General features: G+C 63.6%; 823 protein-coding genes, 15 tRNA genes, 4 other RNA genes, 2 pseudogenes and 1 riboswitch (1 of these 845 cut by a window edge). Of the genes and pseudogenes, 502 read left to right on the top strand and 342 right to left on the bottom strand.

Going from position 1 to position 910,357, the window contains the following annotated elements:
- Positions 1–11 precede the first annotated feature (11 nt).
- The 3 genes from V6657_RS13700 to V6657_RS13690 form a co-directional block, all read right to left on the bottom strand.
- Complete coding sequence (locus V6657_RS13700) at positions 12–851, bottom strand: undecaprenyl-diphosphate phosphatase (protein WP_048933018.1); 840 nt, start codon at positions 849–851, stop codon at positions 12–14.
- A 164-nt stretch (positions 852–1,015) separates the two neighbouring features.
- Positions 1,016–1,912 (bottom strand): alpha/beta hydrolase, encoded by an 897-nt coding sequence (locus V6657_RS13695; RefSeq protein ID WP_048933017.1) that lies wholly within the window; start codon positions 1,910–1,912, stop codon positions 1,016–1,018.
- 91 nt (positions 1,913–2,003) lie between these two features.
- A complete protein-coding gene (locus tag V6657_RS13690; RefSeq protein WP_200900878.1) occupies positions 2,004–2,855 on the bottom strand; it encodes a helix-turn-helix transcriptional regulator in 852 nt (283 codons plus the stop codon).
- A 167-nt stretch (positions 2,856–3,022) separates the two neighbouring features.
- On the opposite strand from V6657_RS13690, the gene V6657_RS13685 reads away from it, so the two are divergent.
- On the top strand, positions 3,023–3,970 hold the full coding sequence (locus tag V6657_RS13685; RefSeq protein WP_048933016.1) for a LysR substrate-binding domain-containing protein: 948 nt from the start codon (positions 3,023–3,025) through the stop codon (positions 3,968–3,970).
- A 192-nt stretch (positions 3,971–4,162) separates the two neighbouring features.
- On the opposite strand, the gene V6657_RS13680 is transcribed toward V6657_RS13685, so the two are convergent.
- The 5 genes from V6657_RS13680 to V6657_RS13660 all read right to left on the bottom strand — a co-directional run bounded on the left by V6657_RS13680 (position 4,163) and on the right by V6657_RS13660 (position 9,745).
- Positions 4,163–4,438: a LysR substrate-binding domain-containing protein gene (locus V6657_RS13680; protein ID WP_048933015.1), complete on the bottom strand. Its 276-nt coding sequence runs from the start codon at positions 4,436–4,438 to the stop codon at positions 4,163–4,165.
- A 293-nt stretch (positions 4,439–4,731) separates the two neighbouring features.
- Positions 4,732–6,054: an MFS transporter gene (locus V6657_RS13675; RefSeq protein ID WP_048933014.1), complete on the bottom strand. Its 1,323-nt coding sequence runs from the start codon at positions 6,052–6,054 to the stop codon at positions 4,732–4,734.
- A 57-nt stretch (positions 6,055–6,111) separates the two neighbouring features.
- Positions 6,112–7,314 carry a tricarballylate utilization 4Fe-4S protein TcuB gene (tcuB, locus tag V6657_RS13670; protein WP_048933013.1) on the bottom strand — a complete coding sequence of 401 codons (1,203 nt, stop codon included), beginning with the start codon at positions 7,312–7,314 and terminating at the stop codon, positions 6,112–6,114.
- Between the two features lies 1 nt (position 7,315).
- Positions 7,316–8,725: an FAD-dependent tricarballylate dehydrogenase TcuA gene (tcuA, locus tag V6657_RS13665; RefSeq protein ID WP_048933012.1), complete on the bottom strand. Its 1,410-nt coding sequence runs from the start codon at positions 8,723–8,725 to the stop codon at positions 7,316–7,318.
- A gap of 60 nt (positions 8,726–8,785) precedes the next feature.
- Entirely contained in the window at positions 8,786–9,745 is a 960-nt protein-coding gene (locus V6657_RS13660; protein ID WP_048933011.1) for a LysR family transcriptional regulator, read from the bottom strand.
- A gap of 283 nt (positions 9,746–10,028) precedes the next feature.
- On the opposite strand from V6657_RS13660, the gene V6657_RS13655 reads away from it, so the two are divergent.
- Positions 10,029–11,324 carry an MFS transporter gene (locus tag V6657_RS13655; RefSeq protein WP_048933010.1) on the top strand — a complete coding sequence of 432 codons (1,296 nt, stop codon included), beginning with the start codon at positions 10,029–10,031 and terminating at the stop codon, positions 11,322–11,324.
- A gap of 55 nt (positions 11,325–11,379) precedes the next feature.
- A complete protein-coding gene (locus V6657_RS13650; protein ID WP_048933009.1) occupies positions 11,380–12,162 on the top strand; it encodes a substrate-binding domain-containing protein in 783 nt (260 codons plus the stop codon).
- Between the two features lie 30 nt (positions 12,163–12,192).
- On the opposite strand, the gene V6657_RS13645 is transcribed toward V6657_RS13650, so the two are convergent.
- Entirely contained in the window at positions 12,193–13,110 is a 918-nt protein-coding gene (locus V6657_RS13645) for a LysR family transcriptional regulator (RefSeq protein ID WP_048933008.1), read from the bottom strand.
- Between the two features lie 383 nt (positions 13,111–13,493).
- Here V6657_RS13645 and V6657_RS13640 point away from each other — a divergent pair, with 383 nt between their 5' ends.
- From V6657_RS13640 to V6657_RS13630, 3 genes are all read left to right on the top strand, one after another.
- Positions 13,494–15,788, top strand: a complete 2,295-nt coding sequence (locus V6657_RS13640) for a LamG-like jellyroll fold domain-containing protein (protein WP_048933007.1) — start codon at positions 13,494–13,496, stop codon at positions 15,786–15,788.
- A gap of 63 nt (positions 15,789–15,851) precedes the next feature.
- Entirely contained in the window at positions 15,852–17,099 is a 1,248-nt protein-coding gene (locus V6657_RS13635) for a hypothetical protein (RefSeq protein ID WP_248694657.1), read from the top strand.
- 181 nt (positions 17,100–17,280) lie between these two features.
- Entirely contained in the window at positions 17,281–19,671 is a 2,391-nt protein-coding gene (locus tag V6657_RS13630) for a dockerin (RefSeq protein WP_048933005.1), read from the top strand.
- 261 nt (positions 19,672–19,932) lie between these two features.
- Here the strand turns inward: V6657_RS13630 and V6657_RS13625 are convergent, their stop codons facing one another.
- Positions 19,933–20,229 carry a hypothetical protein gene (locus V6657_RS13625; protein WP_137884640.1) on the bottom strand — a complete coding sequence of 99 codons (297 nt, stop codon included), beginning with the start codon at positions 20,227–20,229 and terminating at the stop codon, positions 19,933–19,935.
- A 136-nt stretch (positions 20,230–20,365) separates the two neighbouring features.
- Between V6657_RS13625 and V6657_RS13620 the strand changes: the two genes are divergently transcribed.
- The 4 genes from V6657_RS13620 (at position 20,366) to ubiA (ending at position 24,534) form a co-directional block, all read left to right on the top strand.
- Positions 20,366–20,608 (top strand): hypothetical protein, encoded by a 243-nt coding sequence (locus V6657_RS13620; protein ID WP_048933004.1) that lies wholly within the window; start codon positions 20,366–20,368, stop codon positions 20,606–20,608.
- Between the two features lie 168 nt (positions 20,609–20,776).
- Positions 20,777–21,277, top strand: a complete 501-nt coding sequence (locus V6657_RS13615; RefSeq protein ID WP_048933003.1) for a Dps family protein — start codon at positions 20,777–20,779, stop codon at positions 21,275–21,277.
- A 128-nt stretch (positions 21,278–21,405) separates the two neighbouring features.
- Entirely contained in the window at positions 21,406–23,577 is a 2,172-nt protein-coding gene (gene katG / locus V6657_RS13610) for a catalase/peroxidase HPI (RefSeq protein WP_048933002.1), read from the top strand.
- Positions 23,578–23,658: 81 nt separating this feature from the next.
- On the top strand, positions 23,659–24,534 hold the full coding sequence (ubiA, locus tag V6657_RS13605) for a 4-hydroxybenzoate octaprenyltransferase (protein ID WP_048933001.1): 876 nt from the start codon (positions 23,659–23,661) through the stop codon (positions 24,532–24,534).
- A gap of 567 nt (positions 24,535–25,101) precedes the next feature.
- Here ubiA and proC read toward each other — a convergent pair.
- A complete protein-coding gene (gene proC, locus V6657_RS13600) occupies positions 25,102–25,926 on the bottom strand; it encodes a pyrroline-5-carboxylate reductase (protein ID WP_048936103.1) in 825 nt (274 codons plus the stop codon).
- A 37-nt stretch (positions 25,927–25,963) separates the two neighbouring features.
- Positions 25,964–26,686: a YggS family pyridoxal phosphate-dependent enzyme gene (locus V6657_RS13595; RefSeq protein ID WP_048936082.1), complete on the bottom strand. Its 723-nt coding sequence runs from the start codon at positions 26,684–26,686 to the stop codon at positions 25,964–25,966.
- Between the two features lie 122 nt (positions 26,687–26,808).
- Here V6657_RS13595 and V6657_RS13590 point away from each other — a divergent pair, with 122 nt between their 5' ends.
- The 3 genes from V6657_RS13590 to V6657_RS13580 all read left to right on the top strand — a co-directional run bounded on the left by V6657_RS13590 (position 26,809) and on the right by V6657_RS13580 (position 29,966).
- Positions 26,809–27,852, top strand: a complete 1,044-nt coding sequence (locus V6657_RS13590; RefSeq protein ID WP_039600020.1) for a type IV pilus twitching motility protein PilT — start codon at positions 26,809–26,811, stop codon at positions 27,850–27,852.
- 66 nt (positions 27,853–27,918) lie between these two features.
- Entirely contained in the window at positions 27,919–29,058 is a 1,140-nt protein-coding gene (locus tag V6657_RS13585) for a PilT/PilU family type 4a pilus ATPase (protein ID WP_048936083.1), read from the top strand.
- 404 nt (positions 29,059–29,462) lie between these two features.
- Complete coding sequence (locus V6657_RS13580; protein WP_048936084.1) at positions 29,463–29,966, top strand: glutathione peroxidase; 504 nt, start codon at positions 29,463–29,465, stop codon at positions 29,964–29,966.
- On the opposite strand, the gene V6657_RS13575 is transcribed toward V6657_RS13580, so the two are convergent.
- From V6657_RS13575 to V6657_RS13525, 11 genes are all read right to left on the bottom strand, one after another.
- Positions 29,963–30,661 carry a YafY family protein gene (locus V6657_RS13575; RefSeq protein ID WP_048936085.1) on the bottom strand — a complete coding sequence of 233 codons (699 nt, stop codon included), beginning with the start codon at positions 30,659–30,661 and terminating at the stop codon, positions 29,963–29,965. The two genes, V6657_RS13580 and V6657_RS13575, sit on opposite strands and share 4 nt — an antisense overlap.
- A gap of 66 nt (positions 30,662–30,727) precedes the next feature.
- Complete coding sequence (locus tag V6657_RS13570) at positions 30,728–31,207, bottom strand: cupin domain-containing protein (RefSeq protein ID WP_048936086.1); 480 nt, start codon at positions 31,205–31,207, stop codon at positions 30,728–30,730.
- Positions 31,208–31,269: 62 nt separating this feature from the next.
- Complete coding sequence (locus tag V6657_RS13565; protein ID WP_027680594.1) at positions 31,270–31,665, bottom strand: VOC family protein; 396 nt, start codon at positions 31,663–31,665, stop codon at positions 31,270–31,272.
- Between the two features lie 170 nt (positions 31,666–31,835).
- Entirely contained in the window at positions 31,836–32,567 is a 732-nt protein-coding gene (locus V6657_RS13560) for an LrgB family protein (protein WP_048936087.1), read from the bottom strand.
- Positions 32,564–32,941: a CidA/LrgA family protein gene (locus tag V6657_RS13555; protein ID WP_021195925.1), complete on the bottom strand. Its 378-nt coding sequence runs from the start codon at positions 32,939–32,941 to the stop codon at positions 32,564–32,566. The genes V6657_RS13560 and V6657_RS13555 overlap by 4 nt, the downstream gene beginning before the upstream one ends.
- A gap of 52 nt (positions 32,942–32,993) precedes the next feature.
- Positions 32,994–34,238 (bottom strand): glycolate oxidase subunit GlcF, encoded by a 1,245-nt coding sequence (gene glcF, locus V6657_RS13550; protein WP_048936088.1) that lies wholly within the window; start codon positions 34,236–34,238, stop codon positions 32,994–32,996.
- A 12-nt stretch (positions 34,239–34,250) separates the two neighbouring features.
- Entirely contained in the window at positions 34,251–35,384 is a 1,134-nt protein-coding gene (glcE, locus tag V6657_RS13545) for a glycolate oxidase subunit GlcE (protein ID WP_048936089.1), read from the bottom strand.
- Between the two features lie 23 nt (positions 35,385–35,407).
- Positions 35,408–36,328: an ion transporter gene (locus tag V6657_RS13540; protein ID WP_048936090.1), complete on the bottom strand. Its 921-nt coding sequence runs from the start codon at positions 36,326–36,328 to the stop codon at positions 35,408–35,410.
- An 18-nt stretch (positions 36,329–36,346) separates the two neighbouring features.
- Positions 36,347–37,840, bottom strand: a complete 1,494-nt coding sequence (locus V6657_RS13535; RefSeq protein WP_048936091.1) for an FAD-linked oxidase C-terminal domain-containing protein — start codon at positions 37,838–37,840, stop codon at positions 36,347–36,349.
- Between the two features lie 161 nt (positions 37,841–38,001).
- Positions 38,002–38,892: a LysR substrate-binding domain-containing protein gene (locus V6657_RS13530; protein ID WP_048936092.1), complete on the bottom strand. Its 891-nt coding sequence runs from the start codon at positions 38,890–38,892 to the stop codon at positions 38,002–38,004.
- Between the two features lie 14 nt (positions 38,893–38,906).
- Positions 38,907–40,325, bottom strand: coding sequence for an FAD-linked oxidase C-terminal domain-containing protein (locus V6657_RS13525; RefSeq protein ID WP_048936093.1), 1,419 nt, complete (start codon positions 40,323–40,325; stop codon positions 38,907–38,909).
- Between the two features lie 118 nt (positions 40,326–40,443).
- Here V6657_RS13525 and V6657_RS13520 point away from each other — a divergent pair, with 118 nt between their 5' ends.
- Positions 40,444–41,001 (top strand): cob(I)yrinic acid a,c-diamide adenosyltransferase, encoded by a 558-nt coding sequence (locus tag V6657_RS13520; RefSeq protein ID WP_048936094.1) that lies wholly within the window; start codon positions 40,444–40,446, stop codon positions 40,999–41,001.
- Positions 41,002–41,071: 70 nt separating this feature from the next.
- Here V6657_RS13520 and V6657_RS13515 read toward each other — a convergent pair whose 3' ends face one another.
- The 5 genes from V6657_RS13515 to V6657_RS13495 form a co-directional block, all read right to left on the bottom strand.
- On the bottom strand, positions 41,072–41,974 hold the full coding sequence (locus V6657_RS13515; RefSeq protein WP_048936095.1) for a mechanosensitive ion channel family protein: 903 nt from the start codon (positions 41,972–41,974) through the stop codon (positions 41,072–41,074).
- A 169-nt stretch (positions 41,975–42,143) separates the two neighbouring features.
- Positions 42,144–43,223 (bottom strand): 3-deoxy-7-phosphoheptulonate synthase AroG, encoded by a 1,080-nt coding sequence (gene aroG, locus V6657_RS13510; protein ID WP_048936096.1) that lies wholly within the window; start codon positions 43,221–43,223, stop codon positions 42,144–42,146.
- Positions 43,224–43,611: 388 nt separating this feature from the next.
- Positions 43,612–45,075: a metalloprotease TldD gene (gene tldD, locus V6657_RS13505; RefSeq protein ID WP_048936097.1), complete on the bottom strand. Its 1,464-nt coding sequence runs from the start codon at positions 45,073–45,075 to the stop codon at positions 43,612–43,614.
- A 30-nt stretch (positions 45,076–45,105) separates the two neighbouring features.
- Positions 45,106–45,933 carry a carbon-nitrogen hydrolase family protein gene (locus V6657_RS13500; RefSeq protein ID WP_048936098.1) on the bottom strand — a complete coding sequence of 276 codons (828 nt, stop codon included), beginning with the start codon at positions 45,931–45,933 and terminating at the stop codon, positions 45,106–45,108.
- 56 nt (positions 45,934–45,989) lie between these two features.
- Entirely contained in the window at positions 45,990–50,246 is a 4,257-nt protein-coding gene (locus V6657_RS13495) for a YhdP family protein (RefSeq protein WP_048936099.1), read from the bottom strand.
- Positions 50,247–50,423: 177 nt separating this feature from the next.
- Here V6657_RS13495 and glnE point away from each other — a divergent pair, with 177 nt between their 5' ends.
- Positions 50,424–53,294 carry a bifunctional [glutamate--ammonia ligase]-adenylyl-L-tyrosine phosphorylase/[glutamate--ammonia-ligase] adenylyltransferase gene (glnE, locus tag V6657_RS13490; protein WP_048936100.1) on the top strand — a complete coding sequence of 957 codons (2,871 nt, stop codon included), beginning with the start codon at positions 50,424–50,426 and terminating at the stop codon, positions 53,292–53,294.
- Positions 53,291–53,920, top strand: coding sequence for a rhombosortase (gene rrtA / locus V6657_RS13485; RefSeq protein ID WP_048936101.1), 630 nt, complete (start codon positions 53,291–53,293; stop codon positions 53,918–53,920). The genes glnE and rrtA overlap by 4 nt, the downstream gene beginning before the upstream one ends.
- Positions 53,921–53,987: 67 nt before the next feature.
- Here the strand turns inward: rrtA and mprA (V6657_RS13480) are convergent, their stop codons facing one another.
- The 6 genes from mprA (V6657_RS13480) to V6657_RS13455 all read right to left on the bottom strand — a co-directional run bounded on the left by mprA (V6657_RS13480) (position 53,988) and on the right by V6657_RS13455 (position 63,515).
- Positions 53,988–56,051 carry an MprA protease, GlyGly-CTERM protein-sorting domain-containing form gene (gene mprA / locus V6657_RS13480; RefSeq protein WP_048936102.1) on the bottom strand — a complete coding sequence of 688 codons (2,064 nt, stop codon included), beginning with the start codon at positions 56,049–56,051 and terminating at the stop codon, positions 53,988–53,990.
- A gap of 191 nt (positions 56,052–56,242) precedes the next feature.
- Entirely contained in the window at positions 56,243–58,222 is a 1,980-nt protein-coding gene (locus V6657_RS13475; RefSeq protein WP_182570826.1) for a S8 family serine peptidase, read from the bottom strand.
- A gap of 168 nt (positions 58,223–58,390) precedes the next feature.
- Positions 58,391–60,034 (bottom strand): MprA protease, GlyGly-CTERM protein-sorting domain-containing form, encoded by a 1,644-nt coding sequence (gene mprA / locus V6657_RS13470; RefSeq protein WP_048935047.1) that lies wholly within the window; start codon positions 60,032–60,034, stop codon positions 58,391–58,393.
- A 282-nt stretch (positions 60,035–60,316) separates the two neighbouring features.
- On the bottom strand, positions 60,317–60,763 hold the full coding sequence (locus V6657_RS13465; protein ID WP_048935046.1) for a hypothetical protein: 447 nt from the start codon (positions 60,761–60,763) through the stop codon (positions 60,317–60,319).
- Positions 60,764–60,856: 93 nt separating this feature from the next.
- Positions 60,857–62,563 carry a DNA repair protein RecN gene (gene recN / locus V6657_RS13460; protein WP_048935045.1) on the bottom strand — a complete coding sequence of 569 codons (1,707 nt, stop codon included), beginning with the start codon at positions 62,561–62,563 and terminating at the stop codon, positions 60,857–60,859.
- 22 nt (positions 62,564–62,585) lie between these two features.
- Positions 62,586–63,515 (bottom strand): NAD kinase, encoded by a 930-nt coding sequence (locus V6657_RS13455; protein ID WP_048935044.1) that lies wholly within the window; start codon positions 63,513–63,515, stop codon positions 62,586–62,588.
- Positions 63,516–63,625: 110 nt separating this feature from the next.
- On the opposite strand from V6657_RS13455, the gene hrcA reads away from it, so the two are divergent.
- From hrcA to V6657_RS13435, 4 genes are all read left to right on the top strand, one after another.
- Complete coding sequence (hrcA, locus tag V6657_RS13450; RefSeq protein ID WP_048935043.1) at positions 63,626–64,684, top strand: heat-inducible transcriptional repressor HrcA; 1,059 nt, start codon at positions 63,626–63,628, stop codon at positions 64,682–64,684.
- Positions 64,685–64,797: 113 nt separating this feature from the next.
- Positions 64,798–65,859 carry a taurine ABC transporter substrate-binding protein gene (tauA, locus tag V6657_RS13445; RefSeq protein WP_048935042.1) on the top strand — a complete coding sequence of 354 codons (1,062 nt, stop codon included), beginning with the start codon at positions 64,798–64,800 and terminating at the stop codon, positions 65,857–65,859.
- The gene (locus tag V6657_RS13440) at positions 65,856–66,647 is read left to right on the top strand and encodes an ATP-binding cassette domain-containing protein (RefSeq protein WP_048935041.1); all 792 of its coding nucleotides are present in this window, start codon (positions 65,856–65,858) and stop codon (positions 66,645–66,647) included. The genes tauA and V6657_RS13440 overlap by 4 nt, the downstream gene beginning before the upstream one ends.
- Positions 66,644–67,513, top strand: a complete 870-nt coding sequence (locus tag V6657_RS13435) for an ABC transporter permease subunit (RefSeq protein ID WP_048935040.1) — start codon at positions 66,644–66,646, stop codon at positions 67,511–67,513. Before V6657_RS13440 ends, V6657_RS13435 begins: the two co-directional genes overlap by 4 nt.
- Positions 67,514–67,523: 10 nt before the next feature.
- Here the strand turns inward: V6657_RS13435 and hutC are convergent, their stop codons facing one another.
- Positions 67,524–68,237, bottom strand: coding sequence for a histidine utilization repressor (hutC, locus tag V6657_RS13430; protein WP_048935039.1), 714 nt, complete (start codon positions 68,235–68,237; stop codon positions 67,524–67,526).
- Between the two features lie 153 nt (positions 68,238–68,390).
- Between hutC and hutU the strand changes: the two genes are divergently transcribed.
- From hutU to V6657_RS13400, 6 genes are all read left to right on the top strand, one after another.
- Positions 68,391–70,109, top strand: coding sequence for a urocanate hydratase (gene hutU, locus V6657_RS13425; protein ID WP_048935038.1), 1,719 nt, complete (start codon positions 68,391–68,393; stop codon positions 70,107–70,109).
- Positions 70,110–70,230: 121 nt separating this feature from the next.
- On the top strand, positions 70,231–71,787 hold the full coding sequence (gene hutH / locus V6657_RS13420; protein WP_048935037.1) for a histidine ammonia-lyase: 1,557 nt from the start codon (positions 70,231–70,233) through the stop codon (positions 71,785–71,787).
- 2 nt (positions 71,788–71,789) lie between these two features.
- Complete coding sequence (hutG, locus tag V6657_RS13415) at positions 71,790–72,776, top strand: formimidoylglutamase (RefSeq protein ID WP_048935036.1); 987 nt, start codon at positions 71,790–71,792, stop codon at positions 72,774–72,776.
- Positions 72,769–73,995 carry an imidazolonepropionase gene (gene hutI, locus V6657_RS13410; protein ID WP_048935035.1) on the top strand — a complete coding sequence of 409 codons (1,227 nt, stop codon included), beginning with the start codon at positions 72,769–72,771 and terminating at the stop codon, positions 73,993–73,995. Before hutG (V6657_RS13415) ends, hutI begins: the two co-directional genes overlap by 8 nt.
- A gap of 58 nt (positions 73,996–74,053) precedes the next feature.
- Positions 74,054–75,169 (top strand): ferrochelatase, encoded by a 1,116-nt coding sequence (hemH, locus tag V6657_RS13405; protein WP_048935034.1) that lies wholly within the window; start codon positions 74,054–74,056, stop codon positions 75,167–75,169.
- On the top strand, positions 75,166–75,561 hold the full coding sequence (locus tag V6657_RS13400; protein WP_048935033.1) for an RNA-binding S4 domain-containing protein: 396 nt from the start codon (positions 75,166–75,168) through the stop codon (positions 75,559–75,561). Before hemH ends, V6657_RS13400 begins: the two co-directional genes overlap by 4 nt.
- A 35-nt stretch (positions 75,562–75,596) precedes the next feature.
- Here the strand turns inward: V6657_RS13400 and V6657_RS13395 are convergent, their stop codons facing one another.
- Positions 75,597–75,791 carry a hypothetical protein gene (locus tag V6657_RS13395; RefSeq protein ID WP_048935032.1) on the bottom strand — a complete coding sequence of 65 codons (195 nt, stop codon included), beginning with the start codon at positions 75,789–75,791 and terminating at the stop codon, positions 75,597–75,599.
- Positions 75,792–76,053: 262 nt separating this feature from the next.
- Between V6657_RS13395 and grpE the strand changes: the two genes are divergently transcribed.
- The 3 genes and pseudogenes from grpE (at position 76,054) to rnk (ending at position 77,592) form a co-directional block, all read left to right on the top strand.
- The gene (gene grpE / locus V6657_RS13390) at positions 76,054–76,692 is read left to right on the top strand and encodes a nucleotide exchange factor GrpE (protein ID WP_021195889.1); all 639 of its coding nucleotides are present in this window, start codon (positions 76,054–76,056) and stop codon (positions 76,690–76,692) included.
- A 93-nt stretch (positions 76,693–76,785) separates the two neighbouring features.
- Positions 76,786–76,899 (top strand): annotated as a pseudogene (locus V6657_RS13385) (thioredoxin); the annotation flags it as partial.
- Between the two features lie 288 nt (positions 76,900–77,187).
- Positions 77,188–77,592 carry a nucleoside diphosphate kinase regulator gene (gene rnk, locus V6657_RS13380; RefSeq protein WP_048935030.1) on the top strand — a complete coding sequence of 135 codons (405 nt, stop codon included), beginning with the start codon at positions 77,188–77,190 and terminating at the stop codon, positions 77,590–77,592.
- A 28-nt stretch (positions 77,593–77,620) separates the two neighbouring features.
- Here the strand turns inward: rnk and V6657_RS13375 are convergent, their stop codons facing one another.
- On the bottom strand, positions 77,621–78,877 hold the full coding sequence (locus tag V6657_RS13375) for a phospholipase A (RefSeq protein WP_338753139.1): 1,257 nt from the start codon (positions 78,875–78,877) through the stop codon (positions 77,621–77,623).
- Positions 78,878–79,187: 310 nt separating this feature from the next.
- Here V6657_RS13375 and dnaK point away from each other — a divergent pair, with 310 nt between their 5' ends.
- The 3 genes from dnaK to V6657_RS13360 all read left to right on the top strand — a co-directional run bounded on the left by dnaK (position 79,188) and on the right by V6657_RS13360 (position 84,345).
- Positions 79,188–81,140: a molecular chaperone DnaK gene (gene dnaK / locus V6657_RS13370; protein WP_048935028.1), complete on the top strand. Its 1,953-nt coding sequence runs from the start codon at positions 79,188–79,190 to the stop codon at positions 81,138–81,140.
- Positions 81,141–81,275: 135 nt separating this feature from the next.
- On the top strand, positions 81,276–82,418 hold the full coding sequence (gene dnaJ, locus V6657_RS13365) for a molecular chaperone DnaJ (protein ID WP_048935027.1): 1,143 nt from the start codon (positions 81,276–81,278) through the stop codon (positions 82,416–82,418).
- A 37-nt stretch (positions 82,419–82,455) separates the two neighbouring features.
- On the top strand, positions 82,456–84,345 hold the full coding sequence (locus V6657_RS13360) for a bifunctional anthranilate synthase component I family protein/class IV aminotransferase (RefSeq protein ID WP_048935026.1): 1,890 nt from the start codon (positions 82,456–82,458) through the stop codon (positions 84,343–84,345).
- On the opposite strand, the gene V6657_RS13355 is transcribed toward V6657_RS13360, so the two are convergent.
- The 9 genes from V6657_RS13355 to V6657_RS13315 form a co-directional block, all read right to left on the bottom strand.
- Entirely contained in the window at positions 84,289–84,987 is a 699-nt protein-coding gene (locus V6657_RS13355; protein ID WP_048935025.1) for an energy-coupling factor ABC transporter ATP-binding protein, read from the bottom strand. The genes V6657_RS13360 and V6657_RS13355 overlap by 57 nt on opposite strands.
- On the bottom strand, positions 84,984–85,691 hold the full coding sequence (locus tag V6657_RS13350) for an ABC transporter permease (protein WP_048935024.1): 708 nt from the start codon (positions 85,689–85,691) through the stop codon (positions 84,984–84,986). Before V6657_RS13350 ends, V6657_RS13355 begins: the two co-directional genes overlap by 4 nt.
- A gap of 11 nt (positions 85,692–85,702) precedes the next feature.
- A complete protein-coding gene (gene panB / locus V6657_RS13345) occupies positions 85,703–86,521 on the bottom strand; it encodes a 3-methyl-2-oxobutanoate hydroxymethyltransferase (protein ID WP_048935023.1) in 819 nt (272 codons plus the stop codon).
- A gap of 54 nt (positions 86,522–86,575) precedes the next feature.
- Entirely contained in the window at positions 86,576–87,220 is a 645-nt protein-coding gene (locus V6657_RS13340; protein ID WP_048935022.1) for a deoxynucleoside kinase, read from the bottom strand.
- Between the two features lie 27 nt (positions 87,221–87,247).
- Positions 87,248–87,763 (bottom strand): 2-amino-4-hydroxy-6-hydroxymethyldihydropteridine diphosphokinase, encoded by a 516-nt coding sequence (gene folK, locus V6657_RS13335; protein WP_048935021.1) that lies wholly within the window; start codon positions 87,761–87,763, stop codon positions 87,248–87,250.
- The gene (pcnB, locus tag V6657_RS13330; protein ID WP_048935020.1) at positions 87,760–89,352 is read right to left on the bottom strand and encodes a polynucleotide adenylyltransferase PcnB; all 1,593 of its coding nucleotides are present in this window, start codon (positions 89,350–89,352) and stop codon (positions 87,760–87,762) included. Before pcnB ends, folK begins: the two co-directional genes overlap by 4 nt.
- 12 nt (positions 89,353–89,364) lie before the next feature.
- Complete coding sequence (locus V6657_RS13325) at positions 89,365–90,039, bottom strand: HAD family hydrolase (protein ID WP_048935019.1); 675 nt, start codon at positions 90,037–90,039, stop codon at positions 89,365–89,367.
- A gap of 64 nt (positions 90,040–90,103) precedes the next feature.
- The gene (gene hda, locus V6657_RS13320; protein ID WP_048935018.1) at positions 90,104–90,805 is read right to left on the bottom strand and encodes a DnaA regulatory inactivator Hda; all 702 of its coding nucleotides are present in this window, start codon (positions 90,803–90,805) and stop codon (positions 90,104–90,106) included.
- Positions 90,806–90,850: 45 nt separating this feature from the next.
- On the bottom strand, positions 90,851–91,921 hold the full coding sequence (locus V6657_RS13315; protein WP_048935017.1) for an AI-2E family transporter: 1,071 nt from the start codon (positions 91,919–91,921) through the stop codon (positions 90,851–90,853).
- 164 nt (positions 91,922–92,085) lie between these two features.
- Between V6657_RS13315 and purM the strand changes: the two genes are divergently transcribed.
- From purM to V6657_RS13300, 3 genes are all read left to right on the top strand, one after another.
- Complete coding sequence (gene purM, locus V6657_RS13310; protein WP_048935016.1) at positions 92,086–93,135, top strand: phosphoribosylformylglycinamidine cyclo-ligase; 1,050 nt, start codon at positions 92,086–92,088, stop codon at positions 93,133–93,135.
- A 136-nt stretch (positions 93,136–93,271) separates the two neighbouring features.
- Complete coding sequence (locus tag V6657_RS13305) at positions 93,272–93,739, top strand: MarR family transcriptional regulator (protein WP_048935015.1); 468 nt, start codon at positions 93,272–93,274, stop codon at positions 93,737–93,739.
- The gene (locus V6657_RS13300) at positions 93,729–94,169 is read left to right on the top strand and encodes a hypothetical protein (protein WP_048935014.1); all 441 of its coding nucleotides are present in this window, start codon (positions 93,729–93,731) and stop codon (positions 94,167–94,169) included. The genes V6657_RS13305 and V6657_RS13300 overlap by 11 nt, the downstream gene beginning before the upstream one ends.
- Before the next feature lie 26 nt (positions 94,170–94,195).
- Here the strand turns inward: V6657_RS13300 and V6657_RS13295 are convergent, their stop codons facing one another.
- The 10 genes from V6657_RS13295 to mutL all read right to left on the bottom strand — a co-directional run bounded on the left by V6657_RS13295 (position 94,196) and on the right by mutL (position 102,177).
- The gene (locus V6657_RS13295) at positions 94,196–94,624 is read right to left on the bottom strand and encodes a hypothetical protein (RefSeq protein ID WP_048935013.1); all 429 of its coding nucleotides are present in this window, start codon (positions 94,622–94,624) and stop codon (positions 94,196–94,198) included.
- A gap of 38 nt (positions 94,625–94,662) precedes the next feature.
- A complete protein-coding gene (locus V6657_RS13290; protein ID WP_048935012.1) occupies positions 94,663–94,926 on the bottom strand; it encodes an Ada metal-binding domain-containing protein in 264 nt (87 codons plus the stop codon).
- Positions 94,923–96,002: a bifunctional DNA-binding transcriptional regulator/O6-methylguanine-DNA methyltransferase Ada gene (gene ada / locus V6657_RS13285; RefSeq protein ID WP_048935011.1), complete on the bottom strand. Its 1,080-nt coding sequence runs from the start codon at positions 96,000–96,002 to the stop codon at positions 94,923–94,925. The genes V6657_RS13290 and ada overlap by 4 nt, the downstream gene beginning before the upstream one ends.
- Before the next feature lie 95 nt (positions 96,003–96,097).
- Positions 96,098–96,736, bottom strand: coding sequence for a DNA-3-methyladenine glycosylase (locus V6657_RS13280; protein WP_048935010.1), 639 nt, complete (start codon positions 96,734–96,736; stop codon positions 96,098–96,100).
- Between the two features lie 16 nt (positions 96,737–96,752).
- The gene (alkB, locus tag V6657_RS13275; RefSeq protein WP_048935009.1) at positions 96,753–97,409 is read right to left on the bottom strand and encodes a DNA oxidative demethylase AlkB; all 657 of its coding nucleotides are present in this window, start codon (positions 97,407–97,409) and stop codon (positions 96,753–96,755) included.
- A gap of 10 nt (positions 97,410–97,419) precedes the next feature.
- The gene (locus tag V6657_RS13270) at positions 97,420–98,124 is read right to left on the bottom strand and encodes a 2OG-Fe(II) oxygenase (protein WP_048935008.1); all 705 of its coding nucleotides are present in this window, start codon (positions 98,122–98,124) and stop codon (positions 97,420–97,422) included.
- Positions 98,121–98,633, bottom strand: a complete 513-nt coding sequence (locus tag V6657_RS13265; RefSeq protein ID WP_048935007.1) for a methylated-DNA--[protein]-cysteine S-methyltransferase — start codon at positions 98,631–98,633, stop codon at positions 98,121–98,123. The genes V6657_RS13270 and V6657_RS13265 overlap by 4 nt, the downstream gene beginning before the upstream one ends.
- Positions 98,634–98,745: 112 nt before the next feature.
- The gene (locus V6657_RS13260) at positions 98,746–99,270 is read right to left on the bottom strand and encodes a GNAT family N-acetyltransferase (protein WP_137884908.1); all 525 of its coding nucleotides are present in this window, start codon (positions 99,268–99,270) and stop codon (positions 98,746–98,748) included.
- Positions 99,267–100,247, bottom strand: coding sequence for a tRNA (adenosine(37)-N6)-dimethylallyltransferase MiaA (miaA, locus tag V6657_RS13255; protein WP_048935005.1), 981 nt, complete (start codon positions 100,245–100,247; stop codon positions 99,267–99,269). The genes V6657_RS13260 and miaA overlap by 4 nt, the downstream gene beginning before the upstream one ends.
- 7 nt (positions 100,248–100,254) lie before the next feature.
- Entirely contained in the window at positions 100,255–102,177 is a 1,923-nt protein-coding gene (gene mutL, locus V6657_RS13250; protein WP_048935004.1) for a DNA mismatch repair endonuclease MutL, read from the bottom strand.
- 134 nt (positions 102,178–102,311) lie between these two features.
- Here mutL and V6657_RS13245 point away from each other — a divergent pair, with 134 nt between their 5' ends.
- Positions 102,312–102,959 (top strand): VTT domain-containing protein, encoded by a 648-nt coding sequence (locus V6657_RS13245; RefSeq protein WP_048935003.1) that lies wholly within the window; start codon positions 102,312–102,314, stop codon positions 102,957–102,959.
- A 3-nt stretch (positions 102,960–102,962) separates the two neighbouring features.
- Here V6657_RS13245 and V6657_RS13240 read toward each other — a convergent pair whose 3' ends face one another.
- Both V6657_RS13240 and murJ read right to left on the bottom strand, forming a co-directional pair.
- On the bottom strand, positions 102,963–103,808 hold the full coding sequence (locus tag V6657_RS13240) for a SirB1 family protein (protein WP_048935002.1): 846 nt from the start codon (positions 103,806–103,808) through the stop codon (positions 102,963–102,965).
- Complete coding sequence (murJ, locus tag V6657_RS13235) at positions 103,808–105,361, bottom strand: murein biosynthesis integral membrane protein MurJ (RefSeq protein ID WP_048935053.1); 1,554 nt, start codon at positions 105,359–105,361, stop codon at positions 103,808–103,810. Before murJ ends, V6657_RS13240 begins: the two co-directional genes overlap by 1 nt.
- A 306-nt stretch (positions 105,362–105,667) precedes the next feature.
- Between murJ and rpsT the strand changes: the two genes are divergently transcribed.
- Complete coding sequence (rpsT, locus tag V6657_RS13230) at positions 105,668–105,937, top strand: 30S ribosomal protein S20 (RefSeq protein WP_021195858.1); 270 nt, start codon at positions 105,668–105,670, stop codon at positions 105,935–105,937.
- A gap of 151 nt (positions 105,938–106,088) precedes the next feature.
- Here rpsT and V6657_RS13225 read toward each other — a convergent pair whose 3' ends face one another.
- Positions 106,089–106,406: a DUF3579 domain-containing protein gene (locus V6657_RS13225; RefSeq protein WP_048935001.1), complete on the bottom strand. Its 318-nt coding sequence runs from the start codon at positions 106,404–106,406 to the stop codon at positions 106,089–106,091.
- Positions 106,407–106,775: 369 nt separating this feature from the next.
- On the opposite strand from V6657_RS13225, the gene argF reads away from it, so the two are divergent.
- Positions 106,776–107,702, top strand: a complete 927-nt coding sequence (gene argF / locus V6657_RS13220) for an ornithine carbamoyltransferase (protein WP_048935000.1) — start codon at positions 106,776–106,778, stop codon at positions 107,700–107,702.
- An 83-nt stretch (positions 107,703–107,785) separates the two neighbouring features.
- Here argF and argG read toward each other — a convergent pair whose 3' ends face one another.
- A complete protein-coding gene (gene argG / locus V6657_RS13215) occupies positions 107,786–109,123 on the bottom strand; it encodes an argininosuccinate synthase (RefSeq protein ID WP_021195855.1) in 1,338 nt (445 codons plus the stop codon).
- Positions 109,124–109,174: 51 nt separating this feature from the next.
- On the bottom strand, positions 109,175–109,492 hold the full coding sequence (locus tag V6657_RS13210; protein WP_048934999.1) for a pyrimidine/purine nucleoside phosphorylase: 318 nt from the start codon (positions 109,490–109,492) through the stop codon (positions 109,175–109,177).
- Between the two features lie 105 nt (positions 109,493–109,597).
- Here V6657_RS13210 and V6657_RS13205 point away from each other — a divergent pair, with 105 nt between their 5' ends.
- The gene (locus tag V6657_RS13205) at positions 109,598–110,647 is read left to right on the top strand and encodes a patatin-like phospholipase family protein (protein WP_048934998.1); all 1,050 of its coding nucleotides are present in this window, start codon (positions 109,598–109,600) and stop codon (positions 110,645–110,647) included.
- 4 nt (positions 110,648–110,651) lie between these two features.
- On the opposite strand, the gene murB is transcribed toward V6657_RS13205, so the two are convergent.
- A complete protein-coding gene (murB, locus tag V6657_RS13200) occupies positions 110,652–111,680 on the bottom strand; it encodes a UDP-N-acetylmuramate dehydrogenase (RefSeq protein WP_048934997.1) in 1,029 nt (342 codons plus the stop codon).
- A gap of 106 nt (positions 111,681–111,786) precedes the next feature.
- Between murB and V6657_RS13195 the strand changes: the two genes are divergently transcribed.
- Positions 111,787–112,272: a YajQ family cyclic di-GMP-binding protein gene (locus V6657_RS13195; RefSeq protein ID WP_009241389.1), complete on the top strand. Its 486-nt coding sequence runs from the start codon at positions 111,787–111,789 to the stop codon at positions 112,270–112,272.
- A gap of 60 nt (positions 112,273–112,332) precedes the next feature.
- Here V6657_RS13195 and aspA read toward each other — a convergent pair whose 3' ends face one another.
- Both aspA and V6657_RS13185 read right to left on the bottom strand, forming a co-directional pair.
- Positions 112,333–113,739, bottom strand: coding sequence for an aspartate ammonia-lyase (gene aspA / locus V6657_RS13190; RefSeq protein WP_048934996.1), 1,407 nt, complete (start codon positions 113,737–113,739; stop codon positions 112,333–112,335).
- 208 nt (positions 113,740–113,947) lie between these two features.
- The gene (locus tag V6657_RS13185) at positions 113,948–116,341 is read right to left on the bottom strand and encodes an acylase (protein ID WP_048934995.1); all 2,394 of its coding nucleotides are present in this window, start codon (positions 116,339–116,341) and stop codon (positions 113,948–113,950) included.
- 160 nt (positions 116,342–116,501) lie between these two features.
- Here V6657_RS13185 and V6657_RS13180 point away from each other — a divergent pair, with 160 nt between their 5' ends.
- On the top strand, positions 116,502–117,518 hold the full coding sequence (locus V6657_RS13180) for a helix-turn-helix domain-containing protein (RefSeq protein WP_048934994.1): 1,017 nt from the start codon (positions 116,502–116,504) through the stop codon (positions 117,516–117,518).
- On the opposite strand, the gene plsY is transcribed toward V6657_RS13180, so the two are convergent.
- The 6 genes from plsY to queG form a co-directional block, all read right to left on the bottom strand.
- Positions 117,515–118,138 carry a glycerol-3-phosphate 1-O-acyltransferase PlsY gene (gene plsY, locus V6657_RS13175; protein ID WP_048934993.1) on the bottom strand — a complete coding sequence of 208 codons (624 nt, stop codon included), beginning with the start codon at positions 118,136–118,138 and terminating at the stop codon, positions 117,515–117,517. The two genes, V6657_RS13180 and plsY, sit on opposite strands and share 4 nt — an antisense overlap.
- Positions 118,139–118,208: 70 nt before the next feature.
- The gene (gene ybaK, locus V6657_RS13170; protein WP_048934992.1) at positions 118,209–118,700 is read right to left on the bottom strand and encodes a Cys-tRNA(Pro) deacylase; all 492 of its coding nucleotides are present in this window, start codon (positions 118,698–118,700) and stop codon (positions 118,209–118,211) included.
- A gap of 13 nt (positions 118,701–118,713) precedes the next feature.
- Positions 118,714–119,649 carry a site-specific tyrosine recombinase XerD gene (gene xerD, locus V6657_RS13165; RefSeq protein WP_048934991.1) on the bottom strand — a complete coding sequence of 312 codons (936 nt, stop codon included), beginning with the start codon at positions 119,647–119,649 and terminating at the stop codon, positions 118,714–118,716.
- Positions 119,646–120,122: a methylated-DNA--[protein]-cysteine S-methyltransferase gene (locus V6657_RS13160; protein ID WP_048934990.1), complete on the bottom strand. Its 477-nt coding sequence runs from the start codon at positions 120,120–120,122 to the stop codon at positions 119,646–119,648. Before V6657_RS13160 ends, xerD begins: the two co-directional genes overlap by 4 nt.
- Before the next feature lie 74 nt (positions 120,123–120,196).
- Complete coding sequence (locus V6657_RS13155) at positions 120,197–120,859, bottom strand: chalcone isomerase family protein (RefSeq protein WP_048934989.1); 663 nt, start codon at positions 120,857–120,859, stop codon at positions 120,197–120,199.
- Positions 120,860–121,090: 231 nt separating this feature from the next.
- A complete protein-coding gene (gene queG / locus V6657_RS13150; protein ID WP_048934988.1) occupies positions 121,091–122,266 on the bottom strand; it encodes a tRNA epoxyqueuosine(34) reductase QueG in 1,176 nt (391 codons plus the stop codon).
- 16 nt (positions 122,267–122,282) lie between these two features.
- On the opposite strand from queG, the gene tsaE reads away from it, so the two are divergent.
- Genes tsaE through V6657_RS13135 form a run of 3 tightly spaced genes read left to right on the top strand, consistent with a single transcriptional unit; the run spans position 122,283 to position 124,938 of the window.
- Positions 122,283–122,861: a tRNA (adenosine(37)-N6)-threonylcarbamoyltransferase complex ATPase subunit type 1 TsaE gene (tsaE, locus tag V6657_RS13145; protein ID WP_048934987.1), complete on the top strand. Its 579-nt coding sequence runs from the start codon at positions 122,283–122,285 to the stop codon at positions 122,859–122,861.
- Positions 122,855–124,402 carry an N-acetylmuramoyl-L-alanine amidase gene (locus V6657_RS13140; RefSeq protein ID WP_048934986.1) on the top strand — a complete coding sequence of 516 codons (1,548 nt, stop codon included), beginning with the start codon at positions 122,855–122,857 and terminating at the stop codon, positions 124,400–124,402. Before tsaE ends, V6657_RS13140 begins: the two co-directional genes overlap by 7 nt.
- Positions 124,402–124,938 (top strand): GNAT family N-acetyltransferase, encoded by a 537-nt coding sequence (locus V6657_RS13135; RefSeq protein ID WP_048934985.1) that lies wholly within the window; start codon positions 124,402–124,404, stop codon positions 124,936–124,938. The genes V6657_RS13140 and V6657_RS13135 overlap by 1 nt, the downstream gene beginning before the upstream one ends.
- Here the strand turns inward: V6657_RS13135 and V6657_RS13130 are convergent, their stop codons facing one another.
- The gene (locus V6657_RS13130; protein ID WP_048934984.1) at positions 124,939–125,958 is read right to left on the bottom strand and encodes a bile acid:sodium symporter family protein; all 1,020 of its coding nucleotides are present in this window, start codon (positions 125,956–125,958) and stop codon (positions 124,939–124,941) included.
- A 119-nt stretch (positions 125,959–126,077) separates the two neighbouring features.
- Here V6657_RS13130 and V6657_RS13125 point away from each other — a divergent pair, with 119 nt between their 5' ends.
- Complete coding sequence (locus tag V6657_RS13125) at positions 126,078–126,971, top strand: LysR family transcriptional regulator (protein WP_048934983.1); 894 nt, start codon at positions 126,078–126,080, stop codon at positions 126,969–126,971.
- Between the two features lie 20 nt (positions 126,972–126,991).
- Here the strand turns inward: V6657_RS13125 and V6657_RS13120 are convergent, their stop codons facing one another.
- The 7 genes from V6657_RS13120 to V6657_RS13090 form a co-directional block, all read right to left on the bottom strand.
- A complete protein-coding gene (locus V6657_RS13120) occupies positions 126,992–127,750 on the bottom strand; it encodes a 3-hydroxyacyl-CoA dehydrogenase (RefSeq protein WP_048934982.1) in 759 nt (252 codons plus the stop codon).
- Between the two features lie 149 nt (positions 127,751–127,899).
- Positions 127,900–128,568 carry an adenylate kinase gene (gene adk, locus V6657_RS13115; protein ID WP_048934981.1) on the bottom strand — a complete coding sequence of 223 codons (669 nt, stop codon included), beginning with the start codon at positions 128,566–128,568 and terminating at the stop codon, positions 127,900–127,902.
- 357 nt (positions 128,569–128,925) lie between these two features.
- Complete coding sequence (gene kdsB, locus V6657_RS13110; protein ID WP_048935052.1) at positions 128,926–129,732, bottom strand: 3-deoxy-manno-octulosonate cytidylyltransferase; 807 nt, start codon at positions 129,730–129,732, stop codon at positions 128,926–128,928.
- Between the two features lie 19 nt (positions 129,733–129,751).
- On the bottom strand, positions 129,752–129,940 hold the full coding sequence (locus V6657_RS13105) for a Trm112 family protein (RefSeq protein ID WP_004631803.1): 189 nt from the start codon (positions 129,938–129,940) through the stop codon (positions 129,752–129,754).
- A 72-nt stretch (positions 129,941–130,012) separates the two neighbouring features.
- On the bottom strand, positions 130,013–131,062 hold the full coding sequence (lpxK, locus tag V6657_RS13100; protein WP_048934980.1) for a tetraacyldisaccharide 4'-kinase: 1,050 nt from the start codon (positions 131,060–131,062) through the stop codon (positions 130,013–130,015).
- 15 nt (positions 131,063–131,077) lie between these two features.
- A complete protein-coding gene (locus V6657_RS13095; RefSeq protein ID WP_021195833.1) occupies positions 131,078–131,509 on the bottom strand; it encodes a biopolymer transporter ExbD in 432 nt (143 codons plus the stop codon).
- Between the two features lie 27 nt (positions 131,510–131,536).
- Positions 131,537–132,157: a MotA/TolQ/ExbB proton channel family protein gene (locus V6657_RS13090; RefSeq protein ID WP_021195832.1), complete on the bottom strand. Its 621-nt coding sequence runs from the start codon at positions 132,155–132,157 to the stop codon at positions 131,537–131,539.
- A gap of 1,100 nt (positions 132,158–133,257) precedes the next feature.
- On the opposite strand from V6657_RS13090, the gene xseA reads away from it, so the two are divergent.
- A complete protein-coding gene (gene xseA / locus V6657_RS13085) occupies positions 133,258–134,664 on the top strand; it encodes an exodeoxyribonuclease VII large subunit (RefSeq protein ID WP_048934979.1) in 1,407 nt (468 codons plus the stop codon).
- A 167-nt stretch (positions 134,665–134,831) separates the two neighbouring features.
- On the top strand, positions 134,832–135,410 hold the full coding sequence (gene sodB, locus V6657_RS13080) for a superoxide dismutase [Fe] (RefSeq protein WP_021195830.1): 579 nt from the start codon (positions 134,832–134,834) through the stop codon (positions 135,408–135,410).
- Positions 135,411–135,467: 57 nt separating this feature from the next.
- Here sodB and V6657_RS13075 read toward each other — a convergent pair whose 3' ends face one another.
- The 3 genes from V6657_RS13075 to V6657_RS13065 all read right to left on the bottom strand — a co-directional run bounded on the left by V6657_RS13075 (position 135,468) and on the right by V6657_RS13065 (position 137,825).
- Entirely contained in the window at positions 135,468–136,187 is a 720-nt protein-coding gene (locus V6657_RS13075; RefSeq protein WP_048934978.1) for a site-2 protease family protein, read from the bottom strand.
- Positions 136,188–136,206: 19 nt separating this feature from the next.
- Positions 136,207–137,139, bottom strand: coding sequence for a DUF2167 domain-containing protein (locus tag V6657_RS13070; RefSeq protein ID WP_048934977.1), 933 nt, complete (start codon positions 137,137–137,139; stop codon positions 136,207–136,209).
- A gap of 146 nt (positions 137,140–137,285) precedes the next feature.
- Positions 137,286–137,825 carry an ester cyclase gene (locus tag V6657_RS13065; protein WP_048934976.1) on the bottom strand — a complete coding sequence of 180 codons (540 nt, stop codon included), beginning with the start codon at positions 137,823–137,825 and terminating at the stop codon, positions 137,286–137,288.
- Between the two features lie 252 nt (positions 137,826–138,077).
- Here V6657_RS13065 and V6657_RS13060 point away from each other — a divergent pair, with 252 nt between their 5' ends.
- The 7 genes from V6657_RS13060 (at position 138,078) to V6657_RS13030 (ending at position 143,301) form a co-directional block, all read left to right on the top strand.
- Positions 138,078–138,596 (top strand): hypothetical protein, encoded by a 519-nt coding sequence (locus V6657_RS13060; protein WP_048934975.1) that lies wholly within the window; start codon positions 138,078–138,080, stop codon positions 138,594–138,596.
- Between the two features lie 109 nt (positions 138,597–138,705).
- Positions 138,706–139,467, top strand: coding sequence for an IclR family transcriptional regulator (locus V6657_RS13055; protein WP_048934974.1), 762 nt, complete (start codon positions 138,706–138,708; stop codon positions 139,465–139,467).
- A 63-nt stretch (positions 139,468–139,530) separates the two neighbouring features.
- Positions 139,531–140,286: a glutamine ABC transporter substrate-binding protein gene (locus V6657_RS13050; RefSeq protein ID WP_048934973.1), complete on the top strand. Its 756-nt coding sequence runs from the start codon at positions 139,531–139,533 to the stop codon at positions 140,284–140,286.
- An 18-nt stretch (positions 140,287–140,304) separates the two neighbouring features.
- Entirely contained in the window at positions 140,305–140,973 is a 669-nt protein-coding gene (locus V6657_RS13045; RefSeq protein ID WP_048934972.1) for an amino acid ABC transporter permease, read from the top strand.
- On the top strand, positions 140,970–141,770 hold the full coding sequence (locus V6657_RS13040; RefSeq protein ID WP_048934971.1) for an amino acid ABC transporter ATP-binding protein: 801 nt from the start codon (positions 140,970–140,972) through the stop codon (positions 141,768–141,770). Before V6657_RS13045 ends, V6657_RS13040 begins: the two co-directional genes overlap by 4 nt.
- Positions 141,767–142,726: a formimidoylglutamase gene (gene hutG / locus V6657_RS13035; RefSeq protein WP_171018000.1), complete on the top strand. Its 960-nt coding sequence runs from the start codon at positions 141,767–141,769 to the stop codon at positions 142,724–142,726. Before V6657_RS13040 ends, hutG (V6657_RS13035) begins: the two co-directional genes overlap by 4 nt.
- Positions 142,723–143,301, top strand: coding sequence for a HutD family protein (locus V6657_RS13030; RefSeq protein WP_048934970.1), 579 nt, complete (start codon positions 142,723–142,725; stop codon positions 143,299–143,301). Before hutG (V6657_RS13035) ends, V6657_RS13030 begins: the two co-directional genes overlap by 4 nt.
- 94 nt (positions 143,302–143,395) lie before the next feature.
- Here the strand turns inward: V6657_RS13030 and V6657_RS13025 are convergent, their stop codons facing one another.
- The gene (locus tag V6657_RS13025; protein WP_003272088.1) at positions 143,396–143,680 is read right to left on the bottom strand and encodes an HU family DNA-binding protein; all 285 of its coding nucleotides are present in this window, start codon (positions 143,678–143,680) and stop codon (positions 143,396–143,398) included.
- 312 nt (positions 143,681–143,992) lie between these two features.
- Between V6657_RS13025 and V6657_RS13020 the strand changes: the two genes are divergently transcribed.
- On the top strand, positions 143,993–144,745 hold the full coding sequence (locus V6657_RS13020) for an oxidoreductase (protein ID WP_048935050.1): 753 nt from the start codon (positions 143,993–143,995) through the stop codon (positions 144,743–144,745).
- Positions 144,746–144,781: 36 nt separating this feature from the next.
- Here the strand turns inward: V6657_RS13020 and V6657_RS13015 are convergent, their stop codons facing one another.
- Entirely contained in the window at positions 144,782–146,122 is a 1,341-nt protein-coding gene (locus tag V6657_RS13015; RefSeq protein ID WP_048934969.1) for an MFS transporter, read from the bottom strand.
- A 188-nt stretch (positions 146,123–146,310) separates the two neighbouring features.
- On the opposite strand from V6657_RS13015, the gene V6657_RS13010 reads away from it, so the two are divergent.
- Together V6657_RS13010 and V6657_RS13005 are read left to right on the top strand one after the other, a co-directional pair.
- On the top strand, positions 146,311–146,637 hold the full coding sequence (locus tag V6657_RS13010) for a hypothetical protein (RefSeq protein WP_048935049.1): 327 nt from the start codon (positions 146,311–146,313) through the stop codon (positions 146,635–146,637).
- 150 nt (positions 146,638–146,787) lie between these two features.
- A complete protein-coding gene (locus V6657_RS13005) occupies positions 146,788–148,188 on the top strand; it encodes a GntP family permease (protein ID WP_048934968.1) in 1,401 nt (466 codons plus the stop codon).
- 618 nt (positions 148,189–148,806) lie between these two features.
- Here V6657_RS13005 and V6657_RS13000 read toward each other — a convergent pair.
- The 4 genes from V6657_RS13000 to V6657_RS12985 form a co-directional block, all read right to left on the bottom strand.
- A complete protein-coding gene (locus tag V6657_RS13000; protein WP_048934491.1) occupies positions 148,807–149,574 on the bottom strand; it encodes a TSUP family transporter in 768 nt (255 codons plus the stop codon).
- A 63-nt stretch (positions 149,575–149,637) separates the two neighbouring features.
- Positions 149,638–151,200: a glycine betaine ABC transporter substrate-binding protein gene (locus V6657_RS12995; protein WP_048934492.1), complete on the bottom strand. Its 1,563-nt coding sequence runs from the start codon at positions 151,198–151,200 to the stop codon at positions 149,638–149,640.
- Complete coding sequence (locus V6657_RS12990; protein ID WP_048934493.1) at positions 151,182–152,384, bottom strand: HD-GYP domain-containing protein; 1,203 nt, start codon at positions 152,382–152,384, stop codon at positions 151,182–151,184. The genes V6657_RS12995 and V6657_RS12990 overlap by 19 nt, the downstream gene beginning before the upstream one ends.
- Positions 152,385–152,716: 332 nt before the next feature.
- A complete protein-coding gene (locus V6657_RS12985) occupies positions 152,717–152,989 on the bottom strand; it encodes a hypothetical protein (protein ID WP_048934494.1) in 273 nt (90 codons plus the stop codon).
- A 408-nt stretch (positions 152,990–153,397) separates the two neighbouring features.
- On the opposite strand from V6657_RS12985, the gene V6657_RS12980 reads away from it, so the two are divergent.
- Positions 153,398–154,204 carry a hypothetical protein gene (locus V6657_RS12980; RefSeq protein ID WP_048934495.1) on the top strand — a complete coding sequence of 269 codons (807 nt, stop codon included), beginning with the start codon at positions 153,398–153,400 and terminating at the stop codon, positions 154,202–154,204.
- Between the two features lie 140 nt (positions 154,205–154,344).
- A complete protein-coding gene (gene tet, locus V6657_RS12975) occupies positions 154,345–155,526 on the top strand; it encodes a Tet(A)/Tet(B)/Tet(C) family tetracycline efflux MFS transporter (protein WP_048934496.1) in 1,182 nt (393 codons plus the stop codon).
- Positions 155,527–155,547: 21 nt separating this feature from the next.
- Here tet and V6657_RS12970 read toward each other — a convergent pair whose 3' ends face one another.
- Positions 155,548–156,363: a transporter substrate-binding domain-containing protein gene (locus V6657_RS12970; RefSeq protein ID WP_048934497.1), complete on the bottom strand. Its 816-nt coding sequence runs from the start codon at positions 156,361–156,363 to the stop codon at positions 155,548–155,550.
- An 85-nt stretch (positions 156,364–156,448) separates the two neighbouring features.
- Positions 156,449–157,873 carry a M20 family metallopeptidase gene (locus V6657_RS12965; protein ID WP_048934498.1) on the bottom strand — a complete coding sequence of 475 codons (1,425 nt, stop codon included), beginning with the start codon at positions 157,871–157,873 and terminating at the stop codon, positions 156,449–156,451.
- A 203-nt stretch (positions 157,874–158,076) separates the two neighbouring features.
- Here V6657_RS12965 and V6657_RS12960 point away from each other — a divergent pair, with 203 nt between their 5' ends.
- Positions 158,077–158,349: a hypothetical protein gene (locus tag V6657_RS12960; RefSeq protein WP_048934499.1), complete on the top strand. Its 273-nt coding sequence runs from the start codon at positions 158,077–158,079 to the stop codon at positions 158,347–158,349.
- A 37-nt stretch (positions 158,350–158,386) separates the two neighbouring features.
- On the opposite strand, the gene V6657_RS12955 is transcribed toward V6657_RS12960, so the two are convergent.
- The 5 genes from V6657_RS12955 to V6657_RS12935 form a co-directional block, all read right to left on the bottom strand.
- Positions 158,387–159,715, bottom strand: a complete 1,329-nt coding sequence (locus tag V6657_RS12955; protein ID WP_048934500.1) for a HipA N-terminal domain-containing protein — start codon at positions 159,713–159,715, stop codon at positions 158,387–158,389.
- Between the two features lie 362 nt (positions 159,716–160,077).
- Positions 160,078–160,602 (bottom strand): cytochrome b, encoded by a 525-nt coding sequence (locus tag V6657_RS12950; RefSeq protein ID WP_048934501.1) that lies wholly within the window; start codon positions 160,600–160,602, stop codon positions 160,078–160,080.
- A gap of 104 nt (positions 160,603–160,706) precedes the next feature.
- Positions 160,707–161,624: a DMT family transporter gene (locus V6657_RS12945; protein WP_048934502.1), complete on the bottom strand. Its 918-nt coding sequence runs from the start codon at positions 161,622–161,624 to the stop codon at positions 160,707–160,709.
- Between the two features lie 81 nt (positions 161,625–161,705).
- Positions 161,706–162,254 carry a methylated-DNA--[protein]-cysteine S-methyltransferase gene (locus tag V6657_RS12940; RefSeq protein WP_048934503.1) on the bottom strand — a complete coding sequence of 183 codons (549 nt, stop codon included), beginning with the start codon at positions 162,252–162,254 and terminating at the stop codon, positions 161,706–161,708.
- Positions 162,255–162,259: 5 nt separating this feature from the next.
- On the bottom strand, positions 162,260–163,759 hold the full coding sequence (locus tag V6657_RS12935; RefSeq protein WP_048934504.1) for a DNA-3-methyladenine glycosylase 2 family protein: 1,500 nt from the start codon (positions 163,757–163,759) through the stop codon (positions 162,260–162,262).
- 139 nt (positions 163,760–163,898) lie between these two features.
- Between V6657_RS12935 and V6657_RS12930 the strand changes: the two genes are divergently transcribed.
- Both V6657_RS12930 and V6657_RS12925 read left to right on the top strand, forming a co-directional pair.
- Complete coding sequence (locus V6657_RS12930; protein WP_021195798.1) at positions 163,899–164,645, top strand: SDR family oxidoreductase; 747 nt, start codon at positions 163,899–163,901, stop codon at positions 164,643–164,645.
- Between the two features lie 194 nt (positions 164,646–164,839).
- Positions 164,840–166,954, top strand: a complete 2,115-nt coding sequence (locus V6657_RS12925; protein WP_048934505.1) for a hypothetical protein — start codon at positions 164,840–164,842, stop codon at positions 166,952–166,954.
- A 135-nt stretch (positions 166,955–167,089) separates the two neighbouring features.
- On the opposite strand, the gene V6657_RS12920 is transcribed toward V6657_RS12925, so the two are convergent.
- A complete protein-coding gene (locus V6657_RS12920) occupies positions 167,090–167,977 on the bottom strand; it encodes a neutral zinc metallopeptidase (protein ID WP_048934506.1) in 888 nt (295 codons plus the stop codon).
- A gap of 321 nt (positions 167,978–168,298) precedes the next feature.
- On the opposite strand from V6657_RS12920, the gene V6657_RS12915 reads away from it, so the two are divergent.
- Positions 168,299–168,865, top strand: coding sequence for a hypothetical protein (locus V6657_RS12915; RefSeq protein WP_048934507.1), 567 nt, complete (start codon positions 168,299–168,301; stop codon positions 168,863–168,865).
- A gap of 21 nt (positions 168,866–168,886) precedes the next feature.
- On the opposite strand, the gene dapA (V6657_RS12910) is transcribed toward V6657_RS12915, so the two are convergent.
- The 4 genes from dapA (V6657_RS12910) to V6657_RS12895 all read right to left on the bottom strand — a co-directional run bounded on the left by dapA (V6657_RS12910) (position 168,887) and on the right by V6657_RS12895 (position 173,304).
- Entirely contained in the window at positions 168,887–169,771 is an 885-nt protein-coding gene (dapA, locus tag V6657_RS12910) for a 4-hydroxy-tetrahydrodipicolinate synthase (RefSeq protein WP_048934508.1), read from the bottom strand.
- 8 nt (positions 169,772–169,779) lie between these two features.
- Entirely contained in the window at positions 169,780–170,130 is a 351-nt protein-coding gene (locus tag V6657_RS12905) for a hypothetical protein (RefSeq protein WP_048934509.1), read from the bottom strand.
- Positions 170,131–170,257: 127 nt separating this feature from the next.
- On the bottom strand, positions 170,258–171,574 hold the full coding sequence (locus V6657_RS12900) for an MFS transporter (RefSeq protein ID WP_048934510.1): 1,317 nt from the start codon (positions 171,572–171,574) through the stop codon (positions 170,258–170,260).
- Between the two features lie 101 nt (positions 171,575–171,675).
- Entirely contained in the window at positions 171,676–173,304 is a 1,629-nt protein-coding gene (locus tag V6657_RS12895) for a gamma-glutamyltransferase family protein (RefSeq protein WP_048934511.1), read from the bottom strand.
- A 132-nt stretch (positions 173,305–173,436) separates the two neighbouring features.
- On the opposite strand from V6657_RS12895, the gene V6657_RS12890 reads away from it, so the two are divergent.
- Genes V6657_RS12890 through V6657_RS12880 form a run of 3 tightly spaced genes read left to right on the top strand, consistent with a single transcriptional unit; the run spans position 173,437 to position 175,258 of the window.
- Positions 173,437–174,321 (top strand): LysR family transcriptional regulator, encoded by an 885-nt coding sequence (locus V6657_RS12890; protein WP_048934512.1) that lies wholly within the window; start codon positions 173,437–173,439, stop codon positions 174,319–174,321.
- Positions 174,322–174,355: 34 nt separating this feature from the next.
- Positions 174,356–174,766 carry a DoxX family protein gene (locus V6657_RS12885; protein ID WP_048934513.1) on the top strand — a complete coding sequence of 137 codons (411 nt, stop codon included), beginning with the start codon at positions 174,356–174,358 and terminating at the stop codon, positions 174,764–174,766.
- Positions 174,767–174,769: 3 nt separating this feature from the next.
- The gene (locus V6657_RS12880; RefSeq protein ID WP_053166394.1) at positions 174,770–175,258 is read left to right on the top strand and encodes a GrpB family protein; all 489 of its coding nucleotides are present in this window, start codon (positions 174,770–174,772) and stop codon (positions 175,256–175,258) included.
- 279 nt (positions 175,259–175,537) lie between these two features.
- Here the strand turns inward: V6657_RS12880 and V6657_RS12875 are convergent, their stop codons facing one another.
- Positions 175,538–175,684: a hypothetical protein gene (locus V6657_RS12875; protein ID WP_160315299.1), complete on the bottom strand. Its 147-nt coding sequence runs from the start codon at positions 175,682–175,684 to the stop codon at positions 175,538–175,540.
- A 276-nt stretch (positions 175,685–175,960) separates the two neighbouring features.
- On the opposite strand from V6657_RS12875, the gene V6657_RS12870 reads away from it, so the two are divergent.
- The 3 genes from V6657_RS12870 to V6657_RS12860 are packed head-to-tail and all read left to right on the top strand — an operon-like array spanning position 175,961 to position 181,031.
- Positions 175,961–176,212: a PAAR domain-containing protein gene (locus tag V6657_RS12870; protein ID WP_082170230.1), complete on the top strand. Its 252-nt coding sequence runs from the start codon at positions 175,961–175,963 to the stop codon at positions 176,210–176,212.
- Positions 176,213–176,227: 15 nt separating this feature from the next.
- Entirely contained in the window at positions 176,228–180,172 is a 3,945-nt protein-coding gene (gene tssI, locus V6657_RS12865) for a type VI secretion system Vgr family protein (protein ID WP_048934515.1), read from the top strand.
- Entirely contained in the window at positions 180,129–181,031 is a 903-nt protein-coding gene (locus V6657_RS12860) for a hypothetical protein (protein WP_137884625.1), read from the top strand. Before tssI ends, V6657_RS12860 begins: the two co-directional genes overlap by 44 nt.
- An 842-nt stretch (positions 181,032–181,873) precedes the next feature.
- Here V6657_RS12860 and V6657_RS12855 read toward each other — a convergent pair.
- On the bottom strand, positions 181,874–183,430 hold the full coding sequence (locus V6657_RS12855) for an MFS transporter (protein ID WP_048934661.1): 1,557 nt from the start codon (positions 183,428–183,430) through the stop codon (positions 181,874–181,876).
- Between the two features lie 73 nt (positions 183,431–183,503).
- Between V6657_RS12855 and V6657_RS12850 the strand changes: the two genes are divergently transcribed.
- The 3 genes from V6657_RS12850 to V6657_RS12840 all read left to right on the top strand — a co-directional run bounded on the left by V6657_RS12850 (position 183,504) and on the right by V6657_RS12840 (position 186,000).
- Positions 183,504–184,439, top strand: coding sequence for a LysR family transcriptional regulator (locus tag V6657_RS12850; protein WP_048934517.1), 936 nt, complete (start codon positions 183,504–183,506; stop codon positions 184,437–184,439).
- A 64-nt stretch (positions 184,440–184,503) separates the two neighbouring features.
- Positions 184,504–185,472: a LysR substrate-binding domain-containing protein gene (locus tag V6657_RS12845; protein ID WP_048934518.1), complete on the top strand. Its 969-nt coding sequence runs from the start codon at positions 184,504–184,506 to the stop codon at positions 185,470–185,472.
- A 57-nt stretch (positions 185,473–185,529) separates the two neighbouring features.
- Positions 185,530–186,000, top strand: coding sequence for an MliC family protein (locus V6657_RS12840; RefSeq protein ID WP_031329643.1), 471 nt, complete (start codon positions 185,530–185,532; stop codon positions 185,998–186,000).
- Positions 186,001–186,015: 15 nt separating this feature from the next.
- Here V6657_RS12840 and V6657_RS12835 read toward each other — a convergent pair whose 3' ends face one another.
- From V6657_RS12835 to V6657_RS12815, 5 genes are all read right to left on the bottom strand, one after another.
- Positions 186,016–186,978 (bottom strand): MBL fold metallo-hydrolase, encoded by a 963-nt coding sequence (locus V6657_RS12835; protein WP_048934519.1) that lies wholly within the window; start codon positions 186,976–186,978, stop codon positions 186,016–186,018.
- A gap of 32 nt (positions 186,979–187,010) precedes the next feature.
- Positions 187,011–187,469 carry a DUF192 domain-containing protein gene (locus tag V6657_RS12830; protein WP_048934520.1) on the bottom strand — a complete coding sequence of 153 codons (459 nt, stop codon included), beginning with the start codon at positions 187,467–187,469 and terminating at the stop codon, positions 187,011–187,013.
- Positions 187,470–187,559: 90 nt separating this feature from the next.
- A complete protein-coding gene (locus V6657_RS12825) occupies positions 187,560–188,903 on the bottom strand; it encodes a cytochrome-c peroxidase (protein ID WP_048934521.1) in 1,344 nt (447 codons plus the stop codon).
- A complete protein-coding gene (locus V6657_RS12820) occupies positions 188,900–190,411 on the bottom strand; it encodes a metallophosphoesterase (protein ID WP_048934522.1) in 1,512 nt (503 codons plus the stop codon). The genes V6657_RS12825 and V6657_RS12820 overlap by 4 nt, the downstream gene beginning before the upstream one ends.
- Before the next feature lie 185 nt (positions 190,412–190,596).
- Positions 190,597–190,806 carry a hypothetical protein gene (locus tag V6657_RS12815; RefSeq protein WP_021195779.1) on the bottom strand — a complete coding sequence of 70 codons (210 nt, stop codon included), beginning with the start codon at positions 190,804–190,806 and terminating at the stop codon, positions 190,597–190,599.
- 292 nt (positions 190,807–191,098) lie between these two features.
- Between V6657_RS12815 and V6657_RS12810 the strand changes: the two genes are divergently transcribed.
- From V6657_RS12810 to V6657_RS12800, 3 genes are all read left to right on the top strand, one after another.
- Positions 191,099–191,551 carry a sorbitol dehydrogenase family protein gene (locus tag V6657_RS12810; protein ID WP_248694655.1) on the top strand — a complete coding sequence of 151 codons (453 nt, stop codon included), beginning with the start codon at positions 191,099–191,101 and terminating at the stop codon, positions 191,549–191,551.
- Between the two features lie 243 nt (positions 191,552–191,794).
- A complete protein-coding gene (icd, locus tag V6657_RS12805; RefSeq protein ID WP_048934523.1) occupies positions 191,795–193,045 on the top strand; it encodes an NADP-dependent isocitrate dehydrogenase in 1,251 nt (416 codons plus the stop codon).
- A 172-nt stretch (positions 193,046–193,217) separates the two neighbouring features.
- Complete coding sequence (locus V6657_RS12800) at positions 193,218–193,949, top strand: alpha/beta hydrolase (RefSeq protein ID WP_048934524.1); 732 nt, start codon at positions 193,218–193,220, stop codon at positions 193,947–193,949.
- 230 nt (positions 193,950–194,179) lie between these two features.
- Here V6657_RS12800 and V6657_RS12795 read toward each other — a convergent pair whose 3' ends face one another.
- Positions 194,180–194,932, bottom strand: a complete 753-nt coding sequence (locus V6657_RS12795; RefSeq protein ID WP_048934525.1) for a DsbA family protein — start codon at positions 194,930–194,932, stop codon at positions 194,180–194,182.
- A 268-nt stretch (positions 194,933–195,200) separates the two neighbouring features.
- Here V6657_RS12795 and V6657_RS12790 point away from each other — a divergent pair, with 268 nt between their 5' ends.
- From V6657_RS12790 to V6657_RS12760, 7 genes are all read left to right on the top strand, one after another.
- The gene (locus V6657_RS12790) at positions 195,201–195,998 is read left to right on the top strand and encodes a response regulator (protein ID WP_048934526.1); all 798 of its coding nucleotides are present in this window, start codon (positions 195,201–195,203) and stop codon (positions 195,996–195,998) included.
- Complete coding sequence (locus V6657_RS12785) at positions 195,995–198,712, top strand: ATP-binding protein (RefSeq protein ID WP_137884626.1); 2,718 nt, start codon at positions 195,995–195,997, stop codon at positions 198,710–198,712. The genes V6657_RS12790 and V6657_RS12785 overlap by 4 nt, the downstream gene beginning before the upstream one ends.
- Positions 198,713–198,957: 245 nt before the next feature.
- Entirely contained in the window at positions 198,958–199,134 is a 177-nt protein-coding gene (gene cydP, locus V6657_RS12780) for a cytochrome oxidase putative small subunit CydP (RefSeq protein WP_048934527.1), read from the top strand.
- Positions 199,131–200,687: a cytochrome ubiquinol oxidase subunit I gene (locus V6657_RS12775; RefSeq protein ID WP_048934528.1), complete on the top strand. Its 1,557-nt coding sequence runs from the start codon at positions 199,131–199,133 to the stop codon at positions 200,685–200,687. Before cydP ends, V6657_RS12775 begins: the two co-directional genes overlap by 4 nt.
- A gap of 10 nt (positions 200,688–200,697) precedes the next feature.
- The gene (gene cydB / locus V6657_RS12770; protein WP_338752930.1) at positions 200,698–201,840 is read left to right on the top strand and encodes a cytochrome d ubiquinol oxidase subunit II; all 1,143 of its coding nucleotides are present in this window, start codon (positions 200,698–200,700) and stop codon (positions 201,838–201,840) included.
- A gap of 17 nt (positions 201,841–201,857) precedes the next feature.
- Positions 201,858–201,983, top strand: coding sequence for a cytochrome bd-I oxidase subunit CydX (cydX, locus tag V6657_RS12765; protein WP_021195764.1), 126 nt, complete (start codon positions 201,858–201,860; stop codon positions 201,981–201,983).
- Entirely contained in the window at positions 201,980–202,267 is a 288-nt protein-coding gene (locus V6657_RS12760; protein WP_248694654.1) for a cyd operon YbgE family protein, read from the top strand. The genes cydX and V6657_RS12760 overlap by 4 nt, the downstream gene beginning before the upstream one ends.
- Positions 202,268–202,271: 4 nt before the next feature.
- On the opposite strand, the gene V6657_RS12755 is transcribed toward V6657_RS12760, so the two are convergent.
- The 3 genes from V6657_RS12755 to V6657_RS12745 form a co-directional block, all read right to left on the bottom strand.
- Positions 202,272–202,892 (bottom strand): DUF4126 domain-containing protein, encoded by a 621-nt coding sequence (locus V6657_RS12755; protein WP_048934530.1) that lies wholly within the window; start codon positions 202,890–202,892, stop codon positions 202,272–202,274.
- Positions 202,893–202,973: 81 nt separating this feature from the next.
- Complete coding sequence (locus tag V6657_RS12750; RefSeq protein WP_048934531.1) at positions 202,974–203,444, bottom strand: DUF2501 domain-containing protein; 471 nt, start codon at positions 203,442–203,444, stop codon at positions 202,974–202,976.
- A gap of 197 nt (positions 203,445–203,641) precedes the next feature.
- Positions 203,642–203,845, bottom strand: a complete 204-nt coding sequence (locus tag V6657_RS12745; RefSeq protein WP_004631953.1) for a cold-shock protein — start codon at positions 203,843–203,845, stop codon at positions 203,642–203,644.
- A 576-nt stretch (positions 203,846–204,421) separates the two neighbouring features.
- On the opposite strand from V6657_RS12745, the gene clpS reads away from it, so the two are divergent.
- Together clpS and clpA are read left to right on the top strand one after the other, a co-directional pair.
- A complete protein-coding gene (clpS, locus tag V6657_RS12740; protein ID WP_003261876.1) occupies positions 204,422–204,748 on the top strand; it encodes an ATP-dependent Clp protease adapter ClpS in 327 nt (108 codons plus the stop codon).
- Entirely contained in the window at positions 204,745–207,033 is a 2,289-nt protein-coding gene (gene clpA, locus V6657_RS12735; RefSeq protein ID WP_048934532.1) for an ATP-dependent Clp protease ATP-binding subunit ClpA, read from the top strand. The genes clpS and clpA overlap by 4 nt, the downstream gene beginning before the upstream one ends.
- A 67-nt stretch (positions 207,034–207,100) precedes the next feature.
- Here the strand turns inward: clpA and dut are convergent, their stop codons facing one another.
- The 3 genes from dut to coaBC are packed head-to-tail and all read right to left on the bottom strand — an operon-like array spanning position 207,101 to position 209,792.
- On the bottom strand, positions 207,101–207,547 hold the full coding sequence (gene dut, locus V6657_RS12730) for a dUTP diphosphatase (RefSeq protein ID WP_021195758.1): 447 nt from the start codon (positions 207,545–207,547) through the stop codon (positions 207,101–207,103).
- On the bottom strand, positions 207,544–208,590 hold the full coding sequence (locus tag V6657_RS12725; RefSeq protein WP_048934533.1) for an LLM class flavin-dependent oxidoreductase: 1,047 nt from the start codon (positions 208,588–208,590) through the stop codon (positions 207,544–207,546). Before V6657_RS12725 ends, dut begins: the two co-directional genes overlap by 4 nt.
- Positions 208,587–209,792, bottom strand: coding sequence for a bifunctional phosphopantothenoylcysteine decarboxylase/phosphopantothenate--cysteine ligase CoaBC (gene coaBC / locus V6657_RS12720; RefSeq protein WP_048934534.1), 1,206 nt, complete (start codon positions 209,790–209,792; stop codon positions 208,587–208,589). Before coaBC ends, V6657_RS12725 begins: the two co-directional genes overlap by 4 nt.
- A gap of 148 nt (positions 209,793–209,940) precedes the next feature.
- Here coaBC and V6657_RS12715 point away from each other — a divergent pair, with 148 nt between their 5' ends.
- Positions 209,941–210,516 (top strand): YdcF family protein, encoded by a 576-nt coding sequence (locus V6657_RS12715; protein WP_048934535.1) that lies wholly within the window; start codon positions 209,941–209,943, stop codon positions 210,514–210,516.
- Positions 210,517–210,561: 45 nt separating this feature from the next.
- Here V6657_RS12715 and lspA read toward each other — a convergent pair whose 3' ends face one another.
- The 3 genes from lspA to V6657_RS12700 all read right to left on the bottom strand — a co-directional run bounded on the left by lspA (position 210,562) and on the right by V6657_RS12700 (position 215,075).
- A complete protein-coding gene (gene lspA, locus V6657_RS12710) occupies positions 210,562–211,092 on the bottom strand; it encodes a signal peptidase II (RefSeq protein ID WP_048934536.1) in 531 nt (176 codons plus the stop codon).
- A complete protein-coding gene (gene ileS / locus V6657_RS12705; protein WP_048934537.1) occupies positions 211,093–213,972 on the bottom strand; it encodes an isoleucine--tRNA ligase in 2,880 nt (959 codons plus the stop codon).
- Between the two features lie 104 nt (positions 213,973–214,076).
- A complete protein-coding gene (locus tag V6657_RS12700) occupies positions 214,077–215,075 on the bottom strand; it encodes a bifunctional riboflavin kinase/FAD synthetase (protein WP_048934538.1) in 999 nt (332 codons plus the stop codon).
- 221 nt (positions 215,076–215,296) lie between these two features.
- Here V6657_RS12700 and V6657_RS12695 point away from each other — a divergent pair, with 221 nt between their 5' ends.
- Positions 215,297–217,132, top strand: coding sequence for a hybrid sensor histidine kinase/response regulator (locus tag V6657_RS12695; protein WP_048934539.1), 1,836 nt, complete (start codon positions 215,297–215,299; stop codon positions 217,130–217,132).
- Positions 217,133–217,184: 52 nt separating this feature from the next.
- On the opposite strand, the gene V6657_RS12690 is transcribed toward V6657_RS12695, so the two are convergent.
- The gene (locus V6657_RS12690) at positions 217,185–217,850 is read right to left on the bottom strand and encodes a response regulator transcription factor (protein WP_048934540.1); all 666 of its coding nucleotides are present in this window, start codon (positions 217,848–217,850) and stop codon (positions 217,185–217,187) included.
- A 416-nt stretch (positions 217,851–218,266) separates the two neighbouring features.
- On the opposite strand from V6657_RS12690, the gene purN reads away from it, so the two are divergent.
- From purN to nadC, 7 genes are all read left to right on the top strand, one after another.
- A complete protein-coding gene (gene purN, locus V6657_RS12685; protein WP_048934541.1) occupies positions 218,267–218,917 on the top strand; it encodes a phosphoribosylglycinamide formyltransferase in 651 nt (216 codons plus the stop codon).
- Positions 218,914–220,323 carry an RsmB/NOP family class I SAM-dependent RNA methyltransferase gene (locus V6657_RS12680; protein WP_048934542.1) on the top strand — a complete coding sequence of 470 codons (1,410 nt, stop codon included), beginning with the start codon at positions 218,914–218,916 and terminating at the stop codon, positions 220,321–220,323. The genes purN and V6657_RS12680 overlap by 4 nt, the downstream gene beginning before the upstream one ends.
- Positions 220,320–220,889: a phospholipase D family protein gene (locus V6657_RS12675; protein WP_048934543.1), complete on the top strand. Its 570-nt coding sequence runs from the start codon at positions 220,320–220,322 to the stop codon at positions 220,887–220,889. The genes V6657_RS12680 and V6657_RS12675 overlap by 4 nt, the downstream gene beginning before the upstream one ends.
- 25 nt (positions 220,890–220,914) lie before the next feature.
- A complete protein-coding gene (locus tag V6657_RS12670) occupies positions 220,915–222,279 on the top strand; it encodes a mechanosensitive ion channel domain-containing protein (RefSeq protein WP_048934544.1) in 1,365 nt (454 codons plus the stop codon).
- 386 nt (positions 222,280–222,665) lie between these two features.
- Positions 222,666–223,856, top strand: coding sequence for an acyl-CoA desaturase (locus V6657_RS12665; protein ID WP_048934545.1), 1,191 nt, complete (start codon positions 222,666–222,668; stop codon positions 223,854–223,856).
- A gap of 191 nt (positions 223,857–224,047) precedes the next feature.
- Complete coding sequence (gene nadA / locus V6657_RS12660; protein ID WP_048934664.1) at positions 224,048–225,196, top strand: quinolinate synthase NadA; 1,149 nt, start codon at positions 224,048–224,050, stop codon at positions 225,194–225,196.
- Positions 225,193–226,086, top strand: coding sequence for a carboxylating nicotinate-nucleotide diphosphorylase (gene nadC, locus V6657_RS12655; RefSeq protein WP_048934546.1), 894 nt, complete (start codon positions 225,193–225,195; stop codon positions 226,084–226,086). The genes nadA and nadC overlap by 4 nt, the downstream gene beginning before the upstream one ends.
- Here nadC and nadB read toward each other — a convergent pair whose 3' ends face one another.
- The 4 genes from nadB to radC all read right to left on the bottom strand — a co-directional run bounded on the left by nadB (position 226,087) and on the right by radC (position 229,151).
- Positions 226,087–227,688, bottom strand: a complete 1,602-nt coding sequence (nadB, locus tag V6657_RS12650) for an L-aspartate oxidase (RefSeq protein ID WP_048934547.1) — start codon at positions 227,686–227,688, stop codon at positions 226,087–226,089.
- 189 nt (positions 227,689–227,877) lie between these two features.
- Positions 227,878–228,048, bottom strand: coding sequence for a 50S ribosomal protein L33 (gene rpmG / locus V6657_RS12645; protein WP_003262397.1), 171 nt, complete (start codon positions 228,046–228,048; stop codon positions 227,878–227,880).
- Positions 228,049–228,062: 14 nt separating this feature from the next.
- Positions 228,063–228,296 (bottom strand): 50S ribosomal protein L28, encoded by a 234-nt coding sequence (gene rpmB / locus V6657_RS12640; protein WP_004631999.1) that lies wholly within the window; start codon positions 228,294–228,296, stop codon positions 228,063–228,065.
- A gap of 180 nt (positions 228,297–228,476) precedes the next feature.
- Positions 228,477–229,151, bottom strand: a complete 675-nt coding sequence (gene radC / locus V6657_RS12635; protein ID WP_048934548.1) for a DNA repair protein RadC — start codon at positions 229,149–229,151, stop codon at positions 228,477–228,479.
- A gap of 125 nt (positions 229,152–229,276) precedes the next feature.
- On the opposite strand from radC, the gene V6657_RS12630 reads away from it, so the two are divergent.
- From V6657_RS12630 to V6657_RS12600, 7 genes are all read left to right on the top strand, one after another.
- Positions 229,277–229,756, top strand: a complete 480-nt coding sequence (locus V6657_RS12630) for a peptidylprolyl isomerase (protein WP_048934549.1) — start codon at positions 229,277–229,279, stop codon at positions 229,754–229,756.
- Complete coding sequence (gene ispH, locus V6657_RS12625) at positions 229,756–230,730, top strand: 4-hydroxy-3-methylbut-2-enyl diphosphate reductase (RefSeq protein WP_048934550.1); 975 nt, start codon at positions 229,756–229,758, stop codon at positions 230,728–230,730. The genes V6657_RS12630 and ispH overlap by 1 nt, the downstream gene beginning before the upstream one ends.
- Positions 230,731–231,194: 464 nt before the next feature.
- Entirely contained in the window at positions 231,195–232,403 is a 1,209-nt protein-coding gene (locus V6657_RS12620) for a branched-chain amino acid ABC transporter substrate-binding protein (protein ID WP_048934551.1), read from the top strand.
- A gap of 231 nt (positions 232,404–232,634) precedes the next feature.
- Entirely contained in the window at positions 232,635–233,570 is a 936-nt protein-coding gene (locus V6657_RS12615) for a branched-chain amino acid ABC transporter permease (protein ID WP_048934552.1), read from the top strand.
- Between the two features lie 10 nt (positions 233,571–233,580).
- Complete coding sequence (locus tag V6657_RS12610; protein ID WP_048934553.1) at positions 233,581–234,708, top strand: ABC transporter ATP-binding protein; 1,128 nt, start codon at positions 233,581–233,583, stop codon at positions 234,706–234,708.
- A gap of 13 nt (positions 234,709–234,721) precedes the next feature.
- Entirely contained in the window at positions 234,722–235,498 is a 777-nt protein-coding gene (locus V6657_RS12605) for an ABC transporter ATP-binding protein (protein WP_048934554.1), read from the top strand.
- 16 nt (positions 235,499–235,514) lie between these two features.
- Positions 235,515–236,231, top strand: a complete 717-nt coding sequence (locus V6657_RS12600; protein WP_048934555.1) for an ABC transporter ATP-binding protein — start codon at positions 235,515–235,517, stop codon at positions 236,229–236,231.
- 67 nt (positions 236,232–236,298) lie between these two features.
- Here V6657_RS12600 and V6657_RS12595 read toward each other — a convergent pair whose 3' ends face one another.
- The 3 genes from V6657_RS12595 to V6657_RS12585 all read right to left on the bottom strand — a co-directional run bounded on the left by V6657_RS12595 (position 236,299) and on the right by V6657_RS12585 (position 239,362).
- A complete protein-coding gene (locus V6657_RS12595; protein WP_048934556.1) occupies positions 236,299–236,775 on the bottom strand; it encodes a GNAT family N-acetyltransferase in 477 nt (158 codons plus the stop codon).
- 72 nt (positions 236,776–236,847) lie between these two features.
- Positions 236,848–238,035, bottom strand: coding sequence for an acetylornithine transaminase (locus V6657_RS12590; RefSeq protein ID WP_021195698.1), 1,188 nt, complete (start codon positions 238,033–238,035; stop codon positions 236,848–236,850).
- A gap of 277 nt (positions 238,036–238,312) precedes the next feature.
- Positions 238,313–239,362, bottom strand: a complete 1,050-nt coding sequence (locus tag V6657_RS12585) for a CDP-6-deoxy-delta-3,4-glucoseen reductase (RefSeq protein WP_048934557.1) — start codon at positions 239,360–239,362, stop codon at positions 238,313–238,315.
- Positions 239,363–239,479: 117 nt separating this feature from the next.
- Between V6657_RS12585 and V6657_RS12580 the strand changes: the two genes are divergently transcribed.
- From V6657_RS12580 to V6657_RS12570, 3 genes are all read left to right on the top strand, one after another.
- The gene (locus V6657_RS12580; RefSeq protein WP_248694653.1) at positions 239,480–240,430 is read left to right on the top strand and encodes an NAD-dependent epimerase/dehydratase family protein; all 951 of its coding nucleotides are present in this window, start codon (positions 239,480–239,482) and stop codon (positions 240,428–240,430) included.
- A 1-nt stretch (position 240,431) separates the two neighbouring features.
- Entirely contained in the window at positions 240,432–242,111 is a 1,680-nt protein-coding gene (locus V6657_RS12575) for a sensor domain-containing diguanylate cyclase (RefSeq protein WP_048934559.1), read from the top strand.
- Positions 242,112–242,206: 95 nt separating this feature from the next.
- Positions 242,207–243,163: an OmpA family protein gene (locus V6657_RS12570; protein WP_248694652.1), complete on the top strand. Its 957-nt coding sequence runs from the start codon at positions 242,207–242,209 to the stop codon at positions 243,161–243,163.
- 11 nt (positions 243,164–243,174) lie between these two features.
- Here the strand turns inward: V6657_RS12570 and V6657_RS12565 are convergent, their stop codons facing one another.
- A complete protein-coding gene (locus V6657_RS12565; protein ID WP_048934560.1) occupies positions 243,175–244,974 on the bottom strand; it encodes a chloride channel protein in 1,800 nt (599 codons plus the stop codon).
- 4 nt (positions 244,975–244,978) lie between these two features.
- Positions 244,979–245,419 carry a helix-turn-helix domain-containing protein gene (locus V6657_RS12560; RefSeq protein ID WP_048934561.1) on the bottom strand — a complete coding sequence of 147 codons (441 nt, stop codon included), beginning with the start codon at positions 245,417–245,419 and terminating at the stop codon, positions 244,979–244,981.
- Positions 245,420–245,648: 229 nt separating this feature from the next.
- On the opposite strand from V6657_RS12560, the gene V6657_RS12555 reads away from it, so the two are divergent.
- From V6657_RS12555 to dkgB, 4 genes are read left to right on the top strand one after another with little or no spacing between them, the layout of a single operon-like run.
- Positions 245,649–245,969 carry a hypothetical protein gene (locus V6657_RS12555; RefSeq protein WP_048934666.1) on the top strand — a complete coding sequence of 107 codons (321 nt, stop codon included), beginning with the start codon at positions 245,649–245,651 and terminating at the stop codon, positions 245,967–245,969.
- 13 nt (positions 245,970–245,982) lie between these two features.
- Positions 245,983–246,933: a TIGR03571 family LLM class oxidoreductase gene (locus V6657_RS12550; RefSeq protein ID WP_048934562.1), complete on the top strand. Its 951-nt coding sequence runs from the start codon at positions 245,983–245,985 to the stop codon at positions 246,931–246,933.
- A complete protein-coding gene (locus tag V6657_RS12545; RefSeq protein ID WP_048934563.1) occupies positions 246,930–248,126 on the top strand; it encodes an MFS transporter in 1,197 nt (398 codons plus the stop codon). Before V6657_RS12550 ends, V6657_RS12545 begins: the two co-directional genes overlap by 4 nt.
- 21 nt (positions 248,127–248,147) lie before the next feature.
- Complete coding sequence (gene dkgB, locus V6657_RS12540) at positions 248,148–248,954, top strand: 2,5-didehydrogluconate reductase DkgB (protein WP_048934564.1); 807 nt, start codon at positions 248,148–248,150, stop codon at positions 248,952–248,954.
- A gap of 78 nt (positions 248,955–249,032) precedes the next feature.
- On the opposite strand, the gene V6657_RS12535 is transcribed toward dkgB, so the two are convergent.
- From V6657_RS12535 to V6657_RS12505, 7 genes are all read right to left on the bottom strand, one after another.
- Positions 249,033–249,902, bottom strand: a complete 870-nt coding sequence (locus tag V6657_RS12535; protein ID WP_048934565.1) for an ion transporter — start codon at positions 249,900–249,902, stop codon at positions 249,033–249,035.
- Positions 249,903–249,981: 79 nt separating this feature from the next.
- Positions 249,982–250,782, bottom strand: coding sequence for a TlpA disulfide reductase family protein (locus tag V6657_RS12530; RefSeq protein ID WP_048934566.1), 801 nt, complete (start codon positions 250,780–250,782; stop codon positions 249,982–249,984).
- 167 nt (positions 250,783–250,949) lie between these two features.
- Complete coding sequence (ilvD, locus tag V6657_RS12525; protein WP_048934567.1) at positions 250,950–252,809, bottom strand: dihydroxy-acid dehydratase; 1,860 nt, start codon at positions 252,807–252,809, stop codon at positions 250,950–250,952.
- Between the two features lie 194 nt (positions 252,810–253,003).
- Positions 253,004–253,088: transfer RNA gene (locus V6657_RS12520), tRNA-Leu, on the bottom strand.
- 70 nt (positions 253,089–253,158) lie between these two features.
- A complete protein-coding gene (locus tag V6657_RS12515; protein WP_048934568.1) occupies positions 253,159–254,043 on the bottom strand; it encodes an NAD(P)-dependent oxidoreductase in 885 nt (294 codons plus the stop codon).
- 21 nt (positions 254,044–254,064) lie between these two features.
- A complete protein-coding gene (locus V6657_RS12510) occupies positions 254,065–255,234 on the bottom strand; it encodes an ABC transporter substrate-binding protein (protein ID WP_048934569.1) in 1,170 nt (389 codons plus the stop codon).
- A gap of 32 nt (positions 255,235–255,266) precedes the next feature.
- Entirely contained in the window at positions 255,267–256,208 is a 942-nt protein-coding gene (locus V6657_RS12505; protein WP_048934570.1) for a CysB family HTH-type transcriptional regulator, read from the bottom strand.
- Positions 256,209–256,371: 163 nt separating this feature from the next.
- Between V6657_RS12505 and V6657_RS12500 the strand changes: the two genes are divergently transcribed.
- The 7 genes from V6657_RS12500 (at position 256,372) to cobA (ending at position 263,451) form a co-directional block, all read left to right on the top strand.
- On the top strand, positions 256,372–257,145 hold the full coding sequence (locus V6657_RS12500) for a sulfite exporter TauE/SafE family protein (protein WP_048934571.1): 774 nt from the start codon (positions 256,372–256,374) through the stop codon (positions 257,143–257,145).
- Positions 257,146–257,276: 131 nt separating this feature from the next.
- Positions 257,277–258,938 carry a nitrite/sulfite reductase gene (locus V6657_RS12495; protein ID WP_048934572.1) on the top strand — a complete coding sequence of 554 codons (1,662 nt, stop codon included), beginning with the start codon at positions 257,277–257,279 and terminating at the stop codon, positions 258,936–258,938.
- Between the two features lie 18 nt (positions 258,939–258,956).
- A complete protein-coding gene (locus tag V6657_RS12490; protein ID WP_048934573.1) occupies positions 258,957–259,505 on the top strand; it encodes a DUF934 domain-containing protein in 549 nt (182 codons plus the stop codon).
- The gene (locus V6657_RS12485; protein WP_048934574.1) at positions 259,502–260,305 is read left to right on the top strand and encodes a phosphoadenylyl-sulfate reductase; all 804 of its coding nucleotides are present in this window, start codon (positions 259,502–259,504) and stop codon (positions 260,303–260,305) included. The genes V6657_RS12490 and V6657_RS12485 overlap by 4 nt, the downstream gene beginning before the upstream one ends.
- 10 nt (positions 260,306–260,315) lie before the next feature.
- A complete protein-coding gene (gene cysD, locus V6657_RS12480) occupies positions 260,316–261,266 on the top strand; it encodes a sulfate adenylyltransferase subunit CysD (protein WP_048934575.1) in 951 nt (316 codons plus the stop codon).
- Positions 261,267–261,268: 2 nt separating this feature from the next.
- The gene (locus V6657_RS12475; RefSeq protein WP_048934576.1) at positions 261,269–262,576 is read left to right on the top strand and encodes a sulfate adenylyltransferase subunit 1; all 1,308 of its coding nucleotides are present in this window, start codon (positions 261,269–261,271) and stop codon (positions 262,574–262,576) included.
- A gap of 68 nt (positions 262,577–262,644) precedes the next feature.
- Positions 262,645–263,451, top strand: a complete 807-nt coding sequence (gene cobA / locus V6657_RS12470) for a uroporphyrinogen-III C-methyltransferase (protein WP_048934577.1) — start codon at positions 262,645–262,647, stop codon at positions 263,449–263,451.
- Between the two features lie 7 nt (positions 263,452–263,458).
- On the opposite strand, the gene V6657_RS12465 is transcribed toward cobA, so the two are convergent.
- Complete coding sequence (locus V6657_RS12465) at positions 263,459–264,475, bottom strand: NAD(P)-dependent alcohol dehydrogenase (RefSeq protein WP_048934578.1); 1,017 nt, start codon at positions 264,473–264,475, stop codon at positions 263,459–263,461.
- A 126-nt stretch (positions 264,476–264,601) separates the two neighbouring features.
- Here V6657_RS12465 and V6657_RS12460 point away from each other — a divergent pair, with 126 nt between their 5' ends.
- On the top strand, positions 264,602–265,498 hold the full coding sequence (locus V6657_RS12460; protein WP_048934579.1) for a LysR family transcriptional regulator: 897 nt from the start codon (positions 264,602–264,604) through the stop codon (positions 265,496–265,498).
- Between the two features lie 29 nt (positions 265,499–265,527).
- Positions 265,528–265,929 carry a 5-carboxymethyl-2-hydroxymuconate Delta-isomerase gene (locus V6657_RS12455; RefSeq protein ID WP_048934580.1) on the top strand — a complete coding sequence of 134 codons (402 nt, stop codon included), beginning with the start codon at positions 265,528–265,530 and terminating at the stop codon, positions 265,927–265,929.
- A gap of 10 nt (positions 265,930–265,939) precedes the next feature.
- Here V6657_RS12455 and V6657_RS12450 read toward each other — a convergent pair whose 3' ends face one another.
- Genes V6657_RS12450 through lptF form a run of 3 tightly spaced genes read right to left on the bottom strand, consistent with a single transcriptional unit; the run spans position 265,940 to position 268,622 of the window.
- The gene (locus tag V6657_RS12450) at positions 265,940–266,311 is read right to left on the bottom strand and encodes a CbiX/SirB N-terminal domain-containing protein (RefSeq protein WP_048934581.1); all 372 of its coding nucleotides are present in this window, start codon (positions 266,309–266,311) and stop codon (positions 265,940–265,942) included.
- Positions 266,311–267,504 carry an LPS export ABC transporter permease LptG gene (gene lptG, locus V6657_RS12445; protein WP_082170233.1) on the bottom strand — a complete coding sequence of 398 codons (1,194 nt, stop codon included), beginning with the start codon at positions 267,502–267,504 and terminating at the stop codon, positions 266,311–266,313. Before lptG ends, V6657_RS12450 begins: the two co-directional genes overlap by 1 nt.
- Positions 267,504–268,622, bottom strand: a complete 1,119-nt coding sequence (gene lptF, locus V6657_RS12440; RefSeq protein WP_048934583.1) for an LPS export ABC transporter permease LptF — start codon at positions 268,620–268,622, stop codon at positions 267,504–267,506. Before lptF ends, lptG begins: the two co-directional genes overlap by 1 nt.
- A 148-nt stretch (positions 268,623–268,770) precedes the next feature.
- Here lptF and V6657_RS12435 point away from each other — a divergent pair, with 148 nt between their 5' ends.
- From V6657_RS12435 to V6657_RS12425, 3 genes are read left to right on the top strand one after another with little or no spacing between them, the layout of a single operon-like run.
- Complete coding sequence (locus tag V6657_RS12435) at positions 268,771–270,291, top strand: leucyl aminopeptidase (protein WP_048934584.1); 1,521 nt, start codon at positions 268,771–268,773, stop codon at positions 270,289–270,291.
- 31 nt (positions 270,292–270,322) lie between these two features.
- Positions 270,323–270,751, top strand: a complete 429-nt coding sequence (locus tag V6657_RS12430) for a DNA polymerase III subunit chi (RefSeq protein ID WP_048934585.1) — start codon at positions 270,323–270,325, stop codon at positions 270,749–270,751.
- On the top strand, positions 270,748–271,173 hold the full coding sequence (locus tag V6657_RS12425; RefSeq protein WP_048934586.1) for a DUF2486 family protein: 426 nt from the start codon (positions 270,748–270,750) through the stop codon (positions 271,171–271,173). The genes V6657_RS12430 and V6657_RS12425 overlap by 4 nt, the downstream gene beginning before the upstream one ends.
- 58 nt (positions 271,174–271,231) lie before the next feature.
- Here V6657_RS12425 and ilvD (V6657_RS12420) read toward each other — a convergent pair whose 3' ends face one another.
- The gene (gene ilvD, locus V6657_RS12420) at positions 271,232–272,905 is read right to left on the bottom strand and encodes a dihydroxy-acid dehydratase (RefSeq protein ID WP_048934587.1); all 1,674 of its coding nucleotides are present in this window, start codon (positions 272,903–272,905) and stop codon (positions 271,232–271,234) included.
- Positions 272,906–273,152: 247 nt separating this feature from the next.
- Here ilvD (V6657_RS12420) and V6657_RS12415 point away from each other — a divergent pair, with 247 nt between their 5' ends.
- Entirely contained in the window at positions 273,153–274,085 is a 933-nt protein-coding gene (locus V6657_RS12415) for a LysR substrate-binding domain-containing protein (RefSeq protein ID WP_048934588.1), read from the top strand.
- A gap of 12 nt (positions 274,086–274,097) precedes the next feature.
- The gene (lgt, locus tag V6657_RS12410) at positions 274,098–275,018 is read left to right on the top strand and encodes a prolipoprotein diacylglyceryl transferase (RefSeq protein WP_048934589.1); all 921 of its coding nucleotides are present in this window, start codon (positions 274,098–274,100) and stop codon (positions 275,016–275,018) included.
- 65 nt (positions 275,019–275,083) lie between these two features.
- On the opposite strand, the gene V6657_RS12405 is transcribed toward lgt, so the two are convergent.
- The 4 genes from V6657_RS12405 to V6657_RS12390 form a co-directional block, all read right to left on the bottom strand.
- Positions 275,084–275,785 (bottom strand): SIMPL domain-containing protein, encoded by a 702-nt coding sequence (locus V6657_RS12405; protein ID WP_048934590.1) that lies wholly within the window; start codon positions 275,783–275,785, stop codon positions 275,084–275,086.
- 94 nt (positions 275,786–275,879) lie between these two features.
- Positions 275,880–276,350 carry an EVE domain-containing protein gene (locus V6657_RS12400; protein WP_048934667.1) on the bottom strand — a complete coding sequence of 157 codons (471 nt, stop codon included), beginning with the start codon at positions 276,348–276,350 and terminating at the stop codon, positions 275,880–275,882.
- A 595-nt stretch (positions 276,351–276,945) separates the two neighbouring features.
- The gene (locus V6657_RS12395; RefSeq protein ID WP_048934591.1) at positions 276,946–277,263 is read right to left on the bottom strand and encodes a cell division protein ZapA; all 318 of its coding nucleotides are present in this window, start codon (positions 277,261–277,263) and stop codon (positions 276,946–276,948) included.
- A complete protein-coding gene (locus V6657_RS12390) occupies positions 277,260–277,574 on the bottom strand; it encodes a hypothetical protein (protein ID WP_048934592.1) in 315 nt (104 codons plus the stop codon). The genes V6657_RS12395 and V6657_RS12390 overlap by 4 nt, the downstream gene beginning before the upstream one ends.
- A 164-nt stretch (positions 277,575–277,738) precedes the next feature.
- Positions 277,739–277,992: riboswitch (cobalamin riboswitch) on the top strand.
- Positions 277,993–278,246: 254 nt separating this feature from the next.
- Between V6657_RS12390 and V6657_RS12385 the strand changes: the two genes are divergently transcribed.
- The 7 genes from V6657_RS12385 to cobC are packed head-to-tail and all read left to right on the top strand — an operon-like array spanning position 278,247 to position 284,995.
- Positions 278,247–280,133, top strand: coding sequence for a TonB-dependent receptor (locus tag V6657_RS12385; protein WP_048934668.1), 1,887 nt, complete (start codon positions 278,247–278,249; stop codon positions 280,131–280,133).
- Between the two features lie 10 nt (positions 280,134–280,143).
- Positions 280,144–281,151 carry an iron ABC transporter permease gene (locus V6657_RS12380; protein ID WP_048934593.1) on the top strand — a complete coding sequence of 336 codons (1,008 nt, stop codon included), beginning with the start codon at positions 280,144–280,146 and terminating at the stop codon, positions 281,149–281,151.
- A complete protein-coding gene (locus V6657_RS12375) occupies positions 281,148–281,987 on the top strand; it encodes an ABC transporter ATP-binding protein (protein WP_048934594.1) in 840 nt (279 codons plus the stop codon). Before V6657_RS12380 ends, V6657_RS12375 begins: the two co-directional genes overlap by 4 nt.
- Complete coding sequence (cobO, locus tag V6657_RS12370; protein ID WP_048934669.1) at positions 281,974–282,597, top strand: cob(I)yrinic acid a,c-diamide adenosyltransferase; 624 nt, start codon at positions 281,974–281,976, stop codon at positions 282,595–282,597. Before V6657_RS12375 ends, cobO begins: the two co-directional genes overlap by 14 nt.
- A gap of 18 nt (positions 282,598–282,615) precedes the next feature.
- Positions 282,616–283,656, top strand: a complete 1,041-nt coding sequence (gene cobT / locus V6657_RS12365) for a nicotinate-nucleotide--dimethylbenzimidazole phosphoribosyltransferase (RefSeq protein ID WP_048934595.1) — start codon at positions 282,616–282,618, stop codon at positions 283,654–283,656.
- Entirely contained in the window at positions 283,653–284,423 is a 771-nt protein-coding gene (locus tag V6657_RS12360) for an adenosylcobinamide-GDP ribazoletransferase (RefSeq protein WP_048934596.1), read from the top strand. Before cobT ends, V6657_RS12360 begins: the two co-directional genes overlap by 4 nt.
- Positions 284,408–284,995, top strand: a complete 588-nt coding sequence (gene cobC / locus V6657_RS12355) for an alpha-ribazole phosphatase (protein WP_048934597.1) — start codon at positions 284,408–284,410, stop codon at positions 284,993–284,995. The genes V6657_RS12360 and cobC overlap by 16 nt, the downstream gene beginning before the upstream one ends.
- Positions 284,996–284,998: 3 nt before the next feature.
- Here cobC and V6657_RS12350 read toward each other — a convergent pair whose 3' ends face one another.
- The 4 genes from V6657_RS12350 to cobU are packed head-to-tail and all read right to left on the bottom strand — an operon-like array spanning position 284,999 to position 288,548.
- Entirely contained in the window at positions 284,999–285,943 is a 945-nt protein-coding gene (locus V6657_RS12350; RefSeq protein WP_048934598.1) for a cobalamin-binding protein, read from the bottom strand.
- A 9-nt stretch (positions 285,944–285,952) separates the two neighbouring features.
- Entirely contained in the window at positions 285,953–286,993 is a 1,041-nt protein-coding gene (gene cobD, locus V6657_RS12345; RefSeq protein ID WP_048934599.1) for a threonine-phosphate decarboxylase CobD, read from the bottom strand.
- The gene (cbiB, locus tag V6657_RS12340; RefSeq protein ID WP_048934670.1) at positions 286,990–287,970 is read right to left on the bottom strand and encodes an adenosylcobinamide-phosphate synthase CbiB; all 981 of its coding nucleotides are present in this window, start codon (positions 287,968–287,970) and stop codon (positions 286,990–286,992) included. Before cbiB ends, cobD begins: the two co-directional genes overlap by 4 nt.
- A gap of 2 nt (positions 287,971–287,972) precedes the next feature.
- Positions 287,973–288,548, bottom strand: a complete 576-nt coding sequence (gene cobU, locus V6657_RS12335; protein WP_048934600.1) for a bifunctional adenosylcobinamide kinase/adenosylcobinamide-phosphate guanylyltransferase — start codon at positions 288,546–288,548, stop codon at positions 287,973–287,975.
- A gap of 70 nt (positions 288,549–288,618) precedes the next feature.
- On the opposite strand from cobU, the gene V6657_RS12330 reads away from it, so the two are divergent.
- Entirely contained in the window at positions 288,619–290,106 is a 1,488-nt protein-coding gene (locus V6657_RS12330) for a cobyric acid synthase (protein ID WP_048934601.1), read from the top strand.
- Between the two features lie 87 nt (positions 290,107–290,193).
- Positions 290,194–290,859 carry a ParA family protein gene (locus tag V6657_RS12325; RefSeq protein WP_048934602.1) on the top strand — a complete coding sequence of 222 codons (666 nt, stop codon included), beginning with the start codon at positions 290,194–290,196 and terminating at the stop codon, positions 290,857–290,859.
- A 45-nt stretch (positions 290,860–290,904) separates the two neighbouring features.
- On the opposite strand, the gene panC is transcribed toward V6657_RS12325, so the two are convergent.
- Genes panC through V6657_RS12310 form a run of 3 tightly spaced genes read right to left on the bottom strand, consistent with a single transcriptional unit; the run spans position 290,905 to position 292,918 of the window.
- Positions 290,905–291,756: a pantoate--beta-alanine ligase gene (panC, locus tag V6657_RS12320; RefSeq protein ID WP_048934603.1), complete on the bottom strand. Its 852-nt coding sequence runs from the start codon at positions 291,754–291,756 to the stop codon at positions 290,905–290,907.
- A 51-nt stretch (positions 291,757–291,807) separates the two neighbouring features.
- Positions 291,808–292,689 (bottom strand): ScpA family protein, encoded by an 882-nt coding sequence (locus tag V6657_RS12315; protein WP_048934604.1) that lies wholly within the window; start codon positions 292,687–292,689, stop codon positions 291,808–291,810.
- Between the two features lie 40 nt (positions 292,690–292,729).
- Entirely contained in the window at positions 292,730–292,918 is a 189-nt protein-coding gene (locus tag V6657_RS12310) for a DUF3460 family protein (protein WP_021195639.1), read from the bottom strand.
- Positions 292,919–293,143: 225 nt separating this feature from the next.
- Between V6657_RS12310 and V6657_RS12305 the strand changes: the two genes are divergently transcribed.
- The 3 genes from V6657_RS12305 (at position 293,144) to V6657_RS12295 (ending at position 299,481) form a co-directional block, all read left to right on the top strand.
- The gene (locus V6657_RS12305; RefSeq protein WP_048934671.1) at positions 293,144–294,922 is read left to right on the top strand and encodes an autotransporter assembly complex family protein; all 1,779 of its coding nucleotides are present in this window, start codon (positions 293,144–293,146) and stop codon (positions 294,920–294,922) included.
- 2 nt (positions 294,923–294,924) lie between these two features.
- Positions 294,925–298,842: a translocation/assembly module TamB domain-containing protein gene (locus V6657_RS12300; protein WP_048934605.1), complete on the top strand. Its 3,918-nt coding sequence runs from the start codon at positions 294,925–294,927 to the stop codon at positions 298,840–298,842.
- A gap of 96 nt (positions 298,843–298,938) precedes the next feature.
- Entirely contained in the window at positions 298,939–299,481 is a 543-nt protein-coding gene (locus V6657_RS12295; protein ID WP_048934606.1) for a lipoprotein, read from the top strand.
- A 105-nt stretch (positions 299,482–299,586) separates the two neighbouring features.
- On the opposite strand, the gene V6657_RS12290 is transcribed toward V6657_RS12295, so the two are convergent.
- Positions 299,587–300,642 carry an IS30 family transposase gene (locus V6657_RS12290; RefSeq protein ID WP_048934607.1) on the bottom strand — a complete coding sequence of 352 codons (1,056 nt, stop codon included), beginning with the start codon at positions 300,640–300,642 and terminating at the stop codon, positions 299,587–299,589.
- On the opposite strand from V6657_RS12290, the gene V6657_RS12285 reads away from it, so the two are divergent.
- Positions 300,641–300,988: a hypothetical protein gene (locus V6657_RS12285; RefSeq protein ID WP_171017944.1), complete on the top strand. Its 348-nt coding sequence runs from the start codon at positions 300,641–300,643 to the stop codon at positions 300,986–300,988. The genes V6657_RS12290 and V6657_RS12285 overlap by 2 nt on opposite strands.
- 173 nt (positions 300,989–301,161) lie before the next feature.
- Here V6657_RS12285 and metG read toward each other — a convergent pair whose 3' ends face one another.
- On the bottom strand, positions 301,162–303,231 hold the full coding sequence (metG, locus tag V6657_RS12280; RefSeq protein ID WP_048934608.1) for a methionine--tRNA ligase: 2,070 nt from the start codon (positions 303,229–303,231) through the stop codon (positions 301,162–301,164).
- A gap of 292 nt (positions 303,232–303,523) precedes the next feature.
- Positions 303,524–304,153, bottom strand: a complete 630-nt coding sequence (locus V6657_RS12275; RefSeq protein WP_048934609.1) for an OmpA family protein — start codon at positions 304,151–304,153, stop codon at positions 303,524–303,526.
- Between the two features lie 206 nt (positions 304,154–304,359).
- Between V6657_RS12275 and apbC the strand changes: the two genes are divergently transcribed.
- The 15 genes from apbC to V6657_RS12200 all read left to right on the top strand — a co-directional run bounded on the left by apbC (position 304,360) and on the right by V6657_RS12200 (position 320,284).
- Entirely contained in the window at positions 304,360–305,448 is a 1,089-nt protein-coding gene (gene apbC / locus V6657_RS12270; protein ID WP_048934672.1) for an iron-sulfur cluster carrier protein ApbC, read from the top strand.
- Between the two features lie 3 nt (positions 305,449–305,451).
- On the top strand, positions 305,452–305,982 hold the full coding sequence (locus tag V6657_RS12265) for a DUF3305 domain-containing protein (protein ID WP_048934610.1): 531 nt from the start codon (positions 305,452–305,454) through the stop codon (positions 305,980–305,982).
- Between the two features lie 11 nt (positions 305,983–305,993).
- The gene (locus V6657_RS12260) at positions 305,994–306,557 is read left to right on the top strand and encodes a DUF3306 domain-containing protein (RefSeq protein ID WP_048934611.1); all 564 of its coding nucleotides are present in this window, start codon (positions 305,994–305,996) and stop codon (positions 306,555–306,557) included.
- Between the two features lie 83 nt (positions 306,558–306,640).
- Positions 306,641–308,812, top strand: coding sequence for a 4Fe-4S binding protein (locus V6657_RS12255; RefSeq protein ID WP_048934612.1), 2,172 nt, complete (start codon positions 306,641–306,643; stop codon positions 308,810–308,812).
- A gap of 32 nt (positions 308,813–308,844) precedes the next feature.
- Positions 308,845–309,516, top strand: a complete 672-nt coding sequence (locus tag V6657_RS12250) for a molecular chaperone (RefSeq protein ID WP_048934613.1) — start codon at positions 308,845–308,847, stop codon at positions 309,514–309,516.
- 234 nt (positions 309,517–309,750) lie between these two features.
- Positions 309,751–310,008: a twin-arginine translocation signal domain-containing protein gene (locus tag V6657_RS12245; protein WP_048934614.1), complete on the top strand. Its 258-nt coding sequence runs from the start codon at positions 309,751–309,753 to the stop codon at positions 310,006–310,008.
- Between the two features lie 70 nt (positions 310,009–310,078).
- Positions 310,079–313,075 (top strand): molybdopterin-dependent oxidoreductase, encoded by a 2,997-nt coding sequence (locus V6657_RS12240; RefSeq protein WP_048934615.1) that lies wholly within the window; start codon positions 310,079–310,081, stop codon positions 313,073–313,075.
- Between the two features lie 18 nt (positions 313,076–313,093).
- Entirely contained in the window at positions 313,094–313,780 is a 687-nt protein-coding gene (gene fdh3B, locus V6657_RS12235) for a formate dehydrogenase FDH3 subunit beta (protein ID WP_048934616.1), read from the top strand.
- Positions 313,777–314,022: a hypothetical protein gene (locus V6657_RS12230; protein WP_048934617.1), complete on the top strand. Its 246-nt coding sequence runs from the start codon at positions 313,777–313,779 to the stop codon at positions 314,020–314,022. Before fdh3B ends, V6657_RS12230 begins: the two co-directional genes overlap by 4 nt.
- Before the next feature lie 23 nt (positions 314,023–314,045).
- Positions 314,046–315,212: a formate dehydrogenase subunit gamma gene (locus V6657_RS12225; RefSeq protein ID WP_048934618.1), complete on the top strand. Its 1,167-nt coding sequence runs from the start codon at positions 314,046–314,048 to the stop codon at positions 315,210–315,212.
- 35 nt (positions 315,213–315,247) lie between these two features.
- Positions 315,248–315,580 (top strand): hypothetical protein, encoded by a 333-nt coding sequence (locus V6657_RS12220; RefSeq protein ID WP_048934619.1) that lies wholly within the window; start codon positions 315,248–315,250, stop codon positions 315,578–315,580.
- A gap of 78 nt (positions 315,581–315,658) precedes the next feature.
- Entirely contained in the window at positions 315,659–316,201 is a 543-nt protein-coding gene (locus V6657_RS12215) for a superoxide dismutase family protein (RefSeq protein ID WP_048934620.1), read from the top strand.
- 96 nt (positions 316,202–316,297) lie between these two features.
- On the top strand, positions 316,298–317,173 hold the full coding sequence (locus tag V6657_RS12210) for a formate dehydrogenase accessory sulfurtransferase FdhD (protein WP_048934673.1): 876 nt from the start codon (positions 316,298–316,300) through the stop codon (positions 317,171–317,173).
- A 200-nt stretch (positions 317,174–317,373) separates the two neighbouring features.
- Positions 317,374–317,940, top strand: a complete 567-nt coding sequence (gene dcd, locus V6657_RS12205) for a dCTP deaminase (protein WP_012762552.1) — start codon at positions 317,374–317,376, stop codon at positions 317,938–317,940.
- Between the two features lie 64 nt (positions 317,941–318,004).
- Complete coding sequence (locus tag V6657_RS12200; protein WP_048934621.1) at positions 318,005–320,284, top strand: arginine/lysine/ornithine decarboxylase; 2,280 nt, start codon at positions 318,005–318,007, stop codon at positions 320,282–320,284.
- 70 nt (positions 320,285–320,354) lie between these two features.
- Here the strand turns inward: V6657_RS12200 and argH are convergent, their stop codons facing one another.
- The 3 genes from argH to V6657_RS12185 form a co-directional block, all read right to left on the bottom strand.
- Positions 320,355–321,770 (bottom strand): argininosuccinate lyase, encoded by a 1,416-nt coding sequence (argH, locus tag V6657_RS12195; RefSeq protein WP_048934674.1) that lies wholly within the window; start codon positions 321,768–321,770, stop codon positions 320,355–320,357.
- 85 nt (positions 321,771–321,855) lie between these two features.
- Positions 321,856–322,575 carry an anti-sigma factor gene (locus V6657_RS12190; RefSeq protein ID WP_048934622.1) on the bottom strand — a complete coding sequence of 240 codons (720 nt, stop codon included), beginning with the start codon at positions 322,573–322,575 and terminating at the stop codon, positions 321,856–321,858.
- Entirely contained in the window at positions 322,575–323,219 is a 645-nt protein-coding gene (locus V6657_RS12185; protein ID WP_048934623.1) for a sigma-70 family RNA polymerase sigma factor, read from the bottom strand. The genes V6657_RS12190 and V6657_RS12185 overlap by 1 nt, the downstream gene beginning before the upstream one ends.
- 220 nt (positions 323,220–323,439) lie before the next feature.
- Here V6657_RS12185 and V6657_RS12180 point away from each other — a divergent pair, with 220 nt between their 5' ends.
- Positions 323,440–324,045 carry a ferritin-like domain-containing protein gene (locus V6657_RS12180; RefSeq protein ID WP_048934624.1) on the top strand — a complete coding sequence of 202 codons (606 nt, stop codon included), beginning with the start codon at positions 323,440–323,442 and terminating at the stop codon, positions 324,043–324,045.
- Positions 324,046–324,104: 59 nt separating this feature from the next.
- On the opposite strand, the gene V6657_RS12175 is transcribed toward V6657_RS12180, so the two are convergent.
- Entirely contained in the window at positions 324,105–325,007 is a 903-nt protein-coding gene (locus tag V6657_RS12175; RefSeq protein WP_048934675.1) for a LysR family transcriptional regulator, read from the bottom strand.
- 125 nt (positions 325,008–325,132) lie between these two features.
- On the opposite strand from V6657_RS12175, the gene V6657_RS12170 reads away from it, so the two are divergent.
- A complete protein-coding gene (locus V6657_RS12170) occupies positions 325,133–326,545 on the top strand; it encodes an MFS transporter (RefSeq protein ID WP_048934625.1) in 1,413 nt (470 codons plus the stop codon).
- Between the two features lie 14 nt (positions 326,546–326,559).
- Here V6657_RS12170 and ppc read toward each other — a convergent pair whose 3' ends face one another.
- The gene (gene ppc / locus V6657_RS12165; RefSeq protein WP_048934626.1) at positions 326,560–329,571 is read right to left on the bottom strand and encodes a phosphoenolpyruvate carboxylase; all 3,012 of its coding nucleotides are present in this window, start codon (positions 329,569–329,571) and stop codon (positions 326,560–326,562) included.
- A 109-nt stretch (positions 329,572–329,680) separates the two neighbouring features.
- On the opposite strand from ppc, the gene hemC reads away from it, so the two are divergent.
- Genes hemC through V6657_RS12150 form a run of 3 tightly spaced genes read left to right on the top strand, consistent with a single transcriptional unit; the run spans position 329,681 to position 334,020 of the window.
- Complete coding sequence (hemC, locus tag V6657_RS12160; RefSeq protein ID WP_048934627.1) at positions 329,681–330,697, top strand: hydroxymethylbilane synthase; 1,017 nt, start codon at positions 329,681–329,683, stop codon at positions 330,695–330,697.
- A gap of 15 nt (positions 330,698–330,712) precedes the next feature.
- Positions 330,713–332,824 carry a fused uroporphyrinogen-III synthase HemD/membrane protein HemX gene (gene hemDX, locus V6657_RS12155; RefSeq protein WP_048934628.1) on the top strand — a complete coding sequence of 704 codons (2,112 nt, stop codon included), beginning with the start codon at positions 330,713–330,715 and terminating at the stop codon, positions 332,822–332,824.
- Between the two features lie 2 nt (positions 332,825–332,826).
- A complete protein-coding gene (locus V6657_RS12150; RefSeq protein ID WP_048934629.1) occupies positions 332,827–334,020 on the top strand; it encodes a heme biosynthesis protein HemY in 1,194 nt (397 codons plus the stop codon).
- A gap of 60 nt (positions 334,021–334,080) precedes the next feature.
- Here V6657_RS12150 and V6657_RS12145 read toward each other — a convergent pair whose 3' ends face one another.
- The 3 genes from V6657_RS12145 to V6657_RS12135 all read right to left on the bottom strand — a co-directional run bounded on the left by V6657_RS12145 (position 334,081) and on the right by V6657_RS12135 (position 337,775).
- Positions 334,081–335,403, bottom strand: a complete 1,323-nt coding sequence (locus tag V6657_RS12145) for an MFS transporter (RefSeq protein WP_048934630.1) — start codon at positions 335,401–335,403, stop codon at positions 334,081–334,083.
- A gap of 135 nt (positions 335,404–335,538) precedes the next feature.
- Positions 335,539–336,297: an SDR family oxidoreductase gene (locus tag V6657_RS12140; RefSeq protein WP_048934631.1), complete on the bottom strand. Its 759-nt coding sequence runs from the start codon at positions 336,295–336,297 to the stop codon at positions 335,539–335,541.
- 41 nt (positions 336,298–336,338) lie between these two features.
- Positions 336,339–337,775 (bottom strand): aldehyde dehydrogenase family protein, encoded by a 1,437-nt coding sequence (locus tag V6657_RS12135; RefSeq protein WP_048934632.1) that lies wholly within the window; start codon positions 337,773–337,775, stop codon positions 336,339–336,341.
- Between the two features lie 166 nt (positions 337,776–337,941).
- Between V6657_RS12135 and ppa the strand changes: the two genes are divergently transcribed.
- Entirely contained in the window at positions 337,942–338,469 is a 528-nt protein-coding gene (gene ppa, locus V6657_RS12130) for an inorganic diphosphatase (protein ID WP_048934633.1), read from the top strand.
- 303 nt (positions 338,470–338,772) lie between these two features.
- Positions 338,773–338,973: a hypothetical protein gene (locus tag V6657_RS12125; RefSeq protein ID WP_048934634.1), complete on the top strand. Its 201-nt coding sequence runs from the start codon at positions 338,773–338,775 to the stop codon at positions 338,971–338,973.
- 68 nt (positions 338,974–339,041) lie between these two features.
- On the opposite strand, the gene V6657_RS12120 is transcribed toward V6657_RS12125, so the two are convergent.
- Positions 339,042–340,256, bottom strand: a complete 1,215-nt coding sequence (locus V6657_RS12120; RefSeq protein ID WP_048934635.1) for a GNAT family N-acetyltransferase — start codon at positions 340,254–340,256, stop codon at positions 339,042–339,044.
- Between the two features lie 55 nt (positions 340,257–340,311).
- On the opposite strand from V6657_RS12120, the gene V6657_RS12115 reads away from it, so the two are divergent.
- Genes V6657_RS12115 through V6657_RS12105 form a run of 3 tightly spaced genes read left to right on the top strand, consistent with a single transcriptional unit; the run spans position 340,312 to position 342,940 of the window.
- Positions 340,312–341,949 (top strand): NAD+ synthase, encoded by a 1,638-nt coding sequence (locus V6657_RS12115; protein ID WP_048934636.1) that lies wholly within the window; start codon positions 340,312–340,314, stop codon positions 341,947–341,949.
- A gap of 11 nt (positions 341,950–341,960) precedes the next feature.
- Positions 341,961–342,587 carry a class I SAM-dependent methyltransferase gene (locus V6657_RS12110; protein ID WP_048934637.1) on the top strand — a complete coding sequence of 209 codons (627 nt, stop codon included), beginning with the start codon at positions 341,961–341,963 and terminating at the stop codon, positions 342,585–342,587.
- A gap of 14 nt (positions 342,588–342,601) precedes the next feature.
- Entirely contained in the window at positions 342,602–342,940 is a 339-nt protein-coding gene (locus V6657_RS12105) for a P-II family nitrogen regulator (protein WP_004631293.1), read from the top strand.
- 41 nt (positions 342,941–342,981) lie between these two features.
- Here V6657_RS12105 and V6657_RS12100 read toward each other — a convergent pair whose 3' ends face one another.
- From V6657_RS12100 to trxB, 3 genes are all read right to left on the bottom strand, one after another.
- Positions 342,982–343,605: a trimeric intracellular cation channel family protein gene (locus V6657_RS12100; RefSeq protein WP_031329582.1), complete on the bottom strand. Its 624-nt coding sequence runs from the start codon at positions 343,603–343,605 to the stop codon at positions 342,982–342,984.
- A gap of 44 nt (positions 343,606–343,649) precedes the next feature.
- Positions 343,650–344,315: a Smr/MutS family protein gene (locus tag V6657_RS12095; protein ID WP_048934638.1), complete on the bottom strand. Its 666-nt coding sequence runs from the start codon at positions 344,313–344,315 to the stop codon at positions 343,650–343,652.
- Between the two features lie 122 nt (positions 344,316–344,437).
- The gene (gene trxB, locus V6657_RS12090; protein WP_048934639.1) at positions 344,438–345,394 is read right to left on the bottom strand and encodes a thioredoxin-disulfide reductase; all 957 of its coding nucleotides are present in this window, start codon (positions 345,392–345,394) and stop codon (positions 344,438–344,440) included.
- A 211-nt stretch (positions 345,395–345,605) separates the two neighbouring features.
- Between trxB and V6657_RS12085 the strand changes: the two genes are divergently transcribed.
- From V6657_RS12085 to V6657_RS12075, 3 genes are all read left to right on the top strand, one after another.
- Positions 345,606–347,951 carry a DNA translocase FtsK gene (locus tag V6657_RS12085; protein WP_048934640.1) on the top strand — a complete coding sequence of 782 codons (2,346 nt, stop codon included), beginning with the start codon at positions 345,606–345,608 and terminating at the stop codon, positions 347,949–347,951.
- Between the two features lie 100 nt (positions 347,952–348,051).
- Positions 348,052–348,699, top strand: coding sequence for an outer membrane lipoprotein chaperone LolA (lolA, locus tag V6657_RS12080; RefSeq protein WP_048934641.1), 648 nt, complete (start codon positions 348,052–348,054; stop codon positions 348,697–348,699).
- A gap of 35 nt (positions 348,700–348,734) precedes the next feature.
- Positions 348,735–349,151 carry a hypothetical protein gene (locus tag V6657_RS12075; protein WP_048934642.1) on the top strand — a complete coding sequence of 139 codons (417 nt, stop codon included), beginning with the start codon at positions 348,735–348,737 and terminating at the stop codon, positions 349,149–349,151.
- A 16-nt stretch (positions 349,152–349,167) separates the two neighbouring features.
- On the opposite strand, the gene V6657_RS12070 is transcribed toward V6657_RS12075, so the two are convergent.
- Positions 349,168–350,064 (bottom strand): LysR family transcriptional regulator, encoded by an 897-nt coding sequence (locus V6657_RS12070; protein ID WP_048934643.1) that lies wholly within the window; start codon positions 350,062–350,064, stop codon positions 349,168–349,170.
- Between the two features lie 133 nt (positions 350,065–350,197).
- Between V6657_RS12070 and speB the strand changes: the two genes are divergently transcribed.
- The 5 genes from speB (at position 350,198) to V6657_RS12045 (ending at position 355,466) form a co-directional block, all read left to right on the top strand.
- The gene (gene speB, locus V6657_RS12065; RefSeq protein WP_048934644.1) at positions 350,198–351,157 is read left to right on the top strand and encodes an agmatinase; all 960 of its coding nucleotides are present in this window, start codon (positions 350,198–350,200) and stop codon (positions 351,155–351,157) included.
- Between the two features lie 43 nt (positions 351,158–351,200).
- Positions 351,201–352,505, top strand: a complete 1,305-nt coding sequence (locus V6657_RS12060; protein WP_048934645.1) for an MFS transporter — start codon at positions 351,201–351,203, stop codon at positions 352,503–352,505.
- A 91-nt stretch (positions 352,506–352,596) separates the two neighbouring features.
- Positions 352,597–353,904: a replication-associated recombination protein A gene (locus V6657_RS12055; RefSeq protein WP_048934646.1), complete on the top strand. Its 1,308-nt coding sequence runs from the start codon at positions 352,597–352,599 to the stop codon at positions 353,902–353,904.
- A gap of 76 nt (positions 353,905–353,980) precedes the next feature.
- A complete protein-coding gene (gene serS, locus V6657_RS12050) occupies positions 353,981–355,297 on the top strand; it encodes a serine--tRNA ligase (protein WP_048934647.1) in 1,317 nt (438 codons plus the stop codon).
- A 79-nt stretch (positions 355,298–355,376) separates the two neighbouring features.
- Positions 355,377–355,466 (top strand) — tRNA-Ser (locus tag V6657_RS12045).
- Positions 355,467–355,542: 76 nt separating this feature from the next.
- On the opposite strand, the gene V6657_RS12040 is transcribed toward V6657_RS12045, so the two are convergent.
- The 3 genes from V6657_RS12040 to V6657_RS12030 form a co-directional block, all read right to left on the bottom strand.
- Positions 355,543–356,010, bottom strand: coding sequence for a hypothetical protein (locus V6657_RS12040; RefSeq protein ID WP_048934648.1), 468 nt, complete (start codon positions 356,008–356,010; stop codon positions 355,543–355,545).
- Positions 356,011–356,283: 273 nt separating this feature from the next.
- Positions 356,284–357,006 (bottom strand): haloacid dehalogenase type II, encoded by a 723-nt coding sequence (locus tag V6657_RS12035; RefSeq protein WP_053166398.1) that lies wholly within the window; start codon positions 357,004–357,006, stop codon positions 356,284–356,286.
- Between the two features lie 31 nt (positions 357,007–357,037).
- Complete coding sequence (locus tag V6657_RS12030; RefSeq protein WP_048934677.1) at positions 357,038–357,832, bottom strand: MipA/OmpV family protein; 795 nt, start codon at positions 357,830–357,832, stop codon at positions 357,038–357,040.
- 216 nt (positions 357,833–358,048) lie between these two features.
- Between V6657_RS12030 and V6657_RS12025 the strand changes: the two genes are divergently transcribed.
- Positions 358,049–359,785 (top strand): alkaline phosphatase family protein, encoded by a 1,737-nt coding sequence (locus tag V6657_RS12025; RefSeq protein WP_048934649.1) that lies wholly within the window; start codon positions 358,049–358,051, stop codon positions 359,783–359,785.
- Between the two features lie 64 nt (positions 359,786–359,849).
- Here the strand turns inward: V6657_RS12025 and V6657_RS12020 are convergent, their stop codons facing one another.
- Entirely contained in the window at positions 359,850–360,125 is a 276-nt protein-coding gene (locus V6657_RS12020; protein WP_021195584.1) for a hypothetical protein, read from the bottom strand.
- A 394-nt stretch (positions 360,126–360,519) separates the two neighbouring features.
- Here V6657_RS12020 and V6657_RS12015 point away from each other — a divergent pair, with 394 nt between their 5' ends.
- The 3 genes from V6657_RS12015 (at position 360,520) to V6657_RS12005 (ending at position 361,821) form a co-directional block, all read left to right on the top strand.
- A complete protein-coding gene (locus V6657_RS12015; RefSeq protein WP_048934650.1) occupies positions 360,520–360,744 on the top strand; it encodes a hypothetical protein in 225 nt (74 codons plus the stop codon).
- Positions 360,745–360,887: 143 nt separating this feature from the next.
- On the top strand, positions 360,888–361,406 hold the full coding sequence (locus V6657_RS12010) for a MerR family transcriptional regulator (RefSeq protein ID WP_048934651.1): 519 nt from the start codon (positions 360,888–360,890) through the stop codon (positions 361,404–361,406).
- Complete coding sequence (locus V6657_RS12005; RefSeq protein WP_048934652.1) at positions 361,336–361,821, top strand: carboxymuconolactone decarboxylase family protein; 486 nt, start codon at positions 361,336–361,338, stop codon at positions 361,819–361,821. Before V6657_RS12010 ends, V6657_RS12005 begins: the two co-directional genes overlap by 71 nt.
- Here V6657_RS12005 and V6657_RS12000 read toward each other — a convergent pair.
- The gene (locus V6657_RS12000) at positions 361,761–363,077 is read right to left on the bottom strand and encodes a hemolysin family protein (protein WP_048934678.1); all 1,317 of its coding nucleotides are present in this window, start codon (positions 363,075–363,077) and stop codon (positions 361,761–361,763) included. The two genes, V6657_RS12005 and V6657_RS12000, sit on opposite strands and share 61 nt — an antisense overlap.
- Positions 363,078–363,577: 500 nt before the next feature.
- On the opposite strand from V6657_RS12000, the gene V6657_RS11995 reads away from it, so the two are divergent.
- The 7 genes from V6657_RS11995 to pelG all read left to right on the top strand — a co-directional run bounded on the left by V6657_RS11995 (position 363,578) and on the right by pelG (position 376,491).
- A complete protein-coding gene (locus V6657_RS11995; protein ID WP_048934653.1) occupies positions 363,578–366,406 on the top strand; it encodes a bifunctional glycoside hydrolase 114/ polysaccharide deacetylase family protein in 2,829 nt (942 codons plus the stop codon).
- Entirely contained in the window at positions 366,393–370,427 is a 4,035-nt protein-coding gene (locus V6657_RS11990; RefSeq protein WP_048934654.1) for a tetratricopeptide repeat protein, read from the top strand. The genes V6657_RS11995 and V6657_RS11990 overlap by 14 nt, the downstream gene beginning before the upstream one ends.
- Positions 370,428–370,509: 82 nt before the next feature.
- Complete coding sequence (locus V6657_RS11985; RefSeq protein WP_048934655.1) at positions 370,510–371,070, top strand: transporter; 561 nt, start codon at positions 370,510–370,512, stop codon at positions 371,068–371,070.
- Positions 371,070–372,524: a PelD GGDEF domain-containing protein gene (locus V6657_RS11980; RefSeq protein WP_048934656.1), complete on the top strand. Its 1,455-nt coding sequence runs from the start codon at positions 371,070–371,072 to the stop codon at positions 372,522–372,524. The genes V6657_RS11985 and V6657_RS11980 overlap by 1 nt, the downstream gene beginning before the upstream one ends.
- A gap of 15 nt (positions 372,525–372,539) precedes the next feature.
- A complete protein-coding gene (locus V6657_RS11975; RefSeq protein ID WP_048934657.1) occupies positions 372,540–373,526 on the top strand; it encodes a lipopolysaccharide N-acetylglucosaminyltransferase in 987 nt (328 codons plus the stop codon).
- Complete coding sequence (gene pelF, locus V6657_RS11970) at positions 373,523–375,121, top strand: GT4 family glycosyltransferase PelF (protein ID WP_048934658.1); 1,599 nt, start codon at positions 373,523–373,525, stop codon at positions 375,119–375,121. Before V6657_RS11975 ends, pelF begins: the two co-directional genes overlap by 4 nt.
- The gene (gene pelG / locus V6657_RS11965; RefSeq protein ID WP_048934659.1) at positions 375,121–376,491 is read left to right on the top strand and encodes an exopolysaccharide Pel transporter PelG; all 1,371 of its coding nucleotides are present in this window, start codon (positions 375,121–375,123) and stop codon (positions 376,489–376,491) included. Before pelF ends, pelG begins: the two co-directional genes overlap by 1 nt.
- A 575-nt stretch (positions 376,492–377,066) precedes the next feature.
- On the opposite strand, the gene V6657_RS11960 is transcribed toward pelG, so the two are convergent.
- From V6657_RS11960 to V6657_RS11950, 3 genes are all read right to left on the bottom strand, one after another.
- Positions 377,067–377,816 (bottom strand): slipin family protein, encoded by a 750-nt coding sequence (locus tag V6657_RS11960; RefSeq protein WP_048933529.1) that lies wholly within the window; start codon positions 377,814–377,816, stop codon positions 377,067–377,069.
- Positions 377,817–377,827: 11 nt separating this feature from the next.
- Positions 377,828–379,252 carry a nodulation protein NfeD gene (locus V6657_RS11955; RefSeq protein WP_048933528.1) on the bottom strand — a complete coding sequence of 475 codons (1,425 nt, stop codon included), beginning with the start codon at positions 379,250–379,252 and terminating at the stop codon, positions 377,828–377,830.
- Between the two features lie 87 nt (positions 379,253–379,339).
- Entirely contained in the window at positions 379,340–380,257 is a 918-nt protein-coding gene (locus V6657_RS11950; protein ID WP_048933527.1) for a LysR family transcriptional regulator, read from the bottom strand.
- A 102-nt stretch (positions 380,258–380,359) separates the two neighbouring features.
- Here V6657_RS11950 and V6657_RS11945 point away from each other — a divergent pair, with 102 nt between their 5' ends.
- The 6 genes from V6657_RS11945 (at position 380,360) to V6657_RS11920 (ending at position 384,660) form a co-directional block, all read left to right on the top strand.
- On the top strand, positions 380,360–381,601 hold the full coding sequence (locus V6657_RS11945; RefSeq protein WP_048933526.1) for a YbfB/YjiJ family MFS transporter: 1,242 nt from the start codon (positions 380,360–380,362) through the stop codon (positions 381,599–381,601).
- Between the two features lie 87 nt (positions 381,602–381,688).
- Positions 381,689–382,474, top strand: a complete 786-nt coding sequence (locus tag V6657_RS11940; protein WP_048933525.1) for a class II aldolase/adducin family protein — start codon at positions 381,689–381,691, stop codon at positions 382,472–382,474.
- A 29-nt stretch (positions 382,475–382,503) separates the two neighbouring features.
- Complete coding sequence (locus V6657_RS11935) at positions 382,504–382,692, top strand: 4-oxalocrotonate tautomerase (RefSeq protein WP_021195568.1); 189 nt, start codon at positions 382,504–382,506, stop codon at positions 382,690–382,692.
- A 40-nt stretch (positions 382,693–382,732) separates the two neighbouring features.
- Positions 382,733–383,770: a low specificity L-threonine aldolase gene (locus tag V6657_RS11930; protein WP_048933524.1), complete on the top strand. Its 1,038-nt coding sequence runs from the start codon at positions 382,733–382,735 to the stop codon at positions 383,768–383,770.
- 29 nt (positions 383,771–383,799) lie between these two features.
- On the top strand, positions 383,800–384,381 hold the full coding sequence (locus V6657_RS11925) for an NUDIX hydrolase (protein ID WP_048933523.1): 582 nt from the start codon (positions 383,800–383,802) through the stop codon (positions 384,379–384,381).
- Positions 384,382–384,432: 51 nt separating this feature from the next.
- The gene (locus V6657_RS11920; protein ID WP_021195565.1) at positions 384,433–384,660 is read left to right on the top strand and encodes a sulfurtransferase TusA family protein; all 228 of its coding nucleotides are present in this window, start codon (positions 384,433–384,435) and stop codon (positions 384,658–384,660) included.
- An 80-nt stretch (positions 384,661–384,740) separates the two neighbouring features.
- On the opposite strand, the gene V6657_RS11915 is transcribed toward V6657_RS11920, so the two are convergent.
- Positions 384,741–385,373 (bottom strand): LysE family translocator, encoded by a 633-nt coding sequence (locus V6657_RS11915; RefSeq protein ID WP_048933539.1) that lies wholly within the window; start codon positions 385,371–385,373, stop codon positions 384,741–384,743.
- Positions 385,374–385,490: 117 nt separating this feature from the next.
- Complete coding sequence (locus V6657_RS11910; protein WP_048933522.1) at positions 385,491–385,916, bottom strand: universal stress protein; 426 nt, start codon at positions 385,914–385,916, stop codon at positions 385,491–385,493.
- A gap of 646 nt (positions 385,917–386,562) precedes the next feature.
- On the opposite strand from V6657_RS11910, the gene V6657_RS11905 reads away from it, so the two are divergent.
- Positions 386,563–386,904 carry an RcnB family protein gene (locus tag V6657_RS11905; RefSeq protein WP_048933521.1) on the top strand — a complete coding sequence of 114 codons (342 nt, stop codon included), beginning with the start codon at positions 386,563–386,565 and terminating at the stop codon, positions 386,902–386,904.
- Between the two features lie 144 nt (positions 386,905–387,048).
- On the opposite strand, the gene V6657_RS11900 is transcribed toward V6657_RS11905, so the two are convergent.
- From V6657_RS11900 to V6657_RS11870, 7 genes and pseudogenes are all read right to left on the bottom strand, one after another.
- On the bottom strand, positions 387,049–387,708 hold the full coding sequence (locus tag V6657_RS11900; RefSeq protein WP_048933520.1) for a GNAT family N-acetyltransferase: 660 nt from the start codon (positions 387,706–387,708) through the stop codon (positions 387,049–387,051).
- A 46-nt stretch (positions 387,709–387,754) separates the two neighbouring features.
- Entirely contained in the window at positions 387,755–389,110 is a 1,356-nt protein-coding gene (locus tag V6657_RS11895; protein WP_048933519.1) for an aminotransferase class I/II-fold pyridoxal phosphate-dependent enzyme, read from the bottom strand.
- Between the two features lie 16 nt (positions 389,111–389,126).
- Positions 389,127–390,023, bottom strand: a complete 897-nt coding sequence (locus V6657_RS11890; RefSeq protein WP_048933518.1) for a UDP-3-O-acyl N-acetylglycosamine deacetylase — start codon at positions 390,021–390,023, stop codon at positions 389,127–389,129.
- Positions 390,020–397,648 (bottom strand): annotated as a pseudogene (locus tag V6657_RS11885) (SDR family NAD(P)-dependent oxidoreductase). The gene V6657_RS11890 and the pseudogene V6657_RS11885 overlap by 4 nt, the downstream one beginning before the upstream one ends.
- A gap of 75 nt (positions 397,649–397,723) precedes the next feature.
- Positions 397,724–399,292 carry an LTA synthase family protein gene (locus tag V6657_RS11880; RefSeq protein ID WP_048933516.1) on the bottom strand — a complete coding sequence of 523 codons (1,569 nt, stop codon included), beginning with the start codon at positions 399,290–399,292 and terminating at the stop codon, positions 397,724–397,726.
- Positions 399,293–399,298: 6 nt separating this feature from the next.
- Entirely contained in the window at positions 399,299–400,084 is a 786-nt protein-coding gene (locus tag V6657_RS11875) for an SDR family NAD(P)-dependent oxidoreductase (RefSeq protein ID WP_048933515.1), read from the bottom strand.
- A complete protein-coding gene (locus tag V6657_RS11870) occupies positions 400,077–401,285 on the bottom strand; it encodes a capsular biosynthesis protein (protein WP_048933514.1) in 1,209 nt (402 codons plus the stop codon). Before V6657_RS11870 ends, V6657_RS11875 begins: the two co-directional genes overlap by 8 nt.
- 333 nt (positions 401,286–401,618) lie before the next feature.
- Here V6657_RS11870 and V6657_RS11865 point away from each other — a divergent pair, with 333 nt between their 5' ends.
- The 12 genes from V6657_RS11865 to V6657_RS11810 all read left to right on the top strand — a co-directional run bounded on the left by V6657_RS11865 (position 401,619) and on the right by V6657_RS11810 (position 416,903).
- Positions 401,619–402,839 carry a hypothetical protein gene (locus V6657_RS11865; RefSeq protein WP_248694650.1) on the top strand — a complete coding sequence of 407 codons (1,221 nt, stop codon included), beginning with the start codon at positions 401,619–401,621 and terminating at the stop codon, positions 402,837–402,839.
- A 1-nt stretch (position 402,840) separates the two neighbouring features.
- Positions 402,841–403,641: an ABC transporter permease gene (locus tag V6657_RS11860; RefSeq protein WP_048933512.1), complete on the top strand. Its 801-nt coding sequence runs from the start codon at positions 402,841–402,843 to the stop codon at positions 403,639–403,641.
- Positions 403,638–404,291, top strand: coding sequence for an ABC transporter ATP-binding protein (locus V6657_RS11855; protein ID WP_048933511.1), 654 nt, complete (start codon positions 403,638–403,640; stop codon positions 404,289–404,291). Before V6657_RS11860 ends, V6657_RS11855 begins: the two co-directional genes overlap by 4 nt.
- Complete coding sequence (locus tag V6657_RS11850; protein ID WP_082170173.1) at positions 404,288–405,613, top strand: glycosyltransferase family 1 protein; 1,326 nt, start codon at positions 404,288–404,290, stop codon at positions 405,611–405,613. The genes V6657_RS11855 and V6657_RS11850 overlap by 4 nt, the downstream gene beginning before the upstream one ends.
- Positions 405,614–406,111: 498 nt before the next feature.
- Entirely contained in the window at positions 406,112–409,831 is a 3,720-nt protein-coding gene (locus V6657_RS11845) for an FkbM family methyltransferase (RefSeq protein ID WP_160315286.1), read from the top strand.
- Positions 409,832–409,833: 2 nt separating this feature from the next.
- The gene (locus V6657_RS11840; RefSeq protein WP_082170172.1) at positions 409,834–410,466 is read left to right on the top strand and encodes an acetyltransferase; all 633 of its coding nucleotides are present in this window, start codon (positions 409,834–409,836) and stop codon (positions 410,464–410,466) included.
- A 5-nt stretch (positions 410,467–410,471) separates the two neighbouring features.
- The gene (locus V6657_RS11835; protein WP_048933509.1) at positions 410,472–411,578 is read left to right on the top strand and encodes a DegT/DnrJ/EryC1/StrS family aminotransferase; all 1,107 of its coding nucleotides are present in this window, start codon (positions 410,472–410,474) and stop codon (positions 411,576–411,578) included.
- Positions 411,575–412,612, top strand: coding sequence for a glycosyltransferase family 4 protein (locus V6657_RS11830; protein WP_048933508.1), 1,038 nt, complete (start codon positions 411,575–411,577; stop codon positions 412,610–412,612). Before V6657_RS11835 ends, V6657_RS11830 begins: the two co-directional genes overlap by 4 nt.
- Positions 412,609–413,646 (top strand): glycosyltransferase family 4 protein, encoded by a 1,038-nt coding sequence (locus V6657_RS11825; protein ID WP_048933507.1) that lies wholly within the window; start codon positions 412,609–412,611, stop codon positions 413,644–413,646. The genes V6657_RS11830 and V6657_RS11825 overlap by 4 nt, the downstream gene beginning before the upstream one ends.
- Complete coding sequence (locus V6657_RS11820; RefSeq protein ID WP_048933506.1) at positions 413,643–414,938, top strand: glycosyltransferase family 4 protein; 1,296 nt, start codon at positions 413,643–413,645, stop codon at positions 414,936–414,938. The genes V6657_RS11825 and V6657_RS11820 overlap by 4 nt, the downstream gene beginning before the upstream one ends.
- Positions 414,939–414,973: 35 nt before the next feature.
- Positions 414,974–416,008: a GDP-mannose 4,6-dehydratase gene (gene gmd / locus V6657_RS11815; RefSeq protein ID WP_048933505.1), complete on the top strand. Its 1,035-nt coding sequence runs from the start codon at positions 414,974–414,976 to the stop codon at positions 416,006–416,008.
- Position 416,009: 1 nt separating this feature from the next.
- Positions 416,010–416,903 (top strand): NAD-dependent epimerase/dehydratase family protein, encoded by an 894-nt coding sequence (locus V6657_RS11810; protein ID WP_048933504.1) that lies wholly within the window; start codon positions 416,010–416,012, stop codon positions 416,901–416,903.
- 318 nt (positions 416,904–417,221) lie between these two features.
- Here V6657_RS11810 and V6657_RS11805 read toward each other — a convergent pair whose 3' ends face one another.
- Positions 417,222–418,385 carry a polysaccharide biosynthesis/export family protein gene (locus tag V6657_RS11805; RefSeq protein ID WP_048933503.1) on the bottom strand — a complete coding sequence of 388 codons (1,164 nt, stop codon included), beginning with the start codon at positions 418,383–418,385 and terminating at the stop codon, positions 417,222–417,224.
- Between the two features lie 145 nt (positions 418,386–418,530).
- Here V6657_RS11805 and V6657_RS11800 point away from each other — a divergent pair, with 145 nt between their 5' ends.
- From V6657_RS11800 to V6657_RS11790, 3 genes are read left to right on the top strand one after another with little or no spacing between them, the layout of a single operon-like run.
- Positions 418,531–419,685 (top strand): glycosyltransferase family 1 protein, encoded by a 1,155-nt coding sequence (locus V6657_RS11800; protein ID WP_048933502.1) that lies wholly within the window; start codon positions 418,531–418,533, stop codon positions 419,683–419,685.
- Positions 419,686–421,731, top strand: coding sequence for a capsular biosynthesis protein (locus V6657_RS11795; protein WP_048933501.1), 2,046 nt, complete (start codon positions 419,686–419,688; stop codon positions 421,729–421,731).
- A gap of 41 nt (positions 421,732–421,772) precedes the next feature.
- Positions 421,773–423,197, top strand: a complete 1,425-nt coding sequence (locus V6657_RS11790) for a mannose-1-phosphate guanylyltransferase/mannose-6-phosphate isomerase (RefSeq protein WP_048933500.1) — start codon at positions 421,773–421,775, stop codon at positions 423,195–423,197.
- Between the two features lie 197 nt (positions 423,198–423,394).
- On the opposite strand, the gene ssrA (V6657_RS11785) is transcribed toward V6657_RS11790, so the two are convergent.
- Positions 423,395–424,022: a transfer-messenger RNA gene (ssrA, locus tag V6657_RS11785) on the bottom strand.
- 6 nt (positions 424,023–424,028) lie between these two features.
- Here ssrA (V6657_RS11785) and gmtY point away from each other — a divergent pair.
- From gmtY to ssrA (V6657_RS11765), 4 genes are all read left to right on the top strand, one after another.
- The gene (gmtY, locus tag V6657_RS11780) at positions 424,029–425,345 is read left to right on the top strand and encodes a gamma-mobile-trio recombinase GmtY (RefSeq protein ID WP_082170171.1); all 1,317 of its coding nucleotides are present in this window, start codon (positions 424,029–424,031) and stop codon (positions 425,343–425,345) included.
- 6 nt (positions 425,346–425,351) lie between these two features.
- On the top strand, positions 425,352–428,261 hold the full coding sequence (locus tag V6657_RS11775; protein WP_137884836.1) for a VPA1269 family protein: 2,910 nt from the start codon (positions 425,352–425,354) through the stop codon (positions 428,259–428,261).
- A complete protein-coding gene (gene gmtX, locus V6657_RS11770; RefSeq protein ID WP_048933499.1) occupies positions 428,258–428,944 on the top strand; it encodes a gamma-mobile-trio protein GmtX in 687 nt (228 codons plus the stop codon). Before V6657_RS11775 ends, gmtX begins: the two co-directional genes overlap by 4 nt.
- Positions 428,945–429,148: 204 nt before the next feature.
- Positions 429,149–429,518, top strand: a transfer-messenger RNA (tmRNA) gene (ssrA, locus tag V6657_RS11765).
- A 197-nt stretch (positions 429,519–429,715) separates the two neighbouring features.
- Here the strand turns inward: ssrA (V6657_RS11765) and V6657_RS11760 are convergent.
- Both V6657_RS11760 and V6657_RS11755 read right to left on the bottom strand, forming a co-directional pair.
- Entirely contained in the window at positions 429,716–430,414 is a 699-nt protein-coding gene (locus tag V6657_RS11760; protein ID WP_048933498.1) for an SOS response-associated peptidase family protein, read from the bottom strand.
- A 360-nt stretch (positions 430,415–430,774) separates the two neighbouring features.
- Complete coding sequence (locus tag V6657_RS11755) at positions 430,775–431,095, bottom strand: hypothetical protein (RefSeq protein ID WP_048933496.1); 321 nt, start codon at positions 431,093–431,095, stop codon at positions 430,775–430,777.
- Between the two features lie 245 nt (positions 431,096–431,340).
- Between V6657_RS11755 and V6657_RS11750 the strand changes: the two genes are divergently transcribed.
- Complete coding sequence (locus V6657_RS11750; RefSeq protein ID WP_048933495.1) at positions 431,341–431,721, top strand: PHA-granule associated protein 4; 381 nt, start codon at positions 431,341–431,343, stop codon at positions 431,719–431,721.
- A 53-nt stretch (positions 431,722–431,774) separates the two neighbouring features.
- On the opposite strand, the gene V6657_RS11745 is transcribed toward V6657_RS11750, so the two are convergent.
- Entirely contained in the window at positions 431,775–432,005 is a 231-nt protein-coding gene (locus V6657_RS11745; RefSeq protein WP_137884835.1) for a DUF3562 domain-containing protein, read from the bottom strand.
- A 258-nt stretch (positions 432,006–432,263) separates the two neighbouring features.
- Positions 432,264–432,689, bottom strand: a complete 426-nt coding sequence (locus V6657_RS11740; RefSeq protein ID WP_248694648.1) for a toll/interleukin-1 receptor domain-containing protein — start codon at positions 432,687–432,689, stop codon at positions 432,264–432,266.
- Positions 432,690–433,103: 414 nt separating this feature from the next.
- On the opposite strand from V6657_RS11740, the gene V6657_RS11735 reads away from it, so the two are divergent.
- On the top strand, positions 433,104–433,352 hold the full coding sequence (locus tag V6657_RS11735; RefSeq protein ID WP_048933493.1) for a DUF3562 domain-containing protein: 249 nt from the start codon (positions 433,104–433,106) through the stop codon (positions 433,350–433,352).
- 51 nt (positions 433,353–433,403) lie between these two features.
- Here the strand turns inward: V6657_RS11735 and V6657_RS11730 are convergent, their stop codons facing one another.
- The 3 genes from V6657_RS11730 to V6657_RS11720 all read right to left on the bottom strand — a co-directional run bounded on the left by V6657_RS11730 (position 433,404) and on the right by V6657_RS11720 (position 436,235).
- On the bottom strand, positions 433,404–433,643 hold the full coding sequence (locus V6657_RS11730) for a hypothetical protein (protein WP_048933535.1): 240 nt from the start codon (positions 433,641–433,643) through the stop codon (positions 433,404–433,406).
- A gap of 796 nt (positions 433,644–434,439) precedes the next feature.
- On the bottom strand, positions 434,440–435,264 hold the full coding sequence (locus tag V6657_RS11725; RefSeq protein WP_048933491.1) for a hypothetical protein: 825 nt from the start codon (positions 435,262–435,264) through the stop codon (positions 434,440–434,442).
- A gap of 11 nt (positions 435,265–435,275) precedes the next feature.
- Entirely contained in the window at positions 435,276–436,235 is a 960-nt protein-coding gene (locus V6657_RS11720) for a hypothetical protein (RefSeq protein ID WP_137884834.1), read from the bottom strand.
- Between the two features lie 398 nt (positions 436,236–436,633).
- Between V6657_RS11720 and V6657_RS11715 the strand changes: the two genes are divergently transcribed.
- Positions 436,634–439,468, top strand: coding sequence for a type VI secretion system Vgr family protein (locus V6657_RS11715; protein ID WP_082170170.1), 2,835 nt, complete (start codon positions 436,634–436,636; stop codon positions 439,466–439,468).
- Between the two features lie 9 nt (positions 439,469–439,477).
- Positions 439,478–441,784: a hypothetical protein gene (locus V6657_RS11710; protein WP_137884833.1), complete on the top strand. Its 2,307-nt coding sequence runs from the start codon at positions 439,478–439,480 to the stop codon at positions 441,782–441,784.
- Between the two features lie 8 nt (positions 441,785–441,792).
- Here V6657_RS11710 and V6657_RS11705 read toward each other — a convergent pair whose 3' ends face one another.
- Entirely contained in the window at positions 441,793–442,728 is a 936-nt protein-coding gene (locus tag V6657_RS11705; RefSeq protein WP_160315285.1) for an SUMF1/EgtB/PvdO family nonheme iron enzyme, read from the bottom strand.
- 188 nt (positions 442,729–442,916) lie between these two features.
- Between V6657_RS11705 and V6657_RS11700 the strand changes: the two genes are divergently transcribed.
- The 10 genes from V6657_RS11700 to V6657_RS11655 all read left to right on the top strand — a co-directional run bounded on the left by V6657_RS11700 (position 442,917) and on the right by V6657_RS11655 (position 449,292).
- Entirely contained in the window at positions 442,917–443,204 is a 288-nt protein-coding gene (locus V6657_RS11700; protein WP_048933488.1) for an H-NS histone family protein, read from the top strand.
- A 155-nt stretch (positions 443,205–443,359) separates the two neighbouring features.
- Positions 443,360–443,890, top strand: coding sequence for a GNAT family N-acetyltransferase (locus V6657_RS11695; RefSeq protein WP_048933532.1), 531 nt, complete (start codon positions 443,360–443,362; stop codon positions 443,888–443,890).
- Between the two features lie 113 nt (positions 443,891–444,003).
- Positions 444,004–444,510, top strand: a complete 507-nt coding sequence (locus V6657_RS11690) for a GNAT family N-acetyltransferase (protein WP_048933487.1) — start codon at positions 444,004–444,006, stop codon at positions 444,508–444,510.
- Between the two features lie 451 nt (positions 444,511–444,961).
- Positions 444,962–445,486, top strand: a complete 525-nt coding sequence (locus V6657_RS11685) for a hypothetical protein (RefSeq protein ID WP_048933485.1) — start codon at positions 444,962–444,964, stop codon at positions 445,484–445,486.
- A 174-nt stretch (positions 445,487–445,660) separates the two neighbouring features.
- Complete coding sequence (locus tag V6657_RS11680; RefSeq protein ID WP_137884832.1) at positions 445,661–446,164, top strand: hypothetical protein; 504 nt, start codon at positions 445,661–445,663, stop codon at positions 446,162–446,164.
- Positions 446,165–446,239: 75 nt separating this feature from the next.
- Entirely contained in the window at positions 446,240–447,058 is an 819-nt protein-coding gene (locus V6657_RS11675; RefSeq protein ID WP_048933484.1) for a tetratricopeptide repeat protein, read from the top strand.
- 78 nt (positions 447,059–447,136) lie between these two features.
- Complete coding sequence (locus V6657_RS11670) at positions 447,137–447,421, top strand: CPCC family cysteine-rich protein (protein ID WP_248694647.1); 285 nt, start codon at positions 447,137–447,139, stop codon at positions 447,419–447,421.
- Between the two features lie 89 nt (positions 447,422–447,510).
- Positions 447,511–447,879 (top strand): hypothetical protein, encoded by a 369-nt coding sequence (locus V6657_RS11665; protein ID WP_048933483.1) that lies wholly within the window; start codon positions 447,511–447,513, stop codon positions 447,877–447,879.
- Positions 447,880–448,117: 238 nt separating this feature from the next.
- Positions 448,118–448,615 (top strand): hypothetical protein, encoded by a 498-nt coding sequence (locus tag V6657_RS11660; protein ID WP_048933482.1) that lies wholly within the window; start codon positions 448,118–448,120, stop codon positions 448,613–448,615.
- A 146-nt stretch (positions 448,616–448,761) separates the two neighbouring features.
- Positions 448,762–449,292, top strand: a complete 531-nt coding sequence (locus tag V6657_RS11655; protein WP_338752350.1) for a hypothetical protein — start codon at positions 448,762–448,764, stop codon at positions 449,290–449,292.
- 782 nt (positions 449,293–450,074) lie between these two features.
- On the opposite strand, the gene istB (V6657_RS11650) is transcribed toward V6657_RS11655, so the two are convergent.
- Both istB (V6657_RS11650) and istA (V6657_RS11645) read right to left on the bottom strand, forming a co-directional pair.
- Entirely contained in the window at positions 450,075–450,860 is a 786-nt protein-coding gene (gene istB / locus V6657_RS11650; RefSeq protein ID WP_004630242.1) for an IS21-like element helper ATPase IstB, read from the bottom strand.
- A complete protein-coding gene (gene istA, locus V6657_RS11645) occupies positions 450,850–452,376 on the bottom strand; it encodes an IS21 family transposase (protein ID WP_012760797.1) in 1,527 nt (508 codons plus the stop codon). Before istA (V6657_RS11645) ends, istB (V6657_RS11650) begins: the two co-directional genes overlap by 11 nt.
- A gap of 607 nt (positions 452,377–452,983) precedes the next feature.
- Here istA (V6657_RS11645) and V6657_RS11640 point away from each other — a divergent pair.
- Entirely contained in the window at positions 452,984–453,220 is a 237-nt protein-coding gene (locus tag V6657_RS11640) for a helix-turn-helix transcriptional regulator (RefSeq protein WP_048931649.1), read from the top strand.
- Between the two features lie 595 nt (positions 453,221–453,815).
- Here V6657_RS11640 and ssrA (V6657_RS11635) read toward each other — a convergent pair.
- The 4 genes from ssrA (V6657_RS11635) to ubiG all read right to left on the bottom strand — a co-directional run bounded on the left by ssrA (V6657_RS11635) (position 453,816) and on the right by ubiG (position 459,366).
- Positions 453,816–454,052: a transfer-messenger RNA gene (gene ssrA, locus V6657_RS11635) on the bottom strand.
- Between the two features lie 31 nt (positions 454,053–454,083).
- Complete coding sequence (locus V6657_RS11630) at positions 454,084–457,851, bottom strand: DUF748 domain-containing protein (RefSeq protein ID WP_048931650.1); 3,768 nt, start codon at positions 457,849–457,851, stop codon at positions 454,084–454,086.
- A 112-nt stretch (positions 457,852–457,963) separates the two neighbouring features.
- Positions 457,964–458,653 (bottom strand): HAD-IA family hydrolase, encoded by a 690-nt coding sequence (locus V6657_RS11625; RefSeq protein WP_048931651.1) that lies wholly within the window; start codon positions 458,651–458,653, stop codon positions 457,964–457,966.
- Positions 458,650–459,366: a bifunctional 2-polyprenyl-6-hydroxyphenol methylase/3-demethylubiquinol 3-O-methyltransferase UbiG gene (gene ubiG, locus V6657_RS11620; RefSeq protein WP_048931652.1), complete on the bottom strand. Its 717-nt coding sequence runs from the start codon at positions 459,364–459,366 to the stop codon at positions 458,650–458,652. The genes V6657_RS11625 and ubiG overlap by 4 nt, the downstream gene beginning before the upstream one ends.
- Positions 459,367–459,527: 161 nt before the next feature.
- On the opposite strand from ubiG, the gene V6657_RS11615 reads away from it, so the two are divergent.
- The gene (locus V6657_RS11615) at positions 459,528–460,031 is read left to right on the top strand and encodes a glycine zipper 2TM domain-containing protein (protein ID WP_048931653.1); all 504 of its coding nucleotides are present in this window, start codon (positions 459,528–459,530) and stop codon (positions 460,029–460,031) included.
- Positions 460,032–460,198: 167 nt separating this feature from the next.
- On the opposite strand, the gene ompA is transcribed toward V6657_RS11615, so the two are convergent.
- Positions 460,199–460,852: an outer membrane protein OmpA gene (ompA, locus tag V6657_RS11610; protein ID WP_048931654.1), complete on the bottom strand. Its 654-nt coding sequence runs from the start codon at positions 460,850–460,852 to the stop codon at positions 460,199–460,201.
- A gap of 433 nt (positions 460,853–461,285) precedes the next feature.
- Here ompA and gyrA point away from each other — a divergent pair, with 433 nt between their 5' ends.
- The 17 genes from gyrA (at position 461,286) to cysM (ending at position 480,338) form a co-directional block, all read left to right on the top strand.
- Positions 461,286–463,952, top strand: a complete 2,667-nt coding sequence (gene gyrA / locus V6657_RS11605) for a DNA gyrase subunit A (RefSeq protein ID WP_048931655.1) — start codon at positions 461,286–461,288, stop codon at positions 463,950–463,952.
- 128 nt (positions 463,953–464,080) lie between these two features.
- Positions 464,081–464,641 carry a DUF2059 domain-containing protein gene (locus tag V6657_RS11600; RefSeq protein WP_048931656.1) on the top strand — a complete coding sequence of 187 codons (561 nt, stop codon included), beginning with the start codon at positions 464,081–464,083 and terminating at the stop codon, positions 464,639–464,641.
- 114 nt (positions 464,642–464,755) lie between these two features.
- The gene (gene serC, locus V6657_RS11595; RefSeq protein ID WP_048931657.1) at positions 464,756–465,892 is read left to right on the top strand and encodes a 3-phosphoserine/phosphohydroxythreonine transaminase; all 1,137 of its coding nucleotides are present in this window, start codon (positions 464,756–464,758) and stop codon (positions 465,890–465,892) included.
- Between the two features lie 87 nt (positions 465,893–465,979).
- Positions 465,980–467,095: a prephenate dehydratase gene (gene pheA, locus V6657_RS11590; RefSeq protein WP_048931658.1), complete on the top strand. Its 1,116-nt coding sequence runs from the start codon at positions 465,980–465,982 to the stop codon at positions 467,093–467,095.
- 96 nt (positions 467,096–467,191) lie between these two features.
- Positions 467,192–468,316, top strand: coding sequence for a histidinol-phosphate transaminase (gene hisC / locus V6657_RS11585; protein WP_048931659.1), 1,125 nt, complete (start codon positions 467,192–467,194; stop codon positions 468,314–468,316).
- A gap of 86 nt (positions 468,317–468,402) precedes the next feature.
- Entirely contained in the window at positions 468,403–469,299 is an 897-nt protein-coding gene (locus tag V6657_RS11580; protein ID WP_048931660.1) for a prephenate dehydrogenase, read from the top strand.
- A 26-nt stretch (positions 469,300–469,325) separates the two neighbouring features.
- Positions 469,326–470,630 carry a 3-phosphoshikimate 1-carboxyvinyltransferase gene (gene aroA, locus V6657_RS11575; RefSeq protein ID WP_048931661.1) on the top strand — a complete coding sequence of 435 codons (1,305 nt, stop codon included), beginning with the start codon at positions 469,326–469,328 and terminating at the stop codon, positions 470,628–470,630.
- 27 nt (positions 470,631–470,657) lie between these two features.
- Complete coding sequence (cmk, locus tag V6657_RS11570) at positions 470,658–471,353, top strand: (d)CMP kinase (protein WP_048931662.1); 696 nt, start codon at positions 470,658–470,660, stop codon at positions 471,351–471,353.
- Between the two features lie 142 nt (positions 471,354–471,495).
- Positions 471,496–473,184: a 30S ribosomal protein S1 gene (rpsA, locus tag V6657_RS11565; protein ID WP_039596369.1), complete on the top strand. Its 1,689-nt coding sequence runs from the start codon at positions 471,496–471,498 to the stop codon at positions 473,182–473,184.
- 45 nt (positions 473,185–473,229) lie between these two features.
- Entirely contained in the window at positions 473,230–473,658 is a 429-nt protein-coding gene (locus tag V6657_RS11560; RefSeq protein ID WP_048931663.1) for an integration host factor subunit beta, read from the top strand.
- Between the two features lie 195 nt (positions 473,659–473,853).
- Positions 473,854–474,177, top strand: coding sequence for a lipopolysaccharide assembly protein LapA domain-containing protein (locus V6657_RS11555; RefSeq protein ID WP_048931664.1), 324 nt, complete (start codon positions 473,854–473,856; stop codon positions 474,175–474,177).
- A gap of 3 nt (positions 474,178–474,180) precedes the next feature.
- Complete coding sequence (lapB, locus tag V6657_RS11550; RefSeq protein WP_048931665.1) at positions 474,181–475,455, top strand: lipopolysaccharide assembly protein LapB; 1,275 nt, start codon at positions 474,181–474,183, stop codon at positions 475,453–475,455.
- A 62-nt stretch (positions 475,456–475,517) separates the two neighbouring features.
- A complete protein-coding gene (locus V6657_RS11545; protein WP_048931666.1) occupies positions 475,518–476,882 on the top strand; it encodes a UDP-glucose/GDP-mannose dehydrogenase family protein in 1,365 nt (454 codons plus the stop codon).
- Positions 476,883–476,918: 36 nt separating this feature from the next.
- The gene (gene rfaE1 / locus V6657_RS11540) at positions 476,919–477,857 is read left to right on the top strand and encodes a D-glycero-beta-D-manno-heptose-7-phosphate kinase (protein WP_021195511.1); all 939 of its coding nucleotides are present in this window, start codon (positions 476,919–476,921) and stop codon (positions 477,855–477,857) included.
- Between the two features lie 18 nt (positions 477,858–477,875).
- Positions 477,876–478,871 carry an ADP-glyceromanno-heptose 6-epimerase gene (rfaD, locus tag V6657_RS11535; protein WP_048931667.1) on the top strand — a complete coding sequence of 332 codons (996 nt, stop codon included), beginning with the start codon at positions 477,876–477,878 and terminating at the stop codon, positions 478,869–478,871.
- 135 nt (positions 478,872–479,006) lie between these two features.
- Complete coding sequence (locus V6657_RS11530; protein WP_048931668.1) at positions 479,007–479,324, top strand: helix-hairpin-helix domain-containing protein; 318 nt, start codon at positions 479,007–479,009, stop codon at positions 479,322–479,324.
- A gap of 111 nt (positions 479,325–479,435) precedes the next feature.
- Positions 479,436–480,338: a cysteine synthase CysM gene (gene cysM, locus V6657_RS11525; protein ID WP_048931669.1), complete on the top strand. Its 903-nt coding sequence runs from the start codon at positions 479,436–479,438 to the stop codon at positions 480,336–480,338.
- Positions 480,339–480,412: 74 nt separating this feature from the next.
- Here cysM and mltB read toward each other — a convergent pair whose 3' ends face one another.
- Complete coding sequence (gene mltB / locus V6657_RS11520) at positions 480,413–481,537, bottom strand: lytic murein transglycosylase B (RefSeq protein WP_048931670.1); 1,125 nt, start codon at positions 481,535–481,537, stop codon at positions 480,413–480,415.
- Positions 481,538–481,678: 141 nt separating this feature from the next.
- On the opposite strand from mltB, the gene V6657_RS11515 reads away from it, so the two are divergent.
- From V6657_RS11515 to V6657_RS11485, 7 genes are all read left to right on the top strand, one after another.
- Positions 481,679–482,602, top strand: coding sequence for a histone deacetylase family protein (locus V6657_RS11515; RefSeq protein WP_048931671.1), 924 nt, complete (start codon positions 481,679–481,681; stop codon positions 482,600–482,602).
- 177 nt (positions 482,603–482,779) lie between these two features.
- Positions 482,780–483,829, top strand: a complete 1,050-nt coding sequence (locus tag V6657_RS11510; RefSeq protein ID WP_048931672.1) for a methionine ABC transporter ATP-binding protein — start codon at positions 482,780–482,782, stop codon at positions 483,827–483,829.
- The gene (locus V6657_RS11505) at positions 483,819–484,472 is read left to right on the top strand and encodes a methionine ABC transporter permease (protein ID WP_048931673.1); all 654 of its coding nucleotides are present in this window, start codon (positions 483,819–483,821) and stop codon (positions 484,470–484,472) included. Before V6657_RS11510 ends, V6657_RS11505 begins: the two co-directional genes overlap by 11 nt.
- Positions 484,473–484,503: 31 nt before the next feature.
- Positions 484,504–485,304 (top strand): MetQ/NlpA family ABC transporter substrate-binding protein, encoded by an 801-nt coding sequence (locus V6657_RS11500; protein WP_048931674.1) that lies wholly within the window; start codon positions 484,504–484,506, stop codon positions 485,302–485,304.
- 179 nt (positions 485,305–485,483) lie between these two features.
- The gene (locus V6657_RS11495; protein ID WP_048931675.1) at positions 485,484–486,233 is read left to right on the top strand and encodes an electron transfer flavoprotein subunit beta/FixA family protein; all 750 of its coding nucleotides are present in this window, start codon (positions 485,484–485,486) and stop codon (positions 486,231–486,233) included.
- Between the two features lie 49 nt (positions 486,234–486,282).
- Entirely contained in the window at positions 486,283–487,218 is a 936-nt protein-coding gene (locus V6657_RS11490; protein ID WP_048931676.1) for an FAD-binding protein, read from the top strand.
- Between the two features lie 168 nt (positions 487,219–487,386).
- The gene (locus V6657_RS11485) at positions 487,387–489,171 is read left to right on the top strand and encodes an acyl-CoA dehydrogenase (protein ID WP_048931677.1); all 1,785 of its coding nucleotides are present in this window, start codon (positions 487,387–487,389) and stop codon (positions 489,169–489,171) included.
- A gap of 65 nt (positions 489,172–489,236) precedes the next feature.
- On the opposite strand, the gene V6657_RS11480 is transcribed toward V6657_RS11485, so the two are convergent.
- Entirely contained in the window at positions 489,237–490,523 is a 1,287-nt protein-coding gene (locus V6657_RS11480) for a cytochrome P450 (RefSeq protein WP_248694722.1), read from the bottom strand.
- Positions 490,524–490,768: 245 nt separating this feature from the next.
- On the opposite strand from V6657_RS11480, the gene V6657_RS11475 reads away from it, so the two are divergent.
- A complete protein-coding gene (locus tag V6657_RS11475; protein ID WP_048931679.1) occupies positions 490,769–491,692 on the top strand; it encodes a helix-turn-helix domain-containing protein in 924 nt (307 codons plus the stop codon).
- A 58-nt stretch (positions 491,693–491,750) separates the two neighbouring features.
- Here V6657_RS11475 and V6657_RS11470 read toward each other — a convergent pair whose 3' ends face one another.
- Positions 491,751–493,040, bottom strand: a complete 1,290-nt coding sequence (locus V6657_RS11470; RefSeq protein WP_048931680.1) for a D-amino acid dehydrogenase — start codon at positions 493,038–493,040, stop codon at positions 491,751–491,753.
- A gap of 122 nt (positions 493,041–493,162) precedes the next feature.
- Here V6657_RS11470 and V6657_RS11465 point away from each other — a divergent pair, with 122 nt between their 5' ends.
- From V6657_RS11465 to V6657_RS11455, 3 genes are all read left to right on the top strand, one after another.
- Entirely contained in the window at positions 493,163–493,660 is a 498-nt protein-coding gene (locus V6657_RS11465) for an Lrp/AsnC ligand binding domain-containing protein (RefSeq protein ID WP_048931681.1), read from the top strand.
- Between the two features lie 72 nt (positions 493,661–493,732).
- Positions 493,733–495,352: an alkaline phosphatase D family protein gene (locus V6657_RS11460; protein ID WP_048931682.1), complete on the top strand. Its 1,620-nt coding sequence runs from the start codon at positions 493,733–493,735 to the stop codon at positions 495,350–495,352.
- A gap of 82 nt (positions 495,353–495,434) precedes the next feature.
- The gene (locus tag V6657_RS11455) at positions 495,435–496,559 is read left to right on the top strand and encodes a PA0069 family radical SAM protein (RefSeq protein WP_048931683.1); all 1,125 of its coding nucleotides are present in this window, start codon (positions 495,435–495,437) and stop codon (positions 496,557–496,559) included.
- On the opposite strand, the gene V6657_RS11450 is transcribed toward V6657_RS11455, so the two are convergent.
- From V6657_RS11450 to V6657_RS11435, 4 genes are all read right to left on the bottom strand, one after another.
- The gene (locus tag V6657_RS11450) at positions 496,560–497,015 is read right to left on the bottom strand and encodes a TM2 domain-containing protein (protein ID WP_048931684.1); all 456 of its coding nucleotides are present in this window, start codon (positions 497,013–497,015) and stop codon (positions 496,560–496,562) included.
- A gap of 188 nt (positions 497,016–497,203) precedes the next feature.
- Complete coding sequence (locus V6657_RS11445) at positions 497,204–497,386, bottom strand: hypothetical protein (protein WP_021195491.1); 183 nt, start codon at positions 497,384–497,386, stop codon at positions 497,204–497,206.
- Between the two features lie 131 nt (positions 497,387–497,517).
- On the bottom strand, positions 497,518–497,919 hold the full coding sequence (locus V6657_RS11440; protein ID WP_048931685.1) for a hypothetical protein: 402 nt from the start codon (positions 497,917–497,919) through the stop codon (positions 497,518–497,520).
- Positions 497,920–498,111: 192 nt separating this feature from the next.
- Positions 498,112–499,185 carry a sorbosone dehydrogenase family protein gene (locus V6657_RS11435; protein ID WP_048931686.1) on the bottom strand — a complete coding sequence of 358 codons (1,074 nt, stop codon included), beginning with the start codon at positions 499,183–499,185 and terminating at the stop codon, positions 498,112–498,114.
- A 145-nt stretch (positions 499,186–499,330) separates the two neighbouring features.
- Here V6657_RS11435 and rpsP point away from each other — a divergent pair, with 145 nt between their 5' ends.
- The 6 genes from rpsP (at position 499,331) to V6657_RS11405 (ending at position 503,381) form a co-directional block, all read left to right on the top strand.
- Positions 499,331–499,585: a 30S ribosomal protein S16 gene (gene rpsP, locus V6657_RS11430; protein ID WP_021195488.1), complete on the top strand. Its 255-nt coding sequence runs from the start codon at positions 499,331–499,333 to the stop codon at positions 499,583–499,585.
- A 145-nt stretch (positions 499,586–499,730) separates the two neighbouring features.
- Positions 499,731–500,285: a ribosome maturation factor RimM gene (gene rimM, locus V6657_RS11425; RefSeq protein WP_048931795.1), complete on the top strand. Its 555-nt coding sequence runs from the start codon at positions 499,731–499,733 to the stop codon at positions 500,283–500,285.
- A 23-nt stretch (positions 500,286–500,308) separates the two neighbouring features.
- The gene (gene trmD, locus V6657_RS11420; protein WP_048931796.1) at positions 500,309–501,097 is read left to right on the top strand and encodes a tRNA (guanosine(37)-N1)-methyltransferase TrmD; all 789 of its coding nucleotides are present in this window, start codon (positions 500,309–500,311) and stop codon (positions 501,095–501,097) included.
- A gap of 73 nt (positions 501,098–501,170) precedes the next feature.
- Positions 501,171–501,557 carry a 50S ribosomal protein L19 gene (rplS, locus tag V6657_RS11415; protein WP_048931797.1) on the top strand — a complete coding sequence of 129 codons (387 nt, stop codon included), beginning with the start codon at positions 501,171–501,173 and terminating at the stop codon, positions 501,555–501,557.
- Between the two features lie 102 nt (positions 501,558–501,659).
- Complete coding sequence (locus tag V6657_RS11410; protein ID WP_048931687.1) at positions 501,660–502,343, top strand: CoA pyrophosphatase; 684 nt, start codon at positions 501,660–501,662, stop codon at positions 502,341–502,343.
- Between the two features lie 96 nt (positions 502,344–502,439).
- The gene (locus tag V6657_RS11405) at positions 502,440–503,381 is read left to right on the top strand and encodes a CobD/CbiB family protein (protein WP_048931688.1); all 942 of its coding nucleotides are present in this window, start codon (positions 502,440–502,442) and stop codon (positions 503,379–503,381) included.
- 27 nt (positions 503,382–503,408) lie between these two features.
- Here V6657_RS11405 and V6657_RS11400 read toward each other — a convergent pair whose 3' ends face one another.
- The 3 genes from V6657_RS11400 to V6657_RS11390 all read right to left on the bottom strand — a co-directional run bounded on the left by V6657_RS11400 (position 503,409) and on the right by V6657_RS11390 (position 506,079).
- Positions 503,409–503,723 carry a hypothetical protein gene (locus V6657_RS11400; protein ID WP_048931689.1) on the bottom strand — a complete coding sequence of 105 codons (315 nt, stop codon included), beginning with the start codon at positions 503,721–503,723 and terminating at the stop codon, positions 503,409–503,411.
- Positions 503,724–503,875: 152 nt separating this feature from the next.
- Entirely contained in the window at positions 503,876–504,826 is a 951-nt protein-coding gene (gene rsgA, locus V6657_RS11395; RefSeq protein WP_048931690.1) for a ribosome small subunit-dependent GTPase A, read from the bottom strand.
- Entirely contained in the window at positions 504,823–506,079 is a 1,257-nt protein-coding gene (locus V6657_RS11390; RefSeq protein WP_048931691.1) for a M48 family metallopeptidase, read from the bottom strand. The genes rsgA and V6657_RS11390 overlap by 4 nt, the downstream gene beginning before the upstream one ends.
- Positions 506,080–506,152: 73 nt before the next feature.
- On the opposite strand from V6657_RS11390, the gene orn reads away from it, so the two are divergent.
- Positions 506,153–506,800 (top strand): oligoribonuclease, encoded by a 648-nt coding sequence (gene orn / locus V6657_RS11385; protein WP_048931692.1) that lies wholly within the window; start codon positions 506,153–506,155, stop codon positions 506,798–506,800.
- Between the two features lie 6 nt (positions 506,801–506,806).
- On the opposite strand, the gene mog is transcribed toward orn, so the two are convergent.
- Together mog and yjgA are read right to left on the bottom strand one after the other, a co-directional pair.
- Positions 506,807–507,445, bottom strand: a complete 639-nt coding sequence (gene mog / locus V6657_RS11380) for a molybdopterin adenylyltransferase (protein ID WP_048931693.1) — start codon at positions 507,443–507,445, stop codon at positions 506,807–506,809.
- The gene (gene yjgA / locus V6657_RS11375; protein ID WP_274923372.1) at positions 507,442–508,056 is read right to left on the bottom strand and encodes a ribosome biogenesis factor YjgA; all 615 of its coding nucleotides are present in this window, start codon (positions 508,054–508,056) and stop codon (positions 507,442–507,444) included. The genes mog and yjgA overlap by 4 nt, the downstream gene beginning before the upstream one ends.
- Before the next feature lie 81 nt (positions 508,057–508,137).
- On the opposite strand from yjgA, the gene pmbA reads away from it, so the two are divergent.
- Entirely contained in the window at positions 508,138–509,511 is a 1,374-nt protein-coding gene (pmbA, locus tag V6657_RS11370; RefSeq protein WP_048931695.1) for a metalloprotease PmbA, read from the top strand.
- 64 nt (positions 509,512–509,575) lie between these two features.
- Here the strand turns inward: pmbA and V6657_RS11365 are convergent, their stop codons facing one another.
- Together V6657_RS11365 and V6657_RS11360 are read right to left on the bottom strand one after the other, a co-directional pair.
- A complete protein-coding gene (locus V6657_RS11365; RefSeq protein WP_048931696.1) occupies positions 509,576–510,079 on the bottom strand; it encodes a dihydrofolate reductase in 504 nt (167 codons plus the stop codon).
- Positions 510,076–510,870 carry a thymidylate synthase gene (locus V6657_RS11360; protein ID WP_048931697.1) on the bottom strand — a complete coding sequence of 265 codons (795 nt, stop codon included), beginning with the start codon at positions 510,868–510,870 and terminating at the stop codon, positions 510,076–510,078. Before V6657_RS11360 ends, V6657_RS11365 begins: the two co-directional genes overlap by 4 nt.
- Before the next feature lie 247 nt (positions 510,871–511,117).
- Here V6657_RS11360 and V6657_RS11355 point away from each other — a divergent pair, with 247 nt between their 5' ends.
- Entirely contained in the window at positions 511,118–512,119 is a 1,002-nt protein-coding gene (locus tag V6657_RS11355; protein ID WP_048931698.1) for a threonine dehydratase, read from the top strand.
- Here V6657_RS11355 and V6657_RS11350 read toward each other — a convergent pair.
- On the bottom strand, positions 512,116–512,808 hold the full coding sequence (locus V6657_RS11350) for a TerC family protein (protein WP_048931699.1): 693 nt from the start codon (positions 512,806–512,808) through the stop codon (positions 512,116–512,118). The genes V6657_RS11355 and V6657_RS11350 overlap by 4 nt on opposite strands.
- A 517-nt stretch (positions 512,809–513,325) precedes the next feature.
- Between V6657_RS11350 and egtD the strand changes: the two genes are divergently transcribed.
- Positions 513,326–514,378 (top strand): L-histidine N(alpha)-methyltransferase, encoded by a 1,053-nt coding sequence (egtD, locus tag V6657_RS11345; protein WP_048931798.1) that lies wholly within the window; start codon positions 513,326–513,328, stop codon positions 514,376–514,378.
- 74 nt (positions 514,379–514,452) lie between these two features.
- Positions 514,453–515,751: an ergothioneine biosynthesis protein EgtB gene (locus V6657_RS11340; protein ID WP_048931700.1), complete on the top strand. Its 1,299-nt coding sequence runs from the start codon at positions 514,453–514,455 to the stop codon at positions 515,749–515,751.
- A 67-nt stretch (positions 515,752–515,818) separates the two neighbouring features.
- On the opposite strand, the gene V6657_RS11335 is transcribed toward V6657_RS11340, so the two are convergent.
- Positions 515,819–517,684 carry a DEAD/DEAH box helicase gene (locus V6657_RS11335; RefSeq protein WP_048931701.1) on the bottom strand — a complete coding sequence of 622 codons (1,866 nt, stop codon included), beginning with the start codon at positions 517,682–517,684 and terminating at the stop codon, positions 515,819–515,821.
- Positions 517,685–518,166: 482 nt separating this feature from the next.
- Here V6657_RS11335 and V6657_RS11330 point away from each other — a divergent pair, with 482 nt between their 5' ends.
- Positions 518,167–518,355: a hypothetical protein gene (locus tag V6657_RS11330; protein ID WP_039596328.1), complete on the top strand. Its 189-nt coding sequence runs from the start codon at positions 518,167–518,169 to the stop codon at positions 518,353–518,355.
- A gap of 115 nt (positions 518,356–518,470) precedes the next feature.
- On the opposite strand, the gene V6657_RS11325 is transcribed toward V6657_RS11330, so the two are convergent.
- Both V6657_RS11325 and V6657_RS11320 read right to left on the bottom strand, forming a co-directional pair.
- Positions 518,471–518,545, bottom strand: a tRNA-Arg gene (locus V6657_RS11325).
- Positions 518,546–518,624: 79 nt separating this feature from the next.
- Entirely contained in the window at positions 518,625–520,037 is a 1,413-nt protein-coding gene (locus V6657_RS11320; protein WP_048931702.1) for a chloride channel protein, read from the bottom strand.
- A 231-nt stretch (positions 520,038–520,268) separates the two neighbouring features.
- Here V6657_RS11320 and V6657_RS11315 point away from each other — a divergent pair, with 231 nt between their 5' ends.
- On the top strand, positions 520,269–520,496 hold the full coding sequence (locus V6657_RS11315) for a hypothetical protein (protein ID WP_171017938.1): 228 nt from the start codon (positions 520,269–520,271) through the stop codon (positions 520,494–520,496).
- A 143-nt stretch (positions 520,497–520,639) separates the two neighbouring features.
- Positions 520,640–521,602: a Kdo hydroxylase family protein gene (locus tag V6657_RS11310; RefSeq protein ID WP_048931703.1), complete on the top strand. Its 963-nt coding sequence runs from the start codon at positions 520,640–520,642 to the stop codon at positions 521,600–521,602.
- A gap of 59 nt (positions 521,603–521,661) precedes the next feature.
- On the opposite strand, the gene V6657_RS11305 is transcribed toward V6657_RS11310, so the two are convergent.
- A complete protein-coding gene (locus tag V6657_RS11305) occupies positions 521,662–522,573 on the bottom strand; it encodes an amino acid ABC transporter substrate-binding protein (protein WP_048931704.1) in 912 nt (303 codons plus the stop codon).
- A gap of 521 nt (positions 522,574–523,094) precedes the next feature.
- Entirely contained in the window at positions 523,095–523,301 is a 207-nt protein-coding gene (locus V6657_RS11300) for a hypothetical protein (protein WP_048931705.1), read from the bottom strand.
- Positions 523,302–523,476: 175 nt separating this feature from the next.
- Between V6657_RS11300 and V6657_RS11295 the strand changes: the two genes are divergently transcribed.
- The 8 genes from V6657_RS11295 to V6657_RS11260 all read left to right on the top strand — a co-directional run bounded on the left by V6657_RS11295 (position 523,477) and on the right by V6657_RS11260 (position 535,083).
- Complete coding sequence (locus tag V6657_RS11295; RefSeq protein ID WP_048931706.1) at positions 523,477–525,387, top strand: ATP-binding cassette domain-containing protein; 1,911 nt, start codon at positions 523,477–523,479, stop codon at positions 525,385–525,387.
- A gap of 159 nt (positions 525,388–525,546) precedes the next feature.
- Positions 525,547–527,532: a DNA topoisomerase IV subunit B gene (locus V6657_RS11290; protein WP_048931707.1), complete on the top strand. Its 1,986-nt coding sequence runs from the start codon at positions 525,547–525,549 to the stop codon at positions 527,530–527,532.
- A 16-nt stretch (positions 527,533–527,548) separates the two neighbouring features.
- Positions 527,549–528,469 carry a lytic transglycosylase domain-containing protein gene (locus tag V6657_RS11285; protein ID WP_048931708.1) on the top strand — a complete coding sequence of 307 codons (921 nt, stop codon included), beginning with the start codon at positions 527,549–527,551 and terminating at the stop codon, positions 528,467–528,469.
- 56 nt (positions 528,470–528,525) lie between these two features.
- A complete protein-coding gene (parC, locus tag V6657_RS11280) occupies positions 528,526–530,868 on the top strand; it encodes a DNA topoisomerase IV subunit A (RefSeq protein WP_048931709.1) in 2,343 nt (780 codons plus the stop codon).
- A gap of 4 nt (positions 530,869–530,872) precedes the next feature.
- Entirely contained in the window at positions 530,873–531,454 is a 582-nt protein-coding gene (locus tag V6657_RS11275; RefSeq protein ID WP_048931710.1) for a chromate transporter, read from the top strand.
- Positions 531,436–531,981 carry a chromate transporter gene (locus V6657_RS11270; RefSeq protein WP_048931711.1) on the top strand — a complete coding sequence of 182 codons (546 nt, stop codon included), beginning with the start codon at positions 531,436–531,438 and terminating at the stop codon, positions 531,979–531,981. The genes V6657_RS11275 and V6657_RS11270 overlap by 19 nt, the downstream gene beginning before the upstream one ends.
- Before the next feature lie 330 nt (positions 531,982–532,311).
- Entirely contained in the window at positions 532,312–533,694 is a 1,383-nt protein-coding gene (locus tag V6657_RS11265) for an amino acid permease (protein WP_048931712.1), read from the top strand.
- Positions 533,695–533,817: 123 nt separating this feature from the next.
- A complete protein-coding gene (locus tag V6657_RS11260; protein ID WP_137884612.1) occupies positions 533,818–535,083 on the top strand; it encodes an MFS transporter in 1,266 nt (421 codons plus the stop codon).
- Positions 535,084–535,086: 3 nt separating this feature from the next.
- Here the strand turns inward: V6657_RS11260 and V6657_RS11255 are convergent, their stop codons facing one another.
- The gene (locus V6657_RS11255; protein WP_048931714.1) at positions 535,087–536,919 is read right to left on the bottom strand and encodes an ABC transporter ATP-binding protein; all 1,833 of its coding nucleotides are present in this window, start codon (positions 536,917–536,919) and stop codon (positions 535,087–535,089) included.
- Between the two features lie 131 nt (positions 536,920–537,050).
- Positions 537,051–538,727: an L-lactate permease gene (locus V6657_RS11250; RefSeq protein ID WP_048931715.1), complete on the bottom strand. Its 1,677-nt coding sequence runs from the start codon at positions 538,725–538,727 to the stop codon at positions 537,051–537,053.
- 283 nt (positions 538,728–539,010) lie between these two features.
- On the opposite strand from V6657_RS11250, the gene V6657_RS11245 reads away from it, so the two are divergent.
- A complete protein-coding gene (locus V6657_RS11245) occupies positions 539,011–541,359 on the top strand; it encodes a patatin-like phospholipase family protein (protein WP_048931716.1) in 2,349 nt (782 codons plus the stop codon).
- A gap of 7 nt (positions 541,360–541,366) precedes the next feature.
- Here V6657_RS11245 and V6657_RS11240 read toward each other — a convergent pair whose 3' ends face one another.
- On the bottom strand, positions 541,367–542,014 hold the full coding sequence (locus V6657_RS11240; protein WP_048931717.1) for a TetR family transcriptional regulator: 648 nt from the start codon (positions 542,012–542,014) through the stop codon (positions 541,367–541,369).
- A 153-nt stretch (positions 542,015–542,167) separates the two neighbouring features.
- Here V6657_RS11240 and V6657_RS11235 point away from each other — a divergent pair, with 153 nt between their 5' ends.
- Positions 542,168–543,376 carry an efflux RND transporter periplasmic adaptor subunit gene (locus V6657_RS11235; protein WP_248694721.1) on the top strand — a complete coding sequence of 403 codons (1,209 nt, stop codon included), beginning with the start codon at positions 542,168–542,170 and terminating at the stop codon, positions 543,374–543,376.
- A 2-nt stretch (positions 543,377–543,378) separates the two neighbouring features.
- Complete coding sequence (locus V6657_RS11230; RefSeq protein WP_048931719.1) at positions 543,379–546,534, top strand: efflux RND transporter permease subunit; 3,156 nt, start codon at positions 543,379–543,381, stop codon at positions 546,532–546,534.
- 9 nt (positions 546,535–546,543) lie between these two features.
- Here the strand turns inward: V6657_RS11230 and V6657_RS11225 are convergent, their stop codons facing one another.
- From V6657_RS11225 to V6657_RS11195, 7 genes are all read right to left on the bottom strand, one after another.
- Positions 546,544–547,368, bottom strand: a complete 825-nt coding sequence (locus V6657_RS11225; RefSeq protein WP_048931720.1) for an alpha/beta fold hydrolase — start codon at positions 547,366–547,368, stop codon at positions 546,544–546,546.
- A complete protein-coding gene (locus V6657_RS11220; RefSeq protein WP_048931721.1) occupies positions 547,365–548,651 on the bottom strand; it encodes an MASE1 domain-containing protein in 1,287 nt (428 codons plus the stop codon). The genes V6657_RS11225 and V6657_RS11220 overlap by 4 nt, the downstream gene beginning before the upstream one ends.
- Before the next feature lie 91 nt (positions 548,652–548,742).
- Positions 548,743–549,384 (bottom strand): glutathione S-transferase, encoded by a 642-nt coding sequence (locus V6657_RS11215; RefSeq protein ID WP_048931722.1) that lies wholly within the window; start codon positions 549,382–549,384, stop codon positions 548,743–548,745.
- Between the two features lie 45 nt (positions 549,385–549,429).
- Positions 549,430–550,620: a PLP-dependent aminotransferase family protein gene (locus V6657_RS11210; RefSeq protein WP_048931723.1), complete on the bottom strand. Its 1,191-nt coding sequence runs from the start codon at positions 550,618–550,620 to the stop codon at positions 549,430–549,432.
- A gap of 118 nt (positions 550,621–550,738) precedes the next feature.
- Positions 550,739–551,209 carry a RidA family protein gene (locus V6657_RS11205; RefSeq protein ID WP_048931724.1) on the bottom strand — a complete coding sequence of 157 codons (471 nt, stop codon included), beginning with the start codon at positions 551,207–551,209 and terminating at the stop codon, positions 550,739–550,741.
- A 44-nt stretch (positions 551,210–551,253) separates the two neighbouring features.
- Positions 551,254–552,192, bottom strand: a complete 939-nt coding sequence (locus V6657_RS11200; RefSeq protein WP_048931725.1) for a DMT family transporter — start codon at positions 552,190–552,192, stop codon at positions 551,254–551,256.
- A 9-nt stretch (positions 552,193–552,201) separates the two neighbouring features.
- Positions 552,202–552,921 carry an alanyl-tRNA editing protein gene (locus V6657_RS11195; RefSeq protein WP_048931726.1) on the bottom strand — a complete coding sequence of 240 codons (720 nt, stop codon included), beginning with the start codon at positions 552,919–552,921 and terminating at the stop codon, positions 552,202–552,204.
- Between the two features lie 131 nt (positions 552,922–553,052).
- Between V6657_RS11195 and V6657_RS11190 the strand changes: the two genes are divergently transcribed.
- From V6657_RS11190 to V6657_RS11180, 3 genes are all read left to right on the top strand, one after another.
- The gene (locus tag V6657_RS11190; RefSeq protein ID WP_048931727.1) at positions 553,053–554,528 is read left to right on the top strand and encodes a PLP-dependent aminotransferase family protein; all 1,476 of its coding nucleotides are present in this window, start codon (positions 553,053–553,055) and stop codon (positions 554,526–554,528) included.
- A gap of 102 nt (positions 554,529–554,630) precedes the next feature.
- Complete coding sequence (htpG, locus tag V6657_RS11185; RefSeq protein ID WP_048931728.1) at positions 554,631–556,553, top strand: molecular chaperone HtpG; 1,923 nt, start codon at positions 554,631–554,633, stop codon at positions 556,551–556,553.
- Between the two features lie 10 nt (positions 556,554–556,563).
- Entirely contained in the window at positions 556,564–557,067 is a 504-nt protein-coding gene (locus V6657_RS11180) for a DNA-deoxyinosine glycosylase (protein WP_048931729.1), read from the top strand.
- Positions 557,068–557,124: 57 nt separating this feature from the next.
- Here the strand turns inward: V6657_RS11180 and V6657_RS11175 are convergent, their stop codons facing one another.
- The gene (locus tag V6657_RS11175) at positions 557,125–558,951 is read right to left on the bottom strand and encodes an alpha/beta fold hydrolase (protein WP_160315271.1); all 1,827 of its coding nucleotides are present in this window, start codon (positions 558,949–558,951) and stop codon (positions 557,125–557,127) included.
- Positions 558,952–559,218: 267 nt separating this feature from the next.
- On the opposite strand from V6657_RS11175, the gene V6657_RS11170 reads away from it, so the two are divergent.
- Complete coding sequence (locus V6657_RS11170) at positions 559,219–560,862, top strand: hypothetical protein (protein WP_048931731.1); 1,644 nt, start codon at positions 559,219–559,221, stop codon at positions 560,860–560,862.
- A gap of 241 nt (positions 560,863–561,103) precedes the next feature.
- On the opposite strand, the gene V6657_RS11165 is transcribed toward V6657_RS11170, so the two are convergent.
- Positions 561,104–562,600: an aminotransferase class V-fold PLP-dependent enzyme gene (locus tag V6657_RS11165; RefSeq protein ID WP_048931732.1), complete on the bottom strand. Its 1,497-nt coding sequence runs from the start codon at positions 562,598–562,600 to the stop codon at positions 561,104–561,106.
- Between the two features lie 145 nt (positions 562,601–562,745).
- Between V6657_RS11165 and V6657_RS11160 the strand changes: the two genes are divergently transcribed.
- The 3 genes from V6657_RS11160 to V6657_RS11150 all read left to right on the top strand — a co-directional run bounded on the left by V6657_RS11160 (position 562,746) and on the right by V6657_RS11150 (position 564,722).
- Positions 562,746–563,207: an Lrp/AsnC family transcriptional regulator gene (locus tag V6657_RS11160; protein ID WP_048931733.1), complete on the top strand. Its 462-nt coding sequence runs from the start codon at positions 562,746–562,748 to the stop codon at positions 563,205–563,207.
- A gap of 152 nt (positions 563,208–563,359) precedes the next feature.
- The gene (locus tag V6657_RS11155) at positions 563,360–563,803 is read left to right on the top strand and encodes a thioesterase family protein (protein WP_048931734.1); all 444 of its coding nucleotides are present in this window, start codon (positions 563,360–563,362) and stop codon (positions 563,801–563,803) included.
- Between the two features lie 409 nt (positions 563,804–564,212).
- Positions 564,213–564,722: a DUF1993 family protein gene (locus tag V6657_RS11150; protein WP_048931735.1), complete on the top strand. Its 510-nt coding sequence runs from the start codon at positions 564,213–564,215 to the stop codon at positions 564,720–564,722.
- 72 nt (positions 564,723–564,794) lie between these two features.
- Here V6657_RS11150 and V6657_RS11145 read toward each other — a convergent pair whose 3' ends face one another.
- Both V6657_RS11145 and V6657_RS11140 read right to left on the bottom strand, forming a co-directional pair.
- Positions 564,795–565,877 carry an SRPBCC domain-containing protein gene (locus V6657_RS11145; RefSeq protein ID WP_048931736.1) on the bottom strand — a complete coding sequence of 361 codons (1,083 nt, stop codon included), beginning with the start codon at positions 565,875–565,877 and terminating at the stop codon, positions 564,795–564,797.
- 22 nt (positions 565,878–565,899) lie between these two features.
- Positions 565,900–566,271, bottom strand: coding sequence for a metalloregulator ArsR/SmtB family transcription factor (locus tag V6657_RS11140; RefSeq protein ID WP_048931737.1), 372 nt, complete (start codon positions 566,269–566,271; stop codon positions 565,900–565,902).
- A gap of 174 nt (positions 566,272–566,445) precedes the next feature.
- Here V6657_RS11140 and V6657_RS11135 point away from each other — a divergent pair, with 174 nt between their 5' ends.
- Both V6657_RS11135 and V6657_RS11130 read left to right on the top strand, forming a co-directional pair.
- Positions 566,446–567,204, top strand: coding sequence for a tetratricopeptide repeat protein (locus V6657_RS11135; protein ID WP_048931738.1), 759 nt, complete (start codon positions 566,446–566,448; stop codon positions 567,202–567,204).
- Between the two features lie 8 nt (positions 567,205–567,212).
- Positions 567,213–568,088, top strand: a complete 876-nt coding sequence (locus V6657_RS11130; protein ID WP_048931739.1) for a spermidine synthase — start codon at positions 567,213–567,215, stop codon at positions 568,086–568,088.
- Between the two features lie 70 nt (positions 568,089–568,158).
- Here the strand turns inward: V6657_RS11130 and V6657_RS11125 are convergent, their stop codons facing one another.
- The 5 genes from V6657_RS11125 to V6657_RS11105 form a co-directional block, all read right to left on the bottom strand.
- Positions 568,159–568,557, bottom strand: a complete 399-nt coding sequence (locus V6657_RS11125; protein WP_048931740.1) for a nuclear transport factor 2 family protein — start codon at positions 568,555–568,557, stop codon at positions 568,159–568,161.
- 154 nt (positions 568,558–568,711) lie between these two features.
- On the bottom strand, positions 568,712–569,887 hold the full coding sequence (locus tag V6657_RS11120; protein ID WP_048931741.1) for a VWA domain-containing protein: 1,176 nt from the start codon (positions 569,885–569,887) through the stop codon (positions 568,712–568,714).
- A gap of 33 nt (positions 569,888–569,920) precedes the next feature.
- Positions 569,921–570,247, bottom strand: a complete 327-nt coding sequence (locus V6657_RS11115) for a multidrug efflux SMR transporter (RefSeq protein WP_048931742.1) — start codon at positions 570,245–570,247, stop codon at positions 569,921–569,923.
- A complete protein-coding gene (locus V6657_RS11110) occupies positions 570,244–570,849 on the bottom strand; it encodes a GNAT family protein (protein ID WP_048931743.1) in 606 nt (201 codons plus the stop codon). Before V6657_RS11110 ends, V6657_RS11115 begins: the two co-directional genes overlap by 4 nt.
- A 13-nt stretch (positions 570,850–570,862) precedes the next feature.
- Complete coding sequence (locus V6657_RS11105; RefSeq protein ID WP_048931744.1) at positions 570,863–571,744, bottom strand: MoxR family ATPase; 882 nt, start codon at positions 571,742–571,744, stop codon at positions 570,863–570,865.
- A 295-nt stretch (positions 571,745–572,039) separates the two neighbouring features.
- On the opposite strand from V6657_RS11105, the gene V6657_RS11100 reads away from it, so the two are divergent.
- Together V6657_RS11100 and V6657_RS11095 are read left to right on the top strand one after the other, a co-directional pair.
- Positions 572,040–572,399, top strand: coding sequence for a cytochrome c (locus tag V6657_RS11100; protein WP_048931745.1), 360 nt, complete (start codon positions 572,040–572,042; stop codon positions 572,397–572,399).
- An 11-nt stretch (positions 572,400–572,410) separates the two neighbouring features.
- Complete coding sequence (locus V6657_RS11095; RefSeq protein WP_048931746.1) at positions 572,411–572,797, top strand: cytochrome c; 387 nt, start codon at positions 572,411–572,413, stop codon at positions 572,795–572,797.
- 69 nt (positions 572,798–572,866) lie between these two features.
- On the opposite strand, the gene V6657_RS11090 is transcribed toward V6657_RS11095, so the two are convergent.
- A complete protein-coding gene (locus V6657_RS11090) occupies positions 572,867–573,301 on the bottom strand; it encodes a DUF1841 family protein (protein ID WP_048931747.1) in 435 nt (144 codons plus the stop codon).
- Positions 573,302–573,410: 109 nt separating this feature from the next.
- On the opposite strand from V6657_RS11090, the gene V6657_RS11085 reads away from it, so the two are divergent.
- Complete coding sequence (locus tag V6657_RS11085) at positions 573,411–574,346, top strand: DMT family transporter (RefSeq protein WP_048931800.1); 936 nt, start codon at positions 573,411–573,413, stop codon at positions 574,344–574,346.
- 80 nt (positions 574,347–574,426) lie between these two features.
- Here the strand turns inward: V6657_RS11085 and V6657_RS11080 are convergent, their stop codons facing one another.
- Positions 574,427–576,232 (bottom strand): peptidase S1, encoded by a 1,806-nt coding sequence (locus V6657_RS11080; RefSeq protein ID WP_171017937.1) that lies wholly within the window; start codon positions 576,230–576,232, stop codon positions 574,427–574,429.
- A 616-nt stretch (positions 576,233–576,848) separates the two neighbouring features.
- Here V6657_RS11080 and V6657_RS11075 point away from each other — a divergent pair.
- A complete protein-coding gene (locus V6657_RS11075) occupies positions 576,849–577,436 on the top strand; it encodes a malonic semialdehyde reductase (RefSeq protein WP_048931749.1) in 588 nt (195 codons plus the stop codon).
- Positions 577,437–577,497: 61 nt separating this feature from the next.
- Here V6657_RS11075 and nth read toward each other — a convergent pair whose 3' ends face one another.
- Positions 577,498–578,142, bottom strand: a complete 645-nt coding sequence (gene nth, locus V6657_RS11070) for an endonuclease III (protein ID WP_048931750.1) — start codon at positions 578,140–578,142, stop codon at positions 577,498–577,500.
- Positions 578,143–578,151: 9 nt separating this feature from the next.
- Positions 578,152–578,982: an electron transport complex subunit RsxB gene (gene rsxB, locus V6657_RS11065; RefSeq protein WP_048931751.1), complete on the bottom strand. Its 831-nt coding sequence runs from the start codon at positions 578,980–578,982 to the stop codon at positions 578,152–578,154.
- A 140-nt stretch (positions 578,983–579,122) separates the two neighbouring features.
- Here rsxB and V6657_RS11060 point away from each other — a divergent pair, with 140 nt between their 5' ends.
- The gene (locus V6657_RS11060) at positions 579,123–579,821 is read left to right on the top strand and encodes a TetR/AcrR family transcriptional regulator (protein ID WP_048931752.1); all 699 of its coding nucleotides are present in this window, start codon (positions 579,123–579,125) and stop codon (positions 579,819–579,821) included.
- A gap of 65 nt (positions 579,822–579,886) precedes the next feature.
- Here the strand turns inward: V6657_RS11060 and phaZ are convergent, their stop codons facing one another.
- Both phaZ and V6657_RS11050 read right to left on the bottom strand, forming a co-directional pair.
- Positions 579,887–581,158: a polyhydroxyalkanoate depolymerase gene (phaZ, locus tag V6657_RS11055; protein WP_048931753.1), complete on the bottom strand. Its 1,272-nt coding sequence runs from the start codon at positions 581,156–581,158 to the stop codon at positions 579,887–579,889.
- Positions 581,159–581,361: 203 nt separating this feature from the next.
- On the bottom strand, positions 581,362–582,558 hold the full coding sequence (locus V6657_RS11050) for an amino acid aminotransferase (RefSeq protein ID WP_048931754.1): 1,197 nt from the start codon (positions 582,556–582,558) through the stop codon (positions 581,362–581,364).
- Between the two features lie 334 nt (positions 582,559–582,892).
- Between V6657_RS11050 and uvrB the strand changes: the two genes are divergently transcribed.
- Together uvrB and V6657_RS11040 are read left to right on the top strand one after the other, a co-directional pair.
- On the top strand, positions 582,893–584,995 hold the full coding sequence (gene uvrB / locus V6657_RS11045) for an excinuclease ABC subunit UvrB (RefSeq protein ID WP_048931755.1): 2,103 nt from the start codon (positions 582,893–582,895) through the stop codon (positions 584,993–584,995).
- Positions 584,996–585,188: 193 nt separating this feature from the next.
- Positions 585,189–587,273, top strand: coding sequence for a recombinase (locus V6657_RS11040; protein ID WP_048931756.1), 2,085 nt, complete (start codon positions 585,189–585,191; stop codon positions 587,271–587,273).
- A 9-nt stretch (positions 587,274–587,282) separates the two neighbouring features.
- On the opposite strand, the gene rbsK is transcribed toward V6657_RS11040, so the two are convergent.
- From rbsK to V6657_RS11015, 5 genes are read right to left on the bottom strand one after another with little or no spacing between them, the layout of a single operon-like run.
- Positions 587,283–588,245 (bottom strand): ribokinase, encoded by a 963-nt coding sequence (gene rbsK, locus V6657_RS11035; protein ID WP_048931757.1) that lies wholly within the window; start codon positions 588,243–588,245, stop codon positions 587,283–587,285.
- Positions 588,246–588,278: 33 nt separating this feature from the next.
- Entirely contained in the window at positions 588,279–589,319 is a 1,041-nt protein-coding gene (locus tag V6657_RS11030; RefSeq protein WP_048931758.1) for a LacI family DNA-binding transcriptional regulator, read from the bottom strand.
- A gap of 19 nt (positions 589,320–589,338) precedes the next feature.
- Positions 589,339–590,376 carry an ABC transporter permease gene (locus tag V6657_RS11025; RefSeq protein ID WP_048931759.1) on the bottom strand — a complete coding sequence of 346 codons (1,038 nt, stop codon included), beginning with the start codon at positions 590,374–590,376 and terminating at the stop codon, positions 589,339–589,341.
- A complete protein-coding gene (locus V6657_RS11020) occupies positions 590,366–591,946 on the bottom strand; it encodes a sugar ABC transporter ATP-binding protein (RefSeq protein ID WP_048931760.1) in 1,581 nt (526 codons plus the stop codon). Before V6657_RS11020 ends, V6657_RS11025 begins: the two co-directional genes overlap by 11 nt.
- 30 nt (positions 591,947–591,976) lie before the next feature.
- Positions 591,977–592,948, bottom strand: a complete 972-nt coding sequence (locus V6657_RS11015; protein ID WP_048931761.1) for a sugar ABC transporter substrate-binding protein — start codon at positions 592,946–592,948, stop codon at positions 591,977–591,979.
- Positions 592,949–593,374: 426 nt separating this feature from the next.
- Between V6657_RS11015 and iscR the strand changes: the two genes are divergently transcribed.
- The 9 genes from iscR (at position 593,375) to iscX (ending at position 599,423) form a co-directional block, all read left to right on the top strand.
- Complete coding sequence (gene iscR, locus V6657_RS11010; protein ID WP_031329519.1) at positions 593,375–593,962, top strand: Fe-S cluster assembly transcriptional regulator IscR; 588 nt, start codon at positions 593,375–593,377, stop codon at positions 593,960–593,962.
- Positions 593,963–594,046: 84 nt separating this feature from the next.
- On the top strand, positions 594,047–595,264 hold the full coding sequence (locus V6657_RS11005) for an IscS subfamily cysteine desulfurase (protein WP_048931762.1): 1,218 nt from the start codon (positions 594,047–594,049) through the stop codon (positions 595,262–595,264).
- Between the two features lie 68 nt (positions 595,265–595,332).
- Positions 595,333–595,734 (top strand): Fe-S cluster assembly scaffold IscU, encoded by a 402-nt coding sequence (gene iscU, locus V6657_RS11000; protein ID WP_048931763.1) that lies wholly within the window; start codon positions 595,333–595,335, stop codon positions 595,732–595,734.
- Between the two features lie 34 nt (positions 595,735–595,768).
- On the top strand, positions 595,769–596,089 hold the full coding sequence (iscA, locus tag V6657_RS10995; RefSeq protein ID WP_021195403.1) for an iron-sulfur cluster assembly protein IscA: 321 nt from the start codon (positions 595,769–595,771) through the stop codon (positions 596,087–596,089).
- 10 nt (positions 596,090–596,099) lie between these two features.
- Entirely contained in the window at positions 596,100–596,312 is a 213-nt protein-coding gene (locus V6657_RS10990) for a DUF3565 domain-containing protein (protein WP_048931764.1), read from the top strand.
- 34 nt (positions 596,313–596,346) lie between these two features.
- Positions 596,347–596,874 carry a Fe-S protein assembly co-chaperone HscB gene (hscB, locus tag V6657_RS10985; protein WP_048931765.1) on the top strand — a complete coding sequence of 176 codons (528 nt, stop codon included), beginning with the start codon at positions 596,347–596,349 and terminating at the stop codon, positions 596,872–596,874.
- Between the two features lie 72 nt (positions 596,875–596,946).
- The gene (hscA, locus tag V6657_RS10980) at positions 596,947–598,812 is read left to right on the top strand and encodes a Fe-S protein assembly chaperone HscA (protein ID WP_048931766.1); all 1,866 of its coding nucleotides are present in this window, start codon (positions 596,947–596,949) and stop codon (positions 598,810–598,812) included.
- Positions 598,813–598,855: 43 nt separating this feature from the next.
- Positions 598,856–599,194 carry an ISC system 2Fe-2S type ferredoxin gene (fdx, locus tag V6657_RS10975; protein ID WP_048931767.1) on the top strand — a complete coding sequence of 113 codons (339 nt, stop codon included), beginning with the start codon at positions 598,856–598,858 and terminating at the stop codon, positions 599,192–599,194.
- Positions 599,195–599,228: 34 nt separating this feature from the next.
- Positions 599,229–599,423 carry a Fe-S cluster assembly protein IscX gene (gene iscX, locus V6657_RS10970; RefSeq protein WP_048931768.1) on the top strand — a complete coding sequence of 65 codons (195 nt, stop codon included), beginning with the start codon at positions 599,229–599,231 and terminating at the stop codon, positions 599,421–599,423.
- An 80-nt stretch (positions 599,424–599,503) separates the two neighbouring features.
- Here iscX and V6657_RS10965 read toward each other — a convergent pair whose 3' ends face one another.
- The 4 genes from V6657_RS10965 to prfB form a co-directional block, all read right to left on the bottom strand.
- On the bottom strand, positions 599,504–600,253 hold the full coding sequence (locus V6657_RS10965; RefSeq protein ID WP_048931769.1) for a glycine zipper 2TM domain-containing protein: 750 nt from the start codon (positions 600,251–600,253) through the stop codon (positions 599,504–599,506).
- Positions 600,254–600,513: 260 nt separating this feature from the next.
- The gene (lysS, locus tag V6657_RS10960; protein WP_048931770.1) at positions 600,514–602,049 is read right to left on the bottom strand and encodes a lysine--tRNA ligase; all 1,536 of its coding nucleotides are present in this window, start codon (positions 602,047–602,049) and stop codon (positions 600,514–600,516) included.
- A 35-nt stretch (positions 602,050–602,084) separates the two neighbouring features.
- Positions 602,085–602,837 (bottom strand): SDR family oxidoreductase, encoded by a 753-nt coding sequence (locus V6657_RS10955; protein ID WP_048931771.1) that lies wholly within the window; start codon positions 602,835–602,837, stop codon positions 602,085–602,087.
- 19 nt (positions 602,838–602,856) lie between these two features.
- Positions 602,857–603,961 (bottom strand): peptide chain release factor 2 gene (gene prfB, locus V6657_RS10950; RefSeq protein WP_137884610.1). Its coding sequence is split into 2 segments (ribosomal slippage): positions 602,857–603,879 and positions 603,881–603,961, totalling 1,104 coding nucleotides; the frame shifts between segments, so codons are not numbered across the junction.
- Between the two features lie 191 nt (positions 603,962–604,152).
- Between prfB and pncB the strand changes: the two genes are divergently transcribed.
- The 5 genes from pncB (at position 604,153) to V6657_RS10925 (ending at position 610,328) form a co-directional block, all read left to right on the top strand.
- Positions 604,153–605,334, top strand: coding sequence for a nicotinate phosphoribosyltransferase (gene pncB / locus V6657_RS10945; protein ID WP_048931773.1), 1,182 nt, complete (start codon positions 604,153–604,155; stop codon positions 605,332–605,334).
- A gap of 89 nt (positions 605,335–605,423) precedes the next feature.
- A complete protein-coding gene (locus tag V6657_RS10940; RefSeq protein WP_048931774.1) occupies positions 605,424–606,143 on the top strand; it encodes a lactate utilization protein C in 720 nt (239 codons plus the stop codon).
- Between the two features lie 138 nt (positions 606,144–606,281).
- On the top strand, positions 606,282–607,691 hold the full coding sequence (locus V6657_RS10935) for a sodium:proton antiporter (protein WP_048931775.1): 1,410 nt from the start codon (positions 606,282–606,284) through the stop codon (positions 607,689–607,691).
- Positions 607,692–607,833: 142 nt separating this feature from the next.
- Positions 607,834–608,838: a D-glycerate dehydrogenase gene (locus V6657_RS10930; protein WP_048931776.1), complete on the top strand. Its 1,005-nt coding sequence runs from the start codon at positions 607,834–607,836 to the stop codon at positions 608,836–608,838.
- A gap of 17 nt (positions 608,839–608,855) precedes the next feature.
- Positions 608,856–610,328: a DNA recombination protein RmuC gene (locus tag V6657_RS10925; protein ID WP_048931777.1), complete on the top strand. Its 1,473-nt coding sequence runs from the start codon at positions 608,856–608,858 to the stop codon at positions 610,326–610,328.
- A gap of 69 nt (positions 610,329–610,397) precedes the next feature.
- Here V6657_RS10925 and V6657_RS10920 read toward each other — a convergent pair whose 3' ends face one another.
- The 5 genes from V6657_RS10920 to V6657_RS10900 form a co-directional block, all read right to left on the bottom strand.
- Positions 610,398–610,676 (bottom strand): membrane protein, encoded by a 279-nt coding sequence (locus tag V6657_RS10920; RefSeq protein ID WP_021195388.1) that lies wholly within the window; start codon positions 610,674–610,676, stop codon positions 610,398–610,400.
- A 203-nt stretch (positions 610,677–610,879) separates the two neighbouring features.
- On the bottom strand, positions 610,880–612,160 hold the full coding sequence (gene glp / locus V6657_RS10915) for a gephyrin-like molybdotransferase Glp (protein WP_048931778.1): 1,281 nt from the start codon (positions 612,158–612,160) through the stop codon (positions 610,880–610,882).
- A 26-nt stretch (positions 612,161–612,186) separates the two neighbouring features.
- Complete coding sequence (gene mobA / locus V6657_RS10910) at positions 612,187–612,801, bottom strand: molybdenum cofactor guanylyltransferase MobA (protein WP_048931779.1); 615 nt, start codon at positions 612,799–612,801, stop codon at positions 612,187–612,189.
- 18 nt (positions 612,802–612,819) lie between these two features.
- On the bottom strand, positions 612,820–613,950 hold the full coding sequence (gene moaA, locus V6657_RS10905; protein ID WP_048931780.1) for a GTP 3',8-cyclase MoaA: 1,131 nt from the start codon (positions 613,948–613,950) through the stop codon (positions 612,820–612,822).
- 181 nt (positions 613,951–614,131) lie between these two features.
- Complete coding sequence (locus tag V6657_RS10900; protein ID WP_048931781.1) at positions 614,132–617,161, bottom strand: Rne/Rng family ribonuclease; 3,030 nt, start codon at positions 617,159–617,161, stop codon at positions 614,132–614,134.
- Between the two features lie 728 nt (positions 617,162–617,889).
- Between V6657_RS10900 and V6657_RS10895 the strand changes: the two genes are divergently transcribed.
- From V6657_RS10895 to V6657_RS10880, 4 genes are read left to right on the top strand one after another with little or no spacing between them, the layout of a single operon-like run.
- Complete coding sequence (locus V6657_RS10895; RefSeq protein ID WP_048931782.1) at positions 617,890–618,918, top strand: RluA family pseudouridine synthase; 1,029 nt, start codon at positions 617,890–617,892, stop codon at positions 618,916–618,918.
- A complete protein-coding gene (locus V6657_RS10890; protein WP_048931783.1) occupies positions 618,899–619,558 on the top strand; it encodes an HAD-IA family hydrolase in 660 nt (219 codons plus the stop codon). Before V6657_RS10895 ends, V6657_RS10890 begins: the two co-directional genes overlap by 20 nt.
- Entirely contained in the window at positions 619,551–619,952 is a 402-nt protein-coding gene (locus V6657_RS10885) for a Rieske (2Fe-2S) protein (protein ID WP_048931784.1), read from the top strand. The genes V6657_RS10890 and V6657_RS10885 overlap by 8 nt, the downstream gene beginning before the upstream one ends.
- A 48-nt stretch (positions 619,953–620,000) precedes the next feature.
- On the top strand, positions 620,001–621,101 hold the full coding sequence (locus V6657_RS10880) for a S49 family peptidase (protein WP_048931785.1): 1,101 nt from the start codon (positions 620,001–620,003) through the stop codon (positions 621,099–621,101).
- Here V6657_RS10880 and V6657_RS10875 read toward each other — a convergent pair whose 3' ends face one another.
- Together V6657_RS10875 and V6657_RS10870 are read right to left on the bottom strand one after the other, a co-directional pair.
- A complete protein-coding gene (locus V6657_RS10875; RefSeq protein ID WP_048931786.1) occupies positions 621,102–621,833 on the bottom strand; it encodes an SAM-dependent methyltransferase in 732 nt (243 codons plus the stop codon).
- Between the two features lie 3 nt (positions 621,834–621,836).
- On the bottom strand, positions 621,837–622,433 hold the full coding sequence (locus tag V6657_RS10870; RefSeq protein ID WP_021195378.1) for a Maf-like protein: 597 nt from the start codon (positions 622,431–622,433) through the stop codon (positions 621,837–621,839).
- Positions 622,434–622,653: 220 nt separating this feature from the next.
- Between V6657_RS10870 and V6657_RS10865 the strand changes: the two genes are divergently transcribed.
- From V6657_RS10865 to nagZ, 23 genes are all read left to right on the top strand, one after another.
- Entirely contained in the window at positions 622,654–623,190 is a 537-nt protein-coding gene (locus V6657_RS10865; RefSeq protein ID WP_048931787.1) for a YceD family protein, read from the top strand.
- 115 nt (positions 623,191–623,305) lie between these two features.
- Positions 623,306–623,485 (top strand): 50S ribosomal protein L32, encoded by a 180-nt coding sequence (rpmF, locus tag V6657_RS10860; RefSeq protein ID WP_003268823.1) that lies wholly within the window; start codon positions 623,306–623,308, stop codon positions 623,483–623,485.
- Between the two features lie 188 nt (positions 623,486–623,673).
- On the top strand, positions 623,674–624,735 hold the full coding sequence (gene plsX / locus V6657_RS10855; protein WP_048931788.1) for a phosphate acyltransferase PlsX: 1,062 nt from the start codon (positions 623,674–623,676) through the stop codon (positions 624,733–624,735).
- Positions 624,736–624,772: 37 nt separating this feature from the next.
- On the top strand, positions 624,773–625,753 hold the full coding sequence (locus V6657_RS10850) for a beta-ketoacyl-ACP synthase III (protein WP_048931789.1): 981 nt from the start codon (positions 624,773–624,775) through the stop codon (positions 625,751–625,753).
- A 32-nt stretch (positions 625,754–625,785) separates the two neighbouring features.
- Positions 625,786–626,715 (top strand): ACP S-malonyltransferase, encoded by a 930-nt coding sequence (gene fabD / locus V6657_RS10845; protein ID WP_048931790.1) that lies wholly within the window; start codon positions 625,786–625,788, stop codon positions 626,713–626,715.
- A gap of 14 nt (positions 626,716–626,729) precedes the next feature.
- On the top strand, positions 626,730–627,479 hold the full coding sequence (gene fabG / locus V6657_RS10840) for a 3-oxoacyl-ACP reductase FabG (protein ID WP_048931791.1): 750 nt from the start codon (positions 626,730–626,732) through the stop codon (positions 627,477–627,479).
- Positions 627,480–627,665: 186 nt separating this feature from the next.
- Positions 627,666–627,905: an acyl carrier protein gene (gene acpP / locus V6657_RS10835; protein WP_021195372.1), complete on the top strand. Its 240-nt coding sequence runs from the start codon at positions 627,666–627,668 to the stop codon at positions 627,903–627,905.
- A 113-nt stretch (positions 627,906–628,018) separates the two neighbouring features.
- Positions 628,019–629,254 carry a beta-ketoacyl-ACP synthase II gene (gene fabF, locus V6657_RS10830; protein ID WP_137884609.1) on the top strand — a complete coding sequence of 412 codons (1,236 nt, stop codon included), beginning with the start codon at positions 628,019–628,021 and terminating at the stop codon, positions 629,252–629,254.
- Between the two features lie 180 nt (positions 629,255–629,434).
- Positions 629,435–629,797 carry a hypothetical protein gene (locus V6657_RS10825; protein WP_248694720.1) on the top strand — a complete coding sequence of 121 codons (363 nt, stop codon included), beginning with the start codon at positions 629,435–629,437 and terminating at the stop codon, positions 629,795–629,797.
- A 61-nt stretch (positions 629,798–629,858) separates the two neighbouring features.
- Complete coding sequence (gene rpoE, locus V6657_RS10820; protein ID WP_021195369.1) at positions 629,859–630,458, top strand: RNA polymerase sigma factor RpoE; 600 nt, start codon at positions 629,859–629,861, stop codon at positions 630,456–630,458.
- A gap of 115 nt (positions 630,459–630,573) precedes the next feature.
- On the top strand, positions 630,574–631,206 hold the full coding sequence (locus V6657_RS10815) for an RseA family anti-sigma factor (protein ID WP_048936123.1): 633 nt from the start codon (positions 630,574–630,576) through the stop codon (positions 631,204–631,206).
- Positions 631,207–631,217: 11 nt separating this feature from the next.
- Positions 631,218–632,327 (top strand): MucB/RseB C-terminal domain-containing protein, encoded by a 1,110-nt coding sequence (locus tag V6657_RS10810; protein ID WP_048936122.1) that lies wholly within the window; start codon positions 631,218–631,220, stop codon positions 632,325–632,327.
- Positions 632,328–632,403: 76 nt separating this feature from the next.
- A complete protein-coding gene (locus V6657_RS10805; protein WP_048936121.1) occupies positions 632,404–633,918 on the top strand; it encodes a DegQ family serine endoprotease in 1,515 nt (504 codons plus the stop codon).
- The gene (locus tag V6657_RS10800) at positions 633,915–634,190 is read left to right on the top strand and encodes a glutaredoxin family protein (RefSeq protein WP_048936120.1); all 276 of its coding nucleotides are present in this window, start codon (positions 633,915–633,917) and stop codon (positions 634,188–634,190) included. The genes V6657_RS10805 and V6657_RS10800 overlap by 4 nt, the downstream gene beginning before the upstream one ends.
- Before the next feature lie 213 nt (positions 634,191–634,403).
- Positions 634,404–636,203, top strand: a complete 1,800-nt coding sequence (lepA, locus tag V6657_RS10795) for a translation elongation factor 4 (RefSeq protein ID WP_048936119.1) — start codon at positions 634,404–634,406, stop codon at positions 636,201–636,203.
- Positions 636,204–636,233: 30 nt separating this feature from the next.
- Positions 636,234–637,127 (top strand): signal peptidase I, encoded by an 894-nt coding sequence (lepB, locus tag V6657_RS10790; protein ID WP_048936118.1) that lies wholly within the window; start codon positions 636,234–636,236, stop codon positions 637,125–637,127.
- A 62-nt stretch (positions 637,128–637,189) separates the two neighbouring features.
- Complete coding sequence (locus V6657_RS10785) at positions 637,190–637,558, top strand: DUF4845 domain-containing protein (protein WP_048936117.1); 369 nt, start codon at positions 637,190–637,192, stop codon at positions 637,556–637,558.
- 1 nt (position 637,559) lies between these two features.
- The gene (gene rnc, locus V6657_RS10780; RefSeq protein WP_048936116.1) at positions 637,560–638,330 is read left to right on the top strand and encodes a ribonuclease III; all 771 of its coding nucleotides are present in this window, start codon (positions 637,560–637,562) and stop codon (positions 638,328–638,330) included.
- A gap of 8 nt (positions 638,331–638,338) precedes the next feature.
- The gene (era, locus tag V6657_RS10775) at positions 638,339–639,277 is read left to right on the top strand and encodes a GTPase Era (RefSeq protein ID WP_048936115.1); all 939 of its coding nucleotides are present in this window, start codon (positions 638,339–638,341) and stop codon (positions 639,275–639,277) included.
- 43 nt (positions 639,278–639,320) lie between these two features.
- Complete coding sequence (gene recO / locus V6657_RS10770) at positions 639,321–640,142, top strand: DNA repair protein RecO (RefSeq protein WP_048936114.1); 822 nt, start codon at positions 639,321–639,323, stop codon at positions 640,140–640,142.
- Entirely contained in the window at positions 640,139–640,930 is a 792-nt protein-coding gene (gene pdxJ, locus V6657_RS10765) for a pyridoxine 5'-phosphate synthase (RefSeq protein ID WP_048936113.1), read from the top strand. The genes recO and pdxJ overlap by 4 nt, the downstream gene beginning before the upstream one ends.
- Complete coding sequence (gene acpS / locus V6657_RS10760; protein WP_048936112.1) at positions 640,927–641,370, top strand: holo-ACP synthase; 444 nt, start codon at positions 640,927–640,929, stop codon at positions 641,368–641,370. Before pdxJ ends, acpS begins: the two co-directional genes overlap by 4 nt.
- Positions 641,367–642,419: a beta-N-acetylhexosaminidase gene (gene nagZ, locus V6657_RS10755; RefSeq protein ID WP_048936111.1), complete on the top strand. Its 1,053-nt coding sequence runs from the start codon at positions 641,367–641,369 to the stop codon at positions 642,417–642,419. Before acpS ends, nagZ begins: the two co-directional genes overlap by 4 nt.
- A gap of 99 nt (positions 642,420–642,518) precedes the next feature.
- Here nagZ and efp read toward each other — a convergent pair whose 3' ends face one another.
- Together efp and earP are read right to left on the bottom strand one after the other, a co-directional pair.
- Positions 642,519–643,103, bottom strand: coding sequence for an elongation factor P (gene efp / locus V6657_RS10750; protein WP_048936126.1), 585 nt, complete (start codon positions 643,101–643,103; stop codon positions 642,519–642,521).
- 122 nt (positions 643,104–643,225) lie between these two features.
- Positions 643,226–644,416: an elongation factor P maturation arginine rhamnosyltransferase EarP gene (earP, locus tag V6657_RS10745; RefSeq protein ID WP_048936110.1), complete on the bottom strand. Its 1,191-nt coding sequence runs from the start codon at positions 644,414–644,416 to the stop codon at positions 643,226–643,228.
- 85 nt (positions 644,417–644,501) lie between these two features.
- Between earP and uvrC the strand changes: the two genes are divergently transcribed.
- The 5 genes from uvrC to V6657_RS10720 all read left to right on the top strand — a co-directional run bounded on the left by uvrC (position 644,502) and on the right by V6657_RS10720 (position 647,622).
- Positions 644,502–646,475 carry an excinuclease ABC subunit UvrC gene (gene uvrC / locus V6657_RS10740; protein WP_048936109.1) on the top strand — a complete coding sequence of 658 codons (1,974 nt, stop codon included), beginning with the start codon at positions 644,502–644,504 and terminating at the stop codon, positions 646,473–646,475.
- A gap of 69 nt (positions 646,476–646,544) precedes the next feature.
- Positions 646,545–647,120: a CDP-diacylglycerol--glycerol-3-phosphate 3-phosphatidyltransferase gene (gene pgsA / locus V6657_RS10735; RefSeq protein ID WP_021195352.1), complete on the top strand. Its 576-nt coding sequence runs from the start codon at positions 646,545–646,547 to the stop codon at positions 647,118–647,120.
- A gap of 132 nt (positions 647,121–647,252) precedes the next feature.
- A tRNA-Gly gene (locus tag V6657_RS10730) sits at positions 647,253–647,328 on the top strand.
- Between the two features lie 52 nt (positions 647,329–647,380).
- A tRNA-Gly gene (locus V6657_RS10725) sits at positions 647,381–647,456 on the top strand.
- Positions 647,457–647,548: 92 nt separating this feature from the next.
- Positions 647,549–647,622, top strand: a tRNA-Cys gene (locus V6657_RS10720).
- 50 nt (positions 647,623–647,672) lie between these two features.
- On the opposite strand, the gene V6657_RS10715 is transcribed toward V6657_RS10720, so the two are convergent.
- A complete protein-coding gene (locus tag V6657_RS10715) occupies positions 647,673–648,134 on the bottom strand; it encodes a helix-turn-helix domain-containing protein (RefSeq protein ID WP_048935068.1) in 462 nt (153 codons plus the stop codon).
- Positions 648,135–648,317: 183 nt separating this feature from the next.
- On the opposite strand from V6657_RS10715, the gene V6657_RS10710 reads away from it, so the two are divergent.
- The 6 genes from V6657_RS10710 to V6657_RS10685 all read left to right on the top strand — a co-directional run bounded on the left by V6657_RS10710 (position 648,318) and on the right by V6657_RS10685 (position 655,807).
- A complete protein-coding gene (locus V6657_RS10710) occupies positions 648,318–649,478 on the top strand; it encodes an MFS transporter (protein WP_082170269.1) in 1,161 nt (386 codons plus the stop codon).
- A gap of 414 nt (positions 649,479–649,892) precedes the next feature.
- Positions 649,893–650,606, top strand: coding sequence for a response regulator transcription factor (locus tag V6657_RS10705; protein WP_021195289.1), 714 nt, complete (start codon positions 649,893–649,895; stop codon positions 650,604–650,606).
- Entirely contained in the window at positions 650,590–652,296 is a 1,707-nt protein-coding gene (locus V6657_RS10700) for a FecR domain-containing protein (RefSeq protein WP_048935058.1), read from the top strand. Before V6657_RS10705 ends, V6657_RS10700 begins: the two co-directional genes overlap by 17 nt.
- Positions 652,265–654,616, top strand: a complete 2,352-nt coding sequence (locus V6657_RS10695) for a CHASE2 domain-containing protein (RefSeq protein WP_048935059.1) — start codon at positions 652,265–652,267, stop codon at positions 654,614–654,616. Before V6657_RS10700 ends, V6657_RS10695 begins: the two co-directional genes overlap by 32 nt.
- A gap of 231 nt (positions 654,617–654,847) precedes the next feature.
- Positions 654,848–655,048 (top strand): hypothetical protein, encoded by a 201-nt coding sequence (locus V6657_RS10690; RefSeq protein WP_082170270.1) that lies wholly within the window; start codon positions 654,848–654,850, stop codon positions 655,046–655,048.
- A 57-nt stretch (positions 655,049–655,105) separates the two neighbouring features.
- Positions 655,106–655,807: a response regulator transcription factor gene (locus V6657_RS10685; protein ID WP_048935060.1), complete on the top strand. Its 702-nt coding sequence runs from the start codon at positions 655,106–655,108 to the stop codon at positions 655,805–655,807.
- A gap of 342 nt (positions 655,808–656,149) precedes the next feature.
- Here the strand turns inward: V6657_RS10685 and V6657_RS10680 are convergent, their stop codons facing one another.
- Entirely contained in the window at positions 656,150–656,905 is a 756-nt protein-coding gene (locus V6657_RS10680) for a FadR/GntR family transcriptional regulator (RefSeq protein WP_048935061.1), read from the bottom strand.
- A gap of 105 nt (positions 656,906–657,010) precedes the next feature.
- Here V6657_RS10680 and gudD point away from each other — a divergent pair, with 105 nt between their 5' ends.
- The 5 genes from gudD to V6657_RS10655 all read left to right on the top strand — a co-directional run bounded on the left by gudD (position 657,011) and on the right by V6657_RS10655 (position 664,413).
- Positions 657,011–658,363 carry a glucarate dehydratase gene (gudD, locus tag V6657_RS10675; RefSeq protein ID WP_048935062.1) on the top strand — a complete coding sequence of 451 codons (1,353 nt, stop codon included), beginning with the start codon at positions 657,011–657,013 and terminating at the stop codon, positions 658,361–658,363.
- A 66-nt stretch (positions 658,364–658,429) separates the two neighbouring features.
- Positions 658,430–659,722 carry an MFS transporter gene (locus V6657_RS10670; protein WP_048935063.1) on the top strand — a complete coding sequence of 431 codons (1,293 nt, stop codon included), beginning with the start codon at positions 658,430–658,432 and terminating at the stop codon, positions 659,720–659,722.
- A 10-nt stretch (positions 659,723–659,732) separates the two neighbouring features.
- Positions 659,733–662,144 (top strand): glycoside hydrolase family 31 protein, encoded by a 2,412-nt coding sequence (locus V6657_RS10665; RefSeq protein WP_048935064.1) that lies wholly within the window; start codon positions 659,733–659,735, stop codon positions 662,142–662,144.
- A gap of 95 nt (positions 662,145–662,239) precedes the next feature.
- A complete protein-coding gene (locus tag V6657_RS10660; protein WP_048935065.1) occupies positions 662,240–663,439 on the top strand; it encodes a porin in 1,200 nt (399 codons plus the stop codon).
- A complete protein-coding gene (locus V6657_RS10655; RefSeq protein WP_137884607.1) occupies positions 663,439–664,413 on the top strand; it encodes an aldose 1-epimerase in 975 nt (324 codons plus the stop codon). The genes V6657_RS10660 and V6657_RS10655 overlap by 1 nt, the downstream gene beginning before the upstream one ends.
- On the opposite strand, the gene istB (V6657_RS10650) is transcribed toward V6657_RS10655, so the two are convergent.
- From istB (V6657_RS10650) to V6657_RS10630, 5 genes are all read right to left on the bottom strand, one after another.
- Entirely contained in the window at positions 664,410–665,195 is a 786-nt protein-coding gene (gene istB / locus V6657_RS10650) for an IS21-like element helper ATPase IstB (RefSeq protein WP_004630242.1), read from the bottom strand. The genes V6657_RS10655 and istB (V6657_RS10650) overlap by 4 nt on opposite strands.
- Positions 665,185–666,711: an IS21 family transposase gene (gene istA, locus V6657_RS10645; protein WP_012760797.1), complete on the bottom strand. Its 1,527-nt coding sequence runs from the start codon at positions 666,709–666,711 to the stop codon at positions 665,185–665,187. Before istA (V6657_RS10645) ends, istB (V6657_RS10650) begins: the two co-directional genes overlap by 11 nt.
- 281 nt (positions 666,712–666,992) lie before the next feature.
- Positions 666,993–668,183, bottom strand: coding sequence for a site-specific integrase (locus V6657_RS10640; protein WP_248694696.1), 1,191 nt, complete (start codon positions 668,181–668,183; stop codon positions 666,993–666,995).
- Between the two features lie 45 nt (positions 668,184–668,228).
- Positions 668,229–668,304, bottom strand: a tRNA-Lys gene (locus V6657_RS10635).
- A 39-nt stretch (positions 668,305–668,343) separates the two neighbouring features.
- Positions 668,344–669,276, bottom strand: coding sequence for a LysR family transcriptional regulator (locus V6657_RS10630; RefSeq protein ID WP_048934198.1), 933 nt, complete (start codon positions 669,274–669,276; stop codon positions 668,344–668,346).
- A 92-nt stretch (positions 669,277–669,368) separates the two neighbouring features.
- Here V6657_RS10630 and V6657_RS10625 point away from each other — a divergent pair, with 92 nt between their 5' ends.
- Both V6657_RS10625 and V6657_RS10620 read left to right on the top strand, forming a co-directional pair.
- Entirely contained in the window at positions 669,369–670,475 is a 1,107-nt protein-coding gene (locus tag V6657_RS10625) for a YeiH family protein (protein WP_048934199.1), read from the top strand.
- 155 nt (positions 670,476–670,630) lie between these two features.
- Positions 670,631–671,365: a thioredoxin family protein gene (locus tag V6657_RS10620; protein WP_048934318.1), complete on the top strand. Its 735-nt coding sequence runs from the start codon at positions 670,631–670,633 to the stop codon at positions 671,363–671,365.
- 36 nt (positions 671,366–671,401) lie between these two features.
- On the opposite strand, the gene V6657_RS10615 is transcribed toward V6657_RS10620, so the two are convergent.
- The 5 genes from V6657_RS10615 to V6657_RS10595 form a co-directional block, all read right to left on the bottom strand.
- Positions 671,402–671,492: transfer RNA gene (locus V6657_RS10615), tRNA-Leu, on the bottom strand.
- A 137-nt stretch (positions 671,493–671,629) separates the two neighbouring features.
- A tRNA-Asn gene (locus tag V6657_RS10610) sits at positions 671,630–671,705 on the bottom strand.
- 90 nt (positions 671,706–671,795) lie between these two features.
- Positions 671,796–672,122 (bottom strand): ferredoxin FdxA, encoded by a 327-nt coding sequence (gene fdxA, locus V6657_RS10605; RefSeq protein ID WP_021194063.1) that lies wholly within the window; start codon positions 672,120–672,122, stop codon positions 671,796–671,798.
- Between the two features lie 170 nt (positions 672,123–672,292).
- Positions 672,293–673,987 carry a single-stranded-DNA-specific exonuclease RecJ gene (gene recJ, locus V6657_RS10600; RefSeq protein WP_048934200.1) on the bottom strand — a complete coding sequence of 565 codons (1,695 nt, stop codon included), beginning with the start codon at positions 673,985–673,987 and terminating at the stop codon, positions 672,293–672,295.
- The gene (locus tag V6657_RS10595; protein WP_048934319.1) at positions 673,988–675,067 is read right to left on the bottom strand and encodes a hypothetical protein; all 1,080 of its coding nucleotides are present in this window, start codon (positions 675,065–675,067) and stop codon (positions 673,988–673,990) included.
- Positions 675,068–675,150: 83 nt separating this feature from the next.
- On the opposite strand from V6657_RS10595, the gene V6657_RS10590 reads away from it, so the two are divergent.
- A complete protein-coding gene (locus V6657_RS10590; protein WP_048934201.1) occupies positions 675,151–676,401 on the top strand; it encodes a lipoprotein-releasing ABC transporter permease subunit in 1,251 nt (416 codons plus the stop codon).
- A complete protein-coding gene (lolD, locus tag V6657_RS10585; RefSeq protein ID WP_048934202.1) occupies positions 676,394–677,122 on the top strand; it encodes a lipoprotein-releasing ABC transporter ATP-binding protein LolD in 729 nt (242 codons plus the stop codon). Before V6657_RS10590 ends, lolD begins: the two co-directional genes overlap by 8 nt.
- A gap of 20 nt (positions 677,123–677,142) precedes the next feature.
- Here the strand turns inward: lolD and V6657_RS10580 are convergent, their stop codons facing one another.
- Positions 677,143–677,469, bottom strand: coding sequence for a DUF2845 domain-containing protein (locus tag V6657_RS10580; RefSeq protein ID WP_160315297.1), 327 nt, complete (start codon positions 677,467–677,469; stop codon positions 677,143–677,145).
- A gap of 99 nt (positions 677,470–677,568) precedes the next feature.
- On the opposite strand from V6657_RS10580, the gene V6657_RS10575 reads away from it, so the two are divergent.
- From V6657_RS10575 to ftsB, 12 genes are all read left to right on the top strand, one after another.
- Positions 677,569–678,381, top strand: a complete 813-nt coding sequence (locus tag V6657_RS10575) for a TatD family hydrolase (RefSeq protein WP_048934204.1) — start codon at positions 677,569–677,571, stop codon at positions 678,379–678,381.
- 9 nt (positions 678,382–678,390) lie between these two features.
- Positions 678,391–680,913: a DNA internalization-related competence protein ComEC/Rec2 gene (locus V6657_RS10570; protein WP_048934205.1), complete on the top strand. Its 2,523-nt coding sequence runs from the start codon at positions 678,391–678,393 to the stop codon at positions 680,911–680,913.
- Between the two features lie 110 nt (positions 680,914–681,023).
- Positions 681,024–682,505: a circularly permuted type 2 ATP-grasp protein gene (locus V6657_RS10565; RefSeq protein WP_048934206.1), complete on the top strand. Its 1,482-nt coding sequence runs from the start codon at positions 681,024–681,026 to the stop codon at positions 682,503–682,505.
- A 54-nt stretch (positions 682,506–682,559) separates the two neighbouring features.
- Positions 682,560–683,510 carry an alpha-E domain-containing protein gene (locus V6657_RS10560; RefSeq protein ID WP_048934207.1) on the top strand — a complete coding sequence of 317 codons (951 nt, stop codon included), beginning with the start codon at positions 682,560–682,562 and terminating at the stop codon, positions 683,508–683,510.
- Positions 683,511–683,567: 57 nt separating this feature from the next.
- A complete protein-coding gene (locus V6657_RS10555; protein WP_048934320.1) occupies positions 683,568–684,404 on the top strand; it encodes a transglutaminase family protein in 837 nt (278 codons plus the stop codon).
- A gap of 91 nt (positions 684,405–684,495) precedes the next feature.
- Positions 684,496–685,401, top strand: a complete 906-nt coding sequence (locus tag V6657_RS10550) for a peptidase (RefSeq protein ID WP_048934208.1) — start codon at positions 684,496–684,498, stop codon at positions 685,399–685,401.
- Between the two features lie 27 nt (positions 685,402–685,428).
- Positions 685,429–686,250 (top strand): alpha/beta hydrolase, encoded by an 822-nt coding sequence (locus V6657_RS10545; protein WP_048934209.1) that lies wholly within the window; start codon positions 685,429–685,431, stop codon positions 686,248–686,250.
- Between the two features lie 91 nt (positions 686,251–686,341).
- On the top strand, positions 686,342–688,018 hold the full coding sequence (locus V6657_RS10540; protein ID WP_048934210.1) for a CTP synthase: 1,677 nt from the start codon (positions 686,342–686,344) through the stop codon (positions 688,016–688,018).
- A 21-nt stretch (positions 688,019–688,039) separates the two neighbouring features.
- Entirely contained in the window at positions 688,040–688,894 is an 855-nt protein-coding gene (kdsA, locus tag V6657_RS10535; protein WP_048934211.1) for a 3-deoxy-8-phosphooctulonate synthase, read from the top strand.
- Positions 688,895–688,975: 81 nt separating this feature from the next.
- On the top strand, positions 688,976–689,266 hold the full coding sequence (locus tag V6657_RS10530; protein ID WP_048934212.1) for a DUF1330 domain-containing protein: 291 nt from the start codon (positions 688,976–688,978) through the stop codon (positions 689,264–689,266).
- Positions 689,267–689,311: 45 nt separating this feature from the next.
- The gene (eno, locus tag V6657_RS10525) at positions 689,312–690,595 is read left to right on the top strand and encodes a phosphopyruvate hydratase (RefSeq protein WP_048934213.1); all 1,284 of its coding nucleotides are present in this window, start codon (positions 689,312–689,314) and stop codon (positions 690,593–690,595) included.
- Positions 690,596–690,693: 98 nt separating this feature from the next.
- On the top strand, positions 690,694–691,029 hold the full coding sequence (gene ftsB, locus V6657_RS10520) for a cell division protein FtsB (RefSeq protein WP_048934214.1): 336 nt from the start codon (positions 690,694–690,696) through the stop codon (positions 691,027–691,029).
- Positions 691,030–691,089: 60 nt separating this feature from the next.
- Here ftsB and V6657_RS10515 read toward each other — a convergent pair whose 3' ends face one another.
- The 3 genes from V6657_RS10515 to V6657_RS10505 all read right to left on the bottom strand — a co-directional run bounded on the left by V6657_RS10515 (position 691,090) and on the right by V6657_RS10505 (position 693,142).
- Positions 691,090–691,500, bottom strand: a complete 411-nt coding sequence (locus tag V6657_RS10515) for a hypothetical protein (protein WP_048934215.1) — start codon at positions 691,498–691,500, stop codon at positions 691,090–691,092.
- Positions 691,501–691,604: 104 nt separating this feature from the next.
- Positions 691,605–692,618, bottom strand: coding sequence for an Hsp33 family molecular chaperone HslO (locus tag V6657_RS10510; protein ID WP_048934216.1), 1,014 nt, complete (start codon positions 692,616–692,618; stop codon positions 691,605–691,607).
- Positions 692,615–693,142, bottom strand: coding sequence for a gamma carbonic anhydrase family protein (locus V6657_RS10505; RefSeq protein ID WP_021194083.1), 528 nt, complete (start codon positions 693,140–693,142; stop codon positions 692,615–692,617). The genes V6657_RS10510 and V6657_RS10505 overlap by 4 nt, the downstream gene beginning before the upstream one ends.
- Positions 693,143–693,230: 88 nt before the next feature.
- On the opposite strand from V6657_RS10505, the gene V6657_RS10500 reads away from it, so the two are divergent.
- The gene (locus V6657_RS10500; protein ID WP_048934217.1) at positions 693,231–694,100 is read left to right on the top strand and encodes a ferritin-like domain-containing protein; all 870 of its coding nucleotides are present in this window, start codon (positions 693,231–693,233) and stop codon (positions 694,098–694,100) included.
- An 84-nt stretch (positions 694,101–694,184) separates the two neighbouring features.
- Positions 694,185–695,102 (top strand): alpha/beta hydrolase, encoded by a 918-nt coding sequence (locus V6657_RS10495; RefSeq protein WP_048934321.1) that lies wholly within the window; start codon positions 694,185–694,187, stop codon positions 695,100–695,102.
- 12 nt (positions 695,103–695,114) lie between these two features.
- Here V6657_RS10495 and V6657_RS10490 read toward each other — a convergent pair whose 3' ends face one another.
- Genes V6657_RS10490 through V6657_RS10475 form a run of 4 tightly spaced genes read right to left on the bottom strand, consistent with a single transcriptional unit; the run spans position 695,115 to position 698,244 of the window.
- On the bottom strand, positions 695,115–695,504 hold the full coding sequence (locus V6657_RS10490; RefSeq protein WP_048934218.1) for a thiol-disulfide oxidoreductase DCC family protein: 390 nt from the start codon (positions 695,502–695,504) through the stop codon (positions 695,115–695,117).
- Positions 695,501–696,043, bottom strand: a complete 543-nt coding sequence (locus V6657_RS10485; RefSeq protein WP_048934219.1) for a DUF4166 domain-containing protein — start codon at positions 696,041–696,043, stop codon at positions 695,501–695,503. Before V6657_RS10485 ends, V6657_RS10490 begins: the two co-directional genes overlap by 4 nt.
- On the bottom strand, positions 696,040–697,164 hold the full coding sequence (locus V6657_RS10480; RefSeq protein ID WP_048934220.1) for a saccharopine dehydrogenase NADP-binding domain-containing protein: 1,125 nt from the start codon (positions 697,162–697,164) through the stop codon (positions 696,040–696,042). Before V6657_RS10480 ends, V6657_RS10485 begins: the two co-directional genes overlap by 4 nt.
- A complete protein-coding gene (locus V6657_RS10475) occupies positions 697,165–698,244 on the bottom strand; it encodes an NAD(P)/FAD-dependent oxidoreductase (protein ID WP_048934322.1) in 1,080 nt (359 codons plus the stop codon).
- A gap of 160 nt (positions 698,245–698,404) precedes the next feature.
- Here V6657_RS10475 and V6657_RS10470 point away from each other — a divergent pair, with 160 nt between their 5' ends.
- From V6657_RS10470 to V6657_RS10435, 8 genes are all read left to right on the top strand, one after another.
- A complete protein-coding gene (locus tag V6657_RS10470) occupies positions 698,405–699,265 on the top strand; it encodes a 3',5'-nucleoside bisphosphate phosphatase (protein WP_048934221.1) in 861 nt (286 codons plus the stop codon).
- A 33-nt stretch (positions 699,266–699,298) separates the two neighbouring features.
- Positions 699,299–699,922, top strand: coding sequence for an L-threonylcarbamoyladenylate synthase (locus tag V6657_RS10465; protein ID WP_048934222.1), 624 nt, complete (start codon positions 699,299–699,301; stop codon positions 699,920–699,922).
- Positions 699,923–699,987: 65 nt separating this feature from the next.
- Complete coding sequence (locus tag V6657_RS10460) at positions 699,988–700,653, top strand: site-2 protease family protein (protein ID WP_048934223.1); 666 nt, start codon at positions 699,988–699,990, stop codon at positions 700,651–700,653.
- Positions 700,654–700,674: 21 nt separating this feature from the next.
- Complete coding sequence (locus tag V6657_RS10455) at positions 700,675–701,877, top strand: tryptophan--tRNA ligase (RefSeq protein ID WP_048934224.1); 1,203 nt, start codon at positions 700,675–700,677, stop codon at positions 701,875–701,877.
- 8 nt (positions 701,878–701,885) lie between these two features.
- Complete coding sequence (locus V6657_RS10450) at positions 701,886–702,452, top strand: class I SAM-dependent methyltransferase (RefSeq protein ID WP_048934225.1); 567 nt, start codon at positions 701,886–701,888, stop codon at positions 702,450–702,452.
- Between the two features lie 118 nt (positions 702,453–702,570).
- The gene (gene dapA / locus V6657_RS10445) at positions 702,571–703,455 is read left to right on the top strand and encodes a 4-hydroxy-tetrahydrodipicolinate synthase (RefSeq protein WP_048934323.1); all 885 of its coding nucleotides are present in this window, start codon (positions 702,571–702,573) and stop codon (positions 703,453–703,455) included.
- A 61-nt stretch (positions 703,456–703,516) separates the two neighbouring features.
- Positions 703,517–704,725 (top strand): outer membrane protein assembly factor BamC, encoded by a 1,209-nt coding sequence (gene bamC / locus V6657_RS10440; protein ID WP_048934226.1) that lies wholly within the window; start codon positions 703,517–703,519, stop codon positions 704,723–704,725.
- 34 nt (positions 704,726–704,759) lie between these two features.
- Positions 704,760–705,545 carry an MBL fold metallo-hydrolase gene (locus V6657_RS10435; protein WP_048934227.1) on the top strand — a complete coding sequence of 262 codons (786 nt, stop codon included), beginning with the start codon at positions 704,760–704,762 and terminating at the stop codon, positions 705,543–705,545.
- 136 nt (positions 705,546–705,681) lie between these two features.
- Here V6657_RS10435 and V6657_RS10430 read toward each other — a convergent pair whose 3' ends face one another.
- Both V6657_RS10430 and V6657_RS10425 read right to left on the bottom strand, forming a co-directional pair.
- The gene (locus V6657_RS10430; protein WP_048934228.1) at positions 705,682–705,936 is read right to left on the bottom strand and encodes a hypothetical protein; all 255 of its coding nucleotides are present in this window, start codon (positions 705,934–705,936) and stop codon (positions 705,682–705,684) included.
- Positions 705,937–706,176: 240 nt separating this feature from the next.
- Positions 706,177–707,418, bottom strand: coding sequence for a cupin domain-containing protein (locus V6657_RS10425; RefSeq protein ID WP_048934229.1), 1,242 nt, complete (start codon positions 707,416–707,418; stop codon positions 706,177–706,179).
- A gap of 11 nt (positions 707,419–707,429) precedes the next feature.
- Between V6657_RS10425 and V6657_RS10420 the strand changes: the two genes are divergently transcribed.
- Positions 707,430–707,957 carry a peptidylprolyl isomerase gene (locus tag V6657_RS10420; RefSeq protein WP_048934230.1) on the top strand — a complete coding sequence of 176 codons (528 nt, stop codon included), beginning with the start codon at positions 707,430–707,432 and terminating at the stop codon, positions 707,955–707,957.
- 52 nt (positions 707,958–708,009) lie between these two features.
- Here V6657_RS10420 and V6657_RS10415 read toward each other — a convergent pair whose 3' ends face one another.
- From V6657_RS10415 to V6657_RS10400, 4 genes are all read right to left on the bottom strand, one after another.
- Positions 708,010–709,077 (bottom strand): membrane protein, encoded by a 1,068-nt coding sequence (locus V6657_RS10415; RefSeq protein WP_048934231.1) that lies wholly within the window; start codon positions 709,075–709,077, stop codon positions 708,010–708,012.
- Positions 709,077–711,743 (bottom strand): DNA mismatch repair protein MutS, encoded by a 2,667-nt coding sequence (gene mutS / locus V6657_RS10410; protein WP_048934232.1) that lies wholly within the window; start codon positions 711,741–711,743, stop codon positions 709,077–709,079. The genes V6657_RS10415 and mutS overlap by 1 nt, the downstream gene beginning before the upstream one ends.
- A gap of 128 nt (positions 711,744–711,871) precedes the next feature.
- Entirely contained in the window at positions 711,872–712,381 is a 510-nt protein-coding gene (locus V6657_RS10405) for an N-acetyltransferase (RefSeq protein ID WP_048934233.1), read from the bottom strand.
- A gap of 4 nt (positions 712,382–712,385) precedes the next feature.
- Positions 712,386–713,273 (bottom strand): LysR family transcriptional regulator, encoded by an 888-nt coding sequence (locus V6657_RS10400; RefSeq protein WP_021194104.1) that lies wholly within the window; start codon positions 713,271–713,273, stop codon positions 712,386–712,388.
- Between the two features lie 208 nt (positions 713,274–713,481).
- On the opposite strand from V6657_RS10400, the gene V6657_RS10395 reads away from it, so the two are divergent.
- Positions 713,482–715,323: a methyl-accepting chemotaxis protein gene (locus V6657_RS10395; protein ID WP_048934234.1), complete on the top strand. Its 1,842-nt coding sequence runs from the start codon at positions 713,482–713,484 to the stop codon at positions 715,321–715,323.
- Here V6657_RS10395 and V6657_RS10390 read toward each other — a convergent pair whose 3' ends face one another.
- Both V6657_RS10390 and V6657_RS10385 read right to left on the bottom strand, forming a co-directional pair.
- Positions 715,324–716,043 (bottom strand): MOSC domain-containing protein, encoded by a 720-nt coding sequence (locus V6657_RS10390; protein WP_048934235.1) that lies wholly within the window; start codon positions 716,041–716,043, stop codon positions 715,324–715,326.
- Entirely contained in the window at positions 716,040–716,744 is a 705-nt protein-coding gene (locus tag V6657_RS10385; protein ID WP_048934236.1) for a glutamine amidotransferase, read from the bottom strand. The genes V6657_RS10390 and V6657_RS10385 overlap by 4 nt, the downstream gene beginning before the upstream one ends.
- A 91-nt stretch (positions 716,745–716,835) precedes the next feature.
- On the opposite strand from V6657_RS10385, the gene V6657_RS10380 reads away from it, so the two are divergent.
- The 3 genes from V6657_RS10380 to V6657_RS10370 all read left to right on the top strand — a co-directional run bounded on the left by V6657_RS10380 (position 716,836) and on the right by V6657_RS10370 (position 718,388).
- Positions 716,836–717,381 carry an XRE family transcriptional regulator gene (locus tag V6657_RS10380; RefSeq protein WP_048934324.1) on the top strand — a complete coding sequence of 182 codons (546 nt, stop codon included), beginning with the start codon at positions 716,836–716,838 and terminating at the stop codon, positions 717,379–717,381.
- Positions 717,382–717,537: 156 nt separating this feature from the next.
- Positions 717,538–717,933, top strand: a complete 396-nt coding sequence (locus tag V6657_RS10375; protein ID WP_048934237.1) for a hypothetical protein — start codon at positions 717,538–717,540, stop codon at positions 717,931–717,933.
- Positions 717,930–718,388 carry a DUF2846 domain-containing protein gene (locus tag V6657_RS10370; RefSeq protein ID WP_021194111.1) on the top strand — a complete coding sequence of 153 codons (459 nt, stop codon included), beginning with the start codon at positions 717,930–717,932 and terminating at the stop codon, positions 718,386–718,388. Before V6657_RS10375 ends, V6657_RS10370 begins: the two co-directional genes overlap by 4 nt.
- 65 nt (positions 718,389–718,453) lie before the next feature.
- On the opposite strand, the gene V6657_RS10365 is transcribed toward V6657_RS10370, so the two are convergent.
- Positions 718,454–719,266, bottom strand: coding sequence for an inositol monophosphatase family protein (locus V6657_RS10365; protein ID WP_021194112.1), 813 nt, complete (start codon positions 719,264–719,266; stop codon positions 718,454–718,456).
- A gap of 121 nt (positions 719,267–719,387) precedes the next feature.
- Between V6657_RS10365 and V6657_RS10360 the strand changes: the two genes are divergently transcribed.
- Together V6657_RS10360 and cysE are read left to right on the top strand one after the other, a co-directional pair.
- Positions 719,388–720,269 carry an RNA methyltransferase gene (locus V6657_RS10360; protein ID WP_048934238.1) on the top strand — a complete coding sequence of 294 codons (882 nt, stop codon included), beginning with the start codon at positions 719,388–719,390 and terminating at the stop codon, positions 720,267–720,269.
- A gap of 112 nt (positions 720,270–720,381) precedes the next feature.
- Entirely contained in the window at positions 720,382–721,167 is a 786-nt protein-coding gene (gene cysE / locus V6657_RS10355; RefSeq protein WP_248694706.1) for a serine O-acetyltransferase, read from the top strand.
- 31 nt (positions 721,168–721,198) lie between these two features.
- Here the strand turns inward: cysE and V6657_RS10350 are convergent, their stop codons facing one another.
- The 4 genes from V6657_RS10350 to V6657_RS10335 are packed head-to-tail and all read right to left on the bottom strand — an operon-like array spanning position 721,199 to position 723,873.
- On the bottom strand, positions 721,199–722,014 hold the full coding sequence (locus V6657_RS10350) for a UDP-2,3-diacylglucosamine diphosphatase (RefSeq protein WP_048934240.1): 816 nt from the start codon (positions 722,012–722,014) through the stop codon (positions 721,199–721,201).
- On the bottom strand, positions 722,011–722,517 hold the full coding sequence (locus tag V6657_RS10345; RefSeq protein WP_048934241.1) for a peptidylprolyl isomerase: 507 nt from the start codon (positions 722,515–722,517) through the stop codon (positions 722,011–722,013). The genes V6657_RS10350 and V6657_RS10345 overlap by 4 nt, the downstream gene beginning before the upstream one ends.
- A 39-nt stretch (positions 722,518–722,556) precedes the next feature.
- A complete protein-coding gene (locus tag V6657_RS10340) occupies positions 722,557–723,129 on the bottom strand; it encodes a peptidylprolyl isomerase (RefSeq protein WP_048934242.1) in 573 nt (190 codons plus the stop codon).
- Between the two features lie 54 nt (positions 723,130–723,183).
- Positions 723,184–723,873 carry a tetratricopeptide repeat protein gene (locus V6657_RS10335; RefSeq protein WP_048934243.1) on the bottom strand — a complete coding sequence of 230 codons (690 nt, stop codon included), beginning with the start codon at positions 723,871–723,873 and terminating at the stop codon, positions 723,184–723,186.
- 259 nt (positions 723,874–724,132) lie between these two features.
- Between V6657_RS10335 and cysS the strand changes: the two genes are divergently transcribed.
- From cysS to V6657_RS10305, 6 genes are all read left to right on the top strand, one after another.
- Positions 724,133–725,524, top strand: coding sequence for a cysteine--tRNA ligase (cysS, locus tag V6657_RS10330; protein ID WP_048934244.1), 1,392 nt, complete (start codon positions 724,133–724,135; stop codon positions 725,522–725,524).
- The gene (locus V6657_RS10325; RefSeq protein WP_048934245.1) at positions 725,521–726,405 is read left to right on the top strand and encodes a DNA-3-methyladenine glycosylase; all 885 of its coding nucleotides are present in this window, start codon (positions 725,521–725,523) and stop codon (positions 726,403–726,405) included. The genes cysS and V6657_RS10325 overlap by 4 nt, the downstream gene beginning before the upstream one ends.
- 86 nt (positions 726,406–726,491) lie before the next feature.
- The gene (locus V6657_RS10320; RefSeq protein ID WP_021194121.1) at positions 726,492–727,460 is read left to right on the top strand and encodes an acetyl-CoA carboxylase carboxyltransferase subunit alpha; all 969 of its coding nucleotides are present in this window, start codon (positions 726,492–726,494) and stop codon (positions 727,458–727,460) included.
- A complete protein-coding gene (gene tilS, locus V6657_RS10315; protein WP_048934246.1) occupies positions 727,429–728,847 on the top strand; it encodes a tRNA lysidine(34) synthetase TilS in 1,419 nt (472 codons plus the stop codon). The genes V6657_RS10320 and tilS overlap by 32 nt, the downstream gene beginning before the upstream one ends.
- Positions 728,848–728,953: 106 nt before the next feature.
- Positions 728,954–730,204 carry an aspartate kinase gene (locus tag V6657_RS10310; RefSeq protein ID WP_048934247.1) on the top strand — a complete coding sequence of 417 codons (1,251 nt, stop codon included), beginning with the start codon at positions 728,954–728,956 and terminating at the stop codon, positions 730,202–730,204.
- A 138-nt stretch (positions 730,205–730,342) separates the two neighbouring features.
- Positions 730,343–730,436 (top strand) — tRNA-Ser (locus tag V6657_RS10305).
- Positions 730,437–730,625: 189 nt separating this feature from the next.
- Here the strand turns inward: V6657_RS10305 and fabI are convergent.
- Complete coding sequence (fabI, locus tag V6657_RS10300; RefSeq protein WP_021194147.1) at positions 730,626–731,420, bottom strand: enoyl-ACP reductase FabI; 795 nt, start codon at positions 731,418–731,420, stop codon at positions 730,626–730,628.
- A 316-nt stretch (positions 731,421–731,736) separates the two neighbouring features.
- Between fabI and V6657_RS10295 the strand changes: the two genes are divergently transcribed.
- The 5 genes from V6657_RS10295 to V6657_RS10275 all read left to right on the top strand — a co-directional run bounded on the left by V6657_RS10295 (position 731,737) and on the right by V6657_RS10275 (position 738,403).
- Complete coding sequence (locus V6657_RS10295) at positions 731,737–733,635, top strand: extracellular solute-binding protein (protein ID WP_048934248.1); 1,899 nt, start codon at positions 731,737–731,739, stop codon at positions 733,633–733,635.
- A gap of 28 nt (positions 733,636–733,663) precedes the next feature.
- Entirely contained in the window at positions 733,664–734,716 is a 1,053-nt protein-coding gene (gene yejB, locus V6657_RS10290) for a microcin C ABC transporter permease YejB (RefSeq protein WP_048934249.1), read from the top strand.
- A 15-nt stretch (positions 734,717–734,731) separates the two neighbouring features.
- Positions 734,732–735,862 (top strand): ABC transporter permease, encoded by a 1,131-nt coding sequence (locus tag V6657_RS10285; RefSeq protein ID WP_048934250.1) that lies wholly within the window; start codon positions 734,732–734,734, stop codon positions 735,860–735,862.
- Complete coding sequence (locus V6657_RS10280; RefSeq protein WP_048934251.1) at positions 735,859–737,514, top strand: ABC transporter ATP-binding protein; 1,656 nt, start codon at positions 735,859–735,861, stop codon at positions 737,512–737,514. The genes V6657_RS10285 and V6657_RS10280 overlap by 4 nt, the downstream gene beginning before the upstream one ends.
- A 241-nt stretch (positions 737,515–737,755) precedes the next feature.
- The gene (locus V6657_RS10275; protein ID WP_048934252.1) at positions 737,756–738,403 is read left to right on the top strand and encodes a C40 family peptidase; all 648 of its coding nucleotides are present in this window, start codon (positions 737,756–737,758) and stop codon (positions 738,401–738,403) included.
- Between the two features lie 70 nt (positions 738,404–738,473).
- Here V6657_RS10275 and V6657_RS10270 read toward each other — a convergent pair whose 3' ends face one another.
- On the bottom strand, positions 738,474–739,430 hold the full coding sequence (locus tag V6657_RS10270) for a patatin-like phospholipase family protein (protein ID WP_048934325.1): 957 nt from the start codon (positions 739,428–739,430) through the stop codon (positions 738,474–738,476).
- A 206-nt stretch (positions 739,431–739,636) separates the two neighbouring features.
- Between V6657_RS10270 and gltX the strand changes: the two genes are divergently transcribed.
- From gltX to V6657_RS10250, 4 genes are all read left to right on the top strand, one after another.
- Positions 739,637–741,034: a glutamate--tRNA ligase gene (gene gltX, locus V6657_RS10265; RefSeq protein ID WP_048934253.1), complete on the top strand. Its 1,398-nt coding sequence runs from the start codon at positions 739,637–739,639 to the stop codon at positions 741,032–741,034.
- Between the two features lie 150 nt (positions 741,035–741,184).
- Positions 741,185–741,260: transfer RNA gene (locus tag V6657_RS10260), tRNA-Ala, on the top strand.
- A 118-nt stretch (positions 741,261–741,378) separates the two neighbouring features.
- Positions 741,379–741,454: transfer RNA gene (locus V6657_RS10255), tRNA-Glu, on the top strand.
- Between the two features lie 64 nt (positions 741,455–741,518).
- Positions 741,519–741,595, top strand: a tRNA-Asp gene (locus tag V6657_RS10250).
- Between the two features lie 117 nt (positions 741,596–741,712).
- Here V6657_RS10250 and V6657_RS10245 read toward each other — a convergent pair.
- The 6 genes from V6657_RS10245 to V6657_RS10220 all read right to left on the bottom strand — a co-directional run bounded on the left by V6657_RS10245 (position 741,713) and on the right by V6657_RS10220 (position 747,648).
- Positions 741,713–743,059, bottom strand: a complete 1,347-nt coding sequence (locus tag V6657_RS10245; protein WP_048934254.1) for an MATE family efflux transporter — start codon at positions 743,057–743,059, stop codon at positions 741,713–741,715.
- A 17-nt stretch (positions 743,060–743,076) separates the two neighbouring features.
- Positions 743,077–744,867 (bottom strand): glycosyltransferase family 39 protein, encoded by a 1,791-nt coding sequence (locus V6657_RS10240; RefSeq protein WP_048934255.1) that lies wholly within the window; start codon positions 744,865–744,867, stop codon positions 743,077–743,079.
- Positions 744,868–745,037: 170 nt separating this feature from the next.
- The gene (locus V6657_RS10235; protein WP_021194158.1) at positions 745,038–745,298 is read right to left on the bottom strand and encodes a type B 50S ribosomal protein L31; all 261 of its coding nucleotides are present in this window, start codon (positions 745,296–745,298) and stop codon (positions 745,038–745,040) included.
- 214 nt (positions 745,299–745,512) lie between these two features.
- Positions 745,513–746,076: a hypothetical protein gene (locus V6657_RS10230; protein ID WP_048934256.1), complete on the bottom strand. Its 564-nt coding sequence runs from the start codon at positions 746,074–746,076 to the stop codon at positions 745,513–745,515.
- On the bottom strand, positions 746,073–746,939 hold the full coding sequence (locus V6657_RS10225; protein ID WP_048934257.1) for a zinc-dependent peptidase: 867 nt from the start codon (positions 746,937–746,939) through the stop codon (positions 746,073–746,075). Before V6657_RS10225 ends, V6657_RS10230 begins: the two co-directional genes overlap by 4 nt.
- A gap of 40 nt (positions 746,940–746,979) precedes the next feature.
- Positions 746,980–747,648: a response regulator transcription factor gene (locus V6657_RS10220; protein ID WP_182570844.1), complete on the bottom strand. Its 669-nt coding sequence runs from the start codon at positions 747,646–747,648 to the stop codon at positions 746,980–746,982.
- Between the two features lie 377 nt (positions 747,649–748,025).
- Between V6657_RS10220 and V6657_RS10215 the strand changes: the two genes are divergently transcribed.
- Positions 748,026–748,865 carry a hypothetical protein gene (locus tag V6657_RS10215; protein WP_053166392.1) on the top strand — a complete coding sequence of 280 codons (840 nt, stop codon included), beginning with the start codon at positions 748,026–748,028 and terminating at the stop codon, positions 748,863–748,865.
- A 217-nt stretch (positions 748,866–749,082) separates the two neighbouring features.
- On the opposite strand, the gene V6657_RS10210 is transcribed toward V6657_RS10215, so the two are convergent.
- The 3 genes from V6657_RS10210 to trxA all read right to left on the bottom strand — a co-directional run bounded on the left by V6657_RS10210 (position 749,083) and on the right by trxA (position 752,523).
- Positions 749,083–750,462 carry a sigma-54 dependent transcriptional regulator gene (locus tag V6657_RS10210; RefSeq protein ID WP_048934258.1) on the bottom strand — a complete coding sequence of 460 codons (1,380 nt, stop codon included), beginning with the start codon at positions 750,460–750,462 and terminating at the stop codon, positions 749,083–749,085.
- A gap of 280 nt (positions 750,463–750,742) precedes the next feature.
- Positions 750,743–752,005 carry a transcription termination factor Rho gene (gene rho, locus V6657_RS10205; protein ID WP_048934259.1) on the bottom strand — a complete coding sequence of 421 codons (1,263 nt, stop codon included), beginning with the start codon at positions 752,003–752,005 and terminating at the stop codon, positions 750,743–750,745.
- A 191-nt stretch (positions 752,006–752,196) separates the two neighbouring features.
- A complete protein-coding gene (gene trxA / locus V6657_RS10200) occupies positions 752,197–752,523 on the bottom strand; it encodes a thioredoxin TrxA (protein WP_048934260.1) in 327 nt (108 codons plus the stop codon).
- Between the two features lie 215 nt (positions 752,524–752,738).
- Here trxA and V6657_RS10195 point away from each other — a divergent pair, with 215 nt between their 5' ends.
- Complete coding sequence (locus V6657_RS10195) at positions 752,739–755,597, top strand: PD-(D/E)XK nuclease family protein (protein ID WP_048934261.1); 2,859 nt, start codon at positions 752,739–752,741, stop codon at positions 755,595–755,597.
- Complete coding sequence (locus V6657_RS10190; protein WP_048934262.1) at positions 755,594–759,118, top strand: exodeoxyribonuclease V subunit beta; 3,525 nt, start codon at positions 755,594–755,596, stop codon at positions 759,116–759,118. The genes V6657_RS10195 and V6657_RS10190 overlap by 4 nt, the downstream gene beginning before the upstream one ends.
- Positions 759,119–759,171: 53 nt before the next feature.
- Here the strand turns inward: V6657_RS10190 and ffs are convergent.
- An RNA gene (gene ffs, locus V6657_RS10185) (signal recognition particle sRNA small type) lies at positions 759,172–759,270 on the bottom strand.
- Between the two features lie 126 nt (positions 759,271–759,396).
- Here ffs and V6657_RS10180 point away from each other — a divergent pair.
- The 4 genes from V6657_RS10180 to recR all read left to right on the top strand — a co-directional run bounded on the left by V6657_RS10180 (position 759,397) and on the right by recR (position 762,975).
- Positions 759,397–761,604, top strand: a complete 2,208-nt coding sequence (locus tag V6657_RS10180) for a DNA polymerase III subunit gamma/tau (protein WP_048934263.1) — start codon at positions 759,397–759,399, stop codon at positions 761,602–761,604.
- 79 nt (positions 761,605–761,683) lie between these two features.
- Positions 761,684–762,031: a YbaB/EbfC family nucleoid-associated protein gene (locus V6657_RS10175; RefSeq protein WP_048934264.1), complete on the top strand. Its 348-nt coding sequence runs from the start codon at positions 761,684–761,686 to the stop codon at positions 762,029–762,031.
- A 24-nt stretch (positions 762,032–762,055) separates the two neighbouring features.
- Positions 762,056–762,355 (top strand): antibiotic biosynthesis monooxygenase, encoded by a 300-nt coding sequence (locus V6657_RS10170; RefSeq protein ID WP_048934265.1) that lies wholly within the window; start codon positions 762,056–762,058, stop codon positions 762,353–762,355.
- A complete protein-coding gene (recR, locus tag V6657_RS10165) occupies positions 762,352–762,975 on the top strand; it encodes a recombination mediator RecR (protein WP_048934266.1) in 624 nt (207 codons plus the stop codon). Before V6657_RS10170 ends, recR begins: the two co-directional genes overlap by 4 nt.
- 24 nt (positions 762,976–762,999) lie before the next feature.
- Here recR and V6657_RS10160 read toward each other — a convergent pair whose 3' ends face one another.
- The gene (locus V6657_RS10160) at positions 763,000–764,316 is read right to left on the bottom strand and encodes a carbohydrate porin (protein ID WP_048934267.1); all 1,317 of its coding nucleotides are present in this window, start codon (positions 764,314–764,316) and stop codon (positions 763,000–763,002) included.
- A 241-nt stretch (positions 764,317–764,557) separates the two neighbouring features.
- Here V6657_RS10160 and V6657_RS10155 point away from each other — a divergent pair, with 241 nt between their 5' ends.
- The 7 genes from V6657_RS10155 to V6657_RS10125 all read left to right on the top strand — a co-directional run bounded on the left by V6657_RS10155 (position 764,558) and on the right by V6657_RS10125 (position 771,746).
- The gene (locus V6657_RS10155) at positions 764,558–765,472 is read left to right on the top strand and encodes a LysR substrate-binding domain-containing protein (RefSeq protein ID WP_048934326.1); all 915 of its coding nucleotides are present in this window, start codon (positions 764,558–764,560) and stop codon (positions 765,470–765,472) included.
- A gap of 146 nt (positions 765,473–765,618) precedes the next feature.
- The gene (locus tag V6657_RS10150) at positions 765,619–766,827 is read left to right on the top strand and encodes a CaiB/BaiF CoA-transferase family protein (RefSeq protein WP_048934268.1); all 1,209 of its coding nucleotides are present in this window, start codon (positions 765,619–765,621) and stop codon (positions 766,825–766,827) included.
- 108 nt (positions 766,828–766,935) lie between these two features.
- A complete protein-coding gene (locus V6657_RS10145) occupies positions 766,936–767,985 on the top strand; it encodes an ABC transporter substrate-binding protein (RefSeq protein ID WP_137884681.1) in 1,050 nt (349 codons plus the stop codon).
- Positions 767,986–768,181: 196 nt separating this feature from the next.
- Complete coding sequence (locus V6657_RS10140) at positions 768,182–768,994, top strand: ABC transporter ATP-binding protein (protein WP_048934269.1); 813 nt, start codon at positions 768,182–768,184, stop codon at positions 768,992–768,994.
- A gap of 23 nt (positions 768,995–769,017) precedes the next feature.
- On the top strand, positions 769,018–769,809 hold the full coding sequence (locus V6657_RS10135) for an ABC transporter permease (protein WP_021194177.1): 792 nt from the start codon (positions 769,018–769,020) through the stop codon (positions 769,807–769,809).
- Positions 769,810–769,901: 92 nt separating this feature from the next.
- Entirely contained in the window at positions 769,902–770,531 is a 630-nt protein-coding gene (locus V6657_RS10130; RefSeq protein ID WP_048934270.1) for a TetR/AcrR family transcriptional regulator, read from the top strand.
- Positions 770,532–770,639: 108 nt separating this feature from the next.
- Positions 770,640–771,746: an alkene reductase gene (locus tag V6657_RS10125; RefSeq protein ID WP_048934271.1), complete on the top strand. Its 1,107-nt coding sequence runs from the start codon at positions 770,640–770,642 to the stop codon at positions 771,744–771,746.
- Positions 771,747–771,825: 79 nt separating this feature from the next.
- On the opposite strand, the gene V6657_RS10120 is transcribed toward V6657_RS10125, so the two are convergent.
- Complete coding sequence (locus tag V6657_RS10120; protein WP_048934272.1) at positions 771,826–772,800, bottom strand: NADPH:quinone oxidoreductase family protein; 975 nt, start codon at positions 772,798–772,800, stop codon at positions 771,826–771,828.
- A 222-nt stretch (positions 772,801–773,022) separates the two neighbouring features.
- On the opposite strand from V6657_RS10120, the gene surE reads away from it, so the two are divergent.
- Genes surE through rpoS form a run of 4 tightly spaced genes read left to right on the top strand, consistent with a single transcriptional unit; the run spans position 773,023 to position 776,718 of the window.
- The gene (gene surE / locus V6657_RS10115) at positions 773,023–773,778 is read left to right on the top strand and encodes a 5'/3'-nucleotidase SurE (protein WP_048934273.1); all 756 of its coding nucleotides are present in this window, start codon (positions 773,023–773,025) and stop codon (positions 773,776–773,778) included.
- 15 nt (positions 773,779–773,793) lie between these two features.
- Positions 773,794–774,750 (top strand): protein-L-isoaspartate(D-aspartate) O-methyltransferase, encoded by a 957-nt coding sequence (locus V6657_RS10110; protein WP_048934274.1) that lies wholly within the window; start codon positions 773,794–773,796, stop codon positions 774,748–774,750.
- Between the two features lie 22 nt (positions 774,751–774,772).
- Positions 774,773–775,576: a peptidoglycan DD-metalloendopeptidase family protein gene (locus tag V6657_RS10105; protein WP_248694698.1), complete on the top strand. Its 804-nt coding sequence runs from the start codon at positions 774,773–774,775 to the stop codon at positions 775,574–775,576.
- An 8-nt stretch (positions 775,577–775,584) separates the two neighbouring features.
- A complete protein-coding gene (gene rpoS / locus V6657_RS10100; RefSeq protein WP_048934276.1) occupies positions 775,585–776,718 on the top strand; it encodes an RNA polymerase sigma factor RpoS in 1,134 nt (377 codons plus the stop codon).
- A 24-nt stretch (positions 776,719–776,742) separates the two neighbouring features.
- Here the strand turns inward: rpoS and V6657_RS10095 are convergent, their stop codons facing one another.
- Entirely contained in the window at positions 776,743–777,606 is an 864-nt protein-coding gene (locus tag V6657_RS10095) for an endonuclease/exonuclease/phosphatase family protein (RefSeq protein WP_048934277.1), read from the bottom strand.
- Positions 777,607–777,757: 151 nt separating this feature from the next.
- Here V6657_RS10095 and rlmD point away from each other — a divergent pair, with 151 nt between their 5' ends.
- On the top strand, positions 777,758–779,110 hold the full coding sequence (gene rlmD, locus V6657_RS10090) for a 23S rRNA (uracil(1939)-C(5))-methyltransferase RlmD (protein ID WP_048934278.1): 1,353 nt from the start codon (positions 777,758–777,760) through the stop codon (positions 779,108–779,110).
- A 90-nt stretch (positions 779,111–779,200) separates the two neighbouring features.
- On the opposite strand, the gene V6657_RS10085 is transcribed toward rlmD, so the two are convergent.
- On the bottom strand, positions 779,201–779,905 hold the full coding sequence (locus V6657_RS10085) for a Bax inhibitor-1/YccA family protein (RefSeq protein ID WP_048934279.1): 705 nt from the start codon (positions 779,903–779,905) through the stop codon (positions 779,201–779,203).
- Positions 779,906–780,274: 369 nt separating this feature from the next.
- On the opposite strand from V6657_RS10085, the gene ndk reads away from it, so the two are divergent.
- The 17 genes from ndk to V6657_RS10000 all read left to right on the top strand — a co-directional run bounded on the left by ndk (position 780,275) and on the right by V6657_RS10000 (position 797,766).
- Positions 780,275–780,700: a nucleoside-diphosphate kinase gene (ndk, locus tag V6657_RS10080; RefSeq protein WP_021194187.1), complete on the top strand. Its 426-nt coding sequence runs from the start codon at positions 780,275–780,277 to the stop codon at positions 780,698–780,700.
- A gap of 43 nt (positions 780,701–780,743) precedes the next feature.
- The gene (rlmN, locus tag V6657_RS10075; protein WP_048934280.1) at positions 780,744–781,895 is read left to right on the top strand and encodes a 23S rRNA (adenine(2503)-C(2))-methyltransferase RlmN; all 1,152 of its coding nucleotides are present in this window, start codon (positions 780,744–780,746) and stop codon (positions 781,893–781,895) included.
- Positions 781,892–782,689, top strand: a complete 798-nt coding sequence (gene pilW / locus V6657_RS10070; RefSeq protein WP_048934281.1) for a type IV pilus biogenesis/stability protein PilW — start codon at positions 781,892–781,894, stop codon at positions 782,687–782,689. Before rlmN ends, pilW begins: the two co-directional genes overlap by 4 nt.
- Entirely contained in the window at positions 782,682–783,770 is a 1,089-nt protein-coding gene (locus V6657_RS10065; protein WP_048934282.1) for a RodZ family helix-turn-helix domain-containing protein, read from the top strand. The genes pilW and V6657_RS10065 overlap by 8 nt, the downstream gene beginning before the upstream one ends.
- A 53-nt stretch (positions 783,771–783,823) precedes the next feature.
- Entirely contained in the window at positions 783,824–785,107 is a 1,284-nt protein-coding gene (gene ispG, locus V6657_RS10060) for a flavodoxin-dependent (E)-4-hydroxy-3-methylbut-2-enyl-diphosphate synthase (RefSeq protein WP_048934283.1), read from the top strand.
- A 61-nt stretch (positions 785,108–785,168) separates the two neighbouring features.
- Positions 785,169–786,491: a histidine--tRNA ligase gene (gene hisS, locus V6657_RS10055; RefSeq protein WP_048934284.1), complete on the top strand. Its 1,323-nt coding sequence runs from the start codon at positions 785,169–785,171 to the stop codon at positions 786,489–786,491.
- Positions 786,492–786,517: 26 nt separating this feature from the next.
- Positions 786,518–787,153, top strand: a complete 636-nt coding sequence (locus V6657_RS10050; protein WP_048934285.1) for a tetratricopeptide repeat protein — start codon at positions 786,518–786,520, stop codon at positions 787,151–787,153.
- 48 nt (positions 787,154–787,201) lie between these two features.
- Positions 787,202–788,368 (top strand): outer membrane protein assembly factor BamB, encoded by a 1,167-nt coding sequence (bamB, locus tag V6657_RS10045; protein WP_048934286.1) that lies wholly within the window; start codon positions 787,202–787,204, stop codon positions 788,366–788,368.
- A 194-nt stretch (positions 788,369–788,562) separates the two neighbouring features.
- Positions 788,563–789,906 carry a ribosome biogenesis GTPase Der gene (gene der, locus V6657_RS10040; protein ID WP_048934287.1) on the top strand — a complete coding sequence of 448 codons (1,344 nt, stop codon included), beginning with the start codon at positions 788,563–788,565 and terminating at the stop codon, positions 789,904–789,906.
- Positions 789,907–790,196: 290 nt separating this feature from the next.
- Positions 790,197–790,436, top strand: coding sequence for an RNA chaperone Hfq (hfq, locus tag V6657_RS10035; RefSeq protein WP_003263868.1), 240 nt, complete (start codon positions 790,197–790,199; stop codon positions 790,434–790,436).
- A gap of 75 nt (positions 790,437–790,511) precedes the next feature.
- Positions 790,512–791,765, top strand: a complete 1,254-nt coding sequence (gene hflX, locus V6657_RS10030) for a GTPase HflX (protein ID WP_048934288.1) — start codon at positions 790,512–790,514, stop codon at positions 791,763–791,765.
- A gap of 56 nt (positions 791,766–791,821) precedes the next feature.
- Positions 791,822–793,201 (top strand): FtsH protease activity modulator HflK, encoded by a 1,380-nt coding sequence (gene hflK / locus V6657_RS10025; protein WP_048934289.1) that lies wholly within the window; start codon positions 791,822–791,824, stop codon positions 793,199–793,201.
- A gap of 11 nt (positions 793,202–793,212) precedes the next feature.
- A complete protein-coding gene (gene hflC, locus V6657_RS10020) occupies positions 793,213–794,130 on the top strand; it encodes a protease modulator HflC (protein WP_048934290.1) in 918 nt (305 codons plus the stop codon).
- A 78-nt stretch (positions 794,131–794,208) separates the two neighbouring features.
- Positions 794,209–794,409, top strand: coding sequence for a DUF2065 domain-containing protein (locus tag V6657_RS10015; RefSeq protein WP_048934328.1), 201 nt, complete (start codon positions 794,209–794,211; stop codon positions 794,407–794,409).
- A 58-nt stretch (positions 794,410–794,467) separates the two neighbouring features.
- Positions 794,468–795,631: an ATP phosphoribosyltransferase regulatory subunit gene (locus tag V6657_RS10010; RefSeq protein WP_048934291.1), complete on the top strand. Its 1,164-nt coding sequence runs from the start codon at positions 794,468–794,470 to the stop codon at positions 795,629–795,631.
- Positions 795,632–795,726: 95 nt separating this feature from the next.
- Positions 795,727–797,067, top strand: coding sequence for an adenylosuccinate synthase (locus tag V6657_RS10005; protein WP_048934292.1), 1,341 nt, complete (start codon positions 795,727–795,729; stop codon positions 797,065–797,067).
- Between the two features lie 126 nt (positions 797,068–797,193).
- Positions 797,194–797,766: a phosphoribosyltransferase gene (locus tag V6657_RS10000; RefSeq protein ID WP_048934293.1), complete on the top strand. Its 573-nt coding sequence runs from the start codon at positions 797,194–797,196 to the stop codon at positions 797,764–797,766.
- 372 nt (positions 797,767–798,138) lie between these two features.
- On the opposite strand, the gene V6657_RS09995 is transcribed toward V6657_RS10000, so the two are convergent.
- Positions 798,139–798,223: transfer RNA gene (locus V6657_RS09995), tRNA-Leu, on the bottom strand.
- 70 nt (positions 798,224–798,293) lie between these two features.
- Here V6657_RS09995 and rnr point away from each other — a divergent pair.
- The 3 genes from rnr to V6657_RS09980 are packed head-to-tail and all read left to right on the top strand — an operon-like array spanning position 798,294 to position 802,436.
- A complete protein-coding gene (gene rnr, locus V6657_RS09990; protein ID WP_048934294.1) occupies positions 798,294–800,885 on the top strand; it encodes a ribonuclease R in 2,592 nt (863 codons plus the stop codon).
- A 49-nt stretch (positions 800,886–800,934) separates the two neighbouring features.
- Positions 800,935–801,687: a 23S rRNA (guanosine(2251)-2'-O)-methyltransferase RlmB gene (gene rlmB, locus V6657_RS09985; protein ID WP_048934295.1), complete on the top strand. Its 753-nt coding sequence runs from the start codon at positions 800,935–800,937 to the stop codon at positions 801,685–801,687.
- Positions 801,687–802,436 carry an NAD-dependent deacylase gene (locus tag V6657_RS09980; protein ID WP_048934296.1) on the top strand — a complete coding sequence of 250 codons (750 nt, stop codon included), beginning with the start codon at positions 801,687–801,689 and terminating at the stop codon, positions 802,434–802,436. Before rlmB ends, V6657_RS09980 begins: the two co-directional genes overlap by 1 nt.
- Positions 802,437–802,447: 11 nt before the next feature.
- Here the strand turns inward: V6657_RS09980 and tal are convergent, their stop codons facing one another.
- Positions 802,448–803,407, bottom strand: a complete 960-nt coding sequence (gene tal, locus V6657_RS09975) for a transaldolase (RefSeq protein WP_048934297.1) — start codon at positions 803,405–803,407, stop codon at positions 802,448–802,450.
- 159 nt (positions 803,408–803,566) lie between these two features.
- Between tal and rpiA the strand changes: the two genes are divergently transcribed.
- Positions 803,567–804,253, top strand: a complete 687-nt coding sequence (gene rpiA / locus V6657_RS09970) for a ribose-5-phosphate isomerase RpiA (RefSeq protein WP_048934298.1) — start codon at positions 803,567–803,569, stop codon at positions 804,251–804,253.
- Positions 804,254–804,344: 91 nt separating this feature from the next.
- Here rpiA and V6657_RS09965 read toward each other — a convergent pair whose 3' ends face one another.
- Positions 804,345–805,043, bottom strand: a complete 699-nt coding sequence (locus V6657_RS09965; RefSeq protein ID WP_048934299.1) for a TetR/AcrR family transcriptional regulator — start codon at positions 805,041–805,043, stop codon at positions 804,345–804,347.
- 360 nt (positions 805,044–805,403) lie between these two features.
- Between V6657_RS09965 and V6657_RS09960 the strand changes: the two genes are divergently transcribed.
- From V6657_RS09960 to V6657_RS09935, 6 genes are all read left to right on the top strand, one after another.
- Positions 805,404–806,684 (top strand): Zn-dependent hydrolase, encoded by a 1,281-nt coding sequence (locus V6657_RS09960; protein ID WP_048934300.1) that lies wholly within the window; start codon positions 805,404–805,406, stop codon positions 806,682–806,684.
- Positions 806,685–806,790: 106 nt separating this feature from the next.
- On the top strand, positions 806,791–808,134 hold the full coding sequence (locus V6657_RS09955; RefSeq protein ID WP_048934301.1) for an NAD(P)-dependent oxidoreductase: 1,344 nt from the start codon (positions 806,791–806,793) through the stop codon (positions 808,132–808,134).
- A gap of 36 nt (positions 808,135–808,170) precedes the next feature.
- Positions 808,171–809,487, top strand: a complete 1,317-nt coding sequence (gene preA / locus V6657_RS09950) for an NAD-dependent dihydropyrimidine dehydrogenase subunit PreA (protein ID WP_048934302.1) — start codon at positions 808,171–808,173, stop codon at positions 809,485–809,487.
- Positions 809,488–809,574: 87 nt separating this feature from the next.
- Positions 809,575–811,074: an NCS1 family nucleobase:cation symporter-1 gene (locus V6657_RS09945; protein WP_048934303.1), complete on the top strand. Its 1,500-nt coding sequence runs from the start codon at positions 809,575–809,577 to the stop codon at positions 811,072–811,074.
- Between the two features lie 46 nt (positions 811,075–811,120).
- Positions 811,121–812,599 carry a dihydropyrimidinase gene (gene hydA / locus V6657_RS09940; protein ID WP_048934304.1) on the top strand — a complete coding sequence of 493 codons (1,479 nt, stop codon included), beginning with the start codon at positions 811,121–811,123 and terminating at the stop codon, positions 812,597–812,599.
- A gap of 241 nt (positions 812,600–812,840) precedes the next feature.
- The gene (locus V6657_RS09935; protein ID WP_048934305.1) at positions 812,841–814,385 is read left to right on the top strand and encodes a methyl-accepting chemotaxis protein; all 1,545 of its coding nucleotides are present in this window, start codon (positions 812,841–812,843) and stop codon (positions 814,383–814,385) included.
- Positions 814,386–814,459: 74 nt separating this feature from the next.
- On the opposite strand, the gene V6657_RS09930 is transcribed toward V6657_RS09935, so the two are convergent.
- Entirely contained in the window at positions 814,460–814,735 is a 276-nt protein-coding gene (locus tag V6657_RS09930) for an oxidative damage protection protein (RefSeq protein WP_021194215.1), read from the bottom strand.
- Positions 814,736–814,852: 117 nt separating this feature from the next.
- On the bottom strand, positions 814,853–816,208 hold the full coding sequence (gene argA / locus V6657_RS09925; RefSeq protein ID WP_137884684.1) for an amino-acid N-acetyltransferase: 1,356 nt from the start codon (positions 816,206–816,208) through the stop codon (positions 814,853–814,855).
- A 114-nt stretch (positions 816,209–816,322) separates the two neighbouring features.
- On the opposite strand from argA, the gene hrpA reads away from it, so the two are divergent.
- The 6 genes from hrpA (at position 816,323) to V6657_RS09895 (ending at position 825,049) form a co-directional block, all read left to right on the top strand.
- Complete coding sequence (gene hrpA / locus V6657_RS09920; RefSeq protein ID WP_048934307.1) at positions 816,323–820,336, top strand: ATP-dependent RNA helicase HrpA; 4,014 nt, start codon at positions 816,323–816,325, stop codon at positions 820,334–820,336.
- Between the two features lie 116 nt (positions 820,337–820,452).
- Positions 820,453–821,448 carry a YncE family protein gene (locus tag V6657_RS09915; protein WP_048934308.1) on the top strand — a complete coding sequence of 332 codons (996 nt, stop codon included), beginning with the start codon at positions 820,453–820,455 and terminating at the stop codon, positions 821,446–821,448.
- 12 nt (positions 821,449–821,460) lie between these two features.
- Entirely contained in the window at positions 821,461–822,282 is an 822-nt protein-coding gene (locus tag V6657_RS09910) for a polysaccharide deacetylase family protein (protein WP_048934309.1), read from the top strand.
- A 1-nt stretch (position 822,283) separates the two neighbouring features.
- Entirely contained in the window at positions 822,284–823,258 is a 975-nt protein-coding gene (locus V6657_RS09905; RefSeq protein WP_048934310.1) for a sterol desaturase family protein, read from the top strand.
- A gap of 87 nt (positions 823,259–823,345) precedes the next feature.
- Positions 823,346–824,215 carry an EI24 domain-containing protein gene (locus V6657_RS09900; RefSeq protein ID WP_048934311.1) on the top strand — a complete coding sequence of 290 codons (870 nt, stop codon included), beginning with the start codon at positions 823,346–823,348 and terminating at the stop codon, positions 824,213–824,215.
- 15 nt (positions 824,216–824,230) lie between these two features.
- A complete protein-coding gene (locus V6657_RS09895) occupies positions 824,231–825,049 on the top strand; it encodes a competence/damage-inducible protein A (protein WP_048934312.1) in 819 nt (272 codons plus the stop codon).
- 24 nt (positions 825,050–825,073) lie between these two features.
- Here the strand turns inward: V6657_RS09895 and V6657_RS09890 are convergent, their stop codons facing one another.
- Complete coding sequence (locus V6657_RS09890) at positions 825,074–825,550, bottom strand: rhodanese-like domain-containing protein (RefSeq protein WP_048934313.1); 477 nt, start codon at positions 825,548–825,550, stop codon at positions 825,074–825,076.
- Positions 825,551–826,003: 453 nt separating this feature from the next.
- On the opposite strand from V6657_RS09890, the gene V6657_RS09885 reads away from it, so the two are divergent.
- The 4 genes from V6657_RS09885 (at position 826,004) to ntrC (ending at position 830,882) form a co-directional block, all read left to right on the top strand.
- Positions 826,004–827,419, top strand: coding sequence for a 3-hydroxylaminophenol mutase (locus V6657_RS09885; RefSeq protein WP_021194224.1), 1,416 nt, complete (start codon positions 826,004–826,006; stop codon positions 827,417–827,419).
- A gap of 158 nt (positions 827,420–827,577) precedes the next feature.
- The gene (locus tag V6657_RS09880; protein WP_048934314.1) at positions 827,578–828,099 is read left to right on the top strand and encodes a hypothetical protein; all 522 of its coding nucleotides are present in this window, start codon (positions 827,578–827,580) and stop codon (positions 828,097–828,099) included.
- Between the two features lie 7 nt (positions 828,100–828,106).
- On the top strand, positions 828,107–829,306 hold the full coding sequence (glnL, locus tag V6657_RS09875) for a nitrogen regulation protein NR(II) (RefSeq protein WP_048934315.1): 1,200 nt from the start codon (positions 828,107–828,109) through the stop codon (positions 829,304–829,306).
- A gap of 67 nt (positions 829,307–829,373) precedes the next feature.
- Entirely contained in the window at positions 829,374–830,882 is a 1,509-nt protein-coding gene (gene ntrC / locus V6657_RS09870) for a nitrogen regulation protein NR(I) (RefSeq protein ID WP_048934316.1), read from the top strand.
- A gap of 113 nt (positions 830,883–830,995) precedes the next feature.
- Here the strand turns inward: ntrC and V6657_RS09865 are convergent, their stop codons facing one another.
- Both V6657_RS09865 and V6657_RS09860 read right to left on the bottom strand, forming a co-directional pair.
- Entirely contained in the window at positions 830,996–831,322 is a 327-nt protein-coding gene (locus V6657_RS09865) for a hypothetical protein (protein ID WP_048934317.1), read from the bottom strand.
- Between the two features lie 236 nt (positions 831,323–831,558).
- Positions 831,559–832,461, bottom strand: coding sequence for an HAD-IIB family hydrolase (locus tag V6657_RS09860; protein WP_182570806.1), 903 nt, complete (start codon positions 832,459–832,461; stop codon positions 831,559–831,561).
- Between the two features lie 210 nt (positions 832,462–832,671).
- On the opposite strand from V6657_RS09860, the gene ugpB reads away from it, so the two are divergent.
- The 9 genes from ugpB to zapE all read left to right on the top strand — a co-directional run bounded on the left by ugpB (position 832,672) and on the right by zapE (position 844,934).
- On the top strand, positions 832,672–833,988 hold the full coding sequence (ugpB, locus tag V6657_RS09855; protein WP_048932163.1) for a sn-glycerol-3-phosphate ABC transporter substrate-binding protein UgpB: 1,317 nt from the start codon (positions 832,672–832,674) through the stop codon (positions 833,986–833,988).
- 75 nt (positions 833,989–834,063) lie between these two features.
- Complete coding sequence (gene ugpA / locus V6657_RS09850) at positions 834,064–834,945, top strand: sn-glycerol-3-phosphate ABC transporter permease UgpA (RefSeq protein ID WP_048932164.1); 882 nt, start codon at positions 834,064–834,066, stop codon at positions 834,943–834,945.
- Positions 834,946–834,962: 17 nt separating this feature from the next.
- Entirely contained in the window at positions 834,963–835,811 is an 849-nt protein-coding gene (gene ugpE / locus V6657_RS09845) for a sn-glycerol-3-phosphate ABC transporter permease UgpE (RefSeq protein WP_048932165.1), read from the top strand.
- Between the two features lie 18 nt (positions 835,812–835,829).
- A complete protein-coding gene (locus V6657_RS09840; RefSeq protein WP_048932166.1) occupies positions 835,830–836,927 on the top strand; it encodes a sn-glycerol-3-phosphate import ATP-binding protein UgpC in 1,098 nt (365 codons plus the stop codon).
- Positions 836,924–837,676, top strand: a complete 753-nt coding sequence (gene ugpQ, locus V6657_RS09835) for a glycerophosphodiester phosphodiesterase (protein WP_048932167.1) — start codon at positions 836,924–836,926, stop codon at positions 837,674–837,676. Before V6657_RS09840 ends, ugpQ begins: the two co-directional genes overlap by 4 nt.
- Positions 837,677–837,967: 291 nt before the next feature.
- On the top strand, positions 837,968–840,832 hold the full coding sequence (locus V6657_RS09830; protein ID WP_048932168.1) for a 2-oxoglutarate dehydrogenase E1 component: 2,865 nt from the start codon (positions 837,968–837,970) through the stop codon (positions 840,830–840,832).
- Positions 840,833–840,977: 145 nt separating this feature from the next.
- Entirely contained in the window at positions 840,978–842,240 is a 1,263-nt protein-coding gene (odhB, locus tag V6657_RS09825; protein WP_048932169.1) for a 2-oxoglutarate dehydrogenase complex dihydrolipoyllysine-residue succinyltransferase, read from the top strand.
- A gap of 70 nt (positions 842,241–842,310) precedes the next feature.
- Positions 842,311–843,747 (top strand): dihydrolipoyl dehydrogenase, encoded by a 1,437-nt coding sequence (lpdA, locus tag V6657_RS09820; protein WP_048932170.1) that lies wholly within the window; start codon positions 842,311–842,313, stop codon positions 843,745–843,747.
- An 89-nt stretch (positions 843,748–843,836) separates the two neighbouring features.
- Complete coding sequence (gene zapE, locus V6657_RS09815; RefSeq protein ID WP_048932171.1) at positions 843,837–844,934, top strand: cell division protein ZapE; 1,098 nt, start codon at positions 843,837–843,839, stop codon at positions 844,932–844,934.
- Between the two features lie 34 nt (positions 844,935–844,968).
- Here the strand turns inward: zapE and V6657_RS09810 are convergent, their stop codons facing one another.
- Positions 844,969–845,811 carry a 2-phosphosulfolactate phosphatase gene (locus tag V6657_RS09810; RefSeq protein ID WP_048932172.1) on the bottom strand — a complete coding sequence of 281 codons (843 nt, stop codon included), beginning with the start codon at positions 845,809–845,811 and terminating at the stop codon, positions 844,969–844,971.
- Positions 845,812–845,987: 176 nt separating this feature from the next.
- Between V6657_RS09810 and V6657_RS09805 the strand changes: the two genes are divergently transcribed.
- From V6657_RS09805 to V6657_RS09765, 9 genes are all read left to right on the top strand, one after another.
- Positions 845,988–848,540, top strand: coding sequence for a heavy metal translocating P-type ATPase (locus V6657_RS09805; RefSeq protein WP_048932173.1), 2,553 nt, complete (start codon positions 845,988–845,990; stop codon positions 848,538–848,540).
- An 8-nt stretch (positions 848,541–848,548) separates the two neighbouring features.
- Complete coding sequence (gene ccoS / locus V6657_RS09800) at positions 848,549–848,728, top strand: cbb3-type cytochrome oxidase assembly protein CcoS (protein ID WP_048932174.1); 180 nt, start codon at positions 848,549–848,551, stop codon at positions 848,726–848,728.
- A gap of 95 nt (positions 848,729–848,823) precedes the next feature.
- Entirely contained in the window at positions 848,824–850,281 is a 1,458-nt protein-coding gene (ccoN, locus tag V6657_RS09795; RefSeq protein ID WP_048932175.1) for a cytochrome-c oxidase, cbb3-type subunit I, read from the top strand.
- A gap of 10 nt (positions 850,282–850,291) precedes the next feature.
- Complete coding sequence (gene ccoO / locus V6657_RS09790) at positions 850,292–850,978, top strand: cytochrome-c oxidase, cbb3-type subunit II (RefSeq protein ID WP_048932176.1); 687 nt, start codon at positions 850,292–850,294, stop codon at positions 850,976–850,978.
- 3 nt (positions 850,979–850,981) lie between these two features.
- Positions 850,982–851,164 carry a cytochrome oxidase gene (locus tag V6657_RS09785; protein ID WP_048932177.1) on the top strand — a complete coding sequence of 61 codons (183 nt, stop codon included), beginning with the start codon at positions 850,982–850,984 and terminating at the stop codon, positions 851,162–851,164.
- Positions 851,165–851,176: 12 nt separating this feature from the next.
- Positions 851,177–852,100: a cytochrome-c oxidase, cbb3-type subunit III gene (gene ccoP, locus V6657_RS09780; RefSeq protein ID WP_048932178.1), complete on the top strand. Its 924-nt coding sequence runs from the start codon at positions 851,177–851,179 to the stop codon at positions 852,098–852,100.
- Positions 852,097–853,560: a cytochrome c oxidase accessory protein CcoG gene (ccoG, locus tag V6657_RS09775; RefSeq protein WP_048932179.1), complete on the top strand. Its 1,464-nt coding sequence runs from the start codon at positions 852,097–852,099 to the stop codon at positions 853,558–853,560. Before ccoP ends, ccoG begins: the two co-directional genes overlap by 4 nt.
- Before the next feature lie 27 nt (positions 853,561–853,587).
- On the top strand, positions 853,588–853,815 hold the full coding sequence (locus V6657_RS09770) for a FixH family protein (protein WP_021194247.1): 228 nt from the start codon (positions 853,588–853,590) through the stop codon (positions 853,813–853,815).
- Positions 853,812–854,066: a hypothetical protein gene (locus V6657_RS09765; RefSeq protein ID WP_021194248.1), complete on the top strand. Its 255-nt coding sequence runs from the start codon at positions 853,812–853,814 to the stop codon at positions 854,064–854,066. The genes V6657_RS09770 and V6657_RS09765 overlap by 4 nt, the downstream gene beginning before the upstream one ends.
- 29 nt (positions 854,067–854,095) lie before the next feature.
- Here V6657_RS09765 and fnr read toward each other — a convergent pair whose 3' ends face one another.
- Positions 854,096–854,824 carry a fumarate/nitrate reduction transcriptional regulator Fnr gene (gene fnr / locus V6657_RS09760; RefSeq protein ID WP_082170115.1) on the bottom strand — a complete coding sequence of 243 codons (729 nt, stop codon included), beginning with the start codon at positions 854,822–854,824 and terminating at the stop codon, positions 854,096–854,098.
- A gap of 178 nt (positions 854,825–855,002) precedes the next feature.
- On the opposite strand from fnr, the gene V6657_RS09755 reads away from it, so the two are divergent.
- The 8 genes from V6657_RS09755 to truB all read left to right on the top strand — a co-directional run bounded on the left by V6657_RS09755 (position 855,003) and on the right by truB (position 865,551).
- The gene (locus V6657_RS09755) at positions 855,003–855,746 is read left to right on the top strand and encodes a sulfite exporter TauE/SafE family protein (protein WP_048932181.1); all 744 of its coding nucleotides are present in this window, start codon (positions 855,003–855,005) and stop codon (positions 855,744–855,746) included.
- Between the two features lie 483 nt (positions 855,747–856,229).
- Positions 856,230–857,072, top strand: a complete 843-nt coding sequence (gene scpB, locus V6657_RS09750) for an SMC-Scp complex subunit ScpB (protein ID WP_048932360.1) — start codon at positions 856,230–856,232, stop codon at positions 857,070–857,072.
- A 102-nt stretch (positions 857,073–857,174) separates the two neighbouring features.
- Positions 857,175–858,977 carry a pseudouridine synthase gene (locus tag V6657_RS09745; protein WP_048932182.1) on the top strand — a complete coding sequence of 601 codons (1,803 nt, stop codon included), beginning with the start codon at positions 857,175–857,177 and terminating at the stop codon, positions 858,975–858,977.
- A 206-nt stretch (positions 858,978–859,183) separates the two neighbouring features.
- A complete protein-coding gene (rimP, locus tag V6657_RS09740) occupies positions 859,184–859,672 on the top strand; it encodes a ribosome maturation factor RimP (protein WP_048932183.1) in 489 nt (162 codons plus the stop codon).
- Positions 859,669–861,144: a transcription termination factor NusA gene (gene nusA / locus V6657_RS09735; RefSeq protein ID WP_048932184.1), complete on the top strand. Its 1,476-nt coding sequence runs from the start codon at positions 859,669–859,671 to the stop codon at positions 861,142–861,144. The genes rimP and nusA overlap by 4 nt, the downstream gene beginning before the upstream one ends.
- 65 nt (positions 861,145–861,209) lie before the next feature.
- On the top strand, positions 861,210–864,107 hold the full coding sequence (infB, locus tag V6657_RS09730) for a translation initiation factor IF-2 (protein ID WP_048932185.1): 2,898 nt from the start codon (positions 861,210–861,212) through the stop codon (positions 864,105–864,107).
- Between the two features lie 125 nt (positions 864,108–864,232).
- Positions 864,233–864,604, top strand: a complete 372-nt coding sequence (gene rbfA, locus V6657_RS09725) for a 30S ribosome-binding factor RbfA (RefSeq protein WP_031329194.1) — start codon at positions 864,233–864,235, stop codon at positions 864,602–864,604.
- A 2-nt stretch (positions 864,605–864,606) separates the two neighbouring features.
- The gene (gene truB / locus V6657_RS09720) at positions 864,607–865,551 is read left to right on the top strand and encodes a tRNA pseudouridine(55) synthase TruB (RefSeq protein WP_048932186.1); all 945 of its coding nucleotides are present in this window, start codon (positions 864,607–864,609) and stop codon (positions 865,549–865,551) included.
- A 72-nt stretch (positions 865,552–865,623) separates the two neighbouring features.
- Here the strand turns inward: truB and V6657_RS09715 are convergent, their stop codons facing one another.
- The 4 genes from V6657_RS09715 to V6657_RS09700 all read right to left on the bottom strand — a co-directional run bounded on the left by V6657_RS09715 (position 865,624) and on the right by V6657_RS09700 (position 870,593).
- Complete coding sequence (locus tag V6657_RS09715; protein ID WP_048932187.1) at positions 865,624–867,180, bottom strand: DHA2 family efflux MFS transporter permease subunit; 1,557 nt, start codon at positions 867,178–867,180, stop codon at positions 865,624–865,626.
- Between the two features lie 14 nt (positions 867,181–867,194).
- A complete protein-coding gene (locus tag V6657_RS09710) occupies positions 867,195–868,475 on the bottom strand; it encodes an HlyD family efflux transporter periplasmic adaptor subunit (protein WP_048932188.1) in 1,281 nt (426 codons plus the stop codon).
- A 46-nt stretch (positions 868,476–868,521) separates the two neighbouring features.
- Positions 868,522–870,078, bottom strand: a complete 1,557-nt coding sequence (locus V6657_RS09705) for an AdeC/AdeK/OprM family multidrug efflux complex outer membrane factor (protein ID WP_048932189.1) — start codon at positions 870,076–870,078, stop codon at positions 868,522–868,524.
- Between the two features lie 65 nt (positions 870,079–870,143).
- Complete coding sequence (locus V6657_RS09700) at positions 870,144–870,593, bottom strand: MarR family transcriptional regulator (RefSeq protein ID WP_048932190.1); 450 nt, start codon at positions 870,591–870,593, stop codon at positions 870,144–870,146.
- A 310-nt stretch (positions 870,594–870,903) separates the two neighbouring features.
- Between V6657_RS09700 and typA the strand changes: the two genes are divergently transcribed.
- Positions 870,904–872,724 (top strand): translational GTPase TypA, encoded by a 1,821-nt coding sequence (gene typA, locus V6657_RS09695; protein WP_048932191.1) that lies wholly within the window; start codon positions 870,904–870,906, stop codon positions 872,722–872,724.
- A gap of 66 nt (positions 872,725–872,790) precedes the next feature.
- Here typA and V6657_RS09690 read toward each other — a convergent pair whose 3' ends face one another.
- Positions 872,791–873,705 (bottom strand): sterol desaturase family protein, encoded by a 915-nt coding sequence (locus tag V6657_RS09690; RefSeq protein WP_048932192.1) that lies wholly within the window; start codon positions 873,703–873,705, stop codon positions 872,791–872,793.
- 147 nt (positions 873,706–873,852) lie between these two features.
- Between V6657_RS09690 and V6657_RS09685 the strand changes: the two genes are divergently transcribed.
- From V6657_RS09685 to V6657_RS09675, 3 genes are all read left to right on the top strand, one after another.
- Positions 873,853–874,962, top strand: coding sequence for an enoyl-CoA hydratase/isomerase family protein (locus tag V6657_RS09685; protein ID WP_048932193.1), 1,110 nt, complete (start codon positions 873,853–873,855; stop codon positions 874,960–874,962).
- 94 nt (positions 874,963–875,056) lie between these two features.
- Complete coding sequence (gene dusA / locus V6657_RS09680) at positions 875,057–876,040, top strand: tRNA dihydrouridine(20/20a) synthase DusA (protein WP_048932194.1); 984 nt, start codon at positions 875,057–875,059, stop codon at positions 876,038–876,040.
- Positions 876,041–876,129: 89 nt separating this feature from the next.
- Positions 876,130–876,205 (top strand) — tRNA-His (locus V6657_RS09675).
- A gap of 42 nt (positions 876,206–876,247) precedes the next feature.
- Here V6657_RS09675 and V6657_RS09670 read toward each other — a convergent pair.
- A complete protein-coding gene (locus tag V6657_RS09670) occupies positions 876,248–876,640 on the bottom strand; it encodes a DUF4440 domain-containing protein (RefSeq protein ID WP_048932195.1) in 393 nt (130 codons plus the stop codon).
- A 138-nt stretch (positions 876,641–876,778) separates the two neighbouring features.
- On the opposite strand from V6657_RS09670, the gene V6657_RS09665 reads away from it, so the two are divergent.
- Together V6657_RS09665 and V6657_RS09660 are read left to right on the top strand one after the other, a co-directional pair.
- Complete coding sequence (locus V6657_RS09665) at positions 876,779–878,509, top strand: dipeptidase (RefSeq protein WP_048932196.1); 1,731 nt, start codon at positions 876,779–876,781, stop codon at positions 878,507–878,509.
- A gap of 16 nt (positions 878,510–878,525) precedes the next feature.
- Positions 878,526–878,837: a cupin domain-containing protein gene (locus tag V6657_RS09660; protein ID WP_048932197.1), complete on the top strand. Its 312-nt coding sequence runs from the start codon at positions 878,526–878,528 to the stop codon at positions 878,835–878,837.
- Between the two features lie 325 nt (positions 878,838–879,162).
- Here the strand turns inward: V6657_RS09660 and V6657_RS09655 are convergent, their stop codons facing one another.
- The gene (locus V6657_RS09655) at positions 879,163–879,345 is read right to left on the bottom strand and encodes a hypothetical protein (protein WP_048932198.1); all 183 of its coding nucleotides are present in this window, start codon (positions 879,343–879,345) and stop codon (positions 879,163–879,165) included.
- A 118-nt stretch (positions 879,346–879,463) separates the two neighbouring features.
- On the bottom strand, positions 879,464–880,117 hold the full coding sequence (gene lexA, locus V6657_RS09650) for a transcriptional repressor LexA (RefSeq protein ID WP_048932199.1): 654 nt from the start codon (positions 880,115–880,117) through the stop codon (positions 879,464–879,466).
- A gap of 253 nt (positions 880,118–880,370) precedes the next feature.
- On the opposite strand from lexA, the gene V6657_RS09645 reads away from it, so the two are divergent.
- From V6657_RS09645 to V6657_RS09605, 9 genes are all read left to right on the top strand, one after another.
- Positions 880,371–881,147, top strand: coding sequence for a ferredoxin--NADP reductase (locus tag V6657_RS09645; RefSeq protein ID WP_048932200.1), 777 nt, complete (start codon positions 880,371–880,373; stop codon positions 881,145–881,147).
- A gap of 138 nt (positions 881,148–881,285) precedes the next feature.
- Positions 881,286–882,278, top strand: a complete 993-nt coding sequence (locus tag V6657_RS09640; RefSeq protein ID WP_048932361.1) for an asparaginase — start codon at positions 881,286–881,288, stop codon at positions 882,276–882,278.
- Positions 882,279–882,371: 93 nt separating this feature from the next.
- Entirely contained in the window at positions 882,372–882,740 is a 369-nt protein-coding gene (gene rpsF / locus V6657_RS09635) for a 30S ribosomal protein S6 (protein ID WP_039595966.1), read from the top strand.
- A 41-nt stretch (positions 882,741–882,781) separates the two neighbouring features.
- Positions 882,782–883,108, top strand: coding sequence for a primosomal replication protein N (priB, locus tag V6657_RS09630; protein ID WP_048932201.1), 327 nt, complete (start codon positions 882,782–882,784; stop codon positions 883,106–883,108).
- Positions 883,109–883,111: 3 nt separating this feature from the next.
- A complete protein-coding gene (gene rpsR / locus V6657_RS09625) occupies positions 883,112–883,399 on the top strand; it encodes a 30S ribosomal protein S18 (RefSeq protein WP_048932202.1) in 288 nt (95 codons plus the stop codon).
- A gap of 24 nt (positions 883,400–883,423) precedes the next feature.
- Positions 883,424–883,876 carry a 50S ribosomal protein L9 gene (gene rplI / locus V6657_RS09620; protein WP_048932203.1) on the top strand — a complete coding sequence of 151 codons (453 nt, stop codon included), beginning with the start codon at positions 883,424–883,426 and terminating at the stop codon, positions 883,874–883,876.
- Positions 883,877–884,019: 143 nt separating this feature from the next.
- Positions 884,020–885,408: a replicative DNA helicase gene (locus V6657_RS09615; RefSeq protein ID WP_048932204.1), complete on the top strand. Its 1,389-nt coding sequence runs from the start codon at positions 884,020–884,022 to the stop codon at positions 885,406–885,408.
- A 149-nt stretch (positions 885,409–885,557) separates the two neighbouring features.
- Positions 885,558–886,184 carry a DUF47 domain-containing protein gene (locus V6657_RS09610; RefSeq protein ID WP_048932205.1) on the top strand — a complete coding sequence of 209 codons (627 nt, stop codon included), beginning with the start codon at positions 885,558–885,560 and terminating at the stop codon, positions 886,182–886,184.
- A 14-nt stretch (positions 886,185–886,198) separates the two neighbouring features.
- Complete coding sequence (locus V6657_RS09605; RefSeq protein ID WP_048932206.1) at positions 886,199–887,209, top strand: inorganic phosphate transporter; 1,011 nt, start codon at positions 886,199–886,201, stop codon at positions 887,207–887,209.
- A 71-nt stretch (positions 887,210–887,280) separates the two neighbouring features.
- Here the strand turns inward: V6657_RS09605 and V6657_RS09600 are convergent, their stop codons facing one another.
- The 3 genes from V6657_RS09600 to V6657_RS09590 form a co-directional block, all read right to left on the bottom strand.
- The gene (locus V6657_RS09600; protein WP_048932207.1) at positions 887,281–888,000 is read right to left on the bottom strand and encodes a C40 family peptidase; all 720 of its coding nucleotides are present in this window, start codon (positions 887,998–888,000) and stop codon (positions 887,281–887,283) included.
- 163 nt (positions 888,001–888,163) lie between these two features.
- Positions 888,164–888,589, bottom strand: a complete 426-nt coding sequence (locus tag V6657_RS09595) for a hypothetical protein (RefSeq protein WP_048932362.1) — start codon at positions 888,587–888,589, stop codon at positions 888,164–888,166.
- 119 nt (positions 888,590–888,708) lie between these two features.
- Entirely contained in the window at positions 888,709–890,427 is a 1,719-nt protein-coding gene (locus V6657_RS09590; protein ID WP_048932208.1) for a PhoH family protein, read from the bottom strand.
- Between the two features lie 113 nt (positions 890,428–890,540).
- Between V6657_RS09590 and V6657_RS09585 the strand changes: the two genes are divergently transcribed.
- Positions 890,541–890,804, top strand: a complete 264-nt coding sequence (locus tag V6657_RS09585; protein ID WP_137884624.1) for a hypothetical protein — start codon at positions 890,541–890,543, stop codon at positions 890,802–890,804.
- A 91-nt stretch (positions 890,805–890,895) separates the two neighbouring features.
- Here the strand turns inward: V6657_RS09585 and V6657_RS09580 are convergent, their stop codons facing one another.
- The 9 genes from V6657_RS09580 to V6657_RS09540 form a co-directional block, all read right to left on the bottom strand.
- A complete protein-coding gene (locus V6657_RS09580; protein ID WP_048932209.1) occupies positions 890,896–891,360 on the bottom strand; it encodes a peroxiredoxin in 465 nt (154 codons plus the stop codon).
- A gap of 83 nt (positions 891,361–891,443) precedes the next feature.
- Entirely contained in the window at positions 891,444–892,337 is an 894-nt protein-coding gene (locus tag V6657_RS09575) for a 4-deoxy-4-formamido-L-arabinose-phosphoundecaprenol deformylase (RefSeq protein WP_048932210.1), read from the bottom strand.
- Between the two features lie 22 nt (positions 892,338–892,359).
- Complete coding sequence (locus V6657_RS09570) at positions 892,360–893,418, bottom strand: bifunctional UDP-4-keto-pentose/UDP-xylose synthase (RefSeq protein WP_053166299.1); 1,059 nt, start codon at positions 893,416–893,418, stop codon at positions 892,360–892,362.
- Positions 893,419–893,434: 16 nt separating this feature from the next.
- A complete protein-coding gene (locus V6657_RS09565) occupies positions 893,435–894,364 on the bottom strand; it encodes a formyltransferase (RefSeq protein ID WP_048932211.1) in 930 nt (309 codons plus the stop codon).
- Positions 894,361–895,356 carry a glycosyltransferase gene (locus V6657_RS09560; RefSeq protein ID WP_048932212.1) on the bottom strand — a complete coding sequence of 332 codons (996 nt, stop codon included), beginning with the start codon at positions 895,354–895,356 and terminating at the stop codon, positions 894,361–894,363. Before V6657_RS09560 ends, V6657_RS09565 begins: the two co-directional genes overlap by 4 nt.
- Before the next feature lie 7 nt (positions 895,357–895,363).
- Positions 895,364–896,524, bottom strand: coding sequence for a DegT/DnrJ/EryC1/StrS aminotransferase family protein (locus tag V6657_RS09555; RefSeq protein ID WP_048932213.1), 1,161 nt, complete (start codon positions 896,522–896,524; stop codon positions 895,364–895,366).
- A gap of 43 nt (positions 896,525–896,567) precedes the next feature.
- Positions 896,568–896,939 (bottom strand): SMR family transporter, encoded by a 372-nt coding sequence (locus tag V6657_RS09550; protein WP_048932214.1) that lies wholly within the window; start codon positions 896,937–896,939, stop codon positions 896,568–896,570.
- Between the two features lie 125 nt (positions 896,940–897,064).
- Positions 897,065–898,735: a glycosyltransferase family 39 protein gene (locus tag V6657_RS09545; protein WP_048932215.1), complete on the bottom strand. Its 1,671-nt coding sequence runs from the start codon at positions 898,733–898,735 to the stop codon at positions 897,065–897,067.
- A gap of 4 nt (positions 898,736–898,739) precedes the next feature.
- Positions 898,740–899,120 (bottom strand): Mth938-like domain-containing protein, encoded by a 381-nt coding sequence (locus tag V6657_RS09540; protein WP_048932216.1) that lies wholly within the window; start codon positions 899,118–899,120, stop codon positions 898,740–898,742.
- 92 nt (positions 899,121–899,212) lie between these two features.
- Here V6657_RS09540 and V6657_RS09535 point away from each other — a divergent pair, with 92 nt between their 5' ends.
- The 10 genes from V6657_RS09535 to clpB all read left to right on the top strand — a co-directional run bounded on the left by V6657_RS09535 (position 899,213) and on the right by clpB (position 909,514).
- Complete coding sequence (locus V6657_RS09535) at positions 899,213–899,425, top strand: hypothetical protein (protein ID WP_137884623.1); 213 nt, start codon at positions 899,213–899,215, stop codon at positions 899,423–899,425.
- Complete coding sequence (locus tag V6657_RS09530; RefSeq protein WP_031329206.1) at positions 899,391–900,632, top strand: pyridoxal phosphate-dependent aminotransferase; 1,242 nt, start codon at positions 899,391–899,393, stop codon at positions 900,630–900,632. Before V6657_RS09535 ends, V6657_RS09530 begins: the two co-directional genes overlap by 35 nt.
- A gap of 91 nt (positions 900,633–900,723) precedes the next feature.
- Entirely contained in the window at positions 900,724–902,049 is a 1,326-nt protein-coding gene (locus V6657_RS09525; protein ID WP_048932217.1) for a homoserine dehydrogenase, read from the top strand.
- Positions 902,050–902,064: 15 nt separating this feature from the next.
- Positions 902,065–903,510 carry a threonine synthase gene (gene thrC / locus V6657_RS09520; protein WP_048932218.1) on the top strand — a complete coding sequence of 482 codons (1,446 nt, stop codon included), beginning with the start codon at positions 902,065–902,067 and terminating at the stop codon, positions 903,508–903,510.
- 4 nt (positions 903,511–903,514) lie between these two features.
- The gene (locus V6657_RS09515; RefSeq protein ID WP_048932219.1) at positions 903,515–904,132 is read left to right on the top strand and encodes a uracil-DNA glycosylase family protein; all 618 of its coding nucleotides are present in this window, start codon (positions 903,515–903,517) and stop codon (positions 904,130–904,132) included.
- Positions 904,133–904,213: 81 nt separating this feature from the next.
- Entirely contained in the window at positions 904,214–905,473 is a 1,260-nt protein-coding gene (gene glp, locus V6657_RS09510; RefSeq protein WP_048932220.1) for a gephyrin-like molybdotransferase Glp, read from the top strand.
- Positions 905,474–905,485: 12 nt separating this feature from the next.
- The gene (gene moaD, locus V6657_RS09505; RefSeq protein WP_048932364.1) at positions 905,486–905,743 is read left to right on the top strand and encodes a molybdopterin converting factor subunit 1; all 258 of its coding nucleotides are present in this window, start codon (positions 905,486–905,488) and stop codon (positions 905,741–905,743) included.
- 16 nt (positions 905,744–905,759) lie between these two features.
- Positions 905,760–906,281 carry a molybdenum cofactor biosynthesis protein MoaE gene (locus V6657_RS09500; protein WP_048932221.1) on the top strand — a complete coding sequence of 174 codons (522 nt, stop codon included), beginning with the start codon at positions 905,760–905,762 and terminating at the stop codon, positions 906,279–906,281.
- 12 nt (positions 906,282–906,293) lie between these two features.
- Positions 906,294–906,674: a fluoride efflux transporter CrcB gene (gene crcB, locus V6657_RS09495; protein WP_048932222.1), complete on the top strand. Its 381-nt coding sequence runs from the start codon at positions 906,294–906,296 to the stop codon at positions 906,672–906,674.
- Positions 906,675–906,925: 251 nt separating this feature from the next.
- Positions 906,926–909,514, top strand: coding sequence for an ATP-dependent chaperone ClpB (gene clpB / locus V6657_RS09490; RefSeq protein ID WP_048932223.1), 2,589 nt, complete (start codon positions 906,926–906,928; stop codon positions 909,512–909,514).
- A gap of 70 nt (positions 909,515–909,584) precedes the next feature.
- Here the strand turns inward: clpB and V6657_RS09485 are convergent, their stop codons facing one another.
- Positions 909,585–910,357 carry the 3' portion of an ATP-binding protein gene (locus V6657_RS09485; protein WP_048932224.1) on the bottom strand. Its footprint extends 637 nt past the window's final position, so only the last 773 of its 1,410 coding nucleotides appear in the window; its start codon lies off the right edge, out of view — the gene reads right to left on this strand; the stop codon is at positions 909,585–909,587.

Genomic DNA, 910,357 nt, shown 5'->3' with positions numbered 1-910,357 from the left:
TGGACGCAGCCTCAGCCCCCAAACATCCACACGACAACCGACGCGACCAGGCAGTAGCAGCCGAACAGATACCACCGCCCTTGCTCCAGCCAACGCGACAGCCAGCGCAGTGCCACCAAACCGGCAATAAAGCTGAACACCATGCCCAGCAGGCTCGGTGCCAGCATGTGCAGCATGCTGTCGGCGGTGCCCGCATAGGCCTTGTAGAAGCGATAGCCTTCCTTGACGATAACGGCCGGCGTCAGCACCACGGCGAGCGCGAAGCTGAACTCCTCGGCACGGCGGCGCTGCACACCCACCAGCATGCCACTGGAAATGGTCGCGCCCGAGCGCGACAGCCCACGAAACGGCAAGCACAGCCCCTGCACGGCCCCGATCCAAAGGGCACGCCAGCCGGTCAGGTCTCCGGTGGCCGTGGTGTTGGCGTACCTGGACGACACGATGATCAGCACGCCGGCCACGGCCAGGCTGACCGCCATCAACTTGGTATTGCCGAAGAGGTGCTCCACCTCAAAGCTGTCGGCGCCGCCCATGAAGACGTGCTTGATCACATACAGCAGGGTCAGCCCGACGATGCCTGTGGCCGCCGTGGCCACGGCCAGCTGGACGCCGTTGTTCCACAGCGCCTTGGTCGACGAGAAATACGTCTGCCGCCACGAGCGCCAGAAATACACGATGACGGCAAACATGGTGCCCGTATGCAGCATGACCAGCATCAGCGTCATGTCGGGGGAAGTCGGGTCCAGCCCCAGCCACTTCTCGGCCAGGATGACGTGGGCCGAACTGGAAACCGGCAGCAGCTCGGCAAGGCCTTGGACGCAGGCCAGGATGATGATGTGAAGCGTGGTCATGCTTGGGTGGGGGCGATGGACTGAACGTTGTGTGGTGACGTGCGCGTGGCATGGCCAAGGCTGTCAGACCGAAACGGTATCAGATCATCAAGACGCGTCGGGCCCAAGGGGGTTTGAAGGGCGTCGGCGTTGTATTTGCGCCGACCGCCCCTGGGCCGGTCAGATCAAAGATGCTGGCCAAACCATTCGGCCGCGACGCGACTGGTCTGCTCGAAGTGTTCGATGTAGGGCGTGAAGTGTCCACCCCTGACCAGCGAGAGTGCCTTGGGCTGCAGCGCGCGCTCGTAGGCCTGCAGGCAGAGATCGACCGGCGTCAGCACGTCTTGGTCCGCCACGATCATCAGCAGTGGGGTGGGCGCGATGCGGTCGACAAAGGTGCCGGGCTCGTTCTCGCGCGACAGCTCTGCGCTGCGCAGCGTGACTTCATTGCGCCAGTTGGGGGCGAACGGCGCGGTGTCGGTAAAAAAGCGGAAGCCGTCGGCACCGGCCATCGCGCAGGGTGCTGTGGGGTCGGCGGATACGGCGGGCACCATCATCGGTGCGGCACCTTCGAAGCGCTGCTGCCGGTCCTGTGCGAAGCGTGCGAGCGCTGCCGGCACGAGATCGGCACGCGTGCGCCGCAAGGCGGATTGATAGCCGCTGATGGTGGGCACCTGCGACACCACGCACTTGACCCGTTTGTCGACGGCGGCCACCTCCAGCACGTGCCCTCCGCTGAAGCTCGTCCCCCAGATGCCGATGCGCTGGTCATCCACCTCTGGCCGCGAGATCAGGTAGCTAATGGCATCGCGATAGCCGCGCTTCTGCAGTACGGGGTCGGCTTCCTGGCGCGGCAGGCCCTCGCTTGCGCCAAAGTTGCAATGGTCATACACCAGCACCGCAAAGCCGCTGCGTGCAAAGACATCGGCATAGCGATCCAGGTACTGCTCTTTGACTGCGGAAAAGCCATGCGCCATCACGATGGCCGCGCTGGCCTGGTCAGGGCGCGCATCAGCGGCCGGATAGAACCAGCCGCGCAGGATCACGCCTTCGGAAAGAAATTCAACGTCTTCACGCACCATGTCGAGTCCTTATTCGTTTTGCTGCACGGGGTGTGCTGGGCAACACGATAGGCGGCGCGCCTCAGCGGCGCATCTGCGTGGCGGACGTTTGCTACGCCGAATCGGACAACATGGCGTACGCGCTGGGTGGCACACCGATAAAGCGCCTGAACAGGGTCGAGAACGCTCCCACGGTCTCATAGCCCAGCTCGGCCGAAACCGCTGTGACGGGCACGCCCGCAGCCAGCAACGGCAGTGCCGCGCAGATGCGGGCCTGCTGCCGCCAATGCACGAACGACAACCCGGTCTGCGCAACGAACAGGCGCGACAGCGTGCGGCTCGACGCGCCCGCCTCGGCGGCCCAGTCTTCCAGCGTGCGCGGGTCGGATGGGGTGGCCAGGATGGCGTCACAGATGCGGGTCAGGCGACGGTCCGAGCCCGATGGCAGGGGGAGGGGCTGGTCTGGCGACCACTCGATTTCCGCCAGCATCAGTTCAGTCATCAAGGCCTCGCGGCCGGCCGGCAGATGCTCGATAGGCAACGCCGCCACGCGCACGATCAACTCGCGCAGCAGTGGCGACACATTGACCATGCGTGGCACCGGCGGCGCGCTCTGCCCGTAAGCCTCGGGGCTGACATACGCCGTGCGCATCTCGACGTCGCCACAGGCGCGCATGGCGTGCGGCATGCCCTGCGGAATCCACAGCGCTTTCTGCGGAGGAATACGCCAGAGCGCATGGTTGGCCGTGACCTCCACAACACCGCTAGTAGCGAAGATCAACTGCGCCCGCACGTGCTCGTGTGCCGCCACCACGAAACCGTTGGGGAACCGCTTGGGCATCACAGCTGCCAGGCCCGGCGTGTTCTGGTAGTCGCGCGGGTTCAGGCTCTTGGTGTGCTCCGCCGGGCCGTGCCGTTGGCGCGGTCGGTGTGCGCTGTCGTCAGGTGTGGGTGGGGGCGGCATAGGGGTTGGTGAAGCGGTGGATTGCGCACAAGTGTAGTAGACGGCGGCAACCGGCTGGCTTCCGGTGGGGTCGCGCTAGACGGGCGCCCACAAGACTTCATGAAGTCCAAGCAATCTCCCGCGTCACAAGTTAAAATCTATCGGACCCCAAAAGCCGATTGATTGCCATGACGCTCACCGAACTCAAATACATCGTCGCTGTTGCACGGGAACGCCACTTTGGCCGTGCCGCCGAGGCCTGCTTTGTCTCGCAGCCGACGTTGTCGGTCGCCATCAAGAAGCTGGAAGACGAACTGGCCGTGCAGATCTTCGAGCGCGGTGCGTCGGAGGTGAGCGTCACGCCGGTGGGCGAGCAGATCGTCACGCAGGCCCAGCGCGTGCTGGAGCAGACCATGGCGATCCGCGAGATCGCCAAGCAGGGCATGGACCCGCTGGCCGGGCCGCTGCGCCTGGGGGTGATCTACACGATCGGGCCGTACCTGCTGCCGGCGTTGGTCAAGCAGATGATCGACACCGTCCCGCAGATGCCGCTGATGCTGCAGGAGAACTTCACCGTGCGGCTGGTGGAGCTGCTCAAGCAGGGCGAGATCGACTGCGCCATCATGGCCGAGCCGTTTCCCGAGGCCGGGCTGATGACGGTGCCGCTGTACGACGAGCCCTTCGTGGTGGCGGTGCCGCGCGGTCATGATCTGGCCAAGGTGCAGGCGGTGGATCCGGAGGCACTCAAGCGGCAGACCATGCTACTGCTGGGCAACGGCCATTGCTTCCGCGATCACGTGCTGGGCGTCTGCCCGGAGCTGTCGCGCTTCTCGCAAAACGCCGACGGCATCCAGAAAACCTTCGAGGGCTCGTCGCTGGAGACGATCCGTCATATGGTGGCCAGCGGCGTCGGTATTACCGTGCTGCCGCGCACCTCGGTGCCGAGCATGCAGCCGGCCGCTACAGATCTGCTGGCTTATGTGCCGTTCCAGGAACCGGTGCCGGACCGCCGCGTCGTGCTGGCCTGGCGCAAGAGCTTTACCCGCATCGCCGCCATCGAGGCAGTGGCCAAGGCGGTCGCGCAATGCAATCTGCCGGGCATCAAGCCACTGCCCGTTACCCCGCTGATCCACTGATTGTCACCCGCCGCCGTCGTTGTCGGCATCGCGAAGAACATTAGAAAAAGACGCCCCGTAGGATTGTGAAATAGCGAAGTGGCGTAGAAAAGATAGCGAAGCAGGTTGTAGTGGAAATGGCGGTTGGATACCGATTGCGGCGGCGAGAGGGTTGGGGTCGGCCGGATTCACAAAGTATCCGCCATGGCTCGGTTACCGAGCACCCTCACTTGGCCAGACCACGTCCGCTTTCCACGATTCCGTTGCAATGAACTGCTTGAGCTTGTCCTGCAACAGGGCTATCCAAGCGATGGCAAAGCGGGAGGGCGGATTTTCGCGCAAGGTCGTGATTGCTACGCTCGAACGAATGCCCGGGCGGCTGATGCGGTGGGCTACGAGCTCGCCGCGCGCGATCTCCTCCTTGATCGCGATGTAGGTCAGGATGGAGTAACCCGCACCGAATTTCACCAATTGCTTGGTCAGCGCCACGCTGTCGACTTCGCGCGTGACGCTATAGCCCCGATCTGGATCTGCAAGCCGAGCACGATGCCGTGGTACCGCGCCGGTTCTCGCAGGTTCTGAAATCGATGTTGGGGGATCGGGTGACCGTCGTTGTGGTGCCGAACGCGGGTCATGCCTTTGCACCGGAGCAGCCCAAGGCGATGGCCGATGCGATCGCGACATTTGCCAAGTGTGTGTATGCAGAACCGGCCAAGCAGAAAGCGTATCGCCTTGTGATGTCGAGGCACGCCCCCCGCCTGGAGCATCGGCGGGTGCGTGCGCTAAGGAGCGGGCGAAGCGACGGGGCCCGCATTCCCCAGTTTTTGGCGATACAACCCGAGGGTCGCGCATAGCCCGCAGAGCGCGGCGAAACTGAGCCAGTAGCCGGGCGCTGCCTTGTCGTGTGTCACTTCGATCAGGTAAGTCGACAGCGCCGGCGTGAACCCGCCGAAGACGGCTGTCGCCAGGCTGAATGCCAGTGAAAAGCCGGCGACCCGTACCTCGACCGGCATGACCTCCGTCAGCGCTGCGACCATGGCGCCGTTATACATGCCAAAGAAGAACGAGAACCACAGGAGCACGGTCAGCATGCGGCCAAAGCTCGGCGCATCCGCAAGCCAGGACAGGGCCGGATACGACGTGCAGATGGCCAGAACGGTAATCGCCATCAGGATCGGCTTGCGCCCGGTGCGGTCTGAAATGGCGCCCCCGATCGGCAGCCAGATGAAGTTCGACAGCGCGACGAGCAGCGTCACCATCAGGCTATCGCTTGTCGACAACTTCAGCACGGTCTTGCCAAAGGTCGGCGTGTAGACGGTGATGAGATAAAACGTGGTGGTCGTCATGGCCGTAAGCAGCATGCCGCCGATGACGACCCGCCAGTTCCGCACCAGCATCGCGAACACTTCGGTCGAACGCGGGTGGTGGCGCCTTGCCTCAAACGCGGCCGTTTCCTTCAACGACCGGCGCAGCACGAACAGGAACGGAACAATGACGCAGCCCAGGAAGAACGGGATGCGCCATCCCCACGCGGCCAACTGTTCGGCCGGCATCCACTGATGGAGCGCATAGCCCAGCGCCGCTGCCACGATGATGGCAACCTGCTGGCTGCCTGATTGCCAACTCGTGTAGAAGCCCTTGTTCCCGGGCGTCGCGATCTCCGCCAGATACACGGAAACACCGCCGAGTTCGGCGCCTGCAGAAAAGCCCTGCAGCAACCGGCCGATCAGCACCAGCACCGATGCTGCAATGCCGATGGAGGCATAACTGGGCACGCAGGCGATCAGGATCGTCCCGCTTGCCATGATCGCCAGCGTAACGATCAGGCCGGTACGCCGCCCAACCTTGTCGATGTACGCACCTAGGAAGATCGCGCCAAGCGGACGCATCAAGAATCCGGCGCCGAACACGGCGAAGGTGAGCATCAGCGAGGCAAACTCATCCGCCAAGGGAAAGAAGATCTTGGAGATAGCCGTGGCGTAGAAGCCGAACAGAAAGAAGTCAAACTGCTCAAGAAAATTGCCGCTGGTTACGCGCAGCACGGCGGCGGCTTTTGAGCCGCGCGAGCTGGGGTGCTCGGCGGCGATCTGGCTGGTGGGGTTCACTGCAGTGTCTCCTGTTGTGTAGTGAGGTGGCGCGGTACGCCCCTCGCTGTTTTTGCGTTAATCCGCGCCGAGCGCGACGTTGTTTCGTTGTCGCTTTTCAATCGAGGATTTCAGTAGCGCCGCTGATCGGTAGATGCCGTGCGCGAACTTTCCGTATGGCAGCGTTGCGAACAGTGCGATGACAATGCCCAGATGGACGGCCAGCAGTGTCGGCATCGCCGCTGTACTGCGGTACGCCAGCAGTGCCAGGCCTGACGCGCTGGTCATGAGCAGCAGGGCAATGAACGCTCTGTCCATCGGGCGTTGCGCGGCGTCGCCTTGTTCGGGGTGGCGGCGCAGGTTGAGCCAAAGCAGGCCCGCGGGCCCGACGATCAGGCCGATACCACCGGCCGTGCCGAGCAGTACCGGCAGGCTGAATAACGGATAGGGCGCGTGCAACCCGAGCAGGTAGTGATACAGCGTGGCAACCGCGGTCGCAGCAAAGCACAGCAGGAAGCCGTAGAAGGTCAGGTGATGGAAGCGCCGCCGTGCCAGGGTGAATGCATCGTCAGACTCGTTGCAGCCGTCGCCGTGCCCGCCGTCCAGATACTTCAACGTGAGGGCATTTTTCGCGGCTTCGGCCACAGCGGGTGCGCTCGCTTTTGCGGTGCCCTCCGACACGTCGCGCCAGAACCGCGTCACACCCATGCCCAGGGCCGTGGCGGCGAAGAGGGAGACCACCCCAAAGATCGCGGCGAGCAGGTTATGTGGGAAGACCGCGTAGAAGTTGCTGCCCACGTTATGCAACAGGTCGCCGGAGATTGCTGCACCGAGCAACAGGAACATCGCCAAACCGAAGGCGAGCGCCACAGATACCGTCACCCCATTGCGCCGATAGAGGCTGCCCAGGGACGCCGGCCACGCGTACTCGGTGTAGGTTTCCAGACGCACCTTGGCCATCGCCTTGGGGACGTTGACACCAAACTCGTGCGGAGGGGCGTACTGGCAGGCGTGATAACACGCGCCACAGTTGTGGCACAGATTGGCCAGGTAGTTGACGTCAGCCTTGTCGAATGCAAGGCGCCGCGTCATCGCTGGGAAAACGGCGCAGAACCCTTCGCAGTAGCGACAGGCGTTGCAGATCTGCATCTGCCGTGCCACTTCGCTTTCGCTTGGGGTCATCGCCACGATGGGAATCACGCGTGATGCAGAACGATGCGATGTGCGTGTGGAAGGCACCGCATCGTGGGAAGGGACGCCCGTCCGTGCGGTGGCGGGCATGTCAGGCTTGTGCACGTTCAACTCCGGAAGTTTGCAACGCGTAGCGCGCGGCCTGGGTGCCGGCGATGCGTCCGAAGGCAGTGCCGATCGACATGCCGACCCCTGCCGTATAGCCTTTTCCAAGCACGTTGCCCGCCATCATTTCGCCAGCGACGAAGAGGTTGTCGCTCGGCGCGCCCCCGAAGTGGACCCGCGCCTGATCATCGGTCTTCAGGCCCAGATAGGTGAACGTGATGCCCGGCCGCAGGGCATAGCCGTAGAACGGTGGCACATCAATCGGCTGCGCCCAGTGCGTCTTGGGTGGCGCAACGCCCTCGGTATGGCAATCATCGAGCGCTGTGTGATCGAAGCTGCCAACGCGGCACGCTTCGTTGTAGCGGCGCAGCGTCTCCATGAACTGCGCCTCGGGAAGATCGAGCTTGCGCGCCAGTTCGGCCAGCGTCGCCGCCTTTTCTCCGGGAAAGACCGGCGGCATGAAGCGGCCGATCGCTTTCGAATCGATGATCGAGTAGCCGATCTGCCCCGGCTGTTGCGCCACGAGCCGGCCCCAGATGGCGTAGCGCTTCGGCCAGAAATCCTCGCCTTCGTCGTAGAAGCGCTGGGCGTTCCGGTTGACGACGACGCCTAGCGAGACGCAATCGATGCGTGTGCAGATGCCGCCGTCATACAGCGGGGCCCTGGCATCGATGGCGACGCAATGGGATTGCGATGGATCGCCGATGGCGTCTGCGCCCGCATCGATCATGAATTTGAGCAGCACGCCGCGATTGAAGCGCGTGCCCCGGATCAGGAAATTGTCGGCAGGCCATTCGCCACGCTCGTTCTGACCCCATGCCTCGCGCAGCCATTCGCGATTCGATTCGAAACCACCAGCGGCCAGTACGCATGCACGCGCCTCGAATCGCTGCGTGCCGCTGCGCGCTGCAACGAACCGATCGCCATCCAGTTCGATGGAGTCCACGGGGGTTTCATAGCGAATGCGCACCCCAAGGGCTTCTGCGCTGCGGTAGTAGGCGTTGACCAGCGCCTTGCCACCGCCCATGAAGAACGCGTTGGTGCGGGCAACATGCAACGCGCCCGACAGTGGCGGCTGGAAGCGCACGCCGTGCTTCTGCATCCACGGGCGGCAGCTCGACGACGCGCGAATCGTCAGGCGGGCAAGGTGCTCATTGGTCTGCCCTCCCGTGACTTTCAGCAGGTCCTGCCAGTATTCCTCTTCGGGATATGCCTCGACGAGCACGTCTTGCGGCGCGTCGTGCATGCAACGCAGATTGCGCGTGTGCTGTGAATTGCCGCCACGCCATGCCTGCGGCGCGGATTCGAGCATCAGTACCGATGCGCCGGCCTCCCGCGCCATCAGCGCCGCGCACAGCGCCGCGTTTCCGCCTCCTATGACCAGTACGTCAACCATACATGCCTCCTTGGGGAGGCACTGTATGGCGCGCCGTCGCACGCCGCCATCAGCGAGGCGTCAACGGGTCTTCAGGTTTCGTGAAGAGGCAGAGGCTTCGCCACGCAGGCGTGCACCGGGCCAGCGTCCTTCGCGAACAAGCTGCCGCGCCACATCCGCCAGCACCACGCGCGCCGCAAGCCCTGCGGGCGATAGCTCCTCGTCGGACACGCTCGTGATCAGGTTCGGCCGCGCTGCATAGGTTTCGGCCAGGGGCACGCTGGCCAAGGTCGCGTTTTCAGCGCGGGCCAGTGCTGCGCCAGGCTGGATCGTTGCGCCCATGCCGCTGCGCACGAAATCCATCAGCAGCGCCAGTCCATCGACTTCAGCGACGATGCGCGGTTCGTACTTCGCACGCTTGAACGCCTCAGCGAGCAGCGATCGCAAGCCGTGCGGGCCGCTGGGCAGGATCAGGTCCAGCTTGCCAAGCTCCCCGAGCCGGACAGTCTTTCCGGCGGGCATGCCGCGCAGATCGTTTGTGCCGATGACGAAGAGTCGCTCATCGAGCAGCGGCAGCACGCTCCATCGCTGCGATGGCTGTTCGCGGAAGAGCACGGCGAGGTCGATCTGCCGGGCGCTCAGCATCGACTCCAGATAGCCGGACAGGCTTTCGACGATACGCAACCGAACATCGGGATAGCGCTCGCGCATCGACTGCATGAACGCAACGCCCAGTACGCTCGCGGTGCTGGGCGCCATGCCGATGCTCACGTGGCCCGAAAGTCGGGCGGCGCGCGCTGCCTGTGCGGCGTCGTCGACGTGACGCAATGCAAGTTGCGCCTGTCGCCAGAAAGCGAGCCCGGCGTCCGTCGGTATCACCCCACTGGACGTGCGTTGCAGCAGGCGCGTTGCCAGCTCGCTTTCGAGGCGGCTGATCTGCTGGCTGAGCGCTGACGTCACTACGCCCAGTTCCAGAGCCGCTTTGCCCATGCTTCCGTGCTCGACGACGGCCAGGAAGTATCGAAGCTGTCTGAGTTCCATGGGGATCAGTGATCTAGAGAAGACCGGAATTCTCGCAGGTTCTACACATTGCGAGTTCAGCTATGGCGGGTATCTGCCTAGGCTGACTTTGCGCAGGTGCAGGCGCATCCGCACCTGCGCGCCAGGAGGGCAGGTGGTGGGGGGCGATTGGATTGATAACCAACGCACATCAATCGTTCCGAAAATTGCACTTCCGGTTTGCGCGTCTCCCAAGCGAACATTGCCAAAACGACAAACGCCGCTCGACGGCGTATTCTTTTTTTGGCTTCCAGGAGACACCTCGATGCACCCCCCGTCCAGCCTTTCGACCGGGCAATCCAAGGCCGCTGCGGTCTTCCGCGTCACCGCCGGGAATTTCCTGGAGCAGTTCGACTTCTTCCTGTTCGGCTTCTACGCCACGCAGATCGCCAACGTCTTCTTTCCCACCGAGAGCGAGTTCGCCTCGCTGATGATGACGTTCGCTGTTTTTGGCGCCGGCTTCCTCATGCGGCCGCTGGGCGCGGTTGTGCTGGGTGCGTACATTGACGACGTCGGCCGTCGCAAAGGCCTCATCGTCACGCTGTCCATCATGGCAAGCGGGACCGTGCTGATCGCGTTTGTTCCCGGCTACGCCACGATCGGTCTTCTGGCGCCGGCGCTCGTGTTGCTCGGGCGTCTCCTGCAGGGCTTCTCGGCAGGTGCCGAGCTGGGCGGTGTGTCGGTCTATCTGGCCGAGATGGCTACGCCGGGCCGAAAGGGCTTGTTCACGAGCTGGCAGTCCGCCAGCCAGCAGGTCGCAATCGTCGTGGCGGCGGGCCTGGGGTTCGCGCTCAACCAATGGCTGAGCGCACCGGCCATTGCCGCATGGGGATGGCGCGTGCCGTTCTTCGTCGGTTGCATGATCGTGCCGTTCATTTTCGTGCTGCGCCGCAATCTTGAGGAAACGCAGGAGTTCAAGGCGCGCAAGCATCGCCCGAGCATGAAGGACGTATTCAGCACGCTGGTGCAAAACTGGGGCGTTGTCATCGCCGGCATGATGCTGGTGGCGATGACGACCACGAGCTTCTACCTCATCACCGTCTATGCGCCGACCTTCGGCAAGACGGTCCTGCACCTGAGCACGGCCGACAGCCTGCTCGTCACGCTGTGTGTAGGGGTGTCGAACTTCGTGTGGCTGCCGATCGGCGGTGCGCTCTCCGACAGGATCGGCCGCCGGCCGCTGCTGGTCAGCATGACGGTGCTCACCATCGCCACCGCATATCCGGCGCTTTCGCTGCTCGCTCACGCGCCGAGCTTCCAGAACATGCTGCTCGTGCTGCTGTGGCTTTCGTTCATGTACGGCATCTACAACGGCGCCATGGTCGTTGCGCTCACGGAAGTCATGCCCGTGCAGGTGCGCGTTGCCGGTTTCTCGCTGGCCTATAGCCTTGCGACGGCGGTGTTTGGCGGCTTTACCCCCGCCATCTCGACGGCGGCCATCCATATGACCGGCGACAAGGCGGCGCCAGGCTACTGGATGAGCTTCGCCGCCGTGTGCGCGCTCTTGGCTACGTTTGCGCTCTATCGTCGCCGACCCGTGACGCTGGCCCCGGCGCATTGAAGTTCTGCGCATCCCGCATGTTCACAAACACGTGCGACCCCGCACGACCCTCACCATGAAGACTCTGCTTCTGAAACTCTGCGCAGCCGCGCTCGTCGTCACCTCGGCAATGGCCGCCAACGTCCAGGCTGCCGAACTGCACGTCATGAGCTCCGGTGGCTTTACCGCCGCCTACAAGCTTCTCGGGCCGAAGTTCGCCTCGCAGAGCGGCAACTCGCTCGACACGGCGCTCGGACCCTCGATGGGCAAGTCGCCCGAAGCCATTCCGAACCGGCTTGCGCGCGGCGAGCCGGCCGACGCCGTCATCATGGTCGGCTACGCACTGGACGATCTGATCAAGCAAGGCAAGGTCATCCCGGATTCGCGCGTTGAACTTGCCGACTCGCGGATCGGCATGGTCGTGCGTGAAGGCGCAGCGAAACCTGACATCAGCTCGGTAGAGGGCCTCAAGCAAGTGCTGCTGCACGCGAAGTCGATCGCCTACTCGGACAGCGCAAGCGGCGTCTATATCGAGCGCGAGTTGTTCAAGAAGCTCGGCATCGAAGAGCAGGTCAAGTCGAAGGCTAAGATGATTCCGCGCATTCCGGTGGCGTCGGTGGTGGCCACCGGCGACTACGAAATCGGCTTCCAGCAAGTGAGCGAGCTGCTGCCGGTACCGGGAGCCACCTTTGTCGGCAAGATTCCCGAGTCGCTGCAGTCTGTGACGCGCTTCGCTGCGGGCATTCCCGTCGGCGCGCAGCATCCGAAGGAAGCCAAGGCGCTACTCGATTACCTTGCTTCGCCCGAGGTGCAAGCCGACGTGAAATCGACCGGGCTTGATTCTGTGCCAGCACATTGACGTGGCATCTGCGCTACCGGCAGGCTCACGTCATGCATCGCTTTTTGTGGCGCCGGTACGCTTCGCTTCAATGATCATCCGGTGAAACTCTTCGGCAGCGGGTGTTAGCGGTCGCCCGCGCCGCTTGACGATTCCCACGCGTCGTTTCACGAGGGGTTCGACAAGTGGTACGCTCGTGAGAATGGGGTGATCGTGCCCCGGCATGGCCATCGATGGCACCGCGGCGACACCAAGCCCCGCTTCAACCAACCCCAGCATGGTCGTGACGTGCCGCGTTTCGCAGACGCTTGGCGCGCGCGGTGCCACGGCCGACAATGCCTGGTCGAGCAGCAGGCGGTTGCCCGACGTCTTATCCACCGACACGTAGTCGTGCTCGTAAAGCTCGCTCCAAGTCACGCGCTTCTTTCGGGCGAGGGGGTGATCGCGCCGGCAGGCAGCAACAAACCGCTCCTGCAGCAGCAGCTTGAACTCGATCTCAGGCTCCTGGCTGCCCATAAAGCTCACGCCGAAGTCGGCCTCGCCGCTGATGACGGCACCAAGCACCTCGTTCGCGCTTGCATCCAGCAGCTTGACCCGGATGCGCGGAAAGCGGCGGTGATAGTTCGCAATGAGGTTCGGCAGAAAGTAGTAGGCCACCGACGGCACGCACGCGATGGTCACGTGGCCCAGCCGGCTTGATGAAATATCGCGGATGCCGAGCAGCGCGACGTCGAGATCGTCGAGCAGTTGTTCAGCGCTGCGTGCAAACACGCGGCCGACGGTGGTGAGCGTGACGCTGCGCGTGGTGCGCTCGAACAGAGGCACGCCTAGTGCACCCTCGAGTTTGTCAATTCGGCGACTCAATGCAGGTTGGGAAATGCTGATCGCCTCGGCGGCCTTTCGGAAGTTTCCCAGCTCCACTACCGCGCGAAACGCCTGCAAGTCCGTCAAATCAAAGTTGATACCCACCTGCCAGCTCCTCTTCTTGGATGCAGGACATTCTGCTCGATTTATCACATCGATGACACATGCTGGTGACTCGCATCGAGAGGCGCGAAGACATGCGTCGCCCCAGTTTGGTGCTCTCTGCTGAAGCCGACCGGGTTTGGTGCGAGGCGATTCCGGTGCTATGCCAATGCTTCATTTTCTAAGGGGCCGGTGTTCGGAGATTCAGCACGGAGAAGCGCTGCGCTTTGTTAACGAAGCGCATCAAATCTGCCAATACGGTGATGGCTGTTGACACGTGATGTCACTTATCTCAACAAGATTAGTCACCCCCCGTTGGTAGGGTGCGTGGCATGGTTCGTGCAGCTACGCCGACGGTTTGACGACAACAAGAAACGGGAGGGTGTATGAGCAACAAGCAGGTATCGGAGGCCGCGCTATCGGAAAGCGTGTGTCAAACAGATGGCGTTGAAAATGTCTCACGCCGCCACTTCGTCACGGGGCTGGGGGCCTTGCTGCTGGGCGGATGTGGAGGTGAGGGCGATGATGCTGCCGCTGCGGGTGTTACGCCGGCAACGTCGGCAGGGGGCAGTCAAGTGCCCGGCACGCCGATTGGCAAGACGCCAGTCGCGCCGCCTGACGGCTCCGTGCAGATTCAGCGTTTCACGCATCCAGGTCTGCTGCATACCGAAGAGGATTTCGCACGCATGCGCACCAAGGTGGAGGCCCACGCGTCCCCCTGGATCGATAGCTGGAATGTGCTCGTCGCAAACGGCCACACTCGCCTGACGAACAAGCCGAATCCACAAGCCGCCATCTACCGGGGCAATGACCCAACGCATGGGCAGAACTACGGTGCCCTTTACCACGACATTGCGGCCGCCTATGGCGATGCGTTGCGCTGGAAGGTGTCGGGCGACAAGCAATACGCCGATAAGGCGGTCGAGTATCTGGATCAATGGGCGTCTACGCTGACCACCCTTGGCGGCAGTGACGTAGCGCTGGCCGCCGGCATCTACGGCTACGAGTTCGCCAACGCGGCCGAGATCATGCGCAGCTACAGTGGTTGGAGTGCCAGCGGCCTGGCGGCATTCCAGTCGATGATGCGCAAGGTCTTCTACCCAGTCAGCCATGCTTTCCTGACCCGTATCGACACGGCCATGGACACGCACTACTGGGCCAACTGGGGCCTGGCCAACATCGCGTGCGTCCTGGCCATCGGCGTGCTGTGTGACGATGCCGAACTCGTCAACGAAGCCATCACGCATTTCAAGACCGGTGGCAGCAACGGGTGTATCCGGCAGGCCGTGTACTACCTGCACCCCGGCAACCTCGGACAATGGCAGGAAGCCGGTCGCGATCAGGGCCACAGCGTGCTCGGCATTGCATTGACGGGCGCCATTTGCGAGATGGCCTGGAATCAAGGCATCGACCTGTACGGCTATGACAACAACCGTTTTCTGGCGGGCGCGGAATACGTCGCCAAAGCCAACCTGACGCAGGCGGACGGCACGTTCTACGCGGTGCCCTTTGTTACGTACCAGAACAGCGCAGGTGTTATCCAGACGCAGTTCTCGACCGGCGCGCAAGGCGGTGCCCTGGGCCGCCCCTGCTGGGCCTTGGTGGCCAACCACTACATCAACCGCAAGGGCCTCGCGGCGCCTCACACGAAGCGCGCAGCCGACCTAGTGGCGCCGGAGGGCGGTGGCGGCAACTACGGCCCCAACAGCGGCGGCTTCGATCAGCTTGGCTACGGCACGCTCACCTGCACGCTGGATCCAGGAACACCCGCTCCGGCCCCGAGCGGTCTCGCAGGCTATGCCAGCGCCGGTAAGGTCGTGTTGTCGTGGTGGGGCACCAACAACGCCGCTAGCTACAACGTCAAGCGCGCCACGATAGCCGGCGGCCCCTACACCACCATCCACAGCGGTATCACCGATCTGCTGACCCATACCGATACGCCACCGGCTGCAGGCACGTATTTTTATGTCGTGACAGCGCAAACGATTGCTGGTGAATCAGTGGTCTCCAACGAAGTGAAGGTCGTCACCGCAGTGCAGATGCTCGCGCATCTCACCTTCGACGAGGGCACCGGCACCACTGCGGCCGATAGCTCCGGCAACGGGCGCAACGGCACGCTCAATGGTGCGGCATGGGGTACCGGACGCAGCAGCAACGCAGTCTCGCTCAACGGCTCGGGCGCGTACGTGGCCCTGCCCAACGATCTGCTGGTCGATGTGTCGGACTTCACCATCGCCGCCTGGGTGTTCTGGAACGGATCGCAAACATGGGCACGCCTGTTCGACTTCGGAACGGGCTTTCACCGCTACATGATGTTCACGCCGCGCGCGCAGTTGCGCAGCGGCTGGGCCGGCATGCGCTTCGCCATCACGGCCAATGGCCCCGGCGACGGCCCGCCCGAACAGATCATCGACGCCCCCACCGAGCTGCCGAGCAAGCGATGGGTGCATGTGGCCGTCACGCTGTCCGGCTCGACCGGCACGATCTATGTGGACGGCACGCCCGTTAGCACCAACACGGCCATGTTCCAGGCGCCGTTCCGCCTTGGCAGTACCGCGCAGAACTGGCTCGGCAGATCGCAGTATGGCCCCGACGGAACCTTCAACGGCCTCATCGACGATTTCCGTATCTATCGCGGTGCGCTCAGCACGGCCCAGATTGCGTCGCTCATGACGAGTTGATTGCCACAGGCCCGATGGAGGGCCTGGCAATCCGATGGATCTCCACTTTCAAGGATTTCTCAGATGACCGTTTTTTCTCAACGATGCATGGCCGTTGCCGCGCTTGCGCTTGCGTTATTTGGCTGTGGCGGCGGAGCTGATGGCACGCAGGGCGGCAGCACGACAAGCGCGGGCAGCGGCACCGGGACGCAAGGCGGCACCAATGGTGGCCAGACCGGCGGAAATGGCGGTGGAAACACCGGCGGCGGTACGACCAACCTGTCCGCCAGTGCCGCGCTTGTTGCGAAGCTGGGCAAGCCTTCGCGTGTGCTCGTCGGCCTGGGTTCGGGGCAGTCGATTTCGGACATGCAAAGCCAGGGCATTCGTCCGGACATCATCGATGCCTACCTCGTGGGTGCGGGGCCGGGCTCGTGGCCTTACTGGAACAGCCCCGACGGCGCGTATATCACATACACCGCGCAAGCCGCTCAGGCCTATGGCGCAACGCCGATGTTCACGTTCTACCAGATGGCCCAGAACGGTGACGGTAACCTGAGCGGCATTACCAATGCGACGTTCATGAACACGTACTGGAGCCAGGCGCGATTGATGTATCAACGCATTGCCGCCCTCAATGCGCCGGTGTTGATCAACCTGGAGCCCGATTTCTGGGGCTATGTGTGGGCGCAGGCACCGAGCCATGATCCAACGCAGATGGCAGCGGTGGTGAACAGTCAGCCCGAATGCAGCAGCGTACCCAACACTGCCGCCGGCATCGGCCAGTGCCTGGTGCAGATGGGCCGACAGATCGCGCCCAAGGCGCTGCTTGGATTCCCGCCGGCGTTCTGGTCCGGATCGCCGAGTGCGGTTGCCGGGGAAATGCGTGCCGTTGGCGCGCACCAGGCCGATTTCATCGTCGCCCAGACCAGCGACCGTGACGCTGGCTGCCTGGAAGCCGCCACGGTCTCGGAATGCACGGGCCGTAGCGGTACGTTCTATTGGGACGAGAACAACATCAATACGCCCAATTTCCACCAGTCGCAAAGCAGCTACTCGGACTATCGGGCTGCGTTGGGCAATGGGTTGCCCATTTTGTGGTGGCAGACGCCGCTGGGTGTGCCGTCCAGCACGCCGGGTGGCACCAATCAGCATTACCGCGATAACCGTGTCGACTACATGCTGCGCAACACCCAGGAGTACGGTAACAACGGCACCTTCGCCATCGTCTTTGGCTCCGGCGGCACGTACCAGACGACGATCAACTCCGACGGTGGCCAGCTTGCACGCCTGCTCGGCCTTTATCTCACAGGGGGCGGCGCCACGCTGCAATAGCCAATAGCCACCAATAACCAGCCGTGCGGTTCCCAGTTCCGGTCTCGGTCTGCAACACCTGCTGGCGGCTGGGGGGCACCACACAGAACTTGTATCGCTCATGGCGAACGGATTGCCGCAGGGCCCGATGGAGGGCCCGGCCCGGCAATCCGATGGACCTCTTTTTTCAAGGACTTCTTCGATGACCGTGTTTTCTCAACGATGGATTGCCGTCGCGGCGACGGCTTGTGTGCTCTTCGGCTGCGGAGGCGGATCGGATAGCGGCCAGGGCAGCAGCACGGCAGGCACAGGGACGCAAGGCGGCGCTGTTGGCGGTGCCACAGGCGCGACCAATGGCAGCCAGACCGGCGGAACCAGCGGCGGCAACACCAGCGGCGGCACGCCCAGCATCAACCCGCAGGGGACCAGCTGGACCAGCGTCAAGTGGGGCGGGGGCGGCTATGTCACCGGCCTGATCTACCACCCGACCAACGCGAGCCTGCTGTACGCGCGCACCGACGTCGGTGGCGCCTACCGCTGGAACGCGGACAACTCGACGTGGACGCCTATCACCGACGGCATCGGTTTCGGCGCAGGTGAGGGCGACTTCCACGGCATCGAAAGCCTCGCGCTCGACCCGAACAACGATCAACTCGTCTACATGATGGCCGGCATTACCGTGACGCAGGGTCACAATGGCCGCATCTATATCTCCGGCGACCGGGGCAATACCTGGACGCACTATGACGTGCCATTCCCGGTGGGCGGTAACGACAACGGCCGGGGCACGGGTGAGCGCCTGCAAGTCGACCCCAACAATCCCTCGACGCTGTTCTTCGGCTCGCGCACGGCGGGCCTATGGAAGAGTACCGATTCGGGCCGCACGTGGGCCCAGGTCACGGGACTGTCTTCCACCACGATCAGCGGCGGCAACTCGCCGATCGGCGTCGAGCAGGTCATCTTCGATACGTCGGGCAAGGGTAGCGGCCAGCCGACCTGGATCCTGTGGGCCACCATCGCCCCGGACTACGCCAATGCGGCAGGCCTGACGTCGACCCTGTACAAGTCCACCAACGGCGGAGCCTCGTGGGCGCCGGTGGCGGTTCCGTCCACGGTGTCCGGTTACTACATCCCGCACGTCGTGCGCACGTCCGACGGCAATTTCTACGTGGTGTTCAACGCGGGTGTCGGTCAGGGCATCGGCGGCCCGAGCTATCTCTACAAGTTCGGGGGCAGTAACAACAGCACCTGGACGCAGCTCAAGAGCTCCACCAGCAACGGCTTTGGCGGCCTGTCCGTCTCGGGTCTTGGCGCAAGCGCCCGCATCGCCCTGGGCATGACCGGTTGGAGCGACACCAGCAAGATCGTCCAGCTATCGGACGACGGCGGCAATACGTGGCGCGAAATCGAGGCCGGCATGCCGCATACGGGCACTGCCTCGGGTGGCTGCGCCGGCTGGGTCGAGGGCGTCACGATCGACCCCGCCAACCGCGACCACGTCATGCATGTCCACGGCGGCGGCATCTGTGAAACCATGAACGCCTCGTCGGCCACGCCAACCTGGGGCCCAAAGGTCGACAACCTGGAAGAGACCGCCACGCTGTTCGCCGCCACACCTCCGGCCGGCGCGCAGTACACGCTGATCAACGCCGCCGGCGACATCGGCGCGTGGGTGATCACGGACCTGGCGACGCGGCCGACGAGAACGCCGATGCCCCGATGGAGCAGCGGCAATGCGGCCGACATGGCGTGGGCCGATCCGTCCTACATTGCCGTCACTGGCGTCGACAATGCCAACGGTGCCGTCGTCAAGGGCTTTTGGTCTGGTGACTCCGGCAATAGCTGGTCGCTGTTCTCGTCGATGCCGACCGGCGGCTCGACCAGCTCAAGCCAGGTGCAAAGCCTGGCAGTCACGTCTCGCAACAACCTGGTCTGGGCGCCGCAAGACTCGGTGCCGTCATACACCACGAACAATGGTGCGAGCTGGACGCAAACCAACCTGCCGGCGTTCACCGCCACCTGGAATGGCTTCTTCCGTGCTTATCGCCTGGCCGTGGACCGCAAGAACCCGAACAAGGTCTATGCCTTCGATTCGGGCGGCGCAAACTGGAGCGGGCAGCGCGGCAAAGTCTACGTGTCGACCGACGCTGGCCACACGTTCACGCTGAGCCAAGGCTCGGTGAACGCGAGCCTGGCCTGGAATGCCTGGGGCGATACGTCGATGGCGGTGAACCCGAACGCCGAGGGGGACATCTGGGTGGCCGATGGCAACGCCGTGTACCACTCGCTGGACTCGGGCGCGACCTGGACCAAGCTCACTGCCTTTGCAACCGCCAACGGCAAGCTGGGCGCCACCAATATCACGCTGGGCAAGGCGCAAACCGGCTCGCCGTACTCGGCCGCAGTCTACGTGGAAGGCACGATCAACGGCCAGTGGGGCATCTTCCGCTCCGACGATGGCGGTGCAGCGTGGTCGCGCTTCAACGATGACGCGCACCAGTTCGGCGGCAACGCTGTGATGGCGGGCGACTGGAACACGTACGGCCGCATTTACGTCAATGGTGCGGCTCGCGGTCTGATCTATAGCAATTGAAATGGATCGGCCTATCGACCGCCCGGTTACCACTCGAAATCAGGCGGAGAGCGTAGGCCAATCAGTCGATGCCATCACCCCGAAAGTTGGTCGCCAACTTTCGGGTTTTTTCAAGCTTGAATGCACCGCGAAGCTCAAGCGGGAAGTCGTGGAATGCGATGCAAGCGTGTCCCCAGCATCGTCTCGACGATGTGAAAGGGATTTGCCAGAACGGCGGTCGCGACTCGATGGATGCTGGAGCATCTGAGCAAAGTACGCGCGTTATGCCTCGAACACGTCGAACTTGTGACTCCCGATGCTGAGATGATGACCGTCTCGTGATCTAAACAAGCATTCTCTCGCTACATCGACACCTGTTTCATGACGGCGATAGCGCACGTCTAATTGATAGATAAAAACAATCAAATTAACGATTTGATAGCGCGAAGGTAGACTCTTTTCCATGGTGAGCGCGTTGCTCATCGCAGCGTCGCCATGGAGCCCGTCATGTCCTACCACCTTGCCTCGACCGCCGTCGCGACCGTGTTGGAATGGCTCGCCGCCTATGGTGAATCGCATTGATCTCGCGGATTTCCGAGGTCGCCCCGCTTACGGGGCAAGCACCTACAGAGCGTTGGGTTTGAGGTTGTGCAATGGCAGCAGAGCACGCGGCGCAATACGCGACGCCGCGCGCGGGTTGTAAGGAGAAAAGATCATGGCAATGGTGCGGATGTTCGTTTCGGAATGGCAGGCGTTTGGTGGTGCAGTACGCGCATCGCGGGCAGAGGTGCCGACGCTGTCCGGGTTGCCCGGCAGTGTGGCTGGTGGCCGAGGCATGCCTAACGCGGAGCCCGCCCGCCTGCAACGCAAGTGGGTGCGCAAGCAGATCGGTCTGACCATCGTGGCGGCCGGCGCTATGATCGTGTTCCTGCACGGTATGGTGCAGCTCATGGTCTGACGGGCCTGACGCTCGGTTGCGACCGGCTTTGCGTTTCGTCATGGAGCAATGCCATGCTCGGAACTTGCGGCCCGCGCTGCAACCGAACTAAGGCCTGAAGCGCGCGTCGTCTGACCGGACCACGGTAGGTCTTCGCGTTTTTGCACACCACTTCATAGGGGAATCCAGATGGCAAAGAAGAACAGCGGCGCGACTGCCGCAGCCCAGATCAACATCGGTATTGCTGACAAGGACCGCAAGAAGATCGCCGAAGGCCTGTCGCGCCTGCTGGCCGATACGTACTCGCTCTACCTGAAGACGCACTACTTCCACTGGAACGTCACCGGCCCGATGTTCAACACGCTGCATCTGATGTTCGAGACGCAGTACAACGAACTGTGGAACGCCGTTGACCCTGTGGCTGAGCGCATCCGCGCGCTGGGTTATCCGGCGCCGGGTTCGTACTCCGAATTTGCCAAGCTGTCGTCGATTCCGGAATCGAAGGGCATTCCCGAGGCGATGGACATGGTGCGCGAGCTGGTCGCCGGCCACGAAGCCGTGACGCGCACCGCCCGCAGCCTGTTCCCGGACGTCGACAAGGCCGCTGACGAGCCGACCGCCGATCTGCTCACGCAACGCATGGACATCCACGAAAAGACCGCCTGGATGCTGCGCTCGCTGCTGGCCTAAGTTAGCCATGGCGGTCGTGTTGCCACGGTTGCGACAGGTGTTTCGACAACAGTGAATTCCTCCCCCCACCCGTCAGCCTGCTGCGCTGCGGGCGGGGCCTCATCCCCCCAGACCTAAACGAGAGAGCGATGACTACTGAAGCTAAATGCCCGTTTTCCAGCCAAGCGCTTGCGGCCTCCCAGGCCGTGAGTGGTGGCACGACCAACAAGGACTGGTGGCCCAATCAACTCCGCGTTGATCTGCTCGCCCAGCATTCCGAAAAGTCCGATCCGCTCGGCACGACATTCGACTACCGCAAATCTTTCCAGGCGCTTGACTACGATGCCCTCAAGGCGGATCTGCGCCGCCTGATGACCGATTCGCAGGACTGGTGGCCGGCCGACTTTGGCCACTATGGCCCGCAGTTCATCCGCATGGCCTGGCACGCCGCCGGCACCTACCGCACTGGCGATGGCCGCGGCGGCGCCGGGCGTGGCCAGCAGCGTTTCGCACCGCTCAACTCGTGGCCCGACAACGTCAACATCGACAAGTCGCGCCGCCTGCTGTGGCCGATCAAGCAGAAGTACGGCCAGGCAATCTCGTGGGCCGACCTGCTGATCCTGACCGGCAACGTGGCGCTGGAAACCATGGGCTTCCGCACCTTCGGCTTTGCCGCGGGCCGCGAAGACACCTGGGAACCGGACAACGACGTCTACTGGGGCGCCGAGAAAACCTGGCTCGCGCCCACCAACAACCCCCATAGCCGATACTCGGGCGAACGCGATCTCGACAACCCGCTCGCGGCCGTGCAGATGGGTCTGATCTACGTGAACCCGGAAGGCCCGGATGCCAACGGCGATCCGATCTCGGCCGCACGCGACATCCGCGAAACCTTCGCCCGCATGGCGATGGACGACGAAGAAACCGTGGCGCTGATCGCCGGCGGCCACACCTTCGGCAAGACGCACGGCGCGGGTCCGGCAAGCAATGTCGGGCCGGACGTTGAAGCGGCACCGCTCGAAGCGCAAGGCCTGGGTTGGGCCAGCACCTACCAGTCCGGCAAGGGCGCAGATGCGATCACCAGCGGGCTGGAAGTCACCTGGACGCAGACGCCTGCGCAATGGAGCAACTTCTTCTTCGAGAACCTGTTCAAGTACGAATGGGTGCAGGAGAAGAGCCCGGCCGGCGCGCTGCAATGGGTGGCAAAGGATGCCGAGGCGATCATTCCGGGCCCGACGCCTGATTCGCCCAAGCGTAAGCCGACGATGCTGACGACCGACTTGTCGCTGCGCTTCGACCCGGCATACGAGAAGATCTCGCGCCGCTTCCTCGACAACCCGCAGGCGTTTGCTGAAGCGTTCGCACGTGCCTGGTTCAAGCTGACGCACCGTGATCTGGGACCGAAGTCGCGCTACCTGGGCCCGGAAGTGCCGCGCGAAGACCTGACCTGGCAAGACCCGCTGCCGGCAGCAACGCACAAGCCGACCGAAGCCGACATTGCTGACCTGAAGGCGAAGATCGAAGCGTCTGGCCTGTCGGCGTCGGAGCTGGTGGCGGTGGCCTGGGCGTCCGCCTCGACCTTCCGCGGTTCGGACAAGCGTGGTGGCGCGAACGGTGCGCGCATCCGCCTGGCGCCGCAAAGGGATTGGACCGTCAATCAGTCGGTTGCTGGCACGCTGGCCAAGCTGGAGGATATCCAGAAGGCTTCGGGCAAGGCTTCGCTGGCGGACGTGATTGTGCTGGCGGGCAGCGTGGGTATTGAACTCGCTGCCAAGGCAGCCGGCACGAGCATCACCGTGCCGTTCACGCCGGGCCGTGTCGACGCCACGGTCGAACAGACCGATCCGGTCGCGATGGCTGTGCTCGAACCCATCGCCGATGGCTTCCGCAATTTCCAGAAGGCCAAGTTCTCGGTGCCGGCGGAAGCGCTGCTGATCGACAAGGCGCAGTTGCTAACGCTGACCGCGCCCGAGTTGACGGTGCTGATCGGTGGCCTGCGCGCCATCAACATCAACGCGGATGGCAGCAAGAACGGTGTCTTCACCGCCACGCCGGGTGCGCTGACGAACGACTTCTTCGTCAACCTGCTCGACATGGGCACGGAGTGGAGGGCCGCCGGCGATATCTACGAAGGCGTTGACCGCAAGACGGGTCAGGTCAAGTGGACGGGTACGCGCGTTGATCTGGTGTTCGGCTCGAACTCGATCCTGCGCGCGCTGGCCGAGGTGTACGGCAGTGCGGACGGCAAGCAGCGGTTCGTCAGCGATTTCGTTGCCGCCTGGGTCAAGGTGATGAACGCCGATCGTTTTGATCTGGCCTAAGCCTCAAGCCTGAGCAATCAGGCAACAGGACTAAAATGGCGCCTTGCCTCGTGCAGGCGCCATTTTTCTTTGGTGATTTCCATGCAGTCGTCCGCCGCCCAACCCAGCCGTCTCATCCTTTATGCGCGCCTGATGCGCATGGATAAGCCGATCGGTACGGTACTGCTGCTGTGGCCGACGCTGTGGGCGCTGTGGATGGCGTCCGACGGGCATCCGTCGCTGTCGCTGGTGCTGATCTTCACGGTTGGCACGTTCCTGATGCGCTCGGCCGGCTGCGCCGTCAACGACTGGGCCGATCGGGATTTCGACAAGCACGTCAAACGCACCAAGGAGCGCCCGATCACCGCTGGCCTGATCGCGCCGTGGGAGGCGCTGGCTGTGGCCGCGGTGCTCTCGCTCATCGCCTTCACGCTGATCCTGCCGCTCAATGCGCTGACCAAGTGGATGTCGGTCGCGGCGATTGTGATTGCCGGCACGTACCCGTTCTTCAAGCGCTTCTTTGCGATTCCGCAGGCGTATCTGGGGATTGCATTCGGCTTTGGCATTCCGATGGCGTATGCGGCGGTGCAGGATCAGGTGCCGGTGCTCGCTTGGCTGATGCTGATCGGTAACGTGTTCTGGGCGGTTGCCTATGACACTGCTTACGCGATGGTGGATCGTGATGACGATCTGCATATCGGCATCAAGACCTCCGCCATCACCTTCGGCCGTTTCGACGTGGCGGCGATCATGCTGTGCTATGTGGCCTTCTTTGGGATCATGGCCTGGGCTGGTTACGTGATGGCGCTGGGTGTGGCGTACTGGATCGGGATGGCGGCGGCTGTGGCGCTGGCGCTCTGGTACTACCCGATGCTGCGCACGCGGGATCGCATGAAGTGCTTCTTTGTCTTCCGGCATAACAACTGGTTGGGGGCCTGTGTGTTTGCTGGGGTGGCGGTTGCTTATATGCTGCGCTGACTGATTCGAGGATTGGCGCTTTTGGTCCATACCTGTTTCGTACCCTGCCGGGCACGACCTACTTTTCTTTGTCTTGCCAAAGAAAAGTAGGCAAAAGAAAGGCGCGCCCGAGATGGCGACCCCCTCCTTGGATTTTTGTCGCGGGGAGGGAAGGGAGGCAAACTCGCTGCGCTCAGACAGCCTCCCTTCTTTATCCTCCCCGCAACAAAAATCCAAGGCGCCATCAAGGGCCTAACGTCAAAAGAAAAGGCCAACCCTCGCGAGGTTGGCCTTTGTCGTTCTGGCTGACGTCCAGATGGTTTGTCTTTTTTGCCTTTGACTTTCCCTGCCCTATGCGGCGCCTTGAATTTCTGTTGCAAGGAGGAAAAAGAGAGGAGGCTGTTTGAGCGCAGCGAGTTTGCCTCCTCTCCCTCCTTGCGACATAAATTCAAGGAGTCTTTCGCCGCATCGGGCGCGCCTTTCTTTGCTTACTTTCTTTGGCAAGACAAAGAAAGTGAGTCGGCCCCGGCAGGGGACGAAAGGGAGACAAACCACCAACACCAAATCAAGACCCCAGCCCCCCAAAACTCAATCCCGCCCGAACTCTTCACCCATCTCCTTGCCGCGAGCAGCCGCTGCATGCATGGCACGCACGAAGGCAGCTTTGATACCCGCACCCTCCATCGCCGTAAGCGCCGCGTAGGTCGTGCCGCCCTTGGAGGTCACGCGCTCACGCAGCACCTCCACCGGCTCGCTCGACTGCCCAGCCAGCGTGGCCGCGCCAATGAACGTTTCCACCGCCAGCGTGCGCCCATCTTCCGCCGACAGCCCCAGCTCCTGCGCCGCCTGCTGCATCGCTTCGATGAAATAGAACACGTAGGCTGGGCCGCTGCCCGAGATGGCGGTCACGGCATCAATCTGTGCCTCGGCAGGCACCCAGATGCTCTTGCCGACGGCATTGGCGACGGCGCTGGCCGTGGCGCGATCAACTTCAGACAGGCCCGTGTTGGCCGCGAGCCCCGTCATGCCCAGGCCCGACAATGCCGGTGTGTTCGGCATTGCACGCACGATGCGCGCATGACCATTCAGCCAGCGTGACAGGTCTTGAATGCGGATGCCCGCCGCCACCGACAGCACCAGGCTGTTGCCGAGATGCGGTGCAAGCTGAGCACACACTTCGCGCATCTGCTGCGGTTTCACGGCTAGGACGATCACGTCGCGGTCGGCCAGCTCGGCGCCGGGGGCGGCGGCTGCGCGGGCACCCCAGGTTTGTTCGGCACGGGCGCGTGCCGGCTCGGTCGGGTCCACCACCACGATGTTGGCGCCGTGCGCGCCTTTGGCAATCAGGCCGCCGATGAGGGCTGCCGCCATGTTGCCGCCGCCGATGAAGCCGAGTTTCAGAGTGTCGAGCATGAGAGTGGTGGGGTGAAGAACAACGGGAAACAGGAAATCAGGCGGGCGCGTGCGCATACTGCCGCGCTCCGAAGATGGCGCTGCCGACGCGCACGATGGTGGCGCCTTCGGCAATCGCATCTTCCAGATCGGCGGACATGCCCATCGACAGTGTATCGATGGCAATGCCGGCGTCTCGCAACTGGTCGGCCAGTCGGCTCAGGGCGGCAAAAGGTGCGCGCTGTGCAGCTGGGTCGTCGGTTGGCTCAGGAACGGCCATCAGGCCGCGCAACTGCAGGCGGGGCAGGGCCGCCACCGCACGTGCCACGGCAAGGACCTCATCGAAATCGGGCAGCAGGCCGTGTTTGCTGGCCTGGCGGCTGATGTTGATTTCCAGGCAGACCTGCAGCGGCGGCAAGGTATCGGGGCGCTGGGCAGACAGGCGCTCTGCAATCTTGAGCCGATCGACGCTGTGCACCCAGTCGAACTGCTCGGCCACGGGGCGCGTCTTGTTGCTCTGCAGCGGGCCGATGAAGTGCCAGCCGATGGGGTCGACACCGGTGCGCAGGTCGGCCAGCGCATCGATCTTGGCGATGCCTTCTTGCACGTAGTTTTCGCCGAAAAGGCGTTGCCCGGCGGCATGCGCGGCACGCACGGCATCGGCATCGAACGTCTTGGAAACGGCCAGCAATGTGACACCCGCAGCATCGCGCGAAGCCAGTGTGCAGGCCGTTGTGATCCGCTGACGCACGGCTTGCAAGTTGGCGGCGATTACAGACATAATCCGGCGACGTTTGTTACAAATAAACAAGGCTCCGGCACGTTGTTGACAGTGTCGGCAGCACCCGGGGGAGCGCCATTGCGACGCCTGGGCGACATAAAAAAGTCGGGGGTCATTATAAGATGGACATCGCGCAGCTTCTGGCGTTTTCCGCCAAGAACAAAGCGTCGGACTTGCACTTGTCGGCCGGTTTGCCGCCGATGATCCGGATCCACGGCGACATGCGCCGGATCAACGTGCCACCGCTCACGCACCAAGACGTGCACTCCATGGTGTACGACATCATGAGCGACGGGCAGCGCAAGGTCTACGAAGAAAACCTTGAAGTCGACTTCTCGTTTGAGATCCCGGGGCTCTCGCGTTTCCGGGTCAACGCGTTCAACCAGAACCGCGGCGCTTCGGCTGTGTTCCGGACGATTCCGTCGAAGGTGCTCACGCTGGACGACCTGAAGGCGCCGGCCGTGTTTGCCGACCTGGCGATGAAGCCGCGTGGCTTGGTGCTTGTCACGGGCCCGACCGGCTCGGGCAAGTCGACCACGCTGGCGGCGATGGTGAACCACCGCAACGAAAACGACATGGGCCACATCCTCACGGTGGAGGACCCGATCGAATTCGTGCACGAATCCAAGAAGAGCCTGATCAACCAGCGCGAGCTGGGGCCGCATACGCACTCGTTCGCCAATGCGTTGAAGTCGGCACTGCGTGAAGATCCGGACGTGGTGCTGGTCGGCGAATTGCGTGATCTGGAAACCATTCGCCTGGCACTCACCGCGGCGGAAACCGGCCACTTGGTGTTCGGTACGCTGCACACCAGCTCCGCTGCGAAGACCATCGACCGGGTCGTCGACGTGTTCCCGTCGGACGAGAAAGAGATGGTCCGGACCATGCTTTCCGAATCGCTGGAAGCGGTGATCTCGCAGACGCTACTCAAGACGCGCGACGGCTCGGGCCGGATTGCGGCGCACGAGATCATGATCGCCACGCCGGCCATCCGCCACTTGATCCGCGAGAACAAGATCTCGCAGATGTATTCGATGATGCAGACCAGCAGCGGCATGGGCATGCAGACGCTCGACCAGTGCCTGTCGGAGCTCATCAAGCGCTCGGCGATCAACTACGCAGACGCACGCGCCATCGCCAAGAACCCGGACGCGTTCGCGAACTGATGCACGGACGCGCTAACTGCACGACACGTTAGCGCGCACACCAATTCCTTTCAGGAGGGGCACGCCATGCTGGACCGCGAAGCCGCCACCAAATACATCCACGAACTCTTGCAGTTGATGGTGAACAGCCGTGGCTCGGACTTGTTCATCACCGCAGAATTTCCGCCCGCCATCAAGGTGGACGGCAAGGTCACGCCGATCTCGCAGCAGCCGCTGAGTGCGGTGCAGGCCATCGGTCTGGTCAAGTCGATCATGAACGAGAAGCAACTGCGCGAGTACGAAGACAGCTTGGAGTGCAACTTCGCCATCACGGCGCCGGGGGCAGGGCGCTTCCGTGTGTCGGCGTTCATCCAGCAGGGCCGCGCTGGCATGGTGCTGCGGACCATCAACACGAAGATCCCCTCGTTGGGCGAGCTGGACCTGCCGCCGATCTTGAACGAGATCGTGATGAGCAAGCGCGGGCTGGTGATCGTGGTGGGTGCCACGGGCTCGGGCAAGTCGACCTCGCTGGCGGCCATGGTGGGCTACCGCAACGCCAATTCGTACGGCCACATCATCACCATTGAAGACCCGGTGGAATATGTGCACGCACACCAGAACTGCGTGGTCACGCAGCGCGAGGTGGGGGTGGATACCGAGTCGTGGCACGTGGCGCTGAAGAACACACTGCGTCAGGCGCCAGACGTGATCCTGATCGGCGAAATTCGTGACCGCGACACGATGGAGTACGCCATCCAGTACGCGGAAACCGGCCACCTGTGCCTGGCCACGCTGCACGCCAACAGCTCGAACCAGGCGATCGACCGGATCATCAACTTCTTCCCGGAAGAGAAGCGTCAGCAGCTGCTGATCGACCTGTCGCTGAACCTGCGCGCGATGATCGCGCAGCGGCTGCTGCCGCGCCAGGGCAAAAAAGGCCGCGTGCCGGCGGTGGAAATCATGCTGGCGACACCGCTGGTGCAGGACCTGATCTTCAAGGGCGAGGTGCACGAGCTGAAAGAGGTCATGAAGAAATCCCGCGAGCAAGGGATGGTTTCGTTCGACCAGGCGCTCTTCGATCTGTATGAAGAAGGCAAGATCAGCTACGAAGATGCGCTGCGCAATGCCGACTCGCTGAACGATCTGCGCCTGCAGATCAAGCTGCATAGCAAGCGTGGTGGGCAGACGGATCTGTCGGCGGGGACCGAGCATCTGAACGTGGTGTGAGGTTTGTTCTGGGATGGATGCGGTTGGTGGTCCATCCCTTGTTTCATCCCCTGCCGGGGCTGACTCACTTTTCTTTTTCTTGCCAAAGAAAGTCAGCAAAGAAAGGCGCGCCCGAGATGGCGACCCCCTCCTTGAATTTCCGTTGCAGGGAGGGGAAGGGGAAAACTCGCTTCGCTCAGACAGTTCCCCTTCTTTTTCCTCCCTGCAACAGAAATTCAAGGCGCCATCTAGGGCTCCAACTGCCAAACCGACGGGGTGCGCGCGTGAGCGTTGCCATCGGGTGGACGTGATCGTGTTCCCCCATGCCGCAGGGCAGGGAAAGCCACACCGGCGCGGGACTGGCGTTTCTGGCATTCTCCGGCCAGACTTGATTCGTCCTTTCCACCTTTCTCTCGGGGTTTCCCATGTCTGATGTCTACGCGTTCGAGGCAGATTCGCTGACAGGACAGCGCGTGCCGCTTTCGCAATATCGCGGCAAGGTGCTGTTGATCGTGAACACGGCAAGCAAGTGCGGGTTCACACCGCAATACGCGGGGTTGGAGGCGGTGTACAAGCGCTTGGGCGAGAAGGGGCTGGAAGTGCTCGGCTTTCCCTGCAACCAGTTCGGCAAGCAGGAGCCGGGCGGGGCGGATGAGATTGGCGCGTTCTGCGAGAAGAACTACGGCGTGTCGTTCCCGATGTTCAGCAAGATCGACGTGAATGGCGACAACGCGCACCCGCTGTACAAGTGGCTGACCTCGGAAAAGCCCGGCGTGCTGGGCTTGGAAGCGATCAAGTGGAACTTCACCAAGTTCCTGCTGCGCCGTGACGGCACGGTCTACAAGCGCTATGCGCCGCTGACCAAGCCGGAGGAGATCATTGGCGATATCGAGATGCTGCTGGCGGAGCCCGATCCGCTGCCGGCCTAGTCGCCTGAGCCTCGCACCTTGCGCATGAAATCCGCCAGCGAGCGCTCGGCGGATTCCGCAAACTGCCGCTCCAGGATGTCGACCTTGACGCAGCGGTCCAGGCGGAAGGTGCGGTAGTCCTGACGGTGCTCGCACCATGCGGCCACCAGCCACACCTGCCCCCAGAAGAACAGCCCAAGCGGCTGGATGCACCGCTCGGTCAACTGGCCCTGCGCGTCGCGGTAGGAGAGCCGCGCGACCGCGTGGCGGCCGAGTGCGGAATGCAGCGTATCGAAGACCTGCTTGACCTCGCTGCCCATGCCGTAGCCGGGCGCGAAGATGCGCGTGGTCTCGGCTTCGGAGCGGCGCTCGGCGGGCAGGGCGCCCATCAGTTTTTCCAACGCGGCTTCGACCGAGCCGGCCATCGTGCCGCCGCTCCACGCCTTGATCATCCGCGCGCCTGCGACCAGCGCCTCCACTTCATCCGCAGTGAACATGAGCGGGGCCAGATCGAAGCCGGCGCGCATGCGGTAACCGATGCCGGCCTCGCCTTCAATCGGCACGCCCGAGATAGAGAGATCGCGGATGTCCCGATACACCGTGCGTTCGGACACACCCAGGCGGTCGGCCAGCATCGCCGCCGTGGTTAAACGGCGGCCTCGCAGGATCTGGGCAATCTGGAAAAGGCGGTCAGCGCGGCGGGTCATGCGCGGCATTGTAGTGGGCTTCGGGCCGGGTGCCATGCGCGCCATGATTCGACCACCTAAGCCCGCCTGAGCCCACTAAGCGCCGAAGGGCGTCAGTTCGCGCTGCGGGTGAATGTCGACGATGTCAACCTGTTCACCACGGCGCAGCATGCGCTTGCCCAGCCGGGGGAGGTCGGTCATCTCGATGTTCAGGTGTTCGCCGCCGCACAGATAGACGAGGTCTTCCTTGCCGCAGTTGCGCAGGTGATGCGCCACCCCCACGGGGAAGGCCATGAAATCACCCGTGCGGACGACGAGGACGCAGTCGTCGATCTCGGCGTGGGCCTCGCCGGAGAGGATGTAGATCCATTCCTCCTCGCGCTGGTGCGAGTGATAGACGAACGATTCCTTGCCCGGCGGTACGCGCGCGTAATTGATGCCGGTGCGCTTGAGGCCAAGCAGCCGGCCCATCATGGTGCCGTGGATTTCCGACAGGCTGTTCCAGGGGTGTGAAAACGACTGCGTGCGTGCGGCAATGTCAGCAGCGCGCATGAGATACGGCGATTGACTCGGCATGATGTTCTTCTCTGTCGCGTGGGGAAGGCCGGCACCCGTGCACCGGCCTTTGTGGGGGGCGCTTACTGCTGCAGTAGGTACGCCTGCGTCTTGGCATCCGGCTCGTGCAGGCCGACGCGGTTGCCTTCGGTGTCGACGATGTGGGCGATGCGGCCCATGTGGTCGGGCAGCGTCATCGGGCCGAACACGCATTGGCCGCCGCTGCCGTTCACGCGCTCGAGCACGGCATCCAGGTTGGGGGCGTTCAGGTAGACCACGCTGCCCTTGTCGGACGGGGCAAAGCCTTCGCCCTTGACCAGCGCGCCGTGGATGGTCGTCTCGCCCGCCGGGAACACGCCCATGGTGAGGTCGCCCATGTCTTCCTGCTTGAGCTGGGTGTCGAAGACGTTCTCGTAAAACTTCACCGCGCGCGGGAAGTCGTTGGCGGGGATTTCAAACCAGTTGATCACGCTTGCCATGATGTCGCTCCAGTTGGTGAGGCAGGTGGTTGGGGGAAACCTGTCTCGTTAAGGTGAAGCGAATTCTGGCGGGGGGCTCCTGACAGCGTTCTGTCAGGAGCCTTCAGGAGGGAGGGTGAGGTTGTGTAGATTGCCCAGGCAGTGAACGTTGGGCGGAGAGAAGGGGAAGCCTAATGCGGAATCCAACCGGCCAGCAGCGGCACGAGTATCGCCGTCAGCACACCGTTCAAGCCCATGCCCAACGCCGAGAACGCACCCGCTTCCGGACTGACCTGGAACGCACGTGCTGTACCGATGCCGTGCGCTGCAATGCCGGTCGCAAAGCCGCGCACGCTGTACTCGCGGATGCGCAGCAGGTTCAGCAACCGCGTGGTGGTGGTCGCGCCCACGATGCCGGTAATCAGCACCAGCACAGCCGTGATCGTCGGAGCGCCGCCGATCTTCTCCGAGATGCCCATGGCGATCGGGATCGTCACGGACTTCGGCGCCATCGAGCGCAGCGTTTCCGGCGACGCACCCAGCAACCACGCGATGCCCACCGCCGACACCACTGCCACGACCGACCCGGCGAGTAGCCCGCACATCAGCGGCAGCGCGTGGCGACGCAGCTTCGACCACTGCTGGAACAGCGGCACGGCCAGCGCCACGGTGGCGGGCCCCAGCAGGAAGTGCACGAACTGCGCGCCGTCGAAGTAGGTTTTGTACGGCGTGCCCGTCAATGTCAGGAGCGTGCCCAGAATGACCACCGCAATCAGCAGTGGGTTGACCATCGGGTTGAAGCCGCTGCGCTCGTGCAGGCGCACGCCGATCAGGTAGGCGATCAGCGTGGCGGTCAGGCCCAGCAGCGGGCTGGCGGCCAGGTAGACCCAGAGCTGGTGCAGGTTGGGGGTCAACGCGTTCATGGAGCAAGCTCCTCGTTGGCCTCGCCGTGGTCACCCATGCGGCGCATCAATGCGCGCGTGACGAGCGCCCCGGCGGCAATCGACAACCACGTCGACACGACGGTTGCCACCACGATCGGCAGCCATTCTTGCCCGATGCGATGCAGCTGCGTTATCACACCCACGCCGGCCGGCACGAACAGGATGGTCAGGTGCCGCAGCAAGTCGCTGACGGTGCCCTGCATGACTTCGAGCACGCGGCCCTTGTCCACCAGCAGGTAGATCACCAGCAGCACCATGCCGATCACCGGGCCGGGCACCGGCAGGTGCAGCGAATACGTCAGCAGCTCTCCGATCGACTGGAACGTCAACAGGATCGCGAAGGTTTGCAGCATGGGGCCTCCGGGCAAAACGAAGCGGGCAGTATAAAACCGACGCGCCGACGTTTCAGGCCAGCATCCGGTCCACCAGCTCGATCCAGTGCTCGACCGGCGTATCCGTGCCGCTCTGCAGATGCGTGACGCAGCCAATGTTGGCGGTGACGATGCGCTCGGGCCGCATGGCTTGCAGCTTGGCGAGCTTGTCGTCGCGCAGGCGGTAGGCCAGCTCGGGTTGCAGCACCGAATACGTGCCCGCCGAGCCGCAGCACAGGTGGCTGTCGGCGCAGAGCTTGACGTCCACGCCCAGCGAGCCGAGCAGCGTTTCCACCGCACCGCGAATCTGCTGCCCGTGTTGCAGCGTGCACGGCGGGTGCCACGCCACGCGCGGGCGTTGCGCTTCGGGCTTCGCCTTCTGCAGCAGCGCATCGGAGAAAGCGGGCAGCACTTCGCAAAGGTCGCGCGTCATGGCGGACACGCGCGCCGCGCGCTCTGCATAGACGGGGTCGTCGCGCAACAGGTGGCCGTACTCTTTGACCATCGCGCCGCAGCCCGAGGCCGTCATGACGATGGCTTGGGCGCCGGCTTCGATATGCGGCCACCACGCATCAATGTTGGCGCGCATGTTGCCGAGGCCGCCCACGTGGTCGTTCATGTGATAGCGGATGGCGCCGCAGCAGCCGGCCCGGTCTGCGCTGATGAGCTGCACGCCCAGCTTGTCGAACACGCGTGCCGTGGCCGCATTGATGTTGGGCGACATGGCGGGCTGCACGCAGCCTTCGAGCAGCAGCATCTTGCGTGCATGTGTGGCGATTGGCCGCACACCGGCTTGCGGCTGTTTGGCCGGGACTTTGTTGCGCAGCACTTGCGGCAGCAGCGGACGCACTGCCTGCCCCAGCTTGAGCGCGGGGCCGAACAGTGCGGGCCGCGTCAGGCTCTCGCGCAACACCCAGCGCACAGCGCGCTCGCCTAAGGGGCGCGATTCGCCACGCGCATCAAGCTGGTCATCGACGATCTTGCGGCCGATCTCCACCAGGCGGCCGTACGTCACGCCGGACGGACACGTCGATTCGCAGTTGCGGCAGGTCAGGCAGCGGTCCAGGTGCAGGCGCGTGGCTTGGCCGGCGGGCTGGCCTTCCAGCACCTGCTTCATCAGGTAGATGCGCCCGCGTGGGCCATCCAGCTCGTCGCCGAGCAGTTGGTAGGTCGGGCAGGTGGCCGTGCAGAAGCCGCAGTGCACGCACTTCTGCACGATGCTTTGAGCTTCTTCGCCGTCAGGGGTGTTGCGCAGGAACGCCGCGAGCGTGATTTGCATGATGAGCGTGCTTTAGAAATCTGCGTACAAGCGGCCGGGGTTGAAGATGCCGTGTGGGTCGAAGCTGTCCTTCAGGCGTTTGTGTACGGCCATCAGCGGCGCGGCGACCGGCATGAAGATGGTGCTGGTGCGGTCGCCGTTGCGGAACAGTGTGGCGTGGCCGCCGGCCTTGCGGGCGGCATCGCGGATGGTGTCGGCAGGCGTGTTGGCGGTGTCGATCCACCAGCGCTGGCCACCACCCCATTCGACGAGTTGTTCATCCGCCGACGCATGGCCGAGTGCCAGCGGCGGCGTGGCCGGTGGCAGCGCAATGCGCCACAGCGGCAGGCTGCCTTGCAGGGCGCGCGCGAAGAACGCATGGGATTGCTCACGCAGGTCGCGCCAGAATGCGGCGGCTTGCGCATCGTCGACACGCTCGCCGCCGAGCTTGGCGATGGCGGCGCGCACCGCTGCATCGGCGCCGCACAGGCGCACCCACAGGGCACCGTCGATCCACGCCGACGCCGCAATCGGCAGCGGCTGGCCGCCCCAGCGGTTGAGCGTGTCGATGGCTTCGGCTTGCGGCATCGCGAAGCGCAGCGTGGCATCGCAGAACGGCATCGGCAGTACCTTCAACGACACCTGCACGATCAGGCCCAGCGTGCCGAGTGCTCCGGCCATCAGACGCGAGACGTCGTAGCCGGCGACGTTCTTCATCACCTGGCCGCCGAAGTTGAGCATGTCGCCACGGCCATCCATCACCACGGCGCCGAGCACGAAGTCGCGCAGTGCCCCCACCGATTGCCGTCGCGGGCCGGATAGGCCGGATGCAAACGCGCCGCCCACGGTGGCCAGCTTGCCGTCTGCAGCAAAGTGCGGCGGCTCGAACGCCAGCATCTGCTTGTGCTCGGCCAGTGCGGCTTCGATCTCGACGAGGGGCGTGCCGCTGCGTGCGGTAATCACCAGCTCTGCGCAGTCGTAGTCGACGATGCCGGACCACTCGCGCGTGTCGAGCACGGTGGCGTTGGCAACCGGGGCGCGGCCGTAGAAATCCTTCGTGCCGCCGCCGCGCAGGGTCAGCGGCGTGCGGCTGCTTGCGGCTTGCGCAATGGCGTCGCGAAAGCGCGCGAGTGTGGGCGTGAGGGCGGTGTCAGGCGTGGTGGGCATGTCGAACGTTCAGAGGCTGCAGCTCACTGGCTGCGCGCGGTTTCCGTGGAAAGGGGCGGCAGCTTGGTTGCGCAGCGCTTGCAGAACACGGCGTCGGCGTCGTGGCCTTCGGTGGCGCAGTGCGTGCAGATGCGTGTCTTGGGCGAGCGCTCGCGCATGGTGTTCACCAGTTCCGCACCGATGATGCCGGTGGGGAACGCGATGATGCTGTAGCCGAGCAGGATGGTGAGCGAGGTGATGAACTGGCCCAGTGGCGTGCGCGGTACCAAGTCCCCAAATCCCGTGGTGGTGAGCGTGACGACCGCCCAGTACATGCTGACCGGGATGCTGGTGAAGCCATGCTGCGGGCCTTCCACCACGTACATCACCGTGCCGAGGATGATGGTGATGATGAACACCGTGCCCAGGAACACGAAGATCTTGCGCCGCGCATTGACCAGCGCGCGCAACAGCACCTGCGCTTCTTCAAAGTAGATGGTGAGCTTGAGCACCCGGAACACGCGCAGCAGCCGCAGCAGGCGCACGTCCACCAGATACGCCATTTCGGGCGCAAAGACGGCCAGCCACGTTGGCAGAATCGACACGAAGTCGATGACGCCATAGAAGCTCAGCACGTAACGCAAAGGCTTGCGAACGACGAGGATGCGCATGGCGTATTCCGCCGTGAACAGCAGCGTGAACAGCCATTCGAGCACCGTGAACAAAGCGCCGGCCCGGTCATGGACGCTGGGCAGGCTGTCGAGCATCACCACCGCCACGCTAGCGACGATGGCGAGCAGCAGGATTTCGTCGAACCGGCGGCCGGCGCGGGTCTCGGCCTCGAAGATGATGATGTACCAGCGTCGGCGCCACCCGTCGTCTTCGGGTTTGCCGAGGTGTTCGCCCAGGCGCGCGTTATGGGCGTGCCAGCGGTAGCGGTCGGTGCGGGATGGGTTCTGGCTCATGGGAAGCTCAGGGCGGGCTCAGAAGCGCGGCAGGTCCGGGTGCGGCAGCAGGCCGTTGCGCACGTGCAGCTTGCCGTATTCGGCGCAGCGCGCGAGCGTGGGGATGGCCTTGTCGGGGTTCAGCAGACGCGCCGGGTCGAAGGCGGCCTTCACGCGCAGGAAGGCGTCGCGCTCCTCGGTGGAAAACTGCACGCACATCGAGCTGAGTTTCTCGACGCCCACGCCGTGTTCGCCAGTGACGGTGCCGCCCAGCTCCACGCACGTTTCCAGGATGTCCGAGCCGAACAGTTCAGCGCGGTGCCACTCGTCCTGGTCTTCGCCGTTGAAGAGGATGAGCGGATGCATGTTGCCGTCGCCCGCGTGGAACACGTTGATGCAGCGCAGGGCGTACTTCTGCTCCATCTCCTGGATGCGCCGCAGCAGCGTGCCGATATGCTTGCGCGGGATGGTGCCGTCCATGCAGTAGTAGTCGGGCGAGATGCGGCCCGCAGCCGGGAAGGCGTTCTTGCGCCCGCTCCAGAACTTCAGGCGCTCGGCTTCGCTTTGCGAGACCTGGATGCGTGTGGCACCGGATGCGCGCAGCACCTCGCTCATGCGCGCGATCTCTTCTGCCACCTCTTCCGGCGTGCCGTCGGATTCGCACAGCAGGATGGCGGCGGCGTCCAGGTCGTAGCCGGCGCAGACGAATTCTTCCACCGCCGCCGTGGCGGGCTTGTCCATCATCTCCAGCCCGGCTGGGATGATGCCCGCGGCAATCACGTCGGCCACGGCGTTGCCGCCGGCTTCCACGTCGTCAAAGCTGGCCATGATCACCTGCGCGAGTTGCGGCTTGGGGATCAGGCGCACGGTCACTTCCGTCACCACGGCCAGCATGCCTTCGGAGCCGATCACGATGGCGAGTAGGTCCAGGCCCGGCGCGTCGGGCGCCTCGCTACCGAATTCGACGACCTCGCCGTCCATCATCACCGCCCGCACGCGCAGCACGTTGTGCACGGTCAGGCCGTACTTGAGGCAGTGCACGCCGCCGGAGTTCTCGTTCACGTTGCCGCCGATGGTGCAGGCGATCTGCGATGACGGATCGGGCGCGTAGTACAGCCCATGCGGATTGGCCGCTTCCGAAATGGCGAGGTTGCGCACGCCCGGCTGCACAACGGCCGTGCGCGTGTAGGCATCGACCTTGAGGATGCGCTTGAACTTGGCCAGCGACAGCACCAGCCCGCCCGGCGTGGGCATCGCGCCACCCGACAGGCTCGTCCCCGCGCCGCGCGGCACCACGGGCACGCCCATGCGATGACACACGCGCAGGATTTCGACGACCTGCGCCTCGGTGTCTGGCAGCACCACGGCGAGCGGTACCTGCCGGTAGGCGGCGAGGCCGTCGCATTCATACGGGGTGGTGTCTTCGCGCTCCCAGAGCAGGGCGTCGTCGGGAACGATCTGCGACAGCGCGGCGGTCAACTCGGCCTGCAGGGCAGACAGGTCTCGGGTGGAGGAGGGCAGCGGCGCGTTCATGGCGTGTCTCTCATTGTGATCACCGGACGCTGGGGCCGGGGTGGGAGGCACTATAGCCCGGCCGCCGCGCCGCGCGGCGTGTTAAGGACTTTTGCGGCGATGAATTTGGCTCGCGCAAACGGCCAATCCGGTTCATCGCGGTGCAGCAAGGTGGGGCTCGGTTACCAATCCAGCCCAAGCAGCCAGTCTACGAAATGCTGCGCCTCGGGCTTCATCGGCGCCTGCTCGCGCTGGACGATGTAATAAGCATGTGGCGACGTCGATTCGATGTCCAGCAACCGCACGATCTGCCCCGAGGCCAGCCAGTTGCGCGCCATGGCCTGCCGCACCAGTGCCACGCCCTGGTTCGACGCTACGGCTTCGAGCATCAGGCCGATGTCGTTGAAGAGCGAGCCGGTGGCAGGCTCCGGCGCATCGAGCCCCGCCGCCTCGAACCACGGGCGCCACGGCTCCAGCGGGCTGCGCAGCAGCGTGAGGTTCAGCAGTTGCGAGGCTTCGGTGATGGTGTTGCCGCTGATCTGCTCGAAGTAGCCGCGCCCGCACGCTGGGAAGACCGGCTCGTTGAGCAGCAGCGTCGTCTTCAGGTCCGGATAGCGGCCGGTGCCGTAGCGGATTTCGACGTCCGTATCCTCGGCCTTCACATCGAGGAACGGGATGGAGAGATGCAGCTCGACGTCGATGTGCGGGTACAGCGCGTTGAACTCGGGGATGCGCGGCACCAGGTGCTGGCGCCCGAAAGTGGGCGGAATCGCCACGCGCAGCCGCGCGCGCTGCTTGCTGAATTCGGGCCGCGCCAGTTCGTGCAGGCTCTTGAGCGCGTCTTGCACGCTGCGCAGGTAGCGCGTGCCGGCAGCGGTGAGCCGCAGCGCCGTGCCGGTGCGCACGAACAGGTCTTCGCCCCACAGCTCCTCAAGGTTCTTGATGCGGTGGGACACCGCGCTGGGCGTAACCGACAACTCTTCGGCCGCCCGCGCAAAGCTCGCATGGCGTGCCCCCGCCTCAAAGGCAATCAGCAGATGCAGCGGAGGAACGCGCTTGAAGACGGAGGACATGCGGAGTCTGTCGCTTACAGGTGGAAGATCTTGCCGGGGTTCAGGATGTGCTTCGGATCCAGCGCCTGCTTGATGCTGCGCATCAGGTCGATCGCATCGTTGCCGTGCTCGGCGATGAGCGAGCCCATCTTGTGCAGGCCGACGCCGTGCTCGCCGGTGCAGGTGCCGTCCATGGCAATCGCACGCGCGACGATGCGCTGGTTGATGTGCTCGGCCTCGTCCCGTTCCTCCGGCTTGTCGGGGTCGATCAGCAGGCAGACGTGGAAGTTGCCGTCGCCCACGTGGCCGACGATGGGGGCGGGCAGTTTGAACGGGCTGGCGAGCAGGTCTTTCTCGGTCTCGACCACGCAATCCGCCAGGCGCGAGATCGGCACGCACACATCGGTCGTGACCGCGCGGCAACCGGGCTTGAGTTGCAGAAAGGCGAAGAATGCGTTGTGGCGGGCGTTCCACAGGCGGCTGCGGTCTTCGGGGCGCGTGGCCCATTCGAAGCCTTGGCCTTTGTGCTCGGCGGCGATCTGCTGGACGGTCTCGGCCTGTTCCTGCACGCCGTGCTCCGAGCCGTGGAACTCGAAGAACAGCGTCGGCATTTCGGGCAGCGTGAGCTTGTCGTACTGGTTGATCGCGCGGATGGCCAGTGCGTCGACAAACTCCACGCGCGCAATCGGCACGCCCATCTGGATGGTGTCGATCACGGCGGACACCGCATCGCCCATGCTCGGGAACGCGCATACGGCGGCGGACACGGCCTCCGGCTGCGGATACAGCTTCAGCGTGATCTCGGTGATGATGCCCAGCGTCCCCTCGCTGCCGATGAACAGGCGCGTCAGGTCGTAGCCCGCCGACGATTTGCGTGCGCGGTTGGCCGTCTTGATGATGCGGCCGTCGGCGGTGACCACCGTCAGGTTCAGCACGTTCTCGCGCATCGTGCCGTAGCGCACGGCGTTGGTGCCGGACGCGCGCGTCGCGCACATGCCGCCAATGGACGCATCCGCACCCGGGTCGATCGGGAAGAACAAGCCCGTGTCGCGGATTTCGGTATTGAGCTGCTTGCGCGTGACGCCTGGCTCGACCGTCACCGTCAGGTCTTCCGGGTGGACGGACAGCACGTGGTTCATCTGCGAGAGATCGAGGCTCACGCCGCCGGCCACGGCCAGAAGGTGCCCTTCGAGCGACGAGCCTGCGCCGTACGGGATCAGCGGAATTTCGTGCTCGAAGCACAGCTTGGCGACGGCGGCGACGTCCTCGGTGGTCTGCGCGAAGACGACGGCGTCGGGCAGCATCGGGTCGTAGGCGGATTCGTCGCGGCCGTGGTGGGCGCGCACGGCTTCGGCGGTGGAGAGGCGATCCCCGAAACGGGCGCGCAGCGCGTCGAGCATGACGTGCGGAATCGGTTTGCGGATCAACTGGGAAGGGGGAGCGGGGTGGTTCATGGCGTCTCGCAGGGCTGCGGTCTGGGCCGGCTTGAGTTGCCCATTCTAACGCCGGGGTTGCGCGCGGCTTGCGATAATGGCCCGTATCGATATTGCACCGCATCTAGGGAGACGCATCGTGGGCAACCGCTTATCCAAGATCGCCACGCGCACCGGCGACGACGGCACCACCGGCCTCGGCGATGGCAGCCGCACGGCAAAAGACAGTCTGCGCATCGCCGCCATCGGCGACGTCGACGAACTGAACTCGCACATCGGCGTACTGCTGACGGAAACGCTGCCCGACGGCGTGCGTGCGGCGCTCACCGCCATCCAGCATGACTTGTTCGACCTCGGCGGCGAGTTGTGCATCCCTGGCTACACGATGGTCACGACGGCGCACGTGCTGCGGCTCGACCAATGGCTGGCGGACTACAACGCCGATCTGCCGCGCCTGGCCGAATTCATCTTGCCGGGCGGCAGCCGCGCGGCGGCACAGGCGCACATCTGCCGCACCGTCGCGCGCCGGGCCGAACGCAGCATCGTCGCACTCGGCCGCGCAGAGACCATTGGCGAGGCGCCACGTCAGTACGTCAATCGTCTATCGGACCTGCTGTTCGTGCTGGCGCGCGTGCTCAATCGCGCAGACGGCGGTACGGATGTGCTGTGGAAGCGCGACGAGCACAAGCCCGCGTAATCCGTATCAGCGCATCAAAGCAAAACGGCCCGGTTATGTACCGGGCCGTTTGCTTTGCAGCGCGTGCGAATCAGTTCACGCTCGTCGGCGTGGTCGTGCTCTGTGCCACGGCAGTCAGCCCGGCCAGTTGCCCCGGCGTCGTAATCGTCAGGGCCTGCGACGGCGTCGGTGCCGGGAAGCCAGCCTCGGCCAGCGCTTCCTTGATCGTGCGGTTGGTGTCGAAGTAGACCTGCCAGTAGTTGTCGTTGTGCGTGTAGGGGCGCACGGCCAGCACCGGTCCCACCAAGTTGAACTCCAGGATCTCCACATCGACGGCCGGATCGGTCAATACATTCGGGATGGCGGCAACCTTCTCCTTGAGCAGCGCGATGGCGGCGCGGTGGTCGGCGCTGCCGGCCAATTGCGCTTTCAGTTCAACGCGGCGGAACGGGTTGGCGGTGTAGTTCTGGATCGTGTCGGAGAAGATCTTGCCGTTGCCGACAATGGTGACCACGTTGTCCGGCGTGTTGAGCGACGTGGCGAACAGGCCGATTTCCTTGACCGTGCCGGTGATGCCACCGACCGTCACGAAATCGCCCACCTTGAACGGCCGCAGCACGATCAGGAACGCGCCTGCCGCAAAGTTCGACAGCAGCCCCGACCATGCCATGCCGATGGCCACGCCGGCTGCTGCAATCAGCGCCGCGAACGTCGTCGTTTGGATGCCGAAGTAGCCCAGGATGCCGATCACCAGCAGCACGTTCAACGTGACGGTGATGATTGAGCCCACATAGCGCAGCACCGTTGGATCGACCTTCTGTCGGCTCAACGAACCTTCCACCATACGTACCGCGAAATTGATCAGCCAGCGGCCGACCACCCAGAAGACGATGGCGGCAAGGATCTTCATGCCGACGTCGGTGGCGTACTGCGCGATGATCGCCTGGTACTTGCTTGCGGTATTGACGGCGGTGTCCGCCAGGGTGTCTGCCATGGTTGCCTCCAGGGGTGGGCAGGGGAATCTCCCTACGATATGTCAAAGACAACGCACTTGTGTGACTTTGATACGTTTTGCTCACATTTGTTATATGTTGCAGTGCGCTAGCAACGGCCAATAAAAAAGGACGCCCGCAGGCGTCCTCTTCAAATCACTTCAGCGCAGATCAGTTGCCGCTGCCGGGCACCAGACGGCGTTTGCGCACGGCCTCGGCCAGCGTTTCCAGCACCTTCACCGAATCGTCCCAGCCGATGCAGGCGTCGGTCACGCTCTGGCCGTAGGCCAGGTCGGACACCGGCGTGCCTTGCACGTGGTCCTGGCGGCCGGCGTTGATGTGCGACTCCACCATCACACCGACGATGCGGTTGTCGCCGGCAGCCATCTGGCGGCCGATGTCTTCGCACACCGGGATCTGGTTTTCGTGCTTCTTGCTGCTGTTGGCGTGCGAGGCGTCGATCATCAGGCGCGCGGCCAGGCCCGACTTGGCGATGGCTTCGCAGGCTTCCTGCACGCTGGCGGCGTCGTAGTTGGGCGCCTTGCCGCCGCGCAGGATGATGTGGCAATCCTCGTTGCCCGCCGTCGACACGATGGCTGAGTGGCCGCCCTTGGTGACCGACAGGAAGTGGTGCGGCTGCGAGGCGGCCTTGATGGCGTCCACGGCGATCTTCACGTTGCCGTCGGTGCCGTTCTTGAAGCCGACCGGGCACGACAGGCCGGACGCCAGCTCGCGGTGCACCTGGCTTTCGGTGGTACGCGCACCGATGGCGCCCCAGCTCACCAAGTCGGCGATGTACTGCGGGCTGATCACGTCGAGGTATTCGGTGCCGGCGGGCAGGCCCAGCTCGTTGATGTTCATCAGCAGCTCGCGCGCGGTGCGCAGGCCGTCGTTGATCTTGAAGCTGCCGTCCATGTGCGGATCGTTGATCAGGCCCTTCCAGCCGACCGTGGTACGCGGTTTCTCGAAGTACACGCGCATGACGATTTCCAGCTCGTTCTTGAAGCGCTCGCGCTGCTCGACCAGGCGGCGGGCGTAGTCCATCGCAGCCTTGGTGTCGTGGATGGAGCAGGGGCCGATGATGACGATCAGGCGGTCGTCCATGCCGTGCAGGATGCGGTGCATCGCGTTCCGGCTTTGGTAGATCAGGTCGGACACGGTGTCGCTGCACGGGAATTCGCGGATCAGATGCGACGGCGGCGTCAGCTCTTTCAGTTCGCGAATGCGCAAATCATCGGTGTTCTTCGGCATGGAAAGCTCCGGGGATGTGTCTTGAGTTCTATTGGAAACGTCTACTGTGTTCGGATCATGTTTCGCGTCGGTGCCGGGGTGGGGCAGGTGACTGGGCGAAAAAAAACCGCCAGGGTCGCTGGCGGTTTTCGGTATCTGCTGGGTGCTTTTATTTTTGCTGCAAGCGCCCCTCTCCTTCCGCCAGCGGTGCGAGATGCCAAAAGTAAAAGTAAAAAAACTTGGCTAAGGACATGGAGAGAATGCTAAGTACTGCAACAAAAATCAGGGAAGCGCGGGTGACAAAACTACCGCGCCGCACCAATCGAACCGTCTTTATAGCTGCTTTTTCTGAGCGCCGCAAGCGCGGTTTTTCCGGGCCTGCGGCATCAAAACGACGGGTTTGTGGCGATTAAGCCGTGCCGCCCACCGTCATGTTCTCCATGCGCAGGGTCGGCTGACCCACGCCCACCGGCACGCTCTGGCCTTCCTTGCCGCACACGCCGATACCCGAATCGAGGCGCATGTCGTTGCCGATCATGGTCACGTGCTTGAGCGATTCGGGGCCGCTGCCGACCAGCGTGGCACCCTTGACGGGATAGGTGATCTTGCCGTCCTCGATCATGTAGGCCTCGCTGGCCGAGAACACGAACTTGCCGTTGGTGATGTCGACCTGGCCGCCGCCAAAGTTGACCGCATACAGCCCCTTCTTCACGCTGGCGATGATCTCCTGCGGGTCTTTGTCGCCGCCGAGCATGTAGGTGTTGGTCATGCGCGGCATGGGCAGGGCGGCGTAGCTCTCGCGGCGGGCGTTGCCGGTCACCGGCATCTTCATCAGGCGTGCGTTGAGCGTGTCCTGCATGTAGCCGGTGAGGATGCCGTCTTCGATGAGCGTGTTGCACTGCGTGGGGTTGCCTTCGTCGTCGAGGTTGAGCGACCCGCGGCGGTTGGCGAGCGTGCCGTCATCGACCACGGTGACGCCCTTGGCTGCCACGCGCTCACCCATGCGGCCAGAAAAGGCGGATGAGCCCTTGCGGTTGAAATCGCCTTCCAGGCCGTGGCCGATGGCTTCGTGCAGCAGCACGCCGGGCCAGCCCGGGCCGAGCACGACGGTCATGGTGCCCGCCGGTGCCGGCTTGGCTTCCAGGTTGACGAGCGCGGAGGAGACCGCCTCGTCCACGTATTCGCGCAGCAGGTCGTCGGTGAAGTAGCCGTAGGCATAACGGCCGCCGCCGCCGGAGCTGCCCATCTCGCGGCGCCCATTCTGCTCGGCGATGACGGTAACGGAGATGCGCACCAGCGGGCGCACGTCGGCCGCGATCACGCCGTCGCTGCGCGCGACCAGCATCACGTCGTATTCGCCAGCCAGGCCGGCCATGACCTGCACCACGCGCGGGTCTTTGGCGCGGGCGAGCTTTTCGATGCGTTCGAGCAGGGCGACCTTTTCGGAGGCCGTCATCGAATCGAGCGGGTCGTTCGGCGCATACAGCGAGTGGCCGCTCGGGCCGCTGGCGAGGCTGCTCGCCACCTTCACGCGGCCGGACCCGGCCTTGCCGATGGTGCGCGTGGCACCGGCGGCCTGCATCAGCGCGGGCAGGCTGATGTCGTCGGAATACGCAAACGCGGTGCGGTCGCCCGAGACGGCGCGAACGCCCACGCCCTGGTCGATGCTGAAGCTCCCGGATTTGACGATGCCTTCTTCCAGGCTCCACGCCTCGTTGCGGGTGTACTGGAAGTAGAGGTCGGCATAGTCGACGCGGTGTGTGAAGATGTCGGCCAGTGCGCGCTGCAGGTGCGCCTCATCAAGGCCGTACGGATCGAGCAGCACGCGGCGCGCGATGGACAGATTCTGGATGGCGATGTCGCCTGCGTTCATGGTGAGTTCTCGCAAAGAAATTCGGTTGGCTTACATCACACGGTGTTTCAACGCCGGCAAGTCCTGGCGCACTTGCGCCAGGCGGGCCGGGTCCATGTCGCCGACGACCACGCCTTCGCCTTCGGGCAGCGCGGCGATGACTTCGCCCCACGGGTCGACCAGCATGGAGTGGCCCCAGGTGCGACGGCCGTTTTCGTGGCGCCCGCCCTGTGCGGCGGCGAGCACGTAGCACTGGTTCTCGACCGCGCGGGCACGCAGCAGGATTTCCCAGTGCGCGGCGCCTGTCACGTAGGTGAAGGCCGCCGGCATCAGAATCAAGTTCAGGTTGCCCTGTGACGACAGCGCGCGGTACAGCTCCGGAAAGCGCAGGTCGTAGCACACCGACATGCCCACGCGGCCGCACGGCGCATCGAAGGCGACCGGTGTGGCACCGGGCTCGATGGTGCGGGCTTCGTCGTAGCGCTCTTCGCCGCGCACGAAGTTGAACAGGTGGATCTTGTCGTAACGCGCAACGCGCATGCCCGCTGGGTTGAACGCGAGCGACGTGTTGCGCACGCGTTGCTCGTCTGCGCACCACATCGGCAGCGTGCCGCCGACCAGCCACAGCTTGTGGCGGCGCGCGGCATCGGCCAGGAACGTCTGGATGGGGCCGTCCTCGTCATTCTCGCGGATGGCGACCTTGTCGCTGTCCTTGCGGCCCATCTTGCAGAAGTACTCGGGCAGCAGCGCCAGTTGCGCGCCCTGGGCTGCAGCCTCGGCGAGCAGTGCATCGGCGCGGGCCAGGTTGGCGTCCACCTCGATGCCCGTCACCGTCTGGATGGCGGCGACGCGGAAAGGTGCTTCGAACGGCGCATCCATGCCGGAGGCGGCATGGGCAGACGTAACGGTCGTGGCAGTCGTCGAAGTCATGGGGCCTATTTTGCCGAGGTTTGCGGTTGGCTGCCCGAGTTGCTGCTGGAGGCGACTTTCTCGATCTTCGGATCGGCCCAGCTTCCGGTCACGTGATATTGCGTGGCGAACGCCTTTGACATCTGATCACCCAGGATCAATTGCGCCGCCAGCGTGCCCAGTCCGATGGCCGGATTGATGAACGCCGCCGCCAGCGACGCCGACGTGGCGTCCACCTTGGGCGTGACCTTCACGCGCAGATCCTGCGTTTCCTCGAGGATGTTGGCCGAGCCCTGCATCGCCACCTGGAACTGCGGGCCCTTGACGGTGAAATCTTCCGTGCGGGCAACGCCGCTGGCGATGGTGCCGGTGGCCGCCACGCTCTCGAACGGGGTGCCGCGACCCGTGGCGCTGCGCAGGTCGGTGGCGAAGTGCAGCAGGCCCTGCAGGCTCAGCACGCCGGCCAGCTTGGCCAGGCCCGGATCGACCGGCAGGAACTGTCCGCGCTCCAGGTTCAGCGCCATGCGGCCGTTGAGCGTGGGCGTGTCGATCGACATGGGCGAGCCACGCCACACCACGCGGCCTTCGAGCCTGCCCTTGGCACCATCGAGCACCTTGGCGAAGCCCATCTTTTGCAGCAGCTCGCCGGAGTCGCGCAGGTCCAGGTGGAAGTCAAGCAGGGTGCGGCGTTCAGGGTCGTCGCCACCGCCACGCAGCCGGCGCGGGATGCGCCACGTGCCCTGCGCGGTGAGCGTGGCGGCCGGCTGCTCGATCTTGAGCGTTTCCAGCGTCCACACCGGAGTGCCATCGGTGATCTGGCTGCGCGCCTTGATCTCCAGCTTGCCCAGCGTCTTGCCGCGCAGGTCGAACTTGTCGGCCACGAGGTCGAGCGACGGGATTTCCTGCGAGCTGCTGGCCAGGGACTCGGTCAACGCGCTTTCTTCCTTCGCGTCGGGGATGCTCATGCGCGACAGACGCATGGTCAGCTCGCCGAAGGGCACGGCGGCGCTCTCCGCGTGCCAGCGTGTCGTGCCGGCAATCTCGCGTGAATCGATGGTCGACTGCCAATTGGCGCCGTCACGCGTGGCGTCGATGCTCACGCCACTGAAATCGCGGCCGAGGATACGCAGCGTCTGTGCACGCCCGTTCAGGCGGGTGGGCAGGTAAGCGTTGTGGCTGTTGGCGGCACTGGCGGCAGCGTGTTCGGTAGCCACTTGCGCGGCACTCTTCTCACCCGCTGGCGTGGCGAAGACCTGACGCCAGGCGTCGATATCGAGCCGGTCCAGCGTCAGGTTGGCTTGCACACCCTCGGCGGGTTGCGGCACGGGCTGGCGTACGCCGATGCCGCCGCGCAGCACTTCGGTGCCGTTGCCGTTGCTGCGCAGCTCGTAGCGCGCGGAGGCAATGTTGCCGATCTGCAGTGTGACTTCGTCGAGTGCGTTGTTGGCGGCCAGCGGCTGCATGTCGAAGCGCACCGGCAGTGGCTGGCCGGCGGCCTTGTTCAGCGGTGCGGGCAGGCGCACCGTCATTGGCGTCAGGTCGGATTGCACCTGGATGACGGGCCGATGCTGCTTGACGCTGATGGTGGCGTTGTACGGTGCACTGCCGTCCAGCGTGCGGGCAATCGCGGCGATGGGGCTGCCTTCCGGGGTGGTTTCACGCAAGCCCTGCGCCGAGGCGGTGCCAGCAACCTGGATGCGGATCGTGCCGTCAGGCGCGGTGCCGCCGGTCGGGCGAATCTCGCCGCCGGCAAAGCGGGCGCGCAGGTTGTCGAAGCCAATGCCCTTGTGCGTGAAGGTGAGCGCGCCGGTCACGTCGGTGAGCGGAGGCGCCTGCGGGATCAGCGTGACTTCGTTGCGCAGGAAGGTCACGCTGCCCTGGGCGCGGGCCGTGTGCATTTCGTTGAGCGGCAGGTCGAGCTTGAGCGCCAGCGCGGCGTTGCCCTGCGCGCGTGCGTCCTTGGTGAAGTGGCCGATCCAGCCACCAACCGGGCTGGCCTCGATGTACTGCAGGAAGCTTTGCGTGGCGCCGTCGGCACGGCCGTCGATGGTGAGAAGGGGATGGTGGTCGCCCATGTCGGGCAGGCTGCCGCTCACGTCGGTCAAGGTCACGTCACCTGCTTTGGCGCGCGCCACCTTGAACGACATCGAGGGTCCGTCGAACACAACCGTGCCTTCGGTATCAGTAAACGCCGGCCAGCCGGTCGGGTGCGATGCGTCGGCAGGGGCCGGCTGGTAGGTCACATCCTTGACCGGCACCTCGACGCGAAACACGCCCTTGTGCGGTGGGCGGTACGGGAAGTCGTACAGGTCGCCGGTCAGGACAAGGGTGACGTCGCTGGCGGTGCCGCCCTGCAAGGCGCCAGCCAGGTACTCGCGCGTATGCGGCCCGACGGACAGCGGCAGATAGCGCGGCACACGTGTGACGGTGGCGCGCTCCAGCGTGCCCTTCAGGTCGATGGTGCCGACATGGCTGGTGTCCGGCGCATGGCGGTAGTTGCCCGCAAACCGGGCCGACAGATCGCCATTGGAGAGCGTCAGGTTGTCGCTGCTGACGATCAGTTCTTGCTTGCGATACGTCCAGTTGAAGGTGCCTTGCAGGCGGTCCAGCGGCACCCGTGCTTCATCGAAGAGGCCAGGCAGGAGCAGGGCGGTATCGGAGGAATCGATGCGCAGCGTGCCCTTGTCGTCGGAGAAGACGGCGTTGCCGGAGAGGTTCTCGACGCCGGGCACGGCCGGCTCGGGGTGGTGGCCGGCCGGCACGGCGGGCAGTGCTCCGGGCCCAAAGGACACCTGCCGCAGCGTGGCGCGTCCCGTGAAGTGCACCGGCGCCGGTGTATTTGGCCGCCAGCGGGAGACATCGCGCTGCCAGTTGATGTCGAGATCGTCGATACGGCCGGCGGGCTGCTTGGTGCGCAGCGGCTCCAGCACACCGGCGGGAAGCGGTATGGCGGTGGCAATGCTGCGCAGATCGGTCAGATCCAGTGTCGTGGCCTTCACCTGCAGACTGCGCAGCTCGTTGCGCGTATCCAGGGCCCAGCCGACGCTTGCGTTGCGCAGCCCGCGTGGCATGCCGGCCGGGTTGGACGGGGCTTCGATGCCAGGGCCGGCCAGTTCGGGCGCGGGCGCCGGTTGCGCGGGCAGGTTCAGTGGCTGCCAGAGCAGCGTGTCGATGCGCAGTGTGTGTTCGCCGTGTGCGGTGCGCTGCTGCGTGGCGAGCGCCTGCAGGCTGCGCAGCTGGAGCGGGTCGAGATCTTTCCGGATCTGCAGGTCGAGCTGCTGGCCGGTCAGCCGCGCCTGGCTGCGCGTGAAGACGCCGTCAGCAAACTCCACCGAGCCGTCTGAACTGATGGTGCCGCTCTTGGCGGCTGCCATCACGGGCACATAGCGCTGCACCGCGGCCAGCTGCAGCGTGTCGACCTGCCAGTTGGCCTGGCCATGCCAGTGTCGCCAATCGCCGGGGCGGGCCAGCAGGTCATGGCGGAAATCGGCGCGCAGCTTGATCGCGCCGTTGAAGAGGCTGGGCGAAGTGCCGCTGGCATCCAGCCGGTGGCGGGTCGGGCCGCTGCGCAATTGAACGTGCACATTGCCCAGCGCCACTTCGGGCAGCTTCTGCTGCTCGTCGAGCCACCGCACGGCGCCTTCGCGGAAATCGATGTCGCCCTGGGAGAGCAGCTGGTCGAAGAAGTTGCTGTCGCCGCCGGTGTCGGGGCCAAGCGGCATGCCGGCCACGAGCAGGGCACCCTCGGGTGTGCGGCGGACCAGCACGTCGGCGCGGCTGGCGTGCAGCGCGGCAAACGTGATCTGCATGCGCAGCAGTGAGCGCCACGACAGCCGCGCCTGCACGTCCTGCACGGCAAAGGTCTGGCGGCCGGCGGTGTCACGCGCCTCGATGCGCTGCGCGCGGAAGGCAGGGTGCCAGCCTTCCCAGTAGGTTTCCAGCGAGCCGATGCCGACATTGGCGTGCAGTGCGCTCGACGCCTCGCGCTCCATCCATTCGCGCGCCACGCTCACGCGCGGCCATAGGACAAAGCGCACCAGCACCATGCCGACCATGGCCAGGACAACCAGTGCGACCACCGTTTTCCACAGGATGCGCCACAGCTTGCGCCAGATCGGCGCGCGGATGCAGGCGACAAAACCACCGGCAATCCCGCTTACCAGCCGAGTGATCCATGCCCAGATTGCGCCGGCCGCGCGCAGGCCTGTCCGGCGGGTGGACAGGGTGCTGGCGTGTCCGCCATCGGACTTCGGCGATTCTGGGGGCTGGGGCAGGCGGGGCATGACCGGGATTATCCGATATTCGTGGCGCAGTGCCACATTTGGAGCTGGGTACAGCCCTCGTGGAGCGGCAAGCACGCCCGATGCCCGTGAAAGTGCGTGACCACCGACCGGCCCGCGCGCATTTCAGCGAGAATGGACGCTTCCTTCGCAGCTCCCTTGATGGTTCGCATGACCCGCATGACCGATTCCACCTTGTCTGCCCAGCCGTTCCTGCAAGCCCCGGCCCGTGCGCCGGAACCCCCTCATGTTGCGTTGCCGTATGCGCAGGCCTATTCCCGCTATGTCCAACGCCTGGCACAGGCGCGCGAAGGTTGGGCTGAGCGTGTGCAGACTGCCGCCGCCCGCCCCGTCGACGCTGCCTGGCTGTCGGCGCGCTTTACCGAGCTGTTCGACGCCACGGCCGTGGAGACCGAGCCCGCGCTCAAGCGCGCACTGCGCCTGCTGCGCAACGAAGTGTTCGCCACGCTCATCGAGCGCGATCTGTCCGGCGCCGCTACGCTCGATGAAGTGACCGGCAGCATGACGGATCTGGCCGAGTTTGCCGTGCGTGCGTCCATCTCCGTGATCGGCCAGGAGCTGCAGGCGCTGCACGGCCAGCCGATCGGGCAATCCTCGGGCGAGGTGCAGGAGCTGGTGGTGGTCGGCATGGGCAAGCTTGGTGGGCGCGAGTTGAACGTCTCGTCCGACATCGACCTGATCTTTCTGTACGACGACGATGGCGACACGCAAGGCGGCCCACGTCCGCTGTCCAACCACGAGTACTTCACGAAGCTGGGCCGGCGTCTGATCAACGCACTGGCCGACGTGACCGAAGACGGCTACGTCTTCCGCGTCGACATGCGACTGCGCCCGAACGGCGATGCCGGTCCGCTGGCCTGCAGCCTGGGCATGCTGGAGGAATACTTTGTCGTGCAGGGCCGCGAGTGGGAGCGCTACGCCTGGATCAAGGGTCGCGTCATTACCGACCCGACCAGCCCGCACGCGGCGCGCGTGATCCAGCAGCTTGATCGGGTGACCGGGCCGTTCGTGTTCCGGCGCTACCTGGACTACGGCGTGATCGCCGCCATCCGCGCGCTGCATGCGCAGATCCGTGCGGAGGCGGCCAAGCGCAGCAATGGCGCCAACCGACAGCCCGGCGAAGTTGACGGCCAGGTGCACGCGCGCTCGCCGAACATCAAGCTGGGGCGCGGCGGTATCCGCGAGATCGAGTTCGTTGCGCAGGTGTTCCAGCTGATTCGTGGCGGGCAGGATTTTGGACTGCGTGTGCGGCCCACACTGGAGGTGCTGCGCGCCGCCGCCGAGCGCGGCCTGATCGACGACGACGTGGTTGCCCGCCTGACCGAGGCCTACCGCTTCCTGCGCCAGCTTGAACACCGCCTGCAATACGTGGAAGACGCGCAGACGCACAACCTGCCGGGGGCACCGGAAGACCAACTGCGTGTGGCCCGCATGATGGGCTTTGACGATTACGCCGCACTGATTGCCAAGCTGGAGGCCTATCAGGACGAAGTGGCGCAGCAGTTCGAGCAGACCTTCTCTGACAAGCAGGACAGCCAACCGCCGTGCGCCTCCATCTGGCACGCCGATCTGCTTGACGACGAGCGCACCGAAGCCGCTCGCGCGCAGCTTGCCGACCTGGGCTACGCCGACGCCGACAGCGTGCTCGAACGCCTGCGTGCGACGCGCAACTCGCCGCGTTACCGTGCGCTGACCGAGGTGAGCCGCCAGCGTTTCGACCTGCTGATCAACCGCGCGCTAGACCACGCTGCGCGACAGACGGATGCCGACGTCACCATCGCGCGCTTCCTGAACTTTTTTGATGCGATCAGCCGGCGCTCGTCGTATCTCTCGCTGCTGTGCGAATACCCACAGGCGCTGGAGCGCGTGGCCCACACGCTGCATGCCTCGCGCTGGGCGGCGGACTATCTGACGCGCCATCCGCAACTGCTCGACGAACTGCTCGACGTTGAGGCGCTGTCGGCCGACCCGGACTGGCCCGCTTTCCGCGAGCGCGTGCGCGAGCGGCTGCGCGCCGCCGAAGACCACGTCGAAATGCAGATGGACATCCTGCGCCAGGAACACCATGCGGAGACCTTCCGCATCCTGTTGCAGGACCTGCAAGGCATGCTCAGCGTTGAGCACATCAGCGACCGGCTCTCCGACCTGGCCGACGCCATGCTGGACCTGACGCTGGAGACCGTGTGGAAGCAGGTGTCCACGCGCCATTGCGAGGTGCCGCGCTTTGCCGTGGTGGCCTATGGGCGCCTGGGCGGCAAGGAGCTTGGCTACGCATCGGACCTCGACATCATCTTTCTCTACGACGACGACCATGAGCGTGCGCCCGAGGTGTACGCGTCGTTCGCGCGCAAGCTCATCACCTGGCTGACCAGCCATACCGCCGCCGGCACGCTGTTTGATGTGGACACGCGCCTGCGCCCGAACGGCGCGGCCGGCCTGATGGTGACGCACTTCGAAGCCTTCCGCCGTTACCAGATGCGCGAGGGTGACAACGCCGCGTGGGTGTGGGAACACCAGGCGCTCACACGCGCGCGCTTCTGTGCGGGCGATGCGGAGATCGGCGCGCGCTTTGAAGCGCTACGCACCGCCGTGCTGCGGCAGGCGCGCGAGGCTGGTCCGCTGCGCGACGAGATCGTGGCGATGCGTGAGCGTGTGCTGGAAGGCCACGCCAATCCCACGGAACTGTTCGACCTCAAGCACGACCGCGGCGGCATGGTCGATATTGAATTCACCGTGCAGTTTCTGGTGCTGCTGCATAGTGCCGCGCATGCTGAACTCACTCGCAACAAGGGCAACATCGCGCTGCTGCACATGGCGGGCGAGCTGGGGTTGATCGATGCTGCGCGGGCGGCGCAGGTGGCCGATGCCTACCGTGATTTCCGTGCACGCCAGCACAAGCTGCGGCTGGATGGGCAAGCCGCCGCGCGCGTCCCGGCGGGTACCTGCGCGCACGAGGCCGCCCACGTGCGGGCGTTGTGGGAGCAGGTGTTCGGCGCCGTGCCCGCGTCGTCCAGCTCGCACGCCGGATGAGCGGGCGTCTGCACGCGGTGCATACCTGGGCTGCGTGCCTGGGTGTGGCTGCGTTGTCGGCCGCGTTCTCGTTCGTGCCGTGGTTGCACGCGGTCGGGTTGTATCAGCGTGATGCGGTGCGTGCTGGGCAGTGGTGGCGCCTCGTTACCGCCATGTGGGTCCACCTCGATATGTGGCACTGGCTGGGCGACGGGATGGCGGCAGCGGGGCTGATCTTGCTGCTGGCGCGCGTGCTGCTGCCACAGGCCATCGTTGGCGTGCTGGTGGCGTGCGGTGTGCTGGTGCAGATTGCGTTGCTCAGTCAGCCGGGGGTGCAGTGGTACGGCGGGCTCTCGGGCGCATTGCACGGTCTTGCTGCCTGGGGTGGTCTGCGGCTGCTGCGGCCACCAGCGGAGGTGGTTGAAGACACCGACGACCGCTTCTCACGCTGGATCGGCTTGCTGCTGTGCGTGGGCGTGCTGGTGAAGGTGTGGCTCGAGCAATCGTGGCTGTCGCCCATCGCCTATGACCCGCACTGGGGGTTTGGCGTGGTGCGTATCGCACATGCCTTTGGTGCGGCGAGCGGATTGCTGATCTGGGTCTTCGGAGAATGGCGCGCCCAAGGCAGGAGACAGACGCAGGGCTGACCGGCAGGACGCAGGTAACCTGGGAGAACGGACACGCCGGTTTGGCGCCAGCGTGTCCGTTTTGCGTTTACTGCGTGCGCGAGGAGCGACGACCGCGGCCGAAGCCGAATACGCCGCCCGCCAGCAGGAGGCCGGCCAGCCACAGCGGCAATGCACCGCCGCCGCCGCTGCTTTGGTTCAGGGGGCCGGTGCCGCTGGTGCCGCCGCTGAAGGGCAGGGTGCCGCCCGTACCGGTCCCCGGGGTGGTGGTCGGGGGCGCGGTGACCGTCACGGAAGCCGAGGTGGTTATCGTGCCGCCCGCGTTGTTGGTGACGGTTACCGTGAAGGTGTACGTGCCAGCGCTACTCGGCGTGAACGTGGCGGTGTAGTTACCGTTACCGTCCGGGCCTGCCGTGGTGACGTTCGTGCTTGTCCCGGCGGTTTGCGCCCACTGAACGCTGGAGAGCGTATTGCCGAAGCCTGCGCCAACGGTGGCCGTGAGGGTTACCGGATTGTTGGCAACGATGGTACTGGCCGAACTCGATACGCTCGCCGTCGGGTTGCCGACCGCCAGGGCAATGGCGGCGCCCGCATCCAGCATGCCTGCCCCGCATGCCCCGACATTCTGTGCGCAGTAGGTTCCTGCCGGGAAGGGGCGTGCCGACTGCGTCAGGATCGCTTTGATGTCGTTTACGCTCAGAGTGGGTTTGTAGGCCAGCAGCAGCGCGGCAACGCCCGCCACATGCGGCGTGGCCATCGAGGTGCCCATTTCGCTCTTATACGTATTGGTGTCAGTGCCCGGGGTGGTTAGGCTGGCATTGGAGATTGAACGGATTTTGATGCCGCTACCCGCGATGACCGTGCCTGAGCCACCGCCCGGCGCGCTGAGGGTTGTGCCGGTGCCGACGTTGGCGTAGTTGGCGTTGTCGCCGCCGATGGTGTGCGCCGTGACCGCGACTACGCCGCTGCAGTTGGCTGGTGAGCCGATGGTCGGAGCACCGTCGTTCCCGGTTGCCACCACGATGGTTGCGCCACGCGCTCTTGCTGCGGTAATGGTTGCTTGTTCGGCCCTGGAGCAAGCCCCCGCACCACCCAGGCTCATGTTGACCACCTGCGCCATCGGCGCGTTGACCGGCAGCGCAACACCGCTGGCACCAGGTACGCCACTCTCGCCCGTTACCCAGGCCAGTGCGTCCATGATGTCCGACGTGGTGCCGCCGCACTTGCCAAGCGCCCGCGCCATCTGGATGGTCACATTGGGTGCGATGCCGGCAATGCCCACCGAGTTGTGTTGCGCGACGATCTGGCCGGTCACGAAGGTGCCGTGCCAGCTGCTGTCGCTATGACTCCCTGCGGTGCCGCAGTAGCTGGGGTAAAGCGTTGTCTCTGACGAGGTCACCCAGTCGCCAGGGTCTGACGGATTGGGATCGCGACCCGCCGGCGTGTCGAGTGGATCGTTCTCCACAAAGCCCAGCGGCACCGTGTTGTGGCTCACTGGGTCGGGCGTGGAGTGGTAGGCGTCGTTGCTGATGAAGTCGTAGCCCGGGCGAATGTTGGCACCCGCCAGATCCTCATGGTTGGTCAGCAGGCCCGTGTCGATGACGGCCACGTAGACCGAGCTTGCGCCCTTGGTCGAATCCCACGCGGTGGTGACATTGGCTCCGCCGGCGGCCGGGGTCGATGGGCCGTTGGCAACTACGGTACTCGGCCACAGGTTCCACTGGCTGGCGAATTGCGGGTCGCTGGGCACGGCGGCCGGCCGCATGATGCGGTCAGGCGAAACATATTCGAATTGGCCGCTGGCCTCCATGCGCTGGGCGACCGTCTGGGCCTCTGCGACCGACATGGCGTTGGGCAGCGTCACCACATGCGCACCGCCCGACATGGCGCGTTTGTAGGTCACGGGCAGTTGTGCGGCGACCGACCAGCGTTGCACTGTCGCAACGTCTGCGCGGGCAACCGTGTCGCCTGCCGCAACCGATTGCGTCTTCAGCCCGCTGCTTCTCTCTTTCACGATCAGTTGCGTTACCCATTGCAACTGCGGCGCAGGTGCGGCGACTTTGCCCACCGCCAGCGCCGGAACAGCGTGATACGAAACCAGTCCGAGCGCGATCAGCGCACGGACCACCCCCCCGGGGACAATCGCCTTCATTTGAGAAGTCCTATTGTTGTAACAAAAAGAGGCGGAATTATCTCAATGGTGGCGATGCGGCACCGAAAAAAAGAACTAAATACGGAATTGAAAATTTCTTACTATTCCGCAGACGCCAGCACGAAGGGGTACTAGGGGATGCAACCCCACGCTTGAGGGGGGGGGGCAACGTGAAACGGGCCGGCAGTTGCTTAACGGGCGCTGCGCCCAAGCCGATGCGCGAGGTTTGCTGCAAGCAATAGCGCCGCATAGGCGAATCCGATTGACCCACCGCCACCCCCACCGCCCGACGAAGCCCCCGAGCCGGCCCCCGTATCGGTACCGGGCGACGTGGGCGCCCCCGTCACGGTGACGCTTACGGTGTCGCTGGCTGATATGCCCGCGTTGTTGGTCAACGCAACGCTAAAGCTGTAGACCCCAGCGGCAGTTGGCGTGAAGGTGGCCGTGCTGTTGCCATTGGCATCGGGCGCCGAGGTGGTCAGCGGGAGGGGCTTGCCTGCTGTCTGCGCCCAGATCGGGTTACCAGCGCTTCGCCCATAGCCGGGGCCGCTGACGGCTGTGAGCGTGACATCGGCGCTAGTGGAAACGCTCGAAGCTGATGCGCCAACGTGCACTGTCGGCATGCCCTGGGCCTGGGCGATGGCTGAGCCGGCGTCCAGCATGCCGGCCCCACAACTGCCTGCATGCGTCGCGCAGTAGGTGCCAGGCGGGAAAGGGCGGGCCGACTGCTTGAGGATCGCCGTGATGTCGTCGGGCGCCAGCGCAGGTTGGACTGACAGCATGAGCGCGGCCGTGGCAGCCACGTGCGGCGTGGCCATCGACGTGCCTATGTCATGGGTGTACGTGTCCCCGCCGGGCGAGGCAATGGGTGCGGTAGCGCTGCTGTTGGACAGCGACACGATGGTGCTGCTTGTGCCCGAGATGACCGTGCCCCTGCCGCCGCCGGGCGCACTGATGGCGGTTTGCGCGCCCACGTTGGCGTACCAGGCGTTGTCGCCCTCCCGCGTGTGGGCCGTGACGGCGATGGCACCCGCGCAATTGGCGGGAGCATCCACCGGCCCGGACTCATTGCCGGCAGCCACCACGATGGTGACCCCCAGCGCGCGCGCCGCATTGATCCGACTTTGTTCCAGTGCGGAGCAGGCCCCCGTGCCGCCCAGGCTCATGCTGATGACCTTGGCTGGCGTCGGGTTGCTGATGACACCAGGGACCGCGCCGCCGGCCAGCCACGTCATCGCGTCCATGATGTCGGACGTCACGCCGCCGCACTTGCCCAGCGCCCGCGCCATCTGCACACGCACGCCCGGTGCGATGCCCGCAATACCGATGCCGTTATTGCGCTGTGCCGCAATCTGTCCAGTCACGAAGGTGCCGTGCCAACTGCTGTTGCTCTGGCTGCCGCAGAGCGTTGGGAAGGACGCGGCATCGGCGGCGCTGATCCAATCACCGGGGTCGGACGGGTCGGTATTGCTGGCACTGTTGTTGGCGCCGTTGTTGACGAACCCGCTGGGGATGGCGGTGCCGGTCTTGCGGTCGGTGGCGCCCGCCATTGCGCTGCTGCTGACGAAGTTGCGGCCGATACCGAAATTCGTGCCGGCCAAGTCCGCGTGATCTGCGTGGATGCCGGTGTCGACGATCCCGATGCCCACGGTGGGCGCGCCGGTAGTGGTGTCCCAGGCGGACGTCACGTTGGCGCCGCCGGCCACGCTGGTGCCGGGTAGCAGGTTCCATTGCTGGCTGAACAGCGGGTCGGTTGCCAGCGCCATCGGCCGCAGGATGCGATCGGGCGACACGTACTCAAACTGGCCGCTGGCCTCCATGCGTTGCGCAATGGTTTGTGCGTCATCCAGCGTCATGATCCTGGGTAGGGTCACCACATGGGCGCCGCCCGACATTGCGCGCTTGTACGTCATGGGCAATTGCGCAGTGGCTGACCAGCGTTGCACGGTCATCGTATCCGCCGGATTGTCGACGCCGCCTGCCGATGTGGATTGCGGCGTCAGCGCCCCTGAGGTGATCGCTTTTTCCTTGACGATCAACTGGGTAACCCACTGCAACCGCGCGTTGAACGTGGTCGATTTTTCTGCGGCTAGCGCTGGCACAGCGTGATACGACACCAGCCCGAGCGCCACCAGCGCGCGAGCCACACCCCCGGAAACCATCGTCTTCATCTGAGCAGCCTTTTTTGTAAAGAATCGATGAATTTATGGATGCATTGTCAAAAAGAATGGAGGTGTGGTGGTCTAGCTGGACTTAAGTGAAAGTCCTGATATGCAGATAAGACACAAAAGAAAACCGCCTCCACATGGGAGGCGGTCTCGGTCAATCTGAAGACGTTGTTACTGCGGCGCAGAGCGCTTGCGCCGGCAGGCGAGTCCTAACGCCAGCATCAGCGCTGCCCCTGCCAGCGGGACGGCACCGCCGCCGCCACCACCGCCGCCGCCACTACTGCTCCCGCTCGTGCCACCAGTGCCGCCCGAGCCTGCCGTACCGTTGCCAATGCCGGCAGGCGTCGTCTGCTGGGCGTAACCCACTGCACCTGCCGTATCCAGCAGGCCAGCACCGCACACGCCGGTATTGACGGCGCAGTATGTGCCGCTTGGGTGCGGGCGCGCCGTCTGCCGCAGGCCGGCCAGAATTTGCGCATTCGACAACTGTGGCTGCACGCTCAACATCAGCGCGATGGTGCCGGCCACTTCCGGGGTGGAGAAGCTTGTGCCCGCCACGGATTTGACGACGTAGTTGCCAAGGGATTGCGCGCCATCATTGGAATCGGCCTGGATGACCGACGTGGTGCCTGTGCAGCCGCTGCTGGTCGCTTGCGAATTGGCGCAACCGCCGCCCGGCGCCGACAGGGCAACCTGCGGGCCGACGTTGGCATAGCTGGCGTTTTCGCCACTATCCACGTGCGCCGTGACGGCGATCGCGCCCGTGCAATTGGCCGGTGCGTCGGCGTTTTGTGCAGCTTCATTGCCCGAGGCGGCCACCACGGTGGTGCCGATTGCCGCCAGCCGGTTCACTGCATCCTGTTCGGCCGCCGAGCACGCACCCGTGCTGCCCAGGCTGACGTTGACCACGCGCGCCGGGTTGGCATTGGTGGGCACGCCCGACACGGCGATGCCACCGGCCCACAGCATGCCGTCCACCGTATCGGACAGCAGTGCGCCGCACTTGCCAGACACGCGCACTGGCACGATCCGGGTGTTCCAGCCCACGCCGGCAATGTCGAGCGCGTTGTTGGTGTTGGCTGCCAGCACGCTGCTGACCTCGGTGCCGTGCCAGGTGCTCTTAGCGATGTCGCTGCTGGTGCAGCCGGAAATGTTCGGAACATCCGCGGCCGTCACGCCGTCGCCCTGATCGTGCGCGTCAGTGCCGCGTCCGGTGGTATTGCCCGCGCGCGCCGGGTCGGAGATGAAGTTGTAGCCGGGCAGGATCTTGCCGGCCAGATCGGGGTGGTCCGTATAACCGGTGTCGACCACCGCCACCACGATGCTGCTCGAGCCCTGCGTGATGCTCCATGCCGCCGCCGCGTTGATGCCGCCTGGCACGAGCGTCGGCGCGGCAAGGTTGTTCTGCGTGGCAAACAGCGGATCGTTGGGGATGGTATTGGGCCGCAGGATGCGATCCGGCACCACGTAGGCCACGCGCGCGTCCTGCGCGATCTTGGCGGCGGTAGCTTCAATACTAGCGGCGTCAGTCAAGCTGGTATGCATGAGCTGCGCTTGCGTGCCCAACGTGCGTTTGACTTGCAGCGCGCTCCCCGCGGTTTGCGCGACAGACAGCAGCCGGTTGCTGGATTCTGCCGCCGATAGCGTCTTGCGCGTGCCGCTGGTGTCGTCGCGCCACTTGATGATCAGGTCGCCTGTGTACTGCGGTTGCGGCGTGGCGGCTACGGCAGGGGGGCTGCCCATCCACCAGGCGATACAGGCGACGCTGGCGCCTGCACGGAGCCAGGACTTCAACCGAAAGGAGGTGTGTGTCATCAGTGCGCGCTCCGAGGCATCTATCTTGTCGTCATGAGAAACGTCGTCAGGATACGATTCTTGACAGTACGTTACACAAAACCAAAGGTAGCACGCGACCTGCCCGCCTGGGATGGCAGAAACCCGATTGCCAAGGGTGGGGGAAAGCGCGCCTGTGCGCTGGCGCGGCAGCAGGATATGCGCCCGCTACAAGGCACGATGGGCCCAGAATTGGGCCCAACCGTTTTTCACACTGTGGAGGTCTGGCGCGGCGCTGCATCGCACCGCGTCGCGTTTAGCGGTTCAGCGCTGGATTTTCACCACACGATCCGGGTCGGCCGACGCGACGCCGGGCGCGGAGCGCAAAGCCGCGACCGCGCCATCCAGCGTGGCCGCCGCATCGCCCGAGCTGGCGCGTACAACCCAGAACCCGCCCGACATCGGCCGCACCACCGCAAAGGCCAGGCGCGGCGTTGCACGGGCGCCGGCGGTGTCCAGCACACCCTGTACGGTGGTGGAAGAGGTCGTCGGCGTGCTCAGGCCGACAATGATGTCGCCCAAGTTGTGCGCGGCCGACACCGAGGCTGGCGGTTGGGTGTTGGCGGAAGCGGGGTCCATGGCAGGCGGCTTGCCCGGATCAATGGCAGGGACCGACTTGCACGCCGTCAGCAGGCACAGGCCAAGCGCTGCCACCAGCGCAGGCTTGGTGGACGACAGCAGGGATTGAGGGCGGGCAGCCGGTTGGGCCATGGAGTTCTCCTTGAATGCGTTCAATGGTGTAGGCAGTGTGCGTCGCCGGAACGGTCTGGCCAGAGATGGCCGCAATGGTTCCGGTATAGGCGATCACTGCGCCACGCGCCGCGATTTACGTGCGGCAGGCGCCGGTGCCGGTTGGGCACGGCCGGCGGTCAGCATTTCGTCGGCGTGGCGGCGTGTGGTGTCAGTTAGCGACGCACCGCCCAGCATGCGGGCGATTTCGTCCACGCGGCTGGTGGCGTCCAGCACCACCAGGTCGGAACGCGTGCTGCCGGCCACCGTCTGCTTGGCGACCTGGATGTGGTGATTGGCCAGCGCAGCCACCTGCGGCAGGTGGGTCACGCACAGCACCTGGCGGCGCGTGCCCAATTCGCGCAGGCGTCGGCCGACCACTTCGGCCACTGCGCCGCCAATGCCGGAATCGACCTCGTCGAAGATCAGCGTGGGGGTCGGGCTTGCTTCGCTGGCGATCACGGAAATCGCCAGGCTGATCCGCGCCAGTTCGCCGCCCGAAGCGACTTTTGCCAACGGGCGTGGCGATACACCGGCATGTCCGGCGACGAGGAATTCGATTTGCTCCAGCCCCGCAGCCCCGCCGTGTTCCAGCGCATGCAGCGCGATGTCGAAGCGCCCGCCGGCCATCGACAGGCCTTGCATGGCGCCGGTCACGGCTTCGGCCAGCTCGCGGGCGGCCTTGGCGCGGTCGCGCGACAGCGCCTGGGCGACCACCATGTAGGCGGCGTGGGTTTGCGCTTCCTGCGCCTGCAGCGCGTCGAGGTCGGATGCGGCTTGCAGCGCGGCCAGTTGCGCTTGGCGCTCGGCCAATTCGGCCGGCAGCGTTTCCGGCGCGACGCGGTACTTGCGCGCCATGGTGTGCAGCGCCTGCATGCGCGCGTCGATTTCGGCGAGGCGGTCGGGGTCCAGTTCGGCACGATCGGCGTAGCGAGCGAGCGAGTGCACGGCTTCCTGGATCTGCACTTCGGCCGGTTCCAGCGCGGCCAGCACGTCGGCCAGTGCGGGGTCGATCTCAGCGAGCTCACGCAGTGTGTGGAGCGTCGCGCCCAGTTGCGTGAGCACGGCTCCCTCCGATTCGGACAGGCCATCGAGCGCCGCGCGCGTGCCTTCGATCAGGCTGGCGGCGTGCGACAGACGGTGGTGCTCGGTCTGCACCTCTTCCCACTCGCCGGGTTGGGGGGCGAGCTTCTGCAGTTCGTTCACCTGCCACTCGATGCGCTCGCGTTCGAGCTGGGCTTCGCGCGATTGCTGCTCGGCGGCTTCGCGCAGGCGCACCACGGCTTGCCACGTGCGATAGTGCTCGCCGACCACACGCACGGCGCCTTCCAGGCCGGCATGAGCGTCGAGCAGGCTGCGCTGGGCGTCGGTCTTGAGCAGCAGTTGATGCGCGTGCTGACCGTGAATGTCGACCAGCTGCTCGCCCACTTCGCGCAACTGCGCCAGCGTGACCGCCGCGCCGTTGATGAAGGCCTTGCTGCGGCCGGCGGCATCGACAGTGCGGCGCAGCAGGATGACGCCTTCGTCATCGTGCAGTTCGTGGGCTTCCAGCCACGCGGCCACGTGTGGATGCACGTCGAACTCCGCCGTGATGTCGGCGCGCGGCGCGCCTTCGCGCACGACGGCGGCATCGGCACGCTCGCCAAGCGTGAGCGCCAGAGCGTCGATCAGGATGGACTTGCCCGCGCCGGTTTCGCCCGTGAACACGGTAAAGCCGTCGGCCAGGTCGAGGTCCAGCGCGTGGACGATGACGAAATCGCGGATGGTGAGGCTGCGCAGCATGGTGCGTGGGACGGTGTGTGGGTTACAGCCGGTTGTCTTCGGTGGGGTACTCGTGCCAGTGCAGCTTCTTGCGCAGCGTGGCGTAGTAGTTGTAGCCGACCGGGTGCAGCAGTTGCACGGTGCGCTCCGAGCGGCGCACCACGATGCGGTCGCCCGGCAGCAGCGACGTGAGCGACTGCATGTCAAAGTTGACGCTCGCGTCGCGCCCGCTGGTGACCTGGATGACCACCTCCGCATCCTGCGGAATGACGATCGGCCGATTCGACAGCGAATGCGGTGCGATGGGCACCAGCACGAGGCCCGAGAGCGCCGGGTGCAGGATCGGCCCACCGGCGGACAGCGCATACGCCGTCGACCCGGTGGGCGTAGACACGATCAAGCCATCCGAACGCTGGTTGTACATAAAGAAGCCGTCGACCGACACGGCCAGCTCGACCATGCCTGAGGTGCCCGAGCGGTTGACTACCACGTCGTTGAAGGCCAGGGCGGAGAAGATGACCTCGTCGTCGCGCACGACCTGGGCCTGCAGCAGCGTGCGGGTTTCGGCTTCGTAGCGGCCGGACAACATGTCGGGCAGCACGGTATGCACATCGTCGAACGGGATGTCGGTCATGAAGCCGAGCCGCCCGTGGTTGACGCCGATCACCGGCACGCTGGCGCCGGCCAGGTGGCGGCCGATGCCGAGCAGCGTGCCGTCGCCGCCGAGCACCACGGCCACATCGGCCTGGCGGGCCATTTCCTCGGGCGGCAGGGCAGGGTAATCCTGCACACCGATATTGAGCGCGGTTTCGCGCTCGAACACGATGTCATGCCCGCGCGCGGCAATGCACGACGCCAGCTCCATGAGCGGGCCGGCAATGTTGGCGGCCGAATACCGGCCGACCAGTGCGACGGTCTTGAAAGGCGAGGCGGCGGGAGGTTTCGAGGCCACGGCGGACGGGGGAATCGACATGCGCGCATTACACCATATCGATATGACCCCCGCTACGTTTGACGTTGTTTGGCGAGAAACGCCAACGTCACCCGCTGGTTGCAGTCGATTTTGCGTAAAATTGAAGAATCATGGACAAGCGCGCCACCATCCTCCTCAAGACCCTGATCGAACGGTACATCGCCGAGGGCCAGCCCGTGGGCTCGCGCACCTTGTCGAAGTATTCGGGGCTCGATCTGTCGCCGGCCACCATTCGCAATGTGATGTCCGACCTGGAGGAGATGGGCTTCATCGCCAGCCCGCACACCTCCGCCGGACGTATCCCGACGCCGCGCGGCTACCGCCTCTTCGTCGACACCATGCTGACCGCCAGCCCACTAGACGTGCTTGGCGCGCATGACCGCATGGCGCAGCAGATGGCCGGCGTGATTGCCGAGCAGGTGCGCACGCAACTGGCGTCGCATGGGTCGGAATCGTCGCAGCGGGTGATTGCGGCGGCGGCGCAGACGCTGTCCAACCTGTCGCAGTTTGCGGGCGTGGTGATGACGCCGCGCCGCTCGCACGCGTTCCGGCAGATCGAATTCCTGCGGTTGTCGGAGAACCGCATCCTGCTGATCGTCGTCACGCCCGAGGGCGACGTGCAGAACCGCATCATCCATACCGATACGCCGTACACCCCGTCGCAGCTGGTGGAGGCGGCCAACTACATCAACGCACACTACGGCGGCCTGACCTTCGACGCCGTGCGCGAGCGCCTGCGCGGCGAGTTGTCTGCGTTGCAGGCCGACATGACCTCGCTGATGCAGGCGGCGGTGGAGGCGGGCAGCAGCGCGGCATCGGAAGAAGACCCGGTGGTCATCTCTGGCGAGCGCAAGCTGCTGGATGTGGAAGACCTATCGTCGTCCATGGACAAGCTGCGGCGCCTGTTTGCCGTGTTCGAACAGAAGACGGGCCTGCTGCAATTGCTGGATGTATCGAGCCGCGCCGAGGGCGTGCAGATCTTCATCGGAGGCGAGAGCAGCCTCGTGCCACACGAAGACATGGCCGTCATCACCGCGCCGTACGAGGTGGACGGCAAGATCGTCGGCACGCTGGGCGTGATCGGGCCGATGCGCATGGCCTACGAGCGCGTAATTCCCATCGTGGACATCACGGCCAAGCTACTGTCCAGCACGCTCAGCCAATATTGATCTGCGGCCGAGCTGCATAAGCTCAGCCATTTTTCTTCGACGACAGCGCGGTCTGCCGTCTCACACAATCGACTCCGGCGCATGTGCGCGTTCTTCTTCTGCCGGAGTCTTCCATGGCTGGTCTTTCTCTCCCCCGTTTGCTGGCTGCAGCATTGTCTGCGGCCGTTTCGCTCGCCTTGCTCGGCACCACTCCCGCACGTGCGGCTGACCGCGAGGTCGTCATTGCCTATCAGGACATGGTGCTGCCCTGGCGCTACGCCCAGGCCACCGGCGAAGTCGAACGCGCCACTGGCTACAAGGTGACCTACCGCCAACTGGCCAGCGGTGCCGATGTGGTGCGCGCTATCGCCTCGGGCTCTGTGCAGATTGGCGAGGCGGGGTCGAGCCCGATTGCGGCGGGTGTGTCGCAGGGCGTGGACCTCTCGCTGTTCTGGATTCTCGACAACATCAATGATGCGGAAGCGCTGGTTGCCCGCAACGGCAGCGGCGTGACGCGCGTGGCGGATTTGAAGGGCAAGACGCTGGGCGTGCCGTATGTGTCGACCTCGCACTTCCACGCGCTGGTCGCGCTGCAGCAGGCGGGGCTGGAGCCGCGCGACGTGAAGGTCGTCAACCTGCGCCCGCAGGAACTGTCCGCCGCGTGGGATCGGGGCGACGTGGATGCCGCGTTCATCTGGGACCCGGTGCTCGCCAAGGTGAAGAAGAACGGGACGGTGTTGACCACCTCCGGCAAGATCGCCGCCGCAACGGGCAAGTCAACGTTCGATGGCTTCGTGGCCGACCGCAAGTTCGCGCGTGACCATGCGGACTTCCTCGCCAAGTTCACGGAAGTGCTGGCCAAGGCCGATGCTGCCTATCGCGACAACAGGGCCGCGTGGACGGTGACGTCGCCCCAGGTGGCGGCGGTGGCCAAGACCTCGGGTGCGACGGCAGCCGATGTGCCGGCAAGCCTGGCGCTGTATGCGTTCCCGGATGCGGCGGAGCAGGCTTCCAAGCGCTGGCTGGGCGGTGGTGCGCAGTCGGGTGCGGCGCAATCGCTGCTGGCGACCGCGCAGTTCCTGAAGACGCAGGGCACGATCCAGGCAGTGCTGCCGGATTACGGCGCGACCATTGATTCGCGCTTCGTGCAGCGTGTGGCCAGTGGCGCCAAGGCCGTGGCAACCGCATCGCGATGAGCCGCATTGAAGTCCGCGGCCTGCGCGTCGACTACACCGATGCGCGCGGTCGCACCACTCAAGCCTTGGGCGGCGTGGACTTGTCGATCAACGCTGGCGAGTTCGTTGTTGCCCTCGGGGCCTCGGGTTGCGGCAAGACCACGCTGCTGAATTGCCTGGCCGGCTTCGTTGCGCCAACGTCGGGACAGATCCTGCTCGACGGACGCGAAGTCGACGGCCCCGGCGCGGAGCGCGGTGTGGTGTTCCAGCGTTACGGGCTGATGCCGTGGTTGAACGTGCGCGACAACGTGGCGCTTGGTCTCAAGCTACGCGGTGTCGATCGCAAGACGCGGCACGCACGTGCGCTCGAACTGCTGCGATTGGTTGGCCTGGAAGCGCATGCCGCATCGCCCGTGTACGCCTTGTCGGGTGGCATGCAGCAGCGCGTCGGTATTGCGCGGGCGCTGGCAACTGAGCCGCGTGTGCTGCTGATGGATGAGCCGATGGGCGCGCTCGACGCCTTCACGCGCGAGACCATGCAGACGCTCGTACTCGATGTTTGGCAACGCACGGGCACCACGGTCTTCTTCATCACGCACGACGTGGAAGAGGCGCTGTTCCTGGCGACGCGGTTGGTGGTGATGTCGCCGTCGCCGGGGCGCATTGTGCAGACGTTTGATCTGCCGTTCTCGAGGCAGGCGCTGGCGGGCGCGGATGCACGGGCCGTGAAATCGTCACCGGAATTCATTGCCTGGCGTGAGCGCGTGCTGGCGCTGATCCACCGTGCCCCCGAGGAGTTGGCCGCATGAGCGCGATCGAAACAGCAGTGTTCAAGGGTGTTCCCGTTGAAACAGCGGCGTCTTCCGTTCAGCCGCCGCGCAAGCTGCGCGGCTACCGTTTGCCCGGCGAGGGCAGTGCGCTGGGGTTGAGCCTGCTTTCGGTGGGCGCGTTGCTGCTGCTGTGGTGGGCAGCAACGACCTTCCATTGGGTCCCGCCGCTGTTCCTGCCGTCGCCACAGGCAGTCGGCCACGCCTTTCTCGATGCATGGCGCGGCGATATCCAGGGCGGTCAGCCACTGGCCGCCCATCTGGGCTGGAGCGCATTGCGTGTGTTTGGCGCATTTGCGTTGGCGGCTGTCACCGCTGTACCGATCGGCCTGGCGATGGGTGTATCGCGCACCGCTCGCGGGCTGCTGGACCCGCCCATCGAGTTCTATCGCCCGCTGCCGCCGCTGGCGTATTTGCCGCTGGTGGTCATCTGGCTGGGCATTGATGAGCGCGCCAAGATCGTCGTCATCTACCTGGCGTGCTTTGCGCCGATTGCCATGGCCGCGCGCGCTGGCGTTCGCAGCGCCACGCGCGAGCAGATCAACGCCGCCTATGCGCTGGGCGCGAGCTTCACGCAGGTGGTGCGGCACGTGATCCTGCCGGCGGCACTGCCGGAAATCTTGACCGGCTTGCGCATCGCCATTGGCTTCGGCTGGACCACGCTGGTGGCCGCAGAGATGGTGGCCGCCACGGTCGGCCTCGGGCAGTTGGTGCTCAATGCATCGAGCTTTCTGCGCACCGATCTCGTGGTGATGGGCATCGTGCTGATCGGCGCAATCGCGTGGGCGTTCGACCTGGCCATGCGCGCCATCGAAGCGCGCGTGGTGCCCTGGAAGGGGCGCAGCTAGCCTCGGAGTTTTAGAAACTGCCCGTGAACTGATAGCGCCCGCCCGGGTGCCACATGGTCGCCACTGAAGCGACCTGACCCTGCGACAGGGTCTTACGACGCAGCATCAGGCACGGCTCGCGCACATCCATGTGCAGCATCTCGGCGATCTCGCGCGGGGGCAGGCGGGCCTCGATGCCGTAGTCCACCCCCTGCAGCGGGGCGGCACGCATCAGGTAGGCATTCGGCGTGGTCTGCGTGAAATCCTGTTCCATGTACTCGGGGGCGAGCGCGGCATTCACCCAGCGGTCTTCCGCCTGGATCGGCAGGTCGCTCTCGAAATGCACGATCAGCGAGTGGAACAACAGGTGCCCCGTTGACACCCCGAATGCCGCCGCAAGCGCCTCGTTGGCGCGTGCGCGTTCGAGCTTGTGCAGCTCGGCGCGGTGCTGATGGCCGCGCGCGGCAATCTCTTCGGCGATGTTGCGGATCGCCACCAGCGTCGCCTGGTACTTCTGTTGCGCGACGAATGTCCCCAGCCCTTGCACCCGCGTGAGGATCTGCTCGGCAGTCAGCTCGCGCAGCGCGCGGTTGACCGTCATGCGTGATACGCCGAAGGTCTGCGCGAGCGTCGTCTCCCCCGGAATCATTTCGCCCTCCTGCCATTCGCCGCTGCGGATGCGCGTGAGGATGTCTTCCTTGATGCGCTGGAAGGCGGGGGTGCTGGCGGACTGATCTTGTGACATGGAGTCGACTTTGGGTGCGGCTTGGTAGCCGATGTGATGTGCGGACTGCAGCCATCATCAGGGTTTGCTCTTAGCTTGTAAAGTTTTCTTGCCTAAGTTGTATATACAACATAAGATGCTCAGCACACCCAAGGAGTTCGCAGGAGACCTCACATGAATGCCCCGACCAACGCTGCCCACCTGACCAACGACCCGCGCTACGACGCATCGCGCGAGATCCGTGCCCCGCGCGGCACCGAGCTGCACTGCAAGAGCTGGCTGACCGAAGCCGCCTACCGCATGCTGCAAAACAACCTCGACCCGGACGTAGCCGAGAACCCCAAGCACCTCGTTGTGTACGGCGGCATTGGCCGTGCCGCGCGTGATTGGGCCTGCTTCGACAAGATTCTCGAAACGCTGCGCGAGTTGAACAACGACGAATCGCTGCTGGTGCAATCCGGCAAGCCGGTTGGCGTATTCAAGACGCACCCGGATGCCCCGCGCGTGCTGATCGCCAATTCGAACCTGGTGCCCAAGTGGGCAAACTGGGAGCATTTCAACGAACTGGACCGCAAGGGCCTGTTCATGTACGGCCAGATGACTGCCGGCAGCTGGATCTACATCGGCAGCCAGGGCATCGTCCAAGGCACCTACGAAACCTTCGCCGAAGCCGGCCGCCAACATTACGACGGCAAGCTGGCCGGCAAGTGGATCCTGACCGCCGGCCTGGGCGGCATGGGCGGCGCGCAGCCGCTGGCCGCCACGCTGGCCGGCGCCGTGTCGCTGAACATCGAGTGCCAGCAATCGAGCATCGACTTCCGCCTGCGTACGCGTTACCTCGACAAGCAAGCCAAGGACATCGACGACGCCTTCAACCTGATCCGCCACCATTGCGAGCGCGGCGAAGCCGTGTCGATCGGCCTGCTGGGCAATGCTGCGGAAATCTTGCCGGAGCTGGTCAAGCGTGCCCGCGCCGGCGGCCTGAAGCCGGATCTGGTGACCGACCAGACCTCGGCACATGATCTGGTCAACGGCTACCTGCCGGCTGGCTGGACGGTCGAGCAATGGCGTGCTGCGCAACGCGATCCGTCGCAGCACGCCCGCCTGACCGACGAGGCCGCCAAGTCGTGCGCCGTGCACGTGCAAGCCATGCTCGACTTCCAGGCCATGGGCATCCCGACCGTCGACTACGGCAACAACATCCGCCAGGTCGCGTTCGACCAGGGCGTGAAGAATGCCTTCGACTTCCCAGGCTTCGTGCCCGCCTACATTCGTCCGCTGTTCTGCGAGGGCAAGGGCCCGTTCCGCTGGGTGGCGCTGTCGGGCGATCCGGAAGACATCTACAAGACCGACGCCAAGATCAAGGAACTCTTCCCGCACAACACGCACGTGCATCGCTGGCTCGACATGGCGCGTGACCGTATCGCCTTCCAGGGTCTGCCCGCACGTATCTGCTGGCTGGGTCTGGGCGAGCGTCACCTGGCTGGCCTGGCCTTCAACGAGATGGTCAAGAACGGCGAGCTGAAGGCCCCGATCGTGATCGGCCGCGATCACCTCGACACCGGCTCCGTCGCCAGCCCGAACCGCGAAACCGAATCCATGCGCGACGGCACCGACGCCGTGTCGGATTGGCCGCTGCTCAACGCGCTGCTCAACACGGCCGGCGGCGCGACCTGGGTGTCGCTGCACCACGGTGGCGGCGTCGGCATGGGCTACTCGCAGCACTCGGGCGTGGTGATCGTGGCTGACGGCACCGACGCCGCTGCCAAGCGCCTCGGCCGTGTGCTGGTCAACGACTGCGGCTCGGGCGTGATGCGTCACGCGGATGCCGGCTACGAGAGCGCCATCGCCTGCGCCAAGCGCAACGGTTTGAACCTGCCGATGATCGGCTAAGCCCGGATCGGATTCCGGCATCCCCGCGCGGGCGGGGATTTTGATACGACTAGACGATGTGCTCCTGCGATGTACTCCCTTTCACGCAGGGGCGACAATGAAACATCCAATTGCTTTGACCATGAACACCATGACCACGCCCTCCATCATCACGCTGCAACCCGGCGCGATGTCCTTTGACGACCTGCGCCGCGTCTGGCTCGCGCCCACGCCCGTCGCACTGTCGGGTGACTGCGCCGCCGCCATTGAGGCATCGGCTGCCACCGTGCAAGCCATCGTCGCCAAGGGCGATCCGGCTTACGGTATCAATACCGGGTTCGGCCTGCTAGCCAAGACGCAGATCCCCACGCACGAGCTGGAGCGTCTGCAACGTAACCTGATCCTGTCGCACGCCGTGGGCACCGGCGAAGACGTGAGCGACCGCGTTGCGCGCCTCGTGCTGCTGATGAAGGCAGCGAGCCTCGCACGCGGTTACTCGGGCGTGCGCCGTGTCGTGATCGACACGCTGTTGGCGCTGCTGAACGCGGGCATCGTGCCGTGCATTCCGTCCAAGGGTTCGGTGGGCGCCTCGGGCGATCTGGCACCGCTGGCGCACATGACGCTGGCCCTGCTGGGCGAAGGCGATGTGCGCGTGAACGGCGTGCGTACCCCGGCACGTCAAGCACTCGCCGCTGCCGGCATCGAGCCGATCGCACTGGCCGCCAAGGAAGGCCTGGCACTGATCAACGGCACGCAAGTGTCGACCGCGCTGGCACTGAACGGCCTGTTCCTGGCCGAGCGCCTGCTGAAGGCCGCCACCGTGACCGGTGCACTGTCGGTGGACGCCGCCAAGGGCAGCGATGCGCCGTTCGACCCGCGCGTGCATGCCGTGCGCGGCCAGGGTGGCCAAATCGCCACCGCCGCCGTGTATCGCAACCTGCTGGCCGGCAGCGCCATCCGCAAGTCGCACCTCGTGGGCGACAAGCGTGTGCAAGACCCGTACAGCCTGCGCTGCCAGCCGCAAGTCATGGGCGCGTGCTTCGACCTGATCCGTCAGGCCGGCGCCACGCTGCTCACCGAAGCCAACGCCGTGACGGATAACCCGCTGGTCTACGCCGACACCAACGAAGTCATTTCGGGCGGCAACTTCCACGCCGAACCGGTGGCGTTTGCCGCCGACATGCTGGCGATGGCGATTGCCGAAATCGGTGCGCTGTCGGAGCGCCGTATCGCACTGCTGATCGATTCCACGCTGTCGGGCCTGCCGCCGTTCCTGGTGGAGCAACCGGGCTTGAACTCGGGCTTCATGATTGCGCACGTGACGGCAGCCGCGCTTGCGTCGGAAAACAAGACGTTCGCCCACCCGGCCAGCGTCGACAGCCTGCCGACTTCCGCCAACCAGGAAGACCACGTCAGCATGGCGACCTTCGCGGGCCGCCGCTTGCAAGACATGGCCGAGAACACTGCCACCATCGTCGGCATTGAAGCGCTGGCCGCAGCACAGGGCATTGATTTCCACAAGCCGCTGGCCACGTCCGACACGCTGCAACACGCGCATGGCTGCATCCGCGCACGCGTGGCGTACTACGGTGAAGACCGCCTGTTCGCGCCGGACATCAATGCGGCTCGCCGCCTGGTGCTCGAAGGCGAGCTGGCGGATTCCTGCCGTGCTCAACTGGCAGATCTTTCGCTGGCCTGACCATGCTCGTCCAAGCTGAACCCACCGTCTGGCAGGGCCGCGTCGATGCCGAAGAGGGCCCGCTGGGCCTGCGCTGGCACCAGACGGTCCACCGCGTTGATGCCGAAAGTGTCGGCGCGCCGCTGGCCAATACCGTTGCGCTGGCGGGTTTCGCGTGCGACGCGGGTGTCGCGCGCAACCACGGGCGCACCGGCGCGCAGGCCGGCCCGAACGCCATCCGCAAGATGCTCGCCAACCTGCCGGCGCGTGCCGGTCGCGTGGTCGTCGATGCGGGCGACGTGACGTGCCAGGGCGATGCGCTGGAAGCGGCGCAGGACGAGCTGTCTGGCGTGCTGCACGATCTGCTCGACCGCGGTGCGTTCCCGATCGCGCTGGGTGGTGGGCATGAGATTGCGTGGGCTTCGTTCGGCGGCTTGGCGCGGCATCTGGCAGGCAAGTCGAAGGACGCACCGCGCATCGGCATCCTCAACCTCGATGCGCATTTCGATCTGCGCGCGGGTGAGCGCGGCAGCTCCGGCACCCCGTTCCGCCAGATCGCCGAAGACTGCGGGCGACGCGGCTGGCCGTTCCACTACGCCTGCCTGGGCGTGAGCACCTACGCCAACACCGAGGCGTTGTTTGCCCGCGCCCGCCAGCTCGGCGTGCGCTGGATGCATGACGACGAGATGGACATCATGCAGCTCGCCCATGTGCTGCAGGTGGTAGAGGTGTTCTTGAGCCAGGTCGACCATGTGTATCTGACGATGTGCCTGGATGTTCTGCCGGCCGGCGTCGCCCCCGGCGTGAGCGCACCGTCCGCACGCGGCGTGTCGATGGACGTGATCGAGCCCATCGTCGATCGCGTGGTGAGCTCCGGCAAGCTGCGGCTGGCGGATGTGGCGGAACTCAACCCGTCGCTCGACATTGACAACCACACGGCACGTGTCGCCGCCCGCCTGGTTGCACGGGTGGCCGATGGCATTGGCCTGCAAGGAACCGCTCATGGCTGACACGCAGTGGGATGCACTCTGGACCAACGTCCACCTCGCCACGCTGGCGGCCGATGCTGATGGCTACGGCGAGATCCGCGACGGCGCCATCGCCGTCAAGGACGGCCGCATCGCTTGGCTGGGCGCACGCGCGGATCTGCCCGCCAACGCCTGCGCCACGCGTGAGCACGACGGCGGCGGTGCGTGGCTCACGCCCGGCCTGATCGACTGCCACACGCACCTCGTCTACGCCGGCAACCGCAGCAATGAATTCGAGGCGCGTCTGAACGGTGTGCCGTACGAAGAGATCGCGCGGGCGGGCGGCGGCATCCTCTCCACCGTGCGCGCCACGCGTGCGGCAAGCGTTGACGCGCTCGCCGAGGCCAGCCTGCCGCGCCTGAACGCGCTGCGCGCCGAGGGGGTGACCACCGTCGAGATCAAATCCGGCTATGGTCTCGATCTCGAAACTGAACGCCGCATGCTGCGCGTCGCACGTCGCTTTGGCCAGTCGCTGCCGGTACGCGTGCGTACAACGTTCCTGGGCGCACACGCCGTGCCGCCCGAGTTTGCAGGCCGGGCGGATGACTACATCGACTACCTCTGCGCTGACGTGCTGCCCGCGCTCGCCGCTGAGGGCCTCGTCGATGCCGTTGACGCGTTCTGCGAAACCATCGGCTTTTCGCCCGCACAGACCGCACGCATGTTCGACGCGGCGCAGCGCCTGGGCCTGCCCGTCAAGCTGCATGCCGAACAGCTTTCTGACCAGGGCGGCGCGGCACTGGTCGCGCGCTACGGTGGTCTGTCTGCCGACCATCTCGAATGCCTGACTGAAGCCGGCATCGCCGCCATGGCGCAAGCGGGTACCGTGGCTGTGTTGTTGCCTGGTGCGTTCTATTGCCTGCGCGAGACGCGCCTCCCGCCGATGGACGCCCTGCGCGCCGCTGGTGTACCGATGGCTGTGTCGACCGACAGCAACCCGGGCACCTCGCCGCTCACATCGCTGCTGCTGGCAATGAACATGGCGTGCACGCTGTTCCGCCTGACGCCGCTCGAAGCGCTGACCGGCGCCACGCGGCATGCGGCCGCTGCGCTCGGCCTGTCCGGCACCTGCGGCGTGCTCGCCCCGGGCTGCGTGGCCGACTTCGCGCTCTGGCGCATCGACCGGCCCGCCGACCTGGCGTATGCGATGGGCCTCAACCCCTGCGTGGGCGTAGTCAAGGACGGCGTGGCCGTGGCATAAGGAACGCGCCATGACTCGGCTCGTATAATCGGCCGGGTCACCCGCGAACCCGCGTCCCATGCCCTTTTTGCCCGAACCTCTGTTCCAGCACGGTCAGCCCGATCGCACGGCGATCCTGCTGGTCAACCTCGGTACACCCGACGGCACCTCGCCGCGCGAGGTTGGCCGCTACTTGCGTCAATTTCTGTCCGACCCGCGCGTGGTGGAGATTCCGCGCGCCGCGTGGTGGTTCATCCTCAACGTGCTGATCCTGCCGCTGCGCTCGCGGGCGTCGGCGCACAAGTACGAGAGCATCTGGCTGCGCGAGGCCAACATGACGGGCTCGCCGCTGCTCGTCTATAGCGAGCGCCAGGCGCATGCGCTGCAGCAGTTGCTCAACGCGCAGGGCCACGACGTGGTGGTCGCCTGTGCGATGCGCTACGGCAATCCGTCGATTCCGTCGGTCATGCAAGCGCTGCGCAAGCAGGGCGTGGAACGCATCCTCGTACTGCCGATGTATCCGCAGTATTCCGGCACCACTACGGCCACGGCGTTCGACGAAGTCTTCCGCGTGCTGGGCGAGATGCGCAATCAGCCTGAACTGCGGCTGGTCAAGCATTTCCATGACGAGCCCGCCTATATCAACGCGCTGCATCAGCAGGTCGGCGCGTACTGGGCGCAGCACGGTGCGCCGGACTTTGCACACGGCGACAAGCTGCTGCTGTCCTTTCATGGCGTGCCGCGCCGCACGCTAGAACTGGGCGATCCCTACCACTGCGAATGCCTGAAGACCGGCCGCTTGCTGGGCGAGGCGCTTGGTTTGCAGCCAGGGCAGTACCTCGTCACCTTCCAGTCGCGCTTCGGCCGGGCGGAGTGGCTGCAGCCGTACACCGCGCCCACGCTGGAAGAGCTTGGCCGCGTCGGCACCAACCGTGTCGACGTGTTTTGTCCGGGTTTCCCTGCCGACTGTTTGGAAACGCTGGAGGAGATCGCCATGGAAGGGCAGTCCACTTTCCGTGTTGCCGGCGGCAAGGACTTTCACTACATCCCATGCCTGAACGACAACGAGGCTTGGATTGCGGGCATTGCGGACATCGCACTGGCGCATCTGCAGGGCTGGCCGCTCACACTTACGCATCCGCATGTGCTGGAAGCCAGCCGCACACGCGCCCAGAGCAAGGGAGCCGCCGCGTGAAAGTGAGCACCGACGCGGCAGACCGCGTCCGCATCGACAAGTGGTTATGGGCGGCGCGCTTCTTCAAGACGCGCTCGCAGGCGACCGACGCCGTGGAGCGCGGCCGTGTGCAGATCAACGACCAGCCGGTCCGCCCGGCCAAGGACGTGAAGATTGGTGACCGCGTGCGGGTACACGCGCATGAACAGCAGTGGGAGTTGGAGGTATTGGCGCTGGCTGAGATACGCGGCCCTGCCTCGGTCGCGCAAACGCTCTATGCAGAGACGGATACCAGTCGCTTAAAACGCGAGGAAAACGCAGACAGGCGTCGGCTATATCAGGAACCCGCTGTGCAGATCGCCGGTCGACCAACCAAGCGGGACCGGCGTCGCATCGACAAACTGGGTGATTGAGGCGGCCGAAGTTAGCCGATGCGCGCGAGTGTGTGCTAACTTGCGAGGCTCAGGCCGTGCGACAACTGCTGCATCTGCATCGGTTTGCCGATGTAGTGCTTGAAGATGGCCTTGCCGCTGCCGTACTCCGTATAACGCGGTGTAACGGCGCCAGACAGGCAAATGAACGTTGTCGCTGCGGTCAGGGTCAACAGCAGGAGCACGGTGAATACGGGTAGCTTGTTGTGCATGGTACGAACCCTCAAAGAAGCTCGCGCCCCCCAAATTTTTCTTGCATCATAGGCGGCCAATTGTGGTGTCGCAATCGCCGTGCCGTTGCCGTTGGATGAAACTTGTAACGCGATATTTCGTGATGCACGGCGCACAGTTGCTGTGCACCCCGCGCCCTTGAAAGGCGCGCCAAATGCCCCATATCGGGGAGTAATTGTTTGTGAAAATCCAGCGGATCCGGCGCCCGGCACGTGTTGTGCGTCGATCCCTTTATCCAGCGCTATGAAACACACTTCGGAAACCCCCTCGACCCCGGACTCGCAAGCTGCTCAGCCGACGCAATCTGCTGCCGCAGGCCAAGCTGCCAATGCTTATTCGAGCCAGGCCCAGCGCGCCAGCGCCGATGCGCAGGCCGTTGCCGGTGACGAAGCTGCCGTGGCGGAAGCCGTGGCCGATGCGGACGTCACCGAACTGCGCCGCCAACTGGAAGCCGCCGAGGAGAAGGCTCGCCAGAATTACGAAAACTGGGCACGCGCCACGGCTGAAGGCGAAAACATCCGCCGCCGCGCACAGGATGACGTGGCCAAGGCCCACAAGTTCGCCATCGAGAGCTTTGCTGAATACCTGCTGCCCGTGATGGACAGCCTGCAAGCCGCACTGGCCGACACGTCGGGTGACGTCGCCAAGCAGCGTGAGGGCGTTGAGCTCACGCTCAGGCAGCTCTACGCCGCTTTCGAGAAAGGCCGCGTGACCGAGCTGAATCCGGTGGGCGAGAAATTCGATCCGCATCGCCACCAAGCGATTTCGATGGTGCCTGCTGACCAGGAGCCGAATACCGTGGTGGCCGTGCTCCAGCGCGGCTACACGCTGGCCGACCGCGTGCTGCGTCCTGCCCTGGTGACGGTGGCTGCGCCCAAGTAAGCCAGCGCTTTCACGCTCATGTCTCAGAACGCCGTTTCGTCGCGCACAACGCCTGCCGTGATCCCGGTCGATACGACCGCAGTCGCGGTGCCTGGCATGCGCGGCGTTCCGGTGTTCTCGTTCACGCATCGTGGTACGCAGCTCGGCCGGGCGACCGGCTGGGGCGGCCATGCGCAGTTTGCCGCCACGGTTGCCAATACGCGCAACACGTCTGCGGCCCTCCTCATTGCTTCTTCTTGCCGTGCTGTGCGCCCGAAGCGCATGGCGCGTGCACTGCCGCACGCCGCTCAGGCGATGACTGCGGCCCTTGCCGCCGCCCGGCGGTTGTTCTAGTGCCCTAGCGGCACGTCGCCGCCGGGCTCCTTCCCACACCTGCAGTTCGGTATCACCACCGGCCGGCGTTTCGCCCGCTGGTTTTCTTGCCATCGCCCAAGGCTGTCATGCCATCGGCGGCGGCTTTACCTAGTGTTCAAGACGAATCCGTAGGAGATCGCCATGTCCGCAGCCGTCATCTACCTGACCGAGCTCGACCTCACCCGCCTGGAAAACGCCGCCGCCCGCGCTGGCAGCAGTTCGCCGCTGGCCGAGCTCGTCGATGACCTCATCGCCCGTGCCAACGTGGTACCTGGCAACAAGATTCCCGCCAACGTGGTGACGATGAACTCGGTGGTCCGTGTGGTGGATGACGCCGGCGCGGAGCAGGAGTGGACGCTGGTGTACCCGGAAGAGGCCAACGTGGCGTCGGCCAAGCTGTCGGTGCTCTCGCCCATGGGCGCAGCGCTGCTGGGCCAGCGCGAGGGCAAGTCGGTCAAGTACACCGCGCCCAACGGTGTCAAGCATGGGCTACGCATCGAGCGTGTCGCCTTTCAACCCGAGGCCAGCGGCCAGCACACGCTGTAACGCCGCCGCCGCAGGACCAACCGGACCGTTAACGCGAGAGGCTGTAACCGATACGCAACTGCGAGCCCAGCTTGTGGTTGTAGTCGAGCAGGCTCTCGCCGTAGCCGGTGAAGTACTGGACGAACAGGTAACCGGCGGTACCACTGAAGATGCGGCTCATCGGATAGGTGAGCTGCGCATCCACGCTGCCGTAGCCCTTGTGCGTGCCCTTGCGTAGCGTGGCAGCCAATTCCCAGCCATTGGGCGCACCGTACGACACGCGGAAATCTCCAAAACCGCGGTAGTTCGCGATATCGGTATTGCCGGCGCACGTGAGGTAGGCGTACAGCTTGGGCTCGAACTTCCAGTGGTAGTCGGTCAGATCGCCAAAGTGGAAGGTCGGGCGCACGAATACAGTATTGATAGCGCGTGAGGCGTCGCCGTCGCGGCCGTTCGATTCATGTTCGATGCCGCCAGCGAACGAGAGGCGCGAGAGAGCGCCACCCTGAATGCCAGTATCTGGCCGGTAGTAGAAGAGGCTCGGCCGATAGTTCGTATCCCGGAATGGCGCCGATTCCTTGCCCAGATCCCACAACGAAAACTGCGTGTAGCCGAAGTACAGGTTGTCCAGTAGTGCCGTCGATGCCGGGTTCTCCGGCTGGAATATCCGGAATTTGAAGCTCAACTGGAACTTCATGTTCAGGCCTTCGTGCGCCCCCAGGGCTGCGAACATGGGCTCGTGGAAGGTCAGGCGGGCGGTTTCCTCCGGGGGGCGGGGCGCCTCACCTGCGCCGGCCACCGCCACCGTGGCGGGTGGCGCGGCGTTGGCGCCGGCAGTCGTTGCGCTCGGGTTGGTGCCCAATGCGCCGCCTGGGCGGGTGGCGTCTGCTGCGGCGTTGCGGGCGGCGCCGACGGGGGCCCCTTCAGCGGCAATTTGCGGGGCGTCAGCGCCACGCACCAGCGTGACCAGCACGGGCGCGGCGTCCAGCTCAGGCACGTCGATGCGCACGGCGCCGCGCAGCACCTCGGGCAATGTGCCGCTGTAGGTGATGGTGCGAACCTGACCCGGGCGCAAGTGCAACGTCTCCGCGCCTTCGTTGTGTCGGTTAAGCATCACTTCAACAGGGCCCTGCAGATCGGCGGTGGCCGTCACGCGCAACTTGGCGGGCACGGTATAGCTGCGCTGGGCCGCATCGCCGGAGATGACGAGCGTGAGCGTGAACGGCTGGCTGGCGTCGACGCGGCGCGCGGGCTGGAGCAGGGCGACGGCGGCATCGGCTGGGGGTGCGGCGCAGGCGGCAAGCACGGCTGCGCCCAGAGCGAATCGGAATGGGGGCAAACGCATCGGGAGGCGAGGGGCCGGGTGAGGTACCCGGCGAGTGGCAACGCGCCCAAGGGTACCATCGCGACCTTTTCGGCCCGGTTCGCCGCGCTTTAGACGTCGCAAACGCTTGGTTTCTGCCCGGGAGGGCATGTTTTCGGGTGCTTTCCCGAAAAAAACCGGCCAAAATGCTCAACTTTTCAAAATTCGGCCTTGAAAAGCCGGGCGGCACTCCCACATCCGATCCAAGTTTGTATTCAGTGCAGTCCTGACACCAAATTCGAGGAGTAAGACCATGGGCAAAATCATCGGTATCGACCTGGGTACCACCAACAGCTGCGTCTCCATCATGGAGGGCAACACCCCCAAGGTGATCGAGAACGCCGAAGGCGCTCGCACCACCCCGTCGATCATCGCCTACATGGAAGACGGCGAAATCCTGGTCGGTGCCCCGGCCAAGCGCCAGGCCGTCACCAACCCGAAGAACACGCTGTACGCCGTCAAGCGCCTGATCGGCCGCAAGTTTGAAGAGAAGGAAGTCCAGAAGGACATCGGCCTGATGCCGTACACCATCACCAAGGCCGACAACGGCGACGCCTGGGTGGAAGTGCGCGGCCAGAAGCTGGCCCCGCCGCAAATCTCGGCCGAAACCCTGCGCAAGATGAAGAAGACCGCCGAGGACTACCTGGGCGAGGAAGTGACCGAAGCCGTGATCACGGTGCCGGCCTACTTCAACGATTCGCAGCGCCAGGCCACGAAGGACGCTGGCCGCATCGCCGGTCTGGACGTCAAGCGCATCATCAACGAGCCGACCGCGGCTGCGCTGGCTTTCGGCCTGGACAAGAACGAAAAGGGCGACCGCAAGATCGCCGTGTATGACCTGGGTGGCGGTACGTTCGACATCTCGATCATCGAGATTGCCGACGTGGACGGCGAAAAGCAGTTCGAAGTGCTGTCGACCAACGGCGATACGTTCCTGGGCGGCGAAGACTTCGACCAGCGCATCATCGATTACATCATCGGCGAGTTCAAGAAAGAACAAGGCGTTGACCTGAGCAAGGACGTGCTGGCACTGCAACGCCTGAAGGAAGCCGCTGAAAAGGCCAAGATCGAGCTGTCGAGCACGCAGCAGACCGAAATCAACCTGCCGTACATCACGGCGGATGCCTCGGGCCCGAAGCACTTGAACCTGAAGATCACGCGCGCCAAGTTGGAAGCGCTGGTCGAAGACCTCATCGCCCGTACGATCGATCCGTGCCGCACCGCCATCAAGGATGCTGGCGTGAAGGTGTCGGACATCCATGACGTGATCCTGGTCGGCGGTATGACCCGTATGCCGAAGGTGCAGGAGAAGGTGAAGGAGTTCTTCGGCAAGGAAGCCCGCAAGGACGTGAACCCGGACGAGGCCGTTGCCGTGGGCGCTGCCATCCAGGGTCAGGTGCTGGGCGGTGACCGTACCGACGTGCTGCTGCTGGACGTGACGCCGCTGTCGCTGGGCATCGAAACGCTGGGTGGCGTGATGACCAAGATGATCGGCAAGAACACGACCATCCCGACCAAGTTCTCGCAGACCTTCTCGACCGCGGACGACAACCAGCCGGCCGTGACGATCAAGGTCTACCAGGGCGAGCGCGAGATGGCCTCCGGCAACAAGATGCTGGGCGAATTCAACCTCGAAGGCATTCCGCCGGCACCGCGCGGCACGCCGCAGATTGAAGTGTCGTTCGACATCGACGCCAACGGCATCCTGCACGTGGGCGCCAAGGACAAGGCGACCGGCAAGGAAAACAAGATCACGATCAAGGCAAGCTCCGGCCTGTCGGAAGCCGAGATCGAGCGCATGGTGAAGGACGCCGAGGCCAACGCCGAGGAAGACAAGAAGCTGCGCGAACTGGTCGACTCCCGCAACCAGGGCGAAGCGCTGGTCCACTCGACCAAGAAGGCCCTGGGCGAGTACGGCGACAAGCTGGAAGCTGGCGAGAAGGACAAGATCGACGCTGCGATCAAGGAACTGGAAGAAGCTCTGAAGGGCACTGACAAGGCCGCGATCGACGCCAAGACCGAAGCGCTGGCGACCGCCTCGCAGAAGCTGGGCGAGAAGGTCTACGCCGACATGCAGGCCAAGGGCGAAGCGGGCGGTGCTGAACACGCCGCCGGTGCCCAGGCAGGCGCGCAGGCTGGCCACGGCGCACCGCAAGACGATAACGTCGTCGACGCCGAGTTCAAGGAAGTGAACGACAAGAAGTAAGCCCCGAGTCCGCTACGGCGGACTTGAGGTCCCGCCGGGCGGCGGCTATCGGGGTGCGGATTTCGCCACCGATGCCGCGCTCGGCTTTTTTGCTATTCGACCCAGCAGTAAGAACAAGCGAATTGACGAGCCACCATGGCAAAACGTGATTACTACGAAGTGCTCGGGGTGGGCAAAAACGCGAGCGACGACGAGATCAAGAAGGCCTATCGCAAGCTCGCGATGAAGTACCACCCGGACCGCAATCCGGACAGCAAGGAAGCGGAAGAGAAGTTCAAGGAGGCCAAAGAGGCCTACGAGATGCTCTCCGATGCTGAGAAGAAAGCCGCGTATGACCAGTACGGCCACGCCGGTGTTGATCCCAACGCTGGCTTTGGTGCGGGCGGTGCTGGCTTTGGCGGCGGCTTTGCCGAAGCCTTTGGCGACATCTTTGGCGACATCTTCGGCCAGGCACAGGGCCAGGGCGGCCGTCGTGGCGGCGGCCCGCAGATGTACCGCGGCGCTGACCTGCGCTACAGCATGGAGATCACGCTGGAGCAGGCCGCGCACGGCTACGACACGCAGATCCGCGTGCCGCACTGGGACGAGTGTGACCACTGTCACGGCAAGGGCGCCGAGCCCGGCTCAAGCGTGGAGACCTGCCCGACTTGCCACGGCGCCGGCCAGGTGCGTGTGTCGCAGGGTTTCTTCACGATGCAGCAGACCTGCCCAAAGTGCCACGGCAGCGGCAAGTACATCCCCAAGCCGTGTACCAAGTGCCACGGCCAGGGCAAGCTGAAGAGCCAGAAGACGCTGGAAGTGAAGATCCCGGCCGGCATCGACGAAGGCATGCGCATCCGCTCGTCGGGCAACGGCGAGCCGGGTATCAACGGCGGCCCCCCGGGCGACCTGTATGTGGAAATCCACATCAAGCCGCACCCGGTGTTCGAGCGCGACGGCGACGATCTGCACTGCCAGATGCCGATTTCGTTTGCAACGGCAGCCATCGGTGGTGACATCGAGGTGCCGACGCTGGGTGGTCGCGTCGCGTTTCCGGTACCGGAAGGTACGCAGGCCGGCAAGACGTTCCGCCTGCGCGGCAAGGGCATCAAGGGTGTGCGCTCGGGCTATGCGGGCGATCTCTATGTGCACATCAACATTGAGACACCGGTCAAGCTGACGGAGCATCAGAAGGACCTGCTCAAGCAGTTCGACAAGTCCGTGCACGAAGGCGGCTCGCGGCACAGCCCGCAAGAGCAAACGTGGATGGACAAGGTGAAGAACTTCTTCTCGTCTTAAGCACAGCGTTACCGCAGTAGATTCGGGGGACATCGTCATGCAGTTGCCGCAAGCCGGCGCGCCGTTTGCGCTGCTCGACGATGCCACCTCGGGCGGCGCACCGTGCTCGCGCTGGTACACCGGGTATGCCGGTGAGTTCTTCCGGCCAGCGGGTGTGCTTGACGGCTTGGACGACGATCTTCGTGCTGCATGGCGCGAGGGGTTGCATGCGCTGATCATCGCGCCGTATGAGTTTGGTGGACCGCTGGTCGGTCTGCCGGCTTCCACTGAAATTTCCTCCATATTGCCCGGCCACGATGGCCGTCTGCGCGTGCTGCTGTTCCGCTCGCTGCAGGTGCTGTCGCCGGCTGAGGTCGATGCGCTGTTCGACGAGTGGCCCGAAGCGACGGGCGCAGCCGGCCTGTTCGACTGTGCTGCCAGTGTCGATCACGCCACCTACACCCACGCCATTGACCGCATCCACGACTGGATTGCGGCGGGCGACACCTACGAAGTCAACTACACCTACCGCCTGCGCATGACGGCGTTCGGCGCGCCGGCTGCGCTGTATCGACGCCTGCGCGCGCGTCAGCCGGTGCCGTATGGCGCGTTCATTGGACTGCCGGAGGGTGGGGCGATCCTGTCGTGCTCGCCGGAGCTATTCTTCTCGCATCACGCAGGCCAACTCGTCGCGCGGCCGATGAAGGGCACCGCGCCCGCCACCGGCGACGCCGAAGTCGACGCAACCCGCGCCACCGCGCTGGCCGCCGACGAAAAGAATCGCGCTGAAAACCTGATGATCGTCGACCTGCTGCGCAACGACTTGGGCCGCCTTGCGCGCCCCGGCTCGGTGCGTGTGCCGGCGCTGTTTGAGGTGACGCCATTCGGCAGCGTGCTGCAGATGACGTCCACCGTGGAGGCGGAGATCCCGCCCGCCACCGGCCTTGCCGATTGCCTGCGCGCGCTGTTCCCGTGTGGCTCGATTACCGGCGCCCCCAAACGGCGGACGATGGAAATCATCGATGCACTGGAGCCTGAGCCGCGTGGCCTTTATACCGGCGCCATCGGCTGGGTCGATGCGCCTGCCGATGACCGCGCGATGGGCGATGCGTGCTTTTCGGTGGCGATCCGCACGCTGGTGCTGAGTGCGCCCGGCAGCGATGGCCTGCGAAAAGGCGAACTCGGTATCGGCTCGGGCATCGTGCACGACAGCATCGCTGACGAGGAATATGCAGAGTGCCAGCTGAAGGCGCGCTTTGTGACCGCGCTCGATGTGGGCTTGTCGCTGTTCGAGACGATGCGCGCGACGCACGATGGTGTGCCGCTGCTGGAGCGACATCTGGCGCGGCTCGGGCGTTCGGCACAGGCGTTTGGGTTTCCGCTGGATCGTGCCGAGCTGGCAGATGAGGTGGCACGTGTGTGCGCGTCACTGGCGCCTGAGGGCGAGTACCGCATGCGTTTGTCGCTTGCACCCAATGGCACGGCGAGCGTGACGGCGGCAACGCTGTCAGCGCTGCCTGCAACTTGGGATGCGCCGGTGCGCTTGCTGGTCGCATCGCAAACACGCGAGGCCGCACACAGTCTGCCTTCCCACAAGACCAGTCTGCGCGCCAACTACGACGCCGCCTGGCAGGCCGCCGAGCGCGAGGGCGCATTCGATACGGTGTTCTTCAACGCGGACGGCACATTGGCAGAAGGCGGTCGCACCACGGTGCTGGTCAAGCTGGATGGCGCGTGGTGGACGCCGCCGCTGTCAGCGGGTGTCCTGCCGGGCGTGATGCGTGCCGTGCTGCTGGAAGACGCAACGCCTTGGCTGGGCGCTCCGCTGCGGGAGCGTGTGCTGACGCGCGCCGACGTTGCTCGCGCCGAGGCCGTCGCCGTATGCAACGCCCTACGCGGCGTGGTGCCCGCGTATTTCGAGCCGCCCCTGGCCGTCGACGCTCTCTAGTTTCCAGCGCGCTACCCCGGGCAGGTTGATGAGCTCGCGGTCGTGGCACACCATCAGCAGGGCGCGGCCCTCCGCCGCCAGTTCTCCGACCAGTGCGATGACCTGTTCGCGCGCGGCGCCATCCAGGTTTGACGTCGGTTCATCCAGCAACAGTACATCGGTGTGCAGTGCGCGGGCGCGGGCCAGTGCGAGGCGTTGGGTCTCGCCGCCGGACAGGCGTTCGGGCGGCACATCCACCACGTGCTGCAGCCCGGCCCAGCGGATGGCCTCGTCGATGCGGCCGGCCAGTTCTGCGCGTGGCACGCGGTGTGCGCCGGTGGTCAGCCCATAGCCGAGATTGGCCCGCACCGATGTACGGAACAGGTACGGATGCTGGTGCACATACGTGAGCCGCGTGCGCAACTCGGCCGGATAGGGCGACAGAGGTTGTGGTCCACGGCCAAGGTCGACCGTCGCGCCATTGGCCGGTGCGAGCCCTGCCAGCATGCGTAGCAGCGTTGTCTTGCCGACGCCATTGGCGCCCGTGATGACAATCGCGTTGCCCGCCGACAGTGCCAAGCGTGGGATGTCGAACAGCATGCGCGTGCCGTGCTGACAGCGCAGGTGCTCGAACACCATCATCGGTTGCGAGGGGGCGCTCATGCGGCTTCCCGTCGATAGTTGCCAGCGCCCTGCAGCCACGCCAGCACAACATTGACGAGCAGCGCCAGCACGATCAGCACGATGCCCAGCGCAATGCCTTGCGCGAACTCACCCTTGCTTGTCTCCAACGCAATCGCCGTGGTCATGGTGCGCGTGACGCCTTCGATATTGCCGCCAACCATCAGCGCGGAGCCGACCTCTGCGATGACGCGGCCGAAGCCCGCCACCACGGCCGCCATCAGGCCGAAGCGGAGTTCACGAAACACCGTCAGCAGCAGGCGCACGCGTCCGGCACCGAGCACGCGCGCCGTTTCGGCCAGGCGTGGATCAGCCCGTTCGAGCGTCGTCAGCGCAAAGGCAATGATGACCGGCAGCCCGAGTACCGCTTGCCCGAGGATCATCCCGCCCTGCGTGAACAGCAATCCGAAGCCGCCCAGCGGCCCTTGGCGCGAGAGCAGCAGATACAGCAGCAACCCGATCAGCACCGTCGGAAACGACAGCGACGCCTGCGCCAGTACCACCAGTGCGCGACGTCCTGCGAAGCGGTGCATGGCGATGGCGTAAGCGATGAGCAGCCCCGGTGGCGCGGCCAGCAACAACCCAGCAATTGCCACCTTCAACGAGACCCAGACGATCGTCCACAACGCGGCATCACCGCTGGCGAGCAGGGCGAATGCGTCGACGGTAGCCGACCAGATTTCCATCCGTGGGGCGCTTAGGCGAACGTGTGTTCGGGGCCGGGGAACGTGCCGTCCTTGACGGCGGCCACGTAGGCTGAGACCGCGCCGTCGATGGTGGTCTGTCCATCCATGAAGTTGCGCACGAACTTGGGACGGTGACCGGGGAACACGCCCAGCATGTCGTGCATGACGAGTACCTGGCCCGAGCACTCCAGCCCCGCGCCGATGCCGATGGTGGGAATCGCCAGCAAGCGCGTCACCTCGCCGGCCAGCGCGGCAGGAATCGCTTCCATGACGACGAGTTGCGCGCCAGCATCCTGCACGGCCAGCGCGTCAAGCTTCAACTGCTTGGCCGCTTCATCGCCACGGCCCTGCACCTTGAAGCCGCCGAAGGCATGCACCGACTGCGGCGTCAGGCCGATGTGTGCGCACACCGGAATGCTGCGTTCGACGAGGAACTGGATGGTGGGTGCGAGCCAAACGCCGCCTTCAAGCTTGACCATCTGCGCGCCGGCTTGCATCACGCGCACGGCGCTGTGGAAGGCCTGCTCGGGCGTGCCATACGTGCCGAAGGGCAGGTCCGACACGAGCAGCGCTTTGTCGATGCCGCGCGACACGCATTCGGTGTGGTAGACGATGTGGTCCAGCGTGACCGGGAGCGTGGTCTTCTGGCCCTGCATCACGTTGCCGAGCGAATCGCCCACCAGCAGCACGTCGGCGCCGTTGCGGTCCATCAGGGCGGCGAAGCTGGCGTCGTAGGCCGTCAGCATGGCAATGCGATCGCCTGCTGCGCGCATGGCCTGCAACGAAGTCACCGTGACGGCCTTGCGGTTCGATTCCTGGAGATAGCTCATGGACTGGGATCCAGTTGGTCGTCGCGACCATCCAGACAGACCGCGTGGGGTCTGCTACCGGGTCGCGAGCTTGATGAATTCCTTGGGGCCGCGCATCGCGTCGATGCGGGCAAGCAAGGTGCGGAAATCGTCGTCGTTGCCAGCGGGGTCGAAGGCAGCGGTGTCGACGATCAACGTCGGTGCGGCATCGTAATACAGAAACAGCTCGCCGTACGCGGCGCAGATGCGTTCCAGGTAGTCGGCATCGATGCCCGCCTCATATGGAACGGCGCGTTTGGCAATACGCGGCAGCAGGTCTTCGGCCCGGGCCTGCAGGCAGATCACCAGATCGATGCGTTGCTGGGGCAGCGCCAGCGCCTTCGCCATCGCGTCGTACAGCGCGAGTTCGTCAGCCGGCAGCGTGAGCTGGGCGAACAGGCGATCGCGCGGCAGGAAGCTGTCGGCCACGATGCGCTCGCCGGCGAGTGTGGCCTTGTGCCATGTGGCGAGCCGCTCGGCGCGTTGCAGCAGGAAGCGCAGCTGCACCGGCAGCGCATAGCGTGCGGGTTCAGCGTAGAAGCGGGCGAGGAAGGGGTTTTCAGCCGGCGTCTCGAACAGCGTGGTCGCACGCAGGTGGTCGGCCAAGCGCTGGGCCAGCGTGGTCTTGCCCACGCCAATGGGCCCTTCAACAACGATGCGGCGCAGATGATCAAGTGCCATCAACAGGCGGTAAGACGGAATGCAGAGTTAGGCAGCGGGCTGCTTGGCGCGCATGCATTGGCACATCGTGGTCTTCTCGATGCGCTGGTCGGCCACACCGGGCAGCAAGTCAGCCACCGCACCGATGCCCGGGATCACGAGATCGGGCGCCAGCTCATGCAGCGGCAGCAGCGTAAAGGCGCGCTGGCCTACACGCGGGTGCGGTACGGTCAGTTCGGGCGAGGTGAGGACGTGGTCGCCGTAGAGCAGCAGGTCCAGGTCCAGCGTGCGCGGCGCGTTGCGGAACGGGCGCTCGCGGCCGAACTGGTCTTCAATATGGTGACAGATGCGGAGCAGTTGGCCCGCCGTGAAATGCGTATCGAGGCGCACGACGGCGTTGATGTAGTCGTCGCCGCTGGCATCGACGGGCGCGCTGCGGTACAGGCTGGATTTGCCGGTGATGGTGATGCCAACCTGCTGCGCAAGGCAGACCACGGCGTCTTTCACAGCCTGGCGAGCGTCGCCCAGGTTGGCGCCGATGCCGATGTACGCCACTGTCTTCACGTTCCCTCCGAGCCTTCCGGACTGACGTGACCGACTGTATCCGATTTTGGCGGACCGCGTCGGCGGCGACGGCGCTTGGCCGGGCCCGTGGAGCCGCCGCTTGTTGCGCCTGCGTTGCCAGCGCCCGCCTTGCTCGGCGCCTGCTTGGCCTGGGTCATCAGCGCTTCGCGGGCCTCGCTGTCGCCATTCTGGAAGTCGGTCCACCAATCGGCGAGTTCTTGCGGCAGCTCGCCCGAGGCGCAGCGCAGGACGAGGAAGTCATATCCGGCACGGAAGCGCGGCGATTCCAGCAGGCGATACGGCATGCGGCCCGAGCGCTTCTCGAAGCGCGGCTGCATGCTCCAGATTTCCTTCATGTCGGACGTGAAGCGGCGCTGGATGGCGAGTTGCTCGGTCTGGCGGTCGAGCACTTCGTCCATGGCCGTGTGCAGCGCCGGGATCAACGGCTCGCCGGCAGCACGACGGCGGTTCCAGTGCTCGACCACGTGGTGCCACAGCAGCGAGGCGAACAGGAAGCCTGGCGACACCGGCTTGCCGGCCTTGACGCGGTCGTCCGTGTTGTCGAGTGCGAGCTGTACGAAGCGCTGGCCCATCGGCTGCTCCAGCGCCACGTCCAGCAGCGGAAGCAGACCGCGGTGCAAGCCGGCCTTGCGCAGCTCCTGCAGCGATGCCCAGGCGTGGCCCGACATCAGCAGCTTGAGCATCTCGTCGAACAGGCGGGCGGCCGGCACGTTGTGGATCAGCGGGCCCAGTTCGGCGATCGGTGCGCGCGTGTCGGGGTCGATGTCGAAGCCGGTCTTGGCCGCAAAGCGCACCACGCGCAGCATGCGCACCGGGTCTTCGCGATAGCGGGTGAGCGGGTCGCCGATCATGCGCAGCGTACGCTCGCGCATGTCTTCCATGCCGTGATGGTAGTCATGCACGGTTTCGTCGGCGGGGTTGTAGTACATCGCGTTGACGGTGAAGTCGCGGCGGGTGGCGTCTTCGGCCTGGGTGCCCCAGACGTTGTCGCGCAGCACGCGGCCGCTGGCGTCGACGGCGTGCGTGTGGTGGTCCAGATCGGTGCGCTTGACGCGCTTGCCGGCCGGTACCTGCTCGCTTTCCACGGCATCCACCAGCGCGCGGAAGGTCGAGACTTCAATGATTTCCTGATCGCGCCCGCCGTAGAACGTTACATGCACGATCTGGAAGCGCCGGCCGATGATGCGCGAGCGGCGGAACAGCGCCTGCACCTGATCAGGCGTGGCGTTGGTGGCCACGTCGAAGTCTTTCGGCTTGATGCCCAGCAGCAGATCGCGCACCGCGCCACCCACGATGAAGGCGTCATAGCCCGCTTCCTGCAGCGTGGAGGTGACCTTGACCGCGTTGCGCGAGAGCAGCTTTGGGTCGATGCCGTGCTCTTCCACGTTCCACACACGTGCCTGGCGTGGTACGTCACCGGTGGATTTGCCGCGCGCCTTGGCCGCTTTGGGCGCCCTGGGGGCACGGGCTTTCTTGGCGGGAGGCGTTCCCGGCTCGGCGACCGTAGCGGTCGAAGCGGGTTCTGCAGCGGTCTTGCCCAGCAGGCGATTGATGAGTTTCTTGATCACGCCGCGCTCAGCTTAGAAGAGATCCATGATGCGCCAATTGCGCGAAGCTGCGAGGTTGCGCAGCGTGTCGTCCGGGTTGGTGGCGACGGGGTCGGTCACCTCTTCCAGCAGCGGCACGTCGTTGGCGGAATCGCTGTAGAACGTGCTGTGCTCGAAGTCCTTCCAGCCGCGGCCCATGTCGGCCAGCCAGTCATGCACGCGGGCGACCTTGCCTTCGCGAAAGCTTGGCGTGCCGGCCACCTCGCCAGTGAAGGCGCTGTCGGGTGTGCCGTCAGCGGTGGCGGGCTCGGTGGCGATCAGGTGTTCGATGCCGAACGCCTGGGCGATCGGGCGGGTGACGAAGCTGTTGGTGGCCGTAACCACGCAGCAAAGGTCACCGGCGTCCAGGTGCTTGTAGACCAGCGCCTGGGCTTGCGGGGTGATCTTCGGGCGGATCACATCGTGCATGAATTCCGCATGCCACTGGGCCAGCGTGTCGCGCGAGTGGGCCGCGAGCGGCGCCAGGGCAAAGCGCAGGAAGGCTTGGATATCCAGCGTGCCGGCTTTGTAGTCGGCATAGAACTGGTCGTTCTTGCGCTGGTATTCGGACGCGTCCACCACGCCGCGACGGATGAGGAAACGCCCCCACTCGTGGTCGCTGTCGGTGGGGATGAGGGTGTGATCGAGGTCGAAGAGGGCCAGATTCATGGGGCGCGATTTTACCCGAAGCGCTTGATCAACAACTGGTAACCAACTGCGCAGGCCCCGCAATTCACTTCATTAACGCGAGCATGTCGCGCACAAGCGGCAGGGTGACGGCGCGCTTGCGGGCGAGCGAATAGGTGTCGAGAGCGTCCAGCAGAGCCATCAGGCTCGGCATGTCGCGGTAGGAATGCGTCACAAGCCACTGCGGAACGTCGGCGGACAGCTGCATGCCGCGCTCGCGGGCGGCGTGGCGCAGGGCTTCCACCTTGTCGGCATCGGACAACGGGCGCAGCCAGTAGACCAGGCCCCAGCCCAGGCGAGTGCGCAGGTCTTCACGCAGCGGCATCGACATGGGGGCTGCCGCCCCGGCGATGGCGATGGCGGCATGCGGTTGCGCGCGCACTTCATTGACGAGGTTGAACACGGCAATCTGCGCCCATTCGTCCAGGTGCTCGGCGTCGTCGATGGTCCAGACCGTGACTTTCGGGTCAAAGTCATAAGCTTCGGCCGGCGCGTCGGGCTCCAGCGTGCGGACTTCGTAGCCGCCGGCCTCGGCCTGGGCGCAGATGGCCTGCAACAGGTGGCTGCGGCCGCTGCCTTCTTCGCCCCACAGGTAGACGAGGCGGTCGGTGGCGGTGCCGTCCACCACCTGCGGAACCAGGGCGCGTAGGCGCAGCAGCGCCTCTTCGTTGCCAGCGGCGACGAAGTTGTCGAAGGTCGGAGCGGGGGGTGCGCCGAGTTCGAGCGGTAGCTGTTCTGGTTGGGCCATGAGGCTAGGGTGGCGGTATCAGGCGGCGGTAACGCAGCGGGTAAGTTATTCGCGGTAGAGCCTGCTGTTCAAGTAGAGCTGCCGAATCTGCCGCAAACCGACCAATAGCACAGCACTGATCGGCAGGGCCAGCAGGATACCGAAAAATCCGAACAATTGGCCAAAAGCCAGCAAGGCGAGAATCACGGCCAGCGGGTGCAGACCAATGCGCTCGCCTACCAGACGGGGCGTCAGGTAGAAGCCTTCCAGCACTTGACCGATGCCGTAGACCACCGCCACCGCCAGCAAACCGTACAGGTTGCCGAACTGCAACAGCGCAGCAAGGACGGCCAGCGTCAGGCCAATGCCGAAGCCGATGTAAGGGATGAACACCGCCAGGCCCGTGAAGATGCCCACCGGCAGCGCCACATCAAAGCCTGCCAGCGCCAGGCCTGACGAGTAGTACACCGCCAGCACCAGCATCACGATGACCTGCCCGCGCAGGTATTGGGAGAGCAGGCCGTCGGTCTCGCTGGCCAGCTCGCGTGTCTTGGCCAGCCACCGGCGCGGCACGGCCGTTTCGATCCGGCGCATCAGCATGTTCCAGTCCATCAGCAGGTAGAACATCACGATCGGCACGAGAAAGGCCGTGGCCAGCACCTGCAGCGCCGCCGAGCCCGACACGCGCAGATAGTTCAGCGCCGTGGACATCACGTCTTCCGGGCCGGAGGCGAGCTGCTCGGTCAGCAATTTGCGCAGGCCGGGAAAGTCGAGGCGAACCTGCACGCCCATCTCCGCCAGCTTGGGTGAGACCGCCGCATTGAGCTTGGCCAGCATGCCGGGCAATTGGTCGCGGATGGCGGGAATCTCTTTCTGCAGCACGGCCAGCACCAGCAGCGTGAGCGCCACGCCGATCACCGTCAGCAGCAGGATCATCAGGAACACGCCCAGCGCGCGCGGCACACGGTGACGCTGCAGCCACTCCACGCCGGGATGCAGGATGTACGACAGGATGAACGCGAACAGGAACGGCGTGAGGGTCGGCGCCAGCAGCTTGAGCAGCGCAAAAAAGACGATCGCCACGGCAATCCAGGCGAGCGTGCGCTTGGTCTCCTGCGACAGCAACGGGGCGTTCATGGGCGACGACGGTTCTAGAAGTGGGTGGGCGGAGCCGAAAAGCGGCCATCGGGAGGGCCGCATCCGGTAAAATCGCGATTTTACTGGACCGGCGGGTCCGATTTTTGTGACTTCCCGCCGCCGTCTTGCCTTTCTTACCGGTTTTTTTCTATTCAGACGTCAGCATGAGCGCTTCCGAAACCCCATCCGCAGGCCTGTCTTACCGTGACGCAGGCGTCGACATTGAGGCGGGTGACGCCCTGGTTGACCGCATCAAGCCGTTTGCCAAGCGCACCATGCGCGAAGGCGTGCTGGGCGGCATCGGCGGCTTCGGCGCGCTGTTCGAGCTGTCCAAGAAGTACCAGGAGCCTGTGCTGGTGTCCGGCACCGACGGCGTGGGCACCAAGCTCAAGCTGGCCTTTGCACTGAACCGTCACGACACGGTCGGCCAGGATCTGGTCGCCATGAGCGTGAACGACATCCTGGTGCAGGGCGCCGAGCCGCTGTTCTTCCTGGACTACTTCGCCTGCGGCAAGCTGGACGTCGACACCGCGGCCACCGTGGTCAAGGGCATCGCCCAGGGCTGCGAACTGGCCGGCTGCGCGCTGATCGGCGGCGAAACCGCTGAAATGCCGAGCATGTACCCGGACGGCGAATACGACCTGGCCGGCTTTGCCGTCGGCGCGGTTGAAAAGCGCAAGATCATCGACGGCACCACCATTGCCGAGGGCGATGTGGTGCTGGGCCTGGCCTCGTCGGGTGCGCATTCGAACGGCTACTCGCTGGTGCGCAAGATCATCGAGGTGTCGCGCCCGGACCTGAATGCCGATTTCCACGGCCAGCGCCTGCAGGACGCCATCATGGCGCCAACGCGCATCTACGTGAAGCCACTGCTGTCGCTGATCGAGAAGCTGACCGTCAAGGGCATGGCGCACATCACCGGTGGTGGCCTGACCGAAAACGTGCCGCGCGTGTTGCAGGACAACCTGACCGCCGTGCTGCACAAGGACGCCTGGACGTTGCCGCCGCTGTTCCAATGGCTGCAGAAGGCCGGCAACGTGGCCGATGACGAAATGCACCGCGTGTTCAACTGCGGCATCGGCATGGTCGTGATCGTGTCGGCAGCGGATGCGCCGGCAGCCATCGCCCACCTGAAGGACGCGGGCGAGACGGTCTACCAGATCGGCGAGATCCGCGCGCGCCAGCCGGGCGAAGCGCAGACGATCGTTGTCTGATGCGCTGACGCGAAGTTTGCGTCCAACAAAAACCGCCGACGTGTTCGGCGGTTTTTTTATGCACTTGTGTTGTGGGCAATTTGACAACCAGTTACCATGATGGTAACTTGTTTCCATATTGCGGAGACCCACCAACATGTCGCGTAGCAAGGCAGACCAACTGACCGATCTCGTTTTGACCGTATTCCGGCTCAACGGGGCACTGACCGATTGGGGGGATGCGTTCGCCTCGGTCGAGGGGCTGAGCACGGCGCGATGGCAGATGCTCGGTGCCATCGCCCTGGCCAATCAGCCGCTGACGGCGCCACAGATTGCGGCCCGCATGGGGATGACCCGGCAAGGTGCCCAGAAGCAACTCAACGCGCTCGTCCAGGACGGGCTGATGGCGGCGCACGCCAACCCCATGCACAAGCGATCGTCGCTGTACGACTTGACGCCGAGCGGTCGGGCCACGTTCGGCGCGATCGACGCGCGCTGGAACCGTCACGCCACCCAAGCGGCAGCCGCATTCAAGGGCACGGATCTGGAAACGGCCGAGAGCGTTCTGGCCGCCATGGTCGATGTCTACGCGGCGACGCGCAAGGAGGATGAATATGAAGCGTAAAGTCCATGCAACCGCAGCGGTGCTGTGCCTGCTGTTTCTGTCGGCGTTCTGGACTTCGACGGTCGTCGCCGAGTTGTTCCTGTCGGCGGCGGCCGTCGCGCAGGTCAAGCAGGGCATCGCCTATGCGCTGCTGGTGTTCGTGCCGGCCATGATGGTCACCGGCGCTACCGGTTTCGCCATGGGCGCGAAAGGCCAGCATCCACTACTGGTTGGCAAGCGCAGGCGGATGCCGTTCATTGCGGCGAACGGCCTGCTGATTCTGGTGCCGGCGGCGATCTTCCTGTCGGTGCGGGCGCAAGCCGGTATGTTCGATGGCGCGTTCTATGCCGTGCAGGCCGTTGAGTTGTTGGCCGGCGCCATCAACGTGACGCTGATTGGACTCAATATCCGTGACGGACTTCGACTGAGCCGCCGCCGGCGGGTTGCTTGAGGCTAGGGTAGCAAGGAGCCGGCAGCTTATTTCAGCGGCACGTAATCGCCGTTTGCCGGGTCGTCTTTCTGCAGTGCGCCGGTGTTCTTGTCGATCAGCAGGGTGACCACGTGGGGCGCGGTGTTCGGATCGCCACCGCAAGCCGGCGTGTGGTTTTCCAGCACTTCAACGTTGTAGTGCGTGTCGTCTTCCAGCCCGGCCATGAACGACAGGCATTCGGGCGACAGGCTGGTCAGCTTGTATTTCTCAATCGCGGCGCGGGCGATGTCTGCGGCCTTGGCCTGCTCGGCTTCACTGAGCTCGGGAGTGCTGGCTGCAGGCGCGCTCGCGGGTGCTGCGACGGGAGCAGAAGCTGGGGCGGGTACCTGTGCAGCGGACTTCTGTGCGTCGTCGGAGCGGCCGCAGCCCGCCAGCACAACGGCGGCGAGCACGGCAAGAAACAGGGGTTTGATCATGGCGCGCGGAGCGTGGGTTCGGAGATAAGACCGCGACTTTACCCGCAATGCATCGATCCTTTCCACGCTGCGTACGCCTGTGGCATGCAGACCGCGCAAGGCCGATAGCCGGCGGCACGCGCGTCGGCTTCGTTCAGGAAGAACACACGATGCTGGACGTAGCCGCCCCGCGCGATGGCTTGGCGGGCCGCGCGGCAATCGAGCCGGCCATAGATGCGCGCGCGCCGATGCCCGCCCAGCGTGCCGGGCACGGCGCTCTCATAGGGCTGCCCGTCGGCGCTCAGCAGCGTCCAGGTGTTCACGCCACAGGCATGGCTTCGGCATGCGCTTCGCGCTCCAGCAGCGCGCGCTTGCGCTCCACGCCCCAGCGGTAGCCGGAGGTATTGCCGTCGCGCCGGATCACGCGATGGCACGGAATGGCCACGGCGATGTGGTTGGCCGCACACGCCTGCGCCACCGCGCGCACCGCCTTGGGAGACCCAATGCGCTCCGCAATCTCCGCGTAGCTGGTCGTGCTGCCCGGCGGCACTTCGCGCAACGCCTGCCACACCCGCTCCTGGAAGGCTGTGCCGCGCACATCCAACGGAAGATCCAGCCCAAGGGAAGGCGCTTCAATCAAGCCCACGACCTTGGCGACCAAATCCTCAAAACCCGCGTCACCACCAATCAACTCGGCTTTGGGGAAGGTGTCCTGCAGATCGCGCACGAGGGCATCCGGGTCGTCACCCATCAGGATCGCGCAGATGCCCCGGTCGCTTTGTGCCACCAGAATCGAACCGAGCGAGCACTCGCCCACAGCAAAGCGGATCGTGGTCTGCGCGCCGCCCGCGCGGTAGCGGCTGGCGGTCATGCCGAGCACGTGGTCGGAGGCCTCGTAGAAGCGGCTGCTGGCGTTGAAGCCCGCGTCGTAGATGGCTTCGGTGACGGAGCTGCCGCGCCCCAGCTGTGCGCGCAGCTTGCGTGCCCGGTGGGCATCTGCATAGGCCTTGGGGGTCAGGCCGGTCACGCTCTTGAACAGCCGATGGAAGTGATACGTGCTGAGGCCGGCGTCCCGCGCTAGCACGTCAAGTGAGGGCGGTGTGTCCGATGCTTCGATGCGGCGGCAGGCAGCCGCGACCAAGGCGCTCTGCTGTGCGCGTGCGGTGGTCTGGTCGGGGCTGGCGCGGCGGCTCGGGCGGTAGCCGGCGGCCTCGGCGTCAGCGGCGGTGTCGAAGAACTCCACGTTCTCCGGGCGCGGCAGGCGCGATGGGCTGCTCGGCAGGCAGTACACGCCAGTGGTCTTCACGGCATAGACGAACGCACCGTCTGCGGAGGCATCGCGCGCGAGCACACGGGCCCAGCGCGGGTCGTCTTCGACGGAGAGCGGCAGGTTGGACATGGCGTCAGGTTCCTGAGATCAATGCCTGTACTGTAGGCGCGTGCCCCGGCAGGGACACTCCGCGTCTTGCGGTCAAATTCGGTGCGGCGGGTGTGTCACTTGGTCGGCATCCGCCAGAGGTACCACGCGGCGATTGTGCGGTAGGGGCTCCACGCCCGGCCGATGTCTGCCATCTGCTTGCGCGTGGGCGTGGTTTCCAAGCGTTTCAGGCGGCGGTAACCGTCACGCACGCCAAAGTCATCAGCGGGCAGGATGTCAGAGCGTTCCAGCGTATAGATCAGCAGCATCTCGACCGTCCAGCGGCCGACGCCGCGCAGGGTGACGAGCCGTTCGATGAGCGTTTCGTCTGGCATGGCGAGCGCCGCATCACGCGTGGGCACCACGCCGTCGAGCGCGGCTTGTGCAATGCCACGAATCGTCGCCAGTTTGGTGGCCGAGAAACCGCAGCTGCGTTGTGCTGCCTCGTCGGTGGCCAGCAGTTGCGTGGGCGACGGAAAGCCCACGCCGGGGTAGAGCGCCAGGAATCGACCGAGGATGGCGTCGCCGGCTTTTGCGTGCAGTTGCTGATACGCGATGGCCCGTACGAGCGCCTCATACGGTTCGCGTGCAGGTTTGGCGGCGTGGCGGCACGGGCCAATGGCGGCGACGTGGCGAGCCCAGTCGTCGTCGAGCGACGCAAGGAAATCTGCTGCACGCGTGTAAGCGTCGTCGGACAGATCGGCGGCGATGGTCATGGGGTGGTCAATGCGGTCAGCCGGCTTTGCGGAAGGTGAGGTTGATGCGCTGCGCGCCCAGCAGCGGATGCGCGTGCTCCTTGAGTGGTGCAACGCCGTGATAGCGCAGGCGGTCAGGGCCGCCCCAGACGACGACGTCACCGTGGAAGAGTGGCACGCGCTGCGTCTTGTCCGCGCGTTTGTGCCCGCCGAACAGGAAGATGGCGGGCATACCGAGCGACACCGAGACGATGGGCGCGCCGTAGTCCTGCTCATCGCGATCCTGATGGAGCGACAGCCGCGTGCCGGGCACGTAGCGGTTGATGAGACAGGCGTCAGGCGTGAAGCCAGGGAAGCCCGCTTCGGCTGCAGCACGGTGTGCGAGGCGCAGAAACACGTCGGGCAAGGGTGGCCATGGCTGGTTGGTCAACGGATCGTGCGTGGTGTAGCGATAGCCGCGGCGGTCTGACGTCCAGCCCAGCGAGCCACTGTTGGTGAGCGCCACCGACATTTCGAGACCGCCCGGCGTGACCATGTGGCGAAACGCTGCCCGCTCTACGATGGCCTCCACGGCGGTGAGCAACGCCGGCGCGTCAGCCAGCGCAAAGCTGCGCAGTACGAACGACGCTGGCCCGAGCACGATGCGCGTGTCGTCAGCGTGTTCCTGATCGGCAAAGAGATCGCCGGTTGTCATGCGCTCGGCCTCACAGGGCATCGTGGAAGATGATGCCCACAGTATGCCGCTGTCCCGAATGCAGGCGACTCACGCCGTGGCGCATGTTGACGCGATACACGCCGCGCGTGCCCGGTACGGGCCTGTGGTGCACGGCAAAGATCACCGCATCGCCTTTGCGCAGCGGTACGACCTCGGGGCGCGACTGCATGCGCGGCCGCTGCTCGGTCATGACGAATTCGCCGCCGGTGAAGTCGACGCCGGGCTCGGACAGCAGGATCGCTACCTGCAGCGGGAAGACGTGCTCGCCGTAGAGGTCTTGATGCAGGCAGTTGTAGTCACCGGGGCCGTACTGCAGGATCAACGGTGTCGGGCGCAACTGGCCGGCCTCGTGGCAGCGGCGCAGGAAATCGGCATGCGCAGCGGGGTAACGCACGTCGATGCTCATCGCTTGGTTCCAGCGGTTGGCGATGGGCGCGAGTAGCGGATACAGCGCGGTGCGCAACTGCGCGATGCGGTCGGGCAGCGGGTAGGCGAAGTACTTGTACTCACCGCGGCCGAAGCCGTGGCGCGCCATCACCACGCGCGAACGATAGAGCGTGTCGCGCGGGTAGAGGGCGGTGAGCGCATCGCATTCGTCGTGCGTGAGCAGGCCGGGCAGTACGGCGCTGCCGACCTCGTTGAGCGCGTCTTCTGCGGCGGTCCAATCGATGGTGTCGACGTGTGTGCGAGTCATGCGTGGTGCTCCATGGCGAGCAATGCGCGCTTGCGCGCGATGCCCCAGCGATAGCCCGCCAGGCCGCCGTCGGTGCGCACCACACGATGGCATGGAATGGCGATGGCCAGCACGTTGGCAGCGCATGCGCTGGCAACGGCACGCACCGCGCCGGGCTGGCCGATGCGCTGCGCAATTTCAGTGTAGGTCGTGGTGTTGCCCGCGGGGATGTCGCACAGTGCCTGCCAGACCCGGCGTTGGAACGGCGTGCCGCCGATGTCGAGTGCACCGTCAAAGTGGCCGGACGGTGCATCCGCCAGCGCAATGGCCTGCGCTAACTGTGCGCTGAGTGCGGCATCGTCACGCATCAGTACCGCATTGGGAAACGCCGCGGCGAGTTCCGCGCGTAATGCATCCGCCTGATCGCCGAGCAGCAAGGCGCAGATGCCACGGTCGCTGGCAGCGGCCACCAGCACTTGGCTGAGCGTGCTCGTGCCGATGGCGTAGTGCAGCGTGGTAGGGGTATTCATGGTTCGCTCCATCAACGTGGTGATTGATGGAGCGAAGGTTAGGCGCCCGGCGCGCACGTGACACTCCGGGGCTTGCGGTCAAATTCGGGAGCCGAATGTGGAGCGTCTGGCCTTACGCTGCCAGCGCAGCAGGCATGGGGATGGCGGCCATCGTGCCGAGCGCGTCGCCGGTGGCGCGGCAGATGCGCCACTCGGGCAGCACGTCGGCGCCCATGGCTTCATAGAAGGCGATGGACGGTGCGTTCCAGTCGAGCACGCTCCATTCAAAGCGGCCGCAGTCGCGTTCCTGCGCCAGGCGTGCGAGGTGAATCAGCAGTGCCTTGCCAATGCCAAGACCACGATGTTCCGGCTCGACAAACAGGTCCTCCAGATACAGGCCCGGCTTGCAGAGGAACGTCGAGAAATTGTGGAAGAACAGCGCAAAGCCGACGGCTTGACCTTCGACTTCCGCCATCACCGCCTCGCAATAGGGGCGCGGGCCGAACAGCATGGTGGCGAGCGCCTCGGGCGTGGTCTGCACGAGGTGCGTGAGCTTCTCGTACTCGGCCAATGCGGAGATCAGGCGAACCAGCGCGGCGCAGTCATCCGGCGTGGCGGGGCGCAGCGTGAACGTGGTGGCGGTATCAGCAATTGTCATTGTGGTGATGGCGATTCCAGTGAGGTTTGGACTAGGCGCGCGACCTGGTCGACGTAATCGGGGGCGAGGCAATCGACCACGTGCCGCTCGGGCGTACTGCGCAGCCACGTGATCTGGCGCTTGCAGAGCTGGCGTGTGGCCGCGATGCCTTGTTCGCGCAGGGCAGCCATGTCGATCTCGCCATCCAGGTAGGCCCACGCCTGGCGATAGCCCACGCAGCGGATGGACGGCAACGTGGGCGAAAGATCGCCACGACGGCGCAATGCTTCCACTTCGTCGAGCAGGCCGCCGGCGAGCATGGCATCGAAGCGCTGTGCGATGCGTGCATGCAGCACGAGGCGATCCGACGGCTCCAGTGCAATCGTTAAATATGGCGCAGCGGCTTCGTGCTGTTGGAACGCGTTTGCACCGACCTCGCGCGCAAGCAGCGCCGACATCGGCTGGCCCGTCAGTCGATACAGCTCCAGCGCACGCTGGATGCGCTGGGCATCGGTCGTATGCAGCCGTGCAGCGGTGATGGGGTCGACCAGCGCGAGCTTGGCGTGCAGCGCGGGCCAGCCATCGCGTGCGGCTTCGGCGTCGATCTCGGCGCGGATGGCAGGATCGGCGCCGGGCAAATCGGAGAGACCTTGCGTGAGCGCCTTGTAGTACAGCATCGTGCCGCCAACGATGAGCGGCAGCTTGCCGCGTGCGCGGATGGCGTCGATCAGTGCGTTGGCATCGGTGGCGAACTGCGCGGCGGAATACGCGTCGAGCGGATCGATGATGTCGATCAGGTGATGGGGCGCGACGGCCTGCTCTTCGCGGCTGGGCTTGGCGGTGCCGATGTCCATGCCGCGATACACCAGCGCGGAATCCATGCTGATGATTTCGACGGGCCAGCGCTCGGCCAGCTTCAGCGCGGCGGCGGTTTTTCCCGATGCGGTGGGCCCAAGCAGGCAGACGGCGCGTGGCGGGGTGACAGAAGACGCGGTCATCACAAACTCACTGGCCACGCAGGAACAGGCGGTCCAGGTCAGCCACAGTGAGCTGGATCCACGTCGGGCGACCGTGGTTGCATTGGTCGGCGCGTTCGGTGGCTTCCATCTGGCGCAGCAGCGCGTTCATTTCGTCGATGTTCAGACGGCGGTTGGCGCGCACGGCGGAATGGCAAGCGAGCGTGGCGAGCAGTTCGTTCTGGCGCTCGGCCAGCACACGCGAGCCGCCGTAGGCCTGCAGATCGCGCAATACGTCGCGGGCGAGCGCCTGTGCGTCGGCCTTTTGCAGCAGTGTCGGTACAGAACGCACCGCCAGTGTGGTGGGTGATACAGCGGAGATGTCGAAGCCCAGCAGCGTGAGCGTGTCGCGGAACTCCTCGGCGGTGCCAATTTCCACCGGGCTTGCAGCAAACGTGACGGGAATCAGCAGCGGCTGCACCTCGACGCGCTTGGCTTCCAGGGCAGTCTTGAGCTGTTCGTAGAGGATGCGCTCGTGCGCGGCGTGCATGTCGACCAGCACCATGCCGCGCGTGTTCTGCGCCAGCACGTAGATGCCATGCAGTTGGGCGACCGCGAAGCCGAGCGGGTGAGCATCGTCATCGGATTCCGTTTCTGCGCTCGGAGCTGCAGGCGCGGAAATGGGCGCCTCGGCGGTTGCGGTGCTGCCGTCGAACAGCGTTGCAGCGCTTGGCACGTCCGCCATCCACGCCGGGCGGCTCGACGGCATTGGCGTGCTGTCCCCACGCATCATCGACAGGTATTCCGCACGCGGTTGCGCAATGCCGAGCGACGTTTGCCGCGCAGCCATCTGGTTGATCCAGCGCGTCGTGTTGTCGGCGGGCGAAGGCGTGGCCGCAATGCCCGGTGCATCCGCGATGTCAGTGCGCAGGCTGTCGCCCTGTTCGCCCGCGTGGCGTGACAGCGCGCGCTGAATTGCGTGATAGACGAACTGGTGCACCGCTCGGCTGTCGCGAAAGCGCACCTCGATCTTGGACGGATGCACGTTCACGTCCACGGCTTCGGGCGGCAGCTCCAGGCACAACACATAGGCGGGGAAGCGGTCGCCGTGCAGCACGTCTTCGTAAGCGCTGCGCACGGCGTGGGTGAGCAGGCGGTCGCGCACGAAGCGGCCGTTGACGTAGAAGAACTGGTGGTCCGCCCGGCCGCGCGAGGCGGTCGGCAGGCCGGCAAAGCCGAAGATGCGTAGCTCGCCGGCTTGCTCTTCGAACGGCAGGCGCGCACGGGCGAAGTCTGTACCGAGCACAGCCGCCGTACGACTGTCGGCCTGCGTGGCATTCCAGTGCTCCAACGGCTTGCCGTTGTGATGCACGGAGATGGCCACATCGGGCCGTGCGAGCGCGGTGCGGCGGATCACTTCCATGCAATGACCCAGCTCGGTTTGCTCGGTCTTCAGGAATTTGCGGCGTGCGGGCGTGTTGAAGTACAGGTGCTGCACATCGACCGTGGTGCCGACGCCGCCTGAAGCCGGCTGCGCGCGCCCCGTTTGCGCGACGATTTGCGTGGCGTGCGCGTCATTGGCCGTGCGTGAGGTGAGCGTCAATTCCGCCACTGAGGCAATCGAGGCCAGCGCTTCGCCGCGAAACCCTAGCGTCGCCACCGATTCCAGCTCTTCCAGCGAGCCGATCTTGCTGGTCGCATGCCGCATCAGCGCAACGGGCAGTTCGCCCGCCGGAATGCCGCCGCCGTTGTCGGTAATGGCGATGCGCCGCACGCCACCTTCTTCCAGCTTGATCTGGAGCTGCGTTGCACCGGCATCCAGCGCGTTTTCCAGCAGTTCCTTGACCACGGAGGCCGGCCGCTCGACCACCTCACCGGCCGCGATCTGGCTGATCAGCTGATCGGGAAGCGGGCGGATGGGGCGGCGGGCGGGGGCGGCGGCGAGGGTGACGGAATCAGGGGCGGAATTCATCGCAGCATTATAAATGTCACACCTTGTGCAGCGTACGGACGCAAGCCCCGATGCCCCCACCAAGGGCTAGGGGAAATCTAAGTCGCATCCGGTATCATTCCCCGCTCGCTTAGGGGGATGGTTTGGATATCGTGATGCAATTGGTCGACATCGTGCTGCATGTCGACAAATCGTTGGGCCTGCTCATTCAGCAGTACGGCGCGTGGGTGTATGTGCTGCTGTTTGCCATTGTGTTTGCCGAGACCGGCCTGGTGGTGCTGCCCTTCCTGCCGGGCGATACGCTCCTCTTCATTGCCGGCGCCATGTGCGCGACCGGCCAGATGGATGCCTGGCTGCTGATCGTGCTGCTGGTGATTGCCGCCACAACAGGCAACACCGTCAACTACTTCGTTGGCTCATGGATCGGCCCCAAGGTGTTTGACGGTCACATCCGCTTCCTCGACCACGAAGCGCTGATGAAGACGCACGGCTTCTATGAGCGCCACGGCGGCAAGACGCTGGTGATGGCGCGCTTCATTCCGGTGGTGCGGACGTTCGCGCCGTTCGTGGCCGGCGTGTCGAAGATGACGTTTGCCAAATTCCAGCTCTTCAACATGATCGGCGCCGTGCTGTGGGTCGGTCTGCTGGTGGCTTCAGGCGTGTTCTTCGGCAATCTGCCGATGGTGCGTGACCATCTGAACACCATCGTGCTCATCGGCCTGGGCGCGGCGATTGTACCGCTGATGCTGGGCGGGCTGTGGAAGCTGCTCAAGCGCCGTCGCGGCGCGGTGGTGCAGAAGTAAGCGTTAGTTGAGGTTCTTGCTCATGGCGCGCAGCGTTGGCATGCGCTCCTTGAGCTTGGCCGTATCGGCCGCGTCGGGCCGGGCGTCCACGTAGGCTTCCAGGTCTTCTAGCGCGGGCCGGAAGCATTCCAGGTTGGCGTAGGCCAGCCCCCTGTCGCGCACTTCTTCAATCGAATCCGGCAGCAGAATCACCAGCCGCTGCTGCACCGCCAGCAAGCGCTGCCAGCGCGATTCCTGCAGATAGATCGCCTTCAGATTGCGCAGCAGGCGCGCGATGATCTCCCGGTGCGTCGCCACCTGCAGGAACACCCCGAGCGGCACCGAGTTCGGGTCTTCGATGCCTTCCTTTTCCAGGTACGGGTCGAGCATGTCCTGCAGTTCTTCCTTCGACAGCGTTTGCCCCGTCAGCGGATCGAGCACGACTTCGCCGGCAGGAATGCTCATCCGCACCAGGAAGTGATTCGGGAAGGACACGCCTTTGAGCGGCAGGCCGATCTGCTGGCCGATCTCCATCAGCAGCACCGCCAATGAAATCGGGATGCCGCGCCGGCTCTGCAGCACGGCGTTCAGGTAGGAGTTCTCGGGGTCGTAGTAATCGTTGGCGTTGGGCCCGAAGCCCAGCTCGCGGTAGAAGAACTGATTGAGCAGGCGCAAGCGCTGGATGGCCGGCGTGCCCTCGGCCACGCGGTTCTTGATCCGCGCGACCAGCACGTCGATGGCTGCCAGCTCCGCCTGCAGGTCCAGGTCCGGATACGCGTCCTGTGCGATGGACAGGGCGGTTTCGGTGAGGGGAATGCTGTCGTCGTCCGCGACCAGGGCCGAAAAATAATCGAGGACTTTGGTGGTCATCAGATCGCCTTCTTTCTGAACGTGGAGAACTTCAAACCGGTTAGCCACAGTGTACCGAAATACACCACCGCGCACAGGACCAGGCTTGCCCCCAGCAAGGCGATGCGCACGAGCGGCTTGCCCCCCAATCCCACCCAATCAAAATTGTGTGCGAGCCAGAGTAGCAGGCCGGCCAGCAGCAGCACGGCCGACGTCACCTGGGCCAGGAACAGCCCCCAGCCCGGCAGCGGGTGGTAGTAGCCGCGGCGGCGCAGTCCGAAGAACAGCAGCGCCGCATTGATGGTCGCACCAAAGCTGATGGACAGCGCCAGGCCGGCATGGCCGAACACCGGCACAAAGACGTAGTTGGAGAGCTGCGTGACCGCCAGCACCACCAGCGCGATCTTCACCGGCGTGCGGATGTCCTGCCGCGCATAGAAGCCCGGCGCCAGGATCTTGATGACGATCAGGCCGACCAGCCCGACGCCGTAGGACGTCAGTGCCTGACGCGTCATCTCGACGTCCATGCCCGTGAATTTGCCGTAGTGGAACAGCGTGGCCGTGAGCGGCGCCCCGAAGACGAACAGCCCCACCGCCGATGGCAGTGCCAGCAGCACCGTCAGCCGCAGGCCCCAGTCGAGCAGGGAGGAATACTCTTCACGGTGATCTTCTGCGCTGGCCTTGGACAGGCTCGGCAGCAGGATCGTCCCCAGCGCCACGCCCAGCAGCGCGGTCGGGAACTCCATCAGCCGGTCTGCGTAGTTCAGCCAGGACACGCTGCCCGCCGGCAGGCGCGACGCGATGTTGGTATTGATGATGAGACTGATCTGCGCCACCGACACCGACAGTGTGGCCGGCAGCATTTGCTTGAGCACGCGCCGCACGCCCGGATGGTGCCACGCCGCCCGCACGTTGAACGACACGCGCGGCAACATCCCCACTTTGCGCAGCGACGGAACCTGGATCGCCAACTGCAGGATGCCGCCCACCATCACCGCATAGGCCTGCGCATAGATGGGCGTCTCAAGAAACGGCGCTACGAACACCGCCGCCACGATGAACGACAGGTTCAGCAGTACCGGCGTGAAGGCGGGCACGGCAAACTGCCGCCACGTATTCAGAATGCCCGAGGCCAGCGCCACCAGGGACACCAGGCCGATGTACGGAAACATCACCCGCGTCATGAAGATCGCCGAGATATAGGCCTGGCTCTCGTGTTCCTTGAAGCCCGTCGCCACGGCGGTGACGATCAACGGCGCGCCGATCACGCCCAGCGCCGAGATGATCACCAGGAACCACGTCATCACCGTGGCCACAGAATCGACCAGCGCGCGCGTTTCATGCTCACCCTGGCGGTTCTTGAATTCCCCCAGAATCGGCACGAAAGCTTGCGAGAACGCCCCCTCGGCCGAGAGCCGGCGCAGCAGATTGGGGATGCGGAAGGCGACGTTGAAGGCGTCGGTGTAGACCGAGGCGCCAAAGGCACGGGCGATCAGCGTTTCGCGGATGAGCCCGGTGATGCGCGAGAGCATCGTCAGGCCGCTGATCGTGGCGAGGGTTTTGAGGAGATTCAAGATGAATGCGTGGTTGGGCGCCGTCCGGGAGGCAAACACGGCGATGGCGGTCTGACCGGCTGCGCCATGCGGGGTTCGCGCCTGACGTGACGGAAGGGCGCAATTGCGGCCGTATTATAGGGACCGCCTCGCCATGCGCTCAAAAGTGCCGCAAAAGCCGCAATCTGCTGTCATTCGGGCGATTTCACAACACGGTTTGCATTGGATGGGGAAGTCTGCGTATAATCACCGTCTTTCACCAATTTGCGCGCTTCGGCCTTCCGTGTCTCCCGGGGCGCTTGCTACCGTTTCTTCAGGGAATTTTCCATGGCAAACACCGCACAAGCACGCAAGCGCGCACGCCAAGCCGTCGTTCAAAACGCTCACAACTCGGCACTGCGCTCGCGTCTGCGCACCGCTATCAAGACCGTCCGCAAGGCCGTGGCTGGTGGCGACAAGGCAGCTGCAGCTGCTGCATTCAAGACCGCTCAAAGCACGATCGACAGCATCGCTGACAAGAAGATCGTCCACAAGAACAAGGCTGCACGCGCAAAGTCGCGTCTGTCCGCTGCCATCAAGGCAATGGCTGCTGCCTAAGTTCGGGTGATGCCGGCCTAGCCGGCATGGCGTGACGGCAGTTGCGTTGCGCGCCAGCAGTACTGGCAATAAAAAAAGCTTGTCTTCGGACAGGCTTTTTGCTTTGCTGCGCTAGAAAGAGCGCCCGGCACGCAGTAGTGCCGGCGATGCTTCAGGCCGGCGTGCCTTCGTCGGGCAGGATGCAGGCTTCGACCAACTGCAGGTTGTTGTCGTGCGCGAAGTTCAGTACGAAGTCCAGCGCCTTGGGTTCGATCTCGCGCAGGCGCTCGTCGACGAAGACGCTCTTGATGCCGCCCGACATGACGGGGCGCACGAAAGGGGAGTAGGTCAGGCGGGGGTCCCCAGTATCACCGGCGGGGCGGAACTGCGCCATCACGCCGCACAGCCGATCGGCCCAGTCGCTCGGGCGGAAGGTCTTTCCGTCACGGGTGACGCCCTGGATAAAGAATTGGCGAGGGTAGGCTGCCATGGACTGCGTGGGGCTTGTGGAGATTTGCAAACGGCTTCGACCGCGCGGGTGCCGCAACGTTCGAACGGGGTGCACTTGTGGTGCGGATGATGCGCTTGCTCGGTTGCCGATTCATGAACCAGGCGAACCGGCTTGTCGTGCCGGTTTGCGGACGATCGAGGCATCCGAGGCAGCCAGTATTATATCTTATATAAGACTTTCATCGGCCTTTCACCCGCGCCAGTATGGTAACGCGAGCCGCCCGGCGGGAACTCGCCAAACTGACAGCGATCCCGTATGATGGTTTGAATCTTCACCAGACAAGGCGGCTAGGGCGACGTGCCACGGGATCTTTCCGGTGCGTCATCTGCGGGCCGCCTTCGTTGTTTTATGAACCCACCAAGCTCGATCAAGCACTACCTGCAGTTCAAGGACTTTTCGCTGGAAGAGTACGAATACCTGCTGGACCGTTCCGCGATCCTCAAGGCCAAGTTCAAGAACTACGAGACGTGGCACCCGCTGCACGACCGCACGCTGGCCATGATCTTCGAGAAGAATTCCACGCGTACGCGCCTGTCTTTCGAGGCTGGTATCCACCAGCTCGGCGGCCATGCGGTCTTCCTGAACACGCGCGATTCCCAACTGGGGCGCGGTGAACCAATCGAAGACGCTGCGCAGGTCATCTCCCGCATGACCGACATCATCATGATCCGCACCTTCGGGCAGGAGATCATCGAGCGCTTTGCCGCGCATTCGCGCGTGCCGGTCATCAACGGGCTGACCAACGAATACCACCCGTGCCAAGTGCTGGCCGACATCTTCACCTTCATCGAGCAGCGCGGCCCGATCAAGGGCAAGACCGTCACGTGGGTGGGCGACGCCAATAACATGGCGTACACGTGGATTCAGGCGGCTGAGATCCTCGGCTTCCGCTTCCATTTCTCCGCCCCGAAGGGCTATCAGCTGGATCCGGCCATGGTGGCCGATTCCGCTCGCCCGTTCGTGCACGTGTTTGAAAGCCCGCTCGAGGCTTGCGACGGTGCCCATCTGGTGACCACCGACGTGTGGACCAGCATGGGTTATGAGGCTGAGAACGAAGCGCGCAAGAAAGCCTTCGGCGACTGGATGGTCACCGAGGCGATGATGCAGCGTGCGCAACCCGATGCCCTGTTCATGCACTGCCTGCCGGCACACCGCGGCGAGGAAGTCGAAGCCGCCGTCATCGACGGCAAGCAGAGCGTGGTGTGGGACGAGGCGGAAAACCGCCTGCACGTGCAGAAGGCACTGATGGAATACCTGCTCTGCGGGCGCTACTAAGCCGCTACTGAGCTGAAGCCATAGAAAAAGGCCGCTCCGATTGACGTCGGAGCGGCCTTTTTTTGCCTTGAATCGGCGGGCTGTTACTTCTTGCCGCCGTCCAGCTGGGGCAGTGCGTTGCTGGTGCCCAGCGACAGCAGGCCAGCCTTCGAGTAGATGGCCAGCTTGTCGCGCGTGTCCATCAGGTCCAGGTTGCGCATGGTCAGTTGGCCGATGCGGTCCGCCGGGCTGAACGGCGCATCTTCCACCTTCTCCATCGACAGGCGCTCGGGCGCGTACGTCAGGTTGGCCGACTCGGTATTCAGGATCGAGTAGTCGTTGCCGCGGCGCAGTTCCAGCGTCACGGTGCCGGTCACGGCGCGGGCCACCCAGCGCTGGGCGGTTTCGCGCAGCATGATGGCTTGCGGGTCGAACCAGCGGCCCTGGTACAGCAGACGGCCCAGGCGCAGGCCGTTGATGCGGTACTGCTCGATGGTGTCTTCGTTGTGGATACCGGTGACCAGGCGCTCGTAGGCGATGTGCAGCAGCGCCATGCCCGGGGCTTCGTAGATGCCGCGGCTCTTGGCTTCGATGATGCGGTTCTCGATCTGGTCGCTCATGCCCAGGCCGTGACGGCCGCCGATGCGGTTCAGCTCCAGGAACATCTCGACCGGATCAGCGATTTCCTTGCCGTTGACGGCGACCGGGCGGCCTTCGTCAAACGTGACCGACACTTCTTCGGCCTTCACTTCGACTTCCGGCTTCCAGAACGCCACGCCCATGATCGGGTTGACGATGCGGATGCCGCTGTTCAGGTGCTCCAGATCCTTGGCCTCGTGCGTGGCGCCCAGCATGTTGCTGTCGGTCGAGTAGGCCTTTTCGGCGCTCATCTTGTAGCCGAAGCCTTCCTTCGTCATGAAGGCGGACATTTCAGCGCGGCCGCCCAGCTCGTCGATGAAGGTCTGATCCAGCCACGGCTTGTAGATCTTCAGCGCCGGGTTGGTCAGCAGGCCGTAGCGGTAGAAGCGCTCGATGTCGTTGCCCTTGAAGGTCGAGCCGTCGCCCCAGATGTTGACGTCGTCTTCCTTCATGGCGGCGACCAGCATGGTGCCGGTGACGGCGCGGCCCAGCGGCGTGGTGTTGAAGTACGTGATGCCGCCGGTGCTGATGTGGAAGGCGCCGGCCTGGATGGCGGCAATGCCTTCATTGGCCAGCTGCGGGCGGCAGTCGATCAGGCGAGCTTTCTCTGCACCGTACTCCATGGCCTTGCGCGGGATGGCATCGTAGTCTTCCTCGTCGGGCTGGCCCAGGTTGGCGGTGTAGGCATAGGGCAGCGCGCCCTTGTTCTTCATCCAGCGCAGGGCTGCGCTGGTGTCGAGGCCGCCGGAGAAGGCAATGCCGACCTTCTGGCCGACGGGAACGTGTTGCAGGATGGTTTCCATAGTCTTTCTCTTCAAATGATCGCCACTGGTGCCTGATTTGGCGGCTGACTGTTAGGCGTAGTGGCAGATGTAGTGATACGCCTCGGTCACGCGGATATCGAACTTCGAGTTCGCCGGAACGTGGAAGCTTTCACCGGCGGTGGAGGTTTTCCATTCGTCGGGGCCGTCGAGCTTGTATTCACACGAACCACCCACGCATTCCATGATCTCGGCCGCAGCCGTGCCGAACGTCAGCGTGGCCGGCAACACCACGCCCACGGACTTCTTGGTGCCGTCGGGCAGGGTAAAGCTGTGGCTGACGCACTTTCCGTCAAAGTACACATTGGCCTTGGTGGTCAGGCGGACGCCGTCAAAGGTTTCGGTGGTCATGGAGTAAAGGCGGAACGCAAAAAGCGGTGGTCTAGGGTCGAATCCGCCATTTTAGGGCATGATCCGGCCAGCGCCACGGGGGCGCCTGAATCTGGGGGAAAAAGCATGCGGAAGCCGGACGGCAAGCACATCAACCTCGCGCTCCAGGGCGGCGGCGCGCACGGCGCGTTCACATGGGGTGTGCTCGACGCGCTGCTCGAAGACGGACGCTTGTCATACGAGGGCATTACCGGCACCAGCGCCGGTTCGATGAACGCGGTGGTGATGCTCGACGGCCTGCTGGAAGGCGGCCCTGAGCGGGCACGCGAGAAGCTGCATGCGTTCTGGTTGGCGGTGTCGACGGCTGGCTCGCCGCTGTCTGCCATGGGCGAGAACGCCAAGACGCTGTTCTCCGGCAAGCCGCTGTTTCCCGATAGCTGGCCGGTGACGGACTGGATGCGCCTATGGGATAACTGGATCAGCGCCACGGCCCAGGGCGCCCACTACAACCCGCTGCGCGATTTGCTTGCCCAGCACGTCGATTTCGACCGGCTGCGCGCCTGCGAAAGCACCAAGCTCTTCCTGGCCGCCACCGACGTCAATACCGGCAACGTGCGCGTGTTCAACACGCCCGAGATCGACGCCGAAACTGTGCTCGCCTCCGCTTGCCTGCCGTACCTGTACCCGGCCATCGAGATCCACCGCCACCACTATTGGGACGGCGGTTACATGGGCAACCCAGTGCTGTTTCCGTTTTTCTACGAGACCAAGACGCAGGACATCCTGCTCGTGCACGTGAACCCGATCGTGCGCAAGGAGGTGCCCGACCAGCCGCACGAGGTGATGGAGCGCCTGAACGAGATCACGTTCAACGCGTCGTTGCTGCGCGAGATGCGCGCCATCGCCTTCGTGCAGAAGCTGATTGCCGAGGATTGGCTCAAGCCCGAATACCGCGATCGCCTGAAGTACATCTACCTGCACGCGATCCGCGCCGATAAGCCGTTGGGCGATTTGTCCTCATCGACCAAGCTGGTGACGGACTGGAGCTTCCTGACCATGCTCAAGGAGCGCGGCCGGCACGAAGGCAAGGCGTGGCTGCGCAAGCATTTCGACGATGTCGGCAAGCAGGGCACCGTCGATATCCAGAAGGAATACCTGCGCGGCCAGGAGATTTAAGCGATCAGATGACGACGGGTTCCGGTTCGATGCGTACGCCAAAGCGCGCATGGACCGCATCCTGGATTTCGCGCGCCAGCGTCATGAGTTGCACGGCGCTGCCGCCGCCACGGTGCACCAGCACTAGCGCCTGCTTTTCATACACGCCCACCGCGCCGCTCTGACGGCCCTTGAAGCCGCACTGGTCGATTAGCCAGCCGGCGGCCAGCTTGTAGGTGCCTTCTGGCTGCACATAACCCACAAGGTTCGGGAAGCGCTCCACCAGTGCATCGCGCGTGGCGGCATCGACGATGGGGTTCTTGAAGAAGCTGCCCGCGTTGCCGATCTCGGCCGGGTCGGGCAGCTTGCGGCGGCGGATGGCGACCACCGCGTTAAAGATGTCCTGCGCCGTGGGGTTGGCGATGTTCTGCGCCGTCAGCTCCCGGGCGAGTTCTGCGTAGTGCGTGTCGGGCTGCCAGTCGACGGGCAGCGCGAATGTCACCTCGGTGATGATGTAGCGATCGGCGCCGGCGCGCTTGAAGAGGCTGTCGCGGTAGCCAAAGGCGCAATCGGCGGCGTCAAGTGTGACGAACTCGCCGGCATGGCGGTCGTAGGCGCGCAGCGAGTGGAAGCGGTCTTTGATCTCGACGCCGTATGCGCCGATGTTCTGGATGGGGGCTGCGCCCACCGTGCCCGGAATCAGCGCGAGATTTTCCAGTCCAGGCAAGCCATTGGCGACGGTGTGTGCGACCAGGCCGTGCCACGACTCACCGCCGCCTGCGGTAACGGTGTGGACTTCGCGACCATCGATCGTCGCCCGGCCGGTGGTGATGCCAGGAATCTCCATCAGCAGCACCAGACCGTCAAAGTCACGCGTGAGCACGACGTTGCTGCCGCCGCCCAGCACCAGCACGGGCAGACCCTGCACGCGCGGGTCGGCCAGCGCGGCGGGAATGTCTTTCGGCGTGCGCACATGGGCGGCATAGCGGGCGGTGGCCTCAAAACGGAACGTATTGTGCTGGCCTAGGGGATAATGCGAGTCGAGCAACGCCATGGCGCGAGTGCGGCTGGAAAAGCTGGAATTATAAGAGCCATGGCACGGGCGGCCCCGAATGATTGCCGCCGCAGGAAACCGAATTCAAGTCTGCAAGGAGAATACGATGCCGTCGTTTGACGTGGTATGCGAAGCCAACATGGTGGAAGTGAAGAACGCCGTGGAACAGGCCAACAAAGAGATTTCGACGCGATTCGACTTCAAGGGGTCGGACTCGCGCGTCGAGCACAAGGAGCAAGAGCTGACGTTGTTTGCCGATGACGATTTCAAGATCGGCCAGGTCAACGACGTGCTGATGAACAAGCTCGCCAAGCGCAACGTCGACGTACGCTTCCTGGACTACCAGGACAAGCAGAAGATCGGCGGCGACAAGATGAAGCAGGTCGTCAAGATCAAGAAGGGCGTGTCGGGCGACCTGGCCAAGAAGATCGTCAAAACGATCAAGGACAGCAAGATCAAGGTCCAGGCCAGCATCCAGGGCGACGCGGTGCGCGTGACCGGCGCCAAGCGCGATGACCTGCAAAGCGTGATCGCCATGCTGCGCAAGGACGTGAGCGATACCCCGCTGGATTTCAACAACTTCCGCGACTGATCTGAGTCGCTTCCAGCAAAACGCCCCGAATGTCCGGGGCGTTTTTGTTTGCTACGCGGGTTAACCTGCCGCCACCGCGCGCGGCTGCGTCAGCATCTCGGGCTGCAGAATCTCATCCAGCGCTTCCTGACTGAGCAGGCGCTTGTCCAGCACGAGCTGATACACGCTGGCGCCGCTCACCAATGCTTCCTGCGCGATGGCCGTGGCGTTGGTGTAGCCGATGTGCGGGTTCAGCGCCGTGACGATGCCGATCGAGCGCTCCACGTTGTCGCGCAGGTGGTCGACGTTGGCGGTGATGCCGTTGACGCACTTGTCGGCCAGCGTCAGGCAGCCATTGCGCAGATGCACCAGGCTCTTGAACAGGCTGTGCGCAATGACGGGCTCGAAGGCGTTGAGCTGAAGCTGCCCAGCCTCGGCGGCAAAGGTGATGGTGACATCGTTGCCGATCACCTCGTAGGCGATCTGGTTGACCACTTCCGGAATCACCGGATTCACCTTGCCCGGCATGATGCTGGAGCCGGCCTGCATGGGCGGCAGGTTGATCTCGCCCATACCGGCGCGCGGGCCGCTGGAGAGCAGGCGCAAGTCGTTGCACGTTTTCGACAGCTTGGCCGCCATGCGCTTGAGCACGCCAGAGATGTGCATGAACGCGCCCACGTCAGGCGTTGCCGCCACCAGATCCTGCGCAGTGATCAGCGGGATGCCGGTGATCTGCGCCAGATGCTTGCGCGCGGCCTCTGCGTAATCCGGGTGCGTGTTGATGCCGGTGCCGATGGCCGTGGCGCCTAGGTTGATTTCGCGGATGGTCGACAGCGCTTCGAGCAACCGCGCCTGATCTTCGGCCAAGCCGACTGCGTAGCTGCCGAACTCCTGGCCCAGCGTCATCGGCACGGCGTCTTGCAGTTGCGTGCGGCCCATCTTCAGCACGCTGCGGAATTCGTTGGCCTTGCGCTCGAACGACGCACGCAGCACGCTCATCGCTTCCACCAGTTCCAGCACGAGATCGTGCGTGGCGATGTGCAGCGCCGTCGGATAGTCGTCGTTGGTGCTTTGGCTCATGTTCACGTGCTCGTTGGGGTGCAGGTGCTCATACGCGCCGCGTGCGTGGCCGAGCTGTTCGAGCGCGAGGTTGGCAATGACCTCGTTGGCGTTCATGTTGGTGGAGGTGCCGGCACCGCCCTGGATGACGTCGACGACAAAGTGCTCGTGCGCGACGCCGGCCTGTACCTGCTTGCATGCGGCGACGATGGCGTCTGCGCGCGTCTTGTCCAATAGACCGAGTTCGTGATTGGCGAGTGCTGCAGCAGCCTTGACGCTGGCCAGCGCGTTGATCAATTGCGGATAGACCGAAATGGGCGTGCCGGTAATCGGAAAGTTCTCCAGCGCGCGCAGCGTGTGGACGCCGTAGTACTTGTCGTTGGGGATGTCGCGGTCGCCGAGCAGGTCGTGTTCTATGCGAGTGGCCATGGCTGGGTGTCTCTCTCAATGGGTTGTTGTGCGCCGAATGCACCAAAAGAAACGGCCCGCGATGAACGCGGGCCAGCTCGGGTGATACCGGAAATGCGCGGCGCCTTCTGTGAACAACTGGCAAGAGTGGTTCAGGCAGGCGGAATCGTCCTGATGCGCGGCAAAAGGACGCGTCCCCGCGTTGCACGGGGACGACGCACGCGCTGCGTTACTGCGACAGCTTGGTCACCTTCAGCGCAGGGTCCGCTGCAATGGAGGCCTCCGAGAACGGCAGCCGATTCCAGCGCTTGGCCGAGAACTCACGCATCTGGTCAAACGCATGCGGCGAAGCCGGGTCACTCGACTCGCCATAGGTGAGCAGCGCATCGGCCACCGGCCCCTGGTCGTCGAACGTGACGGTCTGGATGTAGCTGGTGCCGAAATACACCTGCAGCCCCTTTGGTCCGATCGGCGTGCTTTGCAGCTTGTTGAGCACGCCTTCGTACTCCTCGCCGCCGTGCAGGGCGATATCGCCGCCCGGTGCGTGGGCTGCCTGCACGGTGCCCAGCGGGGCATCCAGCGCAAAGCCCGCGGTGCGCACTGCGCCCACAGCGTCCTTGAGCGCCTTGAACACAGCCGTGCGTACGGTGGCATCGCTCACGCGCAGGCCGCGCGGCGTGTAGATCGGGTCGGCCGGATTGAAGTCGACCGCGTAGACGTGCGGGATGTCCTTGGCGCGCATCCAGAACTCGCGGAAGAGGTGGCCGGCGCGGGCGTCGGCATTGCTCGTGAGGTTCCATTGCGCGAGGGCAGCGCAACCGTCGCGCACATCGGCATCGAAGTTGCCACTACCGGCCTTGCACGCGGCCAGCAGATCGTCGCGCACGAGGTGGCCGGCGAGGTTGGCATCGCGGAAGATCATCGCCTGCAGGTTCGGCAGGTTGACCTTGTTGCCGGGCAGGCCATCGGTGCCATTCAGGCGGCGTTCGATCTCGATGATGCCGATGCGGGTGCGCAGGCGCTGCGGCACGTCGGTCGAGCCCATCACGGGTGAGAAGCCGGTCAGCTTCTGCGCCGGGTTGGTCAGCCACGAACTGTCGTTGCTGTTGGCGACGTAGTCATCGCGCTCCAGCACCGGCATGCGCGCAGGCGCCACCAGCCCCGGCACGGGCGATGCCGGATCAACCTGCCAGTCGCACGCGCTGCGCGAGCCGTCGAGCAGCACCAGCCCCACGCCTTTGAACAGCTTGTCAGCCAGCGGCGACGGCGCGCAGCGCTTGAGCGCATCGGCGGAAACATCCGGCGTAGTCGACACATCGGCAAACAGCGCGCGGCCATTGCGGTCGGTGGCAATCGTGTTGACCCAGGGGATGCCGAGGTTGCCGATGGCTTGGCGGATGCCCGCCACGTCCTTCGCCTGCGCGATGTGCAGCCACGTGTCGATCGAGCGTGTGTTATTGCGGTTGGCGTCGCGCAGCGTGTAGGCCTTCTGCGAGGTCCACGGCATGCCGCCGGCAGGCATCGACAGGACCGGGCCGTACACGGTGTCGTAGAAGGTGTGCGTGCGGCGCTCGATGCGACCGTCGGGCAGCTTCACGTCAAACGCCACGGTGCGCGTGGTCATCTTGTGCGGCTTGCCGTCGATCAGGTACGTGGTCGGGTCGCCCTCGGCCAGCTTGAGTTCGAACAGCGTGAAGCGGCGGCCGGTGGAGACAGTGTGCGTCCACGCCACGTCCTTGTTGAAGCCGATGCTGACGACGGGGAAGGCGGCAATCGATGCGCCCATCACGTCCAGCTTGCCGGGCACCGTCAGGTGCACCTGGTAGAAGCGGTTGGTGGTCGTCCACGGGAAGTGCGGGTTGCCGAGCAGCACGCCGCGGCCGTTGTCGGTGGCGGCCTTGCCGAAGGCCCAGCCGTTCGAGCCGATCGGCATGTCGCGCAATTGCAGGTCGCGGTCGAGCGCGGCGGTGTCGACGGCATGCGGCGGAATGACGGCAGACGCCGGTGCACCGCCTGGCGGTTGCGCTGCCACGATGCCCTGCAGCATGGCGCCCGCGCTGGCTTGAATGGACTTCTCTTCGCCCATGCGCATCATGTCGGCCAGTGTGAGCGGGCGCACCCAGGCGGCGTTGCGGCAGGCGGCGGGGCGGTCGGCGGCCGGCGTGTCTTTCAGATAGCGGTTGTAGCCGGCGAGGTAGCCGCGCAGCAGTTCGCGCGCTTCGGGCGACATCTGCGCATAGCCCGCGCGCAGGCCGGCTTCGTCGAAGGCGCCCTTGAAGAAAGCATCGGATTGCGTGTTCGGAATCGGCTTGAACGATACGGTGACGGTGCCGTCCGGCCCAAAGGTCTTCGAGCGCTCGCCGTTGACGGTGACGACCTGATCGGCCAGCAGGCAGACGTTGTCCTGCGCATAGGCGTAGGCCATGCCGAAGCCAAGGCTCGCGTAATCATTGGCGCGCACGTGCGGAATGCCGAAGCGGGTGCGGCTGATCTCGGCCGAGAAGCCGGTGTCCGAGGGCGTGGCCCAGCCGCTGTCGGCGGTGCTTGCGCAGCCGGCCAGCGCCGCAAGGGCGGCCATGGCCAACGTGCTGCGCAGTGCGGATTCCTGCATGAATCGGTGCATCGTGCGTTGTCTCCTGATGTCGGTGTCGTTATGGGCGGCTGTGTCTGTGCGCAACCACCGTCGCATCCTCAATCGGACAGGTCTGATCCGAAAGAGGTATTCCCGCCAAAGATGGGGTTAATCCCGCCACGTAGATGGCTGACCACGCCTATACTTCGGCATGCCCAATATCGATCTGTTGACCTTTCCCGACGCTGGTTTTTCCACCCTGTCAACGGCTGCCGACACGCTCGGCGTGGCCAATGCGCTGGCGTCGATGCAGGCCGGCAAGCGCGCCAATGCCGCCAAGGCCCCGGTGTTTGGCTGGCGCCTCGTCGCGCGGGATCGGGCACGCTGGCAGGCAGCTGCGAAGACGCTAGCCTGCCGCTGTGACGCGTTGCCGGAAGACGACGCGGAGCTCGGTGATGCGCTGATTGTGCCGCCCGTGCATTTCGACCATATCGGCACGCTGGAGCAGCGTCTGGCGCTACTGGAAGTGGAGCGCGCCACGATCCGCCGATATCTGCAGGCGGGGCGTCTTGTCGCCTCGCCTTTTACGGGCGTCGCAATGCTGGCCGATGTGCTGCCCGCCGGCCAACGGCTGACGGTGACATGGCTGATTGCCGGTTGGGTGCAGGGCAATTTCCCCCATTTGAAGGTGGTGCCGGCGCAGGCGATCGTGAGCAGCGGCAATGTGGTCACCGCACGGGCGATGGAGCACGGCGTTGCGCTCATGCACCGCGTGCTCGGGCGGCTGGCCGATGCGCGGCTTGCGCGCACGCTGGGCAATACGGTGCTCGATCAGCCGTCACGTGGGGAGGCCATCGGCATCTGGCTGCGCAGCAAGCCGGCCATCCGCGACAGCGTGGTGCTGCGTGCGCGGCGCTACCTGCAGCAGCATCTGCATGAACCGTTTGACTTGGGAAAACTCGCGGACGCCGCCTCCACCAGCGAGCGGACGCTGTTGCGGCATTTCACGAAAACCGTGGGGACGTCGCCGCTGCAATTGCTGCACCGGCTGCGCGTAGAGCGCGCGTGTCACCTGTTGGAAGTCAGCACGCTGAGCCTGACAACGATTGCCGAGCAGTGCGGCTATCAGGATATGTCCGCCTTCCGGCGGTTGATCCGGCGGCACACGGGGCGGCCGCCAGGAGAACATCGGCGCGCGCATTCGGTGCGCGCCGAGTTGCGCAACTAGGCGGCTTTCTTTTTCTCGCCGATGCGGCTTTCCTTGCCGGCGAGCAGCTTGGCGATATTGGCGCGGTGGCGCGCGATCAGCAGTACGGCCATCAGCGCAACCGCACCGGCAATCCAGTCGAAGCCGAACATCAGCACATAGAAAAACGGCGCGAACACGGCCGACACCAGCGCCGCCAGCGACGAATAGCGGAAGAAAACCGCGATGATGAGCCAGGTGGCCAGCGTCGCCAGCCCCAGCCACACGTTGATCGCCAGCAGGATGCCGGCCGCAGTGGCCACGCCCTTGCCGCCGGCAAAGCGGTGGAACACCGGATACAGGTGGCCCAGGAACACGGCGATTACGACCAGCGCAATGCCAACCTCATCGACGCCAAAGCGCGGTGCCAGCAGTAGCGCGAGCCACACCGCCAGCCAGCCCTTGGCCGCATCGCCCAGCAACGTGAGGATGGCCGCCTTCTTGTTGCCCGAGCGCAGCACGTTGGTGGCGCCGGGGTTGCCCGAGCCGTAGGTGCGCGGGTCGGCCAAGCCCATGACGCGGCTCACTACCACGGCAAACGAGACGGAGCCGATCAGGTAGGCGGCTACGGCAAAAAGGACGGTTGCGACGACTGGGGACATAAGGGTTCTGAGAAATCAGGCTGCGGGATTGTAGCGTGGCCGCAAGCGTGCCCCAGCCACCGCGTTCGTTTCAATCGGGGTTTGCACAGTTGACGGGCTGCGCGTTCAGCACCGTGGTCAGCACGCCGGGCGCGATGCTCACCAGAAAGCCGCGCCGCCCGCCGTTGATATAGATGCGCTCCAGCTCCAGCACGCTCGCTTCCACATACACCGGCATCGCCTTGCGCACGCCAAACGGCGACGTACCGCCGACGAGGTAACCGCTATGTCGCTGCGCCACCTCGGGCTTGCACGGCTGCACGCTCTTGCGCCCGGTCTGGCGCGCGAGGTTCTTGGTGGAGACCGAGCAATCGCCATGCATCAGCACGATCAGCGGCTTGGCGTGCTCGTCTTCCATTACCAGCGTCTTGACGACGGCGTGCTCATCCACGCCAAGCTGGCGCGACGATTCAGTCGTGCCGCCCTTGTCGACATAGTCGTAGGTGTGTTCGGTAAAGGCGACGCCGTGTGCCTTGAGGAACTGCGTGGCGGGCGTTTCGGAAACGTGTTTGGACTTGCTCATCAGGGTCGAGAAACTATCCGCGTGGATGGTGTTGCGCGTGCAGCGTGCGCAGCCGCTCGCGCGCGACGTGGGTGTAGATCTGCGTGGTGGAAATATCTGCGTGGCCGAGCAGCATCTGCACCACGCGCAGATCCGCACCGTGGTTGAGCAGGTGCGTGGCGAACGCGTGGCGCAGCGTGTGCGGGGAGAGTGGTGCGTGAATGTCCGCGCGCAACGCATAGCGCTTGATGATGTGCCAGAACGCCTGGCGCGTCATGCCTTCGCCACGTGCGGTGACGAACAGCGCATCGGCAGTCCGCTCACCGAGGAGTGTTGTACGGCCATCACGCAGATAGCGCCGCAGCCAGTCGCCGGCCTCGGCACCAAACGGCACCAGCCGGTCCTTGCCGCCTTTGCCGCCGATCACGCGCACCACCCCTTCGTTCAGGCCGACTTCCACCGTCTTCAACGCGACGATTTCCGACACGCGCAGGCCGCTCGCATACATCAGCTCGATCATGGCGCGGTCACGCAGGCCGAGCGGCGTGTCGACATCGGGCGCATTGATGAGCGCCTCAACCTGTGCTTCGGACAGCGTCTTCGGATAGCGCGGCGGTTGCTTGGCCGTTGGCAGCAGGCGCGATGGATCGGTGGTCACCACGTGCTCGCGCAATGCCCATACGAAGAACCGCTTGAACACCGTGCGACGTCGGTTGGCCGTGGAGGCGCGGCTCTCGGCATGGCGTGCGGCAAAGTAGTCGGCCAGGTCGCCGTCTTCGGTTTCGGCGATGGATTTGCTGCGCTCGGCCAGCCAGTGCGCGTAAAGCGTCAGGTCGCGCCGGTACGCATCGAGCGTGTTGCGCGCGAGGCCGTCTTCCAGCCAGAGCGCATCGCAGAAACGTTGGATGGCATCGGCACTCTGCGGGGGCAGGGCCGTGGTTTCGGCGTCTTTTGGTGCAGCTTTTCTCATATCAGCATCACGCCTTCATGGCGCAGCAGCCAGTGCTTGATGTTCAGCAGGTAGCCATCCGTGTGGTGCGAGAACCCGCCGATGCCCGACGCGCTCACCACGCGGTGGCATGGGATCAGGATCGGGAACCAGTTGTCGCCGCATGCCTGGCCCACCGCGCGCGGCACGCTGCCGATCTGCTTGGCGATGGTGCCGTAGGTGATCACGCTGCCGCAGGGGATCGCGCTGATGGCGTTCCACACGCGGCGCTGGAAATCCGTGCCGGCAGGCGCAAGCGGCACATCGAAGGCGGCGTTGGGGTTGCCGTAGTACGCGTCGAGCTGGCGCGCCAGTTTGCGGATCAGCGCATGGCTGGAGTCGACCGTGGGCGTGCTCTCCGGCAGATAGGTGAGTTCACGCAGAGAGCCGTCGGCCACACGCACGCCCAGCTTGCCGAAGGGCGCTGCGAGAACGGCATCGAAAGGGGATGGCATGACGGAGTCCGGCGCGGAAAAGCGATCCCGCGAATCTAGCACGTCGCTAGGTGACGCAACGCGGCGCGGAATCGTCAGCTTCCGAGCAGCCCGCTTTTCAGATCCCGGTCGACCGGGTTGTTGCCGATGAAGATGCTGAGCACGGCCTGGTAGAAATCTTCGCCGGGGATGGGCTTGCCGCGCGCCACACCGTTGATGCTGACCGTGGTGCCCGCGTCGGGCGTGTAGTCGAAGTTGATGGTGTCGCCACGACGGGTGGAGCCGATCTGGCGCATGGCGTCTTCCAGCTGCGTCAGGCGATCGGACAGCCGCTGCAGTTGAATCTCGGTCTGGTTGTGGTGGATGCCGTCATTCAGTGCGCGGATGAAGGTGTCGGCTCCCACATCACGCAGCGGGTGGATCTGCAGCCGCTTCGGCCCCTTCATGGCCAGGATCAGCGCCGCGTTCTTGGCGCGCTCGGGCAGATACAGGCCCGCCACATAGCCCTTGATGACGAACACCGAGCGCAGCCCCGTGCCGTTGAGCGGCAGCTCGCGGCCGGCCAGGCGTGCAGCGTCGTCAAAGTGCACGCCCTCGATGTCCACCGTCGCCCAGGCCGGCAGCGTGCAGGCGGCCAGCAGTGCGGTGCCTGCAATGCCGTGGCGCCATGCACGTCGAACCATGGACATGCGATTGGATGCACGGACACGCACTTCAAAACGCAATGCGCGGCGGAGGAAAAACAGGGCGGAGAACATCGAAAACACGCGGTTTTTTGTGAGGCTCTATTTTTGCAATTTTCTATTTCAAAACCATTGGTGTCTGCCCTGATTCGCAACCGTTTGCTTGCCGCTAGATATAAGGCCCGGCTTCATCTGGCGTTAACCACGGTTTCTTCTATTTGTGCTAGATGTGAATTGTCTTGTTTTTAAAACAATATCCGCCCCTGATTCCAATAGGGGATTAAAGCGCCGGAGTTTGAATTGCCGTCAGACTGCCAGTGCCCAGACGACGTGCTCGCGTACGAGTTCCGAGGGGTGATCAGCCCGCGCGTGCAACGCAGCCCGCAATTGCGCACGCGATGCCTCCGGCAACGGCCCACGCAGCGCGTTGCCCAGCGCCACCGCAATGTTGCGCAGCCAGCGCTCATGGCCGATGCGCCGGATCGGGCTGCCTTCTAGGCGCTGGTTGAATTCGCTTTCCGTCCAACCGAACAGGTCGACCAGCGTTGCCGCATCCAATCCATTGCGCACGTCAAAATCGGGCAGGTTGGCCGGCACCGCAAACTTGTTCCACGGGCAGATGAGCTGGCAATCGTCGCAGCCGTAGACGCGGTTGCCCATCGCCTCGCGCAGCTCGACGGGGATGCTGCCCTTGTGCTCGATGGTCAGGTACGAGATGCAGCGGCGGGCGTCCACCGTGTATGGGGCAACGATCGCCTGCGTGGGGCAGACGTCAATGCAGCGCGTGCAGTTGCCGCAGTGGGGCTCGACCGGTGGGTCGATCGGCAGCGGCAAGTCGATCAGGATCTCGCCGAGGAAGAACATCGAGCCGGCATCGCGATCGAGCAGCAGCGTGTGCTTGCCGCGCCAGCCCAGGCCGCCGTTGCTGGCCAGCGCCACTTCGAGCACCGGTGCGGAATCCGTGAACACACGAAAGCCATACGGCCCGACCGCGCCGGCAATCTTCTCGGCGAGCTTCTGCAGGCGCTGGCGCAGCACCTTGTGGTAGTCCCGGCCGCGTGCGTAGAGCGAGATGGTGGCGTCTTGGGGGCGGCGCATGCGGTCCCATTCGATGGTGCGCCAGTCGCTGCCTGCTACTTGCTGATCCGGGTGCGCATGGGTGTCATGTGGCAGATACGGCATCCGTGCGACCACGGCGCGTACCGTTCCGGCAACAAGTTCGGCGGGACGTGCACGGAGCAATCCATGGTTCGCCATATAATCCATGTCACCGTGAAACCCCTGCGCAAGCCACGTCTGGAGCCCTTCTTCAGCGTGCGATAGGTCGACGCTGGCGATGCGGATGGCATCGAAGCCGAGCTCAGCGCCCCAGGTGCGGATCTGCGCAACCAGCGCAGCGACATCTGCCGCATCGGTAGGCAGGCGCGTATCGAGGTTCGTTTCGAGCGCTGCTTTGGGCGCTGGCGTGGGGGTCGCGGACATGCCTAAATTGTACGCAATGCCTACTGTGCCCCCTGTTGATACTCCCGCTGGTCTGAACTCACCGCTTGCCGAGCGCACCGTGCCGCTCGTCGACGAGGCGGCCACGTCGGCCTTCGGGGCGGCGCTCGCTCAGGCCGTGCTGGCGCTGGGTCCGCGGCCCGTGCAGGTGCAGCTCTCGGGGGATCTGGGCGCGGGCAAGACCACGCTTTCGCGGGCCATTTTGCGTGGCCTGGGACACACCGGGCGCGTGCGCAGCCCCACCTATACGCTGGTCGAGCCATACGATGTTGCAGGAACCACCGGCACGCAGAAGGTCTATCACTTCGACCTGTACCGCTTCGCCGACCCGGAAGAATGGACCGACGCCGGCTTTCGCGATTGCTTTGCCGAACCCGCACTGTGCCTGGTCGAATGGCCCGAGAAGGCACAGGCGCTGCTCGGTACGCCCGACCTGCATGTCGCTTTGGCCGTCGATGTTGTGCACGAAACCTACGATGACGGCGTTGAACATGCACCGCGCCTGGCCCGTCTGAGTGCTCGCACGCAGACCGGCCTTCAACTCCTACAGTCGTTGCAACCTCTGCCCCCATGCTGATCAAGCATCTGCCGACCGATCAACCGGACGATCCCACCCTGCCGAGCCAGGCCCGCAGGCAATGGCTCACACGCATCGCCAAGGCCGGTGCGGGGACCGTCATCCTCAGCCTGGCCGGCACGCAGATCGCACGTGGCGCCAACATCGTGGCGGTGCGCGTGTGGCCGGCGGAGGACTACACGCGCGTGACCATCGAATCCGACGTCGCGCTCAAGGCCACGCACCAGCTCATCAAGGATCCGGATCGCCTGATGGTCGACGTCGAGGGGCTGGACCTGAATCCGACCCTGCGCGAACTGGTCGCCAAGATCACGCCGAACGATCCGTACATCCGCCAGGTGCGCGTGGGCCAGAACCGGCCCAGCGTGGTGCGCCTGGTGTTTGACCTGAAGGAGAGCGTCAACCCGCAGGTCTTTACGCTGCTGCCGATTGCCGGTTATCGCAACCGGCTGGTGTTCGATCTGTACCCGACCAATCCGCCCGATCCGCTGATGCAGCTCGTGCAGGCGACCGAAAGCAAGCAGGAGCGCTTTGCCGCCTCGGGCGGCACGCCGATGCCGCCGTCATCGTCTTCGGCGGACGACGATGACCCGATCGCCGCATTGGCTCGCCGCGAGAGCAGTGGCTCCGCCACGCCGGCATTGCCGCCGGCCAATGACTCGCGCCCGACGATTGCCAGCCGTACGCCGCCGGTCAAGACGCCGCCCGTGAAACCCGCGACGCCGCCATCGACGCTGGCCAATGCGCCGCCACCGTCGTCATCCTTGCCGCCGCTGGAGATCGTGCCCGAGCAGCCCGTGCCGCGTGCACCGGCAGGCGGCACGCGCATGCGCCGTCTGCTGACCGTTGCCATCGACCCCGGCCACGGCGGCGAAGACCCGGGCGCCACTGGTGCTGCCGGTACGCATGAGAAAGACGTGGTGCTGTCGATTGCCCGCATGCTCAAGGCCAAGATCGACGCCCAGCCCAACATGCGCGCCATGATGACGCGCGATTCCGACTACTTTGTCCCGTTGGGCGTGCGCGTGCAGAAGGCACGACGCGTGCAGGCCGACCTGTTCGTCTCCATCCACGCCGATGCATTTGTCACGCCGGAAGCGCGTGGGGCGTCCGTGTTTGCGTTGTCCGACCGTGGCGCCTCCAGCGCGCAAGCCAAGTGGCTCGCCAACAAGGAGAATGCCGCGGACATGATCGGCGGCGCCAACCTGGGCTCGAAGGACGCACAGGTCACGCGTGTGCTGCTGGATCTCTCAACCACCGCGCAGATCAGCGACAGCATGAAGGTCGGCCGTGCCGTGCTGGAGCAGATTGGCGGCATCAACCGCCTGCACAAGGGGGCTGTGGAGCAGGCCGGGTTTGCAGTGCTCAAGGCGCCGGATATTCCATCGATCCTGGTTGAGACCGCCTTCATCTCCAATCCGGAAGAAGAGGCCAAACTCAACGATCTGGGCCATCAGAACCAGCTGGCCGACGCGATCCTGCGCGGCATCCGCGCGTACTTCGCCAAGAACCCGCCGCTGTCGCACAACCCGGGCGTCTGATGGCTGCAGTTGTTTTTCGCCAAGGCAGCATGGCCGATGCGGACGCCATCGCCAGCATCCACACGCAGAGCTGGCAGAGCGCGTATCGCGGGCAGGGCATCCTCTCGGATGCCTACCTCGATGGCGCGGCGCAGGCCGACATGCAGGCGAAGTGGCATGCGCGCATGACGGCACCTGTGGCCGGTCAGCACGTCTGGTGTGCCGATCTCGACGGCCAGACCATCGGATTCCTTTGCGCACTGCTGCATGACGACGCGCCGTGGGGCGCGCTCGTCGACAACCTCCACCTACTGCCTGCCGCACGTGGCCACGGTGTCGGCAAGCGCCTGATGGGCGAGGCTACCCGTTGGGCTGCGGCCCAAGGTGTCGCGCAACTGCATCTGCTGGTGTACGAGGCGAACACCGCCGCAATCGGCTTCTACGAAGCCCTGGGCGGTGTGCTGGTCAGCCGCGATTGGCTGGAGACGGCCGATGGTGGGCATGCCTGGGTGCACACCTACCACTGGCCGGAAACGACGGGCTTGATGACCCTGTGATTACGCCGGACGGCTGGCCGGCGCGCCAGTGCTGGCTTCGGCGCGTGCCATGCGATCCGCATACTTGCGCGCCAGTGCCGAGCATACGATCAACTGCAACTGGTGGTAGATCATGGTCGGCAGCACGATCAGGCCGAGGGCGGGGTTGCCCGCAAACAGGATCTTCGCCATCGGAATGCCGTTGGCTAGGCTTTTCTTGGAGCCGCAGAACACCGCGGTAATTTCATCGGCCAGACCAAAGCCTGAACGCCGCGAGAGCCACGTCGTCGCGCCCAGCACGACAAACAGCAGCGCACCGCTCATGATCGCCACGGCCACGATCGTTTCCCACGGATACTTCGACCACACGCCCGCGTGCGTCGAGTCAGCAAACGAGTTGAACACGATCAGCAGGATCACCACGCGATCCACCTTGTTGATGATCGCCTTGTACTTGGTGATGAGTCCGCCAATCACCGGGCGCAGCAACTGACCGAGCACGAACGGCAACAGCAGTTGTTCGGCCACGCCCAGCAGCGCTTTGCCCACCGACAGTTCTGCGCCCGATGCCTGGATCACGAAGCTCATCAGCAGCGGCGTGGCAATCATGCCGATCAGGCCGGAGATGGTGGCGTTGAAGATCGCGGCCGGCACGTTGCCCTTGGCCATTGCCGTCATCGCCACGGACGACGACACGGTAGACGGTAGCGCGCACAGGTAGAACACGCCCAGCAGCAGCTCGGCCGGGATGAACGGCTTGCACACAAACAGGATCACCGCGCCAATCAGCGGGAACAGGATGAACGTGCAGCTCTGCACAAACAGGTGCAGGCGCCAGTTACGCGCGCCTTCAACGATCTTCTCGCGCGAGAGCGCCGCGCCGTGCAGGAAGAACACCAGCGACACGCCGACGATGGTGACCACATCCAGATGCAACGGGCCATCGCTGGCACCCAGGGCGGGGAAGAACAAGGCCAGCGCAACCATGACCAGCATGGCCTGGATGAATCCATCAATACGAGACAACAGCGGAATCTTCATGTGCGTGCACCATCACCATTGCGTGACGGCGCGGGTTGGATTGGGGGATAGGCGCTATTGCACAACATCCCTATCTAGAATACAAATGCATTGATCGAATCAATTCATACGGCTTCAGCATGAATGTGACCCTGCGGCAGTTGCGTGTCTTTCTGGCGGTGGCACGTGCGCACAGCTTCAGTCGCGCGGGCGACACAATCGGCCTGACGCAGCCGGCTGTCAGCCGCTCCATCTCGGAGCTGGAAGGCGAGTTGGGCCTGAAGCTGCTCGACCGCACCACGCGCGAAGTGGTGTTGACGGAAGTGGGGCGCTCACTGGCAACCGCGCTCGATCGTCTGGTTGCCGATCTGGATGACACGCTGCATCAAGCGCGCCAGGTGGGCGAGCAGCGGCGCGGGCGCGTGGTGGTGGCGTCCAGCCCGACGGTGTCGACGCGTTTGATGCCGCTGTACGTGGCGGAATGTGCGGCGCGCTACCCGGACATCCGCATGATCGTGCGTGACTCCGTGCAGGTCGACACGCTGCAATTGATCCGCACGGGTGGGGCGGATTTCGGTGTGGTGGTGGAGCCGCTCGATACCGAAGGCCTGTGGACGGAGCCGCTGCTGACCGACCCGTTCTGCCTCGTTTGCCGTCGCGACCATCCATTCGCCCAGCGCAGCAGCGTGCGCTGGAAAGACCTGCACCGCACGCCGGTCGTGCTGCTCGATCATGCGTCGGGTAGCCGTCCGCTGATCGACCGCATCTTCCTGCGCCACGGGGTGCAGCCCGATGTGGCACAAGAGATGGGGCATAGCAGTGCCGTGTTCGGCATGGTGGATGCCGGCATTGGCGCGGGCGTGGTGCCGGCGCTGTCGTTGCCGCTGCCGTCGTCGTCGCAACTGGTGTCGGTGCCGCTTACACCCAAGGAGACGCGCGGCATCGTGCTGGCGCGCCGGCATGACCGGTCGCTCTCGCCGGCGGCCGAGGCGGCGTGGCAGATGATTCGCCGGATGGCGCTGCCTACCGCCTAATGGCCGCCTGATCGCGCTGCTTACTTCGGCTGCATGCGGATGGCGCCGTCCAGGCGGATGGTCTCGCCATTGAGCATCGGGTTCTCGACGATGGCGCGTGCAAGCTGCGCATACTCCGCTGGCTTACCAAGGCGCGGCGGGAACGGCACCATCTTGCCCAGCGCATCCTGCACTTCAGGCGGCATGCCCAGCAGCATCGGCGTCTCGAAGATGCCCGGTGCAATTGTCATCACGCGGATGCCGTCGCGCGACAGGTCACGTGCAATCGCCAGCGTCATCGCCACCACGCCGCCCTTGGATGCCGCATAGGCCGCCTGGCCGATCTGCCCATCGAACGCCGCCACGGAGGCCGTATTGATGATCACGCCACGCTCGCCGCCGGCATTGGGCGTGTTACCCGCCATGGCCGTCGCCGCCAACCGGATCATGTTGAACGTGCCGACCAGATTGACGTTGATCACGCGTGCAAACTGATCCAGCGGATGCGGCCCCGTCTTGCCTACCGTGCGCGACGCCGTGGCGATGCCGGCGCAGTTCACCAGCCCGCGCAGCGTGCCCAGCGACGTGGCCGCGTCGACTACGGCCTGCCCATCGGCCTCCGATGCGACGTCGCAGCGCACGAAGCGGCCGCCCAGCTCTTGCGCCAGCGCTGTGCCCGCCGCTTCGTTCAGGTCCGCAATCACCACTTTGCCGCCGGCTTCTGCCAGCGTGCGTGCCGTGCCGGCGCCCAGTCCCGATGCCCCGCCGGTGACGATGAATACCTGGTCGCGAATCTCCATGCCGTGTCTCCTTGTGTGTGGTCTGCGAGTTACTTGACGTTTACGTCAACGTCATATGGTAGCGCGAAGCCGTTGGCGATCGCGAAAAAAAACGGCGCCTCGATCAGGAGGCGCCGTTTTTGTCAGCGGGTCGGTAAAGCGGAGTGCGTTCAGTCCTGCAATGCACCGAACGCGCGGGCGGTGATTTCATCCACGTTGCCCACACCGACGATCTTGCGGTACTTAGGCGGCGCAACCTTGGCGGCGCCGTTACCGTTGGCAGCCCACTGCGAGTAGTAATCCACCAGCGGACGCGTCTGGCTTTCGTACACGGCCAGGCGCTTGCGCACGGTTTCTTCCTTGTCGTCGTCGCGCTGGATGAGGGGTTCGCCGGTTTCGTCGTCCACGCCTTCGGTCTTGGGCGGGTTGAACTTGATGTGATACGTGCGGCCCGAGGCCACATGCACGCGGCGGCCGCTCATGCGCTCGATGATGGCGTCGAACGGCACGTCGATTTCCAGCACGTAGTCGATGGCCACGGCGGCATCCTTCATGGCTTCCGCTTGCGGGATGGTGCGCGGGAAGCCGTCGAACAGGTAGCCGTTCTTGCAATCAGGCTGCTGCAGGCGGTCTTTCACCAGGCCGATGATGATGTCGTCCGACACCAGGCCGCCGGCGTCCATCACTTTCTTGGCTTCGATACCCAGCGGGGTGCCGGCCTTGACGGCGGCGCGCAGCATGTCGCCGGTGGAGATCTGCGGAATACCGAATTTCTCGCAGATGAATTTGGCTTGCGTACCTTTGCCGGCGCCGGGCGCGCCCAACAGAATCAACCGCATGGTGACGAGTTCCTCAAGTTTTAAATTCCTGTCGCGCTGTCAGACAGCGTGAAGCGCGTTGGGAATCGGTCCGAGAAGGGCGGATTCCCAAAACGCCTAGATGCGCGCCCGTTACGCCATGGCAACGCATTTGACGCAAACAGGCAGCCTAGCGGGCGAAGTTGACGCCAGCCTTACCGGGACACTGGATGGAACAGGCGCTCGCCGGACGGCGGCACCGAAGGCTCGATTTGTCTCCCTGCAGCCGCTGCGGCGCCGTGCGTGGGCGCTGGCATGCGACTTGTCGTCCTCGCGATTATGCCATGCCAGCGCCGGGGTTTCGGCGTGGCGGCTGCAAGTTCCTTGAAATCGATGCGTTCAGGGGCCGTCCTGGGCCAGCAGTTCACTCCAGGCGGCGCGCACACGGGCGAGGTCTTCCGGCGTATCGACACCAGCGGCCGGGGCGTCATCGGTGGTGAGCACGGCGATGCGTTCGCCGTGCCACATGGCGCGCAATTGCTCGAGCTGCTCGGTTTGTTCGAGTGGCGCGGCGGCCAGTTGCGGGAAGCGGCGCAGGAAGCCAGCGCGATACGCGTAGATGCCGATATGGCGCAGCACCGGCATGGCGGGCAGCGGGCGCTCGGCGGCGGGTTGCGCCAGTACGGCGGGCGTCCAGACGTCACGTGCCCAGGGCAGTGGGGCGCGCGAGAAGAGCAGCGCACGCTCGGCCGCATCCAGTACGACCTTGACGACATTCGGGTTGAACACGTCGGCGGCGTCGTGGATCGGGTGGGCGGCGGTGGCGATGGCGCAATCCGGGTGGTCGCGCAGGTGGGCGGCCACGTTGTCGATCAGCGTCGGGGCGATCAGCGGTTCATCGCCTTGCACGTTGACGACGATGGCGTCGTCGGGCAGCCCCAGTACGGTGGCCACTTCGGCCAGGCGGTCGGTGCCGGAGGCGTGGTCGGCGCGCGTGAGTACGGCTTCGACGTGGTGCTGCATGCAGGCGTCGGCGACCGAGACGGCGTCGGTGGCGACCACCACGCGCGCGGCGGACGACTGATGCGCGCGTTCAGCCACGCGCACGACCATCGGCTTGCCGTCAATGTCGGCCAGCGGTTTGTTGGGCAGCCGCGTGGACGCCAGCCGCGCGGGAATGACAGCGATGAACGGCGCGTGCGACATGGCGATCAACCTTGATGCATCAGGCCGGATCGACCGGCGTGCCTTCCACGGTCTGGCGGGCTTCGTCAGCCAGCATGACGGGGATGCCGTCGCGGATCGGGTAGGCCAGCTTGTCGACGTGGCAGATCAGTTCGTTGTTGGCGCGGTCGTGTTGCAGCGTGCCCTTGCACAGCGGGCAGACGAGGATTTCGAGCAGGCGATTGTCCATGGCGGTAGAGGCTCCGTGGCGGCTGCTCAGAGGGTAGGGCAGCGCGCCGGTACAGCGGATGGGGTGGTGGCGTTATTGTGCGCCGGCTTTGGCGGTCGCGCGATCGGCCAGGGCGCGCACGCGCTGGCAGACCTGTTCGACCAGCGCCGCGTCGACCACCGGTGTGGTCGGCACCACCCAGATGCGCGGGTCGTCGAGATGGCCGCATTTTACGGCATCCTTTTCGGTGATCAGGATCACCTCGGCGTGGCTGTCGGCGAACGGGTTGTTCGCGAAGTCGTAGTGATCGGGCAGCGGCAGGGTGCTGGGCTTAAGGCCCTCGGCGCGCAGCGAGGCGAAGAAACGCTCCGGGTTGCCGATGCCGGCGGCGGCCAGCAGTTGCTCGCCTTCCACGCGGGCGAACTGCGCGAGCGGGCGGCGCAGCGCTGGGTCGGCCAGGTTATAGGCGTCCTGCAGCGCGAGGTGCATGCCGAAGATGTTCGGGCGATCCGGCGTGGCGCGGTAGTGCGGGTCGTTGATGAGCGTGGCGTCGCGCTTGCGCGTCATCGGTTCGCGCAGGGGGCCGGCAGGCAGCAGGAAGCCGTTGCCACCCATGCGCGCGTCGAACACGATGATCTCGATGTCGCGGCGCAGGCGGTAGTGCTGCAGGCCATCGTCGCACACGATCACGTTGCAGCCCGGGTGCGAGGCCAGCAGCGTCTGCGCACACAGCACGCGGTCGGGGAAGACCCACACCGGCAGATCGGTGGCGCGGGCGATGAGCAACGGTTCGTCGCCAACGTCTTCCGCGCGGGAATGCTCGCGCACCGGACGCGGGTGTTTGAGTTCGACACCGTAGCCGCGCGAGACGATGCCCGGGCGCAAGCCAGCATCGGCCAATGCCGAGGCCAGCGCAATCACGGCCGGCGTCTTGCCCGCACCGCCCACGGTGACGTTGCCGATCACCACCACCGGCATCGGCAGGCGCACCGAGCGCAGCCAGCCCCAGCGGAACAGCAGCCGGCGCAGCGCGCTGATCGCCCCAAACAGCCATGACAGCGGCCGCATCACCCACGCGAACCAGCCCCGTTGCTGCCATTGGCGGGTGACGAAGCTGGCGAGGCGGTGCTGGGCGACGGGCATGTCGTGCGTGTGGGTTTAGCGAGAAGCGTTGCCGGTTTGTGTAGCGAAGGTCAGGTGCGACAGGCCGGCCACGCGGGCGGCTTCCATCACGTTCACCACGGCCTGGTGCGCGGCTTGCGCATCGGCATTGACGACGACGATGGGTTCGCGGCCGCCTGCCTTGTCCGCAGCAGCGTGCAGGGCATCGGCCAGGCTGGTCACGTCGCGCGTGTCGAGCACTTGTTTGTCCACCGAGTAGACGCCGTTAGCCGTGACGGACACGACGATCTGACCCGGGCGCTCGGTCGCCTTTTCAGCGTCGGCGGTCGGCAGGTTGACCTTCAGTTCGGTATAGCGGGAATACGTGGTCGTGATCATCAGGAAGATGAGGATCACGAGCAGCACGTCGATCAGCGGGATCAGGTTGATCTCCGGCTCTTCGCGAGCGTGGCGCGGGCGGAAGCGCATGGCGTTCTCAGGAATGCGTTGCCCGGATCAACCGCGCCGCGGCGGCAGGATCGCGTCGAGGTACATGGTCGACAGGTGCTCCAACTCGGCCACGTAGTTGTCGACCACGCCACGGAAGTAGCGCCAGAAGATCAGCGTCGGGATGGCCACGACCAGGCCCAGCGCCGTGTTGTACAGGGCGACGGAGATACCGTGTGCCAGGGTTTGCGGGTTGGTGCCCGCTGCGGTCTGGCTGCCGAAGATCTCGATCATGCCGACCACGGTGCCGAACAGGCCCATCAGCGGTGCCACCGAGGCGATCGTGCCGAGCGCGTTCAGGTAGCGCTCCAGACGGTGGGCCACGTTCTGGCCGGCTTCTTCCACGACTTCCTTGGCGGCGTCGCGCGTGGTGTTGGGATGCAGCACCACGTGGCGCAGCGCGGCGGCCAGCAGGCGGCCCAGCGGCGAGCCTTGTTCCAGCGTATTCACCACTTCCGGCGTCGCCTTGCGCTGATGCGCGACGGCCAGCGCCTCGTCATAGACCTTGGGCGGAATGATCTTCTTGCGCTGCAAAGCGACGAAGCGTTCGATGATGAGCGCGAGGGCGAGCACCGAGGCAATCAACAGCGGCCAGATCGGCCAGCCGGCGGCTTGAATGATGGAAAACACTGGACAACCCGTTTTGTCGTTGTGGAAGGAATTTGATTTGGGGCGCCGATTCGTCGTGCATTTGGCGCCCTGACTGCTGTGCATGCCGTCCGCGTCCCCGAACGCGGTCCGTTGCGGCAAAAACAGGCGCCACTCTAGCGCGTCGGACCTGCCTCGGCAACACGATGGCGCACCGTAGCGACAAGCGCCTGCGACAGTCAAAGGGTCGTCACAGAATTCAGTGCGCGCACAATCCACAACCAAGCGGGACAGTCTTGTGGACGGGTTGTGGACAGTGTCGGAACAAGCAAGCTAAGTGCTTGATGTGAAAGGGTGTTCGGTGTCGTGCTTAAAAAAGATGCAATGGGCCTTCCTGTGGCCAATTCACTGGCAAAACGTCCTCCGCCCGTGGAAACCGGCGGGTAATCCACATCGCTGCGGGACAGTTGTGTGGACGGGTTGTGGACATTCCCAGAACAAGCGCGTTAAGTACTTGATATAAAAGGGAGTCCGGTGCTGTGCTTAAAAATTGTGCAGGCGGGGTTTCTGCGCAGATTTCGAGAAAAGTCCGGGCGTGGTCCGCGGAGCTGGCCGGAAATCCACACCGATACGGGACAGTCTTGTGGACGGGTTGTGGACATTGCCCGGACAAGCACCTTAAGTGACTGATTCATAAGGGTGTTCGGTGCGCCGCTTAAAAAATGTGCACCGGGGTTTTCTGCGGAAGATCGGGGATGCGAGCCCCGAGCGTGTGACAATCCGCTGCTGATTTATCCACTGCCTAGGCGTCACATCCTGATTTTCCAGCGTTGCTGTGGATAACTTTGTGAACATCCTTGGGGCGCATGCGCTAAATGCTTGACGCAGAACGAAATTACTTGCGCGGCTGAATTTTTGGCACAAGGCGATTTTTCATAAAAATCAAAGGGTTGCGTAAAAATGCAGAGAGCGCGTCACGTAACGTCTGTCAAGCTTGACAAGGGCGTTATGCTGTGGACAGCTAGCCCGGCTGGCGCAGAATCTCTCCCTCATTCAAGGTAGAAGTTGCCCCGGAGCCCCATCGCATTGCGCCGCCACGACCACTTATGACCACGCCGCCGTCTTCCCGCCGACCCTTCTGGATGGATGCTCCCGCCCAAGCGGCGAGTGCAGCGCAGACCACCCAAGCGACTCCGGCACCTGCCGCGCCCACACGCGGCGGCCAGGACGTGCTGACCGTCAGCGAGGTCAACCGGCGGATTGCTGGGTTGCTTGAACGCAACTTTCCACTGGGCTGGGTGCGTGGTGAGATCTCCAACTTCACGCGGGCGGCCAGTGGCCACTGGTATTTCTCGCTCAAGGACGCCGGTGCGCAGATCCGCTGTGTGATGTTCAAGGGTCGCAACCAGTACGCCGATTTCACCCCGCGCGAAGGCGAAGCCGTCGAGGTGCGCGCGCTGGTCACGATGTACGAGGCGCGTGGCGAGTTGCAACTGAGCGTCGAGGGTATCCGCCGTGCCGGGCTGGGCAACCTGTACGAAGCCTTCCTGCGACTGAAGGCCGCGCTGGAGGCGCAAGGCTTGTTTGACCCGGAGCGCAAGCGGCCGCTGCCCCGGCATCCGCGTGCCATCGGGGTTGTCACTTCATTGCAGGCGGCGGCTTTGCGCGACGTGCTGACCACGCTGCGCCGGAGGGCGCCGCATGTGCCCGTGATCGTCTATCCGGTGCCGGTGCAGGGCGCCGGCGCCTCCGACCGCATTGCCGCCATGCTCGATACGGTCAATGCCCGGGCAGAAGTCGATGTCGTCATCCTGTGCCGGGGCGGCGGCAGCATTGAAGATCTGTGGGCCTTCAACGAAGAACCGGTAGCACGTGCCGTGGCCGCTTCGGAGATTCCCATCGTGGCAGGCGTCGGACATGAAACCGATGTGACCATCGTCGATTTTGTGGCCGATGTGCGCGCACCCACGCCCACCGGTGCCGCAGAACTTGTCAGCCCGGACCGGGCCCGCATGCTGCGTGACGTGGGGCGTGACTGGGATGCGCTGTCCGCGCAGTTCCGCCGCCAGCTTGACCGCCGCGCCCAGACCGTCGATTGGCTCGCGCGCCGCCTGCGCAGCCCGCAGGCGCAGATGCGCGAGCGCCGTACGCAACTGTCGCATCTGGAAGGGCGCCTGCGTTTTGCGCTGACCGGTCGTGTGCAGCGTGCCGAGCACGTGCAGCGCCTGCTGACGATGCGCCTGACGGCCGCCCGCCCGGATGTCACCCGCCAGCGCGCTGTGCTGCAACAGGCCCAAGCCGCGCTGGCACGCGCCATGCGTGACACGCTGGCGCGGTCGCAGGAGCGCCTGGCGCGGCAGCACACCGGCCTGGAGTTGCTGGCACCGCAGCGCACCCTGGAGCGCGGCTACGCGGTGCTGCTCGACGCGAAGGGTCACGCCATCCGCGATCCGAACGCGTTGCATGCCCGGGCGCGCATCGAGGCGCGGCTGGCGCAGGGCGCGGTCGACATCGAGATCGCCCAGGTGCAGCCCAAGCTCGATATGTGACTGGCGCATGAACTGATAACGATTGCGCGCGTTTCTGTACCCTGTTCCAAGGGTATTCCGCCTATTTGGCACGCTGTTTGCGCCGGTTTTGCAACTCTCCTACAATCGTCGCTCCCGGTTTGCACAACTCGCACGCAACCCCACACAACCCACAGAAGGGAAAACAAATGGCCCACACGCTCCCCCCGCTGCCGTACGCACTCGACGCCCTGGCGCCGACCATCTCCAAGGAAACCCTGGAGTTCCACTACGGCAAGCACCACCAGACCTACGTCACGAACCTGAACAACCTGATCCCGGGTACTGAGTTCGAGAACCTGAGCCTGGAAGACATCGTCAAGAAGTCCTCGGGCGGCATCTTCAACAACGCCGCACAGGTGTGGAACCACACGTTCTACTGGAACGGCCTGAAGCCGAACGGCGGCGGCGCTCCGACCGGTGCCCTGGCTGACGCCATCAACGCCAAGTGGGGCAGCTTCGACAAGTTCAAGGAAGAGTTCACCAAGACGGCCGTTGGCACGTTTGGTTCGGGCTGGGCCTGGCTGGTGAAGAAGGCCGACGGCTCGCTGGACTTGGTGTCCACCTCGAACGCCGCCACGCCGCTGACGACCGACGCCAAGCCGCTGCTGACCTGCGACGTGTGGGAACACGCCTACTACATCGACTACCGCAACGCGCGTCCGAAGTACGTCGAAGCGTTCTGGACCCTGGTCAACTGGGACTTCGTTGCTGCGAACTTCGCCTAAAGCGAAACCGAGCAAGCGCAGTACCAAGAAAAAACCTCCGCATTTGCGGAGGTTTTTTTATGCGCGCACGCTGCCCAGCATGTCGTGCAACTCGTGACTCATCATCGCCAGGAAGACGACCAGGCCGATGTAGTAAACCGTGTAGGTCAGGCGCGACTCGTTGGAGATGCTGTAGTACGCGCGGTTTTCCGGTGCGTCCGGATCGTAGCGCCACGCCTTCATCAGCTGCGGGGCAGCCAGCACGGCAATCAGAATCAGGATCGGACTCGGCCGCCACATGAACAGCGCCACCAGCACCGGCACCCCTAGAAACCAGATGCGCGGCGACAGCACCGCCGTAATCCGTCCGCCATCAAACGGCGACATCGGGATCAGGTTGAACAGGTTCAGGAAGCAACCGGCGTAAGCCAGGGCTAGCAGCAACTGGCTGTCGGAATAGCGCGCGAGGCCGTAGCAGAGCATCGCCCCAACCGTGCCCGCAACGGGGCCTGCCAGGCCGATGTAGGCCTCGGTCTCGACATCCATCGGCTGCTCTTTGAGGTCGATCCACGCGCCCACGAACGGGATGAAGGTGGGGGCACCCACTGCCAGCCCGCGTTGGCGCGCCGCCATGAAATGCCCCATCTCGTGGATGAACAGCAGCACCACGAAGCCCACCGCATAGCGCCAGCCGAACGCAAAGGCGTACACCGCCACCGACAGCAGCATCGTGCCGCCGGTGGTCAGCAGCTTGCCGAACTTGAGCCCTGAGAACAGCAGGATCAGCAGTTTGGTCATGGCGTGTGTGCCAGCGTGATCAGGCGCTCGGCTTGCGCTTGAAGAACTTGGCAATCGCTGCGCCAAAGCCCGCCACGGCCAGGATCGCCACCTTGGCAAACTTGGCCAGGAAGGCGGCAATCACGGCAAACAGGCCCAGCTTCTTGGCAGCGATGCCACCCACCAGCGCGGCCAGTCCGTACTCAGCCACCTTGTCGGTCTTGGCGTTGAAGTCGGTGTAGCGCTTGCCGTCCTTGAAGTCGAGGTCGGCCAGCAGTTTCTGCACGGCGGGCTTGTCGGCGTTGACGTGGTCGCTTGCGGTGATCAGGTTCAGGCTGATGTAGCCGTCGCGGCCTAGTGCGTAGGTGTTGTAGTTGACCGATTCCGGCTCGTTGGCGGGCTGGCCTTTGGAGCGCGCGGCCATCGACCAGATCAGGCGGTGCGTGGCGGCGTCATAGTGCGGGCGCTCAACCCAGCCCTGGATCTCCAGCGCGGGGATGCCCCGCTTCTCGCGTTCTTCGTTGGCGGCAGCGGTGCCTTCCTTGAGCGACTTGAACAGGTCGTCGACGTTCCAGTCCTTAGCGTCGTCGTCCTTGATGTAGCCCGACGCCTCGTACTCGGCGATCACCATCCAGTCGCTCTCTTCGTCGGTGGGCATGACCAGGCCGAGCAAGTCCTGGTTGTTGCCGTTGCCCATGGCGTGCATGAGCTGGCCGGCGGCCGGTTGCGGGATGAAGACTTGGTTCGCGCCGATCTTGAGGGCGGCCTGGTCACGCAGTTCGATCGACGTGGGCCCCGCCTTTGCAGTGGCCTTGGCGGCAGCCCAGGCCTGCTTGATTTCCTGTTCCGGATTCGGACCAGCCGATGGTGCTGATTGTGCGTGCGCGGCGGCCGCACCCATCAGCCCCATCACCCCGGCGCAGGCGAGCGCGCTCGCCCAGGCGCGCAGTGCGCCCTGAAACCCCATTCCCATGTGCTTCTCCTGAAGACGTTTTCGTGTATTCGTTGGCTCGTTTCTTCTATCGCTCTGGCAGCCGCTAAGCGGCTTGCAAGCAGGGGCGAAGCATAGCGGGAGTGGGGTGCAAGCTTGTTAAAGGGCGTTAATAGATCCGTGCGAATTCAGGGCTGCAACCCCATCTGCCCCAGCAGCGTCTGGTTGTCTTCCAGGTGCCAGTTTTCGGCGATCTTGCCGTCGGCCACGCGGTACAAGTCGAATGCTTGGAAGTCGATGGGCTGGCTCTGCCCGTGCGTGTGCCCGAACTCGCCGGTGAAGTGTCCGCGAAAGCGCAGATGCACGGCCACACGGTCGCCGGCCACAACCATGTCTTCGATTTCCACACGCATGTCGGGCACGGCGGCGCGGAAGGCTCGAGAAGCGTCAAGCGGGCCTTGCTGGCCCTGCACACGCCCTGCGGGCAGCGTGCGATCGGCAAAGTCGGACGACAGCGCCTGCGTGGCATAGCGCGCATCGCCGGTATGCCAGAAGGTGGCGTAGCGGCGTGCCGCCAGCACGGTGGCCGCGGCTTGCGGTGTGTCCGGGGCGGCCAGATGTTGCGGGCGGACGAGTTCATCGTCTGCGGCGAACGTCGGTAGCGCGGCAAGCAGCGCCAGCGCAGTGGTGGCCAGCAGGACAGGGCGGAGGACGGGGTGAGCGGGCATGGAAAGCTCCGGTGGGTTGAGATGCGCCGCACTTTAGGCTTCTATCCGGAGGCGATAAACAGGTTGCGAGTCGATCTGGTTTCAATCTGCATTTGATGATCAATGCATGCGTCGGTCCGTCCTGCAATGCAATGCCGCGCACGTGATAGTCGGTATGCCGCGCCAGACTGCGTTCAAACGGTCCGCGCTGCGCCGGGTTTTTCTAGACTGACCCTTCATCGAACAGACACATACAAAAAAGGGAGGGGAACGATGGACCTGAGCCACATCCTGTCGCGCACCGAGCGCGGCACGCAGGAACTGCAGACGCGTAGCGGGCAAGTGACGCATCGCCAGCGTGCGATTCTGTTGTTGGTCAATGGCGAGCGCACGGCGGCCGAGATCCTGGCGCAGTTGAACAGCGCCGGCCTGGATATGGACGACCTCGCGCGCCTGCTTGCTGACGGCTATGTGGTCGGCCGCGCGCGGGTCAAGGCGGCCCCCGAGCCCAAGGCTCCGCCAAAGCCGGCGCCGGCAGCGCAATCCACGACCCGCCACGTGCGGCAGGCCTCGATTGCAGACTGGCGGTTGAGCCAGGCGGGGGCGTTTTCAGCGTTGCAGCGCTACCTTGCCGAGGGGCCGGAAGCGCCGCTCGATTTTCTCAATGGCTTGGCTGCGCCCTTGTACGCGGCGCTGACCACCTGCCGCAGCGAGGCCTCCGCCCACGCCGTCGTCGCGTTCCTGGAAGCGCGCTTGGACGAAGAAGGTTGGAATGTGACCGAGACGTCCTAGGTGTAAATACTGAATTTGCGTACTTTTCCCGTCTATTGGGAATCGTGCGTTGATGATTTGAGAAAACCGTCGCATTCTCCGTCGCATTCCACGCCACGGAGCTTCTGCGATGGCCGAGCCCGGTTCCGCACAACTTGCAGCACAACCCACCGCCGGTGCGGATCGCGTGCTGATGGTGCTCGCCACCATCGCGCGCCACGGCCGCCCGGTTGCGGCGCGTGAACTGGTCGAGCTGACCGGTCTGCCGCAGAGCACGCTGTACCGCCAGGTGGCGATGCTCAAGCGCTGGGGCTTCGTGCTCGAATCGTCCGGCACCTACGCGCCGGGTCCGATCAGTCTGCAACTCGCACTCGGCTTCGATCACGCTTCGCACCTCGTGCAGGAAGCGCGCATCGGTATGGCCAAGCTCGTCGCCGAGTCGGGTGAATCGGTCGGGCTGGTGGTGGCCGTCAAGGACCAGGCCGTGTGCCTGGAGATGGTCGAGAGCCAGCAATCGCTGCGCTGCTCGTTCGAAAAGGGGCGTGGCGTGCCGCTGGTGGCCGGCGCCTCCGCCAAATCGTTGCTCGCGTTCATGCCGCCGACGGCAGCGCGCGCCATCCTCGCTGACTTGCTGGCCATCGATGCCGCCAGCCAAGCGCAACTGCAAACCGAACTTGCTGACATTCGCGCCGCTGGCTATGCGCTGTCCGAAGGCGAAGTCGATCCCGGCGTCTGGGGCGTGAGTGCGCCGGTGTTCCGGATGCCCGGCCACGCGCTCGGCTCCATTACGTTGATGGCGCCTGCCACGCGCGTGCGCGGCAAGGAACAGCGCCTGATCGATATGACCGTGGCTGCTGCGGCGTCTATCTCAGCGCGGCTGCAGGACATCTAATTCTTCGTCTTCGAACGCTTCGAATACTTTTTCCCACCCCACATGCACATTAGGAGACCACTCATGGGGAATCGCCGTCGTTTTATGCTGGCTTGTGCCGTGGCGTTGTCCGCTGCGGCGTCCTTCGCTACCGCTGCGCACGCTGCAGGCGAGCCGCTGCGCGTGGCCACCGATGCCACCTTCGCGCCGATGGAGTTTGTCGAGGGCGGCAAGCGCACCGGCTTTGATGTGGATCTGATCGAAGCGCTGGCCCGCACCATGGGCCGCCCGGTCGAGTGGACCGACATCGACTTCAAGGGCCTCGTGCCGGGCCTGATCTCGCGCCGCTTCGACGTGGCCATCTCGGGCATCTACATCACCGAGGAGCGCAAGAAGGTGGTCGACTTCACGGTGCCGTACTACCACGGTGGCCTGGTTGCGCTGGTCAAGCAGGGCAACACGACCATCAAGACGCCGGCTGACCTGAACGGCAAGAAGGTGAGCGTGCAGGTGGGCACCAAGTCGGTCAACTACCTGCGTGAGAACTATCCGAAGGTCGAGCGCGTGGAAGTCGAGAAGAACGAGCAGATGTTCAACCTCGTTGAGATCGGCCGTGCCGATGCAGCCGTCACGGGTCGCCCCGCTGCGGCGTACTACGTCAAGGCGCGTCCGGGCCTGCGCCTGGTCGAGCCGGCACTGACGACCGAGGAATACGGCATTGCCGTGCGCCGTGACCAGCCTGAGCTGACCAAGGCGCTGAACGCCGCGCTCGAGAAGATCAAGGCTGACGGTACGTACGCGCAGATCCTCAAGAAGTGGTTTGGCCCCGACGCCAAGTAACAACCGACGGACACACTGATGGAATTGGATTTTTCTCCTGTCTGGGCGGGATGGACGGACATCCTCCACGGTGCGCTCGTCACCGTGGAGGTGACGGCTGTCGCGCTGATGCTCGGCTGCGTGCTGGGCCTGCTGGTTGGCATCGGGCGGCTGAACCCGCGCCGGCGCTTCGTCTACGGCATCTGTACTGTGTACGTGACGTTCATCCGCGGCACGCCGCTGCTGGTGCAGCTCTTCCTGCTGTTCTTCGGGCTGCCGCAGTTCGACATCCTGTTGCCGGCCTTCGTGTGCGGCGTGCTGGGCCTGGGCGTGTACTCCGGCGCCTATGTGTCGGAGATCGTGCGCGGCGCGATCCAATCGGTGGATCGTGGGCAGATGGAGGCCGCGCGCTCGATCGGCATGTCGTCGGCGCAGTCGATGCGCGCGATCATTCTGCCGCAGGCCGTGGTGCGGATGATCCCGCCGCTGGGCAACGAGTTCATCGCGCTGATCAAGAACTCGGCGCTGGTGTCGCTGCTGACCATTCACGACCTGATGCACGAAGGGCAGAAGATCATCAGCGTGTCGTACCGCTCGCTGGAGGTGTACCTGGCGATTGCGCTGGTGTATCTGGTGCTGACCAGTGCGGCGAGCTACTTGCTGCATCGCCTTGAACGCAACATCCGTGCGGGAGGCATGGTGCAATGAACATGGCAAACGCGAATCCGCAAACTTTGAAATCCGCGCTGGATGTACCGATGATCCAGATCCGCGGTCTCACCAAATCGTACGGCGATCACACCGTGCTCAAAGGCATCGACTTCGAGGTCGATGCCTCGCAGGTGGTGGTCGTCATCGGCCCCAGCGGCTCGGGCAAGAGCACGTTCCTGCGCTGCTGCAACGGGTTGGAAGTGCCCGAGGGCGGCACCATCGACATCTGCGGCAAGCGACTGATCGACAACGGCACGATGCTGCCCGAGAGCGACCTCAACCACCTGCGTCAGCAGGTCGGCATGGTGTTCCAGTCGTTCAACCTGTTCCCGCATCTGTCGGTGCTGCACAACGTCACCATCGGCCCGCGCATGCTGCGCAATAAGTCCAAGCACGAGGCTGAAACGGAAGCGCGCGAACTGCTGCAGAAAGTGGGCCTGGCACACAAGGCCGATGCGATGCCTGCAAGCCTCTCCGGCGGCCAGAAGCAGCGCGTCGCGATTGCCCGCGCGCTGGCGATGCGGCCGAAAGTGATGCTGTTCGACGAGCCGACGTCTGCGCTTGACCCCGAGCTCGTCGGCGAGGTGCTACAGGTGATGAAGCTGCTCGCCAAGGAAGGCATGACGATGCTGGTCGTCACGCATGAGATGGGCTTCGCACGCGAAGTGGCCGACGTGGTGGTGGTGATGGATGGCGGCGGCATCGTCGAAGCCGGGCCACCGTCGGTCATCTTTGGAGAACCCAAGGAGGCGCGTACGCGTTCGTTCCTGCAAGCGGTGCTCACGCGTTCATGACCATGCACAAGGTGATGACATTCGATGCTTCTATCTGGCAGGGCCGTGATGACACAGGCGAGCGCGGCGACGTCACGCGACTGTTCCAGGTTGTGCGGTCTGCCTATGTCACGGCGCTCTCCGGTGCGCCTGCCGTGCTCGGCTTTGCGTGCGATGCCGGCGTGCTGCGCAACCACGGTCGTGCCGGTTCCGCGCAGGCCCCGCGTGAGATTCGTCGTGCGTTGGCGAACGTGCCTGCGCACGGTCTTGCCGTGCTCGCCGACGCGGGTGATGTCACTTGCGATGATGGTGATCTGGAGGGTGCGCAAGCCGCGCTCGGTGATGCTGTCTTCGATCTGCTCGATGCGGGCGCGCGTCCGGTGGTGCTGGGTGGTGGCCACGAGGTTGCGTTCGGCACGTACCAGGGCCTGCGCAAGCACTGGCAGAAACAGGGCCTGCGCGGGCGTCTGGCCATCGTCAACTTTGACGCGCATTTCGATCTGCGCACGAGCCGCCCCGGCAACTCCGGCACACCGTTCGACCAGATCGCCGAAGACTGTGCCGCGCACAGTATCGACCTGACGTATTGCTGCCTGGGCGTGAGCCGCCTGTCCAACACGCCCGCGCTGTTCGATCGTGCCGATGCGCTGCACGCGCACTACGTGGAAGACACCGATGTGCAGGAGCGCCATCTCGATGCGCGCATGGCCGATCTGGATGTGTGGCTGGCCGATGTCGATCACGTCTACCTGACCATCGACATGGACGTGCTGGCTGCCGCCTTCGCGCCCGGTGTATCTGCGCCCGCTGCGTACGGCATCACGCTGCCGGTGCTCGAAGCGCTCGTGCAGCATGTATGTGCCACGGGCAAGGTGCGCGTGGCGGACATCGCCGAGACCAACCCCGAATACGACCAGGACCGCCGCACCGTGCGTGTGGCCGCACGCCTGGCATATCACCTGCTGCGCCGCCAATGAAGCTGATTCCTGCAGACGCAATGCGCCGCATGCCGTGGAAGAACGGCGGCGGTGTCACCACCGAAATCGCCATCGCACCCGAAGGCGCCACGCTCGACACCTTCGACTGGCGCATCAGCACAGCGCAGGTCGATGCTGCGGGGCCGTTTTCGCGTTTTGCTGGTATCGATCGCTCGCTGGCGGTGATCGCGGGTGGGCGGCTGACGATGCATCGCGCGGATGGTGACGTCGTTTCGCTTGCGCCGGGCGAGGCCCCCACGCGCTTTCCCGGCGAAGTGGATATTCATGCCACGCTCGATGCGCCGCTGTCGGACTTCAACGTGATGACGCGCCGCGACACCTGGGCGCATCACGCGGAGTCGATCACGCTGGTTGCTGGTGAGCGCCGGTCGCTGCCGATCAGGCACGCGCGCATGCAGTGGCTGATCTATTGCGTGCACGGCGCGCTGTCGCTTGACGGTGTGGATGTGCCGCGGGGCGCAGCGGTGTGGCTGGACGTGCCGTCGGGCAACGACACGCTGGTTGCGCGCGTCGGGTCGGTCGGCTATCTGGTGGCGCTCTGGCCGATCGCCTGATCTTTGCGCTCAGGCAAAAAGCAGTCAAAAGAAAAGGGACCCTTAAAGGGTCCCTTGCAAGTCTCCCGGCTCCGTAGAGCTCGGCAGAAGACTCTTACTTCTTCTTGTTCACGGCGTCCTTGAAGCCCTTGCCAGCCGTGAACTTCACGGTCTTGGTTGCCGGGATCTTGATGGCTTCGCCGGTGCGCGGGTTGCGGCCGGTGCGTGCAGCACGCTTGCCCGACGAGAACGAACCGAAGCCAACCAGCGTGATGGTGCCGCCCTTGGCGACGGTCTTCTTGATGTTTTCCAGCGCGGAGTTCAGCGCGCGCTCGGCGGCGGCGTTGCTCAGTTCTGCGTCTTTTGCAATGGCGGCTACGAGTTCGGATTTGGTCGTCATGTCAGTTCCCCACATCAGGTTTGTTGGACAGCGTTGTACTGCGACCCGTTTTATATCACCGTTGCGAAGGGTTGCACATCCCCTCCCTGCAAGGCTTTGCGGGCCGTTGCTCGCAACCGACACTTGTCCTGTCTACGTTTGCGGGGCGGGCATACGGGAAACACCTGATATCGACAGGGTTTGTTTGCATTTCCTTCAGCGTTGTCCGCACCCGAAATGCACCGAAAGCGCGCAGGCCCGCCGTCGGAAACCGGTGCGAAAGCCGCCGTACACTGTGTGTTTGCAGCCAATGCCAACCTCATGGAGAACATCATGTCGAGTTCGCAAACGCCTGTCGCACAAGGCTTCGCGGGCGATGGCGATGCCGCCGAACAGCCACGCGGACCGGCCGTGCTGGTGGCCGGCGCCAATGGATTGGTGGGCAGCGCGGTGGTGCGCCGCCTGGTCGCCCAGACCTGGGCCGGCAGCGTGACAGCGCTGGTCCGCCGGCAGGGGGCCTTGACAGCAGGGCAGGCCATGCCCGGCAGACTGCGCGAGCGCGTGGTCGATTTCGATCGGCTGGACGCCCCCGAGGCGGACACCGCCCTGGCTGCAGATATCGTTATTTGCGCGCTGGGCACGACCATTCGCCAGGCCGGATCGCAGGCAGCATTCCGGCGTGTTGATGTCGACTATCCGGCGGAACTGGCGCGGCGCGCGTTCGCGGCCGGGGCACATCATTTCCTGCTGGTAAGCGCGCTGGGCGCCGATGCGCGCTCGGGTGTTTTTTACAATCGCTGCAAGGGTGAGGTGGAAGCAGAGATCCTGTCGATCGGCTTTCCATCGGTCACGATCGTGCGGCCGTCGCTGCTGCTCGGCAAACGCAGCGAATTCCGCTTCGGCGAATGCATTGCACAAAATCTGTCGCACGCAATCGGATGGATGGTGCCGACCGCGTGGCGGCCCGTGCCGGCGGAATCGGTGGCGGCAGCGTTGGTGAGCGCAGCACGTGTGGATGCGCCCGGTGTGCGTGTGCTGGAGAACGCCGCGCTGCTGGCCGCAAAAGACGAACGGCCGGTGGGTTGAGCCACCGGCCGTTCTCGCCTGATTGATTTCAAGCGGTTACTTCTCGATCGGCTTGCCTGTGCGATCGTGCATCAGCGACAGCGCGAACACGCTGATGATGGCCGCGACCATTACGTAATACGACGGCGCCAGCTTGCTGCCTGTGCTGGCGATCAGCCACGTCACGATCAGCGGAGCAAAGCCGCCGAAGATCGTCACCGCCAGGTTGTAAGAAATGGACAGGCCGGTGGAGCGCACCGCTGTCGGGAACTGCTCGGCCAGCACGGCCGGCGCCGGGCCGGTGAACGCCGCCAGCAGCACACCCAGGATCACCTGCACCTGCAGCAGCGTCTGCACGGTCGGGTTGACGTTCAGCCAGTGGAAGAGCGGATACGCTGCTGCGGCGATGATGAGCGCCACCGTCCCCAGCATGCGCTTGCGGCCGATGCGATCCGACAGCGTGCCCATGATCGGGCACAGCACGAAGATGATCGCGCCGCACAGCGCTGTCGACTGGAACGTCGCGCCCAGCGGCAGGCCGAGCTGCTGCTTGGCGTACGTCGGCATGTAGAACACCAGCGTGTACGTGCAGACCGTCCACAGGATGGTCACGCCCAGGCCGCCGAGCACTTCGCGCGGATGATCGCGCAGCACCTGCGACAGCGGCGCGAGGCGCGATTCCTTCTCGGCCTTGGCCTTCTGTTTTTCAAATGCAGGCGGCTCATGCAGGTGCGAACGGATGTACATGCCGACCGGGCCGATCAGCAGGCCGAACAGGAACGGAATGCGCCAGCCCCAGGCGTCGATCTGCTCGGGCGACAGGCCGTTGGTGACGATCGCACCCATGGCCGCGCCAAGGATGAACGAGATGCCCTGGCTCGCCTGCTGCCAGCTGGCGAAGTAGCCGCGGCGCTCGTCAGGCGAATACTCGATCAGGAAGGCCGTGGCACCGCCGACTTCACCGCCGGCCGAAAAGCCCTGGATGAGCCGCGCGATCACGATCAGGATCGGTGCGCCGATGCCGATTTGCGAATACGTGGGTGCGAGCCCGATGATGGCCGTGCCCAGTGCCATCAGCATGATGGTGAGCGTGAGCGCTGCCTTGCGGCCCACGCGGTCGGCATAGACGCCGAGCACCACGGCGCCGACCGGCCGCATGAAGAAGCCCACGCCAAACGTGGCGACCGTCAGCATGAACGAGGTGAAGTCGTTGCCGGTGGGAAAGAACAGCCGGGCGATGATGACTGCAAAGAAGCTGTAGACCGTGAAGTCGAACCACTCGAGGCCGTTGCCGATGGTGGCGGCGATGATGGCCTTGCGTCGGGTGGCTGCGGAGATGGCCGGGGCCGGTGCACGATTGCCCTGGGCGGGCGCCGTCGTGGCTTCGGTGGCTTGCATGGATGTGTCCTCCAATATGTGTGGATATCGTCTGCCGCGTTTTCTCCCCCGAGCTCCCCCGCGCAGCAGCGAAGCGGCCATGTTAAGTGATTCGGCAACGATTCGTCGTGCCGGTATCCAAAGTCCTTGGAATCGAACTGGCCAAACGCTGTCCAACGCATATGCACATGCATCTGACGGAGCACATCATGGACCCGACATCGCAACGCGCCCGCCTGGGTGCCCTCCTGCCGGGTGCGCTGGCCGTGTGCGCAACCGCCTTGTTGAGCGGCTGCGTGGTTGCGCCGTACTACGACGCCTATGGCAACCCGATCGCTCCCGTCGCGGTTGCGCCCGCGCCGGTGGCAGCGTATCCGGCCTACCCGTACGACCCTTATTACTACTATGGCCCGGCTTACTATCCTGCGCCGGTTTTCGGCAGCGTGTGGATTGGCGGCGGTGGGTGCTGGGGCTGCCATCGCGGCTGGGGAGGCCGGGGCTGGGGCGGCCGCGGTGGCTGGGGCCACCGTCATTGATCTGTCATCTCAACATGACGAAAGCACACGTCTGGCGCGGCTGAACGTCAGTTCTGCCGCCAGTTCAATACGCGTGATTGCGTAACGGCATCTGCTGCATCGCGACATACAATCCATCGCTCTTAAAAGAAGAAAGTGAGGAGATTGTCGATGTCCGTCATCATCGTGCTGGCTGCGCTGGCATTTCTGATGTTTGCCGCCTACCGCGGTTACAGCGTCATCCTGTTTGCACCGCTGGCCGCCCTGGGCGCGGTGCTCCTGACGGATCCATCGGCCGTGGCGCCGGTGTTCTCCGGCATCTTCATGGAGAAGATGGTCGGCTTCGTCAAACTGTACTTCCCGGTGTTCCTGCTCGGTGCCGTGTTCGGCAAGGTGATCGAGCTGTCGGGCTTTTCGCGCTCGATTGTCGCCTCGGTCATCCGCGTGGTGGGTGCCAAGCGCGCGATGCTCTCCATCGTGCTGGTGTGCGCGCTGCTGACGTACGGCGGCGTGTCGCTGTTCGTGGTGGTGTTTGCGGTGTACCCGTTTGCGGCGGAGATGTTCCGCCAGGGCAACATTCCCAAGCGCCTGATCCCGGGCACGATCGCGCTGGGCGCGTTCTCCTTCACGATGGATTCATTGCCGGGTACGCCGCAGATCCAGAACATCATCCCGACCACGTTCTTCCACACCACCTCGTGGGCCGCGCCGTGGCTCGGTACGATCGGTGCGCTGTTCATCATCGTGGTGGGCATGTCGTATCTGGAATGGCGCCGCCGCGTGGCGCTGCGCAATGGCCACGGCTATGACCACGGCCTCACCAAGCTGGTGAACGAGCCGGAAACGGCCGAGACCGGCACGCTGGCAAACCCGCTGATCGCACTGTCGCCGCTGGTGTTGGTGGGCGTGATGAACCTGCTGTTCACGCGCTGGATTCCGACGTGGTACGGCAAGGTCGTCACGGTTGCGCTGCCGGGTCTGCCCAAGCCGCTGACCGTTGAAGCTGACAAGCTGACCGCGATCTGGGCCGTGGAAGCGGCGCTGCTGATCGGCATCATCGTGGTGCTGGTGTTCGGCTTCCGCGCCGTGAAGGGTCGCTTTGCCGAGGGTAGCAAGGCAGCCGTGTCCGGCGCGCTGCTGGCCGCGATGAATACGGCTTCGGAATACGGTTTCGGTGGCGTGATCGCTGCGCTGCCGGGCTTCCTGGTGCTGGCCGACGGCCTGCGTGCGATTCCGAATCCGCTCGTCAATGAAGCCGTGACGGTGAGCACGCTGGCCGGTATCACTGGTTCGGCTTCGGGCGGTATGAGCATTGCGCTGGCTGCGATGGCGGATCAGTTTGTGCAGGCTGCGCAGGCGACCGGTATCCCGATGGAGGTGCTGCACCGCGTGGCGTCGATGGCCTCGGGTGGCATGGATACGCTGCCGCATAACGGCGCCGTGATCACGCTGCTGGCCGTGACCGGGCTTACGCACCGCGAGGCGTATCGCGATGTGTTTTGCGTCACCATCATCAAGACGCTGGCTGTGTTCTTTGTGATTGCTGTGTTTTACGCGACCGGCATCGTTTGATTGGTTTGGTGTGAGTTTTTTGGTGCAGCAGGGAATGGGCCTTTGTGGTGCGTTCCCTGTTTTTTTTTTTGGTGGTGCATCTCTTGTTTCATCCCCTGCCGGGGCTGACCTACTTTCTTTGTCTTGCCAAAGAAAGTAGGCAAAGAAAGGCGCGCCCGAGATGGCGACCCCCTCCTTGGATTTTTGTCGCGGGGAGGGAAGGGAGGCAAACTCGCTGCGCTCAGACAGCCTCCCTTCTTTATCCTCCCCGCAACAAAAATCCAAGGCGCCATCAAGGGCCTAACGTCAAAAGACAAAGGCCAACCCATCGTGAGGTTGGCCTTGTCGTTTTGCTTGGTGCCCAAATGGTTTGTCTTTTTGCTTTTGACTTTCCCTGCCCTATGCGGCGCCTTGAATTTCTGTTGCAAGGAGGAAAAAGAGAGGAGGCTGTTTGAGCGCAGCGAGTTTGCCTCCTCTCCCTCCTTGCGACAGAAATTCAAGGAGTCTTTCGCCGCATCGGGCGCGCCTTTCTTTGCTTACTTTCTTTGGCAAGACAAAGAAAGTGAGTCGGTCCCGGCAGGGAACGAAAGGGAGGTAGACCACCCAGTCCAATCTTTGGCTGAGAACGCAATCAGAGAATCAGGCGCGCACGAACAGCCAAACAGTCAGGACGACGCCGACGACAACAACAAAGCCGCGCAGCACCTTCTCCGGCAGCCGGTGCAACAGCCACGCCCCAGCAAACCCGCCTGCGATGCCGCCAATGCCCAGGGCCAGCACCGCCGCCCAGTTCACCTGCGGCGAGAACGCAAATACCGCCACGGCTGACGCATTCATCGTCATGGCGAGTACGTTCTTGGTGGCCGCGGCCATGCGCACCTGCTGCCCTGCCACGGTCAGCGCCGCCAGCATCAAAAACCCAATCCCGCCACCGAAGTAGCCGCCGTAGATGGCAATCGCAAACTGGATCGTCGCCAAGGTTGTGCTCGACAGGCCGGAGGCGGCATGCAGCGGCTTGCGCCGGAAGCTGCCCCACGCAAACACGCTGGTGGCAAACAGCACGAGATACGGCACCAGCTTGGCGAAGAACGACGGCGGCGTCGCCAGCAGCAACAGCGCGCCAAGCACGCCGCCGATCAGGCTGATGACGATCAACTGCTTGAGCGAGAGGTGATGCTCGCCAGCATCCACGCCGCCGGCCAGTTTGCGCCCGGCCACCGACGTGGTGATCTGGCTGGGGAACAGCGCAATCGTCGAGGTCATGTTGGCCGCCAGCGGGTTGAGCCCCGCCAGCAGCAACGCCGGAAACGTGATGAACGATCCGCCGCCGGCAATGGCATTTTGCGCACCGGCATAGACGCCGGCCGCTGCAACGAGCAGGGCGGTGGAGAGCGAAAGCGTGGACATGAGCGGGGAGGAGGGCGATCGAATTGTCCGCGCATGGTAATGGAACGCCTGCGCGCGCGCTTGCTACCGATTGGGGGTGTTGCTTCCCCGCCGGCGCAGTTGCCATTCGATGAGTTCGAACACGCCCTGCACGAGCAGCGCCAGGACGGCAGCCGGGATGGCGCCTGCGAGCAGCGTTGCGCTGTCATTGAGCGCCAGCCCGGTGGCAATGCGCTCGCCATAGCCGCCTGCGCCGATGAACGCGGCAATCGTTGCTGTGCCCACGCTGATGACGGCTGCCGTCTTGATGCCCGCCAGGATGACCGGCAACGCCAGCGGAAGATCGACTACGCGCGTGCGCTGCGCGGGTGTGAAGCCAAGCGCCAGCGCCGCATCGCGCAGGCTATCCGGCACCTGTTCCAGACCGACGATGGTGTTGCGCACGATGGGCAGCAGCGCATACAGCGCCAGCGCGATGAGCGCCGGCACCACGCCGATCGACCCCACGAGGGGGATCAGCATGGCCAGCAGCGCCAGCGAGGGAATCGTCTGCAGCACGCCCACCACCGCGAGGATCGGCTGCTTGATCCGCCGTCGTGCGGCAGCCAGACCCAGCGGCACACCAAGCGCCACGGCAACGCCTGTTGAGATGCCGACCAGCATGAGATGCCGTTGCGTCAATCGCCCCAGGCCATCGGTCAGTTGTGCGAAGAACGCGCGCGCCGGTGTGGCGGCGGGCGCATTGTGCTGCCCGGCGAGGAACTGGCGTGCGACTTGCGAGAACGATCGGCCTTCCAGCTCGACCGCTGCGTTCATCGCCACCATGTCGTCGCGTTGGATGCGGCCGGTGAGTGCGGTGATGGCCTGCCATTGCGCGGCGTGTTTCTGCGCGACGTCGGCGCGGTAGAGCAACACCGCGTCGTAGCGCGGGAAGACGTGCGCGGTGTCGTCGAGCACACGCAGATGCTCGCGGCGGATCTTGGCATCGGTGGAGTAGATGTCGATCACGTCGACCTGCCTGGCACGCAGCGCGTCGTAGGCAACGCCATGGTCGAGACCGGTTGGATGCTGCGGCAGCGCGTAGCGTGCGGCGATGGCCGGCCAGCCGTCGGCGCGGCCGAGAAATTCGTGCGACAGGCCGAGGCGCAGCGCCGGGTGCATCGCCAGATCGGCGAGGGTGCGGATGTGCTCGCGTTCGGCGTCGGCCTCGCGCATGGCGAGCGCGTAGGTGTCTTCAAAGCCGAGCGGCACGCCCGCAGCCAGGCCCATGGGGCCAAGTGCGCGGTTTACGTCGGCCAGCAGTGCGGCCTGATCAGGATTGGCCGCCTGTGCCTGCGGCAGGTGGAGGATTTCGGCGGCGATGGTGCCGAGGTAGTCGGGGTAGGCGTCAATGCTGCCGTTCTGGAGCGCGGCAAAGACGATGGCGGTGTTACCCAGGCCCGGTACGTGTTCGGCTGGGCCGCTCTGGGCGGCGGTCTGCGTGAGGATTTCGCCCAGCACGTACGACTCGGTGAAGCGCTTGGAGCCGATGCGCAGCGGTGAGTCTGCTGCCATCGCGGCGGGCACGCTGCACGTCAGCCAGCCCAGCATGAGCCATACGAGGCAACGCCGGAGGAGGGGGCTACAGATCAGTCGCCGTGTATCCAAAGTTGGTTGAGGTCGGTCAGGCCCCAGTCGCTGGGTTCTTCTCGTGAAACGATCTGGTCGCCGGTGTGCGCCAGGTCGATGAGCTCGGGCGCAATCCGCGTGCCCGACGATATGGAGAAGAATACCTTGACCGTGGGCGTGAGTAACGCGCCCGGCGTGTGTTGCATGACCACGGCCAGCCGCCCCGAGCGCAACCGCACCAGCGAGCCCACCGGATAGATGCCCACGCTCTTGACGAAGGCGTTGAACACCATCGGGTCGAAATGGTTGCCGCGCCATTCGACCATGCGCTGGATCGCGTAGGCGGCTTCCCACGCTTTTTTGTAGGGGCGGTCGGAGGTCACTGCGTCGTACACGTCGCAGATGGCGCCCATGCGCGAAAACAGCGAGATGCCCTCGCCGGCCAGCTTGTGCGGATAGCCGGTGCCATCCATGCGCTCGTGGTGGTGCAGGCAGACGTCGAGCGCGATGTCGCGCATCTGGGTGTCGCCCACCAGGATGTCGTACCCGGCCTGCGGGTGAACGACCACGGTGCGGAATTCATCGGCGGTGAGCGCACCCGGCTTGTTCAGTACCTCGGGCGGAATAGCGATCTTGCCGATGTCGTGCAGCAGGCCAGCCAGGCCCGCGTCGCGGACTTCATCGTCGGACAGGCCGAGCTGGCGGCCGAGCGACACCATCAGCGCACACACCGCCACGGAATGCAGGAAGGTGTAGCGGTCTTTCGTCTTCAGGCGCGCGAGGCTGATCAAGGCGCTCGGGTGGCGGTCGACCGAGCCGGAGATCGCCTCGACCAGCGGCAGCGCGTCACGCGCCTCGATGGTGCGGCCCATGCGCGCGTCCGCAAACATAGCCTTGACGGCAACTTCTGCCTTGCTGATCAGGTGCCCGGCACGGCGCATTTCTTCGGCGTACGTGATTGGGCGCGGTGTGATGCCGGCGTCAGGCTGTGCTGACGGCGGGCTCGGGGGGGCGGGTGGCGCAGCATTGGCTGCGGCCACGTCGGTGCCGCGTGCGGTATCGATCCAGACCTCTCGGATGCCGCTGGCACGCAGGCGTTGCAGCTGGGCGGAATCTTCAACGCGAAAGCGGGCCCGCCAGAACGGGTGGTCCAGCCACGAGCCGACAAATTCCTCCAGATACATTCCCACCCGCAGGTGTTCGATGGCGATGCGCTTGCGCATGTTGGTGTCTAGACAATCGGATGCCTTGGCAGGGCACGTCCTATGCAGCGGGCGCAAGGGGGCGCTGCTGTGCCAATGGTTGCCATTCATCATATCGGACGCAGCGGGCGCGGCTTGAGGGGGGAAAGCCCGGTGATACCGGGTGTGACCGCGTGAAACGGGGCCGTGCGGCAGACACGCCTTGGTGTGTCTGCGCGTCATATCAAAGATGACGCCACGCGCATGCAAAAAAATAAGGCGGCCGGAAAGGGCCGCCTCATCAAACCGGCACCGGCGCCGCTTGGGCGCCCGGCATCGGGGAGGGAGATGAATCAGGGGTGATGCAGACGCGCTTACTGGCCGTCGGTGAATGCGTCAGCCTTGCCAACCAGAGCGCCGTCCGTGTACGGATCAGCCTTGCGCAGCTGGCCATCGGTGTAAGGATCGGCCTTGCGCAGTGCGCCATCGGTGTACGCATCAGCCTTGCGAGCACCATCGGTGTACGGGTCGCCCTTGGTGACGGCCTGGCCATTGGTGTACGGGTCTTTGCTCTGCACGCCGGCTGCGAAAGCGGGCACAGCAGCAATGGCGATCAGCGAGGCGATAAGCAGGTTCTTGGTCTTCATGATGGACTCCACAACAGGGGGGTGAGCATTGCTACAGGGCAGATTCGCTGCAGTGCAGTAACGCGATGGCATAAGCTTAGTCGTTGCTTGAGCGGTAAAAAAGCAGTTCTCTTAAACTCTTTGTTCAAAAAACACGAACAATTGTGACCCCTCAAGCACCGCAATCTGCACATAAGTCATTGATATGACACATGAATATGAGATGCGGGATAACCCTTACAGCGAACATCTGACGGTGCCACCCAGCAAAAAATTCCGGCCATGGGTGCGGCAGATTGTTGCGTCGCATTACAAACCTGGGGATTCCCCCTGCCCCAGTAGGGCGGTCTGCCACTAAACATTCCACGCGAACGGTCGTTGAAGCAGGTGAGGGCGATGCTTTCCGCCCCTGCTGCAAGGAAGACCATCATGACCATCACCACTGCGTCCATCGCCCGTTTCGAGATCGACGGCGTCGCTTATCAGGCGAGGCTGTTTGCCATGCCGTTTCACGTGCCGGAGAACGGCCGCGTGCGCGCGCATGCGATCGGGCGCCCGGAGATGCCGTTCGGTGGTGTGCATGTGCTCGCCCGGTGGCTGGAGGCACGCGTGCTGCCCGAGGGCGTGGGCCTGGTGATGGCCGATCGCCTGTTCTCGCATGGCGCGGTAGAGCAATGGTCGGGTGCCGATGGCGCGCGTGCAGCCAAGGTGCTGTCGCAGGTGGCGCTGGGCAGCAAGAGCAGCCACCGCCTGTGGCGCAACACGGTGGCGGGCGGTTTTCGTGACGAGACGGCGTTCTTCCTGGGCGCCGCCTTCGTGCAGACCGATGCCGCCGTCGACGATGTCCGCCTGCTGGGCGATCTGATTCCGGCTGCCGAATGGTCGGGCGTGGCCGATGCTGCGTCCACCATGATGGGCCTGCACCTGTATCGTCCGGAGGAGCCCGAAACGCTGGTCGATTGCGCGCTGCTGGCGCCTTCCTGGACGGAAGCCGCGGTGGAACGCGCCGACGGCTATCGCGCGCTCACTCTGCTGCATTCCTTTACCGAAGACGACGAGGACATCCACGTCGACATCGAACTGCTGCCGCCGGGCCAGGTCGTGCTGCAGGTGGAGTCGTGCTCGACGCGTTTCTCGGCGCGCTTCGACCCTGCACTGCTGGGCCGCGACATGACCGATGCACTGCTGCGCGACGCACTCGCCCTGCAGCACGGCCTACCTGCCAACCTGCACTGACCCCACGTTGAAGCTGCCGGCAAGCTTGCGCTTGCCTTGCGCATCCGCCGTACCCGCTGCACAGCGCCACCGCTTGGGCGCATCATCGCGACTTTCTTTCCTCATGCGCCGCCGCCCGCCTGGGCCCGCGGCGCGTTCGCATGCCTGCCTTTGCCGTCATTCTTTCTACGTTGGCGCTCGATGCCATGGGCGTCGGGCTCATCATGCCCATCCTGCCGAGCCTGCTGCGCGAGCTCGATCACACCGGTGACATCGCGTTCGAATTCGGTTTGCTGATCGCCGCCTATGCGGCTATGCAGTTCCTGTTCGCGCCGATCCTGGGGGCACTGGCGGATCGGTTCGGGCGCCGGCCGGTGCTGCTGGTGTCATTGGCAGGCGCAGCGATCGATTACCTCGTGATGGCGCTGTCGCCGCATGCATGGGTGCTGTACCTGGGGCGTGTGGTGGCGGGCATCACCGGGGCCAACTATGCCGTGGGCACGGCCTACATCGCCGACATCACGGCGCCCGCCGACCGTGCACGCCGCTATGGGCTGATGAACGCATGCTTTGGCTTGGGCTTCATCGCCGGGCCGGCGCTGGGTGGCCTGCTGGGGGATTGGTGGCTGCGCGCGCCATTTCTGCTGGCGGCGGTGCTCAACGGTGTCAATTTCCTGATCGCGTGCGTGGCGTTGCCGGAATCGCGCCGTGCCGAGCGCGCGCCGTTTGCGTGGCGCACGCTGCTGCCGGTGCAGTCGTTGCGGCGCATGGCACGTGTGCCGACGCTGCTGCCTTTCCTGATCGTGCTGGCCATCATCGAGATCGTCGGGCAGATTCCGCAGACGCTCTGGGTGATCCACGGTGAAGCGCGCTTCGGCTGGGACACGCGTGCGGCGGGCCTGTCATTGGCGGCCTACGGATTGATGCATGCGCTGTCGCAGGCGTTCCTGACCGGGCCGATTGCGCGTGCCGTGGGTGAGCGCCGCGCCGTCGTGTTGAGCGTGATGATGGATATGGCCGGCTTTGCAGCAATGGCGTGGATCAGCGCCGGCTGGATGGTCTATCCGACCATGGTGCTGCTGTGCATGGCCGAGATCGGCATGCCCGCCATGCAGGCGATGTTGTCGCGCCAGGTGAGCGAGCACGAGCAGGGTGAGCTGCAGGGCGCGTTGGCCAGCATGGCCAGCGTCGCCGCCATGGTCGGACCGCTGGCGGCAACTGCAGTTTATGCGGCCACTGCGCAGTTCTGGTCCGGCACGGTCTGGCTGATGGGCGCTGTGCTCAACGGCGTGTGCCTCATCGTGCTGATGCAGCGTGCGGCCCGGCGCGCCGTTGAGGCATAGCGCGCCAGGGTCAGCAGGGGCTTACTTGGCAGGCACGTTCCACGGATACGCCAGCCACGCATCAAAGCGCTTGGCGAATTCACCGCTTTCCATGCTTTGCCGCAGCCACTGGTCGACGAAGTTCTTGAACACCACGTCGCGCGGCAGCAGATAGGCCTTCTCCGAAAAATCGAACGGCGCCTCCGGGTGCACGGCGCACAGTTCCGGGTGCAGCTTCTGCTGCAGCTTGGTTTCCACCGCGTCGGTCATCATCAGGTCCGCGCGGCCGGCAACGATCTCGTTGAAGATCGTCACGTTGTCCGGATACACGCGAATCTGCGCCTGCTTCAGGTTCGCGCGCGCGAACTTCTCGTTGGTGCCGCCCGGGTTGACGATGGCGCGCACGTTCGGCTGGTCGATCTGCGCCAGCGTCTGGAACTTGGCCTGGTTCTCGCAGCGCGTGATTGGCGTCTTGCCATCCCGCTGATACGGGATCGAGTAGAACGCCTTCTTCTGACGATCCAGCGTGACAGATACACCGCTCATGGCGATGTCGTAGCGGTCGGCGGCAAAGTCCTGCATCAGCGTCGACCACGTGGTCGGCACCACTTCCAGCTTCACGCCGAGCGCGCGGGCCAGTTGCTCGCCCATCTCCACGTCCAGGCCGATGAAGCGGCCGTCGGCGGGGTTCTTGTAGCTGAAGGGTTTGTAGTCACCCGTGGTGCCGACGCGCAGTGTGCCGCGGGCGATGATCTCGTCGAGGCGGTTGGTGGTGGTTTGCGCGGTCTGGGCCAGGGCAGGCACAGCCAAGGCGGCGCACAGCGCGAATGCGCTGGTGCGGATGAAGCGGTTAAGCATGAGTGTCCCCATCGGAAAGAAAAGCAAAAAGGCGCGGCTGCCGTAGCGCCGCGCCCGAATTGGTCTGGCATCCACCGCCAGCCGGTTATTGTCCGGCCGAAGGTCCTGCCGTCTTGTTCCACTGCAGCGCATTGAGCACCGCCAGCGACATCGCCGTCACCCCCGTCTTGATGGACGGCTCTGGCACCGGCGCAAACAGCGGCGAGTGGTTGGTCGGCAGCGGCTTCGCGCCCGGCTTGAGCGAGGCGAAGAACGTCTGCGGATCGTTCACGCCGATGAAGAAGAACATCGACGGGATGCCCGCGTCAACAAACGCCGAGAAGTCCTCGCTTGCGGTAATCGGCGGCACGCGCAGCACGCGGTCGTTGCCGAAGGCGGTCTTGAACATCGCCTCGGTGCGCGCGACCACGGTCGGGTCGTTGTTGACGGCCTTGCCGCCCTCGGTGATCTTGATCTCGGCATCCGGCGCACCCGACATCTCCGTCACCGCCTTGGCCGTGCGGCGGATGCCATCGAGCATCTTCTGGCGCACCGCCGGCTTGTACGAGCGGATCGTCCCGCGCAGCAGCACGCTGTCGGGGATGATGTTCTCCGCGCTGCCACCCTGGATAGCGCCAATGCTCACCACGCCAAACTCTTGCGGGTCTTTCTCGCGGCTGATCACGCTTTGCAGATCGACCACGAAGCGCGCGGCCATCATCACCGGGTCGATGGTCTTGTCGGGTGCGGAGCCGTGGCCGCCACGGCCCTTGAAGGTGATTTCCAGCCCATCGGAGTTGGACGTGATCGGCCCGCTGTTGAACACGATCGAACCGTACGGCCCCGGGCCGGTGTGCAATGCAAACGCATAGTCCGGCTTCGGGAAACGCTTGAAGAAGCCATCGTCGATCATGCTCTGCGCGCCGGATACGGTTTCTTCGGCCGGTTGCGCCACGAACACCAGCGTGCCGTGCCAGCGGTCCTTGAGCGACACCAGCGTTTTGGCTGTACCCACCCACGACGCCATGTGCAGGTCGTGTCCGCAGCTGTGCGCCACGCCCACGTCTTCGCCGCGCCATTTGGTGTGCACGTGGCTGGCGTAGGGCAGGCCGGTCTTCTCTTCCATCGGCAGCGCGTCCAGCTCGGTGCGCACCAGGATCGTCGGCCCCGGGCCATTGCGATACACCGCCACCACGCCGGTCTTGCCCACGTGCTCCGTCACGTCAAAACCGATCTTGCGCATCTCTTCGGCCAGCTTGGCGGCCGTGCGCGTTTCCTGGAAGGCCAGTTCCGGATGCGCGTGGATGTCCTTGTAGAGCGTGTCGAGCTGGCCGTATTCGGCATTGACGGCGGCATCCACCGCCGGCTTGATCTGCGCCACGTCGATCCCGCCTGCGGCAACCGACGCCTGTGCCGGCGCGGACGAACTGCCGCCGGGGCTGAACGGAATCTGCGCAAAGGCTGGCAGTACGGTGCCGGCCATCAACCAGGCGAGGGCTGTCCGTTTCAGGCGCTTCTGGCGGTGGGTCATGGGCATCTCCTTGTTGGCTCGTGGTGTTGTGGGCAAAGTCGTTGCTTCGTCAATCGATTCGATTATGCAGGGGGATGCCGCTGTGCACACCCGGGGTATCCCCAAGTGGACGGCAACATGCGTGAGAGGGCCGTCATGCTTGGCACTCGATAGGCGTTTTCCTAGACTGGGTTGGGTGTGCCGTTCCAGAGATCGAAACGCGGATGAATCCGACGTCCTGTCTACAGCTTGCGTTTCGCGATGCCCCGCCCGGTGAGATGGCGATTCGCGCGGCATTGGAAGCCGCGCAGCGGGTGCTTGAGCGCAGCGGGGTGTCGCCGCGCGACGCCTACGAGGCCTATCAAGCCTTTGCTACCGGGGCCGGCAGCCCCGATGTGCTGGCGCTGACCTTCGCCCGTGCGGAAGCCGAGGCAATGGACACGCTGGCCGCACACGGGTACGCCCGTTACGGCACGATCAGCCTCGCTGTTCTATAGCCTGTTCGATCGGCTGCTGACCGATTTCGGACTCGCGTCAGATTTCGGCTGTTTTTCCACCCAGCCGCCGTGCCGTCTCCGACACGTGACGATGGATGCGTGCGAGGAAATCGATCTCCGCGGCGCGCGTGGGCGAATGCCCCAGCGCTTGCGACAGATGCGTCGCCACGAACGACGATTGCGGCGCCAGCATGCTGATCAGGCGCAGCAGTTCGCGGCGGGCCTGCGCAGCGTCGTAGCCGAGGTGATCGGCCAGGGCCAGCAGGGCATCCTGATCGATGGCGTCGTAGCGGGCTTGCGCGTCGGGGGTGCGTTCTCCGTCGAGTGACAGCGCATCGGCATCCCACTCGTTGGCGTAGACGGCGGCGCAGAACAGGTGGTCGTGCGCGGCTAGGCGGACGCCATCCGGGCCGATGTGGAAATGCAGTGTGCCGGCGGACGCGTTGCGCCCACCAATCAGCAGACAGAACACCATCCAGCGGAACAGCGATGCCGTGGCGGCCGTCGGATCGGCACACATGTGTGCGCATTGCGCGACCTGCTCAACGGTGATCGGCAGGAAGCGGTGCTCGGGCGAGAGCCCAAGCAATTGCACGGCGGAGACGACATAGCGGGCCTGCACGAGCGCGGTGTCGTCGCTCTTGCAGCGCAGGGTGCGATCCAGGCGCTGCACGACAGCAGCAGTTTCCGGAAACTGGCGCAGGCCGAGGAAGGGCGTTTCCAGCCCGATGCTGCGGCCAAGCAGCGTGGCCCAGCAATGGTTGATGGTGGCGTAGGGCAGGTTGCTGCCTTCGCCCAGATCCAGCCGCACAAAATGGCTGGACTGCGCAGCGTTGGCCGGCGCGGCAAAGCGGCCCAGCCACATCGACACCGGCAAGCCATTGGAGGCCAGGAAGGGCAGGCTGATCTCGCTGGATTCCGGCACGGCACGCACGCCGTAGTGCGCACGCGGTTCGGCCACGCGCAGCGGTGTGGGCTGGCGCGGGCGTCCAACGCTTTGCTGGAACTGCAGGACGAGATCGCGCTCGGACAGGCCGTCTGCGCGGCCGCTGCAGGGCTTGAGCCCGGTGGGCACCAGCGAGAGCGGGCCATCCAGATGCGGTGCGGCCTGTGCGAGATGCTCCAGTGCCGTCGCTGCAGCCTTGGGCGCCTCGCGTGCCGACTCCGGCAGCAGGTATTCAAAGAAGTGACGTACTGGCTGCGCCCTCGCCGTATCGACAATGTTGCCTGCGGCGCGCGGCAGATGCGGGCTCAGGTCAAAACCCTGCGAGGAGGTCCGCCACCGCGAGTCGTATTCGAACGCCCAACCGCTGCGGCCGCACGACAATTGACCGATCAGATGCTTGTTCAGGTAGACGTCCAGCATGCGCGTATCCAACGTGTTTGACTGGAGCGTGCGCGGTTGGCCGTGTAGCGGAGGATCCGCCAGCCATCGGGAATTGCTGCGCGCAAATGCGATTGCGCGATTCCCTTGCACGCCCCTCTTCGACCGAGGCCCGAGCATAGCAAAGAAAATCTACGCAACAATCGGAAAAACCCGATTTCGGTGATGCAGCTTTCTGAAATCGGATTATCGAATCGTTAAGATCGAGTGCGCGAAAGCCGATGTTTCTGGTGTCTATCTCAGTTATGAGAAATTTTTAAGTCTGGCCGCAGAGCCTTTGGTGAAGCCATGGAAGAAGTTTCAATAACGTCGAAATGGCAAGGTATGAATTGCAAAGCGAGGATTTATCGCATTCGTGTCAGAAAATTGTCGCGTTGCACGAATTGGTGCCAAAACGCCCCCGCAATGTGAAGGCCAACGATGAAATACACCGCATTGCCAACAAATTCATGGGCTGATTTAAGTGTCGACTTCAAATCGGGGTTTTCTGCCACCAATCGGGGCAGCGTCCACGTGAGAAAGGTGACGTCCTTGCCGGCGGCCTGCACGAAGAGGATGCCGCTGATCGGCATGGCGAACATGATGGCGTACAGCACCCAGTGCACCAGCTTGGCGCTGGCGATCTGCCAGGCAGCGCCGATGTTTGCCGGCGCGGTGTAACGCCAGCGCACCCAGACGCGCACGCAGGCGAAGAGCAGGATGCACTGTCCCAGCATCATGTGGATGGACGTGAACAGTGCGCGGCCGGCGGAGCCCTTGGGCAGCGTGCCCTTGTATTCGATAGCGGCCAGCGCACCCGCGAACAGCAGGAACATCAGCCAATGCAGGACGACAGAGGGGCGGGCGTAGCGCTCCGGGGAAGGGGACATGGTGACGTCTTCTCTAGTGAGGAAACGTCACCCTAACGCACCCGCCGGTCAAACAGATTGATCTGGCCCGGCTGGACGGGCGAGATTTCACAAAAAGAACAACATCAGCGGCCGGAACGCGAAAGCGAATCCTTCTCGTTGGCGGTACTCGCCTTTTTGCCCAGCGCCAGTACGCCGGTCGACAGCGACGTGCCGAGCAGGATCACCGCGCAGCCCAGCACCATGTTGAGCGTGAGTTGTTCACCCAGGAACAGGATGCCCCACAGCACGCCAAACACCGGGATCAGGAAAGTGACAGAGGCCGCGCGCATCGGCCCCACATGTGCGATCAGCCGGAAGAACAGAATGTAGGCAATGCCCGTGCAGGCGATGCCAAGGCCAATGACATGGAACCAGACGTCGCCGGTCGGCGTCTGCGCGGGCCACAGCCAGACTGCGAGCGGCGCCAGCACGATCGCTGCGAACAACTGGCAGCCAGTTGCGGTAGCCAGCGGCGGCACGCCGGTCAGGAAGCGTTTGGTATAGCTGGCGGCGATGCCATACAGCACGGTCGCGCCGAGCGCTGCTGCCACAGCTAGCCCGCCCTGTTTTGCATCGATCACGGACGAGCCTCCAACCAGCACGATCACGCCCACGAAACCGATAGCTAGGCCCAGAACACGCCACGACGACAGTCGATCTCCCAACCAGAGAAAGGCGACGATCGCGGTGAACAGTGGCGTGGCTGCATTGAGCACGGAGGTGAAGCCGGCCGTCAGGGTGAGTTCCGCGTAGGCGAACAGGCAAAATGGAATGGCCGAATTCAGCACGCCTACAGCTAGCATGTGCGGCCAGTGCGCGCGGAGTGCACCCAGGCCCCCGCGCCACGCCAGCACCGGCACCAGGAAGCACGAGGCGATTCCCACGCGCAGCGCGATCAGCGCAACCGGTCCGAACTGTGGCGCGGCAACACGCATGAACAGGAAGGAGCCGCCCCAGAGGGCAGCAAGCGTCAGGAGTTCCAGCACATCGGAGCGGCGCATGGGGGGTGTCTCGTTATTAGTGGCGGGTATGTGAAACCGGGAGGGGGTGCTGCGGACGCCATTGTCCACGCTTCCAACGTTTCATGCTGATGCCAGATCCAGCATGCCTTGGCGGTTGTCATCAGGCATCGGCAGGCGCTCGCCCACCTGCGCGGGATGGCCTTCGAGCCGCAGCAGCGCAGCCTTGCGCGGCAGGCCGCCGGCATACCCGGTGAGGGCGCCGTCGGCACCCACCACGCGGTGGCAGGGGATGCCGATCGAGATCGGGTTGCGCCCCACCGCTGTGCCCACGGCGCGTGCGTGTTCGCGCGTGAGGCCCAGGTGCGCGGTGATCTGGCCATAGGTGCTGCGCTGGCCGAAGGCGATCTCGCACAGCAGGCGCCAGACATCCTGCTGGAACGGGGTGCCGGCAGGTGCCATCGGCAGATCGAAGATGCGCAGCTTGCCGGCAAAGTACGCCTCGAACTGGGCCTGCGCTTCACGGAGGATCGATAAGTCAGCGCCCGGTGCCATGCGCGCGGCGTTCACGGGAATCGTCTTCTGGCCAGTGAAGAATGCGCCGGTCAGATGCGTGCCGGTGGCGGTCAAGAGCAGATCGCCGAGTGGGCAGGGGAAGGTGTGGCGGTACATGGGGGTCAGCTCGCAAGGGCGACCGGCGCGTCGGCGGGCTCGGGGTGGAACGCGTCGTCGCGGTGCCAGAGATGCATGGCGGCGTAGGCGCGCCACGGGGCCCACGGTTCGGCGCGCTCGATCATGGCGCGGCGTGTGGGCAGGGCGCCATCGCCGTTGGCCAGGCGCTTGCGCAGCACGTAGTCGCCCAGCGGAAACGCGTTGGGCCAGCCGAGCGCGCGCATGGCGACGTATTGCGCGGTCCATTCGCCGACGCCGGGCAGCGCCTGCAGTGCAGCCAGCGTGGGGGCGAGCGGCACCAGCGGCTCCAGCCGCAGCTGGCCGCCATCGATGGCGCGGGCAAGTTCAACCACGGCAGCGGCGCGGCTGGCCTGCAGGCCGGTGTCGGCGGACAGCGTGCGCGGGTCGACTTGTGCCAGCGTGGCAGCGGAGGGAAACGTCATCGAGAGACCGTCGCGCGGTTGCGCTAACGCGGTGCCATGCGCGGCAGTCATGCGCGCGAGAATGCGCCGCGCCTGCGCCAACGAAATCACCTGGCCGGCGATGGCGCGTACCGCAATCTCGAAGCCGTCTACGGCTCCGGGCACGCGCAGGCCCGGCGTGTCGTCCGCCAGCGCGCCAAGATGCGCGTCCACCATGTCCGGCCGGCAATCCAGATCGAACAGGCGCCGTGCACGGGCCAGCACGGGCGGCACGGCGTGCAGCAGGCTGGCCGACAGCGTGAGTGCGATGGCATGGCGCTGCGGCACGTTGCGCGCATGCAGCCAGCCGGTGTGCCGTGCACCGGCGTAGTCGACGGTGATCGTGCGCGCGTAGCTGTCGGCATCGACCACCTCCACGCCGTCGACGGCACGAGCGCGCAGGAAGTCGAGCAGCGCATGCCATGCAAACGGCGGGCGGTAGCCGAGCATGAGCGTGGGGCCGTCATCCGGGGCCGATGCAACAGCGGTGCGGGTACGCAGGCGTGTGGGCGCAAAGCCGTAGTGCTCGGCGAACCCGCTGTTCAGGCGGCGCACGCTGCCAAAGCCTGCCGCAAAGGCCACATCGCCGACGGGCAGGGCGGTATCCGTCAGCAGCCGCTTGGCGAGCAGCAGGCGCTGCGTTTGCGCGTATTCAATGGGCGAGACGTCGAACTCCGCGCGGAAGATGCGGCGCAGGTGGCGGTCCGTCACGCCCACGGCAGCAGCCAGTGCGGCCAGGTCGTGCTCCTGCAGGAAGCCCTCGTCGATCATGCGGGCGGCCGCGCGGGCGAGGTTGGACGACATCTCGCCCAGGCTGTGCCCCGGTGCCAGTTCCGGTCGGCAGCGCAGGCAGGGGCGGAAGCCTGCGCGCTCGGCGGCGGCGGCGGTGATGAAGAAGCGGCAGTTCTTCTGCTGCGGTGTACGGACTGCGCAGATCGGCCGGCAATATACGCCGGTGGACGTCACACCCACGAAGAACCAGCCGTCAAAGCGTCGATCGCGCGATTGCACGGCGTGGTAACAGGCGTCGTGGTCGAGGTGCATGGTGGTGGCCGGGGAGTTTGGAGCCTAGTCTAGCCCTGTCGGGTCGCATGCGTTCGCCGGATTCGGACAACTCCCTCGGTGCCGAAAAGTCGGCGAGTCGGCACAATGCGAGCACAACAACACACATCGGGAGACGCCCATGTCCAAGACCATCGTCATCACCGGCGGGGGCCGGGGTATCGGCCGCGCCACGGCAGTGCTGTGCGCGCAACGCGGCTGGTCTGTTGCGCTGCAGTATCGCGGCAACCGTGCTGCTGCCGAGGAGACGGTCGGCCTGATCGAACAGGCCGGCGGCCACGCGCTGGCGGTGCAGGGCGATGTGTCGAGCGATGAGGATGTGATCGCCTTGTTCGAGGCTGCCGCCGGGCGCTTCGGGCCGCTGCACGGTGTGGTCAACAACGCCGGCATCGTGGCCGAGGCGCAGGACGTGGCCGACATGACCACGCACCGCCTGCGCACGATGTTCGAGACCAATGTGCTGGGCGCCTTTCTGGTGGCGCGCGAGGCCGCGCGGCGGTTGTCGACGTCGCGCGGTGGCGTGGGCGGTGCTGTGGTGAATGTGTCGTCTGCGGCGTCGCGGTTGGGCTCGCCGCATGAGTATGTGGACTATGCGGCGTCCAAGGGCGCGGTCGACACCATGACGCTGGGCCTGGCGCGCGAGCTGGCGCGCGACGGCGTGCGCGTCAACGCCGTGCGCCCCGGCCTGATCGAGACCGACATCCACGCCTCGGGCGGACAGCCGGACCGCGCACAGCGGTTGGGCTCCACCACCCCCATTGGCCGCCCGGGCAAGCCGGAAGAAGTGGCCGAGACCATCGTCTGGCTGCTCTCCGATGCGGCGTCGTACGTGACCGGTGCGCTGCTGGATTGCTCCGGCGGGCGCTGACCTCCCGACGCGGAATCCCCCCGTTGTCGGTTTGCACCATCCCCAAATTTGGGGATGCGCTGCCCGGCTGACGTTTCTACGATGACCGGCGTGTCGCGGTGGCAAGGACAGCCATTGCGGCATCCGGCATGCGCCGTCAGAGCGCACCCGGTTCAATCCACGGGACATCGGTAGAACCAACGTACGGGGGTCTCATGCAAACGAACAGCACCGGCCGCGGCCGGCATATGGGCGCTGTTGCCTTGACGGCGGCAGCATTGGCAGTGGCACTTTTGGTGGCAGGCTGCGGCGGATCGGACAGCAGTTCGACCAGGCCCGGCGGCACCACAACACCTGCCTCGGCGTCGTTGACGGGTACGGCCGCCACCGGTAGCGCGTTGCCCAACGGCAACGTGGCCGTGACGGACAGCGCCGGCAATTCACCGTGCGTGGAAACCGCCATCACCACCACCGCGCTGGGCGCGTACACCTGCACGTTGAAGGCGGGCGAGGCCGCGCCGTTCTTCGTGGTGGTGACCGACCCGACGGGCAACTCCGCACCGCTGGTGAGCGTGACCACCGTCACGCCGCCCGCAGGCTCGCCGCTCACGCTCAATGCCACGCCGCTGACGACCGCCATCGTTGCGCAGCTCTCACCCGACGGCAATCCGCTCACCGTGGTCAGCTCCAAGACGGTGGACGCCACGGCGCTCAAGACGGTGACGGCCAATGTGGTCGCGCAGTTGGCGTCCGTGCTTAGCGCCATTGGCGCGCCGGCCAACTATGACCCGTTCGGTACCAGCATCTCAGCCGCCACGGCATCTTCCAGCGGCAATACCGCCGACCAGGTGCTCGATATCGTCAAGGTGTCGAAAGACCCGAGCAACGGCCAGTTGCAGCTGTCGACGGTCGGTAGCACTGCACCGCCGGTGCCGCTGGCTACAGCCAGCGGCGGTGGTTCCACGCTCCCTGCGCCGGCGGCCAATGTTTCGACCCTGACGCAGGGTGTGCAGGCCATGGCGAGCGCATTGACTACTTGTTTCGCGCAGCCCGTTGCGCAGCGCGCGGTGGCCACCGACACCACCGTGCCTGCCAACCAGGGCGGCGCCACCGTGACGTCGTTTGGTGCGGCCTGCCAGAACATCGTGTCGGACACCAGCAACACGGGCGGCATCGCCTTCCTGCACAACGGCTACAACGGCGGGCAGTGGCTCTACAGCCTGCTGACCGCTAGCACGATGACGGGCGCGCAGTTCAGCGTGCCCGAGATCATCGCGTTCTCTCCGGCAGCGTCGAACGCGTCCGGGCAGGATGAAGCGACCGTGAATATCAAGTACCTGGACGCCAACGGCAACCCGGGCAACCTGATCACGGTGGCGCGCTTCATTGCAGCAGGGGCATCGAGCGCGCATGCATCCAACTGGTGGCTGGTGGGTAACCAGCAGCCGGTGGATATCACGGCCAAGACGGTGATCCGACGCGTCGAGCAGTTCAACCCAAGCTCCGGAAACTTCAGCCATTTCCGCAATGGGGTCCAGTTCCTGATCAATGCGGCAGGCCCTGGCTCCGTCATCAGCGGCAAGGGCACGCTGAGCTACGCGATCGTGACGGGCCCGGGGCTGCCGCAGGCGGGGCTGGTCTTCATTCCGCCGGTGGTGAGCGGCCAGGTCTACATGGACCTGGCTAACAAGACAGGAGCGATTCCCACCACCTACCAGTGCGGGAATACGTCCACCACCAAAACGCCGACCTACAACTGCCCGAACTTCTGGATCTCCAAGACCATGGGGATCAGCGGTTCAGCGGCCTCTCAACCGGTGAGCGCCAACCCCAGCGGCGTTACCTGGGCGCAGTCTGGCGACAACCTCGACTCCACCGCCGTGACCAAAGGGGTGAAGTACACGATCGCGCTGTTCTACGGCTCGAACACGAACGCGGCGAGCCCGGACCTGAGCATCAAGAAGACGCTTCTGACGGACCTCGTCGCGGCAACGCAGGGCATCAATCTGCCGTGGAATACGCCCGGGAGCCAGTCGCTCGCAGCGCTGGATCCGACCAACAGCAGTTTGAGCGGTCCGCTGACGTCGTTGACGGTGGATTGGGTGCAGAACGTTTCGGCGCAGCAAATCGGTGGTGTGGCGGTCACCATCGACTCTGCCGGCACTTACAGCGCGCAGACTGCAGTGCCGAAGGGGGCCACGTCGGCGGTCATCAGTCTGCCGAGCGGACAGCAAGTCCCAGCGCTGACGACCAGCACCTCACGTTCGCTGAACTTCAGCTACCGCATGCTGGACAACAGCGCCAAGAGCACGATCTATACGTACAACTAAAGCGGGGGAGAAGCGGGCGCCGCACCAGAACGGTGTGGCGCTTCGATCAGTCTCTGTACAACACGTGTAAGTCGGCAGTTGTACAGATTCGTGGGCGTGCCTGTTGCGGGCACGCCCTTTTTTCATGCGCGCCGATCAGGCATCTGCCCCGGCCTTGAACGTATCGCACTGGCGGATATCGCCACCATCAAAGCCCTGGCGGAACCAGTGCATGCGCTGCTCCGACGTGCCGTGCGTGAAGGCATCGGGCGTGACGCTGCGGCCGGCGTTACGCTGCAGGGTGTCATCGCCGATGGCGTGGGCGGCGGTGAGTGCCTGCTCCAGATCACCACGTTCCAGCAGGCCACGCTTCTGCGCGAAATGCCCCCAAACGCCGGCCAGGCAGTCGGCTTGCAACTCCAGCTTGACCGACAGCGCATTGGCCCCGGCCTGCGACTTGCCTGCCTGCGCACGGCTGACCTTATCGGACACCCCCAGCAGGTTCTGCACGTGGTGGCCCACCTCGTGCGCGACAACGTAGGCGGCCGCAAAGTCGCCCGGCGCGCCAAACTTGCGGCGCAGCTCATCGAAGAAGCCGAGGTCCAGGTAGACCTTGGTATCGGCGGGGCAGTAGAACGGGCCGACAGCCGAGGTGGCGTCGCCGCAACCCGAGCGGATGCCCTGGCGGAACAGCACCAGCTTGGGCGGCTGATATGCGCGGCCGGCCTGTTTGAACAGTTGCGTCCAGGTGTCTTCGGTGTCGCCCAGCACGTGAGAGACCAACTGCTTGCTGCGGTCGTTGTCGGTCTCACCGGTGGGGCGGGCTGGCGCGTGTTGTGTGCTCTGCGTGGTGGGCGCGTTTTGCGACACCTGCATCACCATGCCCAGGATTTCCAGCGGGTTCTTGCCCATCAGCAGGCCGACCACCGCCACGATGGCGATGCCGCCGATGCCCAGCCGCATGCCGCCACCGCCAAATCCACCGCCCGAGGATGCGCGTTCATCCTCAACGTTGTTGCTTTCGCGCATGTCATCCCAACGCACGTCGTTCTCCCTGGATTTCCTTGATGTGCAGACTCGGGTGTCACACCCGGTAAACTTTGCAAAGTCTACCTGCCTTGCATGCGCACGGGCACTCCGTCGGATGGCCAAATCGTCTGTTTCTGGGGCAAGGGCGAGCACCGACAAGGGTTGGCGGGTGTTTGTCGCAACGCACAACGCCCGGCAAGGAACTTGCTATGGATGGCTGATCGCCGCGACGGGGCCGCCCGGCAGCTTTACGCTGTCACGCGCCCGTCATGCGGCAGTTCCCGAATAACGATCGGCACACGCGTTGTTGCCGATCCAGGATCTTGAGTTCTCGCCATGCGCTTGCCCGCTTCCGTTACCACCCAGCCACCCGAACCCATCAATGCCCCGCAACCGGCTGCCACCTACGTCGACCCGACGGAGGTGGCCGACGTGCCGCAGGCACAGGTCGAGCACAAGCCCTGGTGGGTGCGTGCTTCGAGTGCCATCGTCAATGGTGCATTCACCAACGTGGCGGCTGCATTCATTGCGGTGACGGGGGCGATCTATGTAGGGATGGCGCATGCGCCGTGGGTACGCAGTCTGGCGGGGCATACGCCCACCGCCGAGCAGGCCAGCGACGCGATGAGTGTGGCGATGGCGGCGACCCCTGCCAGCGCTGCAACGCCTCAGGCCGCGCAGCCGGATCCTGTGGAGGCAGCACGTGACCGCATGGAGCAGCGTGTCTACTCGCAAGCATCGCCCGCCACCACGCATACCGTCGCTGCGACGGAATTTGCCGACGACGTTGACAGCGACGGCCCCGTCGCGAGCACGCCGCGCCGCCACCATCGCGGCTCGCGACACGTCACGCATCGCAGGGCGACCAGTGCGTGGAATGCGCACTGGTACAAGGGCGCGTAAGCGGCGCCTTGAACGCAGACATCAGGCGAGCCGCAATGCGCGGTCGGCCTCGACGGTCTCCAGTGCTTGCAAGGCTGCCACCAGGCGGCGGCGTAACGATTCCGTGACCGGCAGGATCGGTGCGCGTGTCTGCCCGCCGATGTGTCCGACTTCGGCCAGCAGCGCCTTGACCGGCGCCGGGTTGGGCTCCGCAAACAGCAGCGCAGCCAGCGGTGCGAGTGCTTGGGCCAGACGCCTGGCCTCGTCGACACGGCCTGCGCGATAGTGGTCCACCAAGGCTACGAACAACTCCGGGCGGATATGCGCCCCGGCCAGAATGCCGCCAGCGCCGCCGTGCGCGAGGCAGTCGAGCAGCGCGCTGTCATCTCCGCTCAGCACATCGAGCGGCCCGCCTTGCAGCGCGCCAAAGTTGTCGGCCACGCATTCCTTGATGGCGACGATGTTGGCCTGCTCGGCTAACACCAGCGCGGTATGCGGGGCGATAGCCACGCCCGTGCGCTTGGGCACGTTGTAGAGCACCACCGCGCGCGACGTGCTGGCCGCCACCTGCGTGTAGTGCCAGCGCAAGCCCGCCTGCGACGGGCACACGTAGTAGGGCGGTGGCACGAGATAGCCCGCGCTGTTCCAACGCTCGTAGTGGCGGATCTGTGCGCAGACCTCGCGCGTGTCGGCCGCGCCCACGCCGATCAGGTAGGGTGTGCGGCCGTCGCATGCCTCAGCGATCGTCTCCAGCACGGTGTAGCGCTCGATCTGCGAGAGCAGCGCGGCTTCGCCCGTGGTGCCCAGCGCGACAAAGCCTGCGACGCCGGCGCCCTGGTAGTGGCGCACCAGCCGGCGTAGCGCAGCCGTGTCGACTTTATCGTCGTGAAAGGGGGTGACCAGCGGAATCCAGATGCCCGAGAACATGGCGCGCCTCAGTGCAGCAGGTGGGCATGCCCGCGCTTGAGCGGGGTAATGCGGCCGAGCGTGGCGCGCGGCAGGCCGCGCAGCAGGGCGCCGATGACGACATCCACATCAGCGTGTACGAGTTCCAGATCCACGCTGATGGTGTGACGGCGCGCGTCGTGCTGGACGATGTACAGGCCGAGCGCATCGCCCAGCAATGCATGCAACTGACGGCGAACCGCATGGGGTTCATCGCTTGGCACCGTTACACGCAGGCACACGTACTGGCGTGCCGGCGTGGCAACCACGCGAGAATCCACACGAGAGGCGGCTGCCGGTGAGGGCGGCAGCAGCTGCGGAACGAGCGAAGACAGAAGCATGGATCGGCCCATGATGCGAAGGCGGTGGCTGGCATCGCCAAGTCGTTGAACATGGCGACACCGTATCGGTTCGCTCGTAAAAAGCGTGAAAAAGGGCAGTGAGGCGGCGTAAAGAAAGCGTAAATGCTCAGGAAGCGCGCCCAGCCTTGCGATGGCGCAAGGCGATGATCGTCAGCGAGATGCCGCTCACTACGGCCGCTGTCAGCACGTAGTAGCTCGGCGCCAGCGTATCGCCCGTCGTGTGAATCAGCCACGTGACGATGAACGGCGCAAACCCGCCGAACAGCGTCACGCCCAGGCTGTAGCCGAGCGACAGCCCCGTCGAGCGCACGCGCGTGGGGAAGATCTCCGACATCAACGCCGGCATCGGCCCCGAATACGCCGCCTTGAAGATGCCCGATACGGCTTGCAGCGCCAGCAACGCGCCGATGGTCGGATACGCGCGCAGCAGCGCAAACATCGGATAGATCAACACGATCATCAGCACCGACGTGGTGAGCATGATGCGGATGCGGCCGATGCGATCGGACAGCGCGCCCATGACCGGCGACAGCAGAAACTGCAGCCCGCCGTTGAGCACCACCACCGCGAACGACTGCGCGGCCGGCAGATGCAGTTGCTTGACGGCATACGTCGGCATGTAGAGCTGCAACACGTACACCGACACGGTGGACTGCGCCACCACGCCCACCGCCAGCAGCAGGTTGGTCCACTGCGCCTTGAACGAGGCCTGTGGGTCCACCGTCGTCTTCTTCTGCTCGGCAACGAACTCAGGCGTTTCGTCCAGATGGCGGCGGATATAGAAACCAACCGGGCCGATCAGCAGGCCGAAGATGAACGGCAGGCGCCAGCCCCAGCCCTCGAGGTCCGCTGGCGCGAGCGATGCCGTGAGCAGTGCGCCCAGCCCAGCGGCGAGGATGGTCGCAATGCCCTGGCTCGCAAACTGCCAGCTTGCGTAGTAGCCGCGCCCGTGTTTGCTGTGCTCCACCATGAACGCCGTCGCGCTGCCAAACTCGCCGCCCACCGCAAAGCCTTGCACCAGGCGCGCGAGCAGGATGGTGACGGGCGCGATGATGCCGATCTGCTGATAGCTCGGCATGACCGCAATCGCCAGCGTGCCGACAATCATCAACAGGATCGATAGCGTCAGTGCGGCCTTGCGTCCCTTCCTGTCCGCATACATGCCGAGCACGATCGCGCCCACCGGCCGCGTGATGAACGACACACCAAAGCTGCCCACTGCAAAAAGCAGCGACACCCACTCGTCATCCGCCGGAAAGAACAGCTTGCCGATGATGGACGCAAAGAACCCGTAGACGAGAAAGTCGTACCACTCCAGCGCATTGCCGATCGACGACGAGATGACGATGCGGCGTGCGTGGGCCGCATCGGTTTTTACAGCGCGAGCGGGCGCAGTCGCGCCTGCCGCAGAGGGGGCGGTCATGATGCGGGTTCCTTTGGTGCCGGCCGGGTCATGTTTTTTATGGGAACTGCAACACGCTGCTTCGGCCCAGCCGACGAAGCAGCGTGCTTGTGTGGCGTTGTCTAGAAGCCCACAGCGTGCCCGTCGCGGCGGCTATCGCTGGCGGCCACGTAGCCGTGGTCAGCGTCGTCCGACAGGCGCCAGATGAACTGGCCCGAGCCGAAATCCATATACGGATCGGTCACCGATTTGAGCTTGTGCCCGCGGGCTTCCAGTGCGGCGACGGTGGTGGCGTTCATGGTGGCTTCCACGTCGAGCGTGAAATCACGGTTGACCTTCCAGCGCGGCGCGTCGCACGCGGCCTGCGGCTGCTGCTTGTAGTCGAGCATGCGCACGAGCGTTTGCAGGTGGCCTTGCGGCTGCATGTCGCCGCCCATCACGCCAAAGCTCATCTGCGGCTTGCCATCCTTGGTGAGGAAGGCCGGGATGATGGTGTGGAACGGGCGCTTGCCGCCTTCCACCACGTTGGCCGAGCGTGCATCCATCGAGAAACCGAAGCCACGGTTCTGCAGGCTGATGCCCGTGCCAGCCACCACCACGCCCGAGCCGAAGCCCATGTAGTTGGACTGGATGAACGAGACCATCATGCCGTTCTCGTCCGCGGCGGTCAGGTACACCGTGCCGCCGGCGCGCGGCATACCGAAGGTTGGCACCTGCGCGCGGCCCATGTCGATCCGCTTGGCGCGCGCATCGAGGTACGCATCGTCGAGCATCTGCTCGGGCGTGACTTCCATTGAGCGCGGATCGGCCACGTACTTGTAGAGATCGGCAAACGCCAGCTTCATCGCCTCGATCTGCAGGTGTTGCGAATCGGCCGAATCGACGGGCATGGCGCCCAGATCAAAGCGGTCGAGAATGCCCAGCGCGATGAGCGCGGCAATGCCCTGGCCGTTCGGCGGGATTTCGTGCAGGTCGTAGCCGCGGTAGCGCTTGGTGATCGGCTTGACCCACTCGGGCTGATAGTTGCGCAGGTCTTGCGCGGTCATGGCGCCGCCGCATTCGCGGGCATATGCGGCAATGCGCTCGGCGAGTTCGCCTTCATAGAAGTCGCGGCCGTTGGTCTGGCCGATGCGGCGCAGTGTGATGGCGGCATCGGTCAACCGGAACTTCTCCCCCACTTCCGGCGCGCGGCCGTGCGGCATGAAAGCCTGTGCGTAACCCGGCTGGTTCTGCAGATCAGGAATGGCGGCCGCCCACTTGTGCGCGACGATGGGCGAGACGGTGTAGCCGCGTTCAGCAATCTCCGCGGCGGGTTCCAGCACGTCGGCAAACGGCAGCTTGCCAAAGCGCGCGTGCAACGCGGCCCAGGCCGAGATGGCGCCGGGCACCGTCACCGCATCCCAGCCGCGCGTCGGGCGCTTGGGGGTGCCGTTTGCGTCTTCGCCGTACTTGTTGCGGAAGTAATCCAGGTTCCACGCCTGCGGTGCCGTGCCGGAGGCGTTCAGGCCGTGCAGCTCCTTGCCGTCCCACAGGATGGCAAAGGCATCGCTGCCCAGGCCGCACGAAACGGGCTCCACCACCGTGAGCATGGCCGCCGCTGCAATGGCCGCATCTACCGCGCTGCCGCCCGCGAGCAACATGCGCAATCCGGCCTGCGCCGCCAGCGGGTGCGAGGTGGAAACAACATTGCGCGCAAACAGCGGAATGCGCACGGTGGGGTAGGGGTTCTGCCAATCGAAGCGGTGGGACATGGCTTGGGAAAGGAGGTGGGCTCAATGGATCGGATGATTATTTGCGGTGCGTGGAATTTAATAAAGCTAAAATTCGTTGGATATTGCTTAAGAAAAACTTGAGAATCGTCTACGCCTGCTGGTGAGTCCCTTGTGAGCACCGTTCGCTTTCTCCGCACCTTCGTTGCCGTGGCACGCCACGGCTCGTTTGCCGCTGCTGCAGAGCGTGTGGCGCTCACGCAGGCAGCCGTCAGCCTGCAGATGCGCGCGCTGGAAGCCGAGTTGCGTCGCGACTTGTTCGATCGTTCCGGGCGTACGGTCACGCTCAACGCGCATGGCCGCGCGCTGCTGCCCCAGGCCGAGCACCTGCTGGGCCTGTACGACGCCATGCGCATCGGCGATGAACCCCAGACCGAATTGGCCGGCGCTGTCGCGATTGGCGCCGTGGTGTCGGTGATGGGCTCGTTGGCCCACGCCGTGGCGGGGCTCAAGCAGGCGCACAAGGGGCTCGACGTCAAGCTGATCACGGGCAAGTCCGGCGAGCTTGCCGAGCAGGTGGAAGCGGGGGAGTTGGATGGCGCGCTGGTGGTCGAGCATCTGGAGCGCTTGCCCGCCAACCTGGCTTGGCACCCGCTCTACACCGAGCCGCTGGTCGTCGTGGCCGGTCGCCACACGCGCGGCCGCGCAGAAGAGGTCTTGCGCACGCATCCGTTCCTGCGCTTCGACCGCGCGGTACGCACCGGTGCACTCATCGACCGCGCCCTGCGCAAGACGCACATGGCCGTCAACGAATTCATCGAGGTCAACTCGATCGAGGCGATTGTCGAACTGGTGCGCCAGCAGGTGGGCGTGACGCTGGTGCCGCGCCTGCGCCGCGCAAGCTGGGAGAGCGATCCCGCCCTGCGCGTGCTGCCCATGCCGCCGCAAACGCCTGTGCGCGCGGTCGGCATGATCGAGCGGCGCGAGCATGTGCGGCATGGAGTGATTCAGGCGGTACTCGATGCGCTCGAAACCACACTTAACAAGTCCAGCGCCTAAGCTTTAAGCATCACCAATGGCTATGGAGACTGCCATGAACGCATTCGTCGAACGTTGGCGCGACGAGCTGATCCTGCTCGGTCGCGTGCTGATGATGTTGCTGTTCCTGATTTCCGGCTGGGGCAAGCTGACCGGTTTCCAGGGCACCGTCGGGTATATGGGGACGGTGGGCGCACCGATGCCGATGCTCGCTGCCGCCGTCGCGGTCGTCATGGAGTTCGGTGTGGGGATCGCGCTGCTTGTCGGCTTCTGGGTGCGACCGCTGGCCTTGCTGATGGCGCTGTTCGTGCTGGGCACCGCGCTGATTGCCCACACCTTCTGGAACGTGGAGGGCGCCATGCAGACCGCCAACATGGTGCAGTTCTACAAGAACCTCAGCATCATGGGCGGGCTGTTCCTGCTGGCTGTGACGGGGGCGGGGAAGTACGCGGTGCAGAAGTCGTAGGGCATGGCGGTCGATACGCTTGTGCTGCGAGCACACGACGAAGTGGCACCGCAGGCAGACGCAGCGTTTGCGGCGTTCGTTGCAGCGTGGGCCTGTCGGTTGCCGCCTTCCGCTGACATCGTTCACATCGGTTCAACGGCCATTCCAGGTTGTCTGACCAAAGGCGACCTGGATGTTTGCGTGCGTGTGAATCGTGAAGACGTTGCCCGCGTTGATGCGCTGCTGGCGACAGGCTATGCGCGCAATACCGGATCATTCCGCAGCGCGGAGTTTTCTGCGTTCAAGGACGACAGCCACCATCCACCCCTGGGCGTGCAATTGGTTGCGCGGGGTTCGGAATTGGATGTGTTTGTAGGGTTTCGAGACTGCCTGCTGTGTGATCCGGCGCTGGTGGAGGCGTTCAACGCGTTGAAGGTGGCCTGCACTGGGCAACCGATGGATGTCTATCGACGGGCGAAAGCCGACTTTATTGCGCGCGTCTTGTCGGTTTAACCGAGCACGCAGTTTCAGATTGGGTCGCCTTGCGCAACCACGCGCGCACTCGCTCACTGCCCGGGCTCGCGTCAGACAGGCGCAGCCGAGTTTGGAAGCTCGTTCGAATAAGCCCGCAAGCACTCAAGTTCTTGCGGCCGTCGTCGTTCGCCTATACGGGCGGGCTGCGGCGGGGAGGGCTTCGGCCCTGCCGCCTTGCTTGTTCGTCGGTCTTCCAACCTCGCCGTGTGCCCACCCACCCCTTGCGGTGGGTGGTTCCTCACCCCCGCAAGGGAGACATCAGCCGATGAGAGGCACCCAATCCCCATTTCCCCCAGTCTGCAACCGTGCATTGATGCTGCGCGCGATGAACTCGATGCGAGTATTGCCAAGCTCGATACGCTGTTCAGCGTGATTGAAGACCTCGGCAACGAGCGCTTTCAGCATCTGGATGTGCTACGCATGCGACCTACTTGTGGGTGTGTGCGGACTTGGTGCGAGACGTCAAAGCAGCTTGGCGGCGGTTGGAGACGATGCGGGCGGGGTAATCGCCTGCAAGCCCGCTGCATAACATGAGCAAGCGTGGGCGGGAGCCTCAGTGTTTCCGTGTTTAAAGGCGGCGGATTGCACCATGGTGATTTTGCAAATTTCCTTGAAAAATCCCCCTGAACCGCACGCGATGACCAGAATATCGGTTATCCAAAAACAATAGAACTAAAAATCATGCGAGACGCCAACGGCCGAGAGGTCGCTCGGCTTGGAGACACAACCGACCACGGCGGAAAAATCATCGAGGCGGCCACCAATCTGAAACACCAAGGCATTGCGGTTGCGCTTGATGGTCACCAGGTTGAGTGCAAAAAATGTGGCGGCACCTATCCGATTATCGCTATCGGCCAGCGTACACATAATGGAACGCGCGTTGCCTTTCTTGGCGACAAAACCGGCTGCGGCGCGACCCTCATTCAAAAATAGAACCGCAAACACGGCATGTTCAAATTCAATCAAGCGCGTACCTTGGAGTTGGTGGGCGAGTGTCTACCGACCTACGGCATCAAACAGCCGCTGCTCATCCCCGCACACCTGCACGGCACTGAGGCGATTGGCAGCCTATTTGAATACACGCTCACCTGTCGGACGGCCAACACACCGAACGTCAGCCTGGAACAAGCAGCGAACATCGACCTGAACGCGCTGCTCAAGCAGGAAGTCACGCTCCATATTCAGATCGAGGGCATTCAGCGTTTTGCGCCTGGGCGCGTGAACATGGAGAACGTTGGCGCAGGCGTTCGAGAGATCTCCGCCATCATCGATCAGGCAGAAATGCTGGGTGAGGAAACCGAGCGCTCTTACTTGTACCGGTTCCGGCTGCGCCCTTGGCTATCGCTAGCGGAAACCGGCCAAAAACGGCGGCTGTTCCATAACATGTCCGTGGTGGACATCACGAGGGCGGTGCTGGAAGCCTACCCCTATGCCGTGGAATATCGGCTCAATGCGCCATGGGGCATGGACTATTGGCCGCTGCGCGAGGTTCAGCGCCAGCATGACGAGTCCGATGCCGTTTTCCTACATCGGTTATGGCAGGAGTGGGGCATCTTCTACCACTTCAAGCACGAGAATGGCCGGCACTGTCTGGTGCTGAACAACAAGATCGGGGCGCTACAGAGGCACGGTGAAGCCTATCAGACCATTCGCTACACCGGGCCCGCCGAAAAACGGACCGACGAGGAAACCATTCACACCTTGTCGATCGCGAACAAGCTCGTCACGGGTCCGGTCACGATCAATGACTATGACTACTCCCGATCAAACGACGCGGTCACGCGTGCTGGTGGCGGTGACTTTCAGTTCCGATCGGACGCCCCGCACGATCACGTGCACACCGAGCAAGCGCATGACATGTGGGGCGATTTCTCGCAGCCGAAGGCTGGCGCATCGGGCATCGCAGACGCGGGCAACGAGGCCGAGAAGGAGGCTCAGTATCTGGCGTCCGTGATGGCGCACGCGCTGCACAGCCAGGCGCGCCTTGTCTCGGGCGCGGGCAACCTGCGCGGCCTCATGGCCGGGTACACCCTTCACATCGTTGAGCACCCGCAGAAAGCCGCCAATTGCGAATACTCGGTGCTGTCCGCCACGCTGACGGCGGAAGAGGTGGCGCAATCGTCCGGGGTTGGCCAGTATCGCTACAGCGCCAGCTTTACACTTCTGCCCCAATCGTGCTTGTTCTATCTACCGCGCACAGTTCCCAAGCCCAACATCGGCGGCACGGAATACGCAATGGTGATCGCCCCGGCAGGGGCGCCAGCAGCAAGCGAAACTTGGACGGACAGCCTAGGACGTGTCCTTATCCGCTACCTATGGGCAGGCAAGTCCGAGCATGGCGATGCCCCCAACAGCATGTGGGTGCGCGTACTCAGCCCATGGCAAGGGTCAGAATTTGGCGCAACCTTCCTGCCCCGCATTGGCCACGAAGTGGAAGTGGCCTTCGTGGGCGGAGACCCAGACCTGCCGGTCATCATCGGCAGCGCAACCAACCACTGGCGCCACCCCGGTTATGCGCTGCCGGGCAACGCCGCGCTGGCCGGATTTCGTAGCCGGGAGTTCGGTCAGCACGCATCGTCCAATACCGTTGTCATGGACGATACCCAGGGCAAGATTCAGGCGCAGATCGCCAGTGACCACGGCACATCGCACCTGGCGCTCGGCTACAACACGCGGATTGCCGGTACACAAGGCCGACAGGATGAGCGCGGGCGCGGCTTTGAGTTACGCACCGACCTCTGGGGTGTGCTGCGCTCGGGTCTGGGCATGCTCATCAGTACCGACAAGCGCGAGCAAGCACGTGGCCATGCAAAAGACGCGGGCGAAGCCATACAGCGTCTGACGCAGGCGCGCGACATTCACGAAACGCAGGCCCAGCTCGCGCGGCAGCACCTCGCGCACGATGGCACCGTCAATCAGGACGACGTAGTCACCGCCATCAAGGCACAGGCACAAGCCATTCGCGGCAATGCGGCCACGCCTGAAGCACCCTTCCCCGAGTTTGACCAGCCGCACCTGACGCTGGCCAGCCCGGCCGGCATTCAGACGGCCACCGCAGGCAGCACGCACGTTGCCAGCGACGTGCACACCGCGCTCACCTCGGGCAAGCACATCAGCCTTTCCGCAGGGCGCTCATTGATGGCAACGGTGCGCGATCGAATCTCGCTGTTCGCCTACAAACTCGGCGTGCGAATCACGGCGGCGTCAGGCCGGGTCGAGATCGAGGCACAAAACGATCAGCTCAGCGTCATCGCCCACAAGGTGGTGGACATCATCAGCAAGGCTGACTGGATCAACCTGACGGGCCAGCAAGGCATTCGCCTGAACGGCGGCGGCTCGGTTATTGAAATCTCCAAAGCCGGCATCACTGGCTTCACGGGCGGGCAGTACATGGTGCACGCGGCGACGCACGCCACGGCAGACCCGCTGGCCCAGCCCGTGCAAGCGCCGATGACGGTGGTGTCCGAGGCCAAGATCGCGCAGCCCTTTGTGCTGGTGGAAAACGGCATGGGCCTGCGCGTGCCCGATCAGCCCTACCGGATCACGCTGGAAGACGGGCAAGTCATCTCGGGCCGCACCAACGATGCGGGGGAATTGCAGTTGGTGCTCTCCAACGCAGTGCAGACGGCGTTTGTGGAGATTTTGCACAACGACGGCACCGACAACCCGGCGGCGATGTTTGAGTCTGTGTTGACGCAGCCTGCGCAGACCACACCGCCCGAGATCGTCACGGAAAAGCGTGCATCCCAGCCGATGGGCGGCAAGCAGGCGCAGCAAAACGACGATGCGCCATCTCCCCTCGGGCATAGCCCGCTTTACGCACTCTGCAAGCCGTACAACTGGGGGCTGCGCTACACCACGCAGGATGCCAAGACACCCCGGCAACTGAACTTCCCGGTGATTGTGGAATATACGAAGGCGATGACGGAACTGCTGCTGGAGGATATTCAGTGGGGGGACAACTACTTCGGGAGCAGGAAGCCGAGGTTGGTGTTGCAGGGGTTGCCACTTGAAGATCAAGTGAGTGATTTGGCCAACGAATTAAGGATCGTCATTGGAAAACTGCTGACCTCCCCTGCTGCTGGAGAGTTTGCCTTGCCTAAGGCCGCCGTTCCCCTTGTGGTGATTTCTGACGAACTAATCGGCAAAACCGAAGGCACAAAAGGCGTTTTCACTCATGGGACATGGACGCTTGCGCTCTACAGCTACGCATTAGCCCCCATTTTTTCCGTTAAAGAAAAATGGGAGGCAAAGTCGAAAATTCAGGATTTTGTGGATACGGTGTGTCATGAAACGCGCCATTGCCAGCAATTCTTCTGGATGTTTGCCATGGCGCAGAGAGGGGAGGCGTATTTCCCCGATCTTCCAAATATCAAGGAATGGCCCTTAGCTGGCGCTGTCGAGGGCTCACCTTCCAAGGATGTTGCTGAGTTGTCGGGAAAATATGCCATCCCAGATGACTCTCTAGCCAGGGCGGGCATTAAGCAGATGGCGATTGGTGCATACATTTGGTGTTTGTGGTTTTATAAGAAAGAAGCTGAAGGGAAAATAAAAAATAACAAAACCCCGTGGTATCCAAAATATGCACCTGATGCCTATGCACTCGACCAGGAGTATATGGAAATGAAGAAAAAGGCAGAGGAATTACTCAATGACGTTGGCGCAGGAGGTACACCCATTGATGTGGAACGTATGGTTCAGGATGAACGTGGTGAGGGCTATCATTCCCGCCCGTGGGAAAACGACGCATTCTACTGCGGCAATATGGCAGGCTCGTACTGGCAGTACGGGGTGCCGCTTGATGGGATGGGTGCAAATCAGTGTAGCCGCTTGTACGCTGCAGCTTGGAATGCCCGGCAACGCAACAGCGGAGATGCCAAAAATGCAAACTGATCAAGTAAAAAAAGACTATCGCCCCCCGGGTATGCCGCCGCAACGTGACATGACGGAGGATCAACGTGAACAGGTCATGCGAGTGACGAGTCTTGGGATTCGGTGGGCTGCGGGAACAGTCACCTTAGATGATATTTATCGTGAGCTTGGGCAACCTAAATCCATAGCCGGAACACCGGAGGATTCTTCCTATATTTATGGATACAAAGATTTTCATTTCAATTTTTACCTTGATAAGGAGTTAGAGAATAATAAATCCGGTAACTCAAGAGGGTTCAGGTTAACCACGCAGGCATGGATCACATCCAACATCCCGCGGGAATTGTTTGAGTCTCGCCTTGGTTTGAAGAGGGTTCAGCAAGGGGAGTTGATTGATGGTTATCGGGAAGAGAAGTTGAGGTACTTCAACCCGCCCAACCCAATGTCACCAAGACAAGATATTGTCGGCTTGAACTATCGGCTACCGATGCCGGATGACTCTCCATTTGATGTGACAATGAATGTGAGATACAAGGCTGCTGGCGATGAACCCGATTTGGCGGATTTTGAGGCGACGACGGATTTGCGAACCCTCGACATCGGCCGCTGGTATTTGCTCCCCTCCGCATTGGAAGAGCGCAACCAAAAGAAGCGCCTTAAATATTCAGAAATGGGCTTGCGCACCGGCATGATCTGCCCGGAATCCGGCCTGTGGGAAGGCTGGACGGATCGCAACGAGTGCTTTGGGGCGTTGTATATGAAAGAGGGCTGGCGCTTTCTCGATGTTTGCACTCGACCCAATACGCCGTTTGCCTTTCTGGAGCCGGGGCGGTGGTTCTACAAACGGCCAGGCACGGACAGCGAACGTTCGTTCGGCTGAGGCAGCGCGCGCGTTGCCAAGACTGCTGACCCCCTCTGTTCGAAAAATGACTCGGTTCCGTCGGGGCGGGGGCACACCAATTGTTGTGGATTATGTATCAGAGGGTCAAGTTGACGATTCTGTGGATTGGAGAAATTAAATCACGCTAGAGTAAGTGAGCTGAGAAAAATGTCTTGAACTCGATGGGTCTCGCGCGCTGCGGTGTCGATGCAGGGAAATTTATCATCCATTTTGCGGAAACGTTTGATCTGTAGAAATAAAGGCATCATGAATCTGAATAAAATGAAATCCCTGCTTGCTTTTTCAATTCTTGGATTGGCTGCGTGCGGCCCAGCATTGGCTTGCAACCTTGGGAATTATGTGGATATAAAATTCCATATCGGATCAATTCGACCAATGTATAGCTTGGGGGATCAAATCCTTCCAATCATTTATAGGATGCGAAATATCGATGAGGTGATATTTGTCCTGTCCGAGGTCGATGAGGTTGATAGTAAATTTCTTCGTTGGCACTTAAACAATGAGCGAATCCGAATGGTGTCGGATATCTTGAAAAGAAATGGTGTAAATTCAATTTCTCTTTACAGGGAGAGGGCGCTAAGGGATAGCGTTCAGTGGGAAGGGTATGGTCGATATGTCACCCTCTTGTTTTTGGGGAAATTTCGAGAAAACCCTTGTCCGAGTCCTATACCTGCGGGGCCCTAAGTGCCGTCGGCTTATATGCGGGGGTATCGAAAAGCCTCATTTCCAAGAACCCGCGCACAATAGTTCAAAAACTTGCGCTGCATTTCCTGTTGAAAATATGGGTTTTCGAGGCGTCAAGATTGTTGAGGGCTCGGTTGCTACCGCAACGACCGCTGCACCAGCACCACCACCGCCAACACCCCGCACGCCACCGCAAACCAGCTGAAGAGCTGCGTGCCGGCCAGCAGCGTGGCCTGGCGATCAATCTCGGCCGACAGGCTGGCCAGCCGTTGCGGCGTGAGCGGGTTGGCTGCCTGCAGGTCCGACGTAAAGCGCGTGACGTGCGCGACGATCAGCGAGCGCGATTCCGCCTGCTGCGTCTGCAGTGACACCACCGCCAGCCCGGTGCCCACCGCAGTGGCGAACTGGCGCGCGATGTTCTTCATCTGATAGCCGTGCGCGAAGTCTTCGCGGTCCAGATCGAGGTAGGTCATCATCGCAATCTGGATCATCACCGTGCCCGGCGTCATGCCTTCCAGAAACGACACGGGGAAGAACGCATAGTCCGGCGCACCGGGCATCAGGCTCGTCGCCAGCAGCAGTGCAGCCGCCGCATAGATGGCAAAGCCGATGGCGATAAAGCGGCGCTTGCGGAAGAAGAACGGCAGCCAGATCGTCATGACGACGGCCACCACGGTCGACACCGCGCCGCTGATCATCAGGAACAGCGTGGTGGTGCGGAACGTGAAGCCCAACCCGCCTTGCGACACGGCTGGGAACAGGTACGACCAGTACCCGCTCATCAGGTAATACACGCCGTAAAAGCCGATGCCCCACAGGTAACGGCGACCGCTCAGGCGCGAGAGATCGAGCCACGGGTCCGGGTGCGTGCGCAGGCGGTGGATGGCCAGCAACAGCGCAGCGGTACCACCCAGCAACAACAGCGGAATCACGGGCGATGCAGTCAGCCGGTTGTAGCGCAGCTCCGATAGGCCCATCAGGAACGACAGCGCGCCGATGGCGATGGCCCCCACGCCAATCCAGTCCCATTCGCCATCTTCCGGCGGGGCCTCGTGCGGGCGGCGTGCGGCACGCGTACGCGGCTGGTGACGCTCCGGCGGCAGGAAGAACATCGCAATCCACGCGACCACGGCCAGCACCAGTTCCAGCCAAAAGATCACGCGCCATTCGCTGTATTCGAGCACCTCGGCGCAGATCCACGGCGCGATGGTCGTCAGCCCGAACAGGCCGACGCTGAACATCAGCATCGGCGGAATGCGTTCATCGGGCTCGGTGGTGAGCTGCACCAGAATGCGCGAGGCCGAGAACAGCCCGCCCGCGCCCAGCCCCTGGATGGTCCGGCCGATGACGAGTTCGCCAATATTGTTGGAGGTTGCGCAGACCACGCAGCCGATGCCGAACAGCACAATGCCCGCCAGCGCGAACATCCGGTAGCCCACGTGCGCGGCAATGCGGCCGATGGCCAGGTTGGCCACCACCGCTGCCACGGCATAGGCGGTGACGGCGTACAGATACGCATCCGGGCTGGCATGCACGCCGCCCTGGATATGCTGGCCCGCCACGGCCATCATTTGGGACGAGACGAAATCGAGGCCCGTGGCCAGGCCCACCGCCAGGCCAAAAGCGTGGATGCGAGCCGAAGAAAAATGGGGAAACGCCCGCAACGAGGCGGGCGGAAGGATTTGCAGCGACATGTGCCCGAGCATAAACTTGCCCGCCAGCCGGATAAACGGCCAACTCTAGGAACACTGTCCAGTCATGCGAACAATGGAGTGGAACGACTGGGAAACCTTCTGCCGTGTGGTGGAGGCCGGTAGCTTCACTGCCGCCGCCGAGGTATTGGGCATTCCCAAATCGACCGCCAGCGCCGCCGTGTCGCGGCTGGAGGCCGCGCTCGGTGTGCGGCTCATGACCCGCACCACGCGCCAGTTGCGCCTGACCGAGGCTGGCTCGCACTTCTACGACGACATCGCCCCACTGTTCGAGCGCCTGCGCGAAGTGCACGCCGATACCACCGCCGCCAGCGAAACCGTGGCCGGCACCTTGCGCATTGCGGCCCCATACGAAGTGGGCGCCCAGCACCTGACCGAGCCCGTGTGCCGCACGCTGGCACGCTACCCGCATCTGCAGATCCAGGTGCATATCTCGTGGGAGCAGCCCGACCTGCTAGCCAGCGGCTACGACATCGTCTTCGTGATGGTTGACCAGGTGCTGCCGGACTCATCGCTGGTGGCGCGGCGCGTGGTGATGATCCCGCGTGGTTTGTACGCCTCACCGACATTGCTGGCGGAACGCCCGCCACTCAAGACGCCTGCCGATCTGGCCGGCTGGCCATGTCTGTCCGGCCCCGATGACGCGAGCTGGGCCTTCCGCCCCGTTGGCGAGCCCGCGGCCGAGCCCATCGAGATTCCCATCCAGCCGCGCCTGCAGACCTTGAATGCCGAGATGCGCGCCCGCGCTGCCGTGCGTGGCCTGGGCGTGGCCCGCATGGCTCGCTCCGTGGGCGATGCGGAGGTCGAGGCGGGCCGGCTCGTGCGCGTGCTGCCGGATTTCGAGCTGACCGCGTTGCGCGTCTATGCGCTCATGCCGGCGCGCAAGTTGGTGCCGCGCAAGGTGCGCGTGTTTCTTGACGCGCTGGAGGCGGAGGGCGTGGCGGCAACATCGGCAACCCCGACCACACCGGCCTCGGGCAGTGCTGCCTAGCCGAAGACCGGCGCCGGATGTCACAATCGGCGCTTTCCTATTCGGATTGTGAGGATCGGCGGCCATGCGTTTGCGCCAGATCGAAGTCTTCCGCGCGGTGATGCTGGTCGGGACCGTCAGCGAAGCGGCGCGCATGCTGAATGTGTCGCAGCCGGTGGTGACGCGCGTGCTGCAGCACACCGAACTGCAGCTCGGCTTTCGCTTGTTCGATCGCACCAAGGGCCGCCTGCAGCCCACCGCAGAGGCATTCGAGCTGTTTTCTGAGGTCGAGCGCCTGTATCAGGAGGTCGAGCGCGTGCGGCGCGTGTCGGCCAATCTGCGGCACAAGGGGGCCGGGCGCCTGCGCGTGGCGGCCACGCCCAGCCTGGCGCCGAGCATTCTCGCGCCCGCCGTGCGGCGCTTCTCGCAACGGCATCCGGATACGCTGGTGCGCGTGTTCACCCACCACACGGCCGAGATCGTGCAGGGCCTGCTCTCGCAGGACATCGACGTCGGCTTTGCCTTTGCCCCGCCGGTGCATCCGGCCATCAGCACCACGCCCGTCGCGCAGGGCCGCATCTTGCTCGCCGCGCCGCGCGCCTGGGTCGGCGGCAGGACGGATGGCCGCGCGCTGCACAAACTCGTCGCGGAGAAGCCCTTCATCGGGCTCGAAGATCAGATCTCGCTTGGCTCGCTGGTCGGGCAGACCTTGGCGCGCGGTGGCTTGGCACCGCAATCGACGCTGGAGGTGCAGACGTATTCGCTGGCGCGCTCGCTGGTTGAAGAGTCATTGGGCGTGACGATGCTCGATCAGTTCACCGCCGCCACCGGCAGCATGGACCGCATCGCGCTCTTTGCGCTGGAGCCGGCGCAGACGTTTGACGTGCGCGCCATGCGTGCCGAGCACCATGCCCCGTCTTCGCTGGCGGATAGCCTCGTGCAATGCTTTGCCGATGCCGCCCGCGCGCTATCCGACGAGCTGCCGCAACGCCTGGAGCCGACGCCGTTCGTTCTCAAGACCGGCGCCAACGTTGACGCTACCGCAGCCGACTAACTTTTTCGTCGCACGCGCGTCTAACGGGTTCTGTTGACCTTGCAAGGAGACTGATCGATGCGACGTTCTACAACTGCCTTGATCTTTGGCGTGGCGCTGTCTGCCGGTGTGTTCAGCGGCGTGGCTGTGGCGCAGCAGCAATCGCCGGTGCCCGGCATGTCGTCCGATGATTTGAACACCGCGCTCGACTTTGCCAAGGCGGGTCTGAATAAGGCCATCGACCAGGCGCGTGCCTACACGGCGTTGCCGATCAAGGACCCGCGCGATGTGCGCTACACCTGTGAGGGCGGCAAGACCCTCGCGGTGAAGTACATGACGGTGGGGGATACGCCACTGGCGTCCATGGTGCTCGACGGCAAGACGCTGGTCTTTGCCAATGTGATCGCGGCCTCGGGTGCGCGCTACGCGTCGGGCCAGTACGTCTGGTGGACCAAGGGCCCCACCGGCTTCCTGACCGATGAGACCCTGCCCGCAGGTCGGAACCCGGGCAACATGCTCTACCGGGATTGCAACGAGACGACGCGGTAATCGGCTTCAGTTGGATCAGACTTCCAGCAAGTCACGTCCAACGATGATCTCGCCCTTGAAGTACGGGCGCACCGCGTCCAGCCACACCGAATCTTCCAGGAACGGATAGCCGCCCGGCACGAAGTGCGACAGCACCAGCGTCTTCACCTTGGCTTCGGTGGCAATGCGGCCGACGTCTTCGGCAGAGGTGTGGCTGGCCAAGAGATGCTCGCGCAGCGTCTTAGCGTTGGGCTCGGTGGAGAGCAGCTTGTCGAGCGACGGCAGGTGCATGACTTCGTGCACGAGCACATCCGCGCCGTAGGCCAGGCGCACGAGGTTTTCGCTCGGCGCCGTATCGCCGGAAATGACGATGGAGCGGTCTGCCGCATCAAAGCGGAACGCAAATGCCGGCGACACGGGCGGGTGCTTGACCAGCGCGCTCGTCACCTTCACGTTGGCGTCCTGCATCACCAGCCCGCCTTCGGTCAGCTCGTGCGGGTGGATCATCGGCGCCAGCGGCGGGCGGCCTTCGTCGGCAATGCGGGTGCGGATGTCGTAGTCGTACAGCTCGAGGAACTTGGTCGTCATCGCGGCCAGCGGGGGCGGGCCCCAGGCGTCGACGGGGCCAGTCAGGTCGGTGGCCCACGCGAGCAGCAATAGCGTGCCGTAGTCGGCGTTGTGATCCGAGTGCTGGTGCGTGATGAAGATGTTGCGGATGGCCTTGAGCTTGAGCCCAGCACTCACGTACTGGCGCCCTACGCCGTTGCCACAATCGACCACGTACGACACGCCGTTGATGACGATCACCTGTGCCGGCGCTGAGCGGTTCTTCTTGGGCGTCGGCCCGCCGCCGGTGCCCAGCAGGATCAGCCGGGTGCCCTTGGGTGCATCAGCGGCCGCGGCGGCCAACGGCCAGCCTGCGGAGGCAGCACCCGCACCCACGGCCAGTGCACCGGCCTGCCGCATCCAGCGGCGACGGTTGTTGTCGAAAGCTTGCATGCGGCTGTCTCCTCTCTGTTGCTATGAGCGTATTAGCGCGGCTGAGGCAGCCCGCCCACCTTCATGCCGGGCTTGATCCCCTTGCGTGCAAACCAGCCCTTGTTCATCTCCAGCGCATAGACGCCGGCCTTGGTCGGGCAGTGGTTGTCTTCGGTCTGGGGCTTCATCTCGGCAATGTCGGAGATGGTGCCGTCGTCGGTGATGAAGGCGATCGACAGCGGCAGATCGGTGTTCTTCATCCAGAAGCAATGGCCGGCGGATTCATCAAACACGAACAGCATGCCGGCGGTGTCGGGCATGTTCTTGCGGAACATCAGGCCGATTTCGCGCGATTGCGGGGTAGCGGCCACTTCCGCCTTGACCTTGTACATGCCCATGGTCAGGTCGACGACGGGCAGGCCGGTTTGGGGGCCGGTGGGTGTTTGCGCAAATGCACCGGTGGCGGCAACGGCCACGGACAGCGCGGCAAGCAGACGGGACAGGGTAGTCATGGAGGTCGTGGGCTAGAAACAGAACGCTCCATGATCGGTACTCGGCCAGCCGCCGTCAATGAGACTGCTCCCAAGGGCGGAACGAAGTTGTTACCGCGTGTTTGTTGCCGGGCGTTCGGTGGCTGCCGTCTTGGCGGCGGCCTTGGGCGCGTGTGCCGAGCGTGCCTTGTCCGCAGCCGCATCCGGCATTAGCCCCACGTAGTGCGCATCGGTGAGCGTGCGCAGGAAGGCGACGATGTCGTCGATCTCGTCTTCCGTCAGCGCGGGCGTGGTGCCGGGGCGCCGGTTCATCGGCACGGCGTTCACGTTGACATTGCCTTGATATTTGGCGGGCACGTCGTTGAAGCGCAGGGGTGTTCCCTTTGTGCCCGGGTACCACTGCGCCGGATCCGTCGAGCGCGTGGCGTAGAAGGCCACCGTGTCGCGCAGCGTGCGGAACACGCCGTTGTGCATGAAGGTCTGGCGCACTGCCACATTGCGCAGGCCCGACGTGCGGAAGTACCCACACCACTGGTCGGGCTCGGGCCACTTGAGCTTGCGCGCCGTCTGGCACAGGCCCACGTCGAAGTGTTTGGCGTCCTTATTGGCCGGCAGCAGCGGATTGCGCGGTACGGCAATGGCGTCGTAGCCGAAGTCCGTGAATAGCGAGCGCTCGGGCCGCGACGACGATTCCACCATTAGGTGACACGACGCGCAGTTCCCCTTGTCCGGGTTGCGGAACAGGGCGAGGCCGCGCATCTCGGCGGGGGAGAGCGGTGTGCGCTTGCGTAAAAAGTCATCGAAGCGCGAGGTGAACGGCGCCATCTCGTCGCTTTGGAAATAGGCCTCCAGCGCTTTGCCCAGTGCGCCAATGAGGCGTTCCGGGTCGCGCACTGCGTCGGCACCGAATTGCTTTGTCAGCGCCTGGCCTAGGTCGGTACCGGCCACCTTGCGCTGCAGGGCGCGCGGCGAGGGGTTGCCCATCTCATCGGGGCTGAACAGCGGGCCGCGGATCTGTTCCGGGATGGAATCGGCGCGGCCATCGACAAAGAAGCCGCCGAACGGCGACGGGAAGCTGGCGTCGTCGTCCTGGAAGAAGTAGCGATGCGGGATGTAGCGCAGGTAGAGCAGTGACGGCGCATTGCGCGCTGCCACGTGCCCCGGGCGGCTGCCGGCGGGCACACCGATGCGCAGCGCCTCGCCTTTCAGCGTGGGCGCGAAGGCGCGGCCCGGATCGTGGCACGCCGCGCACGATGTGCCTTGCGGCTCCGACAGGCGCGGGTCAAAGAACACCCGCTTGCCGAGTGCGACGAGGTTCGGGTCCGGCTTGAACGATGTCGACTCGGCGGGCGGCGGCACAGCGTCCAGCTTGGGCGTCATGCCGATCGATTCGGCCGCCGCAGCACCCGAGAAGAGTGCGGCAGCAGCCAACAGCGCAGTGCTCAGCTTTTTCAAGGTGCAACGAAGCCCGTCTTGTCACACACCAGGCTGGAGCCGTTCTGCGTGCAGGTCGTCAGCAGCTTGCCGTTGACGGTGTAGGCCTTGAACAGCCAGCCCTTGGCGGGTGCCGGCTGGCGGTCCATCACCATGAAGCCGAACGAGTTGTTGTGCGAGATGCTGCCAACCGTCACGCCCGAGGCCGGGCTGATGGCCGGGAACGGATCAGGCAGGGCCACGTCCAGCGAATCACCAGCATTGCCCGCCACGATGGTCGCCGGGTGGTTGCTGGTGAAGTTGATGGCCTGGAAGTCATGCACGTGACCATGCAGCGCGACCTGCACGCCCGGCGGATAGTAGGCCGTGGCGTTCAGGCTGTTCATGACCGACAGCAGCGCCGCATTGCCGCCCAGCGGCGTGCTGCCCGCGATCGGCACGAAGCCCAGGATCGGGTGGTGGTTGGTGAAGATCGACATCACGCCCGGCTTGGCGGCCAGCGTGCCCACCGTGCTGAACTGCTTCTGGTAGGTCTGGAACCACGGGTCAGTGGTCGCCAATGCAGTCGTGCCAGCCTTGGCCGAATCGAACACGATGACCTGCGTGTCGGTGCCGATGGCCACGGCGTACGGGTCCGATGCGTTCGCGCCATTGTCGTTGGCCGGGTTGTCACACGAGCGGGCGGCGGAGTAGGGGCGCGGATCCAGGAAGCGGAACCAGCCTTGGCCGGCGCGCGCGCACTCCTCATGGTTGCCACGCACCAGCACCCACGGGGCGGCAGCCATCAGCGGGGCGGCAGGCTGGAACAGGTCAGCTTGCCACGTATCCCAGCCATAGCCCCACGGGCTGCCCTGGCAGCCGGCCACGTCGGGCGGGCAGGCGTTTTCACGGTAGTGGTAGTCGCCCACGTGCAGCACGAGGTCCGGGTTCATTGCCGCCGCCGTGGTGGCCGCTGTGGCGAACGGCCACGACAGCGGGTCATTGCACGACTGCCAGCTGTTGCTCGACTTCTTCATGCGGCAGCCGGTGTCCGCCAGGATCACCACGCGCTGCGGGTTGGCCTTGGGCAGCGGCAGCACGCGCGAGCCAACGGATGCCACCTTCGCCGTCGCGGGCACGGTGGCCTCGCAGGCATTCACCGGGAAGGACGAAGCTTTCGAATCGCTGGCGGCACTGGCCGTGGTGCGCTGCGCGATGGTGCCGGCTGCCACGCGCAGGCTCATGCGCGTGGAGGTGCCGTCTACCGTGAGCAGCGGGCAGACCGTGTTGTCAACCGGGGAGGCGCTATTCGTATACGTGGTGACCGCGCGCACGACAGCCTGGTTGCTGTCGCCAATCTCCACCCACGCGGCCTGGATATTGCTGTCGGCGGTGGCGGCGTCGGCTGGCGTGGCGGCTACCGGCGTCGTGTCGGAGGACGAGCCGCCGCAGCCGGCAATCACGGCAGCGGCAGTCAGTGCGGCAAGTGTGACCATCGTGAGCACGGTGCGCTTGGCGCCCACCGGAGCGAACATCGATCGAATTTCCATTGCGCCTTCCCTGATTCTTGTTGTGAGGAAGGCGCAAGGTACCCAAGACAGATGGCGCTATTTTGACAGCCCCGCATGCGGGCTCAGGGAGATTGCAAAAATTGCAGACGAAAAAAAAGCAGACGCATAAGCATCTGCTTTTTTCGGTATCAGCCGAGCCGCTAGGGCCCGGCAGAAGCACCAACTTATTGCTTGGCAGCGTCAGCAGCCGGAGCAGCAGCGTCAGCCTTCTTAGCGGCCTTCTTGTGCTTCTTGGCGTGCTTCTTGGCCTTAGCCGGTGCCTTTTCAGCAGCAGCCGGAGCAGCAGCAGCGTCAGCAGCCGGAGCAGCCGGGGTTTGTGCGTACACACCAGCAGCGAACAGGCCGGCGATCAGGGCAGCGATCAGCTTCTTCATGGTGAATCCTTTTATTGATCAGTGAGTTAACCAACGACCCGCTAAATGAGTCATCTGCAATAACGCAGGCTGTTGCGGACGCGTTGACACGTCGCGTTGATTTTTTTTGAGGTTGTTTTGACGGGGTCAGCAGCATGCTGGCCGGGATGTGGCGCATGTTGCGCCGCGCAAAAAAGATGCCTGACTTCTGAGCAGGAGGGATGGGCTTTCGGACGTGTCTGATTGGATCGAAGTGGATCGGCCCTGAGAATCGCCCGGACTCTGCCCAAGATCCGCCGTGCCGCTCTCTCCGTTGTCCTCCCATCCCCTCAAGCCTGCCCGATTCACCCGCCGCGACTTCCTGTTTGGCGGCGGCGCGCTGGCGATGCTCGCCGTCACGCTGGGCCTGCGCCGCGTGCCCGATCAGGCTGCCTCCAGCCTGGACGATTTCATGCTTGTGTCACAGACGCTCTCCGGCCAGCCGCTCGACCGGCACATAGGGCTGAACTGTTTCAGCAATCTGTATCGGGCCGATGCCCGCTTCGTCGACCACATCCAGACCCTGGCCTGGCTGGTGCGCCATCACCCCGGGTTGGGCGGCACGGGCCTGATTGGCTTGCTGGAGGCTGATCGCCATGTGGAACTGCGCGCCGCCCTCGGCCGCTTGGTCGACGCCTGGACCGCGCAGGGCGGCGCCAACCCTGCGTTGGCCGATGCCCGCAGCCTGATCGAACGCGCCTCCGACGCCACCCAGCCCAGCAGCTGACCCGCCGTTTCGCCATGTGCACGACTGTGGCGGATGGTGAAATTTTCCGGCATAATGCGAAATTAACTCTTGTGTCTTATATAAGAGTTGAGGTTTGTGCGGTGCACCGTGAGAGTGTCATCGCAGCCCGCTAGAATCACCAGTTCATTGCAGCGTGCCGGCCCGGCCACCCCGGGGCGACACGCTGTGCTGTCAACCCCCCACCGTCCACCCGCTTACCTGCGGTCTGCACTGGAGTCGTCCATGTATCAACACATCAAGGTCCCGGCCGGCGAGAAGATCACCGTCAACCAAGACTTCTCCCTGAACGTCCCCAACAACCCCATCATTCCCTACATCGAGGGTGACGGCACTGGCTTCGACATCACCCCGGTGATGATCAAGGTGGTGGACGCAGCCGTTGAAAAGGCCTACGCCGGCAAGCGCAAGATCTCGTGGATGGAAATCTACGCTGGCGAGAAGTCGACCAAGGTGTACGGCCCGGACGTGTGGCTGCCGGAAGAAACTCTGCAAGTCCTGAAGGACTACGTGGTGTCCATCAAGGGCCCGCTGACGACGCCGGTGGGCGGCGGCATCCGTTCGCTGAACGTGGCGCTGCGCCAAGAGCTGGACCTGTACGTCTGCCTGCGCCCGGTGCGCTACTTCAAGGGCGTGCCTTCGCCGGTGAAAGAGCCGGAGAAGACCGACATGGTGATCTTCCGTGAGAACTCGGAAGACATCTACGCCGGCATCGAATTCGAAGCCCAGAGCGAGAAGGCCAAGAAGCTGATCAAGATTCTGCAGGACGAGTTCGGCGTCAAGAAGATCCGCTTCCCGGAAACGTCGGGCATTGGCGTGAAGCCGGTCTCGCGTGAAGGCACCGAGCGCCTGGTGCGCAAGGCCATCCAGTACGCGATCGACAACGACAAGCCGTCGGTCACGATCGTGCACAAGGGCAACATCATGAAGTTCACGGAAGGTGGTTTCCGTGACTGGGCGTACGCGCTGGCACAGAAGGAATTCGGCGCCGAGCTGATCGACGGCGGCCCGTGGTGCAAGTTCAAGAACCCGAAGACGGGCAAGGAAATCATCGTCAAGGACGCGATTGCCGACGCCTTCCTGCAGCAGATCCTGCTGCGTCCGGCCGAGTACTCGGTCGTGGCGACGCTGAACCTGAACGGCGATTACATCTCCGACGCCCTGGCTGCACAAGTCGGCGGTATCGGTATCGCCCCGGGTGCGAACCTGAGCGACTCCGTTGCCATGTTCGAAGCCACCCACGGTACGGCTCCGAAGTACGCTGGCAAGGACTACGTGAACCCGGGTTCCGAAATCCTGTCGGCCGAAATGATGCTGCGCCACATGGGCTGGACGGAAGCGGCTGACCTGATCATCTCGTCGATCGAGAAGTCGATCCTGTCGAAGAAGGTCACGTATGACTTCGCCCGTCTGCTGGAAGGCGCGACCCAAGTGTCGTGCTCGGGCTTTGGTCAGGTGATGATCGACAACATGTAAGATCGTTTCGCCTGATTTCACGGTGAGCCAAAAACCCCGGTAGATCAATGATCTCCGGGGTTTTTTATTGGTAATCCGACCCACCTTTTTCCCTTCATGCAACGTGCGAGAGCGAATCATGAAAGTACTCCGGAGCCGGTGGCTCAAATCTGCTGCAATCTTCGTCGGGCTCATGGTGGGCCTCTTCACCCCAACAAGTGAGGCAAAGGAAGTGAGTAACCCGATCCGAAATATCGTCCTGGTGCACGGTGCCTTTGCCGATGGCTCCAGTTGGGCAGAGGTCATTGCAGCACTGCAGCGCAAGGGCTATCACGTGACCGCTGTCCAGAACCCGCTCACCTCTCTGGCGGACGACGTTTCTGCCACCCGTCGCGTGCTTGCCCGCCAGTCGGGAGATGTCATTCTGGTGGGGCACTCGTATGCCGGTGCCGTGGTGACTGAGGCGGGGAATGCAGACAATGTCAAAGGCATCGTCTACCTCTCGGCGCTTGTGCCGGACAGCGGAGAATCCGTGTCCGATCTGCTGATGCGCCTGAAGGCGCCCATGGATGGCTTGAAGCCCGACAATGAAGGCTTCATCTGGCTCGACGACCCGGCCGCGTATCGCGACGTCATGGCGGGCGATGTGCCCGAGCCCCATGCGCGCATTCTTGCTGCTACGCAGGTTCCAATTTCCGTATCCGCCTTTACTGGCAAAGTCTCTCATGCGGCTTGGCACGACAAGCCAACGTGGTACCTCGTTACCGAAGAAGACCATGCGCTCAAGACGCCAGTGCAGCGCACGTTGGCCAAACAGATCGGAGCCCGCGTGACGACTGTGAAGTCGAGCCACATGTCGTTGGTCTCACACCCCGCCGTGGTGGCCAATCTGATCGATCGTGCCGCCAAAGACGCGCAACATTGATCAGGTAACGTGATAGGGGCACACTAGGCGGTGCGGCTTCCTGCCATGCACGAGGGGTCCAAGCCTCGATCGTGTTCTCGACGGTAGCCTGGCTCACCGTGCCGGTGTGTACGCGTTGGGGAGCCGTCGGAAGGTGGCGCTTTCTTGGGCTTAACCCGCCAGCGTTTCCACCAGCACCACAACCTTGGCGCGATCACCCTTGGACAACGCGTGGGACTTGCACAGGCCAATCACGTGCCTTCGACGGATCGCAGCATGCTCATCAGCAGGGATTCCGTGGATCTTGCACCGGACACGGTGGCAGCGCCATTGAAGACAAAATGAGGGGTGCTCAGTATCTCTTCCTTGACTGGGCGGCCGCGCCGTGGCCGTTCCGGGGCAGGTGGGGGGAGGTGACTGCGCACATCATTCAGACAGGCAAGCAGCATCGGTCGTCCCACACCGTGCTCCAGACCCAGCCGCTCCAGCACGTGCGGGTCGCCGATATTCTCGCCATCAGAGAAGAATGCCTTGAACAAGCGCTCGACCAGTCCAATGGTTTGCAGAGGGCTGGCTTGCTTGGCCATATGCTCGATCAATCCGTGAGCGATTGCGGTATTTGGCAGGATGCGAATGCGCTTGAAATCGAACGCGATTCCCACGGCTTGCCCCGCATGTTGTACTTGTGAGCGCCGCATGGCCACGGCAGTGGGGCTGCCAGACTGGGCCAGATAGAACGGCTGGTATGCCGTGCCGCCTAGCGGTACTTCCGGCAGGAGTGGGCGCGAGCGCCAGTTGATCTGGATCCCGACGGCGGGGTACTGCCACTGGAACTCGTGCATGGCCGCGGCCAGTTGGCGGATACCGACCCAGCTCCACGGGCAAATCAGATCGAAGAAGACGTCGATGGTGAGTCGATGTTTCGCGCCGTCGTCGGCTGGATGGTGTGCGGGCAAGTTCGTAGTAATGGGGGGCTGTGCCAAGTCCGCTACCGCTTCAAGCAAGTCTGGTCTCCAGTCAGGTCTGCCGGCGTTGATTTCGGGGCCGGGATTCCGGTTGCTGATGCAACACACGCAATCAACTTATCTCGTGCTTTGCGGTGCGAGGGGCTGGGAGTTTTGCGCGAATGCGCATTTGTTTTGGTGGCAGGAAGAATTTTGTTCGGGCGGCAATCGGTACGGGAACTTGAGGGGCGCAGTACCGCAATTTTTGCTGCCGAGAGGCTGAGAGGGGCGCTCCATTTTCAGTCGTGGGCATGCTTTAATCGCGCCCATGCCCGACACCCTTGTACCCCTGTCTTCGGATCCGTTGCGCGGTCAACGCATCCTGATCGTTGACGATGTCGACGAGAGTCGCATGCTGCTGGTGGATTTTCTGCAGCGACGGGGTTGCCGCGTCTATATCGCTCGTGACGGGCAGGATGGCGTGCAGAAGGCCCAGAGCGTGCAGCCGGACTTGATCCTGATGGACATTCGCATGCCCGTCTGCGACGGCATGACCGCTTGCCGGCTGCTCAAGGCCAACCCGGTCACGCGGGCGATTCCGTTGATTTTCCTGACCTCCGCCGCGTTGCCGGAGGAGCGTGTGGCTGGGCTTTCGGCCGGCGCGGTGGACTACGTGACCAAACCGTTCGACTTTGAGGAGGTGCGCCTGCGCCTGTGCATTCACCTGAAGCCCGTCGCTACGCCAGTTGGCGCGCCGCAAGAGGGTGATGCGGTGAGCGCGAATTCCAGCACGCTGGATGCCATCCTGTACCGGGCGACGCGCAAGCTGTTGCTCGAAAGGCTTGCCGAAACACCGAGCCTGGTGGAGCTTGCTGCCGCAGTCGGCACCAATGCGCGGCGACTGAATGCGGCGTTCAAGCAATGTGTGGGCGTGACCGTGTTCGATTTCCTGCGCGAGGCGCGCATGAAGGAGGCGCGGCGCATGTTGTCCGAAACCGCGCTCGACGTACAGACGATTTCGCGGGAGCTTGGCTATAGCACCACGGCCAATTTCTCCACCGCGTTTCGTGAGCGCTTTGGTCTGTCTCCCAGCCAGTTCCGGCAGGGTTCCGGAGTCCGGTTGTGAGCGCTCTCGCGCTTGCCATCCAATCGTCGGGGCAGCGCTTGCGCTGGCTGGTTTGCGTTGCCTTTGCGCTCAGCCTGTTGATGGCGCTGGTCGGTCGGGCTGCGTGGGCGGAGCCGGTTGATGTCGGGCGCGGCGCGCGCACGGATACCCCGTCGCTTGCGTTGCTGCCACACCTGTCCGTGCTGGAAGACAAGGCCGGGCAGCTCGATCTCAGGGACGCGCTCGCCAGCGCCAGTTGGAAGCCCATTTCCGGAACAACGCTGACGCCAGGCTATAGCGCTTCCAGATTCTGGCTTCAGGGCATGCTCTACAACAGCGGCGCCGAGCCCGTCACGCGCTGGCTGGCGGTCGGCCCCGCGCGGCTGGAGTCGGTGGACTACTTCCGGCTCGCGCCCGGTGAGGACGCGGCACGAGAGACCGTTTTCGCGGGTAACCGCCTGCCGTTGAGCACGCGCGCCGTTGCAGCAACCATTCCGGTGTTTCCCATCACCCTGGCGCCGGGCGAGCGGGTGACGTTTGTCTTGCGCATCGACAGCCGATCGGCGATCGACCTCGACCCCCGGCTGTGGAAGCCGGCTGCGTTCCGGCAGCAGGAAGGTCACGACCTGATGCTGCAGGCGTTTCTGGTTGGTCCCGCGTTGCTGCTGGCCTTGTACGCGCTGATCCAGGGATGGTCCTGGCGCGACCGCGCTTTTCTGCGCCTGTTTGGCTGGATCAGCCTGGCGGTGCTCTACAACATGGCCATCCAGGGCTATCTGTACCGCTACGTTTTGCGGGCGGGTGGCGAATGGGTCTTGCGTGCCCCTTCAACACTGGGCGTGCTGACCACCGTGTTCTATGCGGCTACCACCATGGCCTTTGTCGGCTTGGGTCGTATTGCTGCGTGGAAGTGGCTCTACCGCATCGTTGTCATGCTCTTGCTGGTCGGGGGCGTATGGACGGCACTGGGGGACTACCGCGCTGGGGCCATCTATTCGAATGTCGTCGTCGCATCGTTCAACGTGCTGTGGGCGATCTCCATGGCCGATGCCTGGCGTCGCGGTTTGCCCAATGCCAGGCTGTTCATGCTCTCGTTTGGCGTGGTCTGGCTGGTGCAGGTGATCGGGTTGCTGGAAATCCACGGCACCTTGAGCCGTGGTTGGCATGCTGGTGTGAAGCTGTCCTGGCTGGCGGAGCTGGCGACGCTGTTGATGATGGGTGCACTGGTAGTCCGGCGCTCGCGCGAGACGTCCGCATCGCATGCAGCGATGCAGCAGGCCCTTCTGGATGCCAAGCACCAGGAGCAGCTCAAACTGGAACACGCCGTGGTCGAACGTACGCAGGAGTTGCGCACCGCGCTCATCGACGCGGATGAAGCGAACCGCGCCAAGACCGATTTCCTCGCCCGCATCAGCCACGATCTGCGGACACCGTTGACGTCGATCATCGGCTTTGCCGAGCTGGTACAGGCCGCCGGTCATGAGAACGGCGAACGGGGCCGGATCATCGGCCGCAGTGCCCGGCACATGCTCGCCATGGTGAACGACCTGATCGACTACGCACGCGGTGGTGAGCCCGATGCATTGCACAGTGCGCCGGTCTACGTTCATGCCTTGCTCGATGCCGTTGTGCAGGAAGGTGCCGAGCTGGCGCGGCGCCGCGGCAATCAGTTCAGCTTCCGCATCGAGCGTCCGTTGCCGCCCGTGCTGGAGCTGGATGCCAAGGGCTTGCGGCGGGTGCTCGGCAATCTGCTGGACAACGCGACCAAGTACACCACCGATGGCCGTATCGAACTTCTGATCGACTGTGCGGGCGAGGTCGAGATCGCGCAGCCGGTGCGGCTGACCTTCATCGTCAAGGACACCGGGCTCGGCATCGCGCCCGCAGATCAGCAACGCATCTTCGAACCGTTCCAGCGGCTGGACACGGCACGCACGCAGCCGGGGACAGGGCTTGGGCTGGCCATCGTCCGGCAATGGACCGAGCGCATGGGCGGGTCGCTGACGGTCGACAGCACCCCGGGCGTTGGTACGTCGATGCGTCTGGACGTGACGGCAATGGTCGCTGCCGAGGACGCGGTATCGCGCCACCATGTTGCGGAGATCGGCGCAGCAGTACCCAGCATTGATGGGACAGGCCTGCGCATCTGGGTTGCGGAGGACACCGCTGACATCCGCCGCCTGCTTGCCGATGAACTATCCAGTCTCGGCTTTGCCGTTGAAACCGCGCCAGACGGTGCTTCGCTCATCGAGCGAATGACGCAGGCGGGCGGTGCACACCCCGACCTGGTACTGACCGACTATCTGATGCCTGGCGCAGATGGCCTTGCCGTATTGCGAGCCGCCCGGGTGCACCTCCCGGGGGTTCCCGTGGTGGTGCTGTCGGCAATTCTCCAAACCACGGCTGCCGGCGATGACCCCGCCGCGCCTGAATTTGATGCGGCGCTGCTCAAGCCGATCAACCTGGCCGAGTTGCAGGAAACGCTGGCGCGCCTGCTGGGGCTGCGCCGTCTTCCACCGGTGACAGACACCTCGGAGGCCGCTCCGCTGGTCGGTCCGCCGCCGGAGGCACGCGCCGTTGCGCTGGCGCTGATTGATCTGGGCGCCATCTCCGACCTGATCGACTGGGCCGATGCGCTGCGCGCCGAGCACCCGCAGTGCGAGGCGTTTGCCACCCAGGTGCACCAGCTGGCAACCCGTGGCGACCTGGCAGGATTGCAGCGGCTCTGCAGCTAGCGTCAGGCTCGCGGGTCGGGTAAAGCCCCATTGGGCCGTGGTGCGTCTCTGCTGGTGCGGTGCAGCACGTGTCGCACACCGTCCGTCGTGACGCGGCTGCGGGTGGGCAATACCTCACAAATGCGGTCGGGAAACGTTTGTCAGTCATCGCAACGGTGACTAGACTGGCTCCCATGTGACTTTCTGTACCATCGGCAGGAAGCTTCGCCGATGGCACTGGCCCGCCTCTGGAGCGCCCGACCCCTGTGAGCCCCAACGATCGCCGCCTTGCCCGCCATCTGTTTGTTGCCGTCACCATCAAGGTGGCGGTGCTGGCCGTGCTGTGGTGGGTCTTCGTGCGGGATCACCAGGTGCCGGTCGATGCCGAGCGGGCCGCCGACCGGTTTGGCGTGACAACATCCGCGCAGGGAGGGCATCCGTGATATCCGAGCACTTGGTCGATCTATCCAGGCTGCAGTTTGCGGCGACGGCGCTGTACCACTTCCTGTTCGTGCCGCTCACGCTGGGCATGGTCTGGCTGCTGGTGATCATGGAGAGCGTCTACGTGATGACCAACAAGGTCATCTGGAAGGACATGACGCGCTTCTGGGGCAAGCTGTTCGGCATCAACTTTGCCCTGGGGGTGACCACCGGTATCACGCTGGAATTCCAGTTCGGTACCAACTGGGCGTACTACTCGCACTACGTGGGCGACATCTTCGGGGCACCGCTGGCCATTGAAGGGCTGATGGCGTTCTTCCTGGAATCCACCTTCATCGGCCTGTTCTTCTTCGGGTGGGATCGCCTCACCAAGACGCAGCATTTGCTCGTGACGACGCTCATGGCGATTGGCACCAATCTCTCGGCGCTGTGGATCCTGATCGCCAATGGTTGGATGCAGAACCCGGTGGGTGCCGACTTCAACTGGCAGACCATGCGCATGGAGATGTCGGACTTCTGGGCCGTCGTCTTCAACCCCGTGGCGCAGGCCAAGTTTGTGCACACGGTATCAGCCGGCTACGTGACGGGCGCGATGTTCGTGCTGTCGATCTCGAGCTGGTACTTGCTGCGTGGGCGCGATGTCGAGTTTGCGCGACGCAGCTTCCGCGTGGCGGCAGCGTTTGGGCTGGCCAGCGTGCTTTCGGTGATCGTGCTGGGCGACGAATCCGGTTACACGGTGGGCGAGGCGCAGGAAACCAAGATGGCCGCCATCGAGGCCATGTGGGAGACCGAACCCGCGCCGGCCAGCTTCAACGTGATCGCGTCGATCAACCAGCGCGAGCAGAAGAACGACTGGGCGGTCGAGATTCCCTATGTGATGGGCCTGATCGGTACGCGCTCGGTGTCCAAGCAGATTCCGGGTATCCACGAGATCAAGGTGCGTAACCGCGGCCGCATCATGAGCGGCATCGAAGCGGTGGCCGCACTGGAAACACTGCGCAAGAACCCGGACGATGCTGCTGCCCATCAAACGCTGCAGATTCATCAGCAAGACCTGGGCTTCGGCCTGCTGCTCAAGAAGTACGTGACCGACGTGCGGCAAGCCACGCCCGAGATCATCGACAAGGCGGTCGACGACACCGTGCCACGTGTGTGGCCGATGTTCTGGGGCTTCCGCGCCATGGTGGGTTTGGGCTTGCTGATGCTGGCGCTGTTTGGCCTGTCGTTCTGGAGCACGCTGCGGCCGCAGCGCAAGGCGCCGGCCTGGCTGCTGCGCTGGGCACTGTGGATGCTGCCCGCACCGTGGCTTGCCGCTGAGCTCGGCTGGGTGGTCGCCGAGTACGGCCGCCAGCCGTGGACGATCTACGGCGTACTGCCCACGCACCTGAGCGTGTCGACACTGAGCGAGGCCAGCCTGTACGGCTCGCTGGCAGGCTTTATCGGCTTCTACACGCTGCTGTTGATTGTCGAGATGTACCTGATGATCAAGTTCGCGCGGCAGGGCCCCGGCAGCCTCGGCACCGGTCGCTACGATTTCGAAGCCGCCCACGCCTGAGGAGGCCACCATGTTCGACTATCCCACCCTCAAGGTCATCTGGTGGCTGCTGATCGGCGTGCTGCTGATCGGCTTCGCCATCATGGACGGGCACGACATGGGCGTCGGCACGCTGCTGCCCTTTGTCGGCAAGACCGACGATGAGCGCCGTGTCGCCATCAACACCATCGCCCCGCACTGGGACGGCAATCAAGTCTGGTTCATCACCGGCGGCGGCGCGATCTTTGCAGCGTGGCCGCTGGTGTATGCCACGGCGTTCAGCGGGTTCTACTGGGCGATGCTCGCGGTGCTGTGGACGCTGTTCTTCCGCCCGGTCGGGTTTGATTACCGCAGCAAGATCCACAACGCCACGTGGCGCAAAGCGTGGGATATCGGCCTCTTTGTCGGGGGCGCGGTGCCACCGCTCATCTTTGGCGTGGCGTTCGGCAATCTGCTGCAGGGTGTGCCGTTCCACTTCGACACCTTCATGGTGGTGACGTACACCGGCACGTTCTGGCAATTGCTGAACCCGTTCGCCATCCTGACCGGCGTGGTGTCGAGCGCGATGATCACCATGCACGGCGGCATCTATCTCGCGCATCGTACGGAAGGGGCGATCCAGCAACGTGCGACGAAGGCGGCAACCGGCGCCGCGATCGTCGCCGTGATTGCCTTCGTCGCGGCGGGCGCATGGCTGCGCTGGGGTGGCATCGAAGGCTATGCCATTACCTCAGCCATCGACCCGGCCGGCGTGTCCAACCCGATGGCCAAGACGGTGGCGCGCGCCGCCGATGCGTGGTGGCACAACTACCAAGTGCAGCCGTTGCTCTGGCTGTTGCCCTTGCTCGGCGTGTTTGGGCCGCTGCTGGCGATGGTGCTGGTGCGGGCAGGGCGCACGTTGCTGGCCTTCGTGCTGTCTGCGCTGGGGCTGGCGGGCATCATCACTACGGCGGGCGCGTCGATGTTCCCGTTCGTACTGCCGTCGTCCAGCATGCCCGCCGCCAGCCTGACGGTGTGGGACAGCGTCTCCAGCCACTTCACGCTGGGCCTGATGTTCTGGGCCGCGATCATTTTCACGCCCATCATCCTCATCTACACGAGCTGGTGTTACCGCGTGATGCGCGGCAAGGTGACGGTCGCCCATATCCGGGCCAATGAGCATTCGGTCTACTGACCCAGGGAGGACATGACATGTGGTACTTCACTTGGGTTCTGGGCGTCGGCTTTGCGGTGTTGCTGGCCGTGCTCAACGCGATGTGGGGTGAGGTGAGTGACGCGCGCGCCGCCGGTGCTGCCACCGACGAGGACCGCGCGTGAGCACGGCCAACGTGAGCGACGCCCCTAAGCCGCGTATCCACGCAGCCAGCCTGGCTGCCGGGCTGATCGTCATGGCGGTCGGCACGGTGTATCCGTACATCGCCGCCAATGGCGCTGGCCATGCGGACCACGCCCTCGCCATGCTGCTGTTCTGGGCGATGAGTGCGGGGTTGGTGCGTGGGGTGGGGTTCATTCCGCGCCACTGGGTGTGGCGCGTGTTGTTTTCAGGATGGTCCTGCGCGCTGGCTCTGGCGCTGTTTGGGCTGCTGCGTTTCTTGGGTTGAAGCGTCAGCGCGGCAGGCGGGTGGGGCCGGCAGCAGGCGGCTCCGACGTGCGCCCGCGCAGCACATCACGCAGGCGCCGCACACCACGCCACAGCTTCGGCAGCAGCCAGACGGCCACCAGCAGCAAGATCGCCAGCACCACCAGGAACGCGACTGGCAGGAAGAACGACATCAACAGCCCGCCAGTCGCGGTAATGTCTTCGCTGAACGACGCCGCCCAGTTCGAAAACGGCTCGGGAGAAGCGTTGATCAGCGCACGCGTGCCGGCTTTGGTGGCGTGTGCCGTTCCAGCCAAGGTGCCGCCAATCAACCCCGCCGCCACCATCCATTGCGGATCGAGTTGCCCAAATGCCGCTGCCGCCAGGATGGCCCCGGCGGGAATGCGGATGAAGGTCTGAATGCCATCCCAGACGGAATCGAACCCCGGAATCTTGTCGGCCAGGAACTCTGCCACGGCCAGCACACCGGCCAGCCCGATCACCCACCACGATTCGAGCATCTGCAGCCCCGGCGGCAGGTGCAGCCAGCCTGTGCGGCCCAGCACACCGGCGGCAAACACAGCCAGGTAGAGGCGGAATCCGCTGGTCCAGGACAGGCCTGCGGCCAGCGCGGCGGTTTCCAGCATGGGGCTCCTTGCGTGTTCAGGCAGACAGGCGGGCGCTTGCTGATATCGGCAGTGTAGTGCCCGTACGCCTGCCCGGCTTGCTTACAACAGCGATTTGCCCTGCGACAGGATCTTGTCGCACGCCTGCTTGGTGATCTGCTCCTTGACGCTGCTCAGGTCGAACGTGCTGCCATTGGAGCCAGTGAGCAGGCCCCTTGCGCCATCGCTGTAGCCGGCGTCGGAGGACGGCGTGCCGCCCAGCTTGCCCAGCAGCTTGTCTTTGACCGAGGCTGCGCCCGATGCGCCACCCAGGTAGTTGTTCTTGAGGCAGAACTCCAGCACGCCGGCCACGTTGCCGGTGCTGCCGGAAGTGAGCGAGCCCAGCGAGGGCAGACCGCCCGCCCCACCAAGATTGCCGAGATTGCCGAGGCTGCCCAAGCCACCCGACGAGCCCTGGCTGTTGCCCTGCGTCGCGCCCTTGATGAGATCACCGATCTGGGCTTGGGCTGCGGCTGGCAGCAGCGCAGCAACTAGGGCGAGGGCGGCGGTGGTACGAGTCAGTTGGCGGGTCATGGGGGGCTCCTTGGGTGGATGGTGCGGATAGCGGGGGGACACCACTACCGTAGCGCACGGCCAGACGAAATGACGTGTTGCGCAACGTGCGGCATTGCCGCCATTCTCCACCGCCCCGGCAACAAAAAACCCGGCAGGTCGCCGGGTTTTTTGCATTTCAGTACCCTTGCCAGAGGCCGGGTGCTGGGTGACGCGAATCAGGCAGCCTGGATGTTGGTGGCCTGCTTGCCCTTCGGGCCCTGCGTCACTTCGAACGAGACGCGCTGATTTTCCTTGAGCGTCTTGAAGCCAGCCATCTGGATGGCCGAGAAATGCGCAAACAGCTCTTCGCCGCCTTCGTCAGGCGAGATGAAACCGAAACCCTTGGCGTCGTTAAACCATTTGACAGTACCGAGTGCCATGAAAACCCCTCCGAGAAAACACAAGTCCAAGCCGGGAGGGGTTGCCTGTCGGGGCAGTGCAGAGCGGTACCGCGCAGTCATCGCCCGGCCGCCGGCCCTGGGGCACGACGAATGGCGCGGGTGGAACCGCGCCGCAAGCGATCGGTCTTCTTGTGGCAAAACACCACAGCCTGAAGCGGTTGTCGATCTGTTGTCGACTGGTGTGAGGCCTCCCGGGCTCACCAATCATGACGCTTGCTGCCAAGTGTTTTTGGGGCAGTAAGGCGCACATGTTGAATTCGATTGTTCGAGGAAAGCAACAGACTGTCAAGGCCACCAAAGGTGGGTTTGTGGCGAAAAACGGTCAGTTTTTGAAGAGGTTTTGCTCGAAACTCCGCAAATCGTCCCCACCTGCCGAAAGCGTTCGGCATACAGGGCCGGTGCGTGCCCCGTTCCCAGTCCTCGGCTGGCCGGTGGAACGCCTCTCGCCCGGAGTGCCGACTGGCGAACGCAATTCAGGCCAAACCATTTGCAGGGCTTGAAATCGGCGTTATTTCCCTAAATTGCGAAGTCGAAAGGAGTGGTTAGAATAAGACCATGGCAATCCGGCAAGCGACCACTCCACAACACGATGCAGGCACCGTCCTGGAGCGGAAAGAGCAAGCGCTCAAACCGCCCGCAATGTACAAGGTGCTGCTGCTCAACGACGACTACACCCCGATGGAATTCGTCGTGATGATCCTTCAGCAATATTTCAGCAAAGACCGGGAGACAGCGACGCAAATCATGCTGACTGTGCATCGGGAAGGTAAGGGCGTGTGCGGTATCTATACCCGGGATATCGCCGCGACGAAGGTGGAATTGGTGTCAACCCATGCACGGCAGGCGGGCCACCCGCTGCAGTGTGTGATGGAGGAAGCATGATCGCGCAAGAACTGGAAGTCAGCCTGCACATGGCGTTTGTCGAAGCCCGCCAGGCTCGCCACGAATTCATTACGGTGGAGCATCTGCTGCTTGCGCTGCTGGACAACCCGACGGCCGCGGAGGTGCTGCGCGCCTGCGCCGCCAACATCGAAGACCTCCGCACGCATCTGAAGAACTTCATCGCCGACAACACCCCAGTGGTGCCCGGCACGGACGAGGTGGACACGCAGCCCACGCTGGGCTTCCAGCGTGTGATCCAGCGCGCCATCATGCACGTGCAGTCCACCTCCAACGGTAAGAAAGAGGTGACGGGAGCGAACGTGCTGGTCGCCATCTTCGGCGAGAAGGATTCGCACGCGGTGTACTACCTCCAGCAACAGGGCGTGACCCGGCTGGACGTCGTCAACTTCATCAGCCACGGCATTCGCAAGGATCAGGCAGAACCGGCCAAGCACGGTGACGCCAACCCCGAAGGTGAGGGCGGCGACGGCAAGGAAAGCCCGCTGGAGCAATTCACCCAGAACCTGAACGCGCTGGCCAAGGCCGGCAAGATCGATCCGCTGATCGGCCGCGAGCAGGAAGTCGAGCGCGTGGTGCAGGTGCTGTGCCGCCGCCGGAAGAACAACCCGCTGCTGGTGGGCGAGGCCGGTGTCGGCAAGACGGCCATTGCGGAAGGTTTGGCATGGCGCATCACCAAGGGCGAGGTGCCGGACATTCTGTCGAAGTCCGTCGTCTACTCGCTCGACATGGGCGCGCTGCTGGCCGGTACCAAGTACCGCGGTGATTTTGAGCAACGCCTGAAGGGCGTGCTGAAGTCGCTCAAGGACAATCCGAACGCGATCCTGTTCATTGACGAAATCCACACGCTGATCGGTGCGGGCGCTGCGTCGGGCGGCACGCTGGACGCGAGCAACCTGCTCAAGCCGGCGCTGTCGTCGGGTGCGCTCAAGTGCATCGGCGCGACCACGTTCACGGAATATCGCGGTATCTTCGAGAAGGACGCTGCGCTGTCGCGGCGCTTCCAGAAGATCGACGTGGTGGAGCCGACCGTCGACCAGACCGTGCAGATCCTGCGCGGGCTGAAGTCGCGCTTTGAAGAACACCACGGCGTGAAGTACGCATCGTCGGCGCTCACGGCTGCGGCTGAGCTGTCGGCACGCTTCATCACCGACCGCCACCTGCCGGACAAGGCGATCGACGTGATCGACGAAGCCGGTGCCGCGCAACGCATTCTGCCGAAGTCGAAGCAGAAGAAGACCATCGGCAAGGCTGAGATCGAAGACATCGTCTCGCGCATCGCCCGTGTCCCGCCGCAAAGCGTGTCGCAGGACGATCGCAGCAAGCTGCAGACGCTGGAGCGCGATCTGAAGTCGGTTGTGTTCGGTCAGGACCCCGCCATCGACGCGCTGGCTTCGGCCATCAAGATGTCGCGCGCCGGGTTGGGCAAGACGGACAAGCCGATCGGCTCGTTCCTGTTCAGCGGCCCGACCGGTGTGGGCAAGACGGAAGTCGCCAAGCAGCTCGCGTTCATCCTGGGCATCGAGCTGATCCGCTTCGATATGTCGGAGTACATGGAGCGCCATGCGGTGAGCCGGCTGATTGGCGCGCCTCCGGGCTACGTGGGCTTTGACCAGGGCGGTCTGCTGACGGAAGCCGTGACCAAGAAGCCGCACTGCGTGCTGCTGCTGGACGAGATCGAGAAGGCGCACCCGGACATCTTCAACATCCTGCTGCAGGTGATGGACCACGGCGCGCTGACCGACAACAACGGCCGCAAGGCGGATTTCCGCAACGTGATCATCGTCATGACGACCAACGCGGGCGCCGAGACGATGAACAAGGCGACCATCGGCTTCACCACGACGCGCGAACAGGGCGACGAGATGGCCGACATCAAGCGCATGTTCACGCCGGAGTTCCGCAACCGTCTGGACGCGACCATCAGCTTCCGCTCGCTGGATGAGGAAATCATCATGCGCGTGGTCGACAAGTTCCTCATGCAGCTGGAAGAGCAACTGCATGAGAAGAAGGTGGACGCCATCTTCACTGAGAAGCTGCGTCGCTTCCTGGCGAAGAAGGGCTTCGATCCGCTGATGGGCGCGCGCCCGATGCAGCGCCTGATCCAGGACATGATCCGCAAGGCGCTGGCCGACGAGCTGCTGTTCGGCAAGCTGACCAACGGCGGCAAGGTGGTCGTGGACCTGGACGATGCCGATGCGGTGAAGTTGGAGTTCTCAGAGAACGAGGCGCCGCCGGCACCCGCGCAGGAAGAAGCGGAAGCTTGACGCGTAGTCGCTACCAAAGAAAACGGCCCGGAAATCCCGGGCCGTTTTTTTATTGCGTGGACGCTGTTCAGTGACGCCCAGTGCTGCCGAAACCACCGGCGCCGCGATCGCTTTCAGCAAAGTCGTCGACGATGTTCAGCTCGGCTTGCACCACCGGCACGATCACCAGTTGCGCAAGGCGCTCCATCGGATTCAGCACGAAGGCCGTGCTGCCACGGTTCCACGTGCTGACCATGAGCTGGCCCTGGTAATCCGAATCGATCAGACCGACCAGGTTGCCGAGCACGATGCCGTGCTTGTGGCCCATGCCCGAGCGCGGCAGGATCAGCGCCGCATAGCCGGGGTCGGCCAGATGGATGGCCATGCCGGTCGGGATCAGGTGCGTGGTGCCGGGCTCGATGGTGAGCGGGGCGTCGATGCAGGCGCGCAGGTCCAGCCCGGCGCTGCCGGTGGTGGCGTACTGCGGGAGCTGTTCGTGCAGGCGGGCGTCGAGGATCTTGACGTCGAGTTTCATGCGGGGCAGGCCGAAGTTTGGTTGGCAGAAGCCGGAGATGGTAGCGCAAACGCCTCGGCCAGCAACTCATAGGAGCGCAGGCGGGCCTTATAGCTGGGCGCCACAGTGAGCACGATCAGCTCGTCGGCGACGAAGCGGTCTTTGAGCGCGTGCATCTGGTCGGCAATCGATTCCGGCGTGCCGATGATGCTGCGTGGCCGCTCGCGCATGACGATGGCCTGGTCGCGCTCGGTGTAGACGTGCGCCTCGCCTTGTTCGACGGTCGGGATCGGGCCGTTGGCGCCGAGCGCCATCTGCACGCGGCGCAAATCGACGGCGGCTTCATAGCGGCGCGCTTCGGCTTCCGTATCGGCGGCGATGACGAAGATGGCCGCAGCGCTGTACGGGCGCGCATCGTAGTCGGGTTCGAATTCGGTGCGGTACTGCTGCGCGACGATGTGGCCGACGTGCGGGTTGATGAAGTGTGCGAAGGCAAAGCGGATGCCCAGGCGCGCGGCCAGTGCACCGCCGAAATCGCTGGAGCCGAGCATCCACAGCTCGGGCTTGGTGTCGATCTCGGGCTGCAGGAGCACACCCGCAGCCGGGTGATCGGACGGCAGTGTGCCCGTCAGATGCCAGATCAGTTCCTGCACCTGCTGCGGGAAGATGTCGCCGCGGTTGTAGTCGCCCATGGCGACGGCCTGTGCGGTGCGCATGTCGCCGCCGGGTGCACGGCCGACGCCCAGGTCGATACGGTTCGGAAACAGCGCCTCCAGCAGGCGGAACTGCTCGGCCAGCTTGAACGGGCTGTAGTAGGGCAGCATCACGCCGCCGGAGCCGACGCGCAGGTGCTTCGTGGCGCTCGCCACGCGGGCGATCATCACTTCCGGCGCGGGGTTGCTGACACCGCGCAGGCCGTGGTGCTCGGCGCACCAGTAGCGCGTGTAGCCGAGCGAATCGGCGAGCTGCGCCAGGTCCACCGTCGCGGCGATGGCATCGCGTGCGCTGTGGCCGTAGATGACCGGGCTCTGGTCGAGGACGGACAGGCGGGTCGGTGCGCTCATGGCCGTGCTCCATGCACGCGGTCGGCGATGGCAGCGACGATCTGGCGCGCGAGGGTCAGCTTGTCAGCGCGCGGAAGGCGAGTGATGCCCTTTGCGTCGAACAGTGCGACTTCGTTGTCGTCGCGGCCGAAGGTCTGGTGGCCGAGGTTGCCGACCAGCAGCGGAATGCCTTTCTTCTGGCGCTTGGCCTCGCCGAACTCTTCCAGACGCTCGGTCTCGGCTGCAAAGCCGACGCAGAACGGTGCATTGGGGCGGCGCGCGACGGCGGCGAGGATGTCCGGGTTCTGCGTGAACGTGAGCGCCGGTACGTCGGAGTCGTTCTGCTTTTTGAGCTTGTGGTCGGCGGCTTGGGCGACGCGCCAGTCGGCCACCGCAGCCACGGCGATGAAGATGTCGTTCTTGGTGGCATCCAACTCGCGCATCACCGCGTCGTGCATCTGCTGGGCGGTCTGCACGTCAATGCGCAGCACGCCGGCGGGCGTGTCCTGGTGACACGGCCCCGCGACCAGCGTGACTTCCGCGCCGGCTTGCGATGCGGCGCGCGCCAGCGCAAAGCCCATCTTGCCGCTGGAGAGATTCGTGATGCCGCGCACCGGGTCGATCGGCTCGAACGTTGGCCCTGCTGTCAGCAGCACGCGGTGGCCGCGCAGCAGCTTGGGCTGGAAGAAGCCGATGAGCCGCTCGACGATGTCTTCCGGCTCCAGCATGCGGCCGTCGCCGACTTCGCCGCAGGCCTGATCGCCGGCATCGGGGCCGAGCAGGGTGACGTCATCGGCGCGCAGTTGGGCGGCGTTGCGCTGCGTGGCGGGCGCGGCCCACATCTGCCGGTTCATGGCGGGGGCGACGAGCAGCGGGCAGTCGCGCGCAATGCACAGCGTGGAGAGCAGGTCGTCGGCCATGCCGTGCGCGAGCTTGGCGAGGAAGTCCGTCGAGGCCGGGGCGATGACGATGGCATCGGCCTCGCGCGAGAGATCGATGTGCGCCATGTTGTTGCCGATGCGGTTGTCCCATTCCGATGTAAAGACTGGGCGGCCCGAGAGCGCCTGCATCGTCACCGGCGTGATGAAGTGCGTGGCGGCGTCGGTCATGACCACCTGCACAGTGGCGCCAGCCTTGGTCAGCAGCCGCACCAGCTCGGCTGACTTGTAGCACGCGATGCCGCCAGTCAGGCCGAGGACGAAATGTTTGCCTTGCAGTTCCATAGGTACCTGCTTTGTGAATCCGGTTGACGCAATATGTGTGTGCAGGATACAACCCGGGGCCCGGGCGCCTGTCAAACAGTGGCGATGATACCGACTTGCCTTCAGGCGCGTCCGGCCCCCAATTTTCCTGCAAACGCTTATTCCCGATATGGTTTTCCGCTGTTCAGCAGTCTGCAATGTGTTGGCCGTGATTGGTGCTTGCGCCATCGTGGCGGTGGTGGTCGGGGCCGTGCTCGTGCGCGAGTCTAAAGAGTGGCTGCGGGACGAGCCGATGCCGTCCGGCCCGGTCGACTACATCGTCGTGCTCGGCGGGGAATCGGGTCAGCGCGTGATTGGTGCGGCCGAGCTGTATCACGCCGGCGTGGCGCCACGCGTGTTTGTGACAGGCGAGGGGGACTGCCGACTGATCGCACGCCGCCTAGTGATGGCTGGCGTGCCAGCCGACCGCATCGGCTACGAATGCGAATCCGGCAGCACCATGGAAAACGCTGAGATGACGCGCCGAGCGCTTGCCGATCAGAACGTGCAAAGCGCCGTGCTGGTCACGAGCTGGTATCACACCGGCCGGGCGTTGAACACGTTCCGCAAGGTCTGGCCCGAGGTGATGTGGGGCGCGCGTGGCGTGTTCCCCGGTGACACGCGTGCCAAGTCGGTCCCGGTTTATGAGAGCGGGTCGATTCTGGCGGAATACATCAAGCGGGCGTGGTACGCCGTGCGCTATTGAGGATTGTCGAGCCGGCAAGGGCCACGCGCTGGCGGCCCAGGGGGCTCAGCGACGCACGCGCCGCAGTTCGTCGACGATCAGCAGCACCGCGCCGATGCAGATACCGCAGTCCGCCACGTTAAAGGCGGGCCAGTGGTAGGTGTTCAGGTGGAAATCGAGAAAGTCCACCACGTGGCCGTAGATGACGCGGTCAATTACGTTGCCCAGTGCGCCGCCCAGAATGAGCGCCAGCGCAAAGCAGAACATCTTTTGCCCGCTGTGTCGCTTGAGCAGCCAGATGATGAACGCCGCCGCCGCCACGCCCAGACCCGTGAAGAACCAGCGCTGCCAGCCGCCGGCCGCCGCCAGGAACGAAAACGCCGCGCCCCGGTTGTAGGCCAGCACGAGGTTAAAGAACCCCGTGATGGGGCGCGATTCGCCGTAGGTGAAGGTCTTGAGGATGGCGACCTTGGTCAACTGGTCCAGCAGGATCCAGATGACAGCCAGGCCCAGCCACGGGCCGACGCCATGGCCGCTGCCGCTACTGCTCTTCTTCAATCCGACCGACTTGCTCTTACCGTTGTTACGCGTCGCCATTTATGCCGCGCTCCGTTGTTCACCGGCGCCGAACAGGTTGTCGGTGCAGCGCTTGCAAAGGGTCGGGTGGGCGTGGTCGTGGCCGACGTCAGCGCGGTAGTGCCAGCAGCGTTCGCACTTGGCGTGCGTTGACGGCACCACGCTGATGAGCAGATCGCCGCCTTCCGGCGCGCGCTCGAGCTTGGCCGCCGACGTGATCAGCACGAAGCGCAGATCGTCGCCGAGGCTGTTCAGTGCGTCGTACACCGTGTCACCGGCCGCGACGGTCACTTCGGCCTGCAGCGACGAGCCGATCTTGCCGTCGGTGCGCAGCGTTTCCAGTTGCTTGGTCACTTCGCCGCGCACGTTGCGGATGGCGGCCCACTTCTCCAGCAGCGCGCTCGCGCCTTGCGGCACGGGAGCGTCGTAGTAGGTGCTGGTGAAGATGGTGTCGGTGTGCTCCGTGCCGTGCGCGAAGACTTGCCACGCTTCTTCGGCCGTGAACGACAGGAAGGGCGCCATCCAGTGCAGCATCGACTGGGTGATGTGATACAGCGCGTTCTGTGCCGAGCGGCGTGCCACCGAATCGGGCGCCGTGGTGTACAGGCGGTCCTTCAGCACGTCGAGGTAGAAGCCGCCCAGGTCTTCCGAGCAGAACGTCTGCAGCTTGGCGACCACCGGGTGGAACTCGTACACGTCGTAGTGCGACAGCACTTCCTTCTGCAGCGCGTCCGTCATCGCCACGGCGTAGCGGTCGATTTCGAGCCATTGCTCGGTCGGCAACGCGTGCTTGGCGTGGTCGTAGTCGGTCAGGTTGGCGAGCAGGAAGCGCAGCGTGTTGCGGATGCGGCGGTAGCCTTCCACCACGCGCTTCAGGATTTCGTCCGAGATGGCGAGTTCGCCCGAGTAGTCGGTCGAGGCCACCCACAGGCGGATGATCTCGGCGCCCATCTTGTTGGCGATTTCCTGCGGCGCGATCGTGTTGCCGATCGACTTCGACATCTTGCGGCCTTCGCCGTCCACCGTGAAGCCGTGCGTGAGCAGGCCCTTGTACGGCGGCTTGCCGTACAGCATCGAAGCGGTCAGCAGCGACGAGTGGAACCAGCCGCGGTGCTGGTCGGAGCCTTCCAGGTACAGATCGGCCAGGCGACCGTCCGGCAGGTCAGCCGAGGCGTCGTACAGGTCCGCTGCATGCGAGCCGCGGATGACGTGCCAGTGCGTCGTGCCCGAGTCGAACCACACGTCGAGCGTGTCGCGGTTCTTCTCGTACATGTCCGCGTCATCGCCGAGCAGTTCGCGCGGGTCGAGCGTCTGCCAGGCTTCGATGCCGCTCTTCTCGATGCGCTGGGCGACCTGCTCCAGCAGCTCGGGCGTGCGCGGATGCAGCGCGCCGGTTTCCTTGTGCACGAAGAAGGCCATCGGCACGCCCCATTGGCGCTGGCGCGAGAGCGTCCAGTCGGGGCGGTTGGCGATCATGTTGTGCAGACGCTGCTTGCCCCACGACGGGTAGAACGCGGTGGCGTCGATGCCGGCGAGAGCCGTCTCGCGCAGCGTGCCCTTGCCGTCGTTCGGTTGCACGTCCATCCCCGCGAACCACTGCGACGTGGCGCGGTAGATGATCGGCGTCTTGTGGCGCCAGCAGTGCATGTAGCTGTGCGGGTGCTTGTGCGCGTCGAACAGGTTGCCCGAGTCGCGCAGCACTTCGACGATCTTCGGGTTGGCGTCCCAGATCATCTGGCCGCCGAACAGCGGCAGCGTCGACGCATACACACCGTTGCCCATCACCGGGTTGATGATGTCGGCGTCGACCATGCCGTGCGCCTTGCACGACTGGAAGTCTTCCACGCCATACGCCGGCGCGGAGTGGACGATGCCGGTGCCGGTGTCGATCGTCACATAGTCGCCCAGGTAGACGGGCGACGTGCGGTCATAACCGGCGTCCATCTTGGCCAGCGGATGGTGGAAGCGCACGCCGTTGAGCGCCGCGCCTTCGCACGTGGCCAGCACGGTGCCTTCGAGCTTCCAGCTTTGCAGGCAGGCTTCGACGCGCTCCTTGGCGACGATCAGCAGGCCGCGCGTCGTGTCGACCAGCGCGTATTCGATTTCCGGGTGCAGGTTCAGCGCTTGGTTGGAGGGGATCGTCCACGGCGTGGTGGTCCAGATCACGATCCAGCCTTGCTTGGCCTTGAGCACATCGGCGCCCACATGGAAGGCGCTTGCCAGTGCATCGATATCGGCAAACGGGAAGCCGACGTCGATCGACAGGTCGGTACGGTCTGCGTATTCGACTTCCGCCTCGGCCAGTGCCGAGCCGCAGTCAAAGCACCAGTTGACCGGCTTCAGGCCGCGGAAGACGTAGCCCTTTTCCAGGATCTTGCCCAGCGCACGTACCTCATCCGCTTCGTTGCGGAAGTTCATGGTCAGGTACGGATCGGCCCAGTCGCCCAGCACGCCCAGGCGCTCGAAATCAGCCTTTTGGCGCGCGATCTGGCCGGTGGCGTACGCACGCGCTTTCTCTTGCACTTCCTTGACGGGCAGGCCCTTGCCGAACTGCTTTTCGATCTGGATCTCGATCGGCATGCCGTGGCAGTCCCAGCCCGGCACGTAGACGGCGTCCAGGCCGGTCAGGCCGCGCGCCTTGATCACCATGTCCTTGAGGATCTTGTTGACCGCGTGGCCGATGTGCAGGTCGCCGTTCGCATACGGCGGGCCGTCGTGCAGGATGAACTTCTTCGCGCCTTTACGTGCGGCACGGATCTTCTTGTAGAGCTGCTTGTCCTGCCATTGCTTGACCCATTGCGGCTCGCGCTTGGGCAGATCGCCGCGCATGGGGAAGGGGGTGTCCAGCAGGTTGACCGGGTACTTGCTTTTCTCCGGCGTGGGCTTCTTGGCGTCAGACATGGTGTGATGTGGGGCAGATTCGGGCAAATCGGATCGGAGCAGGCGCGCCTATCAGGGCAGGGCGCGTGCGCGGCGTAGCTTCGGGCGGCGAGAGTATCGGCCGCCTACTGAATTCGGTCGGTAGCGGAGGTGGCGAAGTCGCGCCGCAAGGCTGGTGATTCGCCGTCGGCAGGCACAGCCAAGCCGAAGAAATGGCGCGCGTCGATGCAGTCCTGCGCGATGGCGTCTTTCAGCGCGTCGAGCGAATCAAAGCGGGCCTCGTCGCGCAGCTTCTTCATGAATTCCACGCGGACCAGCTTGCCGTAGACGCTGGCGTGGTAATCGAAGATGTGTACTTCCAGCAGCACGCGGCCGGAGTCGTCCACCGTCGGGCGCACGCCGATGCTGGCGACGGCCGGCAGCGGCTTCTCGGTCAGCCCATGCACCTGTACGACAAAGATGCCCGATACCGCTGGCTTCTTATGCGAGATGCGCAGGTTCAGCGTCGGGAAGCCCAGCGAGCGGCCAAGCTTCTGCCCGTGCACCACATGCCCGCTGATCGCGTAACCGTGGCCGAGCAGGCGGCGCGCGTGTTCCAGGTCACCAGCGGCCAGCGCCTCGCGCACGGCCGAGCTGGAGATGCGGATACCGGATTCCGACACCGAGCCCATTTGCTCGACTTCAAAGCCGAACTGGGCGCCCGCAGCCTGCAGATAGGTAAAGTCGCCCGCGCGCTTGGCGCCGAAGCGGAAATCATCGCCCACCAGCAGCCAGCGTGTGTGCAGGCCCTCGACCAGCACGTTGCGCACGAACTCATCCGGCGTCTGGCCGGCGAAATGCGCGTTGAAGTGCTCCACGACGATGCGGTCGACGCCTTGTTTGCGCAGGCTCTCCAGCTTGTCGCGCAAGAGCGCAATGCGGGTAGGCGCGCGGTCCGGCATGAAGAATTCGCGCGGATGCGGCTCGAAGGTCATCACCGTGAGCGGCAACCCGCGTGCGTCGGCCGCCGCGCGCGCGCGGGCCAGCAGCGACTGGTGGCCACGGTGCACGCCGTCGAAGTTGCCGATGGTCAGCGCGCAGGGCGCGCGGCTCTCGGCGTTGGGCAGGCCGCGAAAGACTTTCACGAGAAGCGTCGGTGGTCGAAGAAAAAAGAAACGGTTTTCATGCCGGATTGGCGTGACAATCCGCAAAAATCCAGCAAAACGCACATTATATAAGGGATTGCCCCAGCGCCGGCGGGAGCGGGGGCGAACGGGCAGGGGTGTTGCACAATCGTCCGAACGGTGTGCCCGTCCGCCGCAACCTTGCGGCACAATCCGATATCCGGTTTCTTCCCCGCACCCCTTTGAACGCCCCGTTGCGCATCTTCTTCACCAAGTTTGGGCTCGCCAGCCGCGCGCCGCTTGAATTGGACGCCCGTGCCAAGCTGCTGGCCGCCGTGCATCGCGGCGCCCCCATGGGGATCGCGGCGTCCGTCGTGCTGCCCGCCTTGACCGTGGCGGCATTCTGGACAGATGCCTCGATCCGCCCAGCGCTGCTGGGCTGGTGCCTGATCATGCTGTGCCTGACCGCCTCGGGCCTGCGCTTCTATTTCGGCTATCGCTACGACCTGACCCGCATGACGCTGGCCCCGCACACCCGCAAGTGGTGGACGGGCATGCATGTGATGTCTGCGGTGGGCGGGGTGGCCTGGGGTTGCTCGGCGGGGTTGTATCTGATGTCGCCGTCGCTGGAGTTCAGCAGCCTGCTGATGATCGTCATCATTGGGGTGGCGGCAGCGGCGGTGCTCTCGCAGGCGCCGGTGCCGTCCAGCCTGCTGATCCTGGGGACCGGCATCCTGGCGCCGCACTTCTTGCTGGCTGAACAGGCGTTTCCTGGGCACGGGCTGTACCTGCGCGGCGTGCTGCTGTTCTTCGCGGCGCTGCTGACGCGGCACGCCGTGAACATCCACAACACGCTGGTGCGCGAAATTCAGCTTGAGAACGAAAGCCGCCAGCTCGCGCGCCGGTATCAGGATGAGAAGCAGCGCGCGCTGTCGGCGTCGGAAGAGAAGTCACGCTTCCTGGCTGCTGCCAGCCACGACCTGCGCCAACCCGTGCACGCCATCGTGCTGCTGGTGGAGGCGCTGCGGGCGCGCAATCAGTCGGAATCGCTCGCGCCGCTGGTGGAACAGTTGGCTTCTGGCGCAGCCACCATCGACCTGCTGTTCCGCTCGTTGCTGGACCTGTCCAAGCTGGAGAGCCGCAAGACCTCGCCGACACTGGAGCCGGTGGACCTGGGCGAGGTCATCACCGAGGTGGTCCAGCAGTTCATGCCGGATGCGCGCGCCAAGGGGCTGACGCTTGCACAGCGCATTCCGCCGCTGCCGGTGTTTGGTATGGCCGAGCCGGTGCTGCTGCGTCGGGCGCTGTTCAACCTGCTGCAGAACGCGCTGCGCTATACCGAGCGCGGTGGCGTGATGGTGGCGCTGCGCGTGCGCCAGAAGTACCTGCGGATCGAGGTGTGGGATACCGGTATCGGCATCGCGCCGGAACACCAGAAAGACATTTTCTCGACGTACTACCAGGTCGAGAACCCGGAGCGCGACCCGAGCCAGGGCCTCGGCCTGGGCCTGTCGATCTACAAGGAATGCGTGCGTCTGCTGCGCGGCACCTTTGGCGTGCGCTCAGTGCCGGGTCGCGGCTCGATGTTCTGGATGGCGTTGCGCCCGGTGCCGGCCGAGATCAAGGCGCCGCTGGCCGCGCAGCCGCGTGCCGAGCAGAAGCGTGCGGTGCTGGATCAGCCGCGCTTCTCGGGCGTGGTGCTGGTGGTGGACGACGATCCGCAGATCCGCAAGGCCTGGCACGCGCTGCTTGAAGCCTGGGGCGTGGAGGTGCACAGCGCCGCCGACGGCACCGCCGCCGATCAACTGCTCGCAAAGGGGCTGCGTCCGCAGATCATCTTCTGCGACCTGCGCCTGCCGGGTAAGGAAGACGGTCTGCAACTGCTGGAGCGCTGGCAGGTCAGCCACCCGGATGCGCACGCCGTGCTGCTCACGGGCGACCGCAACTCCGCAGCACTCGCACGTGCCGAAGAAGCCGGCTATCTACTGCTGGCCAAGCCGATGGACCCGAACATGCTGCGCGTGCTGCTCAAGCGCTGGCTGCGCGGGCGCGCGGCCGAACCGCAGGTCGCGTACTGAGGTAAGAGGGCGGCGGCGCCGTCGAATGCGGCGCCGCGATCCGATCAGGCGATCAAGCCGCGCCGGTCAGGCGGAAGCGCTCCATGCGCGAGATGATCTGGATGCGCGTGCGCACGCCCAGCCGCTGCAGGATCGCCGAGACGTGTTCCTTGACGGTGTTCTCCGTCAGCCCCAGTTGGCGAGCGATGGACTTGTTCGGCAGGCCCTCGAGCAGCAGCGCCAGCACCGAGCCCTGACGCGGCGTCAGGCCCAGCTCAGCCGGCGTGATAGGGATGCCGTGTGAGGCACCGCCCTTGCCATTGGTGCCGCCCAGATCGTCTTCCGACGGGAACGACGAATCCCCACCGAAGATGCCGGCTACCGCCTTGGAAAACGCATGCGCATCTGCATGCTTGCCGATGAAGCCGATGGCGCCCAGGGCTTGCGCCTTGGCGACGATTTCAGGTGTGTTCTCGGCCGACATGAAGGCAAAGCGTGCCTCGGGCAACTTGCCGCGCAGCTCGCGCATGGCATCGAAGCCGGTGCAGTCGGACAGCCATACATCGAGCAGCACGACGTCCGGGCGGACACCGTCATCGACGAGTGCCAGTGCCTGGCGGCGGCCGATGGCCGCGTGCACCTGGACTTCTGGCAAGGCTTGTGCAAGAAACGTGGTCGTGCCAGACAAGGCGAGAGGGTGGTCGTCGACCACCAGCAGGCTACGCAGCGAGCTCGTCATTCTTATTCCCCGGTGAGGGCAGTGCCCTCTTGTTGTTGTAACGCGTGCCGACCCGGCGCGGGCGGTGGCTGTCAAGCTTGGTGCCGATCAGCCGTCACGGTTATCGACCGCACGATGTTGCAGCGCAGGATGATCGTTGGCGAGATATGCGACGGATCACCGCTGGCAGCACCCCGACCCCCGGGTGCGCGGACAATTATGGGGCCGAGATTATCAGACCGCGGCGCAGCGCGCCAACGTCCCTACGCCCGTTTTTATCGGCACGAGAGGGATTTTGCTGAAGCCCGTCGGCTAAATACCACGTTACCGGTAAAAGCGGGCCTGGCGCGGCCCTGGTGGCGCCACCCCGGGGCGTCACCCGGGGTGCCACAGCGGATTTTCTCGGGGGAGTGCGGCGCACTTGATAAAATGCCGCGATGAAAAACATCGTCATTCTCATTTCCGGACGTGGCTCGAATATGGAAGCCATCGTTCGTGCCTGTCAGACCGAGGGTTGGCCCGGGCGCATTGCCGCCGTGATCTCCAACCGCCCCGACGCAGCTGGCCTCAAATTTGCCGCCTCGCACGGCATTGCCACCGCGGTGGTCGACCACAAGGGCTTTCCCGACCGCGACAGTTTCGACACCGCCCTGGCGCAGGTCATCGACGGCTTCTCGCCCGACCTGGTCGTGCTGGCGGGCTTCATGCGCATCCTGACGCCGGGCTTCGTCAATCATTACGCCGGGCGCATGTTGAACATTCATCCGTCTTTGCTGCCGTGCTTCCCGGGGTTGCATACGCATGAGCAGGCGCTGGCCATGGGCGTGAAGGTGCACGGCGCAACGGTCCATTTTGTGACCGCCGAGCTGGACCACGGCCCGATCGTGCTGCAGGCTGCCATCGAGGTGCGGCAGGGCGACACGCCGGACTCGCTGGCCGGGCGGCTGCTGACGCAGGAGCATGTGATCTATCCGCGTGCTGTGCGCTGGTTTGTGGAAGGACGCTTGCGCGTCGAGCAGGGCGTGGTCCGGGTTTCGCCGGATGCGTCGCAACTGGTTATTGGCGTTGACGCCCAGGAGGCAGCATGAGTCAGGATCGTCAGCGTTCGCGCAACGGCGGTGGTAACAGCGGTGGCGGCAACAAGCGCCCGAGTTCAGGTCACGGCGCGGGTGGCGGTGGGTGGTATCGCGCGCCGCAGGGCAAGCCCCAGCAACGCAGCGCGCCGCGCCCCCGCACGGGCGTGCACGGCAGCCATTTCGAGCACCTGGACAAGGTGCTCGCCCGCCTGCTGCACTTTGCGGCGCCGGCCGACATGGTGGTCAGCCAATACTTCCGTGAGCACCACGAACTGGGCCACCGCGAGCGCGGCATCATCGCCGAGGCGGCGTTTGCCGTGCTGCGCCGCAAGGTCGAATTCGGCCAGTTTGCCGAGAGCGGCTCGGGCCCTGCGCGCCGTCGCCTGGTGGTGCTCGGTCTGCTGCAGACCGCCGGCCGCGAGGCCATCGCCCCGTTCCTGACGCCGGCCGAGGCCGAATGGCTGGACCGTTGGGAACTCCGCGATCGTGCTGCTCTGGCGCCGCGCGTGCGTGCCAACCTGCCGGACTGGCTGTTCGATGCGCTGGTCGCGCAACACGGCGCCGAATTCACCGAGGCGCTTGCGCAGGCCTGGCTGACGCCGGCGCCGCTGGATTTGCGCGTCAACACGCTCAAGGGCGAACGCGATGCGGTGCTCGCCACGTTGGCCGAAGCCGGTATCGAGGGCGTTGTGGCGCCGCTGTCGCCGGTGGGCATCCGCCTGGCGGGCAAGCCGGCGCTGAACAAGCTCGACATCTTCACCAACGGCACGGTCGAGGTGCAGGACGAGGGCAGCCAGTTGCTGTGCCAACTCCTGGCGCCCAAGCGCGGCGAGATGGTGGTGGACTTCTGCGCGGGCGCGGGTGGTAAGACGCTGGCGATTGGCGCGGCGATGCGCTCGACCGGGCGACTGTACGCCTTCGACGTATCGGAAAAACGCCTGTCCAATTTGGGCCCACGCCTGGCGCGCAGTGGCCTGTCGAACGTACACCCGAGCCGCATCGACAGCGAGCACGATGCCAAGATCAAGCGCCTGGCCGGCAAGATCGACCGCGTGCTGGTCGACGCGCCGTGCAGCGGGCTGGGCACGCTGCGCCGCAATCCAGACCTGAAGTGGCGTCAATCTGCGCAGGCCGTGGAAGAGATGTCGGCCAAGCAGCAGTCGATTCTTGCCTCGGCGGCGCGGCTGTTGAAGCCGGGTGGTCGCCTCGTCTACGCGACGTGCAGTGTGCTGGCGCGCGAGAACCAACAGGTGGTCGAGCAGTTCCTGGCCGCGCACGAAGACTTCATGCTCGTGCCTGCCGGCGAGGTGCTGGCTGCGCAGAAGATCGCGCTGGAGATGGGCCCGTACCTGGAGCTGTATCCGCAGGTGCATCAGACCGATGGCTTCTTCGCGGCTGTGCTGGAGCGCCGCGCATGATGTTGCGCCGGCTGGGTTTGCTGTTGGTCACCGCGTTGGCCTTCAGCGCGGGCGGCATCGCCCAGGCACGCAACACGCCGCCGGTGCAGCCCGCCAAGGGCACGGTGCAGGCGGCCTTCACGCCGGACGACGACATCGAAGGGTTGCTGGCCGACGCCATAGACCAAGCCCGTGAGCAGGTATTGGTGCAGGCCTACCTGCTCTCGAACAAGGCGATCACGCGGGCGTTGCTGGCGGCGCACCAGCGCGGCGTGGATGTGCGCGTGCTGGCCGACCGCGAGCAGATGATGCGTTCAAACGGCAGCCGCATCCCTGAAGTCGCCAACGCCGGTATCCCCGTGTGGCTGGAGGTGCGCTACAAGAACGCGCACAACAAGGTCATCGTGATCGACGCGCGCGGGCCGCATCCGGTGTTGGTGACCGGCAGCTTCAATTTCACGCAGACCGCGCAGCGCGGCAACGCCGAGAACGTGCTGATCGTGCGCGGCGATGCCGACCTAGCGCAGCGCTACGCCGCCAACTGGCAGAAGCATGTGAGTGATGCGTTGCCCTATCGCGCGCAATGACGGTGCCCAATAATCGACGTCTCGGATGAACGAACTGCCTCTGAACCACATCGCACTGGGCCACATGATCGGCGACATCGTCTCTGATCTGGGCGGCCCGCGCTTCATCTGGCAGCTGGGCGTGCTCGTGCTGCTGCTGGGCGCCGCCTGGCTGATGGCGCGGCCCATTGCACGGCGCCTGCACGCGGGCCACGTGAATGACACGTTCGCACTGCGCTTCGCGTGGTCGAGCCTGGAGCGGGCGATGTTCCCGCTGATTGGCTGGCTGCTGGTGCTCGGGGCGCGCTATGCGCTGGTGGGTGTGATGCCGATCAGCGTGTTCCGGCTGGCAGCGGTTCCGCTGTTCGGCCTGACGATGCTGTATCTCACGTTTTACGTGCTGCGCCGCGTGCTGTCGGCCAATGGCGAACTGCACGGCATGCTGGTGCTGGTTCAGCGTGTGCTGACCACCTTGATGTGGATCGGCATGGTGCTCTACGTGCTGGGCGTGCTGGGTGACGTGATCGATTATCTGGACGGCATCCGGTTCGCGATCGGCGGCAAGCAGAAGGTGAGCCTTGCGGCCATGCTGATGGGGGCGGTGTGGATCCTGCTCACCGTGCTGGTCGCAATGTGGTTCGGCTCGTGGCTGGACAGCCGCATCACGCGCGCCAAGGCCATCGACGCCAACCTGAAGGTGGTGCTCTCGCGCGTGGCCAAGGCGGTGTTGCTGCTGGTGTCGCTGCTGCTGAGCCTGTCGCTGGTGGGGATCGACCTGACGGTGCTGTCGGTGTTTGGCGGCGCGCTGGGTGTGGGCCTGGGCTTCGGCTTGCAGAAGATCGCCAGCAACTACGTCTCGGGCTTCATCATCCTGCTGGAGCGCTCGCTCAAGCTGGGCGATCAGATCACGGTCAGCACCTATACCGGCATCGTCACGCAGATCCGCACGCGCTACACCGTGGTGCGCAACGGCGACGGCGACACGCTGGTGCCGAACGAGCTGATGGTCGCGCAGGCGGTGCAGAACCATAACGAGCGCGGCACGGTGCGCGTGGCGGTGCGGGTGCAGGCGTCGTATGCGGCGGACCCGGAAGCGGTGCTCGCGCTACTCGTGCAATGCGCCGAAGGGGTTCCGCGCGTGCTGACCGACCCGGCCCCTGCCGCCTTCATGGCCTTGTTTGCCGATAGCGGCATCGAGTATGAGTTGGGCGTGTGGATCAATGACCCGCACAACGGCAAGCTGGGCGTGCAGTCCGGCTTGAACCGCGCCATCTATCGCCGCTTCAAGGAGGCGGGGATCGAGATCCCGTATCCGCAGCGCGAAGTGCGTGTGCTGGGGCCACTGGCGCTGCAGCAAGGCGCCGCGGGTGATGCGAACGCCCCATCCGACGCTCCATCTGCGCCGGCCTGATGGTCTAGCACGCCACCGTCAGGAACGATGCCCCTTGTTCTGGGTCAAACTGACGGTTTTCCCTCATGGAATAGAGGGGGTATTCGGTTAAAATGCTGGATGCTCCCACAAAGGATCAGACGGCACCGTCGCAGTGGCTTTCACTTGCGGCAAAGCGCCGCAAACAGCTTGCATTGCGCTGGGGCGGAGGTCACATGACCGGCGATAGGACGCTCGCCGATGTGACGCGCAAGCCGGGTGCCAACACCCGATTCCCCGCCAAGACGACCCCACTGTTGTGAGCTTGCAACCTTGCAACGCTGCAGCAGCGGATGGCCTCAAGAGGCAGCAACGTCGCTTTCGACCTAGGCTGCTTTGATCACCCCGAGTTGACCACGGAGAACACTTTGATCGACTCCTTTCTGAATTTCCTTGCCAACGGCACCCTGGATTGGGCTTGGTGGCAAATCCTGATTTTCACGCTGGTGGTGACGCATATCACCATCGCCGCTGTCACGATTTTCCTGCACCGCTGTATGGCGCACCGCGCGCTGGACCTGCATCCGATTCCCGCGCACTTCTTCCGATTCTGGCTGTGGTTGACGACCGGTATGGTCACGCGTGAATGGACGGCCATCCACCGCAAGCATCACGCCAAGTGCGAAACCGAAGACGATCCGCACAGCCCGCAGACGCGTGGCATCCGCAAGGTGTTGCTGGAAGGCGCCGAGTTGTATCGCGCCGAGGCCAAGAACCAGGAAACCATCCAGAAGTTCAGCCACGGCACGCCGGACGACTGGATCGAGCACAACCTGTACTCCAAGTTCACGTGGCAAGGCGTTGGCCTGATGCTGATCCTAGACGTGCTGATGTTTGGCGCGATCGGCCTGACGGTGTGGGCGGTCCAGATGCTGTGGATTCCGATCAATGCTGCCGGCATCATCAACGGTCTGGGCCACTACTGGGGCTATCGCAATTTCGACTGCGAAGACGCCTCGACCAACGTGTCGCCGTGGGGCCTGATCATCGGGGGCGAAGAGCTGCACAATAACCACCACACGTACGCCACGTCGGCCAAGTTCTCGGTCAAGTGGTACGAGTTCGACATCGGCTGGGGCTACATCCGCGCGCTGGAGATCGTTGGTCTGGCCAAGGTCAAGAAAGTGGCGCCCAAGGCACGCTTTGTGGATGCGAAGCCGGTTGACCAGAACACGCTGGAGGCCATCATCGCCAACCGCTACGACGTGATGGCCCGCTACGCCAAGACTGTCAAGGCAGCTTACCGCCAGGAGCTGGCCAAGCTGAAGGAATCGCGCGACGTGGAATACCGTGCGCTGAAGCCGGCCCGCAAGTGGTTCCACCGCGATGAAACCAAGCTGGGCGCACCGCAGCGCGAGCAGCTCTCGCAAATCGTGTCGGATCACTCGTCGCTGCACACCTTCGTAGAAATGCGCCGCGAGCTGGGCGCCCTCTGGGGTCGTTCGAACGCCACGCGTGAGCAACTGCTGCACCAACTGCAGGACTGGTGCAAGCGCGCCGAGGAAAGCGGTATCCACGCACTGCAGGAATTTGCCCTGCGTCTGCGCCGCTACGCCTGAGTTTCCTGTTTCATAGGTGAAGCCCCGCTCCGCAGCGGGGCTTTTCTTTTGGGTAAACTGCGTTAAATCACACGTTTAACAGGCCGCACGAATCGCCCACGAGAGCGCATCGCGGCACGTGTCCTCCTCACACGCCGTCCGTTTCATTGCCACGCAAGCTGCGCGGCGCCCTGCCGGACGGGGAGACCATCATGGAAGCCCACATCAAGACGGTTGAATTCGATCGCCCGGACATGCTTACCGAAGAGCAGTCCGGCGCCAGCTGTGTCGCCCACGCCTGGGCCAAGGTACCGCCCGTGTTGTCGCGCGAGGAGCGCGACGAGCTGAAGGCCCGCATCAAGCGCCTGCTCAAGGAGCGCGAGGCCGTGCTGGTCGCGCATTACTACGTGGATGCCGACCTCCAGGATCTGGCCGAGGAAACCGGTGGCTGCGTGTCGGATTCGCTGGAGATGGCGCGCTTTGGTCGCGACCATTCGGCCAAGACGCTGGTCGTGGCGGGTGTGCGCTTCATGGGCGAAACCGCCAAGATCCTCAGCCCGGAAAAAACCGTGCTGATGCCGGATCTGGATGCGACCTGCTCGCTCGATCTGGGCTGTCCGCCGGATGAGTTCGCGGCTTTCTGCGACGCGCATCCGGATCGCACCGTGGTCGTCTATGCCAACACCAGTGCCGCCGTGAAGGCACGCGCGGACTGGATGGTGACCTCTTCCATCGGCCTGAAGATCGTGAAGCACCTGCACGAGCAGGGAAAAAAGATTCTCTGGGCACCGGATCGCCATCTTGGCAACTACATCCAGCAGCAGACTGGCGCCGACATGCTCATGTGGCAGGGCTCGTGCCTCGTGCATGACGAGTTCAAGAGTGTCGAGCTGGACTTGCTGCGCGCCGAGCACCCGAACGCGAAGATCCTTGTGCATCCAGAATCGCCTGCCTCGGTGGTAGCGCAGGCGGACGTGGTGGGCTCGACCTCGCAGCTGATTGCGGCAGCACAGTCGCTGTCGGCGCAGGAGTTCATCGTGGCGACCGACAACGGCATCCTGCACAAGATGCGCATGGCTGCGCCGGGCAAGCGCTTCATCGAAGCACCGACCGCCGGCAACAGCGCCACTTGCAAGAGCTGTGCGCATTGCCCGTGGATGGCGATGAACGCGCTTACGAACCTGGCCGAGGTGCTGGAAACCGGCCGCAACGAAATCCACGTCGATCCGATGATCGGCAAACAGGCCGTGGTCTGCATTGACCGCATGCTTGATTTCTCCGCACGTGAGAAGGCCGCGGTCCGACCGCAGGGTGATCTGGCGGCCAACGCACAGCTTTTTCAAGGAATTGGCCCGGCATGACGGCGACTCAGATGAACATGAACGCCGCGCAGGCGATTTTCGATAGCTTTGGCCCGGCGCTGCGCGAAGCGCTGGCAGCCAATGTGGCCGTTGCGATTGCCGAGGACGTCGGTACGGGGGATCGCACGGGCTTGCTGGTTCCTGCCGATCGCCATGCGCGCGCGCGCGTGATCGTGCGTGAAGACGCCGTGCTGTGCGGCACGCCTTGGTTCGACGCCTGCATGCGCGCGGTGGACCCGGCGCTGCGCGTGACCTGGCAGCAGCAGGAGGGCGACCGCATGGCGCCCGATTCGGTGGTGTGCGAGATCGAGGGCCCGGCGCGTTCGCTGCTGACCGCCGAGCGCCCGTCGCTGAATTTCCTGCAGTTGCTCTCCGGCGTGGCGACCGCAACAGCGCGCTATGTCGGCGTCATTGCGGGTACACGTGCTCGCGTGCTCGATACACGCAAGACGATGCCCGGTCTGCGCCTGGCGCAGAAATACGCGGTGCGTATTGGCGGCGGTGAGAACCAGCGCCTGGCGCTGTACGACGGCATCCTCATCAAGGAAAACCACATCGCTGCGGCGGGCGGCGTGACGGCGGCCTTGCGTGCAGCGCAGGCGCTGAACGCAGGGGTGTCGATTCAGGTTGAGGTGGAAACGCTCGCGCAGCTGGATGAAGCGTTGGCGGCCGGCGCCACGTCCGTGCTGCTTGATAACTTCGATACGCCCGCCATGCGCGAGGCCGTGCGCGTGACGGCGGGCAGGGCGCTGCTGGAGGTGTCTGGCGGGGTGAACATCGACACGATCCGCGCGTTTGCCGAGACGGGCGTGGACCGCATCTCCGTCGGCGCGCTCACGAAGGACGTGCGCGCAACCGACTACTCTCTGCGGATCGTTGAGTCAGTCTGACTAGTTCCTGCGGGCAATCTGCCGATGGGTCGGCTGCATGACCGTCGGCAGTGCCTTGGGCAGCGTCTCAGGGTAGTCGCGGGAGAAATGCAGGCCGCGGCTTTCGTGCCGTGACAGCGCGCCATCGACGATCAGCGAGGCTACCTCGACGAGGTTGCGCAGTTCCAGCAGATCGTGGCTCACGCGGAAATTCTTGTAGTACTCGGCAATCTCTTCGCGCAGCAGGGCAATGCGGTGCTGCGCACGTTCGAGCCGTTTGTTCGTGCGCACGATGCCGACGTAGTTCCACATCATGCGGCGCAGCTCGTCCCAGTTGTGCGAGACGACGACTTCTTCGTCGGCGTCTGTCACGCGGCTTTCATCCCATGCGGGAATCTGCACCGACGTCGGCTGCGATTGCGGTTGCGCGAGGATGTCTTCCGCCGCGCCGCGCCCGATCACCATGCATTCCAGCAGCGAATTGCTCGCCAGCCGGTTGGCGCCGTGCAGGCCGGTGTAGGCCGTTTCGCCCACGGCGTACAGGCCGGTGATGTCGGTGCGACCGATGTGATCTGTCACCACGCCGCCGCATGTGTAGTGCGCGGCAGGCACCACCGGAATCGGCTGGCGCGTGATGTCGATGCCCAGCTCCAGGCAGCGTGCCAGGATGGTCGGGAAATGTTCCTTGAGGAATTCGGGGCTCTGGTGGCTGATGTCGAGGTACACGCAGTCCAGGCCGCGTTTCTTCATCTCGAAGTCGATGGCGCGGGCAACGATGTCGCGCGGGGCCAGTTCGGCGCGTTCGTCGTGCGCCGGCATGAAGCGCGTGCCGTCGGGCAGGATCAGCTTGCCGCCTTCGCCGCGCACGGCTTCGGTAATCAGGAACGACTTGGCGAAGGGGTGGTAGAGGCAGGTCGGGTGGAACTGGATGAACTCCATGTTCGCCACACGGCAGCCGGCGCGCCACGCCATGGCGATGCCATCGCCGCTGGCCGTATCCGGGTTCGTCGTATAGAGATAGACCTTGCCCGCACCGCCGGTGGCCATCACGGTCTGGCTGGCGGTGAGTGTCTTGACGCGGCCGCTCTTGCAGTCGAGCACGTACAGGCCATGGCAACGGGTACCTGGCTGGCCCAGCTTCGCATCGGTAATCAGGTCGATCGCGAAATGGTCTTCCAGCAGCGTGATGTTCGGGTGATTGCGTACCTTTTCCACGAGCGTCGTCACCACGGCATGGCCGGTGGCATCGGCTGCGTGGATGATGCGGCGATGGCGGTGGCCGCCTTCGCGCGTCAGGTGGAAGCCAAGTTCAGCCTGTTCATCGCGCGTAAAGGGCACGCCGTGGCCGATCAGCCATTCGATCGCCTCGCGTCCGTTCTCGACGATGTAACGCGTGGCCGCTTCATCACACAGGCCTGCGCCGGCGATGAGCGTGTCGTCGACGTGCTCATCATGGCTGTCGCCGGAGTCGAGCACAGCGGCAATGCCACCCTGCGCCCAATCGCTGGCGCCTTCCGGCAAGCTGCGTTTGCTGATGACGACCACACGGCGGTGATCGGCGAGGTGCAGGGCGACGGTCAGGCCCGCCAGACCGCTGCCGACGACGGCAACATCGAAATTCATGGAAGACGCGAGACGCTAGGCAGACGCGACTGCAGACCGGGGCAAGCCCTAGCACAGTCGCGTGTCAATCGGAAAGAGGAGCAGTGTACACCGCGACTCTCGCCAAATGACGGGCAACAAAAAACCCGCCTTGAAGCGGGTTTTTGCTGTCGATCATGCCGACGGAAACAAGATGCGCAATCCAGAGGATTACTTGATCTTGGTTTCCTTGTAAGCGACGTGCTTGCGGGCGACGGGATCGAACTTCATGATCTCCATCTTTTCCGGCTTGGTGCGCTTGTTCTTGGTGGTCGTGTAGAAATGACCCGTACCTGCGGTCGATTCCAGCTTGATCTTGTCGCGTCCGCCTTTGCTGGCCATGATTTAACTCCTAATTAGACTTCGCCGCGTGCGCGCAGGTCCACGAGCACTTCGTCGATGCCTTTTTTATCGATCAGGCGCAGACCGGCGTTCGAGACGCGCAGGCTCACCCAGCGGTTTTCGGATTCAACCCAGAAGCGACGGTTCTGCAGGTTCGGCAGAAAACGGCGCTTGGTCTTGTTGTTTGCGTGGGAAACGTTATTGCCGACCATCGGCGCTTTCCCGGTCACTTGACAGACGCGTGCCATGGAGCACTCCTAACTAAATTCGTTGGCTACAGTTTGCGACCGGGCGCTGGGACCAAAACCAAGCGCAGCGCCACTGTAGAGGTGGGACTTCAGCGAAACGCGGATTATACACACAAAACCGCTGACAAATCAACGGGATCAGTGGATTGCCGTTGAGCAACGCGCGATGCGGCGTCTGCGCTACATCTTGCCGTGTTCCAGAAAGCCGTAGACCGTGGTGCGGCCAACGATCATGTGATCCAGAACAATCACATCGAGCAGCGCCAGCGCGCGGCATAGTTCCCGGGTCAGAACAATGTCGGATTCGCTGGGCTCGGCGTGGCCGGTGGGGTGGTTGTGGGCCAGGATGACGGCAGCAGCATTGTGATGCAGGGCGCGCTTGGCGATCTCACGGGGATAGACGCGCGCCTCGGTCAGCGTGCCGCGGAAAAGCTCCTCCCACGCAATCAGTCGGTGTCGCACATCCAGAAACAGACAGGCGAAGACTTCGTGCGGGCGGTGGCCGAGCGACAGTCGCAGGAAATCCTTCACGCTCTGTGGGGAATCGAAGGTCTGGCCATGGGTGATGTCTTCCTTGAGCGCGCGTCGAGCCACTTCCAGTAGCGCATGCAGTTGCGCGTACTTGGCCGGCCCCATGCCATGGATCGACGAGAACTCCTGCTGCGAGGCGTGGCACAGCCGCCCGAGTGAGCCGAAATGGGTGAGCAACTCGCGCGCCAGGTCGACGGCGCTTTTGCCCGGCACGCCCACGCGCAGGAAGATGGCCAGTAATTCCGCATCGGAGAGCGCGGCAGGGCCCTGGGCGAGCAGTTTTTCACGCGGCCGCTCGTGGGCGGGCCAGTCGACAATTGCCATATAGATAGTGTTGGGGAGGGCGCTGATTGCCCGCGTGCGGCCTGTGTGCAGCAGGCGCCGCGCCAGCGACCGAGAGGAGGGCTGACGTACAATAACGGGTTACTTTTTGGTCAAGCAGGTTGAGCGTGCAAGATTTGACGAATCAGGCGTCGGCAAGCGGCGCAGGCAAGGTAGTTGGGGCGGATTCCTATTTGACGCTGCACTACCGCGTCGCCCTGGAGAACGATACGGACGTCGTTACCACCTTTGGTGACAAGCCCGCGACGCTGCTGCTCGGCCAGGGGCAACTGGCACCGACGCTGGAGCAGGCGCTGTTCGGTATGCGCGAGGGCGAGCGCACGACGTTCCGCCTGACGCCCGAGCATGCATTCGGCCCGCGCAATCCGGAGCTGCTGCAGCGCGTGTCGCTGGCCACGCTGCGTGAAAACTCCTCGTTTGAAGAGGACTACCAGCCAGGCGACCTGGTTGAATTCAACGCACCGAGCGGTGGCAAGTACGCCGGCGTGCTGAAAGAGATTGGCGAAACCTCTGCGCTGTTCGATTTCAACCACCCGCTGGCTGGGCAGACCATCCTGTTCGAAGTCCAGCTGATCGGCATTCTGTAATGAGCACCACCATGAACACCCCGGTCGACCCAGTCACCCAGATCGATGCTGAGGTTTTGCTCGCGCAGCCGCGTGGCTTCTGTGCCGGCGTGGACCGGGCCATCGAGATTGTTGAGCGCGCGCTGCAACTGTTTGGCGCGCCCATCTACGTGCGCCACGAGATCGTGCACAACGCCTATGTGGTGAGCGATCTGCGTAACAAGGGTGCGGTGTTCGTGCAGGAACTCGACGATGTGCCGGTGGGCGGCACGGTCATCTTCAGCGCGCATGGTGTGTCCCGCGCGGTGCGCGAGGCGGCCGAGGCGCGCGGCCTGCGCGTGTTCGATGCGACCTGCCCGCTGGTGACCAAGGTGCACGTCGAGGTTTCGAAGATGCGCTCACAGGGCTTCGAGATCATCATGATCGGCCACAAGGGGCACCCCGAAGTGGAAGGCACCATGGGCCAGGCCGACGACGGCATGCTGCTCGTTGAATCCGTCGATGATGTGGCGCATCTCGCGGTGAAGGACCCGACGCGACTGGCCTATGTCACGCAGACCACGTTGTCGGTGGATGAGACGCAGGAGATCGTGGCCGCCATCAAGGCGCGCTTCCCTGCTGTGAACGAACCGAAGAAGCAGGACATCTGCTACGCCACGCAGAACCGCCAGGACGCTGTGAAGTTCATGGCGCCGCAGGTGGAGGTGGTCATCGTGGTGGGTAGCCCGAACAGTTCGAACTCGAATCGACTGCGCGAACTGGCCGAAAAGCTGGGTGTGCCTGCCTATATGGTGGATACGCCGGAGCAGGTGAAGCCCGAGTGGGTGGCCGGCAAGCGCCGCGTGGGCCTGACGGCGGGCGCTTCAGCACCAGAGGAACTGGCGCAATCGATCGTCGATCGGCTCAAGGCGCTGGGTGCGCGCACCGTGCGCCCGCTCGAGGGTATTCAAGAAAACATGTCCTTCCCCCTTCCGAGGGGGCTTCAAATCAATTGAAGTCGATTATGTAAATGCCCACTTAATTGGGGGTAATGTGCGCACAAAAGCGGTGCGCCCTAATGCGGTGCATAAAGCGCTTTTGACATGCGAACGGCCACTCTAACTAGAGTGGCCGTTTTGTTTTGTGCATTGCAAAAACAGCTTGAATGCCTGTAAAGCCTTGATTTACCGTACGGATCGCCCGCCAAGCCGCGCGGGTACGGGGTTTCCCCTACTCTGGCATGCTTCTTGTTATACCTGCCTGCCATTCGCGAATGCCTGCGCGAAATGACGCCTGTTTGGGCATTGGGGAAAGCCCGTAAAGCGGCGTAGTTACTGTAAAAATCGTTGTTGCGACGCGTATTGCATCCGCAAAAAAAGGGGATACAATTCGCGCGTTTCAAATTGAAACAATCGGCGCAGGGGGAGCGGCCGGGAGGCAGGACGCTCTTCTTGCTCTTGCGAGATCTAGGAGATCACTCATGCAAATCAAGTTTGCCAAAGTTCTGCCGCTTGCGGCTGCCGTGGCACTCGTAGCAGCTTGCGGTAAGAACGAGGAAAAGCCCGCAGACCAAGCTGCTGCACCTGCAGCAACGTCGGCTCCGGCCGCAGCTGCCGGCGGCGGCGAGACCGTCATCAAGATCGGTCACGCGGCTCCGCTCACGGGCGGTATTGCTCACCTTGGCAAAGACAACGAAAACGGTGCGCGCCTGGCCGTTGAGGAAGCCAACAAGGAAGGCCTGACCATCGACGGCAAGAAGATCAAGCTGGAACTGGTCGGTGAAGACGATGCGGGCGACCCGAAGACCGGCACCGCCGTGGCGCAGAAGCTGGTTGACGAGAAGGTTGTTGCCGTCGTCGGCCACCTGAACTCGGGCGTTTCGATCCCGGCTTCCAAGATCTACAGCGATGCAGGCATCGTGCAGATTTCGCCGTCGTCGACGAACCCCGACTACACCAAGCAAGGCTTCAAGACGACCTACCGTGTGGTTGCGACCGACGCGCAGCAAGGCCCGGCACTGGCCAACTATGCTGCCAAGACCCTGGGCGCAAAGACCGTGGCCATCGTTGACGATGCCACCGCCTACGGTAAGGGCCTGGCCGACGAGTTCGAGAAGACCGCGAAGGCGGACGGCGTGAGCGTTGTGGCACGTGAAGCCACCAACGACAAGGCCACCGACTTCAAGGCCATTCTGACCAAGATCAAGGGCAAGAAGCCGGACGTGATCATGTACGGCGGCATGGATGCCACCGGCGGTCCGTTCGCCAAGCAAGCCAAGGAACTTGGCATCACCGCCAAGATCGTCGGCGGCGATGGCGTGTGTACCGACAAGGTTGCTGAACTGGCTGGCGATGCCATCGACAACATCGTCTGCTCGGAAGCAGGCTTGGCGCTGTCGAAGATGGAAAAGGGCGCGGACTTCGACAAGAAGTACCAAGACCGTTTCCACACGCCGGTGCAGATCTACGCACCGTTCACGTATGACGCTGTCAACGTGATCATCGACGCGATGAAGCGTGCCAACTCGACCGATGCGGCCAAGATCCTGGCTGCCATGCCGGCAACCAACTACAACGGCGTGATCGGCAACATCTCGTTCGACGAGAAGGGTGACCTGAAGCAAGGCTCCATCACCCTGTACAACTACAAGGACAAGAAGAAGACCGTCCTTGACGTTGTGAAGATGTAATCAGTAATCGAAGGGCGATTCTCATTACGATTTGCCCTTAAAAACGGCACCGCGCATACCCTTGCGGTGCCGTTTTTTATAGCCTAGCCAGTCATACAAGGCCCTCACCATGGGCGCGTTCGGCAGGCCGCTTACCAGCAACCTCACCTTACCCATCCGATTGATCGCATACCTTGCGGGCGCGCCATCCCGTCGCCTACAACAAAGCAAGGCATAGCAGGAGCTGTTCTCATGGATATCTTTATCCAGCAGATCGTGAACGGTCTGGTGCTCGGCAGCATTTACGCGCTGATCGCACTTGGCTACACCATGGTCTACGGTATTCTCGGCATCATCAACTTCGCCCACGGCGATGTCCTGATGGTCGGTGCAATGTCCGCGTTGACCGCCATCAACTTCCTCCAGAAGTACTTCCCCAATCTGCCTGACTGGCTCACGCTCGTCATTGCGCTGCTGTTTGCAATGCCGGTCTGTGCCATCGTGGCGTACACCATCGAACGGGTTGCCTACCGGCCGCTGCGCAATGCGCCGCGTCTGGCACCGCTGATCACCGCCATCGGCGTGTCGATCGTGCTGCAGACCCTGGCGATGATGATCTGGTCGCGTAACCCGCTGACCTTCCCGCAGCTGCTGCCTTCGAGCCCGATTGATATCGGCTCTACCGGCGCGACCATCACCGGCAAGGAAATCGTCATCATCGTGGTGGCCATCCTGGTGATGATCGGGCTGATCCTGCTGGTCAACCGCACCAAGCTCGGCCGCGCAATGCGCGCCACCGCCGAGAACCAGCGTGTGGCAGGCCTGATGGGCGTCAACCCGAACTTCGTGATCTCCGCCACCTTCATGATCGGCGCTGCCCTGGCAGCCGTCGCGGGCGTGATGATGGCGACCAACTACGGCAACGCCCACTTCTACATGGGTTTCATCCCGGGCCTGAAGGCGTTTACCGCCGCAGTGCTGGGCGGCATCGGCAACCTGGCAGGCGCCATGGTGGGCGGCATGCTGCTGGGCCTGATCGAGGCGCTGGGTGCCGGCTATATCGGGGACTTGACTGGCGGTGTGTTCGGTTCGAACTACCAGGATGTGTTCGCGTTCATCGTGCTGATTGGCGTGCTGCTGTTCCGCCCGTCCGGCATCATGGGCGAACGCGTTGCGGACCGCGCATAAGGGGAGCGCCATGACAGAAAATTTCAAAGCGCCGATGAAGACGCGCGCCGCGCTGTACGGCTTCCTGATCCTCGCGATCTTCGCGCCGTTCATCGTGGGTGCCGCAGGTGGCAACTACTGGGTGCGCGTGCTGGACTTCGCACTGCTGTACATCATGCTGGCCCTGGGCCTGAACATCGTGGTGGGCTTTGCTGGCCTGCTCGACTTGGGCTACATCGCGTTCTACGCGGTGGGCGCCTACATGATGGCGTTGCTGGGTTCGCCGCACCTGTCGAACCAGTTCGAGTGGATTCATCAGTTGTTCCCGAATGGGCTGCACCTCATCGTCTGGTGGGTGATCCCGCTGGGTGCTGGGCTGGCGGCGTTGTTCGGCATTCTGCTGGGCACGCCGGTGCTGAAGCTGCGCGGTGACTACCTCGCTATCGTGACGCTGGGCTTTGGTGAAATCATCCGGATCTTCATGAACAACCTCGACCGCCCGGTGAACATCACCAACGGTCCGAAGGGCATCAACCTGATCGAGCCGGTCAAGATCTTCGGGTTTGACTTCTCGAAGCGCCATGACTTCTTCGGCATCCGCTTCGACTCGGTCTACATGTACTACTACCTGTTCGTGCTGCTGGCCGCGATCATCATCATCGTGTGCCTGCGGTTGCAGAACTCGCGTATCGGTCGTGCATGGGTGGCGCTGCGTGAAGATGAAATCGCTGCCAAGGCGATGGGCATCAACACCCGCAACATCAAGCTGCTGGCCTTTGCCATGGGCGCGTCGTTCGGTGGTGTGTCGGGGGCGATGTTCGCGTCGTTCCAAGGCTTTGTGTCACCGGAATCGTTCGTGCTGTGGGAGTCGATCTACATCCTGGCGATCGTCGTGCTGGGCGGCATGGGGCATATCCCGGGCGTGATCCTGGGCGGCATCCTGCTGGTGGGTTTCCAAGAGCTGCTGCGTGCGCTGGCCGAGCCGGTGCAGAACAAGCTGTTTGGCCATGTGATCGTGGAAGCGGAAGTGCTGCGTCAGTTGCTGTTCGGCCTGGCGATGGTCGTGGTGATGCTGTATCGCCCGTCGGGCCTGTGGCCCTCGCCGCGCAAGGAAGACCGTCCGCAGAAGCAGCGGGCTGGTGGACTGTCCCGTATCTGATGGAGGCACGCACATGAGCAATAACAACGTCCTCCTCTCGATCCGAGGAGTGCAGAAGCGTTTCGGCGGCCTGCAAGCGCTGTCCGACGTGAGTCTGGAAATTCGCGAAGGCGAAATCTACGGTCTGATCGGCCCGAACGGTGCCGGCAAGACCACGTTCTTCAACGTCATCACGGGCCTGTACACGCCCGACGCAGGTGAGTTCGTGCTGGGCGGCGTGCCGTATCAGCCGACCGCCGTGCACGAGGTGGCCAAGGCCGGTATCGCCCGCACGTTCCAGAACATCCGCCTGTTCGGCGACATGACTGCGGCGGAAAACGTCATGGTCGGCCGCCACGTGCGCACCAAGGCTGGCCTGATCGGCGCAGTGTTCCGCACCAAGTCCGCACGCGAGGAAGAAGCCTCCATCGAAGACTGGGCGCACGACCTGCTCGAGTACGTCGGCATCGGCAAGTACGCCAACTACACGGCGCGCAACCTGTCGTACGGTCACCAGCGTCGTCTGGAAATCGCCCGCGCCCTGGCCACGCAGCCCAAGCTGCTGGCCCTGGACGAACCGGCTGCCGGCATGAACGCCACGGAAAAGGTGGAGCTCCGTGGCCTGCTCGACAAGATCCGTTCCGACGGTAAAACCATCCTGCTGATCGAACACGACGTGAAGCTGGTGATGGGCCTGTGCAACCGCCTGACCGTGCTGGACTACGGCAAGGTGATCGCGCAAGGCCTGCCGCAGGAAGTGCAGAGCAACCCGGCCGTGATCGAGGCCTACCTCGGCGCATCGGCGCACTGATGCGGAGGAACGGAATATGAAACCAGTAATGTTGAAGATCGACAGCCTGAAAGTCGCTTACGGCGGCATCCAGGCAGTCAAGGGCGTGGATCTGGAGATTCGCGAAGGTGAGCTGGTCACGCTGATCGGTGCCAACGGCGCCGGCAAGACGACCACCATGAAGGCCATCACCGGCCTGCAGGGCTGGGCCGCTGGTGATGTGCAGTATCTGGGCAAGTCCATCAAGGGCGTGCCGAGCTACAACCTGCTCAAGCAGGGTCTGGCGATGGTGCCGGAAGGCCGCGGCGTGTTCGCGCGCATGACCATCGTCGAGAACCTGCAGATGGGTGCCTTCACGCGCGACGACGAGGCGCAGATCAAGGCCGACATCGACCGCATGTTCGGCATCTTCCCGCGCCTGAAGGAGCGTGCAAACCAGCTGGCCGGCACGATGTCGGGCGGCGAGCAGCAGATGCTGGCCATGGCGCGCGCGCTGATGAGCCAACCGAAGCTGCTGCTGCTGGACGAACCGTCGATGGGTCTCTCGCCGATCATGGTGGAGAAGATCTTCGAGGTGGTGCGCGACATCTCGGCGCAAGGCGTGACCGTGCTGCTCGTCGAGCAGAACGCGCGCCTGGCACTGCAGGCAGCACACCGCGGCTACGTGATGGACTCCGGTCTCATCACCATGAGCGGCGATGCCAAGCAGATGCTGGATGATCCGAAGGTGCGTGCCGCCTACCTGGGCGAATAAGCATCTCGCAGTACCATGAGAAAGCCCCGCAACTGCGGGGCTTTTTCTTTGGCGAGTGTCCTGCGTTTCAGGCCGCTGCCGTCTTGTAGATGTTCGGCCGATGCAGCTGCATGAAGCCGATCCCCTCGGGCACATCGGTAAAGCCATGCTTGCGATAGAGCCAGTCGGCACCCGTGGTGACCAGCACCGTGCGGCGCAGGCTCTGCAGTTCGGGGTGCTCACGCAGGAAATCCATCAGCGCGTGCGAGACACCCTTGCCGCGCCACTCGGGCAGTACGAACACGTCGCACAGGTAGGCGAACGTCGCGCGGTCAGTGATGGTGCGTGCGAAGCCTACGAGGTCACCGTGTGAGCCATCGTCGTTCAAACGATAGGCAGCGAAGCACAGCGAGTTGGCGATCGATCGGTCAAACACCGCACGGGGCAGGCCGCGCGCCCAATGTGTTTCCTGTGAAAGGAAACCGTAGATCTGGTCCAGCGGGAGCCACGCGGGATCGTCAGACAAAACGATCCCCGTGGCCGGAACAACAAGCGTTGCGGCCATGGCAAACCTCAGGGTGGGAAACAGCGGAGGAGGGCGACGCGTTGCGCGCCGCCCTGAGTGATGCGTTGAAGCTTAAGCGTGCGCCTTGAGCAAGGTACGCAGCATGCCGATCATCGTGTCGATCTCTTCGGTCGTCACGTTCAGCGCCGGCATGAAGCGCAGGATGTTCGGGCGCGGTGCGTTCAGCAGCAGGCCCGTCGGGTTCATCTCGCGCGCGGCTTCGACCAGTTGGCCGCCGATGTCCTTGCCGAGCAGCAAGGCGCGCAGCAGGCCGTTACCGCGCTCGCCGGCCAGGCCGAATTCTTCCGACAGTTGCAGCAGTTGCTTGCGCAGGTAGGCGCCGCGCTCCTCAACACCAGCCAGGAAGCCCGGGGCCAGCAGTTGCTCGATCACCGAGCAGCCGACGGCCGTCATCAACGGGTTGCCGTTGTAGGTGCCGCCCTGGTCGCCGGCTTCGAAGCTGGCCACTTCATCCGTGCACAGCAGGGCCGACAGCGGCACGCCGCCGCCGATGCCCTTGCCCAGCGTCATGATGTCCGGCTCGATGTTCGAGAGCTGGTAGGCGAAGAGGGTGCCGCAACGCCCGCACCCCGCCTGCACTTCATCGACGATCAGCAGGATCTTGTGCTTCTTGGTCAGCGCGCGCAGTTGCTGCATGAACTCCGGCGTGGCGGGCAGCACGCCGCCTTCGCCTTGCACCGGCTCGAGCATCACGCCGACGGTCTCGTCGGTGATGAGCGCTTCCACCGAAGCGATGTCATTCAGGATGGCCTTCGGGAAGCCCGGCACTTGCGGCGCGAAGATGGTGTCCCAGCCGGCCTTGCCCGACGCGCTCATGGTGGCGAGCGTACGGCCATGGAAGCTGTGGTCAAACGTGATGATCTGGAACGCGCCGTTCTTATGCTTCTTGCCCCACTTGCGCGCGAGCTTGATGGCGCCTTCGTTGGCTTCGGCGCCGCTGTTGGCGAAGAACACCTTGTCGAAGCAGCTGTGCGCGGTCAGCAGGCCGGCCAGCTTGGCCATCGGCTCGTTGTAGAAGGCCGGGCTCGGGTTGATCAGCTTCTTGGCTTGCGCGTTGAGCGCTTCGATCATGCCGTCGTTGGAGTGGCCGAGGCAGTTGACGGCCCAGCCTTGCACGAAGTCCAGGTATCGCTTGCCGTTGTGATCCGTCAGCCACGAGCCCTTGCCTTCGGTGAAGACGATCTCGGGCCGGTTGGTGATGTACATCAGGGACTGGACGGGGTAGTCAGCAAACGCCATGGCAGTGCTCCAGAAAAAGGCGGCAGGAAGATGAAAAACTAGAAAAGCGCTGGTTGGAAAAAGACAAAGGCCACGGGGGTTGCCCCGTGGCCTTGTGATCGTCGAATCCTGTGAACCCGATATGCAATCAGCAGACAGCCGCGCGGCTTCCCGGAGGGAGCAACGTACGGCGGCGTCGGAGGTGCAGGGCTTGGTTCATAGGGCGCAAGAATAAGACGGATGCCAAGTCAAGTCAAAACGAAATTTCGACCCGGTTTGGATTTGTGCAACGGTTAGCTTAGCCGGCCGGGTGCAGGTCCGCCTCCGATGTGAACGAGTCGGCGAAGAATGCGTCCGGGTGCATCTGGCACTGGGCGGCGAAGTCCGCGCGGGCCGAGTTGATCACAACCGGCGCACCGCAGGCGTAGACCTCGTGGTTCGACAGGTCGGGGTGATCGGCCATCACGGCTTGGTGGACGAAGCCGGTGCGGCCCGTCCAGGCGTCTTCGGGCAGGGCGTTGGAGACCACCGGCACGTACGTGAACCCCGGGATCGTGCGCGCCCATTCCTCTGCCTTCGCATGCATGTACAGGTCTTGCGGGCGGCGGCCGCCCCAGTACAGCGTCATCGGGCGCGTGCTGCCGATGAACTGCGCATGCTCGACGATGGCCTTGATGGGCGCGAAACCCGTGCCCGAGGCCAGCAGGATGATCGGCTTGTCGGATTCTTCACGCAGGAAGAAGCTGCCCAGCGGCCCTTCGAAGCGCAGGATGTCGCGCTCTTTCATGGCGGGGGCGCCTTCCTTGGCGCCGAACACGTAGTCGGTGAATGCGCCGCCCGGCATGTGGCGGATGTGCAGCTCGATCGGGCCTTCTTCGTGCGGCGGGTTGGCGATCGAGTAGCTGCGGCGCTTGCCGTCGCGCAGGATGAATTCGACGTACTGCCCGGCCAGGAATTGCATACGCTCGGTGGCAGGCAGTTGCAGCTTGACGATGGTGACGTCCGGCGCGGCCTTTTCCAGCGACGCGACGCGGCACGGGATTTTCTTGATGGGCACGTCGCCGGCGCCTTGCACTTCGCGCACTTCAATGGTGACGTCGGTGGCGGGGGTGGCGCAGCAGAACAGCGCGCGGCCTTCCGTGGCTTCCTGGGCGGAGAGCGCGTTGGGCGAGTGGTTGCCCTGGACAATGGAGCCCTCGCGCACGTGGCCCTTGCATGAACCGCACGCACCGTTCTTGCAGCCGTACGGCAGGCCGATGCCCTGGCGCAGCGCTGCTGCAAGGATGGTCTCGCCGTCTTCGGCCTGGAACTGGCGGCCGCTGGGCAGCACGTTGATCTGATAAGCCATACTACAATTCCGAATATGTTGAAAAGAGTGTCTGGTCGCCAAGGTGCGGCACATACGTCGGCACGTCCAATCATGACCCCGGCAAGAGCCCGGCCACCTGAATTTACCCAACGCGCCATGTCCCGTCTGGGGCGTCCACGCGTACTGATCGTCGGCTGCGGTGATGTCGGCCAGCGTTGCCTGACGCGATTGCGCACGCGTTTTCGCGTCTTTGCCGTCACCTCGCGCCAGGAAGGTCGTGCACCACTGCGCGAAGCCGGCGCCGTGCCGGTTCTGGCCAACCTGGACGATGCCGCATCGCTGCGCCGCTTGCGCGGGTTGAGCACTCGCGTGCTGCACCTGGCGCCACCGCCGGCCATCGGCAATGACGACCCGCGTACCGCTGCGCTGCTGCACGCGCTGGCCCGCCCAGCGTCAAAACATCGCATTTTACCTGACCGGGCCCGCCGATCAGGTGGCCTGACGGGCCGCTTGAAAACCCGCCTCCAAGCGCGTGCGTTCGTGTACGCGAGCACCAGCGGTGTTTATGGGGATGCGGCCGGCGCGTGGGTGGACGAATCCCGCCCGGTCAAGCCGACCACCGCCCGCGCCCAGCGTCGCGTGGCGGCGGAACGCCGGGTGCGCTGGTTTGGTGTGAGCGGCGGCTGGCGCACGTCGATTCTGCGCATTCCCGGCATTTATGCCGGCGACCGCCTGCCGGTGGCGCGTCTGCAGCGTGGCACGCCTGCCCTGCGCGCAGAAGACGACGTCTACACCAACCACATTCACGCCGACGACCTGGCGCGCGCGCTGATTGCTGCACTGGTGCGCGGCCGCGCACAGCGCGTCGTGCACGCCAGCGATGCCTCCGAGTTGCGCATGGGCGATTACTTCGATGCCGTAGCCGACGCGCGTGGCTTGCCGCGGCCGCCGCGCATCTCCCGGGCCGAAGCCGTTGCGCAGATCGAGCCGTCGCTACTGTCCTTCATGAGCGAATCGCGCCGGCTGCGCAATGCGCGTCTGACACATGAGCTGCGCGTGACGCTGCGCTATCCGACCGTGGCCGACTTCCTGCAAGCCGAGGCCTGACATGGCTGCGCTCGCGCCTTCGCCAACCTCCGCGGCGGGCTCGTTCGAGCGCCGCCGCATTGCGCGCGTTGCACTCGTGCTGGCGGGCTTGGCCGTGGGCGTGGTGCTGTGCTGGGTTGCCGCCAACATGGTGGCCGATGCAATGGGCGCGCGCGATGTGCAGCAGATGGTGGATGCACGCCGCCAGTTGGCTGCGCAGGTGGCCGAGGGCATGTCGAACCAGATCACCGCTGACGTGGCGCTGTTGCGCGCCGTTCCGCAGACGCTCGCGCAGATCGAGGCCATCCCCCGTGCCGTGAACCGCGTCGACACGCGGCGCTGGAACCTGATGGACCAGGGCTCGCGCGCAAGGGAGGCGCTGACGCATCCGGAGGTCGCCGACACCAGTGCGTTCCTGGGCGCCGCTGCGGGCAATCTTGGGCTGGACTACGTGTGGGTTGTCGACCAGCGCGGCTACGTGGTGCTGGCCAACAACGCGAGCCATGCTGAATCGTTCCTGGGCGTGCAGTCTGCCATGCAGCCCTACATGAAGGAGGCGATGCTGGGCGGGCTGGGCGAGCAGTTTACGGTGGGCATGGCGACGGGCGTGCCGGGCTTGTTCTTCGCAGCACCGGTGTATGACGACGCGGGTTATCTGGTGGCGGCAATGGCCACCAAGGTGAGTCTCACGCGCTTGCAGCACTGGGTGTCGCACCCAACGTCGCTGCTGACCGACCCGAATGGGCTCATCATCCTGTCGACCGATGCATCGCTGGTGGGCAAGATCCTGCCGGACTCACGCCTGCAGCACATGAGCGCAAGCGAGCGCTACAACGCGTATCAGCGTGTCGATTTTGATGCGTGGCCGTATCACCCAACCGGGCCGACGGCGCAGGCACGCCCTGACGTGCCCAACTGGGTGCCGGCGGAGGTGCGCAATGCGCTGACCTGGCGTGATGGCGTTGCGACACCCTCTCTGACCGTGTCGCGCAACGCCAGCGCGGACCTCACGATCATGGTGGCCGAGCCGCTGCCGGCGTGGTCCCAGCAGATGGTCAACCATGACCGCAACCGCGCGATCGGCTTCGTGCTGTTCGTGAGCGTGTTGCTGAGCTTTGTGTTGGTGGTGTGGTCATTGGTGCGTGAGCGGCAGCATCACCGCCTGACGCGCCACCTGAATCAGCGGCTGCAGCGCACCAACAGTGCGCTCGCCAACGAGGCACACTTTGACCACCTGACCGGTGTACTGACGCGGCGCCGCTTCCTGGCACTGTTCGATACGGTGCTCACGCGGGCCCACAATCGTGGCGAACCACTGGTGCTGGTGCTGGCTGATCTTGACCATTTCAAGCGCATCAACGATACGTGGGGCCACGCGGTGGGCGACATGGCGCTGCAGCGCTTTGCCTCGCTGGCGACGGGGGCCCTGCGCAGCGGCGATCTTGTCGGCCGCCTGGGCGGCGAGGAGTTTGCCGTTGTGATGGGTCGCACCACGCTGGAGGAGGCCACCGAGGTGGCCGAGCGCCTGCGCGCCGCCGTGGCCGAGCCTGACGAGAACTTCCCCACCGGCCTGACCATGACCGTCAGCATGGGCATGACGGGCTATCGCACAGGCGATACCGCATCGGAGATGCTCAAGCGCGCCGATCTGGCGCTGTACCGCGCCAAGGAGAGCGGGCGTAACCGGCACATCGCAGGGTAAGCAGGTTACGGCGGCGTAACACAACACAGCGGATGGCTTCCTATACTCGGCCGACGCGCCACATGGCGCCTGTTGATCGTGTTCCGGAGGGAATCTTGCTGAATCGTTTGTCCGTATTGGCGGTGTTGCCGCTGCTGGGCGCCACCGCGCTGGCGCATGCCGCCGATGTCAAAGGGTCCAAGGACCACCCGGCACTGGGGCGCTTTGCCGGTGCCACCATTGCCGCGTACAAGGTGACGAGCTTCGACGAGGCCGTGTTGCCCAACGCACCGATCGAAGACGACCACAATCCGAAGCTGCTCAAGGCCGAAGGCAAGATCACCTACATCAGCTACCGGATTCCCGGCGACAAGAGCGCGCTGGAGATTACGCGCAACTACGAGCAGGCCTTGGCCAAGTCGGGATTCAAGGTGCTGTTCCAGTGTGCAAACGATGACTGCGGAAGGCGCTTCGCGGGCTATGTGCACAACATGAACAAGGTCGCCCCGACTGGCTTTGGCGATGCATCGTTCGGCCCGCCAAACCGGGCGATTCTGGCCCAGCGTGCCAACGCGCAAGGCACTACCACGGTGTTTCTGCACGTGATGGAAGCGAGCACCTCAGGCAATGGCGGCGCGTATGTCTACGAGCAGGTGGTTGACGGGCAGGCCATGCAGACCGGGCAGGTGCAGTTGCTGGACGCGCCGGCCTTGCAGAAGGCCCTGCAGAGCGACGGCAAGGTCGCGCTGTACGGCGTCTACTTCGACACCGACAAGGCGACGCTGAAGCCGGAATCCAAGGCGCAACTCGACCAGATGGCGCAGTTGCTGAAGACAGCGCCTGCGCTGAAAGTCTTCATCGTGGGGCACACCGACAACCAGGGGCAGTTTGCGCACAACCAGGAGTTGTCGCAGCAGCGTGCGGATGCGGTGGTCAAGGCGCTGTCGTCGCAGTACGGGATTGCGGCGGGACGCTTGTCGGGCAAGGGTGTGGCATCGCTGGCGCCCGTGGCCAGCAACGACGCCGAGCCCGGACGCGCAAAGAACCGCCGCGTCGAGCTCGTTCTGCAGTAAGCCTCAAGGCGCTATCGCGGCGCCCGGCCAGCGCGCCGGCGCCTAAGCTCCAGCTGCGTGCGCGCGCCAGAGAGCGGCGCGCGGCGGAAGCGCTCGCGGCGCTGCTCTTCATCAAAGAACGCCAGCGACGGCTTGATCAGATCGCTGCGCGACACGATACCCACCAGCTTGCGCGATTGCGAATCGGCCACCACGGGCAAGCGCTCCAGTCCGTGCACGGCCAGGCGCGTGGCGACGATGCGGCAGGTTTCATCCGGCAGCGCCATCACGGGGGCATTGGTGCCAAACAGTTCGGCAATGGTGGTCGCGCCGCGTTGTTGGCCGGCCAGCAGGGCATCGCGGTCGAGCGTGCCGACCAGCGCGCCATCGAGAACGACTGGAAATGCGCGATGTGCCTGCGTCGCGCCAAAGCGCGCGGTCAGTACATCGGTGACGGAAGCTGCGGCCTCGATGGTCTGCACCGATCGCGTCATCACTTCGCCCACGGCGTGGCGCTCAAGCGGGTCAACGGCATATTCGCGATAGATGTGGAAGCCGCGGCGCGCGATCTTCTCCGTCATGATCGAGCGCGGCATGGTCAGCACGACAAACCCATAGGACACCGCTACCGCCAGCAGGATCGGCAGCAGGGCGTTCACGTCGTGTGTGAGCCCGAAGGCGAAGACGATGGCTGTGAGCGGGGCGCCCAGTACGCCGGCCAGCATGGCAGCCATGCACACGAGCGGCCACAGGCCCGGATCGCCACCCGGCAGTACCGGGCCGATCAGCACGCCCGAGCCCGCGCCCATCATCAGCAGCGGGGCAAGCACGCCGCCCGAGGTGCCTGAGCCCAGCGCGATCACCCAGATGATCGCCTTGACCACCAGCAATGCCAGCGCCACCTTGATGGCTAGATGGTTGTGCAGCAGATCGCCGATGACGTCGTAGCCGACGCCCAGCGCACGCGGCTCGAAATAACCGCCAATGCCGACCGCCAGCCCGCCGATGGCTGGCCACCACATCCAGTGGATCGGCAGGCGGCCGAACAGGTCTTCGGTCTTGTAGAGCGCCATCGACAATGAGCGCGCCAGCGCGCCGCACAGCAGACCCGCGACCACGCACGAGCCCAGCGCGGGCAGCGTCGCCGGAGCCGTCTCCAGCGGGAAGAGGGGACCCGGCTCCAGCACCAGCACACGCAGGAAACCCGCCACCGCGCACGCCACGGCCACCGGCAGCATGCTGCGCGGGCGCCATTCAAAGAGCAGCAGCTCCACCGCCAGCAGCAACGCGGCCACCGGCGTGCCGAACACCGCCGTCATGCCCGCCGTGGCACCCGCCACCAGCAGCGTCTTGCGCTCGGCGGCGGTCAGCTTGAAGAACTGCGCGAACAGCGAGCCGATTGCGCCGCCGGTCATGATGATCGGGCCTTCCGCACCGAACGGCCCGCCGCTGCCGATCACGATGCCCGACGACAGCGGCTTGAGTACCGCCACCTTGGGCGACATCTTGCTCTTGCCGAACAGGATGGCTTCAATGGCCTCGGGAATGCCGTGCCCGCGAATCTTCTCCGAGCCGAAGCGCGCCATCAGCCCGACGATCAGCCCGCCAATGACCGGCACCACGATCACCCACAGCCCCAGCGTGTTGGCTGCCGGCGAACGGTCTGCCAGCGACAGCGTCTGGAAGAAGAACAGGTTGGTGAAGAAGCGGATCAGGTTGAGCAGTGCCACCGCCGCCAGCGTGGCGAAGGCGGCAATGACGACCGCCAGCGCGGTGGTGCGAAAGAGCGTCGTGTCGGTCGCGAAATCACGCCGATGGTCAAGGGTTTGCATGGCGTTACTGCTCGGCAGAGGGTTCGACGGGGTGCTGAAGGTGCGGAATCTTGAAGGCGCGGCTGAAGGCGGATAGCTCGCTCTGATGCAGCGCCGCCAGCAGTGCGACCAGGCGGTCACCCTTCTTGCTGAGGTGGACTTCCACCTGGCGCGCGTCGGCGTCGCTCGGGCGTCGCTCGACCAGGCCCGCTTCTTCACAGCGCGTGACCAGTGCCACCGTGCCGTGCGGCGAGGCCTGCAGACGCTCAGCCAGTTCACCGACGGTCGCCCATTCGCGCCCCGCATAGCCCTTGATGTGCAGCAGCAACTGGTATTGCAGCGGCGTGATCCCCTCGGAATGGATCAGGTCTTCGGACGCACGCAGGAAGCGGCGTAGGTGATAGCGGAAATCGGACAGGGTCTCGAAATCCTGCTTGGACAGGGGGCGTGAGGTGGAGGACGACATGGTGTGGCGGTACGTTTCGGGCGAAATATATCACAGCATGACATATGTGAAAAAAGTGACGAATAGACCAATTGCAACGTGAAGGTGCCCTTGGATTGTTGATTGAGATTCAAGAGTCTTTCTTGTCAGAGCGGGTTTATGCGCACAGGCAAAGCCAGCACACTGCGCTCCATTCCTACTGCACTAAGCGGCCATGCCGGTGGTGTGGTGGCTTCAGGAGATCACCAACATGCACGCATCAACCCTCCCACCGTTTGCCGGTAAGACGTTCGAAGTCCGTTACGACGGCCTCACGGCCACCAACGCGTATGCCGAGGACGGCATCCATATGCGCTACGAGATCACCGAAGGGCCGTTTGCCGGTGCCCGCGGCGAGGTTGCCTATACGTGGCAGCCGGTGGCCGACGGCATCTACGCGATTTCATGGCAGGAAGCCGACCGCTCGACGGTGGTCCACATCGACGACTTTGGCGCAGGCACCTCGCGCTCGTTTTTCACGACAGCGTCTCTGGAACTGCACCGCTTGGAAGGCAGCCTGCGCGCGCTCTGAACCGGTCACGATCATGTCTACTTCACTCGACAAACTGACACACGGCGGCTTCAGCATCGGTATCGAGCTGCCGCTCGACAACGATTGGTCCCCCGCAGGCGAAGCCAAACGCCAGCAGGATGGACGCCGCCCCGGCGTGCCAGACATGGAACACCACGCAACCCTGGTGCAACTGGCGGATACGCTCGGCTTCCGCGCCCTCTGGGTGCGGGACGTGCCGGTGTACGATCCCGCGTTTGGCGATGCCGCGCAGGTGTTCGAGGCGTTTTCGTATCTCGGCTACCTTGCGGGCGTCACCCGCGACATTCTGCTCGGTACGGCGGCCGTCGTGCTGCCGCTGCGCGAGCCGCTGTTGACGCTGAAGTCCGCCGCGACGGTGCAAGAACTCAGCCGCGGCCGTCTGCTGCTCGGCGTAGCAAGCGGTGATCGGCCGGTCGAATATCCGCTGTTCAACCGAGACTTCGAATCGCGCGGCGCACGCTTTCGCGACCAGATCGCGATGCTACGCGACGGCGCCCAAGGCAATCTGCCCGCCGGCGTGGAAGTCCTGCCGACCCTGCGTACGCCGCTGCCGTTGCTGGTTGCGGGGCTTGCACAGCAGACACCGGCCTGGATTGGCGCGCACATGGATGGCTGCCTTGCCTATCCGGGCACACCGGCAGACCACGCACAGCGCGCCGCCGCGTGGCGTGCCGTGGCGGGTGACAAGCCGTATGTGAGTTTCATCCACCTTGACCTTGCCGACGATCCGCACATGCCGCTGCAGCGCCACCGCTTTGGCGCACGCGCTGGCCGTATCGCCCTGGCTGAAGAACTGGCGGCGATGCGTGAAGCGGGTGTGCAGCATATCGGGCTGCATTTCCGTCGCAATCGTCGCCCGCTTGCTGAAACGTTTGCGGAAATCGCTGCAGAAGTTCTGCCGATCTTCCATACCCCTACCCCTGTACTGGAGCACGCAGCATGAACCCAACCACCCCTTCCACCGAGCGCAGCAGAGCAACACTGCCGCTGCTTGCGCTCGCCGCCGGTGCCTTCGGCATTGGCACCACCGAGTTTTCGCCGATGGGCTTGCTGCCCGTGATTGCTGACGGCGTGCATGTGTCGATTCCGCAGGCCGGCATGTTGATCAGCGCGTATGCCATCGGCGTGATGGTCGGCGCGCCGATCATGACGCTGCTGCTGGCGCGCTGGCCGCGCCGCAAGGCGCTGATCGCGCTGATGAGCATCTTCACCATCGGCAACCTGCTGTCGGCCGTCGCGCCGGACTACACGACGTTGCTGCTCGCACGACTCGTTACCAGCCTCAACCATGGCGCGTTCTTCGGCCTCGGTTCGGTGGTGGCAGCGAGCCTCGTGCCGCGCGAGAAGCAGGCCAGTGCGGTGGCGACCATGTTCATGGGCCTGACGATCGCCAACGTGGGCGGCGTGCCGGCCGCGACGTGGCTCGGCCAGATGATCGGCTGGCGCATGTCGTTTGCCGCCACGGCAAGTCTGGGCGTGATTGCCATCGCTGGCTTGTTCGCGGCCCTGCCCAAGGGTGAGGCCGGCAAGATGCCTAACCTGCGAGCCGAACTCGCCGTGCTCACGCGACCCGTCGTGCTGGGTGCGCTCGCCACCACGGTGCTCGGCGCCGGTGCCATGTTCACGCTCTACACGTACGTCGCCCCGACGCTTGCGCAACTGACCGGTGCCTCACCCGCGTTCGTGACGGCAATGCTGGTACTGATCGGCATCGGCTTCTCGATCGGCAACATCGCGGGTGGCCGGCTGGCCGATCGCTCGCTGGATGGCAGCCTGATCGGCTTCCTGGTGCTGCTGATCGTGACGATGCTCGCTTTCCCCGTGCTGGCCAAAACGCACCTTGGTGCGGCCGCCGCGCTGCTGGTGTGGGGCATCGCCACCTTTGCCGTCGTGCCTCCGCTGCAGATGCGGGTGATGCGCGCAGCGGCCGAGGCGCCAGGCTTGGCATCGTCGGTCAACGTGGGCGCATTCAACCTTGGCAATGCGCTGGGTGCGGCAGCGGGCGGTGCGGCCATCTCTGCAGGCTTTGGTTATGCGGCTGTGCCGATTGTCGGTGCGGTGATTGCGGCGGCTGGTCTCGCACTGGTTGGCCTGCAGGTCACGCAGCGTCGGACGCGCGTGGTCATGAACCCTTAATTTGATTTCACGGAGCATAGGATGAACAAGATTCCCGCTTTCGGTCTCGGCACGTTCCGCCTGAAGGACCAGGCTGTCATCGATTCGGTGCGCAATGGCCTTGAACTCGGCTATCGCGCGATCGACACCGCGCAGATCTACGGCAACGAGGCCGACGTGGGCGCGGCGATTGCCGGCTCGGGCATCCGCCGCGAAGACCTGTTCCTGACCACCAAGATTTGGGTCGACAACTACGCGAAGGACAAGCTCGTGCCGAGCCTCGAAGACAGCCTCGCGAAGCTGCGCACGGACTATGTCGATCTCACGCTGATCCACTGGCCGGCGCCCAACAACGGCGTGCCTCTCGATGTGTTCATGAACGCGCTGGCGGATGCCAAGGCCAGGGGCCTGACCCGGCAGATCGGTATCTCGAACTTCAACATCGCGCTGACGCAGCAGGCGATTGCCGCCGTCGGCAAAGACGCCATCGCCACGAACCAGATCGAACTGAGTCCGTATCTGCAGAATCGCAAGCTGGTGGCGTTCCTGCAGCGCGAGGGCATTCACGTCACGTCGTACATGACGTTGGCCTACGGTAAGGTGCTGGGCGATCCGGTGATCGGCGCGATCGCGCAGCGGCGTCATGCGACGCCGGCCCAGGTCGTGCTCGCCTGGGCGATGCAGCTTGGCTACTCGGTGATTCCGTCGTCGACCAAGCGCGAGAACCTCGCCAGCAACCTGCTCGCGCAGACGCTGCATCTGACGGACGACGACATGGCCCAGATTGCCGCGCTTGAACGCAATGGACGTGAAGTCTCGCCCGAGGGGCTCGCAGCGCAGTGGGATTGAACGTCGTATCGCCAAAGCAATGAACAAGGCCAAGCAACACGCTTGGCCTTTTCGTTCTTGAGATGGGCTCCGGGGCAACTAGCCGGACTGCCGGGTAGAGGCGTCCTGCGCATCGCCTGCGGTAGGGGTGTCTGCAACGGGCATCGCGCGGCCGCAGCATGGGCATTGCGGTGCGTCGGGGCCGGTGGAGGGTTCGGCTCGCTGCTGGGGGCGGTGGCGCTCCAGCGCAGTGGCGACGAGCTCGGCACCCATGATGCCCGTCGGGAACGCGATGATGCCGTAGCCGAGCAGGATCGCACATGACGTGATCAGCCTGCCCAGCGGCGTTTGCGGGGTGAGGTCGCCGTAGCCGGTGGTGCTCATCGTCACCGCTGCCCAATACACGCCTACCGGGATGCTCGTAATGCCGTTCTCTGGCCCTTCCACCAGATAGATCACCGTGCCCAGGATGACCGTGAGCACGAACATGCCGCCGATGAAGACGAAAATCTTGCGGCGTGCACGGGTGAGGGCGCGCATCAGCGCTTGCCCCTCTTCTTGATAGATCGACAACCCGAGAATGCGGAACACGCGCAGCAGCCGCAGCAGGCGCACGTCAATCAGTGCATGCAGGCTGGGGAAGAAGAACGCGAGATAGGTCGGCAGCACGGACACCAGATCCACGATGCCGAAGAAGCTGCGCGCATAGGCCGCAGGCTTGGGCGCGGTGAGGAGGCGAAACAGATACTCCGCCGTGAACAGCAGCGTGAACGCCCACTCGGTCACGTACAGCGCCTGGCCATACTGCGCGTGAAATTCCTTCACGCTATCGGCCATGACGACGAGCACGCTGGCTACGATCAGCCCCAGCACCACGATATCGAGATTGCGTTGGAACCGTGCCGGGCTGACGGCATCGCTTGCGGCGTGGCGCACGATGCTCACGAGTTTTCGGATCGATGTCTTCATGCGCCCGACTGTAGAAGGCACAAGTCGTAACGCATATCAGAATTGACTGATTTGACGGTGCCCGCCGCGCCAACAGGCCCTAAGGTTGGAGACGATGCTCCACCACGTCTTTGAGGCGCGCGGCGGTGATCTCACCCATGTGCGAATCGACCAGCTTGCCCTGGGCATCGAAGAACAGCGTGGTCGGCAGCCCGCGTGAGCCGAAGGTCTGCATCGCTTCTGATAGCGGGTCGAGCAGCACGTGGTCGAATGACAGCGCTTGCTGCGCGAGGAACTGCTGCACGGTGGGCGCCTGCTCTCCTTGATTGACCATCAGGAAGACCACCCCGGGGTAGTCGGATTGCGCCTGGGCGAGGATTGGCATCTCGCGTCGGCAGGGTGGGCACCAACTGGCCCACAGGTTTAGCACGACGGGTTTGCCGATGGGCTTGTCGAACGACACGGCAGATCCGTCCATGCCTTCCAGCTGCAAGGCAGACAGGGACGGCGTGGCACGCTGCAGCGTCGCCAAGGTGCCTTGTGCCGTGGCCCACGCCAGCATGCCAGCGGCAATGCCGATCAAGGCTGGCCGGCGCAGTGCGCGCGCATGACGCGATTTCCAGAGGATGAGCGCAACGGCGGCCGGCAGCCCGATCCACCAGTCGAACCCGCCGTCACCGATCGCGAGGATGGACCTGGGCGTGGCGAGGTACTCTGGCCACCAGCGCGCGACATAGCCGAGGCGCGCGGCAATCAGGCCAACGAACACGGCATCGAGCAGCAGGTTGGCCGCCGGTTTGCGCGGCTCCTTGCGTTGCATCGATCGTGCAACGAGCCACGCAATCAGGGCTGCCAGCACCACGACAATCACGTGCACTGAGAACGGGCCAACACTCATCATGGGGAATCTGTGGTCAAGATAGGCAATGAGACGCTAGACAACGGACGACACGGGGAGTTCGGCGCGTGCACTTGCGACATCTTGTGGATGCTGCCGCGGGCAACGTCCAAAGAAAAAGCCGCTCCGGAGAGCGGCTTCGACAACTGGGCACAGGGCCCGTCGCCATGTCAGTCGTCCAGCAGCGACAGGTCGCGCACGGCGCCCTTGTCGGCCGACATGACCAGCTTGGCGTACGCCTTGAGCGCAGCCGATACCTTGCGCGGACGCGCCTTGGCGGGCTTCCAACCCTTGGCGTTTTGCTCTTCGCGGCGACGCGCCAGTTCTTCATCGCTCACCAGCACGTTGATCGTGCGGTTGGGGATGTCGATGCGGATCTTGTCGCCATCACGCACCAGGCCGATCGCGCCGCCCGCTGCCGCTTCCGGCGAGCAGTGGCCGATCGACAGGCCCGACGTGCCGCCCGAGAAGCGGCCGTCGGTCAGCAGCGCACAGGCTTTGCCCAGGCCCTTGGACTTGATGTAGCTCGTCGGGTAGAGCATTTCCTGCATGCCGGGGCCACCCTTCGGGCCTTCGTAGCGCACGATCACCACGTCGCCAGCCTTGACCTTGTCGGCCAGGATGTTCTCGACCGCTTCGTCCTGCGATTCGGTCACGTGCGCCGTGCCTTCAAACACCAGGATGCTTTCGTCCACGCCAGCGGTCTTCACCACGCAACCATCCAGCGCAATGTTGCCCGTCAGTACGGCCAGGCCGCCTTCTTTCGAGAATGCGTGTTCGTTCGAGCGGATGCAGCCTTCCGCACGGTCCAGATCCAGGCTCGGCCAGCGCGTGTTCTGGCTGAACGCCACCTGCGTCGGAATGCCGGCGGGGCCCGCGCGGTAGAACGTCTGCACGGCTTCGTCCGAGGTGCGGACGATGTCCCACTGGTCCAGCGCGTCCTTCATCGTGGGCGCGTGCACGGTCGGTGCATCGGTGTGCAGTTTGCCGGCGCGGTCCAGCTCGCCCAGGATGGCCATGATGCCGCCCGCGCGGTGCACGTCTTCGATGTGGTACTTGTTTGTGTTCGGCGCGACCTTGCACAGTTGCGGCACGACGCGCGACAGGCGATCAATGTCCTTCATCGAGAAGTCGATCTCGGCTTCTTGTGCGATTGCCAGCAGGTGCAGGATCGTGTTGGTCGAGCCGCCCATGGCGATGTCGAGCGTCATCGCGTTCTCAAACGCCTTGAAGCCGACCGAGCGAGGCAGCACACGCTCGTCTTCCTGTTCGTAGTACTGGCGGGCCAGCTCAACGATGCGGTGGCCGGCGCGCTTGAACAGTTGTTCGCGGTCTGCATGCGTGGCGACCACGGTGCCATTGCCCGGCAGCGACAGGCCCAGTGCTTCGGTCAGGCAGTTCATCGAGTTGGCCGTGAACATGCCCGAGCACGAACCGCACGTGGGGCACGCCGAGCGCTCGACTTCTGCCACTTCCTCATCGGTGTACTTGGTGTCCGCCGCGATCACCATCGCGTCGATCAGGTCGAGCTTCTTGATCTCGATCGCCTTGGTGACGGGGTTGGCAAGCTTGGTCTTGCCCGCTTCCATCGGCCCGCCCGACACGAAGATCACCGGAATGTTCAGACGCATCGCGGCCATCAGCATGCCCGGGGTGATCTTGTCGCAGTTCGAGATGCAGACCATGGCGTCCGCGCAGTGCGCGTTGACCATGTATTCGACCGAGTCGGCAATGATGTCGCGGCTGGGCAGCGAATACAGCATGCCGTCGTGGCCCATCGCGATGCCGTCATCCACGGCAATCGTGTTGAATTCCTTGGCGACACCGCCCGCAGCTTCGATCTCGCGCGCGACGAGCTGGCCGAGATCCTTCAGGTGCACATGGCCGGGCACGAACTGGGTGAACGAGTTGACGACCGCGATGATCGGCTTCTGGAAGTCTTCGTCTTTCATGCCGGTGGCGCGCCACAGTGAGCGCGCACCTGCCATGTTGCGGCCGGCGGTGGAAGTTTTGGAACGGTATGCGGGCATTGTGGGTACTGAAGAAGGATCGATTGTGGGAGCGGGCCACGCGGATAAAGGCCCTCGCGCGCCCGTGCGATCAACCTCTTGAGCCGTGCCCGGGGCAAAGGTGCGATTATCCCACGTCTGCAGGAGGCGCTGCCTGGCAGGGCGGGCGCCCAATGAAAAAGCCGCTTCTGAATGAACAGAAGCGGCTTGGAATCTGGTGCCCGAGGCCGGAATCGAACCGGCACGCCTTGCGGCGGGGGATTTTGAGTCCCCTGCGTCTACCAATTTCACCACTCGGGCAGGTACAGCTGAGCCGGCAATTATGCCAGAAGTCCGGCCAGCCAAACAAGACGGGCCGGGAAGGGCGCAATCACCCCACTTTTTGCTCGTTCTGCAGCTCAAGTACGCGCAGCAGCGACGCCGTATCGTCATACCCCCAGCCGTTGGCGACCAGCGTATTGAGTTGCGAGGCCACCAGCTCCATCGCCGGCATCTGCAGGCCGAGTTCCTGGGCAATTTCACGCACGAGGCCGAAATCCTTGTCGTGCAGGCGCGCTTCGATGCCGGCGGCAAAGTTGCGCTCGGCCATTTTCGGCCCTTCCATATCGAGCATCCGGCTGCCGGCAAAGCCTGGGCCGATGGCGGCCAGCACGCGCGACGGATCAGTGCCCTGGGCGCGCGCAAACAGCATGGCCTCGGCAATGCCCTGGATGTTGATGACCTGCACGATCTGGTTGCACGCCTTGGCAACCTGGCCCGAGCCATGACCGCCGATGTAGGTGATGGTGGTGCCCAACAGTTGCAGCAACGGGCGCACGCGTTCGAGCACCTCCGGCTTGCCGCCCACCATGATCGACAGTGTGGCCTTCTGCGCACCGCCCGTGCCACCGGAAACCGGCGCATCGAGAAACTCCAGCCCTGCGGCTTCCAGCTCGGCTGCAATGCGGCGCGTGGCCACGGCGGAGATCGTGCTGTGGTCGATACACACCGCGCCGCGCGGCGCACCGTTGACCACGCCATCCGGCCCCAGCAGCACGCCTTCCACATCGGCAGTGGAGGTGACGTTGGTAAAGATGACCTCGGCGTCGCGAGCCGCCTCAGCGGGCGTGCTGCACGGCTCGGCACCGATGGCGCGGGCGTTGTCGGCGGCTTCCGGGCGACGCACATAGACGCGCACGGTGTGGCCGGCAGCAATCAGGTGCTGGACCATCGGCGTGCCCATGTTGCCGAGGCCGATGAAGGCGAGTCGTGTCATGGCGAATCTCTACGGATTGATTTAGCGCGGGCCCGCGTAAGCGAAGCGGCCGTTCGTGATGATGCCCATCACGCGCGAGCGTTGGTCGAAGCCCTGGTGATCCTGGGCATTCAGGTTCAGCACGCCGTTGGGCACCGTCAGGTTCTGCGTGGTTTCGAGCGCATCGCGCAGGGCAGCACGGAAGGCCGGGGTACCGGGCTTGGCCCCGGTCTTGAGCGCACGAGCCGTGGCGTTGTCGAGCAACTGCCAGGCACCCCAGGCATCGCCCGCGAACTGCGTGACGGAGTTGGGGCCGTACTTGGCTTCGTAGCGATCGGCAAATTCTACGGCCACCTTGCGTACCGGGTGGTTGGCCGGCAGTTCGCGTGCCACCACCACCGGGCCGGTCGGGAAGAGGGTGCCTTCCACGTCCTTGCCACCCACCTTCAGGAATTCCGTGCTGGCAATGCCATGCGTCTGATAGATGCGGCCCTTGTAGCCACGCTCGACCAGCGTGCGCTCGGGCAGAGCAGCGGGTGTGCCGGCGCCGGCAATCAGGATGGCGTCGGGTTTGGCGGCCATCAGCTTGAGCGCCTGGCCGGTGACGCTGGCGTCTGTGCGGGCAAAGCGCTCGTTGGCGACGACCTTCAGCTTGCGTACGTCAGCCAGCTTGGAGAACTCGCGCCACCAGCTCTCGCCGTACGCATCGGTAAAGCCGATAAAGCCGACCGTGTGCACGCCGCTGTCCGCCATGTGTTGCGTCACCAACGTCGCCATCTGCGAATCGTTCTGCGGCATCTTGAACGCCCAGCGGCGCTTGGCGTCCTGCGGCTCCACGATGGAAGCCGAGGCGGCCAGCGTGATCATCGGCGTCTGTCCTTCGGCCACGGCATCAAGGGATGCCAGTGCCGTCGGCACGATCGTCGGGCCGACGATCACGTCCACCTTGTCTTCGGCGATCAGCTTGCGCACGTTGCGCACCGCCATCGACGGGTCGGACGCATCGTCCAGCACAATCACCTGCGCGCGCTGCCCACCAATGGTGGCGGGCCACATCTGCACGGTGTTTTTGCTGGGGATGCCGATGGCCGCAGCCGGGCCGGTGGTCGAGAGCACCACACCCACACGGATGTCGGCTTGGGCGGGCAGGGCAATGGCGGCAGCGCTCGCAAAGAGCGCCACGCCATATAACAGGCGACGTCGGGTCGTCATGCAATCTCCGGAAAATTCAGGCTTCAGGCGAATCAGAGTTCGTAGGCTTCGTGCTCGCCAGACATCAGTTGCTCGACCAGCTTGCGTGTGAGCGCTGGCGCAAACAACTCGATGAAGGTGTAGACGAATCCGCGCAGGTACGCGCCCTGCTTGATGCCCAGGTGCGTCACATTGGTGCCGAACAGGTGCCCGGCGGGAATGGCGCGCAGGTTGCGGTCGCGCTCGGGGTCAAAGGCGACGCCAGCCACGATGCCGACGCCCAGGCCCACTTCCACGTAGGTCTTGATGACATCAGCGTCGATGGCCTCCAGCACGATGTCCGGCTTGATCTGGCGCAGCTCGAAGGCATGGTCGATCTTGGGGCGGCCGGCAAAGTGCTGGTCGTAGGTGATGAGCGGATAGCCCTTCAGGTCTTCCAGCGTCAGGTGCTGGCGCGAGAGCAGTGGGTGGTCGGGTGGCGTCACCACCACATGCTGCCACTGGTAGCCTGGGATCGAGATCAGGTCTTTCACATGCGACATGCCCTCGGTGGCGATGGCGATGTCGGCTTGGTCATGCAGCACCATCTCGGCAATCTGCGCGGGCGTGCCCTGCTGAATAGACAGGCGCACCTTGGGGTACTTGCGGGTGAACTCGGCAATTGCCTTGGGCAGCGCGTAGCGCGCCTGCGTGTGTGTGGTGGCGATTGTGAAGTTGCCCTGGTCCTGGGCGGCGTAGTCCTTGCCGACGCGTTTCAGCGTCTCAACCTCTTCCAGCACGCGCTCGACCGAGGCCAGGATGCGGCGCCCCGGCTCTGTGAGACCCCGGATGCGCTTGCCGTGCCGCGTGAAGATATCGACACCCAGCTCCTCTTCCAGCTCGATGATGGCCTTGGAGACACCAGGTTGTGATGTATAGAGCGCTTTTGCGGCCTCGGTCAGGTTGAATTTCTGCCGGACGGCTTCGCGAACGAAACGAAATTGGTGAAGGTTCATGGCTGCGCGATCGGATGCGAAGAAAAGCGAGCGATCAGATCGTTACTTATAACCGAGCCCATATAAACAAACAATTTTTTATTGGTTTGGGATATGAGGCCACTTCATTACGATGCTCGAACTTCGTGATAACACGCCCTCACTGTCCCTTTTCCCCCGCGCTATGACGCTCGCCTATACGGTTTCCGGTTTGCTGGTCGGCCTGTTGGTCGGCCTGACGGGCGTTGGCGGCGGTTCGCTGATGACGCCGCTGCTGACGCTGATGTTCGGCTTCTCGCCGGCCACCGCCGTGGGCACGGATTTGGCGTTCGCGTCGCTGACCAAGGGCGTGGGCACGATCGCGCACCGCAGCCACGGCCATATCCGCTGGGACATCGTCAAGCGGCTCTGCCTGGGCAGCCTGCCCGCCGCGCTGGTGACGGTGCTGGTGCTCAAGAGCGTCGGCACTCTGGATGCGGAGTGGATGCACATCATCCGCGTGACGATTGGCGTGTCGGTCATCCTGACGGTGATTTCGTTGTTGTTCCGCCAGCGCGTGCTGGGCTGGCTGGCCCGCAACCCGCGCTATCGCCTGCAAGGCACGGTACTGGCCGCGGCCACGGTATTCGTTGGCGTGGTGCTGGGCGTGCTGGTGACGGTGTCGTCCATCGGCGCGGGTGCCGTGGGCGCGACGCTGATCCTGATCCTGTACCCCGAATTGAAGAGCGCCGAAGTGGCCGGCACCGACATTGCCTACGCCGTGCCGCTGACCGCCGTGGCGGGCCTCGGCCACATGTACCTGGGCACGATCGACTGGAACCTGCTGCTCTCATTGCTGGTGGGCTCCATCCCGGGTATCTGGCTGGGCGCGCGCCTGTCCAAGAATCTGCCGGAACGTCTGGTGCGCGGCGCGCTTGCCGCCACGCTCACGGTCACGGCCATCAAGCTGGTGTCGTGATGCGTGAAACCGTGCTGACGCCGCTCGCCATGTGTTGCTGCTGTCGCTGATACGACCCCAGCAGCCACACAACGAACCGTTTCCCCCAATTGAATCGCATGCCGGCACAGACCGGATTGGACTGAACAGTCATGTACCAATACGACGCTTACGATCACCGCCTTGTCGCCGACCGCGTTGAGCAGTTTCGCGACCAGGTGCGCCGCCGTATCTCGGGCGAACTGACGGAAGAAGAGTTCCTGCCGCTGCGCCTGCAGAACGGCCTGTACTACCAGCGCCACGCCTATATGCTGCGCGTGGCGATTCCGTACGGTCATCTGCGTGCCAACCAAATGCGCATGCTCAGCCACATCGCTGCTGAACACGACCGCGGCTACGGCCACTTCAGCACGCGCCAGAACATCCAGTACAACTGGATCAAGCTGGAAGAGGTGCCGGACATCCTGAGCAAGCTGGCCTCGGTGGAAATGCACGCCATCCAGACCTCGGGCAACTGCATCCGCAACATCACGACCGACCAGTTTGCTGGTGTGGCGCCGGATGAGGTGATCGATGCGCGCCCGCTGGCGGAAATCCTGCGGCAATGGTCGACGTTCATCCCCGAATTCGCCTTCTTGCCGCGCAAGTTCAAGATCGCCGTGTCGGCCTCGCGCGAAGACCGCGCTGTGACGCAACTGCACGACATCGGCGTGTATGCATATGAGAAGGATGGCCAGACGCTGTTGCGCATCCTGGCCGGCGGCGGCATGGGCCGTACGCCGATCCTGGGCGCGATCATCAAGGAAGACCTGCCTTGGCAGCACCTGCTGTCGTACATCGAAGCCGCTGTGCGCGTGTACAACCGCCATGGCCGCCGCGACAACAAGTACAAGGCGCGCATCAAGATTCTCGTGAAGGCCATCGGCGCGGAAGAATTTGCCCGCCAGGTGGAAGAAGAGTGGCAGCACATCAAGGACGGCCCGTCGACCATCACGCAGGCCGAGTTCGACCGCGTGGCGCAATGCTTCGCGCCGCCCGCGTATGAAAAGCTGGCCGACACCGACGCTGGCTATGAAAAGGCGCTGCTGGAGAACAAGGCGTTCGCGCGCTGGGTGAGCCGCAACGTGCATCCGCACCGCGTGCCGGGCTATGCCGCTGTCACGCTGTCGCTCAAGCCAGGCGCTGCACTGCCTCCGGGCGATGCCACGGCCGAGCAGATGGCACTGGTGGCCGACTGGTCTGAGCGCTTCGGTTACGGTGAACTGCGCGTGGCGCATGAGCAGAACCTGATCCTGCCGGACGTGAAGAAGCACGATCTGTTCGACCTTTGGCAACTCGCCAAGGAACACGGCATGGCCACCGCCAACATCGGCCTGCTGACCGACATCATTGCGTGCCCGGGCGGCGATTTCTGCTCGCTGGCCAACGCCAAGTCGATCCCCATCGCACAGGCGATTCAGGCGCGTTTCGACGATCTCGATTACGTGCACGACCTGGGCGAGCTGTCGCTCAACATCTCGGGTTGCATCAACTCGTGCGGCCATCACCACGTCGGCAACATCGGCATCCTGGGTGTCGATAAGCACGAAGAAGAGTGGTACCAAGTGTCGCTGGGTGGCGCGCAGGGCAACGACTCGGCGATCGGCAAGATCATCGGCCCGTCGTTCAAGGCGGAAGAAATGCCCGACGTGATCACACGCATCATCGACACCTTCGTCGCCAACCGCGCGGAAGACGAACGCTTCATCGACACCTACAACCGCATCGGCATGGCCCCGTTCAAGGAACGTGTCTACGCCCGTGAAGAAGCCTAATTGCCGAGGGAAACGAACATGAGCAAGATCATCAAGCTGCAAAACGGTGCCCCGCAAATCGTGGCCGATGAATGGACGGTGCTGCGTGCACCCGAAGGTGGTGAACTGACGCAAGCCGATGTGGATGCCGCCACGCACGCCATCGTGCCGCTGGCCTTCTGGCAAGCCAGTCGCGACGCGCTGCTGACGCGTGCGCGCGCCGGCACGCTGGCCGTGTGGCTGGCTCCGGACGACGAGCCGTTTGCGCTGGAAGCTGACCTGCCGAACCTGCCGCTAGTGGCGGTGGATTTCCCCGTATTCCGCGATGGTCGCGGCTACAGCACGGCGTTCCTGCTGCGCCAGCGCCTGGGCTTCACGCGTGAGCTGCGCGCCATCGGCGACGTGCTGCGCGATCAGCTCGACTTCATGCGCCGTTGCGGTTTCGACGCCTACGCTGTGCGCGCCGACAAGAGCATCGACGATGCGCTGCACGGCTTCGGCGAGATCAGCGTGCGCTACCAGGGCGCCGTCGACGAACCGCGCCCGCTGTTCCGCCGCGAGCGTGCGACCGAGGCGAGCGCAGCATGAGTGATACGCAAGACATCGCCGTGTCCGAAGTGCCGGTGTCCGCAATCGGGCGGCCGGTGCTGTGGACGCGCCCCGTCTACACCGGCACCGCCGAAGGCCTGGCCGCCAAGGAAGCCGCGCTGTTCGAGCGCCTGGCCGAGATTGCCGCCAAGCACGGTGTGGCAAAGTTCGCCACCAGCCTGGCCGCCGAAGACATGGTCGTGACGGATGCGATTCTGCGCAGCCCCGAAGCTGTGCGGGCGCACCTGCCGATCTTCACGCTGCAGACCGGCCGCCTGCATGCCGAAACGCTGGCGATGCTGGATCGCATCCGTGAACACTACGGCTATGCGGTCGAGCAATACGCACCGGACGCCCGCGCAGTGGAAGCCTACGTGCGTGACAACGGCCTGAATGCGTTCTACGACAGCATCGAACTGCGCAAGGCTTGCTGCAACATCCGCAAGGTGGTGCCGCTGAATCGCGCGCTGAAGGATGCCGATGCATGGCTGACCGGCCAGCGCCGCGAGCAGGCCGTCACCCGTGCCGACCTGCCGTTTGCCGAAGACGACGACGCCCGCGGCATCGCCAAGTACAACCCGCTGTTCGACTGGTCCGAGCCTGAAGTCTGGGCCTACCTCGAGCAGCACAACGTACCTACCAACGCGTTGCACGACAAGGGCTACCCGAGCATCGGCTGTGAGCCCTGCACGCGCGCGGTGCGCGCTGGCGAAGATGTGCGCGCCGGTCGCTGGTGGTGGGAATCGCGCGACAGCAAAGAATGCGGTTTGCATGCGACCAACGTGTCGCAAAAGAGCTAAGGAAAGGAACATGGGAGTCATGAGCGAAATCCCCGGCACGGCACTGACGCCCGTGCAGAACGAGCACCTCGACTGGCTGGAAGCCGAGTCGATCTACATCATTCGCGAGGTGGTGGCCGAGTGCCGCAACCCGGCGCTGCTGTTCTCGGGCGGCAAGGATTCGATCGTCATGCTGCACCTGGCGCTCAAGGCCTTCCGACTGGGCGATCGCAAGATCGAACTGCCGTTCCCGCTGGTGCACATCGACACGGGCCACAACTACCCGGAAGTGATCCAGTTCCGCGACCAGCGCGTGGCTGAACTGGGCGCGCGTCTGGTGGTCGGCCATGTGGAAGACTCCATCAAGCGCGGCACAGTGCGCCTGCGCAAGGAAACCGATTCGCGCAACGCCGCACAGGCCGTCACGCTGCTGGAAACGATCGAATCGCACGGCTTCGACGCCCTGATGGGCGGCGCCCGCCGCGATGAAGAGAAGGCGCGCGCCAAGGAGCGCATCTTCTCGTTCCGCGACGAATTCGGGCAGTGGGATCCGAAGGCTCAGCGCCCGGAACTCTGGAGCCTGTACAACGCCCGCATGGCGCAAGGCGAACAGATGCGCGTGTTCCCGATCTCCAACTGGACGGAGCTCGATGTGTGGCAGTACATCGCCCGCGAGAACCTCGCCCTGCCGCCGATCTACTACGCGCATCAACGTGAAGTCGTGCGCAAGAACGGCCTGCTGGTGCCCGTCACGCCCATCACGCCCAAGGCCGACGGCGACGAGAGCGAAGTCCTGTCGGTGCGCTTCCGCACCGTGGGCGACATCAGCTGCACGTGCCCGGTGGCGAGCACCGCTGCCACGCCGGCCGAGATCATCGCCGAGACGGCCATCACCGAGATCACCGAACGCGGTGCCACGCGCATGGACGACCAGACGAGCGAAGCCTCGATGGAAAAGCGCAAGAAGGAAGGGTATTTCTGATCATGAGCAACCAAACATCACACCAAGGGCTGCTGCGCTTCATCACCGCCGGTTCCGTCGACGACGGCAAGAGCACGCTGATCGGCCGTCTGCTGTACGACAGCAAGGCCGTGCTGTCCGACCAGCTGCAAGCGCTCACGCGCGCCAAGAACAAGCGCACCGCTGGCGAAGACATCGACTTTTCGCTGCTGACCGACGGCCTGGAAGCCGAGCGCGAGCAGGGCATCACGATTGACGTGGCGTATCGCTATTTCTCGACCGCGCGCCGCAAGTTCATCATTGCCGACACGCCGGGCCACGAGCAATACACGCGCAACATGGTGACGGGCGCATCGACCGCGCACGCCGCCATCATCCTGATCGACGCCACGCGCGTGACGACCGTGGATGGCAAGGCGCAATTGCTGGCTCAGACGAAGCGCCATTCGGCCATCGTCAAGCTGCTGGAACTGCAACACGTGATCGTGGCCGTCAACAAGATGGACCTGGTCGACTACAGCGAAGCGCGCTTCAACGAAATCCGCACCGCTTACGACGCACTGGCCGCACAGCTGGGCCTGAAGGATGTGCGCTACGTGCCGGTGTCGGCCCTGCGCGGTGACAACATCGTGCACGCGTCCGAAGCCATGCCGTGGTACCAGGGTGAGCCGTTGCTGGCGCTGCTCGAAGACCTGAAGGTGGAAGAGACGGCGCCCACCGGCGACGACGCACTGCGCTTCCCGGTACAGCTCGTGGCGCGCCAGGATGGCTCGCAGGCCGATGATTTCCGCGGCTACATGGGCCGTGTGGAAGCCGGTACCGTGCGCGTCGGCCAAGCCGTGCGCGTGCTGCCTGCCAACCGCGAAACGACGGTTGCCGAAGTGCTGACGCCCAATGGTTCGGCCGATTCCGCCGGCCCCGGCGAGACCATCACCGTGCGCCTGGCGGACGATGTGGACATCTCGCGCGGCGACACCATCGTCGCAGCGCCCACCACAGCCACCAACGCCGCCAAGAAGCTGCATGCCGACCTGTGCTGGTTCGACGAACACGAACTGAACCCGGCCCGCAAGTACGTGCTCAAGCACACGACGGCCACCGTGTTCGCACGTGTGTCGGAAGTCGAGCGCGTGCTGGACGTGCATACGCTGTCGCACGAAACCGGCCGCAAGCAGATTGCGCTGAACGACATCGGTACCGTCAACATCAGCCTGCAGAAGCCGATCGTCTGCGACGCCTATGGTGATAATCCCGCCACCGGCGCGTTCATCCTGGTGGACGAAGCCACGCACCATACGGTGGCAGCGGGCATGATCCGTGCATTTTCCTAAAGTGAAGGGGCGCCGCGTGTCGCAAACTCGCCTGCGCCCCGCAGGAAAAAGCAAAGGAAGCTAGGCAAATGGAAGCGAAGACCCACAAGACACTTGGCCACGTGAGCCTGATTGGTGCGGGCCCCGGCGCCGCGGACCTCATCACGGTGCGCGGTGCACGGCTATTGGGCGAAGCCGAGGTCGTGCTGCACGACGCACTGGTCTCGCCCGAGGTCTTCCAGTATTGCCCGCAGGCCGTGCTGATTGCCGTCGGCAAGCGTTGCGGCAAGCGCTCGACCGCGCAGCGCTTCATCAATCGCCAGCTCGTCGACTTGGCGACCAAGTACCAGCGCGTGGTGCGCCTCAAGGGCGGTGACCCGATGTTGTTTGGTCGTGCGGATGAGGAATTGCAGGCGCTGGAACAGGCCGGGATCGACTACGAAGTCGTGCCGGGCATCACTGCGGCGCTGGCCGCAGCATCCGCGATTCGCCAGCCGCTGACCAAGCGCGGCGTGGCCCGCAGCGTGGCGTTCGTCACCCAAGCCAAGGCGGCCGACCCGGACACACCGCAGCCCGAGGGTGTGACGCCCGAAGCTGCCGCACAGGCCGATTCGCTCGTCTACTACATGGGCCGCGACCAGGCCGCCTCCATTGCGGCTGACTTGATCGCTCGTGGCCGTGCGCCTTCCACGCCCGCGTGGGTGGTTGAAGCCGCCACCACGCCCGAGCAACGCTCGGCGTGCTTCACGCTGCAGCAGATGGCCGAGGGTGCTGCGGCCGCGTGGATCAACCCGGAACACCCAAGCCTGCTGATGATTGGCGACGCGTTTGCCGCGCGCGCAACGAACGCTGCGCCGGAAGTGTTTTCCAGCGAGCCCCACGTTCTAGCCGCCTGAGCATCGCTTAGAACGCCAGCGCGATTTTCCCAAAGACTTTCCCGGCTTCCATCATCCGGAACGCCTCCGGCGCGTCCTGCCACGGCAGCACCTGATCGACGATCGGGTGCAGGCCGTGCAGCGCCAGCGCCCGGTTCATCGACTCAAATGACGCCCGCGAACCGACCGATGCCGGCCGGATCACCGCCTTGCGCGCAAAGATTTCCAGCGGACTCACGCTGCCTTCACGCCCAGCCAGGTAGCCGACAAGGTGGATCTGCCCACCGACCCGCAGCGCCTTCAGCGAGCGCTGAAACGTACCCCCGCCACCCACTTCGATGACGTGATCGACACCGCGGCCGTCCGTGCACGCGAGCACCGCTTCGTGCCAGTCCGGCGTGGTGCGGTAGTTGATCGTGTCGGATTCGGGCACACCAAGCGTCTGCACGCGTTCCAGCTTTGCGTCGCTGCTCGAGAGCACGATAGGGCGCGCTCCGGCCATCAGCGCGAACTGCACCGCAAACATCGACACGCCCCCCGTGCCCTGCACGAGCACCGTTTCGCCCGGCTGCAGGTTGCCCGCTTCGATCAGGGAGTGCCGTGCGGTGAGCCCGGCGCAGGGCAGGGTGGCGGCTTCGGTATCGCTCAGGTGCGGTGGCACCACCACTGCGCCGCCCGCATCCAGGCGGATGGTGTCAGCCAGCCAGCCGTCGATGGGGCCGCCGAGCATGCGGCGCGTGTCGGCGTTGCGAAAGTCGCCGCCGTCCCAGCGCTGCCAGAACGTGCCGGCGACACGGTCACCCGTGCGCACGCGCGTCACGTTGCCACCAACGGCCACCACCTCGCCTACGCCGTCGGACAGCGGAATCAGCGGCAGCGGAAAGCGCGTGAAGAACTTGCCGGAAACGATCTCCAGGTCGCGGAAGTTGAGCGAGGCCGCGCGCGTGCGCACGATGATTTCGTCGGGGGCGGGCGTGGGGTCGTCGCGCTCAATGGCGCGCAGGGCGTCGATGCCGTAACCGTCGGTCAGTGCCAGAGCTTTCATGGTGTCCTCGTGGTTGTTGGGAGAGGAAAGCAACGCAAAAGCGCGTCTGGCGATACTGTGGCCTGTTGCTTAAGATGAATCCAATTCAATTTGTTCAGAGAAAACATAACGATTGGGAATGTCGTCATGCTTGAAGAGATGCGTACCTTCGTGTTGCTGGCGCAGACCGGGTCGATCGCCCGCGTGGCCGAGCACCTGCCGCTCACGCAGCCGGCCGTCACCAAGCAGATCCAGCGGCTGGAGCGCGCGCTCGATACCGTGCTGTTCGACCGGCGCGTCAAACCGTTCCGGCTCACCGCCGAGGGCGAGGCGGTGCTGGCGCGCTGCCGCACCATCGTTGGTGAATTCGAGGCGCTGCGCAGTGCCGTGCGTGCCACCGGCGAGCCCGAGGGCGCGCTGCGTGTGGGTGTCAGCCATGCGGTGAGCGATGCGCGGTTTGCACGCCTGTTGTCGAGGCTGCGATTGCGCTATCCGGGCGTGTCATTCCGCCTGAGCTGCGAGTGGGGCGGTGTGCTGCGCGAGCGCCTGAAGCGCGCCGAGCTGGACGTCGCGTTGTGGCTGGCACCGTCCAACGCGCGTGGCCATCACGCCGATGCGGACATCCGCGTGATCGGCACGGAGCCCGTCAGCCTGATTGCTGCGCCCTCGCGCAAGCTGCCGCCGACGTTGTCGATGGCGCAAGTCACGGACGAGGCCTGGGTATTGAATCCGGCGGGCTGTGAGATGCGGGCGTGGCTGCTGGGCCGCTACGACGCCGATCGCCTGACGCCGAATGTGGCCGCTGAAGTGCAATCCGTGCCGCTGCAGCATGCGCTGGTGGCGGAGGGCTTCGGGCTCGGGTTCGCACCCGTGCGGCTGATCGGGCCGCAGCTTGCCGAGGGCATGCTATCGGTGCACAAGCTCACCTCGGCCCCATCGGAATGGGACGTCTGCGTGCAGCGTGCGCCGTCACTGGGGCGGCTGGCGCGGGTAGTGGATGCGCTCGAATCGGCGATGTCCACCGAGGCCGCGGCGGCGCGTTAATCACCTAACCCCTTTTTCGGACGCCTGCGATGCCGCACGTCATCATCGAGTACACCGCCAACGTTGAAGTTGATGCGCGCATTCCCGAGCTGATGCGCCTGCTCAACGGTGTGCTGATCGGCCATGCCGATGTGTTTCCGACCGGCGGCATCCGCACACGCGCGCTACGCCTGGACCAGTACCGCATGGCAGACGGTGCTGAGGACGATGCCTTCATTCACGTGGTATTCCGCATCAAGGCCGGTCGGCCCAAGGCTGTGACGGGGCCGATCTGCGCGGAATTGTTCGCTGCCCTGCGCGCGCATCTGGCCGACGTGTTTGCGCGCCGCAATCTCGGGCTGACGCTAGAGTTAGAGGAGTTCGACACCCACGGTTTCCATGTGGGGAACAACGTGCACGCGCGCTTCGTGCAGGCGACAGAACCGCAATAAGGGGACAAGCTCAGCCGAGTTGCCGCGCGCAGTAGCCGGCGATGGCGTCGAGCACGGCGTCGTCCTCGCCGACAGCATCGGCGCAACGGATGGAGAGGGCGGGGTGGGCCTGTGCGCAGCGCTCGACCAGCGCCGGCAGATCCCGCCGCAAGTGGCCGCCCTGGCCAAAGAACACCGGCACGATGGTGATGTGCTGCACACCGGCGGCAGCAAGTTCGTCGATCGTGCCCGGCAGGTCGGGTGTCATCAGCTCAAGAAAGGCAAGACGGACGTCAACGTCGGGTTGCTGGGCGGCCAGGCGCTTCTGCAAACGGTCGAACGGCTCGCGCCAGCGAGCATCGCGCGCGCCATGCGCAAACAGCACGAGTGCGCGCGCGGTCATCAGTGACGCTCCACCCAGCGTAGCGCCACCAGCGCCAGTGCCAGATAGAGCGCACCAGGCACGATGGCCGTGAAGATCGCCGGCCAGGTATTGAGCAAGCCGACGTGCGAGAACAGGTTGTTCACCAACTGGAACGACAGACCCAGCATGATCCCGCCGAACACCTTCAGGCCGACGGCGCCGGCGCGTGCGTGCAGGTAGGCGAAGGGCAGGGCCAGCGCCATCATCACCAGCACGGTGAACGGGTAGACCACCTTCTTCCACAACGCGATTTCATAGCGCTGTGAATCCTGTTTGTTGTCTCGCAGATGGCGGATGTACTGGAACAGATCCAGCGTGGCCATGCGGTCAGGCGTGACCATCAGCACCGACAGTAACTGCGGCGTGAGTTCCGAGCGCATCTCCTGTTGCGGCACCGTGGTCTGCTCGCCACGGAAATCCGGTGCCAGTGCATCGGGTGCGCCGGGTGCGGCCTGCACGTTGTCCTGCGGCGTGGCGGCAACTGACTTGCGCGGGAATTCAATGAAGCGCGTCTCGGTCACGTTGCTCAACTGCCAGTTCTGGTGACCTTCATACCGTGCGTGCTGCGCCACGCGAATCGTGCTCAGACGGTAGTCCGAGTCGAATTCATAGATGCGCAGGCCCTGGATGGACTGGTCTGCCTGCAGCGCGCCCACGTTGATGAAGCGCGTCACTTCACCGCCGCTGCCGTCCGGCTTGGCCGGGCCGCGGTCTTTGACCCACACGCCCGAGCGGAAGCCCGCCGACACCGTGGCGCCCAGCGCTTCAAGCCGCACCTTCTGCGCGTACTGCTCCGCCTTCGGGCCGATGAACTCGCCGAAGATGTACGTCACCAGCGCCAGCGGCAGCGCAATCTTGAACAGCGACAGCAGCGCGCGCTTCGTGTCGAGCCCGGCGACGCGAAAGATCGTGAATTCCGACTGGCTCGCCATCTGCGAGAACACGTAGATCGCACTGATAAGCGCGGCCACCGGAATCACCTCATACACACGCGTGGGCGCCTGCAGCATCACGTGGAAGAACGCGATGAGCGTGGTGTAGCGGCCCATGACCGAGCCCAGCTCGCCCAGCATGTCGAAGAAGATGAACAGCGCCAGCACCGCAAACAGGATGAAGACGAAGACGCCGTAGATCTGGCGTGCGAAGTATTTTTCGTAGACCGGCATCTTCATCATGCGCCCGCCTTCTTCGGTGCGAAGCCGAGCAGGGCCGAAATACCCTTCAGGCCAGCCGCGCTGTAGTGGCGGAAGCGGAACAGCAGCACCGCGCAGATGAGGGCGATGACATGAAGCGGCCACCAGGCGAGCATCGCGTTGATCTTGCCCTGTGCCACCCATGCCTGCGACAGGTTCAGCAGGTTGGAGTACGTCAGGTAGATCAGCACGGCAAAGATCATCGGCGTGTAGCGGCCCAGGCGCGGGTTGACGTAGGCCAGCGGAATGGCGATCAGCACGAAGTTCAGCGCCAGCAGCGGCAGGCCGATGCGCCAGACCAATTCGCCCAGGTTCTCGGGCGTCGGGTCGGCCAGCAGGTCGGCGGTCGAGCGGCTCTTGGTGGGCAGATTGGCATCCGCTTGCGGCGGCTTGTTGGCCACCTTCACGCCGTACTTGTCGAACTCGACGATGCGGTAGTCGAGCTTGCCGGGCGTACCCTCATAGCGGCGGCCCTTGTCGAGCACGACAAAGCGGTCGCCGTTGGGCATGGTCTTGAACTCGCCGGTCTTGGCCAGCGCCACGCCGATCTTGTCCTGCGCGGCATTCGCCACGAACAGGTTGCGGGCGTGTTTCATGCCCGAGTCCACGCCTTCGATGAAGAGCACGTAGTTGCCGTGTGCGGGCTCGATGAAGCGGCCGGCGGAGATCATCGACAGCACATCGCGCTGCTCGAAGCGATCACGGAACAGCGCGCTCTGTTGGTTGGCCCACGGCCAGCCGAACAGCGCCAGCAGCGCCACCAGCACGATGAACGGCAGCGAAAAGCGCAGCACCGGGCGGATGAAATCGGTCAGGCTGATGCCGGAGGTGAACCACACCACCATCTCGGAATCCTTGTACCAGCGCGTGAGCACCAGCAGCACCGAGATGAAGAGGGTGGCGCATAAGAGAATGGCAAGGTAGCCCAGCGTAGCCAGGCCGATGAGGAGCAGGACGTCGTTCGGGTTGGCTTCACCATTGGCGGCCATGCCGAGAATGCGGATCACCAGGGTGGTCAGCATGAACGTCAGCAGCACGAGGAAGACGGCGCCGGCGGTGAAGGACAGCTCGCGTCGCAGGGCTTGTTCGAAAATCATGCGGATGCTGGAAGGGTGGGCGAGGTCTAGACCCAGGTTGGGACCGCAGTTGGGACGATAGGTGCCCCATCTGGGTTCCATCGGAGCCCCCGCGCAAAATCGCGGATAATGTGGGCTTTCGTTGACTCGCCTCATAGAGAGAAGCGCGATGGAATTTAGCACAAAAGCCCTGGACTGGGCCAAAGCGGGCGCCCTGGCGGCCAAGAGCGATTGCCTCGTGATCGGTCTGTTCGAGTCGCAGACCCTGGCGGGTGCCGCCAAGGCGCTGGACGTGGCGACCAAGGGCCTGGTCGGTCGCTTGATCAAGCTGGGCGACTTTGAAGGCAAGCGCGGCACGTCGCTGCTGCTGCACGAAGTGGCTGGCGTGGGCGCCGCCCGCGTGCTGCTGGTCGGCCTGGGCAAGGAAGCCGACTTCACCGACCGCGCCTATGCGGAAGCCGTGCGCACTGCACTGCGCGCGCTGGCCGGCACCAAGGCCGCCAACGTGACGTGGACGCTGACCGAGCACACCGCCCGCACGAAGGACATAAGCCGGGACACCGCCTGGGCCGTGCTGACCGCCGTCGCGCTCATCCGCGAGACCAGCTACCGCTTCATCGAGCGGCATCCGTCGCTCAAGAGCAAAGGCGACAAGAACGGCACCACGCTGCGCAAGATCGTGCTGGCCGTGCCCGCTGCCGACGCCAAGGCCGCCAGCGTGGCCGCCGCGCGTGGCACCGCCATCGCCAACGGCATGGACCTGACGCGTGACCTGGGCAACCTGCCGTCCAACATCTGCACCCCCACGTACCTGGCCAACACAGCGCGCCAGATCGCCAAGGAATTCAAGCTCAAGGTCGAGGTGCTCGGCCGCAAGCAGATCGAAGCCCTGAAGATGGGCGCCTTCCTGGCCGTGACCAAGGGCAGCGAAGAGCCACCCCAGTTCATCGTGCTGCGCTACGACGGCGGCCCGGCCAAGCAGGCGCCGGTGGTGCTGGTCGGCAAGGGCATCACGTTTGATACGGGTGGCATCTCGCTCAAGCCGGGCGAGGGCATGGACGAGATGAAGTACGACATGTGCGGCGCCGCCTCTGTGCTGGGCACGCTGCGCGCCGTGGCCGAGATGGGCCTGAAGCAGAACGTCATCGCCGTGGTGCCGACCTGCGAGAACATGCCCAGCGGCATCGCCACCAAGCCGGGCGATGTGGTTACCAGCATGTCGGGCCAGACCATCGAGATCCTGAATACGGATGCCGAAGGCCGCTTGATCCTGTGTGATGCGCTCACCTATGTGGAGCGCTTCAAGCCGGCCGTGGTGATCGACGTGGCAACGCTGACCGGCGCCTGCATCATCGCGCTCGGCCACATCAACACCGGCATGTACGCCCGCAGCGATGCGTTGGCGGATTCGCTGATCGCGGCCGGCAAGCAATCGCTCGACACCGCCTGGCGCATGCCGCTGGACGAGGAATACCAGGAGCAACTCAAGTCCAACTTTGCCGACATGGGCAACATCGGCGGCCGCCCGGCCGGCAGCGTGACGGCCGCCTGCTTCCTGGCGCGCTTCACCGAGAAGTACGACTGGGCCCACCTCGACATCGCCGGTACCGCCTGGAAGAGTGGCGCAGCCAAGGGCGCCACGGGCCGCCCGGTGCCGCTGCTGACGCGCTTCCTGATGGACCGCGCTTGAGCCGAGCGAGCCAAGTCAGCCGAGGAGCAGTATGACCCGCGTCGATTTCCACAGCAACGTGCCCGGCAAGCTGGCCTATGCCTGCCGGCTCGTGCGTAAGGCTTACGGCGCGGGCCAGAAGGTGATCGTGGTGGGGGATCAAGCCGCGCTGCAAGCGTTCGACACACAGCTGTGGACCTTCAGCCCGCTTGATTTCCTGCCGCACTGTGGCCTGCGGCACCCGCTGGCCGTGCAGACGCCCATCCTGCTGGCCGATACCGCCGAGCCGCTGGACGACGCGCCGCATCACGACATCCTGGTCAACCTGTCGCACGAGCCGCCGCCGCTGTTTGCGCGTTTTGCCCGGTTGATCGAGATCGTTGGCGATGACGATGCCGACCGCGCCGCCGCGCGCGACCGCTTCCGCTTCTACCGCGACCGCGGTTACCCGATCCAACACCACGACGTGGGGCGCGCATGACCGACGGACGCAACTCTGGGTCCCCCGCGGACAACAACATCCCCGTTCTGACGGAGATCGTCGAGCTGGAGGATGCTGAACCGGTGGTCGCTCCGGCCGCCGCGCCTTCTCCAACGGCTGCCCCTGCTACACCAGCCGTGCCGCCTGTCCTGCGCGAGCAGGGCCTGGCACCCGCCTCTGCGATGCCGCCAGCCGGTACCGACGCCGCGCGCGTGATGGGGCACGTGATGTGGCGCTTCCAGACCGAATGGCCGACGCTGATCGAGGCGCAATGTCGCGCGGCGCTGGAGTCGCGTCTGTCGCTGTTGACCGAGCAACTGGCGGCCGATCTCACGCGCACGCTGGAGGCCCGCCTGATGGAGTGGCTGGGCGCTGCGCTGGAGGATGCGCTGGCCGACCAGCACAAGACACCGCTGCGCTAATCGCCCAAGAAAAAACCCGCCAGATGGCGGGTTCTTCGTTGAATGGGCGCGATACGGATCAGTCCGTCACCGCCCCCTTGCTGGCCGGCGCCGCCAGCTTCGCAAATTTCGCCAGTACGCCACGCGTATAGCGCGGTGCAGGCTGCTTCCACGCCGCGCGGCGACCGGCGAGTTCGTCGTCCGGCACGTTCAGTTGCAGCAGGCGCTGGTGCGCGTCGATGGTGATCGAATCACCCTCGTGCACCAGGCCAATCGTGCCGCCCACATACGCTTCCGGCGCGACGTGGCCGACCACCATGCCCCACGTGCCGCCCGAGAAACGCCCATCGGTGATAAAGCCCACCGACTCGCCCAGCCCCTTGCCGATGATGGCGGACGTGGGGGCCAGCATCTCCGGCATACCCGGGCCGCCCTTGGGGCCCAGATAGCGCAGTACGAGGATGTCCCCCGCTTTGATCTGGTCACCCAGGATGGCGCTCATCGCGCTCTGCTCGTCGTCGAACACGCGCGCGGGGCCGGTGATGACCGGGTTCTTCAGGCCGGTGATCTTCGCCACAGCACCTTCTTCGGCCAGGTTGCCCTTCAGGATGGCGAGGTGGCCTTCTTTGTAGAGGGCCTTGTTGATCGGCAGGATCACGTTCTGGTCCGCCCGCGGCTGGTCGGGCACGTGGGCCAGTTCTTCAGCGAGCGTCTTGCCGGTGATGGTGATGCAATCCCCATGCAGCAGACCGGCGTTGAGCAGGAGCTTCATCACCTGTGGGATGCCGCCGGCCTTGTGCAGGTCGGTCGCCACGTATTGGCCAGACGGCTTGAGGTTGCAGATGACTGGCACGCGCTGGCGCACGCGCTCGAAATCATCGATGGTCCATTCCACTTCGGCTGCGTGGGCGATGGCCAGGTAGTGCAGCACGGCGTTGGTCGAGCCGCCGGTGGCCATGATCACGGCCACGGCGTTTTCGATCGATTTGCGCGTGATGATGTCGCGCGGCTTCAGGTCGCGGCGCACGGCTTCGACCAGTACACGCGCGGATTCGGCAGCGCTGTCGACCTTCTCCTGGTCCGGGTTCGCCATCGTCGACGAATACAGCAGCGACATGCCCAGCGCCTCGAAGGACGAGCTCATTGTGTTGGCGGTGTACATGCCGCCGCACGAGCCGCTCGACGGGCAGGCGTTCTTCTCGATGCCCTCGAAGTCTTCGTCGCTCATGCGGCCGGCGGTGAACTCGCCCACGGCCTCGAACGACGACACGATGGTCAGGTCCTTGCCCTTCCAGTGGCCGGGCTTGATGGTGCCGCCGTACACGTAGATGCCCGGCACGTTGGTGCGCGCCAGGGCGATCATGCCGCCGGGCATGTTCTTGTCGCAGCCGCCGATGACGACCACGCCGTCCATCCACTGGCCGTTGACGCAGGTCTCGATGCAATCGGCAATGACTTCGCGCGAGATCAGCGAGAACTTCATGCCCTCGGTGCCCATCGACATGCCGTCGGAGATGGTTGGCGTGCCGAAGATCTGCGGGTTGGCCTTGGCTTCCTTCACAGCAGCGACTGCCGCATCGGCCAGCTTCTGCAGCCCCGAGTTGCACGGCGTGATGGTCGAGTGGCCGTTCGCCACGCCAATCATCGGGTTGTTGAAGTCGTCCTTCGTGTAGCCCAGCGCGTAGTACATCGAGCGGTTGGGCGAGCGCGCCACGCCCTGGGTGATGTGCTGGGAACGCTTGTTGTCTGGCATGGGAGGTCTCCGTGGGGGCGGGAATGTCGTCCGGGAGCACCGCAAACCTACTGCGCAGCCCGATCTTGGCCCCGCGATGCTCGCCGTACCCATGTACGGCTGCGCTTCTCGGGCCAACCTCGGGCTGCTCGCTACGGTTTTCGGTACTCCCGAGAAACAGCATGGCGCCCAGCATGCGCTTGGACAAAAGGCGCGTCAAATATATTATTGAGCGATTATTGAGTTGAAAAAACTATCAATCGCCGATATGGATTTGCGCCAACTTCGCTATTTCGTGACCGTTGCCGAGGAGCTGCATTTCGGCCGCGCTGCCGAGCGCCTGTCGATGACGCAGCCGCCGCTGTCGCAGCAGATCCGTGCGCTGGAGGAGGAGCTGGGCGTCACGCTGTTCCACCGCACGCAGCGCTCGGTGGCGCTCACGCCGGTGGGTGCGCGCTGGCTGGTCGAGGTGCGGCGCGTGCTCGCCGAGGCGGGCGCGCTCCCTGCGCTGGCGCAGCGGCTCGCGCGCGGGGAGGTGGGCTCGCTGTCGCTGTCCTTCGTTAGTACGGCCGACTACGGCATCCTGCCTGCTGTTCTGCGGCACTTCCGCGACGCACGCCCAGATGTGCAGTTTCAGTTGCGTGAAGCCACAAGCGATGTGCAGATCGAAGCGCTTCTGGCCGACGAGGTGGATGCGGGCGTGGTGATTGCGCATCACGCGGGTTCTGTCCCTGGCGAGCTGGAGTATCGACCGCTGGTGCGGGAGCGCTTGGTGCTGGCAGTGCCGACATCGCGTGCAGAAAAATGGGGCATCGCGCCCGGCCAGCCCTTTGCGCTGGCCGATGCGGCGGCCGAGCCGCTCATCATCTTCCCGCGGCGGTCTGCGCCTGCGCTGTATGACATCATTACCGGCTATCATGCCGCGCACGGTGGCGGGGAGGCTGCCACGCGCATCGGCCAGGAGGCCATTCAGATGCAGACCATCGTCAGCCTCGTCTCCGCTGAGATGGGCGTCGCGCTGGTGCCCGCATCGCTATGCAACCTGCAGCGGACCGGCGTGGTCTATCTCGAACTCGCCGCGCCGAGCCCGTTCATCGAAACCGGACTGGTGTGGCGGCGCGATGCGGCCTCACCGGTGCTGCCGTGGTTCGTGGCCAGCGCCGAGGCCGTCGCCAAGCTGCACAAAGACAACTCAACCTGAAGCCCAGGATTCATGCTCATCCATCCGCAATTCGATCCCGTCGCCCTGCATCTGGGGCCGCTCGCCATCCGCTGGTACGGCCTGATGTATCTGGCGGCGTTCATCATGTTCCTGTGGTTCGGCCGGCTGCGCACGCGCCAGCCGCACATCGCCGCTGAGGGCTGGAGCGGTCGTGATCTCGACGACATGCTGTTCTACGGCGTGCTGGGCGTGATCCTGGGCGGGCGTCTGGGCTACGTGCTGTTCTACAAGGCCGACTGGTACTTCGCCCACCCGCTCGACATCTTCAAGGTGTGGGAGGGCGGCATGGCCTTCCACGGCGGCTTCCTGGGCGTGGTCGTGGCGATGATGCTGTATGCCCGCATGCGCGGCCGCTCGTGGATGCAGGTGACCGATTTCATCGCGCCGATGGTGCCGTGCGGACTCGCTGCGGGGCGCTTGGGCAACTTCATCAACGGTGAGCTGTGGGGCCGCGTGGCCTCGCCCAATCTGCCGTGGGCGATGATGTTCCCGCAGGCGCAGGGCGAAGACCGTGAGTGGCTGCTCTCGCACGCGCAGCAGGCCGTCACCAGCGGCGTGCAGGCCGTGTTCGACCAGTACCACATGCTGCCGCGCCATCCCTCGCAGCTCTACCAGTTCGCGGGCGAGGGCGTGCTGTTCTTCATTCTGCTGTGGCTGTATGCACGCAAGCCTCGGCCGATGGGCGCGGTGTCGGGCGCCTTCCTGCTCGGCTACGGTGTGTTCCGCTTCCTGGCCGAGTTTGCGCGCGAGCCGGACAACTTCCTCGGCCTGCTGGCGGCGAATCTGTCGATGGGGCAATGGCTGTCGCTGCCGATGATCCTGGCAGGGATTGCGATGCTGGCGTGGGCATATCGACGTAATGGCCGCGCCGGCAGCAACGGCAACGGTGCGAAAACCCAGGCACACGCCTGAGGCCGCATCGGCGCAAAGACAAAGCCACCGCAAGCGGTGGCTTTTTTTGATGGCTGGCAGGTGCGTTACTTCAGCATCTGCACGGCGCCGGAGACGGTCACCGTCACTTGCGCCTTGCCGCCCTCGATGGGCACCGGGGCCGAATCGAACGAAGCCGGTGCGGCTGCCATGCGCATCATCGGACGCGGGCCCGGATTGTTGCTGCCTTCGCTCACGTGCACGTCGCGGATCGTGTAGCTCGTGTAGCCGAACAGCTTGGTGGTTGTCAGTGCCTTGTCGCGGAATGAGGCAACGGCTTGGTCGATCAGCTTGGCCTCAGCCGCCGTACGTGCCTCGCGCGAGAGCGTGAAGTTCACGTTCTGCACTTGCATCTGGTTGGCCAGTTGGCCTGCCAGCTTGGAAGCGGCAGCAAAGTCCTTCGACGTGATGCGCACTTCCGCACGGCCGCGCCAGGTGCTGATCTTGCCGTCGCGATTGGTGTTCGGGTAGATGTTGAAGCCGCCGGTTTCTGCCTGCACGCCGGACGTCCGCTTGGCCTGGGCGATCACCTCATCGGCCTTGCGCGAAAGTGCCGTGGAGATCGCGCCCGGGTCCGCGCCTTCCTGTTCGGCGCCCAGCGTCAGGGTGACGGTGTCGGTCGGCACTTCGGTCACGGCCTGTGCATCCAGCGACAGCACGCCCGAATGATTCGTCTCAGGTGCGGCTTGTGCGAAAGCAGTCGTCATCATTGCGGTCCCCAGAATGGTTGCGGCCAGGACAGATTTCATTGTGTTCTCCCAAAAAAGCAATGTGATGCGTCTGACTGGCTGCAACGCGCATCGTTCATCACGTTTGTAACAATTCCCAACCGTTGCGTGCCATTTACTCAGGATCACGCATCAATTTGGTGGTGATGTAACGCCATTGTGCGGGCGTGACCGGCGTGATCGACAGGCGATTGCCGCGTTGGAGCACGGTCATGTCGGCGAGTTGCTCCTGCGCGCGCAGCGTGGGTAGATCAATGAGGGCGCATTTGCGCACGAACTTCACGTCAACCAGCATCCAGCGCGGTGCCTCGGGTTTGGAAGCGGGATCGTGGTAGTGGCTTTTGGCGTCGAACTGCGTGGGATCGGGGTAGCTGGTCGAACAGACCTCCGCCAGCCCAGCGATACCCGGCTGTGGGCAGGACGAGTGGTAGAACAGCACGCCATCACCGATGCGCATGCGGTCGCGCATGAAGTTGCGTGCCTGGTAGTTGCGCACGCCGGTCCAGGGCAGGGCGCCCTCGGCGTGCAGCGTGTCGATGCTGGCCTCGTCGGGCTCGGACTTCATCAACCAGTATTGGGCGGCCATCGGGTTGGGCGTACGGGCGGCGTACGGAAGTGACGGTGTGCGCAGCATAGCAATAGCGCCATGGCCTTGCTATTGGCGATGCATCACCGAATGCACAAAGGAAACGCGCAAAGAAAAAGGCGGTAGCGCACATGTGCACTACCGCCTTTTGTTGGGTCCCCACCTCGGCCGCTAGACCCGCATCCTGAACCCAAGTGAGGTTCAGAGAGGCTGCGGAAGCCGCATTTTGGGTACATCACCGGCGCAGGGAGCCTACGACTTGCGTCGCACGCTATGCACTGGAAGACGCGCTCGCCCACACGGCATATCCCGCACCAAGCAATTGCTTATCGGTTCAAGGAATTAATGGCCATGGCGAACCAGGCAGGGAAACTGTCAGACGCATCACCACGTTGTGGCGCATGTCTTTGACGACATGGCGATGCGTCTGAGAGATTCATCGCGAGCAACCGGCTTGTGAGTCTGTAGTCGCTAAAGCCTTATGGTGTAAGGGTTTGCGGGAGACTGCCGGCAGCCATTGGGTGACACTATACACCCGTTCGCACCCGAACCCAAGCCCGGATGCGATCCGGTTACAAACACGTTTTGTACTAAGTCAAATGACCTGGCCGTACTGGCGCAGTGCCTCGTCAGCGCGGGCGTTCAGGTCGGCCAGTTTGGCGCGGATGGTGTCGATCGGCAGGGCGGAATCGGAGGCGGCCTGGCGCTGCATCGACAGCAGATCCGACGCGATGCTGATGGCGGCCATCACAGCAACACGCTCGATGCCCTTGGTGCTCGAGCCGTTCTTGATGCGCGTCATCTGGTTGTCGACCATGGCGGCGGCTTCACGCAGCGCGGCTTCGTTGTCGGGCGAGACGGCAAATTTATACGCTTGCCCGGCGATGTTCACTTCAATTTGCTTGCTGCTCATGCTTTGGTCTCCGAGTGCGGGGCGGCGGCATCATCGCCGGCGCTCTGGCCGAGGAGGTCAAGCTGTCGGGCGTCGGTGGCCGTCGGCAGCTTGTCGAGAATCGACTGGATGCGCAGTTGCGCTTCTTCGATCTTGGCATTGAGCACGCTGCGATCGGCCACCATGGCGTCGCGCTCGGTCTTGGAGACCTCGGCTTCCGCGGTAAGCCGTTCGACTTCTGCGCGCAGGCGCTGGTTCTCGGCGGCAAGCGCATCGGCGTGACGCAGCACGCGCGCGATCTTGTCGGCAAGGTGTTCGAGTTCGTTCAGCATCGGTTGTCAATCAGAATCGAGTGGGGGGATTTTAGCCCATCATGCCGATTGCGCCTGTCCTCCATACGGATGCGCAATCGAGCGGAATACACAGGCGGCGGCCAGGGCACAACAGCTTTGCCCGTCTTTTCCCGTCTTTTGGCGCGATGGTGGGTATTTGACGGTAAACTCGCTGCCGTCCTGGTGCCCGCAGCACCATCTGCAGTTAAACGGGAAGCAGGGAGCGCCGCCCCACAAGCGATGCGCCAACCTGCGCTGCCCCCGCAACGGTAAGCGAACGTCGCGCGTGCCCGCCATCTCTCGCAAGAAGAGGAGGGCACCGCGCGGTCTGTCCAACCAGCCACTGTTTCTTCGGGAATGGGAAGGCGGACAGGCCGCTTCGCCAGCCCGGATACCGGCCAGGACGGTGGATCTCAGCGAACCGGTCCACGATCCTACTGCGCGGCCCGATCTTGGCCCTGTGATACTCGCCGTACCCACGTACGGCTGTGTTTCTCGGGCCAACCTCGGACCGCTCGCTACGGATCGTGAACCGGTTCTGAGCCGATGTGAGGGAACCGCATCGAGATCCTGCTGCCAGCGACCCGCGGGGGAACGGGTCCGGCTGACGCTTCTTGTCTTTTCAACATGAGCTTGACTACAAAGCGGCCACTCCGGATGTCCCGGACGGCCATGTGCGCGCTTGTCAGCGCACGATTGGGGGTTGTTGCGGGGGTCATGGCAGGTGCAGTTGCACCGGCCTGGGCACAAAGCAATACACGGATGGCGAGCACGCCGGTGGGCGAACTGAACCCGACGGTGGTAACGGCTTCGCGTAGCGAGCAGCCCTTGTCGGATGCACTGCCGCACACGACGGTTGTCAGCCGCGCCGACATCGAGCGCTCGCAAGCCGCGGATGCGGTGACCCTGCTGCGCCGCGAGGCCGGCATCGAGATCGCGCAGAACGGCGGCCCCGGCACCAATGCCAGCCTCTTCATGCGCGGCGCCAGCTCCAACCAGACGCTGGTTCTGATCGACGGCGTGCGCGTGAGTTCCGGCACGTCGGGCGGCGCGCAGATCGGGCAACTGATGGCCGACCAGATCGACCACATCGAGATCGTGCGCGGCAACGTGTCTGCGCTGTACGGCTCGGATGCGATTGGCGGCGTGGTGCAGATCTTCACGCGCAGCGGCAAGGGGCACGCGCCGCTGGCCAATGCCGAGATCGAGTACGGCGCGCGCAACACCAAGCGTGCACAGGCCGGCATCAGCGGCTCGCTGGGCGAGGGCGGCGATACGTCGTTTGCGGTGTCGGTGTCGGAGTTCAAGACCAACGGCTTCTCGACCATCAATCCGCTGCAGGCGCCCAAGGCCAACCCAAACGACAACCCGTACACGAACAAGAGCGTGTCGGCGCAACTGTCGCATCGGTTCTCCGCGGACTGGCAGGCGGGCCTGACGTACTTCCAGACCTGGGGTGATGTCAGTTACGACAACGCCTTCGGCAAGCCGACCGACATCAACATCGCACACAACGTGGTGCGCTCGATGTCGGCCTACGTGGACGGCAAGGTGACGCAGGACTGGAAGACACGCCTGACGCTCTCGCAGGGGGATGACCGCAGCCTGAACTTCACCAACGGCGTGCTGCAGGTGCCTGCGCGCTTCAACACGCGCAACCAGACGGCGAGCTGGCAGAACGATTGGGCCTTCATGCCCGGTCAGTTGCTCAAGGTGGGCCTGGAGCATCTGCAGACGAGCATCGACAGCGATGCCTACAACGTGCCCACGCGCAATGTCGATTCCGGCTACATCGGCTATGAGGGCAAGTTCGGTCCGCATCAGCTGCAGTTGAACCTGCGTCGTGACCGCTACTCGGACTTCGGCGGTGCCAACAGCTACTACGCCGGTTACGGTTTCGCCTTCAACCCGCAGTGGAAGGCTGTGGCGAGCGTGAGCAACGCCTTCCGTGCGCCGAGCTTCAATGAACTGTATTACCCGTTCTTCGGCAACCCGAATCTGCAGCCCGAAAAGGCGCGTTCGGTGGAGGGCGGCGTGGAATACAGCGGCGCGATCGGCCTGGTGCGCATGACGGTGTTCGAGACGGACTACAGCAACCTGATCACCAGCGTGTTTGATCCGGTGGCAGGCACCTTCCTGGCAGCCAACGTGAACCGTGCGCGCGTGAACGGTGTCGAGACATCGTATCGGGGTTCGATCTATGGCGTGGATCTGCGTGCCAGCTTTACCATGCAGAACCCGCAGGATCTGTCGGCCAACCAGTTGCTGTCGCGCCGCGCGCGGCACTTCGGCAGCGTGTCGGCGTACAAGACCTTCGGGCCGTTCTCGGCGGGTGTTGAGTGGAATGCGGCGGGCGATCGCCAGGATTCCACCAAGACGCTCAGCGGCTATGGCCTGCTGAACCTGGTCGGCCGCTACCAGATCACGCCGGACTGGGCACTGTCGGCACGCCTTGAGAACGTGACGAACAAGAGCTACCAGTTGATCTATCCGTACAACACGGCATCGCGTGGGGTGTTCTTCACGCTGTCGTGGCAACAGCACGAGCCGAAGAAGTAAGGAAGCGCGGATGACACCTGCACTGCCCGCACGCGGTTTTGCCTGGCGACTCTGGTCGCTGCTGGCGCTCGCGTGTGTGGCGGTGCTGGTGGCGTCATTGATGCTCGGCAGCGTGAAGCTGTCGCCCGCCGAAGTCTGGCGGGCTTTGTTTGGCGGTGGCGATAGCTTGGCAGCAGGCATCGTCACCGAGTTGCGCCTGCCACGTGCGGGCGCTGCGTTTGCTGCCGGTGGGCTGTTGGCCTTTGCTGGTGCGTTGATGCAGATGTTGCTGCGCAATCCGTTGGCGGATCCGTATGTGCTGGGGGTGTCCGGCGGCGGAGCAGTGGCGGCGTTGACGGCCATGTTGTTCTCGCTGCCGTGGTGGGGCGTGCAGGCAAGCGCTGGCGCTGGCGCGCTGCTCTCGATGGCATTGGTGGCTGCGCTTGCACGCCAGCACCTGTGGCGTGGTGAACCTGGCGAGGCCAATGCACGCTTGCTGCTCGGCGGCGTGGTGATGGCCTCCGGCTGGGTCGGGCTGATTACCCTCATTCTGACGGTCGCGCCCGAGAACAAGCTGCGCGGCATGATTTTCTGGATGGTCGGCGACCTGGGTGGCGCTGATCGTTACCTCGGCGCGCTGGCCGCGCTCGTCGTGGCGGTAGCCGTGGTGCTGCCGCATGCGCGCGACCTGAACGTGCTGCTGACTGGCGAGACGCGCGCCCGCGCGCTGGGTGTGCCGGTCGCACGCGTACGCACACTGATCTACGTGGTGGCCTCGCTGTGTACGGCGGTGGCCGTGACGATTGCCGGCTCCGTTGCGTTTGTTGGCCTGCTGGTGCCGCACATGGTGCGCTTGGCCTGGACGCGCGACGTGCGCATCCATCTGCCTGCCACGGTACTGGCCGGTGGGGGCATGCTGATGCTGGCCGACCTGATCGCCCGCACGCTGATCGCGCCGACGCAGTTGCCGGTGGGCGTGATTACCACGCTGCTGGGTGTGCCGACATTTCTCTACCTGCTGATGCGGAGCACGCGATGAGCTGGCTGCGCCGTGCCCCCGCTCCGGCCGCGTTTGCAGAGGTCGATGCTGTGCCAGAACTCACGCTGCGCGATCTGCGTGTGGCCATGGATGGGCGTGTACTGATCGAATGCCTGTCGATGACGGCCACCGGTGGGCAGCTCTGGTGCGTAGTCGGCCCGAACGGCGCAGGCAAATCGACATGGCTATCGGTATTGGCGGGTTTGCGCGATGCGGATGGCGGCAGTGTCATGTTGGACGGCCAAGCGCTCGCGGACTGGCCCGCCGCTGCCATGGCCCGCCGCCGCGCGTTTCTGCCGCAAGCGCTGCATGACACCTTCCCGATGACGGTGTATGAGGCGGTCATGACCGGCCGCCATCCGCATCTCGCGCGCTGGGAGTGGGAGGGTGATGCCGATGCACATGCCGTTGATGCAGCAGTATCTGCGCTGCAGTTGCAGTCGCTTGTACAGCGTGATGTCCGCACGCTCTCAGGCGGCGAGCGCCAGCGCGTGGCCATGGCGGCCGTGTTTGCGCAGGACGCGCGTGTCCTCATGCTCGACGAGCCCGTTGCGCATCTGGACCTGCACCAGCAGATCGCCGTGCTTCGCCTGCTGCGCGAGGGGTGCCGCAAACACGGTTGGCTGGTTGTGCTGACGGTGCATGACCTGAACCTCGCGCGCCGCTTCGCCACGCACGCTTTGTTGATGGATGGCGAAGGCCACACCAATGCAGGCTCTGCCGCCGAGGTGCTCACCCCCGAACATTGCGCCCGCGTGCTGCGCACCCCGATTGCTGAGGTGGCGGATGGCCGCCGCACGGCCTTGATTCCTGATGATCCTGATGACGACTTCTGACGATAACGACAGCGGCCTGAACGAGCGCCACCGCACGCGCATGCAGCGCAAGAAGGCCGTGGTGGATGCCAAGATTGCCGCGGCCACCGACGTGCGCGGTGTGTTGCTGGTCAACACCGGCAACGGCAAGGGCAAATCCAGTTCCGGCTTTGGCATGGTGATCCGCGCCATGGGCCACGACATGCAGGTTGGCGTCGTGCAGTTCATCAAGGGCGCGATTCCGACCGGCGAGGAGCGCTTCCTGCGCCGTTTTCCCGAGCAATGCGAGTTCTACGTGATGGGCGAAGGCTACACGTGGGAGACGCAGGATCGCACGCGTGACATTGAAAAGGCAGAAGCTGCCTGGGCCTGCGCGCGTGAACTGTTGAGCGATCCGTCCATCGGCCTGGTGTTGCTGGATGAACTGAATATCGCGCTCAAATACCATTATCTTGATGTGCAGACGGTGCTGGCCGACTTGCGTGCACGGCCGGCTGCACAGCACGTCGTCATTACCGGACGCGGGGCGCCGTCCGAGTTGATCGAAGCCGCCGATACCGTGACCGACATGACGCTCGTCAAGCACGCATTTTCCCAAGGCATCCAGGCGCAGCCGGGTGTCGAACTGTAGGCCTTGTGGGCTTCAACCATGCAGATTCCTTCTTTTGATCCGGTGCTGCGTACCCGCCTGCAGACCGCTGTTGATAGCAAGACCAAGCCGCTGGGTGCGCTGGGTCGGCTGGAGCCGCTGGCCGTGCAGATCGGCCTGATCCAGAACACCGAGGCGCCGGTGCTCACGCGCCCGGCGATGGTGGTGTTCGCTGCGGACCACGGTATCGCCCATGCGGGCGTGAGCGCCTATCCGCAAGCGGTGACGGCGCAGATGGTGCTGAATTTCATCGCAGGCGGTGCGGCCATCAACGTGTTCAGCCGTCAGCATGGGTTTGCGCTGGAAGTGGTCAATGCCGGCGTGGCTGCGCCGCTGTGGACGGCGGACACGCCGGGTCTGGTCGACGCACCTGTCGGCCCCGGCACGCGCAACTTTGCGGAGCAGCCTGCCATGACCGCCGACGAGCGTGATCGCGCAATGGCACTCGGCGCGCAGCGCGTGGCGCACCATGCATCGCTCGGCACCAACGTGATCGCACTTGGTGAGATGGGCATTGCCAACACGGCGTCTGCTGCGTGCGTGATGGCGCGGCTGTGCGATATGCCGGTGGCGCAATGCGTGGGCCGTGGCACGGGCCTTGATGACGAGGGCCTCGCCCGCAAGCGGGCCGTGCTGGAAGCCGCGCTTGCCAAACACACAGATGTGCGGGATCCGCTGGACGTGCTGGCCTGCTTTGGCGGCTTCGAAGTTGCGGCGATTGTCGGGGCGGTGATCGAGGCAGCCAAGCGGCGCATGGTCATTCTCGTCGACGGGTTCATCGCCACGGCAGCCGTGCTGGTGGCGGCGCGCGTGGCGCCTGACGTGCTGCACTACTGCGTGTTTGGCCACGTGTCGGATGAGCGCGGTCATCGCGCGCTGCTCGAGGTGCTGGATGCGCGGCCGCTGCTGTCGCTGTCGTTGCGCCTGGGTGAGGGCAGCGGGGCGGTGCTGGCGTATCCGCTGCTGGTGTCCGCCGTGGCCTTCCTGCGCGAGATGGCGACCTTCGCCAGCGCGGGTGTGAGCGAGCGCTCGGGCTCATGAACGCACTGCGCGAGCACTGGCAGGCGCTGTGGACGGCGGTCGGGTATTTCACCCGTATTCCCGTGCCGGCGTCGGTCGGATTCTCGCAAGCGGGGCTGAATCGCGCGGCACGCTACTTTCCGCTGGTTGGCTGGCTGGTAGGCGCAGTGGCAGCGGCGGTGTATTGGCTGGTGTCGCGCACGGTGCCAGCGCCTGGCGTGGCGGTCGCCGTGTCGATGGTGGCCACGCTGTTGCTGACCGGCGCCTTCCATGAAGATGGCCTGGCCGATTGTGCTGATGGTTTTGGCGGCGGCTACACGCCGGAAGACCGGCTGCGCATCATGCACGACTCGCGCATCGGTGCGTTCGGGGCCATCGCAGTGTGCATGGCGCTGTTGCTGAAGTGGCAGTTGCTGACAGCTTTGACGGTGCATCCCGTCGCCATACTGGCGGCGATGGTGGGCGCACATGCCACCAGCCGCGCCGCTGCGGTCAGCTATCTGCTCACGCATGACTATGTACGTGCTGAAGGCAAGGCCAAGCCCGTTGCACAGCGCATGCGCTGGAGCGACGCGTTGTGGGCGGGCATTTTCGGTATCGCGCCGCTGTTGTGGTTCGGGCCGGAGTGTGCGGCGCTCGTGGTCGTGGGGGTGTCTGTTGCTCGCTGGCTGCTGGGCCGCTACTTCGTGCGCCGCATCGGCGGCATCACGGGCGATTGCCTGGGGATGGCGCAACAGGTGTTCGAACTGCTGATTCTGTGGGGGCTGCTGGCATGGATTTCATCCTGATCCGCCACGCGCGGCCCGCCATGACGGCCGGCCTGTGCTACGGACGCACGGATCTGCCGCTCGATGCGCCGATGGACCCTGATCCGTTGGCCATTGCCGAGAAACTCAGTGCGCATCCACCACAGCGTCTGCAGGCCAGTCCGCTGCAACGCAGCCGGCTCACGGCTCAGGCTATCCAGCAGGTGGCTGAGTTGCCCGCGCTGGAGATTGACGCGCAACTGATGGAACTCGACTTTGGCGCCTGGGAGGGCCGCCAGTGGGATGACATCCCGCGCGCGCAGGTCGATCGCTGGGCGCGCGATCTGGTGCACGGTAACCCACACGGGGGGGAGTCTGCCGCCGACTTGCTGGCGCGCGTAACCACGTGGGCCGAATCGATGGCTGCGTCTCCCGTCCCTTGTGTATGGGCCGTGACGCATGCGGGTTGCATGCGCGCGCTGGCTGCGTACTGGCTGCAACGTCCGCTGGCCGAAACGCTGCAGTGGCCGTTGCAATGGGGTGGTGCGTGCGGTTTTCGCGTGCAACCCGGGCAACCCGACGCGTTGCCCATCCTGCTGTTCTGGAACCGCTGATCATCAGCGTCCGCTGGCCGCCTGCGTGTTTCGGCGCTTCATCCGCGCCTGCTCCAGGTCATCGCACAACTGCGCCGCGGCTTCCACCAGGCGCGGGCCGAAGCGGTTGATCAGATCGCCATTGATGCTGAACAGGTTGCCGCGCTGCACGGCCAACAGTTGCGGCCAGCGTTTCCAGCCGTCGAGCGTGTCGATGGGGCGGCTGCCTTGTGTGGCGCCCATGCTCGCCGTCAACAAGACTTCGGGATTGGCCGCGATGACGGCCTCAGGCGATACCGTCGGCACCAGAAGCGGCTCGCCCGCAAAGATATTGCGGCCACCGCACAGCGCCAGCATGTCGGTGAAGATGTGCTGGCCGTTGAGCGTCATCAACGGCTGCTCCCACACCTGATAGAACACCTGCACCGGTGGCTTGCTTGCATAGCGGTTGCGCAGCGTATCGACCTGCTGGCGGAACTGCTGTGCGGCATCGTGAGCGCTGGCGCGCGTGTCGAGCAGCGTGCCGAGTGCTTCGATGGAGCGCGGAATGTCGCCCATGTGGTGCGGTTCGGAGAAGAACAGCGGAATGCCCAGTGCACGCAGGCGGTCGATCTGCTTCTGCGCATTACCGTGGCGCCAGACCACCACCAGATCGGGTTTGAGCGCAGCGATGCGCTCCAGATCGAGCGCACGGTTGTCGCCCACGTGCGGAATGTCGCGTGCGGCCGGCGGATAGTCGCTGTAGGCCACCGTGCCGACGATGCGCGCGCCGCCGCCCGCTGCAAACAGCAGCTCAGTCGCATGCGGTGCCAGGCTGACGATGCGCTGTGCAGGGTGTTGCAAGGTGACCGTGGCGCCGGTGTCATCGGTGACGGAAATGGCGGCAAGCGCCGGTGCAGCAGCAATGGCCAGTGCAGCAAGGCCAAGCACACACAAACGACGGGCAAAGTGGGGGAAGCGAGCGGGCATCGGGGTGGGTCAAACGGAGAGCGACAGCGATGCTAGCGCATCGCCAAGACGTTGCCATCCGGTCTCATCCGGAGGCAGGCCAAAGCGTATGCCGAGCACGTCATGTGTGGGGTGCATGCCATGTCCCTGGCCCGGCACATCAAAGAGGCGCGTCCAGATGCCGAGCCGCGCCAGCTGTGCGTGAAGCGACGGCGAACGTGATGTCGGCGCCCAGGCAAAGAGTGGCGTGGCGGTGTTGGGTAGTCCGTGGCAATTGAGCAACGTGTGCAGGCGCGTGCCCTCGCACTGCAAGCGGGTGCGGTTGGTGGTTCGCCAGGCGGTATCCGTCAGCGCGGCGCGCACGACGGTGCGAGCGGGGCCATTGACGGTCCAGTGTCCCAACGCATCGCGCAGCGCAGCCAGCAGATCCGGCGCGCCCAGCACAAAGCCGATGCGCGCTCCGGCCAACCCGTAGAACTTGCCAATGGACCGCAGGACCACCAGCCCTGGCGTGCCTGCCAACGGCGCGAGCGTCGGGCCATCTTCGAGCGCTTCGATAAAGGCCTCATCGACGATCAACGTGCCGCCGCGCGCGTGCAGGCGTGCATGCCAATCACGCAGGGTGCTGGCCGATAGAACACGCGCGGTCGGATTGTTCGGGTTGACGACGACGAGGTGTCGAACGTCGTCGGGCAGAGCGCCCAGAAAGGCGGCTTCGGGCAGGGCGGTGACGTCATGTCCAGCGCGTGCAAAGGCGGGTGCGTATTCGCTGTAGCCAACTTGAGCGACGCCGACCCGGCTGCGGGGCAACAGGGCCGGCAGCGTGCGGATGGCGGCCTGAGAGCCTGCGACTGCCAGCACCGCCTTGGCGTCATTCACGCCGTAGTGCGCGGCGGCCAGCGCTTCGAGCCCATCGTCTTCCGGCAGGCGCAGCCAAGCATCAGGCGGAATCGGCGGGATCGGATAGCCGTGCGGGTTGATGCCCGTGGAGAGATCGAGCCAGCCTCCCGCCGGTTCGCCATATCGTGCGCGTGCGGCGGCGAGGTTGCCGCCGTGGACGATGGCATTCATGCGAGGCTCCGTGCGATGACGGCGGCAGCGCCCAGCACACCGATCCATAGCCACAACGTGCGTGAGACAAGTGCGAGTGCGCGGTTGATGTCGGTGGCGCTCGCAGGCTTGCCGGTGCCGAGCAGGGGGCGGGCTTCGTCCACGCCTTCGTAGCGTGCCGTGCCGCCAAGCTGCACGCGCAGGCTGCCAGCGCCGGCAGCCATGACCGGGCCCGCGTTGGGGCTCGACCACTGCGGTGCCTGCTTGCGCCAGCAGTGCAGCGCATCGGCGGTGTGACCGAGCAGCGCATAGCTCACCGCCGTCAGCCGGGCGGGAATCCAGTTGAGCACGTCATCGATGCGCGCCGCCGCCCAGCCAAAGCCTGTGAAGCGCGCATTGCGGTAGCCCCACATGGCGTCGAGCGTGTTGGCCAGCCGGTAGAGCACCACGCCCGGCGCACCAGCCACGACCAGCCAGAACAAGGGGGCGAACACGGCGTCGCTGCCATTCTCCAGCGCCGATTCCACGGCAGCGCGGGCGATGGGTTCGTCGGCTGCTTCGGACAGATCCCGCGAGACGATGCGCGAGGCCAGTGCGCGTGCGCGGGGCAGGTCGGCTGCGCGCAAGGCGGACGCAATCGGCGCGATGTGGTCATGCAGGCTGCGCGCGCCGATCGCAACGTAGAGCGCCACCGCATCGAGTGCCACCACAGCCCACGCCGAAGTCGCATGCGCTGCTGCGACAAGCCACGCCGCCACCAGCACGAACGGCAGTACTGCAATCGCCCAGGCGAGCAGGCCGACGATGCGCGACCAAACCAGCGCTGCCGGCTCGCGGTTCATGGTGTGCTCGATGGTGTTGGCAATGCGCCCGAAGCCCACCAGCGGATGCCAGCGCGGCACTTCGCCCAGCAGCCGGTCGAGCAGCACACCGGCCAGTGCGGCCAGCGCCACGAGCGACCAGCCGAGGTTGGTCACACCGCCTGTCGGCACGCTCAGGGTCACGCGCTACTGCCGAGTGCCGGCCCTTTGACCACCATCGGGATGCCGGCCACCAGCAGATGCACGTTGTCGGCCAGCGCAGCCAGGCGCTGGTTCAGGCGGCCGAGTTCATCCACATAGAAACGCGTGACGGCACCCATCGGGACTACGCCCAGACCGATCTCGTTGCTCACGAGAATCACCTCGCCAGGCAGCAGCGGCAGGGCGGTGAGCAGGGCGTCAATCTCGGTCGTCCAGGCTTCGGGGGGCGTGATGAGGCCGGTGTCGGGATACTCGTGGTGCTCAGAGAAAAGGAGGTTGTTGAGCCACAGCGTGAGGCAATCCACCAGCACGCAACCACCGTGCTGGGTGTGCGTGTACAGCGCTTCGGCCAGGCGCACGGGCTCTTCGACCAGGCCCCAATGCTCGGGCCGGCGTGCGCGGTGCAGGGCCACGCGCAATTGCATCTCTTCATCGCCTTCACCCGCCGTGGCGACATACGTGACCGGCCCCGCGCATTGCAGCGCGAGTTGTTCAGCGTGGTGGCTCTTGCCCGAGCGGGCGCCACCGAGGACGAGTGTGAGACGGCGGGACATCCGCGCATTTTAGCCGTGGGGGCCCCTTGATGCAGAGCGGGCGCAGATATGTGAATGCGATAATCCGCGCATGCCAAAGCCACCGTTTACTGTGCCGCCACGCGGCACGCTGATGATCCAGGGCACCACGTCCGATGCCGGCAAGAGCACGCTGGTGGCAGGGCTGTGCCGCGTCGCCCATCGCGCCGGTGTGCGCGTGGCGCCGTTCAAGCCGCAGAACATGGCGCTCAACAGCGCCGTCACCGCAGACGGCGGTGAGATCGGCCGTGCCCAGGCGCTGCAGGCACAGGCCGCAGGCGTTGCACCCACGGTCGACATGAACCCCGTGCTGCTCAAGCCCAACAGCGACACCGGTGCGCAGGTCATCATCCACGGCCAGCCGCGCTGTGACCTCGACGCCCGCGCCTACCACGACTACAAGCCCACCGCGATGGCCGCGGTGCTGGAGTCGCACACCCGCCTGCGCATGCAATACGACCTCGTGCTGGTGGAAGGCGCTGGCAGCCCCGCCGAGATCAACCTGCGCGACCGCGACATCGCCAACATGGGCTTTGCGGAAGCCGTCGATTGTCCGGTCATGCTCGTCGCCGACATCGACCGTGGTGGCGTGTTCGCACATCTGGTTGGCACGCTCGCCTGCCTGTCGGAGAGCGAACGTGCGCGTGTGGCCGGCTTCGTCATCAACCGGTTTCGCGGCGACATCTCGCTGCTTACGCCGGGGCTGGATTGGCTGACGGCGCAGACGGGCAAGCCGGTGTTTGGCGTGCTGCCGTACCTGCACGGCCTGCATTTGGATGCGGAAGACGCCGTGCAGACCGCGCAGCGCGCAGCCTCTGGCGATGCGCTGCGCGTGGTGATTCCGGTGTTGCCGCGCGTATCCAATCACACCGATTTCGATGCGCTGCGCGCGCACCCGCAGGTGGACGTGCGCTTGGTTGGCCCGGGCCAGCCGATTCCCCCAGCCGATCTCATCATCCTGCCCGGCAGCAAAAGCGTGCAGGCAGACCTCGCCTGGTTGCGTGCCAACGGCTGGGAAGTGGCGATCGCGCGGCACCTGCGCTACGGCGGCAAGCTGATCGGCATCTGCGGCGGCATGCAGATGCTGGGGCGGCGCCTGCATGATCCGCAGGGGCTGGAAGGTGTGCCCGGCAGCGTTGATGGTCTCGGCTATCTCGATTTCGAGACCACGCTGGAGGCTGCCAAGCAGCTGCGGCAAGTGCGCGGCACGCTGGCGGAGGGCGGGGCAGCCATTGCCGGCTATGAAATCCACATGGGCGTGACCGAGGGGCCGGCACTCGCGCGGCCCGCCGTGCAACTCGACGACGGGCGCGCAGACGGGGCCATCTCGCCCGACGGGCAGATCCTCGCCACGTATCTCCACGGGCTGTTCGATGCGCCTGAAGCCTGCCGAGCGCTGCTTGCCTGGGCCGGCGTGCGCGATGCGCAGGCGCAGGACTACGGGGCACTACGCGAGGCATCGCTTGAACGCCTTGCCGACACGTGCGAGGCGCACCTCAACCTTGCCGCGCTGTTCGGGACGCTGCCACGTGCGGGCTGAGCCATAATTACCGGATAGGCAGATCCGTCGAGTGATCCACTCGGCACATGATTCAGCGATCGCGCGATTGTGTACAAGGAGGCAGGCATGCCGGTGGCCGTTGTAGCGAATCCGAAGGGCGGGGTGGGCAAGACCACGCTGGCAACCAATCTGGCGGGCTACTTTGCCAGTCAGGACCACGCCGTGATGCTGGGCGATACCGACCGCCAGCAGTCATCGCGCGAATGGTTGGCGTTGCGCCCCGAGACGGCCAAGCCCATCCACACGTGGGAGATCAGCGCTGACCACATCGCCAAGCCGCCCAAGGGCACCACGCATGTGGTGCTCGATACGCCGGCCGGACTGCACGGCTGGCGGCTGACCGATCTGGTCAAGCTGTCGGACCACGTGATCGTGCCGCTGCAGCCCTCGATGTTCGACATCCTCGCCACACAGACCTTCCTGCGCAAACTGGCCGATGAAAAGGCGGTTCGCCACGGCGAGGTCAAGCTGGGCGTGGTCGGCATGCGCGTGGACATGCGCACGCGCGCCGCTGAACAGCTCCAGCGTTTCGTGCAGGGGTTGGAAGTGCCGATCCTCGGCTATTTGCGCGATACCCAGAACTACGTGCAACTGGCCGCGCACGGCTTGACGCTGTGGGATGTGGCGCCCTCGCGCGTGGCGAAGGATGTGGAGCAGTGGGGCGGCATCCTCGGTTGGCTGGGGGAAACGCCCCCGCAGGCCACCGTGGTTGATGCGTCAGCGGCGGCATGAAAAAAGCCCGGCAACTGCCGGGCTTTTTGTTGGGCGATACGTCGCTCAGATCTCGAGGTTGTCGATCAGGCGCGTCTTGCCGAGCTTGGCGGCGGTCAGCACCACCAGTGGCTCGCCGGCGGCGATGTTCTCGGGTGTCGGTGCCTGCAGGTCGGTGCGGCGGCGCACGGCCACGTAGTCGGGTTGCCAGCCGCGGCCACGCAGGTACTCCATCGCCTTGTTGGTCACCGCTTCGTGCGAGGCTTGGCCTTGCAGCACGGTCTCCAGCACATCCTGGCGCACCTGGTGCAGCGTGCGGTACAGCTCGGGCGCCTCGGCGCGTTCATCGCTGGACAGATACATGTTGCGCGAAGACAGTGCCAGCCCGTCCTCCGCACGCACCGTCTCAGCGGGAATGATGTCCACCGGCAGGGCGAACTGGTGCGCCATGCGGCGCACGATCATCAACTGCTGGTAGTCCTTCTTGCCGAACACCGCCACGCGTGGCTGCACGGCGCAGAACAGCTTCATCACCACCGTGCACACGCCCTTGAAGAAGCCGGGGCGGAACTCGCCCTCCAGCGTGTCGCCCAGGTCATGCGGCGGGTCCACGCGGTATTCCTGCGGCTCGGGATACATGTCACGCTCGGTGGGCGCAAACAGCACGTACACGCCTTCCTTCTGCAGCTTCTCGATGTCGTCCTGCAGGGTGCGCGGGTACTTGTCGAAGTCTTCGTTCGGGCCGAACTGCAGGCGGTTCACGAAAATGGACGCCACCACCGGATCGCCGTGCTGGCGCGCCAGGCGCATCAGGCTCAGGTGGCCCTCGTGCAGGTTACCCATGGTCGGCACGAAGGCGACGCGGTTCTGGCCGCGCAGCTGGTCGCGCAGTTCCTGGATGGACGAGATGACTTTCATGCGTTTGTGGTGTGAGTCAGCGGCTGACTTTGGCCGGATGTGGTGGCCGAATTACGTCGGGGAATAGGCGAGGCGCACGTAGATGGGCGCGTACGGTTCCGCCTGGGTGATCTCCAGCAGCGATTCACGCGAGAGCTCCAGCATGGCGACAAAGTTGACCACCACGATGGGCGCGCCCTTGCCGGACTGGATCGCTTCTTCAAACAGCTCGGTGAACTCCATGAACCGCGCATGCTGCAGCTTACGCAGGATCTGGCTCATGTGCTCCCGCACGGACAGCTCTTCGCGCGAGATCTTGTGGTGCTGCGTGAGCTTGGCCCGGCGCAGCACGTCGGCCCACGCGACGCGCAGGTCGTCGGAATTGACGTCGGGGTAACGCGGCGCCAGGCTCTGCTCGATGTAGACCTGGGCACGCAGGAAGTCGCGGCCGAGTTGCGGCAGCGTGTCGAGCTTTTGCGCGGCGAGCTTCATCTGCTCGTATTCGAGCAGGCGGCGCACCAGTTCGGCGCGCGGGTCTTCGGGTTCTTCGCCGGAGTCGGTCTTCTTGACCGGCAGCAGCATGCGCGACTTGATCTCGATCAGCATGGCCGCCATCAGCAGGTATTCGGCGGCCAGCTCCAGGTTGGTCGCGCGGATCTGCTCGATGTAGGCCAGGTACTGCCGCGTGACTTGCGCCAGCGGAATGTCCAGCACGTTGAAGTTCTGGCGCCGGATCAGGTACAGCAGCAAGTCCAGCGGCCCTTCAAACGCCTCGAGAAACACTTCGAGCGCATCGGGCGGAATGTAGAGATCTTGCGGGAGCTTGAACAGCGGCTCGCCGTATAGCCGCGCGAAGGCCAGACCGTCGACCTGTACCGGCGTGGAGTCCTGCTCGGGTGCCACGCTGGGCAATTCGACGGGCAGCGGCAGCTTGTCCTGCGCAGAAGTGGTCATGCGGCGGCGGGCCTCGGGACCTGGGGGATCGGCTTGCCGATCAGTCCAGCGAGTAGACGTACGGCTTTTGTGCCACGCGTGCTGCCTGGGCGCGGGTGCGTTCGTCCAGGTCGATCGGGTCCTTGTCCCACAGCAGCGAGCGGCCTTGGCGCTGTTGCGCTTCCAGGTCGGGCTTCTGGGTCTTGAGTTCTTCCAGGAACTGGGTGATCTCGGACTTATACAGGGCCATGGCAGTCAGTGATATTGGGTGATCCGGCCCGCACGGGAGGTTCCCGGGCGGAAAACGGCGCATTTTACCGTATTGGCCGACGGGCACGGCGCACTCGGAACCCTTCGGATTGATCCGAAAGCCAGTATTCGTTGCATTTGCCTGGGCACCTGCCGGGGTCGGTATGGTCAAATACGCCTTTCCTTTGACTTAGCCGGCCCGTGGGGCGGCGCCATGCTTGCCACGATGACCGGCCCTCATCGACCGTCACGACCGTCTCGCTTTCGTTTTTCTGCTGCCTATGCCGCTGTGCTCGCGGCCGGCATCGCCCTGTCGCTCGCGTGCGCACCGGCCTGTGCCGAGTACGACGTCAAGATCGAGGCGCCCAAGGCCATCCGCGACCTGCTGGAGCGCCATCTTGATCTGTCGCGCTACCAGGATCGCAAGGACATCACCGACGACCAGCTGCAGTACATGATGGAGACCATCGGCGACCAGGTCACCAAGCTGACAGCCACCGAGGGTTACTTCGTGCCCAAGGCCACTGCCAGCATGGAGGGGCCGCCGGATCACCGTGTCGTGCGTGTGAAGGTCGAGCCCGGCCTGCGCACCACCATCGACAGCGTGGCGCTGGATTTCAACGGCGCGATCACGCAGGACCCCAAGCGCATCGAAGAATTGAAGAAGGCCTGGGGCTTGCAGAAGGAGATGGCGTTCCGCCAGTCCGGCTGGGACAAGGCCAAGGACGACAGCCTGGCTGCGCTGCAGAGCAAGCGTTATTACGCGGCCAAGCAGACGGCGTCGCAAGCGCGTGTGGATCCGGACGAGAACAAGGCGGATCTGTCCGTTTCCTATGACAGCGGCCCAGCCTACACGCTGGGGCCACTGGATGTACAGGGTTTGACGCGCTATCCGCGCAGCATCATCACCAACGTCAATCCACTGCGCGTGGGCGAGGATTACTCCGCCGACCGCCTGCAGGCATTGCAGGCCGCCATCCAGGGCCAGCCGTACTTCGCCAACGCCGTTGTCGACCTGGGCGACGATCCGAAAGACCCCGTCAACGCGCCGGTACGTGTGCGCGTGCGTGAGTACCCGCCCAACCGCCTCACCAGCGGTGTCGGCTATGGCACGGACACGGGGGCCTCGGTGGAAGGGCGCTATCAATACCTGAATCTGTTCAACAAGGCTTGGGTGCTCGACACCCAGGCGCGCATCGAGCAGCGCCGGCAGTATCTGTTTGCCGGCGTGACCCTGCCGCCCGACGAGAAGCAGTACGTCAACAGCCTCTACAGCAGCATGGATCGCACCGACACCTCGGGCACCGAGACGCGCAGCTATCGCTCAGGCTTCAAACAGACGCGCGTACGCGGCATCTACGAGACCTCGTTCACCATCGACTTCTACTATGACGACCTGCGCCCCGAAGGCGCCGAGCGCCAGTTGAGCAAGGCGCTGGTACCCGGCTTCGCCTGGACGCGTCGCGACGTGGACGACCCGCTGTTCCCGCGCCGGGGCAACATCATCACCACGCAGATCGGCGCGGCGGTGAAGGGCTTCCTGACGGACCAAACGTTTGTGCGCTCGTATAGCCGCATTCGCCAGTTCGTGCCGGTCGGGCAGCGCGACATTTTTGTCGCGCGGGCAGAACTGGGCGCGGTCATTACTGGTGGCGCGGGTGATGGCGTGCCGGCCACGCTGCGTTTCCGTACGGGCGGCACGCAGTCGGTGCGCGGCTACGACTTCCAGAGCATCGGCAACGAGGTCAACGGCAGTACGCTGCCGACGAAATTCCTTGCGACGGGCGGGCTGGAGTACCAGCGCTGGTTCCTGCCGCAGTGGGGCGGCGCGGTGTTCTGGGATACCGGTACCGCCACCGACAACTGGTCGGAGCGCCGCTGGTTCAACGGCGTGGGCGTGGGCGTGCGCTGGAAGAGCCCGGTCGGGCCGATCCAGCTCGACTTGGCCTACGGTATCCAGCAGAGGCAATTCCGGCCGAGCGTATCGCTGGGTATCGCGTTCTGAGCATGACCATGACTGACTCTCAGACGCCTGCATCCACCCAACCCGAAGCGCCGAAGCCCAAGCGCGGCTGGGGCCGTCGTCTAGCTCGCTGGCTGGGCGGCCTCGTCGCTCTTGTGCTGGTAATCGTGCTTGGTGTTGCCGGCTGGCTGGCCTGGGCCATTCACTCGCCGACGGGCACGGCACAGTTGTGGTCGCTTGCCACGCGTTTCGGCCACGACTACGTATCGGGCAAGCTGGCCGGTGGCACGTTGCGCGAAGGGCTGTCGCTACGTGACGTGCATGTGCGTGCGGGCAGCACCGAAGTGCGCATCGACCACGTGGAAGGCCGCTGGACCATCACACGCGGGCCGTGGCATGCCCACTTTGCGTATCTCACAGCGGGCAGTGTCGAGGTGATCCTGCACCCGACGCCACCAACACCGCCGAGCGGGCCACCTGCTTCATTGGTGTTGCCGCTGGCGCTGGACGTGGATCGGCTGGCCGTAGACCGCCTCGCCATACGCGAGGGCACGTCGACTACCGAACTCAAATCGATTGCCGGCAGCCTGCACACCGATGGCACGCATCACAACGTGCTGCTCGACGGGATGGAAACGCCCGCCGGCAAGCTGGCGGCCACGCTGCGCATGACGGGCACGCGGCCGTACCCGCTCACGGGCGCGGCCACGCTGGCCACGCAGTTCGAAGCGAACGGGCAGAAGCAGGATGCGTCGGTGTCGGCGCAGCTTTCGGGCTCGTTGGAAGCGCTGCATATCGACGCGACCGGCACCGGTGCCAAGCTGACTGCGCAGGCGCAGATCGATGCCACGCCGTTTGGCGTGCTGCCGCTTTCGCGTGCGGTTGTGTCTGCAGACCACGTGAACCCGCGTGCGTTTGCGCCGGGCGCGCCGGAGGCCTCGCTCACCATCCACGCCGATCTGCGCCCGGATGAGAAAGCCAAGACGCTGACGGTCGCCGGCCCCATCCAGATCGACAACGCCCAGGCCGGCACGCTCGACAAGCAGAAACTGCCGCTGCAATCCTTGCGCGCACAGGTGCGACTGAACGAAGACGATCAGCAACTCACCGGCTTGGATGTGCGCCTGCTGGGCGGCGCGCAACTGACTGGCAGCGCGGATGTGAAGAAGGGCCACGGCACGTTGCGAGTGGATGTGCGCCAGCTCGACTTGCAGGCGCTGCACGCGTCGCTGGAGAAAACGAAGCTCGCCGGCCCCATCACCGTGGACTTTGCGGGCGGTACGCAGCATGTGGCGCTGGATCTTGCCGGCGGTGACATGCGTGCGCAGGCCAAGGCGGTGCTCGACGCGGCGCAGGTGGCCGTGGAGAGTGCGCAGGTGTCGCTGGGCCGCTCACGATTGACGCTGGCGGGCGCGCTCAAGCATGACGACGTGCAGTCGTTCGCCTTCAAGGGCGACCTCGCGGAGTTTGACCCGTCGCGCCTGGCCAAGGTGGCCAAGGGCCGTATCAACGCAACCTTTGATGCACGCGGCACGCTGGGTGAGCCGATCGATGCGGCGATCAAGTTTGCGGTGCGCAACAGCGACTACGCCGGTTTGCCGATGACGGGCGACGGCAACGTCCACCTGCGCAAGGTTGACGAATTGATGCGCCTGCTGCCGAGCGACGCCAAGCTGGATGTGGCCGGCAACAAGGCCAGCCTGCGCGGCAGCTTTGGCGCTGCGGGCGACCGCCTGCACGTGGAGGTTGACGCGCCACAGCTCGCGCGCCTGCAGCTTGGCGTGAGCGGGGCGCTCACCCTGTCTGGCGACGTGTCCGGCACGATCAAGCGCCCGCAGGTGGACGCCACCTTCCGCGCGCAGCAGCTTGCCTATCAGGGCAACAAGATCGAACTGGCGAACGGCCGTGCGCAGATGCGGGACGGGATCGACGGGCCGCTGCAGTTCGAGCTGACCGCGCAGCGTGTGACGGCCCCGAGTGTGTCATTGCGCGAAGTGCACGCCACGTTGGACGGTACGCGTCGCGCCCACCGCTTCCGCGCCGATGCCGACGGCAACGTGCGAAGCCAGCCGTTCAAGTTCGCGCTGGCTGGTGATGGCGCACTGACGCCCGGTAAAGACGGTGATGCGTGGGACGGCACGATCTCCACGCTGTCGGCGCAGGGCGCGCCCAACCTCCAACTGACGGCGCCGGTACGTGTGTCGGTGGCGCCGAGTCGCTTGATGATCGGCCGCGCAGATCTGACGCTGGATCAGACGCCTATCCACATCGAGCGCGTGGAATCCAACCAGGGCCATCTGCGCAGCGCTGGCCGTGTCGATGGATTGCAGATCGCACGCGTTCTGGAACTGGTGCGTACGTGGACGGGCCAGGCACCTCCGGTGCGGACGGATCTCGTCATCGATGGCCAATGGGATCTGGACCTCGGCGGTACGGCAACCGGTACGGCGCGCTTTGCCCGTCGCAGCGGTGATCTGTCGATCAACGCAGGCCGCGGATTCACGCCGCTGGGGTTGACCGTGCTGGTGGTGGAGGCGCGCGGCGAGGGCATGCGGCTGGCATTGCGCGGCGATGTGCAGTCGACGCGCGTTGGCAACCTTTACCTCGATGCCGGTATCGGACTGACGCGCGATGCTGCGCCAGGTGCACTGGCGCTGATGTCGCCGGCCTCACCATTGACAGGCGGGCTGACCATCAGCCTGCCGCATCTCAAAGGCATCGGCGACCTGCTCGGCCCTGACGTTGCAACCGATGGCCAGCTTGCGGCCAGCCTGCAGTTTGCCGGCACGGTTGGTGCGCCCAAGATCAGCGGCTTCCTGACCGGACAGGACATCGAGGTGGCGCTGTACGACCAGGGCATCCGCCTGACCAAGGGCGTGGTGCGCGTGGCGCTGGACCAGAACGTGGTCGACCTGCAGGACGTGGTGTTCTACGGCGGCGACGGCACGGTGCGCGCGAAGGGCCGCGTGCAGCTCGGCGAGGCCAACCCCAACCTGAGCGGCTCCATCGTTGCCGACAAGCTGCAGCTCTTTGCCGATCCGGATCGCACGCTGGTGCTGTCGGGCCAGGCGCGCATTGCCAACGACAACGACCGCGTGGGCATTACCGGCAAGTTCAAGGTCGACCGCGGCCTGTTCGATCTGCCCAAGGACGGCGCGCCCGCACTTGGCGATGACGTGGTCATCGTGCGTCGTGCCGATGCCGCCCGCAATCAGGCCGAGCGTGGCGTCAAGCGCGAAGAAAAGCCTGCCGGCCGCTTCAGCCCGGTCATCAACGTCGATGTCGACTTTGGCGACAACTTCCGCTTCAAGGGCGCGGGTGCCGACCTTTCGCTGGGCGGCCAGATGACGGTGCATAGCGAGCCGCTGGTGCCGTTGCGTGGCACTGGCACGATTTATGTGCGCCAAGGTAGTACCTATGAAGCGTTCGGCCGCAAGCTGGCCATCGATCAGGGCGTGCTGAACTTCACTGGGCCGATCAACAACCCGTCGTTCAACATCACTGCCATGCGCCGCAACCAGGAGGTTGAGGCCGGCGTGCAGGTGACCGGCACGGTGCGCCAGCCACGCGTGAAGCTGGTCTCCGAACCGAACGTGCCGGATGAAGACAAGCTCTCGTGGCTGATGTTCGGCTATAGCGCATCCAACGCTGGTCTGGGCCAGCAGCAGGCGATGTCCGGCGCAGCGCTTGGGCTGCTGGGCAATGTGGCGGGCAAGAATGTGGCGCGGCGCTTCGGGCTGGATGAGTTTTCGATCGGGGCGTCGACTTCGGGCCTGACCGATCCGCAGGTGGTGAGCCTGGGCAAGGCCATCTCCGAGAGCATCACCGTGGGCTACGAGCAAAGCCTGTCGACCGCGGATTCCATCGTCAAGATGACGTGGCAATTCTCACGGAGATGGTCGGTCGTGGCACGTGGCGGCACGATCAACGGTGCTTCGGTGCTGTTCAACAAGCGTTGGTAATCGGGCGGTCCGGCTGCCAGAATGGCGACGGATCTACGTTTTGAACGAGGGGGTTCCATGCCGCATCGTCGTCAACTCGCACAAGTGGGAGTCACCATGGGCATTCTGACGTCATTGCTCGGGTTGTTTGGTTGCGATCAGCAGAAGGTCGACCAGGCTGTCGATCGCGCGGGGGAGGCGGCCAAGCGGGTGTGGCAATCGGCCAAACCGGACAACCTGCTGTTCAAGGACATCGTTGCCGGGCAGTCGACCGAGGCCGATGTGAAGGCCACAGCGGGCGAGCCCGAGATGATCTGGGAGAACGAGGGGGGTACGCGGCAGCTGGAGTACCCGCGTGGGCCGGAAGGGACGTCTACGTGGATGGTGACGATTTCTCCCGATGGCCATGTCGGCAAGATTGAGCAGGTGCTCACCGCCGAGAACTTTGGGCGTGTGCGGGTTGGGCAAAGCAAGGATGACATCCGCCGGATGCTCGGCAAGCCGGGCAAGGTGGAGGCGTTCAAGCTGAAGCAGGAAGAGGTGTGGGGATACCGGTGGATGGAGAGCCCGACTGAGAAGGCGTTCTTCAATGTCCACTTTGGGCCGGATGGGAAGGTGACTACGACTTCTCGGAGCGATAACCGGTTGAATGGGGGGTAGTTGGAGCCTCTGCTAAGGGGATGTTCTTGTGGTGCATCCCTGTTTCGTACCCTGCCGGGCACGACTCACTTTTCTTTGTCTTGCCAAAGAAAAGTAAGGGCGGTTTCAAGTACCAAGTGCAACAGCGGGGTCAATCACAATGCCCTGCTTAGCGCAGTTCTCAATGAAGGCCTCGGCCGGGGTGCGCCAGCCGAGCGTTTTGCGCGGACGGGTGTTCATCAGCAGCGCAATCGCGTCAAGCAGGCGCTGGGAGAGCACCGACAGGTCTGTGCCCTTTGGCAAGTACTGACGCAGCAGCCCATTCGTGTTCTCGCAGATGCCGCGCTGCCAGGGGCTGTGCGGATCACAGAAGTAGATGCGGATGCCAGTGGCTTCGGCCAGCTTGCGATGCAATGCCATTTCCTTGCCCTGGTCATACGTCAGGGTTTTTCGCAGTTCCTCAGGCAGTGGCGCGAACGCCGCGCTGTAAGCGTGCAAGGCGGCCTCAGCGGTACTGCCATCGATCTTCACCAACATCAGGAACAGCGTGCTGCGATCGATCAGCGTGCCGACCGCCGAACGGTTGCCAGCTCCCTTGATCAGGTCCCCCTCCCAGTGTCCCGGGATCAATCGGTCATTGGCCTCGGGTGGGCGCACATGGATGCTCACCATGTCGGTAAGCTGCCCGCGCGAGCGCGGCTTGCGAGCGCCATGCGCCTGCCTCAACAAGCTCACCAACTCGCGCCGCAGTGCGCCGCGTGGAGCAGCGTAGATCGCGTGGTAGATCGTTTCGTGCGAGACGTTCAAGGCAGGCTCACCGGGGTGGACACGTTTGAGTTGCGCGGCCACCTGCTCTGGCGAGAAGCCTCTCTCCAAGTACTGGCGCACCTCAGGCCACAGCGCACCTTGCCGGCGCAGCTTGCGTTCGCGACGCGGCTTGCGTCGCAATCGGGAGGCTCGCTGACCGGCGCGCACCGCATTGTAGCCACCGGCTATTGTGGGCCGTCCCATCGCTGTGCGCTCGTGTTCAGGCCTCCAGCCGTTGCGCCGAAGCTCGCGACTGATCGTGCTCGGTGAGCGCTGCAGTGCGCGCGCAATCTCTCGCGTGCTGCGCTCCTCCAGTTTCATCGCGAAGATCGCGCCTCGCTCCTCGGCGCCCAGGTGTTCGTAGCTTCGTCCCATGCAACACATCCTAGATAACGTGTTGCACTTGCTGCTTGAAACCGCCAAGCAAAAGAAAGGCGCCCCCGAGATGGCGACCCCCTCCTTGGATTTTTGTCGCGGGGAGGGAAGGGAGGCAAACTCGCTGCGCTCAGACAGCCTCCCTTCTTTATCCTCCCCGCAACAAAAATCCAAGGCGCCATCAAGGGCTCAACGTCAAAAGAAAAAGGCCAACCCGTCGCGAGGTTGGCCTTTGTCGTTCTGGCTGGCATCCAGATGGTTTGGCTTTTTGCCTTTGACTTTCCCTGCCCTATGGGGCGCCTTGAATTTCTGTTGCAAGGAGGAAAAAGGAAGGGAAACTGTCTGAGCGCAGCGAGTTTTTCCCTTCCCCTCCTTGCGACATAAATTCAAGGAGTCTGTCGCCGCATCGGGCGCGCCTTTCTTTGCTTACTTTCTTTGGCAAGACAAAGAAAGTGAGTCAGCCCCGGCAGGGGATGAAACAAGGGATGGACCAGCAAGGCCCACCCCAATCAAACCAAATCAACGCACCCGCATGCCCGGCACAGCACCAGAATGCGGCTCAAGGATGTAGAGGCCCGGCTGAGCCTTCTCATCAGCAGCAGAAGCCGCCAACACCATCCCTTCCGACATCCCAAACTTCATCTTGCGAGGCGCGAGGTTGGCAACCATCACAGTCAGCTTGCCCACCAGGTCTTCCGGCGCATACGCCGATTGAATCCCCGAGAACACATTGCGCGTCTGACCTTCACCCACATCCAGCGTAAGCTGCAGCAGCTTGTTCGACCCTTCCACGCGCTGGCAAGCGACGATCCTGGCCACACGCAGGTCAATCTTGGCGAAGTCATCGATGGTAATGGTCTCAGCCATCGGCTCAATGGTGGCAACACCGTTGGCGGCAGCAACCGGCGCATCCGCAGTAGCCTGCAGCGACTGACGATTCGCTTCGACCAGCGCATCGACCTGCTTCTTGTCCACGCGCGTCATCAGGTGCGAATACGGCTGGATCGGCTTGGCCGACGACAGTGCCGAATCAATCGCGCGCCAGGTCAGCGGTTCAACGTTCAGGAACGCTTCGATACGCTCCACCGTGGTCGGCAGGATCGGCTTGAGGTACACGGCCAGCAGGCGGAAGGCTTCGAGCGCCACGGAGCACGCGGCGTGCAGCTTCTCGCGGTTGGCTTCGTCCTTGGCAAGGTCCCACGGCTTTTCGGTGTCGACGAACGCGTTGACGGCGTCGGCCAGCTCCATCACCGCACGCAGGGCCTTGCTGTACTCGCGTTTCTCGTACAGGTCGGCGACTTGCGGAGCGGCTTCACGCAGTTGCACCATCAGCGGATGGCCCAGGGCGGCATCGCTCACGCGGCCGTCAAAGCGCTTGACCAGGAAGCCCGCCGAGCGGCTCGCGATGTTGACGAACTTGCCGACCAGGTCACTGTTCACACGGGCGATGAAGTCGTCCAGGTTCAGGTCCAGGTCTTCCATTGTCGCGTTCAGCTTGGCGGCGAAGTAGTAGCGCAGCCATTCCGGATTCAGGCCCGTGTCGATGTAGCTCTGCGCGGTGATGAAGGTGCCGCGCGACTTGCTCATCTTGGCGCCGTCCACGGTCAGGAAACCGTGCGCGAACACGTTGGTCGGCGTGCGGTGGCCCGAGAACTTGAGCATCGCCGGCCAGAACAGCGTGTGGAAATACAGGATGTCCTTGCCGATGAAGTGGTACTGCTCGGTGGTCGAATGCGCGCTGATCCACGATTCGAAGTCGAGGCCAAGCTTCGCGCTCAGGTTCTTGAAGCTGGCGTAGTAGCCGACCGGCGCGTCCAGCCACACATAGAAGTACTTGCCCGGTGCGCCCGGAATTTCGAAGCCGAAGTACGGTGCGTCACGCGAGATGTCCCAGTCCGACAGCTTGGCCTCGCCTTCGTCGCCAAGCCACTCGCGCATCTTGTTGGTGGCTTCGGGCTGGGCCAGATCGGCCACCCACTCACGCAGGAAGTTTTCGCAGCGCGGGTCGGACAGCTTGAAGAAGTAGTGTTCCGACGACTTGCGCACCGGCGTTGCGCCCGACACCACGGAGTACGGGTTCTTCAGGTCGGTCGGCTGGTAGGTCGCGCCGCAGACTTCGCACGAATCGCCGTACTGGTCTTTCGCGCCGCACTTCGGGCACTCGCCCTTGATGAAGCGGTCCGGCAGGAACATTTCCTTGACCGGGTCGTAGAACTGCTCGACCTCGCGCACGTCGATCAGGCCGTTTTCCTTGAGCTGCAGGTAGATGCGCTCAGACAGCTCCTTGTTCTCGTCAGAGTCGGTGCTGTAGTAGTTGTCGAACGAGATCAGGAAGTTATCGAAGTCGCGCTTGTGCTCGGTCCAGACGCGCTCGATCAACTGGCGCGGGGTCAGGCCTTCCTTCTCGGCGCGCAGCATGACGGGCGTGCCGTGTGTATCGTCGGCGCCCACATAGTAGGTTTCGTGCCCGCGCATGCGTTGGAAACGCACCCAGATGTCGGTCTGGATGTACTCGACCAGGTGACCGATGTGGATCGGCCCGTTGGCATAGGGCAGGGCGGAAGTGACGAGGATGCGACGTTCGGACATGGGCAGGCCAGAAAGGTGCGGGCGGGCCGCAGAAAAGGAGCGGTGCGCGGAGAAACGTGTATTTTAGCGCGCTCGGCGGCCCGGGGCCGGTGTGCGACGAATGGTGGGAATCTGAAGCTTGGAAGCTGCGGCAGGACGTCGCAGGTTGCGTGATCCAAAAAAAAGCGCCGGTCAGAGCCGGCGCAGCTTTCCACAACGGAAAAGGAGGAGAAATCAGGTACCGCCCGGGAGGTCAGCCACACATCGCGAGCCAGCAATGCGCAGCAAGCGGTACCTGTTCTCTATGACTGGGTCATCCCTGAATTGGTTTCAAATAAATTTCGACGCGGCGATTTTGTGCCCGGCCGGCCTCGGTGGCGTTGTCGGCAACCGGCTGCGTCTGGCCACGGCCTTCAGCGGCCAGGCGGTTGCGTGCGACGCCGCGGTCGGTCAGATAGCTCGCCACGCTTTGGGCGCGCTTCTGCGACAGCGTCATGTTGTAGTTGGCGTTGCCGGTACTATCCGTGTGGCCGACCACATTGGCGGCGAGCTCCGGATTTGCCGTGAGCGTCTGTGCAACGCTATCCAGCGCGCCGCGGAACGACGGCTTGATCACGGCGCTGTCGGTATCAAACGAGACCTGGCTCGGAATGTTCAGCTTAAGCGAGCCGTCAGGCTGCTCCGAAATTTGCGTGCCCGTGCCAGCCGTATCGCCGGCCAGCTTGGACTTGATGGCGCTCCAGTTGTAACCGGCGGCTGCGCCAGCAGCTGCGCCCAGTGCGCCGCCGATGGCTGCACCCTTGCCGTTGCCCACCAGTGCGCCGATGCCCGCGCCCACAGCTGCGCCAACACCCGTGCCAACGGCGGTGTTGTTCTGCTGCTCGGTGGCACAGCCGGCCGCCAGCAGGGCGACGAGTGAGACGGAAATAAGCTTGGCTTTCATGGTTTCTCCTACAAATAACGGGATCGGTTCTTGTTTGGTCTGCCGATGGCCGGCGTGGCCTAGGAATATATGGGGGGAATCGGACGAATGTCGCGCCGGCAAAATACAATAGCAAAACAGTACATAGAGTGGCCAGGACCCGACAAAGTTCATGTCGGGCAATCGTTGGCCCTTCCCCCATTTGCATTAGATTTGTGGAGTCAATGTTGAGCGTAACCGTCGAACAGATCACCGAAGCCCTGCGCGGCGTGGTGGATCCCAATACCGAGCGTGACCTTGTGTCGTCCAAATCGGTGCGCAACGTCCGGGTTGACGGCGGCGAGGTATCGCTCGACGTTGAACTCGGCTACCCGGCCAAAAGCCAGTTCGACGTGATCCGCAAGCTGGTGATCGGGGCGCTGCGTCAGGTGCAAGGTGTCGAAAACGTGAGCGTGCAGGTGTCGATGAAGATCGTCGCGCACGCGGTGCAGCGCGGTGTGCATCTGATGCCGAATGTGAAGAACATCATTGCCGTGGCGTCGGGCAAGGGCGGGGTGGGCAAGTCGACCACCGCCGTGAACCTGGCGCTGGCGCTGGCCGCTGAAGGCGCGAACGTCGGCATTCTGGACGCCGACATCTACGGCCCAAGCCAGCCGATGATGCTCGGCATCCAGGGCCAGCCGGAGTCCGCCGATGGCAAGACCATGGAGCCGATGGAAGGCCACGGCATCCAGGCCAACTCGATCGGCTTCCTGATCGAGCAGGACAACCCGATGGTCTGGCGCGGCCCGATGGTCACCTCCGCCCTGGAGCAACTGCTCAAGCAGACCAACTGGCGCGATCTGGACTACCTCATCGTCGACATGCCGCCGGGCACGGGCGATATCCAGCTCACGCTGTCGCAGAAGGTGCCTGTGACGGGCGCGGTGATCGTCACCACGCCGCAGGACATCGCGCTGCTCGACGCCAAGAAGGGCCTGAAGATGTTCGAGAAGGTGGGCATTCCCATCATCGGCGTGGTCGAGAACATGGCGGTGTACTGCTGCCCGAATTGCGGCCATACCGAGCACATCTTCGGCGCGGGTGGCGGCGAGAAGATGTGCGAACAGTACGGCGTGCCGTTCCTGGGCAGTCTGCCGCTGAATCTGTCGATCCGCGAGCAGGCCGATTCAGGCCGCCCGACCGTGGTGGCCGACCCCGACGGCGCGATTGCCGGCGTTTACAAGCAGATTGCGCGCCGCGTCGCCATTGCCGTGGCCGAGAAGGCGAAGGACATGACGAGCAAGTTCCCGTCGATCGTCGTGCAGAACACGTAAGCCATGGATACCACCGAGCCGCTGCCCAATGATCGTCAGGTGGAGCGCCCGTCCGTGAGGATGGCGGTGGTGTTGTGCCGCCGCCCGACCGCCAACCGCTGGCAGCCGTTTCAGTGGCGGCTGGAGGCCGTCGTGCCGGATCTGGGCGAGTACGGCAGCGAACCGCGCTGTCTCGATCGCTCGGACACTGAGGAACGCTGGCTCACGCCCGGCTTCACCGTCACGCTGTTCCGCGACGAAGCCGAAGGCTACTACTTGAACGTGACCTCCGCCGCGCCTTGCTGGTTCGTGCTGTGGCGCCTGGGCGAAGCGGGCACGGACGATGAGGGCCGGGCGATTCCGCATACGGTCTCGGTGAGCTACAACGAGGCGGGTCGCTGGCTCGACGGCGGCGAAACAGTCGAGAACGTGCCGCTGGACGCCGCCGCGCTGGAGTGGCTGCAGGCATACGTGGCCGAGAACTACCGGCCCGAGCCGAAGAAGCGGCGCCGGCCGGAGTCGTTCCTGTCGCCGGAAGACCGCGCGAAGTTCTGAGCGAGGCTGCCGTGAGCGACGAATCCTTCCTCTCGCGCTGGTCGCGCCGTAAGACGGCGGAACGGCGCGGCGAGCCCGAGCCGGAGGCCGCGCCGCCTGCCGAGGTGGTGTCTGCGCCGGCTGTAGCGCCCGAACCGGTGCCGGTCGAGCCTGCGCCTGACGCGCCGCCGCCACTGACGCTCGAAGACGCCGCGAAGCTCACACCTGCCGACGATTTCACGCCTTTTGTCGCGCGTGGCGTGGACGAAGCCGTCAAGCGCGCTGCGCTCAAGAAGCTCTTCGCCGATCCGCATTTCAATGTGATGGACGGGCTCGACACCTACATCGACGATTACTCGCAGCCCGACCCGATTCCGCCCGAGATGCTGCGCGAGCTGCGTCACACGGCGGAGCTGCGGTTGTTCGAGCCGCTGGACGAGGAAGTGGCGAAAAGGGTGGATTTCGAACCACTCGACGCCGAGGCTGCACCCACCGTGACCAGCGAAACGCCGCCTGAGCCGGCAGAGTCGCCTGTCATTGACGACCCCGCCCAGGCAAGCCCGCATGGCGGCGCTAAGCCACCGTCCGTAGAATAAAAAAAGAGGACCGTGCGGCAGAAGACCGTACGGCCGTGTCCCCATAGCCTGCGCATCAGACGCGGGCGCATACGCACAATTTCATGCCCACGCTGGTCTGCAGTTGCAATCACACCATGCCGCTCGACGCCGATACGGTGAGCGATGCCCTGCGCGCGTCCGACGCCGCCATTGATGCGCCTGGCAAGACGCACCACCTGCTGTGTCGCCGCGAGATCGGCGCCTTCACGCAGGCGCTGGACGGCACGGAAGACGTGATCGTCGCCTGTACGCAGGAGAAGGCGCTGTTTGCCGAAGTGGCTGCGCAACACGAAGGTGTGACCGCGCCGATCCATTTTGTGAACATACGCGAGACGGGCGGGTGGTCAGCGGGTGCCAAACGCGATGCGCGCGGCTTTCATGCAAAGACAGCGGCGCTGCTGGCGGTGGCCGGGTTGCCTGCGCCAGACCCGGTGCCCGTGGTCGATTACCGCTCCGAGGGCAACCTGCTGATCGTCGGCCCCGCCGAGCGGGTTATGCCGTGGGCCGAGCGCTTGGCCGATCAACTGAGCGTAACGGTACTGGCAACCGGGCGCGATCGATCCGCTGGCCCGCTTTCGCCGCCGATGGAGCGCCGCTGGCCCGTCCACGCCGGCGAACTGGCGGAGATCAAGGGCTGGCTTGGCGCCTTCGACGTGCAGTGGCGCAACCGCAATCCGATCGATCTGGACCGTTGCACACACTGCAATGCCTGTATCGATGTGTGTCCGGAAAACGCGATCGACGCGCTCTACCAGATTGATCTCGATCTCTGCCGCGACCACCGCGATTGCAAGGAAGTCTGTATACGGGCCTGTGGTGAGGCCATGGCGATCGACTTCGGGCGTGTGGACGCACCGCAAACACTGTCTGGCCAGTTCGACCTGATCTTCGATTTGAACGACGCACCAGCCTTTTCGCAGCATCAACCACCGCAGGGCTACTTCCACGCAGGTGCTGATGCGGGCCGTCAATTGACGGCATCGCTCGCACTGCTGCAGATGGTGGGCGAGTTCGAGAAGCCGAAGTTCTTCCAGTACAAGGAATCGATCTGCGCGCATGGGCGTAACGGCCAAGTGGGTTGCGATGCGTGCGTGCAGGTGTGCTCCGCATCGGCGATCTCGTCGCAATGGAAGGACGGACGCGGCAGCGTGCACGTCACACCCAACCTGTGCGTCGGCTGCGGTGCCTGCACGACGGCGTGCCCGACCGGCGCGATCACCTATGCGTACCCGAGCGCACCGTACCAGGGTCGCAAACTCAAAACGCTGCTGAACACCTACGCATCGGCAGGTGGGCGCGATGCAGTGGTTCTGCTGCACAACGGTGAGCGTGGCCGCGCACTGATCGAGCAACTGGGCCGTGCCGCACGTACCGGCAACGCGCAGGGCGTGCCCGTGAATGTGCTGCCCGTCGAGGTGTTCCATGCGGCGTCGACCGGGCTGGAGGTGTGGCTCTCGGCGCTTGCCTATGGCGCCGCGCGTATCGCCATCCTTCTCACCGAAGACGACGCGCCGCAGTACCGGGCGATGCTCGCGGAGCAGGTCGCAGTGGCGCAGGCCGTACTGCAAGGTCTGGGTGAGCCAGCTGATGCATCGAGCGTTGTGCTGATTGACGTCACCGACCCGGCTGCGCTCGATGCCCGGTTGAATGCGCCCGACGTATCCGGCTCGCTGCGTGGGTTCCGCCGTGACATGCCCGCTGCGACGTTCGCCGTGGCTGCCGCCAAGCGCGAGACGCTCGACTTCGCGCTCGACCATTTTGCCCGCCACGCCAAAGCGACCGAGGCTGTGATTCCGCTGCCGGCCGGCGCACCGTTTGGCGCCATCACCGTGGACCGCGAGCGCTGCACGCTGTGCATGGCCTGCGTCGGGGCATGCCCCCCGCAAGCGTTGCGCGACCAGGCCGAGCGGCCAGTGCTGGCGATGATCGAGCGCAACTGCGTCCAGTGCGGCCTGTGCGAGACCACGTGCCCCGAAGACGCCATCGCGCTCGTGCCGCGCCTGAACCTGTCGGCCGAGGCGCGCCAGCCTGTCACGCTGAACGAGACACAGCCGTTCCACTGCATCCGCTGCGGCAAGCCGTTCGGCACTGCACAGATGATCACCACGATGCTGGCCAAGCTCGGTGCGCATCCCGCATTCTCCGGTGCCGCCGCCGAGCGCCTGAAGATGTGCGGCGACTGCCGTGTGATCGACATGATGGAGCGCGGCGAACGTCCGGGCACCACCCACTGAAGAGCGAACTCCCGATCCCGTTTCCGTTTCCCATGACCGACGCCCAGCCTCTGCAATTCCAACGCGCCGCCACGCCCGCCGACAGTGCGGAGGATCTCGCCCGCGCAGACCTCTATGGTTTGCTGGCAACGCTGTTCTTCCACGCGCCGGACGCAGACTTGCTGCAACGGATTGCGGCAGCGCCACTGGAGCCCGCCAGCGACAGCGATGCTGACCCGGCCGATGCGCAAGCCGCTGCCAGCAGCGCACTCACGCAGGCCTGGCGCCGCCTCGTCGCGCGTGCCGGCCAGACCACTGCGGCACAGGCCGATGACGAATACACCGAGCTGTTCATCGGCGTCGGCAAGCCGGAGGTGTTCCTGTACGGCTCGTACTACCAGGCTGGTTTCCTTAACGAGAAGCCGCTGGTGGTGCTGCGCGATGATCTGCGTCGCTATGGCCTGGAGCGCGCCGAAGGCATTACCGAAACCGAAGACCACCTCGCCACTCTGTGCGAGGTCATGCGCTACCTGATTGCCGGCGACGATGCGGCCATTGCCCATGTGGAGGAGCAGCGCGCCTTCTTCCAGCGTCATCTGGCGTTATGGGTCGACACCGCTTGCGATGCTGTGTTGCAGCATCCACGTGCCCGCTTTTATGCCGATGCGGCGGGTTTGGCCAAAGCGTTTTTTGAAGTCGAGCGGCTCGCGCTCGAATTGGCGTGACTGCACGCCGGATATTTGCCTAAGAAATAAGCACGCCGTCAAGAGCAAGGCCCCGCCCACGTCATGGCGGGGCGGTTCAATTTGGGCTGATTGAAAGAAATCGTCGCCAAATCGTCAGAAAACTCAGCCGGTGAGGGTGTCAGGCATGGTTTTCCCCGACAGTTGCTTCTAAAATATGTCGGATAATTCCTATTAGATTCGATCATCGGTTTCACGAAACCGGGGAGCATCGACATGCCAGGTCCGAACACTGTCCCTCACGCTCGTCCGCAAGCAGAATCCGCGGAGTCCGCTGACAACGCGCCGACACGCCGCCGTTTTCTGATGGGCGCTGCCGTCGCTGCTGCTGCCGGCACCGCCGCTACAGCAAACCATCTGGCGCATGCGCCCATCGCCTCGGCAACGCCGCAGGCCGAACCCGCCGATGATGGCGCGACGGGCTACCGCCTGAGCGAGCACATCCGCAAGTACTACAAGACAACGTGGATCTGACGCGGGCGCATTCGCACCCGCTGTAGCCGCTGTTGTCATTGCACGCACCCCACATCCTCAGGTGACCCCTATGCTTCTGACCCGCAAACCGGCGGTACAGGACACGAAAACCACATCGGCTCGCCGCCAGGGCGCGTCGTCGCTGGCCGGTAGTCTGGCGCGCAGCCTGGCCGGCGCATTGCCGACCATGGATCGCCGGACCTTCCTCAAGCGCTCCGGTATTGGCGTGGGCGCAGGGTTGGCGGCCACGCAGCTCTCGCTGGTGAAGAAATCGGTGGTGGGCGAGGCACAAGCCGCGGAAGGGAAGGGCGACATCGTCGTGCGCCGTACCGTGTGCTCGCACTGCTCCGTCGGCTGCTCGGTGGATGCCGTGGTGCAGAACGGCGTGTGGGTGCGTCAGGAACCGGTGTTCGATTCGCCGATCAACCTCGGCGCGCACTGTGCCAAGGGTGCGGCCCTGCGCGAGCACGGTCACGGCGAATACCGCCTCAAGACGCCGATGAAGCTCGTCGACGGCCGCTACCAGCGCATCAGCTGGGAGCAGGCGTTGAATGAGATCGTCGCCAAGATGCAGACGATCCGCCAGGAGACGGGGCCGGACTCGTTCTTCTTCGTCGGGTCATCCAAACACAGCAACGAGCAGGCGTACCTGCTGCGCAAGTGGGTGTCGTTCTTCGGCACCAACAACTGCGACCACCAGGCGCGCATCTGCCACAGCACCACCGTGGCCGGCGTGGCCAACACGTGGGGCTACGGTGCGATGACCAATTCGTACAACGACATGCAGAACGCCAAGTGCGCGTTGTACATCGGCTCGAATGCGGCCGAGGCGCACCCCGTGTCGATGCTGCATCTGCTGCATGCCAAGGAAACCGGCTGCAAGGTCATCGTGGTCGACCCGCGCTACACGCGCACAGCGGCCAAGTCCGATGAATACGTGCGCATCCGCTCAGGCACCGACATCGCCTTCTTGTTTGGCGTGCTGTACCACATCTTCAAGAACGGCTGGGAAGACAAGCAGTACATCCACGACCGCGTCTACGGCATGGACAAGGTGCGCGAGGAAGTGCTCGCCAAGTGGACGCCGGACAAGGTGGAAGAAGTGTGCGGCGTGCCCGAGGCGCAAGTGCACAAGGTCGCCGAGATGATGGCGATGAACCGCCCCAGCACGCTGGTCTGGTGCATGGGCCAGACGCAGCACACCATCGGCAACGCCATCGTGCGAGCGTCGTGCATCGTGCAGCTGGCGCTGGGCAACATCGGCAAGTCGGGTGGCGGGGCCAACATCTTCCGCGGCCACGACAACGTGCAGGGCGCGACCGACGTCGGCCCGAACCCCGATTCGCTGCCGGGCTACTACGGCCTGGCCACCGGCGCGTGGAAGCACTTCGCGAAGGTGTGGGATGTCGACTACGACTGGATCAAGGGCCGCTTCGCCTCGCAGGCGATGATGGAGAAATCCGGCACGACGGTGTCGCGCTGGGCCGATGCGGTGCTGGAGAAGAACGACCTGATCGACCAGGACAACAACGTCCGTGCCGTCTTCTACTGGGGCCACGCACCGAATTCACAGACGCGCGGGATGGACATCAAGCGCGCGCTCGACAAGATCGATCTGCTGGTGGTGATTGACCCGTATCCGTCGGCCACGGCGGCGATGGCCAACATGCCGTCCGCTGATGGCTCACCGCCGAATCCGAACCGTGCCGTCTACCTGCTGCCGGCGGCTACGCAGTTCGAAACGTCGGGCTCGTGCACGGCGTCCAACCGCTCGCTGCAATGGCGCGAGAAGGTGATCGAACCGCTGTTCGAGTCGCAGCCTGATCACGTCATCATGCAGGCCTTTGCCGATCGCCTTGGCTTTGGCAAGGAGCTGAGCAAGGGCTGCAAGATCACCGAATACAAGCGCGCCGGCATGACGTGGCGCGAGCCGGAGATCGAGTCGCTGCTGCGCGAGATCAACCGCGGCAACTGGACCATCGGCTACACCGGCCAATCGCCGGAACGTCTGAAGGCCCACATGCGCAACATGCATCTGTTTGATGTGCGCACGCTGCGCTGCAAGGGCGGCAAGGACCCGGAAACGGGCTACGACCTCACCGGTGACTACTTCGGCCTGCCGTGGCCGTGCTACGGCACCCCGGAGCTCAAGCACCCCGGTTCGCCCAACCTGTACGACACCAGCAAGCACGTGATGGAAGGTGGCGGTAATTTCCGCGCCAACTTTGGCGTGGAGCGCGACGGCGTCAACCTGCTGGCGGAAGACGGCTCGTTCTCGCTCGGTTCGGACCTGACCACCGGCTACCCCGAGTTCGACCACGTCTTCCTCAAGAAACTCGGCTGGTGGGATGACCTGACCGATGCCGAAAAGAAGGCCGCCGAGGGCAAGAACTGGAAGACCGATCTCTCGGGCGGCATCCAGCGCGTGGCGATGAAGCATGGCTGCCACCCGTTCGGCAACGCCAAGGCGCGCGCCATCGTGTGGAACTTCCCCGATGCGATTCCGCAGCACCGAGAGCCGTTGTACTCCACGCGGCCCGACATGGTCGCCAAGTACCCGACGCACGACGACAAGAAGGCCTTCTGGCGCCTGCCCACGCTGTACAAGACGGTGCAGCAGCGCAATATCGAGAACAAGGTCTACGAGAAATTCCCGATCATCCTCACCTCCGGTCGCCTGGTGGAGTACGAGGGCGGCGGTGAGGAAACGCGCTCCAACCCGTGGCTGGCCGAGCTGCAGCAGGAGAACTTCGTCGAGATCAACCCCAAGGCCGCATCCGACCGGGGTATCCGCCACAACGACTTCGTCTGGGTCAAAACGCCGACCGGCGCCCAGATCAAGGTGCGCGCATTGGTGACGGAGCGCGTGGGTGTCGACCACGCCTTTATCCCGTTCCACTTCTCGGGCTGGTGGCAGGGCAAGGATTTGCTCGACTACTACCCGGAAGGCGCCCACCCGATCGTGCGTGGCGAGGCCGTCAACACGGCCACCACCTACGGCTACGACGCGGTGACGATGATGCAGGAAACGAAAACGACGGTCTGCCAGATCGAGCGGTTCGCTTAAAGGAACGGGGAGATCAACATGGCACGCATGAAATTCATCTGTGACAGCGAGCGCTGCATCGAATGCAACGCCTGCGCCACGGCCTGCAAGAACGAGAACGAGGTGCCCTGGGGCGTGAACCGGCGCCGCGTGGTCACCATCAACGACGGCATGATCGGCGCGGAGAAATCCATCTCCGTGGCGTGCATGCATTGCTCCGATGCGCCGTGCATGGCGGTCTGCCCCGTCGACTGCTTCTATCGCACCGAAGACGGCGTGGTGCTGCACGACAAGGACGTCTGCATTGGTTGCGGTTACTGCTCGTATGCCTGCCCGTTCGGCGCGCCGCAGTTCCCGAGCCAGGGCACCTTCGGCGTGCGCGGCAAGATGGACAAGTGCACGTTCTGCTCCGGCGGCCCCGAGAAGAATGGCAGCGAAGAAGAGTTCGAGAAGTACGGCCGCAATCGCCTGGCTGAAGGCAAGCTGCCGCTGTGCGCGGAAATGTGCTCGACCAAGGCGCTGCTCGGCGGCGATGGCGATGTGATTTCCGACATCTTGCGTAACCGCGTGATGAAGCGGGGGAAGGGTGCAGAGTTGTTCGGGTGGGGCACGGCGTATGGTGGTGCGGGCGGTGCGCAGGGCAAGGGTGGCCAGGCAGCGCCGGCTACACCCGCTGCGCCTGTTGCACCTTCGGCGCCTGCTTCGACTCCGGGAGCGCAGTCATGAGCCCGCGCACAACTTCGACCAGCTTGTTGATCGCCCTGGGTGCCGTGTTGTTGCTCGGCGCTTGTGGTGAGCGTTCGCAAACTGCAATGGCCTCGCACCGCAAAGACGACACGCCCGCTTACAAGGGCGCAGAGGGCGACCCATTCATGGCGAAGAACTGGACACCCGGTGACCGCACGAGCTGGCAAAACCAGATCCGCGCACGCGGCCAGTATCAGAACGAGTACAACAAGACGCCATGACGCGCGCGAGCGGAGGTTCGTCCATGGGCACTTCTTGGAAACACCTGACGTGCGTTGCGATGGCGCTGCTGCTTGGCGGTGCGGCGCTGCTCGCCAACGCGCAGCAGCCGGCCAGTGCATCAGCCGCTGCGAATGCACCGGTCAGCCCGGCTGTGCAGCCAACGCAGCCGTTCTCCAACATCGTCTCGGAGAACGTGTTTGATGTGCAGAAACGCGACCTCGCCAAGGAAGCGCAGGACCAGAAGGCGCGCCGCGTCGAGCAGCCCGGCAACAATGCGCCCGTCTGGCGCGAGGTGAATTCCGACCAGGCGCATTACGCCAGCATCCCCGGTCTGGAAGCCGGCGTGCTGATCCAGCGTACGGGCCAGAAATGGCGCTTGTTCCGCAACGGCGTCATCACCGTGTGGGGTGGCTGGCTCGTGGTACTGGTGCCCTTGGTCATCCTCGGCTTCTTCCTGTGGAAGGGGGCGATTCCTCTGAAGGAAACGCCGACCGGCCGCAAGATCGAGCGCTTCACGCCGACCGAGCGCTATGTGCACTGGACCATGGCGGTTTCCTTCGTCACGCTGGGCGCGTCGGGCATCGTCATGCTGTGGGGCAAGCATTTCCTGCTGCCGATCATGGGTCACCAGTTGTTCGGTTGGCTGACATATGTGCTGAAGAATCTGCACAACCTGGTCGGGCCGCTGTTCACGGTCAGCATCATCGTGGCCTTCGTGATGTGGGTGCGTGACAACCTGCCGCGCGGGATTGATCTGCAGTGGCTATTGAGGGCCGGCGGCCTGTTCGGCGGTGGTCATGAGCCGCCGTCGCATCGCTTCAATGCCGGCGAGAAGCTCTGGTTCTGGGGCGGCCTGGTCCTGTTCGGGCTGATCCTGTCGGCGTCGGGCTGGGTGCTGGATCGCATCGTGCCGGGCGTGGATTACTACCGCAGCACGATGCAACTGGCTGAGATCGTCCACGCGATTGCGGCGGTGGGCATGATCTGCATGTCGCTGGGCCATATCTACATGGGCACGATCGGCATGGAAGGCGCCTACCGCGCCATGCGCGAAGGCTATGTCGACGAGGCCTGGGCCAAGGAGCACCACGAACTCTGGTATGACGACATCAAGGCCGGCAAGATTCCGGCGCAGCGCTCGCAGCCGCCGGCGCCGCCAGCACCGAGCGAGCAACCCGCCAAGCCGTGATGTCACCGACCGCCATCGACTCAAGGAATTTCACCATGCAAGCTTTCACGATGACGCGCGCCATGGGGTTGACGCTGGCTGCCGCCGTGTTGAGCCTGGCAAGCGGGCTGGCCGTGGCCAAGCTGCCTGCGCCGACCGAGGAACAGAAGGCCAAGGCTGAAGTCGACAAGGCCAAGGCGGCCTGGAGCGACAAGGTGGCTGCATTCCAGTTGTGCAAAGCACAAGACAAGGCCGCAGCGGCTTACCAGGCCGGTGGCAAGGGCGCACACACGCAGCCGGGCACGCCGTGCGCCGACCCAGGGCCCTTTGTGCCACCGGCGCCGGCTGCGGCCGCGCCAGCCGCATCGGCGCCTGTTGCCAAAGGTTGACGCAGCGCCCATGTTGCGAGTTCATCATCCGGCAGTACAATCGTCCGCTCGCAAGTGAACCCTGACTGGAGGTGACACATGAAGCAACTCGCGATTGGACTCGCCGTGATCGGCCTGATGGCCGGCTGTGCATCGAATACTGGGCCGACGGCCAAGGCGGCTGATTCGGCCATGGCGGCCTCGGCCGTGCTGGCGCCCAAGAGCGGCAGCACCGTGCAGGGCAGCGTGAAGCTCGCGCAGCAAGGCGACAATCGGGTTGCCATGGCCGTGGATATTTCCGGTTTGCCGGCCAATGGCATGTTCGGTTTCCACGTGCATGAGAAGGGCGACTGCTCCTCGGCTGATGGCATGAGCGCCGGTGGCCACTTCAACCCGACCGGCCAGCAACACGGCAACCCGGTCAGCGGGCCGCACCATGCTGGCGACATCCCGATGCTGCAATCCGATGCCAACGGCAAGGCCGTCGGCTCGATCGTTCTCTCCGGCGTGACGCTGACCCCTGGGCCGACGAGCCTCGTCGGCCATGCGCTGGTCGTCCATGCTGGCAAGGACGACTATGTAACCCAGCCCACCGGCAATTCCGGCGGGCGCATCGCCTGCGGCGTGATCGTGGCCAACTGACCTAGCCCGCACGCGGCGCCCGCTTGAAAAAGGGGGCGCCAGCCGCAAGTCCATGCGCACGCTTGTCGTGCGCATTTTTGTTTGAACGAAGATCTGATGCCGCTGCGCCCCGAACTGACCAACGCTTCTGTTCCATTGCTCGACGAGGTTGAAGTACTCGACGAGCTGGGCCGTGCACGCGAGGTATACATCCCCGGTGAACGCCCGCTGACGGTCTATCTGGACAAGCGCGAACTCGTCACGCTGATGACGCTGGGCGGCGCACCCGAAGCGCTCGTGCTCGGCTATCTGCGCAACCAGCGCCTGGTTAGCAGCATCGAAGAGATTGCCGCCGTGCAGGTCGATTGGGAAACCGAATCGGCCGCTGTCACCACCCGCGGCGGCATTGCTGATCTGGACGAGAAGACCGCCCGCCGCACCGTCACCACCGGCTGCGGGCAGGGCACGGTGTTCGGCTCGCTGATGGACGAGATCGACACCATCCACCTGCCGCCTGAGGCCCGCATCACGCAGACCACGCTGTACCGTGTGGTCGACACCATCCGGCTGCAGCAGTCGATCTACAAGCAGGCGGGTTCGGTGCACGGCTGCGCGCTGTTCGACGCGCGTGGCGAGCTGCTGATCTTCATTGAAGACGTGGGCCGCCACAACGCCGTCGATGCCATTGCCGGCCGCATGTGGCTGGAAGGCATGGACGGCAGCGACAAGATCTTCTACACCACCGGACGCCTGACCTCCGAGATGGTCATCAAGGGCGCACAGATGGGCATTCCGTTCCTGCTCACGCGCTCGGGCGTCACGCAAATGGGTCACCAGATGGCACAGCGGGTCAATCTGACCCTGTTTGCGCGGTGCACTGGGCGGCACTTCCTGCTCTATACCGGCCGCGACCGGTTTGTGGCCGAGCCGGAGATGGCCAAGGTGGTCGGCCCACGCGGCGAGCTACCGCAGGCCGTGGGGTCGGGCAGCTGAGCGGGTCGCTCTCGCCCAGGCAAGTCTACGCCCGGCGCGGGGTTTTCCGTCACAGGTTTGGGAGTACAATCCGCGTTCCAAACGGGGATCACCCAGGGGGATCGCCCCGCCGGGCCCGGCCACCGGCGTGACCAAATGGGGACAGTTTTCGCACCGCGAAGCCTGCCCCCATTTGTTCATCCAAGGTATCTGGACGCTCCATGAGCATCAAATCCGACAAGTGGATCCGCCGTATGGCCGAGCAGCACGGCATGATCGAGCCGTTCGAGCCCGGTCAGGTGCGCGAATCCGAAGGGCGCCGCATCGTCTCCTACGGCACGTCGAGCTACGGCTACGACATCCGCTGCGCCGACGAATTCAAGATCTTCACCAACATCAACAGCACCATCGTCGATCCGAAGAATTTCGACGAGAAGTCGTTTGTCGACTTCAAGGGCGATGTGTGCATCATCCCGCCGAACTCGTTCGCGCTGGCCCGCACGATGGAGTACTTCCGCATCCCGCGCACTGTGTTGACCGTGTGTCTGGGCAAGAGCACGTACGCGCGCTGCGGGATCATCGTCAACGTCACGCCGTTCGAGCCCGAGTGGGAAGGCTACGTGACGCTGGAGTTCTCCAACACCACGCCGCTGCCCGCCAAGATCTACGCCGGCGAAGGCTGCGCTCAGGTGCTGTTCTTCGAGAGCGACGAGGAGTGCGAAACCTCGTACAAGGACCGTGGCGGCAAGTACCAGGGCCAGCACGGTGTGACGCTGCCCAAGACCTAGTTTTTGTAGTCCGTTTCCGAGTTTCCGGAGCGGTGTCTTCTATTTCATCTGTCAAGGAACCACGATGAAATTCCGCTTTCCCGTCATCATCATCGACGAGGACTTCCGCTCCGAGAACATCTCCGGATCGGGCATTCGCGCGCTGGCCGAGGCCATCGAGAACGAAGGCATGGAGGTCACGGGCCTCACCAGCTATGGTGACCTGACCTCGTTCGCGCAGCAGTCGAGCCGCGCGTCCACCTTCATCGTCTCGATTGACGATGACGAATTCATCAACCCGGACAACGACAAGCCGGAGCCGGAAGCGGTTGAAAACCTACGCAGCTTCGTGGCTGAAGTGCGCCGCCGCAATGCGGACATCCCCATCTTCCTGTACGGCGAGACGCGCACCTCGCGCCACCTGCCGAACGACGTGCTGCGCGAGCTGCACGGCTTCATCCACATGTTCGAGGACACGCCTGAGTTCGTGGCCCGACACATCATCCGTGAAGCGCGCAACTACCTCGATTCGCTGCCGCCGCCGTTCTTCAAGGCGCTGATCGACTACGCGCAAGACAGCTCGTATTCGTGGCACTGCCCGGGGCACTCGGGCGGCGTGGCATTCCTGAAGAGCCCGGTGGGCCAGGTGTTCCACCAGTTCTTTGGCGAGAACATGCTGCGCGCCGACGTCTGCAACGCCGTGGAAGAACTCGGCCAGCTGCTGGACCACACGGGCCCCGTGGCCGCGTCGGAGCGCAACGCTGCGCGCATCTTCGGCTCGGACCACATGTTCTTCGTGACCAACGGCACATCGACGTCGAACAAGATGGTGTGGCATGCCAACGTGGCGCCCGGCGACATCGTCGTGGTGGACCGCAACTGCCACAAGTCGATCCTGCACGCGATCATGATGACGGGCGCGATTCCGGTGTTCCTGATGCCGACGCGCAACCACTTCGGCATCATCGGCCCGATCCCGAAGAGCGAGTTCGAGCCCGAGACGATCGCCAAGAAGATTGCCGATCACCCGTTCGCCAGCCAGGCCAAGAACAAGAAGCCGCGCATCCTGACCATCACGCAGGGCACGTACGACGGCGTGCTGTACAACGCCGAGATGATCAAGAACATGCTGTCGACCGAAATCGACACGCTGCATTTTGACGAAGCGTGGCTGCCGCACGCGTCGTTCCACCCGTTCTACGAGGACATGCACGCCATCGGCCACGGCCGCCCGCGCAGCAAGGATGCGCTGGTGTTTGCCACGCAGTCCACGCACAAGCTGCTGGCCGGTCTGTCGCAGGCCTCGCAGATCCTCGTGCAGGATTCCGAGACGCGCAAGCTCGATACGTACCGCTTCAACGAGGCGTATCTGATGCACACGTCGACGAGCCCGCAGTACTCGATCATTGCCTCGTGCGACGTGGCCGCGGCGATGATGGAAGCACCGGGCGGCACCGCGCTGGTGGAAGAGAGCATTGCCGAGGCCCTGGATTTCCGCCGCGCCATGCGCAAGGTGGAACAGGAATACGTCGGCACGAACGGCGGGAATGGCAAGGGCGACGACTGGTGGTTCAAGGTCTGGGGCCCGAACGATCTGTCGGACGAAGGCATCGAAGAGCGCGAAGCGTGGATGCTCAAGGCCAACGAGCGCTGGCACGGCTTCGGCAACCTGGCCGAAGACTTCAACCTGCTCGACCCGATCAAGGCCACCATCATCACCCCGGGCCTGGACGTGGACGGCAAGTTCAGCGACTCGGGCATCCCGGCCGCTATCGTCACGCGTTACCTGGCAGAGCACGGCATCATCGTCGAGAAGACCGGGTTGTACTCGTTCTTCATCATGTTCACCATCGGCATCACCAAGGGCCGCTGGAACTCGCTGGTGACGGAGCTGCAGCAGTTCAAGGACGACTACGACAACAACCAGCCGTGCTGGCGCGTGTTGCCGGAGTTCGTGCGTCAGTTCCCGCAGTACGAGCGTATCGGCCTGCGCGAGCTGTGCGACAGCATCCACAGCGTCTACCAGGCCAACGACGTGGCCCGCGTGACGACCGAGATGTACCTGTCGAATATGGAGCCGGCGATGAAGCCGTCCGACGCGTGGGCGATGATGGCGCACCGCGAGATCGAGCGCGTGGCCATCGACGATCTGGAAGGCCGCATCACCGCCATTCTGTTGACGCCGTATCCGCCGGGCATTCCGCTGCTGATTCCGGGCGAACGTTTCAACAAGACGATCGTGCAGTACCTGCAGTTTGCGCGTGAGTTCAACAAGCTGTTCCCGGGCTTCGAGACGGATATCCACGGGCTGGTCGAGGAAGAGATCGACGGCAAGGTCGGTTACTTCGTTGACTGCGTGCGATAAGTTTCAGCCGCACAAAAGCAAAACGCCGCGCTAGATCAGCGCGGCGTTGTTGTTTGGAGCGTGCCGAGATTTATTCGGCCAGCGCAGCGCGCGCAAACGCGATGGCTTGCTTCACCTGCTCCGGCGCAGTCCCACCGATGTGGTTGCGAGAAGCGACCGAACCTTCCAGCGTCAGCACCGCGTGCACATCGTCACCAATCAGGTTGGCCTTGTCGCCCAGGCCGCTGATGTCGCGCAGTTGGGCCACCGACAGATCGGCCAGATCGCAGCGCAGGTCATCACAGGCGCGCACGGCGTGGGCCACGGCTTCGTGCGCATCGCGGAAGGGCAGACCGCGCTTGACCAGGTAGTCGGCCAGGTCGGTGGCGGTGGCGTAGCCCTGCAGCGCGGCGGCGCGCATGGCGTCGGCCTTGACGGTGATGCCGGTCGCCATGTCGGCAAAGATGCGCAGCGTATCGACCACGGTATCGACCGTGTCGAACAGCGGTTCCTTGTCTTCCTGGTTGTCCTTGTTGTACGCCAGCGGCTGGCCCTTCATCAGCGTGAGCAGGGCGATCAGGTGGCCATTGACCCGGCCGGTCTTGCCGCGCGCGAGTTCCGGCACGTCGGGGTTCTTCTTCTGCGGCATGATCGAGCTGCCGGTGCAGAAACGGTCCGCAATGTCGATAAAGCCGACGCGCGGGCTCATCCACAGCACGAGCTCTTCAGAGAAGCGCGAGATATGCGTCATGATGAGCGCGGCCGCGGCGCAGAATTCGATGGCGAAGTCGCGGTCGGACACGGCATCCAGCGAGTTGCGGCACACGCCGTCAAAGCCCAGTTGCTGCGCGACGAATTCGCGGTCGATCGGGTAGCTCGTGCCGGCCAGTGCGGCGGCGCCCAGCGGCAGGCGGTTTACACGCTTGCGGCAATCGAGCATGCGCTCGGTGTCGCGCGTGAACATTTCCACGTAGGCCAGCAGGTGGTGGCCGAACACCACCGGTTGCGCGACCTGCAGGTGCGTGAAGCCCGGGACGATGGTGTTGGTGTGCTGCTCGGCCAGATCGAGCAGCGCGCCGCGCAGGGCCTTGAGCAGGCCGACAATGTTGTCGATCTCGCTGCGCAGCCACAGGCGGATATCGGTCGCAACCTGGTCGTTGCGCGAGCGGCCGGTGTGCAGGCGCTTGCCGGCGTCGCCCGCCATGGCGGTCAGGCGCGCTTCGATGTTCAGGTGCACGTCTTCCAGGTCCAGCTTCCATTCGAACGTGCCGGCTTCGATCTCCTGGCGAATCTGCGCCATGCCCTTCTCGATGGCGGCGCGGTCAGCCTCGGCGATGATGCCCTGCTTGGCGAGCATGGCCGCGTGCGCGAGCGAGCCCTGGATGTCGAAGAGCGCAAGGCGCTTGTCGAAGAACACCGACGCGGTATAGCGCTTGACGAGATCGGACACCGGCTCGTTAAAGCGGGCGGACCACGCTTCGGCCTTCTTGGCGAGTTGGGAGGTCATGGCGGACAGCTGGAGGAAGGCGGCCAAACAAGGGCGTCGGCCGCAAATTCAGGAAACCGCGATTATATCGCTAGGCCCCTTGGGCCTACAGGGTGCTATCGATCAGCGCGCCCTTGAAGACCACCGGCCCGGTCGGCCCGTCTGGGTTGGGAGAGCCGCCGCGCGGTTCCACGCTGATGGCGAGTGCAGGCACTTGCCGCAGCGGCTGAGCGACCGTCAGCCGGATCGCACGCTGATGCCCGATCAGGCCAAGTGACTGAGGCTTCCCATTCGGCAGCAGTGCCCAGAGTTGCAGCGCTTGTTCCGTGGTGAGCGGCGTCGCGTCCAGCCGCTTGAGCGATAGCGTGCCGGTCCGGGCATCCCAGGTGACGAGGACGGCTGCCTGCGCCTGCGCGTCCTGCAGCACGGCCACGGCGTTGGCGACGGGCGCCTCGCGCAGTTGCTCCGACAGCCGCAGGTTCAGCCCGACCGCCACCGCCGCGACAACCGCCGCGACTGCCGTGGCACCGCGCCAGAAGCCGGTACCTTGCCAAAGCTTTTGCCAGAGCGCCTTGGGCGAGGGTGCGGGTTCGCGCCAGCCAAGCTGGACTTCGACGCGGCTGAGGATTTCCGGCAGCGGCGCCGTGGCTGGCTGCAAGGCAGGCAGATCGGCCAGATAGCGTTGCCAGCGCTCAACCGTCGCGCGGACGTCGTCATGGTGGCGGATCCACTGCTCGAACCGGCGGCGGGCGCCCGCGCGCAGCGTGCCGACCGCGTATTCGGCGGCCAGCTTATCGACGAGATCGGGATAGCGGCGCAGGTCCATCACGGCGCTCCCAGGCATTCGCGCAGGCGGTCCAGCCCGCGCCGCATCCACGATTTGACGGTGCCCAGCGGCAGCGACAGCGCTTGCGCCAGTTCGCTGTGCGACAGGTCACGCAGATAGGCCAGTGAGATGACCTCGCGTTGCTTCGGGTCAAGGCGCTTGAGGCATTCGGCCAAGGCGCGCGCCTGCTGACCAGCGAGCGCGAGGTCGGCAGGGCCGGGGGCGTGGTCGGCCAGCACCTCGGCGTGCGTCTCGTCCAGCGGCACGGATTCCTGCACACGTTCGGCATGCTGCCGGCGCAGGCAATCGAGTGCGCGGTTGCGCACGATGGTGGTCATCCACGTCATCGGGGCGGCCAGATGCGGCCGGTAATCGCCAGCGTGGCGCCAGATGTTGACGAAGCTTTCTTGCAAGACGTCCTCCGCCCAATCCTTCCTGACCAAGATACGCAGCGCGAGGCCAAACAGTTTCGGCGCGCAGCGCGTGTAGAGCGTGCGCAGGGCGTCGCGCTCGCCCAGGCCGATGCGTTGCAGCAGCGCGGCCAGTTCTTCCGCATCGGCACTTTGCGGGCGGCCTGCCGCCGTCGACGGCGAATCGGCGTCTTGTGCGGCGTGGTTTTCGGCGGTGCGCTGGAAGGTGAGCACGGGGTGATTTGTGGAGAGGTCTGCCCAAAGTGTAGGAAGAAACCGGGGCCGTTGTGGGAATTCACGTGGGTGGCGCTGTGGTTTGCGCCCGGTTTGCATCCAATCAGACGCGCCCTTCGTATAAGCGGTCAGGCGCTGGACAAACGCCGGCGATCCGCACCACGGCCGCACCTGGCACCACGCGGGTCGTGCTTCTTCCCCACATGCAAGGAGACCGACGATGGATACGAGCAAAGAGATGGAGCTGTTTGATGGTGACAACCCGCGCATCGACGCACGCCGCCGCGTGCTGTTGCGCGCGCCGGGGCTGATGGCGCTGGGCTCACTGGCGGCGGTGTCACTCGGGCAATCGATGCCGGCCTGGGCACAGGCCCAATCGGGCAGCGTGAAAGACGACATCGCCATCCTGAACGTGGCGCTCGGGCTGGAGTACCAGGCCATCGCCGCGTATCAGGTGGGCGCCGAAAGCGGCCTGCTGCAAAAGCCCGTGCTGGCCACGGCGGTGAAATTCCAGGGGCACCACAAGGCGCATGCGCAGGTGCTGGCCGGCACCGTATCCAAGCTGGGCGGTACGCCGGTCATGGAGAAGACGGTGGCGGAATACAACTTCCCGGTCAGCCAGTTGAAGACGCAGGCCGACGTGCTGCGCTTTGCCGCCGGGCTGGAGAAGGGCGCCACCTCGGCCTACCTGGGTGTGATGCCGAACTTCTACACGCGCGACCTGACCAAGGCCGCCGCCAGCATCATGGGCGACGAGGCGATGCACTGGGCGGTGCTGCTGTCCGCGCTGGGTGAGGACCCGGTGCCGGGGGCGTTCGTTGTCTGAGCCCTGAGCCGGAAATTTTTGCAGCGTCCGCTCGGCGTATTGCGCGGACGACTCGCCCGTCACGCTGTTACGGTTTGCTGCGGCGTGGCGGGTTTTTTGTAGGCGCAGAACATGTTGATGACGGCGTCCATCAACGCGCGCACGCGCGCGGTCTTGTGCAGATCGGCGTGCGTGACCAGCCAGACGTCTTGCGTGTTGCGGCGGTTTGGCAGCACGCGGACCAGTTCCGGGCGCGTCTCGGCGCGGTGGCAGACCAGTTCTGTGATGCCGATGCCTGCCACGATGGCTTCGAAGACGGTCATGGCGGAACTGCTCTGCAGGACCACGCGGCCTCGCGAGATCGGCTCGCCGCACAAGTCTTCCCACATCCATGGCACCTCGTTACGGGGATAGAGCACGAGGTCGTGTCCGGCAAACGCGGTCCCTTCTTCGGGCATGCCGCGCGCGGCCACGTAGCTGCGGCTGGCGTAGATACCGGTTTCCAATTGGGCGATCCGGCGGGCAATGAGGTCTGGCGAGTCTGGCCGCACCGTGCGCACTGCGACATCGGCTTCGCGCTTGGTCAGGTTGGCGATGCTCTTGGAGGTCATGCACACGATGTCGATGCCGGGGTGCTGCTGCCGCAGTTGCGCAATGGCGGGCAGCACGAAGGTGGCAGCCAGCGTCTCGGTGGTCGCCACGCGGATGGTGCCGGCAAGCTGCTCGTCCGTGCCGGCGATGCGGCGTTCGATGGTGTGCGCGGCCTGTTCCATGGCTTCGGCGGGGCCGATCAGCGCTTCACCGGCGGGGGTGAGTACCAACGCTGTCGATGTGCGCAGGAACAGCTTGGCCGACAACTCGCCCTCCAGCGCGGCAACGCGGCGGCCGACCGTGGCCTGATCCACCCCCAGGCGCAGTGCCGCGCCGCGCAGCGTGCCGGTGCGCGCCACGGCCAGAAAGATGCGGGCGTTGTCCCAGTTCACGTTTGGCTCCGGATGGTGATTGGCAGGTGATGCATTTTTGCTGTGCTGCGATGCAAAAACGCTGCTTTTTTGCATGCTCGGTCAAGCCTACACTGGGTCGCATGAAACTGCCAAACGGTTCCCTCATGTCTTCCTGCAACACCATTCCTGTCGTATCGCCCGCTGCGGATCTGAGCCGCTGGCGCCGCAATGCCACGCTGGCCATCCTGACCTCGGGGGTGTTCATGGCGGTGCTGGATACCACCGTCGTCAACGTGGCGCTGATCGCCATGCGCGACAGCCTGCACAGCAGCGTCGCCGGGCTCGCCTGGATCGTCGACGCCTACACGCTGGCCTTTGCTGCCTTTATCCTCACCGGTGGCTTGCTGAGCGACCGCATCGGCGCGCGCACCGTCTTCATGGCGGGGATGGCCGTGTTCATCGTGGCCTCGGCCGGGTGCGGGCTGGCGCCTTCAGTTGTCACGCTGATTGCCGCGCGCATTCTGCAAGGCGTGGGCGCGGCGATGTTCCTGCCGAGCTCGCTGTCACTCATTCGCAGCACGTTTGAAGACCCACGCGAGCGCGCCTGGGCGATCGGCCTGTGGGGCGCCATCGTGGCGACTGCGGCCGCGGTAGGCCCGGCGCTCGGCGGCGTGCTGGTCGACACGTACGGCTGGCGCAGTGCCTTTCTCATCAACGTGCCGCTGGGCGTGGTGGGCATGCTGGGCACATGGGTGATCGTGCGCCATGTGCAGCCGGCACGCGCCCGGCCGTTCGACTGGGCGGGGCAGGTGACCAGCGCAGTGATGCTCGCAGCGCTGTGCTTTGCGGCGATTGAGTGGCCGGTGCGCGGCGCACAGTCGCCGTGGGTGTGGGGTGCCGCGCTGCTGACGGCGGTGGCTGGCGTGCTGTTCGTACTGGCGGAACGCCAGGCGCGCGCGCCGTTGGTGCCGCTGGCCTGGCTGGCGCACCGTACGCTGGGTGCCGTCAATGGCGTGGGGTTTCTGCTGAACTTCGGCTATTACGGTGCGCTGTTCGCGTTGAGCCTGCATCTGCAGAACGTCGAGCACCTGAGCGCACGCCAGACCGGTCTGGTCATGCTGCCAATGGCCGTGAGCCTGTCAGCAGGCAACATCTTCGCGGGCAAGCTGATGGCGCGCTTCTCCACGCCCACCATGATGCTGAGCGGTCTCATGATCGGTGCCGTCGGTTTGCTGGCAACGTCGGCCGCGCTGACTGCACATGCGCCGCTGTGGTTGATCAGCGTGGTGATGATGGCGTATGGCGGCGGTACCGCGCTGGCCATCGCGCCCATGACGTCCACCATCCTCTCGGCGGCGCCGGGCGAGCTGGCCGGCACGGCGTCGGGCTTGCTGAATGCCGCCCGGCAGACCGGCAGTCTGCTGGGCGTGGCAGCGGCAGGCGCGGTCGTCACGGTGGTACCCGATCTGATGCGCGCCTCGCCAACGGTGTTCGGACTGATGACGCTGTCCTACGCCGGTGCGATGGCGATGGCCTGGATCAGCCGCCGCCCCGCCGCCACCGCGTTGGCTGCCTGATCAGCCGCTCGCCTTTAACCGCTATTACGAAGCCCCGCGGCAATCCCGTTGATCGACAGGTGGATGCCGCGCCGCACGCGTGCATCGTCGCTGCCGGCCTTGCCCGAACGGAAGCGCTTGAGCAGTTCGACCTGCAAGTGGTTCAGCGGGTCGAGGTACGGGAAGCGGTTCTTGATCGAACGCGCCAGCAGCGGGTTGTCGGCCAGCCGCTCCGATTGCCCCGTGATGGACGCCAGCACCTGCTCGGTGAGCGTGAACTCGGCCGAGATGCGCGAGAACACCGCGTTGCGCAGCTTGCGGTCGTCGCACAGCTGCGCATAGCGCGAGGCCACGTTCAGGTCGGCCTTGGACAGCACCATGTCCATGTTCGACAGCAGGTTCGCAAAGAACGGCCACTGCTTGTGCATGCGCTTGAGCGTGGCCAGGCGCGCGGCCTTGGCCTTCGCGTTGCCGGCATCGTCCAGCCACTGCTGCACCGCGCTGCCAAAGCCGAACCAGCCCGGCAGCAGCAGGCGGCACTGGCCCCACGAGAAGCCCCAGGGGATGGCGCGCAGGTCTTCAATCTTGCGGTGCTTCTTGTCCATCAGCTTGCGCGAGGCCGGGCGTGAACCGAGGTTCAAATCGGCAATCTCGGTGATGGGCGTGGTGGCGAAGAAGTAGTCCTTGAAGCCCGGGGTTTCGTAGACGAGGTTGCGGTACGCGGCAAAGGCGTTATCCGACAGCGCCTGCATGGCGGCTTCGAATTCCTCAAGACCCTTCGGGCGGTTGCGCGTGGGCAGCAGCGTGGCTTCCAGCGTGGCCGCGACGATGGTCTCCAGATTGCGCCGGCCGATCTCGGGGTTGGCGAACTTGCTGGAGATGATCTCGCCCTGCTCGGTCAGGCGGATCTGCCCATTCACCGTGCCCGGCGGCTGCGACAGGATGGCCTGATACGTCGGGCCGCCGCCGCGGCCCACCGTGCCGCCGCGGCCGTGGAACAGGCGCAGGTGCACGCCCTTGCGCTCGAATAGCTCCACCAGCGCCAGCTCGGCCTTGTACAGCTCCCAGTTGGAGGTGAGGAAGCCGCCGTCCTTGTTGGAATCGGAATAGCCGAGCATGACTTCCTGCTCGTTGCCCTGCGCCGCCAGCACGGCATCAAAGCCGGGCAGGGCGAGCAAGTCGCCCATGATCTGCGGCGCGTTGCGCAAGTCTTCGATGGTCTCGAACAGCGGGATCACCATCACGTCGAGCCCCGCGCCAGCGCCGTTGGCGTTCGCGCGGAACATGCCGGCTTCCTTCTGCAGCAGCATCACCTCCAGCAGGTCGGACAGCGTCTCGGTGTGCGAGATGATGTAGTTGCGCACAATGCGGTTGCCGTAGCAGGCACGCACCTCGCGCGCGGCGCGGAAGATGTCGATCTCCGACGTGGTCTGCTCGCTGTACGTGTGGAATGGCAGCGTCAGCAGGCGCGGCTGTTGCAGCTCGCGCAGCAGCAGCGTGCGCTTGTCGGTTTCCGACAGCGCCGCGTAGGCGCCTTCCACGCCCGCCACCTTCAGCAGCTCGGCGACGGTGGCTTCATGCACATCCGATACCTGGCGCAAGTCGATCGACGACAGGTGGAAGCCAAACACATCAATGGCGCGCGCCAGCGAGGTCAGGCGTACATCGGCCAGCGCCTCACCGTGGTGCGCCGCCAGCGAATCGATAACGATCTGGATGTCCGCACGCAGTTCTTCTGCGTTCGCGTAAGCCGGCGCGGGGCCCACGGCGTGGCGGCCAGCATCCTGGCCGGTCAGTTCGCGGCAGGTGGCGGCCAGCCGTGCATACACGCCAATCAGCGCGCGGCGATATGGCTCGTCCGTGCGATGCTCGGAGTGGTCAGGCGACTGTTCGGCCAGCGCCAGCAATGCGGCACTCACATCCACCTGCGAGGTGGACATCGACAGCTCGGCGCCCAGCGCATGGATCTCTTCCAGGTACCACGCGAGGATCACGCTCGCCTGCTTTTGCGCTGCGTCGCGCAGCGTCTCGGCAGTGACGAAGGGGTTGCCGTCGCGGTCGCCGCCGATCCACGAGCCCATCTGGAAGAACGGCGCCAGCGGTGTCGGCTCGCCACGTGCGCCACGGCGCGGGAACACGCTGGCCACGTCCTCTTCCAGTTCGCGGTACAGCGCGGGGATCTCGCGCAGGAAGGTGGTCTGGTAGTACGACAGCGCGTTCTCGATCTCGTCAGCCACCATCAAGCGCGTGGTGCGCAGCATGCGGGTCTGCCACAGCTTGGTCACGTGGGCGCGCAGCGTGGTCGTATTGCGCTCGCGCTCGCGCGTGGTGAGTGGCGTGTCGCGCTCGGCCAGCAGGCGGGCGATTTCACGTTGCGCATCAAGAATGCTCTTGCGCTGCACTTCGGTCGGGTGCGCTGTCAGCACCGGCACGATCAGCGCCTTATCGAAGAAGCGGCGCAGCGTTTCACCAGAGACACCCTCATCGGCCACCGACAGCAGCGCGCGCATCATGCTGCCCGGCTGCGGCGGGGAGCCCGCCAGCGCGTGCACGCGGCGGCGGCGATTGTGGTGCTGGTCTTCGGCAATGTTGGCCAGGTGCGAGAAGTAGCTGAACGCGCGCACCACCGAGTTGGTCTGCTCGCGCGAGAGCGCCTTGAGCAGCCGGTCGAGTTCCTGCTCGGCCTGGCGGTCGCCATCGCGGCGGAAGCGCACGGCGGTCTGGCGGATGGTCTCGACGGTTTCGAAGGCGGCGCCGCCTTCCTGTTCACGCAGCACGTCGCCCAGCAGGCGGCCCAAGAAGCGAATGTCCTCTTTCAGCGGCTGATCTTTGGCCGCAGAGCTGCCCGATGAGCGGCGCGAGATTGGACCGAGCGACGCGCCGTTGGCCTCGTCCGCGCCATTGGGCTTGGTTGTGGCCTTGGCAGCCGGTTTGCTGGCGGGCTTTGCTGCGGCCTTGGCGATCTTGCTGGTCTTGGGCGGCACGGCGGATGCCTTGCGGGCGGGGGTCGCGCGCGAGGAAGCGCGGCGCGCGGCGGGCTGCGTCATTGATGTCTCCTAGGTCGGGTGGGTAAGGTGCCTGAAGGGCCCTCTTTTCTGCATCATTTCAACGTGATAGTCGGTCTGTGGCGAAAAAGCTGCGTGCTACCATTGCCGCATGTCTTCTAACGCCCGCCCGACTTCCGTCGAATCCCAGCTTGCAACGACTCCTGCAGCCCAGGCGCCGACCAAGCTGGTCATTGCCTCGCGCGAAAGCCGGCTTGCACTTTGGCAAGCCGAACACGTGCGTGCTGCATTGCAAAAATACTATCCCGCGTGCGACGTGTCCATCCTCGGCATGACCACACGCGGCGACCAGATTCTCGACCGCTCGCTCGCCAAGGTGGGGGGCAAAGGTTTGTTCGTGAAGGAACTGGAAGTCGCGCTGGCCGAGGGACGTGCCGATCTGGCCGTCCATTCGCTCAAGGATGTGCCGATGGAGTTGCCGGAGGGCTTCGCACTGTCGGCCATTCTCGAACGCGAAGACCCGCGCGACGCCTTTGTCTCCAACGACTACGCCGATCTGGCCGCGCTGCCGGCCGGCGCTGTGGTGGGCACCTCCAGCCTGCGTCGCGAGGCATCGCTGCGGGCGCGTTTCCCGCATCTGGTCATTCAGCCGCTGCGTGGCAATTTGGACACGCGCCTGGGCAAGCTCGACCGTGGTGACTACGCCGCCATCATCCTGGCTGCCGCCGGGCTCAAGCGCCTGGGGCTGGCCGAGCGCATCCGTTCGACCATCGCACCGGAAGAATCGCTGCCGGCCGCCGGGCAGGGCGCGTTGGGCATCGAGATTCGCGCCGATCGTGCCGACGTGCAGGCCGCGCTTGCGCCGCTGCATGACATGCGCTCTGCGCTAGCGGTGACTGCGGAGCGCGCCGTATCCCGCATCCTGGGCGGTTCGTGCCAGGTGCCGCTGGCGTCGTTTGCGCAGTGGTCTGACGCCGGTGCGCTGCGTTTGCGTGCCTTTGTTGCCTCGCAGGACGGCACCCGCAAGCTTGCCGCAGATGGCGAAGCCACGCCGTCCACGCTGGCCGAGGCCGATGCGCTTGGCGTGCAGGTCGCCCAGCAGATGCTGAACGGCGGCGCACGTGAGATTCTCGCCATGCTGGGCGTCGACGCCCCGCCCGCTACCTAACTTCCACGGCTCGCCATGGACGATCGTTTGCCACCCTCATCCAGCGTGCCACCTGTCGCCAGTTCGGCTGCCAACGCGGCCACCGAATCGGCCGCCACTGTGCCTGTGGTGGTGGTGACGCGTCCACGCGCGCAGGCGCCCATGCTGGTGACGGCGTTGGAACGCCACGGCTTGCGCACGCACCAGTTTCCGCTGCTCGACATCGCGCCGACGCCGAACCTGGACGACCTGCGCGCCGCGCTGGGCGATCCGTCGCGCTATGCGCTGGTCGTGTTTGTCAGCCCGAATGCCGTACAGCAGGCGTTTGCCGCCATGCCGGAAGGCTTTCGCTGGCCGCAGGAAGTGCCAGTGGCCGTGGTCGGCCCCGCGAGTGCACAGGCCTTGGCTACGCACGGCGTTGCGCCGCCCGCGCATCGCGTGATCCGCCCCGATACCCACGCCGACGACGCCCGCCAGGATTCCGAAGCCCTATATGCGCGGCTGGATGTGCCGTCGCTCAGCGGCCGTGAGGTGCTGATCGTGCGCGGCAACGGCGGACGCGAATGGCTGGCTGACCAACTGCGTGAGGCTGGCGTCTCAGTGCGCACGGTCGAGGCCTATCGCCGTAGCGTGCCCGTGCCCGATGCAGCGGCCTGGGCTGCGTTGCGGGATGTACTGGCCGCCCGCCATGCCTGGACACTCACCAGTTCCGAGGCCGTACGCAATCTCGACGATCTGGCGCGCGCCAACCTGACACCCGCCGAAGTCAATACGCTGCACGGTGCGCCGTGCTTTGCGCCGCATGCGCGCATCGTTGAACAGGCTGAGTCGCTAGGCTTTCGCGATGTGAAGCTCACCGGTGCCGGCGACGACCGCCTGCTTGCCGGTGTCCTGGCCTGGGCCGGCCCGGTGTCCGCTCCTGTGCCAACACCGTCCGCCCCAGCACCTGCTGAATCGAATACTTCTCTTTCTTCTTCCACTGTGACGCAGACTCCTGTTCCCTCGTCCGCTCCCGCCGCGAAGCCCGCGGCCGCCCAGCCGAGTCCGGCGCCCGCACCAGCACCTGCATCGTTCGCGCCCACCATGACCGTCAACCACGCACCGCGACGCGGCGGCTGGCTGATCTGGACCGTGCTGGCCGTGGTCGTGGTTGCGGTGGCTGCACTGCAAGTGCGCAACGAACGCTTGGCGCGTGATATCCGCCAGCGCGGACAGCAGAACGAAGCACTGGCGCAGGAGATGCGCGTGCTGTCCGGCGCCGACCGGGACGCGGTTGGCCAGTTGCAGCAGAAATTTGGTGCGCTGGATGCCCGTACAACGGAAACCCGTGACCGTCAGGGCGCGCTGGAGCAGGCCAGCCAGGATCTGCTGCGTAACCGCGACGATTGGCAGCGCGCCGAGATCGAGCGCTCGATTGAAGTCGCTGCCGAGCAACTCCAGCTCACCGGCAACGTGAGCGGTGCGCTGGCCGCGCTGCAGACCGTTGACGCCCGACTGGCAACGCTCAACAAGCCGCAGTTCAACGCGGTGCGCCGTGCCGTCGCACGCGATATCGCCAAGCTCAAGGCCATGCCATCGATCGACCTCAGCGGCGCGGCCATCCGCCTGGACGACGCGATCAACGCGGTCGATACGTTGCCGCTGGTGTCATCGGCCCAGCCGCTGGATGCGGAGCAGGCCGCGCAGGCACCGAAGGCGCGTTCGGCAAAGAATGCCAAGGCCGTGGCGGCAGCATCGGCGCCGGCAGCATCGACACAAGCCGGCACCGGATGGTCGGCCGGCGTGCGCGCCTGGTGGGGCCGCCTGTGGAACGACGTGCGTGGTGAGCTGGGTCAGATCGTGCAGGTGCGCCGTGTGGATCAGACCGAGGCGTTGCTGCTGTCGTCGGATCAGGCGTGGTTCCTGCGCGAGAATCTCAAGCTGCGCCTGATGAATGCACGTCTGGCGCTGCTCTCGCGCAACGATGCTGTGTTCCGCGCTGATCTGGGCCGCGCCGACACGCTGCTTGCGCGCTACTTCGACACGCAATCGCCGCGTGTGGCCGCAGTGCAGAACCTGCTGGCGCAGGTGCGCACGACGGTCGGCACGCTGGAGGTGCCGACGATGGCCGACAGCCTTGCCGCTGCGCGCGGTCAGGGCAAGGAGTGAGCATGCGCTGGGTATTCTGGATTGCGCTGCTGTTTGCCGCCGCCGTTGGGCTGGCGCTGTTTACCGAGCTCAATTTGAGCAACGTCGTACTGTTCTACCCGCCGTATCGGGTGGAGATGTCGCTCAACTTCGTGCTGGCTGCGTTGCTGGTGACGTTCGTGGTGCTGCATCTGGTCATGCGGTTGTTCCACCATGTAGCGGGCATGCCGGCGCGCGCTGCTGCGTATCGTGAGCGCAACCGTATCCTGAAGGCTTCTGCTGCGCTGCGCGAGGCAATGGAAAGCCTGTTTGCGGGCCGCTTTGGCCACGCCGAGCGCCAAGCGCGCGAAGCCCAGGCCTGGGAGGCACAGCGCGAAACTGCTGCCCTGATTGGCGCACGCGCTGCGCACCGCATGCAGGAAACCGAGCGCCGCGATGCGTGGATGGCCGAGGTGAAGTCGCCGGATCGCGAACAGGCGAAGCTTGTATCGATGGCGGAACTGCTGGTCGATGCCCGCGATGCAGAAGGTGCGCTGGAGAAGATCGCGCAACTGCAATCGCAGGGGGCGCGGCAGATTCAAGCGCAGCGGATTGCCCTGCGTGCACACCAGCACCTGAAGAATTGGAGCGAGGTGCTGCGCCTGACGCGCGCGCTGGAAAAGCGCAACGCCATCCATGCCGTGCTGGCCGCGCGCCTCAAGCAGATGGCGTGCGAGACGCTGCTGACCGAACGCCGCCACGATGCCGATGCACTCAACACCTTCTGGCGTGAACTGACTGCGGAGGAGCGACGCTCGCCGCGCATTGCCTCGCTGGCTGCACTCTACTTCGCGCAGCTGGGCCGTACCGATGACGCCAAGCGCATCGTCGAAGAAGGCCTGAAAGCGCATTGGGACGGTCGCCTGATCCGCCGCTATGCGGATTGTGCGGTACCCGGCAAGGCGCTGCCGTTGATCCAGCAGGCCGAGAAATGGCTTGCCCAGCATCCGGTGGATGCGGACCTGTTCTACACGCTCGGCATGCTCTGCTTCAAGGAGCAGCTCTGGGGCAAGGCGCAGTCGAGCCTGGAGTCGGCGCTGAAGTATGCAGATGCCGATCACCACGGCAACCTGCGCGCCCATGCGCACTTGGCGCTTGCGCAGATGTACGAGCAAACTGAGCGGCCCGAAGAGGCCCAGCGCCACTACCGGCAGAGCGCATTGCTTGCCGTGAAATGAACAAGGCCGGGAGATCCCGGCCTTTTCTTTGTTGCCTGGGTTTCGTGGTGCGGGTGATGCCTACTTGTTCACCTTCGATGCCGGCACCGACAGCGTGAGGATCGCCCCCAGCACCATCGACGCTGCCAGCATGTACATGCCGGAATCGGTGCTCTTGGTGGCGTCTTTCAGCCAGCCTACGGCGTAGGGGCTAATGAAGCCCGCCAGGTTGCCCAGCGAGTTGATGAGCGCAATGCCCGCCGCCGCGCCTGTGCCGGCCAGGAAGGCGGTCGGTAAGCTCCAGAACAGCGGCAGTGTGGTCAGGATGCCCATCGTGCCGAGCGTGAGCGCAGCCATCGCCAGCGTGGTGTTGGTGTGCCAGACGGCCGAGAGCACCAGCCCAATCGCGCCCGCCACGGCCGGAATGGCAATGTGCCAGCGGCGCTCGCGCGTGCGGTCTGCGCTGCGGGCGACCAGGATCATGGCGATGACGGCCGCGCCATACGGAATCGCCGTCAGCAGACCCACCGAGAAAGGATCCGCTACGCCGGTCTGCTTGATGAGCGTTGGCAGCCAGAAGCTCACGCCATACAAGCCCATCACGAAGGTGAAGTAGATCCCGCTCATCAGCCACATGCGCGGGCTGGCCAGGACCGTGCCGATGGGCGGGTCTTCTTTCTCGGCGTCTTCTGCGGCGATGTTGCGGGTGAGCAGGGCCTTTTCATCATCAGTCAGCCATTTGGCGTGGCTGATGCGGTCATCGAGGTAGAGCAGCACGACGACGCCGACGATGACCGACGGAATGCCCTCGATCAGGAACATCCACTGCCAGCCGGCCAGGCCGTACTTGCCTGCGAAGGCGGTCATCGCCCAGCCCGACAGCGGCCCGCCGATCACGCCCGAGAGCGCCACCGCCGTCATGAAGAACGTGGTGGTGCGCCCGCGCCGCTGCGCCGGATACCAATAGGTGAGGTACAGGATGATGCCCGGGAAAAAACCGGCCTCGGCCAGCCCCAGCAGGAAGCGCATCACGTAGAACATGGCCGGCGTGGTCACGAACATCATGGCCGCCGAGATGAGGCCCCAAGAGATCATGATCCGCGCGATCCACATGCGCGCGCCCACGCGATGCAGGATCACATTGCTCGGTACCTCGAAGAGGAAGTAGCCGATGAAGAAGATGCCCGCGCCCAGCCCGTAGATGGTCTCGCTGAACTTGAGGTCGTTGAGCATCTGCAGCTTGGCAAAGCCAACGTTCACGCGGTCGAGATACGCGACCACGTAGCACAGCAGCAGGAATGGGACCAGCCGCCACGTCACCTTGCGGTAGGTGGCTTCTTCGAAGTCGCTTGCGGATTGGGGCAGGGTGCTTGCGCTACCCAGCGGTGGAGTGGTGAGGGCCATCGGGTCTCCTGAGTTGTTGTAAGTTCAGGCCGATTGCTCCTCGTCACCAACATCGGCCCGAAAAACCGCCACCGCATTCTGCGCCTTCTCGCGTGGCCCTGCCAAGCTGCCCTGCAGCAGGGTTCGCAGTGGCGACTATACGCAGCGCCCGCCGTCCACCTCCAAGCACGTGCCGGTGATGAACTCCGCCTCGTCCGAGGCTAGATACAGGCACGCGTTGGCCACATCCTGCGGCGTGGAGAGCCGCCCCATCGGAATCGTCGCCAGAAAGCGTGCGCGATTCTCGGGCGTATCGGGCATGCCCATGAACTGCTCGATCAGGCCCGTGGCGCCCATCACCGGGTTCACGCAATTCACGCGGATCTTGTCCGGGCCCAGCTCGGCCGCCATCGCCTTGCTGGCCGTGATGACGGCGCCCTTGCTGGCGTTGTACCAAACGAGCCCCGGGCGCGGCCGGATGCCGGCAGTGGAGGCCACGTTGACGAACACACCGCCGCCGCGCTCGCGGAAATGCGGCACCATGTGGCGCGCCGTCCAGTAGATGCTCTTCACATTGACGGCCATCACGCGGTCGAACTCGTCTTCGGTGATCTGCAGCAGCGGCTTGTTCTTGTGCGTCGTGCCGGCGTTGTTGATGACGATGTGCAGATCGCCATAACGCGCGAGCGTGGCGCCCAGCAGCTTGGCGACCGAATCACCGTCCGACACGTCGGCGTGCACGAAATGCGCATCGCCGCCAGCCACGCGGATGGCATCGGCCACGCGCTCGCCGGCCTCGGTGTTCAAGTCGTTGACGATGACGCGTGCGCCTTCACGGGCAAACGTGTTGGCGATGCCCTCGCCAAAACCTGAGCCCGCGCCCGTGACGATGGCGATCTTGCCGGCAAGCCGCATGGTGTCTCCTCGTGGTGTTGTGTTGTGTTGTTTGTGTTGCTCTAGCCGTGGCGGATGGCGATGGTCTTCAAGGTGGTGAAGCCATACAGCGCTTCAAAGCCTTTCTCGCGCCCGTGGCCAGATTGGCCCGTGCCGCCAAAGGGCAACTCCACGCCGCCGCCTGCGCCGTAGTTGTTGACGAAGACCTGGCCGGCCTTGAGCTTGCGCGCCAGGCGAAGCTGTCGCCCGCCATCACGCGTCCACACGCCGGCAACCAGCCCGTACGGCGTGCCGTTGGCCAGCGTCAGCGCTTCGGCCTCGCTGTCGAAGGGCAGGGCGGCCAGCAGCGGGCCGAACACCTCTTCCTGCGCAAGGCGGTGTGTGTGCGGGACGTCGCGCAACAGCATCGGCGCCTGGTAGTAGCCGGTCTCCGGCGCCTCCGGCACGACCTGCCCCTGCGCCATCACCGGAATGTTGGCGTGCTGCGCATCCGAGACGAAATCCCACACGCGCTGCTGCTGCTTCGGGTTGATCAGCGGGCCGCAATCCAGGTCGAGCGACGCAGGGCCGACCTTGATCGATTCGAACACGCTGGCGAGCCGATCCAGCACCGCCTCGTAGATGCCGCGCTCGATCAGCACACGGCTGCCAGCCGAGCACGTTTGCCCCGCGTTCTGGATGATGCCGTTGACCACGGCCGGGATCGCTGCCTCCAGATCGGCATCGGCAAACAGGATCTGGGGCGACTTGCCACCCAGTTCCAGCGTGACGGGCACATGGTTTTCGGCCGCCGCGCGAACGATCACCTTGCCCGTTTCCGGCGACCCGGTGAATGACACGTGGTTGATGCCTGGATGTGCCGCCAGTGCCGCGCCCGCCTCATGGCCGTAGCCGGTCACCACGTTGAGCGCGCCGTCGGGCAACCCTGCCTCGGCAGCCAGTTCGGCCACGCGCAGGATCGACAGGCAGGCATCTTCGGCCGGTTTGACCACGCAGGCGTTGCCCGCCGCCAATGCGGCGCCCACGCTGCGCCCGAAGATCTGCATCGGGTAGTTCCACGGGATGATGTGCGCCGTCACCCCATGCGGCTCGCGCACGGTCAGCACGGTGGTATCCGCCGGATAGGGGATGGTCTGGCCGTGCAGCTTGTCCGCCGCGCCGGCATAGAACTCGAAGTAGCGGGCGATGGCGCGGGCATCGGCGCGGGCCTGGCGCATGGGCTTGCCGGTGTCGCGGGCCTCCAGGCGGGTGAGTTCTTCTTCGTGATCGGCCAGTCGCAGCGCCACGCGCATGAGCAGCCGGCCGCGCTCGGCGGGGCTCAACTGGCCCCAGACGCCCTCAAAGGCACGCCGCGCGGCATGCACGGCCACGCTGATGTCGGTGGCGTTGCCGCGCGCGATCTCGGCAAACGGCTGGCCGTCGGACGGGTCGAACACCTTGATGCGCATCCCCGAATCGGGCGACATCAAGCGGTTGGCGATGAAGTGCTGGGCATGCATGGGGGGTTCCTGCAGAAGATCGGCAACGCGTGATTTTCGCACGGGCGGGCCGGGGGTAGGGGGGAGTCGAGGCGCCAGGGGCTATAATGCCCGCCGACGGTTTTTGACCTTTTTTCAACCATTTGCGTCGCGTTTTTACGCACTTCGCGCATTCCGGAGCATTTCCATGAGCTTCAACAACGTCTCGCCGGGCAAGGACATCCCCAACGACTTCAACGTCATCATCGAGATTCCGGCGCAGAGCGATCCGGTCAAGTACGAAGCCGACAAGGAAACGGGCATGCTGCATGTGGACCGCTTCGTGGGCACCGGCATGCGCTACCCGGCCAACTACGGCTTCATCCCGCAGACGCTGTCGGGCGACGGTGACCCGGTGGACGTGCTGGTTGTCACGCCGTTCCCGCTGATCCACGGCTGCGTGGTGCGTTGCCGCGCCCTGGGCATGCTGAAGATGACGGACGAATCCGGCGTGGATGCCAAGCTGGTGGCCGTGCCGGTCAACAAGCTGAGCCCCGCCACGGCCCACATGACCGACCTGTCGGACATCGGCCAGAACCTGCTGGACCAGATCAAGCACTTCTTCGAGCACTACAAGGCGCTGGAAGCCGGCAAGTGGGTCAAGGTCGAAGGCTGGGGCGGCATTGAAGAAGCCCATAAGGAAATCGTCGACGGCGTGGCCAACTATAAGAAGTAAGAAACCTTAGTAATTTGCTGTACGTCTGTTCAGACAAAGTCCCGGCATCCGCAAGGATGGCCGGGATTTTTTGTTTGCAGCGGTGAAATGACTGCAATGTTGGGTCACCTGCCAACCCGCATCGCATCGCCATTTGCGGCGACTGAATATCGCATCATGCATTTTCTAGAGGGATGTCGCGCTCCGTGCATGAACGAGCTGCCGCAATCCCGCTATACAGAGATTTAAGTAACGCTCATTTGCCCGTCGGAAACGGCGCCTCTAGACTCCCGGACAAGTTTGACTCCAACCCCTGGTACTGCGATGTTGAACAAGACCGTTGCTGTTCCCGTGCTTTCTCTCATGGCCATGACCGCCTTTACCGTGTGGGCGTTGCTCGCCGGCCCGGCCGATGCCGCACATGCTGGCGAACGTGGTGTTGCACCGACTGGCGCCTTGCCGACTACGGGTGCTGCCTGCCCGTCGCAGTGCCCGGTGCCCGCACAGAAGCTGGCCGCACGCTAAGCTGTTTCGCGTCCGCTGTTGTTGCGGACGCCGTTTCTCCCGCCTTCGCGGTCCTTCCCCTGGTTGTTCTACTCCGGACGCTGCCTGAACGGCGAGCGGTCCGTCAGTTCGTCCAGATACGCTTCCATGCCGGCCGTCTCCCGGTCGAGGAACCGGCCTACAGCATCGGCAAAGGCCGGATGCGCAAGCCAATGCGCTGACAGCGTCGCCACCGGTTCAAAGCCGCGTGCCATCTTGTGCTCACCCTGAGCACCACCCTCGAACGTGCGGATGCCGTGCTCGATGCAGTACGCCAGCGGTTGGTAGTACGCCGTCTCAAAGTGCAGGCAGGGGTGATGCTCGATCGCGCCCCAGTAGCGGCCGTACATGACCGACGCTTCCGGTCGCGCATCGACCACCAGCAGCGCGCTGGCGATGTCGTTGCCCGCGCGCGAGGCGATCACCAGCAGCAGGTTCTCCGGCATTGACTGGCCGATCTGGCGGAAGAACTCGAGGTTCAGGTAGGGCGAGGAGTGATGCTCGCGGTAGGTGGTGCGGTAGCAGCGGTGGAAGAAGCGCCAGTCGGCATCGGTGGCTGCCGCGCCGGGGATGTGGCGGAAGGTGATGCCGGCGTCGTGCACACGGCGGCGTTCGGCGCGGATGTTCTTGCGCTTCTTCTGCTCCAAGGCGGCAAGAAAATCGTCGAAGCTGCCGAAGCCCGCATTGCACCAGTGAAACTGCACCCCGTGCCGCAGCAACATGCCGGCGGCGCGCATCTGTTCGGCCTCATCCGTGGTCGGGAACAGCACGTGCAGCGAGGACAACTCGCTTTGTCGCGCCACCGCCAGCAACGTGTCGAGTAGCGCAGCGCGCGCGTCGGCGCTGTGCGCCAGCAGCCGTGCGCCTTGCACCGGCGTAAAGGGGATGGCAGACAGCCACTTTGGGTAGTACTCCAGCCCGTGCTGTGCGTACGCATTGGCCCAGGCCCAGTCGAAGACGTACTCGCCATAGGAGTGGCCCTTCACGTACAGCGGCGCGGCGGCAGCCAGCGTTTCTCCGTGTGCGCCGTCTTCCCACAACGTCAGGTATTGCGGCGACCAGCCGGTGTCGGGCGATGCGCTGCCGCTCTCGTGCAGCGCATGCAGGAAGTCGTAGCGCAGGAAGGGCGTCGCCTCGGGCTGCTGGCCGAGCAGGGCGTCCCATGCGTCGCGGTCGATGTCGCGCAGATCGGTCACAAGCCGCATGCGATAATGCTGCGATCCGGCGCGGGTTTCGGGCTCGGGAACAAGGGGGCGGGAAGTCATGCCGCCGATTCTAATTCCAGCCCGGGGTGCTGCGCTTGCATCCCATATTGCCCCCATGACCGTCACTGTCGCTCTCGCTCAGATCAACTGCACCGTCGGCGATTTCGCCGGCAATGCTGCCCGCATCGTCGCCGCTGCGCGTGAGGCGCACCAGGCTGGTGCGCGCATTCTCCTCACGCCGGAGCTGTCGCTCACCGGCTATCCGCCCGAAGACCTGTTGCTGCGCCCCGCGTTCATCGATGCCAGCGCGCGTGCGCTCGATGCGCTCATCGCCGAGTTGGGGGCGTTCTCCGGCCTGCATGTGGTGATCGGGCATCCGCAGATCTCGCTGGAAGCCCCGGCGCCCGGCGTACTGCCCAAACCCACCAACAGCGCCACCGTGGCTGTGGATGGCCGCGTGGTTGGCCGGTACAACAAGCTCGAGCTACCCAATAACGAAGTCTTCGACGAGAAACGCTACTTCCAGCCTGGCACCGAGCCTTTCGTGTTCGAGGTCGATGGCACGCGCTTCGGCGTCATCATCTGCGAAGACGCCTGGTACCCCACGGCCACGGCCTACGCCAAGGCCGCCGGCGCGCAGGTGGTGCTGATTCCCAATGCCTCGCCGTATCACCTCGACAAGGAAGACCTGCGCGAGCAGATCATCGGTGCACGGGTGAAGGAATCGGGCTTGCCGCATGTGTACGTGAACCTGGTCGGCGGGCAGGATGAACTCGTGTTTGATGGCGGCTCGTTCGTGCTTGATGCCCAGGGCAAGGCCGTCGTGCAGATGGGCCAGTTTGTCGAGGGCGTCGGCACCGCGCAGTTCGACGGCGGCCAGGCATTGCCCGGCACGATCGTGCCGGAGGCACCGCTGGAGGCCCAGGTGTACGAGGCGCTCAAGCTTGGCGTGCGCGATTACCTCGGCAAGAACGGTTTCCCGGGCGCGATCATCGGCCTGTCGGGCGGCGTGGATTCGGCACTGGTGCTGGCGATTGCCGTCGATGCGCTGGGCGCGGATCGCGTGCGCGCAGTGATGATGCCCTCGCGCTATACGGCCGATATCTCGTGGGTGGATGCGCGCGACATGGCCGCCCGCCTGGGCGTGCAGTACGACGAGATCCCCATCGCGCCGATGTTCGACGCGTTCAGGGGTGCGCTGGCGGAGGAATTCCGCGGTCTGCCGGAAGATGCGACGGAAGAGAACATCCAGGCGCGCATCCGCGGCACGCTGTTGATGGCGCTGTCCAACAAGTCCGGCCGCATCGTGCTGACCACCGGCAACAAGAGCGAGATGGCCGTCGGCTACTGCACGCTGTACGGCGACATGGCCGGCGGTTTTGCCGTCATCAAGGACATCTTCAAGACGCTGGTCTACCGGCTGTGTCGCTACCGCAATACGTTGTCGGAGGTGATTCCGGAGCGCATCCTCACGCGTGCGCCGTCTGCCGAACTGCGCGAGAACCAGACCGACCAGGACAGCCTGCCTGAGTACGACGCGCTCGATGCCATCGTGCAGCGCTACATGGAGCAGAACCAGCGTGTGAGCGACATCATCGCCGCCGGGTTTGCCGAAGCCGATGTGCAGAAGATCGTGCGCCTCATCAAGATCAACGAGTACAAACGCCGCCAAGCGCCGGTGGGCGTGCGCGTGACACAGCGCGCGTTCGGGCGTGACTGGCGGTATCCGATTACGTCGCGGTTCAAGGAATAAGCGCCGACGCCATGCTCGACTACTACGCCAAACGCGCCCCCGAATACGAGCGGATTTATGCGAAGCCCGAGCGGCAGGGTGATTTGGCGTGGTTGAAGGCTCGCGTGCGTGACGTGACGCGCGGCGCGCGCGTGCTGGATCTGGCCTGCGGCACCGGTTTCTGGACCGAGGCGATGGCGGATGCGCGCAGCATCGTCGGCGCGGATTACAACGACACCGTGTTGCGCATCGCGCGCGGCAAGGGCATTGGTGGCGCAGCGTTCGTGCAGGCCGACAACAATGCGCTGCCGTTTGCACCGGGCACGTTCGATGTGATGACGGCAGGCTGCTGGTGGTCGCACGTGCCGTTGCAGCACCTGCGTCAGCATGTCGAAGGGCTGCACCGCGTGCTCGGGCCCGGCGTGCGGGTGCTGTGGTTTGATAACCAGTATGTGTTTGGTTCCAGCACGCCCGTTGCCTACAACGACGAGCATGGCAACACGTGGCAGCGCCGCCCCTTAAGTGACGGCAGCGAGCACGATGTCCTGAAGAACTTTCCCGACGATCCGACGCTGCTGCAAACGGTGGCCGGCATCGCCCAGGATGTGCGCATCAACCGGCTCCAGTATTATTGGACGCTTGAATACCTCACCAACTAGTTAGCGAGACACCCATGAAACAGATCACCGCCATCATCAAGCCCTTCAAACTGGACGAAGTGCGCGAGTCGCTCGCCGACGTGGGGGTGACTGGCCTGACCGTCACCGAGGTCAAGGGTTTCGGCCGCCAGAAGGGCCATACCGAGCTGTATCGCGGCGCTGAATACGTGGTCGACTTCCTGCCGAAGATCAAGATCGAGGTGGTGGTGGCCGAGAGCCAGGTCGAGAACGTGATCGACACCATCGTCAAGGCAGCCAAGACGGGCAAGATCGGCGACGGCAAGATCTTCGTGATGCCGGTGGAGCAGGTGATCCGCATCCGTACCGGCGAGAAGGACGAAGCTGCGGTCTAAGCGGCCAGTCTGGCCGGCGTGCTCGCGCCGGCCGCTACCGATCAGCGCGGCAGCGTGATGTTCCAGCGCAGCGTTACCAGCCGCCCGATCACGATTGCCAGTGTGGCGATCACGACGGACACGCTCGGCAGCAAGTCCGTGAACGTCAGCCCGACGTAAAGGAAACATCCGAGAAACGCGCAGGTCGCGTACGGGTGGTTGTCCCGCAGCAGCATGGGCACCTCATTGCAGACCACATCGCGCAGCAGGCCCCCAAAGGCCGCCGTGATCACGCCCATCATCACCGACACAAAGATCGGTACGCCCGCATCCAGCGCCAGTTGCGTGCCCAGCACGCCAAACAGGCCCATGCCGATGGCGTCTGCCACGATCAGCACGCGGTCGGACACCAGTTGGCTCACCAGCCGGATCACCCAGTTGGCGAACAGGCTCATGATGAACAGCGCGAGCAGGTAGTGCTCGTGTTCGACCCAGTAGAAGGGCCGGCGATCGAGCAGCAGATCGCGCAGCGTGCCGCCGCCAAAGGCCGTCAGGAAGGCCACGATGAATGCGCCCACGGCATCGAGCCGGCGCCGTTTCGCCTCGGCCAGCCCCGAGATGGCAAACGAGAAGACCGCGAGGATCTCCATCCAGTGCATGACCAACTGCAGGCGGGTTACGTGCATGGGCGTGTTGTTCTTGTTATGGGGGCGATGGGAAGATGAACGCGTCAGGAACCGTGCGGCTGGCGCAAGAGCACCAAGACAGCACCAGCGCCGCCAGCCGTGTTGCGCGGCTCGACAAAGGCAATCACTTCTTCCTTCTGCACCAGCCACGAACGCACCTTGCCTTTGAGCACCGGTGTCTTGTCGGGTGAGCCCAGGCCCTTGCCGTGGATCACGCGCACGCAGCGGATGCCGCGCTGCACGGCGCGACGCAGGAAGGCGGCCAGCGCTTCGCGCGCTTCTTCGCGGCGCAGGCCATGCAGGTCGATCTGGTCTTGCGTGGCCCATTCACCGCGGCGCAGTTTCTTGAGCACGTCTTCGCCGATGCCTGGGCGGCGGTAGGAGAGCGTGTCGTCGGTCTCCAGCAGGTTGTCGACGTCGAATTCGTCCGACAGCGAGGCATCCAGCACGCGCTTGTCTTCCGCACGCGAATGCACGGGATCGGGTGCAGGCGGATTGCGTGGATGCTCGACGCGCTTGTTCTGGCGCAGCGCATTCACCTCGCCGACGTTGGCGCGGAACACGTTGGCCTCTTCCACGGCCTTGCGAGCAGCGGCTTCCGCGCGTTGGCGTTCGGCCTCGCGTGCCTCGGTTTCGTGCTTGAGCTGTTCACGCAGCTTGCCCAGGTCGGTCAGGCTGAGCTTGTTGGCGGGGGTGGAGGCGCGTTTCATGGCGACAGGCGAATCAGGGTGGAGCGTGCGTCGATTATACGAAGGCGCCGCGCATGACAAAACGGCCGATGGTGTCCCATCGGCCGCGTTGTTTGAACCCGGGAAACCCGGGGGCAGGAGACTTATTCCTGGCCTTCCAGGTAGCGCTGAGCGTCCAGTGCCGCCATGCAGCCCGTGCCAGCGCTGGTGATGGCCTGGCGGTAGATGTGATCCTGCACGTCACCGGCAGCAAACACGCCTGGGATGTTGGTGGCCGTGGCGTTGCCGGCCAGGCCGCTCTGCGTGCGGATGTAGCCGCTGCTGTTCATCTCAAGCTGGCCGTGGAAGAGGTCGGTGTTCGGCTTGTGGCCGATGGCGATGAACACGCCGGCCACCTTGAGCTCTTCGGTCTTGCCCTCGTTGGCGTTCGTGCCCTTCAGGCGGGCGCCAGTCACGCCCGAGTCATCGCCCAGGATTTCGTCGAGGACCATGTTGGTCTTGATCTCGATCTTGCCCTTCTTCTCCTGCTCATGCAGGCGGTCGATCAGGATCGGCTCGGCGCGGAACTTGTCGCGGCGGTGGATGAGCGTGACCTTGCTGGCAATGTTGGCCAGATACAGCGCTTCTTCCACGGCGGTATTGCCGCCGCCCACCACGGCCACTTCCTGGCCCTTGTAGAAGAAACCGTCGCAGGTGGCGCAAGCAGACACGCCGCGGCCGGCAAACTTCTCTTCCGACGGCAGGCCCAGGTATTGGGCCGAGGCGCCGGTGGAGATGATGAGCGCGTCAGCGGTGTACTCGCCCGAGTCGCCAATCAGGCGGATCGGCTTTTCATTCAGGTGCGCGGTGTGGATGTGGTCAAACACGATTTCCGTGTTGAAGCGCTCGGCGTGCTCCAGGAAACGCTGCATCAGCTCGGGGCCTTGCAGGTGCTCCTTGTCGGCGGGCCAGTTTTCCACGTCGGTGGTGGTCATGAGCTGACCGCCCTGGGCCAGGCCGGTAACCAGCACCGGGTTCAGGTTGGCCCGGGCGGCGTAGATGGCGGCCGTGTAGCCAGCGGGGCCGGAGCCGAGGATCAGCACTTTTGCGTGTTTTGCCATGATGCGTTCCGTAGTTGCGCGGCGCGAGGGGTGAAGCGACCGCCGTGCAGGGTAGGTGAGGGTGACGGGCGACATTATAAAGTGGCACCCCCTCGTCCGCCCGGTTGTAAATTCCAATGGCAGTGATAGGGGCGCGTTACAATCCTTGGCATCGTATTTGTGCTGTCCTTAAGCCGCGCGGGCTCGCCCAAGCGGCGCACCCGTCTCCCGCATGGCCCGAGCTTCCACCACCCCGACAACCCGTACCGACCCCGCCGCGCTGCCGTCCCGCATTGGGCGCCTGCTGGGCGAGGTCCGCTGGTTCCTGTTGCTGGCGGTGACCATCGCCTTCCTGATCATCCTTCTGTCATACAACCGGGCCGACCCCGGTTTCACCCACGCCAGCCAGGTCGACGAGATCCGTAACCTGGGCGGGCGCGTGGGGGCGTGGCTGGCAGACCTGTTGTTGTTCGTTTTTGGCGCCTCCGCCTACTGGTGGGCGTTGCTGCTGGTGCGCCGCGTCTGGCGTGGCTGGCGCGAGCTGATGTCGGACGAGCGCCTGCCACGCGCCGCCATGCCGCGCGTGGACGCCAGCGTTACCTGGATCGGTTTTGCGCTCATCCTGGCCTCCAGCATGGGGCTGGAAGCCATCCGCATGTACAGCATGCATATGAAGCTGCCGCGCGCGCCGGGCGGTGTGCTGGGCGACCTGATCGGTGGGGCGATGCAGCACTCGTTGGGCTTTACCGGCGGCACGCTGGTGCTGTTGCTGATGTTTACGGTGGGGCTGTCGCTGTTCTTCCATTTTTCGTGGCTGAACCTGGCCGAGCAGATCGGCGCGGGTGTCGAGATGCTGTTCGTCGGCTTCAAGGCGCGCCGCGAGAGCAAGCAGGACCGTGCCATTGGCGAGGCCGCCAAGGTCGAGCGCGAAGAGGTGGTCGAAACCCGCCGCGTGCGCATTGAAGAAGCGCCGCCGGTGCAGATCGTGCGCCCGACCGCCGTGGTCAAGAGCGAGCGCGTGGAGCGCGAGAAGCAGCAGCCGCTGTTTGTCGATATTGAGGATTCCGACCTCCCGCCGCTGGCGCTGCTCGATCCGATCCCGCCGGTGGTGGAAACCGTGAGCGCCGAGACGCTGGAATTCACCTCGCGCCTGATCGAGAAAAAGCTCAAGGACTTTGGCGTGGAAGTGCAGGTGGTGGCGGCCTACCCGGGCCCGGTCATCACGCGCTACGAGATTGAGCCCGCCACGGGCGTGAAGGGCAGCCAGATCGTCAACCTCGCCAAGGACTTAGCGCGTTCGCTGTCGCTGGTGTCCATCCGCGTGGTGGAGACGATTCCGGGCAAGAATTTCATGGGCCTGGAGCTGCCGAATCCGAAGCGTCAGGCGGTGCGCCTGTCGGAGATTCTCGGCTCGCAGGTCTACAACGAGAGCGCTTCGCAGCTCACGATGGCGCTCGGCAAGGACATCGCCGGCAAGCCGGTGGTGGCCGATCTGGCCAAGATGCCGCACTGCATGGTGGCCGGTACCACGGGTTCGGGTAAGTCGGTCGGGATCAACGCGATGATCCTGTCGCTGCTCTACAAGGCCAAGGCCGATGCGGTGCGCCTGATCCTGATCGACCCGAAGATGCTGGAACTGAGCATCTACGAAGGCATTCCGCATCTCTTGTGCCCGGTGGTGACCGACATGCGCCAGGCCGGCCACGCGCTGAACTGGGCCGTGGGCGAAATGGAACGCCGCTACAAGCTCATGAGCAAGATGGGCGTGCGCAACCTGGCAGGCTTCAACAAGAAGATCGAAGAAGCCGCCGCGCGCGAAGAAAAGATTCCCAACCCATTCAGCCTCACGCCCGATGCGCCGGAGCCGCTCGACAAGCTGCCCATGATCGTCATCGTGATCGACGAGCTGGCCGACCTGATGATGGTGGTCGGCAAGAAGGTCGAAGAGCTGATCGCGCGGATTGCGCAGAAGGCGCGTGCAGCGGGCATTCACCTGGTGCTGGCGACGCAGCGTCCGTCGGTGGATGTGATTACGGGCCTGATCAAGGCCAACGTGCCGACGCGGATTGCGTTCCAGGTCAGCAGCAAGATCGACTCGCGCACGATTCTCGACCAACAGGGCGCCGAAGCGCTGCTGGGCATGGGTGACATGCTCTACCTGGCGCCTGGCACGGGTTTGCCGGTGCGTGTGCATGGTGCGTTTGTTTCGGACGACGAAGTGCACCGCGTGGTGGATAACCTCAAATCGCAGGGCGAGCCGAACTACATCGAGGGCATCCTCGAAGGCGGTGTGGTCGATGGCGAGGGTGGCGGCGACGGCTTTGGCGGTGGTGCAGGCCTCGTTGGCGCTGGCGGCGGCGAGGCCGATCCGCTGTACGACCAGGCCGTCGACGTGGTGCTCAAGAACCGCCGCGCGTCCATCTCGCTGGTGCAGCGTCACCTGCGCATCGGCTACAACCGCGCCGCGCGCCTGCTCGAAGACATGGAAAAGGCGGGGCTCGTGTCCGCCATGTCCGGCAACGGCAACCGCGAAATTCTGGCGCCCAACCGCAACGGCAACGTCGTCGAAGAAGAATGACGTTGTCCGCATGTTGCGGTTACATCGCGTTACCGCGTCGGTGGAATGTTCCGGCGCGGCCGGCCACTAACAACAAGATCAACTGAAATCCGGGATTCCTATGTTTGTGTTGAAAGCACGTCACCTGATGGCCGCTGGGCTGGTATCGCTGACGGCGTGGTCGGCCGGTGCCTATGCGGGCGCGGTCGAGCAGCTCAACGCCTTCGTGAGCAACGTCACCACCGCGCGCGGCGAATTCGTGCAGCGCCAGGTCAAGGGCGGCACCAATGGCAACCCGCTCCGCCTGGCGGGCACCTCCAGCGGTGATTTCTCCTTCTCGCGCCCGGGCCGATTTGTCTGGCGCTATGTGAAGCCGTATGAACAGCAACTGTCCGCCGATGGTCAGACGCTCTACATCTACGACAAGGACCTGAGCCAGGTGACCGAACGCAAGCTTGATGCGTCGCTCGGCTCCAGTCCGGCCGCCATCCTGTTCGGCAGCAACGACCTTGCCAAGAACTTCACGCTCAAGGAAGGCGGGACGAAGGACGGCATCGACTGGGTTGAGCTCACGCCCAAAGCCAAGGACACCCAGTTCGAGCGCATCGCCATCGGTTTCCGCAGTGGTGAGCTGCAGGGGATGGAGCTGCGTGACGCTTTCGGGAACACCACGCTGCTGACGTTCTCGAACATTCAGAAGAATCCACAACTGCCGGCCAACGCGTTCCGCTTCGTGCCGCCCAAGGGGGCTGACGTTATCAAGCAGTAACGTGTAGGGGCCGGTTTTCGATAGGGAGACCGACCATGCCTTTGCCGTTCACCACATCGCTGCAGCGTGCGGCCATCGTTGCAGCCGCGGCGGCGGTGTTTGCGGGATGCGCCTCGACGGGCGCGTCTCGTTTCGATGTCGATTCGTTCTTGACCGCGCCGGATACCGTGCTGTCCGAAGTGCTGGTGAACAAGGATTTCCTGCGTGCCACGAAGTTGCCGGATGCGGAGTGCGCCGCGTTGGTCAAGGGGCATGCCGCGCAGGTTGTCGCATTGCCCAACCCCGAAGACCCGCGTATTCCCGAGGCCGCATCGCGCAAGCCGTTTGTGATCGAGCCGCCGGGCAGCGAGAGCGTGTGGCTGCTCCTGCGCGGGACGGTAGGCGTGCAGTCGTGCCATGGCCCACTGCCGGCCAAGGAGTTCATGGGGTTGGTGCAGCGCGCGTCGAACTAAGCGCGTAGCCAACCGCTCACGCGTGTGCGGCCTTCATGTCGGCAATGAAGGCGGCCAGCAGATCGTTGCGTCGAGCGTCTCGGCGTACCACCATGTCGAACGGCACGTCGTAGCGCATCGCCTCCGGTGCAAGCGGGGCCAGCAGGCCCTGCGCCACATAGGGCGCCGCAAAGTGCTCGGGCAGATAGCCGAGATGCCTGCCCGAGAGCACCAGCATCGCCACCGCTTCCATGTTGTCCGCCACCGCTGTCACCAGTCGCTCGGCCGGTGAGCCCGCCGCCTCCGGCAGTGGGTAGCTGCGCCACGCCCAGGCGTGGGTCAGAGCCTCTTCCGATGACGCGGCTCCGGTCTTGCCAAACAGAGGGTGCCCGCGCCCCGCATACGCAAGCTGGGTCTCGTGAAAGACCGTGGTGTACTCCAGCGCCGGCACCCGATGCCAGAAATAGCCGATGGCCATGTGGATCTTGCCGTCGAGCAACAACCCCTCCAGCTCGCCCGGCGGCCGCACCGACACCGTGAAATGCACCGACTCATCCCGCTGGCGAAAGCGCTCGATGGCCTGGCTGATGCGCGCATTGGCATTGACGGGCGCATGGCCGATCAACCCCAGGTTGAGCGTGCCGACCAGCGTGCGCCCCACCTTGCGCGCCTCGGCGCTGAACGCGTCCAGCGCTGTCAGCAGCTTGCGGGCTGAATCCACGAACTGCTCGCCACGTGCGGTCAGCCGGAAGCCACTACGCCCACGCTCGCACAGCCGGTAGCCCAGGCGGGTTTCCAGCGTTGAGAGCTGCGTGCTGATGGTCGATTGGCCGACATTGAGCGTTGCCTGGGCAGGCGTTACGCCGCCGGCATCCACCACGGCAAGGAAGACGCGGATCAGCCGCAAATCCAGATCGGAAGGTTGTCCAAGCACGGCGGTCTATACATCGATAAAAATCGATGTTTGGTTTGTGGATTTCGCATTCTACGTGGGAAAACCATCAGCAAGAATGCATGCTATCTCCACTGTTCGCATCGCTGTAACGCGATGTGACGAATCGACTGCCATGAACGACCGCGCCGAATTCCTCCAGCCGACATCCGGCAACGCCATGCCGCGCTTTGGCGGTATTGCCACCATGATGCGGCTGCCCGCTGCCGAATCGACCACCGGGCTGGATGCCTGCTTCGTGGGGGTGCCGTTCGACCTGGGCACCTCCAACCGCAATGGCGCGCGCATGGGTCCGCGCCAAATCCGCGCGGAATCCGTACTGCTGCGTCCGTACAACATGGCGACGCGCGCCGCGCCATTCGATTCACTGCGCGTTGCCGACATGGGTGACGTGGCGACCAACCCGTACAACCTGCACGACTCCATCGATCGAATCGAGGCGGCTTACCGCGACATCATCGCGGGCGGCTGCCGGCCCATCGGCCTGGGTGGCGACCACACTGTCACCTTGCCCATCCTGCGCGCCATGCATGCCAAGTACGGCCGCATCGGCCTGATCCACATCGACGCGCATGCCGACGTCAACGACACCATGTTCGGCGAGAAGATCGCGCACGGCACGCCGTTTCGCCGCGCCGTGGAAGAAGGGCTGCTGGACTGCAACCGCGTCGTGCAGATCGGCCTGCGCGGCACGGGCTATGAGGCGGAAGATTTTGACTGGTGCCGGCAGCAGGGATTCCGCGTGGTGACGGCCGAAGAGTGCTGGCACCACTCCCTTGTGCCGCTCATGGAAGAAGTGCGCGAGCGCGTGCAGGGCGGCCCCGTCTACATCAGCTTCGACATCGACGGCATCGACCCCGCCTATGCGCCAGGTACCGGCACGCCCGAGATCGGTGGGCTGACCGTGCCGCAGGCGCTGGAGATCGTGCGTGGTGCGCGCGGGCTCGATATCGTGGGCGCGGATCTCGTTGAAGTCTCTCCGCCGTATGACCCGTTTGGCACGACCGCACTGCTGGGCGCCAACCTCGCGTTCGAGTTGCTGTGTGTGCTGCCGGGCGTCGAATATCGCGCCTGACGCATCGCCCAGATCGCGCCCACAACAACAACGAGGAGACACGATGACCACCCCCCAACCCATTGCCCAGCCGCGCCGTGCCGCGATGGCATCCTTCATCGGCACCACCATCGAGTGGTACGACTTCTACAGTTACGCCACCGCCGCGGCGCTCGTCTTCGGGCCGCTGTTCTTTCCTGGCGAGAATCGCTTGCTGGGCCTGCTGGCTTCGTTCGGTTCGTTTGCCATCGGTTTTCTCGCAAGGCCAATTGGCGGCATGCTGTTTGGCCGCATCGGTGATCGCCTTGGCCGCAAGCGCGCGCTCATGGGCACACTCACCTTGATGGCGATTGCGACGGTGCTGATCGGCTGCCTGCCGACGTATGCGCAGGCCGGCTGGATCGCGCCGGTGGCGTTGGTGGTGCTGCGCGTGCTGCAGGGCATTGCCGTTGGCGGGGAGTGGGGCGGGGCGGTGTTGCTGGCAGGCGAGCACGCGCCCAAGGGTCGCCGCACGTTCTTCGCGTCGTTCGCGCAACTGGGTAGCGCGGGTGGGCTGATTCTGTCGATGCTGGCGTTCTCCGCCGTTAGCCGCCTGGAACCCGATGCCTTCATGGCGTGGGGCTGGCGCTTGCCGTTCCTGGCCAGTGCTGTGCTGCTGGCGGTGGGCTTTGTGATCCGCATGTCGGTCAACGAATCGCCGGAGTTTGAGGCGATGCAGGCGACGGGTGATGTCGCCAAGCAGCCGTTGGCCGAAGCGCTCAAAGTGTGGCCGCTGATCGTGCTGGCCATTGGTGCCAACGTCTATGGCATCGCAGGCGTGTACTTCAGCAACATCTTCATGATCTCGTACGCCACGCAATACCTGCAGCTGGATCGCGCGATGGTTCTCGACTGCATGTTCTGGGTGGCGGTGCTGCAGTTCTTCGTGCAGCTGGGTGCGGCGTACTTGGCAGACCGCTTCGGTACGCGCCGCATGCTGACGATCCTGGCGGCCTTTGCCATTGCTGTGCCGTTCATCATGCTGCCGCTGGTGCGCATGGGGCAGCCGGGTACCGTGTTTGCGGGCGTTGCCATCGCCACGCTGGCTGAATCGGGCTACTACGCGATCATCGCGGGCTTTGTCACCGGAATGTTTGCGGCGCGCATCCGCTACACGGCGATCTCGCTGTCGTATCAGGTGTGCGGCGCATTTGCCGGCGGCCTGACGCCGCTGCTGGCGACGGTGCTGGCGGACCAGTTCTTCCCGCAGTGGTGGCCGATGGCGGTTTTTTATGCAGGGTTTGCGGCGCTGTCACTGGTGTGCGTTGTCTGGATCGGTCGGCGTCAGCAGGCGGTCACTGAGCCGCCCCTGGGCGTCCGTGCTGCCTGATTCAACGGGGTGGGTCCGGCGCCAGAGCGGTTTCTGCGACAATCCCCGCATGAACGCTTCTGCTTCTCTCTTCCCGGACGCGCCCGCCCACATGCCGCTGGCCGAGCGCCTCCGCCCGCATTCCGCCGATGAAGTGATCGGCCAGCAGCACCTGCTGGGACCGGGCAAGCCCCTGCGCGTGGCGTTTGCCTCCGGTGAGCCACACTCAATGATCCTCTGGGGCCCGCCAGGCGTAGGCAAGACCACGCTGGCGCGGCTGATGGCGAATGCGTTTGACGCCGAGTTCATCGCGCTGTCGGCTGTGCTGTCGGGCGTGAAGGACATCCGCGAGGCGGTGGAACGCGCTGAGCAGTTCCGCGCCAACGGCCGCCGTACGCTGGTGTTTGTCGATGAAGTCCACCGCTTCAACAAGAGCCAGCAGGATGCCTTCCTGCCGCATGTGGAAAGCGGCCTGTTCACCTTCATCGGCGCAACCACCGAGAACCCGTCGTTCGAGGTGAACGGTGCGTTGCTTTCGCGTGCCGCCGTCTATGTGCTCAAGAGCCTGTCGGACGACGAGCTGAAGCAGTTGGCCGAACGCGCACGCCAAGAGCTGGGCGGCCTGGAATGGACGCCTGCCGCGCTCGATGCCATCGTCGCCTCTGCCGATGGCGACGGCCGCAAGCTGCTCAACAACATCGAGATCGTGACGCGCGCGGCGCGTGCACAGGCCGAAGGCGATAGCGCCCCAGTGATCGACGAGGCGCTGCTGGCGTCTGCGCTGTCGGAAAACCTGCGCCGCTTCGATAAGGGTGGCGATGCCTTCTACGACCAGATCAGCGCGCTGCATAAGTCCGTGCGCGGCTCCGATCCGGACGGGGCGCTGTACTGGTTCTGTCGCATGCTCGATGGTGGTGCCGACCCGCGCTACCTTGCCCGCCGCATCGTGCGCATGGCCTGGGAAGACATCGGCTTGGCCGATCCGCGAGCAGGGCGTATCACCTTGGATGCTGCCGAAACGTACGAGCGCCTCGGCTCACCGGAAGGGGAATTGGCGCTGGCCCAGGCGGTGATCTACCTGGCTATCGCCCCCAAGTCCAACGCCGGCTACAACGCTTACAACGCTGCGCGCGCGTTCGTCAGCCAGGACAAGTCGCGCACCGTGCCCGTGCACTTGCGCAACGCGCCGACCAAGCTGATGAAAGAACTCGGCTACGGCCACGCCTACCGCTACGCCCACGACGAGCCCGAAGCCTACGCAGCAGGCGAAACCTACTTCCCCGACGACTTGCCCGCGCAGAACTGGTACGTGCCGACGCCGCGCGGTCTGGAAGGCAAGATCGGCGACAAGCTGCGCCACCTGCGCGAGCTCGATGCGCAGTGGCACGCCGAGCAGGGCAAGCCATCTCGCGGCAAATAACCACGACGGGCCGGTGCGATAAAATCGGCCTTTTCGATCATTCCGATCGTTCGCAATCCTCGGTTTTCTTCCCACCATGCTTGATATCCAACTGCTGCGCAAAGACATCGACGCCGTCGCTGCGCGCCTCAAAGACCGCGGCTACGTGCTCGACGTGGCCGGCTTTGCTGCGCTCGAAGCCGAGCGCAAGGCCATCCAGACCCGCACCGAAGAGCTGCAGGCACGTCGCAATAGCCTGTCCAAGCAGATCGGCATGCTCAAGGGCAAGGGTGAAGATGCATCGGCTGTGATGGCCGAGGTGTCGGGTATCGGTGACGAGTTGAAGGCATCCGCCGCGCAGCTCGACGTGGTGCAGGCCAAGGTGCAGGACCTGATGCTGTCGATCCCGAACCTGCCGCATGAAAGCGTGCCGGCCGGCCGCGACGAAACGCAGAACGTGGAAGTGCGCCGTGAAGGCACGCCGCGCACCTTCGACTTCCCGGTCAAGGATCACGTGGACCTCGGTGCCGCGCTGGGCCTGGATTTCGATGCCGGCGCCAAGCTGTCGGGCGCGCGCTTCACTGTCCTCAAGGGCCAGGTGGCGCGCCTGCATCGCGCGCTCGCGCAGTTCATGCTCGACACGCACACGCTGGAACACGGCTATACCGAAGCGTACGTGCCGTACATCGTCAACGCCGCGTCGATGCGTGGCACGGGCCAGTTGCCGAAGTTCGAGGAAGACCTGTTCCGCGTGCCGCGCAAGATGGGTCACGGTGCCGAGGGCGAAGACGGCGAGCGCGTCGAAAACTTCTACCTGATCCCGACCGCCGAGGTGCCGCTCACGAACCTCGTGCGCGACGAGATCATCGCCGCCGACGCGCTGCCGATGATGTTCGCGGCGCATTCGCCGTGCTTCCGTTCCGAGGCGGGCTCGTACGGCAAGGACACGCGCGGCATGATCCGCCAGCACCAGTTCGACAAGGTCGAGATGGTGCAGATCGTGCAGCCCGAAACGTCGTTCGCCGCGCTGGACGCCATGACCAACTGCGCGGAAAACATCCTGCGCAAGCTGGAGCTGCCGTTCCGCACCGTTGTGCTGTGCACTGGCGACATGGGTTTCGGCAGCACCAAGACCTACGACATCGAGGTGTGGATTCCGGCGCAGAACACGTACCGCGAAATCAGCTCGTGCTCGAACATGGGCGACTTCCAGGCGCGCCGCATGCAGGCCCGCTTCCGCAATGCGCAGGGCAAGCCGGAGCTGGTGCACACGCTTAACGGCTCGGGCCTCGCCGCGGGCCGCACGCTGGTGGCCGTGCTGGAGAACTACCAGAACGCGGATGGCTCGGTGACGGTGCCGACCGCGCTGCGCCCGTACCTGGGCGGTCAGGAAGTGCTGAAACCGGCAGTTTGATGGAGTTTTCCGACCCTCTTGATCTCGGCGGAAAAAGTCTGTTATAGTCGCGGTTTCGCGATTCAGCGACCCAGTTACCGGAGAGGTGGCAGAGTGGTCGAATGTACCTGACTCGAAATCAGGCGTACCGGCGACGGTACCGTGGGTTCGAATCCCACCCTCTCCGCCAGCAGTAGCAAAAGCCCCTTGGTCTCACGGCCAAGGGGCTTTTTGTTTGTCATGTGTATCCGAAGGGAGCAGGAACGCTACAGCTTCTCAGAAGCAACGTGCTTGGCCTGCGGTAACGGGTTGCTGTCGAAATGCGAGCCCGCGGCAAGCTCCGAGAGGTGATGAATCTTCGGGTCTCGGTGCGTGTCGGGCCCGTCCTGCGGATCGAGGAACGACATTGCCGTGCGCCGCCGCAGCACATGCGAGTCCCGCGATTGCCCTTGCGACTCACGCCACAGTTCAGCAGTGAACTTGAGTCCGGCACGCAGTGCGTGCGCGCTTTCCTGCTTGCCCTTGCGTTGATCGGAGACGCGCTCAATGCCTTTCTTGACGACGTCTTCCAGGAAGGTGATGCGCGCGCGGTAGTAGTCCGCATGCATCTGCGCATCCATCACGCGCTGTTCCGCTTGATACAACTCCATGCGCAACTCGTTCAGCGCACGCTCTGCCTGCTTCTCCGGAGACGGAGCATGGTTCATCGCCCAGTGTGCAATCCATCGCAACATGGTGAGGCCCTCCTGTCTTGCAAGTGTTCATCCACTTGTTTGAAGACATCGGTCGCTGCCCGCGCGCGTTGATCGGAAGCGATCGTCTGCTTGCAAAACAGACTACCAAAAAATTTCGCGACGGTTGAGGATGATTGCAAACACGCCTGTTGCGAAAAGGAGGCATGGTCCTTTTGGGGGAGAGGCGTGCGGCGGGTGTTCTGGTTTGATAGGTGTTTATCTCACGCCGAAGCCGCTGCCACGGCAGGTTCGGCGTCAACGCAACCGATTGCGCTAGGCACCAAGCCGGTTTGCGAGTTCTTCCATGTCAGCCACGTTACAGTCGAACGTCGGATCCGGCGTGACATCGACGGCAACACCCGGCCCGAACTCCAGCGGCCGCGCGATGAATGCCGTCCGGAAACCCTGTGCCCGGGCCGCCACCAGATCGTACTTGTGCGATGCGACCATCATGATTTCGTTGGGTGCCACACCTAGCGACCGGACGGCGAGGGCATAGACCTTCGGGTCGGGTTTGAACGACTGCACAAGTTCGCCCGTGAGGATGGCGTCGAAGGGCAGGGTGCCATGCCGCGCAATGCGGATCACCGAAGCCATGCTGCCGTTCGATAGCGCTGCCGTCAGATAACGCGAGCGCAACCGGCTGAGGCCGCGTTGGGTATCCGGCCAGGGGCGCAAGCGGCTCCAGGTTGCGTTGAGCGCATCGCGGTCTTCCGCGCTGACCTGCTGAGCCCACGAGTAGTCGGTCAGCAACGTATCCAGTGCTTCGCGATAGATCGTGTCGGTGGAGATCCAGGTGCGCTGTCCGGCAAGGAAGGCGTCCATGCCGGCGCGGTAGCCGGCACGCCAGCGCGTGATGACTTCCGGCCAATCGGCGACGAATCCACGCTGCGCCGCCAATGCTTCACCGGCTTCGATGAGCGGCGTGGTGAAGTCGACCAGCGTGCCCTGCACATCAAAGCACAGCGCTTTCAACGAAGATGGGTCGAAGGTCATGCGTGGCTCCCTGGAAACACGCGCGGCAGGGTTAACGGAACCGGTACGTGAGTGATGCCATGGCGGTGGTCTGCTGGCGGCGTTGCGTGATCGGGCTGTCGGCGGCATCTCCGCGCAGGCGGGCCACGGTGACGGAGCCGTTGGCGGTCCAGCGGTCATCAAGCTTGCACGTGACGATGGCGTTGAAGTGGATGTCGCGCACACCGGCGCGCGTGGCGAACACCGGCAGACCCGACGCCGCGCTTTGGCCGCCATCCACGCCGAAGAAGGTGCGCATGTATTGGCCGTTGGTCCACGACACGCCGGAGCCAAGGCTGAAGAGCCAGCGGCCGAGCGGGGCGCTGGCGTACACGTCGGCATTGGCGATCAGGCCCTGACGGTTGCCCAGGATGTCTTGCTCGGCGTCGGTGGACAGCGTCAGGAACGACACCGTGTATTGCGCGAACGCCTTGGCGCGCACCGTGGCGTTGACATTGCCGAGACCATTCAGGCGCGCGTCGTCATGTGCGTGGCGCCAGGTCGGATCGAACTGGAAGTTGCCGCCCACCTGCCATGTGTCGTCGTTGGCGAGGTAGGCGCCCAGGAAGTCCATGCCCTTCGAGAAATACCGGTGCTTGTACTCGATCTCCTGATCGATCCACGGAAACACAAAGCTCGACTTCGCGCCCGGATACTTCGGTGCCACATAAATGGACGGGCCGACGGCGATGCTCCAGTCGCCGGGTTCCGCGCTAGCGACGGGTGTGGTCTGGGCCGTGGCAATGGAGCCGGTCAGGGCCAGCAGGCAGGCAAGCGCGAAGCAGGGCAGAGCACGCGAAGAGAGCATGGAGTCGAGCAGGTAAGCATCAAGGAAAATGCGGTGGGCACGCCATTCTAGTGGAATCATCCGTACGGTCGATGACACTGCAAACGTTGGCTCAACCGGGTGGAGGAAGGCCCGTTACATTTGTCACCAGGGCGACATACGCGGGTCGCTGCACCGACATACGGCGGGCATAGCGTGACCGGGCCGCCTCATGGCGGTATCCCAGAGGAGAATCCCGTGTCCCCCAAGAAATACCTCGCGCTCGCTGTACTCTCCACGCTTGCATGCGGTCTGTCTGCGCATGTGTATGCCGATGACGATGATGCGCATGATGTGCGGCAGGCGCACGCCAAGCATGTCCTGCTGATCTCGGTCGATGGCCTGCATCAGTCCGATCTCGACTGGTATGTCGGTAGCCATCCGGGTTCCACGCTCGCGCGCCTTGTGCACCAGGGTGTGAGCTATCGCAACGCCCGTACGCCGTTCCCGTCCGACTCGTTTCCCGGCATGGTCGGCCAGGTGACCGGCGGCAACCCCAAGACCACCGGCATCTACTACGACGACGCGTACAGCCGGAGCCTGCTGCCGGCCGGTACGACGGCCGCCAACTGCCACACCACCAAGCCGGGCGCCGAGGTGTTCTACGCCGAGGTCATTGCCAAGGATCTGAACCGCCTCGACAGCGGCCAGGGTATCCCAGGCCTGTATGCCGATCTGTCGAAGATCTCGCAATTGACCGGCCATGCGCAGGACCTGATCGACCCGGCGTTTCTGCCGGTCTCGCCCATCACGTGCGCGCCGGTCTATCCGCATCAGTATCTGAAGGTGAACACCGTGTTTGAAGTCGCGCGCAAGCACGGTCTGCACACGGCCTGGTCGGACAAGCACGCCGCCTACGAAATCCTCAACGGCCCGAGCGGCCAGGGTATCGACGACTTGTTCGCGCCCGAGATCAACAGCTCGGTGACCGACCCGTCGCTGCCGGCTGGCCCTGGCCCCGACTGGACCAAGGACAACACCGACACACAGCGCTACGACAGCTTCAAGGTGCTGGCCGTGCTGAACTGGCTCAAGGGCCACGACCACGCCGGCAACGGTACGCCGGGCGTGCCGGCCATCCTGGGCATGAACTTCCAGGCCGTGTCGACTGCGCAGAAGCTGAACAAGTCGGCGTACTACCCGGACCCGTCCAACACCGCCAACAAGGTGAAGGGCGGCCTGGGCGGCTACACCAACAACGGCACGGTGCCGGGGCCGGTGCTGCAGAGCGCGCTCACGTTCGTCGACAACAAGTTGGGCGAGTTGGTCAAGGCGACTGACCCGTCCAACACGGTCGTGATCGTGTCGGCCAAGCATGGCCAATCACCCAACAGCCGCGCAGATCTCACCATCGTCAACGACGGCGACATGATCGACGCACTCAACTGCGCGTGGGAAAAGTACGCCGCCACCTGCAAGGACGCGACCAAGCCGCACCTCGTCGCGCATGCCATGGACGACGACGGCATCCTGCTGTGGTTGAACGACCGCTCGCCAGCTGCACTGCGGTTCGCCAAGCAGTTCCTGCTGGGCTATTCGGGCACGGGCCTGGGTTCGGATGCGGCGGGCAATGCAACGTCCAAGCCATTCACGCAGGCCGGCGCGAGCCGCTTCGTGATTGGTGAGGAGGTGGCCGACTTCTTTGGTGCGAAGCCCAGCGACGATCGCTTCCCCGATGTGGTCGGTATCGCGCAGCAGGGCACGGTGTGGGCGGGCAGCAAGCTGTCGAAGATCGCCGAACATGGTGGCTTCCGTCCGGAGAACCGCCACGTGCCGATCGTGGTCTGGGGTGCAGGCATCGGCTACGACGTGGTGGATGAGCATGTCGACACCAACCAGATCGCGCCGACCATCCTGAGTGAGCTGGGCCTCAAGCCGCACGAGCTGCAAGCAGTACAGATCGAAGGCACGAAGCGTCTGCCGCACCTGCATTGATGCGGTTTAAGCAGGCATAAAAAAACGCCGGGGATTTCCCGGCGTTTTTCACTGCGCGATCGCCTTATTGCTTGGCGGGTTCAGCGGCCTTCGGTGCCGAAGCGGCATCGGTCTTGGCTTCCGACTTGGCGGCAGCCTTGTGCGCCTTCTTGTGGGCGTGGTGCTTCTTCTCGTGCTTGGCTTCGGCCTTCGGAGCGGAAGCGGCATCGGTGGCAGTCGCCGCAGCGGCCGGTGCCGGTGCGGGAGCAGCAGCCGGTGCGGACGCGGTGCCAGCTGCGAACACGGGGGCGGCAAAGGCACCAGCAACGATCAGAGCGGCCAGGGATTGAGCGACTTTCATGTGAGACTCCTTGAGGATATTGCGGGACTTCAGATACATGGATCTCGTCCCATGTGCGATCCATGCCTCCAAAAACGCTTCATATCGTGAGGGCGTGTACCGCTGTTTGTAAGCGTTCTTCCCACGATGTAAGCGCGCGTAACAATGTAGAAAGTGTGTCACGCAATATCTGTCAATTTTTGTTGAGACGTATCAACGTGCCGATCCGCACATCGGCGTATCGTCAGGCTTCAGGTGGACATTGGCCGGCGCCTGCACGACACTGCCCGGTGATGCGCGGGTCATCCCGATGCTGGGGTCGCGCGTTGAATGGCGGTGGCGAGGGACGTATTGGGTCACGTCCCCTCCCGTTACCGGGTGCGCCGCATCTTCGTTTTTTCATAAGGACAACACGATGAACAAGCTCCTGGCTGCCCTCGTGGCAGCAGTCTTCAGCGCCGGCGCATTTGCGCAGGCTTCCGCCCCGGCTGCTCCGGCTGCACCCGCCGCCGCACCAGCACCCGCCGCCGCGGCCCCGGCTGCAGGCGAGAAGAAGGCACACCACCATAAGAAGAAAAAGAAGAAGCACGACCACCGTCCGAAGCTGCAGAACCCGAGCGAGTTCGGCAAGGGCGGCTAACCGGTTTCCCGGTTTTTCTGCACACCAAGGCGCCGGCCCTCGAAAGGGGCCGGCGTTTTGTTTTGGGGCTGTCTGTCGGGCTGGTGCAAAACTGCGCTAAAGTCGCTTGACTTAGAGTGCGCTCTAACTTCTAAGCTCCGTTCATGACCACTTTCCTGACCATCGCTCAAGTTGCAGAAGCCACCGGCCTGTCGACGCATACGCTGCGCTACTACGAGCGCATTGGCCTGCTCGACAGCGTGCAGCGGCGCGATAACGGCCACCGTGTCTTCCGTGCGGAAGACATGACGTGGCTCGCGTTCCTGCTTCGCTTGCGCGACACCGGCATGCCGATTGCGCAGATGCTGCAGTACGCAGCGCTGCGGCGGCAGGGCGACAGTCTGGAGAGTGTGTCGGCGCGCCAACGCTTGCTGGAGTTGCATGCTGCGGCGCTGGAGGCGGAGCAGCGTGCGCGGGCCGAAACACTGGCCGTGCTGCACGAGAAGATCGTCAACTACGACGGCATCCGGGCCCGGATTGCCGCCGCAGAAAGCGCGCTGGGTTCCGCTTCCTCATCTCGAAAACCGAAACGCCCATCGAACGAGGACGCACATGACTCTGATCGCACAAACCGCACCGCAAGCCGCAAACCACGCCAACCTGCAGGACGCCCCGAATCGTGAGCGCTACGCCCGGGGCTGGCAAAAGCTCAAGGAAGTCGATGACGTGGCCGGCGAACGCGTGGTCGAGGCCTTGGCCGACATCTCGCCCGACCTTGGCCGCTACATCGTCGAATTTGGGTTTGGCGATGTCTACAGCCGCCCGGGTCTGACGCTGCGCGAGCGTGAGATCGCCACCATTGCCGCGCTAACGGCCCTGGGCAATGCGGCACCGCAATTGAAGGTGCATATCGCCGCGGGGCTCAACGTGGGGCTCACCCGCCAAGAGATTACCGAGACCATCCTGCAGATGGCGCTATACGCGGGCTTTCCGGCAGCGCTCAACGGCATGTTTGCCGCCAAGGACGTGTTTGCCGCTCACGACGCGGAGGAAACGGGCGAGGCAGGCGGATTGATGCGCCGCGACACCAGCAACTGATCGATGCGGTGGTTGTCGATGTCGAGCACCTCGATGTGCAGCGGCCCGATGTCGATGCTTTCGCTCTTCTTGGGGATGCGCTTGAGCGCGTAGATGACCAGTCCGGCAATGGTTTCGATGTGGTGCTCGCCGGGCAGGTCGTCCAGGTCGAAGGCGCGCTTGACGTCGCCGATGGGCGTGACGCCGTCGACCAGGCAGGAGCCATCGTCGCGGCGCACGATCTGCTCGTCTTCGCCCAGGTAAAGGATGTCACCCATCACCGCGCCGACGATGTCGTCAAGCGTGACGATGCCCACCACCAGCCCATACTCGTTGATCACCGCGCCAAAGCTCTGGTGCATCTCGCGAAAGCGCGTGAGCGCCTGCGACAGGTTGAGCGTGTCAGGCAGCACCAGCAGGTTCTTGTCAAAGTGCTTGGCCAGGTTGCGGATCACGGTGGCGGATTCCTCCGACAAGATCTGCTTCAGGATGTCCTTCGAGGCGATGAAGCCGAGCACCGAGTCGATGTCGTCGCGGCAGACGAGGTACTCCGCATGCGGCTGGGCGATGATCTTCATCTTGATCGATTCCAGCGGCTCGTCGGTCGTGAAGTAGACGACCTCGTCGCGCACGGTCATGACCGAGGTGATGGTGCGCGATTCCAGCTCGAACACGTTCTCGATCATGGCCAGCTCGTGCTTGCGCAGCACGCCGGCCTCGGCGCCGGCGCCCACCATGGCGGCGATGTCTTCCGTAGTGATCTGCTCAACGCGGTGCGTGGGCACCCCAAACAGCTTCAGGAACAGATCGGCCGCGCCGTTGAATAGCCAGACCACCGGCCGCAGCACGCGCAGGCACGTCTGGATTGGGCCGATGACGCCCAGTGCACAGCGCTCGGGATAGAGCACCGCCAGGCGCTTGGGCAGCAGGTCGGCAAACAGGATGAAGAGTCCCGTCACGATCATGAAACCGGCGATGCTGGCGATGCGCTCGGCGCGGGCAGCGGGCAGCCAGTCGCCCAGCGATGTGGCCAGCGGCCCCGAGATCTGGCTGTCGCCGATGACACCGGCCAGGATGGCCACCGCATTCACGCCGATCTGCACCACGGTGAAGAAGTTGCCCGGCGTGTCCTTGAGCTGCAGCACGCGCAGAGCGCGGGTGTCGCCGTCGTCGGCCAGCGTTTGCAGGCGGGTGCGCCGCGAGGCAGTGAGCGCGATCTCGGAAGCAGAAAAGAAGGCGCTGATCAGGATGAGCGCGACAAGGATGAAGGCGGACATGGTGGCGGGGCGGGCGTGCCGTTGCGTTGCAAGGCCGCTCGGAATGTGGCTGCGGACGATCATGGTGCAGCCGGGATCGCTTTGTCAAACCACAGCGCGGAGCACGCATGCCTGAGGCAACGCTAAACAATTGTCTATGTCCCGGTGTGGTGCATAGCCATCGAAAAGTGGTTTGCCGCGTACCCACACGATGGGCGATACTTGCAGCCTGGGGACATATTGTCTCGGTTTGCCTTGCGGGGCCTGCGTTTGCGGGCGGCATTCCGGAAAAAGGACAAATGTACCGTCTGGCGCAAGTATTGCGCCGCTATTTCAGTGCCGGCGCAGATCGGCCCAATGTGGCACGGAGTTGTGTGCACACAGTTGCATAGGAGTGGTAGGTCATGTGGATTCTCAGCCGCGTACAGCGGCGCACCGGGGGGAAACGGGGGAATACGGCAGGGACGGTCGGACGGGGTGTGGCTAGGTTTGCAGCGTGGGTTGCAGCCGCACTCGTGTCGATGCCTTGTGTGACGCTTGCTCAACAAGCGCCTGCCACCACCGGGTCCGGTGCGTCAGGGGTCACGTCTTCAATCTCGGCCAACGCGCCGAACATTGCGTGGTACTACGGCGACAAGCCGCCCGTGGCACAGCTGCGGGCCTTCGACGCGGTCGTCATCGAGCCGGACCACGGCTTTGATCCGTCGCAGTTCAAGACACCCAAGACACAGTGGTACGCCTACGTGAGCGTGGGCGAGGTCACGCCCGAGCGCAGCTGGTACAAGGATCTGCCCAAGGCCTGGTTGTCTGGCCGCAACGCGGCATGGGCGTCGCGCGTGGTGGACCAGGCCCAGCCAGACTGGCCGGCCTTCTATGTCGATCATGTGATCAAGCCGCTGTGGGACAAGGGCTACCGTGGCTTCTTCCTTGATACGCTCGACTCGTACCAGCTCGTCGCCAAGGACGAGGCGGCACGCGCGGCGCAAGAAGCCGGCATGGTGCGCACGATCCAGGCGATCAAGGCGCGTTATCCGGATGCCAAGCTGATCTTCAACCGTGGGTTCGAGATCCTGCCGCAGGTGCATGACCTCGCCTATGCGGTGGCGTTTGAATCGCTGTACCGCGGCTGGGACCAGGGCAGCAAGCAGTACCGGCAAGTGAGCGATGCCGACCGCGAATGGCTGATGGGCCAGGTGCGCAAGATTCGCGACGAGTACCACCTGCCTGTGATCGCCATCGACTATTGCCCGCCGGCTGACCGCGCCTGCGCGCGCGAGACGGCCAAGCGCATCAAAGCGCAAGGGCTGGTGCCGTACGTGACGGATCCGGACCTGTCGACGATTGGCGTGGGGCGCATCGAGGTGCTGCCGCGCAAGGTGCTGATCCTGCAAGACCGCGACCCGCGCACCACCATCGACACCAGCGAGGGCGTGCGCTTTATTGCCACGCCGCTCAACTTTCTCGGCTACGACGTCGAGTACGCCGACATCAACAAGCCGCTGCCCGCATCCGTACCGCCCGACCGCTATGCCGGCGTGGTGGTGTGGGTGAACACCAGCCCGATCAAGCAGGTGGCAGCGCTGTCGACGTGGGTGCGACAGCGCATTCATGACGGCGTGCGCATCGCCTTCATGAACCAGTTTGGCCTGCCGGTGGACGGCAGCATGGCCGACATGTTCAAGCTGCAGTTGGTGCGCGGGCGCGCCAGCGGGCCGCTGTCGGTGGTGTCGCAAGACAAGATCATCGGTTTCGAGATGGCGCCGCAGCCCGAGCGCCGCGAGGCCCAGCCGATTCAGGTGGGCGACCATGGACAGTCGCTGCTGCGACTGAAATCGGGCAACTTCGAATTTGACGCCGCCGCCATCACCGATTGGGGTGGCTACGTGCTGAATCCGTACGCGGTGTTCTCGATGGACACCGTTGAACAGGCGCGCTGGGTGGTGCAGCCGATCGAATTCCTGCGTCGCGCGCTGGCGCTGCCAAACATGCCGATCCCCGACGTGACGTCGGAAAACGGCCGCCGCCTCATGCTGGTGCACGTGGACGGCGACGGCTTTGCCTCGCGCGCCGAGTTTCCCGGCCCAGAGTATTCAGGCGAGGTGCTGCTGCAGGACGTGTGGGACAAATACCGCATTCCGACCACGCTGTCGGTCATCGAAGGCGAGGTGGGCTCCACCGGCCTGTATCCCAAGCTGACGCCGCGCCTGGAGGCGATCGCCCGCAAGATGTTCGCGTTGCCGTACGTTGAACTGGGCACGCATACCTATTCGCACCCGTTTGACTGGAGCCGCACGGTCCAGAGCAACGCGACGAAAGAGGGGCCGGGTAAGGATGCAGGCGGTGGCGATACGGCCTTCGCGCTGACCATTCCCGGCTATAAGTTCAGTCTTGACCGCGAAATCTCGGGGTCCATCAACTACATCAACGAGCGCCTTGCACCGCCGGGCAAGCGCGTGAAGATCCTGCAGTGGTCGGGCGACTGCCAGCCGCCTGAAATTGCCGTGCGCATGACCTGGGATGCGGGCGTGCTCAACCTCAACGGTGGTGATACCACCATCACGCGCAGCTCGCCGTCGTGGACGGAGATCGCCCCGCTGGGTATCGACAAGGGCCCGGGGGCCTACCAGGTGTTTGCACCCAACCAGAACGAGAACGTCTATACCAATGACTGGACCGGCCCTTTCTACGGTTTCGATCGCCTGATTGAAACGCTGCAGATGACCGACACGCCGTATCGCTTCAAGCCCGTCAACATCTACTACCACATGTATTCGGGCACCAAGCTTGCGTCGCTGAAGGCCTTGAAGAAGGTCTACGACTACGCGCTCGCGCAGCCGGTGTTCCCGATCTATTCCACCGAATACGTGGTCAAGGTGCTGGATTTCCGCAACATGGTCGTTGCCCGGGACGTTGAGGATGGCAACACCTGGGTCGTGCGCGGCGATGGCGATTTGCGCGAACTGCGCTGGATGGCGCCCGGCACGCCGCGGCTGGCCGATGCGCAGGGCGTGGTTGGCTATGACAAGGCGGCTGGTGGCATCTATATCCACCTGGATGACGGTGCCGCGCGTTTTACCCTCGCGCCTGAGGCGGAATCCGCAAAGCCAGCGTACATTGCAGAAGCAGCCGCCTTCGTACGCAGTTTTGCGCGAAACGGTAATGCGTTGAGTTTCGAGGCGGGCGGCTATTACAAGCCGTTCGTCCGTCTAGCCAACGCCGGCGCGTGCCGCGTGAAAGTCAACGGCAACCCCGCCCGCACCGCCCGTGCACAGGACAACACCGTGCGCGTTGACCTGACTGGAGCTGCTGCTCAAACCGTGACCTACCAACGTGTCGATGTGGTCTGCTGACCTGACCCCGCGTGAACGGCTGCTGCCGGCCTGGCTGATCGGCACGCTTGGCGCGCTGATCGGGCTGGCGCTCGCCTTGATGTTCCCGCGCGAGCGCCTGGAGGCACGCCTGCTTGATGGGACCAATTCGGGCAGCAAGGTCGATGCACTGTCGGTGGCCTATCTGGAGGCCTGGCTGCGCGTGCGCCCGAACGATGGGGAATTCCTCAGCGTGCTGGCCGCCCAGTACGTGCGCACCGGTCGGCTGGAAGAGGCCGAAGCCATGGTCGCCCGCATGCGCGCGCTGCATGACAAGTCGCTCGACCGTGAAGCGTTGCTGCTCGATATCGCCATCCGCGAGCAACGCGCCTATGCACTGCAACCGAACGATCCGCAACGTGCGGCCATGTTGGTCGATCTGCGTGGTCTGCTCAAGCAAGCCCTCGACTACCGGTGGACCGCACCCGAGCTGGAGATTCTCGCGGCCAAATCCCGTGGGCTGGATCAGGGTGCGATTGCCATGCAGTTCTACCAGCGTTTGGCCAAGCAGGATGTGGCACGCTCCGCGCAGTGGCAGGCACGTACCGCAGAGATCGCGCTGGGCGTGGGTGAATACCGCGCCGCTGCTGCCGCCAACTTTGCCGCGCAGGACACCGCCAAGTCGCTCGATGAGCAGCGCCGCTATTTCATCGCCGGTCTGAAGGCGCTGCAGGGCGGCAACCTGCTCGACGAGGCCATGACCGAGGCCCAGCGCCGCGTCGGCCCGCTGATCGACGACACCGAAACGCTGCGCTTCCTTACGCGCCTGGCTCAGGCATGCAACCGCCCCGATCTGGCCGACCAGTACGCTCGTCGTCTGCTGCATCTGTCGTGGCGTCAGACGAATGAGGGGATTGCCTTGGCGTCGGGCGCAGTGCGTCATGACTGGGCATTCGCTGGCCGGCCCGAACCGCTGCCGAGCCCGACGGACGTTGTGTTCATGGATGGCCCCGAGGGCGTGGCCCGTCGCCAGCGTTATGCCGCACGCATTCGCCACGTGGCGGACAAGGCCGACGATGCCGAATCGTCTTCGCATCCGAAGGGCGCTCAGGCCATCGTGCGCGGCATCGCGCCTTTCAATGCGGATGACTACGACCTCGCTTTCCAGGTCTTCATGGGCAGCGGCAACCTGAATGACGCCATGCGCGTGGCCGAGGCCGCGGTGCGCCAGCGCCCCGACCTGAAGATCTGGACTGAGCGCGCCGCCCAGGTGGCCGAGTGGAACCGCCAGCCGATGGTCGCATTGAACTACTGGCTGTCGTACGCGCAATCCACCGGTGACGATGCGGCCTGGCAGCACGTGCTGCGTCTGGCCCCCGCACTTAACGAAGATCACGCCTATCTGGCGGGCCTGCGCTACCAGGCCAGCCGCCAGCCCGGCGACATGAAGCTGCTCGACCAGATCATTGCCGCGTATGAGCGGCTGGGCGAGCCGGTGGAAGGGCTGGCGTACCTGAACAGCATTGCGCGTGGCGCGCACCGCCAGATGGTGCTGGAGCGCTATGCCAACCTGGCCGAGCGGGCCGGCAAGGATGACCAGGCTTACGACACGTACGTGCGCTTGCAGAAGGAATTCGGCCCCAACGCGCAATACGCGCTCAAGCTGGCGAACATCCTGTACGTACGCGGGCAGTTCGAGCAGGCGCTCACGGCCATGCAGGTTGCAGAGAAGGCCGCTTCGCCCACGGACGATCTCTACTGGCGCACCTTCGCGCAGCTTGCCCGGCTGAACCAGCGCGATGATCTGTCACGCAAGGCGTATCGCCAACTGCTGATTGGTGGCAAAGCAGAGCCGGACGATCTCACGACGATGATCGACTTCTACGACGCCAGCCCCATCGACGCCGGCCGTCTGTCTGAACTTGCCTTCCGCAAGGACGGCACGATGGTCCACCTGCAGCAGGCCATCTACTACTACACGCGGGCGCGTGCCTTCCGCCGCATCGAAGGGCTGCTCGCCTCGCTCACACCGGAGCAACGTAAAGCCGCCGAGCAATCCGCCGGCGTGCTGGGCGCGCGCGCCGAGTACTTCCGCCAGAGTGGCCAATGGGATGCGGCCATGCGTGATTTGCGCCGCGCCGTCTCGCTGCCCGATGCCGGCAGCGATGTGAAGGCCGCCTTCCTCTGGGGCCTGCTCGACTCCGGCCAGAATGCCGAGCTCAAACGCGCCCTGGCCCTGTGGCGCGGCGAGGCCGAGAACGATTCCGCTTACTGGGGCGCATACGCTGCGGCCGGGCTGCAACTGTTCGACGCCAACCTCGCGCTGCGCTTCCTCGGCCGCCAGGGCAAGTCGATGCAGACCGATCCGCTCTGGCTGCTGGCCTATGCCGACGCGCGTGAGATGGCCGGGCAGGCCGACGCCGCCTGGGCCCTGCGCCGCGAAGCGTGGTGGCTGCTGTGGCGTGCCGAAGACAAGGTCGGGGGCAACAAGACCAAGGTGCCTACAGGCCGCCGTGTCGGTACGCGCGTCACGGTGGGCGACGATGATGCAGTGCCGCTCGAAGAGGATGCCCGTACCGAACTGCGCGCCCGACGCGTCTCGCTGGCCCAAACGTTCGGGTCTGGTGACCTGTCGCAGCGCTTGCTGATCGAGTTGCTGCGCGATGATCGCCGTGCGACGAAGCAGGCACGCGAGGGCGGGCGCTCTGCAATGGACAAGTCCGAGTTGGGCGATATCGACATGCTGCCGCCCGAGCCACCGGAAATGCCCGCGGACAAGCGCAAGCACGCCCGTGTGAGCGATCAGCTCGTCTCCGCCGTGGCCAAGGAAGCGGCGTTGGGCTGGGCGCTGTCGCAGGAAGCGAATGACCTGGCACGTGCGTGGCTGCTGCAGCAATACGCGCGCCGCATGACGCGCCCGGCCTATGCCGAGATCTCCATCGCTCTGGCTGAGCGTGACCTGCAGACGCTCAACCGCCTGCTGGACGATACGCCTGACCGCATCCCGCTCTACAACCGCATCGACGCCAACGTGATGACGGATCGCCTGGGTGAGGCACAGCGCCTGTCGTTCGAAGGCCTGACCACCGCGCCCGATGACGAGCAGCTCCACGAGCGCGTGCAGGAAACGCTGCTGACCAACGCACAGGCATTGGAGCCGCGCGAGACGTGGTTCAAGCAGGCGCCGCTCACGTATTTCGAGAGCAGCGCAGCGGCCGGCATGCGCCTGACCGACCACACCAGCATGCTGCTGCGCGCTACCCAGCGGAACCAGCGCTCGACCGACGACACGCAGCTCACCGGCGTGCCTGCGCAGGATCGCAGCGTCGACTGGATATCTCAGTATCAGACGCAGAACACGCAGTGGAAGGGCACGGTGGGCTGGCGCCAGGGGCTGGCATCGTTCTATGCATTCCGGCTGGATGGGCTGTTGGGGCAGGTCGGGCCGCTGGGCACCGAACTGTCGATCGGTCGCAACCAGCCCGCGAACGAGACCCCGCAACTGCGCGTGGGTGGTGTGAAGGATCTGTTCTCCATCGGCAACAACTGGCGTTTGACGCAAAACGAATACGTGCGCGCCCGCGTGGAAGGCGACCGCTTCTACGGGCAGGACCGCTCGTTCCTGGGCAGCGGCATGGTGGTCGACGGCGAGATCGGCCACCGCTTCCGGGTGGAATATCCTGACTACACCATCCGCGTGGTGGGCACGATGGCGCGCTACAACGCATCAGGCACGGTCAGCCCGTTGATGGCGCGTTTGCTGCCGGGCGGTACAACGCCGGATGTCGATCAGATCATGCCGCGCTCATTCAACCAGTTCGGCATGCTGTTTGGCTTCGGCACGGACTATCTGGACCGCTACACCCGCGCCTGGCGGCCGTTCATGGATGTCGGCATGCTGCACGACAACCGCGAAGGGTGGGGCGTGCAGGCGCAGCTTGGGCTGGCGGGCAGCGTGTTCGGCAACGATCATCTGGCGCTGTACATCGAACACCAATCGATCACGCGGTCGGGCACATCGCCGCTGACGGAAATCGGGCTGCGCTACCGCTGGCTTTACTGAAGCGCAAGCGACGAATACGACGAACAAGTAGAAACGGGGAAACACCAGCATGAAGAACAACGGAAGCATCCAGGAGAAAGCGATGACACCCTTGCTCGACAAGATGAAAGCCGGCCGCCGCCGCTGGCTGGCCGCCGCTGCAGGCGTTGGCGTGGCGCTTGCGCTGTCTGCGTGTGCCGTGGTCGACAGCGGCCGCGCACCGGCCACCAGCGCGTCTGACGCATGGGTCGTGCTGCCCATCGTCAACTACACCGAAACGCCGCAGGCCGGGCTGCGTGCCGAGACCATCGCCACCAGCATCCTGAAGGCGCGCGGCTTTACCAACCTCAAGCAATATCCGGCCAATTTGAACAGCGAATCGTTGTTCGAGCCCGCCGAGCGCGAGGCCGTGGCCCGCGCGCTGGATTGGGCGCGCGGCGAGAAGGCCCGCTATGCCCTGACCGGCGCCGTGGACGAGTGGCGCTACAAGGTGGGCGTGGATGGCGAGCCTGCCGTCGGCATCACGCTGCAGGTGATTGACGTGCAAAGCGGCAACGTGATCTGGAGCGCCGCCGGCAGCCGCACCGGCTGGAGCCGCGATGCCGTCTCGGCAGTGGCGCAGAAGCTGCTGCGCGAGTTGCTCTCGCCGCTGGGCCGAGGCTGATGAAGACCGAAGCGGCACAGCGTACGCAGGAGGGCGCGCAGACCGCCGCCGCCGAGGCGCGCGGTCGCGATCGTCGGCGCAATGCGCAGGGCATCGGCGCATCGTCGTGGTATGGGCGCTTGATCGCGCCGGCCGTGTCGAGCCCGACCGCGGTGCTGGAAACGCTGGGCGCCACGATCGTTGCCATCGGCATCGTCTGGCTGTTCGTGCCGGACAATCCGCTGCTGCTCGGCTACGGGTTCCCGTGGATCTGGCTGGTGCCGCTCATCCTGGCGCTGCGCTACGGCACGCTGCTAGGCGCGGCCGCTGCGCTGGTGGTGCTGGGCGCGTGGTGGCTGTTCTACGGACAGGGCGCAGCGGCCGTCGCCTTCCCCCGCATGTACTTTCTGGGCGGGCTGATGCTGGTGCTGGTTGGCGGGCAGTTCGGTGACATCTGGGGCGCGCGGCTATCGCGTGCGCGCACCGTCAACGGTTACTTGAACGACCGCCTGGCCGCGCTGACCAAGAACCACTTCCTGCTGCGTCTTTCACACGAGCGGCTGGAGAACGATCTGCTGGCCAAGCCGACCACGTTGCGCGACACGCTCACGCAACTGCGCAACCTGGCACTGGCCGCACGCGAACACGGCGACGGTACCAACCAGCCCGACGTGGCACAACTGCCGGGTGCCGTGCAGTTCCTGCAATGGACGGCGCAGGCCTGCCAGCTGGAGGTGGCCGCGATGGTGCGTGTGACACGTAATCAGGTCGATACCGAACCCGTGGCCCGCGTCGGCACGCCGTTCGACATCGTGGCCGATGACCCGTTGATCCGCCATTGCATCGACACCCACACGCTGGGCCACCCGCAGGCGCCCGAGTTGCGCCATGAAGACAGCTCGCGCTACGTGGCCTGCGCGCCGGTGCTGTCGGGTGCTGACGAGTTGATCGGCATCGTTGTCGTGCAGCAGATGCCGTTCCTGTCGCTGTCGTACGAGAACCTGCAGTTTCTGCTGGTGCTGCTGGGTTACTACGCCGATGGCGTGCGCCACCTCACCGTCAGCTCCGAGATTCTCGACCTCGTGCCCGATGCGCCGTACGACTTTGCGCTCGACCTTGGCCGTCTGGCGCGCCTGCACCGCGATACCGGCATCGACTCGTCGGTGGTCGCGCTCATCTTTGACCAGGACGAGGCCAGCGACGCACTGTTCGAACAGGTGGTGCGCAGCCGCCGTGCGCTGGACGTGGTCTGGCAGGCGCGCGGTAAGGCGCGTCGTGCCATCGTCACGCTGATGCCGCTGTCAGGCGCGGGTGCCGTGTCGGCCTATCTGGTGCGCATTGAAGACAGCCTGCGCGCCCAGTTCGGCGTCGATTTCGAGCAGTCGCACATCGGCGTCCAGACGCTGCACGTGACGGGCGAGCACCCTGGTGAGGCGCTGGTGCGCTTCATCGCGCGCTGCCACCTGGACGGCTGAAGCGAGGGCGCGACCATGTTCAAGCTCACGCTCAGTGGCATCTCGGCCCAGATTGCAGCGGTGGTGATGGTGCTGCACGCCGGCAACAGCCTGGCGCTGCTGCTGTCGTGCCTGCTACTGCAGGGCACCGCCGCCGCGCTGATCGGGCTGGCCGCCTGGCGCCTGCTGCCGCGCCGCTATCGCGTGCCGTTTGTCTGGACGTATGGCTACCTCGTCGCCCTGTGCTTCTTCGTGCCGGTGGCGGGGTGTCTGCTGGTGCTGGGCAGTCTGCTGCTCGGCAAGCTATTCCCCAAGCCGGAGGGCGACAAGGACATCGCCGATGTGGGCTTGCCGGTGTTCGTCGCGCATTTGATTTCGCGCGTGACGCACGGCGGTGGGGCGCGGCTGCGCGCTCAACTGAGCAACGAGCGTGCGCCGGTGCAAAGCCGCATGACCGCGCTCGTGGCCATGCAGTCGATGCCCACCCGCACAGCCAGCCCCGTACTGCGCGACCTGCTGGCCGATCCGGTGGACGACATCCGCCTGCTGGCCTACGGCATGCTCGACAACGCCGAGAAGGTGTTGATGCAGAAGATCCTGGCCGAGCTGCCGCGCCTGGAAGAGGCCACCACGCCCGAGGCTCGCTACGACATCAACAAGCGCTTGGCCGATCTGTACTGGGAGCTGATCTACCAGAACCTGGTGCAAGGCGATGTGTACCGCTATACCGCTGAACAGGTGGAGCGCTACGCCAGCGCGGCGCTGGATATCCAGCCGGACAACGCGGCGCTGTGGTACATGCGCGGCCGGCTGGCCTTGTCGCGCCGCGAGCCCGATGTGGCCGAATCGCACCTGCGCGAAGCTGAGCGGCTCGGCTTTCCGCGTGACCGCCTGCTGCCGCCGCTGGCCGAGGCCTGCTACCTGCGCCGCGACTACGCCGGCGCGCGCGCCGCGCTGGCGCAATTCTCCAACCGCTCGCCGCTGCCATTGCTGCGTCCGCTGCTGCGCTACTGGACATCATGAGCGACCAATTTCCACGCGCCCAGTCCGCCGACGTCGCGCTGCTGCTCGAAGGGACGTTTCCCTATGTGAGCGGCGGGGTGTCGAGCTGGGTCAACCAGATGATCCGGGCGTTTCCGGACATCCGCTTTGCCGTCGTCTTCATTGGCAGCCGCCGTGAAGATTACGGCAAGCCCGTCTACGCCATCCCCGAGAACGTGGTGCACGTGGAGTGCCACTACCTGTACGACTTTCCGCCGCCGCCCCTGGTGCAGGCCAGCGGCGGTGATCCGGCCGCCTTCGAGCGCTCGCGCAAGCTGCACGAAGCGCTGCGCAATCCCGCGAATAAGGACGAGACGGCCGATCTGATCCGCGCGTCCATTGCAGACCTGCGTGACGATGGCCCGCTGGCCGAGGAGCAGTTCCTCTACAGTCACCGCGCCTGGGACATGATGACGGACTACTACCGGCGCTACTGCACCGACCCGTCGTTCACCGATTACTTCTGGACCGTGCGCATCATGCACAAGCCGCTGTGGCAGCTTGTGCGCATTGCCGAGAACCTCATCCCGGTGAAGGTGTTCCACACCATCTCGACCGGCTACGCGGGCTTCCTGGGCGCGCTGCTGCGCTACAAGCGTGGGCGTCCGCTGCTGGTGTCGGAGCACGGTATCTACACCAAGGAACGCAAGATCGACTTGTTCCAGAGCCAGTGGATTCGTGACAACCGCAGCATCTTCGAGAAGGACATCGCGCAGATCAGCTACTTCCGTGATCTATGGGTGCGCTTTTTCGAGACCATGGGCCGCGTCTGCTACGACGCCGCCGAAGAAATCACCGCGCTGTACGAGGGCAACCGGCTGCGCCAGGTGATCGACGGCGCGCCGGTAGAGAAGACACGCAGCATCCCCAACGGCATCAACCTGCCGCGCCTGGCTGCCTTGCGCGACAAGCGCCCCGCCAACGTGCCGCGCGTGATGTGCCTGATCGGCCGGGTGGTGCCGATCAAGGACGTGAAGACGTTCATTCGTGCCATGCTGACCATCACGCGCGAGATGCCCGACGCCGAAGGCTGGATCGCCGGCCCGGAAGACGAAGACCCGGAATACGCACACGAATGCCACAGCCTGGCCGAAAGCCTGGGCCTGGGTGATCGCATCAAGTTTCTCGGTTTCCAGAAGATCGACGACATCCTGCCCAAGGTGGGCGTGCTGGTGCTGAGCTCCATCAGTGAGGCGCTGCCGCTGGTGGTGCTGGAAGGATTTGCCGCCGGTGTGCCATCGGTCACCACTGATGTGGGGTCGTGCCGCCAGTTGCTGTTCGGCCTGGAAGGCGACGACGCCGCCTTGGGTGCCGCCGGCGCTGTGGTGCGCATTGCTGACCCGGCTGCGCTGGCCGGCGAAGTGCTGACGCTGCTGCGTGATGAATCGCGCTGGCATGAAGCGCAGGCCGCAGGCATCGCCCGCGTGGAGCGCTACTACACGCAGGAGATGATGGTCGGCGCCTATCGCGAGCTATACGACCGCTTGCGCATGCTGCCGGATCTGAGCACGGAAGCGGGTGCCAAGACTGCAGCTGCGGCTTGCCCGCATCACGCTCACCAGAAGGGAGCTCGCTGATGGCCGGCATCGGGTTCGAGCTCCGCAAGATGCTCAAGCGCGACAGCCTGCTCGGGCTGCTGCGCGCCTACACCTACGCCGGCATCATCAGCTCCGGCCCGTGGATTCTCTCCATCGTCGGGATTCTGCTGATCGGTATCTTGAGCCTGCCGTTCGTGATTCCCGGCTCGCTCATCACGCAGTTCCAGGTGTCGGTCACCTACTTGATTGCGGTGAGCCTGATCTTGACCGGGCCGCTGCAGCTCGCCTTCACGCGCTTCACGTCCGACCGCCTGTTCGAGAAGCGCGACGACCTCGTCCTGCCCAACTACCACGCCGTGTCGCTGGTCATGACGTTGCTGGCGGGCGGCCTGGGGCTCATCGTCATGCTGTTTGCGTTTCCGCAGCAGTCGGCCATCTACCGGGTGCTGATGCTGGCGGGCTTCGTGGTCATGGCCAACATCTGGATCGCGGTGATCTTCCTGTCGGGCATGAAGCAGTACAAGGCGATCGTGTGGATCTTCCTGATCGGCTACACGCTCACGGTGCTGCTGGCGCTGCTGTTCAACCGTGTGGGGCTGGAGGGGCTGCTGCTGGGTTTTGTGCTGGGGCAGTTGTGTCTGCTGATCGGCATGGCAGGGCTGATCTATCGCAACTTCAGCGGACGGCGTTTCCTGTCGTTCGAGGTGTTCGACAAGCGGTTTGCGTATCCTTCGTTGATGCTGATCGGGCTGCTGTACAACCTTGGCATCTGGCTCGACAAGTTCATGTTCTGGTATGCGCCGGGCACCGGGCAGCAGGTGGTTGGTCCGCTGCATGCGTCGGTCATCTATGACATTCCGGTGTTCCTGGCGTACCTGGGGATCATCCCCGGCATGGCGGTGTTCCTGGTGCGCATCGAGACGGATTTTGTCGAGTACTACGACGCGTTTTACGACGCCGTGCGGGGTGGGGCATCGCTGGAGCACATCGAAGATATGCGCAACACGATGGTGCAGACCATCCGTGCCGGCCTGTACGAGATCGTGAAGATTCAGGCGATGGCGGCGCTGGTGCTGTTTGCCGTGGGGGCTTCGGTGCTGCGGGTGCTGCAGATTTCCGAGTTGTATCTGCCGCTGCTGTATGTCGACACCATTGCGGCGAGCTTGCAGGTGGTGTTTCTGGGTGTGCTGAATATTTTCTTCTATCTGGATCGGCGGCGCGTGGTGCTGGGGTTGACGGCTGCGTTTGTCGTGCTCAACGGCGTGCTGACGTGGATCACGCTGCAGCTTGGTCCGGCCTGGTATGGGTATGGATTTGCAGTGTCGCTGCTGCTGGTGGTGATGGCGAGTCTGGTGATTCTGGATCGGAAGTTGGATCGGTTGGAGTACGAGACGTTTATGTTGCAGTGACATGATGACGGGAAGGGGCGGTTGGTTTTGGTCTTGGTGGTCCACCTCCCTTTCGTGCCCTGCCGGGCCCGACTCACTTTCTTTGTCTTGCCAAAGAAAGTAAGCAAAGAAAGGCGCGCCCGAGATGGCGACCCCCTCCTTGGATTTTTGTCGCGGGGAGGGAAGGGAGGCAAACTCGCTGCGCTCAGACAAGCCTCCCTTCTTTATCCTCCCCGCAACAAAAATCCAAGGCGCCATCAAGGGCCCAACGTCAAAAGAAAAGGCCAACCCTCGCGAGGTTGGCCTTTGTCGTTCTGGCTGGTGCCCAGATGGTTTGTCTTTTTGCCTTTGACTTTCCCTGCCCTATGCGGCGCCTTGAATTTCTGTTGCAAGGAGGAAAAAGGAAGGGAAACTGTTTGAGCGCAGCGAGTTTTTCCCTTCCCCTCCTTGCGACATAAATTCAAGGAGTCTTTCGCCGCATCGGGCGCGCCTTTCTTTGCTTACTTTCTTTGGCAAGACAAAGAAAGTGAGTCAGCCCCGGCAGGGGATGAAACAAGGGATGCACCAACAACATCCATAGCGTGCCAACCGTGCCGCTAAGCCTTCTTCAAAGCCCCCAACACCTCCATCGGCAACGGAAACACAATCGTCGAACTCTTGTCACCAGCAATCTGCGTAAGCGTTTGCAGGTAGCGCAATTGGATGGCCTCAGGCTGCTGCGACAGCATGCGTGCGGCTTCCAGCAATTTCTCCGAAGCCTGCAATTCACCCTCTGCGTGAATGACCTTGGCGCGTCGTTCGCGCTCGGCCTCAGCCTGACGCGCAATCGCACGGATCATCGATTCATTCAGGTCGACGTGCTTGATCTCCACGTTGGCGATCTTGATGCCCCACGGGTCGGTCTGGATGTCGAGCACCTTCTGGATGTCGAGGTTGAGCTTCTCGCGTTCGGCCAGCATCTCGTCCAGTTCGTGCTTGCCGAGAATGGCCCGCAGCGTGGTCTGCGCCAACTGGCTGGTCGCCTCCAGAAAATTGGCGACCTGGATGATGGCGCGCTCCGGGTCGACCACGCGGAAGTACACCACCGCGTTGACCTTGACCGATACGTTGTCGTGCGAGATCACATCCTGCGGCGGCACGTCCATCACCACCGTGCGCAGGTCCACACGCACCATCTGCTGGATGGCCGGGATGATGAGCACCAGGCCCGGCCCCTTTACACGCCAGAAACGGCCCAGCAGGAACACCACGCCGCGCTCGTACTCGCGCAGTACGCGGAACGACGAGATGATCAGCAGCACGGCTAGGAAGATGAAGCCGCCTGCACTGAAGAATCCGTAGAGCATGTTTCTTCTCCTTATGAAGACGCGCCGATTGGGGCCACCGGTTCGACCATCAACGTCAGACCGTGCCGGGCGATCACGCGGACTTGATCACCGCGAGCGATGCCGCCGTCGCAGCGCACGCGCCAGCGCTCGCCGTGGATGCGGGCCCAGCCGTCGCTGTCGGCATCGGCATCTGGCGTATCAACGTCGACGACTTCACCGGTCATGCCGATCAGCGTGTCGCCGCCGGCCACCTTGGGGCGCCGCCGCGCACGCACGGCCAGGCTGGAGACCGCCAGGATGACCGTCAGACTGACGAACGCCAGGCCGAAGATCAGCGGCAGCGGTACGCCAAAGCCCGGTGTCTGCGTGTCGATCAGCATCACCGCGCCCAGGATGAACGCGACGATGCCGCCCATACCCAACGCGCCAAAGGTCGGCAGGAACGCCTCGGCCACCATGCAACCAAGGCCGAGCGAGATCAACGCCAGCCCCGCGTAGTTGATCGGCAGCATCTGCAGCCCGTACAGCGCCACCAGAATGCACACCGCGCCGAGGATGCCCGGTACCACCATGCCCGGCGTGGAGAACTCGAAGATCAGCGCATACACGCCCACGGTGAGCAGCAACAATGCGAGGCTCGGATCGGTGATGACCGCGAGGAAGTGGTTGCGCCAGCCGGGCTCCAGCGTCACCGTCTGGGCGTCTGCGGTGTGTAGCGTGACGGGGCCCGTGGCGGTACGCAGCGCGCGGCCATCCACTTGCTTGAGCAGGTCGGGCACATCGCTGGCGATGAGGTCGATCACGCGCTGGCTGGCCGCTTCCGATGCGTCCAGGCTCACGGCTTCGCGGACAGCGCGTTCGCCCCATTCGGCGTTGCGGCCGCGCAGTTGCGCCAGGCCCCGGATGTATGCCGCAGCATCGTGCATCTGCTTGCGGGCGAGGGTGTCTTCGTTGCTCGAAGAGGTGGGGGCAGCAGGGGCGCTGGCCGGTTTGGCGGCATCGCCTGGATTGGTTGGGTTGGGTGCCGGGCCAGCCGGCGCATGCCCGCCGATACCGATTGCCACCGGGGATGCCGCCCCCAGGTTGGTGGCCGGCGCCATCGCGGCAATATGGCAGGCATAGAGAATGTAGGTGCCGGCACTGGCTGCGCGTGCTCCCCCCGGCGCGACATAGCCCGCCACCGGCACCGGAGAGGCGAGGATGGCCTGGATGATCTGCCGCATCGATGCGTCCAGCCCACCCGGTGTATCCATCTCCAGCACCACGAGCTGCGCGCCTTGCTTGCGCGCCTCTTCCAACCCGTGCACGACATAAGCAGCGCTGGCTGGTCCGATGGCACCCGTGAGCGGCAGCACCACGACCGGCGCAGCGGCGAGCGCCAGGCAACTCCACGCGGCGGTCAGCACGCCCGCCATCCACGCCATGCACTGTGCTGCACGAGACGACCGTCGCATGACAGCCTCCGTTGGTGACCGCCTTTGCTGTTAGACCGGCGGCGGGGTCGTTGTATTCAGCTTATTGATCCAGCTTATTGATCCAGTTTAGGCGGCGATGGCTTCACCGGCGGCAGGGGTGGCCGCGTCCGCCGTGGCATGCGGCTCGCTCAGCACCTGCACGAGCGCCTGCAGCGCCGGCCCCGCCATGTCGCGATGCCAGGCAAGGATGGTGTCGACGCGCCCGGGTTTGTTGAGCGCGTGGATGCTGATGTCCGGCGCGTTCGAGTACAGCTCCAGCACCGAGCGCGGCACCAGCGCGACGCCAATCCCCGCCGCTGCGCACGCGATGATGGCGTGGTACGAACCGAGTTCCAGCACGCGTGACGGCGCCACGCCGCCAGCCTCAAACCAGTCTTCGATCAGTTGCCGGTAGGCGCAGCCGGCTTCGAAGGCGAGCAGGGCAGGCGTCTGCACATCGGCAGCGCGGCGGATGGGCGGATGCGCGCGGTGGGCGATCAGCACCAATTCTTCGGTAAAGGCAGGCAGCGTCGTGAGCGCGGCGCGTGTGTTGACCAGGCAGGCGGTTTCCGCAACGAAGGCGCAGTCGACTTCAAAGTTCGACAGCGCCTGGATCGACTGGCGCGTCGGCATGGTCACCAGCTCCAGCTGCACGCGCGGCCAGCGCTGGTGCAACGTGGCGAGCAGGCCGGGCAGGCGGCTGGCAGCGGTGCTCTCCATCGAGGCAATGCGCAGGCGCCCGTGCGGCTCGCGCGGCTGGACGGCCTGTCGGGCTTCGGCGGCCAGGCGGAGGATGTCGTCCGCATAGGTCAGCAACGTCTGGCCGGCGGGCGTCAGCACCATGCGCTTGCCCTCGCGCACAAACAGCTGCACCCCCAGTGACGTTTCCAACTGGCGGATGCGCGTGGTCACGTTCGACTGCACGCGATGCAACTGCTGGGCCGCCCGTGTGACGCCGCCTTCGCGCACGACGGTCCGGAAGATTTCAAGCGAGGCCAGATCCATGATGCATCTCGAATGCTAATGAATTCGTTCAATATAATTCATTTTTCGGAATGCACCGCGTTGCGTACGATGAGGTACCGATCTCCCCATCCGGGTATCCCCATGCAATCCGCGCTGTCATCCTCGTCCACGCTTTCCTCCTCTTCATTGCCCGCTGCACATGACACGCGCGGTGCGGCTTGGCGCGTGGCAATTGCCGGCATGGTTGCGCTGTCCGTGGCGATGGGCATCGGCCGCTTCGCTTTCACCCCGATTCTGCCGATGATGCTGCACGACGGCAGCCTGTCGCTGGCGCAGGGGAGCTGGCTGGCCACGGGCAACTATCTGGGCTACTTCCTTGGTGCGCTGGCCTGCATGGCCGTGCGCGGTGATGCAGCGCGGCTGATCCGCACGGGCCTGATCGCCACAGTGCTGCTCACGGCGGGGATGGGGCTGCTGCAGGGCCAGCCGGCGTGGCTCGTGCTGCGCTTTGCGGCCGGCATGGCAAGCGCACTGGTGTTTGTGTTCACGGCGGGCTGGTGCCTGCACAAGCTGACGGAGCTGGGGCATGCGGCGCTGGGTGGCATCATCTTCTGCGGGCCGGGGCTGGGCATTGCCATTCCGGGTCTGGCGGCCAGCGGCATGGTGGCGCTGGGTTGGCATGCAACGTCGGCGTGGATCGCGTTTGGCGTGTTGTCGGCGCTGCTGACGGTGGCGGTGTGGTCGACCATCCGCCCGGAATTGCACGCCCATGCGGCCGCGCCCGCCACGGCAGCAACCGCTGCCGCGCCGAGTCTGGACGCACCCACCACCGCCATCACACTGGCGTACGGCCTGGCCGGCTTCGGCTACATCATCACCGCCACCTTCCTGCCGGTGATCGCGCGCAAGGTGCTGCCGGCCGGCTCGATCTGGCCCGATCTGTTCTGGCCGATGTTTGGCGCGGGTGTGGCACTGGGGGCGTTTCTCTCAACGCGGATCAGCCTGGCGCGCGATAACCGTTCGCTGCTCGCCACGGCATATGCCATGCAGGCGGTTGCCGTGGCAGTCAGCATCGTCTGGCCAACGGTGGCAGGGCTGGCGTTGTCGAGCACGCTGCTTGGCCTGCCATTTACGGCGATCACGCTGTTTGCCATGCGCGAGGCACGCCGGCTGTGGCCGCACGCCGCACCGCGCCTGATGGGGCTGATGACGGCTGCCTATGGCATTGGCCAGATTGCTGGGCCGCCGCTGGCCAATCGGCTGTTTGCCGCTACGGGCGGCTTCAGTGCATCGCTGGCGGTGGCGGCGGTGTCGCTGGTGGTGGGCGTGGCCATCTTCATTGCGGTCAAGCGTGCTTCGCCCCTCTATCCCGTACGTGCGTGATGGACTGCATGTAGCGCAGGTCGCCGCGCCGCATCTCGCTCATGCAGCACGTACGTTCTAGAATGCCTCCTCCATTGGAGGAGCCCCATGTCTTTTGCCCTGCGCCCCGGCGCCGTTGTGCCCGGGGGCGAGATCAGCGAAGCCGAGCGCGCAGTACGCGTCGACCTGGCCGCCGCCTATCGACTGGCCGCGCTCAACGGCTGGGATGACCTGATCTACACCCACCTGTCGGCCACCGTTCCGGGCGAGCCGGATCACTTCCTCATCAACGCTTTCGGCCTGGCCTTCGACGAGATCACCGCGTCCAACCTGGTCAAGATCAATGGTGCCGGCCAGCTCGTTGGCGATTGGCCTGACGCTGCAACACGGCCGTCGGTGAACGTCACGGGCTTTGCGCTGCACGCGGCTGTGCATGCGGCGCGCCCCGATGCGCATTGCGTGATCCACCTGCACAACACGGCGGGCATTGCAGTTTCCGCGCAGAAGCACGGGCTGCTGCCGCTGTCGCAGCATGCACTGCGCTTTCACAAACGCGTGGCGTATCACGACTACGAGGGCTTGGCCTTCTCGCCGGAAGAGGGCACACGCCTGACCGCATCGCTTGGGGCCCAGTTCGCTATGCTGCTGCGCAATCACGGCACGCTCACGATCGGCCGCACCGTGGCAGAGGCCCATGTGTTGATGGCCACGCTCATCAAGGCCTGCGAGATCCAGATCCAGGCGCTGACTGCAGGCGAGGTGGTCTCGCCCGCGCCGCACGTGGCCGACCGCGCCGCTGAACAGCTGGAAGACGGCGGCGCGATTGAAGGGGGGATGGAGTGGCCGGCCCTGCTGCGCAAACTGGATAAAATTGACGCTTCATATCGCGACTGAACACGCGAATCGCTTACACCGGAGACACCATGCCGACTTTCCATATCGAGATGTTTGAAGGCCGTACCGTCGAGCAGAAAAAGAAGCTCGTCGAAGAAGTGACGCGCGTCACCTGCGAAACCCTGGGCTGTGTGCCGGGCGCGGTCGACATCATCATCAACGACGTCAAGCGCGAGAACTGGGCGACCGGCGGCGTGCTCTGGTCGGAACAGAAGTAACGCCTTCCCTCAATCACGCCGCCGGCCCGCGATGCAGCCCATGCAACATTTCGCCTCTGACAACTACGCGGGCTTCTGCCCGGAATCGCTGAAGTACTTCCTGGAAGCCAACGGCAGCGGCCACGAGCCCGCGTATGGCGATGACTCCTGGACGCAGCGCGTGTGCGATCGCATTCGTGACCTGTTCGAGACCGACTGCGAAGTCTTCTTTGTCTTCAATGGCACGGCGGCCAACTCGCTGGCGCTGTCATCGCTGTGCCAGTCATACCACTCGGTCATCTGCCACGAGCTGGCGCATATCGAGACGGACGAGTGCGGCGGCCCGGAGTTCTTCTCCAACGGCTCCAAGCTGCTGACCGCCAAGGGCGAGAACGGCAAGCTCACGCCCGATGCGGTGGAGGCGCTGGTCACGCGACGCTCCGACATCCACTACCCGAAGCCCAAGGTCGTCTCGCTCACGCAGTCGACGGAGGTGGGTACGGTCTACACGGTGGAAGAGGTGCGTGCGATTGCGGCGATTGCCAAGCGTCGCCAATTGCGCGTGCATATGGATGGCGCGCGCTTTGCCAACGCGGTGGCGTCGCTCGGCGTACATCCGTCGGAAGTCACCTGGCGCGCGGGCGTGGATGTGCTGTGCTTTGGCGGCACGAAGAATGGCCTGCCGGTGGGCGAGGCGGTCGTCTTCTTCGATCGACGTCTGGCGGAAGACTTTGCGTATCGCGTCAAGCAGGCGGGGCAGCTTGCTTCGAAGATGCGCTTTATCTCCGCACCGTGGCTGGGCTTGCTGGAGAACGACGTCTGGTTGCGCAACGCGCGCCACGGCAACGCGATGGCGCAACTGCTGCATTCGCGCATCGTTGATGTGCCCGGCGTGCGCATCATGTTCCCCACCGAATCGAACGCCGTGTTTGCCGAGCTGCCGTTGCCGGCCATCGAAGCACTGCGCGCACGTGGCTGGAAGTTCTACACGTTCATCGGTGCAGGTGGCTGCCGCCTGATGTGCTCGTGGGACGTGCAGCCCGAGACGGTGGAAGCCTTTGCCGCCGACATCCGCCAAGCCTGCGAACACGCCGCCTGATTCGTCGTCAACCCGCCCATCTCACCACCATGAGCTTCGACTACCGCTTCTGCCCGCAATGCGCCACGCCGCTCGTCGAGCAGCACAACGCCGGACGCCTGCGCATCGCATGCCCGGCGCCGGATTGTGGCTTTGTCCACTGGAACAATCCGCTGCCGGTGCTGGCAGCGGTGGTCGAATATCGTGGACAGATGTTCCTGGCGCGCAATGCGTTGTGGCCCGAAGGCATGTTCGCGCTCGTCACCGGTTTCATGGAGCGTGACGAAACGCCCGAAGAGGGCATCGCACGCGAGCTGAAGGAAGAAACCAATCTCGACGCGCAATCGATCTCGCTGATCGGTGTGTACGAGTTCATCCGCAAGAACGAGCTGATCATTGCCTACCACGTGGTGGCCGATGGTGAGATCGCGCTGTCGGAAGAACTGGTCGAGTACCGCCTGAAGCCGTTTGAGAAAGTGCGCCCGTGGACGGCCGGTACCGGTTATGCCGTGGCTGATTTTCTGACGGCACGCGGCTTGCCCGTGAGCTACATCGACATCCGCACCGGAGAGCCCGCCGAGCCGCCGCCGCGTCGGTGGCAACCGACGCGGCTCGTTACAATAGCGGAATGACTTACGCGAGCAGTGCCCCCAAGCTTGTTCGCTCGAAACCCAGAGGAAGACATGGAGTTCCAGAAGGAAGTTGACGCACGCGGCCTGAACTGCCCGCTGCCCATCCTGCGCACGAAGAAGGCGCTTGCCGATATGCAGAGCGGCGACGTGCTCAAGATTCTCGCCACCGACCCTGGCGCCACGCGCGACTTCCAGGCGTTCGCCAAGCAAACCGGCAACGAGCTGCTGGAGCACAGCGAGCACGACAAGGTCTTCACGTTTTATATGCGCCGCCGCTGATCCGGCAACGCGCTTACGACGAATGGGGCGGTCCGGTTTGACTGGATCGCCCCGTTGTCATTTGAACAGCAACTCGCGCGTTACTTGCGTGCTTCCATCGCCATGCGCAGCGCCAGGCTGGTCAGCACTGTCCCCATCAAATAGCGCTGGATCGACAGCCAGCTCGGCTTGCGCGACAGGAATGCCGCAATGCTGCCGGCGGTGGCCGCAATCATCGAATTGACGGTCACGCTTACGCAGATCTGCGTGACACCGAGGCACACCGACTGCACCAGAACGCTGCCGTGCGACGGCTCAATGAACTGCGGCAGCAGCGACAGATAGAGCACCGCCACCTTCGGATTGAGCATGCTGGTCAGCAAGCCCATCGTGTACAGCTTGCGCGGGCTGTCCACCGGCAGCTCGCGCACCTGGAACGGCGCGCGGCCACCTGGGCGCACAGCCTGCCAGGCGAGATACAGCAGATAGATCGCCCCACCAAAGCGCAGCGCATCGTAGGCAAACGGCACCGCCATCAGCAGCGCCGTGATGCCAAATGCGGCGCACAGCATGTAGAACACGAACCCCGTAGCAATGCCCATCAGCGAGATCAGCCCCGCGTTGCGCCCCTGGCAGATCGAACGTGAGATCAGATAGATCATGTTCGGGCCGGGCGTCAGCACCATGCCGAGCGCGACCAGGGCAAAGGTGAGCAGGTTGGCGAGGGTGGGCATGATGAAGCCTGCGAGCGAAGAAAAGATGAGCTTGCAGGCTAGCACCCAGCGGGAATGGCCCGACAGGTACAGAAATCCAAGAATTTGACGGATTCTGTATTGGTCCGGCAGAACGCGTTATCGCACCAGCGTCACCGGAATCGACGACAGGCGGATCAACCGGTTGGACAACCGGCTCGACATGAGCGAACCGACGGCGGTGCGCCCGGCCGTGCCCATCACGATCATGTCGCATTGGTTGGCGGCGGCCATTTGCGCAATGGTCTCGGCGACGCGCCCGATCTTGACCTGCGCGGTGTAGTTGGCGCCGGCATCATCCAGAATGCTGCGCGCCGGGCGCAGTGCCTCTTCCCCGCTTTGTTCTTCGAGTCTGCGCAGCATCTCCAGCGGGTGGTAGGCGCTGGCGCGGCCGCCCTCGATCGGCTCCTGCACGTTGAGCAGCACGATGTCGGACGCGCAGCGATCCCGATACAGGAAGGCTGCATGGCGCACGGCATCCAGCGCATGCCGGGAGCCATTGACGGGGACGAGGAGTTTGAGCATTGCGCGTTCCTTACACGTTGAACGGTCGGCGGCAGGCTGGGTCGGGTTCACCTGCGGTGGCCGGGCAGGGCCGCTGCGAAGGCATACGGCTTGATTTCGTTATACGGAGTGCGCCGCAAAGATGGTGTAAAGAGATCGCGCGCGGTGTAAAGAACGCGTAAATGGGACGCGCGCCGCGTGGCGCTCTGGCGTCTGCCGGCAACCGCCGCGCCAGCTCAACCAGCCGTCGAGCGTCATGCCCGCCGCCGGTACGCTAAGCACGAGTGATCCGCTGATCCCCATAAAGATGATGCCGTGCAGACGTTCTCGTCGATGCCCGCCAGGAAGGCGGTAGCGGCGAGCAGCCAGATGCGTGTGTCCATGTGACCCTTCCGAGGGATGGTCGTGTTCTGCATTGCGCACACGGCCGGTCCGGTCGGATTTCGAGTTTCGAGGCAGGGCTTTGGTCATCCCAGACGAGGAAAACGGTTGCGTCGGCCCGCGTAGCAACGATGCCTGGAACGGACAAGGCCCCGCGCGCCGATGAGTGACACCCAATAATCTTCCGTTACATCCCTAACCGTGTCCGTCACAGCCTCAAGGCACCCTTAAGCCTAGACTGGAAGCAAGGTCCGGCTCTGACCGGACGTTCCATAGGAGAAGATCGATGCAGAAGGCCAAGATTCTGACTTCCCTGATGCTGGCGGTCTCTGCGCTGGTGCCGCTTGCGAGCCACGCACAAGACCATGACCGTGACCACCGTGGGGATCGCGACCGCCACGAAGAGCGTGTCGATGTCGACCGCCGAGCTGACCGCGAGATGGCTCATCGCTGGAACCGCGGCGAACGGATTCCGCCTGAGTACCGCGATCGCCAATACATCATCGACAACTGGCGTGACCACCATCTGGCGCCGCCGCCGCGCGGGGCCCACTGGATTGGCGTCAACGGCGGTTATTACCTCGTGCAACCGAGTGGTGCTGTCCTCAACGTGACCATCGGCGGATAACGCGTACCTTCGTTGATCAACAAAAAACCCGCGGCTGCGAAAGCGTCGCGGGTTTTTTTGGTCATTCCTACCCAACACGGACCCAAATGGGCTGAATCTCGAGGGTAGGCGTTACCTTTGATTTCGCTACCGCAGCGTAGCCGCTCAGCCTTGCACGCGATATCGCATCCGTGTAGCCGCCAGGTGTGCCGGCAGTTTGGGTGAACGGCGGCGGGCTTCCATCGGCTCGAAGCCGAGTTCCCGGTAAAGCGCGGCTGCCTGCCTGTTGGTGTCCAGCACGTCGAGCACAAGCATCTGGCCGGGTGCGGCGGGTAGCAACTGCTGCGTCATCGCATAGGCGAAGAGGGCGCGGAAGATGCCGCGGCCGCGCAGGTCCGGATGCGTCGCGCAGTGCGCCAACAGTGTTTGTCGGCGTTTGGGCGCAGGGATTTCGCTCTCAAGGGTCAGACCGCGTTGAATGATGCCAAGTGTGCGGCGGGGGCCAAAATGCCGCAGAAAGTCTTGGGCCGAGTACGGGTCATCCAGCCAGTTACGACTGCCGTCCTGGATGGCGAGCGCTGCGACAGGCTGCCCATCGAGCGTGGCGACCAAGTGGCGTCTCCACGAGAAGCGCCCGCGCGCAGTGGCGATGGTCCGGCGCAGAAAGGCCTCGCATTCCGGCGGCGGCACGCCGAGCAGCCAGTCGAATTCCTGACTGCCGGAAGCCAGCACCAAAGGCGCGAGCGCAGCGGCATCGTCAGCAACAGCGCGACGGAACGTGAGCGCTGAAGTTGATACTGCGTTTCTCGGGGCGGCCGTATCCATGATGTTGCTTGCTACTTGCTACTTGCTACTTGCTACTTGCTACTTGCTACTTGCTAGCCAACTGCGCAACTGTCGCCACCGTATAGGCGATCTGTTCCGGCGTGTGGGTGGAGCAAATGAAGAAGCGCAGTCGCGCGGCTTTCTCTTCCACTGCTGGATAGAAGATCGGTTGCGTGTTGATGCCTTTTTCGAACAGCGCATTGGCCCACTGCGCGGCCTTGAGCGAACTGCCGACGATGACCGGCACGACCGAGTATCCGGCGCTGAGACCCGTGTTGAGACCGGCTTCGCGCGCAGTCTCCAGGAACTGGCGTCCGCGCTCGCGCAGCGTAGCGATGCGCTGTGGCTCTTCCAACATGCGCTGCAGCGCGCTCAGCGAACTGGCAGCCAGCACCGGCGACAAGCCGACGCTGTAGAGGAAGCCGGGCGCCAGATGCCGCAGGATATCGATGAGCGCCTGCTCACCCGCGATGTACCCACCGCAGCCCGCCAGCGTCTTGCTGAAGGTTCCCATCCAGATGTCGACATCGCGACCGGCCAGCCCGAAATGCTCACGGATCCCTCTGCCGGTTGCGCCGAGCACGCCGAGCGAGTGCGCTTCGTCGACCATCAGGAAAGCGCCGTGGCGGCGCTTGATGTCGATAAAGCGTTCCAGCTCGGGGAAATCGCCGTCCATGCTGTAGATGCCTTCCACGGCGATCAGCACGCGGCGATAGTCACGCCGCACGCGCGTGAGCAGCGCATCCAGTGCGGCCCAGTCGTTGTGCGGGAAATTCAGTCGCTTGGCGCCGCTGAGCTGCGCGCCCTGCACGATGCTGTTGTGGGCGAGCGCATCGTGCAGGATCAGGTCACCGGGGCCGAACAGGCAGCCGATCGTGGTGACGTTGGTGGCATGCCCGCTGACAAAGGCGACGCAATCATCGACCTCGTAGAGATCGGCCAGCGCACGCTCCAGGTCACGTTGAATCGGCCGCTCGCCGGCCACCATGCGGCTTGCCGAAGCCGAGGTGCCGTACTGGTCGATCGCCGCCTTGGCGTTCTCGGAAACCACGGAGTCCCCCGCCAGGCCGAGGTAGTTGTAGTTGGCGAAATTGATGTAGGACTGGCCGTTGATCTGCGTGGTGGCACCGGCCACGCCTTCGTGCACGCGGAAGAAGGGTGACGCAATGCCCATGCGCTCACTCACCTCGCGGATGATCGAGACCTGCTGATACGCGGGCAGCGTGTCGAAGCGGCACAGTGCCGCATAGTCCGCCGGTGTGGCCGGCTGTGCCGCCTGACCGTTGTGCACAGTCGCGGCCGCCCGTTCGGCGCCCGTCTCCAATTCCTTTGTGACCCGGTCGAGCTGGCGCTTCAGGGCCTTGGCGGCAAGCTGCTGCCGCAACTGGTCTCCCAGTCTCATGCTGCGCGTTCCTTCATCAATGTGGTGGGGTCGCCCATTCCCAGGCGTCGGGCTGGGCGAGCAGGGCGGCGCAAAGCCGATAGTTCATTTCATGACTGGGGCGCAAGGCCGTGACCTTGCCTTGTAGCGGCGCGCCCAGCAGGGCAAGGTCGCCAACCAGGTCGAGCACGCGGTGCCGCACGAACTCCATCGGCAGGCGCATGCCGCCAATGACGCCGGAGCCAAGAATGGTGGCGGTGCATGACAGCCTTGCGCCACGCAGGATGGGTTTGCCGTGCAGGTAGCCAAACAGGATGGCCGGCAGCGCCCAGCGCAGGCGCCCATATGAGCGCGATGGCGCGATGTCAGCGGCGAACGAGGCGGGATCGATAATGCCCTGCCAGTTCATCTCACCGAACCCCTTGAGATCGTTGGTGACCGACATCGCATAGTGGTCAGCCGGCTCCAGGGTGGTGCGATGCATGGGCCCGTCTTCTACCGCAATGGTCCTGAGCACCCGCAGGAAGCGCTTGGGTGCGTCCAGCGGGAGGCGCCCGCAGGCCTCGATCGCCTGCAGCCAGGGTAGAGCGCTGCCGTCCAGGATGGGGACTTCTTCGGCATCGATCTCGACGGTGGCGTGGTCGATCTGGCTGGCCAGCAAGGCAGCAAGCAGGTGTTCGACCGTGCGTACGCGCTGGCCCTGGGCGTCTTGCAGCGCCGTGCACAGCGGCTGCGCCAGGCGTAGCCCCGCAGAGGCCGGCAGCACTGCGAGCTGCTGGCCGCCACGCATACGGCGGAACACGATGCCGTGTCCGACACCTTCGGGATGCACGCGTACGTTGACGCGCTTGCCGGTATGCAGCCCGTGGCCGGACAGGCGCAGCTCGCGCGCCAACGTGCCCTGATTGGTTGCCCAGCCCGATGATGTCGTCACGACGTCGTCTCGGTGGCTACATCGTTGATCGAACGGTTGGTGCGCAATTCACTGGCCATCTTCTGGAGATCTTCGCTGCTGAGGTCCGTGCCGTGGATAGCCGACAGGGAAGCCAACTGCTGCTCCATCTCGCTGGCGGCGCCCGCGTCCTGGCCCTCGGATGCCCCGGCACGCACCGATTCGGCGATCTTCTGCGCCAGCGAGCGCACGGTTGCGCCTTCGGCCAACATCATCACCGGTAGCTTGACCTCGAAGCATTCCTCGATCGCCATGCCCAGCTCCATGCCCATCAGCGAGTCCATGCCCAGATCGGTCACCGAACGGTCCGGGTCGATCTTGGCGGCGGACAGATGCAGAATCCGGGCGATCTACGCTTGCAGGGTTTCGATCACCAGTTGCACGGCTTCGGTCAGCGCGAGCGCACGGATCTCGATCAGCATGCCGGCGCCATCGGCGCGCTGCGTTTCCTGCCCGATGCCGCTGCGCATGTCGAGATAGCGCAGTGAGCGCGCAGCCGGCATGACGCGCGAGATGGATTTCCAGTCGAGCCACAGTACCGCCTCGCCGGGTTGGCCGCGCAGCAGTACCTGCTCAAGGGCGGCCATCGCCTGCGCCGAGGTGATGGCGCGGCCGCCAATACGGCCCTGCAGCGCTTCCAGCGTTTGCGCATTGCGAGCGAGGAAGCCCACATCTTCCAGCGGGCCCCAGGCCATGTAGGTGCCCGGCAGGCCTAGCGCGCGGCGCTGGTGGACCAGCGCTTCGAGGAAGGCGTTGGCGGCCACGTAGTTGGACTGCCCAGGGTTGCCCAGGAAGGTGGTGGCCGACGAGTACACGACGAAGAAGTCGAGGGCGAGGCCGCGCGTGGCCTGGTGCAGGTTCCAGGCACCGGCAACCTTGGGCGCCAGCACGTCGCGCATGGCGGCGTCATCCAGGTTGGCGATCAGGCCGTCGGCGATGGTCATGGCCGAATGCACAAGCCCCTTCAGCGGCGTACCGTTGCTGCCCAGCTTGTCGACCAATGCCTGCACTGCAGCGCCGTCATTGAGGTCGCACGACACGACGGTCGTCTCGACCTGCAGCGTGTCGCGCCAGCGTGCCGCTTCTTCGGCCAGCTCGGGCGCGAGCGTGCCACGTCGGCTCGCCAGCACAACATGGCGAGCGCCACGCTCGACCAACCAGCGTGCCGTGGCGAAGCCCAGGCCACCGGTGCCGCCCGCAACCAGGTACGCGCCGGAAGGGTCCAGCGCAAGATGCGGTGCGTCGGTGTTCTGCGGTGCGGGCACGCCTTCAGCAAAGGTCACGACGATCTTGCCGATCTGGCGTGCTTGCTGCATGTAGCGGAAGGCATCTTCAATGCGCGCGACAGGGAAGGCGCGGTACGGCAGCGGATCGAGCACGCCCTGTTCCAGCAGCGCCATCACCTGGGTGAACAGTGCGGCGGTGAGCTGCGGTGACACATCCATCAACTGGTCGGCGTCGATGCCGAAATAGCTGATGTTGTTGCGGAAGGGGCGCAAGCCGATCCGGCTGTTTTCGTAGAAGTCGCGCTTACCGAGCTCAAGGAAGCGGCCGAACGGACGCAGTACGTCAATGCTGCGCACCATCGCTTCGCCGGCAAGCGAGTTGAGCACGACGTCGACGCCTTCGCCGCCGGTTGCGGAGCGGATGTCGTCCGCAAATGCCAGGCTGCGCGAATCGAACACGCGGCTCGCGCCGAGCAGGCGCACAAACTCGCGCTTTTCATTGCTGCTGGCTGTGGCGAAGACTTCTGCGCCAAGGTGGCGCGCCAGCTGTACAGCGGCAATACCGACGCCGCCGGCTGCGCCATGCACCAGCACGCGTTCGCCCTTGCGGATGCGTGCCAGTTCGTTCAGTGCATAGTGCGCCGTGAAGAACGTGGTCGGGATGGTGGCGGCTTCTTCAAAGCTCAGCCGTGCGGGCTTGTGAGCCAATGCCGTTGCGCGGGTGCGCAGCCGGCTTGCATAACAGGCCGGGGCGAAGCCGAGCACCGGGTCGCCGACGGCAAAAGCCGTGACCGCACTGCCCACGCGCGTGACACGGCCGGAGAACTCCATGCCGATGGTGGGCCCGGCAAAGCCGTTCTCGACGGCTTCGTCCGACAACAGGCCCATTGCGTACATGACATCGCGGAAATTCAGGCCCGCGGCCACCGGTTCCACTTCGACTTCATCAGGCTCCAGCGCGAATGCGGGCAGCGGGAACCACTCCAGGTGGCTGAGCGAACCTGCTGACTTGAAGCCGAGCACGGCGGGTACGGCCGACGCACCTGCCGCAGCGCGTGCCGCCTGCTCGCGCAACTCACCGACTTCAGCAGCCAGCATGCGCGACACGTAGCGCGCTTCGAGGCCAAGCACCACTTCGTCTTCCGCATCGTTGCACAGCAGCTCACGGCTGAGCGCCGGCACCGGCTGCGTTTCGCGCGGATCGATATCGATGAGCCTGCAATGCAGCTCTGCGTACTCGTTCATCAGCACGCGGCCCAGACCCCACAGGGTGGCCTGTGCCGGCTGCAGCGCCGTTGCGGGCGTGTCGGGTGCGCTCAGCGGCGCGCCGCCGCGCGTGACGATGGACAGACGCACGCTCGCGCGCTTGCCGCTCAAGCCACGTACCAGCCGCGCCAGCGCAACCGACGTCGGCTCCTGCGCTTGCATCAGTTTGGTGGCGTCCACATCAGCATCAAGCTGTGGTGCGTCTGCGGCAAGGAAGACGATCTGGCACGGTACCGCGGTGTCGTCCAATGCTGCATGCGCCAGCGCAGCTTCGGGCGAGTCCACCAACGCAACGCGCGAGCTGCCATCTGCCGGGTTTGCGCCGGCAATGGCCGCAGCCAGCGTGGTGGCAAGTTCGGCCGGTGCGCCGGGGCACACCACCAGCCAGTTGGCTGCCGGGTGTTCTTCGTTGGCGGCGAGTGCGTCGATGTCGTGCGAATCCGCCGGGCGCCCAAGCTGCCGGCGTGCCAGCAGCAGCACCGGGGCGCCTTCAAGCTGGAGATCGGCCTCGACGTGGCGGGCTGGTGCCTGGAAGCCCTCGGCCAGCAGCATGGCTTCGATGGACTCCGTGGGGAGCAGGTCACCACGGCTTGCAAACCACCATTCGGGCGACAGGCCGAACACGATGTCGGAGAAGCGGCTTGCCTGAGCCTCGCTGAGCACCAGCAGCGCACCTGGCGTCATCCACGTGCGCAGCGCCGCCAGCAAACGCTGGGGCTTGTCAGAGGCGCGCAGCAGGTTGTTGATGACCACCACATCAAAGGTGCCGCTGCGTCCGGCTTCAACCGTCAGCGCGGGCTGCTCGCCCAATTGCAGGGTCGCGGTCCGGATCAGCGGATGACGGCCCGTATCAAACGCGCCGAGTTGCTCGGCGCTGCCAGCGATGGTGTAGTCGCAGAGGCCCTGCACGCGCGCGCCGATCGGCTCGAACAGATTGGCCTGCGGCGGAACAATTTCCAGCACCCGCATCGGACGCCGCTCGGTCCATCCTTCGATGCACGCATCCAGGCTGGCGCAGGTCATGGCGTTCACATGCGACCAGGTGGGGGAGGCTTCGAACAGATGGTCCAGGAGGCTGTTGCGCGTCGACGGCAGCACGGCAGCCGCTTCCAGCGTACCGCGCAGAACTGCGGGCAGCGATGCGCCGCAATGTGCCAGCAGTGTCAGTTCGGCAACGTGGCCGGGCGACAGCGAGAGCAGGCTACGCCAGAGATCTTCGATGGCCGGCAGCGTTTCGTCGCCCAATGCGAGCACGCCGTCGCGGTGCGTCAGGACGCCATCTTCCAGCAGCATGTCGACCAACCGCGCAAGCAGCGCCGGGTTCGTGCACACCGGCAATTCGGCCTTGCGCAGCACGTCGAGTGCCTGAACGGCACGCAGGGCATAGGCTGCGGCCAGTACGTCGAGCAGTGGCATGACCTCGGCGAGGTGTCGGTCGCGGTGTGCTGCGTCTTCGATGCCGGCGACCGTAGCGGCCGCCGTGGCCAGCAAGCTGGCCGGCGACGGAGCCGCGGCCGAAACTGCGTCTTCGGCTGCCGGTTTGGCCTCCAGGGCAAAGACATAGCGCCCCGGCTTGCCATGACGACGGCCGATCAGGTCAACGCGGCGGAAGCGGCATGCAGAGAGCGTCAGCACCGTATGGCCGGCCGCATCCAGGTACTGGAAACTGGCGACCAGCGAATGCGGGCTGCGGCGCTCGATGCGTGCGACCACGCGGGCGGGCACGCCGCCAAAGTAGTCCATGCGGCCGAACTGCACCGGTACATAGGCGGCCTGGCCGGCGCCGGTCTGGTCGGCGGCCATCAGGGCCAGCAACGGATGCAGGCCGCTGTCGAGCGCGCCAGGATGCATTGCGTAGCGCGCGAGCTGCTCCTGCTGCGAGGCAGGTACCGCCAACTCGGCCAGCGCAACGTCGCCATCGACCCTGACCGTTTGCACCCAGCGGAACGCCTCGCCAAACTCCAGGCCCAGGGCGAGCGCCGCTTGATACAACGTGCGGCCGGCAACGGGATTCTGGGCTTCGAGCGCGGCCAGGCTGTGCGGCGCAATGATCGGTGCGCCTTGCGACGGGCCACCGACCAGCAGGCGGCCGGTCACATTGATGGTCCAGGGATCATCGCTTACGCGCGGGCGTGTTTCGATCACGAACCCCGCCGTGCGCGGATCGAGCGTCAAGCGGAACAGGCGGCCTTGCTGCGGCTGGAAGACCACCGGCGTGCGGATTTCGAGGTTCTCGACCGCGCAATCTTGCGTGCCGAAGTAGCTGCGCGCGGCAGCCAGCGCCATCTCGGCGTAGCCCGCTCCCGGGAAGGTGACGGCGCCATCCACCACGTGGCTGGCAAGCATCGGAAGCTTGACTGGGTCGATCTGGTTTTCCCAGGCCGCAGCAGCGTCCTTCAACCGGTAGCCGAGCAGCGGGTGCTCACGGTGGCGGTGAACGAGGTCGTAGCCTTCCGCCGTGATGGGCGCCCAATAGGCCGTGCGCTGCCACGGATAGGTCGGCAGCACGATCTCGCGGTGTGCGTCGGGGTAAACGGTATTGCGATCCAGCCGCGCGCCGTGCGCGAGCGCCGCGCAGAAGGCATGGCGCAACTGGCTGCCCTGGTCGTGGTTGCGCTTGAGCGTCGGCAGGGCGATGCCGTTCGCGCGTGCCGTCTCCAGCGACTGCGACACATAGGTGCGCAGGATGGAGTGCGGGCCGATTTCCAGGAACAGCCGCATGCCGCCATCGATCAACTGGCGCGTGGCCGGTTCAAACTGGACCGGCTCGCGGATATTGCGCCACCAATAGCTGGCGTCCAGTTCGGTGCCCGACAGCGGCGTGCCGGTCACCGTTGAGATGAGGGTGCAGTGCGTGGCCTGCGGTTGCAGGTCTCGCAGGCCTTCGACCACGACATCATGGATGGCATCCATCTGCCGGCTGTGGAAGGCGTAGTCCAGGTCGAGCACCTGGAAGAAATGACCGCTCTGGGCCAGGCGTGCCTGCACGGCCTCCAGCGCAGCGAGCGAGCCAGCCAGCGTGACGGCACCGGGGCTGTTGATGCCGGCGACTTCCAATACATCGCCCAGGCCCAATTCGGCGATCAGTTCGCGCGCAGCGCTTTCGCTCACGCCCGCAGCGGCCATCTTGCCCTTGCCAGCGGTTAGCGCCTGGGCGCGGCTGCGCACCTTGATGACGCGCACCGCCTGTTGCATCGACAGGGCGCCAGCGGCGTAGGCTGCCGCCACTTCACCCACGCTATGGCCGTAGCACGCATCGAAGCGCAGGCCTTGCGCCAGCAACGAATGGACGATACCTGCCTGCATCGCAAACAGCAGCGGCTGCGCGTTTTCCGTCTGTTGGAGCCACTCGGCGGTGGCGCCTGCGCGCATCACTTCAAGCAGCGACGTGCTGCCGTCAGCGCACCAGAAGGCATCGATCTGTTCTACGGTTGCGCGGAAGACGCTGTCTTCCTGAAGCAGGCGTTGCCCCATGCCGGTCCACTGCGAGCCGTTGCCGGAAAACACCAGTGCCAGCTTGCCGTCGCTGGTAACGGCTTCACCGGTGACCACAGCGGAAGTGCTTTCACCTTGCGCCAACGCAGCCAGTGCCGTGACGCCTTCTGTTGCCGCGCCAGTGTCGGATGGGTCAATGACCGCACGGTAGCGCAAGGGCTGCCGGCGATGGGCCGTGGCGCCTGCCAGTGCCTGCCACGATATGCCCGCGTTCAGTTGGTCGCGATAGGCGGCAGCCAGCGCTCGCAGCGCGTCTTCCGAGCGCGCGCTGAGCATCAGCGGGGCGGAGCGGTCTGGTGCCTTGCCGGTTGCGACCGCCTTGGTGGACGGCGCGGCTTCGCGCAGCAGCACGTGTGCATTGGTGCCGCCGAAACCGAACGAATTCACGCCAATCAGCAGAGGCGTGTCCTTGGGTGGCAGCGGCGTGTAGCGGTCGACCACACGCAGGTTGCCGCCCGTGAAGTCGATATTGGGATTCGGCGTGCGAAAGTGGATCGATGCTGGCACTGCGCGGTGCTTCAGGCACAGGATCGCCTTGATCAGACCCGCCATGCCAGACGCCGTCTCCAGGTGACCCACATTGGTCTTGGCCGAGCCGATCAGCAGCGGCGCATCGGGGCTGCGCAGCTTGCCGATGACGTCAATCAGCGCGCGCGTCTCGATGGGGTCTCCAACTGCGGTGCCAGTGCCGTGCGCTTCCAGGTAGTCCAGCTCGCGCGGGTCGATGCCTGCACGGGCGTAAACGTTTTCGAGCAACGCCGCTTGCGTTGCCGATGCTGGCACGTTGATGCCACCCTGCGAATGGCCATCCGAGTTGACCCCCGACGACGTGATCACAGCGTGGATGGTGTCGCCGTCGGCCAGGGCCTTGGACAGCGACTTGAGCATGACCAGTGCACCGCCTTCGGCTCGCACATAACCGTCGCCGGAGGCATCAAACGCGCGGCAACGCCCATTGGGCGACAGCATCGACGCCTTGGCAAAGCTGACAAACGGGAACGGATGCAGCAGCAGGTTGACGCCGCCAGCCAGGGCCGTTTCCACCTCTCCGGCACGAATTGCATTGCACGCCTGGTGCAGCGCGACCAGCGACGACGAGCACGCCGTGTCGATCGACATGCTCGGTCCGCGCAGGTCGAACAGATACGAGATGCGGTTGGACGCGATGCTCAGCGTATTGCCGGTGGCGGAATACGCATCCACCACGCTGAGGTCGTCGACGCCGCGGTCGCCGTAGTCCTGTGCTGCCACGCCGATGAACACTGCGCAGTCCTGGCCAGCCATTTGCTGGGGCGCATGTCCCGCATGCTCGAACGCTTCCCAGGCCAGCTCGAGAAGCAGGCGCTGCTGCGGATCCATCTGCTGCGCTTCGCGTGGCGAGATGCCGAAGAACTCCGCGTCGAAGCCCGCCACGTCGTCGATGACGCCGGCTGCGAAGGTGTAGCTCTTCCCGGGTTCGCGCTTGGAGGGGTGTTGATAGAACTCGGTACTGAAGCGGTCGGGTGGCACCTCGGTCACGGCATCGGTTTCGGCAACCAGAAGCCTCCAGTAATCCTCCGGGCTATGCACTCCTCCCGGAAACCGACACGACATTCCGACTACAGCGATTGCATCCTTCATCTTCTTAACCTGCTCGATTTCTGCTCTGCTTGCGGCTTCACATTGCCACCCTGGCGCATACCCGGATGGCAGAGACTATTGCTGCTGGTTCTCAGTGTTGGCCGTGTTTGTTCTTGATGTCCCGGCATCCCGCGATGCCGGTAGTGGTGCGCTGATGCAATCGATCAGCAACTGCCCCAGCGATTCGATACGGGCCCGCACGCGTTTTTGCCGGGGGGGCGATGTGGACACAGCATCGCTGCGCCACACCAGATAGTCGCTATCCATGGGCTGCTGGCCAGTCTGGCGATACACCGCCGACAGTGCCGGCACATGGTCGCCATAGAAGCACAGGATCGCGGGGCGTTTGCGGCCAGCCAGATAGCGCGTCAGTTGTCCGACCATGGCATCCGCATTCACCAAATGGCGCAGGTAGGCCGTCAGGTCATCCCACGGCTTGCCTTCGCCAAACGCATGATAAGAGGCGGCCTCGCCGGGAGCTACGCGCTCCAGGTGCAGCGGGCCGTGGTTCTCGATGGTCATTGCCATGACGAACGCTGGTGAATCGCCGGCGGCTTCCAGTTCGGCCTGAATGGCATCGGCCACGGCAACGTCAGCCACGTAGGGGCCAGCGCGCCGCGCCTGATCGAAATGTCGGATGTCGAGAAACCGATCGAAATGCAGCAACGGCAGCACGCGATTCCGGCCAAAAAAATCCCCGTGATACGGATGCATGGCCACCGTGCGGTAACCCGCGCGACCGAACCATCCCGCCAGTGAGGTGCATGGCCGGCGAATATAGGCGTACGGGTAGAACTGCGCATAGCCTTGTGCGGCGGCATCCAGGCCCGAAAGCAGTGCGAACTCCGTACGCATCGTGTTTGCGCCCCAGGCCGGGACTTCCAACTGGCCGCACTGCACTGCTGCTGCGCATGCCGCGTCGAAGTTCGGTAGCAGATCGGCGCGCACCGCTGCCCCAAGCCGGCGTGCATCGAAAAACGACTCGCTTTGGATGACGATGACGTCCGGCCGTACGGCCGGCTCTGCAGTGCGCGAGAACGGCCCACGGCTCATCGCCGTTTGCAGTGCCGCTGCCGTGGAGGGGCGCAGGCCATTGAGCAGGCCGGCCACGAACACCGCGTAGAAGCCGTGTAGGCGTTGGTCAGTGTCGGGCTGTATCGCCAGTGGCAGCGCGCGCGCAGCCAACGCGTGCACAAGGGCGCAGCCTGCAGCGCCGGCCAGAAGCAGCCCTCGCGGGGCATCTGGCAGTGGTGTGCTCAGCACCAGCACCGCCACGAAGACCGCCACACCAACGCCGAGCGCCAACACGTTGGGCAGGCTCAGGAACGGCAAGTACATGCGTGGATGGCGGAACAGCTGGCTAAACAGGCTCAGGTCTGTGAAGACCAGTGGTTCACGCAGCGATGTGTACTTGGCGTTGCTGACCACGGCCAGCAGCGCCGTCAGCGACACGGCTACGAACCCCGCAAACAGCGGGCGTGCCGATATCGCCAACGTCAGCAGGAACACTGTCGCCACAGAAAAAACATGCGTGGCAAGGGCGGCCGCACTGCGCCGCCACGGCGGCGCGGAACGCGGCAAAGCGATGGCGTCCGGTAGGAACGACATCGCTAGGGCAAGCAGGAGGATGACTGTGCCCGGCATGTTGCGTCAGCGCTCTGCCCGGGGCAGATAGGACAGCCGGTCCAGGATGCGGTCGCCCAGCAGTGGGGGCAGCAACGGCAGCAGGCGCATGCCGAGCGCCAGCAGCGCCGGAAATGCGATCTCCGCCCGCCCGGCCTCCAGCTTGGCGCGGATATATCGCGCCGCCTTTTCGGCCGACCACAGGAAGGGCTTGTCACCCGGAAAGACATCGCTCATCGCCGTCTTGACGAAGCCGGGGAAGACCAGCGACAGGCGCACCCCATCGGCTGCCAGCAACGGCCGCACCGACTCGCCATAGGCCTTGATTGCCGACTTGCTTGCGCAGTAGGCCGGCGAGATGGCCATGCCACGGATGGCCGCGAGCGAACTGACCACCACCACATGCCCGCGTTTGCGCGCGCGCAGGCGCTCCAGCACAGGCAGCAGGGTGTGGAATGCACCGTAGAAATTGGTGTCAAACACCTCGCGCGTGCGTGCCAGGTCTTCCCAGTCGCTGGACGAAGACAGCGTGCTTGCCACGCCGGCGTTGGCGATCAGCAGGTCGATCGGGTGTGCATCGTCGAACGCTGTCAGCCACGCGGCTACGGCGTCGGCGTTACGAACGTCCACTTGCGCGGTGACCACGGTGGCGCCCGCCTGCCGGCATTGCTCCGCGCAGGCTTCCAGCCGCGCAGCATCGCGTGCGGCCAGCCCCAGCGTGACGCCGGGCTCTGCATAGGCGTGGGCCAGCGCCTGGCCAATCCCTGCGCTGGCGCCAGTAATGACGATGCAACGGGGGCGGCGATCAGTCATGGGCTGTCGTCTCCAGTCGCTTCACCGCACCGGCTGTGGCCATGGCGATGCCCTTGCGGGTGTAAAAGTCGCCGTTGATCTGCGTGTGGTGCACGAGGTAGTCCAGGAACGCCTGGTAGAGCGCCATGTCCGGTCCTTCGGCCTCTCGCCAGAATGCATCCAGGGAGCCTTGCCAGGTCATGCCCTGCATGTCGTAGATGGCCGTGCCCAGCGCGATCAGCGGACGGCGGTGGTGCAGGGCGGACAAGCCGACAGTGCTGTTGACCACCACCACGCCGCGCGCATGGTCGAGCAAGGTCGGCAGATGGCCCGCATCAATGAATTCAATGCGGTCGGCCATGCCGAGCGCCTTTGCGGTTTCCTTGGCGTAGCGGCGATACTCGATGATCCCGGTATCCAGCGGATGGTTCTTGATGATCAGCAGCGCATCCGCAGGGGCATGTGCGGCGAACGACGTGAGTACCCGGTCAATCGCCTGCCGGACGCTATCGAACGGCGAATGGACCTGAATCTGGGAGTCCGAATTCAGCTGCAGCGGAAACAGGTAATAGGGCAGCTTCTTTGTCAGCAGGCGCTCGGTAAGCCGCTCCGCCTCGACCTTGTGCGGGCGCTGCTGAAGCAGGCGCCTGGCCAGCCCCACGTATTCGCGGTAGCCATTGTGGGGGCGGTGGCTTTCGTAATGAGGAAAGCGACTGGCGTACAAGGCATTAGCCATGCGGTAGCGGATGTCGTGGAAGGCCCGTTCGTAGAGGTTGTAACCGGTGGTCTGGCCAGCGGGGCTGGGCGGCGTCACGGCGCGATGCTCGCGATACCAGGCCGGGTCACGCGGCAAGCGTGAACGGCCATTGACCCCATGCGCCTCCATGGTAAGCCAATGCGGCCGGACATAACCTTCTTCAAAAACGTTTACACGAACATTATTTTGCTCGGCAACCGGATATACCGGCTTATGGATTTTTCTGCAATCCCCAAAGAGTAGGATGTCAGTAAAGTCGCCCGATTTAAGCAGATCGGAATACCAGCCAGGAAGGCTTTGGACGTCGTCCGCATAATTGAATCCAGCCTCGGTTCCGGCATATGCAAGGTCGCCGCCGCAGAAGTTCACGCGCTGCACGCGGTGTCCGCGCTCACTTAGGGCAGACAGCAACTGGCGGAAGAACGGAGAAGCCGTGCCTTGCAGGGCGAGAAAAGATCGGCGCATCAATGAGGAAGCGGGGCGGCCGGCTGAATGTTAAGGAATGATTAAAAAAGAAGAGGTGGGGCGGCGAGGCCCGTACGGCATGGCGAGGCCAGCCGTGGTAACCCTTCGGGCAGGGTGGGAGGATACCGTAAGCGGCCATGCCTCGTAAGGAAATTCCTGGAGGCCGCTGTCAACTGGATGCAACTGGCGGCGGTGCATAATGGCGCCGCCATGAAGCGCTGGCTATAATCGGTGCCCCAAAATTGCGAGTCTGCGGCAGTTGCGTGCAGGCGTCATGTTGGGCTGGTATGGCGCAGATGAATCTGCGCTTCTTGATGGATCGTCCGGCGTTGAATGCTTACCCAAGATCAGGGCACCAGCCCCTGCGCGGCGCCGGGCTGCACTGTTCTGGAAAATACGTTGGATACAGTATTGAGGGAAGACACGGCCGCTGAGGCGACCAAAAGCAAGGATGGGCTTTGGTTGCGTTTAAAACGCGTTAACCGGCTCTTTCTCGGTACCGTTGTGGTTCCAACCGTTCTCGCAACGCTCTATTTCGGCGTCATTGCGTCCGACATCTACGTCTCTGAGTCGCGCTTTGTCGTACGCAGTCCGCAACGACAAAGCCAGAGTGGCAGCCTCAGTGCGCTCCTGCAAGGCACTGGTTTCTCGCGGGCGCAGGATGACACGTATCCGGTGATCGACTACATCGAGTCGCGTGATGCTCTGCGTGAACTGAATCGCGACAACTATATCCTCGATGCTTACGGCAACCATGGCGACATGCTGAGCCGGTTCCTGCGTCGGTTTGACGATAGCTTCGAGTCGCTGTGGAAGTACTACAACAAGCGTGTGGTCTCGGTTGAGTTTGACACCACCTCCGCGATCACCACGTTGCAGGTGCGTTCGTTCACCTCGCAAGACGCGGTCAAGATCAACGAGTCTCTGCTGGAACTGAGCGAGCACTTGATCAACCGCATGAACGAGCGCGCAGCGAAAGACATGGTGCAGTTTGCGCGCAGTGAAGTGGATGCGGCCACCGTCAAGGCCAAGGATGCAGCGGCGGCGCTGGCGGCTTACCGTAAATCCAATGCCGTATTCGATCCGGAAAAGCAGTCGGCCTTGCAGTTGCAGCAGGTAACGACGCTGCAGGCACAGTTGTTCAGCGCGCAGACGCAGTTGTCCCAGTTGCAAGCCATCGCGCCGTTGAATCCTCAGGTTTCGGTACTGAAGACCAATATTGGCGCGCTGGAGAAGCAGATTCAGGAAGCGACAGGCGGTGTGACCGGGGTCAAGGGTTCGTTATCGGACAAGACCGCTACCTACACTCGACTTCAGTTGGACTCGCAGTTTGCCGACAAGCAACTGGCTTCCACCATGGCGGCGTTGGAGAATGCTCGTGCTGAAGCGCAGCGCAAGCAACTCTATTTGGAGCGTCTGGTGCAGCCGAACCAGCCGGACGTGGCGATTGAGCCGAAGCGCCTGAAGCAGATATTTGAGGTGTTTGCTCTTGGAATGATTATATGGGGTGTCCTGAGCTTGCTGCTGGCCGGTGTCCGCGAGCATCACGACTAAGATGCGCGCAGTCCATCACGACACACCTTTGCTGAGATCGCTGCGTATTCAACTACGCGTCATTGGCGCGCTGTTGATGCGGGAGATTATCACCCGCTATGGGCGCCACAACATCGGCTTCCTGTGGGTGTTCATCGAGCCGATGTTGTTCACCCTTGGTGTGACAGCACTCTGGACATTGACGAAGTCGACCCACGGGTCGAGTCTTCCAATCACTGCCTTCGCGGTATCGGGGTACTCATCAGTGTTGCTCTGGCGAAATTGCGCCAATCGCTGCGCATTGGCAATCCAGCCGAATCTAAGCCTTCTCTATCATCGCAATGTACGCGTGATTGACCTGTTCTTCGCTCGCCTTGTGCTCGAAATTTCCGGGGCGACGATTTCGGCGGTCGTCTTGACGTCTTTCTTCTCAATCGTAGGTCTGATGGAGTTGCCGCAGAATTTGTCGCTGGTGATTGGGGGCTGGGTGTATCTCGCAGTCTTCGGCTCTGGCTTGGGCCTGATCGTAGGAGCACTTAGCGAACGTAGCGAGACCGCCGATCGGCTTTGGCACACAATTGCCTACCTCTTGTTTCCTCTGTCGGGTTCGGTATTCATGGTTGAATGGTTGCCAACAAGCGCACAGAAGCTAATCTTGTTTCTGCCGATGGTGCATGGTGTTGAGATGCTTAGGGCAGGTTACTTTGGTTCATTGGTGAAGCCTCACTACAACGTTGAGTTTATGGTGATCGCCGACCTTGTCTTCTTGTTTGTTGGGCTCCTAATGGCACGAGATGCCAGCAAGCGAGTTGAACCAGAATGATTGGGCTTCAAAACGTCTGCAAGGACTACCACACTCGTCAGGGACGCCGACGCGTGCTGCACGACATCAACCTGCGTGTGGCTCCAGGCGAGAAGATCGGTATTCTCGGCCGCAATGGAGCCGGCAAGTCCACCATGATTCGAATGATCAGTGGGGCCGAATTACCGACCTCCGGAAGAATCGTTCGCGAGATGAGTGTTTCCTGGCCGCTTGCTTTTGGGGGGGCATTTCAAGGTAGCCTGACCGGGATGGACAATTTGCGCTTCATCTGCCGCATCTATGGGGCAGACGCTGAGGCCGCTGAGCCATTTGTGCAGGAATTTTCCGAACTAGGCTACTACCTGCGCGAGCCGGTAAAAAGCTACTCCGCTGGCATGCGCGCACGTCTGGCCTTCGCCATTTCGATGGCGATTGAATTCGATTGTTTTCTGATCGACGAAATCGTAGCGGTGGGTGATAGCCGTTTTCATGCCAAGTGTCACCAGGAACTGTTCGAACGTCGCCGCGATCGTGCACTGATTATTGTGAGTCACGATGCTGGCTACATCCGCGAACATTGCGACCGTGCCGCAGTGCTGGTCGGGGGCAAGCTGCACGTGTTTGAGCAGATTGACGATGCTTACACCTTCTATCAGGAAAGCGGGGCATGAGTTTGCCGTTGCCGCGGCTTGGTCATTCGTTTCAGCTGCACAGTGCGCTTAAGCGCTATCGGGCACTCATGCTCGCTTTCGCGGCTGTCCGCTGGCCCGGCAGGTGGGCAAGTATCGCTCGGCGCGCAATTCATACAGTTGAGCCTGCCCGCGTCAGGCATGCCCGAGCTGAGCCGAATCAGTTGCTTGTGGACGTATCTATCATTTCTCAGCGCGATGCGGGCACTGGCATTCAGCGAGTGGTGCGTTCTCTCTTGTTGGAGTTGCTGCGAAATCCCCCCGACGGCTTTGAGGTGCGCCCCGTCCGGGCTGGGCGGAAGGCGTCCTATCGCTACGCCAATGAGTATCTGTCGTCGTTAGACTCGAGTTCCTCATATGGTGCGGACACTTCAATTCGCTTGTCGGCGGGGGATATCTTTTTGGGACTGGATTTAAGTAGCCGGATCGTCCCAAGCCGGCAACGTGAGTTTTTGGCCTGGCGCGCAGAAGGAGTGCGATTTGCGTTCTGTGTCTACGATTTGCTGCCGGCATTGCAGCCGCATTGGTTTACTCCGCCATCAGCAAAGTCGTTCGTACGCTGGCTGAATACACTCGCCGTTCATGCCGACGTGCTAATTTGCATCTCACGATCAGTGGCAGAAGACGCTTCAACTTGGCTGCGTCGGTGTTGCGGAGTTGCTGGGTGCGAGCCTGCCGTAAGGTGGTTCCATCTGGGTTCGGAGTTTCCGAAAGCATCGGGTGCGTTGCATCAATTGGTGCCGCAATTGCGGGGCAGAAGCTCCGGGTTCGCCCGACAAAGTGTGTTGGTAGTTGGAACCGTTGAGCCACGCAAGGGGCATGCGCAACTCTTGGATGCTTTTGAGTTGCTATGGGAGATGGGCTCAGAGGTGACGCTCGTGATTGCGGGTCGGGAAGGTTGGTGCGTAGAGGCCCTGTCGCAGCGGCTGCGGTGTCATCTTGAAGCTGGAAAGCGGTTGGTTTGGTTGGCCGACGTGAGTGATGCGCAACTGGCGGCGCTCTATGCCAATCTTGGCGGTCTGATCATGCCTTCTGAAGCGGAGGGTTTCGGGTTGCCGTTAGTTGAGGCCGCCCGCTACGGGATGCCTTTGCTGGTGCGCGATCTTCCTGTGTTCCGCGAAGTGGTGGGCGAGCACGCAAGCTACTTTAGCGCGCGCACTGGCGCAGATCTCGCCCCTCAGCTCGCGGCTTGGCTGGATGAAATACAGCGAGGGGGAGCGCGACGCAGCGACCAGTTGCGTTGCTTGAGTTGGGCGGATAGCGCCGATGCGCTGAAGACGCTACTAGCCGACGTCGCCCGATAACCCAGCCCAGGAAACACTATGTCGCGTAGGGCTCGCCCTTGCATCTTTGGCAGTCAGACTGCTGTCGCGAGGGCCAAAGCGCGGCTGTACTCACATTCGTGAGGCCTCGGTTCGCTCTAAGCGGCACGGCAGATCTAAAGACAAGGAACCGATGCGTGAAATGGTGTAACCGGTCGTTGGTGAAGCCGTTGAGTGCCAGCCCCCTTTTCACTGGCGCGCAGCCGGAGCGCTGGTTCGAACAATATTTGAGATCGTGAAGAGATGTATTGTCCTCCCGTCCTGCTGACCATCTTCAATCGGCCAAGCGAAACAGCCGACCTGTTCCAAGTGATCAGGGCGGTCAAACCGTCGAAGCTGTTCATCGCCGCAGATGGCCCGCGTCCATTGCACCCTCGTGATGCTGATTTGTGCAAAGTGACGCGGGGTCTTATCGACGTCGATTGGGACTGCGAGGTCCACTGGAAGTCAAGCGATCGAAATCTCGGCCGCAAAAGTGGGATGTTCGAAGCGATTGACTGGTTCTTCGATCACGTAGAAGAGGGGGTTATTCTTGAGGATGACTGTTTCCCTGACCCCTCGTTCTTTCGGTTCTGCGGTGAACTTCTTCAGAGGTATAGAAGCGATCGACGGATATTCGGTATCAGCGGCAGCAGTTGCATTTCCGACGTCGAAATTGCCGCGAGCTACTGGTTCCTTGAGACACCTCTGATCTCTGGATTGGCCACTTGGCGCCGTAGTTGGCAGATGGTTGACGTTCGGGCGACAGAATGGCCAAAGCTAAGGCAGTCTAGGCAGGTCCAGAACCTTCTTCAGCGTACGACTGAGGTGCCCTCCTGGCTGGGTCACTTGGACGATTTGCATTCTGAGAAGGGCGGCATCTGGTCCAGTGCAGTCATATACGCCATGCTCACGCACAATGAGCTTTGCATTTCCCCTGCCTGCAACCTCGTAGGCAAGGGAGGGGGCGGCGTTTCAGGGGTGTATCGCGGCTACGAGGGTCACGAACTAAGTCGCCTCTCTGTGTTGCCAATGACTTTTCCTCTGGTACATCCCGCATGGATCGAAGGCTCTGTCGGCAGCAAGGGGTATGCGGCGCATGCCGGGGATCCGATTTCTAGGGCCAACCCCAGGGGTGGGTTCGCGGGCGCGACAGGGAATCCATCGATTCACTATCCCAGCCTGAAGGACCTAGTGGGCGACGCTGTTAGACAGCTCGCCGCAGAAAGCGCTCACCAAGATGGGAATCTCCCGAATCCGGAAAATGAGGCCGTTAGCGGCAATGTCGCCCTGGGCGGATGTGTAGCTTTCGTTCCTCTCCAGGATAGGGATAGCGCTGAGTACGCTCCCAGCATGGGGGATTTCATTGAGCAATTGATAATCACATCTATCCCAACGCCGGTTTCCGTCCCGCCCACGGTCGGCGCCGCAGAGAGCCTTCGGAGCAACGGTTTGACCGGCGGACCAGCCCCGAATATTACGGGCAATCTGGCGAATCTATTGTTGCTGGATGGGGACGAGTTCATCCAGGGCGCCTACCTTACGATCTTGGGAAGGCAGCCCGACTCAATCGGGATAACCTACTATCGAGAGCGCCTCAAGGGAGGGGCTTCGCGCTTGCAGGTGCTTGGGCAACTGGCTAACTCTGGTGAGGGAAAAAGCGCGGCCGGGTGGCGAGAGCGCTTGCGCTGGCCATACTTTTTCCTTAAGCGCAGGCAGGTATTCCTCTTCGGATGGGTGGTCGAGGTCGTCTGTGCTGTGCGGCAATATCATCTACGCGAAATTCTTGATCGCGATGGTGATCGCTTCATCTCGGAAGCGTTTCGTGCGGTGCTGGGTCGAGAGCCTGATAGCGTCGGTAAAGAGCACTACAGCACCCGTCTCTCGGCTGGACAAGGAAAACTGTCCATTCTTGTGGACATCAAGAGGTCTAGCGAGGGAAAGAGCGCCGGCAATCGCGTCGCTGGCTTAAGTCTTGTCGTTGCGCTTAAGCGGCTAGGAGAGCTACCGGTTATCAAACAGATGATTGATGTCGTTAGTCTGCCTAAAGTCGTCGCCGAAAATCTGAAGATCGCTCGTGGTCTTGCGCACGATGTTCGTCAGCTTAGTTTGCATCATGAGTCATCGTTGGCCGGGATCATGGATGTGCTGCAATCCGGCAGGACAGAGGTCTTGCAGTTGGTTGCGGAAAACAGAAACCAGTCCCGCGAGGCCAACGCTCAACTGATGGTCGAGTTCGCGGCGCTCACTGCCGAGGTACGGGACGGTGATCGGCGCCTAAAGTCCGCGTTGGATACCCTTGAGGAGAACCTCAGGACCACGATTCGTTCTGCTGTAATTCCGCTTCAGGCGGACCTCGCAGCTGTGTCTGCTGAGGTTGGCGAATATGACCAGCATCTGAAATCCGGGTTGGGTGTTCTAGAAGGGAACGTTGGGGCAAGAATTCAATCAGCCACTGCTTCGCTGCAGACAGAACTCGTGGCTGTGTCTGCTGAGGTAAGCGAATATGACCGGCACATGAAGTCGGTGCTGGGTGTTCTAGAAAAGAGCGTTGGGGAAAAAGTTCAGTCAGCTGCCGCTTCACTGCAGGCAGGGCTCGCAGCGGTGTCCGCTGAGGTGAGCGATGATGTGCGCTACTTTAAATCTGCGCTGAACGTCCTTGAAGAAGATGTCGGGGTGAATATTCGGTCGACTGCCGCGCAGCTTGATTTGAGCATCACCAAGGCGCTCAATGATGTGCGGGAGGAAATGCTGATCCACATTTCGGATCAAGCTGCGGCCAATGCACAGCTCATCGGGAGGATTGAGGGACATGCTTCCCATTTGGCCTCTCTGGTGAGCGCCGAGAATGCGCGCGTGGTCGATTCAGTATCCAGTGAGGCTGGCGCGCTCAGGAAAGCGATCAAGCTGTCCCAAGACTGGTTGTCTGATGGACTACGCGATTCCGAGGGGAAACTCACAAGAATCCTGAGTGACTACCAAGGGGAATTAATGCGGCATAATCGCGATGCGAGTGCCGATCTTGGGCGAGTGATTATACGGGAGAGTTCGCATCTGGCTGCAGCGTTTCCTAAAGCGATTCAGGAGACGCAAGGCACAATCCTGTCCAAGCTTTCGGATGGCTTGGCTGCCCAGGAGCTGTTGCGGAGCAAGTTTGCAATGCTCACTTCGCAGCTAGACCGATTCAAGCACGACATGGCGGCTCGCATGCAGGATGCGAAGACTCATCTAGCCAGGACGGTGGAGGAGGCGCATCTCGCGTTGAATGAGGCTTTTCCGCAAAGTATTGAGAGCGCAAATCGTGCCATTTTGACCAAGTTGGTGGACGGCCACGCTCTGCAGCAGCAATTGCACACCGAACTTAGTCGATTCGCGCCTCAGATGGACCGAATCGAGGTCTATAGCTTGGCGGGAGCTCGGAGGCATGCGGTGCCTTGCGGGGCTGGGCCGGTCATGGTGCGCACAGCAGTCGGCTACGTACTGTGTGGAGCGGATGATCATGCTTTGATCGCGTCATTGATAGAGAGCGGAGAACTCGAGTCGGGCACGCGCCAGTTGATTGAGCGTCTGCTCTCACCTGGGGACGTGTTTATCGACGTAGGCGCAAATGTGGGAATGCATAGCCTTGCCGCAGCGAGAACCATGGGGGGCGATGGGCGGGTGATTGCATTTGAGCCTTATACGCCTACAGCGCAATTGCTCGAGCGAACGACTTGGATGAACGGTTTCGCCGAGATGATCGAGATACATAACGTAGCGGTATCCAATGAGCAGACCGAACGCACCCTTTATCTCGGTATGACCAGCGGCCATCATTCGCTTTACCCGCTGGATCCGTCATTCTCTGCTTCCGAGAGTTCAATTCAGGTTCAGGTTACGACCCTTGATCATGCGATGGCTCAACTACCTGCTGCCAATCTGATAAAGATTGATGTGGAGGGCGAGGAGACTGCTGTGATTGCGGGTGCTAAGGCGTTGTTGGCGCGTAGCGACGATGTCGGTGTCATCGTAGAGTTCGGCCTGTCTCACTTAAAGCGAGTGGGGCTTACGGTTCGAGCTTGGCTCGAAAATTTCGATGTGCTTGGGTTCGAGTACCGAGCCATACATGCTGAGACTGGCGAGCTATATAATATTTCGGTAGCGGACTTGGAGATAACTTCAACCGTAAATCTTTTCTTCGCGCGGCCGCTCTCGAAGATGTGGAACAGGGCGGGAAGTTGAGCATGAAAGAGTCAGTGATTGTTTTGGGCGGTGGAGGGCATTCCAAGGTTGTCATAGAGATACTGAGGGCGAGTGGGTACAGTGTTGAATACTGTATTAGCGCGTCTGAAGGGGTGCAGACTTGCGTTGGTGTGCCCGTGCTATGTGGCGATCACCATCTGGACGAATTGTTAGATGCCGGATATTCCAAGGTATTCCCCGGAATCGGCTCGAACCTGGTTCGTGAGCGCGCCGCCGAACGAGCGCTCAAAATCGGATATCAATTGGTGAGTGCAATTAGTCCGGCTGCGATTATTTCACCCTCTGCGACCATTGGTCGCGGTGTTGCAATTATGGGAGGGGTTGTAATCAATGCTGAATCTAAAGTGGAAGATTTAGCTATCATTAATACCGGGGCCACTGTGGATCATGACTGCCATATCGGTTTGGGTGCTCACGTTGCGCCCCGTTGTGTGCTGGCTGGATCTGTGAAGATTGGCAATGGATCGTTCCTGGGGGCTGGAACGGTCGTTATTCCTGAGGTGGTTATCGGGGAGCGCTGCATCATCGGCGCGGGAGCTGTTGTCGTTCGGGATGTTCCTGCCTTTAGTAAAGCCATTGGGCATCCGGCAAGAATCAAAAACAAGGATAATTAACTGTCATGAAGCGAATTTCTGTAGCAGAACCAAAGTTGGCGGGGAAAGAACGCGAATACGTGCTTGATTGCTTGGATAGCACATGGATTTCCTCGAACGGAAAATATATTACCAATTTTGAAGAGATATTTGCGAAATTCTGTGGTGTGAAGCATGCTATCGCCACCAATAACGGCACCACCGCTCTGCATCTGGCGCTTGTCGCGCTCGGTTTGCAGCCTGGTGATGAAGTTATTGTTCCAACTGTTACTTATATTGCGACAGCCAATGCTGTTCGCTACTGTGGCGCCACGCCGGTTTTGGTTGACGTGGAGCCGGGAACGATGAATATCGATCCAGAAGATTTCTGTCGCCGCATTACTTCAAAAACCAAGGGCGTTATTCCAGTACATCTTTACGGGCATCCAGCCAAAATGGGGGCGATTATGGAGATCGCTAAAAAGCACAATTTGTTCGTGCTTGAGGATGCCGCTGAAGCTCACGGTGCGGAGTACGACGGGCGAAAGGTTGGGTCTTTTGGGCAATGCGCCACATTTAGCTTCTTCGGGAACAAGATCGTAACTACCGGCGAAGGCGGGATGGTTACGACCAACGACGATGAGCTTGCTTCTAAGCTCCGTTTGTATCGTGGGCAAGGCATGGACCCGGGGCGTCGCTATTGGTTTCCAGTGATCGGCTACAACTACCGGATGACGAACATCCAAGCAGCCATCGGATTGGCGCAGATGGAGAATATCGATGCCGCTCTTGCGGATCGTCAGATGATTGCTCGCTGGTACGATGAGGCGCTTTCCTCATTGGGCGGCCAGATACAACTACCGGTCCAGACTCCGAACGCCAAGCAGGTTTACTGGATGTACAACATCTTCCTGCGCGATGGTGGGGAGGAGCGTCGTGACGCAGTTATGCGAGCGCTCAACAACCGAGGTATCGAAACGAGGCCCGTCTTCTATCCGATGCACGTCCTGCCTCCGTATATGCAGGAAGGCGTGTTCCCAGTGGCAGACCTGTGGGCTCAGCGAGGGATTAATCTGCCGACTCATCAGATGCTGACACACGACGACGTCTATAGAGTTGCCGATGAGCTTGGTCAAGCGATTGCATCGCTATGAAGATTGCACTCTGTTCATCGATCGTTCCATTCACGGATGGTGGCTACCGGAATATTGTTGAGTGGCTGAAGATCGAGCTTTTGGCGGCCGGGCACAGAGTTGAGGTTGTGAATCTGCCTCATGTGGATGCGCCGGATTCACTTATTTCGCAGATGGCGGCATATCGATGGGTAGATCTATCTGCTTCCGCGGATAGAGTTATTTGTTTCCGGCCGCCGGCACACGTCATTCCGCATCCCCATAAGATTTTATGGTTTATCCACCATATTCGTGCCTTTTATGATTTGTGGGATAGCCCGTATAGGGGGTTTGCGGACGACGATAAGCATCGTGCGATACGGGATGTTTTGCACAGAACGGATACCGCTGCGTTTAAGGAAGCGAAGAAGATTTTTGCGAATTCGCAAGTCGTCTCCGATCGGCTAAGTCGATTTAATGGGGTGGGTAGCGAGGTTCTCTATCCACCTTTGTTTCAGCCGGAGCGGTTCGAGTGCAAGGATTTTAACGACGAGATCGTTTGCATAGCGCGAGTAGAGCATCACAAGCGGCAGCATCTTCTCATTGAGGCGATGAGGCATACCCGTAGCCCCGTGAAACTCCGCTTGTGCGGAGTGAGCGGTGGAAGTGGTTATGTCCTGCAGTTGAAGAAGGCTATTGCTTCTCGAGGGTTGCAAAATCGAGTTCATTTTGAAAATGAATGGATATCGGAGCAACGAAAAGTCGACCTGCTGTCCCAGTGTTTGGCTGCTGCGTATATACCGCTGGACGAAGACTCCTATGGATATCCGTCGCTCGAGGCGTCTCATTCTTCGAAGCCTATTCTTGCAACTGTAGATTCCGGTGGCGTGTGTGAATTAGTTGAACATGGCGTCAACGGGTTGATAGCAGAGCCTGACCCGAAAGCGCTGGCCGAAGCGATGGATAGGTTGTATCTGGATCGCAAGGGCACCCAAAAAATGGGACTGAACGCAGCGTCGAGAGTGGGTGAGATGAATATTTCCTGGTCGCACGTTCTAGAAAGGTTGCTGACATGAAGGTGCTGGTTGTCAACAATATGGCTCCATTTGTTTGGGGCGGCGCCGAAGAGTTGGCGGACCATCTGGCAAGGAATCTGATTATTGCAGGGCATCAAGCTGAAGTATTGAGAATTCCGTTTCAATGGGAACCTTCCTACGGAATTCCGTCGCAAATGCTGATGGTACGCAACCTTGAGATTAGCAATGTTGATCGTGTAATCGCGTTGAAGTTTCCGGCCTACCTGATCAGGCATCCGAGGAAAACTCTGTGGCTGCTGCATCAATATCGACAGGCGTACGACTTGTTTGATGCAGGACAGTCAAACATCGCCGATGATGCAACGGGAAAAGAGACGCGTTCAATCATCAAGAATGCGGATGATGAAGCGTTCGCGGAATGCGGGCGGATTTATACGAACTCGGATGTTACTCGTAAAAGACTGGCGAAATACAACGGCTTTGATGCAGAGGTGCTGTTGCCCCCGTTGAATGACCCCGAGCTGTTTACTGGCGGTACAGCTAGCGGCTATGTCTTCGCTGGCGGGCGTGTGAATGGAATGAAGCGGCAGCATCTTTTGCTTGAAGCGATGGCGCTCACCGGATCGCATGTTCGGCTGGTAGTGGCTGGGCCGCCGGATACTCCTGAGGACGCTGATAAGCTTGCGCGCTTAGTCGAGCACTATGGCTTGCAAGGGCGCGTGCATATCGATCTTAGGTTCTTGAGTCGGATGGAGTTGGCGCGTTATGTCAATGAGGCAACAGCCTGCGCATATCTTCCCTTCGACGAGGATTCTCTTGGATATGTGGCAATGGAAGCTGCTACCGCAGGGAAGCCAATTATTACTGCGTCTGACAGTGGTGGTGTTCTTGGTCTAGTCAGAGACGGCGAAACGGGCTGGGTTGCAGAGCCGACTGCAGAGTCGTTGGCCGGTGCTCTTGAGAGGGCTTGTAGGGATGTTGAGTCTGTCCGGGCCATGGGGCTGGCGGCGCGAAGCCTTTGGACCGATATGCGGATCTCTTGGCCAAATACGATCACGAGGTTATTGGCATGAAGATTCTGTTCTTCACTCCGATCAAGGTAGCGTCCGCAATCGGTCGCGTGTCCAAGCTTATCGTTGAGCAGCTTCTCCTGTTGGGCCATGAAGTAGTGGTGATTCGGTCAGAGGATTCGGCGGAGTTTGGCGGCGCAACGCATCCGTTTTCATGCGAGATTGTTAATTGGAATGAGCGCAAGCGCGTTGAGCGGCTTGCAGCGCAATCCGAGTTGGTTATTTACCAGATCGGGAATCACTATCCATACCATCGGGGGTGTCTGGAGTGGCTGCCAGTTGCGCCAGGCGTGATTTCTCTGCATGACAATTTTTTGGGTCATCTGTTCTGGTCTTGGTCGGAGAGGATGGGTCGCGACAAGGCAAACGCGGTGCTTTCAGGTATTTACGGAGAAAAGACCGCGCAGTCTTTCTTTAATCACTCTAGTGCCGAAGCATTTCTCGAGTTTGCGAGTCAGTTTGCACCCATGACTGAATGGATCGCAGCGATGGGGACCGCGGTGATTGTTCACTCGAGTTGGGCTATGGAGCGAATTGCTCGTTCCTGTCGTGGTCCGTCCGAAGTAGTGGCTTTGCCTTATGATGCTCCATATTTGGAACGGACTGAGCCAAAGGCTCTGATTGAGGAGTCAGATCGCCTCATTGTATTGACGATTGGACACGTCAATCCGAACAAACGATATTCGAGCATCATTAAGGCGATTGGTGAAAGCGCATTGCTGCGCGATCGCGTCTCTTTTCGCATAGTTGGGCCAGCAGAGTCGCACACTATTCAGGAGTTGACAGCACTGGCTGGGCAGCTTGGCGTGCAGCTCACGATGACAGGGCCGGTTGGAGATGAAGAGCTGGCGACCGAGATACAGAACGCAGACATCATGTGTTGTCTGCGCTGGCCAGCTTTAGAGGCCGCGTCTGCATCGACAATCGAGGCCATGCTATATGGGAAGGCCGTTATAGTGACGGATACGGGCTTCTATCGCGACCTGCCCAGCGACTCCGTCATGAAGGTCATACCGGAGCGGGAAATTCCCGACTTGCGAACTTGCCTTGAGGGATTGGTGGAGGGGCGGGAGATTCGAGTTGCTCTCGGAGAGGTGGCTCGGAATTATGCGGCCAAAACATTCAGGGCGGACACGTATGCGGCGGCTATAGTTCAAATGAACCATCGGATTTTGCAGTCGCATGTTGTGGCGGGCGCCGCACGGCAGGTCGTAAGTACATTGGTGCGATGGGGCTCGCGAGGGGATGTCGCAGTTGGTAAGGCGATTACCGGGCCGCTTGCGCTAATTCGATAATTTTTCCACAATTTTTAAATTTTACTTTTCAAAAAATGAAAGTAGCTGTCATAACGGGGATTACAGGGCAGGACGGGGCTTATCTGGCGGAACTCTTGCTAAGCAAGAATTATCTTGTGTATGGCACCTTTCGCCGCACCAGCTCTGTGAATTTCTGGAGAATTAAAGAGCTTGGGATTGAAAATCATCAAAATCTTCGATTGGTGGAGTATGATCTTACTGATTTGAGTTCGAGTATTCGGTTGCTGCAAACCACGAATGCGACTGAGGTTTATAATCTCGCGGCACAAAGTTTCGTTGGTGTTTCGTTTGATCAGCCTGTGACGACGGCTGATATCACTGGTATCGGGCCGCTCAATCTGCTTGAGGCAATTAGGGTTGTAAACCCTAAAATTCGCTTCTACCAGGCTAGTACCTCAGAGATGTTCGGGAAGGTGCAAGCAATTCCGCAAACGGAATCTACGCCGTTCTATCCGCGAAGCCCCTACGGTGTTGCGAAGCTGTATGCGCATTGGATTACGGTGAATTATCGTGAAAGCTACGGAATTTTTGGAGCCAGTGGGATTCTTTTTAATCATGAATCCCCGTTGCGCGGACAAGAGTTCGTAACGCGCAAGATTACCGACAGCATGGCGAAAATTCGCCTTGGGCAACTGGATGTGCTTGAGTTGGGGAATCTGGGAGCGAAGCGAGATTGGGGTTTCGCTAAGGAGTACGTGGAGGGAATGTGGCGGATGCTTCAGGCTGACGTGCCTGATACCTACGTGCTCGCCACAAACCGCACCGAAACGGTGCGGGATTTTGTCAGCATGGCTGCCAAAGCAGCGGATCTCAATCTTGTCTGGGAAGGAAGCGATGAAAACGAGGTCGCGATAGATCGCAACACTGGCAAGGTAATTGTTAAGATCAATCCGAAGTTTTATCGCCCTGCAGAGGTCGACCTATTGATTGGCGATCCAAGCAAGGCGCAGGCTGAACTGGATTGGAAGCCGCATACCACATTGGAGCAGCTTTGCCAGATGATGGTGGAAGCCGATATCCGCCGTAATCAAGCGGGATTCTCCTTCTAGTATGAAGCGGGCGCTCATTACAGGTATCGAGGGGTTTACAGGGCGTCACCTCGCGCAAGCGCTCGCTTGCGCGGGTTATGCTGTCAGTGGTCTCTCGCACCGGCCGTCGGGTGAGTTGTCATGGCCCGTGCACGCATGCGACTTGTTGGATCGCGGGGCGCTTTCCGGCGTTGTCTCGTTGGTCAGGCCGGACGTTGTAATCCATTTGGCGGGCATTGCATTTGTTGCGCACAGTGACCCCGCCGCGATATATCAAACGAACGTCGTTGGCACGCGAAATTTGCTTGATGCGCTCGCCGCGTCGGGGAGTCAAGCGAGTGCTGTTCTGTTAGCGAGCAGCGCTAATGTATATGGGAATGCGCAGGTTCAGCCGCTCGTTGAAGAGCAGGCTCTCGCGCCTGCAAATGACTATGCTGTTAGCAAGCTGGCGATGGAGTATGTCGCCAAATTATGGGGTGATAAGCTGCCAATTACGATCGTTCGCCCATTCAACTATACGGGCATTGGTCAGCCGCTCAATTTCTTGTTACCCAAGATAGTCAAACACTTTGCCGACCGAGCTCCTGTTTTAGAGCTCGGTAATTTGGATGTCATTCGTGATTTCTCGGATGTGCGGAATGTCGTTGATGTGTATTCTCGCTTGCTCGGCGCGGATGTGGCTGGGCAGACATTTAATGTCTGTTCGGGAACAGGCTACTCGTTGCGCGATATATTGGCGATCATGCGCGATTTGACCGGGCATTGGCCAGAGATCACCACCAATCCATCTTTCGTTCGTGGGAGTGAAGTCCACAAGCTGATTGGTAGTCCGGCGCGTTTGCAGCGTGCGGTAGGCCCAATCTCGTGGATTCATATTCGCGAGACCCTCGCTTGGATGCTGGAGGCATCGAATTGAGGTTGGCGCTTTTTGAGGGGGCTACGCAAGGGAACTCTGGAGCCCCCCGCTTGCAGAGACTCTCAACCCGAGTGCTACATTTGCCCATTTGTAGCTCGGTAGCTTCTCGCTGGAGTTCTACCTGACCGAAGTGTGAACCAACCACGCTACCCGCGACGGCGAGCGGCGCTTGTCGAATTCGCCCGCCAAGCATAAATCAATGCCTCAGTGGGCGATGGCAATGGCATTGCGAACATCCGCCTCTGGCAGGTTCCTGTTCCGGTAGTTGGATGGTACAAGATCGATCCCACCGTTGGGTGGGATCGATGCTTGGTGCGTCTACTTGAACGTATTAACCGTGGTGACCACTGGATAAGCCACAGTGAACACCACATTCAAGAATTTCTGCAGTTCCGCAATTGGCGCATTCGACACGTACAGCAAGTCCTTATTGTCCATTGCAAACGTCTGCGCAACGAAGAAGCTCCCTGGGTCTTTCAAGTTCACACGGTAGACCACTGGAACCTTGCCGTTCTGGGTGGTGCGTACCGGTTGGCGCGGCCAGGGTAGGGCGCCGACGTCTTCAAAGCGGAAGATGAACACACCCTGTGCGTCGGAGCGGGAGTCTTCCAGGCCGCCGGCGCGGGCAATTGCCTGCGCCAGCGTAATGCCTTGTGCTTCGAAATTGATTTCCTGGTTCTTGCCGGTGGCGCCAAGTGCGGTAAAGCTCAACGGCTGGAATAGCGCGGTGACCACGTCGCCGGCGCGCAGCGGCACATTCTGGTGGGGGTCGCGAATGATGGTTTGCAGCGGCAGAGTCTGGACCGTGTTGCCGCGGGTGACCTGGATGGTCATTTTGTCCACCGGTTGGCGCACGCCGCCAGCGCTGGCGACTGCATCAAGCAGGCGCTCACCACGTGCCGTCAGTTGCATGCGGGTACTGGAGGCAACGTCGCCCACGACGGTGACGTAAGAGGTGACGTTCTTGGAAAGCCGCACCAGCACCTGCGGCTGGTTGGCCTTGCCCTTGAGGGCCGCGGTAACGTCCTTTTCCAGTTGTGTGGTGGTGCGTCCGGCGGCTTTGATTTGCCCGGCAAATGGAACATTGATGTAGCCGTCGCCGCTGATCGTTTGTTCGGGCAACACGGAAACGCGAGCGTTGCTTGGCGCAGCGCGCGGGTCCATGCCGGTGGCGCCAAACAGGGTGGCCGGCGGGGCCTCCCAGACAGACACTTCAATGACGTCGCCGACCCCTAGTTGCTGTTGAAATTGCGTGCTGCCACCCAAGGTTCGGGCAAAGTCGGTTGTCTGGCGTTCTGCCAGAAGGCGTTGAGCTACCTCTTCGGTCACGTCAACGATCTGGATCCCTGCGGTGACGGATGCTTCGGTCGCGTCTGTTACCTGAGACCTGGTTGGGCCAGAGGAGGGAACGATGGAACAAGCGGTAAGGCTAGCCGTGCCGACAATTGACACGGCCGCCAACAAGGCGGACAGGCTGCGCATTCTGAAGGGGATTCTTTAAGCCAAGCAAAACTTCACAAGTATCCCATGCCCGTCGCTAGAATACGCAGCTCTGCCGCAGTTTCTAGTAAAAATCTTTCGCATACTTTCGCGCTTCGTGCGTGGATTCACACTCGCATAAAAAACAGTGCTACCGATATTTCTGGACGTCACGCGGCTTCTGGACAGGCTGGCAAAGCGGACGCTACCAACCGGTGTGGATCGCGTCGGCCTTGCCTATATCCGCCACTACGCACCGCGCGCGCGGGCTGTTCTGAGCGAGCGCGGATTCTATTCCGTATTATCCGAGCGGGAATCTGCGCAGGCTTTCACGCTGTTGCTAAAACAGGATTCCACCCGTTGGAGGGATGCACGAATGCTAATGGTGCGTGCTACCCTCGGCGCCTTGCGGCGCGAGCCATTTGATCGGGGCGTGCTTTTGCACACCAGCCACTCCGGCCTGGAATATGGGCGATATTTCCAATCGTTAACAAATCGGAATATCCGAACGGTTTTCATGCTGCACGATTTAATTCCGCTCACGCATGCCGAGTATTGCCGCCCCGGCGTGCGAGAGACCCATCAGGAGCGGATGCGTGTGGCGCTTGGCCATGCGGTGGGCGTGATTGCCAATTCGCAGGCGACGCTGGATTCCCTGACGGAGGAAGCGCAGCGCTCGGGCTGGTCGGTACCAAAAACCGTCGTGGCCCGCTTGGCCTCCGGCGTGCCCGCTGCCGAGGTGGGCGAGCGCCCACTTGCGCAGCCGTATTTCGTCATGCTGGGTACGATCGAGCCGCGCAAGAACCACTGGTTTGTGCTGCACGTCTGGCGCCGCCTGGTTGAAGTGCTGGGCGAACGTGCCCCCAAACTGGTCATCATTGGCCGGCGTGGCTGGGAGTGCGAAAACGCGATCGACATGCTGGAACGCTGTGCTGCCCTGCGCGGCGTCGTCATCGAAGAAGCCGACTGTTCCGACGCGCGCCTCCATAACTACCTGCATCATGCGCAGGCCCTGCTGTTCCCATCTTTCGTGGAGGGCTACGGCATGCCTTTGGCCGAGGCGCTTGCGATGCGCGTGCCCGTGATTGCCAGTGATCTGCCCGTGTTCCGGGAGATTGCCGGCGATATTCCCGATTACCTTGATCCGCTCGACGGCCCTGGCTGGATGGCGCGCATTCAGGAGTATGCGTCTGCAAACAGCCCGCAGCGTGCGAGCCAACTGGTTCGCGTTGAAGGGTTTCGCGAGCCGACCTGGCAGCAACACTTCGAGGTGGTGGACCAGTTTATCGAGGGCCTGCTCTAAATGAGCAACGTGGGTGCGGCGACTCGGCTCGCGTCTCCGGCCACCTCGACTTTGCGTGGCGTGACACGAGGTTGGCGCACGCTTGCCTCAATTCCAGGTATTGCCGGTGGTGTGTGGAGCGAGTGGTGGGCCGGACGGGCAGTCCTTCGGCTTAAACGGCTTGCTGACGCCACCACGCCGGCTTTGCTTCCCGGCCCGATTTGGTCGACGTGCAAGCTGGGGGAGCCGATGCTGTCCTGGTTCAGGCTGCCCGGGCCAGGCGGTGCGGGAGATCCACTGCTGCACGCCCTCCAAGCCTTGTTTGCCAGTGCCGACTGTCTTGGGACCGCGCCGGGGCTGCCTGACCTGATGGCGCGCGTGGTGGCCGCCCGAGCAGATGTCGCGCGCGATGCCGTGCCAGAGTGTCCGCCGGAATTGATGCAATCACGCGGCAAACCGCGCGTGCTGCTGATCGACCAGCCGTGCGGTGCGGATGCAACGCGGGCCGCATTTGCACGCATGGCGGCGGCGGCACAGCGTGAGCACCCCAACGCGGAATTCTGGATCTGGCCCGCCACTCGTGGCGCTGCTGGTGGGCTATCTGGCGCGGGTGAGTTGCCTGCGGGTGCAAGTAGCGTTGCCGCCGGGTTCAGCTTCTTTGCCGCGCTGTCGCACGTCGACCACGTCTATACAGTGAGCGCGCCGGAAGGCATGCACGCGCTATTGGCGGGCGTGCCGGTGCGCGTGTTCGGGTGCCCCTATTACGCAGGGTGGGGTCTGACAGCAGATGACCTTCTGATACCAGATCGTCAACACCGCCCGACCCTCGCCGCGCTGTTCGACGCGGTCTATCTGCGGCTTGTGCGCTATCTGGATCCGGAAACCCATCGTGTTGGCACGCTCGAGCGCGCGCTCGACAGCATTGAATTGCAGCGCGCGGTACGCACGCGCTATGCGGATTGCCAACGCGTTGCCGGCGTGCGTTTCCAACGATGGAAGCGGCTTTTCGCCACGCCTTACCTGACCGCTGGCGGTGGCAAATTGCGCTGGACGCATGCACCGGAGCAGATCGAGCCAGGCGAACGCGCTGTGGTGTGGGGCGGCAAAAGCGCGCAGGGTATTCCTGCTGGTGCGCCCATGCTGCGTATGGAAGATGGTTTCTTCCATTCGAATGGGCTGGGTTCCGATATGAACGCCCCTTGCAGCCAGGTGCTGGATCGGGAGGGGCTGTATTTTGACGCGCGCAGCCCGAACGAACTGACGCACATCCTGAACACCACGCAGTTCGACGATGCAGAGCTTGTTCGGGCGGCGGCGCTACGCGCACTGGTCTCTGAGTTGGGCGTCACGAAGTACAACCTTGGCCGTCGCGCACCAGGTTGGAAGGCGCCGACTGGCAAGACCGTCATTCTTGTGGCGGGCCAGGTGGCCGACGATGCTTCCATCCGCTTCGGTACGGGGGCGCTCGGCACCGCTGAAGCGTTGCTGGAAGCCGTGCGCAGACGCAATCCGGATGGTTTTATCGTCTACAAGCCGCACCCGGATGTGTTGTCGGGCAATCGGCAGGGGCTGGTGCACGCGCGCGAGCTGGCAGACATTGTCGACGCCGAGGCCGACGTGCTCTCGCTGGTCGATTGCGCCGACGAGGTGCACGTGCTGTCGTCACTCGCCGGTTTTGATGCCTTGTTGCGAGGCAAGCGCGTGTTCACCTATGGCTTGCCGTTCTACGCCGGCTGGGGATTGACGCACGACGCGCTGGCACTGCCGTGGCGGCAGCGCACCCTGACGCTCGACATGCTGGTGGCCGGAGCGCTGCTGCGGTACCCGATCTACTGGGACTGGAACACGCGGTTGTTCACCACGCCAGAGGCGGTCGTCCGCAAGCTTGGGTTGACCGCTGCGCGCCCGCTTGAGCGGATTGCCGGCGATTGGCGAAGGCCGCTGCGCAAGGCATGGCGTTGGAGCCGGAATGCCGTGTGGTACGGAATGTGGGCTTGGGCGCAACGTCGAAAGGCGCGCCTGAGCGGAATGATGTTGCCGGGAGCAACCAACGTTGCAATCCGGTAAGTGCACTGGTTGAGCAAATAGTGATCTCTGAGGGAGTTGATATGAATATTTACCCCGTCATTCTCTGTGGCGGCAGCGGTACCCGTCTCTGGCCGATGTCGCGCGGCGGCTATCCGAAGCAGTATCTCCGGCTGACCGGTGAACACACGCTGGTGCAGCAGACTGCGCTGCGCCTGCGCGGTATCGGCAATGTCGCCGGGCCGATCATGATCACCAATGAGGACCAGCGCTTCATCGTGGCCGAACAAATGCGCAGCATCGCCGTGGAACCTTCGGCGATCGTGCTGGAGCCGATGGGACGTGATACGGCGCCTGCCGTGGCTGTGGCGGCCTTGCTTGCGCTGCAGGCCACGCCTGACGCGCTGCTGCTGGTGCTGCCGTCGGACCACGTGATCCAGGATGATGCGGTGTTCGGCAAGCTCGCCACGATTGCCGCCGGCGTTGCCAAGGACAACTTCCTGGTCACCTTCGGCGTCGAGCCTACCGAACCACATACGGGCTATGGCTATATCCGCGGCGGTGAAGCCCTGGCTGCCACCGATGGTACGTACCGGGTCGAGCGCTTTGTAGAAAAGCCGGATGCGGTAACAGCCGCGCGCCTGTTGGAAGAGGGCGGGTACTACTGGAACAGCGGCATGTTCATGTTGAAGGCATCTGCATACCTGGACGAACTGCGCCAGCATGCGCCGGACATCCTGCGTCAGGCAGAGCTGGCGCTGAACGCTGCCAAGCGCGACGCGGACTTCGTGCGCCTCGACGCAGAAGCCTTCGGCGCCAGCCCCAAGCTGTCGATCGACTACGCCGTCATGGAAAAAACCGCACAGGCTGCTGTGGTGAAGGCTGCAGGCTTGGGCTGGAACGACATCGGCTCATGGACGGCCCTGGCCGAGATCGCAAACGTTGACAATGACGGCAATGCGCTGTTTGGCGACGTGTTGGTTGAGGACGCTAGCAACACTTACGTGCGCGCCGAACACCGCATGGTGGCGGCAGTGGGCGTCAAGGACCTGGTGATTGTGGAAACCGCTGACGCGATCCTGGTGGCGCACCGTGACCGGGCGCAAGACGTCAAGAAGGTCGTCGAGCGGCTGAACAGCTCGGGGCGGCATGAGTCGATCACGCATCGCAAGGTGTTCCGCCCCTGGGGCTCGTACGAGGGCATCGATCAGGGCGACCGCTTCCAGGTCAAGCGCATCATCGTCAATCCGGGCTCTTCGCTCAGCCTGCAAATGCATCACCATCGCGCCGAACACTGGATCGTCGTGCGCGGTACCGCCAAGGTGTTCAATGGTGATCAAGTGCTGTTGCTGTCGGAAAACCAGTCGACCTATATCCCGCTCGGCGTGACCCATCGCCTGGAAAATCCGGGCAAGATTCCGCTCGAGCTGATTGAGGTGCAATCGGGCTCCTACCTTGGCGAGGACGACATCGTGCGCTTTGAAGACCACTACGGGCGCGTCGCATAAGGAGACTGGCGACGCCAGCCATGTGTACGGCCCGAGCAGGTGGCGGGCCCTATTGCGAAACTGGACCGGGATGTCGGCGACAGCCGCTGATTGCGTTGAGCGATTGTGAGCCGCATCGAAAACAAAAACCCCCGCTGAGCCAAGCCCAGCGGGGGTTTTTGCCGAACGTCGACGAGACGACGTTCGAGAGCGGAATTTGGTGGAGCCGGCGGGAATCGAACCCGCGTCCGCAAGCCCTCCACAGAGAGTTCTACATACTTAGTTCTGTCATTTGATTTAACCGCCGCATCGCGGACGAACACGCTCTACGACGGCGATTCACTAGGTTTTCGTCTCTAGGCCCGTGACTCACCTAAAGCTTATCTGACGTAAATGACCTCGCTAGTCTTGCGACCCTAGCCCGTCAGCGAGCCAGTGCGAGGACGGCGGCCCTTAGGCTGCCAGTGCGTAACGTTCGTTAGTTCCTCCCCCCTAAATTACATCCACACTTTGTTGAATTCAGGTGGGTGGTGTGGCATTTCAACATCACGGCGCCGAGATTTCTCGGTGTTCGGTGTCCGTGACATTGTTATTTACCCCCTAATAATCCACATTCCATAGGGTATGCAGACCGGCTCGATGTGCGGACGGGTGCGTTGAGTAAGGTCCGGGGCTACCAATTTCAAGCTGGGGTGAAGGGCAATGTTTGTGTCCACTGTCGTAGCCGGACGGGTCTTCACTGACGAGAGTGGCATCTACTACGAGGTGCCAGTCCTGCTCACTGCTCAAGGTCCGGTTGACGTTCTTCTCGACTACCTCATTGAGCACTGGGACGCCCGCAGCCCCGATTGGATGGTCAAGGTCACTGCTTCAGTCAGACTATTCCTTGCCTACTTGGACGTGCATGCCACGTATCCAGACGAGCAGGCCATTTTCCAAAATTTCAGGCAACGGCTCCTGACGGGCACGGTGACTGCAGCGACTGGCGAAGACCCCAGCGGTTTGTGGTGGAGCGCTCGTGGACAGAAGAACAGCACCCGTATCATTCGACACCTGACCGACTTCTTCGAATGGTGGGCTTCAAAAGGTGCTGGTAAACATAATCCGGCGGAGACTTGGCGCGGCAGTCAATACGACAGGCGTCTCGCTGAAGCGGCTTATAAGTACAGGCGAAACAAAGCCTTTCTCGGACATACTTGGTCGACCTTCGAAGAGACTTCGCGCAAACCTGGTGATAGGGCTACCAGAGGGAAAGGACATTCCCCGCCCAACGTGGAACGGGAGGCTGCGCCCTCGTTTGCAGAAGACCGTATCCTTGACCTAGTGCTCAAAGGATTCAAGGTAGGCAGGCGATACAACTATCGCGACATGCTGATAACGCTCCTGCTTAATGGGGCTGGCTTCCGCGTGTCTGAGCCCTTTCATCTGTACCTCTGGGATGTCATGGAGGACCCAGCAAAAGCGGGACAAGCGCTAGTGCTGATTCATCATCCTGCCTGGGGCAACGCCCCCCCTGACCCTAACTGGTTGGAACCTTCAGGCCGTCAACGTCAGGGGTGTCGTACTGAATACCTGGCTGAACGCTTCGGGCTTTCTCCTCGGGACTGGGGGCTGTCCACATCTGCTGCGGGCTGGAAGGGGGGCATGCATGAGTCCCAGCTGGGCGGGTACTACAAGCAGGCTTATTGGTTCGTCCCCGAGTTCGGTGAGCTCTTCTGGAATATCTGGAATTGCTATGTTGAACAGATACTCGCCATCGACCCCAGTCGGCGCAACCATCCTTTCGCGTTCATGAACACCATGCGCGAACCCGTCGGCGAACTCTACAAGATGGGCAAGTTTGAGGACTCTCACGCGGCCGCAGTGCGGCGAATCGGGCTTGAGCCAGCCAAACACCTCGGAACGTCTATCCACGGTCATCGCCACGCATATGGGCAGCGTCTGCGGAAAGCTGGTGTTCCGGAAGAGATGATTCGTCGGTTCATGCACCACTCTTCCCTTGAGAGCCAGGAGGTATACACGGCGGCCGACAGGGCGGAGTGCTTGGAGCATATTGGTCGCGCAGTGGCGAGGCTCAACGACAAGACGGCGGCTCTGCGCTCTGAAATCATCAAGGCAAACCATGCGGACGTTCTGCAAGCTGCCCGCACCCCCTCAATCTCGACGTGACACCAAATGGCAACCAAGAAGCTACCCGTTGCATATCAAAGGGCGCAGGCAGCGGCAGTCGAATTCGACAAACGGCGAGAAGCTCTCGCTGCCCGATGCGTGGGGTATGTGCAGCAGGGGATGACACTCCAGCAAATCGCGGACAAGCTCAATGCAGAGGGTATCCGCACCAAGACCGGCAAGTCATGGAAGTTCGCCAACGTGTCGATGCTGATGAAGTTTCCTACGCCCCCTGCAACGAAGACATCCAAAACGGAAGAGAAACGCAAGAGCAGAGCTAAGAAGAGGTTTGGAGTCACCAAACGCAATGATGTCAACCTTGAGTGGGTTGCCAAGCTTCATCCTCAACTCGAGGCTTGGCGAGCGCTTGGTTCCGAATGGGTCCGAGGCCGAGAGGCCGGCGTTGGTCATGCCCTACAGGGGGTCAATGCGTTTATGGATTTCCTGGTGGAGACCAGTCTTCCGACAGACCCTGCAACTGTGTTGATGCACAGGACGGTGGTGCCGGATTTCTACGAGACGTTATGGGGCAAGGAGCGTACGCAAGGTAAGGTTCTCACTCACAACTGCGCACACTTCTTTATCGAGTGGGTGCTTACGAAGCCAGATTTTTGTGAAGAGGATGACGAGGGCCGCTTACAGACCTCCTCTGCGTTTCGCAATCCCATTCCCCACTTGAGTCGCAGCGGATTGCCCCGTCCATCAGAGAGTGTTCGTCCCACTTTGCCATATGGGTACATTGACGAGCTACGGAAGATGATTGCGGAGGGGCCCAACTTTCGAGATTGGCGCTGGGCGCAGAACGCTCTCGGCCTTACAAGCTCAGCGCTGTTCCGCAATATAGGCGACGAGACGGACGATAGCGACGTTCTTGATGAGCTAGATGGCGCCAGAATCTCACGCGTCTGGTTTGAGGTTGACCCTCGAACAATCGACCGGTCTGACCCAGACTGCGTCTGGCGTACGCGAACCCGCTTTGTGCGTAGCAAGCCCGGCAACCGAGGTCAGGCACGAAAGAAGGAGACCATCCACGAAATGTGGAGCCCGGTTCGTTGGGTGGCGTTGCTTGTAAAGCTTCAGCTGCCGTTGCGCACATTGCAGGTTCGCATGCTCGATTCTGGAGAAGCAGATACCTGGAGATGGCAGGAAGGTGAGTGGCTAGTCAATGCCAACAGCCTTGCAAAAGGAAGTGAGCGAGAGCCGTATGCGAATGGCGTGTTCCTTCGCCCCAATCGTCTTATTGATGGCGATGCAAAGGTGCTGCTTCACATCAACACAAACAAGACCGCCGACCGGGAGAAAGCAGGTACAGCCAAAGGTTACAACGTGCCATGGATTGTTGGAGGCCCAAGCCACCAAGACCCGTTTTACTGGCTTGAGAAGCTTCGACGTTGGCAGGAGAAGTTCAATCCACTGAAGAGACTCACTAAGTGGTCGGAACTCGACGGTCGGCATATTCCTATTAAGTCCGAAGTTCAGCTTGCGAGTTATCCGGATACCGCGTTCCTTTTTCGAACGCCTGAGAACGCCGAGAGGCCGGATTTTCCGCTGACCATTCTCGCGCTTGACCGCCCGTGGTTCATTTGCCTGGAAGAGTTGCAAGCTAGGCTAGAGAGGCGTGGTGAGACCCTACCCAATGGCGACCGCATTCGATTGGTTCCCGATGAGGAGCATCGGGCCAAGAATGCCAATACGACATTGTTCTCGCTTCATAGTCTTCGTGTCTCTCTGATAACCGCTTTGGCATTGGATGGCCAAGTGCCGTTAGCCATTCTGCAAAAGATTGCCGGTCACAGTCGTCTTGTCATGACCTTGTATTACACCAAACCGGGTGCAATGCAGGCACGGGAGGCCATCCAAGCAGGTGTTCAGCGACTCAATGAATCAGCTGACGACAACATCAAAGACTGGCTGGCCAATGCCGAGTATGAGCAACTCGTGCGCGATGTCATCGAAAACAACGCCGATGCATTCAGAGCGGCGGTGCCAGAGCAGGTTCACCTGAGGTCGCCAGCGGGTTGGATGTCTATGATGGACGGCCTATGTCTCGTGGGTGGAAATAATGTAGAACTGGATGCGCCAGGTTGCCATAACGGTGGCGTGAACATTGGGAGCGAGACCGCTCGTCGCTATGGCCCAGTGCCAGGCGGCGCGCGCAATTGCCCCATGTGCCGATGGTTCATCACTCGCCCATATTTCCTCCCTCAGTTGGCGGCGCGCTGGAACAACGCGAACTACCACTGCTATGACGCTAGAGAGCAGGTGGTGGTCGCAGAGAAGCGCTTTCGTGACTTGGAGGACCGACGGGCGACAGCGCTGGCGGCCGACCAAATATTTGCTGAACAAAAACAATACCTCGAAGCACAGCGCTCGCTTGAGCGAGCAGTCCAGAAATTTGATGAGCTAACTCAAACTGTCGCTAGCATCACGCGCCTAATGGAGCGCTGCCGTATGGCCTTGGCGAAAGGGGACGGAACTTCGCTAGTGGCGGTAGGAGGCCTGGGCGAGTTCGAATACGCCATTGAGGAGGTCGATTCGGAACTCCTCCAGGTTTCCGGTGTTTGCGAGGGTTCGGTTCTGTACCATGACCTAGACCCCGGAAAGGCGGTCCTCCGACAAGGGCAGTTACTGGATGCTGCTCTGGTTAGGGACCATCTGGCGCCGGTGTTTCTGACGCTCACAGAGGAGGAGCAGAAACTCGTTGGAAGCGCACTCCTGCGCCAGCTTGCTTCTCACATGAATCCACAGAACCCCGCCTTGGGGCGCTATCAGGTCATATCGTTGATTGACGCGCGTCAGTCTCTCCGCCAGCGATTGGGCGGAGCGGTTGACGAGGCCCTTCGCATTGCCACCAATGAAGGGGTGCAGCAACGCGTTGTTCCGACTAAAGCTCTGCCGGAGCTATCCACTTCATGAGCACTATCAGCAGTGTCCATCCCGACGCCGTCCGGGATGCCATCCTCGCTACGGCTTCGCATCCGACAAAGCGTCGTAACCTCGAACTTATCCACACAGTCTGCAGGGAGCGAAACGAGCTAGGCAACAAGGACTACTCTCTAAAGGCTGTTGGCGAAGTTGTCGAGGCTCGTGGCGGTCTGAAAGTAAAGGCCCTTTGGAACCCTCAATCGGCTGACTACCGGAAACTTATCGATGCTTGGCAGGCGTATGCTGGAGGCCCCAAGCTGCGTGAGGTTGCGAAGTCTAGCCCTGTTGATGCACTCACACGTAGCATCCCCGACCCTGCCGCACGCATCATCGTTGAGAAGCTGATTCGCGAGCGGAGCATGTTGCAAGCGGAAGTGAACCTTCTCAAGGCTCAGACCCAGGTAGTCATCGACCGGCGGCCGACCGTCTCTGCGAAGACGGCACCGCGTGCGGCGGACGGGACCATGTCGTTAGAGATTCAGACGGGCCCTACGCTGAATGCCCTTGAGCGAGAGGCATTCGAGCACGCAGTTTCACCGGAACTCTGGCGTGCCGAAGGATGGAAGGAGGAAAAGAATGGGCGCGTCGTCAAAGACCTTGGCGAGGGACGTACGCGAACCATATTCAAGCCCGGTTTTGTCGTGGCGGTCCGGAAAGTACTTCGAAATACCTGAGGGCATCGCAGAATTGTGTCTGCTGCATGGCCGCGACTCGTCTGGTTGGGCTTTGCGGTTCGAAGTGCACCGAGCTTCGCCGCCAAGAGCCCGTTGGTATCACTTCGAAGTGAGATTGCGTTCGCTTGTCTCTGAAAGCGTGGCGCAGGACACCAGTCTCTTGTAAAATGGTAGCTGACCCATAGATGTGGGTCAGCCTACTGCGGGGGCGACCTGGTTTCGACAGGGGCTACGAAGCAGCTGGGGCATGCCGAGGACCCGTCACCTCGTTAATCAATGGGAAAATCGTAACTGCAAACGACGAAACGTTCGCACTGGCAGCCTAAGGGCCGCCGTCCTCTGCCTAGCTCACTGACGGGTTAGTGTCGCAAGACCGGTAGCAATACCGCCAGAGGTCATATACGTCAGTTAAGCCTTGGTGGCGTCGCGACGCCAAGGTCGAAAACTTAGTGAATCGCCGTAGTGCAGCGTGTTCGTCCGCGTCGCTGCGGTTAAATCAAATGACAGAACTAAGCATGTAGAACTTGTTGCGGACTTCTTCTGGACGCGGGTTCGATTCCCGCCGCCTCCATATATTCAATGCCGCGCGATTCTCGCGCGGCATTCCTCACCCCTTCTAATCAATCTCGGAATCACGGCAGCAACCAGTCGTGGAAGCGACGTCTGCTTCGCTCGCATTGGAACCGAAGCATAGGCACGGGCAGTGTTGCAGGGCTTTAAGCCTACGTCATGATTGCGGGCGGACCATTGTGTGACGCCCAAAGTCGAGGCCTAGAAGAGGTCGCCGCTCGCGGGCGGTGCCCCGGGCTGCCGCCCAGCCTTACGGTCGACAGGGGCCGGCGCCGTGTCCATGAGCTCAGCTGGGTACAACGACAAAAAGCTGCGCGCCACCTCGGGGTCCCGGCAGGCCACCCAGTCGTTCCACTTGTCGCGCGTGAGCATGACCACCCCTCGCTTCTCCTTTGGAGTGCCATCTGGGTTGGTCGGTTTGTGCATGCGCTTGAAGATGGCGTGGTCGTCTGCGTTCAACGTCAGCATCGCGAACGTGTGGCGCGGTGGCCCACCGGTGGGCGATTCCCAAGCGCGCCAGATGCCGGCGATGCCGAACTCGCTTTCGCCCTTTATCCAGATTTTGTGCCGCACGTTGCGGCCGCTTTCGTAGCACGGCTCGTAGATGGCATCGACGGGCACGATGCAAAGGTTGCAGGCTTTCCAGTACTTGCTGCACATTCGATTGGTGGCCACGGTTTCTGCACGCGCGTTCACTGGATTGGGCATGCCTGCGGGAGCGTACTCGGCAGGCGCGAAACCGAAGTTGGCTACAACGCAATCTTGTTTGTCATCCTTGTTGATGAGGATGAGCGGCGACTCGTAGTCGGGGAACGTCTCCGGCGGGTACTCAATCGGAGGGCCAAGGCCCAGGAGCACCCTCAAGCGTTCGACCTTCGCCGGCGAGTAGTTGGTACACATCACGCTCCTCCCCGTGCACGGGACGCGATGAACCATTGTAGGCATTCATCACGGAGGCATCTTTCCGCACGTGTCTATCTCGTACTCCCACTCCCGCAACCAGGACTCAGCCGCCAATTCGCGTCGAAGGGCGCCAAGGATGAGGCCGGTATCCGTTGTGCCTTTACCCGGCGGCAGTGACTGCTCGAGCTGCCGTGCGCGCATGATGACTACCTGTAGGCCTTTGATTTCCCACAACAAGCGGCGCACAACAGGGTCATGGCCGTACTGTCGCTGAATCTCCTGAAGACGCCTTCTAGTGAGCGGCGGGAAGCGGCGCCGTAGTGGAAACGACATGTGGAATCCCCCAACGCGGTAACGCTACCGCCGGCCACGCGACAGGCGTTTCAACGCCTGCTCTTCTTCCGTCGACCAACTAATCGGCCGCTCCCAGAGGCTTGGCTCGGCGAACAATGCCGAATCAAGCGCATTCAATCTCGCCAAGAAGGGCTTATCGATGCCCCACAGCCGGGCCAGCGTGAGAACGCCGTACGCCTGCCTGGCGATGTCCTGCAGACGATAGATTTCCCAGAGCAGGTCGCGCACGTCGGATGAGGGATTGCGCTGCCATACGGCGCGAAGCGCTGCTGACGAGAGCTTCTTACGCTGGTTTGCGGAGGTGGGAACGTCACGTGCTGCCATGGCTGAACTACTGTATATTTATCCAGTATCTGCGGCCGAAGGCATCCCGTCAATGAGCGCCCGCTCCATGTGGCGGATGAGCCGCCAACAACGCGTGGCGAGTGCAGCTGACCTCTCGTCCAAGTGATGGTCAATAGCGGTCGGCTCAACCAAGCAGGCAGCGCCCATTTGAGTGCGCTCGAACAAAAATGATGCAAACAGAACAAGGGGTACGCATGCCCTCGCGAATTCCGCGGAACGGCCATATGACGACAGCCACGGCGCGCGCCGGTACCAAGGAAGAAGCTCTGCGGCTGGTGGGGTCTGGCGGTGTCGCAGTTGTCGAACTGGACTATGAAGCTGGTTGGCAAGACGCTGTTGAGCTTGGCCGGCTCGGGCGGGCAGTTGGCGTTCGTGTCGAGTTTCGAGGGCACGAGAGTATCGCGGTCACATCGCCTGCCGCGTTGGTTGCTGGCCTTTCGCGCGCCAAGGCCACGTTCCGGCAGCGGAACCTGTACTGTCAGTTCGACTTGGACTTATTGCCCGCAGGCCAACTGGAGCAGCTCGAGGTCAAGGCTGCAAAGCTTGGCGACTACATTCTGAGCGGCCACTTGCTGCGAGAGGTCGATATGGTTTGGGCTGAGTAGCGTCTCACTCTTAAAGCTACAGCCAAGTAGCTGCGTCCGTTACTCTGGCCCGCTCAATAGTTGTTGCGATGAACGGGGCTACTCGTGCCTGCCGCGCTCCTGAGCTTCGACAACGTTTTCTTGGCGGCGAACAGAACCACATAGGTTTCTACGGTTGCCTCAGCAGTTAGTGTCTGCAGCGTCTCGCGAAAGACTGGTGCGACCACTTCTGGCGGCAAACCAACCCTGTCGGCAATGTCGCGCACGCAAGCGTAGTGCGCTTCGTGAAGCTCGGGCTTGCCCACTTATTCCGTAGCGTTCGCCACGACTCGCAATTCTCGGACTTTAATGATAGTCCGAAGCCGGCCAGGAACAGTGGTCCCTGTGACCTTTGACCTGTTCGCTTGTACCGCCGGATGGTCCATTAGTGCGTGCGACCACTCGACGGCCCGAAAATTCTCGTTGCGGGGTGCGCAAACAGCAACGCCCCGAGGCCTAAGCCAAGGGGCGCAAAGGTGGGAGAAACCAATAGTATTCGGCTGTCGCCCGTTAGAAGAAAACTGCTAGGCCCAGATGGCGACCAGCTCGGCAATCTTGGTTGCGACAACCGACATAGAGTCTTCGGCAGTGTCTAGGCCGGTTCGGGAAGCGAGCAAGGGGCTGACATTCCGGAGTTCTGGATACGTCGTCTGGTGCACGATGGGCACGAGACGGTTGCCCGCCAGGAGGGCAGAAAGCTCTTTGTCGGCGACGCCCTCTTGTGGGAGGCGGCGCAACAGGTTCGGTGTGACCAGCACGAGCCCGATGCGCGAATTGGCCAAGCCCTTGTCGATGGCACGCATCATCGGCACGCCGAGGCCAAGGTCCCTCTCGCTGAACCAAACCTTGACGCCAGCCGCCACGAGCAATTCGTAAAGTTCCTTGGCTGCCCCTTGCCGGTCATCCCACGCGTGGCACAGGAAGCAATCGCGAAGGTCAGGCTGCGCCACCGCAGTCTTCTCAACGGATTCTCGAATTGGCGTGAGTGACTGTACCTGGGAAGTCGTGTACGAGACGGATGAACCGGCTCGCGACCAGCGCGGTCTTGCTCCGCCACTGGACCGGCTACCACCAGCGCCGCTGCTGCTGTAGCTACCCCCTCCGCTCGCGGATGTGGAGTAGGGTGAACTGTAGCCACCGCCGTAGCGGTAGCCGCGGCTGCTACATGCAGGACAGGCCGCAGCCGCTGCTGCCGAGCTGTGTCCACGTACGGGTGCCGTGCATCTTGCCATTGCCATGCCCTCATTTATTGAGACAGCGCTGATGTTAGCAGTCGGCTCTCGGCTGCAGATTTAACCAGGCGCAACTCGATGCGCCCATCGGCATGGCCAAGGAAATCGTTCACAATCGTGAACATCTGAACCTTGGCTGACGCCAGCGCACAAGTGACCGACCCAGAGCTTCACGAAGCGCACTACGCTTATGTACTCGACATCTCCGACAGAGTCGGTTTGCCGCCCGATGTCGTGGCACCGGTTTTTCGCGAGACGCTGCGGACGTTGTCGGCTGGAGCAACCGTGGAAACCTACGTTGTCCTTCTCGCCGCCAAAAAGACACTCTCAAGACTCAGGACTGCGGCTGGTGCCAACGGCACCTTCCACGACGAATTCTGATTGCGGCCGGTAGAGCTCATGAAGATGCCAGACCAGCGCCTAAGCCCTTGTCTACGTCGCCTTTTCGTCGGTGACGATGAACTCGCCAGCTGCCTTGCGCTGGATTGCCGCCATAATTCCCAATTCGCGCTTGGTGTTTGGCTCACTCGCAGTGATGCCGGTGGCGTATTTCGCCTTCACGCCCGGAGGGTAGAAGACAAACAGGGCCTTAGGCGAGGCACCTGGTTCAGAGCGCAGGCGTTTGTTTAAGATTTTTAGGTACTTCTTCTTCGAGACCTCTTTCGCAGCCATGACGCCCTCCTGTCTGGTTGTCGTAATAGGCAGCATACCAGCTTTGATGTTTTGGCCGGCTCTGCTGGAGGGTACCTGAGGGCCGTCGCACCGGCCGACCCTAAACGACATTCGTAGTCTACGTGCCTACGTTTATCAAACACAATCCACCCCGTGCACCGTCAAGCGGAAGCGAATTCAGGAGCTCATCGAACCAACAAGATGTACCAGGCCGACCATCGTTGCGAACAACACTGACACTCCGCCATACATCTGCGCGACGACCATCCGGTTCCTGCGCTGGCGCCTAAAGAGCAGTGAGAGTTCGCGAGCCTTCCGGGCACCAATATTCCGGCAAATGATTGCAGTCACAAAGAATCCCATCGCCCCGAGAGTGCCAAGTGCGACGACTCTTAACGACGCAGGATGCCGTACAACAAGGGCCAAAATAACCGTTGCAGCTACTGCGAAGCAGTAGATTGCTGTGTGCCAAGCAAGCACCGCGTCCCCTCCAAGGGACACTGCCTTAACCACCGGGCGAGGCCTACGGCGTTTGGTGCCCCACACCCAGCGTGGGACCTTTCGTGTGCACATGGCCGCGAGTTGCCCGAGGGCGTGTGCGGCGCGCTTCCACGTAACGCTCGACGCAACAAGTACGCGCAGCATGCGATTCACAACCAGTAAGCAGGTACAAACCAACATCACGCCCAAGAGCAACTCTGCGATTGGACGAGGCACCACCTCGACCGCCAACTTGATGAGTTCAGTGTTTTCTGGAATTGCTAACGTCATTGCGGACACTCTCCCGTGTGGTTCGTTAGAAGGGACGGAGATTGTTACCGAGCGATTTTTCCTCGTCCTCCGACTCCCCTAGCACCTCAGAAAGATGCTCAGAAGACGGCGGCGCGGGCGCCCATCCGGCTGCTGACAATTCTTCGAACAGCTGGTCCCTCGAGTTGAGCAATTTTTCGAGGTCGTGCCGCAAGCGGGTGACATTCTTGTCGCCGGCCCAATGCTTGTTCGCTAAAAGGGAGTCGACCAACGCACGTCCTTCAGTGATGCCGAGGTGCGTTACGGTTCCGTCCGCCAAGATGAGGAGACGTGCGGTGTTCAACTGCGCCACACGTTGAGTACCGAACAAGCTACTGTCACAAATGGCCAGAGGGGTCAGCGACGGCGGCGTTCCCGTTACCAGGTTTTGCAATCGCTGCAGCAAGGTGCCATGAGTCAGGGCTGGCTTCCTCCCGGGGAGTGGCGCTGCATCACAAACCAGGAGATGGCTTAGAAACACGTCATCTGTAGACGTTGGCGGTAGCGCCGCCCTATTGAAGCAGTACTCGACGGGGATGCCGAATTTGTTCAGTACCAGCAGGCCGTCATGTTGGATTTGCTTGAATGAAGGCAGGATTCCTTCGTGGTGAATTTTGAATTCAAGTAGCAGCGCCTTCCACGTGCCAGCGCAGCCTATCAAGTCTGCACAGTGTTGGTTGAGGTCAAAGAAATTCTGCTCGGTGTTGTCGGGCAGACATGACAAGTAAGGAATATCGAGCCGCCGGAAGTAGTCGGCGAGACGCTTGTCGACTTCCTGGACAAGAAACCTTTCCTTAGTTTTGATTTCATCAGTCACGGTACTGTTTTCCATCAATCATTTTTCTAGGTCCGATTGCCACGCTGCCCGCTCACGCTTGACGGTACTCGTCGCGGGACTCGAGCTCCATCTTGCACACATGGGGTTCCCGACGTGGGTGGGTTCGCCTGCGCCACATCGACCGCCTGACTTTGCTTGCTAGCTTTGTCTGCTTCGGCTTTCTTGCGGGCAGCGACATCGGCCCAGCCTAGGGTCGACCACATCTTGACGTCGGTGAGAGGAACAATGCGCGCATGAACGGGGCCGACCGGAGAGTACAGTGCACAGAATTTCTCTGTACACGAGATGGCAGCCCCCCAAACCGGCTCTGACTTCTCACGAGCAATCTCGACAAAATTAATCCCACCCTCTTTAAACTTCTCCGAATCCAAGTTTTCGATAAGGCCAATCTGATTTTGAGCGTCAAGCACGCCCTTTGTCTTCATTTTTTGAAAAAGCGCAATCGGAATCAAGTTGAAGTACGCAAAAGCCACCAGAACAACCGCAATGGACCAGTAGATTGCGGCCGCTGGCGGAATGGTGAATTTCTTCTCCATTTTTTTGCCTTTACCTTCCCCCTTGACTTCGTCACTTTCTTTTTCTTTGAAAAAACGTCGACTCAAGTAATCCCCGGCAATTGCTAGAGCTGCCCCAAGCAACGCCAGCGCGATAAACAAGCCCAGCATTAGCAGCACAACGTCAACTTGCGCGAAGTAACCCAAAAGTGCGAGGTCGTCCGTATTCCATGGGAGAGCGTCTGCCCGGAATCCGAACGTGTGTAGGTATGCCTCGCGATAAGCGCGGCCCGCATTCTTTTGCGTCCAAAGAAACAGCGTGCCCAACAAGGCCAACGCGCCGACGAGTGCCGTCAAGACAGCAACCCATGTCACCGCCGGTTTCATTGGGTCTTGAACCTTGCTTGCTTCGCGTCGCTTGAATTGGAGTGGAGGGCGTACTGGTTGCATAGGGAGAAGGTTGGCGAACAAATATCCCTCCGGTGCTCAGCCCTGACCGCAGTCAAGCAAACGAGACGTTAAGAGTGCAGTTCATGAACCTGCGCTCAAGGAGCATGGAAGGGGTAAGCGGCGCCACAATGATTTTTCGCATCGTGTCCGTGAGCATTTATCGGCGCTTTCGGTGTTGGCTTGAGCAAAGAACAATGATTTATTAAGAATAATTAACAAAGCATGGCAGAGCCTGCGATGCCTCGCCCCGATTCGGTGAATTCGAACTCAGTCAGAACAGAATTCGAGATTACTAATAATTAAAAAATTGAGAATCCATACGGTGGATTTGGACGGCATCTCGCTTATTATGTCGGCCGCGTTGTGGCGGGGCGTCAAACGGATTGGCGCAGAAGACTGAATCCGACTGAGGATAAGCGATGGTGTCACCGACCGAGTTGGCCAACTTGCTGCGCGAAGCGTTCATCCAGGCCAACCGCCTGCTGCGCCTGGAAACGCCGCTCGGGCCAGGAGTCCTGTTGCCAGAGCGAATGACAGCTGGCGAGCACCTCGACGATGGCGGCTTCCGCCTGGAACTGACTGCGCTCTCGGACGACGCCAATCTCGACGCCTCCAAGTTGTTGGGCCAAGCCGTCCGGTTGGACCTGCTGACGCAGCTGAGCCGCAATGCGTTGCGCCCCTTCCATGGCCACGTCACCCGTTTCGAACAGGTCAGTGCCAACGGCGGCCTGGCACGTTACCGACTCGTAATCGAACCCTGGCTGGCGTTCTTGCGCTATCGCCAGGACAGCTTCCTGTTCCAGGACATGTCGGTCATCGAGGTTATCGACAGCGTGCTCGGCGACTACAGTGGCCAGGGCCGGCTGGTGCCGGCGTGGCGCTGGTCATTGCGGGATGCCTCGGTGTACACGCGCCGCAGCGTCATCACGCAGTACGAAGAAAGCGACTTCGATTTCATCACGCGGCTGTTGGCCGAAGAAGGGTTGTTCTACTACTTCGAGCACGAAACGGCTGACAGCGAATCGCTGGGCGTGCACCGGATGGTGATTGCCGACGCCAATGAGGTCTTCACCGACAACGCTCAGGCCTCCATCCGCTTCGGCCGCGCCGACGCGACAGCGAGCGAAGACGTCATCGACCGCTGGGCAGAGGTGGCTCGCTGGCAGACCAATGCCGTGTCGCTCTCCAGTGCAGACTATCGCGCCAACGTCGTCCGCAAAGCTGAACTCGGGTCGCCTAAGGATGGCAGCCAGCAAATCACCCTGCAGGACACCGACTATCCGGGTCAATACTGGTTCGAGAGCAGCAAGCAGGCCGAGCGCACCGCACGCCTCGTGCTGGAGTCCATCGAAGTCCGCAATGCGAAGACCGACGGCGAAGGGACGGTCCGGACGCTAGCGCCGGCGACGACGTTCTCACTCCTCCACCACTATGGGCATGACGACACCGAGCGATTCGTTGCGCTGGTTGTCATCCATCAGGCACGCAACAACTTCAACGAGCGTTTCGCTCGGGTCCTGGCTGAAGCGTTTGGTGGGACTGCACGCGCTGATACACAGAACCAGGCGTTCTACCGCAACCGGTTCACCGTCATCTCGTCCAAGGTGCCGTACCGGCCTCAGTTGCAGGACGAGCAAGGTCGGCAATTGCATCCGCGCCCAACGGTAGTTGGCACCCAGACCGCGCTCGTAGTTGGCTCCGGTGGTCCCGTCCACACCGACCGCGACCATCGCATCAAGATTCAATTCCATTGGCAGCGCGGCGCACGCTCTGTGAGCCGACAGGCGCACCCCGCCGGCGAGGACAACGCCCGTGCAGACGCCAGCCTTGGCTGCTGGGTGCGCGTTGCCGCGCCGGTTGCTGGTCCAAACTGGGGTGGTGTCGCCTTACCACGCGTGGGTCAGGAGGTACTCGTCGAATTCCCGTACGGGGACATCGACCGCCCGGTCGTCGTTGGCGCCGCCTATAACGGCAGTGGCCAGGCCGATGCCCAGTACAACCAGAACCAGGCCGGTGCAGCAGGTGCCACAGGTAACGCGCCAGCTTGGTTTGCCGGGAGCGCTCAGAACGAAGGTCCGTACGCTCACAATGCGGTGTTGTCGGGCATCAAGACCCAGGCACTGAGCAATAGCCAAGATGGCACTGGCAGCCACAATCAGTTGCTGTTCGACGATACGGCTGGCCAGAGTCGCACTCAGCTTGCTACGACGCAAGCGGCGAGCGCGCTCACGCTCGGCCACCACAAGGACCAGAAGGACAACTCCCGCGAAGGTGACCTCGGCCACGGCGCAGCGCTTGCAACGGATGACAGCGGCAGCGTGCGTGCCGGCTCCGGATTGCTGTTGAGCGCGCATGCTGCAGATGTGGGCACCTCGTTCCTGGATAGCGAGGATGCTGCCAATCAAATCGAGGCCAGCAGTGACCTCGCAGAGTCCTTGGCTGATGCTGCGCGGAAGCAAAAAGCGGGGCTTCCTGAGGAGACTTCCGCGAAGGACCTTCCGGCGCTCGCACTGCTTCGACACACCACCGAGGTCCTGCGTCACGCCGAGGCCGGTGGCCAGGGAGCCAGCGCTGTCGCTTACAGCCAGCCGCACCTGCAGGTGTCGGCCCCGAAGGGCATCCTGGCAACCACACCAGCAGACGCTGTTTTGGTCGCCACAACCCAGCTCACGGCCGTCGCGAAACAGGATGCCAATGTCGCCGCAGGCGGCAACCTGGCCATGGCCTCAACGGAAGGCATCAGTCTGTTCGCTCATGGTAAGTCGGTTGGCCAGACCTCTGATGCGACGCCAGGCATCGCTTTGCACGCCGCAACCGGCAAGGTCGGTTTGACGGCGAACACCGGTGGTGCAGCATTCGCAGCCGAGAAGCAGGTCACCTTCGCGTCGACCCAGGCGAGCGCCACCGTTGAGGCCAAGCGGCACGTCCTGCTTAACGCCGCCGGCGCTCAAATCAAGGTGACCAACGGGACGATTGAGCTGCACGCACCCGGCATGGTGACTTTCAAGGGTGCCAACCACAACCTCGTGGGCCCAGGCGGAGCTCAGGTCAACAACACCCTGCCCAAAGGGAAGCCGCCCTATGACGAGCAATTCGTACTGCGCAACAAGGAGACGCAGGAAATTCTGCCCCATCACCCCTATGTCGTTGAGGACACCAAAGGCAGCATCCTCGCACAGGGCATGACTGATGAGCAGGGGCGTATCTCCCGCGTCTACACAGCCAGTCAAGAAGGCATCAAGGTTCTCTTTTAATCCACCGCCATGGCATTCGAGCGTTCACCCGTCCCCGCTGTCCCGCCGACCGCTACTCCCGCGCCCGCTACTCCCGCGCCGGCCGCCGAGAGCCGCATCGAGCTGGAACGCCCGCCTGTGCGCGGAACAGCGACGACCAATCCAATCAAAGGCAGCAAGGTATTCGTTGACTACGTGCCTGAGCCGTTGCTCATCTTCCGCCCTGACACCGGCGAGTTCATGTGCATCCCGTCCAAGGACGTGACGCAGTTCGAGAACGACGCGAACTACCTGGACCACGTCATCGACACGTACCACAAGGCGAACGCCAAGGCGGACGACTTGGCGGAGCAACTGCACAAACTGAACCTCTCACCACAGGTGGGTCAAGCGAAATACACCGAGACAGCGAATGCTTTGGAGCAGGCATATGTGGAGGCAAAGGCCGCGCAAGAGAAGCTCCACGGGGCGCTCAAGCCGCTGGGCAAGATGGACAGTGGGCACATGTCGATTGTCGAAATCATTCCCATCTATAACGCGGCTGGCGGCCCGGTGCGCAAGTTCCGCAAATACACCGCGCGCTATGTGCGCTCGGACCGCATCAAGAACAACTGGGACCGCTACGTCCCGACCGGCTGGGAGAAACGACAGGGCACGGCCAAGGAAAAAGACTCGGGGCAGAAGTCCTTTATCAAGAAAGAGAATGACCAGTACAAGCTCGACAAGGACGAGTTGAAGAAGGGAGTGTCGACGCTCAAGAGCAAGGTCAAGGCCGACTTTCTCAAGCTGGAGACGCACTGTGTCCAGGGCGCGTTGTGGGACTGGGCCGATGGCTGGAACAAGCATCTGAAGTACGACCGCGCGACGAGCAACCCGAACGCGAAGTGGAACAACAACATCGACCTGACAGCGCAGGCGCAGGTGATGCGCTATTTCGCGGGCTATGGACTGTCGACCGAATGGGACCCCATCAAAGGCAATTGTGCGCTGAAGGCCAGCGCCCGCGCTGAGATTGCTATCGCGGAAGCCAAGGCCGTTACGACTATCTATTTCCCTGACCGCGTAGGCTGGGTGTGGAAGCTAACTGACAACCCCAAGGACCAGTCCACTGCGATTCGATTTGCTGCTGAGCTTGCGCTGAACGGGATGGTCGGCGCAAGCATCGTTGGCGAAGCCGGCGTCGCAGTCGATTGGACGGACGAGAAACGCAAGGAGCTGGGCCTTTTCGGTGCAGCAGCAACGGCGACCCGTAGGCCGCGAGTGCTGAATGTCAACCAACAACCGAGCGGCCCAGGAGCCAATGCAAAGCCGGAGGATAGACACCTAGACCCGTCAGCCAAAGCGGAGTTAGAGGTGTTTGCCGGTGCAAAGGCCGAGGTGAAATTGTGGGGTGGCCTACAGTGGTTGAATCCCGAGCAGTTGGGCTTGGGCTATCAGGAATTCGCCAAGGTTAGTGACTCCGTGTCCGGTCTGCTTGGTATCGGCGCCGGCTGCATGTTGGAGTTGACTTACGCCTCCGGTAAGTTCCGTTTCCGAATGATGGCGAGTGCGTGCTTGGGATTGGGTGCGAAGGGCAAACTCGAGCTGGAAGTCGACTATGGGCAGATTGTTCAGTTCTGGAAGTGGCTGGCTTATCAGCTCTATCACGCCAACTACAAGCAGCTGAAGTTCATCGCGAGCGAAGCCTTTGAGTACATCATCAAGCTGCACTTGATGATTGTCGAGGGCACGATTAAGAAGATTGAAGATGCCGTTGGCTGGGCTGAGGCTTCCATCGACGAAGCGTTTGACCAACTGATGAGTCAACTCGAGAAGGAAGACCGTCGGGTTCGGCTGATGAACCGAATCCTCGCGAACCCCTATGACTTTCTTCGCTACACCGCGCCAGAAGCGAAAGGAATCATGCTGTACCAGATGACACGCCATGACTGGAGGATTGACGGCTTGGACGGCCGCAACCATGGCGTCCGGTACTATGGCCTGCGCAAGGACGCCGTGAAGGCGATTCTGCAGACAGCCCAGACCCGCCGCGACTTCGACAACATCATCCAGCACATGTCACCGAACGGTTCAAAGTGCACTGATACGGTGACAGCCGAAAACCGCAAGCAAGTGCGGGATTTTCTGAACATGGCGCTCGTGGGGACCGCCAAGGACGGGCAGCAGGTGGAAGACTTCTACAACAACCTGCAAGCCTCGCTGAAGTCCGAGCCGACCCGGGGGTTTCCGATGTTCAACAACGATTCCCCGCAGTACGCTGAGCAGCGTACCTGGGGCATCGACCACTCTATGCTGGCGGACATCGGCTCAATGGGGATGCCGCCCACTTACGCGTAGACGGTTCGTTAGGGGGCAATCTTCGCTGGGGAGTTCACTACGCAGCGGAAGCCGGTGGTGGCGTGCCGCTCCGAAAAAACAGTTCCATCGTCGTTGATGAGAGCTTTCATTTTCGGTGCGGCCTTCTGCCGATACATCGCAACACCGGTCACGTAGTCCCCCTCAATCCCTCGCATTACCTTCTCGGTACCGGAATCAGGACCCATAGGGTTCTTCCGTGGCGAGTGCTCGTAGTAGGTCTCAGAGAACCAGTCATTGACCCAATCGGTACCGTTGCCCGTCATGTCGTACAGCCCCAAAGGGTTGCTTGGGAATTTACCGACAGGGTAGACCTTTGGCGCAGATGACTTACCGTCGGACATCAAAGCTTTCCGTTGCGCGTAGCTGACTACGTTACGCCCCTCTTCGTACTTTCCGTTGTCCGTAGCGTAGGGCACGAGCCGGCCGCGACTGCGCGCAGCGTATTCCCACTGCGCCTCTGTCGGAAGGTCAAATGGCAAACCAGACACCTTGCCGAGCCAAGTGCAGTAATCCTTAGCCTCTTGCCAGTTAACCCCGGCCGGCACGTTAGGAACTCGTCGCAATCGGGCTTCGTAAGGCAGCGTGGCGATACGAGGTTTCCCCTCCGCGTCTGAATAGACATCGAAGTCCGCATACGTCACCTTGTACTTGCTGATGGAGAAACCATCGAGTTGGACCTCATGGACCGGGCTTCCATAGCCGTAGCTCGGCACGAGAGGCATCTTGTCCGGGGTCGACTCTGGCCCGAAGTCGCCCATCTTGAACGTGCCGCCCATTACGAAAACGAGGTTCGATTTCGTCTTCTGAATTAGACCTTGGACTTCAGGGCTCGCATCGAGCGCCCATGCATGCGAGCCAACAAGGAGGGCTACGGCAGTCGCCAGTGTACGGAGAGTCTGGGATGGAATTGGCAGCCAGGACATTGTGAGCGCGGACGATACAAGCGGTGAACAGCCCATATTATGGAGAGAAACCCGCCCGCCTCCCCGCCGCGTTACATATATGAAGATTCGGCAAAATTTCACCCGGCAGCGCCAATCGCGGGAGCATTCCTAAAGCCACCTCCGTTTGCGGCTATCCTTATCTCGTTTCACACAACTCAGAGGAAACCATGGCGACATACAAAGAGCTGCTCGCACAAAAGGAAAAATTGGAGCAACAGCTCGCCGCTGCGCACGCTGCCGAACTCCAGACGGTCATCGCCCAGACGCGTCAAATTGTGGCCGAGTATGGGCTCACGGCAGAAGACCTTGGCCTCGCGGCGAAGACGAAGAAGCGGAAGGGTTCTGTCGTGCAGCCCAAATATCAGGACCCGAAGTCAGGCTTGACCTGGACTGGCCGAGGCCGAGCACCCGCATGGATTGCGGGCAAGAACTACGAACGGTTCCTGATTAAGTAATCTCGTTGCATCTTCGCGAGCCTTGCACCGGCCCTGTTGTATGGCTCGCGCCGCCAATGGGCCAACATGGCCATCTCGCCAGGGTTGACGAGTTACCAGGGCCAGTACATATCAGCAGACATTCGCTCCCGACGAACGCGAAATTGCCCCTCGCCATGGAACTGATTCGCCTATCCCCAGCCAACGTGCGTGAGTACAGAAGCCTCATGCTGGAAGCCTACTCGCTCCATCTGGACGCATTCACCTCGAGTGCTACCGAGCGCGAATCGCTGCCGCTCTCCTGGTGGGAGCAACGTCTGTCAGAGGGCGAAGATGCCAACGAAGTCGTTTTTGGCTGCGTATGCGACAACCAACTGGCTGGCGTTGTCGGCCTCGCCTTTGAGCGACGGGAAAAGACGCGTCACAAGGCAACGTTGTTTGGCATGTATGTCTCCGCTGGGTTTCGCCACCTCGGACTCGGGGGCCAGTTGATGAAGTGCGCGCTTGGATATGCGAAGGAAAGACATGGCGTCCGGGTGATTCAGTTGACGGTTTCCGAAGGCAATCTCGCTGCCCAAACACTTTATGAGCGTAGCGGATTTATCCAATTTGGCTGTGAGCCTTACGCCATCGCCGTTGGAAATGGCTTTGTGTCGAAGATTCACATGTGGTGCGACCTGTCCGGCGCCAGCCCTGAAGCGTCATAGGCTATCGCCCTGCTGATTGAGCATATTGGGCTGGCAAAATCGGAACCATCAAGACTGGAGCGTGTATGCGATACATCCTGGCTGAGCGTAGAGACAATGAACCATAGGTTGCTATGACAACACGTGCCACGATTCGAAGGGCAGGCAAAGGCGATGCTGCGGCATTGTGTGCTGCAGAGAAAGCCACCGCGCTGACGCCGGGCCTGCTTGTGTCACAGCCTCACGAACTGCAGGTTGACGCATTCGAGCAAAAAATCGAATTCCTAGAGCAAGAAGGGATGTACCTTGTTGCCGAGCGCCAGGGAGTTCTCATTGGACACGCACTGCTGGAGCCGATGGTGCTCATTGCGCAGGCTCACGTCTTTAGTCTCACGATAGTCGTCCATCCCGGTTATCTGGAGCATGGGATTGGCACCGCTCTCATGGTCGAGTTGATGGGATGGGCGGAAAACAATCCCCGCGTCGAAAAAATTGAACTTCGCGTACGTGCTACAAACGCTCGAGCCCTTGAGCTGTACAAGCGCTTCGGGTTCGTTGAAGAGGGGCGATTCGAGAGGCGTATACGACTGCCTGATGGGTCATATATTGATGATGTCTTGATGGCGCGCTTTACTCGCTAGAGGGCGCCAACGTCCGTCTTCGGCCAGAAGCCGCCGTCCGAGCAGGGAGATGCAATGAATTGGCCTAAAAGGGTTCCGCTTGGTGAACTGCAGGAAATTGCTAGAACTGCAACGCGCGAGCGTCTAAAGGCGTTCCCGCCATTCCCGCGCCCCGAAAACCTCACACTCGGGACGTTTTGGGAGGGCGATGTTGTTGTCTTCGAGCTTTACCTTGCCCGTCAACGACCCCAGGACGCAATCGTACTGACCCAAGCAAAGGTGAATGCGTACACCGGCCAGGTGGTCGCGGTAGACGTATTTGAGGACGCGATTACCACTGCGACGCGGCAAAGGCCTCAGTGACAGCGTTGGGTCAGCTGCGGCCGACTGCCGGTGGCCGTTTCCGGCCAGCGGTGGATGTTCGGCAATCTAACGCAAGTCTCCGACAAATGGACCGGTTGCGCGAGGGCACATGACGAAGGAAATCGTAGTCCGAAGGTCGAAATGGGCTTGGGCCAAGCTGTCCATGGGAAGCGCGGCGATGGGAGCGATGTTCATCCTCGTGTTTTTCGTCCATTCCCTGCCATTCATTGTCCGCGTGTCGGCCTGCATGTTCGGCATCCTGTTGTGCTTCTTTGTTGTGGGGGCGGTTGTCAGGCTGGCAAATGGACTACCAGCCTGCATCATTCGCGACGATGGAATCTTGGTGCCACGTTTTGGCTTCTCACGGCAGTTGTCCGAGATACCGTGGGCTATGGTGCAAAGCGCGGAGCTGGTGGACCTTGCTCCCGCTCGCGCGGCGATTGGGCAGGCGGGTGCGTTCGGTCAGCCCGTTGTTCGGTTGAATTTGACGAGGCGATTCACTTTTGGAAATCGCTACATGATGTTGATAGGGGAGGCAAACCTTCCTCCCGGAGAAATCTACGCCCAAATCTTGGAGCGGTTGGCGGACGGGCATCGGCCAACCCTTCCGGCCAATGACGGTCAAACGTCTTAAGCCCACCGAGGCAGCCGCCTTCGACAGATGGTGTCCCGGCCAGCGACTTCCGGCCCAAAGCGGCTCAGTCAGGCTGACACCCAGCATTGCGGATATTGACTGCCCATTCTAGGGATAGGGAAGGTTCAGTTAGCCCGCTAAGGTTTGCCGAATTGCATATTTGTCAGGACGTGAATGCACATCATTGTTCGCTTTGCCCGCATTGTGGCACTTCTGCTTTTTGTACTTGCGGTACCGGCCATACTCATCACTATCGGCAGTCGATATACCGGCGACCGCGTTTACATTCTGAATAGCACTAGTTGCGGTGTGGCGGTCATAGAAGAACATGATGGCTATCGTGCCAACCCCGGGGAATCGACCTTAATCAAGTCGAGCGTCGTCAACCAGACGCCCACCATGATGATTCGCGTCGGTTCGACGGTTTGGTTTGGCGGACTTCATTTCAGCCAAGAGAAGCTTCGACTACGAGACCACGACGATGTCTTGATTCCTCGTGTATGGCGTCAAGCATCCTCTTTCGGGACAGCAATAACGTACGAAATTACTTCTGACGGAGAGTTGCGACTCAAAGCGCCGAGCGGCGAGTCGTCAGCGCCGCAGCCCTTGGGGCTGCCATTGAAAGCACCTGCACAGGCTCTGGCGGATAGGTGTGGCAATGCGCCTTCACGCCAATGAAGGCCGACCGTCGCTTTCCGGCCAATAGCGGACACCCCTTGCAACACTTTCTGTGCGGATTTAGAAAAGACCGAAATGGAATATTCGACCGGGCAGCGCTTCAATCTCTCAAATGTACTTTTCCTGGTGCTCTTGTGGATAACTAGCGGCGCCTTCGCTGGTCCGCTGGAGGACGCCGCCACTGCCTTTAAGCATGGAGACTATTCCACCGCCATGGCGCTTTGGCGGCCGTTAGCGGAGGAAGGAAATGCCGCCGCTCAAACTGGTATGGGCATTCTCTATGAGAACGGTCGCGAAGTGGTCAAGAGCGAAGCGCAGGCTGTTGCCTGGTATCAAAAGGCCGCTGCGCAGGGCGATGCGGAGGCAGAGTATCGCTTGGGGCAGAGGTACGTTCAGGGGCCCCTCAGCACCAGCAGTTTTCCTCGCGACGTTCCTCGAGGGCTCACGCTGATGAAAAAGGCTGCAGACCAAGGGCATGTTCGTAGCATGGAAGCCATCGCTGAATACTATAGAAACGGCCTATTCGGCGTGCGAAAGGATGCAGTTGAGGCGACTGCTTGGCATCGCAGAGCCGCCGAACTGGGCTACGCGCTTGCTGAAGAGCGCCTTGGCAATGCGTACGAATTTGGGCAAGGCGTCGACCAAGATTCTGCACTCGCAGAAGAGTGGTACCAACGGTCTACAAAGCACTACCTGAAGGACGCTGAAGAAGGGGACGTCTCCGCTCAACTTGCGGTCGGTATGGGCTACGAACTGGGGGGGATGGGTTTCAAACGAGACAAAGCAGCTGCCCTTTTTTGGTATCGCTCGGCGGCTCGGCAAAAGGGTCCCCTTAGGGGTACGGCGGAAGCCGCTGTAGCGAGAGTTGAGAAGGCACGCGAAATACCGCACTAGGTCAGTTATGGGTGGTTGCCTTTGTGGTGCCAGCGGTCCGCTCTCGGCCAGAAGCGGCCACTCGACGGCCTGCCGAAAATGGATAACAACACCACAATGAACTTCGATGCTCAATGCGAGTGCTGCGACCACTTCACCCTCGGCGCGAAAGGGGATTGGGAGATTTGTCCCGTGTGCTTTTGGGAGGACGACGGCTTTGGGCTGGAGTCGCTGGACCTACGGTCGGGTGCCAACCACGGGCTGACCTTGCGGGAAGCGCGCGACAATTTTGTACGCATAGGCGCGTGCTGCGAGGCGATGCGCGCGAAGGTCCTGCCGTCGGACGCGCGCGGCCTCTATCGGCATGTACCGCGCCAACCGTGACTCACGCACCACCAACCACAACTCTGAACGTCGGTTCACGAGCTCTAGATACCGGTACGAGCGGGACAAGAAATGACGGGGAGAACTCGATGGGAATTGCGGGAATTTTGGAGCTGCTGCAGGCGTTGGATGCCACGCTAGATGAGGCTACCAAGCGTGAGATTCGAGAGCTAGCAGAAGCAGACCTGTGGCAAATGCACTTTGGGCTGAACGGCCTAATTCGTTCCATCGCCTACTATCGAAATTCGTCCGAGGCCGGCCGGGCCTTCTTCGACAGTTTGGGCACGCCAGACGACGGAAGCGCCGTGCTTGGGAAGGTCTACTGGTGGCATGTGCGGGGCGTTCCCCTGAACAAGGAGATGTTCTTGTCAGCGCTTCAGCGGCATGCATTGTGGTTCTCGGATGAAGAATCTGAGGCATTTGCTGAGCGAATGCTCACTGATTATTTGAGGCGCTAGGTTCTTGTTTGCTTTTGTTGAGCCGGAGTCGCAGACCTTTCTCCATCCCGGAAACGACAGGCCGCTGGTCAGGCTCGCAGTCTTGGACCACCGCTCTCGCAGGATTTCCACAACGGGATGGCGGAGGAGCGAGCACGGGCGATTTTTGAGATGATTCTCCGTCGCTATAACGCCGCATTGACGCCGGCGCCCATCACTATTTCCTTGCACTGTGCGATACACGTATCAGACCATCTCGATGACGCTCGACGAGGTTTCGTCGTTGCGCCGCGAATCATCGCGCCAAGGCGTGTTCACTGAGTTCGACTTTGTTGCGGGAGATGTTCGCCAGCGCTGGGTCAGAATTCCGGGACTCCATGATGTACTGCCGGGAATGCGTATTACCGTAGTCCTGGGCGAGCCGGGAAATTGGGAGACATTGCAAGCCTGGCGATTCGACGACCGCAACAAGGTCGCGATGTCCATCTCGCCACTGGCTGGCCTTGTCTATCTGAGCCTGCTGTGTCTGGCTAGCCTTGCCCTGCTATGGCTGCTCTTGGTGGGGCGACCCGTCTTCCAAATGACGACAACTGCCTTGGCGTTCGGTACTTTCTTGGCGGCTTCTTTTGCTGGAGGTATGTATTTCGAGTGGCAGAATAGTCGAACAGTGATGCGATTGTTGGCGAATCCACAAAGGCAGGGGCCTGACGCTCATGCGCCATCGGCATCAACTGTAAGCACGCGAGAGACGAGATGAAGTTTCCGTTGTATGCGAGAGTTGCATTGACGCTATTGGTCGGGGTTGCTCGGAGCGTCTATGCTGACGGCCTACCTCAGCCTGTGGCAGGTGCGGACCCGACGATAACGGTGCGTGGTAGCGAGTCCATTGTGGAGAGCCTCGACATGTCGCCTCAAGCGACCAGCTTTTGGCGAAAGATTCGCGAAGTAGCAAAAAACATCGACCTGAACGATTACGAGAAAGTTGAATCTCAGCTGTCCCTCGACGCGAAATACCGCCGACCTTTGGCGCGCCCGATGCAGTTCAGCTACCCCAGTGAGCTCCCGCTTCGTGAAAGTATTCAGGTAACAACCTATCGTGTCCGTCGCGGTGGCTCCGAGACACGTTGGTCCTTCGTGCCGGACATGAGGCTACTGTGCCTGTCGCGCCGAGAGGTTGAGCGCAACTTCGGGCCCGGCGAGCATACATCTCACGTTCCGCCGCAGGTTGTGGACGCCGGATATGGGGGCGCGTTCGAGACGGCAACCAGCCGCATTGGCTACTTCCATTCGATGCGCTACAAAGTACAAGGCGCGCAGCGCTACCTTGAAGTGTCATTCTCACCTGGAGGATGTGCTCACTTTATCGGGTTGATGCAACCCAACTCCAACGACTTCGGGCTGCCTGAGCCGTCAAACGCCGTGTCGATAGAGTAGCGCTCACGAGATTTGAGGAGCATGGTCGATTGTGACAGTGGCAGGAGATTTTTTCGTCGTGGGTAGGCAACGTCAGGAGGAAGTCCGAAACATCTCCACGTTGACGCAGAGACTCCGGCGATGGGGAGACGATTTGCCTCGAATATTCGCGTTCTTGCTTGTAGCCGTTCTCTCTGTGACGGCGCATGCGGAGGAGGCTGACCAACCAGCCTGGAGCGCCATGCCTCAGGCATACGCCACTATCAGCAATATCTTCGCAACCGGGGCACCGTTCAACCGGGCGCTTGTTCTCGACCAAGCATTTGTTGAGCAGACGCCTGCTAAGCGCTTACGCTTCTGGTTCCGTTTGTTCGGACCAAACTACCGGATTTACTCTGCAGTCGGCGAAGCCAGCGAAATCAGACCGGGAGAGTTTCTCTACAGCTTGAACGGCGAATCGACGTGCGACCTACTATTCCGGCTACAGGAGAAGTACATCCTTCGCATTGAAGGCCATGCGAGGCATGAGGGGAGCCAAGGTGACGCGCGATTCTGCCCCGCTGCAATCAGTCTTCCGTTTATCCCTTAGATGCCGTGGCCAGCGTCCACGTTCGGCCAGAGGCGGACGTTGTCGAGCTCGAGGAGGAACAGCAATGCCCCGCACGATTTTCTGTTGGCGCTGCAATATGGACGTGCCGATGCTGACAGAGGAGGAATGGGCGCTCGTCAAGCCGGAAGGCTGTTGATTTGCACCGAATCCTGACCCAGGATTTGCATCGAAAACTGACCCACCCCAAAGGCTGTTAGGTGTCGCTTTGTGCGGGTTGTTTGGCGGTGCGTTTCTCCTTCTTGGGCTGGGTGGTGCTGTGCTTGAAACGATAGCTATCGTTGCCGGTTTCAACAATGTGGCAGTGGTGCGTGAGGCGATCCAATAGCGCGGTGGTCATCTTGGCGTCCCCGAAGACGCTGGACCATTCGCCGAAGCTCAGGTTGGTGGTGATGACGAGGCTGGTGCGCTCGTAGAGCTTGCTGATCAGGTGGAACAGCAATGCGCCGCCGGTCTGGCTGAACGGCAGATAGCCCAGCTCATCGAGGATCACCAGGTCGGCATACATGAGTCGCGTGGCCAGGTGTCCCGGCTTGCCTGAGACCTTCTCCAGTTCCAACGCGTTGACGAGCTCCACGGTCGAGAAGAAGCGCACTCGACGGTGATGGTGCTCCACGGCCTGCACGCCGATGGCGGTGCCGAGATGGGTCTTGCCCGTACCTGGGCCGCCGACCAGCACGATGTTGTGCGCCGACTCGAGGAACTCGCAGCGGTGAAGCTGCCGCACCAGTGCTTCGTTGGCCTCGCTGCAACTGAAGTCGAAGCCGGTCAGGTCTCGGTAGGCTGGGAAGCGCGCCACCTTCATCTGATAGGCCAGCGAGCGCACCTCGCGCTCGGTGAGCTCGGCCTTGAGCAGACGCGACAGGATGGCCACGGCCGACTGGTAGGCCGGCGAGTCCTGCGCCGCCAGGTCGCCCAGCGCTTGTGCCATGCCGTGCAGCTTCAACGACTTGAGCATCTCCAACATGACTTCATGCTGCATGATGCACCTCCCGATCTCGCAAGCTGTCGTAGCGGCCGACGTTGGCCTGCGGTTCGACGTGCAGCGCCAGTGCCTGTGGTGAGGTGATCGGTGCCACGGGCTCGCCTTCCAGGAGGCGGCTGAGGATGTTCAGGATGGTTTGCTTGGACGGGGCACCCGCCTCCAGTGCGAGCTCCACCGCAGTGAGCACGGCCTGTTCGTCGTGCAACAGCACCAGCGCCAGGATCTCGACCATCTCGCGATCGCCACCAGGGCGTTTGAGCAGTGTGGATTGCAGGCGTCGGAAGCCCTCTGGCAGTTCGGCGAACGGTGCGCCGTTACGCAGCGCACCGGGCTTACGCTGCAGCACCGCGAGGTAGTGGTGCCAGTCATAGATTGTGCGCCCCGGAAGATGGCTACGGTCGATGTGCCGCACGTGCTCGGCAATCACCTGGCCTTCGGCCACGAACACGAGCCGATTGGCATAGACGCGCAGACTGATGGGCCGGTTGGCAAACGACGCCGGTACGCTGTAGCGGTTGCGCTCGAAGGTCACCAGGCAGGTTGGTGAGACGCGCTTGGTGTGCTCCACAAAGCCATCGAACGGCTGCCCCACGGGCATCAGGTGTGGCCGCTCCAGCGACCAGGCCTCCCAGAGGGTCATGTCCAGCTCAGGATGGCGGGTCTGCTGCCACAGCCGTACGCACTGGTCGGCCAGCCAGTCATTAAGTGCCGCCAGAGAGCCGAATGCAGGGATGCGTTGCCAGATGCGGTGACGGCTGTCCTGCACGTTCTTCTCTATCTGCCCCTTCTCCCAGCCCGAGGCCGGGTTACAGAACTCGGCGTCGAACAGGTAGTGGCTGACCATGGTGCTGAAGCGCAAGTTGACGTCACGCAACTTGCCCAGGCGCACGCGATCCACGGCGGTCTTCATGTTGTCGTAGATGCCGCGACGCGGGATACCGCCCCAGGCCACAAAGGCGTGGTGATGGGCATCGAACAGCATCTCGTGGGTCTGCAGCAGATACGCGCGCAGGAAGAATGCGCGGCTGTGGCTGAGCTTGAACTGAGCCACTTGCAGCTTGGTGCGCTCGCCGGCGATGACCGCCCAGTCCTCGCTCCAGTCGAACTGGAAGGCCTCACCCTCTGCGAAGCGCAGTGGGATAAAGGTGCCTCGCCCCGACGTGCGGGCTTGCTCCTGTTGCTCCTGGCGCCAGCGGCGAGCGAATGCGGCAACGCGATCGTAGGAGCCGGTGAAGCCCAAGGCACACAGATCAGTGTGGATCTGCTTGAGTGTGCGCCGTTGCTTGCGTGGCTTGTTGGCCTCGGTCTTGAGCCAAGCGGAGAGCTTGGCGGCATGGCCGTCGAGCTTGCTCGGACTCTGCCGTGCAGGATAGGCCGGTGCCGTGGTGTCAGCGCGCAGATAGCGCCTGACCGTGTTCCTGGAGATGCCCAGGCGTCTGGCGATCTCGCGCAGCGGGATCTGGTCGCGAAGATGCCAGCGTCGAATGATGCTCAGTATGGCCACGTCGATCACTCCGATCTCCCGCTCGTTGCCGAGCGGGACAGTGTTCTATACGTGGGTCAACATTCGATGCAAAAACCTACCTCGGGTGGGTCAGGATTCCGTGCAAATCAACATAGACGCTTCTATCCGAAAGTAGCACTTCGTCCATAGCGGAGAGACTCTCCGGGTTCTGCACCTGGTCGCACCACATCGTGCGTAACTCGTGCTCAATCTCTCGTGCGGAAGCTTCGATGATTGGATACCAGCCGCGACCACACTGAATGCCGAAGTGTGCAATGTTTGACGGGTATGCCTTTGGATTCCGCGTCGCGCGAAAAAACAATGGGTACCGCGAAAACAGGCGGCTCTGCTCGGCAGCCAGTCGTGGCTTTTGCACCGGCGAACAGTTGAGCGACTTGTCGCCATGATGGGCACTGTGGACCATTGTTGAAGAGCTCCTTCGTTCAGCCTTATCGAGGGAGGCGCTTGTCCGCAAGAGAGTGTCGATATGCGACAGCTCCTGGAAGACGTGTCCGTGCCGCGAAGGACGTCATTATATACGTTTACGCAGTATACGTTTAGATAGTATATGTTTGCGAAGTAGACGGATAGGTCATGTTGCGCCAACCTCCGGGCCATGACCGACACAGATAGCAAAGACATTGACCCCTACCTGAGGCGCAGGCTGGCAGAACATGTCCGGAACCTGCGTTTGGCAAAAGGCATCTCCCAGGAATTGCTCAGCGTCCAATGCGGATTCCATCGGACCTACGTGAGCCATATTGAACGGGCCGCGACCAACATTACGCTCGACAATCTGCAGAAGCTTGCTCTCGGGCTCGATGTAGACCCTTCTGAATTACTCAGTCGTTAGCGCTAGCGGCAAGTAAGCGGCGCCGACCTCAGTGTGAGTGAGACGGAACACGCCAAACCTCTACTATTTCCATCCAGCGCAAGATTTTGTGTTGAGTCCGCTTTCGAGCCATCAAAGGCAGTATGTGGCCCAGCGTATTCGACATTGCTGGGGCGGGCATAGTCCCGATGTCCGAGCTCGCAAGCCTGCTGCGGGAGCCCCTCACGCGTGCCAACCGGCTGCTGCACCGGAAAAGGCTGTTCGGCCTCGGAAGTTCTGCTGCCAGACCGAAACGACGTACCCCGTGTGGACAGGTTCGCCACCCACTGCACGAGGCTGTGGACGGCCCTACGGGGTACTGACACGCCCCTTCGGGGCTTGCCTTATATAGAAAAAAGCCAAAAAGGACCATCGTTGTCGCTGGCCCCATAGGTCTGCCGGCCTCCTAACAGTTAGGACGGGGCATAACGCAATGTTCTGGCTCTGGCAAGGACGGTAAAAATCGCTTTGTCGCCGCGCTGCTGCCAACTTTTGGGTGGCCAAATTGATTGGTCGGCAGACAGAGTCCTAGAGTTGACCTCACGATTGAGGTAACCGGACTAGCGAATGATTGGCGTTGTGGTCGTCCACGAGGCGCGCCGCGGCTACCCATGTTATGTATGGAAGTCTATGGAAACTTCCATACATTCATCTATGCGGTGGTAGCTACAAACAAGCGGCTTACTTTCAGAGTATGGACGCTTCAGGGGGGTGGTGCGTTTGCAGTTATTGCATTCCCATTGATTAACGAGGTGACGGGTCCTCGGTATGCCCTCCACTGCTTCGCAACCCACGTCGAAACCAGGTCGGCCCCAGAGAAGAAGATCGATTATCCCATAGATGGGCTACTTCAGCGCGAAATCAACCCGCGTCGTCTTACCCTTGTCCTTGATACCCTCGGCGCTGAGCTTGGGCGCCACCACAAAAAGACGCCCCGGATCCACACGTTCGGCCAGCGCCACATGCACGGCGTTGGCGCGGCGCTGGGCAAGTTCACGCAGGTCCGCATCGGTCACTTGCACGTTGGTCTCCATCAGCTTGCGCATTTCTTCCGGCGGCAGCGATTTCGCCAGGCCGATCATGTTGCGCGGCTTCGGGAACTTGGAGGCCTTGTAGGCGCGCTCCAGGTACTTGTTCTCTTCTTCGGGTTTGACGGTGGTGTCGGCCTCGGCGGCGTCACCGGCGTCCTTGAGCTTCTGCTCACGGATCTGGCGGTTCACAGCTTCGCGGCGCAGGCCGTCGCGGTCGAATTCCGGATCGACGCGACCGATGATATCCACCTTCAATGCCGGGCGGTCCTTGAGCGCGGTGGCCAGCTTGTCCATCTTTGCGACCGATGCCTGGCTGATGGCTGCCGTACCCGGATCGAATTCGATGTAGCCGAGCTCCTCACCGCCGCTGCCGCCAAAGGCGCTGGCGAGCAGCGAGAACGGCGCTGTCACCGCACGCACGATCAGGTTGACCAGCGCACGTATGACGATGCCGCCGACGCTGAACTGCGGATCATCGAGCGAGCCCGATACCGGCAAGTGCACATCGATCTCACCACGCGAGTTCTTGAGCAGTGCCACCGCCAGCCGCACAGGCAGGTTGGTCGCATCCTTGCTCTCCACGCGATCGCCGAAAGTGAGCTGGTCGATGAAGATATGGTTGTCGGCGGTCAGCTTCTTCTGGTCCAGCAGGTAGTGCAGGTCCATCGTCAGCTTGCCCTTGATGATCGGGTAGCCGGCGTACTTGGCGGAGTAGGGCGTCAGGTTGGTCAGCTCTACGCCATCAGCCTTGGCCGACAGGTCCACAAACGCCGTGGGCGCGAGCGGGTTGATCTTGCCGTGGATGTCCACCGGCGCCGTGCCGTCGACGCTGCCGCGCAACGTCACGTCGGCCGGCGTCTGGTTGGCGGCCGTGCTGATCGTGCCCACCGAGCCGCCAATAGCCGTCAGATTGGCGGTGTAGTTGGGTTTGACGAAGTTGTCGGTAAAGCGAATGTTGCCGTCTTGCAGTGTGATGGCATCGATGCGCAAGTCGGCGCTGCTGGCCTTGGGTGCCGTGGCTACAACTGCCGATGCGGGTGCGGCCGCCGGTGCTGAGGCGGCAGCTTCGGCCACCGGTGCACTGGCGACGGGGGCAGCAGGGGCCGAAGCCGGGGCCGGCTGCGCTTGCGTGAGCGAGCGGCGCTCCTCATCCGACTGCACGCGGATGTCTTGCAGGTTCAGGCGGCCGTTCGGGTTGATGATGACCCGTGCATAGAACGTCGACAACGCCACTGCGCCCACGCGCACGCGCGGCGTGTTGCCGTCGTAGTTGGCCTGGATGCGGTTGAGTGCCAGCGAGCGCCAGCGCAGGAAGTCGTCAGAGGTCACGCGGTCCTGCAGGCGCACGTTGCCCAGCGTCGCATTGCCTTGGTAGCTGACCGTCAGCGCCTTGCCCTGGTTGAGCACCAGGCGGCCGTCCATCGTCAGCAGCGCGCTGGTGATGGCGGCGTTCAGTGCCTTGTCGAGGTACGGGTCGAAGCCCGCCAGCGACAGGTTCTGCGTGTTCACGCGCAGGTCGGCCTTGAGCGGTTGCGGCACAACGTCGCCGCGCACATCCAGCTTGCCTTTGGTGCCGAGCCCGGCGCCAATCTGCACGTTGATCGGCTTGCCCAGATCGGTCGATGCGTTTTGCACCACCACGTTCAGCGGTTCGACGCGCACCTTAACCGGATGCGCGTTGGTCTGGTCCTCGAAGCCGACGGCGCTGTTGTCCAGCTTGAACGTCTGCACGGTCACAGCCCAGGGTTTCTCGGCCGGAGCGTTCGCTTTGGACTTGGCTGGTGCGGCAGCGGGTTTGGCCGCGGCAGGCTGTGAGCTGTCGAGCAACGTTAGCGTGGTCGTGCCGTCCTTCTTGCGCAGCGCATCGAGTTGCAGGCCATCCCCACGCACTTCATTCAGTGCGATCGTCCGGGTGCCCAAGTCGAAGCTCTTTACGTCGGCACGCAGCAGCTTGGCGCGCAGGGCCGTGTCCTTGCCCGTAGGCGAAGCCATCGCCAGGTCTGTCAGGCTGGCCGTCAGCGGTTCGGCGCGTATGTTGAACTTGCCGGCGCCGAAGTCGAGCGCGACCTTGCCGTCGGCAGACAGTGCGCCGTTTTGCAGTTGCGGGGCACCTGCCTGACGCAGATAAGGCCCGATGCCGGCCAGCTTCACGCTGTCGAGCTTCAGCTCCAGCTCGCCATTGTTCTTCTCCAGCGATGTGTTGCCCTTGACGTTGAGCGTGCCGCCTTGCGACAGCTTGGTCCCCACGTCAAACGTGATCGGGCCACCCAGCGTGCGCACGGCTACGTTGCCGTGAAGGTCTTCCAGCGTGAGGTCCGCCGCCGGCTGCGTGGTGGCATCGCGCCAGTGCACGGTGCTGTTGGCCAACTGCAGTTTGCTGACGACGACGTCCAGCGGCTTCGGTTTGGTGGTGGGCTCCGGTGCGGCTGGCTTGGCCTCCGTTGGTGCCGGCTTGCCGCCCAGTTGTGCGAAGTTGATCGAGCCATCGGCGGCGCGCACGGCATCGACACGTACGCCGTCGAGCGTCAGGGCGTCCAGGTGGAATACGTTGTCCAGCGGGCGCACGTCGGCCAGCGTCGCGCGAACCTGCTTGGCGGCCACCAGCGGCGCTTTTTTGGCGTCGGTCACCTCTAGGTTGTCCAGTCCGGCCGTCCCATGCACGCGCAGCACCGGTGCGCCGGTCTTCGGCTTCTGGAAGTCGATCGTCAGGTCGGTCGTCAGCTTGCCCTGTGGCACGGCCACCGGCAGCGGGCCGGGTACGTAGCTGAGGTAGCGGGGCAGTTCCAGGCCATCGAGCTTGATGTTCAGGTTCGATTCCAGCGAATCGGCAAACGGTTTGGTCTGACCCGCAAAATGGAGCGGGGCGCCGTCAATGCGCGCGGCCAGCAGAGGTTGCACGAAGATATTCACGTCAGCCGGCAGGCTCGCCAGGAAGGGCACGCCGATCTGCAGGTTGTCGACCTTGTGCTGTGAGCTCAGCGGTTGATCGACAAACTCGATCGCGCCATTGGTCAACTGCAGGTTGGCAAATACGAAGCGCGCCGGTTCGGTCGACTTGGGCTTGGGCGGGTTCTCCGGTGCAGAGAGCCTGTCGACGATGTCGGAGAAGTTGAAGCGCTGCTCGGCGGTGCGCACGATATGCACGCGCAGCGCATCGATGCGCAATTCTTCAATCACGGGTGCGCGTCGGAAGATTGAACTCCACGAAGCATTCACGTGGAGGTGGCCGACGTCGACGAAGGGCGTCTTGCCGTCGCGTTCGGCGATGTGGAGTTGGTCGACATCGAGCCGCAGTGTGTACGGGTTGATGCTGATCTTGCCGACCGTCACTGGCCGTTCCAGAACCTTGCTCAACTGCGTCTCAGCCAAGTGGTGCAGCAGGGGCGGCCCGCCCAGTGCACCCAGCAGGCCGAATACCACCAGGAAGATCAATACGCCCAGCCCGATCCGCTTGGTGCGTCGCGACGTGCCCACCTGTGCGGCGCGTTGCCAGCCGGCTGTGCCGCGCACACGATCAAGCCGTGCGCGCCAGCCGTTTGGCTTTGATTGCAGGTCGGGACGTGAGTCGGGGGAGGTGCTCATGCTGGTGTCGGTCCAGCCACGGTGTGGCGTACTTCGTCAGTCGGTCGACCGCCGCGTTCCGTGCGGAAGGCGGCGGTCCTGGAAGGTGCCGGGCGTCGGCCCGGGCGCTGTCTCAAGCGCGTTGTGATGCGAGCAACAGCGGAATCAGCTCGGCGGCGTGGGCGATCAACGCATCCGCGCGCCATTCCGTGGGCGGCGGCCCATTACCACAATAGCCGTAACTAGCAGCAACGGTGGGCATGCCGGCGGCGCGGCCGGCCTCGATGTCGCGTACATCGTCGCCCACGTAGACGATCTGCCGCGCATCCACGCCAATGGATTCTGCCGCGTGCAGCAGCGGGGCGGGGTGGGGCTTGGCGTGCGGTGTCGTATCGCCTGCCACCACGCAGGCCGGCGGCACCGGAAACGTCAACTGGGCCACCAGTGGCACGGTCAGCCGGCCGGATTTGTTGGTGACGATGCCCCAGGGGATACCCGCGCGGCCAAGTTCGGCCAGCACATCGGCCATGCCCGGGAATAGCGCTGTGCGCACGCAGATTTCCGCTTCGTAGTTGGCGAGGAACGCCAATCGCAGCGACTCGAATTCGGCATCCTCCGGCCCGATGCCGAAGGCCACGCCAAGCAGCCCGCGCGCACCGTGTGAAGCGACGGGGCGTAGCGCTTCATAGGCCAGCGGATCCAGGCCGCGGTCGGTGCGCACCTTGTTGGCCGCAGCCGCCAGGTCTGGCGCAGTGTCGGCCAGTGTGCCGTCCAGGTCGAACAGCACCGCGCCCAGCGGAGCTGGGAATTTGCCCGCCGTCATGCGTTGCCCGGACGGCGCGTGGCCATCAGATAGTTGACGCTGGTGTCTTGCGTCAGGGCGTAGCGCCCGGTGATCGGGTTGTATTCCAGGCCGCGCATCTGCTCCGGCTGCAAACCCGCCAGACGCGTGAACGAGGCAAGCTCCGACGGGCGGATGAACTTGGCGTAGTCGTGTGTGCCGCGCGGCAGCATGTTCAACACGTATTCCGCGCCAATCACTGCTAGCAGATATGCCTTGGCGTTGCGATGGATGGTCGAGAAGAACACGTGGCCGCCAGGCTTCACCAAGGTCGCGCAAGCGCGCACAACCGACGCCGGATCGGGCACATGTTCGAGCATCTCCATGCAAGTCACGACGTCGTAGCTGCCGGGTTCACGTGCTGCGAGCGCTTCTGCTGCGATCTCTTCGTAATCGACGGCAACGCCCGCTTCCAGACTGTGCAGATCGGCAACCCGCAATGCTTTGCGTGACAGATCGATGCCTTTGACGTTGGCCCCGACACGCGCCATGCTTTCTGAGAGGATGCCGCCGCCGCAACCGATGTCGACAACACGCTTGCCCGCCAGCGGCGCGATGGATTGAATCCAGTCGAGGCGCAGCGGATTGATTTCGTGCAGGGGTTTGAACTCGCTGTTCGGATCCCACCAGCGGTGAGCGAGTTCGCTGAATTTTTCGAGTTCGCCGGGATCGGCGTTCGCGTGAGTGGTCGTCATGTTGCACTGCGCCTGGGTATAACGGCTAGGTGAGGAAATGTACCAAAAAGCGCCGCCCCAACCAAATCAAGCGCGCCAAGAAAAAGGTTTCACATTGAAACAAAGGTGAACGAACGCGCATGCGTTTTCTCCAATCGTCACCATCCCTCAAGGAGAGATCAATGAAATCCAAACGAATTTTGGCGGGGCTCGGTGTTGCGGGCCTGGCGGTGCTGGCGGGCTGCGCCGCGCCGGGTTACGGCGGTGGATATGGTGGCGGTTACGGCGGCGGTGGGTATGCTCCGCCTCCCGCGTATGGCGGTCAGCCGCAACAGCAGCCGGGCGCGTTGTACGGCCGGGTCGAATCGATCCAGCCGATGCAGGCGCCGGTTAACAGTCCAGGCATTCTGGGCACGATCATTGGTGGTGTGGCGGGCGGTATCCTGGGCCATCAGGTCGGAGGCGGTACCGGTAATACGGTAGCCACCATCGGCGGCGCGGCGCTTGGCGCCTATGCCGGCAACCAGGTTGAGCAGCGCTCGGCTGCGGGCGGGCAAACGGTGTACCGCATCAGCGTGCGCCTGGATGATGGCCGTGTCGCGACGGTCACGCAGCAGAACCCGAACAACCTGCGCGTGGGCGACAGGGCCATGGTTGCCAACGATCAGGCAACGCCGTCTTACTAATAGAGAAGAGCGAGGGCTTCGTGCCTTCGAGATGAAAAAGCGGTGGCGCATGGGCGTCGCCGCTTTTTTGTTGTCCTGGATTGCCGGCGGACAAATCAGTCAGAGCGCGGTGCATGGGCAAAAAAAAGCCCAGCTTTCGCTGGGCTTTTCCTTCGGTAGAAACCGAATTACTTCTTCGTGCCGACCACTTCAACGTCAACGCGGCGGTTCGGTTGCTGGCAGGCGATTTGTGCCTTGCGAGCGCCCTTGCACGACTTCGGATCAACCTTCAGCTGGCGCTTGCCCTTGCCTTCCGTGTAGACACGGTTGGCTTCGATGCCCTTGCTGACCAGGTAGCCCTTGACGGCTTCAGCACGACGGACCGACAGGCGGTCGTTGTACTTGTCCGAACCGAACGAGTCGGTGTGGCCAACGGCGATCACGACTTCCAGGTTGATGCCTTGCAGCTTCGAGACCAGGTCGTCCAGCTTAGCCTTGCCTTCCGGCTTCAGCACAGCCTTGTCGAAGTCGAACAGCGTGTCAGCAGCGAAGGTGACCTTCTCGCTGGTCGGGGCAACAGCAGCCGGAGCGGCCGGGGTAGCAGCCGTCGGAGCAGCAGCCGGAGCCAGAGCGCCGTCACACTGTGCGTTGGCCGTTGCCGGCGTCCAGAAGCCATTGCGCCAGCACAGTTCGTTCGTGCCGTTCTTCCAGACCCACTCGCTCGTGCCGTTACCCCAGTTGTCGTTGACGGCCTTCTTTTCGTAGGGCACCGACTGAGCGTAAGCGGACGCAGCCATGGCTACCGCAGCTGCAGCGAACGCGAGCTTGGCAAATTTTTTCATATTTCTCCTCTCAGGATGAGATCACCGCAGAAGACTGCGAGCAGATGGGACGAAAACAAGTCATACATTCTTCGGAGTATAACATTCTCGGTGTGGTGAAGGCTCCACTTCGAACAATGTCTGCCTCTTCGCTGGGGGATTGTGCCACAAGCACGCACTCCTAAAAAGCAAATATAAGCGATTCGAACGGGGCATCACGGCCTTGTGGTGTGTACGCAACAAGGCAGAAAACTGCTCGCAAACCCTTGTGGGGACTGGATCGGGGGTTTTGGTCGCCTTCGCAGGGAACGTGCCCGAGGTTGAGGATGCGTCGCTCGCCCGCAAGAGGGGGAGGGGGCTTGCGGCATGGTAAAATGTTCTGTTATTCGCGCAACCGTAGCGCCTTGTAGTGCTCACCTCCGTGTTCACTATCGGGCCTCCCATCGTTCGCCCAATGGATCAATTCGCCAAAGAGACACTCCCGGTATCGCTCGAAGAGGAAATGCGCAGTTCGTACCTCGCTTACGCCATGAGCGTGATCGTGGGCCGCGCCCTTCCAGATGTACGGGATGGCCTCAAGCCGGTGCATCGTCGTGCGCTGTACTCGATGCACGAGCTGAACAACGACTGGAATCGTCCCTATAAGAAGTCTGCACGTATCGTCGGGGATGTGATCGGTAAGTATCACCCCCACGGCGACACTGCTGTATACGACACCATCGTGCGGATGGCGCAGAACTTCTCCCTGCGCTACATGCTGGTTGATGGCCAGGGCAACTTCGGTTCGGTCGACGGCGACAACGCCGCGGCGATGCGTTACACCGAAATCCGCCTGTCGAAGATCGCTCACGAGTTGCTGGCCGATCTCGACAAGGAAACCGTCAATTTCGAGCCGAACTACGACGGCAGCGAAAGCGAGCCCTCGGTTCTGCCGGCGCGTATCCCGAACCTGCTCGTTAACGGTTCGTCCGGGATCGCGGTCGGTATGGCGACCAATATTCCGCCGCATAACCTGAATGAGATTGTCGACGGGTGCTTGCATCTGCTGAACAATCCGGAAGCAACCGTTGATGAGCTGATCGAGCTGATCCCGGCGCCAGATTTCCCGACGGCCGGCATCATCTACGGTATCTCGGGTGTGCGCGAAGGCTATCGCACCGGCCGTGGCCGTGTGGTGATGCGTGCCAAGACGCACTTTGAAGAGATCGACCGCGGCCAGCGCCAGGCGATCATCGTTGATGAGCTGCCCTATCAAGTTAACAAGCGCACGCTGCTTGAGCGCATTGCCGAGCTGGTGACGGAAAAACGCATCGAGGGCATCTCCGACATTCGCGACGAGTCGGACAAATCCGGCATGCGCGTGGTGATCGAGCTCAAGCGCGGCGAAGTGCCGGAGGTTGTGCTCAACAATCTCTATAAGAATACGCAGCTGCAGGACACGTTCGGCATGAACATGGTGGCGCTGGTCGATGGCCAGCCGCGCCTGCTGAACCTGCGCCAGATGCTGGAGTGCTTCCTGCTGCACCGCCGCGAGGTGGTGACGCGCCGCACCGTGTTCGACCTGCGCAAAGCGCGCGAGCGTGGTCACATCCTGGAAGGTCTGGCTGTAGCGCTGGCCAACATCGACGAGTTCATCGCCATCATCAAGGCGGCGCCGACTCCGCCGGTTGCCAAGGCCGAATTGATGAGCCGCAGCTGGGATTCGGGCCTGGTGCGCGAGATGTTGTCGCGCGCCGAGGGCGAAACCGCCGGTGGTCGCGATGCGTACCGCCCGGAAGGTCTGCTGCCGGCATTCGGCATGCAGGGCGATGGCCTGTACAAGCTGTCGGATACGCAAGCGCAGGAAATCCTGCAGATGCGCCTGCAGCGCCTCACCGGGCTGGAGCAGGACAAGATCGTCCAGGAATACCGCGAGGTGATGGCGCAGATCGCCGACCTGCTGGATATCCTGGCGCGCCCGGAACGCATTACCGCCATCATCGTCGAGGAACTCACCGCTATTCGCGCGGAATTTGGCGATGAGCGTCGCTCGCAGATCGAGCATAATGCGACCGAGTTGGATACAGAAGACCTCATTACGCCGCAGGATCTGGTGGTGACGCTGTCCCACAGCGGCTATATGAAGAGCCAGCCGATTTCCGAGTACCGTGCGCAGAAGCGCGGCGGCCGTGGCAAGCAAGCGGCCGCGACGAAGGAAGACGACTGGATCGACACGCTATTTGTCGCCAACACGCACGATTACATCCTCTGCTTCTCGAATCGCGGCCGTCTGTACTGGCTGAAGGTGTGGGAAGTTCCGGCGGGCAGCCGCAACTCGCGTGGCCGTCCGATCGTCAATATGTTCCCGCTGTCGCCGGGCGAGAAGATCAACGTGATCCTGCCGGTCAAACAGTTCGACGAGCAGCATTTCGTGTTCATGACCACCTCCAAGGGCACGGTCAAGAAGACGGCACTGACAGATTTCTCGAACCCGCGCAAGGCCGGCATCATTGCGGTGGATCTGGACGAGGGCGACTTCCTGATTGGCGCTGCCATTACCGATGGCCAGCACGACGTGATGCTGTTCTCGGATGCAGGCAAGGCCGTGCGATTTGATGAGAACGATGTGCGTCCGATGGGTCGTCAGGCGCGCGGCGTGCGCGGCATGAACCTGGAAGAGGGTCAGCAGGTCATCGCCATGCTGGTGGCGCCGGCTGAGACGGAAGCCGAAGGCGAGGGCGCGCAGGCAAGCATCGGCAGCGTGCTGACCGCCACCGAAAATGGCTACGGCAAGCGTACGCCGATCTCGGAATACACCCGTCACGGCCGCGGTACCAAGGGCATGATCGCCATTCAGACCTCCGAGCGGAACGGCAAGGTGGTGGCTGCCGCGCTGGTGGCGCCGGAAGACGAGATCATGCTGATCACCACGGGTGGCGTGCTGATTCGCACGCGTGTGGACGAGATCCGCGAAATGGGTCGTGCCACCCAGGGCGTGACACTCATCAATGTGGGTGAGGGCAACAAGCTGTCCGGTCTGCAGCGTGTGGTGGAGTCCGACGCAGAAGGTGATGAAAGTGTGGATGCGCCAGATGCCGCACCGGACGCCGATGCACAGTCGGATGACAGCGCCGAGTCATAATTGGAAACAACTTTTGCTTGCCGTTGCGCACAGTTCTGGTCATGATGCCGGACCTATGCGCGGCAGGGGCTGGAACTTTTGCATCAATCGCCCGGCCTAAACGCAACGCTTATTTCAAGGGAGCAACAATGCACAAGAGTCTCAAACTCAAACATCTGATCGTGGTGGCTGGTTTCGCTCCGCTGTTTGCTTTCGCCCAGGCTGGCGATGCTGACAAGACGGCTGCCATCAAGGAACTGCTGACGACGATGAACGTTGACGCAGCCATCAAGGGTCAGGGTGAAGTGCTGGAAAACGGCGCCAAGCAGGAAGCCCCGCTGGTGCTGGAGCAATCGCTGGTCGAGAACAAGTCGCTGAACGACAAGCAAAAGCAGGCCGCTGTCGACAAGCTGAAGAAGAATGGCGCTGTGCAGCGCATGACCGACGGCGCCGGCAAGGACTTCGAGACGGCCGCGTTCCAGAAGGATGCACTGCAAGCTCACTACGATTCGCTGGGCAAGTACTACTCGACCCAGGAAATCAAGGATCTGACCACGTTCCTGAAGACGCCGAGCGGCCAGAAGTTCATGGCCAACCAAGGCAAGGCCATGCAGGAAGTGTGGGGCAACGTGATGCAGAAGTACGGTCCGCAAGTCGGCAAGAAGATGCGCGACATGGCTGACAAGGAAGTTGCCGCTGCTGCGAAGTAATTGACCGGCGAAGGTGGACGATTGGGGCGGTAACCCCCGTCGCGCTGCCAGTTGGTGGATAATGGCTGTTTGGGTTCACGCCCAGACAGCCATTTTTCTTTTGCCCTTCTCCTCATGAGCCAAGCCGATCTCGCCATGCAAGCCAGCCAGGCACGTGTCTACAACTTTTCGGCGGGTCCGGCGGTGCTGCCGGCCGAGGTGCTGCAGCAGGCGGCGGACGAGATGCTCTCCTGGCAGGGCAGCGGCATGAGCGTGATGGAGATGAGTCATCGCGGCCGTGAATTCGAAAGCATTCTCGCGCAGGCTTTCGCCGATTTGCGTGAACTGCTGGCGGTGCCGGACAACTACGAGATCCTGTTCCTGCAGGGCGGTGCGATTGCTGAAAATGCCATTGTTCCGCTGAACCTGATGCGCCGTCTATCCGTCGATGCGCCCAAGGCAGACTATGTCGTCACTGGCACGTGGTCGGTGAAGTCGCAGCAGGAGGCGCGCAAGTACGGCGAGGTGAATATCGCCGCGACCTGCGAGGCTGAGCGTTTTCACAAGATCCCGGACGTCTCGAGCTGGAAGCTCTCAGATGACGCGGCCTACGTGCATCTGTGCACGAACGAGACCATTGTTGGCGTGGAATTCCAGGAAACCCCCGACATTGGCCAAGCGCATGGGCGCGTGGTGGTGGCCGATGTATCGAGTCACATTCTCTCCCGGCCGATCGACTGGGACGGCTATCAAGTCCTGTACGGCGGCGCGCAGAAGAACATTGGCCCGGCTGGCCTGACGATCGCCATTGTGCGCAAGGATCTGCTCGGTCATGCGCACCCGCTGTGCCCGTCGGCGTTCAACTGGCGCCTCGTGGCCGAGAACAACTCGATGTACAACACGCCGCCCACCTACGCGATCTACATCGCTGGGCTGGTGTTCCAGTGGATCAAGCGCCAGGGCGGCGTCGAGGCATTGGAGACGCGCAACATCATCAAGTCGAAGATGCTGTACGACTTTATCGACACCAGTAGTTTCTACCGCAACGAAATCCATCCGACGTGCCGTTCGCGCATGAACGTGCCGTTCTTCCTCAACGACGAGTCCCGCAACGAGGCGTTCCTCACGCAGGCACGCGAGCGCGGTTTGGTGCAGCTCAAGGGCCATAAGTCCGTCGGCGGCATGCGGGCGAGCATCTATAACGCGATGCCGCTGGAAGGTGTGGAAGCGCTGGTCGACTTCATGCGTGACTTTGAGCGGGCTTCCGCCTAAGGCATTCGCCCAACCACGGCAGAACATTGCGCGAAGCGCCTGCTTTGCGCGGCAATTTGCAATCCGTTGCCGAACCCGATTCCTACAATGACCAGTCAGTCAGACGATACGAAGCAAAACAAGGACGCCGCACTGGCGGCGGAGCTGGCGCCGTTGCGCACGCAGATCGATTCGATCGATAGCCAACTGCTCACGCTGCTCTCCGACCGCGCCAAGGTGGCGCAGGAAGTGGGCGAGGTGAAGAAGCGCTATTCGTCGCCGGCGTTCCGGCCGGACCGCGAGCTGCAGGTCATCCGCAAGATGCAGTCGAGCAATGCGGGCCCGCTGCACGACGAGAGCATCGCTGCCATCTGGCGTGAGGTGATGTCGGCATGCCGCGGCCTGGAGCAGGCGCTGCGGATCGGCTACCTCGGCCCGGCGGGCACGTTCTCGGAGCAGGCGGTGATCGCGCATTTCGGCCACGAAATCCAGCCGATGCCGTGCCCGAGCATCGACGAGGTGTTCCGCGCGGCAGAATCCGGCACGGTCGATTGCGGCGTGGTGCCGGTGGAGAATTCAACGGAAGGCGTGGTGTCGCGCACGCTCGATCTGTTCTTGCAGACGTCGCTGAAGATCAGCGGTGAGATTGCGCTGCGGGTGCACCACAACCTGCTGCACAAGACCGGCGACATGTCGCAGGTGAAGGTGGTGCGCGCGCATGCGCAGGCGCTGGCGCAGTGCCAACGGTGGTTGAACACAAACTATCCGAACCTGCCGCGCGAGGCCGTGTCGAGCAACGCCGAGGCTGCGCGCATGGCCGGTGAAGATGAAACCGTTGCCGCGCTGGCAAGCGTGCAGGCAGCCAACCGTTACGGTCTGCATGTGGTGCGCGCCAATGTGGAAGACGATCCGCACAATCGCACGCGTTTCGTCGTGATCGGCAACTATGAGACGGAGCCGAGCGGGCGCGACCAGACCTCGCTGATCCTGTCGGTGCCGAACGAGGCCGGTGCGGTCTACAAGCTGCTCGCCCCGCTGGCGGAGAACGGCGTGTCGATGTGCCGTTTCGAATCGCGTCCGGCACGCAGCGGCGCGTGGGAGTACTACTTCTACGTCGACGTGGAAGGCCATCAGCGTGACCCGCAGGTGGCGCGCGCGCTGGAAAAGCTGCGTCACGACGCGGCGTATTTCAAAGTGCTGGGGTCCTACCCCTCGGCACGCTAACGGGGACGAGGCAGGCCAGCGCTGGTTTGCAGCGCTCCCGAGGGATTCAAAAGCGCGCCTCGCATGGGCGAGGCGCTGATACCAAAGGAGCACCCGATGTCTTTGCAGTTCGGCCCGGAGTATGTCCGCGCCATCGCCCCCTATGTGGCCGGCAAGCCGATTTCCGAAGTGGCACGCGAGTTCGGCCTGGATGCCGCGCGCATCGTCAAGCTGGCGTCGAACGAGAATCCGCTGGGCATGCCGCAATCGGCCAAGAACGCCATGGCAGCCGCCATTGACGAACTGGCGCGCTATCCCGATGCCAACGGTTTCAGCCTGAAGGCCGCACTGCATGCCAAGTTTGGTGTGCCCGAAGCGTGGATCACGCTGGGCAACGGCAGCAACGACATTCTTGAACTGGCGGCCCGCGCGCTGGTGGAACCGGGGCAGGGTGTGATGTACGCGCAGCACTCGTTTGCCGTGTATGCGCTGGCGGCGCAGGAAGTCGGCGCGCGTGCCATCGAAGTGTCGGCTCGCGACTATGGCCACGACCTCGACGCGATGGCCGCGGCAATCACGCCGGACACGCGCCTGATCTATATCGCCAATCCGAACAATCCGACCGGCACGTTCCTGTCGGCCGATGAGATTGCGGCGTTCCTCGCCAAGGTGCCGCTGACGGTCGTGGTTGTGCTGGATGAGGCTTACAACGAATTCCTCAAGCCTGAACAGCAATACGACTCGACGGCATGGGTGCGCCAGTATCCGAACCTGCTGGTGTCGCGTACGTTCTCGAAAGCCTATGGGCTGGCAGGCCTGCGGGTGGGCTACGGCATTGCACAGCCGCAGTTGACCGATCTGCTCAACCGCATCCGCCAGCCGTTCAATGTGAACAGCCTGGCGCAGGCCGCAGCGGTCGCTGCGCTCAATGATGCGGAATTCCTGCGCCAATCGGCCGAGCTGAACGCCGCAGGCTACGTGCAGCTGACCGAAGCGTTTGATCGCCTCGGCCTGCAGTACGTGCCGTCGTCGGGCAACTTCGTGCTGGTGCGCGTGGGTGACGACAATAGCGCTGGCGCCCGCGTGAACATCGCGTTGCTCAAGCAAGGTGTGATCGTGCGTCCGGTCGGCAACTATGGCCTGCCGCAGTGGCTGCGCATCAGCATCGGGCTGCGCGAAGAGAACGCCACCTTCATCGAGGCGCTGGAAGTGGCGCTGGCGCAGGAAAAGGCCGCCGCATAACTTCTGTCGCAACCGTTGCGGCGCCCAGGGTCGGGCCGCACATCGGGCTACAATGCCGCTTTGCTTTTTTCTGGCAGGGCGGTGTTGTGGCCTCTTCTTTTTCCAGTTCCCGGTTGGTGATTGTCGGCGTCGGCCTGATTGGCGGTTCGCTGGCGCTGGCGTTGCGCCGCGCGGGCGTGGTCGGACAGATCATCGGCGTCGGGCGTTCGGCCGCGTCGCTTGAAGCGGCGATCCGCCTGGGGGTGATCGACGAGGCGCTGCCGATGGAAGAGGCCGTGCGCGGCGCCGACATGGTCGTGCTGTGCGCACCCGTCGCGCAGACGCTGCCGCTGTTGCTCGCCATGCAGCCGCACTTGGGCCCGGACACCATTGTCACGGATGCCGGCAGCACCAAGTCCGACGTCATCATGGCCGCCAAGACAGCGCTGGGCGATCAGGTCAGCCAGTTCGTGCCAGCCCACCCGATTGCCGGCCGCGAGCTGAATGGCGTGGAAGCTGCACTGGCTGATCTCTATGTCGGCAAGAAAACCGTGCTGTGCCCGCTGCAGGAAAACCGTCGCGTTGATGTTGCTCGCGTGCAAGCCATGTGGGAAGTGGCGGGGGCACATTGCCACATCATGTCGGCCGTGCAGCACGATGCGGTGTTCGCCGCTGTCAGCCACCTGCCGCACGTGCTGTCGTACGCGCTGGTCGCACAGATCGTCAATGCTGAAGACGGCGCGCTCAAGCTCGACTTTGCCGGCGGTGGCTTCCGCGATTTCACGCGCATCGCTGCGTCGTCGCCCGAGATGTGGCGCGACATCTGCTTGTCGAACCGCGAAGCGCTGCTGCGCGAATTGAATACCTACGAAGCGGTGATCGGTCGTCTGAAGAAGATGATTGCTGAGCACGATGGCGCGTCACTGGAGCGTGTGTTCCGCCGCGCCAGCGAAGCCCGTCTGGCCTGGCCACAGCGCGTGGCCCCCACCACGCAACCCGAATAACGTTTTGTTTTGAACTGATTGGATTCATGGAACATCTCGACGTCGGTCCGCTGAAGACGGCGCGCGGCACCATCAAACTGCCGGGCTCGAAGAGCATCTCCAACCGCGTGCTGTTGCTGGCCGCGCTCGCACAGGGCGAAACCGTCGTGCGCGAGCTGCTGGATTCTGACGACACGCGCGTCATGCTGGCTGCGCTCGACAAGCTCGGTGTCTCGGTCGAGCGCCTGGGCGAGAACGATTACCGCGTCACTGGCACCGGCGGCCGCTTCCCGAACAAGTCCGCCGATCTTTTCATGGGCAACGCCGGTACTGCTATCCGCCCGCTGACGGCCGCGCTGGCGCTGCAAGGCGGTGAGTACACGCTGCACGGTGTGCCGCGTATGCACGAGCGGCCGATCGGCGATCTGGTCGACGGCCTGCGCCAGGTCGGTGCCCGCATCGACTACACCGGCAACGAAGGCTATCCGCCGCTGGCGATCCATGCTGCGCCGGTCAAGATCGACGCACCCATCCGCGTGCGCGGCGATGTGTCGAGCCAGTTCCTGACTGCGCTGCTGATGGCCTTGCCGCTGGTCGAGTCCGCGGGCAACGTCACCATCGAAGTGATTGGCGAGCTGATCTCCAAGCCCTATATCGAGATCACGCTGAACCTGATGGCGCGCTTTGGCGTGCAGGTCGAGCGTAACGGCTGGGCGTCGTTCACCGTGCCGACGGGTGTGGCCTACAAAGCGCCGGGCGAGATCTTCGTGGAAGGTGATGCCTCGTCCGCGTCGTACTTCCTGGCGGCCGGCGCGCTGGGCGGTGGGCCGGTGCGCGTAGAGGGTGTTGGCATGTCCAGCATTCAGGGCGATGTCCGCTTTGCCGACGCGCTCAACCGCATGGGCGCCAACGTCATGGCCGGCGACAACTGGATCGAAGTGCGCGGCGTTGAGCGCGACGACGGCAAGCTCCATGCGGTCGAGCTGGATTGCAACCACATCCCGGACGCGGCGATGACGCTGGCTGTGGCCGCGCTGTTTGCCGACGGCACCACCACGCTCACCAACATCGCGAGCTGGCGCGTCAAGGAAACCGATCGCCTGTCCGCCATGGCCACCGAACTGCGCAAGCTCGGCGCCGAGGTGGAAGAGGGCGCCGACTACATTCGCGTGACGCCCCCGTCGCAATGGACCCCGCCCGCCGGCGGCATCGACACCTACGACGACCACCGCATGGCGATGGCCTTCTCGCTGGCTGCTTTTGGCCCGGTGCCGGTACGCATTAACGACCCGCGTTGCGTCGCGAAGACGTTCCCGGAATATTTCACGGCGTTCGGCGGCATCACCGCCTGAAACGCAATTAACCACCAGCAATACATCATGTCCGACGCCGCTGCTTCCACGCCGTATCCGGTCATCACCATCGACGGCCCGACTGCGTCAGGCAAGGGTACCGTCGCCCATCAAGTCGCTGACTTGCTTGGCTTTCATCTATTGGATAGCGGTTCCTTATACCGCTTGGTGGCGCTCTCCAGCATGCGCGAGAACGTCGACGACCACGATGTGGACAGCCTCGTACGCATCGCCAGCACGCTGGATGTGCGCTTCAAGGCCGATCACATCTGGCTCAAGGGCGAAGATGTGAGCTTGGCGTTACGTCACGAATCTGTCGGCAACCAGGCCTCGGCGATTGCCGTGCACGGTGCAGTGCGTGAGGCGCTGCACGCACGTCAGCGGGCATTCCTGGAAGCACCCGGCCTCGTGGCCGATGGCCGCGATATGGGCACGGTGGTTTTCCCCGAAGCGGTGCTCAAGGTGTTCCTTACGGCAAGCGTGCAGGCACGCGCCGAGCGGCGCTATAAACAATTGATTGCAAAGGGTTTTTCTGCTACAGTGGAAAGTCTTTCGCAGGACTTGGAAGCGCGTGATTTGCGGGATCGCACCCGCAGCGTCGCGCCGCTGCGTCCGGCGCAGGATGCGCGGCAACTGGATTCGTCCGACATGTCGGTTGATGAAGTGGTTGCGCAGGTACTGGACTGGTACCGGCAGGTGCAGGGCGCCAACAAGGCGAACTGACTCGGCTGAGCTGGTCCGATCGGTGCCGGTGGCATGTTGCCGCTGGCGGTTGTTCAACTCGTAACCCCGCATGCGCGTGTCTTCGCCCATTCCTAATTGAGCGAACGCTCTGCGAGGCATGTTCTGCGGATGCCTATTTTTTATGTCCCAAATTAACGAATCTTTTGCCGCCCTGTTCGAAGAGTCGATCGCCAAGTCCAATATGAAGGCTGGCGAAGTGATCTCTGCGGAAGTTGTGCGTATTGACCACAACTTCGTCGTTGTGAACGCGGGCCTGAAGTCTGAAGCATTTGTTCCGGTCGAAGAATTCCTGAACGACCAGGGCGAGCTGGAAGTGCAAGTCGGCGACTACGTTTCGGTCGCGATCGACGCACTGGAAAACGGCTACGGCGACACCATCCTGTCGCGCGACAAGGCCAAGCGCCTGGCTTCGTGGCTGAACCTTGAGAAGGCACTGGAATCCGGCGAGATCATCTCCGGTACCGTGACCGGCAAGGTGAAGGGCGGCCTGACCGTCATGGTCAACGGTATTCGTGCATTCCTCCCGGGTTCGCTCGTCGACGTGCGTCCGATCAAGGACACCACGCCGTACGAAGGCAAGACCCTCGAATTCAAGGTCATCAAGCTGGACCGCAAGCGCAACAACGTTGTGCTGTCGCGCCGTGCCGTGGTTGAAGCCACGCTGGGCGAAGAGCGTCAGAAGCTGATGGAAACGCTCAAGGAAGGCGCGATCGTCAACGGTATCGTCAAGAACATCACCGACTACGGCGCGTTCGTGGATCTGGGTGGTATCGACGGTCTGCTGCACATCACCGACCTGGCATGGCGTCGTGTGCGTCACCCGAGCGAAGTGCTGTCGGTTGGCCAAGAGATCACCGCCAAGATCCTCAAGTTCGACCAAGAGAAGAACCGCGTCTCGCTGGGCGTGAAGCAACTGGGCGAAGATCCGTGGGTCGGCATCTCGCGTCGTTACCCGCAAGGCACCCGCCTGTTCGGCAAGGTGACCAACCTGACCGACTACGGCGCGTTCGTTGAGATCGAAGCCGGTATCGAAGGCCTGGTTCACGTGTCGGAAATGGACTGGACCAACAAGAACGTGGCTCCGTCGAAGGTTGTCCAGCTGGGCGACGAAGTGGAAGTCATGGTTCTGGATATCGACGAAGACAAGCGTCGTATCAGCCTGGGCATGAAGCAGTGCAAGGCCAACCCGTGGGACGATTTCGGCCGTAACCACAAGAAGGGCGACAAGCTGTCGGGCCAGATCAAGTCGATCACCGACTTCGGCGTGTTCATCGGTCTGCCGGGCGGCATCGACGGCCTGGTGCACCTGTCGGACCTGTCGTGGCAAGAGACCGGCGAAGAAGCTGTTCGCAAGTACAAGAAGGGCGACGAGGTGGAAGCCGTTGTGCTGGCCATCGACATCGACAAGGAACGCATCTCGCTGGGTATCAAGCAGCTGTCGGGCGATCCGTTCAACAACTTCGTGTCGACCAACGACAAGGGTTCGATCGTGCAAGTTACGATCAAGACCGTTGATCCGAAGGGCGCCGTTGTGCAACTGGCTGACGACGTGGAAGGCTACCTGCGTGCCTCGGAAATCTCGAGCGACCGCGTGGAAGATGCCCGCAACGTGCTGAAGGAAGGCGAAACGATGACCGCGATGATCGTCAACATCGATCGCAAGTCGCGCAACATCAACGTTTCGATCAAGGCCAAGGACAGCGCCGACCAACAAGAAGCGATGCAGAAGTTCTCGGCTGATACCGGCGCTGCTGGTACGACGAACCTCGGCGCGCTGCTGAAGGCGAAGCTGAACGAGACCAACCAGTAAGCATCCACCGGGTCGACCCTAAAGAACGACGAGGACGCGCGCACGATGCCCATGACCAAGTCCGAACTCGTGGAGAAGCTGGCCGCCCGCTTTCCGCAGCTGTTGCTGCGGGACGCGGACATCGCGGTCAAGACGATCCTGGATGCGATGTCCGACGCCCTGGCGGACGGCCACCGCATCGAGATCCGCGGATTCGGCAGTTTTGGGTTGAATCGTCGTCCGCCGCGCGTTGGCCGCAACCCCAAGTCCGGCGAGAAAGTGCTGGTGCCCGAGAAGCGGGTGCCGCACTTCAAGGCGGGCAAGGAGTTGCGCGAGCGGGTCGATCGCAGCCTGGCGCAACAAGGTGAACCTTCTTCGGAGGGCGAGCCAGCTGTGTCGCTGATGGCTGTCAAGGCAGCGCGGCAGGCCGATAGCAACCGCCAGACCGCCGGTTTTCCGGCGGACGCGACGGTACCGCTGGCCATGTCACGCTAAGCCTAGGTTGCAGAAGGCAGTTTCAGGAGCGCCCCGGTTTTACCGGGGCGTTTTCTATTGTGGAGATGGCTTTTCGCGCCGCCCTTGGCGTGGCTGGCCATCATGTGAATCCGCTACAATGCGGCACAACCCGGCAGTCGTGTGCCGCATTGCCGCACTGCCGTTTGTTTTCGCGCCGTTTGTTACCGAGTCTGCATGAAATTTCTCGTCTGGGTCATCCGCATCCTGTTGTTCGTGCTGCTCTTTGCGCTGGCATTGCACAACACGGCGGAAGTCTCGCTGGTGTTGCCGTTTGGCGTGGCCTGGCATGCGCCGCTGATCCTGATCGCACTGGCATTCTTCGTGGCCGGGATTTTGCTCGCCATGCTGGCGATGACGCCGCGTGTCGTGCGCCACCGCTTTACCGCCAGCCGCTTGCGTCGTCAGATTGGCCGCATGAAGAAGGCGGAAGAGGTGGTCGAGCCCACTGTGCCCGTCGTTTCTGATTCCCCTTATCACGTTCCCGGCCCCAAGGTCTGACGCATGGACTTCGATCTCTGGTGGCTGTTGGCCATCCCGTTGGTGTTTGGCTTGGGCTGGGTTGCTGCGCGACTCGACGCCCGCCAGTTGCGCACCGAACAATCGTCGCTGCCGCGCTCCTATTTCAAGGGACTGAATTTCCTGCTCAATGAGCAGCCGGACAAGGCCATCGACGCCTTCATCGAGGTGGCACGCCTCGACCCGGAAACCACCGAACTGCACTTTGCGCTCGGCAGCCTGTTCCGCCGCCGCGGCGAGACCGAGCGCGCCATCCGCGTGCACCAGAATCTCGTCAATCGGCCCGATCTGCCGGCCAACGAGCGCGATCACGCGATGTATGAACTTGGCCAGGATTTCTTGCGCGCCGGCTTGCTGGACCGTGCAGAAGAGTCCCTGCGCATGCTGATGGAAGGCACGTTTGCCGAGCCCGCCAAGCGCGTACTGCTGGAGCTTTACGAAGTCGAAAAGGAATGGCGCAAGGCCATCGATGCTGCGCGCGAGCTACAGACCCTGCAGGGTAAGGACTACGCTGCCCAGATCGCGCAGTTCTGCTGCGAGCTGGCGCAGGAAGCGTTGCAACGCAAGGACGTGCCGACCGCCATTGAGTGGCTCGAGCGCGCGCTGCAGGAGAACCCGAAGAACGTGCGCGCCACCATTCAGCTCGGCGACGTGGCGCAAGGGCAGGGCGATACCGAAGGCGCGATCAAGCGTTGGCGCAGCATAGAGCAGCAGAATCCGGCGTTCTTGCCGCTGGTGGCTGAACGGCTGATGAAGGCATACACCCAGCTCGGCCGAGCGGCAGAAGGGCTGGCGTGGCTGCGTTCCAAGATGGATGCGCGCCTGGGGCCGGAGCTGCTCGATACGGTCTACAAGTATGAATTGGACGTGCACGGTATCGACGACGCCGTGGCACTGATGCGCGAGCAGATTCGCCGTCAGCCGTCGTTGATGGCGTTGACGCGCCTGGTAGAGGCCGAGGCGACGCGTGCTTCCGAGGCTGTCGGCCATGAAGCCGCCGCTACAGCCGATGTGGCCGAGAGCGCGTTGGCGGATCCCATTGAGGCTGGCAGCAATGCCGACATCCAGCGCGCGCAGGATCTCGGTGCCATCCGTGATCTTCTGCAAAGCCGCACACGCAACCTGGCGCGCTATACGTGCCAGGAGTGCGGTTTCCGCGCACGTCTGTTCTATTGGCAATGCCCTGGCTGCAACCGTTGGGAAACCTACTCACCGCGCCGTACCGAAACGCTGGGCGGCAGCGGCGGGGCTAGCATGTAATTCAGTCCGGCGCGGTTGATCTTTCATCGCGCTGGCGCTTTTCTAATCTTTGAAGTGTTCGTATGAAAATCACCATCATCGGTAGCGGTTATGTCGGTCTGGTCACCGGCGCGTGTCTGGCGGAGCTGGGCAACGATGTGTTCTGCCTCGACGTCGATCAGAAGAAGATCGACCTGCTCAACGCCGGCGGCGTGCCCATCTACGAACCGGGCCTGAAGGAGCTGATCGAGCGCAACCGTGCGGCCGGCCGCATCCAGTTTTCGACCGATGTGGCGGCCAGCGTCGCGCACGGTGATGTGCAGTTCATCGCCGTCGGCACGCCGCCCGATGAAGATGGCTCGGCCGACCTGAAGTACGTGCTGGCGGCTGCGCGCAACATCGCGCAGCACATGAATGGCTTCAAGGTGATCGTCGACAAGTCGACCGTGCCCGTTGGCACCGGAGACAAGGTGCGTGCTGCCGTGGCCGAAGTGCTGTCCACGCGCGGCAAGTCCGATGTCGGCTTCTCGGTGGTGTCGAACCCCGAGTTCCTGAAGGAAGGTGCCGCGGTGGACGACTTCATGCGCCCGGACCGCATCGTGCTCGGTACCTATGCCGACAACGACGGCCAGCGCGCCAAGGCCATCATGCGCACGCTCTACGCGCCGTTCAACCGCAACCACGAGCGCACCTTCTATATGGATGTGCGCTCGGCCGAATTCACCAAGTACGCTGCCAACTCCATGCTGGCCACGCGTATCTCGTTCATGAACGAGATGGCCAACTTGGCCGACAAGGTGGGCGCTGACATCGAACTCGTGCGCCTGGGCATCGGCTCCGACCCGCGCATCGGTTACAGCTTCCTGTATGCCGGCACGGGCTACGGCGGCTCGTGCTTCCCGAAGGATGTGCAGGCGCTGGTGCGCACTGCGCAGGAGTACGGTCAGACGCTGCACGTGCTGGAGGCCGTCGAGGCCGTCAACGACAAGCAGAAGGAAGTGCTGGTCGGCAAGATCGAAGACCGCATGGGTGCAGACCTGACCGGTCGCACGTTCGCCATCTGGGGTCTGGCCTTCAAGCCGAATACCGATGACATGCGCGAAGCGCCGAGCCGTATCCTGATCGCTTCGCTGCTCTCGCGCGGCGCACGTGTGCAGGTGTATGACCCGGTCGCCATGGAAGAGGCCCGTCATGCACTGGCGCTCGATCTTTCTGCTGAGCAGCTGGAACGTGTGACGTTCTGCGCCGGTCAGATGGACGCGCTCAAGAACGCCGACGCGCTGGTTATCGTGACCGAGTGGAAGGCGTTCCGCAGCCCGGACTTCAACGCTGTGAAGGCGCTGTTAAAGACGCCGATGGTGTTCGACGGCCGCAACCTGTTCGAGCCGCAAGCCATGCGCGATGCGGGCTTTGAATATCAGGCCATCGGGCGCTCCACCCAATCGTAATCACTGCGCTGTGACCCTCGGCCGCTGCCGACACCCATGACCAAGACTGCACTCGCTTCCGAACAGATCCAGGCCGCCCGCATCCTCGTGGTGGGCGACATGATGCTCGACCGCTACTGGTTTGGCGACGTTGAACGGATTTCGCCCGAAGCGCCGGTGCCCGTCGTGCAGATCAAACGCTCGGACGAGCGCCTGGGCGGTGCCGCCAACGTGGCGCGCAACGCCGCCGCGCTTGGTGCGCAGGTGGGCATGCTGGGTGTGATCGGTGACGACGAGCCTGGTCGCAGCATCGAAACGCTGCTCGGCGAAAGCCAAGTCACGGGGCATCTGCATCGCGATCCGGCCGTCAACACGACAATCAAGCTGCGCGTGCTCGCGCGCCAGCAGCAGTTGATCCGCGTCGATTTCGAGAACCCGCCCACGCACGAAGTGCTGATGTCGGTGCTCGACCGTTTTGGCACGCTGGTGCCGCAGCACGATGTGGTGGTGCTGTCCGACTACGGCAAGGGCGGTTTGACGCACGTAGGCAAGATGATCGAGGCTTCGCGTCAGGCTGGCCGCCGTGTGCTGGTCGACCCGAAGGGCGACGACTACTCGCGCTACAAGGGCGCGACCATGATCACGCCCAACCGCGCCGAGATGCGCCAGGTGGTCGGCTCGTGGAAGTCGGAGCAGGATTTGACGATCCGCGCACAGAACCTGCGCCGCGAGCTGCAGCTCGAAGCGCTGCTGCTGACACGCTCGGAAGAGGGCATGACGCTGTACACCGAGCACGAAGTGCTGCACGTGTCAGCCCAGGCGCGCGAGGTGTATGACGTGTCGGGCGCGGGCGACACCGTGATCGCCACGCTGGCCACCATGCTGGGCGCCGGTGCCAGCCTCAAGGAAGCCGTGCAGTACGCCAACCGTGCGGGCAGCATCGTGGTCGGCAAGCTGGGCACGGCCGTTGTGACTTACGCAGAACTCTTCAACTGATCACCTGATCCACCGATCATGACCATCATCGTCACCGGCGCCGCCGGCTTTATCGGCGCCAACATCGTCAAGGGCCTGAACGCACGCGGCGAGACCGACATCATCGCTGTCGACAACCTCACGCGCGCCGACAAGTTCAAGAACATCGTCGACTGCCAGATCAGCGACTACCTCGACAAGACCGAGTTCGTTGAACGCTTTGCGCGTGGCGATTTCGGCAAGGTCCGCGCGATCTTCCACGAGGGCGCCTGCTCCGACACCATGGAGACCGATGGCCGCTACATGATGGACAATAACTACCGCTACACACTGGCGGTGATGCGTGCGTGCCTGGATCAGGGCGTGCAGTTCCTCTATGCCTCGTCGGCGGCCACGTATGGCGCGTCGGAAACCTTCCGGGAAGAACCGGAGTTCGAGCGGCCGCTCAACGTGTACGGCTACTCCAAGCTGCTGTTCGATCAGGTCGTGCGCCGTGTCATGCCGACGGCGCTGTCGCAGATTGTCGGCTTCCGTTACTTCAACGTGTATGGCCCGCGCGAGCAGCACAAGGGTCGCATGGCCTCGGTCGCGTTCCACAACTTCAACCAGTTCCGTGCCGAGGGCACCGTCAAGCTGTTCGGCGAGTACAACGGCTACCCGCAGGGCGGCCAGATGCGCGACTTCGTGTCGGTGGAAGACGTGGTGAAGGTCAACCTGTTCTTCTTCGATCATCCGGACAAGTCGGGCATCTTCAACCTGGGCACTGGGCGTGCGCAGCCCTTCAACGACATCGCCACGACGGTGGTGAACACGCTGCGCGGCGCGGAAGGCAAACCGGTGCTTTCCACCGAGGAGCTGGCGCAGGAAGGTTTGATTGAATACGTGAAGTTTCCGGATGCGCTGCGCGGCAAGTACCAGTGCTTCACGCAGGCCGATCAGTCGCGCCTGCGTGCAGCGGGTTACACGGCGCCGTTCCTGACGGTGCAGGAAGGCGTGGAGCGCTACTGCCAGTGGCTACTGAAGCAGCCCGCTTGATCGCCAGTAATCAGACAGCGCGTGACTTTTTGTTTGCGTGCCGCAGTGTCCTGGTGATGCTCCTTAAGATGCGTTGAAACCGCCACCCGACGTGGCGGTTTTTTCATCTCTGAACCCAAGAATCAGGAGGAGCACATGCTGAAGAAATTGTTGGCCGTTGCGTTGATGTCGCTGTCCATGCTGTCGACCGCGTGGGCGTCGGTGGATGTGAACACTGCGGATCATGCCGGGCTGGAAACGCTGTCCGGCATTGGCCCGAAGCGTTCCAAGGCCATTATTGAAGAGCGCACCAAGAACGGCCCGTACAAGGACGCCGCCGACTTCAGGTCTCGCGTATCCGGCATCGGCGACAAGACGCTCGCCAAGCTGGAAAATGAAGGGCTGACGTTCGGTGCGCCCGCGCCGGCACCGGCAGCCGCCAAGAAGGACGGCAAGGACGCCAAGAAGAAGTAAGCGTCCGGATCGCTTTACCGAGAACGCCCCGCCCCGAGCGGGGCGTTTTGCCATGCGGTGCAGGGTTGCGGGTCTGCATTACAATGATTCGATTCCCGTTCCCCACGCATCATGGCTTATCTCACCATTGAAGACACCATCGGCAACACGCCCTTGGTTCAGCTCCAACGCATTCCTGGCGAAGGCAATGCGCGACGCGGCAACGTCATCCTCGGCAAGCTCGAAGGCAACAACCCGGCTGGCTCGGTCAAGGATCGCCCCGCGCTGTCCATGATCAAGCGCGCCGAGGCGCGCGGCCGTATCAAGCCGGGCGACACGCTCATCGAAGCGACTTCGGGCAACACCGGCATCGCGCTGGCGATGGCGGCGGCTGTGCGTGGTTACAAGATGGTGCTGATCATGCCGGAGGACCTCTCGGTGGAGCGCCGCCAGAGCATGGCTGCCTACGGCGCGGAGATCATCCTCACCCCCGTCAAGGGCGGCATGGAATACGCGCGCGACCTGGCCGATGCGATGGAGAAGGAAGGCAAGGGTGTCATTCTCGACCAGTTCGCCAACCCGGATAACCCGCTGGCGCACTACGAGACCACTGGCCCCGAGCTGTGGCGTGACACGGAAGGCCGCATCACCCATTTCGTCTCGGCGATGGGCACGACGGGCACCATCACCGGCGTTTCGCGCTTCCTGAAAGAGAAGAACCCAGCTATCCAGATCATCGGTGCGCAGCCGGCCGAAGGCTCGCGCATCCCGGGCATCCGCAAATGGCCGGAAGCCTACATGCCGAAGATTTACGACCCGAAATACATCGACCGCACCGAACCCGTGAGCCAGTCCGACGCCGAACATATGGCGCGTCGCATGGCGCGTGAAGAGGGCATCTTCTGCGGCATCTCGGCGGCCGGTGCATTGTGCGTGGCGCTGCGGATTGCCGAAGAAGTCGAAAACGCGACCATCGTGTTCGTGGTGTGCGACCGGGGCGATCGCTACCTGTCGACCGGCGTCTTTCCAGCCTGACGGCACATCGCGTCGCCATGAAAAAAGCGCAGCCTCGGCTGCGCTTTCTCTTTGCGTGAACGCTGGGCTGGCGATCAGCCGCGCATTGCCTGCCGCACGGCTTGCCCCAGTTCATACACCGCTGCGGCGTAGAAGAAGCTGCGGTTGTAGCGCGTGAGCACGTAGAAGTTGCGCAGGCCAACGCGGTACTCGGTCGGCTGGCCGGGCGTGGGCAGATCAACCACCAGCACTTCGGTTTCCTGTTCGCGCGCGGCATCCACGCCGGGCGCCAGTGCCAAGCCGGCGCGTGTGAGCTTGGACAGCGTCATGCGCGGATACGGCTGACCGTCGGCAGCTGCCGCTGCAATGCCTTGGCTGTCGGTGTCACCGGCGATGTTCCACATCACTGGGCGATTCGGCTCCCAGCCGTGCATCTGCAGGAAGTGCGCGACGCTGCCGATGGCGTCCACCGCGCTGTTGCGCAGGTCGATGCGGCCATCGTGGTCGTAGTCGACGGCGTACTCGCGAATGCTCGTCGGCATGAACTGTGGAATGCCCACTGCACCCGCGTACGAGCCCAGCACCGAGAATGCATCCGTGCCCGTGTCGCGGCACCAGATCAGGTAATCCTTGAGCTGGTTGCGGAACATTGTGCTGCGGTCTGCGCGATTGGGCGTGTCGGGGTAATCGAAGGCCAGCGTGGACAGCGCATCCATCACGCGGAAGTTGCCCATGTCGCGGCCGTAGATGGTTTCCACGCCCAGAATACCGACGATCACGTCGGCCGGTACGCCGAACTCGCTTTCGGCGCGGCGCAGCGTGTCGCCATATTGCTGCCAGAACTGCACGCCGGCGTTGATGCGGATGGGCTCGATGAAGCGGCCCCGGTACGCCGTCCAGCTCCGGCGTGCAGGCGTGGCTGGCGGCAGGATCAGGCGCGCCACCGTCGCGGAATAGGCGGTGCCGGCAAACAGGGCATCAAGCGAGGCGCGGTCGAAGTTGTACTGGCCGACCAGCTCGTTGACGAAGGCTTGCGTTTGGGGGTTGTTGCGGTAGCGGTCCGGGTCGATCTCTTCTTCATGCACCGCGACGCGGCGCTTGGGCGACTTGGTGGCTTTCTTTGCAGCCAGCGAGAGAGCAGGGAAGGACAGCGCGGAGAGCGCGGCGCCCGCTACCAGGGCGCGCAATACGGGACGACGGGAAGAAGGCGATTGGCTCATGGGCAGGCTTCAAACGGGATCGAGGCATTGTAGCGGATGGATCTGCCGGATCGTCTTGCCCTGCGACTGGACGCCGCCGTGCTAACGTAGCGGCTGGAGACACATGCACCGCATAAGCCCCAACGGGCATACAAGACGAACATGGCGACCGGCCTTTACACGCATCCCGAATTTCTCAAGCACGAGATGGGGTATCACCACCCCGAGTGCCCGGACCGCCTGCGCGCGATCGAAGATCAACTGATCGCCAGCCGCATCGAAGATCTGCTCGTGCCATGCGAGGCGCCGCCCGCGACCGAAGCGCAGCTGTGCCGCGTGCACCGGCCTGAATACTTGCGCGAACTGGTCGCCAGCGTGCCGATTGCCGGCTACACGCCGATTGATCCCGACACCTCGATGAACCCGCATACCTACATGGCGGCCGTGCTGGCAGCGGGTGCGGCGGTGGATGCCACCGACAAGGTCATCGCTGGTGAGCTGGAGAATGCCTTCTGCAGCGTACGCCCGCCCGGCCATCACGCCGAGCCCGGCCGTGCGATGGGCTTCTGCTTCTTCAACAACGTGGCGGTGGCTGCGCGGCATGCGCTGGAGCACCACGGGCTGCAGCGCGTGGCGATCGTCGACTTTGATGTGCACCACGGCAACGGCACCGAGGCGGCTTTCCGCGACGAGCCCCGCGTGCTGATGTGCAGCATCTTCCAGCACCCGTTCTACCCGTACTCGGGCACCGAGGTGGTGGCGGCCAACATGGTCAACATTCCGCTACCGGCGTACACCAACGGCCTGACCGTGCGCGAGGTGGTGGAGACGATCTGGTCGCCGCGCCTGGAAGCCTTCCGGCCGGAGATGCTGTTCATCTCCGCCGGCTTTGACGCGCACCGCGAAGACGACCTCGGCCAGATGGGCTTGGTTGAGGCGGATTACGCCTGGATTACGCAGCAACTCATGCAAGTGGCGCGCACACATGCCAAGGGCCGCATCGTGAGTTGCCTGGAAGGTGGCTACAACCTCAGCGCGCTGGGCCGCAGCGTGGTCGCGCACGTCAAGGCGCTGGCTGAGCTTTAGGCGACATATGGCGATAAATCGCCTGCAAAATTCGAAAAAGTAATAAAGACATCGTTAAAGAATCGTTCCTCGCATGTAAGGCCTGCCTTACACTAGCGCCTCATTCCAACGATAAAAGAGACGGCAACCGCGCTGGAGCCCGTGAGGCTTGGCGAGTTGCCGTTTTTGTATGTACGCATGATTGAACTCAAGGGGATATCGCAGCACTTTCGGGGGGCGGGCGGCAACGACGTCCACGCGCTGCGCGACGTCGACCTGACCATCGACCGTGGCGAAATCTTCGGCATCATTGGCCGCAGCGGCGCGGGCAAGAGCACGCTGGTGCGCGTCATCAACCTGCTGAACCGGCCGACCTCGGGCACCGTCACCGTGGCGGGGCAGAACCTCACCGCACTGAATGCCGATGGGCTGCGCCAGGCGCGCCGCAAGATCGGCATGATCTTCCAGCACTTCAACCTGCTGTCGTCGCGCACGGTGTATGACAACGTGGCGCTGCCGCTGGAGCTGGCCGGCACCTCGCGCGAACGCATCCGCGAGATCGTGCTGCCGCTGCTGGACCTCGTTGGCCTGGCTGCATTCAAAGACCGCTATCCGGCGCAGCTCTCCGGCGGGCAGAAGCAGCGCGTTGGCATTGCGCGCGCGCTCGCCAGCCAGCCGGAAGTGTTGCTCTGCGATGAGGCGACCTCTGCGCTGGATCCGGAGACGACGCGTTCCATCCTCGACCTGCTGCGCAAGATCAACCGCGAGCTGGGCCTGACCATCGTGCTGATCACGCACCAGATGGAAGTGATCAAGCAGGTGTGCGACCGCGTGGCTGTGCTCGATGCCGGGCGAGTGGTGGAGCTCGGCCGCGTGATCGACGTGTTCCTGCAGCCGCATCACGACGTGACGCGCGCGCTGATCGGCGAGGTCATCTCGCAAGAGCTGCCGCCCTCGGTGCTGGCGCGTGTGGAAAGCCGCCTGGTTGCCCGCGAGCACGGCGGCCGCGACCACCTGTTCCGACTTGCCTTTACCGGCGAGGGTGTGGACCAACCCGTGCTGGCGCAAGCCGTCCGCACTTACGGCTTCGACTTCAACATCCTGCACGGCCACATCGACGAAATTCAGGGCCAGGCCTTCGGCTCGCTGGCGATTCTCGCCACGGGCGACACGACTGACATCAACAACGCGATGCATTTCCTGCGCGAGCAAGGCGTGGTGGTCGAGGAGATCAATCATGTGGTCTGACCTGACCGATCTGTTCCTGCCGGCATTCTGGGAGACGCTCGCCATGGTGGGCGTGTCTGGCGGTATCGGTGCGCTGTTTGGCGTGCCGCTGGGTGTGCTGCTGTATCTGACGACGACAGGCGGCGTGCTGTCGGCGCCGGCGTTCAACCGCGTGGCTGGCCTTGTCGTCAATGCGGTGCGCTCGGTGCCGTTCATCATCCTGCTGGTGGCGGTGATTCCGTTCACGCGTCTGCTGGCAGGATCGTCCATCGGCACCGCCGCGGCCATCGTGCCGTTGACGATTGCGGCGATCCCCTTTGTCGCACGTCTGGTGGAGACCGCGCTGCGTGAAGTGGACCGCGGTCTGATTGAAGCGGCGCAGTCGATGGGCGCGACCACGGGCCAGCTCGTCTACAAGGTGCTGCTGCCCGAGGCCATGCCCGGCATCCTGGCCGGCCTGACCATCACTTTCGTCAGTCTGGTCGGTTACTCAGCCATGGCTGGCACCATCGGCGGCGGCGGCTTGGGCGACCTGGGCATCCGCTACGGTTATCAGCGCTATGAATCGGACATCATGCTGGCGGTCGTCGTCATCCTGATCGTCTTCGTGCAGGCGGTGCAATCGACGGGCGATTGGCTCGTGCGTCGCCTCAGCCATCGTTAAACCATCACAGACTCATCTACGAGGAAACACAATGAATCGTCGTCAACTGCTGCAATGGTCCGCGAGCCTGGGTGCTGCGCTGGCACTGGCAACCGGCGCCGCCCTGGCGCAGAGCAAGCCGATCAAGATCGGCGTGACCGCCGGCCCGCACGCCGAGATCATGGAAGAAGTGAAGAAGGTTGCCGAGAAGGATGGCCTGAAGCTCCAGATCGTCGAATTCAACGACTACATCCAGCCGAACGCCGCACTGGCCGCAGGTGATCTGGATGCCAACAGCTACCAGCACCAGCCGTATCTGGACGACCAGGTCGCCACGCGCGGCTACAAGTTCGTGAGCGTCGGCCAGACCATCACGTTCCCGATGGGCATCTACTCGAAGAAGATCAAGTCGATCAAGGATCTGAAGGACGGCGCACGCTTTGGCCTGCCGAACGACCCGACCAACGGCGGCCGTGCGCTCCTGCTGCTGCAATCGCTGGGCGTGATCAAGCTCAAGCCGAACGCTGGTTTCAAGGCTTCGCCGCGTGACGTGGTGGAGAACCCGAAGAAGCTGAAGTTCGTCGAACTGGACGCCGCGCAACTGCCGCGCTCGCTGGATGACCTGGACGCCGCCGCCATCAACGGCAACTACGCCGAGAAGGCTGGCCTGGACCCGACCAAGGACGGCATCGCGATCGAGAGCCCGAAGGGTCCGTACGCCAACGTGATCGCCATTCGTGCTGCCGACAAGGACCAACCCTGGGTTGCCAAGCTCGTGAAGGCGTATCATTCCGACGCGGTGAAGTCCTTCGTCAAGACGAAGTACAAAGACGCCGTGATCGTGGCGTGGTAAGCACGTTTACACACGGTTAGAGGGTTTTCCCCAACAAATTGCCGGACGTTTGACTGGTGTCCGGCAATTTTTCGCGGTTAAAATAGCACGACCGTTCGGAAATTTTACGCGGCCGACCGGCCCCCCTTATAATGGCCGGCGTTTTGCAAAATCGTCTTATCAAATAGTGGAGTGAGCGCATGAAAGTCCTGGTCGCAGTCAAGCGCGTGATCGATTACAACGTGAAGGCTCGCGTGAAGGCGGACGGCAGCGGTGTCGATCTGGCCAACGTCAAGATGAGCATGAACCCGTTCGACGAGATCGCCGTGGAAGAGGCGGTTCGTCTGAAGGAAGCGGGTGTCGCTACCGAAGTGGTCGCCGTCTCGTGCGGCGTGACGCAGTGCCAGGAAACCCTGCGCACCGCCATGGCCATCGGCGCCGACCGTGGCATCCTGGTCGAGACGAATGAAGAGCTGCAGCCGCTGGCCGTCGCCAAGCTGCTCAAGGCGCTGGTCGACAAGGAACAGCCGCAGCTGATCATCCTCGGCAAGCAGGCGATTGACGACGACGCCAACCAGACCGGCCAGATGCTGGCTGCGCTGGCTGGCCTGCCGCAAGCCACGTTCGCCTCGAAGGTGCAGGTTGCCGACGGCAAGGCTTCGGTGACGCGTGAAGTGGACGGCGGTCTGGAAACCCTGTCGGTCAAGCTGCCGGCCGTGGTCACCACCGACCTGCGCCTGAACGAGCCGCGCTACGTGACGCTGCCGAACATCATGAAGGCGAAGAAGAAGCAACTCGACACGGTCAAGCCGGAAGACCTGGGCGTGGACGTTGCACCGCGCCTGAAGACGCTGAAGGTGGTTGAGCCCGCCAAGCGCAGCGCTGGCGTGATGGTGCCCGATGTGGCCACGCTGGTCGCCAAGCTCAAGACCGAAGCGAAGGTGCTGTAAGCGGTCTCAGACTGCACGCACTTCAAGCACACCGAATAGGCAGATCAAGATGACCGCACTCGTTATTGCTGAACACGACAACCAATCCATCAAGGCCGCGACGCTGAACACCGTGGCGGCAGCCGCTCAATGCGGCGGTGACGTCCACGTGCTGGTGGCCGGCGCTGGCTGCGGCGCAGCCGCCCAGGCCGCTGCGCAGATCGCCGGCGTGACCAAGGTGCTGGTGGCCGATGCGCCCCAGTTTGCCGATGGCCTGGCCGAAAACGTCGCCGAGCAGGCCCTGGCCGTTGCCGGCAACTACAGCCACATCCTGGCGCCCGCCACCGCCTACGGCAAGAACATCCTGCCGCGCGTGGCCGCCAAGCTGGACGTGGCCCAACTGTCCGACATCACCAAGGTCGACAGCCCCGACACCTTCGAGCGCCCGATCTACGCCGGCAACGCGATCGCCACCGTGCAATCGGCCGACAAGGTGAAGGTGATCACCGTGCGTGGCACGGCATTCGACCCGGCTGCCGCGACTGGCGGCTCTGCTGCTACCGAAAACCTGACCGCCGTGGCCGACGCCGGCATCTCGCAATTCGTCTCGCGCGAAGTGACGAAGAGCGACCGCCCGGAACTGACCGCTGCCAAGATCATCGTGTCCGGTGGCCGTGGCGTGGGCTCCGGCGAGAACTACACCAAGGTGCTGACGCCGCTGGCTGACAAGCTCGGCGCTGCACTGGGTGCCTCGCGCGCCGCGGTTGACGCCGGCTTCGTGCCGAACGACTACCAGGTCGGCCAGACCGGCAAGATCGTCGCGCCGCAGCTGTACATCGCCGTCGGTATCTCGGGCGCGATCCAGCACTTGGCCGGCATGAAGGATTCCAAGGTGATCGTCGCGATCAACAAGGATCCGGAAGCGCCGATCTTCCAAGTGGCCGACTATGGCCTCGTGGGAGACCTGAACACCGTGGTGCCGGAGCTGGTGACCGCACTGGGCTGATAGCACCGCGCAGCGCGCCTCGTTGACGCGCGCTGCAATGCCCGACGCAAAGCCGTTTCCGACCCGTTTGGAAACGGCTTTTTTATACCCGAGCGCCATCAGGAGAGTGCGTTACGCATCTTGGTGACGAACTGTCCTGATCGCGCTTAACGAAGATTGGAGAGAGACATGACCTATCAAGCCCCCGTCAAGGACATGCTGTTCGTGATGAACGAACTGGCCGGCCTGGACAACGTCGCCCAGCTGCCCGGCTTTGAAGACGCTACTGCCGATACCGCGCAGGCCGTGCTGGAAGAAAGCGCGCGCTTTACCGGTGAAGTGGTCGCGCCGCTCAATGTGGAGGGCGACCGCAACCCGAGCAGTTGGAAGGACGGTGTCGTCACGGCGACGCCTGGTTTCAAGGAGGCCTTTGCGCAGTTTGGACAGGGTGGCTGGCAGGGCGTGCAGCACCCGCTGGAATACGGCGGCCAGGGCCTGCCCAAGCTGATCGCCACGGCCTGCATCGAGATGCTGAACGCTGCAAACCTGTCGTTCGCGCTGTGCCCGTTGCTGACCGACGGTGCTATCGAGGCCTTGCTCACGGCTGGCACCGAAGAGCAGAAGCAGCTGTTCGTGCCCAAGCTCATTTCGGGTGAGTGGACCGGCACGATGAACCTGACCGAGCCCCAGGCCGGCTCCGACCTGGCACTGGTGCGCACGCGCGCCGAGCCAGTGGGCGACGGCACGTTCAAGATCTTCGGCACGAAGATCTTTATCACGTGGGGCGAGCACGATATGGCCGAGAACATCGTCCACCTTGTGCTGGCGCGTACGCCGGGTGCGCCGGAGGGCGTGAAGGGGATTTCGCTGTTCGTGGTGCCGAAGTTCCTCGTCAATGCAGATGGTTCGCTGGGTGCGCGCAACGATGCGCATTGCGTGTCGATCGAACACAAGCTCGGCATCAAGGCGAGCCCGACGGCGGTGCTGCAATTCGGTGACAACGGTGGTGCCATCGGCACGCTCGTCGGCGAAGAAAACCGCGGCCTGGAGTACATGTTCATCATGATGAACGCGGCGCGCTATGCGGTGGGCATGCAGGGCATCGGCGTGTCGGAGCGCGCGTATCAGAAGGCCGTGGCGTATGCGCGCGAGCGTGTGCAGAGCCGCCCGGTGGATGGCTCGGCGGCCAAGGCGGTGCCGATCATTCATCACCCGGACGTGAAGCGCATGCTGCTGACGATGCGCGCCATGACCGAAGGCGCCCGCGCGCTGGCCTACGTGGCCGCTGCCGCATGCGATGCAGGCCATCACGCTGCCGATGACGCTGCACGCAAGCAGAATGAAGCGCTGTACGAATTCCTCGTGCCGATCGTGAAGGGCTGGAGCACCGAGATGTCGATCGACGTGACGAGTCTGGGCGTGCAGGTGCACGGCGGCATGGGTTTCATCGAAGAGACGGGCGCCGCGCAGTACTACCGTGACGCGCGCATCCTGCCGATCTACGAAGGCACGACGGCTATTCAGGCCAACGACCTGATCGGCCGCAAGACGGTACGTGATGGTGGCGCGGTGGCACTGGGCATCTGCGCCGAAATTGCCAAGGTGGAAGCAGCGCTGGCCGCGAAGGGTGGCGCGCATTGCGAAGCGATGCGTACGCGTCTGGCGGCGGGCCGCGAGGCGATGGAATCGGTGGTGCGTTTCGTGGTCGCGCAGACCAAGGCCCAGCCGAACGCCGTGTTCGCGGGCAGCGTGCCGTATCTGCGCCTGTGCGGCATCGTGCTGTCGGGCTGGCAGATGGCGCGTGCGCTGTTGGTGGCCATCGACCGCGAGAGCGAAGACCCGAACTTCTACGGCGCGAAGATCTCCACGGCGCGCGTGTTTGCCGACGTGCTGCTCACGCAAGCGCCTGGCATTGCGCAGAGCGTGCTGACGGGTGGCGAGACGATCGGCGCCGTACCGGAAGTGCAGTTCTAAGCGGCATCAACGGGTGTGAAGAAAAGGGAGGCTTCGGCCTCCCTTTTTCGTTGGCACGCTGATGATCAAGCCGGCGCGATCGCCAGATGCAGCGGTTGATCTGGCCGAAGCGTGACATGCATCACGGGGCGCGGGGCTTGCATGTTGTCTGGTGGGGACAACGTGAAACGCTGCAGCAGCATCGCGGCGATCACCGTCATCTCGGACATGGCCAGATGCTGCCCAAGGCAGACGCGCGGGCCGGTGCCAAAGGGTAGGTAAGCACCGCGTGCGCGTGGCAGTGCCAGGGCATCGAGCGCAAAGCGTTCCGGGCGGAACGCCAGCGGTTCGGGGAACCAGCGCGGGTCGTGGTGCATCACTTGCACAGGAATCAGGAACATGGTGCGCGCAGGCAGTTGCCACGTGCCCAAGGTGATGGGCCGAGTGCTTCGCCGGCTCAGGAGCACCGGGGCAGCCGGGTAGAGGCGCAGCGTCTCCTTGATCGTCTGTGTGAGGTAGGGCAGCGAGGCCAGCGTGTCCGGGCTCGGTGCGTGGCCCTGCAGTGTTTGCTGGACCTCCCTGCGCGCAAGGGCCTGCGCAGCCGGGTTCGACGCCATGCACCAGGCCCACCAGATCAGCGTGGCTGCGGTGGTTTCGTGCCCTGCCAGGAACGCGGTCATGCATTCGTCGCGTACAGCGTGCAGGGGCCATGCGGTGGGGGCATCCCGATGCAGCCGTAGCAGGCGGGTCAGCAGATCGTCGGGCCAGGCGTCTTGCGGCCGGGCCAATCGCGCTTGGAGGTGATGGTCGATCAGGCCATGCAGTGCAGCCAGGGCACGCCGTTTTGCGCGCTTCCAGGGCACCCAGTCCGGTGAGCTTGCGGGCCAGTAGAACTCTGCATTGGCGGCGGCACTGACGACGCGGATGGCTTGCTCTGCGATGCGAGCCTCCTCGCCAATCTCGCTTGAAAACATCATCCGTGTAATGACGTCCATGGCGAGCGAGGTGATCGCGCTCTCGATCGGCCAGCGCACATCGTGCTTTGGCCACTGTGCGAGTGCTTTCTCGGTGGCGGCGCTGATCGTGGGCACGAAAGCTTGGACAGCCTTGGGGGAGAAGTTCGGCTGCATGGTGTGTCGCTTGCCACGCCAGGCTTCGCCCTCGGCAATCAGCACGCTGTGGCCGTGCAGCTGTGCAAACACGTGCATGCCGCGCTCCCAGCGGACCAGCGCGTCGTGATGCGTCACCAGCAGTTCGCGCGCGAGTGACGGGTCTGAGACGACGATTTCGTGTTCAGGCCAGAAGCGCAGATGCACAACATCGCCGAACTCGCGTTGCCACGTCGCGAGCGTCCCCAGCAAGTCGCGCGACATGCGGGCGAGCAGGCTCCAGCCAGTCAGCGCGGTGGATGGGCCTGGCGGCCAAATGCCGGGCGGATGGGCGGCGGGTGTGGGCGATGCGTCCTTTGTGTGGAAAGGGCATTGGCCGGAAGTGGTCGGGTTCATCTGGGTCTCCAGGTGTATCTGGGCATGTCTGGCATTGTTCGCCTGGCGGCGTGACCTGTCTTGAACGCAAACGACATCGACACCTGTCCGGCACCTGCCTATACTGCGCCGCCATGTCCTCTCAATTCGAGTGCCCGGATCCCCTCGCGCGAGCGCCACGTGTTGTGCACGATGGCCGCGTACCGGGTACGCGGCTGCATCTTGCGCCGCCTGCTTTGCAGGGCGCCATCGTGGCCATTCTGTGCCGTGACACGCGGGGATTTGCGTTGACCGATGCGCAGCGCCTGTCTCATTTTCCTGCGTCGCCCATGGTGTCGCTGTCGTGGTTTCAGGGCATGGATGCAGGACTTGTCGAGCGTACCGATGGCGGGCCGCAATGGCGGCCGTTTGGTATGGCGGCGGTGCTGTCAGGCAGTCAATCCCTGCCTACAGTGACGTGGGCACCGACCACTGGGCGTGGCGGCATGATCTGCTTGACGGCGGATGTCGCGCAGACCTTGTTCGGCGTCGACATGGCTGTGGCAGCGGACCGCTTTGTCGACGCCTATACCGTACTGGGCGCCGTGTGGCATCCGTTGCTGGATGCGTTGCTCGATACCCATGACGATGCGGCTGTGCTGGCTGTATTGGAGCAGCATCTTGCTGCGCGCTGGCACACGCTACAGGGACAGGACACGATGGTGTCGTCGCTGCGCAGAGCAGGCCGGCATTGGGTCCAGCGTCTGGCATGGCAGGCGCATGAGTGGCGGCGCACACAGAGTCCACGCCAAGTGGAGCGACGCATCAAGACCTTTAGCGGACGGTCTTTGCGCGAGTGGCAAGCCCTGGTGAAAACCGAAGGCGTCTATTTTGCCGCGATGGATCGGCACGCAGCCGGTGCGCCGTTCGATTGGGCCGCACTGGCCCAGGATGAAGGGTTTGCCGACCAGGCGCATTTCAGTCGCACGGCCAAGCGCATCACGGGCTTTTCCCCAAGTGAGTTTGTCGAGCGCTTTGTCGAGGACGAGGCCTTCTGGGCTTACCGGCTGTGGGTTTGAGCAGGCAAAAAGAAAGGGAGGCTTCGGCCTCCCTTTCTCATGGCGATGGCGTAGCCGATCAGGCCAATGCGGGCTTGGTCGCAGGCATCGGCGCACCGCCCAGATAGCGATACACCGACAGGTCATCCGCGCGAATCGCCGGCGAGCGGCCCGACACCAGATCTGACAGCAGCTTGCCCGAGCCGCAGGCCATGGTCCAACCCAGCGTACCGTGGCCGGTGTTGAGCCACAGGCCGCGCACTGGCGTCTGGCCGACGATCGGCGTGCCATCCGGCGTCATCGGGCGCAGGCCGGTCCAGAACGACGCACGCGACACATCGCCGGCGCCCGGGAACAGATCGTTCACCACGAACTCCAGCGTGTTGCGCTTGCCCGGGTCCAGGCGCTTGTCGTAGCCGACGATCTGCGCCATGCCGCCCACGCGGATGCGGTCGTCAAAGCGCGTCACCGCTACCTTGTAGGTTTCGTCCAGGATGGTGGAGACGGGGCTCTTGGCTGCGTCCGTCATCGGCACGGTGATCGAGAAACCCTTGAGCGGATAGACCGGCACGTTCACCAGATTCTTCAGGAACGGCGAGCTGTAGCTGCCCAGCGCCACGACCACGAGGTCGGCTTCCATCGGCTGCCCGTCGACCAGCGCGCCGCGCACGGCGTCGTTCTTGAAGATCAGGCTGTTGATGGTGCTGTTGAAACGGAAGCGCACGCCCAGCTTCTCAGCCATGTCGGCCAAGCGCGTGGTGAAGAGCTGGCAATCGCCCGTTTCGTCATTGGGTAGGCGCAGGCCGCCAGCCAGCTTGTGGCGGGTGGCGGCCAGGCCCGGTTCACTGCGCACGAGGTCTTCGCGCGAAAGCAGTTCGTAGGGCACGCCAGCGCGCTCGAGCACGGCGATGTCGTTCGCGGCGCCGTCGAGCTGTTGCTGGGTGCGGAAGATTTGCAGCGTGCCTTGCTGGCGGCCTTCGTAGGCGATGCCGGTGTCGGCGCGCAGGTCGCGGATGCAGTCGCGGCTGTACTCAGCCAGGCGGACCATGCGCTCCTTGTTCTGCGCGTAGCTGGCGGCATCACAGTTGCGCAGCATCTGCCACATCCACTTGAGCTGGAAGAGGGTGCCGTCGGGGCGGATGGAGAGCGGCGCGTGCTTCTGGAACATCCACTTGATGGCCTTGAGCGGTACGCCCGGTGCAGCCCACGGCGATGCGTAGCCCGGCGAGATCTGTCCGGCATTGGCAAAGCTCGTCTCCAGCGCCGGACCGGCTTCACGGTCGACGACGGTGACTTCATGGCCGGCGCGGGCCAGGTAATAGGCGCTCGTCACGCCGATCACGCCGCTACCAAGAACGAGCACGCGCATGGTGATACTCCCCGGGGATGCATTTGCGATAGATGTCGCTATCGTATTCGCACATAACCAGCAATTGTTTCTGTATATTTTCAGGAAACAGGAACAACTTCGAATTTGGAGCGTTTTCGTTCATGCGAACCCAGCGCAAGCCCGTCCGGGCCCTCGACAAGCTCGACCGCCGCATCCTCGATCTGCTGCAGAAGGACGGTCGGCTCTCCATGAAAGACCTGTCGGATGCCGTCGGCCTGACCATCACGCCGTGCATCGAGCGCGTCAAACGCCTGGAGCGCGAGGGCTTCATCCTCGGCTATTACGCACGCCTGAACCCGGCCATGCTGGGTGCTTCGCTGCTGGTGTTTGTGGAGATCAGCCTGGGCAGCAAAGCCGGCAACATGTTCGAGCAGTTCCGGCGCGAGGTGCTGCGCATTCCGGAGGTGCTGGAGTGTCACCTTGTCTCGGGCGATTTCGATTACCTCATCAAGGCGCGCATCCGCGAGATGAGCGAATACCGCCGCCTGCTGGGCGACATCCTTTTGCAGCTTCCGGGCGCGGTGCAGTCCAAGAGCTACATCGTGATGGAAGAGATCAAGGAGACGCTCGCCATCGACGTGACGGAAGAGGGCGGGTGACGTAGCGTTGTCACGGAAGCGACTTACGCTGGGCGGCACCCTCACCACTCAACGCCAACCTGCGGAGCCGCCATGTCCGACCAGCTGATCTTCAAGCCGAACCGCCGCACACTCATCAAGGGTCTTGTCTCCGCCAGCGGCACTGCGCTGCTCGGCTCGCGCATCGGTGACGTGCTGGCCCAGAGCGTTGCGCCCGCCGCAGTCACTTCTGAACGCCTGCGCCCGCAAGTGCCCGGCGGCGTAATGAGCGGCGACACCACCGCCAACAGCGCCATCGTCTGGAGCCGCACGGATCGCCCGGCCCGCATGATCGTCGAATATTCGACCGATGCCGCCTTCAAGAAGGTCGTCCGCCGCGTTGGCCCGACCGCCATCGAAACCAGCGGACTGACCGCGCGTGTCGATCTCACCGGCTTGCCTGCTGGAGCCAACCTGTTCTACCGCGTCCGCTTCCAGGATCTCGTGCACGAGAAAGCGTACAGCGAACCCGTCGTCGGCCGCTTTCATACTGCGCCCGTGCATGCCAACCGCCCGATCTGTTTCGTGTTCTCCGGCGACGAAGCGGGCCAGGGTTGGGGCATCAACGAGCGCTTCGGCGGCTATCGCCTGTACGAAGCCATGCGGCGCGAATCGCCCGACTTCTTCATCCACTCCGGCGACCAGATCTACGCCGACGGTCCGATCGAAGCCGAGGTGAAGCTGCCCGATGGCTCGCTGTGGACCAACCTTGTCACCGAAGCGAAGTCGCACGTCGCGCAAACGCTCGACGACTACCGCGGCGCTTTCGCCTACAACCAGCTTGACAAGAACAAGCGCGCATTTGCAGCCGAGGTGCCGTTCCTAGTGCAGTGGGACGATCACGAGGTGCGCAACAACTGGTACCCCGGCCAGCAGATCGGCCCAGAGGAAAAGCGCTATCAAGAACGCAGCGCATCCGTGCTGGCCGCCCGCGCGAAGCAGGCGATGTTCGAATACAACCCGTTCCGCTTCAACCCGGTCGACCCGGAGCAGATCTACCGCGCATTCCAGTACGGTCCGCTGCTCGACGTGTTCATGCTGGATGAGCGCAGCTACCGCGGTCGCAATTCACCAAACCGGCAGACCACGCTGGATGCCGATTCCGCTTTCCTCGGCCCGAAGCAGACGGCGTGGCTCAAGCAATCGCTCAAGCAATCGAAGGCGACGTGGAAGGTGATTGCGAGCGACATGCCGATCTCGCTGGTGGTGCCCGACCTGAACCCGGACGTGCCCAAAGGCACCTATGAAGCGTGGGCCAATGCCGATGACGGCGTACCGTCCGGCCGCGAGCTGGAGCTGGCCGAGATCCTGCGCTTCATCAAGCAGGAGAACATCCAGAACGTGGTGTGGGTGACGGCCGATGTGCACTACGCGCAGGCCACGTACTACCACCCGTCGCGCGCCAAGTTCACGGAGTTCAAGCCGTTCTGGGAATTCGTCGGTGGGCCGATCAACGCCGGCACGTTCGGCCCGAACGAGGTCGATCAGACCTTCGGGCCGGACCTGCGCTACGTCAGTATCCCCAAGGACAATCCGCAGAACCAGTCGCCGGCCGCGTTGCAGCAGTACTACGGCCGCGCGAAGATCGATCCAGCCACGCGCACGATGCACGTATCGCTGCACGACCTCGACGGCAAGTCGCTCTGGGAAGTGAAACTCGACCCGGAAGCGTAGTCGACGCCACGCCAGCGGAACGGAGGCGGATGCGATAGGATCGACGGGCCCCGCATCCGATTCCCATTCCGCTGTGCCCGATATGTCCGATCGCCGCATCCCCCGCAAGGGGCGCGGCGCCACTTCCAATCTGCAAGGCCGCTTCGAACGCGACGAACGCACGCGCGTCGACGACGGCTGGCAGCCGCTTGTCGGGCAGCTCGATCCGGAAGACACGCCGCCGCGCATCGAGACCTCTGTCTCCATTGAGCGTGCGCGCTCGATCCTGAGCCACAACCAATCGCCGGATATTCCGTTCAGCGTGTCGCTCAATCCGTATCGCGGCTGCGAACACGGTTGCGTGTATTGCTTCGCGCGGCCTACGCACGCGTACCTTGAGCTATCGCCGGGCCTCGATTTCGAGACCAAGCTGTTCGCCAAAACCAACGCTGCCGAGGTGCTGCGTGAGACATTGGCCAAGCCCGGCTACCGTTGCGAGGCGATTGCGCTGGGCGTGAACACCGACGCGTATCAACCGATCGAGCGCGAGTTGCGCATCACGCGCGACGTGCTGCAGGTGCTGCACGATTGCGATCACCCAGTCGGGCTGATCACCAAATCGACGTTGATCGAACGCGATATCGATCTGCTCGCGCCGATGGCGGCGAAGAACCTCGTCGTTGCCGCGGTGACGATCACGACGTTGGATTCGGAGCTTGCGCGCAAGCTCGAGCCGCGCGCAGCCACACCATCGCGCCGCCTGCGCACGATCCGCACGTTGGCTGAAGCAGGCATTCCGGTAGGGGTGAGCGTCGCGCCGATGATCCCGTTCATCACCGACGACCATATGGAGCAGATTCTGGAAGCCTCACGCGAGGCGGGCGCCACGTACGCGAGCTACATCGTGCTGCGCCTGCCGAATGAACTGAACGCGGTGTTCCAGGATTGGCTGATGGCGCATTTTCCCGACCGCGCGCAACGTGTAATGAACCGCATCCGTGACCTACATGGCGGGCAGGACTACAAGGCGGATTTCAGCACGCGCATGCGCGGCACCGGCATCTGGGCAGATCTGCTGCGGCAGCGCTTCTACAAGGCCGCCGACAAGCTCGGTTATAGCTACCATCGCTACAACGAGCTGGTGCTGGACACGTCGCAGTTCAAACCGCCCGCACGCGCAATCAAACCAAGAAAACCGGTTGATGAGCGTCAGGGCAGTTTGTTCTGATTACTGCGACAACTCTTTCGCTGCCTGCACTTGCGTTTCGAAGTAGGTCTGGAACGTGATGGCGAGGCCGGCCATCAGCAGGCCCGTACCAATCATCAGCGTAAGGATGGTCAGCATCACGACGGGCCAGCCGGATTGCGTGGGCGTGCCGTCGGCATTGAACTGTGCATCCCATTTGTCGTCTGGGCGCAGGCCATACACCAGCGCCGACAGGAACCCTGCCAGCAATGAAGCGCCCCCGATGATCGCGCAGACCCAGCCCGGCACGCTGGCGCGCTGGGTCGACAGCAGGAGTGCCACGCCAACCGCGCCGAGCACCATGGCAAAGACTTGCGACCACGCCCAGAAGTCGCGTCCGCCCTTGAGATAGAAACGATGCGCGCCCACGCTCCCGAACAGGAAGGCGAGCAGCACGGTCAGCAGCTTGGATTTTTTCTGAAGAGCGGTCGTAGGCATGGCAGGCGGAGAACACACGGCAAGACAACACAGCGCCGCGATTCTACGCCCAACATGAACCGCGACGCAGCCTAGGGGCGGCACCGGGGCGCGTCTCAGGGACGCATCAGCAATCGGGGGAGGTGGCCTTCAGTTCGGCCGGACGCGCACAGCGTTGCGATGGGGCTGTGGCGGGAAGGGCAGGGGCACTAAATCGGAACCAGACGCAGCGACGGCACGTTCATCGAAGCCGTCAGGTCTTGCAGCAGTTGAGGCGCTTGTTGGCGCAGGCTGACTTCGCCGTAGAGCAAGTGGGCAAGCATCAGCATGAAGGCCGAGGTCCATATCAGACCCAGCAGAAGCCGCACATGGCGGTGGAGTTGGGACAGCATTGAAGCACCTGTTGTCGTTGTGATTGGTGTGATGGAAGGGACACGCCAAACGTGTGCCGTCTACCATTCAATACGACTGAGATGCTCCGGGCAAGTTCCGCGATGTGAAATGAGGGGGGCTTGCGCGGCGGTCAGCCCCGGCGTGAGCCACGCCAGTCGCCGCCCCGATCGCCATTGCCGCGTTCCTGGTGCATGCGTTCGCGTTCCTGTTGCTGCTGCCAGTCACTGCGGCCGCCGCCTTCGCGGGGTTGTACGCGGCCGTTGAGACGGTCGTCGGCGCGCGCGCGTGCTTCCATGCGCTCCATCTGCGCGCGGATGCGGGCTTGATCAGCTCGCGCGTCGACAAAGAACACCTGCGCTACCAGCGGGCGCGCTTGCGCCGCAGCATTGGCGGGTTGCGGCCATGTTGGCATAGCGGTTTCTGTGAAGGCAACGGCGGCCTGACGCGCCGATGCGTTGGCTGCCAGGGCGCCCGCAGAGGCGACAATCAGAACACCTGTCGCCAAGGGGCGAAGCAATGCACGGATCGGCATGGCTATCTCCTGTCTGACGAGGGTTCGAAAGCGCCACGTACCGCCTTTGTTTCAGCTTGAGCAAGAGAGCAGCAGTACGTGTTCATGCCTGTCAATGTAAGGCTTCACTCAGGTCGCATCCACTGTCCAAAGGTTTCCTATGTAACGAGATGTTTCCCGCACGCGTTGCCCAGGCGGTAGGCGACGCTTGCATCATTTCCCGATGTAGCGGATGCGGTACACGGCGCCAGCGTAATCGTCCGCCACGAGCAGGCTGCCGTCTGGCGCGGCGAGCACGTCGGCCGGGCGGCCCCATACGCTCTGGCCTTGCAGCCAGCCTTGCACGAATGGCTCTTGCCGGATGACCTTGCCTGCTTCATCAAGCACCACGCGCATTACGCGATAGCCGACCTTGGACGAACGGTTCCACGAGCCATGCTCCGCAATGAAGATGTTGTTGCGATACTCGGCCGGGAAGCTGCTGCCGGTGTAGAAGCGCATACCGAGCGCTGCCACGTGCGCGCCCAGCTTGGCGACCGGCGGTACGTAGTTGCTACAAGGGTGGCCCGCGCCGAACTCCGGATCAGGAACGTCGCCGGCATGGCAGAACGGATAGCCGAAATGCGGGTTGGGCGAGGTGATGCGGTTGAGTTCGTCGTCGGGTACGTCGTCGCCCATCATGTCGCGGCCGTTGTCGGTGAACCACAGCTCGTGCGTCTTCGGATGCCAGTCAAAGCCGACCGTGTTGCGGATGCCTCGCGCGACCAGTTCCAGATCACTGCCATCAGCGTTCATGCGCATCAGGTTGGCGTAACGGTTTTCATCCGGGCGGCAGATGTTGCAGGGTGCGCCCACTGGCACGTACAGCTTGCCATCGGGGCCGAAGGCGATGAATTTCCAGCCGTGATGCGTCTCTGTGGGCAGCTTGTCGTTGACGACTACGGGCTCCGGCGGGTTGTCGAGACGCTTGTCGATGCCATCGAGCCGTACGATGCGCGACACGGCCGACACATACAGGCTGCTGTCACGCCAGGCCACCCCCACCGGCAGTTGCAGGCCGGAAGCCACCACATGCACTGGCGCGCCAGGTTTCTGCAGCGACATCGCGTAGACTTTGCCCGCGCGGCTGCCCACATATAGCGTGCCAGCGGGGGAGATCACCATCTCACGTGCCGAGGGCATCTCATCGGTCAACACTTCAATCTGGAAGCCCGGAGGCACGTGCAGCGTTTCGATTGGCAACGTGGCCATCGCCGGCAATGCCGCGCCAAGCCAAGTTGCAAGCACAGTGGCGGTCCGTATGTACCGCCTGCGCCACGCAGGCTGCCCATCGTTTAGTCGCGCCCAGCCTAAGTGTTTGTTTGGTCTGGAAAATTGCGCTATACTCAAGTGTTTCTCTGTACGCATACTCAGTTTTTCAAGGAATAGATCCATGGTCGTGATCCGTCTGGCCCGCGGTGGCTCCAAGAAGCGCCCGTTCTTCAACATCGTTGCGACCGACTCGCGTAACCGCCGTGATGGCCGTTTCATCGAGCGCGTCGGTTTCTACAACCCGCTCGCCAAGGATGGCGAAGAAGGTCTGCGCCTGGTGCAAGACCGCCTGGCCTACTGGCAAGGTGTTGGCGCTCAGCTGTCGCCGACGGTTGCCCGTCTGGTGAAGCAAGGCGCTGCCAAGGCTGCTGCCTAAGTTTTAGCATGCGTCGATCGACGGTGCCGTCCGAGCACATTCTGCTGTGACGCGCGCTGCATCGACGCCGTCTCGGACACGTAAGGGCCCCGTGGCCGTTGCAACGCAGGCGACCTCGCAAAAGGTGGCTGAGCGTTTGCAAGCCATGTGCCCGGGTGCTGGCACCAACCCAGCGCTGCCTGACGATCTCGTCGAGGTCGGCTATGTGGGCGGTGCCTATGGAATTCGCGGCTGGGTCAAGGTTCAGCCGCACGGCGAAGCCGATGCGTTGCTTAACGCTCGTGCCTGGTGGCTCAAGCCGGCAGCAGGTGCGTTGGCGGCATCGGCGGACTGGCGGGTGTTCCCCGTTGGATCGTCGCGCGAGCATAGCGGTACGGTGGTGGCAGGCTCGCCTGCCGTGCCGGATCGCAATGTCGCTGAGGCGCTGCGCGGCTGTGCCGTGTGGGTCAGCCGGGCCGACTTTCCTGCGCCGGATGACGACGAGTTCTATTGGGTCGATCTGATCGGCGCCACCGTCGTCAACGAACAGCAGGAAACGCTCGGTACGGTGACGGGGCTGATCGACAATGGTGCGCACCAGATTTTGCGCATTGTGGGCGAAGGCGACGTCGAGCGGCTCGTGCCGTTTGTCGAGGTTTACGTGAAGTCGGTGGATGTGGCTGGTCAGCGCATCGTCGTCGACTGGGGTCTGGATTACTGAACATGCGGCCGGAGAATTCGGCGATGCAGTTCGACGTCGTCTCGCTGTTTCCGGACATGTTCCGGGCGCTGACGGACTGGGGTATCACCAGCCGCGCAGCCAAGCAGCAGGTGTACACGTTGCGCACCTGGAACCCACGCGACTTCACGACGGATAACTACCGTACCGTGGACGACCGGCCTTACGGCGGTGGCCCCGGCATGGTGATGTTGGCCAAACCGCTGGAAGCGGCGCTGGATGCGATTCGCGAGGCGCAGGTGCCCGCAGCATCGCATGTGGTGCTGCTCTCGCCGCAGGGCAAACCGCTTACACACAAGCGAGTAATGGAGCTGGCGCAGTTGCCGGCGCTCACGCTGCTGTGCGGGCGCTACGAGGCGATTGATCAGCGTTTGGTCGACCGTCGCGTGGATGAAGAAATCAGCCTTGGCGATTTCGTCCTCTCCGGTGGTGAGCTCGCTGCAATGGCCATCATCGACGCGGTGGTGCGGCAGTTGCCCGGCGTGCTGGGCGATGCGCAGTCGGCGGTGCAAGACAGCTTCGTCAACGGCTTGCTGGACTGCGCGCATTACACGCGGCCGGAAGAGTACGAAGGCGTGCGTGTGCCCGATGTGCTGCTGGGCGGCCACCATGCCGAGATTGAGAAGTGGCGCCGCCAGCAGGCGCTGTTGAATACGATGCGCAAGCGCCCCGATCTGATCGAGGCGGCGCGCAAGCAAGGTTTGTTGTCCCGCAGCGATGAGGTGTTCCTCGCTGCCGCGGCGACGACGGCAAAGGGGTCGGAAGCTTCCACACCGGGAGCCTCGACCAAGTGATGTTCCCATCCTCTACCGGGGCCACGGTCAATTGACCAGGCAAAACGCCGGCATGATGGTCAAGGAGAAAAAGATGAATCTCATCGAGCAAATCGAGCAGGAAGAAATCAAGCGCCTGACGGCCAACAAGACGATCCCCCCGTTCGCCCCTGGCGACACCGTGATCGTCAACGTGAACGTCGTTGAAGGCAACCGCAAGCGTGTGCAGGCGTATGAAGGTGTCGTGATTGCCAAGCGCAATCGTGGCCTGAATTCGTCGTTCATCGTTCGCAAGATCTCTTCGGGCGAAGGCGTGGAGCGTACGTTCCAGCTGTACTCGCCGCTGCTGGCCAGCATCGAAGTGAAGCGTCGCGGTGATGTGCGCCGTGCGAAGCTGTACTACCTGCGCCAACGCTCGGGCAAGTCGGCACGCATCAAGGAGAAGCTGACCTTCAAGCGCAAGGAAGCCGCTGCGGAGTAATCTGCGCGCGTTGCGAAAAGGCACCTTCGGGTGCCTTTTTTCTCTTTTGGGGCGGAAGATTGTCCCCACGTGAGTCTTCTGCCTACCAACACACGCCCCACCATGCGCCGTCCCGTGTTCGATCCCGAGCAGTTGCCGGTGATGCCTCCCTCGGCATCGCTGCCGGCGCTCGGGGCAGCGCAGTTGTCTGCCGATTTCGTGCGCGAACGGTTGCGCGCGCAGCCGGCCTGGGAGCCCGAGCACACGGATGAGTCCCGCCTGATTGACGTCTCCCTCAAATTGCGTGAGGCGGCCGTGTTGGTGCCGCTGGTGCAGCGCGAGGGTGGTTTGACGGTGCTGCTGACGCAGCGCAATGCTTCGCTGAGCCAGCATGCCGGGCAGATCAGCTTTCCGGGCGGCGGTCGCGAGGCCATCGATCGTGATCCCGTCGAGACCGCGCTGCGCGAAACGATGGAAGAGGTGGGCATCGGCGCCGAGCACATCGATGTGATTGGCGAGTTGCCGGACTACATCACTGGCACGGGCTTTCATGTGAGCCCCATTGTCGGGCTGCTGACGCCCGACTTCACGCTGCATCCGGACCCAAGCGAAGTGGCCGAGGTGTTCGAGGTACCGCTCGCGTTCCTGATGGACCCGGCCAATCACGAAGTGCGTGAGTTGCGCTGGGATGATCGCGTGCGTCGTTTTTACGCGATGCCATATCGCAAGGCTGACGGCGGCTACCACTTCATCTGGGGTGCGACAGCGGGCATGCTGCGCAACCTGTATCACTTGCTGGCGGCGTAGCGTACGCGTCACTGTGCGCTGTTGCGCGCACGCCGTGTGCTATCGTCTTGCACATCGTATTCATGGCGTGATGCACGCCTTCGCAACGCTTCTCCAATGACTTTTTTCTCCGTACTCTGCGCGCTGATCCTCGAGCAGTTCCGTGCGCTCAGCCGGGACAACCCGATCTACGACGTCGTGCGTGCCCTGGCTGCACGGGCGGAAGAATGGTTCGACACCGGGCAGCGCCGCGATGCCGTGTTCGCGTGGTGTGTGGTGACGCTGCCCGCTGTGGTGGTCGTGGCGCTGGTGCACTACCTGCTGTCGTCGATCAGCATCGGGCTGGCCTTCCTGTGGAATGTGGTGATGGTCTACCTGACCCTCGGTTTCCGCCAGTTCAGCCACTATTTCACGGATATTCATGAGGCACTGCGTGGCGATGACGTTGTCACTGCGCGACTGCTTCTCAATGAATGGTCAGGCTTGGATACGACCGACATGCCTGTGAACGAGATCGTTCGCCATACCCTGGAGAGCGCCATCGTTGCGGCGCATCGCCACGTGTTTGGCGTGTTCTTCTGGTTCCTCGTGCCGATTGGGCCGGCAGGTGTGGTGCTCTACCGCGGTGCTGAATATCTGGCCCGCCACTGGAGCGAGCCGTCGATGGAGCGCAGCCCGACGCTGGGCCTGTTCGCGCGCCAGGCGTTCTTTATCATCGATTACATCCCCGCGCGTCTGACGGCCATCGGCTTCGCCATCGTCGGCGATTTTGAGGATGCGGTGTACGCCTGGCGCAACCGCGCCGCCAAGTGGAGCGACGAGGTCAATGGCATTCTGCTGGCGGCCGGCGGAGGTGCGCTGGGCGTGCGCCTGGGTACGCCGATCGCGCAACGCGATTCGGCCGAGAGCATCGCCGATGAGGACGGTGCCTATCCGATGGAAGTGGGGCAGGAGCCCACCGTGCGTACGCTGCAGTCGGCCGTGGGGCTGGTGTGGCGCGCGGTGGTGCTGTGGATGCTGCTGCTGGCGATGCTGTCGATCGCCGTGTGGCTGGGCTGATCCGCAGGCCTTATTGATACGCCGCTGTCAGGCGGCGTCTTCACGATCCTTGCCGCAGCGCCAACATTGGGCGAACTGCGGCTCGTGCATCTCCCCGCAATGTACGCAGCGCCAAGCCGGGCCCGTCGGCGGATGACGGGCCTGATCGAGCAGCGTCTGTGCCTGCGCTTCCTGCTCCGGATTCACTAGCCAGACTTGCGCCGCGCAATCCTGCGGAGGAACGTCGCCTGCAACGCTGCTCAGATAGATGTTGCGCAGCTCGGTGCGGATGCCTGCGGCGGACAGCACGTTTTGCCAGTGCGCCGCCATGCCGAGCGATGGACTGCTGATCAACAGCTTCATCCCAGCCTCCCCGAAAAACCTGCTCACGATCCTACTGCGCGGCCCGATCTTGTCTCTGCGATGCTCGCCGTACCCTTGTACGGCTGTGCTTCTCGAGCCAACCTCGGCCCGCTCGCTACGGATCGTGAACAGGTTCTAACGTTGATGCGGCCTTACCAGGGCTTCTGTTGCTCCGATTCGTGCAGCAGTTGCGCGTAGAGTTGGTGCCGACGCGGATCGATCTTGCCGCAGGCCACGCCTTCCAGAATGCCACAGCCGGGTTCCTGTAGGTGGCGGCAGTTATAAAAGCGGCACTCGGTCAGGCGCGGTCGGAACTCAGGGAAGGCGCGCTCCAGCATGCCTTCGCTCAGGTGGTGCAGGCCGAATTCCTGGAAGCCCGGCGAGTCGATCAGCACGCCGCCCTGGCCCCAGTCAGCCGGCAGGTAATAGAGCCGCGTAAACGTGGTCGTGTGCTTGCCGGAATCGAGCTTCTCTGAGATCTCGCGCGTCTGCGCATCGACACCCGGAATCAGCAGATTCAACAGCGACGACTTGCCCATGCCCGACTGCCCGATCAGGATCGAGGCACGCCCCGCCACATGCGGTTCCAGCGCAGCATGCGCAGCTTCCGGCGCGCCATGCACCGTCAACTCCACGATCGTGTAGCCAAGCTCACGATACAGCGCCAGACGCGAGCGAGCCGTTTCCAGTCGTGCGGTCAGGTCGATCTTGTTGAGCAGGATCAGCGGCGTGATGCCAAGCGATTCGGCAGCCACCAGTGCCCGGCCGAGCAGGTCTTCCGAGAAGCTCGGCTCGGTGCCGAGCATGATGATGACCTGATCCAGGTTGGCCGCCAGCACCTTGGACTTGAACTGGTCTGAGCGGTGCAGCAGGTTACGGCGTTCATCCACGCGCACGACCACGCCTTGATCGACAGCGGTGGCCTCGTAGACGACGCGGTCGCCAACCGCGCATTCGCTGCGCTTGCCACGTGGAAAACACTGCAGGTAGCCACCGCCTTCGCGTTCAACGAGGTAGTGGCGGCCATGTGCTGCGATGACGAGGCCGCGTTCTCCTGCGGCCTGTTGCTTCTGACCCGTGCGGCCCGGTTTGCCGCGCGTCATGCTCCGGCCTGCACGAGGCGTTCCACGCGCTGCGACGCTGTCGGGTGCGAGTAGTAGAACGTCGAGTAGATTGGGTCGGGCGTGAGCGTGGATGCGTTGTCCTGGAACAGCTTCACCAGTGCGGAGACGAGCTGCTTCGCATCCGCATGCTGCGCGGCGAAGGCATCGGCTTCGTATTCATCCTTGCGCGACGACAGGCTTGCCACCGGCGACACGAAGAATGTGAACACCGGCAAGACCAGGAAGAACAGCATCAGCGCCAGCGCGTGGTTGTCGGAGAACAGGTTGGGCGCCACGCCCAGGCCCAGGTAGAACCACGTGCGCGTCATCAGCCAGCCGAGCAGCGCCAGTGCGCCCAGGCTCAGCACGAACGTCACGGCGATGCGCTTGGTGATGTGGTGGCGCTTGAAGTGGCCGAGCTCATGCGCGAGCACGGCTTCCATTTCGGGCGGGTTCAGGCGGGCGAGCAGGGTATCGAAGAAGACGATGCGCTTGGTGGCGCCAAAGCCGCTGAAATAGGCGTTGCCGTGCGCGCTGCGGCGGCTGCCGTCCATGACGAACAGGCCCTTGCTGGCGAAGCCGCAGCGCTTGAGCAGGCCTTCGATGCGGGCGCGCATCTCTTCGTCCTGCAGCGGCGTGAACTTGTTGTAGAGCGGGGCGATGACGTTCGGGTAAATAGCCTGCACGAACAGCATGAAGGCCATCCACACGATCCACGTGTAGAGCCACCAGTAGGTGCCCATCTTGTCCATCAGCCACAGGACGGCCAGCAGCAGAGGCAGGCCCAGCACGGTGCCGATGGCCAGGCCCTTGAGATTGTCAGCGAACCAGAGCTTCCACGTCATGCGGTTGAAGCCGAAGCGTTCTTCGACCACAAACTGCGCGTACAGCGAGAACGGCAGTTCGATCACGCTGCTGATGACGATGACCGACGCGATGAGCGCCACGCCATACGCATAGCCGGGGCCGAACACGCCCAGCCATGCTTGGTTGATCCAGTTCAGCCCGCCGAGCAGCGTCAGCGCGATGAGCAGGGCGGCTTGTACCGGCACTTCCAGCATCGCCAGGCGGGTGCGGGCGATGGTGTAGTCGGCGGCCTTGTGGTGCATGTCCAGCGTGATCGACTCGGCAAACTGTGCGGGCACGGCGTCGCGGTGGCGTGCCACGTGGCGGATCTGCCGCGCGGCCAGCCACAGGCGTGTGGCGGACATCAAGACAAGGGCGATCAGGAAGACGACGGTAAAGGCGGGCATGTGGGGAAACCGGGGAAACACCTATCAGATATGCGAAAATTATAGCCTTCAGTCATTTTCTCAAGGCATTCGCGTGAGCACCCCAGTTTCCCAGTCCGCCGCATCCCCCTCGACCCCCAACCGTGTTGCCGCCAAGAGCGACAACAACCTGGTCTGGCTCGACATGGAGATGACCGGCCTGAGCCCCGAGAACGATCGCATCATCGAAGTGGCCGTGGTGGTGACGGATTCGGAGCTGAACGTGCTGGCCGAAGGCCCGGTGCTGGTGATCCATCAGTCCGATGAGCTGCTCGACGGCATGGACGCCTGGAACAAGGGCACGCATGGCCGCTCGGGCCTGATCGACAAGGTCAAGGCGTCGACCACCACGGAAGCGGAAGCGGAAGCCGAACTGCTGGCTTTCCTCAAGAAGTGGGTGCCGAAGAGCAAGTCGCCGATGTGCGGTAACTCCATCTGCCAGGACCGCCGCTTCATGGCGCGCTACATGCCCAAGCTGGAGGAGTATTTTCACTACCGCAACCTGGACGTCTCCACGCTCAAGGAGCTGTGCAAGCGCTGGCAACCGGCCATCGCCAAGGGCTTCACCAAGCACCAGCGGCACACGGCGTTCGCAGACATCATCGAGTCGATCGAAGAGTTGCGCTACTACCGCGAGCACTTCATCCGCGACGTGCCGCAGACGCCGGACGCCGAAGCGCTGGCATCTTCGGTCGCTCCGTAATCGTTCCTAGGCCTGCAGCGGCTTTGCACGGACAGCGTGCTTGGGCCGCCAGGCCTTGACCACGCTGTCATTCGTTTCGATGTACGGGCCGCCGATCAGGTCGATGCAATACGGCACGGCCGCAAAGATGCCCGGCACCGTGGCGTGGCCTTCCACATCTTTCAGGCCTTCCAGCGTTTCCTTGATGGCGCGCGGCTGACCGGGCAGGTTGATGATCAACGCGGCGCGTGACGGCGTTTCGCGAATCACCGCCACCTGGCGCGACAAAATCGCCGTCGGCACGAAATGCAGGCTGATCTGGCGCATTTGCTCGCCAAAGCCGGGCATTTCCTTGGTGGCGACGGCCAACGTGGCCTCGGGCGTCACATCGCGGCGCGTCGGGCCGGTGCCGCCGGTGGTGAGCACCAAGTCGCAGCCGGCATGGTCGACCAGGTCGATCAGCGTTTCGGCAATTGTGGCCTGGTCATCCGGAATCAGGCGCTCCACCCCTTGCCACGGCGACGACAGCGCGGCGCCAAACCAGTCGCGCAGCGCCGGAATCCCTTCATCCTGATACGTGCCGGCCGAGGCGCGGTCCGAAATCGACACAAAGCCGACGATCAGTTCGTCGGGATGGCGGCGGGTGATCGGGGCGGATGCGGTCATGCTTCGTCGTCTTCGGCTTCGGGTTGATCGGCGTCGTCGTCACGGGCATTGCCATCCAGGGCCTGCTTGACCATCTGGAAAATCTCGCGCGACGACTTGGGCGGCTTGGCCAATTGCGCTTCCTTGCGCGCATTGCGCACCAGCGTACGCAGGGCCTGGACGTCGGTGTCGGGGTGCGTGGCAATGAACTCGGTGACGGCATCGTCACTTGCGATCAGGCGGTCGCGCCAGCGTTCGATGGCGTGCAGACGCGCGGTTTCCGCCTTGGAGGCGCCCACGAAGGAGGCCATCACGCGGCGGATGGCTTCGACTTCTTCGTCGGTCAGGGCGCGCATCAGCTTGCCGATGTACTGCATCTGGCGGCGCTTGCCTTCGTGCGCGGTGGTGCGCTTGGCTTCGCGCAGGGCGTCGACCAGCTTTTCGGGCAGCGGCACCTTGGCGAGTTTGTCCTTGGGCAGCGCTTCCAGGGCGGTGCCCAGATCCTGCAAGGCGTTCACCTCGCGCTTGCGCTGCGATTTGCTCTTGGGCGTATCCGGATCGTCCTCGTCACCAATGTCCAGGCGCACGATGGGTTGCAGATACGTGGGGTTGTGTCGGGATGCTCGGCTCATGGCGCGCATTGTATCTTGCTATGATGGGCGCTTCCGCCGCTTGTGCCAAAATCGCGGCCCGTTTTCCCCCCTTGATTGCCTATGTCTCAAACGCTCGATTCCAAGACTGACACTGTGTTTGCCTACCGCCGCGAACAGCTCGAAGAGATGGCCCGCGATGTGCTGCGCGTCGCGCGCGAACTCGGTGCCACCGATGCCGCGACGGAAATCTCCGAAGGCCAGGGCCTGTCGGTCACGGTGCGCAAGGGCGAGATCGAGACCATCGAACAAAACCGCGACAAGATCGTCGGCGTGACGGTCATGCTGGGCAAGAAGCGCGGCAACGCCAGCACGTCGGATTTCTCGCCGGCGGCGCTGCGCTCCACGGTCGAGGCCGCCTACAACATCGCGCGCTTCACGGCGGACGACGATTGCGCCGGCTTGGCCGAGGAGGAACTGCTGGAGAAGCATCCGCAGGACATGCAGCTCTATCACCCGTGGACGATCGACGCGGAAGCCGCCGTTGAAATCGCCCGCGCTGCGGAAGCTGCCGCCTTTGCCGTGAGCCCCAAAATCCGCAACAGCGATGGCTCGAGCATTTCCGCCCAGCATTCGCACTTCGTCCTGGCGACGTCGCGCGGGTTCATGGGCGGCTACCCGTATTCGCGTCACTTCATTTCGGCCGCGCCGATTGCGGGGTCGGGCGCGCATATGCAGCGCGATGACTGGTACTCGTCCAAGCGTTCGCCCAAGGATCTGGCGGCGCCGGAAGCGATCGGCAAGTACGCCGCCGAGCGTGCGCTTGCCCGTCTGTCCGCACGCCGCCTGACCACGCGCAAGTGCCCGGTGCTGTTCGAGGCGCCGCTGGCTGCGGGCCTGCTGGGTGCGTTTGTGCAGGCGGTGTCGGGTGGCGCGCTGTATCGCAAGTCGACCTTCCTGCTCGATACGCTGGGCAAGGAAGTCTTCGCGCCGCACGTGCAGATCAAGGAAGACCCGCACGTGTTGGGGGGCATGGGTAGCGCGCCGTTCGATGAAGAAGGCGTACGCACGCAGCGTCGCGATGTGGTCAAGAACGGTGTGGTGGAGGGCTACTTCCTGTCGACGTATTCCGCGCGCAAGCTCGGCATGCAGACCACCGGCAACGCGGGTGGCTCGCACAATCTGACGTTGCTCTCCGACAAGACGAAGCCCGAAGACGACTTTGCCGGCATGCTGCGCCGCATGGGCACGGGCCTGCTGGTGACCGAGCTGATGGGCCAAGGCGTCAACTACGTGACGGGCGATTACTCGCGCGGCGCGTCGGGCTACTGGGTCGAGAACGGCGTGATCCAGTACCCGGTGGAAGAGATCACCATTGCCGGCAACCTGAGCGAGATGTTCCGTCAGATCGTCGCGATTGGTGCGGATGCGCTGGTGCGTGGCACGAAGGAAACCGGCTCGATCCTGATCGAACAGATGACGATTGCGGGCGAGTAAATTGCCGTAGCCGAAATGAAAAACGCGCTCGAAACTGAGCGCGTTTTTTCTTGCCTGGGACTTGTTACTGATCGTCCGAAGGCGGCCGTTCGTACGTGACGAAGGCGTAGTCGAAATCGTTGGGCGCGGCCGCGTGGTGCGTCTCGCGTGCAACCTCGTGCCAGACTTTCGGGTCCGGCGCCGGAAAGTGCGCATCGCCTTCGAAGTCCGCGTCGATCTCGGTGACGATCAGGCGATCTGCGCTCGGCAATGCATCCGCATACAGCTGCGCGCCACCGATCAGGAAGATCTGCTCGACGCCCACGCACAGGCGCTGTGCATCTTCCAGCGAATACGCAATCTCGCAGCCCGGCAGCTCCAGCTTGGCATTGCGCGTGACGACGATATTGCGACGACCCGGCAGCGGTCGGCCGATCGAGTCGTACGTCTTGCGGCCCATCACGATGGGCGCGCCCATGGTGGTGCGCTTGAAGTGAGCGAGGTCTTCGGGCAGGCGCCAGGGCAACGTGTTGTCGCGGCCGATCACGCCGTTGCGGGCGCGCGCGACGATAAGCGTGAGGATGGTCATACGGCTACGGGTGCCTTAATCGCGGGATGGCTTTCGTAGCCGACGATTTCGAAGTCTTCGTACTGGTAATCGAAGATGCTCTCCGGCTTGCGCTTGATGTGCAGCTTCGGCAGCGGAAGCGGCTCGCGCGCGAGTTGCGTCTCCACCTGTTCGAAGTGGTTGTTGTAGAGGTGGCAGTCGCCGCCCGTCCAGACAAAGTCACCCACATCCAGGCCGGTCTGCTGCGCCACCATGTGCACGAGCAGCGCGTAGCTGGCGATGTTGAACGGCACGCCGAGGAAGATGTCGGCACTGCGCTGGTAGAGCTGGCACGACAGCTTGCCGTCGGCCACATAGAACTGGAAGAACGCGTGGCAGGGCGGCAGCTTCATGCGCGGGATGTCGGCCACGTTCCAGGCCGAGACGATCAGCCGGCGTGAATCGGGGTTGCGCTTGATCTGCGCGATCAGCTCGGCGATCTGGTCGATGTGTTCGCCGTTGGGCGTCGGCCAGGAGCGCCATTGGGAGCCGTAGACGGGGCCCAGTTCGCCATCGGCGTCGGCCCATTCGTCCCAGATCGTCACGCCGTTGTCCTGCAGCCAGCGCACGTTGGTCGAGCCCTGGAGGAACCACAGCAGTTCATAGACGATGGACTTGATGTGGACCTTCTTGGTCGTCACCAGCGGAAAGCCGTCCTGCAGGTTGAAGCGCATCTGGTGGCCGAACACGGAGCGCGTGCCGGTGCCGGTGCGATCGGCTTTGTCGGTGCCATGTTCGTAGACATGGCGCATCAGGTCGAGATAGGGCTTCATTGCGGCTCGGTGGACCGAGAAAATATCGAAAAAGGGATCCAAACAAGATCGAGCCGCATTGTAACGTGCCCCGCTGGAAGCGACCGGGCGGTATCAGAGCGCGGAACTGTGCCGGCAGTGTCCGGAAACTGGCCCGGTCGAGCGGGCGACACAGTTGGCCTGACAAATCGCAGAATTGTCGATGTTCCGGGGCGCCGCGGGCAGGCAAGATAGCGTCATCGCCTCAAACTGTCTGCCGGAGATTGCCATGTCGCCCACAACCACCGCCGCTTCGCTCAACCGTGCTGCCGAACTGCGCCGTCTGCGCGCGGCCGCTGACGTCGTCCACGCGGTGATTCCGCCGACGCCGCAATACTGTTGGCCGCTGCTCTCGCAAGCTGTGGGCGCAGCGGTGTGGGTGAAGCATGAGAACCACACAGAAGTGGGCGCCTTCAAGGTGCGCGGTGGGCTGACGTATCTGCATGCTCTGCGCCAGCGCGAGCCGGAGTTGCGCGGTGTGATCTCAGCAACGCGTGGTAACCACGGTCAGTCGATCGCACTGGCAGCGGGCCAGAGTGGCATGACGGCGACTGTTGTCGTGCCGCACGGCAACAGCGTGGAAAAGAACGCCTCCATGCGCGCGCTCGGCGCTGAATTGATCGAGGCGGGGGACGATTTCCAGGCGAGCCGTGAGTTGGCCGCCGAATTGGCCGTCGTGCGTGGTTTGCACTACGTGCCTTCGTATCACGAGGATCTGGTCGCCGGGGTGGCGAGCTACTGGCTGGAATTCTTCGAGGCGGTGTCGCTGGATGTGGTCTATGTGCCGATCGGCATGGGTTCGGGTATCTGCTCGGCGGTGGCTGTACGCGATGCACTGGGGTTGTCCACTCGCATTGTCGGCGTTGTGTCCGCACATGCACGTTGCTACGAGCACTCGTTTGCCAGCGGTGCGGTCGTGTCGGCACCGGTGACGACGCTGCTGGCTGATGGCTTGGCGTGCCGCACGCCGGACGCGAAGGCGTTGGAGGTGATCCGCGCGGGCGTCGGCGAGATCGTCGCGGTGACGGATGAGGAGGTGGCGGAAGCGATTCGCCTGTATTTCTCGACCACGCACAACGTGGCGGAAGGCGCCGCTGCCGCGGCCTTGGCGGCCGCATGGCAGCAGCGAACGCAGATTGCCGGCTTGCGCGTTGGCTTGCCGCTGACCGGCGGCAATATCGACCGCGCCTTGCTGGCGCGGGTTCTCGCCGGTCAGTCGATTGAGGCTTAAGCCGGCTGCTGGCGGCGGCGCTGCACCATCCAGCCGCCGCCCAGCACGATCACGAACACCACAGCATATACAGCCCACACCAGCGGTTGTTGTTCTGCAAGGAAGGGCCTGAGGACCGGCTCGGCCACGATCATGTGCGCGGCCGTATAAGCCAGCACCGCAGCACCGCCGTAGATGATGACCGGGAAGCGCTCGATCAGGCGCAGCACCACACCGCTGCCCCACACCACCACGGGCACGCTGATCAGCAGGCCCAACACCACCAGCAGGAAGCTGCCATGCGAGGCGCCGGCAATGGCGAGCACGTTGTCGATGCCCATCACCGCATCGGCGATGATGATGGTCTTCATTGCGCCCATCAGCGTGGTGCTGCCGGCGCCGTGTTCGTCACCACCTGGGCCATCGTCAGCCAGCAGTTTCCACGCAATCCACACCAGCGCCAGACCGCCCACCAGCATCAGGCCCGGGATCTTCAGCAGCCACACCACCGCGAGCGTCATCAGCGCCCGCACGACGATGGCGCCCGCCGCACCCCACAGGATGGCTCTCTTCTGCAGCTCAGGCGGCAGGTTGCGCGCGGCCAGCGCGATGAGGATGGCGTTATCGCCTGCCAGCACAAGGTCGATCACGATGATCGATGCCAGCGCGGCCGCAAACTGCATGGTGAAAATGTCAGACAACCATTCCATGGTGGCTCCAAAGTCAAACAAGAAACTGGGTTGACCGGATGACATGGAGGGCAGGGACGCGACACATTGCAGACCGACCAAACATCCGGTTGCAAAGGTCTTGCTCGACACCAACAGGTTGGGAACCTGCCGCTGCCGACACGACCGGAGGCGTTTCTCTGCCTCGTCTTGACGATCGTGCCTGGGGCTGAAGAACCCCCGAGCTACTCCCCTTTGAGGAAGTCCGCATTATAGCGTAGGCAGCGATTGCTGCGACGCACAAATGCAACACCCGCATCACAGCGCGGCATGCGTGGTTTTTTCAGAGGCGCAGGTGATTCTTACGCGACGCGTCACACCGCATTGCCGCGCTCTCGGGTGAAAGAACGGTGGCGCTGTCACGAAGCGGCGTCTACGCTGCAATTTCACCCGTGCAGACCCGAGCCAGCCGAGTGAGGAGGCGGTGGCACATTTCTCGCTGCCAATGGCCCTCATGACCATGCCGTACCGTGCCGTTCCACCCACAACGGGAGACACCATGCAGGCCACCAAGCCATCCGCCGATGCCTACGCCCGCCGCGCGCTGGCGCGTCTGGTCCAGCCGCAGCCCAAGCCAACCATCGACGCCATCGGTGCGGGCCTGACGTTCTACCAGCTCTTTGCGGAAGACGATGCAGCCCTGCGTGCCGAGGCAGAAGCCGGTTTGCTGGCATCCGCCGCCAGCGTCAGCCCGAAGTTCTTCTACGATGCGCTCGGCTCCCGTCTGTTCGAGGCGATTACCGATCTGCCCGAGTACTACCCAACCCGCACTGAAGCCGCCATCTTCAGCCTGCACGCTGCGGAAATCGCCCTGCGCGTCGGGCGTGGCGCCACGCTCATTGATCTGGGCGCCGGCAACTGCGAGAAGGCCGCGCGCCTGTTCCGCACGTTGGCACCGTCGCGCTATGTGGCCATCGACATCTCCGCGGATTTTCTGCGCGATACGCTGCGCGCCTTGGCACGGCAGCATCCGCAGCTTCCCATGGTTGGGATCGGCGCTGACCTTTGCGCGCCGCTCGTATTGCCCGATGCCGTGGGCGATGGGCGCCGAGTGTGGTTCTATCCCGGATCGAGCCTGGGCAATTTCACGCCTGACGATGCGCGGGCCTTCCTCACGCGCCTGCGCGAGGCCTCAGCCCCCGGTGACAGCGTGCTGATCGGTATCGACCTCATCAAGGACGCACGCCGGCTCGAGGCTGCCTACGACGATCCGCTGGGTGTGACGGCGGCGTTCAACCTGAACGTGCTGCGCAATCTGAACCGCCTGCTGGGCGCGAATTTCGACGTGCGGGATTGGCGCCACCTCGCGCTGTATCGCACGGATGCGCACCGCATCGAGATGCATCTCGAAGCCCGCTGCGATGTGACGGTTCGCTGGGGCAATCAGGCGCGCGCGTTTGCTGTTGGCGAGCGTGTGCACACGGAAAACTCCGTCAAATACGATCTGCCGCGCCTGCAGGGTCTGTTTGCCGACGCGGGCTTTGAAGACCTGCACGCGTGGACCGATGCGGGCGAGGATTTCGCTGTCTGCCACGCCAGCGTCAGCCGCTAGGCGAGGGCGGGAGCGCAAGGCGGGCGGTGCGATAATGGCTCTCGATCTTGAGATGCCGCCCGAGGTGTGCCGCGATGGCTGAATTCTTCATGCTCCCCGATCCGACCTTCATCGGATCGCTTTCCGACTGGACCGATGGCCGTCGCCTGCCGCGTCAGGGCATCGCGCACAGCCTGGTGGATGCGCGCAATCGCACGCTGGCGCTGCTCGCCGCGTTTGGTGATACGCAGCGCGGCTGGCAGATCGAACGCGTGCCGCATCACGCGCCGCCGCTCTGGACGTTGGGTCAGCTCGCCTGGTTTGCCGAGTTCTGGTGCCTGCGCGAGCCGCGCCGCAATGGCAGCGACACCATCGAAGACGGCGCCGGTACCGAATGGGATCTTGCGCGCTGGCAGGCCACGCTGCCCGCTGCGCTCGAAGGCGCCGACAGCTTCTTCGACATGGACCGCCTGCCGCCGGATGCCTGTTGGGAGCTGACGTTGCCCGGTATCGCCACCGTCAAGCAATACGCGCACGATGTGCTCGACCGCGTGCTGCGCAAGCTGGCCACGCTTGGCACTGATGACGATGCGGCGCTCGAACCGTTCCGCTGGGCCGTCTTTCATGAAGATCTGCGCGCCGAACACCTGCATGGCCTGCTGCAGGTGCTGGGCCTGCAACCGGCTGGGCAGCCGCCGCTGGCGGCCGTGGCTGTACCGGCAGCCCAGACGCTGTCCTTGCCTGGGGGGCACTTCCAGATGGGTTGGCCGGATGCCGATGGGTTCTTCTTCGACAACGAGTGCCCGCCTTACCGCACCTATGTGCCCGCCTTCGAGATCGACGCGCAGCCGGTGACCAACGCTCAGTACCTGGAGTTCATTGAGGATCGGGGCTACGACCATCCGCAGTGGTGGTCACCTACCGGCATGGAGTGGCTGATGATGCAGGAGCGTTCCGCGCCGCTCGGTTGGCAGCGCGACCCTGCCACGCGCACATGGCAGGCGTTGCGCTACGGTCAGGCCCGTACGCTCAACCGCGACGAGCCTGTGCGCCACGTGAGTCTGTATGAAGCGCAGGCATGGTGCCGCTGGGCCGGCCGTCGCCTGCCGACTGAAGACGAGTGGGAAATGGCTGCCGTGCAGGGCCGGGCCGGTTTCCACTGGGGGCAGGTGTGGGAATGGACGGCATCGCCGTTCGAGCCGTATCCGGACTTTGTGCCGGGTGTACCGCGTGGCCGTGTTGCAGGTCTGTCGGCGCCGCATTTCATGACGATGCAGACGGTGCGCGGCGCAGCCGCCCACACGCCGCAACGGGCGCATCATCCGCGCTTCCGGGGTTTCCTGCTGCCGGAGCGCGACGACATCTTTGTCGGCTTCCGCACGTGCGCACTGTGAGTTCGGCGCAGGCAAAAGAAAAGGCCCCTTGCGGGGCCTTTTTCATTGGGGCGATGCGCTTAGCCGATCAACGATCGAAATCGCGCGAGCGGCCCTTGCTGCCGTAGCTGTCGCGGTTGCCGTCGCGATTGCCGTAGCTGCGGCGCGGCGCGCCGGTGCCGTTGCTATCGCCAAAGCGGCTGCCACCGTTGTTGTCGCCGAAGCGACGCGGGGCGCCTTCGCGGTTTCCGTAGCCTTCGCGGTTGCCGTCACGGTTACCGTAGCCACCGCCGTTGCTGTTGCCAAAGCCACGGTTGCCGTCTTGCGTACGGGCCGGTCGCTGTTGCCAGTCACCACGGGTTTGCTGGCCTTGGCCGTACGATTGGCGCGGGGCGCGGTCGTCACGGTTCCACTCGCGCTGGCCGCCTTGGCCTTGGTAGCCACCGCCACCATTGCCGTTGCGATCATCACGACGCGGGGCGAAGCCCTCACGGTCGCCGCCGAAGCTGCGCTGGAAACGGCCTTCGCTGTTACCGCCATTGCCGCCTTGGCGTGCGCCGTAGCCTTCACGCTGGCCGCGATAGCCGCTACCGCCGTTGTTGCCACGGTAACCACCGCGGTCACCGCCGGCACGCGGGCCGCCAGTGCGCGGCTTCGGCGAGCGCTTCGGCTCCAGGCCTTCGATGACGCTCGCATCGATGCGGCGGTCAACGAAGCGCTCGATGCGGCGCCATTGGAACGTGTCGTTGTGGTTCACCAGGTTGATGGCGATACCGCTGCGGCCGGCACGGCCCGTACGGCCGATACGGTGCACGTAGTCTTCAGCCTGCTTGGGCAGGTCGAAGTTGACCACGTGGGTGATGTCCGGCACGTCGATGCCGCGTGCAGCCACGTCGGTGGCCACCAGAATGCGCAGATGGCCGCGGCGCAGTGCCGTCAGCGTGCGGTTACGCGCGCCTTGGTGCATGTCGCCGTGCAGGGCGCCGGCGGCAAAGCCGGTTTCGGTCAGACGCTCGGCCAGCGAGTCGGCATCGCGCTTGGTTGCCGTGAACACGATCGCTTGCTTGAGCGAGGCATCGCGCAGCAGGTGGTCGAGCAGTTGCTGCTTGTGCGAGACGTCGTCGGTGAAGTGCAGGCGCTCTTCGATGTTGCTTTGGTCAACCTTGGCGGCAGCGATTTCAATACGCTGCGGGTCGCGCATCATGCGCTCGGCCAGTTGCTCGATGCGGCGGTCCATGGTGGCCGAGAACATCAGCATCTGGCGCGTAGCCGGCGTGGCGCCGACGATGGCTTCGATGTCGTCAGCAAAACCCATGTCGAGCATGCGGTCAGCTTCATCAAACACCAGCATGTTCAGCGCCGACAGGTCGATGCGGCCCGAATCAATGTGGTCGAGCAGGCGGCCCGGCGTGGCGATGATGATGTCCGGCATGCGTGCCAGCATGTCGAGCTGCTTCGGGTAGGGCATGCCGCCCAGGATGCTCGCGCAGACGATACGGCGCATATGGCGGCCGTACTGCGACGCGGCGGTCGTCACCTGCAGGGCGAGTTCACGCGTGGGCGTGAGCACCAGCAGCGACGGCTTGGCCGGGGCCGGGCGGGGGCGGCGGCCCTTCATGCGTTGCGGCGGGCCGTCCATGCGCGGGCGCTGCGGCTCGGGCTGCTCGCTGATGCGTTGGATGGCCGGCAGCATGAAGGCTGCGGTCTTGCCCGAGCCGGTCTGGCTCGTGACCAGCAGGTCGCTGCCTGCCAGGGCGGCCGGAATGGCTTGCGCCTGCACCGGCGTCGGGGTGGTGTAGTTCACTTCGCCCAGCGCGCGGACGATGCGCTCGTCCAGGCCCAGCTCAGCAAAAGCGCTGGCGCGGGTAGCGGCGTCGGCGATGAGGCTGTCGGTATTGGTAGTGGTGGTTTCAGCGTGCGCAATGGCGCCGCTGCCGTCTTGAGGCTGCGTCATGTCGAATAGGTAGTAAGGCTGCCGCGCCGACCGCATCAACGGATGCAGGCGACGGAAATGGGATACGGCGACCGGTTAATTACGGGCGTCGGCGCCAATCGGATAAGGCCGGTTCGACAGACGAGGCTGCAAAACGGACAAGGCGGGGGAGTGGGCCGGCCACAAGCTGAATCAATCAGCGAGGTAGGGCGGCGGTCCCTGCGGCGTGATGTGAATCCACGCGGGAGATCGGAGACGATGCCAAGCTCTATGGCAATCGGCTGCGCATGCTTCGGGGCGGAATTCTGGGTGATGGGCGCCGGTGTTGAAACCAGCACATCAGCCAACCGCAAAGGGGCAGTAAGCAGCCAAGCCGTGGACTATAGCACGATTTTTTGCAGTGCGCAAAAAAATGCGGGTGCTGGCTGTATTGCAACAGGTTGCCGGAATGGGGGCGCGTCCTATACTCAAAACACCGGTCATTTGCGGCCGGCAAGGGGCGGATGATGGAATTCCCGATGGCCTTCTCCAACCTATACCTGTTGCTCGCCGTGTGCGTGGCGGGCGTGATCGGACTGGTATCTGCACCACTGGCGATCCGAGGTGCGCGGGTAGGGATCCGTGTGCTGCTGACGATCATTGGGGTGCTGATCGGGCTGCTCGTGCTCGAAGCGCTGCCGGTGTTGACCTAGATGACCCGGGGCCATCCGCAGCCATAGGCCCGCCCGTTTGTGGCGGGCCTCGTCGTTTCCGGCACCGGAAAACAAGAAAGCCAGGCGATGTCTGCCTGGCTTTGTCATATGCCGGTGGTCCCGCCGACAGGAATCGAACCTGTATCTCACGCTTAGGAGGCGCGTGCACTATCCATTGTGCTACGGCGAGTGACCTGTCCCAGGTGACGCAAAAGGCCGCCCGAGCGAGCGGCGATTCTACGCAATTTGCCTCGCCAAGGCCAGACAGCCTAGGCCTTTGCAGCCTTTTTGGAAGCTGCTTCCACGGCCAGTGCCTCGCGCCGGAAGGTGCGCGAGGCTGCGTGATAGAACGGCCGTGGGCAGAATTGCCGCGCCACGAATGAGGCCAGCAAGGTCGCCGCGAGCAGGTGGAACATCATGTTCTGGCTGCGCGTCATCTCCATGACGATCACGCTGGCGGTGATGGGCGCCTGCGTGGCCGCCGCCAGAAACGCGGCCATCGACACCAGCACCAGCACGCGCTCGTCGGCAAGGCCTGCGGTGAGCTGCCACAAGTGCTGACCCAGTCCCGCGCCAATTGCCAGCGACGGCGTGAAGATGCCGCCTGGAATGCCGGCAAAGTACGACGCCACAGTCGCGGCCAGCTTGGACACGCCAAACCAGTGCGTCTCGATCGGGTGGCCGTTGAGTAGTGCTGCCGCTTGCTCGTAGCCGGTGCCGTAGGTATCGCCGTGCGTGCTGGCGCCGATGCATGCGAGGACGACGCCACAGCCAAACGCAGTCCATACCGGATGCTGCTGAACGCGCTGCCCGATGGCTGCGGGCAGAATTCCCGTAACGCCGCCCAGCAACAGCTTGGCGAACAACCCGCCGAACACGCCGCACACCAGCGCGGCCAGCACGATCCACGGCCAAGCTTCGCGCAGGAACAGGATGGGCTCGTGCACCTGGAAATACGGGTTGTTGCCCACGATGGCCAACGATAGGAAACCCGAGGCCAGCACGCCCGCCAGCACCAAGCGGTCCCAACGCAGGGACGCACCCTTGCCGAGTTCCTCAATGGCGAAGACCACGCCAGCCAGCGGCGTATTGAAGGCTGCCGCCAAGCCACCAGCTGCGCCGGCAGTCAACAGTGCCTGCGCATGAAAACCGACGCGCACGCCGGCGCGGTGCTGCCACCAGGACCCCCAGGCCAGCATGGCCGCCGCGCCTACCTGCACCGACGGCCCCTCGCGCCCGACGGATGCGCCGAGGAACAGCGCCACCGCGGTCAACCCGATCTTCCAGAGCGCCTGCGGAAAAGACACCAGCGTTGTTTGCGCTGCCCCGAACGGCGGCAGATGCTGTGTGGCGATGACTTGCGGGATACCGCTGCCGCGCGCCTGCGGTGCCACACGCAGCGTCAGCCAGCGCAGCGCCGCCAGCCCCGGTGGCAATAGCACAACGGCAGCCCAAGCGTAGTGGGCGTGCAGGGCGCGTTGCCACGCCAGCGCGGTATCCGCCACCCACGAGAACACCAATGAGAACACCGCCACGCCCATCGCGCCGGCCAGGAAAATCGAGAACCGTAGCCCGTTGCGCGACATGCGCGAGGTTTGCCGGAGTTTGCGATCCAAGGCGCGCAACACGCGCTGACGCAAGGCGGCAAATGGAGAGGAGGGTGGGGAGGGCGTATCACTCATGGAAAGGCTGGAAGGGGCGACGCAAACCGCGGCACAGAGGGACTATCGGAACTGCGTGAAGCTTTGATGATGGTAGGGGTGTTGTGGGCAGCGCCCCACAATTTGGATGCGATGGTGGGGTAGCAAACGCTAAATCGAACGAACGATCGGTCACCGAATCAGATTTAAGTATTACGAACTTTGCATGATTGTTCACGGAAGTTATGCTTCCCCTCTCATCGGAAAAACCTTTTGGCGACCAACATGCTGACATCCGAAGAACGGGACGATCCGTGGACGGTGGAGCCGTCGCTGGATAGCCTGCTACCGAAGCAACGGCCTGGGACGATCGATCGCCCGATCTATTTTCGTCATACCGATACCCCCGACGGTCACGTCATCAAACAATTTCCGGACGGCTCGCGCCAGCTCGTGCGCTTTATTGGCCTGGAAGAACAGGTCGTCAAGCACTTCCTGTAACCCCCGCTTCTCCTCGTCACCGGTTGGGCGCGTCACATTTGTGACGCGCCGTATGACATGCAGCGTTGTGTTTCCTGGCGATGCGCAGCGTTGGTGCACCTTCTATCATTCGCGAATAATTTGCCTAGGCGATTGATACGTTCATGGGAAGTATGCAGGGGTTTGCGCCGGCTCAGCAGCCGGTCCGCGAAGAATGCGCTGGGGAGTTGGCGGTTGTTGCACCGCCCGCCGTCGACATGGTGGTGCCTTGGCCGGTGCGCGAATGGGCGCCTACCGTTACCGCAACCGAAGCGATTGCCATGCGCGCTGCACTGGAGCGCGGCAACGTGCTGCATTTCCCCGCCCTGGATTTTCCACTGAGCACGCGTGAGCGGCGCTTTCTTGATGCGCGTTGGTCTGACGGCAAGACAAAAAACATCAATCTGCGCGCCGACGAAATCACTGTGCGCGGCGCGGTTGGTGCGTCCGCCGACCTGCGCGATCTTTCCACACTGATCCGCCGCTACGCCGATGCCGCTGAGCGCCTGGTGCTCGCACTGTTTCCCGACTACGGCCCGCACCTCAAGCGCGCCGGCACCTCGCTGCGACCCGCAGAGATTGCCGGGCGCCCGGTGAGCTGGCGCAAGGACGACACACGCCTGCACGTCGATGCCTTTCCGTCGAATCCGTTGCACGGCCAGCGCTTGCTGCGCGTATTCCACAACATCGATCCGGATGCGCCGCGCATCTGGCGCATCGGTGAACCGTTTGCGCACTTCGCTAAGCGCTTCGTGCCAAAAACGCGAGGCATGCTGCCCGGTCAGGCGTGGTTGATGCACAAGCTGCACATCACGAAGCGCCCGCGCTCGGATTACGACCATCGCATGCTGCAGTTACATGACCTTGCTAAAGCCGATCTGCAATACCAGCGCAGCGCACCGCAGCAGACCTTCGCGTTTGCGCCGGGTGCGACGTGGGTGGTGTTCAGCGATCAGGCGCTGCATGCAGCCATGCGCGGCCGCGCGATGATGGAGCAGACCTTTTACCTGGACCCCGCTGCGATTGCCGATCGCACGCACTCGCCGGAAGCTGTGCTCGCACGCCTGCTCGGCAAACCGCTGCGCTAGTCGCGCAAAGAAAAACGCCGCCGGACAAAGCGGCGGCGTTGAGCGTTCAACTGCGATATTCAGTCGGCGACCTTGTCGCTCGGATACTTGAACGAATCGCGCAGCAGGAAGCTCATCGGAATATCGAGCTTTGCCCCGTTGGGCGGAATCGGCTGCAGGAACCACTTCTTGTAGAGCTTCTCAGCCTCGTAGTCGAGGATGATGTTGGTCATCGCGCGGTCGACCATCCGCTTGAATTCGGCGTCGTCCTTGCTGAGCATGATCGCGTACGGCTCGATCGTCAGCATGTCGCCGACCACGGCGTAGTCACTCGGGTTCTTGGCGTTGGCACGAAAGCCGTAGAGCAGCACGTCGTCCATTGCAAAGGCATCGGCCTTGCCAGCTTCGACCATGGCGAAGGCCTCGCCGTGGTCCTTCGCTTCGATGATGTTCATGCCCAGCACGCGCGCGTCGTTCACCTTGCGCAACTCGGTGATGTTGGTGGTGCCCTTGGTCGAGACCACTGTCTTGCCGCGCAGATCGTCCCACTTGCGGATGCCCGATGATGTTTTGACGATCATCCGGCTGCCGGCGATGTAGTGCGGGATGGTGAAGGCGACTTTCTCGCGGCGCTCACGCGTGTTGGTGGTCGAACCGCATTCGACATCAGCCTTGCCTTCGGCGATGGTCGGGATGCGCGAAGACGAGGTCACCATCACGTACTGGACCTTCAGGTCCGGGCGCTTGAGTTCGGTGCGCAGCTTGTCGACCACACGCAGGCAGAGATCCATTGCATAACCAATGGGTTTCTTGTCGGCGTCGTAGAACGAAAACGGCACGGAACTCTCGCGATGCGCAACGCGGACAATGCCGGTATCACGAATGCGGTCGAGGACGGGTGTGGCGGAGGCCAGGGCAGTGCCCGGCGCAAAGATGGACAGAGAAACAGGAAGCAGCGCTGCCATCAGCAGCGTGCGCTTGAAGCACAGCATGGTTGTATCCCCCGGAAAGAATGGCGGCCCGCCTTATCGTTATGTCCGGCTTGTGGCCGGAGGGCCTGCCGCATGATACGGCGCGACGAGCGAACCTGCAGATCCGCACTTTTGCGCTGTTGTAAGCAGGCCGCAAGACTGGATTCCATGCTCTAGAAATCCGCTTGCAGATGAGGTGGGGTGCGTGCGTGACAGTGGTGCGTGGCGCACATCAAGCGTGAGCAGATTGCACTGCATCAGCCATGCAACTGGTGCGTCGCACCCTTGTGGTGTGGCGCGTGCGCACGCTTGACGCGGCATGCGTTGTTGCGGTGCAAAGCCGCACGGGGCTTGGCTTTGTCAGTGGTCTCGGCGTTTTTCCCTACCGGGTTTGTCCTGACTGCCCGAGACGGACAAGGGGCGCTATGCTCAGGCCATGTCTTGTTCGCAAGGCATCGAGGAGAGACTCTTCCGGCCCGCCGAAAGCGGGCCGTTTTCTTTGGTGCGAACCTTTGACGCACCCGGTATCAGCGTTGCCGGGTTCAGCTTTGATTCGGCAACACATTGCCCGGCTGCGACGACTGCCGCGGCCAGTTCGAGAACGCAAAGATCCACAGCGCCACGAGGTTCACCAGCGGTATCAATACCAGCAGCGTCCACCACTGCGAGAAGCCGGTTCGCAGCAAGACCTGCCGCACCGGGATGCCTACCACGATCAGGGCGATCAACAAGCCGAACAGTCCGCGCATCAGCGTTCCCCTTCGCTAACGTTGTGGATGGAAGCGGCCGGAAAAGCGAGCCCGGCGGCACAAGCGTTATAGCACCGACGCGCGCAAGCGCAATGACACCGGATGGCTGTCGCGCGGGCCGACTACAATACGCGCCTTCCGGCCGTACGCGGCCTGCATCCTTCTTCACTCCAGCATGGCCCTGTTTTCCATTACCGATGCGCAACTGGCGTTCGGCCACGTGGCGCTGCTCGACCACACCGATTTCTCGCTGGAGGCTGGCGAGCGCGTCGGCCTGATCGGCCGCAATGGCACCGGCAAATCGTCGCTGCTCAAGATCGTGGCCGGCACGACAGCCCCCGACGATGGCCTGATTGCTCGTCAGAGCGGCGTGACCTCGGCCTACGTACCGCAAGAGCCCGTTTTCGATCCCGATCAGACGGTGGCCCAAGCCGTGGCGATGGGCGTGCCGCATGCCGCTGGCCTGCTCGCCGAGTATGAGGCGCTGATCGCCTCCATGGGCGATGCGCACGATGACGAGGCGATGCATAAGCTGCACGCCCTGCAAGCCCAGCTCGACGCCGCCGATGCCTGGCAATTGCACACCCGCGTGGAAACGACCATCGCGCAGCTTGGTTTGCAGCCGGGCGCGCGCATCGGTTCGCTCTCCGGCGGCCTGACCAAGCGCGTGGCGCTGGCGCAGGCGCTGGTGGGCGCGCCTGACATCCTGTTGTTGGACGAGCCGACCAACCACCTCGACTACGACTCCATCCGCTGGCTGGAAGACTTGCTGCTCGCCTTCCGAGGCAGCGTGCTGTTCATCACGCACGATCGCGCGTTCCTCGACCGTGTCGCCACGCGCATCATCGAACTGGATCGCGGCAAGCTGCGGTCGTACCCGGGCAATTTCACCGCGTATCAGGAGCGCAAGGCGCAGCAACTTGAGGCCGAGGCGCTGGAAAACGCCCGCTTCGACAAACTGCTCGCGCAGGAAGAAGTGTGGATCCGCAAGGGCGTGGAAGCGCGCCGTACGCGCAGTGTGGGCCGCGTCGCACGCCTGGAGCAGATGCGCGTGGAGCGCCAGGCTCGCCGTGAGGTACAGGGCAACGTCAAGCTCGAAGTCTCACAGGGCGACCGTTCCGGCAAGATCGTCGCCGAACTGACAGACGTGACCAAGCGCTATGGCGACAAGGTCGTGGTCGACAATTTCACCGCCACCATCATGCGTGGCGACAAGGTTGGCATTCTCGGCGCCAACGGCGTCGGCAAGACCACGCTGCTCAAGCTGATCCTCGGCGAACTGGCGCCCGACTCTGGCACGGTGCGCAACGGCACCAACCTGCAGGTGGCGTATTTCGACCAGATGCGTGCGCAACTGGACCTGAACCGCTCGCTGGCCGACACCATCAGCCCCGGCAGCGACTGGATCGAAGTCAATGGCCAGCGCAAGCACGTGATGAGCTATCTGGGCGATTTCCTGTTTGCGCCGGAGCGGGCACGCTCGCCAGTGGCGTCGCTGTCGGGCGGTGAGCGCAACCGGCTGCTGCTGGCGCGCCTCTTCGCGCGCCCGGCCAACGTGCTGGTGCTGGATGAGCCGACCAACGATCTGGACATCGACACGCTGGAACTGCTGGAAGAACTGCTGCAGGAATACAGCGGCACGGTGTTCCTGGTCTCGCACGATCGCGCCTTTGTCGACAATGTCGTCACCTCGGTGATTGCCGCTGAAGGCGAGGGCCGATGGCGCGAATACGTGGGCGGATTCTCGGATTGGCAGACGCAATCGGCGCGTTCGGCGCAGATGGCCAAAGCAGCCACGCCGGTCGCCGAAGAGAAAAAGCCCGAAGCCGCCAAGCCCCGCGAGCGCGCCACGGTCAAGCTCAGCTACAAGGAACAACGTGAGCTGGAAGCGCTGCCCGCCACAATCGAGGCGCTGGAGACCGAACAGAAGCAGGTCAACGCCGAGCTGGAAGACGGCACGATCTACGGACGTGATCCGGAGCGCGCCCAGAAGCTGGCCGAGCGCCACGAGGCCATCGAGCTGGAACTGCTGGAGGCGCTTGAGCGCTGGGAAGCACTCGAAGGCAAGCGCGCCGGTACGGCGTGATGTTGCAGTAGTCCGTCAATATGTCAGCGGGATGTCGGCAGTGCGTCGCATCCCCATGCTGACAATCCCTCCGCATTGTTAAGGACAGCTTCCTTTACAATGCGCGCTGCATTCCGGTGCTCAGGGCAGACCCTGAGCCCGCCAGTTTTTCCGCCTTCCATGAGCAAAACCTCCCAATACAGCGAATCGTCGATCAAGGTCCTCAAGGGCCTGGAACCGGTCAAGCAACGGCCGGGCATGTATACGCGCACCGACAACCCCCTGCACATCGTGCAGGAAGTGATCGACAACGCCGCCGACGAGGCGTTGGGCGGCTTCGGCAAGCTGATTGCCGTAACGCTGCACAAGGACGGCAGCGTGAGCGTGGAGGACGAGGCCCGCGGCATTCCCGTCGGCATCCACCCGGAAGAGGGTGTGTCGGTGGTCGAGATCGTCTACACGCGCCTGCACGCAGGCGGCAAGTTCGACAAGGGCAGTGGCGGCGCGTATGCGTTCTCCGGCGGCCTGCACGGCGTGGGCGTGTCGGTCACGAACGCGCTGTCGACGCGGCTGGAGGTGACGGTTTGGCGTGACGGCAATGTGTCGACGCTCACGTTCTCCGGCGGCGACGTCATCGAGCCTTTGACCACCCGCAAGGCCGAGCGTGGCGAGAAGAAGAGCGGCACGCGCGTACGCGCCTGGCCGGACGCCAAGTACTTCGATTCCGAGAACATTCCGCAGGCCGAGCTGCAGCGGTTGTTGCGCAGCAAGGCCGTGCTGCTGCCGGGCGTGAAGGTCACGCTCACGCTGGAGAAAACCGGCGAAACGCTCGAATGGCAGTACGCCGAGGGCCTGCGCGGCTACCTGGTGGAATCGCTCGCGCAGGGCAGCGGCGCCGAGCCGGTCATCCCGCTGTTCGAGGGCGAACACTTTGCCGACCCCGACAAGTCCGGCGAAGAAGGCTTTGCCCTGGGCGAAGGTGCATCGTGGGTGGTGGCGTGGACGGAAGAGGGCTCGCCGGTGCGGGAGTCGTACGTCAACCTCATCCCGACGCCGGCCGGCGGCACGCATGAATCGGGCTTGCGCGAAGGCCTGTTCCAGGCCGTGAAGAGCTTTGTCGAGATGCACGCGCTGCAACCCAAGGGCGTCAAGCTGATGCCCGAAGACGTGTTTGCGCGCGCTTCGTTCGTGCTGTCGGCCAAGGTGCTGGACCCTCAGTTCCAAGGTCAGATCAAGGAACGCCTGAACAGCCGCGATGCGGTGCGGCTCGTTTCCACCTTCAGCCGCCCCGCGTTGGAGTTGTGGCTGAACCAGCATGTCGAGCACGGCAAGAAGCTGGCCGAACTCGTCATCAAGCAAGCACAGGCCCGCACGCGAGCCGCGCAGAAGGTCGAGAAGAAGAAGGGCTCCGGCGTGGCCGTGCTGCCCGGCAAGCTCACCGATTGCGAATCCGACGACGTCACCCGCAACGAACTCTTCCTGGTGGAGGGCGACTCTGCCGGTGGTTCGGCCAAGATGGGCCGTGACAAGGAATTCCAGGCCATCCTGCCGTTGCGCGGCAAGGTGCTGAACACGTGGGAAACCGAGCGCGACCGCCTGTTCGCCAACAATGAAGTGCATGACATTGCGGTCGCCATCGGCGTCGATCCGCATGGCCCGAACGACACGGTGGATCTCTCCGGCCTGCGCTACGGCAAGATCTGCATCCTGTCCGATGCTGACGTGGACGGCGCGCACATCCAGGTGTTGCTGCTCACGTTGTTCTTCAAGCACTTCCCGCAATTGATCGACCGCGGGAATGTATGCGTGGCCCGCCCGCCGCTGTATCGTGTCGATGCGCCGGCGCGCGGCAAGAAGCCCGCGCAGAAGCTCTACGCGCTGGACGACGGCGAGCTTGAAGCCATTGAAGACAAGCTGCGCAAGGACGGCGTGAAGGAAGGCGCCTGGCAGATCTCCCGCTTCAAGGGCCTGGGCGAAATGAGCGCCGAGCAGCTCTGGGAAACCACCATGAACCCCGACACGCGCCGTCTGCTGCCCGTGGCACTGGGTGCACTGGACCAGGAACAGACCGTCAACATGATGAACATGCTGATGGGCAAGGGCGAAGCCGGCGCACGCCGCACGTGGCTGGAAACGCGCGGCAACGAGGTCGAAGCCGATATCTGACGTTCAACCAACAACGATGAAGCTGTTCGAACCGCTGTTTCGACACCTCGCATTTGCATTGACGGCGCTGGCCTTGTTGGCCAATCAGCCGGCGCGCGCGGACGTCTACGGCTACATCGACGAGAACGGCCTTGCGCACTTCGCCTCTGAGCGCGTGGATGATCGCTACGTGCTGTTCATGAAGGGCGCCGCCGTGGCTGGCAAGGGGGGCAAGGCCGACAAAGCAGACGAGCGGGCCGACACCGCCATCGCGCTGCCCGCCACTGAACTGCCCGATGCGGACGCCTACCTCAACGCCAGCAAGCGCGACGCGCTGGACAACGCCGGCATGCGCCAGCGCCTCGTGCGCGCGGTGCTGCAGCACCCGAACGTGCCGACGGTCGAGCCGCTGATCCGCCAGGCGGCCAGCAAGCACGGCATCGACCCCGCGCTGGTGAAAGCCGTGATTGCCGCCGAATCCGGTTTCAACCCGCAAGCCGTGTCGCCCAAGGGTGCGATCGGGCTGATGCAGGTGATTCCAGACACGGGTGCACGCTATGGCGTGACTGGAGATGCGCGTCGCACAGCCGCGCAGAAGCTGGCCGACCCCAAGATCAACATCACCACGGGCGTGCGCTATTTGAGCGATCTGCTGCGCATGTTTTCGGGCAACCTCGAACTCGTGCTCGCCGCCTACAACGCGGGCGAGGGCGCCGTGCAGAAGCACGGCAACGACATCCCGCCCTATGCCGAAACGCAGAACTACGTGAAGACGGTGATGCAGTTCTACCGCTACTACAACCCGATGGCTGAGATGAACGGGGCGGGCGGCTTCATGACCGTGAGCGCCAACGGTGCCATGGTCACGCGCAAGCCCGGTCGTACGGGCCGATCCGCGCGCATCGAAGTGGTACTGGACCCGGCCACCGGCGTGGTCACGAACGCACAACAACATTGATCCTGGTGGCGCGCCAATGCACTTGCCGCATGCGCGCCGCCTTCGCTTGAGCTTCCATGGAACAACAAGACATCCTCTTCGACCCTAGCGAGCCGGCCGAAGCGCTCACGCTTGGCGCTTACGCCGAGCGTGCTTACCTGGACTACGCCGTCAGCGTGGTCAAGGGTCGCGCACTGCCCGAGGTGGCCGACGGCCAGAAGCCTGTGCAGCGCCGCATCCTGTTCGCGATGCACGAGATGGGCCTGCGCTCTGACGCGAAGCCCGTCAAGTCGGCCCGCGTGGTGGGCGATGTGCTGGGTAAATTCCACCCGCACGGCGATCAATCCGCCTACGACGCGCTGGTGCGCCTTGCGCAGGATTTCTCGCTGCGGTATCCGCTGATCGACGGCCAGGGCAACTTTGGCTCGCGCGATGGCGATGGCGCCGCCGCGATGCGATACACCGAAGCGCGCCTCACGCCGATCTCGCGCCTGCTGCTCGAAGAGCTGGACCAGGGCACCGTCGATTTCGTCCCCAACTATGACGGTTCGATGGACGAGCCGAAGCTGCTGCCGGCACGTCTGCCGTTCGTGCTGCTCAACGGCGCATCGGGCATCGCGGTGGGCATGGCCACGGAGATTCCGTCGCACAACCTGCGCGAAGTGGCCACGGCCGCTGTGGCGCTCATCCGCGACGACAAGCTCACCAGTGCCGACCTGATGCAGTACATGCCGGGTCCGGACTATCCGGGCGGCGGTCAGATCATCTCGTCGCCGGCGGACATCGCGCAGGTGTACGAAACCGGTCGCGGCAGCCTGAAGGTGCGCGCGCGCTGGAAGATCGAAGAACTTGCTCGCGGCCAGTGGCAACTGGTGGTCAACGAATTGCCGCCCAACACCTCGTCGCAGAAGGTGCTGGAAGAGATTGAAGAGCTGACCAACCCGAAGGTGCGCACCGGCAAGAAGTCGCTGTCGCCGGATCAGCTCACCATGAAGCAGACCATGCTCGGCCTGCTTGATGCGGTGCGCGACGAGTCCGGCAAGGACGCGCCGGTGCGCCTGGTGTTCGAGCCCAAGAGCAAGAACATTGATCAGCAGGAGTTTGCCAATTCGCTGCTGGCGCATACGTCGCTGGAGCAGGGTGCCTCTATTAACCTGGTGATGATCGGCATGGATGGCCGGCCGCGCCAGAAGGGCCTGGCCGAGATCCTGCGCGAGTGGATCAGCTACCGCTTTGCCACGGTTACGCGCCGCACGCGCCATCGTCTGGGCAAGGTGGAAGACCGTATCCACATCCTCGAAGGCCGGCAGATGGTGCTGCTGCGCATCGAAGATGTGATTCGCATCATCCGCGAGAGCGACGAGCCGAAGGCCGCGCTCATCCAGGCCTTCAACCTGAGCGACCGCCAGGCGGAAGACATTCTGGAAATCCGCCTGCGCCAACTCGCGCGCCTGGAAGCCATCAAGATCGAGCAGGAACTGAAGAACCTGCGCGAAGAGCAGTCCGAGCTGGACGTGCTGCTGAAGTCGGAAACCATGATGCGCCGTCGCATCATCAAGGAGATCGAGACCGACGCGAAGCAATACGGCGACGACCGCCGCACCCTCATCCAGGAAGAGCGCCGCGCCGCCGCCGAGGTGAAGGTCATCGACGAACCCGTCACGGTGGTCGTCTCGCAGAAGGGTTGGGTGCGCACGCGTCAGGGCCATGGCCACGACGCCACGCAATTCGGCTTCAAGGCGGGCGACACGCTTTACGACACCTTCGAGTGCCGCACGACGGATACGCTGCTGATTTTCGGCACGCGCGACGATAAGGGCACGGGCCGCGTCTACTCCGTGGCCGTAGCCAACCTGCCCGGCGGCCGTGGCGACGGTGTGCCGCTGACCACGCTGATCGAACTCGCACCGGGCACGCATATCGCCCACACCTTCGCCGGCCATGCCGAGCAGAACTTGGTGATCTCCACGCGCGGCGGCAACGGCTTCATGGCCAAGGTGGGCGACATGGTCGGCCGCCAGAAGGCCGGCAAGGCGTTCCTGACGCTGGATGAGGGCGACCAACCCAACAAGCCGGCACCCGCACCGGAAGACGCCTACGGCGTGGCCTGTCTGTCGGAAGGCGGGCGCATGCTGCTGTTCCAGATCAGCGAGCTGAAGACGCTCGCCAGCGGTGGCCGTGGCGTGATCCTGATGGAGCTGGAGAAGAACGAAACGCTGCTCCAGGCATTGGCCTTCGGTGCCGCCGGCTTCGTGCTCTCGGGCACCGGCCCGCGTGGCGGCAAGGCGGTCGAGCAGACCATGACGACCCGCGCGCAAGAGGCGTACGCCGGCAAGCGCGCACGCAAGGGCAAGACGCTGGAGCCCAAGCTGCGCGAGCCGAAGCTGGCGCTGCCCAAGCCTGCGCCAGAAGCTGCCTGATTCAATGACCGACCTGAGCGCCGAGCCTGACAACGATGCTGTGGCCCCCGCAGCAAACGTTCCCTCCTGCAGCAAGCTCTTTACGGAATTTGCGCGCATGGGGTTGTCAGGCTTCGGCGGCGTGCTGCCGTTTGCACGCGCGGGCATTGTCGACCGCAATGGCTGGCTCACCAACGCTGAGTTTGCCGAACTCCTGAGCCTGGGCCAGGTGCTGCCCGGCCCGAACGTCGTCAACCTCTCGGTGATGCTCGGCTACCGCTACCACGGCGTGCGAGGGGCGGCTGCCGCGATGTCCGGTCTGGTGGTTGTGCCTGCCGTGCTGCTGCTGTTGATCGTCATGCTGTACGACCACTTCAGCGCATTGTCCCTGGTGCAGAACCTGCTCAAGGGCATGGCGGCGGTGGCGGCGGGGCTGGTGCTCTCGACGGCCGTCCGGCTGGCGCAAGGGCAGTCGCGTACGTGGCGCGCCATCGGCATCGGTCTGGCAGTGTTTCTGGCGATTGGCGTGCTGCAATGGCCGCTGCTGCCGGTCATGTTGGTGTTGATTCCGCTCGCGCTCGTACTGGAGTGGAGGGCAACGCGGTGAGCTATCTCTCTACGTTGTTCGACCTGTTCTGGCACTTCCTGATGCTGTCGTTTCTCGCCATTGGCGGGGCCAGCTCAACGCTGCCTGACATGCATCGTTTCCTGGTCGACACGCGCCACTACATGACCAGCGAACAGTTGAGCTCCATGTATGCCATCTCGCAGGCTGCACCGGGGCCGAACGTGCTGTTTGTCGAACTGTTCGGCTGGCAGTCCGCCGGGCTGGGCGGTGCGATCGTTTCCCTTGTCGGCATCTGCGGGCCGTCCTGCGTGATTGCGGGTGTCATCGCCCGTGTCATGGACCGCGCCCCCGACGCCCGCTGGGTCACGCTGGTCCGCCGTGGTCTGGCACCGCTGACCATCGGCCTGATGTTCGCAACCGGTTGGGTGCTGACGCGCGGGGCAGACCACAGCATCGGCACCATCGTGCTGACGGTAGCGACGGTGCTGGCCTGCACCTTCACGCGCGTGCATCCGCTGTTGCTGGTGGGGCTTGGTGCGCTCGTGGGCGGCCTGGGCTGGGTCTAGCGTCTAAGGGCGGGCGCGATTGCATCGGCGCCGCGGGTGATCAAAAAGGCGAACTGGGTTCGCCTTTTTTTTCATGGCGCGATCCGAAAAATTGGGTGCGCTGCGCTGCCTATTCTCGAAACCTCGGGAACACCCTAGTGCCACTTTAATTGTATATACAAGAGTATACGAATTATTGCGATGTTGCTTAGATAAGGTGGCTATGCTTCGGCGCGCGTGCTGTCGCGTGTCTGGCTCGCGCTGCGCTGGCGTAAGGCGGACGAAGATCCGCATGCCGCAGCCGCACGCCCCAACGGCCACCTCGCTTACCCAGACAGGACAGGAGACAGATTGGAACACCTTCAACGCAACCTGCGCGCGCGGCATATCCGCTTTCTCGCGCTCGGTTCGGCCATTGGCACGGGCCTTTTCTATGGGTCCGCATCGGCCATCCAGCTCGCTGGGCCGGCCGTGATCCTGGCGTACATCCTTGGCGGCGCGGCCGTGTACATGGTCATGCGCGCACTGGGTGAAATGGCCGTGCGGCAACCGGTCTCGGGCTCGTTCGGGCGCTATGCGCGCGACAACCTCGGGCCGCTCGCCGGCTTCCTCACGGGGTGGACGTACATCCTCGAAATGGTGATCGTCTGCCTGGCAGACGTGACGGCCTTCGGCATCTACATGGGCTTCTGGTTTCCCGATGTGCCGCAGTGGATCTGGGTGCTCGGCATCGTCATGCTGATCTGCGCGCTGAACCTGTGCAACGTCAAGGTGTTCGGCGAGATGGAGTTCTGGCTCGCGCTCATCAAGATCGTGGCGATTGGCGCGATGATCGTCGGCGGCATCGCGATCCTGTTCCTCGGCGTGCAGATGAACGGCGAGCACGCGCCCGGCCTGAGCAACCTATGGGCACACGGCGGCTTCCTGCCGCATGGCGTGGGCGGCCTCGTCGCCTCGCTTGCGGTGGTGATGTTTGCCTACGGCGGCGTCGAGATCATCGGCATCACCGGCGGTGAAGCGCAGAACCCCGAGAAGGTCATCCCCAAGGCGATCAACGCCGTGCCCGCGCGCATCCTGCTGTTCTACGTGCTGACGATGTGCGTGCTGATGGCGATCTTCCCGTGGACGGGCATCGGCGGGCAGGGCAGCCCGTTCGTGCAGATCTTCTCCGGCCTGGGTATCAAGTCAGCCGCGGCGATCCTCAACCTGATCGTCATCTCGGCGGCCATCTCGGCCATCAACAGCAACATCTTCGGCGCGGGCCGCATGATGTACGGCATGGCCGAGCAGGGCCAGGCGCCGCGCATCTTTGCCGCAACGTCCCGCCACGGCGTGCCCTGGGTGACGGTGCTGACCATGGCCGGCGCGCTGCTGGGCGGCGTGGTCTTGAACTACCTGATTCCCGAGAACGTGTTCCTGATCATCGCGTCCATTGCCACCTTCGCGACGGTGTGGGTGTGGCTGATGATCCTGCTCTCGCAGGTGGCCATGCGCCGCCGCTTGTCGGCAGAGGAAGTGCGCGCCCTCAAGTTCAAGGTGCCGCTGTGGCCGGTCGGTCCGGCACTCGCCATCGCCTTCATGCTGTTCGTGATCGGTGTGCTGGGCTACATGGAAGACACCCGTGTGGCGCTGTACGTCGGGGCAGGCTGGGTGGCGCTGGTGTCGGCTGCGTGGCACCTCCGCGTCAAGCCGACCGCAAACGGCACCCTCGCCAACGAGGCGCGCGGGACATAAGCCGAATTCAATGAAACGAGACGGGCAGCGCAGTTGCTGTCCGATCCGCATTTCCTGCAGGAGACACCCATGTCCAACCCCATCACCGCCCCGGCCAGCGGCACACCCACGGGTGCGCAGGCCATGGCGCACCAGCGCCCGCTGTCACGTCCGCGTGCGATTGCCGCCATCACCATCGGCAACGGCCTCGAGTTCTATGACTTCGTGGTCTACAGCTTCTTCGCCACGCTGATCGGCCGGCTGTACTTTCCGGTCGGCAACCCGACCGGCCAATTGCTGATGTCCTTCGCCACGTTTGGCGTGGGTTTCCTGATGCGCCCGCTCGGGGGCCTGCTGATCGGCATGTACGCAGATCGCGTCGGCCGCAAGCCGGCCGTGGCGCTCACGCTATGGCTGATGGGCTTGTCATCGCTGATCTTCGTGGTGACGCCGACGTATGCGCAGATCGGCATCGTCGCGCCGATTCTCGTTGTGCTCGCGCGGCTCGTGCAGGGCTTTGCGATTGGTGGCGAGATGGGCGCCTCGACCGCGCTGCTGCTCGAATACGCAGACGACCGTTCGCGCGGCTTCTACACGAGCTGGCAGCCGTTCAGCCAGGGGCTGGCGGCGCTGTTCGGCGCGCTGGTGGGCCTGCTGCTGAGCAACGTGCTGGCGCCGGCGCAACTGGAGTCGTGGGGCTGGCGGGTCGCGTTCCTGATCGGCATTCTCGTCATCCCGGTCGGCCTCATCATCCGTCGCCGCCTGGAGGAAACCGCCGCGCCGCACAGCGAGCGTGAAGCCGATGCAACGCTGCCGCTCCTGCGCGAGCATCGCCGCGCGCTGGTGGCGAGCATTCTGCTGATGATCGGCGTAGCTTCGTCGACGTACATCATCGTCTACTACCTCAGCAACTACGCCGTGAGCGTACTGCACATGCCGCTGTCGCTCGGCATCTGGGCCGCGTGTATCGCAGCGCTGGTGCAGGTGCTGCTGTCACCGTTCGCGGGCTGGCTCGCAGATCAGGTCGGGCGCCGCAAGGTGGTGCTGTGGTCGCGCGTTGCGCTGCTGGTCATGGTCTATCCCGCCTTCGCGCTGATCAACGCCGAGCCCTCGCTGGCGCGGCTGCTGATCGTAGTGGGCTGCCTGTCGGTGCCGATGTCGATGACGTCGCCGGCGTCGATGGTGCTCGTGAGCGAGGTGCTGCCGCAGCGCCTGCGCGCCACCGGGCTGTCGATTGCCTACTGTGTTGCGATCGCCATCTTTGGCGGCTTCGCGCAGTTCTTCTCGACCGAGCTGATCCAGCTCACCGGCAATGCGAACGCGCCCGCGCTCTACGTGATCGGCTGCGGGCTGGTGTCGCTGATCGGTCTGGCGATGGTGCCGGAAACGCTGGGACGCCGGCTGTCGTAAGGCTCAGTCGACACCGACAAAACCACCGGTCTGATGCGCCCACAGGCGGGCGTACAGACCGCCGTGTTCCAGCAGCTCCGCATGCGTGCCGCTCTCCACGATGCGGCCGCCGTCGAGCACCACGAGCCGGTCCATCCGCGCGATGGTCGAAAGGCGGTGCGCAATCGCAATCACCGTCTTGCCTCGCATCAGCGTTTCCAGGCTTTCCTGAATGGCGGCCTCGACTTCAGAGTCGAGCGCCGACGTTGCCTCGTCCAGGATCAGGATCGGCGCGTCCTTCAGCAGCACGCGCGCGATGGCAATGCGTTGGCGCTGGCCGCCCGAGAGTTTCACGCCGCGTTCGCCCACCAGCGCATCAAATCCACGCCGGCCATGCGCGTCAGACAGGTGCGGGATGAACTCGTCGGCACGGGCACCGCGCACGGCTTCCATCAACTCCGCCTCGCTGCTATCCGGCTTGCCATAGCGCAGGTTGTCGCGAATGGAGCGGTGCAGTAGCGAGGTGTCCTGCGTGACCATGCCGATCTGCGCGCGCAGGCTTTCCTGCGTGATGCCGGCAATGTCCTGGCCGTCGACGAGGATGCGGCCTTGCTCCACGTCGTACAGGCGCAGCAGCAGGTTGACCAGCGTTGACTTGCCCGCGCCCGACGGGCCGACCAGGCCGATGCGCTCGCCAGGGCGCACGACGAGATCCAGCCCTTCGATCACGCCGCTGCCCTTGCCGTAGTGAAAGCCGACGTGCTCGAAGCGCACTTCACCCTGCGTGACGCGCAGCGGCTGCGCACCGGGCCGGTCGACCACGGTGCGCGGCACGGCAATGGTCTGCATGCCGTCCTGCACCTGCCCGACGTTTTCAAAGATGCCGTTGACCACCCACATGATCCAGCCGGACATGTTGTTGATGCGGATTACCAGCCCCGTCGTCAGCGCGATGGTGCCGACCGTCACCGCCCCCTGGCTCCATAGCCACAGTGCAAGGCCGGTGGTGCCGGCGATCAGCGCACCGTTCATGCCGGTGATGGTGAAATCCATGGCGCTGACCATGCGCCCAGCCATGCGCGTCTTCTCGGTCTGCTCCGACATTGCATCGCGCGCGTAGGTCTCTTCGTGCTGGGTGTGCGCAAAGAGCTTGAGCGTGGTGATGTTGGTGTAGCCGTCGACAATGCGGCCCATCAGCTTGGAGCGTGCCTCGGTGGCAACGACCGAGCGCGCCTTCACGCGCGGCACGAAGTAGGCCAGCGCGGCGATGTAGCACGCAATCCACAGCAGCAGCGGCACCATCAGGCGCCAGTCGGCTTGCGCAAACAGTACCAGCGCACTGATCGCGTAGATCACCACGTGCCAGAGCGCATCCACTGCCTGCACGGCCGAATCCCGCAGCGAAAAGCCGGTCTGCATGATGCGCTGGGCAATGCGGCCGGCAAAGTCGTTCTGGAAGAACGACAGGCTCTGCTTGAGCACGTAGCGGTGGTTCTGCCAGCGGATCAGGTTGGACAGACTCGGGTTGATGACCTGATGCACCAGCACATCGTGCAGGCCAAAGATGATGGGCCGGGCGATTACCGCAACGAAGGCCATCCACAGTAGCGCGTTGCGGTGCTGGGTGAAGAACGCTGCGCCCGGTGTCGCCTGAATCATGTCGACGATGCGGCCGAGGAAATCAAACAATGCCACCTCGATCAGCGCGCCCGCCAGGCCCACGACCAGCAGGAATACGAAGACGCCGCGCACCTCACGCAGGAAGTAGGCGTAGAAGCGCCAGACATCGCCCGGCGGCTTGCTGTCGGGCAGATGGCGGAACGGGTCGATGAGTCTTTCGAGGCGGCGCAGCGGCATGTCGGATCAGGCGGGGGGAAGGTGACCGAGCCCCGGGAGAGGGGCGGGCGCGGGAGAGTTGCCCATCATACGCGCGACAAAAAAGCCCCGCCTGAGGCGGGGCTTTCTGGGTTTACCGAGCCGTTTGGCGGTCAGCGCACGACCATGTGCGTGAACGGCTCCACGTACGCCTGCAGCGTGATCAGCAGGCCCACCAGGAAGGCCAGCGCAATCGAGTGGAAGAACACGTAGCGCAGGATGTCACCCTCGTGGCCGTACCACTTGGTGGCGGTGGAGGCCACCACGATGGACTGCGCGTCGATCATCTTGCCCATCACGCCGCCCGAACTGTTGGCGGCCGACATCAGGATCGGCGACAGGCCGAGCTGCTCGGCGGTGGTCTTCTGCAGGCCGCCGAACAGCACGTTTGATGCCGTGTCCGAGCCCGTGAGCGCCACGCCCAGCCAGCCCAGCATCGTGCCGAACAGCGGGTACAGCACGCCGGTGTGCGCAAAGGCCAGGCCCAGTGTTGCATCCAGACCGGAGTAGCGGGTCAGGTAGCCGATACCGAACATCGCGCAGATGGTCAGCAGCGAATAGCGCGTGAGCTTGATGGTGTTCCAGTACTCCTTGAGCATGCGCGGGATCGAATAGCCCATCAGCAGGCCGCCCACGACGGCCGAGACCAGAATGCCTGTCCCCGCCATCGACAGCACGTTGAAGAGGAATACCGCGCCTTCCTTCGTTTCCTTGGCGACCACCGGCGGGCCCTTGACCACCATCTTGTCCAGCCCCGGGATCGGGAACTTGAATTGCCAGATGCCGTCGACCAGCGCCTTGAACTGCGGCACACCCCAGATGAATACGAAGACGGTCAGGATCACCCACGGCAGCCACGCTTGCATCCGGCTGATCTTGCCGTCGGTGGCGGTGGTGGCTTCGCGGGCTTCAGCGGCGGCCTCAGGGTCGACGCGGGAGTTGTCTTCGCGGTTGCGCAGGGCGGTCGACGTCCAGATGGTCTTGGGCTTCCACACCTTCAGGAACAGTGTGAGCGAGCCCATCGACACCAGCGCCGCAATCACGTCCACCAGCCACGGGCCGTGGAAGTTCGACACCAGGAACTGCGGAATGGCGAACGACACGCCTGCCACCAGGATCGCAGGCCAGATCTGCAGCATGCCGCGGAAGCCCGCAAACGCCCAGATCAGCCAGAACGGCACCAGCACCGAGAAGAAGGGCAACTGGCGGCCGACCATGGCCGACAGATGCAGCAGATCCAGCCCCGTGACCGAAGCCAGACCGATGAGCGGAGCACCCAGCGCCCCGTAAGCCACCGGCGCGGTGTTGGCAATCAGCGCCAGGCCGGACGCCGCCAGCGGCGAGAAGCCCAGGCCGATCAGGATGGCGCCCGTCACGGCCACCGGCGTGCCGAAGCCCGCTGCGCCTTCAAAGAACGCGCCAAAGCTGAACGCCACCAGCAGCAGTTGCAGGCGGCGGTCTTCGGTGATGCCCGAGATGGAGCTCTGCAAGACCTTGAACGACCCGTTCAAGGTGGTGAGCCGGTGCAGGAAGATGATGTTGAGGACGATCCAGCCGATCGGGAACAGGCCGGAAACGATGCCAAGGCCCGCCGCCTTGCCCGCCATGGCAGCCGGCATGCCAAACACGAACGACGCAATGCCGATGCCGACAATCAGCGCCAGGCCCGCAGCCAGATGGGCCTGCATATGAAAGAAGGCCAGCGAACACAGCAGCACCGCCACCGGTACCCCGGCCGCGATGGTTGACCACAGGGCACTGCCGAGCGGGTCATAGACTTGATTCCACATCTTGATCTCCTCCTGTTTCTGGGCGTTTCAGTTCTTGGCGATACCGAACGTCTTCTGTTGCCCACGTGCTGCGAGCAAACGCGGATTTTAGGAACAAGCGTGCCGGGGTCCGGGCAATATTCTGTCACTTTCGCCCTGAAAAGTATTCATCGGCGCGGGATGCCCGATGCGGCGCGGCACGGTGTGGTGAGACGGAATTGCACCGGGTAAATCCGGGTTGTGGAATCATTGCGCCTGCACCGTTTCAATCCATAACAAATCAGCCCGGATCGATCCCACCTTCATGGCTTTCCTGACGGCTCTCTCTCTGCGCCGCCTGGCCGCTGCCGGGCTGGCTTTGCTGATCGTGCTTTCGCAGGCAGCGCACGGTCAGACGGCCCCCAGCCCCGCATCTGCGCCCGCAAGAACCGAATCCACGCGCCCGCGCATCGGTCTCGTGCTGTCGGGTGGTGGGGCGCGCGGCTATGCGCATATCGGCGTGCTCAAGATGCTGGAGCGCATGCATATTCCGGTGGACGTGATTGCCGCTACCAGCATGGGCGCCGTGGTGGGCGGGCTCTACGCCAGCGGCTTGCGTGCTGATGAACTGGAGCAGAAGCTCTCGCAGGTCGACCTGAGCGACATCGCCTTTGACCGCAATGACCGCGCCAAGCTGCCGCAATCGCTGCGTGAAGACGACTTCCAATACCCGATCGGCCTGTCCGCCGGTTACGGCGACGGTCGCCTCAAGCTGCCGGCCGGACTGGTGCAGGGCAACCGCCTGCTGGCGCTGCTGAAGAACTGGACGGCGCAGTGGCCCGACAACATCAAGTTCTCGCAGTTGCCGATTCCGTTCAAAGCCATGGCAACCGACCTGGCCACGGGCGATCCGGTGATTCTCGACCGGGGCTCGCTGCCGCTGGCGATGCGCGCCAGCATGGCGGTGCCAGGCCTGTTCGCACCCATCGAGGTGGATGGGCGCACGCTGGTTGACGGTGGCCTGGTCGCCAACCTGCCGGTACAGCTTGCGCGGGACATGGGCGCGGACATCATCATCGCCGTCAACATTGGTTCCGACCTGCAGCGGCCGGAAGATCTCGCCTCGCCGGCGGCGGTGACGCAGCAGATGATCACCATCCTGGTCGGCCAGAACGTGCGTGCGCAGAAGGCACTGTTGCGTGGGCGCGACGTACTGATTGAGCCGCAACTCGATGAGCTGTCGTTCACGGATTTCGCCAAGGGCCCGCAGGGCGTGCTTGGCGGGGAGAAGGCCGCGCGGGGCGTTGAGGGCAAGCTCGCAGCACTGTCGGTCTCGCCGCAGGCCTATGCGGCCTACCGTGCTGCGCATGTGCCGCAGGGCATGTTGGCCCAGGGCACGCGCATCGATGCCATTGACGTGACCACCAGCGGCCGCGTGCCGGTCGCGCGTGTGCGGCAGTTACTCAAGGTGCGTGAAGGCGACACCTACGACGTCGAGGCGCTCAACCGCGAGCTGTCGGCGCTGGCAACCACCGGCGACTTCGAGACCGTCACCCAGCGGCTGGTGGAAGACAACGGTGTGAACACGCTCAAGATCGACGCGCACGAGAAATCCTGGGGCAACCAGTTCTTCCTGTTCGGGCTGGGCATGTCGACCAACTTTGACGGGCGTGGTGCATTCAATATCAACCTCGGGCATCGGTATCCGTGGCTGACAAACAGCGGGCTGGAGTGGCGCAACGACATCGTGCTGGGCAGCAACCGGGCGAGTCTCCATACGGAACTGCGGCAACCACTGTGGCAAGCACAGGGGTTCTACATCGCGCCGTATGCGGAGTACTCGCGCCGGCGCTCGGATGTCTACTTCGACGATGGCGCGCCTGCCCGGGACGTCAAGCCGTTCAACAGCATGACGATTGAGACGGCGCGTGCTGGCGTCGATCTGGGGATCCCGCTTGGCCGCAAGGGGGAGCTGCGGCTGGGCGTGAACTACGTGAGCATGAGTGCATCGTTCAACTATCTCGCGCTGCAGACGGATGACTCCGGCAATATCGTGGATGCGACAGAGCTGCCAACCCAGCGCGCCAAGCAGCCGGCCTTCCGCGCGCAACTGACGCTGGATCAGCTTGACGACCCGCTCTTCCCGCGCAGCGGCTACTACCTGTACAGCAGCGTGGAAGCGGGCTTCGGTTCGCCCGACAAGAAATTCAACACCGCCCAGGCCAAGGGGCTATGGGCCACGAGCTATGGGCGCCATACCTTCAACGTGGCGTTGGAGGGGGCAGGGCAGTTCGGTGCGAACAGCCCGACGCGGGAAAACGGCGGTGACAGCGGCAACGGCGCTAACGTAGGCTTCTACCTTGGCGGCTTTCAGCATCTCTCGGCCTATGCGCCGGATCAGTTCAACGGTCAGTACCTGCTGTACGGGCGCCTGACCTACCTATACGACTTGCGTGTCAATGACCTGCTCGGCCTGCGCGCACCGGTGTTCGGCGTCAGTGCGGAAGCCGGCAATGTCTGGCAGTTGCGCAACAACTTCGGCAGCGGCGGTTACCTGAAGAGCGGCAGCGTGTTTGTCGGCGGCAACAGTCCGATCGGCCCGCTGTACTTTGGCTTTGCCGTGGCGCCGCAAGGCGTATGGAACGTCTACCTGCAGCTCGGCCGCGTGTTCTGATCGTGGATCACGCAGCTGTCTTGCGCAGGCGCGTGGAGTAGCGCAGCGTTTCCAGGCTCGCCTCCAGCACTTCGCGGCCGTCGCCCGCCACGTCAAAGTAGGGGCTGGCGAAATAGCGCAGGTCGATCAGGCCGTAGAGCACGGCGTTGATGTAGGCGTTGGCCCGGCGCACGTCGAGGTCGGCGGACAGTTGTCCGCAGGCGACGGCGGCTTCCAGCAACTGCTCCATCTGCAGCAGCTCGGCGCGGTTCACGCGGTTGTTCCATTCGAGGATGGGGCGGTTGATCTCCACGTGCTCGCACTTGTAGTAGAGCACTTCCAGCACCGTGCGCAGCCGGCTTGGGCGCTGCAGCAGTTCGAAGTAGCCCACCACGATGCGCCACAGCGCGCCCAGTGGGTCATCCCCCTGCGCATCCGCACCTGCTTGGAGATGCGCGGCTTCCGGCGCGCTGGTGAACGCCCGCTCGGCCATGGCGATGCAGACCTCGCTGGTGTTGCGGTAGTGCCCGTAGACCGCCCCGCGAGAGATGCCAGCCGCATCGGCAATCTCCGCCATGGTGGTGCCTGCAACCCCCTTGTCGGCAAAGACGCGCTCGGCGGCGTCGAGGATGCTGTCGCGGGTTTTTTGCGATTCAAGGGGAGTCTTGCGGGCCATGATGTCAACGTGGGATGTTGCCGTTCTGCAAACGGCGCCATTGTAGTGGGGGATCGTAAGGTATTGAACAGATTGGGAAATTAATTAATCAATCATGATGGATTAGCGTGCTAGGATGCCTTCCGCTCCGCTTTTCCAGTCTCGGGCGCGCACGTGCCCAGCCCCCTTCCCATGATGTTCTCGCTGTTCTCCCGTCGTCTTCGTTCATCTCGATGGCTGCTGTGCGCGCTTGCGCTGGCCACGCTGCAGGCTTGCGGCAAGCATGCTGACGAAGCGGCCAAGCCCGCAGCCCAGCCGGAAGTCGAGTATGCCGTTGCGCAGCGCTCCGACGCGCCGCTAGAGACCGAGTTGCCCGGCCGTCTGGAGCCGTATCGCACGGCAGAAGTGCGTGCACGCGTAGACGGCATCGTGCTCAAGCGCGCCTACGAAGAAGGGCAGGTCGTCAAGGCTGGCCAGGTGCTGTTCCGCATCGATCCGGCGCCGCTCAAAGCCCAGGTGGACGCGGCCCAAGGCACATTGGCCCGTGCGCAGGCACAGGCTGCCATCGCCCGCGACAAGGCTGCGCGCTACAAGGGCCTGGCAGCGACGCGCGCGGTGAGCGAACTCGAATACGCCGAAGCGCAATCCGTCGAGCGTCAGGCTGCAGCGGATGTCGTTTCCGCCCGCGCCGCGCTGGAGACCGCGCAACTGCGCCTGGGTTACGCCACGGTCACCGCCCCCATCGCCGGCCGCTCACGCCGCGCGCAGGTGACCGAAGGCGCGCTGGTCAAGGAAGGCGCTGCCACGCCGCTCACCACGATCGAGCAGATCGACCCCATCTACGTCGACTTCGCCCAGCCTGCCGCCGAGGTGCTGGCGCTGCAGCGCGCGCTCAAGAAGGGGCAGGCGTCTGCGCTGTCGGGCCAGGACATCGGCGTGCAGGTGATCCTGAGCGATGGCGTGGCCTATGAGCGCCCGGCGCGGTTGCTGTTTTCCGACCTGGCCGTGGACCGCGCGACCGACAACGTCTCCATGCGTGCCGTGCTTCCCAACCCGGATGGCTTGCTGCTGCCCGGCATGTACGTACGCGTAAAGCTCTCCCATGCCGTGCAACAGGGCGCGGTGACGATTCCGCGCGGGGCCCTGCTGCGTGACCGCCATGGGGCATCGGTGTTCGTGCTGAAGGCCGACAACACGGTGGCGGTTCAGCCCGTGACTGCGCAAACGTTGGCCGGCGACCAATGGCTGGTGACGAGCGGCCTCTCCGGTGGCGAGCGCATCGCCATCCCTGGCATGCAAACGCTGGAAGCGGGCATGGCCGTGAAGCCCGTGCCTGCCGCCAAGCGCGCTGAATCTGAACCGGCCAAGCCGAGCAAGGGCTGACCATGGCACGTTTCTTCATCGACCGCCCGGTCTTTGCCTGGGTGATTGCGCTGGTCATCATCCTGGCCGGTGTGCTTGCGCTGCCCAGCTTGCCGGTGGCGCAGTACCCGAATATCGCGCCGCCCAACGTCAGCATCAGCGCCAACTATCCAGGGGCCTCCGCACGCACGGCGGAGAGCGCCGTCACGGCCATCATCGAGCGCGAGATGAACGGGGCGCCGGGGCTGCTGTACATGTCGTCCTCCTCCGACGCGGCGGGCAACGTGTCGATCAACCTGTCGTTCAAGCAGGGCACCAGCCCGGATTTGGCGGCGGTGGAAGTGCAGAACCGCCTGAAGACCGTCGAGGAGCGCCTGCCCGAAGTCGTGCGCCGCAACGGCATCCGCATCGAGAAGGCGGCCGAGAACTACATGATGTACCTGTCGCTGTCGGCTGATCGCGGCCGCTTTGACGGCATCGATCTCGGCGACCTGGCCTCGTCCGACCTGATTCCGCAGTTGCGCCGCGTGCCTGGCGTCGGCACGGCGCAGTTGTTCGACGCGGAATACGCCATGCGCATCTGGCCCGATGCGGACAAGCTCACCGCGCTCGGCCTCACCGCCGGTGACTTGAGCGATGCCGTGCGCCGCTACAACGCGCGCATCACCGTGGGTGAGATCGGCAGCAGTGCCGTGCCGCGCAGTGCGCCCATCAACGCCAGCATCACGGGTGACGATGGGCTGACCACGCCCGAGGCATTCGGTCAGATCCCGCTGCGAGCGGACGCACAGGGCCGCATGGTGCTGCTGCGCGACGTGGCGCGCGTAGAGCTGGGCGGCAGCGATTACCTCTACCTCTCGCGCATGAACGGCAAGCCGGCCACGACCATCGGCATCAAGCTTGCGCCGGGCGCCAACGCCGTGGGTGTGGCCAAGCGCGTGCGCGCGGTGCTGGACGAGGCGCAGGCACATTTCCCGCCGGGTGTGCGCTACGAAGTGGCGTACGACAGCTCGCGCTTTGTCGGCATCGCCATCGAGCAGGTGGTCAAGACGCTGCTGGAAGCTGTGGTGCTGGTGTTCCTGGTGATGATGCTGTTCATGCAGAACCTGCGTGCGACGCTCATCCCCACGCTGGTGGTGCCGATTGCATTGCTGGGCACGTTTGCGGTGATGTTGCCGATGGGCTTCTCCATCAACGTGCTGACGCTGTTCGGCCTCGTGCTGGCCATCGGTATCCTCGTCGACGATGCCATCGTGGTGGTGGAGAATGTCGAGCGCGTGATGCACGAAGAAGGGCTCTCGCCGCGCGAGGCAACGGCCAAGGCCATGCGGCAGATCAGCGGGGCCATCGTCGGCATCTCGCTGGTGCTGACGGCGGTGTTCGTGCCAATGGCGTTCTTTGGCGGCGCGGTGGGCAACATCTATCGGCAGTTCTCGCTGTCGCTGGCGGTGTCGATGGTGTTCTCGGCCTTCCTGGCGCTGACGTTGACACCGGCCTTGTGCGCGACGTTGCTCAAGCCGGTGGAGCCTGGGCATAGCACCGAGCGCAAGGGCTTCTTCGGCGCGTTCAACCGCGGTTTTGCGCGATTGACTGCGCGCTACCAGGGCGGTGTCGCCAAGCTGCTGACGCGTACCGGCCGCGCGCTGATTGTCTATGGCGCGATCATCGGCGTGGTGGTGCTGCTGTTCATGCGCTTGCCGACCGCCTTCTTGCCGGAAGAAGACACGGGCGAGTTCATGACCGTCGTGATGCTGCCCACGGGGGCCACGCAGGCACAGACGCTCGACGTGGTGCGTGAGGCCGAGCAGTACTTCATGACCAAGGAGCCGGCTGTTGCGTCCACGCTGGCCATCACAGGCTTTAGCCTGTATGGCAACGGGCAGAACGCGGCCATGCTGTTCCTCACGCTCAAGGAGTGGAAGCACCGCAAGGGTGACGACCAGCACGTCGATGCGGTGGTCGCCCGCGCCAATGCGGCGTTCGGCAAGATCAAGGGCGCGATGGTCATGGCGATGAACTCGCCCGCGCTGCCGGAGTTGGGCAGCAAGCCCGGCTTCGACCTGCGTCTGCAGGACCGTGGCGGCGCCGGCTATGAGCGCCTGGCGCAAGCGCGTGATCACGTACTGGCCGCGGCCGCCAAGCATCCGGCGCTGTCGGACGTGACCTTTGCCGGCCAGGGCGATGCCCAGCAGATCCTGATCGATGTGGACCGCAAGAAAGCGCTGTCGATGGGTGTGTCGATTGAGGACATCAACCGCACGCTGGCCGTGATGTTCGGCTCTGACTATGCGGGCGATTTCGTCTACCGCAACCAGGTGCGCCGCGTGATCGTGCAGGCCGATGGCCGGCAGCGTGTGTCGGTCGAGCAGCTTGGCCGCATGCACGTACGCAATGCAACAGGTGCGATGGTGCCACTGTCCGCCTTTACCAAGGCACAGTGGATTGTCGGGCCGCTCAAGCTGGACCGCTACAACGGTTTCCCTGCCATGTCGATCAGCGGCTCACCTGCGCCCGGCCACAGTTCGGGTGAGGCCATGGCGGCCATGGAATCCATCGTGCGTGATCTGCCCGACGGCTTTGGCTATGAGTGGACCGGTCAATCGTTCGAAGAGCGGCTATCGGGAGCGCAGGCGCCGGCGCTGTTTGCGCTGTCGATCCTGGTGGTGTTCCTGTGTCTGGCGGCGTTGTATGAAAGCTGGTCGATTCCGCTGGCGGTGATGCTGGTGGTGCCGCTGGGGGTGTTTGGTGCGCTGCTGGGTGCCACGCTGCGTTTCCTGCCCAACGACATCTACTTCAAGGTCGGCTTGATCGCCACGATCGGCCTGTCGGCCAAGAACGCGATCCTGATCATCGAAGTCGCCAAGGACCTGGTCGCGCAGGGCATGGGCCTGATCGAGGCCACGCTGGAGGCGGCACGCCTGCGCTTCCGGCCGATCGTGATGACCTCGCTGGCGTTTGCCTTCGGCGTGGTGCCGCTGGCGATTGCAACGGGGGCGGCATCCGCCAGCCAGCGCGCGATCGGTACGGGTGTGCTGGGCGGCATCATCACGGCGACGGTGCTTGCGGTGTTCCTGGTGCCGGTGTTCTTTGTGATGGTGCGGCGCGTGTTCAAGGGCAGCGAGCGCCAGCGCCGGCTGGATGCGGCGCACGAGCATGAGACGGCTGGGCCCGCCGCCTGATCGACTCGCTCAATCCGCGGCGGCCGGGCCCTTGCGCTTGGCTGCCGCCGGGTCGAACCCGAAGAAGCCCAGCAACTCGGCCGCGACCTGATCGCGGTCGTTGTCTACGCAGATCATGTGATAGCTGTTTTCCAGCACTACGGTGCGGGCGCGCGGCAGTGTGGCTTGCAGCGTTTCGGCCGAGCGCAGGCTGGTCAGCTCATCCTCGCGGGCGTGGATGATCAGCGTCTCGCAGGGGGTGGCGCGCATGGCGGCATGCGCCTTGGCGCGCAGCCGATCGACTTCGCGAATGCACGTGAGCGGCACCCACGGATAGTGGAAGCTGTCGCCGCGCGCGAGCTTGGCCTTGATGATCCGCCGCAACAGCGGGTTCTTGATGCCGAACGGCTCATCCTCTTCCACGCGCATGCGCGCGGCCATGCCCGGAACCCGGTACACCGCGTGGCGCAATTCCCGATACCAGGGTGTTGACCAGCCATCGATGTACATAGGCGTCGCCAGCAGCGCCAGCCTGTCTTGCGGGCGATTCACGCCGTGCCGTACACGATGCGCCAGCACCAATGCCAGTAGCGAACCCATGCACATGCCGGCGATATGCACGATGTCGTGCTCGGTAAGCAACTGGTTGTACGTTTGCGTGAGCGCGTCGAGCCATGCCTCGGCGTGCGTGGTGAGCAGATCTTCCGGGCGTGTGCCGTGGCCGGGCAGGGTGGGGGCGAGCGCCACCGCGCCGGCATTGCGCAGCGCTTTCTGCAGCACGCCCAGATCGTAGGACGTACCGCCTAGGCCATGGATCAGCAGCACAGCCGTGCTGCCGGGCGCCGGCGTGGTCACAGTGCAGTCTCGACCGACCAAGTACCGGCCACCAGTGCCGTATTGCCAACGGCGTCCGTCAGGGGCCCGCCGGTATCGACCACCGTATGTACCGTGCCATCGCGTGCGGTCAGGCGCAGCGTTTGCCGGCGTGCGGGCGGGACAGCCTCATCGTTGAATACCGGCGTGCCCAGCCAACGGGCGCTCAAGCCGGCGCGGTCGTCCGGATGCACGAGCTGCAGCACGGTGGAGACCGAAGCCATGGTTTGCGCGTCATGCCCGAAGGCCAGTGTCACGTCGCCGCCCCAGTCGATGCGGCCGCTGGCTGGGTCGATGGTGTAGACGAGCTGGCTGGACGCGGCCAGTGCAAGCTCCACGCGGTTCTGCCAGTGCGCGCTTTGCTCGTGCAGTTGCTCGCGGGTGGTCTTGAGTGCGCTCACCAGCAGCACCAGCAGTGCGGCAACGCCCAGGTACAGCTGTGTTTCCAGCAGCGATTGGCCGTAGTGGCGGTCGAGCACCGCAAACGGGCCATCGCCTTCGGCTGTTTGCGTGAGCGCCACCAACGCCAGCAGCAGCACCGCCACCGAGCCGCCGCGCCCGCCCCACAGCAGGGCGACCACCACAGCAAAGAACAGCGGGACGTAGGTCAGCGCAAAACCAATGCCGTCGCCAAATTTGTCCGCGCTGTTGCCGTCGAATACCACGTAAGACGACACGGCCAGCGCGATGAAGGCCGCCAGGCCAAGCAGGAAGTCGGTACGATCGGTCCCCCCCGAGCGGAATGCGCGAAAGCGCGACCAGGCCGCCAGCACCGGCGTGACAATCAGCACGCCCAGGAAATCCGATGCGCCCCAGACCCGGAAGACGTGTCCGAACGAGCCGCCCTGTGACCACGCAAACCATGCCGCCCCGAACAGCGCGCCGACAATGCCACTGATTGCCCCCGCTGTCAGCATTGCGCGCAGGAAGTACAACCCCTCCAGCGGCACGCCCATCAGCCGGATCAGCGCCACGGCCAATGCCGAACTGCCGACCTCGTCCAGCGCGAAGAGCATCGCGTGCGCCGGATTGGTGTGCTCGATGGCGGCCAGTGCCAGCTGTGCCACGGCAAAGGCGGCACCCAACCCTGGCCATTCGCGGTACGGCCGCAGCATGAAGGCCGCCATGGTCGCGCCCGCCGGCAGCCAGATATAGCCCGTCATGTCCACCGGCCCGTTCAGGCGGTGCGACACGATGGCGGCAACCAGATACAGCACGCCCCACAGGATCGTGGCGACGGGGGTGGAAAGTCGGTGGAATCGCATCCGGGTTTCCCTCGGTGAAAACAAAAAACCGCGCAGGCGTTGAAGGCCGTGCGCGGTTGGTGATGCTACCGCAGTTGGGGCGGGCGGTTGCTCAGACCACCGGCAACGCCAGCACTTCCTGCGCTGCACGCCGATCGCGCAGCTCCGTCATCCAGCGCTCCAGATGCGGCCGGGACGGGCGCTCGATCGGCAGCCCGAACCAGCGGTGCGCGGCGCAACCGCAGACGATGTCCGCCATGGTGAAGCGCTGGCCGGCCACGTAGGGCTGCTTGGCGAGCACTGCGTCGAGGATGGCCGTGGTGCGCTCGGCGGCCTGGCGCGAGCGCTCGATGCGGGTGGCGTCGCGCTGGTCTTCCGGCGTACGTACGAGCTGCAGGAAGGCATCCACCATCGATGGGCTGAATGAGGTGGTCTGCCAGTCCATCCAGCGGTCGGCATCTGCGCGCTCGTGCAGTTCGAGCGGGTACAGATTGCCCGGGCCGTAGCGTGCGGAGAGATAACGCACGATGGCGTTGGACTCCCACAGGACGAAGCGCTCATCGCTGGAATCGTTCAGGCCGTCTTCGATGACGGGGATCATGCCGTTCGGGTTCATCGCCTTGAATTCCGGCGTGTCGACGCCCCCGAAGGCGCCGCCGACGTCGATGCGCTCATGGTCCAGCGACAGCTCGCGCGCGCACCAGACCACTTTCTGCACGTTGACCGAAGAGAGTCTTCCCCAGATCCGCAGCATCGACGACGGCTCCTTTCTATGGATGAGTGAGTGTAGTTACGTAATTTAGGCGGCCTTGGGTGTGACTGCCGCGATTTCTGCGCGCATCAATTCACCCAGCACGGCAATGCCTTGTTCAATGCGTTCTGGCGCTACCGTCACAAACGCCAGGCGCAGGGTATTGCGGCGCGGCGCATTGGCGTAGAACGGCGCGCCCGGCACGAACGCCACGTTGCGCGCGACGGCCTTCTCCAGCAGCGCCATCGTATCGATGCCTTCCGGCACTTCCACCCAGATGAACATGCCACCTTCCGGACGGTTCCAGTGCACGCCAGCTGGCATGTGGCGCTTGAGCGAATCGAGCATCGCCTCGCACTGCTTGCCGTACAGGTCTCGGATGCTCGGGATATGCGTGTCGAGCAGGCCCGTCTTCAGTACCTCATACGCCACGCGTTGCGTGAAGGTGGGCGTGTGCAGGTCGGCAGCCTGCTTGGCCTGCACGAGTTTGAAGTGGATGTGCTCGGGCGCAATGATGTAGCCCAGGCGCATGCCCGGTGCCAGGATCTTCGAGAACGAACCCATGTAGACCACGCCCTCCGGATTGAGCGAGCGCAGCGAGGGCAGTTGGTCGCCGGTGTAGCTCAGCTCGCCGTACGGATCGTCTTCCACCAGTAGCACGCCGAGTTCCTTGGCGCGGGCCACCAAGGCTTGGCGGCGCTCCAGCGGCAGACGGCGGCCGGTCGGATTCTGGAAGTTCGGGATGGTGTAGAAGAAGCGCGCGCCAGAGGTCAGCTCGGGCGTAAGCGCTTCGGGCAGCAGGCCCTTGTCATCGCTGGGCACTGACGTATATGCCGGTTCGAACAGCGAGAACGATTGCAGGGCACCCAGGTAGCTCGGCGTTTCCACCATCACCTTGCTTTGCGGGTCGATGAAGATCTTGCCCAGCAGATCCAGCCCCTGCTGCGAGCCCGTCGTGATCAGCACGCGCGAGGCCGTGGTGCCATGACGCTGGGCGATCCATTCACGCAGCCCTGACAGCCCCTCGGTCGGGCCGTATTGCAATGCGGCCTGCGGGTTGTCTGCAAACATGCGGGCGCACGCCGCCTGAATCGCTTCGACCGGGAAGGTGACCGGGGCGGGCAGGCCGCCGGCAAACGAAATGACCTCAGGGCGTTCAGTGATCTTGAGGATTTCCCGGATCGCCGAGCTCGTCAGCTTTTGAGCACGGTTGGAGAAGGTACAGGCGGTGTGGTCCATGGTGTGGTCCTTGTGTTGCGGCGCCCACCTCGTGAGCGGGCGCCGTGGGTGGGCAAAGCGAAAAGGATAGCAGGCAACGCCCCCGTCTTGCAGGGCTGGCGCGTCGCAAATGGGAGGCTTAAGCGACTTCAGCGATCAGCTCGATTTCAACGCACGCGCCGAACGGAATCTGCGCGACGCCGAAGGCGCTGCGGGCGTGCTTGCCGGCATCGCCAAACACGTCGGCAAACAGCTCCGATGCGCCATTGGTCACCAGGTGCTGCTCGGTGAACTCCTGCGTGGAGTTGACCAGGCTCATGACCTTGACGATGCGCTTGACGCGGCTCAGGTCGCCGCCCAGGTGCGTGTTCAGCGTGGCGATCAGGTCGATGGCGATGGCGCGCGCGGCGGCCTTGCCTTCTTCGGTGGTCATGTTGGCGCCCAGCTTGCCGACCCACGGCTTGCCGTCCTTCTTGGCGATATGGCCGGACAGGAAGACCTGATTGCCGGTCTGCGCGGCCATGACGTAGGCGGCGGCGGGGGCGCCGGCGGCGGGCAGTTCGATGCCCAGTTGCTTGAGCTTAGCCTGGGCGTCGTGCGTGGCGGTCATGAGGACTCCTTGATGTGTTGGGTGAACAAATACGAGTAATGACGCTATCGGCGCACCGAAGTCCGCCGGCCGATGCCGACCACGGCAATCACTGCCAGCGCAAACAGCACGGTGGGCGCATCCAGCGATTCGCCCAGCAGCAGCCAGCCGCCGATCAACGTCATGAAAGGTTGCAGTAATTGTATCTGGCCGACCCGCGCAACACCGCCCGCGGCCAGGCCCGAATACCAGAACAGGAAGCCGATGAACATGGAGAACGCCGACACGTAGGCCAGACCCACCCAGGCGCGCGCCGAGGCATGCGCCAGCGCATCGGCCTGATGCGTGGACGGCAGCCACGCCAGCGCGCCCACCATCGGCAGCAGCACCGGCAGCGAGATGACCAACGCCCAGGCAATCGTCTGCGTGCCGCCCAACTCGCGCGAGAGCTTGCCGCCGGTCGCATAGCCGAGCGCACCGGTCACCATGGCGGCGAACAGCAGCCAATCGGCGCGGTGCAGGGCGCCGGCACCTTGCAGCAGCGCAAACGAGACGACGAGCACGCTGCCCACCACCGCGCACAGCCAGAACCCAGTCGACGGCCGCTCGCGCCCGAACCACGCGGCAAAGATGGCAGTCGCCAGCGGCAGCAGGCCGGTGATGATGGCGCCGTGCGCGGCCGGCACATCGCGCATCGCCAGCGAAGAGAACAACGGAAAGCCGACCACCACCCCCATCGCCGTGACAGCGAGTTGCCACCATTGGCGGCCCTGCGGACGCTTGGCGGCGGAGAACGCGCCGGTGGCCACCAGCAAGCCCAGCGCCAGTACGCTGGCCAGCACCGCTCGAACCAGTGCGACAAACGTCGCATCCAGCTCGGCGACGGCCATGCGCGTGAACGGCAGCGTCTGACTGAAGATGGCCACGCCGATGAAGCCGAGCAGCATGCCGCGGCGTTCGGCGTGGTCGGTGTGGCCCAGGGGCAGGGTGGCGGACTTGGTCATGGCGGTGACTCAATCCGCAAACGCCACGGCAACGCGGCGGTTCTGGCGGCTCTTCTTTTCGATCTTGGTGACGACCACGCGGCCGATCTCGCCGGTGGCGCGCACGTGGGTGCCGCCGCACGGCTGGCGATCAATGCCGTCGATATGGATGATGCGGATGGCCCCTGCGCCCACCGGTGGCGCCGCGCCGACGGTGCGCACCAGTTCGGGCTGCGCGGCCAGTTCTTCCGGCGTGATCAGGTCGATGCGCACGGGCGTGTTGCGGCCGATGAGTTCGTTCAGTTGCGTGGTGAGCGTGTCGCGGTCGAGCGTCGATTCGGGCAGATCGAAATCGATGCGGCCGGAATCCGGCGAGATGCCACAGCCCGTGACTGGCACGGGAATCAGCGAGCCCAGCAAGTGCAGGCACGTATGCAGTCGCATCAGGCGGTGGCGACGGTCCCAATCGATGGAGGCCGTGACGGCCGTGCCGGGGGCGAGCAGGGCGAGGTCCGCGCTGTCGGCGGGCATGTGCAGCACGGTCTGGCGATCGGGGCTGTAGATGGTGTCGGCAATGGCGACGGTCTGGCCGTCACCCAGCGCGAGGGTACCAGTGTCGCCAGCCTGGCCGCCGCTGCGGGCGTAGAACACCGTGGCGTCCAGTTCGATGCCCTCCGGGTGGACGGCAACGACGGTGGCGTCGCAGGCGGTGCGGTAGGCGTCTTCGTCAAAGCGCTTGAGCGTTGGCATGGCGGGGTCTCCGATTCGCTGGGTGCGGAATTCTGACCTTGATCCTACCGAAGTGTGTCTGTACAGTACCTGTACACTTTGTCGTGGTACTTTCTGTACAGTTCTCGGCGCCTTCTTTTGCCCCTTCCGTCATGACCGCTTCCTCCCAAATCGTCAGTCTGGATGCCCGGCGCGCCGCCGCCCGGCCGGCCGCGGAGCAATTGCCCGACCCGATTCCGTCGGCGCAGATGACGCTAGTAGACCAACTGACCGAGTGGGCCCGCATGCGCATTGACGAGGGTGTTTTTCGTGCCGGCATGCGCATGCCGTCGATCCGGCAACTGGCGCAGGAGAAGCGCATTTCGCGCTTCACGGTGGTCGAGGCGTACGAGCGGCTGGTGGCGCAGGGGTATCTGGAGTCGCGCCGGGGCTCGGGTTTCTATGTGAAGGCGCGCCACACGCCGCTGCCCGAAGAACCGCCCACATCGCCCGCCACCGCTCGCAAGATCGACGTGACCTGGCTGCTGCGCAACATGTTCCACTCGGCCGAACCATGCAAGGCGCCGGGTGTTGGCTTCTTGCCCAACGGCTGGCTGGACGGGGAGCTCATTGCCAACGCGTTGCGCTCGCTGGGGCGACTGAACGGCAACCAATTTCTATCGCTGGGCACGCCACAGGGTTTTCTGCCACTGCGCCAGCAGTTGCAAACACGGCTGGCGGAGCTGGAGATTGGTGCGCGACCCGAGCAGATCGTGATGACCTCGGGGATCACGGCGTCACTCGACCTGATTGCACGTCAGTACGTGCAGCCGGGCGACACGGTGCTGGTGGGCGATCCAGCATGGTTTCTGATGTTCGGCCGCTTTGCCGCGCAGGGCGCGCAGGTCATCGGTGTGCCCTATACCACCGAGGGGCCAGACCTGATTGCGCTGGAGGGGTTGGTGCAGGCGCGTCGCCCCAAGCTGCTGATCATCAACTCGATCCTGCACAACCCGACCGGTACGTCGCTGTCTGCCGCCAAGGCATTCCAGTTGTTGCGCCTGGCTGAGCAGTACGGCTTTCTGATCGTCGAAGACGACATCTATGGCGACCTTGCGCCCCCCGGTTATCAGGCGACACGGCTGGCGAGCCTGGATCAGCTACGCCGCGTGATTTACCTGAACAGTTTTTCCAAAACGCTGGCGGGAAACTTGCGCGTGGGGTTTATCGCCTGTCATCCGGAACTGGCCAAGAACCTGACCGATGCCAAGCTGCTGACCGGATTTGCCACGCCCGAGATCAACGAGCGCGTGCTGTACAAGATCCTCACCGAAGGCCAGTATCGCAAACACGTCGACCGCGTGCGCGGCCGCCTGGACCGCGCGCGTGACGGCGTGCAGCGCAACTTGGAGCGCCTGGGCCTGAAGCTGTTTGCCCAGCAGGGCGCAGGCATGTTCCTCTGGGCGGATACGGGGCAGGACACCAACGCCATCGCCCGTGCCGGACACGAGCAGGGCTATGTGTTTGCGCCGGGGAGCCTGTTCTCGCCGTCGCAGATGCCTTCCACGTGGATGCGCTTCAACATCGCCACCAGCGCCGATCCGGACATGCTGCGTTTCCTGGCCGAGCAACTCGATCACGGGGCTTGAAAACCGAGCCATCCGCCTTATCTAGCCTCACAAATTCATGCGGGCGCACGCGCAAGGTGTAGCCCGCTCCTCTTTCCACTTTTCTGACTTTTAACGCACACCATGAGCGCACCGCACGAGAAGATGGCTTTCCAGGCAGAAGTGAAGCAGCTTCTGCATCTGATGATCCACTCGCTGTACAGCAACAAGGAAATCTTCCTGCGGGAGTTGGTTTCCAATGCGTCGGATGCGGTGGACAAGCTGCGCTTCGAAGGCATCGCCGATCCGTCGCTGCTCGAAGGCGGCGGTGAGCTGGGCATCCGCATCGGCTTCGATGCCGCCACGCGCACCATCACCATTGCCGACAACGGCATCGGCATGAGCCGCGACGAGGCCATCCGCAACCTCGGCACCATCGCCCGCTCGGGCACGCGCGAGTTCTTCAGCCAGCTCTCGGGCGATCAGCAGAAAGACGCTGCCCTCATCGGCCAGTTTGGCGTGGGCTTCTACTCCGCTTTCATTGTGGCCGACCGCGTGACGGTGGAATCGCGCCGCGCCGGCGTGGCCGCCAATGAAGGCGTGCGCTGGGAAAGCACCGGCGACGGCGAATTCACCGTCGACACCATCGAGCGCGCCGAACGCGGCACCACCATCACGCTGCACCTGCGCGAGGGCGAGGACGATTTCCTGTCGGCCTGGCGCCTCAAGTCGGTCGTGCAAAAGTATTCGGACCACATCTCCCTGCCGATCCAGATGCGCAAGGAAACGTGGGACGAAGAGAAGAAGGCGATGGTCGCCCAGGACGAATGGGAAACCATCAACCAGGGCAGCGCCCTGTGGGCCCGCCCGCGTGCCGACGTGACGGACGATCAGTACATCGCCTTCTACCAGCACATCGCGCACGAAAACGGCAAGCCGCTCGCCTGGACGCACAACCGCGTGGAAGGCCGCAGCGAATACACGCAGCTGCTGTACCTGCCGACCAACGCGCCGTTCGACCTGTGGGACCGCGAGCGCCGCAGCGGCCTGAAGCTGTACGTCAAGCGCGTCTTCATCATGGACGACGCCGAGCAACTGCTGCCGGGCTACCTGCGGTTCGTGAAGGGCGTGATTGATTCGGCGGATCTGCCGCTGAACGTGTCGCGCGAAATCCTGCAGGAAAGCCGCGACGTGAAGGCCATCCGTGAGGGCTCGACCAAGCGCGTGCTGGGCATGCTCGAATCGATGGCCGAGTCGGATGACGCCGCCGAGAAGGAAAAGTACGCCACGTTCTGGCAGCACTTCGGCCAGGTGCTCAAGGAAGGCATCGGCGAAGACCACGCCAACAAGGACCGCATCGCCAAGCTGCTGCGCTTTGCCTCCACGCACAACGAAGACAGCGCCCAGACCGTCTCGTTGGCCGACTACCTCGGCCGCATGAAGGAAGGCCAGGACAAGATCTACTACGTGACCGCCGAGAACTGGACGGCCGCCAAGTCGAGTCCGCACCTGGAAATCTTCCGCAAGAAGGGCGTGGAAGTGCTGCTGCTGACCGACCGCGTGGACGAGTGGATGCTTTCGTTCCTGCACGACTTTGAAGAGAAGGAACTGGTGTCGGTGGCGCGTGGCGATCTCGACCTCGGCGCCATGGAAGATGAAGCCGAGAAGGCCGAGCATGCCAAGGTGGAAGGCGAGTTCAAGGCGCTGGTCGAGCGCGCCAAGGCCGTGCTGAACGACAAGGCCAAGGACGTGCGGATCACGCACCGCCTGACGGATTCGCCGTCGTGCCTGGTGGCGGACGAGGGCGACATCAGCGGCACGCTGGCGCGTCTGCTCAAGCAGGCTGGTCAGCAGGCGCCCGACAGCAAGCCGGTGCTGGAGCTGAACCCGACGCATCCGCTGGTGCGCAAGCTCGCGCTGCTGGAAACCGTCACGGGCAACGAAGCCGACCGCGCTGCGTTTGAAGACCGCCTGCACGTGCTGTTCGATCAGGCACTGCTGGCCGAAGGCGGTTCGCTGACGGATCCGGCGGCTTACGTGCAACGCGTGAACCGCCTGCTGGCCTAAGACGCAGAGCGTGACGCTCAAGCGATGCTTTCCGCCCGTGGTCGACACGCATACGCGCGTGTTGATCCTGGGCAGCCTGCCCGGCGAGGCATCGCTTGCGCAAGCGCAGTACTACGCTTACAAGCACAACCAGTTCTGGCGCCTGGTTGGTGAGGTGATCAGCCAGGACTTGCCGAATATGGACTATGCGATGCGCTTGCAGACGCTGCTGGCGCATCACATCGGCTTGTGGGACGTGGTGGCCGAGGCCAAGCGTGAAGGCAGCCTCGACAGCCAGATTCGAGACCATGCCGGCAACGACCTGGCCGGCCTCATTGCATCATTGCCGGAACTGGCGGTGATTGCTTTTAACGGTGGTACCGCCGAGCGAATCGGCCTGAAAGCCCTGGCTCGGCACGGCGACCACCATCACATCATCAGGCTTCCCTCCAGTAGCCCGGCGCATACCTTGTCCTATTCGGAAAAATTGCGCACCTGGCAGGGGCTGAAGGGGTGGTTGGACAAGCCTGCGTGATCTGCCTGATGCTGGCGGTGAACGCTGGAACGGGCAATGACAACAACGGGAAGTGCGCTATCTCGTTGCACAAGTTTGGCGGATCGTTTGCAGAATCTCCCGCCAGTGCGAATAGATCAGGAAGTGCCCACCCCCCTGGATGACGCGCAGCCGAGCGCCAGGAATTCGCTCGGCAAGTTTTTGCGCACCGGCCAGTGCGACGTGCGAATCCGCATCCCCGTGAAAGAGTTCGACCGGCATCGAAAGCGCCAAATCGTCTGTGCTCCACCCGTGCACAGCCAACAAGGCTTCTGAAACAAGATACTGCTCACCGTGCTTCACGCTGGCCAACAAACCGCGCGCGTAATTTTCACGCATCACAGGGTCATCGAACATGCGGCGATCGGATTCGGGCACGCGCCGGGTCATGTGCTCCATGAACTGATAGACGTTCTTCCTGATACCGCGAATCGAGACCCGCAATAGCGGAGGCAGGAGATTGGGGGAGTATCGCGCGACCAGGATCATCATGCGGAAATGGTCGGAAAAATGCTTGAGATCCTTGAGATGCTCGATCGGCGGAGCCGCTCCAACAAGATAGAGGGCGCGCACCCGATCGGGCAAGTGCTGCGCGGTCGCGAGCGCGTAGGGCGTTCCCGCGCCGGAATGGCCAAGCACCACGAACCGTTGCAGGCCCAGATGATCGGCAAGTGCGGCGACGTCTTTCGGCCAATCCCGCACGCGCCGGCCGGGCAATGGGTCGGAGTCTCCTATACCTGGCCGCTCAGGAATGATGAGCCGCATCCCTTCTTCATACAAGATGCCGTCATCAGGGTGGCGCAGGTGGCGCGAGCCCGAGACGGCATGCATGAAAATGATTGGCAAGCCATTGGGGTCCCCGGCGTCCGACCAGGCCAGTCGACGTCCATCCGCCAACGTGAGCAGGGAGTCGCCGGGCTGGAGCGTTGCCAGATCACGTGGCGCGGTCGGCCCGCGCAGATGCACCGGTAAGGGGGCGGTGCCATCAAGCTTCAGCCACAGTGGCGTCGCATAAACTGCGTGCACAAGTTCGCTTTGCCTTTTGACGCCGACCTTCTCAAAAACCGACTTCAATTGCGTCTTGGCGGTATTGATGCTGATGCCCAGGTTTTGCGCCGCCTCATCCAGCGCGCGACCCGTGATGAGTTGCTGAATCAGCCGCGTTTCGGCGGGCGTTGTTCCAAACAATTTGCGCAAGCCGGATTCCGCCAGTGGCCTCGCATTGGAACTGGCGACCCAAACAGCGAGCCGGGCCTCTTCGTTCGCCTGCTCGTCACCCAGGAGCCGGCTTACCCAGATGCACAGACCGCCATTTGTATCTTCAAGTCGAAGCGGCACATCCACACCCGGCTCGGCCGTGACTCGCTGCACGGCATCCGCCAGCGCCTTCTGTGGCCGCGAGACCAGACGGCCCGCAGAGATCGCCAAGCAGCCGTGCTCGCGCAGCATCGCGAGCAGCGTGCTGTTCATGCTCAAGATCGTCCCTGACGCTCGGATGACTGCAACACCCAGTGGCAACTGGTCAAGCGCCGCTTCGAGCAGCCGCCGATGCTCGTCCGACTCGGTACTTTGCCGGTGCAATTCATAGGCTCGGGCGAAGTGCGGCGCCAGGTGTACGAAGACGCCTTGCTGCGCGCTGGTGCTCTGCAACGGAGCCAATGCGCCGGAGCCGTCGAACCAATGGGCGACCATGCGTTCCGCATCTCGCGTGTCAAATGGCAAGACCGTTTCCGTGCCGAGCGCGGACACGTAGTTGGCCATGCTTTCCAATAGCTGCGGCCAAAGCGCTTGATCACCTGCCGTGTCGTAAATCAAGCCGATCAACTTCGATAGCGCCGCGGCATGAGAGTCAAGGCCGTCGTCCATGGAGTCCATATGAGTGCGTCTGTGAGAAAAGCGCGCATCGCTGGGTAACGTCCGCAAGATCATGCCACGCGCGCGTCTTCTTGCTCAAATCCGCCAGAAGGTCGCCAATCCATGAGGGCGCTACCGTACGGCCTGCCATGTTGAGAGATCTTGGTGTTTGGGTTTTCACCCGTTCGGGTGATCCGTCAGCGTTTCTTTTCCTATCCAATACGCCGGAACCGGATGCAGTTGACTGCATCCCAAAACGGCCCTAGAGGGAGGGAAATCATGAAGCTAACACCTATCGCAATCAGCGCTGCGGCGCTTGTCTTGTCGGCTTGCGGCGGCGGCGGAGATTCGGCGCCTCAGCAAACCAACCCGCAGTCGCAGAAGATCAGCGGCGTGGCCGCCACCGGTGCGGCGATGCAAGGCGCAACGGTCAACATCACGTGCTCGGCAGGTTCGGGCACTGCAATCACGGGAACGGACGGCAGCTATTCGGCGCCGGTCAGCGGCGCCAGTCTGCCTTGCGTGCTGACGGCCACCAGTAGCGACGGCAAGACTGTGCTGCACTCCCTGATCGCCGGTTCCGGGTCGGTCAGCAGCGGCGCCACGGCCAATGTCACGCCGCTGACGGAACTGCTACTTGCCCAGTTGGCTGGACAGGATCCGGCCAAGTATGCGGCGGCCTTCAGCTCAGCTACGACCGTGAATGCCAGCGATGTCACCGCCGCGCAATCTGCCCTGGTCAAGGTGCTGCAGAGCGGGGGCTTTGATGCTTCGAGCATCAGCGACTTCCTCGGCGGCGCGATCAGCGCGGGCAGCGGCCAAGGCTACGACGCGGTGCTGGACACGCTGCAAGCAGCGCTGGTCAAAGCGGGTGTTACCCTGACCGATCTGAGTACGGCGGTTGCCAGCACCAAGGGCAGTTCCAGCGGGGCAGCAGGTTCGACCATTGGCACCGTGCTCGCGCCAGCCAATTCGGCTTGCCCGGCGCTCAAGAGCGGTGATCATCGGCTGATCAAGTTCTCGGACGGCACCGCGCAGGTGGTGACCGTCGACGCGATCAAGCTGACCGTTGCAGAGGGTGGCGCGACATACCAGCTCACTCCGACCCAGGGTTCAACGGCCTGCGATTTCTCGTTGAACGACTCGGTTTCGACGCGCGTGCTTGTCGCCAAGTCGGGGATGGCGGTCTGGACCAGCGGCAGCGGCAACACAGGCACGCTCTCGCTGTCCATGCCCAAGCAGACGCTGGACCCGAGTGCCATCAACGGTGGCTACAACTATGTCGCCCTGAGCGGTTCGGCCCAGGGTGCCTACGGCACGCACAACTATGCGACGGGCGTCACCACGGCGGCCACGAACTGCTCGGTTGGCTCCGGTTGCCAAGTGGATACCCATTCGCCCTACGGACATCTGGTGTCCACGTCGGACGGCGGCGCTGACTGGATTGACGACGGCGCCTCGGCAGGCACCGCGGGTTTCCACGCCTATGGCTTCCAGAACGCGCAAGGCAGCATCATCTGGATTGCATCGATGGTCGGTGGAGTGGGCGTCTTTGCGCCGCAGACGACGCTGTCCGTGCCCGCAGTCGGCACGACCAGTGCCTTCTGGCAACGCACGATCAAAGCCAACGGTCTGACCACGGTGTCGGAAGACAGCAATACGGTTACGGCGGTGAACGGTTCTACCGTGACCCGTACCTTTACCGATACGCACACGGACCAGATCATCTACAACGATCCGTTCAATGGTCTGCGCCACCGTCCTGGCACCAATGTCTGCACGAACGCGACGGGCGCCACGGTAGCGTGCAATGAGACCTGGCAACTGCCTCTGGGCGGCTTGACGCTGGCATGGAGCGGATCTCCGTTTGTCACGCCTAGCACGTATCAGGTGACCTTATCGGTGAACAAGCCAGTGCACTGATTCACCAAGGCGAGCGCCCGCTGGCGCGGCCCCATCTGGGGCAGTCGGCACCGGCTCGACAGGGCGGGTGCCGATGCGCTTGTGGTTGACCGTGGCAACGGGCACCGCCGTCAGTCAAACGACCAGTTAAAGCCTTGAACCTGTCGTAGAAAGAACGCTGCCGCAGGTGGCGTGTGGATGATCGAATTTGCGGACAACGGGCCTGCGGCCTGGACTTGCCGGGCATGGCCCAGGACGCGCGCTAGCGGGAGCTGCGCTTACGCTGATCCACCAGGCTGTTCCAGAGGATTGCGGCGCGGTTCCCGCTTCTGCAGTAGGCGAGAATGGGCTTGGGCAGTGCATCAACCAACGCGCCAAACGCGTCGACTTCTGCCGTGCCGATGTGATTCGGCACAACCGGTAAGTAACGTGCCTCCAGGCTCAATTCGCGGGCGGCTGCCGCAATCTCTTCAAAGGCAGGCTGATCGGTGCTCTCGCCATCCGGGCGATTGCAGATCACGGAGCGGAAACCTGCGCTGCGAATCGCTTTCAGATCCGCGGGCGTGATTTGTCGGGAGGCGGCCATGCCATTGGATGCGGTGGACCGGCATTGCGTGATGGCGCGTTGAAAACACGCGATGGCAAAGTCGATGTCTTGCTCCGTCGTAAAACGACCGAGGCTGATGCGCACGGTGCGACCCGCTGCGTCCGCATCCAGGCCCATTGCCGACAACACGTGCGATGGCGTGCCAGCAGCCGAGTTGCATGCCGACGTGGATGACACGGCAAGATCGTCGCCCAGCATGAACGGGAAGAAGCCGGGCGTATTGACCGTCAAGCTCAGGGTGTGAGGGATGCGCAGCGCAACGTCACCGTTGTGGACCACATCGCCAAGGGCGAGCACCGACGTCTTCAGTCGCTGGCTGAGCGCCGCAATCCGAGTGGTTTCGCTCTCGATCTCTTCGGCCGCCAGTGCGCACGCGACCCCCATGCCGACGATCTGATGTGTTGCCAGCGTGCCTGAGCGCAGGCCGCGCTCGTGTCCGCCACCATGCATCTGCGGCGCAATGCGATCTGCAATATCGCGGCGGACGTACAGCGCGCCGATGCCCTTGGGGCCATAGAACTTGTGTGCCGACATCGACAGCATGTCGATCCCGAGCGCACGCACGTCAATCGGCGTCTTGCCTAGTGCCTGTGCTGCATCGACATGGAACAGCGCGCCCGCAGCGTGCACGATCTGCGCGATCGCACGGATGTCGGTCAGCGTGCCAAGCTCGTTGTTCACCAGCATGAGCGAGACGAGACCCGTCTCCGGCGTCATCGCGGCGGCCACGGCGTCAGCGGTAATTTCACCCTGTGCGGTCGGTGAGAGATACGTCACCGAGACTGCCGATGGGCCGCGCGTCGACAGGTGCGCCATCGTGTCCAGAATGGCCTTGTGTTCGATGCGGCTGGTGATCAGGTGGCGCTTGCCGGTGGCGGTGTCCGCGTAGCCCTTCAGGGCGAGGTTGTTGGATTCGGTGGCGCCGGATGTCCAGATGATCTCGTCGGCATCTGCGCCAATGAGCGCGGCAACCTGTTCGCGTGCTTGCTCGACCTGGTTCTTCGCGCGTCGCCCGGTCGCGTGTGAGCTCGATGCCGGGTTGCCGAATGCACCATCGATGCCAAGGCAGGCAGTCATCGCGGCGATCACGCGGGGGTCGGCCGGCGTGGTGGCTGCGTAGTCGAGGTAGTGCATCGTGTTGCTGTCGCTCATGTCGTTCTCTTGCTGCGGTAGGGGCGAAGAAATGATACGGCGAACGACCCGGAAAAATAATTCAAAGTCCCTGATAAATGCCTACTCATGGGGATGAATATTTCTTAGAATTGCGAATATCTAGAAATATTTTTCTTGCCAAAAAATGGACGCCATTGACCGCGAGTTGCTGAGGTTGTTGCAGGCCGATGTGACCCTGCCCATTGCGGAACTCGCGCAACGGGTGAATCTCTCGCAGACGCCGTGCTGGAAGCGGGTGCAACGTCTCAAGGAGACGGGCGTCATCCGGGCGCAGGTGGCGCTGTGCGATGCGCGCAAGCTGGGGGTCGGTACCACGGTGTTCGTTGCGGTGCGTACCGATCAGCACACGGAGAAGTGGGCGCAGCGTTTCACACAGGTGGTGAGTGAGATGCCGGAGGTGGTCGAGGTCTATCGGATGAGCGGGGACATCGACTACATGTTGCGCGTCGCCGTGACGGGCATCGAAGACTACGACCGCATCTACAAGCAACTCATCAAGGCGGTGCCGTTGTCCGATGTGAGCGCATCGTTCGCAATGGAACAGATCAAGTATTCGACCGCGTTGCCGGTGCGGGATGATGCCTAAGGCAGATTGAGTGTTCCCCCTGAAAATGCGCTTTTCGTCCGCGATATTGACTGGGTGCACCGCTCAGAAGCGTGAGTGAATCCGAGTCGACGCCTCTCGTATGAGGGGTGCCTTGCCGGTGCGCCGTCCAATCCATTCCTGCTACTCCCACCATGGCCCGTCTCAAACTCGACCTACCGGCTGATCAGTTCTGCTATGCCACGCATCTGACGGTGCGCGTGACCGATATCAACTCGGCCAACCATCTTGCCAATGACTCGATGATCTCGATGATTTCCGAGGCACGGGCACGCTTCCTCCATGAATTCGCCCGTGAGGATGTGAGCCATCAAGGCAGCGGCATCATCGTGACGGACCTCGCAACCATGTATCGCAACGAGGCACATGCGCGTGATCAACTGCTGTTCGAGGTGGGGGTGATGGACTTCAACAAGTACGGCGGCGACATCATCTTCCGCATCACGCGCCCGGCCGACGACACGCTGATCGCCATGGCCAAGTCAGGCTTTGTATTCTTCGACTATGCGGACAAGAAGGTGGTGGCGATGCCGGAGGGGTTTGCGGGTCGGTTCCCGAAGGTGAACTGGGCGGAGTAAGGCCACCGAGCCATCCGGACAACGATGGTGCCGACGTTGAGGTAGCGCCTCAATTGCATCTCCGTGTGCTGGTCAGTGCAGCAATATGCGCCATGACGTTTCGATGTTGGCGTTGGTTTGGGATGCACGCTCGTGCTGGAACGTGTCGTGTCATTTGAAGTGTTGGACCGGGGCTGTCGTTGGCCCCGTGCCTGCCCAGGCAATAGCCACGCCGCATCCTGCGCACCGGTACGCTGGCGCTGATACGCACCTTGTGCCAGGCGCCTCATGGCGGGGCGCGTGTCACTGTTGAGCAATCATTCAGCGCTCCGCCTACACTGTCGCCAGCGCACCCATGCGCAGCGGCTGGCAAGTCCGGAGGACACGGGCGGCTGGCCACCATGGATGGACCCCAAGGAGCGTTTTGCTGATGACCACCCCGTCGATGTACGAATTTCTGGTGCCGACTGCCAACCGCATGCTGGGCAATCTCTCGGCGTTGCTCGACAAGGCGGCTGCCTATGCAGAGGCGAAGAAATTCGATCCCGCCAACCTCATGACCGCGCGCCTGGCGCCGGACATGCATCCATTCACGCGTCAGGTGCAGATTGCCTGCGATCAGGCCAAGGGCGCCGCGGCGCGCCTGTCGGGTGCCGAGCCGCCGTCATACCCGGATGTCGAGGCGACCATTCCGGAATTGAAGGCGCGCATCGCCAAGACGCTGGAGTATGTCAACAGCGTCGACCCGGCGGCGTTTGTCGGCAGCGAAGACCGCACGGTCACGCTCAAGTCTCCGAAGGGCGAGCTGCAGTTCAGCGGCATCGATTACCTGCGTGGCTTCATGCTGCCGAATTTCTATTTCCACATCTCCATGGCCTACGCGCTGCTGCGCCACAACGGTGTGGAGATTGGCAAGTTTGATTACCTCGGGCGCCCCTGAACGAAGCACTTCACCGCAAAGACAACGCCGGCGGCCTGATCAGAGGCGCCGGCGTTTTTCATGGGGCGTTGGTTAGCCGAGCTGCGGCATCGTGGCGGCGTAGCTGGGCCGTGCACGCATGGCGGCCTGCCCACGCTGGATGTTGGGGCGCGCATCCAGCAGCGCCTTGGTTTCGGGAAACATCTCCAGATACATGGCGATCGGCGCGAAGAACAGATCGGCCATCGATACTGTGTTGCCGACGAGGTAGTCGCGCTCGCCATAGGCCAGTTCCAGCGCGTCGAGCTGCGCGGCGATTTCAGGCACGGCGGCGTCGATTACCTTGCGATCCGGCTGGCCGTCAGCGCCTTTGGGGAAGACGTACTGCAGCACGTACCGGCGCACCATCGCGTCATACGCATGGCAGTTGATCAGGCTGATCCACTGCTCGTTGCGGGCGCGGGCGGTGGGGCCGGTCTGCGGTATCAGGCTCGGGCCGTCGAAGGCTTCATTGACATAGCTGAGAATGGCCCGCGTTTCGTAGAACTCGATCGGCCCGTCGCTGAATGCCGGTACGCGGCCGAAGGGATTGTGCTCAAGCAGTTCGGGCGTATGCGGGGTGAGTGGGTCGAGTTTGTAGCGCAGGCCTTTTTCCTCAAGCGCCATGCGCACCGTGCGGCAGTAGGTGCTGCGTGGATTGCCATAGACGGTGAGCGTGCCGGCGCTGCCTTCGGGGTCCAGGTAGTCGCTCAGCCGGTTGAAGACGGATTGCCAGCCGCCATTGTGCGAATCGCGCGTGGGCTCGTCGGGGAAGCCGCTATGACGCATGTGCAGACGCGTACCGCCGTCCTGGTCGGTGAGGGTGACTTCAATGAGCGTGCGGGCGCTGGCCGGCAATTCGCCGGATTCCCAGCCCCAGGTGTAGGCGAGAAAGTTGGCGCGGTCGAGCAACTGGTATTCGCCATGTGCCACGTGCTGCTCGCCATCGCGGGCGCCCATGACGATGCGGTATTGGCCGCCGACGCGTGCATCGGCGCTGGCTTCGACCACGCCCATGCCCCGCGGGCAGTGCCAGACCGCGAGCGCAGCCTGATCGGTAAAGGCATCGAAGACCCGCTCGCGCGGTGCGCGGATATGGCGGGTCATCTCCAGTTCGAAAGTGGCGGCGCGGTCCATGGTCGTCTCCGGGTGTCGGTTGTCAGTCCTTGGTGGATGGGGTGTTCGCGTCCGGGGGCGCAGACGCGGCGTGGGCTTGCTCGACAAACGCAACCAGGCGGTCCAGGTTGCCTTCCCAATGCTGGCGATAGCGCTCCAGCCAGCCGTGCGCATCGCGCAGGGCGCCGGGGCGCAGATGGCAGATGCGCCAGCGCGCGTTGATTTCGCGCTCGATCAGCCCGGCTTCGGCCAGCACGCGCAGGTGCTTGGAAATGGCCGGGGCGGACATGTCGAACGGGCGGGCGAGTTCGCTAACCGGGGCTTCGCCTTCCGCCAGGCGCGCAAGTATCGCGCGGCGGGTTGGGTCGGCCAGGGCGGCGAATACGGTCGAGAGGGCGTCGTCAGATGTCGGCATGACTTCATTTAACCAATGGGTTAATTGACTGTCAAGGGCGGTTACATAAGGCTTTGCCCGTACTCGACTCGCAAACGTTAAGGAGCGGTCACGGCCGCGTGCCCGCGCATCTGTCACAATCGCGCCCGTGGCCGGCGCGGGGGTGTCGGCACATTTCTGTTACCGGGCCTCAACATGCCGTTTCTTGGAATCGGGTTTCACGTCATCGTCGCGCTGTTCTTTGCCGTGCACGTGGTGCGCAGCAACCAGAACATGTACTGGCTGTTCATCCTGTTTGCGTTTCCGCTGCTGGGCAGCGTGGTGTACTTCTTCGCCATCTACCTGCCCGGGATGCGCCACTCGCGCGGCGCCCGTGTAGCGAGCCGCGCTGTCACCCAACTGATCGACCCCAACCGCGCCGTGCGTGAGGCACGCAACGATTTCGATCGCGCGCCGACCGTGCAGCACCGCCTGCGCCTGGGCGAAGCGCTGCTGGAGGCGGGCGACGCCAAAGAGGCGCGCCAACATTTCGAGCAAGCGGCCACCGGCCCGTTTGCAGGTGATTCGGCGGTGCTGCTGGGACTGGCCCGCGCACAGTTCGCCACTGGCGATGCGGCGCTCGCCAAGGGCACCCTGGAGACGCTGTTCGAGGCGCACCGCGTGACACGCCAGCAACCCGACCCGACGCTGCTCTATGCGCGCGCACTGGCCGCCATCAACGCACCCAACACCCGCGACGCATTCGAGCAGGCCCTGACCTACGCCAACGATGCCGCTGCCCGCTGCCTGTTCGGCGAATGGCTGCTCGCCCAGAACAACGATGCCGACAAGCAACGCGCCCAAACGTTGTTTGACGAGATCCTGCGCGACGCCAAGCACTGGACGCGCTACGCCAAAGACCACAACCGTGAATGGCTGCAGCGCGCGCAGGCAGCCCAGACTTCTTCCCGTTGATCCGCTTTATGACGCTGTTGAAACGCAAATCCATCGAGGCCGTGGCCTCGCGCCGTCCTGCTCGCGCCAAGCGCGAAGACCGCATGAACCACGATGACGAACCCAAGCGCATGGCCCCGCGCTTTGCCCCGGTCACGTTCTCTGAACTGGCGGGCGTGCGCTACCTGCACTTCGGCACCGAGTGGGTGCAGGGCGCGATGCGTCTGTCCAAGCCAGATGCCATTGAGCTGGAATATGCCCAGCAGATGATGGCGTGGATGCTCTTCCTGGATCCGGCATCGCGACCGGATTTCCATGTCGTGCAATTGGGGCTCGGTGCCGCCGCGCTGACCAAGTTCTGCCACCGCCAGCTGGCACCCGCGCAGGTCACGGCAGTGGAATTGAATCCTTCCGTGATCGTCGCCGCGCACAGCATGTTCAACATGCCGTTCAACGATGCGCGCCTGAGTGTGCTGGAGCAGGACGCCTACGACTGGGTAATGGACGCCAGCCACCACGGCACCGTCGACGCGCTGCAGATCGATCTGTACGACGCCACGGCCCGCGGGCCGGTACTCGATACGCCTGCGTTCTATAAGGCTTGCCGCCAGGTGCTGCGATCGCCCGGTGTGATGACCATCAACCTGTTTGGCGACCACACCAGCTTCCCGCGCAACATCGAGCGCATCTGCGATGCATTCGACAACCGCGTGCTCGTCTTCCCCGAAGTGCACGACGGCAATGTGATTGCGCTGGCCTTCAACGGGCCGCCGCTGCAGGTGAGCTGGGATGCGGTGAAGGAGCGGGCTGCTGCATTGCAAGCCTCGCTCAAGCTGCCGACCAAGGGCTGGGCAGAAGGGCTGCGCAGCGCCAATGCGGGTCAGGAAGACATGCTGACGATCTGAGCATCACTATCGTCCGCCCATGCAAAACGCCCCGGTATGCCGGGGCGTTTGCTTTTGCGAAGGTGCGTGCTTAGGCTGCGTCGCCCATGCCGGGCATCTGGTCGATGAAACCGGTCACCACGTGCATGCGGTCGCCAACAACGCGCACGAAATCCGTGCCCTTGACCAGCGCCTGGCCGTCCGGGCCAAGCGTCCAGCGGAAGCGGATCGTGTCCTGCACCACGTCCACACCACCGTCACGTGCAAAGCGGAAGCCCGGAAACTTGGCGTGCACACCGGCGATGAGCGCGTCGATGCCGTCATGGCCCGTGCCCTGCATCAGCGGATCAACGTAGGTGGCGCCTTCGGTCCAGGTCTGTGCGACAAGGGTGCGGCGCTGCGCGGCGTCGGTCGCATTCCAGGCAGCGATGTAGCGGTCGACCAGCGTGTCTGCGAGGGTTTCGTTGGCGGCGAGTTGTGTGGCGGTCATGGCGTTTCTCCGTGCGAAGTGGGGGAGGCTGCAGCGCACGGTGATTCGTCTTCCGTGCTGCATGGCTTCATCTTCGGTGCCGGCGTGGATGGTGTCGATTACGCGGCAGGTAATCACTGCATCCACGCCCGGAGAAACGAGAAAGGCGAGGGCGCTACTTGGACAGCAACCGCATCGCCGATTCCAGCCCGGCGATGGTCACGGGATACATCCGCGTCTTCACGATCTGGTTGATGACCGAGATGGACTGGCGGTATTCCCACAGGCCCTCCGGCTCGGGGTTGAGCCAGACGAACTTCGGAAATTGCTCGATCAACCGCTTGAGCCAGACAGCGCCGGCTTCCGCGTTGTTGTATTCGACCGAGCCGCCGGCCTGCAGAATCTCGTACGGGCTCATCGTCGCGTCGCCCACAAAGATCAGCTTGTAGTCGGGCGGGTACTTGCGGATGACGTCCCACGTGGAGAAACGCTCCGCATGGCGGCGGCGGTTGTTCTTCCAGAGATGCTCATACACGCAGTTGTGGAAGTAGTAGTACTCCAGGTGCTTGAACTCGGTCTTGGCGGCGGAGAACAGTTCTTCCACGCGCTTGATGTGGTCGTCCATCGAGCCGCCAACGTCCATCAGCATCAGCACCTTGACGTTGTTGTGCCGCTCAGGGCGCATCTTGATGTCGAGCATGCCCGCGTTGGCGGCGGTGGAGTGGATGGTGTCGTCCAGGTCCAGCTCGATGTCGGCACCGTCACGGGCGAACTTGCGCAGGCGGCGCAGCGCCACCTTGATGTTGCGCGTGCCGAGTTCGACCGTGTCGTCGTAGTCCTTGTACGCACGCGCTTCCCACACCTTGACTGCCGTGCGGTTGCCCTTCGATGGCCCGCCGATGCGGATGCCTTCCGGGTTGTAGCCGCCGTGCCCGAACGGTGACGTCCCGCCGGTGCCGATCCACTTGCTGCCGCCTTCGTGGCGCTCGTGCTGTTCGCCAAGCAGTTCCTTCAGGCGCTCCATCAGCTTGTCGAGGCCGCCCATGGCTTCGACCTTGGCCTTCTCTTCCGGCGAGAGCTCGCGCTCCAGCTTCTTGATGAGCCAGTCGAGCGGAATATCCGCGCGCCAGTCGACCGCGCCTTCCACGCCCTTGAAGTACGCGCCGAAGGCCTGGTCGAACTTGTCGAAGTGCTTCTCGTCCTTCACCAGCGTCATGCGCGCCAGGAAGTAGAACTCGTCGAGCGAGGGCGCAATGACTTGCTGCTTGAGCCCTTCAAGCAGCGTCAGGTATTCCTTGACCGAGACCGGCAGCTTGGCGTGCCGCAGGGTGAAGAAGAAATCGATGAGCATGTCTGTCTCCTGCTCGGTGGCTTAGTGGGTCAGTTAGTGAGACGCGCCGCTGACGTTCAGCAGCACCACGCCGCCCACCACCATGCCGATGCCCGAGAGCTTGGCCATCGACACCCCCTCCTTGAACAGCAGGATGCCGACGACGGCCGTCAGCACCGTGCCCACGCCCGACCACACCGCATACGTGATGCTCATATCGATGCGTTTCATGACGATCGCCAGGCCCCAGAAGGCGAGCCCGTAGCAGATGGCCGTGCCGACAATCCACAGCGGCTTGGAAAACCCGTCCGATAGCTTCAGGCACAACGTGCCGATCACCTCGGAGACGATGGTGCAAGCCAGCAGCAGCCACGGGTTCATCGCGGCTGCTCCAGCTTGTATTGCAGATGGCGTTTCACGGTCAGCCATTCCGATTCGATGATCGAGAAGACCACTGTGTCGCGGAAGCTGCCGTCAGGCATGCGCTGGTGATTGCGCAGCACGCCGTCCTGTTTGGCGCCCAAGCGGGCGATGGCGGCGCGGCTTTGGTGGTTCATCCAGTGTGTGCGGAATTCCACGGCAATGCAGCGCAGTGTCTCGAATGCGTGCGTCAGCAACAGCAGCTTGCATTCCGTGTTGATGCCCGTGCGCTGGACCGATTTGGCGTACCACGTGTGGCCGATTTCGAGCCGGCGGTTGGCCTCGTCCACGTTGAAGAGGCGTGTGGCCCCGACCACCTTGCCGGGTTTGCCGTCATGCATTTCGCGCACGACGAACGGCATGGCGCCGAGCCGCTCGCGCATGTCCAGCGCAATGGCCAGCCAGTCGCCAACTTTGTCAGGCGAGGGCACGGAGGTGTACCAGAGCCGCCACAGCTCACCATCAGCGGCTGCGGCGCGGACTTCCTCTTCGTGCTCAGGGCCAAGCGGCTCCAGCCAGGCGTGCTGGCCGGACAGCGTGACGGGTTCGATCAGACGCGGCATGGTGCAACCCCGTTCAGCGGTTGGCGCGGTTCATGAAGACCAGGCGCTCGAACAGGTGCACGTCCTGCTCATTCTTGAGCAGCGCGCCATGCAGCGGCGGAATGGCGGCGTTCTTGTCCTGGCTGCGCAGCGATTCCGGCGGAATGTCCTCAGCCAGCAGCAGCTTGAGCCAGTCGATCAGCTCGGAGGTCGACGGCTTCTTCTTCAGCCCCGGCAGGTTGCGCATCTCGTAGAACGCATCCAGCGCGGCCTTGACCAGCGTGGGCTTGATGCCCGGGTAATGCACGTCGACGATGGCCTGCATCGTCTCGGCATCCGGAAATTTGATGTAGTGGAAGAAGCAGCGGCGCAGGAAGGCGTCCGGCAGCTCCTTCTCGTTGTTCGATGTGATGATGACAAGCGGACGGTGCTTGGCGCGGATGGTCTCGCGCGTTTCGTACACGTAGAACTCCATGCGATCCAGCTCGCGCAGCAGATCGTTCGGGAATTCGATGTCGGCCTTGTCGATCTCGTCGATCAGCAGCACGACGGGTTCATCCGCCTCAAAAGCCTGCCACAGCACGCCTTTGACGATGTAGTTGCGGATGTCGTGGACCTTGTCATCACCGAGTTGCGAGTCGCGCAGGCGCGAGACGGCGTCGTATTCGTACAGGCCCTGCTGCGCCTTGGTGGTCGACTTCACGTGCCACTGCAGCAGCGGCATGCCCAGGGCGGCGGCCACTTCCTCGGCCAGCATGGTTTTGCCCGTGCCCGGCTCGCCCTTGATCAGCAGCGGGCGCTGCAGCGTCATGGACGCGTTGACGGCAAGCTTGAGGTCATCGGTGGCGACGTACTGTTCGGAGCCTTCAAAACGCGCGCGCTGGTTGGATGCGGCAGGCGAGGTGGTGGTGTTCATCGTGCAAGCCTACTGGGCGGTAAAAGAAATCGGAAACGGCCAGTATAAGAGACTTTGGGTGTTTGCTGCCCGGTGCCGCCAGGGCTGTTCGGTCGTGCCATTCCCCGCTGTCAAGTCACGGGACCCCTAACTGGACTGGAAAAAAATCTGTGCGCTACAATGCGCCGGTTTGACGCACCTCAAACGACCGTCTGATGGCTTCTTGTCTAAAGTCGGTAAAGGCGCCCAGAGAGACAGCCGGCTGAGACAAGCGGGCAGGGCGAGCAGGATTCTGAACTCCACGCTTAAGAACGAGATGAAAAAGATCCTCACCATGGTGGCCGGGTTGGGCGCATTCGGTGCGCTGGCCGCGTCTGCCTCCGCCGCGGACATCCAGGGCGATGCCGCAGCCGCCCAGAGCAAGGTCGCAATGTGCATCGGCTGCCATGCCATCCCCGACTACAAGACGTCGTTCCCCGAGGTGTACCGCGTGCCCTACCTGGGCGGCCAGAACGCCAAGTACATCGAAAGCGCGCTGCACGCGTACCAGAAGGGTGACCGCAAGCACCCGACCATGCGCGCCATTGCCGGCTCGCTGACGGACCAGGACATCGCCAACCTGGCTGCGTATTACTCGCAGCAGACGGCCGCTACGCCCAACAACCCCCGGAAGTGACGAGGAAGAACATGCAGAAGATCTCGCTTGGTTTGGGCGCGTTGATCCTGGGTGCTGCCGTTTCGGCACAAGCAGCCGATCTGGAAAAGGGCAAGCAACTGGTGGAGAAGGGCACGTGCGCGGCCTGCCACGGTGCCGGCCTGAACGCCCCGATTTCGCCGGACTACCCGAAGCTGGCCGGCCAGCACGGCGACTACATCTATCACGCACTGCTGGCCTATCAGACCAGCAACAACCCGCTGATGGGCCGCAGCAACGCCATCATGGCGGGCCAGGTCAACAGCAACCCGGCCACCATCGGTGCCGATGGCAAGCCGCGTCCGTTCACCGAGGCGGAGTTGAAGGACATTGCCGCCTACATCGAGTCGCTGCCCGGCTCGCTGGTGCTCAAGAAGTAAGCCAGCTTTGGCAGGCAAAGAAAAACCGCTCCTCGGAGCGGTTTTTTATTGGGTGGATGACTCGGGCGCCTAGCGGGCCGTGGCGCGCTTGCGCACGCACTCGATGTACGCCTCGCCGTCGGGCGGCAAGCCGGTGCGCTGCGCCGTCCAGAGCATCTGGCCGAGGCATTCCATCACCTGATGTTGGGCGTCGTGCGGCGAGTCGAGCCGCTGTGCCAGTGCCTCGTATGCGGCACGGATGCCGCGCGGCTGGTCCACCGACACCTGTTCGCTGATCGACAGATGCATCGACAGGTGCAGGAACGGATTGCTCTGGCCGCTCTCGGGCGTGTAGTCGCGGATGAGGGCTTCATCGCCGGCTTCCAGGGTGTCGTGGTACTCGGGATGCAGTTGCATCCAGTCGACCGCCATGGCTTCGAGCGGCGTGAGGATTTCGGCCTGACGGTGCTTGCGCCAGGCGCCGCAAAAGAATTGGCGAACTTCGTCGCGGGAGGGATTGAACATGATTCCGCCATTGTACCGGCGGGCCCTGCCGCGTGCCGGTGCGACGCCGACGCTACAATGGCCGCCCACACCGCAGACGGCGCCCCCCCAACAACCAACGCCGCACACCATGAGACAAAACGCCGACTCCCCCCTCGCTGCACGCGCGGCCGACAAGCTGCTCGGCGTGCTGCTGATTGCCGTGTCCGCCGCGTCATTCGGCGCGATGGCCATCTTCACGCATTACGCCTATGCCAGCGGTGCCAACGTGGTGGGCCTGCTGATGGTGCGATTCGTCATCGCAGCCGCGGCGCTGATGGTGGTGATGCGGATGCGGCGCATCGGTATCCCGCCGTGGTCGCGCGTTGCGGGGCTGGCGGCGATGGGCGGTATCGGCTACGCGGGGCAGTCGTTCACGTTTTTCTCCGCGCTGAACTACGCGCCGGCCAGCCTGGTGGCGCTGCTGCTGTATCTGTATCCGATGTTCGTGACGGTGCTGGCGGCAATCTTCCTGCGCGAGCGGCTGACCGCAACCGCCATCATCGCGCTGGTGCTGTGTTCCGTGGGGGCTGGGCTGACCGTGGGCGGCGCGGGCCTGTCGGGTGGCAGCCTGCTTGGCATTGCGCTGGGCGTGACTTCGGCGGTGATCTATTCGATCTACATCACGGTGGGTGCGCGTGTGACGCGCGGGCTCGATCCGCTGGCATGTACGACGGTCATCTGTACCGCGGCGGCGGTGGTGTACACGGGCATGGCGCTGGTCGGCGCGCCTGCACACCTGCCCGGCACGTTCGGTGGCTGGTCGGCGGCCGTGGCGATTGCCGGCCTGTCGACGGTGGTGGCCATCCTGACGTTCTTTACCGGCCTGCAGAAGCTCGGCGCGGCGCAGGCGTCGATGCTGTCGACGCTGGAGCCTGTGGTGACGGTGCTGCTGGCGGCGTTGCTGCTGGGCGAATCGATTGCACCCATGCAGATAACGGGTGGCGTGCTGATCCTTGCGGGCGTGCTGTGGCTCACGCGTGCTGATGCCAAGCCTGCCGGCCATCAGGTGGAAGACATGGCCTGACGCCGGCTCGATGTCCAAACAGAAACCGCCCGACCAGGCCTGAACCTGGTCGGGCGGTTTGCTTTTCAGCTTTCAGGCGATTACTTCTTCACGCCTTCCGGCAAGCGTTGCAGGCCCTGCACCCGCATCAGGGCCGGCCGATCCGCCAACACGCCATCGTAGAACGAGGCCAGGTCACCCTTGAGGGCGGTACGCGACGTATCGTTCAGATAGATCATGTGGCCCGACGGGTAATTCTTGATCGTCAGGTTCTTGGACTTGATGGCCGGGTCGAGTGGCATCTGCGCCAGCGTCAGCTCGGTCTGGTGGAACGGCGTGACGGCGTCGTAGTAGCCACTGGCCTGGAGCACCTTCAGGTCGGGGTTCAGGCTCATCGTCGAGGCCAGGTCGCCGGCGGTGTACAGCGTGTTGCCGCCGCCCTTGTTGGCGCCCGTCGGGTCGATGTGGCTGAAGTCCCAGTTGTTGAACACGGCGTCGTTCAGGTCCACGAACGACGAGGTCGACGTGTACTTGAGCTGGGTGTTCAGGTAGCTGTTCCACAGCACCGTGTATACGCCGCCGATGTTGGAAATCGACGGATCGTTGCTGCCCGAATTCGGCAGGATGAACGGTGCGATGCCCTTGCCCGTGTAGTTGGCGCGGCCGTCATACTGACCGATTTGGATGCCTGGGTTCAGCGTTAGGAAGAACGTGTACGGCGGGTTGTTGTTCTGCGATGGCACGTTGCCCAGCGCCGCCGGATTGCCGAACGTCTGGATCAGCGAGATCGGATCGGTGCCGATGTACGAGCCCATCGTCTGCGCAGACTGCAGGTTCAGGTTCAGGCGCACGTTGACGAAGCCGCCGTCCGCCGCGCTCGGCGCCTGTGCCAGCGGTGCGAGCGTGTTGTCGGCGTAGTTGCGGGCCTGGGCCATGTAGCTGTCGAGATCGGCGGGCGGTGGGTTCACCGTTGTCTTCTTCCAGTACCACGCGTCCGCAGCAAGCGTCGGGAAGATGCCGACGGCCGACAGTGCGTTCGAGTAGTCGAGGATGGACGATTGCAGCGTGATGCCGTTCAGCTCGATACCGTCTTCATGCAGCACCCACGACACCACCGCACTGCGCGCCGTGCCATACGATTCGCCGAACAGGAACTTGGGTGAGTTCCAGCGTGAGTACTTGGTCAGGTAGCGCTGGATGAAGCGGTCGATCGAGTGGGCGTCCTGATCCACCCCCCAGAAGTTCTTGTTCACGGCAGGGGAGATGGCGGCCGAATAGCCGGTGCCCACCGGGTTGATGAACACGAGGTCGGAGCGGTCAAGCAGGCTGTCCGGGTTGTCAGGCAGCTTGTACGGTGCCGGTGGCGTGAAGTTCGGGAACGATGACTGCAGGCGCTTCGGCCCGAACGAGCCCAGCAGCAGGAAGACCGACGACGAGCCGGGGCCGCCGTTGTAGAAGAACGTCACCGGGCGCGGCTTGGACGGGTCCGGATTGTCCTGCGTGTACGCCACGTAGAACATCGACGCATTGGCTTTCGACGTGACGGGGTCGATGGTCGTCAGGTGGCCGGCGGTGGCGGTGTAGGCGATGCTCTTGCCGCCGATGGTGACCGTGTGGTGCGTGATGGCGGCGCTTTCGCCTGGGTCAGCGGCGAGGGCGTCATTGGGGCCGGTGCCGTAGACGTTGGGGTCTACGTACGGTTGATCGGGCGGCGTGGCTGCCGTCACCGGTTGCGTGACCGTCTTGCCCGCATCCACAGCGGTGCCGCTGGGGTTGGCGGTGGCAGAGGAGTCTCCGCCGCCGCAACCCGCTAGCAGCGAGGCAGCGAGCGCTGCCGCGGCAAGCGATGCGCCCAGGGCTTTGGGCAAACCTGCAAAATCACTGGTCGATAACCTGGATTTTTTCATGGCGATAAAGGCCTTTTTCAGGATGACGAACGCCATCACTTAAAACGGATGGTTTTAAGTTGGCTCCATATCTGATTTGCGTTTTGTAATCTCTATCCCGCGCAAACCGGATATTCTGATTTCCCGCCTCTTACGGGGAATTTAATTCAATCTATTTTTATTCGGCAAAACGATCCCCTTGAAACCTGGTGGGGTTTCAAAAATAGGAACAACGCCGGAGTCAGGGAATCAAGCTGGCAGGCTGTTTGCGCAAAGTCAGCGATGGCAATGCGAAAACGTTAGCGCGAATGCATCCACGCACTTTGGTTAAATCAAAGTGCGAATCCGGTTCGCTCAACCTGCTGGTGATTCAATGACGAACGAAAAAGTAGTTCGTAAGGAAACCGTTGTAAAGGTCTGTTTTGTGGAGCGTGCAATCTACTGGTAAAAATGACATGCGCTTTGAACGGCGCATCGCAAGAAAAGCGATTAAATACAATGAAGGCATGTCGTTTCTGCATGCTGGTCAGTGTTGACCATCAGGGCGTTGATGCATTCCTGCGCTGAGACCCGGCCGGCGCAACGTAGCGGGCCGCATTACAATGCGCTCCTTGACTCTTTTCAGGAGCACCCTGCAATGCCCATGCTTGAACCGTCCGTGCTGGACCAACTGTTCCACGAGGCCCGCACACACAACGTGTGGCTGGACAAGCCGGTCGACGATGAACTGCTGAACACGCTGTACGAGACCGTCAAGTACGGCCCGACCGCCGCCAACAGCACACCGGCCCGCTTCGTGTTCGTGAAGAGCGCGGCTGCCAAGGAACGCCTGATTCCGTGCATGTCGGCCGGCAACCAGGAAAAGACCCGCCAGGCGCCCGTGGCCGTGATCGTCGCGTACGACATCCAATTCCACGAGCAACTGCCCAAGCTGTTCCCGCACGCCGATGCGCGTTCGTGGTACGCCGGTGACCAGGCCAAGATCAACGCTGCTGCATTGATGAACAGCTCGCTGCAGGGCGGCTACCTGGTGATCGCGGCCCGCGCGCTGGGTCTGGATTGCGGCCCGATGGCCGGCTTCGACGCCAACAAGGTCAACGAGACGTTCTTCCCCGATGGCCAGTGGAAGGTCAACTTCATAATGAACATCGGCTACGGCGACGTGGAGAAGCTGCATCCGCGCAACCCGCGCCTGTCGTTTGAAGAGGCCTGCAAGATCGTCTGATCGACAGCCGATCGCGCAAAGAGAAACGGGGACTCGCATTCGAAACTGCGGTCCCCGTTTTTTATTCCTTCGGCGCCGGTGTCTTCGGCCTGAACTCACACAGTGGCTCGATCGCGCAGTGCCAGCACTCGGGCTTGCGCGCCTTGCACACGTAGCGCCCGTGCAGGATCAGCCAGTGGTGCGCATCCTGGCGAAATTCCTCCGGCACTACCTTCAGCAGTTTCAGTTCCACTTCCAGTACGTTCTTGCCCGGCGCCAGTCCGGTGCGGTTGGCTACGCGGAAGATGTGCGTGTCCACCGCAATCGTCGGCTCGCCGAAGGCCGTGTTCATCACCACATTGGCGGTCTTGCGGCCCACGCCCGGCAAGCTTTCCAGGGCGGCGCGATCACGCGGCACCTGACCGCCGTACTGGTCAAGCAGGATGCGGCACGTCTGCAGGATGTGCTTGCACTTGGTGCGGTACAGCCCGATGGTCTTGATGTATTCGGTGATGCCTTCCTCGCCCAGCGCCAGCATCTTGGCCGGCGTGTCCGCCACTGGAAACAGCTTGCGCGTGGCTTTGTTGACGCCCACGTCGGTCGCCTGCGCAGAGAGCAGGACAGCAATCAGCAGCTCGAACGGTGAGGTGTACTCCAGCTCCGTGGTTGGCGTGGGGTTGTTCTCGCGCAGGGTCTCGAAGATGGCGTGGCGCTTGGCGGGATTCATCGTCGGGCGTCAGGGTTGGTCTGTGTCGGGGTTGGCGCTGTGCTCGATCTGGTCGGCGATGCGCTTGCGGCGGGCTTCGGCTTCGTCGATCTGAGCCTGCACGTCTGCCGACACATCGGTGATGTTGCGCGGACCCTGCCCGCGCGCAGCCATCTCCGCCTGCTTCTGGCGGGCGCGCTCGATGGCGGCCTGGATGATCGCCTTCTTGCGTGCCTGGGCGGCACGCTCGGCATCGTCGGCGGGTTGTTCTGCGCTGACGGCGGCCAGCTTGGCGGCGGCCTTAGCGGCCAGGCGTGCTTCGTTCTCGGCTTGCTCGCGTTTGAGGCGGGCGTTGCGGAAATCGTAGCGATCGTGGGCGACGTCGGCCTGTGCCTGGCTCCAGGCGTCCCAGCCCGTGCGTTCACCGGTGATGGGGATCATGTCGATGCAATCGACCGGGCAGGGCGGTACGCAGAGGTCACAGCCGGTACACCAGTCTTCCAGCACCGTGTGCATCGCTTTGGGTGCGCCGACGATGGCATCGACCGGGCATGCCTGAATACACAACGTGCAGCCGATACAGCGTTCCGGGTCGATGACGGCCACAGCGCGTGGCTGCTCGATGCCGTTGGTTGGGTCCAGCGGCAGCAGATCGCCCGTGCGGCCGAGCGCCTCGGACAAGCGGCGGATGCCCTCTGCACCGCCCGGCGGGCAACGGTTGGGCAGCGCCTCACCGCTCGCCATGGCTTCAGCGTACGGGCGGCAGCCGTTGTAGCCGCACTTGGTGCATTGCGTCTGCGGCAGGAGGTGTTCGAGCCGGTCGGCCAGGGAATTGGCCAATGCGGGGACCAAGGAAACCACGATGGGACTTATCGTTTGAATAGCCTGCCATTATCGCTGATTTGGCGGCCGCGCAAGGCGTGCATGCCCTGACATTGACCGCGGCGATCATGTCTTAACCGTATGACATAATCCTTAGGTTCTAAACGGACCGACGTGCCATGCCGTCTTACCCAGCCGCGCCGCTCGCCGACATTGATCCCGTCGATACCTCGGGCGATTCTGCCGCACCCCGCGCACGTCGCGACCCCGCTGGCACACGCCGGCGCATCCTCGCTGCGGCACTTGAAGAGTTCTCACGCGGTGGCTTTGCCGGCGCCCGTGTCGACGCCATCGCCCGCCGCGCCGAGACCAACGAGCGCATGCTGTACTACTACTACGGCAGTAAGGAAAAGCTCTTCCTGACCGTGCTCGAGCACATGTACTTCCGCTTCAAGCAGGCTGAAGAGCAAGTGCAGATCGAGTCGTCCGACCCGCGCGAAGCGGTCATCCAGCTGGCGCGTTTCGTCTGGGATTTCTACTACGAGAACCCCGAGTTCATCCGCCTGCTCAACAGCGAGAACCTGCATGAGGCGCGGCACCTGAAGACGTCGCCGCACCTGGGGGAGCTGGTCAACCCGGTCATCGACGTGCTGCGTGGTGTGGTCGAGCGGGGTCAGCGCAGCGGCATCTTCCACAAGGATGTGGATGTCTCGCGGCTGTACCTCACGATCTCTGCGCTGGGCTACTACGTGCTGTCCAATCGCTACACGATCAGCGCGGTGATCGGCCGAGACATCGCCTCGGCTGACGAGCACGAAGCCTTCGCGCAGTTGCACATCAAGATGCTGCTGGCCTATCTGGAGCGGCCTGAGGGCTGAGTCGCACGCCATCTCAAAACAAAAAAGCCTCGCGGTTGCGAGGCTTTTTTTCTGGTGCGCCGGACTTAGGCGACGGCCTTGATGCGGGGTGCGCCCTGATCGTACTGGCGAATGAAATCGCGCAGTTGCGGATACACCTGCTCGCGCCAGCGGCGGCCCGAGAAGATGCCGTAGTGGCCGCACTTCGGTGCCGTCAAATGCTGCTTGCGCGCCTTGGGAATGCCGGTGCACAGGCCGTGGGCCGCCTCGGTCTGGCCGCTGCCGGAGATATCGTCCAGCTCGCCTTCGATGGTGAACAGCGCGGTGCCCTTGATGTCCTGCGGGCGCACCGGCTTGCCTTCGATGACCCACGTGCCGTTGGCCAGGTGGAACTCCTGGAACACGTCGCGGATGGTTTCGAGGTAGTACTCGGCGGCCATGTCGAGGACGGCGTTGTACTCGTCGTAGAAACGGACGTGGGCTTCGGCGTCTTCGGTGTCGCCTTCGATCAGGCTCAGGTAGTAGTCGTAGTGCGACGAGACGTGGCGGTCCGGGTTCATGGCCACGAAGCCGGCGTGCTGCAGGAAGCCCGGATAGACCTTGCGGCCGTGGCCCGGGTAGTTGGCCGGCACCGTGTAGATCACGTTGGTCTCGAACCAGCTGTGCGACTTGTTGGTCGCCAGCGAGTTGACAGCGGTCGGGCTCTTACGGGCGTCGATCGGGCCGCCCATCATGGTCATGGTGCGCGGCGTCTTTTCGCCGTCCGAGGCCATCAGCGAGATGGCAGCCAGCACCGGCACGGTCGGCTGGCACACCGAGATCACGTGCAGCTTGTCGGCACCGATGTGGTTGATGAACTCGCGGATGTAGTTGATGTAGTCCGACAGATGGAACGCGCCGGCTTCGGCCGGCACCATGCGGGCGTCGATCCAATCCGTGACGTACACCTTGTGATCCTGCAGCAGCGTGCGCACGGTGTCGCGCAGCAGCGTCGAATGGTGCCCCGACAGCGGCGCACACACCAGCACGATCGGCTCGTCCTTGAGCAGCTTGATGGTTTCGGCGTCGTCGGCGTAGCGCTTGAAGCGGATCAGGCGGCAGAACGGCTTCTCGATGATCGTCTGCTCAACGATCGGGATGTCGCGCCCGTTGGACTTGACGGAGCGGATGCCGAATTCCGGCTTCTCGTATTCCTTGCCCAGGCGATAGAGCAGCTCGTAGCCGGCGGCGTAGCGCTGGGCGCCAGGCACCATCGACAGCGGGCTCAAGGGGTTGGTGAAGGTCTTGGCGGTGGCTTGGGCCCAGGCCGTCATCGGGCTGAGCAGGGCGCGCTGGAATTCGTGGAGCTGGTAAAGCATGGCTGGACCGGTCTGTGGTGGCGGCGTGGTGACGGAATACGCAAACGATTATGCGCCTCGTTGCATGATACTGCGATGCAGCAGAAACCCTGATACGGAGTGTTGCGCGCCTTGTATGATGCGCCCGTGTCAGTTAACCACCATGCAGCAAAAAAGCGGCCGAAGCCGCTTTTCTTTTTGCAATTGCCCGCTGGGCGTGGCGCTTACAGCACGTCGGCAATGGCGTTGACCACGGCGTCGATGTTGTGGGTGTTCAGCGCAGCCACGCAGATACGGCCAGTCGACACGGCGTAGATGCCGTGCTCGTTGCGCAGGCGATCCACCTGGGCCGAGGTCAGGCCCGAATACGAGAACATGCCGCGCTGTGCCTTCACGAACGAGAAGTCGGTCTTCACGCCCTTGGCAGCCAGCTTGTCGACCAGCGCATTGCGCATCGACTTGATGCGGTCGCGCATTTCGCCCAGTTCCTGTTCCCACATCGCGCGCAGCTCGGGGCTGTTCAGCACCGTGGCGACCACCGTGCCGCCGTGCGTGGGCGGGTTGGAGTAGTTGGTGCGGATCACGCGCTTGACTTGCGACAGCACGCGGGTGGCTTCGTCCTTGCTGGTCGTCACGATCGACAGGGCGCCGACGCGCTCGCCGTACAGCGAGAACGACTTCGAGAACGAGCTCGACACGAAGAAGGGCAGGCCCGATTCCGCAAACAGTTGCACGGCCAGGCCGTCTTGCTGGATGCCGTCGGCAAAGCCTTGATAGGCCATGTCGAGGAACGGGATCAGGTTCTTGGCCTTGATGACTTCCACGACTTGCTTCCACTGGTCGGCGGTCATGTCGACGCCGGTCGGGTTGTGGCAGCAAGCGTGCAGCACGATGATCGTGTTCGCTGCGTAGCTGTTGAGCGAATCCAGCAGGCCAGCGAAGTTCAGGCCGTGCGACGGGGCATCGTAGTACGCGTAGTTGACGACTTCGAAGCCAGCCGACTCGAACAGCGCGCGGTGGTTTTCCCAGCTCGGGTCGGAAATGGCGACCTTGGCGTTCGGGTACAGGCGCTTGAGGAAGTCGGCGCCGATCTTCAGTGCGCCGGTGCCGCCCAGGGCTTGTGCCGTGACCACACGGCCTTCGGCGATCAGGTGGGAATCTGCGCCGAACAGCAGCTTTTGCACGGCCTGGTCGTAGGCGGCAATGCCTTCGATCGGCAGGTAGCCGCGCGGAGCGACAGTCGCCAGGCGGGCCTTTTCAGCTTCCTGCACGGCGCGCAGCACCGGGATTTTCCCTTCGTCGGTGAAGTACACGCCCACGCCCAGATTCACTTTGGTGCTGCGGGTATCGGCGTTGAAAGCTTCATTCAGGCCCAGGATGGGGTCGCGCGGGGCCAGTTCGACGGCAGAGAAAAGCGACATGAGATGTGTCTCGATCGGTTGGTTCGGAATTCGGTGGAGTGCTGCAGGCGGTGCGCCGCAAGCGGTCGGCAGGGCTGCCGACGCCGAATGCATGAAGCGGGCACAAGACTGAATTGTACCGAATACAGGCTCTAATCGCCCGAAAAATCCTTGCAGAACAGGGGTCTAAAGCGTTTAGGCAGCCGCTACAGATGCGCCGCGCAGGGCGCTTAAACGATTGCTGGGGCGCCGCGCTACACTAGACGATTGGTTGCAATTGCCGCTGCCGCCCTCATTTGCTGGGGGCGTGCGAGTCACTTTTTCGACTTCCTGCGCTGCCATCCACCCCGCCGCCATGACCGATCTGAGCCAAGTCCCCCTTCAACACGACAACTCGCACGACGAGTCGAAATTCGTGACCTTCGAGGGCTCGCCGTTCCAGTTGTACCAGCCGTATCCGCCGGCCGGCGACCAGCCCGAGGCCATCCGCCAGCTCGTCGAGAACATTGGCGATGGCCTCTCGTACCAGACCCTGCTGGGCGTCACGGGCTCGGGCAAGACCTTCACCATGGCCAATGTGATCGCGCAGGTGGGGCGCCCGGCCATCGTGTTTGCGCCCAACAAGACGCTGGCGGCGCAGCTGTATTCGGAGTTCCGCGACTTCTTCCCGCGCAACGCGGTCGAGTACTTCGTCTCGTACTACGACTACTACCAGCCCGAGGCTTATGTGCCGCAGCGCGATCTCTTCATCGAGAAGGATTCGTCGATCAACGAGCACATCGAGCAGATGCGGCTGTCGGCGACGAAGAGCCTGCTGGAGCGCCGCGATGTGGTGATCGTCGCCACCGTGTCAGCCATCTACGGTATCGGTAACCCGAGCGAATACCACCAGATGATCCTGACGCTGCGTGCGGGCGACAAGGTCAGCCAGCGCGACGTGATCGCGCGCCTGATCGCCATGCAGTACACGCGCAACGAGACGGATTTCCAGCGCGGCACCTTCCGCGTGCGCGGCGACACGGTCGACATCTTCCCGGCCGAGCACGCCGAGATGGCCGTGCGCCTGGAACTGTTTGACGACGAGGTTGAATCGCTGCAACTGTTCGACCCGCTCACCGGGCGCGTGCGGCAGAAGATCCCGCGCTTCACGGTGTACCCGTCGAGCCACTATGTGACGCCGCGCGAGACCGTGTTGAAGGCCATCGAGACCATCAAGGTGGAACTGCGCGAGCGGCTCGATTTTTTCTACAAGGAAAACAAGCTGGTGGAAGCGCAGCGGCTGGAACAGCGCACGCGCTTTGATCTGGAGATGCTGCAGGAGCTCGGTTTTTGCAAAGGCATTGAGAACTACTCGCGGCATCTGTCTGGCGCGGCACCGGGCGAGGCCCCGCCGACGCTGGTCGACTACCTGCCGCCCGATGCGCTGATGTTCCTGGACGAATCGCACGTGCTGATCGGCCAGCTCAACGGCATGTACAACGGCGACCGCGCGCGCAAGGAAACGCTGGCCGAATACGGCTTCCGCCTGCCTTCCGCGCTGGATAACCGGCCACTCAAGTTCGCCGAATTCGAGACCAAGATGCGGCAGGTCACGTTTGTGTCCGCCACGCCGGGGGATTACGAAAAGAAGACCGCTGGCACGGAAGTCGTCGAGCAGGTCGTGCGCCCCACGGGCCTGGTCGACCCGACCATTGAAGTGCGCCCGGCCACGACGCAGGTCGACGATCTGCTCTCCGAGATCCACCTGCGTGTGGAAGCAGGCGAGCGTGTGCTGGTGACCACGCTCACCAAGCGCATGGCCGAGCAGTTGACCGAGTTCCTGTCGGAGAACGGCGTCAAGGTCCGCTACCTGCATTCGGACATCGACACGGTGGAACGCGTGGAGATCATCCGCGATCTGCGCCTGGGTACGTTCGACGTGCTGGTCGGCATCAACCTGCTGCGCGAGGGCTTGGACATTCCGGAAGTGTCGCTGGTGGCGATCCTGGATGCCGACAAGGAAGGCTTCCTGCGCGCCGAGCGCTCGCTCATCCAGACCATCGGCCGCGCCGCGCGGAACGTGAACGGTACCGCCATCCTTTACGCCGACCGCATCACCGATTCCATGCGCAAGGCCATCGACGAAACCGAGCGCCGCCGCGCCAAGCAGATCGCCCACAACGAGGCACACGGCATCACGCCGCGCGGGGTGGTCAAGCGCATCAAGGACATCATCGACGGCGTGTACAACGTCGACGATGCGCGTGCAGAACTGAAGGCCGCGCAAGAGGCCGCCAAGTACGAAGACATGAGCGAGAAGCAGGCGTCCAAGGAGATCAAGCGGCTCGAAAAGCAGATGCTCGACCACGCCAAAAACCTCGAATTCGAAAAGGCGGCGCAGGTGCGCGATCAGCTGGCCAAGCTCAAGTCGCAACTCTTTGGGGCGAGCGGCGAAGACCATATCGTTCCGGCCGCCTGAACCTCACGGGCGGTTGATGCGTCAGGCATGCACCGCAGCCTCGCCCGAGGCTGGCGGCGGGGGAGTCGTGACACAATTGTGGACACATCTTCAGGCGCGGCGCGTCGCCTGATCACGGCATCCGCACGTTAAGTAGAAGAATCGGCCTGGGGGTAGTGGCCGAGCCGAGCGTGTCCGTCAACTAGGGAGTTCGATGCTCAAGTTTTTGCTCAATCCGTGGCGCAAATGGCGCGCTTCCCGGCACGCCAGCCACCAACTCGACGCCATCCTGGCGCAGTTCGAACCTACGCGCAGCCTGGCCGAACGCAATGAATGGCTGATCGAGCTGGCCTACTGGCTGCGCCGTGCAGACCGGCCCGTGGGGACCACCTCCGAATCGTGGCGGTATGCGCGTCTGCGCTACCTGCTGCAGGTGCTGGAGAACAACCCCGACCTGGCCGCCCGCGTCGGCCAGACCCTGCGCACCATCGTGCAGGACAACGACCCGGTGTCGCTGCTGTGCGATACGGGCTTGTCGTCACGCTCGGGTTTCTGGGGCGAACTGGTGGACCGCTGGCAGGCGCGCTTTCTGCCGCCCGCGCCCAATGAACCGCAGTTGGCGGCCCTGTTCGCGCTGCTGTTTGTCGGCCCGCACGACGCGGCCTGGGTCGATAGCCTGGACGATGAACTGGTGACGCGTTTGCATGCACTGTTCCGCGCCGGCTTGAGCGATGCAGATGAACTCACCGGCCAGACGCGGCTGGAGCGCAGCCTGGGCATCGGCATTCAGATCCTGATCAGCCAGGTGCGTGCGGCGGGGCTGTCGCGCGCGATCCGCAGCCGCATGGACCACGAAGACGTGACCGAACTGCCGTTCTACCGGCTGGCGGATGCGGCCAACGCCATCTTTCTCGAGCGTCCAGATGCGCCACCCGCGCGCCCGGAGCAGCTCGCGCAGCAACTCAACTATTTCCGCGCGGTGCTGGACCAGTGCCGCACGGCCACGGCCAGCGTGTACCAGCATCTGGATGAGAACGGCGTGTCGGTCGAGGTGGTGTTCCAGGTGGAGCGCATGAAGGCGTGGCTGGGCCGCATTGACCTGCTGCTCACCGCCTGGGCGGATACCCGCGCCACGCGCCGCTTCACCCATCTGACGGCGGAACTCGTGTCCGCCAGCCAGCACCGCCGCAGCGTCGGTTATCTGGTCCGTGCCACGTTTGCCGATCTGGCCCGCAAGGTGGTCGAGCGTTCTGCCGAGAGCGGCGAGCACTACATCACCCGCGACAAGAAAGAGTACGGCGCGATGGTGAAAGCCGCGGCCGGCGGGGGCGTCATCACGGCCGCCACGGTGTACGTCAAGTTCTTCATTGCCGGTGCGCACCTGTCCCGGTTCACCGAGGGCTTCTTTGCGTCGATCAACTACGCGGTCAGCTTTCTCGGTATCCACTTTGCCCATTTCACGCTGGCCACCAAGCAGCCGGCCATGACGGCGCCCGCGCTGGCGCACCGGCTCGACCAGGTCGCCCGCCCCGAGGGCCTGGAGCGCTTCGTGGACGACACCGTCGCCATGATCCGCACCAACGCGGCGGCGATTGCCGGGAACCTGGTGGCGGTGGCGCCGGTGGCTTTTCTGGTGCAGTGGCTGGCGGGGCGGTTCTTCCATGCGAATCTGATTTCGCCGGAAAAAGCCGTGGCGACCATTGATTCGTTTTCGATTCTCGGGCCAACGCCGCTGTACGCGATCTTCACGGGCGTGCTGCTGTGGGCATCGAGCCTGGCCGCCGGCTGGGCCGATAACTGGTTTGCGCTGCACCGTGTGCACGATGTGATCGCCTACCACCGACGCCTGCGCTTCATGGTGGGCACGCGGGGCGCGCAGCGTATTGCTGGGTTCTGGAAGCGGAACCTCTCGGGCATCGTCGCCAACGTGTCGCTGGGGTTCATGCTGGGCTTGGGGCCGGAGATCGTGTCGTTCTTCGGGCCGCACATGGAGGTGCGCCACGTCACGCTATCGACCGGCGCGGTGGCAACGGCGGTGGGCGTGCTGGGGCCGAGCGTGATGCACACAGCGCCGTTCTGGCTGGCCGTTGCCGGCATTGCGCTGATGGGCGTGCTCAACGTGATGGTGTCGTTTGCGCTGGCGTTCAACATGGCGATGCGCTCGCGCAACCTGCGCGGGCTCGATCGCAAGCGGATCACCGGTGCGGTGTGGCGGCGCATTCTGCGCGATCCGCTGTGTCTGTTGGTGCCGCGTGCGCCGACAGCTGCCACGCCGCCGGGTACCAGTACGCCAGCCTGATTCGCCGGTTTAGGGCGTGTGCGTGGCGAGCGCGCCCAGCTCGCTGCGGAAGGGGATGGACGGTTGCGCGCCCAGCCGCGTGACCGACACCGCCGCAGCCGCCTGACCAAAGGCGATGGCGGCATCCGGCGTCGAGCCCTCGGCCAACGCCGCTGCAAACGCGCCGACAAACGTGTCGCCGGCTGCAGTTGTGTCGACAGCCTGCGCAATCGGCGCCGGCATCAACAAGCGTGTCGTGGCATCCACATAAGCAACGCCGTGCGCGCCCAGCGTGACCATTACGTGCCGCGCGCCTTGTGCATGCAGGTCAGCTGCAGCATCCAGCGCGGATTCGGGGGAGTCGACGGCGTGTGCAGTCAGCAGCGCCGCTTCGGTTTCATTCGGGATCAGGTAATCGCACGCCGCCAGCCAGGGTGTCGGCAACGGGCCGATGGCCGGCGCGGGGTTCAGGATGACGGTCTTGCCCAGCCGTGCCCCAAGCTTGAGCGCGCATTCCACCGCATCTGGCGGGGACTCCAACTGGCAGACGATCACACGGGCGCGCTCGAACGCCGCGCGTTGCGCCTCGATCATGGCCGGCGTGAGCAACTGGTTGGCCCCCGCCACGATCACGATGGTGTTCTGCCCGCTGTCGGCCACCGTCACGCAGGCGATGCCGGTGGCGGCGCTTGCATGCACTGACACCATCGACGTGTCCACGCCTTCGCGCCGCAGGCCGTCGCGCAGGGCCGTGCCATACGCGTCGTCACCCACGCAGCCGAGCATGGCGACCTGGCCACCCAGGCGCGCTGCAGCCACGGCTTGGTTGGCACCCTTGCCACCGGGAATCGTCTCCAACGCGGGTGCCGCAACCGTTTGCCCAGGGCGGGGTAAGCGTGGGGTGCGGATCACGAGATCCATATTGAGGCTGCCGACGATCAGCACGTCGGCGGCCGGGTGGGCAGAAGAGGCGGGAGGGCGCTTGGCCACCATGTCGGACTACGCTGAGAGAGTGAGTGGATGTTCTTAAGCAGCGCGGGCCGGGCGCGCCGGTTCTGCGGTCGACTCGCGCAGCGACAGGCGCGGCGGCAGCACAATGCGGCGCGCCTGCCGCTCGTCGACCGGATGGCGCATGGCGGCATCGCTCAGGTGCTCGAGCAGCGTCTGAGCGGTGGTTTCACCCAACTGGCGGATCGACTGGCCGACCGTGGACAGCGCTGGATAGACGTAGCGGCTGAGTTCGATGTCATCAAAGCCGATGATCGAAAGCGCCTTCGGCACCGGGATGCCCAACTCGGCCGCAGCACGCAAGGCCCCGATGCCCATCAGGTCGTTGCTGGCAAAGATGGCGGTGGGCATTTCGCCCTCGGTCAGCAACTGGCGCGCGGCGCGGTAGCCGCCGGGGCTGGTGAAATCGCCTTCGGCAACGCGGGCGGAAGCTTCCGGCACGCCGGCTTCGCGCAGTGCACGGTGGAAGCCTGCCAGGCGGCCAGCCGTCACGCTCAGCTCCGATGGCCCGCTGATGCAGGCAATGCGCCGGTGGCCAAGCTCCAACAGATGCTTGGTTGCCATGTAGGCACCTTCTTCGTGATCGACCTGCACCTGATCGGCCTGGATGCCTTCGGTCGGGCGGTCCACCATGACCACGGGCAGGGCGGATTCTCCCAATGCTTCGATGAGCGCATTGTCGGGCCCGGCGCTGCTGACGATGATGCCGTCCACGCGCTTCTCCATCAGCACGCGCAGGTAGTCGCGCTGCTTGCGCGGGTCGTCGTCGGAGTTGCAGAGGATGACGCTGTAGCCGGCGGCGGCACAGACGTCTTCAATGCCGCGTGCCAGCTCCGCAAAGTATGGGTTGGTGGCGGTCGGTACCAGTACGCCAATGGTGCGCGTGGTCCGGTGCTTGAGCGAGCGTGCGACCGCGCTGGGCACATAGCGTGTGGCGCGAATGGCTTCTTCCACGCGCTTGCGGGTCTCCGAGTTGACCGGCCTGGTGTTGTTGATGACGTGTGAGACGGTGGTGAACGAAACCCCAGCCAATGCTGCGACGTCCTTGATGGTTGCCATGACGATCTCCTCTGTCTCTTTAATGTTGCTTGCTACGGCCGGATTGACTGCCGGATCGGCTGTTACGTCTGCTGCGATACGTATCCATGACCACGGCCGCAACGATGACCGCGCCCGTGATGATGCGTTTGGTGGGCTCTGAGGCGCCGATCTGTGCGAGGCCCGATTCGAGCACCGAGATGATCAGCACGCCGAACAGCGTGCGCGCGACTGAGCCGCGCCCGCCCATCAGGCTCGTGCCGCCGATCACCACAGCGGCGATGACCTGCAGTTCCATGCCGACGCCCGCGTTCGGGTCGGCTGCCTCCAGCCGCGATACCTGGAACAACGCGGCCAGGCCGGCCAGCAGCCCCATCAGCGCGAACACTGCAATCTTGTAGGGGCGCGGGTTCACGCCCGCCAGTCGCACGGCTTCTTCATTGGTGCCGATGGCGACGAGGTAGCGCCCGAACACGGTGCGCACCAGCACGATCTGGCCGATCACCGTGACGGCAATCGCAATCAGGAATGACGGTGCGATGCCCAACGCAATCGGATTGGCCATCCAGTCGACCGCGCTGCCGATATAGGCGGTGCGCGAATCGGTCAGGCTGTAGGCGAGGCCGCGGGCCATTTCCAGCACACCCAGCGACACGATGAACGATGGGATGCCCCAGTGCACGGTGACCGTGCCGGTCACCGCGCCGGCCGCCGTTGCCACCAGCACGCCCGCCAGCGCCGCGGGCAGTACGCCCCAGCCGAGCTTGGTCATGGCAATCGACAGCACCGAGGCCGCCAGCGCCAGCACAGAGCCCACCGATAGATCGATACCGCCGATCATCAGGATGAAGGTCATGCCCACCGCCATCACCAGCAGATCGGGAATCTCGTTGGCGATGGTGGTGAAGGTGGGCAGCGAGAAGAACGTTGGCGACAGCGTGCCGAACAGCACGAGCATGGCGATCAGCGCGGCCAGTAGCCCACCGATGGTGCCAAGCGACATGCCCACCGCCGCGCGGGGAGCCGCCGGTGGGGCGTTGTCGGTACCGGCCGGCGGCAGGGTGGAGTCAGAGCGCATCGGCAGTCTCCGGAGATGCGTTGGGGGCTGGCGGGTTGGATTCGCCCGACTCACCAAAAGCGGCAGCGAGCAGGGCATCCTGGCTCCAGCCGCCGCGCTGGAAGATATGTGTAAGACGACCGGCACGCATGACGCCGATGCGGTCGCACAACTGCATCAGCTCGCGCAGATCGCTGGACACCACGACGAGCGCCTTGCCGCGTGCGGCCAGCGCGTCGAGCAGGGCGTAGATGTCGAACTTGGCGCCAACGTCCACGCCGCGCGTCGGCTCGTCGAACAGCAGCACCGGGGTATCGCGCTCCAGCCAGCGGGCAATTGCCACCTTCTGCTGATTGCCGCCGGAGAGTTCGCCCACCGGTTGCTCGGGCCCCGCGCAGCGGATACGCAGGGCGTCGATGTGCCGCTGTGCCAGAGCACGTTCACGCGCAGGCTGCAGCCAGCCGCGCGTGGTTACGCCCGGCATGTTGCCCAGCGCGATGTTGGTGGCAATGGGCAGGCCCAGCATCAGGCCTTCGTCCTTGCGGTCTTCGGTGAGCAGGCTGATGCCTTGGCGTACGGCGTCGCCGGGAGAGTGGATGCGTACCGGTTTGAGCGGCGAGCCGGCTTCGATGGTGCCTGCATCCGCGCGGTCTGCGCCGAAGATCAGGCGCAGTAGCTCGGTGCGCCCCGCGCCCACCAGTCCGGCGATGCCGAAGATTTCGCCCGGCGCCACTTCGAACGACACCTCGCGCACTGCCGGCGCGCGTGTGAGTCCCGTCACGCGCAGGGCAGGAGCGCCGTCACCGCGCCAGGGTTCGCGTGCGGCACGCTCGCCTTCGGACGAGGCGGCGATGTCCCGTCCGACCATCGCCTGAATCAGCGCATCTTGCGTAATGGTGGCGGCCGGCGCATCGGCCATCAGCTTGCCGTCACGCAGTACGACGATGCGGTCGGCAATGCGGGCAAGCTCGTCCAGCCGGTGTGAGATGTAAATGATTGCCACGCCCTCGCGGCGCAGTGCGTCGATCCGCGTGAACAGCGTTGCGCTCTCGTGCGCGCTCAGCATGGCGGTCGGCTCATCGAGGATCAGCACGCGGCAGGCGCTGGCCAGCGCACGGGCGATCTCGATCATCTGCCGGTGGCCGATGCCGAGCGTGTCTACGGGCGTCCACGGATCGAGGTCCAGGCCGACACGTGCGAGCGCTTGCTCAGCCTGGCGGCGCAGGGTGGGGCGGTCGACAAAGCCCAAGCGGCGCGGCAGTTGGCCGAGGAACAGGTTTTCGGCCACCGTGAGTGTGGGCACCATGCTCAGTTCCTGCAGCACCATGCGCACGCCCAGCGCCTCTGCCGCGCTGCGAGAAGCCGGTGCGTACACCGAGCCCGCCAGCGTTATCGAACCGGAGGTTGCCGTCTCCAGCCCGCAGAGGATCTTGGAGAGCGTGCTCTTGCCGGCACCGTTCTCGCCCGTCAGCGCAAGCACCTCACCCGCGTGCACGTCGAGATCGATCTCGCGCAGCACGGGGGCGGCGTAGTGCTTGCTGATGGCGGACGCGCGCAGCAGCGGCGGGCGCGGTTCGTAGGCTGCAGACATGGCTGGCGGCGGCTTGCCTTGTCGATCGAGTTAAGTGCGCGTGACGAGGTTGACCGGCGTTTCAACCACGCCCGACAGCTTCGCCTGCGGTGTCTTGGCAGCCAGGGCCTTCAGGGCGGTCTCGATGCCGTAGACGGCTTGCTGGTCGGCGTGTTGGTCTGCGGTGGCAATCACGCGCCCATCGGCCAGCATGGCCTTGATGGCGTCGATGTTGTCGTAGCCGCCAATCAGCACCTTGCCCAGCTTGCCCGCCGCACGCACGGCCGACACGGCGCCGATCGCCATGTTGTCGTTGCCGCACAGCAGGGCTTTGAGATCCGGCTGCGCACGCAGCATGGCGGCGGCCACCTTGTTGCCCTTGTCGATTTCCCATTCGCCCGATTGCACGCTGGCGATCTTCAGCTTGGCGGCCTCGGCTGCATCTTTGAAGCCGGCGGTGCGTTGCTGGGCGTTGGTGGTGGTGGGAATGCCTTCGATGATGCCCACCTCGTCGCCCGGTTTGAGCGACTTGGCGACAAAGTCACCCACCAGGCGCGCGCCCTTGCGGTTGTCCGGGCCCACGAAGGGCACGTTCAAGCCCTTTTCCTTGAGTGCAGCCGGGTCTAGCCGGTTGTCGATATTGATGACGAGGATGCCCGCGTCCACCGCCTTCTTGACCACCGGCACCATCGCCTTGGAATCGGCCGGCGCCAGCACCAGCGCATCCACGCGCGCGACGATCATCTGCTCGACCAGGCGGATCTGGCCGCCGGTATCGGTTTCGTCGCGGATACCGTTGGTCAGCAGCGAGTATTCCGAGGCATGCGCCTTCTGGTGGGCCCGCGCGCCGTTCTCCATGGTCAGGAAGAACTCGTTGGCCAGCGACTTCATCACCAGTGCCACCTTGGGCGGCTGGTTGGCGGCACGCGCCAGCGAGGATTGGAAGATGAGAGGCAGGGGCAGAGCAAGGGCTGCAGCAGAGCCCGCGCCAAGTTGAAGGGCGCGGCGACGGCGGATATCCATGGTGTCTCCTCCAGGAAAGGGGGCCTGTCTGGGGCTTGGGTAGAGGCGGTCGTCGCTACTCTTGGGTTCGTAAGCCAATCCTAAGGGCAATCGCGCCGCGTCGTTCGCAAACGTTTGCGTATATGACAGTCTCGGTGGGTGCGTAACAAAAGTCAATGAATTTAGGCTGTGCGCAGCATAAGGAAAACCCGTAGTGGCGCCGGTTCGCGCATGGCGCTAGCTAGGTGCGGTGCGGGAGCGGTGAGATAGCCCTACCCGACGTGGTTGATTGTTTTAGTCCACAATACGGCCTGCCGCGCGGTTGCCCACCCAGGTGGGACCAGCAAATCCCCTTGCTGCGACGCGGAATCCCCCGACACCTTAGTTGACCGATTTTGTCGGGTTCCTTTATACTTGAGCAAAACGATCAGGTATTTCCCCGACGCCATGAGATTGACCACCAAAGGCCGCTTCGCGGTCACCGCCATGATTGACTTGGCGCTGCGCCAAGAGCAGGGCCCGGTCACGCTGGCTGGCATCAGCCAGCGTCAGAAGATTTCGCTGTCGTACCTTGAGCAGCTGTTTGGCAAACTGCGCCGCCACGAAATCGTGGAAAGCGTGCGTGGTCCGGGCGGCGGCTACAGCCTCGCGCGCCGTGCAGACGACGTCACCGTTGCCGACATCATCATCGCTGTGGATGAGCCCCTCGATGCCACCCAGTGCGGCGGCAAGGGTAACTGCGGCGGCGAGGAGCACAACGGGCATGCCGCCCGCTGCATGACGCACGACCTGTGGGCCACGCTTAACCAGAAGATGGTCGAGTACCTCGATTCGGTGTCGCTGCAGAACCTGGTCGACCAGCAGCGCGAACGCCAACCCGAAGTGATTCAGGACATGCGTGAAGCGCGTCCGGCACGTCGCGAACGGTCGCCGGCCCGTGCCCGCGCCGTTGATGCGCCGGCCACGTCGGTGGCCGCCGAGCCGGTCAAGCGTGCACCGCTGGTCAACTCCGTCTTCAGTCTGGCGCAGTCGTGATTGCATGACTGCGCTAGCGTGAGGCCTGGCCACGACGCCAGCTCCACATATAGAACATCGCCCCCCACACAAGGCAGACAAGATATGAGCACCCTGCATCTTCCCATCTACATGGACTATTCCGCGACGACGCCGGTGGATCCGCGCGTGGTCGACAAGATGATCCCGTACCTGCGCGAGAGCTTCGGCAACCCGGCATCGCGCAGCCATCCGTTTGGATGGGAAGCTGAAAAAGCTGTCGAGACCGCGCGCGAGCAAGTTGCCGCGCTGGTGAACGCTGATCCGCGCGAAATCGTGTGGACGTCCGGCGCCACCGAGTCCGACAACCTGGCGATCAAGGGCGCGGCCAACTTCTACAGCAGCAAGGGCAAGCACATCATCACCGTCAAGACCGAGCACAAGGCTGTGCTGGACACGACGCGTGAGCTGGAGCGCCAAGGTTTTGAAGTGACGTATCTGGACGTGAAGGACAACGGCCTGATCGATATCGACGTCTTCAAGCGAGCCATCCGCCCGGACACCATCCTGGCCTCGGTGATGATGGTGAACAACGAGATCGGCGTCATTCAGGACATCGAACAGCTCGGCGAGATCTGCCGCGAGAAGGGCGTGATCTTCCACGTCGACGCAGCGCAGGCGACGGGCAAGGTGGAGATTGACCTGCAAAAGCTGAAGGTCGACCTGATGTCGTTCTCGGCACACAAGACGTATGGACCGAAGGGCATCGGCGCGCTGTACGTGCGTCGCAAGCCGCGTATCCGTATCGAAGCGCAGATGCACGGTGGCGGCCATGAGCGCGGCATGCGTTCGGGCACGCTGGCCACGCACCAGATCGTCGGCATGGGTGAGGCCTTCCGCATCGCCAAGGAAGAAATGGCGACTGAGAACGAGCGTATCCGCATGCTGCGTGATCGCCTGTATCGCGGCCTGAACACGATGGAAGAGGTGTACGTGAACGGCGACATGGAAGCCCGTGTGCCGCACAACCTGAACATCAGCTTCAATTTTGTGGAAGGCGAGTCGCTGATCATGGCGATCAAGGATGTCGCCGTGTCGTCGGGCTCGGCCTGCACGTCGGCCTCGCTGGAGCCGTCGTATGTGCTGCGTGCCCTGGGCCGCAACGACGAACTGGCCCACAGCTCGATCCGCTTCACGGTGGGCCGCTTCACCACGGAAGAGGAAGTCGACTACGTGGTCGAACTGCTCAAGAGCAAGATCGGCAAGCTGCGCGACCTGTCCCCGCTGTGGGAGATGTACAAGGACGGCGTGGATCTGAACAGCATTCAATGGGCGGCGCACTAAGCGCGGCGTTTGACGGACAACGGATAAACGGCGCCTCCGCGCCAGCCAACGATTGAAAGAGGTGTGAAATGTCTTACAGCAACCAAGTTCTGGACCACTACGAAAACCCGCGCAACGTCGGTTCCTTCGAAAAGGGCGACGACACGGTCGGCACCGGCATGGTCGGCGCACCGGCTTGCGGCGACGTGATGAAGCTGCAGATCAAGGTGAACGAGCAAGGCGTGATCGAAGACGCCAAGTTCAAGACCTACGGCTGCGGCTCGGCGATCGCCTCGTCGTCGCTGGTGACGGAGTGGGTGAAGGGCAAGACGCTGGACCAAGCGCTGGAAATCCGCAACACGGCTATCGCTGAAGAACTGGCCCTGCCGCCGGTGAAGATCCACTGCTCGATCCTGGCGGAAGACGCCATCAAGGCGGCCGTGGCCGACTACAAGGAAAAGCACGGCGCCGCCGAGCAGAAGGCTGCTTAAGCCGCGTATCCAGCATCAATAGAAAGGACGCAGCATGATCACCCTGACCGACAAGGCCGCGCAGCACGTTACCCGCTACCTGACCCGCCGTGGTAAGGGCGTGGGCCTGCGCGTGGGCGTGAAGACCACCGGTTGCTCGGGCTTGGCTTACAAGCTCGAATATGCGGATGAGATTGCCGCCGAAGACCAGGTGTTCGAATCCAACGGCGTCAAGGTGATCGTTGATCCGAAGAGCCTGCCGTACATCGATGGCACCGAGTTGGACTTTGCACGCGAAGGGTTGAACGAAGGTTTCAAGTTCAACAACCCGAACGTGAAAGACGAGTGCGGTTGCGGCGAGTCGTTCCGCGTTTGAGCGGGGCACATTGAAGCAAGCGATTGTCGGTTTCGAGCGGGACGAGGAAGGCCACTGGGTCGCCCGTCTCGCTTGCGGACATGGGCAGCACATGCGCCACGATCCGCCCTGGCAGCAGCGGCCCTGGACTGAAACGGAAGCGGGGCGGGCCAGCAAGATCGGCGTGGTGGTGGAATGCCTGAAGTGCGATCGGGGCGAGGTTCCGACATTCCCCGTCGAGTAGCAACACAAAGGCGGCGCGGCCGCTTTTTTTATTCATGAACCCTGCGAGTACGCATTTCTCCCTCTTCGGCCTGCCCGAACATTTCGAGGTCGACGACGACGCGCTGAACGCTGCGTACCGCACCGTGCAATCGCAGGCGCATCCGGATCGCTACGCGCATGCGGGCGACGCCGAGCGCCGTGTCGCCATGCAATGGGCCACGCGTGCCAATGAGGCGTATCAGACGCTGCGTGATCCGCTCAAGCGGGCGACGTATCTGCTGCACCTACGCGGTATCGACGTGCAGGCCGAGAACAACACGGCCATGCCGCCGGCGTTCCTGATGCAGCAGATGGAGTGGCGCGAAGCGCTGGGCGATGCCAAGGCCGAGCGCAACGTGGACGCGCTGGACGATCTGCTTGGCATGCTGCGCAAGGAAAAGCGCGCCCGCTATCAGGCGCTATCCGGTCTGCTCAACGGTGATGGCAACAGCGCCGCAGCGGCCGATGCCGTGCGCCAGCTGATGTTCATCGAAAAGATCGAACGCGACACCGCCGAGGCCATCGACCGGCTGGAAGACTAGAACCCAGAATTTGCGACAATGTCGGGTTTGCCAGGCCGGCAGCCATAAGACCCGCGCAATCGAGACATCCCCATGGCTTTACTGCAGATTTCCGAACCCGGCGAATCGCCCGCACCGCACCAGCGCCGTCTGGCGGTGGGCATCGATCTGGGCACGACCAACTCGCTGGTGGCTGCTGTGCGCAGCAGCGTGCCGGAAGTGTTGCCCGACGATCAGGGTCGCCCACTGTTGCCCTCCGTGGTGCGTTATCTGGCCACCGGCGGCGCGCATATCGGCTACAAGGCCCAGGCCGAAGCCGTGCGCGACGCCAAGAACACCATCATCTCGGTCAAGCGCTTCATGGGCCGCGGCCTGAAGGACGTCGCCCACATCGAGAACACGCCGTACGACTTTGTCGATGCGCCCGGCATGGTGCAACTCAGGACCGTGGCCGGTGTGAAAAGCCCGGTGGAAGTGTCGGCGGAGATTCTCGCCACGCTGCGCCAGCGCGCGGAAGACACGCTCGGCGATGACCTTGTCGGCGCCGTGATTACCGTGCCGGCGTACTTTGACGATGCGCAGCGCCAGGCCACCAAGGACGCCGCCAAGCTGGCAGGCTTGAACGTGCTGCGTTTGCTGAATGAGCCGACGGCCGCGGCCATCGCGTATGGCCTGGATAACGCGGCCGAAGGCGTCTACGCGGTGTACGACCTGGGTGGCGGCACGTTCGATATCTCCGTGCTCAAGCTCACCAAGGGCGTGTTCGAGGTGATGTCGACGGGCGGTGATTCCGCGCTGGGCGGCGACGATTTCGACCAGCGCATCGTGTGCTGGATCGTCGAGCAAGCCGGTCTGCAACCGCTGTCGGCCGAAGACACCCGCCTGTTGCTGAACAAGGCGCGCGCCGCCAAGGAATGGCTCTCCACCGCCGACAGCACCGAGATCGACGCGATGCTCTCCACTGGCGAGACCGTGCACCTCGTGCTGACCGCCGAGACCTTTGCCGAGCTGACCGCCAATCTCGTACAGAAGACGCTGTCGCCCGTGCGCCGCGCCCTGCGCGATGCGGGCGTCACGGTGGAAGAGGTGAAGGGCGTGGTGCTGGTGGGTGGCGCGACGCGCATGCCGATCATCCGCCGCGCAGTGGGCCAACTGTTTGGCCGCACGCCGCTCACAAACCTCGACCCGGATCAGGTGGTCGCCATCGGCGCCGCCATGCAGGCCAACCTGCTGGCCGGCAACCGCGCGCCGGGTGAGGACTGGCTGCTGCTCGACGTGATCCCGCTGTCGCTGGGCGTCGAGACGATGGGCGGCCTGGTCGAGAAGATCATCCCGCGCAACAGCACGATTCCTGTGGCGCGCGCGCAGGAGTTCACCACTTTCAAGGATGGCCAGACCGCCATGGCGATCCACGTGCTCCAGGGCGAGCGCGAACTGGCGAGCGACTGCCGCTCGCTGGCGCGCTTCGAGCTGCGCGGCATTCCGCCGATGGTGGCCGGCGCCGCGCGTATCCGCGTGACGTATCAAGTGGATGCCGATGGCCTGCTGTCGGTGGCCGCACGCGAAACGGTGTCGGGCGTGGAAGCGTCGATCACCGTGAAGCCGTCGTACGGCCTGGCCGATGACGACATCGCACGCATGCTGCAGGAAGGCTTCCAATCGGCTGAAGACGACATGCGCCGCCGCGCGCTGGCCGAAGAGCGCGTCGAGGCCGAGCGGCTGCTCGAAGCGTTGTCACAGGCGCTGGCAGCCGATGGCGATTTGCTGTCGACTGAAGAGCGCGCTGCCATCGACACCGAAATCGCCGCGCTGCGCACCACGATGCAGAGTGAAGACCACCGCGCCATCAAGGACGCCGTGGATGCGCTGTCGCACGGCACCGACGAATTCGCCGCGCGCCGCATGGACCGCGGCATCCGCAAGGCGCTGGCCGGCAAACGTATCGAGGAGCTCGGCTGATCGCCGATCGCGTCCCCAAACACACTTATCGAACGAGTTTTTCATGCCACACATCGTTGTCCTTCCTCACGTCGAATACTGCCCGGAAGGGGCCGTGATCGAAGCCAAGACCGGCACGACCATCTGCGACGCGCTGCTGGGCGCCGACATCGAGATCGAACACGCGTGCGAAAAATCGTGCGCCTGCACGACCTGCCACGTGATCGTGCGCGAGGGCTTTGACTCGCTGGACGAGGCCACCGAGAAGGAAGAAGACCTGCTCGACAAGGCCTGGGGCCTGGAGCCGAACTCGCGCCTGTCGTGCCAGGCCAAGGTGGCGGATGCAGACCTGACGGTCGAGATCCCGAAGTACACGATCAACCACGCCAAGGAAAACCACTGAGCCGCGCGGCCGGTGGTGGAGAGGGAGCCCCATCATGAAATGGAACGACATTCAGCAGATTGCCGAAGCGCTGTACGACCAGTACCCCGACGTCGATCCGACGCGCCTGAACTTCGTCGACCTGCACAACAAGGTCGTCAGCCTCGAAGGCTTTGACGACGACCACAAGCGTGGCGGCGAGAAATTCCTCGAAGCGATCCAGCAAGCGTGGATTGACGAGGCAGGATAAGCGCACAGCCTCAAGCGCGCGCGCATGAAAAAACCGGCCCGAAGGCCGGTTTTTTTTTGGGGTGCGATGCGGATGGCGGATCAGCCTGCCACCAGCGAGCCGTCTTCGATGTGCACGCGGTCACCCGGCTGGAAGCCCGGGGCAGCCTTGTAGGTGAAGCTGCGGTTGGTGCCGTTGTCCATACGCACGTTCACGCGGTATTGGGTATCGCGGCTGTAGTAGTTCTCCGCCACATGGCCGCCGTAACCGCCCGCCAGCGCTCCGCCCACCGTCGCGAGCGTGCGGCCATTGCCGCGACCGACCTGGTTACCCAGCAGGCCACCCACCACTGCACCGCCGATCATGCCGAGACCGGTTTCCTTGGCTTGCGTCGAGATCGGGGTGACCGACGTGACATGGCCGGTGTACGGGCTGACCGATTGGCGTGGCTGCGTTTGCGCGTAGTGCGGGCTGGTCGACGGAGCGCGTTCCGCGTACGACGGCTCACGCGCACGTGCCGGGGCCGGAGCGGGCGCTACGTTTTGCGCCGGATACGGCGCGGCCTGATTCGGTTGCGTCGTCTGGCCCGGAGCTGCCAACGCGATGGGGGCGGAGGCGCCCGGCATCGCTGCTGCAGACTGGGCTGCGACGTTCGGATCGGTGCTGCCCTGCGTAGCCTTCGACGTCGGCAGGACGCCGGTGATGGCGGCCACTGCCGTCAGGCTGGCGATGATCACGGCCACAGCGGCCGTCGTCATCAGCGGATGCATGCGGCGCGACGACGGCGGCACTTGGCCCGGCGACGTGGCGGCATATTGTTGACCTTGGTTCGATTGGACGTTGTTGTTCATCATCACTCTCCTGCGCCGTGATCGGTTCGGCGTTTTGATGATCACAGTGTGGTGCATCGCCCGAACGGATGCCGTTTTAATTTGTAAGCATCTGTAGTCCTATTTTCTTTTTGAAAATCAAAGAGTTGCCGCGTTTTGATACATGTTGTGGCATCACGGGGATGTTACAAATAGCAGGGTAGGCGCGCCAGTTGCGCTGGCGCGCACCCAACAAAAACGCCCCCGAAGGGGCGTTCTCGTGAGGCCGGCTTTCCGGTCGATCAATCTTCGCGGCGCAGGTGCGGGAAGAGGATCACGTCGCGGATGTTCGGGCTGTCAGTCAGCAGCATCACCAGACGGTCGATGCCGATGCCGCAGCCGCCCGTCGGGGGCATGCCGTATTCCAGCGCGCGGATGTAGTCGGCGTCGTAGAACATGGCTTCTTCGTCACCGGCGTCCTTCTGCTCGACCTGCTTGCGGAAGCGCTCGGCTTGGTCTTCCGCATCATTCAGCTCCGAGAAGCCGTTGGCGATTTCGCGGCCGGTGATGAACAGCTCGAAGCGCTCGGTGATGCCCGGCTGCGTGTCGGAGGCGCGCGCCAGCGGCGACACTTCGACCGGGTAGTCGATGATGAAGGTCGGCTCCCACAGTTGCGACTCCGCCGTTTCTTCAAACAGCACCAGTTGCAGCGTGCCCACGCCCGCGTTCAGGAACTGCGGCGCGTTGGTGTCGATCTTGAACTTCTTCAGCTCGGCACGCAGGAAGTCGACGTCAGCCAGTTGCGCGTCGGTGTACTGCGGCGCGTACTTCTGGATGGCCTGGCAGATCGTCAGACGATGGAACGGCTTGGCCAGATCCAACTCGCGGCCTTGGTACGTCAGGGTGGCGGTGCCCGAGGCGTCGATCGCGGCTTGGCGGATCAGCTGCTCGGTGAAGTCCATCAGCCAACGGTAGTCCGTGTAGGCCGCGTAGAACTCCATCATCGTGAACTCGGGGTTGTGTCGCGGCGACACGCCTTCGTTACGGAAGTTGCGGTTGATTTCGAACACGCGATCAAAGCCGCCGACGATCAGGCGCTTGAGGTACAGCTCGGGCGCGATGCGCAGGAACATCTGCATGTCCAGCGCGTTGTGGTGCGTGATGAACGGCTTGGCCGCAGCGCCGCCCGGAATCGGGTGCAGCATCGGCGTTTCCACTTCCATGAAGCCGTTGCCGGCCATGAAGTTGCGCAGCGAGGACATGGCCTTGGTGCGGGCGCGGAAGGTGTCGCGCGTTTCCTTCGAGACGATCAGGTCGACGTAGCGTTGGCGGTATTTCACCTCTTGATCGGCCAGACCATAGAAGTCGCCCGGCAGCGGGCGCAGGCTCTTGGAGAGCAGGCGCAGTTCCGTCACGGCCACCGACAGTTCGCCGGTCTTGGTCTTCATCAGCGTGCCGCGCGCGGCCACGATGTCACCCAGGTCCCACTTCTTGAAGCTGGCGTAGACGTCTTCGCCCACCGCGTCGCGGCTGATGTAGAACTGGATGCGGTCGGTGCTGTCCTGCACGGTGGCAAAGCTGGCCTTGCCCATCACGCGCTTGAGCATCATGCGGCCGGCGATGGCCACCTGCACCGGTTCGGCTTCCAACGTGGCCTGCTCGAATTCGCGGTATTTGGCTTGCAGATCGCCGGCGTGATGCGTCGGGCGGAAATCGTTGGGGAAGGCGACGCCGTGCTGGCGGATCTCGGCCAGCTTCTCGCGGCGCTCGGCGATGATCTTGTTGTCATCCTGCGCGGGCACGGCGTTCGATTCGGCCGGGTTGTTCTGTTCGGTCATGGTGGTGATGAGAGGAGAGTCTTGTCAGGCGCGGATTAGGCGTAATTGCGCAGGTCGTCCAGCTCGGTCGCGCCAAAGTCGGGGCGGACGAGGTAGGCGGCGATGCGCGTGGCGGCGTCTTGCGGTGAGACCAGCTCGCCATGTGCATGCAGATCGCGGAAGCGCTGCACGCCGGCAAAGTCGGCGCCACGGATGGTGCGTTGCATGTCGGTGTCGATCACGCCCGGGGCCAGCGCCACGGCGCGCACGCTGGCATCGCCATCTGCGTTGATGGCGCGCACGAACATGTCGAGCCCGGCCTTGCCCGTGCAGTACGCAGCCCAGCCGGCGATAGGCCGACGCGCGGCGCCCGACGAGATCGCCAGCACGCGGCGCTGTGCGTTCCAGGCGGCGGTGCCGCGCAGCAGGGCAGCGGTCAGCGCCATCGGGCCGGCCAGGTTCAATTGCAGATGCGGCAGCAGCGTGTCGGCGCGCAGTGTGTCGATGGTGCCGATCGGCTCAACCGCGCCGGCGTTCAGCACCAGCGTCACGTTCTTGTGGGCGGGCAGGGCGGCCAGCGTCTTGGTCATCCAGGCCTCGGCGGCGTGCGCTTCGGACAGGTCGACCTGATGCCAGTCGAGTGTCACGCCAGCGGCTGCGGCTTGCGCGCGCAGTTCAGCGTTATCGCCGCGGGCCACGCAGATGAGGCGATGACCCGGCTGCATCAGCGCCTGGGCCAGCGCGGCGCCCAGGCCGCGCGAGGCACCGGTCAGGATGAACAAGGATTGAGGTTTCCCAATGCTGGACATGGCAGTCGCTCGGGCTCGGTTAGACGCCTTGCTTCAGGCTGGCCTGGATAAAGGCGTCAAGGTCGCCGTCCAGCACCTTCTGCGTGTTGGAGATTTCCACGTTGGTGCGCAGATCCTTGATGCGGCTCTGGTCCAGCACGTACGAGCGGATCTGGTGGCCCCAGCCCACGTCGGTCTTGGCGGCTTCTTGCGCGTCGGCTTCAGCCTGGCGCTTGCGCAGTTCGTGCTCGTACAGGCGCGACTTCAGCATCGTCATCGCTTCAGCGCGGTTGCGGTGCTGCGAGCGGTCGTTCTGGCACTGCACGACGATACCGGTCGGGATGTGCGTGATCCGCACGGCCGAATCGGTCTTGTTGATGTGCTGACCGCCCGCGCCGGACGCGCGGTAGGTATCGACGCGCAGGTCGGCCGGGTTGACTTCGATCTCGATCGAGTCATCCACTTCCGGGTACACGAAGATCGAGGTGAACGACGTGTGGCGGCCACCCGCCGAGTCGAACGGCGACTTGCGCACCAGGCGGTGCACGCCGGTTTCCGTGCGCAGGAAGCCAAAGGCGTATTCGCCCTCGATCTTGATCGATGCGCTCTTGATGCCGGCGACGTCGCCTTCGGACTCTTCCAGCACTTCGGTCTTGAAGCCCTTGCGCTCGCAGTACTTCAGGTACTGACGCAGCAGCATCGACGCCCAATCGCACGCCTCGGTGCCACCGGCGCCGGCTTGGATGTCAAGGAAGCAGTTGGCGGCGTCCATCTTGCCGGAGAACATGCGGCGGAATTCCATGTCTTCGACAATGGCGCGCATGCCAGCGGTATCGGCCTCAATGGCCTCGATGGTGTCGTCGTCGCCCTCTTCGCGGGCGAGCTCGAACAGTTCGGCGCCGCCGGTGAGGTCTTCGTCGAGCTTGGTCAGCGTATGGACCACGCCCTCGAGCGATTTCTTCTCGCGGCCCAGGTCCTGGGCGCGTTTGGGGTCGTTCCAGACCTCGGGGTTTTCGAGTTCTTTATCGACTTCAACTAGACGTTCAGATTTGACGTCGTAGTCAAAGATACCTCCGAAGTTCGTCGGCGCGCGACTTCAGGTCGGCCAACGTGTTCTGGATGGCATTGAGGCGTTCTGCTTCCATGGTGCAAAAATCCGGTCGGAAACCAGAAATTATAGCGGAATCAAGGGGTTCCCAGCCCGTGCCGGCGGGTGAAACCGGCCTTTTCCGGCATCCTTTGCGGGATTTCTGTGGCGGAGGCGGGCGCTGCGGTGGGCTTCGGTTAGCATGACGCCCAATCCACGTGGTTTTTGGCGCGCTGCCGCAATGAAGCAATGATCATCCACTCGCTGCTCGATACCGATCTGTACAAGTTCACCATGATGCAGGTGGTGCTGCATCACTTTCCCGGTGCGCATGTCGAATACCGCTTCAAGTGCCGCAATGCGGGTGTTGATCTGGTGCCGTTCATCGAGGAGATTCGCGCCGAGATCCGCCATCTCTGCACGCTGCGCTTTACCGAGGCGGAACTGGATTACCTGCGCGGCCTGCGCTTCATCAAGAGCGATTTCGTCGATTTTCTCGGCCTGTTCCACTTGAACGAGAAGTACATCGAGGTGCGCCCCGCAGCGACCAATGACGCCAGCAACGACGGGCAGATCGAGATCGTCATCGCCGGGCCGTGGCTGCACACGATCATGTTCGAGGTGCCGGTGCTGGCCATCGTCAACGAGGTGTTCTTCAGCCGCACGCAGAGCCACCCGCAATGGGACGAAGGCAAGCGCCGCCTGACCAGCAAGCTGGGCTCGCTGATGCGCCCGGGCCTGGAAGACTGCCGCATTGCCGACTACGGCACGCGCCGTCGCTTCTCGCACACGTGGCACGAGCATGTGCTGCTGGAGACACGCACGCAGCTCGGCGCCCAGTACGCCGGCACCAGCAACGTCTACTTCGCCATGAAGCACAACATGACGCCGCTGGGCACCATGGCACATGAATACCTGCAGGCCTGCCAGGCGCTGGGCCCGCGCCTGCGCGATTCGCAGACCTTCGCGCTGGAGACCTGGGCCAAGGAATACCGCGGCGATCTCGGCATCGCGCTGTCGGATACCTATGGCTTTGACGCCTTCCTGCGCGATTTCGACATGTTTTTCTGCAAGCTCTTCGACGGCGTGCGCCATGATTCCGGCGACCCGTTCGAGTGGGGCGAGCGCATGCTCAAGCACTACGAAGACATGCGCGCCGAGCCGAAATCGAAGGCACTGATCTTCTCCGACAGCCTGGACATGCCCAAGGTCATCGCGCTGTACGAGCGTTTCCATGGTCGCTGCAAACTGGCGTTCGGCGTGGGGACCAACCTGACCAACGACCTGGGCTACACGCCGCTGCAGATCGTCATCAAGATGGTCCGCTGCAATGGCCAGCCGGTGGCCAAGCTGTCGGACGCGCCCGAGAAGACCATGTGCGACGACCCGGCCTATCTGACGTATCTGAAACAAGTTTTTGGCGTGCAATAAGGCTCACGCCGACGCCGAATAAGTTTCAACGGCGTTGGCGGACCGAGCTGAACGCGGCTCGTATAATCGACCGATCTTTCGGAGCCGCCATGGAACCACGACCGGATACCCCCGTCGACCCGCTCGACACGACCCGCGCCCGCGATGCCATTTTCGCGCGCATCCGCAACGCGCAGCATCGTCCGGAGCAGCCTACGCAAGGCGAGCGCGATGCCGTGGCTAACTACATTGCGCGCCATCCGGCCGGCCCGCGTCCGCCGATGCCCGCAGACCTCGCTGCGCACTTTGCCGAGCAGGCGCTGAAGATGGCGTCGACGCTGGAGTCGGTCGCCACGCTGGCCGACGTGCCGGCTGCCGTGGCGCGCTATCTGGCCGGCCTGGATCTGAAGCCAAGTGCTGTGGCGTGGACCACGCTGCAATCGCTCGATTGGGCGGCCGCCGGACTCAACGTTGAATTCCGTCCGCCGGTGCGCGAGCCGCAAGCCGATCACGACCACGGCGACCTTGTCGGTATTACCGGCTGCTTCTGCGCGATTGCCGAGACCGGCTCGTTGATGCTGCTGTCGGGGCCGGAGAACGTGGCCTCTGCAGCTTTGCTGCCCGAGACGCATATCGCCGTGGTGCCGCAGTCGCGCATCGTCGCCCACCTGGAGGATGCCTACGCGTTGATGCGCTCGGAGCGGGGCGAATTGCCGCGCGCGACCAACGTCATCAGCGGGCCCTCGCGCACGGGCGATATCGAGCAGACCATCGTGCTCGGTGCGCACGGCCCGTACCGCGTGCACGTCATCGTTGTGACAGGCGCCTGATCCCTGGGTTTGCCCAGGCGGCCCTGTCAAACATGTGTGTACGTTTCATCGGGTAACGGGCCCTAGGCGTTTACACTGGCGTCTTTGTTCATGTGGCGTGTGGCTTTGCGGCACGCCAATGCTTAGGAGAACGTCTACGTGAAACGCCTCTGGCCCCTTGTCTTCCTGTTTTCCTGTGGCCTGGCGCGTGCCGCCGACGTGAATGGTGCCGACTTGTCGCTCTGGTGGGGCGCGCCGTTTGCCGGCATCTTGCTGTCGATTGCCATTGCACCGCTGGTGGCGCCCAAGCTTTGGCACGACCACTACGGCAAGATTGCGGCAGCCTGGGCGCTGGCGTTCCTGGTGCCGTTCGGCATCGGCTTTGGCGGTGAGTCTGCCGTTGCCTCCGTCATCCATGCCGCGCTTGCGGAGTACGTCCCGTTCATCGCGCTGATCGCCGCACTGTACGTAGTGGCCGGCGGTATCTGCATTCGCGGCAATATCCATGGCACCCCAAAACTGAATACGGGCCTCATCGGGCTGGGCACGGTTCTCGCCAGCATCATGGGCACGACCGGGGCGGCCATGCTGCTGATCCGGCCGCTGCTGCGCGCCAACGAGGCTCGCCGGCACCGTGCGCACGTCGTCGTGTTCTTTATCTTTCTGGTGGCCAACGCGGGCGGGGCGCTGACGCCGCTGGGCGATCCGCCGCTGTTCCTCGGCTTCCTGCAGGGCGTCGATTTTTTCTGGACCGCCAAGTACCTCTGGCGCGAGACGCTGATGATGTGGGTGCTGCTGCTGGCAATCTTCTTCGCGGTCGACAGCTACTTCTATCACACGGGCAAGGAAGAACTGCCCAACATCACCGATGCCACGCCAGATGACGCCGGTCCGCTGCGCTTCGAGGGCAACGTCAATTTCATCCTCTTGGCCGGCATTCTGGGGCTCGTGCTGATGAGCGGGCTGTGGAAGCCCGGCATCGTCTTCCACGTGATGGGCACCGAGGTGCTGCTGCAGAACGTGGTGCGTGACATCGGCCTGGTCTGCATCGCCTTGCTCTCACTGTGGCTCACGCCTGGCAGCGCGCGCGCCGGCAACGAATTCAACTGGGAGCCGATCCTGGAAGTCGCCAAGCTGTTCGCCGGTATCTTCATCACGATCGGGCCGGTCATTGCCATGCTCAAGGCGGGCGTGGATGGTCCGTTCGCGATGATCGTCCGTCTTGTGAACGACAGCGCCGGGCAGCCGAACAATGCGATGTACTTCTGGGCGACGGGGCTGCTGTCGTCCTTCCTCGACAACGCGCCGACGTATCTGGTGTTCTTCAACACCGCCGGTGGCGACGCCAAGATGCTGATGACCGAGGGCGCCTCCACGCTGGCGGCCATTTCGGCGGCGGCCGTGTTCATGGGCGCGAATACCTACATCGGCAATGCCCCCAACCTGATGGTCAAGGCCATTGCTGAAAGCCGTGGCCTGCAGATGCCGAGCTTCTTTGGCTACATGTTGTGGTCGGTGGGCATTCTGGTGCCGATCTTTGTGCTGATGACCTTCGTCTTCTTCCGCTAGAGATGCACTGCAAACCTACTGCGCGGTCCGATCTTGGCCCTGTGATGCTCACCGTACGCGTGTACGGTTGCGCGTCTCGGACCAACCTCGGACCGCTCGCTACGGTTTCCAGAGCATCTCAAATTCAGTGAGTGTGGAGCGTATGAAACCCGGAATCCTTGTCACCCGCGCAATGTTTCCCGAAGTACTGGAGCGCCTGCGCGAAACCTTCGACGTGATCGACAATCAGGCGGACGTCGTCTATCCGCCCGAAGCCCTGGCCGAGCGCTTGCAGGGCCGCGTGGGGTTGCTGTCCAACGCCGCAGACACCATCAACGCCGAGTTGATCAGCCGCGTACCGACGCTGCGCGCGGTGTGCAACATGGCGGTCGGCTACAACAACTTCGATCTGCCGGCGATGACGCGCGCGGGCATCCTTGCGACCAACACGCCGGACATCCTGACCGAGACGACAGCGGATTTTGGTTGGGCCCTGCTGATGGCCGCCGCCCGCCGCGTGCCGGAGTCCGAGCACTGGTTGCGTGCGGGGCATTGGAAGCGCTGGACGTACGACATGTTCCTCGGTGCCGAGGTGTACGGCAGCACGCTGGGCATTCTTGGCATGGGCCGCATCGGGCAGGCTTTGGCGCGGCGCGCGAGCGGCTTCTCGATGCGCGTGATCTATCACAACCGCAGCCGGCTCGCGCCCGAGATCGAGCAGGACACACGTGCCACGTACGTCAGCAAGGAGGACCTGCTGAAGCAGGCCGATCATCTCGTGCTGGTGCTGCCGTATTCCAAGGAAAGCCACCACGCCATCGGTGCGGCCGAGCTGGCGCAGATGAAGCCGACCGCCACGCTGGTCAACCTCGCGCGCGGTGGCATCGTCGACGATGCTGCGCTGGCGCAGGCACTGGCTGACAAGCGCATCTTCGCGGCCGGTCTCGATGTGTACGAAGGCGAGCCGAAGGTACATCCGGCGCTGCTGGAGGCCGAGCATGTCGCGCTCACGCCGCACATTGCCAGCGCCACGTTGGGCACGCGCCTGGGCATGGCCAACATGGCCGCCGACAACCTGATTGCCGCACTCGGTTTCGGCCCGCGCGCGGGCCAACCGCCCAACTTGTTGAACCCTGACGCGCTGGCCGTGCCGCGCGCCGCTTCCTGATCGAACCGAACGCCCCTATGGATTGGTTGGCTTTACTGACGTTGTTTGGCATGGCCATCGTGGCCGTGCTGTGTGTGCTGACCTGGCGAGGCGTCTCGCGCCCGGCGGCAAATGATGTGTCGCCATTGCTTGCTGCGCTGCGCGATGAACTTGCGCGCGGCAACGAACGCATCGAGCGTGAACTGCGCGGCGAGATTGCTGAGACGGCACGCATCGGCCGCAGCGATGTGACGCAACAGCTGGGGCAGTTCCAGCAGGTGCTGGCGACGCAGCTCACCAGCGTCGCCACGTTGCAGAACAACCAGATCGACACATTCGCCCAGCAGCTCACCAAGCTGACGGAGACGAACACCCAGCAGCTTGAAGCCGTGCGCCAGAGCCTGCAGCAACAGGCCCAGCAGGCTCGCGAAGAGCAGGGCAATGCGCTGCGCCGCTTTGGCGAAGCGATGCAGCAGCAGCTCGCCCAACTGGGCGAGGGCAACGAACGCCGGCTGGCGGAGGTGCGCGCCACGCTGGAGCAGAAGCTCAAGGACATCGAGGCCAATAACGCGACCAAGCTCGACGAGATGCGCCGCACCGTCGACGAAAAGCTGCACGCCACGCTGGAGCAGCGCCTGGGTGAATCGTTCAAGCTGGTGTCGGACCGTCTGGAGCAGGTGCATCGCGGCCTGGGCGAAATGCAGGCGCTGGCACAAGGCGTGGGCGATCTGAAGAAGGTGCTGACCAACGTGAAGACGCGCGGCACCTGGGGCGAAGTCCAGTTGGAAATGCTGCTGGAGCAGATGCTTACGCCCGAGCAATACGACAAGAACGTCGAAACCGTGCGTGGCACCGGCGCACGCGTGGAATTCGCCATCCGCCTGCCCGGCAAGACCGATGCGGATCGTGACGCCACGGTCTGGCTGCCCATCGACGCCAAGTTCCCGAAGGAGCAGTACGAGCGTCTGCTCGATGCGCAGGAACGCGCCGACGCAGAAGCGGCCACTGCCGCCAGCCGCGAACTGGAGGTGGCGGTACGCAGGGAAGCGCAGACCATCCACGAGAAGTACATTGCACCGCCGGCTACGACGGATTTCGCGATTCTCTTCCTGCCGACCGAAGGTCTCTACGCTGAGGTGCTGCGCCGTCCGGGCCTGACGGATGAACTGCAGCGCAAGTTCCGCGTGACGGTGGCGGGGCCGACCACACTCACGGCCATCCTCAACAGTCTGCAGATGGGTTTCCGCACGCTGGCGCTGGAGAAGCGTTCCAGCGAGGTCTGGCAGGTGCTGGGTGCGGTGAAGAGCGAGTTCGGCAAGTTCGGCGATGTGCTGGCCGCGACCAAGAAGACGCTGGAGCGCGCAGTCAGCAACATCGAACAGGCCGAGGTGCGTACGCGCCAGATGAATCGCAAGCTCAAGGCGGTGGAAGCGCTGCCGAGCGATTCTGCACAGAACGTACTGGGTTTGGAGTCGGCCGTGCCATCGGACGACGAGGCCGAGGCGGAGTAGCCAGCGGCATCAGCAAAAGCAAAGGGGCGGAAATTTCCGCCCCTTCTTTTTGATCTGTAGGTGCCTGGATCAGGCTTCTTCTGGCACGTCGCGCAGCGCGATCTCGATGCCGCCAAAGCGTGCGGCCACCCAGTTGTAGGCGTGGCAGCCGAGCCAAAGCGCACCAAAACCGATCAGCGCGTTGAGTAGCAAGCCGCTCAGAATGGCGATTGCCGGGAGCTCACCCGTGCGGACAAAGCCGGTAAAGAACACCAGCCCGACGATCGGGAGCGAGAAACACAGGTACACCAGCACCAACGCACGCGCGGTGTGGGCGGGGTGGAGGTAGACAATCTCCCTTTTCATCATGGCGTCACGCAAACTCTAAACATTCAAACTGGCGCAAAGTGTAGCGAATCGACCGACGCGCCGATACCCGCGCCCTGAGGGTGACGCAAAAAACCGACAATATGCCGCATTGCTTCCAGCGGGAGGCGCCGTGAGCGCCACGCTCGCACTGGGATGGGGCTTGCTTGCAACGACAACAGGCCAGACGGCATAGGTCCCAAGTCTCAGATCAGCCCGTCGAACAGCAGGATCTGTACGGCATCCCCCGCGTTCACTTGGTCCTGCTCGTGTGCGAGCACCACGAAGCAGTTCGCTTCGCTCATGGACCGCAGCACGCCCGAGCCTTGCTGACCGGTCAGGCGCACTTCGAGCTGACCGCGATCGTTCAATGCCGCGATGGCGCGCTGATACTCCGTGCGGCCGGGGCGCTTGCGGATCGGCGCTACGCTCACGGCGGGCACCAGCGGCGTGCCCGATTCCGTTGCACCCATCATGCGCAGCAAGGCGCCGCGCACGAAGTGATAGAACGTCACCATGACCGCCACCGGGTTGCCCGGCAGACCAAACAGGAAGGCGCTGCGGCCGTTGGAGTGAATACGCCCGAAGGCCATCGGCCGGCCTGGGCGCATGGCGATCTTCCAGAACGTGACGTCGCCGAGCTTGGCCATCATCTGCTTGGTGAAATCGGCCTCGCCGACGGACACGCCGCCTGAGGTGATGATCGCGTCGGCGTTCTCGGTGGCAGTGCGGAAGGCGGTTTCCAGTGCAGCCGGGTCATCGCGTACGACGCCCATGTCGATCAGCTCCACACCCAGGCGCGAAAGCATGCCGTGCAGCGTGTAGCGGTTCGAGTCGTACACGCAGCCGGCGTCGAGTGGTTCACCGATGGAACGCAGCTCGTCGCCGGTGGAGAAGAACGCCACGCGCAGCTTGCGGCGCACGGCCACTTCGGCAATACCCAGTGAGGCAAGCAAACCGATATCTGCTGGACGGAGGATGCGGCCGGCCGCCAGCGCTGCGCTGCCCCGGGCGAGGTCTTCGCCACGCAGTCGGCGGTTGTCGCCGGTACGCACGGCGTCGCGGGCAAAGCGGACGGAGCTTGCGTCGCCCTGCGTGAATTCCTGCGGGATCACCGTATCGCAGCCGGCGGGCATGACGGCGCCGGTCATGACGCGCACGGCCTCGCCCGCGCCTGGGGCGCCATCGAATGCAACGCCAGCGTACGCCGTGCCGATCACGCGCAACGACACGTCGCCAGTACCCCGTGAGAGTTCGGTGCTGGCAAAGGCAAAGCCGTCCATCGCCGAGTTGTCATGCGAGGGCACGTCGATGGACGACAGTACGTCTTCGGCCAGCACACGGTCGAGCGCGCTGCGGATTGGCACGCGCGCAAAGCCGCTGATCGGCTGCACGAAGTCGCGCATGATGGCTTGCGCCTGCGCGACCGGCAGCGCGTTCGGATCGTAGTCAGACAGGCAGGAAACGACGGAGGCGAGGGTGGTCATGACGTCGGTGAAGGAGAGGCGGCGCTCTAGCGGCGCTCGGCCAGGTGGTGCAGTTCTTCCAGCGTGTTGATGTTGGCGAAGGCGGCGATGTCGTCGAACAGCACTTCCACCGTCGGGTGGCGCGCGGTCCAGGTTTCGATCTTACGGCCGCCACCTTGCAGGTAGGCGATCAGGTCATCCGCCAGCCGCGCATCGATCAAGCAGAATACCGGCTGCACTTGCTTGCGAGGTTGACTGTGCGCATCTGGCTCCATTGTCACCGGCATGGCGATGCGCGCATTGGCTTGTTCAAGCGCGGCTGAGAGCTTGGCTGCAAGGTCGGTCGGCACGAATGGCGAATCGCACGGTGCGGTCAGCAGATAGCGCGTCTGGCATTGCTCCAGCCCCGCGAGCACCCCAGCCAGTGGCCCGGCAAAATCCGGCACCGAATCCACTACCACCGGCACGCCAAACGACTCGTACGCGGCCAGGTTGCGGTTGGCGTTGATCAGCATGTGATCCACCTGCGGTGACAGGCGCATCAGCGTATGCATCGCCATCGGCGCGCCGCGGAAGGTCTGCAGGCCCTTGTCGACGCCGCCCATGCGGCTGCCCCGGCCGCCGGCCAGGATCAGGCCGGTGATGTCGGATGTCGGAATCATGTGGTTGCCTAAGCGGGCTCAGCCGCCGATGTAGGACATTTCGATGCGTCGGCCTGCCGGATGGCCCTGGCCATCGGCACGCAGTTCGGAGTAGCGATCTGCACGGCCCTGCCAGATGGTGCGGATCGCGTTGGAGAGTTCGAGGTCAGTCGTGCCATTGCGCAACAGAGCGCGCAGGTCAAAGCCTTCGGTCGCAAACAGGCACAGGTACAGCTTGCCTTCGGTCGAGAGCCGCGCGCGTGTGCAATCGTGGCAGAACGCTTGCGTGACGCTGGAGATCACGCCGATCTCGCCCGCGCCATCCACATAGCGCCAGCGCTCGGCCGTCTCGCCGCTGTAGTTGGCCGAAACCGGCTCCAGCGGAAACGCCGCGGACAAGCGCTTGACTACCTCAGCAGACGGTACGACGGAGCCCATCTCCCAGTGGTTGGTCGTGCCCACGTCCATGTATTCGATGAAACGCACGATGATGCCGCTGCCCCGGAAATGGCGCGCCATCGGCACGATCTGGCTGTCATTGTCGTCTTTCTTGACGACCATGTTGACCTTGAGCGGCGCGAGGCCCACCTTCTGCGCGACCTCGATACCGTGCAGTACCTCGCTCACGGCAAAATCAACGTCGTTCATGCGGCGGAAGGCTGCATCGTCGATGGCATCCAGACTGACGGTCACGCGGTTGAGGCCGGCGTCCTTGAGCGACTGCGCCTTGCGTGCCAGCAGGGCACCATTGGTCGTCAGCGTCAGGTCGAGCGGTTTGCCCTCGGCGGTGGTCAGGCGCGCGAGCATCTCGACCAGGCGCTCGATGTCCTTGCGCAGCAGGGGCTCGCCGCCGGTGAGGCGGATCTTCTCGACGCCGTGTTCGATGAACAGGCGAGCCATGCGCTCGATCTCTTCGAACGACAGCAGTTCGGAGTGACGCAGGAAGCGGTAGTCCTTGTCGAACACATCCTTCGGCATGCAGTAGACGCAGCGGAAGTTGCAGCGGTCCGTGACCGAGATACGCAGATCGTGTAGCCGGCGGCCGCGTGTATCCGTCAGCCAGCCCTGTGCCGGGACGAGCGTGTCCGGCACGGTTGGCACCGTGGCGCGATGGTGCTGGCCATCACGTACATCACGCAGATCGTAGAGGGGGATGACGGTTTCGGTCATGGTGTGTTGCGGCGCGTCAATCCACAAAGCAGGGCGATCACGCTGGATACATCTTCGAGTGTAGCGCAGCCCCTGTTTGACGCGGGGAGCACAATTCCGGCCCCGCAAATCGTGCACAGGAAAAAGGGCGGCCGAAGCCGCCCTCAGGCAATGCGCCGACGGTTGCCCGCCGGGTAGATACTTACTGCTGATCAGCACCGCTTGGCGTGCGGCCGGTCTCAACCAGGATCATCGGACCTTGCTGGATCGGCGGCAGCGGCTTGCGCTCACGCGGCACGCGCGGCGGCGTGACGGTGCGGGCAGCCTCTTCCTGCGAGGCTTGCAGCTTTTGCGCATCCGTGTGGACCCACGTCATGCCGACGTTGGTCACCACGCTTTGCAGCGTTTCAACGGACAGCGGCGCAGCCTTGGCGACCGCGCTGACCGGTGCCGGTGCAGCGGCCATCGCAGTTTCGACAGCAGCCTCGGCAGCTTCAATTGCCGGAGCGGCAGCCACCACGGCCGGCTCAGCCGGCTGCATAACAGGCGCGGCGGCGACTGGTGTCACGACTTCAGCCGAAAGCACGGGCTCCTGGACCACCGGGGCCGGCGCCTCGACCGGTGCGAACGAGGCAGTCTGCACCGGCTCGGTCACGGTCGTGTGCGGTGCCGGCTCGGCGGGCTGGTTACCTTCAGGCGCAGCATGCACTTCCGCTTCTGCGATGGCGTTTTCGCTGCCTTCCGCGTCGTCTTCACCTTCAGCGCGTACACCATCAGCGCCTTCACGGTCACGGCGATAGCGGTTGCGGCCACGGCGGCCACGGCGGCGGCGCTCTTCGCCCTCACCGTTGCCTTCTGCGCCCGGCACAACGCCTTCCGCAGTCACAGCTTCCGCCGGAACCGTGGTGTCGAGCAGGGTTTGCGGCACTTGCGGCGCGACTTGCTCGATCAGGCCTTCGGCGGTCACGGCAGCGGCATCCTTGGCTTGCTGATCGCGCTCGCGGTTTTCACGCGGCTCGCGCGGTTCGCGGGTCTCACGACCTTCGCGGCCCTCGCGGGCACCTTCGCGCGGCTGGCGCTCACGGCGTTCCTGGTTGCGCTCGCGGCGGCCTTGGCCCTGATTCTGACCGTCGGCGCGGGCTTCCTGACCTTGCTGCGGCTGGCGGGCCTCAGCGGTTTCGCGTGCGCCGCCTTCGACCTGGGCCGGCTGGCGGTTGCGATCACGGTTGCCGCGTTGGCTGTCACGTTGACCTTCGCGCTGGCCTTGTTGTTGGCCTTCGCGGGCTTCGTTGCGGTCACGGCCTTGGCGGTTGCCTTCACGGCCACCTTGTTGCTGGCCCTGACCCTGGCGTTCGCCACGTTCCGCGCGTTCACCACGCTGGCCACGGCCGCTACGGTCCTGGCGATTGCCACGGCCTTGGCGGTTGCCGTCTTCCGTACGTTGCTTCGGTGCTTCAACCGGCGCTGCAACCACCGGCTCAGCCGGCTTGCCGCCGAACAGCGATTTCAGCCACGAGATGAACCCGCCTTGGGCGGGTACCGGCGCAGCCACTTGCGGAGCAGGGGTGGCTTCGGTGGGAACCGGGCGCTCCGGGCGCGGCACCGACACCGGTGCCGGCTGTTCCGGCGTGATGCCCTTGACGGCGGCTTCCTGGCGCGGCTTGGCAGCTTCCTTGCGGGTGCTGTAGGCGGTGTCGGCTTCCAGTTCCTTGGCGGCCTCTTCGGCCATCTTGTAGCTGGCCTTGGTGTCGTCCAGGCGCGGATCGTCGTGGCGCAGGCGTTCGAGCTTGTAGTGCGGCGTCTCCAGATGCTTGTTCGGGATCAGCAGGACGTTGACCTTGAAGCGCGTCTCGATCAGGTTGATGTCCGGGCGCTTCTCGTTGAGCAGGAACGCAGCCACTTCCACCGGCACCTGGCAGTGGATCGCGGCGGTGTTTTCCTTCATCGCCTCTTCCTGGATGATGCGCAGCACCTGCAGGGCGGACGATTCGGTATCGCGGATGTGACCCGTGCCGTTACAGCGCGGGCAGGTGACGTGCGAGCCTTCCGACAGCGACGGACGCAGGCGCTGGCGCGACAGTTCCATCAGGCCGAAGCGGCTGATCTTGCCCATCTGCACGCGGGCGCGGTCGTGGCGCAGCGCGTCTTTCAGGCGGGTCTCGACGTCCTTCTGAGCCTTGCTCGACTCCATGTCGATGAAGTCGATCACGATCAGGCCGCCCAGGTCGCGCAGGCGGAGCTGGCGGGCGATCTCGTCGGCGGCTTCGAGGTTGGTGCGCGCGGCGGTTTCCTCGATGTCAGCGCCCTTGGTGGCGCGTGCCGAGTTCACGTCGATGGCGACCAGCGCTTCGGTGTGGTCGATCACAATGGCGCCGCCCGAGGGCAGCATCACCATGCGCGAGTACGCCGATTCAATCTGGTGTTCGATCTGGAAGCGCGAGAACAGGGGAACGTCGTCGCGGTACTTCTTCACCCGATTCATGTTGTCGGGCATCACCACGCTCATGAAGGCGCGGGCCTGATCGTAGATATCGTCCGTATCGATCAGGATTTCGCCGATATCCGGCTGGAAGTAATCGCGAATCGCGCGAATCACCAGGCTGGATTCGAGATAGATCAGCAGCGGGGCCTTGTTGTCGACGGCAGCGCCATCGACGGCCTTCCACAGCTGCATCAGGTAGTTCAAGTCCCACTGCAGCTCTTCAGCCGAACGGCCGATGCCGGCGGTGCGGGCGATGATGCTCATGCCGTCCGGCACTTCCAGCTGCGCCATGGTTTCGCGCAGTTCCTGGCGGTCTTCACCCTCGATGCGGCGCGACACGCCGCCGCCACGCGGGTTGTTCGGCATCAGCACCAGGTAGCGGCCGGCCAGCGAGATGAACGTGGTCAGGGCTGCGCCCTTGTTGCCGCGTTCTTCTTTCTCAACCTGGACGATCAGCTCCTGGCCTTCGCGCAGCGCATCCTGGATGCGCGCATTGCGCACGTCCACACCTTCCTTGAAATAGGCGCGGGCGACCTCCTTGAAGGGGAGAAAACCGTGCCGTTCTTCGCCGTAGTTGACGAAGCAGGCTTCCAGCGACGGTTCGATGCGGGTGATGACACCCTTGTAGATATTGCCTTTGCGCTGTTCGCGCCCGGCGGTTTCGATGTCGATGTCGATCAGTTTCTGACCGTCGACAATGGCGACGCGCAATTCTTCTTGCTGCGTCGCATTGAACAACATGCGTTTCATTGCAACCTCACTCCAATGCCGTGCAAGCACGGCGCTTCATGGAGCACGCGAAGGCGGAGCGGGTGGTCAAAGAATTGCCGGAGTGTCGACCGATAAAAAGACGGCGCGACGGGGCACGGGCGAAAGAAATGAGGGCGTCACGGACGGCAGGGCGGAGTTCGCAGACGCGGTTGGCGTCTTGTCGCGCGTCCTGTCACTCGTGCCACGGGCCCAACGCGTTGTGCGGGCGGGCCGGCGGCGGCGAGTCGCGTGAAGCGACCACAAAGAGCGAATAGACGGCGCGGCGTGTCCGGGCGAAACCCGCGGCGGGGCGAATCGGGCGGCGTGCTGCTTGTTGGAGTTTTGCCGCCGGACCGCCATGGCAACGCGGTAACCGGATACTGAGCCGGCCGGCACCAACTGTGGTGCGGCAAGGGCTTCTTTCACCAAGCGGGCGCCGTATGGAGACCATGTGGCGCCCGCTTTTGAATTCTGTTCTACCAGCTGCTCGTTCTACGCTGGCCGATCTTGCCGACGTGATCTTTGGTTCACGTCTTGCGCGATGGGATAGCGGTGCGTGCTGCTTTCGTGCCGATTTGACCGGCCACGTGATTAGCTTTGTAACACAAGTGGGTGGGGAATCGGCACGTTCCGGACGGAAACGGTGGCTGTGTACAATAGCTGTTGTTTCGTCCCGACCGGCTTTGCTGGCGCCTAAACGACTGTCCAGCGAGAAAATTATATTGAAAATGAATGAGTTACGCCATCCATTTGATGGCCGCATTCAAGAAGCCGTGCGCGACGCACTCGACGGAAAATCCGTCGCCTATGTCGAGATCGGCGAGGACGCTGAGGGCCAGCGCATCGACAATTTCCTGATGCGCTTGGCCAAGGGCGTGCCCAAGAGCCATATCTACCGCATCCTGCGCTCCGGCGAGGTGCGGGTGAACAAAGGACGCATCGATGCGGAATATCGCCTCAAACTCGGCGATCTGGTGCGCATTCCGCCGCTTCGGATCGCTCAGCAGGCAGAAGCGCCGCGAGCTGTGCCGGCCGCTGAGTTCACGATCCTCCATGAAGATACGCATCTGTTGGTGATCGATAAGCCGGCCGGCGTGGCTGTGCACGGCGGCTCGGGCGTCGCGTTCGGGGTGATCGAGCAGTTGCGCCAATCGCGCCCGGACGCGAAGTTCCTTGAGCTGGTACACCGTCTGGACCGCGAGACTTCTGGCGTCTTGCTGCTTGCCAAGAAGCGTTCAGCGCTGGTAGCGCTGCACGAGCAGATTCGCGAAGGCCAGCTCGACAAGCGCTATTTCGCTGCCGTGAAGGGCGTCTGGCCGCACAAGCGCCAGCACATCAAATCGCCGCTGCACAAATTCACGACGCCAGAAGGCGAGCGCCGCGTGCGCGTACAGGCCGATGGGCAGCCATCGCACACGATTTTCAATAAGGTCGGCGTATTTGGGCCGTACACCCTGCTTGAGGCGGAGTTGAAAACCGGCCGCACGCACCAGATTCGGGTGCATCTGGCACATGCGGGCTTCCCGATCCTTGGTGATGACAAGTACGGCGATTTCGCACTCAACAAGGCGCTATCGCGTGCAAACGCGTCGCCGCGACTGGGGCGGATGTTCCTGCACGCGCATCGTCTGCAGTTGACGCACCCGCACAGCGGCGAAATCGTCACATTCAACGCGCCGTTGCCGGCCGAGTGCGCCGATTTCCTCAACGCCTTCCAATCTGAGAGTCCCGATCCCGATGCCCCAGCAGCGCTTTGACCTGATCGTCTTCGACTGGGACGGTACCTTGATGGATTCGACGTCGGCCATTACCCGGTCGATCCAGCTTGCGTGCCGGGATCTGGATCTGCCCGTGCCGGATGATGCGCACGCCAGCCACGTAATTGGTCTGGGCTTGCGTGACGCGCTTGAATACGCCGTGCCGACGCTCGACCCGGCAGACTACGGCAAGTTGGCTGAACGTTATCGTTTTCATTACCTCAGCCGCGATTCGCAACTGGTGCTGTTTCCGGGCGTGCGCGAGATGCTCGATGCACTGCGCCGCGAGAATTACCTGCTGGCCGTGGCGACCGGCAAGTCGCGCATCGGCCTGCAGCGTGCGCTGGAGGTCACGGGCCTGACCGGCGTATTCGACAATACGCGCTGCGCTGACGAGACGTTCTCCAAACCGCATCCGGCGATGCTGCTCGAACTCACGCGCGATCTGGGCATGGATGTCGAGCGCACGCTGATGATTGGCGACACCACGCACGACTTGCAGATGGCCGCCAATGCGGGGGCTGCCGGTGTGGCCGTCACATACGGCGCGCACCCTGCCGATGTGCTGCATGCGCTCACGCCGCTGTACTGCGCGCAATCGGTCGCTGATCTGCACCGCTGGCTGGCTGACCATGCCTGAAATGGCCGAGCCGGTTCGCATCTGCGAAAGCACCGCGCTGGAAGATGGCGGTCTGGGCGTGCGTTTCCCCGTGGAAGTGCGTGGGCGTACGGTGAGCGCTTTCGTCGTCCGCTACGCAGGCGGCGTGCATGGTTACCTGAACCAGTGCGCACACGTGCCGATGGAAATGGACTGGCAGGAAGGGCAGTTTTTTGAAAGCTCCGGGCTGTATCTGATGTGCGCGACGCATGGCGCCATCTATGAGCCGGATACCGGTCGCTGTGTTGGCGGGCCGTGCCGAGGCTCGCATCTGTCCAAGCTCGACATTGCCGAGCGCGACGGCGAGGTCTGGTGGCAGCCCGACGCGTTGTTTCGCATGCCGGCGCCCGCACCGGCGCCGATTCCACCGGCATGAAGGTGTCGTCCATCTTCTCGATCTCCTCGAACGTTCTCCACCTCGTCTATGACCGACTCGAATCCGCCGAAATCGCCCGAAGAGGGCGCCGGCAAACCGGAAGCACTGGAAGTCACGCAGCACGCCGAACACCCGCTCGAAGCTGAACTACGCGACCCGGCCGCTGGCAAGCCTGCACCTGTGGCTCCCGCGTCGGCCCAGGCGCAGCCAAGCGGCTGGGAGCGAGAGGTGCTCGAAAAGGTGCTGATGGCGACGGTGCGTGAGCAACGCGCAGCACGCCGCTGGCGCATCTTCTTCCGCTTCGTGTCGCTGGGTATCGTTGGTCTGATTCTCTGGGCGTTCGCAAGCTTCGAGGGCGAGACCGTCAGCACCGGCCGCCACACCGCGGTGGTCAACCTCGATGGCGAGATCGCCGCCAACACGAACGCCAGCGCCGAGAACATCAACGCGTCCCTCGAAGCCGCGTTTGCCGATGACAACACGGTCGGCGTGATCCTCAAGATCAATTCGCCGGGTGGGTCGCCGGTGCAGGCGGGCATGATCAATGACGACATCCGCCGCCTGCGTGCCAAGTACAAGAACATCCCGCTGTACGTGGTGGTGGAGGAGATGTGCGCCTCGGGTGGTTACTACGTGGCCGCGGCGGCTGACAAAATCTATGTCGACAAGGCCAGCATCGTTGGTTCGATCGGCGTGCTGATGGACGGCTTCGGCTTTACCGGCCTGATGGACAAGGTCGGTGTGGAGCGCCGCTTGCTCACGGCTGGCTCGAACAAGGGGATGCTGGACCCGTTCTCGCCGGTGTCGCCGCAGCAGAAGCAGTACGCGCAGGACATGCTCAACGACATCCATCAGCAGTTCATCGACGTGGTCAAGCAAGGTCGTGGCAACCGTCTGAAGGACGATCCGACACTGTTCACGGGCTTGTTCTGGACTGGCTCGAAGGCGATTGAGCTGGGTCTGGCTGATGGGCTTGGTAGTGCGGATTTCGTGGCGCGCAACGTTATCAAGGCGCCGGACGTGGTCGACTACACAGTCAAGGAAAACTTCGCCTCGCGCGTTGCCCGCAAGCTTGGCACGGCGATGGGCGCGGGGGCTGTCAAGGCGCTGGCCGCGACGGGCCAGCTCAAGTTGCTGATGAAGGAATAATCAGCGCGCCAGGAGTGAGAAGATCGCCGGCCGCTTGTGCAAATCCATGCGGTCGGCGCGCCAGTCGCTCACTGGCAGCGTCACCACCTGCTCGCTGGGCAACGTCAGATCCACCGCGATGGAAAGCAGCGTGCCCGGTGCGCAACCGGCCTGGATGGCTTCCAGCAGCGCGCCGTTGCGGTACGGCGTCTCGATAAAAACCTGGGTTTGCCCCGCCGAGCGTGAGAGCTGTTCCAGCGCACGCAGCTTGGTCTTGCGCTCAGTCGCATCCACCGGCAGGTAGCCGTTAAACGCAAAGCTCTGGCCATTCAGGCCGGATGCCATCACCGCCAGCAGAATCGAACTTGGCCCCACCAGCGGCTTCACGCGCACGCCGTGCTGGTGGGCGAGGCGCACGAGGTTGGCGCCCGGATCGGCCACGGCCGGCACACCCGCTTCCGACATCAGCCCCGCGTCTTGCCCGGCAATGACCGGCGCCAGCAGTGCTTTCAGCTCTGAGTCCGGCGTCTTGACGTTGAGTTCGCGGATGGTGATTTCCTGCAGCGGGCGTGCCAGCGGCGTGGTTTCGGCCAGCTTCTTCAGCAGCGCACGCGCCGTCTTGGCGTGCTCGGCGACGAAGTAGTCGAGCCGGGCAGTGATCTGCTGTACGCCCGCGGGAATCACGTCGGGCAGCGGGTCGGCCGCATCGCGCGAGCCGAGCGTATTCGGGATGAGGTAAAGCGTGCCAGCCATGATTTAGGCGAAGAGGGGGTAGTGCACGTTGCGCAGCATGCTGGTCAGTGCGATCAGCGGCAGGCCCACCAGGGCCGTCGGGTCCGACGATTCCACGCGCTCCAGCAGGGCAATGCCCAAGCCTTCGGATTTGGCGCTGCCGGCCACGTCGTACGGGTGTTCCAGATGCAGATAGGCGTCCAGTTCGGCATCGGAGAGGTCGCGGAACGTCGCGAGCGTGCGGACATCCTCACTTTGATGCTGCCCGGTACGGCCGTCGTACAGACACAGCGCCGAGTGGAATGTGACGGTGCGTCCACGCATCCAATGCAGTTGGGCGAGTGCGCGAGCGTGATCGCCGGGCTTGCCGACCTGCTTGCCGTCCAGCGTGGCCACCTGGTCGGAGCCGATCACCAGCGCGCCCGGATAGTCCAACGCCACCTTTTCCGCCTTCTGTCGGGCCAGACGGAGTGCGGTCTGGTCGGGCGATTCGCCGGGTGCAGGGGTCTCGTCAATGTTCGGCACCACGATTTCGAACGGCAGGCGCAGGCGTTCAAGCAATTCCCGCCGATAAGGCGAGCTGGAGCCGAGAATCAGCGGCGGACGCGAGGCAGAAGTCATAAGTGCTTGAAGATGCAGTGGTTTTTGAGCGAAAACCTTTTGACGCCAGAGGTTTTTGTTCGCTATAATCCCGCGTTTCGCGGTTTGGCCGCGCAGTGTCGCAAACCGGGCGCCCAGGCGCAAGATGCCGGAAGGTGTCGGGGTTCGCGCGCAAGGCGGCACAAATCAGGTTTCGCGCACATATCGGCAACAAGCGGCAACGCGTTCAGCGGGTTCGATCATGAATTTTCGATCATTCGATCTTTTCGCGTTCATCCGCAGTGGCGAGCAGGTAAGTGGCACGGTCGCCCTGGCCGATATGCCCCGTCTGCTGGCCGAGCAGGCCGCCGATGCGCCGGCTGATGCCAACAAGCCGTTCCGTTGGCAGATGCAGGGCGCGGTGCGCGAGGAAGCCACCGCGGGTCAGTCGGCCCGCCAGCGTCTTTTCGTTGATCTGGAAGTGGATGGTGCCGTCTGGCTGCAATGCCAGCGTTGCCTGCATGCCTACGAGCAATCGCTGCTGGTGCGTACGCGCCTGGAGGTGATGCGCTCGGAGGAAGAGGCTGACGCAGCGCCGCTGGATGATGACGAGGCAGATGTCATCGTCGGCTCCCGTAACTTCGACCTGATCACGCAGATCGAAGACGAGTTGCTGCTGGCGCTGCCGGTGTCACCGCGTCATGCAGTCTGTCCGGATGAGGTCTTGCCGGAAGCGGTGGAAGCCGAAAAGAAGCCGTCGCCGTTCGCGGTGCTGGCCAATCTGAAGACCAAACATTAGGCGCATGCAGGTTTTGCGTGCGTTGATGGCAGTACGTTTCACACGCCTACCGGAATGGCTACGCTCCGGCTCCGTGTGATGTGATAAAATCGATCAAATTGCTTAGGAGTCAGTCATGGCTGTTCAACAAAACAAGAAGTCGCCGTCCAAGCGCGGCATGCATCGTTCGCACGACTTCCTCACCACGGCCCCGATCGCTGTCGAGCCGACCACGGGTGAAGTCCACCTGCGTCACCACGTGAGCCCGAACGGCTACTATCGTGGCCGCAAGGTTGTGAAGACCAAGAACGACTGATGCGATTTGCCAGTTCTCTGGCAAGCGCGTTGGGTTGGTCTGAACGCACAGGTTCATGATGCAAACAGAAAAGCGGCAAGCCAATTTGCCGCTTTTTTGTTGCGCAGAATTCGGCAAGGCGTGGTCGGGTTTGTGTACCATACGGCGCCTATGCTGAAGCCGCACGTGAAACCGCAACTCAGACTCGCATGACCATCAAGCTTGCCATCGACTGCATGGGTGGCGATCACGGCGTTGGCGTGACGATCCCTGCAGCGATCCAATTTCTCGCCGCACACGAAGACGTCGAAATGCTGCTCGTCGGGCAGCCTGACGTCATTGCGGCGCAGCTCAAACGACTTCACGCCGCCGCGAACCCGCGCATCCACGTCGTCCCCGCCTCTGAGGTGGTGTCGATGGACGATCCGGTCGAGATCGCGCTGCGCAAGAAGAAAGATTCTTCGATGCGCGTGGCCATCAACCAGGTCAAGGAGGGCGCCGCGCAGGCGTGCGTCTCCGCCGGCAATACCGGTGCCCTGATGGCTGTGTCGCGTTACGTTCTCAAAACGCTGGACGGGATTGACCGCCCAGCCATCGCCACCGCCATCCCGAACGAGAAGGGCTCAGGCACCACGGTGCTGGATCTCGGCGCCAACGCAGATTGCGAGCCCGAGCACCTTTTGCAGTTCGCGCAAATGGCCTCGGCAATGGTGTCGGTGGTCGAGCAGAAGCCGCGCCCGACGGTGGGCCTGCTCAACATCGGCGAAGAAGTCATCAAGGGCAACGAGGTCGTCAAGCAGGCGGGTGAGCTGCTGCGCGCTTCCGATCTCAACTTCTTCGGCAACGTTGAAGGCAACGACATCTTCAAGGGCACCACGGACATCGTCGTCTGCGACGGCTTTGTCGGCAACGTGGCGCTCAAGAGCACAGAAGGCCTCGCCAAGATGATCGGCGAGATGCTGCGCGAAGAATTCAGCCGCTCGTGGTTCACCAAGCTGCTCGCGGTGGTGGCGCTGCCCGTGCTTTCGCGTTTCAAACGCCGTGTTGACCATCGGCGCTACAATGGCGCCGCGCTGCTCGGCCTGCGGGGTCTTGTCATCAAGAGCCACGGCTCGGCCGATGCCTATGCGTTTGAATGGGCGATCAAACGCGCCTACGACGCAGCGGCCAACGGCGTGATCGCCCGCATTGCGCAGGCGTTCGAATCGCATCACGACGCAGCGGGCGCTGCGCCGGTCTCCACTTCCACTCCGGCCGCCGACGCCGCTTGAGCGCGTTGCCCCCGAGTCAGCATTCACCCCACCGCACATGACACGTTACGCAAGGATCATCGGCACGGGCAGCTACCTGCCGCCCAAGCGGGTCACCAATCAAGAACTGGCTGCACAACTGGCCGAAAAGGGCATCGAGACGAGCGACGAATGGATCGTCACGCGCAGCGGCATTCGCGCGCGCCACTTTGCCGAGCCCGATGTCACGTGTAGCGATCTCGCCGTCAAGGCGGCCGAACGCGCGATTGAGTCCGCTGGTATTGACCGCTCTGAGATCGACCTGATCCTGGTGGCGACGTCCACGCCGGATTTCGTTTTCCCGAGCACGGCTTGCCTCGTGCAGCAGAAACTGGGCATTACCAACGGTTGTGCGGCGTTTGACGTGCAGGCCGTGTGCTCCGGCTTCGTCTACGCGCTGTCGACGGCCGACAACTTCATTCGCTCGGGCGCATACCGCAACGTGCTGGTGATCGGTTCGGAAGTCTTCTCGCGCATCATCGACTTCAATGACCGCACGACTTGCGTGCTGTTCGGCGATGGTGCTGGTGCCGTGGTGCTGCAGGCTTCCGATGAGCCAGGCATCCTGTCGACGGCCCTGCATGCCGACGGCAGCCACGCCAACATTCTGTGCGTGCCCGGCAATGTGGCTGCGGGCGCGATCCAAGGCAGCGCTTTCCTGTACATGGATGGCCAGGCCGTCTTCAAGTTGGCCGTGACAGTGCTCGACAAGGTGGCGCGTGAGGCGCTGGCCAAGGCTGAGATGGAGGCCTCGCAGGTCGACTGGCTGATCCCGCATCAAGCCAACATCCGCATCATGCAGGGCACGACCAAGAAGCTGGGGCTGTCGAACGAGCGCCTGATCGTCACCGTTGATGAGCATGGCAATACGTCGGCCGCCTCGATTCCGCTGGCGCTCGATGTTGCCGTGCGTGACGGTCGCATTCAGCGTGGTCAGCACGTGATGCTCGAAGGCGTGGGCGGCGGCTTTACGTGGGGCGCGGCACTGCTGCGCTTCTGATTGACGAATTTCCAGAACGAACAATACGAGCCATGACATTCGCTTTCGTCTTTCCCGGCCAGGGTTCGCAATCGGTCGGCATGCTCAACGCGTTTGCCGATCATCCGGCTGTGGCGGCCACGCTGGCCGAAGCCTCGGATGCGCTGGGTCAGGACATCGGCAAGCTGATCGCCGAAGGTCCGGCTGAAGAGTTGAACCTGACCACTAACACGCAACCGGTCATGCTGACGGCTGCGGTGGCGGTCTATCGCGCATGGCAGGCGGCAGGTGGTCCGACGCCGACCGTCGTGGCCGGCCACAGCCTTGGCGAGTACTCGGCGCTGGTCGCTGCTGGTGCGATCGCCTTCAAGGATGCTGTGCCGCTGGTGCGTTTTCGCGCCAAAGCGATGCAGGAAGCTGTGCCGGTGGGTGAGGGTGGCATGGCTGCCATCCTAGGCTTGTCGGACGACGATGTGCGCGCTGCATGCGCCGAGGCATCGGTTGCGGGCGTGGTGGAAGCCGTGAACTTCAACGCGCCGGCCCAAGTGGTGATCGCGGGTGCCAAAGCCGCTGTCGAGAAGGCCTGCGAGATCGCCAAGGCCAAGGGTGCTAAGCGCGCACTGCCGCTGCCGGTGTCGGCGCCGTTTCACTCGTCGTTACTCAAGCCGGCGTCGGATCGTCTGCGCGAATATCTCGCCAACGTAACGATCAATGCGCCAATCGTTCCCGTCATCAACAACGTGGACGTGGCAGTCGTGAACGATCCGGCAGCTATCAAGGATGCGTTGGTGCGCCAGGCCGCGTCGCCGGTGCGCTGGGTCGAGACCGTGCAGAAGATGAAGGCTGACGGTATCACCCGCGTGGTCGAGTGCGGCCCGGGCAAGGTGCTGGCGGGCCTCGTGAAGCGTATCGACGGCGAGATCATCGGCGATGCGATCTTCGATCCGGCTTCGCTTGAGGCTGTGCTGGGCCAACTCAAATAATCAACGGGATTCGTATGACCCAAGCATTGAACAACCAAGTCGCGCTCGTTACCGGCGCTTCGCGCGGCATCGGCCGTGCTATCGCGCTGGAACTGGCACGCCAGGGCGCGACGGTGGTCGGTACGGCAACGTCGGACGCTGGTGCGCAAGCCATCACGGCCTACTTTGCAGAGGCCGGCGTGAAGGGTGTGGGCGTGGTGCTCAACGTGAATGATGCTGCGCGCTGCGAAGCCGTCGTCGACGAGACCATCAAAACGCATGGCAGCCTGAACATTCTGGTCAACAATGCCGGCATCACGCAGGACAACCTGGCGATGCGCATGAAGGACGAGGAGTGGGTGTCGGTGATCGACACGAACCTCTCCGCTGTGTTCCGCTTGTCGCGCGCCGTGCTGCGCCCGATGATGAAGGCGCGCGGTGGTCGCATCATCAACATCACCTCGGTGGTAGGCTCTGCGGGCAACCCTGGTCAGGCCAACTACGCCGCTGCCAAGGCTGGCGTGGAAGGCATGGCGCGTGCGCTGGCTCGCGAAATCGGCAGCCGCAACATCACGGTCAACTGCATCGCACCGGGCTTTATCGATACCGACATGACCAAGGTTCTGTCGGAAGAGCAACATACCGCGCTGAAGGCGCAGATTCCGCTGGGCCGTCTGGGTGCGCCGGAAGACATCGCCAGCGCGGTTGCCTTTCTGGCGTCACCGGCAGCGGGCTACATTACGGGCTCGACGCTGCACGTCAACGGCGGCATGTACATGGGATAAGGAAGCCGTCCCGGCGGCGATTGTGCGGGGTCTTGCGCATGCGCAGAATCCTGTGAAATCGCTGAATTAACAGGCTTTTAGCATCATATTGGGCGCAGTTTTTGCAAGGATTCAGGCGCGGTTTTTCGCCGCGCAAACCTGCTAGAATGCGCGCACTTTTTGTCGAATACTTCCCTGGAGGGTTAAATGGACAACATCGAAGCACGCGTCAAGAAGATCGTCGCTGAACAACTCGGCGTCGCTGAAGGCGACATCAAGAACGAATCGTCGTTCGTGAACGATCTGGGCGCGGATTCGCTCGATACGGTTGAGCTGGTGATGGCTCTGGAAGACGAGTTCGGTATGGAAATCCCGGACGAGGAAGCCGAGAAGATCACCACGGTGCAACAAGCTATCGACTACGCGACCGCCCACGTCAAGGCGTAAGCGTCAATCGATCTCTTGACATCGCGGGCCACAGAAAGGGCGGTTGTCCGGTTTGACCGGGTGGCGCGCTTTCTGTGGCCTTTGTCGCTGATACAGAGTTGCAGGAAAGCATAGTGAGCCGTCGTCGCGTAGTCGTAACCGGCCTGGGGCTGGTCTCTCCGGTAGGAAACTCGGTCGCCGAAGCATGGGCCAATCTGGTCGCTGGCAAGACCGGGATCGCCACCATCACCAAATTCGATCATTCCGCGCTGGCCGTGCACTTCGCTGGTGAAGTGAAGGGCTTCAATGTCGAGGAATACGGTATTCCCGCCAATGAGGCGCGCCGCATGGATACCTTCATCCACTACGGCATTGCCGCGGGCGTGCAAGCGCTCAAGGACAGCGGGCTGGAGATCACCGAGGCCAACGCCGAGCGCATTGGCGTGTTGGTCGGCTCCGGCATTGGCGGTCTGCCAATGATCGAAGATACCCACGCTGAATACACGAATCGCGGCCCGCGCCGCATTTCGCCGTTCTTCGTGCCGGGTTCGATCATCAACATGATCTCGGGGCATCTGAGCATCATGTTTGGTCTGAAGGGCCCGAATCTGGCGGCCGTGACCGCCTGCACGACGGGTCTGCACAGCATTGGTCTGGCGGCTCGCCTGATTCAGGCCGGAGATGCCGATGTGATGGTTGCCGGTGGTGCCGAGTCGACCGTCTCGCCGCTGGGCATCGGTGGCTTTGCCGCGGCGCGCGCATTGTCGACCCGCAACGATGACCCCGCCACCGCGTCCCGTCCGTGGGACAAGGACCGCGACGGTTTCGTGCTGGGTGAGGGTGCCGGCGTGGTGGTGCTCGAGGAGTACGAGGCCGCCAAGGCGCGTGGTGCCACGATCTACGCGGAAGTCTCGGGCTTTGGTATGAGCGGCGACGCATTCCACATGACCGCGCCAAACATGGATGGCCCACGCCGCTGCATGCTCAACGCGCTGCGTGATGCCGGCATCAATGCGGATCAGGTCCAGTACCTGAACGCGCATGGCACGTCGACGCCGCTGGGCGACAAGAACGAATCGGACGCCATCAAGGCGGCCTTTGGCGATCACGCCGGCAAGGTCGTCGTGAACTCCACGAAGTCCATGACCGGCCACTTGCTGGGCGGGGCGGGGGGGCTTGAGTCGGTGTTTACGATTCTGGCGTTGCACAATCAGGTGTCGCCGCCGACCATCAACATCTTCAATCAAGATCCCGAGTGCGATCTCGATTACTGCGCCAATACCGCGCGTGATATGAAGATCGACGTGGCCGTGAAGAACAACTTCGGCTTCGGTGGGACCAACGGCACGCTGGTGTTCACGCGTCCGTAACGCTATGCGGCGCGCAGCCTTCGGGTTGTGCGCCGTTTTTCGCTCCCCATCTTGGTTGTTCAGCGCATCGTTTTCCCGGCGCCGTATCGGCGATTGTGCGCCGTGGGCCGGCTCTGCATGGCAAGCCTTGTTTGCTTTGTCTTGCTTTGGTTGGTCGGTGCGTGGGGTGCGGCGCTCCCGATGCTGACGTGGGTCGTGATCGGTGCACTGGCAGTGGCAGCGTGCATTCCGCTGGTAGTGAATCGTTCACCGCTTGCGATGGAACTGATGTGGCGCGCTCGTCTCAAAGCAGATGGTGAGCCAGGCCAGCCTGTTTGGCAGGTCCGGCTGGAGACGCCTCAAGCGGTCCGAAATGCGCTTCTGCTATGGTCTTGGTCTCTTGGCGAGCGCGTTTTGATCCTGGGTGTCGCGCAGCGCGGGCGGTGTCCGCAGATCTTCGTGCTGATGCCTCCCTGGTTTGCCGTCGGGCTGTTGCGCCGTATACGAAGTCTGTTGCGTCTGGGGCCGCCGCCGATGGCCTCTCAGGCGACCGGTGTGTCGTAGGTAAAATACAACGTTTCGAAGTCATAAAAATTCAAGGCGATACACTGCAGGTGAAGAATCCGTGAGTGAACGCGAAGCCGACCAGATCCTCGTCGAGCGCGTCCAGCAAGGCGACAAGCGGGCGTTTGAGTTGCTGGTGGTCAAGTACCACCGCAAGATCATTCGTCTCGTCTCTCGCCTGATCCGTGACCCCGCCGAAGTCGAGGATGTGGCACAGGATGCCTTTATCAAGGCCTACCGTGCGTTACCCCAGTTCCGGGGTGAATCCGCGTTCTATACGTGGCTGTATCGCATCGCCGTCAACACGGCGAAGAACTACCTGGCGACCCAGGGCCGGCGCCCGGAGTCGTCCAGCGACATTGACACCGAAGAGGCTGAAACTTTTGCCGACGGTGAACAACTAAGGGATATCAATACGCCGGACTCCATGCTGCACACCAAGCAGGTGGCCGAAACGGTCAACCGTGCAATGGAAGCGCTGCCCGAGGAATTGCGTACCGCAATTACGCTTCGGGAGATCGAGGGTCTGAGCTATGAGGAAATCGCCGAAGCGATGGAGTGTCCAATTGGGACGGTCCGGTCACGGATTTTCCGGGCTCGCGAGGCGATTGCCGAGAAATTGCGCCCCCTGCTGGGAACAGTGGAGGGCAAACGGTGGTAGCCAGCCGATATGACAAGCCGGCAGCTGCGGGTGTAAACCCCGGCTGCAAACGGTGAAACCTCGGGAAGTCTTCTCTCGGATCGTTGATTGGACGTTGGAGTTTTGGGGTCGGGAAATGGGTCAGGCTCAAATGCAGACGGCAGAAGCGGAGTTCGCGCAGCGTATCTCCGCGTTGATGGACGGTGAACTGACGGCGCACGAGGTGTCGTCGGCTGTCGAACTCGCCAAGGACGGCGAGGGCGCGGCGCACTGGCGCGAGTATCAACTGATCGGTGATGTGCTCCGATCGGAAGATCTGCTGAACACGCGTTCCTCCGAAGATTTCCTCAGCCGGTTCTCGGCCACGCTCGAAGCCGAGCCGCACCTGCTGGTGCCGGCCGTGGCGCAGCGCGCGCAAGCCGAAGAGAGGCATCGCTTCCTGGTTCGCCCTTCGTGGGTCCGCCGGATCATGCCAACGACCGCCGTGGCTGCGGCGGTGGCGGCCGTTAGTTGGGTGGTCGTGCCGCAATTGCGGGGGCCCGCCGACGGCGGCAACGCTTCGCCCGCACTGGTTGCCAAGGCGGTACAAGGTGCCGACGCGCAGGGAGTGACCTTGGCCTCGGCCGACAACACGCCCATGATCCGCGACGCTCGCCTGGACGAATACCTGAGCGCGCATCGTCAGTCGGCGACCAACGGCATGGTGGTTCCGTATCTGCGTGCGGTGGCCAACGGGGTGTCGAACACCCAGGACTCCAATCAGGAATAATGCGGGCATCCATGTCGAAGGTGTGGCACCCCGTTGCCGGGGCAGGCGCCCGCAAGCTGCAGGCCGTTCGTCGGTCCGTTTTTCTCCTTCTCTGTGCGTCGACGCTGGTTGCCGCTGCGCAGCCGCAAGTCGAGCCCATGCCGCGCAAGGAGGCTGCCTCATGGCTGGCCAAAATCCATCGCGCGGCGCTCAAGCAGAACTATGTCGGCACGCTGACGTATCAGCGTGGCACCGGCATGCATTCCACGCGCATTCAGCACTACGCCGATCTCTTCAACAACGAGTATGAGCGCGTTGAAGCCCTCGACGGCAAGCAGCGCGAGATGCTGCGTCAGAATGATGTCGTTCGGAACCTGATCTACGACGTCAAGCTGGTTGTGACCGAGAAGCAGGAGCACAAGGACAGCTTCCCGGCGCTGCTCGCCACAACCAATGGTGATGTGCTCGACCAGTACGACATGCGTCATCTGCCGTCCGAGCGCGTTGCCGGCATGGATTGCGAAGTCTTCCAGCTCGATCCGAAAGATGGCTTTCGCTATGCCTATCGCATCTGGGCCGACCGCAACAGCGGCTTGCTGATGCGCGCGCAGACCATCGGCGATGACGGCAAGGTGCTGGAACAGGTCGCCTTCTCGCAAGTCGAGGTGGGCGTGCCGTCGGAAAAGCAGAAGATCATCGCCGCGCTCAAGAATCTGAGTGGCTGGAACCAGTACGAGATCATCACGCAGCCGACCAATCTGGCCGATCAGGGCTGGACGATCGGTACGCCTATCAAGGGTTTCCAGAAGATTCGTGAGGTACGTCGTCCGTTGGGCGACATTGCGCCGGCGGGCAAAGGCAGTTCGAGCTTCGAGGTGCAGCAGGTCGTGTTCAGCGATGGGCTCGCCGGGTTGTCGCTCTTCATTGAGCCGGTTTCCGAGAAGCGTACGCGTCGCGAAGGCTTCATTTCGCAGGGCGCTACGCACGTGATGGTGCGCCGCATTGCCGATTTCTGGCTGACGGTGGTGGGCGAAGTGCCGTTTGCTACCATCAAGCAGTTTGGTGCAGCGGTCGACTACAAGCCGGTTTCCGCCAACGCGGCCAACTCGGCAGCCAGCAAGCCGGCCAACGCTCCGCAATAGGCCGGCACCTGCCTCAAGCTGCGCGAACACATCGCGCAGCGCATTTCTCACTCTGTCTTTGTTCCGGGGAGCCTTCATGCGTACCGCTCGAACCGTTCATGCATTGCGTCTGTTGTGCGTCGCTGCCCTCATGGCGGCCGGGGGCGCGCTCGCGCCGGCCTATGCGCAGAATGCGACCGGCAGCGTGGCTACCGGCACGTATGGTTTGCCCGATTTTGCCGATCTGGTCGAGAAGGTCAGTCCCGCCGTCGTCAACATCCGCACGACCGAGAAGGTCCGCATGCAAGGTGGCCCGAACGACGACGACATGGCTGAGTTCTTCCGCCGTTTCTTCGGCGTGCCCATGCCTGGCATGCCTGGTCAGGGACAAGGACAGAAGCGCCGCAATACACCGCAGCCGCAAGAAGAAGAGCAGAGCCGTGGTGTGGGTTCCGGCTTCATCATCTCCGGCGATGGCTATATCCTGACCAACGCTCACGTGGTTGACGGCGCCGAGACCATCTACGTGACGCTGCTCGACAAGCGTGAGTTCAAGGCCAAGCTGATCGGCTTGGACAAGCGCACCGATGTGGCCCTCGTCAAGGTGGAGGCCAGTGGCCTGCCGAGCCTGAAGCAGGGCGATTCCGATAAGGTGCGCGTCGGCGAGTGGGTGCTGGCGATCGGCTCGCCGTTCGGACTGGACAACACGGTCACGGCTGGCATCGTGTCGGCCAAGGGGCGCGATACGGGCGACTACTTGCCGTTCATCCAGTCGGATGTGGCTGTCAACCCGGGCAACTCGGGCGGGCCGCTGATCAACCTGCGTGGCGAGGTGATCGGCATCAACAACCAGATCTATAGCCAGAGCGGCGGCTACATGGGCATCTCGTTCTCGATTCCGATCGATGAAGCGATGCGTGTGGCGGATCAGCTCAAGGCGCAGGGTCGCGTGACCCGCGGCCGCATTGGCGTGGCCATCGACAACGTGCCGAAGGACGCGGCGGAATCGCTCGGCATTGGCCGTGCGCGCGGCGCGTACGTGGGCAACGTTGAGTCGGGCGGCCCGGCCGACAAGGCTGGCATCGAGGCTGGCGACATCGTTCTGAAATTCAATGGCCGCGACATCGAGAAGGCCGGCGATCTGCAGCGCCAAGTCGGTGAGACCAAGCCTGGCACGCGCGCGACCGTGCAAGTCTGGCGCAAGGGTGCAACGCGCGATCTGACGGTGACCGTGGCCGAGCTGCCTTCGGATACCAAGGTCGCCCAGCGCGGCAAGGGCACGCAGCCGGACAACAGCCAGCAGGGCCCGGGTAAGCCGAATGCGCTGGGGCTGGTGGTGGCCGATCTGTCGGAGGGTGCCCAACGTGAATTCAAGACCAAAACCGGTGTCGAGGTGCAGGTGGCTGAAGGGCCCGCTGCGCGCGTTGGCATTCGGCCTGGGGATCTGATCCTGCGCGTCGGCGATACCGATATCACGGGCGCCAAGCAGTTCAATGACGTGGTCGCCAAACTCGACAAGAACCGTATGGTGGCCGTGTTCGTGCGCCGTGGCGATGCGACCCAGGTGGTGACAATGCGCCCGAGCACTGCGCGTTCGGGCAGTGGTCAGTGATTGAGCTGACGCTGTACGGCCGCTCGTACTGCCATTTGTGCGACGACATGAAGGTCGCGCTGGAGCCGTTCCAGCGCGGCTTTTCGTTTGTGCTGCACGAGGTGGATGTCGATAGCGATCCAGCGTTGGAAGCGCGTTTCGGCGAGCTGGTGCCGGTGCTGATGACGGGCGCGCCGGACGCGCCGCATGGCGAGGCGCAGGAGTTGTGCCACTACTTTCTGGACGCGTCTGCCGTGCATGAGTGGCTCGCGCAACAGCTGGCGCTCGGCTGACGCGTCGCTGCCGCAAAAAGAGGCGCGGGGAGCCCCCGGAAATCCGGTAAAATCGACTGTTAGCGCCGATTTTTGCAGTGCACGATTTTTGTGCCGTAGCCTCGGCTTGGAACCCAATACCTCCCGCTGGCGCCGTCTCACGCGCGCTGGCCTTGCCGGAACCGCTTCGCGCCCGGCAGATGCGCCCGGGATGGGCGCTTTTCGACGCATTCGATGGACAATATCCGTAATTTCTCGATCATCGCCCACATCGACCACGGCAAATCGACGCTGGCCGATCGCATCATCCAGTTGTGTGGGGGGCTCTCCGACCGCGAGATGGAAGCCCAGGTGCTGGACTCGATGGATATCGAGAAAGAGCGCGGCATCACCATCAAGGCCCAGACCGCTGCGCTGTCCTACAAGGCGCAGGACGGCAAGGTCTACAACCTCAACCTGATCGATACCCCGGGGCACGTCGACTTCAGCTATGAAGTCAGCCGCTCGCTGTCCGCCTGCGAAGGCGCGCTGCTGGTGGTGGACGCCTCGCAGGGCGTGGAAGCGCAGACGGTTGCCAACTGCTACACCGCCATCGAACTGGGGGTGGAAGTGGTGCCGGTGCTCAACAAGATCGACTTGCCGGCCGCCGACCCGGAAAACGCCATCCAGGAAATCGAAGACGTGATCGGCATCGATGCAACCGACGCAACGCGCTGCTCCGCCAAGACCGGGGTGGGCGTGGCGGACGTGCTGGAAGCGCTGATCGCCAAGGTGCCGGCGCCCAAGGGTGATCCGGCCGCGCCGTTGCAGGCGCTGATCATCGATTCGTGGTTCGACAACTACGTCGGCGTGGTGATGCTGGTGCGTGTGGTGAACGGCACGCTGCGCGCCAAGGACAAGGTCCTGCTGATGGCAACCGGCGCGCAGCATCTGGTGGAACAGGTCGGTGTGTTCTCGCCGAAGTCGATGCCGCGTGAATCGCTGTCGGCGGGGCAGGTGGGTTTCGTCATCGCCGGCATCAAGGAACTGAAGGCCGCGAAGGTGGGCGACACGATCACGCACGTGGCGCCGCGCAAGGCCGAAGCGCCGCTGCCGGGCTTCAAGGAAGTCAAGCCGCAGGTGTTTGCCGGCCTGTATCCGGTGGAAGCCAATCAATACGAAGCGCTGCGCGAATCGCTGGAAAAGCTCAAGCTGAACGATGCGTCGCTGCAGTACGAGCCAGAAGTGTCGCAGGCGCTGGGCTTTGGCTTCCGTTGCGGCTTCCTGGGCCTGCTGCACATGGAGATCGTGCAGGAGCGCCTGGAGCGCGAATTCGACATGGACCTGATCACCACTGCACCGACGGTGGTCTATCAGGTGCAGCAGCGCGACGGCACCATGATCCAGGTCGAAAACCCGGCCAAGATGCCGGCAGACCCGAGCAAGATCGAGGCAATCCTCGAGCCGATCGTCACGGTCAACCTGTACATGCCGCAGGACTACGTGGGCGCCGTGATCACGCTGTGCGAGCAGAAGCGCGGCTCGCAGATCAACATGAGCTACCACGGTCGCCAGGTCCAACTGACGTACGAGATCCCCATGGGCGAAATCGTGCTGGACTTCTTCGATCGGCTGAAGTCCGTCTCGCGCGGTTATGCGTCGATGGACTACGAGTTCAAGGAATACCGCGTGTCGGACGTGGTCAAGGTCGACATCCTGATCAACGGCGACAAGGTCGATGCGCTGTCCATCATCGTGCACCGCTCCAACAGCACGTATCGTGGCCGTGAAGTCGCCGCCAAGATGCGCGAGATCATTCCGCGCCAGATGTACGACGTGGCCATCCAGGCGGCCATCGGTGCCAACGTGATTGCGCGTGAGAACGTCAAGGCGCTGCGCAAGAACGTGCTGGCCAAATGCTACGGCGGCGATATCTCGCGCAAGAAGAAGCTCCTCGAGAAGCAGAAAGAGGGCAAGAAGCGCATGAAGCAGGTCGGCACCGTTGAAATTCCGCAAGAGGCCTTCCTGGCCATCCTGCGCGTCGAAGAAAAATAACCCGGACACCGCTCGGACGATCTCTCCTCCATGAACTTCGCCCTGATCCTGTTTATTCTTGTCGTCATCACCGGTATTGCGTGGGTGGCTGACAAGCTCGTATTCCAGCGCCAGCGTCAAGCCGCAGCAGCGACCGCGCTGGCTGAATTCGATGCGCGTGCGCAAGTGCAAGCCCAGTACGGCGGTGGTGGCGACATCGGCACCGCGCGTCTGCAATTGGCCGAAGACAAGCTGCGCCAGCCGTGGTGGCTGGAGTACACCGCCAGTTTCTTCCCGGTGATTGCCGCGGTATTTCTGCTGCGCTCGTTCGTGATTGAGCCGTTCAAGATTCCGTCGGGCTCGATGATCCCGACGCTGCAGATCGGCGACTTCATCCTCGTCAACAAATACACGTACGGCATTCGTCTGCCGATCGTGAACAAGAAGATTGTCGAGATGAACCAGCCGCAGCGCGGCGACGTGATGGTCTTCCGCTACCCGAAAGACGAGTCGATGGACTACATCAAGCGCGTGATCGGCGTGCCGGGCGACGTGGTCAAGTACGACAACAAGCGTCTGACGGTGAATGACCAGCCTGCCACGTATGCGCCGCAGTCCGATTACCTCGATGGCGAGCGCCTGACGTATTCCAAGCAGTACCAGGAAACGCTCGGCACGGTCTCGCACAACATCCTGAACGACGCCGATCGCCCCGCCTATGTGTCCGGCCCGGACGATTTTCCGTTCCGCGAGAACTGCACTTACAATCAGACCGGCTTTACCTGCAAGGTACCTGCAGGTCACTATTTCATGATGGGCGATAATCGCGACAACAGCGCGGACTCCCGTTACTGGGGCTTCGTGCCGGACAAGAACATCGTCGGGAAAGCGTTCTTCATTTGGATGAACCTGGGTGACCTGAAGCGGATCGGCGGCTTCCATTGATCCGATAAGTGAATCAAAAAGCTCTTATTGAAACTCGGCAATTGCACAACGGGGGAAATGCAATGCGGATTCGTCAGGCCGGTCTGAAACGCCAGTCGCGCGGGATTACGATGTTCGGCATCTTGATTGGCATCATCGTGCTGATCACGGCTGTGTTGCCGGCAATCCGGTCCATTCCGAGCCTGATGGAATACCAGGCAATCACCCGTGCCGTGAAGCAGGCGCGCGAGCGGGCTGCCACGCGCGTAGATGTTGTCGGCGCGTTCGACAAGCAGGCCGCCATCGACGACATCACGTCGCTGAAGGGCGAGGACCTGGAAGTGCTGGATGCAGGCGGCACCATTCAGGCAGTGCACTTCTCGTACAAGCGCGAGATCCCGTTGTACGGCCCGATCGGCTTGGTGATTACCTATTCGGGAACCCAGCGTTGACATGAGTTTGGAAGCACTACAGCAACGTCTTGGCTACCGCTTCAGCAAACCGGAGTTGCTGCAGCAGGCGCTCACCCATCGCAGCCATAGTGCGATGCATAACGAGCGCCTGGAGTTTCTGGGTGATTCGATCCTGAACTGTGCCGTCGCCGACATGCTCTACGGCATGTTCGGCAAGCTGGATGAGGGCGATCTGTCGCGTGTGCGGGCCAACCTGGTCAAGCAGCAGGCGCTGTACGAAATCGCGCAGATGTTGCAGTTGCCCGACGCGCTGCGCCTGGGCGAAGGTGAGTTGAAGAGCGGTGGCTTCCGTCGGCCGTCCATCCTGGCCGATGCGCTGGAAGCCATTTTCGGGGCGGTATTCCTCGATGGCGGTTTCGATGCCGCCCGCACGCTGATCCGCAAGCTCTACATCCCGATCCTGGAGCAGGTCGACCCGCGCACGCTTGGCAAGGACGCCAAGACGCTGCTGCAGGAGTACCTCCAAGGTCACAAAATTGCGCTACCGCTGTACACGGTGGTTGCCACCCACGGCGCGGCGCATAATCAGCAATTCGAGGTCGAGTGCACGATCCCGAAGCTGGAGATTCGCGTCTCCGGCAACGGGGCATCGCGGCGCGCGGCCGAACAATCGGCGGCCAAGCTGGCCCTGGAAGAAGCACATCGCCTGGTGCCGCAGCTCGTCAAGCGCAGCCGCGCCGAGCGCACCGGCAAGACGCGCAAACAGGCCACGCCGCCCGATCCGCAGTTGTCTCTCAGGTTGAAGGAATAATCAGGTAAATGAGCGACACCCCATTGCAGCCTCCGCAGCCAGAATCTGGCACGCCGGAGGGGTTCCGCTGCGGCATGGTCGCCATTGTTGGGCGGCCGAACGTCGGCAAATCCACGCTGATGAACGCCCTGGTGGGCCAGAAGGTCAGCATCACGTCGCGCAAGGCGCAGACCACGCGGCATCGCATCACCGGCATCCAGACGACGGACGACGCGCAGTTCGTCTTCGTCGATACGCCGGGCTTCCAGACGCGCCATGCTACCGCGCTCAACCGCTCGTTGAATCGCGCGGTCACTTCCACGCTCACGTCGGTGGATGCCGTGCTGTTCGTGGTCGAAGCTGGCCGCTACGGCCCGGACGATGAGAAGGTGCTCTCGCTGTTGCCGCGCGAGACGCCTGTGATCCTGATCGTCAATAAGGTTGACCGGCTGGATGGTTACACGCGTGCCGAGATGGTGGCCACGTTCCTGCAGGACATGGCGCAGGTGTTTCCGTTTGCCGAAATCGTGCCGATGTCCGCCAAGAACCGCGACGATATCGACCGCCTGCTCGGCATCGTGCGTCCGTACCTGCCGGAAGGCGAACCGATGTACGACCCGGAAGCGCTGACCGATCGCAGCGAGCGCTTCCTGGCCGCCGAGATCGTCCGCGAGAAAGTCTTCCGCTGGACGGGCGATGAGTTGCCGTACTCCAGCACCGTCGTTGTCGACAAGTTCGAGACCGAAGGGCGCCTGCGCCGCGTGTTCGTCACCATCCTGGTTGACCGCGATGCGCACAAGGCCATGATCATTGGTGCGAAGGGCGCCAAGCTCAAGCAGATCTCCACCGAAGCCCGCATGGACATGGAAAAACTGTTCGACGGCAAGGTGTATCTGGAGGTCTGGATCAAGGTCAAGAGCGGCTGGGCCGACAACGAAGCCGGCCTGCGCGCCTACGGCTACGAATAACCGTTAGTCGCTTACCGTTCACTGGCCACTCCACACACGCTCGATGGCGGGACGATCCGATCCGATTCCGGACGAGGCGGCGGAATGGCTGGCCGAAGAAGGCGTTGCCGGCGCCGCGCCGCGCAGGAGCTTTCCTGCCGGGCGCTCTGAGACGCGCGTAGCGGCGCAGCCGGCCTTCGTGCTGCACAGCTATCCGTACCGCGAGACCAGCCTCATCATCGACGTTTTCACGCCGGACTACGGCCGCATGGCGTTGGTGGCCAAGGGCGCCAAGCGACCGCATTCGGCGCTGCGCGCGGTGCTGCAGACGTTCCAGCCGCTGTCGGTGTCATGGAGTGGTCGCGGCGATGTACGCACGTTGACCCGCGCGGAATGGGTCGGTGGCATGGTGCCGCTGGGTGGCGAAGGGCTGTTGTCGGGCTTCTATCTGAACGAACTGCTGGTCAAGTTCGTCGCCCGCGAAGACGGCCACCCGGTGCTGTTCGCGCACTACGTCGAAACACTCAACAAGCTCGCTCACGGTGAACCCGCCGCGCTGACACTGCGCGCGTTTGAGCGTGTGCTCCTGCGGGAAACCGGCTTTGCTGCCCAACTGGATCGATGTATCGACGGCGAGCCGGTGCAGGCCGATGGCGACTACGTGTATCACCCTGAGCGCGGCATCCGTCGCGTGTTGCCGAGTGACCCCTCCTCGTGGCCCGTGCTGCGCGGCCAGACCCTGATCGACATGGAGCGCGACGACTACGCCTCACGCCCCACGACTGCCCAGCAGAGCCGCAGCCTGATGCGTTTCCTGCTGCATTATCATTTGCACGGCACGCCGCTTTCGACGCGCCAGATCCTGATCGACTTGCAGAAACTATGATCTTTCATGCTTCGCCGGGCGTTATCGACCTGGGCATCAACATCGACCACGTGGCCACGCTGCGCAACGCGCGCGGCACCACCTATCCGGATCCGATTGCGGCAGCACTGCTGGCGGAAGAGGCGGGCGCTGATCTCATCACGCTGCATCTGCGCGAAGACCGTCGTCATATCAAGGATGCCGACGTACGTGCGCTGCGCCCGCAATTGCGTACGCGCATGAACCTGGAGTGCGCCGTCACGCAGGAGATGCTCGACATCGCCTGCGACATTGGCCCGCAAGACGTGTGTCTCGTGCCGGAGCGCCGGCAGGAGGTGACCACCGAGGGCGGCCTGGATGTGGTGGGCGGCTTTGCCAAGGTGCAGGCAGCGTGCAAACAGCTGGCCGACGCGGGCATCCGCGTGTCGCTGTTCATCGATCCGGATGCGGCACAGATTGAAGCCGCGGCTGCCGCTGGCGCACCCGTCATCGAGCTGCACACTGGCCGCTATGCCGAAGCCACTGACGATGCCGAGGTGAAGGCGGAACTCGTCCGCATCGAAACGGCTGTGGAGGAGGGCATCCGCTGGGGCGTGCGCGTGAATGCTGGCCACGGCCTGCACTATACGAACGTGCAACCCATTGCCGCCATCGCGGGCATCCACGAGCTGAACATCGGCCACGCTGTTGTGGCGCATGCCGTGTTTGCCGGCTGGCAAAACGCGGTGCGCGAGATGAAGGCGATCATGGTGGCGGCGCGCTTGTCGTCCATGACGCCCTCTGCGGCCCATCCGGGCGTGCCCGTATGAGCGAACAAGCCGCTGCCGCCAGGGTGTCCGGCGCCATCTATGGCATCGGGACGGACATCATCCAGATCGAGCGTGTCGAGGGCGTGATGCAGCGGACCAACGGCCGCTTCGCCGAAAAGGTGCTCGGGCCGGATGAGCTGCGGGTCTACCACGCACGCAAGGCACGCTCCGAGCGCCGCGGGTTGGCTTTTCTGGCGACGCGCTTTGCCGCCAAGGAAGCCGTGTCCAAGGCCATCGGCCTGGGCATGCGTTGGCCGATGACGTGGCGCGCCGTGCAGACGCTCAACCTGCCCTCCGGGCAACCCGTGGTGCGCTACAGCGGCGAACTGGCCGACTGGATTGCGCAGCATGGCCTCCACATCCAGATCAGCGTGACGGACGAGCGCGATTACGCAGTTGCTTTTGCCGTCGCCGAGTTGCAAACGAAACCCACCGCATGAATTCCACAGCAAAGACGCAGAAACGCCCCGGTCCGATCGTTCTCGACGTGGCAGGCCTTCAACTCGGGCCTGACGATGTCCGCCGCATCGCGCATCCGCTGACGGGGGGCGTGATCCTGTTCGCCCGCAACTTCGAATCGCGCGCGCAACTGACGGCGCTCACGCAGGCGATCCGCGCCATTCGCGACGACGTGCTGATCTGTATCGACCACGAGGGCGGCCGCGTGCAGCGCGCGAAGACCGATGGTTTCACGCACCTGCCGGCCATGGGCGCTCTGGGCCGACTGTGGGACCGCGACGTGCTGGCCGCCACGCGTGCCGCCACCGCATGCGGCTACGTGCTGGCCGCTGAACTGCGCGCGTGTGACATCGACCTGAGTTTCACGCCCGTGCTCGATCTCGACTACGGTACCAGCAGCGTCATTGGCGACCGTGCTTTCCACCGGGATCCGCGCGTCGTGACCATGCTCGCGAACCATCTGACGCTCGGCCTGCGCCTGGCCGGCATGGCCAACTGCGGCAAGCACTTCCCTGGCCACGGCTATGTCCAGGCTGATTCGCACGTTGCCGTGCCGGTGGATGACCGCCCGCTGGAGGCCATCCTGAATGACGACGCCCAGCCCTATGGCTGGATGGGACTCGGCCTGCAATCGGTGATGCCGGCGCACGTCATCTATTCGGCCGTCGATCCGAATCCGGCGGGTTTCTCGCGCTTCTGGCTGCAGGACATGCTGCGCGCCCATTTCAATTTCGACGGCGTGATCTTCAGCGACGATCTGAGCATGGAAGGTGCGAGCGTCGCCGGCTCGGTGGTGGACGGTGCCCGTGCGGCGCTGGCTGCGGGCTGCGACATGGTGCTGATCTGCAATGCGCCGGACAAGGCCGATCGCCTGCTGGGTGAGCTGGATGTGGCGATGGGCAAAGCGTCGCAGCGACGCGTGCGTCGGCTGTTTGGAGGCAGGGCGATCAAGGATTGGTCGAAGCTGCAGCAGCAATCGGCCTACAAGCAGGCGCTGCGTACGCTGCGTGAGGGCAGGCTGATTGCGTAACGTATCGAGAGGCGATGGCGGGCGGCATGCCCGCTTCGTTTTTCGCGGGCAACAAAAAAGGCAGCGCGAAGCTGCCTTTTTTGTTGGTGCTGCGCCAGATTACTTGGCGCGGCTCTTGTACTCGTCCGTACGCGTGTCGATTTCGATCTTTTCGCCGATGTTGCAGAACAGCGGCACCATGATCGTGAATTCTTCGTTGTCGTTGATGCGCGCGGCCTTCAGCACCTTGCCCGACGACGTGTCGCCCTTGACGGCCGGTTCCGTGTAGACGATTTCGCGGACAACCGTGGTCGGCAGTTCCACCGAGATGGCGTTCTCGTTGTAGAACGTCACTTCGACCTTCATGCCGTCTTGCAGGTAGTTCAGCGCGCTGCCCATGGCGGCCGGCTCAACGTTGTACTGCTCGTAGCTGACCGGGTCCATGAACACGTACATCGTGCCGTCGAAGTACGAGTATTCGGCTTCCTTCTTGTCCAGGATGACCTGATCCAGCTTGTCGTCGGCGCTGAACACCCATTCGCCACCAGCACCGTTCAGCAGGTTCTTGTACTTCATTTTGACAACAGCGCCTTGGCGGCCGGAGCGGCTGTACTCGGTCTTGAGCACAACCAACGCCTCTTGGGCCTTGCCGGGAGGGCCCCACATGAACACGTTGCCAGCGCGGAGTTCTTGCGCGATTTTCAAAGCCATTTCACATTTCCTGAGAGTAAGAGGGTTCGATGCGCGCCAAGCAACGAAGCACCGCGCGATACCCTCGGGTCGCGCGAATCAGGTCAAAGCCGGGGCCGCATACAGAGATCAGCCCGCTATTTTACCTGTTTTTCGCAAAAAGCTACCAAATTCGCGGCGAGATCACCCAGTTGCATCAAGCTTTGCTCCCAGGTGATGGACCGTACGCGCAGGCGGGGGGCAATGGCGGCAAATTCCGCCCAGTTGAGTGACGCGGGCGCACCATTCCATGCGTGCCAGAAGGCGATGAGGGTGTTGGCGTCGGTTTCCGCCAGCGCTGGTGTATAGCGGGCCAGAAAGGCGTCCAGCTTGGTGAGGTGCACATCGTCGCTTTGCGGGTAGATGTGCCAGACAAAGGGCTGCAGCGCCCATTGGGCGCGTACGAAGGAATCCTCGCCGCGCACAAAGTTGATGTCGCACGCCCACAGCAGGGGGTCGTAGTGTTCTTGCGGCACAAACGGCACCACGGCGACGGTCAGTTGGCCGCGTGTCCAGCGTGCGCCTGTTTTGGAGGCACCGGTGTTACCGAGCAACTCGGCGATTTGCGTGGCGGCCAAGCCCTCGGGCACCAGACAGATCACAGGCTCCGGGGAGGCCTCCCATTGGGCAACCAGCGTCGGCAGGGCTGGGTTGGCGTACGCAAATAGGCTCACGCGCAGTGCGTTGGGGTTGTCGCGCATCAGGTCGTCGACCCCAAGGCGATGCCACAACGCCTGATGTGCTGCCGGGCTGGTGTTGAACGTCGTGCGCTGCGCGCCGAGGTGCGATTCGCGCAGTACGCCGCCTGTGTTGCGTGCAAAGCCCGGAAAGAAGAAATGTCTGGTCTGCCCGCTTGGATGTGGCGATGGCAGCGCGTGGAATTCGGCCACCCAATTTTCTGCACTGAGATATTCCAGGTTGATCCAGACAGGCGCCGTGCCCTGAGCTGCCCGCGCGGCCATGCCCTGCAGAATGAGCTCTGGGACGGCACACGCAAAGGCCCCAACCACCACGTTATGCGGCGTGGGGTGCGCATCCGCGGCGAGCAGCGCGGCGACCTGGGCATCGTCGCCCCAGTGGCGGATATCGACACCCGAGACGCGCTGCGCCTCGGCAGCCACATCAACGGCGGGGCAGAGTTTCTCGAACGCGCGCAGATCGTCGACCCACAGCCGTACGGTGTGGCCGTGCTCCTGCGTGAGCTGCCGGGCCAGGCGCCAGCACACGCCGATGTCGCCATAGTTGTCGACGACGCAGCAGAAAATATCCCAGGAGGTGATGGTGCGCATGAGGTGAGGCAGGGAAGGCCGGAGAAGGCCGACATTGTAGTCGGCGGCTTGTTCTACACTGACGCCCTCTGAGCCTGCGAACGCCATGCCGTCCGACCCCACGCCCCCCGATCTTCCTGAGACGCCCGAGAGCGTTGAACCCAGCGCAGCCGCGAATGTGCCCGATTTCGACGCGAAAGCGTACATCGCGCGCCTGCCGAACCTGCCCGGCGTATATCGCTACTTTGATGCGCAGGGCAACGTGCTCTACGTCGGCAAGGCGCGTGACCTGAAGAAGCGTGTCTCCAGCTACTTCAACAAGACGCTGCTTTCGCCGCGTATTGCGATGATGGTGGCGAAGATCGCCCGTATCGACACCACCGTCGTGCGCAGTGAGGCCGAGGCGCTGCTGCTCGAGAACAACCTCATCAAGGCACTGGCGCCGCGCTACAACATCCTGTTTCGCGACGACAAGTCGTATCCGTATCTCAAGCTCACGCAGCATGCGTATCCGCGCATGGCGTACTACCGCGGCGCCACCGATCGCAAGCACCAGTACTTCGGCCCGTTCCCGAGTGCGCATGCGGTGCGGGAGAGCATGCAGATCCTGCAGAAGGTGTTTCAGCTGCGCACGTGCGAAGACACCGTCTTTAACAACCGCACACGTCCGTGCCTGCTGCACCAGATCCATCGCTGCAGCGGCCCATGCGTGCAGGCGATCAGCCCCGAGGACTACGCCCGCGACGTCGCCAACGCAGCCGGATTCCTGCAAGGTCGTCAGGACGAAGTCATGCAGACGCTTCAGGACAAGATGTTGCGCTATTCAGAGGCGCTGCAGTTCGAGCAGGCCGCCATCGTGCGTGACCAGATCGGCGCACTGTCGACCGTGCTCACGCAGCAATCGGTGGAAGAGGTGGGGCAGGCCAGCGACATCGACATCCTGGCCGTGGCCATCAAGGGCGGCCACGCCTGCGTGAACCTGGCGATGGTGCGCGGCGGCCGGCATCTGGGTGATAAGGCCTATTTTCCGACTCACGTGGAGGATGGCGCCGCCATCGTCGGTGAAGACGTGGAAGCCGAGGCTGCTGCTGCAACCGATGGGGCGCGCGATCCGGAGCGCATGGCCAGCGACATCCTCGAAGCGTTTGTCGCGCAGCACTATCTGGACCAGTTCGTGCCGCCCGTGCTGGTGGTCAGCCACCCGATCCACGCGACTGAGCTGATCGACGCACTGGCTGAACAGGCTGGGCGCCGCGTGTCTGTTGTGCGCCAGCCGCAGGGCGGGCGTCGCGCGTGGCTGGAGATGGCCGAGAAGGGCGCCGAGCTTTCACTGATGCGTCGCCTCTCTGAGCAGGGTAGCCAGCAGGCCCGCACACGCGCACTGGCCGAGACCATCGGTATCGATCTCGAAGACCTTGCTGCGCTGCGCGTCGAGTGCTTCGACATCAGCCACACCGCCGGCGAGGCCACGCAGGCATCGTGCGTGGTCTTCCACAGCCACGCCATGCAGAACGGCGAATACCGCCGCTACAACATCCAGGACATCACCCCCGGCGACGACTACGCCGCCATGCGCCAAGTGCTCACCCGCCGCTACCAGAAGATCGTCGAGCAGGCGGGCGAAGACACACCCAATATGCCAACCATCGTGCTGATCGACGGCGGCAAGGGGCAGGTGGAAGTCGCGCGGCAGGTGTTTGAAGAGCTGGGGCTCGACATCGGCTTGCTGGTCGGCGTGGCCAAGGGCGAGGGCCGCAAGGTTGGCCTGGAGACGCTGATCTTTGCTGACGGCCGGTCTTCATTGGAACTGGGGCAGGGCAGCGCCGCACTGATGCTGGTCGCGCAGATCCGTGACGAAGCGCACCGTTTTGCCATCACCGGCATGCGCGCCAAGCGGGCCAAGGCGCGCAATACCTCGCGGCTGGAAGAGATCGAGGGCATTGGTGCCAAGCGTCGGCAGCGGTTGCTGGCGCGCTTTGGCGGCCTGCGCGGCGTGATGTCTGCCAGCGTGGATGAGCTGGCCACGGTGGAGGGCATCTCCCAGACCCTGGCCGAAGAAATCTACCGCCAGTTGCATTGATCGGCGACAATGCCCCATCTTGCCGCGCCGGCGCATGACCCGGCGCAGTAGTTGTTCTCTCGACTTGCCATGCCTTTCAATTTCCCGATCCTCCTGACCTGGCTGCGTGTGGCCATGATCCCGCTGGTGGTGGGCGTGTTCTACCTGCCGGACACTTGGATGGCGCTGCCCGCCAAGAACCTGACGGCCGCGGTGTTCTTCATCGTCGCGGCACTGACCGATTGGTTCGATGGCTTTCTCGCGCGCCGCTGGAACCAGACTTCATCGTTCGGCGCCTTTCTCGATCCGGTGGCCGACAAGCTGATGGTGGCCGCTGCGCTGCTGGTACTGCTGGCGTTGGGCCGTGTCTCGGACATCGTCGCGTTGATCATCATCGGCCGCGAGATCACCATCTCGGCGCTGCGCGAGTGGATGGCGCAGATCGGCGCGTCAAAGAGCGTAGCCGTCAATATGCTCGGCAAGCTGAAGACGACCTTCCAGATGATCGCGATTCCGCTGCTGTTGTTCGAGGGCAAGCTGCTCGACGTGATCGACGCGCATGTATGGGGAACCTGGCTGATCTACGTGGCGGCAGTGCTCACGCTGTGGTCGATGGCGTACTACATGAAGCTCGCCTGGCCGCAGATCCGCGAGCGCGCAAAATGAGCCTGCAAAAACTCTTGCGCAAAAGTGTTGACGAGCGCGATTCTTTTTTGCCATAATCTCTTTCTCGTTGCAGCGATGTGACGAAACGGTCTGGCAGCACAAAGGTTGTACGGCGGTGCTGGTAGCCAAAATGCGGGAATAGCTCAGTTGGTAGAGCGCAACCTTGCCAAGGTTGAGGTCGCGAGTTCGAGCCTCGTTTCCCGCTCCAGTTTGAAATGTGTGGCCGTGTCAGTGAAATGCGCGGCGGCATAACCGGTTACGCGGGAATAGCTCAGTTGGTAGAGCGCAACCTTGCCAAGGTTGAGGTCGCGAGTTCGAGCCTCGTTTCCCGCTCCAATCCCGAAGGGAAGCCTTGCTTCCCTTTTTCTTTATCAGCACGGCAACGACGCAGTTCTTCACGAATTGCTACAATGCGGTGCTCAGCCCTTGGCGGGGTAGCAAAGTGGTTATGCAGCGGCCTGCAAAGCCGTGTACGCCGGTTCGATTCCGGCCTCCGCCTCCAGAATGCACAAAAGCCCCGACTGGTTCGGGGCTTTTTGTTTGGCATCGCGCCTAGCCACGCGCTTTGCTCGCCACCTTCCGCACCTCTGTTTCTGCCGCCTGAATCGCATGGCCGTCGCGGGCCATGGGCAGCATTGGCGCGAGCGGCTGTTCCGTTTGTTTGTCGATCAGGACGGAGTGCTTTTCGCCCCGCGCAAACAGATGCGCTTCCCCCCATTGCCTAAGGCCCACGACCAGCGGGAAGAGCGCTTCACCTTTCGGCGTCAGCACGTACTCCTGATACGCCGTGCCGTCGGAAGCCGGAGCTACGGCAAAGATGTCGTGCTCAACCAGCAGCCGCAGGCGATCGGCCAGGATGTTGCGCGCAGCGCCGGTGCTCTTCTGGAATTCACTGAAACGGCGCAAGCCGTCGAAGGCGTCGCGCACGATCAACAGCATCCAGCGGTCACCAATCACATCGAGTGCGCGCGCGACAGGGCAGGTGGAGTCGTCGAAGCGTTTGCGTTGAACCATGGTCCATGGGCGGCGAATGGCCGTGTCGATCAAGTGGTTGCATGATAAAACAAGTCTACCTAGACTCATCTTGTTTTAAATTGAAACCAGATTGGGTGGTGTATGTCTTTCGACTCTTTTGCTGCCAATTCGCCTGGGGAGGGAGTTGCTCCCGCTGGCACTTTGCCGCGGGCTTGGGTTGCCATGCTGGCGACGTGTGCGGCGATCAGCGTGGCCAACGTCTATTTCGCGCAGCCGCTGCTCGATGCACTGGCTCACGACTTTGCGCTGAGCGATGCCTGGGCCGGCGGCATCATCGGCGCAGCGCAGACGGGGTGCGCGCTGGCGCTGGTGCTGGTTGTACCGCTGGGCGACCGCTGGCCACGCAAGCCGCTGCTGCTGGCTCAACTTGTATTGCTGACCGTGGCGCTGCTGGGTGTAAGCATCGCGCAAACGCGTTGGCCGCTGTTGCTGGGCATGCTAAGCGTTGGCCTGCTGGGAACGGCGATGACGCAGGGGTTGATCGCCTGTGCTGCCGCGTTGGCGCCGGCGACGGAGCGCGGCCGTGTGCTCGGCGTGGTGCAGGGTGGCGTGGTGATCGGCTTGCTCCTCGCGCGGGCGGTGGCGGGCATCATTGCAGACGCCTGGGGCTGGCGAGCGGTGTATGTTGTGTCGGCGGGAGTTTCGGTGACGATGCTGGCTGCGCTGTGGCGCTGGCTGCCAGCACCGGCGATGGCAGCCGCATCCATGCGCTACGGCACGCTGCTCCGCTCGATGTGTCAATTGCTACTGACCGAACGCGTGCTGCAGGTGCGTGGGCTGATTGCCTTGTTGATGTTTGCCGCATTCAGCGTGTTCTGGAGCGCGCTGGCATTGGCGCTGAGCGCGCCGCCGTATGCGTTTTCGACGACGGGTATCGGCATGTTCGGGCTGGTGGGCGCCGTGGGCGCGCTGGCGGCGGCACGTGCGGGACGTTTGGCAGACCGGGGTTGGGCGCAACCGGCCACCGCCGCCGCGCTGGGGTTGCTGCTGATTGCGTGGGTGCCGTTGGGGTTGGGCTTGCAGCATCTGGCCTGGCTCATCGTTGGTGTCATCCTGCTGGATCTCGGGGGGCAGGCTGTTCACGTGCTCAACCAGAGTTTGATCTTCCGTTTGCACCCGCAGGCGCATAGCCGGCTGGTTGGCGCCTACATGCTGTTCTACGCGGCCGGCAGCGGTTTGGGGGCGATTGCCTCGACGGCGATGTATGCGTGGGCGGGGTGGCCAGGCGTGTGCTTTTTGGGTGCGGGCATCAGTGTGGCGGCGCTGGGGTTCTGGGCAGCAACCGCGGCGTGGATGCGCCGGTTGGCGGTGGGGGCGCGCTAGTGATTCCCCTCTTTCGTGGGGCATGCTGGACGGGTGTATACCCGGCAGGCCTGCCACTCCATAAGCCGAGTCCTATACTTTTCGGAGGGGTCTGCCTTGTTCTAACGTGGTGAAAAATGATAGAACACGACAGAACCTTGGCTCTACGCCTAGGTTTTCACAATTGTTTGCAATATGACAGGGTTGGCCTTTTAGGATGACCTGGGCTCAAGTCGACATGTAAGGCATGTTGGTGGCCTGGGTAAGGTCTTGCGCGGGAGTCGGTGCCGCGCCGGAGGTGGCCAGCAGATCCAACCATGAAGCGCTGGTCCGGGACCCCGATCACAACGACAAAGGGAGCGAGCCGGCGTCCCATGTAGCGGCGGCGGGAGCCGGCTGAACAGCCGGACCCGGAGCGGGGAAAGGGCAGTCCAGATGGCGATACGAATTGCCTCGGTAGAAGACAACCAGGCGCAATCGGAGTTGATTCGAGAGATCCTGGTTTCGTCCGGATACGAATGTGAGTCTTTCAGTAGCGGGGACGCCTTCGTCAAGGCGCTGCGGGATCGAACCTTCGACCTGCTGCTGCTTGACTGGCAGTTGCCGGACATCAGCGGCATCCAGCTCGTGAGCTGGGTGCGGCAGACGGTCGGCCCTGCGCTGCCGGTGCTGTTCCTGACCAACCGCTCACTCGAGGATGACGTGGTGCGCGGGCTGGCTGCCGGCGCGGATGATTACGTCATCAAGCCGGTGCGTCGCGCCGAGTTGGTAGCACGCGTGGGCGCATTGCTGCGCCGCGCTGCGCCGCGCACCAGTGAATCGCTTGAGCGCATCCGCGTGGGTCCGTACGCAGTGGACCCGATCGGGCGGGTGCTGACGCTGAACGGCTCGCAGGTCGAGCTGTCGCCGCGGGAGTTCGACCTGGGGCTGTACTTGTTCCGCAATGTCGGCAAGCTGGTGCCGCGTGAACTGATCGAGCAAGCCGTCTGGGGGCGCAGCATCGGCCCGGATTCACGCACACTCGCTACACACATTTCCAAGCTGCGGCTCAAACTGGATCTCAATCAGAAGAATGGCGTGCGGTTGGTCTCGGTGTACTCGCATGGCTATCGACTCGAAACCACACAAGAAGATGGCGAAGCAGGTTGAAGCGTTTCGACGCGAAGGGTTCGGGCGCGCCGCGGTTGTCGGCGCGCTTGTTGTTTTTGGGGGCGTTTGGCAGGCTGCGTTTGCTCAACCTTCGGGCGCAGACGGAAGCGATTTTCTCTATCGCGTGCAGCCCGGCGACACGCTGATCAGCCTCGCCGACCGCTACATGAGCAGCGTCGAGGGTTGGCGGCTGCTGCAGCAGCGCAACCACGTCGCCGATCCGTATCGCTTGCAGCCGGGCTCTGTGCTGCGGATTCCGTTCGATCGCATTCCGGTGGTGCCGGCCACGGCGCAGGTCGTGTTTGCGCGCGACGCCACGATTGCTGACCGCAAGCCGCTGCAGGCTGGCATGAAGCTCTCGGAAGACGCGCAGATCGAAACCGGCGACAAGGGCGCCGTTACGCTCGCATTTGATGACGGCACACGCGTGACGGTGCCGCCGGGCAGCCGCGTGGCGCTGTCGCGTGTGCGTGCGTTTGCGCGCGCCGGGTTGATCGACGTGCGTGTGCACGTGAAGCAGGGCGAGGCCGAATCGAACGTTTCGCCCAAGAAAACGGGCGTCGGCCGCTATGAGATTTCCACACCTGCGCTCGTGACGGGCGTGCGCGGCACGCGCTTCCGTGTGCAGGCGAGCGAGTCCGTGTCGACCAGTTCCGTGCTCGAAGGGGAGGTGGCCACCAAGGCCGGCCGCCGAACGCAGGGCGTCAAGGCCGGGTTTGGCGTGCAGGTTTCAGGCGGACACCTCAAGCGCGCGGCGCTACCGGCGGCGCCAAAACTCGACGCCATTCCGGATCTGGTGCAGCGGCCGTGCTTCCGGGCGACGTGGCAGCCAGTGAAAGGGGCGGTTGGCTACCGTGCAGCCGTGGCGCGTGATGCCTCCCTGACCGAACTGAGTGCCTATCAGCACAGCAAGACACCGGGTGCCACCCTGTGCGGTGACGAAGACGGCGACTACACACTGGTCGTGCAGAGCATTGACGCGCTCGGCCTGACCAGCCCGTCGGCCACGCGGCCCTTTACGGTGCGCCTGCACCCGGAGGCGCCGTACACGATTCAGCCGGCGAGTGGCAAAACCTACCGCAGTGGTGAACTGGCGTTCTCGTGGGCGGCGGTGTCGGATGCGCGCAGCTACGACATGGAAGTGGCCGACGCAGAGACCTTTGCATCGCCCGCAATCCAGGAGCACGGGCGGGACGTGCGTGTGAGCAAGACGTTGAGCGCGGGCACCTGGTGGTGGCGCGTGCGCTCGGTGGCCGAGGATGGCAAGACCGGCCCGTGGACCGACGCGCTGCGTTTTCAGGCACTCGACATTCCGCCGGGCGCTGTGCCGCCGGCCTCCGTCGATGCGGGCGACGATGGCATGCTTCACGCTCACTGGCCTGCGTTGACACCCGAACTGGCGGCAGCCGGCGCACGTACGCGTGTGCAACTCGCCAGCGAGCCGACCTTCGCCAAGCCGGTTGCCGACATCGTGAGCGACGGCAGCGAAGCCGCCATTCCGCAACCGCCAGCCGGTACGTACTACATCCGCACGGGCGTTGACCTGGGTGATCCGGCATCGGTCATGTATGGCAAGCCGCAGCGCATTGACGTTGGCGCATTCGTCGGCGATTCGTCGCGCAGCCCGGTGCAGAGCGGCGGCGGCAACCTCCTGCTCAATGACTGGTCCGGTCGCACCAACCCTCGCTGACCCGATGCGCGCGGCTCCGCACGGCAGGCTGCGCTCTCTGGTGGAGTGGGGCGTGCTGGTGCTGCTGGCTGCGCTACTGACGATCGGTGCAGTGCGCTGGAGTGTGGTCGAGCGGCTGGATTCGGCACTGTACGACACCGTGATTACGCTGCACGGGCATCCGGCGCGCGACGATATCGTCATCGTCGCCATCGATGATCAGAGCCTGGATGCCGTGGGCCGCTGGCCGTGGCCACGCAGCCGTCTGGCCGATCTGCTGGCGCGTGTGGAGGCGGCGCACCCGCGGGGAATCGGCGTCGATATTTTGTTTATCGAACCGGACCTCGCGCACCCCGAAGGCGATCACGCCCTGACTGCAGCCGTCGCCCAGGCTGGGCACGTTATCCTGCCCGCGCTGCCGGAGCGCACCGAGCATGGGCGCGTCTATCACTACCCGTTCCTTGGCATCGAGGCCACCGTCGCACACATCAATGCTGCCGCCGACGCGGACAGCGTTGTGCGCGGCGTGTATCTGGCTGAGGGTCCGCACGGGCATGTGCTTGACCACCTGGCGGTTCAACTTGCGCGGCTGGCGGCACAGGCGCCTGTGTCGACGCCAGCCACGCTCGATCTGGAAACCGACGCTGGCGGCTGGATGCGGCAGGCGCATATCCGCCTGAACTTTGCCGGGCCGGCTGGTACGTTCCGGCATGTGCCCGCGCTGGATGTGCTCAATGGCCGCGTGCCGCCTGAAGTCTTCGCGGGCAAGCTGGTGCTGATCGGCGCCACGGCTTCGGGCGTGTCCGACGTTTTCGCCACGCCCACATCGCGCACGATGAGCGGCGTGGAGGTGCTGGCCAACGCCACGCAAACGGTGCTCGACGGCAGCGCCATCCTGCCGGTGCTGACCGGTGTGTTCTGGGTGATGACGCTGCTGCCGTTGCTGATGACCGCGTGCGCGGTGCGCTGGCTCACGCCACGCATGGCGCTGGCGGTGGCGCTGGCGAGTGCGGCAGTGCTGCTGCTTGGCGTGGTCGGCGTGCTGGTGTTGGGTAACCGCTGGCTGCCGCCGTTTGCCGCGCTGGTCGGGCCATTGGTGCTGTACCCGCTGTGGAGCTGGCGCCAGCAGGAGGCCGCCTTGCGTTTCCTGCGCGATGAACTCTATCGCCTCGCGCGCGAGCCTGGTGTGCTCACCGATACGGCGCCACTGGCCCGCACGGGCCGCACGCTCGGCGCGCACATGGATGCGGTGGCCTCGCTCATCGACAAGCTGCGCGGGCTGCGCCGCTTCCTGGCTGAAGCGCTGGAAAGCTTGCCCGATGCCACGGTCATCTGCGCCCCCGACGGCACGATCCGCCTGGCCAACGGCCGCAGCGCAGGGCTCGCTGGCGAGTCGAGCACACCCGGCCAGAACCGTGCCGCGGCGTTGCGTGACCTGTCGAGCCTGCTGGCGCGCGCATTTTCCGACCCGAGCGCGGGTGAGCGTTACTGGGCGGACTGGTTGGCTGGGCCCGACGCCAAGCTGGAGCCCGTCGAGCTGCATACACATGACGGCCGCTCGATGCTCATGCACGCCGCTGCCTTGCGCGATGACGCTGGCCGCCCCATTGACATCATCGTCAGCTTTGCCGACATCACCCCCGTACGCCAGGCCGAACGCCATCGTGAAGAAGCGCTGCGCTTCATCTCGCACGACATGCGTTCGCCGCAGAGCGCGATTCTTGCGCTCATCGAGCTGCAGCGCGATGCCTCGCGCGCGCTGGATCGCGAAGTGCTGCTCTCGCGCATCGAGCAGCTATCGTCGCGCACGCTGGAGCTGGCCGATACCTTCATTGACCTGGCGCGCGCCGAATCCCAGGCGCTCAAGCTGGTGGATGTGGATCTGGTGGGCCTGGTGCTCGATGCCGCCGACGAGGTCTGGGCCCTGGCGAATCGCCACCAGGTCGAGGTGCGCGTGAACGCCAACATCGAAGCACCCGTGCGCAGCGAGCCGCGTCTGCTGGTGCGTGCCTTGGTCAATCTGCTGAACAACGCTATCAAGTTCAGCGCGCCGGGCTCGGTGGTGACGGTATCCGTGGGGATCGACGATGGGATGTTCACGGTGGCCGTGGCCGATCAGGGCGTGGGCATTGCGCAGGCGGATCAGCCAAAGCTGTTCCAGCCATTCCACCGCTTGCATGAGACGGGGGCCAATGCGCCATCGGGCAGCGGCCTCGGCCTCGTCTTCGTGAAGACCGCCATTGAGCGCCACGGTGGCCGCATCGCCGTGCAGAGCGCGCCGGGCGTGGGTTCCACCTTCACGGTCTGGCTGCCGCGCGGGCTGCTTCACCAGGACGCCTGATCGCGCAGGCGTTTGCGACATCGGCAACCGCACACACGGTGCGGCTTCTGCCACTTTCCTTTTTCAATCATTTGCAATCCGCTGGTCTGGCGGCCCTACAGTTCATTGGCCGACCGGCACAACGTACTCGGGTGATGCACCCGGTCGAGAGACGGCGGCACCTGGGCGAGAACCGGAAGCGCAGGCAGAAGCGAACCACGCAAGAAGGACCGGCGAACCGAGGTGCTACGTATGTTGAGCAAGACCGCAACCGATGTGCTGAGCGAATGCGAATACGAACACCTTCGCATGCAACTGCACCAAGCCCTGCGCGGCAACGGGAATCTGCCGCAGGATGCGCGTGTCAGGCTGGCTGGTCGGCGTTTATTTGCTATGCGCGGCGAAGGCATCGTTCGGGTTGATGCGCGCCGGTGCGACGTTGTTTGCAGTTGATTTGCGCGAAGCAGGCGTTTGATGCACCTCGCGGCCCATCCAGAAAGAGACCGAGCCATGAAGATTGGCCTGATCGACACACATATTGCCCGCCAACAGGCAATTCACTCCGCGCTGCAGCCGTCGCGCTTTGAATGCGTGCCGCTGTTTCTCTCCCGCCAGGTGTTCGAGGCTATCGACGTGCATGGCATCAACCTGCTGATGGTCGGTGCAAATGCGCATGACATGCCGGGCCTGTCGCTGGTGCGCACCGTGCGCGAGCGTGTGGGCCCTGGCATGGCCATCGTCTACCTCGCCGACGGTCAGGCCGATGTCGAGACCGCCGACGCACTGAACCACGGCGCAGATCTGTGCTTCCAGGGCGATATTCGCCCGCCTGAGCTGCTGGCGCGTCTCGATGCGCTGATTCGCCGCTTTGCCGTCAGCCGTGCCGTGCGCGCCTCCGAAATTCGTCTGGGGCCCTACACGATTGACCGGCAGAACCGTTCGATCCGCCTGCGGGACGCCCAGGTGGCGGTGCATGCCCGTGAGTTTGAGCTGGCGTTGCTGCTGTTTGCGAACGCCGGGCGCGTGCTGTCTCGTGCAGATATTGAGTTGGCGTTGTGGGGCCGCGAGCTGAGTCCGTATTCGCGTACGCTCGACACGCACGTCTCGCGCCTGCGCAAGAAGTTGCTGCTGGGCACCGAGAATGGCCTGCGCCTGCGCGCAATCTACGGGCAGGGCTTCTGCCTGGATCGCGTGATGGAAAGCGTCGTTTGATGGTGCTGCAACGCTGAAAGCGTCCCCGCGCAAAACAAAGCCCCGCCAGTCGGGGCTTTTTTGTTGGCCGAAGAAGGGGCGGCAGGGGGGGGCGTGCCCAAAGAAAAACGCCCTGACACTCGGGACAGCAGCATCAGGGCTAAGTAGATCGCGGCTCTCTCTTCCGCGACCGGAGCGCACCCACGAGGGGTCGGTGCCTATTCAGGTTACGTGGCTGGCGTCGACACAATGCAAATCTTTATCAAGACCAGCCGGGGTGCGGTATGCCCCTGATGTGTGTCGATTTGTTATAAGACATCGTACAACATCGGTGTCGATGCACCGCTTCGGGTGCCGGCTGGATCAGGTAAAGGCTTCCGGTGTCGAGGTGTCGGCCAGATCGTGCGCGCGGCGCAGTCGTTCGCGGCTGTTCGACAGGTGCATGCGCATGGCTGCGCGGGCGGCTTCCGGCTCCTTGCGGGAGATGGCCTCGAAGATGCTGTGGTGCTCGCGGTTGACGGTGGCGCGCGATTCCTGCGAGTTCAGATAGCCGACCTGCGATGCGTCGATGCGGCTGCGCGGGATCAGCGTCTTGCCCAGTTGGTCTAGCACGGTCACGAAGTGCTGGTTGCCGGTGGCGCGCGCAATGCTCAAGTGGAAGCGTAGATCGGACGCCGCGCTGTCACGGCCGGCGGCCTGGTCTTCTTCGATGGCGTCGAGCGCTTGCTGCAGCGTGGCGAGATTCTCCGGCGTGGCGCGCTGGGCGGCCAGGCCGGCACACTCGGTCTCCAGCGCCACGCGCAACTCCAGCATGGCCAATATCTCGTGCAACGTAGAGGCGGCACCCAGCTGGATGGTGTTGTCCTGGCGCGGGGGCAGTACAAAGCTGCCGATGCCGTGGCGTGTCTCGATCAGCGCGTTGGCCTGCAGGCGTGAAATGGCCTCGCGCACCACGGTGCGGCTGACACCCAGCGCTTCCATCAGCTCCGATTCGGTGGGCAGCTTGTCGCCGATGCGCAGCGCGCCCGTGGCGATGCGCTGCTTGACGTAGTCGACCACCACTTCCGCCAGGCTTTGGGTGCGGCGCGCGAGCGTTGCGGGGGAGCCTGGGGTGGGCATGCTGTCTCCGGACGGGTTTCGGGTTTACCAGGGGTAGTTCTGCGTGGATACGTCCATTATATTCCGCTCCATGTTGTATGACGACTGATAACGTACGTGACGGCCATGAATCACAATTCTGCTGAATCCACCCTGCGCACGCCGCACATCACCCGCCTTCAGGTCATTCCCGTGGCCGGACGCGACAGCATGTTGCTGAACCTGAGCGGTGCGCACGGCCCGTTCTTCACCCGCAACATCGTCATCCTGGAAGACTCCGACGGCCATACCGGCGTGGGCGAGGTGCCGGGCGGCGAGGCGATCCGCAAGACCATCGAAGATGCGACACCGCTGGTGGTGGGGCAGCCGATCGGCGCGTACAACAACGTGCTCAATACCGTGCGCCGGCAATTTGCTGACCGCGATGCGACCGGGCGTGGGCTGCAGACCTTTGACCTGCGCACCACCGTGCACGCAGTCACGGCATTGGAAAGCGCCTTGCTGGACTTGCTGGGCCAACACCTGGGCGTGCCCGTGGCTGCCCTGCTGGGGCAGGGGCAGCAGCGCGCCAAGGTGCCGGTGCTGGGCTACCTGTTCTTCGTGGGCGACCGCAAGCGCACCAACCTCGACTACGCCGACGGCAGCGACGCCACCGACGACTGGACTCGCGTGCGCCACGAAGAGGCGCTGACGCCTGAGACCGTCGTACGCCTGGCCAAGGCTGCGCATGCCCGCTACGGCTTCAAGGATTTCAAGCTCAAGGGCGGCGTGCTGAGCGGCGACGACGAGATGGTCGTCACCACCGCCTTGGCCGAGGCCTTTCCCGACGCGCGTGTCACGCTGGACCCGAACGGGGCCTGGTCGCTGGAAGAGGCCATCCGCCTGTGCCGCGACAAGCACGACGTGCTGGCCTATGCCGAAGACCCGTGCGGTGCCGAAGGCGGCTACTCCGGTCGCGAGGTGATGGCCGAGTTCCGCCGTGCCACCGGCCTGCCGACCGCCACCAACATGATCGCCACCGACTGGCGCCAGATGGGCCACGCCATCCAGTTGCACTCGGTCGACATTCCGCTGGCCGATCCGCACTTCTGGACCATGCAGGGCTCCGTGCGCGTGGCGCAGATGTGCGACGACTGGGGCCTGACCTGGGGCTCGCATTCCAACAACCACTTCGATATTTCGCTGGCGATGTTCACGCATGTGGCCGCCGCTGCGCCGGGCAACATCACCGCCATCGACACGCATTGGATCTGGCAGGATGGCCAGCGCCTGACGCGTGAGCCGTTCCAGATCGTGGGCGGTGAGATCGACGTACCGACCAAGCCGGGCCTGGGCGTGACGATCGACATGGACCAGATCGAAAAGGCGCACGCGCTGTACAAGCAGCACGGCCTGGGCGCGCGCGACGATGCAGTCGCCATGCAGTGCCTTGTGCCCAACTGGACGTTCAACAACAAGCGTCCGTGTCTGGTGCGTTGAGGTAGGCAGACCCCGGGGCGGTCTCAGACCGCCCTAAAAAACACAAAAAATACCTGGAGACGAATCTTGAAGACCATCAAGGGTTTGCGCTGGTGGATCATCGTGCTGGTGTGTTTGGGCACGATCATGAACTATCTGGCGCGCAATTCATTGGGTGTGCTGGCCCCAACGCTTAAGGAAGATCTGTCAATGACCACGCAGCAGTATGGCTACGTGGTCATGGCGTTTCAGTTCGGCTACACCCTCATGCAGCCGGTGTGCGGCTTCATCGTCGATTTGATCGGCTTGCGCATCGGCTTTGCGCTGTTCGCAGTGCTTTGGTCGTTTTCCGGCGTGCTGCACGCAGGCGCGACGGGTTGGCTGTCGCTGGCAGGTTTCCGCGCCTTCATGGGCTTGACCGAGGCGGCCGCCATTCCATCGGGCATGAAGGCTGTGGCAGAGTGGTTTCCGGACAAGGAAAAATCGGTGGCGACGGGCTGGTTCAACGTCGGCACGTCGTTTGGTGCCATGCTGGCCCCTCCGCTGGTGTTGTTCCTCTCCATGCGGCATGGCTGGCAAGCTGCGTTCGTGGTGACGGGGGCGCTGGGCTTTTTCTGGGCGGCATTGTGGTACGCCTTCTACCGTTCGCCAAACGAGCATCCGCGCTTGTCCAAGCAAGAGCTGCAAAAGATCACCGACGGGCAACTGCGTTCGGCGGGCGGGAAGCGCGAAAAGCGTCCGATCTCCGAGATCGTGTTGTCGCGCCGTTTCTGGGCGATTGCACTGGCGCGCTTCTTTACCGAGCCGGCTTGGCAGACGCTCAGCTTCTGGATCCCGCTGTACTTCTTCAAGGAGCGCGGCATGGATCTGAAGCAGATCGCCATGTTTGCGTGGCTGCCGTTTCTCGCGGCGGACTTGGGTGGCATGGCCGGCGGTTATCTGTCGCCGCTGCTGATGAAGTATGGTCGCCTGCCGCTGGTGTGGTCGCGCGTGGGTGGCGTGGTACTGGGAGCGCTGATGATGATCGGCCCGGCATGCGTCGGCCTGGTGGCATCGCCGTATGTGGCCATCGCGCTGTTCTGCGTGGGCGGGTTCGCGCACCAGATGATTTCCGTGTCGGTCAATACGCTCAGCGCAGACGTGTTCGATCCGCAAGAAGTGGGTACGGCCAGCGGTTTTGCCGGTATGTCCGGCTGGATCGGCGGTCTGGCATTCACTGCTGTGGTGGGGGCCCTCGCCGATACGGTTGGTTATGGCCCGCTGTTCAGTCTGCTGGGTGCGTTTGACGTGATCGCGGCGGTGCTGCTGATCATCCTGATCCGTGGCCAGTCACAGGAAGAGCGTGCTGCACGCCAGATGAAACTCTCTGCTTCAAATTGAGCTGAAACCGATGTCCATGTTGCATCCCCCCCGATTCGAACTCCAGGCGCAAGAAGGCAATCGCCTTCGCCTGGCCAGCAGCACTGGCGCTGCGATTGAAGTCTTCGTGCTTGAAGAAGACATCATCCGTGTGCTGGTGCTGCCGCACGGTGACTTGCGTGGCCCGGCCACGTGGTCGATCGCCCCTGGCGGCGATGATACGCCCGTCACTGGGCGGGATCGCCGAGACCTCAGCGGGTTCTCGCTGCCGGCGTTCGAGCTGCATGCCGATGCCGACACGCTGCGCCTGCAGACCAGCAAGATCCGCCTGACCATTGCGCTGGCGGGGGGCTTCTGCACGTGGGAGATCCGTCGCGCAGGCCAGTGGCAAGCCGTGCTGCACGACCGCGCCACCCAGGCTTACAACTTCGGTTACTGGGACGAGCAGGTCTACCACTACGTGCGCCGCGAACCTGGCGAGATGTACTTCGGCCTGGGCGAGCGCGCCGGCGAGCTCAACCGCGCCCACCAGCGCTACGAGATGCGCAACATCGACGCGATGGGCTACAGCGCACGCACGACCGACCCGCTGTACAAGCACATCCCGTTCTACGTGACGTGGCACCCCGAGAACGCCACCGGCTTCGGGCTGTTCTACGACACACTGTCCGACTGCAGCTTTGACATGGGCCGCGAGCTGGACAACTACCACGGCCACTATCGCTACTTTGCGGCGCCGTTCGGCGATCTCGACTACTACTTCATCGCCTCGCCCGATACGCCGCTCGACGCCACGCGCCGCTTTACATGGATGACCGGCCGCCCGGCGTGGATGCCGAAGTGGGGCCTGGGCTATTCCGGCTCGACCATGACGTACACCGACGCGCCCAACGCGCAGGAGCAGATGGGCGAGTTCATCAAAGGATGCCGCGAACACGACATCCTGTGTGATTCGTTCCACCTGTCGTCGGGTTACACGTCGATCGGCCCGAAGCGCTACGTCTTCAACTGGAACACTGACAAGTTCCCCGATGCGCGCGGCTTCGTGCAGGGCTATCTGGATGCCGGCATTCGCCTGTGCCCCAACATCAAGCCCTGCCTGCTGCAAGACCATCCCAAGTTTGCAGAGGCCAAGGAAGCCGGCCTGCTGGTGTGCGACGCCAATGGTGAACCCGCCTGGGTGCAGTTCTGGGATGAGGTGGGCGCGTATCTCGACTTCACCAACCCGAAGACGCTGGATTGGTGGAAGGCCAACGTCAAGAGCACGTTGCTCGACTACGGCATGGCGTCCACCTGGAACGACAACAACGAGTTTGAAGTGTGGTCCCCTGATGCCTTTGCGCAGGGGTTTGGCAAGAGGCACCCGATTCGCGAAGCCAAAGTGCTGCACACCATGCTGATGATGCGTGCCTCGCGCGAAGCACAGCTTGAGTACGCACCGCAGCGCCGGCCGTTCCTGGTGTCGCGTTCGGGCGGCGTCGGCATGCAGCGCTACGTGCAGACCTGGTCGGGCGACAACTACACCTCGTGGGAGACGCTGCGCTTCAACAACAAGATGGGCCTGGGTCTGGCGCTGTCGGGCGTGTCGAACATCGGCCATGACATTGGCGGTTTCGCGGGTCCGGCACCGTCGCCGGAACTGCTGGTGCGCTGGGTGGCGTTCGGCGCCTTCCTGCCGCGCTTCTCCATCCACTCGTGGAACGACGACAAGACCGTCAACGAGCCGTGGATGTACCCGGAGGTGACCCCGCAGATCGCCTCGCTCATCAAGCTGCGCTATCGCCTGATTCCGTATCTGTACGAACTGCTGTGGCAATCCACGCAGGCCTACGAGCCGGTGCTCAAGCCGACGTTTGCCGAGTTCCCATCGGACCGCCGCTGCTACGAAGAGAACGACGACATGCTGATCGGCGCGTCGCTGCTGGTGGCGCCGGTGGTGGAGCAAGGGCAGCGCGAGCGCTCGGTCTACCTGCCGGCTGGCGCGCGCTGGGTGTCGTACTGGAGCGGTGAGGTGTTCGAGGGCGGACAAACCGTCACGCTGCCTGCACCGTGGGACCAGCCGGTCATGTTGATCCGCGAAGGTGGTGTGATTGCGCTGAACGTGGCCGAGCAGCATTTCGACCAACGCGCCGATCAACGCGGCTTCCTCGTTGTGCCCAAGAGCGGCACTGGCGAGGCCGTTGGCGGCTGCATCGAGGACGACGGCGAGACCGAAGCCTGGCGCCACGGCGAGCAGGGCCGTTGGAATGTGCGCGTGGTGTCAGACGCGCTCACTGTCACGCTGCATGTGTCGCGCGAAGGCCGCATGCCCGTGCAGACAGACACCATCGAGATCCAGTTGCCCGCCGCCGAGACGCGGCAGGTGCAGGCTCCACAGGCCCGTATTGTTGAAGACCACGTTGCAGGCGGTTGGCGCCGTCTGACGCTGCAGTTGCTGGCCTAGTGCCGCATCCCCCGTGCATCGCAACCGGGCGTGGAGAGCCCGGAGATGCGCGGTTTCCCCAGGTGCTGGAGATAACCAAAACCGAGACAACAACGATGAAAACCACACGAGCCAAATTTTCTGTCAAACCCGTCTATGCCTGCGCCGCACTGCTGTGTGCAGGGCTGTCGATGCACGCATCGGCGCAATCGTCGGTCACGCTGTATGGCGTGGTCGACAACGCATTTGCGTATTCGAGCAACCAGGGCGGGCATTCCAATACGTACATCAACTCGGGCGCCTTGCTGGCCAGCAAATTTGGTCTGTACGGTACGGAAGACTTGGGTGGCGGCAACACGGCGCTGTTCCGATTGGAAAGCGGCATCAACGCTGCCACGGGCGCGCAGAGCAAATCGGGGTACATGTTCAATCGCCAAGCCTATGTTGGCCTGAGCAATACGAACTATGGCCAGGTCACGCTGGGCCGTGCCTATACGCCGTACTTCCAATATGTGGCTTCACTGGGTCCGACCAACGTGCTGACCGGTGCAGTCGGCGCGCACCCGGGCGACGTGGATGCGCTGGATACCACCCTGCGCATGCAGAACTCCATTACCTATACGTTGCCGGTGTTCGGCGGCCTGCAGGCAGGTGTGCAGTACGGCTTGGGTGAGCAGGCGGGCAGCATTTCGAACGGCAGCAGCGTGAGCGTTGGTCTGCGCTATGACTACCAAGGCTTTGGCTGGGGCGCGGGCTATACGCGACTGAAGAACCTGGCTGACAGCACAACAGCCAATAAGACGGCCAGCTTCAGCAATGTCGGCGACTTCGCCATCAACTCACCGGTCAATGCTGGCTATGCGTCGGCAGACACGGCGCAACTCATTGCTACGGCAGCGCGCTATACCTTCGGCAAGGCGATGGTGGGCCTGAACTACTCGAACGTGCAGTACAAGCCGGGTGCATTTTCGTCGTTTACGCAATCCGCCATGTTCAACACCGTGGGCGTGATTGCCACCTATGACCTGACGCCGGCATTCCGTTGGGCCGTTGGCTACAGCTACACGGCTGAGAAGGCGCGCAACGGCATTACCTCTCCGGCAAAGTACAACCAGTTCACGATGGAGCAGCTGTACTCGCTGTCCAAGCGCACGGCCTTCTATGCGATCGAGGGCTACCAGCGCGCGAGCGGTCAGCGGCTTGCAAACGGCGCGATTGTCGATGCGGTGGCATCCGTGGGTGACTCGCAGAACGGTACGCCGTCCAACGGGCGTAGCCAGTTCGTTGGCATGGTGGGTGTGCGTCACTCGTTCTAATGCACAGTCAGACCTGGCTCGCACCGGGGCCGGTGCATACCCTGCGCGCCGGCGCGCTGACGATGGACGTCGCGCCGGCGGCAGGTGGTCGCATTGCCTCGCTGGCTTCGGCCGGTGAGGGCGGCCAGCGCATTGATTGGCTGGCGCCGATGTCCGAGGCTTGTCTGCGGGACGGCTTCGACGGATTGGCATGGCCCAAGACGGGCTGCTACCCGTTGTTGCCGTTCTCCAATCGCATCCGCGATGGTCGCTTTGTATGGGGTGGCCGCGAGATTCGTCTCGCGCCGCATCCGGGCCAGCCGCATGCCATGCACGGTCTGGCGCACGCACGTGCATGGGCGGTCGAGCAACTGACCGCGTCGTCGATCGTGCTCGGCCTGCGCCACGTGCCCGACGTCGACAGCTGGCCTTGGGCATTTACCGCCACGCAAACGCTGGTGTTGACCGCGGAGGGGCTGGACGCCGTCATGACGCTGCGCAATGACGGTGACAGTGATATGCCTGCAGGCGGCGGCTTTCATCCGTACTTTGTGCGCACTGCCGGCATGCACGTCCAGTTTGATGCGGCGACGATGTGGCCGACCGATGCCGGCGAGGTGGCCATCCGCAGCGAGCCGCTTACGACGCGCGAAGACTTCGGCAACGCACGTGCGTTGCCGGGCGACGCCCTCAGCGTCTACTACAGCAATTGGCGTCAGCAGGCCGTCATATCCCGCGCCGACGGTGCGACGCTCACGATGCGCGCCGATGATCCCCTCGATCATTTCATCCTGCATGCGCCGAAAGGGCAGCCTTACTTCTGCCTAGAGCCCGTCTCGCATGTGGCCGACGCGGTCAATCTGGCCGCGCAGGGTTGGGAAGGAACGGGGCTGCGTGTTCTCGCGCCGGGCGAGACGATGCGTTTGCGTGTTGATTTGCACCGAATCCTGACCCAGGATTTGCATCGAAAACTGACCCACCCCAAAGGCTGTTAGGTGTCGCTTTGTGCGGGTTGTTTGGCGGTGCGTTTCTCCTTCTTGGGCTGGGTGGTGCTGTGCTTGAAACGATAGCTATCGTTGCCGGTTTCAACAATGTGGCAGTGGTGCGTGAGGCGATCCAATAGCGCGGTGGTCATCTTGGCGTCCCCGAAGACGCTGGACCATTCGCCGAAGCTCAGGTTGGTGGTGATGACGAGGCTGGTGCGCTCGTAGAGCTTGCTGATCAGGTGGAACAGCAATGCGCCGCCGGTCTGGCTGAACGGCAGATAGCCCAGCTCATCGAGGATCACCAGGTCGGCATACATGAGTCGCGTGGCCAGGTGTCCCGGCTTGCCTGAGACCTTCTCCAGTTCCAACGCGTTGACGAGCTCCACGGTCGAGAAGAAGCGCACTCGACGGTGATGGTGCTCCACGGCCTGCACGCCGATGGCGGTGCCGAGATGGGTCTTGCCCGTACCTGGGCCGCCGACCAGCACGATGTTGTGCGCCGACTCGAGGAACTCGCAGCGGTGAAGCTGCCGCACCAGTGCTTCGTTGGCCTCGCTGCAACTGAAGTCGAAGCCGGTCAGGTCTCGGTAGGCTGGGAAGCGCGCCACCTTCATCTGATAGGCCAGCGAGCGCACCTCGCGCTCGGTGAGCTCGGCCTTGAGCAGACGCGACAGGATGGCCACGGCCGACTGGTAGGCCGGCGAGTCCTGCGCCGCCAGGTCGCCCAGCGCTTGTGCCATGCCGTGCAGCTTCAACGACTTGAGCATCTCCAACATGACTTCATGCTGCATGATGCACCTCCCGATCTCGCAAGCTGTCGTAGCGGCCGACGTTGGCCTGCGGTTCGACGTGCAGCGCCAGTGCCTGTGGTGAGGTGATCGGTGCCACGGGCTCGCCTTCCAGGAGGCGGCTGAGGATGTTCAGGATGGTTTGCTTGGACGGGGCACCCGCCTCCAGTGCGAGCTCCACCGCAGTGAGCACGGCCTGTTCGTCGTGCAACAGCACCAGCGCCAGGATCTCGACCATCTCGCGATCGCCACCAGGGCGTTTGAGCAGTGTGGATTGCAGGCGTCGGAAGCCCTCTGGCAGTTCGGCGAACGGTGCGCCGTTACGCAGCGCACCGGGCTTACGCTGCAGCACCGCGAGGTAGTGGTGCCAGTCATAGATTGTGCGCCCCGGAAGATGGCTACGGTCGATGTGCCGCACGTGCTCGGCAATCACCTGGCCTTCGGCCACGAACACGAGCCGATTGGCATAGACGCGCAGACTGATGGGCCGGTTGGCAAACGACGCCGGTACGCTGTAGCGGTTGCGCTCGAAGGTCACCAGGCAGGTTGGTGAGACGCGCTTGGTGTGCTCCACAAAGCCATCGAACGGCTGCCCCACGGGCATCAGGTGTGGCCGCTCCAGCGACCAGGCCTCCCAGAGGGTCATGTCCAGCTCAGGATGGCGGGTCTGCTGCCACAGCCGTACGCACTGGTCGGCCAGCCAGTCATTAAGTGCCGCCAGAGAGCCGAATGCAGGGATGCGTTGCCAGATGCGGTGACGGCTGTCCTGCACGTTCTTCTCTATCTGCCCCTTCTCCCAGCCCGAGGCCGGGTTACAGAACTCGGCGTCGAACAGGTAGTGGCTGACCATGGTGCTGAAGCGCAAGTTGACGTCACGCAACTTGCCCAGGCGCACGCGATCCACGGCGGTCTTCATGTTGTCGTAGATGCCGCGACGCGGGATACCGCCCCAGGCCACAAAGGCGTGGTGATGGGCATCGAACAGCATCTCGTGGGTCTGCAGCAGATACGCGCGCAGGAAGAATGCGCGGCTGTGGCTGAGCTTGAACTGAGCCACTTGCAGCTTGGTGCGCTCGCCGGCGATGACCGCCCAGTCCTCGCTCCAGTCGAACTGGAAGGCCTCACCCTCTGCGAAGCGCAGTGGGATAAAGGTGCCTCGCCCCGACGTGCGGGCTTGCTCCTGTTGCTCCTGGCGCCAGCGGCGAGCGAATGCGGCAACGCGATCGTAGGAGCCGGTGAAGCCCAAGGCACACAGATCAGTGTGGATCTGCTTGAGTGTGCGCCGTTGCTTGCGTGGCTTGTTGGCCTCGGTCTTGAGCCAAGCGGAGAGCTTGGCGGCATGGCCGTCGAGCTTGCTCGGACTCTGCCGTGCAGGATAGGCCGGTGCCGTGGTGTCAGCGCGCAGATAGCGCCTGACCGTGTTCCTGGAGATGCCCAGGCGTCTGGCGATCTCGCGCAGCGGGATCTGGTCGCGAAGATGCCAGCGTCGAATGATGCTCAGTATGGCCACGTCGATCACTCCGATCTCCCGCTCGTTGCCGAGCGGGACAGTGTTCTATACGTGGGTCAACATTCGATGCAAAAACCTACCTCGGGTGGGTCAGGATTCCGTGCAAATCAACACGATTGGTTCAGAATGAGCTTGCCACCCTGCCCAAGGAGTGAGGAGAAGGGCTGCCAATGCGTAGTTGGCGGAGTGTCGGCAGCCTTTGGGAAAAATTTCGCAAATATTTGCGACGACAGCAAAATTGGTCTGTCGTCGCCAATTTTTGTGCAACTGCCGCCTGTTGGGCGGCAGAACTATCCTAGCTTGGCGAGCAAGTCCGCCGGGTTCAGGTGGGTGTAACGCTTCAGCATCTGCATGCTCTTGTGGCCGGTGATGCTGGCCACTTCCAGAGGGTGGAGTCCCTTCTCAAACAGGCGGCTGGCTGCCTCGTGGCGCAGGTCGTGCCAGCGCAGGTCGGAAAAACGATCCTCGCTTTTGACGGCCCGTTTCCAGATCATCACGACTGCGTTGCATGTTGTGCCGAAGACAGGGCCAGACAGCAGGGACGGAGCGACATCGACTGGGCCGAATCGGCTTCGCTCGATGTTGGTGAGCAGGTCACGCTGCCAGAGCGCGGCTAGTGCCCTCAGCACGTCCACCGCGCGATGCGATAGCGGGAGCCTGGGCGGTACTCCCTTGTTGTCTGCGCCGCGCGCCTCAGGTGGAAAGTCGATCATCCGAGTTGCAAGCTTGACCCACTCCCACCGCAGCGAAAATAGGGTGCCTTGACGCAGGCTTGTCTCGATGGCCAACTCAAAAGCGAGCGGCGCCCACGGATTGCTGCTTGCTGCCAGCTTGTCTCGCAGGGCCTCGAATTCCCCAGGATGCAGGCGTCGATCCCGTGCGCGGCTGCCGGATGGCTTGCGGATGTTTTTGAGTGGGTTGGTGAGCGTCTCGAAGCCCCATTCCTTGCGGGCGATCTCAAACACGTGGCTGACGAGTTGAAGCTCTAGGCGGATCGTGTTCTCGGCGCGGCCGGCTGTGCGGCGGGCGTCGCGGTACTTGGCGAAGTCCGCGCCACGCAGGCTTGCCAGCGTGCGCCAGGCGAGGTCGTGCTTTTGCCAGCGGGCAATGCGGGTTCGTTCCTGTTCAGGGTAGCGCTTGCCGGGAACGACTTCGCGCAAGTAGCGGTCAAGCGCCTCGTGCAAAGTCGTTCGCTCGGCCTCGGTCCGATCAACGTAGGCGCCGATGGTGATTTCGGCTTCAGTGCGTTCAGCCCATTGCTGGGCTTGCTGCCGTGTGTCGAACGTGCGGTAGATAGGCTTGTGTCCACGCTTGCGGACTTCGGCGCGCCAGTAGGTGCCGCGCTGGCTGATGTATGCCATTCCGGAGACTCCATGCGAAAGGTTGATGTTTCGCTTGGCCCGATTCTCCGTTCCGGCAAAATTCCGGCAAAGGGTACAGTTTCGGCACTTCGCCCCCTCGCTAGGGACGAAAAAAAGCACCGGCGATTGCTCGCAAGTGCTTGATTTTCTTACCCTCGGGGAGGGTGGTGGGGCGTGAGTGACTCGAACACTCGACCTACGGATTAAGAGTCCGCTGCTCTACCAACTGAGCTAACGCCCCGCGAAGAAATGAGACTATATCAACCTTTCTCGGATCGCGCTAGTCCTTTGTGCGATTTTTTTTCGAATCGTCCGAATGCAGGCTCGCGTGGCCGTGTAGCGCGTCGATGAATTGCGTCAGGCCGTGCGTCGGATGCTTGTCGCGATGGCGCACGATGAGCAACGGACGGGCGATGCGAGGCAAGTCGCTTTGTACCTCGACCAGTCGGCCGTCGCGCAGCGCATCGGCCACCACGTGGCGCGACAGGCAACTGATGCCATAGCCTGCCGCCACCGTACGCTGAATCGCCTCTGAATGCCCGAGTTCGAGTGCCACGTGCAGGGGCCCAATAACCGACGCGATGCGGCTGTCGATCAACTCTCGTGTGCCGGAACCCGGTTCGCGCATCAACCAGCCGGCTTCGCGCAGCGCCGCGCGTGAGGCAGGCCCGCGTGCAAGCGGGTGATCTGGCGCGGCGACGATCACCATCTCGTCGTCGATCCATGTTTCGATTTCCAGGGCTTCTCCACGGCACGTGCCTTCAATCAGGCCGATGTCTACCTCGAAGCGCTGCACCGCGTCGACCACGTCCTGTGTGTTGCCGATCAGCACGTCGAGCTGGCTGTCGGGGGCGATTTGCTGCCGGAAGCTCGCGAGCAGGGCGGGCAGCACGTAGTTGCCGATCGTGCTGCTGGCCGCAAGCTTGAGGCGCACGTTGGGCTGTACGGTGGCGTGCTCCAGTGCGTCTGCATGGTCGAGCAGGGCCTGGGCTTGCGGCAGCAGCTGTCGACCGAGCGCGTTCAGGTGGAGGCGCCGTGCATGCCGGTCGAACAACGGGTGCCCGAGCGTCGATTCCAGCTCAGCCAGCGCCGCGCTCACTGCCGATTGCGACAGGCCGAGTTGGCTGCCGGCGGCAGTAGTGGTTTCGCACTGTGCGATGGCTGCAAACACGGCCCATTGGCGCAGCGTGACACGAGGGGCTTTGTTATCCATAAAACTGGTCATTCTTAGAAAAATTACCCGTTTCACATGTTATCACGCTCCGCATATCGTTATGCGTATAGCGAATAAGCAAGGCGGATGTGATGACAATTGCACAGAAACAATTGGCTCCCCAGGGCGTAGTGCCCGGATTTGATGGCCGGACGCTGTTGAGCGTGGGTGTGTTGTTTGGGTGCGCCGGGGTGGCGGTGGTGCTTGGCGGAATGGGCTGGGCGAGCCACCTGGGTTTGAGTGCGCTGACGCTGGCCATCCTGCTCGGCATGGTGATGGGGCATGTGCCAGGGCACCAGCGGTGGCTGACGCCCGGCGCGATTCAGTTTGCGCGCCACACGCTGCTGCGTGCCGGGGTGATTCTTTATGGTGCCCGGCTGACGCTGGCGCAGATCCATGACCTGGGCGCATCCGGCATCGCGATTCCGCTGCTGGTGCTGGCGCTGACCATGCTGGCCGGCACCTGGATCGGCACACGCTGGTTTGGTCTTGCCCGCACGCAGGCCGTGCTGGTGGCAGCGGGCAGCGCGGTGTGTGGTGCGGCGGCGGTGCTGGCTGTGGCACCGGCAGTCAAGGCGCAGCCGCGTGAGACGGCCGTGGCGATTGCGAGTGTGGTGTTGTTCGGCACCGTCGGCATCTTCCTGTATCCGTGGCTTTACGCGCTGCTGGCGCATGCCGGCATGGCGGTGGCGCCGGAGCATTTCGGGGTCTACATCGGCTCGACGATGCACGAGGTTGCGCAAGTGATTGCTGCTGCGAAGCCGCTGGGCGACGACGCCACCAATGCCGCTGTCGTTAGCAAGATGGTGCGTGTGCTGGCCCTGGCGCCGCTGCTGGTGGTGCTGGCTTGCACGACGCCCGCCGCTGATGCCGGTGCTGCCTCCATGCAATCCCGTGAGGGTGCGCTGCGCAAGGCGGCAGGTCACGCATGGAAGGCAATGCCGTGGTTTGCAGTCGGCCTGCTCGGCGTGACGCTGCTGAATTCGGCGGGTGCGATTCCGGCCGCATGGCATGCCCCGATCGACGCGATCGATACGGCGATGCTGGCCTGCGCGATGTTCGCCATCGGCACGCAGACGCATGTGCCGATGCTGCTGAAGTCCGGTGTGCGCCCGCTGTTGTGTGCGGCCGTGCTGTGGGTCGGGTTGGTGGTGGGTGGTGCGCTCATCAACGTCGGTGTGCGTTGGCTGATGGGCTGATCTCGACACCCGGCGTCGGGTATGTAGAGACGGCGGATTCGCTTCCATGGCGCGCAGGTCGCATCCGAATCGCGACTTGCGCGCCGCGCCTTTTCATTCGTGGGAGGCGGCCTAGTATGAAGTCCTGTCTGACTGTCGTAGACGAGGGCTTCATCATGCAACCGCATCCTGTGGTTTCAAGAGACGAATGGCTCATCAAGCGTCGGGAATTGCTGATGCGTGAGAAAGAGGCGATTCACCTGCGCGACGCCATCAACGCCGAGCGCCAGGCGTTGCCATGGGTGAGGGTCGACACGCAGTACGTGTTCGATACGCCTGATGGCAAGAAGACGCTGGCTGATCTGTTCGATGGACGCAGCCAGTTGATGGTCTATCACTTCATGCTCGGGCCAGGCTGGGAAGCGGGGTGCCCCGGATGCTCGTTTCTCTCGGATCATCTGGGTGGCATGCTGCCGCATCTGAATCATCACGATGTGACGCTGGTCGCCGTATCGCGTGCGCCGATGGAGGCGATCGCGGCCTACAAGGCGCGCATGGGCTGGCATTTTCCGTGGGTGTCGTCCTTCGGCACCACGTTCAATCACGACTACCGCGTGAGTTTCTCGCCCGAAGAGTTGGAGAGCGGGGCAGTCGACTACAACTACACCGCCACCCCAAGCGCCGAGGCCCACGACGAGTTGCCCGGCATGAGCGCGTTCTACAAGGATGATGCCGGCAACGTGTTCCACACATATTCGACCTATGCACGTGGATTGGAAGACATGGTCGGCACATTGCTACTGCTCGACCGCGCGCCGCTGGGCCGCAACGAGACCGGCCCCATGTCATGGGTACGCCGTCACGATGAATACGACGATGCACCGAAGGCGCACGCGTGCCACGCTTCGTGAGGCAGCTGGAGCAAGAAAAAAGAAGAGAAGGGGATTTGGTGCCCGAGGCCGGGATCGAACCGGCACGCGCCGATTAGGGCGCAGCGGATTTTAAGTCCGCGGTGTCTACCAATTTCACCACTCGGGCACGACGATCGGTGCAAGACGGTACACGATACCGGCGACGACACCGATGCCACAAATGAAATTGGACGGCTGTCCAATCGTGACGTCCATCCACCAAAGTAAAAAGCCCTTGCGATTTCTCGCAAGGGCTTAAGTACTTGGCTCCTCGACCTGGGCTCGAACCAGGGACCTACGGATTAACAGTCCGGCGCTCTACCGACTGAGCTATCGAGGAATCGCTGCAACAGCGAAGAAATGAATTCTAGCTAATTTCCGATCTGCCCGTCAACACCTTTTTTGCGTTGACGGTAAAAAAGGTTGGAGATCAGCGTTCGAGGTACTGCTCCTTGTCCTTCACGTCCTTCCAGTCGTCCGCGTCGGGCAGGGGTTGCTTGGTCTTGGTGATGGACGGCCAGCCGATGGTCGAGAGTTCGGCATTGATGGCGATCCACTTCTGCTGATCGGCCGGCACGTCTTCTTCAGCGTAGATGGCGTTGACCGGGCATTCGGCCACGCACACGGCGCAGTCGATGCACTCATCCGGATCGATGGTCAGGAAGTTCGGGCCTTCGCGGAAGCAATCGACGGGGCAGACGTCCACGCAGTCGGTGTACTTGCAGCGGACACAGCTTTCGGTAACGACGTGAGTCATTTCGCTTGGAGGTTAATGCTAGGAATTCGTGGGGTGCGCGGTCACGGCAGGTGCCAAGCCGGCAATCTCGTATTGTAACGCAGCCGCCGGGTCCGACGGCTGCGTCATCCGCGCACCGTCAGACAGTTTTGGCATGTGTTTATGCGCTGACGCAAGGTTCATGTGCGCGGCTATTGCGCGTGTTCGATCACCATCTGCACGCGCGTGATGCCGTTGAAGGTGTTGTTGTCGAGCCGGTAGGCCACATAGGCTGAAGCGCCGAGCGGTTCGGCGTGGTTGAACCAGATCGCATCGAAATGCTGTTTGCCGCGGCCGAGCTTGAGCTTCAGGTGCTTGTCCTTGAGCACCGCCTGCGACAGCACGTCAAACTCGCCGCAGAAGCTCGGCGCCGGAAAGCCCTGGCCCCAGACCTGGGTTTCGAGCAGTTCGACAAACTGGGGAGAGAAGCACTCGGGGTCGGCTTCGCCATCGGTTTCGAGCACGCGCGAGAGTAGCGCCTCGGTCAGCCATTCGCGTCCAACGGCTTCGAAGGTGGCAACGAATTCGTCGAAGCCGTCTTCGCGCAGCGTGAGGCCGGCCGCCATGGCGTGGCCGCCAAATTTGACGATCAGCCCGGGGCTGCGCTTGTGCACGGCGTCCAGCGCATCGCGCAGGTGGAAGCCGGGAATCGAACGGCCCGAGCCTTTGATGACGCCGTCGTCACCGGGCGCGAAGGTGAAGACGGGGCGGTGGAACTTGTCTTTGATGCGCGAGGCGACGATGCCGATCACGCCCTGATGCCATGTCTCGTTGTAGACGGCGATGGTGTGGCGACCCGCGCCATCGAAGGCGTTCATGCTGTCCAGGATCACCAGCGCTTCCTGCTGCATACCGGCTTCGATCTCGCGGCGCTCGCGGTTCATGCCGTCAAGTTCGGCGGCGATGGCCATCGCGCGGTCGTAGTCATCGGTGAGCAGGCATTCGATGCCGAGCGACATGTCGGCCAGCCGCCCAGCCGCGTTCAGGCGCGGGCCCAGGCCGAACCCGAGGTCGAACGTCGATGCGCGACGCGCCTCGCGCCCTGCCACACGGAAGAGGGCGGCGATGCCGGGGCACATCCGCCCCGCGCGCATGCGCTTGAGACCTTGTGCCACTAGCAGCCGGTTGTTGGCGTCGAGCTTGACCACGTCGGCCACCGTGCCCAGCGCCACCAGATCGAGCAGGGCATCGAGGCGCGGTTGCTCTTGCGGCGTGAACACGCCCCGGTTGCGCAACTCTGCCCGCAGCGCCAGCAGCACGTAGAACATCACGCCCACGCCCGCCAGGTTCTTGCTCGGGAAGCCGCAGCCTGGCTGGTTTGGATTGACGATCACGCGCGCCTCGGGCAACTGCGCGCCCGGCATGTGGTGATCCGTCACGACCACGTCGATGCCCAGCGCATTGGCCGCTGCCACGCCCGCTACGTCTGCAATGCCGTTGTCGACGGTGACCAGCACGTCCGGCTTCTCGCGCGCGGCAAGCGCCACGATCTCGGGCGACAGGCCGTAGCCGTATTCAAACCGGTTCGGCACGATGTAGCTCACCTGCGCGCCGAGCATGCGCAACCCGCGCACGCCGACGGCACAGGCCGTGGCGCCATCGCAGTCGTAGTCGGCAATGATCAGCAGGCGTTTGTTGGCGGCGATGGCGTCGGCCAGATAGCGCGCTGCATCGTCGATGCCTTTGAGTTGTGCCGGCGGCAGCAGGTCGGCCAGCTCGGTCGACAGTTCATCGGGTCGAGCAACGCCGCGTGCAGCCAGGATGCGTGCCAAGACAGGATGGATACCGTGGCCAGCCAGCGTGTTGGCGGCCTCAGTGGAGTGCGAACGGACAGCGATACGGGTCATTCAGGCAGCCATGGAAAGCGGGGATAGCGCATCGCGCAAGGTGCGAGCACGGCTGAAACGGCGCAGCCAGCCGAGCGGCCCGTTGGCCAGGTCGCGGCGGGTGACGCGGTAGTGGGCGTAGTGCGAATCGCCGGTCAGGATGAGGGAGACGGCATCGATACGGCCGTCGGCCAGCGCGTCGGCGGCGGGGGTGAACCAGTCGCGGTCGTAGGCGCGCAGGGTTTCGATCCAGTCGTACCAGTCGGCGGAAAGGTAGGGTTTGCCGGCGTCGTTGAGGAGTACGGCTGCGCTGGTGCCGTCAGCCGGCAGGGCGGCCAGCGTTTCAGCGCACAGCTCGGTGGCATTGGCGGCGTGGCACAGACCAGCGAAGAACGGATCGGCGCCGATCATGCGTTCGGCAATCGGGCGTGTGTCGAGCAGTGCGCCCTGGCCGAACAGCCAGACCGAGTTGACCGGCAGCAGGCCGCGCGCTTCGCGGGCTTGGTTGACGGGGTGGTCGTACCACGTCATTTGGATTTCGTTCTGGAACTTGCGCCAGGCGCGTTCCTGCTCGCCTTTGTGCATCCAGATGTCGATATTGTGGCCGGTGGCGCGTTGCGGGGCCGCGGCAATCAGGTCGCCAAACGGCGCATCCGGGAGATACCAGCGTGCAGCGTGCGGGGCGTCCAGGTGCAAGTGCATGTCGGCCAGCAGCGGGGCGATGGCGGCGCGCAGTGCGTCGGCATCGGCCGCTTCCAGCCGGAGTTGCGCTGGGTCGAGCATCACCAGATGGTCGCGCGCGGCGTGAATATGCACCGGTTGCAGGCAGGCCCAGATGCGCGTGTCGGCGGTGCTGCCGTCAGCCAGGCGCATGTAGGGGGCGGACGGTAACGGCGCGACCGGCAGCCCGGCGCGCGCTGCCAGCCAGCGTTCGTGCGGCAGCGTGGGCAGGTAGGCGTCGTCGTGACGCTCGCGTTCCGTCTCACGCGCGCGGGCAAGCAACCTTTCCAGGCCCGGCAAGGTCAATTGACGGTAAGCGTCGTCCGCCACCTCGGCGGCGGGGGCGCAAAACGGGACAATCAGGGTCAGTTCAGGGATCATGGCGACGAGATTGTAAACTTCCGGCTCGGCGACGAGTGCGCCGTAAGAATCACACCACACAGTCACACCATAGGGACACCCCTTTGAAATTTCCATACGAATGGCAGATCGGCTGGCGCTACACGCGCGCGGGCAAGCGTGCCAGCCGCAACAGCTTCATTTCCTTCATCTCGCTCATCTCCATGCTTGGCATTGCGTTGGGCGTGGCGGCGCTGATCATCGTGCTGTCGGTCATGAACGGCTTCCAGAAGGAAGTGCGTGACCGCATGCTGTCCGTGCTCGCGCACATCGAGGTCATGGCGCCCGGCAGCCTGCCCGACTGGCAGCGCACCGCGAATGAGGCGATGCAGAACAAGGAAGTCATCGGCGCAGCGCCGTACGTAGGCGCACAGGCCATGATCACGCGCGATGACGCCGTACGCGGCGTGCTGCTGCGGGGCGTGTCGCCGGCGGATGAGCCGAAGGTGTCGGATATCGCCAAGGACTTCAAGTCCGGCGCGATCGACGACCTGAAGCCCGGCGAGTTCGGTATCGCGCTAGGCAGTCAACTGGCCCAGGGTCTTGGCGTGCGCCAGGGGGACAAGGTCACGCTGGTGGCGCCGCAGGGCACCATCACTCCGGCTGGCGTGCTGCCTCGCCTGAAGCAGTTCACCGTGATCGGCACGTTTGAGTCGGGGCACTACGAGTTCGACAGCTCGCTCGCGCTCATCAATATGGAAGACGCCGAGCGCCTGTTCCGCCTGGACGGCCCGACCGGCGTGCGCCTGAAGCTCACCGACATGGACCGCGCGCCCCAGGTGGCCGAGGCGCTGTCACGCACGCTCACCGGCGAGCTGTACATCCGCGACTGGTCGCGCCAGAACCGCAACTGGTTTGCGGCGGTGAAGACCGAGAAGAAGATGATGTTCATCATCCTCACGCTCATCATTGCCGTGGCGGCGTTCAACCTGGTGTCCACGCTGGTGATGACGGTGACGGACAAGCAGGCCGACATCGCCATCCTGCGCACGATGGGCGCACAGCCCAGCTCCATCATGAAGATCTTCATCGTGCAGGGCGTGGCCATCGGTTTCATGGGCACGCTGCTGGGCGTGGGCCTGGGCACGCTCATCGCCTACAACATCGACGTGATCGTGCCCTTCATCGAACACCTCTTCGGCGTGCAGTTCCTGCCGAAGGACATTTACTTCATCAGCGAACTGCCCTCGGACCCCCGCGTGAACGACATTGCGACCATCGGCGTTATTTCCTTCATCCTCGCCTCGGTGGCGACGCTGTATCCGAGCTGGCACGCTTCGCGCGTGAACCCGGCGGAGGCCCTGCGCTATGAGTGAGGCCGTCATGACTTCCGTGGATACGTCAGCAGATGCCCGCGTGGGTGCGGTGCTGCAGGCCGAGGGGCTGTCCAAGTCGTTCAAGCAGGGTGGGTTGAATGTCGACGTGCTTAAGGGCGTCGACATCCGTATCGGCGTGGGTGAGAAGGTGGCGATCGTCGGCGCATCGGGCTCGGGCAAGAGCACGCTGCTGCATGTGCTGGGCGGGCTGGATGAACCCACCTCCGGCCGCGTGTCGCTGCTCGGCAAGCCCTTTACTGATATGAAGGAGCGTGAGCGCAATACGTTGCGCAACCAGGCGCTGGGCTTTGTCTACCAGTTCCACCACCTGCTGCCGGAGTTCACCGCGCTGGACAACGTGGCGATGCCGCTGCGCATCCGCGGCGTGAACGAGGCACAGGCACGCCATACCGCGCAGATGACGCTTGAACGTGTGGGGCTGGGCCCGCGTACGGCGCACCGTCCTGGCGAGCTGTCCGGCGGCGAGCGTCAACGTGTGGCCATCGCACGCGCGCTGGTCGGCTCACCCGCGTGCGTGCTGGCCGACGAGCCCACCGGCAATCTGGACGACCACACTGCTGGCGACGTTTTTAATCTGATGCTGGAACTGACGCGCACGCTGGGCACCAGCTTCGTCATCGTCACGCATGATATCGAGCTGGCTGGCCGTTGCGATCGCATCCTGCGACTGCGCGACGGCCATCTGCACCTAGAGCGCTGATGCCCGCGCGACGCAGCGCGCTAGTGAGCCCGGCTGCCGTAGCGGATGGACTGCAGCCGGCCTTCGACAAAGCGCAGCGTCGTCATGAACTGGCCGGTGCCGGGGTTGTAGGTCCATTCGTCGACATTGCTGCAGGCACTGTTGATGGCGGGCTGAGCGCTGCCGGTGGCCGTGGTGGCACAGAAGGTGTCGCGCATCACGGGCTCACCGCAGTTCTGCAGGACGTCTGACTTGTTGTCGCCGATGCGGACGATGTAGCTGCTGCCGCAGCGCATCGTTTCCGCGCTGGCGGGCAGGGCGGTCAGGAGTGCGGCGGCCACCGCGCAAGTCAGGTAGGCTGTTTTCATCGCATTGTGCGGGCGGAGGCACCCAGTATCAGAAAAGGCGGATTCTAGAACGCCTGTCTTTCCGGTACGTTGCCGCTTTTCGATAGCCCTGAGCCGATCATGTGGATTGACACCCATTGCCATCTCGACGCCCGCGAATTTGACGCAGACCGTGACGCGGTCGTCGCACAGGCGCACGCGGCGGGCGTGAGCCACATCGTCGTGCCAGCTGTGGCGCGCTGGAACTTCGATACGGTGCGTACGCTGGCGCACCGGCATGCGGGCTGCAGCTACGCGCTTGGCATTCACCCGATGTGTGCCGCCCAGGCCAGCGACGATGACCTGGCCGAACTGCGACGCCAAGTCGCAGCGTCGATGGACGATCTGCGCTTTGTTGCGATTGGCGAGATCGGGCTCGATTTCTTCATCCCCGATCCGAACGTCGAGCGGCAGAACACCGTCTACCAAGCGCAATTGCGCATTGCGCGCGAGTTTGATTTGCCGGTGCTGATGCACGTGCGCAAGTCGCAAGACCAAGTGCGTAGCGCAGCCGCCAGGGCAGGCGTGCGCGGTATTGCGCATGCGTTCAACGGTAGTCCCGATCAAGCCCGCGCCTATGTCGATTCCGGCTTCAAGCTCGGCTTTGGCGGCGTGTTCACCTTCTCGCGCGCCAACCGTGTCCGCCGGCTTGCCGCCGAGATGCCGATCGAAGCGATCGTGCTGGAAACTGACGCCCCGGATCTCGCCCCGGCCTGGCTTGCTGATGATCAGTTCAGCGAGCAAGTCGGCACACGCAATGCGCCCGCCGAGGTGGCAGGCATCGCGGCCGCCATGGCGGAACTGCGCGGACTCTCCATCGATGCGCTGGCCGCCCAGGCGCGCCGGAACAGTATCGAAGCCATTCCCCGTCTGGCAGCGCTGTTGACGCCCTGACGCCCGCCCATGCGGTTGGGGTTGATTGGGTTCGTGGCCGGGTGTGTGGCGCTGCAGATGCAGGCCGTGCTCATGCCTGCGTGGCAAGCGGTTGTGGTGCTGTGGCTATGTCTGCTGCTTGCCTTTGTGGCGCGTCGCAAACCGATTCTGCTCTCTGTCCTGCTGGTCACCAGTGCTTCCGTTGCTGGCTTTGGCTGGAGCGACTGGCGCGCGCAACAGCGATTGTCTGTTGTGCTCAGCCCAGCGTGGGAAGGCAAGGACATCATCGCAACAGGCGTGGTGGCCGAACTTCCGCAGGTCACCGAAGACGCCACGCGTTTTCTCTTCCAGATCGAATCCAGCAATGCTGGCGACGCCGTGCCTTCTCGTGTACGCCTTTCTTGGTACGGCACACGCAACTGGGGCGGGATGGATGAGGAGGGCGTCGAGCCTGATCGCCGCGCCGGCATCCCCGACCTGCAGCCAGGGCAACGTTGGCAACTGACGCTGCGGCTCAAACGCCCGCACAGCTTATCCAACCCCGGCGGTTTCGATGGCGAATACGCCATGCTCGCCGATGACATCCGCGCCACCGGCTACGTGCGCACCGGCAAGCGCGCACAGAACATCGCGCTGGGCGAGGCCGAGGCAGGCTTGGGGATCGGCGTCGAGCGTTGGCGCGCTGCGGTGCGGCGCCACATCCTCGCCGCATTGCCCGACGCACGGTATGCGACCGTCATCGTCGCGCTCGTGGTGGGTGATCAGAGCGGAATCGCCCGTGAGGATTGGGAGCTGTTTCGCCGCACCGGTATCAGCCACCTCGTCAGCATTTCCGGTTTGCATATCACGATGATTGCCGGGTTATTTGCCGCGTTCTGGATGGCGCTATGGCGCCGTTCGTTCGGGTTGGCACGCTGGCTGCGCACGCCGTTGCCGCTGCGTATGTCGACGCCGCGAGCAGGGGCCATCGCAGCCATGCTGGCGGCCTTCGGCTATTGCCTGCTCGCGGGGATGGGTGTTCCCGCGCAACGCACGCTGCTGATGTTGTCGACTGTCGCGATAGCGCGGCTGACCGATCGCAACGTGCCGGCAAGCCTGTCGCTGTGCTGGGCGGCGGCTGTGGTGGCAGTGGTCGATCCTTGGGCCGTTATGTCGGCCGGGTTCTGGCTGTCGTTTGGCGCGGTGGCGATCATTTTCCTGGCCGCGCAGATGGTGCTCGATGGGCGGCGCAATCGCGAGGCGGAAGGGTGGTGGGCGCGTTACCAACGCGGGTTTGCCAGTTCGACGCGCATTCAATTTGCCGTCACGTTTGGGTTGCTGCCGTTGACGTTGCTCCTGTTCCAGCAGACATCGGTGGTCTCGGCAGCGGCTAACGGATTGGCGATTCCGGTGGTGAGCTTCTTGACGACACCGCTGGCGCTGGCTGGCGCAGCGTTACCCGATCCGTTGGCCCAGCCAGTGTTGACACTGTCCGAGGTGAGCTTTCGCTGGTTGGTGGTGTGGCTTGAGTGGTTGGCGCGGCCAAGCTGGTCGGTTTGGGTTGCGCCAGTCGCCCCCGCTTGGGCATTGCTGCTGGCGACGGGCGGTGTAGCCCTGCTACTGGTGCCGGGTGCCCATCGTGCTTGGGCATGGCGCGCGCAGGGCGCGTTGCTGCTTGTGCCGATGGTGCTGGCACGGGTTCCGGTGCCGCCGCCGGGCGAGTTCCGCATGGTCGCTTTCGACATCGGCCAAGGTGCAGCCGCGCTGGTCGAGACGGCCAGCCATCGTCTCCTGTTCGATACCGGGCCACGCTATGACGACCACGCCGACGCGGCCGCCCGTGTCGTTACACCGTACCTGCGCGGACATGGTGTGGAGGCGCTCGACACGCTCGTCGTCAGCCACGAAGACAGCGACCATGCGGGTGGCACCGAAACGGTGATTGAGGCGGTGCCTGTGCGCACCATGTTGGCGTCGCTGCCGCGAGGGCATGCCCTGCGCGAGACCGCTGAGGAACGCGACATCCACTTCACCGATTGCTTGGCTGGGCAAGTATGGACGTGGGACGAGGTGGTTTTCGAAGTGCTGCATCCGATGCGGCTGCCCGCCGAAGGGGAGCGCGTGGCCAGCAACGCCCGCAGTTGTGTGCTGCGTATCAGCAACGGCCGGCACGCGGCGCTGTTGACCGGCGACATTGAGGCCCCCCAGGAGGCCGCATTGGTGGCCGGTGAAACCCCGGAGCGGCTGATGGCAGACATCTTGCTAGTACCCCACCACGGCAGCAAGACAAGCTCCAGCGGTGCGTTTTTGGACGCAGTGTCACCGCAGGTGGCGGTTTTCCAGGTCGGCTACCGCAACCGGTACGGACATCCGCACCGCCAAGTGTGGCAGCGCTATGTGGCGCGCGACATCGAGCGGCTGCGGACCGACCAGACCGGCGCCGTCGTCATCGAGACGCATGGCGATGCGCTGGAGGTGCAGACGGCACGGTCGATGCGGCCGCGCTACTGGTCCTCCGCGCTGGAAGTGGAAGCCCTGGCGACAGCCGCAGACGGAATTGATGCGCTGCCGTAAAACTTGGTTGCACAGCGGGTTGGCCCCATTGTGGCGCCTAAAACCGCTGTGCTATAAAAACCACATGTCGTGCAACCGTGCGACATGGCAGTCCGTCAGGGGAGAACAGCATGGCAGTCCGGTTCTACGATGAAATGCTCAACTGGCATGGCGAACGCAGTCCCCATGCCGCCGAACCGGCCCCGGCAGCCCTCGTCCAGCAGGGCGAGGTGCGCGGCCACTATGGACGCTTCGCCGAATGGCTGGGCGCGCAGTCCGCCACCACGCTGCAGAACAAGCGTGCCGAGGCCGACCTCATCTTCCGCCGCGTCGGCATCACCTTCGCGGTGTACGGCGACAAGGACGAATCGAACAGCGGCACCGAGCGCACGATTCCGTTCGACATCATCCCGCGCATCTTCCCGGCCAGTGAATGGGCCACGCTTGAGCGCGGCCTGCGCCAGCGCGTGGATGCGCTCAACCGCTTCCTGCACGACATCTACCACGAGCAGAACATCCTGCGCGCCGGTGTCATCCCGCCCGACCAGATCTACAACAACGCCCAATACCGCCCCGACATGCTGGGCGTGAACGTGCCGCGCGACATCTACGCGCACGTGGCCGGCATCGACATCGTGCGTGCGGGCGAGGGCGAGTTCTACGTGCTGGAAGACAACCTGCGCGTACCGTCGGGTGTGTCGTACATGCTGGAAAACCGCAAGATGATGATGCGGCTGTTCCCCGAGCTGTTCGCGCGCAATCGTGTGGCGCCGGTCGCGCATTACCCCGACTTGTTGCTCGACATGCTGCGCAGCGTGTCACCGCAGAACATCGCCGATCCGACCGTGGTGGTGCTCACGCCGGGCATGTACAACTCGGCGTACTTTGAGCATGCGTTCCTGGCGCAACAGATGGGCGTGGAGTTGGTGGAAGGGCACGACCTGTTCGTGCAGGACGACCACCTCTACATGCGCACCACACAGGGCCCGCAGCGCATCGACGTGATCTACCGTCGTGTCGATGATGACTTCCTCGATCCGCTGGTCTTCCGCCCCGATTCTTCGTTGGGCGCGGCGGGGCTGCTGTCGGTCTATCGTGCGGGCAACGTCACCATCTGCAATGCCATCGGTACCGGCGTGGCGGACGACAAGTCGATCTACCCGTACGTGCCCGACATGATCCGCTTCTACCTGGGTGAGGAGCCGATCCTGAACAACGTGCCGACCTATATGTGCCGCCGGCCAGACGACCTGCAGTACGTGCTCGATCACATGGGCGAACTGGTGGTCAAGGAGACGCACGGTGCAGGCGGCTACGGCATGCTGGTCGGCCCTGCGGCCACCAAGGATGAGATTGCCGCGTTCCGCGAAGTCGTGAAGGCGCGCCCCGATCAGTACATCGCCCAGCCGACACTGGCGCTGTCGACCTGCCCGACCTATGTGGAAGCCGGCATCGCGCCGCGCCATATCGACCTGCGGCCCTTTGTGCTGTCTGGCAAGGACGTGCGCATGGTGCCCGGCGGCCTGACGCGTGTGGCGTTGCGGGCGGGCTCGCTGGTGGTCAACTCGTCGCAGGGAGGTGGGACGAAGGATACGTGGGTGCTGGAGCGCTGAAGCTTAGCCATCGCAGTCGATCAAACGCATATCGAATACGTAGAAGGGAACGCCATGCTCAGCCGCACCGCAGACCATCTTTTCTGGATGGCGCGCTATACCGAACGCGCCGAGAACACCGCTCGCATGCTCGACGTGAACTATCAGACCTCGCTGATGCCGCAATCGGCGGAAGTGGCGGAGCAGGGCTGGTGGGCGATGCTCGATATTTCTGAACTCACGCGGGTTTTTGCCGACCGCTATGGCTTACTTTCGCGCGACGACGTGATCGACTTCATGGTCCGCGACATGACCAACCCGTCGTCGATCATGAGTTGCTTGCGCGGTGCGCGTGAGAACGCCCGGGCCGTGCGCGGCTCTCTCACAACTGAGGTGTGGGAAACCATCAACACCACGTGGCTGGACGTGCAGCGTCTGATCGCCGAAGGCATGCTGCGCGATGATCCGTCGCAGTTCTTCGAATGGGTCAAGTTCCGCTCGCACCTGTCGCGCGGCGTGCAGGTCGGCACCATGCTCACGGACGACGCCTTCCACTTCATGCGTCTGGGCACCTTCCTGGAGCGCGCCGACAACACCGCACGGCTGCTCGACGTGAAATTCCAGTCCACCCCCACGCGCGATGAAACGGCGGCCGAGCAGGGCGATTTCTATCACTGGGCCGCCACGCTGCGCTCGGTGTCGGGCTTCGAGGTCTACCGCAAGATCTATCGCAACGTCATCACACCGACGCGCGTGGCCGAACTGCTGATCCTGCGCAGCGACATGCCGCGCTCGCTGCTGGCCAGCATGGACGAAGTGGTGGCGATCCTCTCCACCGTGCGTAACAGCCAGTCCGCGGAGACGGAGCGACGCGCTGGTAAACTGCACGCCGACCTGCGGTATGCCCGCATCGAAGACATTTTTGCGGTCGGCCTGCACCCGTGGCTGACCAATTTCCTGGAACGCATTGGCGATCTGGGCAACGGCATCAGCCAGGACTTCCTGGTGCCGCTCGATGCAGTGTGACGCGCGGGGCATTTTGTATCTATCAGGGCGTTGCTTTCGGGCAGCGTCCGCGCCATTGTGAAATACCAAATTCGACATACGACGGTCTACCGTTATGCCGAGCCGCTGCGCCACAGCGTGCATGAGCTGCGATTGACCCCCCGCAGCGGGCAGCTGCAACAGGTGGACAGCTGGCAGATCCACGCCCCCGGCAACTTGACGCGTGCCACCGACGGCTTCGGCAACGTGGTGCATCACTTCACCCTGGGCAGCCGTACGGACGACGTCACCATCGACGCCCGCGGCATCGTCGAGGCCTTCCCGTCCGCCGCGCCGGGCAGCCGCAGCTTTACCGATGCTCCCGGGGAGGGGCGCTACCGTGTGTCGCCGCTGTACTTCCTGAGCACCACGCCGCTGACTTCTGCGCCGCCCGAGATGATCGACTTCGCACGCGAACATGCGCTGGTGCGTGGCGATGCTGATTCGGCGCTGAGCCTCGCCCGCGCCATTGCGCAGCGTGTGCGCTACAAGCCCAATACCACCGATGTCGGGACGACTGCGGCCGAGGCCTTTAACCTGAGCGCTGGCGTCTGCCAGGATCAGGCGCAGGTGATGGTGGCGTGCTGCCGCGCGCTGGGCGTGCCGGCCCGCTATGTCAGCGGGTATTTCCACGCCGCTGGCGAGGAAGACCTCGCCAGCCACGCCTGGGTCGACGTCTGCCAAGATGCCGAATCGCATACTTGGTGCAGTATCGACGTCACGCACCAGTGCTTTACCGACGGGCGCCACATCCGTTTGGCAGTCGGTCGCGACTACCAATCCGCCGCACCGATCCGCGGCGTTCGCCAGGGTGGTGGTGCCGAGACGCTGGACGTCAGCATCTCGATCGAGCCCTTGCCTGCCGAGGCCGCCTGAGTGAACTGAACACGGCTTCCAAGCGTGCCGATGCATTGCGGTCGACACGCTAGAATGCTTGCAACCCACTGATTCGTTTGTCGCTGCTCCCATGACTTATTGCGTTGCCATGCGCCTGGACGCTGGCCTGGTCTTCCTGTCGGACTCCCGCACCAATGCGGGTGTCGATGCCATCTCCACGTTCCGCAAGATGACCGTCTTCGAGCGCGAAGGCGATCGCGTCATGGTGCTGTTGACCGCCGGCAACCTCGCCATCAGTCAGGCTGTGCGGCAGGTGCTGACCGAGGCGCGCGACAAGCCGCGTTCACTGTGGACGGCGCGTGACATGTTCGAAGCGGCCACCATCGTTGGTGAAGCCGTGCGCGAGGTATACGACCGTGAAGCCGATGCTCTGGCCAAGGCCAAGATCGACTTCAACGTCAGCATCATCTTCGGTGGGCAGATCGGTGCAGAGCGTCCGCGCCTGTTCAATGTGTACGCCGCCGGCAACTTCATCGAGGCCACGCCCGAGAATCCGTACTTCCAGATCGGCGAGGCGAAGTACGGCAAGCCGATCATCGACCGTGTGGTCTCCCCTGGGCTGCCATTGGATGAGGCCGCAAAATGCGCCCTGATCTCGATGGATTCGACGCTGAAGTCGAATATTTCGGTGGGGCTGCCGCTGGATCTGCTGGTCTATGAGACCAACTCGCTGCGCGTGACGCGCTTCGTGGCCATTGACGAAGAGAACCCGTATTTCACGATGATCCGCGGCACGTGGGGCAAGCGTCTGCGCCAGGTGTTTGCGGAGATCGACGACCCGGACTGGGAGATGGATACCAGTCCGACACACCCCCTGCGCCGCGAAGGGCATCCATCGACCAAGGTGGAGCCTGTACGCATTGCCCCGCCCGTGGCGGACGCCCCGGCCACGCCGGAACGCGCGCCTGGCCCCGTGTTCGAGCAGGTGTCGACGCTCCAGCGCGTGGCTGGCAGTGGTTCGCAGGAATCTCACTGAGCGTCGGACAGGGGGGGGGCAGGCTCAATGCGCGACGTGATTTTGTTTTCACATGCCAACGGCTTTCCGATCGGTACGTATCGCAAGATGCTCGGCGTGCTGGGTGACGAATTCGACATCCACGCCGTTGAGCGCTTCGGGCATGACCCGCGCTTTCCGGTGACGCGGTCGTGGCCAGGGCTGGTCAAAGAGCTGCTCGCAGAGATCGATGCGCAGCCCGAGCCGGTCTGGCTGGTCGGCCATTCACTGGGCGGTTTCCTGAGTTTGATGGCAGCGCTGCGCCGGCCTGAGCGCGTGCGCGGTGTGCTGATGCTCGATTCGCCCATCATTGCGGGCTGGCGCGCCAAGCTGCTGCGCGTTGCGCAGTGGCTCGACATCGACGAAAGCCAGTCGCCGGCAGCCGCCACCAAAAACCGCCGCAACCTGTGGCCGGATCTCGATTCTGTCTGGAGCCATTTCAAGGCCAAGCGCAAATTTGATCGCTGGGACGAAGACGTGCTGCGTGATTACGTTGAGCACGGTACCGAGCCCACCGGCCGCGAGCGTGAACGCACGCTGCGTTTCTCGCGCGAGATCGAGTACCAGATCTACCGTACTTTGCCGACCAACATGGGCCGCAAGGTTGCCGGCGGCACGCCGTTCCCGGTCAGCTTTGTGGCCGGCACCCGCTCACGCGAAATCCGCCAGGTCGGCCTGGCGGCAACCCGGCGCATTGTCGGCAGCAAGCTGCGCTGGATCGAGGGCAGCCATCTGTATCCGATGGAAAAGCCGCTGGAAACGGCCGAGTTGATCCGCCAGTTGATCAACGAAATGCGCGCCAACGCAGGCGCCATGCGGCACGCGGCATAAACGAGGCTTCGCTCGGGCAAATTCCACCGTTCTGTCACGGATCGGGCAAGGCACCTTTGCTATAATCCGGCTTTCCCCGGCAAGCTAGGTCATGACCAAGTTCGTATTCGTTACCGGTGGCGTAGTGTCCTCACTCGGCAAGGGCATCGCCGCCGCCTCGCTCGCGGCCATTCTTGAGTCGCGCGGCCTCAAAGTCACCCTCCTCAAACTCGATCCCTACATCAACGTCGACCCGGGCACCATGAGCCCGCTGCAGCACGGCGAGGTGTTTGTGACGGAGGACGGCGCAGAAACCGACCTCGATCTTGGCCACTACGAGCGTTTCGTCTCGGCCAAGATGCGCAAGTCGAACAACTTCACCACCGGCCAGGTGTATGAGTCCGTGATCCGCAAGGAGCGTCGCGGCGAGTACCTTGGCAAGACGGTGCAAGTCATCCCGCACATCACCAACGAAATCCAGGCGTTCATCGAGCGCGGCGCTGCTGCCTCGCACGACGGCAAGGCTGACGTGGCGATCGTGGAAATCGGCGGTACGGTGGGCGATATTGAATCGCTGCCGTTCCTGGAAGCCGCGCGTCAGATGAGCCTGCGCCTGGGCCGCAACCAGGCTGCGTTCATTCACCTGACGCTGGTGCCGTTCATTGCCAGCGCCGGCGAGCTGAAGACCAAGCCGACCCAGCACTCGGTGCAGAAGCTGCGCGAGATTGGCGTGCAGCCGACCGCGCTGCTGTGCCGCGCCGACCGCCCGATCCCCGATGATGAGCGCGCGAAGATTTCCCTCTTCGCCAACATGCCGCAAGACGCGGTCATCTCGGTGTGGGACGTCGACACCATCTACAAGATCCCGCAGATGCTCAACGAGCAAGGGCTGGATCGCATCATCTGCGAAGAACTGCGCATCGACGCGCCGCCGGCGGACCTGTCGGTGTGGGCACACATGGTGCACACGCTGGAGAACCCGCAGCACGAGATCACCATCGGCATGGTCGGCAAGTATGTCGACCTGACCGAGTCGTACAAGTCGCTGATCGAGGCGCTGCGCCACGCCGGCCTGCATACCTCAACGCGCGTCAACATCGAGTACATCGACTCTGAAGAGCTGGAATCCGGCCACATGGATGTGCTCAAGTCGCTGGACGCGATCCTGGTGCCGGGCGGTTTCGGCAAGCGTGGCACGGAAGGCAAGATCCGCGCGATCCAGTACGCTCGCGAGAACGCCGTGCCATACCTGGGCATCTGCCTGGGGATGCAGCTGGCCGTGATCGAATTCGCCCGCCATCTGGCCGGCATGACCGACGCCAACAGCACGGAATTCAACGACGAGACCCAACACCCGGTGGTCGCGCTCATTACCGAATGGCTGGATCGCGACGGCGCGGTGGAAAAGCGCTCGGCCGATTCGGACATGGGCGGCACCATGCGCCTGGGTTCGCAGCGCGTACCGGTGCAGTCGGGCACCAAGGCAGCGACGATCTACGGCGCGGAAGTCAACGAGCGCCATCGTCACCGCTACGAAGTGAACAACCACTACGTGCCGCAGCTGGAAAAGGCCGGGATGATCATCTCGGCGCGCACGCCGTCGGAAAACCTGCCGGAAATGATGGAGTTGCCGGCGTCGATGCACCCGTGGTTCGTCGGCGTGCAGTTCCACCCGGAATTCACCTCGACGCCGCGTGACGGCCACCCGCTGTTCAAGGCCTACGTGGAAGCCGCGCTGGCGCATCACCAGCAGACCACCGCAGTTGTCCAAAAAAGCGCTGCCGCTTAAGCGCAGGCGCACGGGAACATCATGAAACTCTGCGATTTCGAAGTCGGCCTCGACAAACCGTTCTTCCTGATTGCCGGCACCTGCGTGATCGAATCCGAGCAGATGGCGATCGACACCGCCGGCACGCTCAAGGAAATCACGGGCGCCCTCGGCATTCCGTTCATCTACAAGTCGTCGTTCGACAAGGCGAACCGGTCGTCGGACGCCTCGTTCCGCGGCCTGGGCATGGAAGAAGGCCTGCGCATCCTGGCGGAGGTCCGCAAGCAGGTGGGCGTGCCGGTGTTGACCGACATCCACGAGATTGACGAGATCAAGCCGGTGGCCAGCGTTGTGGACGTGCTCCAGACGCCGGCGTTCCTGTGCCGCCAGACGGATTTCATCCGTGCCTGCGCGCAGAGCGGCAAGCCCGTCAACATCAAGAAGGGGCAGTTCCTCGCGCCGCACGACATGAAGAATGTCATCGACAAGGCGCGTCATGCGGCCCGCGATGCCGGTCTGCCGGAAGACAACTTCATGGCCTGCGAACGCGGTGCCTCGTTCGGCTACAACAACCTCGTGTCGGACATGCGCTCGCTGGCGATCATGCGCGAGACGGGCGCGCCGGTGGTGTTTGACGCCACGCACTCGGTGCAACTGCCGGGCGGCCAGGGCTCCACCTCGGGCGGTCAGCGCGAGTTCGTGCCGGTGCTGGCGCGTGCTGCCATCGCCACGGGCGTGTCGGGCGTGTTCATGGAAACGCACCCCGATCCTGCATGCGCAAAATCAGACGGTCCGAATGCCGTGCCGCTGCGCCGCATGAAAGACTTGCTGTCAGTACTGAAAGAACTGGATGCGCTCACCAAGCGCAACGGTTTCCTGGAAAATCAGTTCGACTGATTTTTTTGACGACCGGCGGCTCCACCAGCCGCCGCTGTCGTTTCCAATTCAGTTTTCGATTCAGCTTCCGGAGAGAGACACATGGCCGCTGGCTACATCCTCGCGTACGTGGACGTGACGGACCCCGTGCAATACGAGCAATACAAAGTGCTGTCGACCAAGGCCATGCAGGTCCATGGCGCAGAAGTCCTTGTGCGTGGCGGTAAGACCGAGCAACTCGAAGGTGAGTGGGCTCCCACCCGCATCGTCGTGCTCAAGTTCGCCAGCTACGACGCGGCCAAGTCGTTCTACGACAGCGAGGAATATCTGGCTGCACGCAATGCGCGCGCTAAGGCCGCCCACATGAACATGATCGTGGTCGAAGGCGTTTAAGCCCGTCCACCGCTGTACCTGTTTTAAAGACCAAGAGGGATTTTCATGAGTGCCATCGTAGATATCATCGGTCGCGAAGTGCTGGACTCGCGCGGCAACCCCACCGTCGAGTGCGACGTGCTGCTGGAATCGGGCGTGATGGGCCGCGCCGCGGTGCCGTCGGGCGCTTCCACCGGCTCGCGCGAAGCCATCGAACTGCGTGACGGCGACAAGTCGCGCTACCTGGGCAAGGGCGTGCTCAAGGCCGTCGAGCACATCAATACCGAAATCTCCGAGGCCATCATGGGCCTGGACGCATCGGAACAGGCCTTCCTGGACCGTACCCTGATCGACCTGGACGGCACAGAGAACAAGAGCCGCCTGGGCGCCAACGCCATGCTGGCCGTGTCGATGGCCGTGGCCAAGGCTGCCGCTGAAGAAGCTGGCCTGCCGCTGTACCGCTACTTCGGTGGTTCGGGCGCGATGCAGATGCCGGTGCCGATGATGAACATCGTCAACGGTGGCGCACACGCCAACAACAGCTTGGATATCCAGGAATTCATGGTGATGCCGGTTGGCCAGCCGAGCTTCCGCGAAGCCCTGCGCTGCGGCGCCGAGATTTTCCACGCGCTGAAGAAGATCCTGGCTGACAAGGGCATGAGCACGGCCGTGGGCGACGAAGGCGGTTTCGCACCGAACTTCGCCAGCAACGAAGAGTGCCTGAACACCATCCTGTCGGCCATCGAGCAGGCTGGCTACAAGGCCGGTGAAGATGTGCTGCTGGCGCTGGATTGCGCTGCTTCCGAGTTCTACAAGGACGGCAAGTACCACCTGGAAGGCGAAGGCCTGCAACTGTCGTCGGAAGACTTTGCCAACTACCTGGCAAACCTGGCCGACAAGTTCCCGATCGTGTCGATCGAAGACGGCATGCACGAGAGCGACTGGGCTGGCTGGAAGGCACTGACCGACAAGCTCGGCAAGAAGGTGCAGCTGGTGGGCGACGACCTGTTCGTCACCAACACCAAGATCCTGAAGGAAGGCATCGAGAAGGGCATCGCCAACTCGATCCTCATCAAGATCAACCAGATCGGTACGCTGACCGAGACGTTCGCCGCCATCGAGATGGCCAAGCGCGCCGGCTACACCGCCGTGATCTCGCACCGCTCGGGCGAAACCGAAGACAGCACGATCGCTGACATCGCCGTTGGCACGAACGCTGGCCAGATCAAAACGGGCTCGCTGTCGCGCTCGGACCGCATGGCAAAGTACAACCAGCTGCTGCGCATCGAAGAAGACCTCGGTGATATCGCCAGCTACCCGGGTAAGTCGGCGTTCTATAACCTGCGATAATCCTCCGCAGTTTCGCCTCGGATGACCGTGCGACCGCCGCTGTGGCGGTCGCGTGGTATTTGGGGCTGTGAGTTGTATCGCCGCCAACGCCTGTCTGTATGCGCCTGATTACGCTGTTCCTGCTGCTGTTGTTGCTTGCCATCCAATACCCGCTCTGGTTGGGTAAGGGCGGTTGGCTGCGCGTGTGGGATATGCAGAAGCAGGTGACTGCACAGAATCAGCGCAATACCGAGCTCAAACAGCGCAACGTCAAGCTCGAAGGCGAAGTGAGGGACCTGAAGGAAGGCACGGGCGCCATCGAAGAGCGCGCGCGCTATGAACTAGGGATGGTCAAGGACGACGAGGTTTTCGTGCAGTTCGTGGCGCCGGCGCCGAAGACCAGCGACACACCTCCGCCCCCGCCGCCTCCGGCAGGGCAGAAAACCCACCATTGAGCTCGCTTGGCGAACGCGCCATTCTGGCCACGCCCGCTTCTTCAGGTATCACTTCCTGATTTACCAGTAGTACGGATAGCCCCAGACGGGCGCGCCGTAACTGACACCCCAGCCTCCACGGTGGCGCCATCCACTGCCGTAATAGACCGAATAGCCGCCGTAGTACGGATACGGATAAGGGGCGTAGTAGGGCGTTGTCGCGTAGGCGCGCGCCTCGGCATCGCGCTTGACCGCCTGGTCGGATTCGCGCAGCGCCTTGGCATTCAAGTCATCCAGTCTCTTGCGGTCTTCCGCCGACAGCGCCGCAGGCGCAGGCGTTTGTGCGTCCGCTGGCAGGCGCGCGGTGTAGGGCGTGCCACCCGGGCCGCGTGGAACGGCAACGCATGCCGATGCCAGCAGCGCTGCCACCACGGGCAGCACGAGCGCGCCAGCGCGAGGCAGGTTCAACGACTGGGTGATGGGCTTGGACATGATGCGCTCCGCAGCAGGCGGCAGATGAGGGAACTGGCGACTTAGAGCGCGGGCGACACCGATAAGTGCCGCGCGCCACGCTTCTTCATACTATGTCGCCGTCCTCAATGGCGTTGGCCGGACGCACCTTGAACAGCCTGTGCAACGGTCTCCTGCGCGAAGAGTTGCGCACAATCGACAGCGTCGAAGCTGTAGTGCTGGCCGCAGAACTCGCAGTCGATCTCCACTTTGCCGCGCTCTTCCAAGATGCCGTCGATCTCGGGTTGGCCGAGCGTGCGCAGCATGGCGCCCACGCGCAGGCGCGAGCACGAGCAGCGGAAGTGCGGCGCCAGCGGCTCGAACATGCGGATGCCGGCAGCTTCCATCTCTTCCCAGTACAGGCGTTTGATGAGCGTGTCGATCGACTCTTCGAGCAGTTCTTCGCGGCGCAGCGTCTTGCCGAGCTGGCAGACGCGTTCCCACGTGTCGAGATCCTGCTCCTGCACATCCTTGTGCAGCGGCTGCCCGGTCTCACCTACCTGTGCGGGTTCGCGGTCTGGTCGGCCTTCCATGGTGCCGCCGTACGAGGGCAGGCGCTGCAGCAGCATGCCCGAGGCGACCTTGTTGTCGGCAGCCAGCCAGAGGCGCGTGTCGAGCTGCTCGGAGGCCTGCATGTACTGCTCAAGCACCTCGGTCATGCTGGAAAGCGGTCCGGTTTCGTCCGACAGCGGCACGATGCCCTGATAGGGCTGCTGGCCGGGCAGCTTGTCGTGCGGATCGAGCGTGATGGCGAAGCGGCCGCGGCCGTGCACGTTGACCATCGAGGCCAGCGTGGCGTCCTCGGCAATCTCGGCGCCTTCGGCAATCTTGGCGGTCGCGCGCATCGACAGGTCGGAGTTGCACTCCACCACCAGCATGCGCACCGGGCCATCGCCGTGCAGTTGCATGACCAGTGCACCGTTGAACTTCAGGTTGGCCGACAGCAGCGCGGCGGCAGCCATCATCTCGCCCAGCAGTGTGCTGACCGGGGCAGGGTAGCGGCGGCGGCGCAGGATTTCTTGCCAGGTGCCTTCCAGGCGCACCAGTTCACCGCGCACCGGCGCGGCGTCAAATACGAATTTCTTCAGCTCGTCAGTCATCCATCGATCCGTTTCAGTTGCTGCTTGTACATCGCCTGGCGCACCGCATACGTTTCAGTGTTCAGGTGCATCTTGGCGATGTCGTCTTCCGTCAGTTTGCGCACGGCCTTGGCGGGCGCGCCCAGGATCAGCGTGCCGTCTTCGAAGACCTTGCCTTCGGTGACGATCGCACCCGCGCCCACCAGGCAGTTCTTGCCGATCACCGCGCGATTGAGCACCACCGCCTGGATGCCGATCAGCGAGCCCTCGCCGATGGTGCAGCCGTGCAGCATGGCCTGGTGGCCGATCGTCACGCGGTCGCCGATGTTCAGCGGGCAGCCCGGGTCGGTATGCAGCACCGAGCCTTCCTGCACGTTGCTGGCCTCGCCCACGGTAATCGGCTCGTTATCACCACGGATGACGGCGCCGGGCCAGACGCTTGCGCGTGCCTTGAGCTCCACGCGGCCGATCACGGTCGCTTCGGGGGCCACGTAGGCGTTTTCGTCGATGGTCGGGGCAACGTCGCCGAGTTGGTAGAGGGCCATGCGATCGGTCTCCAGAATCTGTCTAGATGGGGAAATTGCGCGCGTCTTCAAGCCTGCCGGCGAGGCGGGCCCGACACGTCGAATTAAAATGGCGGAAAGCCCGAATTGTACGCTGATGAACCTTTCTCAGTCCCCCGCCCAGTCGCCTGCAGACAGCCTGCGCCACGCCGCCCTGGCCGCGTTGTGCCTCACCGATCCCGCCAGCAAAGTGGACGCCACCTTGCGCCTTGGCGAGCGCGCGCAACATGCCGATGCCGCCACCTGGGGCGCCGACGAGGTGATTGCTGCGCCAGCCACGGGTATCCCTGGCCGGCCTGATGCGCCGGTTCTTGTGCCGCCCGCCAATGTGCCGCGCCGCCGTGCGATCGATACGCCGCGTGGACGCGCTGCGTTGCTGCATGCGCTGGCGCACATCGAATTCAACGCCATCAACCTCGCGCTCGACGCCGTGTGGCGCTTTGCCGGCATGCCGGTCGCTTTTTACCAGGACTGGATGCGCGTCGCAGCCGAGGAGGCGACACATTTCTCGCTGCTGTCGGCGCATCTGGCCACGCTCGATTGTCGGTATGGCGATCACCCCGCCCACGACGGCCTGTGGCAGATGACCGAAAAGACCGCCGCCGACCCGCTCGCGCGCATGGCGCTGGTGCCGCGTACGCTGGAGGCGCGCGGGCTCGATGCATCGCCGCCCATCCGCGCCAAGCTGGCGCAGGCGGGTGACATGGCGGCCGCCGGCATCCTCGACATCATTCTGCGCGACGAGATCGGCCACGTGGCCGTGGGCAACCGCTGGTATCGCTACCTGTGCGAGCGCGCGGGGCTCGATCCGCTGCCGACGTATCGCAAGCTGGCCGAGCAGTACGGCGCACCCCGCCTGCGCGGGCCGTTCAACCTCGATGCGCGCCGCCAGGCCGGTTTCGACGATGATGAGATCGCCGCGCTGGAAGCCTCGTTCTAAGCGGCACGCGGTCGGGCAGTCATCGCTATAATCATCGGAAAAAGAACGATCGTTCGATTATTTGCTGATTCGATGACGGAAACCATGACCTCGACCACGCCGCCGGCCACACGCCAAGCCTCCCGCTCGACTTACCTGGATGTACGCGGCCTGCGCTATCACGTGCGCGAATGGGGTGAGCCGGGCGCGCCCATCCTGTTCCTGTTCCACGGCTGGATGGATGTCTCAGCGTCGTTCCAGTTTCTGGTGGATGCGCTGCGCGAGCGCTGGCACATCGTGGCGCCGGATTGGCGTGGCTACGGCGAGTCCGCCCGGCCCACGGATGGTCCCGGCGTCGAGTGCTACTGGTTTGCCGACTACCTGGCCGATCTGGAAGCCATCGTCGATCACTACCAGCCGGAGGGGCAGGTGACGCTGGTCGGCCACAGCCTGGGCGCCAACGTAGTGTGCCTGTACGCGGGCATCCGGCCCGAGCGCGTGCGCCGCGTGGTCGATCTGGAGGGCTTCGGCATGACGGCCTCCAAGGCTTCGCAGGCACCGCGCCGCTATGCGCGCTGGCTGGATGAACTCAAGGACAAGCCGCGCCTGAACACCTACGCCACCGTCGAGGACGTTGCCGCGCGCCTGCAGAAGACCAACCCGCGCCTGCCGGCCGACAAGGCCGCATTTCTCGCGCAGCACTGGTCGCATCAAGGCGCCGACGGCCGCTGGGAAATCCTGGGCGATCCTGCACACAAGATCATCAACCCGCAGCTCTATCGCCTGGACGAGGTGATGGAAGTCTGGCGCCGCGTGACCGCGCCTGTGCTGCACGTGGAGGCCGTCGACTCACCCACGCTCAAGGCAATTGCGGGCGAGATGCCGTTGCCTGAGTTCAAGAAGCGCTTTGCGGCGTTTCCCGATTTCCGCGAGGTCTTGATTGCCGATGCGGGTCACATGCTGCATCACGATCAGCCGGAACAGGTGGCCATGTTGATCGAGGAGTTCTGCCGGCACGCCTGACCGGCGCCGGCCTCAGTCGAGAAAGCGCTGTGCTGTGCCGGGTGGCGGCAGGATGCAAGCATCCGAACGTCCGAACCACTGGTAACGGTTGCGCGCGACGCAGCGGTAGAGTGCGTCGCGCAGCGGCACCGGGACCAACCAGCCGACCCACGCCAGCCGCCACGGCCAGCCGAGCACATGCAGGATCCGCAGCACGGCGGCACTTTCGCACCACGCATGGCCGTTGCGTACGAAGAGCACCGTATCAACATCGTCCGGATCGACGCCTGCCTGCGCGAGCAGTTGCCGCCCGGTTGTGCCTTGCATCGATGCAAAGCGCAGCACGCCCTGTCGATCGTGTTTCAGCAGGAATTGCGTGAAGCCGCTGCACAGCAGGCAGTGCGCGTCATAGACGACGATCATGCGGGCTCCGTCGTCGTCAGATCGAGATAGCCACGGTACGCAGCAACCACGCCGAGCAACGGCACGCTGGCGCGTACGTTGAAGTGGAAGCGATCACCGTCGCCGGTTTCTTCGGCCACGACGGCGGGCCGCAGCCATGCAGGGCAGGGGATGCCGAGGAAGCGCAACCCTTCCAGGCGCATCCGCAGCATGCCGTGCTCCGCTTCCAGCGCAAAGAACAGGCGGACTGCGCCGAGCCGCTCCATGATGCGCCCCTGATGCAGCGACAGCGTCGAGCGCATTGTCTGGCGCGGGAAATGGCGCGTCCAGGTTTCCTCGGTGGCGGTGGCGTCGAGTGTGAAGCGGATCGGGCCGCGCGTCGGCGTACGTGGTGTGCGAATGCACCAGGCGAGCCAGCGTGCCACGCGGGTCGCGGGCGGTTCGGTTTCGACCTCACCGCGCAACGCCACCAGCCCGGCCATTCGGTGAAATGTCTGCACGGCGGGTGCCAGTTGCGCGTACTGCGCGCCGAGCACCGTTTCGTAGAGCGAGGTCGTCATGCCTGCGCCTCTTGCATCGTGATCGCCAGGCCGTCGGTTTCGCGAGCAAAGTCGTCGAGCGTCAGCAGCCCGACGCACGGCATCGCTCCGCGCTGTGGCAGCGCGCCTTCTAGGAACCGGCGGACCAGCGCCGCGGCGGCGAGCGTTGGCACGTAAGGGCCATCGCCGCGAATGGCGAGCAAGTGCCACAGGCGCGAGCGCAAGGTGCCTTCGGCATCCAGACCTTCGACACGCAGATGCATGCCGCCCACGTCTGAGCCCCAGTGCAGGAACCAGTCGGACGCGGCTTTCAGCAAGCGTGTGTGTCGCGACCAATCTTTGACGATGCCGGCCCGCACGAGTGCGGCCATCACGTTCATGCCGCGATGGAGGAAACGCAGCTCCAGCCCGGCACCAAAGCGAACCTGCGGTGTGCCCGCATACCGCTGCGGAAACAGCGCCAGGTCCGGCACATCGCACGGCGACATCAGCCGCTCGCCCACCGGCGCAGGATAGATATGGCGCCACGTGCTGCTCCAGCCGAAGACCGGCTCGCCCGTAGACGGCAGCGGCTTGCCGCAATACGTCAGGATTGCCTGGATGGTCGACAGTCCACGCTCGGTGCGATTGCCCGGGCTGATGCCGATGTCGATGGAGCGCACCGACGCCATGTCGCGCGTCAAGTGATCAACCGCCGCGCCGGACAGCGCCGGTACCGAGCTGGCGCCGCTGACAACGAGTACGCCAGCCTGTGTGGCGGCGCCGTTCAGCGTCGTGATGTCCTGTACGAAGGTACGGCCGTCGGCCAGGTCGATGTAGTGCACGCCGGCAGCGATGCACGAGCGCGCCACGTGGTAGTCCTGTCCTTGAAACGGCCCACCCGTGTGGATCAACAGGTCGGGCGACAGGGCCAGTAGATGTTGATCGAAGTCGGACGCATGGATGTCAACGGCCGCAGCGCGCAGTGCGGCGCGCGCCTTTGGCTGCAACGCATCGGCCAGGGCCTGTGCCTGCGCCAATGACCGCCCCGCAATCGTCACCGTCAGCGACGCGTGGACGGACAGGCGCTCGACCAGCCGCCGCCCGAAAAAGCCGTAGCCGCCAATGACAACGACGTGCGCTGCTCGCAGGGGCGCGGTCATTCAACCCGCCGTCACATGCAGCTTGGTCTGCAGCCCTGCGTCATTGCTCGAATGCGTGTGCACCAGCGCCTTGTCGGGATTCGCATAGCGGTACGCGCGGCGCAGCGCCATCGCCACCTCGTGGAAGCCCGAGAGGATCAGCTTCTGCTTGTTCGGATACAGCGCGATATCGCCCGCGGCAAAGATGCCGGGGCGTGAGGTTTCATACGCGGTGGGTTCCACTGCAATGCGGCCGGCGCGCATTTCCACGCCCCAGTTGGCGATCGGACCAGGTTCGGAAACCAGTCCATACAGCGCGATCACTTCATCGCAGGGCAGGGTGACTTCGCCCTCTCGCCCGCGGACCGCGACGCCGGTGAGCGTGCCATCTGCCGTGCTGTCCAGCCGCGAGAGCATGCCGAGCACGAAGTCCATTTCGCCAGCGGCAACGGCGGCGCGCATCTCGGCAACGGAGGCATCAGCGGCGCGGAAGCCCTCACGCCGGTGCACGAGCGTGACGCGCGCAGCGGTCTTGCGCAGTGCCAGCGCCCAGTCGAGCGCGGAATCCCCGCCGCCGGCAATCACGACCCGCTTGCCGGCGAAGCGCGCGGTGTCGCGCACGGCGTAGTGCACGTGGCGGCCTTCGAGTGCGGCGGCTTCGGGCAGGGACACGCGTTGTGGGGCAAAGGCGCCATTGCCAGCCGTGATGAGCACGGCTGCACAGTCGAACACGTCGCCGGCACTGGTGGTGACGCGGAATCGCTGGCCGTGCTCGCCTTCGATGGTCTCCACGGTTTCAGCGCGCCGGCCACACAGGATGGGATAGCCGAACGGCGCGCACTGGGCCAGCAGACGGTCGACGAGTTCCTGCGCGGTGCACGACACCAGCGCAGGGATGTCGTAGATCGGTTTTTCCGGATACAGCTCGGTGCACTGGCCGCCTGGGCGGTCCAGCGCATCCACCAGCACGCACGACAGCCCCAGCACACCTGCCTGGAACGCCGCGAACAGGCCAACCGGCCCGGCGCCCACCACGAGCACGTCGACGCGCTGTTCGATCGGCTGAGCGGAAGTGGCGGGGAGGATGGCTGGGCTGGTCATGGCAAAGCGAAGAGAGCGAAACAATGCGGGCACTATAGCGTGCGGCGGGCGCTGCTCCGTCAACACCGCCACGGGCAGTCGGGTCTTCCCGGTTTTTTCCGATCGGCGCTGGGTGGTGCGGGCGGCCCCCGATTCCGCGTCGCAGCAGTAAAATGACGGAATGCCAAACATTTCCACCGCCTCCGCCCGCAACGCTGATCTGCACTGTCATTCCACCGTGTCGGATGGCCTGCTGGCGCCACAAGACGTGGCTGCGCGCGCCGCTGCGCATGGCGTGACGCTGTGGGCGCTGACCGACCACGATGAAGTGGCGGGGCAGGCAGCCGCACGCGAGGCGGCCACGTCGCTTGGCATGGCGTATCTGTCGGGTGTGGAGATTTCCGTCACCTGGGCAGGGCGCACACTGCACATCGTTGGTTTGGGCATCGACCCGGACAACGCTGAACTGGTGCAGGGGCTGGCGCGCACGCGTTCGGGCCGCTGCGCCCGTGCGGAAGACATGAGCGAAGCGCTCGCCAAGCTGGGCATCGAAGGCGCCTATGAGGGCGCGCTGGGCTACGCCGGCAACCCGGACATGATCTCGCGCACCCACTTCGCCCGCTTCCTGGTCGAGCACGGCCATTGCCGCGACATTCAGGAGGTGTTCAGTCGCTACCTGGGCGAAGGCAAACCGGGCTACGTGCCGCACCGCTGGTCACGCCTGACTGAGGCGATCGGGTGGATCAAGGGCGCCGGCGGCGTCGCGGTGATGGCGCATCCGGGCCGCTACACGCTCTCGCTGGTTGAGCACAGCGCGCTGTTCGACGAATTCAAGGACCTGGGCGGCGAGGGCGTCGAAGTCATCACCGGCAGCCACACGCCCGATCAATACGCGCTCTACGCCGACGTGGCGCGCCGCTACGGCCTGCTGGCCTCGCGCGGCTCGGATTTCCATGGCCCCGGCGAAGGCCGCATCGAACTGGGCGAGTTGCCGCCATTACCCGACAACCTGACGCCGGTGTGGAGCCGGTGGATGTCTTAACTCCACCGTCTATCCAACCTACCCGCGCCCCGCATGTCCCAGTTCTTCCAGATTCACCCGACCACGCCGCAAGGGCGCCTGATTCGCCAAGCAGCGGAAATCATCCGCGCCGGCGGCCTGGTCGCACTGCCCACCGATTCCTGTTACGCACTGGCCTGTCATCTGGACGACAAGTCGGCCGTCGAACGCCTGCGCCGCGTGCGCGGCATCGACGAGAAGCAGCACCTCGCGCTGATGTGCCGGGATCTTTCTGAGCTGGCCATATTTGCACGCGTCGACAACAAGCAGTACCGCGTGGTGAAAGCGGCCACGCCGGGTCCGTTCGTGTTTCTGCTCGAAGCGACCAAGGAGGTGCCGCGCAGGCTCTCTCACCCGTCGCGCAAGACCATCGGCCTGCGCGTGCCGGAGCACGCGATCCCCCTGGCGCTGATGGCCGAGCTGGGCGAGCCGCTGCTCACCTCCACGCTGCAACTGCCCGGCGACGACGCGCCGCTGAACGAAGCCGAGACCATCCGCGAGCGGCTGGAAAAGCAGCTGGAACTCGTCATCGACGGCGGCCCGGCCCCGGCCGAACCCACCACCGTTATCGACCTGACCAGCGGTAAGGCGGAACTGGTGCGCCTCGGGCGTGGCGATCCGGCCCGCGTCGGCCTGTAGGCAAGTGCCGATGCGGTATGTGCGGCCGGCGTGCCGCCGCGCGTGCTTGCTACAATAGCCCGCCTATGGACCCCACACTGATCCAGAACATCGCGGTTTACGCGATCCCCGTCCTGTTTGCCATCACGCTGCATGAGGCGGCGCACGGCTATGTCGCCAAGCATTTTGGCGACGACACGGCCTATGTCATGGGCCGCATCAGTATCAATCCGCTGCGGCACATTGATCCGATCGGCACAATTGCGATGCCGCTGCTGCTGTATTTCGCCACCAAGGGTGCGTTCGTGTTCGGCTATGCCAAGCCGGTGCCGGTGCGCTTCGGCCGCCTGCGCGATCCGCGCTGGCATGGTATGTGGGTGGCGCTGGCCGGACCGGCCTGCAACTTTGTCCAGGCGATCGTCTGGGGTGTACTGGCAGTGCTGTTTGCCGTGGGCGGCGTGAACGAGCCATTCCTGATCGGCATGGCGCGCGCGGGCATTCTGGTCAATATGGTGATGGCGGCGTTCAACATGTTTCCGCTGCCGCCGCTCGACGGCGGGCGCGTGCTGGCGGCGCTGCTGCCGCCTCGGATGGCGCTGGGCCTGTCACGCATTGAGCCGTTCGGTTTCTTTATCGTGATGGCACTGATCATTTCCAACGTCATCACCAATGTCTGGATGCGCCCGATCATGGCGCTGCTGTTTCAACTGCTGCAGTGGATTCTGAGTCCGCTGCAGATGTTGTTTTCCTGAGTTCCCAATTCCATTTCCCACATGTTTCCTGACCGCGTACTTTCCGGCATGCGTCCGACCGGTGCTCTGCACCTGGGGCACTACCACGGCGTTCTGAAAAACTGGGTCCGGCTGCAAGCCGAATACCCGTGCTACTTTTTCGTCGCCGACTGGCATGCGCTGACCACGCACTACGAATCGCCCGAGGTGATCGAGGAGTCCGTGTGGGAAATGCTGATCGACTGGCTGGCTGCAGGCGTTGACCCGTCGCAAGCCACGCTCTTCATCCAGAGCCGCGTGCCGGAGCACGCCGAGCTGTTCCTGCTGCTGTCGATGGGCACGCCGCTGGGCTGGCTCGAACGCGTGCCGACCTACAAGGACCAGATCGAGAAGCTCAAGGAGAAGGACCTCTCCACCTACGGCTTCCTCGGCTACCCGCTGCTGCAGGCCGCCGACATCCTGATCTACCGTGCCGGCTTCGTGCCCGTAGGCGAAGACCAGGTGCCGCACGTTGAGATGACGCGTGAAGTCGCGCGCCGCTTCAACTACCTGTACGGCCGCGAACCCGGTTTCGAAGAGAAGGCGCTGGAAGCCGCCAAGAAGCTGGGCGGCAAGCGCGCCAAGCTGTATTTGGAACTGCGCACCGCCTATCAGGAGCGCGGCGAAGACGAAGCCCTGGAGCAGGCCCGCGCGCTGCTGGCCGAATCGCAGAGCCTTTCGATGGGTGACCGCGAGCGCCTGTTCGGTTACCTGGAAGGCGCCCGCAAGATCATCCTGCCCGAACCGCAGGTGCTGTTGACCGAGGCATCCCGCATGCCGGGCCTCGACGGCCAGAAGATGTCCAAGTCGTACGGCAACACGATCCGCATGCGTGAGGACAAGGAAACCGTCGAGAAAAAGGTTCGCACCATGCCGACCGACCCGGCCCGCGTGCGCCGCACTGACCCGGGCGATCCGGACAAGTGCCCGGTCTGGCAACTGCACCAGGTTTACTCCGACGCAGACACGAAGGCGTGGGTGCAGAAGGGCTGCCGCAGCGCCGGCATCGGTTGCCTGGAGTGCAAGCAGCCCGTGATCGAAGGCATCCTGCGCGAGCAGCAGCCAATGCTCGAACGCGCCCAGAAGTACATGGACGATCCGTCCTTGCTACGCGCCATCATCGCCGACGGTTGCGACAATGCCCGCAAGGTCACGCAAGAGACCATGCGCGAGGTGCGCGAGGCGATGGGCCTGGCTTACAGCTAACGCCGCTGATGGCCACTGCCGTGCTCGATCCGCATATGCTCGCCGCGCCATCCGCTTGGGTGGCGCACTGGGCGGCCGAATTGCCGGCCGGCGCATCCGTGCTGGATGTGGCCTGTGGCAGCGGTCGGCATGCACGCTGGCTCGCGGCACGTGGCCTGCGTGTGACCGGCGTTGATCGGGATGCCGCAGCACTTACTGGGCTCGCTGGCATCGCGGAAACCGTCGTCGCAGACATCGAGGGTGGCCCTTGGCCGTTGCCCGCAGATGCCGTATTCGACGCGGTGGTTGTCACCAATTACCTGCATCGGCCGCTGTGGCCGCAGCTGTTGGCGGCGGTTGCGCCGGGTGGGCGCCTGATCTACGAAACTTTTGCCATCGGAAACGAAACTGTCGGGAAACCGTCCAACCCGGCATTCTTGCTGTTGCCAGGTGAGCTGCTCAGCGCAGTGCAAGGGCAATTGCGTGTAATCGGCTACGAAGACGGCTTCATCTCGTCGCCTCGAGACGCTTACGTGCAGCGGGTTTGCGCGGTGCGCGAGCGCTCGGATGACGTGGTGCCCCGGTACGTACTTTGAAGTTGCTGACGACTGCGGCTTACCCGTCTCTTGGCGGGCATCCGATGTGGCGAATTCGCTTTGACGATCCGGTACAATCCGACTGTTAACGTTGACGCTTTTGTTTGCTTTCGAAACCATGACCCAGATTTCCGGCAGTCTCGTCGCCATCGTCACGCCCATGCACGAGGACGGCAGCCTTGATTACCCGTCCCTGCGCAAGCTCATCGATTGGCACATCGCCGAAGGGACCGACGGCATCGTCATCGTCGGCACCAGCGGTGAATCCCCGACGGTGTCGGTGGAAGAGCACCGTGAGCTGATCCGCGTGGCGGTCGAGCAGGCCAACAAGCGCGTCCCAATCATCGCTGGCACCGGCGGCAATTCCACCGTGGAGGCCATTGAACTGACGGCCTACGCCAAGCAGGTGGGCGCCGATGCTTCGCTGCAGGTCGTGCCGTACTACAACAAGCCGACGCAGGAAGGCATGTATCTGCACTTCCGCAAGGTCGCCGAATCGGTCGACCTGCCGGTCATCCTGTACAACGTGCCGGGCCGTACCGTGGCCGATATGACGGTCGAGACCATGCTGCGTCTGGCCGAAGTGCCGGGCATCATCGGCGTGAAGGAAGCGACCGGCAACATCGACCGTGCTGCGCAACTCATCAAGGGCGCACCGGCTTCGTTCAAGATCTACAGCGGGGATGATCCGACTGCCATCGCGCTGATGCTGCTGGGCGGTCATGGCAACATCTCCGTTACCGCCAACGTGGCGCCGCGCGCCATGCACGAGTTGTGCGCTGCCGCCATGCGCGGCGATGTGGAGACGGCCCGCCGCATCCACATGCAGCTGCTGTCGGTGCATAAGAACTTGTTCGTTGAATCGAATCCGATTCCCGTCAAGTGGGCCCTGCAAGCCATGGGCATGATGGAAGGCGGTATCCGCCTGCCGTTGACGCCGCTGGCACCCCAGTATCACGAAGTGGTGCGTGCATCCCTGAAGGATGCCGGGCTGCTCTCCTAATGTTCACCGGCTCTTCCTGGCCCACTAAGGCCATCGTTCTCGTTTGAAGGATCGCAAGTCAATGAAACTGCTCCAAACCCGTCGCGGGGCTGTGGCGACGTCCGCTCAACTGTTGCTGGCCGCGCTGTCGGTTGCCATGATTTCCGGTTGCGATACCGTCAATGAGGTGATGCAGCCGGACCGCATCGACTACAAGTCGCAGGCCAAGAAGGGCCCGACGCTGGAAGTCCCGCCTGACCTGACCAGCGTCCAGGCTGACCGTCGTTATGCCGCACCGGACACGGGCACGACCACGCTGTCGGCCTACACGTCGACGGCCCCCAAGGTCACGACGCCTGGTTCGGGCGCTGACAACGTGCTGCCTGCCGTGTCCGATATGCGCATCGAGCGTGACGGCAATCAGCGCTGGCTGGTCGTGAAGACCACGCCGGACGCCCTGTGGCCGAGCCTGCGCACGTTCTGGCAAGAACTCGGCTTCCTTCTGGTGATCGACTCGCCCGAGACCGGCATCATGGAAACCGACTGGGCCGAGAACCGCGCGAAGATTCCACAGGACATCATCCGCCGCACCGTCGGCAAGGTGTTCGACGGTCTGTATTCGACCGGCGAGCGCGACAAGTTCCGCACCCGCATCGAGAAGGGCCCGAACGGTACGGTCGAGGTGTACATCTCGCACCGTGGCGCACAGGAACAACTGGTCGGTTCGTCCAAGGACCAGACCGTGTGGACGCCGCGTCCGGCAGATCCTGAGCTCGAAGCCGAATTCCTCTCGCGCCTGATGCAGCGTCTGGGTGCCAGCAAGGAAGCTGCGCAGCAGAAGCTCGCGCAGACACAAGCAGCACATCCGGTGGAAGAGGGCGCAAAGGCAACTGAGGGTGTGCAGGCTGCACGTGCCGCAGGGCCGTCGCTGCTGGCGCAAGCCAATGGTCAACCGGTATTGAACGTGCCGGAACCGTTCGATCGCGCCTGGCGCACCGTGGGCCTGGCACTGGACCGCGTGAACTTCACCGTGGATGACCGCGACCGCTCGCAAGGCGTGTACTTCGTCCGCTATGCCGATACCAAGGCCGAAGCGAACGCACCGGGCTTCTTCTCGCGCCTGTTCTCGGGCACGAAGATCGAAGATCTCAAGCGTGCCAAGCGCTATCGCGTGGTGGTCAAGGATGGCGGTGCCTCGTCGACGGTGCTGGTGCAGAACGACGACGGCTCGGCGCAGACCGGCGACATCGGCAAGCGCATTCTGTCGCTGCTCGACGAGCAACTGCGGTAATCGGCATCATGCAGTACGGCTGCCTGGGTGGGCGATGACACTGAGATTCGCCAGCCTTGGCAGCGGCAGTGAAGGAAATGCGCTGCTTGTCGAGTCCGTGGATGGAGCGACGAGCACGCGCATCCTGCTCGATTGCGGATTCGGTATCCGCGAAACCGTGCGCCGGCTCGAACGCCTTGGCTGTGCGCCGGAATCCCTCAACGCCATCCTTGTCACGCACGAGCATGGTGATCATGTTGGTAGCGCCTATGCGGTTGCTGCCAAATACAACATCCCCGTCTGGACCAGCCACGGCACGTATCGCGCCACCGTGAACTTGCGCGGTGCCGATCGTGCGGCGGTGCGCTTTTGCCGTGCCGATGACGTGTTCAGCGTTGGTGACCTGCAGATCCTGCCATACACCGTGCCGCACGATGCGCGTGAGCCGCTGCAGTTCGTCTTCAACGATGGTGCGCGTTACCTTGGTGTCTTGACCGATGCTGGCATGTCGACTGAATACCTGTGTGCGCATTTGGAAAACATGCACGCGCTCGTACTGGAGTGCAATCACGACCGCGAGATGCTGGCCAACTCGGCATATCCATGGTCATTGAAGCAGCGTATTGGTGGGGATTTTGGTCACTTGGCCAATGACATCGCCAGTGCGATTCTTGCGCGGGTGAAGCATGCGGCCTTGCAGACCGTGGTGGCTGCGCATTTGTCCAAGCAGAACAACACGCCCCTGTTGGCGGGTCAGGCGATTGCTGTGGCGTTGGGCACTGATGCTGGCGATGTGCCGATCGCCGATCAGGAGGAGGGGCTACCTTGGCACATGGTTTAGTGCCGGAGCGTGCGCCTTGTAAGATTCAGATACAACTTCGAGTGGCAACTGAAGCCGGCAACGACATTGTCGTCGTCACACGCCCATGAAAAAAGCCGACCCAAAGGTCGGCTTTTTTGTCTCGCGAGAAACGCGATTATTGCTTGGCAGCCGGAGCCGAAGCGTCCGAGGCAGCAGCCGGAGCAGCAGCAGCGTCCGAAGCAGCAGCCGGGGCAGCAGCAGCGTCCGAAGCAGCAGCCGGAGCAGCAGCAGCGTCCGAAGCGGCCGGAGCAGCAGCAGCCGGAGCCGAAGCTTCCGGAGCAGCAGCCGGAGCAGCAGCTTCTTCCTTCTTACCGCAAGCAGCCAGAGCCACAGCAGCCATCAGCGAGGCGATCAGGAGAGACTTTTTCATTTTTTCGATCCTTAAACTGAATATGGAAAGCAGACAACAGAAAGGGCGATGAATAATTACCGGTAATTATCGCTCTGGAACTACACCTTCTTCTGTGCTTCCAGCCAAGCTGCGCAAAGGCAGCCCCCGGCCAGCAAGCTAGCGTCGGATTATAGCGGCCTTTACACACCCTGTGTAGCCGAGTCCGGCCTACAGCAGACGGGATTCATGCGCTTTTGTAACGATCTGTTTCAGCGTGAATCAGCGCGTCCCAGGTCCTGCCAGCCGCAGCCAACCTTCTTCGTACCAGGCATGCAGCGTATCCATTAAGTCCGGCAGATCGGCGACTGCATCGACGGATTCTCCGCTGGCGCTGCGTCGGTCAGACAATGCGGACAGCCACGCAAGCAGCGTACCCGGCGGCTCGAACGTGTCGCCGTTGATCCAGAAGTGCTGGCCGCTGTAGAGCGCCTGCGTCCGCGCATCCAGCACAACGCCTTCCTTGCGTGCTCGGGCTGTGAAGCGCGCGAGCGGCAGGCGCGGCTGGGTGATGAAGTCGATGTGGTCCTTCGGCTCGGTCAGGTAGGCGCCGAGGAATTCGCCGACGAGCTCGGGTGTCCAGCGCAGCGCGTTGAGCTTCTGCGCGAGTGCCTTGACCATGGCGGCAGGCAGTTCGCCGGGGCGCTCGGTGGGTTTCTGCTCGGGGTCGGTGTAGCGGCCTTCAAAGTTGGGATCGTCTTCCAGCGTTTGAGAGAGGAAGCCGAGGAAGTGGCCAGCCAGTTCGCGGTATGACGGCGAGCGGAAACCGATCGAATACGTCATGCAGTCGCCCTCGGCCACGCCGTCGTGCGCGTAGTGCGGGGGCAGGTACAGCATGTCGCCGGGCTCGAGCACAAACTCTTCTTCGGGCTGGAAGTTGGCGAGAATCTTGAGCGGCAGGTCCGGCACGAGCGTGAGATCGTCCTGTGCGGAAATACGCCAACGGCGTTTGCCGTGGGCTTGCAGCAGGAACACGTCGTACGAATCGAAATGCGGGCCGACACCGCCGCCGTCGGTGGCGAAGCTGATCATCACGTCGTCGAGCCGCGCGTCGGGAATGAAGCGGAAACGCTGCATCAGCGCTTCAACCGCCGGTTCCACGAGGTTCGCGCCCTGCACAAGCACGGACCAGTTGCGCGTCTTGCGTGAGGGCAGGGGCCGCTCGTCAAACGGGCCTTGCGTGAACGACCAGCGCCCGCGCGATTGGGCGATCAGCCGGGATTCGACGTCCGGACGTTGCGCCAGCGCCAGCACCCGTTCGGGCGACAATGGAAAGTGCAGCGCACGCATCTCATCAGGGGAGAGCGCCTGGCGGATCAGCAGAGGCTTCTTTTGCCAATGCGTGCGCATGAAATCGCGCGGGGACAGGCCGCCCAGCAACTGTGCCGGACGCCCCGCCGGAAGGGCAGTTTGTGCGCTGCCTTGGACGCCGCCATCGGCAGCGTATAATGGGACTTCGTTCATGGAGTGCGCAATTGAAAATCGCGAAGAATACGGTGGTGTCGGTGGCTTACAAACTGTCCGACGCGCAGGGCAACGTCATCGAGGAATCCGATGAGCCGATGGTGTATTTGCACGGCGGCTATGATGGCACGTTCCCCAAGATCGAGGAAGCGCTGGACGGCCATGAGCAAGGCTTCGAGACGAAGCTGCAGCTGGAGCCGGACGACGCTTTCGGCGAGTACGATCAGGAGCTGATCAAGATCGAGCCGCGTGACCGCTTTCCGGAGCCGCTCGAAGTCGGCATGCAGTTCGAGGGTGTGCCTGAAGACGGCGACGAGGAAGACGCGGTTGTCTACACTGTCACGGACGTGGCGGAAGACAAGGTTGTGCTGGATGGCAACCACCCGCTGGCCGGCATGGCGCTGCGCTTCGAGCTGAAGGTGACGGACGTGCGTGAAGCTACTGCCGAAGAGATCGAGCACGGCCACGTGCACGGCGAAACCGGCCTCGAAGTGGTCGACGAGGATGAAGACGACGACAAGCCGCACACGCTGCACTGATCGTCTGATTCTGCAGCACACATGAGAAACGGGAGCCTTGGCTCCCGTTTTTTTATTGCGCGGGTACTGACTGCGCCGGTGTGGGCGTGGCTTCTGGCGGCGGTTCGCTGGCGATGCGGCGACCGCGCACGTGAAAGAGTGGCGTGCGGCCCGGCGTGACTGACACCTCCAGCCATTGATCGAGTGTGGGCGAGCCATACATGCGGGCACGCATGACATGCGGGTCCGGGCGGCCGTCTTCATCCTTGAGCGGACGATCGAGCAGGAAGGTCTGGCTGGCGCCGTGGATGAGCAGGACGGCGCCGTCGTAGTCGCGTGTGAGCGTGCGCAACTGGCGCTTGAGTGCCAGATAGCCGTCGTGCGGGCGGCGGCGCAGCAGACCGTCGAGCAGGTTTGGCGCGCGGCGCCGTTCCCAACCATCTTCAAACAGCGGGTCGGCCTGCATCATGATGACCACACCGGGTGCCTTGCGCTGGCGGGCAACGGCAAAGGCGCGCGCCAGCCACTGGCGGTTGGCTTCGAGGCGGTCTTCGTATTCACCGTTGCGCCCGCCCGCGGTCTTGTAGTTGTTGTTGTCGCCGGGCACGTTGAGGGTGACGAACAGCACGCCATCGGTTTCCCAGCGCGTGTTCTCGCGGTAGCTGCGGAACTTGGCCTGATCGGACTGACGCATGATCGTCATGGCGCGCTGACCGAGCGTGTTGTCGTCAGGGTAGAACAACTCGCGCAGGCGCAGGAGGCGTTCGATCGGGTCAAAGCGGCCGGCAGCAGGGCGCTGGCAATCGCTCCAATCGTGGTCACCCGGAATGTAGATGAGCGGTGCGCTCAGGCTGTTGAGCAGATCGTGGCGTGCTTCGAGCAGGGTGTCGGCGCAGGACTCATCGCGGCCTTTCAGGTTGCCCAGGTGGACGACAAACGCCGGGTGTTCGGCGTCGATGGCGTCGAGCAGCGTGCGTGCCGGGCCTTCCTCGTCGGCGCGTTCGGGCACGTTGCCGATGATCGCGAAGGTGAAACTGGGCGGGGCGGCGGGCTTGGCTGCCATTCCGGTAGCCGACATCAGCATCGCCAACACGATGGCGATGCCTTTGAGCGTGCGCGAAACCGAGCCGGGCCGGGTCATCAGGCAGATGGGGTGGACAGCGCCTTGAGCCGGTACAGCGCGTCGAGCGCTTCACGCGGTGTCATGTCGTCGGGGTCGATGCCCGCTAGGGCCTCGGTCAGCGCGCTGTTGGCCGCCTCCGCTGGTGCTTCGTCCTCATCTTCATCAGCGATGGGCGTGTCGGCGGCGAGCGCGAACAGATCGAGTTGCGGTGTGGCGCCGGTGTCGGTCGAATGCTGCTCCAGCCACGCCAGCCGCTTGCGCGCGGCACGGATGACCGGCTGCGGTACGCCTGCCAGTTGCGCGACCTGCAGGCCGTAGCTCTGGCTGGCCGGGCCTTCTTGCACAGCGTGCAGGAAGACGATGCCATCGCCATGTTCCACGGCAGAGAGGTGTACGTTGGCTGCCTGTGCAAACTCCTGCGGCAGTTGCGTCAGCTCGAAATAGTGCGTGGCGAACAGCGTGTGACTGCGGTTGTGCGACAGCAGATGGCGTGCAATCGCCCAGGCAAGCGCCAGGCCATCGAACGTGCTCGTGCCACGCCCGATCTCGTCCATTAGCACCAGGCTGTTGGCGGTGGCGCGGTGCAGGATGGCAGCGGCTTCGGTCATCTCGACCATGAAGGTCGAGCGCCCGCCCGCTAGATCATCCGCTGCGCCGATGCGCGTGAAGATGCGGTCGATCGGGCCGATGGTGGCAGCCTCGGCAGGCACGAAGGCGCCAACATAGGCGAGCAGCACGACCAGCGCGGTCTGCCGCATGAAGGTCGATTTACCACCCATGTTCGGGCCGGTGATTAGCAGCAGCTTGCGTGCTTCTTGGAGTACGCAGTCGTTGGCGACGAACTGTTCGACTTGCTGTTCGACCACCGGATGGCGCGCACGCGTCAGTTCGATGCCAGGGGCATCCGTCAACGTCGGGCGCGACCATGACAGCGCATGTGCGCGCTCAGCCAGCGTGGCCAGTACATCGGCCTGCGCCAGCGCGGCGGCGATGCGCTTGAACTCGGCCAGATGCGGCAGCAGCTTCTGCAGCAGCTCTTCGTAGAGGAGCTTTTCCCGCGACAGGGCGCGATCCTGCGCAGAGAGCGCTTTGTCCTCAAACGCCTTCAGCTCGGGCGTGATGTAGCGCTCGGCGTTCTTGAGCGTCTGGCGCCGACGGTAGTCATCGGGCACCTTCGCGGCCTGGCCGTTGGTGACTTCGATGTAGAAACCGTGCACGCGGTTGTACTCGACACGCAGGTTGGCGATGCCGGTGCGGTCGCGCTCGCGCGCTTCCAGGTCGACGAGGAACTGGCCGCAGTTTTCGGAGATGTCGCGCAACTCATCGAGATCGGCATCGTAGCCACGGGCGATGACGCCACCGTCGCGCACCATCGCCGCCGGTTCGGCCATCACGGCGCGCTGGAGCAGGGCGTGGGCGTCTTCGGGCAGCGTGAGTGCGGCGTACAGCTCGGCCAGCAGCGGGGCGGCATCGCTCGCATTGTCGTCTTTGGGCAGCTCTTCGCGAATCTCGGGCAGGCGTGCAAGCGTATCGCGCAGTGAAGAGAGATCGCGCGGGCGGGCACTCAACAATGCCAGCCGCCCGGTAATGCGTTCCACATCGGACAGCGTGCGCAGCGTTGCGCGCAGCGTCTGCCAATCGCTGCCGAGCAGCACCTCGATGGCCTGCTGACGCGCCTGCGGTATCGCACGGTCACGCAGCGGGTGATGCAGCCAGTGGCGCAGCAGGCGGCTGCCCATGCTGGTGGCGCAGGTGTCGAGCAGCGAGAACAGCGTGGGCGATTCCTGCCCGCGCAGTGTTTCCGTCAGTTCCAGATTGCGGCGCGTGGCGGTGTCCAGGCCGATGAATTCGCTTTCGTGTTCGACGGTCAGGCCGATCACGTGCCGCAGCGACTGGCCCTGCGTGGCCGCCGCGTAGTTCAGCAATGCGCCTGCCGCGGCCAGTGCCGCCGTCAACGTTTCCGCGCCGAAGGCGACGAGGCTTGCGACGCCCAGTTGCTCGCGCAGGCGGCGCGCGCCGGCTTCCACGTCGAAGTGCCAGTCGGGCAGGCGTGTACGCGCAACGTCGAACTGGATCGTGTTGAGCGTCGCATCATCGGCCAGCACTTCGGCGGGACGGATGCGTTCGAGTTCGCGGTCGAGTTGGTCGGGGCTGCACTCCATCAAGCGCAGTTCACCGCCGACGAGGTTGAGCCACGCCAGGCCGATCAGCGGGGCTGCACCGCGTTTGCCCGGCAGGTGTGCGATGGCCAGCAGGTGGTTGTTGACCTTGTCGGAGAGCAGCGCCGCATCGGTGAGCGTGCCGGGCGTGACCACGCGCACGACCTTGCGTTCGACTGGGCCCTTGGTGGTGGCCGGGTCCCCGATCTGCTCGCAAATGGCGACCGATTCCCCCAGTTTGACCAGCTTGGCGAGGTATTGCTCGGCGGCGTGGAACGGAATGCCCGCCATGCGGATCGGATGTCCGTTGGAGCTGCCGCGTGCGGTGAGCGTGATGTCGAGCAGACGGGAGGCTTTCTCGGCGTCTTCAAAGAAGAGCTCGTAGAAATCGCCCATGCGATAGAAGACAAGCGTGTGCGGATGCCCCGATTTGAGCCGCAGGTATTGCTGCATCATCGGGGTGTGCTTGTCGAAGGGGCCGTATTTCGGGTCGATCTCCAGAGCCGGAGCGGAGTGTTCAGCCATGCGGTGCAATGAGTACTAAGGCGCGGCGCGCAATCCGATGTGATTCGATGGGATCGCGCGCGGAAGGTGTTGAATCGCGCAATTGTTGCACAGGTGGGCAGCCGCTTCCTGGCGAATTGTCCGCAACGTTATGCGTAAAACCCTGGGTGGTAGGTGACTGTGCCGTTGGGCAGCGCGCCCCGGAGTATCAAGGCCTGGAAGTACTCTGCCGGCACCCCCGGAAACACGAGCGAAGGTTCTGCACGAAAGCCGAAGCGGCCGTAGTAGGCCGGATCTCCGAGCACGACACAGCCCGCCGCGCCCAGCGTGCGCAACTGGTCCAGCGCGGCGCGCATCAGGCCCGCGCCGATGCCGCAGCCTTGCTGCGCTGGCAGCACGGAAATCGGCCCGAGCCCAAACCAGCCGGATGCACCATCGGCAATTGATACCGGTGAGATGGCGACGTGTCCGACCACCGCTCCATCGCGCTCGGCAACCAACGAAACGGTGAGTGCACCAGCCTCACGCAGCGCGCGGACGATGTCCTGCTCGTTGTGGCTTGTGTGCTCCGCCTCGCGAAAAGCGGCAATGGTGACGGCTTCAATGGAGGCCGTGTCAGCGGGGGCTTCGGGGCGAATCAGCACGTGTGAAGACGTCATGGGGTCAGGAGGCCAGTCGCGCTTCCAGAAAATCCAGAAAGCAGGCAATCCGTGAGGCCAGTTGTGTGTTGCGGTAGTAGACCGCGTGAATGGGTTGCAGCACCTCAACAGTGGCATCCGGCAGGACCTGGGCGAGATCACCTTTGCGGCGGTCTTCGGCGGTCATGAAGTCGGCTAGGCAGACGATGCCGGCGCCTTGCAGGGCAAGCTGGCGCAAGGTCTCACCGCTGGATGCCTTGAGCGCGGGCTCAATGCGCAGATGATCACCATGCGGGCCACGCAGGGGCCACAGGTTGAGCGATTCCGGCTGAACGAAACCGAGCAGCGTGTGCTGGCGCAGATCGTCCACCGAGCGTGGCCGGCCATGTGCCTTGAGGTAGGCCGGGCTTGCCAGCACCCGCAGCCTGCGCGTGCCGAGCAGCCGCGCGCGCAGCGTGGAATCGCGCAGTGTGCCGATGCGGATGGCGACGTCGGTGTCTTCTTCCAGCAGGTCGATGATCAGGTCGTTGGTATTCAGTTCCAGCTCGATCTGCGGATACTGCGCGCGAAAGTCGGGCACCAGCGGCGCGATCACGTGCAGCATGAACGGCATGGCAGCGTTCACGCGCAGGCGCCCGGCGGGTTGCTGGCGGCGCAGCGCGATCTGCTCCTCTGCTTCGTCCACGGCAGACAGGATCTGCCGCGCCTGGGCCAGAAACACCGTGCCTTCGTCGGTCAGCGACAGGCGGCGCGTGGTCCGCGACAGCAGCGTGGTCTCCAACTTTTCTTCCAGCCGGCGCAACGCACGGCTCACGCCCGAAACCGTCTGGCCGAGCTGCTCGGCGGCGGCCGTCACTGAGCCGGTGTCCACCACCGTGCGGAAGGCGAGCAGTTCTTCAAGCGTGGTCTTCATCGTCGATTATCGATTCTTAGTCAAGAATATTCTGCACAAGGCCGGCCTTCTTGCAAAGGCGCGCTCACCTTGAGCGTGCTGAGTATTTGCCTGCGCGTGCCACTCAAGATTGGTGAACACGTTGCCGATAGACCTTCCGGAACTCTAAAACCATAGGGAGACGTATTGCGCACTTTGCGCAATCGATTCCCACTCCGGAGACTCTGCAATGAGCAAGCTCAGCTTCCGCCAAAAGCTTTGGCTGCCGCTGGTCATCAGCCTGATCGCGTTGACCCTGATCTCGGTGTTCAACGCCTACCAGGCGCGCGAGATCCGCATCGAGGAACGCAAGAACAACCTCGTCAGCGTGACCACCATGGCCATGAACCTAGTCAAGCAGTACGACGACCTGGCCAAGAGCGGCGCGCTGACCAAGGACGAGGCGCAGAAGCAGGCGCTGGACCGCTTCAAGGCGCTGCGCTACGACAAGGATGGCTACTTCACCATCACCAACTCGAACAACTGGGTGGTGCAGCATCCAATCAAGGCAGAGTTCAACGGCAAGGACCAATCCGGTTTCAAGGATGCACAAGGCAACGCCGTCTACGTGGGTTTGAGCAACGCCGCCAAAGATCCGAAAGGTGGCTTCACCAGCTACGTGTGGCCGAAGGTGGGCGGTACGGAGCCGGTACCCAAGACCGCCTTCGCCATGCGCTACGAGCCGTGGGACTGGGTGTTCTCGACCGGCGTCTACATGGACGACATCAACGCCGCGTTCATGACCTCGCTGTACCAGACCGGTGGCCTGCTGGCGCTGGTCGCGGCATTGCTGGTCTTGCTGGGCAGCGTGGCCAACCGCAGCCTGCAGCGCACGCTGGGTGGCGATCCGACCTACGCGGCTGACGTGGCCAACCGTATTGCCGGCGGTGACCTGACCGTGGAGATCAACACCCGCGCCGACGACCAACACAGCCTGCTCTACGCCATGGGCCGCATGCGCGGTGCGCTGGTGCAGACCATCGGCCGCATCAAGGGCGCGTCGGACACCATCGGCACGGCCACGCGCGAAATCGCCAGCGGCAACCTGGATCTGTCTTCCCGCACCGAGCAGCAGGCCAGCTCGTTGGAAGAGACAGCCTCGGCCATGGAAGAGCTGATGTCGACCGTGCAGCAGAACGCCGACAACGCGCAGCAGGCCAATCAGCTTGCCGTGTCCGCCTCTGACGTTGCAGTGCGCGGCGGCGAGGTGGTGACGCGCGTGGTGGAAACGATGGGCTCGATCAACGCCTCGTCGCGCAAGATCGTCGACATCATCGGCGTGATTGATGGCATTGCCTTCCAGACCAACATCCTCGCGCTCAATGCCGCTGTGGAAGCTGCGCGCGCAGGTGAGCAGGGTCGCGGGTTTGCGGTCGTGGCAGGTGAGGTGCGTAGCCTTGCACAACGCAGCGCGGCTGCGGCCAAGGAGATCAAGGCGTTGATCGACGATTCCGTCAACAACGTGGATGCAGGCAGCGCGCTGGTGGAAGAGGCCGGCACGACCATGCGCGAGATCGTTGCCAGCGTGAAGCGCGTGACGGACATCGTGGGCGAGATTTCCTCCGCGAGCCAGGAGCAGCGCTCGGGCATCGAAGAAGTGAGTCATGCCGTCACGCAGCTTGACGACGCTACGCAGCAGAACGCTGCGCTGGTGGAAGAGGCGGCCGCTGCCGCGCAATCGTTGGAAGAGCAGGCGGCGAGCCTGACGCAGGTAGTGGCGCAGTTCCGCCTCGATGCCCATGCACTGCGTGCGCCTGCGATGGTTGCCAAGGTTGAGCCGACCATTACGCCCGTTTCACCGACAGCCTCGGCAGCACCCAAGGCCGAAGCCCCGCGCCGCGAACCTGCCAAGCCGAGTATCGAAGCCGCCAAACCAAAGCTGACGCCACGCAAGGCACCGCTGCTGCGCAAATCGGCTGAGAAGCCGGTCGACAAACCGGTGGTTGCCGCGCCGATTGCCGTGCCGGCCAGCCTGACGAAACCCAAGCCTCTGGTGGCCGCCGGCGACGACTCCGACTGGGAAACCTTCTGATCAGGCCGTTGTGCTTGCTGGGCCATCGATGCGCTTGGCCCAGCTTTCCACTTCACCGCGCGTGAGGCGGCCCTCCACGAGCTTGCGCCACGACGGCGTGAGCGGCAGCGCCAGCATGTCTTCCAGCGCGGCGCGATCCAGCATGTTGCGATAGAGCACGTCCAGCACGCGCGCCAGCGGCCATTGCGGCCACGGGCGTTCGAGCCATGCCAGCGTGTCGCCCACGCGCAGCGTGCCACCTTCCAGTACCCGGTAGTACCAGCCGGTGCGCCCTGTGTGTTGCACGCGGCGTGCCATGTCGCGCGTGTCAAAGCGGTCGTTGAGCTTCCAGCACGGCTGGCGTAGTAGCGACACCTCCAGCACTACGTTGCCCACGCACAGGCGATCCCCCACGCAGATGTCCGCTTCGGTCACGCCGGTGGTGCTCAGGTTCTCGCCAAACGCGCCCGGTTGCGCGAGCACCGCTCGCGTGCCGATTTTTGCACCGATATCTGCCCGCCACGCGTCGTAGTGGTCGAACGGGTAATGGTGGATCGCCTTGTCGGGACCACCGTGTACGCGCAGGTCACCTTGCTCGTCGCCGACGATGCCGTTGATGTCGACCTGCACTGCATCGGCCACAGGGCGCTTATCGATGGCGCTGCGTGAGCCGGGTCGGGAGTAGTCGACGGCGCGGCCAGTGAGGAGGGTGTCGATGCGGATGGAGGCGGGCAACGTCATGCGGCCTCCGCGCGCTCCAGCCAGGCAGTGAACACATCGCGAGCACGCTGTGCCAGGCGATCCGCGATTGCCGGCGTTTGCTCACGCAACGCACGCGGATCGATGCCCGCCGCGCCAAGTTCCGCCGCATGCCCGATCAACCACGCCTCCAGCTCATCCAGATTCGCTTCCAGGTGGAATTGCAGGCCGAGTGCGTGATCGCCGATATCGAAGGCCTGTTCCGCGCAGGTTGCCGTTGAGGCGAGCCGGCGCGCGTCGGGCGGCAGGTCGTAACGGTCTCCATGCCAGTGCAGTACCGGCGTGCCGTCGGCCAGCGGCGCGAGCGGCGAATTGAGGCCATCGACGGTGAGCGTGACGGGCGCAAAGCCGATTTCCTTCACCCCCATCGGCTGGACTGCCGCACCCAGCGCCCGCGCCATCAACTGCGCGCCGAGGCAGATGCCGAGCAGCGGCCGGCGTGCCGCCAGTCGTTGCGCAATGGCCTCGGCCTCGTCGCGCACGAATGGATACATTGCGTCGTCATACGCGCCGATCGGACCGCCCAGCACGATCAGCAAATCGGCCGTGGCCATGTCGTCGGCCGGCACGGATTGCACCCCTACGTCCACGTAGCGCACCGCATAGCCGCGTGTTTCCAGCAGCGGTTGCAGGATGCCGAGATGTTCGAACGGAACGTGGCGCAGGGCGAGGGCGGTTTTCATGGTCAGGCGTGAGGTATCGGCAGGCTGGTATTGTATGACACAAGGTGGCCTATGTGACAATCACGGCGATATCAATGACACGATCGTCCCCATGACCGTACGTCTGAAACCGCTGCGCAAGAACCACGGCTGGACACTCGAGACCCTGGCCGAACGCACCGGCCTGACCAAGAGCTACTTGTCCAAGGTCGAGCGCGGCGTCTCGGTGCCGTCGATTGCCGTGGCGATGAAGTTGGCGCAGGCACTCGGCGTGCCTACTGAAGATCTGTTCGGCGAGACGGCCTCGGCCGCTGCCATCACCATCGTGCGGGCGGGGGAGCGCACGCGCGTCGGCGACATCGGCACGCAGCCCCGATACGAAGGGATCGCCACGCAACGCAGCGGCAAGACGTTGCTGCCGTTCGTGATCTTTCCGCCGGCCGATTTCAGCACGTCGCCGTTCAAGGAGCACGACGGCGAGGAGTTGCTGTTCGTCCATCGCGGCGAGGTGGAAGTCGCCTTTGCTGGCCAGACCGTGCAGTTGGCAGCCGGGGATTCGGTGATGTTTGATGCGCGCATTCCGCATCGGACGCGCTCCGTGGGGGCAGAGCAGGCTGAGGTGTTGGTCGTTGTCAGTGCCCCGGATGCCGCAAGCTAAACGTCACTTAAATCAGGCTTTAGAAATTTGCATCGCCATCCCCACGAAAAATCACGCCCGAGGGGATGCCACTTCTGCAGCACTTCACTAAGATCGCTCCCCACAAACGCCGCTTCAGCGTCATGCGGCACCCATAACAAAATCAGGGAGCGAGTTGTGCGAAAGCCAATGATGCATTTGGCTGCGGCATGCATTGCCGTAGCTGCCCTTGGTGCGTGCGCGCCGATGGTATCCACCGCACCGGCCACGCTGGCCACCGATAGCGCGACAAGCTCGTCGCGCCTTCAGTTGAAAACGCCAACCGAGATTCGCCTGGAGACAGGCTACACGCGCACGCTAGCGGCGGGCTCGAACTGGCAGCGTGTGGGCACGGTGCCGCAAGGTGTGGTTTATCGCCCGGTTGGCACGATCTTCACGATCGAAGGCCGCCAGGTTCACGAGGCCTATCTCGTCATCGCTGATCAACGCCTGGTGGGATTCTATCTGCCGGGTGAGCAAGCGTATTCCCCGCTTTCCACAGCTGTTCCAATCACAACAGGAGAACCACAATGAAGGGAGTTTTGCGCGCACTGGCTTCGGCCATTGGTATTACCGTCCTCATGGCAGGATGTGCCTCGGGCGTGAAGTATTCCGAGATGGCCTCGACCATCCCGACGATCAAGCAGGATCAGGGCCGCGTGTACTTCTTCCGTTCGTCGTCGCTGATCGGCGCCGCACTGCAACCGGACATCAAGCTCAACAGCGAAGTGGTGGGCCAATCCAAGCCGGGTGGCTTCTTCTTCGTGGATCGCCCTGCGGGCAAGTACGTTGTGTCGACCGCAACCGAGACCGAGAAGACGCTGAGCTTCGCGCTGGACGCGGGTGAGACCAAGTACGTGCGCACCTCGCCGTCGCTGGGTCTGATCGTGGGTCGCGTGGTGCCGGAATTGGAAACGCCGGAGAAGGCGCAGTCCGAACTGCCGTCGCTCAGCTTCGCACCGAACGAGCCGCCGGCCGCCAAGAAGTAACGAGAGCGCAGCAAGTAAAAAAGCCCGCTTTTCGGCGGGCTTTTTCTCGTTCAGTCTGGGCAGACTTATTCCGATGCCTTCGACCGCGAGAACGGCGACGTGATCTTGAGCATCTGCACGAAGGCCTTCGGGTTGCCGGCCAGGATTTCGCCCTGGTCCAGGTAGCCGGCTTCGCCGCAGTAGTTGCCGACCAGGCCGCCCGATTCCGTAATCAGCAGCGAACCGGCGGCCATGTCCCACGCATTGATGCCTTGTTCGAAGAAGCCGTCGAGACGGCCGCAGGCCACGTAAGCGAGGTCCAGTGCGGCAGCACCCGGGCGGCGCAGACCGGCGCAGTTCTCGGTCATCGTGGCAAACAGGCGGGTGTAGTCGTACAGACCTTCCATGTCGCGGTACGGGAAGCCGGTGCCGATCAGGCAATCGGCCAGCTTGTCGCGGCGCGTGACGCGGATGCGGCGGTTGTTCAGGAAGGCGCCCGCGCCTTTGGAGGCGGTGAAGAGCTCGTCGCGCGTCGGGTCGTACACCACGGCCTGCGTGACCACGCCACGCTGCATCAGTGCGATCGACACGCAGTACTGCGGGAAGCCGTGGATGAAGTTGGTGGTGCCGTCCAGCGGGTCGATCACCCACACGTTTTCGCTGACGGTTTCGCCGTCGGCCCAGGATTGGCCGGACTCTTCCGCTAGAATCGCGTGATCGGGGTAAGCCGTCTTGATGACTTCGATGATCGCGGCTTCGGCTGCGCGATCGACTTCGGTGACGAAATCGTTGTGTTGTTTGCGCTCGGTGCGCAGGCTATCGACGTCGAAGGACGCGCGGTTGATGATGGTGCCGGCCTTGCGAGCAGCCCGGACGGCGATATTGAGCATCGGATGCATGACGGATCTCCGCGTCAGTGCGCTTTTGGCGACTGACGAACAACACAGCGAATTGTAGAAGAACGAGCGGCGGGCCAATCACACGATCCTGCCCGCCGTCAAAAGAGTGGCCGTATTGTATATGAACCCCGCCTCCAGCGCCCTGGAAAACACGCCGAACACTGCCCCCGCTGACCCGGAAACGTTGCGCCAGCGCGCTGCGCGCTGCCGCTTCGTGCTGGTCGAGACCAGCCATCCTGGCAATGTCGGCTCTACGGCGCGCGCGCTCAAGACCATGGGGTTTGGTGAGCCGGGCGGCTTCGTGCTCGTGCGCCCGCGCGAGGCCGATGCCCAATCCCACGCCGATGCCGTTGCCATGGCAAGCGGCGCTGACGACGTGCTGGCCGGCGCCCGCGTGGTCGATGACATTGGCGAAGCGCTGGCCGGTGCTTCGCTCACGATCGCACTGACGGCCCGCCCGCGCGAATTTGGCCCGCGCCGCATTGGCCCGCGCGCCGCAGCGGAGGAGGTCGCCGCCTTGTTGGCTGCGCCGGATACCACCGTCGCCTTCGTCTTCGGCAACGAGCGTTTCGGTCTGCCGAACGAAGTGGTGGAGCGCTGCCACGTCGTCACGCACATTCCCGCCAACCCCGCGTATGCGTCGCTGAACCTGTCGCAGGCGGTGCAGTTGATTGCGTACGAGGTGCGCATGGCATTGCTGGCCGACACCGGCACGGGCGACACCCGTATGGACGGCGTCGGCTTTGTCGGCGAGCCAGCCACTGCGGAGCAGATCGACGGGATGTTCGAACACTTGGAGCAGGGCCTGGTCGAGATCGGTTTTCTCGATCCCGCCCAGCCGAAGAAGCTGATGCCGCGCCTGCGGCGTCTGTTTGCCCGCACGCAGTTGGAGGCCGAGGAGGTCAACATCCTGCGCGGGATCGCCAAGCGCATGCTTGGCCGCCGTGCCGAAGCAGCCGGCGAGACCAAGACGCCCACGGGCGCCGCCGACGACTGTCGCTGATCGCCCCGAAAGCCGCCCGTTGTTGACCAAGCGGGGCGGCATCCCCCCCGCATGTTTGGCCAAAACCCTTGCCGTAGAAGGCCAAGGGAATGCCTTACACTGCCCTCAGCGCATCGCGCATATTGATATAACGATCCACACACGAACCAAGATGTTCACACGCATTCGCGAAGATATTGGCGCCATCATGGAGCGAGACCCGGCCGCACGCAGCCGCTGGGAAGTGCTGACCTGCTATCCGGGTCTGCACGCCGTCATCGTCCATCGGGTCGCGCATGCGTGTTGGCACGGCGGCTTCAAACTGCTGGGGCGGTGGTTCTCACACCTTGGTCGCTTCTTGACCGGCATCGAGATCCATCCGGGCGCGACCGTCGGCCGGCGCGTGTTCATCGACCACGGCATGGGCGTGGTGATTGGCGAGACGGCCGAGATCGGCGATGACTGCACGATCTACCAAGGCGTGACGCTGGGCGGCACCTCGCTGTACAAGGGTGCCAAGCGCCACCCGACGCTTGGCAAGGGCGTGGTGGTGAGTGCAGGCGCCAAGGTGCTCGGCGGCTTTGTCATCGGCGATGGCGCGCGCGTGGGGTCCAACGCGGTGGTGCTCAAGCCGGTGCCGCCGGGCGCAACGGCCGTTGGCATTCCGGCGCGCATCATCGAACGCGATGCGGCCACCGAGGCCAAGTCGGCGCTCAAGCAGGAGTTCTCGGCCTACGGCATCACGCCCGATGCGGATGATCCGGTGTCGCTGGCGCTCAAGCGGTTGATCGACCACAGCGAGCTCCAGCAGGAGCGCATCGAGTCGATTCTTTCCGCGCTGGATCGCTTGGGCGCGCACCTGGAGAACTCGCCGAATGACCCGTTCGACGCGAGCGAGCTGAAGCGGATGCTGAAGTAGGGACAGGGTGGCGGTGACGAGGCGATGTGACCTATGCCGCCACTTGCTCGACCGTCAGCGCGCCACTTTCCAGCTTGAGGAAACTACCGCGCGGTTGCGGCGTATCGAAATCCCAGTCGGAGAGCACCCAGCGTTCACCGCTCGGCTCGTGGTGCAATTGCGGGCGGTGCGTGTGGCCGTGGATCAGCGTGGGTGTGCTTGCGGCCTTGAATAACGCATCGACAGCTTCGGGTGCCACGTCGCCCATCATCGCAGCGGCGCGCGGTTCGCCCGCCACATTGGCGGACATGGCGCGGCCGGCTTCGCTTTCCGCGCGCATCTTCTGCGCGATCTTCATGCGCCAGCGCAGCGGCATCGTCAGGAAAATCCGCTGTACCCAGCGCTTGCGCGTCCAGTGGCGAAAGCGCATGTAGGCCGAGTCGCGCGTGCAGAGGGCATCGCCGTGCGCAAGCACGATGCGTTGTCCATCGACTTCCACGATGCTGGGGTCGGGCAGCAGCGTCGCATGTGCGGCAGCCAGAAAGCGTTTGCCGAGCAGGAAATCACGGTTGCCGTGCATGAACAGCACGCGCGTGCCGGCGTTCGCCAGTTCAGCGAGCAGGTTGGCGACGTGCTGGTGGAACGGATCGGCGAGCTCTTCATCGCCGACCCAGTATTCGAAGAAATCACCCAGGATGACGAGCGTGCGGGCCTCGCGTGCGCGCGTGCGCATGAAGCGCTCGAACGCGGCCGCCGTGGCCGGCATGCTGGCCGTCAGGTGCAGATCCGAAATAAAAAACACCGGCCCGGAAACCCGGACCGGTGTCTTCAGCGCGGAAGCCTGTGAGGCGTGCGCTGCGTCACTCATTCGATCACTTCAGCGCTTTCGATGATCACGTCTTCCATCGGCACGTCCTGATGGAAGCCGCGGTTGCCGGTGCGCACAGCGCGGATCTTGTCGACCACGTCCATGCCTTCGGTCACCTTGCCGAACACGGCGTAGCCCCAGCCTTGCGGCGTCGGCGAGGTGTGGTTCAGGAAGTCGTTGTCGACCGTGTTGATGAAGAATTGCGCCGTGGCCGAGTGCGGATCGTTGGTGCGTGCCATGGCAATGGCGCCGCGCTCGTTCTTCAGGCCGTTGTTCGCTTCGTTGTCGATCGGGGCCTTGGTGGGCTTTTGCTTCATGTCGTTGCCCGGCTCAAAACCGCCACCCTGGATCATGAAGCCCTTGATGACGCGGTGGAACACGGTGCCGTTGTAGTGGCCGTCCTTTACATAGGCGACGAAGTTGGCAACCGACTTGGGTGCCTTCTCAGCGTCCAGGGCCAGGGTGATGTCGCCGTGGTTGGTGTGCAGCTTGACTTGGGTCATGGTGAATTCCTCGAATTCCTTGGGGTGAAGCAGAAAGGGTTACTTGGAGACGACGGTGGCCGATTCAATCAGGATCGGCTTCACGGGCACATTCTGGTGCGGGAACTTGGTGGTGGTTTCCACCGCCTTGATCTTGTCGATGGTGTCGGTGCCGTCGACCACCTTGCCGAAGACGGTATAGCCGTAACCGTCCTGACCAGGGTAGTTCAGCATGTTGTTGTCGACCACGTTCACATAGAACTGCGCGGTGGCGGAGTTCGGGTCCATGGTGCGTGCCATGGCGACCGTGTACTTGTCGTTCTTCAGGCCGTTCTTCGATTCGATCTCGACCGGCGCTCGGGTGTCCTTCTGCTTCATGTCGGGCGTGAAGCCGCCGCCCTGGATCATGAAGCCGTCCATCACGCGGTGGAAGATCGTGCCCTTGTAGAAGCCGTCCTTCACGTATTGGAGGAAGTTGGCGACCGTTTTGGGGGCCTTATCCGGATAGACCTCGACGGTGAAGTTGCCCATCGACGTCTTGAACTGCACGCGCGGTGCCGGTGCGGCGGCCGCAGCAGCGGACACGGCCAGTGCGCACACGAGCCCGGCAAAGAGAGAGCGGATACGGAGCATGATCAGGGGGAGGGAGCTTGGGGGTGGAAAAATGGGATCGGCCGCTTCTTGTGGTTACTTGGCCGGTTTGTCGCTCACGCCGCTGGCGGCGGGCACCACAACAGCGGGCGCGGCGGGTTTTGCGGGCGCGGCCGCCGGACGTACGCCAGGCACATTGGGCAGGGCGTCGAGGCGGGCACGCGCAGTGGCGTTCTTGGGGTTGAGCTTGAGCGCACCCTGATAGGACTGCGCGGCCAGGCGGACGTAGACGTCGCCGAGGTTGGCTTGCGCCTGGGCATTCTCCGGCGCCACGCGGCTCGCCATGATGAGGCTTTCGCGGGCGCGCTGCAGTTCACCGCGTTCCGCATAGAGCGCGGCCAGATTGATGTACGGCTCGGGCAGTTCGGGGAAATCCTGCGTCATCTGGCTGAACGCAACGATGGCGTCGTCACCACGACCCAGGCCGGCAAGCGCCACGCCGCGCTGGAAGCGGGCCTGAGCATTGCGGGGTTGCTCGGTGATCTCCTTGTCCAGTTCCGTCAGCGCCTGGGTGTATTGCTTCTTGGCCAGCCAGTCGTCGATGCGCTTCTGGCGTGCGACCTGCGGCTGCTTCTGGATGCTGGGCGTCAGATCGGCCGGCAGGGCAATGCCGGCGGTCTGGGCAAGGGCGGGCGCGGCTGACGTGACAAGCAGGGCGCTCACGATGGCAGCGCACAGGGTAGCGGCGTGCGGGGCTACAGCGCGATCTCGCAGCGGTCTGTTCATGAGAATCGGTTCCGTTATACTCCGCCGCATTCTAACAAACCGTCTTTGTGCGCAGCAGCGGCAATGCGCACCGGAAAAGGTTCTTGACGGAGAGCATGCCGGGCGCATTGACAGCCCGCACCGCCGCCCCCGTTGATGCAGTTCCGGTAAGATATGCCGCTAGCTTTACAGTGCGTCGCCAGCCGACGCTCTGCGCCCGCCGGCATCCAGCCCAGTACCTCAGTACGTGGCGGCGCACCGAATCTCCCGACACCGCTTCATGGAATCACTCAAGATCTACAACACGCTCGCGCGTGAGAAACAGACGTTCGTCCCCATCGAGCCCGGCCGCGTGCGCATGTACGTGTGTGGGATGACGGTGTACGACTACTGTCACGTCGGGCATGCGCGGGTGGTAGTGGTGTTCGACATGGTGCAGCGCTGGCTGCGCGCGTCGGGCTACGACGTCACGTACGTCCGCAACATCACCGACATCGACGACAAGATCATCAGGCGTGCAGTCGAGAACGGCGAAACCATGCGTTCGCTCACTACCCGCTTCATCGATGCGATGCACGAAGACTTCGCCGCGCTCGGTACGCAGCGCCCCGACCACGAGCCGCGCGCCACCGAGTACGTGCCGCAGATGCTGAGCATGATCGGCAGGCTGCAGACCAACGGTCTGGCCTATCAGGCGACCGACGGTGACGTGAACTACGCGGTGCGCAAGTTCCCCAGCTACGGCAGGCTCTCGGGCAAGTCGCTCGAAGACCTGCGCGCCGGCGAGCGTGTCGATACCAACGACGCCAAGCGCGACCCACTGGACTTCGTGCTGTGGAAATCCGCCAAGGTTGACGAGCCTGCCGAGAGCCGCTGGGCTTCGCCGTGGGGCGAGGGCCGTCCGGGCTGGCATATCGAGTGCTCGGCCATGAGCTGCGAGCTGCTTGGCGAGCATTTCGACCTGCACGGCGGCGGCGCCGATCTGCAGTTCCCGCACCACGAAAACGAGATCGCCCAGTCCGAAGGTGCGACTGGAAAGACCTTCGTCAACACGTGGATGCACAACGGCTTCGTGCGCGTGAATGACGAAAAGATGTCGAAATCGCTCGGCAACTTCTTCACCATCCGCGACGTGCTCAAGGTGTACGACGCTGAAGTCGTGCGCTTCTTCATCCTGCGCTCGCACTACCGCAGCGACCTGAACTACAGCGACGCCCACCTGGACGACGCCCGCCATGCGCTCACGCGCCTGTACACGGCGCTCAAGGACGTGCCTGCCGCTGCTGATGCCCGGCCTGATTGGAATGAGTCGCACGGCAAGCGCTTCCGTGACGCGATGAACGACGACTTCAACACGCCGGTAGCGGTATCGGTGCTATTCGAGCTGGCCAGCGAAGTGAACAAGACGCGCTCGCCGGAGTTGGCCAATCAACTGGCCGCGCTGGCTGGGGTGATGGGTCTGCTGGGGCGTGATCCGCATGTGTTCCTGCAGGGCGGCGTGACGGCTGATGGCCTGGATGCTGCCGCCGTGGAAGCGCGCATTGAAGAGCGCCGTGCCGCCAAGGCGGCGCGTGATTTTGCGCGCGCGGACGCCATTCGCGCTGATCTGCTGGCTGCCGGCGTCGTGCTGGAAGACAAACCGGGTGGCGTGACCGAGTGGAGACGCGCATGAACGCGGTGGCCAAGAAAGCCAGCGCAACGAGCAGCACGGTCGCCAAGAAAACGCCGGTTGTGAAGGCGCCGGCTGCCAAGAAGGCAGTCGCCAAGAAGGTCGACGGCGTGGCAAGCAAGACGGTCGTTACCAAGAGCACGACCATCAAGGCCGGCAAGGTTGCTGTCAAGGCGCCGGCCAAGCGCGTGCCCGTAACCAAGGTGCCGCTGCCTGAAACGCTTGCCACCAATGAGCCTCTGCCGGTACCGGCGGAAGTGGTGCTCTCGGGCCCGCCGGAGTATTGGCAGGAGGCCTGCGCAGACTTGATGAAACGCGACCGCATCCTGCGCAAGATCATTCCCGCCTATGGTCCGGCGCACCTGGCTTCGCGCGGCGACCCGTTCGTCACACTGGCGCGGTCGATTGTTGGCCAGCAGATTTCGGTCAAGGCGGCGCAGTCCGTGTGGGAACGAGTGGTGGCCACATGCCCCAAGCTGGTGCCCGCACAGTTCCTGCGAGCCGGCCAAGAGAAGCTGGCGGGCTGCGGCTTGTCCAAGCGCAAAGCCGAGTACATCCTTGACCTTGCCGACCACTTCCGCAACGGCACTTTGCACGTCGCCAAGTGGGCCGAGATGGACGATGAGGATGTCATCGCCGAGCTGACGCAGATTCGTGGCATCGGCCGCTGGACGGCGGAGATGTTCCTGATGTTCAACCTGATGCGCCCAAACGTGCTCCCGCTGGACGACATCGGGCTCATCAACGCAATCTCACAGAATTATTTCAGTGGCGAACCCGTCACTCGCAGCGAGGCGCGCGAAGTGGCTGCTAACTGGGAACCGTGGCGCACAGTGGCCACTTGGTATATGTGGCGCAGCCTTGATACGGCGACCACCTATTGATCTGTTAATTTCGATGAAACGCGCAGCGTCGATCGGCGGTCAAAATCCGGTAGAATGCGCGCCTTCAAGAGCCTTTCAGAAGATCCATGAAAACAACCTTCCTGGAGTTCGAGCAGCCGATCGCAGAACTTGAATCGAAGATCGAAGAACTTCGATTCGTTCAAGACGATTCCGCTGTCGATATTTCTGAAGAAATCTCCCGCCTGGCCTCCAAGAGCCAGCAACTCACCAAAGATCTGTACGCCAACCTGACTCCTTGGCAGGTCGCACAGATCGCCCGGCACCCGCAGCGTCCGTACACGCTCGATTACGTCCGCGAAATCTTCACCGACTTCCACGAACTGCACGGCGACCGCACCTTCGCGGACGACCTGTCGATCGTGGGCGGTCTGGCACGTTTCAACGGCCAGCCTTGCATGGTGATCGGTCACCAGAAGGGCCGAGACACGAAGGAGCGCGCGCTGCGCAACTTCGGCATGTCCAAGCCTGAGGGTTACCGCAAGGCCAAGCGCCTGATGGAACTCGCCGACAAGTTCGGCCTGCCGATCTTCACCTTCGTCGATACGCCGGGCGCATTCCCGGGCATTGACGCTGAAGAGCGCGGCCAGTCGGAAGCCATCGGCCACAACCTGTTCGTCATGGCCGGCCTGAAGGTGCCCCTGATCGCCACCATCATCGGTGAAGGCGGTTCGGGCGGTGCGCTGGCCATCGCCATGGGCGATTCGGTGATCATGCTGCAGTTCGCCACGTATGCCGTGATCTCGCCGGAAGGCTGCGCGTCGATCCTGTGGAAGACTGCCGAGAAGGCGCCGGAAGCCGCTGAGGCGATGGGTCTGACGGCACACCGCCTGAAGGCGCTGGGCCTGATCGACAAGATCGTCAACGAGCCGCTGGGTGGTGCGCATCGCGATCCGAAGGGCATGGCCTCGATGCTCAAGCGTGCACTGGCCGAATCGCTGCGCCAGTTCCAGGGCATGAAGACGTCGGAGTTGCAGGCGCGCCGTCACGAGCGCCTGATGGCCTATGGCAAGTTCAAGGAAATCGAAGCGCGCTGATTCGTCTGCCCCGCTGGTCGACAAGGTCGCACAACGCATTGCCGCGTGTGCGGCCTTTGTTGTTTCTGGCGAGGGCGGAGTGCCGACCGTGGCGGTGGCCCTGTCAGGCGGGCGTGACTCCGCAGCGCTGCTGCACGCGTGCGCCGCGTGGCGCGATGCCGGCGTGCGTGTGCGCCTCGTCGCCTTGCATATTCACCATGGCCTGCAAGCGGATGCCGATGCGTGGGAGTCCGCCTGTGCTCGCATGGCCCAAGCCGCGGGCGTTGAATTCCATGCGCGCCGTGTGAGTGTTGCCGCCGAAGCGGGGCGGGGCGTGGAAGAGGCGGCGCGCGAGGCCCGCTATATCGCATTGGCCGACCTGTGTGTGCAGACCGGTGCGACGATTCTGCTCACTGCACATCACCAGGACGATCAGGCCGAGACTGTCTTGCTGCAACTGATGCGTGGCGCAGGTCTCGAAGGCCTTTCAGCCATGCCGGTGAGCCGCGCTGGCGGTGTGACGTTGCTGCGTCCATGGCTGGATGTGCAACGCGCTGATATCGAGCAATACGCACAAGCCAACGCGCTCGAATGGGTCGACGATCCTTCCAACGAAGATGCGCGGTACGCACGCAACGCGTTGCGGCCATTGCTGGCCGGCATGGCGGGGCATTTTCCGGCCTATCGTGAAGCGCTTGCGCGCAGTGCGGCACATCTGGCGGATGCTGCGGCGTTGATCAACGAGATTGCGCAGGCGGATCTGGTGCAGATCGCTTCGACGGGTGAACTCGATGTGGTGGCATTGGCTGCGCTATCTGCGCCGCGCCAGCGCGCGGTGCTCCGTGCATGGCTGGCCCAAGCGGGTATGCGTGCGCTGTCCACGGGCCGCCTCGAGGATCTGCGCACGCAATTGATTGACGCGCGCGACGACGGCGCACTGTGCATTGCGTTGCCGGTGGGGCAGGTCAGGCGCTATCGCGGGGCTGCATGGATTGAGTCCGTTGTTGGTGGTGGGGCCATGCCAGCGCTTGTTGCAATTGGTGCTGGGCAGTTCGATCCAATGCGGCGGACCGATCAACGCGTAAATGTTGCGGAGTGGGGTGGGGCGCTGGTGTTTTCACCCGTGGCAGCAGACGGCGTTGCGGCGCAAACCTTGCAAGCGCCACTGTCCCTGGCCCCTCGCAGTGGTGGCGAGCGCATTGTGCTGCGCCCTGGCGGGCCGTCGCGCGCGCTCAAGCAGGCCTATCAAGAAGCTGGTATTCCCGCCTGGGAGCGCCAGCGTTTGCCGTTGCTCTACGCGGGCGATGCGTTGGTGTTTGCCGCTGGCCTAGGCATGGACCGGACGGTTGCGGCCTGCGGCCCCGGCTGGCGGATCGCCTGGCTTGCGACCGCCAAGGGTGCGTCCTGACACACATCTTCACCGGGCTTCACCGGCCAATTTCTTGCCGATCGATGCAAATTGCTGTATTTTCAAAAGCTTTTGCACCGTTCCGCCTCCTCTCGATCTTTCCAAGATGGCTCTCATCGTTCACAAGTACGGTGGCACCTCGATGGGTTCAGTTGAACGCATCAAGAATGTCGCCAAGCGCGTTGCCAAGTGGCATCGTGCCGGTCACCAGATCGTGGTCGTTCCATCGGCCATGTCCGGCGAAACCAACCGCCTGCTGGGTATGGCCAAAGAGATTTCGGCCCAACCTGACCCGCGTGAACTCGACATGATTGCCTCGACTGGCGAGCAGGTGAGCGTGGGCCTGTTGGCCATCGCGCTGCATGCCGAAGGCATCGACGCCCGCAGCTACACCGGCTGGCAAGTGCCGGTGAAGACCGATTCCGCCTACACCAAGGCACGCATCCAGTCGATCGATGACGAGCGCGTGCGCGCCGATCTCGACGCTGGCCGCGTGGTCGTCATTACGGGCTTCCAGGGCATCGACGGCGAAGGCCATATCACGACGCTGGGCCGTGGTGGCTCGGATACGTCGGCCGTGGCGGTTGCCGCCGCGCTCGAAGCCGACGAGTGCCTGATCTACACCGATGTCGACGGCGTGTACACGACCGACCCGCGCGTGGTGGACGACGCCCGCCGCCTGGACAAGATCACCTTCGAAGAGATGCTGGAAATGGCCAGCCTCGGCTCGAAGGTGCTGCAGATTCGCTCGGTGGAGTTTGCCGGCAAGTACCGCGTGAAGACCCGCGTGCTGTCGTCGCTGACCGACCCGCTGATGCCGCTCGACGTCGAGATGAACTCGGGCACGCTGATTACTTTTGAGGAAGATTCGAACATGGAAGCCGCCGCCATTTCCGGCATCGCCTTTGCCCGCGACGAAGCCAAGATCACCGTGATCGGTGTGCCGGACAAGCCCGGCATCGCGTATCAGATCCTGGGTCCGGTCGCCGACGCCAACATCGACGTCGACATGATCATCCAGAACCAGTCGGTGGAAGGTAAGACGGACTTCACCTTCACCGTGCCGCGCGGCGAATACCAGCGCGCCCTGGCGATCCTGAACGACAGCGTGAAGGGCCATATCGGCGCCGCCAGCGTGTCGGGCGACCCGAAGGTGTCGAAGGTGTCGGTGGTGGGTGTGGGCATGCGCTCGCACGTGGGCATCGCCAGCAAGATGTTCCGCACGCTGTCGGAAGAGGGCATCAACATCCAGATGATCTCCACCTCGGAAATCAAGATCTCGGTGCTGATCGACGAGAAGTACATGGAGCTGGCCGTGCGCGCGCTCCACAAGGTGTTCGAGCTGGACCAGGCGTAATCGGCTGGGCCAGTACCGGGTGGCGACCTGAAGCCACAGATTCTCACCGCGTGTCATGCGGTTGTCGTTGACCGGGTGGGGTGAAGTGGCTAGAATACGCGCTTCGTTGCACGGGCTCCTTCGTGTGACGCAAGTTTGGGAGACGTGGCCGAGAGGTCGAAGGCACTCCCCTGCTAAGGGAGCATCCGGGCCAAAACCTGGATCGAGGGTTCGAATCCCTCCGTCTCCGCCAGTTTGGCGCTTCTCGCGGGAAGCGCACACAACAGGCGGATGCGAGTCGAGATGACGTGACGGCTCGCATTGCACTGCACGTCAAAAAGCCCGCATGGTTTGCGCCATGCGGGCTTTTTCTTTGTCTGCTGCCTTGATGGACTACACATGCGTGCGCCACCCGAAGATGGCGCACACACGCATCGGTGCATCAGCCTTGGCCGACGCTCTCCGGCACACCCGCGGTTACGTTGAAGCCGCAGTCGACATAGGTGATCTCGCCGGTCACGCCGCTGGCGAGGTCCGACAGCAGGAACGCAGCCACGTTGCCGACTTCTTCGATGGTGACGTTACGGCGCAGCGGGGCCACGTCTTCCATGTACTTCAGCAGCTTGCCGAAATCCTTGATGCCCGAGGCGGCCAGCGTCTTGATGGGGCCGGCCGAGATGCCGTTGGCACGAATGCCCTTCGGACCCAGCGCGCCGGCCAGGTAACGCACGCCGGCTTCCAGCGAGGCCTTGGCCAGCCCCATCGTGTTGTAGTTCGGGACGATGCGCTCAGCGCCCAGGTAGGTCAGGGCGAGCAGCGAGGCGTTGGGCGACAGCATCGGCAGCGCAGCCTTGGCCAGTGCCGGGAAGCTGTATGCCGAGATGTCGTGCGCGATGCGGAACGACTCGCGCGACAGGCCATCGATGAAGTTGCCGGCAATCGCTTCGCGCGGCGCAAAGCCGATCGAGTGCACCAAGCCGTCGAAGTGGCCCCAGTGTTGGCCGAGGTCTTCGAACACCTTGGCGATCTGCTCATCGCTGCCGACGTCGCAGTCGAACACCAGCTTGCTGTCGAACTCGTTGGCGAATTCGGTAATGCGGTCCTTGAAGCGTTCACCGACGTAGGTGAAGGCCAGTTCAGCGCCTTCGCGCTTGCAGGCGTTGGCGATGCCGTAGGCGATCGAGCGGTTGGACAGAAGGCCGGTAATCAGAATGCGCTTGCCAGCGAGGAATCCCATGGTTTCTCCGTACAAATGTGGGGCAACGTCGCCCCCGTATGTCACTGCGGTCACTCAGCAGCGGTATCCGGGGCACGAGGCAATTAGGGTCGGCGCGATCATACCGGAAAGCGCTGGGCGCCTGCGCTTTTGGGTGCCGCTGCATGTGCTGCATTCGTTGCCGGGTCAGCCTTGTCAATGCGGGACGATCCTTGGGCCAGAATTGACGGGAAAGCGCAAAGAGGGCGTTAGAATTGTCTGAAACAGGTTTTCATACAGTGATCGATCTGGATCAGCGCATGCAGGGACAACGGGGGCTAGGGGCGCAATGAGCGCAATGGGCGTACTTGCAGCGATACATCAGCCGAACTGGCGACGACATCGACAACGCCTCGCAGCACTGGCCTGCCTGGTGGCGACCTTCTGCGTGGCACCGGCCTGGGCGGCGCATGGTTATGCGGAATACGGCGATCTCAAATATCCCGCCGGTTTCCCGAACTTCGGCTATCTCAATCCGAAGGCGCCCATTGGCGGCATGCTGCTGCTGGGCAACCCCGACCGGCGCACGAGCTTCGACAAGTTCAATCCGTTTACGATCAAGGGCACGTCTGCGCCGGGGCTGACGCAGCTCGTCTTCGAGACGCTGCTCATCACAAGTTGGGACGAGACTGCCAGCGGCTACGGCCTGCTGGCTGACGACGTGACGGTCGCACCGGACGAACTCTCGGTCACGTTCCACATCAATCCGCGCGCACGTTTTTCCAATGGCGATCCGGTGCGTGCGTCTGATGTGAAGTACTCCTACGACATGCTGATGGGCAAGGGCGCCAGCCCTGCTTATCGCAGCATGACCGCCGATGTGTCCAAGGTGACGGTGGTGGATGCCGCCACCATCCGCTACGACTTCAAGCGCCGCAACAAGGAGTTGCCGCTGATCGTTGGCGGCCTGCCGGTGTTCTCGCCCAAGTGGGGCAAGGGCAGCGGCAAGCCGGACGATCTGGATGGGGGCAAGGACGTGACGTTCGACAAGCTCACGTTTCAAGACCCGATTGCTAGCGGTCCCTATGTCATCGAACGCTTTGACCCGTCGCGCGGCATCACCTTTCGCCGCAACCCGGATTACTGGGGCCGCGATTTGAATGTCCGGCGTGGCTCGTTCAACTTCGCGCGCATCCAGTACAAGCTCTACAAAGACCAGGCCGCACGCCTGGAGGCATTCAAGGCCGGCGAGTACGACGCGATGGTCGAGTACCTCGCCAAGAACTGGGCCAAGAGTTACGTGGGCGTGAAGTTCCGCAGCGGCGAACTCATCAAGAGTGAATTCCCACACCGCAATGGCGCGGGCATGCAAGGCTTTCTGATGAACCTGCGCCGGCCGCTGTTCCAGGACGTGCGGGTGCGCAAGGCGCTCACGTTGGCGCTGGATTTCGAGTGGCTCAACCGCCAACTCTTCTATGGCGCGTATCGCCGGCTCGACAGCTATTTCACCAACAGTGAGCTGGCCGCCTCCGATTCGCTGACCGGCATGCCGAGCAAGGGCGAGCTGACACTGCTGGAGCCCTTGCGCAATCAGCTCGATCCGGACGTGTTCGGCATCCTGCCCGCGCCGCCCTCGACGGACCCGCCCAGTTCGTTGCGTGACAACCTCCGCCAGGCGCGCCGCCTGCTCGCCCAGGCAGGCTGGACGTACTCCGATGGCGCACTACGCAACACCCGTGGCGAGCCCTTCGTCTTTGAGATGCTGGATGACGGTGGGGCAATGAGCCGTGTCATGGCGGCGTATGTGCGCAACCTGGAGAAGCTCGGCATCCAGGTCAACCAGCGCATGACCGATTTCACGCTGTACCAGAAGCGGCTCGAAGAGTTCGACTTCGACATGATCTCGCTGCGGTTTCCCGATTCGCAGAGCCCCGGCAATGAGCTGAAGGACCGCTTCGGTTCGGCGGCGGCGGACGAGCAGGGCTCAGACAACGTGATCGGTCTGAAGTCGCCCGCGGTGGATGCGTTGATCGACAACGTGCTGCGTGCCAACAACCGCGATGAGCTGGTCACCGCCTCGCGCGCGCTCGATCGTGTGCTGATGCACGGCTACTACGTGATTCCGCATTGGTACTCAGCCGTGCACCGCGTCGCTTACAACAAGAACCTGATGTATCCGGATCGCCTGCCGTACTACTACTCGGCCGAGGCCTGGGTGCTGACGGCCTGGTGGCGCCAGCCGGAGTCTGCCAAATGAGCTGCCCAATGACCGCATCGGTGAGACCATGTTTGCCTACCTGATCAAACGGCTACTACTGCTGATTCCGACACTTATTGGTGTGGTCACGCTTACTTTTGCGGTGATCCAGTTTGTGCCTGGCGGCCCAGTCGAGCAGATGATGCTGGAGATGAAAGGGCGCAACGGCATTGGCGAGGCCAGCGGTGGCGGTGCCTTCGACTATCGCGGCCGCCGCGGTGTTGATTCCGAGAAGATCAAAGAGATCCGCGCGCTGTATGGCTTCGACAAAGGTCCAGTGGAGCGCTACTTCCTGATGCTTGGTCGGTTTGCTCGCTTCGACTTGGGTGAGAGCTACTTCCAGCACCGCAGCGTGTGGGAACTCATCAAGTCCAAGTTGCCGGTGTCGATCTCGATTGGATTGTGGACGTTCTTTCTCACGTATCTCATAGCGGTGCCGCTTGGTATCGCCAAGGCGGTGCGGGCGGGCAGTCGGTTCGATTTAGTGACGAGCATCATCGTGCTGGTCGGTTATGCCATCCCAGGCTTCGTGCTGGGCGTGCTGTTGCTGGTGCTGTTTGGCGGCGGCACATTCTTCCAGTGGTTCCCCATCCGCGGCATCACGTCTGACAACTGGAGCCAACTCAGCCTGCTCGGTAAGGTGACGGATTACCTCTGGCACATCGCACTGCCTGTGACGGCATCTGTGGTGGGCAGCTTTGCCGTCATCACGATGCTGACGAAGAACGCGTTTCTGGAGGAGATTCGCAAGCAATACGTGCTGACTGCGCGCAGCAAGGGCTTGTCGGAGCGGCGCGTGCTGTGGAAGCACATCTTCCGCAATGCGTTGCTGCCGTTGGTGACCGGCTTTCCGGCAGCCTTCATCGGTGCGTTCTTCACGGGTTCGCTGCTGATCGAACAACTGTTCTCGCTCGACGGCATGGGGTTGCTGTCGTACGAGGCGGTGATGCGGCGCGATTACCCGGTTGTGCTCGGCACGCTGTACCTGTTCACGTTGATTGGCCTAGCTGCAAAGTTGATCTCCGACGTGTGCTATGTGTTGGTCGATCCGCGTATTCACTTCGGCTCGGTCGGGCGATAGGCGGGGCAGGCGATCATGACTCAGTACTCGCGCACATCCGCCCATCCGGCCAACACGGCTGCGCTGCACGCGCATGCCGTTCGCCATTCGCCGTCACCGCTCAAGCGCGCTTGGCGACGCTTCAAACAACACCGGTTAGGTTACTGGAGCCTGATTCTGTTCGTGGTGCTGTTCGTGCTCAGCATGGGCGGCGAGCTCATCTCGAACGATCGGCCGCTGGTGGTGAAGTATCACGGCACCTGGTATTTCCCCATCGTGAAGACTTACCCGGAGACCACCTTCGGCGGCGACTTCCCGACCCCCACGGACTACCTCGATCCGTATATCCGCGACAAGTTCAAGGAGCCGGGCAGCTTTGCGATCTACCCGCCGAATCCGTATTCGTACGAGACGCTGAACTACTTCTCGAAAGAGCCCAACCCGGCGCCGCCGTCGGCCGAGAACTGGCTCGGTACCGACGATCGCGGCCGTGATGTGTTCGCGCGGCTGCTGTACGGTTTCCGGGTGTCGGTGCTGTTCGGGCTAGCGCTCACGCTGATCGGTGTGGTTGTCGGCACGCTCACCGGCGCGCTGATGGGCTTCTTTGGCGGGCGCTTTGATCTTTGGGCGCAGCGGCTGATCGAAGTTTGGAGCTCCATGCCGGAGCTGTACCTGCTGATCATCTTTGCGTCGATCTTCACCCCCAGTCTCGGGCTACTGATCATCCTGCTGTCGCTGTTCGGCTGGATCAGCCTGTCTGACTACGTGCGTGCCGAGTTCTATCGCAACCGCTCGCTCGACTACGTGAAGGCCGCGCGGACGATGGGGCTGTCCAGTTGGCAGATCATGTGGCGCCACATCATGCCCAACAGCCTGACGCCGGTGATCACCTTCCTGCCGTTCCGTATGAGCGCAGCCATCCTGGCGCTGACCAGTCTCGATTTTCTCGGCCTGGGCGTGCCCCCGTCCACGCCCAGCCTCGGCGAGTTGCTGGCACAGGGCAAGGCCAATCTCGATGCGTGGTGGATCTCGCTGTCGACCTTCGTGGTGCTTGTGTTGACCCTCGTGTTGCTGACCTTCATGGGCGATGCGCTGCGCGACGCCTTCGACACGCGCCTGTCGTTCGCGCAACTGCGCGCGCGCCAGAAACCGACGGTGGTGAAATGACCCGCGTCGATCTGCGCTCCTCCACCCCCAAGTACGACGGCCCGCTGCTGCGGCTGGACGACCTGTGCGTGCGCTTCGAGTCCGAACACGGTGAGGCAACCGAGGCTGTCAAGAATGTCTCCCTGGATCTGCGTGCCGGCGAGCGCTTTGCGCTGGTAGGGGAGTCGGGCTCGGGCAAGTCGGTCACGGCGCTGTCGATCATGCGTTTGCTGGCGGACGCGCACTACAGCGGCCGCATCCTGCTGGAAGGCCGCGACCTGCTGGCCGCCAGCGAGCGCGAGATGCGCGGCCTGCGTGGCGCCGACGTGGCCATGGTGTTCCAGGAACCGATGACGGCGCTCAACCCGCTGTACAGCATCGGCAACCAGATTGTCGAGACGCTGGAGCTGCATGAAGGACTGGACAAGCGTGCCGCCAAGGCGCGCGCGATCGCGTTGCTGGAGCGCACCGGCATCGCCGAGGCACCACGCCGCTTCGATGCCTTCCCGCACCAGCTCTCAGGTGGTCAGCGCCAGCGCGCGATGATCGCCATGGCGCTGGCGTGCTCGCCCAAACTGCTGCTGGCGGATGAGCCGACCACTGCGCTGGATGTGACTGTGCGCATGCAGATCCTGCAGTTGCTGCGCGAGCTGCAAGGCGAATTCGGTATGGCCATCATGCTGATCACGCACGACCTGAACATGGTGCGCGCCTTTGCCGAGCGGGTTGGTGTGATGGAGCGGGGCGTGCTGGTTGAGTCCGGTGACACCGCAACCGTATTCGCGGCCCCGCAACACCCATACACCGTACGCCTGTTGGAAAGCCGCCCGCAGCGCGACGTGCTGCCGCTGGTGCCACTCGCGCCCGTGCTGCTCGAGGCAGACAAGCTGACCGTCACCTACGAGCGCCATCGCCCGGGGGTTGCCGGCTGGTTCCGCAGCGATCCGTTCACCGCGGTCGATGCCGTCTCGCTGCAATTGCGCGAAGGCGAGACGCTGGGCATCGTTGGTGAATCGGGCTCAGGCAAGACCACGCTTGCGCAGACGCTGCTCGGGCTGCAGACGCCCAAGGACGGTGATCTGCGCTTTCTCGGCAACTCGCTGCTGCATATCTCGCGCGATGAGCGCCGCGCGGTGCGTGCGCGCATGCAGGTGGTGTTTCAAGATCCCTACGGCTCACTCTCACCCCGCATGACGATCGAAGAGATCGTCGGCGAGGGCCTGGCGCTGCATCAGCCGCACGTGAATCCGACCGAGCGCCGGCATCGCGTGATCGAAGCGCTGCGCGAAGTGGGGCTGGATCGCACCGCGTTGGGGCGTTATCCGCACGAGTTCTCCGGCGGACAGCGTCAACGCATTGCCATTGCGCGCGTGCTCATCCTCAAACCGCAGGTGCTGGTGCTCGATGAGCCGACCTCGGCACTTGATGTGTCGATCCAGCAGCAGGTACTGTCGCTGCTGGGTGCCCTTCAGAAAAAGTACAACCTGTCGTATCTATTCATCAGCCATGATCTCGCCGTCATCCGTGCCATGTCGCATCGCGTAGTCGTGATGAAGGACGGAAAAGTGGTGGAAGAGGGCGATACGGAAGCCGTGTTGGCATCACCTTCCCACCCCTACACCTGCAAGCTGATGGCCGCCGCGTCGCTCGTCCCGTCGAGGGATAACCCGTAAAAACGGCCAGGATTGCCCCAGAAAAGTGCAGTTTTGAAAGGTCTGCATTGTAAGGGTGCGCTTCTAAAGTCATGTCTAAGTGCCTGATTCGCATATGAATTCAGGCAAATTTGTAACGACCTTTGACAAGTCAAAGTGTGACTTTTATCATCCTGCGAGATTGTTTTGAGCAGGATTCGGACGCGTCTCATTTGCATTCACGCATAAAGAGCCGATCATTCCGACTTTCCCAGGAGAACCGATGCAGCACTTCGTACTTCATTCCATGGCGCGCCTGGCGGTAGGGGTTGTGATCGGCTGCGGCGTGATCGTGTCGAATGCAGTGCAGGCTGATACGGTCTTCAAGGACACGGAAGTTCGCGCTGACGTGAAGCCGGAAGCCAAGCCTGGTCTTATCTCCAACGTCATGACCAAAACCGGCGACGTCGTCATGAACGCGCTGGGCATGATTGGTCTGCGCTACCGTTTCGGCGGCAACACGCCGGAATCGGGCCTCGACTGCAGCGGCTTTGTCCGTTACGTCTTCAACGACACCTTCGGTTTCCTGCTGCCGCGCCGCGCTGTTGAAATGAGCCGCGTTGGCACCAGCGTCGACATGGCCGAACTGCGCCCCGGCGATCTGGTGTTCTTCAACACCATGCGCCACACGTTCTCGCACGTTGGCATCTACATCGGCGACAACAAGTTCGTGCACGCACCGTCCACTGGCAGCAAGATCCGCGTGGATGACATGACTGCCTCGTACTGGGTGACGCGCTACAACGGTGCGCGCCGTATCGAGAACAGCGCCGGCACCCCGATCAAGGAAGGCGCCGACAACTTTGTCGAGCAGCTCAAGCGTGTGGACCCGAACGCCGCTGGCAAGCCGCTGGCACTGTACGGCGGTTGATTCGCCCGCACCTAAACAAAAAGACCGCCACGGCGGTCTTTTTTGTTGCCCAGCGATATTGTTGTGGGGGTCAGTGCGCCGGCAGCGGAGTGGCCACCGCAGTCTGCGGCAGGCGCAGCTTCTCACGCAGCAACGGCATGGCGGCCTGTGCGGCTTGCTCGCCAGCGAGGATGGCCTCGTTGCGTGCGGTAAAGTCGCTGCCCTTCACAAACGGCAAGGATGGCGTGATCACCACGTCGGCTTGCGCCAATTCCGTCTTGTTGATGCTCTGGCCCATGATGGCCGTCGTCTGCAGCAGCATGCTGGCCTGACCCGAGACCGCCTGGTTGGATGGGTCTGCGGAGATGTTCACGGCAATCACGAACGTCGCGCCCATCTGCTTGACGTAAGAGACCGGCACTGGCGCCACCAGCCCGCCATCCACATATTGGCGGCCGCCGATCGTCACCGGTTGGAACACGCCGGGGATACTGCACGACGCGCGTACTGCCTGACCGGTATTGCCCCGGCGGAACAGGATCGGCTTGCCGCTGGCCAGATCCGTGGCGACGATGCCCAGCGGAGTGCGCATCTGCTCGATGGTCTTCTGCTTGACGAGGCGGTTGATGTATTTTTCCAGCGCCTCGCCCTTGAGCCACCCGCCGAAGCGCGTGCCAAACGGCAGTGCCCAATCCGCAATCATGGCCTCGTCCATCTTGAGCGCCATTCGGTTCATCTCCAGGCCAGACATACCCGACGCGTAGATGGCCGCCACCACGCTACCCGCGCTCGTGCCGGTGATGAAGTCGATCTGAATGCCTTGCGCCTCCAGCATCTTGATGACGCCGATGTGCGCGAAACCGCGCGCGGCGCCACCGCCCAGCGCCAGCCCGATGCGTACGGGCTGGGTGGCCGGTTGGCCCGAGGGCGGAAGGACTGCTGTGGGCGGTGTGACAGGCGTTTCAGTCTTCCCGGACGAGAAGCCCGTCACGGTACAGGCAGAGAGCACGGAGGCGCCGGCGGCACCCAGGAATAGGCGGCGTTGCATGAGAAAGTTGGGGGCGGTGTGATATGCCGCGCAGTCGCGCGTAGTCGGTTGCTGGCGCGCTGCGGCCGGCTGCCATTGTGCCAAAGTTCAGCGACAGGTCGACCAAGGTTGTGTGGCACGGTTGCTATAATTTTAGTTTTGATAGAGGCCGCTCGCGATCCGCGCTTTGGATCCAATCAGGCGGCCTTATTCGTTCAGCCATTCCTATGACCCAGCGCGTCCGCACTCGTTTCGCTCCCAGCCCCACCGGCTTCATCCACCTCGGCAACATTCGCTCGGCTCTTTATCCGTGGGCCTTCGCTCGCAAGATGAAAGGCGATTTCATCCTGCGTATCGAAGACACCGACGTCGAGCGCTCCAGCCAGGAAGCCGTCGACGTGATCCTGGAGGCGATGGACTGGCTGGACATGGACATCGACGAAGGCCCGTTCTATCAAATGCAGCGCATGGACCGTTACCGTGAGGTGATTGCCCAGATGGTCCAGCAGGAACTGGTCTACCCCTGCTATATGAGCACGGAAGAACTCGACGCGCTGCGCGACGCACAACGCGAGCGCGGCGAAAAGCCCCGCTACGACGGCACGTGGCGCCCCGAGCCGGGCAAGGTCCTGCCGACGCCGCCGGCCGGCGTGCAGCCCGTGATGCGTTTCAAGAACCCCATTGGCGGCAGCGTGGTGTGGGACGACGCCGTCAAGGGCCGCATCGAAATCTCTAACGATGAGCTGGACGACCTCGTCATCGCGCGCCCGGACGGCACGCCCACATACAACTTCTGCGTGGTCGTCGACGACATGGACATGCAGATCACCCACGTGATCCGCGGCGACGACCACGTCAACAATACGCCGCGCCAGATCAACATCCTGCGCGCGCTGGGTGGCACGCCGCCGGTCTATGCCCACCTGCCGACCGTGCTCAATGAGCAGGGCGAGAAGATGAGCAAGCGCCATGGCGCCATGAGCGTCACGGGCTATCGTGATGCCGGCTACCTGCCTGAAGCCATCGTCAACTACCTTGCCCGCCTGGGCTGGGCACATGGCGATGCCGAGATCTTCTCGCGCGAGCAGTTTGTCGAGTGGTTCGATCTGGAGCATCTAGGCAAGTCGCCCGCGCAATACAACCCCGAGAAGCTTGCTTGGCTGAACAACCACTACATCAAGCAGGCCGACAACGCGCGTCTGGCAGATCTGGTGAAGCCGTTCATTGAAGAACTGGGCGGCAAGGTTGATGGCGGCCCCGTCCTGGCGGACGTGATTGCGCTAGTGAAGGATCGGGCCAACACGCTGCGCGAAGTTGCGCAGACCGCGCTGCTGTTCTACCGCACCGATCTGACTATTGAGCCGGAGCTGGCAGCGCAGCATCTGACTGACGACGTGCGCCCAGGGATTGCCGCGCTGGTCGAGAAGCTGAGCGCGCTGCCGGAGTGGAAGCGTGAGGCCATCGGCGCAGCCTTCAAGGAAGTGCTGGCTGCGCAGGGCTGGAAGATGCCCAAGCTGGCCATGCCGGTGCGCTTGCTGGTGGCCGGTCAATTGCAGACGCCGTCGATCGATGCGGTGTTGGAACTGTTCGGCCGCGATGTCGTTCTGCGCCGTTTGGCGGCGTGACGGGTGCACCGCAAAAAAAATTGCGAAAGGGTATTGCCAAGCGCTAAACAGTTCCCCTATACTCTTGTTTTCGCTGCAACACGGAGCGAATTGCAGTAAGAAGCAAGCAGTAAAAGGTAGTAACCCAGGCAGTACCCAAAGCAGTGCATCGGGGCTATAGCTCAGCTGGGAGAGCGCTTGCATGGCATGCAAGAGGTCAGCGGTTCGATCCCGCTTAGCTCCACCAAAATGCCGGAAGATTCGATTCAAAAATAAATTTGAAAAGAAGCTTCCAAAACGCAAAGAAGTATGTTATGATAGCGGACTTCGCAGCGTAAGACAGAAAGCGTTGCAAAACAGTTTCTGTCCCCTTCGTCTAGAGGCCTAGGACATCACCCTTTCACGGTGAGTACAGGGGTTCGAATCCCCTAGGGGACGCCATAACAAGAGCTTAATCAGAAGCTCATTCGCAAAGCCAGTCTCTAGCTGGTTTTGCAACCGACACGGAGCGGTAGTTCAGTCGGTTAGAATACCGGCCTGTCACGCCGGGGGTCGCGGGTTCGAGTCCCGTCCGCTCCGCCAAATCAAAACCCGCTGCTTGCAGCGGGTTTTTTCTTTTCTACTTCCCATTCAATTGCGGCAATTGCCCTGACTCCGTGTTTTTAAAGCCGGGGGCAATCCGTCGTTTAACGCATGGCTTTAATCGGCAGTGCGGCTGACGCGATTGAAATAGCTAACCAACAGGGCGCCGGCTACCATCAAGCTCAAGCCATTGGCTGCCCAGAAGCCCGCTGCGCCACGCAGTACCGCGGCACCATCCCCCAGAAGCCCGAAGCCGAGCACATAGCCACCACCCAAGCCAACTCCCCACAATGAGAGCGCGTAGATGACGGTTGGGATGAGCGCGATCTTGTAGGCGCGCAGAATGAACGCGGCCATCACCTGTAGTGCATCGAACATCTGGTAGAACGCGATGAAGGGCAGCAGCGGCACTGCAATCGCCAGGACGGCCGCGTCATGCGTGTACAGGCTGGCCAGATCCCGTCGCAGGATAAGTACCGCGGCGCCAACAATCGCTGCACAGATCACTGCCAGCTTGATCCCGTTTAACGAGATGCGGCGAGCCGCCGCGCGATCGCGGGCGCCGATCGATTGTGCTGCCAGTGTGGAGGTCGCAATCGACAGCGACAGCGGCACCATATACGCCACTGCCCCGAGGTTGGCGGCAATCTGATGCCCGGCCAGTACCACCGTGCCCAGCCGCGCAATGAAGATCGCCATCAGTGTGAACGAGGTGATCTCGATCAGGTAGGTGAAGCCCATCGGCACGCCCAGGCGAATCAGCGCCCATAGCCGGGTGCGATTCGGCGGCGAGAACTGCGTGAAAATCTCGAACGGCTTGTAGGCCGGATTGCGCATCAAGATGGCTGCGCCGGCGGCAAACCACAGCCAGCTGATGATCATGGAGGCCAGCGCGCAGCCGGGGCCGCCCATTGCCGGAATGCCTATGCCGCCGTACAGGAATAGCGCGTTGAGCGGGAACTTGAGTACGAGGCCGCCGAGCTGCAGCACCGTCACCATCACCGGGCGAGACAGCGCGTTGTTCAGCGCCGAGTAGATCCGGAAGCCAAGCGCCGCAGGCAGTGCCAGCGCTTCGTAGCGCAGGTAGGCGGTCGCTTTTTCCGCCAGTTCAGGCGATGCGTTTGCCAGATGGAGCAGTGGGGCGGGAAACCAGAGCAGTAGCATGCCGATGGCCGCCAGCACCAGTCCAAGCCAGATGGCTTGGCGGACTTCTTCGCCGATCTCGCTGTGCTTTTGCGCGCCGTACAGTTGTCCTGCGACGGGCGAGAGCGCCTGAAGCACGCCCATCAGGCTGATGTAGACGGTGACGTAGATCGACCCACCGAGCCCGATCGCCGCCAGATCTGCTGCCGATGCACGCCCGGCCATCGCCGTGTCGAGTACACCGAAGGTGATGACGGCCAGTTGGCCAATCAGAACCGGCCAGGCAAGCGCGGCAATACGGCGGACATCAGTGGCGAACATTGGGCGCTGCAGTGGTGTTACTGGCGCAGTTTGCGCCGGCGCGTGGTGGATGGGGTTGGTGGCGGATGTGTCGCGGCGCCTGCTTCCGTCAGGCGGTACATGCGGAAGTGCTCATCGCGGTCGGCGGGGCGACGGCCTTCCCAGATCAGGTTCCACTCGTAGTTCGAGACGCGCGAAGGTGCGCCGTAGTCGTATGGGTCGTGGCGCAAGAGGATGTCGCAGTTGTCTTCCGGGCTGCCGAAGCGGATGTGGCCGAAGTAGGCGAACGACGCGAGCTGCGCATCGCCCATGCGAATCGGCTGCACGCATGTATAGGTGCGCGGCAGCGCCAGTGCGGCCGATTGCGCGACATCGCGATAGGTCTTGGCGTAGTTGATGGTGGGCAGCCACAGCGTCATCATCAACACCCACATCAGGGTGGTGCCGGCCGCAGAGATCACTACCGCGCGCCAGATGGCCTTGGGCGCGCGCGACGTGCGCCATATGACGATGAGCACCCACGCGGCCGTCACCAGCAACGCGCAAGCCAGCGCTGTCCAACTGAATTCCGGCCGATAGCCAGGCACGATGCGGTACACGTTGCGTGCGAGTTGCGGCGGAAAGCCCGTCATCTTGGCGATCCACAGCAGCCATACCGTGCCGCCCAGCACCGTGAAGGCCAGCAGCGCAAACCAATCGATTGCGCTGATGGCGCCCCGCTTGAGCGTGGGCAGGGCAAACGTGGCCATCACGGCCATCGGCGGGATCAGCAGCAGGAAGCCGTCGTCACTTGGTTGCTGCTGCAACAGAAGCAGCAGCAACTGGGGGGCGAGCATGGCCAGCGGCAGCACGATATGCGGCGCCTTGCGCATGCCGCCCCAGCTTTTCCAGGCCCACGCGGCCAATGGCCATACTGGCCAGGCGAACAGCGGCAGGTTGCGCGCAATGTAGCCAAGCGAATGCGCGGTTGGGCCAGCGTACTGGTGGCGGTCGAAGCGCGCCCACTCCCGAACGAAGGTGACGGCATCGTTCGGGTTGGTGGCCAGCAGGTAGGCCATGGCTGGCCACGAGCAGCCGAGCACTACTGACACTGGTAGCGCCACGGTTAGCAGCGGGCGCAGCGGCAGTACGCGTGTGGCCCGTGTGATGGCAAGCACGGCGACGGTGATGCCGAGCGGCAGGATCGGTCCGCCCGCAAGCGCCAGACACCCAACGCCGATGCCGTAGGTAAGACTGCCTTGGATGGGCTTGTCCAGCGCGCGGATCAACCCATACACCGCCACCGCGACGAAGCACAGTGAGCCCACTAGCGGCGTGGTTTCGTGGCCGCGCTGCGCCAAGCCCACGCAGGCGAGGAAGATCAGCAGGGCGCCGTCGGCCAGGGTGCGGCCGTAATCGCGTGAGTTCGGTTGTCCGCCGAAGACGAACTCGAACGGCTGGACTTCGGCGCGGCGGCCGAGCAGGTAAGCGCCGTACCAGATGCAGGCGCAGGTGACAAAGAAGAAGAGTGCAGTCGCCAGGCGCGACGCATCCGACGGGCCCAACCATTGGCCGAATACGCGGATGAACGCGCCGCCGATCCAGTACACGAGGGGGCCGGCCTGTGCGACCGGGCGGCCGACGATGTTCGGCATCAGCCAGTCTTGGCCGTTGCCCGTGGCCAGCGTCCACATGGCGCCGAAGCCAGCGGCGTCTTCGTTCTTCCACGGGTCGCGCGAGAACAGGCCCGACAGGCCGTAGATCACGCAGATAGCGAGCAGCAGCCAGCGCGGCAATTCACGGGTGGCGGCGGCAGTCAGGCGGATGCGCGAGACGCGTGTGGTGTTCATCGGGTGTCAGACCGGGCAAGCCCGGCCGCGGTTGCACGGCGGCGTACAGATCGTAAGAGGAGGCAGGTGAGTGGCCTGCCATTGTGCCGAGAAACAAAAAAGGCAGCCGGAGCTGCCTTTTTTCTGACCAGTGAGACGGGTCATGTGGTGAGCCGTCTCCGGCGCCAGTATTACTTGGCAGCCTTGCCGATCTTGCTGCCGAACTTGTTGCGGAACTTCTCGACGCGACCGGCCGTGTCCAGAACCTTTTGCTGGCCCGTGTAGAACGGGTGCGATTCGGACGAAACTTCGATCTTGGCCAGCGGGTATTCCTTGCCGTCTAGCGTGATCGTTTCCTTGGTCTGGATCGTCGAGCGGGTGACGAACTTGAAGTCGCTGGACATGTCCTGGAACACGACTTCGCGGTAATTCGGGTGAATGCCTTCTTTCATGATGGGCCCTGGTGTAGAGGTAGCCAACTCGAGACGCGCTACAGGTGCTTTGGTGAGAAACCGCACCGAGCGACCAGCCGTCGAATCACTTGCCGGGTGGAGAAACGGCGATTATGCCAGAGAAACAAGGGCTTGGGCAACGCGCCGGCTACAAAATCCGTGGTCGCCATACATCAAAAAGCGATGCATTGGGCGCTTTTTCTCCATCGACGGGTCAAGGTACCGCCAAGCGCTCAATTGTGAGGGTGCCGCGCCCATCCAGGTCGAGGGTTTTGCTGTCTCCTACGCGCAGCGAGGTGTCCAGATTTTGGATCCAGGTGTCGATCTTTGCTGACGTCTGGGCGTCGGTGCCGGGTTGGAAGCGATGCAGCGCAACCCCGATCGACAAGGGTTGGAACACGCCCGAGCCAGTCAGCGGTCGCAGTGTGACGTCCACGCCGGTTTTTGCCTGCTGGTGGCGCATGAACTTGCAGGTGGTGGCATCGCAACCGAGTGGAATGGTGTCATCGGGCTGGCCGGCGGAGAACTGCGCTTCCCACTGCTGGCGCGGCATTGAGTCGCCGATGTCGTACGTGTGGGAGTGCTCCAGTAACGTGACATGCTGCGCCCGGGCGGACGGATCTGCCGGCAGCGTCACGCGTTGCGTTTCCGATTGACCGTCGAACTGTGCCGTCACGCTGAAAATGAGCGGCGCTGCTGATTGAGCACGCGCGGCACCTGCACCGAAGCATAGCGAGAACAGAAACAGAACAGCGTGAAGTGCGCGGTGTGTCGTCATGGCGGGAACCCTTCCTGGCGTTGCTCGGCAAGCAGCATGCGCCGTGCCGGATCCTGGAGGTAGAACGCCTGCAGTAACGCGTACAGCGTCGGCAGCGTATCGAGCAGCGAGGCCGGTTCGACAAAGAACACCTCGGAGGCCACCGCGAAGAACTCCGCCGGATGCTGCGCGCCGTACGGATCCAGCAGCGAGAGGATCGGATCGGCATCCCAGCGATGTTCCGGGATTTGCTCGCAGCGGTCGGCAAACGCATCGTATTCGGCATGCAGATCGTCGGCCCATTCCTCGCGGTCGATACCAGCGTGCAGGCGCGAGGAGAACGCGGGAATGCCATCGGATTCGCCGCTTAGCAATTCAAGCGTATGCGCGAACTCATGGATGACCACGTTGTACGGCTGCATGCCAGGCTGAGCCAAGGCGCTGCCGAGTTCGACGTCCTGCCATGAAAGGAGAATCAGGCCATTCCTCGCTGCTTCGCCGGCGGCTTGCTCGCGCACGTCGTGGACCACGCCATCTTCGTCCATCAACTCGCCGCTGATGACGAATTCTCCCGGATAGATGACCACGCGGCTCCAGTCGCGATAGCACGCAATGCCCAACTCCAGGATCGGCACGCTGGCCTGCACGGCGATGCTGATCACCATCTCGTCGGTGAGCGGCAGGTCGTGCGCGGTGGTGAATTCCTTTTCGGCAATGAAGAGCGTGGCTGTTTCACGCAGGCGCGCGAGGTCGGTCTCGGGCCAATCCAGCAGAAAGGGCAGGCCAGCGAGCGCACGCGACCAGTGCGTGTCGGAGATGGCGTAGCGCGCCAGACGCCGCGAGCGCGCGCGGCCGGAGAACCAGCGGAAGACGGACGAAAGCATGCGCCCAGTATATCGGCGCGTGCTTTCGTGCCTGGTGGGGTCAGGCGACGGAGAGCAGCCGCGCGCCGCGCTGATTGGCGACGTACACGGCTTCAGTGCGGCTGCGGACTTTCAGGCGCCGGTACAGCGTGCTGATATGCGCCTTGGCGGTGGCCTCGGAGATGTTCAGCATGCGGCTGATGGTTTTGACCGGGTGCCCGCGCGACAGCAGCACCAGAATCTCGTACTGGCGCGGCGTAATGCCGAGCAGCTTGGGATCAGTTTGCGGATCACCGGCAAGCGCGGGATTGGGTGCGCCGTCCAGGCGAGACTCCGGCAGCAGCGCGCTGGCCGGGATGTATTGCCCGCCCACCAGCACCAGCTCCAGCGAGGCCGCGATGACCTCGCCGGGCGAATGCTTGAGCGTATAGCCCGACAAGCCCATCTGCATGAGTGTGCGGATGATGTCGGGGGATTCGGATTCGGCCAGCACGACCACGTGGCGCGCGTGCGGCCGGTGCATGATCTCGCCGATGGCGGAGAGCTCGTCCAGATGTGGGAGCGGCAGACCGATCACCAGCAGGCCTGCGTCGGCATTGGCTTCGATGGCGTCAAACATGCCGTCGTCCGGTTCGACGACGGTGACGCCGGTGACGCCCTTGAGCGTCCGCAGCAGGTGCGCAATGCCCGTACGCACCAACGGATGGGCTTCGATCAAAACAGTGTTCATCGTTGTTCTCGACCTGTTACCGATCTTGCGAACATCCTTCGTCGCCCCAAGCGAGAAACAGGCCGGAGCAGACCCCCGTTCCGAATCATTTTAGCGGCGTATCACGAAAATGACAGACGCCGCGGCCATGCCTCGGGACCCTCGTTGACGCGTTCTGGCTACTGTAGACCAGTGTTTGCCAGGGCGCGCAATTCACTCAAGGGAAGCGGTTCGACCCTTCGGCCGGGCTTTGCGGCGATGGCTGTTTCGGCCACGACACAAAAACACGCGCCAAACCGGAGCGATTCATCTTCCACGTGCTGAATATCCCGTAAAAACAAGGCTTTAATCGTCTTGGCATGGATGTCGCTCTACCGCCATTCGGGGAGGAGCGAGCCATGCCAATGTCCGCGCAGCGCCGTGCTCGACGTTTGCCGTTCTGGTGGACGATCGATATGACCGGAATGGTCGCGAGTCATGCGGCCATGGTCGTCATGGTGCCGGCGCTCGCAGAAGACGGCGACATCATCAAGCAGTGCACATTCGCGCTGCGTATCGCCTATCGAGGCGCTCCCACCGATACGTTGCCGGTGCGAACTGCGCTCGGTCCTTATCCCACCCGCGCATTCGATCTGTCCAGTGGCCCTGTCATGTCGGTGCTCTCCGACGGAGAACTGAGTACGTCGCATGCGTGGCTTAACAATCCATCGCGCGAGGGGCAGGGCGCAATCCCCCCGGAAGTGGGGGTTGGGCGGTCGGCCGGCGCCATGCACAACGCACATCAAGCGGATCTTCACCATGTGTGCGCGCGGGGAACGCCGGCCATCGCAGGTGTGGTCGCCGCAGGCAAGCGCATACGGTGCTATCGCCCCTATTTGGGGACAGTTTTGAAAGCCGCGCTGTTAAGCCATCCGAGCGTCGCTTTCACATTGATTTGCAGGGTCGCAGCGCGGTCACGGGGTGTCCGGCTTAAGGGCACCTGTGACGAAGCCGACGCTTGGGGTGCGGGCGGGCGTGCCGCCGGGCATCGGCTGGCATGGCCCGGGGCGCGGTCAATGTGCGTTGCAAGCGTCGCGTTGCCGCAACGTGTTTATCGGCGCCGAACATCCACTGCATTCACGCAGTGTCACCAGATTGAACCACCCGCCGACAGCGCACTGCCGGACGCGGTGGCGCAGGCGGGGAGTGTCACGTCCAACGCTTTCGTGCTCCGTCCCCCGGCGGGCACTTTTTTATAACGGCAATTCAGGAAGGGGAAATCGACATGCGCGCCAATCCGACTGCTTTTGCAGCCCTGGCGCCACCGCTTATACGGTGACCAGGGCTGTGTTGCGCAACAGGCTCCGAAACGGCATTGCCTGTTACGCAACACACTGCATTGGGCGACCGCCCAAAACAATCGGGGCGCAGCACGCAGGCTGCGCCCCGACACGATAAGGAAGACCGGCGATGAGATCAGGCCGAAGCTGGGTGCAACGGATGTTCCGCGCGGATGCCGTGCTTCTGCATCAGCCGGTACAGCGTTACGCGGGATACCGCCAGCTCGCGCGCCGTCATGCCCATGTGGAAGCCGTTGCGTGCGATGGCCGTGCGGATGGCATCGGACTCGGCGCCTTCGCGCGCTTCTTCCAGTGTCTGGCCCGACACCGACGCGTAGCCTTCCAGATGGAGGTCAGCGGCGGAGATCTTGCGGTTGTCCGTCATCACCAGCGCACGGCGCACGCGGTTGATGAGTTCGCGCACGTTGCCAGGCCACGGGTAGTGCATCATCGCGTGCAGTGCGCACGGCGTGAAACCGCGGATGCGGTGCGAGGCTTCGCTCGCGTGCTGGGCGAGGATGTGTTCGGCCAGCAGTACGATGTCGCTGCCGCGCTCGCGCAGCGGCGGTACCGACAACGTCAGCACACACAGGCGGTGGAAGAGGTCGGTGCGGAATCCACCGTGATGCTGGGCCGCCTCCAGATCCACGTGCGTGGCCGAGATGATGCGGATGTCCAGCGGAATCGCCTGGTGCCCGCCCAGCCGCGTAATCGTGCCTTGTTGCAGGAAGCGCAGCAGGCTCACCTGGCTTTCCAGCGGCAGGTCGCCGATTTCATCGAGGAACAGCGTGCCGCCGTTGGCATGCTCGACCCAGCCGATATGGCGCTGATGCGCGCCGGTGAAGGCGCCTTTCTCGTAGCCGAACAGCTCGGACTGAATCAGGTGAGGGGGGATCGCGCCGCAGTTGATCGCAATGAATGGACCGCTCGCACGTGCCGAGGCCTCGTGGATGGCCTGCGCAGTCAACTCCTTGCCGGTACCCGATTCGCCGGCGATGAAGGCCGGTGCGCTGTTCTGCGCAACCTTGCGGATGGCACGGAACAGGTTGTGCATGGCCGGGCATTCGCCCAGCATGCGGGCATTGTTCCCCTTGGGAGCGGGCGTTGCTTCCTGCGCGAGGGACGCCATGCCCCATGCATGGCGCAGGGAATACGCGGTCTCTTCCGTGCGCAGCGGCATCTGCACGTAGTCGACGCAGTAATCGCGCACAAGCTGTCGCACGCGTTCATGGCTCAGCATGGCGGGCGGCAGCGCGGCGACCCAGCCCACGTGCGGCACTTGCATGCAACGCTCGAGCAGATCGAGATCGGCCGCCGAAAAGGCGCTGCTGAAATCGATCAACCCGGCCTTGGGCACACCGTCACGAATGGCGCAGCCAAGCTCACGCATCGACGTTACACGTCGCACGAGCCAGTCTGCCCCCAGAATCGTTTCGTCGATCTCCCCCATCCCCGCACGTGACGCGACTACGACGGTTCGGCACGCACCAGTACATTCCAGCGACGCTTCGCGCATGGTTTCCCCCGTTCGATTTTTGGTGATTCCCTCCTGCTCTGGATCAGGTGGCTCGGCCCAGGCAGGCTTGCAGTATGGTTGCCGGGTTCCGCTTTTGCGATGCGGTTTAAGGACGAGGGAAGCAAACGGTTGCGCGCCACACCTGTAATGCAAATGAACTAGCGAATTTCACAACTTTGACGAGGAAATCCGCTGATCAATCAAGCTGTTGATATGGCAATAAAAAAGCGCACCGTTTCGGGTGCGCTTTTCGGTACGTGCAGGCGGAATCAGAAGAGACTCAGCCGCCGCGTTTCATCATGTCGAAGAACTCGGCGTTGTTCTTGGTCGACTTGAGTTTGTCGAGCAAGAATTCCATCGCTTCGACCTCATCCATGTCGTGGATGAACTTGCGCAGGATCCACACCTTTTGCAGGATGTCCGGCTTGATTAGCAGTTCTTCGCGGCGCGTGCCCGACTTGTTCAGGTTGATGGCGGGGTAGACGCGCTTCTCGGCAAGGCGGCGCTCCAGGTGCACTTCCATGTTGCCGGTGCCCTTGAATTCTTCGTAGATCACGTCATCCATGCGGCTGCCGGTTTCGATCAGCGCCGTGCCGATGATGGTCAGCGAACCACCTTCTTCCAGGTTACGCGCGGCACCGAAGAAACGCTTCGGGCGTTGCAGCGCGTTGGCATCGACACCACCGGTCAGCACCTTGCCTGAGGTCGGCACCACGGTGTTGTAGGCGCGAGCCAGACGCGTGATCGAGTCCAGCACGATCACCACATCCTTCTTCAGTTCGACCAGGCGCTTGGCCTTTTCGATGACCATTTCGGCCACTTGCACGTGACGCACGGCCGGTTCATCGAACGTCGAGGCCACCACTTCGCCGCGCACGGTGCGCTGCATCTCGGTCACTTCTTCCGGGCGCTCGTCGATCAGCAGCACGAACAGTTCGGCTTCCGGATGGTTGGTCGCGATGGCATGCGCAATGTGCTGCAGCATCACGGTCTTACCCGATTTGGGCGACGCCACCAGCAGCGCGCGCTGGCCGCGGCCGATCGGGGCAATCATGTCGATGATGCGGCCGGTGATGTTCTCCTCGGCCTTGATGTCGCGTTCGAGGATGAGCGGCTTGTTCGGGTGCAGCGGCGTCAGGTTCTCGAACATGATGCGGTTCTTGACCGCTTCGGGAGGCTGCGTGTTGACCTTGTCGACCTTCACCAGCGCGAAGTAGCGCTCGCCGTCCTTCGGGGTGCGGACTTCGCCTTCGATCGTGTCACCGGTGTGCAGATTGAAACGGCGGATCTGCGACGGGCTGATGTAGATGTCATCCGTGCTGGCCAGATACGACGTTTCCGGCGAGCGCAGAAAACCGAAGCCGTCGGGCAGCACTTCAAGCGTGCCGTCACCGAAAATCGTTTCCCCTTGTTTCGCCTTCTTTTTCAGGATGGCAAACATCAGCTCTTGTTTGCGCATGCGCTGGGCGTTATCAATCTCCAGCTGTCCCGCCATTTCCAGCAATTGGGACACGTGCAGGGATTTCAGTTCTGTCAGATGCATAGACGAAAGAATGGGAAGGGCCCGAACGGGCAGCGAAACGAGAAACGGGGGGAGGGGGAAAAGGTCGAGCGAACGCTCGGGGAAACAGATTGGCTGCAATCTTAGCACAACGCTGGCGGGCTTCCAGGCGGAAGATTGCCAGCGCGTGCTTTTGCGGCGGGATGCGTTCCGCGCCGCAGTCGAATATCGACTTACAGGTGGCTATCCAGGAACGCGGTGAGCTGCGACTTGGACAGTGCGCCCACCTTTTGGGCGGCCACGGCACCGTTCTTGAACAGGATCAGCGTCGGGATGCCGCGAATGCCGAACTTGGCCGGCACGCCGGTGTTTTCATCGACGTTGATCTTGGCGATCTGCACCTTGTCGCTGTAGTCCTTGGAGACTTCATCCAGGATCGGGGCGATCATCTTGCACGGACCGCACCATTCAGCCCAGAAATCGACGAGCACGGGTTTGTCGGACTTGAGCACATCGGTCTCGAAGGACGCGTCGCTCACATACTTGATCTGTTCGCTCATGGCGGGAACCTCTGTTATTTCGTAAAAGCTGGCGACGTGCGCCGAACCCATACATTACACGATTACGCGAACCGGCGTGTATTGCGGCCACTGCCAGCGCGGATGCTGCTGATATAGTACCGGCGCCCCCATTTTCAACCGTTGATTGTCGCTATCACGCCGATAGGGACGGCCTCGGTCTTTGCACTCGCTTCATCGCCATCTTCCCTCGCCGCATGCAGACGCTTGCCTTCGCGCCCGGCCCAGCATTTCTCTCCCGCGCCGCCGATGCGACGTGGCGCTTCCTGGACACGCACGCGCAGTCGTCCGGCGCCGGTACGGTCGTCGTGCCGACTGCCGCGCAAATCCCGGGTGTGCGCAGCGCTCTCCATGCCAGTGCCCTGGCGTCCGGCACGCCACGTTTGCTGCCGCGCATTCTGACGCTCGGCCACTGGCTGCTTGATCTGCCGCCCGAGCCGGGTTTGCCTGCTGCGCGTACGACGCTCTCGCGGCTGCTGGCGGTGCAGCAGGCGCTCAAGACACAAGCGTGGCTGCGCGAAGCGCTCGGTGCCCAGGACGATGCGGCGCTGTGGGGTGTGGCGCAGGTGATGGTTACCGTGTCAGACGAGTTGTCGCAGCGGTGGCTCACGCTAGATGCGGCTGACAGCGATGCGCAGGAGCGTCCCGACGCGCTGGAAGCCGCGCTGGCCGAAGCGCTGGAGCGTACGTACGCGCAGTTGTCCGAACGCTTTCTTGGCACGGAATCGCGCATCGTGTTGACGTTCTGGCGGTTGTTATCGGGTGCGGCGGATCCCATTCCGGTGCGGCTGCATGCCATGCGGCGTCTGGTGGAGGCATTGCAGGGGCCGATGGTCTGGATGAGTCCGACCGACCCCGAAGCCGTTGATCTCGATTTCCTTCAGCGCGCAGCTGAACACGTGCCCGTGCTGGCGATCGGTTACGACTGGAACGCGCCCGAGGTGGTGTCTTCCAGCTGTCCGGTCATGCATGCCGATTTTCGCGATCTGCTGTTGAATGCCTGGCCCGAGTGCGCCACACCGGCACAGGCTGCGCACGAGGATTCCGACGCCGGGCTTCCCTCGCCAGTCCTGCACATCGCTGGTGCGGCGCGTTTTGAGGATGAGGCGGCCTTTGCCGCGCACACTCTGGTCGATTGGCTGAATGCGGGGCGGCGCTCACTGGCGCTGGTGGCGCAGGACCGCATCGTCGCGCGGCGTGTGCGGGCGTTGCTGGCGCGCGTGAACGTGCCCGTGCGCGATGAAACCGGTTGGAAGCTTTCCACCACACGTGCCGCCGCCGCACTGATGCGCTGGGTGGATGTGGTGCAGGGTGATGGCGATACCGCAGCGTTGCTTGACCTCATCAAGAGCCCGTTCTGTTTGCGTGAAATCAACACTGCGGCAGATGCCGGCATCGCCACGCCCGCGTGGGTTGCTGAATTGGAGCGCCGCATCCGCAGGCACAACGTGTCGGGTGGATGGGGGCGTCTGCGCCGCCTGGTGGCCGATCGCCCCGCCGAAGAGGCCGACGGCGAGCCGCAGGTCAGTCGCTTGGCCGACCGTCTAGGCCTGCTGGCAGACGAAGCTGCGCTGTGGCGGCGCGCTGGCAACGCCACGCTCGAAGCGTGGGTCACACTGCTGGCCGGCACACTCGACCGCCTGCACATGCGCACTGGCCTACAGAACGATGATGCGGGGCGCCAGTTGCTCGACTGGATCGACCGGCTGCGTGCGTCCGTACACGGTAGTACGGATGCAGCTGCGCGCTTCTCACTCACGGAATGGCGCGCACTGCTGTCGATGCTGCTTGAATCGGCTGTCTTCAGCGAGCCGGCGCCGCCAGCGGATCGGCGTGTCGTCATCCTGCCGTTGAACGGCGCACGCATGCGGCGTTTTGATGGCGTGGTGGTGGTGGGTTGCGACGATGCGCAATTGCCATCCGCACAGCCGGAATGGCTGTTCTTCTCGAACGATGTGCGCCGCGAGCTAGGCTTGCCGGACCGCGCGCAACGTTTCGCTCAGCAGGCACGCGACTTGGCGGAGGTGCTGCTGAATCAGCCCGAAGTTGTGCTGACCTGGCAGCGCCACGGTGGGCGCGGAGAACCCAACCGTCTCTCTGGTTGGCTTGAACGTTTGCAACGGCGGCTGGCCGTGGTGGGTGTGCGGATCGACACGCCGGTCGTTCTGCCGAACCTGCAGACCCGTCGTCAGCCGACCGATATGCCCGCGCCGGCCGCACCGGCGCTGGTCCCATCCACACTCAGTGCCGCGGCGTATAACAGCCTGCGCCGCTGCCCATACCAGTTCTTCGTCGGCCGCATGCTGCGATTGGGTGAGCTGGAAGAGGTGTCCGACGAGCTGGAGAAGCGCGACGTCGGCGAGGTCCTGCACGCGATCCTGCACCGCTTTCATCGGCACTTGCTGGACGCGCCGATACACGACCTTGTGGATCGACAGGCGCTGCTGCAATCCATCACCGACGAGCAATTCGGCCCGATGTTGGCCGAGGATGGCAATGCGTTGCGCTTCTATCGTCGCTGGCAGGCCGTGATGCCGTCGTATCTGGCGTGGCAGGCCGCGCGCGAGGTCGAGGGCTGGCACTTTGAAGCGGGTGAGGTCGATGTCGATACGTCGATCACGCTACCGGATGAGCGCCCCCTGCGCTTGCGCGGCCGCATAGACCGCATCGACGTGCATCGCGAACACGGCGTGGCTGTGTTGGACTACAAGACGCAATCGCCCATGGTGTTGGTGCGACGCGCCAAGACGCCGTTTGAGGATTGCCAACTGCCGTTCTACGGCGTGCTCGATGCGCGCGCCGATGCGGGCGGCTGGGTCTCGCTCGACGGCGAAGCGCGCGGTGATAAACGCGACGTTGCGTTGCCGGATTTCAAGCAAGTGGTGGATTGGCTGCTCGAACAGATGGAGAAGGACATGACCGCCCTGGCTGCCGGCGCGCCGTTGCCGGCCTTCGGCGATGAATCAGCGTGCCGTTACTGCGCTGCGCGTGGCCTGTGCCGCAAGGGGTACTGGACCGAAGGTGCCCCACGTGAACCGGCGGAGGGGCAGGCATGAATGACCACGCTTACGAACGCGACGGCGCCTCCGTTTCCCCCGAAGATTTCTCGCGCGCTGCGTGTGATCCGCTGCGCTCGGTTGTGGTGGAGGCCTGCGCGGGCAGCGGCAAGACATGGTTGCTGGTGACGCGCATGCTGCGCCTGCTGCTGGCCGGTGCGGCACCGTCGGACATTCTCGCCATTACGTTCACACGCAAGGCAGCCGAAGAGATGCGCCAGCGCTTGCTGGACATCCTCGCGCAATTGGCCAGTGCGGATGATGAGGGCGTTGTGCGTGAGCTGATCGCCCGCACTGTCGACGAGCGTGAGGCCCCACTGTTGATCGCGTCGGCGCGCGGGTTGTATGCGCGCGTGTTGGAATCGCCGCAGCGCATGGCGATCGATACATTCCACGGTTGGTTTGGTTCGTTGCTGCGTGGCGCGCCGTTGTCGTCCGGCGTGCCGCAGGGGGCATCGCTGCGTGAAGATGCCGGTCGGTTGCGCCGTGAAGCCTGGGCGCCGTTCTGGCGCGGCCTGCTGGCGGAAGATCACGCCGAGCTGCGCGCCGTGTACGAGACGCTTGCGGACTTGGTGGGTGACTTTCAGGCGGGGCGACTGCTTGACGCCATGTTCCATCAGCGCAGCGACTGGTGGGCCTACAAGGCGCAAGCTGGCGCGCACCCGCTGAACCCGCTCGATGACCTGCTCGGCGAAGACGCACATACCGATCCGCTGATCGAAGCGTTGCAAAACCAAACCTTGCTGGCCGACGTGCTGCGCATATCCGGCTGGTTAGGGCAGGGCGGCGCCACCGAGGGCAAACGTGCGACGCAGATTGAAATGGCAGCCACGACTGCACGTTCGATCGATGTGTCGGATAAATCCGCCCGCAAACAGGCTTTCGATGACCTGTTCGGCGCGTTCCATACGCAAGCCGGCAAGGCGCGCGCCTGCAAGCCGACCAAGGCGCTCGTCAAGGCGATTGGCGATGATCAGGCGCAGACCTTGATTGCCCTGCACACCACTGTGTGCGAAGCGCTGACTGTCTATCAGGCACGCCGCCAGGAAATGCACGTGCGCGCCGTCAACGCGGCGTTGTTCACCTTGGGCGATGCGCTCATCGATCGCTATCAGGCCTACAAGCGCCAGGCGCGCGCGATGGACTTCACCGACCTGGAATGGGAAGCCGCCCGCCTGATGCAGGACGAAGACACGGCGGCTTACCTGCAGGTGCGACTCGATGCGCGCTACAAGCATCTGCTGCTCGACGAGTTTCAGGACACGAACCCGATGCAGTGGCGCATTCTGCAAGGCTGGCTTGCCGGCTATGCGGGTACGGGCACGCAACCGAGCGTGTTCCTGGTGGGGGATCCGAAGCAGTCGATCTATCGTTTTCGTCGTGCGGATGCGCGCTTGTTTGACGCCGCGCGCGAGATGCTCGTCGCGGACTTCAACGCCACCGTGCTGCGCACCAACCGGACGCGCCGTAATGCACCGGCCGTGCTGGAGTGGGTGAACGCCGTGTTCCTGCAGGCGCGTGCGCGCGGTGACTATCGGATCTACGCGGAGCAAAGCACGGCAGTCAATGCACCCATCGGGCAGGCGCTCCTGCTGCCGCTGGTGCCTGTGCCTGAAGCGGCAGAAGCCGATGGGGCCACGCCGCGCGACACGCTCACCGAACCGCGCGAAGAGGCTGGTGACTCCCAGCGCTACGACGAGGGCCGGCAAGTGGCCGCTTGCCTACGCGCACTGCACGCCGGAGAGCGCATCCGCGAGAACGGCGTCGAACGCCCCGTGCGGTGGAGCGATTTCCAATTGCTTGTTCGCCGCAAGCGCTATCTGGCCGACTATGAACGCGCGCTGCGCGATGGCGGTGTGCCGTATGTGAGCCCGCGCAGGGGCGGCCTGCTGGCAACGCTCGAAGCGCTGGATCTGTGTGCGCTGCTGGACTTCTTGATGACACCGCAAGCCGATCTGTCGCTCGCGCACGTGTTGCGCAGCCCGATCTTTGTGGCGTCTGATGACGATTTGATCCGGCTCGCGCAGGCAGTCGATGGAACGTGGTGGGCCCGCCTGAGCATGCTGGCACAGCAAGCCGAGACTGCCCCAGCGTTGCGACATGCGCATCGTATGCTGTCACGCTGGTTGGCAGTGGCGCCCACGCTGCCGGTGCACGATCTGCTTGACCACATCGTCTACACCGGCGAGCTTAAGCGCCGTTACGCCGAATGTGCACCCGCCGCCAATCGCGAACAGGTGCTTGCCAACCTTGATGCATTCCTCAAGCTCGCGCTCGACCTCGACGGTGGCCGCTACCCGAGCCTGCCCAAGTTCATGGCCGAGCTGCGCGCCATCCGTCAGGGCGATGAAGATGAAAGCCCCGACGAAGGTATGCAGAGCGATGCCGCTGAAGCGCCTGATGCCATCGACGCCGAACTCGCGAGCGAAGGCCTGGATGCCGCGCAGATCTTGACTGTGCACGCATCGAAAGGGTTGGAGGCGCCGTTCGTGGTGCTGCTCGACACCCACCACAGCGACACGCGCGCCGACAATGCCGGCATTCTGATCGACTGGCCGCCGGGTGCCGAGGCGCCCACGCATTTCTCCGCCTTCGGCAAGACGGCTGAACGCGGTCGTGCACGCGACCCGTTGTTCAAGCAGGAAGAATCGCTTGCCGAGCGCGAAAACTGGAATCTGCTGTACGTGGCAATGACGCGCGCGCGGCAGGCGTTGATTGTTTCCGGCGTGGCCAACAAGCGCGACGCGTCTGCCGCACAGGCGACGGACGAGGGCGACGTGCCCGACGTGGACGGCACCGCAAGCTGGTACACGTTGCTGGCAACGGCGGGTGTGGCTTCACCCGCACCGGTGCTGGGGGTAGCCGCCAATACGGAGGTCTTCGCCGCTGAGGCCGAGGTTGTCTCGTATCACGATTTCCGCGCGCCGCTCACGGTCGCGGTGCGTGTCGGTAGCGCCGTCGCGCAGGCGGACGGCGCCGCCGATCCTGTGTTCGATCAGGGTGCTGTCGCGCAGGGCGAATTGCTGCACGCCGTGCTGGAACGCCTGACACGCCGTGGCGCGCCCGAGCGGGCACCGGACGCGGCAACCATCGCGCGCTGGTTCGGTGCAACCGGCGTGACGGAAGCCGATGCCGCGCGCGCTGCCGAAGCCGTGCACCGCATGCTAGCTGCCAAAGCCCTGACGCACGTGTTCGACCCCGCGCACTTCGACGTGGCCCACAACGAAATCGAACTGTTCAGCCCCGACGGCGCATTGCTGCGCATCGATCGCTTGATCGAGCGCGGTGATGACATCCTCGTGGTGGACTACAAGTTGCGTCTCCTGCCGGTCGAGCGTGCTGCCTATGCTGACCAGTTGCGCAGCTACGCGGCCGCCGTCACGCCGATGTATCCGGGCCGCACGGTGCGAGCAGGCGTGGCGACTGCGCAGGGTGAATGGATTGATTTGGAGTCGCTGCAGGCGTCACTACGCAAGCCAGCACAGTCGTCACATGACGATAGCCAAGGCGCACTGTTCTGACGCGGGCGACACAAGCAAACAGGGGAGGGGCAATGCAGAAGAGAAAAGAGAAGGGGGACGAGCCTGACCCTCGGCACTGGCGGAAAACGGCTGTGGCTGCTTCGTTCCCGACCTGACCAGGTTGACCGCGCCACCATGCGAGGAGGCCCGTCCGACCGGCATTGTAACCGACTCGCGCATCCTCACCGGAATATCCTTGCAATTCACTCGGCGCGCACCATGTTCGAACCCTTGGAAAGCACGTCGGAAATCCACCTCGCTTTGCTACAATCCGCCGCATGAGTTATCAAGTGCTCGCCCGCAAGTGGCGCCCTCGCGATTTCACCACGCTCGTCGGTCAAGAGCACGTGGTGCGCGCGCTCACGCATGCGCTCGAACAGCAGCGCCTGCACCATGCCTACCTCTTCACGGGGACGCGCGGTGTCGGCAAGACCACGCTGTCGCGCATTCTCGCCAAATCGCTCAACTGCGTCGGTGCAGACGGGCAGGGCGGTATCACCGCGCAGCCGTGCGGCGTGTGCCGTGCCTGTACGGAGATCGATGCCGGGCGTTTTGTCGATTACATCGAGATGGATGCTGCGTCCAATCGTGGTGTCGACGAGATGGCCCAGCTGCTCGACCGCGCGGTCTATGCCCCGACGGTTGGTCGCTTCAAGGTCTACATGATCGACGAAGTGCACATGCTGACCAACCACGCCTTCAACGCGATGCTGAAGACGCTGGAAGAGCCGCCGGAGCACGTCAAGTTCATTCTCGCGACCACCGACCCGCAGAAGATTCCGGTGACGGTGCTGTCGCGCTGCCTGCAGTTCAACCTCAAGCAGATGCCGCCGGGGCACATCGTGTCCCACCTCGATCGCATCCTCGGTGAAGAGCACATCGCCCACGAAGCGAATGCGCTGCGCCTGCTGGCTGCCGCTGCGCAGGGTTCGATGCGTGATGCGCTGTCGCTCACGGATCAGGCCATCGCCTACAGCGCCGGCGAGGTGAGTGAAGCTGCCGTGCGCGGCATGCTCGGTGCGATTGACCAGAGCTACCTCGTGCGCCTGCTCGACGCACTGGCCGACGAGAACGGCGCAGGGCTCGTCGAGATTGCTGATGAGATGGCGGGGCGCAGCCTGAGCTTCTCGGGTGCGTTGCAGGATCTGGCGTCGTTGCTGCAAAAGATTGCGCTGGCGCAGGTCGTGCCGGGTGCCGTGCAGGACGATTGGCCTGAAGCTGATGATGTGCGCCGGCTTGCCGAGCGCTTCGACGCACAGTCGGTGCAACTGTTCTATCAGTTTGCCAACCTAGGCCGCAATGAGCTGGCCTTGGCACCTGACGAATACGCTGGCTTCACGATGACGCTGCTGCGCATGCTGGCGTTCCAGCCCGGGCAATCGGGCGGGGACGCGACGCCGCCCTCGGGTGGTGGCGGCAAGCGGGTAGTGTCGTTGCCGGCGGCGAGTGTGCCGGCTGCATCCCCACGTCCGACCATGGCGGCGAGTGCGCCCGCAGTGGCACCGGTTGCGCAGACGACGTCTGTGGCGCGCCCGGAGCCGGTGGTTGAGGCGCCGCGCGCAACGTATCAAGTGTCCCCGCCTGCGCCTGCAGCCGTGGCGCCAGCGGTTGAAACGCCGGCTGCGGCGCCCAACAGTGCACCGGCGCGCCGTTCGCCGGCCATGGAGGCACTGGCTGCCGCCCGTCAGGCATCGAGCCGCGGTCGTGGCGGCGCCTCGGCACCAGTTGCGACGCCAGTGGCTGCTCCTGCGCCAGTCGCGCGTCCTGTTGCTGCCGCGGGGCCGCGCCCGAATCCGGTGGCTGCCCCTGCGTCGCCACCACCGCGTCGTGAGCCGCCGGTTGCATCGGCCGCATCGCCCGACGATGGCCCACCGCCATGGGATGAAATGCCCGGCGAGTTTGCATCGCCGTCGCTGGAGGAGATCGATGCCGCGTTTGCAGGCTGGGATTCGGCTTCGAGTGCGCGTCCTGGCGCTTCGGCGCCGGCTGCACGTTCTGCGCCGGTCGAATCACCCGTTGCTGCTCCGGTGCCGGTGCCAGCCAAACCTGCTGAGCCGGAGCCGGTGGTTGCCGCCACGCCCCCCGACCTGAGTGCAAGCAGCCTCACCACGTTTGATGGTGACTGGCCCAAGCTCGCGGCTGGCCTGCCAATGCGTGGTCTGGCCCAGCAGCTTGCGCACCAGAGTGAACTGGTGGCAGTGGAGGGCGTCACTGTGCGTTTGCGCGTACCGCTGCCGGCATTGACCGAAGCCGGTGTCGTGGAGCGGCTGGAAGCCGCACTGACGGAGCACTTCGGCACGCCGATACGCGTCGCGTGCGATATCGGCGCTGCGCGTGCGACAGCTGCCGCCGCCGATGCTGAGCTGCGCGCCCAACGCCAGCGCGATGCTGAAGATGCCATCGCTGCCAACCCGTTTGTGCAGGCGCTGGTGCGGGACTTTGCCGCGCAGGTCGTCCCGGGTTCGATCCAGCCGCACGCACACTGAGCACGCATTCCCAAGCTGAACACCGGCGCGCCCAATCGAGCGGCGCGCCTCGTATGACCCATTGCAAGGAGCAACAACCATGATGAAAGGCCAGATCGCCGGGCTGATGAAGCAAGCCCAGCAGATGCAGGAAAACATGAAGAAGGCGCAGGAACAACTCGCCCTCATCGAGGTGGAAGGCGTGTCTGGCGCTGGCCTCGTGAAGGTGGTGATGACCTGCAAGAATGACGTGAAGCGTGTGTCGATCGACCCGAGCCTGGTGGCAGAAGGCGAAGACAAGGAATTGCTGGAAGACCTGGTCGCCGCCGCGTTCAACGACGCTGTGCGCAAGGCCGAGGCCACCACGCAAGAGAAGATGGGCTCGCTCACGTCGGGTCTGGGTGGCATGGCAAGCATGTTGCCGCCGGGCTTCAAGCTGCCGTTCTAAGGTCACGCCGATCGGGATCGCACCATGGTGCTGGAATCTGCGCTGCTGCACGTCAAGCCTGGCCAGGAAGCCGCCTTCGAGGCGGCGTTTGGCGAGGCCCGCCACATCATCGGTGCGATGCAGGGCTTCATTTCGCTGACGCTGTCGCGCTGCGTGGAAAAGCCCAGCGATTACCTGTTGCTGGTGCAGTGGCAGACGCTGGAAGACCACACCGTTGGTTTCCGGCAGTCGGCCGAGTACCAGCGCTGGCGCGCACTGCTGCATCACTTCTACGATCCGATGCCGGAAGTGCTGCACCACACGCTGGTTTGGGAGCAGGCATGACGCGCGGTGGTTCGGGCACGCCATCGGCGCTGCAGATGCTGGTCGAGGCATTGCGTGTGCTGCCGGGCGTGGGCCCCAAGTCTGCGCAGCGCATGGCGTACTACCTGCTGCAGCATGATCGCGATGGTGCCGAACGTCTGGCGCAGGCGCTGAGCGAGGCCACCGAATCGATCCAGCACTGCAGCCGCTGCAACACCTTTACCGAGCAGGAAGTCTGCGAAACCTGCCTGGACTCGCGTCGCGATGCGTCCGTGCTGTGCGTGGTGGAAACGCCCGCCGATCAGATGATGATCGAGCAGACACTCACGTATCGCGGCCAGTATTTCGTGCTGATGGGGCGGCTCTCGCCGCTGGACAACATCGGCCCCAAGGAGATCCACCTCGAACGCCTGCTGGCCCGCGCGACCGATCCTGCGCTGGGCGGGCCGTGTACCGAGGTTATCCTCGCCACCAACTTCACCAGCGAAGGCGAGGCCACCGCACACTACATCGGCGAGATGCTCAAGGCGCGCGGCATCAAGGCGACGCGTCTGGCGCGTGGCGTGCCGGTGGGTGGCGAGCTGGAATATGTCGACGCGGGCACCATCGCCCGCGCGGTGCTGGATCGGCGCCAGCTCTGATCTTCCGAACTTCCGAGGCGCTTTTTAGAAATCAGCGTGGATGCGCGCACCCACGATGGACACCGGGCCGCGATCCCGGTTGTACGCAGGGTGGACGACGTACTGATAGTTCAAGCCCAGCGTTAAGTGCTTCACGACTGCCCAGTTGTAGTACAGCTCGGCGATGCGCTCGGTGCCGTAGTTCAGCGCGCCGTCGCCGATCAGCACGCCCATGCCGCCCGCCGCAAAGTATTGGCGTGCCGCGCCTGACAATCCATTCACCACCACAGCCGCGCCAAACGTGTCGTTCGGGCGTCCCCAACGCGTGCCCTTGAGCGAGAGCCCGGCCGACACCGACTGGTTGATGTCGGTGAATTCGAACGTCTCCTTGCTGCCGTCGTTCATGCTGGCGCGGGCGAAGACCCCTATGTCATCGGTGATCTCTTGCTCCAGGTTCACCGCAATGCCGGGGCGCCAGGCGAGTCGCCGCACGAGACCGGTGTCCGGTGTGCTGCCGGTCTGTTGGGCTAGGTTTACCGCATCACCGTAGCCGCCCATCTTGCCGCGCGAGGCGAACGCCAGCAGCTTGACTTTGCCGGGGCGGCCGAACCAGTTCTGGCGCGCTTCGAATTCACCCACCCACTGGTACTGCTTCCATGTGGTGTCGATGGTGATGCTGTTGGGCACGTTCGACAGCGCGAACAAGCCGCCGCGCAGCGTCCACCACGATTGCGTCCACTCCACCGCCAAGCCGTGCGTGTAACCCCAGGCATCGGCGGCGTAGTCAAATGCGCCTGCATCGACGACCGACCAGTTCAGGAAGTCTCCGCGCGGGTCGTGCGCATAGGTGTTTGTATCGAAGATGTCGACCACCGAGAACTTGCCGACGGTGATGGTCAGGTTGTTGGCCGAGTGGCTGCCGGCAAGCTGGTTGGGCCCACTCTCTACCGCCTGTTGCTCGCCACCCAGATCGATGACTTGTCGCAGGAACAGACGCGGCAGTTTGCGATACGGGGTGTTGTTGCCGACCTTGTAGGCTTCCCCACTGGAGAAGCCGGCCAGCCCGACCGTGTTGTTCAGGCCGAAACCCTGGTCAATTTCGGGGTTGGCGTACAGCTCTGCGCCTTTCCATAGACGCACGCCAAGATACAGCGTGATGTCGGCCGTTTCCTTGTTGTTGGTCTCCGGCGTCAGGCTGTTTGTGCCGCTGTACGGCGCGTGGAACGACGGATGCCACTGCGTCACGTTGGTGAACTGCCCGTGAATGTTCCACCGTTCCGGCTCGGGGATGTCCGCAGGGGGGGTATCGGCATCTGCTGCCAGGGCAATGCCCTGCAGGCCCAGCGTCAGCGTGAAGGCCATCAAGACCTGCCGTGCGGCGCTGGCACGCTTGGCATGACGGGACGAAGACCAGGATTTGAGGCGAAGAGACGGCAAAGGCATGGGCGAAACAGAGAGGGCAACCGCTAGAATTCCAAGCTTGTGCGCTCGGAATAGGCAAAAACCCGGCGATAGTAAACGCCGTGTCATGACCAACCGGTGAAAACCGCGCCGTTTGCACGAACTTGTCGCATTTCTCCAACTCCGCCAGATGGCTTCCACGATGAACCTTGCCCGCTTTGATCTTGTCACCCTCGGCCTGTTTGTGGCGGTGGCCCGGCTGGGCAGCATTTCTGCTGGGGCGCGGCAATCACACCTGGCCGTAGCCGCGGCAAGCAAGCGGATTTCCGACCTGGAAGCCGCTGTGGGCGCGCCGCTGCTGTATCGCCATGCCGCCGGGGTGGAACTGACCGAGGCTGGCCAAGCGTGCTTTCGCCATGCCGTCGGCATCTTGCAGGACGTCGAGCGCATGGCCGGCGCGCTGTCGGACTTTGCCGCCGGTACGCGCGGGCTGGTGCGCGTGTGGGCCAATACCTCGTCGATCACGCAGTTCCTGGCCGATGACCTGGCTGCCTTCATGCTGGCCAATCCGGCCATCCGCATCGCGCTGGAGGAGCAGGACAGTGGCGATATCGTCGCCGCGCTGCGCGAGAACCGTGCAGACCTCGGCATCTTCGCCGCCGGCACGCCATGCGATGGGTTGCAATCGTTTGACTACCGCGAGGACGATCTCGCCCTTGTCACGCCGCGCAGCCACCCGCTGGCAGGCCGCAAGCAGGTGAGTTTTGCCGATGCGGTGGAGTTCGATTTCGTCAGCCTGCCGCCCGGCACGTCGCTCGCCGCGCAACTGCTGGAAGAGAGCCAGCGCCTTGGCAAGCCGCTGCGCTTGCGCATTCAGGTGCGCAGCTTTGAGGCGGTCTGCCGCATGGTGGCCTCGGGTCTGGGCGTGGGGGTGCTGCCGCGTATTGCCGCACAGGGACACGTGTCGAGCCTGCCGGGCGCGGGCCTCGCATTGGTGCCGCTGCAAGACGAATGGGCGCATCGCCGCCTACTGGTGGGTGTGCGCGATCCTGATGCGCTCACCAGTTCCGCGCGCCTGCTGATGACGCATCTACTCGGCAATCCTGCCGCACTCTGAGAACCTGTTCATGATCCTACTGCGCAACCCGATCTTGGCACTGCGATGCTCGCCGTACTCCTGTACGGCTGCGCTTCTCCTGCCAACCTCGGGCCGCTCGCTACGGATCGTGAACAGGTTCTGAATTCAACGTTCTCTATACGACCATGTCGACTCAGGTTTTGCAGAACATCCGCGTGCTCGAACTCGGGCAATTGATTGCCGGGCCGTTTGCCGCCAAGACGCTCGCCGATTTTGGCGCGCAGGTCATCAAGATCGAGCCGCCGGGGCAGGGCGATCCGCTGCGCAAATGGCGGATGCTGCATGAAGGCACCTCGGTCTGGTGGGAGGCGCAGTCGCGCAACAAGCAGTCTGTCTGCGTGGATTTGCGTGTGCCCGAGGGCCAGGAGGTGGTGCGCAAGCTGGCCGCCGAGGCCGACGTGCTCATTGAAAATTTCCGCCCCGGCACGATGGAGAAGTGGGGCCTGTCGTACGAGGCACTGTCGGCCATCAACCCAAAGCTCATCATGCTGCGCGTATCGGGCTACGGTCAGACTGGCCCCAAGCGCGACGAGCCGGGCTTTGCAGCGATTGCCGAGGCGATGGCCGGCCTGCGCTACCTGACCGGTGAGCCGGGGCGCCCGCCTGCGCGCGCTGGGCTGTCGCTGGGCGACACGATTGCCGGGTTGCACGGCGCGCTGGGCGTGCTGCTCGCGCTGTATGAACGCGACGCGCGCGGCGGCAAGGGGCAGGTGATCGACGTGGCGTTGTATGAGTCGGTCTTCAACCTGACGGAGAGTCTGCTGCCGGAGTACTCGGTATTCGGCGCCATTCGCCACCCAGCCGGCGGGGCATTGCCGGGCATTGCGCCATCCAATGCCTATCGCTGTGCGGGCGGCGAGTACGTCTTGATCGCCGCGAACGGCGACAACATCTTCCGCCGCCTGATGCAGCGCATGGGCCGGCCAGACCTCGCCGATGATCCAGGCCTTGCGCGCAACGACGGCCGCGCCGCCCGCGTCGACGAGATCGATGCCGCCATCAACGCGTGGACGGGAGCGCTTCCCATTGCAGAGGTTCTGGCTGCGCTGCAAGAGGCCGAGGTGCCCAGCGGGCCGATCTACACCATCGCCGACATTGCTGCCGACCCGCACTATCGCGCGCGGGGTGTCATCGAGACCGTGCGTGCGCAATCGGGCATCGATGTCGAGATGCCGGGCGTGGTACCCAAGCTTTCCGGCACACCCGGTGCGGTACAGGCCAGTGCTCCACGCCTGGGTCAGCACACGCGCGACGTGCTGCGCAGCCACGGCCTGACCGACGCGCAGATCGATGCGCTGGCCGCACAAGGCGTGGTTGCCGAGGCGGCAGGCTAAAGAGCTAGGACCATCCCGCATGTTGTGTGGCAAATCGTTGCGGTAATATCGCCGCCAAGGCAGTGAACGCTGGACAGGTTCGCAGAACAACGCATTCAGGAGACAAGCATGGGGACACGAGGCATCAGCCGCTGGGCAAAATGGATGGGCGCAGCGCTATGCGCGACGAGCCTGCTGGCAGCCAGCCCCGCCGTGCTGGCGCAGGGCAAGCCTGAGAAGAGCAAGGTGACCATCGCCGTGGGCGGCAAGGCCTTGTTCTACTACCTGCCGCTGACGATTGCCGAGCGCCTGGGCTACTTCAAGGACGAAGGCCTGGATGTTGAGATCGTCGACTTTGCTGGCGGTGCCAAGGCACTGCAGGCCGTGGTTGGCGGCAGCGCTGACGTGGTGAGTGGCGCCTACGAACACACGCTGGTGCTGCAGGCCAAGGGCCAGATGTACCAGGAGTTCGTACTGCAAGGCCGCGCTCCGCAGATCGTGCTGGCGGTCAACAACAAGACGATGGCCAACTATAAGTCGATTGCTGACCTGAAGGGCAAGAAGATCGGCGTGACGGCGCCGGGCTCGTCGACCAACATCATGGTCAACTACGTGCTGGCGCGCGCCGGCATCAAGCCGAACGAGGTGTCGATCATTGGTGTGGGCCCGAGCAACGGTGCCATTGCGGCCATCCGCGCAGGGCAGATCGATGCGCTGGCCAACCTAGACCCGGTCATGTCGATGCTCACGCAGAAGAACGAAGTGCGCGTCGTTTCCGACACCCGCACGCTGGCCGATACCAAGGCCGTCTTCGGCGGCAATATGCCGGCCGGCTGCCTGTATGCGTCCACCGCGTTCATCCAGAAGAACCCCAACACGACGCAGGCGCTGACCAACGCCATGGTGCGCGCGCTGAAGTGGCTGCAGAAGGCAGGCCCGTCGGACATCGTCAAGACCGTGCCGGAAGCCTACCTGCTGGGGGATCGTGCGCTGTATCTGGCTGCGTGGGACAAGGTGCGCGAGGCCATCTCGCCGGACGGCACAATGCCCGCCGACGGCCCGACCACGGCACTGCGTACGCTGTCGGAATTTGATGCGGAAGTGAAGGGCAAGCAGATCAAGCTGGACCAGACCTTCACCAACACCTTCGTGCAAAAGGCCAACGCCAAGTACCACTAAAACCAGCTCATGATCCTACTGCGCGTCCCGAGATTGCCCCTGCGATGCTCCCCGTACTCACGTACGGTTGCGCTTCTCGGGGCAATCTCGGGCCGCTCGCTACGGATCATGAACTGGTTTTGAGTCCAACAGACTCTTATCCTGCGCCCGGTCCAACCGGGCGCATTGCTTTCTTGGTAGCCATCAGGCAGACACCATGACGACGCCCGCGCTTTCGTTCGACCAGATCACCTGTACCTTCCTTTCACCAGACAAACCGGGCCAGCGCTATACGGCTGTGCAGAACACGACGCTGGACATCCAGGCCGGCGAGTTCGTCTCTGTGGTGGGCCCAACCGGCTGTGGAAAATCCACCCTGCTGAACCTGGCGGCGGGGCTGCTGCAGCCATCGTCAGGGCAGGTGCGCGTGTTTGGCGAACCGCTGGTCGGCATCAACCGCCGTGCCGGCTACATGTTTCAGGCTGAAGCATTGATGCCGTGGCGCAGCGCGCTCGATAACGTGCTGGCCGGGCTGGAGTTTCGCGGCACGCCCGACAAGGAAGCGCGCGAACTGGCGATGTCGTGGCTGACGCGCGTGGGTTTGGCCGGGTTTGAAGATCGCTATCCGCATCAACTCTCCGGCGGCATGCGCAAGCGCGTGAGCCTGGCGCAAACGTTGGTGCTCGACCCCGACATCATCCTCATGGACGAGCCGTTTTCTGCGCTCGACATCCAGACGCGCCAGTTGATGGAGAACGAGGTGCTCGACCTCTGGGCTGCCAAGCGCAAGGCCGTGCTGTTCATCACACACGATCTGGACGAGGCCATTGCCATGAGCGACCGCGTGGTCGTGCTGTCGGCCGGCCCCGGCACGCACCCGATTGGCGAATTCGTGATCGACCTGCCGCGCCCGCGCGATGTGGCCGAGATTCGCGATCAGGCTGGCTTTGTCGATTTGCATTCGCGCATCTGGGATGTGCTGCGCGAAGAAGTGCTCAAGGGTTACGCGCAACATCGCCGCGTGGCCTGAACCGAATTCGATCGATCTCTCTCATGGCTAATCGTCCGCTCTCTCCGTTCACGCTGCGTGCCTGGCAGCTTGGTCTCCTTGTCGTCACGCTGGGTGTCTGGCACTTCGCCACGCGCTCGCAAGACGTCGCATTTTTCTTCGGCGAGCCGCTCATCGTTGCGCAGCGCATCTGGGCATGGTTCGTGACCGAAGGCGATATTTACCAGCACCTTGGGGTGACGCTGGCGGAAACCGTACTGGCCTTCGTCATCGGCACGGCCACTGGCCTGGGTGCCGGGCTGTGGCTGGCACTGAGCCCTGCGGTGTCTGCGGTGCTCGATCCGTACATCAAGGCTGCCAACTCGATGCCGCGCGTGATTCTGGCGCCCATCTTCGGCGTTTGGTTTGGGCTGGGGATCTGGTCGAAGGTTGCGCTGGCGGTCACGCTGGTGTTCTTCATCGTGTTCTTCAACGTCTACCAGGGCGTGAAAGAAGTGAGCCCCGTGGTGCTCTCCAATGCGCGCATGCTGGGGGCCTCGCAGCGACAGCTGTTGCGCTTCGTCTATCTGCCGAGCGCAACGAGCTGGGTGTTCTCGTCGCTGCATACGTCGGTGGGTCTCGCGTTTGTGGGGGCAGTGGTGGGCGAGTACCTGGGCTCTGCGCGCGGCGTCGGTTACCTGATCCTGCAGGCCGAGGGCACGTTCGACATCAACACCGTGTTTGCCGGCATTGTCGTGCTGACAGTGTTTGCACTGGTACTCGATTGGTTGGTCGGTCTGGTGGAAAAGCGCCTGATGCGCTGGCAGCCCAAGACCGGCGAAACCGAAAAGCTCTGAACACCCGAAGTAGGCTAACTAACGGTCACATCAACCCTGCCAAGAGCAGGGTTGTGCAACTAAACGGTCGGTCTACTACAATCCGATTCACCATGAGCAAGCACCCCGAACCCGTCACCGTTGAAGGCACCGAAGCCCGGCACGACACCCGCGACCGTATCTTGGACGCCGGTGCCGAGTTGATCCTCGGGCGCGGTTTCTCGGCCGTCGGGTTGGCGGAAATCCTCGGCCGTGCGCAGGTGCCCAAAGGGTCGTTCTATTACTATTTCGGCTCCAAGGAAGACTTTGGCGTTGCCATGCTGGAGCGGTATTTTCAGGACTACGACGTGGGTGTCGTCAGCCTGTTCAGCGACACGCGCCTGACCGCACGCGAACGGCTGCTGCGTTACTTCACTGCCTGGATTGACCTGCACGAGCGCAGCGCATGTGAAGTCACCTGCCTGGCCGTCAAGTTGTCGGGCGAGGTGTCGGACCTGTCGGAACCGATGCGCAAGGTGTTGTCGACGGGGATGACGCGTATGGTGGACCGCATTGCCAGCGTGATCGAGGCGGGTGTCGCCGATGGTTCGCTCGCACCGGTGGGCGACGCACGCCATCTGGCCGAGGGGCTGTACGCCATGTGGATGGGCGGGGCGCTGCTGGCCAAGGCGCACCGGACCGTCGAGGCGTTCCGGAGCTGCGTGGCGCAAACCGAAATCCTCTTGGCCAAGCCAACACATTGATCGCAACTGAATCCATTGCCGGCGAGGCACGTTCCTCGCTTTTTCTTTGACTCCGGTTCTAGATGACCGGTCGAATAGTAATAAGCATTCTCTCTTTCTGGAGCTGATATGACCCAACAACTGCTGTCGCCCGTCCAGGTCGGTCGCACGACCCTCGCCAACCGCGTCGTTATGGCGCCACTTACGCGCTCGCGGGCCGGCCAGCCCGGCGACGTGCCGACCGAGCTGAACGTGACCTACTACGCGCAGCGCGCGACGGCCGGTCTGATCGTGACGGAAGCCACGCAAGTTTCCCGCCAGGGCCAGGGTTACGCCTGGACGCCGGGCATGTACACCGACGCACAGGAAGCCGGCTGGAAGGCTGTGGTGGATGCCGTGCACGCCAAGGGTGGTCGCATCTCGCAGCAGCTCTGGCATGTGGGCCGCATCTCGAACACGCTGCTGCAAGAAAATGGTCAGGCGCCGGTCGCGCCGTCGGCCATCGTCGCCAAGGGTGCGCAGAGCTTTGTCGTGCACCCTGACGGCACGCCGGGCAACGAGCCCACCAGCGAGCCGCGCGCGCTGGCCACCGAGGAAATCCCGGACGTCATTGCGCAGTACCGTCAGGCCGTACTGCGTGCACGCCGTGCTGGCTTTGATTTCGTCGAGATCCATGCCGCCAACGGTTACCTGCTGCACCAGTTCCTTTCCACCAACAGCAACCAGCGCACTGATCAGTACGGTGGCTCGCTGGAAAACCGTGCGCGCCTGATTCTGGAAGTCGTCGATACGGCCATTGCCGAAATCGGCGCGGATCGCGTTGGCATTCGCCTGTCGCCGCACTTTGTTGCGCACGACATTGCAGATGCCGAAGCCGAGGCCAGCGCGCTGTACCTCGCACGTGAGTTGACCAAGCGCGGTATCGCCTACCTGCACATCGCCGAGCCGGATTGGGCAGGTGGCCCGGAACTGTCTGGCGAGTTCCGCCGCCAATTGCGCGATGCCTTCAAGGGCACGCTGATCGTCTGCGGCCAGTACAGCGCGGAAGAGGGTGAGCAGATGGTGGCTTCGGGTCTGGCCGATGCGGTGGCCTTTGGTCGTCCGTTTATCGCCAACCCGGATCTGGTGGCGCGCTTCCGTGCCGGTGCAACGCTCAACAAGCCGGATCGCAACACCTACTACGGCGGCCAGGAAAAGGGCTACACCGACTATCCGACGCTGGAAGAAGCGGCCTAATCAGTACGGTCTGTCCCAACAAAAAAGCCGCGCCAGGCAATCGCCAGCGCGGCTTTTCTATTTGGCGTGCGGGTAACGCTCAGGGTTGGATGACCACCTTGCCCGTCACCTTGCGTGCCGCCATGTCCAGCAGCGCCTGCGTGGTCTGTTCCAGCGGATAGCGCGCTGAAATATGCGGACGGATCTTGCCTTCTTTCATCCAGCCGATCATTTGCATCATGTTGGCCAGATTGGCCTTCGGCTCGCGGCGCGCGAACTCGCCCCAGAACACGCCTACCAACGACGCGCCCTTGAGCAGCGCCAGGTTCAGCGGCATCTTGGGGATTTCACCGTTGGCAAAGCCCACCACCAGATAGCGGCCGCGCCAGGCGATCGAACGGAACGCCGGCTCTGCATAGATGCCGCCGACCGGGTCATAGATCACGTCCGGGCCCTTGCCGTCAGTCAGTTCCTTGATGCGCTCGCGCAGGTCTTCGGTCGCGTAGTTGATCAGCGCATCGGCGCCGTGGTCCTTGCAGACAGCGAGCTTTTCATCGCTCGACGCGGCGGCAATGACGCGTGCGCCGATGGCCTTGCCGATTTCGATGGCAGCCAGCCCGACGCCGCCTGCCGCACCCAGCACCAGCATCGTTTCGCCCGCCTTCAGTTGGCCACGATCGACCACCGCGTGGTGCGACGTGCCGTAGGTGAGGGTGAACGCTGCTGCCGTATCAAACGCCATGCCCGGCGGCATCGGCATCACCACCTTGGCTGACGCCTTCACCTGCGAGGCAAACGCGCCCTGGCCAAGGAACGCGATGACATGGTCGCCCGCTTTCACATGCGACACGCCTTCACCCACCGCGTTGACCACGCCCGCCACTTCCGAGCCCGGCGTGAAAGGCAACTCGGGCTTGAACTGGTACTTGTTCTGGATGATCAGCACGTCGGGAAAGTTCACCCCCGCAGCCTTCACGTCGATGACGACTTCACCAGCGCCCGGCGAGAGGTCCGGTAGCGTTTCAATCACCAGCGATTCGGGCGGGCCCCAGGTCTTGCAGACGACGGCTTTCATGGTGTGTCTCCTGAACGGTCTTGCGTTGGATTGTTGGCCATCTCGCGTGCTTCGTGCGCGATCTTGTCCGGCAGTGTAACCGAATAAAAGCACGGTCGTTCGATTCGATCGCGAGCGATTTTGCGGGCGATGGGATGGGCGGTTTGTCGAGCGATTTTTGTAAGCGTGTACAACGTGCTGGTGAGCACGATTCGTCAACGTTGCTCGGTTACAATCCGCGCCATGCATATTCTTATCGCCAACGACGACGGATACCTCGCGCCGGGCCTCGCCGCCTTGCACCGCGCGCTCAGCCCATTGGGGCGCGTGACGGTGGTTGCGCCGGAGCAGAACCATAGCGGTGCATCCAACTCGCTCACGCTCCAGCGTCCGCTGTCAGTGTTTGAAGCAACGGATGGTGCCCAGAAGGGTTTCCGCTTCGTCAACGGCACCCCGACGGACTGCGTCCATATCGCTCTGACCGGCATGATCGAGGAGAAGCCTGACCTGGTCGTCTCCGGTATCAACCAGGGTCAGAACATGGGCGAGGACGTGCTGTATTCCGGCACCGTCGCTGCCGCCATCGAGGGGTATCTGTTCGGCATTCCGTCGATCGCGTTTTCGCAGGTCGATAAGGGCTGGACACACCTCGATGCTGCCGAGCGCGTCGTCCGCGAGGTGGTGGAGCGTTACCTGTCCGATCCGCTCGAGGGGCAGATGCTCCTGAATGTGAACATTCCGAATCTGCCGTACAACGAACTCGGCGGCTGGCGTGCCACGCGCTTGGGCAAGCGGCACCAGTCGCAACCGGTGATCCGCCAGGCCAACCCGCGCGGCGAACCGATCTTCTGGGTCGGCGCCGCCGGCGATGCCAAGGACGCTAGTGAGGGCACCGATTTCCATGCGGTCGCGCACGGCTTTGTCTCATTGACACCGCTGCAGCTCGATCTGACCGACACGGCGCAACTGCGCACCGTGCGCCGCTGGCAGACGCCATGATCGCCACGGTGGCCCATGTCTGAGCATTCGCGCGGCCGGCGCTTTCCTCTGACGCTTGACGCGGTGGTCGAGCGCAAGCCGGTGGAGCGCCAGCGCGAGACGCGCATCTCGTCCGGTGTGAGTGCCGTCTCCCGTCCGACGCCAGCGCGTGCGGCGTCGGTCGAGCGCGTGCAGCCCGCATCGGCACCAGCGCCCGCCCCGCAGCGGGTGGCAGGCGTTGATGCTGCGGTCGGTGCTGTCGCGGCGAGCGCCGTACAAGCACGTACGGCCGCTGCGCATGCGGCAGCCGGCGGTATGGCATCGGATCGCGCGCGCCAGGCATTGGTTGGCCGCGTGCAAGCCGCGGGTGTGAGCGATAAGCGCGTGCTGGCCGCGATTGGCTCGGTGCCACGCCATCTATTCGTGGATGCTGGCTTGGCCTCGCAGGCCTATGAAGATTCCGCGCTGCCAATAGGTCATCAGCAAACGATCTCGAAGCCTTCGGTGGTCGGCCGGATGATCGAGTTGTTGTTGCGCGAGCGTCCCGCGCGTGCGCAAAGCTTGCCGCTTGCGCGCGTGCTCGAAATTGGAACTGGCTGCGGCTATCAGGCCGCCGTGCTATCGCAAGTGGCAGACGAGGTGTATTCGATCGAACGCATCCGCCCGCTGCATGAGAAAGCCAAAGCGAACTTGCGGCCACTCCGCGTGCCAAACATCCGCCTGCATTACGGCGACGGCATGCTGGGGTTGCCGAAAGCAGCACCGTTCGACGCCATCATCCTGGCAGCAGCTGGAATGGAGGTGCCGCAGGCGCTGCTCGACCAGCTTGCCGTTGGCGGTCGCTTGATCGCCCCGGTGGCGATTGACCGCAATAGCAGTGGCTCGGGCCCGGCGCAGCAGTTAGTGCTGATCGAGCGCCGCAGCCGCTTCCAGTTTCACAGTACCGCGCTTGAAGGCGTTTTCTTTGTCCCTTTAAAATCAGGAACTGTTTAGCATGTTCATTTCCCGGAGTTCCATGAACCCTCCAAGCCCCGCACGCACCGGCCGGCTTGCCGTGGCGATGGTGTCGGCCGCACTGCTGGCGGCTTGCGCATCCTCCGGCAACCAGGCGCCCGTTCTCGACCGCACCTCGCGTGCCGGTACCACCTCCGCTGCCTCACAGGAGCCGCCGCCCCCCGGCTACTATCGAGTCAAACGCGGCGATACGCTGTACAGCATCGCTCTTCGCAACGGCCAGGCGCCGCGTGATCTCGTGGCGTGGAACAACATCCCGAATGCGAATCAGATCGAAGTCGATCAGCTGATCCGCGTTGTGCCGCCGAACGCGGATGTCAGCAGCAGCGGTGCGGTTGTGACACCCGTCCGTCCGGGCAACACGAGCGCACAGCCGGTCGATTCCACGCCTGCTACGTCGTCCACGGCCACCTCCGGCGCCTCTGCCGGGGCAAGCGATAGCGCAATCGCGCTGGCCTGGCCGGCACGTGGCGCGCTCCTCAATCGCTTCGATGACAAGGCCAACAAGGGTATCGACATCGGTGGCAAACGTGGTGACGCCGTGGTCGCTGCGGATGACGGAAAAGTGATCCACGTCGGACCCTTGCGTGGGTACGGGAATCTTGTCATCATCAAGCACAACGACACGTTCCTGACCGCCTACGGCAACAACGACAAGGTTCTGGTCACCGAGCAATCCACGGTCAAGAAAGGGCAGAAGATCGCAGAAATGGGCAGTACCGATGCGGATCGCGTGAAGCTTCACTTCGAAGTGCGCCGCAACGGTAAGCCGGTCGATCCGATGCGCTTCCTGCCACCTCAATAGAGGAATGCATGCCGCGTCAGAAAGCCGCTACGCCCGCCACCCCCGCCGATGACAACATCGACGCTGCAGATGGCCAAGGCACCCAGAATGGGCGTGCGGGGCGGCGTGCGCGCGGCGCGGCGCAACCTCAGGCAGAAGAGATCGAGGTTGTCGACACACTGATCGACGACCTGCCGGCCGCCGAGCCGGCGGATGTCAACGACGCTTCTGACAGCGCCGACGAGCCTGACGAAGACGAAGACGACGAAGAGGAATCGGAAGAGGCCGCACCGGAGGAGGATTTCCGCAAGGTGCTGCAGGCCGAACTGGCTGCCGACACTGTCCAGCACTATCTCAATCGCATCAGTATCAAGCCGTTGCTGACGCCGGCCGAGGAACTGCATTTTTCGACCTTGGCCAAGGCGGGCGAGTTTGCTGCGCGGCAAGTGATGATCGAGCGTAACCTGCGCCTCGTTGTCAGCATCGCAAAGGGTTATTTGAATCGCGGTGTGCCGCTGCTCGATCTGATCGAAGAGGGCAATCTCGGTCTGATGCACGCGATCGAGAAGTTCGATCCGGAGCGTGGCTTCCGTTTTTCGACCTACGCCACGTGGTGGATCCGCCAAAGTATCGAGCGCGCCATCATGAACCAGGCGCGTACGGTTCGCCTGCCGGTCCACGTGATTCGCGAGCTCAATCAGGTGCTGCGCGCCAAGCGCCATCTGGAAAAGAGCGGGGTAGATGGGCGTGATGCGAGCCTTGAAGATATCGCGCACCTGCTCGGCAAAACCACCGATGAAGTGCAGGACGTGCTCTCGCTCAATGAGCATACGACCTCGCTCGATACGCCGTTCGATCTCGATCCGGGCACCAGTCTGCTCGATTTCCTGTCGGACGAGCATGGTGCCTCTCCGGATCAGGAAGTTGCCCATCGCGAGCTGTCGCAACTGATGAAGTCGTGGCTGGCGCGCTTGTCCGACAAGCATCGCTACGTGGTCGAGCGCCGTTTTGGCCTCAATCACATCGAACCCGCCACGCTGGAAGAGTTGGCCGCCGAGATGGGCCTGACGCGCGAACGCGTGCGCCAGATCCAGCAGGAGGCGCTGGTCAAGCTCAAGCGCCATTTCGCCTCGCAGGGCGTGCGCAAGGACGCGGTGCTGTAAGGCGCCGCTGGTCCAGTTCGCCCTTCAATCGTTACGTAGCTCCAGCAGCATCGGTTGATGGTCCGATGCCTGCGTGGTGCTATTCACTTCTACGCGCAGCACGCGCGCCTTCAACGGTTCGCTGATCAGCATGTAGTCGCACACGTAGGCAGGCTCGGTCCAGTCAGTGCGATCGTGTACGCCGAAGGTTGGCGGCTGCGGCGTCGCGCCGTGTGCGATCTCCCACGCATCGTGCAGTGCGGGTTCCCGTGAAAATGGAACCGTAGCCAGGCGCTTGGGCGTGGAGTCAGGCTTGCAGTTGAGATCGCCGCAAATGATCGTGGCAGTCGTTTGTGCAAGAGGCCGGAACGGGCCAGCCGCTGACTCCGCGCCAAGTACGGACGGGTGCGCCGCACGACTACAGCCTTCCACGTGAATTGCCCGTAGCGCGTCGATCTGTGCCAGTCGCTGGGTCTCTGAGTAGTACTCCAGATGTGTTGTGAGGATGCGCAGTGGTCCGAATGTGGTCTGCACGAGCGCCTCGATGGCCATGCGCGGCATCGCCGGTGTGGCATCCGGCGGGCTGGGTAGTGCGTGGCGCATGACGTAGAGCACCGGCAGGCGCGTGGCGATTGCATTGCCGAAGCGCTGCACGTGCGCGCCGTCGTGGCGCTCAAGCGCAAAGCCGCCGATCACGGTGTATTCAGGGTCGAGCGCATCAGCGAGTTCGCCCCACTGGTCGGCGCTCGGGTGGCCGGGCAGGTTGCCGAAGCCGGAGGTGACTTCCTGCAGGCAGAGCACGTCGAAGTCAGCCATTGCGCGCGCTTCGGTGAGTTGGCGCGTGAGGTCGACGCGCCCGTCCGCGCCGCGGCCCCACTGGATGTTCCACGTCAGGATAACGGTGCCCATGCTGGTCCTCCGGTGTCTTACAATGCCGCCCTTGTCCCCAATTTGTTCAGGCTCGCCCGTGTCTCAAGCTGCACCCACCGCCATGCCGTCGTCTTCTGATTCCGCAACTGCCGCGCCGGCCAAGGCTCCGCGTGGGCGCAGGAAGCCCGAGGTGCCGGTAGCCGGCCCATTGGAGATTGTCTCGCTCGATGGCGAGGCGCGCGGCATTGGCCGTCTGGCCAATGAGGATGGCACGCCTGGCAAGGTTGTCTTCGTAGAAGGCGCGTTGCCGGGCGAACTGGTGACGTACCGCAGTCATCGCGCCAAACCGTCGTACGAGCAGGCGAGCGTGGTGAGCATTCTGCGCCAGTCCGCCTCGCGTGTGACGCCGCAGTGCAAGTTCTTTGGCGTGTGCGGTGGCTGCTCGATGCAGCATCTGGATTCGCGCGCGCAGGTCGCCATCAAACAGCGTGTGCTGGAGGATGACCTGTGGCACCTGGCCAAGTTGCGCCCGGACGTCGTGTTCCGGCCGATTGCCGGGCCGGATTGGGGCTATCGCTATCGCGCCCGTTTGACGGTACGTCACGTGGCAGCCAAGGGTGGCGTGCTGGTGGGCTTTCACGAGCGCAAGAGCAGTTATGTGGTCGACATGACCTCATGCGAAGTGCTGCCGCCGCATGTGTCGGCGCTGCTGGTGCCGTTGCGTGGGCTGGTGGGGCGTCTCTCCATTTTCCAGCGTATGCCGCAGATTGAACTGGCTGTCGGTCAGGATGTAACGGTGCTGGTGCTGCGCAACCTTGAGCCGCTTACCTCCGCTGATGAGGCTGAATTGCGCGCGTTTGCCGATCAACACAACGTTCAATTCTGGCTGCAGCCCAAAGGGCCGGATACGGTGTATCCGTTCTATCCGCTCGACCGTGCGCTGACGTACACGCTGCCCGAGTTCGGCATCACGATGCCGTTCAAGCCGACGGATTTCACGCAGGTCAATCACCAGATCAATCGTGTGCTGATGTCGCGGGCGCTGAAGCTACTTGATGCGCAGCCGGGCGATCGCTTGCTCGACCTGTTCTGCGGGATCGGCAATTTCACGCTGCCAATGGCCACGCGCGCCCGCGAGGTCATGGGCATCGAGGGTAGCGAAGCGCTGACCACGCGTGCGCTCGCCAACGCACAGCACAACGGGCTCGATGCGAAGACGACGTTCGCTTGCCGCAACCTGTTCGAAGTGACTGCAGATGATATTGCCGCGCTGGGCAAGTTTGACCGCTGGTTGGTCGATCCGCCGCGTGAAGGGGCGCTGGCTGTCTCCAAGGCGTTGGCAGAGCTGGCGCAACGCGGCGGTGACGCGCTTGAGTTCCTGCCCAAGCGTATCGTCTATGTGTCATGCAATCCGGCGACGCTGGCGCGTGATGCGGGCTTGCTGGTGCACGAAGCCGGCTACCGGTTGGCTGGGGCGGGTGTGGTGAACATGTTCCCGCACACGTCGCACGTGGAGTCAATGGCAGTGTTTGAGCGTGACTGATCCGCTATCGCGTGTCTCTCAGGCAAAGAAAAACCGGCGCACAAGGCGCCGGTTTTTTTCGCTGCGCTGTTTCCAGCGCGCTGCGGGTGCTTAGTTGCGATTGCCGCCGAAAATCCCCAGGATCGCCAGCAGGTTCGTGAAGATGTTGTAGACGTCCAGGTAGATCGCCAGGGTGGCGGTCACGTAGTTGGTCTCGCCGCCGTTCACGATGCGTTGCACGTCGAACAGGATGTAGGCCGAGAAAATCGCGATGGCCAGCACCGAGATCGTCAGCATCATCGCGGGCATTTGCAGCCAGATATTGGCCACCGATGCGACGATCAGTACCAGCACGCCCATGAACAGCCACTTGCCCAGACCGGAGAAGTCCCGCTTGCTGACGGTGGCCACCGTTGCCATCACGCCGAAGATGATCGCGGTGCCGCCGAATGCCGTCATGATCAGCGCCGCGCCGTTCGAGTAGCTCCCCAGCGTGAAGCCGATCAGGCGCGACAGCATCAACCCCATGAAGAACGTGAAGCCGAGCAGCAAGGCCACACCCAGGCCGCTGTTCTTGAAGCGCTCGATGGCATAGAAGAAGCCAAAGGCCACGGCCATGAAGATGATGAAGCCCATCAGCGGGCGGCCACCCATCAGGTTGAAGCCAGTGGTGACGCCGATCCACGCACCGAGGATGGTGGGGATCATCGAAAGCGCGAGCAGCCAATAGGTATTGCGCAGCACACGGTTGCGGACGGCCAACGCGCCGGCGGTGCCGGAAGCGCCAAAACCGTACGTGTTGAGTTGGTTGTCCATGCGAACTCCTTGGGTGAATGACGTTGCAGACAATGCGACGACGTTGCGAATGTGGCATCCGAAGTGCGCTTTTGCAAGTCGCGTCGTCCTTACTTTGAGGGGGCAGGATGCCATGCGGTTCCGGCGTCCGGGCGATGATCGCGTCGGAAAGGGCACTTCCGGGGTGACTTTTTATGCTCTCAATAAGGCAATCCTAAGCCCGTTCCCCTTGTCATGTCGCGCGGGGTGGGCAGAGTGATGCATGGGTCGCCTCCCGCGGCAGGCGGGCGCTGGGCGGGGTTGCACCGCTTGACATCCAATCCGGCCGCGCCCCGTGTTAGAATCTAACGTTTATCTTTCACGTAACACCTTCATTTTTTGGAGTTTTTAATGGCGATCGAACGCACCCTCTCGATTATCAAACCGGACGCAGTGGCCAAGAATGTCATCGGTCAGATCTACGCCCGTTTCGAAGGCGCAGGCCTGAAGGTCGTTGCGGCCAAGATGATCCATCTGTCGCGCGGTGAAGCCGAGCAGTTCTACGCTGTGCACAAGGAGCGCCCGTTCTTCAAGGATCTGGTTGACTTCATGATCTCGGGCCCGGTGATGGTGCAAGCGCTGGAAGGCGAAAACGCAATCGCCAAGAACCGTGACCTGATGGGTGCAACCGACCCGAAAAAGGCTGAGAAGGGCACGATCCGCGCCGACTTCGCTGACAGCATCGACGCCAACGCCGTGCACGGTTCGGACGCTGCTGAAACGGCTGCTGTGGAAGTCGCTTTCTTCTTCCCCGGCCTGAACATTTACAGCCGCTAAGCGTCAACACTAGACTGGAATTGGTGGTTTCGGGTTGCAAGTCATGAACGATGTGGTGAATCTCCTCGATTTCGACGCACAGGGCCTTCTAGCGTACTGCGAGAGCCTGGGCGAGAAGTCGTTCCGCGCCAAGCAATTGCAGCGCTGGATTCACCAGTCGGGCGCGTCCGATTTTGGCGAGATGACTGATCTCGCCAAGTCGCTGCGCGAAAAGCTCGCGACCCGCGCCAACATCCAGGCGCCGGCGGTCATTTCCGATCACCTTTCGTCGGACGGCACACGAAAGTGGCTGGTCGATGTGGGGCAAGGCAATGCCGTCGAGACGGTCTACATCCCCGAAGAGACGCGCGGCACGCTGTGTGTGTCGTCTCAGGCGGGGTGTGCCGTCAACTGCCGGTTCTGTTCGACCGGCAAGCAAGGGTTCTCGCGCAACCTCAGCTCGGGCGAGATTATCGGCCAGCTCTGGATGGCCGAGTTCGCCATGCGCAAGCAACTTGGCCGCGGCCCCAAGGATGACCGCGTCATCACCAACGTCGTGATGATGGGCATGGGCGAGCCGCTACTGAACTACGACGCGCTGGTGCCGGCGTTGCGCTTGATGCTGGATGACAACGCGTACGGCCTGTCGCGCCGACGTGTGACGGTATCCACCTCAGGTGTGGTGCCGATGATGGATCGCCTCGCGCACGATGTGCCGGTGGCGCTGGCAGTGTCGCTGCATGCCTCCAACGATGCGCTGCGTGACGTGCTTGTGCCGCTGAACAAGAAGTACCCGTTGGCCGAACTGATGGCCGCCTGCCGCCGCTATCTGGAGTTCGCGCCGCGCGATTTCATCACCTTCGAATACTGCATGCTGGATGGCGTCAATGACACCGTCGAGCACGCTCGCGAACTGCTGCGCGTCGTGGCCGACGTGCCGTGCAAGTTCAACCTGATTCCGTTCAACCCGTTCCCCGAGTCTGGGTTGAAGCGCTCGAACAACGAGCAGATTCGCCGTTTCTCGCAGGTGCTGCTGGACGCCGGCATCGTCACCACGATCCGCAAGACGCGTGGCGACGACATCGATGCGGCCTGCGGCCAACTGGCTGGCGAGGTCAAGGATCGCACGCGCTTGGCTGAGCGCGGCAAGTTTGGCAAGATCGTCGAGATCCCCGTGGTTGGGGCCGACTCCACTCACCGCATGGGTACCGCATGAAGCGTTGGTCGACTGCTGTCAGTTTGGTCTTCACGCTGGCAGCCGCCGGATGCGCATTGCCGCCGCCGGTCCAGACACAGACACGAGAAGTCACGACCGTCCCCGATCAAAAGGCAGACACCGGCCGTCGTGCTGCGATCCGATTGCAGCTGGCGACGCAATATCTGGAAGCTGGCCAGGCTGCAACTGCGCTTGAAGAGATCAAGAACGCCATCGCGATCGACCCGAACGTGCCGGGTGCGTATCACATTCGTGCGCTGGCTTACATGAATTTGGGCCAACGCGAGCAGGCGGACGACAGTTTCCGTAGTGCCCTGGCCGCGACGCCGCAGGACGGCGATCTGCTGAACAACTACGGCTGGTTCCTGTGCTCGCAGGGCGGCAAGCCCGATCAGGGCATGGCGATGCTGCGTCAGGCTATCGAGGCGCCGGCAGCGGGCAGCCCTGCCAAGCCGTGGACCAATCTGGGCGTCTGCCAGATGCGTCAGGGCGATCTGGATGGCGCTGAGAAGAGCCTCACCCGCGCCACTTACATCGATGCCAACAACCCGCTGACCAACATGACGTTGGCGCAGCTCTACTACAAGCGTCGCGAGTATGCGCGTGCGATGCCGTTTGTTGAACGCGTGAACGGCCGCGGCAATCCGACGGCAGAGAGCCTGTGGCTGGGTGCGCGCATCGCGCGCCGCGTGGGCGATGTCTCGCAACAGAATGCATGGAGCGCGCAACTGCAACGCCGTTTCCCCAATGCGCCCGAAGAGGCGGCTTTCGAACGAGGAGCGTGGGATGACTGACCGCGACGTGGCAAGCGCCGCCGACCTCTCTCAAGGTGCCGCGCCTGCCTCGGGTTCGCCCGCGGCCGTATCGCCGGAGCGTGACGATGCGCTGCGCGAGATTGCTGAACGCCTGCGCGCTGGCCGTGAGCGCCAGCGCTTGACGGTTGAAGATCTGGCGACGCGCCTGAAGGTCGCCCCGGCCAAGCTGTTGGCGGTTGAGTCGGCTGACATCAGCGCGTTGCCCGACATGACGTTCACCAAGGGGTTGATTCGTGCCTATGCGCGTGTGTTGCAGGTCGATGTCGATGACCAGCTTGTCCGGCTGAACGCGCGTGCTCCAGTCGCCAACATCGGTTTGCGTCCCGAAGGCGGGCTGGGTGAGTCGTTCTCCGACAAGCCGAGCTTTGCCAAGCGTCGGGGTGGCGGAGGGTGGCTGATTGGCGTGTTGGTCGCCGTGGCTGTGGCCGGCGGTGCGCTGGCCGGAATGGATCGCTTGAAGCAATGGTTTGCCGCGCAGACTGCTGCCACGCAAACCACCGAACCTGCCACGAAGGAAGCCGCGCCGACTGAACAACAGCCAGCGCCGACCGAGGCAGCGCAAGCGCCCGCGCCGGCCCAGGCGGAAACGCCTGCGGCATCGATGCCGACACCGCTCACGCCTGTGGCGCCGGCTGCTCCGGCTTCCGGTGTGGTGACTGCGCCGCTGGCGCCGCCGCCCTCGTTGCCGCGCTCGGACAATGGTGCTGCACCGGCACCCGTGGCTGATGCTGTCAGCGCCAAGCCGGCGGTGGTCAACGTCGATGCCCCCGCTGTTGTTGCACCAAGCGAAGCTGCCAGGCCGGCAGAGTCGGCAACGGGTAACGGCACAGTCTCGGTGCGTTTCTCGGGCGCCTCTTGGTTTGAGATCAAGGACAAGTCCGGTAAGACGCTCGCCAGCGGTCTGGCCAAGGAAGGCGATGCGCGCGACCTGACCGGCACACCGCCGTTCAAGGTCACCTTCGGGAATGCTGAGGCCGTTGAATCGCTCACCGTTGGTGGCGCGGCGGTCGACATCCAGAAGTACGCCCGCAATCGCGTGGCACGGGCCACATTGCCCTGAACCGTTTTGTTGAATGGCGTGACGCCTGACTGGGCGTCGCGCCTTGTCTGATCATGGAAACCTCCACGCCTCTCGACTGCGCTCCAGCCTTGCCCGGTCCGCTACCGCGCCGGAACTCGCGCGCGGCAGAAATCCGCTGGGGTGACCGCATCGTTCACGTTGGCGGCGCTGCGCCGGTCTGCGTGCAATCGATGACGAACACTGATACGTCGGATGCCATCGGTACGGCGATCCAGGTGAAGGAACTGGCGCGTGCCGGTTCTGAACTGGTGCGCATCACGGTGGATACGCCGGCTGCGGCGGCTGCTGTGCCGGCCATCCGCGAGCAACTCGATCGCATGGGCGTGGACGTGCCGCTGGTGGGCGATTTCCACTACAACGGCCACAAGCTGCTGCAGGATTATCCCGAGTGCGCGCAGGCGCTGTCCAAGTACCGCATCAACCCGGGCAACGTGGGGCAGGGCGCGAAGCGTGACACGCAGTTCGCGCAGATGATCGAGATTGCCTGTCGCTACGACAAGCCCGTGCGCATCGGCGTGAACTGGGGCAGCCTGGATCAGGATCTGCTCGCACGCATCATGGACGAGAACGCTCAGCGTGCGACGCCGTGGGATGCCCGTACCGTGATGGTTGAGGCGCTGATCACGTCGGCGATTCAATCCGCACAGAAGGCGGAAGAGATCGGTTTGCCGGGTAGCCAGATCATCCTGTCATGCAAGGTTTCAGCCGTGCAGGATCTGATCGCGGTGTACCGTGAGCTGGCGCGCCGCTGCAACTACGCGCTGCACCTCGGCTTGACCGAAGCTGGCATGGGCAGCAAGGGCATCGTCGCTTCGACGGCCGCGCTGTCGGTGCTGCTGCAAGAGGGCATTGGCGACACGATCCGTATTTCGCTCACGCCCGAGCCGGGTGCGCCGCGTGAGAAGGAAGTCATCGTGGCGCAGGAGATCCTGCAGACCATGGGCCTGCGCAATTTCACGCCGATGGTCATCGCGTGCCCCGGTTGCGGACGCACGACCAGCACGGTGTTCCAGGAGCTGGCTGCACGTATCCAGTCGTATCTGCGCGAGCAGATGCCGACGTGGAAGGTCACGCACCCCGGTGTCGAAGAGATGAACGTGGCCGTGATGGGCTGCATCGTCAATGGGCCGGGTGAGAGCAAGCACGCCAATATCGGCATCTCTCTGCCGGGCACAGGCGAATCGCCGGCAGCGCCGGTGTTTGTCGACGGCGTGAAGGTGAAGACGCTGCGCGGAGAGCGCATCGCAGAAGAATTCCAGACGATCGTCGACGAGTACGTGCGCACGCATTACGGTGCACAAGCCGAGACGGCATAAGGCTTCACAGCAAGAAATGACAAGCCGGCCTGCAGATGAGGCCGGCTTTTAACGTGACATCATGAGCGAACCCAAACAACAACGCGCGCAGAAGATCGCTGGCGTCAAAGGCATGAATGACCTGTTGCCCAGCGACGCCCCGCTGTGGGAGCACTTCGACAACGCGGTGCGCAGCATGCTGCGCGCTTACGGTTACCAGCAGATTCGCACGCCCATCGTCGAGCAGACGCAGCTGTTCGTGCGCGGCATCGGCGAGGTGACGGACATCGTCGAGAAGGAGATGTACTCCTTCACCGACAGCCTGAATGGCGAGCAATTGACGATGCGCCCGGAAGGGACCGCAGCCGCTGTGCGCGCTGTGATCGAGCACAACCTGCTGTACGACGGTCCGAAGCGACTCTGGTACACGGGTCCGATGTTCCGCCACGAAAAGCCGCAGCGCGGCCGCTACCGCCAGTTCCATCAGGTAGGTGTCGAAGCGCTGGGCTTTGCTGGCCCGGACATCGACGCTGAAGTCATCCTGATGTGTCAGCGCCTGTGGGATGACCTCGGCCTGGTCGGCCTGAAGCTTGAGTTGAATTCGCTTGGCCAGGCTGAGGAGCGCGCCGCGCACCGTGCCGATCTCATCAAGTATCTGGAAGGCTTCCAGGACATCCTCGATGAAGACAGCAAGCGCCGCCTGTACACCAATCCGCTGCGTGTGCTCGACACGAAGAATCCTGCGTTGCAGGCCATGGCGGCTGGTGCGCCCAAGCTGATCGACTATCTGGGCGATGAATCGCGCGCGCACTTCGACGGTGTGCAGAAGCTGCTCAAGGCGAACAACATTCCATTCACGATCAATCCGCGCCTGGTGCGCGGGCTGGATTACTACAACCTCACGGTGTTCGAGTGGACGACCGACAAGCTCGGCTCGCAAGGTACCGTGGCCGGGGGCGGTCGCTATGATCCGCTGATCGAGCAGATTGGCGGCAAGCCGGCGCCCGCATGCGGTTGGGCCATGGGCGTCGAGCGCATCATCGAGTTGCTGCGTGAAGAAAAGCTGGAGCCCGAGGCGCAAGGCTGCGACGTCTACATCGTCCACCAGGGCGACGACGCACAGGTGCAGGCACTCGTGGCCGCAGAGCGCCTGCGTGATGCCGGCCTTGACGTCGTCCTTCATGCCTCGGCGGAAGGGCGCAATGGCAGCTTCAAGTCGCAGTTCAAGCGTGCCGACGCAAGTGGCGCATCCTATGCGGTTATCATTGGCGACGACGAAGTTGCCCAAGGCGTGGCACAGATCAAGCCGCTGCGCGGTGATCCAAATGCGGATGCCCAGCAGACCGTGCCGGCTGACCAACTGGTCGACCGTCTGATCGATGCCATGGTGGCAAACAGCGACTAACTCCAAAACCTCAAGCTCTGCAAAGCATGGCCTACGATCTCGAAGAACAGGAACAACTAGAGAGCCTCAAGCACTGGTGGCGTGACAACGGCAACGTGGTGACGTGGATCGCCATCGTGGTGCTATTGGCCGTGGCTGGCTGGTTTGGCTGGAAGAACTGGCAGCGCAAGCAAGCGGGCGAAGCGTCCGTGCTGTATGAGCAGGTGCAGAAGGCCGTCGACGGTAAGGACGCCGAGAAGATCAAGCGCGCCGCCACCGACATGGAAGACAAGTTTGGCGGAACCGCTTACGCGCAGATGACCGCGCTGGCCGCAGCCAAGGCGCTGTATGAGGCCAACGATGCTGCTGGCGCGAAGGCGCAGTTGCAATGGACGATCGATCACGCGCGCGATGGCGAGTACAAGGCTCTCGCCAAGCTGCGCCTGGCAGGTCTGCTGCTCGACGAGAAAGCCTACGATCAGGGCCTCGCGCTAGTCTCCGGCGACGTTGCTCCGGCGTTTACCGCACTGTTTGCCGACCGTCGTGGTGACCTGCTTGCCGCGCAGAACAAGACCGAAGACGCGCGTACGGCCTACAAGCTGGCGCTCGAGAAGTTCGGTCCGACGGACGCTTCGGCTCGCCAGATCGTGCAGTTCAAGCTGGATGCTCTGGGCGGTGCCTGATCGGCAACGTTGGTGCACCTCAACGCATAACAAAAGGATCTCGATTTCATGATTCACGCACTTGAGCAGGGTGGTCTCGCGCGCGCAGCGCGTGTCGCAGTGCTGGCACTGGCGGCGACGGCCGTTCTGGGCGGTTGCTCGCTGTTCAGCAGCAAGGTCAAGCATGAACCTGCCAAGCTGAAGGACGTTCAGCAGGTGCTGGCCGTGAGCCAGGCGTGGAGCGTGAGCGTCGGCAAGAGCGGCAGCTACGTGATGCAGCCGTTTGTCTGGGGTAACAACGTCTACGTGTCGGCCGCCAACGGCGGCGTGACGGCACTGGACGGCGCGACCGGCCGCACCGTGTGGCAGGGCAAGGCGGATGTCGACCTGACCTCCGGCCCGGGCAGCGACGGCACACTGACGGCCGTGGCTGGCGAGAAGGGCACCGTCGTCGCATTCGACGAAAAAGGCGCGCAAAAATGGAAGGCGACCGTCAACGGTGAAGTTCTGACCGCTCCGCTGGTCGGCCAAGGTCTGGTGATCGTGCGTACGACCGATGGCCGCATTCTTGGCTTGGACGGCGGCAGTGGCGATCGCAAGTGGATCTATCAACGCTCGCCGTCGGCACTGAACCTGCGTAGCAGCCTGCCGATGATCTTTGCCGGTGACAATGTCATCCTGGGCTTTGCTGGTGGCAAACTGGGCGCGCTGGCAGCCAACAACGGTGCGCTGCGCTGGGAAGCGGCGGTATCGTATCCGCGTGGCGTGTCGGAAATTGAGCGCCTGAACGATGTGACTGGTTCACCGTCGATCGATGGTCAGCAGGTGTGCGCGGCCAGCTTCCAGGGGCGTGTGGCGTGCTTCGATATCAGCACGGGTGCTCCGCGCTGGGGTCGCGATTTCTCTTCGCCGAGCGGCGTGACGCAGGATGGCGGTTCGCTGTTCGCGGCGGATGAGAAGTCGATCGTCTATGGCTTCAATGCCCAGAACGGCGCAGACCTGTGGAAGAACGACGCGCTGCTGTGGCGTGATCTGGGTGCGCCGCTGGCATTTGGTCATGCGGTCATCGTTGGCGATTTCGAAGGCTGGGTGCACTTCCTGGCGAGCGACAGCGGTAAGTTTGTCGCCCGCGTGAAGGCAGACGGCAGCGCCATCAGCGCGGCGCCGGTGGTGGTCGGCCAGACGCTCGTCGTGCAGACGCGCGGCGGTGGCGTCTACGGCTACCTGCCGAAGTAACACCTGCCGTCGCGTGCGGTTGACGTCGCGGCGGCAAACGAATCACTCAGGGCGGCTGGCAGTTGCCGGCGCCTTGAACCCGCGCCCGCGTATCCCGCGGGCGTCTTGCATCTGTTCGGTAGGCCGTGCGGGTGCCAACCGCAGTTGCAACAACCGGAATTTGCCGTGACGCCATTCGCGCACGGTACACAAGCATGAAACCAGTCATTGCCCTCGTGGGGCGGCCGAATGTCGGCAAATCGACCCTGTTCAACCGTCTGACGCGCTCGCGCGACGCGCTGGTCGCGGACATCCCCGGCCTGACCCGCGACCGCCACTACGGCGAGGGTCGCATCGGCGAGCGTCCGTTCATCGCGATCGATACCGGCGGCTTCGAGCCCGTCGCCAAAGAGGGCATTGTCGCCGAGATGGCCAAGCAGACGCGCCAGGCCGTGGTCGAGGCCGACGTGGTCATCTTCATCGTCGATGGCCGCCTGGGGCTGGCACCGCAGGATCGCGTGATCGCCGACTATTTGCGCAAGACCGGGCGTCGCATTCTTCTGGCCGTCAACAAGGCCGAGGGCATGCGGTACACCGCAGTCGCCTCCGATTTCTACGAGCTCGGATTGGGCGATCCAGCAGCCATTTCGGCTGCGCATGGCGATGGCGTCAACGACTTGGTGGCGGAAGCACTTGACCTCGCGTTTGCCGAGCGTCCGGAGCTTGCCGAGGCAGCCGATGCGCACGACCACGGTACGCGGATTGCCATCGTTGGTCGCCCAAACGTGGGCAAGTCGACGCTGGTGAACGCGCTGATTGGCGAGGAGCGCGTGATCGCGTTCGACATGCCGGGCACCACGCGCGACTCCATCTATGTGGATTTCGAACGCAACGGCAAGCCGTACACGCTCATCGACACCGCTGGTCTGCGCAAGCGCGGCAAGGTGTTCGAGGCGATCGAGAAATTCTCAGTGGTCAAGACGCTGCAGTCGATTGCAGATGCCAACGTGGTGGTGCTGCTGCTCGATGCGCAGCAGGATATTTCCGACCAGGACGCACATATCGCCGGCTTTATCGTCGAATCGGGCCGTGCGCTGGTGGTTGGCGTGAACAAGTGGGATGGCCTCACGGGCCATGCGCGTGACCGTATCAAACATGATCTGGAGCGCAAGCTGCAGTTCCTGTCGTTCGCGAACGTGCATTACGTCTCGGCCAAGGAAAAGACCGGTATCGGCGCGCTGCTGAAATCGGTGGATGCTGCCTACGCTGCCGCCATGGTCAAGCTGCCGACACCCAAGCTCACCCGCGTGTTGCAGGAGGCGGTCGAATTCCAGCAACCGCGTCGCGCGGGGGTCTCGCGTCCGAAGCTGCGCTATGCGCATCAGGGCGGTTCCAACCCGCCGATTGTCGTGATCCACGGCAATGCGCTGTCGAATATTCCCGACACCTACCGCCGCTTCCTGGAAGGGCGTTTCCGCGAGGCCTTCCAGCTGAAGGGCACCCCGCTGCGAATCGAATTTCGTACGAACAAAAACCCGTACGCCCAATCCAACGAGTGAGCGCGTGCCAAGCCGCGCTCGAACGAGGGAGCGGGTGACGCGGGGTATTCGAATGGGGGATCATCGGAAGGCTGAGTTAGCCATTTCGTATGGCGGAGTCGGCGCAGTTTTCCGTTTGCTTTCCCCGATTTCTAAGGCTAAATTCACGAAACATGGCGTCTCGCACGCCATTGGTGTCGTTTAGATTCACTTGGCGGACTCTTTTGACGAACTTTTTTTGCGTCGCCTGCTTGAACCCGGGCTTCCCAGCCCCATAACCCACCACTAAACCTATAAATCTGGAGTGTGCCATGAGCAACAAAGGGCAATTGCTACAAGACCCGTTTCTGAATGCGCTGCGTAAGGAGCATGTGCCGGTGTCGATCTACCTCGTCAACGGCATCAAGCTGCAAGGCAATATCGAGTCGTTCGACCAGTACGTCGTGCTCCTGCGCAACACCGTGACGCAGATGGTGTACAAGCACGCAATCTCCACCGTGGTGCCGGCCCGTGCCGTGAATTTCCGCGTGGACGAAGCGTCCGACGCCTGATCCTGCCTCGCTCCCGCCGCCATCTGCGCGGCGGGACGCACCCACCTCGGTTTCTCCCTTCTTTATTTCCCCCGCTTGGCATCCCATCCCACCTCCAACTCGGAGCCGACGCGCGCTATTTTGGTTGCGGTCGATTTCGGCAAACACGATTTTCAGGAAAGCCTGAGTGAACTGGCGTTGCTGGCCTCCACGGCTGGCTCTGAACCTGTGCGTGCGGTCACGGGCAAACGTTCCCGGCCGGACGCATCGCTGTTCATCGGCTCGGGCAAGGCGGAGGAAGTGAAGATCGCCGCGGATGAGGAAGACGCCGAGATCGTCATCTTCAACCACGCGCTGAGCCCCGCGCAGCAACGTAACCTCGAGCGCTTTTTCGGCCGCCACGTGGTGGACCGGACAGGCCTCATCCTCGACATCTTCAGCCAGCGTGCGCAGAGCCACGTCGGCAAAGTGCAGGTGGAGCTCGCGCGCGTGCGCTACCAGGCGGCACGTCTGGTACGGGCGTGGAGCCACTTGGAGCGTCAGAAGGGCGGTGTTGGCCTGCGTGGCGGCCCCGGTGAGCGCCAGCTCGAACTGGACCGCCGGATGCTAGACGAACGTGCCAAGCGCCTGTCGTCCGAGTTGGACAAGCTGCAGCGCCAGCACGACACGCAACGCCGTTCGCGTAGCCGCAACGATGCATTTTCCGTCTCACTGGTCGGTTATACCAACGCCGGCAAGTCGACGCTGTTCAACTCGCTGACCAAGGCGCGCACCTACGCGGCCAACCAGTTGTTCGCCACGTTGGATACGACTTCCCGCCGTCTGTACTTGGAAGGTTTGGGCAACGTCGTGCTGTCCGATACGGTCGGTTTTATCCGTGATCTGCCGACGCAGCTGGTGGCGGCCTTCCGCGCCACGCTGGAAGAAACCGTGCACGCCGACGTGCTGCTGCACGTGGTGGACGCCGCCAGCACGGTCAAGCACGAGCAGATGGAGCAGGTGGACCGCGTGCTCGATGAGATCGACGCCAGCGGCATTCCGCAGATTCTGGTGATGAACAAAATCGACGCGGCCGAGGAGTTGCGTGCCCAGGGTCCGCGTATCGAACGCGACGAGAACGGTGCCGTACGGCGCGTGTTTGTGTCCGCCATCGAGGGCGCCGGGCTGGATCTGCTGCGTGAAGCGCTGGTGGAAACGGCAATTCGCCTGCGCGAGAACCCGGCGTCGCATAGTGGTGACTTCGATCCGCGCTTCGATACCCGTCGGGATCACCTCCCTGCGCAACGTGACGAACTGTCGCAGAACTTGCTTGGTGGCGGCTCTTCCGACGAAGGTGACGAAGAGGGCTGATAGAATCACCCGCTACTTCTTTTGCAGTCAGACAATCAGGACAAGCCCAACCGCTCATGCCCGAGATTTCGCCCCAGTCTTCTTCCATGGCCTCGCCACGTCCGGCGCGGGGTATGTGGCACCGCTTGCGCGTGCTGCTTTCACTGAACGATCCGCGCTGGGGTCGCGGCGATGACAACGCCGAGCGCGAAAACAAAGATGAGCCGAAGCGCCAAAGCAAGCCGCCCCAGGATGGTCCGCCCGACCTCGACGAGTTGTGGCGCGACTTCAACCGCCGTCTGAACAACCTGTTCGGTCGCAAGGAAGGCGGCGACGGCGGCAGTGGTGGCCCGACGCCGCTGCGCCCCAATGGCGGTCGCGCTGGTTCTGGTCTTGGTGTTGGTGTATTGCTGGCTGTGCTGGTGGGCCTGTGGCTGGCCAGCGGCTTCTTCATCATCCAGGAAGGCCAGACCGGTGTGATCCTGCAGTTCGGCCGCTTCAAGTATCTGGCCACGCCGGGTATCAACTGGCGCCTGCCGTATCCGATCCAATCGCACGAGATCGTCAACCTGTCGGGCGTGCGTACGCTGGAAATCGGCCGCACCACGCAGATCAAGGACACGAACCTGAAGGATTCGTCGATGCTCACGCAGGACGAGAACATCGTCGATGTGCGCTTCTCGGTCCAATACAACATTGAGGACCCGGTCAAGTATCTCTTCTTCAACCGCACGGATCGTGGCGGCGATGAAGAGCTCGTCACGCAAGCCGCTGAAACCTCTGTGCGTGAGATTGTCGGCCGCAACAAGATGGACTCCGTGCTGTACGAAGGGCGCGATGCCGTCGGCCGTAACTTGGCAGAGTCGATTCAGCGCATCCTTGCGGCCTACAACACCGGTATCCGCATCCTTAGCGTTAACGTGCAGAGCGTGCAGCCGCCCGAGCAGGTGCAGGCTGCGTTCGATGACGTGACCAAGGCAGGCCAAGACCGCGAACGCGCGATCTCCGAAGGCCAGGCCTATGCCAACGACGTGGTGCCGCGTGCCAAGGGTACGGCTGCGCGCCTGGTTGAAGAGGCGCAGGGCTACAAGGCGCGTGTCACGGCACGTGCGGAAGGTGACGCGGCTCGCTTTGCCTCCGTGCAGCGTGAGTACGCGAAGGCGCCGCAGGTCACGCGTGACCGCATCTATCTGGAGACCATGCAGGACATCTACGCCAACGCAAACAAGGTGCTGGTCGACCAAAATGGCAACGGCAGCCTGCTGTATCTGCCGCTGGACAAGCTGATCGCGCAGACGCAGGGCGATGCTTCTCGCTCGGCACCTGCCCCGGGCGCTTCACCGCAGGACAGCGGTTCGGCGCAAGGCGTGCCCACGCCCTCCAACCCGTCATCGATGAGTGACGCCGACTCGCGCTCGCGCGAGGCGCTGCGTAACCGCGATCGCGATTCCCGCTAAGAGGAGGGCATATGAATCGTCTGATTTCCGCCCTCGTGGCGCTGGTCATTGCCCTGGCGGTGTTCTCGTCGGTGGTGTTCGTGGTGGACCAGCGGCAGTACGCCGTGGTGTTCGCTTTTGGTGAGATCAAGCAGGTCATCAAGGAGCCGGGGCTGCACTTCAAGCTGCCGCCACCGCTGCAGAACGTCGTGTTCATGGACAAGCGCCTGCAGACCATTGATGTGGCCGGTGCTGACCGCTTCATCACGGCTGAAAAGAAGAACCTGCTGGTCGACTGGTTCGTGAAGTGGAAGATCGCTGATCCGCGCTTGTTCTACGTGAGCTTCAAGGGTGATAACCGCCTTGCGCAGGACAGTATGACGCAGAAAATCAACTCCATCGCCCGCGATGAGTTTGCGCGCCGTACCGTCTCCGACGTGGTTTCCACGGATCGCGAAGCCGCGATGCAGAGCATCCTCAAGGGGGTGCAGGAGTACGGCAAGTCGGTGGGTGTGGACATCATCGACGTGCGCTTGAAGCGCGTGGACCTGCTGGCCAGCGTGACGGAGTCGGTCTACCGCCGCATGGAAGCCGAGCGTAAGCGCGTGGCCAACGAGTTGCGTTCGACCGGCGCGGCCGAGGGGGAGAAGATCCGCGCTGATGCCGACCGCCAACGTGAAGTCGTGCTGGCCGATGCCTACCGCGATGCGCAGAAGATCAAGGGTGAGGGCGATGCCCGCGCCGCAGATATCTACGCCGATGCGTTTGGCCGTGATCCGCAGTTCGCCGCGTTCTGGCGCAGTATGGAGGCCTACCGCGCGTCGTTCCGCGACCGCAAGGACGTGATGGTGCTGCAACCGAACAGCGACTTCTTCAAGTTCATGCGCAGCCCGAACGGCGGTGGTTCGGCGGCAGCACCTGCGGCTGCCCAGTCGGGGCGACATCGCTAGTACAATGCGTCGCTGATCGTATTTGAGGCGGACAGACCCCGGCTTGCCGGGGTTTTGTTCGTTCGCCACCCGCATCCCATGGAAGAATCACTCCCCACCGTTTTGCTGGCCGCGTGCGCGCTGGTGCTCGTGTTCGAGGGCATCCTGCCGTTTGTCGCGCCGCAGGCCTGGCGCCGTGCCTTCCAGGCGATGACCGAGCTGCCCGACGAGAAGTTGCGTGTGATCGGGCTGGTATCGATGGCGGTGGGGCTGATCCTCCTGCGCCTGCTGCATCACTGAACCGCCTTTTCGCGCTTCCTGAAATTCCGCTGTACTGAGACTTCCGACCGAGACTGCCATGCCGACGAATTGGCTGCTGCCTGAATCCATTGCCGACGTGCTGCCTTCCGAGGCGCGCAAGATTGAAGAGTTGCGCCGCCGCATGCTCGACCTGTTCCGCACCTACGGCTACGAACTGGTCATGCCGCCGATGCTGGAATACATCGAGTCGCTACTTTCCGGCACCGGCCATGACCTGGATCTGAAGACCTTCAAGCTCGTCGATCAGCTCTCCGGCCGCACCATCGGCCTGCGTGCCGACATCACGCCCCAGGTCGCCCGCATTGATGCCCACCTGCTGAACCGCGCTGGTGTGACGCGCCTGTGCTACGCCGGTTCGGTATTGCACACGCGTCCGAGCGGCTTTCACGTCACGCGTGAGCCGTTGCAGATTGGCGCCGAAATCTATGGCCACGCCGGTCTGGAAGCCGATCTGGAGATCCAGGAACTCATGCTCGCGGCGTTGTCGGCGGCAGGCTTGGCAGATGTGCGCCTCGACCTGTGTCATGTTGGCGTGTTGGCCGCTCTGCTGGAGCAGGCGCCGGTCGCGCTGAGCGTGCAGGATGAATTGTTCACCGCGCTGGCGTCCAAGGACGTCCCAGCGCTACGCGTGTTGACGGCCGATCTGCCTGCGGCTCAGCGCGATGCGATCAACCTGCTGCCGTCGCTGTACGGTGGTGTCGATGTGCTCGCACGTGCCCGTGCGCAGTTGCCGGCGCTGCCCGCTATCGGTCGCGCGCTGGATGATCTGTCCACGCTGGCCGAGCGCGCTGGAGGTGCCACAGTCAACATCGACCTGGCCGATTTGCGTGGCTACCACTACCACAGCGGTGTGATGTTCACGGCCTACGTGGCTGGGGTGCCTAATGCGGTGGCGCGAGGCGGTCGTTACGACAAGGTTGGCGAGGCTTTTGGCCGCGCCCGTCCGGCAACCGGCTTTTCGCTGGACCTGCGCGAAGTCGCCGGTATTTCGCCGGTGGAGGCGCGCGCCGCTGCTATCCACGCACCGTGGTCGGGCGACGCCAAGCTGCGCGAGGCCATTGCCGCCCTGCGTGCTGCCGGCGAGATCGTCATCCAGTCGCTGCCGGGCCACCCGGAAGACCTGGAAGAATTCGCCTACAACCGCCAACTCGTAGAAGAGAGCGGGAGCTGGATCGTCAAGCCCCGCAAGGCTTTAGCCTGAGCGTGTTGCATAACGTTCTGTAAATACCCGGTAATTTCAGGGAAGACCCTGACAACAAGGGTAGAATACGTTTTTAACCCATCTGCAAATTCAACATGTCCGCACCAGCAGTGAGCCAAGGACGCAATGTCGTCGTCATCGGCACCCAGTGGGGTGACGAAGGTAAAGGGAAAATCGTCGATTGGCTGACCGATCATGCGCAAGGCGTGGTTCGTTTCCAGGGCGGACATAACGCAGGCCATACCCTCATCATCGGCGGCAAGAAGACGATCCTGCGTCTGATCCCGTCGGGCATCATGCGTGATGGCGTCGCGTGCTACATCGGTAACGGTGTGGTGCTCTCGCCCGAGGCGCTGTTCAAGGAAATCGACGAGCTGGAGTCGGCCGGCGTGCAGGTCCAGAACCGCCTGCGCATCTCGGAAGCCACCACGCTTATCCTCCCGTACCACGTTGCCATCGACAAGGCGCGCGAACTCAAGCGCGGTGCTGCCAAGATTGGTACGACCGGTCGCGGCATCGGCCCGGCGTACGAAGACAAGGTCGCCCGCCGTGCGCTGCGCGTGCAGGATCTGTTCGATCCGGCCTATTTTGCCGAGCGCCTGCGCGAGAACCTGGACTTCCACAACTTCGTCCTGACGCAGTACCTGAATCACCCGGCGCTGGACTTCCAGCAAGTGCTGGACGAGATGCTGCCGTATGGCGAGCGCCTGGCGCCGATGGTGACGGACGTGTCGGCTGAACTGTTCGCCGTGAACGCCGCGGGCAAGAACCTGATGTTCGAAGGCGCGCAAGGCACGCTGCTCGACATCGACCACGGTACGTATCCATTCGTCACGTCGAGCAACTGCGTGGCGGGCAATGCGGCCGCCGGTGCGGGCGTGGGGCCGGGCCAACTGCACTACATCCTGGGTATCACCAAGGCGTACTGCACGCGCGTGGGCTCCGGTCCGTTCCCGAGCGAGCTGTACGACGCGGATAACCCCGCTCGTCAGGACCCGACCGGCGTGCGTCTGGCTAACGTCGGCAAGGAATTCGGTTCGGTCACGGGCCGTCCGCGCCGCACGGGCTGGCTGGATGCCGCCGCTCTGCGCCGCGCAATCCAGATCAACGGCGTGTCAGGCTTGTGTATCACCAAGCTCGACGTGCTCGATGGCCTCGAAACCATCAAGCTGTGCGTCGGCTACAAGCTCGACGGCAAGGAAGTCGATATTCTGCCGCGTGGCTCCGATGCCGTGGCGCGCTGCCAGCCGATCTACGAAGAATTCCCCGGTTGGAACACGTCGACCTTCGGCCTGAAGGAATGGGGCGCACTGCCCGAGACCGCTCAGGCGTATCTCAAGCGCGTGGAAGACGTGGCCGGTATTCCGATCGCCATGATCTCGACCGGCCCGGACCGCGATGAGACCATCCTGTTGCGTCATCCATACAAGGACTGACGTGCCGCACTCACGCGTTTGACAGACTCGCCCGGTGATTTGCCGGGCGAATTGCATTCAGCGGCGTTTTTACAGAACACGACAGCGGCAACTCACGTCGCATTCATGATCAAGAAGAGGAACACGATGAACCAGCCGATCAACGATGACTCGCACCTGTGGGTGTCCTGGGATGACTATCACGGCCTGATCGAGCGCCTGGCGCTGGTCGTGCATGAGTCGGGCTGGAAGTTCGACAAGATCCTGTGCCTGGCGCGCGGTGGTTTGCGCGTGGGCGACCAACTCTCCCGTATCTATGACCTGCCGCTGGCCATTCTGGCCACCAGCAGCTATCGCGAGGCTGCAGGCACGCAGCAGGGCGATCTCGATATCGCTCAGTACATCACCATGACGCGCGGCGAGCTGTCGGGTCGCGTGCTGTTGGTCGATGACTTGGTGGACTCGGGCATCACGCTGGAGCGCGTGGGGCGCCACCTGAAGGAGCGCTATCCCGCCGTCACCGATGTGCGTACCGCTGTGCTGTGGCACAAGGCATGCTCGAAGATCAAGCCGGACTATGCGGTGCAGTTCCTGCCGACCAACCCGTGGATTCATCAGCCGTTCGAGGAATACGATACGCTGCGCCCGCATAATCTGGCGGCTTGGATCAAGCGTGGCAAGGCGCGTGCGGCCGGCAACGGTGAAGCGCCGGCGGCTTGATTCGTTGGTGGATTGCGTCGAAGCAAGAGGGGAGTGGTGTGTGCGGCTTGCGCCGTGCGTGCCACTTCGGTAACCTCACGTGACGGGTCGCAATACGGGCCCGAAACCCGCGCACGGACTGGCTTTGCAGAATTTGGCCAATGCAGATTGCGCGGATGATCGAAGCGTGGCGTGTCTTGATGGATGCGCTGGGCATCGAACCCACCCAGCGCCTGGGGTGTGCGAGCCGGTGATCCTGGCCCAGCCCCGGCGTGATAGCCGAGACACAATGCCTGTCGTCCTTCGCGGAATGTCGCGTCAGCTACTGAACAACAACAATCCGATCGCGGAAAAGAAAAACGGCGCAACTTGCGTTGCGCCGTTCCTAAACTCTGGTGCCCAGGAGAGGACTCGAACCTCCACGGAGTTACCCGCTAGTACCTGAAACTAGTGCGTCTACCAATTCCGCCACCTGGGCAGGTGTGCGTGTACCGAAGCTGTAATTATTACGGGTTCTACCGAACCTGTCAACACTCTAGAAGAAAAAATTGAATCAGCCGACTTATCCGATCCCGAGCCGCGAGGAAATCCTCGGTGTGCTGCGCACTTCGGGGTCTCCGCTGTCTGCCACCGATATCGCTAAGACGCTGTCGGTCACCCGTAAAGAGCACGACGGCTTTATCAAGCGTCTGACCGCCATGGAGCGGGACGGTCAGATCGAACTTAACCGCAAAGGGCGCTACGAACTGGCGCACCAACCCAACTTCATCGAAGGCCGTGTGATCGGCCATCGCGATGGCTTCGGATTCTTCGTCCGTGATGACGGCGAACCCGACATTTTCCTGCCCGAGCGCGAAATGCAGAAGGCCATGCATGGCGACCGCGCCCTGGTGCGCGCCGTTGGCTACGACCGCCGCGGGCGCTCGGAAGGGCAGATCGTCGAGATCCTGCAACGTGCCAACAAACGCATCATCGGCCGCCTGCTCTCGGAGAGCGGCACGCTGGTGGTGGCGCCCGAAGACAAGCGCCTTGGGCGCGACATCCTGATTGCGCCCAAGGGGCAGGGCAAGGCCAAGGTTGGCCAAGTGGTGAGCGTGGAGATCCTGGAGTATCCGGATCGCTACGTGCAGCCGATTGGTCGCGTGGTCGAAGTCCTGGGCGAGATCGACGATCCTGGCATGGAGATCGAGATCGCTGTGCGCAAGTACGGTGTGCCGCACGAGTTTTCTCAGCCGACGCAGCGTGAGGCCGAAGCATTGCCGGACACTGTGCGTGATGCCGATCTGGCTGGCCGCATCGATTTGCGCGATGTGCCGCTCGTCACCATCGATGGCGAAGACGCGCGCGACTTTGATGATGCGGTCTACGCCGAGCCCGTCAAGATTGGCCGCAGCAAGGGCTGGCGCCTGATCGTCGCGATTGCCGACGTGTCGCACTACGTGCGGCCGGGACATCCGCTGGATGCTGACGCGATTGACCGCGCCACTTCGGTCTACTTCCCGCGCCGCGTGATCCCGATGCTGCCGGAGAAGCTCTCCAACGGACTGTGCTCGCTGAATCCGGAAGTGGATCGCCTGTGCATGGTCTGCGACGCGGTCATCAGCGCCAAGGGCGAGATCAAGGCCTACCAGTTCTACCCGGCTGTGATGCACTCGAAGGCGCGCCTGACCTACAACGAGGTCTGGTCGATCCTGTCGAATGTGAAGGGTCCGGAGGCTGCCAAGCGCGCGCCGCTGGTGCCGCATCTGCAGGACCTGTACGAGCTGTATCAGACGCTGCTCAAGGCGCGCCGCGAGCGTGGCGCGATCGACTTCGATACGACCGAGACGTACATCGTCTGCAACGCGCAGGGCAAGATCGAGCAGATCCTGCCGCGCACGCGCAACGATGCGCACCGGCTGATTGAGGAGTGCATGCTGACGGCCAACGTCTGCGCGGCGGAGATGCTAGAGAAGTACAAGCACCCGGCGCTCTATCGCGTGCACGCAGGTCCAACGGAAGAAAAGCTGCAAGCACTGCGCGCCTTCCTGAAGACCAGCGGCCTGACGCTGGGCGGTGGCGACAAACCTCAGGCGTCTGATTACGCGGAGGTGATGGAGAAGATCGCCGCGCGCCCCGATGCACCGATGTTGCAGACCATGCTGCTGCGTTCGATGCAGCAGGCGGTCTACAGCCCGGACAACATCGGTCACTTTGGTCTGGCGTACCCGGCCTATGCGCACTTCACCAGCCCGATCCGCCGTTATCCGGACTTGCTGGTGCACCGCTCCATCAAGGCGATCCTGCAGCGCACGCGCTATGTGCCGGCGCTGGCTGCGGGCGTGCAACTGAACAGCGCGCTGTCGCCCAAGGCGCGCCGCCTCCAGGCGGAAGCCGAGAAGGGCGTGCCGGCGGCAGTCGTCAATAAGGCCAAGGCCGAGGCGATCTGGCATGAACTTGGCGTGCACTGTTCGGCAAATGAGCGCCGCGCTGACGAAGCCTCGCGTGACGTTGAGGCTTGGCTCAAGTGCTACTTCATGCGCGACAAGCTGGGCAATGAGTTCTCGGGCACGGTCAGCGCAGTCACGTCGTTCGGCATCTTCGTGCAGCTCGACGAGCTGTATGTGGAGGGCCTGGTGCATGTGACCGAGCTGGGCAGCGACTACTTCCAGTACGACGAAGCCCGCAACGAGCTGCGCGGCGAGCGCACGGGCATCCGCTACCGCTTGACCGACCGCGTGCGTGTGCAGTTGCTGCGCGTGGATCTGGATGCACGCAAGATGGACTTCCGCCTGATTCAGGAGCCGTCGGCCAAGGCGCTGCGGCCGACGAAGGTGGCAGGGGCACCGGAAGCCACGGCAGGCCGCCAGCCCGCTGTTGCTACGCCCGCGCCGCCGGTCGGCCGCAAGAAGCCGCGGCAGTTGGCGGCGCTGCTGGGTGGCACGGCCAAGCCGGAGGAATCGTTCGACGAGACGCTTGACCGCGTCTTCGAGGAGCAGCCGGTGTTCGAGCCGGGCTCGCGTGCACAGCCGCCGGGTCATGCGCATGCCAAGCCGGCCCGCAAAAGGCAGGCAACGCGTGCGCCCAAGCCCAAGGGCGGTGCCAAGACCACTGCACGCAAGGCGCCGGCCAAGGCACCGCGGAAGTCCAAGGGGCGCTGACCCCCTGGAAAACCGCTGAGGAGCGAGGGCAGACGGGTACAATCGCGCCATGTCTAAATCCAAGCTCCTCATCGGCTTCCATGCCGTTACCGCCCGACTGCGCCACGGCGCAAAGTCGATCGAAGAAATCTATTTCGAGGCCAACCGCCGCGACCGTCGCATGCAGGATTTCCTGAAAGCGGCGGAAGCAGCGGGCGTGCGCCTGATCCCCGCTGACACTGATCGCCTGCGCGGCATTGCCGGCACCGACCGCCACCAAGGTGTGGTTGCCAAGGCAGAGTCGCTGTCGCTGGCGCTCAATCTCGACGAACTGCTCGACGGTATTGAGGGCACGCCGCTGTTGCTGGTGCTCGACGGCGTGACCGATCCGCACAACCTGGGCGCTTGCCTGCGCGTGGCTGATGCGGCGGGCGCGCATGCTGTGATTGCGCCGAAGGATCGCAGCGTTGGCATCAACACGACGGTTGCCAAGGTCGCCAGCGGCGCTGCCGAAACCGTTCCGTACATCACCGTGACCAACTTGGCGCGCACGCTGCGCGAGTTGCAGGAGCGCGGTGTGTGGGTGATCGGCACGGCGGATGAAGCTGAGCAGGATCTCTACCAAGCCGACTTCAAGGGCCCGATCGCCATCGTGATGGGCGCTGAAGGCGAGGGCATGCGCCGCCTCACGCGAGAGACATGTGATGCGCTGGTCAGCATCCCCATGGCAGGTAGCGTGGAGAGCCTGAACGTGTCGGTGGCCAGCGGCGTTTGCCTGTTCGAGGCGGTGCGTCAACGCGCAGCCGCACCGGCCAAGAAGTGATGTCTGTTGAACCGACGGCTGCGCCTGACGCGGCTGCGTTGACGCAGGCGCGTGCCTGGATCGAGTCTGCAGATCGCATCATGGTCCTGACCGGCGCGGGCGTGTCGGCGGAATCCGGCGTGGCCACGTTCCGTGATGCGCTCACGGGCTTATGGGAGAAGTTCAAGCCCGAAGACATGGCCACCGAGGCCGCCTACCGCAAGCATCCGCGCATGGTGTGGGACTGGTACCAGGAGCGCCGCGAACGTGTGCTGCAGGCCCAGCCGAATCCCGCCCACCTGGCGATTGCCGCCTTGGCCAAGCGCAAGACGGTGACTCTCGTCACGCAGAACGTCGATGGCCTGCACCAGCGTGCCGGCAGCGAAGGCGTGATCGAGTTGCACGGCAATCTGTTCGCCAACAAATGGCTGGGCGGCTGCGGTAAATGCGATGTCGCTACAGCGGAGCCGGGACGGCCGCCGCGTTGCGCAACATGCGGTGCAATGCTGCGCCCGGGCGTGGTGTGGTTTGGCGAGCAACTGCCGCTGGTCGCCACCTATCGCGCGGAAGAGGCGGCTAGCACGTGCGATGTGTGCTTGGTGGTGGGGACGTCCGGCCTTGTGTATCCGGCGGCCAGTCTGCCCGGGCGCGCAAAAGACGGCGGAGCCAAGGTCATCGTGGTCAATCCGCAGCCAAGCGCGCTCGATGCGACGGCTGACTTGGTGATCCACCAGCCGGCGGGCGAATGCTTGCCCGCCATGCTGGGGTAACTGCTTCCTGCTTACGCGGCCGCGCGCAGCGGCTCAATCAACGCTTCCAACTTGATCGCGTCCGCCGCAAACAGGCGGATGCCTTCGGCCAGCTTTTCGGTGGCCATGGCATCGGCGTTCATGTGCCAGCGGAACGATTTCTCATCAGCGGGCAGGCGGACGATGTTGGCGGCATGCGCGTTGTCCGGCGAGAGTTTGCGCTCCACCGGCGCGTCGGACTGCTGCAACTGGGCGAGTAGGTCCGGGCTGATGGTGAGCAGGTCGCAGCCAGCCAGTTCGACGATCTGCGAAACGTTGCGGAAGCTCGCGCCCATCACCTCGGTCGCGTAGTCGAACTTCTTGTAGTAGTTGTAGATGCGCAGGACGGACTGCACACCGGGGTCGTTCGCGCCGCCTTGGGCGACTGGGTCCCAATTGGCGCCGGCGTCTTTCTTGTACCAGTCGTAGATGCGGCCGACGAAGGGCGAGATGAGCTGCACGCCCGCTTCGGCGCACGCCACAGCCTGCGCCAGCGAGAACAGCAGCGTCATGTTGCAGCGGATACCTTCGGCGCGAAGCTGGTCCGCCGCGCGAATGCCTTCCCATGTCGAGGCAATCTTGATCAGCACACGCTCGCGTGCCACGCCGCGCGCTTCATACAGCGCAATCAGATGCTTGGCCTTGGCGACCGTCGCCTCGGTGTCGAACGACAAACGCGCATCGACTTCGGTCGACACGCGGCCCGGGATGATCGACAGGATCTCGCAGCCGAATGCCACCAGCACCGCGTCGATGATGTCTTCCACGCTGTCGCTGCGTGCGTCGCGCACGGCCTGCTCCAGCAGCGGGCGGTATTCGGCCTTCTGCACGGCCTTCAGGATCAGCGACGGGTTGGTCGTGGCATCGTGCGGCGCATAGGCGCGCATGGCCTGAAAGTCGCCCGTGTCGGCGACAACGGTGGTGAACTGCTTGAGTTGATCGAGTTGAGTCATGAAGCGAGTCCGTAGTGCGTTCCGGCGTTGCACCGGAGGTGAGAGGATGAATCGATTGTACTCCGCAGGTTTGGCTCCGCCAGCCAGCCGAGAGCCATCGTATTGATCCGGTACACTACCGGGTTTTCCGATTCCGACCGGTTTCTTGGGGTGTTTGCGATGACGCAGGATGAACTGAAGGCACTGGTGGCGCAGGCCGCCGCAGATTACGTATTGGCCAACGTGCCCGAGGGCGCGGTCTTGGGTGTCGGCACCGGTTCGACGGCCAACCTGTTCATCGACGCGATGGCGCCACACAGGGCTCGCTTTGCCGGCGCGGTGTCCAGCTCGGAGGCATCGACGCGTCGCCTGCAGGGCCACGGCTTTACCGTGTTGGATCTGAACGAGGTCGATGCCATTCCCGTGTACGTGGATGGCGCTGACGAGATCGACGCTTCGGGCGCCATGATCAAGGGCGGTGGCGGCGCGCTTACGCGCGAGAAGATCGTCGCTTCGGTCGCCAAGACGTTCGTCTGCATCGCCGATGGCAGCAAGCTGGTTGAGACGATGGGCGTGTTCCCCCTGCCGGTGGAAGTGGTGCCGATGGCACGTGCCGCCGTGGCGCGCCAACTCGCCGCGCTCGGCGGTCAGCCCCGTCTGCGCATGACCAAGGAAGGCCAGATCTACAAGACCGACAACGGCAATGTGATCCTCGACGTGGTGGGGTTGCGTATCGCCGATCCGAAGGGGCTGGAATCGGTGGTCAACGACATTCCGGGTGTGGTGACGGTCGGCCTGTTTGCCAAGCGCGGCGCCAATGTGCTGCTGCTGGGCACGGAAGCGGGCGTTCAGCGGCGCGATTTCTGACCGCTGCACTGCCGCCGGGCACCAGGCCACAAGACCACATGCCGTTCAGTTCACGCTGAACGGCATGTTTGCTTTGGTGCCTTGTATTGCCCTAGTCGTGCTGACGCGTGTCGGGTGATACGACACCACATGCGCGCAGTACCAGTTGCACGACTTCCTCGGTACGCTCGGCAAAGGCCTTTTGCGTGAGTGCGCGCTTGCCTGAGAGCGCGCGGATCTGCGCTTCGAAATCGGCGTAGTGCTGGGTGGTCGACCAGATCAGGTACATCAGCGTTTGCGCGTCGACGGGCGCGAGCAGTCCGCGGGCGATCCACGTGTCGATGACCTGCACGCGCGTGTCGAACCACGGTTTGACGCGCTGCGCGAGGATGTCCTGCATATGCTCCGCGCCGTGGATGATCTCGTTGGCCCAGACCTTGGAGCCCAGCGGGCGGCGGCGTGACAACTCCATCTTCGCGCGAACATAACCGCTGATGGCCTCAGCTGGATCGTCGCTATCTTCAAACGAGTTGGCCGCGCGGTGCCAGTCCTCAAACAAGTCTTCGAGCACCCGCTTGTACAGCGCCAGCTTGGTCGGAAAGTAGTAGTGCAGATTCGCCTTGGGCAGGCCGGCGCGCTCGGCAATCATGGCGGTGCTCGCGCCTTCGAGCCCGCGTTCGGCAAACACCGCTTCGGCGCAGGCCAGCAGATGCGCTTCGTTCGAGGCGCGGATATGCGCCTTGCGCCGCCGCATTGGCGCTGCGGTTTCGGTGTTCTCTGGGGGTGCGGCTGCGGCTGGGTCGTCTCGCATGGTGGTCTCGAGCGGCGTGTGTGCGCAGGGGATGCCGCGCTGCGCCTCATTCTAGTCGTTGCGATGGCAGCACGACATCTCTCGACAACGAGGTCGCGCGTCTCATGCTGCGCCGCAATGGCACGCTTCTCGCTTTAAAAGCCTGTCTGCGAAAGACATTGATTTGGCGGGATTCCTCGTCTACAACCTGTCCATTCGGACAGGATTGCGCTGGCGGGCGATGCCCCGAAAACGCTGTCCAATACGACCGCAACCGCATGCACCGCCCGCGTGCGGAGATGCCCCAAAACACGGCCGCCGCTGCACCGCTTGGGTGTGGTTGGCGGGTCGGTATGGCGGACCCCAAAGGAGCGACACGCAATGAGTGCAGCACCCGAAGCGTTGGAAACGGCCCGGCTCGATACGTCGATCCAGGTCAACGGCAAGCGATTGTGGGACAGCCTGATGACGGTGGCGAAGATCGGCGCGACGCCCAAGGGCGGCGTCTGCCGGCTTGCGCTGACCGATCTCGATAAGCAGGGGCGCGATCTCATCGTCGGCTGGGCCAAGGAGGCCGGCTGCACGGTGACTATCGATCAGATGGGCAACGTGTTCATGCGACGCGCTGGGCGCAATCCGGATGCGCTGCCCGTGATGACCGGTTCGCATGCGGACTCACAGCCGACCGGCGGCCGCTTTGATGGCATCTATGGCGTGCTCGGCGGGCTGGAGGTGATCCGCAGCCTGAACGACCACGGCATCGACACCAAACACCCGATCGAAGTCGTGATCTGGACCAACGAAGAAGGCTCGCGCTTTGCGCCGGCGATGGTGGCCTCGGGCGTGTTTGCGGGTGTCTTCACGCTGGAATACGGCCTCTCCCGCAAGGACGTGGACGGCAAGACCATCGGCGAAGAACTCAAGCGGATCGGCTATGCCGGCGACGTGCCGTGCGGCGGCCGTAAGCTGCACGCCGCGTTCGAGCTGCATATCGAGCAGGGACCGATTCTGGAGGCCGAGCAGAAAACCATCGGCGTGGTGACAGACGCGCAAGGCCAGCGCTGGTACGAGATCACGCTGACGGGCCAGGAGGCCCACGCTGGCCCGACGCCCATGCCGCGCCGCCGTGATGCGCTGCTGGGCGCCGCGCGCGTGGTGGATCTGGTCAACCGCATCGGGCTGGACCACGCGCCATTTGCCTGCGCGACGGTCGGCATGATGCAAGTGCACCCGAACTCGCGCAACGTGATTCCGGGGCGCGTGTTCTTCACGGTCGATTTCCGGCATCCGGAGGATGCGGTGCTCGCGAAGATGGACGCCGCGCTGCGCGAGGGCGTTGCCAAGATCGCCGAGGGTATCGGGCTGGAAACGCAGCTCGAACAGATCTTCTACTACGAGCCCGTCAAGTTCGATGCCGCGTGCGTGACCTCCGTGCGTGCTGCGGCAGAGCGCTTTGGCTATTCGCACCGCGACATGGTGTCCGGCGCGGGCCACGACGCGTGCTATCTGGCGCAAGTGGCGCCCACGTCGATGGTGTTCGTGCCGTGTGTGGACGGCATCAGCCACAACGAGATCGAAGACGCCACGCCCGAGTGGATCGAGGCCGGCGCGAATGTCCTGCTGCACGCGATGCTCTCGCGTGCATCCGAGCCCGCTTCATAGCGCAACCGTAGTCGCCGTCGCATCACCCAAAACGAAAGCTGTCCCGACCTCGCCTGTGTGAGGCCGGCGGGCACGGCTGTGTCCTCACACGGAAGAAGGAGCCACCATGGCTATCAAGGAAACGGGCGATATTGCCGCGCACCGCTTGTCGCCGGAGCAGTTGTCGTGCGAGTTTGCCGACATTGCGCCGTTGCTCGACCCAACCGCCGCGGCGGCTGCGGCCAGCCGCTGTCACTACTGCTACGACGCACCGTGCGTGCAAGCGTGTCCGACGCAGATCGACATTCCCAGCTTCATCCGCAAGATCGGTAACGGCAACCTGAAGGGCGCGGCGGTAGACATCCTCTCCGCTAACCCGCTCGGCGGCATGTGCGCGCGGGTGTGCCCCACCGAGATCCTGTGCGAGGGCGCATGCGTGCGCAACGATCAGGATGCGCAGCCCGTGGCGATTGGCGCGCTGCAGCGTCATGCCACCGATTGGGCGATGGCCAAGGGTACGGTGCTCTTCAAGCGGGCGCCAGAAACCGGCCGTCATGTGGCGGTGGTTGGTGCTGGGCCAGCGGGCCTTGCGTGTGCGCACCGGCTGGCGCTGGCCGGGCACAGCGTCACGCTGTTCGACGCGCATGCCAAGCCGGGTGGCCTGAACGAGTACGGCATCGCCGCCTACAAGACCGTCGACGATTTTGCGCAGCGCGAGGTGGCGTGGCTGCTGTCGGTGGGCGGCATTGAACTGAAGACCGGCGTGGTACTGGGCGGCGACATGTCGCTGGATGCGTTGCGCAAGCAGCATGACGCGGTGTTCTTGGCGATCGGACTGGGTGGCGTGCGTGCGTTGGCGCTGGAAGGTGAAGACCTCTCGGGAGTGATGAACGCCGTCGATTTCATTGAGCAGGTGCGCCAAGCCGCGTCGCTTGAAACTGTGCCGGTCGGCCGGCGCGTGGTGGTCATCGGCGGTGGCAACACCGCAGTGGATGCGGCGGTGCAAAGCCGCAAGCTCGGTGCGACCACGGTGACGATGGTCTACCGGCGCGGTGTCGAATCGATGAGTGCCACCTGGGCTGAGCGCGAATTTGCGCAGAAGAACGGCGTCACCCTCATTACGCATGCCAAGCCGGTGCGGTTGATTGGGCAGGGCGGGCAGGTGATCGGCGTGGAGTTCGAGCGCTCGGGTGAAGCAGGCGAACGCTTTACGGTCGATGCCGACATGGTGCTCAAGGCCATCGGCCAGACGCTGGTGCCGATCGGCGTGGATGGCGAACTGCTGACCGTTGACGCCAGCCGCATCGCCGTGGACGCGGGCGGGCGCACCACGTTGCCTGACGTGTGGGCCGGCGGCGATTGCGCGGCCACGGGCGGTATCGACCTGACGGTGCAGGCCGTGCAGGACGGCAAGGTCGCCGCCGCCTCCATCGACGCTTATCTGGCAAGCCTCACCGCCAAGGCGGCCTGAGCCGCATCCCGAATACCACTTTCCACGGAGCCGAACATGGCTGACTTGCGCTGCACGATTGCTGGCATCAAATCGCCGAACCCCTTCTGGCTGGCTTCCGCGCCGCCCACCGACAAGGCCTACAACGTCAACCGCGCGTTTGAAGCGGGCTGGGGCGGCGTGGTGTGGAAGACGCTGGGGCTCGACCCGCATGTGGTCAACGTCAGTTCGCGCTATGGCGCGGTGCAATGGAACGGCCAGCGCATCGCGGGGCTGAACAACATCGAGCTGATCACCGATCGTCCGCTGGACGTGAACCTGCGCGAGATTGCGCAAGTCAAGCGCGACTGGCCGGATCGCGCGCTGATCGTCTCGCTGATGGTGCCGTGCAACGAGCACGACTGGAAATGGATCCTGCCGATGGTGGAAGACACCGGTGCCGATGCGGTCGAACTCAATTTCGGCTGCCCGCACGGCATGAGCGAGCGCGGCATGGGCGCGGCGGTCGGGCAGGTGCCGGAGTATGTGGAGATGGTGACCCGCTGGGTGAAGGAAGCGACCAAGCTGCCGTGCCTGGTGAAGCTCACACCCAATATCACCGACATCCGTTTGGGCTCGCGGGCGGCGTACAAGGGTGGGGCGGATGGCGTGTCGCTCATCAACACGATCAACTCCATCGTGGCGGTGGACCTGGATCAGATGGCGCCGATGCCAACCGTGGACGGCAAAGGCACCCACGGCGGCTACTGCGGCCCGGCCGTCAAGCCGATCGCGCTGAACATGGTGGCCGAGATCGCCCGCGATACGCAAACGCCCAATCTGCCGATCTCCGGTATCGGCGGTATTTCCAACTGGCGCGATGCGGCGGAGTTCATCGTGCTGGGCGCCGGTAGCGTGCAGGTGTGCACGGCGGCCATGCATTACGGTTTTCGCATCGTGCAGGACATGGCCGACGGCTTGGCCAACTGGATGGACGAGAAGGGCTACGCCACGCTGGACGACATCCGGGGCCGCGCCGTGCCCAATGTGACGGACTGGAAATACCTGAACCTGAAGTACGACATCAAGGCGCGCATCGACCAGGATCGCTGCATCCAGTGCGGCCTGTGCCATATCGCTTGCGAAGACACCTCGCACCAGGCCATCACGCGCGAGAAAGACGGCAAGCGCCACTTCGAGGTGGTCGACGCCGAATGCGTCGGGTGCAATTTATGCATGCATGTCTGCCCGGTCGAGCAGTGCATCACGATGGAGCGTGTGGACGCGGGCGACTACGCCAACTGGACCACGCATCCGAACAATCCGGCGCGCGCGGTTGCCAGTGCGCCGGACACAGGGGCCACAGAGCCAGCGCCTGCGGCCAAGGCAGCGTGATCTTTCCTTGTGCTGACCGGCTTTGATTCCTACAAATGAGCCTGACGCGCGCCGCAGAGCGCGCCAACAACCCGTGGAGGTCTTTTAATGAAGCAGGCAGCGCACCCCGCCGAACCGCTCGCGGCCGGCAGCAGTCTTTACAACGATGACCTGGCGCCCACTGGCGTGGCCCAGCGCACCTGGAAGTGGTACCACTTTGCGGCGCTGTGGGTCGGCATGGTGATGAACATCGCCTCGTACATGCTGGCTGCGGGGTTGACGGAGCAGGGCATGTCGCCGTGGCAGGCGGTGGTGACGGTGCTGCTGGGCAACGCCATCGTACTGGTGCCGATGCTGTTGATCGGCCACGCGGGCGCCAAGCACGGAATTCCGTATGCGGTGCTGGTGCGCACATCGTTCGGCACGCAGGGGGCGAAGCTGCCGGCGCTGCTGCGTGCCATCGTCGCGTGCGGCTGGTATGGCATCCAGACGTGGCTGGGCGGCAGCGCCATCTATACGCTGGCCAACATCCTGACGGGCAATGCCCTGCATGGCGCCGTGCTGCCGTTTCTTGATATCTCGGTGGGGCAGTTGGCGTGCTTCCTGCTGTTCTGGGCGTTGCAGCTTTATTTCATCCTGCACGGCACCGACTCGATCCGCTGGCTAGAAAGCTGGTCTGCCCCCATCAAGATCGTGATGTGCATCGTGCTGGTGTGGTGGGCCACGTCCAAGGCGGGCGGCGCGGGCTCGATGCTGTCCACGCCGTCGCAGTTCGTGGCCGGCGGAAAAAAGGCCGGCCAGTTCTGGGCAACGTTTTGGCCGAGTCTCACGGCCATGGTTGGCTTCTGGGCGACGCTGGCACTGAACATTCCCGACTTCACGCGCTTTGCCAAATCGCAGCGTGACCAGATCATCGGCCAGTCGATTGGTCTGCCGATTCCGATGGCGTTGCTGTCCGTCATCTCGGTGGTGGTCACGTCGGCCACCGTGGTCATCTACGGCAAGGCCATCTGGGACCCGATCGACCTCACCAGTCGCATGACCGGCATCGGCGTGGGGATCGCGCTCATCATCCTCACGCTGGACACCATGTGCTGCAACCTAGCGGCGAACTTGGTCGGGCCCGCATACGATTTTTCCAGCCTGTGGCCCAAGGGCATTTCGTACAAGACGGGTGGGTTGATTACCGCCACCATCGCCATCGTGATGATGCCGTGGAAGATTCTGGCCACGTCGGAGGGCTACATCTTCACGTGGCTGGTGGGCTATTCCGCGCTGCTGGGGCCGGTGGCCGGCATCATGATGGTCGACTACTTCCTCATCCGCGGCACGCGTCTGAACGCGCGCGAGCTGTTCGACGAGCACGGCGAATACACCTACACCGGCGGCTGGAATCTCGGTGCGGTGGTGGCGCTGGCTGTGGGCGTGCTGCCTAACCTGCCGGGTTTTCTGCATACCGCGTTTCCGAGCACGTTCCCGAACGTGCCGGCGTTCTTCAACACGCTCTACACGTACGCGTGGTTCGTTGGCCTCGTGCTGGCGGCGCTGGTCTACAGCGCGTGGATGAAGCTGCGCGGCAGCCCGAGCGCCAGCGTGGCGAGTGCCTGAGCGTCATCCAACTGCGCACCCATACAACCCACAAGGAGACAGCGACATGACGACCCTGATCCGTGGCGGCACGGTCATCGATGCAGACCGCACCTGGCGTGCCGACGTGCTCTGCGCCAGCCCCGAGAGCGGCGGCACCATCCTGCAGGTGGCGGCGCAGATCGACGCCCCAGCCGGCGCCACGGTCATTGATGCGCACGGGCAATACGTCATGCCCGGCGGCATTGATCCGCACACGCACATGGAGCTGCCCTTCATGGGCACCACGGCCATCGATGATTTCTTTACCGGCACGGCAGCGGGTCTGGCCGGCGGCACCACCAGCATCATCGACTTCGTGATCCCCAGCCCGCGCCAGCCGCTGATGGACGCCTTTCGCGAATGGCGCGGCTGGGCCGAGAAGGCCGCCGCCGACTACGGCTTCCATGTTGCCGTGACGTGGTGGGACGAGTCCGTGCATCGCGATATGGGCACGCTCGTGCACGAGCATGGCGTCTCCAGCTTCAAGCACTTCATGGCCTACAAGAACGCGATCATGGCCGACGACGAGATCCTGGTGAACAGCTTCTCGCGCTCGCTTGAACTGGGCGCGTTGCCCACCGTGCATGCGGAAAACGGTGAACTCGTTTTCCAGCTCCAGCGCCAGTTGCTTGCGCGCGGCATCACGGGGCCGGAAGCGCATCCGCTGTCGCGCCCGCCCGAGGTGGAGGGCGAGGCGGCCAACCGCGCCATCCGCATCGCCCAGGTGCTGGGTGTGCCGGTGTACATCGTGCATGTGTCGGCCAAGGATGCGGTGGACGTGATTGCCCGCGCGCGCAGCGAAGGTCTGCGCGTGTTCGGCGAGGTACTGCCGGGCCATCTCGTGATCGACGAGGCGGTGTACCGCGACCCGGACTGGACGCGCGCCGCTGCCCACGTCATGAGCCCACCGTTTCGCTCGGCCGAGCATCGGGAGGCGCTGTGGCGCGGGCTGCAGGCCGGCCAGTTGCATACCACCGGCACTGACCACTGCACGTTCTGCGCATCGCAAAAGGCCATGGGCCGTGAGGACTTCACCAAGATCCCGAACGGCTGCGGCGGCATTGAGGATCGCCTCTCCATCCTGTGGCATCACGGCGTCAACGCGGGGCGCATCACGCCCAACGAGTTCGTGCGCATTACCTCAACCAACGCTGCGCAGATCTTCAACCTGTATCCGCGCAAGGGCGCTGTGCAGCCCGGCGCGGATGCCGATCTGGTGGTGTGGGACCCGGCGGGCACCAAGACGATTTCCGTGAAGACGCATCACCAGAAGGTGGACTTCAACATCTTCGAAGGGATGGCGGTGCGCGGCGTGGCCACCCATACGCTCACACGCGGCGCGCTGGCCTGGGCCAATGGCGACCTACGCGCCGTGCGCGGGGCGGGGCAGTACCTGAAGCGTCCGCCGGCGGCGGCGTATTACGACGCCATCCGCCTTGCCAATGCGCGCCGCACACCACATGCCGTCGATCGCGCTACGGAGGCGGTGTCGGTCGCAAAGTAGCGCGCTGCACGTGCCAAGGCAAAGACCGCTCACCGCGTGGGCGGTCTTTTTCTTGCGGAGGACAAATCACATTTGCGGCGGTTGAGCGTTTGCGATGTGCATGTTGCTAAAAACAGCATTAAGTAGCGCGTCAAGTGGCCGATAAGACGGACGCGGTGGCTCAGATGCCGCCCGCATTGCGTGCATGACAAGAACAAGATGCACGCGATGTTGCCTGCGCAGTCGTCTTACCCGGAACACCATGAAACTCGCTCTCAAACTCCCCCTGGCCTTTGCCGCCGCATTGCTGTTGATGTTTGCCGGGGCCATCTACGGCATTGCGTCCCTCAATCACTCCATCGTCGAATACAACACGACCGTGCAGGCGCGCGTGGCTGACGAACGTGCGGTGACGAACATGCTCGTCACCTTCAAGACCCAGGTGCAGGAGTGGAAGGACACCCTGCTGCGCGGTGAAGACCCGAACAAGTTGGACAAGTACTGGGGCGCCTTCCTCGCGCGTGAACAGACGGTGGCCGACCAGGCGAAGGCGCTGCAGGCGTCGCTGCCCGCGGGCAAGAGCCGCGACCTGATCACCCAGTTCGCCGCTGCGCACACGGAGATGGGAAAGGGCTATCGCAAGGGCCACGACATGTTCGTGGCTGCATCGTTCGACCCAACGGTGGGCGACAAGGTCGTGGCCGGCGTGGACCGCGAACCGGCGCGTTTGCTGGATGAAGCCGCCAGGGAGATTGCGGCGGAAAGCAAGGCCGTGTCCGCCAAGACCGCCGAGGCCGCATATACCGCGCTGGTGGTCAGCGTGGTGTTGATGTTGGTGGCGTTCGGGTTGGGCCTGGGCGGGGCATTCCTGTTCAGCCGCTCAATCACGCGGCCGCTGTCGCGTGCGGTGGATGTGGCCAGCGCCGTCTCGCATGGCGATCTGGCCCAAGAGGTGGAGGCGCACGGCACGGACGAAATCGGCCAGTTGCTCACCGCGCTCAAGGACATGCAGCGCAGCCTTGCCAATGTGGTGAGCGAAGTGCGCCGTAATGCTGAAGGTGTGGCTTCTGCCAGTTCGCAGATTGCCTCGGGCAACCTGAATCTCTCGTCGCGTACGGAAGAGCAGGCGGCTTCGCTGGAGGAAACCGCCGCCAACATGGGGGAGTTGACTGCCACTGTGCGCCGTAACTCGGAGAGTGCGGTGCAGGCCACCACGCTCGCGGGTCATGCATCGGACACCGCCGCCCGTGGCGGTCAGGTGATGAGCGATGTGGTGCAGACCATGCAGGGCATCTCGGAGAGCTCCAGCAAGGTCGGCGAGATCATCGGTGTGATCGACGGCATTGCGTTCCAGACCAACATCCTGGCGCTGAATGCAGCAGTGGAAGCCGCGCGCGCCGGCGAGCAGGGCCGCGGCTTTGCCGTGGTGGCAGGCGAGGTGCGTACGCTGGCGCAACGCAGCGCGTCGGCGGCCAAGGAGATCAAGGGGTTGATCGGTCAATCGACCGAGCGCGTGGAGGCGGGGGCGAAGCTGGTGCAGGAAGCCGGCGGCATCATCGACGACATCGTCACCTCCGTGCACCGCGTGACGCAGATCGTGACGGAAATCTCGTCGGCCTCGGCAGAGCAGAGCACCGGCATCGAACAGGTGAACATTGCCGTGGGCCAGATCGAGGCGGTGACGCAGCAGAACGCCGCGCTGGTGGAGGAAGCGTCCGCCGCCGCGCAGGCCATGGCGGATCAGGCCGATGCACTGCGCCGCGCCGTGGCGATCTTCAAGCTGGAGGATGCGGCCGTGCCGGCATAAGCGCCGGGCGAACGCCCAGGAAGCAAAAAAGCCGTTCAGTTTGCGCTGAACGGCTTTTTGCTTGTCTCGGCAGATCAGGCCGACGGCGGCGGCACGTAGCCCGAAGCCTGATCGGCGCCTTCGCCAAAGAAGTACTTCTCGGTCTGCTTGAGCAGGTACTGGCGCGCACGCGTATCCGCCATGTTCAGGCGGTTTTCGTTGATCAGCATGGTCTGGTGCTTGAGCCAGCCGGCCCAGGCTTCCTTCGAAACGCTTTGCCAGATTTTCTTGCCCAGTTCGCCGGGCAGGGGCGGGAAGTCGAGGCCTTCGGCTTCCTTGTCGAGCTTGATGCAGTGGACCATGCGGGCCATGGGGATTCCTCTTGTGTGGCGAGAGCGCCGCTTGTGTGCGACGCGGGTGGCGCTATTGTAAAGAGTTCGACCGGCGTGCTGGGGATTCCGGCATGCCGCTCAGGGACATATTGGGGCTTACAGCTTCTTCATCAGCACCATCGAGCGCCGCTGCCAGTTGTAGAGCTTGCGGCGGTCTTCCGGCAGGTCGTCCACGCTGGCGCGCACAAAGCCGCGCTTGAGGAACCAGTGTTCCGTCCGCGTGGTGAGCACGAACAGCTGCTTGAGGCCCAGCGCGCGGGCGCGAACTTCGGTGTGCTTGAGCAGGCGTTCGCCGTCGCCGGTGCCCTGGCTGTCGGGGGAGACGATCAGGCAGGCCATTTCGGCCATGCCGTCTTTCGGGTACGGATACAGCGCCACGCAGCCAAAGATGATGCCGTCGTGCTCGATGACCGAGAAGTTGGCGATGTCGCGCTCCAGCAGCCGGCGCTCGCGCGGCACCAGCGTGCCGTCAGCTTCCAACGGTTCGATCAGCGACACGATGCCGCCCACGTCGTCCAGCGTGGCTTCGCGCAGGTATTCCAGATCGGTGTGCGACACCATGGTGCCCACGCCGTCGTGCAGGAACAGCTCCAGCAGGATGCTGCCGTCCAGCGCAAACGGGATGACGTGTGCCCGGCGCACGCCGCCGCGCATCGCCTTGACGATGTGCTGCAGGTAATAGGCCGTGTCGTGCGACAGGCTGCCGTCGCGCAGGCGCTCGATGGCCGTTTCCATCGACAGGTCCTGCTGCAGCTTGCCCACGCGGTCCATGATGCCCGGCAGCTCGGTGATGAAGATCAGCTTGTCGGCCTTGAGCGCCGTGGCGGTGTTGGCAGCCACGTCTTCCATCGACAGGTTGAACGCCTGCCCCGTGGGCGAGAAGCCCAGCGGCGAGAGCAGCACGATCTTGCGGTTGGCCAGCGAATGCTGGATCGACTCCGCATCGATCTTGCGCACCAGCCCCGTGTGCTGGAAATCCACGCCGTTGACGATGCCCACCGGCCGCGCCGTCACGAAATTGCCGGAGACGACCGACATGCGTGCGCCGGCCATCGGCGTGTTCGGCAGGCCCTGGCTGAAGGCGGCTTCGATGTCCAGACGCAATTCGCCGGAGGCTTCCTTGGCGGATTCCAGCGCGGCGGCGTCCGTTACGCGCACGCCGTCCACGAACTGGGTTTGCACGTTGCGCAGCGCGAGCTGTTCTTCCACCTGCGGACGCGAGCCGTGCACCAGCACGATGCGCATGCCCATGGCGTGCAGCAGGGCGAGGTCATTGACCAGCCAGCCGAGCATGTCGGCCTTGACCAGCTCGCCACCGAAGCCGATCACGAAGGTCTTGTCGCGGAAGGCGTGGATGTACGGTGCCACCTCGCGCAGCCAATCGACGAACTGCCGCTGCTCGGCGGTGGGCGGAATCGGGGTGACGTCGACGGGGGCAGGCGTGTGCGCCACCAGCGAAACACCGGGGGCGGGGGCAGAAGAACGAGCGGTCACGGGCGGAGGAGGGAAAACGGCACGGGGCGCGGGCCGGCGCGAGGAAAGATGCGCGGATTATAATCCCGCCCGATGTCAGATTCCCATGCCCAGCCGTCCCGGCCACGCCCGGCGGCACCCTCCCCAAAATCGCCGAAAGACACCCCGTCGCCCGAGCGCAAGCCCGGCGCTGGCAGTGGTGGAAATGGTCGTCCTCAGCGCCGCCCGAAACCGACGCCGGAAGAGCTCGCCGCCGCGCTGGAAGCCCGTCGCGCACGCGCCAACCGTGTCCCGCCGATCACGTTTCCTGAGGCGCTGCCTGTTTCGGCCCGCCGCGATGAGATTGCTGAGGCCATCGCCAAGCACCAGGTGGTGATCGTCTCGGGTGAAACCGGCTCGGGCAAGACCACGCAGTTGCCGAAGATCTGCCTGTCGATCGGACGGGGCATTGGCGCGGGCGGCACCGGGTTGATCGGCCATACGCAACCGCGCCGGATTGCCGCCACGTCGACGGCCAAGCGGATTGCGCAGGAGATTGGCACGCCGGTGGGCGAACACGTGGGCTATCAGGTGCGCTTTAACGACGCGCTGTCGGCCGGCGCGTCGGTCAAGCTGATGACCGACGGCATCTTGCTGGCTGAAACGCAGAACGATCCGCTGCTGCGCGCTTACGACACGATCATCATCGACGAGGCGCACGAGCGCAGCCTCAACATCGATTTCCTGCTCGGCTATCTGAAGCAGCTCCTGCCGCGCCGGCCGGACCTGAAGATCATCATCACCTCGGCAACGATCGATGCGCAGCGCTTTGCCGAGCACTTTGCTGGGCCGAAGGGGCCGGCGCCCGTCATCGAAGTCAGCGGCCGGCTGTATCCGGTCGAGGTGCGTTATCGCCCGGTCCAGCGCGACGAGAAAGACAAGGAGCGCGATCTCTACGAGGCGATTGTCGATGCGGTGGACGAACTCGCCCGCGAAGGCTCCGGGGATGTGCTGATCTTCCTGCCCGGCGAGCGCGAGATCCGCGAGGCCGCCGAGGCGCTGCGTAAGCACCATCCGGCGCATACCGAGATCCTGCCGCTGTTTGCGCGCCTCTCCGTGCAGGAACAGGAGCGCGTGTTCCGGCCGTCCAACGCGCGGCGCATCGTGCTGGCGACCAACGTGGCCGAGACCTCGCTCACGGTGCCGGGCATCCGCTACGTGGTCGACACGGGGCTAGCGCGCGTCAAGCGCTATTCGTATCGCAACAAGGTCGAGCAGTTGCAGATCGAGCCGGTATCGCAGGCCGCCGCCAACCAGCGTGCGGGTCGATGCGGTCGGGTGGCCGACGGCGTGTGTATCCGCTTGTACGAGGAATCGGATTTCATCGCGCGGCCGCGCTTTACCGATCCGGAAATCCTGCGTTCGTCGCTGGCGGCGGTCATCTTGCGCATGAAGGCGCTGCGGCTGACCGACGTCGAGCAATTCCCTTTCATCGAACCGCCGTTGGGCCGAGCGATTGCTGACGGCTACCAGCTTTTGCAGGAGCTTGGCGCCGTCGACGACGAAAACGCGCTGACCCCGCTCGGCAAGCAGGTCGCTCGCCTGCCGCTGGACCCGCGCGTGGCGCGGATGATTCTGGCCGGGCGCGACCACCAGTGTCTGCGCGAGATGCTCATCATCGCGAGCGCCTTGTCGGTGCAGGACCCGCGTGAACGTCCGCAGGAACTGCAACAGCAAGCTGACCAAGCACATCGGTTATTTGCCGACGAGAAATCCGAATTCCTCGGCTGGGTGAAGCTGTGGAAGTGGTTTGAAGAAGCCGTCGCGCACAAGAAATCGAACAAGCAGTTGCAGGAGAATTGCCGCTCGCATTTCCTGTCGCACGTGCGGCTGCGCGAATGGCGCGATGTGCATTCGCAATTGCACACGACGGTGGCGGAGCAAGGCTGGAAGCTCAATGAAACCGATCCGACCTACGAGCAGTTGCATCTGGCGCTGCTGACGGGTTTGCTGGGCAACATCGGCGTGCGCATCGAGGAGGCCGACGGCAAGGGCCGCGAATACCTGGGCGCGCGCGGCATCAAGTTCTTCCTGTGGCCGGGCTCGGTCATCGCACGCAAGGCGGGCAAGTGGGTCGTGGGCGGCGAGCTGATCGAAACCAGCCGCCTGTTCGGCCGCACGCTCGCGCGTATCGAGCCGGAGTGGGTGGAGAAGGTCGGCGCGCACCTGCTGAAGGTGTCGTGGAGCGATCCGCACTGGGAAAAGAAGGCTGGCCAGGTGATGGCCTTCGAGCGCGGCACGCTGTACGGCCTGCCGATCTATCAGCAGCGCCGCGTGCATTTCGGGCCGATGCAGCCGAAAGAGGCGCGCGAGATGTTCATCCGCCGTGCGCTGGTCGATTGTGAGTTCGAGACGCGTCTGCCGTTCTTCGCGCACAACCAGCGCCTGGTGCGCGAGATCGAGAACCTGGAGCACAAGTCCCGCCGGCAAGACGTGCTGGTGGACGATGAGCTGATCTACGCGTTTTACGACAGCCAGATCCCGGCGGACATCTACAACACGGTGTCGTTCGAGCGCTGGTATGCCGAGGCCGCCAGCGCCGGTGGCAAAGCTGGCCAGAAGCTGCTGTACCTGAATCGCGATGACCTGATGCGGCACGAAGCGGCCGGCATCACGACGGACCTCTTCCCGAAGGTGCTGCCGATTGCCGGCATCGACATGGGCCTGACGTACCACTTCGAGCCCGGCAGCCCGCGCGATGGCGTGACACTGACGGTGCCGCTGTACGCGCTCAACCAGGTGCCCGCGCAGCGCGCCGAATGGCTGGTGCCCGGCATGCTCAAGGAGAAGGTGCATCTGCTCCTGAAGAGTCTGCCGCAGAAGCTGCGCCGCCACTGCGTGCCGCTGCCGGACTATGCCGCCGGTTTCGTCTCGCGGGTGAAGCTGGGCGACGGCGATCTGCTCGACCGCCTGATCGCCGACGTGCGCGAGCAGACCAGCATCGCGCTCAAGCGTGCCGATTTCAAGCTCGAAACGCTGCCCGCGCATCACTTCATGAACTTCAAAGTGATCGACGAGCACGGTCGCCAGCTCGACATGGGCCGCAACCTGGCCCAGTTGCGCGCTGAACTGGGTGGGCGCGCGCAGCAGACGTTCCAGTCGATCGCTGCGAAAGACGCGGCGGTCATCGGAGCGCAGGAGAATGCCAAGCCGAGCAAGAGCGCAAAGGGCGGCGGCAAGGGCGAGGCGCCGTCCAATGCAGCGCTGTATTCCGGTCTCACGACATGGAATTTCGGCGAACTGCCCGAGCTGCTGGAAATCCGCAAAGGCAACCAGACGCTGTTCGGTTACCCCGCACTTGTCGATGCGGGCGACCACTGCGATGTGGAAGTCTTCGATGATCCGGCCGAGGCAGCACGCATTCATCGCCTGGGTCTGCGCCGGTTGTTCGCGATCCAGCTGCGCGAGCCGTTGAAGTACCTGGAAAAGAACATCCCGGGCCTGTCGCAGATGGCGATCCAGTTCATGAACCTGGGCACGCAGGATGAACTGCGCGACCAGATTCTGGACGCCACGCTGGAGCGAGCGTGTTTACAAGACCCGCTGCCCACCGACGATGCCAGCTTCGGCGCCCGCAAGGACGAAAGCCGCGCCCGCTTGACGCTGCTGGCGCAGGAGATTGCCCGGCTGGTCGGTGCCATCCTCACGGAATACGCGCAACTGCCGCGCAAGCTGCAGATCGCCAAGCCATTTGCCGCCGCCGCTGCGGACATCGACGCGCAACTGAAAACGCTGATGCACAAGCGCTTCATCGAGGCGACGCCGTATGCGCAGTTGACGCACTTCCCGCGTTACCTGAAGGGCATCGCCTTGCGCATCGACAAGCTCAAGGCGGACCCCGCGCGCGACACGCAGCGCATGCAGGAGATGGCGCCGCTCATCCAGCAATACCAGCGCGCCGAGAAAGCGTTGCGCGTGCAAGGGCAGGGCGGCAGCGACCCGCGCATGGAGGAGTTCCGCTGGATGCTGGAGGAGTTGCGCATCGCCCTGTTTGCGCAGGAGTTGCGCACACCAGTGCCGATGTCGGTCAAACGGTTGCAGAAGGTATGGGAATCGATGCAGCGGTAGCCCGCCGTGCATTGCTGGGCGCTGGGAAAGTTCCCACTTTCTTTTTTTGATTTGTGTCAGCGACGCCATAACAGCGGGCGTTAAAATGGCTGGCTAAGTTGCTGAATCTTCTCGTTATGTCTGCCTCGCGCGCCTCGTTTGCCTTCCGTTGGTTCTCCACGCTTGTTCTGTCGGCCGCTGCCTTGATGGCAGCGCACGCGGCGCGTGCAGAAGTCGTCACTGTGCTCAACTCGGGCGACGCCAGCGTCTCACTGATCGACAAGGACACCCGCAAGGTGCTGGAGACCTTCCCGATCGGCAAGGAACCCCACCACCTGATTGCCACGCCTGACGAAAAGTCGCTGATTGTCGCCAACGCGGTCGGCAACGATCTGGTGTTCCTTGATCCGGTCACGGGCAAGATTCAGCAGCGCGTGCCGCGCATTGATGACCCGTACCAGATCGGCTTTTCGCCCGACCAGAAGTGGTTCCTGACCACCGGCAACCGTCTGGACCGTGTTGACATCTACCGTTGGGATGGCCACGCGCTCACCATCGCCAAGCAGATTCCTGCAGCCAAGACGCCCAGCCATATCGCCTTTACGGCAGACAGCAAGATTGCCTTCATTACGGTGCAGGACTCCAACGAGGTGATGGCCATCGATCTGCCCACGCAGACCGTGATGTGGCGCATGACCATCGGCTCCGCGCCGGCCGGCGTGTGGGTCACGACGGATCAGAAATACCTGCTGGTTGGTATGACGGGCGCCGATTACGTTGAGGTGATCGACTGGCATACCCGCACCAGCGTCAAACGCATCCCGACCGGCAAGGGCGCGCACAACTTCCGCGCGCTGGGCGACAAGCGCCATCTGTTCCTGTCGAACCGCGTGTCGGGCACGATCAGCATCATCGACCAGCAAACGCTGACCAAGGTGGGTGACATCACCGGCCTGCCGCCGGGCCCGGATGACATGGAGTTGACCGCTGACGGCAAGCAGCTCTGGGTGACCTGCCGCTGGGCCAAGACGGTGGCGATCGTCGACGTGGCAAGCCGGTCGGTGGTGGAAAAGATCAAGGTCGGGCGCTCGCCGCACGGCATCTACTTCCGTTCGCGCGCGCCGCTCCTCTAAAGCGTGACGATCATGAAAACAGGCCTGTCGATGCTGCGCACGATGGCCGCCACGGCGGCGTTGGGGCTGTGCGCGCTGGCCACGGCCGCCCCGGGTGGTGTGAACGCCGGCGCGTGCAAGGGCACCGTCTACCTGACGTTTGATACGGGCAGCATGAGCCAGGCGCAGTTGATTGCCGACACGCTGCGCCGTCACCGCATCCACGCCACGTTCTTCCTCGCCAACGAGAAAACGGTCAACGGTGACAGCACGCTGGACGACGGCTGGGCTCCGTACTGGAAATCGCTGGCTGCCGACGGCCACGCTTTCGGCACGCACACCTTCGATCACGTCTACTACAAGGGCGAGGCTGGCGCCGGAAAAGTCCGCTTCCGCCCGCAGTTCGGCGAGCAAGGCGGCCGCAACGTCGTTTGGGGCGAGCCCGAATTCTGCGCCGAACTCAAGCGCAGCGCCGAGCGTTTCAAGGCCGTGACTGGCCAGCCGATGGACCCGCTGTGGCGTGCACCGGGCGGCCATCTCTCGGCCACCACCGAAGGCTGGGCCAAGCAGTGCGGTTTTGCCCACGTGGCTTGGGCGCCCGCCGGTTTCCTCGGCGACGAATTGCCGTCCGAGCGCTATCCGAACGACGCGCTGTTGCAAAAGGCGCTGTCCAACCTGCGCGATGGCGACATCACCATGGCGCACCTGGGCATCTGGTCGCGCAAGGACCCGTGGGCACCTGCTGACCTGGAGCCGCTGATCACGGGCCTCGAGCGCAAGGGTTTCTGCTTCGCCACGCTGCGCGATCATCCGCAGTACAAGGCCTGGTTTGCCGCTCACCCAGCGGCCCGCTGACATGTTCGACTGGATTGCCGACACCTTCACGCAAGCGCAGGATGTGCTGTTTCAGCACATCGTGATGCCGATCACCTATGCAATTGGCCTGGGTGGCTACGTTGAGGATGCGTATCCCGGCACCGAGTGGCTGCTGATGGGGCTGGTGCAGATCGCCGTGCTGCTGCTGGTTCTGCGCCCGCTGGAGCGCTGGCGCCCGGTGGAGCCGATGCACGATCGCAAGGCCGTGCGCGCCGACATTTTCTACACGCTGTTCCACCGCCTCGGCTTCTTCCCACTGCTGCTGTTCTTCACGCTGCAGCCGCTGATCGACGACCTAGACGGCAAGCTGCGTTTCTGGGGCTGGGCGCACCTGAACGTGGAGGACTGGTGGCCGGGCGTCACGTCGGTCGCCATCGTTAGCTTCCTGATCTATCTGGTGCTGTTCGACCTGCTCGATTACTGGTACCACCGCCTGTCGCACAAGTTCCACTGGTGGTGGAACCTGCATTCGCTGCACCACAGCCAGCAGCAGATGACGATGTGGTCGGATGACCGCAATCACATTCTGGACGATGTGCTGCGTGGTGCAGTGTTTGCCATCGCGGCGCTGGTGATTGGCGTGGAGCCGTCGCAGTACGTGCTGCTGGTTGCGATTTCCCAACTGCTGCAAAGCTTGCAGCACGCCAATGTGCGGTTGCACTTCGGCTGGCTGGGTGAGCGGCTGCTGATCTCGCCGCGCTTTCACCGGCTGCACCACGCCATCGGCCTCGGGCATGAGGTGCCGGGCAAACCGGGCGTGCTGGGGGGCTGTAACTTCGGCGTGCTGTTCCCGTGGTGGGACATGCTGTTTGGCACCGCCATCTTCTCGCCGGACTATCACGCCACCGGCATCCGCGATCAGCTCCCCGCGCCGCAAGGCCGTTCGCGCGACTACGGACGCGGCGTGCTGCGCCAGCAATGGCTTGGCTTCAAGCGTCTGATTGGCCGCGCCTGAGGGGCACTCTGCGTGGCCTGAGACGGTGCCGGCAGCATGTCGGCCTGCTGTGCTAGGCTGTCCGCTCCCTGATTTTCCGACTCCTGCATGAACGACCTGATTCGCTCGTTTGGCCGCGCGCTGCTCTCGCAACTGCATCCGCGCATGCTGTTCCTGACGGTTTTTCCGTTCATCGTTGCCGTGGTGGTGTGGGGCGCTGTCCTGTACTTCGGCTGGGATGCCATGAACGGTATCGCCAGAAACGCCGTGGAAAGCTGGACGTTCATGGGCTGGATCAAGAGCGGCCTCAATACCATCGGCATGTCGGGTTTGTGGTCGGCCATCGCACCGCTGCTGGTCATCACGTTGCTGGTGCCGGTGATTGTCGTGTCGATCCTCGTTTTTGTGAGCGTGACGGCGGTGCCGCCGGTCATGCGTTTTCTGGATCGCAGCTACCCGCAACTGGAGCGCCGCAAGGGCGGCTCGGTGGTGGGCAGCGTGATGCATGCGCTGCTGTGCACGCTGGTGTTCATCCTGGTGGCGATCGTCACGCTGCCTTTGTGGCTGATCCCACCGTTCTTCGCGTTGATCCCCCCGCTGCTGTGGGGCTGGCTGACCTACCGCCTGATGACCTACGACGCGCTGGCCGATCACGCCACGCCCGAAGAGCGCCGCGCGATCATGCAGCGCTACCGGTTGCCGCTGTTGGGCATCGGCATTGCGGTCGGCATGCTGGGCTCGGCGCCCACCCTGCTGTGGGTGTCTTCGGTGGTGACGATTGTGCTGTTCCCGATCATCGCCATCGCCGTCATCTGGCTGTATGTGCTGATCTTCATCTTCTCGGCGCTGTGGTTCGGCCATTTCTGCCTGCGCGCGCTCACGCGCCTGCGTGCCGAGGCGCCGCCCGCACGCATGGTCGAAGCCACCGTCATCGACGTCACGACCATTGAACTGCCCCGCGCGAATCGCCCAGATTAACAAGGACTGACTGACATGGCTTTCGGCATGATCATCATCGGCGACGAGATCCTCTCCGGCCGCCGCGAAGACAAGCACCTGCGCAAGCTGATCGAAGTACTGGCCGAGCGCGGCCTTGCGCTGGAATGGGCCGAGTACGTTGGCGACCAGCCCGCGCGCATCACCAGCGTGCTCAAGCGCACGCTCGCCGGCGACGACGTGGTGTTCTGTACCGGCGGTATCGGTGCTACGCCCGATGACCACACACGCCAATGCGCCGCCGCCGCGCTGGGCGTGCCGCTGGAGCTGCATCCTGAGGCGCGTGAACTGATTGCGCAGCGCATCGCCGACACCGCTGCCGGCGATCCGGTCAAGGCCGATCTCACCACGCCCGAGAACCAGCATCGCTTCAAGATGGGCGAGTTCCCGCAGGGCGCGCGCATCATCCCGAACAGCTACAACCGCATCCCCGGGTTCTCGGTGGCGCATCACCACTTCATGCCGGGCTTTCCGGTAATGGCGTGGCCGATGATGGAGTGGGTGCTCGACACCTACTACGCCGATCAATTCCACCGCGCCCCACGCGAAGAGCGCTCGTTCCTGGTGTTTGGCCTGCCGGAGTCGCGGCTGACGCCGCTGATGGAGCGCATCGAGGCCGAGTTCGATGGCGTGAAGGTGTTCAGCCTGCCCAGTGTGGGTGATGCAGCGCGCGGTGAGCGCTATGCCCGCTCGCACATCGACCTAGGGGTGAAGGGTTCGCCCGAAGCCGTGGCGCGCGCCTACGTGGTGCTGCGCGAAGGCGCGCTGGCACTGGGCGGCGAGATCATTGAGGCGGACGCCGCAACGGCGCCCTGATCGTCTTGAATGCCGTGGACGGCCTTATGCGCCGTGCCACGGCAAGCCGCGGAAGCACCAGCCTTCCACCGTCTTGCGATGGCCTTCGCTGTCCTTGGCGCCTTCAAAACCCTCCAATACATCCATCGCCAACGTGTAGCCGGCCTGTGCGGCCGCTACGGCGGCGTGCTTGGAGCGCGCTGCGCTTCGGCACAGGAACAGCACCGGCACGTCCTTCGGCACGGCCGCTTCCAGTGCGCTGAGGAAGTTCGCGTTGCGCACGCCGCCCGGGTACTGGTTCCACTCCACGTGTGTGAACTGATCGGGTGCCACGTCGGGCGTACCGACCCAGTCCAGCTCAGCACGCGTGCGCACGTCCACCAGATGGGCCTGCGGATCGGCCGCGAGCAGGGCGGCAGCTTCTTGCGGCGACAGGGCGCCGAAGTACTGGAGCTGGTCGGCCTCGCGGCGGGCGGTGGCCGCTTCCAGCAGGGACTCGCGGGTGAGTGTGGTGGCAGTCATGGCAATCGGCGAAAGGGAAAACAATCATTCTAGCGTTGCCGTCACATGATGCGGGTGGAATTCACCGGAACGGTGCGAGCACCGCCGCGGTGCACTTAAGTGGTGCTACGCTGATTTTTGCGCACCATTATTGTGCGTTTGCTATCCTGCCTGAACAGCAAGGCTCCCGCGCGGCCGATTTCGCCCAAGGTGTCTGCACCGGCGGCTTGATGCCGTCGCACCGTGTCAGGCATGGGCTGGCGCGGCGCTGCACTATTTGCGGGAGCGCATGCCCGTCATCGGGGTGACACTGGCATGCTTTCTGCTAAGATTCCCGCGGTCTTTTCCAGGGCGTTTGGCGGTGCCGGACGTCCCTGGCGAGAAGAAGATGTTTCGGGGGTGAGGGCGGTCGCAGCGATCCGTCACACTACCGGCTCACAATACTTTGCGTTATTGCGCTACCAGGAGAATGGCATGTCCCAAAGCATTGCAGACGTGATGAAGCTCGTGAAGGAAAACGACGTCAAGTTCGTCGATTTCCGCTTCACCGATACCAAGGGTAAAGAGCAGCACGTCTCGGTTCCCGTCTCGCATTTCGACGAAGACAAGTTCGAAAGCGGCCACGCATTCGACGGCTCGTCGATCGCCGGCTGGAAGGGCATCGAAGCGTCGGACATGCTGCTGGTGCCGGATGCAAACACCGCCCACGTCGACCCGTTCTACGAAGAGCCGACCCTGGTGCTGACCTGCGACGTGGTCGAGCCGTCGGACGGCAAGGGCTACGACCGCGACCCGCGCTCGATCGCCAAGCGCGCTGAAGCCTACCTGAAGAGCACCGGCCTGGGCGACACCGCCTACTTCGGTCCGGAACCCGAATTCTTCATTTTCGACGGCGTGACGTGGAACGTCGACATGCAAGGCTGCTTCGTGAAGATCCAATCCGAAGAAGCCCCGTGGTCGTCGGGCAAGGAATTCGAGCACGGCAACTCGGGCCACCGTCCGGGCAAGAAGGGCGGCTACTTCCCGGTTGCCCCGATCGACACGTTCCAAGACATGCGCTCGGAAATGTGCCTGATTCTCGAATCGCTGGGCATTCCGGTTGAAGTGCACCACCACGAAGTGGCTGGCCAAGGCCAGAACGAAATCGGCACGAAGTTCAGCACGCTGGTGCAACGCGCCGACTGGACCCAACTGCAAAAGTACGTGATCCAGAACGTCGCACACACCTACGGCAAGACCGCCACGTTCATGCCGAAGCCGGTCGTGGGCGACAACGGTTCGGGCATGCACGTTCACCAGTCGGTGTGGAAGGACGGCCAGAACCTGTTCGCAGGCAACGGCTACGCCGGTCTGTCGGAATTCGCGCTGTACTACATCGGCGGCATCATCAAGCATGCTCGCGCGCTGAACGCCATCACCAACCCGGGTACGAACTCGTACAAGCGTCTGGTGCCGGGCTTCGAGGCTCCGGTCAAGCTGGCCTACTCGGCCCGTAACCGTTCGGCTTCGATCCGTATTCCGTACGTTGCGAACCCGAAGGGCCGCCGTATCGAAACGCGCTTCCCGGATCCGCTGATGAACCCGTACCTGGGCTTCTCGGCCCTGCTGATGGCTGGTCTGGATGGCGTGCAGAACAAGATCCACCCGGGCGAAGCTGCCGACAAGAACCTGTACGACCTGCCGCCGGAAGAGGATGCAAAGATCCCGACCGTGTGCGCAAGCCTGGATTCGGCTCTGGAGCACCTGGACAAGGATCGCGAGTTCCTGACCCGCGGTGGCGTGTTCTCCAACTCGATGATCGACGCCTACATCGAGCTGAAGATGGAAGAAGTCACGCGCTTCCGCATGACCACGCACCCGATCGAGTTCGACATGTACTACTCGCTGTAATGCGCGAGCGCCCCGGCCGATGTGTCGGGGCGAAGAGACGGTTGTGAGGGGAAGGGCGGCGTAGGTCGCCCTTCCTTTTTGCGGGGCAGGGTTTTGTGGCTAGAATGATCGTCCGCCGGATTCCGGCGCCCGATCGACGTTTCGCCAGGTTCCATCTCATGTTCCGTCCTTCTTCACGCATCGCATGCGGATTGCTTTCCGCCGTGGCAGCGTTTGCTGCGTTGTCCGTGCAGGTGCCCGCGCATGCGGATGATGTCTACCTGTGCAGCGGCCCGAACGGCGTGCCGGAATACCGCAACAGCGGCAACACGAAGGGCTGCAAGAAGCTGACGCTGCCCGATGTGGTGACCGTGCCAGGTACGCGCAGCCCGCGCAGTGCAGGGGCTGCACCGGCTCCGGCGCAGGGCAATGCAGGTGGTGGCTTCCCGCGTGTGGACAGCGCCACGCAGAAGGCACGTGACGGCGAACGCCGCCAGGTGCTGGAAACAGAATTGGCAGACGAGGAGCGCAAGCTCCAGGCGTTGAAGGCCGAATACAACAACGGCCAGCCCGAGCGCCAGGGCAATGAACGTAACTATCAGAAGTATCTCGACCGCACCGCGCAGTTGAAGAGTGACATCGAGCGCAGCCAGGCCAATGTCGATTCCATCCGCCGGGAGTTGGGTAACCTCAAGGAGTAACCGAGTGATGCGTCGACTGATCCGCAAAGCGGCACGCCGCGATGACCAGGAACAGACGACGCCCCCCGTGCCGTCAGCGTTCGCCGGTTCTGACATCGACACCGGCGACACCATCGATGGGCCGCCGCCCATTCCGTTCTCGCCCAACGCGCCGCCGTTGTACCCCGGGCTCGACGCGGTGCCCAATCCCGTCTTGTTCGTCCGCCATCCGTCGCTGACGATCTACTACGCCAACCCCGCCGCTGAAGCCGCCCTGGCCGTGTCTCGCCGCCAGTTGGTGGAGATCTCGCTGTATGAGCTGTTTGCCGACCCGTCCGAGTTGGCGGAAATGATCGCCACGGTGGCCGCTCGCCAGTTCGACGCCAAGCGGCGCGATGTATCGCTCGACCGCCCCGGCCATGAGCCTTTGCATGCGCACGCAGTGGTGGGCGCCCTCGACTTTGCGCCGGGCGCCGTGCTGCTGGAGCTGCTGCCCAATGAGCAGAAGATCCGCAGCGAGCGTGAAGAGCGTCTGCTGGACCTCACCTCCGCCAACAAGGAACTGATCCGCAACCTCGCGCACGAGATCAAGAACCCGCTCGGCGGTATCCGTGGTGCGGCGCAGTTGCTGGAGTTCGAACTGCCCGAGCGGTCGTTGCGCGAATACACCCAGGTCATCATCAAGGAGTCCGACCGGCTGCAGACGCTGGTGGACCGCCTGCTGGAGCCGCACCGGCACCCGCATATCGTGGGCGACGTGAACATCCACGAGGTGCTGGAGCGCGTGCGTTCCGTCGTGCTGGCGGAGTTTCCGCACGGCTTGCGCATCGTGCGGGACTACGACGCCAGCCTGCCGGAGTTCCGCGGCGACAAGGAACAACTGATCCAGGCAGTCCTCAACATCGTTCACAACGCGGCACATGCGCTGGGGCCTCGCATCGCACAGGGCGATGGCGAGATCATTTTGCGCACGCGTGTGGCACGACAAGTCACGATTGCAAAACGTCTTTACAAGCTGGCATTGGACTTGCATGTAGTGGACAACGGTCCTGGGATTCCGGAGGACATCCGCGAGCGAATCTTCTTCCCGCTGGTGTCCGGACGGGAGGGGGGAAGCGGGCTGGGCCTGACGCTCGCGCAGACCTTCGTGCAGCAGCACGATGGCCTGATCGAGTGCGAGAGCAGGCCGGGCCAGACCGATTTCCGCATTCTTGTGCCGCTGCACTGACGCCTTATCGGCGCACGCAGCGCACGAGGACCCAGGCAAAGACGAAGTCAAGCAGACGAACCAACACATGAAGCCAATCTGGATAGTCGACGACGATCAATCCATCCGCTGGGTCCTTGAAAAAGCACTGGCACGCGAGAGCCTGCTGTCGCGCAGTTTCACCAACGCGCGCGATGCGCTCAATGCGCTGGATGAAGAAACGCCGCAAGTGCTGATTTCCGATGTGCGCATGCCGGGCGGCTCGGGGCTGGACCTGCTGCAGGCCATCAAGGCCAAGCATCCAGGGCTGCCGGTCATCATCATGACCGCGTATTCCGACCTGGACAGCGCCGTGGCGGCATTCCAGGGCGGTGCCTTCGAATACCTCGCCAAGCCGTTCGACGTGGATCGCGCAGTCGAGTTGATCCGCCGCGCGCTGGAAGAAAGCCTGCGTGAAGAGGAGATCGACGATCGCCTGAGCGATGCGCCTGAGATTCTTGGCCAGGCGCCGGCCATGCAGGACGTGTTCCGCGCGATTGGCCGCCTGTCGCAGTCGAACGTGACGGTGCTGATTACCGGGGAATCGGGCACGGGTAAGGAGCTGGTGGCCCGCGCGCTGCACAAGCACAGTCCGCGTGCGAGCGGTCCGTTCATCGCGCTGAACACGGCGGCAATCCCGAAAGACCTGCTCGAATCGGAGCTGTTCGGTCATGAGCGCGGCGCCTTCACCGGCGCGCAGACCATGCGCCGCGGCCGCTTTGAACAGGCCGAGGGCGGTACGCTGTTCCTCGATGAAATCGGCGATATGCCGTTCGATCTGCAGACACGCCTGTTGCGCGTGCTGTCGGACGGACACTTCTATCGCGTGGGTGGACACAACCCGCTCAAGGCCAACGTGCGCGTCATTGCGGCCACGCACCAGAACCTGGAAACGCGTGTCAAGGACGGCCTGTTCCGCGAGGACTTGTTCCACCGTCTGAACGTGATCCGCCTGCGCCTGCCGGCGCTGCGTGAGCGCCCGGAAGACATCACGCTGCTGGCGCGCCACTTCCTGCAGAAGAGTGCGAAGGAACTGGGCGTCGAGCCCAAGCGCATGTCGGACGAGGCGCTGGCACACGTTGCCACACTGCCGTTCCCGGGCAACGTGCGCCAGCTCGAAAACCTCTGCAACTGGCTGACCGTGATGGCGCCGGCGCAGACCATCGAGATCAAGGATCTGCCGTACGACCTTGTACGGGGTAGCGCGCAGGCGCTGCCCGCTGCCGCCGATGCCGGAACGGCACGGCCGGTGTTTGTCGGGGAGCCTTCGTATGGCGGTGAGCCATACGGCGCCGGGCTGTCGAGCGATGCGCTTGCGGCGACCGCTGCAGGTGCATCGGCCACCGCCGGCTGGGAGCGCGCGCTTGCGGGCGAGGCCAAGGCCATGCTCGAAGCCGGTCAGCCGGATGTGATGGACGCGCTCACGCGCCGCTTCGAAAAGGCGATCCTCGAAGCCGCACTTGGCGTGACGCGCGGACGCCGCGTGGAAGCCGCCACCCGCCTGGGCATCGGCCGCAACACGATCACGCGCAAATTGCAGGAGCTGGGCTTCGACTGACGCAGTGTCAGCGCAGACGGCCCCACCGAATATCGTCGAGCTTGGCGATTGGGATTGGGCGGATTTCCGAGAGGGGATCCGCCCTCTTTTTTTCCGGGGCTGTGCCGCCGCGCTTAGTGCAGGTGGTGCTTCAGGCGCGACAGCTCGTCGTGCGTGCGCATGACGGCGGAGTGCACGCTGTGGTCGATCTTGCCAGCGTTTTGGCATGCCATCTTGGCGCGGTCCGACGCGGCTTCCAACTGGTCGACGGCCTGCACGAGCGCCTGCGTATCCTGGGTGTTCTCCAGCCGGGCGTGACATTGGCGGGCTTGTTCATCCAACTGCTCGACGGACTGCTTGAGCGCGTCGGGCACGCCTTGCTGCGACATACACAGTTCAGACAGTTGGGCGATGGTGTGCTCGGCGTGCTCGAGTCGCTGTCGAATTTTCTGGGTTTGCATGAGAGGCTCCTATCGGGTGGACATCAGATGGGAAGGGAGCGCCGTATGCCACGCAATCGCCACGCGCACCACGATGAGGCGTGTGCGTGACACGAATCGGTGCGGCGCACTAACGTGGCGCAAGCAGCGTGCCGCGTGCGCGCACCGATACGTGAGGGGAGTCGGAAGAAGTCTGAGAAACGGCTTATGAGCAGCCACCCGCCGCCCGTCGCCGCTTGAGGCGGGCGGCAGTGTTGTCAGCCGCGCGGGGCAGGAAGCGCGGGCGCGCGTGCCCCAAGAATGCGCTCGGCCACTTCAGCAAAGCCGGCGCCGCCTTCGGCTACGGTCAGGTAGGCCGGCGGCATGGGCAGCGTGTCGATCACGTCCAGCACGTTGGCCACCCCCACCGAGAGCGGGAAGAACTCGAACATCGCGGCATCATTGGCGGAGTCGCCCACGAACACCCAGCGCTCGCGCTCGTCATGCAGGTCGATGCCGAACGCACGGCGGGCGAGTGCCACGCTGGCGCTCAACTTGTCGTGCTTGCCAAACCAGCCGTTGACGTGGATGGAGCTGACAGTCGCATGCATGCCGTGCGTGCGCATGATGTCGACGATGTGCTGCACTGCGTTTTGCGGCAACGGCGGAACTTGCTCGGCATGGTCGACGGCCAGGTCGGCAGCGTGCCAGGCCTGGTCGGTCGCCAGCGCGGAGCCCGGCACCGCACGCATGACCTCCGCACCGATTTCGCGGATGCGTTCAAGGTTGCGCGCGCGCGTCTGCGCGTCGTCGACGAAATCGGTGGTCAGGTGTCCGCGTGAGTCGATGCGCATGGCGAACGCGCCGTTCTCACCGATCACCGCATCGACCGGCCAAAGCCGCGTAATGACTTCGCCCCACGCAATCGAGCGGCCGGTGACCGGTACGACCTTGATGCCCGCGCGGTGCAGTCGCTCCAGCGCCGAATACGCCTGGGCGGGCAGCTTGCCGCGCGTGGTGAGCGTGCCGTCCACGTCGGTGAACACGCCGGTGATATTGCGCAGCGCATCATCCGGCAACTGGTGCAGGGCGAGCGGCACGCGTCGAGCGGCAATGACGGGCGCGGATTCGGGCGAATCTGCTGAGGGCGGCGTGGTGGGGGAGGTCGGGGGGGCGAGCATGCTGCGCGTGCAAAAAATGGGTGGCTTCAACTCATTCTAACGGCCGTTGCAAGGCAAACCTTGGAGGGTTTTCCCAATTTCTTTGTGACAGAAAGGCAAGTAACATCCCGCTGTCATAAAAGTGACCGACCGTTCGTTTAGAGTCGGCGCGCCGTGGGCGGAGCGAGGGAGCCCGCCAGAACGTCGAGGCACACGAAATCAGGAGAAAGCATGACGATCAGGAAGATTGCGGGGGCAGCAGCTGTGCTGGCTGCGTGTACGTTTGCGCAAGGCGCGTACGCAGTGACGGAAATCCAGTGGTGGCACTCGATGGAAGGCGCCTTGAACGACAAGGTGAATGAGATCGCCGGCAAGTTCAACGCGAGCCAGTCGGACTACAAGATCGTGCCGGTCTACAAGGGCCAGTACGATGAATCGCTGGCAGCGGGCATTGCGGCGTTCCGTGCCGGCAATGCACCGGCCATCCTGCAAGTCTTCGAAGTCGGCACCGCCACGATGATGAACGCCAAGGGCGCCATCGTGCCGGTGGCCAAGATCATGAAGGATGCCGGCGAGAAGTTCGACCCCAAGGCCTACGTGCCGGCCGTGGCGGGCTACTACACGTCGAACAAGGGCGAGATGCTCTCGTTCCCGTTCAACAGCTCGACGACGATCATGTATTACAACAAGGACGCCTTCAAGAAGGCCGGCCTTGATCCGAATAAGCCGCCTGCAACGTGGCAGGAAGTGGCCATCGATGCGGCCAAGCTGAAGGCCGCTGGTGTGCCGTGCGGCTACACCACCGACTGGCAGTCGTGGGTGCATCTGGAAAGCTTCTCGGCCTGGCACAACGTGTCGTTCGCCACCGAGAACAACGGCTTTGGCGGCGCCAAGGCGCGCCTGAATTTCAACGGCCCGGTGCAGATCAAGCACATCGAGAACCTGCTCGACATGCAGAAGAAGGGCTACTTCACCTACGCCGGCCGCAAGGACGAGCCGAAGGCGAAGTTCATCGCAGGTGAGTGCGCCATGCACACGGGGTCGTCGGCAGCGCTGGCGAACATCCGCAAGAACGCCAAGTTCAACTTCAGCCCGGCGCCGCTGCCCTACGAGGCTGGCGTGGCAGGCGCGCCGCAAAACACCATCATCGGCGGTGCGTCGCTGTGGGTGATGGGCGGCCACAAGGCTGAGGAGTACAAGGGCGTCGCCAAGTTCTTCACGTTCCTGTCTCGTCCGGAAATGCAGGCGGACTGGCACCAGTCGACGGGCTATCTGCCTGTCACGCTGGAAGCGTATGAGCTGACCAAGAAGTCGGGCTTCTATGACAAGAACCCGGGCGCCGATGTGGCCGTCAAGCAGATGATCGTCAAGACGACCGACAAGTCGCGCGGCATCCGTCTGGGCAATTTCCCGCAGATCCGTCAAGTGATCGACGAAGAGCTGGAATCTGTCTGGGCAGGCAAGAAGTCGCCGAAGGAAGCGCTGGACACGGCTGTATCGCGCGGCAACGAGCTGCTCGTCCGCTTCGAGAAGACCGTCAAGGAATAAGCGCGGCATTGCGCTAGTCTCAACCGCCGGCCTGGTGCAACTGCACCGGCCGGCGGTGCGTTTTTGGAACGTCGTATGGAAAAACGCGTTGTCTTTCGATCGCGCTGGCTGCCGTATGTGCTGGTCGCCCCGCAGATCGTCATCACCCTGGTGTTCTTTTTCTGGCCCGCGGGCCAGGCACTGTATCAGTCGCTGCTGCGCCAGGACGCCTTCGGCATCAACCTCGAGTTTGTCGGGCTCGAGAACTTTCATGATCTCTTTGCCGATCCGACCTATCTCGGGTCATTCAAGACCACCGCGCTGTTCGCCATTGGCGTGACCTTCGTGGGCTTGGGCACCTCGCTGGCGCTGGCGTACTTTGCGGATCGTGCGTTGCGTGGCGCCACGTTCTACAAGACGCTTCTGATCTGGCCGTATGCGATCGCACCGGCTGTGGCCGGCGTGCTGTGGAGTTTCCTGTTCAACCCGACGCTGGGCATCGTCTCGTTCCTGATCCACAAGATGGGCGTGGAGTGGAACTACGTGCTCAACGGCGAGCAGGCGCTGTTCCTGGTCGTCGTCATCGCGGCCTGGAAGCAGATCAGCTACAACTTCCTGTTCTTCCTGGCGGGGTTGCAGAGCATTCCCAAATCGCTGATCGAGGCGGCGGCCATTGATGGTGCCGGGCCGTGGAAGCGCTTCTGGTCGATCGTCTTCCCGCTGCTGTCACCCACGACCTTCTTCCTGATGGTGGTGAACGTGGTGTATGCGTTCTTCGACACCTTCGCCATCATCGATTCGGTCACGCAGGGCGGGCCGTTCAAGGCGACCGAGACGCTGGTGTTCAAGGTGTATCAGGATGGCGTGCGCGGGCTGGATATCGGTGGATCGGCGGCGCAGTCGGTCATCCTCATGGGCCTGGTGATTGTGCTGACGATCGTCCAGTTCCGCTACGTTGAACGCAAAGTCCAATACTAAAAGGAGGGCAAAGAGCCATGATTGAACGCCGTCCATTCCTGGACTTCCTTACCCACGTCGTGCTGATCCTGGGTGTGATCATCGTGGCGTTTCCGGTGTATGTGGTCTTCGTTGCGTCGTCGTTGACGGCCGAAGATGTGCTGCAGGCACCGATGACGCTCATCCCCGGCCCGCACCTGATCGAGAACTACCGTACGGTGCTCACGCACGGCATGGGCAACTCCGCCACGCCGGTCGGCACCATGCTGATGAACAGCCTGATCATGGCGCTGGGCATTTCGCTCGGGAAGATCGCCATCTCCATCATCTCGGCCTTCGCGATCGTCTATTTCAAGTTCCCCCTGCGCAAGACGTTTTTCTGGCTGATCTTCGTCACCCTGATGCTGCCGGTGGAAGTGCGCATTCTGCCCACCTACAAGGTGGTGTCAGACCTCGGCATGCTGAATAGCTACGCCGGGATGACGATTCCGATCATCGCGTCGGCCACGGCCACGTTCCTGTTCCGGCAGTTCTTCCTGACCATTCCCGATGAATTGGCCGAAGCCGCGCGCATTGATGGCGCGGGCCCGCTCAAGTTTTTCTGGGACGTGGTGCTGCCGCTCTCGCGTACCAGCATCGCGGCGCTGTTCGTGATCCAGTTCATCTACGGCTGGAACCAGTACCTCTGGCCGCTGCTGATCACGACCGAGAAGAGCATGACCCCCATCGTGCTGGGCGTGACCCAGATGATCTCCCGCTCCGGCGATTCCGCCACCGACTGGAACCTGCTGATGGCTGTCGTGATGCTGGCCATGCTGCCGCCTGCGGCAATCGTGATCGGCATGCAGCGGTGGTTCGTGAAGGGCCTGGTGGAAACCGAGAAGTAAAAGAATAGAAGACTCAAGATGGCAAAACTGTCTCTACGCAACGTTCAGAAGCACTACGCCAACCTCCAGGTCGTGCACGGCATCGACATGGAAATTGGCGATGGGGAATTCATCGTCATCGTCGGGCCTTCGGGCTGCGGCAAATCCACGCTGCTGCGCATGGTGGCGGGCCTGGAGCCCATCACCGGTGGCGAGGTGTGGATTGGCGACCGCGTCGTCAACGAACTGGAGCCCGCCGAGCGCGACATCGCGATGGTGTTCCAGAACTACGCGCTCTATCCGCACATGAGCGTGTTCGACAACATGGCGTATGGCCTGAAGATTCGCGGCTTGCCCAAGAGCGATATCCAGGCGCGCGTCGAACAGGCAGCGGGCATTCTCGAACTCGGCAAGCTGCTCGATCGCAAGCCGCGTCAGCTCTCGGGCGGCCAACGCCAGCGCGTGGCCATGGGCCGCGCCATCGTGCGTGAACCGGCTGTGTTCCTGTTCGACGAGCCGCTCTCCAACCTCGACGCTAAGCTGCGCGTGCAGATGCGCCTGGAGCTGAAGGATCTGCATCGGCGCCTGCGCACCACCAGCCTGTACGTGACGCACGATCAGGTTGAAGCCATGACGCTGGCTGATCGCATGATGGTGCTCAATGGCGGCCGGGTCGAGCAGATCGGCACGCCGCTGGAGGTGTACTCGCGTCCGGCCAGCACGTTCGTGGCCAGCTTCATCGGTTCGCCGCCGATGAACCTCGTGCCGGTGTCGCGCCAGGCGGGCGAGGGCGCGCAGATCCGTGTGGATGGCGCGAAAGAGGGCGACGTTGCCGCGACGCTCGGCCACCTGCCGATGGGCCTGCACTTGCCTGAACGTGCTCTGATGGGTTTGCGCCCCGAGCACATCGAGCCGTGCTCAGCAGACCAAGCCATTGCCTTCGTTGATGTTCGCGTGGTGGAAGCGCTCGGTGCCGATGCGTTTGCCTACGGCTCGCTGGCTGGCAACCCGGTCGTGGTCCGCCTGGAGCCGCATGCCAGCGTAAAGGCAGGCGACAAGCTGCCCATCACAGCCTCGGCCGAGCATCTGCACTGGTTCGATCCGCAAACCACCCGCCGTATCGAGGCCCTGGCATGAGCGAAGCACGCGCCTTGCCGGCTTGGCCGTATCCGCGCGCGATTGCGCATCGGGGTGCGGGCAAGCTGGCGCCCGAGAACACCTTGGCCGCATTCCGCCACGGCGCCCCGTTCGGCTATCGCATGTTCGAGTTCGACGTGAAGCTCTCGGGCGATGGTGTGGCCGTGCTGCTGCACGATGCCACGCTCAATCGCACCACGAATGGCCACGGCCGCCTCGACGCGCTCACGCTGGGCCAGATCGCGCAACTGGATGCGGGTAGCTGGCACAGCCCGGCCTACGCCGGCGAGCCCGTGCCCACGCTGGCCGCCATCGCCCGCTACCTGCGCGCCAATGGATATCTCGCCAACATCGAGATCAAGCCGGTCCCGGGCGCGGAGTGGCGCACGGGTGCAGCGGTGGCATTGGATGCCCGTACGCTGTGGGCGGATGCCGATGTGCCGCCGCTGTTGTCGTCGTTCTCGGAAGAGGCACTGGCCGCCGCGCGCGATGCCGCTCCGGAGTTGCCGCGCGCATTGCTGCTCGACAAATTGCCCGGCGACTGGCTTGACCGCCTGCGCGCGCTCGACTGCGTTGCGCTCGACGCCAACCATCGTGAACTCACGCCCGAAATCATTGCCGAGGCACACGCTGCCGGCTTCCGCGTCTGCTGCTATACCGTCAACGACGTTGATCGCGCACAACTGCTGTGGGGCGCAGGCCTGGATGGCTTGATCACCGATTGGGTCGATCGAATTTCGCCCGCTTGAATGTGATGAGAACGATTCTTTGACCTGGCAAAACAACGGGCCGTTGTCACGTCAAAGAATCAGAATGTTGCTTATAAACGTGCTATGCTTCCCGCCCGTGAAGACTTAGGTCCTTCCCGCACAACTTGTCTGTAAAAGCTGTCTCGGTGCCTCCTTTCTGCTATGCGCGATCCGGTCCGATCAGGTGATTTCAGGCGATTTAGTTTGCGATCCGCTAACCGGTCAAGCCGTGTCGCGGAAGGTTGATGAACCCGCTGAACTCCGGCAGACCCGGAGAAAAGTGAGCGCCCCATGACAGAGCTGTATAAGCAGTACCTGGACACTTCGTACCTGTCCGGCGGTAACGCCGCCTACGTTGAAGATCAGTACGAAGCGTACCTTCAAGATCCCACGTCCGTTAGCGAGGCACTGCGCGCGTACTTCGATGCGCTGCAGAACGTCCCCGCCGTCGACGGTTCCAACGCCCGGGATATCCCCCACGCCCCCATCGTTACCTCGTTCGCTGAGCGCGCCAAGCATGGCCCGATCAAGACGATCGTCGCGTCTGCCGATTCCGACATGGGTCGCAAGCGCGTGGCGGCAACGCAGCTGGTGGCTGCCTACCGCAATGTGGGCCTGCGTTGGGCCGATCTTGACCCGCTCAAACGTCAGGAGCGCCCCCCGGTTCCGGATCTGGACCCGGCTTTCTACGGTTTCACCGAAGCCGACCAGGACATCGTTTTCAACGCCAGCAACACGTATTTCGGCAAGGAATCGATGAGCCTGCGCGAGCTGGTCAACAACCTGCGCGAAACGTACTGCGGCTCGATCGGTGCCGAGTTCATGTACATCAGCGACCAGGCGCAGAAGCGCTGGTGGCAAGAGCGTCTGGAGACCATTCGCTCCAAGCCGGTCTTCTCGGCTGAAAAGAAGAAGCACATCCTGGAACGCCTGACGGCCGCTGAAGGCCTCGAGCGCTTCCTGCATACGAAGTACGTCGGTCAGAAGCGCTTCTCGCTGGAAGGCGGCGAGAGCTTCATCGCGGCCATGGACGAACTGATCCAGCATTCCGGCGCGAAGGGCGTGCAGGAAATCGTGATCGGCATGGCCCACCGCGGCCGTCTGAACGTGCTGGTCAACACGCTGGGCAAGATGCCGGCTGACCTGTTTGCCGAATTCGAAGGCAAGCACGTGGACGACCTGCCGGCCGGTGACGTGAAGTACCACAAGGGCTTCTCGAGCGACGTGACCACCCCGGGCGGCCCGGTTCACCTGTCGCTGGCGTTCAACCCGTCGCACCTGGAAATCGTCAACCCGGTCGTGGAAGGCTCGGTTAAGGCACGTCAAGAGCGTCGCGGCGACAAGCACGGCGCGCAAGTGCTGGCTGTGCAAGTGCACGGTGATGCGGCCTTCGCAGGCCAGGGCGTTGTGATGGAAACGCTGAACCTCGCGCAAACGCGTGGTTACGGCACGGGCGGCACGATCCACATCGTCATCAACAACCAGATTGGTTTCACGACGTCGGACCCGCGCGATTCGCGCTCGACGCTGTATTGCACCGACGTGGTCAAGATGATCGAAGCGCCGGTTCTGCACGTGAACGGCGACGATCCGGAAGCCGTTGTCCTGGCCATGCAACTGGCCGTGGACTTCCGCACGGAGTTCCAGAAGGACATCGCGGTCGACATCATCTGCTTCCGCAAGCTCGGCCACAACGAGCAAGACACGCCGGCGATGACGCAGCCGCTGATGTACAAGAAGATCGGCACGCACCCGGGCACGCGCAAGCTGTACGCAGACAAGCTCGTCACGCAGAACACGCTGAAGGCCGAAGAGCCGGACACCCTGGTGCAGGAATTCCGCGCCGCCATGGACGCCGGCAAGCACACGGTTGATCCGGTGCTGTCGAACTTCAAGAACAAGTTCGCGGTGGACTGGCTGCCGTTCCTGAACCGCAAGTGGACGGACTCGGCCGATACGGCAGTGCCGATGGCTGAACTCAAGCGTCTGGCTGAGCGCATCACCGCGATCCCCGACCACTTCAAGCTGCACCCGCTGGTTGAGAACGTCGTCAACAACCGCGCCAAGATGGGCAAGGGCGATGTGTCGCTGGACTGGGGCATGGGTGAGCACCTGGCCTTCGCCTCGCTGGTGGCATCGGGCTACCCGGTGCGTATCACGGGTCAGGATGCCGGCCGCGGTACGTTCACGCACCGCCACGCCGTGCTGCACGATCAGAACCGCGAGCGTTGGGACGCCGGCAGCTACATCCCGCTGCAGAACGTGTCGGAAAGCCAGGCACCGTTCACCGTGATCGACTCGGTGCTGTCGGAAGAAGCCGTGATGGGCTTCGAATACGGTTACTCGTCGGCCGAGCCGAATACCCTGGTGATCTGGGAAGCCCAGTTCGGCGACTTCGCCAACGGTGCACAGGTCGTGATCGACCAGTTCATCTCGTCGGGTGAAGTGAAGTGGGGCCGCGCCTCGGGCCTGACGCTGATGCTGCCGCACGGCTACGAAGGCCAAGGTCCGGAGCACAGCTCGGCGCGTCTGGAACGCTACCTGCAGCTCTGCGCAGACCACAACATGCAAGTGGTGCAGCCGACCACGCCGGCGCAGATCTTCCACCTGCTGCGTCGCCAGATGATCCGGATGTTCCGCAAGCCGCTGATCATCCTGACGCCGAAGTCGCTGCTGCGCAGCAAGGACGCTGTGTCGCCGCTGAGCGATCTGGCCAAGGGCCACTTCGAAACGGTGATCGCCGATACGGCCGAAGATCTGAACGCCGCCAAGGTGAAGCGCGTCGTGGCGTGCTCGGGCAAGGTCTACTACGACCTGGTCAACGCTCGCAAGGAACGCGGTCAGACCGACACCGCCATCATCCGTGTGGAACAGCTGTATCCGTTCCCGCACAAGGCGTTCGCGGCTGAGCTGAAGAAGTACCCGAACCTCGCCGAAGTCGTGTGGTGCCAGGACGAGCCGCAGAACCAGGGCGCTTGGTTCTTCGTGCAGCACTACATCATGGAAAACATGGCTGAAGGCCAGAAGCTGGGCTACGCAGGCCGTCCGGCCTCGGCGTCGCCGGCGGTGGGTTACTACGCCAAGCACAACGAGCAGCAGAAGGCGCTGATCGATGCGTCGTTCTCCAAGCTCAAGGGCTTCGTGCTGACCAAGTAAGCGAGATCAGCTCCAGGGCGGTGGCAACGGCTACCGCCTTGGTGCATCTTCACTCCCAAACAACGCAAACGAATTGAAGCGCTGGTCCGCCCCGCCAAACAGGGTTGCAGGGGCAGCGCGCACATGAATCCAAGGAACCATCGAAATGGCTATTGTTGATGTCAAGGTCCCGCAGTTTTCCGAGTCCGTCGAAGAGGGCACGCTGATCTCCTGGAAGAAGAAGCCGGGCGAAGCCGTGGCCGTGGACGAAGTCCTGGTCGAAATCGAGACCGACAAGGTTGTGCTGGAAGTACCGGCCCCGTCGGCTGGCGTGCTGGCTGAAGTGCTGGTGGCAGACGGTGCAACCGTCACGTCGGAACAGCTGCTGGCGAAGATCGACACCGAAGGCAAGGCTGGCGCTGCCGCTCCCGCCGCCGCTGCACCGGCACCGGCTGCCGCAGCTCCCGCACCGGCTGCCGCTGCACCGGCCGCTGCTGCTGCCACGGGTGGCGTGGCGATGCCGTCGGCTGCCAAGCTGATGGCCGAGAACAACCTGTCGGCTGGCCAAGTGGCCGGCACGGGCCGCGATGGCCGCATCACCAAGGGCGATGTGCTGGGTGCCGTGGCTGGTGGCGCAAAGCCGGCAGCGGCTACGGCTGCTGCTCCGCAAGCCGCACGTCCGGCCCTGCAGCAAGTCGCTGCTCCGGTTGACTTCGCCGCCCTGGGCGACCGTCCGGAAGAGCGCGTGCCGATGAGCCGCCTGCGTGCTCGTATCGCCGAGCGCCTGATCCAGTCGCAATCGACCAACGCCATCCTGACCACGTTCAACGAAGTGAACATGGCGCCGGTGATGGACATGCGCAAGAAGTTCCAGGACAGCTTCACCAAGGAGCACGGCACGAAGCTGGGCTTCATGAGCTTCTTTGTGAAGGCGGCCGTGCATGCGCTGAAGAAATACCCGATCCTGAATGCCTCGGTGGACGGCAGCGACATCGTCTACCACGGTTACTTCGACATCGGTATCGCTGTCGGCTCGCCGCGTGGCCTGGTGGTGCCCATCCTGCGCAATGCAGACCAGATGAGCTTTGCCGACATCGAGAAGAAGATCGCAGAGTTCGGCAAGAAAGCCCAAGAGGGCAAGCTTAGCCTGGAAGACATGACGGGCGGCACGTTCTCGATCTCCAACGGCGGTACGTTTGGCTCGATGCTGTCGACCCCGATTATCAACCCGCCGCAATCGGCCATCCTGGGCGTGCACGCCACCAAGGATCGCGCCGTGGTGGAGAACGGCCAGATCGTCATTCGCCCGATGAACTACCTGGCCATGTCCTACGACCACCGCATCATCGACGGCCGCGAAGCCGTGCTGGGCCTGGTCGCCATGAAGGAAGCGCTGGAAGATCCGGCCCGCCTGCTGTTCGACCTGTAATCGACTGCGTTGATGACACGCGACGCTGCCGCCCGATCGGTGCGGCAGCGTCCGAATCGAGGATTTCTCCATGAGCAAAGAATTTGACGTGCTGGTGATCGGCGCCGGCCCCGGCGGCTACATCGCCGCCATCCGCGCTGGCCAGCTGGGCCTGAACGTGGCGTGCTGCGAAGGCAACGCCTACGACGATCCGAAGAGCGAGCCGCGTCTGGGCGGCACGTGCCTGAACGTGGGTTGCATTCCGTCGAAGGCGCTGCTGGCTTCGTCGGAAGAGTTTGAGAACGTGAACCACCACCTGGCCGACCACGGCATCACGGTGGATGGCGTCAAGGTCGACGTGGCCAAGATGCTCAAGCGCAAGGACGACATCGTCGGCAAGATGACCAAGGGCATCGAGTTCCTGTTCCGCAAGAACAAGGTGACGCTGCTCAAGGGCTACGGCAAGTTCGTCGGCAAGACCGACGCGGGCTACCAGGTTGAGATCGCAGGCAAGGCCGGCACGGAAGTCGTGACCGCCAAGCACGTGATCATCGCGACGGGCTCGAAGGCGCGCCACCTGACGAACGTGCCGGTCGACAACGTGATCGTTGCCGACAACGAAGGCGCACTGAAGTTTGCCGAAGTGCCGAAGAAGCTGGGCGTGATTGGCGCGGGCGTGATCGGCCTAGAGTTGGGCTCGGTGTGGCGCCGTCTGGGTTCGGAAGTGACGATTCTTGAAGCACTGCCGAGCTTCCTCGGCGCGGCGGACGAATCCGTTGCCAAGGAAGCCAACAAGCTGCTGGTCAAGCAGGGCCTGAAGATCAATGTCGGCGTGAAGGTTGGCGAGATCGAGTCGTCGGCCAAGGGTGTGAAGGTCAACTACACCGACGCCGCCGGCGCCGCGCAAGTGCTCGAGTGCGACAAGCTGATCGTGTCGATCGGCCGCGTGCCGAACACCGACAACCTGGGTCTGGAAGCCATCGGTATGGCAACGGACCCGCGTGGCTTCATCGAGGTGGATGACCACTGCGCGACCAAGCTGCCGAACCTGTGGGCGATCGGCGACGTGGTGCGTGGCCCGATGCTGGCACACAAGGCAGAAGACGAAGGCGTGGCTGTGGCCGAGCGCATCGTCGGCCAGAAGCCGCACATCGACTACAACTGCATTCCGTGGGTGATCTACACCTTCCCGGAAATCGCATGGGTCGGCAAGACGGAACAGCAACTCAAGGCCGAAGGCCGTGAGATCAAGGCTGGCCAGTTCCCGTTCATGGCCAACGGCCGTGCACTGGGCATGGGCGCATCCGACGGTTTCGTCAAGGTCATCGCCGATGCGAAGACCGACGAGATCCTGGGCGTGCACATCGTCGCGGCCAACGCGTCGGACCTCGTGGCTGAAGCTGTGGTGGCGATGGAGTTCAAGGCTGCGGCGGAAGACATCGGCCGTATCTGCCACCCGCACCCGTCGATGTCGGAAGTGATGCGCGAAGCCGCACTGGCTGTCGACAAGCGTCAACTCAATATGTAATGACTCGCTGAAAAGCGAGCACGGTGCCCGGCTATCCACAAGATGCCGGGCATCGGTCCATTTGGGCCCGTCAATGGCGCCCCACGCAGATGAACGTCCAGGAAACCTACCTACAGGAACTGAAGGCGCGCGGCTATCAGCCCGACGAAGCGCAACAGCGTGCCGTCGATCGCCTGCAGCAGTGCTACGACGAATGGGTGGCCTATAAGGCCCGTCGCTCGACAGCGCTCCGGAAAATGCTGGTGCGCCCCGAGCTACCGCGCGGCGTCTACATGTGGGGCGGGGTGGGGCGCGGCAAGTCGTTCCTGATGGATGCCTTCTATAGCTGCGTGCCGCTGGTGCGCAAGACGCGTCTGCACTTTCACGAGTTCATGCGCGAGGTGCATCGCCAGTTGGAGGAGCTGCGTGGCCGTGCTGATCCGCTTGATGAACTGGCGCGCCGCATCGCCAAGCGTTACCGACTGATCTGCTTTGACGAATTCCACGTCAGTGATGTGGCTGACGCGATGATCCTGCATCGCTTGCTGGACCAGCTGTTCGCCAACGGCGTGCAGTTCGTGATGACGTCCAACTACCGGCCGGACCTGCTGTATCCGGACGGCCTGCACCGCGACCGTGTGCTGCCCGCCATCGCGCTGCTGCAAGAGAAGCTGGACGTGCTGAACGTCGATGCCGGCATCGACTACCGCAAGCGCGCGATGGAGCAGGTGCAGGCGTATCACACGCCGTTGGGCGCCAAGGCTAACTCGGCGCTGCGCGATGCATTTGCTGCGGTGGCAGAGGGGCCGGATGACTCGCCAGTGCTGCACATTGAACACCGCGAGATTCGCGCCGCGCGCAAGGCCGGTGGTGTGGTGTGGTTCGATTTCGCCACGCTGTGCGGCGGTCCGCGCTCGCAGAACGACTACCTGGAAATCGCCTCGCGCTTCCACACCGTCATCCTGGCCGACGTGCCGAAGATGACGCCGCGCATGGCATCCGAAGCGCGTCGCTTCACGTGGCTGATCGACGTGTTCTACGACCACAAGGTCAAGCTGCTGATGTCGGCCGAAGTGCCGGCAGACGAGCTCTATACCGAAGGTCAGATGGCCAACGAGTTCCAGCGTACGGTGTCGCGCATCGTCGAGATGCAGTCGCGCGAATACCTCGAGGCGCCTCGCCGCGAGGTGGATACGTCGTTGACCTGATCGCTACCGCGTTTGCCCCGACCCGCCGTTCTGATTAATGCGAGAGCGGCGGATTGCGGTGCGAAGACGGGGCGTGCGACGGGCGCAGGTTCGCTGCCCCCAGGAAATCCTGCGCCAGGCTCTCGTTCTTGCGGTTGACGTTGCGGAACGCGCCTTCCACCAGCATCGGGGCGATATTGCTCACGTCCGTTTGCGAGGCGATGGCCACGTCTTCGGCAAAACCGCGTTCGCACAGTTCGCGGCCCGACACCGAATCCAGCATCCACGCTTTCATCATCCCGGTCTGGGAGGCCTCCCGATAGATCGCCCGGGCGGCGAGTGCTTCGGGCGACAGCGCTTGCGGCAGAAAGCCCGCGACCGTCTCTGACAGGTGATGCACGATGGCGCCGGCGGCCAGCCAATCCTCCAGGGCTGGGCGCAGACTGCCGTCGGCCCAGCGCTCGCCCGACGCCACCACGGCCACGCGGCGGCCCAGTCGCGTCGCGGCTTCCGCCACAGCACGCGCGTTGCGCAGGCAACCGGCAAACGTCGGCGTTGAGCCGGTCGCCAGAGCCAGCGTTGCGCCGTTGGGCGAGGGCAGGACCAGGCTGCTGCCTACCGGCAGCTCCTTCAACGAGGCAGGCGACAGCGAATAGCCAGGCTGACTGCGATTGGTGCACGCCAGCATGGCGCCGGCACGGCGGGCGAAGACTTCCGCACTGCCGTCGCGCCATGGGTACGGGTAGATGCGCGCGCCGCGCCCCACCGCAATGTCCACGCAGGTGCAGAACGACAGTACGTCGACCACGATGACCACGTCGCAATGCGGTGCCAGCGCGGATGCGCCGTGCTCGCCCCATTCGCAGTGGATGTTGTACAGGCTGAATTCGGTTGCCATAGGAGGCCCTCCTAGTTGCCTGGTCCAGCTAACACTATAGGACGCAGAATTTTTTGCGACAGGGCAGCCTGACAGCGAGTGGCTTGCACGGCGCTTAACGGCGTCTTTTCCAACCGTGACGGCTCTTGACGCACGTCAAGGGGGAGTCGGCGGCGTGTGGCTAGCATGGCCACATAATGACGACGACCTACGCCCCCGCGCTTTCCACCGCAGACCGCGGTGCGGCCCCGCCACATGTGGCGAGTGAGGCAGCGTCGTCACAAGCCCTCTGCTACCACTGCGGCTCGGCGCTTGATGCAGCGACGGCGCTGCACGGCAACATTGCCGACCAATCCCACACGTTTTGCTGCGCCGGTTGCCAAGCCATCGCGCAGACGCTGCATGCCTCCGGCATGGGCCACGTCTATGACGGCCCGATCGCCTTCGCCCGGCCCATGGATGGCGACAAGCGCGCCGAAGCCGAAGCCGTGTGGGCGACGTACGACCTGCCCGTCATGCGCGAGCGATTTGTGCGCGCCCGTGTGGATGGCACAGAGGAGGTCTCGCTGGCAATCACCGGCATGCGCTGTGCCGCATGTGTCTGGCTGATCGAACGTGCACTCTCGCGCGTGGCCGGCATTCGAGAAGCGACTGTCAACTACGCCACCGAGCGCGCTCGCCTCGTCTGCGAGCCGGGTGCCGTGCGCCTGTCTGCCGTGTTTGCCGCAATTGCGGATGTGGGCTACGAGGCCTGGCCCGACCAACCTTCGGCGCGCCGCACAGCCGAGGCGCGCGAGCGCCGCAGCCTACTGATCCGGCTTGGTATTGCCATGCTCGGGATGATGCAGGTGATGATGTACGCGTGGCCGGTGTACTTGCACGGCAACGACATCCCCGTCGACCAGACTCGCCTGATGCAGTGGGCAAGCCTGCTGCTGACCGTGCCGGTGGTGCTGATCTCTGCTGCCCCGATCTTCCGCAGCGCATGGCGTCAGATACGGTACGCGCATGTCGGCATGGATGTGCCGGTGGGGCTGGGCATTGGCGCGGCATTCGTCGCCAGCGTGTTCGCTACCGTGCGCGGCCATGGCGAGACGTACTTCGATTCCGTGACGATGTTCGTCGCTTTCCTGCTGGCAGCGCGGTATCTGGAACTGCGTGCACGGCAGAGTGCCGCATCCGGCGCAGAAGCCCTGGTGCGCCAGCTGCCGGCCACTTGCCGCCGTATTGATGCCGCATCCGGCACGGTGCAGACCATTCCCGTTGCCACGCTGTGTGTGGGTGATTGCGTGGAAGTGCGCGCGGGCGAAGTGCTCCCTGCTGACGGCACCATCGAGCGCGGCACCACCGAAATCGATGAATCGCTGCTCTCCGGTGAGAGCGTGCCGCGCCAGCGTGACGTCGGTGCGGCCGTGCTTGCCGGCAGCTATAACGTGGCCAGCGCGATCCGCGTGCGCGTGAGCCGTGTCGGCACGCAGACGCGTCTGGCGGCCATCGTCGAACTGCTCGATCGTGCGCTGACCGACAAGCCTCGCATGGCTGAGCTTGCCGATCACGTCGCCGGTCGCTTTGTGGCGGTGCTGCTTGGTTGGGCGGTGCTGACGGCGATTGCGTGGTGGTGGATCGATCCGAGCCGCATGTTTGCCGTCACGGTCGCGGTGCTGGTAGTGAGCTGCCCGTGTGCGCTGTCACTCGCCACGCCGTCTGCACTGGCGGCGGCCAGCGGCGCTTTGGCAAGGCGCGGCGTGCTGGTCACGCGCGGTCACGCCATCGAAAGCCTGGCCGCGGTCACAGACGTGCTGCTCGACAAGACCGGCACGCTCACAGAAGGTCGTCTACGGCTGTTGAGCATCGAAACCTTTGCCGACGCGGACGCCGAAACCTGCCTGGCGATGGCCTGTGCGATGGAGCAATCGGAGAACCATCCGATCGCGCAGTCGCTGCGTGCTGCCACGCCCGATGCGTTGACATTGCCCGCCGTGGAGCACGCCGCCAACGTGCCAGGGCAGGGGGTGCATGCGGTGGTTGGTGGTCAGTCGCTGCGCTTAGGCACGCAGTTGTTCGCCGCAGCGCAGTACGCGGATCAACCAGTCAAGGCCGTCCGCTACGGCTACGAAGCGCCGATGGAAGAAGTACCGCCCGCTGCGGCATGCACCGTGGTCTGGCTTGGTCGCGACGAACAGCCCCTCGCGCGCTTCACTCTGGCCGATACGCCGCGTGCCGATGCACCTGCCTGCCTGGAGGCACTGCGCGAGCAAGGCTTGTGTTTGCACCTGGTGTCCGGTGACGCGCCGGAGACCGTGCGCTGGTGGGCCAACCGGCTGGGGATCGATTACGCAGTCGGCGGCGCCAGCCCCGAAGACAAGCGCGCCTATGTGCAGAAGCTGCAGGCGCGCAGGGCCCGTGTACTGGCCGTGGGCGATGGCATCAACGATGCGCCCTTGCTAGCGCAGGCGCAGATCTCCATCGCTATCGGCACCGGTGCGCCGCTTGCACAGGCGGGCGCCGACGCGATTCTCACCGAGCCGCGCCTGTCCGCCATCAGCGAGGCCGTATCCATTGGCCGCCGCACGTTGCGTGTGGTGCGCCAGAACCTCGGTTGGGCCTTTGCTTACAACGCGATCAGCATCCCACTCGCCACGCTGGGGTGGTTGTCGCCTTTGGCGGCGGGCATCGGCATGTCGGTGTCGTCGTTGCTGGTGGCACTTAACGCGTGGCGCTTATCACGTGCCCCGCAGCGCGTGGTCTAGGAGGCTGCATGGAAACGCTGTTCCTGCTGGTCCCGCTGTCGCTGATGCTGGTGATGGCGATCGTCGGTGTGCTGTGGTGGGCCGTCGGCTCGGGCCAGTACGACGATCTGAAGACACCGGCCGAGTCGATCCTGCTCGACCCGGACACGCCTGTGCGCAACACAAGGCCACGAGACGGCGCCGCTTAACCACATTGGCCGGGGTGCCTTGATGCACATCAAGACCCCAAGGTCGCCCGATTCTTAACATGACCGCATCAAACCAACACACTCGGGGAGCAAGCATGGAATCGTCCAGCGCGTTGCAGCACACCCAGACCTTCAACTACCGCGTTGTCCGCCAGTTCTCGATCATGACGATCGTCTGGGGCATCGTCGGTATGGCGGTCGGTGCGCTGATCGCGGCCCAGTTGATCTGGCCGCAACTGAATTTTGGGGTGCCCTGGCTGACGTACGGCCGGCTGCGTCCGTTGCATACCAACGCGGTCATCTTTGCGTTTGGCGGCAGCGCGCTGTTTGCCACGTCGTACTACATCGTGCAGCGCACCTGCCAGGTGCGCCTGTTCTCTGACACGCTGGCCGCGTTTACGTTCTGGGGCTGGCAGGCGGTGATCTTGGCCGCGGCCATCACGCTGCCGCTGGGCTACACGAGCTCGAAGGAATATGCCGAGCTGGAATGGCCGATCGACATCCTCATCACAGTGGTGTGGGTGGTCTACGCGGTCGTGTTCTTCGGCACCATCATCAAGCGCAAAACCAAGCACATCTACGTGGCCAACTGGTTCTTTGGCGCGTACATCATCACCATTGCGCTGCTGCACATCGTCAACAACGCGGAGCTGCCGGTGACGATGTGGAAGTCGTATTCGGCTTACGCCGGCGTGCAGGATGCGATGGTGCAGTGGTGGTACGGCCATAACGCGGTGGGCTTCTTCCTGACCACCAGCTTCCTGGGGATGATGTACTACTTCGTGCCCAAGCAAGCGGAGCGTCCGATCTATTCGTACCGCCTGTCGATCGTCCACTTCTGGGCGCTGAACTTCACCTACATGTGGGCGGGCCCGCACCACCTGCAGTACACCGCGCTGCCGGACTGGGCACAGTCGCTGGGCATGGTGTTCTCGCTGATCCTGCTGGCGCCGTCGTGGGGCGGCATGATCAACGGGATCATGACCCTGTCGGGTGCCTGGCACAAACTGCGCACCGATCCGATCCTGAAGTTCCTGGTGGTGGCGCTGTCGTTCTACGGCATGGCGACGTTCGAAGGCTCGATGATGTCCATCAAGACCGTCAACGCGCTGTCGCACTACACCGACTGGACCATCGGCCACGTGCACTCCGGCGCGCTGGGCTGGGTGGCGATGATCACCATCGGCTCGATGTACTACATGATCCCGCGCCTGTTCGGGCAGCAGAAGATGTACAGCACGCGCCTGATCGAGGTGCACTTCTGGATCGCCACCGTTGGCGTGGTGCTCTATATCGCCGCCATGTGGGTGGCCGGCGTGATGCAGGGCCTGATGTGGCGTGCCACCGAGGCTGACGGCACGCTCACCTACAGCTTTGTCGAAGCGGTGAAGGCGACGTACCCGTTCTACATCATCCGTTTGCTGGGTGGCCTGTGCTTCCTGAGCGGGATGCTGCTGATGGCATTCAACGTGTTCAAGACCATTCAGGGCAGCAAGGCGGTGGATGCGCCGATCCCTCAACCGGCCCAGGCCCCGCTGGTCGCGGCACAGTGAGGAGACGAACATGAGCAACCAACAAAAGAGCTTCTTCTCGCACGAGACGCTGGAAAAGAACATCGGCTTGCTGATTGTGGTGACATTGGTCGTCGTCAGCATCGCCGGGTTGGTACAGATTCTGCCGCTGTTCTTCCAGCACTCCACCACCGAGCCGGTCAAGGGCATCGCACCCTATTCGCCGCTGCGGCTGGCCGGGCGCGACATCTACATCCGCGAAGGCTGCGTCGGCTGCCACTCGCAGCAAGTGCGTACGCTGCGCGCTGAGACCGAGCGCTATGGCCACTACTCGCTGGCTGGCGAATCGGTATTCGATCACCCGTTCCTGTGGGGTTCCAAGCGTACGGGGCCGGACCTGGCGCGTGTGGGTCAGCGCTATTCGGACGACTGGCACCGCATCCACCTGCGTGATCCGCGTGAGGTGGTGCCGGAATCGAACATGCCGGCCTATGCATGGCTCGCGAAGACGCCGCTCGACAGCAGCGACATCGAGAAGAAGATGCACGTGCTGCGCCAGCTCGGCGTGCCCTATACGGACGCACAAATTGCCGGTGCACGCGAGCAGCTTGCCGGCAAGACCGAGGAAGACGCCGTGGTGGCCTTTCTGCAAGGCCTGGGCGTAGAGCTGCGCAACGTGCGCGAGATGGCCGGCACCCCTGCTGATGAGTCGGCTGCCACCGTTGCCGCAAAGGAGTGAGTCATGGCCATGCTGAGTGCAATTGCCACCGCCGTCTTCCTGGTGCTGTTCGTGGGGATCAGCTGGTGGGCGTTCTCGACGCATCGTGCTGCCGCCAATGCGGAATCGGCCATGCTGCCGTTCCTGTTGCCCGATGAAGCCGAGGTCGCCGGTGCACGCGCAGACGCGTCGCGCCCACATCAATAAGGACACAAGATCATGAGCGACTTCATTTCTGAGTTCTGGGGGTACTACATCTCGGCGATTGCCCTGGTGGGTATCGCCTGGTGCATTTGGCTGCTGTTCTCGCAACGCAAGATCACGATCGCGCCCGGACAGCAAGCCGGCGACGACACTGGCCACGTGTGGGACGGTGATCTGCGCGAGCTGAACAATCCGTTGCCGCGCTGGTGGATGTGGATGTTCCTGCTGTCGTGCATCTTCGCCTTGTCATACCTGGTCCTGTATCCCGGGCTGGGTGCGTATGGTGGTGTGCTGGGTTTCTCCACGCGCGGCGAGCTGGCTTCGCAGCGCGCTGCAGCTGATGCCAAGGTGCGCCCGCTCTATGAGCGCTACGCCGGTATGGACATCAAGCAGATCGCCGCCGACCCCCAGGCACACGAGATCGGCCAGCGCCTGTTCCTGAACAACTGCGCGCAATGTCACGGCTCGGATGCGGGCGGCTCCAAGGGCTTCCCGAACCTGACCGACAGCGACTGGCTGTATGGCGGTGATCCGGAGACGATCCTCACCACCATCACCAAGGGCCGCCACGGCGTCATGCCGTCGCTGGCTGCAGTGGTGGATGCCAACCAAGCCGCCAACGTGGCCAACTACGTGCGTTCCCTGTCGGGCCTGGCCTATGACCCGATCAAAGCCGCACGTGGCGAGCCGACCTTCAAGTCGGTCTGCGCGGCATGCCATATGGCGACCGGCAAGGGCAACCAGGCGCTTGGCGCCCCCAACCTGACCGACCGCGTGTGGCTGTACGGCAGCTCCGAGGCAACCATCGTCGAGACCATCCTCAAGGGCCGCGATAACACGATGCCGGCGCACGAGAACCTGCTGTCGCCGGAGAAGATCCGCATGCTTGCGGCCTACGTGTGGGGGCTCTCGAACAACAACACGAGCGCCCAGCAATGAGCGAGCACGAACCCGGCTGGCGCCCCATGACACCTGCCGTTGCAACGGCAGGCTCGGACGACACGCCCACCGAGCAGGCGCTCTACGAAGTCCGGCGCAAGATCTATCCGCGCTCCGTGACGGGGGCGTTCGCAAGCTGGCGCGTGTGGATGGTGCTGGCCACGCAAGCCATCTTCTACGGTTTGCCGTGGTTTGAATGGAATGGGCGCCAGGCGGTGTTGTTCGACCTGGGGGCACGCAAGTTCTACCTGTTCGGACTGGTGTTGTGGCCGCAGGACGTGATCTACCTGACGGTGCTGCTGGTGCTGTCGGCGCTGGGGCTGTTCCTGTTCACGGCAGTGGCGGGGCGGCTCTTCTGCGGATACGCCTGCCCGCAGACGGTCTACACCGAAATCTTCATGTGGATCGAGCGGCATATCGAAGGCGACCGCTTTGCTCGCATCCGCCTTGACGGTGAGCGCTGGAGCCTGCGCAAGCTGCGCCTCAAGGCGGCCAAGCATTCGGCCTGGGTGATGATCGCGTTGTGGACGGGCTTCACCTTCGTCGGCTTCTTCACGCCGATCCGTGAACTCGGCATGGAGACATGGACGCTGTCGCTCGGGCCGTGGCAGACCTTCTGGATGCTGTTCTACGCGTTCGCCACCTGGGGCAACGCCGGCTTCCTGCGTGAGCAGGTGTGCCTCTACATGTGCCCGTACGCTCGCTTCCAGAGCGTGATGGTCGACCCAGACACCTACGTCGTCACCTACGACACGCAGCGCGGCGAGCCGCGCGGCAGCCGCTCGCGCAGTGCAGACTTCGCGGCGCAGGGGCTCGGTTCGTGCGTGGATTGCAGCATCTGCGTGCAGGTGTGCCCGACCGGCATCGACATCCGTCAGGGCTTGCAGTACGAGTGCATCGGCTGCGGCGCCTGCATTGACGCCTGCGATCAGGTGATGGACAAGATGCGCTACCCGCGCGGCCTGATCCGTTACACCTCCGAGCGCGCGATGCACGACCGGCTCACCCCGAAAGAGGCGCGGCGCCATCTGCTGCGTCCGCGCGTGCTGATCTATGCCAGCATCATGCTGGTGCTCATCACGGGCTTCATCGTTGCGTTGACGATGCGCCAGCCGCTCAAGGTGGACGTGATTCGCGATCGTGGTGCGCTGGCGCGCGAGGTGGACGGCGGCAAGATCGAGAACGTCTATCGCCTGCAGTTGATGAATGCCTCCGAGCAACCTGTGCGCGTGACCATCACGGCGGAAGGACTGCCGCAGCTGGAAGTGCAGGGCGGACGCGGTGAATCGACCACGCTTGAGTTGGCACCGGCAGCCAACCGCCTGTTGCCGATCCGCGTGCGCCGTCCCGCAGACGACGTGGGAGCCGGATCGCACAAGATCCGTTTTGTAATCCAGGCAGACAGCGGTAGCGAAAGCCTCGTGCTGCGCGAGCCGTCGAGTTTCATCGTGCCGCGCTGATGCGGTTTTTTAGAACAGGAGACACAGATGCAGGCAATGCAATCTTCCGCTCCGGCCCGGCCATGGTGGCGCGAGCCCTGGCCGTGGCTGCTGATGGCCGGCCCCTTCGTCGCCATGATCGGATGCGGTGTCACCATCTGGTTAGCCGTGTCGCATCCGGATCCCGTCATTCATGACAACGTCGTGCGGCGCGGCTTGGTCGTCGAGAAGCCCGTCTCCGTGCCGGCCCATGCCGCCCACGGGGAGGTCCAATGAAACGCCGCCTGCTGATGTGGATTCTCTGGCCTGCGTTTCTATGCGCGGCGCTGGCCGAGCTGGTCGTGTTTGCGGTGGTGGACCCGGCGGATCTGCGCTTCTTCGGAGAACAGATTGCCGTGTCGGCCGAGGCGGTCTACACGGTGTCGTTCTTTGTGTTCTGGTTGCTGTGCGGACTGTCGAGCGCACTCACGCTGTACGTGTCGCCGGGCATCGGCAAGCTGGAGGCGCACGAGCATCCGCTCGTGTGAGCGGATGTCGTCTTGGAAGGTGGGCGGGTTTAGCTGGCCTGGCCGCTCATCACCTGGCGCAGGCCTGCCATGTCGATGAGCTTGACGTGGCGCTGGCGGATCTGGATCAGGCCGGCCTCAGCAAAACGCGAGAACAGGCGGCTCACGGTTTCGAGCTTCAGGCCCAGATAGCTGCCCAGTTCTTCACGGCTCATGCGCAGCACGAACTCGGTCGACGAATACCCGCGCTGAGCTGAGCGTTTGGACAGGTTGAGCAGGAAAGCGGCAAGGCGTTCTTCAGCGCGCATCGAGCCGAGCGTCAGCAGCATGTGGTGATCCTGCGAGATCTCCTTGCTCATGATGCGCAAGAACTGGTGCTGCAGAGAGGGCAGCCGGCGCGAGAGCTGTTGCAGTTGGTCGTAACGCACCACGCAGACTTCGGTGTCTTCCAGCGCGGTGGCATCCGACACGTGGCACATGTCGCCAATGCCGTCGAGCCCGACGATCTCGCCGGGCAAATGGAAGCCGGTGATCTGGTGGCGCCCGTCTTCCAGCGTGAGATGTGTCTTGAGCGTGCCGAAGCGGATGCCGTACACGGCTTCGAGCGGCTCACCGAGGGCGTAGAGCGTCTGGCCTTTCTTGATGCGGATGCGCTCGGCAACCAACTCATCCATCTTGCGCACGTCTTCCGAATTCATGCCCACCGGCAGACAGATCTGGCCGAGTACGCAAGTGGAACAACGGGAAGCTTGGTCGGTGAGTGCGATTCGTGTGAGCACAGGGGGCGAGTGAATTTCGAGTAAGTGAAATGAGAAATTCTTGTGATGCAACCGCGGCCTATTATAGCGGCCGCCATGCTGATATCGGATTGTTCCGATAACGTGAATTGCGCGAAATGCACGGAATTCCCGTCAGCAAAACACTAACTTTGGTCCATATCAAAAGAGCGTCAAAAAGATGAATGTTGCCGCGCTCGTAAGCGTTTTTTTGATCGCATTGCTCGGCGGTGTGCATTGCTTGGCAATGTGCAGCGGCATCGCGTTGGCGGCTGAACGCGGGCAGGTGCCGGTGCGCATCGTTTCGCGTCGCAGGCTGGCATTCGAGCAGACGGTCATGCATGCCGGGCGCATCAGTATGTACGCGGTGTTGGGGGCCATCATGGGTGCGCTCGGTGCCACGGTTTGGCGCCAGCAGTGGCTGCCGATTCAACGCGGATTGTTTGCATTCGCCAGCGCTTTGCTGCTCGCCTATGGCCTGCTGCTGGTTGTGCGGACCACGGGTGATGCATGGCGCAATCCTTGGCTGGAACGCGTGCTGGGTTACTTTGCCGGCGTCCTGTCGAAAATGGGGGCGCGACTGGGTGAAAATCTGCGCCACAGCCCACCATTGGTGCGGCGCTATGTCACGGGTTTGGCATGGGGGCTGGTACCGTGCGGCATGATTTACGGGGCGCTGGCCGTTGCGTTGTTGGCGGGCAACGCGGCATCGGGGGCGGTTGTGATGCTGGCGTTTGGTCTGGGTACCTTGCCAAATCTGCTGATGATGTCCGGATTGGCAGGCTGGATGCGGGGGCTGTCTCGCCAAAAGTGGGCGCGTGGCGCGGCGGGTGCCGCCATTGCCGCCTTTGGCGTGTGGGGGCTGGTCTGCGCTGCGTGGCTGCCGGAGATGCTCAACGCACACGGTTTCTGCCTGGTGCTGTAGCCGTTTGAATCGCCCGCAGATCGCCATCTGGCCTGGGGCGGCGCACTAAGGCATCTTCCCGGTTGCGGCACCGCAGGAAATTGCCCTACAATCAAACACAATTCGACTCGCCCACCGCGCAGATCAACAATCCCAAGCGACGCCATCCAGCGCAAAAGCCGCAGAAATGCCGCCCTGGACAGTCGATTCGGGCAGGGTGCCAGTCTTCGTTGGCAGCCGTCCGGTGCAGTATCCGTCCCCATGGCGGCGGAAGAAATTGCCCTTGTGGTGCCTGACCGGCACCGGATCAACTCGCTCCTCCGGCCCTTTTTGCGGGCACAGCCACTGCGTTTCGGTGCAAGGCCGCAAGTCCATGCGGTTATCGCGCGCCGGGCCCGGGCGGGCAACAGCATTCAGACATGCCGCGTGCGTCGCGGCGGGACGACAAACCTCAAGCGTGACGGCCAGCTGCCGGACGCGAGCAATGACGAGCCGCTCAACCGAATGAATACCCAAGAGGCGAAAATCGTCCTCGAGACCGCGCTGATCTGCGCGCAGGACCCTTTGCGAGTCAATGACTTACGCAAGCTGTTCGACGAAGATGTTTCTGCGGACACCATCCGCGTGCTGCTTGAAGAGCTGCGCCAGGACTGGCTCAACCGCGGTGTCGAACTGGTAGCGCTGGCTTCGGGCTGGCGCCTGCAGAGCCGCCCTGAGATGCGCGTGTATCTGGATCGCCTGCACCCGGAAAAACCGCCCAAGTACTCGCGCGCGGTGATGGAAACGCTGGCGATCATCTCGTATCGCCAGCCGGTCACGCGCGGCGATATTGAAGATATTCGCGGCGTCACGGTCAACACGCAGGTCATCAAGCAGATTGAGGATCGGGGCTGGATCGAGGTGATTGGTCATCGCGATGTGCCGGGCCGCCCGGCGCTGTATGCCACCACCAAGCAGTTTCTGGATGACCTCGGGCTGCGCTCGCTGGATGAGCTGCCGCCGCTCGAAGATGCCCGTGCCCAGGCGCAGGCAAGCCTGCTGGACCAGGGCGCAATCGAGTTCGAGGGCGGGGCGATCGTGGTGCAGGAATTGACTGCGCTGGTCAACGATGCACCGGCGGGCGAGGGCGCTCAGGCGCCTTCTGCCGACGCAACCGAACCGCTGGTAGCCGAAGCGGTTAAAGCGGATGCGCCTGTTGTGCACGCAGAAGTCAAGGCTGCCGCCGAGATCGAGGCGAGCGGATCGAGCGCACCCGAAGCTGAAACCGAAACCGTTGAGGCGGAATCGGAAGATCCAAACAAGACCGTGGCTGAGCCGTCAGCGGCTTCCACGAATGAACACTCGTAATGCCATGCCGGCCGCCGAATCGGTACCCCAAGCGGCGCATGGCCTGAACCACTTGAATTGAAAGACGTTGTGAGCACCCTGCCAGATTCCATGGATACACGTATGCCGGCTGATGCCGACGCTTCGGCACCCCGTCAAGAGGGCGCAGGCGATGGCGCTGAGTCGTCCGCGCCGCGCCGCAAGGGGCTGCGCAGGGGCTTGCGCAACTTGGTTGCTTCGCGCCGCCAGCAGCAGGATGGCCGCCCCGAGGGCGATGCGCCTGCAGGCGAGGTGGCTGCCGATGCCAGCCAACCTACCCAACCGCGCAAGAGTCGCGCTCCACGCGCCCGCAAGCCGAAGGAAGCCCCTGCCAGCGACGCGCCGGTGGTCGTGGAAGCTGCTGCACCCGTCGAAGGTGCGCCCGCAGAAGGTCGGGGCGACCGCGGCGAGCGACGTGGTCCGCGTGGCCGTTTCGGCAAGAACCGTCGCCGCGAGGGTGAGGGCCAGCCGGCCGGTGAGCGCGCCGAAAATGCCGGTGGCAAGAGCACTGATGCTGGCCGCGGCAAGGGTCAGGGCCGTAACGGCAAGCCGCAACAGGGCAAGGCGGGTGGTCAAGGCCAAGGCCGCGGCAAACAAGGCGGCAAGGGTGGCAAAGGTGCTGACGACGTCTTCCAGTACGTGATTTCCGGTGCGTACGACTCGGAAGCCGATGCTGGCGGCGCATCGCAGTCGAGCAAGGGGCGTGAACTGACCGCTGAGGATGATGCTCCCAAGCTGCACAAGATCCTGGCCGATGCGGGCCTGGGCTCGCGCCGCGACATGGAAGACCTGATTCTGCAGGGCCGTGTCTCGGTGAACGGCTTGCCGGCGCACATCGGTCAGCGCATTCTCGCCACAGATCAGGTGCGCGTGAACGGCAAGCTGATTCAGCGCAAGCTGCCCAACAAGCCGCCGCGCGTGCTGCTGTATCACAAGCCGGCTGGCGAAATCGTGAGCCAATCCGATCCGGACGGTCGTCCGACCGTGTTTGATGCGCTGCCGCGCATGAAGACCGGCAAATGGGTCGCTGTTGGCCGCCTGGACTTCAACACGGAGGGTCTGCTGATCTTCACAACGTCTGGCGACATCGCCAACCGCTTCATGCACCCGCGTTATGGCGTCGAGCGTGAGTACGCGGTGCGTACGCTGGGCGAACTGGCCGAAACTGACCGCCAGAAGCTGCTGCACGGCATCCAACTGCAAGACGGTGAAGCCAACTTCCTGCGCTGCGCCGATGGTGGTGGCGAGGGTGTCAACCACTGGTACCACGTCGCCCTGACCGAGGGCCGCAACCGCGAAGTGCGCCGCATGTTCGAGGCGGTCAATCTGACCGTGTCGCGTCTGATCCGCACGCGCTATGGCAGCTTTGTGCTGCCGCGCGGTCTCAAGCGCGGGCGTTGGCAGGAGGTGTCGGCGGAAGACGTGCGCACGCTGATGGGCACGCTGGGCATGAAGGTGCCGGCGGCAAGCTCAGGCGGTCAGCAGAATAATCGCCAGGGCAACCGCCGTCGCGAGGCGCCGGTGCTGATGGGGCCGATGTCGTCGGGCTTTACCGGCGAGGCGAATTTCCAGTCGCGCGGTATGGGCGTGGAGAACGGCAATCGTGCGGCGCCGGCGCCGCGTCGCCAATCCAATCCGCGCCAACCAGACCCGATGCAGACCTCGATGGGCTACATCAACGTTGGCGGCCCGACCACGTTGACGGCGCGCACCCGCATGGGCACCCGACCGGACGGTCGTGGCGGCGCTGGCGCAGGTGGCGGCATGCGTGACGGTAACCGCGCACCGGGCAACAAGCGCCCGGGCAAGGGTGGCGGCATGCCGAACGGCAACAAGGCTGGAAACAAGGCGCGCAGCGGCGGTGGTAACCGCGGCGGCAAGCGTTGAGTGTGGTGGCGCTGTGTGCGGTATCCGTCGCAGCGCCCGATTTTGTGGTGCGTCCAGGGCAATTTTTGCGTTTTGCTCTGAGACGGATTACAATATGAGTCTAATCAAAAGTCATCCTGTAGAAGATGGGCGAATGATATGGGCGTTGCGCCCATTTTTTTTTGCTTCGGCAGGTTGGCAGTACCGGGAAATTTTTCAGGAAAAACGTGCATCTGACTGATCTGATTGAGAAAACCCTCGCCGCCATGGGCTACGAGCTGGTGGAAGTGGAACGCGCGCCGGCTGGATTGCTGCGCGTGTATATCGATCAGGCAGAGAACGGCATCGTCATTGAAGACTGCGAGAAGGTGAGTCATCAACTCACGCGTGTCTTCGAAGTCGAAAACGTGAATTACGAACGGTTGGAAGTGTCGTCGCCTGGGCTGGATCGCCCGCTGCGCACGCTGTCCGATTTCACGCGTTTCGCGGGCCTGGAGGCCAAGGTGACGCTGCGTCTGCCTGTGGGCGGCCAGAAGAATTTCACGGGGATCATTCAGACTCCCACGGGGGAGCCCGGCCAGGAACGGGTCGGCCTCGAGTTTGAGGGAAAGGACGGCCCTGCGCTGCTGGAATTCACGCTGTCGGAACTCGACCGCGCCCGGCTGGTGCCTGTGCTGGACTTCAAAGGAAATCGAAACAAAGGGAACAAGCAATGAGCCGCGAAGTTCTGTTGCTCGTCGATGCGCTTGCGCGCGAAAAAAACGTCGACAAGGATGTGGTGTTCGGGGCGCTGGAAGCCGCATTGGCTTCGGCGACCAAGAAGCGCTTTGAAGAAGACGTGGATGTGCGCGTGGCGATCGACCGTGAGTCGGGCGAGCACGAAACCTTCCGTCGTTGGTTGGTCGTTCCCGATGATGCCGGGCTGCAAGAGCCGGACAAGCAGATTCTGCTGTTCGAAGCCAAGGAGCAGGACGCCGACATCGACGTCGACCAATTCATTGAAGAGCAGATCGAGTCAGTTGAGTTCGGCCGCATTGGCGCACAGGCTGCCAAGCAGGTGATCCTGCAGCGCATCCGCGATGCCGAGCGCGAGCAGATCCTGAATGATTACCTCGATCGCGGCGAAAAGATCATGACCGGCACGATCAAGCGTGCCGACAAGAAGGGCCTGATCGTCGAATCCGGCCGCGTGGAAGCGCTGCTGGCACGCGATCAGATGATCCCGAAGGAAAACCTGCGCACGGGCGATCGTGTTCGTGCGTACATCCTGAATGTCGACCGTACGGCACGTGGTCCGCAGATCGAGCTCTCGCGCACGTGCCCCGAGTTCCTCATCAAGCTCTTCGAAAACGAAGTGCCGGAGATGGAGCAAGGCCTGCTGGAAATCAAGGCGGCTGCGCGTGATCCGGGCGTGCGTGCGAAAATTGCGGTTGTGGCGCACGACAAGCGCATCGACCCGATCGGTACCTGCGTCGGCGTACGTGGCACGCGTGTGACGGCAGTGCGCAACGAGGTTGGTGGCGAGGCCGTGGACATCGTGCTGTGGTCGGAAGATCCGGCGCAGTTCGTGATCGGCGCGCTGGCGCCGGCGCAAGTGCAGTCCATCGTCGTGGACGAAGAGAAGCACAGCATGGACGTGGTCGTCGACGATGAGAATCTCGCCGTCGCCATCGGCCGTAGCGGCCAGAACGTGCGTCTGGCATCGGAGCTGACCGGCTGGCAGATCAACATCATGACGCCGGCTGAGTCTGCACAGAAGCAGGCTGAAGAAAGCTCCGTCGTTCGCCAGTTGTTCATGGCGAAGCTGGACGTGGACGAAGAGGTTGCCGACATCCTGATCGAAGAGGGCTTCAGCTCGCTCGAAGAAGTGGCCTATGTGCCGCTGCAGGAAATGCTGGAAATCGAAGCGTTCGACGAAGACACCGTCAACGAGCTGCGTAACCGCGCCCGTGACGTGCTGTTGACGATGGAGCTGGCAAAGGAAGAAAAGGTCGAGAAGGTATCGCAAGACCTGCGCGACCTCGAGGGGCTGACCCCGGAGCTGATCGGCAAGCTGGCCGAGGGGAACATCCAGACGCGTGACGACTTGGCTGAGCTGGCCGTGGACGAACTGGTCGAAATGACCGGCGTTGACGAAGAACAGGCCAAGGCGCTGATCATGAAGGCGCGTGAACACTGGTTTTCGTGACGTTGCGACCGAGCGTTGATCGTTTTTCGCAATCTCACTTAAAACCAAGCATCGAAAGGGTTTGAATGGCAAGCACAACAGTTGCCCAACTCGCAGGCGAATTGAACCGTAGCGCATCAGCGCTGCTGGAACAATTGCAAGCCGCGGGCGTGCAGAAGGCGACGCCGGAAGACGTCATCACCGAATCGGACAAGACCCGTCTGCTCGACTATCTCAAGCGAGCGCACGGCAGTGCCGAGGATGGCGCGCGCAAGAAGATCACGATCACCAAGCGTGAAACCAGTGAGATCCGCCAGGCGGATGCCACCGGCAAGACGCGCACCGTGCAAGTGGAAGTCAAGAAGAAGCGCGTGCTGGTCCAGCGTGACGAGGCGCACGCAGCCAAGCCGGAAGGCGAAGCTGCGTCTGCAGCGCCGGTGGTCGACGCCGAGGAAGTTGCGCGCCGCGAGGAAGAGCAACGCCAGCAGGCGGAACAGCTGGCCCGCCAGGAAGCTGAGCTGAAGGCGCGCCAGGAAGCCATGGAGCGCGAGGAAGCCGAGCGCCGCGCCCGCCAGGAAGCCGCTGAGGCTGAGCAGAAGCGTCAGGCAGAACTCGCCGCCAAGAAGGCGCAAGAGGAAGCTGTGGCCGCTCGCGCTGCCGCAGAAGCCGCAGACGAAGCTCCGCGCCGTAAGGCCGAGGAAGACGCTGCGCGCCTGGCCACCGAGCGCGAAGCCGCGCAAAAGGCTGCCGACGAAGCTCGCGTCGCTGCCGACAAGATCAAGGCCGAAGAAGACGCCGCGCGCAAGCGCCGCGAAGCCGCTGAAGCCGAAGCGCGCGCCATCCGCGAGATGATGAGCGCCCCGGCCCGTGTCTTGAAGACGCCCGCCGAACGCAAGGCTGAAGAAGTGAAGAAGGCGGAGCAATCGGGCACGCTGCACAAGCCGGTCAAGCCGGCAGGCGAAGCGCGTCCGGCTGCGGCTGCCAAGAAGCCGGCTGCTCCGGCCCCCGCTGCTGCGGCACCAAGCTCGCCGTCTGGCGACAAGAAGGGTGGTCGTGGCAAGTCGGGCTGGCAGGATGACAACCGCGGCGGTGGCAAGCGCGGTGGCCTGAAGACACGTGGCGACACCGGTGGTGGCGTTGATGGCTGGCGTGCCGGCTCCAAGGGCGGCCGTAACCGTCATGGCGACGACAACCGCAATGCCTTCCAGGCGCCGACCGAGCCGGTCGTGCGCGAGGTGCATATCCCGGAAACCATCTCTGTGGCCGATCTGGCACACAAGATGTCGGTCAAGGCCGCTGAAGTCATCAAGCAGATGATGAAGCTCGGCCAGATGGTCACGATCAACCAGGTGCTGGACCAGGAGACCGCGATGATCGTGGTCGAAGAAATGGGCCACCAGGCGGTCGCAGCCAAGCTGGACGATCCGGAAGCACTGCTGGTTGGGGACGTGCAGGAGCAAACCAATGCCGAAGCCGAAACCCGTCCGCCGGTCGTGACCGTGATGGGCCACGTCGACCACGGCAAGACGTCGCTGCTGGACTACATCCGTCGCGCCAAGGTTGCGGCGGGCGAAGCCGGCGGTATTACGCAGCACATCGGCGCTTACCACGTCGAAACCGATCGCGGCGTCATCACCTTCCTGGACACCCCGGGTCACGAGGCCTTCACGGCCATGCGTGCACGCGGTGCCAAGGCGACCGACATCGTGATTCTGGTCGTGGCGGCCGACGACGGCGTCATGCCGCAGACGAAGGAAGCCATCGCCCACGCAAAGGCGGCTGGCGTGCCCATCGTCGTGGCGATCACCAAGGTTGACAAGCCTGAAGCCAACCCGGACCGCGTCAAGCAGGAACTGGTGGCTGAAAGCGTGATTCCGGAAGAGTACGGCGGTGATGTGCCGTTCGTGCCGGTGTCGGCCAAGACCGGCGCAGGCATCGACAGCCTGCTGGAAAACGTATTGCTGCAGGCCGAGGTGCTGGAACTGAAGGCACCGGTCGATGCACCGGCCAAGGGTCTGGTGGTGGAAGCGCAGTTGGACAAGGGCAAGGGCCCGATTGCGACGGTGCTGGTGCAGAGCGGTACGCTCAAGCGCGGCGACGTGGTGCTCGCGGGCACGGCTTATGGCCGCGTGCGCGCCATGTTGGACGAGAACGGCAAGGCGGCCAAGGAAGCCGGTCCGTCGATCCCGGTGGAAATCCAGGGTCTGTCCGAAGTGCCGGGTGCTGGCGAAGAAGTGCTGGTGCTGCCGGACGAGCGCAAGGCGCGCGAAATCGCGCTGTTCCGCCAAGGTAAGTTCCGCGATGTGAAGCTGGCTCGCCAGCAGGCTGCCAAGCTGGAAAACATGCTGGAACAGATGAGCGAAGGCGACGTGAAGTCGCTGCCGCTGATCGTCAAGGCCGACGTGCAGGGCTCGCAGGAAGCACTGGTGCACTCGCTGAAGAAACTGTCGACCGACGAAGTGCGTGTGCAGATTGTGCACGCCGCCGTGGGTGGTATCACCGAGTCGGACGTCAACCTGGCAACCGCGTCGAAGGCCGTCATCATCGGCTTCAATACGCGGGCTGATGCGGGCGCGCGCAAGCTGGCCGAGCATCACGGTATCGATATCCGCTACTACAACATCATCTATGACGCAGTGGATGAGGTGAAGGCGGCGATGTCGGGCATGCTGTCGCCGGAAAAGCGCGAAGAGACCACGGGTACCGTCGAGGTGCGCCAGGTCTTCCACGTGCCGAAGGTTGGTGCAGTGGCTGGTTGTATGGTGCTGGATGGCTTCGTCAAGCGGAACTCGCTGGTGCGTGTGCTGCGCGACAACGTGGTCATCTTCTCGGGCGAGCTGGATTCGCTCAAGCGCTTCAAGGACGACGTGAAGGAAGTGAAGCAAGGCTTCGAATGCGGCCTGTCGATCAAGAACTTCAACGACGTCAAGGAAGGCGATCACCTCGAGATCTACGAGATCACCGAGGTGGCACGTACGCTGTAATGCGATGGCCGGGTGCTAAGTGCCCGGCTCATCTTTGCGACGGTGGCCCGGGCGCGTCCCGCGCCACCGTTTTGTCTTTTTGGGGCTGCCGGCTCGTGCCGACGGCGCCGTATGGGGAACACGCTATGCCGAAGAAATCGGGATCGGCCGCCGGCCGCAACCTGCGCATCGCCGACCAGATCCAGCGCGATCTGGCCGAGCTGATCCAGCGCGAGATCAAAAACCCGGCGATGGGGCTGGTGACACTGCAATCCGTGACGCTCACGCCGGACTACGCACACGCCAAGATCTACTTCACGGTGCTGGGTGCCGAGGCGGAAGTTGCCGCGGCCATCCTGAACGAGAAGGCCGGCTATCTGCACTCGCTGCTGTTCAAGCGCTTGCACATCCACACCGTGCCGACGCTGCACTTCCACTTTGACGGCTCGCTCGAGCGCGGGATTGAGATGTCTCGCCTGATCGACGAAGCCAACGCCACGCGCGCCAAAGACGACTGACGATGGCCGAGCAACACGCGCCCAAGCCTCAGAAGCCGCCACGCCGCGACGTGCACGGCGTGCTGCTGCTGGACAAGCCGATCGGTTGGTCGAGCAACGATGCGCTAATGCGCACCAAGCGCCTGCTGTGGGCGAAGAAGGCCGGGCACACCGGCACGCTCGATCCGCTGGCCACCGGTCTGCTGCCGCTGTGCTTTGGCGAGGCGACCAAGTTCTCGCAGGACTTGCTCGACGCGGACAAGACGTACGAGACGGTTGTGCGTTTGGGCATCAAGACGAGTACCGCAGACGCTGAAGGCGAGGTGCTGAGCGAGCGGCCGGTATCGGTCACGCCCGAGCAATTGCAGGCTGCCGTTGCGCGCTTTGTCGGCGAGATCGACCAGGTGCCGCCGATGCATTCCGCGCTGAAGAAAGATGGCAAGCCGCTGTATGAGTACGCGCGTGCTGGGCAAACGGTAGAACGCGCCGCACGACGTGTGACGATTCGCTCCATTGATGTGTTGGCGACGGATCTGGAATCTGCCGCACCGACTGTTACGCTGCGCGTGGCATGCAGCAAGGGCACGTACATCCGCACACTGGGCGAGGACCTCGGTGAGGTTTTGGGCTGCGGCGCACACCTGATTGCGCTGCGTCGTACGCAAGTCGGCAACTTGAAGTTGGAGGCAGCGGTCACGCTTGAGGCCGTGGAAGCCGCGCCGGAGGAGCACCGTGCAGCGCTGCTCGCACCGGTTGATGCACTGCTGCAAACGCTGCCGCGCGTGGAACTGGATGCCGAAGACAGCCGCCGTTTCCTGCACGGCCAGCGTCTGGCGCTCCGATTGGCGTTGCCGAACGCTGAGCAGGTTCGTGTCTACGGTGTACGCGGTGATGTCGCCACCTCGTTGCTCGGCGTGGCCGTTTGGCGCGAAGGGGCCTTGAGGCCCGAGCGTCTCGTTCACCTCTGAGTTGTTCTGTTCGACAGATAACAAAAAAGCCACGCAGCAACGCGTGGCTTTTTTGTTTGAGCGACGTTTTCGTCAGTGCGCGCCGGCTGCCGCCTCCGCGCCACCGGCTGATTTCGCCGGCTTGGTCAGCCAGATAAAGCCGATCAGCCCGATGAACAGTACCGCCGAAATCCAGAAGATATCGTTGGCGCCAAGCATTGCGGCCTGCTGCGAGATCGTGCGCTCGATCACGCCATTGGCCTGCAGGTTGGGCATGCCCAACTGCGTGTACTGGTTGATCGACGACGTGTACGCCGGGTTGTACGCATTCGCATGCTCGACCAGTTGTGCGTGGTGCAGGGCAGAGCGGTTGTCCCAGATCGTGGTCGAGATCGACGCGCCAATGCCACCGAACATGATCCGCACGAAGTTCGACAGGCCCGATGCCGCCGGAATCCGCTCGGGTGACAGGCCCGACAGGATGATCGACGTGAGCGGGATGAAGAACATCGCCATGGCTGCACCCTGGATGAGCGTCGGGATCAGCAGCGTCCACGTATCGATCTGCGTGGTGAAGTGCGAACGCATCCAGAACACCAGCGCGAACGTCAGGAACGCCGATGTCGCCACCCAGCGCGCATCCATCTTCGGCAGGTTCTTGCCGATGACAGGCGAGAGGATGATGGCAAAGATGCCCACTGGCGCCATGATCAGGCCCGCGTCCGTCGCGGTATAGCCCACGATGGTTTGCAGCCACAGCGGCAGGATCACCAGGTTGCCGAAGAACAGCCCATACGCCACCGAGATGGCCACCACCCCGGCACTGAAGTTGCGCCCCTTGAACAGCGTCAGATCCACCACCGGGTGGTCTTCGGTCAACTCCCAGATCAGGAAGAAGGCGAAGCCTACGATGGCGACGACAGTCAGCACAACGATCTCAGTCGAGTTGAACCAGTCGAGTTCCTTGCCGCGGTCCAGCATCAGCTGCAGCGAGCCGACCCAGAGCACAAGCAATGCCAAGCCGATCTTGTCGATGGGCAGCGCACGCGTGGGCGATTCACGATCCTTGTAGATGGCCCAAGTTGCATACGCAGCCCCGATACCCACCGGGATGTTGATGTAGAAGATCCACGGCCAGCTCATGTTGTCCGAGATCCAGCCACCAAGGATGGGCCCCATCACCGGCGCAACGAGCGTGGTCATGCCCCATAACGCCAACGCCATGGAGCTCTTGGCGGGTGGATACGTCGACAGCAGCAGCGCCTGCGACAGCGGAATCATCGGGCCGGCCACTGCGCCCTGGATGATCCGTGCGGTAATCAGCATGCCCATGTTGGGCGCCAGCCCGCACGCCCACGACGACAGCACAAACAAGATGATCGACGTGATGAACAGGCGCACCTGTCCAAAACGCTGCGTCAGCCAACCCGTGAGCGGCACCGAGATGGCGTTGGCCACCGCAAACGAGGTGATGACCCACGTGCCCTGGTTCGGCGCCACGCCCAGGTCGCCCGAAATGGCCGGGATCGACACGTTGGCGATGGACGAATCCAGCACGTTCATAAAGGTAGCCAGCGACAGTGCCACTGTACCGATCGCCAGTTTGGCGCCGGTCAGTGGTTGCGGCGGCTTGGGCGCGGCAGTTGCCATGCTTGAAGCCCTCTTTAGACCTTGGGTGCGGGTTGCGATGCGCTCGGTGTGGAGGCAGCTGCCGGCGCGGTGACAGGGGCAGGTGCATTGGCCGCACCACGGCCGCCATTGGTGGCAATGATGCTGGCGATGACCTGGTCAGCATCCTTGCCGGCCTGGTCGTACACGTTGGTTTCCAGCGGCGATGCGGCCGGCGTGGAGGCCAGGCTTTGACCGCCTTCGTTATGAATATCGACCTTGGCGATCATCGACAGGCCCACGCGCAGCGGGTGATCCTTCAGCTCCTTCGGGTCAAGCGACACGCGCACCGGCAGGCGTTGCACCACCTTGATCCAGTTACCCGTGGCGTTCTGTGCCGGCAGCAGCGAGAACGCCGAGCCCGTACCCGCCGAGAAGCCGACCACCTTGCCGTGGTACGTCACGCTGCTGCCGTACACGTCGGCTTCCAGCTCAACCGGCTGGCCCACGCGCATGTGGCGCATCTGTACTTCCTTGAAGTTGGCGTCAACCCAGAGCTGGTCCAGCGGCACGATCGCCATCAGCGGCGTGCCCGGAGCAACGCGCTGGCCAACCTGCACCGAGCGCTTGGCCACGTAGCCCGTTACCGTGGCCGGCAGGCTCGTACGTGCGTACGCCAGATAAGCTTCACGCACCTTGGCTGCCGCCTGCAGCACGTTCGGGTGGCGTTCCAGCGTGGTCTGCTCGGTCAGCACGCGGTTGCCTTGCAGTTGTTCCTTGGCGGTTTCAACGGCGGCCTCAGCGGCTTGCAGGGCGGTTTGCGCGTGCGAGATTTCTTCCTGCGACACAGCACCCGTACCAGCGATCTGCTTGCGGCGTGCGAGGTCGTCCTTCGCCTTGGCGAGATCCGACTGGCGCTGCGCCAGTGCAGACGAATAGGCACTGGTGTTCGAGTACAGCGTGCGCACCTGGCGCACCGCTTGCGCGAGCGCGGCTTCGGATTGTTCCAGCGCGACGCGTGCATCGGCGCGGTCCAGTTCGATCAGCGGCTGGCCCGCGGTGACGAGCTGCGTGTCGTCAGCACGGATGGCCACCACGGTGCCAGCCACCTGCGGCGTCACTTGCACCACGTTGCCTTGCACGTATGCATCGTCGGTGGATTCGAACCAGCGGCCATACAGGCCCCAGTAGAGGCCATAACCGACGCCGGCAACCACCAGTGCGGCGGCCAGCGTGGTGAGCATGCGCTTGCGCTTTCCGTTGCCGTTGGACGCTGCTGCGGGGGCGGCCGGCGCGGGCGCCGCAGACGGGGCGGCTTGGGGCTTGTTGTCACTCATGATGTTGGCTCGAAAGAATGCGTTGGAACGGTCGGTTCAATTCAAATCAGCTATGCGACGGGGCTTGTTGGGCAGCCTCGCCGGTCGTCGTGTGTTCAGGTTTGGCGCCGGGCAGCTCTTCAGCCGCGTAGCCGCCGCCGAGCGCCTTGATCAGCGCCATCTGCACATCCAGGCGGCGCGCCTGCAGGTCGGTGGCGAGCTTGCGTTGCTGCAGCACCGTCGTCTCGGCATTCAGCACGGTGAGCTGCGTACCGAGGCCCGCGCCATAACGCGTGCGGGCCAAGCTGTACGAGCGCTCGGCTTCTGTCAGGGCAGTGCGCTGGATGGCGATCTGCGTATCGATGCTGTGCAGCGCAGTGATCTGGTCAGCCGTGTCGTGCAGGGCTTCGGTCAGCGTCTGGTTGTAGCTGGCGACGGCCGCGTCATAGTTGGCGTACTTGCCGCGCAGATTGGCGCGCAGCTTGCCGCCCTGGAAGATCGGCAGCTTGAGCGCCGGGCCGATGCCGAGCTGGCGCGAATTGCCCAGCAGCAGGTTCTCCGGAAGGATCGACGCCACACCCAGGAAGGCGGTCAGGCTGATATCCGGCAGGAACTCGGCCTTGGCCACATCAATATCCTTCGATGCGGCCTCGACACGCCAGCGCGCGGCCACGAGGTCCGGGCGGCGGCCGATCAGGTCGATGGTCAGGTTGTTCGGCAGCTTGGGCGTGCTTTGTGCCAGCAGTGTCGGGCGGGTGATCGACAGGCCGCGGTCCGGGCCCTTGCCGAGCAGCGCGGCCAACTGGTTGCGCGCCAGGGCAATCTGCTCGTCGACTTGTTCCAGCTCGGTTTGCGCTGCGGCCACATTGGCGCGCGCCTGCGTGGTCTCGACCTGCGTATCCAGACCAGCACGCACGCGCTGGCTTGCGAGGTTGGTCAAGTCCTTGCGTTGGTCGATGGCACGCTGGGCCACGTCGCGCTGCGCATACAGCGCGGCGAGCTTGGCGTAGGTGCGGGCCACGGTCGTGGAGAGCATCAGCCGGGCGGCCTGGCTTTCGGCCTCGATTGCCTTGTCGTCAGACAGCGCGGCTTCCAGTGCGGAGCGGTTCTTGCCCCAGAAGTCCAGGTCGTAGCTCACGCCCAGCTGGATCTTCGATTCAGTGAACCAGTTGCCGCCCAGCGGCGTACCTTCAAACAGATCGTATGAAGACAGGCGCTGGCGCGTCATCTCCGCATCCAGGCCCACGCTTGGGTACAGGTTGCCGCGCACCACGTCAGCCATGGCGCGCGATGCACGCACGCGGGCAAAGGCGACTTGCAGGTTGGGGTTGTCCTTGATCGCCTCGTCGACAAGTGCATGCAGTTGCGGATCGTTGAACTGGTCGACCCAGTTCATCGTCGGCCACTGGCCACCCTGCGAGGGCAGCGTTTGCGCGCTGGCCAACTGCCCCGGTTGGGTCAGCGTCTGTGTGCTGTGCGAGTTGCCGAGGTTGGCACAGCCTGCCAGTGCGGCCAGCGCAATGGCGGAAAGCGCCACACCCAGGCGTGCCGGCCATTGCGCCCGGGGGTAGCCCGCGCGGCGGCTGGAGCCAAGTGCCTGGGAGGCGGAGTTCAAGGCGTTCATGTTGTTTGAGGTGTCAGGCGATCGGGAGAGCGGAAAACGTTTGGTGCAATTCGGGCAGTGCGGTGTCAGTGATCAGCGGGGCGCTGACGGTTGCCTTCGGTTGCGGCGCCGTTGTCGAGAATGCGCTTGAGAAGACCGCGCAGCGTGTCGACGTCGGCGTGCGAAAAGCCGGCAAAGAAGCGGTTCAGCACATGGGTATAGATGGCGGGCATGCGGTCGGCCAGTTCGCGGCCGGCAACGGTCAACTCCAGATGTACGACGCGGCGGTCGGATTCACTGCGCACGCGCTCGATCAGGCCGCGCTTTTCCATGCGGCTCAGCATGCGGGTGAGCGAGCCGATATCGGTATTCAGTTCGCGGCCGAGGTCGGTTGCCGTCTGGCAGCGGCCGTTGGCGAGCAGCACCAGGCAACTGGCCTGGGAGTGCGTTACGTCCATCTGCGCGACTTCCTGCTCGATCGCCATGGACAGCGCCGTCTTGGCGCGCCCGACGAGGTAGCCCACGCTTTCACACATGCGGTAGTCCTCCACCCGGAACAGGGTTCCGGTAGCAGCAACTTCGGAGGCGGGTCTTGTCTGTTCCGGCATCTTATGTATGCACAATCATTGTCCGGACAAATATACGAATCCGCGCAGCAAACAGCAAGGTGCTGAATGTGTGATTCCAGTTTTGGAAATAATGCGTGATCCATGAGCCGCTTGCGTGACATCCCTTCATAGATTCGTCAGAGCGTGTCATCTCTTGCGCATCGCAGCATGCTAGAATGTCGGGTTATTCCGCGAGCTGTTTTTGAGCTCGTGTCACGTCTTTTCGAGTTCACATCCCATGCGCGCGCTTCGCAACATCGCCATCATTGCCCACGTTGACCACGGCAAAACCACGCTGGTCGACCAGCTCCTCCGCCAAGCCGGTACGTTCCGCGAGAACGAGCAGCTCACCGAGCGCGTGATGGATTCGAACGACATCGAAAAAGAGCGCGGCATTACCATCCTGGCCAAGAACTGCGCGGTTGAGTACAACGGCACGCACATCAACATCGTCGACACGCCGGGACACGCGGACTTCGGCGGTGAAGTGGAGCGTGTGCTGTCGATGGTCGACGGCGTGCTGCTGCTGGTGGATGCCCAAGAGGGCCCGATGCCGCAGACGCGCTTTGTGACGCGCAAGGCGCTGGCCCTGGGCCTGAAGCCGATCGTCGTGGTCAACAAGGTGGACCGCCCGGGCGCACGTCCGGACTGGGTGATCAACGAGACCTTCGAACTGTTCGACAAGCTGGGCGCCACTGACGAGCAGCTCGACTTCCCCATCGTGTACGCCTCGGGCCTGAACGGCTACGCCGGCCTGACCGACGACGTGCGCAGCGGCGACATGAAGCCGCTGTTCGAGACCATTCTCGAGAAGGTGCCGCAGCGTGACGATGACCCGAACGGCCCGCTCCAGCTGCAGATCATCTCGCTGGACTACTCCAGCTACGTCGGCAAGATCGGCGTGGGCCGCATCACGCGTGGCCGTGTGCGTCCGCTGCAAGATGTGGTGGTCAAGTTCGGTCCGGAAGGCGCGCCGATCAAGGGCCGCGTCAACCAGGTGCTGAAGTTCCGCGGTCTGGAGCGCGAGATCGTGCCCGAAGCGGAAGCCGGCGACATCGTGCTGATCAACGGTATTGAAGAACTGGGCATCGGCTGCACGGTGTGCGCGCCGGACGCTCAGGACGCGCTGCCGATGCTGAAGGTGGACGAGCCGACGCTGACGATGAACTTCTGCGTCAACACCTCGCCGCTGGCTGGCCGCGAAGGCAAGTTCGTGACGAGCCGCCAACTGCGCGACCGTCTGGACCGCGAGCTGAAGTCCAACGTGGCGCTGCGCGTGAAGGACACCGGCGACGACACGATCTTCGAAGTGTCGGGCCGTGGCGAACTGCACCTGACGATTCTGGTGGAAAACATGCGCCGCGAAGGCTACGAGCTGGCCGTGTCGCGCCCGCGCGTGGTGTTCAAGGAAATCGACGGCGTGAAGTGCGAGCCGTTCGAGCGCCTGACCGTGGACGTGGAAGACGGCCACCAGGGCGGCGTGATGGAAGAGCTGGGCCGCCGCAAGGGCGAACTGCTCGATATGGCATCGGACGGCAAGGGTCGTACCCGCCTGGAATACCGTATCCCGGCCCGTGGCCTGATCGGCTTCCAGGGTGAATTCCTGACGCTGACGCGCGGCACCGGCCTGATCAGCCACATCTTCGACGACTACTCCCCGGTCAAGGAAGGCGACCTGGGCGAGCGCCACAACGGCGTGCTGATCTCGCAGGACGACGGCGCTGCCGTGGCCTACGCACTGTGGAAGCTGCAGGATCGCGGCCGCATGTTCGTGTCGCCTGGCGACGCACTGTACGAAGGCATGATCATCGGCATCCACAGCCGTGACAACGATCTGGTCGTCAACCCGATCAAGGGCAAGCAGCTGACCAACGTGCGTGCGTCGGGTACCGACGAAGCCGTGCGCCTGGTGCCGCCGATCCAGATGTCGCTGGAATACGCGGTGGAATTCATCGCCGACGACGAACTGGTGGAAGTCACGCCGAAGAGCATCCGTCTGCGTAAGCGTCACCTGAAGGAACACGAGCGCAAGCGCGCATCGCGTGAAGAAGCGGTCTGATCGCCAGTCGATCTGCCAACAAAAACGCCCCGAGGTTTCGGGGCGTTTTGTTTTGGTGCGTTGTGCTCAGGAAGGTGAGCCGATACTGCTCGGTTCTGCCGTTGCCGCCGAACGCGGGCTGCGCCACTCGGGCGGCTTCCACAGATAGCGGATGTCCCGATCGCGAAACACGTCCGCCCACATATCGCGCCATTCATGAAAGGTGAGGGTGATCGGGTTGTGCGTGTGGACTTGCCGCGTGATGCCGAAGGTGGGCGCTTCTTCCTCAGGCACGAAGCTGCCGAACATACGATCCCAGACGGTCAGCACGCCGGCGTAGTTGCGGTCAATGTATTGCGGGTTTTTGGCGTGGTGCACGCGATGCACGGACGGCGTATTCACATACTGCCCCAGCCAGCGCCAGAAGCCTGCGTAGCGCGAATCCAGCGCACCCAGCCGCGTATGCACAAAGAACTGGAATGCCAGGTTCAGGCCGACGGCCAGGATCACCCAGTCGGGCGTGAAGCCGATCCACGCGAGTGGAATCCAGAACAGCCACATCCCCGAGATCGGATAGGTCAGGCTCTGCCGGAACGCGGTCGAGAAATTCATGCCCTCCGACGAGTGATGCGTCACGTGCGACGCCCACATCCAGCGCACGCGGTGGCTGGCGCGGTGGAAGAAGTAGTAGAGAAAGTCCTGCAGCAGCAAGAGCAGGGCGAATGACCACCACGTCTCGGGCACTGCGCGCAGGCCATGGCTGTACGTCCACGAATAGACCGTCTTGATCATCAGCCACAGGAAGAACGCGTCTGATGCCTGGTGCATGAGTGCGAGGCAGGCGTTTGAAACGGTGTCCTTGAGGCTGTAGACGGCTGGATCGCGTTTGCGCCAGTACCAAGCCTCTGCGCCGATGGTCAGCAGGAAGACCGGTGCGAAGGCCAGCAGGATCAGGCCGGGGTCGAAACTGGACGCGCCGGGGGCGCCGTTGGCAGGGTTCATCTGATTGTTGTGATGTGTGTTGTCTCCAACTCGCAGATATACGCCCAACACCCGCGTCGCGAAAGGGGGCGGGCTAGAGCCCTTCCTCGCTTGAATGGCACGTCGTGTACAGTGCGACCCGTCATTCCCAAAACACAACATAGAGACATGGAATCCACCGTTTCGACTGCGCCCCAAGCTGATGTGCAACTCAACGTGATCGCCGAAGTACGCGGCGGCATCGGCTGGCTGACGCTGAATCGGCCGCAGGCGCTCAATGCGCTGTCGCTGGAGATGATCCGTGCGCTGTCGCATGCGCTGCTGGCCTGGCAGCACGATCCCGAAGTGCATGCCATCATCCTCCGCGGCGAAGGCGGCAAGGCACTGTGCGCCGGCGGCGACATTCGCTTCTTCCACCGCGCCGCCACGTCCGGAGACCCGCAGCTCGTCACGTTCTTCACCGAGGAATACCGCCTCAACCACCTGATCTTCAGCTATGCCAAGCCCTATATCGCCCTGATGGACGGCGTAGTGATGGGCGGCGGCATGGGCATCTCGCAGGGTGCATCGCTGCGCGTGGTCACCGAGCGCACGAAGATGGCGATGCCCGAGACCAACATCGGCCTGTTCCCGGATGTGGGCGGCGGCTGGTTCCTGGCACGTGTGCCGGGTCATGTGGGCGAATACCTGGGCGTGACGGGGCAGATGATCGAAGCGGCGGATGCGCTGTCAGTGGGCCTGGCTGATTGCCATGTCACAACGGATGCCCTGGCTGCCGTTGTCCAGCGCCTGCGCGATGGCACGTGGCGCAACGCCGAGCAGATCGCCGCGTGCTTTACGGACGCTGCATCGGAGCCGGATGCAGCCAAGGCGATCGTCATCCCGCACCGCGAGGCGATCGACGCATGTTTCAGCCAGGACACCGTGCAAGGCATCCTGGCCGATCTGGCTGGCAGTACCGATGCCGGGTGGGCTGCGCAGACCGCCGCGCACATGGCCAAGCGCTCGCCGCTGATGATGGCCGTGACGCTGGAGTTGATCCGCCGCGGCGGTCACACCACGCTGGCCGATGAACTGCGCCGCGAGCTGGACATGATGACCCACGTGTTTGCTGAGGGTGATGGCATCGAAGGCATCCGCGCGCTGGCCGTCGACAAGGACCACGCGCCCAAGTGGAAGCACACCGGTATCGATAGCGTGCGTGACGATGAAGTGGCCGCGTTCTTTGTCTCGCCGTGGCGCCGAGAGCAGCATCCGCTGCTGGGGTTGTCGGACTAGAAACCGGTAAACTGCGCGCCTGAATTGAACTGTTGATTTTGCTGTGACTGCTGAACGCCCTACGCCGAACCCGCGCCGCCTGTCCGTTGCCCCGATGATGGACTGGACGGATAGGCATTGCCGCTACTTCCACCGCCAGATCAGCCGCCATACCTGGCTCTACACGGAAATGGTGACGACGGGCGCGCTGCTGCACGGCGACGTGCCGCGCCATCTCGATTTCGACGAGGTAGAGCATCCCGTCGCATTGCAGCTAGGCGGCAGCGAGCCCGATGATCTGGCCAAGGCCGCGCGCCTGGGCGAGCAGTGGGGTTACAAAGAGATCAACCTCAACTGCGGCTGCCCCTCCGAGCGCGTGCAGCGTGGTGCGTTCGGCGCGTGCTTGATGGCCGAACCGAAGCTGGTGGCCGAAGGCGTCAAGGCGATGCGCGACGCCGTGTCGATTCCAGTCACGGTCAAGCACCGCATTGGCATCGATGCCATCGAAACCTACGATTTCGTACGCGATTTCGTCGGCACCATCGCCGAGGCCGGTTGCGAGACCTTCATAGTCCACGCGCGCAACGCCATCCTGAAGGGTTTGAGCCCGAAGGAAAACCGCGAGATTCCGCCGCTGCGCTACGAGGTGGTCTACCAGCTCAAGCGTGATTTCCCGCATCTGGAGATCCTGCTCAATGGCGGTGTGCAGACGCTGGAGCAGATCGACACGCACCTGGAGCATGTCGACGGCGTGATGATCGGCCGCGAGGCGTATCACCACCCGCACCTGATGGCTGCGTTTGACGCGCGCTACTACGATGCCGGCACGCAAGCCCTCACGCGCGCCGAGGTGGAGGACGCAATGATTGCCTACGTCGGCCGCTGGGTGGAGCGTGGTGGTTACGCGGGTGGAGCGGTGCGGCACATGCTGGGGTTGTATCGCGGCGTGGCGGGGGCGCGTGGCTGGCGGCGGGTGCTGTCGGACTCCAAGGCGCTCGGCCGCGTCAAGACGCTAGCCGATGCGCATGCGTTGTTTGATGAGGCGCGAGCCTACCTTCGGCGTGGTGAGGAGTCGGGCGAGGAGGCGGTCACCGCATAAATTGCGCCACCCCCTAGTCACGCCGGAAGAATGTTTGTATAATCTCGTTTTTCGTCGGGCAGCAATCAGTTCAAGCTGTTCGTACAATGGTGGCCGTAGCTCAGTTGGTAGAGTCCCAGATTGTGATTCTGGTTGTCGTGGGTTCGAATCCCATCGGTCACCCCAAAGATTTGTAGAAAAGCCCGCTTCTTGCGGGCTTTTTTGCGTTCAGGCATCTGCCACGATGGTTCCCTGGTGGTACACGACCTTCCAGCCATCCATCGTGCGTCGCCAAAGTGTTGACCGCCGTGTCGTGCGATTCGATTGCACCAGCGTGTAGGTGAGCAGGTAGTTGTCCGGCGCGATCTCCTGGCAGCGGAAGTCACGCGTTTGCCAGAATTCCTCCCCGATGTGCCCGTGCCGGGCATCCAGCACGCCGAGCACATAGCTGCGGCTGTAGCGTTGGCCCGAAGCGCCGACTTCCCAGAAATCCTCCGTTGTCATGCGCTCGAAATCTTCGCGGCGGGTGCCGAACTCCGGGCGGTGGAAGATGGGTTCGCGCTTGCGCAGTTCCTCCAGCACCTCGAGCAGGGTGGGGGCAGTGTCCAGACACGGTTCCATGCGGCGAGCCTCCTGGGAAAGATTCAAGCATAACCGCATCGCTGCGCGGTCCGCGAAGCCGGGGTTGCGGCGCTGCACAATGCGCGCGTCAGGCATCGCCCCTATGATGGCGCCTTCGCCTTTTTCGGAAACGTTTCAATGCAACGCACTGTCCATATGGGCCTGTCTTCGCTGACGGTCGCTTTGTCGCTCGCGTTTGGTGCCGGCGCTTTTGCTGCCACGCTCCAGAAACCTCAGCTCGACGCGCTGGTTGTGGCCGAACAATCCAAGGCCTCGGCTGACCTCAACAGTTTCCTTGCTGCCGCAGCCAAGGCCGATCCGCAGGTTGCGGGCAGCGTTGCTGCGTATCAAAAGAAGGCTACGCTGACCGGTGATGACCTCGTCAACATCGGCCGCCTGCTTGGCGTGTACAACCGCCTGCACAATCAGCAGGCCGTGATCGGTTCGATCGAGAAGATGGTCGCGCTGCCCACGGTGCGCGACGACAAGATCCCGCAGCACGAGAACCCCGCCATCGTGGCATTTGGCAAGCTTATCGAGGGCATGGCCAACGACTTCGGCCTGAAATTCCGCAACGTCGACAACCGCGTGTTCGAAGTCACGCTGCCCGGCACTGGCTCAGATGAATTCGGCATCCTGACGCACGCCGACGTCGTGCCCGCCAAGGCTGAAGAATGGGTGCTCAGCGATGGCACCAAGCTCGATCCCTTCAAGGTCACGCGCGTGGGCAGCCTGCTATACGGTCGCGGCACCATTGACGACAAGGGCTCGATTGCCGCCGCGCTGTACGCCATGAAGACGGTCAAGGACAGCGGCGTGCCGCTCGCACGCACGATCCGCCTGATGATCGAGACCACCGAAGAAACCGGCGGCGATGGCATGAAGTACTACCGCGAGCGCACGCAATTGCCTGCATACAACATCGTGCTCGATAGCAAGTACCCGGCCGTGGTGGCTGAGAAGGGTACAGGTGCACTCAAGGTGTTCTTCCCCGCGCAGGCTGGGGATGCCGCGCGTACGGCGATCGTTTCGATGACCGGTGCGGCATCGGCCAGCTCCATCCCGCAGACGGCGACGGCCACGCTCAAGGGCGGCGATCTGGGCGTAGCTGCCGCCGCGCTCGAAGCCAAGCGCGATGCCTTTGTGAGCAGCCTGGCAGCGCAGGGCAAATTCTCGATCGACATCACGCGCAACGTAGACAGCATCGTCGTGAAGGTTACTGGTACCTCGGCGCACGGCTCGCGCCCGGAAGAGGGCGTGAATCCGCTACCGCGCCTGGCGCTGTTCCTGCGCGCGGCGGATCTGGGGCTGGCCGACAATGCCTACGCCCATGCCGTGCGCTACCTGACCGATCTCTACGGCACCGACTACCTGGGCAACACTATCGGCGTCGCCTACAAGGACGATTTCATGGGCCCGCTCACCATCTCGCCTACCGTGATCGGCGACAAGAACGGCCGCGTGGAGGTGACTGCCAACGTGCGCATGCCGCGTGGCAAGACGCCCGACGCACTGCGCGGCGAGATTGCCGGCAAGATCAATGCATGGGCCAACGCCAACCACGTCGCGCTGGAAATCAACCACGACCAGGGCAACTGGATGGCACGCGATCCGAAGGGCGCGTGGTTGTCGACGCTGCTCAACATCTACGGCGACACGACGGGTCTGGACGCCAAGCCTGTGCCGACTGCCGGCAGCACCACCGCCAAGCTGATGCCGAACGCGATCAACTTCGGTCCGGCCATGCCCGGCAAGAAGTACACCGCACACAACGCCAACGAGTACAAGGAAGTGCCGGATCTCGACCTCGATATGCAGATGTTCACCGAGATGCTGGTGCGCATCGGCAACCTGCCGTCGATGCAATAAACGTCGCACGATCGCCATGAAGATCATCCGCGCCAAGTCGTTCACCGCAGAGCGCGCCTGGGGTGCGCTCGACATCGCCAATATGGGTGGCATCACGACGCGCCTGCATTGGACCGATCAGCCGTATCGCTGGCACGTGAACGATGGTGAGGAGGTCTTCGTGGTGCTCGACGGTACCGTCGACATGCGCTATCGAGAGGCTGGCGCGGAGAAGGTTGCGGTGCTTGAGCCGGGTGACATCTTCTTTGCGGGCATTGGCTGCGAGCACGTAGCGCATCCACGCGGTGCGGCGCGGATTCTCGTGGTGGAGAAAGCTGGCAGCGTGTAGATGCTGGGTGGTGGGTTGCGGCGCAAAAAAAAGCCCGCAATCTGCGGGCTTCGAATTCAGCGATCTCAATTGCCCCTGAGGGCACTAGCAATACTACTGTCACGCACGCCAAACAAAATCCGGGTAAACGTCCGTTTTGCCAGCGAAACATTCGCGAATGTGGCGCTGCATCAACATGCGGACTGAAAAAACAGCCCGCACAAATGGCGGGCCGAAAATCAGTTGAAGAAAGCCCTGTCCTCAGGGCCCGGCCAGTGTATGAAATCAGTTGCGGCGGCAGCATTGGGGAATGCCCTGATCGGGGCCACTAGGTGACGCACTGGCATCAATAGTGTTCGGCGCCAGCCGGGCGTGCCGCTGTCGGAATGGCGTCCAGCATGCGGCAGATCGCGGCCATGCTCCCGACCATCGTGCGGCGTTGTTCCCCCTGATAGATGCGCACGCCCTGGGTTTGGCGGTAGGGCACCGGATGCACCGGGCGGCGGGAAGACATCGATCCGAGTCGCATGGCAGACCTCGTGAGTTCGGGTGAAAAAGCGGGCGGCAAGACTCTGCCCCGGCGAGCCGACGGCTCACCTCCGGGTAGGGCAAGCAACAAGGGAAAGCGGCGCGCGAGCGCCTCAGGCTTACGGGGCGGCTGGTCGGATCAGGCCGACAGCCAAGCCCTCCAGATGAAACTCGTCGCGATCCAGATCGACGTGGATCGGCTCAAAGTCTGGATTCTCGGCAATCAACTCAACATGACGGCCCTTGCGCTGGAAGCGCTTGACCGTGACGTCGTCACCCAGGCGAGCAACGACAATCTTGCCGTTGGAGGCTTCAGTCGCGCGCTGCACGGCCAGCAGGTCGCCATCCAGGATGCCGGCGTCGCGCATGCTCATGCCGCGCACTTTCAGCAGGAAGTCCGGTTGGGCCGAGAACAGTGACGGATCGACTTGGTACTGCCGATCAATATGTTCGGCGGCCAGGATCGGGCTACCGGCAGCCACACGGCCAACCAGCGGCAACGTCAATTGCATCAGGCCCATCGACGGCAGCGAGAACTGATGCTGGCTGGCGTCATCGCCCATTGCACGTAGCCGGATGCCGCGCGAGGCGCCAGGCGTCAGTTCGATCACGCCTTTGCGCGCCAGCGCCCGCAGATGTTCTTCAGCGGCATTGGGCGACGAGAAACCAAACTCCGCGGCAATCTCAGCGCGGGTGGGCGGAAAGCCGGTGCGCTGGATCGTCTGGCGGATCAGGTCGTAGATCTGCTGCTGGCGGGGGGTGAGGGTGGCCATTGGCGTACTGTATATTTGAACAGGTGCTGTGATTTTATACAGTGACGCGGGAAGCGCAAGTGATTTCGTTGCGGCATGTTGCGCGGGTGCGCCGCAGCCTCTGACCCAAGTCAAAACCTGTGCGGCTGGTTAGAAGCTTATGCGCAATCCATACAGGCGCGGCTGAGGGGAATCGCATAAAATCAAGGCCTTGACCGTATTTTGCACTGCCACATAGCCCGATTGAACCTCGTTGGGCTGGCCAAACGTCACCATGTCCGCATTCAATCAAGAGACCGTTCTGAGCGTCCATCACTGGAACGACTCCCTGTTCAGCTTCAAGACCACGCGCGACCAGGCGCTGCGCTTCCACAACGGCCACTTCGTTATGATCGGCCTGGAAGTCGAGGGCAAGCCGCTGATGCGTGCCTACAGCATTGCCAGCCCGAACTACGAAGAGCATCTGGAGTTCTTCAGTATCAAGGTCCAGAACGGCCCGCTCACTTCGCGCCTGCAGCACCTGAAAGTGGGCGACAAGCTGCTGGTGAGCAAGAAGCCGGTCGGCACGCTCGTGCTGGATGACCTGCTGCCTGGCAAGAACCTCTACCTGTTCGGTACCGGCACTGGTCTGGCGCCGTTCATGAGCATCATCCAGGACCCGGATACCTACGAGCGCTTCGAAAAGGTCGTGCTGCTGCACGGCGTGCGCCAAGTGAGCGAGTTGGCCTATGCCGACTTCATCACCAGCGAACTGCCGAACAACGAATTCTTCGGCGACCAGGTGCGTGAGAAGCTGATCTATTACCCGACCGTCACGCGCGAGCCGTTCCGCAACATGGGCCGCCTGACGGACCTCGTGGACAACGGCAAGCTATCCGCCGACATTGGCCTGCCGCCGATGGACCCGGCCGTGGATCGCGCCATGATCTGCGGCAGCCCAGCCATGCTGGAAGACACCTGCAAGCTGCTCGATGCGCGTGGTTTCAAGATTTCGCCGCGCATGGGTGAGGCCGGTGACTACGTGATCGAACGCGCCTTCGTCGAGAAGTAAGCGCCGCTGCTTCTGTTGCAAACGCCGGCCTGAGTGCCGGCGTTTTGCTTTAGCGCTTGCCCAAGGGCAATCCCGCGTCGGCAAAGGAGGGGCGCGCGGATACAATGCGCGCCTCGTCCACCACGCATGTTCGCAACGATGTCCTTGCCTACCATTGCTATCCTCGCTACCGGCGGCACGATCGCTGGGTCCGCTGATGATGCTGGCGCTGCCGCCCGCTACCGTGCCGGCGCTGTGCCCATCGATCAATTGCTTGCCGCCAGCAAGCTTGGGTTGGAGCGCATTGCCAATGTGCGCGCCGAGCAGGTCGCACAGATTGATAGCAAAGACCTGACCTTCGATGTGTGGGAGAGACTGGTCGCGCGCATCCGCCACTGGATCGACGTCGAGCGCGTGGATGGCGTGGTCATCACACACGGCACGGATACGCTCGAAGAGACGGCCATGCTGCTGCACCTGACGCAGCAGACCGATGTGCCCATCGTTGTGACCGCCGCGATGCGGCCGTCGACCTCGCTGTCGGCGGATGGTCCGCTGAACCTGCTGAACGCCGTGCGACTGGCGGCCAGTCCGGCCTCGCGGGGGCGCGGTGTGCTGGTGGCGCTCAATCAGCGCGTGCATGCGGCACGTGACGTACAGAAGGGGCACACCTACGCGGTGGAGGCGTTTGTCTCGCCCGATAGTGGTCCGGTGGGTTTTGTGCTGGACACGCAGGTGCAGTTTTCGCGCGCGACCCAGCGCCCAGCATCGGCTGACGTGCTGCCGATGCCGCAGGCGGGTCAATGGCCGTGGGTCGAGGTGCTGGCGAGCTATGCGCAGCCGGATGCGCGACTGGTCGATACGCTGGTCGCGGCCGGCGTGAAGGGGCTGGTGATTGCGGCCACTGGTGCGGGCTCGATTCACACGAATCTCGAGGCCGCACTTGAGCGCGCTAGCCAGCAAGGCGTGTTTGTGCTGCGTTCGACACGTACCGGCGCGGGCGTCGTGCCCGCGCAACCCAATGGGCAGGGCTGGGCCTCCACGGGCACGCTCAATCCGTACAAGGCGCGCGTGCTGCTGATGCTGCTTCTCGCGGCGGGGCGTGCTCAGGCAGAAACTGCCTCCCTGCAGCAAGTCATTGATCGGTATTGAAAAAATCGCCAAAGCCTGCGTATAATGGCAAGCTAACCAACCTTGCTGCACCGGAGTGTGACGCCCGGGCGGCTTAATCCACAAGGAGCGTCAATGCGTCATTACGAAATCGTCTTCATCGTCCATCCGGACCAGAGCGAGCAAGTGCCTGCGATGATCGAGCGCTACAAGAGCACGGTCACCACGCAAGGCGGCCAAGTGCACCGCGTCGAGGACTGGGGCCGTCGTCAACTGGCCTACATGATCCAGAAGCTGGCCAAGGCTCACTACGTGTGCATGAACATCGAGTGCGGCAAGGAAACCCTGGCTGAGCTCGAGCACGCGTTCAAGTTCAACGACGCTGTGCTGCGTCACCTCATCGTTCAGACCAAGAAGGCTGAAACGGCTCCGTCGCCGATGATGAAGGAAGTGGCACGCGAAGAGGCCAAGAAGGCCGCCGCTCAGACCGAACAGGCCGCCTAATGCCGCGCGGTGCGGCGACCGTTTGATCACGCGCCGCGAGCATGAACGGAAACCCCGGGGACAACGCCATCAACCGCCTGCAGCTCGTCGCCACATTGGTCGAGCGCGAGGTGATGCGATACACCCCAGCCGGCGTGCCCATCGTCAATTGCTTGCTGACCTACAGCGGGCAAGCGATGGAAGCGCAGACGGCGCGACAGGTCGAGTTTTCGATCGAAGCGCTGGGTGCCGGCAAGATGGCCTCCGTTCTGGACCGCATCGCGCCGGGCACCGTCCTGGATTGCGTTGGATTCCTGGCTCGCAAGCACCGCAGCAGCAAGGCACTGGTCTTTCACATCTCCGGATGTAACGTATTCGTAAAGGATTGAATCATGGCATTCATGAACAAGAAGCAGCGCGACGCGAAGAACAAGAAGCGCTTCACGCAGCAAAACCCGCTGTTCAAGCGCAAGAAGTTCTGCCGCTTCACCGTGGCAGGCGTTGAGCAAATCGACTACAAGGATGTCGAAACGCTCAAGGACTTCATCGGCGAGAACGGCAAGATCACTCCGGCCCGCCTGACCGGCACGCGCGCGATTTATCAGCGCCAGCTCGATACGGCCATCAAGCGCGCGCGTTTCCTCGCGCTGATGCCGTACACCGATCAGCACAAGAAGTAATCGGCGCGGATAAGGAGAAAAACGATGCAAGTCATTCTGCTGGAAAAAGTCATCAACCTGGGTAACCTGGGCGACGTGGTGCGTGTGAAGGACGGTTACGCCCGTAACTTCCTGATCCCCCAAAAGCAAGCACGCCGTGCAACGGCTTCGGCGATCAAGGAATTCGAAGCTCGCCGCGCTGAGCTGGAAAAGCTGGCCGCTGAAAAGCTGGCCGCTGCACAAGCCGAAGGCGAAAAGCTGAACGGCCTGACGCTGCAACTGTCGCAAAAGGCTGGTGTGGATGGTCGTCTGTTCGGCTCCGTCACCAACCACGACATCGCTGACGCACTGGTTGCGCAAGGCTTCAAGGTCGAGAAGGCGCAAGTGCGTCTGCCGAATGGCCCGCTGAAGACCACGGGCGACCACGCGGTCGTCGTGTCGCTGCACACCGATGTGGCAGTCGACGTGAACGTATCGGTGCAAGGCGAGACCGTCTAAGCACGTACGCTGCACCTCGCTGCCGTCCGGGCAATCGGCCAGCGCGAGTCAAGAAGGCAGGGACGAAAGTCTCTGCCTTTTTTTGTTGTCATTTGTGTCAGGGGTTCAGATTGAAGACCGAGCAGCGCCGCTATAATCCCGCCATGAACGCGCCCTCCGATCCCCAGCTCGATTCCCTCAAGGTGCCCCCGCATTCCATCGAGGCCGAACAATCGGTGCTCGGCGGGCTGCTGCTGGACAACGCCGCCTGGGATCGCATTGCCGATTTCATCAACGAAGGCGATTTTTATCGCTACGACCACCGGCTGATTTTCCATCACATCGGCAAGTTGATCTCGCAGGCCAAGCCGGCTGACGTGATCACCGTGTATGAGCAACTGCAGGTCGTCGGCAAGGCAGAAGAGGTGGGGGGGCTGGCCTATCTGAACGCGCTGGCGCAGAACACGCCGAGTGCGGCCAACATTCGCCGCTATGCCGAGATTGTTCGTGACCGTGGTGTGCTGCGCCAGCTGGTGACGATTTCGGATGAGATTTCCGCCGGCGCCTTCAACCCGCAGGGCCGCGATGTGCGTCAACTGCTGGACGAGGCGGAATCCAAGGTGTTCGCGATTGCCGAAGAAGGCGCGCGCGGACAGAAAGGCTTCCTGGAAATTCAACCGCTGCTGACGCAGGTCGTTGAGCGGATCGACGAGCTGTACCACCGCGACAACCAGAGCGACATCACGGGCGTGCCGACGGGTTTCGTTGACCTTGACCGCATGACCAGCGGTATGCAAGGCGGGGACCTGATCATCGTGGCTGGCCGTCCGTCGATGGGTAAGACCGCGTTTTCGCTGAACATTGGCGAGCACGTGGCCGTGGAGCAGGGCCTGCCGGTGGCAGTGTTTTCGATGGAAATGGCGGGCACGCAGCTCGCCATGCGTATGCTGGGTTCGGTCGGCCGATTGGACCAGCATCGCTTGCGGACCGGGCGTCTGCTTGACGAAGACTGGCCGCGCCTGACGCACGCCATCCAGAAGATGAACGACGCGCAGCTCTTCATCGATGAAACGCCCGCGCTGAACCCAATGGAATTGCGTGCACGTTCGCGCCGCCTCGCGCGGCAGTGCGGGCAGCTCGGCCTGATCGTCATCGATTACCTGCAGCTGATGTCGGGCTCGGGCGGTGGTGAAAACCGTGCGACCGAAATCTCGGAAATCTCGCGTTCGCTCAAGGGCCTGGCCAAGGAACTCAACTGCCCGGTGATCGCACTGTCGCAGCTGAACCGAAGCCTTGAACAGCGCCCGAACAAGCGCCCGGTGATGTCGGACTTGCGGGAATCCGGCGCTATCGAACAGGATGCGGACGTGATTCTGTTCATCTATCGCGACCAGGTCTATAACCCGGATTCACCAGACAAGGGTACTGCCGAAATCATCATCGGTAAGCAGCGTAACGGGCCGATTGGTACGGTTCGTCTCACGTTCCTGGGTGAATACACGAAGTTCGATAACTTCACCGGCGGCAACGCCTTCTTCGACAACGATACGTAATCTGTTTTTCTTGTCGGTCTGCCACAACGTGCCACGTCTGGTACGTCTTTGGTTCCGGTAAAATATTGCGTTTTGATGACAGCGCCCGCGGTGATCCCGTCCGGCGCTGTTTTTACGACGTCTGCATTCCTCCGTTTTCAAGGATCATCATGTTCGGTCGCTTCATGCCCACCGAAGGCAAGTTTTTCGAATACTTCAACCAGCACGCCGAGTGCGCCGTCAAGGCGGCCCATGCGCTCAAGGAGCTGGTCAACGATCTGCCCAATGCAGAAATGCATGCGCGCAATGTGCAGAACTTCGAGAAGAAGGCCGACCGCATCACGCATGACACGGTCGAGCTGCTGCACAAGACCTTCATCACGCCGCTCGATCGCGACGAGATCCACAAGCTGATCACGACGATGGACGACATCCTCGACCTGATGGAGGACGTGTCGCTCACGATCTCGCTGTACGACGTGACCAACGTGACCGACGAATCGCGCCAGCTCGCTAACATTTGCGTGGCCTGCTGCGAGGAAGTCCGCAAGGCCGTGGCGCTGCTCAGCGACATGAACAACGGCCGCCAGATCCTGACCATCGCGCAAGAGATTGATCGCCTCGAATCGGAAGCCGACCGCGTGATGCGCGCCGCCATGGCCAAGCTGTTCCGCACCGAGAACGACATCAAGCTGCTGATCAAGCTGAAGGCGATCTACGAGCAACTGGAGAGCGTCACCGATCGTTGCGAGGATGTCGCCAACATCATCGAAGGCATCGTGCTCGAAAACGCCTGACGAGACGACGCCTCATGCATACGCTTCAGATCAGTCTCTGGGTGGTCGTCCTACTGGTGGGATTGGCCATCGTGTTCGACTTCATGAACGGCTTCCATGATGCGGCCAACTCCATCGCTACGGTGGTGTCGACCGGCGTGCTCAAGCCGCAGCAGGCAGTGGCGATGGCCGCAGCCTGCAACGTGATCGCCATTTTCATCTTCCACCTCAAGGTGGCAACGACGGTGGGTCGGGACACCATCGATCCATCGATCGTCGACCACTACGTCATTTTCGGGGCGCTGGTGGGCGCCATCGCATGGAACATCATCACGTGGTACTACGGCATCCCGTCTAGCTCATCGCACGCGCTGATTGGCGGTCTGATTGGCGCGGCTGTTGCCAAGTCCGGTACGGGTTCGCTGGTCGCGAGCGGTCTGCTCAAGACGGTGGCCTTTATCCTGATTTCGCCGCTGCTGGGGTTCATTCTCGGGTCGATCCTGATGGTGGCGGTGTCGTGGTTGTTCTTCCGAACGCCGCCATCCAAGGTGGACAGGTGGTTCCGGCGGCTGCAGTTGCTGTCGGCTTCGCTGTACAGCCTGGGGCATGGCGGCAACGACGCGCAGAAGACCATCGGCATCATCTGGATGCTGCTGATCGCGGGTGGCTACGCATCGGCCACGGCTGCGGAGCCGCCGGTGTGGGTCATCGTCTGCTGCTATGTGGCGATCGGCCTGGGCACGCTGATGGGCGGCTGGCGCATCGTGCGCACCATGGGGCAGAAGATCACCAAGCTCAAGCCGGTGGGCGGTTTCTGCGCTGAAACCGGTGGCGCGCTGACGCTGTTCCTCGCATCAGCCTTGGGCGTGCCTGTGTCGACCACGCATACGATCACTGGCGCCATCGTCGGTGTGGGCTCGGCGCAGAAGGCTTCGGCCGTGCGCTGGGGTGTCGCCGGCAACATCGTCTGGGCGTGGATTCTGACGATCCCCGCGTCCGCGTTCATGGCGGCGATTGCCTGGTGGATCGGCCGGCACGTGCTGTAAATCGATTGCCAACGCGTAAAGCGAAACGCCCACCAAATTGGTGGGCGTTTTGTTTTGGGAATGCCGGCGCGCTACTGCGTGGCGAAGCGGGCGATGGGGTCGTCGTCCACAGGTACGGTGTTGGACGGTGTGCTGCGTGCGCGGGCGAGGGCGCCCAGCGGGTCGTCGTCGATCATCCGTGCTGGTGTTGCAGGCGCTGCCGGGATCGGCGCGACAGCAGGCGCAGGGGCATCCGGCAGATTGCCAACCGCCACCACGCGGCGTGCTCCCATGTAGCGGCTCGCCCAATAGGACTTGGTCATGTCCTCCAGACGCACCGTGCCACCGGTCGCCGGGGCATGCACGAAACGATTCTGGCCAACGTAGATGCCGACGTGCGAGTTTGGCTGGCCCGTCGTGTTGAAGAAGACGAGATCGCCCGAGGCCACGTCACGGCGTTCCAGCGAGGTACCGCGACGGCCCATCTCAGCAGCGGTACGGGGCAGATTGACCGAGGCGGCGCGCTGCACGACGTAGCGCACGAGTCCGCTGCAATCGAAGCCCGTGTCAGGCGTATTGCCACCGTAGCGATACGGCGTGCCGACCAGCGCCATGGCCTCGATGGAGATTTCCTCCAGCCCTGCGCTCGGATCATTGATCGTGGCGCCGCGTGTGCGCAGCCCGGTGGTATCGCGGGAGGCGGTGGAGCGGGTAGGCGTCGATGAGCAGGCGGACAGCAGGCACACCAGCGCCAGCAGGGCGGCGCCTGCCAGTCGGGTGTTGCCATGAGGAGAACTGTGCCGCGTCTGCATGCGCCATCAGGAAAGTCCGGATAGCTCGCATGCTATGCGCTCGGCGCCCGAAATGCCAAATTCGGGCCAACGCAGGCCACGCGGCGTGTTGGTGAGGCGCAACGCCAAGCGGGGCGCGGGTCTGTGGAATTTGCCCCGATGGCGTCGCGGTTTGCGGGCGGTGTTACCAGTTCAGCTGCACGTTCCGTGTACTGCCGGTCTGCACGGTGACGCGCTTGGTGGTGCCTTGGTAGGTGGCGATGACGTTGTAGCTGGCCGGTGGTGCCTTGATCAGGCAGCGCGGACCATCGGCGCGGAAACTTGCCACTTCCTTGCCATGGCGGGTGATTTGAACGTCAACGTCGGCGAGGTATTCGCCACGCGGCCCCTGTGTGAATAGCAGAGACAAGTTGTAGTTGCGCGCTTCGGCGTTCAAGGCCTGTTGTTCATCCTGAGCAACGCCACCGCAGACGTAGCTGATCTGACCAGCGGTCTGCGGCGTGAGGTTGTTGCCCAGCGCGGTGGACGCGCCGGCGGACAACAGCATCGCCAGCGCGACCCAGGGTAATGTCGAGCGCGTACGGAACTGCGGATTTCGCTGCGTGAACATCATCGAGCCTCCTGCAGGTGAATGATCGGCAAGAAGTGCGCAGCAAGAAAAAGGCCGCGCAATTGCACGGCCTTGTGGCACAACGGTTTGCGACGGGCGAACCCGTCGCGGTATGGCGGTTACAGCACGTCCGACGCGTGATCTGCGAGTCGCGAACGCTCACCGCGCGCCAGCGTAATGTGACCGCTGTGGCTCCAGCCCTTGAAGCGATCCACCACGTAGGTCAGACCGGACGAACCTTCCGTCAGATACGGCGTGTCGATCTGCGCGATGTTCCCCAGGCAGATGATCTTCGTGCCCGGGCCCGCGCGCGTAACCAACGTCTTCATCTGCTTGGGCGTCAGGTTCTGTGCCTCGTCGATGATGAGGAACTTGTTGACGAAGGTGCGGCCACGCATGAAGTTCATGCTCTTGACCTTGATGCGCGAGCGGATCAGCTCTTGTGTGGCAGCGCGGCCCCATTCACCAGCGTTGTCGTCGGACTTCTGCAGGACTTCGAGGTTGTCGTCGAAGGCGCCCATCCACGGCTGCATCTTCTCTTCTTCCGTGCCAGGCAGGAAGCCGATGTCTTCACCCACGGGCACCGTGGCGCGCGTGATGATGATCTCGTTGTAGAGCTTCTGGTCCAGCACCTGCTCAAGGCCCGCCGCCAGCGCCAGCAGCGTCTTGCCCGTGCCTGCTGAGCCCAGCAGCGTGACAAAATCCACCTCCGGATGCATCAGCAGGTTCAGCGCGAAGTTCTGCTCGCGGTTGCGCGCGGTCACGCCCCAGACGTTGTTCTTCTGGTGCGTGTAGTCCTTGAGCGTCTGCAGCACGGCGGTCTTGCCGTTCAGCTCCTTGACCTGCGCGTACAGCGGCAGGCTGCCGTCATTCGGCTCCAAGAAGACGAACTGGTTGACCAGGAACGACGGCACCAGCGGGCCTGACAGGCGATAGAACGTCGTACCCGTCTTCGGGTCCTGCCAGCTCTCGATGTTCTTGCCGTGCTTTTGCCAGAAATCGGCGGGCAGGGCCATTACACCGCTGTAGAGCAGGTCAGTGTCTTCCAGTACGCGGTCGTTGAAATAGTCCTCTGCTGGCAGGCCGAGTGCGCGCGCCTTGATCCGCATGTTGATGTCTTTCGACACCAGCACGACGTTGCGATCCGGGCGCTGCTGCTGCAGCGCGGCCACTACCCCCAGGATCTGGTTGTCGGCTTTGCCCTGCGGCAGGCCGTCGGGCAGCTTGATGTCGTTCAGGCGCGTCTGGAAGAACAGGCGCCCTTGCGCATCGCGGTTGCCGAGTTTTTCGAGCGGTAAACCCTCGTCCATCACGCCGTCCGTGCCGGCAACCAACTGGTCGAGCGTGCGGCTGACCGTGCGGGCGTTGCGCGCGACTTCGCTCATGCCCTTCTTGTGGTTGTCCAACTCCTCCAACGTCATCATCGGCAGATAGACGTCGTGTTCCTCAAAGCGGAATAGCGACGACGGATCATGCATCAGCACGTTGGTGTCGAGCACGAACAGTTTGGTCGGGCCCTCGTCGCGACGGGCGCGGCGGCGGGCCGCGGTTTCGGTCGACTTGTCGGTGGCGGGCACCCTGTCGACGGTCTTGGTGGCGATGGTCGGGCGCTGGCGGGCGTCTTCCTTGGCCATTGGCGAAGCTTCGCCCGAACGGGCGCGGGCCGTGCTGCGTTTGGGTTGTGCACGGCCAGTTTCGGACAGCGCCTCGCGCTCCAGCGCGGGCACCGGTTTTCGAGGTTCCTGACCCGCCTTGGGCTTTCCGGCTTTGCCGAAAGGCTTGAATTCAGCCGGGTCTAGCAATTGGGCTGGCTGGGTGGGCATGGTCGGCAGCGGCATGCTTAGATTACCTCTCTGGAGGGAACAACGACGAAACACCGCGCCCGCTCATGGCGAGGCGATGCTGGTGGAAAACACATGGGAAAGGGCCGCCGCAGCGCGCATAGGTGCGCATGAACGACAGCCACAAAAAAGCCGCCATGACCTGCGAGAGGTGGGGCGGCCTGGGTGAGTACCACAATGAGCGCCACAGCAAGTTGCACGATTCGGACGTTCTGCCCAGCCTTGCTGCTGGGGAAAACGCCGATGCGGTATCAGGCCAACTTGGCCGCCGGTACCGTCGTGGGCAATCGGAATGGCATCCGGATTTCGTACTCATCGGTTCCGACTGTATCGGAAGCTTTTGGTATTTGCAATCTGTCACATGTGACGTCTAGTGCCGCGTTGCAGCCACGCGAAACTGCCCGTTGGGGAAGCGTCAGCGTGCCCTGTGCAGCGCTTTCGTGCCCGTCGGTAGCATGGCGCAGGTTACAGCGCGCGCACCGCCGCCAGCACGTCGTCCACATGACTGGGGACCTTCACACCGCGCCATTCCTTACGTAGCACGCCCTTGGCGTCGATCAGGAAGGTGCTGCGTTCGATACCGCGCACGTCCTTGCCGTACATCTTCTTCATCTTGATGGTGTCGAAGAGGTTGCAGACGGCTTCGTCGGTGTCGGAGATCAGCTCGAAAGGCATCTCCAGCTTGGCCTTGAAGTTCTCGTGCGACTTCAGGCTGTCACGCGAGATGCCAAACACCACGGCGCCGGCTGCTTCAAAGGCGTCGTACTGGTCTCGGAAATTCATTGCCTCGGTGGTGCAGCCGGGCGTGTTGTCCTTCGGATAGAAATACAGCACGACGATCTTGCCATGCTGCGACGCCGGCGAGAACGTGATGCCGCTGGTGGCCGGCGCGGAGAAATCGGGAAGAGGCTTGTCGAGGGTGACGGGCATGGTGTGTTCCGGAAAACCGCCGGGAGGGCTACAAGCGCGTGGACAGGGAAACAAGAAGCCTACCGGTCGCTGGTAACAGCAGATCAGGCTGGCTGAACGATCAAGCTGCCGCTGCGGCCTGCCACTTCGCCCCACGTGACGGGCTGAACGGGGAGGGTGCTGCGATCGAGCGTTGCGTAGTAATCGCCCATCGACGCCAGCCGATGGCCTTGCGCGCGCCAGCCCTGCAGCAACTCGCGGAAGATCGGGGCGAGTTTCTGCCCTTCAAGTTCTGCGTGCAAGGTAAAGACCTGGTCGCGGTCGGACTCGGTCATCTTGAGGATGTGCCGGGCGACGTTGTTGAGGGTGATGTCACCCACGCCGATGAGTTCATCCAGCGTCGGCAGCGTGGTCGGCAACTGCACGTGGTTCAGCGCCTGGCCGTCAACGCTCGGGATGTACGGATGCGTGCCACGGCCGTCGGAGGCGTAGGCCATGCCCCAGGCGTCGATCTGGCGGAAAGCGTGGTCGTTCATCTGCCAGCCGGCGGCGCCGTGCGTGACAGGTGCGTGACCGAAGATCTCAGCAAAACGTTTGTGCGAAGCGCCCATCTGGCGGGCCGTCCAGGCGGCATCGCGCTCGCGGACGTTGTCTTGCCAGAGCACGTGGTCCCACGTGTGGATGCCGGTCTCGAAACCTGCCTCGGCAATCGCGCGCATCTCTGCGGCAGCCTTGCGGCCGATGTCGGGGCCGGGCAGCAGCACGCCGTACATCAGCGTGCGCAGGCCGTAGTGCTCGACCACGGACGTGCGGGAAACTTTCTTCAGGAAGCCTGGGCGGAATGCCCGGCGCAGCGCCCAGCCGGTGTGGTCCGGGCCGAGGCTGAAGAGGAAGGTCGCGCCTGCCTCGTGCTCACGCAGCATGCGCGAGAGATTGGGCACGCCTTCGCGGGTGCCGCGCAGGGTGTCGACGTCGATCTTGAGAACGATGAGAGCCATGGACCTGCGCGGGTGTTGCTTCTTACTTGTTGCCGTTGCCTTCTTCGACCAGGCTGCGGGCGTCGGCCACGTGCATGCGATACGCTTCGAAGATGTTCGCCAGCGCGTCCTGCATCGTGGTGGTCGGCTTCCAGCCGAGTTCGTCCATGGTGTTGGCGATCTTCGGCACGCGGTTCTGCACGTCCTGGTAGCCGTTGCCGTAGTAGGCGCCGGAGGTCGTTTCCACCAGTTGGACTTGCTTCGCGCTGTCCTTGTATTCGTCGATCTTGGCGGCTTGCTCCAACATCATGTTGGCCAGCTCGCGCACCGAGTAGTTGTTCGACGGATTGCCGATGTTGTAGATCTTGCCCGTGGCCACGCCATCCTTGTTGGCGATGATGCGCACCAGCGCGTCGATGCCGTCATCGATATACGTGAAGGCGCGCTTCTGGCTGCCGCCGTCGACGAGCTTGATGTTCTCGCCGCGCACGATGTGGCCGAGGAACTGCGTCACAACGCGCGACGAACCTTCCTTCGGGGTGTAGATCGAGTCCAGGCCCGGGCCGATCCAGTTGAACGGGCGGAACAGCGTGAAGTTCAGGCCTTCCATGCCATAGCCCCAGATCACGCGGTCCATCAGCTGCTTCGAGCACGCGTAGATCCAACGCGGCTTGTTGATCGGGCCGTAGATCAGCGGCGAGGCTTCCGGATCGAATTCCGAGTCGCTGCACATGCCGTAGACCTCGGAGGTCGACGGGAAGACCAGGTGCTTCTTGTACTTGGCGGCCGAACGGACGATCGGCAGGTTGGCTTCAAAGTCCAGCTCGAATACGCGCAGCGGGTCTTTGACGTAGGTCGACGGCGTGGCGATGGCCACCAGCGGCAGGATCACGTCGCACTTCTTCACGTGATACTCGACCCACTCTTTGTTGATGGTGATGTCACCCTCGAAGAAGTGCATGCGCGGGTGGTTGACCAGGTCGCCCAGACGCTCGGTCTGCATGTCCATGCCATAGACCTCCCAGTCGGTGGTCTCCAGGATGCGCTTGGACAGGTGGTGGCCGATGAAGCCGTTGACGCCGAGGATCAGTACTTTTTTCATGAAGGCAAACTCAAGATCAGGAGATGGCAAGCTGGCTGGCGAGCTGCTGCGCGGTCACGACGGACGTGCCGCCGGCAGCATTGGGATCGACGCGCCAGAGCTCGTGGATAGCGATGGCTCCCCCATCGCCGCACACGCCGAACGTCGCATTATCCACGACGTGCAAGCCCGGGGGCAAATTCGTGAAGGTTTGATGTGCCAGACGGGCGCGCGCGACGATGTAGCGTTCGCTGCTGGCGTCGGTAAAGGCGCCGGGATAGGGCGGCGCGACGGCGCGAATCAGGTTGTAGACCTGCTGGGCCGGTTTTGACCAGTCGATGCGGCCGTCTTCGGGCTTGCGGCCGCCGAAATAGCTGCCGTTGGCGAGCACGTTCGGGTGCTGCGGAATCTGTCCTGCAATCATCGCGGGCAATGCGCGCCACAAGGTTTGTTCGGCGGCCACGGTGGCCTTCTCGAACACTTCGTGTGACGTATCGTCCGGCAAGATCGGCACGATGGTCTGGTCGACGATGTAGCCGGCGTCCGGCTTCTCGACCATCTCGTGCAGGGTGGCGCCGGTTTCGGTCTCGCCGTGCAGGACGGCCCAGTTGATGGGCACCCGGCCACGGTACTTCGGCAGGAGCGACCCATGCATGTTGAACGCGCCAAACTTGGCGAGGCTCAACAGCGACATCGGGATCATGTGCCGGTAGTAGAACGAAAAAATGAAATCCGGCTCGATCGCGGCAATGCGCGCGTGCAGATCTTCACCGTTCGCGTTTTCCGGCGTGATGAAGGGGAGTCCCAGTTCCTGTGCTGTGGCGCGCACGCTGCCAAACCAGATGTTCTCGGCAGCGTTGTCCTCGTGCGTGACGACGAGTTCGACCTGGATGCCACGCGCAGCCAGCACGCGCAGGCAGCGCACGCCGACGTTGTGATAGGCGAAGACGACAGCGCGGCGTGTCATGCGACACCTCGCTGCGAATTGTTCTTCAAGTCAGCCGGGCCGGCTTCGTGCAGGTGGGGTGTGTCTTCCAGCACACCCTGCACCAGATAGCGCGGACGCTCGCGCACCTGCTGGTAGATACGGCCGATGTACTCGCCCAACAGGCCGATGCCGAACAGGAGCACACCCATCAGGAAGAACGTGATGGCGAACAGCGTGAACACGCCCTGGACTTCGGCGCCCAGCACGAAGCGGCGCACCACCAGCAGGATGAACAGGATGGCCGAGGCCAGCGACAGCAGCATGCCGATCGCAGAGAACCACTGCAGCGGCACCACAGAGAAGCCCGTCACCAGATCGAAGTTCAGGCGCACCAGCTTGTACAGCGAGTACTTCGACTCGCCCGCGAAGCGTTCTTCGTGATCGACTTCGATTTCGGTCGGGTTCTTGCTGAAGGTGTAGGCCAGCGCCGGGATGAAGGTGTTGACTTCGCGGCAGCGGTTGATGGTGTCGACGATGGTCCGGTTGTAGGCGCGCAGCATGCAGCCCTGGTCGGTCATCTTGATGTGCGTGATGCGCTCGCGCAGCGAGTTCATGGCGCGCGATGCGGTGCGGCGGAACCAGCTGTCCTGGCGCACGCGCCGGATGGTGCCGACGTAGTCGTAGCCCTCGTCGAGCTTTTCGACCAGGCGGCCGATTTCTTCCGGTGGGTTCTGCAGGTCGGCGTCGAGCGTAACTACGCGCTCACCGCGTGCGTGCTCGAAGCCGGCCAGGATGGCCATGTGCTGGCCGTAGTTGCCGTTGAACAGCACGACGCGGGTGCTGTCCGGGCGTGCGCGGAACTGTTCGGCCAGCATGGCGGCGGAGCGGTCGCGGCTGCCATCGTTGACGAACACGACCTCGTACGAGATGCCGAGCGCATCGAGTGCGGGATACAGACGCGCAAACAGCGCGGCGAGCCCGTCTTCTTCGTTGTAGACAGGAATGACGACCGAGAGAGCGGGTGTCTTCATTATTGGCTTATTTGTACTGGGCGCAAAGTTGGCGGACCGCGCTGACCACGCGATCCACGTCAGAATCTTCCATGCCGGCGAACATCGGCAGCGTGACGATAGCGCGGCCGATGCGTTCTGCCACCGGGAACATACCCGGCTTCCAACCGAGTTCGCGATAGAGCTTGAACAGATGGATGGGCGGATAGTGCACGCCCGCGCCGATGCCCAGCGCCTTCAGGCCGGCCATGAATCCGGCGCGATCCACCTTCAGACGGTCCAGCGGCAGCACGATCTGGAACATGTGCCAGTTGGTGGTCGTGAAATCTTCCACCGGCAGCTCGACGCCGAACGATTCGATGTCGGCGGCGCGCATGGCGGCAAAGTAGCGGCGCGCGAGTGCGGCGCGGCGGGCCGTCACCGCTTCAAGCTGCGCGAACTGGCCCAGGCCAATCGCCGCATTGACATCCGTCAGGTTGAATTTGCCGCCGACCAGATCGACTTCCATGCCGTCGAAGCCGGTGCGCACGACGCCCTGCAGGCGGTACTTCTCGGCCAGCACGGCTTCTTCGGGCGTGTTCAGCACGAGCGCGCCACCTTCGATGGTGGTGATGTTCTTGTTGGCCTGGAAGCTGAAGCTGACCAGGTCGCCGATCTCACCGATGCGCTTGTCGCCCCAGCGCGAGCCGATGGCCTGCGCGGCGTCTTCCACCACGCGCAGCTTGTGGCGGCGGGCGATGTCGTACAGGCGGTCCATGTCGACGGGCAGGCCGGACAGGTAGACCGGGATGATCGCTTTCGTGCGCGGCGTAATGGCGGCCTCGACCTTGTCCAGATCGATGTTGCGCGTGACCGGGTCGATGTCGACGAAGACCGGCTTGGCGCCGACCGTCAGCACCACGTTGGACGTGGCTACCCACGAGATCGGCGTGGTGATGACCTCATCGCCCGGGCCAATGCCTGCGATGCGCAGCGCGACTTCCATCGTGGCCGTGCCGTTGGCGAAGGTCCGCACGATCCGGCCGCCGAAGTATTCCGACAGCGCGGCCTCGAATGCGGCAACCTTCGGGCCCGAGGTGATCCAGCCCGAGCGCAGCACATCGGCCACGGCGGCGATGGTCGCCTCGTCAATGGTCGGGCGCACGAAGGGCAGGAACGGTTGTTCAGCAGTGGCGTTGGTTTGCGTCATTGTGGCAAATGCGGACTGAAATAGGATGAGGAGGCCAAGCCGCTTATGAGCGGGCCAGTACGAGCACACCGACGAGGATGATGGCGATGCCGACCAGGCGCTGGATCGACAGCACTTCGCCAAACAGATACCACGCCAGGAAGGCATTGACCACGTAGCCCAGCGAGAGCATCGGATACGCAATGGTCACATCCACGCGCGACAGGCCGAGGATCCACACCACCACGGAAATCACGTAGCACGCTAGGCCGCCGATGATGGGCCACTGCGTTGCAAGCTTGATGCCGATCGGCACGATGTTTTCGGCCGAAAACGCAAAGCGGCCGATGTTGTTGACGCCCGCCTTGAGCAGCAACTGGGCGCAGGCATTGAGCATGACGCCTGTCAGGATCAGCCCGAAAGTGACCAGATTCATATGTTGTTTTGATGTTTTACCAACTGCGGCGGTTTCCCCGCGACTCTGCCGCCGGGGCGCATGTTACGACAATTCCGCTTGCACGCCCCTTTCGGCGGGGCTGAACAGTGGCATGCAGGTGGCACCTAGTTGCGCCGCACGATCACGCGGCGGGCATCACGGGCGATCACAATCATCGGTACGCCCTGGGCTGACAAGCGGTCATACGTGCCCGGCCCCATCATGGCGACGGCCTGGCCGCCTTCCTTCCAGCGGGCCACGAAGGCCTCGGTGGTCGGAATCCACTTGGTGGGCTCCTGCTCGATGCCGAAGGCCAGTTCGTCGGGCTGCTGCACCATCGTGGTCGGCGTGCCGAGGTAAAACGGCATTGTATGGTCCAGCCGCTCTACCGCATAGAACGGGACGCCAGGCTTCAGCCATGGCTTGACGGCCGGCACGAGATCGATACCCGACATCGAGCGCCCGAATGCCTCGTGGCCGAGCAGGGCTGTCGTAAACGTCAGGAACCACGCACAGGCGAACGCGACGAGACTCTCGAAGCGCTTGTCTGCAAAGCGCAGTGCCAGCCACGTAAAAACGGCTCCTGCAGCGAAGGCCACCGCCAGGAACAACCCAAAACGCGAAAACACGGCATTCGGGTACATGTCCGACGACATCGTTGCGACATAGCCGCTCGCCGCCAGACCGACGACGGCCAGCGCGAGGAAGGCCTTGAGCTGCCAGCGCCAAGCGCGCTCGCCGGTGTTCTCCAGCACCAGCGCAGCCAGAACCGCCAGCGCTGGGATGATCGGGAAGATATAGCCCGGCAGCTTGGAGTCGGAAATGCTGAAAAACGCGAAGATCAGAATGGCCCACAGGCCGAGCATGAGCGTTGGCCGGAAGCCATTGGCAGCCGTTTCACTGCGAGCGAAGGAGAGGCGCACCGCGCCCGGCAGTTGCGCAAGCCACGGCAGGAAGCCCGCCAGCAGCAACGGCACGAAATACCAGAGCGGCGCGTTGCGGTTGTGCACGGTCGATGTGAAGCGCTGGAAGTGCTCGTGCACGAAGAAGAACCACGCAAACTCCGGGTTACGCGCAGAAATCAGCACGAACCACGGCGCACCCACCGCAAAGAAGACGATCAGCCCAGTCACCAGGTGCAGTCGTTTCCACAATACCCAGTCACGCGCCACCAGCGTATAGACCACCAGCACGAAGCCCGGCAGCACCACGCCGATCAGGCCTTTGCTCAATACGGCCAGCGCCATCGACGCCCAGCAGACCCACATCCAGTTGCGTTGCTGGCTGCGCGTGGCATCCGGATGCTGTGCCAGCAGCAGCGCTGCCAGGGCCATCGTCATGCAGCCGGCCACGCCCATGTCGAGCGAATTGAAATGTGCGCCCACGTTCCACATCGGCGCGCTCACCAGGACCAGCCCGGTGATGACGGCGGTCCGTCTACCCCACCAACGCGCTGCTGCCAGCATCGTGAAAACGAGGCCGGCGATGCCCGACAACGCCGTGAACAGCCGTGCCTGCCAGTCGCCGATGCCGAACAGCGTGTAGGCGAGCGCCGTGCCCCACATCTGCAGCGGTGGCTTCTCGAAATACTTCAGAGCGTTGTAGCGGATGGTCACCCAGTCGCCCGTGGTGAACATCTCGCGGGCGATCTCGGCGTAGCGGCCTTCGTCGGTGGGGATCAGGTGGCGGTAGCCCAGCGTACCCAGCCAGACGGCCAGAAAGGCAGCGGCCAGCAGCCACAAGGAGGCATTGCGCCAGGGCAGGGCGGGCGCGTTGGCAGAGCGGTCGATCGGCATGCGGTCAGGCGCGTTCGATCAGCAATGCGGCCGCCGCTTTGCGGCCTTCCAGCATCAGGATGTTGTAGGTGCGGCCAGCGGCCTGCAGGTCCATTGCTTCCACGCCGATGCGCTTCTCGGTGAGTGGCGCGGTCAGGCGCGGGTGCGGAAAGCGCAGTTTGTTACCGGTGCCGAATACGACCACCTCCGCACCCAGTTCCAGCAGGCGGGCGAAGTGCTCCGGCGTGAGGTCTTCAAAGCGCGCGACATTCCACGGTATGACAGCACCTTCGGGCATGACGAGCACCGAATGCTCGTAGCGCACCTTGTTGATTTCGATATAGCCGTCGCCATAGGCGGTAACGGTATTGAGAACGGTGGTCGGATCAGAGGAATGGAGCTTCAAGGCGGAATCCCATCAGGCGCAATGGCTGCGGCGCACACAGCAGCAGGGCGCTAGGTTTCAGACTGCCGGGGCGATCTCGCTGCGTTGCAAAAATGCCCGCCGAAGTCTGTCATAATGGGCTAAATTATATCTTTTTCTCTCCTTTGCCCGCCGCGCCACAAGCGACGTCCGGCAAGGAAGAGCGCAGCGCTTGCCGCGCAAGTGGCGCCATCCTCGCCGCCTTGCTGCATTACAAAATCATCCGCAATCCAAGCCCGCTCGACATCGCCCGTGAAAACGATCCAGAAATCCGCCAAGCTCAATAACGTCTGCTATGACATTCGCGGCCCCGTGCTCGAGAAGGCCAAGCAGATGGAAGAAGACGGCCACAAGATCATCAAGCTGAACATCGGCAACCTGGCCCCGTTCGGCTTCGATGCCCCGGAAGAAATTCAGTTGGATATGATCCGCAACCTGCCGAATTCGGCCGGTTATTCGGATTCCAAGGGCATCTTTGCGGCGCGCAAGGCGGTGATGCACTACACGCAAGAGCAGGGCATCAAGAACGTCACGCTGGATGACATCTATCTGGGCAATGGCGCATCGGAGCTGATTTCGCTGGCGACCAACGCGCTGCTCGATCAGGGCGACGAGCTGCTCCTGCCGGCGCCCGACTACCCGCTGTGGACCGCGGTGACCAGCCTTTCGGGCGGCACGCCAGTGCATTACTACTGCGATGAGTCCAACGGCTGGATGCCGGATCTGGACGACATCCGCGCCAAGATTACGCCCAACACCAAGGGCATCGTCGTCATCAACCCGAACAACCCGACCGGCGCGTTGTATTCCGATGATCTGCTGCGCGGCATCATTGCGATTGCGCGCGAGCACGGCCTGGTGATCTTCGCCGACGAGGTGTACGACAAGGTCCTGTTCGACGACAACAAGCACACGGCCCTCGGCTCGCTGTCGGAAGATGTGCTGACGATCACGTTCAACAGCCTGTCGAAAAGCTACCGCTCGTGCGGCTACCGTGCCGGTTGGATGGTGGTGTCGGGTGACAAGCGCCCGGCCAAGGACTACATCGAAGGCCTGAACATGCTGTCGTCGATGCGCCTGTGCGCCAACGTGCCGGGCCAGTGGGCGATCCAGACTGCGCTGGGCGGTTATCAGAGCATCAAGGACCTGGTGGCGCCGGGCGGCCGCATGCGTCGTCAGCGCGACCTAGCGCACGAGTTGATCACGGCTATTCCGGGTGTGACCTGCGTGAAGCCCAAGGCTGCGCTGTACATGTTCCCGCGCCTCGATCCGGCTGTGTATCCGATTGAGGATGATCAGCAATTCATCCGCCAACTGCTGGAAGAGGAGCGTGTGCTGCTGGTGCAGGGCACGGGCTTCAACTGGCATTCGCCGGACCACTTCCGCATCGTCTTCCTGCCGCACGAAGACGATCTTCGCGAAGCGATTGGCCGAATTTCGCGCTTCCTGGAGCGGTACCGTCAGCGTCACGGTACTGGCATCCGGGCCGCATAGACTCGGTCTTCCGCCAGACATGTTGTGAGCGGGGCAGACCGAAGTGTCTGCCCTGTCTGTTTTTTGCCCTTCTGTTTTTACGATACGTCCCATGAATCCCATCAAGATCGGCCTGCTCGGGCTCGGTACCGTCGGTGGCGGTACCCTCAAGGTTCTGCAACGGAACCAGGAAGAAATCCGTCGTCGCGCCGGGCGCGGTATTGAAGTCGCCATGATTGCTGTGCGCAATCTCGACAAGGCACGCGCCATCGTGCAGGAAGCCGGTGCGACCGTGCCTGTGGTCAACGACCCGTTTGCGATTGTGGATTCGCCCGAGATCGATATCGTGGTGGAGCTGATCGGCGGCTATGACCTGACGCGCGAGCTGGTGCTGCGCGCCATCGCCAACGGCAAGCACGTCGTCACCGCCAACAAGGCGCTGCTGGCCGTGCACGGCAACGAGATCTTCAAAGCCGCCCAGGACAAGGGCGTGATGGTGGCGTTCGAGGCTGCGGTGGCTGGTGGCATCCCCATCATCAAGGCGCTGCGCGAGGGCCTGACGGCCAACCGCATCGAGTGGATCGCCGGCATCATCAACGGCACCACGAACTTCATCCTGTCGGAGATGCGCGACAAGGGCCTGGACTTCGACACCGTGTTGAAGGAAGCCCAGCGCCTGGGCTATGCCGAAGCCGATCCGACGTTCGACATCGAGGGCTTTGACGCCGCGCACAAGCTCACGCTCATGAGCGCGATCGCCTTTGGCGTGCCGGTGCAGTTCGAGCGCGCGTACGTGGAAGGCATCACCAAGCTGGAAGCCGTCGACATCCGCTATGCGGAAGAACTCGGCTACCGCATCAAGCTGCTCGGCCTGACGCGTCGCACCGATGCTGGCATCGAACTGCGTGTACACCCGACGCTGGTGCCGGCCAAGCGCCTGATCGCCAACGTGGAAGGCGCGATGAACGCCGTGGTCGTCAACGGTGACGCTGTGGGCCCGACGCTGTACTACGGCAAAGGCGCCGGCGCTGAGCCGACCGCCTCGGCTGTCGTTGCCGACCTAGTGGACGTGACCCGCCTGCACACCGCTGACCCGGAACACCGCGTGCCGCACTTGGCGTTCCAGCCGGACGCGCTGTCCGACACGCCGGTGCTGCCGATCGACGAAGTGCGTTCGAGCTACTACCTGCGCATTCGCGTGGCCGACCAGACGGGCGTGCTGGCCGATATCACGCAGATCCTGGCCAAGACAGGCATTTCGATCGACGCCATGCTGCAGAAGGAATCGCGCGAGGGCGAGCCCCAGCCGCAGACCGACATCATCATGCTGACGCACACGGCCGTCGAGAAACACGTGAACGGTGCCATTGCCGCCATCGAAGCGCTGCCGACCGTGCTGTCGAAGGTCAAGCGCATTCGCATGGAAGAACTGAACTAAGCGCAGGACACGAGCATGCAATACCGATCGACCCGCGGCCACAGCGAGCCGCAGAGCTTCTCCCGCATCCTGCTGGGCGGCCTGGCGCCGGACGGCGGCCTGTACCTGCCTGAGCAGTACCCGCAAGTCACCACAGACGAGCTGACGCGCTGGCGCGACCTGCCGTATGCCGATCTCGCGTTCGAGATCCTGCGCAAGTTCGCTACCGACATTCCCGAAGACGACCTGCGCGCACTGACCCGCCGTACCTACACGGCTGAGGTCTACAGCAACGCCCGCCAGGGCGACAACACCGCCGACATCACGCCGCTGCACAAGCTGGGCGAAGAGGGCGGCACGTCGCTCTCGCTGCTGTGCCTGTCCAATGGCCCGACGTTGGCCTTCAAGGACATGGCGATGCAGCTGCTGGGCAACCTGTTCGAATACGCACTCGACCGCGAACACGCCGAGCTGAACATCCTGGGCGCCACCTCCGGCGACACCGGCAGCGCGGCCGAATACGCCATGCGCGGCAAGCGCGGCGTGCGCGTGTTCATGCTGAGCCCGCACCGCAAGATGAGCGCGTTCCAGACCGCGCAGATGTTCAGCCTGCAAGACAAGAACATCTTCAACATCGCCATCGAAGGCGTGTTCGATGATGCGCAGGACATCGTCAAGGCCGTGTCGAACGACCACGAATACAAGGCCCGCCAGAAGATCGGCACGGTCAACTCGATCAACTGGGCGCGTGTCGTCGCCCAGGTCGTCTACTACTTCAAGGGCTACCTGCTGGCCGCCCCGAAGATCGGCGACAAGGTGTCGTTCTGCGTGCCGTCGGGCAACTTCGGCAACGTCTGCGCTGGGCACATCGCGCGCATGATGGGTTTGCCGATCGACAAGCTGGTGGTGGCCACCAACGAAAACGACGTGCTCGACGAGTTCTTCCGCACCGGCACGTACCGCGTGCGTTCGGCCGCGCAGACGTACCACACGTCCAGCCCGAGCATGGACATTAGCAAGGCCTCGAACTTCGAGCGCTTTGTGTTTGACCTGCTCGACCGCGATCCGGCGCGCCTCGCGCAACTGTTCCGCGACGTGGACGAGAAGGGTGGTTTCTCGATGACCGGCAAGCCGGAGTTCGACCGCATCGCCGAGTTCGGTTTTCTCTCGGGACGCAGCTCGCACGAAGACCGCGTCAACACGATCCGCGACGTGTTCGCCACCTACGGCACGATGATCGACACCCACACCGCCGATGGCGTGAAGGTGGCGCGCGAGAACCTGACGCCGGGTGTGCCGATGGTGGTGCTGGAAACGGCATTGCCGGCCAAGTTCGGCGACACCATCCGCGAAGCGCTGGACCGCGAGCCGGAGCGCCCGGCCGGTTACGCCGACATCGAATCGCTGCCGCAGCGTTTCGAAGTCATGCCTGCGGATGCCGACCGCATCAAGGGCTACATCGCCCAGCACACGGGCCTGTAAACCCATGGCAGCAGTGCCGGATGACGTAGCCGAGGCAGCGTTCACGCGTTGCCTGCACGACATCCGTGCCTGCCGCGAGTGCAAGGGCGCGTTGGCGCACGAGCCGCGCCCCGTCGTCTTGGCTGACCGCCGTGCCCGCGTGCTGATCGTCGGGCAAGCCCCTGGACGTATCGTCCATGAGACCGGCATTCCCTGGAATGACCGCTCGGGTGATCGCCTGCGTCAGTGGCTGCAAATCCCGTACGACGATTTCTACGCCGACAAGCGTATCGCCGTGGTGCCGATGGGGTTCTGCTTTCCCGGCACTGGCGCGAACGGCGATCTGCCGCCGCGCCCCGAGTGCGCCCCCAAATGGCATCGCCTTTTGCTGACTGCGATGCCCGAGGTAAAGCTCGCGCTACTGGTCGGCACGTACGCGCAGCGTTACTACCTCGACGTGCCGCGCGACTGGTCGCTCACCGATGTGGTCCGCAATGGGCCTGTGACGGACGGGGAGGGCCGCGTGTTGTTTCCGCTGCCGCACCCGAGCCCGCGCAATCTCGCCTGGTTCAAACACAACCCGTGGTTTGACGCGCACATCGTGCCGGCGCTGCGGGCGGCGCTGGCTGACGCATTCGCTTGATACGGCTGGGCTGATGCATGGCATTGGCCTGGAACCGATACAATCGAAATCTCTTTTCCGATTTCGTTTTCCCATTCCCGCATGTCCGCCAACGATGCTCCCGCCGTCAAACCGTCTCTGCTGACGCTCGAAGCGGCGCTGTCGCAACTGCTCGCCGCCGTGCGCCCGCTGCACGACACCGAAACCGTGCTGACGCTGCATGCCAACGGTCGCATCCTCGCGCAAGCCGTGCACAGCAGCTTGAACGTACCGCCGGCCGACAATACGTCGATGGACGGCTACGCCGTGCGCGCGGCCGATATCACCGCGCCGGGCACGCGCCTGAAGGTGGCGCAGCGCATTCCCGCCGGCCACGTCGGCCAGCCGCTGAATGCGGGCGAGGCTGCGCGCATCTTCACCGGCGCAATGATTCCGCCGGGCGCTGATGCGGTCGTCATGCAGGAGCAATGCAAGGCCGATCCGGACACAGGCACCGTCGTCATTGACCACGTGCCGGAATCGGGCGAATGGATCCGCCGTGCCGGCGAGGACATCGCCGACGGCGCCGAGATCCTGCCGCGCGGCGCGCGCCTGGGTCCGCAGCAACTGGGGCTGGCCGCATCCGTCGGCTGCGCCAATCTGCAGGTGGTGCGCCGTCCGCGTGTGGCCGTGTTCTTCACCGGTGACGAACTCGCCATGCCCGGCGAGCCGCTCAAGCCCGGCGCCATCTACAACTCCAACCGCTTCACGTTGCGCGCGCTGCTCGAAAACCTCGGCTGCGAGATCACCGATTTCGGCATCGTGCCTGACACGCTGCAGGCCACGCGCGACACGCTGCGTGAAGCCGCCGAGGGGCACGACCTGATCATCACCTCCGGCGGCGTCTCGGTGGGCGAGGAAGACCACATCAAGCCCGCCGTGGAAGCCGAAGGGCGCCTGAACATGTGGCAGATCGCCATCAAGCCCGGCAAGCCGCTGGCCTTTGGCGAGGTGCGTCGCCCCGAAGGCATGGTGGGCGGCCCGACCGCCTTCTTCATTGGTTTGCCGGGCAACCCGGTATCGAGTTTCGTGACGTTTCTGCTGTTCGTGCGGCCGTTCATCCTGCGCCTGCAGGGCGTGGCCGATGTGGCGCCGAGGCGCATCCCGATGCGCGCCGACTTTACGTTGGCCAAGGGCGACCGCCGCAATGAGTTCCTGCGCGCGCGCATCAACGCCAATGGCGGGCTGGACCTGTTCCCGAATCAAAGCTCCGGCGTGTTGACCTCTACCGTGTGGGGGGATGGCCTGATCGACAACCCGCCGAACCAACCGATCGCGCAGGGCGACGTTGTGAGCTTCCTGCCGTTCGCGGGTCTGGTGTAAGGAGCGATGGCCATGCAGATCGAGCTTCGTTTCTTTGCCAGCGTGCGTGAGCAACTGGGAACTTCGCAGGAGGCGGTGACCGTGCCAGACACCTTGCGCACAGCGGGTGACGTGCGCCACTGGTTGATGGCGCGTGGCCCGGTATGGGCCGAGGTCTTGGCTGAAGGCCGTGCCCTGCGCATGGCGGTGGACCACCAGATCGTGCCTGCCGATACCGCGATTCACGAGGGCTGCGAAGTCGCATTCTTCCCGCCCGTCACTGGCGGCTGAGCGGAGGAGAGCCACCATGACTGTCCGTGTACAGGAAGCCGACTTTGACCTCGGCGCCGAAATTGCCGCACTCCGCGCCGGCCGCCCGAACATCGGCGCGGTGGCCAGCTTCATCGGTACCGTGCGCGACATCAACGACGGCACCGGTGTGTCGGAGATGGAGCTGGAGCACTATCCCGGCATGACCGAGAAGGCGCTCGCCAACATCGTGAGCGCGGCCCAGCAGCGCTGGGAGCTGATCGACGCACTGGTCATCCACCGTGTTGGCAAACTCAGGCCGGAAGACCAGATCGTGCTGGTGGCGGTCGCTTCCAAGCACCGCGGCGAGTCCTTTGCCGCGTGCGAATTCATCATGGATTACCTCAAGAGCGAGGCGCCGTTCTGGAAGAAGGAACAGACGCCCGCTGGCGCACGCTGGGTCGATGCCCGCGTGACCGATGACAAGGCGCTTGCCCGCTGGGGTATCACCACCACCAATGCCGCGGCAAGCACGGCCAATCCGCCCGACGCATCGGCGCAACCCAACGACTACGAATAAGGACGCGAGCGCATGGGCGGAATGGGCTTTCTGGCAGTCGGCGTGGGCGCTGCGTTGGGGGCATGGCTGCGCTGGGGGTTTGCGGTGTTGTGGAACGCGATCAATCCGGCGTTGCCATACGGCACGCTGGCCGCCAATCTGGTAGGCGGCTATCTGATTGGCGTCGCGGTCGGCTTTTTCGATGCGCATGTCGGGTTGCCACCGGAATGGCGCCTGTTTGCCATTACCGGTTTCCTTGGCGGCCTGACGACGTTCTCCACGTTTTCCAGCGAGGTCGTCGCCAATATTCTGGCCGGCGACTACGTCATAGGTGCACTGCACATCGTGGCGCATCTGGGCGGCTCGCTCTTCCTCACGATGCTGGGTCTCTGGACGGTGCGTACGTTCAGCTAATCGGCGTCGCTTGCATGGGCAGTCCGGCTCACATGGCATGCGGCGCACAGGCCACGGTGCGGCGATCCTGAACCCCGTGGGGACCCTCGGCAAGACGATTTCCGTGCACTTGGGGCCGCGACGCGACCGGCAGGCGCGCCGCCGCTTGCGCTGGCGCAAATCTGCATGAAAACCGGCGATTGCGTGCTTGAAATGCCACCGAAGCTCCCTATCTTTCGGAACAAGTGAATAATTTCCGCAAGGGGTTTTACATGCGTTTGGACAAACTGACCACCCGCTTCCAGGAAGCGCTGGCCGACGCGCAGAGCCTGGCGCTGGGCAACGACAATCCGTACATTGAACCGATCCACCTGCTGCTGGCGATGCTCCGCCAGCCGGATGGGGCTACCAAGAACCTGCTGGCCCGCGCGGGCGTCAACACGGGTGCGCTGGATACGGCGCTGGACCGTGCCATCAAGCACCTGCCGCAGGTGCAGGGGGGCGAACAGGTGCAGGTCGGCCGTGACCTGGGCAGCTTGTTGCAGCAGACCGAAAAAGAAGGCATCAAGCGCGGCGACCAGTTCATCGCCAGCGAGCTGTTCCTGCTGGCCGCCGCCGATGACAAGGGCGAGGCCGGCCGCATTGCGCGCGAACATGGCCTGTCGCGCAAGCCGCTCGAATCGGCCATCGACGCCGTGCGCGGCGGCCAGACCGTCGGCAGTGCCGAGGCCGAAAGCCAGCGCGAGGCGCTCAAGAAGTACACCATCGACCTGACCGAGCGTGCCCGTAGCGGCAAGCTCGATCCCGTCATTGGCCGTGATGACGAAATCCGCCGTGCCATCCAGATCCTGCAGCGCCGCACCAAGAACAACCCGGTGCTGATCGGCGAGCCGGGCGTGGGCAAGACGGCCATCGTTGAAGGCCTGGCCCAGCGCATCGTCAACGAAGAGGTGCCGGAAAGCCTGAAGGGCAAGCGCGTGCTGGTGCTGGATATGGCGGGCCTGCTGGCCGGTGCCAAGTATCGCGGCGAGTTCGAAGAACGCCTGAAGGCCGTGCTCAACGACATCGCCAAGGAAGAGGGCCAGACCATCCTCTTCATCGACGAGATCCACACCATGGTGGGCGCGGGCAAGGCCGAAGGTGCGATGGATGCCGGCAACATGCTTAAGCCGGCGCTGGCGCGCGGCGAGCTGCATTGCATCGGCGCGACCACGCTGGATGAATACCGCAAGTACATCGAAAAGGATGCCGCGCTGGAGCGCCGCTTCCAGAAGGTGCTCGTGGATGAGCCGAGCGTGGAGGCGACCATCGCCATCCTGCGTGGCCTGCAGGAGAAGTACGAACTGCACCACGGCGTGGAGATCACCGACCCGGCGATCGTGGCGGCGGCAGAACTTAGCCATCGCTACATCACCGACCGCTTCCTGCCGGACAAGGCCATCGATCTGATCGACGAAGCGGCCGCGCGCATCAAGATGGAAATCGACTCGAAGCCCGAGGTGATGGACAAACTGGATCGTCGCCTGATCCAGCTCAAGATCGAGCGCGAGGCGGTGAAGAAGGAAACCGACGAAGCTTCGCAGAAGCGCCTGGAGCTGATCGAGCAGGAAATCGAACGCCTGCAGAAGGAATACGCCGATCTGGATGAAATCTGGAAAGCCGAGAAGGGCGCAGCGCAAGGCACGGCTGTGCTCAAGGAAGAGATCGACAAGATCAAACTTGAGATTGCCAAGCTGCAACGCGAAGGCAAGTTCGACAAGGTGGCCGAACTGCAATACGGCAAGCTGCCCGAGCTGGAAGGCAAGCTGAAGGCCGCGACCGATGCGGAGACCGCTGGCCAGAAGCAGCCGAACAAGCTGCTGCGCACGCAGGTGGGTGCCGAAGAGATTGCCGAAGTCGTCAGCCGAGCCACGGGCATCCCCGTGTCGAAGATGATGACCGGCGAGCGCGAGAAGCTGCTCAAGATGGAAGACCGCCTGCACGAGCGCGTGGTCGGCCAGGACGAGGCCGTGCGCCTGGTGTCCGACGCCATCCGCCGCTCGCGCGCCGGTATCTCGGACGAGAACAAGCCCTACGGCTCGTTCCTGTTCCTGGGCCCGACGGGTGTCGGCAAGACCGAGCTGTGCAAGGCGCTGGCCGGGTTCCTGTTCGATTCGGAAGAGCACCTGATCCGCATCGATATGAGCGAGTTCATGGAGAAGCATTCCGTGAGCCGTTTGATCGGTGCGCCCCCGGGCTACGTCGGCTATGAGGAAGGCGGTTATCTGACCGAAGCCGTGCGTCGCAAGCCGTACAGCGTGGTGTTGCTGGATGAAGTCGAGAAGGCCCACCCGGACGTCTTCAACGTGCTGCTGCAGGTGCTGGACGATGGCCGCCTGACCGATGGCCAGGGCCGCACGGTGGACTTCAAGAACACGGTGATCGTGATGACGTCCAACCTCGGCTCGCAGTTGATTCAGTCGATGACGGGCGAGCCGTTCGATGTGGTGAAGGGTGCGGTGTGGCAGGAAGTGAAGACGCATTTCCGCCCCGAGTTCCTGAACCGCATCGACGAGGTAGTGGTGTTCCATTCGCTCGACCAGCGCAACATCGAGTCGATCGCGCGCATCCAGCTCAAGCGGTTGGCGGCACGTCTGGCGCATATGGACCTGACGCTGGAGATTACCGATCCTGCGGTGGCCAAGCTGGCCTCGGCGGGCTACGACCCGGTGTTTGGGGCGCGTCCGCTGAAGCGGGCGATCCAGCAGCAGATCGAGAACCCGGTCGCGCGGATGATTCTGGAGGGCAAGTACTCGCCCAAGGATGTGGTGCCGGTGGATTATCGCGACGACCACTTCACGTTCGAGCGCGTGGTGCACTAAGCCGCGCAGTGTTGTGTTTGAGAAAGCCCGTCTTGCGAAGACGGGCTTTTTTCATGCCTTCAACGTGTTGTCAGACGATGCGTGGCAGGCTGATGCGGAAAATCACGCCGCCTTCCAGGGCATTTGCCGCGTCGATTCGACCACCGTGTGCCTGCACGATGGCCTGCGAAAGCGCCAACCCAAGACCCGTACCCGGCGTCTCACTCGCCCGTGCCCGCGCGCCCCGGTAGAAACGTTCGAAGATGTGTGGCAGTTCGGCAGGCGGAATCCCTGGACCATGGTCGCTGACTTGCAGGACGGCGTCGCCATGCTCGGCTGACCAGGCAATCTCAACCGTGGTTCCCGCTGGCGAAAACTTGACGGCGTTGTCCAGGAGATTGGTCAGGGCCAGGGTTGCCGGAGCACGGGCGATCCGGATGGGCTGATTCGTGCCCGCTTGTGTGACCAGGACGATGCCGCGATCCTGGGCTGCGGGGGTGACACGCTTGACGCAGGCCTGCACGAGTTCAATGACTGGCACAGCTTCCTGCATGTCCTGGTCCTGGCCGGCATCGAGGCGCGCGAGCATCAGCAGTTCTTCCACCATCTGCGTGAGCCGTCCGACTTCTTCCACGCACGAGTGCAGGGTCTCGACGTATTCTTCGCGGCTACGCTCGCGCCGCAGCGTCACCTCAAGCTCGGTACGCAGCCGCGACAGCGGTGAGCGCAACTCGTGCGAGGCATCGGCCGTGAAGCGGCGCTGCATGTCGAAGCCGTGTTCGAGGCGATCGAGCATGTCGTTGAGCGTATCGACGAGTTTGCCGATGTCGTCAGACGTACCGGGATGCGGCAGGCGCTCGTCGA

It is taken from the genome of Ralstonia sp. RRA, assembly GCF_037023145.1.
GTDB lineage: Bacteria > Pseudomonadota > Gammaproteobacteria > Burkholderiales > Burkholderiaceae > Ralstonia.
Note: the sequence above shows the minus strand (reverse complement) of the source record. Positions and strands in the feature narration are given on the sequence as shown.

Excerpts from the sequence above, each read along its gene's own strand:
- V6657_RS13700 (WP_048933018.1), bottom strand. The coding sequence starts at position 851 with ATGACCACGCTTCACATCATCATCCTGGCCTGCGTCCAAGGCCTTGCC.
- V6657_RS13695 (WP_048933017.1), bottom strand. The coding sequence starts at position 1,912 with ATGGTGCGTGAAGACGTTGAATTTCTTTCCGAAGGCGTGATCCTGCGC.
- V6657_RS13690 (WP_200900878.1), bottom strand. The coding sequence starts at position 2,855 with ATGCCGCCCCCACCCACACCTGACGACAGCGCACACCGACCGCGCCAA.
- V6657_RS13685 (WP_048933016.1), top strand. The coding sequence starts at position 3,023 with ATGACGCTCACCGAACTCAAATACATCGTCGCTGTTGCACGGGAACGC.
- tcuB (WP_048933013.1), bottom strand. The coding sequence starts at position 7,314 with ATGCCCGCCACCGCACGGACGGGCGTCCCTTCCCACGATGCGGTGCCT.
- tcuA (WP_048933012.1), bottom strand. The coding sequence starts at position 8,725 with ATGGTTGACGTACTGGTCATAGGAGGCGGAAACGCGGCGCTGTGCGCG.
- V6657_RS13660 (WP_048933011.1), bottom strand. The coding sequence starts at position 9,745 with ATGGAACTCAGACAGCTTCGATACTTCCTGGCCGTCGTCGAGCACGGA.
- V6657_RS13655 (WP_048933010.1), top strand. The coding sequence starts at position 10,029 with ATGCACCCCCCGTCCAGCCTTTCGACCGGGCAATCCAAGGCCGCTGCG.
- V6657_RS13650 (WP_048933009.1), top strand. The coding sequence starts at position 11,380 with ATGAAGACTCTGCTTCTGAAACTCTGCGCAGCCGCGCTCGTCGTCACC.
- V6657_RS13640 (WP_048933007.1), top strand. The coding sequence starts at position 13,494 with ATGAGCAACAAGCAGGTATCGGAGGCCGCGCTATCGGAAAGCGTGTGT.
- V6657_RS13635 (WP_248694657.1), top strand. The coding sequence starts at position 15,852 with ATGACCGTTTTTTCTCAACGATGCATGGCCGTTGCCGCGCTTGCGCTT.
- V6657_RS13630 (WP_048933005.1), top strand. The coding sequence starts at position 17,281 with ATGACCGTGTTTTCTCAACGATGGATTGCCGTCGCGGCGACGGCTTGT.
- V6657_RS13625 (WP_137884640.1), bottom strand. The coding sequence starts at position 20,229 with ATGCGATTCACCATAGGCGGCGAGCCATTCCAACACGGTCGCGACGGC.
- V6657_RS13620 (WP_048933004.1), top strand. The coding sequence starts at position 20,366 with ATGGCAATGGTGCGGATGTTCGTTTCGGAATGGCAGGCGTTTGGTGGT.
- V6657_RS13615 (WP_048933003.1), top strand. The coding sequence starts at position 20,777 with ATGGCAAAGAAGAACAGCGGCGCGACTGCCGCAGCCCAGATCAACATC.
- katG (WP_048933002.1), top strand. The coding sequence starts at position 21,406 with ATGACTACTGAAGCTAAATGCCCGTTTTCCAGCCAAGCGCTTGCGGCC.
- ubiA (WP_048933001.1), top strand. The coding sequence starts at position 23,659 with ATGCAGTCGTCCGCCGCCCAACCCAGCCGTCTCATCCTTTATGCGCGC.
- proC (WP_048936103.1), bottom strand. The coding sequence starts at position 25,926 with ATGCTCGACACTCTGAAACTCGGCTTCATCGGCGGCGGCAACATGGCG.
- V6657_RS13595 (WP_048936082.1), bottom strand. The coding sequence starts at position 26,686 with ATGTCTGTAATCGCCGCCAACTTGCAAGCCGTGCGTCAGCGGATCACA.
- V6657_RS13590 (WP_039600020.1), top strand. The coding sequence starts at position 26,809 with ATGGACATCGCGCAGCTTCTGGCGTTTTCCGCCAAGAACAAAGCGTCG.
- V6657_RS13585 (WP_048936083.1), top strand. The coding sequence starts at position 27,919 with ATGCTGGACCGCGAAGCCGCCACCAAATACATCCACGAACTCTTGCAG.
- V6657_RS13580 (WP_048936084.1), top strand. The coding sequence starts at position 29,463 with ATGTCTGATGTCTACGCGTTCGAGGCAGATTCGCTGACAGGACAGCGC.
- V6657_RS13575 (WP_048936085.1), bottom strand. The coding sequence starts at position 30,661 with ATGCCGCGCATGACCCGCCGCGCTGACCGCCTTTTCCAGATTGCCCAG.
- V6657_RS13570 (WP_048936086.1), bottom strand. The coding sequence starts at position 31,207 with ATGCCGAGTCAATCGCCGTATCTCATGCGCGCTGCTGACATTGCCGCA.
- V6657_RS13565 (WP_027680594.1), bottom strand. The coding sequence starts at position 31,665 with ATGGCAAGCGTGATCAACTGGTTTGAAATCCCCGCCAACGACTTCCCG.
- V6657_RS13560 (WP_048936087.1), bottom strand. The coding sequence starts at position 32,567 with ATGAACGCGTTGACCCCCAACCTGCACCAGCTCTGGGTCTACCTGGCC.
- V6657_RS13555 (WP_021195925.1), bottom strand. The coding sequence starts at position 32,941 with ATGCTGCAAACCTTCGCGATCCTGTTGACGTTCCAGTCGATCGGAGAG.
- glcF (WP_048936088.1), bottom strand. The coding sequence starts at position 34,238 with ATGCAAATCACGCTCGCGGCGTTCCTGCGCAACACCCCTGACGGCGAA.
- glcE (WP_048936089.1), bottom strand. The coding sequence starts at position 35,384 with ATGCCCACCACGCCTGACACCGCCCTCACGCCCACACTCGCGCGCTTT.
- V6657_RS13540 (WP_048936090.1), bottom strand. The coding sequence starts at position 36,328 with ATGAGCCAGAACCCATCCCGCACCGACCGCTACCGCTGGCACGCCCAT.
- V6657_RS13535 (WP_048936091.1), bottom strand. The coding sequence starts at position 37,840 with ATGAACGCGCCGCTGCCCTCCTCCACCCGAGACCTGTCTGCCCTGCAG.
- V6657_RS13530 (WP_048936092.1), bottom strand. The coding sequence starts at position 38,892 with ATGTCCTCCGTCTTCAAGCGCGTTCCTCCGCTGCATCTGCTGATTGCC.
- V6657_RS13525 (WP_048936093.1), bottom strand. The coding sequence starts at position 40,325 with ATGAACCACCCCGCTCCCCCTTCCCAGTTGATCCGCAAACCGATTCCG.
- V6657_RS13515 (WP_048936095.1), bottom strand. The coding sequence starts at position 41,974 with ATGGCAGACACCCTGGCGGACACCGCCGTCAATACCGCAAGCAAGTAC.
- aroG (WP_048936096.1), bottom strand. The coding sequence starts at position 43,223 with ATGCCGAAGAACACCGATGATTTGCGCATTCGCGAACTGAAAGAGCTG.
- tldD (WP_048936097.1), bottom strand. The coding sequence starts at position 45,075 with ATGAACGCAGGCGACATCGCCATCCAGAATCTGTCCATCGCGCGCCGC.
- V6657_RS13500 (WP_048936098.1), bottom strand. The coding sequence starts at position 45,933 with ATGGATGCGCCGTTCGAAGCACCTTTCCGCGTCGCCGCCATCCAGACG.
- V6657_RS13495 (WP_048936099.1), bottom strand. The coding sequence starts at position 50,246 with ATGCCCCGCCTGCCCCAGCCCCCAGAATCGCCGAAGTCCGATGGCGGA.
- glnE (WP_048936100.1), top strand. The coding sequence starts at position 50,424 with ATGACCGATTCCACCTTGTCTGCCCAGCCGTTCCTGCAAGCCCCGGCC.
- rrtA (WP_048936101.1), top strand. The coding sequence starts at position 53,291 with ATGAGCGGGCGTCTGCACGCGGTGCATACCTGGGCTGCGTGCCTGGGT.
- mprA (WP_048936102.1), bottom strand. The coding sequence starts at position 56,051 with ATGAAGGCGATTGTCCCCGGGGGGGTGGTCCGTGCGCTGATCGCGCTC.
- V6657_RS13475 (WP_182570826.1), bottom strand. The coding sequence starts at position 58,222 with ATGAAGACGATGGTTTCCGGGGGTGTGGCTCGCGCGCTGGTGGCGCTC.
- mprA (WP_048935047.1), bottom strand. The coding sequence starts at position 60,034 with ATGACACACACCTCCTTTCGGTTGAAGTCCTGGCTCCGTGCAGGCGCC.
- V6657_RS13465 (WP_048935046.1), bottom strand. The coding sequence starts at position 60,763 with ATGGCCCAACCGGCTGCCCGCCCTCAATCCCTGCTGTCGTCCACCAAG.
- recN (WP_048935045.1), bottom strand. The coding sequence starts at position 62,563 with ATGCTGCGCAGCCTCACCATCCGCGATTTCGTCATCGTCCACGCGCTG.
- V6657_RS13455 (WP_048935044.1), bottom strand. The coding sequence starts at position 63,515 with ATGTCGATTCCCCCGTCCGCCGTGGCCTCGAAACCTCCCGCCGCCTCG.
- hrcA (WP_048935043.1), top strand. The coding sequence starts at position 63,626 with ATGGACAAGCGCGCCACCATCCTCCTCAAGACCCTGATCGAACGGTAC.
- tauA (WP_048935042.1), top strand. The coding sequence starts at position 64,798 with ATGGCTGGTCTTTCTCTCCCCCGTTTGCTGGCTGCAGCATTGTCTGCG.
- V6657_RS13440 (WP_048935041.1), top strand. The coding sequence starts at position 65,856 with ATGAGCCGCATTGAAGTCCGCGGCCTGCGCGTCGACTACACCGATGCG.
- V6657_RS13435 (WP_048935040.1), top strand. The coding sequence starts at position 66,644 with ATGAGCGCGATCGAAACAGCAGTGTTCAAGGGTGTTCCCGTTGAAACA.
- hutC (WP_048935039.1), bottom strand. The coding sequence starts at position 68,237 with ATGTCACAAGATCAGTCCGCCAGCACCCCCGCCTTCCAGCGCATCAAG.
- hutU (WP_048935038.1), top strand. The coding sequence starts at position 68,391 with ATGAATGCCCCGACCAACGCTGCCCACCTGACCAACGACCCGCGCTAC.
- hutH (WP_048935037.1), top strand. The coding sequence starts at position 70,231 with ATGAACACCATGACCACGCCCTCCATCATCACGCTGCAACCCGGCGCG.
- hutG (WP_048935036.1), top strand. The coding sequence starts at position 71,790 with ATGCTCGTCCAAGCTGAACCCACCGTCTGGCAGGGCCGCGTCGATGCC.
- hutI (WP_048935035.1), top strand. The coding sequence starts at position 72,769 with ATGGCTGACACGCAGTGGGATGCACTCTGGACCAACGTCCACCTCGCC.
- hemH (WP_048935034.1), top strand. The coding sequence starts at position 74,054 with ATGCCCTTTTTGCCCGAACCTCTGTTCCAGCACGGTCAGCCCGATCGC.
- V6657_RS13395 (WP_048935032.1), bottom strand. The coding sequence starts at position 75,791 with ATGCACAACAAGCTACCCGTATTCACCGTGCTCCTGCTGTTGACCCTG.
- grpE (WP_021195889.1), top strand. The coding sequence starts at position 76,054 with ATGAAACACACTTCGGAAACCCCCTCGACCCCGGACTCGCAAGCTGCT.
- rnk (WP_048935030.1), top strand. The coding sequence starts at position 77,188 with ATGTCCGCAGCCGTCATCTACCTGACCGAGCTCGACCTCACCCGCCTG.
- dnaK (WP_048935028.1), top strand. The coding sequence starts at position 79,188 with ATGGGCAAAATCATCGGTATCGACCTGGGTACCACCAACAGCTGCGTC.
- dnaJ (WP_048935027.1), top strand. The coding sequence starts at position 81,276 with ATGGCAAAACGTGATTACTACGAAGTGCTCGGGGTGGGCAAAAACGCG.
- V6657_RS13360 (WP_048935026.1), top strand. The coding sequence starts at position 82,456 with ATGCAGTTGCCGCAAGCCGGCGCGCCGTTTGCGCTGCTCGACGATGCC.
- V6657_RS13355 (WP_048935025.1), bottom strand. The coding sequence starts at position 84,987 with ATGAGCGCCCCCTCGCAACCGATGATGGTGTTCGAGCACCTGCGCTGT.
- V6657_RS13350 (WP_048935024.1), bottom strand. The coding sequence starts at position 85,691 with ATGGAAATCTGGTCGGCTACCGTCGACGCATTCGCCCTGCTCGCCAGC.
- panB (WP_048935023.1), bottom strand. The coding sequence starts at position 86,521 with ATGAGCTATCTCCAGGAATCGAACCGCAAGGCCGTCACGGTGACTTCG.
- V6657_RS13340 (WP_048935022.1), bottom strand. The coding sequence starts at position 87,220 with ATGGCACTTGATCATCTGCGCCGCATCGTTGTTGAAGGGCCCATTGGC.
- V6657_RS13325 (WP_048935019.1), bottom strand. The coding sequence starts at position 90,039 with ATGAATCTGGCCCTCTTCGACCTCGATCACACCCTCATCCCCACCGAC.
- hda (WP_048935018.1), bottom strand. The coding sequence starts at position 90,805 with ATGGCCCAACCAGAACAGCTACCGCTCGAACTCGGCGCACCCCCCGCT.
- V6657_RS13315 (WP_048935017.1), bottom strand. The coding sequence starts at position 91,921 with ATGAACGCCCCGTTGCTGTCGCAGGAGACCAAGCGCACGCTCGCCTGG.
- purM (WP_048935016.1), top strand. The coding sequence starts at position 92,086 with ATGAGCGCTTCCGAAACCCCATCCGCAGGCCTGTCTTACCGTGACGCA.
- V6657_RS13305 (WP_048935015.1), top strand. The coding sequence starts at position 93,272 with ATGTCGCGTAGCAAGGCAGACCAACTGACCGATCTCGTTTTGACCGTA.
- V6657_RS13300 (WP_048935014.1), top strand. The coding sequence starts at position 93,729 with ATGAAGCGTAAAGTCCATGCAACCGCAGCGGTGCTGTGCCTGCTGTTT.
- V6657_RS13295 (WP_048935013.1), bottom strand. The coding sequence starts at position 94,624 with ATGATCAAACCCCTGTTTCTTGCCGTGCTCGCCGCCGTTGTGCTGGCG.
- ada (WP_048935011.1), bottom strand. The coding sequence starts at position 96,002 with ATGTCCAACCTGCCGCTCTCCGTCGAAGACGACCCGCGCTGGGCCCGT.
- V6657_RS13280 (WP_048935010.1), bottom strand. The coding sequence starts at position 96,736 with ATGACCATCGCCGCCGATCTGTCCGACGACGCTTACACGCGTGCAGCA.
- alkB (WP_048935009.1), bottom strand. The coding sequence starts at position 97,409 with ATGACAACCGGCGATCTCTTTGCCGATCAGGAACACGCTGACGACACG.
- V6657_RS13270 (WP_048935008.1), bottom strand. The coding sequence starts at position 98,124 with ATGACTCGCACACACGTCGACACCATCGATTGGACCGCCGCAGAAGAC.
- V6657_RS13265 (WP_048935007.1), bottom strand. The coding sequence starts at position 98,633 with ATGAATACCCCTACCACGCTGCACTACGCCATCGGCACGAGCACGCTC.
- V6657_RS13260 (WP_137884908.1), bottom strand. The coding sequence starts at position 99,270 with ATGACAATTGCTGATACCGCCACCACGTTCACGCTGCGCCCCGCCACG.
- miaA (WP_048935005.1), bottom strand. The coding sequence starts at position 100,247 with ATGACCGCGTCTTCTGTCACCCCGCCACGCGCCGTCTGCCTGCTTGGG.
- mutL (WP_048935004.1), bottom strand. The coding sequence starts at position 102,177 with ATGAATTCCGCCCCTGATTCCGTCACCCTCGCCGCCGCCCCCGCCCGC.
- V6657_RS13245 (WP_048935003.1), top strand. The coding sequence starts at position 102,312 with ATGCAATTGGTCGACATCGTGCTGCATGTCGACAAATCGTTGGGCCTG.
- V6657_RS13240 (WP_048935002.1), bottom strand. The coding sequence starts at position 103,808 with ATGACCACCAAAGTCCTCGATTATTTTTCGGCCCTGGTCGCGGACGAC.
- rpsT (WP_021195858.1), top strand. The coding sequence starts at position 105,668 with ATGGCAAACACCGCACAAGCACGCAAGCGCGCACGCCAAGCCGTCGTT.
- V6657_RS13225 (WP_048935001.1), bottom strand. The coding sequence starts at position 106,406 with ATGGCAGCCTACCCTCGCCAATTCTTTATCCAGGGCGTCACCCGTGAC.
- argF (WP_048935000.1), top strand. The coding sequence starts at position 106,776 with ATGAACCCACCAAGCTCGATCAAGCACTACCTGCAGTTCAAGGACTTT.
- argG (WP_021195855.1), bottom strand. The coding sequence starts at position 109,123 with ATGGAAACCATCCTGCAACACGTTCCCGTCGGCCAGAAGGTCGGCATT.
- V6657_RS13210 (WP_048934999.1), bottom strand. The coding sequence starts at position 109,492 with ATGACCACCGAAACCTTTGACGGCGTCCGCCTGACCACCAAGGCCAAT.
- V6657_RS13205 (WP_048934998.1), top strand. The coding sequence starts at position 109,598 with ATGCGGAAGCCGGACGGCAAGCACATCAACCTCGCGCTCCAGGGCGGC.
- murB (WP_048934997.1), bottom strand. The coding sequence starts at position 111,680 with ATGGCGTTGCTCGACTCGCATTATCCCCTAGGCCAGCACAATACGTTC.
- V6657_RS13195 (WP_009241389.1), top strand. The coding sequence starts at position 111,787 with ATGCCGTCGTTTGACGTGGTATGCGAAGCCAACATGGTGGAAGTGAAG.
- aspA (WP_048934996.1), bottom strand. The coding sequence starts at position 113,739 with ATGGCCACTCGCATAGAACACGACCTGCTCGGCGACCGCGACATCCCC.
- V6657_RS13185 (WP_048934995.1), bottom strand. The coding sequence starts at position 116,341 with ATGCACCGATTCATGCAGGAATCCGCACTGCGCAGCACGTTGGCCATG.
- V6657_RS13180 (WP_048934994.1), top strand. The coding sequence starts at position 116,502 with ATGCCCAATATCGATCTGTTGACCTTTCCCGACGCTGGTTTTTCCACC.
- plsY (WP_048934993.1), bottom strand. The coding sequence starts at position 118,138 with ATGTCCCCAGTCGTCGCAACCGTCCTTTTTGCCGTAGCCGCCTACCTG.
- ybaK (WP_048934992.1), bottom strand. The coding sequence starts at position 118,700 with ATGAGCAAGTCCAAACACGTTTCCGAAACGCCCGCCACGCAGTTCCTC.
- xerD (WP_048934991.1), bottom strand. The coding sequence starts at position 119,649 with ATGAGAAAAGCTGCACCAAAAGACGCCGAAACCACGGCCCTGCCCCCG.
- V6657_RS13160 (WP_048934990.1), bottom strand. The coding sequence starts at position 120,122 with ATGCCATCCCCTTTCGATGCCGTTCTCGCAGCGCCCTTCGGCAAGCTG.
- V6657_RS13155 (WP_048934989.1), bottom strand. The coding sequence starts at position 120,859 with ATGTTCTCCGCCCTGTTTTTCCTCCGCCGCGCATTGCGTTTTGAAGTG.
- queG (WP_048934988.1), bottom strand. The coding sequence starts at position 122,266 with ATGTCCGCGACCCCCACGCCAGCGCCCAAAGCAGCGCTCGAAACGAAC.
- tsaE (WP_048934987.1), top strand. The coding sequence starts at position 122,283 with ATGCCTACTGTGCCCCCTGTTGATACTCCCGCTGGTCTGAACTCACCG.
- V6657_RS13140 (WP_048934986.1), top strand. The coding sequence starts at position 122,855 with ATGCTGATCAAGCATCTGCCGACCGATCAACCGGACGATCCCACCCTG.
- V6657_RS13135 (WP_048934985.1), top strand. The coding sequence starts at position 124,402 with ATGGCTGCAGTTGTTTTTCGCCAAGGCAGCATGGCCGATGCGGACGCC.
- V6657_RS13130 (WP_048934984.1), bottom strand. The coding sequence starts at position 125,958 with ATGAAGATTCCGCTGTTGTCTCGTATTGATGGATTCATCCAGGCCATG.
- V6657_RS13125 (WP_048934983.1), top strand. The coding sequence starts at position 126,078 with ATGAATGTGACCCTGCGGCAGTTGCGTGTCTTTCTGGCGGTGGCACGT.
- V6657_RS13120 (WP_048934982.1), bottom strand. The coding sequence starts at position 127,750 with ATGGAGATTCGCGACCAGGTATTCATCGTCACCGGCGGGGCATCGGGA.
- adk (WP_048934981.1), bottom strand. The coding sequence starts at position 128,568 with ATGCGGTTGATTCTGTTGGGCGCGCCCGGCGCCGGCAAAGGTACGCAA.
- kdsB (WP_048935052.1), bottom strand. The coding sequence starts at position 129,732 with ATGTCGCACGCGCCGTTCATCGCTGTCATTCCCGCGCGGCTGGCGTCC.
- V6657_RS13105 (WP_004631803.1), bottom strand. The coding sequence starts at position 129,940 with ATGGACAATCGCCTGCTCGAAATCCTCGTCTGCCCGCTGTGCAAGGGC.
- lpxK (WP_048934980.1), bottom strand. The coding sequence starts at position 131,062 with ATGCCCGTCGCCCAGCACCGCCTCGCCAGCTTCGTCACCCGCCAATGG.
- V6657_RS13095 (WP_021195833.1), bottom strand. The coding sequence starts at position 131,509 with ATGCGCTTCCGCCCGCGCCACGCTCGCGAAGAGCCGGAGATCAACCTG.
- xseA (WP_048934979.1), top strand. The coding sequence starts at position 133,258 with ATGGATGCTCCCGCCCAAGCGGCGAGTGCAGCGCAGACCACCCAAGCG.
- sodB (WP_021195830.1), top strand. The coding sequence starts at position 134,832 with ATGGCCCACACGCTCCCCCCGCTGCCGTACGCACTCGACGCCCTGGCG.
- V6657_RS13075 (WP_048934978.1), bottom strand. The coding sequence starts at position 136,187 with ATGACCAAACTGCTGATCCTGCTGTTCTCAGGGCTCAAGTTCGGCAAG.
- V6657_RS13070 (WP_048934977.1), bottom strand. The coding sequence starts at position 137,139 with ATGGGAATGGGGTTTCAGGGCGCACTGCGCGCCTGGGCGAGCGCGCTC.
- V6657_RS13065 (WP_048934976.1), bottom strand. The coding sequence starts at position 137,825 with ATGCCCGCTCACCCCGTCCTCCGCCCTGTCCTGCTGGCCACCACTGCG.
- V6657_RS13060 (WP_048934975.1), top strand. The coding sequence starts at position 138,078 with ATGGACCTGAGCCACATCCTGTCGCGCACCGAGCGCGGCACGCAGGAA.
- V6657_RS13055 (WP_048934974.1), top strand. The coding sequence starts at position 138,706 with ATGGCCGAGCCCGGTTCCGCACAACTTGCAGCACAACCCACCGCCGGT.
- V6657_RS13050 (WP_048934973.1), top strand. The coding sequence starts at position 139,531 with ATGGGGAATCGCCGTCGTTTTATGCTGGCTTGTGCCGTGGCGTTGTCC.
- V6657_RS13045 (WP_048934972.1), top strand. The coding sequence starts at position 140,305 with ATGGAATTGGATTTTTCTCCTGTCTGGGCGGGATGGACGGACATCCTC.
- V6657_RS13040 (WP_048934971.1), top strand. The coding sequence starts at position 140,970 with ATGAACATGGCAAACGCGAATCCGCAAACTTTGAAATCCGCGCTGGAT.
- hutG (WP_171018000.1), top strand. The coding sequence starts at position 141,767 with ATGACCATGCACAAGGTGATGACATTCGATGCTTCTATCTGGCAGGGC.
- V6657_RS13030 (WP_048934970.1), top strand. The coding sequence starts at position 142,723 with ATGAAGCTGATTCCTGCAGACGCAATGCGCCGCATGCCGTGGAAGAAC.
- V6657_RS13025 (WP_003272088.1), bottom strand. The coding sequence starts at position 143,680 with ATGACGACCAAATCCGAACTCGTAGCCGCCATTGCAAAAGACGCAGAA.
- V6657_RS13020 (WP_048935050.1), top strand. The coding sequence starts at position 143,993 with ATGTCGAGTTCGCAAACGCCTGTCGCACAAGGCTTCGCGGGCGATGGC.
- V6657_RS13015 (WP_048934969.1), bottom strand. The coding sequence starts at position 146,122 with ATGCAAGCCACCGAAGCCACGACGGCGCCCGCCCAGGGCAATCGTGCA.
- V6657_RS13010 (WP_048935049.1), top strand. The coding sequence starts at position 146,311 with ATGGACCCGACATCGCAACGCGCCCGCCTGGGTGCCCTCCTGCCGGGT.
- V6657_RS13005 (WP_048934968.1), top strand. The coding sequence starts at position 146,788 with ATGTCCGTCATCATCGTGCTGGCTGCGCTGGCATTTCTGATGTTTGCC.
- V6657_RS13000 (WP_048934491.1), bottom strand. The coding sequence starts at position 149,574 with ATGTCCACGCTTTCGCTCTCCACCGCCCTGCTCGTTGCAGCGGCCGGC.
- V6657_RS12990 (WP_048934493.1), bottom strand. The coding sequence starts at position 152,384 with ATGCGCAAGCGCATCGCCATCGAACACCTGCGGGTGGGAATGTATCTG.
- V6657_RS12985 (WP_048934494.1), bottom strand. The coding sequence starts at position 152,989 with ATGAAGACCAAGAACCTGCTTATCGCCTCGCTGATCGCCATTGCTGCT.
- V6657_RS12980 (WP_048934495.1), top strand. The coding sequence starts at position 153,398 with ATGACCATCACCACTGCGTCCATCGCCCGTTTCGAGATCGACGGCGTC.
- tet (WP_048934496.1), top strand. The coding sequence starts at position 154,345 with ATGCCTGCCTTTGCCGTCATTCTTTCTACGTTGGCGCTCGATGCCATG.
- V6657_RS12970 (WP_048934497.1), bottom strand. The coding sequence starts at position 156,363 with ATGCTTAACCGCTTCATCCGCACCAGCGCATTCGCGCTGTGCGCCGCC.
- V6657_RS12965 (WP_048934498.1), bottom strand. The coding sequence starts at position 157,873 with ATGACCCACCGCCAGAAGCGCCTGAAACGGACAGCCCTCGCCTGGTTG.
- V6657_RS12960 (WP_048934499.1), top strand. The coding sequence starts at position 158,077 with ATGAATCCGACGTCCTGTCTACAGCTTGCGTTTCGCGATGCCCCGCCC.
- V6657_RS12955 (WP_048934500.1), bottom strand. The coding sequence starts at position 159,715 with ATGCTGGACGTCTACCTGAACAAGCATCTGATCGGTCAATTGTCGTGC.
- V6657_RS12950 (WP_048934501.1), bottom strand. The coding sequence starts at position 160,602 with ATGTCCCCTTCCCCGGAGCGCTACGCCCGCCCCTCTGTCGTCCTGCAT.
- V6657_RS12945 (WP_048934502.1), bottom strand. The coding sequence starts at position 161,624 with ATGCGCCGCTCCGATGTGCTGGAACTCCTGACGCTTGCTGCCCTCTGG.
- V6657_RS12940 (WP_048934503.1), bottom strand. The coding sequence starts at position 162,254 with ATGTACCGCCACACCTTCCCCTGCCCACTCGGCGATCTGCTCTTGACC.
- V6657_RS12935 (WP_048934504.1), bottom strand. The coding sequence starts at position 163,759 with ATGCACCTCGACCACGACGCCTGTTACCACGCCGTGCAATCGCGCGAT.
- V6657_RS12930 (WP_021195798.1), top strand. The coding sequence starts at position 163,899 with ATGTCCAAGACCATCGTCATCACCGGCGGGGGCCGGGGTATCGGCCGC.
- V6657_RS12925 (WP_048934505.1), top strand. The coding sequence starts at position 164,840 with ATGCAAACGAACAGCACCGGCCGCGGCCGGCATATGGGCGCTGTTGCC.
- V6657_RS12915 (WP_048934507.1), top strand. The coding sequence starts at position 168,299 with ATGCGCTTGCCCGCTTCCGTTACCACCCAGCCACCCGAACCCATCAAT.
- dapA (WP_048934508.1), bottom strand. The coding sequence starts at position 169,771 with ATGTTCTCGGGCATCTGGATTCCGCTGGTCACCCCCTTTCACGACGAT.
- V6657_RS12905 (WP_048934509.1), bottom strand. The coding sequence starts at position 170,130 with ATGCTTCTGTCTTCGCTCGTTCCGCAGCTGCTGCCGCCCTCACCGGCA.
- V6657_RS12900 (WP_048934510.1), bottom strand. The coding sequence starts at position 171,574 with ATGACCGCCCCCTCTGCGGCAGGCGCGACTGCGCCCGCTCGCGCTGTA.
- V6657_RS12895 (WP_048934511.1), bottom strand. The coding sequence starts at position 173,304 with ATGTCCCACCGCTTCGATTGGCAGAACCCCTACCCCACCGTGCGCATT.
- V6657_RS12885 (WP_048934513.1), top strand. The coding sequence starts at position 174,356 with ATGAACGCATTCGTCGAACGTTGGCGCGACGAGCTGATCCTGCTCGGT.
- V6657_RS12880 (WP_053166394.1), top strand. The coding sequence starts at position 174,770 with ATGGCGGTCGATACGCTTGTGCTGCGAGCACACGACGAAGTGGCACCG.
- V6657_RS12875 (WP_160315299.1), bottom strand. The coding sequence starts at position 175,684 with ATGCTGAAAGCGCTCGTTGCCGAGGTCTTCAATCACGCTGAACAGCGT.
- V6657_RS12870 (WP_082170230.1), top strand. The coding sequence starts at position 175,961 with ATGCGAGACGCCAACGGCCGAGAGGTCGCTCGGCTTGGAGACACAACC.
- tssI (WP_048934515.1), top strand. The coding sequence starts at position 176,228 with ATGTTCAAATTCAATCAAGCGCGTACCTTGGAGTTGGTGGGCGAGTGT.
- V6657_RS12860 (WP_137884625.1), top strand. The coding sequence starts at position 180,129 with ATGCCCGGCAACGCAACAGCGGAGATGCCAAAAATGCAAACTGATCAA.
- V6657_RS12855 (WP_048934661.1), bottom strand. The coding sequence starts at position 183,430 with ATGTCGCTGCAAATCCTTCCGCCCGCCTCGTTGCGGGCGTTTCCCCAT.
- V6657_RS12850 (WP_048934517.1), top strand. The coding sequence starts at position 183,504 with ATGGAGTGGAACGACTGGGAAACCTTCTGCCGTGTGGTGGAGGCCGGT.
- V6657_RS12845 (WP_048934518.1), top strand. The coding sequence starts at position 184,504 with ATGCGTTTGCGCCAGATCGAAGTCTTCCGCGCGGTGATGCTGGTCGGG.
- V6657_RS12840 (WP_031329643.1), top strand. The coding sequence starts at position 185,530 with ATGCGACGTTCTACAACTGCCTTGATCTTTGGCGTGGCGCTGTCTGCC.
- V6657_RS12835 (WP_048934519.1), bottom strand. The coding sequence starts at position 186,978 with ATGCAAGCTTTCGACAACAACCGTCGCCGCTGGATGCGGCAGGCCGGT.
- V6657_RS12830 (WP_048934520.1), bottom strand. The coding sequence starts at position 187,469 with ATGACTACCCTGTCCCGTCTGCTTGCCGCGCTGTCCGTGGCCGTTGCC.
- V6657_RS12820 (WP_048934522.1), bottom strand. The coding sequence starts at position 190,411 with ATGGAAATTCGATCGATGTTCGCTCCGGTGGGCGCCAAGCGCACCGTG.
- V6657_RS12815 (WP_021195779.1), bottom strand. The coding sequence starts at position 190,806 with ATGAAGAAGCTGATCGCTGCCCTGATCGCCGGCCTGTTCGCTGCTGGT.
- icd (WP_048934523.1), top strand. The coding sequence starts at position 191,795 with ATGTATCAACACATCAAGGTCCCGGCCGGCGAGAAGATCACCGTCAAC.
- V6657_RS12800 (WP_048934524.1), top strand. The coding sequence starts at position 193,218 with ATGGTGGGCCTCTTCACCCCAACAAGTGAGGCAAAGGAAGTGAGTAAC.
- V6657_RS12790 (WP_048934526.1), top strand. The coding sequence starts at position 195,201 with ATGCCCGACACCCTTGTACCCCTGTCTTCGGATCCGTTGCGCGGTCAA.
- cydB (WP_338752930.1), top strand. The coding sequence starts at position 200,698 with ATGTTCGACTATCCCACCCTCAAGGTCATCTGGTGGCTGCTGATCGGC.
- cydX (WP_021195764.1), top strand. The coding sequence starts at position 201,858 with ATGTGGTACTTCACTTGGGTTCTGGGCGTCGGCTTTGCGGTGTTGCTG.
- V6657_RS12755 (WP_048934530.1), bottom strand. The coding sequence starts at position 202,892 with ATGCTGGAAACCGCCGCGCTGGCCGCAGGCCTGTCCTGGACCAGCGGA.
- V6657_RS12750 (WP_048934531.1), bottom strand. The coding sequence starts at position 203,444 with ATGACCCGCCAACTGACTCGTACCACCGCCGCCCTCGCCCTAGTTGCT.
- V6657_RS12745 (WP_004631953.1), bottom strand. The coding sequence starts at position 203,845 with ATGGCACTCGGTACTGTCAAATGGTTTAACGACGCCAAGGGTTTCGGT.
- clpS (WP_003261876.1), top strand. The coding sequence starts at position 204,422 with ATGGCAATCCGGCAAGCGACCACTCCACAACACGATGCAGGCACCGTC.
- clpA (WP_048934532.1), top strand. The coding sequence starts at position 204,745 with ATGATCGCGCAAGAACTGGAAGTCAGCCTGCACATGGCGTTTGTCGAA.
- dut (WP_021195758.1), bottom strand. The coding sequence starts at position 207,547 with ATGAAACTCGACGTCAAGATCCTCGACGCCCGCCTGCACGAACAGCTC.
- V6657_RS12725 (WP_048934533.1), bottom strand. The coding sequence starts at position 208,590 with ATGAGCGCACCGACCCGCCTGTCCGTCCTCGACCAGAGCCCGGTCATC.
- coaBC (WP_048934534.1), bottom strand. The coding sequence starts at position 209,792 with ATGGAACTGCAAGGCAAACATTTCGTCCTCGGCCTGACTGGCGGCATC.
- V6657_RS12715 (WP_048934535.1), top strand. The coding sequence starts at position 209,941 with ATGGTTTTCCGCTGTTCAGCAGTCTGCAATGTGTTGGCCGTGATTGGT.
- lspA (WP_048934536.1), bottom strand. The coding sequence starts at position 211,092 with ATGGCGACGCGTAACAACGGTAAGAGCAAGTCGGTCGGATTGAAGAAG.
- ileS (WP_048934537.1), bottom strand. The coding sequence starts at position 213,972 with ATGTCTGACGCCAAGAAGCCCACGCCGGAGAAAAGCAAGTACCCGGTC.
- V6657_RS12690 (WP_048934540.1), bottom strand. The coding sequence starts at position 217,850 with ATGACGAGCTCGCTGCGTAGCCTGCTGGTGGTCGACGACCACCCTCTC.
- purN (WP_048934541.1), top strand. The coding sequence starts at position 218,267 with ATGAAAAACATCGTCATTCTCATTTCCGGACGTGGCTCGAATATGGAA.
- V6657_RS12680 (WP_048934542.1), top strand. The coding sequence starts at position 218,914 with ATGAGTCAGGATCGTCAGCGTTCGCGCAACGGCGGTGGTAACAGCGGT.
- V6657_RS12675 (WP_048934543.1), top strand. The coding sequence starts at position 220,320 with ATGATGTTGCGCCGGCTGGGTTTGCTGTTGGTCACCGCGTTGGCCTTC.
- V6657_RS12670 (WP_048934544.1), top strand. The coding sequence starts at position 220,915 with ATGAACGAACTGCCTCTGAACCACATCGCACTGGGCCACATGATCGGC.
- nadA (WP_048934664.1), top strand. The coding sequence starts at position 224,048 with ATGGAAGCCCACATCAAGACGGTTGAATTCGATCGCCCGGACATGCTT.
- nadC (WP_048934546.1), top strand. The coding sequence starts at position 225,193 with ATGACGGCGACTCAGATGAACATGAACGCCGCGCAGGCGATTTTCGAT.
- nadB (WP_048934547.1), bottom strand. The coding sequence starts at position 227,688 with ATGAATTTCGATGTTGCCGTCGTCGGCAGCGGTCTGGCGGGCCTGACC.
- rpmG (WP_003262397.1), bottom strand. The coding sequence starts at position 228,048 with ATGGCCAGCAAAGGCGGACGCGACAAGATCAAGCTGGAATCGACCGCA.
- rpmB (WP_004631999.1), bottom strand. The coding sequence starts at position 228,296 with ATGGCACGCGTCTGTCAAGTGACCGGGAAAGCGCCGATGGTCGGCAAT.
- radC (WP_048934548.1), bottom strand. The coding sequence starts at position 229,151 with ATGGCAATTGTCGACTGGCCCGCCCACGAGCGGCCGCGTGAAAAACTG.
- ispH (WP_048934550.1), top strand. The coding sequence starts at position 229,756 with ATGAGCACCACCATGAACACCCCGGTCGACCCAGTCACCCAGATCGAT.
- V6657_RS12620 (WP_048934551.1), top strand. The coding sequence starts at position 231,195 with ATGCAAATCAAGTTTGCCAAAGTTCTGCCGCTTGCGGCTGCCGTGGCA.
- V6657_RS12615 (WP_048934552.1), top strand. The coding sequence starts at position 232,635 with ATGGATATCTTTATCCAGCAGATCGTGAACGGTCTGGTGCTCGGCAGC.
- V6657_RS12610 (WP_048934553.1), top strand. The coding sequence starts at position 233,581 with ATGACAGAAAATTTCAAAGCGCCGATGAAGACGCGCGCCGCGCTGTAC.
- V6657_RS12605 (WP_048934554.1), top strand. The coding sequence starts at position 234,722 with ATGAGCAATAACAACGTCCTCCTCTCGATCCGAGGAGTGCAGAAGCGT.
- V6657_RS12600 (WP_048934555.1), top strand. The coding sequence starts at position 235,515 with ATGAAACCAGTAATGTTGAAGATCGACAGCCTGAAAGTCGCTTACGGC.
- V6657_RS12595 (WP_048934556.1), bottom strand. The coding sequence starts at position 236,775 with ATGGCCGCAACGCTTGTTGTTCCGGCCACGGGGATCGTTTTGTCTGAC.
- V6657_RS12590 (WP_021195698.1), bottom strand. The coding sequence starts at position 238,035 with ATGGCGTTTGCTGACTACCCCGTCCAGTCCCTGATGTACATCACCAAC.
- V6657_RS12585 (WP_048934557.1), bottom strand. The coding sequence starts at position 239,362 with ATGGCTTATCAGATCAACGTGCTGCCCAGCGGCCGCCAGTTCCAGGCC.
- V6657_RS12580 (WP_248694653.1), top strand. The coding sequence starts at position 239,480 with ATGTCCCGTCTGGGGCGTCCACGCGTACTGATCGTCGGCTGCGGTGAT.
- V6657_RS12575 (WP_048934559.1), top strand. The coding sequence starts at position 240,432 with ATGGCTGCGCTCGCGCCTTCGCCAACCTCCGCGGCGGGCTCGTTCGAG.
- V6657_RS12565 (WP_048934560.1), bottom strand. The coding sequence starts at position 244,974 with ATGCAAACCCTTGACCATCGGCGTGATTTCGCGACCGACACGACGCTC.
- V6657_RS12560 (WP_048934561.1), bottom strand. The coding sequence starts at position 245,419 with ATGTCGTCCTCCACCTCACGCCCCCTGTCCAAGCAGGATTTCGAGACC.
- V6657_RS12555 (WP_048934666.1), top strand. The coding sequence starts at position 245,649 with ATGCACGCATCAACCCTCCCACCGTTTGCCGGTAAGACGTTCGAAGTC.
- V6657_RS12550 (WP_048934562.1), top strand. The coding sequence starts at position 245,983 with ATGTCTACTTCACTCGACAAACTGACACACGGCGGCTTCAGCATCGGT.
- V6657_RS12545 (WP_048934563.1), top strand. The coding sequence starts at position 246,930 with ATGAACCCAACCACCCCTTCCACCGAGCGCAGCAGAGCAACACTGCCG.
- dkgB (WP_048934564.1), top strand. The coding sequence starts at position 248,148 with ATGAACAAGATTCCCGCTTTCGGTCTCGGCACGTTCCGCCTGAAGGAC.
- V6657_RS12535 (WP_048934565.1), bottom strand. The coding sequence starts at position 249,902 with ATGAAGACATCGATCCGAAAACTCGTGAGCATCGTGCGCCACGCCGCA.
- V6657_RS12530 (WP_048934566.1), bottom strand. The coding sequence starts at position 250,782 with ATGATGAGTGTTGGCCCGTTCTCAGTGCACGTGATTGTCGTGGTGCTG.
- ilvD (WP_048934567.1), bottom strand. The coding sequence starts at position 252,809 with ATGCCCGCATACCGTTCCAAAACTTCCACCGCCGGCCGCAACATGGCA.
- V6657_RS12515 (WP_048934568.1), bottom strand. The coding sequence starts at position 254,043 with ATGACACGACTCGCCTTCATCGGCCTCGGCAACATGGGCACGCCGATG.
- V6657_RS12510 (WP_048934569.1), bottom strand. The coding sequence starts at position 255,234 with ATGACGACCCGACGTCGCCTGTTATATGGCGTGGCGCTCTTTGCGAGC.
- V6657_RS12505 (WP_048934570.1), bottom strand. The coding sequence starts at position 256,208 with ATGAACCTTCACCAATTTCGTTTCGTTCGCGAAGCCGTCCGGCAGAAA.
- V6657_RS12500 (WP_048934571.1), top strand. The coding sequence starts at position 256,372 with ATGACGCTCGCCTATACGGTTTCCGGTTTGCTGGTCGGCCTGTTGGTC.
- V6657_RS12495 (WP_048934572.1), top strand. The coding sequence starts at position 257,277 with ATGTACCAATACGACGCTTACGATCACCGCCTTGTCGCCGACCGCGTT.
- V6657_RS12490 (WP_048934573.1), top strand. The coding sequence starts at position 258,957 with ATGAGCAAGATCATCAAGCTGCAAAACGGTGCCCCGCAAATCGTGGCC.
- V6657_RS12485 (WP_048934574.1), top strand. The coding sequence starts at position 259,502 with ATGAGTGATACGCAAGACATCGCCGTGTCCGAAGTGCCGGTGTCCGCA.
- cysD (WP_048934575.1), top strand. The coding sequence starts at position 260,316 with ATGGGAGTCATGAGCGAAATCCCCGGCACGGCACTGACGCCCGTGCAG.
- V6657_RS12475 (WP_048934576.1), top strand. The coding sequence starts at position 261,269 with ATGAGCAACCAAACATCACACCAAGGGCTGCTGCGCTTCATCACCGCC.
- cobA (WP_048934577.1), top strand. The coding sequence starts at position 262,645 with ATGGAAGCGAAGACCCACAAGACACTTGGCCACGTGAGCCTGATTGGT.
- V6657_RS12465 (WP_048934578.1), bottom strand. The coding sequence starts at position 264,475 with ATGAAAGCTCTGGCACTGACCGACGGTTACGGCATCGACGCCCTGCGC.
- V6657_RS12460 (WP_048934579.1), top strand. The coding sequence starts at position 264,602 with ATGCTTGAAGAGATGCGTACCTTCGTGTTGCTGGCGCAGACCGGGTCG.
- V6657_RS12455 (WP_048934580.1), top strand. The coding sequence starts at position 265,528 with ATGCCGCACGTCATCATCGAGTACACCGCCAACGTTGAAGTTGATGCG.
- V6657_RS12450 (WP_048934581.1), bottom strand. The coding sequence starts at position 266,311 with ATGACCGCGCGCGCACTCGTGCTGTTTGCGCATGGCGCGCGCGATGCT.
- lptG (WP_082170233.1), bottom strand. The coding sequence starts at position 267,504 with ATGAAGATGCCGGTCTACGAAAAATACTTCGCACGCCAGATCTACGGC.
- lptF (WP_048934583.1), bottom strand. The coding sequence starts at position 268,622 with ATGATTTTCGAACAAGCCCTGCGACGCGAGCTGTCCTTCACCGCCGGC.
- V6657_RS12435 (WP_048934584.1), top strand. The coding sequence starts at position 268,771 with ATGGAATTTAGCACAAAAGCCCTGGACTGGGCCAAAGCGGGCGCCCTG.
- V6657_RS12430 (WP_048934585.1), top strand. The coding sequence starts at position 270,323 with ATGACCCGCGTCGATTTCCACAGCAACGTGCCCGGCAAGCTGGCCTAT.
- V6657_RS12425 (WP_048934586.1), top strand. The coding sequence starts at position 270,748 with ATGACCGACGGACGCAACTCTGGGTCCCCCGCGGACAACAACATCCCC.
- ilvD (WP_048934587.1), bottom strand. The coding sequence starts at position 272,905 with ATGCCAGACAACAAGCGTTCCCAGCACATCACCCAGGGCGTGGCGCGC.
- V6657_RS12415 (WP_048934588.1), top strand. The coding sequence starts at position 273,153 with ATGGATTTGCGCCAACTTCGCTATTTCGTGACCGTTGCCGAGGAGCTG.
- lgt (WP_048934589.1), top strand. The coding sequence starts at position 274,098 with ATGCTCATCCATCCGCAATTCGATCCCGTCGCCCTGCATCTGGGGCCG.
- V6657_RS12405 (WP_048934590.1), bottom strand. The coding sequence starts at position 275,785 with ATGAAATCTGTCCTGGCCGCAACCATTCTGGGGACCGCAATGATGACG.
- V6657_RS12400 (WP_048934667.1), bottom strand. The coding sequence starts at position 276,350 with ATGGCCGCCCAATACTGGTTGATGAAGTCCGAGCCCGACGAGGCCAGC.
- V6657_RS12395 (WP_048934591.1), bottom strand. The coding sequence starts at position 277,263 with ATGAGCAGCAAGCAAATTGAAGTGAACATCGCCGGGCAAGCGTATAAA.
- V6657_RS12390 (WP_048934592.1), bottom strand. The coding sequence starts at position 277,574 with ATGCTGAACGAACTCGAACACCTTGCCGACAAGATCGCGCGCGTGCTG.
- V6657_RS12385 (WP_048934668.1), top strand. The coding sequence starts at position 278,247 with ATGTGCGCGCTTGTCAGCGCACGATTGGGGGTTGTTGCGGGGGTCATG.
- V6657_RS12380 (WP_048934593.1), top strand. The coding sequence starts at position 280,144 with ATGACACCTGCACTGCCCGCACGCGGTTTTGCCTGGCGACTCTGGTCG.
- V6657_RS12375 (WP_048934594.1), top strand. The coding sequence starts at position 281,148 with ATGAGCTGGCTGCGCCGTGCCCCCGCTCCGGCCGCGTTTGCAGAGGTC.
- cobO (WP_048934669.1), top strand. The coding sequence starts at position 281,974 with ATGACGACTTCTGACGATAACGACAGCGGCCTGAACGAGCGCCACCGC.
- cobT (WP_048934595.1), top strand. The coding sequence starts at position 282,616 with ATGCAGATTCCTTCTTTTGATCCGGTGCTGCGTACCCGCCTGCAGACC.
- V6657_RS12360 (WP_048934596.1), top strand. The coding sequence starts at position 283,653 with ATGAACGCACTGCGCGAGCACTGGCAGGCGCTGTGGACGGCGGTCGGG.
- cobC (WP_048934597.1), top strand. The coding sequence starts at position 284,408 with ATGGATTTCATCCTGATCCGCCACGCGCGGCCCGCCATGACGGCCGGC.
- V6657_RS12350 (WP_048934598.1), bottom strand. The coding sequence starts at position 285,943 with ATGCCCGCTCGCTTCCCCCACTTTGCCCGTCGTTTGTGTGTGCTTGGC.
- cobD (WP_048934599.1), bottom strand. The coding sequence starts at position 286,993 with ATGAATGCCATCGTCCACGGCGGCAACCTCGCCGCCGCACGCGCACGA.
- cobU (WP_048934600.1), bottom strand. The coding sequence starts at position 288,548 with ATGTCCCGCCGTCTCACACTCGTCCTCGGTGGCGCCCGCTCGGGCAAG.
- V6657_RS12330 (WP_048934601.1), top strand. The coding sequence starts at position 288,619 with ATGCCAAAGCCACCGTTTACTGTGCCGCCACGCGGCACGCTGATGATC.
- V6657_RS12325 (WP_048934602.1), top strand. The coding sequence starts at position 290,194 with ATGCCGGTGGCCGTTGTAGCGAATCCGAAGGGCGGGGTGGGCAAGACC.
- panC (WP_048934603.1), bottom strand. The coding sequence starts at position 291,756 with ATGAAAGTCATCTCGTCCATCCAGGAACTGCGCGACCAGCTGCGCGGC.
- V6657_RS12315 (WP_048934604.1), bottom strand. The coding sequence starts at position 292,689 with ATGACCACTTCTGCGCAGGACAAGCTGCCGCTGCCCGTCGAATTGCCC.
- V6657_RS12310 (WP_021195639.1), bottom strand. The coding sequence starts at position 292,918 with ATGGCCCTGTATAAGTCCGAGATCACCCAGTTCCTGGAAGAACTCAAG.
- V6657_RS12305 (WP_048934671.1), top strand. The coding sequence starts at position 293,144 with ATGACCGGCCCTCATCGACCGTCACGACCGTCTCGCTTTCGTTTTTCT.
- V6657_RS12300 (WP_048934605.1), top strand. The coding sequence starts at position 294,925 with ATGACCATGACTGACTCTCAGACGCCTGCATCCACCCAACCCGAAGCG.
- V6657_RS12295 (WP_048934606.1), top strand. The coding sequence starts at position 298,939 with ATGGGCATTCTGACGTCATTGCTCGGGTTGTTTGGTTGCGATCAGCAG.
- V6657_RS12285 (WP_171017944.1), top strand. The coding sequence starts at position 300,641 with ATGCAACACATCCTAGATAACGTGTTGCACTTGCTGCTTGAAACCGCC.
- V6657_RS12290 (WP_048934607.1), bottom strand. The coding sequence starts at position 300,642 with ATGGGACGAAGCTACGAACACCTGGGCGCCGAGGAGCGAGGCGCGATC.
- metG (WP_048934608.1), bottom strand. The coding sequence starts at position 303,231 with ATGTCCGAACGTCGCATCCTCGTCACTTCCGCCCTGCCCTATGCCAAC.
- V6657_RS12275 (WP_048934609.1), bottom strand. The coding sequence starts at position 304,153 with ATGAAAGCCAAGCTTATTTCCGTCTCACTCGTCGCCCTGCTGGCGGCC.
- V6657_RS12265 (WP_048934610.1), top strand. The coding sequence starts at position 305,452 with ATGGATACCACCGAGCCGCTGCCCAATGATCGTCAGGTGGAGCGCCCG.
- V6657_RS12255 (WP_048934612.1), top strand. The coding sequence starts at position 306,641 with ATGCCCACGCTGGTCTGCAGTTGCAATCACACCATGCCGCTCGACGCC.
- V6657_RS12250 (WP_048934613.1), top strand. The coding sequence starts at position 308,845 with ATGACCGACGCCCAGCCTCTGCAATTCCAACGCGCCGCCACGCCCGCC.
- V6657_RS12245 (WP_048934614.1), top strand. The coding sequence starts at position 309,751 with ATGCCAGGTCCGAACACTGTCCCTCACGCTCGTCCGCAAGCAGAATCC.
- V6657_RS12240 (WP_048934615.1), top strand. The coding sequence starts at position 310,079 with ATGCTTCTGACCCGCAAACCGGCGGTACAGGACACGAAAACCACATCG.
- fdh3B (WP_048934616.1), top strand. The coding sequence starts at position 313,094 with ATGGCACGCATGAAATTCATCTGTGACAGCGAGCGCTGCATCGAATGC.
- V6657_RS12230 (WP_048934617.1), top strand. The coding sequence starts at position 313,777 with ATGAGCCCGCGCACAACTTCGACCAGCTTGTTGATCGCCCTGGGTGCC.
- V6657_RS12225 (WP_048934618.1), top strand. The coding sequence starts at position 314,046 with ATGGGCACTTCTTGGAAACACCTGACGTGCGTTGCGATGGCGCTGCTG.
- V6657_RS12220 (WP_048934619.1), top strand. The coding sequence starts at position 315,248 with ATGCAAGCTTTCACGATGACGCGCGCCATGGGGTTGACGCTGGCTGCC.
- V6657_RS12215 (WP_048934620.1), top strand. The coding sequence starts at position 315,659 with ATGAAGCAACTCGCGATTGGACTCGCCGTGATCGGCCTGATGGCCGGC.
- V6657_RS12210 (WP_048934673.1), top strand. The coding sequence starts at position 316,298 with ATGCCGCTGCGCCCCGAACTGACCAACGCTTCTGTTCCATTGCTCGAC.
- dcd (WP_012762552.1), top strand. The coding sequence starts at position 317,374 with ATGAGCATCAAATCCGACAAGTGGATCCGCCGTATGGCCGAGCAGCAC.
- V6657_RS12200 (WP_048934621.1), top strand. The coding sequence starts at position 318,005 with ATGAAATTCCGCTTTCCCGTCATCATCATCGACGAGGACTTCCGCTCC.
- argH (WP_048934674.1), bottom strand. The coding sequence starts at position 321,770 with ATGACCTCCCAACTCGCCAAGAAGGCCGAAGCGTGGTCCGCCCGCTTT.
- V6657_RS12190 (WP_048934622.1), bottom strand. The coding sequence starts at position 322,575 with ATGGACCTGCGCCGCTATCCCGATCTCGTCGATAAGCTGGCCGCCGAA.
- V6657_RS12180 (WP_048934624.1), top strand. The coding sequence starts at position 323,440 with ATGGATACGAGCAAAGAGATGGAGCTGTTTGATGGTGACAACCCGCGC.
- V6657_RS12170 (WP_048934625.1), top strand. The coding sequence starts at position 325,133 with ATGTCTTCCTGCAACACCATTCCTGTCGTATCGCCCGCTGCGGATCTG.
- ppc (WP_048934626.1), bottom strand. The coding sequence starts at position 329,571 with ATGACGCAGCCCGCCGCGCGCCGCGCTTCCTCGCGCGCGACCCCCGCC.
- hemC (WP_048934627.1), top strand. The coding sequence starts at position 329,681 with ATGTCTTCTAACGCCCGCCCGACTTCCGTCGAATCCCAGCTTGCAACG.
- hemDX (WP_048934628.1), top strand. The coding sequence starts at position 330,713 with ATGGACGATCGTTTGCCACCCTCATCCAGCGTGCCACCTGTCGCCAGT.
- V6657_RS12150 (WP_048934629.1), top strand. The coding sequence starts at position 332,827 with ATGCGCTGGGTATTCTGGATTGCGCTGCTGTTTGCCGCCGCCGTTGGG.
- V6657_RS12145 (WP_048934630.1), bottom strand. The coding sequence starts at position 335,403 with ATGGCCCTCACCACTCCACCGCTGGGTAGCGCAAGCACCCTGCCCCAA.
- V6657_RS12140 (WP_048934631.1), bottom strand. The coding sequence starts at position 336,297 with ATGCGGCTTGCCGGCAAGATCGCCATCGTCACGGGCGCGGGCTCAGGT.
- V6657_RS12135 (WP_048934632.1), bottom strand. The coding sequence starts at position 337,775 with ATGCATGCCCAGCACTTCATCGCCAACCGCTTGATGTCGCCCGATTCG.
- ppa (WP_048934633.1), top strand. The coding sequence starts at position 337,942 with ATGAGCTTCAACAACGTCTCGCCGGGCAAGGACATCCCCAACGACTTC.
- V6657_RS12125 (WP_048934634.1), top strand. The coding sequence starts at position 338,773 with ATGTTGAACAAGACCGTTGCTGTTCCCGTGCTTTCTCTCATGGCCATG.
- V6657_RS12120 (WP_048934635.1), bottom strand. The coding sequence starts at position 340,256 with ATGACTTCCCGCCCCCTTGTTCCCGAGCCCGAAACCCGCGCCGGATCG.
- V6657_RS12115 (WP_048934636.1), top strand. The coding sequence starts at position 340,312 with ATGACCGTCACTGTCGCTCTCGCTCAGATCAACTGCACCGTCGGCGAT.
- V6657_RS12110 (WP_048934637.1), top strand. The coding sequence starts at position 341,961 with ATGCTCGACTACTACGCCAAACGCGCCCCCGAATACGAGCGGATTTAT.
- V6657_RS12105 (WP_004631293.1), top strand. The coding sequence starts at position 342,602 with ATGAAACAGATCACCGCCATCATCAAGCCCTTCAAACTGGACGAAGTG.
- V6657_RS12100 (WP_031329582.1), bottom strand. The coding sequence starts at position 343,605 with ATGCACGTAACCCGCCTGCAGTTGGTCATGCACTGGATGGAGATCCTC.
- V6657_RS12095 (WP_048934638.1), bottom strand. The coding sequence starts at position 344,315 with ATGAAACGCGCCTCCACCCCCGCCAACAAGCTCAGCCTGACCGACCTG.
- trxB (WP_048934639.1), bottom strand. The coding sequence starts at position 345,394 with ATGGCAAAACACGCAAAAGTGCTGATCCTCGGCTCCGGCCCCGCTGGC.
- V6657_RS12085 (WP_048934640.1), top strand. The coding sequence starts at position 345,606 with ATGGCCCGAGCTTCCACCACCCCGACAACCCGTACCGACCCCGCCGCG.
- lolA (WP_048934641.1), top strand. The coding sequence starts at position 348,052 with ATGTTTGTGTTGAAAGCACGTCACCTGATGGCCGCTGGGCTGGTATCG.
- V6657_RS12075 (WP_048934642.1), top strand. The coding sequence starts at position 348,735 with ATGCCTTTGCCGTTCACCACATCGCTGCAGCGTGCGGCCATCGTTGCA.
- speB (WP_048934644.1), top strand. The coding sequence starts at position 350,198 with ATGAACGACCGCGCCGAATTCCTCCAGCCGACATCCGGCAACGCCATG.
- V6657_RS12060 (WP_048934645.1), top strand. The coding sequence starts at position 351,201 with ATGACCACCCCCCAACCCATTGCCCAGCCGCGCCGTGCCGCGATGGCA.
- V6657_RS12055 (WP_048934646.1), top strand. The coding sequence starts at position 352,597 with ATGCCGCTGGCCGAGCGCCTCCGCCCGCATTCCGCCGATGAAGTGATC.
- serS (WP_048934647.1), top strand. The coding sequence starts at position 353,981 with ATGCTTGATATCCAACTGCTGCGCAAAGACATCGACGCCGTCGCTGCG.
- V6657_RS12040 (WP_048934648.1), bottom strand. The coding sequence starts at position 356,010 with ATGTTGCGATGGATTGCACACTGGGCGATGAACCATGCTCCGTCTCCG.
- V6657_RS12035 (WP_053166398.1), bottom strand. The coding sequence starts at position 357,006 with ATGACCTTCGACCCATCTTCGTTGAAAGCGCTGTGCTTTGATGTGCAG.
- V6657_RS12030 (WP_048934677.1), bottom strand. The coding sequence starts at position 357,832 with ATGCTCTCTTCGCGTGCTCTGCCCTGCTTCGCGCTTGCCTGCCTGCTG.
- V6657_RS12020 (WP_021195584.1), bottom strand. The coding sequence starts at position 360,125 with ATGAAAGTCGCTCAATCCCTGGCCGCTCTGATCGTTGCTGGTGCCTTT.
- V6657_RS12015 (WP_048934650.1), top strand. The coding sequence starts at position 360,520 with ATGAACAAGCTCCTGGCTGCCCTCGTGGCAGCAGTCTTCAGCGCCGGC.
- V6657_RS12010 (WP_048934651.1), top strand. The coding sequence starts at position 360,888 with ATGACCACTTTCCTGACCATCGCTCAAGTTGCAGAAGCCACCGGCCTG.
- V6657_RS12005 (WP_048934652.1), top strand. The coding sequence starts at position 361,336 with ATGACTCTGATCGCACAAACCGCACCGCAAGCCGCAAACCACGCCAAC.
- V6657_RS12000 (WP_048934678.1), bottom strand. The coding sequence starts at position 363,077 with ATGTCCGCCTTCATCCTTGTCGCGCTCATCCTGATCAGCGCCTTCTTT.
- V6657_RS11995 (WP_048934653.1), top strand. The coding sequence starts at position 363,578 with ATGCCTTGTGTGACGCTTGCTCAACAAGCGCCTGCCACCACCGGGTCC.
- V6657_RS11990 (WP_048934654.1), top strand. The coding sequence starts at position 366,393 with ATGTGGTCTGCTGACCTGACCCCGCGTGAACGGCTGCTGCCGGCCTGG.
- V6657_RS11985 (WP_048934655.1), top strand. The coding sequence starts at position 370,510 with ATGACACCCTTGCTCGACAAGATGAAAGCCGGCCGCCGCCGCTGGCTG.
- V6657_RS11980 (WP_048934656.1), top strand. The coding sequence starts at position 371,070 with ATGAAGACCGAAGCGGCACAGCGTACGCAGGAGGGCGCGCAGACCGCC.
- V6657_RS11975 (WP_048934657.1), top strand. The coding sequence starts at position 372,540 with ATGTTCAAGCTCACGCTCAGTGGCATCTCGGCCCAGATTGCAGCGGTG.
- pelF (WP_048934658.1), top strand. The coding sequence starts at position 373,523 with ATGAGCGACCAATTTCCACGCGCCCAGTCCGCCGACGTCGCGCTGCTG.
- pelG (WP_048934659.1), top strand. The coding sequence starts at position 375,121 with ATGGCCGGCATCGGGTTCGAGCTCCGCAAGATGCTCAAGCGCGACAGC.
- V6657_RS11960 (WP_048933529.1), bottom strand. The coding sequence starts at position 377,816 with ATGCTCTACGGATTCTTCAGTGCAGGCGGCTTCATCTTCCTAGCCGTG.
- V6657_RS11955 (WP_048933528.1), bottom strand. The coding sequence starts at position 379,252 with ATGCGACGGTCGTCTCGTGCAGCACAGTGCATGGCGTGGATGGCGGGC.
- V6657_RS11950 (WP_048933527.1), bottom strand. The coding sequence starts at position 380,257 with ATGGATCTGGCCTCGCTTGAAATCTTCCGGACCGTCGTGCGCGAAGGC.
- V6657_RS11945 (WP_048933526.1), top strand. The coding sequence starts at position 380,360 with ATGCAATCCGCGCTGTCATCCTCGTCCACGCTTTCCTCCTCTTCATTG.
- V6657_RS11940 (WP_048933525.1), top strand. The coding sequence starts at position 381,689 with ATGTCTTTTGCCCTGCGCCCCGGCGCCGTTGTGCCCGGGGGCGAGATC.
- V6657_RS11935 (WP_021195568.1), top strand. The coding sequence starts at position 382,504 with ATGCCGACTTTCCATATCGAGATGTTTGAAGGCCGTACCGTCGAGCAG.
- V6657_RS11930 (WP_048933524.1), top strand. The coding sequence starts at position 382,733 with ATGCAACATTTCGCCTCTGACAACTACGCGGGCTTCTGCCCGGAATCG.
- V6657_RS11925 (WP_048933523.1), top strand. The coding sequence starts at position 383,800 with ATGAGCTTCGACTACCGCTTCTGCCCGCAATGCGCCACGCCGCTCGTC.
- V6657_RS11920 (WP_021195565.1), top strand. The coding sequence starts at position 384,433 with ATGGAGTTCCAGAAGGAAGTTGACGCACGCGGCCTGAACTGCCCGCTG.
- V6657_RS11915 (WP_048933539.1), bottom strand. The coding sequence starts at position 385,373 with ATGCCCACCCTCGCCAACCTGCTCACCTTTGCCCTGGTCGCGCTCGGC.
- V6657_RS11910 (WP_048933522.1), bottom strand. The coding sequence starts at position 385,916 with ATGCTCAAACTCCTCGTCCCCGTCAATGGCTCCCGGCATGCGCTGGAT.
- V6657_RS11905 (WP_048933521.1), top strand. The coding sequence starts at position 386,563 with ATGCAGAAGGCCAAGATTCTGACTTCCCTGATGCTGGCGGTCTCTGCG.
- V6657_RS11900 (WP_048933520.1), bottom strand. The coding sequence starts at position 387,708 with ATGGATACGGCCGCCCCGAGAAACGCAGTATCAACTTCAGCGCTCACG.
- V6657_RS11895 (WP_048933519.1), bottom strand. The coding sequence starts at position 389,110 with ATGAGACTGGGAGACCAGTTGCGGCAGCAGCTTGCCGCCAAGGCCCTG.
- V6657_RS11880 (WP_048933516.1), bottom strand. The coding sequence starts at position 399,292 with ATGCCGGGCACAGTCATCCTCCTGCTTGCCCTAGCGATGTCGTTCCTA.
- V6657_RS11875 (WP_048933515.1), bottom strand. The coding sequence starts at position 400,084 with ATGACTGATCGCCGCCCCCGTTGCATCGTCATTACTGGCGCCAGCGCA.
- V6657_RS11870 (WP_048933514.1), bottom strand. The coding sequence starts at position 401,285 with ATGCGCCGATCTTTTCTCGCCCTGCAAGGCACGGCTTCTCCGTTCTTC.
- V6657_RS11865 (WP_248694650.1), top strand. The coding sequence starts at position 401,619 with ATGCTTACCCAAGATCAGGGCACCAGCCCCTGCGCGGCGCCGGGCTGC.
- V6657_RS11860 (WP_048933512.1), top strand. The coding sequence starts at position 402,841 with ATGCGCGCAGTCCATCACGACACACCTTTGCTGAGATCGCTGCGTATT.
- V6657_RS11855 (WP_048933511.1), top strand. The coding sequence starts at position 403,638 with ATGATTGGGCTTCAAAACGTCTGCAAGGACTACCACACTCGTCAGGGA.
- V6657_RS11850 (WP_082170173.1), top strand. The coding sequence starts at position 404,288 with ATGAGTTTGCCGTTGCCGCGGCTTGGTCATTCGTTTCAGCTGCACAGT.
- V6657_RS11845 (WP_160315286.1), top strand. The coding sequence starts at position 406,112 with ATGTTCGAAGCGATTGACTGGTTCTTCGATCACGTAGAAGAGGGGGTT.
- V6657_RS11840 (WP_082170172.1), top strand. The coding sequence starts at position 409,834 with ATGAAAGAGTCAGTGATTGTTTTGGGCGGTGGAGGGCATTCCAAGGTT.
- V6657_RS11835 (WP_048933509.1), top strand. The coding sequence starts at position 410,472 with ATGAAGCGAATTTCTGTAGCAGAACCAAAGTTGGCGGGGAAAGAACGC.
- V6657_RS11830 (WP_048933508.1), top strand. The coding sequence starts at position 411,575 with ATGAAGATTGCACTCTGTTCATCGATCGTTCCATTCACGGATGGTGGC.
- V6657_RS11825 (WP_048933507.1), top strand. The coding sequence starts at position 412,609 with ATGAAGGTGCTGGTTGTCAACAATATGGCTCCATTTGTTTGGGGCGGC.
- V6657_RS11820 (WP_048933506.1), top strand. The coding sequence starts at position 413,643 with ATGAAGATTCTGTTCTTCACTCCGATCAAGGTAGCGTCCGCAATCGGT.
- gmd (WP_048933505.1), top strand. The coding sequence starts at position 414,974 with ATGAAAGTAGCTGTCATAACGGGGATTACAGGGCAGGACGGGGCTTAT.
- V6657_RS11810 (WP_048933504.1), top strand. The coding sequence starts at position 416,010 with ATGAAGCGGGCGCTCATTACAGGTATCGAGGGGTTTACAGGGCGTCAC.
- V6657_RS11805 (WP_048933503.1), bottom strand. The coding sequence starts at position 418,385 with ATGCGCAGCCTGTCCGCCTTGTTGGCGGCCGTGTCAATTGTCGGCACG.
- V6657_RS11795 (WP_048933501.1), top strand. The coding sequence starts at position 419,686 with ATGAGCAACGTGGGTGCGGCGACTCGGCTCGCGTCTCCGGCCACCTCG.
- V6657_RS11790 (WP_048933500.1), top strand. The coding sequence starts at position 421,773 with ATGAATATTTACCCCGTCATTCTCTGTGGCGGCAGCGGTACCCGTCTC.
- gmtY (WP_082170171.1), top strand. The coding sequence starts at position 424,029 with ATGGTCAAGGTCACTGCTTCAGTCAGACTATTCCTTGCCTACTTGGAC.
- V6657_RS11775 (WP_137884836.1), top strand. The coding sequence starts at position 425,352 with ATGGCAACCAAGAAGCTACCCGTTGCATATCAAAGGGCGCAGGCAGCG.
- gmtX (WP_048933499.1), top strand. The coding sequence starts at position 428,258 with ATGAGCACTATCAGCAGTGTCCATCCCGACGCCGTCCGGGATGCCATC.
- V6657_RS11760 (WP_048933498.1), bottom strand. The coding sequence starts at position 430,414 with ATGTGTACCAACTACTCGCCGGCGAAGGTCGAACGCTTGAGGGTGCTC.
- V6657_RS11755 (WP_048933496.1), bottom strand. The coding sequence starts at position 431,095 with ATGGCAGCACGTGACGTTCCCACCTCCGCAAACCAGCGTAAGAAGCTC.
- V6657_RS11750 (WP_048933495.1), top strand. The coding sequence starts at position 431,341 with ATGACGACAGCCACGGCGCGCGCCGGTACCAAGGAAGAAGCTCTGCGG.
- V6657_RS11730 (WP_048933535.1), bottom strand. The coding sequence starts at position 433,643 with ATGGCTGCGAAAGAGGTCTCGAAGAAGAAGTACCTAAAAATCTTAAAC.
- V6657_RS11725 (WP_048933491.1), bottom strand. The coding sequence starts at position 435,264 with ATGGAAAACAGTACCGTGACTGATGAAATCAAAACTAAGGAAAGGTTT.
- V6657_RS11715 (WP_082170170.1), top strand. The coding sequence starts at position 436,634 with ATGGTGTCACCGACCGAGTTGGCCAACTTGCTGCGCGAAGCGTTCATC.
- V6657_RS11710 (WP_137884833.1), top strand. The coding sequence starts at position 439,478 with ATGGCATTCGAGCGTTCACCCGTCCCCGCTGTCCCGCCGACCGCTACT.
- V6657_RS11705 (WP_160315285.1), bottom strand. The coding sequence starts at position 442,728 with ATGTCCTGGCTGCCAATTCCATCCCAGACTCTCCGTACACTGGCGACT.
- V6657_RS11700 (WP_048933488.1), top strand. The coding sequence starts at position 442,917 with ATGGCGACATACAAAGAGCTGCTCGCACAAAAGGAAAAATTGGAGCAA.
- V6657_RS11695 (WP_048933532.1), top strand. The coding sequence starts at position 443,360 with ATGGAACTGATTCGCCTATCCCCAGCCAACGTGCGTGAGTACAGAAGC.
- V6657_RS11690 (WP_048933487.1), top strand. The coding sequence starts at position 444,004 with ATGACAACACGTGCCACGATTCGAAGGGCAGGCAAAGGCGATGCTGCG.
- V6657_RS11685 (WP_048933485.1), top strand. The coding sequence starts at position 444,962 with ATGACGAAGGAAATCGTAGTCCGAAGGTCGAAATGGGCTTGGGCCAAG.
- V6657_RS11680 (WP_137884832.1), top strand. The coding sequence starts at position 445,661 with ATGCACATCATTGTTCGCTTTGCCCGCATTGTGGCACTTCTGCTTTTT.
- V6657_RS11675 (WP_048933484.1), top strand. The coding sequence starts at position 446,240 with ATGGAATATTCGACCGGGCAGCGCTTCAATCTCTCAAATGTACTTTTC.
- V6657_RS11670 (WP_248694647.1), top strand. The coding sequence starts at position 447,137 with ATGGATAACAACACCACAATGAACTTCGATGCTCAATGCGAGTGCTGC.
- V6657_RS11665 (WP_048933483.1), top strand. The coding sequence starts at position 447,511 with ATGGGAATTGCGGGAATTTTGGAGCTGCTGCAGGCGTTGGATGCCACG.
- V6657_RS11660 (WP_048933482.1), top strand. The coding sequence starts at position 448,118 with ATGACGCTCGACGAGGTTTCGTCGTTGCGCCGCGAATCATCGCGCCAA.
- V6657_RS11655 (WP_338752350.1), top strand. The coding sequence starts at position 448,762 with ATGTCGCCTCAAGCGACCAGCTTTTGGCGAAAGATTCGCGAAGTAGCA.
- istB (WP_004630242.1), bottom strand. The coding sequence starts at position 450,860 with ATGCAGCATGAAGTCATGTTGGAGATGCTCAAGTCGTTGAAGCTGCAC.
- V6657_RS11640 (WP_048931649.1), top strand. The coding sequence starts at position 452,984 with ATGACCGACACAGATAGCAAAGACATTGACCCCTACCTGAGGCGCAGG.
- V6657_RS11630 (WP_048931650.1), bottom strand. The coding sequence starts at position 457,851 with ATGAGCACCTCCCCCGACTCACGTCCCGACCTGCAATCAAAGCCAAAC.
- V6657_RS11625 (WP_048931651.1), bottom strand. The coding sequence starts at position 458,653 with ATGACGGCGGGCAAATTCCCAGCTCCGCTGGGCGCGGTGCTGTTCGAC.
- ubiG (WP_048931652.1), bottom strand. The coding sequence starts at position 459,366 with ATGACGACCACTCACGCGAACGCCGATCCCGGCGAACTCGAAAAATTC.
- V6657_RS11615 (WP_048931653.1), top strand. The coding sequence starts at position 459,528 with ATGAAATCCAAACGAATTTTGGCGGGGCTCGGTGTTGCGGGCCTGGCG.
- ompA (WP_048931654.1), bottom strand. The coding sequence starts at position 460,852 with ATGAAAAAATTTGCCAAGCTCGCGTTCGCTGCAGCTGCGGTAGCCATG.
- gyrA (WP_048931655.1), top strand. The coding sequence starts at position 461,286 with ATGGATCAATTCGCCAAAGAGACACTCCCGGTATCGCTCGAAGAGGAA.
- V6657_RS11600 (WP_048931656.1), top strand. The coding sequence starts at position 464,081 with ATGCACAAGAGTCTCAAACTCAAACATCTGATCGTGGTGGCTGGTTTC.
- serC (WP_048931657.1), top strand. The coding sequence starts at position 464,756 with ATGAGCCAAGCCGATCTCGCCATGCAAGCCAGCCAGGCACGTGTCTAC.
- pheA (WP_048931658.1), top strand. The coding sequence starts at position 465,980 with ATGACCAGTCAGTCAGACGATACGAAGCAAAACAAGGACGCCGCACTG.
- hisC (WP_048931659.1), top strand. The coding sequence starts at position 467,192 with ATGTCTTTGCAGTTCGGCCCGGAGTATGTCCGCGCCATCGCCCCCTAT.
- aroA (WP_048931661.1), top strand. The coding sequence starts at position 469,326 with ATGGAACATCTCGACGTCGGTCCGCTGAAGACGGCGCGCGGCACCATC.
- cmk (WP_048931662.1), top strand. The coding sequence starts at position 470,658 with ATGTCCGACGCCGCTGCTTCCACGCCGTATCCGGTCATCACCATCGAC.
- rpsA (WP_039596369.1), top strand. The coding sequence starts at position 471,496 with ATGTCCCAAATTAACGAATCTTTTGCCGCCCTGTTCGAAGAGTCGATC.
- V6657_RS11560 (WP_048931663.1), top strand. The coding sequence starts at position 473,230 with ATGCCCATGACCAAGTCCGAACTCGTGGAGAAGCTGGCCGCCCGCTTT.
- V6657_RS11555 (WP_048931664.1), top strand. The coding sequence starts at position 473,854 with ATGAAATTTCTCGTCTGGGTCATCCGCATCCTGTTGTTCGTGCTGCTC.
- lapB (WP_048931665.1), top strand. The coding sequence starts at position 474,181 with ATGGACTTCGATCTCTGGTGGCTGTTGGCCATCCCGTTGGTGTTTGGC.
- V6657_RS11545 (WP_048931666.1), top strand. The coding sequence starts at position 475,518 with ATGAAAATCACCATCATCGGTAGCGGTTATGTCGGTCTGGTCACCGGC.
- rfaE1 (WP_021195511.1), top strand. The coding sequence starts at position 476,919 with ATGACCAAGACTGCACTCGCTTCCGAACAGATCCAGGCCGCCCGCATC.
- rfaD (WP_048931667.1), top strand. The coding sequence starts at position 477,876 with ATGACCATCATCGTCACCGGCGCCGCCGGCTTTATCGGCGCCAACATC.
- V6657_RS11530 (WP_048931668.1), top strand. The coding sequence starts at position 479,007 with ATGCTGAAGAAATTGTTGGCCGTTGCGTTGATGTCGCTGTCCATGCTG.
- cysM (WP_048931669.1), top strand. The coding sequence starts at position 479,436 with ATGGCTTATCTCACCATTGAAGACACCATCGGCAACACGCCCTTGGTT.
- mltB (WP_048931670.1), bottom strand. The coding sequence starts at position 481,537 with ATGAGCCAATCGCCTTCTTCCCGTCGTCCCGTATTGCGCGCCCTGGTA.
- V6657_RS11515 (WP_048931671.1), top strand. The coding sequence starts at position 481,679 with ATGGCGACCGGCCTTTACACGCATCCCGAATTTCTCAAGCACGAGATG.
- V6657_RS11510 (WP_048931672.1), top strand. The coding sequence starts at position 482,780 with ATGATTGAACTCAAGGGGATATCGCAGCACTTTCGGGGGGCGGGCGGC.
- V6657_RS11505 (WP_048931673.1), top strand. The coding sequence starts at position 483,819 with ATGTGGTCTGACCTGACCGATCTGTTCCTGCCGGCATTCTGGGAGACG.
- V6657_RS11500 (WP_048931674.1), top strand. The coding sequence starts at position 484,504 with ATGAATCGTCGTCAACTGCTGCAATGGTCCGCGAGCCTGGGTGCTGCG.
- V6657_RS11495 (WP_048931675.1), top strand. The coding sequence starts at position 485,484 with ATGAAAGTCCTGGTCGCAGTCAAGCGCGTGATCGATTACAACGTGAAG.
- V6657_RS11490 (WP_048931676.1), top strand. The coding sequence starts at position 486,283 with ATGACCGCACTCGTTATTGCTGAACACGACAACCAATCCATCAAGGCC.
- V6657_RS11485 (WP_048931677.1), top strand. The coding sequence starts at position 487,387 with ATGACCTATCAAGCCCCCGTCAAGGACATGCTGTTCGTGATGAACGAA.
- V6657_RS11480 (WP_248694722.1), bottom strand. The coding sequence starts at position 490,523 with ATGTCGCGCGACTTGCTGGGGACGCTCGCGACGTGGCAACGCGAGTTC.
- V6657_RS11475 (WP_048931679.1), top strand. The coding sequence starts at position 490,769 with ATGTCCTCTCAATTCGAGTGCCCGGATCCCCTCGCGCGAGCGCCACGT.
- V6657_RS11470 (WP_048931680.1), bottom strand. The coding sequence starts at position 493,040 with ATGCGCGTGCTCGTTCTTGGTAGCGGCGTGATCGGCGTGACGAGCGCC.
- V6657_RS11465 (WP_048931681.1), top strand. The coding sequence starts at position 493,163 with ATGCGAACCCAGCGCAAGCCCGTCCGGGCCCTCGACAAGCTCGACCGC.
- V6657_RS11460 (WP_048931682.1), top strand. The coding sequence starts at position 493,733 with ATGTCCGACCAGCTGATCTTCAAGCCGAACCGCCGCACACTCATCAAG.
- V6657_RS11455 (WP_048931683.1), top strand. The coding sequence starts at position 495,435 with ATGTCCGATCGCCGCATCCCCCGCAAGGGGCGCGGCGCCACTTCCAAT.
- V6657_RS11450 (WP_048931684.1), bottom strand. The coding sequence starts at position 497,015 with ATGCCTACGACCGCTCTTCAGAAAAAATCCAAGCTGCTGACCGTGCTG.
- V6657_RS11445 (WP_021195491.1), bottom strand. The coding sequence starts at position 497,386 with ATGCTGTCCCAACTCCACCGCCATGTGCGGCTTCTGCTGGGTCTGATA.
- V6657_RS11440 (WP_048931685.1), bottom strand. The coding sequence starts at position 497,919 with ATGCCGATCCGTGCATTGCTTCGCCCCTTGGCGACAGGTGTTCTGATT.
- rpsP (WP_021195488.1), top strand. The coding sequence starts at position 499,331 with ATGGTCGTGATCCGTCTGGCCCGCGGTGGCTCCAAGAAGCGCCCGTTC.
- rimM (WP_048931795.1), top strand. The coding sequence starts at position 499,731 with ATGTGCCCGGGTGCTGGCACCAACCCAGCGCTGCCTGACGATCTCGTC.
- trmD (WP_048931796.1), top strand. The coding sequence starts at position 500,309 with ATGCAGTTCGACGTCGTCTCGCTGTTTCCGGACATGTTCCGGGCGCTG.
- rplS (WP_048931797.1), top strand. The coding sequence starts at position 501,171 with ATGAATCTCATCGAGCAAATCGAGCAGGAAGAAATCAAGCGCCTGACG.
- V6657_RS11410 (WP_048931687.1), top strand. The coding sequence starts at position 501,660 with ATGCGCCGTCCCGTGTTCGATCCCGAGCAGTTGCCGGTGATGCCTCCC.
- V6657_RS11405 (WP_048931688.1), top strand. The coding sequence starts at position 502,440 with ATGACTTTTTTCTCCGTACTCTGCGCGCTGATCCTCGAGCAGTTCCGT.
- V6657_RS11400 (WP_048931689.1), bottom strand. The coding sequence starts at position 503,723 with ATGAAGCTGTTGATCAGCAGTCCATCGCTCGGCATGGCGGCGCACTGG.
- rsgA (WP_048931690.1), bottom strand. The coding sequence starts at position 504,826 with ATGACGCGCGGCAAACCGGGCCGCACGGGTCAGAAGCAACAGGCCGCA.
- V6657_RS11390 (WP_048931691.1), bottom strand. The coding sequence starts at position 506,079 with ATGCCCGCCTTTACCGTCGTCTTCCTGATCGCCCTTGTCTTGATGTCC.
- mog (WP_048931693.1), bottom strand. The coding sequence starts at position 507,445 with ATGACCGCATCCGCCCCGATCACCCGCCGCCATCCCGACGAACTGATC.
- yjgA (WP_274923372.1), bottom strand. The coding sequence starts at position 508,056 with ATGAGCCGAGCATCCCGACACAACCCCACGTATCTGCAACCCATCGTG.
- pmbA (WP_048931695.1), top strand. The coding sequence starts at position 508,138 with ATGTCTCAAACGCTCGATTCCAAGACTGACACTGTGTTTGCCTACCGC.
- V6657_RS11365 (WP_048931696.1), bottom strand. The coding sequence starts at position 510,079 with ATGACCATCCTCACGCTTATCGTCGCGCGCGCCCGCAACGGCGTGATC.
- V6657_RS11360 (WP_048931697.1), bottom strand. The coding sequence starts at position 510,870 with ATGAAGCCCTATCTCGACCTGATGCGCCATGTCTACGAACATGGCACC.
- V6657_RS11355 (WP_048931698.1), top strand. The coding sequence starts at position 511,118 with ATGTCGCCCACAACCACCGCCGCTTCGCTCAACCGTGCTGCCGAACTG.
- V6657_RS11350 (WP_048931699.1), bottom strand. The coding sequence starts at position 512,808 with ATGGAATGGTTGTCTGACATTTTCACCATGCAGTTTGCGGCCGCGCTG.
- egtD (WP_048931798.1), top strand. The coding sequence starts at position 513,326 with ATGCAGGCCACCAAGCCATCCGCCGATGCCTACGCCCGCCGCGCGCTG.
- V6657_RS11340 (WP_048931700.1), top strand. The coding sequence starts at position 514,453 with ATGGCTGAATTCTTCATGCTCCCCGATCCGACCTTCATCGGATCGCTT.
- V6657_RS11335 (WP_048931701.1), bottom strand. The coding sequence starts at position 517,684 with ATGACGCAGCCTCAAGACGGCAGCGGCGCCATTGCGCACGCTGAAACC.
- V6657_RS11330 (WP_039596328.1), top strand. The coding sequence starts at position 518,167 with ATGATGGAATTCCCGATGGCCTTCTCCAACCTATACCTGTTGCTCGCC.
- V6657_RS11320 (WP_048931702.1), bottom strand. The coding sequence starts at position 520,037 with ATGAGTGATACGCCCTCCCCACCCTCCTCTCCATTTGCCGCCTTGCGT.
- V6657_RS11310 (WP_048931703.1), top strand. The coding sequence starts at position 520,640 with ATGGGAAGTATGCAGGGGTTTGCGCCGGCTCAGCAGCCGGTCCGCGAA.
- V6657_RS11305 (WP_048931704.1), bottom strand. The coding sequence starts at position 522,573 with ATGCTGTGCTTCAAGCGCACGCTGCTGATGGCAGCGCTGCTTCCTGTT.
- V6657_RS11300 (WP_048931705.1), bottom strand. The coding sequence starts at position 523,301 with ATGCGCGGACTGTTCGGCTTGTTGATCGCCCTGATCGTGGTAGGCATC.
- V6657_RS11295 (WP_048931706.1), top strand. The coding sequence starts at position 523,477 with ATGGCCCTGTTTTCCATTACCGATGCGCAACTGGCGTTCGGCCACGTG.
- V6657_RS11290 (WP_048931707.1), top strand. The coding sequence starts at position 525,547 with ATGAGCAAAACCTCCCAATACAGCGAATCGTCGATCAAGGTCCTCAAG.
- V6657_RS11285 (WP_048931708.1), top strand. The coding sequence starts at position 527,549 with ATGAAGCTGTTCGAACCGCTGTTTCGACACCTCGCATTTGCATTGACG.
- parC (WP_048931709.1), top strand. The coding sequence starts at position 528,526 with ATGGAACAACAAGACATCCTCTTCGACCCTAGCGAGCCGGCCGAAGCG.
- V6657_RS11275 (WP_048931710.1), top strand. The coding sequence starts at position 530,873 with ATGACCGACCTGAGCGCCGAGCCTGACAACGATGCTGTGGCCCCCGCA.
- V6657_RS11260 (WP_137884612.1), top strand. The coding sequence starts at position 533,818 with ATGGCGCACCAGCGCCCGCTGTCACGTCCGCGTGCGATTGCCGCCATC.
- V6657_RS11255 (WP_048931714.1), bottom strand. The coding sequence starts at position 536,919 with ATGCCGCTGCGCCGCCTCGAAAGACTCATCGACCCGTTCCGCCATCTG.
- V6657_RS11250 (WP_048931715.1), bottom strand. The coding sequence starts at position 538,727 with ATGTGGAATCAAGTCTATGACCCGCTCGGCAGTGCCCTGTGGTCAACC.
- V6657_RS11245 (WP_048931716.1), top strand. The coding sequence starts at position 539,011 with ATGGCTTTCCTGACGGCTCTCTCTCTGCGCCGCCTGGCCGCTGCCGGG.
- V6657_RS11240 (WP_048931717.1), bottom strand. The coding sequence starts at position 542,014 with ATGGCCCGCAAGACTCCCCTTGAATCGCAAAAAACCCGCGACAGCATC.
- V6657_RS11230 (WP_048931719.1), top strand. The coding sequence starts at position 543,379 with ATGGCACGTTTCTTCATCGACCGCCCGGTCTTTGCCTGGGTGATTGCG.
- V6657_RS11220 (WP_048931721.1), bottom strand. The coding sequence starts at position 548,651 with ATGCGATTCCACCGACTTTCCACCCCCGTCGCCACGATCCTGTGGGGC.
- V6657_RS11215 (WP_048931722.1), bottom strand. The coding sequence starts at position 549,384 with ATGCTGCGGATCTGGGGAAGACTCTCTTCGGTCAACGTGCAGAAAGTG.
- V6657_RS11210 (WP_048931723.1), bottom strand. The coding sequence starts at position 550,620 with ATGGACCACACCGCCTGTACCTTCTCCAACCGTGCTCAAAAGCTGACG.
- V6657_RS11205 (WP_048931724.1), bottom strand. The coding sequence starts at position 551,209 with ATGACCGCCACGCACGACGCCCAGGCTAAGCTCAAGCAACTGGGCATC.
- V6657_RS11200 (WP_048931725.1), bottom strand. The coding sequence starts at position 552,192 with ATGACCAAGTCCGCCACCCTGCCCCTGGGCCACACCGACCACGCCGAA.
- V6657_RS11195 (WP_048931726.1), bottom strand. The coding sequence starts at position 552,921 with ATGCCAACGCTCAAGCGCTTTGACGAAGACGCCTACCGCACCGCCTGC.
- V6657_RS11190 (WP_048931727.1), top strand. The coding sequence starts at position 553,053 with ATGACCGCTTCCTCCCAAATCGTCAGTCTGGATGCCCGGCGCGCCGCC.
- htpG (WP_048931728.1), top strand. The coding sequence starts at position 554,631 with ATGAGCGCACCGCACGAGAAGATGGCTTTCCAGGCAGAAGTGAAGCAG.
- V6657_RS11175 (WP_160315271.1), bottom strand. The coding sequence starts at position 558,951 with ATGGACGACGGCCTTGACTCTCATGCCGCGGCGCTATCGAAGTTGATC.
- V6657_RS11170 (WP_048931731.1), top strand. The coding sequence starts at position 559,219 with ATGAAGCTAACACCTATCGCAATCAGCGCTGCGGCGCTTGTCTTGTCG.
- V6657_RS11165 (WP_048931732.1), bottom strand. The coding sequence starts at position 562,600 with ATGAGCGACAGCAACACGATGCACTACCTCGACTACGCAGCCACCACG.
- V6657_RS11160 (WP_048931733.1), top strand. The coding sequence starts at position 562,746 with ATGGACGCCATTGACCGCGAGTTGCTGAGGTTGTTGCAGGCCGATGTG.
- V6657_RS11155 (WP_048931734.1), top strand. The coding sequence starts at position 563,360 with ATGGCCCGTCTCAAACTCGACCTACCGGCTGATCAGTTCTGCTATGCC.
- V6657_RS11150 (WP_048931735.1), top strand. The coding sequence starts at position 564,213 with ATGACCACCCCGTCGATGTACGAATTTCTGGTGCCGACTGCCAACCGC.
- V6657_RS11145 (WP_048931736.1), bottom strand. The coding sequence starts at position 565,877 with ATGGACCGCGCCGCCACTTTCGAACTGGAGATGACCCGCCATATCCGC.
- V6657_RS11140 (WP_048931737.1), bottom strand. The coding sequence starts at position 566,271 with ATGCCGACATCTGACGACGCCCTCTCGACCGTATTCGCCGCCCTGGCC.
- V6657_RS11135 (WP_048931738.1), top strand. The coding sequence starts at position 566,446 with ATGCCGTTTCTTGGAATCGGGTTTCACGTCATCGTCGCGCTGTTCTTT.
- V6657_RS11130 (WP_048931739.1), top strand. The coding sequence starts at position 567,213 with ATGACGCTGTTGAAACGCAAATCCATCGAGGCCGTGGCCTCGCGCCGT.
- V6657_RS11125 (WP_048931740.1), bottom strand. The coding sequence starts at position 568,557 with ATGACCGCCACACAACTCGCCGCCAACGAAACCCTCGCAGACACGCTG.
- V6657_RS11120 (WP_048931741.1), bottom strand. The coding sequence starts at position 569,887 with ATGCTCATCGATTTCTTCTTCACCCTGCGGCACGCCAAGCTGCCGGTC.
- V6657_RS11115 (WP_048931742.1), bottom strand. The coding sequence starts at position 570,247 with ATGAACCCGTGGCTGCTGCTGGCTTGCACCATCGTCTCCGAGGTGATC.
- V6657_RS11110 (WP_048931743.1), bottom strand. The coding sequence starts at position 570,849 with ATGCCGCGTCTGATCGAACCCGTCACGCTGTCCGGCCAGCACGCCTGG.
- V6657_RS11105 (WP_048931744.1), bottom strand. The coding sequence starts at position 571,744 with ATGAACACCACCACCTCGCCTGCCGCATCCAACCAGCGCGCGCGTTTT.
- V6657_RS11100 (WP_048931745.1), top strand. The coding sequence starts at position 572,040 with ATGAAAAAGATCCTCACCATGGTGGCCGGGTTGGGCGCATTCGGTGCG.
- V6657_RS11095 (WP_048931746.1), top strand. The coding sequence starts at position 572,411 with ATGCAGAAGATCTCGCTTGGTTTGGGCGCGTTGATCCTGGGTGCTGCC.
- V6657_RS11090 (WP_048931747.1), bottom strand. The coding sequence starts at position 573,301 with ATGTTCAATCCCTCCCGCGACGAAGTTCGCCAATTCTTTTGCGGCGCC.
- V6657_RS11085 (WP_048931800.1), top strand. The coding sequence starts at position 573,411 with ATGAGACAAAACGCCGACTCCCCCCTCGCTGCACGCGCGGCCGACAAG.
- V6657_RS11080 (WP_171017937.1), bottom strand. The coding sequence starts at position 576,232 with ATGAAAAAATCCAGGTTATCGACCAGTGATTTTGCAGGTTTGCCCAAA.
- V6657_RS11075 (WP_048931749.1), top strand. The coding sequence starts at position 576,849 with ATGCCCATGCTTGAACCGTCCGTGCTGGACCAACTGTTCCACGAGGCC.
- nth (WP_048931750.1), bottom strand. The coding sequence starts at position 578,142 with ATGAATCCCGCCAAGCGCCACGCCATCTTCGAGACCCTGCGCGAGAAC.
- V6657_RS11060 (WP_048931752.1), top strand. The coding sequence starts at position 579,123 with ATGCCGTCTTACCCAGCCGCGCCGCTCGCCGACATTGATCCCGTCGAT.
- phaZ (WP_048931753.1), bottom strand. The coding sequence starts at position 581,158 with ATGCTTTACCAGCTCCACGAATTCCAGCGCGCCCTGCTCAGCCCGATG.
- V6657_RS11050 (WP_048931754.1), bottom strand. The coding sequence starts at position 582,558 with ATGTCGCTTTTCTCTGCCGTCGAACTGGCCCCGCGCGACCCCATCCTG.
- uvrB (WP_048931755.1), top strand. The coding sequence starts at position 582,893 with ATGACCGATCTGAGCCAAGTCCCCCTTCAACACGACAACTCGCACGAC.
- V6657_RS11040 (WP_048931756.1), top strand. The coding sequence starts at position 585,189 with ATGCTCAAGTTTTTGCTCAATCCGTGGCGCAAATGGCGCGCTTCCCGG.
- rbsK (WP_048931757.1), bottom strand. The coding sequence starts at position 588,245 with ATGGTGGCCAAGCGCCCTCCCGCCTCTTCTGCCCACCCGGCCGCCGAC.
- V6657_RS11030 (WP_048931758.1), bottom strand. The coding sequence starts at position 589,319 with ATGGCAACCATCAAGGACGTCGCAGCATTGGCTGGGGTTTCGTTCACC.
- V6657_RS11025 (WP_048931759.1), bottom strand. The coding sequence starts at position 590,376 with ATGCGCTCTGACTCCACCCTGCCGCCGGCCGGTACCGACAACGCCCCA.
- V6657_RS11020 (WP_048931760.1), bottom strand. The coding sequence starts at position 591,946 with ATGTCTGCAGCCTACGAACCGCGCCCGCCGCTGCTGCGCGCGTCCGCC.
- V6657_RS11015 (WP_048931761.1), bottom strand. The coding sequence starts at position 592,948 with ATGGATATCCGCCGTCGCCGCGCCCTTCAACTTGGCGCGGGCTCTGCT.
- iscR (WP_031329519.1), top strand. The coding sequence starts at position 593,375 with ATGAGATTGACCACCAAAGGCCGCTTCGCGGTCACCGCCATGATTGAC.
- V6657_RS11005 (WP_048931762.1), top strand. The coding sequence starts at position 594,047 with ATGAGCACCCTGCATCTTCCCATCTACATGGACTATTCCGCGACGACG.
- iscU (WP_048931763.1), top strand. The coding sequence starts at position 595,333 with ATGTCTTACAGCAACCAAGTTCTGGACCACTACGAAAACCCGCGCAAC.
- iscA (WP_021195403.1), top strand. The coding sequence starts at position 595,769 with ATGATCACCCTGACCGACAAGGCCGCGCAGCACGTTACCCGCTACCTG.
- hscB (WP_048931765.1), top strand. The coding sequence starts at position 596,347 with ATGAACCCTGCGAGTACGCATTTCTCCCTCTTCGGCCTGCCCGAACAT.
- hscA (WP_048931766.1), top strand. The coding sequence starts at position 596,947 with ATGGCTTTACTGCAGATTTCCGAACCCGGCGAATCGCCCGCACCGCAC.
- fdx (WP_048931767.1), top strand. The coding sequence starts at position 598,856 with ATGCCACACATCGTTGTCCTTCCTCACGTCGAATACTGCCCGGAAGGG.
- iscX (WP_048931768.1), top strand. The coding sequence starts at position 599,229 with ATGAAATGGAACGACATTCAGCAGATTGCCGAAGCGCTGTACGACCAG.
- V6657_RS10965 (WP_048931769.1), bottom strand. The coding sequence starts at position 600,253 with ATGAACAACAACGTCCAATCGAACCAAGGTCAACAATATGCCGCCACG.
- lysS (WP_048931770.1), bottom strand. The coding sequence starts at position 602,049 with ATGACCGAACAGAACAACCCGGCCGAATCGAACGCCGTGCCCGCGCAG.
- V6657_RS10955 (WP_048931771.1), bottom strand. The coding sequence starts at position 602,837 with ATGTCCAGCATTGGGAAACCTCAATCCTTGTTCATCCTGACCGGTGCC.
- pncB (WP_048931773.1), top strand. The coding sequence starts at position 604,153 with ATGATCATCCACTCGCTGCTCGATACCGATCTGTACAAGTTCACCATG.
- V6657_RS10940 (WP_048931774.1), top strand. The coding sequence starts at position 605,424 with ATGGAACCACGACCGGATACCCCCGTCGACCCGCTCGACACGACCCGC.
- V6657_RS10930 (WP_048931776.1), top strand. The coding sequence starts at position 607,834 with ATGAAACCCGGAATCCTTGTCACCCGCGCAATGTTTCCCGAAGTACTG.
- V6657_RS10925 (WP_048931777.1), top strand. The coding sequence starts at position 608,856 with ATGGATTGGTTGGCTTTACTGACGTTGTTTGGCATGGCCATCGTGGCC.
- V6657_RS10920 (WP_021195388.1), bottom strand. The coding sequence starts at position 610,676 with ATGATGAAAAGGGAGATTGTCTACCTCCACCCCGCCCACACCGCGCGT.
- glp (WP_048931778.1), bottom strand. The coding sequence starts at position 612,160 with ATGACCACCCTCGCCTCCGTCGTTTCCTGCCTGTCTGACTACGATCCG.
- mobA (WP_048931779.1), bottom strand. The coding sequence starts at position 612,801 with ATGATTCCGACATCCGACATCACCGGCCTGATCCTGGCCGGCGGCCGG.
- moaA (WP_048931780.1), bottom strand. The coding sequence starts at position 613,950 with ATGACCGAAACCGTCATCCCCCTCTACGATCTGCGTGATGTACGTGAT.
- V6657_RS10900 (WP_048931781.1), bottom strand. The coding sequence starts at position 617,161 with ATGAAACGCATGTTGTTCAATGCGACGCAGCAAGAAGAATTGCGCGTC.
- V6657_RS10895 (WP_048931782.1), top strand. The coding sequence starts at position 617,890 with ATGAATGAGTTACGCCATCCATTTGATGGCCGCATTCAAGAAGCCGTG.
- V6657_RS10890 (WP_048931783.1), top strand. The coding sequence starts at position 618,899 with ATGCCCCAGCAGCGCTTTGACCTGATCGTCTTCGACTGGGACGGTACC.
- V6657_RS10885 (WP_048931784.1), top strand. The coding sequence starts at position 619,551 with ATGCCTGAAATGGCCGAGCCGGTTCGCATCTGCGAAAGCACCGCGCTG.
- V6657_RS10880 (WP_048931785.1), top strand. The coding sequence starts at position 620,001 with ATGACCGACTCGAATCCGCCGAAATCGCCCGAAGAGGGCGCCGGCAAA.
- V6657_RS10875 (WP_048931786.1), bottom strand. The coding sequence starts at position 621,833 with ATGGCTGGCACGCTTTACCTCATCCCGAATACGCTCGGCTCGCGCGAT.
- V6657_RS10870 (WP_021195378.1), bottom strand. The coding sequence starts at position 622,433 with ATGACTTCTGCCTCGCGTCCGCCGCTGATTCTCGGCTCCAGCTCGCCT.
- V6657_RS10865 (WP_048931787.1), top strand. The coding sequence starts at position 622,654 with ATGAATTTTCGATCATTCGATCTTTTCGCGTTCATCCGCAGTGGCGAG.
- rpmF (WP_003268823.1), top strand. The coding sequence starts at position 623,306 with ATGGCTGTTCAACAAAACAAGAAGTCGCCGTCCAAGCGCGGCATGCAT.
- plsX (WP_048931788.1), top strand. The coding sequence starts at position 623,674 with ATGACCATCAAGCTTGCCATCGACTGCATGGGTGGCGATCACGGCGTT.
- V6657_RS10850 (WP_048931789.1), top strand. The coding sequence starts at position 624,773 with ATGACACGTTACGCAAGGATCATCGGCACGGGCAGCTACCTGCCGCCC.
- fabD (WP_048931790.1), top strand. The coding sequence starts at position 625,786 with ATGACATTCGCTTTCGTCTTTCCCGGCCAGGGTTCGCAATCGGTCGGC.
- fabG (WP_048931791.1), top strand. The coding sequence starts at position 626,730 with ATGACCCAAGCATTGAACAACCAAGTCGCGCTCGTTACCGGCGCTTCG.
- acpP (WP_021195372.1), top strand. The coding sequence starts at position 627,666 with ATGGACAACATCGAAGCACGCGTCAAGAAGATCGTCGCTGAACAACTC.
- V6657_RS10825 (WP_248694720.1), top strand. The coding sequence starts at position 629,435 with ATGCTGACGTGGGTCGTGATCGGTGCACTGGCAGTGGCAGCGTGCATT.
- V6657_RS10815 (WP_048936123.1), top strand. The coding sequence starts at position 630,574 with ATGGGTCAGGCTCAAATGCAGACGGCAGAAGCGGAGTTCGCGCAGCGT.
- V6657_RS10810 (WP_048936122.1), top strand. The coding sequence starts at position 631,218 with ATGTCGAAGGTGTGGCACCCCGTTGCCGGGGCAGGCGCCCGCAAGCTG.
- V6657_RS10805 (WP_048936121.1), top strand. The coding sequence starts at position 632,404 with ATGCGTACCGCTCGAACCGTTCATGCATTGCGTCTGTTGTGCGTCGCT.
- lepA (WP_048936119.1), top strand. The coding sequence starts at position 634,404 with ATGGACAATATCCGTAATTTCTCGATCATCGCCCACATCGACCACGGC.
- lepB (WP_048936118.1), top strand. The coding sequence starts at position 636,234 with ATGAACTTCGCCCTGATCCTGTTTATTCTTGTCGTCATCACCGGTATT.
- V6657_RS10785 (WP_048936117.1), top strand. The coding sequence starts at position 637,190 with ATGCGGATTCGTCAGGCCGGTCTGAAACGCCAGTCGCGCGGGATTACG.
- rnc (WP_048936116.1), top strand. The coding sequence starts at position 637,560 with ATGAGTTTGGAAGCACTACAGCAACGTCTTGGCTACCGCTTCAGCAAA.
- era (WP_048936115.1), top strand. The coding sequence starts at position 638,339 with ATGAGCGACACCCCATTGCAGCCTCCGCAGCCAGAATCTGGCACGCCG.
- recO (WP_048936114.1), top strand. The coding sequence starts at position 639,321 with ATGGCGGGACGATCCGATCCGATTCCGGACGAGGCGGCGGAATGGCTG.
- pdxJ (WP_048936113.1), top strand. The coding sequence starts at position 640,139 with ATGATCTTTCATGCTTCGCCGGGCGTTATCGACCTGGGCATCAACATC.
- acpS (WP_048936112.1), top strand. The coding sequence starts at position 640,927 with ATGAGCGAACAAGCCGCTGCCGCCAGGGTGTCCGGCGCCATCTATGGC.
- nagZ (WP_048936111.1), top strand. The coding sequence starts at position 641,367 with ATGAATTCCACAGCAAAGACGCAGAAACGCCCCGGTCCGATCGTTCTC.
- earP (WP_048936110.1), bottom strand. The coding sequence starts at position 644,416 with ATGCGCACCATCACCTCCTGGGATATTTTCTGCTGCGTCGTCGACAAC.
- uvrC (WP_048936109.1), top strand. The coding sequence starts at position 644,502 with ATGCCGTCCGACCCCACGCCCCCCGATCTTCCTGAGACGCCCGAGAGC.
- pgsA (WP_021195352.1), top strand. The coding sequence starts at position 646,545 with ATGCCTTTCAATTTCCCGATCCTCCTGACCTGGCTGCGTGTGGCCATG.
- V6657_RS10715 (WP_048935068.1), bottom strand. The coding sequence starts at position 648,134 with ATGGTTCAACGCAAACGCTTCGACGACTCCACCTGCCCTGTCGCGCGC.
- V6657_RS10710 (WP_082170269.1), top strand. The coding sequence starts at position 648,318 with ATGCTGGCGACGTGTGCGGCGATCAGCGTGGCCAACGTCTATTTCGCG.
- V6657_RS10705 (WP_021195289.1), top strand. The coding sequence starts at position 649,893 with ATGGCGATACGAATTGCCTCGGTAGAAGACAACCAGGCGCAATCGGAG.
- V6657_RS10700 (WP_048935058.1), top strand. The coding sequence starts at position 650,590 with ATGGCGAAGCAGGTTGAAGCGTTTCGACGCGAAGGGTTCGGGCGCGCC.
- V6657_RS10695 (WP_048935059.1), top strand. The coding sequence starts at position 652,265 with ATGACTGGTCCGGTCGCACCAACCCTCGCTGACCCGATGCGCGCGGCT.
- V6657_RS10690 (WP_082170270.1), top strand. The coding sequence starts at position 654,848 with ATGTTGAGCAAGACCGCAACCGATGTGCTGAGCGAATGCGAATACGAA.
- V6657_RS10685 (WP_048935060.1), top strand. The coding sequence starts at position 655,106 with ATGAAGATTGGCCTGATCGACACACATATTGCCCGCCAACAGGCAATT.
- V6657_RS10680 (WP_048935061.1), bottom strand. The coding sequence starts at position 656,905 with ATGCCCACCCCAGGCTCCCCCGCAACGCTCGCGCGCCGCACCCAAAGC.
- gudD (WP_048935062.1), top strand. The coding sequence starts at position 657,011 with ATGAATCACAATTCTGCTGAATCCACCCTGCGCACGCCGCACATCACC.
- V6657_RS10665 (WP_048935064.1), top strand. The coding sequence starts at position 659,733 with ATGTCCATGTTGCATCCCCCCCGATTCGAACTCCAGGCGCAAGAAGGC.
- V6657_RS10660 (WP_048935065.1), top strand. The coding sequence starts at position 662,240 with ATGAAAACCACACGAGCCAAATTTTCTGTCAAACCCGTCTATGCCTGC.
- V6657_RS10655 (WP_137884607.1), top strand. The coding sequence starts at position 663,439 with ATGCACAGTCAGACCTGGCTCGCACCGGGGCCGGTGCATACCCTGCGC.
- istB (WP_004630242.1), bottom strand. The coding sequence starts at position 665,195 with ATGCAGCATGAAGTCATGTTGGAGATGCTCAAGTCGTTGAAGCTGCAC.
- V6657_RS10630 (WP_048934198.1), bottom strand. The coding sequence starts at position 669,276 with ATGGATAACAAAGCCCCTCGTGTCACGCTGCGCCAATGGGCCGTGTTT.
- V6657_RS10625 (WP_048934199.1), top strand. The coding sequence starts at position 669,369 with ATGACAATTGCACAGAAACAATTGGCTCCCCAGGGCGTAGTGCCCGGA.
- V6657_RS10620 (WP_048934318.1), top strand. The coding sequence starts at position 670,631 with ATGCAACCGCATCCTGTGGTTTCAAGAGACGAATGGCTCATCAAGCGT.
- fdxA (WP_021194063.1), bottom strand. The coding sequence starts at position 672,122 with ATGACTCACGTCGTTACCGAAAGCTGTGTCCGCTGCAAGTACACCGAC.
- recJ (WP_048934200.1), bottom strand. The coding sequence starts at position 673,987 with ATGACCCGTATCGCTGTCCGTTCGCACTCCACTGAGGCCGCCAACACG.
- V6657_RS10595 (WP_048934319.1), bottom strand. The coding sequence starts at position 675,067 with ATGATCCCTGAACTGACCCTGATTGTCCCGTTTTGCGCCCCCGCCGCC.
- lolD (WP_048934202.1), top strand. The coding sequence starts at position 676,394 with ATGAGTGAGGCCGTCATGACTTCCGTGGATACGTCAGCAGATGCCCGC.
- V6657_RS10580 (WP_160315297.1), bottom strand. The coding sequence starts at position 677,469 with ATGAAAACAGCCTACCTGACTTGCGCGGTGGCCGCCGCACTCCTGACC.
- V6657_RS10575 (WP_048934204.1), top strand. The coding sequence starts at position 677,569 with ATGTGGATTGACACCCATTGCCATCTCGACGCCCGCGAATTTGACGCA.
- V6657_RS10570 (WP_048934205.1), top strand. The coding sequence starts at position 678,391 with ATGCGGTTGGGGTTGATTGGGTTCGTGGCCGGGTGTGTGGCGCTGCAG.
- V6657_RS10565 (WP_048934206.1), top strand. The coding sequence starts at position 681,024 with ATGGCAGTCCGGTTCTACGATGAAATGCTCAACTGGCATGGCGAACGC.
- V6657_RS10560 (WP_048934207.1), top strand. The coding sequence starts at position 682,560 with ATGCTCAGCCGCACCGCAGACCATCTTTTCTGGATGGCGCGCTATACC.
- V6657_RS10550 (WP_048934208.1), top strand. The coding sequence starts at position 684,496 with ATGACTTATTGCGTTGCCATGCGCCTGGACGCTGGCCTGGTCTTCCTG.
- V6657_RS10545 (WP_048934209.1), top strand. The coding sequence starts at position 685,429 with ATGCGCGACGTGATTTTGTTTTCACATGCCAACGGCTTTCCGATCGGT.
- V6657_RS10540 (WP_048934210.1), top strand. The coding sequence starts at position 686,342 with ATGACCAAGTTCGTATTCGTTACCGGTGGCGTAGTGTCCTCACTCGGC.
- kdsA (WP_048934211.1), top strand. The coding sequence starts at position 688,040 with ATGAAACTCTGCGATTTCGAAGTCGGCCTCGACAAACCGTTCTTCCTG.
- V6657_RS10530 (WP_048934212.1), top strand. The coding sequence starts at position 688,976 with ATGGCCGCTGGCTACATCCTCGCGTACGTGGACGTGACGGACCCCGTG.
- eno (WP_048934213.1), top strand. The coding sequence starts at position 689,312 with ATGAGTGCCATCGTAGATATCATCGGTCGCGAAGTGCTGGACTCGCGC.
- ftsB (WP_048934214.1), top strand. The coding sequence starts at position 690,694 with ATGCGCCTGATTACGCTGTTCCTGCTGCTGTTGTTGCTTGCCATCCAA.
- V6657_RS10515 (WP_048934215.1), bottom strand. The coding sequence starts at position 691,500 with ATGTCCAAGCCCATCACCCAGTCGTTGAACCTGCCTCGCGCTGGCGCG.
- V6657_RS10510 (WP_048934216.1), bottom strand. The coding sequence starts at position 692,618 with ATGACTGACGAGCTGAAGAAATTCGTATTTGACGCCGCGCCGGTGCGC.
- V6657_RS10505 (WP_021194083.1), bottom strand. The coding sequence starts at position 693,142 with ATGGCCCTCTACCAACTCGGCGACGTTGCCCCGACCATCGACGAAAAC.
- V6657_RS10500 (WP_048934217.1), top strand. The coding sequence starts at position 693,231 with ATGGCGGAAAGCCCGAATTGTACGCTGATGAACCTTTCTCAGTCCCCC.
- V6657_RS10495 (WP_048934321.1), top strand. The coding sequence starts at position 694,185 with ATGACCTCGACCACGCCGCCGGCCACACGCCAAGCCTCCCGCTCGACT.
- V6657_RS10490 (WP_048934218.1), bottom strand. The coding sequence starts at position 695,504 with ATGATCGTCGTCTATGACGCGCACTGCCTGCTGTGCAGCGGCTTCACG.
- V6657_RS10485 (WP_048934219.1), bottom strand. The coding sequence starts at position 696,043 with ATGACGACCTCGCTCTACGAAACGGTGCTCGGCGCGCAGTACGCGCAA.
- V6657_RS10480 (WP_048934220.1), bottom strand. The coding sequence starts at position 697,164 with ATGACCGCGCCCCTGCGAGCAGCGCACGTCGTTGTCATTGGCGGCTAC.
- V6657_RS10475 (WP_048934322.1), bottom strand. The coding sequence starts at position 698,244 with ATGACCAGCCCAGCCATCCTCCCCGCCACTTCCGCTCAGCCGATCGAA.
- V6657_RS10470 (WP_048934221.1), top strand. The coding sequence starts at position 698,405 with ATGCCAAACATTTCCACCGCCTCCGCCCGCAACGCTGATCTGCACTGT.
- V6657_RS10465 (WP_048934222.1), top strand. The coding sequence starts at position 699,299 with ATGTCCCAGTTCTTCCAGATTCACCCGACCACGCCGCAAGGGCGCCTG.
- V6657_RS10460 (WP_048934223.1), top strand. The coding sequence starts at position 699,988 with ATGGACCCCACACTGATCCAGAACATCGCGGTTTACGCGATCCCCGTC.
- V6657_RS10455 (WP_048934224.1), top strand. The coding sequence starts at position 700,675 with ATGTTTCCTGACCGCGTACTTTCCGGCATGCGTCCGACCGGTGCTCTG.
- V6657_RS10450 (WP_048934225.1), top strand. The coding sequence starts at position 701,886 with ATGGCCACTGCCGTGCTCGATCCGCATATGCTCGCCGCGCCATCCGCT.
- dapA (WP_048934323.1), top strand. The coding sequence starts at position 702,571 with ATGACCCAGATTTCCGGCAGTCTCGTCGCCATCGTCACGCCCATGCAC.
- bamC (WP_048934226.1), top strand. The coding sequence starts at position 703,517 with ATGAAACTGCTCCAAACCCGTCGCGGGGCTGTGGCGACGTCCGCTCAA.
- V6657_RS10435 (WP_048934227.1), top strand. The coding sequence starts at position 704,760 with ATGACACTGAGATTCGCCAGCCTTGGCAGCGGCAGTGAAGGAAATGCG.
- V6657_RS10430 (WP_048934228.1), bottom strand. The coding sequence starts at position 705,936 with ATGAAAAAGTCTCTCCTGATCGCCTCGCTGATGGCTGCTGTGGCTCTG.
- V6657_RS10425 (WP_048934229.1), bottom strand. The coding sequence starts at position 707,418 with ATGAACGAAGTCCCATTATACGCTGCCGATGGCGGCGTCCAAGGCAGC.
- V6657_RS10415 (WP_048934231.1), bottom strand. The coding sequence starts at position 709,077 with ATGACCCGGCCCGGCTCGGTTTCGCGCACGCTCAAAGGCATCGCCATC.
- mutS (WP_048934232.1), bottom strand. The coding sequence starts at position 711,743 with ATGGCTGAACACTCCGCTCCGGCTCTGGAGATCGACCCGAAATACGGC.
- V6657_RS10405 (WP_048934233.1), bottom strand. The coding sequence starts at position 712,381 with ATGACGTCTTCACACGTGCTGATTCGCCCCGAAGCCCCCGCTGACACG.
- V6657_RS10400 (WP_021194104.1), bottom strand. The coding sequence starts at position 713,273 with ATGAAGACCACGCTTGAAGAACTGCTCGCCTTCCGCACGGTGGTGGAC.
- V6657_RS10395 (WP_048934234.1), top strand. The coding sequence starts at position 713,482 with ATGAGCAAGCTCAGCTTCCGCCAAAAGCTTTGGCTGCCGCTGGTCATC.
- V6657_RS10390 (WP_048934235.1), bottom strand. The coding sequence starts at position 716,043 with ATGACGTTGCCCGCCTCCATCCGCATCGACACCCTCCTCACTGGCCGC.
- V6657_RS10385 (WP_048934236.1), bottom strand. The coding sequence starts at position 716,744 with ATGAAAACCGCCCTCGCCCTGCGCCACGTTCCGTTCGAACATCTCGGC.
- V6657_RS10380 (WP_048934324.1), top strand. The coding sequence starts at position 716,836 with ATGACCGTACGTCTGAAACCGCTGCGCAAGAACCACGGCTGGACACTC.
- V6657_RS10370 (WP_021194111.1), top strand. The coding sequence starts at position 717,930 with ATGAAGGGAGTTTTGCGCGCACTGGCTTCGGCCATTGGTATTACCGTC.
- V6657_RS10365 (WP_021194112.1), bottom strand. The coding sequence starts at position 719,266 with ATGCATCCGATGCTCAATATCGCCGTCCGGGCTGCTCGCAAGGCCGGC.
- V6657_RS10360 (WP_048934238.1), top strand. The coding sequence starts at position 719,388 with ATGAACCCCGCCTCCAGCGCCCTGGAAAACACGCCGAACACTGCCCCC.
- V6657_RS10350 (WP_048934240.1), bottom strand. The coding sequence starts at position 722,014 with ATGAGTGACGCAGCGCACGCCTCACAGGCTTCCGCGCTGAAGACACCG.
- V6657_RS10345 (WP_048934241.1), bottom strand. The coding sequence starts at position 722,517 with ATGACCCAAGTCAAGCTGCACACCAACCACGGCGACATCACCCTGGCC.
- V6657_RS10340 (WP_048934242.1), bottom strand. The coding sequence starts at position 723,129 with ATGCTCCGTATCCGCTCTCTCTTTGCCGGGCTCGTGTGCGCACTGGCC.
- V6657_RS10335 (WP_048934243.1), bottom strand. The coding sequence starts at position 723,873 with ATGAACAGACCGCTGCGAGATCGCGCTGTAGCCCCGCACGCCGCTACC.
- cysS (WP_048934244.1), top strand. The coding sequence starts at position 724,133 with ATGGAATCACTCAAGATCTACAACACGCTCGCGCGTGAGAAACAGACG.
- V6657_RS10325 (WP_048934245.1), top strand. The coding sequence starts at position 725,521 with ATGAACGCGGTGGCCAAGAAAGCCAGCGCAACGAGCAGCACGGTCGCC.
- V6657_RS10320 (WP_021194121.1), top strand. The coding sequence starts at position 726,492 with ATGAAAACAACCTTCCTGGAGTTCGAGCAGCCGATCGCAGAACTTGAA.
- tilS (WP_048934246.1), top strand. The coding sequence starts at position 727,429 with ATGGCAAGTTCAAGGAAATCGAAGCGCGCTGATTCGTCTGCCCCGCTG.
- V6657_RS10310 (WP_048934247.1), top strand. The coding sequence starts at position 728,954 with ATGGCTCTCATCGTTCACAAGTACGGTGGCACCTCGATGGGTTCAGTT.
- fabI (WP_021194147.1), bottom strand. The coding sequence starts at position 731,420 with ATGGGATTCCTCGCTGGCAAGCGCATTCTGATTACCGGCCTTCTGTCC.
- V6657_RS10295 (WP_048934248.1), top strand. The coding sequence starts at position 731,737 with ATGGGCGTACTTGCAGCGATACATCAGCCGAACTGGCGACGACATCGA.
- yejB (WP_048934249.1), top strand. The coding sequence starts at position 733,664 with ATGTTTGCCTACCTGATCAAACGGCTACTACTGCTGATTCCGACACTT.
- V6657_RS10285 (WP_048934250.1), top strand. The coding sequence starts at position 734,732 with ATGACTCAGTACTCGCGCACATCCGCCCATCCGGCCAACACGGCTGCG.
- V6657_RS10280 (WP_048934251.1), top strand. The coding sequence starts at position 735,859 with ATGACCCGCGTCGATCTGCGCTCCTCCACCCCCAAGTACGACGGCCCG.
- V6657_RS10275 (WP_048934252.1), top strand. The coding sequence starts at position 737,756 with ATGCAGCACTTCGTACTTCATTCCATGGCGCGCCTGGCGGTAGGGGTT.
- V6657_RS10270 (WP_048934325.1), bottom strand. The coding sequence starts at position 739,430 with ATGCAACGCCGCCTATTCCTGGGTGCCGCCGGCGCCTCCGTGCTCTCT.
- gltX (WP_048934253.1), top strand. The coding sequence starts at position 739,637 with ATGACCCAGCGCGTCCGCACTCGTTTCGCTCCCAGCCCCACCGGCTTC.
- V6657_RS10245 (WP_048934254.1), bottom strand. The coding sequence starts at position 743,059 with ATGTTCGCCACTGATGTCCGCCGTATTGCCGCGCTTGCCTGGCCGGTT.
- V6657_RS10240 (WP_048934255.1), bottom strand. The coding sequence starts at position 744,867 with ATGAACACCACACGCGTCTCGCGCATCCGCCTGACTGCCGCCGCCACC.
- V6657_RS10235 (WP_021194158.1), bottom strand. The coding sequence starts at position 745,298 with ATGAAAGAAGGCATTCACCCGAATTACCGCGAAGTCGTGTTCCAGGAC.
- V6657_RS10230 (WP_048934256.1), bottom strand. The coding sequence starts at position 746,076 with ATGACGACACACCGCGCACTTCACGCTGTTCTGTTTCTGTTCTCGCTA.
- V6657_RS10225 (WP_048934257.1), bottom strand. The coding sequence starts at position 746,939 with ATGCTTTCGTCCGTCTTCCGCTGGTTCTCCGGCCGCGCGCGCTCGCGG.
- V6657_RS10220 (WP_182570844.1), bottom strand. The coding sequence starts at position 747,648 with ATGAACACTGTTTTGATCGAAGCCCATCCGTTGGTGCGTACGGGCATT.
- V6657_RS10215 (WP_053166392.1), top strand. The coding sequence starts at position 748,026 with ATGCCAATGTCCGCGCAGCGCCGTGCTCGACGTTTGCCGTTCTGGTGG.
- V6657_RS10210 (WP_048934258.1), bottom strand. The coding sequence starts at position 750,462 with ATGCGCGAAGCGTCGCTGGAATGTACTGGTGCGTGCCGAACCGTCGTA.
- rho (WP_048934259.1), bottom strand. The coding sequence starts at position 752,005 with ATGCATCTGACAGAACTGAAATCCCTGCACGTGTCCCAATTGCTGGAA.
- trxA (WP_048934260.1), bottom strand. The coding sequence starts at position 752,523 with ATGAGCGAACAGATCAAGTATGTGAGCGACGCGTCCTTCGAGACCGAT.
- V6657_RS10195 (WP_048934261.1), top strand. The coding sequence starts at position 752,739 with ATGCAGACGCTTGCCTTCGCGCCCGGCCCAGCATTTCTCTCCCGCGCC.
- V6657_RS10190 (WP_048934262.1), top strand. The coding sequence starts at position 755,594 with ATGAATGACCACGCTTACGAACGCGACGGCGCCTCCGTTTCCCCCGAA.
- V6657_RS10180 (WP_048934263.1), top strand. The coding sequence starts at position 759,397 with ATGAGTTATCAAGTGCTCGCCCGCAAGTGGCGCCCTCGCGATTTCACC.
- V6657_RS10175 (WP_048934264.1), top strand. The coding sequence starts at position 761,684 with ATGATGAAAGGCCAGATCGCCGGGCTGATGAAGCAAGCCCAGCAGATG.
- V6657_RS10170 (WP_048934265.1), top strand. The coding sequence starts at position 762,056 with ATGGTGCTGGAATCTGCGCTGCTGCACGTCAAGCCTGGCCAGGAAGCC.
- recR (WP_048934266.1), top strand. The coding sequence starts at position 762,352 with ATGACGCGCGGTGGTTCGGGCACGCCATCGGCGCTGCAGATGCTGGTC.
- V6657_RS10160 (WP_048934267.1), bottom strand. The coding sequence starts at position 764,316 with ATGGCCTTCACGCTGACGCTGGGCCTGCAGGGCATTGCCCTGGCAGCA.
- V6657_RS10155 (WP_048934326.1), top strand. The coding sequence starts at position 764,558 with ATGAACCTTGCCCGCTTTGATCTTGTCACCCTCGGCCTGTTTGTGGCG.
- V6657_RS10150 (WP_048934268.1), top strand. The coding sequence starts at position 765,619 with ATGTCGACTCAGGTTTTGCAGAACATCCGCGTGCTCGAACTCGGGCAA.
- V6657_RS10145 (WP_137884681.1), top strand. The coding sequence starts at position 766,936 with ATGGGGACACGAGGCATCAGCCGCTGGGCAAAATGGATGGGCGCAGCG.
- V6657_RS10140 (WP_048934269.1), top strand. The coding sequence starts at position 768,182 with ATGACGACGCCCGCGCTTTCGTTCGACCAGATCACCTGTACCTTCCTT.
- V6657_RS10135 (WP_021194177.1), top strand. The coding sequence starts at position 769,018 with ATGGCTAATCGTCCGCTCTCTCCGTTCACGCTGCGTGCCTGGCAGCTT.
- V6657_RS10130 (WP_048934270.1), top strand. The coding sequence starts at position 769,902 with ATGAGCAAGCACCCCGAACCCGTCACCGTTGAAGGCACCGAAGCCCGG.
- V6657_RS10125 (WP_048934271.1), top strand. The coding sequence starts at position 770,640 with ATGACCCAACAACTGCTGTCGCCCGTCCAGGTCGGTCGCACGACCCTC.
- V6657_RS10120 (WP_048934272.1), bottom strand. The coding sequence starts at position 772,800 with ATGAAAGCCGTCGTCTGCAAGACCTGGGGCCCGCCCGAATCGCTGGTG.
- surE (WP_048934273.1), top strand. The coding sequence starts at position 773,023 with ATGCATATTCTTATCGCCAACGACGACGGATACCTCGCGCCGGGCCTC.
- V6657_RS10110 (WP_048934274.1), top strand. The coding sequence starts at position 773,794 with ATGTCTGAGCATTCGCGCGGCCGGCGCTTTCCTCTGACGCTTGACGCG.
- V6657_RS10105 (WP_248694698.1), top strand. The coding sequence starts at position 774,773 with ATGAACCCTCCAAGCCCCGCACGCACCGGCCGGCTTGCCGTGGCGATG.
- rpoS (WP_048934276.1), top strand. The coding sequence starts at position 775,585 with ATGCCGCGTCAGAAAGCCGCTACGCCCGCCACCCCCGCCGATGACAAC.
- V6657_RS10095 (WP_048934277.1), bottom strand. The coding sequence starts at position 777,606 with ATGGGCACCGTTATCCTGACGTGGAACATCCAGTGGGGCCGCGGCGCG.
- V6657_RS10085 (WP_048934279.1), bottom strand. The coding sequence starts at position 779,905 with ATGGACAACCAACTCAACACGTACGGTTTTGGCGCTTCCGGCACCGCC.
- ndk (WP_021194187.1), top strand. The coding sequence starts at position 780,275 with ATGGCGATCGAACGCACCCTCTCGATTATCAAACCGGACGCAGTGGCC.
- rlmN (WP_048934280.1), top strand. The coding sequence starts at position 780,744 with ATGAACGATGTGGTGAATCTCCTCGATTTCGACGCACAGGGCCTTCTA.
- pilW (WP_048934281.1), top strand. The coding sequence starts at position 781,892 with ATGAAGCGTTGGTCGACTGCTGTCAGTTTGGTCTTCACGCTGGCAGCC.
- V6657_RS10065 (WP_048934282.1), top strand. The coding sequence starts at position 782,682 with ATGACTGACCGCGACGTGGCAAGCGCCGCCGACCTCTCTCAAGGTGCC.
- ispG (WP_048934283.1), top strand. The coding sequence starts at position 783,824 with ATGGAAACCTCCACGCCTCTCGACTGCGCTCCAGCCTTGCCCGGTCCG.
- hisS (WP_048934284.1), top strand. The coding sequence starts at position 785,169 with ATGAGCGAACCCAAACAACAACGCGCGCAGAAGATCGCTGGCGTCAAA.
- V6657_RS10050 (WP_048934285.1), top strand. The coding sequence starts at position 786,518 with ATGGCCTACGATCTCGAAGAACAGGAACAACTAGAGAGCCTCAAGCAC.
- bamB (WP_048934286.1), top strand. The coding sequence starts at position 787,202 with ATGATTCACGCACTTGAGCAGGGTGGTCTCGCGCGCGCAGCGCGTGTC.
- der (WP_048934287.1), top strand. The coding sequence starts at position 788,563 with ATGAAACCAGTCATTGCCCTCGTGGGGCGGCCGAATGTCGGCAAATCG.
- hfq (WP_003263868.1), top strand. The coding sequence starts at position 790,197 with ATGAGCAACAAAGGGCAATTGCTACAAGACCCGTTTCTGAATGCGCTG.
- hflK (WP_048934289.1), top strand. The coding sequence starts at position 791,822 with ATGCCCGAGATTTCGCCCCAGTCTTCTTCCATGGCCTCGCCACGTCCG.
- hflC (WP_048934290.1), top strand. The coding sequence starts at position 793,213 with ATGAATCGTCTGATTTCCGCCCTCGTGGCGCTGGTCATTGCCCTGGCG.
- V6657_RS10015 (WP_048934328.1), top strand. The coding sequence starts at position 794,209 with ATGGAAGAATCACTCCCCACCGTTTTGCTGGCCGCGTGCGCGCTGGTG.
- V6657_RS10010 (WP_048934291.1), top strand. The coding sequence starts at position 794,468 with ATGCCGACGAATTGGCTGCTGCCTGAATCCATTGCCGACGTGCTGCCT.
- V6657_RS10005 (WP_048934292.1), top strand. The coding sequence starts at position 795,727 with ATGTCCGCACCAGCAGTGAGCCAAGGACGCAATGTCGTCGTCATCGGC.
- V6657_RS10000 (WP_048934293.1), top strand. The coding sequence starts at position 797,194 with ATGAACCAGCCGATCAACGATGACTCGCACCTGTGGGTGTCCTGGGAT.
- rlmB (WP_048934295.1), top strand. The coding sequence starts at position 800,935 with ATGTCTAAATCCAAGCTCCTCATCGGCTTCCATGCCGTTACCGCCCGA.
- V6657_RS09980 (WP_048934296.1), top strand. The coding sequence starts at position 801,687 with ATGTCTGTTGAACCGACGGCTGCGCCTGACGCGGCTGCGTTGACGCAG.
- tal (WP_048934297.1), bottom strand. The coding sequence starts at position 803,407 with ATGACTCAACTCGATCAACTCAAGCAGTTCACCACCGTTGTCGCCGAC.
- rpiA (WP_048934298.1), top strand. The coding sequence starts at position 803,567 with ATGACGCAGGATGAACTGAAGGCACTGGTGGCGCAGGCCGCCGCAGAT.
- V6657_RS09965 (WP_048934299.1), bottom strand. The coding sequence starts at position 805,043 with ATGCGAGACGACCCAGCCGCAGCCGCACCCCCAGAGAACACCGAAACC.
- V6657_RS09960 (WP_048934300.1), top strand. The coding sequence starts at position 805,404 with ATGAGTGCAGCACCCGAAGCGTTGGAAACGGCCCGGCTCGATACGTCG.
- V6657_RS09955 (WP_048934301.1), top strand. The coding sequence starts at position 806,791 with ATGGCTATCAAGGAAACGGGCGATATTGCCGCGCACCGCTTGTCGCCG.
- preA (WP_048934302.1), top strand. The coding sequence starts at position 808,171 with ATGGCTGACTTGCGCTGCACGATTGCTGGCATCAAATCGCCGAACCCC.
- V6657_RS09945 (WP_048934303.1), top strand. The coding sequence starts at position 809,575 with ATGAAGCAGGCAGCGCACCCCGCCGAACCGCTCGCGGCCGGCAGCAGT.
- hydA (WP_048934304.1), top strand. The coding sequence starts at position 811,121 with ATGACGACCCTGATCCGTGGCGGCACGGTCATCGATGCAGACCGCACC.
- V6657_RS09935 (WP_048934305.1), top strand. The coding sequence starts at position 812,841 with ATGAAACTCGCTCTCAAACTCCCCCTGGCCTTTGCCGCCGCATTGCTG.
- V6657_RS09930 (WP_021194215.1), bottom strand. The coding sequence starts at position 814,735 with ATGGCCCGCATGGTCCACTGCATCAAGCTCGACAAGGAAGCCGAAGGC.
- hrpA (WP_048934307.1), top strand. The coding sequence starts at position 816,323 with ATGTCAGATTCCCATGCCCAGCCGTCCCGGCCACGCCCGGCGGCACCC.
- V6657_RS09915 (WP_048934308.1), top strand. The coding sequence starts at position 820,453 with ATGTCTGCCTCGCGCGCCTCGTTTGCCTTCCGTTGGTTCTCCACGCTT.
- V6657_RS09910 (WP_048934309.1), top strand. The coding sequence starts at position 821,461 with ATGAAAACAGGCCTGTCGATGCTGCGCACGATGGCCGCCACGGCGGCG.
- V6657_RS09905 (WP_048934310.1), top strand. The coding sequence starts at position 822,284 with ATGTTCGACTGGATTGCCGACACCTTCACGCAAGCGCAGGATGTGCTG.
- V6657_RS09900 (WP_048934311.1), top strand. The coding sequence starts at position 823,346 with ATGAACGACCTGATTCGCTCGTTTGGCCGCGCGCTGCTCTCGCAACTG.
- V6657_RS09895 (WP_048934312.1), top strand. The coding sequence starts at position 824,231 with ATGGCTTTCGGCATGATCATCATCGGCGACGAGATCCTCTCCGGCCGC.
- V6657_RS09890 (WP_048934313.1), bottom strand. The coding sequence starts at position 825,550 with ATGACTGCCACCACACTCACCCGCGAGTCCCTGCTGGAAGCGGCCACC.
- V6657_RS09885 (WP_021194224.1), top strand. The coding sequence starts at position 826,004 with ATGTCCCAAAGCATTGCAGACGTGATGAAGCTCGTGAAGGAAAACGAC.
- V6657_RS09880 (WP_048934314.1), top strand. The coding sequence starts at position 827,578 with ATGTTCCGTCCTTCTTCACGCATCGCATGCGGATTGCTTTCCGCCGTG.
- glnL (WP_048934315.1), top strand. The coding sequence starts at position 828,107 with ATGCGTCGACTGATCCGCAAAGCGGCACGCCGCGATGACCAGGAACAG.
- ntrC (WP_048934316.1), top strand. The coding sequence starts at position 829,374 with ATGAAGCCAATCTGGATAGTCGACGACGATCAATCCATCCGCTGGGTC.
- V6657_RS09865 (WP_048934317.1), bottom strand. The coding sequence starts at position 831,322 with ATGCAAACCCAGAAAATTCGACAGCGACTCGAGCACGCCGAGCACACC.
- V6657_RS09860 (WP_182570806.1), bottom strand. The coding sequence starts at position 832,461 with ATGCTCGCCCCCCCGACCTCCCCCACCACGCCGCCCTCAGCAGATTCG.
- ugpB (WP_048932163.1), top strand. The coding sequence starts at position 832,672 with ATGACGATCAGGAAGATTGCGGGGGCAGCAGCTGTGCTGGCTGCGTGT.
- ugpA (WP_048932164.1), top strand. The coding sequence starts at position 834,064 with ATGGAAAAACGCGTTGTCTTTCGATCGCGCTGGCTGCCGTATGTGCTG.
- ugpE (WP_048932165.1), top strand. The coding sequence starts at position 834,963 with ATGATTGAACGCCGTCCATTCCTGGACTTCCTTACCCACGTCGTGCTG.
- V6657_RS09840 (WP_048932166.1), top strand. The coding sequence starts at position 835,830 with ATGGCAAAACTGTCTCTACGCAACGTTCAGAAGCACTACGCCAACCTC.
- ugpQ (WP_048932167.1), top strand. The coding sequence starts at position 836,924 with ATGAGCGAAGCACGCGCCTTGCCGGCTTGGCCGTATCCGCGCGCGATT.
- V6657_RS09830 (WP_048932168.1), top strand. The coding sequence starts at position 837,968 with ATGACAGAGCTGTATAAGCAGTACCTGGACACTTCGTACCTGTCCGGC.
- odhB (WP_048932169.1), top strand. The coding sequence starts at position 840,978 with ATGGCTATTGTTGATGTCAAGGTCCCGCAGTTTTCCGAGTCCGTCGAA.
- lpdA (WP_048932170.1), top strand. The coding sequence starts at position 842,311 with ATGAGCAAAGAATTTGACGTGCTGGTGATCGGCGCCGGCCCCGGCGGC.
- zapE (WP_048932171.1), top strand. The coding sequence starts at position 843,837 with ATGAACGTCCAGGAAACCTACCTACAGGAACTGAAGGCGCGCGGCTAT.
- V6657_RS09810 (WP_048932172.1), bottom strand. The coding sequence starts at position 845,811 with ATGGCAACCGAATTCAGCCTGTACAACATCCACTGCGAATGGGGCGAG.
- V6657_RS09805 (WP_048932173.1), top strand. The coding sequence starts at position 845,988 with ATGACGACGACCTACGCCCCCGCGCTTTCCACCGCAGACCGCGGTGCG.
- ccoS (WP_048932174.1), top strand. The coding sequence starts at position 848,549 with ATGGAAACGCTGTTCCTGCTGGTCCCGCTGTCGCTGATGCTGGTGATG.
- ccoN (WP_048932175.1), top strand. The coding sequence starts at position 848,824 with ATGGAATCGTCCAGCGCGTTGCAGCACACCCAGACCTTCAACTACCGC.
- ccoO (WP_048932176.1), top strand. The coding sequence starts at position 850,292 with ATGAGCAACCAACAAAAGAGCTTCTTCTCGCACGAGACGCTGGAAAAG.
- V6657_RS09785 (WP_048932177.1), top strand. The coding sequence starts at position 850,982 with ATGGCCATGCTGAGTGCAATTGCCACCGCCGTCTTCCTGGTGCTGTTC.
- ccoP (WP_048932178.1), top strand. The coding sequence starts at position 851,177 with ATGAGCGACTTCATTTCTGAGTTCTGGGGGTACTACATCTCGGCGATT.
- ccoG (WP_048932179.1), top strand. The coding sequence starts at position 852,097 with ATGAGCGAGCACGAACCCGGCTGGCGCCCCATGACACCTGCCGTTGCA.
- V6657_RS09770 (WP_021194247.1), top strand. The coding sequence starts at position 853,588 with ATGCAGGCAATGCAATCTTCCGCTCCGGCCCGGCCATGGTGGCGCGAG.
- V6657_RS09765 (WP_021194248.1), top strand. The coding sequence starts at position 853,812 with ATGAAACGCCGCCTGCTGATGTGGATTCTCTGGCCTGCGTTTCTATGC.
- V6657_RS09755 (WP_048932181.1), top strand. The coding sequence starts at position 855,003 with ATGAATGTTGCCGCGCTCGTAAGCGTTTTTTTGATCGCATTGCTCGGC.
- scpB (WP_048932360.1), top strand. The coding sequence starts at position 856,230 with ATGAATACCCAAGAGGCGAAAATCGTCCTCGAGACCGCGCTGATCTGC.
- V6657_RS09745 (WP_048932182.1), top strand. The coding sequence starts at position 857,175 with ATGCCGGCTGATGCCGACGCTTCGGCACCCCGTCAAGAGGGCGCAGGC.
- nusA (WP_048932184.1), top strand. The coding sequence starts at position 859,669 with ATGAGCCGCGAAGTTCTGTTGCTCGTCGATGCGCTTGCGCGCGAAAAA.
- infB (WP_048932185.1), top strand. The coding sequence starts at position 861,210 with ATGGCAAGCACAACAGTTGCCCAACTCGCAGGCGAATTGAACCGTAGC.
- rbfA (WP_031329194.1), top strand. The coding sequence starts at position 864,233 with ATGCCGAAGAAATCGGGATCGGCCGCCGGCCGCAACCTGCGCATCGCC.
- truB (WP_048932186.1), top strand. The coding sequence starts at position 864,607 with ATGGCCGAGCAACACGCGCCCAAGCCTCAGAAGCCGCCACGCCGCGAC.
- V6657_RS09715 (WP_048932187.1), bottom strand. The coding sequence starts at position 867,180 with ATGGCAACTGCCGCGCCCAAGCCGCCGCAACCACTGACCGGCGCCAAA.
- V6657_RS09710 (WP_048932188.1), bottom strand. The coding sequence starts at position 868,475 with ATGAGTGACAACAAGCCCCAAGCCGCCCCGTCTGCGGCGCCCGCGCCG.
- V6657_RS09705 (WP_048932189.1), bottom strand. The coding sequence starts at position 870,078 with ATGAACGCCTTGAACTCCGCCTCCCAGGCACTTGGCTCCAGCCGCCGC.
- V6657_RS09700 (WP_048932190.1), bottom strand. The coding sequence starts at position 870,593 with ATGTGTGAAAGCGTGGGCTACCTCGTCGGGCGCGCCAAGACGGCGCTG.
- typA (WP_048932191.1), top strand. The coding sequence starts at position 870,904 with ATGCGCGCGCTTCGCAACATCGCCATCATTGCCCACGTTGACCACGGC.
- V6657_RS09690 (WP_048932192.1), bottom strand. The coding sequence starts at position 873,705 with ATGAACCCTGCCAACGGCGCCCCCGGCGCGTCCAGTTTCGACCCCGGC.
- V6657_RS09685 (WP_048932193.1), top strand. The coding sequence starts at position 873,853 with ATGGAATCCACCGTTTCGACTGCGCCCCAAGCTGATGTGCAACTCAAC.
- dusA (WP_048932194.1), top strand. The coding sequence starts at position 875,057 with ATGATGGACTGGACGGATAGGCATTGCCGCTACTTCCACCGCCAGATC.
- V6657_RS09670 (WP_048932195.1), bottom strand. The coding sequence starts at position 876,640 with ATGGAACCGTGTCTGGACACTGCCCCCACCCTGCTCGAGGTGCTGGAG.
- V6657_RS09665 (WP_048932196.1), top strand. The coding sequence starts at position 876,779 with ATGCAACGCACTGTCCATATGGGCCTGTCTTCGCTGACGGTCGCTTTG.
- V6657_RS09660 (WP_048932197.1), top strand. The coding sequence starts at position 878,526 with ATGAAGATCATCCGCGCCAAGTCGTTCACCGCAGAGCGCGCCTGGGGT.
- V6657_RS09655 (WP_048932198.1), bottom strand. The coding sequence starts at position 879,345 with ATGCGACTCGGATCGATGTCTTCCCGCCGCCCGGTGCATCCGGTGCCC.
- lexA (WP_048932199.1), bottom strand. The coding sequence starts at position 880,117 with ATGGCCACCCTCACCCCCCGCCAGCAGCAGATCTACGACCTGATCCGC.
- V6657_RS09645 (WP_048932200.1), top strand. The coding sequence starts at position 880,371 with ATGTCCGCATTCAATCAAGAGACCGTTCTGAGCGTCCATCACTGGAAC.
- V6657_RS09640 (WP_048932361.1), top strand. The coding sequence starts at position 881,286 with ATGTCCTTGCCTACCATTGCTATCCTCGCTACCGGCGGCACGATCGCT.
- rpsF (WP_039595966.1), top strand. The coding sequence starts at position 882,372 with ATGCGTCATTACGAAATCGTCTTCATCGTCCATCCGGACCAGAGCGAG.
- priB (WP_048932201.1), top strand. The coding sequence starts at position 882,782 with ATGAACGGAAACCCCGGGGACAACGCCATCAACCGCCTGCAGCTCGTC.
- rpsR (WP_048932202.1), top strand. The coding sequence starts at position 883,112 with ATGGCATTCATGAACAAGAAGCAGCGCGACGCGAAGAACAAGAAGCGC.
- rplI (WP_048932203.1), top strand. The coding sequence starts at position 883,424 with ATGCAAGTCATTCTGCTGGAAAAAGTCATCAACCTGGGTAACCTGGGC.
- V6657_RS09615 (WP_048932204.1), top strand. The coding sequence starts at position 884,020 with ATGAACGCGCCCTCCGATCCCCAGCTCGATTCCCTCAAGGTGCCCCCG.
- V6657_RS09610 (WP_048932205.1), top strand. The coding sequence starts at position 885,558 with ATGTTCGGTCGCTTCATGCCCACCGAAGGCAAGTTTTTCGAATACTTC.
- V6657_RS09605 (WP_048932206.1), top strand. The coding sequence starts at position 886,199 with ATGCATACGCTTCAGATCAGTCTCTGGGTGGTCGTCCTACTGGTGGGA.
- V6657_RS09600 (WP_048932207.1), bottom strand. The coding sequence starts at position 888,000 with ATGCAGACGCGGCACAGTTCTCCTCATGGCAACACCCGACTGGCAGGC.
- V6657_RS09595 (WP_048932362.1), bottom strand. The coding sequence starts at position 888,589 with ATGTTCACGCAGCGAAATCCGCAGTTCCGTACGCGCTCGACATTACCC.
- V6657_RS09590 (WP_048932208.1), bottom strand. The coding sequence starts at position 890,427 with ATGCCGCTGCCGACCATGCCCACCCAGCCAGCCCAATTGCTAGACCCG.
- V6657_RS09585 (WP_137884624.1), top strand. The coding sequence starts at position 890,541 with ATGAACGACAGCCACAAAAAAGCCGCCATGACCTGCGAGAGGTGGGGC.
- V6657_RS09580 (WP_048932209.1), bottom strand. The coding sequence starts at position 891,360 with ATGCCCGTCACCCTCGACAAGCCTCTTCCCGATTTCTCCGCGCCGGCC.
- V6657_RS09575 (WP_048932210.1), bottom strand. The coding sequence starts at position 892,337 with ATGGCTCTCATCGTTCTCAAGATCGACGTCGACACCCTGCGCGGCACC.
- V6657_RS09570 (WP_053166299.1), bottom strand. The coding sequence starts at position 893,418 with ATGAAAAAAGTACTGATCCTCGGCGTCAACGGCTTCATCGGCCACCAC.
- V6657_RS09565 (WP_048932211.1), bottom strand. The coding sequence starts at position 894,364 with ATGACACGCCGCGCTGTCGTCTTCGCCTATCACAACGTCGGCGTGCGC.
- V6657_RS09560 (WP_048932212.1), bottom strand. The coding sequence starts at position 895,356 with ATGAAGACACCCGCTCTCTCGGTCGTCATTCCTGTCTACAACGAAGAA.
- V6657_RS09555 (WP_048932213.1), bottom strand. The coding sequence starts at position 896,524 with ATGACGCAAACCAACGCCACTGCTGAACAACCGTTCCTGCCCTTCGTG.
- V6657_RS09550 (WP_048932214.1), bottom strand. The coding sequence starts at position 896,939 with ATGAATCTGGTCACTTTCGGGCTGATCCTGACAGGCGTCATGCTCAAT.
- V6657_RS09545 (WP_048932215.1), bottom strand. The coding sequence starts at position 898,735 with ATGCCGATCGACCGCTCTGCCAACGCGCCCGCCCTGCCCTGGCGCAAT.
- V6657_RS09535 (WP_137884623.1), top strand. The coding sequence starts at position 899,213 with ATGCCCGCCGAAGTCTGTCATAATGGGCTAAATTATATCTTTTTCTCT.
- V6657_RS09525 (WP_048932217.1), top strand. The coding sequence starts at position 900,724 with ATGAATCCCATCAAGATCGGCCTGCTCGGGCTCGGTACCGTCGGTGGC.
- thrC (WP_048932218.1), top strand. The coding sequence starts at position 902,065 with ATGCAATACCGATCGACCCGCGGCCACAGCGAGCCGCAGAGCTTCTCC.
- V6657_RS09515 (WP_048932219.1), top strand. The coding sequence starts at position 903,515 with ATGGCAGCAGTGCCGGATGACGTAGCCGAGGCAGCGTTCACGCGTTGC.
- glp (WP_048932220.1), top strand. The coding sequence starts at position 904,214 with ATGTCCGCCAACGATGCTCCCGCCGTCAAACCGTCTCTGCTGACGCTC.
- moaD (WP_048932364.1), top strand. The coding sequence starts at position 905,486 with ATGCAGATCGAGCTTCGTTTCTTTGCCAGCGTGCGTGAGCAACTGGGA.
- V6657_RS09500 (WP_048932221.1), top strand. The coding sequence starts at position 905,760 with ATGACTGTCCGTGTACAGGAAGCCGACTTTGACCTCGGCGCCGAAATT.
- crcB (WP_048932222.1), top strand. The coding sequence starts at position 906,294 with ATGGGCGGAATGGGCTTTCTGGCAGTCGGCGTGGGCGCTGCGTTGGGG.
- clpB (WP_048932223.1), top strand. The coding sequence starts at position 906,926 with ATGCGTTTGGACAAACTGACCACCCGCTTCCAGGAAGCGCTGGCCGAC.